This is a genomic window from Aurantiacibacter sp. KMU-128 (assembly GCF_056933515.1).
Window position 1 is genome coordinate 512147 of sequence record NZ_JBXORT010000001.1, and the last position, 898774, is coordinate 1410920.

The following is an 898774-nucleotide window of genomic DNA, read 5'->3' on the forward strand; positions in this document are numbered from 1 at the left end:
CCGCGCAGCCTGCTCCCGCACACGGGGGAACCCCGGCGGCGATCCCCGATCCGCTCGATCTCGCGGCGCGCATTGCTGCGAACACCCATCCGCTGGTGGATGCGGCAGAAGCCGAATCGACCGCCCTTGACGCCGAATTGCGAGGGGCCCGCTTCCGCCGCTATCCCAGCGTCTCGGTCGAGGCACTGCTGGCTACCGAAGGATCATCCTTCGCCGATCAGGACGGGTTTGCGCTCAATGCCACGCTCGAACAGCCGCTGTGGACCGCAGGGCGGATCAATAACGAGATTGACCGCGCGCGCGCCTCCTCGCGTGTCGGACGCGACCGGATCGACGAGGCCGAGCGCGATATCGTGCTGCGGGTCGTCTCCGCCTATTACGATTACGTGCTGGCAGCCGAACGGGTCACTGTGCTCGAAGCGAGCCTTGTCGAACATAATGAGCTGCTCGCCGCGATTGGCAGGCGGGTGGCGCAGGAAGTTTCGCCGCGCTCCGATTACACGCTGGGCCTGTCGCGCACCGCGCAGGTCGAGCTTGACCTCGCCAGCACGATGGAAGCACGCGACACCGCGCTGATCCGGCTGACCGAGCTGACCGGCGGCGTGGCAGTCGATCCGCAATTGCCGCCGCCCGGTGTCTCTCGCTCGCTCCCGGCAGAGGAAGTCGCGCTGGCCGATGCGCTCGGCTGCAGCCCCAGCCTCGCGGCGCTGACCAATCTCATCACCGTTGCCGAAGAGCAGCGCGATATCGCCTATTCCAGCCTGTGGCCGCAATTGCTGCTGCAAGTCTCGCAGAACGAGATCACCGGCACCCGTGCCGCCGTGGTACTGCGCGCGCAGCTTGGCCCGGGCAATGCGCAATTGCGCGCGGTGGAAGCGGGCGATGCGCGGATCACCCGCGCGCTTGCCGACTTTGCCGAGACCGAGCGGGTGCTGCGCGAGCAGCTCCGCCGTGACTATGTGCTGGTCCGCGCTGCCGAGCGGCGGATCGAAGCGGGCGTGCTTGCCACCGATGCTGCGGACGAGATCATCGCCAGTTATCAGCGGCAATTCATCGCCGGGCGGCGCAGCTGGCTGGACGTGATGAACGCGGTGCGCGAAGCGGCCAATGCACGGCTGTCGGAAAGCGACGCGCGGGTCAGCGCGGCGGCGGCCACGGCGCGCATTCTGGCGCTGTCCTGCCGTTGGCAACCCGAAGCGGGAGGCGAACGGCCATGAGCGACGGCACCGCCGAAACCGCCATCCGCAATTTCGCCCGCGCCACTGGCAAGCCGCTGGCGCCGCAATGGAACGCGGAATTGCAGGGGGAATTTCTGCCCGACGGCGTCGATGCGCTGGCCGCTTTGCTCGGCCGGATCGGCTGGCAGCCCGCACGCCGCATCACCGGACGGCCGCGGCCCGACCAGTTTCCGCTGATCGTCCATGATCCGGTGGTTGGCTGGGCGGTGGTGCGGCAGTGGGACGGAGAGGACGTCATGTCGCTGGTGGGCGAACGCGGCGTGCTGCCGTTCGACCACGAACAGACCTTCTTCACCGTAAACATTCCCGATCCGCTGGCCAAGGATGCGGGCGGCGCGGCGGCAGTTTTCTGGCGCGCAATCAAGCGTCGCAAGCAGCCGCTTGTGATGGCTGGCCTTGCTACCGTTTTCGCCAACCTGCTGACGCTCGCGACCTCGCTTTACTCGATGCAGCTGTATGACCGCGTGATCCCGCTGGCGAGCTACGACACGCTCATTGTGCTCACCGCCGGTGTTGCCTTCGCGCTGCTGCTCGATCTGGTGTTGCGGAGCCTTCGCGCGCTGCTGATCGAGCGCGAGGCGCAGGATATCGATGCCGAAGTCAGCGAGTTTTTCTTCGCGCGCGCGCAGGCCATCCGCCTCGATGCGCGCCCGCCGGGGATCGGCACGATGGCGAGCCAGCTGCGCGGACAGGAACAGGTGCGGCAGGTGATGTCCTCGGGCTCGCTGTTCATGCTCGCTGACCTGCCGTTCGCGATCTTCTTCATCGTCGTCATCGCGATGATCGGCGGCAAGCTGGCGCTGGTGCCCATTCTCAGCCTGCCGATTGCCATGCTGCTGGCGTTCATCCTCAGCCGGATCATCCGCAACGGCACCGACCGCGCGCAGGTGAGCGGCAACCGCAAGAACGGGATGCAGGTCGAATCGCTCGACGCGACCGAAACGATCAAGGCCAATCGCGGCGGCTGGTTCATGATGGGCCGCTGGAACCGGCTGGTGCGCGAAATCCACCATTACGAATTGCCGGTGAAGAAGGCTTCCTCGGTCGCCGGTTCGCTGTTCTCGACGCTGCAACAGACCGCCTATGTCGTAATCATGGGCTGGGGTGCGTTCCTTGCTTCACAGGGCGAAATCACCACCGGCGCGCTGCTGGCCTGTTCGATCATCGCCGGGCGCATCAACGGCCCGCTGGTGGCGCAGCTGCCCAATCTGATCGTGCAGTGGGGTTATGCGAAGTCTTCCTTGAAAGCGCTCGATTCGATCATGGCGCTGCCGCTTGATGCGTCAAGCGGCGCGGGCGCCTTGCGGCCCGACCATTTGCAGGGCGGTTACGCGTTGAAAGATGTCGTTTTCGGCTATGCCGGGGCGCAGCGCGCGGCCTTGCAGATCGAAGCGCTCACAATCGAACCGGGCGAAAAGGTCGCTGTGATCGGCGGAATCGGTTCGGGCAAATCGACGCTCATCAAGCTGCTGAGCGGCCTTTACCAGCCGCAACAGGGCAGCGTGCTGCTCGCTAATCTTGATCTGGGGCAGGTGGCGGAAGACATTGCCCGCAAGCATATCGGTTACGTTACGCAGGACGCGCGGCTGATCAACGGCACTTTGCGCGACAATCTGTCGATGGGCATTGGCGATGTCACCGATGAAGAGATCATGGAAGTCGCCCGCCGCACGCGGCTCGACGCGATGATCGCCGCGCAGCAGGACGGGCTGAGCCTGCAAATCCAGGAAGGCGGCCGCGGGCTTTCAGGCGGGCAGCGCGCGATGGTGGGTATCAACCGGCTGCTGCTGTCCGAACCCAGGATATGGCTGCTCGACGAGCCGACCGCTGCCCTGGACGAGGCGACCGAGGCCGCCGCGCTGGGCGCGATCTTCGCGCAGCTGGACGGCACATCGATCCTTGTCATGGTGACGCACAAGATGAAGCTGCTCGAACGGTTCGACCGGATCATCGTGATGGCGAACGGGCAGATTACCAAGGACGGTTCCACCGAAAGCTTCAAACAGGAATTGCAGGCGCGCGCGGCGCAGGCCGGAACGCCGCAAAAGCGTCCGGCGCAAACCGAAGGCACGATCACCGCATCGGTCAAAGGCAGGAAAATGTCATGAGCCGTTTTCGTCCCTCGCACTGGATCATCCTGACCATTGCGGTCTGCGTGGCGGGCTTTGTCGCCTGGTCGCAATGGGCCGAGCTCGATCAGGTGACCCGCGCGCCGGGCCGCGTGGTGCCCTTCGCCCGCGTGCAGGTGGTGCAGAGCGAGGAAGGCGGATCGATCTCGCGCATTCTGGTGCGGGAGGGCGATTATGTCGAAGCGGGGCAATTGCTGGTTGAGCTGGACACGGTGCAGCTGACCGCAGGCGTTGCCGAAGCGCGGGGGCGTGTGGCAGCGCTCGAAAGCCGGATGGCGCGGATCGATGCGGAACTGTTCGACAAGCCGCTGAGCTTTCCTGCCAGCCTCAACGATTTTCCCGAATTCACCGCCAACCAGCGCCAGCTTTACGAACGCCGCCGCGCGGCGCTGGTATCCGAAACCGCATCGCTGCGGGGCATGGCGGATTTGCAGCAGGAAGAACTCGATCTGAATATGCCGCTGCTTGAAACGGGCGATGTCGCGCGCTCCGAAATCATCCGGATGCAGCGCGCGATTGTCGAGACCGAGGGGCGCATTTCCAATATCCGCGCGCAATATATCCGCGATCTGCAAACCGAATTCGCGCAGACCGAAGAAGAGCTGGTCGCCGCGCAGCAATTGCTCACCCAGCGGCAGGACAGCTTGCGCGGGGCGTCGCTGACCGCGCCGACCGATGGGATTGTGAAGAACGTCCGCTTCACCACCGTGGGCGGCGTACTGCGCCCCGGCGACGAGGTGCTGCAAATCGTGCCGACGGGCGAACGGCTGATCGTCGAGGCGCAGGTGCCGCCGCGCGATATTGCCTTTGTCTCGCTGGGCCAGCGCGCGCGGGTGAATTTCGACGCCTATGACAGCGCCGTCTATGGCAGCGGCGATGGCGAAGTGGTGTTCATCAGCCCCGATACTTTGTCAGAGGAAGGATCGGACGGCACGGTCAACATCTATTACCGCGTCAATCTGGAAGTCGACACCGCCACCATGCGCCCGCGCAACGAAGGCGAACGGATCGATCTGCAACCCGGCATGACCGCCACCGCGGAAATCCTGACGGGTAGCCAGACGGTTTGGGAATATCTGACCAAGCCGCTGCTCAAAACCACACGGCAATCGATGCAGGAGCGTTAACGCGCGGCGTAGCTGGTGAGTTGCGCCGCCCAATACTCCGCTCCGCGCCGTTCAGCCTCCTCTGGCGGAATGGTCGCAACCGCCTCCACCAGCCGCGCCAGATTGTCGGGCGTCAAAGCAGCCAGCGGCTCCACATACACGCCGATCGTGAACACGATCGCGCCCGTTTGCGGCAGGCGTCGCAGGGTCTGCCGCTCGCTGCGCACGAACAATGTCTCGCCCGCATTCTCCGCCGTCACGCCCGCAAAAGTGACCGATGGCGGCTCGGTATCGATCCAGCGCAGTGCAGGCGTCGGCGCGACGAACCAGTTGCAGCGCCCGAAAATCCGCCCCGGCTTGAGCGAGGCCATAAAATGATCGACCCCGCTCGCCAATTGTTCGGCATAGCCGTGGATTGGCTTGTGCAAACCGATCAGCGGCTGGCCCATTTTGTCCGCCGGATGCCAGTCGGTGGGAAAGGCCACCGCCGCGCCCGCCAGCCGGTAAACACCCGCAGCATCGGGCATAAGCAGGCACATATCTTCCCATGCCGCGCGCGCCGCGCCTTCCAGTCCGTCGGAACTGCCAAACATTGCCGCTAGCTCCGCCGCCGCATTCTGCGCGCAGGCCATCACCTGCACGCTTTCGGGATACGCATCGAACGCCGCCGCGCGCGCGGCCAGATCAGGCTCATCCTGCAACCACTCGCTTTCGGAGAGCGCCGCCAGCCCCATCCGCAAGGCCCCGCCGCCGCGCGCTTTGGGGAGCAGCGCGTTGACGCCAAAGCCGAGGCGCGGCTCAGTCTGCGCTGTCATCGCTGGTTACATCGCGCACAAAGCGGCTGATGTCTTCGAGCACCGGAGCCTTGTCGCGGAAGGGGCGGGAGATAGCGGTAATGATTTCGATATGGTCGATTTCTGCATAGGCCACCATCTTCGCCTCCACCCCCGCAGCCGTGAGCCGCGCGCGCAAAGCTTCGGAATTGCGCGGTTTGACCGTGGTGTCGATATCGCCCGTCAGCAGCAGCGCGGGCGGAGCGGTTTCGTCGGCATATGTGACGGGCTGCGTTTCCAGCGGCGCGGGCCATTGGCTGAAGGCGGCGATGGTTGAGTCGGTATCGAAGGGGTAGAAGTCATACGGCCCCGCCAGCCCGACAAAGCCCGCCACCGCCGCACGGTCTTCCCCCAGCCATTGCGGATCATGCGCCAGCATCGCGCCATTATACGCGCCCGCCGAATGCCCGCCGATGACGATCCGTTCCGCGTCGCCGCCATAGCGGGCGATATTGCCGCGCACCCAGCGGAAGGCCGCCGCGCTATCCTCGACAAAGCCGGGGAAGCGGACTTCGGGGACGAGGCGGTAATCGGCAATCACGACGACAAATCCCTGCGCTGCCAATGCGCGGCCGAGCCAGCTATAGCCGCTGCGTGTCCCGCTGTTCCAGCTGCCGCCGTAGAGCCAGAAGAGCACGGGCCGCATAGTGTCTGGCCCTTCGGTCGGCGCGTAAATGTCCAGCTTCTGCAACGGATGCTCGCCATAGGCGATGCCTTCCGCAATCAGCGCCCCGCCCGCATCCTTCGGCACGAAGGTGTCGAATGTGCGCAGGCGGTCGTAATAGAAGGCCGAACCAATGGCGACCATGGCGATAAGCGGCAGAGCGAGTATGTAGCGCATCGCCCGTGCTTTCGTTGAGGGGAAGGGCGAGGTCAATAGGCCCTTCGCCGCCCACTTCCCAACCGGCACCCCATCGCCTATCTCGGCTGCATGATCGCATTCTCCGGCTTCTTCGCCATCTGTCTTATCGCCGTGCTGTTCTTCCCGCAGACGAAGTTCGGGAAACTGTGCCATGAAGAGCTGGTGGAGCGTCCGGTCGAAATGCTGGGCCGTTTCCGTTCGCATCACCTGCTTTATGCGATCATCCTGATTCCCGTCCTATTCGCAGGCGGGGAATTCATTGTACTGCTCGGCCCGGAGTTTTTTACCGCCTATGCGATGGAACTTGCGATCTATTTTGACGCTGTAGCGGTCACGTTGCTGGCGAGTGCTTATGCCAGCGCAAAGGCCATGGCATCCCGCTTCGCCTATGTTTTGCTCTTACCCATGCGACGTGTTCGTTCCCGCGCCAGGCGCACCGCGCATGGTTCGCGCCCTGAAAGACCAGCAGCGAATGACGATGACCGACCGGCCCCTGCGCTAAAGGCTGCCTGATCGCCATGCGCGACGCCCCTCTTGCAGGCCTCAAAGTCGTCGAACTTGCGCGCATTCTTGCCGGGCCATGGGCAGGGCAGGTGCTCGCCGATCTGGGGGCACAGGTCATCAAGGTCGAAAGCCCCGAAGGCGACGATACACGCAAATGGGGGCCGCCCTTTATCGAGCGGGAGGACGGCAGCAGTGACGCCGCCTATTTCCACGCCGCCAACCGGGGCAAATCCTCGATCATCGCCGACTTTTCCGATGCGGACGATCTGGCGCGGGTAAAGGCTTTGATTGCCGATGCCGATGTGGTGATCGAGAATTTCAAGGTGGGCGGGCTCGCCAAATTCGGGCTCGACTATGCCAGCCTTGCGGAAGCAAACCCGCGCCTTGTCTATTGCTCTATCACCGGTTTCGGGCAGGACGGCCCCTATGCCGCGCGTGCGGGATATGACTTTATCATCCAGGGCATGAGCGGGATTATGGATTTGACCGGCGAGCCCGATGGCGCGCCGCAGAAGATCGGCGTTGCCTATGCCGATATCATGACCGGGCTTTACGCGGTGATCGGCATTCAGGCGGCCCTGCGCCAGCGCGAGGTGACGGGGCGCGGGCAGTTGGTGGATATGGCGCTGTTCGATGTGATGACGGGGACGCTTGCCAACCAGGCGATGAACTATCTGGCGAGCGGTCGCGATCCCAAGCGTTTGGGCAATGCCCATCCCAATATCGCGCCTTATGAGGCGTTTCAGGCCAAGGATGGCTGGTTGATCGTGGCGGTGGGGAATGACCGGCAGTTCGAGCGGTTCTGCGCGGTGATCGATCTGCCCCTGCGCAGCGAGTGGCGCACAAATGCGGCGCGGGTGAATGATCGCTCGACCCTGTCGGCAGCGGTATCGCAGCAGATTGCCGAGTGGGGGCGTGATGAATTGCTGGCAGAGCTGGAGGCCGTGGGCGTGCCCGCCGGGCCGATCAACACGGTAGCGCAGGCGCTTGCAGATCCGCAGATTGCAGCGCGCGGCATGGTCGCGGAGTTGGAGGAGGGCATTCGCGGCCTGCGCACGCCGATCCGTTTTTCGGATGCGGATTTGGCGTTGGGCAAAGCCTCGCCCGCTCTAGCAAAGAAGGACAGCTGATCCGGCCAGCGTCAACGCACGCAACGTGCAAAGAAAAAAGGCCGGAGGATTGCTCCTCCGGCCCTTTTCTCATGCCATTGGCTGGCAGTGATTACATGCCCGAACCCGGGCCGTAGGTCACTTCCACGCGGCGGTTCTGCAGTTCGCGCACACCGTCTGCGGTGGGAACGCGGTTCTGCGATTCGCCGAAGGCTTCGCTCATGATGCGAGCAGCCGGGATGCCGCGACCGGTGAGGTACTGCTGCACAGCGGCGTTACGACGCTGCGAGAGGCCAACGTTGTACTGCGCCGAACCCGAGCGGTCAGCGTGACCGGCGAGCATGACGCGGGCCGTGCCGCAGTTGCTGTAGGCGCTGACAGCGCTGTTGAGCACGTTGGCGGCTTCCGGAGTGATCGTCGACTGATCCCAATCGAAGAACACGATATACGGGCCGGTTTCGCACGGCTGAACCGTCGGCTGCGGCGGCTGCACCGGACGCGGTGCCGGTGCCGGGGCCGGAGCGGGGATCGGACGCTCGACAATCGGCGGCGGGGTCGGAGCGGGCTCGTCACCACCAAGGAAGAAGCGGATACCGATCGAGCCGAGGTGCTGGACGGGATCGGTTTCCAGCGTTGCGGGAAGCAGGATGTTGTCCAGAGCGGCTTCGTCGAACAGGCGGCGATACTTGTATTCCGCGAACAGTTCGGTGTTCTCGCCCAGATTGCCCGACAGGCCGACGATGCCCTGATAAGCGAAGGTGGTGTCGGCGTCGTTGACGATTGCCACGCCGCCCGGCGCATAGTCGACATCGATCGCGTAGATACCAGCGCCAGCGCCGATATAGGGCGAAACCGAACCAAGGTCGAAATCATACAGGATGTTGAGGAACGCGCCGATGCTTTCCACATCGCCGGTTGCGTCTGCAAGCAGCTCACCAACCGAGGTGCCGGTGAAGGCGCCGCGGGTCAGGATGTTGGCATCGGGATCTTCGATGAGCACACCGCCGATGCGCAGATCACGGTGATATTCGAGATCGTAGGCCACATAGCTGCCTTCGAGTTCGACGCGCAGACCGCCGTCAAAAGCGTAACCGATCTGGCCGCCGATGTTCCAGCCGAGATCGGCATTGGTTTCGAACGAATAGCCGGTGCCACTGGGGATCGCCGGATAAGCGCCGATCGTGGTGGCATCGATATCTGCCGTGGTGACGCCATTGTTGGTGACGTTTTCAGCAGTGGCAACGCCGCCGCTGATGGCAATATACGGGTCTGCATGGGCAACACCCGGTACGGCAAGCGCCACTACGGACGCCGAGAGCAGTAGTTTCCTCATTATGTTTCCTTCACTTGTCACGCAGCTGGTCTTTAGCCGCGCTATACCATCGCAATCGCCTTAATGCCCTATCGTTCCGCAACTGCGAAGTAAAATTTTTGTTCACTTTGCGCACTGTTGCAGATTTGTCGCAGTTTTGTCGGGTAAATAAGCCTAGAAAGCGGAGATTCCGGTAATCGCCCGCCCAAGAATCAGGGCGTGCACGTCATGTGTGCCTTCATAAGTGTTCACGGTTTCGAGATTCGCCATATGGCGCATCACCTGGTATTCGCCGGAAATACCGTTGCCGCCATGCATATCGCGCGCGGTGCGCGCCATGGCGAGCGCCTTGCCAACATTGTTGCGTTTGACCACGCTGATCATCTCCGGCGCGAACTTGCCTTCATCCATCAGTCGCCCGACGCGCAGGGAGCCTTGCAGGCCGAGCGCGATTTCACTCGCCATATCGGCCAGCTTGAGTTGGTAGAGCTGCTTGCTGGCGAGCGGCACACCGAACTGGTGGCGATCAAGGCCATATTGCCGCGCGGCGTGATAGCAGAATTCGGCCGCACCCATGCTGCCCCACGAAATGCCGTAGCGCGCACGGTTGAGGCAGCCGAACGGGCCTTTCATGCCTTCGACATCGGGGAGCAGTGCATCGGCGGGCAGCTTCACCTCGTCCATCTGGATCATGCCGGTGGTGCTGGCGCGCAAAGAGAGCTTGCCGCGGATTTTCGGCGCTTCCAGCCCCGCCATGCCCTTTTCGAGCACGAAACCGCGCACCTTGCCGCCATGCGCTTCGGACTTCGCCCAGACGACGAAGACATCGGCGAAAGGCGCGTTGGAAATCCACGTTTTCGCGCCGGAGATCGAATAGCCGTCACCATCCTTTTTGGCATAGGTGCGCATTCCGGCGGGGTCGGAACCGGCATCGGGCTCGGTCAGGCCGAAGCAGCCGATCAGCTCGCCGCTGGCAAGGCCGGGCAGATATTTGCGCCGCTGTTCGTCCGAGCCATAGGCGTGGATCGGATACATCACGAGGCTCGACTGCACGCTCGCCATCGAGCGGTATCCGCTGTCCACCCGCTCGATTTCGCGCGCAACGAGGCCGTAGGCGACATAGCTTGCGCCCGATCCGCCGAATTCCTCCGGGATCGTCACGCCGAGCAGGCCAGCCTGCCCCATCAGCGGGAACAGTTCGGGGGTGTCGGCTTCTTCAGCATAGGCATCGATGACACGCGGCTGCAGCTCGCTCTGCGCAAAGCCGTGCGCTGCGTCGCGCACCATGCGTTCTTCCTCGGTCAGCTGATCGTCGAGGTTGAAGGGGTCGGCCCAATCGAAGGGAACCATACCGGCCATAAAACTAGTCTCCTTTGAAACCGCCTGTAGGTTTTCCCGTCGGCAGGAGCAAGGCGGGATATTGGGCGAGATATGGTCTGTTGTTCCGGCTTTGCAGGCGGTCAGAGCTTGCCGAAGCGCGCCTCGTATCCCGCCAGATCGTCTGCCGCGAGCAGCTTGGCCTGCGCCACCCAGTCATCCCGCCTGATGCGGCCTTCGAAACGGCCGAGAGTTGCATCCACACGGTCGATATCGGCATCGCTCCACGCGGCGATCTGGGCGAAGCTGGTGACGCCCTGTTCGGCAAGCAGCGTGACGAGCTTCGGCCCGACCCCTTTGATGCGGCGCAGGTCGTCTGCGCTTGGCGGTGCGGTGGGTGCGGGCGGCGGCGCAGGCGTTGGTGCGGGGGCCATTTCCGCAATCGCTTCGCGCGCGGGAACGGCCGCGCCGGCTTCGGCATCGGCAACGGCAGGCGCGGCAGCAACCTTATCCGAATTGGCCGTTGCCGAAAGCGGGCCGGGGGAGGATGAAGGCGCGTCCCTTACTACCGCAGCGGGCGCGTCGATCAGCGCCTGGTTGCGCTTGGCGCCACCGGTTTCCTCCGGCTTGTCTTCGATCTCGACCCGCGTCTTGCGGTTCGCGCTGAAAATCCACCAGGCGATAATCACGCCCAGCACAAAGGCGGCGAGCACCAGATACCAGTATTCTGCGAGCAATTCAGGCATGGTCATGTCCTGCTTGTATGAATGTCAGCCGCGCGCCCAGATGACCCAGCCAAGGCCCAGCCCCATCGCATAAGCGACCAGCATCAGCACCAGCACTTCCATCCAGATCGGCATGGTTAGTCCTTTAGAGGCAGGGCGGGCGGCTGCGCAACCGTGTCCGCACCCTATCAGCGCGGCGCCGGGGTATCGACCGGTGTGGGAACAATCGGCTGCGTGGCGAGCACCGAAAACTCGATCCGCCGGTTGGCCGGATCGCCCGGTGGCAGGCCCTCGACCGGCGTCCGCGAGCCGACACCGCGCGCACGCAGTCCGTCTGCGGGAATGCCGCGCCGGATCAGTGCCGCACGCACCGCGACCGCGCGCTCGGTCGACAATGCGATATTGCCCGGTTCGGGACCCGAATTGTCGGTATGGCCGGTGATCTGGATAATCGCGCCGAGACACGGGCGCAGCGCGCTCGCCACCTCGTCGATCAGTTCGGCACTCGCGATATCGAGCCTGCTGGAGCTTTCCTCGAAGCGGATCGTTCGTGCGCGCAGCAATGCCTGCACGTCTTCCTGACAATGCAGCGGCTGGTATTGCGCGCTGCCCCCTTCGGCGATCATGTCGCCATCGGCCCAGCGTATGCCCGCCGTGCCAGGGATGGCCGCAACCGCCTTCGCGATATCGGCGCGCGCTTGTTCGCTGAGCTCTTCTGCACCCGTCAGGATCGGGTGGCGGCTGGGGCTGCCCCAGGGCGAGACATAGCGCGCCCGCACTTGCTCGCCGCCACCTGCCGCAGCTATCGCCGCCGGAGCCTGCGCTTCCAGCCGCGCGGCAAAGCCTACCGCGCTCGCCCCCGCCACAAAGCGGGCGAGCACAAAGATGGCGAATGCGCCAAGCGCGATGGCGATAAGCGGGCGGCGGAAAAAGGACATGGCATTGTCCTTAGCCATGCCCCCCACCATTCGTCGAGTCAGCGTTGGTCGAGCGAATCTGCCAGCGCGACCAGTTGCAGGAATTCCTCGCGCCAGAAGCCGTCCTGATTGCCCGCCAGCCGGGCCACATCGGCGAAGGAGTAATCGCCCATCAGCGCATCGCCGCGGAGCAATTGGCCATAGGCGGCGACCGCGCTGGCAAAGGCCATATCGCCCCGCGCGCGTCCGGCGCGGGTCAGCATGGTTGCAGGCAGCGGATGTTCGATCAGGCGCGAGCTGTCCTCGCCCGGCAATTTGTAGCGCAATTGCACAAAGGCCATTTCGTCGAGCATATTCTGCGGCACTTCGAGCTGGTCGGCGTAGCGGCGCGGACGGATCCAGCCGTCTGCGCCTGCGGGCACGATCTCGTAAATCGCCGTTACCTGATGGCTCGCCCCGATTTCGCCCGCATCGACCGCGTCATTGTCGAAATCCTCTTCGCGCAGCGCGCGGTTTTCGTAGCCGATGAGGCGGTATTGCGAGACCAGGGCGGGATTGAATTCGACCTGGATCTTCACGTCATGCGCGATGGTGAAGAGGGTCGATTCCATCTCTTCGGACAGCACTTTCTGTGCTTCCATCGCGCTGTCGATATAGGCGTAATTGCCGTTCCCGTGATTGGCGATCTGCTCCATCAGCGCTTCGTTGAAATTGCCCGTGCCGAAGCCCAGCGTGGTGAGCGTAATGCCCGAATCGCGCTCCCTTTCGATCAGCTCGACCAGCGCATCGCGGCTGGTGGTGCCAACATTGAAATCGCCATCGGTGGCAAGGATCACGCGGTTGATCCCGTCCTCGATAAAGCTGGAACGCGCGACATCGTAGGCGAGCTGAATGCCTGCTCCCCCGGCGGTCGAGCCGCCGGCTTGCAGATTGTTGATCGCGCGGCGGATTGCGGCGGCGTCATTTGTCGGCTCCAACACCAGACCGGCGGCCCCTGCGTAGACGACGATGGAGACGCGGTCCTGCTCCTGCAACTCGCCCGCCAGCTGCCGCATCGCGGCCTGCACCAGCGGCAGTTTGTCGGCGCTGCCCATGCTGCCCGAAACATCAAGCAGGAAGACAAGATTGGCGGGCGGACGCTCGTCGCGCGGCAGATCATATCCGCGCAGGCCAATGCGCAGCAGGCGGGTGTCCGGATTCCACGGCGTCACCGCCATATCGGTGGTGACCGAGAAAGGCTGCAACGGGTCTTCGGGCAGCGGGTAATCATAGCGGAAATAATTGATCATTTCCTCGGTCCGCACGGCGGCGGCTGGCGGCAATTGCCCGCTATTGAGAAAACGCCGGGCATTGGCATAGGCGCCGGTATCGACATCGACCGAGAAGGTGCTGACCGGCTCGTAAAGCGAAAGGCGAACGGGCGCGACTTCCTCGCCAGCATATTGCTCACGGCTCGGCTGCGTCGGCACGCGCACGCCGGGGACGACGTGGTAGCGCCCGCGTTCAACGATCGGGTCGGTGTCGGGATCGGTGGCGGCGGGGGGAGCAATGTCGCCAATCATTTCTGGTGCCCGCATCCGCGAGCCTGTCAGAAGAATGGTATCGGCGTTCTCGTAGGAACCCTGTGCGGGCAGGGGAGGCGGTGGAGGGGGCGGAGCGGGCGGCGGAGGAGGAGCCGGAGCGACAACTGGAGGCGGAACCGAGCTTGTCGTCTCTTCGCTATCGCCAGCGGCTGTCTGGCATCCCGCCAGCGCCATCACCAGCACCACAGCCGTCGCGCTTCCTGCAATTCTCCGCATCAGTCCCTCCTGCGTTGCATTCGCGGTGCAAGATCAGGGGCGGGCGGTGAACCGCTTGTGAATATGGCTCAGACAGCTGGCGGCGGATTGGCGGGAATGTCCAGCGCGGTGCTCTTCTTGAACAAGATCTTGTCTTCCGGGCCAAAGCCGCGTTTCCAGATCACATAGCCATAGGTGGCAAGGATCGCGGGAATGCCGAAAGCCAGCTCCACCCATTCGGGCAGCAGGATTACCACTTGACCCACCAGCACCGCCGCGCCCGTCGCCCAGACCAGCGCGAGGCGCAGATTGCCCACCGGCGCCTTGAGCAGGGTCTTGAGCATATGCGCCTTCACCACGCTCGACAGGCCCAGCGCCAGCAGCAGCGCCATCGCTGCGCCCGCCGCCATATAGCCTTCGTCGAGTTTCAGGTGCTCCACCAGCATGATGAGCCCTACGGACAGGAGCGCCTGCACCGCGATCACGCCGGTGGAAATCGCCAGATTGCGCTTCTTGGCGATGTAGACGAGCACGCCTTCGGACACGACCGCCATGCTCGCCACCGCCTCCGCGATCAGCAGCAGCGCCAGCGCGCCCGTCCCGCCGACAATCGCCGGACCGCCAAGCCCCATCACCGCCTGCCCCGGTATCGCCAGTGCCAGTGCGATCCCCAATTGCAGCGCGATGATCCAGAAGCCGACCTGCCGCACTTGGCTTGCAATCGCGGCCATGTTGCCGGTCTTCAAATTCTTGGTGATAACGGGGGACAGCACCGGCTCAAAACTGGTTTTCAGCTTTTGCGGCAGGCTGGCGATTTCCTTGGCGAAGTAATAAATGCCCACCGCCGTTTCGGAGGTGAACAGGCCGAGCAGGAAGACATCGATCAGCCGCGTTCCGCGCTCGATCACATCGGCTCCCGCGAGCGGGAAAGCGCGGCTCATCAACCCGCACAAATATTTGGGTCGCGGTCGCCAGCCCTTGGGCAGGCCATAGCTTTTGAGGAAGGGCCAGGCGGCGGTCAGCAGAGCGGCATAGACCGCCGCGAGATAGGCCAGCGCCACCCCACCATCGTTAAGCGCAGGGATAAAGAAGAACGCCGCCACCGCGATCGAGCGCGTCCACGGCTCGACAATGGCGCGGGCGCGCACCGTGGTGGCAATGTCGAATTTGTACGCCTGCGCGGCGAGCAGGATCTCGGTCAGCGCGAAAGCGGGGATCGCGGCGATGATGAGGATGTCATACGGCCCGCTCATCCCGTTGGGGAAGATCGGGTAGGGGAACATCACCAGCACCGCCACGACCAGCGCGGAGATCGCCAGCGAGGCGAGAATGCCGTCGAAGACGATATTGGCGGGCCGCTCGCCATCATCCTCGATCCCGTGGGTCAGGCGGTGCGCGAGCCCGCGCTTTTCGCCGAGTGCGCAGATCAGCGCGAACAGCTCCACCACCACCACGGCAGAGGCAAAGCGGCCCATTTCCTCCACGCCATACAGCCGGTAGCCGATGAAGAGGAACGGTATGCCGCCCAAGAGCCGCAGCAGAAAGCCGAGCGTGTTCGTGCGCCCGCCTTTGACGAGCGCGGTCATATCCTCGTGATGATCGGCCGAGGTGCCGCTGTGTTTCGGGCTATCGCTCAAGCGGTGAGGCCCTCTGCCTTGAGCGGGCGGGCGAGAAGTTCGGCCACCACATCCTTCGCGGGACGCCCGGCGAGCAGGTGGTTGACCGCTTCGACAATCGGCATCTGCACGCCGTGCTGCTGCGCAATCGTGGCGAGGATCGGCGCGGTATGCGCGCCTTCGGCCACGGTGCGCTTATCCGCCAACGCCTCCTCGGCGCTCATCCCTTCACCCAGCGCCTTGCCGAGCGAGAAATTGCGGCTGGAGGTAGAGGAGCAGGTGAGCACCAGATCGCCCAGACCGCACAGCCCGTTCAGCGTCTCCGCCTTGCCGCCCAGCGCCACGCCGAAGCGCAGCATTTCGGCAAAGCCGCGGGTGATGAGCGCGTTGCGGGCGTTCTGGCCGAGTTGCAGCCCCTCGACGACGCCGCAGGCAATCGCGAGCACATTCTTCACCGCGCCGCCGACTTCCGCGCCGACGACATCGTCCGAGTAGTAGGGGCGCAAATGCGGACGCGCGATGGCGGGGCTCAACCGCTCCCATTGCGCCGCGCCGCCGCTGCATGCGAGCGTCACAGCGCAAGGCAGGCCGGCGGCGACTTCATGCGCGAAGGTGGGGCCGGAGAGGACGGCAATGTCGCTGGCAGGCGCAATCGCGTGGGCGACATCGTGCATCATCCGTCCGGTGCTCGCCTCGATGCCCTTGGCGCAGAGCACAAGGTCTTGGGGGAAGGCGGAGAGCTTCGCCAGCGTTGTGCCCATATGCTGCGCCGGGGTGACGATCAGCAGCGCGTCGCAATCGGCCATCTCGGCCAGATCGCCGGTCGCATGGATGCTCGCGGCGAGGTCGGCAGACGGCAGGTAAAGATCATTGCGGCGGGTCGCATTGATCCGTTCGGCCAGCCCGTCTTCGAGTGCCCAGAGCTTCACCGCGCGCCCGTCGCTCGCCAGCGCCTGCGCCAGTGCCGTGCCCCAAGCGCCCGCTCCGATGACTCCAATCATGCCTTAACTCCTGCTCCGCGCACGGCTTCCGCATCGGGATCGAGCGGCCATCGCGGGCGCGCTTGCAAATCGAGCGGGTCGGCGGGAAATCCTTCGCGCAGCCGCTCGATACCAGCCCAAGCGATCATCGCGGCATTGTCCGTGCACAGAGCGAGCGGCGGGGCGGTAAAGGCGAGGCCGTGCTCGCGCGCAAGCTGCTCCAGCCCGCTGCGGATCGTCTGGTTCGCCGCGACGCCGCCAGCGACCACCAGTGCGGTGACGGGCTGCATGGTTTTCAGCGCCTTGCGGGTGCGGTCGAGAATGCAATCGAGTGCGGCTTGCTGGAAGGATGCGGCGATGTCGGCGTCGGAATACAATAAACGCCGCTCATTCTGAGCTTGTCGAAGGATCGCTTTTTCTTCTGGCGTCGCATCAGAAGTGAAGGACGATGCTTCGACAGGCTCAGCATGAGCGGGGTTGGGATGCTGCGCTTCTTTCGCCCGCAACACCGCACTTTTCAGCCCGGCGAAACTGAAATGCGGTTCCTTGCTCCCTTTCATCGGGCGCGGCAGGTCGACCGCCGCAGCATCACCCTGCATCGCCAGCCGCTCTACCGCAGGCCCGCCCGGATAGCCGAGGCCCAGAATCTTCGCAGTCTTGTCAAACGCCTCGCCCAAAGCATCGTCGATCGTGGTGGCGAGGCGCTGGTATTTGCCTACGCCTTCGACGCGCAAGATCTGGCAATGCCCGCCGCTCACCAGCAGCAGCGCGTAGGGAAAGGTGAGCGCGGCATCGGCCAAACGCGGGCTTAATGCGTGGCCTTCCAGATGGTTGATCGCCATCAATGGCGTATCGCTCGCCATCGCCAAGGCCTTCGCGGTGACCAGTCCGACCATCACGCCGCCGATCAGCCCCGGCCCGGCGGTCGCGGCAATCGCGTCGCAATCCGCAAGGGTCACATCCGCCTCGCGCAGAACCTTGTCCACCAGCGGAGCCAGCCGCTCGGCATGGGCGCGCGCGGCGATTTCCGGCACGACTCCGCCATAAGGCGCGTGTTCGGCCTCTTGGCTGGCAATCGCCTGCGCCAGAATGCGCCTGTCTCCCGTCACCAGAGCGGCGGCGGTTTCGTCGCACGAGCTTTCTATGCCAAGCACCAGTGTCATCGCGCTTCCCCTTAGCCGATGGGGCCGCTAGGGCAAGCAAACCCATGACCCAGACCCCGCTCCTCAAACTCGGCACCCGCAATTCCCCGCTCGCCATGGCGCAGGCGCACGAGACCCGCGCACGGCTCTGCGCCGCACATGGTTGGGACGAAAGCGCGGTGGAATTGGTTGAAGTGCTGGCGAGCGGCGACAAGGTGCTTGATCGCCCGCTGGCCGATATCGGCGGCAAGGCGCTGTGGACCAAAGAGCTCGACGGCTGGCTGGCGGAAGGGCTGATCGATGCCTCGGTGCATTCGCTGAAGGATGTCGAAACGATCCGGCCCGACATTTTCACGCTCGCCGCCATTTTGCCGCGCGCGGACAAACGGGATAGGTTGATTGGTGCGGACAGCATCGCGGATTTGGCCGAGGGCGCCGTTGTCGGAACGAGCGCGCCGCGTCGTGCAGCCCAACTGCTGCACGCTCGGCCTGACTGCAAAGTCGTCACCTTTCGCGGCAATGTCGCCACGCGATTGGGCAAGCTGAAAGCGGGAGAGGCGGATGCGACTTTTCTTGCCTCTGCCGGGCTTGAGCGGTTGGGGCAGGATGCGGTTGGCGTGGCGCTCGATGAAAACGACTGGCTGCCCGCGCCGTCGCAAGGGGCCATCGCCATCGAATGCCGCGCCGATGATGCGAAAGTGCGCGAATGGCTCGCACCGCTCGACCATGCGCCGAGCCGGGCTGAAGTGCTGGCCGAACGCGCGTTGCTGCTGGCGCTGGGGGGCAATTGCCATTCGCCGATTGCCGTCCTTTGCACGCATGAAGCTTGCGAACTGACGATGCGCGCCGCGATTTACAGCGCCGACGGTGCCGAGAAGGTCGAGGGCGAAGCGCGTTTTGCTGCCGATGATCTTGAGGCAGCGAAGGCCTTGGGCCGCGACCTGCTGGCCCGCGCCACTCCGGCGATCCGCGCCGTGTTTGACGCGCCCGCATGATCTTCGTCATCCGGCCCGAACCCGGATTGCAATCGACGCTCGCCGCCGCGCGTGAACTGGGACTGGCGGTGATCGGCAGGCCCCTGTTCGATGTGGTGCCTTTGCGCTGGGATGCGCCAGCAGCTAACAGTTTTGACGGCCTGCTGATCGGCAGCGCCAATGCCATCCGCCATAGCGGGGATGCGCTAGAAGAGTTCAAGCTCCTGCCGGTCTACGCCGTTGGTGAAGCGACGGCGGAAACGGCGAGAGAAGCGGGCTTCACCGTCGCCGAAACGGGCTCCGGCGGCTTGCAGGGCTTGCTGGACAGCTTACAGCCACCGCTCAAACTCCTGCGATTGGCAGGGGCCGAGAATATTGCGCTCACACCGCCTCAAGGCATCAGCATCACCGAACGCGTGGTCTACGAAGTGCGCGCCATCCCGCTCACCGGCAGCGACGAAGTCAGCCTGCGCGCCGCCAAGCCATTGGTCTTGCTCCATTCCGCCGCTGCCGCGCGGCACTTCGCCAGCGAATGCACGCGGCGCGGGCTCGATAGGGAACGGATTTCGCTCGCCTGCATCGGCCCGCGTGTGGCCGACGCGGCGGGCGAGGGGTGGCGTCAGGTACGTGCCGCTCCACAGCCCGATGATGCGGCACTGTTGGCCTTGGCGCAAGAGATGTGGCAGTGATGTAAACTCTGACAGACCCATGGTGAGCCATTAAGGGGTTGCTCACCGGTCGCCATGCAGAAGGACGCGATGGAGCAGAATTTCGATTTCCCCACGTCGACAACGCGGCGGCAGCCATCCTTGTTGAAGCCGCTGGCGATCACCGCAGGCGCGGCGCTGGCGCTGGGTGCGGGCGGGATGTGGGCCATTTCGAACAGTGACGGGTTGGGCGATGTGTTCTCGGTGCGCAGCGAAACGCAAGCGCCGGTCGATGCTGCCAATGAGCCGGACGCGACCGGGCCGGAAGCAACCCCGTCTCCCACCGCCACCTCGCCCCAGGAAATCGCGCAGGAAGCGCGCGAGGCCGCCGAGCAGGTCGAGCAGGTGGTGGAAACGCAAGGGGGGCTCGACAGCCGGATTGCCGCGCTGGAGCAACGGCTTACGCGGCTCGATCTGCAATCGCAGGCTGCCGCTGGCAACGCCGCGCGGGCAGAGGCGCTGCTGATTGCCTTTGCCAGCCGGCGCGCGATCGAACGCGGTGCGCCCTTGGGCTATCTCGCCGACCAGCTCCGCCTGCGTTTTGGCGAGGATCGCCCCAATGCGGTGCAGACGATCATCAATGCCGCGCAGGATCCCGTCACGCTCGACCAGCTGATCGCGCAATTGTCCGGCCTCGCGCCCGAACTCGATTCCGCGCCGGCAGACGAAGGGGTGTTTACGCGTCTGGGGCGCGAATTGTCGGGGCTTTTCATTATCCGCCGTGACGATACGCCGTCACCGGTAGCCGAGAGGCGGCTCGAACGCGCGCGCCTGTTCCTCGAAAGCGGACGGATCGAGGCGGCAGTCTCCGAAATCCGCAATATGCCCAATGCGGTGATCGCTGCCGACTGGATCGAGGATGCTGAACGCTACGCGGCGGCGCAGCGGGCGCTGGAGACGCTGGAGACGGCGGCAGTGCTCGATCCGCGCGAATTGCGCGATGGCGAGGGCCGGGCGGTGGAACAGCGCAGCCCTGCCGGGAACGAGCGGCGGTAGGGTCTACCCCTTCAACAATTCCGGCACTTCGCCACTCACGCCGCGCGCCTCATCCATAAACCAGCGTTTCAGCGCAGGCGTACGTTGCACGCCCGCCATGCCGAGGCGGCGCACGGCACTGGCGGCTTTGCCGGGAATGCCGAACAGGCGGGTCAGCGTGTCGGTGGCGCCCATCACCATCAGCGAGTCGAGCGCGCGCCATTTCTCGTAGCGGGCGAGCAATTGCGCATCGCCGGGATCGAGGCCGATCCGCATTCCTTCCGCCAGCACTTCCACCAAAGTCCCGACATCGCGCAGGCCAAGGTTCAGCCCTTGGCCCGCAATCGGGTGCATTCCGTGCGCGGCATCGCCCACCAGCGCCAGTCGGTGGTCGATAATCTTGGCGGTGTGCTGGAAACCCAGCGGATAGGAGGACCGCTCGCCTTCAATGGTGATATTGCCGAGCACGCCGTGCATCCGCTTTTCCACCTCGTGATGGAATCCGCGCGGGCCGAGCGCGAGCACGCCCGCCGCATCCTTCTCGTCCACCGTCCACACCAGTGCCGAGCGGTGGCGGCCCTGATCGTCGTCGAGCAGCGGGAGCAGCGCGAAGGGCCCATCGGGATAGAAAATCTCCCACGCGACACCATCATGCGGCTTGCTGTGCGTCAGCCCGACAATGATCGCGCGGTGGCTGTAATCCCAATGCGCCATGGTGAAGCCCGCTTCCTCGCGCGTGGGGGAACCGCGTCCCTCCGCACCGACCAGCAGGCTCGCCTCCAGCACGGTGCCATCGGCGAGCGTCGCCGAAACGCCGTGCTCGCCGCGATGCCGCTCCACCACAGTGGCGTTGGAATGCCAGTTGATAAGCGGCTCGCCCCTGGCGGCTTCGAACAGGGCAAGGCGCAATTGCCGGTTCGCAAACATCCGGCCGAGCGTGCCTTCATGCTCTTCGGGCGTAAAATCGATCCGGCCGGGGCGCATCCCATCGGTGACCGCGATGCTTTCGATCTTGCAGCCAAATGGCTCCAGCGCACCGGCGATCCCGATATTGGTGAAGAGGTTCCAGCTCGCGGTCGAAATCGCCGAGGCGCGTCCGTCGAAGCCTTCCGCCAGCAGCTCTGCCGGATCGGCGCGGTCGACCACATGGCTGGAAATGCCCTTGCGGGCAGCGGCGAGGGCGAGGGTCATGCCGACCAGTCCGCCGCCAAGGATCAGGAGTTCTCGCTTGTCGCTCATCACTTGTGCACCTAGGTGTCTGGCCCGATGCAGGCAATAGTATCCTTTGGCCTAATGGCGCTGCGTATGCTCGCTGCGGTGCTGCTGTTGGCAGCTCCCGCAGGCGCGTGGGCGCAGGGTCAGACGCAGGAGAATTATATTGCCGCCGATCTGGTGGCCGAAAGCGCGCCTGTTCCCGGCGAGACGCTGACCGTCGCGCTGCGTTTCCGCCCGCAAGAGGGGTGGCACGGTTACTGGGCGAATCCGGGCGAGGCGGGGCTGGGAATGCAGCTCGACTGGCAATTGCCCGACGGTTGGGAAGCGGGCGAGCCCGATTATCCGGTGCCCGAAGTGCTGCAATTGTTCGGCATTGTGAACCACGCCTACAAGGCGCCGTACACGGTGCTGGTGCCGCTGGCTGTGCCCGAAGGCGCGGATGTTGCGGGGCTGGCACCGATCACCCTCAACGCCCGCTGGCTCGCCTGTTCGGACGAATTGTGCGTGCCCGAAACCGCCACGCTTACGCTGCGCTTCCCGCAGGCGGGCGAGGCTCTGCGCGCCGATTTCGATGCTGCCCGCGCCGCCATTCCCCCGCAGATCGACAGCTCCGCGCGCTTTGCCTTCAGCAGCGATGTCGTGCGCATCGCCATCCCCTTGCCCGAGGCGCTGGAGCTGACCGATCCGCACGTCTTCATCGCGGAGATTGACACGGTCGATTACGCCGCGCCGCAACGTTTCTTTCGCGCCGGTGACGAAATCGTGGTCGAAATCGCCCGCAGCGCGCTTCGCGGCGAGCCGGAGGGGCTTTCGGGCATTCTCGCTTTCGGTGCGCCGGGCGAGGGGGTTCGCTTCGAAGCTGTCCCCGGCGAAGTGCCGAGCGGCGGCACGCCGATTGGCGGGACGATGGCGGATAGCCCGTTCTGGCTGCTGCTGGGCGGCGCGCTGCTCGGCGGATTGCTGCTCAATCTGATGCCCTGCGTCTTCCCGATCCTGAGCCTCAAGGCGCTGACACTGGCGCGCGCGGGGGGCAGCGAGGCGGAGGCTAAACGAGAGGGGCTTGCCTATACGGCGGGCGTGGTGCTCGCGTGTCTGGCGCTGGGCGCGCTGATGCTGGCCCTGCGCGCGGCAGGCGAGCAGGTGGGTTGGGCGTTCCAGCTGCAACAGCCGCTGGTGGTCGCCGCGCTGCTGGTGCTGGCGGTGCTGATCACTGCCAATTTCGCGGGTCTGTTCGAGATTCCCAACCTCCCGATCCGGTCTCGCGGCGGGGGAGGAGCCTTTGCCACCGGCTTGCTCGCTGCGGTCGCGGCAACCCCGTGCACCGGCCCCTTTATGGCCGCCGCTTTGGGAGCCGCGCTGCTGCTCCCCGCACCGCAAGCCATGCTGCTGTTCGGCGCGCTCGGCCTTGGCCTTGCTCTGCCCTTCCTGCTGCTCGGCTTTGTGCCCGCCTTGCGCAATCGCCTCCCCAAGCCGGGGCCGTGGATGGCGACCTTCCGCAAGGTGATGGCGGTGCCGATGGCGCTCACCGCATTGGCGCTCCTCTGGCTCGCATGGCGGCTGGGCGGACTGCACTTCGCCTTCAGCGCGCTGGGTGCAGGCGTGACGCTGGCTGTTCTGTTCGCGACCTTCGGCAGAGCGCGTCCGGTGATGAAGGCGCTGCTGCTCGCGATCCCTGCCTATTTCCTCGTCATGCTGCCCTTCCGCGTGGATGACACATCGGTGCTCGAAGTCGAAAGCGTGCTCGATCCGGTGCCCTATAGCGCCGAGGCTCTGGCCGAAGCGCGGGCGAGCGGGGCGCCGGTATTCGTCTGGCTCACCGCCGACTGGTGCGTCACCTGCAAGGTCAATGAAAGCGTGGCGATCGAACGCGAGGCGACCCGCGCGGCGTTCGAGGCAGCAGGAGTGGTGGCGATGCGCGGCGACTGGACCCGCGCCGACCCGGCTATCACGCGCTATCTGGAAGAATGGGGCGCGGCGGGCGTGCCGCTCTATATCTGGTATCCGGCCGGCGGCGAGGGCGAGCAATTGCCCCAAGTGCTGACGCCCGATGCGTTGGTGGAGCTGGCGGAGGAAGGCTAGCTCGCCTCTTCGCTCCCCTCGGTCTCGTCCTCTTCAACCTCCGGCAATTCGCCACCCGCGCGGCACCAGGCGAGGAATTCGCCCGGTATCCGGCTCCCGCGCATTTCCAGTGTCCCGCGACCGGGCAGGGTGGCGCTCATCTCGCGCGGGCCTTCGAAAATTTCGAGCTGCGTGCTGGCCGCGGGCAGCCGTGCTTCCCAGCGCCATTCGCCATCGACCAACACCGTGTCGGCGAGAAAGCGGCGGCTCATCCCGTTGCCGACAAAGGGGAACAGTGCCTCCTGCCCCGGCAGCGCTTCGGCATGGCGGATGATGACGATTTGCGGCGCGCTATCGTCCGCCAGATCGCAGGCGAGGGTGAGCAGCGGCGGCTGCCCCTCATTGCCGAAATCGACCGCCTGCCCGCTAGGCGCGACCCGCCAGAAGGCTTGTGAGGTATCGGGCGAAGGAAAAGCACGCGCCTGCGGCGGCTCGACCGCGTCAAACACGATCCGCGTAGCTTCGCCTTCCGGCGCGTCATCGGCCGATCCGCACGCGGCGAGCAGCAGGACAAGGGCGGGCGACAGGGTGCGCAAGGAGCGGATCAGGCGGCGCGGGGGACGATTTTTTCCAGATCGCCATTGAGCGCGCGCTTGGCGGTGCGGAGTTCTGCACTGGTCTGGAGGCGGAGGAAGAACCCTTCCGACATTCCAAAATAGCGCGCGAGACGCAGGTCAAGTTCGCCGTCGACACGCGCGCTGCCATCTATCATGGCTTGCAAACGCGCCGGTTCAACCGCGATAGCTTTGGCCAAAGCGGGAGTGTCGAGCTGCAGCGGCTCCATGAATTCCGACACCAGCATTTCTCCCGCATGGGGAATGTGGAGCCAGTCGGGGTTAGTGGTAGTCGACGATTTCGACATCGTAAGCATTTCCGTCTTTCCAGACGAAACATATACGCCATTTCATATTAATTGAAACCGAATGCTGTCCGGCACGGTCGCCAGCAAGCTGGTGCAGACGGTTACTCGGCGGCAGCTTGAGATCATCGAGAGTTTCGGCAGCATCGATCATGTTGAGCCTCGCTAGCGCGCGTTGCTGGATATCGGCAGGCAGCTTCCGGCTGCGCTTGCCGTTCCAGATACGCTCTGCTTCTGCGCTGCTGAAGGTTAGGATCATCGCTGCCTCTTATCGAATGCAGCGAATCAGTGAGTGCATGGTGACGTCTTATGCAAGCTAGGCTAAATAGTTTTCCCCACACAAAAAAATAAAATCGTTTATTAGCAATTATTTACCCATCTTCCGCGCCGTCCGTCCATACCTCAGCTTCCGCGTCCCCGGCTTCCCTTCATTGCTCCGCCCGACCAGCGGCGCTTTCTTCTCGCCGTCCGGAATGCCCAGCTCGTCTGCTTCCAGCCGCCGGATTTCATCGCGCAACCTACCAGCCTCTTCGAACTCCAGATCGGCGGCGGCGGCGCGCATCCGTTTTTCCAAGTCCTCGATATACGAGCGCAGATTGTGGCCGACCAGATTGTTGCGCTCGTCATCGCCGGTATCCACCAGCACGCCATCCTGCGACGCGGTGTGGGCGACGATGTCGGCGATCGCGCGTTTGATGGTGGTGGGGGTTATGCCGTGTTCTTCGTTGAACGCGCGCTGCTTTTCGCGGCGGCGGTCGGTTTCGGCCATGGCGCGTTCCATGCTGCCGGTTATCCGGTCGGCATAGAGGATCACGCGGCCATCGACATTGCGCGCGGCGCGGCCGATGGTCTGGATCAGCGAGGTTTCGGAGCGCAGGAAGCCTTCCTTGTCCGCATCCAGAATGGCGACCAGCCCGCATTCGGGAATGTCCAACCCCTCGCGTAGCAGGTTGATGCCAATCAGCACGTCGTAGACGCCGAGGCGCAGGTCGCGGATCAGCTCGATGCGTTCCAATGTCTCGACGTCGGAATGCATATAGCGCACGCGCACGCCCTGTTCGTGCATGAACTCGGTAAGGTCTTCGGCCATCCGCTTGGTCAGCGTGGTGACGAGCGTGCGGTATCCCTTGGCGGCGGTCGCCTTGGCTTCGGCGATGCAATCCTGCACCTGGTCCTCCACCGGTTTGACCTCGACCGGCGGGTCGATCAGCCCGGTGGGGCGGATCACCTGTTCGGCGAAGACGCCGCCGGTTTGCTCCATTTCCCATTTGCCGGGCGTGGCGGAGACGGCGAAGGTTTGCGGGCGCATCGCGTCCCATTCGTTGAAGCGCAGCGGGCGATTGTCGATGCAGGAGGGCAGGCGGAACCCGTATTCGGCCAGCGTCAGCTTGCGCCGGTGGTCTCCGCGCGCCATCGCGCCGATCTGCGGCACTGTCTGGTGGCTTTCATCGACGAACAACAGCGCGTTTTCGGGCAGATATTCGAACAGGGTCGGAGGTGGCTCGCCGGGAAGGCGGCCGGTGAGGAAGCGCGAATAGTTCTCGATCCCGTTGCAGCTTCCGGTCGCAGCGATCATCTCAAGGTCGAAATTGGTGCGCTGTTCGAGCCGCTGCGCTTCCAGCAAGCGGCCTTCCTCGTGCAGTTCCTTCAGCCGCTCGGTCAGCTCGAATTTGATCGCCTCGGCGGCCTGCTTCATCGTCGGGCCGGGCGTGACGTAGTGCGAGTTGGCGTAGACGCGTACCTTGTCCAGCGCCTCGCCCTTCTTGCCGGTGAGCGGATCAAACTCGGCGATTTCCTCGATCTCGTCGCCGAAAAAGCTGATGCGCCATGCGGTGTCTTCGAGGTGGCTGGGGAACAGCTCCAGATTGTCGCCGCGCACACGGAAGCAACCGCGCGCAAAGGCGGTGTCATTGCGCTTGTATTGCAGCGCAACGAGCTTGCGGATCAGCTCGCGCTGGTCGACCGTCTGGTCACGCTTGATGTCGAACACCATCGCCGAATAGGTCTCGACCGAACCGATGCCGTAGAGGCAGGACACCGAGGCGACGATCAGCACATCGTCACGTTCGAGCAGCGCGCGGGTGGCCGAGTGGCGCATCCGGTCAATCGCCTCGTTTACCGAGGATTCCTTCTCGATATAGGTGTCGCTGCGAGGGACGTAGGCTTCGGGCTGGTAATAATCGTAATAGCTGACGAAATATTCGACCGCGTTTTCGGGGAAGAAGCTCTTGAACTCGCCGTAAAGCTGCGCGGCGAGGATCTTGTTGGGAGCAAGAATCAGCGCGGGGCGCTGCAAGGTTTCGATAACCTTGGCCATGGTGAAGGTCTTGCCGCTGCCGGTGACGCCCAGCAGCACCTGCGTCTTCTCGCCATCCCTTGCGCTTTCCACCAGTTCGGCAATCGCGGTCGGCTGGTCACCGGCGGGTTCATAGTCGGATACGAGTTTGAACGGCTTCTGGTCGTCCGATTTCTCGGGCCGCGCCGGCCTGTGCGGAGTGAACGCTCCGCTCGTGTCCGGCTCTTCGAGCCCGCGCCTGATTACCAATTCTGCCATGCCGGACATATGGCTACACAAACAGGCTTGCTCAAGCGCGGACAAACGGTCAGCATGGCGCGAACACTATTGGAGGGAAATTTGATGCGTTTTTCACTTGTTCTTGCCGCCACTTCGGCACTGGCGCTGGCTGCGTGCAGCGGCGAAACCACAGTGGAGGATCCCAGTGATCCCGAACAGATTGCTGCCGCAACCGAAAGCCTGCCGACCCCGCAGCCGGGGATGTACACCGACACCGCCGAGCTTGTCGAAGTCGAAATGACCGGTGGCACGCCTGAAGAGCAGGAAATGATGAACGCGATTTTCCAGCCCGGATCGACGCAGGAAACGCAGGTTTGCCGCACAGCTGAAGACACCGAGGGCGGGGTGCAGGATTTCCTCGCCACGATGAACGACCTGCCCGATGAATGCGAGATGGAAAACTTCACCGTCAATGGCGGCAATTTCGAAGCGAATATGGTCTGCGCCGGCGACGCGGGTGAATCGGGCAATGTGCAAGTGGCCGGAACGATGACCGAAACCTCGTCCGACGTTACGATGACGATGAATATGGAAAGCCCCGAGGAAGGCCGTACCATGCGCATGGTCATCCGCACCCAGTCGCAGCGCACCGGCGATTGCGAGGCCGAGGCGGCAGCGGGTTAACGCTTTGCCCCTGCCTGCTCCATATCGGGACGCGGGCTGACAAACGTAGTAAACGCAGGGCCGCGGCGATTGTCGCGGCCTTTTGCTGCCTGTAAGTCTCCTTGCAATATCCGGCGTTTCACCGCGCCGCACATTTGTGAGGATCACACCATGCGCTCGACTTTCGCTCTTCCCGTGCTTGCCGCCTTCGCGCTTGCTGCCTGCAGCGGCGATGCTGACGAGGCCGTCAGCGACGAAGCGCTTTCCCCCGATGAAGTCGCTGCGGTGATCGAGGATAATGGCGTGCAGCCGGGCGCAGGCGAATATTCGGTGCGCACCGAGCTCATTGAATTCGATGCGCCGGGCCTGTCCGATGCGAGCATCGCCGAAGCGCGCGCCGAATTTGAAACTGGCGCTGGTGCGCCGTATCTGTATTGTATCACCGATGGCATGGCGCGCGATGCGTGGCTGAGCGAAATGGTGGAGGCAGAATGCAGCTTGTCCCGGTTCACCGCGAATGGCGACGCGCTGGAAGGCGTGATGAACTGCTCGGCACCCGAAGGCTTGAATGGCCGCGTCGAAGTGGCGGGCACGGCGGATGCGGACAGCGCCGATCTGCGCATGACCGCCACGGTGCCGACTGCTGCGGGCGAGGGCACGGTGCGCTTCCGCGTGCTGGCCGAAGCGACCGGCGAGGGCTGCGGCCAGGTGCAGTAACGACTGTGCGATTAGAGGGGGCCGCGGCATGAAGCGCGCGGCCTTGTTCCTTGCCACCGGCGTGCTTGTCGGGCTTCCCGCGGTATTGCTCGCGCAGCAAGCGGAGATGATGGAAGTCCCTTCCAACGGCGCAGCCGATGAGCCGTTCCCCTGGCCCGACTTCCTCGAGACCGACCCGCTGCCGGGCGGCTATCGCTTTACCGTGGCGATGGAGCGCTTCTCCCTTTCCGGCCTTGGCGACATGGGCGGCAAGGACCAGATGGATATGGGCGACCTGATGGGCGAAGAAGCCGAGGTCGACACCGAATATTTCTGCGTGGGGGGCGAGGTCGAGCGGTTCGACTGGCTTGGCGAAATGCGCGAGGATGGCAGCGATTGCAGCGCTGCGCCGGTGCGGATCGATGGCGAGAGCTTCTCCGCCGCGCTGATCTGCCGTGATCCATCCGGTTCGCAAATGCGGATGCGGATCAGCGGTGATGCCAATGAAACCGGCATGGACGCGCTGATGGCCTTGCAAATGAAAGGCAACGGCAGCGGCCAGTTCGACATGGAAATGCGCATGGTGCTCGAACGTATCGGCGAATGCTCCGATCTGCCGCCCGGTGCGCTGGAGCCCGATATCGAAGAGGCGTGGAGCGAGTAGACCGCTCCGTTCACTTGCGATTAGGCGCGTTTCGCATATCTGTAACAAATGCCCAGCGCGCACCCTCCCGTCGGCGATGAGCCATCCCGCCAAGCGGCGGACAATTTCGCCTCGGCGCTGCGTTACCGGCTGAGCCTGCTGCGCGGCACCCAGCCGGAAGAGGCGCATACCCCGCCGCTGCGCTATTTCGCGGTCGAGGCGCTGCATCTGCTCAACCCGCTGGGAAACCTGATGCGCAGGCCGTTACCGGTCGAAAAAGCCAGCCAGACGCGCATTGCGGTGATCCTGCCCGGCTTCGGCACCGGGCCTGAACGGATGCGCTATATGGCGCAGCAACTGGAGCGCGCCGGACACAAGACCAAGCGCTGGGGCCTAGGGCACAATCTCGGCCCCACGGCGCAAACGATCGACATCTTGTCCGACCGCGTGCGCGAATGCGAGGCGCGTTACGGACAGAAAGTGGTGATGATCGGCTGGAGCCTCGGGGGCGTGTTCGCCCGCGAAGTCGCCAAGCAGGTGCCCGAATGCGTCGACAAGGTCATCACCATGGGATCGCCTTTCAGCCATTCGCCCTATTCGAACAATATGTGGCGACCATACCAGTTTGTGGCTGGCCATCCCGTTGAAGCGCCGCCCATTCCCGCCGATACGCATATCAAGCCGCCGGTCGAGACGGTGGCGTTCTGGAGCCCGCGCGACGGGGTGATCTCGCGCCGCGCCGCTTGCGGCCTGCCGGGCGAGCGGGACCGCGCGGTGGCGCTGCGCTGTTCGCATCTGACCTTCCCCGATGCCCCCGAATGCATCGCCGCGCTGCTGCAAGAGCTCGACCCCGCCAAGCCCTGATCTACCCCCGAAGTTAGGCCTTGTGTCTGCGCGGTGTCATGATACCCATATCGCACTGCACAATGAAGTGCACGGGCAGCGAAGGGGACGCATGAACGCCGGCGAGACACCCATGTTTGATGAAATGCACGCGCCCGATGGCAGCGTGCGCGCCGCCTATCGTGGCTATCAGCAATGGCTGTGCGAGCAGGAAGACGGCTGGATGCGCCGCAAGCATCTGGAGGCGGAGGACTTCTTCCGCCGCACCGGCATTACCTTCAACGTGTATGGCGACAATGATGCCGAAGAACGGCTGATCCCCTTCGACATGGTGCCGCGCATCATCTCCGGCGGAGAATGGCGGCGGCTGTCCAAGGGGATCGAGCAGCGGGTGCGTGCGCTCAACGCCTTCATGCACGATCTGTATCACCGGCAGGAAATCATCCGCTCCGGCCGCCTGCCCGAACGCCTGTTCCGCAACAACGCCGCATGGCTGCCGCAAATGGTCGGCTTCACGCCGCCGGGCGGGGTCTACACGCATATAACCGGCATTGATCTCGTGCGCACCGGGCCGGATGAATTTCTGGTGCTGGAAGACAATGCCCGCACGCCGAGCGGCGTCTCCTATATGCTGGAAAACCGCGAAACGATGATGGCGATGTTTCCGGAACTGTTCAGCAAGGTGAAGGTGCAGCCGGTATCCGACTATCCCAACCGCCTTGCCAAAAGCCTCGCCGCCTGCGCGCCTGAAGGCGCTCCCGCCAATCCGACGGTCGCGGTGCTGACGCCCGGCATCTACAATTCCGCCTATTTCGAACACGCCTTTCTGGCTGACCAGATGGGAGCCGAACTGGTCGAAGGCAGCGACCTCAGGGTGATTGACGGGCAGGTGCAGATGCGCACCACGGTCGGGTTCAAGCCTGTCCACGTGCTCTATCGCCGCGTCGATGACGAATTTCTCGATCCGCTGACCTTCAATCCGACGAGTATGCTCGGCGTGCCGGGGATTATGGATGTCTACCGTGCGGGGAAAATCACCATCGCCAATGCGCCGGGCACCGGTGTGGCGGATGACAAGGCGATCTATTCCTTCATGCCCGAAATCGTCGAATTCTACACCGGCGAAAAGGCGCTGCTGCCCAATGTCGATACCTGGCGCTGCGCCGATGCGGACAGTCTGAAGTATGTGCTCGACCATCTGGCAGAGCTGGTGGTGAAGGAAGTCCACGGATCGGGCGGTTACGGAATGCTGATCGGGCCGACCTCGAGCAAGAAGGAAATCGCCGCCTTCCGCGCCAAGCTGGAAGCCAATCCCTCCAATTACATCGCGCAGCCGACGCTGGCGCTGTCGACCTGTCCGATTTTCACCAAACAGGGCCTCGCCCCGCGCCATGTCGATCTGCGTCCCTTCGTACTGTGCTCGCCCGGCGGGGTGGACATCACGCCGGGCGGCCTGACGCGGGTGGCGCTGAAAAAGGGATCGCTGGTGGTCAATTCCTCGCAAGGCGGCGGGACGAAAGACAGCTGGGTGCTCGATGATTGATTTGCTGCGCCTTGGCATTCCCCTCCCGCTTGCGGGAGGGGTTAGGGGAGGGCCTGTAACGGCTGTTCCTCTGACAAGCCCTCCCCCGGCCCCTCCCGCAAGCGGGAGGGGAGTATGCTAGGCCGCGTCGCCAATGGCATCTTCTGGATGTACCGCTATCTCGAACGGGCGGAGAATACCGCGCGATTGCTCGAGGCGGGGCAGCGCATGGCGCTCACCCGCGGCGTGGATTCGGCGACGCGCGAATGGACCTCGGTGCTCACCACGCTCGGCCTGCGGCAGGCCTACGAAGCGCGGCACGATGATTTTGCCAGCGCCCATGTCTGCGATTTCGTGCTGCGGTCCAAAAGCAATCCGCAAAGCGTGCTGGCGATGATGGAGGCAGCGCGCACCAATGCGCGGCTGTGCCGCTCCACCATCACGGCGGAAGTGTGGGAAGCGGTCAACGAAGGCTGGATGATGCTGTCCGAAATGCTGGCAAAGCCGGTCAAGGAAAGCACGCTCAACACCGCGCTCGCCGCAATCCGGCGCGAAAGCACGCTGGCGCGCGGGGCGACGCATGGCTCGATGTTGCGCAACGAGGCCTACAGCTTTGCGCGGCTCGGCACGTTTCTGGAGCGGGCGGACAATACCGCGCGGATTCTCGACGTGAAATATTACCTGCTGCTGCCTTCGGTCAGCTATGTCGGCACGCCGCTCGATACCGGGCAGTGGGAAAATGTGCTGCGCTCGCTCGCCGGAAACCGTGCCTATCGCTGGCTCAATTCGGGCCGGATGGACGCCCGCTCGATCGCCGATTTCCTCATCCTGGACGAGCGTTTCCCGCGCTCTCTGGTGTTCTGCTACGGCGTGATGCGCGAAAATCTGGCGCAGCTGGCGCTGGCGCATGGCGGCGAAACAAGGGCGCACGAGGTGATGCGGGCAGCCGATGTGCAGCTGGCGGACAAGAGCGTGCAGGACGTGTTCGACCAGGGACTGCACGAATTCATCACCGATTTCATCGCCGGTAACCGCGCCATTGCCGATGCCATCGCTGCCGAATACCGGTTCACGGCATAAAGGAGGGGAAACGAAGATGCGCCTCTCCATCCGCCACACCACCCGCTACCACTATGATGCGCCGGTCGCGCACGGGATGCAGCGGATCCAGCTGACGCCCAAGGCTACGCAGGGCCAGCGAATCATCGACTGGGCGATGGAGTATTCGGGCGCGCGCGAAGAGCTTTCGTACGATGACCAGAACTTCAACCACGTCACGCTGCTTTCCGTAGAGGAGGGCGCGTCCGAGGTTGTGGTGACCTGTCGTGGCACGGTCGACACCGAAGACAAGGCGGGCGTGATCGGGCGCCATTCGGGGCATTTGCCGCTCTGGGCCTTTCTCGGCCAGACGCCGCTGACCAAAACCGGCGCGGCTGTCCGCAGACTTGTTGCGCAGACCGACAAGGCGGGCGGCGATCAGGTGGCGATGCTGCACAATCTTTCGCGCACAATCCGCGACGCGGTGGAATATCGCACGGGCGCGACGCAGGTGACCACCAGTGCGGAGGAAGCGGCGGCAATCGGCGCGGGCGTGTGCCAGGACCACGCGCATATCTTCATCGCGGCGGCGCGCAGCCTCGACATCCCCGCGCGCTATGTCAGCGGCTATCTGATGATGGACGACCGGGTGGAGCAGGAAGCGACCCACGCATGGGCAGAAGCACACGTGCAGGGAATCGGCTGGATCGGCTTCGACATTTCCAACCGCATCAGCCCCGATGCCCGCTATGTCCGCGTGGCGACAGGCCGCGATTACCGCGACGCCGCGCCTCTCGTCAGCCTCAGCTTCGGCCAGTCGGCAGGGGCGCTGTCGGTCGAACTCGCCATTGAACAGCAGAGCGTTGAGCAGTAGAGCGGCGCTCCCTCGCACGCCGGAGAATACATGACCTATTGCGTTGGCATGGTGCTCGACAAGGGCCTTGTCCTGATGAGCGACACGCGCACCAATTCGGGCGTCGACAATATCAGCGTGTTCCGCAAGATGTTCACTTGGCAAGTGCCGGGCGAACGGATCATCTCGGTGATGACGGCGGGCAATCTTGCGACCACGCAGGCAGTCATCAGCCACTTGGAAGAACGCTCCAAAGCACCTGAAGAGCGGCAGAACGGCCTGCTCGAACTGCCCACCATGTTCCAGGTGGCGGTGGAAATGGGCAGGCTGCTGCGCGAAATCATCACCGAAACGCAATCCGACAATGGGGAGCGCGGGCAGGGCCGCTTCACCGCCTCGATCATTCTGGCAGGCCAGATCAGGGGCATGGAGCCGCGCCTGTTCATGATCTACCCCGAAGGCAATTTTATCGAAGCCAGCTTTGACACGCCGTTCTTCCAGATCGGGGAAACCAAATATGGCCGGCCGATCCTGATCCGCGGATATGAGCCGGGCATGAGTTTCGAGGACGCGGTAAAATTGCTGATGGTCAGCTTCGATTCGACCCTGAAGGCGAATCTGTCGGTCGGAATGCCGCTCGACCTGATGGTGATCGAACGCGATGCCTTTGTCCCGCTGCACGAGCGGCGGATCGAACATAGCGACCCCTATTTCTCCGCGATTTCGGACAAATGGGGCGAAGCCTTGCGCACCGCCTTCCATTCGCTGCCCGATTACAAATTGGGCGGGTAGGTAGAACTACCTGTTTTCAGGCACAAATTTGTATCACGGCGACATTTTGCTGCGCGCGACGGGTGCGGACTTTTGCGAATGCATCGAAATCCGAGCGAAAATTGTGCCGGAATTCCAAGCGATTGCGCGGCTTTTGCACAGGCAATAGGTGCGATACCGTATAACTACGGAATGTAAAATCCGCATTTTCCCTGCACAAACAGCGGCATGGAACAGCGTATCACCATGCACATCGTCGGCGGCGACAGCCGCTCCCGCGCCGCCCAGTCGCGCCTCGTCCTGTCAATGGGACACCATGCGGAGGTCTATTCCGACCTTGTCGAACTGCTCGACCGGCCGCCGCAGGATGGCCTCGTCATCGCCTCGGAGGATGTTGTCGAGGATGGCATCGCCGCGCTGCTGGAGGAGCTGGCCGATCACGGCATCTGGATCCCGCTGGTGGCCGCGAGCGAGGATCCCGGCGTCGATGAAGTGGTGCAGGCAATCCAGGCGGGCGCGCTCGATTTCGTCGCCCTGCCGCTCACCGAGGACGAACTGCGGCGCATGGTGGCGCATTACCATTCCGACGCCGGTCGCCACGCGGCAGCCCGCCGTCGCCTGATCGATGCGCGCCGCCGCATTTCAGTGCTCTCCAAGCGCGAACGCGAAGTGCTCGACTGGCTGTCCGAAGGATGCAGCAACAAGGCCATCGCCCGCGAGCTCGACATCAGCCCGCGCACGGTCGAAATCCACCGCGCCAATATGATGGAAAAGCTGGGTGCCAGCCACGCGGCCGAAGCGGTGCGGATGCGGCTGGAGGCGGGCCTTGCGGAAAAGAAGCGCGCTGCGGCAGAATTGGGAAACGCAAGTCCGGCTGATCGCGCCGCCCAAGCGATGATGCTGCCCGAAATCATGATACCCCCGCCGCCGCGATAAGCCCCCCCATCGCGGCTGCACAGTAAAGGCGCGGATCGTTTGGCCTCTTGGGGACGGTCCGCGCCTTTTTTGCTGTCCGGAATCAGTGCCTCAACGGCAGAAGGAGCTGCCTTCGATCACGCCTTCGACGTGAAAATGGTCTTCATGCGCGGCGTTGTAATCGGGGCCGAGCACCGTGCCGAAGCGGCGGCAGGCGCTGCGCTGCACGATGCGCAGGAATTCGCGTTCCTGCGCGGTGCCGTCCCACCCCTCGCTCAGCGTGATGACGCGCCCGTCGGCCAGCACAAAGCCGCTGATATCGATGGCATCGGCGGTGGCATGGGCCGAGCGCCGCGAGGAGCCTGCGACATTGCGGCAGGCATAGCTGCCCATCGTCTGGATGCTGGCAAGCCGTGTGCCGAACACTTCCTGCGCCGCGCGGTCGACACCGAATCGCGCCCATGCGGCAAAGGCATTGCTGACAGGGCAGGTGACGGGGCCGAGATTGCTGACATCCAATTGCCCGCTATCGCTGCGCAAAGCGTGCATCTGCACGGTGTTCAAAGTGCTGCACCCTTCGCCGCGATACTGGTCGGGCAGGGGATCGAAACGCACGCCGCTGGCACCGAGATCGGACAGGCACTGCGCCTCTGCCCCGCTGCGCACGACCGGCACGGCGGCCGCCGCCATGCGCGGGGCCGCTGCGGCGGGGGCGGAAGTGGTGACCGGTGCGCTGGTCTGGTTGGCATAATAGGCGTTGCCGCCACCATAGCTGGACTGCGGCACAACCGAGCAGCCGGAAACCATCAGGGCAGCCAAACCAAGGCTAACGAGCGTGTGGGCATTTTTGCGTGTCATGGGATTTTACCTAGTCAGACACTGGTTAACCCCCGCTACGTAGCCATGGTAACCGCCGTCTTAACCATGCGTGAAACCACGAAACGTTTCACAGGTAACCGCAATATGAATTGACTCCTCCGCACAGATATCTAGTGCCGCCGACGGGCCACGCGGTCCCAACGCCGCGCGTGCTCTCTGTAAGGAGAGAATACAAATGACTACGATGCCGACGCTCAAGCCTGAGCGCCCCTTTTTCTCGTCCGGCCCCACGGCCAAGCCGCCCGGATGGAACGCTTCCAACCTCGCAACCGAAAGCCTTGGACGCTCGCACCGTTCCAAGCTGGGCAAGGCGCGCCTTAAATACGCGATTGACCTGACGCGCGAGCTGCTGGGCGTTCCCGATGATTACCTTGTCGGCATTATGCCGGGTTCGGACACCGGCGCGCTCGAATGCGCGATGTGGACGATGCTGGGCGCTGGGCCCGCAACCGTCGCCGCATGGGAAAGCTTCGGCAATGTGTGGATCCAGGACGCGGTCAAGCAGCTCAAGCTGAAAGATCTCACCACGCTCACCGCCGATTACGGCGAAATCCCCGACCTCGCGAGCATTCCGCAGGATCACGACGTGGTCTTTACGTGGAACGGCACCACGAGCGGCGCGAAAATCGCCAATACCGACTGGCTGGAGCCGGGCCGCAAGGGCGTGACCATCAACGATGCCACCAGTGCCGTTTTCGCCATGGAAATGGACTGGGCCAAGCTCGATGCGACAACCTTCAGCTGGCAGAAGGTGATGGGTTCGGAAGCCGCGCACGGTATGCTGGTTCTCAGCCCCAAGGCGGTCGAACGGATCGAAAGCTACGATCCCGACTGGCCGCTGCCCAAGCTGTTCCGCGTGAAGAAGGCGGGCAAGGTTGACCGCGCGATCTTCGAAGGCGCGACGATCAACACCCCCTCCATGCTGGCGGTGGAAGACTATATCTGGTGCCTCGAATGGGCGAAGTCGATCGGCGGGCGTGCCGCGCTGATCGAGCGGGCGAACACCAACGCGCAGATCGTCAAGGACTGGATCGAAGCGACCCCGTGGCTGCGCAATATGGCGGGCGACCCCGCGCAGCAGACCAATACCGGCGTGTGCATGGTGTTCCAGGGCGAATGGTATGACAGCCTGTCCGACGAGGACAAGGCAGGCGTGCCCAAGAAAATTGCCGCCAAGCTGGAAGAGCTCGATGTCGGCTACGATTTCAACGGCTACCGCGATGCCCCTCCGGGCCTGCGCATCTGGTGCGGCGGATCGGTGGAAGCCGAGGACGTGCGCCGCCTGCTGCCGTGGATCGAATGGGCTTACGAAGAGCTGAAGGCCGGACGGCTTTAGGCCAAGACTTACTTAACTCGTCATTCCCGCGAAGGCGGGAATCCAGTTGAGACGGAATTGGCTCTGCCCTGGATCCCCGCCTTCGCGGGGATGACGAAATCACAGATGGATTTCAAATCATGACCAAACCCAAAGTTCTCATTTCCGACAAGATGGACCCCAACGCCGCGCGCATTTTCGAAGATCGCGGCTGCGATGTCGATGTCATCACCGGCGAAACGCCCGAGCAACTGATCGCCCGCATTGGCGACTATGACGGCCTCGCCATCCGCTCCTCGACCAAGGTAACGAAGGAAATCCTCGACGCGGCGACCAATCTCAAAGTGATTGGCCGTGCAGGCATCGGGGTCGACAATGTCGATATTCCCTACGCCTCGTCCAAGGGCGTGGTGGTGATGAATACGCCGTTCGGCAATTCGATCACCACGGCGGAGCACGCCATCGCGCTGATCATGGCGGTCGCGCGGCAAATCCCGGCGGCCAATGCGCAGACGCAGGCTGGCGAATGGCCCAAAAGCGCGTTCATGGGCGTCGAAGTCACCGGCAAGACGCTGGGCCTGATCGGCGCGGGCAATATCGGCTCGATCGTCGCGAGCCGCGCGCAGGGGCTGCGGATGAAAGTCATCGCCTATGATCCGTTCCTGACTGCCGAGCGGGCGGTGGAACTGGGCATCGAAAAGGTCGATCTGGGCGCGCTGATCGCGCGGGCCGATTTCATCAGCCTGCACACGCCGCTGACCGACGAGACCCGCAACATCCTTAGCCGCGAACGGCTGGAGCAGACCAAAAAGGGCGTCCGCATCGTGAACTGCGCGCGTGGCGGTCTGGTGGACGAGGCGGCGCTGAAGGACTTGCTCGACAGCGGGCACATCGCCGGGGCCGCGCTCGACGTGTTCGCGGTCGAGCCGCCAGCGAAGGATCACCCGCTGTTCGGCACTCCCAACTTCATTTGCACCCCGCACCTTGGCGCGAGCACCACCGAAGCGCAGGTCAATGTCGCCTTGCAGGTGGCCGAGCAGATGGCGGACTATCTCGTCAATGGCGGTGTCAGCAACGCCTTGAACGTGCCGAGCCTGAGCGCCGAGGAAGCACCGCGTTTGAAGCCATATATTGCGCTCGCCGAAAAGCTCGGCTCGCTGGTGGGCCAGCTGGAAGGGCCGGATGTGACCGCGCTCAGCGTGGAAGTGTCCGGCGCGGCTGCGGAACTCAATCTCAAGCCGATCACCGCCGCCGTGCTGGCGGGCATGATGCGCAGCTGGTCTGACACGATCAACATGGTCAACGCGCCGATCCTGGCGAAGGAACGCGGGCTCGACGTGCGCGAAGTGCGCCATAATGACGAAGGCGATTACCACACGCTGCTGCGCATCGTCGCCACCACGCCCGAACGCCGCCGCGAAGTGGCAGGCAGCCTGTTTGGCGAATCCGAAATGCGGCTGGTGGAAATCGCCGGAACCCGGATCGAGACCGATCTGGAAGGCCATATGATGTATATCGTCAACGAAGACCGCCCCGGCTTTATCGGCCGTCTCGGCTCGGTGCTGGGCGAAGCGGACGTCAATATCGGCAACTTCCACTTGGGCCGCCGCCTGCCCGACAAGCATCGCGGCGGGGACGCTGTGCTGCTGCTCTCGGTTGACCAGCAGCCTTCGAAAGAGGTGCAGGATGCCGTCTGCGCGCTCGATGGCGTGAAGAAGGTGAAGGCGCTGAGTTTCTAGCGCCTTCAAACTCGTCATCCCCGCGAAGGCGGGGATCCAGAGCGGAGCCATATCGGTCGACACTGGATTCCCGCCTTCGCGGGAATGACGAAGTTATGTATGGGCGCGAATCATGACCATCCCCACGCAAGACCTCCTGCCCGAAGGCCTCGAAGACCGTCTGCCGCAAAGCGCGGCGGCGGCGGCGCGTATCCAGCGCGCGATGCTCGATGTGATGCGCAGCCACGGCTATGACCGGGTGCGCCCGCCGCTGATCGAATTCGAGCAGAGCATGGCCCGCCGGATGGACGGGGTGCAGACGCGCAAACTGTTCCGTTTTGTCGATCCCAAAAGCCTGCGCTCGCTGGCTTTGCGGAGCGACATGACGGTGCAGGTCGGGCGCATCGCTGCGACCGGTCTCGCCAATGCGCTGCGCCCGTTGCGGCTCGCCTATGCCGGGCAGGTGGCGCGTATCCAGGGCGATATGCTCGACCCGCGCCGCGAATACCAGCAGGTCGGGGCCGAGCTGATCGGCAGCGATAGCGTGGCGGCGGCAAGCGAAGTGGTCGAACTGGCGATCCTCGCGCTGGAAGCGTCGGGGGCGAAGGGCATTTCGGTCGATTTCACATTGCCCGATCTGGTCGATACGCTCGCCGACGGGCCGCTCCCGCTAACCGCAGAGCAGCGCGACATCGTGCGGCGCGAGCTCGATGCCAAGGATGCGGGCGCGCTGGTCGATGCGGGCGGCGAGGCCTATCTGCCGTTGATCCACGCGGCTGGCCCGTTCCCCGAAGCGGCGGAGAAACTTGCCGCGCTCGACGCCACCGGCGCGCTCGGCACGCGGATTGCCGCCTTGCACGAGATCGCCGGGCGGGTGCAGGGCCGCGCGCGGCTGACGCTCGACCCGTCCGAACGCCACGGCTTCGAATACCAGAGCTGGTTCGGCTTCACCCTCTACGCGGAGGGCGTGCGCGGCGCGCTGGGGCGCGGCGGCACTTACCGTATCGGCGGCAGCGATGAAGCCGCGACCGGCTTCTCGCTCTTCCCCGATGCTTTGGTTGAAGTGGTCAAGGCCGCCGAGGATCTGGGCCGCAAGCTGTTCCTGCCGCTGGGCCATGACCGTCCAGCAGCAGCGAAACTGCGCGCCGAAGGATGGCGAACCGTGGCAGCTTTGTCGGAAAGTGACGATGCGTCGGCGCTGGGCTGCACCCACGTGCTCGACGGGGGCGAGGCGAAAGCGGTTTAGCGCAGGATTTCGGCGAGCCAGGCATCGACCACGGCGGTCGCCGGATAGTCCGGATCGCCCAATCGCACATTGATCTCCCGATGGCCACGCAGGCCGCGCCCGGCAAAACCTTGGACGCGGGCGGGTGTGCCAGCGGCTTGTAGGGCGGCGGCAAGCGCTTCGCTTTGCCGCGTCCCATCACGCCGTTGCACGTGCAGGATCAGGAAGTTCGGAGCATTCGGGCCATCGGCATGGAATGTCGGCGAAAGCGCGCGCTGGCGAGCGGGATCGCTGCCAAACGCGTCGGCATAGCGATCCTGCATGATACGGTTGCCGTCTTCGATCTGGCGAGGGACATCATAGGCCGCACCGTCCAGCGGCAGTACGCCGCGGATGTCGCTGTGGCTCAGGCCCACGCCGCGCAGATATTGCGGATCGGTTCCCACCAGCGCGACGAGATGTGCGCCAGCCGAATGACCGGTCAGCACAATCCGCCCGGCATCCAGCCCGAGCTCTGCCGCGTTTGACCGCAAATGCGCCACCGCGCTCGCCACATCGCTCGCCTGCTGCTCCACCGTCGCATCGGGCACCAGCCGGTAATTGACCGAGGCCACGGCATAGCCTTGGGCCTGCCAGTGCCGCAGCTTGTGCGAATCCACCATCATCCGCATATCGCCGCGCGACCATCCGCCGCCATGGACGAACACGATCACCGGCGCATTGCGCGATGCGCCCGGCCAGAACAGCATTTGCTGCAAGCGTTCATCGCCATAAGCGATGGTTTGCGCGTCGGGCAGGGCGAGGCGGGTCTCGATCTCCGCTTGCGGCAGAGCAGCGAGCGGATGGGCGAACGCGAAGAAGAGCGCATAGGTCAGCATGGCGCGTTTCCTTTCGCCGCCCATCATCGCTGGGCGGAGGGGCAAAGGCCAGACGCAAAAAGTCGATAATTGTCGCGGCCAACCCGCTGCCTGCCACCAATGTGTTTGCCTCTCGCCATTGCCCTTGCCCACGCCAAGCCCTAAGGCGCGGCGGGTTTCTTTCGTAAAGGATTGTTCAGTGGCAAACGTCACCGTAATCGGCGCGCAGTGGGGCGATGAAGGCAAGGGCAAGATCGTCGACTGGCTGGCGACCCGTGCCGATGTCGTGGTGCGTTTCCAGGGTGGGCACAATGCCGGGCACACGCTGGTAGTGGGTGACCAGACCTACAAGCTCAGCCTGCTGCCCAGCGGCATCGTTACCGGCACGCTGAGCCTGATCGGCAATGGCGTGGTGCTCGATCCCTGGGCCTTGCAGAGCGAAATCGCCAAGCTGGAATCGCAGGGCGTGTCGATTACACCCGCGAATTTCGGCATCGCCGACAATTGCCCGCTGATCCTGCCGCTCCACCGCGATCTTGATGGCTTACGCGAAGCGGCAGCGGGTGCGGGCAAGATCGGCACGACGGGGCGCGGCATCGGCCCTGCTTACGAAGACAAGGTCGGCCGCCGCGCCATCCGCGTGTGCGATCTGGCGCATCTCGATGATCTCACCCCGCAGCTCGACCGGCTCTGCGCGCATCACGACGCGCTGCGTGCGGGGTTCGGGCAGGCTCCGGTGGACCGCGACGCGCTGCTTGCCGAACTGCGCGAAATCGCGCCTTTCGTGAACCAGTTTGCGCAGCCGGTGTGGAAGCGCCTCAACGAAGTGAAAAAGACCGGCGCGAAAATCCTGTTCGAAGGCGCGCAGGGCGTGCTGCTGGATGTCGATCACGGCACCTATCCCTTCGTCACCAGCTCCAACACGGTGAGCGGCACCGTGGCGAGCGGCAGCGGGCTTGGCCCCGGCAGCGCGGGCTTTGTGCTCGGCATCGTCAAGGCCTATACCACCCGCGTGGGCAGCGGCCCGTTCCCGACCGAGCTGGAGGACGAAGTGGGCCAGCGTCTGGGCGAGCGCGGGCACGAATTCGGCACCGTCACCGCAAGGAAGCGCCGCTGCGGCTGGTTCGACGCGGTACTGGTGCGCCAGACCTGCGCGCTTAGCGGCGTCACCGGCATTGCGCTGACCAAGATCGACGTGCTCGACGGCTTCGAAACGATCAAGATTTGCAACGGTTACCGCCTGGGCGATCAGGTGCTCGACTATCTGCCGTCGCACGCTGCCGAGCAGGCGGCTATCGAACCGATCTACGAGGAATTCGAGGGCTGGGAAGGCACTACGGTCGGCGCGCGCAGCTGGGCCGATCTGCCCGCACAGGCGATCAAATATATCCGCCGGATCGAGGAACTGATCGAATGCCCCGTTGCGAGCGTTTCGACCAGTCCCGAGCGCGAGGACACGATCCTCGTACGCGACCCGTTTGCGGATTAGTCCTTCTTCTCGCTCAACATCGCCACCTGCACCTGCAGGCGTTTCACTTCGCGCAATATGCTGAGCATATTCATGCGGCTGAACAGCCATTGCTTCACGAAGCCTTGCATATTCAGCACGGCCAGCGCGGCAATTGCCCACATCAGATGTTCGAACTGGTCGTGCGAGGTGAAGACCTTGTAGAAGCAGAAGACAATCAGCCCGCCAAAGACGAGGCTGAGCGCGAAGACCAGCTTGGTCCAATTGCCCATCGGGCCGCTCATGCTGTCGCCGATCTGGCGCCACAGGCTGCGGTCGCTTTCCAGCTCGCTCAGGAATTGCTTGTCATCGGCATCCAGCACATCGCGGATGCGGTCATCGATATCGGTCATGGTCAGTCTCCAGATAATGCCGCCTTCAACTGGCGGCGGGCGTGGAACAGGCGGGTCTTGGCGGTGCCGCTGGGCACGCCTTGGACTTCGGCGATTTCAGCAAGGGTGAACCCCTCGACATAGTGCAGATGCGCGGCGAGCCGCTGGTCTGCGGGAAGTGCGGCGATGGCTTGCCGAATGGCGAGCGCCTCGTCGGGAGCTTCGAGCGGCGCGGCCAAATCCTCGGGAACCTCACCGCCAGCACGGCGGCGTCCCTGCTGCTCTGCGCGGATGGCATCGGCGCATTTGCGGTGGAGGATGGTGAAGGCCCAGGGCGCGAAGCGCGCCGGGTCTGCCAGCGAGCCGATCCCGCCGAGCACCGCCACCCAACATTGCTGTGCGGCGACCTGCGCCAGATCATCGCTGCCGAGCATCCGGCGGGCGGTGCGCAGCAGGCGCGGGTGCCAGCGCTGCGCCAGCCGCTCGCCCGCGCGCCGGTCTCCGCCCACATAGAGCGTGACGAGCAATTCGTCATAAACCCGCCCTGTTTGCGCCACCGTTCCCATCCCCTTGCTTGTGCGTCGATTGGATAGTCGCGGCAAGCGGCGGAAAGGTTCAATCGGCGCGATGAAGAAATGCGGCAATTACGCGAAAACCCTCGCACTGGCGCAAAATAGCCCCGCACTGGCTCCGGCCTATCGTGCGCTTGCTGACACAGGCGTAAGCGCCACCGCGCATGACAACCCGCGAAAAAACCGGTCTTCGCTCGCTCGCCGATAGCGCGCCCGAACGTCCGCTTGCCGAACAGATATTCACCTTTGCTTTTGGCGCGATCCAATGGCCGTGGCTGCTGAAGAGCCTGTGGGGCGGCACCAAGCGTTCCAAACGGGAACTGCTCGCGCGGCTCGATCTGGCGGATGACGCGCTGCCCAATCTGGGGAGCTGGAAGGCGGATACCTATCTGCTCCACCGGATTGTCGACGTGATCGAAACCGCGCGCCCGCAGGTCGTGGTGGAACTCGGCTGCGGTGCGACCTCGCTGGTGATCGCCCGCGCCCTGCAACTGCACGGCGGCGGCAAGCTTTACAGTTTCGACCAGAACGCCGATTTCGTCGAGCACACCGCCAGCTGGCTGGGCGATCACGGGGTAGAGGCGGAATTGCGCCCTGCGCCGATCGCGCCCGATCCCTCCGCATGGGCGAGCCAGTGGTACAGCCTGCCGGTGGTGCCCGATGCGATTGATCTGCTGGTGATCGACGGCCCGCCCTGGACGATCAACCCGCTGGTGCGCGGCCGTGCCGAAGTGCTGTTCGACCGCATCGTGCCCGGCGGGATAGTCCTGCTCGACGATGCCGCACGTCCCGGAGAACGGCTGGTGGCCCGCCGCTGGCGGCGGGACTGGCCGGGCTTTGCCTTCCACCTGCTATCGGGCGGGAAGGGGACGCTTGTCGGGCAAAGGGCCAGCTAGACCAGCGCTTTCTTGACACGATCCCCTTTTGTTCCCATCATGTTCCTCGTTCTGATTCGAGGAGCGTGATGATGCCGCATTCCGATTTCACCTATGCGATGGCGGCGGATGCTGCCGGATTGCCGCTGGCGGTCTCGATCTTTGCCGATTGCGATGTGTTGCGCGCGCAGATGGAGGATGACGTTGCCTCTGCCGGGCTGAAAGTGCGCGAGACGGGCAATCTGGCGCAATTGTTCGCAGGCGATGCGCGGGCGCTGGGCGAGGTGGTGCTGGTCGACTGCCCCAATCCCGATGCGGCGAATATGGCGACTTTGGCGCGGCTCGACAGCCGCGCGGCGCATTCGGGCGCGCGGCTGGTGATTTCGACGAGCATGGACGCGCTTGATGCGGTGTTCGGCTGCTGCGCGCAGTCTTCGCCGCAGATTCTGGTTAGCCCGCTGCGGGCGGAGCGGGTGATTGCGCTGGGCCGTGTGCTGGCGGGCATTCCCAATCTCCGCCTGCGTGAGCTTTCCGAGGATGACCGGCTGACCCTGCTGCGACTGACCGAGCAGGTAGGGCAGATTGCCGAGCGGCTCGACAAGCTCGATAGCGCACAAGGCTGGGGGAAGCGCGAGGGCGGCGGGGCGTTTCGTTTCGAAAGCCCCGGTGATGCGTGGCGCGCGCCAGCCAGAGACAATGAGCGCGAGCTGATCCGCAATCCGCGTCCGCCGCTGCCCGATGCGCGGCTGGTGCGGCAGGTGATTGCCAAGCGGCAGGCGCGGGCGAAGTTCTTCGATGCCGAACTGTTCGCCGATCCGGCATGGGATATGCTGCTCGACCTGACAGCGGCGCGGGTGGAGCGCAAGCGGGTCAGCGTAACCTCGCTCTGCATCGCTTCGGCGGTTCCGCCAACAACCGCGCTACGCTGGATCGGGCAGATGGTGGAGGCGGGGCTATTCATCCGCGTGGAAGACGACACCGACCGCCGCCGCGCCTTTATCGATCTGTCGGACCGCGCGGTGGATGCGATGGCGCGCTATTTTGCGGATGTGGGAGAGGATGCGCTGCTGGCCGCTTAGGGCGGTCCATCGATTTATCTACCGTTCGTCCTGAGCTTGTCGAAGGACTGTCTTTTCTTCTGGCACGCACCAAGTTCCAAAAAGAAAGTGCAGCCGTAGGCCTTCGGCCAGCTCCGCTTCCGACAGGCTCAGGGCAGTCGGGATTTGGAATTATGTTCTCGGGTGTGACCTGGGCTTCGGAAGTTAAACCAGACTAACGCCTGTCAAACGCGGCCTGCGCCTCCGCCTGACCGCTCACCCCGCTCGCGACCAGCACTTGCAGCAAAATCCGCGCTTTGGCGGGGCCGAGCGCGCGCGCGGCGATGAAACCGCTTTGCGCATCGCCGGGTTCGGGATCGACCAGACCTTCGTCAACTCGCGTGGCTCGCACAACGGGAACGCCGCCCGCGACCGCTTCCGCCAGCGCCTCGCGCACCACTTGCGGCATATTGCCCGCGCCAAAGCCCGCCAGCACGATGCCTTGCGCGCCGCTCGCCAGCGCCGCCGCGACGCTTCCCGCGTCCATGCCGGCAAAGGCGTGCAGGATCGGCACCGGCGGCAGCGCGGCGGGGAAGGGGAAGCGCGCGGCTTCTTCCACCCGCCATGGCGGCGAGAGCCAGTCGAGCGCGGATGGCGTCGCGAGCGCCACCGGCCCCCGCGGAAATCCGGCAAAGGCATTGGTGCCGCCAGTGCGCGCCTTGCGGGCATCGCGTGCGCTCAGCACCGTGTCGCCCATAACCAGCAGCACACCGCGACCGGCAGCTTCGGGATGCGCGGCGACCTGCACCGCATTGGCGAAATTGCGTAAGCCGTCGCTCCCCACCGCATCGGCAGGCCGCATCGCGCCCACCAAGACGACGGGCTTGGTCGTGGGCAAGGTCAGGTCGATCAGGAAGGCGGTCTCCTCTGCCGTATCGGTGCCGTGGGTGATGATCACGCCCGCGCAGTCCGGATCGTCCATCGCCGCCATGCAGGCCGCATGAAGCTCGCGCCAGATGGTGAAGGTAATGTCCGCCGAATCAATCGCCGCCACTTGTCGCCCGACCAGCTCCGCCTCGACGCCAAGGTCGCGGAAGTCGGCAAGGAAATCGGCGATGTCGATCTGCCCGGGGCGGTAATCCGCGCGGGTAGCAGAGCCGGCCTGGCCCGCAATCGTGCCGCCGGTGGCGAGGACGAGGATGGAGGGGGAGCGGCTTTGCATCAGGGTTGGTTCTTGTCCTTCCCGAAGGCGCAGCGCACCCTTCGCTTTGCTCGGGAGCGTTTCGCCCGAAGATGTCCTCCGGACATCTTCGCGTGCGAAACGCTGGTGGGCGATGACAGGCTCGAACTGCCGACCCTCTCGGTGTAAACGAGATGCTCTACCAACTGAGCTAATCGCCCCCAAAAGCGGGTGTGCTATGCAACATAGCGGGCGCGCCTTAGCGTAAGGTTGACAGGGTGGGAAGGGCCGAAAATGCACGAAATGGATATTGGCATTGCCGGTTGCGGGATTTCCGGCCTCGCCGCCGCGTTGCTGCTGCACCGTCAGGGCCACCGCGTCACGCTGTATGAGCGGTTTGCGGAGCCGCAACCGCTTGGGTCCGGCTTGATGGTGCAGCCCACAGGCATGGCGGTGCTCGATGCGCTGGGACTGGCGGAAGAGGTCTGTCGCAAAGGCGCACCGGTGGACGGGCTGCTCGGCCTCAACACCGAAGGCGAGCCGGTGCTCGAAGCCGCCTATGCCGATCTGGGCGTGCCGCACGTGGTCGGCCTCGGCATCCACCGCGCCAGCCTGTTCGGGGTGCTCTATGATGCGGTGCTGGCGAGCGGGATTACGGTGCGCACGGGGTGCGAAGTCACCGGCCTGCAATTGCGTGGGCCGCAGGCGCGCCTGACCTTTGCGCAAGGCGAACCCTCGCCCCCGCACGATCTGGTGGTCGATTCGCTCGGCGTGCGCTCCACCCTTGTCCCGCCGCTCAAGGCTGAATTGCCCTTCGGCGCGTTATGGGCGACGGTCGACTGGCCGCAGGATGCAGGGTTCAATCCGCGCCTGCTCGAACAGCGTTACGAGCGCGCGGACCGCATGGTCGGCCTGCTGCCGCTGGGGGAGGGCAAGGCGGCCTTCTTCTGGTCTTTACGCGGCGATGAATATGAGGGCTGGCTCACGCGCGGCATGGCGGCGTTTCGGGCCGAGGTGCTGGCGCTCTGGCCGCAGCTCGCGCCGGTCACCGCGCAGCTCACCGAGCCCGAGCAGCTGACTTTCGCCCGCTACGCCCACCGCACCACCAAGCGCGCGACCGCGCCGGGCATCGTGCATATCGGTGATAGCTGGCACGCGGCGAGCCCGCAGCTGGGACAAGGGGCGAACATGGCGCTGCTCGACGCGGTCGGGCTGGCGCGGGCGATCGAGCGCTCGGATACGGTGGAGGTAGTGCAGCAGACCTATCTCGGCCTGCGCAAGTCGCATGTCTTGCTCTACCAATGGCTGACCTGGGGCTTCACCCCGCCCTTCCAGTCGGCTTCGGTGTGGCCCGCGATTTTCCGCGACCACTTTATGGCACCCGCCTCGCGCATCGCGCCGGGGCCGCGGCTGAAAGCCTATCTGGTCGCCGGGCTGGCGGGGGCGGGGCTCGTTTCCCTCGGGGTGAAAGTGCCCGAATTTTCGCGGATTATCGGCCCGACATCACCCGAAGGCTCGACCCGCGGCGACGGGGTGACGGGGGTGAGCGCTTCGAGCACCTCCTCGCGCGCGTCCGCCGTGCTCCAGTCATAGGCGCCGATAACCCGCCACACTTCATTGCCATTGGCATCGTAGAGGATGGTCAGCGGCAGCACCGCCCCGCCGCCATAGGCCATGGCAAGATCGTTGGGCTGGTCCATCCAGCCGGGCAAATGGGTGAAGGATCGCCCGGCGAAGAACGGCCCCACCACTTCCGCCCCGCGCAGATCCTGGCTGATCGTCAGCACCCGCACCTGCCCGTCCAGATCGGCAGCGAGATCGTCGAGCAGCGGCATTTCGGCAATGCAGGGGGCGCACCATGTCGCCCAGAGATTGACCAGCACGGGTTCTTGCAGGCTCGCCAGATCGAGCGTCTGCCCCTCCAGATCGGTCACCGTGACCGCCGGGATCGGCTCGCCGGTAAAGCTGCGGTCGAGCAGGCCGTCGAGCGATACCGCGTCCTCTGCCGCGTCATCGCCTTGCGCCGCGCCGCCCGCGCCACTATCGCAGCCGCCCAGCGCTATTGCGAAAAGCGCGGCACAGGCGAGACAGGAAAGGCGCGATTTGGCCACGGATAACTCCTCCAACACCCCTTCGGGCAATGCAATGTGGGGCGGCCGATTTGCCGAGGGCCCCTCTGCTATCATGCGCGAGATTAACGCATCGATCCCCTTCGATAAACGTCTGTGGAAACAGGATATAGCGGCAAGCTGCGCCCATGTCGCCATGCTCGCCGCCTGCGATATCGTGAGCGACGCCGATGCGCAGGCGATCATCGCCGGGCTGGAGACGATTGCGGGCGAATATGAGCGTGACGGGGTGCCGGAGGACTGGGATCTCGAAGACATCCACATGACGACCGAAGCGCGGCTCGCCGAACTCATCGGCCCGGCGGCCGGTCGCCTGCACACGGCGCGCAGCCGCAACGATCAGGTGGCGACCGATTTCCGCCTGTGGGTGCGCGATACGATTGATGCGCTGATGGACGGGCTGGCGGCTTTGCAGCGCGCGCTGGTGCTGCGCGCGGAAGAGCACGCGGACAGCATTATGCCCGGATTCACCCATCTGCAAACCGCGCAGCCGGTGACCTTGGGGCATCACCTGATGGCCTATTACGAGATGGTAGGCCGCGATGTGGCGCGCTTTGCCGATGCGCGGGCGCGGGTGAACCAGTGTCCGCTCGGCAGCGCGGCCTTGGCGGGGACGGGTTTTCCCATCGACCGCGAAATGACCGCGCAGGCTTTGGGCTTTGCCGCGCCGACGAAAAACAGCCTTGATGCGGTGAGCGACCGTGACTTTGCCTTGGATTTCCTCGCTGCCGCGAGCCAGTGCGCGCTGCATCTGTCGCGTTTGGCGGAGGAATTTGTGATCTGGGCCAGCCAGCCTTTCGGCTTTGTGCGGATGCCCGATACGCTCAGCACCGGTTCGTCGATCATGCCGCAAAAGAAAAACCCTGATGCCGCCGAACTGGTGCGTGGCCATGCGGGGCGGATCGTTGGCTGCCAGATGGCGCTGATGATGACGATGAAGGGCCTTCCGCTCGCCTATTCAAAGGATATGCAGGACGACAAGCCGCCGGTGTTCGAAGCCGCCGATCTGCTCACCCTGTGCATCGCCGCGATGACGGGGATGGTGGACGGCGCGGATTTCCGCACCGAACGGATGCGGCAGGCGGCGGAACTCGGCTACGCCACCGCCACCGATCTGGCCGACTGGCTGGTGCGCGAGGCCGATATTCCCTTCCGCGAGGCGCACCACATCACCGGTGCGGCGGTGAAGCTGGCCGAGCGCAAGGGCGTTGCCCTGGACGAACTCTCGCTCGACGAATTGCAGGCGATTGATGCGCGGATTGATGATCGCGTGTATAGGGCGCTGTCGGTTGAGGCATCGGTGGCGGCGCGCAATTCCTATGGCGGCACCGCGCCCGATCAGGTGCGCGCCCGCATTGCCGAGGCGAAGGCCGGTTTGGAGATCGAGCGATGAAACGCATAGCTGTTGCCTTCCTGATCGCACTGGCGCTTACCGCCTGCGGCCAGCGTGCGCCCTTGCAGCCGCTCGCTGGCGAGAGCCTCCCGCCGCCGCCCTATGGCGCGACCGAGCCACTGACGGCGGAAGAACTGCTCAAAACCGAACCGCAAGCCGCGCCCGACCGCAATGTCGAACTGCGCCGCGAAAGCGAGGAACGCGAGGACGATCCGTTCGATCTGCCGCCTGAAGGTTAGATCGGAAACCAAGATCCGAATGTCCTGAGCTTGTCGAAGGACTGCTTTTACTTCGAGTGAAGCGTCAGAAGAGAAAGACAGCCGTAGGCCTATGGCCAGCTTCGCTTCCGACAAGCTCAGGGCGGTCTGGATTAGTAGCGTTGAGCGATGGCAAGAATAACTGTCTCGACTACACGCCCCTTCGCCGCCATGAGGGGCCGCGATGGATCATTTCGCAATCAGAGACGGCGAACTTCACGCCGAAAACGTGCCGCTGTCGCGCATCGCGGAGGAAGTGGGCACGCCCGTCTATGTCTATTCGCGCGCCACGTTTGAACGCCATGCGCGGGTTTTCCGCGCAGGGTTGGACGGGCTGGAGAAGCCGCCGCATCTCGCCTTTGCGGTAAAGGCCAATCCCAATCTCGCCGTGCTGCGCCTGCTGGCCAATGAAGGCTATGGCGCGGACGTGGTCTCGGGCGGCGAGCTGGCACGCGCGTTGCTGGCCGGAATGCCAGCGGAGGACATCGTCTTTTCCGGCGTCGGCAAAACCGGTGCAGAGCTGGTGCAGGGGCTGGACGCGGGGATCGGCCAGTTCAACATCGAATCGGGCGAGGAAGGTCGCGAGCTTGCTGCTATCGCTGCATCGCGCGGACAAGTGGCGCGCTGTGCGCTCCGCGTGAACCCCGATGTCGATGCGGGCACGCATGACAAGATTTCCACCGGCAAGGCGGACAACAAATTCGGCGTGCCCATCGGCCATGCGCCCGAACTGTTTGCCGAGCTTTCGGCGCTTCCCGGCATCGAACTGCGCGGGCTGGCTGTGCATATCGGCAGCCAATTGTCCGACCTCACCCCGCTCGAAACCGCTTTCGGCAAGCTGGGTGATATGCTCGCACGGCTGCGCAGCGAGGGGCACACCATCACCCATATGGATTTGGGCGGCGGGATTGGCGTGCCCTACAGGCCGGACGAGCGCACCCCGTCTCCGGCGGAGTATGGCGCGATGGTCGCCCGCGTCACCAAGGGCTGGGACGTGACACTGATGTTCGAGCCCGGGCGTGTGATCGCTGGCAATGCGGGCGTGCTGCTGACCCGCGTGATCCGCGTGAAGCGCGGGCTCAACAATCCTTTCGTGATTGTCGATGCGGCGATGAACGATCTGGCGCGGCCTGCGCTCTATGGCGCCTATCACGGATTTACCGCCGTGCGGCCCACGGGTGAGCGGATGACCGCCAATATCGTCGGCCCGATTTGCGAAACGGGCGATACCTTCGCCACCGACCGCGAGACGGACGCGCTCGTATCCGGCGATCTCGCGATTTTCCGCACCGCCGGAGCCTATGGCGCGACCATGGCGAGCAGTTACAATTCGCGCGGTTTTGTTGCCGAAGTTATGGTCGACGGCAGCGATTATGCCGTGGTCGCCGACCGCATCCTGCCCGGCAGCATCGCCGATGCCGAGCGCGTGCCGGACTTCCTCACCTGATGCAGCAATTGCCGCTCTTCCATGCGATTGCTGGTCAGCCGGTGCTGGTGCTGGGCGAAGGCGGGATGGCGGAGCCCAAGGCGCGGCTGGTGGCGCGGGCGGGCGGGCGCATCGTCACCGATATGCAGCAAGCGATCGACGAGGGCGCGCGGCTGGCTTTCGTCGCGCATGAGGATGCGGCGATGTGCGAGGCGGACGCGATCCGCCTGCGCTGTGCGGGAATGCTGGTGAATGTCGTCGACCGGCCCGACCTGTGCGACTTTACCACGCCGAGCATACTCGACCGCGATCCGGTGCTGGTCGCCGTAGGCACGGGCGGCGCATCTGCCGGGCTGGCGAAGCAATTGCGGCTGCGGCTCGAAAAGCTGCTGCCCGCCGATCTCGGCACGCTGGCCGACCGTCTATTCACGATGCGCGAAGCGATCAAGGCTCGCTTTCCGGTGATGGCGGAGCGCCGCCGCGCACTCGATGCGGCGCTGGGCGAAGGCGGGGTGCTTGATCCCCTGCGCGCGGGCGGCGGGGCGCGGGTGGAGGAATGGCTCGACGCTGCCGAGGCGGTGGAACCTGCTGAAACGCACAGTTTCACGCTCACCAGCACCGATCCCGAAGACCTTACCCTGCGGCAAGCGCGGCTGCTCGGCAGTGCGGATGTCGTGATCGCCGATGCGGCTGTGCCCGCCGCCATCCTGCAACGCGCCCGCGCCGATGCGCAGCGGCTTCTGCCGGATGAGGCAAGGGCTGATTCTCAAGGGCTTACCGTCATTCTCCGCTTTGAGTTGGGTCAATAATGTCAGTGATTACAAGAGTTTAATTTCATCCTTCGCCGCCGCTGCGGCACTCCTTTGCGCAGCCCGTCAATCGTGTCGGGCGCTTGTGCGAAAAGGATAACAGGATGAAATTCCCCAAGATTGACCTGTCCAGCCTGCCCGACCTTGGAACGCTGACCGGAATGTTTGGCTCGATCGCCGATCCGACATCGCCGACCGATCCCGGCCCCGGCCTGCCCGGCCCTGACGATACCATCATAGTGTTGGCCACGCTGGTCTATGACAGCGCCCCGCCCAGCGGCGGCCTGTTCTAGACGGCCGGCGGGTTTCCGATGGATGTGCATCCGTTCATCGCGGCGCTGCGGAGCGACAGGGCTCCGCAGCGTCAGGCCCAGAGCGCGATGGAAGCTGCGCGCAATGCGTGGCGGGCGGAGCCGGGCGCGGCGCAGACCATGGCCGAGCTGGAGCGATACGGGGATGGCGCTCCGCTGAGCGACTGCCCGCAATTGGCAGCGGTGTTCACCGGGCAGGGCGAGGCCGAGCGGCTGATGGCGCTGCTCAGCCAGCATTATTGCGCCGCGCTTGCCGCCAATCCCATCGGCCACCCGCCCTTCCGCAACGGTTTCAACGGCAGTGCGGGCACGATCCTGCTCGCCCGCTCGGGCCGCGCGCAGATCATGCTCCAAAGCCGCGAGCCGGGGAACTTCCGGCAAGCGAGCTACAAATACACCGACGCCACCCGCTTCGATGCGGTGCTGGCAGGCGAAGGCGCAGCGCGGATCGTGCGCGCTTGGCCTGCTGCGGGCGGGGGCGGACGGATGGCGTTTGCCGAGGAGACCGAGCCACTTGCCCCCGGCGGACGCTTCGCCTTCGACTGTTCCACCGAAGCGTTCGTGACAGATCGCGTCACGCGCCGCGTCGTCATGCTGCGCCTGCTGCGCGCCAATGTTTCGCCTGCACCCAGCCGCGAATATTCGGCTGCCAGCGGCGAGCTGCTGCTGCAAAGCGCCGCCACCATCGCCACCAGCCGGCAGGAAGCGATCATCGCACTGCTCGGCCGCATGGGCCGCAAGGATGCCGTCCCCGAAATCGCACGCACCGCATTGGGTGAGGGTGACCCGTCGCTGCGCTGGCAGGCCCTGCGCGAGTGCATCGCGCTCGACACGCGGGAAGGCTTCACCGCGTTGCTCACGCTCGCCCGGCGCAGCGGTGATCCGCTCGCCGCCAATGCCGGAGCCCTGCGCGCGCAACTGCTCGAAACCCATCCCCAACTCGCAGATCTGGAGGCCCGCCAATGCCCCGTGTAATCGACTGTCCCGACACCGCCAGCTGCGAGCTGGGTGCCTGTATTGACGCGCTCTATGCGCAAGGCTTCCACCCGTGGGAGGAGGAGAGCCTGCTCGGCGCGGCGGGCTGGCTTAGGAAGCTCGGCAATAACCGTGATTTCCTCGGCGATATGCTGGTTGACGAGCTGAAGCGCGGGATCAAGGCGGCGGAGGATGCGAGCGATTACGGCCCGCAAGTGGTGATGCTCTCCACGCTCGGCAGCGAATTCTATATGCGCGCCAATTTCTGGCCGGGCGAGGACGAACATATGTTCCGCGCCAGCGGGCATTCGGCCTTCAGCTACCACTTGCCGCACGATCACAATTTCGACTTTCTCACCGTGGGCTATTTCGGCCCCGGCTATGCGAGCGATTACTACGAATATGATTACGAGAGCGTCGCGGGCATTGTCGGCGAGAAGGCGGGCCTGCGCTTTATCGAGCGATCCACGCTGACGCCGGGCAAGCTGATGCACTACCGCGCGCACCGCGATGTGCATTCGCAATTGCCGCCGCAAAGCCTCTCGGTCTCGCTCAACATCATGCACGCAGGCGGCGCGCAGGGCTGGCTCGACCAGTACCGTTTCGATGTCGAGCGCGACGAGATTTCAGGCGTTATCAGCGCGGGCGGGAGCGAGACGTTTCTGCGCGTGGCTGTCGGGCTGGGGGGCGGAGAGGCGCGCGATCTGGCGCAGCACTTCGCCGGGTCGCACCCCAGCGACCGGATGCGGCTGGTGGCGCTGGAAGCGCAGGCCGGCGTACTTGGCGTGGAAGAGCGCGATGCCCTGTGGCGGCGTGCGGAGGCTTCGGGCAGCAGGCTGGTGGCAGGCGAGGCGGTGCGGCGACGGCGGGTGCTTGCGGCCGCTTAGAGTATCCCGCCCGCCAGCCGGTCAATCGCGCCCTGCAGGATGATCGCCGCTGCGTGGCTGTCGATCCGCTCGGCGCGTTTGGCGCGGCTGAAATCCTGCGCGATCAGGTCGCGCTCGGCGCTGGCGGTTGACCAGCGTTCGTCCCACAGGAGCACGGGAAGGCCCAGCACCAGCAGGTTGCGCGCAAAGCTGCGGCTCGCCTGCGCTCGCGGGCCGGAACTGCCATCCATATTGAGCGGCAGGCCGATGACGACACCGGCAACGCTGCGTGCCTGCACGATTTCTTCAAGCGCGGCCTTGTCGCGTCCGAACTTGCCTTTGGGTAGCGTTTTGCCCGCCGTGGCAAAGCTCCATCCGGCGTCGCACAGCGCAGTGCCGATGGTCTTGGTGCCAAGATCAAGCCCCAGCAGCACGCCGCCCTCGGGCAGCGCCCCGGCGAACTCGGCGGCGTTCTCGGTCAGGAGCGGCTGGCTTGCCACGCGCGCACCCGGTTCACGACATCATTCTGCACGTTTTGCCAGAACAACGGGATGTCATAAGCGTGATAATTGTTGCCCGGCAGCACATATTGCCCAAGCTCCGGCGGATCGCCGATCAGCAGCAGACCGTTTTCGGCGCAGCTTGCAGGCACAGCACGGGCGACCAGCTCTCCGGCGGACAGATCGTTATTGGGCACCAGCGTTCCCATATTGCGCTCGACGCCGGCGCTGTCATTGATCGTGCCGGTCAGCGGATTGACGCAGAGAATCGGGCTTTCGCCGCGCGGCTCCCCGTCGATGCCGGGCACTTGTGAATAGCGGCGCAGGAACAGGCCCGGTTCGGCAGGCTCGGCAAAGCTGGCATAGCCGAAGACGCAGGCCGACTGGTCGGGCGTGGCGCAGGCGGGAAGGCCGAGGCTGGGCAAATCATGCTCCACACTGATCGGCCAGCCGATGGGATAGGCCATGGCGATGCGGCTTTGCAGTTCCGTGCCCGCCACTCTTTCGGCAAGAAGCCGTGTCACGTGATAGCCGCCCTGGCTGTGCCCCGCGAGGACGATGGGCATATCGGCGGGCACCGAATCGATGAAGAAATCGAACGCGTCGGACACGTCCTGATAAGCGGCGTCGAGCGCTTGTTGGGATTCCGGCATATCGGTGATGAACGCGCCAAAGGTCGCCTGCCGGTAACGCGGCACCCAGATCTCGCTCGCCTGATTGAACGCGCTGGCGAGGCCACGCACCATCAGCCGCGCGCGGTTCTGCGAATCCTCGTCATCAAGCGGCGCGTTCCACTGCCGCGCATCGAAAAAGCTGGTCGGGTGGACGAAGAAAACGGCAAAGCGCGGTGCATCACCATCGCTTGCGGCTGTATCCGGTGCGCCGTCTGCCGGATCGCCAACGGCTTCTTCCTCGACACGAAACGCGGGCTGCCAGCGCGCCGGATCATTGCCCGCGCCCATGCCGGGGCGGCTGAACCACATGGCGGGGTCCTGATAGGCGTTCACGTCAAGCGGCGCCTGCTCGACGAATTCGGAGTCGGGCACCAGCGCCACTTCGGTCAGCTCGTCACCGAAAACGCGCAGGCCGAACAGCCCGGCCACCACCAGCACCGTAAGGATAACGATCGTGTAGAGAAACTTACGCAGGGTTATTCTCCATATAGGGTATCCGGCTTTGCCGCCGGGCTTCATCCTGTGCATCGTTTGCCGCGGCTCTTTGTTCCAGCGCGACCTTGATCATGGCGAGCAGCGGATCGGCCAGAAACAGGCCGAGAATGCCGAACAATATGCCCATCACAAGCTGGAATCCGAGCACCAGTGCGGGCGCAAGGTCGACCGTCTTTCGGGCGATCATGGGGATGACGAAATAGCCGTCGATATTCTGCACGAGCAAATAGACGATGATCGTGTAGAGCCCCATCTCCATACCGCCGCTAAAGCCTACCAGCACCATCAGCGCACCCGATACCAGCGCACCGATATTGGGGACGAAAGCCAGCAGGCCGGTGAGGATGGCGAGCAGCGCGGCCATCGGAATTTCATCGCCGGTTACAAGGCCGTAGCCCACCAGCATCGCGTAAGTGAACACGCCTTCGAACACCATGCCCACCAGCCGCCCGAACATCAGCCGCCGCATCGTGTAACCCATCCGCTCCACCGTGACGTGGAAGTCGGCGCGCTGGGTTTTGGGCAAGATCCACGCGACGCCGCGTTCGTAAAGGCGCGGTTCGGCGGCGACATAAATGCCGATGATGAGGATAATCACCAATGTGGTGAGCGCGCCGAAAACGCCGCCAATCGCGCTGGTGATTAGGCCCGCGCCCGACATCACCTGATTGATGATGGTTTCCGCATTGTCCTGGTTGATCGCAAAGCCCTGTTCGCGCAGCCATTCGATGAAGGTGAAGAACTGTTCGCTAACGATCGCCGGAAATTCAGCCGCCTGCCGCGAAATTTGCGTGCCCGCAAACAGGCTCAGCCAGACCAGAAACCCGACCAGCGACAAAAGGACAATCGCAATGCGCATACCGCGCCCGATGGGCAGCACGCGGCCAAGCAGGCGCGCACCGCCATCGATCATCGTCGCGAACACCATCGCACCGAAGATCACCAGCAGGCTTTGCGAGATGTAGACCGCGAGCAGCGAGAGCCCGATCACGCCCATCCAGATCAGCGCCTTGGCGAACTCCATGCGCAATTCGGGATTGCTGATGCGCGCGGGGCTGGCCCCCATCGGGGCGTCACTGTCCTTGTCGGCCTTGGACGGTTTGCCGCTCACTCGGTGCTTCCTTCGCCTGGCTGTCCGCGCAATTCGGGTCGCAGACTGCGCCAAGCGCGCTCGCCGCGCAAGGCATCCCACCAGGTGAGCGGATTATAGGTCGACGAACCGTCGAGCGAGAAGGTGATGAATTCCGCCCGCCCGCCAACATCGGCGAGTGGCACCGGCCCGCCGAGCCCCAACTGGCCGAAGCCCGCCGGCGCGCGGCTGTCCGCCGAATGGTCACGGTTGTCGCCCATCAGGAAAACATGGCCGTCGGGCACCGTCACCGGCGCCATATTGTCAAGGAACTGTTCGGTATGGTCGATTATCAGATAGCTCGCGCCATTGGGCAGCGTTTCGCGGTAGGTCGGCGGCTCGTACACCTGGTTGCCGTCTTCCAGCGTGACGCGATAGGGCTCGAATGCGGACAGGCAGGGCGTCCCTTCGCACAGATTGTCGTTTTCGGTGCTGAGCCGCACGGGCACTTCGACTTCGCGCGGCACCATCTCGCCATTGAGGATGATCCGCCCGTCCACCAGCGCAATGGTATCGCCCGGCAGCGCGACGACGCGCTTGATATAGTCCTGCTCGCTATCGGGCGGGACGAGGATCACCACATCGCCATATTCGGGCGCGGCGGGGGCGATGCGCCAGTCATCGCGCGGGAAGACGCGGAAGGTCGCCGAAACCCAGCTCCAGCCATAGGGATATTTCGACACGATCAGCCGGTCACCCACCAGCAGGTTGGGCACCATGCTGGCGCTGGGTATGTAGAACGGCTTGGCGACGAAGGTGTGGAACACCAGCACGGCGAGCAGCATCAGGGCCAGGCCGCGCAATTCGGCCCACCAGTTCACTTTCTCGTCTTGGCTCTTGTTATCGCTCATGCGCGAGGGGGCATTTCTAATCGATGGGGAGGGCTTCAAGTATCACGAAAGCCTGCGCCCATGGGTGATCGTCGGTGAGAGTGAGATGAACGGTGACGCGGTGCCCCGGCGGGGTAAGCGCGTCGAGCCGTTCCTTCGCGCCGCCCGTTAGCGCAAGCGTGGGCGCACCGGAAGGGGCATTCACGACGCCAATGTCTTTCATGTAAACGCCGCGCTTGAAGCCGGTGCCGACCGCTTTGGAGAACGCCTCCTTCGCCGCGAAACGCTTGGCATAGGTGCCCGCCTGCGTGTGCGGACGCTTTGCCGCCTTGGCATTTTCGACATCGGTGAAGGTGCGCTGCTTGAAGCGGTCACCCCAACGGTCGAGCGAGGCTTGGATGCGCTCGATGTTGCACAGGTCGGAGCCGAGGCCGATGATCACCGCGCCAGATCCATCAATTCGCGCATCTTCAGCAACGCAGGCTCCAGCCCGTCGAAAATCGCTTCGCCGATCAGATAGTGCCCGATATTGAGCTCGGCGAGCTGCGGGATGGCGGCGATGGGCTGCACATTCTCGTAGGTGAGCCCGTGGCCCGCGTGGGGTTCGATCCCGTTCTTCGCGGCGAGCGCGGCCATATCGGCGATCCGTTTCAATTCGCGCACGACTTTCTCGTTATCACCGTCGAGGCCTGCATGGGCATATTCGCCGGTGTGGAATTCGACCACGGGAACGCCCAATCGCAGCGCCGCATCCAACTGCCGCTCGCTCGCCTCGATGAACAGCGAGACGCGAATGCCCGCATCCTGCAACGGGCCGACAATAGAGGTCAGGTGATTGTCCAGCCCCGCCGCGTCCAGCCCGCCCTCGGTGGTGCGCTCCTCGCGCTTTTCGGGGACGATGCAGGCGGCGTGCGGCCTGTGCGCGAGGGCGATGGCGAGCATTTCCTGCGTCGCCGCCATTTCCAGATTGAGCGGCAGATCGGTCGCATCCTGGATGCGCTTCAGATCGTCATCGCGGATATGCCGCCGGTCTTCGCGCAGATGCGCGGTAATCCCGTCGCCGCCGCATTTCGCGACAATCTGCGCCGCGCGCACCGGATCGGGATGATCCCCGCCGCGCGCATTGCGGATGGTGGCGACGTGATCGATGTTGACGCCGAGGCGCAGTGGGGAGGGGCGAAGCGTGTGGATCATCCGCTCGCACCGCAGGCAAGAACAGATACCATTTCGAAAGCCAGCCCCTCACCGGCCCATATGGTGCCGAAATCGGTGCCTTCTGTGTCATTGGTCAAAACCAGAAACCTTTCAAGGTCGGGAAGGATGATGTTGAGCGTGTGATAACGGCCGATGCCGCCCCGCCGTTCGACGATACGCACCGGTTCAACACATCCGGAAAGCGGTGCCGAATAGCTCCATTGCCCAAGCGCCATGAAACCAAGCGCGGGATCGCCCTCCCACATTTCGGCAAGCGCTTCTTCGCCCAGCAGCCTGCCATCGAGCAGGGCACTGGAAAATCTTCCGAGGTCAGCAGACCGCCCGACGAGCGCCGCCGAAGTGCCATAACCGGCAAGCCCATCGGGTTCCGGCGGTTCACCTGCGCCCGGCCAATCCATCACGTCATCGCTGCGCCACAATTGCGCGCCTTCCATACGGCTTGGCCCGGCGATCCGCTGCGCGAACAGCTCTTCGAAATCCTGCCCGTTTACCGCCTCCAGCACTGCGCCGAGCACGATGTAATCACAATTGTTGTATTCCCACCGGTCCGCAAGGACTTCGCCGCGTTCGCCCAGGCACCAGTTGTTCCGTTCCTCGTCGCTCATGTCGGCGGTGTAGAATGACGTGTCATTGCTATCGCCTTCGGGATTGCGAAGGCCCGACTGGTGCTGGAGCAACTGGCGGATCGTGGGTGGTCGCTGGTCTCCGGCTGCGGGCAGAATCAGGTAGCTGGTGACAAAGGCGTCGAGCGCGAGGCGGTTGGCCTCGACCTGTTGCATGACCATGGTCGCGACGATCTGCTTGGTGACAGACGCCCACACTTGACGCCGCCGCTCGCTGCCCGCGCTAACCATAAAGGCGTTCTGCCCTTGCAACCACACACCATTGCGTGTCGCGCGGACACCGACGGTGATTTCGCTCCAGTACCGGTGGCGGAGGGCGACAACCGTCAATTCTGATTGCAGCACCGAAAGCGCGTCCAGATCTTCGGCATATTCGCCCGTCGCCGGGGGGCGCCTTGCCAGTTGGCAGCGCTCCGCAGCGATGGAGTCCTCCACCGTTATCGGCCATCCCCGGATCAGGCTCATGCAGCTTTCCTGCACGGGAGGTGTTGGCGCTTCGCCATCCTGCGCCATCGCTGGCTGGGCAACCGCCAGCAGCGCGGGGCAGAGATGGCGAAACAAGATCACGCTTTCCGGCTCCCCGGCTTCGTAATCTCTATCGCGGCCAGTTCGTCGGGCACTTCGTCCTCCGCATAGGTCGGGAAGTCGATGTCGATCAGCGGGAAGAAGGGCACGCCCAGATCGGCAGAGCCGTTCGAGCGGTCGACCAAAGCCACTTCGGCCAGCACTTCGCCGCCTTCGCGCGCCACGGCGGCAATCGCTTCGCGGCTGGAGAGGCCGGTGGTCACCACGTCCTCCACCATCAGCACTTTCGCGCCTTCGGGCAGGGAGAAACCGCGCCGCAGGTGGAACACGCCGTCGGGCCGTTCGAGGAACATCGCGTCGAGATGCAAGGCGCGGCCCATTTCGTGGCCGATAATCAGCCCGCCCATCGCGGGCGACACCACGGCGTCGAGCGAATCGATGATCTCTCCCGGTATCTTCGCGGCCAATGCTTCGGCCAGCTTGGCGGCGCGGTGCGGGTTCATTAGCACGCGGGCGCATTGCAGGTAATGCCCGCTATGCCGTCCGGAAGAGAGCTTGAAATGCCCTTCCAGCAATGCGCCCGATGCGCGGAATTCGGCGAGAACCTCGTCCGTTGTCATAATGCCGAAAGCTCCTGCCTTTTCGTGACTTTGCCAAGCTGGGACAAAGGGCCGCATAGACCCTGTCGAAAAAAGTCCCTAGAGCCGCTTGAGACGTGGAGCAACCATGCGTATAGGCGCGCGAAACACGGTACTAGTCCGACCGTGTGCGGGCCGCTTGCTCATGCAGTTGCCCGGGGACGATAATGGGAAGACTATTGGTATGACGTTCGGCGATATCGCCCGCACCTCGCTGCAAAAGCTCGCTATGATGCTGGCAGCGTTTTCGATGATTGCAGCGCCTGCGCTCGCTACGGCTCAAGATGCCGTGGTGGAGGAAGCGGTTGTGGAAACCACGACCGCGACCGAAGCTGTGCCTGCCGATGAAGCGGCAGCGGCGGCGGAAGCGCCCGCTTTCGAGCACTTCGGCTCCGACATGATCAAGGGTCAGCCCGAAGCCGGTGGCATCGATTTCCAGCCGCAATTCACCGAAGACGGGCAGTTCGCCTACGAAATGCACAACTATCTGCTGATGCCGATCATCACCGTTATCAGCCTGTTCGTGCTCGGCCTGCTGCTGTGGGTTATTGTTCGCTATCGCCGCAGCGCCAATCCGGTGCCGTCGAAGACCAGCCACAACACGCTGATCGAAGTCATCTGGACGGTGGTCCCGGTCATCATTCTGGTGGTGATCGCCGTCCCCTCGATCACGCTGCTGGCGCGCCAGTATGAAACCCCGCCGGAAGATGCCATCACCATCAAGGCCAATGGCTACCAGTGGTATTGGGGCTATGAATATGTCGACAATGGTGGCTTCGAAGTCATTTCGAATATGCTGTCGGAAGAAGACGCGCTGACCGCAGGCGAGCCGTTCCAGCTGGCGGTTGATAACCGCATGGTCGTTCCCGTGGGCGTGCCGCTGCGCATCCAGACCTATGGCGCGGATGTGATCCACTCTTTCGCCGTCCCTTCGCTGTGGTTCAAGCTCGACGCCGTGCCGGGCCGCATTAACGAGCGGATGCTGGTGATCGAGGAAGAGGGCATTTATTACGGCCAGTGCATGGAACTGTGCGGTTCGCGCCACGGCTATATGCCGCTCGCCATCGAAGCGCGCAGCATGGAAGATTACAACGCCTGGGTGCAGGCGCAGGGCGGCCAGACGGTTGACCAGATCGCTGCCGAAGCGGCGGCTGCGGCAGCTCCGGCTCCGGCGGCTGACGAAGTTGCGGCTGAAGCTGAAGCGGAAACCGCAGAGGCGGCAGCCGAGTAAGCTCCCGCGCCCCGAACCGAATTACGACGACGAAATACAAAGCAAGGTCCGATCATCATGGCTACTACTGCCGAAGGTTTTGAAGCCCACCACGACGATCACGCGCATTCGCACGCTGATCACAAGCCGGGATTCTTCGCCCGCTGGTTCATGTCGACCAACCACAAGGATATCGGCACTCTGTATCTGATCTTCGCGATCATCGCGGGGATTATCGGTGGTGCGATTTCCGGTCTTATGCGCTGGGAACTGGCCGAGCCGGGCCTTCAGATCATGGGCCAACTCGTCGATATCATGGGCGGCGACGGATCGTCTTTCGACAAACAGGGCCATATGTGGAACGTGCTGATCACGGCGCACGGCCTGATCATGGTGTTCTTCATGGTCATGCCCGCGATGATCGGCGGTTTCGGCAACTGGTTCGTCCCGCTGATGATCGGCGCGCCGGATATGGCCTTCCCCCGCATGAACAACATCTCGTTCTGGTTGACGGTCGCAGGCTTCATCTCGCTGCTGTTCTCGCTCTTCGTTCCGGGTGCCGCAGGCGGCGCGCTGGGCGCGGGTGTGGGCTGGACGGTCTATGCGCCGCTCTCGACCACCGGCTCCGAAGGCCCCGCGGTCGACTTCGCGATCTTCTCGCTGCACCTTGCGGGCGCGGGCTCGATCCTTGGCGCGACAAACTTCATCACCACCATTTTCAACATGCGCGCGCCGGGCATGACCCTGCACAAGATGCCGCTCTTCGTGTGGTCGGTGCTGGTTACCGCCTTCCTGCTGTTGCTCGCGCTACCGGTGCTGGCTGCTGCCATTACCATGCTGCTGACCGACCGCAATTTCGGCACGACCTTCTTCAACGCTGCCGGTGGCGGTGATCCGGTGCTTTACCAGCACCTGTTCTGGTTCTTCGGCCACCCCGAAGTCTACATCATGATCCTGCCGGGCTTCGGCATGATTTCGCAGATCGTGGCAACCTTCAGCCGCAAGCCAGTGTTCGGCTATCTCGGCATGGCCTACGCCATGGTTGCCATCGGCGTGGTCGGCTTCATCGTGTGGGCGCACCATATGTATACGGTCGGCCTCAGCGTGAATGTGAAGATGTATTTCACCGCTGCCACCATGGTGATCGCGGTGCCGACGGGCATCAAGATCTTCAGCTGGATTGCGACCATGTGGGGCGGCTCGATCACCTTCAAGTCGCCGATGGTCTGGGCGATGGGCTTCATCTTCCTGTTCACCGTTGGCGGTGTGACGGGCGTGGTGCTGGCCAATGGCGGCATCGACGACAATCTGCACGACAGCTATTACGTGGTCGCGCACTTCCACTACGTGCTGTCGATGGGTGCGGTGTTCTCGATCTTCGCGGGCTTCTACTACTGGTTCCCGAAGATGAGCGGCCGCTGGCACAGCGAGTTCCTCAGCCACCTGCACTTCTGGACGTTCTTCATCGGCGTGAACGTGATCTTCTTCCCGATGCACTTCCTCGGCATCCAGGGCATGGCGCGTCGCTACCCCGACTATAACGCCGCATTTACCCATTGGAACGAGATCGCCAGCTATGGCTATCTGATCATGGCCGGTTCGATGCTGATCTTCTTTGTGAACATCGGCTACGCACTGGTCGCGGGTCGCCGTGCCGAAGGCAATTACTGGGGCGAAGGCGCCACGACGCTCGAATGGAGCCTGTCGAGCCCGCCGCCGTTCCACCAGTTCGAAACGCTGCCGGTGATCGAAGACCACCACAGCTCGAACGACCACATCAGTGCGAAGCCGGCGACCGCGTAAAGCACCGCCTCTCGCCTGAGAAACACAATAAGGGGAGGGGCGCAGCCGGCAACGGCAGCGCCCCTTCTTGCAAACAAGAACAAGGATGATGACCGCCATTTCCGCCCCCACGCAGCAGGAGATCGACAGCGCAGCGATTGCCGCCAGTCCGGTGGACGCCGCCGCTGTTCCCGCTGTCATGCCGGCGGACTGGAAGGACTTCTTCGCGCTGACCAAGCCCAAGGTCATGCGGCTGGTGGTGTTTACCGCGCTGTGCGGCCTGCTCGCCGCGCCGGGCAGCATCCACCCCGTTCTAGGCTTTACCGCTATCCTCTGCATCGCGCTGGCCGCGGGCGGGGCGGGCGCGCTCAATATGTGGTGGGAAGCCGATATCGATGCGAAGATGAAGCGCACCGCTGGCAGGCCGCTGCCGCAAGGCAAGCTGCTCCCGCGTGACGCGCGCGATTTCGGCCTCGCCCTGTCGGGTTTCAGCGTGATGGTGATGGGTCTGGCGATCCACTGGCTCGCCGCCGCTTTCCTCGCTTTCAGCGTGTTCTTCTACGTCGTCATCTACACCATGTGGCTGAAGCCGCGCACCCCGCAGAATATCGTCATCGGCGGCGCGGCAGGCGCTTTCCCGCCGCTGATCGGCTGGATCGCGGTGACGGGCGAAGTCACCTGGATGCCGGTGCTGCTGTTCGCCATCATCTTCATGTGGACGCCGCCGCATTTCTGGGCGCTGGCGCTGTGGGTGAAGCCCGATTACGCCGCCGCCAACATCCCGATGATGCCCAATGCCGCAGGCGAGGTTTCGACCCGCCGCCAGAGTCTCGTCTATTCGGTGCTGCTGCTCCCGCTCAGCGTCACGCCGTGGCTGATCGGCGGGACGGGCGCGATTTACGGCATTTCGGCGCTCATCCTCTCGGGCATCTTCCTCGCGCTCACCGTACCTGTCGGCCTGCGTCGCAGCGTGGAGGGCGACGGGATGAAGCCGGAGAAGAAGCTTTTCGCTTACTCCATCCTCTATCTCTTCGTCCTGTTCGGCGCGCTGGTGCTTGACCGCGTGCTGGCGCAATGGGGAGTGATCGCATGACGCCCGAAGAGGAAAAGGAATTCCTCCGCCGCCGCAAGGCGCGCAATGCCGTGTTCGGCCTTGTGCTGCTGGCGATGGTGGTGCTGTTCTACGCCATAACGATTGTCCGGATCGGCCAGCAATGACCACGCAGACGCTCGATAACCGCAACCGCAAGACGATGCTCCAGATGTTCGCGCTGGCGCTGGGAATGCTCGGCCTCGGCTTCGCTGCCGTGCCGCTCTATGACCTGTTCTGCCGCGTGACCGGTTTCGGCGGCACCACGCAGGTTGCAAGCGAAGGCGAGGCGCGGCTTGCCTCGATGCTCGGCCTGCAGGCGGGCGCGCCCGAATATTCGATCCGCTTCGATGCCAATATCGCGCGCGGCCTGCCGTGGGAATTCGAGCCGGTGCAGGTGACCGACACCGTCACCATCGGCCAGCGCGACATGGCGTTCTACACTGCGCGCAACACCTCCGACCGCCCGATCACCGGCACCGCGACCTTCAATGTCGAGCCGGAGCAGGCGGGGCGCTATTTCAACAAGATCCAGTGCTTCTGCTTTACCGAGCAGACGCTGCAGCCGGGTGAGGAAATCCGGATGCCGGTGATGTATTTCATCGATCCCGCAGCGCTGGAAGACCCGAATATGGAAGGGGTGGAGCAGATCACGCTGAGCTACACCTTCCACGAATCGCTGACATCGCAAAACGCCACTGAAAACACCGAGTAACCCCCTAGACCCGCGCCTTTGCGGGCAGTAAGGGCAAAGCATAAACACCAAGGATCAGGACAGACCCATGGCCGGCGCCAAGAACCACGATTACCACATTCTCGATCCCGATATCTGGCCGCTGATCGGCGCGATGTCGGCGGTTATCTTCACCACCGGCATGGTGCTGTTCATGCACCACGTGCCCGCGACCGAAGATGCGCCTGCACAGTTCGGATACTATCCGATCGTGCTCGGCCTCGGCATCGCCGGCCTGATCGCCACCTTCTTCGGCTGGTTCTCGAAGGTCGTGAACGAAGCGCAGCGCGGCGACCACACGCCTGTGGTGCAGCTGCATATGCGTTACGGCATGATCCTGTTCATCGCTTCGGAAGTGATGTTCTTCGTCGGCTGGTTCTGGGCGTTTTTCGACTTCGCGCTGTTCCCCGATGCGCTGCGCGTAACGGGTGCGGGCACGCCGGAGCAGGCGACCGAGCTGCTGACCGGTACTACAGGCGCTGTCGCATCGCTGGTGCCGCAGGGCATGGAAGTGCTCGACGCGTTCAGCCTGCCGCTGCTCAACACGATCATCCTGCTGTGTTCGGGCACCACGGTGACCTGGGCGCACCATTCGCTGATCCATGGCGACCGCGAAGGCTTGAAGCAGGGCCTGTGGTTGACCATCGCGCTTGGCCTGCTGTTCACCGCCATCCAGGCCTATGAATACAGCATCGCACCGTTCAATTTTGGCCAGAACACCTATTCGAGTGCGTTCTACATGGCGACCGGCTTCCACGGTTTCCACGTGCTGGTGGGCACGATCTTCCTGATCGTCTGCCTCGTGCGCACCTACAAGGGCCACTTCACGCCCAAGCAGCATTTCGGTTTCGAAGCGGCGGCTTGGTACTGGCACTTTGTCGACGTGGTGTGGCTGTTCCTCTTCATCGCCGTCTATGTCTGGGGCGGTTGGGGCGCCGAAGTCCACTAAGGGCATTTGGTGACGGATACTCCGCACAATCCGAAAGGGCGGCCCGCATCACGCGCGGCCGCCCTTTTCGCGTCCTGCCCGCGCTGCGGCGAGGGGGCGCTGTTTGCAGGGCCGGTGAAATTCGCCGACCGGTGCGAAGCGTGCGGGCTCGATTACTCGGGCTTCAATGTCGGTGATGGCCCGGCAGCGTTTCTGACCATGATCGTCGGCGCGGTGGTGGTTGCTCTGGCGCTGTGGTTGCAGCTCGCTTTCGAGCCGCCATGGTGGGTGCACGTGATCCTGTGGGTACCGCTGATCGTGCTTGGCGTGGTCGGCGGCTTGCGACTGGCGAAAGGCTGGCTGCTCACCGCCGAATACAACCGCCGCGCCGAGGAACACCGCATCGACGGGAGCGAGCCGAAATGACGTGGCGCGATATTCCGGTGATCCCGACGATTGTCGTACTGGCCGCCGTCGCCACCATGATTGTGCTCGGCGTGTGGCAATTGGGGCGCGCGGAGGAGAAAGAAGCACTGGTGGCGCGGTATACGGCGGCAATCGCCGACACCGAACTGGTGACTTTTCCTGTGGCGTCGCAGTCTGCCGCTGAGTCCGTATTCTATCGGCAGAGTCGCATCGATTGCGCGTTTTCCAGCCAGCCCCGCTCCGTAGCTGGCCGCAGCGAGAGTGGCCGCTCCGGGTACGTGCATATTTTCCTTTGCGGAATCGACAATGGTCCGCCTACCGCGGATCGCACCGCATACGTCCAGATAGGGTGGTCGGAGAGCCCGAACGCTCCCGCTTGGCAAGGTGGCGAAGTGACTGGGCGCATCGCTCCCAATCGGGAAGGTTTTGCCAAACTGGTCGCCGACCCGCCGCTCGCAGGCCTCGAAGCCAACGCACAGCCCGATCCGGGCGACATCCCCAACAACCATCTTGCCTATGCCGGGCAGTGGTTCTTCTTCGCGCTCACCGCGCTGGTGATCTACTTCTTCGCCCTCCGCAGCCGGGTGCGCGCCAAGCGCAAAGGCGAGGGTGGGCAAGAATAGCTTGCTTGCCGCGCAGCATTCGCAACGCTAACGCGCGCCCTGTATTGAGGGCCAAATGAAATATATCTCCACCAGAGGCAGCGCGCCCGCGCTCGATTTTGAAGGCGTCACGCTGGCGGGACTTGCCAGCGATGGCGGGCTGTATGTGCCGGAAAGCTGGCCGCGTTTCAGCGAAGGCGAGATCGCCGACATGGCGGGCTTGCCCTATGCCGAACTCGCCGTGCGGGTCATGGCCCCGTTCACCGCCGGATCGCTGACCGAAGACGAGCTGCGCGAATTGTGCGAAGGCGCCTATGGCCGCTTCTCGCATGATGCCGTCACGCCGCTTACGCAATTCGATCACCAGCACTGGCTGCTCGAGCTGTTCCACGGCCCGACGCTCGCCTTCAAAGACGTGGCGCTGCAATTGCTCGGCCGGCTGTTCGAACATTTCCTCAGCGCCTCCGACCGCCATCTGACGATTGTCGGCGCGACCAGCGGCGACACCGGCAGCGCGGCCATCGACGCGGTGGCGGGGCGCGAGAAGGTCGATATTTTCATGCTCCACCCCGAAGGCCGGGTGAGCGATGTGCAGCGCCGCCAGATGACGACGGTGCTCGCCCCCAACGTCCACAATATCGCCATTAGCGGCAGCTTCGATGATGCGCAGGCGATGGTGAAGGCGATGTTCGTTGATCCTGACCTGACTGGGCGCTTCCACATCGGCGCGGTCAATTCGATCAACTGGGCGCGGCTGATGGCGCAGGTGGTTTATTATTTCGCCGCCGCGCTGCAATTGGGCGCTCCGGCTCGGAAGGTCGCTTTCAGCGTGCCGACGGGCAATTTTGGCGACGTGTTCGCAGGCTATGTCGCGGCGCAAATGGGCTTGCCGATCGAGCGGCTGATCGTCGCCACAAACGTGAACGACATTCTCCATCGCGCCTTGTCGAGCGGCGACTATTCGGCAGGCAGCGTCACCCCCACCGCCGCGCCGAGCATGGACATCCAGGTGTCGAGCAATTTCGAGCGGCTGCTGTTCTGCGAAGGGGGCCGCGATGGTGCGGCTTTGGCGGAGCAGATGCGCGGCTTTGAAGCCACCAAGGCGATGCAGCTCACCAACAGCCAGCGCGAAGGCGCGGCGGGGCTGTTCACCAGCGCCCGCGCGGACGAAGCGCAGATGGCGCGCGCCATGACGTTCGCGGCGGAGCATTATGGCGAGATCATCGACCCGCACACCGCCATCGGCCTCCACGCCGCGCGCGAGGCGGGCATCGACCCGGCGGTGCCGGTGGTGACGCTCGCCACCGCGCATCCGGCCAAGTTCCGCGATGCGGTGGAACGGGCGACCGGCACACGGCCTTCGCTCCCCAAACGGGTAGGCGATCTGTTCGAGCGCGAGGAACGATACGATTCGCTGCCGGGCGACTATGACGCGGTGCGCGACTATGTGACGACGCGGGCGACGGAGTCGTCCTAATACCCCGCTCATCCTGAGCCTGTCGAAGGATCGCTTTTTCTTCTAGGGCAGCTCTTGAAAGGAAGAACGATGCGTCGACAAGCTCAGCATGAGCGGATCAGGGTGGGCAGGCCAAATGGCTGACCTTGCCCCGCATCCCATTGTCATGGCGGGCGAGCCGTGGGCGGATTACGGGCTTGTCGATTCGGGCAATGGCCGTAAGCTTGAACGCTACGGCCCCTACCGCTTCATCCGCCCCGAACCGCAAGCCATGTGGCAGACGCGCCTCGCCGAGAGCGAGTGGCAGGCGCATGGCGAGTTCATCCCCGGCAGTGACGAGGATGGCGGCGGGCGCTGGCATTTCACCCGCGATGTGCCGCAAGAGGGCTGGCCGCTAAGCTGGAACGAAGTCCGCTTCACCGCGCAATGCACGCCGTTCCGCCATCTGGGGTTCTTTCCCGATATGGCTCCGGTGTGGGACTGGATGCGCTTGCAGATCAATCCTCCCCGGTACGGGGAGGGGGACCATCCGCAGGATGGTGGAGGGGCACCCTCCGGCGGGCGCGATGCGGGGGGTGCCCCTCCACCCCCGACTTCGTCGGCGGTCCCCCTCCCCCAAGGGGGAGGATCACGCGGCACGCTCAACCTCTTCGGCTATACCGGCGTCGGCTCGCTCGCGCTGAGCCAATGCGGCCCTGTCACCCATGTCGATGCGAGCAAGAAGTCGGTGGCGCAGGCGCGCGAGAATGCCGCGCTTTCGGGCATGGAGGACAAGCCGATCCGCTGGCTGATCGACGATGCGGGCAAATTCACCGCGCGCGAAGTGCGGCGCGGCAACCGTTATGACGGGATCATCCTCGACCCGCCGAAATTCGGGCGCGGGCCGAAGAACGAGACGTGGCGGCTGGAAGAATCGCTGCCCAGCCTGATCGGCGATTGCCGCCAATTGCTCGATGCCGATAGCCGCTTCCTCTTCCTCACCGTATACGCCGTGCGGATGAATGCGCTGGCAATTGCCGGACTGCTGGACGAAGCCTTCGCCGATCTGCCGGGGCGCATTGAGTATGGCGAACTCGCAGTGCGCGAGGAGGGCGAAGCAGGCCGACTGCTGCCGACGGCGATTTTCGCACGATGGAGCCGGGGCGGATGACGCTTGCGCCCGCAATTGCTGCTCCGCTCCTTCTTGCGAGCATCGCTTGGCCCGCGACACCTCCCGATGAAGGCCTCTACATCGGCGAAATGCAACTCTGCGCCGAAACGGTCTATGACGCATATGTGTTTACGGACAAGTATTCGGGCCGCGCACTGTTGATCGAATTCACCGAAGACGCGGCAGCGCAGATTGCGGACATCACGCAGGCCAGACTTGGACACGTCCTGCCGGTCACGCTCGACGGACGGGTGATTGCCGAGCCGACCATTCTGGAACCGATAACCGAAGGCGAGATCGTGCTTTCCGGCGGCTTTGACTTCGATCTCGAAGCCGTGGCCCTGCGCGCCACGGCCCCGTGCGTTTGACGCGCCCCGATCAGTTCATCGCTTCAAGATCGGTCAGAAACGCCTCGATCCGCGCTGCATTATAGCCCAGGTCGCTTCCGCCCACTCGGCTGATGCTGCGCATATCAACGCGCGAGGAACCGTCCGCGATGGGCGTCACTTCCACCACCACATCGTCGTAGAAACGGATGAAGCCTGCGGTCGCGGTCGCTTCCAGCCGCCCTGCTTCCGGCGAATATTCGGCAATTTGCCAGCCGCGCTGTTCCGCCAGAGCGTGGGCATCGGCGATCACCAGTTCGGGCGATTTGTTGATGATGACCGGTTCGATATCGGGATAATTCTCGCGGTGCGCCGAACGCCATGCTTCGATATCCCCTTCGTACATTTCGAGGAAATCCTCGCGCAGCGGCAGCGTCTGGAACTGCGGCGGATCGTCCACATCGGTGGAGATGTCGTGCATGAAAGGCGCGCTGCGGGCGGGGGCGATCACTTGCGTGTAGAACACGCCGAGCATGACCAGCGAAATCACCAGCGCCACGGGATTGCGCCAACCAGCGCCGCGCTTGCGGAGCTTACCGATAGCGATGCCGATCACCGCAATCGCGGCCAAGGCCGCGAAAGGATACATCGTCATCATAAATCCGCGAAAGCCGGACAGTTTGTCGATGATGTCGTATCGGGCCAGCACCAGCGAACCGAACGCGATCACCAGCATGATGACCGCGCCGCCATGGGTGAAATTGCCGATCCAGCGTGTGAGCTTTGACGGCCCTTGCGCAGCGGGTTCCTGCGCAACCGCTTCGGCAGCAGGCGCATCGGGCTGGATGCCTGCGGTAGTTGTGTCGGGCGTGGTGGTTTCCGGCGTATCGGCCATGCGTGCTTCCCCTGATTATCGTTCTTGGCAACGGTCTTGGCCGCGCAAGCGTTCCCCGTCAATTCTTCACGCCGCTTGCAAAGCCGCCCCCGCGCTGTAATTGCCCGCCCATTATGGCCGATAGCCTTTATCTCGAGCTCGTCGATTTCGAGCATGATGTGTATACCGGGATCTATTCCGAAGAGACCGGCAAGCCGCAGCCTTTGCGTTTCACCGTGCGTGCACGGCTGAAGACGCTGCCCTTTTACGATCCCGAAACGCCGCTCGAGGAGAGCAAGAACTACATGGATCTGAAGGATGCCTGCTCGGTCGGGCTGGGCACACGGCATTACAAGCTGATCGAGGCGGTCGCGGATCACATCTGCGAAACGCTGTTTGGGCAGGACAAGCGGATCGAGGAAGTGCAGGTCAAGATCGTCAAACTCGCGCTGACAGAACGCCACGAGCAGATCGGTATCACGCTCACCCGCGAGCGACCGGCTTGAGCGCGCAGCGGGTGATCGCGCGCGGCCTGCCCGCAAAGCCGCTCGACGCTGCGGCGGAGTTTTCGGCCCGCTTCATTCCCAAGATCCGCGCCGTTCTGCCTGCCGATATCGTCATCCTGTTCGATCCGGCAGACCATCAGCACGATAGCTGGCGGCGCGCCATGGTCGAGGAACTGGCGCGCGAAGCGGTGCCGGGGCGGGTGAATGCGGTTGTCGGCATGGATGCGGCGGCGGTCGAGGAGACAGTCGCCTTCCTCGAACGCGCGCCCGGCGTAACCGGACAGGTCTTCACGACGAATGACGCCATGATAAATGACGGGCAGCCCGTTTCCCGCTAACAGGATGGCATGACCCAGCACGCGCCCTTGATCGACCGATTTGACCGGCGCGTCACCTATCTCCGCCTCTCGGTGACCGATCGCTGCGATTTGCGCTGCACCTATTGTATGCCCGAACGGATGCAGTTCCTGCCCAAGGCCGACGTGCTCAGCCTTGAGGAGCTGGAGGCGTTGGCCAAAGGCTTTATCGCGCGCGGCATTACCAAGATTCGTCTGACCGGCGGAGAGCCGTTGGTGCGGCGCGATGTCATGCAGCTTGTGCGCGCTTTGGGGCGCGAGCTGGGCAAGGGGCTGGACGAACTCACGCTCACCACCAATGCCATGCAACTGGCGACCTATGCTGAAGACCTTGCAGCGGCGGGTGTGGAGCGGATCAATGTCAGCCTCGACACGCGCGATCCGGCTCTGTTTGCACAGCTCACGCGGCGCGACGGGTTGGAGCAGGTGCTGCACGGTATATTCGCTGCGCGCGCGGCGGGCTTGCGGGTGAAGATCAACACGGTGGCGCTCAAAGGGCAGAACGAGGGCGAGATCCCCGCACTGGTCCGCTGGGCGCATGAGCATGGCCATGACATGACGCTGATCGAAGTGATGCCGCTGGGCGAGGTGGAAGGGGAACGGGCCGACCACTTCCTGCCTTTGACAGCGGTGCGTGAGACTCTCGAGCAGCATTTCACGCTCACCGATCTGCCCGACAGCACCGGCGGCCCTTCGCGCTATGTGCGGGTAGAGGAAACGGGTGGGCGGCTCGGCTTTATCAGCCCGCTCACCAACAATTTCTGCGCCGGGTGCAACCGTGTGCGGGTGACCGCAACGGGGCAGCTTTACGCCTGTCTGGGCGGCGCGGAGCAGGTGGATTTGCGCGCGGCGCTGCGCTCGGATGCGCCCGCAGCGCGGCTGGCCGAGGCGCTCGACTTGGCGATGCGGATCAAGCCCGAGCGCCACCATTTCCGCATCGCCGAGGGCGAAGGCCCCGCACTGGCGCGGCATATGTCGGTGACGGGTGGCTAGGGTGCCAGTTCCCCAGCCTCGTCATTCCCGCGCAGGCGGGAATCCAGCTTCCTCTGTCCGGCCTGTCCAGCTGGATTCCCGCCTGCGCGGGAATGACGAAGGGGAGTGTAAATGACCGTCACCCTCGTCTTCCTTGGCAAACTCGCCGATCTCGCTGGAGAGGCCGAGCGCGCGGTTCCTGCACCGCTCGACTGGGCGCAATTGCTCGCCGCGCTCGAACCCGGCCTGCAATCCGCCATCGCTGCCGACACCACGCGAATCGCGGTGGATGGCGCGTTGCTCACCGACAAGACTGCGCTCCATGCCGAAGCGGGGAGCGAAGTCGCTTTCCTCCCACCGGTCAGCGGCGGCTGAGATGGCGACGACCGTCCGCCTGCTCCACGGTCCGATGAATCCCGGCGCGATGATCGGGCCGTTCACCAATGCGCACCCGGGGCTGGGGGGCGTGTGCACCTTCGTGGGCGAAGTGCGGGGCGGAGAGGGCGTCGAGGCGCTCGAACTGCTCCATTACGACCGAATGACGCTTCCCGGGATGGAGGCGCTTGCCGAGCGCGCGAATGCACGGTTCAAGCTGATGGGCCTGCTGATGCTCCACCGCCACGGCGTGATGTATCCCGGCGAGCCCATTGTGCTCGTCTCCGCCTGCGCGCTGCACCGCCGCGATGCCATTAACGCGGTCGATTTCTGCATGGATCACCTGAAAGCCGAAAGCTGGTTCTGGAAACGCGAAAGGCGCGGGGGCGAATGGCACTGGATCGAGCCGCGCGCTGATGACTACGCCAGCCTCGACCGCTGGAAATAGCAAGTTTCTCTACACCTTTGATGCAGATCAAGGCGCAGCCCGCCGATTCGCCGCATTCCTTCCGCATCAGGAAGGAGTTTCATCATGGCAGAACATCTTACACGCGAGCGGATTGAACAAGCCGCCGAAACGCACGCCGCGCCGCCTACGGGTCGCAAACCGCATGAAGTGGAGCGCACATTCGAATTGCCGACCGGGCTTTATGCCACCGTGGTTGGCCTGTTCCTCGGCTATATCGGGGTGATGGCGGTGGGCTTCGCCCATCCCGAGCTGATCATCCCCATGGTGATTTTCGCTGTCTTTATCGTCGCGGCGTTCGGCGTTCCGGCAATCTGGACACGCCTTGCACCGCAGACGCGCAGCAAGCCGATGACATGGGGCCGGTTCCAGCAAGAAGGCATTATGACCGCCTATGGCCGCACCAGCGCGCGCGATGCGACGGTACAGGTGCTGCTGATGCCGGTATTGATCTTCCTGTGGGGAGTCGCCGCGGTGACGATCGCCGCACTGGTCTGACGATAAAGGCAATCTAAAGCGTCAGTCCAGACTTCCCAGGCGCGCGGGGTCGACCAGTTCGATCCCGCGCGTTCCCTTGCGCTTGAGCGCGCCCGACTTTTCGAGTGAAGACAGTGCGCGGCTCACCGTCTCGATGGTCAGGCCAAGCATATTGGCCATTTCGCCGCGGGTCAGCGGCAGATCGAATTCGCGCGCGGGGTGGCAGGACGAATCGCTCGCCGCGCGGGCCAGCGCCAGGATCAGCCCGCCCACCTGCTCGCCCGCGCTGCGGCCCGATCCCAGCGCCAGCAGATCGCGCGCCGCGTGCAGGTCTTCCTGGCTGCGGCGGAACAGCGCGACAGCAAGCTCGGGATAGGCACCCAGCGCCCGCTCCATATCGCCGCGTGCAAACAGGCAGACCTGTGATTTGGTGAGCGCGACGACGTCATATTGCGGGAAGGGCGCAAACAGTTCGCCAACGAAACCCGCCGGGTGAATCAGCGCCAGAATGCGTTCATTGCCCTCGGCATCATATTGCGTAACCTTGAGCGCGCCGCTCACCAGCGTGGCGCAGGCCGAGTTCTCGTCGCCCGCGCTGAACAGCGTTTCGCCGCGCGAGAGCTTTTTGGTGTGGCCGGTGCGGGCGAGTTCGTCGCGCTCTTCCTCGGTAAGGACGGCGCAGGCGGCGCTATCGCGGACGGGACATTCGGCGCAGGTGGTGTTCATCGCTGCACCATGGCGAGGAGTTCGGAAATCACGGCGTTCTCCTGCTGCAACAGCCCGTCGATCCCCTCGCGCGCTTCCGCGACCCCGGCAATTGCCTCTCCCGCGCTCGATGTGTCGACATAGATGCGGTCGAGATCGGCGAGTGCGATCATCAATTCGCCGCGATGGCCTTCCAGCACGGCGATGGCGACTTGCGCCTGCGCCCATGATTCGGTGCCGGGGCCGGAACCGCGGGCGGCAGAAGCGCGGCGGCGGGCGGCGGGTTCGTCACTGGTGAAACCGGCATGGGCCGCCAGCGCGCGCCGTTCCAGCTCGGCAATCTGAGCCAGCGTGCCTTCGGGCAAGGGGGCGGGTGTATAGGAGCGCGCGTCTGCCGGCGCCATGCTGCCCGCAAAGCGTTCCGCATCGCGGATGGCGAGCGAAGGATACTCTTGGGCAGGCGCTGCACACGCGGTGAGTGCTGCAATGCTCGCGAGTTGGACCAGGACACGGGCTTGCTTCATTGCGGCGAAACCCTACAGACGACCCGTGCCGATTTCCAGCAAAACCGGAAATGGCAAAAAGCCGCATAAAAAGGCGCAGGCCTAGGCGATCTCGCGGTTGACAGGGGCAGGCGCTTGGCCTAACGGCGTCGCTCTTGACGGTGCCCTTTTGGGCGCCCTTTTTGTTGTTGCCCCGAAACGGAAGCCATCCGGGACGGGCGCGGGAACACCAGATAAACGGATTATAGCACCATGTTCGCAGTAGTGCGCACGGGCGGCAAGCAGTATCGCGTAGCCGCCGGAGACAAAATCGCAGTCGAAAAGCTGGCCGGTGAAGCCGGTGAAACGATCGTGCTGGACGATGTTCTGCTGGCCGGCGAAGGCGCCGATCTGGCGGACGCTTCGAAGGTGACGGTCTCGGCTGAAGTGATCGCCCAGGCGAAGAGCGAAAAGGTGACGGTTTTCAAGAAGCGTCGCCGCCACAATTATCGCCGCAAGAACGGCCACCGCCAGCAGATGACGCTGCTGCGCATTGTGGGCGTTGGCGAAGCCAAGAAGGCGCCTGCGAAGAAGGCTGCGGCCAAGGCCGACGATGCCGCTCCGGCTGCGGAAGCCAAGAAGGCTCCGGCAAAGAAGGCACCGGCCAAGAAGGCCGCCGCCAAGAAGACTGACTCGAAGTAAGGACTGACGGACCATGGCACATAAAAAAGCAGGCGGTTCATCGCGTAACGGTCGCGACTCAGCCGGTCGCCGCCTTGGTGTGAAGAAATTCGGCAGCCAGGAAGTGATTCCGGGCAACATTATCGTGCGCCAGCGCGGCACGAAGTTCTACCCGGGAGTAAATGTCGGCATGGGCAAGGACCACACGCTGTTCGCGCTCGAAGCGGGCCGAGTCCGCTTCCACGATGGCAAGCTTGGCCGCAAATACGTCTCTGTCGACGCGATGGCCGAAGCCGCCGAATAATCGGACGATCCGCGAAAGGGGCCGTCCACCGGGATGGCCCCTTCCGGAGCTGAAAAATCCGGGAAGCTGGAAGGAGATGGGGCCGCCCCGTCTCCTTTTTTGATTCTCCTTCCCCCGCATGGCTCCGGCCGCCGCGCTTTTTGCACGACGCAACAAAAGTGCAGCCTGCCGGACTCATTATTGCAACACCGGGCGACTAGTGGAGCCAGCGCCCGGCCCGAGGGAGAAGACCGATGTTCATGCGTACCGAGCGGCTGTTTCTGCGGCCCGTATTTCCCGAAGACTGGCGCGGCGTGTATCGCGGCATTGCGGACGAGAATGTCGTGCGCAATCTCGCCCGCGCGCCCTGGCCCTATACCGAGGACGATGCCCGCCAATTCTGCGCGAAAGCAAATGACGGCGAAGGGCACCGGTTCGCGATTACGCTTCCGCAAGCGAAGGGTGCACCTGTCATCGGGCTGATCGGCTACGATCCGTCAGAGGATGGCGGCTACGAAATCGGCTACTGGATCGGCAAAGCGTGGGAAGGGCGCGGCTTCGCGACCGAGGCCGGGCGCGGCGTGCTCGAAGCGACCGACGCGCTCGGCATCGAGACCATGGCGGCGGGCCACTTTATCGATAATCCTGCCAGCGGGCGCGTTTTGCGCAAGCTGGGCTTCACCGATACCGGAGAGATCCGCCCGATGCGCAGCGCCGGGCGCGGCGGCGCGCAGGTTCCGTGCCGCCGTTATGTGCGGGTGGCGGGCCAAGATTGCGCCAGCTACCACCCCGCTGCGGCCTGAGTAATCAGGCGGCGGCGGGGGTGCGTTGCGGGTCGTGCGCTCCGGCGGAGGCGCGGCCTGCCTGCTCCAATTCCCACTCGGCAATCAGATAGCGGTCATCATGATCCCACGGGTGGAAGCCGGGGCGGAAATAGCGCAGCCAGTTGCGCGCCACGCGGCGCAGCAGGCCGGGCGAAAAGACGAGATAGGCGAACAGCTTCCACCGCGCCGCCCATTTGCCGATCCCGTCCTGCTGCATCAGCTCGATCGCATCGGTGGAGCGGTTGCGGGTGAAGCGGATGCTGACAATCAGCATTAAGAGGCAGCGGAAACGCCAGCGTTTGAAGGCCGACCAATTGCGGGTCGCGTGCAGGAAAGTGTCGAAAGCCACCGCCTTGTGGTCGATCTCCTCCACCGAATGCCACAGCCACAGATCGATATCGCCGATCCCCGCAGGCGTCAGCTCGTCGCGGTTGGTGAGGAATTCATGCGCAAAGATGGCGGTGAAATGTTCGAGCGCGCAGGTAATGCCAAGCTGCGCAATCGGCCGCAGCGATTGCGTCATCGCCACCAGGTTCTTCACCCGCGCATCGATATGGGTGAGGTCATAGCCCGCGTCCTCCACCGCACGGTTGAAGGCGATATGTTCGCGGCTGTGATTGACTTCCTGCTTGATGAAGTCGCGGATTTCCTCTGCCAGCTTTTCCGGCACGCCGTCGCGGTGCTGGCGCACGGCGTCGATAAACATCGCCTCGCCGCGCGGAAAACTGGCGGAAAGCGCGGCAAACCACGCGGCAGCGACGGGATCGACCCCACGCTCGCGCCGCTGTCCACGGGCAAAGCGTTGATCGCGCACGGTTAGCTGGTGGTGGTCAGGCGTGCTGGCTTGCAAGCGGGCATGGGCAGTCATAACGTGAACCCTTATCTCACACTGGTCGTCCCGTCACAGAGTGGCATCCGTGAACTGACACTACTGTTAATAGGTAACTGACACGTATGTCAACAAGAAAGCGCCTGAGCCCCGAGGAAAGCCGCGCCGCCGCGCTCGAAGCCGCGCGGGCGCTGCTGATCGAGGCGGGGCCGCAGGCGGTGACGCTGAAGGCAGTCGCGGCGCGAATCGGGCGCACGCACGCCAATCTGCTGCACCATTTCGGGAGCGCGGCGGGCTTGCAGAAGGAGCTGGCGGCGCATCTCGCGGGCACCGTTTGCGAATCGATTGCCGACGCGGTGCGCGCGACGCGCGCCGGCATCGGTTCGCCGCGCGAGGTGGTTGATCTGACGTTCGATGCCTTCGGGCGCGAAGGCGGCGGCGCGCTGGCGAGCTGGATGCTGGCATCGGGCAATGAGGATGCGCTTGATCCGATTATCGAGACGATCCACACGCTGGTGCACGATCTGCGCCCCGAAGAAGCGCATGACAGCACCGATCTGGCGATGCACGAGACGACCTTTACGCTGGTGCTGCTGGCATTGGGCGATGCGCTGGTTGGCGAACAGCTAGCCGATTCGCTCACCGTCAACCGCAGCGTGGTGCGCGAACGGGCGACCGAAATGCTGATCGCCGCTTTTGTGAAGAACGGGGTGGCGGTCTAATTCTGACTCGTCACCCCGGACTTGATCCGGGGCAAGGCTGCCTTTTTCTCACGCTGCACACAACAAAGCCTTGGCCCGGATCAAGTCCGGGCTGACGCTAAGCAGAAAGACTCATCCACCCCGGCACCAGATCCGCCGGAATATCCTCCACCCGCAGGTGGTCGACCGCCAGCCCGAGCTGCGGATACTCTGCCTTGCGCCGCTTCTCGTCCGAACGATCCAGCGGAACCACCACCAGCCGCCGGTTCACCTTGCTCCGCCAGTTCATCCGCGCGGTGTTTTCCTGCCCGATATAGCAGCCCTTGGTGAAGCTGACCCCGTTCAGTTCGACCGCGTTGGCTTCCAGCCAGAGGATATCGCCCAATTCGCTGCGCCCTTCCGGCACGCCCTGTCCAAGGCGATGCGCCAGATAGGCGTCGTCCACCGCTTCCCCATCTTCTGCGTCACCGATGCGGCGAAAGCCGAGCGCGGGCAGACGGGGATCGGGCGAAAAGCCTTCCGCCTGCGCATCGCTCCAATACACCGCCACTGCCTCGTCCACTGCAATCGCTAGCTTGCGGCGCAGGCGATAGAGCGAGAGGCGCTTCGCCAGTTCCTCGGCCAAAGCCGCCTCGCAATCGAGCAACACATCCGCCCCGTCGCGCCACACCAGCATATCGAACATCGTCTTGCCTTGTGCGCTGAGCAGTGCGGCATAGACGGGGGTCTCGCTCACCACATCATTGGTCAGCAGCCCTTGCAGGAAAGCCGCAGCGTCCTCGGCTGGCTCCAGCGGCGAAACACGCACCACGGCGCGGTTGGTCAAACGGCCCATTGTCATGGGTGACAGATAGGGCAGAGCGCGGCATAGGCAATCCCATGACGACAACGCTGACGATCCGCCGCCCCGACGACTGGCACCTGCATTTCCGCGATGGCGACATGATGCGCGACGTCGTCCCCTACACAGCACGGCAGTTTGCCAGGGCGATTGTTATGCCGAACCTTACCCCGCCGGTAACGACAGTGGAGGCAGGCCGCGCCTATCGCGAGCGCATTCTTGCGGCGGTGCCAGAGGGCGTTTCGTTCGAGCCTCTGATGACCTGCTACCTCACCGACAATCTCGATCCCGAGGAAGTGCGGCGCGGCTTTGCCGAGGGCGTCTTCACCGCCTGCAAGCTCTATCCGGCGGGGGCGACGACCAATTCGGACAGCGGCGTCACCGATGTGGCGAACATCCGCGGCGTGCTCGAAGTGATGGCGGAGATCGGCATGGTGCTGTGCGTCCATGGCGAAGTGACGCATTCGGACATCGACATTTTCGACCGCGAGGCGGTGTTTATCGAGCAGGTGCTGCGCCCGCTGCTCGCCGATCTGCCGACGCTCAAATTGGTGTTCGAGCACATCACGACCGAAGAGGCGGTGAAATTTGTCGAGGTGTCCGGCCCCAATGTCGCCGCGACGATCACCCCGCAGCACCTGCACATCAACCGCAACGCCATGCTGGTGGGCGGGATGCGGCCGCACAATTACTGCCTGCCCGTCGCCAAGCGGGAGAAGCACCGGCTGGCGCTGCGCAAGGCAGCAACGTCAGGCTCGCCCAAGTTCTTCCTCGGGACCGACAGCGCCCCGCATGCCCGCCACGCCAAGGAAAGCGCCTGCGGCTGCGCAGGGATTTTCAACGCGCCCTTTGCGCTGGAAAGCTATCTTGCCGTGTTCGAGGAAGAAGGCGCGCTGGAGCATTTCGAAGGCTTTGCCAGCCTTCACGGGCCTGCTTTCTACGGACTGCCGGTGAATGCGGATAAGGTGACGCTGGAAAAGCGCGATTGCGTGGTGCCCGAAATGCTCACTGCAGCGGGTGAGGAGATCGTGCCGTTCCACGCCGGGCAGACATTGGGGTGGACTTACACAGGCTGAGCGGGCTTGCGCGATTTGCGGAACAGGTCCCAGCTGAACAGCGCGACTGCGCTCCAGATGACGATAAAGCTGATGAGCTGCGCCACCCGCAACTCCTCGCCGAACACCGCAAGGCCGAGGACAAACATCATGGTCGGCGCGAGGAATTGCATCAGGCCGATGACCGAATAGGGCAGAGCGCGCGCGGCGGTAGCGAAGAACAGCAGCGGGGTGGCGGTGACTATCCCGGCGCCGAAAATCGCCGCCGTCTCCAGCGCCTCGCGCCCCAAGGCGGTGCCCGTAGTGCTCTCGATCCAGAGGAGATAGAACGCGACCAGCGGAAACAGGATCGCCGCTTCGACGGTCAGCCCGACCAGCGCTCCGGCGGCAACGGTCTTTCGCAGGAGCCCATAAGCGCCGAAAGAGAAGGCGAGCAGCAGGCTGACCCACAAGGTTGTCGGCGCACCAGCGGCCAGCGCGCTGACGCCAATGGCGGCCAGACCGACCGCACTCCATTGCAGGCGCGAGAGCCGCTCCTTGAGGAACGCCACGCCCATCATCATGCTGACCAGCGGAAGAATGTAATAGCCAAGGCTGGCAGCGAAGACGAAGCCGTTCTGCACCGCCCAGATATAGCCGAGCCAGTTCACCGCGATCAGCGCCGCCGTGCAGAAGAGAATGCGCAGGACTTGCCCGCTGCGCAGCACCTGCCGCAGTTCCGCGCCGCGCCCCATCAGCAGCACCAGCAGCAAGCAGATCGGCAGCGTGAACAGCGTGCGCCACGCAACAAATTCGACCGGCGGCACATCCTTCACCAGCACCAGATAGAGCGGCAGCAGACCCCAGATCGTATAGGCAGCGAGGGCAGAGGCGAAGGCACGTCCCTGGCTGATTTCATGCGTGGCAGGGGGTGGCGTCATCGCGGCGGGCGGTAGGCGAAGGGTGCGGGCGGCGCAAGCGCGCTTCCTCGATCAGGCGTCCTTGAAGCCCACACCGACGCTGGCGCGCGGCTGCTCCATTTCGGTGCTGGTGACCGGATAGGCGCAATAATCTGCCGCGTAGAACGCCGCCGGGCGGTGATTGCCCGAAAAGCCGATTCCGCCGAAAGGCGCAGCGGAGGATGCGCCATTGGTCGGGCGGTTCCAGTTGACGATCCCGGCGCGGATATTCGCCCAGAAGCGGTTATATTGCTGCGGATTGCCGCCCACCAGCGATGCCGAAAGGCCGAAGCGGGTGCGGTTCGCTTCGGCAATCGCTTCGTCAAAGTCGCTGACTTTGATGACCTGCAGCAGCGGACCGAACAGTTCCACATCGGGCCGGTCGGCCATCGCGGTGGTGTCGATAATCGCGGGCGAAACGAACGGCAGGTCGTCGCGCAAACGCCGCATATGTTTGATCGCCTTGCCGCCATTGGACAGCAGGTAGAGGAAGCTCTCGGTCAGCTGGTCGGCGGTGGCATTGTCGATAACCGGGCCCATAAAGGGGGCTGGCTCGTCAAACGGAGCGCCGACGATCAGCCGGTTGGTGAGCGACTTCAATTCGCCGATCACCTCGTCATACATTGTGTCCTTGACGATAAGGCGACGCGCGGCGGTGCACCGCTGGCCTGCCGTGGTGAAGGCTGACTGCACGATCAACGCAGCAGCGTCCGCGATCTTGGGTGTGTCCCACACCACCATCGGATTGTTGCCGCCCATTTCCAGCGCGACGATCTTGCCCGGCTCGGTCGCCAGCTTGCGGTTGATGGCGATGCCGACCTGCGCGGAGCCGGTGAACAGCACGCCGTTGACATCGGGATGCGCCACCAGCGCCTTGCCTTCGTCCGGCCCACCGATCAGCAATTGCACGACACCTTCGGGGATGCCGGAGCGGTTTAGCAGCTCCACCAGCTTGGCACCCACCGCCGGAGTCTTCTCGGACGGCTTCAGGATCACCGCATTGCCCGCGATCAGCGCGGGGATCATATGGCCATTGGGCAGATGCGCGGGGAAGTTATACGGCCCCAGCACCGCCATCACGCCATGTGGCTTATGGCGCAAAGCGGCGGAGCCTTGCAGTGCGCTGTCGAGCTTGCGCTGGCCGGTGCGTTCGGCATAGGCGCGGATAGAAATCTCCACCTTGGCCATCACCGCTTCGACTTCGGTGCGCGCTTCCCACAAGGGCTTGCCCGTCTCGCGTGCAATCAGTTCGGCGAACTGCTCCTGATCCTTAAGCACTTCGTTGGAGAAGCGACGCATCAATTCGATGCGGTTGGCCAATGGCGATGCGGCCCATGCGGCCCAGCTTTTGCGTGCGGTGGCGACAATGCGGTCGACATTGCCATGCTCCCCGCGCCAAAGCTCGGCGCCGGTGGCGGGTTCGAAGGAAACGAGTGTCTGCGCTGCGGCCAAGGGGAAACTGCTTTCGAAACGAAACTGGTTGTGTCCACTAACGATCTTATCGCGGACAAGCAAAGGGCAGACTGATATGTAAAATGAAAGCGGGGTTAAGTCTGCCCGTTAGTCTTGCGTATGTCCGCAAGGCTCAGGTGGTTCGCCCAGCGCATTGCCGAGGGCGCGGATTGCGGTGACTTTGTCGTGGAGGGGCTGCCAATCGTCGCGCTCGTCGATTGCGCTCCAGATCGTTTCGACCTCGTCGATCAGCAGCGATTCGGGCGGGGATTCGCCCCAGTGCCCGTCCAACTCGCCGGTGGCGCGATAGTCTTCCAGCGCCTCTGCCAGCACGCCCTCGGCGCCGCGCCCGCCGCGATGACGGTGGAAAAAGGCATCCGGCCCGATTTTCTGAGCAGTCATCACCTTCTCGGCAACCTCGACCAGCGCGGCATCCTTTTCCGGCCCCTGCTGCTCCACCCCCAGCCGCCAGCAGAAGCGCCGCATCATTGCCTCGCCATAAAGCGGCCCGAACCGGTCGAGCGCGGCGATCAGCGGGGCCGATTCGGCGAGTGGGCGCAGGGCAATGGCGAATTGCGCGAGGTTCCAGCGGATCGCCTCGGGCTGGCGGCCAAAGGCGTAGAGGCCGCCATGGTCGAAATAGGCGGCGGTGAAGCCGGGATTCCATTGCGGCAACCAGCGCCACGGCCCGTAATCGAAACTCTCTCCCGTAATGTTCATATTGTCGGTGTTGAGCACGCCGTGGACGAAGCCTGCGACCATGTAACTCGCGGCCAGATCGGCGAGCCGTTCGGTCACCTGATGCATCAGCCGGATGGCGGGTTCATCGCAGCCCGGCGCATCTGCGGGCGCTTCGGGGCCGGGATAGGTGGCGAGGCAGTATTCGACCAGTTGCTCCAGCGCCGAATGCTCTTCCAAGGCCATCAGCCGCTGGAAGCTGCCCACGCGAATATGCCCGTGACTGAGCCGCACCATCACGGCTGAGCGGGTGGGCGAAGGCTCGTCATTGCGCTCCAGCTGCTCGCCCGTTTCGATCACCGAGAAGGTCTTGGAGGTGTTGACGCCCAAGGCTTCGAGCATCTCGGTGGCGAGAATTTCCCGCACCGCGCCTTTCAGCGTCAGCCGCCCGTCGCCCGCGCGGCTGTAGGGCGTGGTGCCGCTGCCCTTAGTGCCGCAATCGAGCAGGCGGCCATCGGCATCGCGCATTTGCGCAAACAGGAAACCGCGCCCGTCGCCGATCTCGGGATTATACACCTGGAACTGGTGCCCGTGATAGCGCAGCGCGAGCGGGGCTTTGAGATTGTCGGGCAAAGGCTCGAACCGCCCGAAATGCGTGATCCATTCTGCGTCAGAAAGATGATCGAGACCCACAGCTGCGTCCCACCGGCCATTGCGGAAGCGCAATTCGTCACGCGGAAAGTCCGCCGCTTCCACCGGATCGGCGATAAACCCTGCGATCTGCAAGATTTTCGGATCGGGGCGATAGGGCGAGTGTTGCGGTTCGGCGCGCATGGCGGCATTAGTGCCGCGCACAGGCCCGCTTGCCAAGCGCGGCATTCATTTCGCGGGGAACAAGCATTGGGCGACCAAGCCTATACCGACGGCTTTTGGCAAAGCAGCGACGAGCTGACGCTGCATTACCGCGATTATGCCGGGCGTGCGGATCGCCCACCGATCCTGTGCATTCCCGGCCTCACCCGCAATGCCCGCGATTTCGAGCCGGTGGCGGATGCTTTTGCGGGCGAATGGCGGGTGATCGTGGTCGAACTGCGCGGGCGCGGGGAAAGCGATTACGCAAAAGACCCTGCGACCTATGTGCCCTCCACCTATGTCGCCGATATCGTGGCGCTGCTGGACAAGCTGAAGCTCGACAAGGTCGTCGCCTTCGGCACTTCGCTGGGCGGAATCATCACCATGCTGATGGCCCGTTTGCATCCCGGCCGCTTTGCCGGCGCGATCCTCAACGATATCGGCCCGGTGGTCGAGGAAGAGGGGCTGGCGAAAATCCGCGACTATGTTGGCTTCGGTCGCAGCTTCCCGACATGGATGCACGCGGCGCGCGCGATGCAAGACATGAGCGCGGAGACCTATCCCGATTTCGGCATCCATGACTGGCTCACCTTCGCCAAGCGGTTGATGGTGGTGAGCAATAGCGGGCGCATCAGCCTCGATTACGATATGAAAATCGCCGAGCAGTTTGCGCCTGCGGACGAGGAACCTGCCGATATGTGGCCGCTGTTCAGGGCTTTGGCCGATGTTCCGGTGCTGGGGCTGCGCGGCGAATTGTCGGATATTCTCTCGGCAGAGACCTTTGCCAAGATGGCGCAGGAATTGCCGCAATTCGAAGCAGTCACCGTGCCGCGCGTGGGCCATGTGCCGACGCTGGAAGAACCTGTGGCGCAAGCGGCCATAGCCGGTTTGCTGGAGAAAATCGCATGAGCCGCAAGGCCGAACGTCCCCGCATCCTGCATCTGCATTCGACTTTCGATGCAGGCGGCAAGGAAGTGCGCAATGTCCGCCTGATCAATGCCTGGGGCAAGACGGCGGAGCATGCGATTGTGTCGGGCGATCTCGACAAGCGCGGCGCGGCACGGCTGATCGGGCGGAGCAATGCGGTGCGCTGGCCCAAATTCCCGCCGCTATCGGGCACGCCGACGCCGGGCCGCTTGGCCAAGCTCGCGCGGGCGATGGCGGGTTACGACCTTATCTGCACCTACAATTGGGGCGCGATCGACGCGGTGATGGCGCACACGATTTTTGCCGATAGCTTCAAGCTGCCGCCGCTGGTGCATCACGAGGACGGGTTCAACGAGGACGAAGCGCAGCGGCTGAAGAAGCGCCGCAACTGGTATCGCCGGATCGCGCTGGGACGCACGGCGGCGCTGGTGGTGCCGTCATCGACGCTGGAGGACATCGCGCTCGGCGTGTGGGATCAGCCGCGCACCCGTGTGCGGCGGATCGCCAACGGGATCGACACCCGCGCCTATGCCGCGCCGCCCAAGCGCGACATTCTGCCCAAGTTGCTGAAGCGCAAGGGTGAATTCTGGCTCGGCTCGCTTGCCGGTCTGCGCCCGGTCAAGCAGCTCGAATTGCTGGTGCGGGCGATGCCATATTTGCCGCCCGAATGGCAGCTGGTGATTGCGGGTGAGGGGCCGGAGCGCGACGCGTTGCTCGCCGAGGCCGAGCGGCTGGGCGTTGAAGATCGCGTGCATCTGCCCGGCTTTGTTGCCGAACCGCAAAAGCTGATCGGCCATTTCGACATCTTCGCGCTCTCCAGCCAGTCCGAACAGTTCCCCATTTCGGTGGTCGAAGCGATGGCAGCGGGACTGCCGGTGGTCGCCCCGCGCGTGGGCGATATCGGACGGATGGTCGCCAGCGAAAACGGGCCGCTGCTGGTCGATGCAGGCGACGGCGCGGCGCTGATCGCGGCGCTGGTCGATCTCGCGGGCAAGCCTGCCGAACGCAAACGCATCGGGCAGGCCAATAGGCAAAAGGCGCGCGCCGAATATGACGAAGGCAAAATGATCGAGCGCTACAAGTCGCTCTATTGGGGGTTGATGGAGAAATATCCCAAGCCCGATGCGGCCACCGCAAACGAATAGCCTTCATCGCGCATTCAGCGCCGGGTGGACAGGTGTGCCTCTTCGATTGAAATGCGCCCCGTTACCGCCTAACAGCGCAGCCCAATCGTCCACAAAACGCTAGAACCAGACCCTTGGCCAAAGAACCTACCCCCGCACCAACGCCTGCAACCCGCCCCGATACCGAGCAGGAAATGCTCATGCGCGAGGTGGATGAAGCTGTCCGTCAGGACCAGGCGACCGATTTCGCCAAAAAATACGGCTGGACAATTGGCGGTGTGCTGATCGCAGGCTTGCTCGCCTTCGGTGCCTATCTCGTCTGGCAATCGCGCAGCGAGGCGGCGCTGGAAGCCAAGTCGGAAGAACTGGTTCTGGCGATTGACGAACTGGAAGCGGGCAATTTCAATCAGGCCGACGCCGATCTCACCGCGCTGTCCGAAGGGACGGACGGCCATGCAGCAATGGCTGCGCTGACGCGCGCCGGAATCGCGATCCAGAACGGCAATACCGAATTGGCGGTAGAATTGTTTGACCGCGTGGCGAACAATACAGAACTGCCCGCCGAAGTGCGCGATATCGCGGCAATCCGCTCCGTCACGGCGAATTGGGACAATCTCGATCCGCAGCAGGTGATCGACCGGCTGGGTCCGATGGCACAGGCGAGCAATCCCTATTTCGGCAGTGCTGGCGAGCTGGTTGCGCACGCCTATCTGGCGCAGGACAAGCGCGATCAGGCGGGGCCGCTGCTCGTTGCTATCGCGCAGAACGAGGACGTTCCCGAATCGCTGCGCGCCCGCACCCGGCAGCTTGCAGGCCTGATCGGCTTTGATGCGATCGAGGATGTCGATGCGGCGCTCGATGAAATTACCGGCGGCGCAGAGCCGACAGGCGGCGAGCCCGCTGTCGAACTGGTCGAATAGAGACACGGAAACAGTATGACGAAATTGATCATTCCCGCCCCTTTCCGCTCCTGGCGCGCTGCGCTGGTGCTCGCGTCGAGCTGCGCGCTGGCGGCGTGCAGCACGCTGGGCCTTGACGGTGGCGGGAGTGACGATCCGGAAACCCCGACGCTGGGCAACCGCCAGCCGATTCTGTCGCGCATCGCGACCGAGATTGTTGCCGATCCACAGCTGGCGAATGTCGCCGTGGTGGTGCCGCCGGCGCAGAACAATCCCAATTGGGAACAGGCGGGCGGCAATGCGGCCAAGGTGTCGGGCCACCGCACGCTTTCGGCGGCCCCAGTTCGCGCGTGGACCGCTTCGATTGCAGGCACGACGAACACCCGTCGTCTCGCCGCCGCTCCGGTCGTGGCCGAGGGTCTCGTCTTTGCCGTTGACACCGGCGCGACCGTGCACGCGTTCGACGCGCAGACCGGCGCGGTGCGCTGGCGCCACCAGATCGAGGTTTCGGGCGACTTGCAGGACGCCACCTTTGGCGGCGGCGCGACCTATGCTGGCGGGCGGCTTTACGCAACCAATGGCGTAGGCGATGTCGTTGCGCTGAACGCTGCCACGGGAGAGCAAATCTGGCGTGTTAAGCCTGCAGGCCCGCTGCGCGGTGCGCCGACCGTGGCGTTCAACTCGGTCTTCGTGATGACCCAGAACAACCAGATCATCGCGCTCAACGCCGATGACGGGGCGGTGGTCTGGCAAAAGGCGGCTGCCATCGGCCAGCAAGGCGTGTTCGGCGTGGCTGCTCCGGCGGCTGGCCAAGGCACGCTGCTGGCAGGTTTCTCCAGCGGCGAGCTGGTCGCTTACCGTTACGAAAACGGCCGCGAGCTGTGGTCTGACGCGCTCTCGCGCACGTCGATCAGCACCTCGGTGGGCACGCTGACCGATGTCGATGCCGATCCGATCATCGATCAAGGCCGCGTCTACGCGCTGGGGCAGGGCGGGCGCATGGCTGCCTATGAATTGCTCACCGGACAGCGGATCTGGGAATTGACGCTGGCGGGGATTTCGACGCCCACCATTTCCGGCGAATGGGTGTTCACCCTCACCGACGACTCGCGCATTCTGGCCATCCAGCGCAATACCGGCCGCATCCGTTGGATGACTCAGCTTGACCAGTGGCGCGATCCCGAAGACCGTGAAGGGCCGATTTTCTGGACAGGTCCGGTGCTTGCCAGCAACCGCCTGTGGATCGCCAGCTCGCGCGGCGCGGTGCGTTCGGTCGATGTGATGACCGGCACGGCGGCGGACTTTACGCAGCTTGATGCCGGTGTGTCCCTGCCTCCCGTGGTGGCGGACAACACCTTGTATATCCTCGACGATAGCGGTCGCCTGACTGCCTGGCGGTAACGCTTGCGAAGGTAGCCGTCCCGCCACGGGACGCGGTGTTTTGCCGTTACGCAGGTTTTAACCGTTCCGCGCTATCAGCGGGCGGGTAATGAGCGCGCCTTCGCACACCCCGTCGCGGCCCCCTGCCAGCGATGTATCGCCCATGGTCGGGCTGGTCGGTCTTGCCGTCCTGCTCGCCTACATCCTGTTCGCCCGGTCTTTTCCCGAAATCACCGCGGCTCTGGGCTATCCGGTGGACCGCGGCCCGCTTTCCGGCCCCTATTCGGCGATGCTGTGCATGGTGCTGACCGGCGGGGCGATGGCGGCGTGGTCGGTCTTTGTCGACAAGGTGCATCGTAACCCAACGACCGGCATCGACTGGGGCAATCCGCGCAAGCTGGACGACGTGGTCGATGTCTCAATCACCAAGCTGGCGGGGCTGTGGGCGACATGGTTCATCATCGGCGGGCTGTACTGCCTCGGTCGCTGGTACTGGGAAGGCCAGTATCTCTTTGCGATGCAGGTGCTGGGTGCCGCCGTGGTGCCGCTGGTGATCCTGAGCGTCCCCTATGTGCTGTGGACAGACCGCGTGCTCAAGAACCCGCGCGATCACACATGGCATTTCGGCGCGATGCTGATCGGACGCGATGCCTATGATTTCGAGGAAGTGAAGCACCACTGGCGCAGCTGGATCATCAAGGGCTTTTTCACCGCCTTCATGATCTCGATCATCCCCATCGGCTTCGAGACGGTGGTGGAGACGCAGACGGCGGAGATCTGGAACAATCCGGTGCTGCTCGGGGTGTTTCTGTTCGAGATATTGTTCGTGATCGACGTGCAGATCGGCACGGTAGGGTACCTGCTGACCTTCCGCCCGCTCGATGCGCATATCCGCAGCGGCAATCCCTTCCTCGCAGGCTGGATCGCGGCACTCGCCTGCTATCCGCCGCTCGCCTGGGGCCTGCTCGGCAATATTATCAAATACGATGTGAACACGGCGGACTGGGCGTACTGGTTTGCCGATTATCCCGTGCTGCTGTGGATCTGGGCGGCGTGGCTGGTGTTCCTGACCGGCGTTTATGCGTGGGCGACCGTTGCCTTCGGCATCCGCTTTTCGAACCTCACCTATCGCGGGGTCATCACCAACGGGCCGTACCGCTTCACCCGGCACCCGGCCTATGTGTCGAAGAACCTGTTCTGGTGGTGCTCCACCATGCCGTTCCTCGTCACCAGCGACTCCTATGTCGATATGATCCGCAACACGGTGTTTATCGCTGCGGTGAGCGGCATCTATTACTGGCGCGCGCGCACCGAAGAGGCGCATCTGCTCGCCGAAGACCCGAAGTATCGCGAATACTACCACTGGATGCAGGAACACGGCGCGCTGACCGCCCGGCTGGCGAAGCTGCTACACTGGGCCAACCCGCGCAAAGGGCAGGGCAGGCTGGAACCGCAAGCGGCGGAGTGAAACTGACGGCGAAGGCAAAGTAAGTTTTCACACGAAGACACCAAGCCACCAAGAGGTCGCGCTGTGCCGCGCCGCAGGCGCATTCCAATAATGTTTCTTAAGCGGCTTCGCCGCTTGGAAAAGGCTCTTCGTGTCTTTGTGTCTTCGTGTGAAAACTGCCTTCCTTACGCCCCCGCATTCCCCACAACGAAGCACGCCGCCGCCATTAGCGCGCCTGCCCAGCGGTTCGAGCGGAAGCGGGCAAGGGGATTGTCCGGGTCTGCCGGATCGAGCGTCACCACCTGCCACGCCAGATGCAGCGCCACCGGCGCAAGCGCGAGCAGTGCAACCGGATCGCTCCGCAGCCACCAGAAGGCGAGCGCCCACAGGCCGATGGTCAGCGTGTAGAACAGCGCCACGCCGCTCTTCACTCGCCCGCCCAGCCGCAGGGCCGAGCTTTTAATGCCCACCAGCGCATCATCCTCGCGGTCTTGCAGCGCGTAGATCGTGTCATAGCCGATCGTCCAGAACACCGCGCCGCCATATAGCGCCAGCATCACTGCCAGATTGTCATCGCGCAAGGCCATCCAGCCGACCAGCGCGCCCCAGTTGAACACCAGCCCAAGCCACGCTTGTGGCCACCACGTAATGCGCTTCATAAACGGATAGGCGGCGACCATGGCGAGACTGCCGAGCGCCACCAATTGCGCTTCCATCCGCAATTGCAGCAACACGACGAGGCCGATCATGCACAGGCTCACCAGCCACACCCACGCCGCGCGCTTGCTCACCCGCCCGCTGGCAATCGGGCGCAGCGCGGTGCGCGCGACCTGCTTGTCGAGATCGGCATCGACGATATCGTTATAGACGCAGCCCGCCGCGCGCATGGCAATCGCGCCGAGCAGCAGCCATGCGACCAGCGCCCATTGCGCGCCCGCGCCGGTTAGCCACACGCCCCATGCACAGGGCCAGAACAGCAGCCACCAGCCGATAGGCCGGTCAAACCGCCCCAGCAGTGCATAGTCGCGCAAAGGCTGCGGCAGGCGCTCTGCCAAGCTGCGATGCTCGGTATCGGGAGTGATGGTTTCGCTTGTCACGGCTTGCCTGTTAGCGCCGCTTGCCCCAAGTGCATAGCCATGCCCGCTACGCCCGCCTGGCCCCCGCGATCCGCTCCGCGCCTGTTTGTCGAACAGCCGCTTGGCGAAGGTGTGCAGATCACTCTGGATGCTCCGAAAGCGCATTACCTCGCCCGCGTCATGCGCGTGGGGGAGGGGGATGCGGTTATCCTGTGCGACGACCAGACCGGCGAATGGGCAAGCGAAGTGATCGCCGCGGGCAAGCGCGAAGTGGCGCTGGCGGTCAAAGATCGCCTGCGCCCGCGCGAGGCAGTGCCCGATCTGGTGCTCTGCCCCGCATTGCTCAAGAAAGACCGCTTCGATCTGGTGCTGGAAAAGGCCACAGAGCTGGGCGTCGCCCGCATCCAGCCAGTGCTGACGCGGCGCTGTGTAGCGGACAAGCTCAACCCGGATCGCGCGCGAATGATCGTGACCGAGGCCGCCGAGCAATGCGCGCGCACCGCGCTGCCCGAACTGGGCGAGGTGACGAAGCTGGACGCGCTGTTGCGCGATTGGCCGGAAAGCCGTGCGCTGTTCTTCGCCGATGAATTGGGGGGAGAACCTGCGGGCCATGCATTTGCTGCATACGGCACCCCTGCTGCCATCCTGATCGGCCCCGAAGGCGGCTTTGACGATGCCGAGCGGGCGGCGATCCGTGCGCATCCGATGGCGAAACCCGTCAGCCTCGGCCCGCGAATACTGCGCGGGGAAACCGCCGCGATTGCCGCGCTTTCGCTGTGGATGGGGATTGCCGGCGATTGGCGGCAGTCACCATAAGCCGGTTGCACCCGGCGAAAAAGCAGGTGGCGATTTGCTACGTGTCGGCTACACACGCCGCGATTTTGAGGGAGCTTCTATGAGCACGCGCAAAGCCAGCGAAGGCGAGGAACCGCGGATCGAAAGCCGCGAGCAGTTGATCGCGCCGATGGTGAAGGGCGAGAAGCCCAAGGCGCAATGGCGTATCGGCACCGAGCATGAAAAGCTGGTCTACAAAACCTCCGATTACCACGCGCCCTCCTACAGCGAGCCGGGCGGCATCCACGACATCTTGATGGCCATGCGCGAATTCGGCTGGGAACCGGTGGAGGAAGCGGGGCCGGATGGCAGCGTCAACGCCATCGCCATGTCGGGCAGCGACGGGACGATCAGTCTGGAACCGGCAGGCCAGTTGGAGCTGTCGGGCGCGCCATTGGAGACGCTGCACCAGACCTGCGCCGAAACCGGCCGCCATCTGATGCAGGTGAAGCAGGTGGGCGAGGCGTGCGAAGTCGGCTTTCTCGGCCTCGGAATGTGGCCGGACAAGACGCGCGCAGAGCTGCCGGTCATGCCCAAGCAGCGTTATGCCATCATGATGCGCCATATGCCGCGTGTGGGCAATCTCGGGCTCGATATGATGCTGCGCACCTGTACCATTCAGGTTAATCTCGACTATTCGTCAGAAGCGGATATGGTGAAGAAGTTCCGCACCGGGCTGGCGCTGCAACCGCTCGCTACCGCGCTCTTCGCCAATTCGCCCTTTACCGAGGGCAAGCCCAACGGCTTCCTCTCCTATCGCAGTCATATCTGGTCGGACACCGATCCGCAGCGCACCGGGATGCTGCCCTTCGTGTTCGAGGACGGCTTCGGCTATGAACGCTATGTCGACTATATGCTCGATGTGCCGATGTACTTTGTCTATCGTGACGGCACTTACATCGATGCTGCCGGGCAGAGCTTCCGCGACTTTATGCGGGGCGAACTCCCCGCGCTGCCGGGCGAGTTGCCGACGGCAAGCGATTGGTGGGATCACCTTTCCACCGCCTTCCCCGAAGTGCGGCTGAAAAGCTTCCTTGAAATGCGCGGTGCCGATGGTGGCCCCTGGAACCGCATCTGCGCGCTGCCCGCCTTCTGGGTGGGCCTGCTCTACGATCAGGGTGCGCTCGATGCGGCGTGGTCGCTGGTCGAACATTGGTCGATGGAAGAGCGCGAGGCGCTGCGCAACGCCGTGCCCGCGAAAGGCCTCGCCGCCTCCATTCCGGGCGGGCGCACGTTGCGTGATCTGGCCCGCGAAGTGCTCGACATCGCGCACCAAGGCCTCGTCGCGCGCGCTGCGCTCAATTCGATGGGCGACAATGAAAGCGGCTTCCTCAACCCGTTGCGCGAGATTGTCGAGAGCGGCAAAGTGCCTGCGCAAGTGCTGCTCGACAAATATCACGGCGAATGGGGCGGGGACATTTCGCGGGTGTACGAAGAGAGCTTCTAGGCTCCTAATCCGTCCCGCAAATGTGGCAAATGTCGCGCCGCTGTAAGGCTTTGTCGCGCTTTGTATCGGGCAGCCTGTTTGGCGGCTGACTGACAGATTCCGTTCAGCTTTCTCGCGCTTGGGTGCTTTCGGGATGCGGAAGCAGGGAGAAGCGCATTGAACACCACTCGCCACACGTCATCATTAGCCGCCATAGCCTCTATCTTGCTGCTGGGTGCCTGCGGAGGGGACGATACCGCTCCGCCGACAACCACTACGGCGCTGGCTACGCCAACCCCTACGCCCACGCCCACGCCGCCAAGCACGGCTGACCTCAACGCGATCGTGCAGCAAGTGCTGACCATCGATCTGCAAAATCTCGACAACTACGCCAATCCGGCGTTGCCTGCCTATTACGACAATACCGTCACCGCGCTCGACAACACGCCGAATAATGATCCGGTCAATGATGCCATTGCCACAGTGGGTCGCGTGCTGTTCTACGATGTCGCGTTGAACGTGAACAACACCACCAGCTGCGCCACGTGCCACCAGCAGGGCTTCGGCTTCGACGATGACGAGGCGCTGAGCACCGGATTCGCCGGCGGGCGCACCGATGCCCACGCCATGCGCCTGGGCAATATCCGCTATTTCCAACCGGGCGAAATGTTCTGGAACCGGCGTGCTAGTAGTGTGGAGGATCAGGCGACGCAGCCGATCCTTAATCCGGTTGAGATGGGCTGGCAGGATAATGGCGGGCTCGCGGCGCTGATCGCGCGGATGGAGGGGCTCGACTACTATCCTGCGCTGTTCCGCTTCGCCTTTGGTGACGAGGCCATCACGCAGGCGCGGATGGAGCGCGCGCTGGCGCAATTCCAGCGCGCAATGATCTCATCCGACAGCCGCTGGGACCGCGCCTATGCGCAGGTCTTCGCGCCCGGTGCGCCCAATCGCGCGCTCGATCAGGCGCTGGCAGGCTTTTCTGCGAGCGAGAATCGCGGGCGGCAATTGTTTATGGACGCCCCCAATCTGGGCGGCGCGGGATGTGCCGCGTGCCACCGTCCGCCGACATTCGCACTCGCTGCGAACAGCCGCAGCAACGGTCTTGATGCGGGCGAGACGGAGATCTTCAAATCGCCTTCCTTGAAAAGCGTCGGCCTGTCGCGCTTCTTCATGCATGACGGACGCTTCACCAGCCTGGCGCAGGTGATCGACCATTATGATCGCGGTGTGCAGGCGGGGCCGGCGCTGGACAATCGCCTGACCGGCCCGAACGGCCAACCGCGCCGCCTCAACCTGTCAGCCGCTGACCGGCAGGCACTGGTCGACTTCCTGCTGACACTTGACGATACGACGCTCGCCGCAGACGCACGCTTCGCTAACCCGTTCCGGTGAGCGTTGACGCGAGGGGGCGGGGCCGAACATCGGCTCGCGCAGAATGATCTCATTCATAGCTGACGACCTCGAATTCGATCCCGTCCCAGTCGAAGAAGTAGAAGCTGCGCGGGCCGGGATTGTAGGTGCCGTGGCTGAAGGTTTCGAGGCCGTGGCGTTGCACGACAGCATCGGCAGCCTCCAGATCGCGCACTTGCAAGCCGACATGGTTCATCGGGCGGCCCTTGCTTTGCCCCGAATGGTCTTCGCCGTCCGACCACAGCGCAAGATAGCTCTGTTCGCTCCCGACATGGGCGAACTCGCCGCTTGTCCCGTGCGGCGCGCGAAGGCGCAATTGCCAACCCAGCAGATCTTCAAACAGTCGAATTGAGCGGTCGAGTTCGCTGACCGTGAGGTTCACGTGCTCGATGAAACCGGCGGGCGCGGGATGATTTTGCATGACAAGTCCTTTATCCAAAACATTGATATTATTCACTGGCAGCACGCTAAAGCGCGCCTTCGCGAATCGTGACTTGCACATTCATGCAACCTCAAGTTAAGGTGAGGTCAAGCTTTTGTTGAAGATTTTTCGATAGGGCAGGCGCGATGCAAACGAAGTTCATCACGATCGGCGATCTCGCCAAGCGCACAGGCGTCGCCGTTTCGGCGCTGCGCTTCTATGAAGACAAGGGCCTGCTCGACCCGATGCGCACCAGCGGCAACCAGCGGCGCTTTCTGCGCGGCGATATACGCCGGGTGAGCTTTATCCTGATCGCGCAGAAGCTGGGGCTGGGCCTCGCCGAGATTGAAGACCACCTCTCCCGCCTGCCGCAAGGCCGCAACCCGACGCTGGCCGACTGGCAAAAGATCAGCCGCGCGATGCGCAGCCAGATCGACGAGAAGATCACCCTGCTCAACCGCACGCGCAACCAGCTCGACCAGTGTATCGGCTGCGGCTGTCTCAGCCTTGAGAAATGCCGTCTGTATAACAAGGACGACAAGCTGGGGCTGAAGGGGCCGGGGCCGAGAGCGGTTTTGGATTAGTCTTAGTCGTCATGCTGAACTTGTTTCAGCATCCATCTGCGAATTAAGGACGACACGTGATGGGGCGGAAATGGATCCTGAAACGAGTTCAGGATGACGGAGGGGGAGGGGGGGAGCCTCACTCCGCCGCCATCGCCTCGGCCTCGCCCAGATCGACGCTTACCAGCCGCGACACACCTTTCTCTACCATCGTTACACCGAACAACCGGTGCATCCGGCTCATGGTGACGGCGTTGTGGGTGACGATCAGGTAGCGGGTGTTGGTCTCGCGCACCATGCTGTCGAGCAGGTCGCAGAAGCGTTCGATATTGGCATCGTCCAGCGGCGCGTCCACCTCGTCCAGCACGCAGATAGGTGCCGGATTGGTTAGAAATAGCGCGAATATTAGTGCGGCTGCGGTTAGCGCCTGCTCGCCGCCCGACAGCAGGCTCAAAGACTGCAAACGCTTGCCCGGCGGTTGTGCGTAAATCTCCAGCCCCGCTTCCAGCGGATCGTCCGAATCGACCAGCGCCAGATGCGCCTGCCCGCCATCGAACAGGCGGGTGAAGAGCTTGCGGAAGTGGCCGTCGACTTCCTCGAATGCGGCGCGCAGCCGTTCGCGGCCTTCGCGGTTCAGATTGCCGATGCTCGCGCGCAAACGGCGCACCGCTTCGGCAAGCTCTTCCTGTTCGGCGGCGCTGGAGCCGTGCTCTTCCTCGATCCGCGTCAGCTCGTCGGCTGCAACGAGGTTCACCGGGCCAATCCGCTCGCGGCTCGCCACCAGCCGGTCCATCTCCTCGCTTTCGAGGCCCCAATTGCGCACCGCGTCCTCGGCAAATTCAAAGCGACCCGGCAGCAGCGGCGGCGGGCACTGGAAGCGCTCGCCCGAAATGCGCGCCATTTCCTCGCGGCGGTTCTCTTCGTTCTCCGCCCGCGCGGCGAGCGTGGCGCGCGCTTCGCGGGCGGTGGAGAGCGCTTCGTTGAGGTCTGCCAGTGCGCCATCCGCCTCGCGCGCCAGCGCCTCGGCCTCGCGCACCTCCGTCTCGGCCTTCGCGAGTTCCTCTCCCAGCCGCGCGCGCACCGCTTCGCCGCTCTCGATCTCGCGCATCAACCCTTCGGGCTTGGCGGCGACGACCGCGCGTTCCTCGGCAATTTCGTCAAACCGCGCGGACATTCCCGCCAGCCGCGATGCCGCATCGCCCGCGCGTGCCTGCCAGCTCTTGCGGTCGGCGCGCTGGGTGGCGACCCGCTCGCGCAGCACGGCAAGCGACTGGTCATGCGCGGCGAGTGCGGCCTGCGCCGCTTGCGCGCTTTCGCGAGCCGCCTCGTTCTTCACCCGCGCCGCCTCCAGCACCGCGCGCCCCGCTTCGGGATCGGGCAGGTCGGCCAGCCGCGCCTGGGCCGCTGCCAGATCACGTTCCGCGCCCTCGCGCTGGTCTGCCAGTTCGCCGGATGAACGCGCGATCTGTTCAAGCCGCGCAGCCATTTGTCCGACCGCTGCCTCGGCCTGGTCGACACGGCGGAGCGCGGCACGCTCGCCTTCGATCGCGGCGGCAATCGCGCGGTCGCGCTCGATCAGCGCCTGCTGCATCTGCGCGTAGGCGTTTTGCGCGTGGGCCACTTCGGCCTCGGCCTCGGCAGCGCGGTCGCGCAGGCTAGGGACGTGTTCGGCGAGTTCGGCAAAGCGGTTCTCCGCTTCCAGCCGTGCGGCTTCCGCTCCGCCTTCGCCGCGTGCGACAAAGCCGTCCCACCGCCGCAGCGCGCCATCGCGGGTGACGAGCCAGTGGCCGGGGGCGAGCGCGCGCCCGTCATCGGTATCGGCGACGTGCACCAGAGCCAGTCGTGCGGCCAGCTCAGGCGGGCAATCAGCAACGTGATGCGCGAGTGAATCGCTCACCGGCGCGGGCGGCGTGGTGCCCGTCCAGAAGCGCCCTTCGCCATTGGCGGCGCCCAGTGGCGACTTCGCATCGCGCCCCAGAGCCGCTGCCAGCGCGCGTTCAAAACCGGGAGCAGCGCGCACCCGGTCAATCGCCACGGCGCGCCCCGACCGGTTCGCCTGCTGCTTCGCCCGCGCCGCGCGGTCACGTTCCAGCGCGGCAAATTCGCGCTCCACCCCCGCCAGTTCGGCCTTGGCGGCAGCGAAGGCTTCCTGCGCCGTGTCGCGCGCTGCGATGACAGCGTCCTTGCGTTCGCGGTCGGCATCGCTTTCGCTGCGGCGCAATTCCAGCAGCGCGGTTGCCTGCGTTGCCGCTTCCTGTGCTGCCGCCAGATCCTCCGCCGGATCGCGCGCGCCGGTGAGCTCCTCGCGCTGCGTGGCGAGCCGCCGCGCTTCGCCGTCCAGCCGCTCCAGCCGCGCCTGCGCCTGCGCGATTTCGGACTGCGCCACCCGCCATTCGGCTTCCACGCCCGCATGGTCCGCCGTCGCCTTGGCCAGCGCGAGCTCGGCCGCGCGGCTCGCGCGTTCGGCATCCTCCAACCGCCGTTCCAGAGCAGGGCGCGCTGCCTCGTCCTCCGCCAGCGCCTTTTCGCCTGCCGCCAGCGCCGCTTCGAGGTCCTTCAAAGCCTGCGCTGCATCCTGCGTCATGCGATCGGCTTCGAACTTGTCTTCCTCCAGCCGCGCCTGTTGCCGGTCGAGATCGCGCAGTCGCTGTTCGGCGGCTTCCAGCTGGCTGGAGAGGGCTGCCATACGGTGCCCGTGCGCGCTGGTATCGTCGCGCCGGTCGGCCAGTTCGTCGCGCAATTCGGCGAGCTTTGCGGCGAGCGCGTGTTGGGCCGACTGTGCTGCCTTGGCTGCCTCCTGCGCTTCGGCAACCTTGGCATCGGCGGTCTTCGCCTCCTCGCGCGCCGCCTCTGCCGCCGCTGCCGCATCGCGCCAGCGGGCGAAGAGCAGCCGCGCTTCGGCGACGCGAATCTGGTCGGACAAGGCGCGGTAGCGTTCGGCCTGCTTGGCCTGGCGCCGCAGCGACTGGATTTGCGAATCCAGCCCCGCCATCAGATCTTCGAGCCGTTCGAGGTTCTTCTCGGTCGAGCGCAATTTGCTCTCGGCATCGCGGCGGCGCACGTGCAGGCCCGCAATGCCCGCCGCTTCTTCGAGCATCATGCGCCGTTCTGTCGGTTTGGCAGCGATCACTTGCGCGATCTTGCCCTGGCTCACCAAAGCGGGCGAATGCGCGCCGGTGGCAGCATCGGCGAAGATGAGCGAGATGTCCTTGGCGCGCACATCGCGCCCGTTCAGGCGGTAGGCACTGCCCGCGCCGCGTTCGATCCGGCGGATAACGTCAAGGTCTTCGCCGTCATCGTCCTTGGCATAGAGCACCACTTCGGCGAAATCGCGCGGCGGACGGCCTGCGGTTCCGGCGAAGATTACGTCCTCCATCCCGCCCGAACGCATCGATTTGGGCGAGTTTTCGCCCATCACCCAGCGGATGGCTTCCAGCAGGTTCGATTTGCCGCAGCCATTGGGGCCGACAACGCCTGTCAGCCCCGGCTCGATGCGCAATTCGGAAGGTTCGACGAAGCTCTTGAAGCCCGAGAGGCGAAGTTTGCGGAACTCCATCCTTCGCCCCGTCAGCCCTTACTCGTCCCGTGCGCCAGCGCGCTGGAGAATAGGTTCGAGATCGGCCCAGCTGATTCCGTCCACTCGCGCGCCATTGACGAAGAAGGTGGGCGTGCCGGTCACGCCGAATTCCTCGGCCTGCTGCTGCGAGCGTTCACCCACCGCCAGCACTGCCGCGCCGTCAGAAAGGCATTCTGCTGCCTCGGCGCGGCCAAGCCCGCGTGCGGCGAAGAAGTCGAAGAAGCCGGCTGCATCGGCGATATTGATGTAAAGCTGGTTGTCCGGCACGTCGCCCTGCTCCTGCAACGCCACCGAAGCCTGCTGGATCTGCGGCTGCAACGCGCCGAGGTTCTGCCACACCTGATCGGCGCGCGGGTGGAAGGTTTCATCCGGCCCGCAGCGCGCAAGGCTCGCCAAAGTCAGGTCGAAAATGTTGAGCACCATGTTGCGCAGCTCGAAGGAGACGACGCCCGAATTGACATATTCGGTTTTCAGCGCCTCTGCCGCTTCATTATTGAAGGCGGCGCAGGCAGGGCAAGTGTGGGAGGCATATTCGACAATCTTGATCGGCGCATCGGGATTGCCCAGCACATAGCCGTCATATTCGCTGACATTCACCACATCGCGCCACTGCGCCACGCCTTCGGGCGGTGCAATATCGGCAATCGGTTCGCCCGCGGCGACTTCGCCAGCGGCATCATCGCCATTGCAGGCGGCAAGCGCCAGCGTGAGAGGAGCGGCAAAAAGGGCAAGGGTGGTGCGCTTCATGGTCAAATTACTTCCCGTCAAAAGATGGCGGACGCTTAGGTTAGCCAGATGTTCAGCCGAGGGGAAAGCGCCGCCGGTCCGCGTATCGGCGCTTTTGCACAGGCTTGTCCCCCTCTTTAATCCGTAAATTGCGAATGTTCGAGCTTATTGCGCCTCGCGCATAGCCGTCAGCACGCTGCCGAGCTGCGGCCAACTGTGCACGCCTTCGAGCAGCGACCCGTTGATGACGAAGCTGGGTGTGCCGGTCACACCGAACTCTTCCGCATTGGCGAAGGACGCTTCGACCAGCGCATCGGGGCGGCCGGGCGCATTCAGGCATTGGTCGATCTGAACTTGCGACAGGCCATTGCCTTCCATCAACTCGTAGAACTCCAGATCGCTCGCGATTGCACGCAGGCGGGAAGGCACGGTGCCGCTGTTCCACCTTTGCTGCTGTGCCGGGGTGAGCGTTTGCGCGCGGGCAAGCCAGGTTTCCTGATTGACGAGGAATGTGCGGTGGTTGGCGAAGAAATTCTCCTCCGGCCCGCATTCGGCAATCATCGCGGCGGCGACATCCACGATATTGCGGATAAGGTGGCGCACTTCAAAGCTGACATAGCCTTCGTGGACGTAGAAATATTTGAGCTCCGGCTCGCTCTCGCGGAAGAAGCTCGCGCAATGCGGGCAGGTGTAGCTGGAAAACTCGACCAGCTGGATCTCCGCATCGGGAAAGCCGATGCGGTGGCCTTGCGCGGTCGCTTCATAGGTCGCGTTCCAGTCCTGCGCGGCGGCGGGCGTCGCGCTGGCGGCAAGAGCGGTCAGGGCGGCGAATGCCCAGCGTTTCATGTGTCCTGTTCCTCCTTATGCGCGACGCTGCGCGCGAGTGATTCGAGCACGGCGCGCAGTTCCGGATCGCCGATATCGCGCAAGCCTTCGCCAAGGTCCATCGGAATGGGCTTCAATGAAGGCGGAGCCGCGCGCCTGCCTTCAGCAGATGGCGGCTGAACCGCGCCTTGCCGCATTTTGATTTTGGCGATGGCCTTGTAACCGAAAAAGCGGTTCACCCGCTCGATAATCTCCGGGATCACGTGCTGGATCAGCGGCGCGTGGGCGGGCAGCACGACGAGCTGGAGAATGCCGTCCGACTTCTCGCCGGGCGGGAAGCGGATCGCTTCGGGCGCGCAGACCTTGGCATGGGTCGGGCCGACGATTTCGGGCCAGCGGGTGACGACGCTCGACTGCACGAAGCCGAAGCGCCGGAAGGCCGCGCGGCCGATTTGCGGGACGAGATCGGACACCTGCTTCGCGGGGCCGCCGCGCGGGCGCTCGTAAGGTTTGACCTTGCTCTTGCGCGCCGAGCCGATCGGCCGGACATTGCCGGTCGCAGCAGCTTGGGGGGCAGGCTTCCCCGGTTTGGGTGGATCATCGCGTTCCATGGGCAGCGGCTCCATGCCATAGGAGCCGCGTGACCGCCACCATATCCGACACGCTTCTCGACTGGTACGATTCCCACGCCCGCGCTTTACCCTGGCGTTCGCCGCCCGGTGCGCCGCCGATGGAGCCGTATCGCGTCTGGCTGTCCGAAGTGATGCTGCAGCAAACCACCGTCGCGGCGGTGAAACCCTATTTCGCAAAGTTTGTGGCGACATGGCCCGATGTGGCGGCGCTGGCGGCGGCGCCGGACGAGGAGGTCATGGCGGCGTGGGCGGGGCTGGGATATTACTCGCGCGCGCGCAATCTGGTGAAATGCGCGCGGGCTGTGGCCGAGATGGGCGGCTTCCCGCGCAGCGAGGCGGAGCTGAAGAGGCTGCCCGGGCTGGGCGACTACACGGCGGCCGCCATCGCCGCGATTGCCTTTGGCGAGCGCGCCGTGGTGGTCGACGCCAATGTCGAGCGGGTGGTGGCACGGCTGTTTGCGATTGCCGACCCGCTGCCGGGGGCGCGCAAGGCTATCCGCGCACAGGCCGATGCAATCACGCCGGATGCTCGCGCCGGAGACTTCGCGCAGGCGATGATGGATTTGGGCGCAACGATCTGCGCCGCGCGCGATGCAAAATGCCTGCTGTGTCCGCTGAGCGCCGAATGCGAGGGCAGAGCCAGTGGCGATCCGCTGCGGCTGCCGGTTAAGGCTGCCAAGAAAGCCAAGCCTAAACGCACCGGCACCGCCTTCTGGATCGAGCGGGCTGGCAAGACGGGGCGCGAGGTCTGGCTCGTCAAACGCCCCGGCACCGGAATGCTCGGCGGAATGCGCAGCCTGCCCGATGACGGCTGGTCAGCGCGCGCCGATGGCGACGGGGAGCCTCTGCTGCAAGGCGCATGGAAAGCGGCAGGTGTGGTGCGCCACGTGTTCACCCATGCCGAGCTGGAATTGGCAGTCGCGGTCTACGCCGGGGACGCGCCAAACCCGGAGGGCGAAGGCGAGTGGTGGCCGGTCGAGACTATCGAAGATGCAGGCCTGCCGACGCTGTTTGCGAAGGCTGCGCGGATCGTCAGCGCCTAGAAAATCCCGCCGCCCAGCATCAGGCGGACGGCGGCGATCAGGCCGACGACGAGGCAGAAGTTGCGCCCGCTATTGCTGCTCGACAGCTGGCCGATCACGACGCCCACCACGATCAGCGGCAGGGCGACCCAGTTGAGCAGGCCGAGGAACGGGATTTGCCCCGGAATAACGATGACCAGCGAGAGCAGGCCGATGAGGAAGGCGAGAATGTTCAACATGTGTTTTACATAAATAACACAGTTGGCGTTTTCAAGCACCATTCAGCTGCAATCCGTTTTAGCGATATTGAAGCTGCGATAGCCCGTGCTATCCCGCCACAAACGATCTTCGGAGAGCTTTCCCCCATGTCCCATGCGTTTCTTGCAACCCCTTTTTCCCGCCGTTCGGCTTTGCGTGGCACCGCCATCTTTGGCGCGGGAGCTGCGGCCACGGGGCTACCCTTCGGTTTTGATGCCTTCGCACAGGAGGCGCGAAACTGGCCGGGGCTGGAGCGCTGGATCGAAGGTTATGTGCGCGGCGGGCAGGTCGCCAATATGATCGCGGCGATCGGCCGGCAGCAGGATGCACCCGATTACGTGGCGCGCGGGCCGCTTGCTTTCGGGCAATCGGGCACGGTCGACGAGGATTCGATTTACCGCATCTATTCGATGACCAAGCCGATCACCGGCATTGCCACAATGATGCTGGTGGAGGACGGGCTGATCACGCTCGACACGCCGCTCGCCGATATCATCCCCGCTTTCGCCAATATGCAGGTGCAGCGGCAATATGACGGGCCGATCACGCGCGACAATCTGGAACCGGCCGAGCGGCCCATCACCATCCGTCACCTGCTGACCCACACCGCCGGTTTGGGCTACAATGTTGTGCAGCAAGGGCCGATACAGCGCGAATATATGCGCCTTGGCCTCGCGCCGGGGCAGGTCAGCAATCTGGAAATTGCCCGCGCCTTCTTCGATGTCGATATGGCCCCCAGCCTTGCCGAATTTGCCGAGCGGCTTGCCACCCTGCCGTTGGTCCGCCAGCCGGGGCGGCGGTGGAGCTATTCGGTCAGCCTCGATCTGCTCGGCTATGTCATCGAACTGGTGAGCGGGCAGAGTTTTGCCAGCTTCCTGCAAGAGCGGATTCTCACGCCCTGCGGCATGACCGACACCGGCTTCCGCGTGCCGCGCAGCGATGTCTCGCGCCTCACCACCAATTACTTCCTGATGGGCGGCCTGCCGCTGCCGCTCGATCCGGCGCGCCAGTCGGTCTATCTTGACGAGCCGGTGTTCCATTATGGCGGCGCAGGGCTGGCTTCGACCGCGCGCGATTATGACCGCTTTCTCAAGATGCTGGTCGGGCGCGGAGTGATCGAAGGCACGCGGGTAATGGAGGCAGAGACGGTGCGCGTCGCTACCAGCAACCTCTTCCCCGATACGTTGGTGAGCGGCGGCGAGTTCGTCACCGAAGGCAACCGCTACGGCTTTGGTGCGGGCGGTCTGGTCGGCACCGGCGAGAGCGCAGGGCTGTTCGGCTGGGCGGGCGCGGCGGGGACGGTGGGCATGGTGCACACCGGGCTCGAACTGCGGATGACGCTGATGACGCAATATATGCCTGCCGAGAGCCTCCAAGTGCAGGCGCAATTCCCGCGTATCGTGTTGCAGGACTGGATGGCGATGGCCGCATCCTGATGGCGCTGCGCACGCCTGCACTGACCGGCCACGGCATCGACCGTGACGATCACACCCGCGCCGATCCCTCGCGCCTTGCCTCAGCCGCAGCGCGCGCGGATGCGGTGTTGCTGGCGATGGATGGACTGATCCCGGTTATGGGCGATGCGGGGCTGACCTACACGCCCTTGGCCGATGCGGGCGAGGGCGAGCGCATCTATCTCGGCCTGAAGGACGGGGTGCCGCTATTCGTCCCCGTGCCCCAGGCAGGCGACACCCGCCCGGCCTACGAACAGGGCGCAAACCGCGCGCTGGTAATGGCTTTGCCGCCGCGCGATCTGGCGATCTATGCCGGGGCGCGGAGCCTTGCCGACTGGCACGCACGCCACCGATTTTGCGCCAATTGCGGCGCGCCGACCACGCTGGCCAAGGGCGGGTGGCAGCGCGGATGCACCAACTCAGACTGCAATGCGCAGCATTTCCCGCGCACCGATCCTGTCGCCATCATGCTGGTGGAGCATCGGGGCTCTGTCCTGATGGGGCGCGGCGCGCATTGGGCTCCGCGCGCCTATTCGGCGCTGGCGGGATTTGTCGAACCGGGCGAGAGTATCGAGGAAGCGGTGGCGCGCGAGACATGGGAAGAAGCGGGCGTGCGCGTGCGCGATGTGTCCTACGTCGCCAGCCAGCCCTGGCCGTTCCCCTCCAACCTGATGATCGGCTGCCACGCCTATGCCGACGATCCGGCTATCACCATCGATGAGGCCGAACTGGAAGACGTGCGCTGGTTCACCCGCGCCGAATGCGAAGAGGCCGTGGCCAAGGGCCGCGATTCTGCCAGCTTCCTCCCGCCCCCGCGCGAGGCGATTGCCCGCACATTGCTCGAATGGTGGCTCGAAGAAACGCGGTGAACCGAGCGGGTGATACACCTGCCATTCATTGACCATTCCCATGAGTCCTGTTTCCGAAATCGGGGAGCGAAAACCACATGAAATCAGCCGTTATTCTCGCAGCGGGTACCATCTTGCTTGCCATTCCCGCGCAGGCCCAGCGGGTCGATCTGGAGGATGTTGTGCTGGAGACGCGCGCCGGCGAGCCGGTGGACATCACCATCAACGATCAGCCGGTGCGGATGATGATCGCGCCCGATGCCGTGTCGGCGGTTACGGTCAACGGCGACACCGCCGCACGATTGGGGCTGGAGCCGAGTATGTTCGGCTTCGTATATGTGATCGGTTCCACCGAATTGCCTTTTAGCACCGATACAGTGCGGTACCATATGCAAGGCGGCACCTTCCGCCGCAGGACGGCCTACAGCGACATTCAGGTTGTTGAAGGCGCGGATGGCGTTGTCAGCCCCGGCCATTTCCCGCAGGAACGCGTCGTGTTGCGGCTGCGCGACGATGCGCCGGGTGACCGCGCACTCACCTATCCGCTGGTGCGGATGGGGCGCAGCCTGACGGGCACCGTGCTCGAAGCGGGCGGCGTGCCGATCCATGTCGCTTTCAGCTTCGACCGCCCCGAAACGCTGGTAAGCGCCACCGGCGGGCGCATCATTGCCGAGGATCGCGGCGGCTATTTCTCCAGCGAAGCGCGCGAGATTCCGGTGCTCTACCTTGTTGAAAGGCCGGTACGCACGCTCACGCTGAGCGAGCCATTATTCCTTGGCGAGCTGGAAATCCGCAATATCGCCGTGCGCGTGGCCGATCATGGCAATGCCGACAGCATTTCCGAAGAAGCGCCCGATCCCGACGAGATCGTCGTCACCGCCAATACCGGCGATATGCCGCGCCAACGCATGTATATCGGCATGGACACAATCGGCCACTGCGCCAGCATCACCTATGATTTCGACGCCGAAGTGCTGACGCTGATGTGTCCGGAGCAGCCCCCAGCGGGCGCCTGAAACCGCTCTAGCGGCTCTGGCGCTGCGCCATTTGCTCCGCAACTTCGGCCTGGACGCGCTGCTGCAAGGCCGGATCGTTGGGGATCGCCTCTACAATCTCGGTGAAACGCACAGGTGTGATGCCGGACGCGTTGATGATCGCGAGCATGGCTGCCTGCTTGTCCCCTTCCGCCATATCGGAATTGCTCCTTATGGCCTGCGTCCGGATGGCGACCGCCACGAACTCGGTCAGCTCGGTGTCCGAAACGGTGATTGTCGGCGCCGGAGCCTCCTGCGTTACCGGTGCGTCCTGCGCGGCGACAGCCGATGGGATGGCAAACGCGGCAGCAGCGGCGAGGGTGGCGACAAACTTCATAAATATCCTTTCACAACGCCGTCTTGCGGCGTTCGCTCGTGCGGTTAGCAGAGTGCACCTGTAGCCACGATTAAGCGGCGGCGGGCGGGCTGGCCTTGCGGACGCGATCCGTCCTGTCTGCTCTAAATCAGGCCCAATCGTTCCAGCTTTCCGGCGAGCTTGCCGGGGATGATGTCGCCGGTCTCCTCGCCATCATCCAGATCGCGCGGCGGCTCGCATTTCAGGTAGCGCCAGCCCTGATGCGCGCGCTTTGGGCGCGGCATGACCTTGATGAGGCGCGGCTCCAGCTCGATCCGCCAGCGGCCGGTATCGGTCTGGCTGAAACCGGTGATGACCGAGCGGGCGACGATATTGTGCTCGTGAATCCAGTAGAGCGAGCCGCCGATGCACTCCTCCCACCGCGTCGGGCGATAGCGGGTGGTCAGAAACGGGCTGCGGCGACCCGCGTACCAGCTTTCGATATCGGCAAAGGACTTCGCGCCGAAGGCGATCTTGGTGAGGTGGAGTGGCATAGTGAGTATGTGGGCCGCGGGCGCGCGCGTCTCAAGGTCGGCTTGGGGCGGTATCGTATCTCAATGCCAATTCTCGTCATGCTGAACTTGTTTCAGTATCCATTCTGCCGCTCATACTGCCGTGCAAGATGGAGAAATGGATCCTGAAACAAGTTCAGGATTACGAAGGATGGGAAGAGGGTGGAGGGTTTCCTACACGCCGCAGCGTGTGAAACCCAACTCTTATGCTCGACACTCCCAAAACCCTGGCAAAACCGCGCCTCCGGGCCGCGCTTTGCCCGGCCGAAAACTTTGCCCCAGGACTGTGTAACAGGTGTATCAGGTTGCGCGATGCGCAACAGTCACATCGTCACCAAACCGCTCGCTACCGCAAGGCCGAGGAAGGCGAAGAAGCCCATCGAATCGGTAATCATCGTCACGAACACGCTGCTGGCCACCGCCGGGTCCTGATCCATCCGATCGAACGCCACCGGCACCAGCACGCCCGCCATGCCGCTGACGATGATGTTGATGACCATGGCGGCGGCAATCACGCCGCCCAGCTGCGGGGTGAAAATCAGCGCGGTGGCCGCGCCGATCAGCACCGCGATGGTCGCCCCGTTCATCAGCGCGACCTTCAATTCGCGCAGCACGAGCCGCCCGGTGTTCGATTCGGTGAGCTGGTTCATGGCGATGGCGCGCACGGTCACCGCCATGGTCTGCGTGCCCGCATTGCCGCCAATGCTGGCGACAATCGGCATCAGCACGGCGAGCGCGACAAGCTGCTCGATCGCCGCGCCGAAAAAGGCGATAATCGCGGAAGCGACCACGGCGGTGCCGAGATTGGCGATCAGCCAGCGCACGCGGGCGGAATAGGCATCGCGCAGCGGCTCGTTAATGTCGCCATCACCCGCGCCCGAAAGCAGCATGACGTCCTCGTCCGCCTCTTCCTGGATGATGTGGACGATGTCATCGACCGTCAGCTGGCCGACCAGCCGACCGCTCTCGTCCACCACAGCGGCGGAAATGAGCGCGTATTTCTGGAAGCGCAGCGCGACTTCTTCCTGATCCATATCGACCGGGATCAGCGTCTGGTCACGCTGCATCACGTCGCTGAGGGCGACGCTGCGCGGTGTGCGCATGATCCACGAAAGCTGGCAGGTGCCGACGGGGTGGTAACGGTGATCGACGACGAAGACTTCCCAGAATTCGGTCGGCAGCGTGTCGTTCTGGCGCAGATAGTCGATGAGGTCGCCCACCGTCATGCTTTCGGGCACGGCGACCAGCTCGCGCTGCATCAGGCGACCGGCGGTTTCCTCGGGATAGGCGAGCGCGGTTTCGATGGCGGCGCGGTCTTCCGCCTCGATCTCGGCCAGAATGGCGCGCTGGTCGGCCTGGTCGAGGTCTTCGATCAGCTGGACGGCATCGTCGGTATCGAGCTGTTCGACAATCCCCGCAATGGCGGCGGCGGGCAGCGCCTCCACCATATCCTCGCGCACATAATCATTGAGCTCGGCGATCACCTCGCTCGACATCAGATCGGTGATGGCGGCGGCCAGCGGCCCGCGATACTCGCGCTCGATCAGCTCGAACAGGTCGGCAATGTCGGCAGGGTGCAGCGGTTCGACGAGGTCGTAAGTGCTGTCTTCATTGTCGTCATCAAGGCTGTCGATGACTTGCCGCACGAATTGCGGGCGCAACCGGTTCTCCTCGTCAAACTGCGCCCCTTCGCCCTGATTGGGCGTGTCAGCTTCCAGTTCGCGCAGATCGGTATCGGCCATGCGGAGCGGTCTATGCGGATGCGGCGCAAAAGCAAGGTGCTAACCGTCCTTGGCGGGGGTGACATTGGCCCGCAGTCCCCTATATCCTCGCGCAACACCCAAAGGAGAATGCCAAATGGCCGATGAAAAGCTGACCTTCACGCTCGATACCGGAGACGGGGAGGCCAAGGATGTGGTCATCAAGCTGCGGCCCGATGTCGCGCCCAACCACGTCGCCCGCATTACCGAACTGGCCAAGGAAGGCTTTTACGATGGCGTGGTGTTCCACCGCGTGATCCCCGGCTTCATGGCGCAGGGCGGCGATCCGACCGGCACCGGGATGAGCGGTTCGGACAAGCCCAATCTGGCGCAGGAATTCAACGACACCCCGCACGTGCGCGGCGTCTGCTCGATGGCCCGCACGCAAGACCCGAACAGCGCCAATTCGCAGTTCTTCATCTGCTTTGACGATGCCCGCTTCCTTGACCGGCAATACACCGTTTGGGGCGAGGTCGAGAGCGGCATGGAACATATCGACGCCCTGCCCAAGGGTGAGCCACCCGCCAGCCCGGGCAAGATCGTGAAAGCCAGCGTGGCTTGATCCGCGCGGGCGCTCTGGCGTCCGCAATCAGTGCAGCCGCTCTGACGGGCGGCTGCACCACTGTGACCCCTATCGACAGGGGCGGCAGCGATCCGGTCGCCGGATGGAATGCCGAAACCCGTGCTTTGGCACAGCGCAGCTGGCTCTACGCGCAGCTGTCGAGCAATGCCTATCTCGATTACGAAAGCTACACCTTGCCCGGCGACGTGGTGCAGCGCGAGCCGCTGCCTACCGATGCGGTGGGCTACGACTTCGTGGTGTTCGACCGCTATGACGGCGACAGGCTGGTCGAGACGATCATCGCCTATCGCGGGACGGAACCCAATGCGGCGGACTGGGTGCTGGGCAATGTTGTCGGCCTGCAGAATGATCGCGGGCTGACATCGGCGCGGCAGGTGTTCGAACAACAGCCCGAAGCCTATCTGGGCGGCGTGTTGCTCACCGTAACCGGCCATTCGCTTGGCGGCGGGATCGCGCATCATGTGACCGATAACACGCTGGGCGAGACGGGTATGACCGTCACCCGCTCGCTGGTGTTCAACAATGCCCCGCGCTTTACCGGTTTCCGCGACGATCACTTCGACCGCACCGCCGTAACCGAGCGGGGTGACTGGCTGGCATCGCTCCGCACGCTCGGCAATGCGCCGCCCGATGTGACCTACTCGCTCGATTGCCAGCCCGGCCTCAATCCGGCGCGCGACCACAAGATCCGCAATCTCGCCGACTGCCTGACATGGATTGCTGCTTTCGATGATCCGGAAGCGCGGCTTTCGCTCAGGGCCAATACCGGTATCGAGCGGCCATTGGCGCAAAGCGATGAACGCTCCCCTCGCGCGTTGGACGATGCGGTGGCGGGCGTGCCGGTCAATCCTTATGTCGAGGATGCCGGAATGGCGCGGGCGGTGGATACGGCCTTGCTCCAGTCGGACGTGCTCGAACCGCTATACGGCATTCGTGCAGGCTACCGCGTCGAAGTCTCGTCGGCCTTCGATGCCAAGGTCGAAGTCGTCTGGTGGCGCAATGGCGTGCGGCAGATGGTCGCGCTGGTCGATTGCCTTGGCGTCGGCGACGACGAGTGTGCGGAGCGGGTAGTCGCTCTAGGCGAGGCGCTGGTGCAGGCCCAGCTCGACGCGGCCTACCGCGATTAGAGTCCCGCCTTCACCAGCCAATCGTGGAAAATGCGCACCGGGCGCGCTTCCAGATCAGCAAGACGGCACATGAACCAGTAGGAATAGGGGCTCTCCACCCGCACATCATACAGCCGCGCCAATCGCGGATCGTTGTTCCGCTTCAAATGGTCGTCATGCATGATGGCAATGCCGATTTTCTGCGCGGCAGCCTCCAGAATAAGCTGGCCCGAATCGTAATGGTCGATCGCGGTCGGCTGCATTCCCGGGATGCCCAGCGCCGTCTTCCACGCCTCCAGACTGCGCGGCATATCGGTGTGGACGAGGAAAGTCTGCTTCGCCAGTTCGACCGCGTCGGGCGTATCGCCAAGCTCGGCTGCGATATCGGCATTGGCGATGGCGTGGAGCGTGTTCTGGTCCAGCTGCACGCCATAGAGATTGGGATCGGGCTCGGTGGTGAGTACAATCGCGGCATCGAGCGTATCGCCCACCCGGTCTACCAGATGCGGGCCGGTGTCGATATCGAGATGCAGGCGCGGATGGCTCGCGCGCAATTCGCCGAGACGCGGGAACAGGCGCTGCGTACCGAACAGCGGCATCACGCCGAGCCGCAGACGCATCAGTTGCAGGTTCTCGCTCTGCGATTCCACCGCCGCCGCCAGCGCCTCTATGCGCGGAGCGACCGCATCATAGAAAGCGCGCCCTTCATCGGTGAGCCGCATAGTCTGGCCGGAGCGTGAGAACAGCTTCTTCCCGGTAAAATCTTCCAGATTGGTGATTCGCCGCGAGAGCGCCGAAGGGCTGAGGCCCAGCTCGTTCGAGGCCGCTCTGGCAGAGCCGAGCCGCACCGTCCGGATAAAGGCCTCCAGGGCACGCAGGGGCGGAAGACGGCGCATGGGCACCTTGTTCCAATCAATCGCGCGGCTGTCGAGCGAAATTGTGCAGTGCGGGCAATATTCTGCTGCGTTGCACCATTTTGCGCCACCTATTCGTCTTCGTCGGAATCCTCGGGCACAGGGGCGTGCAGGCGCAGACGGGTAACGTGTGTTTCATCGCCCTCGGTCACTTCAAGCCGCCAGCCCGACGGGTGATCGAGCACGGTGCCCGGTTGCGGCACTTCCTCCGCCAGCACGAAAGCGAGGCCGCCCAGCGTATCGACCGCCTCCTCGATCTCGGCCAGTGCCGGATCGCCGACCTTTTCGGCGACATCGTCCAGCTCTGCGCGGGCATCTGCGTCCCAGATGCCGGGCGCGATTTCGACAATCTGCTCGGTCGGTGCCTCGTCATGCTCGTCTTCGATCTCGCCGACGATTTCCTCGACCAGATCCTCGATCGTGATGATCCCGTCGGTGCCCGAAAATTCGTCCACCACGATGGCGAGGTGGGTGCGGCGCAATCGCATATCGGCGAGCACGTCCAAGGCCCCGCGCGCCTGTGGCACATAGAGCGGTTGGCGCATCAGCGTTGTCCAATCGTCGGGCGGCGGCGTTTTGTTGGCCAGATAGACGAACACATCCTTGATGTGCATCATCCCGATCACATCGTCCAATTGCTCGCGATAGACGGGCATCCGGCTGATCCCGTGTTCGGCGAACAGCGCAACCATGTCGTCCCAACTCGCTGCCGCATCCACCGCGATAATCTCGCCGCGCGGGATCGCCACATCGTCCGCGTCGTGATCGCTGAAATGCAGCAGATTGCGCAGCATGGTGAGTTCGAACGCTGACAGATCGCCCGTGCCGGGCGCTTCCGGGCCGCCATTGCGCGCGGCTTCGTCCTCGTGCTCATCGATGGCTTCTTCCAGCTGCTCGCGCAGCGAGGGGCTGTCATCGCCTTTGATGAGGCTGCGGATCGCGCTCCACAATCCGCCACCAGAGCCGTTGTCGCTCCTACTCTCGGCTTCTCCCTGTTGGGAGCCGTCGCTTGATTCTGTGTCGGGCATCGCCCTGTCGCTTTTCCCTATGCAGCGTTGGATGCGCTATATGGGTCTGCGATACCCAAAAGCGCAAGTATCTTCACTTCGAGAGCTTCCATTTTCTCGGCATCGGCCTCGCTCGTCTCGTGGTCATAGCCCGCAAGATGGAGCAGGCCGTGAACGATCAGGTGGCTGGCGTGGTGGGTGAGGGGAACGCCCTTGTCGGCAGCTTCGCGGGCGCAGGTCTCGTAGGCGAGGGCGATATCGCCCAGCATTTCAGGCGGGCCATCATCGGGATCGAGATGCACCAGATCCTCGCGCTCCAGCATCGGAAAGCTGAGGACATTGGTCGGCTTGTCGCGATCCCGCCATTTGCGGTTGAGTGCGTGGACCTCGCTGTCGCTGGTGAAGAGCACGCTGGTAAGGAGGCGCGGGTTCGCCAGTTCCGGCGTAACCTGCGCAGCGGCGTGCGCGGCGGAAGCGGCGAGGGCTTCCCATTCGCCATCGGGCCAGTCTTCGATGTCGATTTCTAATTTCATCGATTATCCGTCACCCCCGCGAAAGCGGGGGCCCCGCTAACTCAGGCGTTGAGGGTTTCATATAAATCATTCCAATCGCGGTTCATTGTTTCGATCAATTCAATCTTCCAAGCGCGACGCCATTTCTTGATCGCTTTCTCGCGCGCAATCGCATCTTCGATCCGGTCATGCCATTCCATATAGACCAATCGGTTGAAGCCATACTTCGCAACAAACCTTGATCCCTTGCCCTCGCGGTGATCGGTCACGCGTTGCGGCAGATCTGCGGTAACGCCGGTGTAAATGCCGCCGCGATACCGGTCGCTCATCATGTAGACCCAACCGCCTTTCATGAAGAAAAGCGGGATCCCCGCTTTCGCGGGGACGACGAGGGTGGATCAAGGCGCGGCATCCTCGCCCTCATACGCCTCGACAATCCGCCCCACGATCGGGTGGCGCACCACATCGGCGACGGTGAAGCGGGTGATGCCGATCCCCTCGACCCCTTCTAGCCGTTCCACCGCATCGGCCAGCCCGCTCATGCGGTCGCCGCCGGGGATGTCGACCTGCCGCGGATCGCCACAGATCACCATGCGGCTGTTCTGGCCGAAGCGGGTGAGGAACATCTTCATCTGTTCTTTCGTGGTGTTCTGCGCTTCGTCGAGGATCACGAAGGCGTCCGCCAATGTCCGCCCGCGCATAAAGGCGATGGGCGCGATTTCGATCTCGCCGCTGGCAATCCTCCGGTCGACCTGTTCGGGCGGCATACAATCATACAGCGCGTCGTAGAGCGGGCGCAGATAGGGATCGACCTTTTCCTTCATGTCGCCGGGCAGGAAGCCCAGCTTCTCGCCCGCTTCCACCGCAGGGCGCGAGAGGATTAGGCGCTGCACGCTGCCGGTAATCAGCTGGCTGATCGCCTGCGCCACCGCGAGATAGGTCTTCCCCGTACCCGCCGGGCCAAGCGCGAAGATGATGTCGCGGCTCACCAGCTGGCGCATATAGTCGGCCTGCATCGCGCTGCGCGGCGTGATCGTCTTCTTGCGGGTGCGGATCATGATCGGCGGAGCCTTGGCATCGCCGGTGATGATCCCTTCGAGCGTAGGCTCGTCTGCCATGTTGATCAGCGCATCGATCGCGCCCGCATCAAGCTCTTCGCCCGTCACCAGCTTTTCGTGCATTTTTACCAGCACGTCGCGCGCCCGCGCCACATCATCGGCGACGCCTTCGATAGCAACCTTGTCTCCGCGCGCCGCGATATAGACGCCGAGCCGGTTTTCGATCTGCACGAGATTGGCATCGAACTGCCCGAACAGCGCGCCGAGCACGGCTTGCTCGTCAAACCCGACTTCGATGCGCGCGCGCCGCGAATGGTCATGCCGCGTTTCCGGGTGGGCGATGGTGGCGGCGTGGGTGCCGCTCCGTTGAGCTTTGCGAGCCATGTGGGTGGGAGCCGAGTCCTTTCGCTGGTTCTATACAGCAAATGTAAGCGCCACAGCGCGGCTGGCAAGCGGGCGGGCCACGCTTCACGGTGGAAAGTCATCCACCTGTCATTCAGCTTCGGCGCGTAAGCTGGCGTTCATGTTGAGCTTTCGCCTAGCTGTCGCCGCGCTCGCCTTGACCTTCGCCAGCGCAGCCGAGGCGCAGGACCAGGACGCGATCATCGTCAGCGGAGAGCTGCCCGAAGCCGGGCAGGTGCGCGCGGCAGTGCAAGCGGTGATGCAGGAGCGCGGCAACGATACGCCGCTGCAACGCTATCTCGATCCCATATGCCTGCACGTGACCGGGATGGCGGCGCAGGCGAACGCTTTCGTGCACGAACGGATGCTGGCCAATGCACGGCAAGCAGGCATTCCGGTTGCCGAGGAAGGCTGCACCGCCAATGCGCTGGTCTTTGTGGTGGCGGAACCGGAGGAATTGCTTGCACTTCTGCAGGATCGCCAGCCATGGGTGATCGAATCCGAGAACCGTCGCCGCGTGACATTTGAAGTGGGCGAGGGCGCACCGGTTATCGTCTGGCACAATGTGGAAGCCCGCTCGGCCGAAGGTGCGCGCCTGGCGCATAGCGCAACAGTCGCCGGGCTGAACGGGACGATCGCTCCACTTTACATGAATGCCCGCATCAACAATCAGGCCCGCACCCGCCGGACCGGCGCAACCTACAGCATGGCAGTCGTTAGCGGCGCGGTGGTACTCGATGCAGACTGGCTCATCGGCATGGATCTGGAACGGGTGAGCGATTACGCGACGATGCGCCTGCTTGCTCCGGGGCTGGAGCCGTATGATCACGAGTTTACCGTGCCGACATCGGTGACATCGCCCTTTATAAACGGGCAGGGCGAGCAGGTGTTGACCCGCTTCGACCGGGCCTATCTGCGGGCGCTCTACGAGCTCGATCCCGCTGCGGCCGCAAACCGCCTGCCGAATGCGGTAGCGCGGGAGTATGAAGAGGAGGGTTAGGGTGCGGTTGATCGCTCCGCTGGTCGTTTTGGCGTCCGCATCGTGCGCGCCCGCAACTCCGCCGGAAGAGCCGGAGAGTTCTGAGGCATCGGTGGAGGTATGGGAAGGCCCGGACTCCGACGGGACCGTGTTCGGTGCCCCGCAGGCCGAACTGGATCGGGCCGGGCGCTATGGAGAACCAGACCAACGTTTTGCACTTTCGGCGGAGCAGATTGCTGCAATTGCAGCGCTTGAAGTTGACGGGATCGATCAGCAGGTCAGCGAGAACTTACAGCGTCACTGGACTCCCGGTTTCCTTGGCGGGCAAATCGATCTCAACGATGATGGGCGAAACGAGATACTTGTTCTTTCGACGATGTTTTGCGGCTCAGGCGGATGCAGTTTTCGTGTCTATGGCCAAAACCAAAGCGGGTTCAGCAGAATCTCCGGCTCAACAATATCCCGACCGCCAATCACGGTACTGGATAGTACCACTAATGGCTGGCGCGATTTGACCATGTTCGTTTGCGGTGGCGGGCTCAATCCGTGCCACCACGTCATCATGCGGTTTGATGGCGAGAGATATCCGCTCAACCCGACTATGCAGCCCGAAATTGCAGCCGACCAATTGGGTGTCCCGATATTGACCGAGGCCAGCCCGATCCACCCGGTGACTATGCCGTAACCGTCTCCAGCAACCGGCCCTGCAACGAGCTTGGTCCGGCATAGACCAGTTCGGCGCGCACCATGTCCCCGATGGCCAGTTCGCTGTCGAAGAACACCGATTGCAGCCAGGGTGATTTGCCCAGCCATTGGCCAGGCTTGCGGCCCTTGCGCTCGATCAGCACATCGCAGGTCTTGCCGACGCTCGCTGCGTTGAAAGCGAGCTGGTCGCGGTTCAGCGCGGCTTGCAGGCGTTGCAGGCGTTCGTCCATCACTTCCGCCGGGATCTGGCCGTCCATGCTCGCGGCAGGGGTGCCGGGGCGCGGCGAGTATTTGAAGCTGAAGGCGGCGGCGTAGCGGACCGCATCCACGATCCGCAACGTGTCTTCGAACTCGGCCTCGGTCTCGCCGGGGAAGCCGACGATGAAATCGCCCGACAGTGCGATATCGGGGCGCACCGCGCGGAACCGGTCGAGCAGTTTGAGATAGCTTTCCGCCGTGTGGCTGCGGTTCATCGCCTTGAGCACACGGTCATTCCCGCTCTGCACAGGGAGGTGCAGATACGGCATCAGCTTCTCGACCTCGCCATGCGCGGCGATCAAGCCTTCGGTCATGTCGTTGGGGTGGCTGGTGGTGTAGCGGATGCGCGCCAGATCGGGGATGGCGGCGAGCGCGTGGATCAGCCCTTCAAGGCCGGTGCTGCGGCCCTTGCCGTCCTCGCCGCGCCACGCATTCACATTCTGGCCGAGCAGAGTGATTTCGCGTGCGCCGGCATCGACCAGCCGCTTCGCTTCCTCGACAAGTTCGGCAAAGGGGCGAGAGATTTCGGCGCCGCGCGTATAGGGCACCACGCAATAGGTGCAGAACTTGTCGCACCCTTCCTGCACGGTAAGGAACGCACTGGGCGAGACCCGCCGCCGCGCCGGAAGCGCGCCGAATTTGGCGTTGTTTTCGGGCATATCGGTGTCAGTCGAGCGTTCGCCCTTGACCGCCCGCTCCACCATGTCGCCGAGCCGGTGATAGGCCTGCGGGCCAACCACCATGCCTACGCCGGGAGAGCGTTTCATGATCTCCTCGCCCTCGGCCTGCGCGACGCAGCCTGCGACCGCGATCATCGGCTTCTTACCAGCCTCGCGCCCGGCCTTCTCGATCCGGCCGATGTCGGAATAGACCTTCTCGGTCGCCTTCTCGCGGATATGGCAGGTGTTGAGCACCACCAGATCGGCATCCTCGCCCTCTGCGGCGGGGGTTATGCCCTTGGCTTCAAGCAATTCGCCCATCCGCTCGCCATCATAGACGTTCATCTGGCAGCCGAAGCTTTTGACCCGGTAAGTGCGCGGGGCCCCTTGGGGAGTGTCGGTCGGTTTCATGATGCGGGCCTTTAGAGCGGTCTGAAGTCGGAGTCATCCTCCGAACCGCGCCACGAAAACGACCAGCCTGTGTGACCCTGTTCCTTGGCCTTGGCAGCCATTTTTTGGTACCACTTCACGCGCTCGTCGCGCCATGCGCGTTTCGCCTGTCGGGTTTTTACGTGCTCGCCAAGAGGAAGGTCGCTCCACTTCTTCCAACGACGTTTGCCGAGCAAGTCGTGCTCTAGTGCGTTTTCAATAAGATCGGTTTTCGTCTCATCCAGCGCTTCGCTCGCGGCCAATACAGCTTGTTGGCGCGCATTCCTGCGAACTTTGCGATGGGCCTCGGCTTTCCTTCGCGGGATTAGCTTGCGCGACGCCTTGTCATTCTCGCCATAGTCATTGCGCCGGTCCTTGGCATAGGACAGCGCCTTCTTTTCAGCGGGAGATCGTCTGCGTTTCAATGGCATGACGATTCACTTACGCGAATTGCTGCAATTAATCCATCGCCCCCGCAATCGCCCTTTGCGCCGCCGCCGTCATCGTCTTGCGGTTCGTCAGCGCCTCGCCCGAGAGCGGCTCCAGGAAATGCACATCCAGCCGCACGGGCCGCAGCCGGGCGAGGATGCGTTTGAAATTGTCGAGGCCGGGTTCTTCGCCGACCCAGCTGATATCGGGCACATCCTCGTAATCGAGATAGACCGGCTGCACCGTCGCGCCTTCGGGCAGCGGCTCCAGCGCGCCGAGGAGCGAAGACTTGAACGGCAGCAATTCGGTGCCATCCGCCGTTGTCCCCTCGGGAAACAGCGTCAGCGTGCCACCATGGTCCATCGCGGCCCGTACCGCCTCTTTCTGCGCGCCGACGCTGCTGCGATCATGTCGGGCGACAAAGACCGTCTCGTTCATGTCGCACAGCCAGCGCAGAAAGCCGATATGCGCCAAACCGTCATGCGCGACAAAGGCGCTGTTCGCAGCCTGTGCGAGCGCGGGGATGTCCATCCATGTCACATGATTGGCGAGCAGCAATGCGCCGGGCACCCTTTTGCCCCGCCGCCGCAAGTGGATTCCCGCCACCGCGCCGATACAGGTGAGGAACACGCGCGGCCACATCCGGTCAAAGCCAAGAATCCGCCAAAGATAATGCAAGGGTACGCAGACGATGAGCAGAAGCAGCATCAGGATCAGGCGGAACCCGATCAGCACATAGCCCAAGGGCGAAATCTTCGCTGTGGGGTAGGGGATCGAGGGCGCCATCGGGTGAACGCCTTAGCCCTTTTCTTCGCGGTCGAGCCGCACGGCATATAGCTCCATCCGGTGATCGACGAGGCGGTAGCCCAGCTTTTCGGCAATCTGCCGCTGGAGCGCTTCCAGCTCCGGATCGACAAACTCCACCACTCTGCCGGTTTCGACATCGATCAGATGATCGTGATGTGCTTCGGGGGCAGGCTCATACCGCGCGCGGCCATCGCCGAAATCGTGCCGGTCAAGAATGCCCGCTTCTTCGAACAGGCGCACGGTGCGGTATACGGTGGCAATCGAAATCTTCGGATCGACCGCGCTCGCCCGCTCGTGCAGTTTTTCGACGTCGGGGTGGTCGTCGCTTTCGGACAGCACCTTGGCGATCACCCGCCGTTGATCGGTGATACGCAGGCCGCGTTCGGCGCAGAGAGCTTCGAGATCGATCATTGTCCTGTATTTGCCTGCTTCTGGCGCGACTGCAAGGGCCGCTGGAAAGGAAAACGCCCCGCAGCCTTACTGGCGCAGGGCGTTTCACTCAAGCACGGCCCCGATGAACCTTCGGGACAGGCTTATCGACTGGCTCGATTATTTCGCCGCCTTCTTGCGACCGCGCTTCTGGCCGGGCTTGCGGCCAAGGCCGATCTTCTTGGCCAGTTCACGGCGCTTTTCGGCATAGGCGGGGGCGACCATCGGGTAGTCGGCGGGCAGGCCCCACCGCTCGCGATACTCGTCGGGCGTCATGCCGTAAGCGGTCATCAGGTGGCGCTTGAGCATCTTCATCTTCTTGCCGTCTTCCAGACAGACGATGTAATCGTTCTTTACCGAAGAACGGATCGGCACTGCGGGCGAGGGCTTTTCTTCAACGGTCTTGGTTGTGCCAAGACCGGCGAGCGCGCCGTAAACATTCTGGATCAGCGAGGGGAGCGTTTCCCCGTCGACATTGTTGTTCGCCACATGCGCCGTCACGATGTCGGCGGTCAGCGTGATGAGCATTTCATTGGTTTCGGTTTGTGTATTTTCCATTGTCACCTCTAGGACGTTGCGTACCCGTTATTTGCCCGTAGCTTATTCTTTGGCTGCGGTTGGCAGGCGCTTTGGCGGATTGCATAAGGCAAGACAAGGGGCTGCTGCGTATTTTCACGGAGCTTTTCGACGAACTGCTTTGGCGAAAAACAGTAAGTCACAAACCGTTTACTTTAATCAGAGAACGCGCCCGAAAGTAATCGCGTCGAGCGGGCCGCCGACTGCTCCGCGATAATATCCTTTGCGAACACCGATTTGTTCGAAGCCGCAGGCGCGATACAGGTGTTCGGCGGGATTACCTGCGCGCATTTCGAGAAACGCCTTCGCCGCGCCGCGTGCCCGAGCATCCTCCATAAAGCCCCGCATCATGGCCTTGCCGAGGCCTCGGCCACGAAATTCCGGCCGCACTGCAACGAGCAGCAATTCCACCTCGTCCGCCACATGGCGTGACATGGTGAAGCCGGTAGTTGTATCGGCGCGGATCGGCTCGCCTTCCTCCTGCCCGAACAGCAGGAAGTGCGTGTGCGGAGAGATAAGCGCATCGGCCACCTGCCGCCGCGTCCACGCTTCGCCATAGCGCGGATCGAAGGCGGTCTGCATCACCGCCATAATCGCATCGACCGGATCGTCGCTCATGGCTGCGCCACCTGCGGTTTTGCATCGGGCGCACGGCCATAGATCGGGCTGAGATTGGTGGTGAGGCGTGTTTCGTGCAGCAAATGCGCGTAATTGGCATCGGGCAGCAGATCGAGCGCGAGGCAGTCGCCACCGATTAACGCCACCAGTTCCTTGGCGCGATTACCGGCGATAACCTTGTGGCGTGCCGCTTTCGCCGCATCGGCGGGTTTCAGCGATTGCACCTCGCCTTCGGGCTGGGCCTCTGCATCGAAACTCTGCACGAAATACTCGCCATGCCCGCCATTCATGCACACGGTGACAGCGCGCGGTGTGGGCTGCCAGGTGCGCGCACGCACAAGCTCTAGTGTCGGGTAGCCGAGCACCTCCGCGCCCCAAGCAAGGCCCAGCGCGCGCGCTGCTGCAATGCCGATCCGCACGCCGGTAAAACTGCCGGGGCCGAGCGAGACGAGAATGCGGTCCGCGCGCCCCTTGTCGGGCAATTCCGCGATCATCGGCACAAGCCGCTCGGCATGGCCGCGCCCCAGCACCTCGCACCGGCCTTCGACCAGTGCGGTGCCATCAAACAGGGCCGCCGAACACGCCTCGGTCGCGCAATCTATCGCCAGTATCCGCATAGACTGAGCGCGTTAGACGGTCAGGCGAGTTTGTTAAAGGTGTCGAATTCCGGGCGCGGGCTGCGGTCGAAAATGCTCGTCCGGTCACCATAGCCGATCGAGCACAGCCAATCGGCGCGCACACGCGGCTGGTCGGCGAAGAAGGCTTTGGTGGTGGCGTCCTGGTCGAAGCCCGACATCGGCCCGCAATCGAGGCCCAAAGCGCGCGCGGCGATCATCAGATAGGCGCCTTGGAGCACGGAGTTGCGGAACGCGCTTTCTCGGCGCGCATCCTCGTCGCCTTCGAACCAGCTTTTCGCATCGGTGTGCGGGAACAGCCACGGGAGTTGCTCGTGGAAATCCAGATCATAGCCGATGATGACAGTTGCGGGAGCGCCGAGGATCTTGTCCTTGTTGCCGTCCGAAGCGCAATCGGCCAGCTGCCGCTTGGCCTCGTCCGAGCGCACCCAGACGAGCCGCGCGGGTTGCTGGTTGGCTGAGGTCGGCCCCATTTTCATCAGCTCGTAAATCTGGTGGATTTGCGCTTCGCTCACCGGCTTGTCGAGCCAGCCATTATAGCTGCGCGCCTCGCGGAAGATGAGATCGAGAGCGGCGTCGGAAAGGGTGTCGGTCATCGGGAAAAGCTCCGCTGGAAAAGGAATATGGGTCACCAACGCGCCAGCGGCGCGATGGTTCTTGTGAGCGCCAGCGGTCAGGCGGCGCGCACTTCCTTCACTTCGGGCACGTAATGCTTCAGCAGTCCCTCGATCCCGTGCTTGAGTGTCGCGGTCGAGCTGGGACAGCCCGAACACGCACCTTGCATTTGCAGGAACACCACACCGTCACGGAAGCCGCGATAGCGGATGTCGCCGCCATCGCTCGCCACCGCAGGGCGCACGCGGGTTTCGATCAGCTCGTTGATCTGCGCGACGATATCCTCGGTGCCCTCGTCATTGCCGATCTCGCCCGCTTCGTCTTCGGCCGGAACCGCAATCCCGCTGGCATCGCCGCCTGCGAAGAGGGGAGCTTCGGAGACAAAATGGTCAAGCAAAACAGCGACCACTTGCGGCTTCAGATCGCTCCACGACACGCCCGGCGCGGCGGTTACGCTGATGAAATTGTAGCCGAAGAATACGCCCGTAACCTCGCCGGTGTCGAACAGGGTCTGCGCCAGCGGGCTCGCCTCCGCCTCTTCCGGCGTGGCGAAATCGCGCGTGCCGCTGGCCATGACTTCGCGGCCCGGCAGGAATTTGAGCGTGGAGGGGTTGGGCGTGGTTTCGGTCTCGATAAACATGCGTCGTATTTAGGGGCGCGGTGGCCAAGCGGCAAGGAAGCAATATTTGCTTTGTCGGCAAGAATCATAGTTACCATTCACCAAGCCTTCATTCCTGCGCTATCAGGTGGAGACCATGCCCAAGATTCTGCGCGCTTTCCTCGCTTTCGCTCCCCTTGCTCTGCTTGCTCCGCTTCCAGCGGCGGCGCAAAACTACGATTGCTTTATCGATGCGAGAGCCGAGGACGCGCCGCGCTATATCCAGCCCGACAATCCGTGGCTGTATGAGAACGCCAGCATTCCGGTCGACGAGCAGTGGCTGTTCGGCCAGCTGCCCAATGGCCTGCGCTACGCTGTGCGGCAGAACGATGTGCCGCCGTGCCAGATGAGCTTGCGTGTGCGGATCGATGCGGGGTCTTTGCACGAAGAAGACAGCGAGCGCGGCTTTGCGCACCTGCTTGAGCATATGGTGTTCCGCGAAAGCGCCACGTTTGGCCCCGGCGAAGCGATCCCGCATTTCCAGCGGCTGGGCGCGAGTTTCGGTTTCGACACCAATGCCCGCACCAGCCCGACGGCAACCAGCTATAACCTCAACCTGCCCAACGCCAACCGCGCCACGCTGGATGACAGCGTGCGGCGCTTTGCCGGGATGGTGATTTCGCCCGTCCTCTCTCCCGCCAACCTCGCGCAGGACGTGCCCATCGTGCTGAGCGAGCGGCGCGAACAGGCAGGCGCATCGCGGCGCATTTCGGATGCGACATCGGCGGTGTTCTTTGCCGGGCAACGCTACGCCACCCGCAGCCCCATCGGCACGGTCGAGACCTTGCAGGGCGCGACGGCAGAGGCGGTGCAGGCCTTCCACACGCGCTGGTACCGCCCGGAAAACGCGCTTGTGGTGCTGGTGGGTGATGCCGATCCGCTGGTGCTGGCGAGCACGGTGGAACGGCATTTTTCCAGCTGGCAGGGAACCGGTCCGCTCACTCCCGCGCCTGATTTCGGCAGGCCGGTTGCGCCTGCCGATGCCGATCCGGTTAATCCGGTGGGCGAAGTGGCGGTGGTGGTCGAGCCCGGCCTGCCGCGCGCGATGACCTATGCCATTGTCCGCCCGTGGGAACCGGTGTTCGACAGCCCGGAATACAATCAGGGCAATATGCTCGGCACTATCGGCCTTCAGATCATCAATCTGCGGCTGGAGAATGCGGCGCGGGCGGGGGGCTCGTTCCTCTCGGCTGGCGCGGCGCGGCAAAAAATTGGCCGCTCGATTGATGCAACCTTCGTTACCGTCACGCCGCTGACCGATGACTGGGAAGCCGCACTGACCGATGTGCGCGCGGTGATCGCCGATGCGCTGGCAGAGCCGCCCTCGCAGGCGGAAATCGACCAGATTGCAGCGATGGTCGATGTCAGCTTTTCCGATATGGTCGGGCAGTCGGATATCCAGTCGGGTTCCGAACTGGCCGACTTGATCCTGCTGGCGGTTGATATCCGCGAGGCGGTGACCGCGCCGGAAAACGTCCTCGAAATGTACCGCGCGCTCCGCCCGCAGCTCAATCCGGCGGATGTGCTGGCGGCAACGCAAGAGTTGTTCGACGGCGAAGTCATCCGCGCCGTCGCGCTCGCGCCCGGGCCGCGCGATGTGAGCGAGGCCGATCTGCGCCGCGCACTGCAAGCGCCCGTGCTGGCCAATGCCGGTGCGCGCGATGATGGCGAGGCGATCAACTTTGCCGATCTGCCGCTCATTGGCACGCCCGCAGAGCCGGTGAGCGTGCGGCCGCTGGGCGTGCTCGGCGTGCAGGGCATCCAGTTTGCCAATGGCGTGCGCGCGCTGATTATGGACCGCGATAACGAGCCGGGGCGTGTGACCGTCCATGTGCGTTTCGGCGGCGGCTGGCAGGCGTTTGAGGAAGACGAGGCGATCTATGCCGAGCTGGCTCCCGCTGCGCTGATCAATAGCGGGATCGGCCCGCTCGACCAGAACGATCTTGACCGGCTGGCTGCCGATCTGAAAGTCGGGTTCGAGTTCTCGATCGAGGAGGGCACCTTCACCTTCCAGGGCCTGACGCGGCAGGAAGACCTTGAGGAACAGCTCTATCTCTTCGCCGCCAAGCTGGCGATGCCGAGTTGGGACCCTGCGCCTGTTGAGCGTGCAAGGGCATCGGCGCGGCTGGCCTATGACAGCTACAATCAAGATCCGAACGGCGTGCTCAACCGCGATCTCGACTGGCTGCTGCGCGGCGAAGACCCGCGCTACGCCACGCCCACACCCGCCGAGCTGGAGCGGGCGACGCCTGAAGGCTTCCGCGCCGTATGGGAGCGGTTATTGGCGCAAGGACAGATCGAAGTGCTGGTGTTCGGCGATATCGATCCCGACGCGACGATAGCGGCGCTGGGCCGCACATTCGGCGCGATGGAGCGGCGCGCGCCGGTTCCCGCCGAGATTGCCGCGCGCGGTGTCGGCTTTCCGCAACGTGGCGGCGCACCGCGCACTTTGACGCATACCGGCGATAGCGATCAGGCCGCCGCGCTGGTGGCGTGGCCCACCGGCGGCGGATCGGAAGGCATCGTACAGGCGCGCAAGCTCGACCTGCTGGCCCAGATCATCAACAACCGTCTGATCGACAATCTGCGCGAGCGGGCGGGCGCGTCCTATTCGCCGTTTGCCACGTCGAACTGGCCGCTCGATATCGATAATGGCGGGGTGATCCTCGCGCTGGTGCAGATCGAACCCGCTTTGGCACCCGTTTTCTTCGCCGAAGCACAGGCCATCGCCGCCGATCTAGCCGCAAACGGCCCGACGCAGGACGAGCTGGAGCGCGCAGTCGAGCCTGCCCGCCAGTTCCTCTCCCGCGCGCAAACGGGGCACACCTTCTGGCTGGGCGAGCTTGCGGGAGCCGCCTTCGATCCCAACCGCCTTGCCTATTTGCCGAGCATCTATTCCGACTATGACGAAGCGACGGTGGAAGAAATGCAGGCGCTGGCGCAGCGTTATCTGGCGCAGCCGGGCTGGCAGTTGCAGGTGCTGCCCGAAACCGGCGGCGGGGCCACAGCTGCGACCAATGTCGGGCGTTAGGCATCGTGTAATTTCGCAAGTAACCTTTGCTTGCGCGCAAAGGCGGGCGTAAGTGCGGGGCTTCTCCGGCACTTGTGACACCTTATTTCCGCCGGGGATGCTTGCTGACTAACGGAAATTATACGGAAAAACGACGTGGCACAGAATTGGACACCCGATAGCTGGAGACAGGAACGCTTCATTGCAAAGCACCTGCCCGCTTATGAGGACGAAGCGGCGCTCGCTGATGCGACGCGGACGCTGGCCGGGTTCCCGCCGCTGGTTTTTGCCGGTGAAGCGCGGATGCTCAAGGCCGAGCTGGGCAAGGTCGCACAGGGCGAGGCGTTCCTGCTGCAAGGCGGCGATTGTGCCGAGAGCTTTGCCGAATTCAGCCCGAACAATATCCGCGATACCTTCCGCGTGATCCTGCAAATGGCCGCCGTGCTGACCTTCGCCAGCAAGATGCCGGTCATCAAGCTGGGGCGGATGGCTGGCCAGTTCGCCAAGCCGCGCAGTTCCGATACGGAGACGCAGGGCGATGTGACGCTGCCGAGCTATTTCGGCGACAATGTGAACGGCATCGAATTCACCCCCGAATCGCGCCGCAACGATCCCGAACGGATGCTGCGCGCCTATTCGCAGGCGGCCTCCACGCTCAACCTGCTGCGCGCCTTTGCCGGGGGTGGCTATGCCAATCTGCGGCAGGTGCAACGCTGGACGCTCGATTTCATGGGCCGCAGCCCGTGGGCAGAGAAGTATCAGGACATCGCCAACCGCATCGGCGAAGCGCTCGATTTCATGGAAGCGTGCGGTGTCGATATCGAAGGCGATCCGCATCTGAAGGCGACCAGCTTCTACACCAGTCACGAGGCGCTGCTGCTGCCCTATGAAGAGGCGATGACGCGGCAGGATTCGCTGACCGGCGAATGGTATGACTGCTCCGCGCATTTCGTGTGGATCGGTGACAGAACGCGTTTCTTCGACAGCGCCCATGTCGAATTCTTGCGCGGTGTGAACAACCCGCTGGGCATGAAATGCGGGCCGAGCCTTGCGCCTGATGCTCTTTTGGAGATGCTCGACATCCTCAACCCCGCGCGCGAGCCGGGGCGCATCACGCTTATCAGCCGTTTCGGGCACGACAAGGTCGAAGCAGGCCTCGCGCCGCTGGTGCGCGCCGTGCAGCGCGAAGGCCATCCGGTGGTGTGGAGCTGCGATCCGATGCACGGCAATGTCATTAAGGCGGATAGCGGCTACAAGACGCGCCCGTTCGAGCGCATCCTTGCCGAAGTGCGCGGCTTCTTCGACGTGCACCGCGCCGAGGGCAGCCATGCGGGCGGCATCCATCTGGAAATGACCGGGCAGGACGTGACCGAATGCACCGGCGGCGCGGTGGCGATCACCGATGCCGGGCTCAACCACCGCTACCACACGCATTGCGACCCGCGTTTGAACGCCGCGCAATCGCTGGAGCTGGCCTTCCTGCTCGCCGAAATGCTTAACCGCGAATTGTCGGAGGGTAACCGGCAGGCGGCGTGAGCAACTGCCTGACGCTGGGGGGAAACCTTTCGCGGTCAGAGGGTTTCCATTATATGCCGTCTGGCGCATGATGTCGGGCACGTGTCCAATTGCATTGACAGGAGAAGGCGTTGCCAGAGCTTTCCCAAGCCACGACCAACGCCCCCGTTTCTGACGATTTGCGTGAGCAATACCGGCACACCCGCGCGCTCACCGAAAGTCTTCTCGCACTCCTGAGCGAGGCCGATGCAACGGTGCAATCGATGGACGACGCCTCGCCCGCCAAATGGCACGCGGCGCATACGACGTGGTTCTGGGAAACCTTCCTGCTGCGCGATCATGCCGAAGGCTACACGCTGTTCGACAGGCAATTCCCGTTCCTGTTCAACTCCTATTACGAGGCCGAGGGCGACCGCATTCTGCGCAAGAATCGCGGGCTGGTGACGCGGCCTACTCTGGCGCGTGTGCTCGACTGGCGGGCAGCGGTGGACGAGGCGATGGAGCCGTTGTTCGAACGGCCCGAATGCGGCGAGCTGATCGCGCTCGGCATTGCCCATGAGCAGCAGCATATCGAATTGCTGCTGACCGACATCAAGCACGCTTTCAGCAAGAATCCGACCGGCCCGGCGATGTTTGAACCCTCTCCCCTTGCGGGAGAGGGAGGAGCGCCGTCAGGCGCGGAGGGAGAGGGGTCGGCGCCGAATGTCGCCGCTGACGCGGCGAACGCCTCCCCCAACCCCCTCCCGCAAGGGGAGGGGGCTACCAGTTGGCTCTCGCACCCCGGCGGCGTGGCGAAGATAGGTCACCAGTCAGACGGCTTTGCTTTCGACAATGAAGGCCCGGCGCACCGCGTGTTGCTCGAACCCTTTGCGTTGTCGCGCAGGCTCGTCACCAACGGCGAATGGGACGCATTCATTGCCGATGGCGGCTATTCGGACCACCGCCTGTGGCTGTCCGATGCATGGGCGTGGGTTAACCGCTGCCACATCACCGCGCCGCTATACTGGCGCGAGGACCAGCATTTCACCCATTGCGGCTGGCAGCAGCGCGATCCGCAAGCGCCCGTTGCGCATATCTCCTTTTTCGAGGCGGATGCCTTTGCGACCTGGGCGGGAGCGCGCTTGCCGACCGAGTTCGAATGGGAAGCGGTAGCGCAGGACCACGATGCGGCTGCGGGTAACCAGCTCGACCGTGCTGCACCGCCTTCCCCGACCGGAACGGGGGAGCTGTTCGGCGATGTCTGGCAATTCACGCGCTCGGCCTATCTCCCTTATCCGCGCTTCCGGCCTGCCAAGGGTGCGGTTGGCGAATATAACGGCAAGTTCATGGCCGGGCAGTGGGTGCTCAAAGGCGCAAGCTGCGCGACCGTGCGCGGCCATTCGCGGGCCAGTTACCGCAACTTCTTTTACCCCCAGCAACGCTGGCAATTCACCGGCCTGCGGCTGGCAAGGGACCTGTAATGGCGCAGAATTCCGACATACGGCTGGTCGATCTCGACGATGACGGGGTCGACCGCGCCTTCCGCGCCGATGTCCTCGCGGGGTTTGCGCAAGCGCAAAAGGCCGTGCCGGCCCGCTGGTTCTATGACGAGCGCGGCTCCGCGCTGTTCGAAGAAATTACGCAGGTGCCGGAGTATTACCCGACCCGTGCCGAGACCGAGATCTTGCGGGAGCGCGGCGAGGAATTTGCGCGTTTGATCGGGCCGGGCAGGGCTATCGTCGAATTCGGCTCCGGTTCTTCGGTGAAAACGCCGCTCGTGCTGTCCGCGATCAATCCGGTGGCCTATGTCCCGCTGGACATTTCGGGCGAGTTCCTGCGCGCGGCGGCAGCGGACTTATCGGCCAAGTTCCCCGGCTTGCCGGTGCATCCGGTGGAGGCCGATTTCACCAAACGTGTGGAATTGCCCACAGAGGTGCATGACGCGCCCAAGCTCGGCTTTTTCCCGGGCTCCACCATCGGCAATATGGTGCCGCGCACTGCGGTCGATTTACTGCGCGAAATGCGCGCCACGCTGGGCGATGAAGCGCAGCTGCTGATCGGCATGGATCTGATCAAGCCGCGCAAGGTGCTTGAAGCCGCCTATGACGATGCGGCGGGCGTTACGGCGGCGTTCAATCTGAACCTCCTCATCCGGATTAACCGTGAACTGGATGGCGACATCCCCGTGGATGCCTTCCGCCACGAAGCGCGCTGGGTCGATACTTACGCCCGCATCGAAATGCATCTGGTGGCGCAGGAAGACGTCACATTCCGCGTTTCCGGCAACGCCTTCACCATGCAGAAGGGCGAGAGCATCCACACCGAAAATAGCCACAAATTCGGCAAGCGCAGCGCCAATATGTTGCTGCTGGCAGGCGGCTGGACGCCGCAGGCACGCTGGACCGATAGCGAGCGGCGCTTCTCGCTCATCCTCGCCAAGGCCGCCATCCCGCGCAGCGCGCCCTGACTTTTGTGGCAGGTTCATCGCCAAGCCGGAAATAGCTGTTATATAAGCCGCCATGGATTTCGCTCCCATCTTTGACCAGCTGGCGCATTCGATCCGCGCTTTGGACAAATCGCTGCTGCTGATTGCCGCGCTGGTGGCGATGTTTGCGGGGCTGGTCGGTTCGCTGGTGAACGGGCGTTTGCCGGTGCTCGGGCGGGTGCTCCGGCTGTCGAGCACGCTGTGCCTGATGGGCGTGCTGGTGCTCGTCGTGTTGCAGCTGTCGCGCATGGACCCGCGCTTTTCGCTGGCGGTGCCGGAACTGGGCTATCCCGAACAGATTGTCGAAGGGCAGGAAACCCGCATCGCGCAGCACGTGGACGGGCATTACTGGCTGGACGCCACTATAAACGGCCACCGCGCCAGCTTTCTGGTCGATACCGGCGCAACGCTAACCGCCGTGTCCGAAGAAACCGCAGCGGCGGCGGGGCTGGAGCCGCGTGAAGGCGGGCTCCCCATCCGGCTCAACACCGCGAACGGGGTGGCCGCCGCCTACACCACCAGCATTGGCGAGATGCGCTTCGGCAATGTCATCGCGCGCGATTTGGATGCGGTGATCGCGCCGGGGCTGGGGCAGACCAATGTGATCGGGATGAACCTGCTCTCGCGGCTCGCCTCGGTGCGGATCGAGGGCGGGGAGCTGATCTTGGTGCCCCACCACCCGCAACCCGCGCTTGATCTGTCGCAGGAGCCCGGCGGCTAGCGATCAGGACGCCGCGGCTGCCGGATCGGCTGCGCTTGCCGGCTCGCCAGCAGCGGGCGCTGCCGAACTGCTTTCCGAGCTTGATCCGTCAGTAGGCGGCGTTTGCGGCTGCGGCACCTCGATAGGCGTCATCGGCGCGGGCGCTTCGGGCGTTTGCAGCCGAGAATCGAGCTGGTCGCGCCGCGCGGTGCGGTCGGTCTGCCGCCGCTCGGCGCGGGCGGTGCGCGCGCTATCGATCCGCGCCGCTTCGGCTTCGGGATTGATCGCATTGACCCGTATCCGCTCGCGCGCTTCGCCGCCTGCCAGCCTGTCGAGCGGCACGTAATCGGTGCGGAAAATCAGCTCCACCCCGCTGTCGAGGTCGAGCTCGGTATTGATCTCCTCGCTATTCTGCGCGCGGTTGGTCGATACGAAACCGATTGTGTTCTGCACCTTGGCCGACGCGCCCCATGGCCCCACCGAAGCATTCGCGCCCGCTTCCACGGTGTTGCGCATATCGAACTGCGAGCCTCTGTCTTCGTTGGCCACGCTCGACGTATCGACGTGGAACCGCATAGAGGCATTGAGCCGCCCGCTCTCGATCACGATCCGCTGCAGGCCCATCTGCACCATGGTGGCGAGCATTTGCTGCTTGTTGCGGGCGAGGGCGGAGCGAGCGAGCGGCACAAGGCTTTCAGGGTCGCCGGTGGGGATGGACTGGCCTTCGGGCAGGCCCAAGGCGCTGCGCAAAGCGCCTTCGGAGGGAAAGGTGCCGCCCGAGACGAGCACAAGCTGCTGCTCGGCGGCATTTTCGGCTTCCCATTCGGCGCGCTCTTCGGGAGTCATATCCTGCGGGCGGTCAAATTCGGGATCGCTGCCGCCTTCGATGGCGAAAGAGCCGGGAAAGGTTTCCGCCAGCCACGTCCGCGCCCCGCCATTGCCGATATTGGCATCGGCAAACCCTTCGGTAGAGGCGGCGACGTTCTTGATCAGATCGACAAAGGCGGTGAGTTGCTGCTGGTTCGAATCGTTCATCGCCTTGAACACGCCGGTGATCAGCTCGCTGACGAAACGCGGGAAGGATACAGCGTTGAGCGTATCGCGCGTGGTCTGTGCCAGCCGGTCGGTCGCCGCGCCGAAGCCGGGTTGCGATTGTGCCATGGCGAGCGGCTGACGCGTTTTCTTGCGCTTGGCGGCGTGTTCTTCCTCCTCTGCCAGATCGAGCGCGGTCGAGCCGATCTTGACCAGCGAGCGGGCAATGTCCTTGCGGGTTTCGGGTTCCAGCGCGTTGAACGCCTGCGCCGATGTCAGGACTTCGCGCAGGCCCTCGCGCACGTCGCTGCGCGCGGTCTGGCCGGGAGGGGCCGCCGCCGCCACGTCTCAATATCCGATCTGCGCCCAGGGGGAGGAGCTGCCAGCGGGCGGCGTCGGGCCATCCTGCACTGCGCTCTCGCCAAGCTCCAGCACCGCTTCGATCCATTCGGTCGCCGCGCCGATCACCGGATCGCCTTGTCCGACCAGCGGGGAATTGCCCTCCAGCGTCTCGCTCGCTTCGGCGAGCCAGGCGAGGATAGTCATGCCCGATTTGCCGCGCCGGATATAGGCCGAGGGCGCGCGCGCCGGACGGCCCGACAGGCGGAAAATCGCCGCCACCACATCCCAGATATTGCGCGCGCCGAATTGTCCGCGCAGATGCGGGTGGCCGAGCATGGCGAAGGCGGATTTGAGCGTCGCGACAATCTCGCTCGCCAGAAACGCGGTGATCCCGCCACTCGCGCCGAGCACATTGGCGAGCAGTTTGCGCGCTGCCGAGCGAACGCGGGCCTGCCCCGTAAACCCGCCAAATTGTCCCCCTGCCTGCCCGTTGAGCGCGATCAGCGCCTCGCACAGCGTCAGCATCCGGTCTTCGAACAAGGCGTTTCGATCAACCCCTGCGGTGAGCGGACCGGAAGACGTGCCATAAAGCCGCGCGAAAAAGGCGTTGCGCTCGCCCTCGTCGGGGCGTTGGCGGCGCTTCTCCCAGAAATCGCCGACCAGTGGCCGCACCGGCCCAAGCGCGATGTTGAGTCTGCTGCCGGCAAGCCCCGCCAGTGCTTCGGCAGCCGGAATGACGCCAGCGGGCTCCAGCTCCGCAGCCAGATAGAGCGAGGCGAGCGCGCGCAACTGCGCCTTGTCGACTTGCAGCGCACTGTCGGGCGGCAACTCGATATGGCCGATCTCGTCGAAGGCGAAGGCCAAACCGGTCCCGGTGGCTTGTGCGACAAGATGCTCGCCCTTGCGCAGCGCGGCATCGATGGTGGCATCTTCAACGGGCGTGATCTGCATGGCCATTACGACGTCGCCTCTTCCTTCCGGTTGGGATCGAAGGGCAGCGAATTGCCCTGGATGACGGACATCATGCCCGGCGTCGCCATCTTCTCCATGGGGAGGAAATCGCTCTTGAAATTGACCCGCACATCGCCCGAAAGCCGCGCTTTGACCTCTGCCTTGGACTCGCTGTTCTCATCCACCGCAGAGCCGACCGTGGCGACGTGTTCCTGCTGCCCGGTGAAGGAGGCGCTGGCGGAATATGGCGTGTACCAGCTGCCATATTCGGCCTTCGCCGACTGGGTGTATTTCTGCGCCTCGCGGTCGTGCATACTGGCGCGCGAGGACCGCTGTGCCTTGTCCGAAGCGCGCATATCGAACACAACCTTGGCGTTGATCGAGCCATCGGTCACCACGATACGGTTGATGCCCAGCATCACCATCGACGACAGCAATTGCTGGCGGCTCTTGGCCATCTCCAGCCGCGCCGCTGTCACCAGCCGCAATTCGGCATTGGCATCGGACAGATCGGTAACGGGCGGATTGACGTTCATCTGCTTGCTGATTTCGGCAAGTCGCACCGCGGCATCCTCGCCGGTCGCTTCGAGCACCGGCTTGCTCGCTTCTTCGCTGGCCGGATCGCCATCGGCAAACCCGTCCGAAAAGCCGCCGCCGCCCGTATTGATGCCCATGACATCGGGGTATTTGTCGGCGAGATAATCGCGGCCCGAGGCTTCGGTGATGTTGTCCGCCATAAACTGGTCGACCGATTTGGAGACGTTGGCGATCAGTTCGCCATAGGCGCGCATCTGCTCGATCGAGCTTTCGACAATCGCCTGGAAGACGTTCTTGATGAGCCCGCCGACGAATTTGGGGAAGTCGACCTTCTGCACCATTTCGCCGAATTGCTCGACCCCCTGCCGCACCGCGCCCGCCTCGAAATCCTGCCCGGCAAAGCCCTGCTTGCCCGAAAGGCGGCGCTTGGTCGCCTCGGTCGCGCTTTCGCGCATGGCTTCGGCGACCGGCGCGGACTGGGCTTGCGCTTGGGGAGCGGCAGGCAGAGGCGGCGCGGCCATGGTCTGCCCCGTCTCGGACAGAATGCCGTCGGGATCGGTCATATAGCTGACGACCTTGACGGTGTTTGCCGCGATCTGCGCGCGTTCGGCATCCGATAGCGCGGAGAAGGCAGGCGCGGCGAGCAGCGCGTCGCGCACTTGCGGGCGCGTGGCGTCGATGGCCTCGGCGCTGGTTTTCGCGAGCGCCGCACTTTGCGGCTTTGCGTTGGCGGGAGGTGGGGCGGGCGGGGGAAGGGAAACGGACATCGCGCAGTGCTCCTTATGCGGCGGGAGCCGCTACCGGCGCGGGGGCTGTGGTTGCAGGCGCAGGCGTTGCCGCCGCGGGGGCGGGCGCGCCGCGCGGGCTGGGCACGACATTGGGATCGACCGGCCTTGCATTGCCCTGGATCGCCGCGATCATGCCCGGCGTCGCCATCTGGTCGAGCGGCAGATAGTCCGATTTGAAATTCACATCGACCGCGCCCTGCAGCTCGATCTTGGCCTGCATTGCCGCGTCCTGTGTTTCCGCTGCCATGGTGCTGGCGGTGATGATCGGGCGTTCTTCATATTTGTAATTGCCCGATGCGAACCAGTCGGCGCTATATTCCTCGGTGCCCGGCTTACCCGAGACCGAGGAATTGTTTTCGTATTCGCCTTCGCGGCTGCGATTCTTCTGGACATTGCCCCAGCGATCCCGCGCGTAATCCATCGCCGAGGCGCTGCGCCGTTTGGACAGGCGATCGGACGTGCGGACATCATATTTGATCTTGGCCGAGATGCGTCCGTCGGTGACGACAATCCGGTTGATCCCCATCAGCACGATGCTGGCCATGAGTTGCTGGCGCTGGCGGGCGAGCTGCATCCGGCTGTTTTCAACCAGCGCGCGCTCGACATTCTCGTCCGACAGGTCGAGGCTCTTGAGATTTCCGTCCTCGAATGTGAGTGTGTTGTTGATCTTTGCCAGCGCCGCGCTTTCGTCCACCCCGTCGCGCAGTTTGAGGCGCGGTTCCGCGCTCGCGCCGCTGTCACCGAACAAATCGTCGCCATCGGCAAGGCCGCCGCTGAAATCGCCGAAGCCGTCGCCGCCGCCGGTGCTACCGATTTCGAACAGGTCGGGGAACTGGTCGACCAGATTGTCCCGCCCCTGGTTCATGGTGACGTGATCGTCCATGTATTGCTTCAGCGATTTCGCCACATTGGCGATCATGTTCTGATAGGCTTCCATCTGCTCGATCGAGCTCTTGGTGATGGAAGAGAACACGCCCTCGATCAGGCCGGAGACGAAATCGGGGAATTTCACCTGGTTGAGCAATTCCCCCGCCACCGCCGCGCCTTCGCGGGCGGCATCGGCGCGGAACTTGCCTTCCCCGATGGCATCGACAGCCGCGCGCCGCTCGTCCCAGCTCGCTTCATCGGCTGATTTGTCATTGCCGAAGAACATTCCCTGCGCGGGCGCACCGGGATCGTTTGCGGCCATTCCCTGCGGCACGACGCCGCCCACCGCGCGCCCGTCCATCCCTTCGGGCTGTGCGAGATAGCCCGCCACTTGCGCGGTGGCCTTGGCGATGGCCTTCTGGTCTTGCGCGTTCATCGCCCGGAAGGCGGGTGATTTCTGCAGGACATCGGCCACCGCCGCGCGCACTTCGGGCGCGGGTTGCGGCTCTGCCATGGCGGCCGGGACGGGATGCGGGGACATACTGGTCATGACGGAACCTTTGCAAGAGAAGGGGACGCGCCTCAGGCTGCCGATGGCAGGGCCTCGGCGTGCAGTTCGAATTCCACCGGGCGCAGATACAGGCTGACGCGGGGCGGCGAGTGGCGATCGGTCTTCAGGCTGATGATCGAGAAGCGGCCGGGCCAGTGCTCGTCATCAGGCGTGAAGGCCCCCATCCACCGCTCCAGTGCGGCAAGGCTGCGCGGGCGTTCGGCCAGACCCATGGTGAGCAGGCTGAGGAAGCTGGGCGGCACATCGGGGATATGCGCGAGCAGCAGATACAGCTCGAAGTCTGGGCCATTGGGGCCTTCACCGAACGCCAGCAGCGCGGCATGGGCGGGCAAATCGAACCTGCCACCCAACACCAGACCGACCGTCTGCATTATACCCGGCAGGCGGTGGCCGAGGCCGAGCGCATCCAGCGCGGGTTGCAGATCGGCAAGCCGGAGCGGCTGCGTTGCGGCGAAAGTGAGGCGTTGCGAGCCCGACTGGCGCTCCGCAGCCAGCGTTGTGAACAGCGGCTTCAGCCCGGGGATCAGCTGCGTCACCACCTGTACCGTGCGGAACAGGCCCATGGGCAGTTGGTCGATCGACGCGCCTTCGCCATTGGTCTCGTAATAGACCTTGGACGAATAGAGCCCGTCGCGATCATAGGACGAACCGAAAAACGCACCGTAATCCAGCTTGCCGCCTGCGCTCATGCCGCGGAAGGGCTCGCTCGCCCGGTCAAACCAGTAGACGGCATCGCTGCCGATATTCTGGCCCAGCAGGCGGCGCATTTCGCGGGTCGACTCGTTGCGGCGGTCGATCCCCGAAGCCTCGGGCGGCAGCGGCTCGATGGTGAAGCGCAGGATGTTCGGTTGCAGCTCCGAGAAGCTTGGCTCGAACGGCGCGGCCATCGGCATCAGCGCGTTGCGGGCATAGCGCGGATCGCCTTCGGGATAGTGGAAGGTGCGGCGCAGCAGGTCGGCCACGGACGGCACCGGGTCCGTCGTCCCGATCCGCTGGGCGGCCCGGCGCAAGCGCCGTTCCACCTTGTGCATCAGCGGTTCGACCGCGGGAGCGAAATAGCTCATGACGGTATTCCTTTCCTGTTAGAGCGAGGGCGCGATCAGTGCCGCGTCCACCCCATTCCCCGGCCTCCACCATTGGCCATGCCGATGCCCATGCCATCGAGCATATCGCGCGCCATGGCGGGGATCGGGATCGGTTTGCTGGTGGTGGTGGGCGCTTCGCGCGGCTGCGACAGCTCTTCGATTTGGCTATCGCTGGTGGCGGTATCAGCCAGCCACAATTCGCAGGCATTCACCAGGTCATAGTCGCTGGGGTTGACCGTGGCCCGGTGATTGGGCTCGTCGACCGGATTGCGCACCTCGGCAAGGTTGATCAGCATTCCGGTAGGCTTGCTGATTTCCTTGGCCCGCTTCGCCAACCATTCGACGATGATCGTGCCGCAGGTTGCCAGCGTGCGATAGCGTGAACTCGTCTTGGCTCCGCCGAGATCGTAGGTCGCCACGTGGTCAATCACCTGCCACATATCCCGCGCGCCGTAAGCGCTGAGAATTTCCTTGTCTTGCAGCAACTTGATGACGAAGGACACCTGCGCCTGCATCTCGCGCGCGGCATAATGTGCCATGCCATAGCCATGCAGTGTCAGGTTCGCGGCGAGATCGCGCGCGGCCTTGCGCACCTGTTGCTGGCTGATCGATCCCGGAACGGACGACCGCAGCAAGGTATCGACATCGTTCTGCCGGACATAGGACGAGACCGACGAGACAAAGCGGATCCACAGATCGTTGAAATCACGATTGACCAGCGCGTTGGGATTGCCGCCCGGAACGCCGAGCGTGATCGTCTGGAAATCGCGCCGTTCCTGTTCCGACATCCGGTTGGGCGCCTCGCGCCAGTAATTGTAGAGCAGCCGCCCGGCAGTACCGGAACCGACCGGCAGCATACCGCGCTGGAACTGTTCGACGATCCGGTCGACCACCTGGAAAACCTTCAACTCCTCGAACATTGCCGAGACGATCATCGGGCCCATCACGCGGATGTTTTCCCGCACGATGTTCTGGTCGGCCAGGTTGTCGAGATCGGGCAGCTCGATCCCGGTCAGCGCAATGCTGTCGCGCGAACCGACATTCTGGATTTCGTCGAGCACTTCGTTCACGCGGCGGCGCAATTGCGGCACCGTGGTATGGATACCCCGGTCCTTGAGGCCGCGCAGAACCTTGGCGAACTCCTCGGCATCGACGATGGGTTCGTATGTATCGCCATCCGGCCCGTCGGGATCGCCTTCGAGCGAGAGGATCGAGAACACGTCTTCTGCCAATTGCCCATAGCTGGCCGCTTCGCCGACCGCTTCGAAGAATTCCTGCGTGAACTCGGCGTAGCGTTTGCTGGTTTCGTCGGGATAGAGCGTTTTGCCATGCGCTGCGCCGCTGGCCTTTACTCCGGTGGTGCCGGATTGCTGGCCGACCACGGTGACCGGCGGCGGCACCGCGCCTTCGGCCTGCAGCAGGCCGAAGGTCAGCGCCGTTTTGATCAGCGATTCCTTCTCTTCGTCGGTCGGATTGGCCGGATCGGAGGTTTTGGCTGTGTCGAAGCCCAGCACCCCGGCTTCCTGCGACCGCAGGGCAACGGGCAGCAGCTTGTTGGTGTTGAGCAGGGTGCGGGTTGCCACGAACAGCGGGTCGAGCACTTCGGTGTGCTTGTTGTTGTTCTTGGCACTCTTGGCGCGCTCGTCTTCGATCGCGTCCAGCTCTGCCAGCTTGGCTTCCTGCGCCGACGTCAGCTTCTTGTCATCGGCCAATCGGGACAGCTTCGCGCGCTCGTCAAGGAGCCGCGTCGAAGCCACATTTTCGCGCTTTGCCACGTCGAGGAAGCGGGTGTTGAGAAGGATACGGGCCATTGTCTTACTCCTTGATAAATTGCTTTGATCTTAGAAAATCGGTAAACATTTTAGGCGGTTAACGGGGTTTTCGGTCATCCGTCATCGGCGCCTCCGCTGTTGGTGGCGGGTTGCTCCCTGACGGGGCCCGGAGCGTCGTCCTCGGGACGTTCGTCGAGCACGCTGTCGATCTCCTGATCGAGCGCGAGCAAGGCCGCATGGGCATCGAGCACGCCGCTGCCGCAACCGGCAGGCGCTCCGCTCGCAAACGGACGGGCGCTGGCCATCAGGATACGCTTGGCGAGCGCGGCATTGACCGGAAACGCCCGCCTGTGAGCCCGCGCTACGAGGAGCGCCGCTGTTGCCGAGACAAAAGGGGCGGCGAAACTTGTCCCCGTGGCGTGCTGGTATCCGCTGATCGAGGTCGTAAGAACGCGGCTGCCCGGCGCGCACAGCGCCACGTGTGCGCCGCGGGTGGAAAAACCGGAAATGCCGCCATCGCTCTCGACCGAACCGACCGCGATGACATCAGGATAGGCGGCGGGCCAGTAGCGCGTCTCCTGCCCGTTATTGCCGCTCGCCGCGATCAGGATACAGCCGCGGGCGATGGCATAGTCGACAATCTCGCGATGCGGCTTCGGGCTGTTTGGCGACAGCGCCGCATCATCGGTGCCGAAGCTCATATTGATGACCTTCGCGCCCAGATCGACCGCCAGCTTCATCGCCATGTCGAGATCGCTCAGCGCGCCGATGCCCACGGCCTTGCCTTTGCCGGGCAGCTGCGCTGCGGCCAGCGCGCGCATCGGCAGGATGCGGCTCGCCCCGCCAAGGCCGCGCGGTATGTTGAGGCCGCGCGCGGCGATAATCCCAGCGCAGCCCATGCCGTGGCCGACATGATCGTCCGCCGGATTGCTGTCATTGTGGCGGTGGTCACCCAGCAGCGTAACGCCCGCGGCCACCGCGCCATCATCCAGCCGCACGGTATCGTATCCGGCCTGAAAAGCGTGGGCGAGCTCGGCATGGTCCTTGGCAATGCCGCTGTCGATCAGGCCGATATGCACCCCCGCATCGCCGGGTTCGTGCGCCAGCGCTTGCGATGCGTTGACCATGGCGTGCAGCCGGTGCACCTCGTCGTCGCCAAAGCCGCCCGCAGGGGCCTGGATGTCGAACGGGGTGGCGGTGAGATAGTTCGGGCTCGCGCTTTCGACCGTGGGAATTTGCCGGAGGATTTCGCACAGCGCGCCAATCGGCGTGCCTTTGGGCACCCGCAGCGCGAGCGTGCGGGCAACTCCGGTGACTTCCTCGATGGCGTCAAAGCCGTGATGCCGCTTGCCCGTTTCATGCGCGTGGCTCGCCGCCGCGTGCAGCCGCACGGCGCGGAAGCCGCCGGCGATTTCGCTGGTGATGCGGTCGATCGGGCCGCCGTCGATGGACGTGGCCGCAACCTGCGCCCGGCGCGTCACATCGCGCAAAACGGGAATGTCGCGTGGTGCTTCGCCGAGCGAGAGCTTCACCAGCAGCGTATCGGGCAGCGAATACTGCCGGTCGCCTTCGGCGCTCCACGGCTCGGCCAGCGAGAGGGCGCGGGTTATCATGGCAGCACCTGCGTGCTCTGCGTGGCAACCAGCGGCGCGCATTCGGACAGGTCGAACGCCATCGCGCTGGCGGCTTGCGGCGCGGGTTCGACCGAGAGCTCGCCTGCCCACTGGTCGTCAGCGGGGGCGAGCAGCAGCTCTCCGGGCGAGGATTTGAGGATCGAGACCGGCCGGTTGCCGATCTTCACCTGAGGGAAGTGCCCCTTGCGCAGCAGATTGCGCCCGGTCACCCGCAGCAGCGGCGGGCCTTCCGCTGTGTCGGGCGTGACCGGCTCGACCATTTGTACCTGCGGCGCGCTCGCACGCTCCAGCGCCTTGCGCAGCCGTTCGACCGGCAGGTTCGTCACCCGTCCGATGGTGCTCACCGCCCCTCTGTCCTGCGCTTCCTGGAATTGCCGCACGGTCTGGATGCCCGCCCATTCGAGACGGCGACGCTCCTCGACGGTCAGTTCTTCCTCCAGCTCGTCGAGCGACTGGTCATCGGGATCATCGGCAAAGGCGATGGCGTTTTCCTCGATGGCAGGCCGCGTGATGGCGGTAAAGACGAGGTGGAACACGCTCGCATCGGTTTCCCCCGCCGCTGCCGGGCGGATGCGGATTTCGCTGTTCGCAAACTCGATATGCGCGCGCAGATCGAGATTGATGTCCTTGATCGCGAAGGTCAGCGGCAGGTTCATATTGCGCGCCTTGATCGCCATCGCCGCCTGCGCCTTGTCGAGCTGCGACTGGACGGCCTGGATAAAATCCTCGAGCCGGAGGGAGGAACGCTCGCTCATGCGCCGTCTCCTGCCGGTTCGGCGGCCCAGCGCACGAACAGCCGCGAGGGCGGGGCGTCGAAAGCGGTGCGGGTGAGGAAAAGCGGGACATCGCCGAGCAATTCGGTTTCCGCGCCCGACCAGTCGAAACGCAGTTCGACGGGCAATTCCATCTCGATATCGCGGATCGCTACGGGCGCGCCGTGCGCGCCCTCGGCAGCGCCTTGGGCGACTTCGCTGAGCAGGGCGGAGAGGGGGCGGCGCAGCATCATGGCGTGCCCCCAGGGGCCGGAGCGGGCGCGACTTGCGGAGCCGGGTCTGGAGCCGGTGTTGGAAGCGGCGCAGGCGCGGGCGGCAGCGCCTGCACGGCGCGCGCGGCGGCGACGGTGGCATCCGCGCGGCGGCTATGGCGTTCGAGCAGGGCGCGCTGCGCCTCGTCCACAAAGCGTTCGAGGGGGACGTAATCGCTGGCGAAATTGATCCGCACCTTGCCCTGGATATCGGCCTGCAATTGCGTGTCGGACTGCGCGTTGACGTCTACCGTCGCGACTTTCACCGCCGCCTGCTGGGTGCCGCGCGCCCCCCACTGGTTCTGCGGCGTGGTGGCATCGCCGCCGGTGGCATAGGTCACCGCCGCCCGGTCTCTAGCCGCGGCGCGGAAACGCAGCGAGGTGTCGATCATGCCGTCCTTCACGACGACGCGCTGCATCCCCATCAACACCATGTTCGAAAGCGTCGACAGCCGCTGCTGCGCCATCCGGCGACGGGCCAGCGGGAGCAATGCGTTCTCCAGCGTCTCGGTATCGACCGGGGAGCCTTCAAGCCCGTAATCGCGCAGTGCAGTGGAACTCTCGGCCTCTTCGCGCCCAGGCGGGATATAGGGAGCCAGCTTCATGCTGCCGCTGCCATCATCGACCAGCGTCAGATCGTCGGGATATTGCTCGACCAGCCAGCCGCGCGTCTGCCCTTCGGTGACGTTGTCGCGGGTGAATTCATCCAGCGGCTTGGAGACGGCGGAGACCAGTTCGGCAAAGGATTCGGTCTGCCGGATCGAGCTGTCGACAATCGCATCGAAGGTGCCGTGCACCAGCGAGGCGACGAAGGCGGGGAAGTCGATTTCGTCCGAAAGCTGTCCGGCGCGGCGGCCTAGCGCATCGACCGCCTTTTCCTTCGGTTGCGGCGCGGTGCCGTCTGCCGGTTCGCCGAAGGCCGGTGGCAGGCCGGTGCCATATCCGCCGGAGCTGCCCCCAATGCCGCCGCCGATAGGGCGACCGAAGGCATCCCTGCCGGACATCGCTTCGGCCGGCGCATCCGCGAATGCGGCAACGGCGGTGCCGGGGGGTGGGGGAATATGCCTTGCCATGGCGCTGCAATCCCTCGCGCGATCAGGCCTGGGCCGGTTCTGGCGAGGCGGCGGGCTGGGCGTCGGCGCCACCGCGATTGTCGACATCGTGCCGGATCGTATGCTGGCCATCGCCGTTCAGCGTGACTTCGCTGACGGCCACCTGTTCTTCCTCGCCATCCTTGGTGAACAGCGTGACGATCTCGACCCGCAGTTGCGCTTTGCCGGGGCCATGCGTGCCGGGCAGCACATCGGCCAGCACTTGCACGTTCCAGCCATCGGGCGATGCACCGTCGAGCGGCGTGATGCCGACATTGCCGACCGCGCCGCCCTGATGCGACCAGTCGATGGCGATGCCCGCCTGCGTGCGGCCATTCGGTCCGTCGATATAGGGCCAGTCATTCAGCTGGATTGGCGTGGCGCGTTGCGGATCGACATTGGCCTGATAACCGGTTTGCGGCTGCACGAAGCCCTTCAGCTGGGCCAGTTCATAGCGGCGCTTGCCCTTGTCGAGCACCTGCCTTGTGACCGCCACACCGGGGCCGAACGCGTGCGGTTCGGTTGCTCCGCCATGGTCTGCCGGAGCGGGTGTTGCAGGGAGTTGTGTCTCGACCGGCGCAGGCGTCGGCGTTGGCGCAGCGGCATCCGCCATGGCATAGCCCGGCGGGGTCGACGTGCCGCGATTGGGCGTTTTGCCGTGCGTGCCGTTGGCATGGAGCACCTGCACCACCGCGTGCGGTGCGGCGGCTTCATAGGCGCGGATGAAGTCCATGAACGGCAGGATGTAACGGCTGCCCGTGGCGTGGGTGCGCGGCACATTGCCCGCCGGGCGGCCATCTTTGCCGACCACCATATCCCACGGATCGGTCACGCGGACGAACCAGTCGTCCCCGTCCTGATACATCCCGGTCACCACGACAACGTGTCCCGAATTGCCCGGAATCTCCGCGACGAAGAGCGGCCCCTTGCGTTCGAGCAGCGCGAACCATTCTTCCGGCGGCAGGCTTTGTGCCGGTTCGTAGGTGAGGCCGATTTCGGCGGCGAGATCGTCAAAATCCTCGCCCGCAATCGCGCGCTTGATGCTGCGCCGTGCAATGTCGGCAACAGATTGCGGGGTGACGCTCTGGTCGTCCCGCCAGCCGATCACCATTGCCGCCGAAGTGGCCCAGCAGCTGAGATCGGTCGGCTGCGCGATCTGCTGGACGGTATCCCAGTTGATCGTGCGCGACTGCCCGCCGGAAAATGCCCCGCCGAGGCCTTCGCCATAGCCGGTGTCGGCCATGCCATAGCTGTCATAGGACTGGCCGGTACTTGTGCGCGGGCGGATAACTGTCCAGCTTGTATCCACATCGCGGTCGCTCGGCGGGAATAGCGAATTGGGCGTGCCGCCATGGGCCACCGGATCGTAATGGTGGATGCGCTGGCCGTTGACGTAGATTTCGTGCGCGGGGAAACCGTCATGGTCGCCCATGGCCTTCACTTCCACCTGTCCGCTGGAATTGCGACGGAAATAGATCGTCACATCGGCGTCGATATTGGGCGATCCGGGAACCAGCACATTGTTGCCCGATGCCATCATCGTGACTGGCGAGGAATTGCTCGTCATCGAGAAGACGCTGCGGAAGGTGCCGGGCGCGCCGCGATAGACGCGCATATTGGAATCGCTGACGGTGAGGCCCTGGCTGCTCGTCGGGCGCACGCCGGAATGCTTCTTCTGCTTCCACCAGGAGGGCTTGCCGCTGACCGCTTCGGTCTCGTCACGGTCATAGGCGGTGGAAGGTTCCCAGTGTCGCCGGATGTTGCGCAGCGCGGCGATCCCGCCGCCCGGTGTCACCTCCACGATGGCAGACATTTCGCCCCGGCTGCTGCCCGCGCTGTAGCTGAAGCTGCGCCCGTCACCGCCGAAATCGCCGATCAGCGGGAGCCCCGCGATGATCGGCGAGGGGATGAACATCCGGTACTTGATCTCGAATTCTTCGTTCCCGCCGCTGAGCCCTGCGGCCATCGCATCCTGTTCGTTGCTGAAGGCCATCGCCATGCCAAGCTGGGTTGCCACCGAGCGTTGGACGCTGGTGAAAATCTCCAGCGGCGTCAGGCTCACACCCACGCCGACTTGCAGGCTAACGCCCATAAAGCTGCCCGCATCGTTGAAGATTGCAGCGGCCCCCGCCGTCACACCCTCACCGCCCGAAATGCCGACGGCGCGGGCGATCCCGCGGAAGGAGTCGATGCCGCCCTTGAGGACGGTCAGCTGGAAATTGGCCCCGATCCCGGCGATGAATCCGGCGTTGATTTCCGCTCCGCCATAGGCGCCCATGACATTGCCGGGAGCAAAGATCAGCCCCGCGCCAAGTCCAGCGCCGCCAAGCAATCCGGCGTTGACCTGCGGGCCGATGCCCACCGAAACGCCGCCGAGTTCGGCTGCGGCGCGCGCACCGACAACAAAAGCGAGAAGCGATGGATTGACCGCCAGCATCGCCTGAATGGCAATGCTGCGCATCTGCGAATAGGTCTCGGTGCTGGGCGGTGTGACGGCCTGCCCTTCGTTGGACAATTGCACCGCATCCAGATTGAGCGCCTGCACCGGCACCACGCCGAGGCTTTGCGCTGTCACCAGTGCAAATTCCTCCGCCACCATGGCCATGTAGCGATCCCAGTCCCATGCGCCGTTGGGGCACGAGGTGTGGGTGGTGCTGGTGTTGATTTCGCTATGCCCGACAATCGTCGTGCGGTTGGCGGGCAGGTTATACTTCTTGCACAAATGCGCGACGAGTTTGGCGCTGGCGCGATATTCGGCTTCGCTTGGCGGGGTGTGCGGATAGTGCGTGCGGCCATAGGTGGCACCGCCCTGCTTCACCGCGACGTGCTCGATCCCGATGCTGCGCCGGTTGGCGGTGCGGTTGCCCGCGTGCCAGGCGGTGTCCTGCTCGCGCACGAATTGCAGCACAGCGCCGTTCTGGTCGACCATGTAATGCGAGGAGGCATTGGCTTCCTCGCGCGTGAACCAGTCGCCGACATAGGGCGTTTGCCCGGCATCGGTGATGTGGATCACGATCCGGTCGATCGCTTGTCCGGCACGGCCGTTGGAATAGTTGGGCGACGGTTTGATGCGGGTGACACCGGCATATTCCGCCGCTGTCAGTGCGCGCGGGCGACCGGTAAAGGCGGAAGCCTGGGCGGCTGGCTGATCGTCCACCACCGGGCCTTCAACGCCCTGATCGTCCAGCCGGTCGCGCTCGGCTTCGTCCTCTGCCAGCCCTTGCGCTGACGGCGTATCGGCGGGCGGCGAGGACGGCGCTGCGGCTTCGGGAGCACTTTCCGGCAGCGGGCCGAAGCCATCGTCATACGGTACAGCGGCTGCGGGGGGCACCGAGCCATTCGGGGTCGAGCCATCAGGCGCGGCGGGCGCCGTGGCAGGCGTTTGCGGCTGGCCGCCCGTTTGCTGCATACCCGGCTGCGCGGCGTCGCCCGCCCAGACCAGGCGTGGTTCGTTGTGCCCGTCACCATAGGCAGAGCCGCCCGCGCGGTGCGGGAACATCCGTACGCGCCGCAGCGAGCTGTCGGTCAAGCCCGAAAGCGAGATATAGGGGCTGGAGGCGGTCGGCAGGACATCCACGCTCCAACCGGTGTCGCCCGATCCCGCAGGCGCGGTGGCAAGGCCGAACCACAAGCGGTTCGCGTCGGTAAAGCGCGCCAGCACTTCCGGCGGCAGCGTGTAGACCGCTTCGGCGCGGGGCAGCGAAAGGACGCCCTGCTCGCGCGTCGTGAAGAAGGTTGACCGGCTGCGGCCTTCCTTGCTGGTGAACAGATCGGGCGATGTCGCCACCACGATTTCCGCCTGGCGCGGTGTGCCATCGGTATGGATGGTGAAGCTCGCAAGCGGAAAACGGTCGCTGATATCGAGCCGGTTGGGACGGATCTGGGCTTTCATCGGATCACCTCTTTGCAGGATCGGAGTGTTGCGCGAGCGCACGCCGACGCGCATCGGCGGCGCGGCGCTCGAATTCTTCGGGACTGGTCAGGCCGAAATCGCCTGTGACATCAGGGGCGGCGAGATCGGGAATATCGCCGTGGTCGCGCTCGAACCGGTCGACGCTGTCACCCAGCATCCGCGACAACAGCTTGGCATGGGTGGGGCTGAGCGCGATCCGCTTGGACAAGCGGACATCGCCACTTTGCGGTTCGACCTGTCCGACATCGATCAGGAATTCCGCCGCATTGTGGCCGATCTCGAAATAGTTCGCATAGGCCGCCATCGGGGCCGCCCGTTCCCGCAAACCATTTCCGCCAGTGGCCATTGCACAATTCCCCTATCGGTTGTGCGGCAACACAGAGCAGGGGGCGTGCCAAAAGCGCGGGAATGGCGGTTTTGCAGGGATTTCGGACGAAACGGGCCGCGTTTTGCGCAGCGTTGAGTGTCACATGTTACAGTGCGGGCGTAACACCTGTTACTTGTGTTACAGGGCGCGCATCACGCTTCGGGCGCTTCGTCATCGATCGCGTATTTGTCGAGCTTGCGGTACAGCGTCATGCGTGACCAGTTGAGTCTTTTGGCCGCCTGAGCCTTGTTCCAATGGGTTTCCTGCAACGCTTCCATGATCTGCTCGCGTTCGGGCAGGCGGTTGACCTCATGCGTGGCGAACAGGCGGCGATAGCCATCGGGAAGGTCTTCCAGATAGACCGGGCGATTTTCGGGCGGATCGATAAACAGCGCCTCGGCAAAATTGCGCAGTTCGCGCACATTGCCCGGCCAGTCATAATCGTGCAGCGCATCGAGCAGCGCGGTGTCGGGTGCTTCGACATGACGGCCGTAGCGGCGGTTCAGCCCGTCGATAAAATGGCTGAGGATCGGCCCGATATCATCGGTGCGGCTGCGCAAGGGCGCGACCCAGAGCCGCGCGACATTGATGCGGTAGAACAGATCGGCACGGAAAGTGCCGCGCGCCACGCACTCGTCCAGATCTTCGTTGGTCGCTGCCACCACCCGCACATCGACCTTGTGCGTGCGGGTAGAGCCCAGCGGCGTCACCTCGCCCGTCTCCAGCGTGCGCAGCAGCTTGCTCTGCGTCGCCAGGCTCATCTCGCCGATTTCGTCGAGAAACAGCGTGCCGCCATCGGCTTGGAGAAACTTGCCCGGATGATCGGCCAGCGCGCCGGTAAACGCGCCCTTGGCGTGGCCAAAGAATTCGGATTCGACCAGATGTTCGGGCAGGGCGGCGCTGTTGACGGCGACGAACGGCTTGTCGCGGCGCGGCCCGAGTTCGTGGATCAGCGCGGCCACACGTTCCTTGCCGGTGCCCGTTTCGCCCTGGATCAGCACGGGCACCTGGGCGGCGGCGACTTTGGGAAGATAGCTGCGCAGATCGGCCATCTGGACGCTCGATCCGATGAGATCCTGCACAGACGTGTGGAGCACAGCGTTCACTTATGGCCCCCGCAGCCAAGTCGAACACGCGGCCCCGCCCACGCCTTATGATCTGATCCGGCACAACCGGAATTGCGCCGCCAGCAGAGCCTTGCGTCCCCTCCCTGAAGGGCGGGCTTCCTCACCCGCCAGCCAGTCTCGAAACGACCGTGGACAAGTGTATTCGCGCCCTTGCATTAACACTACAGCGTTGGTCGCAAATTAAGGGCAGATCATCGCCCGAAATTTACCATTTTCTGCGGATTTTGGGGCTTGACGGCATTTTTGGCGCATTTCTACTAATAAGCCAAAATCAGTACCTTAAGCCAATTTTGTGAGTCGATTTGTAAGGATGCGACAGGTGCCCCGCGAATCGCTTTTGCAGCGCGAGTCGCAGGTTTGAAATGGCATGGGCGTGCGGAAGGAAAACTGGCTGGGGTGGCAGGGTCCCCACCCAACTTTTTTACTTTAGCAAAATCAGAGACTTGTTTTACCTTCACCGACGTGTGTCACAGCCTTGTGCTACAAGCTTGTGAGACATCTCGCAATTCTTTCTCTCGTGCCGTCCACAGTTGCCGCCAGCTCATAGTCAATCTGAGAATTGACGTACTGGGCGCAATGAAAAACTATTGTTTGCTGAGATTCCGCCAGATTCATTTGACCTGCGCATTGTCGATATCGATCAGGACATTGAGCAACTGCGTGCGCAAACAAGACGGGCTGCCTGCCAATCCGAGGTCACGGCGGTCGGCAATCTCAAGCAGTCATGATGGGACTGGCCGCATTTCGCTTGCGACATGTTTGAGAATTGGAAGTCTTGGGTGTGTCGGGAAGGATGCCCGGCGCGTCCATTCTTTTGGGATATGCTGTCTGGGGATAACCTTGCAGGCGCTCATAACTTTGACAACCAATGTTTGCCGTCCTCACAGTAGGCCCGGGTGACACTAAAGTACTTCGATCAATCGCGAATATCTCCGTACCAAATGTCCGCAGTGTCTATGCAAGCTTTCGTCGGATGACGAAGCCCATTGCGCCCAAAGTTCAGGGTACGAAACTGCGCCAAAGTTTGGCGATCCGCTACCAATCCTCTCTGCAAACTGGCTGATCTCCTCGCGATGCGCGGCAAAGACCGGGAATGCATCGGCATTGGCGGGTTCCCACCAAACGTAGACGAGCGTCACGTCGCGCTCCTGCCGATAGCTCAGCCCCAGGGCGTGCTTGATGAGCTGTGCGACGTCGAGATGACGATAGGATGATCGCTCTTCCTCCATGAGGCGGATCATCTCGGCGAACCAGGGGCCATCCCGGCGTTCGTCCACGATCTCGTCGCGATACCTTGGCGAGAACTTGGCTTCCTTCGGGGAGAGATATTCAAGGCATTTGGATTCGACGGCTACAAGCCCGGAGGAGCCGTGCAGAACGACATCGAGGTTCGGCGGTTGGGCACGCGATAACCCTGTCGGATACTTCTGTTCGAAGCCGACAAGATCAAGCCCTTCATGCCCTGCCAGGCTGGCGAGACCCGGCTTTCCGGCAAACCATCCGAATGCATTGACGGCGAGGGCAGAGGAGGAGTGCGGTGCACGGAACTTCCCTTCAAGCTCATTGCCGGCACCGGCCATGAGGTCAGGCACGAAGGCATCGGGATGAACTCCCTCGATGAGAGCTTCCTCATAGTCCGAAAGATACCCGTCTGGACCCAGGACAGTGCCCGGATTGGCTTCCAGATACCCGTCAGCGAGTGCTTTCCTGCAGCGGGTCGGGACAGACTGACGGGAAAGCGATTTTATCATGGCTGGCTCTAGGCAGTCCCCGGCGGCGCATAGGTCACGGTGCATTGCCTGCGGTCATTGTAGAGAGCTTCGACCCCGCGCCCGATGGTCAGCTCGTGCCGCTTGATGGCGCCTCCGGCATGACGGACATTCACTTCGATGAAGCGATCGTGGAAATCATCGTCACGCGCCCTCTTGCTTCGCCGCACCAGGGCAAGCCGGGGAGCAGAACCGCCAAAGCTGGTGGCATAATCGGAGCCAAACTGGGTGCGGCTGCGGACGTCGTCGAGGTCCCCTTCGGCCTCGGGAGCATACTCGATTAGGATGCTCTCGAGCGCGCCAGCCGTGCTGCGCAACGATTGGAGGAACTTGATCTGCGAGCGCCGCGCGGAATAGGTTGCGAGGGCATAGGGGTCACGGATCGTGACCTTTGCGATGTGGAGGCCGTTGAAGAGTGCAAGGATCTCCTCGGTTGGGCGTTCCTCTCCCGGGCCCCTGCGCCAAAGCCTGATCTGCGCGTCTGCGATTGGTCGAGGCAGGGACAGGGTCCGACGCTCTGAAGCGCCCTGATCGTCTTCGATTGCGGCAGGTTGGTTTTCGTCGGGCGCGCTCTCGGGTTCCGTAGCCGCCTCGATCTCTGCCGGCACCTCCTCCTGTCCGTTGTCGGCTTCCTCGGTAGCGAGCGTTGTAACGGAATCTGAGCCGTCTGGTGTCGGCGCGCCAGACGAGTTTTCCTCGCTCGGCGCCTCTTCCGTCACTTCGCGTTCGAGCGAAACTTCGCGGAAGAGATCTCCCAACTCGCCATCGCTTGCATCGGGCGGGAAGAACAGATCGCGGGTCAGCTTGCGCTTGCGTTCGATGAGCGCGTTGAGTCGAAGATCAAAACTGGATGGCGCGAGATCGGGATCGGGATGAACCGCCAAGGGAAGATACACATGGACGTCGCGTGTCTGCCCGATGCGGAAGACGCGGTCGGTTGCCTGGTCCTCGACGGCAGGGTTCCACCAGCGCGAGAGGTGAATGACGTGATTTGCCGCAGTAAGTGTGAGTCCGACCCCACCGGCTCTCGGCGAAAGGATCATGACATCGAAGGTGCCCGGGTGAGCCTGAAAGGCTTCGACGAGCGCCTGACGTTTTGGCCCTGGGACGGTTCCGTTTATCCGCGTAGGACGACGTGCAAGGCCAAAACGGTCCGCAATGAGCCCGGCCAGCCGCTCCTGCATGGCGAGGTCCTCAAGAAAGATGAGCGCCTTTTCATTGGCGGCGGCAATCTTCTCGAGGATCGCGAGGGTCTGTGCGAGCCGGGCTGAATCCCGGGCATAGGCATCAAGATCTTCTGGTGCCTGGCGCGGATCGAGTGGATGAAGCGAGACGCCGCGCATGTTGGCAAGCGTGGTCAGCATTCCGCCCTTGCCGAGATTGCCAGCCGCACCCGCAGCCGCTGCGCGAATGACGAGATCGCGATAGGCGCTTGCCTGTGACGGAGGCATGTCCATCCTGATGGCGTGGACGGTCTTCGTTGGCATCCCGTCGAGCACTTCGCCCTTGAGCCGCCGAAGCATGTAGGGTGGCCGCCCTCTGATCGGATCGGTCAGCTGAGACTTGAGCCTTGCCAGTGCCTCGGGATTGTCGGTGGGGTGCCGCTTCTCGAAGTCTCGGCTGGCGCCAAGAAACCCCGGGGCGACGACATCCATGATGGACCAGAGGTCCTGGAGGCGGTTTTCGACCGGGGTGCCCGTCATCCCCAGCGTGAACTCTGCATTCAGTGCCTTGGCCGCGCGCGTCACCTGGCTGCCGGGATTCTTAAGTTTCTGGATCTCATCATAGATGATGAGGCCAAAGCGGGTGCGGGCGAAGCTGAAGTGATAATCGCGCAGCGTTTCGTAGGTTGTGAGAACCACCCCGGCGTCACGCCAGTTGGCTGCATCGAGTGAGGCCTTGCCTGTCTCGATATCCCTCGATCCGAAGCTGTCTTCGTCGCGCAGCAGTTTAAGATTGCTGCCGAACGCGGGGACAAGAAGGCCCAGTTGGGGATCGCGCAGATGCTTCTCGATTTCCGTGCGCCAGGTACCGAGAAGGCCGGTGGGCGCGACAATCAGGAAGGGTGCGCGCTGGCGTCTTGAGGCGCGAGCCTCCTCCTGTAGCCATGCCATGAAGGCTATCGCCTGGATGGTCTTCCCAAGCCCCATGTCGTCGGCGAGAAGGGCTCCCGGACGACCGGCAAGCGCGCTGTGTCCCAACCAGGTCAGACCCTCTTTCTGATGCGACTTCAGCGTAGACTGGAGCAGGTCAGGGGGATCGACAGGTGGTAGAGCCTCTTCTTCAACCGCTTCGGTTACGCCGAGAGGTGCGTACTCAACCTCTTCGAAATTGTCGTGCACGACCAGAAACAACTTGCCCTGGGTGGCGGCATCCCACGCATCTTCATCCCTGGGATGCTCGGTTTCTGTCGACTGGTCTCCCACTTGCGCGAACGGTGCGAAGCTCGCGAGCGCGGCACGGCTCTGATCGTTGACGGGAATTCGCGTGGGCGGCGCTGGACCGTCTTCTTCGGCCGGTTCAAGCAGTCCCTCGACGTCCGTATCCGGCTCACCGGCCTCAGCAGCATTCTCAACGCGTCTGGTGACTTCCTCGACGTTCTTCGCAGGAAGGGCGAAATAGTCTTCACCGATCCGCAGACCGAACTTCTCGGGGATCCACTTGTTCTTCTGCGAGGGAACGATCCAGGGGAGCACCGGTGCACGCCACACGTCGACGCCGGCAACCCGCTCGGAAAACTGCTCCGTGTCGATGAACAGGTTTTCGAGATCTATTGCTTCGGCCTGCTCATCTCCGAGCACCTCGCGCATGACCTTGCGCGGATTGAGGATGAATGATCGCCGCTGCTCTTCGGGGGCATCCTGAACCTTGCGCACGACATCAAGCGCCGGACGAAGGTCCGGATCGATGAAGAGGTACTCGCCGTTCTGAAGGACATAGACGGGGCGCGCCGCAGCTTCCCTCCGAAAACGGTCCTGGGCAAAGAGACGCTGCGCGGCAGGCGCGAGGATGCTGTCGGCCTCCTCGTCGAGCGCCTTGCCACTTTCGCCTGCCTCGGAAACCGACCGAGCGCTGAAGAGCACCGGATCGAATTCGGTTCGATCAGGTGTGAGTGTCTTCAGCTTGAGCGAAAGACTGGATGCGTAATGGACCCTGAGGTCTTTCAGATAGGCTTCGCTCTCGATCGGAAGCTGGGGATCTTCCGGCCAGTGTTCTCTCAATCGTGCGAGCGCCTCGAAGCGCTCGGATCGATCGAGTGCCCGGGTGAGCGGCTCGGCGGCCTCATGGAGAGACCAGAGGGGTTCTGGAATGCGGCGTGGTCCGCTCTCGGTCAGAAGCAGCGCACCTCGACGCTTGGCGCGAACAGGTTGTCCGCCGGGGCGGACCCATCGGACCGCCAGCCTGAAATCATCCTGGTCGATCCGGTTCTGCGCGCGCAAATCGAGTGCCAGCGGCGTTGGCGGCGGCAGGCCCAGAAGGGCTGCCGTGTTCGCATTGAGCGAGGCCACAGCGCGCGGGGAGAGCCTCAGGTCGGCATCCGTCAGCTGGGCTCCTGGTGCCGTCTGGTCCTCCTCAGCGAACTCCGACAGCAGCGATGCCACCGCTCCTGAAGTGTCCGGGCGAGTGGCGGACCAGTCTGCAGAGGGGATCTGTTTGTCACCTTGCTCGAGCGACACGACAAGATCGTGGCCGTCCTCGCGCCACACGAAACGAGCCTGCTCACTCCTGCGAAAGGGGTTCCTAAACACCGCGCGGTCTCCACGATGCCTTTGGCGAATAGAAATTGTGGCCCTCGATTATCCGGGCGAGCGACTTTTGCCAGCTGAAGGTCTTGGGAGAAACATGGCTCTCCTGGATCGGCGCGCTGTACAGTTCGCCGGATCGATACCGGTCCTTGAAGAGCTGGGGTGCGCCTTTGTCGCCTCGCTTCCAGACCTGGTATTTGGCCGAGTGACTCCAGTCGACGATCGTAAGGTCGCCCATCTGGAGGATGAGGGCAGCGTGCTGCGGGGACTTGTCGTTCTGCTTACCGAAGGCGTTGAAGGACTTGTCGCCGGTCTCGCGTGCTGTCTTTCTGGCCAGCCGTGCGCCTTCGTCGCCAAAGGCCACCCAGGCAGCATCGATACCGGGGGCCGAGCCATCGCTAAGCAGATAGGACATCCAGAATGCGCGGCGATAAGCCCACATGAGCCTTGAGGCGCGATCGGGCATGAGCCGATCAACGATGTCGAGAAACTGTAGGACCGAGGCGCGGGTTAGCCAGCGCATGAGAACGGCGTAGGCGCCGGGTGCCCGGTCCATGACAGTCCGCCAAAGTCCTGGGTTGGATCGAGGATCGCCGCCTCCGAAGCGCTCGAGCACATCGAGGAGGGCTGATTTGTGGGCTTCACTTGGCTCTTCGATTTCCCAGGGCGTGAGGCTGGCTTCGACAAAATCAGGCCAGGCTCGCTGATAGCCGAAATCGCCGGTCTCGTTTCGTGCCCATTCGATCAGCGTTCGCTGGCCTGAAACCGCCTCCTGCCCCGTCATCCGTATGACGAGATGACAGGCGAACCTGAAGGCTGCTTCGGCAAGACCGCCAAAACGGCGTCCTGCGGTGTCGAGACCGGATTCCTGCAAGACCCTGAAAGGATCTTCTCCGCTGGCGAGGACTCGGCGTGCAAGAACTTCAGGTGCTCGAGTGGGGTCGAGAAGAGAGAAGCTCGAGATCCTTTCAGGCCAGCTGTCGTTTTCGCGCCAAGGCCACCGCGAGGCGAGGGCCTCAAGCCGACTGGCAAGCGAGGCAAGACTCGGGCTCTCGTTGTCGAAGCCATCGAGATAGGCATCGATGACTGCGAAGAATGCCGCCCGTCGCCGGTTGCGCTCGACCTCGCTGAGCAATCGATCGATGACTGCCTCATCTTCCGCAGGAGGATATGGGGGATGCAGCACTGCCTGGCACCCGTTCCGGAGATCTCTTCGAGACAAGGTTGCCGAGGAGGAGTGTGTTGCCCATTGCGCGATACGTTGCTGCAGCTCCCCAACATCTTCGATTTCGCCTGCGCCGGTGCTGCCGTTCTGTTCGATGCGCGCCACAGTGCGACGCAGTTCTTCTGGCTCGGTAGTGCCTACGCGCATTCGGGCGACGAGGAGCTTGGGGTCAACAACAAGATTGGCGAGGTGGCTCATTCGTCGGTCAGCCTGTCCTCAAGGGTTTGCCTCGCTTCGCCTGAGTCAGGTGCCATCATTATGAGGCGAAGGTCGATCCGGCGGTTCTGTTGCTTGCTTGCCTCGTCGCTTCCCTGCGATCCTGGCACAGGACGCTGAGGTCCATATCCGCTCACGCTGAGAATGGGCTCGCAGCGCTCCTGCTTGGGAGCGCAAAGACTGACAAGATCGGGTTCGAATTCCGCCAACGCACGAAAAGTGTTTGTCGCCCGGACCACCGAAAGGTCCCAATTGTCGCGCAGCGCGCCTGATCCACCGTATCGATCGCTATCGGTATGTCCCTCAATGTACACAGATTCGATGAGATGCTGGCTGTCCGGGCAAGTTGCACTTCGCGGGATCCCCTGACTGTAACAGGGGAGCACGTCACGGAGCGCGTCGGCAAGATAGCCGACATTGGTCCTGCCTTCCGGCTTGAGCTGGCTCTGGCCGCTGTCGAAGAGAATGGAATCGGGCAGGCGCAGAATTCCGTTCTCGCGATCGATGACGACTTCGACGCCTCTTTCCTTGAGGGTTTCCTGGAGCTGTTCGAGAATCTCGGTGCGCGTCTGATTGGCGCCGGTGAGCTCCTCGGTGACTTCCTGAAACTGGAGCGCGAAGTACATCAGGAGAATGATGAACACGAACACCAGGCCGACCATGAGGTCGGTCATGGATACGAAGTAGTTTTCCTCTTCGACGGCTTGGTCTTGAGCTTCTTCGAAGATCATTCAGCGGCTTCCCGCATGGTCCGCGTTTCCTCGACGAAATCATCCAGGGACTCGGCATATTCCTCGATCTGCGTGAGCGTATTGCTCAGGCGGCTCACGGCGGCAGCCATTTCGCGATCGGTTTCCTGCGCGAACTTGCGGAACTGCGTCAGACTGTCGCCGAGTGTTTCTGCAAGCTTCTCGGTCGCCTTGGAAAGCGCCTGATCGACACCTTCGAAGCGGGCGCGATAATCGCTCCAGGCGGTTTCCGCTGATTGCTGGGTTGAGCGGATGGAGTCGGCAAGTGAGCGCATCTCGGTGAGCGCTGCCATTGCGGCCGCCCGGTCAGCTTCAACGGTATCGGCAACGCGGCCTGCTGCCTGGCTAACGGAACGCGCAGCTTCGGCAACCGGTCCTGCGGCACTGGCAAAGCCTTGCGCTGCATCGCTCATCGACGTCGCGACCGTTCTCGCGCTGTCAGTGACATTGCGCATGGCCTCGGCTGTCTGCGCGGCCTTCTCACCGGACTGGCTGAAACCGACACTGGCGCGTTCGACCTGTTGTGCTGCCTCTCCCACTGCATCGCTGAGCTTCTTCGTGGTATCCCGCAATTCGCCGCTCGAGGCTTCGATAGCCTTGCGGAAGGTTTCTCCGCTTGCCTCGACACCGCTCTTGAGCGTCTTCTCCACTTCCTGCTGGATTGATCCGGCTGCTTCACTTCCTGCCGTCTGAAGCGTCGTCAGCATCGTAGTCAGCATGGTATTGGAGCGAGCTTGTGAGTCCTCGATGCCTGCCAGGATGTCTGCAAGGGCCTTTTGTTGAGCGGCCTGCGCGGCATCACTCTGCTCGGTGATCCGAGTGCCCATGCCGTCAACCTGGCCTGCCAGCCGATCGAAGGCTTCACGGATATCGGAGGCTGCCTTGGAGAAGTCTTCGCCTGCCAGGCGGATTTGATTGGCAGCGTCGGCGCCACTGTTGCCAACCGTTTGTCCGATCGCATCGAGCTTGCCGCGAAGTTCTCCCAATGTCTCGCTTAGGCCGCGCAATTGTTCGCCGCTAACCTTTTCGATGGCCTCGCGGGCTCCTGCGCCAATGCCCTGCGTAACCGAGGTCATGTTGTCGTTGAGCTCGGTCAGCGAGGCGGCGACCGGAGCAATCGCCTGAGTGAACTGGGCGCCGATCCGTTCGGAGAGCTGCAGGGCGACGTCGGTGTTGAAGAACTTCAGCTGATCGCGCTGCTCGTTAAGGACGTCCAGCTGTTCGACGGCGAGCCTCTGCGGAGAGACATAAAGCAGGCCGCGCTCGAGCAACTCGCAGATCAGATCAGTATCGCGGCGGATCTTCTTGCTGAGATTGTATTCGGTGAAGCGCAGCCAGATCGAGGCGCCAAGACCTGCGACCGAGGTAAAGAACTTGGCGCCAGCGACGGTAAGCAGGTGTTCAAGGGACAGTTTCGCAGCGGTGATGTCTTCACCCATGTTCTGCGCTGCTGTGTTGAGTGCGACGATCAGCCCGAGGAAGGTCAGGATAAGACCGACGCCGACGAAGATATTCGAGGCGAAATGCAGGACGGTCAGCTTTGGCGCTGCGCGGTTGAAGAACGCGCTTGGACGATTGGTATTGCGCACGGGTGAGGCGCTCTCATCGACCATGGATTCCTGAAATTCACGCCAGGCCTGGACGAGGTTATGTGCGCCTTCCTGCTCGGTCCCCATCGCGCCCGAGACCTCGATGTAGTTCTCGGCAAAGGTGCGCCTTTCGGCATCGGGATATCGATCAGTCCCTAGAGCCGACTGCAGTGCGTCGATCCGTTCCCGTGCAGCAGCAAGGTAGGGGACCACCCTCTTCTTTGCTCGCTGCCTGACGATAAAGGCGGCGGCGAACATGATTGGCAGCAGGACGAATGGTGCGACCCAGCGTTCACCGTACACAAAGTCAAGCACGCCCAAAAAAAGATCGAGTATTTGCTCGAGAATCTCGTTCATTTGTCCCTCAAGTGAATAAAGGCTTCAAGACTGGCGCCCTGGAAGTCGAATCCTTACCCCGTTCAGCCAGGTAACTGGCTTCCATGCGCCTGAGAAATCAAGTCTGGAATTGCCCCTGCTTCAAATTGGATCTGAGGCCTGATGAGGTTTCCGGCCTGCAATGCGGCCGTCTTCAGATCAGACAAGTCCAGGGTCGCTGCAACGAGTGTATCCTCGCTACCCACAACAGAATGCTGACTCTGAAAGCCTGCGAGCGACTTCAGGTCATGGTGGTGGGGGTAGAGCAACATCAGATCGAGGCACTGGTAGATCCTGCCATAGGCCATCATCTGGTAGACGTCTGACTGGCTCACGCCTTGCTTGGGATCGTCAATCGATGGCGCGAGGCGCTTCCACTTGGTGTCGATGATCATCACCCGCTCGGGACCTCGACGGATGATGATGTCTGGCCTTGTCATGAAACGGCGTCGGCCTGTTGGTGCGTGGTCTTCGCCCAATTCTGCAAGGCAATGCAGCCTTCCGCCCTGGAGATCGACCTGAAGACCTGTGCCGATAAGAGCGCGCCTGAGCGTTCGCCCTACGAATTCCTCGAACAGGGTGTTCATTTCGAAGAGTAGCGAGAAGCCTTGTCCACGCCCGCTGGTGGTCGTCTGAAAGCGCTCGCCGAGGAGAAGCCGGGCGAGCTCGAGAAGGTCCTTCCAGCGGGCATTGGTGCGGTCGAGGATCACGCTGTTCCAGCGCAGCGACTGGACCGGCACGTCGCTCACTTCGGCAAAGGCGAACGACAGCTCGCGCAGCCTGCGCTGATTGTGTGTGGACCGCGACAGCTGCAGCAGGCGGACTACGGCGGCCTTCATGATCTGGTTGAGCGGAATGTCGCTCGACAATTCATCGAAGCGGCACGCCAGCCGGTCTGGGTTTGCAGCCAGCGTGGAGAACTGCCGAATGACGTCAAGCCGCCCGCGCAGCGTCGGAATGTCTTCTTCCATGGCGACGTAGCGCCGAGGCAGACCAAGATGCACGGCTTCGAAAAGCCTGTCGCAGAAGAGGCGGATCAGGACCTCGAGCAGGTTCTCATCCTGCCAGCCGAGCCGCGCCATCTGGCCTGCGGCGATATCGAGATCGAGCGCAACGGCGAGCATGTGCACGAGATTGCGCCGGATCTGCGCCTGGCTTGCCGCGCTGTCACCATCGCCAAGTCCGTCGATCTTGGGAAGGATTTCGAGGGTGCAATCCTGTGCAGCGATGACGCCGACAACTTGCTGTGCGCGCAGCGCATTCCGGCCATGCTGCAGGATGCGGGCGCCTTCCTCGCCGCCAAGCGGGTTGGCGCGCGCCACTGCGGCGATCCGGTCAGCGGCCCATTCGGGTATTTCATCTTGCCCGTCGCCATAGCGGATCTTGCGCCATTCAAGGACTGTGCGGTTGATCATGCAAAGGCGTCGTAGGCACTGTCGTCGAAGTGATCGCGAACCTGCCAGCGCCAGCGATCCTCGCTGAAGCCGTCTGACTGAATACCAGCCGGTGGAGCCAGCTGAGTACGTGTTAGGAAACGTCCTGCTCCTTCGGCATCGCCGAGAACGAGTGCGACCTTGTTCCAATCCTCGTAGAAATATTCGGCGAGGAGCGGGATGACGCGGTGCCGCATCGTCTCGTGGACGTCTTCGATCGTCCGGCATTTCATGAAGTAGGCGTGGCCGATCTGATGCTCGCGGTCGAAGAGATATTCGATCCGCTCGTTGAGTTGGCGCAGCAGTCCAACCAGGGGCACACCTGTCCGTTCGGCGGCCTCATCGAGCAGGTCAGGCTCGGGCATGAGCTCGCGAAAGGTGAACCGGCGGCGAAGCGCGGTATCGAGGAGCGCGATCGAGCGGTCGGCGGTGTTCATGGTACCGATAATGTGGAGGTTGTCGGGCACCCCGAAGACATCACCGGAATAGGGAAGCTTGACGGTCGTCTGGTTGGTCCCGCCGATCCGCTTGTCTTCCTCGATGAGCGTAATGAGCTCGCCGAAGACCTTGGAGATATTCGCACGGTTGATCTCGTCGATGATGAGGACGAACTGGTCGGGAGAAGCATCGGAAGCCGGAGCATTGCCCGGCAAAAGACGCGAGAGCGCCTCGAGCTTCATCCGGTTTCGCTTCAGCAGATAGCATGTGCGCATAGTAAACTTGCCATCATGGATGGTCTCGACGGGCAAGGATTCGTCGAGGACAAGAAGCCAGCGGACGGCCTTGCGATGGTTGTACTCGCGGACGTCTGTCGGCGCATATTCATATGGGCCGACAATCTCGCCGATGGCGCGGAAGCTTGAATTTCCATCCGGAACTATGACGATGTCGCCCTCCTTCATTGAGCTGCGAAATCGCCAGAGCTGCGAGATGTTGCCATCCAATCCATGAGTGCCCGGATGGAGCTCATTCCACTTGTCGAAGATGGCCTGGTATTCATCATACCGGGGGTCGGACCAGTCGACTTCGCCGCCCCAGCCGAGAACGATGTAATTCCCTTCGATCGCTGCATCATAGATGTGATCTTCGCTGCCCGCCCGGCCAAGAGACATTTTGAAGAACTCGCGACCGCTAAGGTCGAGCCCGGTTGGCCTGCCGGCATTGCGCCGGGATTGCTGAGCAAGCGCGGAAATTTCCCGAAAAATCCCTCGCTTGGGTTCCAAGCGAAAACCAGCCGCTGCGCCTTCATCATCGCCTTCACCGCTTCCTGTCTCTGGGCGCAGACCCTCGACGAAGTCCTCATAGGCGTATGACTGGTGGAAGGTGACAAAGCCGATCTGCCCAGCCTCGACGAGCGTATCATAGCGTGCCTTCAGTGCCGAGCGGTCATCGGGAGCCGAGCCATCGCAGAGCTCTACGGCCTCCTTTGCGGTCCGGTAGGTCTTTCCGGTCCCGGGAGGGCCGTAGAGAATGAGATTGGTGGGTCTGGACATGGGTCTGGTCTCATCGTGATCTGAATCGTTGTCGGGCTGGGCTGCGTCCTGGGTTTCCCTCACGACCCAGATGAATCCCTGGACATCCCAGAGATCGCGCGGCTGCCAGCCCCATTCCTCGAATTTCTCGAAGAGTGTCTCGGCAAGGTCGAGGACCGCTGCATATTCGTCCTGGTTGAGGGGATTGTTTCCGAAGGGAGACTTACCCGTCAGCGCCTTGCCTGCGCGCCAGAGGGGATCCGTGTTGATCCCCATCGCTTCTTTCGGATGCGCAAGAGCCAGCAGCATCGAGGGGATATTACGGCTCTCGCTGTAGGGCTGGCTCTTGTCCTGTCCCTCGCTGAGGATTGGCCAGGTGGCCTTGACGAAGCGATCGAGGGCTGCGGCTGGGTCGTCATCAAAAAGGATCAGGCTTCCGGCCTCGGCCTCAAGAACCCTTGGATGGCTGGAGCGAAGGCTCCTGATCCGGGCATCGGTGCGCCAGCCGAGCAGCCCCGATTGCGGACCGGTCAGAATATCAAGGAAGCGCCCGCCCAGATCTTCTTCGGACAAGGATTCATCATCCAGCGCTGCTTGGGCCTTCTCAAGCAGGGCTTCCTTATATCCTCGCTCCTCATCGAAATATCCGCCTTCGCTCGCCGCAAAGCCGGCCCGCTCAAAATCAGGAAACTTGCTGAGAAAGCGCTGCTTAAGGCGCTCGAGCTCGGCTGCATCTAGCCTTTCATCAAGGCTGTCGACGACGCTGAATTCCAGACGCGATATGAGCTCGCGAGAACGGGTGGCATCACGGATCTGGGTGTCGGCTCCTTCGACGGCGCGCAGCGCGACATTGGCGATGGCCTTGCAGGGGTAGAACTTGCCATCCTCGGCAATCCAGTAGGTTCTTGGCCGCCTGAAGCCATGCTTGTCGAGGAACGGGTCGGTCCCGAGCTCTTCGCATTCGCGGATTGCGGCGAGAACCGCGGCGCGAGTCAGCGTGCCAGCGGCTGATCCTTGAGCTTCGTACCAGTCGAGCACGCGGTTGAAGCTCGCCCGATCGGCAAAGGTGATCTTGATGACCTGGCGCGGTTGCGCGCCGCCGGGCGGCATGTGCTTGAGGCGGCTGGGGAGATTGGATTGTCGTCCCTGTTCGGGGGCGTAGTAATCCGGGGAACCTGCAGGCGGCGGGTTGTCCCTGCTGCCTTCGATCCAGATGCGGATAGACTGGCCTTCCTTTTCCAGCGCGACCTGCCGCTCATCGGGCAGAGCAAAGCTCGTGATATAGCGGTTGCCGGTCTCCCTGATGGTCGGGATATCTTCACCGTAGCGTCGCTTCAATTCGCGTTCGGCGGCGGCGATATCGAAAGCGCCTTCGGCATTGAGCCTGAAGGTAAAGCGGACAGTCGAGGAATTGGCGGGTCCGGCACGGTCGATCAACTCTCCATCGATCAGCTCGGCAAACTTGCGGCTGTCGAGCGCGCTGCAGACGGCTGGCATGGCATTGGCGAGCCCAAGGTCGCGGTGAATATCTCCCGAAACCACCGAGAACCGGTCTTCGCCCCTCCGGCGAGCGGGGTTCGCGTAATTGTCGGCCACATGCTGGCGAATCCGGTCGGCCTGGCTCATGGCTCCGGTGTGTGTCTCGCTATTCCTGAAGCGGACATAGGCGGTCAGTGAAGACTTGTAGCCTGACAGGCCATCATAGAGATTGCCTTCGATCTCTATCCCCGAAGGGTTGGGCTTGCCCGCCGCCTGGTCGGCTGCGGTATAGGTAAGCTTCTCGAAGATGCTGGCGCAGCCATCGTGATCGAAAGCTGCGTCGAGGTCGCCGAAGTGCTTCTCGACCCGCCGCAGATCGGAGATCCGCGTCGAGATCGAGCTGGCTACCAGCCCCTCGCTCGCCATCCATTGCTTGAACTTGTCTTCGGTCACCAGCGAAATACCCCCGCGCGCATCTTCCAAATTTCTCCGTTTCGATCCAGTCGCTTCTTCAATTACTTGCCTCATTATTGAGCCAGGCGAGCGTATTGACGAGCTTCAGGTGTTCGACCGTGGTCGCCTCGAGCTCGAGCAATTTCGGATTGGCGAGGATGATGGCGAGCGCCCGTGCGCGGCTGACCGCCACATTGAGCCTGTTCTTCGAATAGAAGAAGTCGACATGGCGCGGGAGGTCATCGGGCGATGAGGTCGTCATGCTGACGATGACAATCTCGGCCTCCTGCCCCTGGAACTTGTCGACCGTACCGACCCTGGCTCCCTCGGGAAGCGCGTCCTTGAGCGCATTCACCTGGATGTTGAAGGGTGCAACGACGAGGATGTTGTCGAGACCGATCGTCCCTTCCTCGCCATCGAAGTCGATGAAGCGGGTACCGAGCAGCGCATCGACCAGTTTTACTGTCTTGGCGACCTCCGCTTCACTGACCTGCCTGCAGCCGGTGTGGTCCATCGGGATCATGCGGATCCCGTGCGCAGGCAAGGTGGGGTCCGCTGCTTCACCACGGAGCAGGGTCTGTTGCTCGCATACGGGATGGGACTTGAGGCGGCCATCGTAGACGGCTCTTGAAATGAAGCTCCCGATCGAGGGGTTCATGCGCCAGCTCGTATCGAGAAGAATACCTCGGTCCGGGGCGATCGTCGCCGCGCCCTCGAGCAGATAGTCTAGCGCCGAGAGACCGCTTTCGCCCGGGTGCGCGCCCTGAATCGGCTGGCCTAGCTGCATCTGATCACCGACGAGAATGATGTTCTTCGCCGCCGAACCCATCGCGAGCAGGTGGCCGAGGGAGACCTGCCCTGCCTCGTCGATGACGAGATAGTCGAAATGCTGATCGAAGGCGGGGCGGGCAAAGAGCCAGGCAGTGCCGCCGATGAGGTCATAACCGCCCTCTTCGACATCACCATTGTCGGCGAGGTCATAGATCATTGTCCCGTTTAGGTAGCTGTCCGGATCGCCGGGCGAGACCTTCTTGGCGCCGAACACATGGACGCCTTCCTTCTCGGCAACCTCCTCGATTTTCCCGAGAAGATTGTTGATCGCCTTGTGGCTGTTCGAGGAAACCCCGACCTTCTTGCCAGCCGCGATCAGCGAGAGGATCATGTGCGCGCTGGTGTGGGTCTTGCCGGTCCCCGGAGGACCCTGGATAAAGAGCGCAGAATGATCGAGCGCCAGGGCGCGTCCGATCGCAGCCTCGACCAATGTCTCATCGTCCCTGACAAGCGTCCCGCCCTGCCAGTCGAGGAGCCGAGGACCGGTTCGCTCGACAATGTCGGACAGCGCCCGGTAGCGCGAATCACTGGGACCAGCCGGATTATACGCGGCCCAGGCTTCGGCGACACGCTCGACTGCGAGCTCAAGTGGCGTGGTGTCGAGCGGCCAGCCGGGAATCAGAGAGCCTGCGGTCGGGAAGTCGCTGCCTGCCTTCTTGCCGCGCTTGACCTCGACAATGCCCTGTTCGCGGTCGATGGCAAAGACGGTGCCGAGCCGCTCGCGGGTCGGTGCGTGAAGCGCCTCCTTCCCTTCGCGCAGCTTGGTATCCTGCGCCGGGAACCGATAGGACGCGACAATCGACTGCTTTTCAGGACGCAGCCAGTCCTCGCTCGCGGGCGAGATCGCCCCGATGCACTCACCGTCATCGACCAGCTCATCTTCCTCTCGCTCGCAGCGGTCGAAGATGGCCCATTGTTCGGGCTTCTTTGCGCGGGTGTGAAAGTCGATGAGGTGCGAGGTAAGCTCGCGGCCACGGTCGGAGGGCGGCGCAGAGCCAACCGTGATTGCCCGGCGCAGCGCATCAAGCCGTTCCTCCCGGCGCTGAGCCTCCTCACTCTTTTCAGGGGATGGCTCGGGACCGGTCTTGGCCCACCAGGGAAGGTCGGGCCGAAGCGTCAGCAGCCAGTCCCGCAGGCCTTCGGTGTTCTCGCAGTCGACCTTGTTGTAGGCAAGAATGCCGTCGAGCAGTGCCTCTTCGCCGGTCTCGCGCCAGCGATGATAGTGGACGATCGACTGATCGGCCTTCTGGACATCCTCGCCGCGCTTTTCGGCAAAGAAGATCTCGAGCGTCTTGAGGCTGAGATCTGGTTCGGAAGTCCGGATGGCGCCGCGAACGATCGAATAGAGATCGACCAGCTTCTCGCCTCGCAAGAGATTGTCGACCGCCGCCTCACGGCTGGCAAAGGCGGTTGAAAGGCGGCGCAGCACCGTCACTTCGTAGGGCGCGTAGTGGTAGATATGCGCCTCGGGGTGGCGCGCGCAGTGCTCGGTGAAGAAATCGACCATGCTCTCGAAGGCAGCCCGCTCGGCAGCACGGTCATGCCCCCAGGCATGGCGGAAGAGGGGTTCGCCCGAGGGATCACGATAGTGTACGCCCCAGAGATACTCGAGGCCATCGGGATGGAGTGGATCACCCTCGAGGTCGAAGAAGAGGTCGTGGGGGCTCGGCGCGGGCATGCGGGCAAAGCCGCGGCCCGGTTCGACTGGCAGTGGCTCGGTTCTCGGTTCGCCAGTCCGCCGTGCAACCTGCAGGGCTGCCTGCGCCCGCAGGCGCTCGAAGGTGCGCGGGGCGAGGCGGGGAATCTGCGTGCCTGCCGGGAGCGCGCCAAGGTCAGCAACGGTGTCGATGCCGGCCGCGCGCAGCTTGTCGATCTGCGTCGACTGAATCCCTGCCACCTGGTGGAGGTGATCCTCTTCCTCCCATTGGGCGGCACAGACGTCGCGCCAGCCGCAGAGCGAACAGGCCTTGCAGGGTTCAGGACGCGACCCTTCTGCGCCTTCATCAATGAAGGAAAGATAGCGATCGCTTGCCGCACCGACGAAATGCTCGAACTCGACGCGGCGGAAGCTCGCTTCCGTGCCGTCGCCAAGGACCAGATGCATCGCGTGCGGCGGCTTTCCCTGCGCCCGGGCAATCATCTTCGAATAGAGCGCCAGCTGGATCACATGCTTGGGGTCAGGGGAGCGGGCCAGCTTGGTGTCGATGACTTCGTAGCCCCATTTGCCGAGGTCGGTGTCGAGATCGACGCGGCGAAGGAAGTCGGCAAAGCCGTGCCAGGGCGGATCGAGAAAGGTTGCCTGATAGATGAAGAGCGCTCCTGCCCGCATGGCGGCAAGGGTTGCCTCTGCGCGCTCCTCGAGCGTTCCTTCGCTCGAGATCTCCGCGACATCACCCGACTGACGTAGCGACGCCAGATAGTCTGCCTCATGGGCGTGACCGGCGTCCTGGATGAGGACCATGGTTTCGTCGTCTTCGGCCCGCTCGGGCAGCGAGTCGGGTGCCTGCAGCTTTCTGAGATTGAGCGCCGCGGCGTGCGCGCAGCCAAGGAAGGCGTTGAGGTCCGAGGCCGAGTGAAGCAATCGGGAGTTGTGCTTGCGCATGTTCAGGATCGCTCCACTTTCCGGGTGAGGGGCGGACAGTACGGCGCCCACAAATTGCTGACAAGAATGCAGTTTTTGAAATGGGTCGGGTTGCGGGTCACTGCGTGCACCCTTCAGAACTTGAGCCGCTGCAAGCGATGCGCAGCCGTGATGACCGCGCCGTCGTCGCTCACGACGAGGTAGGAATCGAGAGCCTTCTCGATGCGATTGAAGCGCTGGGGTCCGAGGCCTGCCCTGGCCCGCGAACGCGCCTGCCGGTCGAGGTAGTAGACATCGGCGCCATGGTGCCTGCGGCTGTTGCCATAGGCGAGCAGCGCATCAACAGCTTCGGTCGGAATGCCGCGCTGCTGGAGGCGGGTCTGTGCGTGGTGGGTAAATGCCATGTCGGGTCCTTTCTTGTTCGTGCGAATCGGTTATGAAGGACGAGGGCGACAAAAACTGTCACCCCATGGAGGTGCGATGTCGTTTTCCAAGGCCGTGGACCTGCTCCGCCTCGCCATGATGGCGACGTCACGGCGCGGGGTTTGTCTCGCAGACGTGGAAGCCGAGTTCGATTGTGTGCGCCGAACAGCGCAGCGGATGATCGGCGCCCTTGAGGAGGCATTTCCTGCAACCGAGCACTGGATCGATGAAGGAGATCGGCGCCACTACTGGCGGGTTCCGGCTCGCGCGATCGCGCAGTTGCTGTCGCCGTCTGCCGATGAGCTGGCGGCCATGACCACCGCGGTCGGCGAGCTTCGCCGAACCGGTCTCGTTGCGGAAGCCGAGCGGCTGGCGAGGCTCGATCGCAAGGTCAGGGCGCTGATCCCGCCGGAGAGCGGCTGGCGCCTGGCGGTTGACGAGGAGGCCCTGCTCGAAGCCCTCGGCTATGCTGCGCGCCCTGGCCCCCAGCCTGCCGTGGCAGCGGAGGTCGATCGCGCGATCTCACAAGCCCTGAAGGGTCCGTTTCATCTCAGGCTTGCCTACCGCAGCCGCGGCGACGCCGAGGCAAGCTGGCGCACAATCGAGCCGCTGGGGCTCTTGCTGGGCGCTCGGCGCTATTTGGTTGGGCGGGATCTGGCAAAGAAGGATGGGCGCTTCCGCCATTACCGCGTCGAAGACATCAGCGAGGCCGAGGTTCTGGCGTCGAGCTTTACCTATCCGGCCGATTTCGATCTTCGCGCCCATGCCAGCCGCGCCTTCGGTTCATTTCACAATGATGCGGAGTTCGGCGAAGTGGTTTGGCGCTTCGCGCCCGAAGCGGCGGAGCGCGCCAGCCGCTTCCTGTTCCATCCGACCCAGACGTCGGAACAGTGCGAGGATGGTTCCCTTATCGTGCGCTTCATCGCCTCGGGCCATCTCGAGATGACCTGGCACCTCTATTCCTGGGGCTCGAGTGTCGAGGTGCTCGCTCCGCCTGCGCTAGCGGAGATGGTCAAGCCCTATCGGCGATCCGATTTCCTCTCACTTCCCTGATTGGTGTCTGAGATCCGGAAGCGACAGGGGGGGGCTCTGTCGCTCGGCCCACCGCGCATATGGCTCGGTTCGGCGCGCAAATTCGAAGGGCCGCCGCTGGTCGTCGTGTCTCTGGGCTATATATGTGGGCAGGGCGACAGAGTTCGCTCGAGCCGTCCTGCATTCTTGAAACTGGGTCCGCAGTTGCGAGCCCATACTGGAGAATGTACATGGCTAAATTGCCCCCGCCCAGTGATAATCAGGCTTTGCCGACCGTCGCTAAGATACCCACCAACTGCCCGGCCTCGCCGCCCATCGCCTACAACGGCCAGACTTTGGAAGGCATCCTGGACGCGAACCGTCTTCCTAACTCGCTTATCGAGCCGGAATTCCTCAGCTTTGCCTCGGTCCCGAAGGTCGGCTCCACTGCATTCAAGCAGTCAGAGCGGCTCATCAAGCAGTTCGAGGACTGGCAAGAGGAGATTGGCCTTTGCGACGAGCCGATGCTCGATCTGAAGCTCAAGCAATTGATTACGGCGTTGCACCAGCCGCCACGGCGCAACTTTGCCTTGCGCAAGAGTCTGCCCGGACACGTTGCTGAAGATCGCCGTGATCCGATCGCCCTCATCGTCACGGCAGTGCAGTTGCTCGAAGAGGCCATACCGGAACCCCGACGTCGTCGCCGGCACCTTGATGTCGAGCGCTTCGAGTACGTTTACGATCACCTGCGTGAAGCAGAGCTCGTGCAGGTCTCCCCGAAGGACATTCGCTTTGAAGCGCTTACGGCGCTCTCGGCGACTCTTTCGGTTGTCATCGCCAAGCATGATCGCGATTGCTGGGCGCGCGTGGAGACTTGGTGATGAGCCACGACAAGAAGAAGATGTCCGAACTGGACATGCAAGCGCGCTCGCAACGGCAGGGCGGCTTTCAAACCTTCAGTGACGTCCATCGTGGTGCGCGGACCGGATTTGACGGCGAGGTGATGCGCGCTGTCTACGGCGACGATCCGCTTGAATTCGAGAAGGCCATCGAATGGGACTTGGCAACGCAACAGCGTCATCGTCCTGGTCGCTTCGTCTACAAGATCGCGCCAGGGGTCCGGCCGAAGCGCAAGCGGAAACCGTGACTGACCTGAGCAAGACGGAAGTCCTGAATGCACTGGCGGCGGGGGAATTCTCCGCCGCCTTTGCTTTGTACCTCGACGTCTTGGTCACGCTGGACTTCGGGCGCATGGGCGTTACCTCGCCAGACGAAGCGCTGGACGAGCTGCGGCGTTTCCTGAAGGCGGCAAACTCGTGGCTGGCTGAACGCAAGCTGCCCGTCGCCTGGATAGCCTGTGTCGAGCGGGGGCGGGCAGGTTCATTGCATGCCCACATTGCCTTGCATGTACCGGGCATGCGCCGAGACAGCGATACTGTGCACGGCGTTCGCTACCGGACACACTTTCGGCGCTGGGCACGCGAAGCCATCGCACGTCGGGTCGGTGAAGTCGTGCCCCGTGCCGTCAATTTGCGCTGCTCGCTGGTGCCGTCCGTCATTTCTCACTGGATCAGCGTAACCTACCTGCTCAAGGGTTTCGATCGAGGAGCGGTACTTGTTGACGCCAGAAACAGTCCTGACGGGCAGGCGATCCATCTGGGCGACATTTTGCCCTTTGACTACCGTGATCCGGGCGATGTCGGGCTTGGCAATCGCTTGCTTGTCTCGGGCAATTTGGGGCAAGGGCGCCGGAAACGTGGCTATCCGCCATCAGCGCAATTCATGTTCCCGCCGTCACCTGATCTACACTCGTTGGAAGTCACGCGGAGCACCTGTCAGCAGCATCTCCTCGATCGCGGGGAACGGCATGAGACGCGACCATTCCGTTCGACAGTCGAAGACGGGGTCTTCGATGTGCGGAGGATATATGGCGCTGAATTTGCTGCCTTCGTGACCGGCATCAAGCCTTTTCAGCACATGGCATCGCCAACCGTACCCGCTGACCCGCCAGATTTGGTCACATTTCTGCGCAATCTGGAGATTTGAAAAAGCTCCAGATTGGGGTTTAGGAAATCCCCGACAAAGCTTTTAAAAACAAGTCGATATGGTAGTGGCGTAATGCATATGAGTCACAGAGTCCCGCAATCCTACTCGCTCGGGATTGTTTCACAGGGCCTGCGAATGTGTGATTGCCGCAAGATAGTCGGCGGCTTGCTGTGCCTTGCTCGCGGCAGAGAGGATTGGGCGGTGATCGCTGCGCAGGGCTTTCAGCCAGGAAGCGATGTAGGGTGCGTGATCGCGGCGCGCCTCGGTCGCAATCCCAAGCCGCGCACAGGTGAAAGCGGCGCCAAGTTCGGCGATCAATTCTTCCATCGCGTAGGCTTCCGATCCGAAGCGGGTTGAGAGCTGACGGTCCAGCCGGTGCTTGGCGCCGGTCCAGTGGGTCAATTCGTGGGCAAGCGTTGTGTAGTAGCTTTGCGCATTCCGAAACTGGGCGAACGCGGGAATTTCGATTACGTCGCGGATGGGGACGTAGCAGGCGCAATCGCCTCCTACCTCGATCTTAGCTCCCGTCGCGGTGACGAACGTTTCGGCGCGTTCGAGGCGTTCGTACTCACCTAGAGGTGTTGGTACTGCAGCTTGAAAGCCGGTCACCTGCGCCGCATTGAAAACGGTGAAGCTCTTGGCGACGAAGGTAGGCCGATTGTCACCGTCCGCCTCGCTGGCTTTCGCTTGAGCGGGTTGCCTGCGCTCCCAGAAGAAGATCGGCGTACCTTTCTCGCCCTTGCGCACCTGGGCATCCATCGCTGACCACTGGCGATAGGTCGCCCACTGGCCGCTTTCGTATTGGTTCGCCGTAGCGTTCATCCACAGGGTGAGAACATTTATACCGCGATAGGATCGCCCAATTGAGGCATTAATGGGTGTGGAAAGGTCGCAACCGATGCGATGCCAGGGCATTGCGAAATCCTCCGCACCCTCTGCAATGGCGTCACAGATCTGGTTGGTGATACGCTCGAAAATCGAGTTCTGCATCGGCTTGCCTCCCGCGTTCCTGGCGGAAGAAGCTTCATCCAAGACGGGAGATCTGAACTGAAAAAATGCAGCAAGCGCATTGATGCGAAAAATTCTATTGACTTCCGGCTGGCATTTCATATTTGTGCAGCATGAACGTTACTGCAAATCGAATCGTCACGCTAGGTGATTGTGCCCGGGTCAATGCCGGGTTCCCGTTTCGTGGGGCGGTCGACGCGTTGGACGACGGGCCAGTGGGCGTCATCCAGATGCGCAATGTCGAAGAGACAGGCGTGGACTGGTCGTCGATCGCCTATGTGACACTGCCGACGAAGCGTAAACCCGATCTGCTTGCCGAGGGGGACGTGATCTTTACCACGCGCGGCAAGCGCAATTTCGCGCTCGTGCTGGGTGACATTCCGGGGCAAGTCGTTTGTTCGACCCATTTCTTCATCTTGCAGCCGCTGGATCCCGGCGAATTGCTGCCCGCCTTTCTGGCGTGGCAGATCAACCAGAAGCCCGCGCAGGATCATTTCCAGCAGTCTGCCACTGGCAGCTACATTCTCAACATCACCAGGGCAGCCATCGAAAGCGTGCCCATCACCATTCCGCCGCTTGAAGTGCAGCGCGCCATCGTGGCGCTGGCAGAGGCCGCACAGCGCGAGGCGGAAATCATCAATGCATTGATGGCGAACCGGCAGCGTCAGCTGGAAGCGGTCGCCCTTCAGACTCTTACCCCCGAAAGGTTTCCCGCATGAGCGACAAGATCAAACAGGACGACGTGAACAAGGCGGTTTGGGCCGCTTGCGACACGTTCCGGGGCACGGTCGCTGCCGACATCTACAAGGACTACGTCCTCACGATGCTGTTCCTGAAATACATCAGCGATGTATGGCAGGACCACTACGATGCCTATGCTCGCGACTATGGTGATACGCCTGAACTCATCATCGAGATGATGAAGAACGAGCGGTTCGTTCTGCCCGAGGGGGCGAGCTTCACTGCGCTCTACAACCGCCGTCACGAGCCGGGGAATGGCGAGCGGATCGATCAGGCGCTGCATGCGATCGAGGATGCCAACACCGGCAAGCTGCGCGATGTGTTCCAGGACATCAGCTTCAATTCGAACCGACTGGGCGAAGAGGCGCAGAAGAACGATCTGCTGCGCCACCTGCTGGAGGATTTCGCCAAGCCCGCGCTCAACATGCGCCCCTCGCGCATCGGCAATCTCGATGTGATCGGCAACGCTTACGAATTCCTCATCAAGAATTTCGCGTCCGATGCAGGCCGTAAGGCGGGCGAATTCTACACGCCGCCCGAAGTCTCAGAATTGATGGCCGAGATCATGGACATGAACGAAGGCGAGGAGGCGTGCGATCCTGCCTGCGGTTCCGGTTCGCTGCTGATGAAGTGCGGGCGGCGCGTAGCTGCCAAGACCGGATCGAAGAAGTATGCGCTCTTTGGCCAGGAATCGATTGGCAGCACTTGGGCGCTCGCTAAGATGAACATGTTCCTCCACGGCGAGGATAATCACCGCATCGAATGGGGCGACACGCTGCGTAACCCCAAGCTGCTCGACGGCGAGGATCGATTGAAGCATTTCGACGTGGTGGTGGCCAATCCGCCGTTCAGCCTCGACAAATGGGGGCACGAGAACGCGGCGCAGGATCGCTTCGGTCGCTTCCGGCGCGGTCTGCCGCCGCGCACCAAGGGTGATTACGCTTTCATCCTCCATATGATCGAGACAATGAAGCCCAAGACGGGCCGCATGGCAGTGGTCGTGCCGCATGGCGTGCTGTTCCGTGGCAGCAGCGAGGGTGCGATCCGGCAGAAGCTGATCGAGGAGAACCTGCTCGATGCGGTGATCGGCCTGCCGGAGAAGCTGTTTTACGGCACCGGCATTCCCGCCGCGATTCTGATCTTCCGCAAGAGCAAGACGGACCGCGACGTGCTGTTCATCGATGCCAGCCGCGAGTTCAAGGCGGGCAAGAACCAGAACCTGCTGATCGAGGAACACCTCGCCAAGATCCTCGACACCTATCGCGCCAGGAAGAGCGTGCCGAAATACGCCCATTTGGCAACGCAGGAGGAGATTGAAGGGAACGAATGGAACCTCAACATCCCGCGCTATGTCGATACGTTCGAGGAAGAGGAGGAGATCGATCTGGTCGCGGTCCGCGCCGAGCGGTTGAAGCTTAAGGAAGAGCTGGCCGCGCTTGAAGTGACGATGGACGGCTACCTCAAGGAGCTTGGCTTCTGATGGGCCTGCTGCTTGCCTCTGACTTGGAAACCGTGCGCCTCTGCGCGAGAGCTGAAATGGCTGTTTTCGGCCAAGGCGGTGCGACATGATCCCGCAGGGGTGGCGGTCGGTTCCGCTGGCGGAGATCGCGAAATCGAAGATCGTGTATGGTATCGTGCAAGCTGGGCCGCACGATCCCGCCGGTGTGCCGTATCTCAAAAGTTCCGACATCGGTGGCGAGATTGATAGTTCTTCACTCCAGCGCACTGCGCCGGAAATCCATCAGCGCTTCGGACGCTCAACCGTCGTTCCGGGCGACATCGTAATTTCTCTCCGTGGTAATATCGGGGAAGCAAGTATCGTTCCGGATGAACTCGCTGAGGCGAATCTTACGCAAGGGACGGCGCGCATTTCGGTCTCCGACGATTTCGACCGAGATTTCATTTACTTCCAGCTTGCGAGCTTCGATGTTCAGCGCCGTATCCACTCGGTCACCAAGGGCAGTACCTTTGTGGAGATCACCCTGGAAGATCTTCGCAAGATCGAAATTCCAGTCCCACAGTGCAGAAGGCAGCAACGCTACATTGCGGACCTCTTCCTTGATTGGAACCGCGCCATCGAGACTGTCGAGGCGCTGATCGCCAACGCCCGTGCGCAGAAGCAGGCGCTGATGCAGCAGCTGCTCCCGCAAGGTACGTCCCCGCCCAAGAAACGCCTTCCCGGCTTTTCGGGGGAATGGCGGGAAACATCGCTAGCCGAACTGCTTTCGGTGAAGCGAGCTAAGGGCAAGATCGTCCCAACGAACGAGGACGGCGACGGCGTTCCCTACATCGGGTCGACCTCATTCCTTGGTGAATTCTCCAACTACACCACGTCAAAAGACGCTTTGCTTTGCGTCGAAACGGATATTCTCGTCCTCTGGGACGGAGAATATGCAGGTAAGGTGGCGACCGGCCTAGCGGGCGCGGTCTCCTCAACCGTTGGCCGGTACAGACTAGCGAAAGCCAAAGCCGACCCGGTGTTTGTTGTATCGCTTATGCAGAAGGCATCCGAACGCATCCGGTCCATCCGCGAAGGCTCTGGCATTCCCCATATGCCGGGTGACTTCGAGCATTGGTTCAAATTCGCGCTCCCTCCGTTGGAAGAACAGCAGGCGATTGCGGAACTGTTCAAGGCCAATCGATTGATTGCCGACGAACTGCAATCGCAACTCGCCGCTTTCCGCCAGGAAAAGGCCGCGCTGATGCAGCAACTGCTCACCGGAAAGCGCCGCGTCAAACTCCGGGAAAGCGAGGTGGCGTGATGAAGTTCGAGGTCTATTGCGACGAGGCGCTGCCCGATCTCTTCACTTCGAAGAAGCCGCGGGCCAAATATCTGATGATCGGTGCGTTGTGGCTGCCCGCCGAATTGCGCGATGAAGCCAAGGCAAAGATCGCCGAAGCGCGCGAACGCCACAACGTCCACGGCGAAATGAAATGGCGCAAGATTTCACCCTCGCGCGTCGATTTCTACGCTGAGATGGTCGATCTCTTCTTCGGGTATGGCTCGGACATGCGCTTCCGCTGTATCGCTGTCGATCACGAGAAGACCAATCTGGACGATTTCCACGATGGTGACGGCGAGCTGGGCTTCTACAAGTTCTATTACCAGCTGCTGCACCACTGGATACTCGACTTCAACGAGTACACGGTCTTTTGCGACCTGAAGTCGAACCGCTCGCCCACCCGTCTGGCCGAACTCAAGCGGGTTCTTGGCAACGCCAATCTTTCCGCTGAAATTCTCGACGTCCAGCCACTCCCCTCGCGTCAGCTGGTGCTGATGCAAATGTGCGACGTATTGCTCGGCGCGGCGAGCAGCCGCCTGAATTTCGAGGCGCCGGCATCGCCCGCCAAGCTCGCCATCGTCGAACGGATCGAACGGGGTTTGGGGCGCAAGATTGGCCCCAGCTGGAAGAGCGAGGAAAAGTTCAACGTCTTCAAGATCAACCTCAAGGGTGGCTGGTAATGCCTCCGCCCTTGCTCAACCTTGCCGATCAGGCGGCCTACCACGCGCACTACATTGCGAGTTGTTGTGGCGGGGGCATCGTCACCCATGATGGCATTCCTGTCTATTTCGAACGCCGGACTTTCTATCACGCGTTTTTCGAGACGGTGATCCATCCGGACGACACCTTTTCAGTCGAGCGAGCGGAGCGCATGGACTGGATTAGGCTGACACTGGAAAATGCGGCAGCTGACCGCTTCCAAGGCTGGAACAATAAGAGGAAAGCCTACGAGCCGCACCGTCGGGTTGAGGTCGTGCATGAGAATTTCGTGGTCATCCTGCAAATGAGCAAAGGGAGAGATGGCCAACTGAAAGCCAAGTTTGTGACTTGCTTCCAAGCTGACAACAGCATCGGGCGGATTCGCCAGTCACCGCAATGGAACAGGCAGGACTGCGAAAATGCGCTATAAAAGGGAAGGTTGGACGTTGGTTTGCTACGCTGGCCCAGCGTCCAAGGCCTCGATAGGTTCAAAGCCGGTAGGCAGTGAACTCGTGTGCGATCTGGGGATATATCCCCAACAAGTCAACAAAAAGTTGAGTTTCAGAGGTCATGTGAGCCACCTCGAAATGGGTTCGAAATTCCGGAATTCAAGGCTTTTCAGCCGCTTGATTGGGGCTGCGGGATGACTGTCACCCCCAACACGGCAGAGCTATTCAGCGCCCATATTCCCGCGCTCGCGACGCTTGTAGCGCTCGAATGGGATTATCTTCCCCCTGCCGATTGTCTGGAGAAGCGAGGCGGTAACCAGTCGGTTCTGCTCACCCCGGTCCTCATTGACGAGCTGCGGCGGCGGACATTCTCCTATCGCGGCAAGGACTATCCCCTGTCGCCCAATGCCATCGATCAGATTGTGCGCGAGCTTTCCGCGCCCGCGCTCAACGAAGGCCTCATGACCGCCAACGAGCGGCTCTACAACATGATGGCCCTCGGTATCGCGGTAACCGAGTTCGTCGATGGCAAGAAGATCAGCATCACCGTACCGATCATCAACTGGACCCATCCGCTCGCCAACAGCTTCATCGTGACCGAAGAGTTCGAGGTGCTTGCCGCGGATGGCACGCATACCCGGCGGCCTGACATCGTCGGTTTCGTCAACGGCATCCCGCTCCTCGTGATCGAGGCGAAGCGTCCCGATAGCGGCAATCCCAACAAGTCGATGGTCGATGAAGGGATCAGTCAGACAATCCGCAACCAAAAGGTTGATGAGGTCCCTCAGCTGTTCGCCTATGCCCAGCTGCTCATGTCTATCGGCATGACCGATGGCAGGTATGGCACCACCAAGACGCAGCGCAAATTCTGGTCGCAATGGCGCGAGGAAGAGTTCGGCGAAGAGCGGTTCCAGGCGATCAAGAACAAGGCGTTGGGAAGCGACCCTCGTGCGGCGCTGATGCAGGACAGGGTGCGCGAGGTGCGCGATCATTTCACGCATCTGTGGAGCGCCGAACAGGCCGTGACGGGTCAGGACCGGCTCCTGATAAGCCTAGCCACTCCGGCGCGCCTTCTCGAACTCATCCGGTCCTTTGTCATCTTTGACCGAAAGGCGGGCAAGATCATCGCCCGGCATCAGCAATTCTTCGGCATCCGCTCGCTTTTGAAGCAAATCGCGATCGTTCGCCCTGATTGTGGCCGCGAGGGCGGAGTGATCTGGCATACGACCGGCTCTGGCAAGAGTTTCACGATGGTCATGCTGTGCAAGGCGTTGCTGCTCGATGAAGCCTTGCGTGAATGCAAGCTCGTTGTCGTCACCGACAGGCGCGATCTCGAAAAGCAGCTGGCCGGCAATTTCCTCTCAGGCGGCGCGTTCGGATCGGACATTGCCGACAAGGAAGGAGAACGGGCCAAGGTTCGCTCGGGCCGCGATCTTGCCCGCCGCATCGGCAAAGGCACGGAGCGGATCATTTTCACGATCATCAACAAGTTCGCGAGCGCGACCAAGCTTCCGGAATGCGCGAATGCCTCCGCCGATCTGATTGTGCTCGTCGATGAAGGGCATCGAAGCCAGGGCGGCGAAAACCATCAACGTATGCGCAAGGCGCTGCCGAATGCGTCCTATGTCGCATTTACCGGCACACCGCTGCTCAAGAACGACAAGACAGCCAACAAGTTTGGCCGGATTGTCCATGCATATACGATGAAGGATGCAGTGGCCGATGGGACTGTCACTCCGCTGATCTACGAAGAGCGCAAGCCCGTCCTCGACATCAATGAAGCCGCGATTGATAACTGGTTCGAGCGGATCACGGCTGGCCTGTCGGATAAGCAGCGAAGCGACCTCAAGGAGAAATACGGCAAGAAGGGGCCGGTTTATGGTTCGGCGAACCGGATCGATCTCATCGCCTGGGACATTGCCGTCCATTTCAGTGCGAACTTCAAAGAGCTCGATCTCGGGCTGAAAGGACAGCTGGCAACTGACAGCAAGCTCTCAGCTATCCGTTACAAGAAGGCGCTGGATGCAACCGGGCTGGTTACGAGTGCTGTCATCATTTCCTCGCCCGACACGCGGGAAGGGCACGAGGACGTCGATGAGGCGGAGCTGCCTGAAGTTCAGCAGTGGTGGAAGGACAACATCAAGGGCGATCCTGAAGAGTATGAGCGGCAGACCATCGAGGATTTCTCGACAGAGGGACGGCCAGATATCCTGATCGTCGTCGACAAGCTCCTGACGGGGTTTGATGAACCGCGAAATTCGGTGCTCTACATCGACAAGCCTTTGAAGGAGCACAATCTGATCCAGGCAATTGCGCGTGTGAACCGCCTGCACGAGCAGAAACCCTATGGGCTGTTGATCGATTATCGCGGAATACTGAGCGAACTCGACACTGCGCTTGCCGAGTATCAGGACCTTGCCGAGCGGACCCAGGGCGGGTTCGACATTGAGGACATCGACCAACTCTACATGAATGTGAGCACCGAGTATAAGCGGCTGCCAATGCTACACGACGCGCTCTGGGCAATCTTTTCGAGTGTGCGTAACCGCGCCGATATTGAGCAGTATCGTCAAATCTTGGTTCCTCAGGTCGAAGCCGGTGAGGATGGCACCCCGACGGATCGAAACCAGAAGATCAGGGAGGACTTCTATGAAGCGCTGACGGCGTTCGGCATGTGCCTGAAGGTCGCTCTCGCCTCGCGGTCGTTCTTCGAAGATGGCTCAATCGGGGAAGATCGCATCGCGACCTACAAGCGTGACCTGAAGTTCTTCACAAGCTTGCGCCAGATGGCCAAGCAGGATGCGCAGGAAACGGTCGATTTCAGCGCCTACGAGCAACAAATTCGCAAGCTGGTCGACCGCTATGTGCTGGCCGAGGATATTGCGGCCTCCGACGGCGTGGTGATCGTGAATGATCTAGGCCAAAATGCTGACCCGGAAACGTGGACTGAAGAGAAAACCCGCAACGAAACAGACATCATCAAGAGCCGTCTCAAAAAGACCATCGAACAGGAGCTCGTGGATGATCCCTACGCCGAGCAGTACTTTTCGGAGCTGCTGAAGCGGGCCATCGAAGAAGCACAGGCCATGTTCGATCATCCGGGGAAGCAATATACGCTCTTCAAGGAGCTTGAGGACCAGCTTGCGGATCGTGAGGTCGGTGGCACGCCCGAACGGCTCGCTGAGAACAGACATGCGGCAGCCTATTTCGGGCTCTTCAGATTGGCACTTGGCGACGATGCCGTGACGGGTGTCAATCGGGGACAATTCGAAGAGTTATCGCTCGCGATTGATGAAATTGTGCGCAATGCGATTGCCGAGAATTCGCTCAATCCCCACAACATAGAGGCCGCAATCCGCAAGGGTCTCCTGCCGCTCCTGTTTGGAGAGATTGGGCTAGATCTGGCGAAGTCCATGGCTGAAAAGGTCGTTGAGATCGTGCGGGTTGGATTGTCTCGCGGCACATTCGAATGAGCTTTGTTCTTCGTTATGGCGGCGAAGAAATCCGCTACTCTGTGAACGAGAACGCTCGCTTGCGCTCGCGTGTCCGGATTCATGTCGATCCTGCGGGCGGGATCGAGGTCGAACGACCGGAGCATGCTTCGGATGATGAAGTCCGTTCTGCGGTACAGAAGCGTGCCCGCTGGATCGCCAGGAATGTCAAAGCGGCAAGAGATGTGCGTCACCATGCACTGCCCCGCCGCTACGTTAGCGGCGAAGCGCATTTCTATCTGGGGCGACGATACAAGCTGATTGTGGTCGAGGCAGCAGGGGAAAAGTCGAGTGTAAGATTGTGGCGGGGACGGATCGAAGTTCGTTTGCCGGTTGCCGATCCAGCCGCAGTCCGAAGGAGACTGCACAGTTGGTATCGCGAACGGGCGACAGCCTATTTCGGTAACAAGATCGCAGAGATTGCCGCTCGATTTGCCGGGATCGACGAATCCCCGCCTTTCCAGCTTCTGGCAATGGAGAAGCAGTGGGGCAGCTGCTCGCCTGCCGGGCGACTGAGCCTGAACCCCGCGCTCATCAGGGCACCTGTCCATTGCATCGAATACGTGATCGTCCATGAGCTTTGCCACTTGATCGAGCACAATCACGGCAAGCGCTTTTACGCCTTGCTCGACCGCCGTTGCGCTGAATGGCGAAGTTGGAAGCAAGAACTGGATTTGATGGCCGAGCAGCTTTTGGTGGATTGAAGCCTAATTCTCGCAGTCGCTCACCGTGTAGCGCAAACGGATAGACGGATGATCGGGGCTTGATAGCAGAATGTCTGCTGCGCCCTCGGCGCGGTACTTGAACTCCCTGCCAGGCTGCGTCGTGCCAAGCAACGTGAAGTCGTCGCTTTCGTAGATACCCGCGACCAAGCGGACGGGGACGTCCGACGAGTTTGAGAACACGATTTCGTCACCCACGCAGAAACCTGCGATTTGCTCCGTCTCGATGCCGCCAGCGCCAAGGCCGGATACGGCTTCGCCGTTGGCGCCGGTCACATTGAAACCGTCGGTGATGGTGAAACGATGAAGTTGGGGCTCTCTGCTTGCCGGAGCATCAGACTCTCTCCTGCTGGCTAAGGGGGAGGCCTCCGCGATGCATGGCCCGATTACTGTGGTGAGCGGCGGACTGGACTGATCGACAACGAGAGTCGGCTCACCATTCATCAGCTGGAGCTGAACAGTAAGCCTGTCAGCGAAGGCCATTTCCTCCCTGAAAGCGGGCCATGGATCGTTCGATGCAAACTCGAAGGCGTTGGAATAGCGAGGATAGCGGTCTTGGAGATAGGTCGGTTCTTCATCGCCAAACCGAATTCTGGCTTCATGCAAGGGGACTGGTGTCCCATGGGTGATCTTCTCGGTGGCCTCGGCGGGATTTCCTGCGGCATCGAAGGTGGTGAAGCGATAGCTCAGCACTCCCGTTGCAGGACGACACGAGATCACAGCATCGATGAGGAAACCAGCCACCTCGATCTGGCGGCTGGCAGAAATAACTTCCTCGTCGGTCATCGGATCTGTCTCGGTCGCGAGCCTCCATTCGGACGGCGCGCCGAGGGTTTGATCGATCAATCCATTGCCGCCTGCGAGCGATGAGTCCCCGCCGAACCCAAAGCGATCCCACGCGAGCAGTAGGATGCCGCCACCAACAATCAGCGCAGCGATCCAGGCCCAACGGCCAACTTTGGACGAATAATCGGTCATGATCCCCCCAAAACTCCAAAGGCACTGCTTTTGTTGAGTATACTCCGTGGTTGAATACTCAACAATCCACTCAATTCTTGCCCATGAAGGCAAGAAAGCTTCTGGCGGCCAATCTGCGGCGATTACGGCGCGCCAAGGGTATTTCGCAGGAAGAGTTGGCTCATCAGGCCGATCTGGATCGTACCTACGTCAGTTCTCTCGAACGCTCGGTCTATGCCGCCAGCGTTGACGCGATCGAGAAACTTGCCGCAGCCCTTCAAGTCGAGCCTGCTGACCTGCTCAAGCCTTGATGTAGCCAACCGCTCGCGCTTCCTCGGTGTAGGCGCAGAGCGATTTGTCCGCCCTGAAGTATTCATCTCGCTCGACTGGCAGTCCGAGTCTTCCGCGCAGCGCATCGAGCTCGCTGAGGCGCACCCAGCCGAGTTCGGGGCAGTTCAGACCGAGATCGCAGAGCCCGAAGGCGAGGTCTTCGTCATCGGGGTCGATTTCGGTGAGGAGCCAAGTTGCGCCTGCGTCGGGGGTGAAGAGCTTGACCACTGGAAGGGGATCGATGTTCTCCCCGCCAGCGGTGCGGTGACCGTTGGCGAGGAGGGCGGCGTGATCCGCCTCGGTGATGAAGGCGGGACGCTCGGCGAGCCACATCTCAGGCAGCCTTGCTCTTGGGCAGGAGCGGGGTCTTGGAGGTCGCTTCGGCCTTCTTGTTCCAGCTTTCCGGCTCGACCTTGACCGCCTCGCGAATGACCTCGTCGATCAGCCACCAGTCGCAGTAGCGCTCCCAAAGTGCGGTAGCGAGGCTGTGTTCGCCCGCCCATCCATAGGCTTCGATGACCTGTTCGAGGTCGATGCTGACGAACGGGACCTGATGGTCGGTCGGCGGTGCGAGAAAGCTTTTGTAGAGCCGTGCCGCGTTCTGGACGAGGTGGTTGTGGTGCGGGGCGATCTGGACGAAGTACCCTTCGGCATAGTCCCCGCGCATGACAGCGGCCTGCGCCAGTAGATGTTCGCGAAAGAGCTGCTGGAACGGATTGACCCGCAGGGCCGCATGAGAAGGCTGTTTGAAGAGACCCGAGGCGGGCGCGAGTTCTTCGTAGCGAGGATTGAGTTCCGGAGGCGCGGATTCGTTGCAGCTCTCGGAATACTTCATCTCGACCGCTACGATTCCTGGTTTCCCGTCCGTGCGTTCGTAGACGAAGGCGACATCGAAGGCAGTCCGGTCGCCGGTCAGCGTCGGGTCCTGCCGCCCAGGCGAGTGCTCGAACCAGATATCGTGTACTGCCTTCAAATTGATGGCTGGGATGATTGCGCGCAGTATGCGGGCGGCAAGGGTGAGGTCGTTGCGGAGAGGCGCCATTAAATTGAAAGCGAGTGGCATCGACGAAAGCAAATTGCCGTAGAGGCGGGTCTGGTCGATGAGAGCCCCGTTCTCTTGGTATGCGATTTCAAGGCGGACGGTCTCGGCGATCTCGGGGCTGAGGAAATTGCGGCCTTCTTCGGCAGCCGTCTTGGAGATGAGCGAGCCGATGGCACGCTTGCGCCCGTCCTTTGTTATATAGGTGCCGATGGGCAGGTCTTGCTCTTCCCTCCACTTGGCTTGGAGCAACCGTGCGCAGGCGCGGAAGCGGTTGTCGAAGTCTTCGAAGACCTTGTACTTGGTGAGAACCGAACGGGGGATGATCGGCAACTGCGCGATCGGCTTGTTGTTGACGGGGATCATGGAAACTCCTTGCATTCCGCCTTGCATGTCGCGGCGGCGGCAAGGGGTTCACCAACAGTCTATGAATGTTTGCAGCAGGGTGAGGCGGCTGGGGGAGCTAGTTGCTGGAAGTAAGGCGGGGCTGCCGCCTTTCGATCCAGGCCTTGAGTACAGCAAGGCCACGAAGGGGGTGCCTTCTCCTGCCGTCAACGAGCAGGGACCCTTTGTCGGGATAATAGCTGGTGTAGGGATCGAGCTTGAGCTGGCAGGCTGCGGCCCTCTTCGCAACAAGTCCGGCATCGCCAAGCAGTGTGATCGCCTTCTTCATGGCCTCGGTATCGTCAGTTTCGATGACCGCATCTGGCATTTCGTCAAAGCGCATAGAAGCCCTTTCGGAATAATGGTTTTCCCCCGGACGCAGAGAAGAAGGGAGATATAGGGAAGGGCAAGGTGTTGGTGTTGAAGGTGAAGGCGAAGGTGAAGGTGAAGAGAAAGGAGAAGAAGGAGAGGAGGGGGGTGTCGCATATAGTCAGTCGCAACAGGACTGCGCTGGATCATTCCGCAGCTAGTCCCTGAGCGTTTTCTGCTCTTGGTTTGCCGATACACCGAAGCGAGTTAGAACAACGTCGAACATGAGTAAGTCGTCGTAAGAGGGCCAGGGAGCGTAGCAGCGTAAAGTATGACAAAGCTCCGCGTCGCGACATGGAACACTGAGTGGCGGGCCACGGCGTCGACTGATGCCTGTGTGATCCGCGAGCGATTGAACGCCTTCCAGCCGGATATCGTCTGCCTCACCGAAACCCATTTAGATTTCCTAGACGAATGGGCCGGACACGTGGTCTGTGGCGGCACCGATTGGGGAGGTCCTATTTTTGAAACTCGGCGCGAGGTGCTGCTTTGGTCACGTTGGCCTTGGATATCTGTCGATACCATCGGCGCGCCGGATTTGCCTCAGGGGCGTTTTGCTTCTGCAGTGCTGGATTCCCCTTTGGGCAATATCACTGTCGCCGGGATCGTGATCCCCTATCATATGGCGAATGTGCGCACAGGCGCCCGTGATCGCCGGCCTTGGGAACTCCACGAGCAATACCTCGATGCTCTTCCCCAGATCACGCATCGACTTCCGGCCAAGAGCCTCGTTCTAGGGGACTATAACCAGCGAATCCCCAGTAAATGGGTGCCAAGAGCGATGCGAGCGAAATTGCAGGATGCGTTTGCAGGACTGAAGATTGTCTCCACTGGATCGCTTGAGCCAATCGGGAAGCCTGCGATCGATCATATCGCGGTAGGCTCGGCGTGGGGCACGGCCCAGGTCGCGAGCATCTCGAACCTCACCAGCGAGGGCAAGCAGATCAGCGATCATTTCGGTGTATCGGCGATCATTGAATAGCTAGCTCGCACCATTCGCAAACCTTGTCTCTTCTGTTAGCAGATCGATCTTTGTGTTCAGTATTCCGATTGAGAAAGATACAAATGCGAAAGGTCGAGGCCGGTCTCGATCTGCTCCAACGCCTCCCGCAGCTGCCCGATCTGAAATGATGCCCCGTAGTTACCGGTCTCGCCGGTCTCGGTATGCCCGAGAATGCGAGCAATCACCGGCTTGGGTACGTCGGCCCAGCGCAACAAGGTCGTCGCCGTGTGCCTGAACGAGTGGAAGTCTAGCTTGGCTTCGTACACACCGATGGCCTTGCGGTAGTGGCCAAACCATTTGGTGAAATTCGTTCCATATTTTCCGCCCGCTGCGCGATCCAGCGACGGAAAGAGGCGGCTCTCTCCCTTCGCAAGAAGCTCGCTGTAATGCCGGATGAGGCCGATCTTGAGGATTTCCGAGTGGATCGGGACGGTCCGCACCGACGAGGGATTTTTGACATGCTTCCCATTCGTGCGGTTGATGTCGAAAACCCAATGGCCGTCCTCTTTCCTGACATCGGCAAGGTCAAGCTGGCAGATTTCCTCAAGGCGCATTCCAGAATGTACGGCGATGAGCGGGATCCAGAAGCGCTCGTCGCGGATAATCTCCGTACCCGCCTCGGCGCGTCGCTCACGCGACTTGCAACCCGTCCAGATGGGGCTGGCGAACAGCGCCTTCAGTTTGTCGTTTGTCCAGGCCTTGCGCGGCTCTGCGATTTGCCGTCGTCGCTTCTGCTTCCAGCCGCTGAAGATCGGTTCGACGGGTTCCTGGGCTTCGATAGCAACTGCCCAAAGCTGGGAAAGCGTGTTCAGGTGACGTGATACCGTCGTTGTTGAGAGGCGAGGAACCCTGAGCTTCTTCGTTCGACTGGCAATCTGAGAAATTTTCACCCCTGCGAACGCGGGGTCCTTGCTGTAGTTTGATGGAAGATCGGAGAGCAATTCCTTGAACTTTCGCGCATCCTCCCGGCTGTAGGCGCTCAGAGGCCGATCACCAGCCGCCTCGATGAAGAGACGGAACGAATTACGCGCCTGATTGCCGTAATGCTGAGACCAGTTGCCCCTTCGTACCTGATCTGCCCGAAAGGTGTCCGCCCTTTGCGAGAGCGGCTGATCGTTTGCCAACGGTTCGGCGTTGCCGCCGTCGTCGAACTGGAAATCGGGTGTTGGTGGTGAAACGGGAAGCGGAGCAGACTTCAGCAAGGCATCCTGCGGCTCATAGCTGAATTCGCCTCTGTAGCGCGCATCGAGCGCAGCGTAGAGATCGGGTGCAGCACGGAGCACTGCCTGCTGCAGCCGCCTGATGTCTGCCTCTGCAAGCTTGCCCGTAAGGTCGTGCTTTTCAATGATCTCGGCAACCTTGAACGCCGCGGAGTCTAGGTCGTTCGTGCCCAAGGCAATGCGCGCCTGTTCTGCGCCTTTGGCAAATTTCGCTCTTTGATCTTGGATGAGGTCTGGGTCGAAAGAGCGCCCTCTGGCAATCCGGGCTTCGTTGTCGGCATCAAGGTGCGACTGGTACATGTCCTTGATTAGTGCGGCGATCTGCTCGTCACTCAACCTCGGGTGTTGGTCGGAAATGGCAAACAACTCCTCGCATCGCAGGTAGAGTGCACGTGATACTCGCTGTGCTTCGTCAAATCTATGCGTTCTGAGGCTGATGCAGATGAAGTCTCGACCGAGACAAGCGCGGAGCCGCATGGGCACTCTACGGCGGAAGTAGTAAATCCCGTTTCTGCGGAACGTGTTCGGGATGGTACCCATGCGTAAATCGCCCATGTGTGTCACAGCCAAGTGTGACACAGCGCCTCACGCATCCCATCAACGGATCAAAATCCGAAGTACTTCAATTGCTTGGAAGAAAGTTGGCTGGGGTGGCAGGGATCGAACCTGCGAATGGCGGTACCAAAAACCGCTGCCTTACCGCTTGGCTACACCCCAGCAGAGGAACGCCCATATAGCGGCCATCTGCCGGGACGCAAGCCGTGGCTTTGCGGCAGGATTACACCTTCCCGACAAAATCCGCAGGCGAGTGCCGTTCGCGCAACTGTTCGTTCTCTTCGCCCCAGCTCTTGTTGACCATCCGCCCGCGTTGGAAGGCAGGGCGCGCGGCAATCTCTTTCGCCCAGCGCGCGACATTGGCGTATTCGTCGATGGCGAGGAATGTCTTCGCCTCGTTATAGATCGTGCCTTCGGTGAAGGGGATCATCCACGGTGCGGCGGCGATATCGGCGATGGTGTAGTCGTCCCCGCCGAGATAGCGGCTTTCCGCCAGCCGCTGGTCGGCGACATCGAACAACCGCTTGGTTTCCATCGCATAGCGATCAATCGGATAGCGGTATTTCTCCGGAGCGTAGGCATAGAAATGGCCGAACCCGCCGCCGATAAAGGGCGCGCTGCCGATCTGCCAGAACAGCCAGCTCAGCACCTCGGCGCGGGTGTGGTCGGTGGGCAGGAAGGCTCCGAACTTTTCCGCCAGATGCAGCAGGATCGCGCCGCTTTCAAAGACGCGAACGGGCGTGTCACCGCTACGGTCGAGCAGGGCTGGAATCTTGCCATTGGGATTGAGCGCGGTGAAGCCGCTCGAAAACTGGTCGCTATCGCTGATATTGATGAGCCATGCGTCGTATTCGGCCTCGGCAAAGCCCGCTTCGAGCAGCTCCTCAAACATCACGGTGGCCTTCACCCCGTTGGGCGTGGCGAGCGAATAAAGCTGGAAAGCGTGCTCGCCCTGCGGAAGCTCCCGCTCGAACCGCGCACCCGCAGTGGGGCGGTTGATATTGGCAAACTGTCCGCCGTTTTCGGACGGCTGCCAGACTTTGGGCGGAGTGTAAGTGGGGTCGGCCATGGGTGTTCCTTCGGGGAGGGGGTTGTGTTGCCGCCAGATGGGGCGTTTCCGCTGCCAGTGCAAACAAGGCAAATCTTGGGGCGCTTCAATCGCGGCTATTGGCCTTTGCAAAGCCGAGCGACGCTTTCCTACAAAGGGCCTGATATGCTGCTGGCGATGTCATGGACACAGCCTCGGCCATAACCGGCACTTGCACCGCTAAACTTGCTTGCGCGCAGGTGCCCGATCACGCCTTGGGTTTTTGTCCTCAGGACTGTGTAACAGGTGTAACAGGTTGCCCGCAGGCGGCTCGCCTCGCTAAAGGGCGGGGCATGTCTGACACCCCGCCCGCCACCAATGCGCCGATCCGCGTTGCCGCGCTCTACCAGTTCACGCGGTTTGACGATCCGGCTGCGCTCAAAGCGCCGCTGCTTGGCGTTTGCGAAGAGCAAGGCGTCAAGGGCACGCTGCTGCTGGCGCAGGAGGGGATCAACGGGACGATTGCAGGCTCACCCAAGAGCATCGACGCAGTGCTCGCGCACGTGCGCACACTGCCCGGTTGCGAGGCTATCGAGGTCAAATACTCCGCCGCTCTGGAGCCGCCCTTCCACCGCATGAAAGTGCGGCTGAAGCGCGAGATTGTGACGATGGGCGAACCCGATATCGACCCGCGTCGCCACGCGGGCACCTATGTCGCGCCCGAAGACTGGAACGCGCTGATCGCCGATCCCGACACCATCGTGATCGACACGCGCAACGATTACGAAGTCTCCATCGGCAGCTTCGCAGGCGCGATCGATCCCGAGACCCCGACCTTCCGCGACTTCCCCGCGTGGTTCCGCGAGCAGCGCGCAAAGTTGCTGGGCGAGGGCAAGACGCCCAAGGTCGCCATGTATTGCACCGGCGGGATACGCTGCGAGAAATCGACCGCTTTCCTCGCCAAGGAAGGGGTGGAGGAAGTCTATCACCTCAAAGGCGGCATCCTGAAGTATCTCGAAACGATCCCGCCCGAAAACAGCCTGTGGCGCGGCGAGTGCTTTGTGTTCGACGAGCGGGTGAGCGTCGGCCACGGTCTGGTGCAGGGCGAGCACGGCCTGTGCCGCGCCTGCCGCCGTCCGGTGAGCCGCGAGGATATGGAGTCGAAGCTGTTCGAGGAAGGGGTTAGCTGCCTCGCCTGCTTTAGCGAACGCAGCGAGGAACAGCGCGCCTCCTACCGCGAGCGCCAGCGTCAGGAGCGGCTGGCGGTCGAGCGTGGCGAGGCGCATGTGGGGCGGCACGAAGAGCCAAGCGAGGATGCCGATGGCTGATCCCGTCCTCTACAGCTTCCGCCGCTGCCCCTATGCAATGCGGGCGCGGATGGCGTTGGTTGTAAGCGGGACGGCCTGCGAATTGCGCGAAGTGAAGCTGGCGGACAAGCCGCAAGCGATGCTCGACGCCTCGCCCAAGGGCACGGTGCCGGTGCTGGTGCTGGACGACGGGACGGTGGTGGATGAGAGCGTCGATGTGATGCGCTGGGCTTTGGCGCAGAATGACCCCGAAAGCTGGCTCAACCGTGACGATGCGGAGCTGCGGATGGAGTGCGACGGGCCGTTCAAGCACGCGCTCGACCGCTACAAATACCCCAGTCGCTACAATGATTGCGACCCGCTGCCGCACCGCGCGCAGGGCGAGGAGTTTGTGCGCAAGCTCAACGCACGCCTGACCGAAAACGACCAGCTTGTCGGCGAGCATCGCGGCATGGCCGATATCGCTATCTTCCCCTTCATCCGCCAATTCGCCAATCACGACCGCGCATGGTTCGACGCGCTCGACCTGCCGCATTTGCAGAAATGGCTGGCGGGCCATCTGGCGAGCGGGCTGTTCGCCACGGCGATGCAACGCGAAAAGCCATGGCAAGAGGGCGATGCGCAGGTTGCCATGGCGCTCTGACCGCGCGGCCCCTCAGGCGGAAGTCTGCGCCGGCATAAAGCGCGGATTGCGCAGCAGCGCGGCGCTCACCAGTGGCACCACCAGCGCGACCGGCAGGATCTCGGTGAAAGTGATCGGCAAGCGGAAAAGCGGGTCAGCATAGTCGGGATAGCCCATCGCGATGGCAGCATCGACATAGGCGTAGTCGGTCGCAAACAGATAGGCTTCCCAGCCGATCACGTAGAAGAGCGAGGCGACCAGCGCCATGCCCGTGCCCAGCCCCAGCGCGGGCCAGAAGCGGATCACTCCGCCAAGTTCCACGTCGCGATAACGCTTCACGCCGACAAAGATGACGCTGAGCGCGATGAACATCGTGAGAAACCCGATGACCATCCCGACGGTGTTGGAGGTCTCCGCCAGATTGCCGAAATGCAGCGTGGTGAGGAACAACACCGCGAGGATCGTTCCGGCGATGCAGCCATAGGTGAGGATTGTGCGTGTCCGGGTCATGGTATGTCTCCCTGTTGGTGGCCCTGACCTGCCACCTGCGCCCCGGCCAATCTATCGCCCAAACGGGTGATTTGGCCATAATCGCCCGTTCTTACGGCAGCAATCGCAGCGCGCGCGCCCGGGCAATCGCCTCTGTCCGGTTCGATGCTTCGAGCTTTTCGAACAGGCGGGCAATATGCGTTTTGACGGTGTTGGGAGAAATGGCGAGTTCGCGCGCGATCACCTTGTTCGCCGATCCCTTGGCCAGCAGGTCGAGCACTTCGGTCTCGCGCGGGGAAATGCCGAGGCTTTGCAAAGCACGTTCGTTACGGACGAAAGTGGCGGGCGGGCTTCGCGGGGTCAGCCTATTGCCCAGCCAGATGCCCAAAGCGGCGAAGACGATGGCGATGGCGAGGATGTAAAGCTCCGTCGACCACATCCGGCTGAGGTGTCGCCAGTCGAGCCATGCGAGCAGAAGCGAGAGGAGCGCAACCACGGCGCCATAGGCAAAAATCGCCCGCCACATGGCGCGCTTGCCGCTCACCCCAGTTTCATCACCCAGCCATGGGTGTCTTCCACCGTCCCGCGCTGGATGCCGACCAGCTTTTCGCGGATGGTGCCGGTCAACTGCCCCGGCCCGCCCGAGCCGATGGTGAATTCGCCCTCATGGCTCGCCACCTTGCCCACGGCTGTCACCACCGCGGCGGTGCCGCAGGCCATGGTTTCGAGCAGCTTCCCGCTCTCGGCATCGGCGCGCCACTGGTCGATCGAATACATCTCCTCGCGCACATCCAGCCCCTGTTCGCGGGCGAGGGTGAGGATGCTATCGCGGGTGATGCCGGGCAGGATCGTGCCGCGCAAAGGCGGGGTAATCATGCGGCCATCGTCGAACACGAAGAACAGGTTCATGCCGCCCAGCTCCTCGATCCATTTGCGCTCTGCCGCGTCGAGGAAGACGACCTGGTCGTGCCCCTTGGCAAAGGCTTCACCCGTGGGGACAAGGCTGGCCGCGTAGTTCCCGCCGCATTTCGCCTCGCCCGTGCCGCCGGGGGCCGCGCGGGTGTAATCGCTCACCCACACGCTGACCGCAGGCGCGCCTGACTTGAAGTAGTTTCCGGCGGGCGAGAGGATGACGAGGAACTTGTACTTCTTCGCCGGACGCACGCCGAGGAACGCCTCGGTCGCGAACATGAAGGGGCGGATGTACAGCGCGCCGCCATCGACGCTGGGGAACCAGTCCCTGTCCTTGAGGACGACTTGGCGAACCGCCTCGATAAACAGCTCTTCGGGCATTTCCGGCATGGCGAGCCGCGCAGCGCTCTTGTTGAAGCGGGCGGCGTTGGCCTCGGGGCGGAACAGCGCCATGGTGCCATCGGCCAGACGATAGGCCTTCATCCCCTCGAAAATTTCCTGCGCATAATGCAGCACGCTCGCCGCCGGATCGAGCGCAATAGGGCCGCGCGGGCCGAGCGTTGCCGAGTGCCAACCCTGTCCTTCATCATAGTCGATGCTGACCATGTGATCGGTGAACAGCGTGCCAAAACCAGGATCGGCGATGGCTTGCTCACGGGTGGCCGAGGGCACGGGTGCGGGGTGGGGGAGATGCGCGAAATTCATTGGGCAGCGATTAGTGCGGGGCGCGGAGAGAGGCAAGGGTGCTTCGGATCACCAGACCTTTGCACCGCATTTCATGCAGTTTCTGGGCACCCAGGGCAACATAAACATTCCTCTCATTGTCACGAGACCATGTCCGCAGGATCGCCGTTGAAAGCTGATTCGAAGCACCAAGAAAGTAACGCCGATAAAGGGGACTAGAGCCATGATCTTGGCTGGCCACTCTACGCCCATGACCAAAGCCCAAGTGACAAGCCACAGGAGGCATATTGTGAACAAAAAAGGATAAAGGCGCTCGATCCTCATCCATGTTCCCTTAGCACAAAATGAGAAGGCCAGCTCTACCTCGGTAGAACTGGCCTCCGCATGGTCAGCGGTCAGTTAGACCGCCCACGAAGCCTTACTCGGCGAACAGAAAATTACCGAATATGCTCCGCATGGGTCATCACCGACCTCCCTGCTGAACCATGAGACATCGGATCACCTCCTTTCGCGCTATGAGAGCCAGGCCACCTCGTATCACCGGGGGCCAAGACCTGCGGGCCTCGCGGGTCTTGGGCACAGTAATGAGTCAGCACATCGCACAAAACAAGCCTTGAATTATTCTTTTTCACAGTCAGAATAGAGCGCCTGTTTAGGTTGCCGATCCGCTCCTGTTTCCTACCCCCTGCAGTCTTCCACCACGCGGGTAATCTCCGGCCAAGCGGGCACGTAAAGCGACGTCACTCCGGGGACTTCCACCGCGAACCGTCCGCGCGAAAAAGCCATCGCGTCGAGCAGCGCGTCGCTCGCGCTCAATTCGGCAGCGACCAGCGGAGCGGGGCCGTCTGCCGCGCCAGCGGTTAACACGCGTTGCTGCGTTTCGGTGCGCACCAACATCTGCACCTGACCGCTCACGCTGCCCGCCCGGGCGATGCCGACACGCCGCGTTGCCAGATCGCAGCGGATGATCAGCGCTACGCCAGTTGCCGTCCGGTCGGTGCCGAACACCGCAAGCGTCTCGCCGGTCTGGCGCACATAGCTCCAGTCACCGCGCGATGCCGGGGCATCCATCCAGTTCTCCAGGACCGGAGCGACCGGCGTCGGGGCGGGAGCGGGTGCCGCTGTCGCTGCAGGAGACGGAGCGGGTACGGGAGCAGGCGTCGGCTCGGGCGATGGCGGAATGCAGGCAGCGAGCGCCAGCGTGCCAGCGATGCAGCCAGCAGTGTGCAGGAATTTCGAACGGGTTATGGCAAACCTCCTATTGCGTCACAAAGCGGCAGGCGTCGATCACGCGGCGAATGCCCGGATTGGTGGGAAATTGCAGCCGCTGGCCATCGGGCGCTGTAAGCGTGAAGGACTGCCCGTCGGCTCCCAAGGCGTTGATAATGCCGAGCCCTTGATCGACCGCAGCAGAAAGGCCCTGTGCAGGCTGCGTCGTCGGGGCGAGATCGATCCGCGCGGCCTCTCCGCCCGCGTCAAGCCGCCATGACTGGGGTTCGGTGGCACCGTTGGCGATGAACATCGTCACCGCAAAGGCACCGCGCGGACAATCGAGCTGCAGCGATGGCGAAAGGCCTTCCTCGGCATAGAAGGCACGCGCGCCTTCGCCATCTTCGCTGACTGTCCACGCCCCGGCAACCAGCGCGGTGCCGTCCGGCGCGGCGGTGGGCGTCGGCGCGGTGGTGAGCACGGGAACAGGCGCTGCTGCCTCGGCCTGTTGCGGCGCGGCGGCGGCTTCGTCCGCGCTCTGGTTGCAGGCCATCAGCAGCATCGTCGCAGCGAGCAACGGGGAGGTTCTGGTGGGGATGTGTCGCAGCACGGTCTTCACCTTGAATCTTGTGACGAGAGAGCAACGCCCCTATCGCCACCCGCATGGCCGAGCGCAAGCCTCCTCGCACACGGATCGACCAATTGCTTGTCCAGCGCGGCGAGGCGGAGAGCCGTACGCGGGCGCAGGCGCTGGTGATGGCGGGGCTGGTGTTTGCAGGCGCGCCGGGCAAGCTGCAACGCATCGGCAAATCGGGCCAGCAAATCCCCGAGGACTGGGCAGTCGAAGTGCGCGGGCGCGATCATCCCTGGGTCGGGCGCGGGGGGATGAAGCTCGACCATGCGATCCAGCATTTCGGGCTGGATGCGACAGGCGCGGTGGCGATGGACATCGGCTCCTCCACCGGCGGCTTTACGCAGGTGCTGCTGCATCACGGGGCGGAGCACGTGTTCGCGGTGGATGTCGGCACCAACCAGCTCGACTGGAAACTGCGGCAGGATGACCGGATCACCGTGCTCGAACAGACCAATGCCCGCGCGCTGACCCCGCAGATAATCGACCGGCCCTGCGACTGGGTGGTGTGCGATGCGAGCTTTATCGGGCTCGCCAAAGTGCTCGAAGTCCCGCTCGCACTGGCGGCGCAGGACGCGCGGGTGGTCGCGCTCATCAAACCGCAGTTTGAAGTCGCCAAGCACGAAGTGGGCAAGGGCGGGATTGTCCGCGATCCCGCCCTGCACCAGCGTGTGTGCGACGAAGTGACCGCATGGCTGGAAGAAAGCGGCTGGCGCATTGCGGGCCTGACCGAAAGCCCTATCACCGGCACCGAGGGGAATGTCGAGTTCCTCGTCCACGCGGTTCGCGGGAAGCCCGACTAGCAGCGTTTTGGCGCAAGGCGCGTCCAGCTTGCGGACAGTGTGGGCAAGCGCGCTTGCCCTTGCCGCCGCGTCTCGCCACAAGGCGCAGCAGACGAATCGAACAGATTGTGGGAACCGAATGAACCGCCTTGCTTCGCCCGCACAATTGCGCGCCAGCCTGATCCGCTGGGCGCTGTTCCTTGTGCCGCTAATCATGCTTTTGGGCTTTGTAGCGGGCCGCTTGGGCGGTGATGCCGACAGCGCGTGGTTCCAGGCGCTCGACAAGCCCGCGATCTTCCCGCCGCCTGCGACCTTCGGCATCGTGTGGGGCATCCTCTACGCGATGATCGGGCTGGCCTTTGCCTTCGTATGTTCGGCCTGGGGATCGCGGATGCGCGCGCTGGCAATTCTGGCTTTCCTAGCGCAACTCGCGGCCAATCTGGCGTGGTCGCCGATGTTTTTCGGCCAGCAGCAGATCGGTTATGCCTTCTACGTGATCCTTGCGGTGGACGTGCTGGCGGTGATCGCCACCGTGCTGTTCTTCAAAGTGCGCAAATGGGCGGGGCTTTTGATGCTGCCCTATCTCGCATGGATTTTCTTCGCGACCGTGCTCAACTGGCAATTCTGGGTGCTGAACCCGGATGCGTCTGGCTTGGACAATACCGGCGCGGTCCAGACGTTTGAGTTGTAATTACGGCGCGGAGGCACCAAATTCCCACCATGCAAAGCGAAAACAAGATCATCGCCGATTTCGTCAAAGTCGCCAATTCCGCTGCGGGAACGCTGGCGGGGATGGGCCGTGAAGCGCGCGAGCAGGCGCGGGAGCGGATGCGGGAGGCGATGGGTGGCATGGACTTCGTCAGCCGTGAGGAATTTGACGCGGTGAAAGACATGGCCGCCGCCGCGCGGGAGAAAGTCGAAGACCTCGAAGCGCGCCTTGCTGCGTTGGAAGCCAAGGGCAAGTAAGCACCCGCTTCCAGCCTCTGCGAAAATATGCTGTTGTTGCGTCCTGACCTGACAGGGAACACCAGCCATGCGCCTTTTCGCCACACTGCTCGCCGCTACCGCACTCGCCAGCACGCCTGCAATGGCGCAGGAGTTTGGCGGCCAAACCGGCCCCGACCTTTCCATCGAAGCGATCGAGCCGGACAATGCAGACATTGATATCGGTCTTGCGGGGGAAGAGCCTGCGGACATCGCCCGCTATCTGCTCGCCAGCGGTGCCGGGCAAGCGGCGCTTTCGCCTGACGGGCAGACCATCGCCTTTTCGTGGGGTATCACCGGCCAGCCCGAATTGTGGACGATCCCTGCAACCGGCGGCCAGCCGCAGCAGTTGACCTTCCGCACCGGCCCCGGTTTCTTTCGCTGGATGCCCGACGGCAGCGGCATCCTCTATTCCGCCGACCGTGACGGCAACGAGCAGCCCGGCTATTTCTGGATCAGCGCCGATGGCAGCGAGGAACGCGCGATCCTGCCCGCCACCGCAGGCGATTTCCGCGTGTTCGGCGATTTCGTGGGGGAGGATGAATTCATCTACTCCTCGACCCTGCGCAACGGGAACGATTTCGACATCTACCGCGCCGATCTGGACGGCAATGCGGAGCTGATTTTCGAGGGCGGGCTGGGGATGTATGCGGGCGCGGTTTCGCCCGATGGCCGCTATGCCGTGGTGACCCAAAGCGTGGGCGAGGATGCGGACAATCTCTATCTGCTCGACCTCGAAAGCCGCGAATTGCGCACCGTGAGCGCGCCGCCGGTGGAGGATCGGGCGAGCCATTCGCTGGGCGGGTTTGAGTGGGTTGACGACCAGCTCCTATTCTCCAGCAATGTCGGCCAGGAATTCGCTCGCATCTATGCATTCCCTGTGGAGGGACATCAGTTGCGAGGCCTGACCGCCTTGCCCGGCGATATTGAGTCGCTTGAAGTCTGTTCCGGCGAAACCCCGGGCCTCGCCTTCACGGTTAATCGGGACGGATTTGACAATTTGTTCTTCAACGATGGCGACTCAACCATTGGCAATGGTATCGGGATTGGGCTTCCCGAAGGCCAGTACTCCATCGATTGCGGAACGGGATCGGACGATTTGCTCGTCCGCGTCTCCGGTTGGAACACGCCGGGCGATCTCTACACGGTCAACGTCACCACTGGCGAGGCGACCCGCGTTTTCGCTTCCAACATGGCAGGCCTCGATCCCGCAACGCTGATCCGCCCGCAGGTCGTGCGCTATCCGGCGCGCGACGGGGTGGAGTTGCAGGGGCTGCTCTACCTGCCCGAAGGCGCGGGCACGGGCGAGGACGCGCCGCCGGTCGTGTTCGACGTGCATGGCGGGCCGAGCGCGCAATCGGTCGCGGGGTGGGAGCCTGTGGTGCAATACCACGTCAATCGCGGCGTCGCGGTGTTCCAGCCCAATGTGCGCGGCTCGACCGGACTTGGCCGCACATACTCGACGCTCGATGACCGCGAGAACCGCTTGGATAGCGTGCGCGATCTGGTTGATCTGCTCGCCGCGCTTGATGCCGACGGGCTGGTCGATGGCGAGCGCGCGGCGGTGATGGGCGGTTCCTATGGCGGCTATATGGTCAATGCCGTGCTCGCCGATTATCCCGACGCCTTCGCCGCTGGGGTTTCTTTGTTCGGCGTGGGCAACTGGATCACCGCGCTGGAAGTCGCCTCGCCCAGCCTCAAGGCCGCCGATCTCATCGAATATGGCGATATTAGCGAGGAACGCTGGCGCGAGTTCTATGGGGAAATCAGCCCCGTCTTCCGCGCCGACCAGATCCGCGTCCCCGTCCTCTATTCGCACGGCGCGATGGACCCGCGTATCGACATTTCGGAAACCGAGATCATGGTGACGGCCTTGCGCGAAAACGGCGTGCGCGCTGATTTCATCCGCATTCCCGACGAAGGGCATGGCTGGCGTAAGCTCGCCAACCGGTTGTTCTACTACCGCCAGCAGGCCGAATTCCTCGAAGAGGTGCTTGGCGCAGGTAGTGAATGAGTGACCCACCCCCAACCCCTCCGGCAAGCGGGAGGGGAGCGAGACTTGCCAGCTTGCTGGCTTAGTCGCAGCGGGGTGGGCTTGCAGAGGCCGCTGGTTCGCTCCACAGCCGGAATATGCACATCCGCGCCCCCGCCATTCTTGTCGCCGCCCGCCAGCATGGCGAAACGGCGGTGATCGGGCGCTTTCTGACGGCGGAATACGGGCTGGTTGCGGGCTATGTTGCCGGAGGGCGCGGGCGGAATTTGCGACCGGTGGTGATTCCCGGCAATGCGGTCGATCTGCAGCTTTCCGCCAAGTCCGACAGTCAATTGCCCTTCGCCAAGGTGGAGCTGGTGACATCGCGCGGCCCCTGGCTCGCCGAGCCTTTACCCGCCGCTGCCATCGGCTGGGTGACCGCGCTCACTGCCACCGCGCTCCCCGAACGCCAGCCCTATCCGACGCTGTACGAGGCATTGGGCGGCGTGCTCGATGCGATTTGCCATGCACCCTCGGCACGCGGCTGGGCCTCGGCGCTGGTCGGTTATGAAGCACTGCTGTTGCGCGAGCTTGGCTATGGCGGTGCGGGTGGTCGGCCCGAGGGCGATTTGGCGCAGATTATCGAAGCGATGGACGCGATTAGCGAGCCGCTCGACCACTACCTGCTTGCCGACCGGCGCGGAGACGTTATGGCGGCGCGCCAACGCCTGAGACATTTGCTGCAACGGATCGCCTGACATGAAAATCGCGCTATTTCCCGGAGACGGTATCGGCCCAGAAATCATGGAGCAGGCGCGGCGTGTGCTGGCGAAGCTCGATCTGCCGGGGCTCGAAGTGCTGGAAGGCGACGTTGGCGGCATCGCCTATAAGCGCCACGGCCACCCGCTGCCGCCGGAAACGCTCGACATGGGGAAGGCCGCCGATGGCGTGCTGTTTGGCGCGGTGGGCGATCCTAAGTGCGACAATCTGGAGCGGCATTTGCGTCCCGAACAGGCGATCCTCGGCCTGCGCAGCCATCTCGGCCTGTTCGCCAATCTGCGCCCCGCGACCATGTTTGCCGGACTGGAAGATATGTCCGCGCTCAAGCCCGAAATCGCCCGCGAAATCGACGTGCTGATCGTGCGCGAGTTGAATGGCGATGTGTATTTCGGCGAAAAGGGGATGCGCGAAACGGCCAGCGGAGAGCGCGAAGGCTATGATGTCATGTCCTACGCCGAAAGCGAAGTGCGCCGCATCGCGCACACCGCCTTCCGCGCCGCGCAAGGTCGCAAGGGGCGGCTGTGCAGCGTCGACAAGGCCAATGTGCTCGAGACGAGCCAGCTCTGGCGCGATGTGATTGTCGAGGTTTCGGCGAATTACCCCGACGTCGCGCTCAGCCATATGTATGTCGACAATGCCGCGATGCAGCTGGTGCGCAATCCCGGCCAGTTCGATGTGATCGTCACCGGTAATCTGTTCGGCGATATCCTGTCCGACCAGGCGAGTATGTGCGTCGGCTCGATCGGCCTTCTCGCCAGCGCGGCTTTGGGCGAGCGGCAGACGGAGTTCGGCACCTTTGGAATGTATGAACCCATCCACGGCAGCGCGCCCGATATCGCCGGTCAGGGCAAGGCTAACCCGATGGCGATGATCCTCTCGCTCGCCATGCTCCTGCGCCACTCGCTGGGGCGTGAAACGGATGCGGTGCGCGTCGAGGCAGCGGTGGCGAAAGCACTGGAGGACGGCGTCCTGGGCGCCGACCTTGGCGGCACCGCAGGCACGGCAGAAATTGGCGATGCGGTGCTTGCGCGGCTCTAAATTTCCAATTCGGTAACCTTATGGTTAACAATTCGCTCTAACGCCTGAACGCATGGATATGAGTTTGAACGAACTGCACCGCCACGTTGAAGCTGCCACTGCACTGGCGAAAGCGCGCGACAATGCTCCGCTTGAGCTCGCCATCGTGCTGCCCACGCTCAACGAGAAGGACAATATCGCCCCGATGGTCGAGCGGCTGGAAGAGGCGCTTGGCCCTTCGGGCTGGGAAGCGGTGTTCGTTGACGACAATTCGAAGGATGGCACGGCCGAGGAAGCGCGCCGTATCGGCCGCACCGACAGCCGCATCCGCGTGATCCAGCGCATCGGCCGCCGCGGCCTCGCCAGCGCCGCGATCGAGGGAATGTGCGCCACCGCTGCGCCCTTCGTCGCGGTGATGGACGCCGACCACCAGCATGATCCGAAACTGCTCCTGCAGATGCTCGAGGCGGTGAAATCGGGCGAATATGACCTTGCCTATGCCAGCCGGTTTGCCGTTGGCGGCAATGCCGATGGCCTGTCCTCCAAGGGGCGCGAAAGCGGCTCCAAAATAGCCAACGCTCTGGCGCGCAAGCTGACCGGCACCGAACTGACGGACGCGATGAGCGGTTTCTTCCTGCTGCGCACCGCACAGCTGCGTAAACAGGCTGAAAACCTTTCGGGCATAGGGTTCAAGATCATGCTCGACATTCTCGCGACTGCCGAGCCGCGCCTTAGAGTAAAGGAATTCCCGTTGAAATTCGCAGAACGCCTCGCTGGCGAAAGCAAATTGGATCACGGCGTCGTGCTCGATTTCGTGGGCGGGCTGGTCGAGCGCTATTTCGGCCGCTGGGTGCCCACGCGCTTTGTGCTGTTCGGCATGGTCGGCGGGCTGGGCGTGTTCGTGCACATGGCGGTGCTAGCGGCGATTTACTGGCCGGACAGCGTGGGCTTCGGCCTCGCGCAAGCCATTGCCACGATGGTGGCGATGACGTTCAACTTCTGGCTCAACAACCTACTCACCTATCGCGACAAAAAGATCGAAGGCGCGGACGGCTTCTTCTGGGGCTGGCTGAAATTCTGCGGCGCGTGCTCGGTCGGCGCGTTTGCGAATGTCGCGGTGGCGATGGTGCTGGAAGACCAGGGCGTGCTCTGGTGGGTGGCTGCGCTGGTCGGCGTGGTGATCGCGAGCGTGTGGAATTACGCGCTGTCGAGCAAGTTCGTGTGGGGGCGGTTTAGGTAGGGGGCGACCCGTGACTTTCGTCATCCCAGCGAAAGCTGGGATCGCTCTCAACCATTGATACGCTCAAAAAGATCATCCCAATTCGGATTAGCCTTTTCGATTAGTTCAACCTTCCAAGCGCGTTTCCACGCCTTCATCGCCTTCTCACGCGCAATCGCGTTTTCGATACTGTCGAAATGCTCGACATAAACCAGACGCTTGATGCCATAGCGACGGCAGAAGGCCGATCCTCGACCGGCGCGGTGCTGCATCATGCGTGCGGCGATGTCTGATGTAACGCCAATATAGAGCACGCCGCTAGGCTTGTTGCACAGGATGTACACAAAGCCGCCTTTGGACATCGCCTAAACGAATCGCAAAACTGCTAGCGATCCCAGCTTTCGCTGGGATGACGATTGATAAGGCTCCATCACCGCCAACCCTCCGTCCAAGCCCACCACAGGAACGCCTGGTTGTTTTCCAGCGCTGCTGCGGTCAGGATCGGGAACCAGTAGACGAAAAACCCTGCTGCACCGAGGATCAGCGCCCACGGCACCAGCCGCTCGCCTCGCTGCCACAGCCATTCCACCGCCAGCGCCAGCGCGGCGGAAACGAACATTCCCGGCAGGAAATAGTGGAAGTAGAATTGCGACGCCTTGGGCGCGACCAGCCACAGGGCGAGGCTCACCGCATACATCAGCACCAGCGCGATCGCATCGCGGCGGCGGTGTTTCCAGCCCGCCCACACGCACCAGCCCATCGCCAGCACGCCAAACCACATCGTTACCGGATTGCCGATCAACATCACGCCGCGCCACGCGCCGTCGATCTCTTCGTAGAGATACCAGACGACCCGCGCATTCGCGACCCATTGCCACCACACGCTCTCATAGGGATGCGGCTCCAGCACCTGCTTTTGCAGCCCCAGCATGGACTGGTGGAGGTCGATCAGCCCGGTCGGATTACCCGAATGGACGTTCCAGAACAGGAACGGCCAAAACGTGGCCGCATAAACCGCAAGCGGCAGCATGCCGAGCCAGATGCCCGCTTCCCACAGCGATATCCCCGCCACCGGCCAACCGCGCCGCGAGGTGAGGAAGCGACGCCTTCCGGCCGCCAGCCGCGCGGCGAAGAAGGCGAGGCCGGGCAACACCGCGAGCGGGATCGCGTTCCACTTGCTCGCCATCGCGCAGCCCAGCGCCACGCCGCACACGATCAGCCGCCAGCGTCCCGTCTCGTTCTCGCGCACGGCTCCGGCGAACATCCAGAACGCGACCATCACGAAAGCGACCATAAACACATCGAGCATCGCGATGCGGGCGTGGACGAACAGCAGGAAATTGGTCGCGGCGAAAAAGCCGGTCAGCAGGCTCGCCATCCGCGTCTGGCTGGCGAACCACATCGCGCGCATGAAGGCGAACAGCGCCAGCGTGCCGAACACCGCGCTCAGAATGCGCCAGCCCAGCGGTTCGTCCCCGAGCAGCACAAGGCCCAGTGCCATGATCTGCTTGGCGAGCGGCGGGTGCTCGACATTGGTCGCCAATTGCAGATCGAGCACGGCGCGCGCGGCGGGCAGATAATGCACCTCGTCAAAATAGGGCGATGCGGGGACCGTCAGCCGCACCAGACAAATCGCGAAGAACGCCAGCGCGATGGCGACGTTGAGAGCAAAGGGATCGCGGGGATGATCGGGAATGTCGGTCATGCGGGGCAGAGCGTTAGTGCCGTGCTGCGCCCGCCGCAAGTGCGCGGTTTCGCTATGACGCGGTGTGCGCCCGATGCTCCAGCCAGAACAGTCGCGCAGCCATTCCCAGAAGGCCGATGCTCGCCGTTGCGATGGTCAACAAGGCCCAAAGCGGCACCTTCATACCGGCAGCCCGCGCGCGCGGTGCCATGAAGAAAAAAGCGAGGGTAACCGCGAACAGAAGGTCCCACCAGACCTGCACGCCAGTCAGGTTGGCGGTGTGGTTTATCCAGAATTGCATTAGCCCCTCGGCCCAGAGGGTGACGCCGGTAAAGCTGAGGAAGCCGCCACAAAGCATAGCTGCCATGATTGTATTGCCGGATGTCTGCGGGCGAAACACTATGGCAATGAAGGCGATGGCTGCGCAGGCAAACCCGATGATGGCATAGAGTTCGAGTGGTGACATGTTGGAACCTCGATTCGTTGTAGCGGACGCTACACTTGTAACGGCACGTAGCACTTGCTACAAGCACAGTTGTGCGTCGTCCGACTTTATCCCGCGCAGTGCTTCTGCCAAAAATTGCCAGCCATGTGCTGCAAAATGGTCTTGGCGCGGCTAGTTTGCGCCCTCTGGCCAAGGCTGCCCAAACGAGCGACCGGATGCTGCTATACCATTTTGGCAGCAAGGAATCGTTGGTGACGCAGTTGCTGGCTTATCTCGCGCAAGAGTATGCGGGGTTGCTCGATGCCGCATTTGGTGATGCCGCCGCGCCATCCCGCACCGCCTGTCTTGAACGGGTGCTTGGGTTTTCCAAACTTCCCGAGGCCTTGCCTTATCTTGCCCTATGGTGGGAAATCGTGGCGGGGGCCGCACGCGATCTGCCGGGATATCGCACCGCGGCGCATCATGTCATGCAGAGTATGCTCGATTGGCTGGAGGCACACATGCCGCCCGGCGATCCCGATCCGGCGGGCGGGGCGCGGCATCTTTTGACGCTGATTGAAGGCGCGCTAATGCTGAACGCAATCGGGCGGAGTGATATTGCAGATGCGGGGATTGCTGCGCATCCGGCTTCGCCCTAACACTCGCCGCGATATGAAAAAGACCACCGGAACCGATCCCGCCGCTATCGCCCGCTGGCGTCCCGCCACGCAGGCCGTGCGCGCGGGCACTTGGCGCAGCGCGCATGGGGAGACGAGCGAGGCGCTCTATCTCACCAGCGGCTTTACCTACGATTCGGCAGAGGAAGTCGCCGCGCGCTTTGCGGGCGAGGCCGAGGGGATGCAGTATTCGCGCTTCAAGAACCCGACGGTCGAGATGGCGCAGCACCGCATCGCCGCTATGGAAGGCGCAGAGGCGTGCCTGATGCAGGCGAGCGGGATGGCGGCGATGACGTCCTCGCTGCTGTGCATGCTGAGCGCGGGCGATCATGTGGTAGCGGGCCGTGCAGCGTTCGGTTCGTGCCGGTGGATCTTGAGTAATGTCCTCAATCGCTTCGGCATCACCCACACGGTGGTGGACGGGACGGACAATGCCGCGTGGGAAGCCGCCGTGCAGCCGAACACCAAGGCGTTCTTCTTCGAAACCCCGGCCAACCCGACGATGGATCTGGTCGATCTTGAATTCGTCTGCGGCTTGGCGCGTGCGAAGGGCGTCACCACGGTGGTGGACAACGCTTTTGCCACCGCCGTGCTGCAAAAGCCGATGGAATTCGGCGCGGATGTGGTTGCCTATTCCGCCACCAAGCTGATGGACGGGCAGGGCCGCGTGATGGCGGGCGCGGTATGCGCGAGCCGCGAGTGGATCGACGAATATCTCAGCCCCTTCCAGCGCAATACCGGCCCGATTGTCGCCCCGTTCAATGCCTGGGTGGTGATGAAGGGGCTGGAGACGCTGCCGCTGCGCGCTCCGGCACAGAGCCGCAACGCGCTGCAAGTCGCGCAATTTCTTGAGGACAAGGGCCTGCGCGTGCTCCATCCCGACCTGCCGAGCCATCCGCAGCATGATCTTGCGCAGAAGCAGATGGTGGCGGCGGGGCCGATCTTCGCTTTCTTCGCTCCCGATGGGCAGGAACAGGCGATGGCGCTGTGCAACGCACTGGAGCTGATCGATATTTCCAACAATATCGGCGATTCCAAAACGCTGATGTGCCATCCGGCCAGCACCACGCACTACAACATGGGCGCAGAAGGCCGCGCAGAGGCGGGGATTGCCGACGGAATGCTGCGGATCAATGTCGGGCTGGAAGACCCGCTCGACCTGATCGAGGATCTGGATCGGGCTTTGGGTAAAGTGGGGCTGTAACCTACCCTCTTGCATAAGGCGCTGAAATTCATATCATTCCCCCGTCGCAAGAAGGGGGGATGTAATGAAGTTCGCGTATTTTCTGGCCGCTGCTGTGGTGGCAGGGATTGTGGCAGATGCGCAGCCTGCTGCTGCGCAGGAGAACCTCGCGGCTGCGCAGCTGGAAGAGATTGTCCCCCCGGAAATTCCGACTTCGGCCTTTGCTGGCCGTTCGGCGCTCAGCGGGGCGCAGCTGTCGCCCGATGGCAGCAAGTTCGCCTTCACCGTCTTGCGCGACGACCGGCTTTACCTCAGCATTTTTGACTCCAGCACACGCGAGCTTGTGGGTGGCCTGATGCTGGGTGAACCCGACGATTTCCGGTGGTTCCGCTGGGTAACCGATGACCGGATGCTGTTTTCCGTGCTCGGCACCGATTCGCGATATGGGCTGAATTACAGTCGTCTCATCTCCTACGATATCACCGCGAACCGCTTTCGGCCGTTGACGCTGGCGCGGATGAGTTTCGACGGCGACAATATCATCCACACCGCGCGCGATGGCTCTTTCGTGCTGGTCTCCATGTCCGAAGGCTGGGGGCAGGATCCCAATGTCTGGCGCTTTGATCTCGACGCAGAGGAGAGCGAGGACGAGATTCGCGGGCGAAGCTGGCAAACGCGAACCGGCATGGTCAGCGCGTGGATCACCGATGAAACGGGCACCGTGCGCATCGGCCTTGGCCCGCGGGGGAACCGTTCGATCGGAATGCGCTACCGCAGCAGCGCGGAAGATGCGTGGGACACCGTTGCCCGCACCCGGTTCGACGATGCCGAAACGCTGGATACGTGGGACTTTTACGGCCTGCGGTCGGGCAGCGATATGGGCTACACCATCGCTCTGCCGCCCGGCAGCGACCGGCGGGCGCTGATGCGCTTCAACTTCGCCACGGCGGAGCTTGGCGAAGTGGTCTACCAGTCGGAGACAGAGGATGTGACCTCGGTCGTCATGAACGATGCGGGCGAGCCGATTGCGGTGGCCTATGCCGGGGACAATTTTCGCCGCGAGTGGATCGATCCGGAGATCCGCCGCTGGCGTGAACGGCTTGGGCGTGCGCTGCCGGGCAGCGCGGTAACGATCCTGGATATCACCGAAGACCGCAGCCGGATGCTGGTGCTGCAATCGGGGCCGGCTGATCCGGGCGCGCTTTATGTTTTTTCTCCGGACGGGCCGAGCCTTGATCTGTTTGCGGAGTTTCGCCCGGAAGTGCCTGCCGCCGCGCTGAGCGCGCCGCAGCCGATCCGGTATGACGCGCGCGATGGCACCTCGATCCACGGCTACCTGACGCTGCCGCGCGGTCGCGGGCGAACGGGCTTGCCGCTTATCGTGCTGCCTCATGGCGGGCCCTTCGGCATTCGCGACTGGGACAATTATGACGACGAGGTGCAGTTGCTCGCCAATCGCGGCTATGCGGTGATCCAGCCCAATTTTCGCGGTTCGGGCGGTTATGGCGAGGCGTTCGAACTGCTCGGTAACGGGCAGATCGGGCGGGCGATGCAGGACGATCTCGACGATGCGGTGGCGCATCTGGTGGCCGAGGGGATCGTCGATCCCGAGCGCGTTTGCATCGTCGGCGCGAGCTATGGCGGATATGCTGCTGCGTGGGGCGCGATCCGCAATCCGGAGATTTACCGCTGCGCTGTCAGCTTCGCCGGCGTCATGCATTTCGAGCGGCAATTGGCGCATGACAGCAACTATCTGTGGGGGCGCCATCGCGGTGCGCATTGGGACAGGGTCGATGGCGACCAGACCAATTTCGATCTCGACGATGTCTCTCCCGCAGTGCAGGTGAGCAATCTCACCCGTCCTTTGCTGCTGGTGCATGGCGAGCAGGATACGCGGGTGCCGTTCGCCCAGTTCGAACTGATGGTGAGCCGCGCCAACCGCGCCAATATCCCGATTGAGACGCTGGCGCTGGAAGAGTCGGGCCACGGCTTCTGGAATCCGGAAGACGAACAGGCCTATTACGATGCGCTGCTGGATTTTCTCGCGCGCCACAATCCCGCCGACTGATTTCAGCGGTGACCGGATTGGCAAGCCTGCAACAGCTCGTCGATTAGCGACCAAAGCCCCCTTGTGAGCGGGCGGAATCGCGTTACTTTGGCGGGCATGGCGATCAACGCGATCCAGTCCCTGTTCCAGCACGTCGCTATCACCCGCGGGGTGACGGTGCGTGTTGCGGTCAGCTTCATGCCCGAGCAATCGCGCGTGGGGGCGGGGCGGTGGTTCTGGGTCTACCATATCCGCATCGAGAACGGGCGGGACGATGCCGTGCAGCTGAAAACGCGGCACTGGCGGATCACCGATTCGAACGGGATGGTGAACATTGTCGATGGCGAAGGCGTGGTGGGCGAAACCCCGCGGCTGGAGCCGGGGCAGGCGCATGATTACGTCTCGGGCTGCGAACTGACGACCAACGCAGGCGCGATGGAGGGGTTCTATACCTTCACCGATGCTGCGGGTGATATGTTCGAGGTGGCGATCCCGTATTTTCCGCTGGCTGCGCCTGCCGATTCTTCTGTTTAGCCTCAAGCGCCGGCGGGGCCATCCGGCCCCTTAGGCTTCCGCCCTACCGTGCGGCGCGCGGTCGCGCGCTGTCGTTGCCTGGGCGGCAACGAGACCATTCCAGGCCAATCACGAGCGGGGGAGGTAATGCGAAAGCATCGACGGCGACTAGCCGACGACCGAGCGCACAGCGCGACCCGCAGGTGCCGCGCAGCCGGAACGTAGTCCCGGCGGAGCGAACAGCACCGAGGACGCTCGCCCGGATGGGTGAGCGAAAGGCAGAAAATAAGCGGTCGCGCTAGCGAACGCGCGCTGGCGCCACCATCACCGCGTTCGCCAGCAGCAGGTCGAGCCCGTCTAAGTAACCGCGCACGGCGGGGTCATGGGCGAAGCCGATCGCCAGCCCGCGCCCGGTGCTTTGCGCGATCATATAGGGTTTGTAGGCCATTTGCTGGCGGTTCTCCTCCCACACATAGCCTGCCGCGACCAGATTGGCCGCGTCGGTATAGCGCACCACATTCACCCCGTCGGACAGGCTGAGCGGGGTGAGGATCAGCGAGCCATCGGCAAAAACCGTCGGCGGCGATCCGTCATATCCGGCGGCGAGGAAGCTCTCGCCATCGACCACCGTGTTGAGCAGCGCGCCGGGCAGCGTGTCGGGACGGCGGGTGGGATCGACGATCCGCTCGCGATATTCGGCATCGTTGGCAATTGCTGTGCCCGGCGCGGGGCCGGTCTTGTCCTCGCCTTCGGGCGATCCACCCAGCACCGTCTCGCTTTGCGTAGCGAACAACCCGTTCTCTCCGCCAGCGAAGGATGCCAACGAATCGCCATAGGCCACCAGCACGCCGCCGCCCTGCACATAGCGGGTGAGCGCCGCGCGTTCGCTGCTGCCAATCCCGAAGCTGTCAGGCACGATCATCACGTCGAAACCGGACAGGTCGGCGCGCGCGAGATTGTCGGAACGGACGGCCGCGGTGGGCAGGCCCAGCCGCTGTTCGATCACATAGCGCGTCGCGCCTGCCGACAGCGGCGAGATATTGCCGTCCCACACCACGCCGATAGTGGGCGCTTCGAGCAGCACAAAGCTGTTCGAGCCGAAGTTCGGCCCGTCATCGACCCAGCCCGATGCCAACGGCCGGGTTTCCGCGCCGATCTCGCGCGCCAGTTCGACAAGCGTATCAAGCGAGCCGTCATTCTCCGCCAGCGTGAACACCACGGTCCCGCGCGGGAATGTCTCGCCATCGACGGTGAAGGCGGTGTCGGTCGAACGGCCCTTCAGCCCGGCGCGCAAGGCTTCGGCGACGAGCCGCACCTGCCCGCTGTCGGTCCACGGCACCGCAATCCCGAACGCGCCCGAGGGCGACACTTCGCCCGCAATCGGCGCATCGGCGCTGACCGGCGTACCCGCGCTGGCCGAAGCACATTCGGTGATGCCAAGCCCGCTCATCTGGCCCACAGACCATGCGGTGGTGTCGTAAATCTCGTGCGGCAGATCGCTCGCGCGGCGGGCTTCCTGCGCGGCGATGAAATCGGCGGGCAGTTCCACATCGCGGTCAAGCAGGCTGCGGATCAGGCGCGCAGTCGGCTGGCGCATCGAGATGCTGAGATAGCCCTGCGGATAGGAACGTCCGCAAGCGGTGGCGCTGCCATCCACGCGGCCCACGGCAATGCCCTGATGCACCAGACGGCGGCCCAGGGCCTCGGCGTTCCAGCGGCGGTTCGCCAGATCGATCACGAAATAACCGCTGCCCACCGCGCCATTGGCGGCGCTGCGGCGATAGGTGGCGTAATCATTGAGGAACATATCGGCGTTACGCGCTACGGTCTCTGCGGTCGCCAGCGACGTCGCGAAATGGTTTCTGACCCCCTCGCCATAGGTGAGGATTTCGCCGTTGCTGCGTTCCCACAAAAGACCACGGGCAGAAGATTGCTCGAAAGTCATGGCAATCGCGCCGTTCAGCGTTGGCCAGGTGTCGCCATAGCCGGGATAGAACGCGTCGAAGATTTCGCGGGTGTAATAGGGCTCACCCAGCGAATCGAGCATCGCGCCCATATTCCGGCCCAGCAGGTTCTGCCGCTGCCGCTGCGTTGCGGTGATATAGGGATTGAACGGATCGGCGCTGGGCGGGAAGAAATAGGTCTGGTCGCCGCCCATTTCGTGGACATCGGCGAGGACGACTGGGTTCCACGCCGCCACCGCCGTCACCTTGCCGCGCGTTTCTGGCTGCGTGAGCGCGAACCAGTCGCGGTTCAGATCGAACAGATAGTGGTTGTAACGGCCACCCGGCCACGGCTGGTCGGGGCCTGCCGTCGCGCGGTCTCCCGATGGTGCAAGGCCAAGCTGGGCGTAATAGGAATGGGTGAAGCGTGCACGGCCATCGGGGTTTTGCGAGGGATCGATGATGACCACGCTGTTCTGCATAATCGTGTCGACCCGATCATCCCCGCGCGCGGCGAGCAGGTGATAGGCCATCACCAGCGCGGCATCCGATCCGCTGATTTCGTCGCCATGCACGCTGTAGGCGAGCCACGTCACGGGCACGCTGTCCGGCCCCGGCGCACCGCCATTGGCGATGCGCTGCATATCGGCCTGGATGGCATCAATGCGCGCCATGTTCTCAGCGCTGGTGATGACCACATAGATCAGCGGACGGCCTTCCCAACTGCGCGCATATTCGACGATCCGCACGCGGTCGGGCGCAGCCTCTTGCAGCGCTTCCATGTAATCGATCAGCACTTCGGGGCGCGTGATCTGCTCTCCGCTGCGATGGCCGGCAACCTGCTCAAGCGTGGGGATCGCGGGATCGAAATCGCCGTCGAAAAAGCTCTGTGCCGAGGCGGGCGCGGCGAGCATCACTGTTGCACAAAAGACAAGAAAAGCGCGGATCATGCAGGACTCCGAGTTGGCAAACGCGGTTTGTGTGGCCATGTGCGCAAACCGTCAAGCCAAAGTCTGCGCGAGAATGTCAGCCGAACCCGTTCCTCCCAAACACACCCGCCTGCTGACATTCTTCTCGATCGGATTGTCGCTGGTGATGGCGGTGGTGGTGGGGGTGACCCTGCTGGAGCTCGATTGGCACGAGATCGGCGCGCTGGTTCCGTCCTCACCGCTGTTCTGGTTGGTGTTCGCAGCCTTCTATATGGGCGCGCCTTTGGGCGACTGGTTCGCCTTCCGCCAGATCTGGCCTGTGGGGAAAGGCGCGCTGGCGGCGACTTCGCGCAAGCAGGTCTTCAACGAAATCGTGGTCGGCTACCTCGGCGAGGCGTATTTCTACACTTGGGCCAAGCGGCGCATTCCCGAATATCACGGCACCACGCCGTTTGCGGCGGTGAAGGATGTGGCGATTCTGTCGGCGTTTGCGGGTAATGCGACGATGGTGGCGCTGCTGGTGATGTTGTGGCCGCAAATGGGCGACGAATTGCTGGCGAGCGGTCGCGGGGAGATTTTCTGGAGCCTCGCGCTGGTTCTCGGCATCAGCCTGTTGATCCTGCTCGCCCGCAAACAGGTGTTCTCGATCAACAGGGGCAAGGCGCTGGCGATTTTTGCGATCCATTTGGCGCGCAATGTCGCCAAGGTGCTGCTGGCGGGGCTGATGTGGAGCCTGATCGTGCCCGAAGTGCCGCTCGTCTGGTGGCTTTATCTGGCCACCCTGCGCCAGTTGGTGACCCGCCTGCCGTTGGTGTCGAGCAAAGATCTGATTTTCGCCGGTCTCGCCGTGCTGCTGCTGCCCGACCAGCCGCTGATCGCCGCGACTATGGCGCTCACCGCCGCGCTGCTGGTGGCGGCGCACGTGGTGGTAGGGATTGTATTGTTGCGCGGGGATATCCGCGATTTGCTGCGGCTCGGCCGTTCGCGCGAAGCGTAACAGAAAAGCCCTTCCCTTGGGGGGAGTCGCAGACGGCGCGTAGCGCCTACGGTTGGGATGGGGGTACGACGCTTGTGAGGTTGAACCCCCACCCCCGGCCCCTCCCCAAGGGTAGGGGAGATTCTTAGGACGGACTAAAGGTGCCCGCGCCCTTGCGATCGCCGAAGGGGCGGGTGACGTGATGTGTCCAGTAATCGCGCCGCGCCAGCCGCCGCCGTTCGCGCATCTTTTCCTGCGCGGCGGGATACACGTCCTGGAACAGCTCGGTAAAGGTCTTGTCCCAGCTATAGCGCCGCTCGACCAGCGCGCGGGCGGCTGCGCCCATCGCCTTGTGATCGCCGTTCCACACATCGAGCACGTTGCGCGCCATGGCTTCATCGTCCTCCACCGGGCCGAGCAGGCCGGTGCCAGGTTCGACGCGCTCGGGCATCGCGCCGCTTGCCACGCCGACGACGGGCAGGCCGCTCGCCTGCGCTTCCAGCACCGACATCCCGAAAGTCTCGTCCGCCATGCCGGAGACGTAGATATCCGCCGAAGCGAGTGCGCGCGCCATCAGGTCGCGGTCGTCGATATAGCCGGGCATGGTGATGCGCTTGCCCTGCGCCATCTCGCGAATGCGCGCCTCGCCGCGTCCTTCGCCGAGCAGCACCAAGGTCGCGCCCAGATCATCGGGCAGATGATCCATCATGCGTACCAGCGTTTCGGGGCGCTTTTCCGCGTCGAGCCTGCCGGCATAGAGCAGCAACGGCCCGTCGCCCGTGTGCCCCATTTCCGCGCGCGCAGCAGGGTCGCGGTGGCGCGGGTGAAAGCGCTGGGAATCGATGCCGAGATCGAGCAGCTTCACATCCTTGATCTTCCGGCTTTGCAGCACGCTCCTGCCGCTTTCGCCGATGGCATAGACCTGGTCGAACTCGCGATACATCACCTCGGCATAGCCAAGGATCAGCCATTTGGCGAAACCGGCGACCTTGGGGCCGTAAAGGTCGTGCGCCACGCGGTAGACCTGTGCATTGGGAAAATCGGTGCGGTATCCCGCCACCAGAGTGGTTTCGGGAAAGGCGCGGCGATACCGGATCGCGGTCCACGGCAGCAACCACGGGCACAGGCTTTCGATGATATCGGGGCGCTGCTCTTCGAGCACCTGCCGCACCGCGCCGGTGCGCAGGATGAAGCGGTAATTGGGGCTGCCTTTGACCAGATCAGCCGCAACTTCGATCCGCTTGTAGCGTTCTTCCTCGAAAATCGCGTCTTTCGGCCCCGGCACGATCTGGATCAGCGTGTGCGGCGTATGTTCCAGCACATACTGCTTCTTGCGCCGCAGATAAGTCGTAATGCCGCCTGCACCGGTGGGCGAGTAGCTCTGCGTAAGGTCGCAAACGACAAGCGGCGCAAGGGGTTCGATCATAGGGGAGGCTGCCTGTCCGGTGTAACCTTACCGGAAGATGAAGATGGTGCGTAGCGGCGGCATATAGGAAGGGCCGCGCCCTTGTCCAGTATCACTATGTCGGAGCGAAGAAGCGAACTTGCCGCCCGCGCCGCCGCATCCTAGATGGCTGCTTCGACCATGAAACGCACCCATCTCCCCCTGAACGCCCTGCGCGTGTTTGATGCCGCCGCGCGTCACCTGAGCTTTACCCGCGCGGCGGACGAGCTGGCGGTGACGCCTGCCGCCGTCGGCCAGCAGATCAGGGCGCTGGAGGATGTGCTCGGCGTGGTGCTGTTCCGCCGCACGTCCAAGGGGCTGGAACTGACCGACGAGGCGGGCGCGGGGCTTGATGCCTTGCGCGAAGGCTTCCTGCGGTTCGAGGAGAGCGTGCAGGCGATGCAAGCGGGGCAAGCGAGCAGCAATTACGCGATCGCCGCACCGCGCGAATTCTACGCCCAATGGCTTGCGCCGAAACTGGCCGCCTTCCGCGCCGCCAATCCCGACATCCGCTTCCAGCTCGCCGCCGATGAAATGGCCGATTTCACCGAGACCAATCTTGATATCGCGGTGCGGCTGGTCGACGGGCCGGGCGATATGGAAGGCGTGCAATTGACCGCCGGATGCAAGGTCGGCGTCGCCGCGCCGGGCGCGCCCGATAGCTGGATCGACTGGCCGACTTACGAGCCGCCCGAAGGCGCTGTAATCGGGCTGCAAGTGGGCAATTCAGGGCAAGCGCTCGCCTCTGCGCTGGCCGGCCTTGGCCGAGCCTATCTGCCGATGCCGCTGGTGGAAGAGGCGCTCGCGGACGGACGGCTGGAAAAGCTGGAAGAGGAACAGGACTGCCGCCGCGCCTACTGGCTCCTCGCCCCGCGCCCGCAATGGCGGCAGAAAAAGGTAAAGGCGCTGGTGGAGTTTCTGGCGGGGTGAGCGATCCGGTCGAGCGCGCCCTTGAACACCTGCGCTCGGTATGTCCGGCTGGCCCGGCTGATGACAGCTTCGCCCTCACCTTGAACTTCCATCCCGACCTTGTTGTGGCAGGCTCAACGGTCATTGATCGCTTGGCCCAAGAGGGGGTTTACCGCTCGCAATTCGAAACCGGCACCAGCAGCGGCGGGCTCACCGCGTTCAAGGATGGCGACCGCTGGCGCTGGGAAAGCCGGATCTTCGGCGGCGCTTACGATGATGCCGACCCGTCGCTGCGGCCGAAATACGGTTCGCTCAATTATCGCAACGACCCGGCAGGCGGATCGCGCCGCTTTGGTTCTGCGCATTTCCGCTTGCACCCGGAGCTGCGCGCGAGAACCTCGTTCTGCTATCCCGATAGCTATCTCAACCCGGAGAACATCGCCGTCGGCGATGTCCGGCACCTGATCGCACTGGCAGACGCAAACACACAGCTTGATGCGTGGCTCGACAATTATATCGAGGCGCATATCCACGGCCCGATCATCATCGCACGCGATGTCGAGGCGCTGGTTCTCGACCCGTCTTTCAAGGACAGTCCGATAGAGGAGTCGGCGCATTCGCTCGGTTGCACGATCGAATGGCACGAAGGGTTCCGTCTGTCGGTTCACCAAGCGCCCGAATGCGAGAAGTACCGTGGCCAATCGGTTGCCGATGCGATCCTGCAAATCGCTGACAATGGTTACGTGACGCCCGCTCTATTGTCGCAGGCCCGTGAGACGATCCTCGATTACCAGACCGCGAAATGGCTTTGGCATTGCACGGCACGCTTTGGATATGGGCCATCCTTCCCGACCGCAACCACTCCATAAGCATCCGCTTACGGCCGCCATATCAGCGCGACTCCAATCGACCGCGTTTGTGATAAGCTGCATTGTCCGTTGACTGTTCCAACCGGAGAAACGCCATGGACAACACTGTTAAGCCCGCGCGCAAATGGGACCCGATTGTCAAGCTGACGCATTGGGGCGTCGCGCTCGTGATCGTGTGCAACGCGCTGATCGTGGGCGAGGGATCGATCGCGCATATCTATGCCGGATATCTGCTCGCATCGCTGATCGCACTGCGCCTGCTATGGGGACTGATCGGCTCTACCAATGCGCGCTTCAGCGCCTTTCCGCCCAATCCGGTCGCCGCGCTGGGCCATGCCCGCGATATTGTTGCCGGACGCAAGGAAACACACGCCTCGCACAATCCATTGGGCGCGCTGATGGCCTATGCGCTGTGGGCGTGTCTGCTGGTGATTATCGGCAGCGGCATCGCCATGGCTGGCGCGCCGCCTGCGATCCCCACGCCCGTCAGCGTCTCGCAACTGGTGAGCGAAGGCGAGCACGAGGAAGGTGAGGGCGAACATGGCGAGTATGGCGAGCACGGCGAGGGCGGTGAAGAGGATGAAGGCGAGGAAATCTTCGAAGAAGTGCACGAGATCGCGGTAAACCTTCTCTACATCCTCGTTTTCCTGCATATTGGCGGGGTCGCGCTGGAAACCGCCCGCAGCGGTCGCCGGACGGTCACCGCCATGCTGCCGGGAGGACGATGAGCACACCGCCGAAACCACGCCAGCGGGCAGAGCAAGGTCGCGCGGATGACCGCCGGCTAACGCTGGTCGCAGGCGTGGTGGTGGTGCAGGCGGTCGCCGCCATTTTCTTCCTCGCCGATGCCGTGGTCGATATCGCCGAGGACGGTCTGGGATTGCACGTTATCAGCGAGGCGGTGATCGCCTTCGCCCTGCTCGCGGGCGTGGTGGCAGGTGCCTATCACACGCGGCAAATGGTCGAGCGCGCCCGCCGCGATGCCGAAGCGCTGACGATTGCCCGCGGCGCGCTGGCGGAACAATTGCAGGCGCGTTTCGAGGAATGGAAGCTGACAGCAGCCGAAGCGGACGTCGCGCTGCTGTCGCTCAAGGGGTTCGAGACCGCAGAGATTTCCCGCTTGCGCAATGTGGCAGAAGGCACGGTGCGCGCGCAGCTGACATCGATCTACGCCAAATCCGGCGTCTCCTCGCGCCACGGCCTGCTCAGCCAGTTTTTTGACGATCTTATCGAGCTGGGCGACGTTTGAAATTCGGGACTTGGTGACCGCCACGTGTCGGCGGGGCGCGGGACGTATTGGGGCGAGCCCAAGGCTAGCACCTCCCACGCGCTTGTTCTGACCGCCTCCCACTCTTACCTCATCGGTTGGCTGCAACGGCAATAGGCCCCGATGAACTACCTTCCCCTTATCCTCCTCGCGCTTGTTATCTTCGGGCTGATGTACCGCAGCTTCGCCCGTCGGCGGAAGCGGGAGCGGCTGCTCGCTACACCGCTAACACCGCAGCAACGCGCGATTGTGGAGCGGCTGGTGCCGCTCCTGCGCCGCTTGCCCGAGGAGTTGCGGCCCAAGCTCGAGGGCAAGATCAACCGCTTCCTCGATCAGGTTACCTTCCACGGCTATAACGGCATCGAGGTCAACGATGCGATGCGGCTATCTATTGCGGCGCAGGCGTGCCTGCTGGTCGTCAACAGCCCGGTCTGGTTCGATAGCTTGCGCACCATATTGATCTACCCTGCGGCCTTCAGCACCGGGCGCGGCAGGCATGACGGGTTTGTGGTGCACGAGACCAGTCACGCGACCTTGGGCGAGAGCTGGACTTATGGCCCGGTCGTTTTGTCCTGGGATGACGCGCTGCACGGCGGGCTCGACCCCGAAGACGGGCACAATGTCGTCATTCACGAATTCGCCCACCAGCTCGATGCGCTCACCGGCCACACCAATGGCATTCCGATCCTGCGCAAGGGGCAGGACTATGCCGGTTGGGAGAAGGCGATGCTCGATGCCTATCACGGCCATCTCGAACGGCTGGAGCGTGGTCACCCGACGCTAATCGACCCCTATGGCGCGACCAATCACCAGGAGTTTTTCGCCGAGGCCACAGTGACCTTCTTTGAAAAGCCTAAGGCGATGCGGCAGGAGGAATCTGCGCTCTATGCGCAGCTGGCGGAACTGTATGCGCTTGATCCGGCGGGGTGGTGAGCGGCTCCGATCTAAATTCCGCTCATCCTGAGCTTGTCGAAGGATCGCTTTTCCTCTTGGCGAAGTTCTCGAAGTGAATAACGACCCTTCGACAAGCTCAGGGTGAGCGGGTTAAGGGGAGGCATGACTAGCCCAACCCTCACCACACCGCGCTTCACCTGCCGCGCGCCCGTTGAAGCCGATGTCGATGCCTTCTGGCCTGCATTCTCCAGCGAGGCGCATATGCGCTATTGGTCGTGCGCGGCGTTTACCGAGAAGGACGTGCTCAGGGACTATCTGCTCGACACCAAGGCGGGGCGCAGCTGGGTCGCGGTGCCGCATGATGGCGGCGCGCCAGTGTTCCGGATGTTTGTCGGCGAGCGCGGGGAGCAGGTGGCCGAGATCGGCTATATCATGGTGCCGGGCAATGAAGGGCAGGGGATTGCGCGCGAATGCCTCTCCGCGCTTATCACCTATCTCTTCCGCACCGAGAATTACGAGCGCATCTGGGGCGATGTCGATCCGCGCAACACGCCTTCCAGCCGCTTGCTCCTCAGCCTCGGCTTCACGCGCGAGGCGCATCTCCGCAAGGCGATGAAAACGCATATCGGCTGGTGCGACACATGGCTGTGGGGCCTTCTGGCAGATGAATGGCCGGACTAGGATTGATTCATATTGGCGGTGCTAGCCAGAGCCTGTTACCAGAGGTAACAACAGGGCAATCTCAAATTCTAAGGGGGAGTAACATCATGCGATTCGGATTCCACAAAGCGGCACTGCTGATCGGCGCGGCTGCCATCATGATGCCTGCCGCCGCATCGGCGCAGGAAGTGCAAACGGTGCAGGGCGAAATCAACAGCGCGGCGCGCACCTACAACGCTTCGGTTCCCGCCAATTCGGTGATGGTGATCGACGTCATCTCGACGTCCGATCTCGATCCGGTGGTCGCAGTCACCAATGCCGCCACGGGAGAGCTGATTGCCGAGAACGATGATGGCGGCGACGACCTCAATTCGCGCGTACGCATTTCGGGCGGCGAGAGCGGCATCAATATCGTGATCGAGGTCAACAGCTTCGACGCGGCTTTCGCCATGGAAGGCGAGCAGTTTGGCGGCACCTTCGATCTGGTGATGACCACCAGCGCCTATTCCGCGCCCGGCCCGATCACCTATGGCTCGACCGTGATGGGCTATGTCCCTTCGGGCGAGGCGGTGGAATACAGCTTCACCGCGCGCTCGGGCGACATGATCGAAGTGGCGCTGCTGTCTGAAGGCGAGCTCGATCCCTATCTCGAACTGCGCGATCCGAGCGGCGAGGCGATCATGTATGACGATGATGGCGGCGAAGGCCTGAACTCGCTGCTGCGCTACACCTTCGGGGAAGCGGGCACCTACACCGTCGCCGCGATGGGCTTCATGACCAGCTCGGGCGATTACACGCTGCGGGTGCGCGAGCGTCGCGAGGCGCCCGAACCGCAGCTGCCGTTGCAGGTGATCGGCCTCAACGATACCGCTACCGGCGAACTGGGCGTGGTTTGGGAGGAAAACCCGATGCTGCCTGCCACCATCGACTATATGCTGAGCGAAGAGGCCAAGCGCGCGATCCGTCGCGGCAACGGCCAGATCACCATCCGCATGAACGCGGTCGAGGGCGCGGAATATGATCCCGCATTCGGTGGTGGGGCGATCGATCCGTTTATCGAAGTCGGCTTCGAAACCCCGCTCGGCTGGGCCTCGGTCCTGTCCGATGATGACGGTTCGGGCACGCTCGATTCGCTGCTGCCGATTGATCTCAGCGTGCTCGACGATCACCCCGGTATGCTCGATATGCTGCGCATCCGCGTGCAGGGCTTTGGCGGGTCGAGCGGGGCGTACACGCTGACCATCACCGAAGGGCTGGCCGAACGCTTCACCTGGGATGCGGAAGATGCCATGATGGAAGCGGCCGAGGGCTGGTAACGCGCCACCCGCAACCCATCACAGCAATACCGAAGGGCGGGGGCAACCTCGCCCTTCCTGTATCGGCAGGAGCCCTGATGCGATGCTGCGCCTGATCGCCAAATCCCTCGCCGCGCTGGCGGTGAGCGTGGGGCTGTTCCTCGCCATCGCCTACGCCTTTGACCCAAGCGCCATGCGCCAGCGGCTCGGGCTGACGCCGCCTTTGGACGTGCCCTATGTCGCCACCCGCACCAGCATGGTCGAGGCGATGCTGGAGATGGCGGCGGTGGAGGAGGGCGATTACGTTATCGATCTCGGCACGGGCGACGGGCGCATCCTGATCGCGGCGGCGCAGAACCACGGCGCGCGCGGGCTGGGCGTCGATCTCGACCCGGCGCTGGTGGCGGAGGCAACGCGCACGGCGGAGCGGCTGGGGCTCGCGGACCGCCTGACCTTTGCCGAGCAGGACCTGTTCGACACCCCGCTGGCCGAGGCGGATGTCGTCACCATGTTCCTGCTGCCCGAAGTGAACCTGCGCCTGCGCCCGCGCCTGCTCGCCGAGCTGCGGCCCGGCGCGCGGGTGGTCTCCAACCGGTTCGATATGGGCGACTGGCGCCCCGATGCGACGCGCCGCGTGGCCGGGTACGAGGCCTATGCGTGGATCATCCCTGCCAAAGTGGCGGGCGATTGGGAGCTGACAGAGGGCGGTGCAAACATCACCCTGACGCTCGACCAGAACTTCCAGGATGTGCGCGGCACCGCAAAGCTGGCGGACGGCGCGAGCGTCCCCGTCACCGGCGTGCTCGAAGGCGAGACCATGCGGCTGACCGTATTGTTCGAGGATGGCGCGCGAAGCTTTGCCGGACGGGTGGGAAACGACCGCTGGGCGCCGGAGGACGGTGACGGTTGGAGCGCACAGCGCAACAGCGCGCGCTAACCCCCGCCATCCCCCAGCAACCGCGCGGCGGCTTCCTTGCGTTCGCGCATCTTGTCGATCTTTGCGTTGAGGCGGGCGAGCACCACCGCCTTGTTCGCCCGCCGCTCGGCCTGCATCTCGGCGCGCACTTCCTCGCGGATGCGCTCGTAGAGCGGATGGCCCGGGACCACGCCCGCCAGCGAAGCGGAATTGCCGTAGCGGTCTGCCCGGCGCTGGCGCAGGAAGAACATCACCAGCGCCTCGTTATGCCGCCGCTCGGTGCCGAGCAGTTGGCCGGAGGAGACGACGATCCGCTCCTCCCCCTCAATCGCGCGGGCGAGCGCGCAATCCTCCAAACGAGAAACCCCGCGATCCACCGCCGCCTCCCAGGCGTGCGCAAACCCCTCCGCCCCCGGCTTGGCGCGCAGCTTGTACAGCGCCTCCATACTCGCCCCGATATGCCGCGCGGCCTGCGTGACAATGCCGGTGGCGGCGAGATGGGCGATGAATTTGCGCTGGCGATCGGGCGTAATGGAATTCTTGCGCGGCGCGGCGCGGTGTGCGGGGCGGGTGTGAAGTCAAGGAGCGGATCGCTCTCCGCAAGCGGCGGCGCAGGCGGCGCGGCCATATAGGACGTGGCCTGACGCGGCGTGGCGCGAGGCTTGCGGGACGAGCGGGCGGGGAGGTTTTTGTGAGTCATGCCCGTGGGGGGAGCATGGAGGAGGGGGTGTAGGAACGTGGGGAAACATCCATTTTGGAAGTAAAGTTGCGACCTCTAGGTGAAATGACCTATCGTAGACGCTTGGCGCTTTGTGAGCGCATCGGAACGCGCGTTCGCTCAGGAGACATTTCAGCCTTTTAATCCAATGTTGTAAAATCCATAGTGTGCGACCACCAGCGTTGGTTTACGACATGCGGAAAAGCCAGAACAAGCGGGGCAAATGCAAAACAATCGCGAAGCAGCAAGGGCACTCAGTGAGCTGACATCCAAGCAGCGTGCGGTGCTTGATTTGCTTGTCGCGCACAAAACCTCAAAGGAAATTGCCCGCCTGTTGGGGATTTCACCGCACACAGTTGATCAACGCATTGCAGCCGCCCGACGTAAATTTGGCGTCGACACACGCAACGAATTGGCTGGGGTTTATGCTGAAATTTCCGGGAGGATTTCCCAGTCACCAGTATACGAGAAACCCGTATATCAATTTCCGCAGCTATCAAATGCGGCAGGATCGAAGCAGTCGTTTGGCGGGACTGACGAAAAGGACGTTCTGGTCGGAAACCATCCGGATACGAGGCATCTTGAATCCGATGAAGGCGAACAGATACCGTATCGCGTCGTCCCGGAGATTTTCGAGGGGCCGCAAGGCTATTTTTGGCGGTTCGCCGCGATAATCGCCCTTGCTCTTTTGATGTCGACGACAGTTCTGATCGGTTTTGCCATTTTTGATCAATTGTCTCGATTGTTGAATTAGCGGGTCCCTTGATTCTCCTTCGAAACAATCCCGACGGGATGACTGGAGATAAATAGATGACTATGACCCCCGAAATCGCCCAACTTCGTATCGTCCGAGAACTGCGCGAAGCAGAGGCCGCACTGGACAATGCGCTCTTGAAGCAAAGCAATTTGCTGTCGACAATGGTGGAAGCGCGCCAGGCGACGCAATCCGGCCCGTTTGTTGGCCAGGAAGCCCTGATCCGTCTTAGCAAGTCGCAGCACACTTTGGTGACTGCTGCGAATGATATGGCAAGAGTTCACGCAAACCTTCTGCAGGTGCAACATGAGGTGCTCGGTTGGGAAGATTGCCCCGACGAAGCTCGCCCCATGGGTGTCTCATCTTCGGAGGACGCAGGCCTGCGCGAAAGTGCATAACGGGTGTCGGCGCAAACTCTTTCTGTAATCTTGGCCTCCGCTTTCGTCGTCGCTTTTGCGGCGCGAAAGGGGGGGCTGCCAGAACAATGGATCGGCGGCGTAATTGCCGCCGGTATCATCGTCGATCAAATCTTGGTGTGGACGATCGGGAATCGAACTTTTGAAAATTTCAGTGCATCTCGATTCTTGATTGACGCAGTCCAACTCGTCTTGCTTGTCGCGATAGCCATGCGCGCCAATCGCGTCTATCCGTTGATCGTCGCAGCTAGCCAATTGATGGCCGTGGTGGGGAATCTTGCGGCTCTAATTGTGCCGAATGGATTAAACCTTGCCTATTGGGCAATGACTCAATTGCCACTTTTGCTCCATATTGTCGTACTTTATTTCGGGATCAGGCTTCATGCGGAGCGAGTAATCCGCATTGGTAGATATAATTGCTGGTCGCCACGACACACGCCCGGGCGTGTCGTATGAGCGAGAGCATGCTGACCGAGCAGGCGGTTCTTAACGAAATAGCAGATAACTGGTCTCCCCGTAGAATGCGCGACCTTGCAGCAAGTCTGCTACGTTTGGCAGATGCCATCGATCAAGATTGGCCGCATGGCGCAGAACGCTCGATTTTTCGGTGGCCGAATAAGCAAGCGAGAATTGAAAGAAATGCGGTCAACTTGGCGGCAAAAGCGCGATTGATATACGCGCAAAGGTTGAGGCGGAGGGCGCACTTGTCGGAACGCCTCTTGTCTGAGCCTGCTTGGGACATGTTGTTGGAACTCTTCGTGCAATTTGCCGGAGGAGCAAAAGTCTCTACGACAAGCCTTTGTTATGCTGCCCATGTGCCGATGAGCACGGCTTTGAGGTATGTGGTGCTGCTTGAAGAATTGGGTATGGTGCAAAGGCAAGTTTCGGAATTCGACAAACGGATTGTGTTCGTGTCGCTGACAAATACGGGCATAGTGGCAATGGGTGAGTATTTGGAAACTTACTAGGTGGCTCTCTTCGATCCCCTTGACCCCCCACCCAAATCCAACTAAGGGCGCTCGCATCCGGGATGTGGCTTACGCCCGCCTCGGGTAGATAGAGCTGAACATTGCCGGTTATGTCCCGGGGCTCCTCGCGTCTGCGTGGGGCTCTTTTCTATTGCGGCTCTCTTGTTTGCTGGTTTCCGGCCTTCGCCGGAATGACGAACGGGAGAGGCGAGGGCAGCCGTCAAAGTAACCCGGTGCTTTTGGTATCCGGGTGGAGTGTTTCAGGCTTGTGCAGCAAGTCGCCCCCAGGAAATCTGGCGGCGGCGCTTTTGCTCGCTGGCTCCCGGATCAGGTCCGGGATGACGAAGCGGGCGGCACGATCCCGATACAGTCCATCCGGTGCCCATGGTGCCATTCACGGGTGAAGGGTCTCTCCCGACCCGCTCATCCTGAGCTTGTCGAAGGATCGTTTTTCCTTCTGGCTGCTCGCCCGAAAAAGAAGGGCGATGCTTCGACAAGCTCAGCATGAGCGGTTCAGGCAATACCCGCCCACCCACACAAACGGTGAAGAGTAATTTATGCCGACTATTAACCAGCTAGTGCGGAAACCCCGCCAGCCCATCGTCAAGAAGAGCAAGTCTGCGGCGATGGAATCCGCTCCGCAGAAGCGCGGCGTTTGCACCCGCGTCTACACGACGACCCCGAAGAAGCCGAACTCGGCACTGCGCAAGGTGGCGAAGATCCGTCTGACCAACAGCCGTGAAATCATCGCCTATATTCCGGGCGAGGGTCACAATTTGCAGGAACACTCCGTGGTGCTGATCCGCGGCGGCCGTGTGCGCGACCTTCCCGGCGTGCGCTACCACGTGCTGCGCGGCGTGCTCGACACGCAGGGTGTGAAGGACCGCAAGCAGAGCCGTTCGAAGTACGGCGCCAAGCGGCCAAAGTGACCATGTCGGGGGCATGGTCATCCTGAATAGCTCGCCATAAGCGAGCGTAGTTCAGGATCCATGGTTCCGCCTGGCTCTGAGTTCGCAAGTTATTTGAAAGGTCCGCCCCAAGCCGCGAAATGGACCCTGAAACACGTTCAGGGTGACGGTGATTTGAGGGGTTGGGCTGACAGGAGACAAGAAAATGTCACGTCGTCGTCGTCCCGAGAAGCGGGAAATCCTGCCTGATCCCAAGTTCGGTGATCAGGTTCTGTCGAAGTTCATGAACAACCTTATGCTCGACGGTAAGAAGGCCGTTGCCGAAGGTATCGTCTACACCGCGCTCGATACGGTGGAAGCCAAGGCGAAGACCAACCCGGTCGAGCTGTTCCACACCGCGCTGGACAATGTGAAGCCGCAGGTCGAAGTGCGCAGCCGCCGTGTCGGTGGTGCGACGTACCAGGTGCCTGTCGAAGTGCGTCCCGAACGCGCGCAGGCGCTGGCGATCCGCTGGCTCATCACTGCCGCGCGCGGCCGTGCCGAAACCACGATGTCGGCGCGTCTCTCGGGCGAGCTGATGGATGCGGCCAACAACCGTGGCAACGCCGTCAAGAAGCGTGAAGACACGCACCGCATGGCGGACGCGAACCGCGCCTTCTCGCACTACCGTTGGTAACACGCCGGTAACATCGGGGCCGCACTGGCGGCTCTAACCCTGACTGATTTGGAGTAACAGATATGGCCCGCGAATATCCGCTGGAGCGCTATCGCAATATCGGCATCATGGCGCACATCGATGCCGGCAAGACCACCACGACCGAGCGTATTCTCTACTACACCGGCAAATCCTACAAGATCGGCGAAGTGCACGATGGCGCGGCGACGATGGACTGGATGGAGCAGGAGCAGGAGCGCGGGATCACGATCACGTCTGCCGCCACGACGACGTTCTGGACCGCCGAAGACCAGACGATGGACCCGATGTCCTCGCCCGACGATCTGCGTGCGAACCAGCCGAAGCACCGCATCAACATCATCGACACGCCCGGCCACGTGGACTTCACCATCGAAGTCGAACGCTCGCTGCGCGTGCTCGACGGCGCGGTTGCCGTGTTTGACGGCGTCGCCGGCGTGGAGCCGCAGTCCGAAACCGTGTGGCGCCAGGCCGACAAGTACGGCGTTCCCCGGATGTGCTTCATCAACAAATTGGACCGCACCGGCGCCGACTTCTACTATTGCGTGCAGTCGATCATCGACCGCCTCGGCGCAACGCCGCTGGTGCTGTATCTGCCGATCGGTGCCGAAAGCAATCTGCAGGGCGTCGTCGACCTCGTCGGCAACCGTGCGATCATCTGGGAATCGGAAGGTCTGGGCGCGAGCTACAACCACGTCGCGATTCCTGACGACATGGCCGACAAGGCTGCCGAGTATCGCGAAAAGCTGATCGAAACTGCCGTCGAGCAGGACGACGACGTGATGGAAGCCTATCTCGAGGGCAACGAGCCCGACGTGGCCACGCTGAAGCGGCTTATCCGCAAGGGCACCATGGACCGCGCGTTCGTGCCTGTGCTGTGCGGTTCGGCGTTCAAGAACAAGGGCGTGCAGCCTTTGCTCGATGCCGTTGTCGATTATATGCCGTCGCCGCTGGACGTGCCCGCGATCAAGGGCGTGCTGCCCGATAGCGATGTCGAGGACGAGCGTCCGTCGAGCGACGATGCACCGTTTGCGGCACTTGCCTTCAAGATCATGAACGACCCGTTCGTCGGCTCGCTCACCTTCACCCGCATTTATTCGGGGAAGCTGTCCAAGGGCACCGTGCTCAACAGCGTGAAGGACAAGAAGGAAAAGATCGGCCGTATGCTGCTGATGCACTCCAACAACCGCGAGGACATCGAAGAGGCATTTGCGGGCGACATCGTTGCGCTGGCGGGCATGAAGGATACCACCACCGGTGACACGCTGTGCGATCCGGCCAAGCCGATCATTCTCGAGCGGATGGAATTCCCCGAGCCGGTGATCGAGCTGTCGGTGGAGCCCAAGACCAAGGCTGACCAGGAAAAGATGGGCGTCGCGCTCAACCGCCTGGCTGCCGAGGACCCCTCGTTCCGCGTCAGCACGGATCATGAATCGGGCCAGACGATCATCAAGGGCATGGGCGAGCTTCACCTCGACATTCTCGTCGATCGCATGAAGCGCGAGTTCAAGGTGGAAGCCAATGTCGGCGCGCCGCAGGTGGCCTACCGTGAATCGCTCGCCCGCAAGGTCGATGTCGATTACACCCACAAGAAGCAGTCGGGCGGTTCCGGCCAGTTCGGCCGCGCGAAGGTGACGGTGGAGCCGGGCGAACGCGGCCAAGGCATCGTCTTCTCCGACGAGGTGAAGGGCGGCAACATTCCGAAGGAATACATCCCCGCCATCGAAAAGGGTATGCGTGAACAGGCCGAAAGCGGCCACCTGATCGGCTTCCCCATCATCGACTTCACGATCACCTTGACCGACGGCGCGTACCACGACGTCGATTCGAGCGCGATCGCCTTCGAAATCTGCGGACGCGGTGCGATGCGCGAAGTGGCCGAAAAGGCCGGCATCAAGCTGCTCGAGCCGATCATGAAGGTGGAAGTCGTGACCCCGGAAGACTATCTGGGCGATGTGATCGGCGATCTCAACAGCCGTCGTGGCCAGATCCAGGGCACCGACACGCGCGGCAACGCGCAGGCTGTGGAAGCACACGTTCCGTTGGCCAATATGTTTGGCTACGTGAACGAACTGCGTTCGTTTACCCAGGGCCGCGCCCAGTACACGATGCAGTTTAGCCACTATGACGAGGTTCCGTCGAACGTGGCGCAAGAGATCAAGGAGAAGCTTGCTTAACTTGGCAAGCAAGGCTAGGGGCGGCGCCTGTTTCAGCGGGTGCCGACTCTCTCCCCGCAGAAATTTCATTTTAGACAGAGGTTAAAAGAGAAAATGGCAAAGGCAAAATTCGAGCGGAACAAGCCGCACTGCAATATCGGCACCATCGGTCACGTCGACCACGGCAAGACCACGCTGACCGCTGCAATCACCAAGGTGATGGCCGAAGTAAACGGCGGTGAAGCCGTTGATTTCGCCAACATCGACAAGGCTCCCGAGGAGCGCGAGCGCGGCATCACCATCTCGACTGCACACGTCGAGTATGAAACCGCTGCCCGTCACTATGCACACGTCGACTGCCCGGGCCACGCTGACTACGTGAAGAACATGATCACCGGTGCCGCTCAGATGGACGGCGCGATCCTGGTTGTGAACGCTGCTGACGGCCCGATGCCGCAGACCCGCGAGCACATCCTGCTTGCACGTCAGGTCGGCGTGCCGGCGCTGGTCGTGTACATGAACAAGGTTGACCAGGTTGACGACGAGGAAATCCTCGAGCTCGTCGAACTGGAAGTTCGCGAACTGCTCTCGAGCTACGATTTCGACGGCGACAACATCGCCATCGTCAAGGGATCGGCTCTGGCCGCTCTCGAAGGCCGTGACGACAACATCGGCAAGGAATCGATCATTGCTCTGATGGAAGCCGTTGACGAGCACATCCCGCAGCCCGACCGTCCGGTCGACAAGCCGTTCCTGATGCCGATCGAAGACGTGTTCTCGATCTCGGGCCGTGGTACGGTTGTGACCGGCCGCGTGGAAACCGGCATCGTGAACGTTGGCGACGAAGTTGAAATCGTCGGCATCAAGGATACCGCCAAGACCACCGTGACCGGCGTCGAAATGTTCCGTAAGCTGCTCGATTCGGGCCAGGCTGGCGACAACATCGGTGCCCTGATCCGCGGCGTTGCGCGTGACGAAGTCGAGCGTGGCCAGGTTCTGGCTAAGCCCGGTTCGGTTACCCCGCACACCGAATTCAGCGCTGAAGTCTACGTCCTGTCGAAGGATGAAGGTGGCCGTCACACGCCGTTCTTCGCCAACTACCGTCCGCAGTTCTACTTCCGTACGACCGACGTGACCGGCGAAGTGATCCTTCCCGAAGGCACCGAAATGGTGATGCCGGGCGACAACGTGACGATCAACGTCAAGCTGATCGCTCCGATCGCTATGGACGAAGGCCTGCGCTTCGCTATCCGCGAAGGTGGTCGTACCGTCGGCTCGGGCGTGGTCTCGAAGATCACCAACTAATTCACTGCCCCTTGGGGTATTGAAACGAGACCCGTCCTTCCCACTGGAAGGGCGGGTCTTCGCGTTTTTTGGAAGCGCAATTTCCGCCTTGCGCCATTGCTGAGCGGGCTGGTGAGGAATCCTTCAATTGAGGGGTTGCCAGATGGGGGTCTGCTCCGTATACGCGCCTCCGAACCGGACGAGATTCGTCTCGCCCGAAACGAAATTTACTGGGAAGGCCGCCCGCTGACGGGAAACCGGGCAGAGCGGGGCGGGCCTTTTTTGTTTTGGGGTCTTGGCTTTCGGGCCGAAATTCCTTGGCTCTTTCGCATTGGTAGTTGGAACATGGACGCACAGAATATCCGTATCCGCCTGAAGGCTTTCGATCACCGCGTACTCGACCAGGCAACTGGAGAGATCGCTGACACTGCAAAGCGGACTGGCGCGCTTATTCGTGGTCCTATTCCGCTGCCGACGCGTATCGAGAAGTTCACCGTGAACCGCGGCCCGCACGTCGACAAGAAGTCGCGCGAGCAGTTCGAGGTGCGTACCTACAAGCGGCTGCTCGATATCGTGCAGCCCAACGCCCAGACGGTCGATGCGCTGATGAAGCTCGACCTTGCTGCCGGTGTGAATGTGGAAATCAAGCTCGCGTAAGCGGGTGCGGCTCCTGCCAAGGCGGGGGTTACAACGTCGAGGTCGAACGTATCGGCCTGCGATCCCTGCTTCGGTCGGGATGGCGACACAAAGAGATACCGCCGGATTTATCCGGGCTGCGTCTCCCGTCTCGCTCGGATGGCCCGGTGGCCGGATGAGCATTTCAGCCCGGACGGGCGATGTATCGAACATTTCGGGCTGTCATGCACCTGGGGGATGGGCCTTCAGGTGCCTCTGTAAGGAGTTTGCGTGATGCGCACTGGCGTGATCGCTAAGAAAGTCGGGATGACCCGCCTGTTTCAGGAGGATGGACGTCACGTTCCCGTGACCGTCCTTTCGCTGGAAGGGTGCCAGGTCACAGGCAATCGTACCGATGAGCGTGACGGATATTGGTCCGTCCAGCTCGGCGCGGGCGAAGCCAAGCACAAGAATGTCAACAAGCCGCAGCGTGAAGCTTTCGCCAAGGCCGAAGTCGGCCTGAAGCAAAAGGTCGCCGAATTCCGCGTCGAGAATGCAGAAGGCCTGCTTCCTGTCGGTGCGACGATTGCGGCTGACCACTTCGTTGCCGGCCAGATGGTCGACGTGACCGGCCACACCGTCGGTAAGGGTTTTGCCGGCGCCATGAAGCGTTGGGGCTTCGGTGGTCTGCGCGCATCGCACGGCGTGTCCGTCTCGCACCGTTCGCACGGTTCGACCGGTAACCGTCAGGATCCCGGCAAGGTCTTCAAAAACAAGAAGATGGCCGGCCACATGGGTGACCGCCAGCGCACGCAGCAGAACCTCGAAGTGGTTCGTACCGATGCAGAGCGCGGTCTGATTTTCGTCAAGGGTTCCGTTCCCGGCGCGAAGAATGGCTGGCTGCTGGTGAAGGACGCGGTGAAGGTTGCCCTTCCCGAGGGCGTTCCTTTCCCCGGTGCGCTGCTCGATACCTCGGCTCCCGCTCCCGAAGCGGCTGCTCCGGTTGAACAGACCAACGTTTCCGAAGCCGTTCCGGCCTCGGACGAAAACAAGGAGGGCTGATCCGTGAAGGTGAAGGTCCAGAAAATCGACGGCAAAGCCGCCGGCGACGTTGAACTCAACGATGCCGTGTTCGGTGTGGAGCCGCGCGCAGACATCCTGCACCGCGTGGTAACGTGGCAGCTGGAAAACCGCCGTGGCACCGCGCGTCCGACGCGCGAGCGTTCCGACGTTGCCCGCACCGGCAAAAAGTTTGGCCGCCAAAAGGGTTCGGGTGGCGCTCGCCACGGCGACCGTGCGGCGCCGATCTTTATCGGTGGCGGCAAGGCGCATGGCGCGCGCAAGCGTGACTTCAACCCGTCGCTGAACAAGAAGATCCGTGCACTCGGCCTGAAGATGGCGCTGAGCAGCAAGGCGAAAGACGGTCTGGTGATCGTTGACAGCCTTGAGCTGAAAGACGCCAAGACCAAGGCGCTGGCTGCAGCTTTCGACAAGAATGGCTGGAATGGCAAGGTGCTGGTGATCGATGGCGAAGCGGTGGCGGACAGCTTCCGCAAGGCTTCGGGCAATCTGGTGGGGGTCAACGTTCTCCCGGCTGCCGGTGCCAATGTCTACGACATCCTCAACCACGACACGCTCGTCCTGACCAAGGACGCTGTCGCCAAGCTGGAGGCGCGTTTCAATGGCTAAGGCAAAAGCAATCGATGCGCGTCACTATGACGTGGTGCTGGCTCCGCACATCACCGAAAAGGCCGCCCTGCTGAGTGAAAACAACGCAGTGGTCTTCAAGGTGGCGGGCGATGCGACCAAGCCGCAGATCAAGGAAGCCGTCGAGGCTATCTTTGATGTGAGCGTCACCGGCGTGAACACCATCAACGTGAAGGGCAAGACCAAGCGCTGGAAGGGCAAGCCCTACAAGCGCAATGACCTGAAGAAGGCCATTGTCACCCTGAAGGACGGCGATTCCATCGACGTCACCAGCGGTATCTGAGGGGCTAGAAAGAAATGGCACTCAAGAACTACAAACCAACCAGCCCCGCGCGTCGCGCGCTGGTTCTCGTCGACAAGACCGGCCTGCACAAGGGTGCGCCGGTCAAGTCGCTGACCAAGGGCATGACCAAGACCGGTGGCCGTAACAACAAGGGCCATGTTACCTCGCGCGGCAAGGGCGGCGGTAACAAGCAGAAGTACCGGTTCATCGATTTCAAGCGTCGCAAGTGGGACGTTGAAGGCACCGTGGAGCGGCTCGAATACGATCCCAACCGCACGGCCTTCATCGCGCTCGTCAAGTATGATGATGGCGAGCTCGCCTACATCATTGCGCCGAACCGTCTGGCTCCCGGTGACAAGATCGTCGCTGGCGAAAAGACCGACACGAAGCCGGGTAACGCGATGCTGCTTGGCCAGATGCCGGTCGGCACGATCTGCCACAATGTGGAGATGAAGCCGGGTAAAGGCGGGCAGATCGCCCGTTCGGCAGGCACCTATGTGCAGCTCGTCGGTCGTGACCGCGGGATGGTGATCGTCCGCCTCAACAGCGGCGAGCAGCGTTACCTGCGCGCCGATTGCATGGGCACGGTTGGCTCGGTTTCGAACCCCGACAACCAGAATCAGAACCTGGGCAAGGCCGGTCGTCGCCGTCACATGGGCATCAAGCCTTTGACGCGCGGTGTCGCCAAGAACCCGGTCGACCACCCGCACGGTGGTGGTGAAGGCCGCACCAGCGGTGGCCGTCACCCGGTGACACCGTGGGGCAAGCCGACCAAGGGCGCCCGTACCCGCAAGAACAAGTCGACGGACAAGATGATTATCCGTTCGCGTCACGCGAAGAAGAAGAGGTAAGGACTAATGGCACGTTCCGTCTGGAAAGGTCCGTTCGTCGATCTTCACCTGCTGAAGAAGGCGCAGGAAGCACAGGAAGCTGGCAACAGCAAGCCGATCAAGACCTGGTCGCGCCGTTCGACTGTGCTGCCTGATTTCGTTGGCCTGACGTTCAACGTCTACAATGGCCACAAATTCATCCCCGTCTCGGTGAGCGAAGAGATGGTCGGCCACAAGCTCGGTGAATTTGCGCCCACGCGCACCTTCCCCGGCCACGCTGCTGACAAGAAGGGCAAGCGATAATGGGCAAGGCGAAATCACCCCGCCGCGTCGCGGATAATGAAGCAATGGCTGTGGGAACCACGATCCGTGGTTCGGCGCAGAAGCTGAACCTTGTTGCCGCGCTGATCCGCGGCAAGAAGGCGGAAGAGGCGATGAACATCCTCGCTTTCTCCAAGCGCGCCATGGCGCGTGACGCCAGCAAGGTTCTGGCTTCGGCCATCGCCAATGCGGAAAACAATCACGATCTCGACGTCGACGCGCTTGTCGTCGCCGAGGCGAGCGTCGGCAAGTCGGTAACGATGAAGCGGTTCGCCACGCGCGGCCGCGGCAAATCGACGCGTATCCTCAAGCCGTTCAGCCGGCTGCGGATCGTCGTGCGCGAGCAGGAGGAAGCGTAATGGGTCACAAGAGCAATCCGATCGGCCTGCGCCTGCAGATCAACCGTACTTGGGACAGCCGCTGGTACGCCGAAGGTGGCGAATATGCGAAGCTGCTCAAGGAAGACATCGAGATCCGCAAGTTCATCACGGCAACCGTGCCGCAGGCGGCGATCTCCAAGATCGTGATCGAGCGTCCGGCCAAGCTGTGCCGCGTGTCGATCTACGCTGCGCGTCCCGGTGTCATCATCGGCAAGAAGGGCGCGGACATCGAAAAGCTGCGTGGCCAGCTTTCGAAGATGACCGACAGCGAAGTGAAGCTGAACATCGTGGAAATCCGCAAGCCGGAAGTAGATGCCAAGCTCGTCGCACAGGGCATCGCCGATCAGCTGATCCGCCGCGTGGCGTTCCGCCGCGCGATGAAGCGCGCGATGCAGTCGGCCATGCGTCTGGGTGCTGAAGGCATCAAGATCATGTGCGGCGGCCGTCTCGGCGGTGCAGAAATCGCCCGTGTCGAACAGTACCGCGAAGGCCGCGTGCCGCTGCACACGCTGCGCGCCAACATCGATTATGCCGAAGCCGAGGCGCTGACCGCCTATGGCATCATCGGCATCAAGGTGTGGGTCTTCAAGGGCGAGATTCTGGGCCACGATCCGACGGCGCAGGACCGCCTGATGATGGAATCGCAGACGTCCGGCGTCCGTCCGGCACGTTGAGGTGAGTAGATAACATGCTGCAACCGAAGAAAACCAAGTATCGCAAGGCCTTCAAGGGCAAGATCCATGGCAACGCCAAGGGCGGTACCGATCTGAACTTTGGCTCTTACGGCCTCAAGGCTCTCGAGCCCGAGAGGATCACCGCGCGCCAGATCGAAGCTGCACGTCGTGCGATCACGCGCCACATTCGCCGTCAGGGCCGTTTGTGGATCCGCGTGTTCCCAGATCTGCCGGTGTCGAAAAAGCCTGCGGAAGTGCGTCAGGGTAAGGGCAAGGGCTCGGTCGAATACTGGGCTGCCCGCGTAAAGCCGGGCCGCGTGCTGTTCGAACTCGACGGCGTCCCCGGCCCGCTGGCCGCTGAAGCCTTCAGCCGTGCAGCGATGAAGCTGCCGATCAAGACCAAGGTCATTGCCCGTCTGGGCGATACCTCGCATTTGGGCGGAGACAAGTAATGGCTTCCATGGAAGACCTTCGCACGAAGACCGACGACCAGCTCGCCGAGCAGCTCGTCGCGCTCAAGAAAGAGCAGTTCAACCTGCGCTTCCAGGCTGCGACCAACCAGCTCGAAGGGTCCGCCCGCGTCAAGCAGGTGCGCCGCGAGATCGCGCAGATCAAGACTCTTCAGGGCGAACGCGCCGCTGAAGCAGCCAAGGCTTAAGGAGCAAACGATGCCGAAGCGTATTCTCACCGGTATTGTCACCTCCGACAAGACCGACAAGACTGTGACCGTGAATGTCGAGCGCCGGGTGAAGCACCCGCTGTATGGCAAGATCATCAAGCGGTCGAAGAAGTATCACGCGCACGACGAGAAGAACGAATACGTCGTGGGTGACAAGGTTCGCATCGAGGAGACCCGACCGATCTCCAAGACCAAGACCTGGACGGTGATTGACCGTCTCGTCGCCAGCAAGGGGCAGGCTGTGGAAGCCAACCTCGATGTCGCAGAAGCCACTCCGGGTAACGCCGAGTAATTTGACGTTAGGAACTGCCGGGCCCCAGTCGATTTTGGGTGTCTCGGCAAGCCAATGAGAAGGAACCGGATCAATGATCCAGATGCAATCCAATCTCGACGTCGCGGACAATAGCGGCGCCAAGCGCGTCCAGTGCATCAAGGTGCTGGGCGGCTCGAAGCGCCGGTTCGCGAGTGTCGGAGACGTGATCGTGGTTTCCGTAAAGGAAGCCCAGCCGCGTGCCCGCGTGAAGAAGGGTGACGTTCACCGCGCGGTGATCGTGCGTACCCGCAAGGATGTCCGCCGCCCCGATGGCAGCGTGATCCGTTTCGACAGCAATGCCGCGGTTCTCGTCAACAAGAACGAAGAGCCGATCGGCACGCGTATCTTCGGGCCGGTTGTGCGCGAACTGCGCGGCAAGGGCTTCATGAAGATCATCTCGCTCGCTCCGGAGGTGCTGTGATGGGCGCTGCAAAGATCAAGAAGGGTGACACCGTCGTTGTCCTGTCCGGCAAGGACAAGGGCCAGACCGGCACTGTCCAGCAGGTTATGCCGAAGGATGGCAAGGTGCTGGTGGAAGGCGTCAATGTGATGACCCGCCACCGCAAGCCGAGCCAGGCGAACCCGCAGGGCGGCATTGACCGTGTTCCCGCACCGCTGGCGATCTCGAAGGTCGCTATCGCCGATCCCAAGGATGGCAAGCCCACCCGCGTCCGTTTCGAAACGAAGGACGGCAAGAAGGTGCGCGTTGCTGTCAAGTCCGGGGAGACCATCGATGGCTGATTATACCCCCCGCCTGAAGCATAAGTATCAGGCCGAGATCGTGAAGGCGATGACCGAGAAGTTCGGCTACGCCAACCCGATGCAGGTTCCGAAGCTGGAAAAGATCACGCTCAACATGGGTGTGGGCGAAGCCAGCCAGGACAAGAAGAAGGTCCAGACGGCCGCTGAGGAAATGCAGCTGATTGCCGGCCAGAAGCCGGTGATTACCAAGGCCAAGAAGTCGATCGCCCAGTTCAAGCTGCGCGACGGTATGCCGATCGGCTGCAAGGTCAATCTGCGTCGTGACCGGATGTACGAATTCCTCGATCGTCTGGTGACGATCGCGATGCCGCGCATCCGCGACTTCCGCGGCCTCAATCCGAATTCGTTCGATGGCAATGGCAACTACGCCATGGGCATCAAGGAGCAGATCATCTTCCCCGAGATCAGCTACGACAGGATCGAAAAGGTGCGTGGCATGGACATCATCGTCACCACCACCGCAAAGACCGATGAAGAAGCGCGCGAATTGCTGCGTCTCTTCGGGTTCCCGTTCCCGGCCGAGCAGGCCGAAGACAAGGAAGCGGCGTGAAGCCGCTTAGGAGAGCTTAAGTCCAATGGCGAAACTGAGTTCCATTAACAAGAACGAGAAGCGCAAGGTTCTCGTCAAGAAGTATGCCGCGAAATACGCGAAGCTGAAGGCAATTGCCGACGATGAGTCGCTCGATGATACCGAGCGTCTGATGGCACGCCTGAAAATGGCCGAGCTTCCTCGCAATGCGAACCCCACGCGTGTTCGCAACCGCTGCAACACCACCGGCCGCCCGCGCGGCTATTACCGCAAGTTCGGCCTTTGCCGTATCGAACTCCGTGATCTCGCCAACAAGGGCATGATCCCGGGCGTGACCAAGTCGAGCTGGTGAGGAATTAGACTATGCCTATGACCGATCCCCTGGGTGATATGCTCACCCGTATCCGCAACGGCCAGCAGGCGAAGAAGGATTCCGTCCTCTCGCCCGCGTCGAAGCTGCGTGCGAACGTGCTCGAAGTGCTCCAGCGCGAAGGCTACATCCGTGGCTACAGCGAAGACACCACGGGCAAGCACCCCGCGCTGCGGATTGAACTGAAGTATTTCGAGGGCGAGCCTGCGATCAAGCACATCGCCCGCGTGTCCAAGCCGGGTCGCCGCGTCTATTCGGGTTCGAAGGAACTGCCGATGGTGCGCAACGGCCTTGGTATCACCATCGTCTCGACGCCCAAGGGCGTGCTCTCGGATAACGAAGCGCGCAACGACAATGTCGGCGGTGAAGTGCTGGCGGAGGTGTTCTGATGAGCCGCATCGGTAAAAGGCCGGTTGCGATTCCGGCAGGTGTCACCGCCAAGATCGACAACGGCGTGCTGAGCGTAAAGGGCCCCAAGGGCGAGCTCTCCATGTCCATGTTCGAGCTGATCGAATACAAGATCGAAGGCGAGGAAATCCAGGTCAACCCGATCAACAAGACCAAGCAGGCCCGTCAGTTCTGGGGCATGCAGCGCACGCTGGTGCAGAACCTGGTCGACGGGGTGAGCGAAGGTTTCGTCAAGGTGCTGGAAATCACCGGCGTCGGTTACCGTGCGCAGGCGCAGGGCAAGAAGCTGAAGCTTCAGCTCGGTTTCTCGCACGACATCGATCTCGATGTTCCCGAAGGCCTGACGGTCAACACGCCCGACCAGACCACGGTCGAAATTTCGGGCATCGACAAGCAGAAGGTCGGTCAGTTCGCTGCCGAGATCCGCGAATGGCGCAAGCCCGAGCCGTACAAGGGCAAGGGCGTGAAGTATCGCGGCGAGTACATCTTCCGCAAGGAAGGAAAGAAGAAGTAAGATGGCAAAGCTTTCTCTCTTTGAACGTCGTCGTCGCCGCGTGCGTACCGCGCTGCGCAAGCGTGCCGGTGGCAAGCCCCGCCTGTCGGTGCATCGCACCGGTCAGCACATTTACGCGCAGATCATCGACGATGCTGATGGCCGCACCGTGGCCGCCGCCAATACGCTGGGTGGCAAGGGCGCCAATGTCGAAGCCGCTGCCAAGGTGGGCAAGGATATTGCCGCCGCTGCCAAAAAGGCCGGTGTGACCTCTGTCGTGTTCGATCGCGGCGGGTTCCTGTTCCATGGTCGCGTCAAGGCGCTGGCCGATGCCGCTCGCGAAGGCGGGCTGGAGTTCTGATGATGGCTGACGAAACCAACAACACCGAAGAGACCACCCCCGAAGCCGTGGTGGACAATGCGGGCGAAACGCCCACACCGACCACTACCGAGAGCGAGGCTCACGCCAACCAGGATGCGGCGCAGGGCGACGAAGGTCGTCCCCGTCAGCGCGGCGGTCGCGGTGGCCGTGACGACAATCGTGGCGGTGGTCGCGATGGCGGACGTGGCCGTGGCCGTGGACGCGATGATCGCCGTGGCCGCGATGGCGATGACGATGGTGGCGAGGAGCTGATCGAAAAGCTCGTGCACATCAATCGCGTTGCGAAGGTGGTGAAGGGCGGTAAGCGCTTCGGCTTCGCTGCGCTGGTCGTGGTGGGTGACGGCAAGGGCCGCGTTGGCTTTGGCCATGGCAAGGCCCGCGAAGTGCCTGAAGCCATCAACAAGGCAACTGCTGCCGCCAAGAAAAAGATGATCCGCGTTCCGCTTAAGGAAGGCCGCACGCTGCACCATGACGGAACCGGCCACTTTGGCGCTGGCCGCGTGGTGGTCCGCTCGGCACCTCCCGGCACCGGCATCATCGCCGGTGGCCCGATGCGCGCCGTGTTCGAAGCGCTGGGCGTGGCTGACGTGGTGACCAAGTCGGTCGGCACTTCCAACCCCTACAACATGATCCGCGCCACTTTCGACGGCCTGGGCAACCAGTCTTCGCCGAAGTCGGTTGCACAGCGTCGCGGCAAGAAGATTGCCGATCTGCTGGGCCGTGGCGGCGCGAGCGAAGCCGAGGCGAAGGCCGAAGCTGAAGCGATTGCGGAGTAATCGACATGGCAACTATCAAGATCAAGCAGATCGGTTCGCCGATCCGCCGTCCAGAAAGCCAGCGCAAGATCCTGATCGGTCTTGGGCTGAACAAGATGCACAAGGTTGTCGAACGGCAGGATACCCCTGAAGTTCGCGGCGCGGTCGCCAAGATCCCGCACCTTGTGGAGATCGTGGACTGATTTGACAGTGACGGAAGGGAAATCGTCCCTTCCCGTCATTCCGGCGAAGGCCGGAATCCGGAATGCTCCGCGCGCGCATTCCTGGGCTTAGCAACTGGGCCCCGGCCTTTGCCGGGGTAAACTACAGCGAGTGCAAGATTATGAAACTGAATGACATCCGTGACAATGAAGGCTCCCGCAAGGGCCGCATTCGCGTCGGCCGTGGTATCGGCTCGGGCAAGGGCAAGACCGCCGGTCGCGGCCAAAAGGGCCAGAAGAGCCGTTCGGGCGTCGCCATCAAGGGCTTCGAAGGCGGCCAGATGCCGCTGCATATGCGCCTGCCGAAGCGCGGCTTCAACAACCCGTTCGGCAAGGATTATGCCGAAGTCAATCTCGGCCAGATCCAGAAGCTCGTCGACAATGGCAAGCTGGACGCCAAGGCAACTGTCGATCACGCCGCGCTGAAGGCTGCCGGTGTGGCGCGCGGTGGCAAGGACGGCGTGCGTCTTCTCGGCAAGGGCGAACTCACCGCCAAGCTGACTTTCCTCGTTGCCGGTGCCTCGAAGGGCGCTGTTGCCGCGGTCGAGAAGGCGGGCGGCAAGGTCGATGTCATCGATCTGGGCAAGCCAGAGCACGAGAAGAAGGCCGAACGCGCTGCGGCCAACAAGGCCAAGAAGGCCGGATAAAACCAAAAAACAGGGAGCGCGGGTTCGACATCGCGCCCGCGCCTCCCTATCTACCTCTCCTGAGCCGGGAGGGACCGGCGTCAACACCAGGATTACCAACGTATCATGGCTTCACGCGCCGATAATATCGCAAGCACGCTGAGCTTCGCCAACTTTTCCAAGGCGACCGAACTCAAGCAGCGTATCTGGTTCACCATCGGGGCACTGATCGTGTTCCGCTTCCTCAGCTTCGTGCCGCTGCCGGGTGTGAACCCCGCCGTGCTGGAAACGCTGTATGACCAGACGCGCGGCGGCATCCTCGACATGTTCAACATGTTCTCCGGCGGCTCGCTCGAACGGATGAGCCTGATCGCGCTCGGCGTAATGCCTTACATCACCGCGTCGATCGTGGTGCAGATGGCAGCGGCCCTGCATCCCTCGCTTATCGCCATCAAGAAAGAGGGCGAAGCGGGGCGCAAGAAGCTCAACCAGTATACCCGCTATGGCACGGTGTTCCTGTGCGCCATCCAGGGCTGGTTCCTGGCCAGCGGGCTTGAGGCGTACGGGGCGCAGAGCGGTTTGCAGGCGGTGGTGAACCCCGGCCTGGTCTTCAAGATCGTGGCGGTTATCAACCTTGTCGGCGGCACCATGTTCCTCCTCTGGCTGGGTGAGCAGGTAACGAGCCGCGGCATCGGCAATGGCGTATCGCTCATCATTATGGCCGGTATTGTCGCGCAATTCCCGACTTTCACCGCCAACCTGTTCGAGGGCGGTCGTTCGGGCTCGATCAGCGGCGTGGTTATCGGCGGTCTCGTGGTGATGATTGTGATCCTGATCCTCGTGATCTGCTTCTTCGAGCGCGCACAGCGGCGGCTGCTGATCCAGTATCCCAAGCGCGCGACGCAGCGCGGCGGGATGCAGGCAGACCGATCGCACCTGCCGCTGAAGCTCAATACCGCCGGTGTGATCCCGCCGATCTTCGCCAGCTCGCTGCTGCTGTTGCCGCTCACGATCACCCAGTTTGCGGGCAATTCGATCGACCAGAGCACGACCACGGGCCAGATTCTGCAATCCACGCTGCAATATCTGCAGCACGGGCAGCCGCTTTATATGCTGCTCTACGCGATCGGCATCATGTTCTTCGCCTTCTTCTACACCGCCGTGGTGTTCAATCCGGAAGATACGGCGGATAATCTCAAGAAGAATGGCGGCTTCATTCCGGGCATCCGTCCGGGCAAGCGCACGGCGGAATATCTCGATTATGTGCTTACCCGCATCACCGTGGTCGGAGCGCTGTATCTGACCGCGGTCTGTGTGATCCCCGAATATGGCATCGCGCAAACGGGCATCCCGCTGTTCCTTGGCGGCACCAGCCTGTTGATTGTCGTGAACGTCACGGTGGACACGATCAGCCAGATCCAGTCGCACCTGCTCGCCCACCAGTATGGCGATCTCATCAAAAAGGCTAAGTTGAAGGGCCGGATGCGCTAGGCTAGCATGGCTGGCTTAAGGTGGACGGGGAGTCAGGTCACATCATGAACATCATTCTTCTCGGGCCTCCGGGCGCTGGTAAGGGTACGCAGGCGAACCTGCTGGTGGAGCATCACGGGATGATGCAGCTCTCGACCGGCGATATGCTGCGCGAAACGCGCAAGGCGGATACCGAGCTGGGCCGACGCGTGGCAGCGGTGATGGATGCGGGCGAGCTGGTCTCGGACGAGATCGTCTCGGCGATGATTGATGCCAAGCTGGGCGAGATGGGCGACGATGTCGGCGCGATTTTTGACGGCTACCCGCGCACCGCGGCGCAGGCCCATTCGCTCGACGAGATTCTCGAAAAGCATGGCCGCAAGCTGGCGGTGGTGATCGAGCTGGCGGTGGACGAGGACGCGCTGGTTGATCGCATCACCGGCCGCTTTACCTGCGCCAATTGCGGCGAAGGCTATCACGAACGCCACAAACAGCCCGCGACCGAAGGCGTGTGCGACAAATGCGGCGGAACCGAGTTCAAGCGCCGCCCCGATGATACCGAGGAAACCGTGCGCACACGTATGGCCGAATACCGCGCCAAGACCGCACCGATCCTGCCGATCTACGAAGAACGCGGCATTGTGCAGCGGGTGGACGGTATGGCCGCCATCGGCGACGTGACCAAAGCGATTGAGAAGGCGCTCGCTTCCGCCTAAGAGGCTGTCGCGCTGCGCACCGGGCTCTCGAGGGGAGCTTTGATTCAATCACGGGGGATTCATGTTCGGACTCTGGCGATTGATTCTGGCGTTCGAGGTGGTGATCAACCACCTGTTCCTGATCCCGATCCTTGGCCCCTTCGCGGTCGTTTCGTTCTTCACCCTGTCCGGTTTTCTCATGACGATGATCATGCAGAAGACTTATGGTTACAGCGCCAAGGGCTTCGGCGCCTTCGCGCTTAACCGGGTTCTACGGCTCCATCCCAATTTCTGGTACGCAGGCCTCGTTTCGGTGATCTGTATTCTGGTGTTCGGCGAAGCGACAATGTCGACGCTCAACCGCGCCTTCACCCTGCCTGCCAACGGGTGGGAGTGGTTCCAGAACGTCAGCATGATCTATGCAGACCCCAATCCCATATCGGTGATACCGCGTCTGTCCCCGCCGACATGGGCGCTGACGGTGGAATTGCTGTTCTACGCACTGATCGGGCTGGGGCTGTCACGCGACAAGCGGCTCACCTGGGTGTGGTTCCTCGGCAGTTTTGCTTATAATTGCACCGCCTATCTGCTCAACTGGGGTATGCTGAGCGTCTACGGTTCGCTGATCGGGGGTAGCCTGCCTTTTGCGGTTGGCGCGATGACTTATCACTACAAGGACTATCTCACCGCGCAGCTTACCCGCTGGAAGTGGTCCTTGCCGTCCTTGGTGTTGCTGCGCTGGGCGATCATGTTCGCGGTGCTCGTGTTCACGATCCTCTATGGCCGCGACTGGTGGCGCGTGCGCGAGGTGTTCAACGGTTTGAACGCCTTCATGTCGGCCGGGATCATCATCTGCCTGCTCAATCTGAAGCTCGCACCCAAATGGAAGAAGCTCGACACCCGCTTGGGTGACTTCTGTTATCCCGTTTATCTGCTCCACTGGCAGGCCGCGGCGATTGCCTCGATCGTGCTCTTCGGGCGCGGAGTGAAGGGGCCGCATCTTGAAGGGCTGATGAATTTCGGGCCAGCGATGGTCGTGCTTTTCCTGCTGTGTTGCGTTTCGGTCTACGGTATCGATCCGGCGGTAAGCAAAATCCGCGACAGGGTGCGGGCAAGGGCGAATGCAAAGGGTGCTGCCGATATTGTCCGGCAAGCTGGAGCGCCCTAGAGAAGGGCGGGGCTAGTTGGAGGGAAAGCGGTGAGGATTATAGTGACGGCAGGGGCGCTGGCTTTGGCTTGCGCTTTTCCGGCCCCCGCCGCAGCGCTAACCCTACCGGGCGATGCTGACGGGTTCGCCTCGTCCAACAGCGCCGTCGTCGCTGCGCCGCGTGCCGAGGTTTGGCGCGAACTGGTGCATCCGGAAAACTGGTGGACGCACACATGGTCTGACAATCCGGCAAATCTGCGCCTCGAGGCCATAGCGGGCGGCTGCTTTTGCGAGACGATCCCCGCCACCGATGGTTGGCCCGCAGGCTCGGTCGAACATATGCGTGTGGTGATGGTGATGCCGGGCAGTGTATTGCGGATGTCTGGCTCGCTCGGCCCGCTGCAATCCGAAGGGCTGGCGGGAACGCTTACCGTCACGCTAAGCGATGAAGGCCAGGGCACCCGCATCCAATGGGACTATGTCACCGGCGGCCATTCGCGCATCGATCTGGAAATGCTCGCGCCGATTGTGGACAATGTGCAGCGCGAATTTCTCGGCGGACTGGTAGCCCGGCTCGGCGGCGAAGTGGAGGAGGGTTAACGCCCGTTTTGACTAGCGTGCAAGGCCGCGCTATAAGCCTGCCGACAACGAGGTCGCACACCAGCGGGCAGTGGTTCTCCACCTGCTCGCTTTCGCCTGTTGACGTAGGCGGTGAATCACCCTATCTGCGCCCTTCATTCGTAGCATTGCGAGCAGATTCTTTATTGGCGGCAGCCTCTTGCGCGCCAGTCGAAGGGCTTGATTGCAGACTGCGGTTGGTATCAGCGATGAGATAGGGGCGGCCCTTCCGATGCTTCGGAAACACGCTAAACCCCTGTGGAGCATGGAGATTTAAGTGGCTCGTATTGCCGGGGTAAACATCCCCACAAACAAGCGCGTGATTATCGCGCTCACCTATATTCACGGTATCGGTCCGACTACGGCGCGCAAGATCGTCGACAAGCTGGGCATTGATCACGCGACTCGCGTGCAGGATCTGTCGGACGGCGAAGTCCTGCAGATTCGCGAAACCATTGACGCAGACTACACCGTGGAAGGCGACCTTCGTCGTGACACCGCGATGAATATCAAGCGCCTGATGGACCTCGCCTGCTATCGCGGCCTGCGTCACCGTAAGGGCCTTCCGGTCCGCGGTCAGCGCACCCACACCAACGCCCGCACCCGCAAGGGCAAGGCCAAGCCGATCGCCGGCAAGAAGAAGTAAGCCGGGGAACATTTCCCGCGCTTTTCCCTTCTCTTCGAGACACGAGGAACACGAACAATGGCACGCGAACCAGGCCGTATCCGGCGCCGCGACAAAAAGAACATCTCCAGCGGCGTCGCGCACGTCAATGCGAGCTTCAACAACACCATGGTGACGATCACCGATGCGCAGGGCAATGCCATCAGCTGGTCGAGCGCCGGCATGATGGGCTTCAAGGGCAGCCGCAAGTCGACTCCCTATGCCGCACAGGTCGCCGCAGACGATGCCGGCAAGAAAGCCGCCGAACACGGTGTCCGCACGCTGGAAGTCGAAATCAAGGGCCCGGGTTCGGGCCGCGAAAGCGCTCTGCGCGCGCTGCAGGCGGTGGGTTTCACCATCACCAGCATCCGCGATGTGACGCCGATCCCGCACAACGGCGTTCGCCCGTCCAAGCGTCGTCGCGTCTGATCGAAGCCTGCCGCGTCGGGCATCCGGCCTGACGCACTCACAGTCATCGCATCGGCCGCGGCGGTTTTCGCACCCCGCGGCTTTTGCGCCACAAAACACCTTTAGGGGAAGTCCATGTCCGTCAATACCAAGAACTGGCAGGAACTGAAGAAGCCCAACTCTCTCGAAATCAAGGAAGGCACGGACAAGAAGCGCAAAGCGACTTTCGTTGCCGAACCGCTCGAGCGTGGCTACGGCCTGACGCTCGGTAACGCACTGCGCCGCGTGCTGCTCGCCAGCCTGCAGGGCGCCGCGATCACTTCGATCAAGATCGAAAACGTGCTGCACGAATTCAGCAGCCTCGCCGGTGTACGCGAAGACGTCACCGACATCGTGCTGAATGTGAAGCAGATCGCGCTCAAGATGGAAGGCGAAGGCCCCAAGCGCCTGCAGCTGTCCGCCACCGGCCCCGGCGAAGTCAAGGCTGGCGACATTGCCGTGTCGGGCGATATCGAAATCCTCAACAAGGATCTCGTGATCTGCCATCTGGACGAAGGCGCAACGCTCAATATGGAGCTGACCGCCGACACCGGTAAGGGTTATGCCCCCGCCGTTGCCAACCGTCCGGTTGACGCACCGATCGGCCTGATCCCGGTCGACAGCCTGTATTCGCCGATCAAGCAGGTCAGCTACAAGGTCGAGAACGCCCGTGTGGGTCAGGAACTCGACTTCGACAAGCTGAGCCTGACGGTGGAAACCGACGGCACGGTCACGCCGGAAGACGCGGTGGCCTATGCCGCGCGCATCCTGCAAGACCAGCTGACGCTGTTCGTCCACTTCGAAGACGGCATCCCGCAGCCGCAGGGAACGATGATCGGTGTGGCTGCAGAGCCGCAGGAATCGGACACCAACCAGCTCAACCGTTATCTTCTCAAGAAGGTGGACGAGCTGGAACTGTCGGTCCGTTCGGCCAACTGCCTCAAGAACGACAACATCATCTATATCGGCGATCTGGTGCAGAAGACCGAAGCCGAGATGCTGCGCACCCCGAATTTTGGCCGCAAGTCCTTGAACGAAATTAAGGAAGTGCTCTCCAGCATGGGCCTGCGCCTCGGCATGGACATCCCCGGATGGCCGCCCGAGAACATCGAAGAAATGGCCAAAAAGCTCGAACAAGAGCTGCTCGGCTAATCAGGGTAACGGCGGCGCACCCTAAGCGCCGCCAGCACTGGGCTGCCGTAAGACGGGCCCTTTTCGAACTGGAGTAAAGAATATGCGTCACGGTATTTCCGGCCGTAAGCTCAGCCGCAAGAGTCAGCACCGCACCGCCATGTTCCGCAACATGGCAGCTGCGCTGATCAAGCACGAGCAGATCACCACCACCACTGCCAAGGCGAAGGAACTGCGTCCCTACGTCGAGAAGCTGGTCACGCTTGCAAAGCGCGGCGGCCTGTCGAACCGTCGTCTGGCGCAAAGCCGCCTGATGGACGACACGCAGCTGAAGAAGCTGTTCGACGTTCTGGCCGAGCGTTATGCCGACCGTGAAGGCGGCTACACCCGCATCATCAAGGCCGGCTACCGCGCCTCGGACGCTGCCCCCATCGCGATCATCGAATTTGTTGACCGCGACGAAGACGCCAAGGGCCAGGACAGCGGCCCCGATATGAGCGAGATGGACGAATACGAAGACGCCTAAGTTTTCGGGAGAGGACGAAAAGGGCCGTCGGACACGATCCGGCGGCCCTTTTCTTTTGCGCGAATGCTGGCAGAGTGCGCGCCATGATCCGCACGACATTGCTCGCAGCCGCCACGCTGCTCTTCGCCACTCCCGCCACTGCACAGAGCATCTCGCAAAGGGATCTCCAGAGCCGCTATGACCGCGCGCTGGCGGCGGGATACAAGGCGATGTTCCTGTGCAGTGCGATTGCGAATGCGGAGCGCAATGGGACAACGCGTACGCCGGAAAGCGTGATGGAGTGGGAGCTGACAGGTATCCAGTCGCCATTGAACGAGATTGTTGGAGAGCTTTCGTTTGCGATAGCGCGGACACCGGATGGTTTGATCGATAATGTTGCCGTGCAGTGGGACGCAACCATGCCCCCCCGTTACGCAGTTCACACCCCACATGCAGGATGCACGATTGCACCAATAGGGATTGCCGTTCACGCGCGCGAAGATGGTTTGCGGTCCCCGCCACCGTTTCGACCCAGGGCTCAGTTGCAGGGCACCGATACGATAACGTTGCCTTTCACCGAGGCATTTGATGGCACATTTGGCGCGGATAGCCGGACCACTGCGGTCGTCGTGCTAAGCGACAGGTTACCGCGCGGTCGGGCGGAAATCTACGCGGAAGGTATCAATGCTTCGACGCCGCAGCGCACATGGTCCGTCGCCAAGAGCATTGCGGCGACCCTTGTCGGTGCCGCCGTGCAGCGCGGTGAAACCAGCGTGGAATTCTCTGCGGGCCTCGGTGAAGGCGACGACGATCCACGTCGTGCAATTACCATTGATGACGCCTTGCGCATGGCGACAGGGCGCTATTCCGATACGCCAGGCAATCGCACCGATGCGCTCTATTTTGGCGGGGCGACGGTGGACGAAGTGGCTGTGGACTGGCCGCTGATCGTTGCGCCGGGCAGCACCTTTCGTTATGCCAACAACGATACTCTTGCTGCGATACAGGCAATTGAGCCAACTCTAACCGAGCACTCTCCGGCTGATCTGTTCGCGACATTGCGGATGCAGCATACCGTTGCCGAAACCGACTGGCAGGGTAATTACATCCTCTCCAGCCAGGTCTGGTCGAACGCCCGCGATCTCGCACAGTTCGGCGAGCTCTACCTTAATGACGGCGTCCTGCCCGACGGCACACGCATCCTCCCCGAAGGTTGGGTCGAGTACGTCTCCACGCCCTCCGGCCCGCAGCCGAACGGGGCGAATGGCTGGGGCTATGGCGCGGGGTGGTGGTTGCTCAACAATCACGAGGGCATCCCGGCGGACACGATCCTTGCTGCGGGCAATCGCGGGCAGTTTATCGTTGTTGTGCCAAGCCGCGATGTCGTGATCGTGCGACGAGGAGAAGACCCGGCGGGGGGCTCGGGGTTTGATATCGAGGCCTTCACCCGCGATGTGCTGGCGGCGTTGGAGGAATAGTTACATCTTGCCTAACCCGCTCATGCTGAGCCTGTCGAAGCATTGTTTTTCCTGTCCGCGCTCGATCAGAAAGTGAAGGACAACCCTTCGACAAGCTCAGGGTGAGCGGGAAGTAAGGGATGTGCGTTGGACGAGCTTGCATCGCACCCGTTTCATCGCCAACTATACCGCGCAACAACGGACCACACCCTTACCCCATGAGGCCCAATGAACCGTCACCTTCTTGCCGCTGCTGCGGCTGTCGCCATCATCGCTCCGGCTGCTAGTGCGCAGGATATGAGCGCGCCCGCCTATCCCGAAACCCGCACCGGCGATGTCGTGGAAACGATCTTTGGCGAAGAGGTCGCCGATCCCTATCGCTGGCTCGAAGATGATGTGCGCAACAACCCCGAAGTCGCCGCGTGGGTAGAGGCGCAAAATGCGGTCACCGATGCCTATCTCGAAAACCTGCCGATGCAGGAATATTTCAACACCCGCATTGCCGAGCTGACCGATTACGAGCGCATGGGCATACCGGTTGCGCGCGGCAACCGCTATTTCTTTACCCGCAATACCGGCCTGCAAAACCAGTCGCCGCTCTATTATCAGGACGGGCTTGATGGTGAACCGCAGTTGCTGATCGACCCGAACGCATGGGCCGATGATGGCGCAACCGCGCTCGGCGGATGGGTGCCGTCGCCCGATGGCACGAAGCTGCTCTACAGCGTGCAGGACGGCGGCACCGACTGGCGTATCGTGCGCGTGCTCGATGTCGCGACCGGCGAACATATCGGTGAGGATATCCGCTGGGTGAAGTTCTCCGGTCTCAGCTGGGTGGGCAATGATGGCTTCACCTATTCGCGCTTCCCCGAGCCGGAGGAGGGCGAGGATTTTCAGGCGCTCAATTACAACCAGGCGGTGTATTACCACGCGCTTGGCACTGACCAATCCGCCGACCAGCTGGTTTTCTCTACCCCCGACCACCCCGAACGCGGCCACGGCGCGGGTGTGACCGATGATGATCGGTGGATGGTGATCGTTTCCTCCACGGGCACCGATTCGCGCTACGAAATCCATATGATCGATCTCGATGCGCGCGAGACCAATGGCTGGGAAGCGAACCCGCTCGTCACCGGCTTCGAGCATAGCTGGAACCTGATCGAGAGCGTCGGCTCGACGCTCTATTTCACCACCAATATGGACGCGCCGCTTTACCGCATCGTGTCGATCGACATGGACAATATCGACGCGGGCTGGACGGAAATCGTCCCCGAACGCGAGCAACCCATCAACGGCGCGTCGATGGTCGGCGGGCATCTGATCGTCGAATATCTCGAAGACGCCTCTTCCAGCGCCTATGTGATGACGCTCGAGGGCGAGCTGGTGCGCGAGATCGAATTTGCCGGCCTCGGCAGCGCGGGCGGCTTCGGCGGATCGCCGACCGAGAGCGAGACCTTCTACAGCTTCTCCAGCTTCAACCGTCCGGGTACGATCTACCGCTACGATGTGGTGAGCGGGGAGACTTCCACCTTCGCCGCGCCAGAAGTGACCTTCAACCCCGACAATTTCGTGGTCGAACAGCAATTCTACGAAAGCCTTGACGGCACCCGGGTGCCGATGTTCATCGTCCGGCGCGCCGATCTCGCCGCCAGCGGGGAGGCCATGCCAACGCTGCTCTACGGCTATGGCGGGTTTGACATCTCGCTCACTCCCGGCTTCTCGCCCAGCCGCTTGGCATGGGTGGAAGCGGGCGGGGCCTTCGTGATGGCGAATATCCGCGGCGGCGGCGAATATGGCCGCGCGTGGCACGATGGCGGTCGCCGCGCGAACAAGCAGAACGTGTTCGACGATTTCATCGCTGCGGGTGAGTATCTGATCGCCGAAGGCATCACGCCGGAGGACGGGCTCGCGATCCAGGGCGGCTCCAATGGCGGCCTGCTCGTCGGCGCAGTGGTCAACCAGCGTCCAGATCTCTTCGCGGCAGGCAATGCTGCGGTGGGCGTGATGGATATGTTGCGTTTCGACCAGTTTACCGCTGGCCGCTATTGGGTGGACGATTACGGCTATCCCGACCGCGAGGAAGACTGGCGCATCCTGCGCGCCTATTCGCCCTATCACAATATCACGCCCGACACCGACTATCCGGCGCTGCTGGTGACGACGGCGGACACCGATGACCGCGTGGTGCCGGGGCACAGCTTCAAATACACCGCCGCGCTGCAGGCCGCGAACCTTGGCGAGCGGCCGCAACTGATCCGCATCGAGACCCGCGCGGGCCACGGATCGGGCAAGCCGACCGACAAGGCGATCGAGGAAGCGGCAGATATTTTGAGCTTCCTTGGCTATTGGACCGGGCTGCAAGCGCCCGAATAAGGCTGGTTCTGGCATTCAGGAATTAGGCCTGTTTCCTGAATGTCAGCCAACCGGCGGGTTCAGGATCGGCTCAACGGCGATTCGGTAGAACCCTTCATATCGATGGCAAAGGTGCCGTCGGTCACTGAAGGAGAAGCCTTATGAAAACCATGTCCAAAGCCTTGGCCAAGGGTGCGTTCGCCACTGTTGCGGCCGGCGCCATGGCCGCGGCAGCTCCCGCCGCAGCGCAGGATCGCCATCATGATCGTGATGACGGACTGTCCGCAGGCGAAGTGATCGCCGGTGCGGTCATTCTCGGCGGTCTTGCCGCTGTGATCCTGTCCGGTGATGATGACCGCGATGACTACCGCTATCGCGATGATTATCGCTACCGCGACGGCGACTACCGCTCGCGTGACCGCGACTATCGCTACGATGACCGGGACTATCGCGGAGACCGGCGCTACAGTCGTGGGCTGAATGCACGAAGCGCAGTCGAACGTTGTGTCGAGGCCGCCGAACGCCGCGCGCAGCGTTACTCGGGTGCTCGCGCCGAAGTCTATGAAATCTACGATGTCGACCGCGAGCGCGGCGGCTTCGAGGTCAAGGGCCGGATCGCGGTGCGTGAAGGGCGCGGCTATGGCTACCGCCGCGGCTATCGCAATGATGGCTGGGAAGAAGGACGCTTCGAATGCGATGTGCGCCGTGACGGACGGATCACCGATCTCGATTTCAGCGGCATTCGCGGCCTCTAAGCAGGCATTGTAAAAGACCGGGCGGTTCAGGCTGGTGTCAGCCTGGGCCGCCTAGTCGTGGACGCGATATATCGCAAACAGGGGTAAGGTCGCATGGCCCTCGTCAATTTTCGCGCCGCAAGTGTTGCCGCTCTCGCAGGCACTTTCGTTTTCAGCGCGGTTCCGGTGCAAGCCGCCGATGCCAGTGCTGTCTCTGGCGTAACCGCACGGACCGCTACGCTGGCGGATAGCGGAGTGACCGGCTCCGAATGGAACGCCTATGCCGATCCGTGGACGCGCCGCTATCGCCGTCGCCACTACCGGCGCGGGGTCGATGTCGGCGATGTGGTGACGGGCGTGCTCATTTTGGGGGCGCTCGCGACGATCATTGATGCGGCGGACGGCGATGATCGCCGGCGGGACCACCGCGACAGCGATTACGATTACGAGCGCAATGCCGACCGCCGCAACCGTGATTACGACCGCGACTACGAAAGCAATGGCATCGCCAATGCCGCTGATATGTGCGTCGACCAGGTTGAGCGCGGCGATGCGCGGGTCGATTATGTCACCAGCGCGCGGCGCACCGCCGATGGCTGGCGGGTCGAAGGCACTTTGACCAGCGGCGAGGGCTGGAATTGCTGGATCGACAATGACGGACGCATCCGCAGCGTCGATTTCGGTGGTGAGGACTATTCGGCGGTGCAGGCATCGGCCCCGGCTGGCACACAGTGGAGCGACGTTGACTATGCCCGCGCGCGTGCCGCCACGCGCACGCCGGTGGACAGCGAATACACCTATCGCCGCAGCGATGCGCCCTTGGTGCCCGAAGAGGCGGTTGGCCCGAGACCTGCTTATCCCGGCGGCCCGCTACCCGGTGATGAGGGTTACGAAGAAGGCTACGAAACGGCGCGCGCCGATCTCGACTGAACGCTACGCTCAGGCTTCGCGCGAATAGGCGGGCAGGCCCAGCTTGAAGCGGATGGCGGCGGCGCGCAGCGCAAAACCTGCAAGACCTGCGGTAATCCACACCGGCTCCCGCGGCAGCCCCAGCGTTTCGCCCAGCACGCAGAGCAGCGCGGAGAGTGCGGCGGCGGTCACGTACAGCTCCGGCCCCATGATGATCGACGGCCTGCCTGCCACCACGTCGCGGATGATGCCGCCGACGCAGCCGGTCACCACACCCATCATCACCGCGGGCACGGGCGGCACGCCATAGCTGAGCGCCTTCGCCGCGCCGAGTACGGCATAGGCGGTAAGTCCCAGACCGTCGGCATATTCGAGCAGCTTTCCGTCCCACCACCGCGTCGGCGTGAACCACGCGAGCAGCGCGGTGGAAAAGCACACCAGCGCAATCCACGGGTCGCGGATCCAGAACACCGGCGCATCGATCAGCAGATCACGCACCGTCCCGCCGCCCACGCCGGTGAACAGCGCGAAGAACACCATCGTCACGAAAGTCTGCCGTTCCTTGGCGGCGAGCAAGGCGCCGGACAGGGCGAAAATCGCCACCCCGACAATGTCGAGCACGTCGAGCAGCGGGGTGAGGATTTGCGGGTTCATCCGGCGGGGACTCTCACCCGCGCCTTGCGCCGCCGGAACATCAGCACGCAGCCGAGCAGCGATCCGATCACGCCCAGCGCGGCAAACAGCACCAGCACGACGTGGTTGAACGTGTTCTGCTGATCGAGCTCACGCGTTTCCAGGTCCATGATGTGCAGCCCCCACATGAAATCGAAAACCCGCCACCAATCGGTGCGGATGGCGGCGATTTCGCCTGTGGTCCGATCAACATAGATATGTGTCCCGTCCTCTAAAGTGGCCCGCCATGTTGGAACGGGGCGGCGGAAATCGAAAGGCGGATTGTCCGCGCCGAAGGCTTCGAAAGCGACCGGATTGTCGCCGCCAATGATGCGCTCGGCCACCAACGCGCGGGCATAGGCTTCGTCCGCCTCCGCTATCGGGGCACCGGTGCCGTCGGCGGCGTAGCGGGTGGTATTGCCGTCTGCATCGGTGACAAACCACACGGGCCTGTTACCCTGCATCACGGCGCGCATTTCCATCGCTCCCGCATCGGGGATGTCCGGCAGAACAAGTTCGGCGGGGAGGGGAGCCTGCTCGATCTCGACGCGCAAATGGTTGCCGCGCACTTCCTCGATTGGGGTGATGACCATGACCAGCCCGGTCACCGTCCACATAAGCACCGGAACCCCGACCAGCCAGCCGAGCCAGATATGCCATTTGGCGAACAGACGCATGATTTTGGAACTTGTCATGCTCGCGCGTTAATCCGCCAAGCCGCGCAGCGCTAGTCTTTCGCGAAGAGCTGTGACCGGTCGGCAAAGGCCTTCATCTCGATGGCATTGCCTGCCGGATCGCGGAAGAACATCGTCGCCTGCTCGCCGACCTGGCCTTTGAAGCGCACCGTGGGCTCCATCACGAAACGGGTTCCGGCGGCGGTGAGGCGTTCGGCGAGTTCCTGCCACTGCGCCATATCGAGCACCACGCCGAAATGCGGCACCGGCACATCGTGCCCATCCACCGCATTGCTCGCGCGGTCGCCCGCCGCCTCGGAGAGATGCGCTACGATCTGGTGACCGTAGAAATCGAAATCGATCCAGTGGTCGGAGCTCCGCCCTTCCGCACAGCCCATCACGCCGCCCCAAAACGCGCGCGCTGCGTCGAGATCATCGACCGGAAAGGCGAGGTGGAAGGGGGGCATTGTGCTCATCGTTGCGGAACCTTCTTCAAACCCAGGGCGAGGCCGAAACCGATAATCGGCGCGGCACCATAGCCGATCAGCGGGGTCGGGTAAGCGCTCATCATTGCCATGATCGCAAAGCCGAACAATGCGCCCGCCAACGCAAAGCGCTTCTCGCGGCTGAGATGGCTGGCGAACAGGATCAGCGCGAAACTGGCTGACAGCGCGGCGGCCAGCAGCAAAGCGAGCGCGACGTTCTGCTCTGCCGCCTGCACCAGCACCCGCTCGACAAAGGGCTGCGGTGGAACTTCACCGCGCACCGCCATCACCAGCGAGGCGAAGAAGCCGATCACCACTACGCCGCCCATGCGCCAATCCTTGGTCACATGGTGGATGCCGATGGCGGCAAAAGTGATGGCAAAGCCGGTTGCGGCATCGGGCTGGAAATACGCGGCGAGGAGCGCAGCGAGGAGGATCAGTGCGCCCAGCCTGCGGTTGCGCGCTGCCAGCACGGCGAGCGGCGGCACAGCGATCATCCCGGTGTGGAGGCCCAGCGGCCCGATTTGCACCCAGCGCTTCACCGCCTGCCCGGTGACAGAATTGACCGCCTCTCCCGCCGTCAGCGGCAGCAGCATGACGAGCAGCAGCACAATAGTGAGGATATGGCGGCTCGCCGCCGTATGCGGCCCGCGTCCCACGGCCACCCACAGCGCCATCACCGCGAGTACGGCCAGATTGGCGAGCGCGTAATGCGACGGCGCGCCGCCCACGCTCATCCATACCGCGCCTGCGCCAACGGGAACCGCCAGCGCCGCAATGGCGGGGAGGCGGTTCCGTAATAGCTGCATTAGATATGGATCGGCTTGCCCTGCACACCCATCGCCGCCTCTTTAAGGGCTTCGGCATGGGTCGGGTGGGCGTGGCAGGTGTAAGCGATGTCTTCGGAGGTCGCACCGAATTCCATCGCGAGCGCGGCTTCGGCGATCATCGTTCCGGCAACGCTGGCAATCGCCCAGACGCCCAGCACGCGGTCGCTTTCGGCTTCAGCGATGACTTTCACGAAGCCGTCCGGCTCGTGATTGGTCTTCGCGCGGCTGTTGGCCGCCATCGGGAACTTGCTGGTCTTCACCTTCGCCTTGTCGCCGCCCATCTTCTCGATGGCTTGTTCCTCGGTCAGGCCGACACCGGCGATTTCGGGGAGGGTGTAGACGACGCTGGGGATCACATCGTGGTTCACAATGCCCGTCTCGCCCGCGATCCATTCGGCAACCGCAATGCCTTCATCCTCGGCCTTGTGCGCCAGCATGGGGCCGGGGACGCAATCGCCGATAGCGCGCACGCCAGCGACAGCGGTGCGGAATTCGTGATCGACCTCGATCTGGCCGCGACCATTGGTCTCCAGCCCGATATTCTCAAGGCCCAGCCCATCGGTATTGGGCTTGCGACCGATCGACACGAGCACACAATCGGCTTCCATCGTTTCAGCGTCACCGCCCGCAGCAGGTTCGAGCGTCAGCGTCGCGGTCTTACCCTTGACGGACACGCCGGTGACTTTGGTCGAAAGCTTGAACTCAATGCCCTGCTTCTTGAAAATCCTGTTCGATTCCTTGCGGACGTCGGCATCCATGCCGGGCAGGATCTGGTCGAGATACTCGACACAGGTGACCTTCGCGCCAAGGCGACGCCATACGCTGCCAAGCTCCAGCCCGATCACACCGCCGCCGATCACCACCATGTGGCCGGGGACTTTCTCAAGTTCGAGCGCGCCGGTGGAATCGACAACGACGCCTTTGGCATTGTCGACTGCGACACCGGGCAGCGGAGTGACCGAAGAACCCGTCGCAATCACGATTTCCTTCGCGGTGACTTTCTCGCCGCCCACATCCACCGTGTGCGCGTCAACGAACGTTGCGTGGCCCTTCTTCCAGTCGACCTTGTTCTTCTTGAACAGGAATTCGATGCCCTTGGTGAGCCCGTTCACCGCATCGAGACGCTGGCCGTGGAGCTTTTCCATGTTGAGCTTCGGCTTCACCTCGATACCCATTTCGGCCATCGTGCCATTGGCGGCAGCATCGAAAAATTCGGACGCGTGGAGCATCGCCTTGGACGGGATGCAGCCGACATTGAGACAGGTGCCACCGAGTGTCTCGCGGCTTTCGGCGCAGGCGGTTTTCAGCCCGAGCTGCGCAGCACGGATGGCGGCAACATAGCCGCCGGGGCCAGCACCGATAACCAGGACGTCGTAATCGTATTCAGCCATAATTCTCTCTTCCGTCATTCCGGCGGAGGCCGGAATCCAGCGTTGGCGCTGGACTGGATCCCGGCCTTCACCGGGATGACAATTACCATCACAAATCAATCAGCATCCGCATCGGATCCTCGATCGCTTCCTTCATGATCTTGAGCGCGGTTACTGCCTCGCGGCCGTCGATGATGCGGTGATCGTAGCTGAGTGCCAGATACATCATCGGGCGCACCACGACTTCGCCATTGCGCACGACGGGGCGATCTTCGATGCGGTGCAGGCCGAGCACGGCGCTTTGCGGCGGGTTGATGATCGGGGTCGACATCAGCGATCCGAACACGCCGCCATTGGAAATGGTGAAAGTGCCGCCGGTCATGTCTTCCATCGTCAGCGTGCCTTCCTTGGCGCGCTTGCCGAAATCGGCGATGGCCAGCTCGATCTCGGCAAAGCTCATCGCGTCGATGCTGCGCACGACCGGAACCACCAGACCATTGGGCGCGCTGACGGCCACCGACAGGTCGACATAGTCGTGATAGACGATCTCGTCCCCGTCAATATAGGCGTTGACTGCCGGAACGTCTTTCAACGCCAGCGCGGCGGCCTTGGCGAAGAAGGACATGAAGCCGAGCTTGATGCCATGCTTCTTCGCGAACACATCCTTATAGGCTTCGCGCGCCGCAATCACGGCGCTCATGTCGCAATCGTTGAACGTGGTGAGCAGCGCGGCATTGTCCTGCGCGCTCTTCAACCGCTTGGCGATGGTCTGTCGCATCCGCGTCATCTTGACGCGTTCTTCACGGCGTTCGCCCTTGGCAGCAGCGGCGGGTGTGGCGGCAGCAGGTGCAGCGGCAGCATCACTGCCCGTGTTCTTTGCCTGCGCAGCGGCCAGCACGTCTTCCTTGGTCAGGCGGCCATCCTTGCCGGTGCCCTTGATCGTCGTCGGGTCAACCCCGTGTTCGATCACCGCGCGGCGCACGGCGGGAGACATGGTGAGCGAGGAGTCACCCGAAGAAGCGTCGCCACCAGCGGTCTTTTCCGCGTTTCCCGTGTCAGCCGCTTTCGCAGCTGCAGGCTTGGCAGGCGCGCCGCCTTCCTCGACAATCGCGATGATCGCGCCGACTTCGACCGTGTCGCCCACGCCGACCTTGTGTTCGCCGAGCACGCCGGCGACGGGTGAGGGCACTTCCACCGCGACCTTGTCGGTTTCGAGGCTGGCAATGGGTTCATCTGCGGCGACTGCATCGCCGGGCTGTTTCAGCCATTCGCCAACGGTGGCCTCGGTAACGCTTTCGCCGAGAGTGGGAACTTTAACTTCGGTTGCCATGTGACTGTTTTCCTTGGCGTCCTGTGATTACTTCTTGGCGCGCTTGGCTTTGCCGGAGGCGCGCTCCGACAGGCCCAGCGCATTGGCGATGAGCGCGTCCTGCTGTTCGGCATGGCGCTTCGCCAGACCGGTGGCGGGGGATGCGGCCTCGTCGCGTCCGGCATAGATCGGGCGCATACCCTTGTGCCCGGCAGCGGTCAGCGCATCCTCGATGCGGTTCTGTACGAAGAACCACGCGCCATTATTGTGCGGTTCTTCCTGACACCAGACGACCTCTTCGAGGTTGCCCATCCGCTTCATGCGAACGGCTAGCGGTTCGCCAGGGAAGGGATAAAGCTGTTCGATCCGCACGATCGAGACATCGTCGATCCCTTCGGCATCGCGCTTGTCCATCAGATCGTAAGCGACCTTACCGCTGCACAGGACGAGGCGCTTTACCTTGCTGTCGTCAATCGCCTTACGGTCCGAAAGGATGCGCTTGAAGTGGCTTTCACCCATGAATTCCTTGGCTTCCGACTTGGCGTCGGGATGGCGCAGCAGGCTCTTGGGCGTCATGATGACGAGCGGCTTGCGGAACGGGCGCATCATCTGGCGGCGCAGCACGTGGAAGTAATTCGCCGGGCTGGTGATGTTGCAGACCTGGATATTGTCGTTCGCGCACAGTTGCAGGAAGCGCTCGAGACGGGCGGAGGAGTGCTCCGGCCCCTGGCCTTCATAGCCGTGCGGCAAGAGCATCACGAGGCCGTTGGCGCGCTGCCATTTGACTTCGCCCGCGGCGATGAACTGGTCGATCATGATCTGCGCGCCATTGGCGAAATCGCCGAACTGCGCTTCCCACATCACCAGCGTTTTCGGATCAGCCATGGCAAAGCCGTATTCGAATCCGAGCACGCCGAATTCGCTCAGCGTGGAATCATACACCTCGAACTTGCCATGCGGCAGGGTGGTGAGCGGGATGTATTTCGCTTCGGTGTTCTGGTCGACCCAGATCGCGTGGCGCTGGCTGAACGTGCCGCGCCCGGAATCCTGCCCCGAAAGCCGCACACCGAAGCCTTCGCTCACAAGGCTGCCAAAAGCGAGCGCTTCGGCGGTTGCCCAGTCAAACCCGCCGCCGCTGGCGAACATTTCGCGCTTGGCATCGAGCACGCGGCCGAGCGTTTTGTGGATCGTGTGATCCTCCGGCACCGTGGTGAGCGTGCGCCCAAGGCTGTCGAACAGCTTCTTGTCGATCGCGGTCGCCACATTGCGCCGCCCGCTTTCGGGGTCAGCGGGCTTGTGCAAGCCGCTCCAGCGTCCGGCGAACCAGTCGACTTCGTTGGGCTTGTAGCTCTTGCCCGCTTCGAATTCCTCGTCCAGCTCGGCAATGAAGGCCTCGCGCATTTCGGGCGCGGTGCCCGGTTCGATCACGCCTTCGGCCAGCAGCCGTTCCGAATAGACTTCGGATACGCGCGGATGGTTGCGGATTTCCTTGTACATCAGCGGCTGGGTGAAGCTCGGCTCATCGCCTTCATTGTGGCCGAAGCGGCGATAGCACCACATATCGATCACGATATCGCGCTTGAACTTCTGGCGGTATTCGATGGCGAGCTTGCAGGCGAAGGTCACAGCTTCGGGATTGTCGCCGTTCACGTGCAGGATCGGCGCCTGTACGCCCTTCGCCACGTCTGACGGGTAGGGCGAGGACCGCGCGAATTTGGGCGAAGTCGTAAAGCCGATCTGGTTGTTGATGATGAAGTGGATGCAGCCGCCCGTGGAATAGCCGCGCACGCCCGACAAGCCAAAACATTCCCACACCACGCCTTGCCCGGCAAAGGCCGCATCGCCGTGGATGAGCACGGGAAGCACTTGCTGGTGCGCGTCCAGATCGTCGCGAAAGGCCTGCTGCGCGCGCGTCTTGCCGAGCACGACGGGGTTCACCGCTTCGAGGTGCGAGGGGTTGGGAACAAGGCTCATATGCACCTTGATCCCGTCAAATTCGCGGTCGGTGCTGGTTCCCAGGTGGTATTTCACATCGCCCGATCCGCCAACATCATCGGGATTGGCCGAGCCACCCGAAAACTCGTGGAAGATCACGCGGTAGGGCTTGGCCATCACATTGGCGAGCACGTTCAACCGGCCCCGGTGCGCCATGCCGTAAATGATCTCGCGCACGCCCGAGCTGCCGCCATATTTGATGACCGCTTCCAGCGCCGGGATCATCGCTTCGCCGCCGTCGAGCCCGAAACGCTTGGTGCCGACATATTTCTTGGCGAGATATTTCTCGTATTCCTCGCCGCGGATCACCGCCTGCAGAATCGCCTTCTTGCCTTCAGGAGTGAAGCTGATCGTATCTTCGGGCTTTTCGAACTTGTCCTGCAGGAAGCGCCGTTCCTCGGTGTCAGCAATATGCATGTATTCGAGGCCGACATCGCCGCAATAGGTGGCGCGCAGGATATCGAACAGGGTGCCAACCTTGACCCATTCGAAGCCGAACGCGCCGCCGACATAGACTTCCTTCGCCTCCTGCCCCGCAAAGCCGTGCCATTCCAGCGTCAGCTCGGCAGGGACTTCGGGATGCGAAAGGCCCAGCGGATCGAGATTGGCCGCCAGATGCCCGCGCACGCGGTAGAGCCGGATGAGCAGCATGGCCTGCACCGAATGGCGGCACGCTTCCTCGATGCTCGCCTTGTCGGTCGGCTTGCCCGCCGCCGCTGCGGCCTGTTGCACCGCCATGAACATATCGGTCGGGTCCATCGCCGCATCGCGGTCTGCCGCGTCGTCGGTCAGCGGCCAACGCGGATTGCTCCAGCTCGGCCCTGCCTGCGGCCCGTCCTGTCCGGGCAGTTCGGGGAGGAAGTTTTTCGGTTCGTTACCCATGGCGGTTCTCGCTAGCTCTTACGCCAGCTCCTTCAGCAGCGCGTCCAGTGTGGTGCCCAGTTCGCTGGGCGAGGGGGAGACGCGGATGCCGGCGTCTTCCATCGCTGCGATCTTGTCGTCCGCGCCGCCTTTGCCGCCCGAAACGATCGCCCCGGCATGGCCCATGCGGCGGCCCGGAGGCGCGGTGCGACCGGCGATGAAGCCGACAACCGGCTTGGAACGGCCTTTTGCGGCTTCTTGCTTAAGGAATTCGGCAGCTTCCTCCTCCGCAGAACCCCCGATCTCGCCGATCATGATGATCGACTTGGTTTCGGGATCGTCGAGGAAGAGGTCGAGCACATCGATAAAGTTGGTGCCGTTCACAGGGTCGCCACCAATGCCCACAGCGGTCGTCTGGCCGAGGCCCACGGCGGTGGTCTGGTGTACGGCTTCATAGGTGAGCGTGCCCGAACGCGAGACGACGCCGACGCTGCCCTTCTGGAAGATCTTGCCCGGCATGATGCCGATCTTGCACTCGCCCGGCGTCAGCACGCCGGGGCAGTTGGGGCCGATCAGCCGCGACTTGGAGCCGGTCAGCGCGCGCTTCACGGTCACCATATCCATCACCGGAACGCCTTCGGTAATGGTGATGATCAGCTCGACCTCGGCCTCGATCGCTTCGAGGATCGCGTCAGCTGCGAAGGGCGGCGGCACATAGATGCAGCTCGCGGTCGCACCGGTGGCTTCCACCGCCTCGCGCACCGTGTTGAATTGCGGCAGGCCCAAATGTTCGGATCCGCCTTTGCCCGGCGTCACACCCGCCACCATCTGCGTCCCGTAATCGAGCGCCTGCTGCGTGTGGAAGGTGCCGGTATTGCCGGTCATCCCCTGGGTGATGACCTTGGTGTCTTTGTTTACGAGGATGCTCAACTCATCTCTCCATTAACGTCAAAAAAAGGAAGCAATCCACCCAACTGCGGACATGATTGCAAATGATCCGATCATATAAAGGGGCAATCCGACAGCATTGATCCGGCCAGTCTGATCAGGCAGCGCGCGGTGCGCCCCGAAGAACATGAGCCCCCCGAACAGGATGGACCACCACCCTGACCAGCCAAACCACCCGCCAACGAGCGTCAAGATCAGTCCAAAGAAACTCACGCCAGCGAGCTATCCAGCCCCTTGCAAGCCTCCAGCAGCTCCTCGACCGCGTCGGTCGAAACCTTGAGGTTGCTCTTCTCTTCGTCGGACAGTTCGATTTCGATCACTTCCTCGGTGCCGCCTGCGCCGATCACGGTCGGGACGCCGACATAGAGGCCGTCGAGGCCGTACTTGCCTTCGACATAGCTGGCGCAGGGCAGGATGCGCTTCTGGTCGCCGAGATAGGCTTCGGCCATCGCAATCGCGCTGGTGGCGGGGGCGTAATAGGCCGAGCCATTGCCGAGCAGGCCAACGATCTCGCCGCCGCCCTTGCGGGTGCGGTCGACGATCGCGTCGATCCGGTCAGCCGAAACGCCCTTGATCTTGGCGTAGTCGTTCACCGGAATGCCGTTGATCGTCGTGTAGCTGGTGACGGGCACCATGGTGTCGCCGTGGCCGCCGAGCACGAATGCGTTCACGTCCTTCACGCTGCAACCGAATTCCCAGGCGAGGAAGGTTGCGAAGCGCGCCGAGTCGAGCACGCCCGCCATGCCGACCACCTTGTTATGCGGCAGGCCGGAAAACTCGCGCAGCGCCCACACCATCGCATCGAGCGGGTTGGTGATGCAGATCACGAATGCATCGGGCGCGTTGTTCTTGATGCCTTCGCCCACGGCCTTCATCACCTTTAGGTTGATGCCGAGCAGGTCGTCGCGGCTCATGCCCGGCTTGCGTGGCACGCCGGCGGTGACTATCACCACATCCGCGCCCGCGATATCGGCATAGTCGTTCGAGCCGGTGATCTTGGCGTCGAAGCCTTCGATCGGGCCGCACTGGCTGATGTCGAGCGCCTTGCCCTGCGGCATGCCTTCCGCAATGTCGAACAGGACGATGTCGCCCATTTCCTTTTTCGCGGCGAGGTGGGCGAGGGTGCCGCCGATCATGCCGGAGCCGATCAGCGCGATTTTCTTGCGTGCCATGGGTAAGCCTGTAGTCCTTAAGCTGCCTGCGGGCGCATCCACTCGTTCAAACTGCATGGCACCATGCGCCCCGCGCGGCGATGCAGCGTGTTTCGGCCAGCCCTAGAAGGGTAAATACGCCATTGCAACCACCAAAAAGTCTTATACGTTGCAAATAGTTCGCAATAGCATTTGGTGTAAAATGGCGCGACCTTTGCGCAAGACAATAGGCCGCCCGAATGACGGCGGAGTGACTGCAATAATGGGTGCTTGCGCGTAGCGCGGACGGGCGGGCCGTCAGCGGTTGCCGGTACCGTCTACCGGTTCAAGCTGGCGCGCCATGCGCCTGTCCAGCGCGCGGCAGATCTCCAGCCAATAGCCAAAAAGCTCGCGGTCGCCGGACTTGCCGGCAAGGATCGCCTGTTCGCGGGCGTTCTGCGCGGCGGCAATGCCGTGCTCGGCAAAGTGCCGCAGGGCCGCGTCCATGACATTGCGCCGCAGGGCATTGCCGTTGTCGTTTGACGGCACGAGCGCCAGCATCCGCACCAGTTCGCGGTGCATCCGTACCGAGCGTTTGGTGCGGGAAGCGGCGAAGCGGATGGACATGGGTTCTAGCAATCCAGACGTGTAAACAGTAACGGGCGGGCGCACCGGGCGACCGTCAGCACTTGTAAAATACACCTGCTAAGCAAGCGTGTGACACAATGGTTTCCGCAATCTTTAGAACTGGCTGCGGGCTTTCCCGCTGCCCCGTGCGCTATCGCTAGTCGCGCTCGATCCAGCGGCCGCTATTGGCATATTCCTCGCGCACATTGCCGCTTTGCGGGAGGATATCGCTGCGCTGCTCCTCGGCGGGGGCAGACTGTGCTTGCGGCTGCGCGCCCGGTGCCTGCGGACGCGGCGCGGTGGCGGCGGGCGCGGCGGGCGGGGCATATTGCGACATATCGATCGGCACATCGAGCGCGGGTGCCTCTTGCGTCGCGGCGCGGGCGCGCTGCGGTGCGGGCTCTCCGCCGCCATAGCGCGAATGGAAGGCCGATGGCCGCCCGGCATTGCCCGGCATCCGGTAGAAGATGTGGAAGCCGATCACCGTGACCGTTTCCAGCGTCGGCGCCCAATAGGGATTGACCGCCAGCGTGTGGTAATGCGTCGCCGTGCCGACAGGAGCATAGACGACGCCCGCCAAGGCCTCGCGCGCATGGCGACCAGCGCGCGCCCAACCGGCGGCAGAGGGGCGGCGGTTCAAAGCGCCATCACAGGTGAAGCTGAACTGGCATCCCGTGCGCCGTTCGCTGCCCTGGAACACCACGCCGCACACCGTGTTCGGATAGGCCGGATGCGCCACGCGGTTAAGCACGACCTGCGCCACTGCGCGTTGGCCCGCATCGCTTTCGCTCGCGGCCTCGTAGTAGATCGCTTGCGTCATGCATTGCTGCGCGCGGGCTTGGTCCTGATCGCTGCCACGAATGCGCAGCGGGCTGGCGGCGAGGGGCAGATTGGCGAGCGCGCTGGCGGCGTCTTCGCTGTCATCGGTCAAATTGCCCGCGCCGCCGATCACCTGGATGGGCCTGTCCCACGCATCGTTTTCAACCAGCTGCGGGGTTTCTTCGAGGTAGTAGAAGGCCGAGCCGGGAAAGCTTTCGCCCGGTTTTTCGAACGGCATCCGGTAATCCTGCTCGGCTTCGTCTGCGGCGGAAAAAAAGCCCGGTGCGCCATTGGCGGCAATCGCCGGAACCGCAATCGCCAGGGCGAGCACGCCTGCCTTCTTGGCAAAGCCCTGCATCCGCTCGCGCGGGGATGCGCGGCGGGTGCGAAAATCCCGGCGGGGAGATTCGGGAATGGTGATCGGAACGTGTTCCACTCTTGCCCCATACAGGCATAGTCCTTGCCAAACACTTGCGCATCGCCGCGCGTGTCATGGCGGGACATTGGTTAATGTGCGGCAAGGCTTGCAGCGCGCATGATACCAACTTAAGGGCAGGCATCGTCACGGGTTGTTCGAGAGATCGGACCTAAGAGGGAAGCGGGTTCAAATCCCGCGCTGCCCCCGCAACTGTGACCGGGGAGCTTTCGCCCGATATGCCACTGCTTGTTAGAGCGGGAAGGCGGGCGGCGAGCGATGATCCGGGAGCCAGGAGACCTGCCGGGTGACGGTCGCTTTTGCAGCCGGGCGGGGTGTACCGGAGGCATTCGGACGAAGCGCAATTCCGCGCCGGCTTCCGTCATAGGCGACGTTCGCTTGTGATAGGAGGTTTTGTGGTTAAATATCTGTTTATCGGTATTTCTTTGGTGGCAATGTCCTCGCCTGCGATGGCGCAGGAGGAGGAAGACGTTGGCTTGCCGGTGTCGACGGCTGCGTGGCCAGCGCAGGAAGACACCATCACCGTCACCGCCACCGGCACCCGCACAGAAATCGAGGACTCCGGCCAAGCCATCACCGTGCTCGGCGAAGAGGAAATCGCTGCGCTCCAAGGCCCCGACCTGCCGCGCGTGCTCGAACGTGTCCCCGGTCTCACCTACAGCCGCACCGGCGGCCTCGGCGCGCAGACGGGTGTGCGGTTGCGCGGCGCGGAGGCGGAGCAGGTGCTCGTCATTCTCGACGGCGTGCGCGTGGCCGATCCGGCATCGCCTTCGGGAGGCTTCGATTTCGGCAATCTGCTCTCCACCAACCTTGCCAAGGTCGAAGTTCTGCGCGGCTCCAACTCCACCATCTGGGGATCGGATGCGCTGGGCGGCGTGATTGTCGCCTCGACCCGCGCCGATACGGGCCTTGCAGGCGTGCTCGAATATGGCAGCGATGACAGCCTCACTGCCGCCGCATCTGGCGGGGTGGGTGACCAGGATGTGGGCTTCCTCGGCGCATCCGCCAGCTTCGCAAGCACCAACGGCTTCTCCGCCGCCGCTGCTGGCACCGAGCCCGACGGGTTCGAGCAATGGGCGCTGGAAGGCCATGGCCGCTACTACGCCAGCTACGAGCTCGAATTCTTCGCCCGCCTGCGCCATGCCGAGGGTGAATTGGACATCGACGGCTTCCCCGCCCCCGCGTTCACGCTCGCCGATACGGGAGAGACGCAGGACACGGCGCAGACCTTCGGCTCGGCTGGCGCGGTGTATGACAGTGGTCCGCTTTTCCTTTCGGCCAATTACAGTTTCGCCGACACGTCGCGCGACAATCTGGACGATACGGGCGCAGAGACGTTCACCAGCGATGGCCGTTCCGACCGCGTTTCACTGCGCGGCGAGTGGCGGCCGATCGGCCCGCTGATCGTTAATTTCGGCGCGGAGAACGAGTGGACGAGCTACCAGACGCTCTTCGATACGGGCAATAACACACGGATTTTCGGCGCTTATGCGCAGGCAGGCATCGAGTGGCGCGGGATCTCCGGCCATATCGGCGTACGGTTGGACGACCATGCCGATTTCGGCAGCGAAGTCAGCTTCGGCGGCGACATCAGCTACGAAGTGGCGCCCGATTGGCGGCTGCGCGCCAGCGTGGGCGAGGGATTCAAGGCTCCCAGCCTGTTCCAGCTGTTCAGCGATTTCGGCAATGTGACACTCCAGCCCGAACGGGCGACGAGCTTCGATCTCGGCCTTGCCTATGGCGGACGCGCGACCAGCAGCGTTTACGGCGCGGTGACGCTGTTCCGCCGCGACACCGAAGACCAGATCGCTTTTGTCGGCTGCTTCGGCTCGACCGATCCGATCTGCGACAACCGCCCCTTCGGCACCTATGACAACATCACGAGCGCCCGGGCGCAGGGCGTCGAAGCAGAGTTTCGCGCGCGTCCGGTGAGCGGAGTGGTGCTCGGCGCGGCCTATGCCTTCACCGATGCCGAGAACCGCGACACCGGCAACCAGCTCGCCCGCCGCCCGCGCCATGCGCTGACGCTGAGCGCGGATGTGTCGCCCTTGGATGCGCTGACCGTGGGTGCGGATCTGCGGATCGTGTCGGACAGTTTCGACGATGCGGGCAATTTCGTGCCGCTCGACGGCTACGAAGTGCTGACTTTCCGCGTGGCCTATGATGTGACCGACGAAGTCCAGCTCTATAGCCGCGTCGAGAATGTGTGGGACGCGGATTACCAGACCGCTGCCGGTTACGCGACACGCGGGAGGGCGGCGTTTATCGGGGCGAGGTTGGCGCTTTGATGCCGAACCGTCCCTCGTCATCCCGGCGCAGGCCGGGATCCAGCCTTGCGCTGCGCCTGCTCTGGATTCCGGCCTTCGCCGGAATGACGGGATGCGGAGGGGCGACGGAAACCGAGCGCGCCTCCACCCACCCCACAATCGTCAGCCTCAACCCCTGCGCTGATGCGATCCTGCACGAGGTCGCTGCTCCGGGGCAGTTGCTCGCGGTCTCGCATTACAGCCATGATCCCAGCGCTACATCGATGGTGCTGGCAGACGCGCTGGAATACCCCGCAACCGGCGGGACGGTGGAGGAAGTGCTGGCGCTCGCGCCCGATATCGTGGTGGCGGACACCTTCCTTGCGCCCGCCACGCGGGCGGCGCTGGAAGCGTCCGGCGTGGAGATCGTGACCGTGGGCATGGTCTCCTCGCTGGAGGACAGCCTCGGACAGATCGCGCTGCTGGGCGAGACTGTTGGCGCGCCAGAGCGGGCCGCGGCGTTGGCGGGCACCGTGCAATCGGCGTGGGACAATGCTGCCACTGAGGCCGCGCCGATTGCCACGCTGTTGTGGCAGGAAGGCGGTATCGTCGCGGGCGAGGGTTCGCTCGCTTTCGCGCTGCTGGAGCATAGCGGCTTCACCAGCCACTCCGCCGCGCGCGGGATGGGGCAGGGCGCTTACCTGCCGCTCGAGCAAGTGCTGGCCGATCCGCCGCAACTGATCCTCGCCTCGGGCGGCGAGCGGATGCTGACCCATCCGGTACTCGGCGCGCTCGAAGGCGTGCAATATGCGACATTCGACAGCTCGCTGCTCTATTGCGGCGGGCCGACCATTCCGCGCGCGCTGGAGCGGTTGGCGGAGATTAGGGCGCAAGCAGGATGAACCGCGCCACCCTCCTATTCGGCGGCCTGCTCGCGCTCGCCATTCCGCTTTCCTTGCTCGCCGGGCGCGTGTGGCTTGACCCGGCGAGCACGCCGAACGCCGCGCTGATCCTAGCCGAATTGCGCCTGCCGCGCGCTGTCCTCGCCATCGTTATCGGCGGTGGGCTGGGCGCAGCGGGCGCGGCCATGCAGGGATACTTGCGCAACCCGCTCGCCGATCCCGGCCTGTTCGGCATCGCGCCGGGCGCGGCGCTGGGCGCGGTGATGGCGTTGACCTTTGGCGTGTCGTGGAACCTGCTGCTCACCGGTTCGGCGCTGGCGGGCGCTGCCGGAGCGATGGCGCTGCTCGCGCTGATCGCGGGCCGCACCGCAAGTCCCTCCAACGGCATCGCGCTGTTCACGCTGGCGGGCATGATGATCGCGAGCCTTGCGGGCGCTTTGACCAGCCTTGCCATCAGCCTTGCGCCCAATGCCTTTGCAATGAGCAGCATCGTCACCTGGCTGATGGGCGCGCTGACCGACCGGAGCTGGGCCGATGTGCAACTCGCCGCGCCCCTCACGCTGGCGGGCGTGCTGGTGCTGTGGCGCGTGGGCCGCGCGCTCGATGCGATGACTTTGGGCGAGGCGGCGGCACGCTCTTTGGGGGTCGATCCCAAGCGGCTGATGTGGGCGATGGTGCTGGGCACTGGCCTCACCGTGGGCAGCGGTGTCGCGGTGGCGGGGATTATCGGCTTTGTCGGACTGATCGTGCCGCATCTGGTGCGCCCGCTGACCGACAAGCGCCCCTCCAGCTTGATCGTGCCGAGCGCATTGGCGGGCGCCTTGCTGGTGCTGGTGGCGGATGTCGTGTGCCGCATCCTGCCGCTGGTGACCGAGCTGCGGCTGGGGATTGCGCTCAGCCTGATCGGCGCGCCGTTCTTCCTGCTGCTGTTGCTGCGCATGAGGAGGGGGCTCGCATGATCCTCGCCTGCGAAAGCCTTTCAGTCGAGCGAAACGGCGCAGCAATTCTCGACGCGGTAAGCGCAAAGCTGATCCCCGGCGATATCACCGCGATTTGCGGCCCCAATGGCGCGGGCAAATCGACGTTGCTTTCGGCGCTGGCCCATCTGGTGGAGCCCGCTGCGGGCAGCGTCACCCTGAGCGACAAGCCGGTAGGCGCGATGCACCCTCTCACACGGGCGCGCAATATCGGATATTTGCCGCAATCGGCAGAGGTCGCGTGGGACGTTTCGGTGCGCCATCTGGTCGCGCTCGGCCGCCTGCCGCATCGCGATGCGGGCGAGGCGGAAGTGCGGCAAGCGCTGGGCATTTGCGATCTGGATGACCTCGCGGATCGTCCCGTCTCGACGCTGTCGGGCGGGGAGAAGGCACGGGCGCTGCTGGCGCGCGTGCTGGCGGGGCAGCCGCAATGGATCCTCGCCGACGAACCGCTCGCCGCGCTTGATCTCGCACACCAGTTGGCGATGCTGCGCGTGCTGCGGAGCGAGGCCGAGGCGGGCTGCGGCGTGGTGCTGGTGCTGCACGATCTGGCGCTGGCGATGAACCACGCCGACCGCGTGCTGGTGCTCGACAAGGGGCGGCTGGTGGCGGACGGCGCGCCGGACGAGGCGCTGTCTGGCGGCACGATCCGCGACGTGTGGGGCGTCGATGCGAAATGGATTGGCGACGAAGGCTCGCGCGCGCTGGTGTATTAGGGTTCGCACGAAGACCACAAAGCCACGAAGATGTGGCACATACCCGCGCCGTAGGCGCATTATGTTTCGCGCAGAGTCCGCAGGGAACGCGGAGGGTCCTGGCCAAAAAACTCTGCGCTCTCTGCGACCTCTGCGCGAAATTATCTATTGCCTGCGGCGCAAAGAAAGAGGGCGATGCCAAGCACCGCCCTCTTTGTGTCTTCGTGGTCTTCGTACGAACCGGAAAACCTACTCCGCCAGCAAACCACGCGCCCGCAGCAAAGGCTCGACCTGCGGATCGCGCCCGGTGAAGTCGCGGAACATCTGTTCGTAGCTCTTCGAATGGCCCTGGCCGAGGAAGGTCGCCACGATGTGGTCGCCCATTTCGCGGGTCATGCCGCCATTCGCCTCGACATAGCTGTAGGCATCATGGTGCAGCATTTCGGTCCAGGTGTAGGCGTAATAGCCGGAGTCATATCCGTGCTCGAAAATATGCCGGAAATAGGGCGTGCGGTAACGCGGTGGGACGAGATCGCTGCGCAGGCCAATCCGCTCCAGCGCGGCGGCTTCGAAGGCCATCACATCGGTCGGCGCGGGCTCATTCGGGTCGAGCGAGTGCCATTCCATATCGAGCAGGCTGGCGGCGATGACTTCGCCAAAGCCGTGGCCCTGGTTGAAGCGGCTGGCGCGGCCGATGGCTTCGACCAGTTCGGCCGGGATCGGCTCACCCGTCTCATGGTGGCGGGCATAACGCTGGAGCACTTCGGGCAGCGCCGCGAAATTCTCGTGGAACTGGCTGGGGAATTCCACCCAGTCGCGCGCGGTGTTGGTGCCCGAAATCGACGGATAGGGCTGATCGGCGAAAATGCCGTGCAGCGCGTGGCCGAATTCGTGGAACATCGTTTCGACATCGTCCCATGTCGCCAGACGCGGCTCACCCGGCGCGGGCGGGGCGATATTCTGCGTGTTGGTGACCACCGGGCGCAGGCCGAGCAGGTGGCTCTGCTCGACGAAATTGCTCATCCACGCCCCGCCACGCTTGGAATCGCGCTGCATCGGGTCGAAGTAGAACAGCGCAATCGGCTCGCCATCGTGGAACACAGTGTAGACCGACACATCGGGGTGATAGGTCGGAATATCGTCGCGTTTTTCGAAGGTCAGGCCGTAAAGCTCTCCGGCCATATAAAACACGCCATCTTCCAGCACGCGGTCGACTTCGAAATACTGGCGGATTTCCTCGTTATTGAGCGCGTAGCGTTCCTGCCGGACGATTTCGGCGTAATAGGGCCAATCCCATGCGGCGAGCTCGAACGTATGACCGTCCTGCTCCAGCCGTTCCTGCAACACCGCGGCTTCGCGTTCCTGCGTGGCGCGCAAAGCGGGCACCATGTCAGCCATGAAGCCGATCGCCTGCTGCGGATCGCTGACCATGCGGTCATACATCTGCCAGTCGGCGTGCGTCGGCTCGCCGAACAGCTGCGCGCGGCGGTTGCGCAAAGCGATGGTCTCGCGGATCATCGGCAGTGTTGACGTTTCGCCCGACTGGTTGCGGTCAACGCTGGCGCGATGCAGCCGCTCGCGCACGCTGCGGTTGTGCAGCTGCGACAGCATCGGCACGCCGGTGGTGTTGCTGACGGTGAGCATATACTTGCCGTCATGCCCGCGCTCGGTTGCGAGGGCCGCTGCCGCCGCGATCTGCCCGTCGGACAGACCCGCCAGCTCCTCGCGCGTGTCCACCACGATGGCGGCCGCGTTCTGCCCCTGCGTGATGAGCTGCGAAATTTGCGAGGAAAGCGTCGACAAACGCTCGTTAATCGCGCGCAGTTCGGTCTGGGCTTCGGGGCCGAGCAAGGCGCCGCGATGGACGAACTCGTTGTAATAGATTTCCAACAGCATCGCGTCTTCGGGCGTCATCGCCATGGCTGCGCGGTTGTCGTAAATCGTGCGCACGCGTTCGAAAAGCTGCGGATTCAGATAGATGCTGTCGCTCATCGCCGCGATTTGCGGGGCGAGCGCGGCGTCGGCATCGGCGATCGTATCGTTGATATTCGCGCCGACAATCTGGCTGAAGGCGGAATAGCTGCGCGAGAAGACCTGGCCCGAACGCTCCATCGCCACCAGAGTGTTGTCGAAAGTGGGCGCGTTGGGATTGTTCGCAATCGCTTCGACTTCGGCGAGGCGGATGGCAATCGCTTCCTCGATAATGCCCTGCCATTCGCTGTCCGCGACCTCGTCGAATTGCGGCGCGTGCATATAAAGCGGGGAAGGCTCGGCAAAAATGCTCGTCGCTGCCGGAATTTCGGGATCATAGGCGATCTCGGCCATCGGCGGGGTCACATTCATGTCACTCTCCGGCACAGTGGCGCAGGCGGTCAGGGCGAAAGCCAGCGTGGTGCTGGCGAGCAGGCGCGATTTCATGGGTGCGGCCTCGTCTTTCTTTTCTCTCTCGTGTTGCGGCGTTCCAAATGCGACCGGACGCCGTTCTGCGACGCTTCCTAGAACGCGATGGGCGGGCTGCCAAGCACTAGCGCGGCGCAAACCGGGCAATCTCGAAATAGATCGGGCCCTGCGGTGTCAGGTCGCTCTCGAACAGCGCGAAACTCTCTGCAATCCAAGGGCCAAGGGCGAGGCGCCCATGCGTTGCCAGCCAGTCGCCAATCGCTGCGCTGCCCGCATTGAGCCGGGCGAGTGTGACGTGCGGGATGTATTTGCGCGTCTCCGCCTCCGCCCCCGCACGGCGACACGCCATTTCCACGCTTTGCTGCAATTCGGAGAGCGCGGGCGAGGGCGCGACCTTGGCCCAGATCGCCTTGGCGCGCTTTGGCCCGTCAAAATGGCCGACGCCTTCGATAGCGACGGGAAAGGGGCGGAAGAACACGCTTTCCAGCGCGCTCATCACATCGTCGGCCTGATGCCGGTCAACCTCGCCGATAAAGCGCAGGGTAATGTGCAGATTGTCCGCATCCTGCCAACGCGCGCCCGCGACGCCCTCCATCGTATCGAGCAGCGCATCGCAAGCGCTTTCCGGCAGGCGCAGGGCGACAAACAGGCGGCGCTGGGACATTCGCCGCCTTTGGCACAGATTGCGCAGTCGATGCTAGAGCACTTTCCGACCAATCTGGGTCACCCTGACGGAGCCGATTTTGGCTCAGCGCGCGGAAAGAGGAGGGAGCCATGCCAAAGCATAGTGACCGACGATTGACGCGATCAGGGCGATCCAGATTGGTCGGAAAGTGCGTTAGAGGATGAAGTCGGCCTCGGTCAGCGTTTGCAGGCCGTTCACGCGGATGGCGAAATCGGCACCGCCATCGCCATCGGTGTCCATCAGCAGCATCGTGTGGCCGCGATCGACTTCCCAGCGCAGCTCGCCCGCCGTCCCGCTGAACTCGGCCGCCCCGATAAAGGTGAAGGCATCATCGCCGCCGCCAAGGATCGCATCGACTGCCGAAAGGTCGATCTTGTCGCCGTCCGCCGAACGATAGCCTGCGATGCGGTCTGCGGTCAGCACGGTGAGCCCGGCAAAATCGCCATCGGCAAAGGCGAAGGTGTCGGCACCCAGCCCGCCGCGCAGATTGTCGAAGCCCGCACCGCCGGACAGCCAGTCATCGCCATTGCGCCCGATCAGCGTATCATCGCCATCGCCGCCATACAGGCTTCCGCCGCCATCGCTGACGCGCAGATAGTCGTTTCCGCCCATGCCACGCAGCGTCGAACCGACCGCCACGCTGACGATCACATTGTCGAGCGCATTGCCCACGCCTTCCGCCGCATCGCCGCGCAGGCGCAGGTTCTCGACATGGTCGCCCAGCGTGTAGCTCAGCGAAGAAGTGACGGTGTCATTGCCCTCATCCGCAAGCTCGATCACCACATCGCCTGCATTGGTGACGAAATAGAGATCGTCACCCGCGCCGCCCGCCATGATATCGTCGCCGTCGCGGCCGTTGAGGCGGTCATTGCCGTCTCCGCCATTAAGCCGGTCATTGCCGCGCGCACCCAACAGGTTGTCGTCACCCAAAGTGCCCTCGGTCTGGTTGGAAGTGCGGCCATAGATAACATAGACCGCCCCTGCATCACCGAGCGAGGCACCGAAATCGACCCCAAATGCGCCGATGAGGATATCTTCGTACCCGTCAGCATTGAGATCACCGGCTGCGGAAACCCAGCCACCTGCATTGTCACCGTTGTTGATGCCGCCAATGCGGAAGCCGTTGGTGCCGTCGATTGACGCGAGAGTCATGCTCGCGGCAAATCCGGATGCCTTGCCGAACACAACGTAGCTGTTGCCCTTGGCGTTGTTTTCCCCCGAGGCGCCGATCAGAATGTCGTCAAATCCATCGCCGTTAACATCGCCCGCCGAGGAGGCCGATCTGCCACTTCGGCCAACTTCAAAGCCGCCATCAACCCGGAAGCCGTTGGTGCCATCGAGCGTCGTCAGATCAAAGCTTGCCGAAAAGCCAGTTGATCGGCCGAAAATCACATAGGTCGAACCGGCTGAGCCGATGCCGCCAGGGTCCGCTCCCTCTACACCCAGAAGAATATCGTCGATCCCGTCTCCGTTGACGTCGCCTGCGGACGCGACTGACCGTCCGAGTTGATCGCTGGTGTTGACGCCGTCGATCCGGAATCCGTTCGTGCCGTTGAGTGAAGCGAGGTCGAAATTCGCGCCAAAGCCGGCCCCTGTTCCGAACACGACATATGCCTCACCCGCGCTGCCCCTTCCGCCAGGATCTCCGCCGAAGGCCCCGATGATAATGTCGGCAATCCCGTCACCATTAACATCACCGGCGGACGCCACCGACCATCCGCTTGAATCGCTCGCGTCGATGCCTTCCAGCCTGAAACCGTTTGTTCCATCAAGACTGGCAAGATCGATGCTGGCAGCAAACGCGGTGGTTTTGCCGAAAACTACGTAGGATTCTCCGGCACTTGCTCTGCTGACGAAATCAGCCCCGTAGGCTCCGATCAGGATATCGTCCACGCCATCATTATTGACATCGCCTGCCGCAGCGACCGAGTAACCGCTAAAGTCCGATGGGTCGATGCCATCCAACCGGAAACCGTTTGTGCCGTCGAGCGCGGCAAGGCTCAGGCTGGCAGAAAAACCCGTCGTTCTGCCGAAAATGACGTAGCTTTCCCCCGCGCTTACGTCGCCTCCGGCGGCGGCCAAAAAGGCGGAGACAAGGATATCGTCGATACCATCGCCATTCACATCACCCGCCGAGGAAACCGACCAGCCACTTTGGTCATTGGCGTCGATGCCATCGAGCCGGAAACCATTGTTGCCATCGAGCGTGGCGAGATCGAATATCGTGCCGAAACCGGCAGAGGTTCCGAAGATTATATAGGACGATCCGGCGCGCGTGAGGCTGTTCGGGCTTTCGCGACCGGCACCCAAGACGATGTCCGCGATCCCGTCGCCATTAACATCGCCAACATAGGCCACCGACAGGCCAAGATTGCCACCGGCAACGGTGCCTCTGATGGTAAACCCGTTTTGCCCGTCGAGCGTGGAAAGGTCGATACTTGCTGGAAACCCCATGATGACACCCCCGGAAATGCGAGACTCGCGAGCAGGGGTGTAATCCGCCGTCCGAATCGCTCTAGACTAGGGATATCTCATCTTCATTCGCACCAAAGTCCAGCGGCAAAAAACGCCACGATCCGCGCCGTCCCGTCACAGCACGAAGTCGGCCTCGGTCAGCGTTTGCAGGCCGTTGACGCGGATGGCGAAATCGGCGCCGCCATCGCCATCGGTGTCCATCAGCAGCATTGTCTGGTTGCGATCGACTTCCCAGCGCAGCTCGCCCGCAGTGCCGCTGAACTCGGCCGCCCCGATAAAGGTGAAGGCATCATCGCCGCCGCCAAGGATCGCATCGACCGCCGAAAGATCGATCTTGTCGCCGTCCGCCGAACGATAGCCTGCGATGCGGTCTGCGGTCAGGACGGTGAGCCCGGCAAAATCGCCATCGGCAAAGGCGAAGGTGTCGGCACCCAGCCCGCCGCGCAGATTGTCGAAGCCCGCACCGCCGGACAGCCAGTCATCGCCATTGCGCCCGATCAGCGTATCATCGCCGTCGCCGCCATACAGGCTTCCGCCGCCATCGCTGACGCGCAGATAGTCGTTCCCGCCCATGCCGCGCAACGTCGAGCCGACCGCCACGCTGACGATCACATTGTCGAGCGCATTGCCCACGCCTTCCGCCGCATCGCCGCGCAGGCGCAGGTTTTCGACGTGTTCGCCGAGCGTGTAGCTGAGCGAGGAGGTGACGGTATCATTGCCTTCATCCGCCAGCTCGATCACCACATCGCCTGCATTGGTGACGAAATAGAAATCATCGCCCGCACCGCCCGCCATGATGTCGTCGCCGTCACGGCCGTTCAGACGGTCGTTCCCGGCATAGCCGTTGAGCCGGTCGTTGCCGCGCCCGCCGAGCAGGTTGTCGTCTGTCGCGGGCGTGCCCTCGGTCTGGTTAGAGGTGCGACCGTAAACAACAAAGGCTGCCCCGGCAGCGGGCAGCGTGACGCCATAGCTCGTTTGGAATGCCCCGATCAGCATATCGTCATAGCCGTCGGCATTAAGGTCACCGGCGCTCGAAACGGACCAGCCGGTCCAGTCTGAATTGTCGATGCCGTTTATGCGGAAACCGCTTGTTCCGTCGATGGACGAGAGGTTGAGCAAGGGGGAAAATCCGCTCGCTTTGCCGAAAACCAGATAGGCGGCACCGGTGGCAGAGTTGGTGCCGGGCGCACCGATCAGGATGTCGTCAAACCCGTCGCCATTGACGTCGCCAGCCGATGAAGCAGATTTTCCCGCCCTACCGAGAGCAATGCTGCCATCGATGCGGAACCCGTTGGTGCCGTCGAGCGCCGCCAGATCGAAGCTCGCGGAAAAGCCGGTCGATTTTCCGAAGATGACATAAGTTGATCCGGCAGCATCCAACGCGCCGGGATCAGCAGCCTCGACACCGAGCAGGATGTCATCGATGCCATCGCCGTTGACATCCCCCGCAGAGGAAACATGGCGACCGAGCTGAGCACCTATATCGATACCATCGATGCGGAAGCCGTTAACGCCGTTGAGGGAGCCAAGATCGAAATTTGCGGCAAACCCCATTGTACTACCGAAGACGATGTAAGCTTCCCCCCTTGCACCTGCCGTAGCTGTTAGCGCGTTGAAGGCACCGATCAGAATATCATCAATACCATCCCCGTTAACATCGCCAACCGAGGACACCGAATAGCCGCTCGTGTCTCCGGCATCGGCGCCATCGATGCGAAAGCCGGTTGTTCCATCCAGTGTCGCAAGATCAATGCTGGCGGCAAAGCCGGTTGTCTTGCCGTAGACGACATAGGTCTCCCCCGCACTCGATCTGCCCGGGAGGTCACCCCCGTAAGCCCCGATCAGGATATCGTCGACCCCGTCGCCGTTAACGTCGCCGGCCGCCGCGACCGAGTGGCCGCTCAGGTCCTGTATATCGATTCCGTCCATCCGGAAGCCGTTCGTACCGTCCAGCGAAGCGAGGCTCAGGCTGGCGGAAAAGCCTGATGTCTTGCCGAAAATGACGTAAGTTTCCCCCGCATTGCTGTCGCCGCCAGCGTCGGCAATATAGGCAGCGACAAGGATATCGTCGATCCCGTCGCCATTCACATCACCCGCCGGGGAAACCGACCAGCCGCTCTGGTCCTCCGCATCAACGCCATCGATGCGGAAACCGTTGCTGCCATCGAGGCTGGCGAGATCGAAGAGCGGCGCGAAACCGGCAGCGGTGCCGAAGATTACATAGGTCGATCCGGCGCGCACCGTGCCATCCGGATTGGCGCGAGGGGCGCCAAGCACGATGTCGGCAATCCCGTCGCCATTGATGTCGCCGACATACGCAACCGATGTGCCAAGAAAGGCATTGGCAACGATGCCCCTGATCGCAAAACCGTTTTGTCCGTCGAGTGTCGACAGGTCGATGGTTGCAGGAAAGCTCATGCTGGAATCCCCCGAAAATGCACGATCGCGACGGCGCCCGGTAATTGGAATGCGCCCGCCGCATCAGTGGGAGATTTCTATGTTTTCAATCGCGCGAAAGTCCAGTGACAAAACCTGTCACAATCCGCGCCGTCCCGTCACAGCACGAAATCGGCCTCTGTCAGGGTGACGAGGCCGGTCAGCGCGATGGCGTAGTCGGCGGTCATATCGCCGTTGGTGTCCATAAACACCATGGTCACGCCGCCTGATTGTTCGAAGCGCAGCTGGCCTGCCACGCCGCTGAAAGCCGCCGCGCCGATGAAGGTGAAGGCATTGTCGCCGCCGCCGGTGATCGCATCGACGAGCGAGAGATCGATCCGGTCGCCTTCGAGCTGGTCGAAATCGGTGATCCGGTCGGCGGTGGTGTCGGTCAGCCCGGCAAAGTGTCCGTCATCGAACGCGAAGACATCCGCGCCAATGTCGCCGCGCATCGTGTCCTTGCCGATGCCGCCAATGATCGTGTCATTGTCACGCCCGCCGAAGATTGTGTCGTCACCCGAGCCGCCATCGATAGTGTCGTTGCCGTGGCTGCCGTTCAGTTCGTCATTGCCCGATCCGCCGAAAATCTGGTCGTTCCCGCCAAGCCCGTTGATCGTGTCATTGTTCGCCCCGCCATCGAGCGTGTCATCGCCCTGGCTGCCGCGCAGGAAATCGTTCCCGCCAAAGCCGCGCAGCACGGCGCCCGGGCTCTTGGCGTAAATGGCATTGGCAAGGCCATTGCCATCGCCCTGTGTCGCGCCGCCGACCAGGATCAGGTTTTCGATATTGTCGCCGAGCGTGAAGTTGACGAAGGCGCGCACGGTGTCGGTGCCTTCGCCCGCGTTCTCGGTGACGGTGTCGCCAAGATTGTCCACGATGTAATTGTCGTTATCCGCTCCGCCGCGCATATCGTCCGCGCCGGCCTGGCCGTCGAGCAGATCGCGGCCCCCGCCGCCAACGAGCGTGTCATTGCCCAAGCCGCCATACAGTCTGTCCGCGCCGATGCTGCCCACCAGCGTGTCTGCCCCGCCATAGCCGAACAGCTTGCTGCCGAGCGCAGGGTTGGCGAGGATCTCCTCGCCATTATTGGTGCCATGGAAGGCCGTGGCGCTCCCGATCAGCGCGAAGCTTTCGACATGGGCATAACGGTTGCCGAAGGGGTTGAGGTTGATGCTGGAATAGATCCGGTCGGTGCCTTCGCCCGCCAGCTCGCGCACCACATCGAACACGCTGTCGATATAATACACATCATCACCCGCGCCGCCGGTCATGTCGTCAATCCCCAGACCGCCATCGAGCACGTCGTTGCCGCCGAGGCCGAACAGGAAATCATCGCCGGCAAGGCCGTTGAGGATGTCGACGCCGCTGCCGCCATTCAATGTATCGACGCCGGGCGTCCCGTTCTGCACATTGCTGGTGTCCACCGCATCCGCGGCTTCGACGTCGAGCTTGACGTTCGCCGTGCCCAAAGTCGCCGACGTTGTAATCGTGCCGACCAGCCCGCCGCCGGAGAACACGATGTCATAGGTGCCCGCAGGGACCGCGATCTGCCAGCCGCCTGCGTCCCATGTCATGGTGGAGAAGGTGCCGCTGGTTCCCGTCAGCGTTACTGTGACGCCGCCCATGCCTTCACCGATATCGTAGAAATCGTCATTATCGGTATCGTTGATGACAACGCCGACAAATTGCGCCTGATAGCCAAAGCGCGTGCCCAGATCCTGCGTCACCACCAGCGGGCCGACCCCGGTGGCGGGGTTGGTTTCCGCGGTCACGGCGATGCCGATCTCGGTGAAAGCGGCATTCATCAGGCTGAGCAAATGGCCCGCCGGATCCTGGATCCCGTCCCCGCGCGTCTGCCAGTCGGAATAGCGCACATTGTTGCCGTCGAAATCCTCGTCATCGAAGCCCCAGTCGATCACGAACCCGGCATGGCCGTACACCACGCTATCCGAATAGGCGTAGATATTCTCGCCCAGCCGCGACCAGTTGGTGTAGCCCGCAGCGGTGATCCGCGCGCCGAGGCCGAGCTCGCCGGGCAATTGGTGGCTTTGCGTGTCCGCCGCGATCATTTCGTCATTGTGACGCTGCGCGGCGAGGGCGAGGGCGCTGTTCCACGCCAGCGGATTGACCGGCGAAAAGGCGAGCATGGCCGACTGGAACGAATTCATATCGACGCCGAAGAAATCGAGCGCGCCCTGGATTTCCGCCAGTACCTCTGCCGTGGTCAGCCGGGCATATTCGCCATGCGGATCCATCCGCAGCCGGTTGATTAATTCGAGAAAGAGCTGTTCCTGCGGAGTCGGGTTCATCGGGAATGCCTTTATGCTTGACGCGCGTTTACAATGCCGCAGCAGCCCTGCCGCGACAAGATGAACACCGGCTTAGTGTCCAGGGTTAAGGCGATGGTAGGACGTGCGCTCGCGCCACCTTACAGGATAAAATCCGCCTCGGTCAGATTGATAAGCCCGGTCAGCGCGATCGCCAGATTGGCATTGCCATTGCCGTTGGTGTCCATGAAGATCATGGTCACACCGCCCGACTGTTCGAACCGCACTTCGCCCGCTGTGCCGCTGAACGCTCCGCTGCCGATAAAGGTGAAGGCGTCATCGCCGCCGCCCAGAATTGCATCGACCAGCGAGAGGTCGATCTTGTCGTTCTCGGCCTGGTCGAAATCGGTGATCCGGTCGGCGGTACTTGCGGTCAGGCCGGAGAAGTGGCCGTCATCGAAGACAAAGATATCCGCGCCGATATCGCCGCGCATCGTATCGAAGCCCGCGCCGCCGGTAATCGTGTCGTTATCCCTGCCGCCGAAGATCGTATCATTGCCGGTGCCGCCATCGATGATGTCATCGCCATTGCTGCCCTTGATCTCGTCATCGCCCGCGCCGCCTTCGATTGTGTCGATACCGCTGAGACCGTTGATGACATCGTTCCCGCGTCCGCCTTGGATGAGATCATTGAATTGGCTGCCACGGATATTGTCATTCCCGTCAAACCCGCGCAGCGTTGCCGCGCCGCCAGCCGTCACGATGGTGTTGTCGAGATCGTTGCCATTGCCGACCGTGGCGTTGAGCGCGATGCGCAACAGCTCGATATTGTCGCCCAGCGTGAAGTCGACAAACGAACGCACGAAGTCTGTGCCCTCATTGGCAGCCTCGATCACCACATCGCCCAGATTGTCGACGAAGTAGTTGTCGTTCCCGGCCCCGCCCATCATCGTGTCGGCACCGGCATTGCCGTCGATAACATCATTACCGCCGCCGCCGAAGATGGTGTCGTTGCCGCTGCCGGCGAAGATCCGGTCATTGCCGACGCTGCCATTGATTGTATCATCCCCGCCATAGGCGAAGATGCGGCTTCCCAGCGTCGGGTTAGCGAAGATCGTTTCGCCATTATCGGTCGTGTGAATGGCAATCGCGGCGCCGATCAGGGCGAACTCCTCGATATTGGCGTAGCGGGTGCCGAAGGGATTGAGATTGATCGCGGTGTTGAGCCGGTCGGTGCCTTGGCCGGGCAGTTCGGTCACAATGTCAGCGATGCTGTCGATGAAGTAGGTGTCATTGCCCAGCCCGCCAATCATCTCGTCAGTGCCAGTGCCGCCGTCGAGCGTGTCATTGCCATTATTGCCGATGAGGACGTCACTTCCGTCCAGCCCGTAAAGGATATCATCCAAGCCAGAGCCGTTGAGAGTGTTGTCGGTCGTCAGCCGGTCAGTGATCTGGCCATCGCCGGGATTGGCGGTGATCGGGGTGTCGAACGGGCGCGGATCGAGGATTTCGGTGTAGATCTCGCCGTTTTCCCAGCTCACCAGAATACGCCCGTCGGTGGTGAGGCTGGCCGAGAAATCGCCGACATCGCCACCCACCCCGTCGGCATCATTGCTGATGACAATGGTGACGCCCTGTTGGCTGCCGTTAAACCCGCGCACCCCGAGCAGGCGGCCAACCGTATCATCACGGAACACCGTGTAATACCCGCCATCCTCCAGCGCGACCAGATCGATAGTGCTGAAATTGAGCGTGGTGTTGTTGGTGATAACGAACTCGGGCACCGAAGAGGTGCCGTTCTCGTTGAAAATACGACCGCGAATGTCACCGCTTTCCACCCAGGCGACCAGCAGGCGGTTATCCGCCAGTTGCACGATCCGCGGGCCGCTGTCGTCGTCGCCGTCATCGGGCAAAGAGACGTTGTTCACCAGTGTGCCATTGCTGCCATCGGCGTTGCTCAAACGCAATTCGACGGTGCGCCGGTTGAACCCGCCGAACGTATCGTTCTCGGTATAGACCGTGGCAAAGCCGCCATTGGCGAGCGCGATGGTATCCGGCTCGGCAATGTTCTCGCTATCGGCAAAGCCCGAGAAGCCGTCTTCCCGCATCACCACTTCGCTGTCCACCTGCGTGCCGAAGGAGGTGAACTTGCGCCCCACGAGATCCTGGTTGGTGCCGTCATCACGGATGAAGGTGACGAAGAAGCTGCCATCCGATTGCACCGCGACGCTGGGGTTGGAGTAGGTCAACCCGTTGCCTGCGGAGTCGTTCACGGCGAAGTTCTGCAGCGTCGACGTGCCTGTCGCGTCGTAGATGCCGAAGATCAGATCGGTGTCGTCTGCATTCGGGAAGGTGTAGACCATCACGAAACCGCCATCGGGTGTCGCCGCGACCGAGTTGAGCACTTCCTGCCGCGAGAAGCCGAAGCCGTTGTTGAGGAACAGTGATCCGGTGACCGGCTGCCCAAGCGCGTTGAAAATCACCCCGACAATGTCAGTGCCGGTGCCATTGGCGACCGTATCGTTATCATCTTCCCACACGACCAGAAAATTGCCGTTGGCCAGCGCGACCACGCGCGGATTGGCCTGCGCATTGGTGGTGACGAGATTGGTGATGAATTCCTGCAACCAGGTTGTTGGCGTAATCGACATGATATTTCCCCCACATGGCGGCCGCACTAGAGCAAGCCGGTAAACCGCGTGCGCGGAGTGGCCGGAAGGCAAATCGCGCGGGCGGACAATGGCGCAAACCTATCATCGACCGGGCATAGGCAAAAGCCACAATCGCCAGGCCGGTGCGGGCGTCCATATCCGGGACGCGGGCGAGGGGCTTGGCGAAATGCGACAGGGGGGGCTTTACCTGATCGCCTGTGCTTTCGTCATGATGAAACGCCCCAAGCACAGCACATCCAGCCTGTGGATTGTATCCAGCAGCGTGCGCGCCATCGCCTTTTCCTGCGCCAGCGCGCGTTCCAGATCGACGCCCACCGACGCCAGTTCCTTGAACACGTCGTCCATGGCCGTGTCTTTGACGGCAGTGCTCTCGTGCGGTGCTGCTGTGGCCATGGGTCCGGTCTTCCGTGTTGCGATACGAAGGAAACATAGCGCGTTGCCGATTACCATTCAATGTATGCGCGCGCCGCGCACTTTCCCCGCTCTGCCCCATCCGAACATTTGCAGAACATCGCGTCTTTCGCTAAGCCATCTCGAACACCCCCATCAGCCCCTCTGGACTCTGCTCCAGCCAAGCCCCAAGTGACCCGCCATGGCTCTTACCCACATCACCGTCAAAGGTGCCCGCGAGCATAATCTCAAGGGTGTCGATATCGAATTGCCGCGCGATGCGCTGATCGTCATCACCGGGCTTTCGGGCTCGGGCAAGTCGAGCCTTGCTTTCGATACGATCTATGCCGAGGGGCAGCGGCGGTATGTCGAGAGCCTTTCCGCCTATGCGCGGCAATTCCTCGAAATGATGCAGAAGCCCGATGTCGAGCATATTGACGGGCTTTCGCCCGCGATCTCCATCGAGCAGAAGACGACGATCCGCAACCCGCGCTCGACCGTGGCGACGGTGACCGAGATTTACGACTATATGCGCTTGCTCTGGGCGCGGGTAGGGTTGCCCTACAGCCCTGCCACCGGCTTGCCGATTGAAGCACAAACCGTCTCCAATATGGTCGACCGGGTGATGGCGCTGCCCGAAGGCACGCGGCTCTACCTGCTCGCGCCCGTGGTGCGTGGTCGCAAGGGGGAATATCGCAAGGAGCTGGCCGAGTGGCAGAAGGCGGGCTTCACCCGCGTGCGCATCGACGGTGAGATGTATGCGATCGAAGAGGCGCCCGCGCTCGACAAGAAGTTCAAGCACGACATCGAAGTGGTGGTTGACCGGCTGGCGGTGAAAGAAGGGCTGGAGACGCGGCTGGCGGACTCGTTCGAAACCGCGCTGAAGCTGGCCGAGGGGCTGGCCTATGTGGATCTGGCCGACGGTGTAGTGCCGGGCCGCGAGGATGAGGACGCATCTGGCGGCGCTATGAAAGGCGCAGGCCTGCCGCCCAACCGTATAGTCTTTTCCGAGAAGTTCGCCTGCCCTGTTTCCGGCTTCACCATTGAAGAGATCGAACCGCGATTGTTCTCCTTCAACTCCCCGCAAGGCGCGTGCCCGACCTGCGACGGGATTGGCGAAAAGCAGCTGTTCGACGAGCAGCTGGTGGTGCCCAACGAAGAACTGAGCCTAAAGAAGGGCGCGGTGGTGCCGTGGGCCAAATCCAACCCGCCGTCGCCCTACTATATGCAGGTGCTGGGCAGTCTGGCGGCGGAGTTCGGGTTCAGCCTCGAAACGCCGTGGAGCCAGCTCTCCGAAGAGCACCGCGACATTATCCTCTACGGCACGAAGGGCAAGCGCGTCCCGCTCACCTTCAAGGACGGGCGCAAGGAATACACCGTCCACAAGCCTTTCGAGGGCGTGATCGGCAATTTGAACCGCCGCATGGCGCAGACCGAGAGCGCGTGGATGCAGGAGGAGCTTTCGAAGTTCCAGACCGCGCAGCCGTGCGAGACGTGCCACGGTGCGCGCCTCAATCCCAAAGCGCTCGCGGTGAAGATCGCGGGCAGCGACATCGCCGCGCCCGTGCGCCTCAGCGTGTCCGATGCACTCGCCTTCTTCGAGGCGCTGCCCGAAAAGCTCAACGACACGCAGAACCAGATCGCCAAGGCCATCCTCAAGGAGATTGTCGAGCGGCTAGGCTTCCTCAACAATGTCGGGCTCGATTACCTCAATCTCGACCGCACCAGCGGCACGCTCAGCGGCGGGGAGAGCCAGCGCATCCGCCTCGCCTCGCAGATCGGCAGCGGCCTGTCGGGCGTGCTCTACGTGCTCGACGAGCCCTCCATCGGCCTCCACCAGCGCGACAATGACCGGCTCTTGGAAACGCTCAAACGCCTGCGCGATCTCGGCAATACGGTGATCGTGGTCGAGCATGACGAGGACGCGATCCGGCAGGCCGACCATGTCGTCGATCTCGGCCCCGGTGCGGGGGTGCGCGGCGGCGAAGTGGTGGCGCAGGGCACGCTCAAGCAGATCATGAAGAGCAAACGCTCGCTCACCGCCGATTACCTGACCGGACGGCGCGAGATCGCGGTTCCGAAGACGCGGCGCAAGGGCAATGGCCACAAGCTGACCGTCCACGGCGCGCGGGCGAACAACTTGAACAACGTCACCGCCAGCCTGCCATTGGGCACCTTCACCTGCATCACCGGCGTTTCCGGCAGCGGCAAATCCTCCTTCACCATCGACACGCTCTACGCCGCCGCCGCGCGCACGCTGAACGGGGCGCGGGTGATCGCGGGGGCGCACGACAAGGTCACCGGCCTCGAATATTGCGACAAGGTGATCGAGATCGACCAGTCGCCCATCGGCCGCACCCCGCGCTCCAACCCCGCGACCTACACCGGCGCCTTCACCCAGATCCGCGACTGGTTTGCGGGCCTCCCCGAAAGCCTGGCGCGCGGATACAAGCCCGGCCGCTTCAGCTTCAACGTGAAGGGCGGCCGGTGCGAGGCGTGCTCGGGCGACGGCCTCATCAAGATCGAAATGCACTTCCTGCCCGATGTCTATGTAACGTGCGAGGAATGCGGCGGCAAACGCTACAACCGTGAAACGCTGGAAGTGAAGTTCAAAGGCCACTCCATCGCCGACGTGCTCGACATGACGATCGAGGACGCGGAGGACTTCTTCAAGGCCGTCCCCCCCATCCGCGACAAAATGCATATGCTGAACGAGGTGGGGCTGGGCTATGTGAAAGTCGGCCAGCAGGCGACGACGCTGTCAGGCGGAGAGGCACAGCGGGTGAAACTGGCAAAGGAGCTGTCCAAACGCTCGACCGGCCAGACGCTGTATATCCTCGACGAGCCGACCACCGGCCTGCATTTCGAGGATGTGCGGAAGCTGCTGGAAGTGCTGCACCGGCTGGTGGACCAGGGGAACTCGGTCGTGGTGATCGAGCATAATCTGGATGTGATTAAGACTGCGGATTACTTGCTCGATCTGGGGCCGGATGGCGGCGTGCGTGGGGGTGAGGTTGTGGCGTCTGGCACTCCGGAGGAGGTTGCTGCGACGGCGGGGAGTTATACGGGGCAGTATTTGCAGCCGATGTTGGGGAAGGGGAAACCTTCGCCGGAGACGGCGGAGTGACGGAGAGAATTAGTTCCCTAAGTCTTTGAGCAGTACATCGAAGAATGGAGCATTTCGCTTCCGCGCATCTTCCAGTAACTTGTTGTACCCAAATATCTCCGTGTAGATTTTATATCCCTTGTGATAGTGAAAGAGTGACTTCTCGTCCCACGAGGTTTGAAAATCGTGATACTTGGCTACCTCTCGCAGAGAAGGTTCCAGATCAGCGATAATATACGCCGTAATTTGTGTTGTTGAGGGTATCTCGATTGTTGCGCCCTCCTTACTGACAAAGGAGCCCCTAGACCTAATTTGCTCGATCGTTTCGCGGATCTGTTTGATTGGATCGCGACCCTCTACGCTCGATTTATAGTCATCTCGTCCAGGGCGCTTAAACTCAACGGCCATGACAGCTGAGGTTCCATCACCTCCAGCGACATAAACCTCATCATAGAAACCGATGTCGATAACACGGTCTCCGGCTTTCCTTCTGCCGCCGTGAAGGGTTCTGTCGCTGGACGCGTATGAAACAAATGAGAGTCTCTCATCGAGTAGCCAAAGATTGTGTCTATAATACTTGGTCTCAGTCGTATCAGAGTATCGAGGAAATATTAGGTCGTGCACTGCATCCTCCGGATGCATCTTTGAAGCGTCATCAAATTTCCGGAGCGCATCCGCAACCTCAAGGACCGCGCGGCGATGGACCACATACTCGCTCAACGCATCGCGATATGTATCAGTCACTTGCGCAAGGATTTCATCCTTGCGCGCCTTAAACTTCTCTTCGTCAGCAAACGTGTCTTTGAGATACCTTGACCACCGACGCTCTGCTCGCAGTCGCTGCAGTGAGAGATCGGCTACGAAGTTTTCCGTTTTCCAGTTTGCGGGCTTGCGCTCGATATACTGTTGAACAGTTTTGCCGTCCAATCCAAAGCGTAACAACGGGTGCGTTTGTAACAGTCCAACCACGCTTTCTTCTTGATCGTCTCGAATCTTGCGGCGCTGATCAGTCTCGGTAATCCCGATTAACTCGCAGCACTTGTCGACGATTTCTACGATTTGAGATTCTGGGACCTCCAGAAATGTTCGATCAGGGTTTGCATTCTCATCTAGGAATGGGCCGCTCACTGCGGCAATAACGACATATCGAGTGCCGTCGTCTTTCTCGAAGTACGACCGGCCCAATTTGTTCTGAATCGCTCGACCGCGCCCCAAGACTCGATTGTCTGCAAAGAAAAGTAGTGTGTGTTCCGAGTAAGGCTTCCCGTACTCAGATCGGGAAACATCAAGTGAGAATTGATAGTCGACACCGTCAAATTCTAGAGTAAAGTCGTGTTGCTCTTCATGACTGAACTTCGTGACGAAGTGATCTCGCAAATTAGTTTTCTTGCCATTGTAGATAACTTCAGTGTCAGGAAGAGTGCCCGCTGCCAGATAAGTAAGGAAGTTTTGTGTGACGCGGTCTAAGAACTGTTCCTCATTAAGTTCCCGCCATCGAGGGAGATACTCATCGCGGACCTTGGAATAGCGCACTTGGCATCCATGTTCGAAAGGTAACGAATCCGCAGCGTCGAGAGGAATTATCTCCTCATCACTATAAATGTCGAAAAGAAAGGATTCCGTGTCTTCGGAGCCATCAGTTCGGTAAGTATAAGTGATTTCTTCAAAAACTTTAAACCCAATAAATCGCCCAAACCCCTGACCATTCTTCCGCAATTTTCGTCCGGTAAATGGCGTAACAAACGCGCGCATATTGTCTTCATCAAGACCATCACCATTGTCGCTAACAGTCACGGAGAAAGTGTTATCCGTTGCGCCGTCTGTAACCGAAACGACGATCCTTCCTAACGTTCGCGATTCAGTCTGACCGAAGCGCTCGACAACCGAATGGATTGAGTTCGACATGGCTTCGAATATGGGCAGAAGAAAGCCGCCTGTGTGTTTGGCGAGATTTGTTCGTGCGAGTACTGCTCGCATGTCAGGTTTTTGTAATTCAGGCATACTTCCTCCGACGCAATGGCTTGCACTTGAGGACTTTGAAAGCAAGTGAAGACGAAAAAATCGGTCACAATTTTGGAGTTCCGGGGACATAGAGTCCCGTGATTAGATGCATGCTTGGTGTCGTGTCTGGTTGGGCAATTCTATCTAACTCGTCACCTTCGCCAGCAGCCGGCGGAGAGAAAGGCTGAGTTCCATGCATCATAAAAGAGGCCGTGCGCGCAGCCGTCGCGCCGAGGTGACGTGTGGGTGGGGTAGGAACAACTTCACCCTCGTCATTCCCGCGAAGGCGGGGAAGCGAAGCTGTGCATGGCACAATCCAGCTTGTTTGTGCGCTCACTTCCGCAAGGAAGCTGGACCCCCGCCTTCGCGGGGGTGACGGGAAGGGGGGGTGACGTGGTGTGGTTGGCTATAGTTTCTCCGCCAGAAGAAAAAGCAATCGTAGGCCTATGGCCAGCTTCGCGTCCGACAAGCTCAGGATGAGCGGGGAAGGGGGGAGGCCAATCCCCTTTCCTACACCCCCACACATATGCCTCCCTGCGCGGTTCTCCCAGAACCACGCAAGGACACTCACGCATATGAACGCCCTAATCACCATCGACCAGCCGCAGCCGCAAGGCGAGCCCGCTCGCCCCGGCCCTGCGCCGATCCTCACGCCCGCGCTGCAAGGCGCTTTCCTTGCCAGTCTCCAGCTGGTCGGCAATGTCTCCATCGCCTGCGCGCACGCGAAGATTGCGCGGATGACGGCCTATCGCGCGCGGCGGCGCTCGCCTGCCTTTGCGCGGGCCTGGGATGCGGCGCTGCTCGCGGCGCGGGTCCATGCGGAGGCGGAGCTGGCGGACCGGGCGATCAACGGGGTGGAGGAGGCGGTGTTTTATCACGGGGAGGAGGTGGCGCGGCGGCGGCGCTATGATTCCCGCCTGCTGCTCGCCCATCTCGCGCGGCTCGACAAAATGGCCGAGCGCGCCGATCTGCAGGCGGATCAGGCGCGGCTCGACGATTGGGTCGATGCGCTTGAACGCGGCGAGGATCTGGCGGCGGTGATCGCGGCGGAGGATGCGGACGCGGTTTCCCCTCAGGACGCGGTTTCCTCTCAGGACAGTGTAACAGGTGTAACAGGTTCGGCCTCTGGAGGGGGTGCTGCCGCGCGCAACACGCCGCCGCCATGCCCCGTTTGCGGGGGCAAGTGCTTCGGGTTGGAGGAGAACCCGCCGGTGCAGCTCGGCCCCGATGACTGCCAGTGGTTCGGCAACCGGCTCGAACGGATGATGGCGGCGCGGCCTGCCGAGGTGCTGGTCGATCCCGACCTCGATGCGGAAGCGCTGCAATCGGGCGAGCTCGATGCCATCCACATCGATGCCTTCGAAGCGGGTCTGCCCGAATGGTGGCGCATCGGATCGTGGGAGGAGCTCTACGCGCGCATGGCGGAGCAAGACGCGGCAGAGGCGGCGTTGGCGGAGGCGTTTGCGGCCGGGGAGTGCGGGTGAGGGCTAGAAGGCGGCCGGTAGCGTGCGCGGGCGCGCCTAGTCGCGCAGCAGTTCGAGCTGCACCGTGCCGTGGCCGCGCTGGATCAGGCCGATCTCGGTCGCGGCGGCCTGGCTCAGGTCAATCGTGCGCCCACGGGTGAACGGCCCGCGATCGTTGATGCGCACGATCACGCTGCGGCCATTGCCGGTATTGGTCACCCGCACGCGGCTGCCGAAGGGCAGGGTGCGGTGCGCGGCGGTGAGCGCGTTCATGTCGAACGTCTCGCCATTGGCGGTGCGGCGGCCGTGGAACTGGCGGCCGTAATAGGAGGCGACCCCGCTGCCGAGCGCCTCTGCGGCGGGCGGTGCGGCGGGCTCGATCGTGGCGATGTCGACCGCGTGCGCGGGGATCGCCACCGCGCCCGGATCGGCATAGCGGGCGAAGGTCTCTTCGAACGCGGCTTCGGGGCTGGGGGTGAAGACCGGCGCGCCCGCAGGCACGGAGTGGGTGCCGGCGAGCGGCGCGCGCTGCGGTGCCTGTTGCGCTTGGCCGACGCCTGCCGCGCCCAGCAGCGCCAGCGCCGCAAGGGCGAGCGAGGCCCGGCCCTTGGCGCGCATCCGCTTGGTGCGCGGCGTGCGAATAGGTTCCATCCCGTTCATGGGAGGCGCCAATACAGGCGAATGGTAAACGACCCCAAATGTAACACGCGGCCCGTCGCCGCTGCGGCTCGTTTCATCGGAAAACGGGGCCGGAAACGCGGCGGAATGCGGTTTCCTACACAGGCTGACAGTGCTTGGAGACGGCATTTCCGCGCTTGGACTCGGCCAAAGCGGGGTTCCGGGAAGTTGCGCAATGCGCAGGGCGGGGCGAAAAGGGGGGCGGAAAAGAGAAATGGGGCCGGCATTGCTGCCGACCCCACTCTCACTGGCGGTGGACTCCCGAAGGAATGCTTATCGCCTGGCGTTTCTTCGTCCGGTCGTTGCCCGAAGGCCCGGTTCCTTGCCGAATATGTCGCCCGGCGCTCGCGCCGGTGCCGGAGCTGGTTTTCCGTGCTGCGAGTTCCCGAAGGACCTCAGCTGCGCTTCCTTCCAGTCCGAGACTGGATGCTTTCGCTGGCGTCTCAAGCGGCTCCTTCCGCACCTCGGTGCTTCCGATTCCTCGACGCCGGTTTCCACATCCGGCCTATCCGTTGATCGCTGCTCTTTGTCTCAACAGTCCGGTTTCTGTCCGCTCTCCCGAAGGAAACCTTCCGTCCGCCATTCCTCCACAAGGAACGATGCCATCATCGCGTCGTCGACTTGCCACTTTCCCCTGTGTCCGAACCGGCAGGCGGTTCTTCGTAGCGGTCTGTTTCCGTCTTCGATGTTTGGAGAATGCGCCTGCGGACCGAGTCGGGCAAGGGCGCCAGCGTCGACTTATCCACTTTTGGCCGGAATGCCAGTGGACAAGGGTGGATAAGTCAACGCTTCGGCGTTTCGCGTGAAACTATCCACCATTTTGAGGCGATTTCGGGTGCGAAGTGACTCAAATGACTCACATTTGGCGCAATCAAGCGACTCCCCGGGTCACCGGTCGCGCTTGGCGAGCAGCTTCAAACGCAGCGCGTTGAGCTTGATAAAGCCCGCCGCATCGGCCTGATCATAAGCGCCCGCATCGTCCTCGAACGTTACATGCGCTTCGGAATAGAGCGAATTGGGCGACTTGCGGCCCACAACCGAGGCCTGCCCCTTGTAGAGCTTGAGCCGCACAGTGCCGCTCACCTTCTCCTGAGAAAGGTCAATCGCGGCCTGCAGCATCTCGCGTTCAGGGGCGAACCAGAAACCGTTGTAAATGAGCTCGGCATATTTGGGCATCAGCTCGTCCTTCAAATGCGCCGCGCCGCGGTCGAGCGTGATCTGCTCGATCCCGCGATGCGCGCGGGCGTAGATCTCGCCGCCGGGCGTTTCATACATCCCGCGCGACTTCATGCCGACAAAGCGGTTCTCGACCAGATCGAGCCGCCCGATGCCGTGCTTGCGGCCCAGATCATTGAGTGCGGTGAGCAGCGTGGCGGGGCTCATCGCCTCGCCATTCAGCGCGACGCCGTCGCCGCGTTCGAAGTCGATGGTGATGTATTCGGGCGCATCGGGCGCGCTTTCCGGGTGCTCGGTGCGCGAATAGACATAGTCGGGCGTCTCTTCCCACGGGTCTTCGAGCACTTTGCCTTCGGACGAGGTGTGGAGGAGGTTTGCATCGGTGGAGAAGGGGCTTTCGCCACGCTTGTCCTTCGGCACCTGGATCTGGTGCTTTTCCGCCCAGTCGATAAGCGCGGTGCGGCTCGTCAGATCCCATTCGCGCCATGGAGCGATCACGCGGATATCGGGATTGAGCGCATAGGCCGACAGCTCGAAACGCACCTGATCGTTGCCCTTGCCGGTCGCACCGTGGGCGATGGCATCAGCGCCGGTCTCGTGCGCGATCTCGACCAGACGCTTGGAGATAAGCGGGCGGGCAATCGATGTGCCGAGCAGATAATCGCCTTCATACCGCGCATTGGCACGCATCATCGGGAAGACGAAATCGCGCACGAATTCCTCGCGCAGGTCTTCGATGAAAATGTGCTCGTCGGGAATGCCCATCAGCCGCGCCTTGTCACGCGCCGGCTCGATTTCTTCGCCCTGGCCGAGATCAGCAGTGAACGTCACCACTTCCAACCCGCGCTCGGTCATCAGCCATTTGGCGATGACGGATGTATCCAGACCACCCGAATAGGCAAGGACGACACGTTTGATATCGGACATGAGGCAAGGGCTTCCTGTTGCAATTGCTGCGCCCGCTAACAGGACAGGCCTTATCGGGCAATCGCTTGCATCATGAAAAGCGCGTTCGCATATTGAGCGGGACACGGACCACAGGGTTGAGGACGTATGGCAGGAACATCGGCTGCGAAGCCCAAGCGCAGCGTTTGGGGCAAGGCGAGGGAGCTTGCCGAGTCCACTCCGCCCGACCGCAACCGCTGGGTCGATTTCCTGCGCGCTCTGTCGATCCTTGCCGTTGTGTTTGGCCACTGGCTGGTCGCGGCGCCTTATATCGACCCACTAGGCGAAGTGCAGGGCGGCCATCTGCTTGGGCTGGTGCCGTGGACGCAATGGCTGACTTGGGGCTTTCAGGTGATGCCGGTGTTCTTCCTGGTCGGCGGCTACGCCAACAGCGTGAGCTGGCAGGCCCGGTTGCGCAAGGTTCAGCCGGGTGAAACGGGCGTCTATCGCAACTGGTTTGCGAGCCGCATCCAGCGCCTGATCGCACCGGTCTTTCCGGTGCTGCTTGTTTGGGCCGCATTGGCCTTTGCGATGACTCTTGCGGGGATGGACCGCGATGCGGTGCGCATGGCGACGCAGCTGGCACTGGTGCCTGTATGGTTCCTCGCGGTCTATCTGCTGGTGACTGCGCTAACGCCACTCACGCTCAAGGCTTGGCAGCGGTTTGGCCCGCTGAGCTTTGCTGCACTTGTTTTGGAAGTGGCGGTGGTCGACTGGCTCCGGCTAGGCATGGACGTACCATACATCGCCTTTGCCAATTTCCTCTTTGTGTGGGTGGCCGTTCATCAATTGGGGTATGGCTGGCAGACTGGCTGGTTGGGACAAACAAGGGGCGCGGCCCTCTTCCTCGTCGGCGCGGCGGCGCTCTTCGCGCTTTCGGTTACCGGCCCCTATCCCATTGCGATGATCGGCGTGCCGGGTGCAGAGCTCTCCAATTCGATGCCGCCGACAAGCGCGCTGCTGGCGCTCGGTATGGCGCAGGCCGGAATTGTGCTGGTGATAGAGCCTTGGGGACGCAGGCTGCTCGACAATGTGCGCCTGTGGACCGCGACGATCCTGCTCAGCGGTATGATCATGACGGTTTATCTTTGGCACCTAACCGCCTTCGTTCTGGTGGTCGTGCTGGCTTGGCTGGCAGGCGGAATCGGTCTGTCGACCTATCCCGGAACAGCGGAGTGGTGGCTCGCGCGGCCTGTCTGGATCGCAGTCTATCTCGCCGCGCTGCTGCCGATGATCGCCCTGTTTGCCCGCTTCGAGAATGGTAGGCCAATGGAGAAAAGGCAGATACCGCATTGGAAGCTGGTCATGGGTTTGCTCTTGATCTCGCTCGGCCTCGCGCTGACGGCGGCGATCAGCATTGCCAGTCCCGAGGGGATGACCGGCGTGCGGCTGTGGGTGGTGGCACTGCCATTCGTGGGAGCGGCGCTGCTGGGCTTCGGTCCTGTGGCGAAGTGGCTGCGTAGCTAGCCGCGCATTTCCTTGAGCAGTCCTGGCCAATAGACCGACGGCCAGCGCTGCGCCAAAGACGAAGCGTGTTTTGAGCAAGTTCGCATCCGGCGGCCCGTACCTCGCGCTCACGAACCGGCCACAAAATGCTTTATTGTTTCACTTAGCCGGCAAACAATTCCTGTGCCCGGTCATGCACAACGGCGGCGACGCGGCGGCCCATCAGCAGGCCTTCGCGGTTGTCTGCCTCGATGTGATAGCCGCCATAGATGCGCGAAATGCCCGCCATATCGGCGGTGGCGGTGAAGGTCGGCAGCACCATGCGCACTTCCTCGCCCAGCGCCTCGGGCTCGGTAATGTCGCCGGGAATGCGGGTGAGCTCCGCGCCGAATTCATCGTCGCCGGTTACCAGACGTAGCACTTCGGCGCAGCAGGCGCTCACCGCGCTATGGCCGGAGACGTAGCCAGGGAAGGGCGGGCTGACGAATTCGTACGGGCTATACGGATACCACTCGCTGCCCGGCAGTTCGACCGTGCCGCGACCCGGGCCGCCCCAGCCGCGAATGGTCTGATCCGCGAAGTAATGGCGCACCAGCGTCCACGGGCGGGCGCTGTCGTAATGCCGCTTGGTATCCCATGCGGCGATGAAGGCATCGTGTGCCGCCATCCCTACGGTGAAGAACAGTTTCACGTCATCGTCCAGACCGTTGCGATCGCGGCGCGAGACGTCCTGCGCGAAACGCAGCCAGTGCCCCGACTGGCCGGTCGAGCCGGGGCCGTCGCGCATGAATTCGACAATTGCCTTCTGCTCATTGGTCAATCCGGCGTTGAAATCGAGCACCTGCTGCACTTCGGCGAGCAATTCGTCCGAGCCCACCAGCGGCGGCGGCGGTGCCCGAAACTGGTTAGACGACGTCAGCGCAAAAGTGTTCACACGGTACCAGTGGGGCGTCAGGAAGCCTGGCGCAGCGGTCGAGCCGTCGGGGTAGCGGAAGGTGATCGGCTGCCAGCGATCGGGGTGGAGGATGCGGTCGGGCGGGTTGACGGGATTATACTGCGTGTAGTCGGAATAGGCATCGCCGCTCGAACCCGGCTCGTCTCCCAGCTGGTTGGCCCCGTCGCGGTGGCATTCGCCGGTGATCGTCTCGCCGATAAGCGTGCCGATACCCGCCGGAGTGACGGCGTTGGGAATGGCGCCATCCGGATCGTAGCCGAAGTAGAGCAGCGCCGCGCTGATGGCCGAGCCGCTTTCGGGATAGACATCGCGCAGCGCGTGAGCGACCGCATAGCTGATCGCCTCTTCCTGATTGGCAAGGGTACGCTCGCTCGCCGGACGTTTCAGCCGTGTGCCGAACCATGCGCCGTGCGCGGTGTCGTCATAGGCAGCCCACGCTTCATACATGGCGGAGACGACAATCCCCATCGCCCGCGCCAGCACTGTGGGCCGCGCGCCATATTGCCGGACATCGACTGCGGCGGTGTCGAGCAGCACATTCGTCCAGCGATAGGCGAGCGAGGCATCGGGCACGGCAAGCGACGTGCCGCTATGGCGTACCCGCACTGCCGGATCGCGCGCGGCTGCGGGCGCAAATGGAAGTGTCGCTGCCAGTCCGAGAGCACCGCCTTTCAGCAGAGCACGTCGTTTAATGAGCATCGTTTCCCCCTTTGTTGCTCGATTGACTGGCTATTGGAAAGGTAAGCGCAGCAGCCACGAAAGCGCTACGATAACTCCGGCCACGAACAGATGCGCCGCAAAGAGCACTCCGAACCAACCCGCTGTCTCGGGGCTTGCTACAGAACGTCCCGGAACCGCCTTGAGATAAGGCCCGGTCATGAGGTGGAGCAGTGCGCCGCACAAGGCCACCAGCAGCAGCCAAACCAGCGGCAAACCAGCGGAACTAATGGCGATGGCTCCAAGGCCCGTGACCACCGCCACCAAATCGCGAGTCGTAACGCGCTTCACGTCTCTACTCCGCCGCTTCCTTCAGCGCCGGATCGAGGTGCCATTGTGGGGGTTCTTCCATGCCCTGCAGGCGGCGTTCTTCTTCGTACATGAAGTCGCGGGTCATCGGCAGGGCGGTGCGGTCTTTCACATAGACGATCTGGTGGTTCACCAGCCCGCCATTGCGGAAGGCCTGCTCGGCTCCGGCGAGGTAGAACAGCCACATACGGTAGAACTGTTCGTCATACATTTCGACCAGCTCGTCCTTGTGCATCACGGTGCGGTTGTACCATTCTTCCAGCGTGTAGCAGTAGTGGAAGCGCATCGCTTCTACATCCATCACCTGCCAGCCGAATTGCTCGGACTGGGTGATCAGCTCCGACAAAGCGGGGATGTAGCCGCCCGGAAAGATGTATTTGCGGGTGAAGGCATCGGTAAAGCCCGGAGGGCCCGCGCGGCCGCAAGCATGGCTCAGCATCACGCCCTTGGGCTTCAGCAGCTTGGCGGTGTGCTCGTAGAATTGCGGGTAGTGCGGGGTGCCGACGTGTTCGAGCAGGCCGATCGAGCTGATCCGGTCGAATTCCCCGCGAACCTCGCGGTAATCCATCAGCGCGAACTTCACCTTGTCGGACACGCCCGCCTCGGCAGCGCGTTCCTTGCAGAAGGCGATCTGGTCGGGCGCGAGCGCCACGCCCAGCACTTCACAGCCATACATCCGGTTGAGATAGAGCGCAAAGCCGCCCCAGCCGCAGCCGATATCGAGCACGCGCATATTGGGCCCGTTCTCGGCAGTGATGTTCAGCTTCGCAGCGAGATGCGCCTTCTTGTCGAGCTGCGCCTGTTCGAGCGAGACATCGGGCGTGCGGTGATAGCCCATCGTGTATTGCCGGTCCTCGTCGAGGAACAGCTCATAAAGGCGGCGGGTGAGGTTGTAGGTGTGCTCCGCATTCTTGCGCGCCTTGCCCGGCAGATTGATGCTGTCGGCCTTGGCAATGGCTTTCTGCGCCAGCCACTTGGCCTTGCTCTGCGGCTGGATCGCGGCATCGCCGATGGCCTTGGATTGGGCGGTGAAGAACAGGATCAGATCGCGCAGATCATGCGGTTCGACAATGTCCATCCAGCCCCACATGAAGGCCTCTGCGGTGCCCAGCTGCGGGTAGCGGGCGATATGCATCGCGGCCTTGGGATTGGTGAGGCGGACGTGCATCGGCTCCGAGTAACCGCCCTCGACTTCGCCACCTGCACCATATTCGTAGACCTTGCCGTCATGATCGGTGACGATCAGCTTGCCATTCTTGATGACCCGCTTGAGCAATTTGTCGAGCAACCACATAAATTCTGCATCCCCTGAATATCTTATCGGACCTGACGGGCGGGTTTGCGGATGCTTTGCGGGGAAGTCAATTGCGCGCTACACTCTTCCCCATGAGCGAGAACAAAACCCAGCCCACCTCCGTTGCGGTCGAGGCGTTTATCGAGGGCGTCGAGCACGCCGGAAAGCGCGAGGATGCGAAGGTGCTCGACGCGCTGTTCCGCCGCGTGACGGGGGAGGAACCGCAAATGTGGGGGCCGACCATGGTTGGCTACGGCACCTATCATTACAAATACGAAACCGGACGCGAGGGGGACTTTCTGCGCATTGGCTTTAGCCCGCGTAAGGCGAAGCATTCGCTCTACCTGATGGGCGGCTATTGCGAGGAACTCACTGCGAAGCGCAACGAGGAATTGCTGGCGAAGCTGGGCAAACATTCGCGCGGCAAGAGCTGCCTCTATATCAACAAGCTGACCGATGTGGACATGGACGTGCTGGAGGAGCTGGTGCGGGTTAACTGGGAAGCCATGGAGCGGGTGTATCCGCCCCTGTAGCGAACCCTAAATCCCCGCATACCATTGGTATCCGGCAACATCCTCCCAATAGCCGCCCTGTCCGCCATTGATGCCATCAAGGCTTGCGACCAGCTCGATCCCGGTCAGGTATTTCGGCTGCTTGTATCCCAGCTGCCGCTCCAGCCGCATCCGCAAAGGCGCGCCGTTGCGTTCGGGAAGCACCTCGCCATTGAGCATATGCGCAACAATGGTTTGCGGGTGCATCGCATCATCCATGTCGCAGCTTTCGTAATAATCCACGCGGCGGCGGTTATCGGCAGGGCCGCGCATTGTGAAATCGGCGCAGCGGAAGATGGCGAACTGCGCGCCCTCCTGCACGCCTGCCATCTCCAGAATGTGCGAGAGCTGCGGCCCCGTCCATTCGCCAATCGCGCTCCAGCCCTCGACGCAATCATGGCGTGTGACCTGCGTGCGTTGGGGCAGGGCGCGGATATCGTCGAGCGAGAGGCTGAGCGGTGTGTCCACCAATCCGCTGACCGTCAGACGCCAATCGGTAAAGCCCGCAGCCAGCGAGTCGCGATAGGCATCGCTGTCGACCGTCAAATTGCCATTGCCGCGGAAATAGGGCGAGATTGCGCTGCGATCATATTCGGGTGCCATCGGGATGCGCCCGCCGCCCAGCGCGCGGTGCAGGCCGCGATGCCAGTTCTGTGCGCCTTGGGCGATCTTGCCGAACCAGTCGGTCTTGCCGATTTCGGTGCATCCCGCGAGGAAAGCGGCACCTGCCGCGACGAGAAAATTGCGCCGTTGCATCATTCTTTCCCCCCGAAAATCATATCCCTGATCTGGTGAACCGGCCCGGCGAGCAGCACGAGCGCAAGGTGCAGTGCAAGAAATCCGCACAGCAGCCATGCGGCGATAAAGTGCAGGCTGCGCGCGCTCTGGCGACCGCCGAACAGGTCAGTCATCCACGGCCACGCGGCCTCCATGCCCGGGCTCATCACCATGCCGGTGACAATCATCAGCGGGATGAGGATCAGGATCACGCCCGCATAGGCGATCTTTTGGAGGATGTTGTACTTGCCTTCGCCGTGCTCGAAATTGAGCTTCAGATGCTCGCGGATATCGGTCCAAATATTGGCCGGGCTCCACTCCTTCGCGCGGGCGAAAATGTCGCGCTTCATATGCCCGTTGACCAGCGAGGCGATCATAAAGGCGAGCAACCCGAAGGCGAAGACGAGCGCGAACACGATATGCCAGTCGCGCGCCGCGGCGAGGTTGTAATGATCGGGGATCGTCGCCCAGCCGGGGAAACGCGGCACGTCCAGCCAGGCTTCCTCCGGTCTGAACCCGTCATTGCCCCAGTACAGGCGGCGGTGCGCGTTGGAGATATTGAGGCCGCTCATAAAGAGAATGATGATGCTGGCGGCATTGGCCCAATGCCATAGCCGCGTGGTGAGCGCGTGGCGTTTGCGCGGCTTGGCGGGCTTGGTCTGCGCCTCACCCGCGTGTTCCATTGTCAAAGTGTCACTCATTCCCCCATCCCCTCCCGTTCGAGATAGATCACGTCGCGCGGCTGGCGCAACAGATGTTGTCCGGAATCAACAGTAATGTTTTGCCCCGAAGCAAGCGGCCCCTCAGCCAGAAACAGTGCCGCATCGGCAATTTCATCCGCACCTGTTTGCCGCACCAGCAGGTTGAGCAAATGGCTGCGCCGCGCCTCTTCGGGCGTCTGGTCATGGCTCGGCAGGATGGCCCCGGGCGCGAGCGTGTAGACGCGATCATTGCCGTGGAACGCCATCGCCATCATTCGTGCGGCGATATCGGCGGCGGCCTTGCTCATCGTGTAGCTGAAAAAGTCGGGGTTGAGATTGGCAAGCTTCTGGTCGGTCACCTGCACCAGGCGCCGCCCCGCATTGCTGCATCCGTGCGCGAAATAGGCCTGCGCCATAGCAACAGGAACGGTGGCATTGATCCCCATAGCGGCTGCATTCGTTGCCTCGTCCAGTCCGGTTACAGCGTCCGGTTCAAAAATTGATGCGCAGTTGACGAGGCAGCGCCAGTCGTGGAGTTGTCCGGCCAGTTCACGCACCATGGCGCGTCCCGCCGCGACGCTCGACAGATCGGCACCGATCGTTTGTGCAGAGGGCAGACTGGCGGCCAGTGCCTCTGCCGCAGCGCCCGAGCGGTTGTAATGGATAACAACGTGCCAACCCGCCTCGGCAAACCGTTCGACGATAGCGCGGCCTACACGCTTTGCGCCGCCGGTGACGAGGACTGCTTTGCCTGACATTGCGCTACCCTACAGCGCGCTGCCGCCGGAGCAAGCCGGACTTGCGACCAGAGCGCGTCGGCAGGTTGACGAGCAAGTGCAGCAGTGCCTGAACGGGCAGGCTTCCTCGCCACGCCCGGTCACACAATAGCGGACAAGCAGCCTAAGCACATCTTAGCGCGTGTAGTTGAACCAACTCCCTTTGTAGTCGCGTTCGAAGGTCTCTCTACTGTCGCATCTGTCCCAGATCGGCGTTTGCGCAAAATAGCCGTAGCGGTCGTGCGGTTGAAGAAGCGTCCAATAGCTGTCGCGGCAGGTTTCGTAAGCGCCATTGCCGAGCGCCGCTTCGGCCTGCGCATCGGTCTCGAACATGAATGTCACACCCGCACCAAGGCGAAAAATCTTCCAGATGCCGAGTGGTGCGAGTTGCGCTTGGAGCTCGTCGATTTCGCGTTGAGGAATGGAAGAATTCGCTTCTTGGCGCGCGACGTGATCAAATGCGCTGAAGATGACGAACAGGCCATATTCAGTCATTTGCGCGGCACTCGGAACCTTGCCGGACCGGAAGGGGAGGAGCTTGCCAAGCGCACCTGTATGCGCGGAGCGGTGCCGTTCGACCGCGTCGGCGAAAAACGCGGCGATGCGCGCCTGTTTCTCTTCGTCAAACGCATGGAATTCGGGCTCGTGAAATGTGTTTTTGACCTCCTCGTGTTCGAAAACGATATCGAGCCGGTATTTCTTGCTGCGAAAACGGAAATCTGGCGGAATGGGCTTGCCCGGGCGATCAAGCCGCACTTGCAGCGGGCGTTCGACGCTGAACTCCTGTGCTATCCAGTCCGCAACCTCCGCGAAAGGCGAAACCATCTGGCGGCGGCCTTCCTTGTATTCGCGGGCTTCTTCGTATTCGGGATCGCGCGGCGTGATCATTCGCGTTCGGGCACATTCGCCCGCAATTCCTCCAGCCACACATCAGCCACCGCGTCGCTCGGCGCGCGCCAGTCTCCGCGCGGGGAGAGCGCGCCGCCCGCGCTGACTTTGGGGCCGTTGGGCAGGGCGCTGCGCTTGAACTGGCTGAAGGCGAAGAAACGCTGCACGAATTTCTCCAGCCAGCTGCGGATCGTCGCCAGATCATACTGGTTCTTGCCCGCATCGGGGAAGGCGTGCGGCCACAGGCCGGCCTCTGCATCCTTCCACGCGTGCCAGCACAGGAAAGCGATATGGCTCGGCTTTTGCCCCCAGCGGATCGTGTGGTGGAGGAAAAAGTCGTTGAGCTCATACGGCCCGATAATGCTCTCGGTGCTCTGGATCGCGCCATCGGCACCCGCGGGCACCAATTCGGGGCTGATCTCGGTGGCGAGCACGTCTTCGAGCGCAGCATCGCAGGTCGCGTCGAACTGGTTGGTGCGGGTGCACCAGCGGATGAGATACTGGATAAGCGTTTTGGGCACGCCCGAATTGACCGCATAATGGCTCATCTGGTCGCCCACGCCATAGGTGCACCAGCCGAGCGCCAGCTCTGACAGATCGCCGGTGCCGATCACAAAGCCCTTGTGATGGTTGGCGAGGCGAAAGAGGTAATCGGTGCGCAGTCCCGCCTGCACATTCTCGAAGGTCACATCATGCACCGGCTCGCCATCGGCGAAGGGGTGCTCCATGTCCTTGAGCATCTGCGTCGCAGCGGGGCGGATGTCGATTTCCTCGGCAGTGACGCCGAAGGCATCCATCAGCTTCCACGCATTGGCTTTGGTGCCATCTGACGTCGCAAAGCCGGGCATGGTGTAGGCGCGGATGGTGGTACGCGGCAGGCCGAGCATATCGCACGCCTTTGCTGCCACGATCAGCGCGTGCGTGCTGTCGAGCCCGCCAGAAATCCCGATCACCAGAGCCTTTGTGCCGGTCGCCTGCATCCGCCGCATCAGCGCATCGACCTGGATGTTGAATGCCTCGTAGCAATCCTCGTCCAGCTTTTCCTGCCGGTTGGGAACGAAGGGAAAGCGGCGGATCGCGCGCTGGAGGCCGATGTCACCTTGCGTGTAGCTATGCTCGAACCCGACAACGCGGTAGCTGTCTTCGGGACGGCCGGCATCCTCTGCCGCATCATTGAAAGTGCCCATCCGCATCCGCTCGTTACGGATACGCTGCGTGTCGATATCGGTGACGCACAGCTCCGGCTCCAGCTCGAACCGCACGCTTTCGACCATCAGATCGCCCAGCTCGTAGACCATGCCCTGGCCATCCCAGCTCAGGTCAGTCGTGCTCTCGCCGAACCCGCTGGCGGAATAGGCATAGGCGCAGACATTGCGGCTGGAGGAGGCGCGGCAGAGCATATGCCGTTCGTCCGATTTGCCGATGGTAATGTTGCTGGCCGAAAGGTTGAGCAGGATATTCGCGCCCGCCAGCGCCGCCATGGTGCCGGGCGGGGTGGGGCTCCAGAAATCCTCGCAAATCTCGATGCCGAAGGTGAATCCGGGCAGGTTCTCCGCCGCGAAGATCAGATCGACGCCGAACGGCACTTCCTCGCCAGCGACACTCAGCCACAAATTTCGGCAGGCATTGCCGCGCGCGAAATAGCGTTTCTCGTAATATTCGCGGTAATTAGGGAGGTAGCTTTTGGGCACCGCGCCGAGCACTTCGCCCTGCGCAATCACCAGTGCGCAATTATAGACCCGCCCGTTCCGCCGCAGCGGCGCGCCGACCACCAGCACGGGGGTGAGCTTTTCGCTGGCCTTGCGCAAATTCTCGATCCCCGCCTCGACCGCGTCGAGCAATGCTGCCTGCATATGCAGATCGTCGATCGCGTAGGAGGAGATGCAGAGTTCGGGAAACAGCAGCAGGTCGACGTGTCGGCTGTGCGCTGCCTCAGCCTGCTCGATAATGCCTTGCACATTATAGCTTACATCAGCGGTGCGGCTGCGCGGCGTGGCGGTGGCGACACGCACGAAACCATGCGTGTGCATATCGAAGAACGGGTGCGGTTTTGCGCTCATGCTGGCGCTCATAGCGCAGAATTCTGCGCTTTGGGTAAAATCGTGCGCGCACACACAAAAACGCCGCCGCTCCGAAGGGAAGAGAGCGACGGCGTTGTGTGGGCCGGCTAGCGGCTCAGAATGTTAGCGGCAGCGGGCATTGCCACGGTCGATTTCGCGGCCGAGCAGTCCGCCCAGCGCCGCGCCGAGGATCGTGCCGACGGTGCGGTCACGCCCGCCATCGATCTCGCGCCCGATAATCGCGCCACCGGCGGCACCGATGATGAGGCCGGTCGTGCCGTTCTCGCGTTCGCAGTAATAGCGCCCGTCGCGGCCTTCCCAGACGCGGTCGCCGCGGCGCACGCGGCGCGGTTCGTAGTAGCGGCCATGATCGTCATAAACGCGGTCGCGGCGCGCATCGCGGCGGCAGGCGCGGCGGTCGCGGCGGCGCTCGTAGCGGTCGCACGGGTCGTAGCGGTCATAGCGACGGTCGTAACCGCGATCGCCATTGCTGTGATAGCCATGCGCCGGAGCCCAGGAAGGCGGTCCGCCCTGCGCCATGGCGGGCGCAGCAGGGATCGCGAGCGTCGTAGCCGCAGCGAGTGCAAGGACAGTCTTTTTCACGGGAACAATCTCCTTTCGCTTCGATCAGCCTTTGCTGATGTAAAACGATGTATTGTTCATCTTTTTACAACCGTAGATGAATGGTTCGTTGGAAAACCGGTTCAGGGACGAGGCGTTGCGCCCGCGCGATCAGCCGAGCTTTTGCACGGTCACGGCGATCCAGTCGCGCACGGTACCGTCGGCGCCTTCGCCTTCCCAGATCTGCTCATCGACCGGCACAAATCCCGCCCCTGCATAGTATTCGCGCACCCAGTCGGCGCTGGGGAAATTGTGCAACCGCCCGAGCAAGTCGCGGCCTTCGCCCGTTCCCAGCTTGAAGCTGGCGTAATGCAGTCCGGCGGGTTTGAGCGCGCGGTAAATGCGGGCGAGGACATCGGGCAGATCGGCGCGCGGAACATGGAGCAGGCAGGCATGGGCCCACACTGCGTCATAAGCGTTGTCGGCATCGAGTTGGTCGAACCGCATATGCCTCGCGCCAAGGCTGAAGCGTTCATTGGCCTTGCGCACCATCGCCGCCACGCCGTCGGTCGCGTCCACCACAAAGCCACGCTCGATCATCCGCGCCGCATCCCGCCCGCCGCCGCAGCCGAGCTCAAGAATCTGCGCGCCGGGCGCAAGGCGGTCGAGAAACAGATCGAGATCGCGGGAAGGCGCTTGCCCGAAGCTGAGCGTGTAATGCGGCGCGGATTTCTCGTAGAAGGCGATTGTCGCGAGGTCGCTCATTCCGTTTCCGCGGCTTTCCGGAAGGCATCGCGGAAAACCGCATAGGTTGGCTGCCAATTGCCCAGCATCGCCTCAGCCGCAGCCAGCTCGTAAGCTTGACCCGGTCGCGGCCGCACCGGCAGAAATTCGCGCAGTCCATAGCGTAGGCCGATGAATTGCGCGATCATCCGCGCCGTCCGCCCATTGCCGTTAACGAATGGATGAATGCGGACCCATTCGGCGTGGAGATAGGCCGCAAGGCGCAAGACGTTTTCAAAGTCGGCATCGCTTTGCGGGCCATCTGCGCCAAACCGTCGATCCAGTTCGGCCATATACTCGGCAGCGCTTTCGAAGAATTCCGCCAGTTGCGCGGGGACATCTTCGAAATGGACTCCCGGCAAGTGGCCAACGCCCACATTCACGCACAAATCGCCATTCTGCCCGCGAAATCGTCCGCGCCAAACGATGCCCTCGAGGAAGGCACGGTCTTCCGGGCGGTCGGCTTCGAGGCCATTCATCAGGAGGCTGTGCCATTCACACAGCTGTTCGGCTGTCAGCGCGGCCTTGCTTCGTGCTGCGGCCGCCATTGCCTCACCGGCTGCCGCGATATTGGCGTCGAGCGTCGGGTTCTTGCGATCCCAGCTATCGGTCACGATCAGCCGCCGACAAACAGATCATCGGCCGTGATGCGCGGCGGTTTTGCAGGACGCTCTTTACTGTTGTGCAGCATCCGGCCATCTGCCGGATCGGTCTCGATGGCCTGTTCATTGGCGATGAAGGCGGCGATGGCCTTTGTCCCTTCGGGATCATTGTCCCGCGCCGCCCGGGCCAGATCGGCGAGCCCTTCGGCTTCGCGCTCCACTTCGGCCAATGCGGTGGCGAGATAGCGGTCGAGCGCTTCGGCCATCAGCTTGCTGATCGGGCGCTTAAGGATTTTACTGAGCAGCCTCAGACGCTGATCGACTTCTGGAGCGACCCGCATGGTGCGCGCGACATTTTCGTCGGTAGTTGACAAGTGCTGCTCCTTTCGTCCTGGTAAAACTTGATACCAAAATATCCTTATAGTGTCAAATTTGAGAAAAAGAGCTCAACTCTATCGCTTGCCCGCCACTTCTTCCAACCGATATCTCGGCGCATTCTCTCGCAACAGCTCTCCCCGCGCATATTTGAACACCAGCAGGATCAGCGCCATCCCGAGCACAAAATCGGCGAATGTGGTGTAGAACAGCCAAAAATCGGTCGACGTGAAGAGGGCGACGATAAGGTTTGTCGCTGCCATAAATACGCCCATTACGCCCATGCCGATCCCCAGCCTTGCCGCGTCGATATCGGTGTAGGGCAGGTAGCGCATCAGCCGCTTGGCGAGGCGTTTGCCGCCCATCAAGCCGTCGCCGAAAAACAGCGCCGCGGTCAGCAGGCCGAGTGCGGTGGTGCGGTATTTCACCGCCTCGTCGCTTTGGAACAGCAGCGCCAGCCCTGCCGAAATCAGCATCATCACAATCCCGAACATCGCAAGGCCGCCAAGCAGGTCGACTTTGGTCAGGCGCTGCGCGACCAGCAGGACAATTCCGACGCCCGCACCGACCAGCGCCGCCGTGGTCAGATCGGTCAGCTTGGCGATGGCGAAGAACAGCAGCCCGGTTCCGATATCGACGCCGAGCGGGATTTTGTTGCGCTGCCACACATCCGGATCGTAATTGAGTGGCTGCCCGTCTTTTCCCACGCCCTCGCGCATCCCTTCCTTCATCACCGACCCGATCGACTGCCCTTTCATGGCAACCGTCGCTTCACGATATTTCTCCGGGTAAGCGATTTGCCGGCCGGGGTGGCTCTCATGGACAAGCTCGCCCTTGTGGCGCACCGCAATACCGACATTGTAGAGGCTGATATAGCCCGCCTCTATTTCCAGTCGCGTGCCGTCTGGCAGCGTGTGAACCAGCCTGTGATTGCGGACCGCATCGGCGCCCGAAACAGGCGTTTCGTCGCTTGCCACGATTTCGCCATCGACCAGAAGTTGCGATGCAAGGCCAGTGGTGCGCGAACGGATAAGCACGCGGCCTTTGTGTGCGCCGACAGCAAATTTGCGCCTGTATCGCCAGAGTGTCGTGCCGCTGCTCATCGCCAGCGCTTTCAGCCAGCAGCCTCTGCCGCTTCCCGATCCCTCTCCGCACGACTCTTCTTCTCGGCAGCCGTCTTCAGCTGCCCGCACGCCGCATCAATGTCGCGCCCGCGCGGAGTGCGCACTGGTGCGCTGATGCCGCCTTCAAACACGATGTTGGAGAAGGCCTTGATCCGTTCGGGCGTCGAGCATTCATAGGCTGCGCCCGGCCACGGGTTGAAGGGGATCAGATTGACCTTGGCCGGCAGTTTGTAGGTCTTCAGCAGCCGGACGAGCTCGTGCGCATGCTCGTCGCTGTCATTCTTGTCCTTCAGCATGACATATTCGAAGGTGATGCGGCGGGCGTTGGAGGCACCCGGGTAATCCGCGCAGGCCTGCAGCAGCTCTTCAATTCCGTATTTCCGGTTGAGCGGGACGATCTCGTCGCGAATATCCTTGGTCACCGCGTGCAGGCTGACCGCGAGGTTCACTCCGATTTCCTCGCCGCAGCGATCCATCATCGGCACCACGCCGCTGGTCGAAAGCGTGATACGGCGCTTGGAGAGGGCGAGCCCGTCGCCATCCATCACCAGTTGCAGCGCGCCTTTGACATTGTCGAAATTATACAGCGGCTCACCCATGCCCATCATCACGATATTGGTGAGCAGGCGACCATCCGAGGTGTAGTGGCCTTCATCCTCCGCGTCGTCGAGCCCTGCCATGCTGCCCTTGGGCCATTCGCCCAGCGCATCGCGGGCGAGCATAACCTGGCCGACAATCTCGCCGGGCGTCAGATTGCGCACCAGCCGCATCGTGCCGGTGTGGCAGAAGGTGCAATTGAGCGTGCAACCCACTTGGGAAGACACACACAGCGTCCCGCGATCCGCATCGGGGATGAACACCATCTCGAAATCATGGCCGTCGGCGGTGCGGAGCAGCCATTTGCGCGTGCCATCGGTCGAATGCTGCGCCTCGACCACTTCGGGTCGCCCGATGACGAAGCGTTCGGCGAGCCATGGGCGCATGGTCTTGGCGATATCGGTCATCGCTGCGAAATCGGTGACACCGCGATGGTAGAGCCAGTGGAACACCTGTTTCGAGCGCAGCTTGGCCTGCCGCGCGTCGAGCCCCGCTTCCTCGAAAAGCTCCGCAATCCGTGCCTTGGGCAGACCGATCAGATCGACACGGCCATCGGCGCGCGGCGTGATGTCACGCGCGACAGGAACCGGGTCAATTTGCCCGGGAATGCTCATCAATGTCGTATTGGTCATGGGAGCCGGGCCTATAAAGCGAAAACTTGGCTTTGCCTAGCGCGTGCGACCGGACAAGAACCAATCGGTTCGTCGCATTTCTGAACCAGACCGGGGCAACTCGTCGCGCAAGAAAGTCATCTCATCGTGTAATATTGTTGTTTTCAGGCAACAGGCGCCTCGTAGTGTTCTGTTCATGAAACCAAACGTGGACGTGAACCATTAGTGAGGTCCTACGCACACAAATGTGCACCAAACAAATGGAATACATTATGAAAAAGACAATGACCCTTCTCCTCCTATCGGCCGCTGGCGTTGCCGTGGCGAGTCCGGCCATCGCGCAGGAAAACCTGTTTACAGGTCCGCGCGTCGAAGTGATCACCGGCTACAGCATCACCGAAGCTGGCAGCTCGATCGACAACGAGCGCAATGAAGATCTCGACCAGTCGATCGAAGGCTTCATGTATGGCCTAGGCGTAGGCTATGATGTCGCTGTCGGTGACAGCATTGTGTTGGGTCTTGAAGCCGAACTGACCGATTCTACCGCAAGCAGTGAAAGCGCCGATGCGCCGGTCGGCTTCAACCTCGCCTTCGAAGACGGTCGTGACATCTATGCTGGTGGCCGCATCGGTTTCCGTGCCGGTGACAACGCGCTGATTTATGCGCGTGGCGGCTATACCAATGCGCGCTACGATCTCTCGGCAACCGACGGTGTCATCACCGAAGAAACCGCGATCGACTTCGACGGCTGGCGCGCCGGTGCAGGCGTGGAATATGCGCTTTCGAACAACATGTTCATCAAAGGCGAGTACCGCTATTCGAATTACACCGACGGCGAGTTCGACTTTGAAGACGACGCCTTCCTCGATGCAGAAACCGGCGAAAGCCCGCGTTTCGAGACCGACCTTGATCGTCACCAGGTTGTGATCGGTCTTGGCATCCGCTTCTAAGCCGCAAACATATTGAGCAAACGGGCCCGGGGGAGCGATCCTCCGGCCCTTTTTGTATCAGCGATTGGCGCAGCCTACGGTCGCCGCGTCGATGGCGGTTGCTGCGCCGTCGAGGCTGTAGCGGTCGGTGAAGCGGCGTCCGCGCGTGTCGGTGGCGCTAACGCTCAGGCTGCCGGCAGAGCGCATGGCGGCGACAACGCGCGCATCGGCGGCGGCATTTTCGGCCCAGCCATTATTTGCGCTGCCGGTCAGCGCAAACCGCTGCCCGCTGATCGCAAGCTGCATCCGCGGATCGCTGGCGAGCTGGCGGCTCAGGCGGAAATGCACTTGCTGGCGGACATTCTGACGCGGCCATGTGCCGATGGTGGCGAAGGCACCGCCGCCGCCTTCTGCCTCGGCGATGGCGTAGCAGCGCGGCACGTCGCTGTCGCGGAACGCACCCCAATCGCCGAAAACGCCCAGACTCTCGCGGTCTACGCCATGCGCCAGCAAGGGAGCAGCAAGGCTCAGGGCGAGTGTGCAAGCGAGGGCAAGGGCAATCCGGCGAAGCATACCTTCTATATAGGCGCATGATCGCGCAGCTGGGAATCCCCAAAATCGGACAGGATTCGCCACCCCAACGTCCGGTTTTTCTGGAAAAATTCCGACCCTTTCCCTATATTATCCGGAACGGAGGGGGTTCTCCTAGAAAACCCGCAAAATGAAAGGCGCCCTTGGCCCCAATCCCAAGCGGCGAATGGAGAGATGAGCCTGTTTGCCGCTTACAACTTGCCCTTTGCCATTGCGCTGGGGGCTATGCTTTTGCTCGCCCTGTTGCAGGTGATCGGCCTTGGCGATCTCGATATTGGCGGCGATGTCGATCTGGATGCGGACGGCGCGATTGCCGATCCTACGAGCGCGAGCCTTGGCGGCGCGCTGACCACGCTGCTCGGGCTTGGCAAAGTGCCTCTGTTCGTTTGGGTAATGGTGCTGCTTGCCAGCTTTGGCATGATCGGGCTGGGGGTGCAGGCCTTTGCCGCTGATCTCACCGGATCGCCGCTATACAGCTGGCTGGCCGCGCTGATTGCGGGCGGGGCCGCCGTACCTGCGACTTCGGTGATCGTGCGGCCGCTCGGGCGGATTATGCCGCAGGATGAAACCACCGCAGTGGGGCTGGACAGCCTCGTGGGCAAGCGTGGCGTGATTACCGATGGAAGCGCGGCCAAGGGCTCGCCAGCGCGGGCGAAAGTGCGCGACCGGTTCGGCCATGCGCATTATGTCATGGTGGAGCCGCATGAGGATGGCAGTGTCATCCCCGCAGGCGACCAGGTGCTGCTCGTTCGCCGCGAGGGGCAGGTGTTTTTCGGGGTGCCGCTGGCTGATCGCAAGCTGGCCCCGATCGAATAGGCGCGCGTGTAGCGCGAATACGGATGTGAATAAGGAGACGACATGGAATATCTGCTAGACTTTGGCCTTATCGGGATGGCGGTCGTCGCGATCCTGGTCATCGCCTTCCTCACCTTCCTCGTTAAGCTTTACCGCCGCGCTTCGAAGGAAATTGCCTTTGTTCGTACCGGTATGGGCGGGGAAAAGGTCGTGATGAACGGCGGCGCTCTGGTGCTGCCCGTCCTCCACGAAACCATGCCCGTCAACATGAACACGCTGGTGCTGCCGGTGGTGCGCCGCGATGCGGAAGCGCTGATCACGCTCGACCGGTTGCGGATTGACGTGAAGGCGGAATTCTATGTCCGGGTGAAGCCCGATGCCGAAGCTATTGCAATGGCGGCACAAACCCTGGGCCAGCGCACCATGCAGCCCGAGGCTTTGAAGGATCTGGTTGAAGGCAAATTCGTCGATGCGCTGCGCTCGGTCGCGGCGGGCATGACCATGAACGAGCTGCACGAACAGCGGGCTGACTTTGTGCAGAAGGTGCAACAGGTCTCCTCCAACGATCTCGCGATGAACGGGCTGGAACTCGAATCGGTCTCGCTCACCGGGCTCGACCAGACGAGCATCGAGCACTTCAATGCCAACAACGCCTTCGACGCCGAGGGTCTCACCAAGTTGACCGAGCAGATCGAAGCGCGCAAAAAGCTGCGCAACGATATCGAGCAGGATACGCGCGTGCAGATGGAAACGAAGAATCTGGAGGCCGATCAGGCGAGCTTCCAGATCAAGCGCGATCAGGAATATGCGCGGCTGGAGCAGGAGCGCGAGGTGGAAATCCGCCGCGCCGCGCAAATGGCCGAGATCGCGAGCCAGCAGGCCGAGCGTCAGCGCGAAGCAGATGCTGCGCGGATCGAAGCCAAGAAGCTGGTCGATGCGCAACAGATCGAGGCCGACCGGCTGGTGGAAGAAGCGCGCATTGATCAGGTGCGCGCGCTTGAAATCGCGCGGCAGGAACAGCAGATCGCGGTGCAGAACAAGAGCCGCGAGGAAAGTCAGGCCAAGGCGATCGCCGACGAGGCGCGTGCCAAGGCGGTCGAAGCCGAGGAACGGGTCGCAACCGCGCGCGAAAGCGAGATTGCCGAGCGGCAAAAGAAGATCGAACTGATCGAGGCCGCCAAGATCGCCGAGCGCGATGCGATCAAGATCAAGGTCGAGGCCGAAGCCGAGAAGGATGCGGCGACCAACCGCGCCGCCGCGGTGAAGTTCGAAGCACAGGGTGAAGCCGATGCCGAGAAGTTGCGTGCCGAAGCCGCGCGCGTCCGCTTCGAAGTCGAAGCTGCCGGTCAGCGTGCGGTGAACGAGGCGGCGAATATCCTTTCGATGGAGCAGATCAGCCTGCAAACCAAGCTGGCGCTCTTGAAAGTGCTGCCCGAAGTTATCCGCGAGAGCGCGAAGCCGATGGAAGCGATTGATTCCATCAAGATCGTGCAGGTCGATGGACTCACCCAGCGTACCGGCGCGGCCGGAAGCTCGGGTGGCGCGGGCGGCGGCTCGGGAAACCTCGCCAATGACGCGGTAGCAGCCGCGCTCGCCTACCGCGCGCAGGCTCCGGTGCTCGACGGGCTGATGAAAGAGCTTGGCCTCACCGGCGCGTCGCTCGGCGAGCTGGTCGAAGGCGCCGCAAAGGTGAACGAGGATGCCGGTTTCGACCTCGCGCGCGAGATCAGCGATGCCGAAGAAACGCCTGGCCTCCTGACGCCGGACAGCGACAAGAAAAAGCCCAAGGCGAAAGGTGCCGAATAACACCTAACCCCTTCGCCACACGAAAACCCCCGGTTTGCGCCGGGGGTTTTTGTATCAGCGGAAGGCGGGAAGGTTGGGCAATCCGGTAATGGCGGGTTGTGTCGCGGGATCGGGCAGGTCGCCGGGGCAGGGCACGTCGATCGGGTCGCCATACTCCCGCCCGAAGGCAATAGTGCCACGCGCCGCGCAAATCGCCTGCAATTCCGCGTAATCCTCAGCCGTTATCGCCGTCACGGGAGAGCCTCCCAGCGTCGCGATGACCGGATTGCCCGCGAGCAGTCCGCACCCTTCTGGTGTGTCGAGCCGGTAAGTGGTGCTGCCCGAATAGAAGCCGTAGCCTTCGCCCGGCCCCAACCCTGTGCATTGGCTACGAATAAGGAACATCAACGCAGTGCGCGCGCGCAGCGGCGGGCTGCTCGCCTCCGACACCTCCACGCCCAAACGCGCGAGTTCGGCATCGACGACCGCCCACCGCTCAGGCCCGCTGGTGGCAAGGATCGCGGCGAGGGCAGGTTGATCGAGCAGACCGGCATTGCCGGACGTCGCTACCCAATCCGCCAGCGTATATTCGCCGGTATTATCGTTTACCGCATTGCTTACGGTCTCCCGCCACATCTCCACGACGTTGGGGCCGGGTTCTCCTTCACCCTGGTACAGTTCGACGAGCAAATGCAGCAGCGGACCGCAGCTGTAGCGAAGATTGGAGGGGATGAAGGACAGATCGTTGAGCGCAACCTCGTTATCCGATCCGAGCGCTGTGCGACAGCGATCCAGCCAGCTTCCGAACGTGCTTTGAAGCTGCGCGCGATCGCTCCACCCCAGCCGCCATGATGCCAGCGTGGCAATATACTCGGCCCCGCCTTCGTGCAGCCACATCGGGGTGCCTTGCGCGAAGCGTGCGACGCCGCCGTTCCAGAAATGCACCCCTTCGTGGAGGATAAGGGAGCGGGTTGTGGCGAGTGCGCGCCGCGATGTCGGATCGGGTGCCGTGCCCATAAAGCGCAAGCCGATCATCGCATCGCTAGTCACGTCCCCGGTGGAAAAGCTGCGATCCGAGGCGATAATGCTGGTGGCGACAAAGGGCGGGTGGTCGGGCGGCATTCCAAATGTATCGGTGAGCACGCCGATGGAATGTTCGACCATTTCGCGGATTTCCGCCTCGAACGCTTCATCGCCATTGCCGTCGAACACGAAGCGGACACCGCCCTGTTCCACCACCATGCTTTCAGGGCCGAGGAAGAGATAGCCTTGCGGAAGCGGCGCATCGGGCCAGCGCGTCCATCCGTCAGGCATTCCTGCCAGCATTAGCGACACGTCCCAAGCGGCGAGGTCGGGATAGACGGTTTGCGCGTAGAGCAGCCGCCCTTCGCCGATGCGGTAGAAGGGGGGATATTTGGCGTCGCGCTCGGTCAAATCCTCAATCAGACGGAACTCCACGCGGTCGAACGGGGCTTCGCCTGTAATGGCGTTCTCGGCATAGGCAAGGCCGGGCGTTTCGAGCCGCAAGGCATCATCGCGCAGCACATCGGCGGGGTCGAAGTCGAGACGCTCCACCGCGTGTTCCAGCGTGATGGTCACGTGCAAATCCTCACCCGCGGGCGTGATGGTCACTTGCGCGGAGGGCAAGTCGGCAAATTGTGCGAAGGCGGAAGCGGGGAGGAGCAGCGCCAGCAGGGCGAGAAGGAGTAAGCGCATCAATCCTCCGGATAGGTTATCGCCATCACTTCCCATTCTTTTGAGCCACTTGGAAGCCTTACCTTACGCACATCCCCGGTTTCCGCGCCGCGCAGGGCCTTCGCCATCGGGCTCGACCAGCCGATGAGGCCGCGCCCCGCATCCTGTTCGTGATCGCCCACCAGCGTCACCTGACGCTCCTCGTCATCCTCGTCCGCAATGGTGACGGTCGCGCCGAAGAAGACGCGGGACTTGTCCGGCTGCTGCGCCGGATCGACGACCTTGGCGTGCTTCATCACCTTGGCGAGGAAGGACAGCTCGCGGTCAATCTCCCGCATCCGCTTGCGGCCATAAAGGTAATCGCCGTTCTCCGACCGGTCGCCATTCCCCGCCGCCCAGCTGACGATCTCGACGATCTCGGGCCGTTCGGTGCCGAGCAAATGGTCATAGCGCGCCTTCAATGCGGCGAGGCCAGCGGGGGTGATGGGGTTGGTTTTGTCGGACATCATCGCTCTAGGCTCGCTTTGACGCGAACCTCACCGCAAAAAGTCGCTCACCAATCGGCTCCGCCCCATGCTCGCATTTTCCGGATAGAGCTGTTCGTAGACCACGGCGTTCTCCACCACGCGGTGGACGTAGTTCTTCGTTTCGAAGAAACCGATTTCCTCGATCCAGCGCAGCCAGTCGCCGGTCACGCGCGGGTCGCCGTTTTCGCGCAGCCAGCGGTTTACGTTCCCCGGCCCGGCATTATAGGCGGCGATGGCGAGCGGGTAGCTGCCGTCATATTGCGCGATCAGCCGCTCGATATGGTTGCTGCCCAGCCGCATTGAGTACTCAGGATCATTGAGCAGGCGGCTTGGCGAATAGGACATATTCGCGCGGCGCGATTCCTCCTGCGCGGTGGCGGGCATGAACTGCATCAGCCCGCGCGCGCCAGCATGGCTGATGGCGTTTTCGGCAAACTGGCTTTCCTGCCGCGCGATGGCGTGGATCATCGTCCAGTTGGTGCCGGGAGGCGTCTGCAAGGTGGGGAAACCGATGCGGGTAAACCCGGCATGGCCGTCCGCTGCCGCCGCATCGGCGAGGTTCACCGCCAGATCGCGCCGCCCGATATCGCGGGCGAGTTCGGCCACGAGCAGATGCTCGCCCACCGTTTCCGCCTGATCGGATATCGCGCGGTAGAAGCGGATGCCGGTCGCCCATTCGGTATCGCGCGCCACTTCGGCGGTCGCCTGCGTAATCGGGGCGGATTGGAAAGCGCGGCGTTCCTCCTCGGTCGGTGCGCCCGCAGGGGCAGCGACATAGGGCTGGATCGGGCGGCCCAGCCGCTCCAGCGCCATCAGCCCATAGAAACGATCGGTATATTGCGCGGCCATTTCGTAATGGCGGTTCGCCTCGGCAGTCATGCCCGCCTGCCGGTAAGCCTCACCGGCCCAAAAGAAGCCTTTGCTCCGCGTCTGGCTCGTGCGCGCCGCTGCCCCGTACTGGTAGAACAGCGGAGCCGCCGCCGCACCGTCGCCCAGATGCCAGAGCGCATTGGTGCCGCCCAGCCACATCAGCGAGGTGTAATCGTCGCGCAGCTGGAAGCTCATGCCGGAAATGTCTTCGCCCGGAGCAAACGCTTGCGGTGCGCGCTGCGCCACGCGCACGCTGTCCTGCCGGTTGGCGACGCGGGCGACGCTGAGCAATTCCTCGATCCAAAGCTCGCGGTCAAAGGGGAGGGCGGCGAGTTCGGGTGCGGTGATGTGCATCCGCACCGCGCTGCCGGGAGAACCTTCCAGCCGGAATTCGCGGCTGCGATTGTAGAGATAGCCCGGATCGCTCATCGCGCCCGGTGCTGCGGTCGCTCCGTCACCGCCCTGCAGAATGGCGAGACGCGCTTCGAAGACGGGCACCCGATCGGGCGATACGCGCGCCATCTGCCGTGCCGCGCCATCGGGCTCGCGCTGCCACAGGAGCGCGTCCATCCGCGCGTCATTGTCCGCCTGCGTAAAGCTGCTGCCGAAATTGGCGAAGATCGAGGCTTCGGCGGTCGGGCTCATTTCGCCGCCGCGCCATGCCTCCAGCGCCCAGCGCCGCGCCTGTTCGCGGTCGGTGCCCATCAGTGCGAGCGCATAATGCGCCTTGGCGTAGTTGGTCACCGGATCGACTTCGGCAAAGAACGCCATCAGCAAGCCGGGATCGACAAATTCCTCGCGCAGCCGCCGCTCGGCACGCGCGCGCAGCGTGGTTTCGTCAGGAAAACCGGGGTTTTCGATAATAAAGTTCGCATAAGACGTGAACGGCAATTGCGCCTGCCGGTCTTCCCACAGACGTTCCCACCGCGCGATCTGCGGCGCCATCGGTCCCGGCCCCTCAGCGCGCAGGCTGGCGCGGTTTTCGTCCCATACGCGGGCATCTTGCGCTTGCGCGGTGAAAGGGGTGGCGAGGGCGGCCAAAGCGGCGGCGGAAAGCAGAGATTTACGAACCATGCTGGACATTGTGTGCGGGCGCTCCTTATCAGGCGCTGAATGGATTATGTTGCCGGTGTAACGGCGGCAATCGTGAAAGGCTCCACGAATGTTTTCAGGATCGATACCGGCGCTCGCCACCCCCTTCAGGGTTGGACAGGTGGATGAAGACGCCTATCGCAAATTTATCGACTGGCAGATCGAAAACGGCTCCTCCGCGCTGGTGCCCTGCGGGACAACGGGCGAAAGCGCGACGCTGGATAATGACGAGCATCACAAGACCATAGCCATCTGCGCCGAACAGGCCGCGGGCCGCGTCAAAGTGATCGCGGGGGCTGGCTCCAACGACACGCAGACCGCGCTGTGGCATATGAAGGAAGCGCACATTGCCGGGGCCGACGCGCTGCTGCTGGTCGCGCCCTATTACAACCGCCCGAGCCAGGCGGGGCTGCTCGCGCATTTCAGCTATCTGGCGGAGCGCACCGACCTGCCGATTGTGCTGTATAATGTGCCGGGTCGCACGGTGACCGATATCCTGCCCGAAACGGTGGTGGAGCTGCACCGGCGCTTTCCCGACAAGATTATCGCGCTGAAGGATGCGAGCGGTGACCTCTCTCGCGTGGTGACGCAGCGCATGGGGGCGGGGCCGGAGTTCTGCCAATTGTCGGGCGATGATCCGCTGGTTCTGGCGGGATACGCGTTGGGACAGGTCGGCTGCATCTCGGTGACCGCCAATGTCGCGCCAAAGCTGTGCGCGGACTTCCACGCGGCGGCGGCGAGCGGTGACTACGCGACCGCGCGAGAGCTGAACGAGCGGCTCTACCCGCTGCACAAGGCGATGTTCGCCGATGCCTCGCCTGCACCTGCAAAATATGCGCTGAGCAAGCTGTTCGACTGGTTCGCACCCGATGTCCGCCTGCCGATTGTCGGATGTTCGGACGCGGCAAAGGCAGCGGTGGATGCGGCGATGGAGAGCGCGGGGATTGGGTGATGCAATCAAAGCGCGAAACTGGACTGCATTCCCTCATGGACGTTCTCGCCAAGACGTTCGTATTGCGAGGGCGGTCGAGGCGTACGGGCGGTGCAATTTATATGATAATTATGGTGCCAATTCTTGCTCAAGTGCTGGAGCTGGTTCCATTTATCGGCGAAGTTGAGTTTACGAACATTGGCAACGGCAACCCCGCCGCTTTGATCGTAAGCATTCCCGCGTTTGCCTGGCTGGTTCGAAGGCTCCACGATTTCAACGCGAGTGGGCTTTGGGTGCTGGCCCCATTGCCGCCCTTCCTCATACCCAAAGGGTCTTTCCCGGAACCTGCCGAGATCACTATCGCACTACTGGTGATTGTTGCACTGTATGCGATCACAATAACGCCGCCAACGGACGGGCCCAATCGCTTTGGCCCAAATCCACGCCCGGAAAGCAGGCAAGGCATCACAACGTGAACCCCGTTATTGCGAGCCCTTCGACTGCCTGCTTGCAGCAGTCGCTCACGATAAACTACATGAAGCAATCCAGTCCCGTGCTATCTGGATTGCCGCGTCGCCTGCGGCTCCTCGCAATGACGTGTCAAAAGAGGTCGCCATGAGAAAACTCCCCATCCTCGCCGCCACGCTCGCGCTGACGGCGTGCGCCATTCCGCAAATTATCACCCCGCGCATCGCGCCTGCATCGACCAATTTCGCCGAGGCACAGCGGGTCGAGGTGCGGCTCGACAATTTCGATTTCGAGCCGCGCACGCTTACCCTCGCGGCGGGCAGGCCGGTGGTGCTGGTGTTCAACAATGTCTCCGATGGCGGGCACAATTTCTCCGCGCCGGGCTTCTTCGCCGCCGCGCAGATGGATGCCGCCAGCGCCGATCTGGTGCGCGACGGGCTGATCGAGGTGGCGGGCGGGGACGTGGTCGAGCTGCGGCTGATCCCGGCGGCGGGCGGATACGATGTCGATTGCACGCATACCGGGCATTCGATCCTCGGCATGAACGGCTCGGTCGTGGTGCGGTAAGAGTTGCGCCTTGGCATAGCGGCTTCGCGCGCCTACATGCCGCCACCTTATGGCTCGCCCCAAACCCGCAACTTTCGACAAGCAAAAGGTCGTCGCCGAAAACCGCAAGGCGCGGTTCAATTACCATATCGAGGATACGTTCGAGGCGGGTCTGGCGCTGCAGGGCACCGAGGTGAAGAGCCTGCGCGGCGGTGAAGGTTCTATTGCGGAAAGCTATGCCGAGGTGAAGGATGGCGGCGTGTGGCTGGTCAACGCCACAATTCCTGAATTCAGCCACGGCAACCGCAACAATCACGAACCCAAGCGCCCGCGCAAATTGCTGCTCCACACCCGCGAGATCGACAAGCTGCTCGGCGCGGTGGAGCGCAAGGGGATGACGCTGGTACCGCTCAGCATCTATTTTAACGGGCGGGGCCGGGCGAAAGTGGAGCTGGCGCTGGCCAAAGGCAAGCAGACGCATGACAAGCGCGCGACGATCAAGGATCGCGACTGGCAACGCGACAAGGCGCGGTTGATGCGCGACAAGGGCTGAAGGGACGCGCTGCCGACCGGGTATTTCGACATAGGTCGAACTTTTTCCCGCTCCGTTAAGCTCGCATTGTTATCCGCTCGTCTATTCCCATCTATCGGATAGGCACCAAAGGTGTAAGAGCCGCGCGCATTATATGATCAACAGGGCGAAAAACTGGCTTTCGGCGCGCTTGCCGAAAATGCCCGAGCGGGACGAGATGGCCCGCAACAAATATCTTGCGCCTATTGCCCACCGTTTTGGCCGCAGCGAATTGTGGCGGTTCAACCGCCGTTCGGTGCCGCGCGGCGTCGCGCTGGGGCTGTTCGCCGGGTTCATCATTCCGCTGGGGCAGATTTTCCTTGCGGCGTTTCTCGCGCTGCCCGCGCGCGCGAATGTGCCGACCGCAGCGCTGATCACTTTCGTCACCAACCCCTTCACCTTGCCCTTCTGGCTGGTGGTGGCGAACAAGGTTGGCCAGTTCACCCTCAAGATTGATCCTGCCACGATGGGCAGCGCCAAGGCGGCGCTGGAGCAGGGCTGGTGGGCCGAGTTCGGCTGGTGGTTGCAAACCGCCGGTGTCACCGCGTTCGGCTTTGTCGTGTTGTCGGTGGTCACCGCGGCTATCGGCTATCTGCTCACAAGTTTCCTGTGGAGGTTTGTCGTCGCCCGCCGCTGGAGCAGGCGACCCGCTGCCAGGAAGCTGTTACACCCCGCCGAATGAATCTGGCCAATTTGCAAGAATCGCGGCGACTGGTTGACGGGTTGGCCGTTGCCGCGGCTGTGCTCGCCAGCGTTGCGCTTATCCACTACGCGGCAGAAAGCGCGACGGTGACGCTCGCTTTTACCGGCGGGCTGGTGGTGCTGGGGCTGGTCGCTTTCGTTGCCGGACGAATGCCTGCACAGGCGCAGGGGGAAACATTTAGCGACCTGCCCGACTGGTCGGTAACGGTCGCCGCGATCGAGCGGCCCGATCTTGCCATTGCGATTACTGACCGCGCCAATCGCCTCGTCTGCGCCAATGCCGCGTTCGAATTGTGGTTCGGGTCGCGCAACGGCCCGCCCAGCCTGCCGGTGGACGGAACAAGCGCCGAAAAACTGACGCGGTTGGCGCGGGCGGCGTGGCGCGATGGCAAGGGCGAAGCGGTCACCATTGCTGACGAGGACACGAGCTGGACAGCGGAGGCCACGCGCGCCGGACGGGCGGAGGATTACCTGATCTGGCGTATTGCGCCTGTTGTGCGGGAGGATCCCTTTGCCGCCATCAGCACGCAGATCGGCGGGCTTTTGGGTCGGATGCTGGGTGCTGCGGGTATCGCAGCCGCGGTGGTCGCGCCCGATGGCGTTATCAAGGCAGGCAATCCCGCGCTCGCCCGCCGCGCTTTCGGAGACGAGACGGCGCGGATGTCGGGCCAGGAATTCGTGCAATTGCTGCGCTCGGACGAACGCGAGCGGATCTATTTCACCCGCGAAGGCAAGAAGGGCTCGCCGCAAACGCTGGTGCAGGTGCCGCTGGCCGATCCGGAAAAGGCCGCGCGCGAGCGGGTGCCGGGCAAGGCCGCTGCCGAAGCGCCTTCGCTGATGCTGCTGATCGATGCCGGTATCGGCCTTGGCGGCTGGGGCGGCAATGAGCCGCAGGGGCAAGCAGGACAATTGCAGGCGCTGCTCGAACAGCTCCCGCTGGGCCTCGCCGCAACCGACCGCGACGGGCATTTCCTCTTCGCCAATCCGGCATTCCGCCGTGCGGCGGGGCTGGATGGCGACGAATTGCCGCCTTACCCCAGCGATCTGGTGGTGGCGCGCGACAAGACCGCCATGTCCGACGCGGTGCGCCGCTTTGGCAAGGGGCCAGCCAGTTCGGGCGATATCGCTGTGCGGCTGCGGCACGAGCCGGACGATCCGGTTAGCCTCGGCCTTGCCGGCGTGCGCGGGCTGGGCGAAGCGGCGGTGCTGCTCAGCCTTGCTGACACCTCCGAGGAAGCGCGGCTCAAGCGGCAGGTGGCGCAGGCGACCAAGATGCAGGCTGTCGGCCAGTTGGCAGGCGGTGTGGCGCATGATTTCAACAACGTGCTCACCGCCATCATCGGCTATTGCGACCTGATGCTGCTGCGCCACACGCCCGGCGATAGCGATTATGACGATATCCAGCAGATCAAGGCCAATTCGAACCGCGCCGCCAGCCTGACACGGCAATTGCTCGCCTTCAGTCGGCAGCAGACCTTGCAGCCCGAAATCATCCAGCTGCCCGATATATTGTCCGAAGTCAGCCAGCTGTTGAAGCGGTTGCTGGGTGCCAAAATCACGCTCACCGTCCGGCATGATCGCAATCTCGGCCATGTCCGCGCCGATCCGCGCCAGTTGGAGCAGGTCATCATCAATCTCGCGGTCAATGCGCGCGATGCCATCCAGTCGAGCGGCGGCGGTGAAAGCGCGGCAGGCACGCTGACCTTTGCGACCCGCCGGGTCGAGGCGAAGGATATCCGCCGCATGGGCAGCGAGATTATCCCAGCGGGCGATTACACTGTGCTGATTGCCGAAGATACGGGCGGCGGCATTCCGCAGGCGATTATCGGCAAGCTGTTCGAACCCTTCTTCACGACGAAAGAGCAGGGCAAGGGCACCGGTCTGGGCCTCTCTACCGTCTACGGCATCGTCAAGCAGTCGGGTGGCTTCATCTTCGCCAGCAATGCCAAGGGGCAGGATGGCAAGGTGAAGGGGGCGCGTTTCACCATCTATCTGCCGGTGCATGAACTGACCGAGGATGACCTGAAGAAGGTCGACGAAGAGGAAACTGTGCGCGAATGGTCGGGCGGCGGGACGATCCTGCTGGTCGAGGATGAGGATATGGTGCGCGCGGTTGCCGAACGGGCGCTGGCGCGGCAGGGCTACACCATCGTCACGGCCAGCGACGGGGATGAGGGACTCGAAGCCTTCGCTGCCGATCCCGACCGTTTCGATCTGATCGTCAGCGATGTGGTGATGCCCAGCATGGATGGCCCGGCGATGGCGCGCGAAGTGCGCAAACTGCGCCCGCGACTGCCGATTGTCTTCATGTCCGGCTATGCCGAGGAGCAGCTGCGCAGCCAGATCGATATCGACAATATGTACTTCATTCCCAAACCCTTCAGCGTGCAGCAGATCGGCGAGAAGGTTGGCGACGTGCTGCAAAAGGGCGGCAACAGCTAGCTCGCGCGGGAGCGGCTGCAGCGCCGCGATGCCGGGAAAAATTGGGAAAGCGTTCGCAATTTCGTTTCGTGTTTGCTAGAGCTGCAACTTGGCTAAGCGCCTGCGGGGGTATGCAGCGCGCCAGAATAATGTGGGAGGGGGCCATGGGGTCATTCCGTGAATCTTTGAAATTCGCCTTGCCGGCGTCTGTCATGGCGTTGGGCCTGGCGGCGGCGCCGGTACAGGCGCAAGAGCGATATGTCGGCGAGATCATGCAGACGGGCTACACGTTCTGCCCACAGGAAACCGCCTCGCTCGACGGGCAATTGATGGCGATCAGTTCCAATACCGCGCTGTTCTCGCTGATCGGCACGACCTATGGCGGCGACGGGCGCACGACCTTCGGCCTGCCCGATATGCGAAGCCGCGTGCCCATGCATCAAGGCCAGGGGCCAGGCCTCACGAACCGCGTTATAGGACAGCGCTTCGGATCGGAGCAGTATGCGCTGACCATCAACAATATGCCCGCGCACAGCCACAATCCGCGGATGCGGGTGAGCCGGGTGAATGCCTCGACGCGCAACCCGATCAACGCTTATATGTCGCGCGCCACAGACAATGTGTTCGAAGAGACGACCGAGCCGACCGGCGATCTGATGTCGCCCAATGCGATTGTGTCGAACCCTGTAGGGTCGAACATTCCGGTCGCCAACAGCCAGCCGGTGCAGGTCAATCGTTACTGCATTGTGCTGTACGGCATTTTTCCGTCGCGCAGCTGATTGGGGGGAAGACTATGAAAATGAAAGCTCTATTCGCTGCAACCGCAATTGCCGCTTCGTCCTTTGCTGTCAGTGCTCCGGCACAGGCGCAGGAAAAATATATCGGCGAGATTTTTCCGGTAGCGTTCGACTGGTGCCCGCGTTTTTCCGCGCGGCTCGACGGGCAGATCCTGGCGATCAGCTCCAACTCGGCACTGTTCTCCTTGCTCGGCACCACCTTCGGAGGTGATGGACGCACGACCTTTGCGCTGCCCGATCTGCGCAGCCGCTCGCCAATGGGAGAGGGGCAGGGTGCTGGTTTGTCTTTCCGCAGTCTTGGCCAAAGTCTCGGCGCTGAAACGACGACGTTCACCGTCGCCAATATGCCCGCGCACAGTCATAATCCCCGCGTGGCGGTGAGCCGGGTCAACGCGAATTCGCGCAATCCGATCAACGGTTTCTTCGCGCGTTCGGCCAACAATGTCTTTGAAGAGACGACCGAGCCGACCGGTGATCTCATGGCCGCCGATGCTATCCAGTCGAACATTGTCGGGGGCGGGCAGCCCGTCACCAATATGATGCCGACGCTGGTGATCAATTATTGCATCGTCACGCAGGGCATATTCCCGTCGCGCAGCTGATGCGCCGCGAGAGATGATTTTGGGGGATTTTCAATGAGCAAACTGACAGCACTTCTCGCCGCAAGCGCTATGGCAGCAAGCGCGCTGAGCGTTTCCGCACCGGTGCAGGCACAGGATCGCTATATCGGGGAGATTTTCCCCGCCGGATATAATTTCTGCCCGCGCAGCACGACTTCGGCTGATGGCCAGCTTCTGGCTATCTCCACTTATACTGCGCTGTTCTCGCTGTACGGCACGGCGTATGGCGGGGATGGACGGACGACATTCGGCCTGCCTGATATGCGCGGCCGCCTGCCGATGCATACCGGTTTTGGTCCGGGTCTAACGCCCGTGCAATTGGGCGAACGGTTTGGCACCGAACAGACTTTCCTGAGCACGGCCAATCTGCCTTCGCATATCCACTCGCCACAAATGCGGGTGAGCCGGATTGACGCCAGCAGCCGCAACCCGATCAATTCCTACGTTGCACGCTCGGCGAGCAATGTGTTCGAGGAAGGGACAAACCCGACCGGCGACACGATGGCAGCCGATGCTATCCAGTCGGACACGGTTGGTGGCGGACAGGGCGCAAACAATATCCAGCCGAGCCTTGTGCTGACCTATTGCGTGGTTCTGAGCGGGATATACCCCTCGCGCCCCTGATCGGCGTTCAGGCCAAACGAAAGAGGGCGTTCCGATGCGGAGCGCCCTTTTTCGTTGAGCTCCAGCGAATTGGGCGCTTGATCCGCGCAAAAGCCTGCTATCAGGCGCATATTCAGGCAGCATACAGCGCGCAAAGCCGAACTCTGTGCCAGCCGATATTCGGGGAGGGACTTTCATGACCATTCGTTTTGCTGCCACTCTGCTCGCCGCCAGCGCGCTCGCTCTCGCCGTGCCAGCCGCTGCCCAGTCTGCACCAGACCCGGCCGATAGCGCGCAGGGCGATGTCGCGGTCACGATTTACCAGAACGGGCAGGCGCTGGTGCAGGATGTGCGGATGCTCAATATCCCGCGCGGCACCTCGCGCATCGAGTTTCCCGATGTCTCCGCGCAAATCCGCCCGCAGACCCTCAGCTTCAACGCGGAAGGCACTGCGATTGTCGAACAGAATTTCGATTTCGACCTGCTCACCCCGCAAAAGCTGATGGAGAAGGCGGTGGGCGAAACGGTTACGCTGATCCGCACCAACCCCGCCACCGGCGTCGAAACCACCGAGCGCGCGGAAATCCTCTCGGTCGCAGGCGGCGTGGTCATCCGCATTGGCGACCGGATCGAAGTGCTGCGCGACGATGGCCTGCCCGTGCGCGTGGTGTTTGACGAAGTGCCGCCTAACCTGCGCGCGCGGCCTACGCTCTCGGTCACGCTCAACAGCAGCCAGTCGGGCACGCGCGAGGCTTCGATCCGCTACCTCACCCCCGGCCTCGGCTGGACGAGCGATTATGTCGCGCTGTACGATGAAGCCAACGGCACGGCCGATATGCAAGGCTGGGTAACGCTCACCAACAATACCGGCACGACCTTCCACAATGCCGAAACGCTGCTGGTTGCGGGCAGCGCCGGAAGCGGTGGTTACCAGGGCGGCGGACGTCCGCGCGGCGATATGGTGCGCCCCGGCACGCAGACTGCCGACCGCGAGCGGCTGGGCGATTTCTACCTCTACCCGATCGAGGGCCGTACCACGATCGCCAATGCGCAGACCAAGCAGGTGAGCTTCCTCGATGTGCAGGGCGTGCCCGCCGCCCGCGTTTATTCGATCGGATCGGGCTGGCTGCAGAACGATTCCGATTTCCGCCCTGCCGCGAGCGCCATCAGCTTCAGTTCGAGCAGCGAAGGCGGGCTGGGCGATGCTCTGCCCGCCGGCACGGTGCGCTTCTACCAGAACGATTCGCAGGGCAGCCCGCAATTCATCGGCGAAAACTACATCGGCCACACTCCGATGGGCAGCACGCTCAGCCTGGTGACCGGCGATGCCTTCGATGTGTTCATGCAGGCCGAAGTGGAAAGCCGCCAGCGCATCACTGGCGAGGAGTATGAACGCAGCGCGCGCTACCGCGTGATCGAGGACGGCGAAGTCGTGCGCGAAATCACCGAAGAGCGCGCGCTCACCTATTACCGCACGACGATGCGTTACACCTTCACCAATGCGAAGCCGGAGCCGGTGACGGTGGAACTGACGCAAAGCGGGCTGGCGCAATATTGGTGGGGCCGCGATTTCCGCGTGACCAGCGAGGATCTCCCCGGCGAACAGGTCAATTTCGATACCCGCCGCTATCAGGTAACGATCCCCGCCAACAGCGAACGCGTGGTGCGCGTGACATACGAGACGCGGTTCTAAGGGGGCAGCGCGGTGCGCCTTTTCCTCCGACCCCGTCATTGCGAGCGGAGCGAAGCAATCCAGTTCCGGCGCCTGTGCAAAGGCGCGAGCGTTCGGACTGGATTGCCACGTCGCCTTCGGCTCCTCGCAATGACGATGATTGCAACGTTGGTGTCTACCCCCGCCACCGCGCAAGACCGCCAGACCGTCACCGCCTCCGCGCCCGAAGCGCTTGCGGTCACCGTCTATCGCGACCCCAACCGCGCGGAGTGGGAAGAGCTCAACCGCAATTGGCCGCAAGGCATTGCGATGATTAGCGAGACGCGCACCGTCACGCTGCCACCGGGCCGTTCGACCATCCGGTTTGACGGCGTGTCCGAAGGCATGATCGCGGTCTCTGCCATCGTCACCGGCCTGCCCGGCGGCACGATCGAGAAGAATCGCAATGCCGATCTGCTCAGCCCTGCCGCATTGGTGGACGGAACGCTGGGCAACCGCGTCACCATCACCCGCACCAATCTGGCGACCGGCGCGGAGGAAAGCGAGCAGGCGATTGTCCGCACCAGAGCCGATGGCGGCCTCGTGCTGCAAACCGGCGACGGTTACGAAGCCGTGCGCTGCTCCGGCCTGCCCGAGCGGCTGAGCTTTGACGGCATCCCCGCTGGCCTTTCCGCACAGCCCGTCTTCACCATCGACACGGCGAGCGATGCGGGTGGCACCTACACCGTGACGCTCACCTATCTCTCATGGGGTTTCGACTGGCAGGCCGACTATGTCGCCACCGTGCATGAAGGGCGCGAGGCGGACAATATCCGCTTCGATCTGGTGAGCTGGCTCACCATTCTCAACGATAATGGCCAGAGCTTCGAAAATGCCGAGCTGATGGCGGTGGCAGGTACGCTGAATATCGTGAGCAATTTTGCCGGGCTGGCCGATCCGCCCGATGCCGAACCGTTGCGGTTGCAATGCTGGCCGCAGGGCAGCACGGCGGCGGGCTCCCCGGTGCCGGTGTATGATGACTATTTCGAAGAGAGCTATGCCGAGGCGGACATGATCACGGTGACGGGCGCCCGCATGGCGGCAATACCGCCGCCTCCGCCGCCTCCACCCGCGCCCGGAGCACCCGCGCCGGTGCTGGCGGCAGAGGAGAATCTGGGCGATCTCAAGCTTTACCGCGTGCCCGTGCCGATGGACGTCAATGCACAAAGCCTGAAGCAGGTCGCGTTCCTGCGCGAGGACGATATCGAGGGCGAGATCGTCTACGAAATGCAATGCGCGCCCTATTACGCTTACGAAAACGCGCCCGTCGGCATGATCCTCGAAACAGTGAACGAGGAAGACGCCGGACTGGGCGTGGCGATGCCATCGGGCACCATCGCTGTGTTCGAGCAGACGGCATTGGGCGATTTTCTCGTCGCGCAGGACCGGTTGCGCGATTACGCGCGCGGGCAGGATGTCGAGATCGCGCTGGGCACCAGCAGCCAGGTGTTCGGGACCTGTGCGCCGCAACAACGCGCAGACGGCAGTTTCGCGATGCTAATGACGCTTAGCAACGCCAATCCCGATCCGGTTGATGTCCGCGTCGAGATGGGCACGAGCACCCAGTGGCGCATTGCCGGCACCCGTACGCGCCTGCGCAACGGCCAGCGAATTACCACGCTGCGCGTTCCGGCGAACGGCGAGCGAACGCTCGAATGGACCGTGACAAGCGCCACGCAATAGGCGCAGATGCGCGGATTTCCGCCAATCCAACAAAATTTCTGTTCCACACTTGTTCTCATGGAACAAACGCGGTACAAGCGTCAGTGTTGAAAGCGGGGGATGGGCCCTAGCGAACTGTCGGAGGCCGTGTCATGGCGAGTGCAAACCTGAAGCTGGTTGAAAAGGAATCCAACGTGGACCGTCAAAAGGCGCTCGAAGCCGCACTCGCGCAAATCGACCGCGCATTCGGCAAGGGCTCGGCAATGAAGCTGGGCAGCAAGGAAGCGATGAATGTGGAGGCAATCTCCACCGGCTCGCTGGGGCTGGACATCGCGCTCGGAATCGGCGGCCTGCCCAAAGGCCGCGTGATCGAAGTGTACGGGCCGGAAAGCTCGGGCAAGACGACTTTGGCGCTGCACGTGATTGCCGAAGCGCAGAAGGCGGGCGGCACCGCAGCCTTTGTCGATGCCGAACACGCGCTCGATCCGGTCTACGCCAAGAAGCTGGGCGTGGATATTGACGAGCTGATCGTCTCGCAGCCCGACACCGGAGAGCAGGCATTGGAAATCACCGACACGCTGGTGCGTTCGAACGCGGTGGATGTGCTGGTGGTCGATTCGGTCGCCGCACTGGTGCCGCGCGCCGAAATCGAAGGCGAAATGGGGGACAGCCATGTGGGCCTGCAGGCGCGCCTGATGTCGCAATCGCTGCGCAAGCTCACCGGCTCGATCAACCGTTCGAAGTGCATGGTGATCTTCATCAACCAGCTGCGCATGAAGATCGGCGTGATGTACGGCAATCCCGAAACCACGACCGGCGGCAATGCGCTGAAATTCTACGCCTCGGTTCGACTCGATATCCGTCGCACTGGCCAGATCAAGGACCGGGACGATATTATCGGCAACACCACCCGCGTGAAGGTGGTCAAGAACAAGGTCGCCCCGCCGTTCAAGCAGGTCGAGTTTGACATCATGTATGGCGAAGGCATTTCGAAGATCGGCGAGATTCTCGATCTCGGGGTGAAGGCCGGCCTCGTTGAAAAGTCGGGCTCGTGGTTCAGTTATGATAGCATCCGCATCGGCCAGGGCCGCGAGAATGCGAAGACTTTCCTCAAGGAAAATCCTGAAGTTTGCGCCAAGTTGGAAACCGCGATCCGCGGTAAAACCGACGAGGTCGCCGGGGAGATGATGGCGGGGCCGGACGCGGACTCCGAAGACTGATCCTCAAGAAGGCGGGCGGGAAGGTTCTTCCCCCTGGACACTGTAACAGGTGTAACAGGTTAGACCCGGCCTTGCGAAACCGGAGCCGGCAAAGGTGGCGTATCGTCCACCGGAGCCGGCTTCTTCGCGTTGGTGCTTCCCAGCGGGAGCGAAGCGCTCTAACGCCCTGCCGGAGGAGTGAGGGACGCACATGACCGATGCAAGCGAGTGGCAGGGCCGCACAGGCGAAAGCTGGGCGGCGGAATGGCGGCGCACCGACCGCAGCTTCTCGCTGCTGACCGAACACCTTCTCGCCGCGACCCGCCAGTTCCGTTTCAAGCAGGTGCTCGATATCGGATGCGGAGCGGGCGAGCTTTCATTGGCGATTGCCCGCGGCCGGCCTGAGGTGTCGGTCACCGGCATCGACATCTCTGCCCAGCTGATTGACGTCGCTAACAGCCGCGCCAACCATCTGACCAATATCGGCTTCGAAACGGGTGATGCCGCGCAGTGGACCGCTCCGGCAGACAAGCGCCCCGATCTCCTCATCTCGCGCCATGGCGTGATGTTCTTCGATGATCCGGTGGCCGCTTTCGCGCATCTCGCCACGCAGGCCGAAGAGGGTGCAGGTCTGCTCTTCTCCTGCTTCCGCGACCGCGTACTCAATCCCTTCTTCACCGAAGTCACCCGCCTTCTGCCACAAGCGCCCGATCCCGGCCCGCCTAATGCGCCCGGCCCATTCGCCTTTGCCGATGTCGAGCGGGTGCAGCGCATCCTCACCCAAGCGGGCTGGGCCGACATCGCCGCCAAGCCGCTCGACCTCCCGATGATCGCCGGTGCTGGAGAAGACCCTGTTGAGGATGCCATCGGCTACTTCCTGCGCATCGGCCCCGCAGCCCGCGCCGCATCCGAACTCGATCCCGAAGCGCGCGACCGCTTCGTTACGCGGCTGCGAGACATGCTCTCGCGCCACAGCTTTGGCGGCATCGTTTCGCTTCCCGCTGCCATGTGGATCGTAACCGCCCGCAAAGGATAGGTCGTCAATCGCACAATCCGCATACAGTAATGCGCGCATTCGGCTTGTCGCCACGCGCTCTTGCGCCTAACTCGGCTCGCATGAATTCGACTAATGATATCCGCCGCGTGTTTCTCGACTATTTCGCGTCCGCCGATCACCTTGCCGTGCCGTCCGCACCGCTTGTGCCGTATAATGATCCGAGCCTCATGTTCGTCAATGCGGGCATGGTGCCGTTCAAGAACGTGTTCACCGGTGTCGAAACGCCGCCTGCGCCGCGCGCGACCAGCAGCCAGAAATGCGTGCGCGCCGGTGGCAAGCACAATGATCTCGACAATGTCGGCTACACCGCGCGCCACCTCACCTTCTTCGAAATGCTCGGCAATTTCAGCTTTGGCGACTATTTCAAGGAACGTGCGATCGATCTCGCCTGGGGCATGGTCACCAAGGAACTGGGCCTCGCCAAAGATCGGCTGAGCGTCACCGTCTATCACACCGATGACGAGGCGTTTGACCTGTGGCGGAAGATCGCCGGACTCCCGGAAGACCGCATTATCCGCATTCCCACCAAAGACAATTTCTGGGCGATGGGATCGGATGGCCCCTGCGGCCCGTGCTCCGAGATCTTCTGGGATCACGGCCCCGATATCGCCGGCGGCCCTCCTGGTTCGCCCGACGAAGATGGCGACCGCTTTGTCGAAATCTGGAATCTCGTCTTCATGCAGCACGTGCAGGAAGCCGACGAGATTGTCGGCAATCTCCCGCGCCCCAGCATTGATACCGGCATGGGCCTCGAACGTATGGCGACGGTCATGCAAGGCGTGCACAATGTGTTCGAGACCGACACTTTCGCCACAATCATCGATTCGAGTCAGGATCTGCTCAAGGCCAAGGCGAGCGAAGACACGATCGCGAGCCATCGCGTGATCGCTGACCATCTGCGCTCGACCAGCTTCCTAATCGCCGATGGCGTGCTGCCTTCGAACGAAGGGCGCGGCTATGTGCTGCGGCGGATCATGCGCCGCGCCATGCGTCACGCGCATCTGCTGGGCGCGGAAAAGCCGCTGATGCACCGCCTTGTGCCCACTTTGGTGGGCGAGATGGGCCAGGCTTATCCTGACCTCGGGCGCGCGCAGCCGTTGATTACCGAAGTGCTCGAACGCGAGGAAACGCGCTTCCGCCAGACGCTCGAAAAGGGCCTGCGCCTGCTCGACGAGGAAAGCGCCGGGCTGGGCGAGGGCGACCAGCTCCCCGGCGAAACCGCATTCAAACTCTATGACACCTATGGCTTCCCTTACGATCTGACCGAGGACGCCCTGCGCGCCCGCAATATCGGGGTGGACAAGGACGGCTTCGACGCGGCCATGGCGCAGCAGAAGGCGGCTGCGCGCGCGGCATGGAAAGGCTCCGGCGCGGCAGCCGATGGCGAATTGTGGTTCGACATAGCCGAACGCGAAGGCGCGACCGAGTTCACTGGCTACAGCGCCAGCGAAGGCGAGGGCCGCGTTGTCGCATTGGTGGTGGACGGCAAGGAAGTACAATCCGCCGATAGCGGGCAAGAAGTGACTGTGCTCACCAACCAGACGCCCTTCTACGGCGAAAGCGGCGGGCAGATGGGCGATAGCGGCACGATTTCGGGCGATCACCGGCTCGAGATTGCGGTCTCGGATACGTCCAAGCCACTGGGCCGCCTCCACGCGCATCACGGCACGATCACCAGCGGCAAGATCGCGGTGGGCGATACCGTCCATCTGGCGATCGACGCCGTGCGCCGTGATGAAATCCGCGCCAACCACTCCGCCACCCATCTGGTGCACGCAGCGCTGCGCAATCAGCTGGGCGACCATGTGACGCAGAAGGGTTCGCTCGTCGCGCGCGAGCGGCTGCGCTTCGATTTCTCGCATCCCAAGCCGCTAAGCGCAGAAGACATCGCGGCGATCGAAGCCGAGGTGAACGCTGAGATCCGCAGCAATGAGGAAGTCATCACCCGGCTGATGAGTCCCGACGATGCTGTCGAAGCCGGCGCGCTGGCGCTGTTCGGCGAGAAATATGGCGAGGAAGTGCGCGTGCTCTCGATGGGCCGTCGCGGTGACGGAGGGCGCAATTACTCGGTCGAGCTGTGCGGCGGCACCCATGTCCGCGCCACGGGTGATATCGCGCTGTTCCGTATCGTTTCCGAAAGCGCCGTCTCCTCCGGCGTGCGCCGTATCGAGGCGCTGACTGGAGAAGCCGCGCGCAAATGGGTGGTGGGCCGCGAGGAATCGCTCAAATCGGTCGCCGCGACGCTCAAGACCTCGCCCGACGAGGTCGAGGAACGGGTCGCGGCGCTGGTGGACGAGCGCAAGCGGCTCGAACGCGAGCTGGCCGAGGCGAAGAAGGCGCTGGCATTGGGCGGCGGCGGCGCAGCAGCGGCGGCGGACGAGGATGTTGGCGGTATCGCGTTCAGCGGGCAGGTGCTCGACGGGATGGACCCCAAGGAACTGCGCGGCCTGCTCGACGAGGCGAAGAAGCGCATGGGATCGGGCGTTGCCGCGATCATCGCGGTGAATGACGGCAAGGCGACGGTCGGCGTTGGCGTGTCCGACGATTTGACCGGCAGCATCAGCGCGGTTGATCTGGTGCGCGCGGGCGTGGCGGCCGTGGGCGGCAAGGGCGGCGGCGGACGGCCCGACATGGCGCAAGGCGGCGGCCCCGATGGCGAGCAGGCCGATCAGGCCATCGCGGCGATCCGCGAGACTTTGGTTAGCGTTTCGGCTTAACCCAGTTCGCCTAGCCCTGGTCGCTATGCCGCACTGATGCATTGCGGCGGCGGTCGCCTTCGCTGCCACGCGGCACGTCTTTCATATTGCGCGTTTCACGGCCATGATCTTCATCAACCGCGACGTTCTTCGGCTTGAACCTCTCTTTGTTGGAAGTCGGCTTGGCAGGGTCTTTTTCGTCACTCATTTAGGGTCTCCTTCACCCGTATCAACGGGCCAGACCCTGCAAGTATCCGAGATTTCTCAACCCTCTGCCGTGCTCGTGCGCAGCTTCGGCTTGTGCTCCAGCGCGCCCTCTTTCTGGATGCGCGCGCGGAATTCGTCCCGCTTTTCGTGGATGCTGGCGATCACCGGCCCCATCGGCACGCCGATATCGACCAGCGCCGCTTCGGACAGTTGCAGCGAACTTTCGAGCGTTTCGGGCACCGCTGTGCTCGCACCGCTGCGATACAGCTCGGCCGCGTGGAAGCTGTCGCGCGCGCGGGCGATGATCGGCAATGCGGGATGCGCGGCGCGCAGTTTGCGCACCATGCGCTGGGCGAGGATGTGTTCGTCCATCGTCAGGATTACCGCCGGAGCCCTCGCGATACCCAGCTTGTCGAGCGCATCTTCGCGCAGCGCATTGCCGAAGATCACGTAATAGCCATCGCGCCGCGCCTGCTCGACGAGATCGGGATCGGAATCGATGGCGACATAGGCTTGCTCGTGCCGCTGCAGCATTTGCGCCACCAGCCGCCCGACACGTCCAAGCCCGACGATCACCACGCGCGGCGTTTCGGCATCATCGTCCAACTGTTCGAGCGAGGGCGCGGGATCGACCGAGCGCGCCACCCGCTTGCCGAGCATGGCGAGCAGCGGAGTGACGGTCAGCCCGATGGCGATCACGATCTGCCAGAAGGCAGCGGTGCCAGGCTGGATGAGCAGCGCGGAGGAGGCGGCAGAAAGCACGATCAGCGAGGTTTCCGAAGGGCTCGCCATCAGAATGCCCGTCTCGGTCGCGGTGGCGCTTCGTGCGCCCATCAGGCGCAAGAGCACGCCGGTGACAACGGCCTTCAGCACCAGCACGCCGACCACGGCGGCGGCAATCGCGCCGAGATTGTCCCAGATCGTGGTGAGGTCGATGCCCATGCCCACGGTGATGAGGAAGACACCCAGCGCGAGGCCCTTGAACGGCTCCATGATCCCTTCGACTTCGGTGTGATACTCGGTCTCGGCAATCAGCAATCCGGCGATCAGCGCGCCGACAATGGGCGAGAGGCCGACCAATGCGGTGGCAAGGCTCGCGCCGATCACCACCAGCAGGCTGGCGGCAAGGAACAGTTCGGGCGATTTGGTGCGCGCGGCCTGTGCGAAGAGTCTTGGCAAGAGGAAGCGGCCCGCGATCATCATCACCGCGATCACCAGCGCGCCTTTCCACAGCACGTCGACAAGTCCGGCCCAGCCGCCATCGCCTGCCGTGGGAGCCAAAGCGCCGAGGAGGAAGATGATCGGGACGATCATGATGTCCTCGAACAGCAGCATGGAGAGCGAGGCGCGGCCCACCGGCGAATTGGTGCCCGCAATCGGCAACACCAATGCGGTCGAACTGAAGGCGAGGGCGAGGCCGAGCGCCAGCGCGCCCGTCCAATACTGCCCCATCATGGAAAGCGCGGCGGCGAGCAGCAGGCCGATCACGATCAGCTCCAGCGCGCCCAGCCCGAACACCAGTCGCCGCAATTGCCACAGACGGTTGAAGCTCAGCTCCAGCCCGATGGCGAACAGCAGCAGGATGATGCCGAATTCGGCGAAGGGTGCGAGGCGTTCGGGATCGGTGATGGTGACGTAGGAGAGCCATTCATACTCGAACGTCATCCGCCCGAGGCCGAAGGGGCCGACCAGCACGCCGATCAGGATGAAGCCGATGATGGGGGTGACGCGGAAACGCGCGAAGAGCGGGATGACGATCCCCGCCGCGCCAAGGATCACCAGCGCATCGGACATCAGGGGGGAGATTTCGGCGTGGTGCATGGTTCACCCTATCACACAGCGAGCGCCCTTGCTGCAACTGCGAAAGCGTGGGGCGCTGCCGAACCTGTTACACCTGTTACACAGTCCAGGGGACAAAAAGGGCTCTGTCTGCAAAGGCTTTTTTCCATGGCCATGCTCCACCATGTTGGATTGGCTGTAGGAAAGGATTTTTCGCGCGAGGCGGCGCGGCTTTGCGTAAGTTTCCGCACCGTCTCTGCCGCGCAATCCCCTTGCAAAAACCCTCCGCCCCCTAGCCAGCACCGCGCGCATCGTTATGCTTGGGGCTATGCAGACACCCACGATCATCGCGCTCGCCCTCTATTTCGTCCTGATGCTCGCCATCGGCCTGTTTGCGTGGAAACGCTCGACCGACAATAGCGAGGGCTATCTGCTCGGCGGGCGCAATCTGCATCCGGCGGTGGCTGCTTTGTCAGCGGGCGCGAGCGATATGTCGGGCTGGCTGCTGCTCGGCCTTCCGGGCGCGCTCTATGCCAGCGGGCTGGTGGAGGCGTGGATCGGCATCGGCCTGTTTGCCGGTGCGCTGGTGAACTGGTGGGTGGTCGCCCCGCGTCTGCGCCAACAGACGGTAGAGTACGGCAACGCGCTGACTATTCCGCAATTCCTCGCCAACCGCTTTCCCGACAAGGCGACGATGCTGCGCGTCGTCTCCGCGATCATTATCGTGGTGTTCTTCGCGGTCTATTCCGCCGCCAGCCTGGTGGCGGGCGGCAAGCTGTTCGAAAGCACCTTTATCGACGGCACGATCATGGGGATGAGCCCCTATATGGCAGGCGTGCTGCTCACCGCATTGGTGGTGCTCGCCTATACCGCCGTGGGCGGCTTTCTGGCGGTGAGCCTCACCGATTTCGTGCAAGGCATCATCATGGTGACCGCGCTGGTGGTGATGCCGCTGGTCATCCTTTACGGCGATGGCGGCGGCGGCGTGTCGCAGATGCGCGAGACCTTGGCGGGCGTTGACCCTGAATTCCTCGGCCTGTTCGGCGGGCTGACCTTTATCGGCTTCCTTTCGGCAGTGACATGGGGGCTCGGCTATTTCGGCCAGCCGCATATCATCGTGCGCTTTATGGCGGTGCGCGAGGGCGGCGTGCCGATGGCGCGCAATATCGCGATGACATGGATGGGCGTGGCGCTGGTGGGGGCCATCGGCATCGGCCTTGCGGGCCGCGCCTATGTCGAGCGCAATCCGTCGGTCATGCTGGAAGACCCGGAGACGATCTTCATCCTTCTCGCCAATACGCTGTTCCACCCGCTGGTGACGGGCTTCCTGCTTGCCGCTTTGCTGGCGGCGATCATGAGCACGATTTCCTCGCAATTGCTGGTCGCCTCCAGCTCGCTGACCGAGGATTTCTACCGCCTGTTCCTGAAGAAGGACGCGAGCGAGCGCGAGGCGGTGAATGTCGGGCGCATCAGCACCGTGCTGGTGGCGATCGCCGCCATCGTAATTGCCAGCGATTCCGACAGCGGCGTGCTGGCGCTGGTTTCGAACGCCTGGGCAGGCTTCGGCGCGGCGTTCGGGCCGCTGATTATCCTGTCGCTGACATGGAAGCGGATGACCGGCGCGGGCGCGGTTGCCGGACTGGTGACCGGCGCTGCGGTGGTGATGGTGTGGATCGCCAGCGGGCTGGGCGAAGCGACGGGGGTGTACGAGATCATCCCGGGCTTCGCGGCGGCGTGGCTGGCGATCTGGGGGGTGAGTTTGGCGACTGTGAGCAAAGGGCGACGTCGTGGTAGCTGATCGCACATAAAACGGACCGAGGAACTGCTCATGCGGGACAAAAACCAACCCCAAACCATCTATATGTTCGCCGGAACAGGCGGAGCTATGGCATATTCCGATGACGAGCGCGGCGCCAATTTGCCCGCCCAATTTGGCCCATGGAGATTTCGGAGAGCTGTTTCGACAAACGGCCCAACGTTTCTTGCCGGAGCAGACAAGGCTGCGCTTGAAGAAGTCATGTGCAAGGGTTTCTCAGTGGCGGTCTTTAACGCGACGTTCGATGGTGATGCTTAAGTAGTGCCATCGCCAGAAAGTATCGGGGCCCCGGATCAGGTCCGGGGCGACGAGTGCGAAGATAATCTGCGCCTAACTCCCAGCCGACTTGTGCTGGAGCAGCGGGGCAGACCCGCTTGAACAATGAATCCTCGCTATTTCGCGCAAGTGCCCCTATATAGCCTCTGCTGACGTCGGAATTTGCGACGGACTTCGAAATTTGCCGACCGCCGCTTGCTGTAATAGCCCCGGCGTAAACCAGACGACGACTTCCTTTCTTCGAACGATTTGACGCGACGACCCCCACGCAATCTTGCGTGCGGGCAACCTACGTTCTCGAAAGGAACTCTCTATGTCTAAGACAGGCACCGTAAAATTCTTCAACGCCGACAAGGGCTATGGTTTCATCCAGCCCGATGACGGTTCCAATGACAGCTTCGTGCATATCTCGGCCGTGCAGGCCGCCGGTATGCAGACGCTGGATAAGGAACAGCGGCTCAACTACGAAGTCGAGCAGGGACGTAACGGCAAGGAAAGCGCCGTGAACCTTTCGGCTGCTGACTGATTTTATCTGCGGGCGCGGGACTTCGGTTTCGCGCCCGCTTTCCCTTTTTCCGGTTGGAGAGATTGATGGCCGACACATATGAAGCCTGTTGCGAACGGGCCGAGCAGGCCGCCAAAGCTGCCGCCAACGCCACGCTGGACAATGTGCGCGACCGCGAATTGCGCGCCGAAAAGACCTGGCGCGGGCTTGCCGAAAAGGCGCGTTCGGTCGCCGAACAGCGCGACAAGATGGAACGCGAAAAGCGCGAGCAGCGCGAAGCCGATGCCGAAATGGCTGCGCAGGAAATGGGTTTCAGCGCCTAACCGCCACCCGGCCCGTGCTGGTGCATCGGCGGCGGGCCGCTCGGTTCAGCAGCGGTTGCGCCTTCGCGGTGCTCCCACTCGATGCGGTAGAGATCGAAACGACGGTCCGCGAGGTTGCGCACCGTCCCCTCGGCGCGTGCCCAGGCGAGGTCTGCCAGATTGACATCGCTGATCGTCAGAGTCTCGACATTCTCGGTCGCTTCCGCCGCGATACCGTCGCGGGCGAAGGGGAAATCGCACGGCGTCAGGATGCAGCTCTGCGCGTATTGGATGTCCATGTTCGCGACATTGGGCAGGTTCCCCACATTGCCGCTCAGCACCACATAACACTGGTTCTCGATCGCCCGCGCGGCCGAGCAATAGCGCACGCGCATATAGCCCTGGCGACTGTCGGTGCAGAAGGGCACGAAGATGATCCGCGCGCCCTCATCCGCCAAACGCCGGGCGAGTTCGGGGAATTCGCTGTCATAGCAGATGAGCACACCGATGGGGCCGCAATCGGTCTGGATCACGTCCACCGCATCGCCGCCCTTGATGTTCCACCAATAGGCCTCGTTGGGCGTGGGGTGGATTTTCTCCTGCTCGTGGATCGATCCATCGCGCAGGCACACCATCGCGACATTGTGGATGTCGCCATCCTCCATCCGCGTCGGGTGGCTGCCGCCGATAATGTTGATGTTGAATTTGAGCGCCATCTCGGACAGCGCCTCGCGGATGCGCGGGGTGTATTCGGACAGGCGCTCTATGCTTTCGAGCGGTGAAAGCTCTTCCTCTTCCGCGCTCAGCAGCATGAGCGTGAAGAGTTCGGGAAACAGGATGAAGTCTGCTTCGTAATCGCTTGCAACATCGACGAAATAGCGGATCTGCGCCATGAATTCGTCGAAGTCCTTCACCGCGCGCGCCTGCAATTGGCAACTGGCAACGCGCACATTCTCGACCCCGCGTGGTACGCGCGCCTGCGGGCTCGCGTCCTGATCGACAAAGGGGTTGCGCCAGACCATGTGCACGGCATTGCCGCGGCTGCGCCTGTCTTCGGGCAAGTAGGCCTTCAGCACGCCCAGCGGCTCGAACCCGTTGGCCAGCTGGAAGCGCAGCACGGGATCGTGGATTTTGCCTGCCAAGACCTGTTCGAGATAGTCTTCGGGCGACTTCACGCGGCGGCGCGAACGCAGGAAATTGGGCATCCGTCCGCCAAAGACGATGCCTTTCAGCTCCTCCTGCTCGGCGAGGAAGCGCCGTTCCTCATACAACCGCCGCCCGATCCGCGTGCCGCGCACTTTCGGATCGACGACCATTTCATAGCCGTAGAGCCAGTCGCCCTTGGGATCGTGGCGGGAGCCGTAACCATTGCCGGTAATCTCGTCCCACGTATGCGGGCGCAGCGCCTTGTCCCCGCCAATGCGCATGGTCGCGCAATAGCCGACGAGCCTGTCGTCCAGAATGGCGACAAAGCAGCCATCGGGATAGTTGTTGATCTGCCCGCGGATCTCGCCCTGCGTGTAGGGCGCAAAGTCATCATACACCCGCTTGGCGAGGGCAGCGATCCGGCGCACATCCCCGGGTTCGGCCTGCCGGACTTCGAGGCGGGCTTTGGTCAATCGGATTCTTCCAGAAACAGCGCGTCGACATCGCCGCCATTCGCTTCAAGGGTGGCGGCAACGCGCTGGCGCCCTTCAATATAGACCAATGCGGGGTGATCCTCGCCGCGCGCGCGCAAGGCTTCGGCTTGTTGGGCGGTGAGGGTGCTTTCCTGGGATACATAGTCTGCGTAGCCCTCGACCTTCCATTGCGGCTGCATGAGCATCCGAAGGCCGAACCGCTGCCGCAGCATACCGTGGGTAAACTCGTGCGCCAACACGGCCGACAGCGTGCGCTGCGTAATGCCATTGGTCACCGCGTTCCCGGCGATATCGCTTTCGTTTATAATGACCGCATCGCTTATGGGACGGGTGAGGCCGAAACCACCACGCGAGGTATTGGCGAGCCATATCCAGCGCCAGCCGCCATCGGTAAGAAAGACAGGACGACGTTCATCTTCTGAAGCGATCGGTGAAGTGGCAAGCAGAGCTTCGGTTTGCTGCGACACAGTCGCAAGATCGGCGTCGCTAATTGGCCTTTCGGACCAGACCGTGCCGATCTCGCTCTCGGCCTTGTAAGGGAAGGCCAGCAATTGCGGGGCGAATAGCGGGGAGGCGAATATCAAGGCCGCTGTTCCCAGCGCGATATTCGCCTTCCGGCTTGTGGTCCTGAAGCGGCTCAACCCAGCCCCTGCTCTTTCATCTTCGCTTCAAGCCCTTCGACAATCGCTTCGAAGAACTGTTCGGTTGTCATCCACGCCTGGCTCGGGCCGATCAGCAGCGCCAAATCCTTGGTCATCTTGCCCTGTTCGACGCATTCGATGCACACGCGTTCCAGCGTTTCGGCGAAGGCCACCACGTCGGGCGTGTTGTCGAAGCGGCCGCGATACATCAGGCCGCGCGTCCAGGCGAAGATGCTGGCGATGGGGTTGGTGCTGGTCGCCTTGCCCTGCTGGTGCTGGCGGTAGTGGCGGGTGACGGTGCCGTGGGCGGCTTCGGCCTCAACGGTCTTGCCATCGGGCGTCATCAGCACCGAAGTCATCAGGCCCAGCGAGCCGAAGCCCTGCGCCACCACGTCCGACTGCACGTCGCCGTCGTAATTCTTGCACGCCCACACGAACTTGCCGTTCCACTTCAAGGCGGAGGCGACCATGTCGTCGATCAGGCGGTGTTCGTAATGGATGCCAGCCTCTTCGAACTTGGCCGCAAAGCCTTCGGTGTCGTAGACTTCCTGGAACAGGTCTTTGAAACGGCCATCATATTTCTTGAGAATGGTGTTCTTGGTCGAGAGATAGACCGGCCACCCACGGTCGAGACCGTAATTGAAGCTGGCGCGCGCGAAATCGCGGATGCTTTCGTCGTGGTTGTACATCGTCATGGCGACGCCGGGCTGATCGAAAGTGTGCACTTCCAGATCGATTTCCTTGCCGTCCTCTCCGGTGAACACCATGCGCAGCTTGCCCGCACCGGGGATCAGCGTGTCGGTGGCGCGGTACTGGTCACCGAAAGCGTGGCGGCCCACCACGATGGGATCGGTCCAGCCGGGCACGAGGCGCGGAACGTTGTCGATGACGATAGGCTCGCGGAAAATCGTGCCGCCAAGGATGTTGCGGATGGTGCCGTTGGGCGAACGCCACATCTGCTTGAGGTTAAACTCCTCCACGCGGGCTTCATCGGGGGTGATGGTGGCGCATTTCACGCCCACGCCATACTGCTTGATCGCATTGGCGGAATCGATCGTCACCTGGTCGTTGGTGGCGTCGCGGTGTTCCACCGACAGGTCGTAATATTTCAGGTCGATATCGAGATAGGGCAGGATCAGCCTTTCGCGGATCCACTGCCAGATGATCTTCGTCATTTCGTCGCCGTCGAGTTCGACAACCGGGTTCTTGACCTGAATTTTCGCCATGGGGCTTCCCTGCCTTGTAATTGGATTGGACCTGTTGCGGGGCGTGTTAGCAGAGCTTTACGTCTGCGCAAGGGAGGGGGCAGGCGGAATCCGCGCGCCTTCGGCGAAAGTCGTAACCAGCGCGGGCGCGATGCGGGCGAGGGCGAGCCCGGCGCGGGCGCCCAGCGGCGTTTCCGCCATGTGCCACAGTGCGGAGGCGAGCCGCACGGGGCGGCGGGCGCGGGTGGCAAAGGCGCGCTGGTATTCTGGCGCGGTTTGGCCTGTGCAGAAGGCAGTGGCAGCGGCGACTCCGCTGGCGATGGCGATGGAATTGCCTTCGCCCGCCAGCGAGGGGATCACCGCCGCCTGATCGCCCAGGCGGAAGAGGCCGGGTGCGGTCTCGCGGCAGATCCAGCCATAGGGAACCGCGCCGATTGTGTCGGTGCGCGCGTCTTCCCAGCCTTCGCGAAGTCTATCCGCCAACGCCCTGTTATCCTGCGCAAGTTTGGTAAACAGCGTAACGGGGGAGCCACCTGCACCAGCAAGGGCGGACTTGCGCACGGCGAGGCAGATATTGGCGCTGCCGCCTTCCTGCAGCACGATGCCGACATAACCGCCGGGGAACAGGTGCAGCTCTATCGCTCCGCCCAGCAGCTGGTTGCGCGCAGGCGAGGCGGGCAGACGGAGGCGGATGCCCACGGTCGTATCCTTGGCGGTTCGCAGTCGGCTGTGCCCGCGCACATCATGCTTGCCGGTGGCAAGGAAGATCGCGGAGGATTGGTATTCGCCCAGCGCGCCCATGGCCTTGCCTTTTTCGAGCCCCCTGACGGTGTCCTCGATGAAATGCGCGCCATTAGCCAAAGCGATGCGGCGCATTTCGCTGTCGAGCGCATGGCGGCTGAGGCCGAAGGCTTGATGGGGCAGGGCAGTTTCGCTCGAGCGTTCTCCGGCAAAGAGACGCAATGTGCTGACCGGATGCGCGCCAAGGCGGCGAACATCTACACCGAGCGCCTCCAACTGCTCCGCTGTGCGCCAGCTGAGGAAGCCGCCGCACAAGGGATCGCCGACTTCCGCGCTTCGGTCAATCAGCGTGCAATCGACACCGCGCGCCCGCAGCGCAATCGCGGCCGCGCAACCTGCGGGGCCAGCTCCAAGGATTAACGGATGCGCGATACGCATAGGCGGAACGGGAAAAATCGTTGGACCTGTGCTTCGCTCACGCCTGCTTCGGCCAGCAAGCTATCCCACTCGGCGGGGCGATAGGAGCGGGCGATGGAGGTGCGGCCATCCTGTCGCACAATCGGATGCCAGCGGGCGAGCGTGGCGAGGACGGGATAACCGGCATAGCTCAGCGCATGGCGGTGCAGATCGTTGACGAACCACCCCGCGCGCGCCTCAGCCTCCATAAAGCGCAGGAACAGCACCAGTTCCTCGCGGCTCATATGATGCGCGACGAGGCTGGAGATGACGCAGTCCCACCCGCCGCCAATAAGATCGGCGTAGTCACCGGTGCGATAGGTGATCGGCATGGCGCGCGGTGTGGCAGCACGGGCGGTCGCTTCGCTGCGGGGATTGAGGTCGATCCCGACCAGCTCCGCCTGAATCCCGCGCTTCTCTGCCCATTTTGCCACTACGCGCAGCATATCGCCCTGGCCGTAGCCGACATCGAGCAGCTTGAACCGATTCCGACCCCGCAGCGCGCGTTCTAGAAAAGCGATTGTAGGGCGATAGGCCATGGTGACGCGGTTGACCTTGGCAAGGTCTGCCAACACCGCGTGATAGGTCTCTTCCGGCAAATCCGGATCGTCCATCAGCTCCTCGGCTTGCAGGCGCTCCTCAAGCATCGCACCAGCCATAGCGCACGCCTTCCATCGCCAGCCCCGGCCCGAAGGCAAGCGCGACGCCGCTTGCGGGCCGCTCGCGCATCAGCCGTTCGAGCACAAAGATCACGGTGGCAGACGACATATTGCCGAAATCGCTCAGCACCCCGCGAGAGGCGTTGAGGGCATCTGCGGGGAGCTTTAGCCCCCGCTCGACCGCGTCGAGAATCGACTTGCCGCCAGGATGGATCGCCCAGCTTTGCGGAGTTTCTTCGCCGGTAATTGCAGCGCGCAATTCGTCGCTATCCATCGCTTCGGCGAGCCTTCCCGGCACCGCGCCCGACAGGTGCATCGCAAAGCCCGTATCGCCCACGCTCCACGTGATCAGATCGTCGCTTTCCTCCAGCGTTGCCGAAATGCCGTCGCCCAGCGTCAACCCTGCGCCGCTGCCGCTCACCAGCGCGGCCGCTGCACCATCGGCGAATTGCGTCATGGCGAGCAGGCGTTCCAGATCGTCGGTTTCCTGCAAATGCAACGTGCACAGCTCCACCGCGATGGCGAGCACTTTCGCCTGCGGTTGCGAGCGCACGATATGCCCGGCGGTGCGCAGCAGTGTCACGCCGGCATAGCACCCCATGAAGCCGATACTCACCCGCTCGACATTGGCGGCAAGCCCGAGCCTGCGGGCGATCACCTGATCGAGGCCGGGCGCCATAAAACCGGTGCAACTGGCGATCACGAGATGCGTCACCCCGTCGAGCGAGGGGAGCTTTGCCACCGCCTTTATCGCCAGATCGGGCGCGTGGGCGGCGTAGTGTGCCATGCGGCTGGCCGTGCCGGGCGCGTCGCCATTGCGGTAAAAGCTGCCCGGTTCCATCCGCGCATCGGCGACATCCAGCACGGAATAGCGATGCGCGATCCCGCTGCGCGCTTCCATCCGCGCATACAAAGCCGCCTCGCGCTTTCCGGCGAGCAGGCCCTGCACCCAGTCGGTATAGGCGGAATGCACATCGCAATCAGGCACGGCGGTGCCGATGGCGGTGATGCGGGGCACGGGGGAAGCGCGGTGGTCAGTCATTTGACCGGCCACCGCGTTTGCACAAGGCGGGAATTATCCGCAGATTCTGGCTTTGGCAGCGTCATACTCGGCGATAAGTTGTTCACATATCACCTTCGCTGGCAACACCTCTTTAGTGGCACCCACGCCGTGACCGGCTGACCAGATGGTCTTCCACGCCTTCGCCTCTTCGTTGAGCGACATTTCGCCCGGCGCGTGCTCGATGCTCGCGGCGTTGAGGCTGGGGGTGAGGAAATTGGCGCCGACACCCGTCACCTTGTCGGTGTAGGTGATGTCCTTCGCCTCGCATTCGATCATCATCGCCTTCTGGCCGTCGACCGCCATGCTTTCCTTGGCCGCGATGAAGTGGCTGCCGATATAGCCGAAATCCGCGCCCATCGCCTCTGCCGCGAGGACGTGGCCGCCCTGCGTCATGCAGCCCGAAAGAATGATCGCGCCGTCAAAGACTTCGCGGATTTCGCTCACCAGAGCAAAGGGGCTGAGCGTGCCCGCATGGCCACCGGCACCGGCAGCAACGGCAATAATGCCGTCAACGCCCGCCTCGGCCGCCTTTTCTGCGTGGCGACGCTTGATCACGTCATGGAAGACGAGACCGCCATAGGAATGCACCGCCTGCACCAGATCGGGCACCGCGCCAAGCGAAGTGATGATCAGCGGCACCTTGTGCTTCACGCACAATTCCAAATCGGCCATCACCCGCGGGTTCGACTGGTGGACGATCAGGTTAACGCCATAGGGCGCATCATCGGGGCCGAGCCGGTCGGTGATGTCCTTCAGCCAGTCTTCAAACCCTTCGCTGGTGCGCTGGTTCAATGCGGGGAAGGTTCCGGCGATCCCGGCCTTGCACTGTTCAACGACGAGGTCGGGGCCGGAACACAGGAACATCGGTGCCGCAATTGCGGGGATGCGGCACCGTGCCTTGAAGTCCTGCCAATTGCCGGTGGCCATCAGAAGGCGTCCGCCGGCATATCCATCATGCTCGCCTTGCCGCTCTTGATCGCCATGAACTGCGCCGTTGCGGGCGGCAGCAGACGGTCGAAGAAGAACTGCGCGGTGATGAGCTTGGACTTGTAGAACTGCTCGTCCTCGACGCCTTCCGCCAGCTTTGCGTGGGCCAGCTTGGCCGCCTTGGCGAAGCAGTAACCCATCGCCACAAAGCCCAGCAGACGCAGGTAATCGGTGGCTGCAGCCGCCGCTTCCTCGGGATCGGAAAGGCCCTTTTGCGCGATATGCGCGGTAGAAAGCTGCAGCGCGCCAAAGCTCTGCTGCAAACCGGCCACGATCTTGCCGATATGCTCGTCACCGGCATGGTCTTCGATGAACTGGCTGACCGGGTGGAAGAAGGCGCGCAGATTGCGGCCCATGCGGTCGGGCAGCTTGCGGCCGACAAGGTCGAGCGCCTGAATGCCGTTCGCGCCTTCGTAAATTTGCGCAATACGGGCATCGCGGGCAAACTGCTCGATCCCGGTTTCCTGGATATAGCCGTGTCCGCCATGCAGCTGGATCGCCATATGCGTGGATTCGTGGCCGAGATCGGTGAAGAGCGCCTTCACCACCGGCGTCATCAACGCGATGAAATCCTTGGCGCGTTCGCGCGCTTCCGGCTCGGGCGAGGCGTGCTCGGCGTCCAAGGCGCGGCTGACCCAAGCGGAGAGCGCACGGCAGCCTTCGTTGTAGGCACGCATGGTCATCAGCATACGCCGCACATCGGGGTGCACGATCAGCGGATCGGCGGGGCCATCGGGGTTCTTCACGCCCGAGAGTGAACGGCCCTGCAGGCGATCCTTGGCGTAATAGACACTCGACTGGTAGGCGATTTCGCCCATGCCGAGGCCCTGGATACCGACGGCAACGCGCTCGGTATTCATCATCGCGAACATGGCTTCGAGGCCGCGGTTCGGCGGGCCGACCAGCCAGCCCTTCGCCCCGTCAAAGCTCATCTGGCAGGTGGCCGAGGCTTTCAGGCCCATCTTGTGCTCGATCGCGGTGGCGTAGGCCGGATTGCGATCGCCCAGCGAATAATCTTCCTTGGGCATATATTTGGGCACGAGGAACATCGAAATGCCCTTCACGCCCGCAGGCGCATCGGGAAGGCGTGCCAGCACGAGGTGGATGATGTTGTCAGCCAGATCGTGGTCACCGGCGGAGATGAAGATCTTGTTGCCGGTGATGAGATAGCTGCCGTCTTCCTGGGGTTCTGCCTTGGTGCGGAGCATCCCCAGATCGGTGCCGCAATGCGGTTCGGTAAGGCACATGGTGCCCGTCCATTCGCCATTGGCCATCTTGGGCAGGTAGAAGTTCTTCTGGTCTTCGCTGCCATAGGCTTCGAGGCTCACCATCGCGCCGCCAGTCAGGCCCGGATAGAGGCCAAAGCTGAGGTTCGTCGAACAGCTCATTTCCTCGACGCATTTGGCGAGGCTGTGCGGTGCGCCCTGGCCGCCCCATTTGGGGCTGACCGCGAGACCGGCCCAACCGCCTTCGCAGAACTGCTTGTAGGCTTCGGGGAAACCGTCTGGCGTGCGCACGACACCGTTTTCGATGCGGCAACCCTGCTGGTCACCCGGCCAGTTGAGCGGCAAGAGGACATCGCGGCACAGCTTGTTCGCTTCTTCAAGGATAGCGGCGCGCATATCGGCATCGAAATCCTCGAACCCTTCGAGATTGCCGAAGCCGTCGTCTTCGTGCAGCTCTTCCAGGTTGAAGCGCATATCGCGGATGGGTGCTTCATAGACTTGCATTGGACAAATCCTCTCTGTTCTTAGTTGCGCAGCGGCTTGCCGGTTTCGAGCATATGCTCGATCCGGGCCACAGTGTGCGGATGGCGGGCCAGCTTCATGAAGGCTTCCTGTTCCAGCTTCAGCATCTTGTCCTCGGTAACAGTTTCCACCGGGTCGGTATTCCCGCCCGTAAGGACGTATGCCAGCTGCTCGGCGACCACCTCGTCATGCGGGGTGGCGATGCCGCGTTGGCGGAAGCTGTCCACGGCCAGCTTGAGCGCCGCTGCACCGGCGGGGCCGGGCAAACGGAATTCGGGCTTTTCGGGCGGTGTGTAGCCGTCCACCATCGCCAGAGCGCGCTGCTTGGCGTCATACAGCAAACGGTCGCGGTTCATGGTCACCTGATCGGTGTGGCGCAGGAAACCGTGCTCCTTCGCCTCGGCAGCCGATTTGGCGACCGTCGCGGTGGAGATCAGCTCGAACGCTTTCGACACCGCAGGCATCGGGCCCTTCGGGTGACGCGGGTTCTTCTGCCAGCGGTCGATCATCTCGCTGCATCCGCCCCAGCCAGGGATGATGCCAACGCCGGTTTCGACAAGGCCGATATAGGTTTCGGCGTGCGCCTGCACGGCATCGGAATTGAGGCACACCTCGCATCCGCCGCCCAGCGCCAAACCGAAGGGCGCGGCCACCACGGGGAAGGGCGCGTATTTCAGCGCCTTGTAAGCAGCCTGACCGCCCGTAACCGACTTTTCGACTTCGCTCCACGCCGCGATGTTCAGCGCGAAGAGGGCGAGGCCGAGATTGGCGCCAGCGGAGAAGTTGGAGCCTTCATTATAAACGACCAGCGCCTTGTAATCGGACTTCACCAGCGGGATTGCCTGCTGGATCAGCTTCATCACCTGCTCGTCGAGCGCGTTCATCTTGCCGGTGAATTCGAGCGCGACAACGCCGTCACCCACATCCCACAGCGCAGCCGAGCCGTTCTTCAGCAGCGGCTCGCTCGCCAGCTTGATGTCTTCGAGCAGCAGCACGCCTTCGGGGCGCACGACATCGTGATATTCGCCGTCGGTGCCGAAATACTGCCGCTTGCCGTTTTCGATTCGGTAGAAGCTCTTGTCGCCCACCTGTTCAAGGATCGGCGGCACCGGATAATCGCTCGCCTTGAGCTTCTCGACGAGCTTGGCAGCGCCAATCACGTCGATCATCTCGAACGGGCCCATCTTCCAGTTGTAGCCGAGCTTCATCGCATCATCGACGCCGACCACGGTCTTGGTCGCTTCGGGCACGATGCTGGCGGCGTAGGACAGCGTCGGGCCGAGCACGGCCCAAGCGTAAGCGCCGACCTTGCCCTTCGTTTCGATCAGCTTGCCCAGATCGCCGCGCGCGGCGGAACCGTGGACGAGGCCGGGACGCGCCGCCGGACGGTATTCGCCCGACTTCAGATCCTTCGCCATCTTGGTGCGCGATCCGTCCGCGCCCTTTTCCATCGTGTAGAAGCCACCCTTGCCCTTGCGGCCGGTGTAGCCTGTGGCAATCATGTCTTCGATCAGCTTCTCGCTGCGGGCGATCTTCTGGTACCAGTCATCCGCCGGAAGCGTGCTGGTGAGCGACTTCATCAGATGCGGCATCAGGTCGATACCGATGAGGTCGATGAGGCCGAACAGGCCGGTTTTGGGCACACCCATCGGGCGGCCGCCGATCTCGTCCGCTTCTTCCACGGTGACGCCCAGATCGAAGGCGGAATTGACCGCCTGCTGGATCCAGAAAGTGCCTACGCGGTTGGCGATGAAGCCGGGCGAATCCTCGGCATCGACCACGCTTTTGCCGAGCTGGCGATCGACGAAATCGCGCACCATGGCGACGGTTCCCGCATCACTCTGCGGGCCAGCCACGATCTCGATCAGCCGCATATAGCGCGGCGGATTGAAGAAGTGGGTGATGAGGAAGTCCTGCTTGAACGCATCCGAGCGGCCATCGGTCAGCTGGGCGAGCGGGATGGTCGAAGTGTTCGACGACACCGCCGTGCCGGGCGTGCGCACCGCTTCCAGCTTTTCATACAGGCTCTGCTTGATGTCGAGGCGCTCGATAATCGCTTCGACCACCCAATCGCATTCGGCGACCTTTTCGAGATGGTCTTCGATATTGCCCGTTTCGACCAGCTTGGCCGCGCGCTTGCTCATGAAGGGCGCAGGCTCGGTCTTGAGCATCTTGGCGACGGCGCCTTCGGCCACCGCATTGCGATTGTCGCCTTCCTTGGGAAGGATATCGAGCAGCAGCACGGGCACGCCGGCATTGGCGACCTGTGCGGCAATCCCGGCACCCATCGTGCCGGCGCCGATGACGCAGACTTTCTTGATGGATTTGTCAGCCATTATGCCTTCTCCAGGATCGTAGCGATGCCCTGACCGCCGCCGATGCACTGCGTGCTCAGCGAGTATTTGCCGCCTTCGCGCTGGAGCAGCGCCGCTGCTTTGCCGACGATACGCGCGCCGGTTGCACCCAGCGGGTGGCCGATGGCGATGGCGCCGCCATCCAGATTGATCTTGCTTTCGTCAGCGCCCAGATCGCGGATTGTGGCGATCGACTGGCTGGAGAACGCCTCGTTCAGTTCGATCACATCCATGTCGTCAATCGTCAGGCCAGCGCGCTCAAGCGCCTTCTGGCTCGCGCCGACGGGGCCGATGCCCATGATTTCGGGCGCACAGCCGGAAATCGCCATGCTCTTGATTTTGGCCATCACGGTGAGGCCGTTCTTCGCGGCGTAGTCAGCCGAGCAGACCAGCACAGCGACCGCGCCATCGGTGAGCGGGCTGGACGTGCCAGCGGTAACGGTGCCGTTCTGGTCGAAGGCGAGCTTCAGGCCAGCAAGGTCTTCCGCCGTGGTGCCGGGGCGCGGGGTGCCGTCAGTGTCCACCACCGTGCCATCGGGCAGGGTGAAGGGGATGATTTCATCCTTGAACGCATCCTTTGCCAGAGCAGCCGCAGCCTTTTCCTGGCTCCGCACGGCGAAGGCTTCCTGCTCTTCGCGGCTGATGCCGTATTTCTTGGCGACGTTTTCCGCCGTGTCGCCCATGCCGAGATAGGCAGCGCTCTTCTTGGCGAGTTCGGGGTTCGGCATCGGGTTGAAACCGGTCATCGGCACGCGGCTCATACCTTCGACGCCGGCGGCGACGAACACTTCGCCCGCACCCATGGCGATCTGGCCAGCGGCGTAGTGGATGCTGCTCATCGAAGAGCCGCAGAAGCGGTTCATGGTGATGCCGCCAACGCTCAGCGGCAGGTCAGCCAGCAGGCCGACGAGGCGGGCGATGTTGAAGCCCTGCTCGCCTTCGGGGAAGGCACAGCCCATCACGATGTCTTCAATGTCTTCGGCCTTCACGCCGGTCTTTTCGATCAGCCCGCGAATCGTGTTCGCCGCCAGGTCATCGGGCCGCGTCTTCGCCAGAGCGCCTTTGTAGGCGAGGGTGAAGGGGGAGCGGACATAGCCCGCAATAACGACATCGGTCATGGTTCTGAGTGCCTTTCCTCTGCAATTCGCAAGGTCGATTGACCTTTTGCGCTGGATGGTTACGATAAAGTCTGTTACTTGACGTATACGTTAAGGGCGAGGGAATCAAGCCGTCTCGAACAGGGCCTGCAACTTTTGTTTGGCGATTTCGGGGCAGGGCAAAGGGAAAGGAAATTTCATGGTCGAGGTGCCCGAAGGGTTCCGCCTGATGGACACGAGCCGCTTCATGAATGCGGATGGCACTATCCGCCCGCGGCTGCTGACCGAATTGCTTGACCATGCGGTCGCCACTTGGCCGAACCGCGTTTGCGTGGACTTTCTTGGTCGCGAATGGACTTATGCCGAGATCGGCAATCTGGTTGACCGCGTCGCCACCGGCTTGCAGGCTGAGGGGCTGGAGCCGGGCGACCGTTTCGGCCTTTGCCTGCCCAATACGCCCTATTCGGTCATCATGTTCTACGCCGTGCTGCGCGCAGGCGGAATGGTGGTGAATATCAACCCGCTTTATTCCGACAGCGAAGTCGAATTCCTCATCACCAATGCGGGCGCGAAAATGGTGGCGGTTCCCGATCTGGAGCTGCTGCACGCCAAAGTCGCCAAAGCCTGGGGCAAGGCCGACGAGGAGGGCCATGTGCCGCTACAAAGAGTGGTGCTGTGTCCGATGGCCGATGTGCTGTCCTTCTGGAAATCGGTCGGCCTGCGCACAGTCAAACGTTCCTCGCTGGCGCAGCGGCAGGACGGGATCACCTATATCGACTATCGCAGACTCGCAGCGCATCCGGCCAGCCCCGCGCCGGTCAAGCAAGACCCGGAAGACGTGGCGGTGCTGCAATATACCGGTGGTACCACAGGGCGGCCCAAGGGCGCGATGCTGACGCACCGCAGCCTTGCCGCCAATTCGGCGCAGATGATGCTTCATGTCGGTGTCGAGCGTGACCAGCAGGAGCGCACGCTGGGTGTGTTACCGCTGTTCCACGTGTTCGCGCTCACCTGCGTGCTCAATTTCGGCGTCGATACGGGATCGGAGCTGGTGCTGCTGCCGCGCTTCGAAATGGACGAGGTCTTGAAGACCGTGAAGCGCAAGCCGCCGACGCAGATGTTCGGCGTGCCGACGATTTACAACGCGCTGGGCAGTTTGCCCGACGACAAGCTGCCCGACCTGTCTTCCGTGCTGACCAGCTGTTCGGGCGGCGCGCCGCTGCCGCTGGAAGTGCGCGAGAAGTTCGAGAAGCGCACCGGTTCGATCGTGTCCGAAGGCTATGGCCTCACCGAAGCCTCGCCAATCATCACCAGCAACCCGTTGCTGGGTCGCCAGCCGGTGAAGGAAAACTCCGCAGGGCCGGCTTTCCCGCAGACGATTATCGAATTGCGCGACGAGAAGGGCGAACTGGTCGAAGGCATTGGCCCCGATCATCGCGGCGAGATTTGCGCGCGGGGGCCGCAGATCATGAAGGGATACTGGAACCGCCCCGATGCGACGAAGGACACCTTCTTCGGCGAATCGCTGCGCACCGGCGATATCGGCTATCTCGACAAGGACGGCTATCTGTTCATCGTCGACCGCATCAAGGATTTGATCCTGTGCAGCGGATACAATGTCTATCCGCGCATGATTGAGGATGCAGCGTACGAGCATCCCGCGGTCAAAGAAGCTGTCGCCATCGGCGTGCCCGACGATTATCGCGGCGAAGCGCCCAAGCTGTTCATCGCGCTGCACGAGGGCGAGGATCTGGACGCGGCGACCTTGCACGCATTTCTCAAGATGCGGCTCAATCCCATTGAAATGCCGGATTCTTACGAATTCCGCGACGAGCTTCCCAAAACGCTGGTCGGCAAGCTCGAGAAGAAGGCGCTCGTGGCCGAGGAGAAGGCGAAGCGCGAGGCGGCAGCCGCCGCTGTAACCGACGGAGGCGCAAATGCCTGATAGCGTAGCCACCATGTACGAGGCGCAGGGGAGCGAGCCCCTGAAGTCGATTGCCGAGGCCGCCGACGCGCTCGGCGTAACCCAGCGCACTCTGCGCTTTTACGAGGACAAGGGCCTGATCGCGCCGCAGCGCGTGGGCACGATGCGCGCCTATTCGAAGCGTGAAATGGGCCGGATGCAGCTGATCCTGCGCGGCAAACGGTTAGGCTTCTCGATCCGCGAGATCGGCGAGTTTCTTTCGCTCTATGACGAGGACGAGGGCGCGAAGGTGGAGCAAATGCGGCACCTGCAATCGCGCATCCACCAGCGGCTCGCCGAACTGGTGGAGCAGCAGACCGCGATCGAACAGACGATTGCCGAACTGCGCCAGATGGATGCCGAAGCGCAGGACAAGATCGACCGGCTGAGCCTGCGCCGCCAGTAAGCTGCCTGGGGCGGTGTGATCGGGACTGCGGGGGTTTTCCGAATGGTGGGCGTAGCAAGGATTGAACTTGCGACCCCTACGATGTCAACATAGTGCTCTACCACTGAGCTATACGCCCGCACCATTCGTTTTGCCGCGCCGTGTTTCGCGCGGCAGGCGGGCCATCTAGCGCCGCCTCTATCAACTGGCAAGTCCCTATCGGGGAAGAATCAGAGCGAGGCTGCCGCCGCGTCTTCGAACAGGCGTTCGACTTCCAGCACCAGATCTTTGAGGTGGAACGGCTTGGACAGCATCTTCGCGTGGGGTGCCTCACGCGTGGCGCGCAGCGAGACGGCGGCGAAGCCGGTGATGAACATCACCTTGGTCGTCGGGCTGATATCGTTGCAGCGTTGCGCCAGCTCGATCCCGTCCATTTCCGGCATCACGATGTCCGACAGCAGCAGATCGTAAATCTCGGTTTCGATCAGCGGCAAGGCGTCCACGCCCGAACTGACTGCCATCACCGAATAGCCGGCCTGCTCCAACGCACGCTTGAGATAGGTGCGCATCGCAGTGTCGTCTTCGGCCAGCAGGATACGGATCATCGCGGGAGTGCCTCTCTCGTCTCGTCGGTTATGGCGATGGCGGGCTACTACCCACAAAGATGTAACAAAGTCTTGCTCCGATTTGCAGGTGGCCAGCTTTGGAACACCGCGCTTTGACTTCGTGGATAAAGCCCGCCAGCACAAGGGCATGGCTCTATCCGATCAGCCTTTGGGTGATTCGCCCGCACAGAGCGGCGGGCGCGTGCCCGGCGCCCCCGGCGTGCCCGCGTTCACCCTGCGCAAGCCGCGCGCCAATCCGGTGCCTGTATTGATCGCGGTGCCCCATGCCGGTCGCCATTATCCGCCCGCACTGAGCGCTGCCATGCGCCACCCGCACGAGGCGAGCCTGCGGTTGGAAGACCGCTACATCGATCTGGTTGCGGAGCGTGTGTCGCGGGCCTCGGGGGCTGGTCTGCTGCTCGCCCAGGCGCCGCGTGCGATGATCGATCTTAACCGGGCACCCGACGATGTCGATTGGGAAATGGTGACGGGGCCGGGCAGTGCGGTGAGGGCGCGGCTGACTGCGGGGAGAAGGGCGCGCAGCGGGCTTGGCCTGGTGCCGCGGCGCCTGCCGGGGCTGGGTGAATTGTGGCGCGCACCGATGAGCCGTGCCGATCTGGACGAGCGTATCGCGGATGTACACCAGCCCTATCACGCCACGCTGTCGCGAACGCTCGAAGCGATGCGTGACCGGTGGGGCGCGGCGCTGCTGATCGATCTGCATTCGATGCCCCCGCTCGGCCCCAAGAGCGGGCCGGAAGCGGCGGTGGATTATGTCATCGGCGACCGCTTCGGGGCCTCCTGTGAGAGCCGGCTGGTCAGCGCCGCACTCGATCATTTCGAGTCGCGTGGCGCGCTTGCGGCGCACAACCGGCCCTATGCCGGGGGTTACGTTCTAGACCGGCACGGCGCGCCCGCGCGCAAGATCAGCGCGATGCAGCTGGAAGTGTGCCGCAGCGCCTATCTCGATGCCGCCATGCGCGAACCCGCCGATGGGGTGGACGCCGTCAGCGAGATGATTGCGGGCCTTGTCCGCCTGCTGGCTGACGAGGTGGTGGCAGACGGTTACGGCTTCGCCCAAGCGGCAGAATAGGCCACATCAGCCCACAACGAAAAAACCGCCCCGTGCATAAAGCACGAGGCGGCCAAGGTTCAGGGAGGAGGTGCACGGGGACGTGCACCAATCCGGCAAGGCCATGAGGGGAGCGCCTGCCGGACGATTGCAATTTAGGTTGTCTGCGGCGTACTTCAAGAGCCAGCAAAAAGGCGGCGCTCCGTTGCCGGAACACCGCCTTTATTGCGTTTACAATGCTTTGAAGCGGTTTAGGCCTGCGGCATCGCCGCGCCATTTGCACTGGCCATCGGGCCCTTGCCCTGCTCAACCTGCTTGGCAAAAATATTGCGCATCAGATCAAGCGAGAACAGGTGCGCGAAGATCAGCGGCAGCAGTCCGTTCTCGTTCCACTTGCGCAGCTGGTCACCGCGAAGTTCGCGCAGCTTTTCCTGGTTCACCATACGGAAGCCGCGATAGGTGAAGGGCTGTTCCGGATTGTCGCGGCGCTGGATCGAAATCTCGCCGTCCATCAGCAGATCGGCCTTGGCCAGTTCTTCCATGAAGAGCTGGGTCTTGCCACCGGCTTCCTCGAACTTCTCGCAGAAGTTGAGCAGCTGTTGGCAGTGATCCGACGGCGTCTTGTCGTCGTTGAACAGACGCTCGCCCTCTTCGAAATCGCCCACCAGACCGCTCGTCGGGTCGAAGCACAGCGACAGCGCATCTGTATCGGGCTGCAGCTTGGCGAGGAGGAACGGATAGCGGCGGACATAGGCGGGGACGTAAGGCGTGCCGTGCGGCTTGCCTTCATCGTCGAAGAACACGTTCACACCTTCGTTAAGGCCCATCAGCGCCAGCGGCACCGGACGTTCGCCCGACGAAAAGACGATCGGGTAATCGCGCTGCGCGACCGGGAATTCTTCCACAGTCAGCGGAATGGCGTGCTGCTTGGCAATCCACGGCGCCTTGTCGGTCGTGCGGCCTTTCCAGCCCAGATGATCGTTGCTGTTGAGCGGAACGAGTTGCGAGTAGAGGATAGGCAGTTGCGGGTTCGGCGCGCTGGCCATGGTAGTCTCTCCGGTCAGGGATGGTCAGGTGGTGCAACAGGAAGAGCAAGGCTCCACGCCGGGGCACCGTAATGTCAGGGGGCGGGCCTTAGAGCGTGTCAGAGGGAAGGGCAAGCGTCTGCATTGACTCGGCTACGCCTCCGGATCGACCAGCTTGCCCGGATTGAGCAGCCCCCGCGGATCGAGCGCGCGCTTCACCGCGCGCAACATCGCCAGATGCACCGGATCGCCGACCCGCGCCAGTTCCGCCCGCTTCATCTGCCCGATGCCGTGTTCGGCGCTGATCGAGCCGCCCCAGGCGGTGACCTCATCGTGCATGAAACGGCTGATGACCTTGCCTTCGCGCTCTTCCCATTCGCCGCGCACGGCTCCGGCGGGAGCCATTGCGTGGAAATGCACATTGCCGTCGCCCAGATGGCCGAAAGCGATAGCCCTCGTGCCGGGAAAGCGGTCTTCCAGCTTGGGCACAGTCGCAGCGATAAAGTCCGCCATCCGCTCGACCGGAACGGAGATGTCGTGCTGCATTGCAGGGCCAAGCGCACGCTCTGCGCCCGAGATCGAATCGCGCAGCAGCCAGAATTGCTCTGCCTGCGTCTCGTTGGAGGAGATGGTGGCGTCCTCGATCAGCCCCTTTTCGAAGGCGCTGGCGAGCAGGGTTTCGGCAAGCGCGGGCAGGGCGTCGGCGTTTGCAGCATCGCCCGCCAGTTCGATGAGCGCGTTCCACTCGTGCTCGCCCTCAAGCGGCAAGCGGGATCCGGGCACATGGTCGAGAACGGCTGCGAGTGAAGAGCGCGGGATCACTTCGAACCCTTCGAGCGCGTCGGCGGCCACCTTCTGTGCGTGCAGCAACAGCTTGCGCGCATCGGTGATCGACGCAAGTCCTGCCCACAGCACGCTGCGCCCGGCCAGCGCGGGCTGCAATTGCAGCGTCGCGCCGGTGACAATCCCCAGCGTCCCTTCCGAACCGATCAGCAGCTGTTTGAGGTCAAACCCGCGATTGTCCTTCTTCAACGGCGTCAGCGCGTCAAACACGCTGCCATCGGCCAGCACCGCTTCGATCCCCAGCACCTGCGCGCGCATCACCCCGTGGCGCAGCACCTGTGTTCCGCCGGCATTGGTGGAGATCAGCCCGCCAATGGTCGCCGAACCCTTGCCGCCCAGAGTGAGCGGGAAGCGCAGGCCTTCGGCTTCCACTGTGTCATGCAGCGTTTGCAGCACCACGCCCGCGTCGCAGGTAATTTCGCGCGCCGCCGCGTCAAACCGCCGGATCGCCGCCATCCGCCGCAGCGAAAGCAGGACGGCAGTGCCGCTCGCATCGGGGGTTGCACCGCCGCACATCCCGCTATTCCCGCCTTGCGGCACGATCGGCACGCCGTGTTCGGCGCATAGCCTTACCAGAGCGGCGACCTCCGCAGTCGAGGCGGGCGAGGCGAGGCCGATGGCGCGCCCGGTATAGCGCCCGCGCCAATCGGTCAGCCACGGATCGACCAGCTCGCTATCCTGCGTCCATCCGCGCGGGCCGAGCAGGCTGGCCGCGGCAAGTGCAAATTCGCTCATGGCTTGCCAATGCCATTTTGGAGGCGGGCTTGCCAAGCAGTTAAGCCAACATTCAATCCCGCGCGCTAGTAGAGGGGCCGAGTGATGGCGCGTTTGGCATTGCCTTGCTTGCCCGAGGCCCTCCAATTGGGCCGCTGTGACAGGACTGATGAAGCACAAAATCCCCCTTCTCTTGCTCGCGCTTCTGCTTGCTCCGCTGCTCGCGGTGTGGCTGGCGGTGAAGGTCGAGGCGCAGGATGCAGCGCCGTCGCGGCCTGGGCAGGTTAGCGGGCCGCAATCGGTGCCGCTGACGGGCAGCAATCCCGGGCAGGTGTCGCCGTTCAATGTTCTTGAAGAGGCGCGGCAGCCGGTGTTGCAGCATCAGGTGCGCATCCGTGGCCGCGTGGTTGTGCGCGTCACTCCCGGCCCGCGCGATGCGCGCAGCGAAATGCTGGCGGAATTGCCGCGTCGCCCGCTCAGCACCAGCTACGCCGAGGCGGAATTCGGCGAGTGCGTGACGGCGAACAATGTCATCGGCGTGCAGCCGAGCAATGACGGGCGGCTGCTTTTCTTCACCAACCAGAACCAGATTCTGGCAGCGCGGCTGGTCGAAGGCTGCAACGCGCGCGCCTTCTACGCGGGCTTCTACACCGAACGCAGCAGCGACGGGCGGCTGTGCGTCAATCGCGACAGTTTGCAATCGCGTGCCGGGGCCAGTTGCCAGATTGACCAGTTCACCCGGCTGGTGGCGGTTGCCAACTGATCTGCCAGCGCGGCGCATCCCAAGCGAATCTTGACTTTTTGTGCAGGTGCGTCATAGGGCGCGGCACTGCTTGCAGCGCTTTGCCGCTCCTGCCCTTTATCTTCGGAAACACCGCGCTTTGACAACTTTTGCCGATCTCGGCCTCTCGCCCGAATTGCTCGATGCCGTTACGGAGGCAGGGTATACCGAGCCGACCGCTATCCAGGCGGAAGCGATCCCTTCGGTGCTGATGATGCGCGACATGATCGGGATTGCGCAAACGGGCACGGGCAAAACCGCAAGCTTCGTGCTGCCGATGATCGATGTGCTGGCCAATGGCCGCCGCCGCGCGCTGATGCCGCGTTCGCTGATCTTGGAGCCGACCCGCGAACTTGCGGCGCAGGTGGCGGAGAATTTCGAGAAATACGGCAAGAACCATGATCTCAAAATGGCGCTGCTGATCGGCGGCGTACAGATGGGTGAGCAGGTGAAGGCGCTGTCGGACGGTGTGGATGTGCTGATCGCGACGCCCGGCAGGATGATGGATTTGTTCGAACGCGGCAAGATCCTCCTTTCGGGCTGCGAATTGCTGGTGATCGACGAAGCGGACCGGATGCTCGATATGGGCTTCATCCCCGATATCGAATTTATCTGCTCCAAACTGCCCGAACAACGCCAGACGCTGCTGTTCAGCGCCACCATGCCGCCGCCGATCACCAAGCTGGCGAAGACCTTCCTCAACAACCCCAAGCGCATCGAAGTGAGCCGGGCGGCATCCACCAATGCCGACATCACCGCCTTCAAGATTCCGGTCGCCACGCGCGAAAAGCGCGAAACCCTGCGCTGGCTGCTGCGCAATGATCTGGTGGAAACCGCGATCATCTTCGCCAACCGCAAGACGACGGTGCGCGAGCTCAACAAGAGCCTGCAACAGCACGGTTTCAAATCGGGCGAAATCCACGGCGATATCGACCAGAACCAGCGCAATGCGGAATTGCAGCGGTTCAAATCGGGCGAGATCAATATTCTGGTCGCCTCCGATGTTGCCGCGCGCGGGCTAGATATCAAGGGCGTCTCGCACGTCTTCAATTTCGATACGCCCTGGCACCCCGACGATTACGTCCACCGTATCGGACGCACCGGCCGCGCTGGCGCCAAGGGGCGGGCGTTCACCTTCGTCGCGCCCGAGGATGCCGAGGCGATCGCCAATGTCGAGAAGCTGACCGGCGCGACAGTGCCCGTGTTCGGCAAGAAGGACGTGCGCGTCGAATTGCCCAAGGCTCCGGCACCCAAGGCCCGGGACACATCGGGTGATGATGATGAGGCGGAGGAAAAGCCCAAGCGCCAGCGGTCGTTCAGCCGTGACGATGCTGATGCCGAAGCTGCTCCGCGCGAACGCCAGCGCAAGCCGCGTGAAGAGAGCCGCCGGGACGAGCGTAAGCCGGACCGCAAGCCTGAGCCTCGGCGGGACGACCGCAAGTCCGAATCCCGCGGCGGCGAACCGCGCGGTCGCAGTCGCTATCCGCAGGATGACCCGCCGGTGCCCGCAGGCGAATGGAACGGGCCGAAGCCCGCCTTCCTCGACATCTCGACCAGCTGATTTCTTAAGCGGAAATTAGGGCTTTTGCGGGCATGACGCCCGCATGGACGCTGTGCTTTCCACGATCTGGAGCCCGCTGCGCGATACCGCGCCGATGGCGCTGTTTTTCATCCTGCTGGCCGTGATCGTAAAACGCGCCGCCATCCTGGATGCGATGCGCCGCGTGCGACGCGAAGCGACCACCAATGTGCTGCTTTTCGCGATCAACAGCATGATTGTCGCCCCGCTGGTGGCGATCCCGTTTATCACCATCACTGGCATCGTTGACGGCGAGCGCTGGTTCGCCGGTTTCTGGGCGGGCGTGCCGGCTGTAATCGTCCTGCTCGTCACCATCCTGCTGATCGATCTGGTCGCCTATTGGCGGCACCGGCTGGAACATCATCCCGCGCTCTGGCGCTATCACGCAACCCACCATGCCGACACCGCGATCCACTGGCTGAGCGTCCACCGCAAGCATCCGGTGGGTAAGGTGTTGTCGACGCTGGTAGATCTGCTGCTGGTGCTAGCGCTGGGACTGCCGGTGTGGGCGATAGTGCTGGCGGGCGTGATTCGCACATGGTGGGGCACTTTTATCCATGCCGATGTACCGTGGACACTGGGCCCGCTCGGCAAAGTGCTGATTTCGCCCGCCGCGCACCGGTTGCACCATATCCGCGATGAAGCGCTGATGGGCACCAATTACGGCAACACCGTCACCCTGTGGGACAGGCTGTTCGGCACTTATGTCGATCCAACACCCTATCTCGATTGCGAAACCGGCATCGAAGAGGGCACGCGCGGTTTCCTTGGCGAACTCGCGCGGCCGTGGGAGAAGCGGTATCGCGCGGACGCCAAAGTAGCGGGCGAAGCCGGAGCGGCCTGATCGCTGCAAAGTTGGCGGAACTGTTAACGAGGGTCGGATTTGGTATGGTAGCTACCAGCCAGACCGCACCGAGGAACCCGCCATGCCCGATCTCACCCGCCGAAGCCTGCTCGCCGGAACCGCCGCTTTGGGCGCGGTCGCTGCTACTGGCGTGCGGGCGCAGGAAGCCTATGCGCCGCGCGATCTCACTGGCACTTCTGTGCTGATTACTGGCTGTTCCTCGGGTTTCGGGCGGCTGGGGGCGGAGCATTATGCGCGGGCTGGTGCGCGGGTCTTCGCCACCATGCGCAATCTGCCGCGACCGGAGGCTGACGAATTGGCGGCGCTCGCCGCGGCTGACGGGCTCGACATCCACATCCTCGAAATCGATGTGCTGTCCGACGAGAGCGTTGCAGCGGGCATTGCCGAGGCGGAACGCATCAATGGCGGGCCGCTCGATGTGCTCGTGAACAATGCCGGCATAGGGATTACCGGCCCTGCCGAAGTGCAGGACATGGAAGCGACGCAGCTGATCTTCGACACCAATGTCTTCGGCTGCCACCGCATGGTGCGCGCGGTGCTGCCGGGAATGCGCGCGGCGGGGAGGGGGCTGATTGTCCCGATCAGCAGCCAGCTGGGCCGCGTGATCGTGCCCTATTCGGGCCATTACTCGCCCACCAAATTCGCGCTGGAGGCGATGGGCGAGCAGCTCGCTTACGAACTCGTGCCGCACGGCATCGATGTGGCGATTGTCGAGCCCGGCGGCTACCCGACCGAGGTTTGGGTGAACCGCAATATCTACACCAGCGCCCTGCGTGAACGGGCCGAGGAACGCCACACTGCGGGCTATCCGGCAGTGGTGAGCCGCATGGGCGAGGAAGACGGCTCAGGCCGCAGCGCCGACCCGATGGACGTCCCCCGCGCCATCGAACAGCTGATCGCGATGGCCCCGGGCACAAGGCCGCTGCGAATGCCGGTAAGCGGCGGTTTCGTGCCGCAGACGGAGATCAACCGGGTGACGGCGGAGACGCAAGTGGCGTGGCTCGGCGGGAGCGGGTACGGGGACGTGATACGGGCGGTTTATGATTGAGGGGAGGTCATCGTGTTCGGAAGGTATTTGACTGTTGCAGTAATCGCCGCATCCGCAGGCATCGGTGTCGGAAAGGCTGACCTGTTCGAAGACGGCATGGGCTATCCTCCGCATCGGGCGGAAACGACTGTATCTGCCGATTGCGGTTTCGCGTCGTCGGCCGTTACCTACTCCCAGCCGAGAGACGATGAAGGTCGCAGGGGCTTCGTGATCAACCGGCTCGAGCGTTTCGACTGGGATGGTGAAGAGCGTGCTGCGCTCTTAGTGCCTGAATTGCCGGAAGCCATTACGGCAATGGAAACGCCGGTTGTCCGGTTGGTCGCGCCATCTTGTCTCGACGAAGCTGGCGAGAGACTTCAGATCACCAGCTTCTACATGACAGACGGTTACGACAACGCGTGGCCGGATATGTCGAGTATGGAGGACGTTTCTCTTCTGTCCGTAAACATCCGCGATGATGGGTCGGTGCGGATGTCTGTCCAAGACTTACGCTGACGGTATGACGACAGCTTCGTAAATGGCGAAGCTATGAGGGGAAAGAGTTGCAGCAGTCTGGCAGACCTCGAACCTCCTTGGCTTTACCATCGGGCTTTAGTTGGGAGGATGCGGTGGCTCGGATCGGCGAGGAAGACGGCTAAGGCCGCAGAGACGCAATTGGGTTGGCTCGGACAGAGCGGGCTCGGGGATGCGATACGGGCGGTTTATGACTAGAGCCTGGGCCGTACCAGCAGTCCCTTAAAGAAGGTCGCGCTCGGACGGATCGTGATAACGAGCACACCTGCCACCGCCAAAGCTCCGCCCACCAGCATCAGCCCGCTCACCTCGTCACCGGTGATACTTGCGCCCATCAGGATAGTGAAAATCGGCGTCAGAAGCGTGATCGGTGCGACGACGCCCGCCTCGTTGCGTTGCAGGACGTGGAAATAGGCGGTGTGCGCGAATACCGAGACGACGATTCCCGAAAAGGCGAGTGATGCGCCAAAGGGCAGCGGCCGCGCGGTGATGGCGGCGACCTGACCGCTCTCCAGCAAAAGGCTCAGCGGAAACAGCAATAGCGTCGAGAAGAACCCCGCCCATGCCATCAACCGCAACGGTGAAAGGTCGATCCGTTTGAGATAGACCGATCCGAGGGCACCCACGAAAGCGCCCGCAAAGATGAACAGGAGCCCTGTGCTATTCGCCCACCCGGCAGGGGAGGCGACCGCGATCAGCACGCCCGTCAGCGCAAGCGCTATGCCGATGGCGCGCCTCCAGCGGACTTTCTCGCCGAGGATAAGGATCGCCAGCAGCACTGTCATCGGCGCGCCTGACAATTGCACGATAGCGGCGGAGGAAGGCGTTGCGTCCTGCAAGCCGATGAACATCAAAGCAAAGCCGAGCCCGCTGACCGACGTGGTAACCAAAGCGACCCGCCACCAGTCCTTCCCCGGCCATTGCAGCCACGGAATAAGCGCCGCGACGACGACCAGCGAACGTAGCGCAGCAAAGAACAGCGGCGGAACGGCGAGGTCCGTGACGACAATCCGGCTGACAATAACGTTCGCCGCCCAGATGACGCAGAGCAAGACGAGGAGGGCGATATCGCGGAAAGACATGGCGTGCGGTTAATAGAGGTCGGTTATGCAGCCCGGGTTTCTCTCACGATAGCCGAGGCAAAACCTTTTACAGGACGGCGATGGCATTTACTTCTGTTCTCCAATCTGGAGGGCGCACCTTTGCGCGCAAGTGGTCGAAATGGTGCAATGACAGGCTAGTTCACCTGCAACTCACCCCAACGTCACAAAACTATCAATCACCCGCTTCTCGCCCGCGTGGTCGAAGGCGATCACCAGCTTGTTGCCTTCCTGCCCCATCACTTCGCCATAGCCGAATTTCTCGTGGAAGACTCGGTCTCCCACGGCGATGTCGGTGCGGGGTTTGGCGGCGAAGCTGGCGGCGCTGCGGGTTGTTTCACGGACGCGTTGCTGCTTGGTGTCGTAGCCGGTGGCGAGCGCGCGTTGCCAGCCGGGGCCTCTGGCTGACGAGCGTTCGGGGCGGTTTTGCGAGACATGGGCGAAGGGGTCTTCGCTCTCGCTCCAATTGGCCTGCCACAAAGATTTGCCGCCCGTCATCGTGGTTTCCACCTCGATATGCTCTTCTGGCAATTCCTCGACAAAGCGGCTGGGGATGGAGCTGTTCCACTGGCCGAAAATGCGCCGGTTCGCCGCGTGCAGGATCGTGCATTTGCGCCGCGCGCGGGTGATCGCGACATAGGCGAGGCGGCGTTCCTCCTCCAGGCTGGCGAGCCCGCCTTCGTCGAGCGAGCGCTGGCTGGGGAACACGCCTTCTTCCCAGCCGGGCAGGAAGACATGGTCGAATTCCAGCCCCTTCGCCGCGTGCATGGTCATGATGGTGACCTTCTCGCCATCGTCGCGCGCGTCATTGTCCATCACCAGCGCGACGTGTTCGAGGAATTGTTCGAGCGTTTCGTATTCCTCCATCGCGCGGGCGAGTTCGATAAGGTTTTCGGCGCGGCCAGCGGCTTCGGGCGAGCGGTCTGCTTTCAGCATTGCGTCATAGCCCGATTCCTCCAGCACGGCGCGGATCAGATCGGCGGGCGTGACAGCCTCGGCCATTTCGCGCCATTGCACGAACAGCCGCATCAGCTGCGCGATAGTGCCGCGCGCACGTGCGGGGAGCTCGTCGCTATCGGCCAGTTCCAGCGCCGCGGCGGCGAGCGGCTGGCGGGTAGCGCGGGCGTGCTGGTACATTTTCTCCAGCGTCTTGTCGCCAAGCCCGCGCTTGGGCTGGTTGTAGATCCGTTCAAACGCCAGATCGTCCGCCGGTTGCGCGATCACCCGCAGATAGGCCAGCGCATCGCGGATTTCGGCGCGCTCGTAAAAGCGGAAGCCGCCGACGATGCGGTAATTGAGGCCGATCTGGATGAAACGGTCTTCGAATTCGCGGGTCTGGTATTGCGCGCGCACGAGGATGGCGATCTGGTCGAGCCCCAGCCCCTCGCGCTCCAGCCGCTCGATCTCCTCGCCGACGCGTCGCGCTTCCTCGGGTGCGTCCCACACGCCGATGACGCGCACTTTCGGCCCGGCGGGAAGCTGCGTCCACAGTGTCTTGCCGAGACGCTGGCTGTTTGCCGCGATCAGGCCGCTGGCGGCGGCAAGGATTTGCGGGGTGGAGCGATAATTCTGCTCCAGCTTCACAACCTTCGCGCCGGGGAAATCCTTGTCAAACCGCAGGATATTGGCGACTTCCGCCCCGCGCCACGAATAGATTGACTGGTCGTCATCCCCCACCACGCAGATATTCTTGCGGCTCTGCGCGATCAGGCGGAGCCACAGATACTGGACGGCGTTTGTATCCTGATACTCGTCCACCAGCACATATTTGAACCGCTGGCGGTATTGCTCCAGCACATCGGTATGCTGGCGGAAAATGGTGAGGACGTGCAGCAGCAGGTCGCCGAAATCGCAGGCATTCAGGCTGATCAGCCGCGCCTGATAGAGGCGGTATATCTCCTGCCCCCGGCCATTGGCGTAGCTCTCATTGTCGACCGGCGTGAGGTCTGACGGGTTGAGCCCCTTGTTCTTCCACGCGTCGATTAGCCCCGCGAGCTGCCGCGGCGGCCAGCGCTTCTCATCGATGTCATTCTCGCGGATCAGGGTCTTGAGCAAGCGCAGCTGATCATCGGTGTCGATGATCGTGTAATTGCTCTTCAGATCGACCAGTTCGGCATGGCGGCGCAGCATTTTCGCGCCGACCGAGTGGAAGGTGCCGAGCCACGGCATCCCTTCGAGCGCGCCGCCGGTCAGCTTGCCCACCCGCTCGCGCATTTCGCGCGCGGCCTTGTTGGTGAACGTAACGCAGAGGATTTCGCTCGGCCACGCCAGCCGCTCGCGCACGATATGGGCAAGGCGATGGGTAAGCGCGGCGGTTTTGCCCGTGCCCGCGCCGGCCAGCATCAGCACGGGGCCTTCGGTCGTCAGCACAGCCTCGCGCTGCGGATCGTTCAGGTGCGCCAGCCATTCGGGCGTGGGGGAAAGGGCAGGGGGAGTCGTCACCGGTGAACAAGTAGAGAACGCTTGCGGCAGCCGCAAGGGCGGCAATGGCCTTATCCGGGCATCCGGAGGAACACCAGCTTGGCCGCGCCCACCTTGCGTTCAGCTTCGACCGCCATGCTGCGCACCTGTGCATCCTCTTTCGCGCCGATTTCCAGCGTGACCCATGTCGCAGGGCCAATCCAACCGAGCCGAACCAGCTTGTCGATTGCGACCGCGCCCGCGCCGGATTTGTAGGGTGGATCAAGCATGATGAGATCGAGCGGTTCCTTCGCAGGACCCAGGCTGAGGACCGATGCCGCCATCACATCGCATTGGGCCTGCGCGCGCAAAGCGGCGATGTTTTTGCGCAGCGCGCGGATGGCGGCGGCGTCCTGCTCGACAAACAGGCAATGCGCCGCGCCGCGACTCAGCGCCTCCAGCCCCAGCGCGCCCGATCCGGCGAACAGATCAGCGACACGCAGTTCGGCAAAGCTGCCAAGACGGCTGGTGAGCATCGAGAACAGCGTTTCGCGCGTCCGGTCCGCCGTGGGCCGCGTGGCGTCACCCGGCGGCGCGGTGAGTGGACGCCGTTTCCATTCTCCGGCGATAATTCTCATGATTTAAGGCTCGCGCGGAACCGCTCGACATCTTCCTTGCCGATTTCCACCGCCGCGCCGCGTGGCAAGTCGGCGAGGCCGAAGGGGCCGTAAGCGGTGCGGATCAGCCGGTTCACTTGCAGCCCGAAATGTTCGAGCACGCGGCGCACTTCGCGGTTCTTGCCCTCCGTGAGCGTCAGCTCGATCCACTGGTTCTGCCCGGTGCGGCGTTCCAGATTGGCGTCGATCCGGTCATACCGCATCCCGTCAACCTCGACGCCCTCAATCAGCGTTTCGAGCTGTTCCTGCGAGATATCGCCAAAGGTACGCGCGCGGTAAGTGCGCGGGATTTCGCTGCTCGGCAATTCCATCTGCCGCTTCAGGCCGCCATCATTGGTGAGCAGCAGCAGTCCCTCGGTATTCATATCGAGCCGCCCCACAGGCATGAGCCGCGGCGTTCCTTGGGGAAGGGCATTGCGCAGAGCCGTGTAGATCGTCGGGCGACCGGAGAAATCGCGTTCTGCCGTCAGCAGGCCGGTAGGCTTGTGAAAGGCGAACAGCCGCGTGCGCTCCGGCTTGGCGACCGGTTTGCCGTCCACTGTCACCCCGCGCAGGCTGGTGAGGAAAGTAGCGGGCGAAGTGACAAACTCATCGCCGATCTTGATGCGCCGATCATCGATCATGCGCTCGATTTCACGGCGGCTGGCAACACCCGCACGGGCGAGCAATTTGGCGATGCGGTCACCCTCAGGGCGTTCATTCTCGGACATAGCATGGCCCTTATCCGCAGAGAGCCTGTTCATCCAGCCTTCCATTGCGATGGTTTAGCAGTATTGCGAACAAGGACATGATTTCGGGGAGTGTCAAAAATGGCTGAGTCCGCCGTGGAGCCAAAGAAGAAGCCGGGCTGGGGAACCCTGTTCAGGAGCCTGCGCAATCCCAAGAGCGGCTATATGGCGCTGTTCGGTTTTGCCAGCGGGCTGCCATTCGCGCTGTTCCTCGGTACGCTCTACGCCTGGCTGAGCGAGGCGGAGGTCGAGCTGGAGACGATGGGCGTCTTCTCGCTGATCGGGCTGGCTTACGCCTTCCAGTTCCTCTGGTCGCCGCTGATCGACAAGGTTTCAATCCCCGGCTTTTCCAAGCTGGGGCGGCGCAAGCAGTGGATCGTACCGTCGCAAATTCTGCTGGGCGTGATCCTGATTGCGCTCAGCCTTTCCAACCCGACCAACGAGGCTATTGGTTGGTTCAGCCTGCTTGCAGGCATCGGTGCGCTGGCGAGTGCCACTCAGGATATCGCCATCAACGCATGGCGCATCGATGTGGCGGACGAGGAAGCGACGCTCGATATTCTCTCCACGGTTTACCAGATGGGCTACCGGCTCGCGGCGCTGGTTGGCGGGGCACTGGGCCTGATTATCGCGGCGCGCATAGGCTGGCCGCAGACCTATCTGATGATGGGTGCCATCCTGCTGGTGATCGGCATTGCCGGACTTTGGGCCCCCGATGCCAAGGTCAATGATGGCGGCGTAGACGATGTCGAGGACGAACTGCTGCTCAGCCTGCGCAAGGCGGGCGAATTGCAGCCTGCCGTGCGGGCGAAAGCGCTGGCGGCGGTGGGCCTGCTTTGGGCAGGTGCCATCGGGACGGTGCTCACCTTCATGTATATGTCGCTGGCCTACGCGCCTGAGGACCGGCCCAATCCCACCGACTTTACGCTGAATTATGGCCCGTGGATCATCGTGGCGACGGTTGTTGTTCCCGCCCTGATTGCCGGATGGATCGCCTCGCAAAAGACCAAGGGCGAGAATGTGCTCGTCGAGGATTTGCCTGAGCGGCAAGGTTCCTCCGCCGTCGACCACTTGTATCGCGCGCTGGTGATGCCGCTGGTGGAATTTGTCGGCCGCATGGGCTGGTCGCTGGTCCTGATCCTGTCGCTGGTGCTGACTTACCGGATTTGCGATGCGATCTGGGGAACGTTCGCCTATCCGTTCTATCTGGGCGAGCTGGAATACACCAATGACGAGGTGGCCTTCGCCTCGAAGTTCTTCGGCGTGGGCGCGATTATCGCCGGGCTGGCGCTTGGTGGCTATATGCTCACCGTAATCGGCCGCATGGCAACGCTGACCTTTGGCGCACTGATCGCTGCTTTGACGAACCTGCTCTATGCCGACATGGCGCTGGGCGGGGCAAATATGCAGGCGGCGAGCGATGCCATCGGCTTTACCGCGCTGATTAATTTCATGGCTCCCTTCGGCTCCGAGGGACTGGCGCGGCTGACCTTCACGATCATGTGGGAGAACCTCGCCATCGGCATTGCCGGTGCGGCCTATGTCGCGTGGCTCAGCTCCATCGTGTCGAAGAAATATTCCGCTGTGCAATATGCGCTGCTGTCCTCGCTCACGCTGCTGGTGGGCACACTTGGGCGCGTCGCGCTGGGTGAGATGATCGAGGATCGCGGCTATCACGCCGTGTTTATTTTCACGACACTGATCGGCTTTGTCGCGGTTGTGTTGTGCGCGCTTGAATGGGTGCGGCAGACCAAGGCAGGCAAGAATAGCGGCGTGGTGCAGCCAGATGCAAAGGCGTTGGCGGCGGAGTAGACTAGTCTGGCCACTCGCGGTTTAACCGCAGTACTTCGCCTGCAAGGTAGAGCGAACCGGCAATCAGCAGCGGGCCGCTCCGGCCTACCTGCGCTTCGATGGCGGCGGTTAGGCCCGGCGCAGCCTCTGCCGTGAGCCCCAGCTCGCGCGCCATTGCGGCCATCTCCTCCGGCTCCACGCCGTCATGCCCGTCCACCGGCACGGCGGTGAGCGAGCGGATATGCGGGGCGATCACGCGGAGGAAGGCGTGTGCGTCCTTCGTCTTGATCATGCCGATAATCGCATCCACCGGCCCGCCCAGCGTCGCCAGATAGCGCGCCAGGGCTTCTGCCGCGTCTTCATTGTGTCCGCCATCGAGCAGCACGGGCCGCTCGCCAGCGAGTTCGGTCAGCGGCCCGGGCCGTAGGGTTTGCAGCCGCGCGGGCCATGTGGCGGCGCGAATGCCTGCGCCCAAAGCCTCCTCCGACACCTGCACCGCATCCTGATGCCGGATCATCGCCACGGCGAGCGCGGCATTGTCCGCTTGATGCGCGCCGGGCAGGGAGGGGAGCGGCAGGACGAGCTCGTCGAGCGCGTCGCGATAGGCGATACCGTCTGGCGACGCCTCGGCAAACCAGTCGCGTCCGCGCATTTTGAGCACAGCTCCGGCAGCAGCGGCACTCTCGGCAATGCGATGTTCGACTTCGGAGGGATAGCTCTGCGTCACCAGTGGCGAACCTGCGCGTGCAATGCCCGCCTTCTCGAAACCAATGCGCACCAGTGGCGGATTTGGTGGCGGAGCGGTCGGGTCTGCCTTCAGCAGCCAGTCGGCATGATCGACTCCCAGCGCTGCAATCCCGCAGGCAGCGGGGCTTTCCAGCACATTGGTCGCATCAAACCGCCCGCCGAGGCCTACTTCGATCACGCAGGCATCGGCCGGTTCGCGATGGAAGGCGAGGAACATCGCCGCCGTAGTGATTTCGAAGAAGCTGGCGGGGAGATCGCCCGCCACATCGAAAACCTCCTCCAGCAGGCTGGCGAGCATTGCGTCGCTGACCAGCTCTCCGCCGATACGGATACGCTCATTATAGCGCACCAGATGCGGCTTGGTGTGGACGTGGACGCGCTTGCCGTCCGCCTCAAGCATTGCGCGCAGGAAGGCGCAGGTCGAGCCTTTGCCGTTGGTGCCCGCGACGTGGAACACCGGCGGCAAGGCGCGCTGTGGATTGCCGAGGCGTTCCAGCAGCGTTTCAATGGTTTCGAGGCCGATCTTGTCGGTAGGCAGCGGAAGTTCGCCGAGCCTGTCCAACTGCCGCTGGACAGCGGGATCGTCCGAAATCGCGAAGTCTTTCATCGCAAAGCCCCCGCCTCTTCAGAGGAGGGGGTTGGGGGTGGTGGCGAGCGAAGCGAGCATCTGGTCTTGCCGAAAAGCACCACCCCGCTGCGACTAGGCATTGCTCCGCAACGCCAAGTCTCACTGCCCCTCCTCTGAAGAGGAGGGGAGGGACTCCCATCCATCAAGCAGCCTTCGCCGGGCTGAGATACATCAGCACGTCGGCCAGAGTGGCCTTCAGCTCCACGCGCGGCACGACCATATCGACCATGCCGTGTTTGTGCAGATATTCGGCGCGCTGGAAGCCTTCGGGCAGCTGCTCGCGGATCGTTTCCTGTATCACCCGCTGGCCGGCGAACCCGATTAGCGCGCCCGGTTCAGCAATATGGATATCGCCCAGCATCGCATAGCTTGCGGTGACGCCGCCCGTGGTCGGGTCTGCCAGCACGACGATGTAGGGCAGGCCAGCCTCTTTCAGCCGCCGCGTCATCACCGTGGCGCGAGGCATCTGCATCAGGCTGAGAATGCCCTCCTGCATCCGCGCGCCGCCCGCAGCGGTCACGCAGACAAAGCCGCAGCGTTCGTCCAGCGCCTTTTGCGCCGCGGCGATAAAGGCGTCGCCCACCGCCATGCCCATGCTGCCGCCCATAAAGGTGAAGTCCTGCACGCCGACCACGGCGGGAACGCCCTCGATCGTGCCATGCGCCGCGGTGAAGGCATCGGGGCGCGGATTGCTGGCGCGTGCGGCCTTGATGCGATCCTTGTAACGCTTGGTGTCGCGGAAATTCAGCGGGTCTTCCGCCACTTGGGGCGCGGGGAGGACGGTAAAGCCTTCATCCAGCAGCTGCATCAGCCGCGCATCGGCTCCGATGCGGCCATGATGCTCGCATTTCGGGCAGACATTGAGGTTCGCCTCATATTCCTTCTGGAACACCATCTCCTGACAGCGCGGGCATTTGACCCACAAATTGTCGGGGGTTTCGCGCTTGCTCATAAACGGCAGGCGCTCGCGGACTCGGGTTAGCCATGACATGGCTCAGGCCTTTCGCGCAGAATGCACCGCATTGGCAAGCCTTGCAGTGAGTTCGCGCAGATGTTCGGGCGCATCCTTGCCGTGCTTAGCGACCAGATCGACAAACGCGCTGCCGACGACGACACCATCGGCGACGCGGGCAATTTCTGCCGCCTGTTCGGGTGTGCGCACGCCGAAGCCGACCGCGACGGGCAAGTCGCTATGCGATTTGATGCGCGCCACATTGGCTTCGATCGATTCGATGGCGGCGGCCTGCTTACCGGTAATCCCCGCGACCGAGACGTAATACAGAAACCCGCTCGAACCATCGAGCACACGCGGTAGCCGCGCATCGTCGGTGGTGGGCGTGGCGAGGCGGATGGGCGAAATGCCGCGTTCGCGCAGGGCAGGGCCAAGATCGCCATCCTCTTCGGGCGCGAGATCGACGCAGATCACACCATCGACGCCTGCCGCTTCGCACGCTTGCGCAAACCATTCCGGCCCGCGCCGGATCATCGGATTGGCATAGCCCATCAGCACCAGCGGCACATCGGGGTGACGCTGGCGGAAGGCGCTGGCGAGTGCGAAAACATCGGCGGTTGTGATGCCATTGCCGAGCGCACGGATGTTCGCCGCCTGAATGGCGGGGCCGTCCGCCATGGGATCGGTGAACGGCATTCCCAACTCGATAACATCCGCGCCGCCCGCAACGAGCGCATCAAGATTGGCCGCCGTGTCGCCATCGCCAGCGGTGATGAAGGCGACGAGAGCGGGGTGGGAGGCGGAAAAGGTGGTGGTGAGGCGGGTCATTTGGGTTTTCTATATGCCGTATGCTGGAGACTGAAAACGACTGCCAACATGAAGATCAAGACCAAGTAGTAGGTCAGGGATTTGTCACTCGGACCAAAGATCAGCCTTGCCAGACCAAACACTCCCGCGCCAACGACCAAGAAAATCGGAACCTTCGTTAGCGCGGCCAGAGGTCTCAGTTTGAGATCGCCCCTCTTTAGTCGGATAGTGACATCTATCAGCAGCAAGCCCGTTCCAACCAGCATCGATAAGCCGAAGCTCGTGAGCCAAAGTGTTTCTCGAAGATCAAAGACATTGATCGTCACAGCTTGCAGCATTCCAAGCACTATGAAGATGAAGCCAGCCGTCTTCAATTGCCCGTCTCCGAGCCACTAATAGAATCGTCATTCCGGCGAAGGCCGGAATCCATCGCGCCATCCGCGCTGTCGGTGAAATGGATCCCGGCCTTCGCCGGGATGACGGTTTGGGCGTTATCACCGATTTCGTCATTGCGAGCGGAGCGAAGCAATCCAGTCCCTGCGCTACTGGATTGCCGCGTCGCCTGCGGCTCCTCGCAATGACGGAGAAGGGCGGGCCTCAAATCTCCACTCCCAGCGCCTCGGCGACGGTGAAAATGTCCTTGTCCCCGCGTCCGCACAGATTCATCAGGATCGCCTGATCCTTGTCCATTAGCGGGGCGCGTTTGGCGACGGCGGCGATGGCGTGGCTCGGCTCCAGCGCAGGGATGATGCCTTCGGTGCGGCAGAGCAGCTGGAACGCCTCCAGCGCCTCGTCATCGGTCGAGGAGGTGTATTCGACGCGGCCTGTCTCTTTCAGCCAGGCGTGTTCCGGCCCGATGCCCGGATAATCGAGCCCCGCGCTGATCGAGTGGCCTTCGGTGATCTGGCCGTCTTCGTCCTGCAGCAGGTAGGTCTTGTTGCCGTGGAGCACGCCGGGGAAACCGCCCGCAAGGCTGGCTGCGTGTTCGTCTCCATCCAGACCCTTGCCCGCTGCCTCGACGCCGAGCAATTTCACTTCCGGATCGTCGAGGAAGGGGTGGAACAGGCCGATTGCGTTCGATCCGCCGCCGATGCAGGCCACCGCAAGATCGGGCAGCTTGCCGGTGCGATCGAGCATTTGCTGGCGCGCCTCGCGCCCGATCACGCTCTGGAAATCGCGCACAAGCTCAGGGTAGGGATGCGGGCCAGCCGCTGTGCCGATGATGTAGAACGTGTCATGCACATTGGCGACCCAGTCGCGCAGCGCCTCGTTCATGGCATCCTTCAGCGTCCCGCGCCCCGCCGTTACCGGCACGATCTCCGCGCCCAATAGCTTCATGCGGAAGACGTTGGGCGATTGCCGCCGCACGTCTTCTGCGCCCATATAGACCACGCAGGGGAGGCCGAAACGCGCGCAAACGGTCGCGGTGGCGACGCCGTGCTGGCCCGCTCCCGTCTCGGCAATAATGCGCTTCTTGCCCATCCGCATGGCGAGCAGGATTTGCCCGATGCAATTGTTGATCTTGTGCGCGCCCGTATGGTTCAGCTCGTCCCGCTTGAACCAGATTTGCGCGCCGCCCAGTTCCTCGGTCAGGCGCGGTGCGAAATAGAGCGGGCTTGGGCGGCCCACATAGTGTTCGAGCAAGTCGTCAAACTGCGCCTTGAACGCCGGATCGCCCTGCGCCTTGCGATATTCGCGCTCCAGATCGAGGATCAGCGGCATCAGCGTTTCGGCAACATAGCGCCCGCCAAATTGCCCGAAATGCCCGCGATCATCGGGCTGGGTGCGGAAGCTGTTTGGTTTCTGTTCGGTCATATCGCTTCCCTAGCCGCAAGTGCCGCCTTGCAGAAAGCGGCAATTTTGGCCGTATCCTTCACGCCCTTTTCGCTTTCGAGGCCGCTCGACGCATCGACCAGCTCCGCGCCGGTAAAGCGAATCGCATCGCCGACATTTTCAGGAGTGAGGCCTCCGGCAAGTCCCCAAGGCAGCACGTGCTCGTGCCCGATCAGCAGCCGCCAATCGAGGGCGAGGCCATTCCCGCCCGGCAGCGCGCCCGCCGCCGCGTCATACAGCAGGCGGTGTGCCGCATCCTTGAAGCGCGCGGCCTTTTCCAGCGTGGCGGCGTCCTTGATGCCGAGCGCCTTCCAGATCTCGATTTTGGTCTTGGCCTTCAGAATGGCGAGCCATTCGGGCGTTTCCGCGCCGTGCAATTGCAGCACGTCGGGCTGCAATTCCTGCAGAGCGAGCGCGGTTTCGGTGGGGTCGAGGCTGACGGTCAGCAGCACCACCTTGACACTTTCGGGCACCCGCATCCGCAGCTTCGCGGCATCTTCGAGGCTGACATGCCGCGGGCTCGGCTCATAATGGACAAGCCCGATATGCGTAGCCCCCGCATCAATGGCGGCGTCGACAGTGTCGGGCGTGGTGAGCCCGCAGATCTTGATCAGCTGTTGCGGCATGGGGAGGGGGCTTAGGTGAATTGCGTTGGCGGGGAAAGTGGGCAAAAAGAGAGAAATGCAGCGCCAGCAGGTGCCGGGCGGGAAGAAGGGGCTTGGTGGACATGAAACGGTATTTCGCAACGCTTGCAGCTATTTCGCTCGCGGCCTGCAATCCGGTGGCGCAAATGGACCAGAGCGAGGCGCGGATCGATGCGTTTCACCAACAGTTCGCGGCTGGCGACGGTGATGCCATCTGGAACGGGCTGCACGAAGAAGCGCGCGCCTCGGCCACGCGCGAGCAGTTCGAAGAGCTGATGACGATGGTGCGCGGCGCGCTGGGCGAATTGCAGGCGAGCGAGCGTACGGGCTTTAACGTCAGCACCAATAACGGCGTCACCTCGACCACGATCACCATGGCCTCGACCTATGAACAGGGCGAGGCAGTCGAAACCTTCACCTTTGTCGGACAGGGTGAGGATATGCGGCTGCTCGCATGGAACATCGATTCCGCCGCGCTGCTGGCTCCGGCGATCGAAGCGGCAAACAATCCCGACAGCACGCTGGATGCCGAAGTCGATGCGAGTGTGGAAGTGACCGAAATTCCGGCGGAAGCAAACTAGTCGTTCTGGATAAGCCGCAGCAGCGTCCCGTCGGGGTCAACGAGGTAGGCGATAGTCAGGCCGCTCGCCTCTCGCTGTGGCGGGTGATAGCGGGGAATGCCGGTTTTGGCTTGCGGCACATTTGACGCGGCTAGCCGCGCCACCAGTCCGCCCAAGTCATCGAGCCGGATGCAACAGCCAAAGCTGCTGGCGTAGGGATCGAGATCGGGGAAAGGGAAGAACTCCAACTGCACGCCGCCGCGTTGGAGGATCATCCAACCCTCGCTGCGATAACTGCACTCGAAGCCAAGCGCCGAGTAGAACGCCTCGGTCGCGGTGAAATCGCGCGAGGGCAGGTTGGGTGTGGCGTGGTCGGTCATTTTCTACAACGTCCCCTCAATCGCTCGCGCCGCTGCCAACGGATCGTCCGCACGGCTTATCGGGCGGCCTATTACCAGCACGCTTGCGCCGTCATCGCGGGCCTGACGCGGGGTGACGACGCGCTTCTGGTCGCCGGTTGCCTTGCCGCCGGGGCGCAGGCCGGGGACGACGAAGAAGCCCTTCTTCCATTGCTGGTGAACCGCTTTCACCTCGTGACCGGAGCAGACAATTCCGTCGAGCCCGCTTGCCTCTGCCAGTTCGGCCAGACGCATCACCTGATCGTGCGCCGTGCCGCCGACACCGGTGCGGTTGAGCGCGGTGTCATCAAGGCTGGTAAGCACAGTCACCGCGACGACCTTGCAGTCCTCCCCTGCCGCTGCCTTCGCATCCTCCATCATCGCGCGCCCGCCACTCGCATGGACGGTGACGATCGCAGGTTGCAACACATGGATCGACTGCATCGCACCCGCCACGGTGTTGGGGATGTCATGCAGTTTGAGGTCGAGGAAAACGGGCAGGCCGAGATGGGCGATTTCGTGCACACCGTGATGGCCATGCGCGCAGAAGAATTCGAGGCCCAGCTTCACGCCGCCAATGTGGCCTTTGACCTTCTCGCACAAAGCCTTGGCCGCATCGAGTTGCGGCACGTCGAGCGCGAGATAGACGGGATTGCTCATGCTTTGGGCGCTTCGTCGGTGGGAGACAGCGGGCTGTCACTATCAGCGATATCCGCGCCGGGGGTCGGCTCGTAAGTGGTGGCGGGCGCTGCCTCGGGCTCGGGTGTCGCGGTTTCGCCCTCCACCGGCTCCGGCGCGGCGACAGGGGTTGCGGCCGCAGTGCGGACGGCATTTTCCAGACTGGTCACCTTGCGCCGCCACTGCCACTTGGCCGCGCGGTAATACAGCCACATGGGCACAAATCCGATCACGAAGCTGACGATGACGATTGCGGGCAGTTTGGTATCGACCACAATGCCGTCCCAGATGCGCACCGTCACGGTCGGATCCCAATTGGCGATGGAGAACAACAACAGCGCCACCAGCAGCAAGACCCAGATCGCTGTGCGGATGATTTGCATTGTGGTGTGTCCTCCCGGCAGTTGCAGCTAGCCCGATGCTAGGCGAGGGCGCGCGCGATGGGAAGGCCCCGCTTAACTTCCAAACACCCGAGCGAAGATAGTGTCGACATGCTTGAAGTGGTAATCGAGGTTGAACTTGTCCTCCAGCTCCGCCTCGCTCATCGCGGCGGCGACTTCCTCGTCGGCTTTAAGCAGTTCGAGCAGCGAGAGCTGGCCGTCCGATTCCCACACCTTCATCGCATTGCGCTGGACAAGGCGATAGGCGTTGTCGCGGGTGATGCCCGCCTGGGTGAGCGCCAGCAGCACGCGCTGCGAATGGACGAGGCCGCCCATCCGGTCGAGATTCTTCTGCATCCGGTCTGGATAGACGAGCAGTTTGTCGACCACGCCTGTGAGGCGGGCGAGGGCGAAATCGAGCGTGATGGTCGCGTCCGGCCCGATGAAACGCTCGACCGACGAGTGCGAGATATCCCGCTCGTGCCACAGCGCCACGTTTTCGAGCGCGGGCATGGCATAGGAGCGAATCATGCGCGCTTGGCCGGTAAGGTTTTCGGTCAGGATCGGGTTGCGCTTGTGCGGCATGGCCGACGAACCCTTCTGGCCGGGTGAGAAATACTCCTCCGCCTCCAGCACTTCGGTGCGCTGCAAATGGCGGATTTCGACCGCTAGGCGTTCGATGGACGACGCGATCACCGCGAGGGTGGCGAAATAGGCCGCGTGCCGGTCGCGCGGGATCACCTGCGTGCTGACGGGTTCGACCGTCAGACCAAGCTGCTCGGCAACATATTCCTCAACCGAAGGATCGATATTGGCGAAAGTGCCGACTGCGCCGCTGATCGCGCAGGTGGCGATTTCGGCGCGGGCGGCGACCAAACGATCACGGCATCGGTCGAATTCGGCATAGGCCTGCGCCAGCTTCAGCCCGAAAGTCGTCGGCTCGGCATGGATGCCGTGGCTGCGGCCGATGGTGGCGGTGTATTTGTGCTCTTCCGCACGGCGTTTGATCGCCGCTAGCAGCGCGTCCATGTCATCCAGCAGCAAATCGGTTGCGCGCGCCAGCTGCACCGCCAGCGTGGTATCGAGCACATCTGAAGAAGTCATGCCCTGGTGCATGAAACGCGCTTCCGGCCCGACCTGTTCGGCCACCCAATCGAGGAAGGCGATCACATCATGCTTCAGCACCGCTTCCTTCGCGTCAATCGCCGCCACATCGATGCCGGGGTTCGTCTCCCACCAGTCCCACAGCGCCTTTGCTCCACTTTCGGGCACGACGCCCAGTTCGGCGAGCTTCTGCGTCGCATGCGCTTCGATCAGGAACCAGATCTCGTATTTCGTTTCCGGCTCCCAGATAGCGGTCATGGCGGGGCGGGCGTAACGGGGGACCATGGAAGACTCCGGTGCGAATGGTAAGAAGTTGCGGCGCGGCTATTAGCTACGGCGCGCTATGGCAAGCGGTCGAACGCGCCTTTGCCCTATATTACGCCTTTAGCGCGCAAACTGATATGGCCCTCGCGCCCGACGATCACGTGATCGTGCACGGTGATGCCCACGTGCCGACCTGCCTCCGCAATGGCCTTGGTGATCGCAATATCGGCGCGGCTGGGTTCGGGATTGCCGCTGGGGTGGTTGTGCACGAGGATCAGCGCACTCGCGCCGCAATCGAGCCCGCGGCGGATGACTTCGCGCGGATGGATCGCGGCCTCGTCCACGGTGCCATCGCCCACGTGATGATCGAGCAAAAGGCGGTTCTTCGCATTGAGATAGAGCACGCGCACGCGCTCCACTGTCAAATGCGCCATATCGATCGCCAGATAATCGAGCAGCGCTTGCCAGCTGCCGAGCACCGGCTTGTCCGCCACTTCGCTGCGCGCCATGCGACGGGCGACGAGCGCGGCGATCTTGATCTGGCCGACGCTCGCATCCGAAACGCCCTTGACCTGTTTCAACGCGCCGGGATCGGCGTTCAGCACGGCTGATAGAGAGCCGAACCTTGCAAGAAGCGCCTTGGCCTGCGGCTTGGTGTCCCCCCGCGCCAAAGCGCCGAACAGCAGATATTCGAGCACTTCGTAATCTGCTAGAGCCTCCGCCCCGCCGGTGAGCAGCCGTTCGCGCAGCCGCGCGCGGTGGCCGGCGGCGCCCGATGGTTTGGGTGCGCCCCCCGCATCAGGGAAAAGAGATTCGGACTCTGCCATTCCTACCTCTCATATCGATTGCCCTGAGCTTGTCGAAGGGCTGCACTTCTTTTTCAGGTTGCACAAGCACCAGAAGAAAAAGCAATCCTTCGACAAGCTCAGGATAAGTGGGGGTTAGGGGATAAGCCAAAGGTCTAGGTCATGCCCATTTCCGGCCCTACACGTGTTGACTCGCCTACACCCCCCTTCTAAGGGGGCGGCGCCCTTGGCGGGCACCTCTTTGCCCGTGCCATATTTCTGTCTTACAGGAGCAGGCATGAGTGACGAGAAACCCGCACGGGAACCCATCGGTGAGGATGCGCGGATCGACGCGCTCGAAGCGCGGCTAAAAGCCGCACGCGAGCGGGAAGAGGAGCGCAACCGGACAACGGTCAAAGCCACCTCTGCCAGCGAGAAAGCGGGCAACAGGGCGCTGGCAGACCTGCTTGGTGGTGTTCTTGGTGGAGCGATTGTCGGATACACCGTCGGGTGGTTTTTCGACATCAACCCGTGGGCGCTGTTGGTGGGGTTGTTCCTCGGAATAATCGTCGCCTTCAGGAATATTATTCGCAGTTCCAGCAGTGGGCCTTCCGGGCCGACTGACAGCTAGAAGCGCAAGGGAAGCAATCACGTGGCAGGCGAAGCCGAAGCTGGCAAAGTCGACCCCATGCACCAGTTCACTGTCGAGCCGCTGCTCGGACAGGACTGGAATATTGCCGGGTTCAACATTGCTTACACCAATTCCGCGATGTGGATGACGATCACCGCTGTGGTGCTGTTCGTCTTCATGCTCGGCGGAATGAAGCGCGAGCTGGTGCCCGGCCGCTGGCAGATGATGGTGGAAACCTTCACCGGCTTCATCGACGATATGCTGGAAGCGAATATCGGCAAGGAAGGGCGCAAATATGTGCCCTATATCTTCAGCCTGTTCATGTTCATTCTCTTCGCCAACCTGCTCGGCCTGCTGCCGCTGGGCATTGTCGGCGTACACCCGTTCACTTTCACCAGCCACTTTACCGTTACCGGCGTGCTGGCGATTATGAGCTTTGCCATTGTGCTGATCGTCGGCTTCTGGAAGCACGGCCTGCACTTTTTCAGCCTGTTCGTGCCGTCGGGCACGCCGCTGCCGATGGTTTTTGTGATCGCGCCGATCGAGTTCGTCTCGTTCCTGTTCCGCCCCTTCAGCCTCGCGCTGCGACTGTTCGTGGCGATGATGGCGGGTCACATCCTGCTGAAAGTGCTGTCGGGCTTCGTCATCAATGGCGCCAATGCCGGGATCGGTATCGGCGCGCTGGTGAGCGTACCCAGCTTCGTGCTGATGATCGGCATTTCCGCGCTGGAAATTCTGGTGGCAGGCATTCAGGCCTACGTTTTCGCGTTGCTGACGTCGCTGTATATCAACGACGCCGAGCATCTGCACTAATTTCGTTATTTCAATCAATTACTCGTTTTACCTCTGAAAGGATAATCAAATGGATCTCGAAGCTGCCAAGATGGTTGGTGCCGGTCTCGCTGCTATCGGTGCGGGCATGGCTGCACTGGGCGTGGGTAACGTGTTCGGCTCGTTCCTCGAAAGCGCGCTGCGCAATCCGGGTGCTGCAGACGGCCAGCAGGGCCGCCTGTTCATCGGCTTCGCCGCAGCCGAACTTCTCGGCCTGCTGGCCTTTGTTGTGGCGATGATCATCCTCTTCGTCTGATACGATTTTCGCCGGTCGGGCGGTTCGCGTCCGGCCGGTTTTTGAACTTGCACTCGCGTTTACAGGCGGAATCCGTCCATGCCCCAGATAGATCAAATGTTCGAGATCTGGTCCAGCCAGCTCTTCTGGCTGCTGATCACTTTCGGCTTCGTGTTCTTTGTTATCGGCAAGGGCATGGTGCCCAAGGTGATGGACACGGTTGGAATGCGTGACCAGCAGATTGCCGACGATCTGGCTGCGGCGCAGGCGTCGCGTGACGCCGCCGACGCGGCGGAAGAAGCCTGGCGCCAGCGCGAGAATGCTAACCGTGAAGCGGCGCAGGCGCTGGTGATCGAAGCCAAGGCGAAGGCGCAGGCCTCGACCGAAGCCAAGCTCGCCAAGGTGCAGGCGGGGATCGACGCTCAGCTTGAAGAAGCCGAGCAGCGCATTGCTGCCAGCCGCGCCGAAGCTGCTGCCGAGATCGAAGGCGTTGCAGCCGAAGCTGCGCAGGACATTGCGGCACGTCTGGCCGGGGTGAAGGTCACCAAGACCGCCGCCAAGTCCGCCGTGAAGGAGGCGATGCGCCATGCTTAATCTGCTCACCGCAGCGGCTGAAACCGCCAGCGCGCATTCGGAACCGACCTTTGCCGGTCTGGAGCCCTATCAGTGGGTTTCGGTAGCGATGGCCGTATTGCTGCTGTTCGTCTTCTTCGGCGCGAAGGTTCACCAGACCATCGCAGGTGGCCTCGACGCCAAGATCAAGGCGATCCGCGACAACCTTGAAGAAGCCAAGCAGCTCCGCGCCGAGGCCGAGGCACTGCGGCAGGAATATGCCGACAAGATCGCTGGTGCCGAGAAAGACGCCGAGGCGATGCTCGAAAACGCACGCCGCGAAGCCGAAGGCATTGTCGCCAAGGCCGAAGAAGACACCGCCGCGATGATCGCCCGCCGCGAACGTATGGCGCAGGACAAGATCGCCGCGGCAGAGCGTCAGGCTGTGGCCGAATTGCGCGCCAAGGCCGCTGATGCCTCCACCGCCGCGGCCGCCAAGCTGATTGCCGGCAATCACGATGCCGCCGCCGACAAGGCGCTGGCCGACGAGATGATCGGCAACCTCTAGGCTGCCTGCGACATTCTGCGACAATAAAAGCGCGCCTGATCTGCGGATTTGGCGCGCTTTTTTGTTGGCATTAATGCCGATGCTGCTAATGCGAGCGAATTGCAATAAGGGTCTCACGTAATGAATCGCGCTTTCCTCACCAAGCTCCACCTTGTCGCTGCGGCATTTATGTTTCCGGCGGTGCTGATGTTCCTCGTCACCGGTGCGCTCTACACCTGGGGCAATAAGGGCGAGTGGATCGAGAGCACGCAGTCCGTCACCCTCTCGCAGCCCTATTCCGAGCTGGACGAGGCGGGGCTGCGCGCTGCGGCTATCGACGCGCTTGAAGCCTCCGGCCTGCCTGCGCCGAGCGGTGAAGCTAGCGTCTCGGGCGAGGGTGCAGAGCAGAGCCTGACCTGGACCGGCGCCCGCAGCGAGGCGAGCGTTGCCGCCAGCGTCGATCCGATGGTCGCCGAAGTGGCGGTCAAAGAGGCGAGCGTCCACCGCTGGCTGGTGCAACTCCACAAGGCCAAGGGCAGCGTTTGGTTCAAACTTTACGCGACTGCGCTGGCGCTGGTGCTGTTCCTGCTTGTGCTGAGCGGGGTCATCATGGGCCTGCAGGTCAGGGCCCTGCGTCGCTTGACGATCACCGCGAGCAGCGTGGGCGCGGTGGCCTTCGTGGGGTTTGTCCTGTTGGGCTAAGGCCTGCCGGGGCCAGTCAGGGCCTCCTCCAGCAGGCGAACAATGCAGGCGGACTTTGCCGTCTGGTAGTCCGCCTTGATCGCGCCCGTATCCTCCAAGGCAGCGCGTTTCGCGGCGGCATACTGCGCCCGCGCGGTGTCGTGCGTGCGCAGGTAATCCCTGAACGCCAGATGCCGGGCTATTTCAGGGGCACCGATGGCGAAGGCGTGGAGGTGGTGGCTGCGCTGCCCCTCCCGATCGCTCTTCACGAAATAGCGGCGGCCCGCGATCCCGTATTCACCGCGCGCTGTATAACCCAAGGCGGCGAGGGCGGGCGTAGCCGCGTCCAGTGCTGCCAGAGTTTCCGCCTCCACCAGAATGTCGATCACCGGCTTGGCTATCAACCCGGGAACGGCAGTGCTGCCGATGTGGTGGATTTGCCCGCACGCTGGCCCAATCGCCGCTCTGATAGCCGTCGCCTCGTTTGCGAACCCGACAGGCCAGGCAGAGTTATAGGGGACAAGGCTGACCGGTCCGCTCAGAAGGCATCCTTCGCGGCCCGCAGCGCGGCGAACGTCTCGTGCGGAGCGGTGCCGCCCCAGCGGGCCATCATCTCCGGATCATCGGCGCGCAGGAAGGGGTTGGTCTCCAGCTCGCGTTCGAGCAGGAAGGGCACCGTTGCCTCGCCCTTCTGGCGCATGTCGCGCACCCATTTGGCGTATTCGTGAAGCGCATCATTGCCGGGGTCGGCATGCAAAGCGAAGGCGGCGTTCGCTTCTGTGTATTCATGCGCGCAATGTATGAGAGTGTCGGCAGGAAGCGCCTTCAACCGCTCCAGGCTTGTCCAGAACTGCTCAGGAGTGCCTTCAAACATGCGCCCGCAGCCAAGCGCAAACAGGCTGTCCCCGACAAAGGCAGTGCGCTTTTCGGGCAGATTGTAGGCGATATGGCCATTGGTGTGGCCGCCGACGTCAATCACGTCTGCGCGGATTGCGCCAAGCATCACGACGTCGCCGTGGCTGACCGCGCGATCAATCGTGGAAATCCGCTCCACTTCGGCAGGGGCGATGATTGTGCAGCCCGTCGCCGCCTTGATCGATGCATTTCCGCCCGCATGGTCGGGATGCCAATGGGTGTTCCAGATCTGCGTGATGCGCAGGCCCAAGGCTTCGGATACCCGCAGGATTTCGTCCGCATCGGGCGTGTCGATGCACACTGTCTCGCCGCTATCTGTGTCGTGGAGCAGAAAGCCGTAATTGTCGGAAAGGCAGGGGAACTGGTGGATGGCGAGGGTCATGCCGCCAGCTTACACATCCCCCAGATGTAGGAAAGGCCCGCCTGCGTTTCTCGCAGACGGGCCTTTCCTGATCGCTGCAATCATCGGTCGCTGAAAGCTACCGACAGAGGCCGACTGGCCGACCGCAGGTGCCGCGCAGCCGGACGAAGCCCGGCGGAGCGAATAGCACCGAGGACGCTCGCCCGGATGGGCGAGCGCCAACGGAAAGCTTACTCGCCCTTCTTCAGCGCAGCACCGAGGATGTCGCCCAGCGATGCACCCGAATCGGCGGAGCCGAACTGTGCAACCGCTTCCTTCTCTTCGGCGATCTGGTGCGCCTTGATCGAGAAGTTGGGCTTCTTCGAACGGTCGAAACCGGTGACCATGGCATCGACCTTCTGGCCGGTCTGGAACCGGTCAGGGCGCTGCTCGTCACGGTCACGGCCGAGGTCGCTGCGCTTGATGAAGCCGGTCGCGCCATCCTCGCCCACCTGCACTTCGAGGCCGCCATCGCGGACTTCGAGCACGGTGACGGTGACGACCTGGCCACGGCGCAGGCTGTCCGAAGCGCCGCCTTCTGCCGGAGCACCCTTCTCAAGCTGCTTCATGCCGAGGCTGATGCGTTCCTTCTCGATATCGACATCGAGAACAACGGCCTGCACTTCTTCACCCTTGCGGTGGAGAGCGAGGGCATCCTCACCCGAAATGCCCCATGCGATGTCCGACATATGCACCATGCCGTCGACGTCGCCCGGAAGGCCGATGAACAGACCGAATTCGGTCGCGTTCTTGACTTCGCCGGTAACGGTTGCACCCACCGGATTGGCTTCGGCGAACTCTTCCCACGGATTGCGCTGTGCCTGCTTGAGGCCAAGGCTGATGCGACGCTTGTCGGCATCGACTTCCAGCACCAGCACTTCGACTTCCTGGCTTGTCGAGACGATCTTGCCGGGGTGGACGTTCTTCTTCGTCCAGCTCATTTCCGAAACGTGGACGAGGCCTTCGATGCCGGCTTCCAGTTCCACGAAGGCACCGTATTCGGTGATATTGGTAACCTGGCCGGAGACCTTCGCACCCACCGGATACTTGGCGCCGACGCCTTCCCACGGATCGCTTTCCAGCTGCTTCATGCCGAGGCTGATGCGCTGCGTATCCGAGTTGATGCGGATGATCTGCACGGTCACGGTCTGGCCGATTTCGATCACTTCGCTGGGGTGGTTGACGCGCTTGTAGCTCATGTCGGTGACGTGCAGCAGGCCGTCAATGCCGCCGAGGTCAACGAAGGCACCGTAATCGGTGATGTTCTTCACGACGCCATCGGTGATCTGGCCTTCGGCCAGCTTGTCGATCAGCTCGCTGCGCTGTTCGGCGCGGGTTTCTTCCAGCACGGCACGACGCGAGACGACGATGTTGCCACGGCGACGGTCCATCTTCAGGATCTGGAACGGCTGCGGCATATCCATCAGCGGGCCGACATCGCGAACGGGGCGGATATCGACCTGGCTGCCGGGAAGGAAGGCCACGGCGCCGTCGAGATCGACGGTGAAGCCACCCTTGACGCGGCCGAAGATGCGGCCTTCGACGCGCTTGCCTTCGCCGAATTCGCTTTCCAGCTTGTCCCACGCGGCTTCGCGGCGGGCGCGGTCGCGGCTGAGCATGGCTTCGCCATCGGCGTTTTCGACCCGGTCAACGAAGACTTCGACTTCGCTACCGACGGTCAGGCCGTGATCGTCATCGCCACGGCTGAATTCCTTGAGGGAGATGCGACCTTCGCTCTTAAGGCCGACATCGATGATCGCCATGCCGTTTTCGATGGCGGTGACGGTGCCCTTGACGACACGGCCTTCGAAGCCGCCATCGGCGCCGCCGAGCTGTTCGTCGAGCATGGCCGCGAAATCATCGCGGGTGGGGTTGGCAGAAGTTGCCATAGGTGTGAGTTTCCTCGTTCATGTTTGCTACCGGCCACCGGTTTTACCGGGGTCTTTTCCCGCCTGCTGCGCACTATTGCGAGCCGTCCGGGGCAAGAGGCCGACATCCGTGCGGGGCCGAATGCCGCCGCCCGGGTTCTTTCCATCGGGAGATGCAAGGAACGGGGGCGCGCCTAGGCGAAAGGGCGGCGAAAGGCAAGCGGTTTGGGGCGGGCTGTGCAGGAGGCGGGCGGGCGCAAATCCAACGAACCTGTTACACCTGTTACACTGTCCTGAGGAGAAAACGGTGGGGCGCTTTCCGGCTGCGGATGAGCGGGGGGCAAGGCATGGCTGACGGATCATATGGCAAGCCTTGCACTGCGCGATATTCTGTAGGAAAGTCCGCGCATAAGGAGAGAGGCATGACCCTGGCCGAAACGCTCGCCAGCTACGGCGAATATCACCGCGACCACCGCAACGTGCTGACCCATGCGGTGGGCGTGCCGATGATCGTGCTGGCGCTCGACGTGCTGCTCGCCCGGCCTGCTCTGGGCCTTCCGCTGCCGGGCATGGCGCTGACGCCCGCGCTGGTGGTGAATGTGCTGGCAGCGGTGTGGTATCTCCGGCTCGATACGAAGACAGGCCTGCTGATGACGGCGCTGCTGGCTCTGTTCTATGCTGTGGGCGCGCAGATCGCCGCGATCTCCACGACGGCATGGATTGGCGGCGGGATCGGCCTGTTTGTCGTGGGCTGGGCGTTCCAGTTCGTCGGCCACTATTACGAAGGCCGCAAGCCCGCCTTCATGGACGACCTGCGCGGCTTGCTGCACGGCCCGCTGTTTATGACGGTGGAGGCGCTTTGGGCGTTGGGGTTGGCCAAGGGGCTAAAGGGCGACGTCGACGCATTGATGGCTCCCCGCGCGGCGAGCTGAGCGTTTCACGCTAACTTTACCATAAGTCGCTAGCCCGTTTCCCATGACGGGAAGACTGCACGGGCTGGAACTGGTGCGCGGCATTGCGGCGCTGTTGGTCGCGTGGTTTCATGCGGACTTTATTGCAGACTTCCCTTCGGCGGCGTCGGGGCTGTTCCACAAGGCCTATCTCGCGGTCGATCTGTTCTTCCTGCTCTCGGGCTATGTGCTGGCGCGCACCTATGAAGGGCGGATGCCGCGCACGCTCGATTTCACCCGCCAACGCTATCTTCGCCTGTGGGCACCTGTCGCTTGCGGGGTGGCGTTGGGGGCGATTTACTTTGCAATCGACGGCATGGCCCCGGGCGAACTCGCGCTCAATCTCGCTGCCGGGCTGGCGATCCTGCCGCTGGTGGGGCTGGTGATCCTGTTCAATCCACCCGCTTGGACGATCTTTTTCGAGATCGTCGCCAACATGATCCACGCGGCGTGGCTGCACCGCATTTCTGTCACCAAGCTGCTGGCCGTGGTGGCGGTGAGCGCGCTGGTGCTGCTGCCGCTGATGGAAGTGCGCGGGCTCGATGTCGGCACGCTGCTCGGCCTGCCGCGTGTGCTGCTGTCCTATTGCCTTGGCGTGGCGCTGTGGCGCTGGAACCGTGACCGTGTGTGGCTGCCTGCGGGCGCCGCTTGGCCGGCGGTGCTGTTCTACGTATTGGCGCTCGCGCTGTGGCCGGAATGGTTGAGCGGGGCGGGGGAGATTGCCTTTGTGCTGATCGTTCACCCGTTGCTGGTGCTTGCCGTGCTGGCGATGGGCGAGAGCGGCACCGCGCGGCTGCTGGGCGGGCTCTCCTTCCCGCTCTACGCGCTGCATTATCCGCTGCTGCTCCTGCTGGTGGGGGCGGGGCTGGGCTGGAGCGGCGCGCTGGCGGCGGCGATTGGCGCTGCGGCTTTGCTGGGAATGGCGGTTGACCCGCGCTTCCGCGCGCTAGTGCTGCGCCAGTTCCCGGCGAGGACGAAAAGCGCCGTTGTTTAGTCGCGCTAGTCGCGCGCGAGTTCCACCGCTGCAATCGCTGCGGCAATCGCTTCCTCTTTGCCGAGGGCGGTGGTGTCGATCACCCGCGCATCGGGCGCAATCCGCAAGGGCGCATCCTTGCGACCCGTATCGCGGGCATCGCGCAGGGCGATATCGTGCTCGATCTCGTCGAGCGTGATTTCCATCTCGCGCCCCTGCATTTCGAGCCAGCGCCGCTTGGCCCGCGCCTGCACACTGGCGGTGATGAAGAGCTTTACGTCCGCATCGGGCGCAATCACCGTGCCGATGTCGCGCCCGTCCAGCACCGCGCCACCTTCCTGCTGCGCAAAGGCGCGTTGGCGTTCGAGCAGCGCCGCGCGCACTTCGGGATGCACCGAGACGCGGCTGGCCAACCCGCCGGTCGCTTCGCTGCGCAGTTCAGGGTTTGCGAGCAGGCTGTCGGGAAAGTCGCAGCCCGCCAGCGCGTCCGCTGCGTTATCGGCATCACCGCCCGCTTGCTCAACCTGATAACCCACCGCGCGGTAAAGCAGGCCGGTGTCGAGGCACGGCAGGCCGAAATGCGCCGCGAGCGCCTTGGCGATAGTGCCTTTGCCAGAAGCGGTGGGGCCATCGACGGCAATCAGCACCGCTCAATCCTTCCGCGCCAGCCACGCGCGCAGGATCGCTTCGGTTTCAACCGGGCGCTCCATCGGGAAGGAGTGGCTTCCGCCCGGCACCACGGCAAATTCCGCACCCGGCGTCAGCGTCAGGAAATCCTGCACCGTATCGATCCGCGCTTCGTCATACTGGCCGATCATGAACAGGATGCGGCTGCCATCGACCTGCGAGAGCAGCGGCGTCCCGTCATAGCCAACCAGCGTGCCGCGCGCGGAAAACTCGCTCGGCCCCCACATCGTGTTGTAAATCTGCCCGTTGAACCCGCGCCCGTTATACTGCCCGAAATAGCGGCGCGCGGCGGGCGAGAGCGGCGGGCTGTCGGCGCGGCCGTTATAGGCGCGGTAGAATGCGGCGGTGGCCGCATCGCAGTTCATCCCCGGCTGCGCGCGCCCCGCTTCGCACGCAATCAGCGTATCGCGCACATTGTCGGGCAGGTCACGGATCAGCAGATTGGTGCCGAGGATCCAGTGCGGGGTGGAGATATAGGTGCCGCCGAGCACGGCGGAGGCGGTGTGCTGCGGATAGGCGGCGGCATATTCCAGCGCCAGCGCCGCGCCCCAGCTATGCCCGACGACGTGCCAGCGTTCCACGCCGAGCGCCTGCCGGATCGCTTCCAGCTCGTCGACAAACCGCTCCACGCCCCAGGTGGCAGGATCGCCGCCGCGGTCGGACATTCCGCTGCCGAGCTGGTCGTAAAGGATCACCGCGCGCTCGTCCGCCATGCTGAGGAGGCCGCCGAACACGGTGTGCGTGCCGCCCGGGCCGCCGTGGATGAAGATCGCGGGCGCGGCCTCGGCTTCCAGATCGCCATTGACCCGCACCCACACCTCGCCGCCATCAACCGCGACGCGCAATTCCTGATCGGGCGCGGACCAGTCGAGCGGATCATCCGCTTGGGCGACTGCCGGGGTGGCGAAGGCCAGTGCCGCAAAGGCCGCGATCCATTTCATGCCGAATCTCCCTTATTCTGCTGCTTGGAGCGATGCGCAGACCATGCCTTCCACAGCCCCCACAAGGCAATAGCCGCCCAGAACCCTTCAAGCACAAGGCTCGGCCAATTGGTGTGGACGAGCAGGCTGATGGTCAGCAGCGCCGCACCGGTGAGATTGGTGCCGTGGAGCACCCACGGATTCGGCTTCTCCACCGCCGTGAGATAGAAATAGGCCCCGATAATGCAGGCAGTGCCGAAAAATCCGATGATCGAGTAGATGTCGAGCGGGGTGGTCATGTGAAGTGGTAGCCGTCAAAGCGGGCTTCGCGCAGCATCCCGTCTTCGTCAAACCAGATGCGTATCCATCCGGGCCCAAGCGTAGCCTCGCAGTAGTTAGAGGAGTAGAAGACAAGTTCGGTATCGCCGAGAAATTCCTCGACGTTTGCGATTACCTCGTCCTGCGACCGAGCCATACCAATTCCGAGCGCCGATATGGGGCGATTGTCGAAATCTTCGGCGTGAACGCTTTTAACGACGAGCAGAGACCCTCGTTGGCTGGAGCCGAAAAAGTAGTGCCGTACGCCGGCGTCATCTCCCCATTGGCATTCCTCGAATTCGGCGCAATTATCTCGCAAGATTTGGGTTAGCCTGCTCTGCACTTCCTCCTGAGGCGTTTCGATTGGAATGTTCGAAAAGCTTTGATCAACACGGGCCTGGACCGGCAACGGCGTGTAGACGCCATCAGGCCAGAATTCCTCTTCAACGGTCAGAGTCTGGCTCGGCGTCGTCTCAGCCGCCGGTTCGGGAACGGATATGCTTGAGCAGCTAGCCAAAGTGCACGCGATTGCCAAATATCCAACTCTCATCGGCCAATCCCCCTGTCGTCACCCTGAACTTGTTTCAGGGTCCATTTCTGCCATGCAAGCAGTGCCAAGCGATCTGGCATGGATGCTGAAACAAGTTCAGCATGACGGCAAACAAAAATTACCCAGCCGCCGCCTCCGCCAGAAGCGCCTCGAACGTCGGGAAACTCGTCGCGATGGGGGAGGTGTCGTCCACTTCCACCCCGTTGCGGCTGGCGAGGCCTGCCACCGCCATGCTCATCGCGATACGGTGGTCGAGATGCGTCACTACGCTTGCGCCTTCCGGCGTGCCGGGGAGGGGATCGCCGCCGGTGCCTTCGATCACCAGGCCATCCTCGCGCTCTTCGACACGCGCGCCCGCCAAGGTCAGCGCGTTTGCCATCGCGGTGATGCGGTCGCTTTCCTTCACCCGCAGTTCTTCGAGGCCGCTGGTGGTGGTGGTGCCTTGCGCCAAAGCCGCAGCAACGAACACGACGGGAAATTCATCGACCATCGCGGGCACAACTGCCGGATCGACCTCGACACCGGTCAGCGCCGAGTGCCGCACGCGCAAATCCGCCACCGGCTCCCCGCCGACTTCGCGGCGATCCAGTTCTTCGATGCTCCCGCCCATATCGCGCAGCACGTCGAACAGCGCGGCCCGGGTAGGATTGAGGCCGACATTTGTAATCACAAGGTCGCTCCCCGGCACCAGCAGTGCGGCGACGGTGAAGAAGGCAGCGGAAGAGGGATCGCCCGGCACGGTGATGGTCTGTGGCTGGAGATCAGCCTCGCCGTGAATGGCGATTACGCGCTCCCCATTCTCCTCGCCTACTTCCAATTTCGCACCAAAGCCGCGCAGCATCCGTTCGGAATGGTCGCGGGTCGGCACCGGCTCGATCACGCGGGTGATGCCCGCCGTGTTGAGGCCTGCGAGCAGCACTGCGCTTTTTACCTGCGCGCTGGCGACGGGCAGGCGGTAGGTAATCGGCACGGCGGGCGAAATCCCGCGCAGCATCAGGGGGAGGGTGCCACCGGGCGAGGCTTCAAACGATGCACCCATCTGGCTCAACGGCGTAATCACGCGGCCCATCGGTCGTTTGGATAGGCTCGCATCGCCGGTGAACACGGCGCGGATCGGTTGGCTCGCGACGAGGCCCATCAGCAGCCGCGTGCTCGTCCCGCTATTGCCCATGTTGAGCGCGCTTTCGGGTTGGAGCAGTCCGCCAACGCCGACGCCGTGAATGCTCCACGTCCCGTCCGCCTCGTGCGCAATCGTCGCTCCCATCGCGCGCATCGCGGCGGCGGTCGCCAGCACATCCTCGCCTTCGAGCAGGCCCGTCACCCGCGTTTCGCCCACCGCCAAAGCGCCCAGCATCAATGAGCGGTGACTGATCGATTTGTCGCCCGGAACGGCAATCCTCCCGGTCAGCGCGCCTTGCGCGGCAAAGCGTTTGGGCGAAGGGGTATTGGAATGGCTCACATCTTTACCTAGCTATCGAAACCGCACGCGGCTTTGACAGTGCCATAGGGCTATGGCAAGGCGCGCCACCTCGCGAATCCGCCTATTGGCAAATCGCATACGAATTTCCCGGATTATCGGTCCGGACGAACCAAGGACACGAGTAACATGGTCAAGCCAGAATGGGGCGCAAAGCGCAACTGCCCCAAATGCGGTGAACGCTTCTACGATCTGGGCAAGGATGACCCGGTCACCTGCATCGAATGCGGCAATGAATGGACGCCCGAGCCCGTGCTCAAGTCCAAGCAGCCGATTCCGTTCGAGGAAGAGAAGAAGAAAGACGCAGAAGCCGATTCGGATCTGGCCGATGACGATCTGGAAGATATCGACGATGACGGCGATTCGCCCGACAATGACGTCGATCTCGGCGGCGATGATGATCTTGGTGTCGACACCGGCGACGCCGAAGGTGACGAGGAAATCTGATTTTGCACTTGCGCTGGGGGCGGCGCGCTCATAAAGGGCTGCCTCCGCGCCCCATTGGGGTGCATACAGAATTGGCATGGGGCCTTAGCTCAGCTGGGAGAGCGCAACACTGGCAGTGTTGAGGTCAGCGGTTCGATCCCGCTAGGCTCCACCATTTCATCGCCTTGTGGCCCTGAGCTTGCTGCAAATGGCGGTTTCGTGCGCTTCCGGTGCTCACGGCCTGAATGGCCGCTGCGCGCCGGTTCTCCGAACCCACCATTTTCGCTGGCGCTCAGAACCACAAATTGACGAAATGGATTTCAGACATATTCCTCGTCATTGCGAGGAGCGAAGCGACGCGGCAATCCAGTCCGGCGCTTTGGTTAGGGCAAGACGGTTCCTCTTTCGGAATCGCACGCTGGCCGACGAGTTTTCGTCCGCCGGCGTTTTTGGCATTTGGCTTCCTTCTCCCCATATGGGTCGGGTGGGACGTCAAATTGAGGAGTAGCGACGCGGATGTTTGATACGCTGTCTGATCGTTTGTCCAACGTCTTCGACCGCCTGCGCGGCCGCGGGGCGTTGAGCGAACAGGACGTGCGCGACGCCATGCGCGAAGTGCGCGTCGCCTTGCTCGAAGCCGATGTCGCATTGCCCGTCGCCCGTGACTTTATCAACCGCGTTACCGAGCGCGCCGTCGGGCAGGAAGTGCTCAAATCGGTCACGCCGGGCCAGCAGGTCATCAAGATCGTCAATGACGAACTGATCGCCATGCTCGGCGGCGATGAAGACAGCGCGGGCGAGGCGCAGCCGCTCAATCTCAACGTCACCCCGCCGGCCGTCATCATGATGGTTGGCTTGCAGGGTTCGGGCAAAACCACCAGCACCGCCAAGATCGCCAAGCTGCTGAAGGACAAAGAGGGCAAGAAGGCCATGATGGCCTCGCTCGATGTCAACCGTCCGGCAGCGCAGGAACAGCTTGCCGTGCTGGGCGAGCAAGCGGGTGTGGCGACGCTCCCGATTGTTCCCGGCCAACAGCCGGTCGATATCGCCAAGCGCGCGCTGAACGCCGCCAAGCTGCAGAATATCGACGTGCTGCTGCTCGACACCGCAGGCCGCCTGCACGTTGACGAAGCGCTGATGGCCGAGATGAAGGCTGTCGCAGGCGAGGCCGATCCGGCCGAAGTGCTGCTCGTCGTCGACAGTCTGACCGGTCAGGACGCGGTCAATGTCGCGCAAAGCTTTACCGATGAAGTTCCGCTGACCGGCGTCGTCCTCACCCGTATGGACGGCGATGCACGCGGCGGCGCGGCGCTGTCGATGCGCGCCGTCACCGGCAAGCCGATCAAGTTCGCCGGCACGGGCGAGAAGCTCGATGCGATCGAGCGGTTCCATCCGGGCCGCGTGGCTGACCGCATCCTCGGCATGGGCGATGTCGTCAGCCTCGTCGAACGCGCTGCCGAAACGATCAAGGCGGAAGACGCCGAAGAGCTCGCGCAGAAGATGATGGCGGGCAAGTTCGACCTCAACGATCTGCGCAAGCAGCTGCAACAGATGCAGAGCATGGGCGGGCTGGGGATGCTTGCAGGCATGATGCCGGGCATGAAAAAGGCCAAGGCAGCGATGCAGGCCAGCGGCATGGACGACAAAGCGCTTGTCCACATGGACGCGATCATCGGCTCCATGACCAAGAAGGAACGCGCCAATCCTGCACTCCTCAATGCCAAGCGCAAGAAGCGCGTTGCGGCGGGCAGCGGGCGCAGCGTGCAAGAGGTGAACAAGATCCTCAAAATGCACCAGGAAATGGGCCGCGCGATGAAGCAGATCCGCAAGATGGGCGGCATGAAGGGCCTTGCCGCCATGTTCGGCGCGGGCGGCGGCGGTGGTGGCGGAATGCCGCAACTGCCCGGAATGGGCGGTGGCATGGGCGGCCTTCCGCCCGACATCCAGAATTTATTGGGCAAGAAGTAATTTTCATCAATTCATACGTTTAAACTCGAAAGGTAATCTACAATGGCAATCGCAATCCGCCTCGCTCGTGGCGGCGCAAAGAAGCGTCCTTATTACCGCATCGTGGCTGCTGACAGCCGCCGTGCGCGTGACGGCAAGTATCTGGAGCAGCTGGGCACCTACAACCCGATGCTCGCCAAGGATGATGCCAACCGCGTCAGCCTGAACGAAGAGCGCATCAAGTACTGGCTTGGCGTCGGCGCACAGCCGAGCGACCGCGTGCACCGTTTCCTCGATGCCGCCGGCATTCTGGAGCGCGCGCCGAAGAACAACCCCAAGAAGGGTGAACCGGGCGAAGCTGCCAAGGAACGCGCAGAGGAAAAGGCCGCCAAGGCCGCTGAAGCCGAAGAAGCCGCCAAGGCTGCCGAGGAAGAAGCCAAGGCCGCTGCCGAAGCTCCGGCTGAAGAAGCACCTGCTGAAGAAGCTGCGGCCGAAGAGGCCCCTGCTGCCGAGGAAGCTCCTGCTGAGGAAGCTGCTGAAGAGAAGTCGGAAGACTGATCTCAAACTTCCGCTCATCCTGAGCTTGTCGAAGGATCGCTTTTTCTTTCTGACGATGTGCCATGCATCAAGGAAAGGACAGCCCTTCGACAGGCTCAGGGCGAACGGGTTTTGGGTCCAAAAGCCTTGGCTGAAAGCACAGACAAACCCATTACTCTGGCCGCCATCACCGGCGCACACGGGTTAACGGGTGAAGTCCGCCTCAAACTGTTCGGCGAGGGGCTGGAGGCGTTCAAGGCGCATACCAGCTTCGCGCTCAGCAAAGGCGGCGGCACGCTCACGCTCAAAAAGGTGCGCGACGACAGCAAAGGCGGCGCGATTGCGCGCTTTGCCGAGGTTGAAAATCGCACGGCTGCGGAGAAATTGCGCGGCACCACCCTATCCGTCCCGCGCGACGCGCTCCCCCCGTTGGGCGAGGGGGAGTATTACCATACCGACCTGATCGGCCTCGCCGCCGTCGCCGACACCGGAGAGCCGCTGGGCGAGGTGGTGGATGTGCGCAATTTTGGCGCGGGCGATATCATCGAGATCAAGCGCGGGGACGGCAAGACCTTCATGGTGCCGATGCGCGTGGAGGCGGTGCCCGAATGGGATGCGCAGCGGCTTGTGGTGAGCAGCGATTTCGCCGATATCTAGCCGCGTGACGGCTTTCGATGCACAGCTTTGGGCGCGGCTTGAGGGCTATCGCATCGGCCCCGGCGACGCGGCGCTTTCCTTTGCCGACCGCTTGGCGCGCGAGAACCGCTGGCCTGCCGCCTTCGCCCATCGGGTCATCCGCGAATATTACCGCTTCTGCTATCTCGCCCTGACCGCCGGGCACGAGGTGACGCCCTCCGATCAGGTCGACCAGGCGTGGCATCTGCACCTGACCTACAGCCGCGATTACTGGCAGCGCTTCTGCCCCGAAGTGCTCGGCGCAGAGCTGCACCACGGCCCCACGGCGGGCGGGCAGGTGGAGCGCAGCCGCTATTACGAACAATATGCGCAGACGCTGGCATCCTATGAGGCAGCCTTTGGCGAGCCACCGCCGCCCGATATCTGGCCGCCCGCCGCGCGCCGCTTTGGCAGCGATCCGCTGTCTTACCGCGTTAACCCGGCGGATGTAGTGACGTTTCCGAAGCACCGCCTCTGGCTGGTCTTGGCGGCGTTGGGCCTGGTGGTTATCGTGGCATTTCTTGCGGGAAGGAGCCTGTGATGGAAATCGGATTTTCGGCCTATTCGGGCGCGGATTTTCTCGCCTTTTACATCGGCCTGATTGTCGCGGCGGTGATCGCCGGATGGTGGATCCCTGCCTTTATGCGGCCCGACGGCAGCGGCGGCGTGCCCAAGCGGGCGGAGACACTGGCCTATCTCGCGGGCGGCAAGGCGCGCTTTTCCGAAAGCGTGGTCGCGGCGCTGTTCGGGCGCGGCGATTTGCTGGCGCTGGAAAAGGACATCGTAAAGGCTCCGCGCGCGGAGGGCGAGAGCGAGGCCGAGCGCAGTATGCTGGCGCAGATCGGCAGCGGCACCTGGCGCGAGGCAAAGCCCTCGCTGGCTGATCACGCCGACCGGCTCGACCGCGAACTGAGTGCGCGCGGTCTGCTGATTGCGCCGGAACACCGCCTGCAATTCCGCGCGCTGCCCGTGCTGCCCTATGCCTTCCTCGTGGCGCTTGGCCTCTACCGCATCCAGGCGGGCGCGGCAGAGGGGGAGGCGGTGGGCTTCCTCGTCATGCTGACCGCGCTGGTGACGGTGCTCGGCATCATCCGTTTCCTCAAATTCAACCCGCGCACGCGGGCGGGAGAGCAGGCGCTGGCCGAGGCGCAGGAGCGCGCCAGCCGCCTGAAAAGCGCACCGCGCGGCGCAGAGGTCGGCTTTGCCGTCGCGCTGTTCGGCACCGCCGTGCTGGTGGGCACGCCGTTCGAACCGCTCCACGCGATGCGGCAGGCGCAGCAGGGCGCCGATAGCGGCAGCGGCGGTTGCGGCAGTGATGGCGGCGGCGATGGCGGTGGCGGCTGCGGCGGCGGAGGATGCGGTGGTTGCGGGGGCTGACCGCTCGGCCTAAGCACGCGCTATGACCAAGCTAAACGTCGCCATCTGTCAGGCCGCACCGGTGCCGCTCGCCATTTCGGACGGGATCGACAAGGCTGTGCGGATCGCGCGCGAAGCCGTGGAGGGCGGGGCGCAGCTGGTGGCGTTTGGCGAGACTTTTCTCGGCGGCTATCCGCTGTGGCTGGACGAGGCTCCCGGTGCGGCCTTGTGGGATCATCCGGGCAGCAAGGCGCTGCACCGGATCCTGCTCGAACAGGCGGTGGTGCCGGGGGACGAGCGGCTGCTGCCCTTGCAGGAGCTGTGCGATGCCAGCGGCGCGGTGATTTCCATCGGCGCGCATGAGCGGGTGCGATCGAGCCTCTACAACAACCAGATGACCTTCCGCCCCGGACTGCCGGTGCTAGACCACCGCAAGCTGGTGCCCACCCATGGCGAACGGTTGGTGTGGATGCGCGGGGATGGCTCCACGCTAGGCGTGCATCAGGCCGAATGGGGCAATGTCGGCTCGCTCATCTGCTGGGAGCACTGGATGCCCTTGGCGCGCGCGGCGATGCACAATCTGGGCGAAAGCGTCCACGTCGCCGCATGGCCGACCGTGCGCGAAAGCTACGCCATCGCCAGCCGCCACTACGCCATGGAAGGCCGCTGCTTCGTGCTGGCGGCGGGGCTGGTGCAGACGAGGGACGATGTGTTTGACGGGCTGGAGCGGGCAGGTGGCTCTGTCGAGGGTCGCGAGCTGATTGAGAGCATCGAGGCGGACGTGATCAACCGCGGCGGCTCGTTGATCGCCGCACCCGATGCAAGCGTTGTCGCCCAAGCGGGCGAGGGCGAGGAGACGCTGTTCGCCGAGCTCGACCTTTCAATGCGCGACGAGGGCCTGGCAAGCCTCGACACCGACGGCCACTACTCGCGGCCCGATGTGTTTGAGCTTAGTGTCGATACGCGGGCTAAGGATGGGGTGACTTGGGATGGCCACTGATCTGACCGAAGCGCCAGCATCCGAGTTTGGCTGCATAGACTGCGGATTTGTTTCCCACACTCCGTGGTTTCTGGACGCGCTCGTCATGCTCTTGCTCTTGGTGCCGCTTGGAGCTTTCGCGATCTGGACAGGTGTACGCTTGCTCAAACTCGGACGTGAGCGACTGCGGAGCGAGCGGGACGAAGCTCAATGACCTTCGCCGCCACCATCCTTACGCTCTATCAGGAAAGGTTCCTCGGCCGCTATTCGCGGCTCGATGTGTTCGAGTTGAGCGTCGATACGCGGTCGAAGGATGAGGTGAGATGGATATAATCATCATCTTGCTGTTAGGCTCTGCACCGCTGTCAGTTGCCATACTGACACTTTTGAAAAAGTCTGAGCGGTTCGGCCAACTCGCTTTGCTTTGGGCTTTGCTTTTCAACGCGCTTGTCATTCCGCTTTCGGCATTCGCCTTTCTCCTAGTACGACCGATTGACGGGCCGGGCGAAGGTTTGGAGAGTCTCTTTGGAATGCTTCTCACCTTACCGATGATGTTTATTGGCGCGATTGCTACGCTCGTTGCAGATTACTTCCAGCGCAAAGACGCGGGTGAAGATCAGCTATGACCTTCTCCGCCACCATCCTCACGCTCTATCCGGAGATGTTTCCCGGGCCGCTGGGTGTCTCGCTTGCAGGGCGCGCGCTCGAGCGGGGGGACTGGTCGTGCGAGACCGTCCAGATCCGCGATTTCGCCATCGACAAGCATCGCACGGTGGATGATACGCCTGCCGGGGGCGGGGCAGGGATGGTGCTGAAGGCGGATGTGTTGGCGCGGGCTTTGGATAGCGTGGCCGGAAAGCCCCTTCCTTTGGGGGAAGGGGTTGGGGATGGGGGTTCTGCGCCAGAAATCTCGTACACCCACCCCTCAATCCCCTCCCCCAAGGGAGGGGAGGCAACAAGACCCATCCTCGCCATGACGCCGCGCGGGAAACCCATCGCGCAGGCACGCATCCGGGAGATTGCGCAAGGCCCCGGCGTCATCATGCTCTGTGGCCGGTTCGAGGGATTCGACGAGCGCCTTTTCGATGCCCGCCCCGATATCGAGCAGGTCAGCCTTGCCGATATTGTCCTCTCGGGCGGAGAGCCTGCCGCGCTTGCCATACTCGACGCTTGCATTCGCCTGCTTCCCGGAGTAATGGGCGCGGCCTTGTCGGGGCATGAGGAGTCGTTTGAAGACGGCCTTCTCGAATACCCGCAATATACCCGACCTCAGGAATGGGAAGGGCGCACGATCCCTGAAGTGCTGCGATCGGGGGATCATGCGAAGATTGCCGCGTGGAGGAAAGCCCGCGCGGAGGAAGATACTCGGTTACGCAGGCCCGATCTATGGGAGCGCCACGGTGGCACTCCGGGTCAGCCTGCCTCTGGCGTGCAGCGAGATACATAGGACAAACAGGCCATGAACCTGATCCAGACTATCGAAGCGGAAGAAATTGCCAAGGCTGGCAAGGACATTCCCGATTTCCGCGCTGGCGATACGCTGCGCGTTGGCGTGAAGGTTATCGAAGGTAACCGTGAACGTGTGCAGAATTTCGAAGGCGTATGCATTGCGCGCTCCAACCGGAGCATCAACAGCAATTTCACCGTGCGCAAGATGAGCTTCGGCGAAGGCGTGGAACGTGTGTTCCCGCTCTACTCGCCGATCGTCGACAGCATCACCGTGGTTCGCCGCGGCGTCGTGCGTCGTGCGAAGCTCTACTATCTGCGCGGCCGCACCGGTAAGCGCGCTCGCATCGCCGAGCGCCGGGAGAACGTGGCCAAGTAAGGCTGCGGGCTTCAAGCCAGTTTCAAAAGGGCGGTTCTCCGATGCGGAGAGCCGCCCTTTTTCGTGCGCCTTTTCATTGTCAGTGCAGGTTCGGGACATTAGGCTCATCCGAAACTATCGGAGAGGTCTTTTCCTGCAATGCGTACATTTCTCGCCGCGCTCGCCGCGACAACCATGGCAACCCCTGTGATGGCGCAGGATATGCAAGAACCTGCGCCCGAACTCACTTTCGAACGCGTCTTTGCCAGCCCTTCATTGAACGGCGCGACACCGCGGCAGGCGAAGCTTTCGCCCGATGGCCGCTATCTCACCGTACTGCGCAACCGCGAGGACGAGCGCGAGCGGTATGATCTGTGGGCCTATGACCGCGAGACCTCCGAATGGTCGATGCTGGTCGATAGCGAGGCCTTGGGCAGCGGGCGCGCGCTGAGCGAGGACGAGCGGATGCAGCGCGAGCGGGCGCGGGTGGGCGATCTGCGCGGGATCATCTCTTACCAGTGGAATGCCGACGGAAGTAGTATCCTCGTGCCTCTCGACGGGGATCTTTATCAAGTACAAATCGGTGTCCGCCACGTTATGCCAGTCGTTGGCGCACCACCTGCTGTCAGTGCAGCTGAAAATCGCGTAACGCGCTTGACCGATACCGAAGAAAGCGAACTCAATCCCTCTCTCAGTCCTCAATCCGGCTATGTCTCTTTCGTGCGCGACCGGCGACTTTGGGTCGGCAGGGTGGGCGACGAAACCGGCCCGATCACGCCCGCCGAGGAAGACACGATCCGCTGGGGCGAGGCAGAATTTGTTGCGCAGGAGGAAATGAGCCGCCTGACAGGGTACTGGTGGGCCCCGGATGACAGCCGCATCGTCGTCCAGCGCACCGATGAAAGCCCCGTCGGCATCGTCACCCGCGCGGCCATCGGCGCTACTGGCACGCAGGTCTATGACCAGCGCTATCCGGTGGCGGGCAGCGCCAATGCGATTGTCCAGCTGTTCGTGATGGACCCCGATGGCGGAAACGCGGTCGAAGTCGATCTGGGCGCGGAGACTGACATCTATCTCGCCCGCGTCGATTGGGCACCCGATGGCAGCGCGATCTATGTTCAGCGCCAGAACCGCGAGCAGACCGTGCTCGATATGCTGCGCGTCGATCCGGCAACGGGCGCGAGCGAGGTGTTCTTCACCGAGAATGCGGCGATGGAGGATTACTGGATCAACCTGTCGGACAATTACCGTTTCCTCGATGATGGCCGCCTGATCTGGTGGTCGGAGCGGGACGGGTTTGGGCATCTCTATCTGCTCGGGCCTGACGGCTGGCAGCAACTGACGCAGGGCGAATGGGTGGTCACCAGCCTGGTCGGCGTCGATCAGGATGCGGGCCGCGTGTTCTTCCAGGGCACGCGCGACGATGTGCTGGAACAGCACGTTTACAGCCTCGATCTCGCCAATCCGGCGACTATCACCCGCCTGACCGAAGCGGGCTTCACCCATTCGGCGAGCATGGACGGGGCGGGGCAGACGATGCTCGTCAGCCGCTCCAACGACAATACGCCGCCGCAAATCTACATTGCCGACCAATCGGGCGCGCGCGTGGCGTGGGTGGAGGAGAATGCGCTCAACGCCGATCACCCCTACGCGCCCTTCGTCGCCAGCCACCGCCCGACGCAATATGGCACGATAGCAGCCGAGGACGGCACGCCGCTCTATTGGGAAATGGTGACGCCGGAGATGGAGCCGGGGCTGCGTTATCCGGTGTATTTCTACCATTATGGCGGGCCGGGGCCGCAGATCGTCAATCGCGGCTGGGATGGCGCCTTGCGGCAGGCCATCGTTGATCGCGGCTATATCTGGTTCGCGCTCGACAATCGCGGGTCGAACAATCGCGGCGTCGCGTTCGAGCAGCCGCTTTACCGCGCGATGGGCGGGGTCGAAGTGCGCGACCAAGCGGCGGGCACGGCCTTCCTGCAAACGCTCGATTTCGTCGATCCCGACAAGATCGCCATCGATGGCTGGTCATATGGCGGCTATCTGACGCTGAAGCGGTTGCAGGCGGAGCCGGGCGTCTATGCCGCAGGCATCAGCGGCGCGCCGGTGACGCGGTGGGAGCTTTACGACACCCACTATACCGAACGCTATATGGGCACGCCGCAAGCCGACGGTGAGGCCTATACCACGGCGAGCGCGATCCCGAATGCGACCGGCATCACCGATCCGGTGCTCATCATCCACGGCATGGCGGACGACAATGTGGTGTTCGAAAACGCGACCGAGATCATCTCGGTCTGGCAGGAGAACAATGTCCCCTTCGAAATGATGCTCTATCCCGGATACACGCACCGCGTTTCGGGCGAGCAGATTTCGCCGCATCGCTACAACACCGTGTTCAACTTCCTCGAACGCCACGGGGTGACCCCGCCGGAGCCTTCGGCGGAGGACTGATCGGGCGCGATGGGCCTGTCCGGTATCTGCTGAAACCGCAATTCCTGTTGCACCTGCGAACAGGCACGCTAGTCAGGCGCTCCCTTTCAATGGAGCGAGCGAGTCATGGGTTACAGGGTTGCGGTTGTCGGAGCGACAGGGAATGTCGGGCGGGAAATGCTCGCCATTCTGGCGGAGCGCGAGTTTCCGATGGACGAGGTGGCGGCGGTCGCCAGCTCGCGGTCAACCGGCATGGAAATCGAAGTCGGCGATTCAGGCCGCATGGTGAAGTGCAAGAATATCGAGCATTTCGATTTCACCGGCTGGGATATCGCGCTGTTCGCCTGCGGCAGCGAGGCGACCAAGACCTACGCGCCGAAGGCCGCGGCAGCGGGCTGCGTGGTGATCGACAATTCCTCGCTCTACCGCATGGACCCCGATGTGCCGCTGATCGTGCCAGAGGTGAACCCCGATGCGATCGACGGCTACACGCGTAAGAACATCATCGCCAATCCCAACTGCTCGACCGCGCAGCTGGTGGTGGCGCTGAAGCCGCTCCACGATGCCGCCACGATCAAGCGAGTGGTGGTCAGCACCTACCAGTCGGTCTCCGGTGCGGGCAAAGCGGGGATGGACGAACTGTTCGAACAGAGCCGCGCAATCTTCGTCGGCGATAAGCCTGAACCCGAGACCTTCACCAAGCAGATCGCCTTCAACGTCATCCCGCATATTGATGTGTTCATGGATGACGGCTCCACCAAGGAAGAGTGGAAGATGGTCGTGGAAACCAAGAAGATCCTCGATCCCAAAATCAAACTCAACGCCACCTGCGTGCGCGTGCCGGTGTTTGTCGGCCATTCCGAAGCGGTCAATATCGAGTTCGAGAACGAGCTTTCCGCCGAGCAGGCGCAAGATATTCTGCGCGAAGCCCCCGGCATCATGCTGGTCGATAAGCGCGAGGATGGCGGATACGTCACTCCTATTGAAAGCGCGGGCGACGGCGCGACCTATATCAGCCGCGTGCGCGATGATCCCACGGTCGATAACGGCATCACGCTGTGGTGTGTCAGCGACAATTTGCGTAAGGGTGCAGCATTGAACGCGGTGCAGATCGCCGAACTGCTCGGCCGCCGCCATTTGCAAAAGGGATGAGCGTGAAACACCTCGCTTTCGCACTAATTCTTTCAAGTGCGTTGGCGGCTCCGGCGTGCTCGCAATCCGCACCGTCAGCCAATGGGCCAAGCGGCGGAAACGCGATTACGATCGAAGGTATTTTGCTCGACGGGTCAGGTGTGACGCTTAATCACAGTGCAGGCGGTGACACTCTGGCGTTCGGCACGCCGCGTGCGCAATTTATCGAAATGGCACAGGCAGCTTTCGGCGCTATCGAAAGCACAAGCGCGTGTAGCGACGGCTCCGGTCAGTCGGTTAAATATCCGGATGGATTTTCAGTCACTTTTGCCGAAGATCGCTTTGTCGGTTGGCGGAGCGTGCAGACCAGCGACGATTTTCTCTCCATGCGCCGTTCTTGGTTCCAGAACGAGCCGAACTTCACAGTCGGTGAAATGGGGGTAGAGGGACTTCCTTTTTCGTACGGGCCGAACGGTGCCGAAGTGCGCGGATATTTCGCCAGTGACGCGCCGGATGCGCTGCTGTTGAGCCATGAAGCAGGTGACAATTGCAGCTAGACCGTTCATTAGTTGCGCAATTGCCGGATCGGTTCGCTCGCGCCAATCCTGACACGAACAAATAACCCGTCACGGAGCCTTTATCATGCGCGCCACTCTCTTTTTTCTCTTCCCGCTTTTCGCACTCGCCGCCTGCACGCCGGGCGAGGAGGCTCCGGCAGAGGATGCAGCGACAGAGGCGGCAAGCGAAGCGCCGGAGGATGCGACGATCGATCTGGGCGCGGGCGGCATTACCATCCCGGCACAAAACGGGTTCGAACAGCTCGCCGCGCCCTTCGGCTCGGCCCGCGCGGCCACCGAAGCGACGCTGGCCAATGTGGTGGGCGCTTCGACAGGCGGACATGACGGCACCGGCGATTGCTGGCTCAAGACGACTGAATATGCCGGACTGACCCTGTCGTTTAACGCCGAGGACGAATTCGTCGGCTATTACGCGACCGCACCATGGTCGGGCACCGGGCAGCGCGCCGATATGCTCGCCAATCCCGAAATCACCATGGTGGAAGACAGCACGCTGGGTGAGGAATTCACTATCGGCGAAGGCGAGGCGATCATCTCCGGCCTGTTCACCGGCACAGCGGACGATGCGACCGTCGAAGCGCTGTGGGCAGGCGAGAACTGCATTTTCCGGTGATGGCTGAGCTCACGACGCAACACATCCCCAGCTTCGACGGCACCCGCCTCGCCATCCACCGGCTGGGCGAGGGTCGGCCGGTGTTGTTGCTGCACGGGCTGTTCTCCAGCGCGCAGGTCAACTGGATCAAATACGGTCACGCTGCTGCGCTGGCGGAGGCGGGGTTTGAATGCATCATGCCCGATTGGCGGGTACATGGGGGCAGCGATGCTCCGAACGATCCCGATTCCATCATGCCCGGTGTGTTAGTGCGCGACAGTTTCGCCATGGTGGAGGCTTTGGGCCTCACCGATTACGATATGGTCGGCTTTTCGCTCGGGGCGCGCACGGCGGTGAGCAATGTCATTGCGGGGCTGACGCCGCGCCGTCTGGTGCTTTCGGGCATGGGCCTGGAAGGCCTCACCAATTGGGAGAAGCGCGTCGCCTTTTTCATCGATATGATCGACCGTTATGACGAGATCGAGCGCGGTGATCCGGCATTTATCGCCAAGGCTTTTATGACCGCGCAGGGCATCGACAAGGATGCGGCGCGCCTACTGCTGACCAAGGGCGTCGACGAAATCGACGTCTCGAAGCTCGCCACCATCGCCATGCGCACCATGGTGCTGATCGGCGATGAAGACCGCGACAACGGCTCCCCCCAACGTCTTGCCGATGCGCTGCCCGATGCCTTTGTCGAGGTGATTCCGGGCAACCATATGAGCTGCGTGATGAAAGCGGAGCTGGGCGCGGCGATTGTGCGATTTCTTTCTGCGGAGTGACTTGCTGCAAAATATCAAGGTTCGGCGTGAACCATTTATGCAGTCTTCGATGAAATAGCTGTTCGCATGAAGCGCCTCGCCATTCTCGCCGCCGCCCTCGCTCTGGCTTCCTGCGCGCAGGAACCCGCGCTGCATTTCGATCCGCCCGAAGGCACTCTCTTTGTCGCCAACAAATATGACGGCAGCCTTTCGCGCATCGATCTGCTGACGGGCGAAGAGACGCACCGCGCTGACACGTGCCCGGACAATCACGAGCTTACCATCTCGCCCGACGAGCAATATGTCGCGGTAATGTGCTATACGGGCCGGACCATCGAAATCTATGCGACCAGCGATCTCGCCCCCGTGCGCATAGTGGAATTGCCCGAAGGCGCGCTTCCCCACGCGGCGCATTGGCTGCGCAATGATCGCCTGATCGTGAGCGCAGAGGGGCGCGGGTCGATGATCTTTGTCGATTTCGCGAGCGGGCTGGAAGGCGAAGCGACGCTCACCGAGTTCGGCGGAACCGAGGGCCCGCCATGGCCCACCGGCGCACATCTGTTCGCGGTCTCGCCCGATGTGCGATTCGCCTTTGGCACGATCATCCCGCGCGGCGATGTAGTGCGCTACGATCTGACCACCGCTACCGATGCCGCGAGCCGCCGGATTGGCGAGACGATCGGCTCGCCCGCTTTGTCACCCGATGGGGAAAGCCTGTGGGTCGGCTCGCATACCGATAATCTGGCGATCCGCCTCGATCCCCTGACGCTGGAAGTGCAGGCCGAGGTCGAGACCGGCGCGCTGCCGATCCGGCTGGCGTTCCACCCCTCGGGCGATTTCCTCGTCAGCTCGAATTTCGCAGGCGGCGATCTGACCGTGATCGACGTGGCGACGAACGAAGTGGTGCGGACGATAGAGGTGTCGGGTGACGCGGAGGCGGAGCAGGTGAATCTGATCTTCAGCGCCGATGGCAGCCGCCTCTATGCTTCCGAAACCGCCAGCGGCACGATCGCCGAGATCGACTGGGCGAGCGGCCAGTTGCGGCGTCGGTTGGAGGCAGGCGCGGGCGGGGACGGGATTGCGTTGATCGAATAGCCGCGGCTTTCCTTTGCGAAGCCGATGCGGCAAACGTGCTCGCATCGGCTTTTGCACCGGAGGAAACCATGCGCCTGCTCTCGCTCACCGTTCTCGGCCTCGCGCTCGCCGCTTGTGCGCCGGCTAAGGTCGAAGCACAGTCTGTGTCTTCGGCGCAAGGCACCGGCACGCTGTTCGTCGCCAACAAACGCGGCGCGAGCCTCAGCCGGATCGATCTCGCCACCGGAGAGGAAACCCACCGCGCGGAGACGTGTGAAAATCCGCACGAGCTGACGGTTTCGCCAGATAATATGCTTGTGTTGGTGGCCTGCTATTCAGGAAGCAATGTACTTATCTTTCATACGAGAGATCTGAGCCCGGTAGATGACATAGTCCTTGGTGAAAGCGCGAGGGTACATAGTGCGCTCTGGCTGGACAGTTACATGGTGGTAGCGGGTGCCGAGGGGCGCGGAACGCTCTTCACGATCGACGGCCTCAGTGCGAATGATGCGATGCTATCCGAGATGGGCGCTGGCGGCCTAGGTCCGCATCTGGTTGCGGTTGACGAGGATCGCAATATGGCCTGGGGCACGATCATCCCGACCGGCGAGGTGGTGCGCTATGATCTTGGTGCATTGGACGAAGTGGCCCGTACTCGTATCGGCAACCAGATCGAGGCGCTCGCGCTGTCACCCAACGGGGAAAGCCTGTGGGTCGCCTCGAATGTGGACAGCATCGCTTACCGCCTCGATCCTATGACGCTGGAGGTGCTCGCCGAAGTGCCGACTGGTGAAGTTCCGATCCGCCTCGCCATGCATCCGTCCGGCGATTACGTGGTCAGCAGCAATTTCGGCAGCGGCGATTTGACTGTGATCGACACGCGCAGCAATACCGCTGTGCGCACTATTCCTGTTTCGGGCAGCCGCGACGCGGTGCAAGTAACGCTGGTGTTCAGCGAGGATGGCTCGCGCCTCTACGCCGCCGAAACCGCGACCGACACAATTGCCGAGATCGACTTTGCGAGCGGCGAAGTCCTTCGCCGCATCGCCACGGGGCCAGGCGGCGACGGCTTGGCGGTGATCGATTGAGCGACACTTCGCCCAAGCGCGTCTGCCTGTTCGGAGCCAGCGGCACGATTGGCGGCGCGGTTGCGCGCCAGTTGGTGGCGGAGGGTTATGCGACGGTTTGCGTCACGCGCTCGGCATTCGCTATCGATGGAGCGAGGACTGTTCAGGCCGATATCACGGAACGTGCGAGCATTGCGCAAGTGCTGGCCGAGACCCGCTTCGATGCCGTCATCTCCTGCATCGCCTCGCGCAGCGGGGTGCCGGATGATGCCTGGGCCATCGATTACGCCGCCAATTCCGCGATCCTGAAGGAGGCACAAGCGGCGGGGGTGGGGCAATTCATCCTGCTCTCCGCCATTTGCGTGCAGAAGCCGCAGCTGACCTTCCAGCAAGCCAAGCTGGCGTTCGAGGCGGAGTTGCAGGCATCCGGCCTCACCTGGTCGATCATCCGCCCCACGGCCTTCTTCAAGTCGCTGAGCGGGCAGGTGGCGCGCGTGGCGAAGGGCAAGCCCTTCCTGCTGTTCGGCAATGGCGAATTGACGCGCTGCAAGCCGATTTCCGATGCCGATCTGGCGCGCTTCATCGTGTCGGCGCTAAATGATCCCGCCAAGCACAATCGCATCCTCCCCATCGGCGGTCCCGGCCCGGCGATCTCACCAAAAGAGCAAGGAGAGATGCTATTCGCGCTATTGGGTAAGGAGCCGCGCTACCGCCGCATCCCGCCGCGCGTGATGGATGCGATCATCGCGGGTTTGTCACTCGCCGGAAGGTTTTCCAAACGCGCAGCCGCCAAGGCCGAATATGCGCGTATCGGGCGATATTATGCGACCGAGTCCATGCTCGTCTGGGATGCGCAGCGGCAGGCCTATGATGCTGATGCTACGCCTGAATTTGGTGAGCAGACGCTGCGGGAGCGCTATGCGTCTCTAATGAAAGTGGGAGGCCAAGAATGAGGACCTCGCTGAGATCAGCCGCCGTCGGTTTCGTTGTCACGGCAGGGGTTTATGGAATCGTCTTTCTCGTCGCATATCTGCTCGCCCCGATGTTTTCCGACAACGTCATCGGGAGCCGCGAATACGGAACGCCTCAAGCATTGGAGGAGGATCGCCGATGGGTAGTTTTTGGTATGCAGTCACTATTGCGCGCGGCCATTGTGCTGCTTTGGCCGGTTTTTGGTGTCTACTGGATGTTGGCGGGCCTATTGGGCAAAGGTCGCGTCGCTCGCGCAAAAGTTGCAAATTGGGTGTTTATTGCAGGATGCGCCGCGATGTCGCTGGTTATTGCCAATAGCTATTTTTTCTGGGCGGAAACTTACTGCGACCAGTTGCCATACCCGCATGAGGGGTTTCAATTGATGCGTATCCATGAGTGCCCAAGTAGCGGGATGTTTTTCAGTGGTCTTTCGCTGACAAGCTTTGTGTTGCTCCTTGTCAGTCTTGTCGTACGCATCGCAGAATCGCGAAAGTCGCCTGATTAGTCCAAGCCATTACGCGATAACACAAATGCCCCCGCCGTGGTTGGTACGGCGGGGGCATCCTTTTGTCCGGAGCCGATGGTGGAGAGTCAGCACCGGACAGGGGTGTGATCGTCCCGTTTACTCAGCCGAGAAGGGGAGCGAGCTGTGGTGGAGGACGATCACGAGATCGCCGGCATCGTTGCGCTCGTAACCGAAGGTGTATTCCACCTTGGTGTCGTTGCCGTCGGTGTCGGTGAAGTAGTAATTGCCCATCGCCATCGCGGTGTTGGCATCTTCATCGATGATGGTGCCTTCGTTTTCCCAGCGTACGGCCGTCCACGGCTTGATCGCAAAGCCGCCATCCTCGGTGCCTTCGGCGCCGATGAAATAGGTCAGCGCTTCATCGAACGTGCCGCGGAACTGGTCGACGGCCGCCAACGTCGGCTTGAAGAGCACGGTCATGCCGTCTTCGTAGCCGTAAAAGGTGTTGATGTGGTTGGTGGCCGCCTCGGCCACGTCGCCACCTTCGGTGCTCACCGCGCCGATCGCGACAATGCCCTCGCCCCAAGCGGTTTGCGCCGCAGCAACGTCTTCGGCAGTGATCGGAGCGCCGGCTTCAGTGGCCTCGGTACCTTCGCCGCCCTCGGTCGCGGCGGTTTCACCACAAGCAGCCAGAGCAAGCGCGGCGGCGCCGGCCAGCGAAACAGAAACAATCTTCTTCATCAGTTACTTCCCTTCTTCGCTCCGCACCCAAGGGCACGGAGTCACGATTGCATTCGGTCAGGGGCACTAGCGATGTTGGGAGATGTTCCCGGCCCCTGCTATTCGTTGCAGTCCGACATCACGCGGCATTGCTGCACGCGCCAGAGGGGCCCGGTCCTGCTACGCGTAACAATGCAACATCCCGCAGGGGGTTCCCGGTATCTGAAAATTTTTTTCGCAGATACGAAAAAGGGCGCCGCCATTGCTGGCAGCGCCCTGATTTTCTTGCATAAACTGTGACGAAAAAATCAGCCTTCGGCGGCTTCTTCACCGTCGGCAGTATCGTCAACTTCCGGAGCGGGCAGATCGCCAAGCTCGTGATCGGGGTCGAGCTCGTGCTGGAAGCCGGCTTCGGCATCGGCAGCGGCTTCTTCAGCGGCGGCCTGCGCGAGGATGTTGACACCCTGGCGCTGCAATTCGGCTTCGTCGTCCGAACGGGCGACGTTGGCTTTCACCAGCACTTCGACTTCGGGGTGCAGACGGATCGTCACGTCGAACATACCGATCGTCTTGATCGGTGCGCCCATGATGACCTGACGCTTGTCGATGGCGTGGCCCTGTTCGGTCAGACCAACAGCAACGTCGCGCACATTGACCGAGCCGTAAAGCTGGCCGGCATTCGATGCGGCACGGATCAGGACGATCTCTGCACCGGCAACCTTTTCGCCCTGCTTTTCGGCTTCGACACGCTTTTCGGCGTTCTCGGCTTCCAGCTTGTCGCGGTTGGCTTCGAAGACTTTCTTATTGGCTTCGTTGGCGCGGAGGGCCTTCTTCTGCGGCAGCAGGAAGTTACGGGCGTAGCCGTCCTTCACGGTGACAACATCACCGATCTGGCCGAGGCCGCCAACGCGTTCGAGGAGGATGATATCCATGGTTCCGGTCTCCCCTTACTTCACGACGTAGGGCAGCAGGCCCAGGTGACGGGCGCGCTTGATCGCCTTGGCCAGATCACGCTGCTTCTTGGCAGAAACGGCGGTGATACGGCTCGGCACGATCTTGCCACGTTCGGACATAAAGCCCTGCAGCAGGCGCGTGTCTTTGTAATCGATTTGCGGAGCGTCCTTGGCCGCGAACGGGCAGGACTTACGGCGGCGGTAAAACGGACGAGCCATCAGTCACGATCCTCCCGGTCTGCGCGCTTCTTCTTATCGCGATCGTTCTTGCGCATCATTACGGACGGGCCGTCTTCATGCTGTTCGACAGCGATGGTGAGCCAGCGAATGATATCTTCGTTGATGCGGTTCTGACGCTCCAGTTCAGCCACCAGGCTGCCAGGGCCGTCAATATTGAGCATCACGAAATGCGCTTTGCGGTTGCGGTCAATCTTATAGGCGAGGGACTTGAGGCCCCAGGTCTCGGTCTTCACGACCTTGCCGCCATTGCTTTCCACGATTTCCGTGGCGCCGGCAGCAAGCGCGTCAACCTGAGCCTGGCTCAGATCCTGACGCGCGAGGAACACGTGCTCGTAAAGAGCCATGTGCGCTTCCTTTCACTTCCATGCCGATCGCTGACATTGGCACGGCGAATTCCGCACACGTCCCTCCGGCTTTCTTCGATTTTCCGCGGCGGGGCTGCGTGCCCATACGCTACGGAAGGCGCGCACATAGCGTGTTGCTCGCCAAACGCAAGCGATTTGCGGGCTTGCAGCAGGGCAAGCGGGAGGGCAGGAGATTGCCCGAGCACGAAAAAGGGAGTTTCCACCATGCCATCAGGCCTCGCTGCCCTTCTTGACGACATTTCCATTATCGCCCGCGCGGCATCGGCTTCGGTCGATGATATTGCCGCTGCGGCGGGCAGGGCGGGCTCCAAGACGGCGGGTGTGGTGATCGACGATGCGGCGGTGACGCCAAGCTATGTCACCGGGCTGGAGCCGGCGCGCGAACTGCCGATCATCTGGAAAATCGCCAAAGGCAGCTTTTTCAACAAGCTCATCATCCTGCTTCCCGCAGCGCTGCTGCTGAGCGAATTCCTGCCATGGGCGATCATGCCGCTGCTGATGCTGGGCGGGGCGTTCCTGTGTTATGAAGGTGCGGAAAAGGTGATCGAGAAGCTCGGCGGGGCGAAGCACGGCAAGAACCTCGACAGTCCGATCGAGAACCCCGAAGAATTTGAAAAGGAGCGCGTGGCAGGGGCGATCCGCACCGATATGATCCTATCGGCCGAAATCATGGCCATCACGCTGAGCGAGGTCGCAACCGAGACGCTGCTCACCCGCGCGGGCGTGCTGGCAGTGGTGGGGATAATCATCACCGTTGCGGTCTATGGCGCTGTCGCGCTGATCGTGAAGATGGATGATGCCGGACTGCACTTGTCGCGTGAAGGCCGCACCGAGGCGGGGCGCAATTTCGGGCGCGGGCTGGTGAATGCAATGCCGCATTTGCTGACCCTCCTGTCCGTTGTCGGCACGGTGGCGATGCTGTGGGTCGGCGGCGGGATCATCATCCACGGCCTGCACGAGCTGGGCGTGCTGTTCCCCGAAGAGGCGATCCATTCGGCGCAGCACTGGGTGGAGCACGTGGCAGGCGGAATTAACGGCGGATTGGGCGGCGTGCTGGGCTGGCTGACCTTTGCCGGCGCTTCGGCGCTGGTCGGGCTCGCGTTGGGGGCGCTGATCGTGTTCGTCCTGCACAAGGTGCTGGGTTGGGGCCACACGGAGGCGGCGGCGCACTAAGCCGCCGCGCGCCGCGCCTTGCGCTGATCCTCTATCCACGCATCCTTGCCCGCCCAGCTGCGCCCGTCGCTCGCCTCGACGCGGCCATCGGGGTGGAGCACGAACCACGGCTCGTCATCCACGGCGCGCGGATCGAGCACCATTGGGGTAAGGCTGCGATCCTGGTTCACCTGCCAGCCGAGCACATTGCACGAGACCAGATCGACCAGATTATCGTCGAAATAGGCGGAAACGAGATAGGTGCCGGGCGCGGCATCGAACAGGCCGGTACCTGACGGGCGATAGTTCTTCTGCATCGGATAAGGCGCGCTCCGGTTGGTTTACACCACCTTACCGGCGCAAAGGTTTCGAAAGGCTTAGTCGGAGGCGTTGGTCGTCAAATCGGCGCCGCAAAAACCGCATTCACGATTGCGTTTGCGCGGTCGCGCGACGAAAGCGAGAATCCCACCACCAGATCCCTGCTCCGGGATATGTGTTGGTTCTCTGCAAGAAGGGCATAGCGGCCAGCGAAACGCAAAAAATGCAACGATGAGGTACGGCACAAAGGCAGCGAACACCATGATGCCACTTTGCTCATTCGATCCGCCGACAAGTTCTCCCCAGCGCGGATGGGTCGTCGCCAGAACCGTCAGAAGAAAGCCGAAGCAGATTGCCAGCAGCCAGTTGATCACATTTGCTTGGGTATACGGCGTCACAGCCGCGCCAACAAGTCTTCCGCAAACTCGGTCAGCGTATCGTCGCGTGCGCCCATCACGACGACGCGGTCGCCCGGCTTCGCGTTCTGGACGATGAAATCGCCGCAGCCTTCGCGGGTGTTGATGTGGAGCGCCTTTCCGCCTGCTGCGTGGATCATGTCGATAATCCGCTCGCTGCCGACCGAGCGGTCGACCGTGCCGCCGAAATAGACGGGGTCACACAGGATGGTGAGGTCAGTTTCATCCAATTCCTGCGCGAACGTCTCCGCGAGTTCGTGGCCCATCTGGCGCAAGGGGCCATAGCCATGCGGCTGGAAGAAGGCGATTACGCGGCCTCCGTGCATCTTAAGCGTCTTGAGTGTTGCGCGCGCTTTTTCCGGATTGTGCCCGAAATCGTCGATCACCGTCACCCCGTTTGCGCTCGTGCCAATGATGTCGAAGCGGCGGGCGAGGCCTTTGAAGTCCGCCAGTGCCGCCACTGCGTCGGCCACCGGCACGCCTGCCGCATTTGCCGCTGCAATCGCGGCAAGCGCGTTAGAGAGATTGTGCCGCCCCGGCATCGCAAGCCGCAAGGCGTGCTCGCTGCCATCGCGCCGATCCACCACCAGGGCCGCCTGCTGCGTCGGCCCGTCGGCAATGCTGCCCTCGACAATCCCTAGCGCAGCGCAGCTATTGGTGATGCCGAAAGTCAGCGGTTCCTTCGCCTGCGCGACCAGCCGGAATGCCTCGACATCGTCGGCATTGACCACGCCGCGATCCGCTGTGCTGAGAAAATTGCCAAACAATTCGCGCAGTTCGTCCATGCTCTTGTGATCGAGGCTGACATTGAGCAGCAGCGCGACCGAGGGGCGGTAAAGCGCGATCGAGCCATCGCTTTCGTCGACTTCGCTGACAAAGCTCTCACCGTTGCCAACGACCGCGCTGGCATAGGGACGCTCCATGGAGACGAAGTTCTTCATCACCGCGCCGTTCATGATCGTCGGCTTGCGCCCGGTCGCTTCCATGATCCAGCCGAGCATCGCGGTGGTGGTCGATTTCCCGCTCGTCCCGCCAACCGCGAGCGAGAGCCGCGCGTCGTTGAACAGCCGCGCGAGCAATTCGGCGCGCGTCAGCCGTTCGCAGCCCAGTTCCTTGGCGCGGGCGATTTCGGGGACGGCATCCTCGATAGCGGCGGAGGCGATCAGGATTTGATCAGCCGAGGTCAGCCCGCTGCCGTCTTGCGGGAACAGCGTGTAGCCCTGAGCCTGCAAGGCAGCGAATTTCTCCGGCGTGCGGCCCTGGTCGTAGGAACGGTCAGACCCTGCAACCTCGCCGCCCAGACCCTTCACGATCTGCGCCAGCGGGAGCATTCCCGATCCGCCGATGCCGCAGAAGAAATAGGGTTGGGAAAGGTTTGCCGATGTCATGCCCGAGGCACTACCGCGCCTCCTGCACTTCGTCACCCCCGCGCAGGCGGGGGTCCAGCTTTTTTCGTTCACAAGCTGGATTGTCCCGTGGACAGTTACACTTCCCCGCCTTCGCGGGAATGACGAATGCTCATATACCGCACCGATGACACGCATTACCTGCCTCTGCCCCGGCAAGCCCATCCTGCGCGACCGTGCCGAAGCGGTGCTGGCGCTGGCCAAGGCGGAATTTCCCGACGTCGCGCTGTCGTTTCACCCGCAATGCTTCATCGAGCACGGCCATTTCGCTGGCGACGATGCGACGCGCCTCAACGCCTTTGTCGAGGCGGCCAATGATCCCGACATCGACGCGATCTGGTTCGGCATGGGCGGCTATGGCTCGAACCGGATCGCCGCCGATGCGCTGCCGCTATTGGACGACGCGGCGCGGGAGAAGACCTATCTCGGCTATTCGGACACCGGCTATCTGCTCGCCATGCTCTACAAGCACGGTCTCGGAAAGCCCGTCCATGGCCCGCTTGCAGGCGATATAAAGCGCGAAGGCGGCGCGGATGCGGTGCGGCGGGCGCTGTTGTATCTATCGGGTGCGGAGGTCCCACTGGAAGCCGGTCTGGATGGCACGCCCACTGTCGCCTTCAACCTGATAACGCTTGCCACGCTGGTGGGCAGCGATCTGATGCCAGACCTTTCCGGCCATGTCGTGCTGCTGGAGGAAGTGGCCGAGCATCTCTATGCCGTTGACCGGCTGATGTTCCACGTCACCGCCAATCTGCGTGACATTGCCGGACTGCGCCTTGGCCGCATCTCCGCCGTGCCCGAGAACGACCGGCCCTTTGGCATGAGCGACGAGGAGATTGCGCGCTTCTGGTGCGCCAAGCACGGCATCCCGTATTTGGGTCGCGCCGATATCGGACACGATGCGCAAAACGCCATTGTGCCGTTCGGCGCTTGATTCGATCGCGCTCCAGCCTCTATCCGCCCGCGCAAAGGAGACACACATGATTGCTTTCGTATTTCCGGGTCAGGGCAGCCAGACGGTCGGCATGGGCGCAGAGCTTGCCGAAGCCAGCAGCGCCGCGCGCGAGGTGTTTGCCGAGGTAGACGATGCGCTGAACCAGAAGCTGTTCGATCTGATGCGCGAAGGGCCGGAAAGCGAATTGACGCTCACCGCCAATGCGCAGCCCGCGATCATGGCGAATGCCCTTGCAGTGGCGCGCGTGCTGGAGGCGGGCGGCGTGTCGCTTTCCGAAAAAGGCGAGGCGGTCGCGGGGCACTCGCTAGGCGAGTATTCGGCTTTGGCTTCGGTCGGCGCGTTTGCTCTGGCCGACACCGCAAAGCTGCTGCGCATTCGCGGCAACGCCATGCAGGAAGCCGTGCCGATTGGCGTCGGCGGAATGTGTGCGCTGCTGGGAGCGGACCTCGACAAGGCGCAGGCGCTCGCCGATGCGGCGGCACAGGGCGATGTGTGCGAAGTCGCCAATGACAATGATCCGGGGCAGGTCGTGCTTTCGGGCCATCTTGCCGCCATTGATCGTGCGGTGGAACTGGCAAAGGCGCATGATATCAAGCGTGCGATCAAGCTGCCCGTCTCCGCGCCGTTCCATTGTTCGCTGATGGAGCCCGCCGCGCAGCGCATGGATGCGGCACTCGCCGAAACGCCGCCGCAGGCCTTTCGCTTGCCGGTCTATGCCAATGTCACCGCCGCACCGGTAACGGATGCCGCAGAGCAGCGTTCATTGCTGGTGCAGCAGGTAACCGGCAGGGTGCGCTGGCGCGAAAGCGTCCTTGCCATGCACGCGGCGGGCATTCATCATTTCGTCGAATTGGGCGGCAAAGTGCTCGCCCCGATGATTCGCAAGATTGCTCCCGATGCGGTGACGACCAGTCTGGTCAGCATGGATGATATCGAGGCTTTCGCCAAGGAACTGTAGGGCCGATTGGCCAGAAGGAAGGATTTTTCATGGGTCGCATTTCAACATTCACCGCGTTCGCGACGCTCGCCGCCGCTATGGTGAGCGCGCCCGCGATGGCGCAGGATACGGGGATTAACTGTATCCAGAATTCGTATACCGCAGAGCAGATCAGCGCGATCGGCGATGCGTCGCAGAACCTCGCCAATGGCACCCAGCTGAACCAGGCGGCGCTCAACCAGATCGTGATGATCGCCGCACCGGCAATCCAGGCCTGTGCCACGCAATCGGGCTGGGACCAACAGCAGACGATGTATGCGACCTTCTACGAGATGGGCCGCGTGAGCGAGCGGGGCTTCCGCTCGTCCGGCCTGCTCACACCCAACGAACTGGCTCGCCTTGATGCCGGGCTCGCCGACCCGCAAAGCGCTGACGTGTGGGCAGCGGTCGAGAACACGGTGATGGCCAGCCTCGGCGGAACTGTCCAAGTGTCCAACGCAGATGCCTTGACCATGGGTGCTTTTATTACCGGCATCGGTCTTGATGTTGGTTCGGCAGGGACGGACACGCCCGAACTGGTGGGCATGCTGCTTGGCTTTATGGGCCTGCAGCGCATCGGCTTGCGTGAATTTGCCAATTAATCGCAACCCAAAGTTTTCAAAGCGAGGAAACCACATGAAACGCTTTTCGACCGTTACCGCCATCGCCATCGCAACGTCCGCGCTGGCATTGAGCGCACCTGCCGCCGCGCAGGACCAAGGGCTCGCCTGTATCGAGAGCCAATACACGCAGGAGCAGCGCGACCAGTTAACCGCGCTCGGAGCCGAGATGGACGGCGGCATGGGCTTCTTCCAGCAGGTGATCGGCCAGCTGGCAGGGGCGATCACGCCTGCGATTGGCGCCTGTGTGCAAAGCGAAGGCTGGACGCAGGAGCAGACCCAGTTTGCGACGCTTGCCGAAATGGGCCGCCAGGGTGCAGCATCGCTGCGCGCGCATGGCACGTTGACCGACGAGGAACTCGCCCGGTTTGATGCGGCGCTGGCTGATCCGGAAAATGCCGATGTTATGCCCGCCGTGATGCGGCTGGTCGGCGCAGGCATGGGTGGCGGGGGCGAAGCGCCTTTGCCCGATGATGGCGACAAGCTGGGCGAGTTTATCGCCAATGCGCAGCTCGAAATCGGCTATGCGGGCACCAATACCGGCGAGCTGTCGATCATGCTGCTGATCTTCACTGCTATACAGAATATGGGCGAAATGCAGTTTGCTTCCACGGCGGCAACTGCAGAAGCCGCGGAATAAGGCGTCAGCGGGAGGCATACAGCACCCGTTCAGCGTGTCTCCCGCTCAATGTAATTGTATTACATTTGGGAGGGGCGTGAGATGAAGACTGGTATCCGCTATGCAATGGCGGCGGTGGTGAGCACCGCCGCCATTTCTTTTGCGCTGGTGCAGGGGCCGCAGGCGTCGGCGCAGCGGGCGCAGGACGATCCCGAGGGCCTGTATTCCTTTGAGAGCGAAGAGGCGTTCGAAGCCTTCGCCGAGCGGATGCGCGCGCTTGGTGGTGGAGGCCTTGGTAGTGAGTTCGGCTACTTGGAAGCTGAAGAGACCAGCGATATCGTGGTGACAGGCCAAGCCGCACCGTCGGCTCCTCCACCACCTCCTCCACCTCCTGCTGTGGCAATGGAGGCGCCGGCCACTGAATTTGGTTTCTACGAGGCAATGGAAGGCGGGCCGGGTTCCGGCGAGCAAATCACCAACACGCAGGAAGCGGGGGTCGATGAAGGCGCCATCGTCAAGGATGCGGGCGATTTCCTCGTCATCCTGCGGCGCGGGCGGATCTTTACAGTGCGCCATGGCGGCGATGCGCTGGAGCCGGTCGATGCGATCAACGCCTTCCCGCCCGACGCGCGCAATCCCGGCGATACCTGGTATGACGAAATGCTGGTGCGCGGTGATCAGGTGATTGTGGTCGGCTATTCCTACGGCGATTTCGGCACCGAGATCAGCCGCTTCCGCCTCGGCCACGACGGCAGCCTGACCTATCGCGACACGCATTATCTGCGCAGTGGCGATTATTACTCGTCGAGCAATTATGCGAGCCGGATGATCGGTGACGAGCTGATCTTCTACGCGCCCGTCTATATGGACTGGAGCAATTGGCGTTCCACCATGCCTGCCTTGCGGCGCGGGGGTGTGAATGGCGAGGTCGTTGATCTCGTCGATCCAGAGGACATCTACGTCACCGCCCCCGCGCGGCGCGGGAAGTTCGCGCTGCCCATCGCACACGCCGTCACCCGCTGCGACCTTTCGGCGGCCGAGCTCGATTGCGACGCGACCGCCGTACTCGGCAGCTGGAGCCGCACATTCTATGTCAGCCGCAATGCGATGTATCTGTGGACCAGCCAAACCTTCTCCGAAGATGGCAATGCAGAAGGTCAGCTATTCCGCCTGCCGCTCGATGGCTCGCGCCCCGGTGCGGTGCCGGTGGAAGGTGGGCCGATTGACCAGTTCTCCTTTGCCGAAGATGCCGCCGACAACGTGCTGCGCGTCGTGTTGCGCGGCGAAGGGCAGGGCGATGCCATGTGGGGAGCCGAGTTCAGCGAGGGCGATCTTGGCCTGCTGACCGTGCCGCTGGGCGCTTTTACCGATGGCTCGGAACGCATTCCGCAGCAGGCGATGCGCGAATTGCCGGGCGTGGAAGGCTGGATGTTCCAGAACCGCTTCGCGGGCGACTATCTGCTGTATTCTGCATCAAGCTACGGCAACTCCGCCGAGGCACCGTTTTTCTACGCCGCGCCGGTTGACGGCAGGTCGGCGCAGCGGATCGATTTACGTCACGGCATCACCCGCTTCGATCTGATGGGCAGCGATGCGGTTGCAATCGGGCCGGCGGCTGATGGTTCATTGGGCTTCTCCGCATTGTCGCTGGGGCGGCAAGTGGTGTTGGAGGACGTCTATATGCTCCCCGCGGCGAGCGAAGGCGAAGTGCGTAGCCAGGCCTTCTTCTATCGTGCCGACAGGGATTCGGCGGATGGCCTCTCTGGAATGCTCGGCCTGCCGGTGACGCGCGAGCGCCACAGCCGGGGCGGAGAGTTCCTTGGCAATGCGTCGGCCATCTTCTTCCTGCGCCGCGACAACCGCGCTTTTTCGACCGGCGGTCAGCTGAACAGCCGCGCGAAAGGCGGGGTGGATGATGGCTGCATCGCCTCCTGCGTCGACTGGTACGGCAATGCCCGCCCGATCTTCCTGGGCGACCGCATCTTTGCGCTGATGGGCTACGAAATCGTCGAAGGGACGTGGGACGGCGAACGCATAACCGAACGCCGCCGGACAAACTTCACCCCTCAGGGAGGGGGGGATTGAGCGCGGTAGATGCTGCCAAGAACTTGATTTTCGCGCAGAGAACGCAGAGTGCGCAGAGTCGATGAAGCCAATCGATTCCGTCACTTCAGAAGTCATTGGCGAAGCCATCGAGATCCATAAGGATCTGGGACCGGGTCTGCTAGAGTCGGTTTATGAGATGGTTTTGGCAGAGGCGCTCACCAGACGCGGCCTTGAAGTGCGGCGCCAGGTTCCGGTGCCTATTTCCTATAAAGACCTCACTTTCGAGGTCGCATTCCGGATTGATTTGTTGGTTGAGGATCGATTGATCCTCGAAATCAAATCCGTGGAGGCACTCAAACCCGTTCATGCAAAGCAAGTGCTCACCTATTTGAGGTTGACCAAGCAGCCCGTCGGGCTGCTTATGAATTTTTCTGCATCGACAATGAAGGAAGGCATCAAGCGGTTGGTAAATGACCATCGTCCCGATACTTGACCTCTGCGTCCTCCGCGATCTCTGCGCGAAATTTGGAGTTTTCAAATGTTCTCACTCAACGGAATGAATGCCCTTGTTACCGGTGCCAGTGGCGGGATTGGCTCTGCCATCAGCCGGGCTCTCGCCGCGCAGGGGGCGCGGATTGCACTTTCGGGTTCGAATGGCGACAAGCTGCGTGCTTTCAGGGAAGAGCTCAACAGTGAATTCGCGCATCACGACCATGATGGCCATGTCGAGATTACCTGCGACCTTTCCAACGCCACGCAGGTGGACGAGCTGGTGCCCGCCGCGGTCGATACGCTCGGCGGGATCGATATCCTCGTGAACAATGCGGGCATCACCAAGGACAACCTCGCCATGCGGATGAAGGACGAGGAATGGGATCAAGTGATCCGCATCAATCTGGAAGCCGCCTTCCGCCTGATGCGCGCCAGCGTGCGTCCGATGATGAAGGCGCGTTTCGGCCGGATCGTGAACATCACCAGCGTTGTCGGCACCACCGGCAATCCGGGGCAAATGAACTACACGGCAGCGAAAGCGGGCCTTGTCGGAGCATCGAAAAGCCTTGCGCAGGAAGTCGCCAGCCGCGGGATCACCGTCAACTGCGTTGCCCCCGGCTTCATCCGCTCGGCGATGACCGAGGTGCTGGACGGCAAGCAGAAGGACGCGATTAACGCCCGCATTCCCATGGCGCGCATGGGCGAGGGTGAGGATATCGGCGCGGCGGTCGCTTATCTCGCCAGCCGCGAGGCGGGATATGTGACCGGACAGACGCTGCACGTGAATGGCGGCATGGCGATGCTTTCGTGAGGTGCTTCTTGAGACGACTGACGCTTGGTCTTTTGGCTCCCATTGCCGCCATAGTGGCGGCGCCCGCTCATGCGCAAAGTGCTGAAGACCTTAATTGCGTGGTTGACCGCTCACCCGAATGGATGGCCGAAGCGCTAATGGCGGACTATCTCTTCATCGCTGGCGGAATCGGCGAGGGAACAACGCGGCCGTTCCGCGAAACGATCATGTCGCTAGCGTTAGAGTGCGCCCGAGAACTCGGTCTTCCGCAAGAGAGCGTGGATGATTATGCGCAGTATTCCGTGACCGTTTTCATGGAACCAATGGCCGCAGAACTGCTTGCCGGTGAGGGTATAGATTTGGCGGAAGTAGACCAGTCAGTCGCCTACCACCTCCGGGGAGAGCCGCCGGAAATGTCCACGTTTATCGACCTTCTCACATTCGACATTGTCCGCGAACTCCAGGGCGAGGCCAATTACGAGTATGTTGGCAGGCTGATGGCGATTTATGCGCTGTCTGTTTTTGCGCAACGCGATTTTCTGGCGACTTACGCACAGTAGCGCCAGTTTTCCCCAAGGAATCCCGCCTCCTGCACAGCGTCCCTTGCCCGCATTGTCACCTGCGCTAAGGATGGTGGGGCATTTTACCGGCGCTGTGGAGCGATTCCGGGGCTATCGGGCCACCGCAGCGCGCCGAAAGGGAATTGATCGCGATGAAAGTCACCATCGAACGCGCCGAGCTGCTCCGCAGTCTCTCCCACGTCCAGTCCGTGGTAGAGCGGCGCAACACCATCCCCATTCTCTCCAACGTTTTGATCGAGGCAGAGGATGGCGGGCACGTGCGGATCATGGCAACCGACCTTGATCTGCAAGTGGTGGACAATCTGCGCGCCAATGCGGTGGACAGTGCAGGCGCCATCACCGTCTCCGCGCACCTGCTGTTCGATATTGCCCGCAAACTGCCCGATGGCAGCGAAGTCAGCCTGGAAACGGGCGACAACCGCATGGTCATCAAGGCGGGCCGCAGCCGCTTCACGCTGCCGACCTTGCCGCGCGATGACTTCCCCGTGATAGTCGAGGGCGATCTGCCCACCAGTTTCGAGCTGGCGGCAAAGACACTCGCCGAGCTGATTGATCGCACCCGCTTTGCCATCAGCACCGAGGAAACGCGGTATTATCTGAACGGCATCTTCTTTCACGTGGCAGACGAGGATGGCGGCGTGTTGAAGGCTGCTGCGACCGATGGCCACCGCCTTGCCCGCTTCACGCTGGCCCGTCCTGCGGGTGCCGAGGGTATGCCCGACGTTATCGTCCCGCGCAAAGCCGTGGCAGAGCTGCGCAAGCTGCTGGAAGAGGCGATGGAGGGCAATGTCCAGATCGACCTCAGCCCTTCGAAAATCCGTTTCGCGCTGGGCGGCGAGGGCGGCGTGGTGCTGACCAGCAAACTGATCGACGGCACCTTCCCCGATTACAGCCGCGTCATCCCCACGGGCAACGACAAGCTGCTGAAAGTTGATCCCAAATCGCTCTTCGCTGGTGTCGACCGCGTGGCGACCATCGCCACCGAGAAGACCCGCGCGGTCAAAATGGGGCTCGATGCGGACAAGGTGACGCTGACCGTCACATCGCCCGACAACGGCAATGCGGTGGAAGAAGTCAGCTCGCAATATGGCTCGGAAGCGATGGAAATCGGTTTCAACGCCGGTTACTTGAAAGACATCCTCCAGCAGCTGAACAAGGATACGGTGGAACTGCACTTCGCCGATGCCGGTGCGCCGACGCTGATCCGCGAGGATGAAAGCAGCCCCGCGCTGTATGTGCTGATGCCGATGCGGGTGTGATGGCTGAGGCTCTCGGGCTTTCTAGCCCAGAGCCTTCATCATCGCCGCAATATCGACGAACTTCTCGCGCGGCGCGCCCTCGCGGGCGGCAGCGGCTTCGGCTTCGTCGATCTTTTTCCAGTCCTGGAATGTGACCACATCCAGCGCGCGCTCCTGCGCCAGCGCATCGAAACCCGCGCGGCCCGCTTTGCCACGTGCTCCAAGCGTTCCGCTGGACATATCGGCGGCGATTTTCTCCACCACATCAAAGCCATCGGGCCGGTTGGTACCGATTGTGCCCGAGGGGCCGCGCCGCGCCCAGCCGACGCAATAGAGCCCTGCAAGAATGCGCCCCTCGTCATTGGCGAAGCGGCCCGCGCGCTCGTCAAACGGCACGCCGGGCAAGGGTGACGAACGATAGCCGATGCAGCTGATGACGAGATCGGCGGGGATCCGGCGTATTTCTCCCGTGCCCACTGCTCTGCCGCGTTCGAGGACGGTTTTCTCCACCTCGATAGCTTCCACAACCCCGTCACCGATCAGCGCGCGCGGCTGGTTGAGGAAGGCGAATTCCAGAGCGATCGGTTGTTCGGCACGGATATGTTCGGGGATCGCGGCAAATTCGCGCAGCACTCCGACCGATTTGCGCAGGCCCGGCTCCAGCATCGCATCATCGCCCGGATCGGGCAGATCGCGCGGATCGACATGGGGCGCAGCGCGGGTGAGATGGCCCAGTTCGCCCAGCTCGCGCGGGGTCATCATGATCTGGTGCGGCCCGCGCCGCCCAAGGACGACAATCCGCTCCAACGCGCTGTTTTTCAACGCATCATAGGCATGGCCAACAATGTCGCTGTCGCCCAGCTCGTCCGGTGTCTTGGCAAGAATACGCGCGACATCGAGCGCGACATTGCCCATGCCCACCACCACCGCGGTGCAGCCCGAAAGGTCAGGCGAAAGCCCTGCAAATTCGGGGTGGCCGTTATACCAGCCGACAAAGGCCGCGCTGCCGAACACATTGCCCAGCTGCTCACCCGGCACACCCAGCGCGCGATCATGTGGCGCACCGGTTGCCAGCACCACCGCGTCATACAGGCGCTGCAGTTCTGCGATCTGCACATCGCGGCCGATGGTGACATTTCCCACGAAGCGGACATTTTCGGAAAGCGCCGTCTTCTCGTAGCGCCGGGTGACGCCCTTGATCGATTGGTGATCTGGGGCAACGCCGGTCCGGATCAGGCCGTAGGGAACGGGCAACCGGTCGAACACATCGACCCGCACATCGTCGCCAAAGGTCTTTTGCGCCGCCTCGGCGGTGTAATATCCGGCCGGTCCCGACCCGATGATGGCAATGTGGCGCATGGAATCTCCGAATGCAGCTCCAGCACAAAAGCGCCTGCTTTGTTAACCGTTTGCCGCACGGCTGCAATCCGCAGCATCGGCCTATGCACGGGTGATTGCTCAAGCCACAAAAAACACGCCGAATTAACCCTTCTTCAAAGCGGATTTGCGAAGGCGGCACCATGAACGGTGCGACCCGAATGCCCAAGGCATCCCATGACTCGCAACCTGCGCCTGCGCGCGGGGGCGAGGTCGCGCCTGCACTCCAACCGAATCCCCCGACTCAAGAGCCTCCCGCGCAACAGGGCGAAGCTGACCGGCGAAAGGGCCCGCGCCGGACACCGGCGGTTGACCGTGCTGTGAATGCGCCCAAGTTCGACAATCCGGCAAACCAGCTGTTTCCGCGTAGCTGGACCTATCTCATTGTCAGCCTGATTGCGGGGATTTGCGTCTGCATCGCCGCCTCTGATGTGCTGCCAGGCACAGCGACCATGGGGCTGCTGGCTGCTTCGCTTGTGCTGGCTTCGCTTCCGCTTCGCTACATTTACGACTTCGTGCAGCACCGTTCATTGGCTGCGAAGGTGGTGGGTCTGGTGTTGGCGGTGGTGGTGCCGCTGCTCATGTACGGGCTCGGCATAACCATGTGGGCAATGGAAGGCGGCATTGAATGGGACGTCGCCCTTGCCGGCCTCTTGTGCGTTTCCGCGATTGCCACCGCCTATTTGCGACGGCAGCCTTCGGCGATCTTTGCGGCACAGTTCGCGATCTGGACCGCCGCCGTGCTGGTCAACGCATCACTTGTGGGGATTCTCGGCCTGATCGTCGGCGGCGTGGTTGCCGTGCTGGTGACGCGCGAACAGCTTTATGAGCAGCGCGACGAGCAAGAGCGCAAGGCAGCGCAGGAGCGGGTACAGACCCGCGCGAGAGACATTCTGGCCGATTATGAGGAGACGGGGCAGGGCTGGTTCTGGGAAACCGACCGCCGCTCCCTGCTCACTTATGTTTCGCCGCCCGTGGCCAAGGCGCTAAAGCGCAATCCTGACCGCCTGATCGGCCAGCCTTTCACACGCCTTTTCGATCTGGAAGACACCGGCGATGAGGGCGAGCGCACGCTGATGTTCCACTTGTCGGCACGCTCTTCGTTCAGCGAGCTGCCCGTTCGCGCGGCCATCAGCAATGAAGAGCGCTGGTGGTCGGTCTCGGGCCGCCCGATCTTCGACCAGTTTGACAATTTCGTCGGCTTTCGCGGGTCGGGTACCGACCTTACCGAGCGTAAGCGCAGTCAGGAGCAGGCGACGCGGCTGGCCCGCTACGACGCGCTGACCGGCCTCGCCAACCGGTTCCAGATGTCGCAGGCGCTGGAGAAAATCCTGACCGCGAAGGCGGAGGCCAACCGGCATTGCGCGATCATGCTGCTCGATCTGGACCGCTTCAAGCAAGTTAACGATACGATGGGCCACCCCGCCGGTGACGCATTGCTCAAGCAGGTGTCGCAGCGGCTGGAGCGCGCCGTGGGCAAGCTCGGTCAGGTCGGGCGGCTCGGCGGCGACGAGTTCAAAGTCATCATTCCCAACCGCGTGGCCAATTCGGCGCTGGCGAATCTGGGCAAGGAAATCATCCATTCGCTGTCGCAACCCTACTCGATCGACGGACAGCGCGTGGTGATTGGCGCGTCTGTCGGCATCGCGGTCGCGCCCGAGCACGGGAAGAACAGCGAAGACCTGATCCGCAATGCCGACCTTGCGCTCTACGCTGCCAAGGATGGCGGGCGCGGGCGTTACCATTTCTACGCCGAAGATTTGCACGCCGAAGCCGAGGCGCGCGCCAAGCTGGAAGAAGATCTGCGCGATGCCGTGACCAATGGCGAGTTGCAACTGCATTACCAGCCGATCATCAAGCTTTCGGAAAACCGGATTGCCGGGTTCGAAGCGCTGCTGCGCTGGCAACACCCTGTTAAAGGCTGGATCTCTCCCGAGCGCTTTATCGGCATTGCCGAGGATGGCGGTCTGATCCAGCAGATCGGCGAGTGGGCCTTGCGCCAGGCCTGTGACGATCTCGCGCAATGGCCGGAAGATGTGTTTGTCGCGGTGAACGTGTCGCCGGTGCAGTTTTCCAATATCAACCTGCCGGCGATTGTCGCCAATGCGATAGCCAGTTCCGGGGTCCGCGCGAACCGGCTGGAGCTGGAAATAACCGAAAGCGTGTTTCTGGGTGATGATAGCGGCACCGATGCCATGTTTGCCTCGCTCAAACGGCTCGGCGTGCGCTTGGCGCTTGATGATTTCGGCACCGGCTATTCCTCCTTGGGCTATCTCAAGAAGGCGCCCTTCGACAAGATCAAGATCGACAAGAGCTTCGTGCGCGGCGCCACCGAGAAGGGCAGCCGCAACGGCGCAATTATCCGCTCGATCACCAGCTTGGCGCAGTCTCTGGGTATGGACACCACCGCAGAAGGCGTGGAGACCCATGACGAACTGGACCTCGTGCGCGAGCACGGTTGCAGCCATGTACAAGGCTTCATCTATCATCGCGCGCTGTCATTCGAACAAGCGTGCGAGAGGATTTCGCAAGGGCTCGAAGCCGTTGCCCATGGGCCGCGTGCCGCACGGGCGCCGCGCCAGAAGATGTTGCGCAAGGTCGTGCTCGATCACAACGGGCATCTGTACAACGGCACAATCCGCAATATCTCGGTGACCGGCGCGATGATCGAAGGCCTTTGGAACGTGCCGGTTGGAACGGTTTTCTCGCTCCAGATCGCCGAGCGCCACCGGGTTACGTGCACAACGCGCTGGAGCGCGGAAGACCGCATGGGGGTGGAATTCGCCAATCCCTTGCAGCGCGACGGGCAAGGCCAGATCACCGCCATTCAGGAGCCGCCCCCGCGCCAGTTGGAAGAGCAGGAATTGCGCAAGGCAGGCTAGATCGCACCATATCGAAATGGAGCCTCGAATCTCCGGGCGGCCTTAGCCGTTTGGTAAGCCAAACCGGATAGAGCTGTTTGCCATCATACTGGGCGGAGTCTGGGCGACGCCGTGCCTCTAACAGGAGAAGCGTCAGGTGGGTGTACGCGGCATTTTCAAAGGACTGGGCGCGCAGCCCGGTGCCGCCGTGCGCGTGCCCGATGCGGAGCATGCGGTAACCGCGGCCATCGGCCTTGATGATGCACAGCGCCTCTCCCTGCTCGATTCCTTCGAAAGTTCCGGTCTTGTCTGGTTTTGGGCGACCGACGACAAAGGCGCGCTGACTTACCTCTCGCCCAATGCCGTCGCACAGTTTCCGGCGGAAACGCATGTGTTGGGGGCACACTTGGGCACGTTGGTCGAAACCGCCGATACCGGGCAAAGCGAGCAGCGCGACCGGCCCTTGTCGTTCCTTCTGAGTGCACGGACAACGTTCAGCGAACAGCCGGTGCGGCTCATCAAAAAGCACGACGAGGCCACCGGCGAGAAGGCCGAGATCTGGTGGTCGCTCACCGGCAAGCCGTTTTATGATGCGGAGCAGAACTTCCTTGGCTATCGCGGCAGCGCCAAAAACATCACCGACAGCTTCCAGTCGCAGCGTGAAAAATCCCGCGCTGCCGAATATGACTCGCTAACGGGCCTTGCGAACCGCCACCGTATGACCAAGCGGCTGGACACCATCCTCACCGCCTACAAGGTCGAAAAGCGATCCTGCGCGCTGATGATGCTAGATCTGGATCGCTTCAAGGCTGTCAACGACACGCTGGGGCATCCTGCCGGGGACGAGTTGCTGCGCCAGGTATCGCAACGCCTGCAACGCATCCTCCCCGCCGAAGCCGAGATTGGCCGCCTTGGCGGGGACGAGTTTCAGGTCATTTTGCCCGACATGGACGATCGCGGGCAACTGGGTGACCTCGGCAGTCGCATCATCCAGATGATTTCGCAGCCCTATTCGATCGAAGGCAGTCGGGCAATCATCGGCACCTCTATCGGGATGGCGATTGCACCCTATGACGGTATCGCCTCGGCGGAACTGGTGAAGGCAACCGACCTTGCGCTGTATGCGGCGAAGGGGGGCGGGCGCGGGCAATTCCGCTTCTATTCCAACGATCTGAAAGACGAAGCCGACGAACGGCGTGAGATCGAAGAAGACTTGCGCGACGCGATGCATCGCGGTGAGCTGGAGATGCACTATCAGCCGACCGTCTGCGCACAGACGCATATGGTGCATAGCTTTGAAGCGCTCATGCGCTGGAACCATCCGGAGCATGGCCAGATCAGCCCGACCGTCTTCATCCCGATTGCCGAAGACAGCAATCTGATCGACGAGCTGGGCGAATGGGCGCTGCGGCAGGCGTGCAAGGATGCGGCCGAATGGCCGAACGAAATCGGCGTTTCGGTCAATGTCTCGGCTCAGCAATTTGCCGGCGACCGTCTGTCAGATATCGTCGCCAGCGCGCTCACTGCGGCGCAACTCGACCCCAAGCGGCTCGAGCTCGAGATCACCGAGAGCGTGTTCATGGGCGATGTCTCCGCTACCGACACCAAGTTCAAGGAGCTGCGCGCTCTGGGTGTCAAACTGGCGCTCGACGATTTCGGTACCGGCTATTCGTCGCTGTCCTATCTGCGCCGTGCGCCGTTCGACAAGATCAAGATCGATCGAAGTTTTGTGCGCGGCTGCGCAGCCAAGGACAATTCGAACGCGGCGATCATTACCGCAATTGTCAGCCTGGCCTCGGCAATGAATATGACTACCACCGCCGAAGGGGTGGAAGCCATGGACGAGCTGGACTGTATCGCCGGGCTCAACGCCGATTTCGTGCAAGGCTTTATCTTCTCCCGCGCCGTCCCGCAGGAAGAGGTGCTCGACAAGCTCGAATGCGGCGAGCTGAAATACGAGCCTGCCGGCCCCGCCAAACACCGCGCCGAGCGGCGGACGCTGTTCCGCCGGGTTGGAGTCATCCACGAAGACCATCATTACGTCGCCATGCTGCGCGACCTCTCGCGCACCGGAGCGCGGATCGAAGGCTTGCTGAACGTGCCGGTGGGCACCCAGCTGGTGCTCGATCTGGGCGAGGGGCAGCTGGTGGTTGGCACCGTGCGGCGCTCGCAGGATGCGACGCAGGGCCTTGCTTTCGAAACGCCGCTGGTGAGCGACGGCGCGGGCGGGTTATGCACGCGGCACCGCGTCTCCCCCTATATGCTCGCCGCCGCCGGTCTCCCGTTGCAGGCGCTTCCCGCCGGGGTGTCTGCGCCGCCGCAATTGCACGATGCCCCCTCCAGCAAGCCACGCTTTATGCAGGTGGACGTGACTTCGGGATCGCTCCGCGCGCGCTGATTCCACCCCGCCAATAAGACCTGCTGACAAGCGCCTGCAGCACAGCTAATGGCGGGCTGGATGACTGACCTTTCCAAGATCCGCAATTTTTCGATTATCGCCCATATCGACCACGGCAAGTCGACGCTGGCTGACCGGCTGATCCAGTATACGGGCGGCCTCACCGAGCGTGAGATGTCGAGCCAAGTCCTTGATAACATGGACATTGAGAAGGAGCGCGGCATCACCATCAAGGCGCAAACCGTGCGCCTCAACTACACCGCGCGCAATGGCGAGACCTATGAGCTCAACCTCATGGACACGCCCGGCCATGTCGACTTCGCCTACGAGGTCTCCCGCAGCCTTGCCGCGTGCGAGGGCGCGTTGCTGGTGGTGGACGCGGCGCAGGGTGTCGAAGCGCAGACGCTCGCCAATGTCTACCAGTCGATTGAGCACGACCACGAAATCGTCCCCGTTATCAACAAGATAGACCTTCCCGCCGCCGAGCCCGAAAAGGTCCGCGCGGAAATCGAGGACATTATCGGCCTCGACGCGTCCGAAGCCGTCCTCTCCAGCGCCAAATCGGGCATCGGGATCGAGGAAGTGCTCGAAGCCATCGTCGCCAAAATCCCGCCGCCCAAGGGGGACCGCGACGCGCCGCTCAAGGCCATGCTCGTCGATTCGTGGTACGATCCCTATCTCGGCGTCGTCATCCTTGTCCGCGTGATCGACGGGGTGATCAGGAAAGGCCTCGAGGTCAAATTCATGCAGGGCGGCACGCAGCACCTGATCGACCGCGTCGGCGCGTTCACCCCCAAGCGCATCGACCTGCCCGAGATCGGCCCCGGCGAAATCGGCTTTATCACGGCGCAGATCAAGGAAGTCGAACAGGCCCGCGTGGGCGACACCATCACCACGGTGAAGAACGGCGCGACCGAGGCGCTCAAGGGCTACAAGGAAGTGCAGCCGGTGGTGTTCTGCGGGCTCTTCCCCGTCGATGCGGCGGATTTTGAAAAGCTGCGCGAGAGCATCGGCAAGCTGCGGCTGAACGATGCCAGCTTCAGCTACGAAATGGAAAGCAGCGCCGCTTTGGGCTTCGGCTTCCGCGCGGGTTTCCTCGGCCTGCTGCATCTGGAGATCATCCAGGAACGCCTCAGCCGCGAGTATGATCTCGACCTGATTACCACCGCGCCTTCAGTGGTTTACCGCATACACCTCTCACACACCAAGCACGAGAGCGCGGAAGTGCGCGACATCCACAATCCCGCCGACTGGCCGGACGTGAACCGCATCGACATGATCGAGGAGCCGTGGATCAAGGCGACGATTTACACGCCCGACGAATATCTCGGCGCGATCCTCAAACTGTGTCAGGACCGGCGCGGCATCCAGACGAACCTGACCTATGTCGGCGGCCGCGCGCAGGTGACGTACGAGCTGCCGCTCAACGAGGTGGTGTTCGATTTCTACGACCGCCTGAAATCGATCAGCCGCGGCTATGCCTCTTTCGATTACGAGCAGATTGGCGTGCGCGAAGGCGACCTTGTGAAGATGAACATTCTGGTGAACGCCGAACCGGTCGACGCGCTATCGCTGATCGTCCACCGCAGCGTGGCCGAAGAACGCGGCCGCGGAATGTGCGAACGCCTGAAAGACCTGATCCCCCGCCACCTCTTCAAAATCCCGATCCAGGCCGCCATCGGCGGCAAGATCATCGCCCGCGAGACGATTGCCGCCCTGCGCAAGGACGTGACCGCGAAATGCTATGGCGGCGATATTACGCGGAAGAAGAAGTTGCTGGAAAAGCAGAAGAAGGGGAAGGCAAGGATGCGCGAATATGGGAATGTGAGCATTCCGCAGGAGGCGTTTATTGCGGCGCTGCGGATGGGGGAGGAGTGAAGGGCTAATAGATCAAACTCTACTGTTGCTCATTAGCGCGCGGGTTCGATTGATATCTCAAGGGCGGACGCAAAATGGCTGTAGGCGAAGCAGATATAAAATTGCTTTGGGGGCGTGCTGCTGGCATGTGCTCACGTCCAGGGTGCAAGATCGATCTTACGAGTATTCCTGAAGGAAAAAGCGCATATACGGTTGGTGAGATGGCGCATGTTATCGCCCGCGCCCCGAAAGGACCGAGGGGGGACGGAAAAGGCGGTGACGATAGCTATGAAAATTTGATTCTATTGTGCCCCACATGTCATCGGCACGTTGATAAAGCTCCAGATGGCGAATTTTCGGCTGATATGCTTCGAGAATGGAAGTCGACTCACGAGGATCACGTTCGAACCCTTGGCTCGACACAGCGCTTCTCTACGAATGAACAATTGACTCGGGCCGTCAGGATTAAGCTTGCAGCCAATCATGCGATCTGGCGAGATTTTGGCCCACTGTCTGAAGCTGCAGAGCATGATCCTAGCTCGAATGCGTATAACATCTGGGAAATTCGTCGGAGCGACACGATTGTTCCAAACAATCGCGAAATTGTGAACATGATCAAGGCGAACGCCGCATTGCTCAATGATGCTCAAATCAATGCATTTGGCGATTTTCGCTCGCATGCAGAAGCGTATGAGGCGCATGTTCATGACGCCATTGACCATTACCCATTGTTCCCAAAGAAGTTCGGAGAGGCATTCTCAGGTGAATAGAAACGGCGACAACGCTTATGGCGTGACATTTGGTAGGATAATGTTTCTACAAAGGATCATTGACGGGCATAGCAATGTGCAATCGTTCGGTCGCCATAGTGATGTAGCTTTCGATGTCACTCGCGTAAAGCAAGCCGATACGATCCAAGTAATATGTGTTGACGAGTACGTTTTGTCAGAATCTATGGCGCGACAGATTTGGAGCGAATTCCCATCTGTAAACATGATATTTGTTGGCGGAAAATGGAACAGGACGTCCACGCCAGCGGGGACGTTTTGCAAGAGTAAGCAAATCGCTGTCTGTAATGCAGGAACGATAAATGCCGCACTTCTCAAAACAAGATATTGGACTTAGGCTTAGACGAGTACAGATTCGGGTGCGCAAGGTCGGTACTTGCAATCGATCGATAATTTCCATCTGGGGGTTTGGGTCTTATTTTCGCTCACCCACTTTTAGAGATATAGACCTTCTAATTTGTATTAGGGAACCGAAAGCGGACATCGTTGCGACAAGCTTGGCGATCAAGAAGTCTGTCAAAGATGTTTTTGATGGATTTGGTTTTCCGATCGATGTCTTGGTCTTGACGCCGGCTGAGGTCTTCGAAAAGCCTTTGCGAGATATGCATACGTTAAGAATGCTCTTTAAGAGGAATTGCGTTGATACCGCTGCATTCGTGCGGAATGGTCTGTGACCTTCGGCGTTTTCATGCACAAGGATGGGTCGATCTACGACGACATTCCCGAGGTGCATTACCAGTTTCCGAAAAGCTATCTCAGCCGCGCCGAGCAGATGGTTAGCGACTGGATCGTCTATCGCGAGCCGGTCAAAATCCCGAAGTCCAAAGGCTTCTTCGCCGTGGCGAAGGTCGAGCGGATCATTCCTGACCCGACTGAGCCGGACCGCTATCGCGCGATCATCGAAGCGGGCAGCTATTTGCCGTTCGAGCCTACCGTCCCGCATATCGTCGATGGCGAGCAAGTGGAGCGCGGAATCCTCAACGAAGCGGGCAATATCTCTGGCCGCGCCCAAGCCGCCGTCCGCCCGCTTTCCAACTCCGACTTCGCCCGCATCATCGCACTGGGCTTGCCCGAAGACGATACGCTGCCGCGCGTTGGCGAGAAAGTGCCGGATGAGCGCGTCCGTGACGAACATATCCCATACGAAATCGAGCGGCCTATCGTCGAAACGCTTATCTCTCGCCCCTTCCGCGACAAGGCGTTCCGTCGCGCGGTTCTGAACGCCTATGACGGGCGCTGCGCTGTCACCGGCTGGAAGCTGGTCAACGGGGGAGGGCGGCTGGAAGCCGAGGCGGCGCATATCAGGCCGGTCGAGTATGGCGGGCCGGATTCGATCCGCAACGGCTTGGCCTTATCGGGCACCGCACACTGGATGTTCGACCGTGGGCTGATCGGCCTCTCCGATGATCTGGAGATTATGGTGTCGCGGCAGGTCAACGATCCGTCCAGCGTCGAAGCGATGATAAACCGCACAGGCCGCGCGATTGCTCCTCTGCGCGAGAGCGAAAGGCCGCACCCGCAATTCCTCCGCTGGCACCGTGAGAATTGCTTCAAGCACTAGTGCGCTTTAATCCCAACCCTCATCCTTCAAGCTCCGCACCCTCGGCCCGGTGTTCTCGACCTGCGGTTCCGCTTTGCGAGCGCCGGGGAGGTAGCGTTTCATTTCCTCGCTCGGGCCGGTCACGGCGTCGGTGGCGGCGGGCAGGGCGGGCGGGCGTCGTTTATCGCGTTCGAAGCTTTCTTCGTAGGCGGCTTTGAGGCGGCGGGTTTCCTCGCTCATCGCCGCTTCCTCCATTTTTTTGAAAGCCTCTTGGCGTTCGCGCATCAGATCGATCTTGGCGTTGAGGCTGGCCACAACTTCCTTCTTGCTGCGGCGTTTGCGTTCGACCACTTCGCGTTCCCATTCCGCGCGCCATTCCTTCTTCATCCGCGCGAGGCGGTGCTTGTCGAGCCCGCTCAGGCCCTTGGCGCCGTCCGCCGCGAACCGCCCCGGCGCGCGGTTGCGCAGCATGAACATCAGCAGCCGGTCATTATAGACGGTGCGGGAGCCGACCAGCTTGCCATAGGAATAGACGGGCACCTCGACGCCATTGAGCGCGCGATCCATCGCGGCGTCCTCGATCCGCGTGACGCCGTGATCGAGCGCGGCCTCCCACGCCTTGCGGAATTCGTCCGCGCCTTGCTGGCGGCGCAGGTAATAGGCGCTTTCGGGCGTCATCCCCACGCTGTTTGCCGCCGCGCGGACCGATCCGTAATCGGCGAGCGCTTCGATAAAGCCGTGCTGGCGTTCGGGCGTCCAGCCGTCATGGCGCTGGCACTTGCGCGGGACTGGGGTGAAAGCGGGGAGGGTGGTGGCGGGCGGTCTGGCAGGCATGAGGCGGGGCTCCTGAAGGGAAGAAATCCCTCGCGGTGCCCTGCGTCCCAGACTGTAGGAAAGGGGTTACGCGCCGCTATTGGCTGCGGTGTTGGCGGCGGTGTATTCGCTCGAGACGGTGTTGTACTGCGTCTCGACCTCGTCGCCGAGCGAGAGCATCACGCCCGCCAGCGCCACGCCGATCAGCATGGCGAGCAGGCCGTATTCGATGGCGGTCGCGCCCGTCTCGTCGGGCAGCAGCGCTTTGTAACAGGTATCAGGCACGAAAGAGCCCCCCACAATTCTTGGTCAACGGGACTTAGCGGGGAATGGTTAATCCGGCGTAACCATGCCGCTGCGGCAAGCGGCAAAGCAGCATTTTGATACCGCCAAAGGTCTATGCTGCCGCAAAAACGTCACTCGGGTGTCATAATTGTTTCAAAAATGTCACACGAAATCGTCTCGTGCGAAACCTCTCCACACTGCGATTGTATGCGGCGAGCGGGCGTGCTTTTGCGCTACGTCAGGAAGGAGGAGTTGGTTGCCACGTACATCCGGCGGGCGAAAGCCTGCGTGTCTGGTGCCTCTTTCCCTGTAAATTCTCCCACTTACCAGGAGTACATGAATGTCTAATCGCAACACCAAGGCAGCTCTGCTTGCAAGCTCGGTGATCTTCGGATCGCTGCTTGCCGCGCCTGCCCTCGCCCAGGAAACCGATCCGGGCGCAAACGAAGGCGAGCGTATCGTCGTTACCGGTTCGCGTATCGCGACCCAGAACGTCGACACCGCCGCGCCGATCGCTGTCGTGGACAGCGAAGAGTTTTCGCTTTCGGGTACGGTCAACGTTGAAAACGTGATCAACACCCTGCCGCAGGTCGTTCCGGGCTTCACTTCGAACTCGAACAACCCCGGCACCGGTACCGCGACGCTGAACCTGCGCGGCCTCGGCTCGGCGCGCACCATGGTGCTCGTCAACGGCCGTCGCTGGATGTTCTACGATACCGGCCAGATCGTCGACCTCAACACCATTCCGCAGTTCCTGCTGCAGAATGTTGACGTGGTGACCGGCGGTGCTTCGGCTGTGTACGGTTCGGACGCGCTGGCTGGCGTCGTCAACTTCAACCTGCGTCACGTTGATGGCGTGGAAGTGGGCGGCCAGTACTCGATCACCGATCGCGGTGATGGCGAGCGTTACCAGCTGCATGGTGCAATCGGCACCGAATTCGGTGACGGCCGCGGCCGCGCTACCGTGTTCGGCGAATATTACAACCGCAGCTCGATCTTCCAGGGCGACCGCGGCTTCTCCGAATTTGCCCTCGGCGGTGAAACCCCCGGCAACGGCAGCAGCCCGCAGATCCAGTTCGGTTCGTCGACCCTTCCTTCGGGCGTGATCCGTTACCTCGCGCCGAACAACGGCAACCGCGCCGGCACCGACTTCGCGGCCAACCGCGCTGTCGTGTTCGACACCGCTGGCGAGTTCCGCACCCGCACCGGCGACACCTACAACTATGCTCCGGTCAACTACCTGCAGATCCCGCAGGAACGTTACCTGCTGGGCGGTTATGCCGAATACGAAATTTCGGAAGGCATCGAAGCCTACACCGAAGTGACCTTCGTCAACAACCGCGTGGCAACCGAGCTGGCCGCAACCCCGGTCACCGGCACGTTCAACGTAAATCTGGCCACCATCCAGCCGTTCCTGTCGGCAGGCGATTTCGCCCAGCTGCAGCAGCTGGACGCAACCGAAACCGGCACCGGTGCCGCAGCGGGCAACAACGGCCAGCTGTCGCTGTTCCTGCAGCGTCGTATCACCGAAACCGGTCCGCGTAACAGCCTTGACGAGCGCAACGCATTCCGCGTCCTCGCCGGTCTGCGTGGCGACCTCACCGACTTCCTGAGCTACGATGCGTACTACATGTATGCCCGTACCCGGAATGCGAACGTGCAGGCAGGTAACATCTCGCGCTCGGCCTTCCAGGCTGGCCTCGATGGCACTGGCACCGCGATCAACATCTTCGGCCCCGACACGCTGACCCCGGAAATGGTCGATGCGATCAGCATCCAGGCGCAGAACGGCGATATCTCCACGCTCGAAGTGGCGACCGCTTACCTGTCGGGTACCTTTGGTGATTTCGCCATCGGCAATGCCGCACCGATCGGTTTCGCCCTGGGTGGCGAATATCGTAGTGTTGCTTCGCGCTTCATTCCTGACACCGCACTGTCCTCGGGCGACGTGATCGGCTTCAACGCCGGTGATGCGACCGAAGGTTCGTACGATGTGAAGGAAGTGTTCGCCGAGTTGAACATTCCGGTGCTCGATACCGATTCGGGCCTGCGGCTCGAACTGAACGGCGCTGCCCGCTACTCCGACTACTCGGTTCCGACCGTTGGCGGTGTGTGGGCCTATGCCGGCGGCATCCAGTTCGCTCCGGTCGAAGGCATCACGCTGCGCGGCCAGTACCAGCGTGCGGTGCGTGCACCGAACGTTGCCGAACTGTTCGGCGGTACCTCGATCGGCTTCCCCGGCGCGACCGACCCCTGCTCCACGGCAGCGGCGGGCACCCCGGGCACTCTGCGTGACCTCTGCATCCAGAGCGGCGTTCCGGCGGGTATCGTCGGCACCGGCGCTGTGCAGATCAACGCGCAGATCCCGGCGCTGTTCGGTGGTAACCCGAACCTGCAGGAAGAAACGTCGGACAGCTGGACCTATGGTATCGTGCTGCAGCCGAGCTTCATCCCGGGCCTGACGATCACCGCTGACTACTTCGATATCACCATCGAAGACGCGATCAGCACGATCTCGCTGGCGACCTCGTTCGACCTGTGCTTCAACCAGGTTCAGGACGCGAACTCCGGCATCTGCGCCCCGTTCTTTGCCAACCCCAACGGTTCGATCCGTACGGGCGGCATCATCGACGTCGGCAACCCGCCGATCCTCGGTGGCCAGAACGTTGCCACGCTGGCGGTGTCGGGTATCGACTTCCAGCTCAACTACGGCCTGGAACTGCCGTTCTCGGTGTTCAGCAGCGGCGGCTCGTCGGACTTCGACATTGGCCTGCTCGCCACCTGGACCGAGCGTAACGACTTCGAAGCCTTCCCGGGTGCCGATGTCGTGAGCTGCGCCGGCGAATTCGGTGCCGAGTGCGGCGATCCGACCGCTTCGTTCAAGTGGACGGCGCGCTTCAGCTGGGTTGACGGTCCGTTCACCCTGTCGTCGCGCTGGCGTCACCTGAGCGCTGTCGAAGACGATGATGACGGCGTGAACTACACCCAGTTCAACGGTGTGGAGCGTATCCCGGCATACGACCTGATCGATCTGACCATGTCGTATGACTTCAACGATACGATGACGTTCTCGGTCGGTGTGAACAACCTGTTCGACACCCTGCCGCAGACCCCGACGTTTGACGGAATTCTGGTGAGCTCGACCAACAACGGCACGTTGCTGGGCGACAACCAGGAGCAGGCGAACACCTATCCGTCGACCTACGACGTGCTGGGCCGCGACTTCTTCGCATCGGTTCTGGTTCGCTTCTAAGCTGACCTGCACCGGGCGATTAGCTCGAACAAAAGGGGCGGGAGACTTTCGGGTCTCCCGCCCTTTTTTGTTGGGCCTATTGAGATGCGGCAGGCGGCCGCGCACCGGGTCGCCGGTCTGCCAATTTCTGTCAGTGGAGTGCTGTCAGGCGGGCTTCTGGAAGGTGAGGAAGCTGGCAAAGGGCGCGCCTGCGCCGGTGGGCCCGTGATCGTGCAGCATTTCGCTGGCGATGGGCCGCAAGCCCGCCGCTGCCAGCACCGCCACCACCTTCTCACCAGTGCCTGCAGCCTGAGCCGCCGCTTCGAGCGAGGCAATCCGGCCAAGCTCGTTCTGCGCCTGTGCCACGATCCGGTCGATCACGGCGGCGGTCTGTATGGGCGGTTCATTCCTGCCGTGGACGAGCGTCTGCCGGATCGCCTCGGCAATCTCCCACGCCGCCGATTGCGGCCCGAATTCGCGCGCGCCGCGTTCGGGTGCGGTCGCCAGCTCCTCGGGCAACGATCCCACGCCGATTGCGCGCAAACGAAGACTGTTCTTGGCCTTGCCGGGCAAATCCTGCGCCACAATCGCCCAATCGATCTGTTCGCGCCGCCGCAGGTTATGGCTGAGGATCGGCCCGTCGATCCGGTGGGTGATCAGGCCGAGCCAGCCACCGGGGCGCAGCACGCGGGCGATTTCCGCCGCCGTTGCTTGCATATCGCCATATTCGAAGCCGAACTGGCTTGTGACCGCCGCGAAGCTGCCCTCGGGAAAGGGCAAATCGTGCATCAGCACGCCGCCGCGCAGCTTGGTGCCGCGCGGGGCGGGGGGAAGGGCGGTCGCCTGATCGATGCCAACCGGTTTCAGATCGCGCCGTGCCTCCAGCAGGCGCTGCATTACGCGGCCATCGCCGGTCGCCAGATCGAGCACGCGCGCCGCGCGCGGCAGTTTCGCGGCGAAACCGGCCCAGGCCTTGGCCTGAACCCGGTCAATCCCCTGCCACGCGGCAGGCAAGCACCCGCCGCCTGCACCGGACGGGGTCGCCGCGTTCTGCGCCCAGAAGGCATTCCATGCCGCGCGGCTGCTGGACTGGTCGTGCTGCGTGATGGTTATGTCCCCTCGCTTGATATGACTTCGGGCGTGACATCAAAGGCCACGGTCATCCGGCGCCCCTGCGTAAAGGGCCGCGTGCCGTGGTAGAGCGTGCTGGGAAACAGCGCCAGATGCGCTTCGCGCGGGGCGATGACGCGATGTGGCCCGAGATCGCTCTGCATTTCGGGAGCGGGGCGGCCCAGTTCCAGCCAACCGGCCTGCGGATCGGTCTCTCCGCCGGTATCGGGCAGGAGGCAATAGAGCGCGGAGGAGAGGATACCCTGCGGATGGATATGCGCCGCGTGATAATCGCCGCCGCCTGCCAGCCGCACCGACCACGACCCGCTGATGCGCCAGGGTGCATCGCGGAACCGCAGCAGCGGGTGGGCAGGATCGGCAGGGGGCAGATTGGCGCGGTAGTCCTCCAACGTGGCGCGGATGGCATCGTGCAGCGCGGCCAGTTGTGCCTCGGTCCGGTCAAAGATCCGCCCGCGCGTTTGCGTGCCGCCGCGCAAGCTCTGGCCAAGCGGCATCGCGCTGCCATCGTGCAGCCGGTGGAGCACTTCGAGCACGGGCGGCAGAACGCTGTCCGCATCGCGCAGCGGCAGCAGTTGGACAAGCCCCTCCTGTCCGTGCAGCCACTCGGCGCGCGGATCGCCGGTCAGCCGCCAGAGGATGCCGCGAAAGGCCCAGACGCTGATGCCGAACGGCGCGTGCACCATCGCCCGGTCGAGCGCTTGTCCCGCGCGGTCATAATCGCCGGTCCGGATGGCGTGGCGGGCCTCGTTGAGCCAGCGTTCCTCGGTATCGATGGCGATTTGCGCGAACAGCTTTTCGGCCAGAGCGTGATCGCCTGCATCGCCCGCATAAATGGCTTCGAGCAGGACAAACCGTTCGTTGTCGGGAAAGTCGCGGCGCGCCTGCGCGATGACGGCGGCGGCCTGTTCGCGGTGATCGAGGCCATGCAATTGTGCCGCCCATTCGGTGCGGATCAGCGGGTCATCCGGCACGCGTCGCGCGGCTTCGGCATAATGCGCGGTGAAGTCTGCCTCGCCCGCCGCCAGCCGCAATTGGGCGAGGAATTTGAGCGCATCGTGCCACTGCGGGAACTGCGCCACTAGCGCTTCGGCAATTGCCCGCGCCTCGGCGGTGCGCCCTTCGACTTCGAGCGCCTGCGCCTTGCCATACCACTGGAACGGATCGGTGTTGTCGCGCAGCAGCGTGGCATCGAAGCGCGCCACCGCGTCCGCCTCGCCGCGTTCGAGCGCGACCGTGGCGCGGCCCTGCAGCGCGCGCGGGCGACCCGGTTCAATCTTCAGCGCGCGGTCATACCAATGCGCCGCCGCCGCCAGATTGCCCGCGCCACGCTCGGCAAAGGCGCGGGTGGAGCAATAGGCGGCGTTTTCCTTGGCGGCACTTTCCACCGCGCGCAGCGATTTGAGTGCTGCGCCAAACCTGCCCGCTGAACTGAGAGCAATAGCACGGTCGATAGTGAACGCGGTGTTCTCCGGTGCCAGCGCCACCGCTTTGGCGAACCAATCCGCTGCGATCGCCGCGTCGCCGCCGTCGAGGTGCCACTTGCCCATCGCATGGTTGAGCCCGGCCTCTTCCGGATGCTCGGCAAGCCCCTGTTGCAAGAGCTCCCGCGCACGCTCGCGATTGCCCGTGCGCAAGGCTCCCTGCGCGCGGATAAACCAGTCACGCGCGGCAGCCGTCATCGGTCGCGCAGCCAGCCGTTGATCGCATAGCGGCCCTTGGGCGCGAAAGGCGGGACGTAACTCACCGCGTGATCCTGTGGCACGAGGAACATATTCAGCGTGTTGAAGCGCGGGCGGAAGCCGGTCTCCACATTGCCGTCCTTGTCGTAGAACAGCAGATAGCCGCCCCAGTCGGGATGCCAGTCGTCGATGGTGAGGTTGAGCACATAGGCGATGCGCCAGCCCTCGGCGACGTGGCTGTCATTGTGCCGCCCGAGGAAATGCTGCGCGGCATAACAAGCGAAATGCGCATCGGCGCGCAGCAGTTCAGGTAGGCCGGTGATCTCGCGCATAAAGCCGAGGAACGGTTCGGCATTGAGATGTTCGAGCAGGATTTCGAACGTGCCGGTCGTGTCCCAGCCCTTCTGGATCGCTTCCACCAGCGAATAGCGCAGCGAGCGATAGGCATAGTCCCCGCGCGCCGCCGCCGCGTCGGTGGCCTTGGCGAGCTGCATCGCTTCCTGCGCCAGCACCGGGTCGCGCAAGTCTGCCGCGCTGAACCCGCGCCCCTTGGCACTCGCGCCCGCCTGCATCCCCATGCCCCACGGCACCTGCGTGTGCATGATTTCCCGGAGCTCGCGCGCGGTTTCATCGGTCAGCACGTCGCGGATTTGCAGCCGCTTGCGGACGGCAAATTCTGCCGCGAGTGCCGCGCGATCCAGCTGCGGGTTCAGTTCAAAAAGCGCCTTCGCCATGCGGTGAGGCTATAGGAAAGCCGCGGGCGCTGCGCCAGCCCTTCAAGGGTTCCGCCAGGCCGTTTTGGCAAAAAGGGGGATACCGGCGGCGCTTACCTCGCCGCCGGTATCCCGGCGGGGCCGGGTCGGTGTCCGGCCCGATCGCTGATTGATCGGCGCCCGATCGGCGTCAGTCGCGGCGCGCCAGTCGGGCCGAGCGCGCGGCCACTTCGCGGTCTATCCACGCGCGCTGTTCGGCATAGCAGAGCTGCGCGTGGTTGCTGGGAAAGCGCCTGCCGGCAGAGCGGACATCCATGCCGCAGACATACCGCGCCGCATCGCGCAAACGGCTGCGCAGCACGCGCTGGCCTTGGGCGGTCGCGAGGTCGAGATCGGAGTAGTAGACCACTTCCATCGCCACTTCGCGGGCGCGCGGATCGGCGCTGGCGCCCGCATTCTGGGCGCTGGCAGGGGTCGCCAGCATCGCTGTGGCAAGGGTTGCTGTGGCAAGGGCTGCTGCGGCAAGGCCGCTGTTCAAGAGCTTGTGCATCGCTTCCATCCTCCTTCAGGGCACCGGCGGCGGAAAACTGGGGGGCCGGCGGTGATGTGTGTTGGATAGATAATACAGCTGGCGCGCGCAGCCCCGGCTCGATTGCCCGCTGCGCCGGCTCGACCAAATCCCATCCGGCCAGACCGCCTGCTGACCGGAGCCGACCGGGGTCGAGATGATTGCGGGCGTTACTATCGCGGCAGGAAGGCGCAGGATTTGCGCCGCGCAATGTCGCACTTCACTTGGCGTTCAGCAGATCGCTGGCTATAGGCGAGGGCATGACGCTCAACACTTCCCTTCGCGGCGCGCTCGCTGCTGCCACTTGCGCTCTCGCTCTGACCGGTTGCGGCGGCGGCCAATCGACCGAGAATGCCGACCTTGCCTATGTCGCGCGCGATGTCGAATCGCTCTATATGGCGGCGCGCGAGCGGCTCGATGCCGGCAATCTGACGCTGGCGGCCGCGCTGTTTGACGAGGTGGAGCGCCAGCACCCCTATTCGCCCTGGGCCCGCCGCGCGCAGTTGATGAGCGCGTTCTCCTATTACGCCGCGCGCGATTACAACGCTTCGATCAGCTCGGCGACGCGCTTCCTCTCGATCCACCCCGGCAATGCCGACGCGCCGTATGCCTATTATCTGATCGCGCTCTGCTATTACGAGCAGATCAGCGATGTGGAGCGCGATCAGGCGATCACGCGGCAGGCGCTGGCCGCATTGAACGAAGTTGTCCGCCGCTATCCCGATAGCCCCTATGCCGCCGATGCGCGGGTGAAGATCGATCTCGTCAACGATCACCTTGCGGGCAAGGAGATGGAGATCGGCCGCTTTTACGAGCGCACCGGACAATGGCTCGCCGCGCAATTGCGCTTCCAGAACGTGATCGACGATTATCCCACCACCAGCCACGCGCCCGAAGCGTTGTTCCGTCTGGTGGAAACCAGCCTCGCTATCGGCATTCCCGAAGAAGCGCAGCGTTACGCCGCCGTGCTTGGCGCCAACTATCCGGGCAATGAATGGTACGAGCGCGCTTACGCGCTGATGGAAGAACACCAGCCCGAACGGCTAAGGTAAAAACCCGCTGCGATTTAGGCGAAGGCCGCCTGCGTGCGGTTCGCGTCGAGCAACTCTGCCAGTTCGGGCAGATGCAGCGCTTCGGCAAAGCGGATATTGGCGCGGCCGCCAAAGGTTGAATGCACCAACGCTTCCAGCTTGCGCCCGCACGGCGTTTTCACCGTGATCGAGTCGCCCGGTGCATAGGTGCCCGGTTGCAACTGGCTGATGCGCGCGGTTTCCTGCGTCAGTTCGATCAGCAGCCCGGCAGTTTTGCCTTGAATTTCATGCTGAAGTTCGACCGGAGCGCTCATCGCATAGCGACGCAAGGCTCCTGCGAGCGGTGTAGGCATTTGCGACCTCTTTTTTTCCCCTTCCCGCGGCTTCCTCACCGTGGTTATCCACAGGTTAACCTATAAGGCGATCAGAGTCGAATCGGGATTGCGAACGCTCGCGCGTTGCGCGGAGTGTGGCAGCGTCGTAATGATCGTCCTCCCGCCATGCTGACCTCTCTCGCCATACGCAATATCGTGCTGATCGAAGCGCTCGACCTGTCTTTCGGGCAGGGGCTGGGCGTGCTGACGGGGGAGACGGGCGCCGGCAAGTCGATCCTGCTCGATGCGCTGGGGCTCGTGCTGGGCGCGCGCGCCGACAGCGGGCTGGTGCGCGCGGGAGAAGAGCAGGCGAGCGTTGCCGCGACGTTTGAATTTGCCGCCATGCCGCAAGCGATTGCCGAGGCTTTGGCGGAGGCCGAGGTCGATCTGGAGCTGGGCGAACCGCTGATCATCCGCCGCCGCGTAAAGGCCGATGGCGGATCGAAGGCCTTTGTCAACGACCAGCCCGTTGGCGTCGCCCTGCTGCGGCAATTGGCGGGCGCGCTGGTGGAACTGCACGGGCAGCATGATGATCGCGGGCTGGTGAACCCGAAGGGGCACCGCGATCTGCTGGACCGCTATGCAGCGTCGGATGTGGCGGTGGTGTCCTCCGCGTGGCAGGCGTGGCACGGCGCGCGGCGCAGGCTGGACGAGGCGCGGGCGGAGATTGCGCAAGCCAAGGCCGATCAGGATCTGCTGCTTGCGCATCTGGCCGAACTCTCCGCTATCGAACCGCAAGCGGGCGAGGAAGCGACGCTCGCCGGAGCGCGCAGCGATATGCAGAAGGGCGAGAAGCTGGCGGGCGATCTGGAAGAGCTGCGGCTCGTCTGGGATGGCTCTGACGCGCCTTTGGCACGCCTGCGTTCGGCGGCGCGCAAGCTCGACCGGATTGCGCCCGAACATCCGTTGCTGGCCGAGGCGCTTGCCGCGCTCGACCGCGCGGTGATCGAGGCGGGCGAGGCGGAGGAGAAGCTGGAAGCCGCGGCAGAGGCGCTGACGCATGACCCGCTCGAACTCGACCGGATCGAGACGCGCCTGTTCGAATTGCGGGCCTTGGCGCGGAAGCATGGCTGCCAGGTCGACGAACTGCCCGAAGTGATGCGCGGCCTTCGCGCCAAACTCGACGCCATCGAGCAGGGCGATGCCGATCTGGCGGATCTGGAAAAGGCGGAACAAGCCGCAGGCGCGGACTATCGCAAAGCGGCAGAGGCCTTGCACGCTGCGCGGGTGAAAGCGGGCGCGCAGCTCGACAAGGCGGTGGCGGCGGAACTCGCGCCGTTGAAGCTGGACGCGGCGCGGTTCCAGACATCGGTGAGTGTTCTGGACGAAGACCGCTGGGGGCCAAGCGGGATGGACGCGGTGGAATTCCTCATCGCCACCAATCCCGGTGCAGATTTCGCACCGCTCAACAAGATTGCCTCGGGCGGCGAACTCTCGCGCTTCATCCTCGCACTGAAAGTGGCGCTGGCGGAGCAGGGCGGGGCGGCAACGGTGATCTTCGACGAAATCGACCGCGGCGTGGGCGGCGCGGTGGCGAGCGCGATTGGTGAGCGGCTGGCACGGCTGGCAGATGGCGGTCAATTGCTGGCGGTTACGCACTCGCCGCAAGTGGCCGCAAGGGGCTCGACCCATTACCTCATCGCCAAGGCATCGAGCGGGACGGTGACGAAGACATCGGTGGCGCGGCTGGATGCCGAAGGACGGCAGGAAGAGATCGCGCGGATGCTCAGCGGGGCGGAGGTGACGCCGGAGGCGAGGGCGCAGGCGGACCGGTTGCTGGAGGGGGTTTGATGGATGCTTCCCAAAAAGCCCCCTCCTCTTCAGAGGAGGGGGTTGGGGGTGGTGGCGTAACGCGCCAAACGCTCCTGAAGCGCGCAGCCGAGATGCGCAAAAACCCGACTGAGCCGGAGCATCGTCTTTGGCTGCAATTGAAGGGCAAGCGCTTCGCTGGCCATAAATTCCGTCGCCAGTCGGTGATCGGAAGCCGGATTGTCGATTTGTTCTGCCCTGCAAAGGGTGTTGTGATCGAGATTGATGGCGACACTCATGATCGAGAAGCCGATGAGGTGCGGGATCGGCGGTTGGAAAGATCAAAGGGCTTCTCCACCCTTCGCTTTACCAATCACGAGGTGATGACCAATATGGAGGGCGTGTTGCTAACGCTTGAAGGTGCGCTCTCCGAGCGCAGCGACCGCTGGTGCGGTCGCAACCACCCCCCGACCCCCTCCTTTGAAAAGGAGGGGGGGAATGGATGAAGCCGAAGCCGCCAACGAGCTGATGCGGCTCGCCAAGGCGATCGCGCATCACAACCGGCTCTATCACGCGAAGGATGATCCGGAGATTTCGGACGCCGAGTTTGACGCGCTTGTCCGACGCAATGCCGAGCTGGAGGCGCAGTATCCGCATCTGGTGCGCGAGGATTCGCCGTCCAAGCAGGTCGGGCATGAAATCGCCGCATCGCCGCTGTCCAAGGTGACGCATGAGGTGCGGATGCTCAGCCTCGACAATGCGTTTTCGGACGAGGAGGTTGCGGAATTTGTCGCGCGGGTGAAGCGCTATCTCAACTTGCCCGAGGATGCCGAGCTGGCCTTCACCGCGGAGGACAAGATTGACGGCCTCTCCTGCTCGCTGCGTTACGAGAAGGGCGAACTGGTGCTCGCCGCGACGCGCGGGGACGGGCAGGTGGGCGAAAACGTCACCGCCAATGTCGCGCACGTGGAGGGAATTCCGCAGCAATTGCGCGGGGCAAATGTGCCCGATCTCTTCGAGATACGCGGCGAAGTTTATATGGCGAAACAGGACTTTACCGCACTCAATGCTGCGCAGCATGAGGTTGGCGGAAAGCTGTTCGCCAATCCGCGCAATGCGGCTGCCGGATCGCTTCGGCAAAAGGATGCGAGCGTCACAGCGAAGCGGCCGCTCAAATTCTGGGCGCATGGCTGGGGCGCGGCGTCGGATGTGCCGGGGGCGACGCAGAGCGAGGTCGTGCGTATGATCGAAAGCTGGGGCGTGCCCGTCAGCCCGCTGTTCAAATGCTGCGAAAGCCTTGAGGGCCTGCTCGCGCATTACCGCACTATCGGCGCGGAGCGGCCCGATCTGCCCTATGAGATCGACGGCGTGGTCTACAAGGTCGACCGGCTCGATTACCAGCAGCGGCTGGGCTTCGTCGCTAAAGCCCCGCGCTGGGCTATCGCCCGCAAATTCCCTGCCGAACGCGCCGAGACGACGCTGGAGAGCATCGACATACAGGTCGGGCGCACGGGCAAGCTGACGCCGGTCGGCCGCCTCGCTCCGGTGCTGGTAGGCGGGGTGACGGTCACCAATGTGACGCTGCACAATCGGGACGAGATCGCGCGGCTCGGCGTGCGTCCGGGAGACCGCGTGGTGATCCAGCGTGCAGGCGATGTAATCCCGCAAGTGGTCGAGAATTTGACTCGCGACGAAGAACGCCCCGCTTTCGTCTTTCCCGCCGAATGCCCAGAATGCGGCAGCGAGGCGGTGGCTGAGGAGGGCGAGGTCGATGTCCGCTGCACCGGCGGCCTGATCTGCCCCGCGCAGCGCACCGAACGACTCAAGCACTTCGTCAGCCGCGCCGCGCTCGATATCGAGGGGCTGGGCGAGAAGACCATCGACCAGTTCTTCGCGCTCGGCTGGCTGGAGAGCCCCGCCGATATCTTCCGCCTGAAAGACCGCGAGGCCGAGATCCTGGCGCTTGAGGGGTGGAAAGAAAAGTCGGTGCAGAACCTGCTCGACAGTATCGAAGCCAAACGCTCCCCCGATGCCGCGCGGCTGCTGTTCGGCCTAGGCATTCGCCATGTCGGCGCGGTGACGGCGCGGGATTTGATGAAGCACTTTCATGAATTGCCCGCCTTGCGCGAAACCGCACAGAAGGCTCGCGATGGTGACGAGGATGCGGCAGGCGAACTCACCGCCATCGACGGCATCGGCTCCGCCGTGGTCACGGCGCTGGGCGATTTCTTCCACGAAGAACACAACCGCGCCGTGTGGGACGATCTCCTCTCCGAAGTCTCCCCGCCACGTTACGAGGTCGAAACGCTCGACAGCCCGGTGGCGGGTAAAACCGTCGTCTTCACCGGCAAGCTCGAGACGATGAGCCGCGACGAGGCCAAGGCGCAGGCCGAACGGCTGGGCGCGAAGGCCTCCGGCTCGGTTAGCGCCAAAACCGACCTGCTGGTCGCCGGGCCGGGTGCTGGCAGCAAGCTCAAAAAGGCGGCAGAACTCGGTATCGAGGTGATCGACGAAGCGGGCTGGGCCGAAATTGTGGCGGCGGCGGGATAGTTTTTTCGCGGGCGCTGTCGAATTGGCACTTCCAGCAGCGTCTCTCCTGTGAAACCACGCCAGAGCGGTGCGGTGGAAGACGGAGAAACGTGATGCAATATATGTTGATGATCCACGAGGACGAAAGCGCCTATGCCGGTGCCGGTGGCGAGGCGCTGATGGCCGAAACGCTCGGCAAGCATATGGCGTTTGCAGAGAATCTCGCCAAAGCCGGGATTGCCATGTCGGGCAACCGGCTGCATCCGGCGACGACAGCCACGACGATCCGCTGGAACCACGGCGAACACGCGCTGCACGATGGCCCCTTTGCCGAAACCGTGGAGGAACTGGGCGGCTATTACATCATCGACGTCGCCGATCTGGATGCCGCGATCGAATGGGCGAAGCAAATCCCGGTGCCCGGCAAGGGCGCGGTCGAAGTGCGTCCCGTCTGGGCCATGGAATGAGCGAGGCGCGGTCCCGCCTCGCGGACCGCATTGCCAGCGCGCGGCCGCGTGTCGTTGCAGCACTTGCCGCGCGCTGGCGCGATCTTGATCTGGCGGAGGATGCGTTTTCCGCTGCGTGCGAGGCGTTGCTCTCCCAAGAAATCGAGGATGTGCGCGATCCCGCCGGCTGGCTGTATCGCGCCGCCCTGCGCAAGGCGATCGATGCCAAGCGCAAGGCGGGGCGCGATGCGCGCATTGGTGAGGCAGCGATGACGATAGGCGAGACCCACACGGTGCTGGCCATGCCCGAACCGATCCCGGACGAGCGGCTACGGCTTTTGTTTGTCTGCTGTCACCCGGCGCTGGCTGCTGATGCCCGCGTGGCGCTGGCGCTGAAGGTCGTGTGCGGTCTGCCGGTAGAGGACATCGCGCGTGCCTTCGCCGTGTCGGTGCCAACGATGTACCAGCGCATCACGCGGGCAAAGGCGAAGATCAGCGCCGCGAAGATTCCTTTCGAATTGCCGCACCGTCGCGAATGGCCGGGGCGGATTGCATCGGTGCTGGGCGCGCTCGAAGTCGGGTATCTTGTCGCCTATGCCGATGCGGGCGGCGTGCAGCATCCTGAATTTTCTGACGAGACCATGCGGCTGGCGGATATGCTCGTCAATCTGATGCCGGACGATCCCGAAGTGAAAGGCTTTGCGGCCCTTCTCGCGCTGGCAGCTTCGCGGCGCGAGGCGCGGGTCGACAAAGACGGCGCGATGGTGCCCTTGTCGCAACAGGATACCACGCTGTGGGACCGGACGCTCATCGAGAAGGGCAGGGTGCTGCTCGATGAGTCCGCGCAAGCCGCATTGCCGGGGCCGTATCAGGCCATGGCGGCGATCCATCTCACTCATGCAAGGCGGGCGTTTGAGGGCGCGGTAGATTGGCGGGCGGTGCTGGCTCTATACGAAGCGCTATCGGTTATGCGACCAAGCCCCATAGTGGCGGTGAACCGCGCGCTTGCCGTGGCCGAGGTCGATGGCCCGGATGCAGCGCTGGCGGCGCTTGACGTGGTGGCTGCTGCGGGGTTGCGCGATCACCGGCCGTTGCTTGTTGCAAAGGCGCGCCTGTTGGAGCGTGTCGGGCGTAGCGGCGAGGCTGGGGATTGTATCAAACGTGCTTTGGATACGGAGCCGGGAGAGGCGGAGCGGCGTTTTCTTGCGAGGTGGAGGGCAAAACTCTCCCATCCCAACTACCGTTTGCCCTGAGCTTGTCGAAGGGCTGCCCTTCCTTTTGATCTTTGCGAAAGAAAAAGGAAAAGCAGTGCTTCGACAGGCTCAGCACGAACGGGTTCTGAGTTGGGTAGCCAACCCCTCAATCATTCGGCATGATATGAATCTCGCGCACCGCCGCTGTTTCCGGTTGGCCGAGCGCGAAGACCACGGCGTTTGCCACATCTTCAGGTTGGATCTTGCTTGGCTTGGGCTCGTCGAAAAACGGCGTATCGACCATGCCCGGCGAAATCACCGTGCAGCGGCCCTGCCATTCGCGCATTTCTTCGGCCAGATTGCCCGCGAAGCCGTGCACGAACCACTTGGTTGCCGAATAGATCGAGCCTTTGAAGTGCTCGCGCCCTGCTTTGGAGCCGGTGACGATGAAATGGCCCTTCGTCTTCTTAAGTTCGGGCAGCGTCGCGTGGGCAGTGTAGAGCACGGCGAGGATGTTGATGTGGATCATGTCGTGCCATTCTTCGGGATCGCCATTTTCGACGCCGGGGCTCTTCACGCCGGTTCCGGCATTGGCGAACACACCGTCGAGCGCGCCGAATTTCTCAACCGTCGCTTCCACCGCCTGGGTCAATTGATCGCGCTTGGTGACATCGCAGGGGAGGGCGAGCGCCTGTTCGCCGATCTCGCTCGCCAGCGCGTCCAGCTTGTCTGCCGAGCGGGCAAGGAGTGCGACGTTCCATCCGGCTTCAGCCGCGGCTTTGGCAGTGGCGGCGCCGATGCCTGTCGATGCACCGGTGATGAGAAGTGTTTTGGCCATGGGAGGTCTCTCTTGGAAAGTGTTGCTTTGCCAAGAGAATGGGTGGTTCCGGATTCGGGTTCCGAAATTGTGCGGAAAAGCCCGTCAGTTCTCGCCTGTTTCGGGTATCCATTTCATCACGCCGCCCGCCAGCGGTGTCCATAGCCCCATCGGCAGGCCTGCCTCGGTCAGCCGCTCGCCGATCCATTCATTGCAAGTATTGCCCAGCGTGTAGCGGCCATGGGCGGTATAGTAGGTATCGTCGGCATAACTGCCTCTCAGCACCTCGCGCTCGCCAGCGGGCACGGCGGGAAGCTGCGCCTCGATCGCGTTGATCAGCCGCACATATTCCGCCTCGCTCACCCGCAGAGGACGGTGATGCTCGCCCGCCATCGGGCGGACATAGCGGCTCACGCGCAGTACCGTTTCCCCGCCCATCGTCGCGATACGCAGGGCGGTGGCGGGCTTGAGGTCATTCCATGTCGGCACGCTGAGGAACACTTCACGCTCTCCCATGCCGATGGCGATATGCGTCGGCATCCGGCCATCGGGCAGCGGATCGGCGGCGGAGGGGAAGGTCGTCGTCCAGTCTTTCTGTGCGCTGTAGATCGGCACGACGATGCCGGTGTGGACACCGTTGGTTTCGATCAGCAGATCGACGCCGTCTTGCGGAGCAATGCGGTCGCCATTCTGCGGGATCGCGCTGCCGATGAAAGCGAGCAGGAAATAGCCTGCGATGACCATAAACAGCATGGTCAGCAGCGCGAGCGATACGTCCCTGATGCGCTTTCCCGTTGTGATCATCCGGTGAACCTGTGCCTAAGCCAGAGAATGCTCCAGTCTCCACGGGAGAGGCGCTGTTGCAAGCGGAACCCGGCGCGGCGATAGGCGGCGCGCACTGCGGGCTCCTGCGTGGTGAGCAGGCCGGAGAGGAGGATATTGCCACGCGGCGCGACCGCATCGGCAAAATCCTGCGCCATGTCGATCAGCGGTCCGGCAAGGATATTGGCGATCAGCAAGTCGAAGGGCGCGGCGGCTTGGAGATGCGGATCGTCCATCCCGTCGGCAATCACCATGCTGCACTGGCCGGGGCCGTTGCCGATGCCGACGCCGTTTCGTTCCGCGTTCTCGATCACCGCAGGTTCGCACACCGGATCGATATCGCTCGCAGTGACGACACTGCGCGGCCACAGGTCGAGCGCGGCAAAGGCGAGCAGGCCGGTGCCGGTGCCGATATCGGCGATATGGCGCGGGGCGAGGCCCTGCATCCGCATCGCATCGAGCAGCAGCAGGCAGCCTGCGGTCGTCTCGTGATGGCCGGTGCCGAAGGCCTGCGCAGCGGGGATGCAAAAATTGGTGGTGCCGGCATCAGGTGAGGGCGCGTGGTCGGGCGTGTGGACGTAGAAGCGCCCGGCGCGGATCGGTTCGACCCCGCGCTGGCTTTCGGTCACCCAGTCGGTTTTGGGCAATGCCTCGGCTGTCAGCTTGGGCGGATCATCGCCGAACAATGCCGCCACCGCCTTGCGCTGCTTCGCCGTCGGCTTGGCAGCGAGATAGGCGTCAAGCTGCCACACATCGGGCGCGTCGGGCGCGGTCTCGAATGCGGCGAGGGTGATGCTTTCGTCCCAGTCGAACAATTCAGCCTGCGCATCGAGCGCGGCTTCGATGCGGGCCTTGGAAGCGATGGCGGAGAGTTTGTGGTTCATTCGCCCGCTCCCTCGGTCAACTCCCGCGCCAGCCGTTCCTCCAGCCGCGCGAGCCGGTCGGCGGCGTAGGCGGCGCAGTCCATGCCGCTGGTGAGGTCGCCCGCCAGCAGCCTGTCGCGCATCCCGCTGGCCGATGGGTGCGGGGTGAGGAGAATGTCGCAATCCAGCTCCGCCAAACGCGCAATACCGGTGCGGAATTCGGCGACATATTCGGGGTGGTCGGAGAAACGGTAATCGTCCGATGACACGGCGGAGAGGCTGTCGGCATAGGCGATGGTGATACATTCACCGGATTGGTCGCAGCTTTCCCATTGCCAGCTGAGCGCGCCAAGTGTGTGGCCTGGAGTTTCGATTGCTGCCAGGCCGAACAGATCGAGGAGAAAGCGATATTCGCCGCGCCCGAGCATCTCCGTCCGGTCTGCCGGAACAGGCTCCATTCGCTCGAGAATCGCGAATTGCGGATCGTCCTCTCGCGCCATCCCGTTCAGCATAGTATCCATACCAACCGCGCTTGAGAGCAGACGAGCGGATGGCGCCATACGTAGCATAGCAGCCATTCCACCCACGTGATCGTGATGTTCATGACTGTTCGTGATCAGCCATATATCATCGAGATTATAGCCCAGAGCGCGGATATTGGCCGCGATAACTTCGGCGCCGGCTTCTGTGCCGGTATCGATCAACGCGAGTTGGTCTCCATTGTCGATAAGGATCGCCCCGATACCGCAAGTGCCGACATAATAGGTGTTCCCATGCACCCGGAACGGCGGCCCCGGCTTGTCCCACTCGTCCCAGTCTTCGCAGGCCTCTGTCCACGCCGCGAGGGGATCGGGTTCCGGCTGCGGCGCAGGGGTTTGCGCGGCGACGCAGGACGAGATGAAGAGCGGCGCGAGGGCTGCCGACAAGTACTTAACGGACAAAGCTCGCTCCATTCGCATCGATCACGGCGCCCGTCATGCTCGCCGGGGCATCGAGCGCGCAGAAACTGGCGATTTGCGCAATTTCCTCCGGCTCGGCCACGCGGCCCAGCGGGATGTCAGCGAGCAGCCCTTCGCCGCCCCGGCTCGCCAGATAGTCGCCGGCCATGCTCGTATCGGTAAAGCCCGGCGTGATCGCAAAGCTGAGAATGCCTTCGGCCGCATAGGCGCGCGCTATGGTCTTGTGCATCGCCACCATGCCGCTTTTCGCCGCCGCGTAATGCCAATGCGCAGGCGAATCCCCGCGATAGGCGGCGCGGCTGGCGATGTGGACGATGCGGCCTTCGCATTTGCGCTCCTGCCAGTGACGCACCGCGAAACGGCTCAATTGGGCGGCGCTGGTGAGGTTGATGCGCATCGTATCCTCCCACCGGTCGAGCCATTCGATGTCGCTCGCATGCATCGGGCTCTGTTCGAACAGCCCGGCATTGTTGACGAGCACGTCAATCCGCCCGTCCAGCCGCTCCAGCGCCTCCTGCCACAACAATTGCGGCGCGGAAGGCTCGGCGAAATCGGCGGCAATCGTGTCGGCATTCACGGCCCGCGTGGCGTGGCCGATCACCCGCGCATTGCGCTCGCGCAAAGTGCGGGCGATGGCGAGGCCGATCCCGCGCGAGGTTCCTGTGACAAGGACATTGGTCATGCAAAAAGCCCATAGCGTGCAGGGGGCTAGCGGGGAAGGCCAAGCTGCAATTCGGGCATTCATGCCCACTTAGACCAAAGGTGGCGCTTGTCTCATGCCAGTGATGCGCTAAGTGGGCTCGAACTGGAGACTCAACGGGACGGACAATGGCAAACAGGCCGCTTTCACCGCATCTTTCGATCTGGAAATGGGGTCCGCATATGGCGACCTCGATCCTCCATCGCATCACCGGCGACGGAATGGCCATTGTCGGCCTGTTCGTCCTGCTGTGGTGGCTGGGCGCTTTGGCGAGCGGGCCGGACTATTACGAGTGGTTCGCAGGCCATGCGGGCAGCTGGTACGGCACCGTGGTGCTGGTCGGCCTGACCTGGGCCTTCTTCAACCACGCATCGAGCGGCATCCGCCACTTCGTGCTCGACACCGGCGCGGGTTACGAGCTGGGCACCAACCGCGCATGGTCTTGGGTGACGATGCTTTTGCCGATCGTGCTGACGGGTGCCCTTTGGGCCTTCATCCTGCTTCGCTGAGGATTTGTAATGGGTAACGGAACTTCCATCGGCCGCGTGCGCGGTCTCGGCTCGGCCCATGAAGGGCCGCATCACTGGCTGGTGCAGCGCTTCACCGCGGTCGGAAACCTAGTCACCGTGCTGTTTCTCGGCATTTCGCTGGTGATGCTGCCCGATCTCGATCACGCCACCGTCACCGGCTGGATCAGCGAGCCGATCCCCGCCTTTATGATGGCGCTGCTGGTCATCACCACGTTCTGGCACGCGCGGCTTGGCCTGCAGGTGCTGATCGAGGATTATGTCCACGAAGCGGGCAGCAAGTTTGCCGCCCTGCTCGTTCTCAACCTTCTTACCTTCGCAGGGGCCGGGTTTGGCCTGTTCTGCATTGCGCGCCTGTCGCTGGGCGCAGGAGCTGCCTGATGGCCCGCAACGCCACTTACGAAATCAACGGACGCGCTTACCCGATTACCGACCACACCTATGATGTGGTGGTGGTGGGCGCGGGCGGCTCCGGCCTGCGCGCGACGATGGGCGCGGCGGAAGCCGGATTGCGCACCGCCAACATCTCCAAGGTCTTTCCCACCCGCTCGCACACCGTGGCCGCACAGGGCGGCATCGCGGCGAGCCTTGGCAACAACACGCCCGACCACTGGTCGTGGCATATGTATGACACCGTGAAGGGTGCCGACTGGCTGGGTGACCAGGACGCGATCGAATATCTGGCGCGCGAGGCTCCGCAGGCCGTGTACGAGCTGGAGCACGCGGGTGTTCCGTTCTCTCGCAACGAAGACGGCACGATCTACCAGCGCCCCTTCGGCGGCCATATGCAGAATATGGGCGAAGGCCCGCCGGTGCAGCGCACCTGCGCGGCGGCAGACCGCACGGGGCACGCCATGCTCCACGCGCTGTATCAGCAGAGCCTCAAATACTCGGCCGATTTCTACATCGAATATTTCGCCATCGACCTGATTATGACGGGCGAAGGCGCGAACCGCCGCTGTGTCGGCGTGATCGCCATGTGTCTGGATGACGGGACGATCCACCGCTTCCGTTCGCATGGCGTTGTGCTGGCAACGGGCGGCTATGGCCGCTGCTACTACACCGCAACCTCGGCGCACACTTGCACCGGCGATGGCGGCGGCATGGTGCTGCGCGCGGGCCTGCCGCTGCAGGATATGGAATTCGTGCAGTTCCACCCCACCGGCATCTACGGCGCGGGCGTGCTTATCACTGAAGGCGCGCGCGGCGAGGGCGGGTATCTGACGAACTCCGAAGGCGAGCGGTTCATGGAACGCTATGCCCCCTCGGCCAAGGATCTGGCGAGCCGCGACGTCGTCTCCCGCTCGATGGCGCTGGAAATGCGCGAAGGGCGCGGCGTTGGCGCGAATGGCGACCACATCTACCTGCACCTCGACCATATCGACCCGAAGGTTCTGGCCGAGCGGCTGCCCGGCATTACCGAGAGCGGTAAGATCTTCGCTGGTGTCGACCTGACGCGCGAACCGCTGCCGGTGACCCCGACGGTGCATTACAATATGGGCGGCATCCCCTGTAACTATCACGGCGAAGTCGTGACCCTGGGGCCGGACGGCAATCCCGACCATGTGGTGCCCGGCCTGTTCGCGGTGGGCGAGGCGGCTTGCGTTTCGGTGCACGGCGCGAACCGCCTCGGCTCGAACTCGCTGATCGATCTCGTGGTGTTTGGCCGCGCGACGGGCTTCCGCCTTAAAGAGCTGATCAAACCCGGCGCGGCGCATGACGAATTGCCTGCCGACAGCGCCGACATGGCGCTGACCCGCCTCGACCATTTCCGCCACGCCGATGGCGGCTCGCCGACAGCAGAAGTGCGCAAGGAAATGCAGCAGACGATGCAGAAGCACGCCGCCGTGTTCCGCGACAGCGCGCTGATGGCCGAAGGCGTCGCCAAGCTCGCCGAGACGAACAAGCGGATGGAGGACGTCAAAGTCCACGACCGCTCGCTCATCTGGAACAGCGATTTGATCGAGACGCTGGAGCTCGACAATCTGATGGCGCAGGCGGTGGTCACCATGTCGTCCGCCGAAAACCGCAAGGAAAGCCGCGGCGCGCACGCGCACGAAGACTTCCCCGAGCGCGACGATGCCGGATGGATGAAGCACACCGTGGCCTGGTTCAACGGCTGGGGCGGATCAGGCGGCGATGTGAAGATCGACTACCGCCCGGTGCACGAATACACGCTGACCGACGACGCGGAGTATATCAAGCCGAAGAAGCGGGTGTATTGATGGATGAAGAAGAGCGCCTTGTACGGTTGCTGGCTTCGACATCAACAGCTTTATCGATGACAGTGATGCTTTGCGTGAAGAAGGGCGTTTTCGGCGGCCTCAAGCCAACAGATGAACAAGTTGGCTGGGCCGCAGGTTTTTGTGATGCAGCAAGCCGTCCATTGGAGCTTTCTGATCCAGAAGCCTTCGCCTTTATGGACGTAGCTTTTGAGCAAGCCTTCGGAAAGTCTGGCAAGAAGATAGCACGCGATTTTCTTCGAGACCAAGACCGGTATTATGAGCATATGTTCGCTGGCGGCCAAGCATACGTAGATTGGGTGAACAAAGGCAATACGCCCAGGATGCCGTTCGCATCATAAAGTTCAAACCCACCGCTCAAAGTCACTCGCCACGTGTCGTACCCGGACAATTTCGATGCGGTCTTCAAAGACCATGTGGAAAATCGCGTGCCGCCCACTGTCGATGCGGCGTAGCCCTGCGCGGGGCAATTCGGCGTCGTGACCCAGCATCGGATTTTCCGCGAGTTTCTGGATTTTGGCTTCGATAGCGTCGAGATATTGCCGCGTGCGCTTACGGCCCCAGCGCGCTTCGGATTCCTCACCCAGCTGCGACACGTCCCGCATCGCGGCAGTGCGGAAAACGATGCGCTTGGTCATTTCTCAGGGAAAGTTTCGTCGATCCATTTGCGCATGGAGAAGGTCTCGTCGACCGGACTGGCAAGCCCCTCGTCAATCGCCTCCAACAGCTTGGCCTGATAGATTGACCGCTCTTCATGCAGCCGCAAGGCTTCGCGCACGACTTCGCTTGTTGAGCCGTATTCACCGGATTCGACCTTCTTGCGGGTGTAATCCAGAAAGTGGTCACTGAGCGATATCGAGGTGTTTTTTCCCATGGCTCGGATAAATACCAAGAATTGGTAATTGCGGCAAGCGGGCAAGAGCATTCTACTCCGTTAGTGTTGAGCGTAGTAGAGACACGCGAGTGCCGAGGTGTCTCGACTACGCTCGACACGAACGGGATGGGGAGGTCCTGGGGAGGATGGTGAAATACCTCTCCCCACCTTGGCGAATGCGGCTTCCTCGCTTACCCACAGCGCCATGACCCGGACACTGCCCCTTTGCCGCTAGCCCTCTCCTTCGCGCTCACCGCCTTGTTGATCGAGCTGACGCCCGGGCCGAACATGGTTTGGCTCGCGCTGCTCAGCGCGCGGCGGGGGTTGCGGGCGGGGTTGGCGGCGGTTTTGGGCATTCTGTGCGGGCTGGCGCTGCTGATGCTCGCGGTGGTGTTCGGATTTGCGGGCCTGGTGGCGGAATATCCGGCGCTCGCCCGGCTGATGGCATTTGCCGGAGTGGCCTTCATGGTCTGGCTCGCCTGGGATGCGTGGCGGGAAAGCAGCACCGGCAATTGGGAGGCGGCAGGCGATCAGGAGGGGGTGCGCAAGGCCTTCCGGCGGGGCTTCGTCATCAACCTGCTCAACGCCAAGGCGGCGCTGTTTTTCCTTACCGTGTTTCCGAACTTTATCGACGGAGCGCGCGCCTCCGCACCGCAATTTGTGCTGCTGGGCCTGATCTATCTCGGCATTGCCACCGCCATCCATATCGCTTTGGCCTTTGGCGGCGAGAAGCTGGGCGTGTTCGTCCGGCAAAAGGCCAATAGCGTCGCGGTGCGCGCCGGATCGGCGCTGGCCCTGCTTGGGGTGGCCGCGTGGATGGGCAGCAAGGCGCTTTAGAGCGTGGTGAGGCCAGCCATCGACGGTTCATTGCCGGCGCGCTAGCGGTGCTCCCGATTATGCTGCCCACGACGATCCGCCTCGCATGGTTCGCCTGCCTTTGCGCCATCCTCTATTTCGCGCTCGCGCCTGCCAGCGCCGGAGGGCTTGGCGGAGCGGCCTATCACGGGGTGGCGTTTTTCATCCTTGGACTGCTGACACCGGCGGCCTTTCCCAAGGGCAATCTCGTGCTGATCTGGCTCGTGCTGCTCGCGCTCGGCGCGTTTATCGAAGCGGCGCAGGGCGCGACGGCGTGGAACCGCATTCCCTCGTGGGATGATTTCATCACCGATGCCATCGCTGCCAGCGTGGGCGTGCTCTATTACAAGCTGTGGACGGTGCTGCGCCGCCCTGCCGTTTCCGATGACAGACCCTCCGCCGATGATGCACCGGTCAACCCGTAACACTGCGCAACATTCGCGGCTTTGCGGTTGCGAAAGCGCGGCAATGGCCGTAGTCGAACCGGCATGGGCACGCGCGCCAGACATACGAGGATTTTGCTTTGACCCGTTTCCGCATGATGTTCGCTGCCGCCATGGCGCTTGCACTCGCCGCCTGTGCCAGCACCCCGCCACCGATTGGCGGCGCGCCGGGCGTCGAAGTTTCCGATACGGCAACATTGCCAACGCCCACTTTCGACGATTTCGGGCCCGAGCTGGACGAAGGCCTGATCCGGCCGCTGGATGTGATCCAGGTTGACGTTTTCGGGATCGAAGAGCTGTCGCGGGTGGTGCGGGTCGGCACCAATGGCACCTTCGATTATCCGCTGATCGGCAGTGTGGAGGCATCGGGGCTGACCACGGACGAGCTGTCCTACCAGCTCGAGAACCGGTTCCGCAATACCTATGTCCGCAACCCCGATGTGACCTCGCAAATCACCGCGCGCAACGAACAGTTCTTCACCATCGGCGGCGAGGTTGACCGGCCGGGGCGCTTCCCTATCACATCAACGGTTACGCTGATGGAAGCGGTCGCGATTGGCGGCGGGTTTGAGGAATATGCCAACCGTTCCGAAGTGCTGGTGTTCCGCGAGGTGGACGGGCAGCGCTATATCGGCGTGTATAATCTGCAAGGTATCCAGCGCGGCAATTATCCCGATCCGGTGATCTATCCGCGCGATATCGTGATGGTCGGCGATTCGCCGAGCCGCCGCCGTCTGGATACGATCCTGGCTCTGGTGCCAACGATCATCCAGCCGCTGATCCTGCTGGAGCGCGTCGCCAACTGATCGACGCCCACCGGCCCGCAACCGGAAGTCTGTCAAAGCCGTAATCCGGCCCCCATACTTATGGGAGTGTGCCGCCGTACCTTGCGCGCTAGGCAGCGTCTGGCGACATCATCCATTCATTCGCAATTCAGTTCGTCGCTCACAATGCACGGTTCATCGTGCAACAGGAGGAGTTACGACAATGGCGAAATCACGAAGTCCGGGGGTGAAATTGCTGCTCACCGCGCTGGTCGCGGGGGTGTTGATCGTGCCTCTGATGATGGTCTATGCGCTGGTGTGGGACAGGCAGAGCCAGTCCGAAACCGCGCAGGCGCAGATCACGGCGGGCTGGGGCGGCCCGCAAACGGTGACCGGGCCGGTGCTCGTTATCCCCTATATGGCGAGCGAGAGCAGCAGCGAGACGGTGGATGGCGAAACGGTCACCCGCCAGCGGCAGGTGCGGCGCGAATTGTTCGTCTCGCCGCAATCGCAGGCGGTGGAAACCGCGATCGATCCCGACCGCAAGAGCTATGCGATTTACGAGAGCATTGTTTACGAAGCGGCGGTGAGTGGCACCGCGCAATTCGTGCTGACCGATGATCTGCAGCGGCTCGGCATTGCGCGCGAAGCCTTGCTGCTCGATGCGGCGGAATTGCGTTTCGGCGTGTCCGACCCGCGCGGGCTGACCGATGGGGCGCGGGTGACGGCGGGTGGCGAGGCGCTGGCGCTCAACCCCGGGGGCGGGCCGCTGGCGACGGGCGGTTCGGGCTTGTCGACACCCGTCAGTTGGGCAGGCGAGGCACCGCTGAGTGTGCGCTGGGAATACGGCCTGCGTGGCAGCAGCTCGCTCGGCATGGTGCCGCGCGGCGGCGAGACGTCGTGGAACATCACATCGGCCTGGCCGCACCCCAGCTTCACCGGCAATTTCCTGCCCAATGACCGCGAGGTGTCGGGCGAGGGGTTCACCGCATCCTATAGCGGCATCACCAATCTGGCGCTGGGCGAGCGGTTGCTGTCGGTTACCGACCACGCGCCGCCCGCCGATGAGCGGATGCCGGGCTACGACGTTGGCTCGGGCGTCGATCCGGTGCTGGAAGCGGCATCAAGCGCGGTGACGCGGATCGCGCTGGTCGATCCGGTCGATCTCTACAGCCAGGTTGATCGCGCGGTGAAATACGGTTTCCTGTTCATCGGCTTCACCTTCGCCGCCTTCCTGATGTTCGACATCGTTGGCGGCGCGAAAGTCGCGAGCGCGGAATATCTGCTCACCGGCGTGGGGCTGATCCTGTTCTTCGTGCTGCTGCTCGCCTTTGCCGAGATCGTCGGCTTTGCGCTGGCTTACGTGATTGCAGCGGCGGCGGTGATCGGGCTGCTGACGGCGTATAGCGCTGCGGTCCTCGGCACTTGGAAGCGCGCGGGCTTTATCGGGGGGATGCTGGCGGGGCTTTATGCGCTGCTCTTCGTGCTGCTGAGCATGGAGACATTCTCGCTGGTGATCGGCGCAGTGCTGCTCTTCGTGGCGCTGGCGGGCGTGATGTATGCCACGCGCAATGTCGAATGGTCGGCGATCCGGCAGGACGAGAGCGACATTCCGGCCTACGCCTGAACCGCGAAGCCGCAAACAGGGGGAAGGGGGCTGGCCATTGCGGCCGGCCCCCTCTTGTAATGTCCTACCAGCGCAACAGACGCGGGCCCGTCAGCCAGCCGATGGCGCCCATGGCGAGGATCGGTGCGACATAGAAGGCGGCCATATAGCCCATGCCGAGTTCGGGGCAGAAGGGCGAATAGGCGGTCATCGCCACCGCGCCGCCGAAAAGGCCTGCGGCAAGCCCGGCGCGGCGCAGCTCCACTGGCGCGAGCGAGCGGGTGGCGAGAATAGCGGCGCCAAAGGCAATCGGACTGATGATCGTCATGGCGGCAAGGCAGCTGCGCCATGTTGCGCCCTCGGCAACAAAGCCGATCATCGAAATTTCGAAAGCGAGCAGCGCCACCACCGGCACGAAAGGTATCGCGAGCGCGATCATCGCCAAGCGGTTCGGCCTGCCGGGCCGCCCGAGCACATACAGCGCCGCGCCTGCCAGCAGCAGCAGCGCGACCGAGAAGCCCCATTTCATCGCCATCGGGCCGACGCCGTAAAGCTCCAGGCTGAGAAATGCGCCATCGAGCAGCAACGACAACGCCACACCAGCGAGCAATAGCACGCCCAGCAGCGGGCCGTAAAAGCGCGCCAGATGGCTCTCACTGGTGCCCGCGCCTTCGGTGGCGAGCTGGTCGAGGATGGAGTCGGTATCGGTCATTGCTTGTGTTCTTCTACAATCTCTTTGAGCCGCAGCATCCCGCGATGCACCCGCAGCTTCATGGCAGAGACGCCTATCCCCGTTTTTTCGGCAGCCTCCTTGTTCGTCAGTCCTTCTATATGCGTCATCCGGATCGCCTCTGCCTGCGCATCGGGCAATTCGTCCAGCAGGGCAGCGATGTCGACACCGGCGAATGTTTCTGGTGCGACCCCCATGTCTGCCTCGTCATCCAGCACCAGTCTGCTGCGCCCGCGTCTCCGCCAGAAATCGATCAGCTTGTAATTGGCGATCGCATACATCCACGGCCCCACCGGACGCCCGGGATCGAGCGTGTGGCGCTTTTCATGCAAGGCGATCAGGCATTCCTGCAACACATCTTCCACTTCACTGTCGGCACCGGTCTTGCGCAGAAGCATGGCACGGATCCGCCCTGATGCCTCGGCCAGAAACTGCCGATACGCCTTGCGATCACCGTCTCGCGCCGCCGCCATCAAGTGGTCGAGCACATCGCCGGATGCCAAATCCTGAGTGTCAATTCGCGCCATCTGTCCCCACGGTTACATCCTTCGCCGGAAACGTGCATCGGGTTACACGCCATGTTTCCCTCGAATTGTTCAAGCATCTGCCTGCTCGACCATTTGCATTCAACCGGCATTCAGATTACAAACGTAATCGTAAGCGCAACAGCTGACCAAGGGAGCATACCATGGCTGCGAATGTGGGAACCGGAAAAGACGCAGAAGGGGTCGAGCGGATTAGCGACGCCGAACACGCCGTAATGGAGGCCCTGTGGGCCAAGTCCCCGCAATCCGCCGCCGAAGTGTGCGAGGACGTGTGCGGCAAGCGCGGCTGGTCGATGCCCACGGTCAAAACGCTGCTGTCCCGCCTTGTACAGAAAGGCGCCTTGGCGACACAGCCCGATGGCCGCCGTTTCCTCTACACCCCGCTGATCGAACGCTCCGCCTATGTCGGCACCGAGAGCAAGCGGCTGGTCGAACGGCTGTTCGGTGGCCGCGCCGCGCCGCTTTTCGCGCACCTGGCAGAGAGCGAGGCGCTGACATCGGATGATATCGCCGAAATCGAGCGGCTGCTGGCGGAGTTGAAGAAATGATCGGGCTGGGGGGAGCTGGCTTCGCCGACTGGATGGTCGATACATTCATCTACACCGCGCTGCTGATCGCACTGGTGCTGCTGGTGCGCCGCAAGGTGGCGGAGCTGTTCGGGCCGCAAATCGCCTATGCATTGTGGGCGCTGCCGCTGTTGCGCTTTATCATGCCGCCGCTTGTGCTGCCTGCATGGATGCAGCCTAGTGTGGCCGTGCCGGAAGCTGCGCCAATTGCTTCGTCAGCGAACGGGGCCGCGCCGATCCTTGTTTACCTGACCGAGGCTCCTGTGGCGACCGAGGCCGTTCGCGAGCAAGCACCCGCCGCCGCGCCTTGGTTCGACTTGACCGTAACCGACCTTCTCTTGCCGCTCTGGCTGGGCGGCGCGGCGATCTTCCTCGCCATGCGGGTGCGCGATTATATGCGGATGCGCCGCGACCTGCTGGCGTTTGCACGTCCGGTGGGCGAGGCGGGCAATGTGCGGCTGGTGGAAACCCCCGCTGTCAGCGCGCCCGTGGCTTTTGGCATACGCGACAAGGTGGTTGCGCTGCCGCCCGAATTTATGGACCGCATCGATGTGCGTGCGCGCGACATGGCTATCGCGCATGAGCTGGAACATCACCGCGGGCACGATCTTCTCGCCAATATTGCGGCGCAGCCGCTGTTGGCATTGCACTGGTTCAATCCGCTCGCCTGGTGGGGCTGGCGAGCAATGCGCAGGGATCAGGAGGCAGCGTGCGATGCGCGCGTTGTCGCTGGCCGTGCGCGGTCGGAAAGAGCTGCCTATGCCGAGGTGATTGCCGGTTTTGCCGCCGGCCAGCACCTTGCTTTGGCGGCTCCGATGGCCTGTCCGGTGCTCGGCGAGAAGTCGATCATCCACCGTTTGAGGAGCCTCACCATGACAGATATTTCCGCCCGTCGCCGCCGCATCGGCATTGCCGCGCTCGCCACCACCGCGCTGGCGCTGCCGCTGACCGCGTCGATCAGTTATGCGCAGGCAGAGCCGGACCGTTTTCCCGAAGCGCCCGCCGCACCCGAGGCGCCTGTCGCACCCGGCTATCCCGCAACAACCGTGGCTCCCGATGTTCCCGCTTCTGTGACCGGCGACCCCGAGGTCGAAGTCGTCGTGATCGATGGCGAGCAGATCATCACCATCAGTCAGGATACCACGAGCGATGATGGCGAGCGCCATGTGACGCGCCGGGTGATCCGCCGTCCGGTCGAACCCGGCAGCGACGGCACGCTGAGCGAAGGCGAACTCGCGGAATTGCTCGCCGATATGGAACTCGATCTCGATCTCGACGATCTCGATGTCGAGATCGAACGCACTGTAGAGCGCGCCCTTGCAGGCACCGCCGACGCCCGGGTGCAAAGCCGCCGTGTCGTGATGACGCGTGAAAACGGGCGCGAGGCGCGGTCTATCGATTCCGAATGTTCGGGCGGGCAGACGGTCGAACGGATCGATCTCGGCAATGGCGAGCAGGCGATGGTTATCTGCACCGGCAATATCGAAGCGCAAGCTCAAGCGCAGGCCGCCGGCGGGCTGCGCGCTGCCATTGCCTCGATCGAAAACAATCCCGAAATCCCTGCCGAAACGCGCCGCGAAATCGTGCGCGAGCTTGAAGCGGCGATCAGCGAAATGGAAGAAGGCAGCGCGCGCACGGGACGGGTGTCCTCCCGCGCGGCACCCAAATATCCCGAAGCCGCGCGTCCGCCCCAACCGCCAGTGCCGCCGCGCGTTACCTACGGCTTTACCACGACACCGCGTCCGACTTCCGCTGCGGTTCTCGTATCGCCGATGGCGCACCCTCTGACGGGCCGCGTTGTGAGCGAGACGACCGAGGATTGCCCAGACAGCAGACCGCCGGTCCGCGCCACTGCCTAGGCAACCGGCGACTTGCTTGCTGAGGGCGGCGCTTGCCTAGCGGAAAGCGCCGCCTTCTGCGCTGCAACTAACGCGCGTTGAGGATTTCGCTATCGCAGCGGTCGCTGCTGCCGCTCTCTAGGCCGAGCCGCAGCGCGGCCATGCGCTGCTGGCTGCTGCCATGGGTGAAGCTTTCCTGGCTCAAGCGACCGCCGCTCAAACGGTCGTCACCGATGGCGGAGGCGGCGTTCATGCCTTCCTGCAAATCGCCCGGTTCGATCAGATTGCGGTTGAGGCCTGCCCAGACGCCGGCATAGCAGTCCGCGTGCAGCTCCATCATCACCTGCAACTGGTTAGAGCGGCGCGGGTTCTGCGCCTGCGCGCTGCGGATCTGGTCGGAAACGCCGGTGATCGTCTGCACATGGTGCGCATATTCGTGCGCGACGACATAGACGCGTGCAAAGTCTCCGCGCTCGCCCGACATTTGCGCGAGCTGGTCGTAAAAGCCGACATCGATATACATCGTCTCGTCCGCGGGGCAGTAGAACGGCCCCATGCCCACATTGCCTTCGCCGCATCCGGTGCTGAACCGCTGTGCGGTGGCGAATTCAAGGCGCGGCTGGCGGAAGCGTTCGCCAATCCCTTCCTGCCGGAAGCGTGCAGCCCATGTCTCGTTGAGCGAAGTCAGCGCGGCGCAGCTTTCGCTGGCATAAGCGTTGGAGGAACAGATCGCCTGCTCGTCCTCGCTCGCGGTCACCTGCTGGCCCTGTCCGCCTTGCACCCCTTCCATCGCGCCGATCATCTGGCCGGGATCAACCCCGAAGACGAGCGCGCCGATCAGCACCACGACAATCCCGCCGCACCCGATGCTGCCGCCGCGCCGCATCCCGCCGCCGCGTCCGCCCGTGGTGCCGACATTGATCTTGCTGGTATCGAATGGATTGAGCCTCATGCTTCCCTCGCGTCCCTTTTCCCGTCCCGGACCAAATTCCACTGGACCTGACCTATGGCAGCATTAGGACCGGGCGGGAAAGCAAATCAAGGAGACTCGTCCATGTTCCTCAACGGCAAGCGCGCCCTTATCACCGGTTCAACCTCCGGAATCGGCCTCGCCATCGCCCGCGCAATGGCGGCGGAAGGCGCCAAAATTGTGCTCAACGGGTTCGGCGATGCGGACGAAATCGCCAAGCTGTGTGACGAGCTGGGCGCGACGCATTCGGGCGCGAACCTGATGAAGGTCGACGAGATCGAGGCGATGATGGCAGAGGCCGGGCCGGTCGATATCCTCGTCAACAATGCCGGAATGCAGCATGTCGCGCCGGTGGACGAATTCCCGCTCGATCGCTGGGACATGATTATCGCGCTCAATCTTACTGCCGTGTTCCACACGACGCGGCTCGCCGTGCCGGGTATGAAAGAGAAGGGCTGGGGCCGCATCATCAACACTGCCAGCGCACATTCAAAGACCGCGAGCCCGTTCAAAAGCGCTTACAATGCCAGCAAGCACGGGGTCGACGGCTTCACCAAGACGGTGGCGCTTGAACTGGCGCAAACCGGCATCACCGCCAATTGCATCAGCCCCGGCTATGTCTGGACGCCGCTGATCGAAGGGCAGATCCCCGACACGATGAAAGCGCGCGGCCTGACCGAAGAGCAGGTGATCAACGACGTGCTGCTCGCCAAACAACCGACCAAACGCTTCGTGCAGGTGGAAGAAGTGGGCGCACTCGCCACCTTCCTGTGCCGCGAGGAAGCGGGCAATGTGACCGGCGCGAACTGGAGCATCGACGGCGGCTGGACGGCGGAGTGAGCAAACTTCAAGTCTACAAATTCGACCGGTGGTTACGGTTTGGATGCATTTTTCTGCTGGCCGCCATTGTGCCAGCCATGAGTGTTCACGAGTTTGCGACTACGGGAATGATTGATTTCGATAGGGTGAGCGAAGGACGGTGGCCGTTGCCCGCTTGGCTCACATACAGTGTTGGGTGGTTTTGCTTTCTTCTCCAAGCAGTTATTGTTTTTATTCCGGCAGCTCGTTCGATTCTGCGTGGCTATGAATTCGTCATCAAAGGCAATGAACTGGTGGTGGAGGGGAAGCGCCTCATGAGGGAAGAGATTGGTACGCGAAGACGAACGCATTTTGGTTTGGTCTTGGAGACAAACGACACGACAGTTCGATTTCATCCATGGCTCAATTCTTCCGGCATAAAAGCGATCGAGGACTTTCTTCGCGGCTGATAGGCGGGTGGCTTCACTGAAGCGCGTTGCCGACTTCACCTCATAGGCCAACCGCTTCGTGTTGATTTAGCGAGGATGCAGCTCTTGCTGATAGCAGATTAGCTGGGGAATCGTCATATTTTGCGCGCGGCACGTTGTACAAGTCTCAGGGATACTGCTGGCGGGAGTGAATTACCCCCACAATCTCGATGCAGTCTGTGCTCACGCGGTAAATCATTATGTAGTTCGGATGCAGCACCGCTTCGCGGGTGTTGGGCAAGCGACCGCGTCTGAACATATAAGGGAATTGCGCAATCCGCTCGGCAAAGTCGAAGGCACGGTCGCGTAGACGGTGAGCCGCCGTTTCATCGTAGTCCGAGATGTAATCGATGATCGTCCTAAGATCGTCGCGAGCTTTCGGACGCCAGATGACCTTCAATTGTTTTCCGCCGCGCGCTTTGCCTTTTTGGCCTCGAGCATGGCATCAATCTCGGCCATCACTTCGTCATGCGGAATGGAGGGGCGGGAGTCAGCCAGCGATTCCTCGACTTTCTTCTTCAGCCAAGCCTCATAAGCGGCCTCTTCTTCCGCTGAGGCAAACTCGGAAATAAGTGGCGAATACTTGTTCATAGATGTGTCCATACACCCGATCGCGCGTCCAGCAAAGAGCGACCACCTCCAAAACGGATGCAACACTCCGCCAACAAAAAAAGGGCGACCCGTTAAGGCCGCCCTTTCGCTTACTCGCTTGCCAGCGAATTACATTCCCGAAACCGCCTTGCTCACAAGGATGTTGACCGAGACGCGGCGGTTTTGTGCGCGGCCTGCTTCGGTCGAATTGTCGGCGGCCGGATCGGATTCGGCCATGCCGGTCGGAGTGAGCATACGCCACGGCTGCCAGCCGCACTGCTGCTGCAGATGATTGACCACGCGGCCCGCGCGGCGCTCGCTCAGTGTCTGGTTGAATTCGTAATCGCCAACATTGTCGGTGTAGCCGACCACCAGCAATAGCGCGTTGTCCGTGTTCTCGGCTTGCTGTGCGATGCGGCACAGTTCGGCCTGGCCCGCGGGCGAGATATTCCAGCGACCGGTGTCGAAATAGACATTGGCGGTGCCCATAATGTCATACTGGTCGATATTCGCGACACGGCCGCGCAGCGCTTCGGTAGCGGCTGCGTTTTCTTCGATCGCAGCGCCCTGCACAGCGAATTGTTGCTCGGTGCCGCTGCGGATCATGGTGGCGGTCTCGAGGTCTTCGCTGGAGAACCGCACTTCGGTAGCGATCAGGCCGCCTTCCCATTGCACCGTCTGCACGGTGACCGGCAGACCGTTCATCAGCGCGTTGGCGTCGAGGCGTGTACGGCCCAGACCCAGAAAGCCGCCACGCGCGCGGATATCAGTCGCGGGGGAGACGTTGAACTGCTCGTTCACACCCATCGGGCTGGTAACCTGCACGCGGCTGCCATTGCGCGCCGAGATAAAGCCTTCCAGCTCCGGCCCGGCGGGCAGGCCTTCCAGATCGGCAGGGATGGAGCCGGTGACGGTAATCCGCTGGGCGGTGGGATCGTAATTTGCCGGCTGCAATTCCTGCGCGTGAATGGGTGCGCCGATGGCAATTGCTGCCAGGCTGGCTGCGGAAACGAGTGTGCGCATGATGGGTACTCCTTCACAAATCTGTAGCGCGCTACTGTTGCGGCCCATGCGTGACCGGCGACGCTGCTGCGCGCATAGCGACAAGGTCTTAACGCCTTTGCCCCCTGCGGATGTCCCTGCGAACCTGTCGCGTGGATGAACCTGTACGCATTTAACCGTGATTCCGGGGGCGGGGCGGGGCAATGCCGGGACGACCTGTTTACAAATCCCATACAGATTGGGGCTGGTTTTGCTGAACAGCTTGCCTGCGACTCGTCTTGACACGGGCTGCAGGAGCACCTGTTTACCTTTCCCCATCCCCCCTAGCGCCTGTCACACAGTGCGTTTACATGGGCCGCCACGAATCAAAACGCTGACAAGAAAAGTGGCATCCATGGACATCCCGACCGGTCTGACTTTCGACGACGTGCTTCTCCGTCCCGCCGAAAGCGACATCCTCCCCTCGCAAGCGTCGACCAAGACGCAGCTGACGCGCGGTATTGCGCTCAATATCCCCGTGCTTTCCGCGGCGATGGACACGGTGACCGAGGCCGAGATGGCGATTGTGATGGCGCAGATGGGCGGGATCGGCGTGCTCCACCGCAATCTGACCATCGAAGAGCAATGCGATGCGGTGCGCCGCGTGAAGCGCTTTGAAAGCGGCATGGTGGTGAACCCGATCACGATCACGCCCGATGCGACGCTGGGCGATGCCAATGCGCTGATGCAGCAGCACAATATCAGCGGCATTCCGGTTGTTGCGCCCGACGGCAAGCTGGTGGGCATTCTCACCAACCGCGATGTGCGCTTTGCCGACAATCCCGCGCAGCCGGTGAAGGAACTGATGACGAGCGAGAACCTCGCCACCGTTTCCGAAGGGGTGAGCAGTCAAGAAGCGCAGCGCATCCTGCACCAGCGCCGGATCGAGAAGCTGCTGGTGGTTGACGCCGATTACCACTGCGTCGGCCTTATCACCGTCAAGGATATCGAGAAGGCGGTGCTCAACCCCGATGCCACCAAGGACAATGGCGGCCGCCTGCGCGTGGCCGCCGCCACAACGGTGGGCGAAAAGGGTTTCGAGCGCACCGAGGCGCTGGTCGATGCCGAATGCGATGTCATCATCATCGATACCGCCCATGGCCATAACAAGGCGGTCGCCGAAGCGGTGACGCGGGCGAAGAAGCTTTCCAACCATGTGCAGATCGTCGCGGGCAATGTCGCCACGGCAGAAGCGACCAAGGCGCTGGTTGATGCAGGCGCAGACGCAGTGAAAGTCGGCATCGGGCCGGGTTCGATCTGCACCACGCGCATCGTCGCCGGTGTCGGCGTGCCGCAACTCACCGCGATTATGGACAGCGCGCGGGCCGCAGGTGACGTGCCGATTATCGCCGATGGCGGGCTGCGCACGTCGGGCGATGCAGCCAAGGCTCTGGCGGCAGGCGCATCGACCGTGATGATCGGCAGCCTGCTGGCGGGTACCGAAGAGGCTCCGGGTGAAACCTTCCTCTATCAGGGCCGCGCCTACAAATCCTATCGCGGCATGGGCAGCGTCGGCGCAATGGCGCGGGGCAGTGCGGACCGCTATTTCCAGGCCGACATCAAAGACCAGATGAAGCTGGTTCCCGAAGGGATCGAAGGGCAGGTGCCCTATAAGGGGCCGGCGCGCGATGTGGTGCACCAGTTGGTCGGCGGCGTGAAGGCCGCAATGGGCTATACCGGCAGCGCGACAATTGCCGACCTGAAAGAACGCGGCCAGTTCATCCGCATCACCAATGCGGGGCTTTCCGAGAGTCACGTTCACGATGTGAGCATTACCCGCGAAGCGCCGAATTATCCGACGCGGTAAGGAACAAGCCAGTATGGAAGCGATGATTCTCTATCTGCTGGTTCATGTTAATTGGGACACGCAGGATCCCGATGCTTCGATGGAAATGTCGGTGCGAATGTTCTCGAGCGAAGAGGCCTGTCAGGCTGCCGGAAATGCGTTGGACCAAGAGCGAGCCATTGATGACCGGCGGTTGATTGACGAATTGCCAGAAGGGCGACGGATGGTTTCGCAATATCGTTCAGCATGGCGCTGTGTAGAGCAGCCACTTGTCCTTGATCCTTCCGACCCTTTGGTTGACCGCTGGTGACCCCCGCCGCTCGCGTTCAGGCGGCGATTGAAGTGCTCGATGGTGTGATCGCGGCGGCACGGCATCAGGGGCCACCCGCAGACCGGCTGATTGCGCAATGGTTCAAGGATCACCGCTTCGCCGGTTCAAAGGACAAACGCGCCATTCGCGAACTCGTTTATGACGCCATCCGCGCTTGCGGGCCGGTGCCGTCCAGCGGGCGCGCGGCTTTGCTGGGGCTGGCGGAGGAGCAGGACGGGCTCAAAGCGCTGTTCGACGGCTCGCAATATGGCCCTGCCGCAATCACGCCTGACGAGCCGATTGCCGATGGCGGCATCGCGCCCGAATGGCTCGAAGACCGGCTGATTGCTTCAGGCGTGTCGCAGGAAGAGGCGCAAAGCCTGCTTTCCCGCGCGCCGCTCGATACGCGGATCAACAGGCTCAAGGCAGGTGCAGATTTTCGGGACTTCCTGGAGGCTGGTGAGCCGCTGGAAGGCCTCGACGGATGGCGCTTTCCTGCGGGTACGCGGGTGGAGGATTGGCCTTCCTACGCGGACGGCCTGATCGAGATACAGGACGCAGGCAGCCAGATTGCGTGCCTCGCCGTGGGAGCAGCTGCGGGCGATACCGTGATTGATCTGTGCGCCGGAGCGGGCGGCAAGACGCTCGCGCTGGCGGCGGCGATGGGCAATGTGGGCACGCTGATCGCGGCGGATACCGACCGGCGGCGGCTCGGCCAGCTTGAACCGCGTGCCGAGCGGGCTGGCGCAGTGATTGCGCAAACGATCCTGCTCAATCCCGGCCAGGAGGCCGAAGCGCTGGCCGAATGGGCGGGCAAGGCCGATCACGTGCTGATCGACGCGCCCTGTTCGGGCACCGGCACATGGCGGCGCAATCCCGAAGCGCGCTGGCGGCTCACCCCGCGCGAGCTGGAGCGGCTGACCGCAATCCAGTCGCGGCTCCTCGATCTGGGCGCTTCGCTGGTGAAGCCCGGCGGGCATCTGACTTATGTCACCTGTTCGCTGCTTGACGAGGAAGGGAAGGGGCAGTTCGCCGCCTTCCTTGATCGCAGCGCCGGTTGGAGCGCCGCCATGCCCGATCTGCCGCGTGGCACACTGCACGGGCACGGCATCCGCCTCACACCGCACAAGGACGGTACGGACGGATTTTTCATCGCCCGTGCAGAAAAAGCGTGATAGCTCTTTGCCCATGGACGCCGCACCTGCCAACCCATCGTCCCGGCTGAAGGAATTGATTATGCGTTTCGCCCCCGCTGCTGCCGCTCTCTCGCTGCTGTTCGCCGCCACGGCGAGCGTGAGCCATGCGAGCTGGTACGATCCCGATCCGGTGGCGCAGGCGCTGGTGGCCGAAGGGCAGGCTCTGCTTGCTGCGGGCGATACGCAAGGTGCGATTGACCTGTTCGAGACCGCATTGGCGGTCGATCCCGGCTATACCGACATCTATCTGCGCCTCGCCGAAGCGGCGCGGGCCGAGGGGCTGCAAGGCAAGGCCATCGGCTATTACCGCGAAGCGCGCGCGCGCGATCCCGAAAACCTCGCCGCGATTGCGGGCGAGGGCGAAGCGATGGTCGAGAAAGGCGCGCTGCAGGCCGCACAGGGCAATCTCGCCGTGCTGCAATCCATGTGCGGCGAAAGCTGCCCCGAGACCGCGCGCCTCGCCGCCTTTATCGCCGCGGGCCCGCCGGTGCTGCGCGCCGAAGTCGTCGATCCGAGCGAGGGTGTGACGGCGAACTGAGCCGCGTCATTTTCGCGCAAGCGTGGATGACGGTTTGCTCACAAATATTCCGCAAACCCCGCTACAACCCGTTCATATACGTCGCGTTTGAACGGAACGATCAGCTGGGGCAAAAGGGCGGGCGCGACCCATTTCCATTCGCAGAATTCGGGATGCTTGTGCGCCTCCAGATCAATATCGCTATCCGCGCCGGTGAAGCGGGTGAGATACCATGTCTGGCGCTGGCCGACATATTTCCCGCCCCATAGTTTGCCATGCAATTCGGCCGGCAGATCGTAGAACAGCTCGTCCGGCATCCGGTGGACGATTTCGAGATGCGAGCGCGCGACGCCCGTCTCTTCGCCCAGCTCGCGGAACATCGCTTCGTCCAAATCCTCGCCATCATCGACGCCGCCCTGCGGCATCTGCCACCAATCGCCTTCCTTGTTGTCGATCCGCTTGCCGACGAACACTTCGGACTGCGCGTTGATCATCATGGTGCCCACGCAGGGGCGGTAAAGCGAAGGATTGATCGATGTCATGGCGGCGCACCTAATCGGGACTAAGTCCAAAAGCCAGTCACTACGCGGCTGACAGAAAAACTTGATTGTGCCATGGGGCAACAAAACCTAGGTCGCACACGCGATTTTTTGACGAGAGCGCACCGCAGCAGCGGGCGCGGCAGGACACAGAGTATATGGCAACGCAGACGACCGCTCCCCGGTCCGATCTTTCCAAACAGGATGCAATCGTCGTCCGTTTTGCAGGTGACAGCGGCGACGGGATGCAGCTGACCGGCGGGCAGTTCACGCTCTCCACCGCGCTGGCAGGCAATGATCTGGCCACCTTCCCCGATTTCCCCGCCGAAATCCGCGCGCCGCAGGGCACGCTTTTCGGTGTGTCGGCGTTCCAGATCAATTTCGGCAGCCGCGAAGTGAACACGGCGGGCGATGCGCCCGATGTGCTGGTGGCGATGAACCCCGCCGCGCTGAAAGTGAACCTTTCCGCGTTGAAGCCGGGCGGGCTGGTGATCGTCGATACGGGCGAGTTCACCAAGCGCAATCTCGACAAGGCGAAATATGATGTCAGCCCGCTGGAGGATGACACGCTCGCGCCGTTCGACACGCTCAAGCTGGACATCAGCGCGCTGACGATCGAGGCGGTGAAGCCCTTCGGCCTTGGCAACAAGGATGCGCTGCGCTGCAAGAACATGTGGACGCTGGGCCTCGCGCTGTGGATGTTCGACCGCTCGCGTCAGCCGCTGAAGGACTGGCTCAACGCCAAATTTGCGAAGAAGCCCGATATTGCGGCAGCGAATATCGCCGCACTCGATGCGGGGCACGCGTATGGCGAGACGGCGGAGCTCGCTGGCCCGCTACGGCAGGTGCATCTCGATCCTGTGCTCAGCGAGCCGGGTCTCTATCGCACGATTACCGGTGCGGAAGCGGTGTCGCTCGGACTGGTCGCGGGCGCGCGCCTGCTCCGCCTGCCGATGTTCTTCGGCGGCTATCCGATCACGCCTGCCTCGGCGATCCTGCACCATCTGGCGCGTTTGAAAGAGTTCAACGTCACCACCTTCCAGGCCGAGGACGAAATCGCCGCGATCTGCGCCGCCATCGGGGCGAGCTATGCCGGGTCGCTCGGTGTTACCTCCTCCTCGGGCCCCGGCATCGCGCTGAAGGGCGAGGCGATGGGCCTTGCCATTATGACCGAGCTCCCGCTCGTCATCGTCAACAGCCAGCGCGGTGGCCCCTCCACTGGCCTGCCAACCAAGACCGAGCAGAGCGACCTTTACCAGGCCGTCTACGGCCGCAATGGCGACGCACCGATGCCGGTGATCGCTGCCTGCTCGCCTTCGGATGCGTTCGAATGCGCGATTGAAGCGTGCAAGATCGCGGTCGATTACATGACGCCGGTGATGCTGCTGACCGATGGCTATATCGCCAATGCGAGCGAGCCGTGGAAAGTGCCCGATCCCGACGCGTTCGAGCGCGCTCCGGCGCAGTTCCTCGACGCGAAGAATGGCCCCGACGATACGCTGCTGCCTTTCAAGCGCGATGCCAAGGGCGCGCGGCCGTGGATCAAGCCGGGTACGCCGGGGCTGATGCACCGCATCGGCGGGATCGAAAAGCAGGTGGACACCGGCCATATCGACTACGCGCCCGACAACCATCAGGCGATGACCGATGCGCGCAAGAACAAGATCGGCAATATCGCCGTGCCCGACCAGGAGGTCTGCCTTGGCGAGACCTCGGGCAAGCTGGCGGTGGTCGGCTGGGGTTCGACCTATGGCCCGATCCATCAGGCCGTTTCGCGCGCGCGGGCGAAGGGGCTGAGCGTAAGCCATATCCATGTCCGCCATATTTGGCCGCTGCCCGCCAATCTCGGCGAATTGCTCGGCCAGTTCGACCATGTGCTGATGCCCGAAATGAACACCGGCCAGTTCAAGACCGTGATCCGCGACCAGTTCCTGATCGACGCGACCCCGCTCACCAAAACGAGCGGCCAGCCGTTCAGCATCGCCGAAATGGAAGCGGCGATTGCGAGATATTTCGATGGCGTGGCGGGTAATGAAGGCGGTCAGGTGCCGGTGAATGACGACCAGCTGCCAAGTCCGGTGGGTGAGTGACATGAATGAAATGACCAAAATCGAAACCACCCTCAAGGACTGGGAAACCGACCAAGAGGTGCGCTGGTGCCCGGGTTGCGGGGACTATGCGATCCTGAAGGCGGTGCAGCGCACGCTGCCGCAGCTGGGCGCTGATCCGTCCAACACCTGCTTTATCAGCGGTATCGGCTGCTCCAGCCGCTTCCCTTATTACATCGAGAGCTATGGCTTCCACACCATCCACGGCCGCGCACCGGCGGTGGCGACGGGGGTGAAGCTGGCCAATCCCGATCTCGATGTGTGGCTGGTGACCGGCGACGGGGACGGGCTCTCCATCGGCGGCAACCACATGATGCACGTGCTGCGCCGCAATGTGAATATGCAGATCATGCTGTTCAATAACGAGATTTACGGGCTGACGAAGGGCCAGTACTCGCCCACCAGCCGCATCGGGACGAGCAGCCCGTCAACGCCCGCAGGCTCGGTTGATACGCCGGCCAATCCGTGCGCCTTCGCGCTCGGTTCGGGTGCCCGCTTTGTCGCGCGCGGTTTCGATGTCTCGAAAAACCTGCCCGACGTGCTGAAAGCCGCGCACGCGCATCAGGGCGCGGCCTTTATCGAGATTTTCCAGAACTGCATCGTCTACAACAAAGACGTCTTCAACGATTTCGCCGCGCCCAAGGGAGCGGATGATCGCCAGCTCTGGCTCGAAAACGGCGAACCGATGCTGTTTGCAGGCGGTGCCAAGGGTCTTGCGCTCGATATGGAGACGCTCGATCTGAAGGTCGTCGATGTGGTCGATGGCGATTGGGAGGCCGCAGGCGTGCTGCGCCACAACGTCACCAACCGCACCATCGCGCATATGCTGGTCGAGCTGACTTTCGGCCCGTTCCCCATGCCGCTGGGCGTGATCTACGACGATCCCGCTCCGGTGTTCGAACAGGCGGTGACAGCCGAGAATAAGCGTTTGAGCGAGGGCAAGGAGCCCAATCTCGCCGCATTGCTCGCCAAGGGCCAGACCTGGACGGTGGAAGCCTAATCAGCCTCAGCCGAGGCTAGGCATCGACAGACTGTTACAACTTGGCACGTCCCCGCCCTTGCGAATTTCGCAAGCGAGGCGTATTACGCATTTGTTCGCATCTGCACAATTCGCGTCATATTCGCGGTTTAGAGGCATTTTCGAACGCGGGGGAAATAGCAAACGTGGAATACGCAGCCCAATGCTGATGGCAGCACCAAATGAGCTGATCCAGGACGACCGGAGCCTTTATCGCTCCTTCGCTCTGCAAGCGCTCGCGTGCCTCGCGCTGGGCACGATTCTGCCTCCTGTCCTCTATTTTGGCGCCGATCTGGCGCTGTTTACGCCCGGGGCGGTGCAGAATTCGGTGTTTGGCACGGGTATCGCCGCGACGCTCGGCATCATGTTGGCGCGGCGGGTGAATATCTATCCCGGCGTGAAACAGTTCGGTTCGGTCATTCCGGCCTTCATCACCAGCTTCGGCCTTGTCGCCATGGGCATTCTGATGCTGCGGATCGCCTATTCGATCCCCGTTTTCGGCGTGAATTTTGCGATTTCACTCTCGTCCTACTTGGTGATCATGATTCTGGCGACGAAGTCCGACCAGAACATATTCTACACCGTGCCGGGCGGGCGTATCACGCGGCTGAAAAGCGTCGGCCTGCAAACGCGGCGGCTGGCAGAGCCCATTCTGCCCAAGCATCGCGGCGCTATTCTGGTGGCCGACCTGCACTGCAATCATAAGCCCGAATGGGAACGGCTGCTCGCCAACGCGGCGTTGCAGGGCGTGCCGGTGTTCCATTTCAAGCAGGTCTACGAAGCCGCGACGGGCAAGGTGCAGGTCGAGCACCTGTCCGAAAACAGCTTTGGCTCGCTGCTGCCGAGTATGTCCTTCATGCGCTTGAAGCGGATGGCGGATATCGCGCTCACGTTGCTGCTGCTGCCTATCGTGATCTTGCCACTGTGCTTTGTGGCGATACTGATTACGCTCGACTCGCGCGGCGGCGTCTTCTTTCGCCAGCAGCGCATCGGCTATCGCGGGGAGCCGTTCTACGTTCTCAAATTCCGCACGATGCGGCGTGAGGAAGATCTGGGCGATGCGGAAGCGCGGCGGCTAAAGGCGATGACCGGCGAGAACGATCCGCGCATCACCAAGCTCGGCCGTTTTCTGCGCAAGACGCGGATCGATGAATTGCCGCAAATGTGGAACATTCTGCTTGGCCAGATGAGCTGGATCGGCCCGCGTCCCGAAGCGCTGGAACTGTCACGCTGGTACCAGCAGGAAATCCCGTTCTACGATTACCGCCACATCGTGCGTCCCGGCATCACCGGCTGGGCGCAGGTCAACCAGGGCCATGTGACCGGGCTGTCCGATGTCGATAACAAGCTGCAATACGACTTCTATTACATCAAGAATTTCTCGTACTGGCTCGATTTCCTGATCCTGTTCCGCACTGCGATGGTGGTGCTCACAGGCTTCGGCGCCAAGTAGAAACACGCACCGATCAGCGCGCGAACTGCGCGGCGAAGGCATCCCATTTTGCGAACACAGCGCGGCGGTTGAAGCCGCATTCCACCAGCGCGCGGGCGTTGCCGCCATCGCTGAGGCGGCGCGCAGGATCGTCGGCATAGGCGAAGAGCAGCTGCGCCAAAGTTTCGGATTCGCCCACGCCCACCACCGCGCCGCTTTGTGATTGCGGCACAATGTCACCCAGCTCGCCTGCCGTATCGCCGATAAAGATCACTGGCCGCCCGCTCGCCGCCGCACCGTAGAACTTGCTCGGCACGATCAGCCCTTCGAGCGAGGGGAGCAGGCTCACCCAATGCACATCGGGCACGGTCAGCGACAATGGCAACTTGTCGCGCGGCTGATAGGGCTTGAGCGTGAAGTTGTTGAGGTGCCGCACCGCAATCTCGCGCTCCAGCCGCTCGTGCAGAAAGCCGCCGCCGATGACGAGGAACTTGATATCGCTGCGCCGCTCTTCCTGCGCCAGCTCCGCCGCGCCGAGGATCGTCTCGATCTCGTGCGCACGGCCAAGATTGCCCGAATAGCCGACCACCAGATCATCGGGCGCAAAGCCCCAATCCTTGCGCAGCGGATTGTCCGCCGCCGCGATGGGGCGGATGCTCTCATCGTCGGTCATGTTGGGGATGACAGTGATGCGATTCTCCGTAACGCCCGCCTTGCGCAGCAGATCGGCCATGCGCTCGCCAATGGCCACGTTCATGTCCGCCTTGCGCAGCGAACGGTCGCGCAGGGTGCGGGTGATGCGGGTGACAAGGCTGTCGCTCTGCACCACGCCGAACGCCTCGGCGACTTCGGGGTATAGGTCTTGCAGCCAGTTGGCGCGCTTGGCACGCTTCATCCGTGCGGCGATGCCGATGGGCCAGGAGAGCACCGGCGGATCGGTCTTCGCCACCACCACGCTGCCGCTCCTCGCTACCGCCAAGGTCTTGAAAAAAGCGCTGACATAGAAGCCGAGATAGTCGGCAATCCGCCCCGCAATCGATCCGCGCCCGAAGCTGGGCGTCGCCACGCGGTGCAGCGTCACGCCGCGATGCGTCTCGCGGGCAGGGTAGGGGCCTTCGTCGCTTTCATAGGACAGGCGGCTGGCGATTACCTGCACATCATGCCCCTGCTCGGCGAGGTGGAAAGCGACGTCGGACAATATCTGCGAGGTCGCGCTGCGATCCGGCCAGACATAGCGGTTGACGAAAATGATGGAGGCTTTGCCTGCTTTATCCGGCACGCTTGTCTCCGCCTGGGAGGGCAGGTTTCGGCGCGACCACGATACCGGTCACCTGCTCGATAGCGCTTTCCAGCGAAAGCCCGTGCTTTGCCTGCGCCTCGCGGATTTCGGCGACGCGGATGTCGGTATAGAGCCGGTACCAGAAGCCTTGCAGCACGTGGAACTGGAAGCCGCGCAGCCCGTCGAGGAAGCCCAGCGCGAAGACATAGCGCAGGATGAAGAACATCAGCGCCCGCAGGCCGATGGGCAGTTTGGCGTAGAGATTGTCCTTGATCCAGCGTTTGGCTTTGGCCTGTCCGGTCATCGAGCCGTGCTGGCTGGTGGCTTGCTGTTCGCGCGCGCTCATCAGCAGGTCCACCGCCTCGCGGTCGGCATAGCCGAGGTGTTTTTCGGTCCACCAGCGCAGATCATTAAGGTTGTCGTCGACCATATTGACCGCAAGCTGCTCGACCGGCCCGTCGACGACGATATGCTCGTCCATCCAGCGCGCCTCGCAGGTGCCGCGACCGGCGCGGAAGAGGCGCAGCTGCCAGGTTTGGGCAAGGCCAAAGCGGATGCGCTTGCCGCGGAAGGTCATCGTGCGGCGCAGGGCAATGCCGGTCGTCTCCGGCTTTGCCGCCACCAGCGCGGCAAAGCGCGCATACCAGTCGGGATCGAGGATTTCGTCCGCGTCGAGCCGGAGAATCCAGTCCGAATTCTCGCCAGCAAGTGCCAGCCCGTGATTGAACTGCGTGGCGTAATTCTTCCACGGATTGAATTCGAAACGCGCGCCGAATTCCCGTGCAATCGCCTTGGTCGCATCGGTCGAGCCGCTGTCGACGATCACGATTTCGTGGCAATGCGGCTCGATACATTCGAGCGCACGGCGAAGGTGCTGCTCCTCATTCTTGGTGAGGATGACGGCGGTGACGGTGGGTTTGCTCATGCGTCGGCCTGCCGGATCACTTTCCCGTCGCTCGCACCCAGCTCGCTTTCGCCCACTTCGCGCGCCGGATTGCCGACCACGACCTTGCCCGCCGCCACATCCTTCATCGCCACCGCGCCCGCGCCGACCACCGCGCCGCGACCCACGGTTACGCCGGGGCCGACCATCGCCTTGGCCGCGACCCAGGCACAGTCTTCGAGCACAATCGGCGCGCCGATCAGCGTGAAGGCATCGTCGATCTCGTGGCTCGGCGTGCAGAGATAGGCGTGCTGGCTCACAATCGCGCGCCTGCCGAGCGTGACGTGGCAGGCATTGTAGCATTCACTGTGCGGGCCAAGGCAGCTTTTCTCTGCCATGGTTAGGTTCCACGGTGCCCAGATGCGCGCCGACGGGTAGGGATGCGCGCCGCTCGCAATCTTCGCACCGAATGCGCGCAGCAAGAAGCGCCGCCAGCCATGCAGCGGCGTCGGGCTGGGGCGGTAGAGCACCAGCCAGACCGCCTGCCAGACAAGCCGCTTCAGCTTGTGCGCCAAGGATGGCGGAGGAACGGGAACGGGCTTCATACGGAAATTCTGGTGACCCCCACACTGCGGGGCCGAGCCTTATGCTGCATCGCACACGAAATCAACGCGGGGCTTGGGCAGCGTGCTTGCAATTGGCGGCAAAACGCGGTGAGACGAGGGCGAAAGGCAGGCAGGGCTTGGACAATCTTACACATTCGCTGGTTGGCGCACTGATCGGGCAGACGGGCCTCAAGAAGAAGACCGGGCTCGCCATGCCCGCGCTGATTATCGGCGCGAACCTGCCCGATGTCGATGCGGCGTGCTTCTTCTGGTTGGAGGGGACGGAGCATCTGGGTTTCCGCCGCGGCATCACTCACGGCCCGCCCGCTCTGGTGCTGTTGCCGCTGATACTGGCGGGGCTGTTATGGGGCTGGGACCGCTGGCAGGCCTCTCGTGGCAAACGGCCCGAGGGGCGGGTGCCGGTGCATTTCGGCTGGCTTTACGGCTTGGCGCTACTCGGCTGCCTGACCCACCCCGCGCTCGACTGGATGAATGTCTACGGCATCCGCCTGCTGGAGCCGTTTTCCTCGCAATGGTTCTACGGCGACGTGCTGTTCATTATTGACGTGTGGCTCTGGGCGCTGATGGGGCTGGGCCTGTTGTGGTCGCTGCGGCAGGAGAAGCGCGGGGGTGATTGGCGGAAGTCGGCGCGGGTCGTGCTCGCCGGGGTGCTGGCTTATATCGGGGTGCAGAGTTACATCACATGGTCAGAGGAGAATTGGGAACCTTATGACATGATCGAGGCTGACGTCATAATTGCGAGTCCACCTCCGATTGCCTCACCACTTAGAGATATTGTCCAATGGAATGAGGATGGCTGGGCAGCTATAGGTTCTGATGTGATAGGGGACATGCTTCTTTCGGAATGCGACCTTGACGCGGCACGTGCCGCCAGCAGCCAGATTGATGCATTTCTCTTCTGGAGCCGAACGCCGGTGTTGGATCGGCAGGAGGACGGAACGATAATTCTCGGCGATGCGCGATTCTACGATCCGCGTGCACGCGGCAACTTCAGCATCGAAATTCCTGCGGATTTTTGTGTGGAACCCTAAGGCTAGGCACCACGTTAAGCCCCAAAACCCGATTGCCCTGAGCTTGTCGAAGGGCTGCCCTTTACTTTTCGCGTTTGTCCAGAAGGAAAAGCAGTCCTTCGACAGGCTCAGGACAGTCGGAGAGAGAATTGTCCGCACCACAAATAGTCTGGCTCAGGCGTGACCTGCGCCTCACCGACCAACCGGCCTTTACCGCCGCCGCGCAGGCTGGGCCGGTTATTCCGGTCTATATTCTCGATGACGCAACACCCGGCGATCACGCGATGGGCGGGGCGAGCCGGTGGTGGTTGCACCACGCGCTGGAGGCGCTCCAGAACGATCTTGCGCGGCATCACTCAAAGCTGATCCTGCGGCGCGGCAAGGTCACCGATGTGCTGCCCCAACTGGTCGAGGAAACCGGCGCGGAATGCGTTCACGCCATCCGCCATTACGAGCCGTGGTGGCGCAAGGCGCAAGGGGCGCTGAAGGACGCCATCCCGCTCGAACTGCATGACGGCAATTACCTGCTCCCGCCGGGCGCGGTGACAACCGGATCGGGCGATCCCTACAAGATCTACACCCCGTTCAGGAAAGCGACCTTCGCCGCCATCGACGGTTTCGATATCCTGCCTGAACCGAGCCTCTCCTCGCCCGAAAGCTGGCCCGCCAGCGACAGTCTGGAAGACCTCGACCTGCTCCCCGCCAAGCCCGATTGGGCGGGCGGAATGCGCACCTTCTGGGGTGAGCAGCACGGCACCGCCGCCGCGATGGCGGCGTTCGAGGCCTATCTCGACAAAGTCAGCGACTATGACGACAAGCGCAATCTGCCCAGCATCCACGGCACCAGCCGGATGTCCCCGCACCTGCATTTCGGCGAAGTGTCCCCGCGAATGCTGTGGGAAGCGATGAGTCGCTACACATCCGAAGGCGCGAACACCTTCCGCTCCGAACTGGTGTGGCGCGACTATGCGCAGAACGTCATTTGCCAATTCCCCGACTACGGCTTGGAACCCTACCGCGAAGGCTATGGCGAGGATTTCTGGCGCAACCCCAAGCGCTCCGAAGATATTCAGGCCGATCTGGAGAAATGGCAGCGCGGGCAGACAGGCTACCCCATTGTGGATGCCGGAATGCGCGAGCTTTGGGCGACCGGCTGGATGCACAACCGCGTGCGGATGATTGCCGCGAGCTTCCTCATCAAGCATCTGCTCATCAACTGGACGCATGGCGAGCGGTGGTTCTGGGATACGCTGTGCGATGCCGATTACGCCTCCAACGCGACCAATTGGCAATGGGTGAGCGGCACGGGGGTGGACAGCAATATGTTCGTGCGCATCATGGCTCCGCTCAGCCAGAGCGAGAAATTCGATGCGGGGAATTACATCCGCCAATGGGTGCCCGAGCTGGCCGATCTCGACGATCCCTATGTCCATGATCCCGACGAATTCGGGCGGCGGCCACACAATTATCCGCGCAAGATGATCGGCCACAAGGCGGCGCGCGAACGGGCGCTGGCGGCCTATCATGCGATGAAGGACAAAGGCTGAGCCCGCCTTGCAGGCATGACGTCACGGCGGCATAAGGCGCGCCATGGATGCGGGGCATATGAGAGGTGGCAAACTGCTCGATAGCGGGCAGCGTTACGGCGGCACGCCGGGTCTGCTGGCGCGCCTGTTTGCGCCCGCTGTCGGCAAGCTGCTCGACCGGATGGATGCAGGCCTTGCGCGGGGCACGCTGCACGGCACCTTGCCCGATGGCTCGCGCCGCAAGCTTGGCGGACGCGCCAAGGGTTTTGAAGTTGCGGTTACGTTGCACGACTGGCGCGGATTGCTCCGCGTCGCGACGGGAGGCTCGGTCGGGCTATATCAGGCATGGGAAGCGGGCGAGTGGTCGAGCGATGATCCAGTGAGCCTGTTCGCGCTGTTTGTCGATAATGCGGACAGCCTGGGCGATCTGGCGCGCGCCAAGGGGCCGTGGCGCTGGGCGGCAAAGGCGCTGCACAAACTCAACCGCAATACGAAGGCGCAGGCCGAAAAGAACATCCACGCGCATTACGATCTCGGCAATGATTTCTACGCCGCGTGGCTCGATCCGACGATGAGCTATTCGAGCGGTTATCATGTGGGCGAGGGCGCGCTGGAGACCTCGCAGCATCGCAAATGGGAACGGTTGGCGCAGCGTGTGGGCGAACCCGCCAGCGTGCTCGAAATCGGCTGCGGCTGGGGCGCGCTGTCCTCCTATTTCGCCAGCAAGGGTGCGCGGGTGGATGCGATCAGCCTCTCGGACGAGCAGCTGGCCTGGGCGCGAGAGCATCACCCCGGCGTGCAATTCCTCAAACAGGATTACCGCGATACGTCAGGCCAGTTCGATGCCATTGTCAGCGTCGAAATGGTCGAGGCTTTGGGCCGCGAATATTGGCCGACTTTCATGGATTGCGTCGCGCGAAATCTGAAGCCCGGTGGACGCGCGGCGATCCAGTTCATCGCCATGCGCGACGAGCTGTTCGACGCCTACGTCAAATCCGCCGATTTCATCCAAGCCTACATTTTCCCGGGCGGCCTCCTCATCAGAACCAGCGAGTTCCGCGCGCTGGCGGAGCAACGCGGGCTCGCTTGGCGCGATCAGGAAGATTTTGGCCTCGATTATGCCGAAACACTGCTCGCCTGGCGCAAGGCCTTCGACGCGGCGGAAGGCGAGGGCAGGCTGCCCGAAGGCTTCGACACACGCTTCTGCGATCTCTGGCGCTTTTACCTGATGTATTGCGAAGGCGGCTTTCGCGGCGGCGCGATTACGGTTAGCCAGGTGACGCTTGTTAAAGCGGACTGAGCACAGGAGATCAGCAACATGAAGAGAATAGGTTTACCCTTCGCCGTGAGCCTGCTCACGCTGACTGCCTGTGCTCACCAAAGCGGCGAAGACTTGGTTGCGGACACGGCATCGGTGCCAGCGCCCACTTCACAGATGGCATTGCCGGAAGACAATAATGTGCTCTTCTGGTCGCAAGAAACGCGGGCCACGGCTTTCCGCGCGTTAGACCAAATTCCGCAGCTTGCGCAGGCACGCCTTATCGAGGCTCGCGGCGAGACGCGGGAACTTCCCCAAGGCGAACCACTCGATCTTGGCGGTTTCGACCTTGATGCGTTCATGCAGTCACAAAACAGCGCGGCAATCGTCGTGCTTCATGACGGCGAGATTGTGCTCGAACGGTATGGCCTCGGCTTTTCGGCCGAGGGCCGCTGGACGAGTTTTTCCGTGGCGAAGAGCCTCGCGTCAACATTGGTCGGCGCGGCGATCGAAGACGGCTATATCGGCAGTCTTGATGATCCGGTGACGCAATATATCGAGGACCTGCAAGGTTCGGCCTATGACGGGGTCACCATTCGTCAATTGCTTACGATGAGCAGCGGTGTGCGTTGGGACGAGAACTATTCCGATCCCAATTCTGACGTGGCGCGCTTCAACAACCATGTCGCGGAAGATGGGCTGGACACCACTGTCAGCTATCTGCGCCATCTGCCGCGCGCCAACGAACCGGGGACAAATTGGCGTTACAGCACCGGTGAGACCAACCTGGTGGGTGTGCTGGTAACCGAGGCGACGGGCATTCCATTGGCCGAATATCTCTCGCAGAAAATCTGGACGCCCTTCGGCATGGAAAGCGATGCCACCTGGCTCCTTGGTGCGACCGGGCAGGAAATCGCAGGCTGCTGTATTCAGGCGACGACGCGTGACATGGCGCGGTTTGGTCTCTTCACGCTGACCGACGGCACCATCGATGGCGAGCGGATCGTGCCAAACGGCTGGTTCGCCGAGGCGACGCAGCCTACATTTCGTCTGGGTGATTTTGGCAACGGCTATGGTTATCAATGGTGGACCGAACCTCAGGGCGCTTATCAGGCATCGGGAATTTTCGGGCAGGGGATTTTCATCGATCCTGCGCGTAACCTTGTGATTGCGACGAATGCAAACTGGGCCGATGCGGTAGGTAGCGGCGGTGAAGGCGGAGAACGTTACCGTTTCTATCAGGCGGTACAGGCTGCTATCGACGCCCAAGGTGAATAAGGGAGAGCGCGGGTGAAAAAGTGGCTAATCGGCGTCGGAGCGATTGTGCTGGCGGGCTGCGGCGCGGCCTATGTCTCGATGAGCGACGAACAGCGCGCCGTGCTCGCCAATATGCCGACCGACCGCAACGTGCTGTTCTGGGATGTCGAGACGCGCGATGCGGCTTTCCGCGCATTGGACGCCTTTCCCGCGCTTGCGGAAGCGCGGGTGATCGAGGCGGGCGAGGCGACTTACCCGCTGCCCGATGGCGAGCCGCTTGATCTGGGCGATTTTGACCTTGATGCCTTTATGGAAAGCCAGAATGCTTCCGCCATCGTGGTGGTGCATGATGGTGAAGTCGTGCTCGAACGCTACGGCCTCGGTTTCAGCGCCGATGGCAGATGGACGAGCTTTTCGGTCGCCAAGAGCCTAACTTCCACGCTGGTCGGTGCGGCGATTCAGGACGGCTATATCGACAGTCTGGACGATCCCGTCACCCGCTACATCCCCGATCTCGCCGGCTCGGCCTATGACGGGGTGAGCATCAGGCAGCTGCTCACCATGAGCAGCGGCGTGCGCTGGAACGAGGATTACAGCGATCCCGAAAGCGATATCGCCCGCTTCAACGAACACATCTCTGCCGACCCCGAAGTAGATTCGCTCGTCGACTATATGCGCCAGCTTCCGCGCGAGGCCGAGCCCGGCACGCGCTGGCAGTATAATACGGGCGAAACCAATATGATCGGCGTGCTGGTGCGCAATGCGACGGGCAAGGATCTGGCCGATTATCTCTCAGAGAAGGTCTGGGCGCCCTTCGGTATGGAGCAGGAAGCGACATGGCTTCTCTCCAACACCGGCTCCGAAATTTCCGGCTGCTGCATCCAAGCGAGCACGCGCGACATGGCGCGCTTCGGCCTGTTCGCGATGGGCGGCGGCATGGCGGGCGGAGAGCGTATGGTGCCCGAAGGCTGGTTCGAAGAGGCGGTTGCGCCTGCCTTCCCGACCGGCCGCTTCGGGCGCGGCTATGCCTACCAATGGTGGACCTATCCGGGCGGTGTCTACGCCGCGAGCGGGCTGTTCGGGCAGGGCATCCTGATCGATCCGGAGCGCAATCTGGTGATCGCCACCAATTCCAACTGGCGCAACAGCACCGGTGGCAATGGCGAGGGGATAGAGCGCAACGGCTTCTACACCGCCGTGCAAAACGCCATTGATGCGCGGCGCGGAGTGCAAGGCGTAACCATCGGCGAGGAACCCACCGAGCCCATGCTGCGCTGAGCGATTTAAGTGAACGCGCCGGAAACGATATTTTTACGGCGGCGGGCTAAGGCAACCGCGTGGTTGAACTCAGTCCAAACTCTCTCGCCGGCGCGCATTCTGTGACGCCCGTTCTGCTCGTCATCGGCACGCGGCCCGAGGCGATCAAGATGCTGCCCGTGGTGCGCGCTTTGCGGCAGGTGCCCGAAGTCGATCTCAAGGTCGTTTCGACGGGCCAGCACCGCCAGATGCTCGATCAGGTGTTTGCCGCCTTTGGCGAGAGCGTCGATATCGATCTCGACCTGATGACGCCGGGGCAGACGCTCTCCGACATCACCGCCCGCGTAATGCGCGAAATGGATGCGCTGATTGCTGAGCATAAGCCCGGGCTCGTGATGGTGCATGGCGACACGACCAGCGCGATGGCGGCGGGGCTATCGGCTTTCTACAACCGTGTGCCCGTGGGCCATGTCGAAGCGGGCCTGCGCAGCCACGATATCCAGCGGCCTTGGCCCGAAGAATATAACCGCATCAGCATCGACGCGGTGGCAGACTTGCTCTGGGCACCGACCGAAGCCTCAGCCGAGAACCTGCGCCGCGAACGTCCCGAAGGTGAGGGCAATCACCGCCATATCGAAATCACCGGCAATTCGGGCATCGACGCGCTGCTGCATATTGCCGGAGAGCTGAAGGGCGGCGAGCTCGATTCGCTCCCCGTCCCGCTCGATACCGCGAAAAAGCTGGTGCTCGTCACCGGCCACCGGCGCGAGAGCTTTGGCGACGGGTTCGCGCGCATTTGCGATGCGCTTGCCGCCATTGCCGCACGCGGCGATGCGCAGATTGTCTACCCCGTCCACCTCAATCCGCAGGTGAAGGATGTGGTCGAAGCACGGCTGGGCGACACCTCCGCCATCCACCTTATCCCGCCCGTTGATTACGTGCAGATGGTCGCGTTGATGAAAGCCGCGCATTTCGTGCTCACCGACAGCGGCGGCATTCAGGAAGAAGCGCCCGCGCTCGGCAAGCCGGTGCTGGTGATGCGCGACGTGACCGAGCGGCCCGAAGCGGTCGCCACCGGCGTTGCGCGGCTGGTCGGAACCGATGTCGATACGATCGTGGCGGAGGCGACCCGCCTGCTCGCCGACGAAACCCATTACGCCAGCTGCGCGCGCGCCGTGTTCCCCTATGGCGACGGCACTGCCTCGGCCAAAATTGCTGCCTCGGTCGCAGCCTTTGTGAAAGCAAACGTCCAATGAAAGTCTGCACCGTAGGGCTCGGCTATATCGGCCTGCCGACCGCCGCCATGCTGGCGAGCCGGGGGCACGAGGTGATCGGCCTCGATGTGAACCAGAGCGTTGTCGATGCGGTCAATGCAGGGCAGGCGCATTTCCAGGAGCCGGACTTGCAGATGCTGCTGTCCGCCGCTGTCGATACCAAGCGCCTGCGCGCCACCACCACGCCCGAACCTGCCGAATTCTTCCTGATCGCCGTGCCCACGCCGATGGTGAATGAAGGGCCGGACATGACCTATGTCGAGGCTGCGGCGCGCACCATCGCGCCGGTGCTGGAGAAGGGGAATGTGGTGATCCTCGAATCGACCTCGCCCGTCGGTTCGACCGAACGGCTGGGCGAGATCCTTGCCGAGGAGCGCCCTGATCTCACATTCCCGCGCTACCGCGACGAGGACAGCGTGGCCGATGTGGCGCTGTGCCATTGCCCCGAACGTATCCTTCCCGGCCAGATGCTGCGCGAGCTTGTCAGCAACGACCGCATCATCGGCGGGCTGACGCAGGACTGCGCGAACAAGGCGGCGCGGCTTTACCAGAGCTTCGTGATGGGCACCTGCTACATCACCGACAGCCGCGTGGCCGAGCTCTGCAAGCTTTCCGAAAACGCCTATCGCGACGTCAATATCGCTTTCGCCAACGAGCTGTCGATCATTTGCGACAAGCTGGGCACCGATATCTGGCAAGTGCGCGAGCTGGCGAACCAGCACCCGCGCGTGAACATCCTCATGCCCGGGGCCGGGGTGGGCGGCCACTGCATCGCGGTTGACCCGTGGTTCATCGTCTCCAGCGCGCCCGAAGAGGCCCGCCTCATCCGCACCGCGCGCGTGGTGAATGACGACAAACCGCACCGCGTGGTCGCACAAATCCGCGCGCTGGCGGACAAGTTCAAGGTGCCCACGGTCGCCTGCTACGGCATCACCTACAAGCCCGATGTCGACGATGTGCGCGAAAGCCCCGCGCTCGAAATCGTCGAGGAAGTCGCGGGCATCGAAGGCGCACAAGTGCTGGTGGTGGAGCCGAACCTGTCCGAGCTGCCCGCATCGCTGGCAGGCCGCGAAAATGTGCGGCTGGTCGCATCAGACGAAGCCCGCGAGGCGGCGGATATCGTGACGTTCCTCGTCGGCCACCGCCAGTTCAAGCGGCTGGAAGGCGACAGCTATCTGTCGAAAGCCGTGGTCGATACGACAGGAATGTTCTCGACGCGAAAAGCGAAAGCGATGGAGCGGGATTAGGCGCTATTCGCCTTCCTATCCAGAAAAGCTTGCCAGGGTCAGAATTCGTTCCAGATGCAGGATTATGAATAACAGGATCGCCAGATTGGCGAATGGGATGAAGGCAAGCGACCACAGCAAAGTCTGTAATGCTGAGCCGGTAACGAGGTAGACAAGGCCAATTGACAGAAAGACCGAGATGTACAGGTCTATCCCGATCTGGCGGCCCCAGTAGAGCCCTTTCATCGTACCGATTGTGCGGAACAGATTTTCCCGCCGACTGCACTCGATCGAATAGGCGATAAAACCGATCCATACGGCGCCCAGTGCAAGTCTGATACCTCCAACTACACCGGATGGCTCGAACAAACGGACGTCGTTATGGGTTGCAATGGCAATCGCCACAAAGGCGAGGAATGCGCCCCAAAGAACCATTGATGATGTCTTCAACTCGCCCTCCTTCAGCCCTCGTTCCCGGCGACGGGTCTGGGTCCCGCTTGCCTCTATTGGCATCTCGTTGCGCACTTGTGCGGGAATGACAAGGAGTGGGCGGATTTAGTCCTCGGCGACACGCCCGTTGCCGACGAAGCCGAAATGGGGCAAATCTCTAAGCAAGCTGGCATAATGGATTAGCGTCAGAATTCTTGCAGAACGCTCATAATCTTCTGTCGCGTCTTGCCCTGCTGAAACTTCTGGCGGCTGGAAAGTGACGGTCTCTCCATCTGCGCTGAGCCACTCGCCCTCGGCAAGTCCCGCGTGTCTTTCCAGCGCGCGAAGATAGTCCGCAAAGGTTGTGAAGAGATCCCGCCGTGGAAATCCTTCAAGCAGTCCAATTTCTGCGAGCCTGCGACCACTTTCGGCAAGGCGGCGTGGCCGCTCCTGCGCCGCCACGAACTCCCAATAGGCCGTGCCTAATCCCTCGGCCTCGAAGTCCAGCGTTAAATAATGCTGGAGCGACTCCCAAATGCACCCGAAATTTTCAGCACTCGCGCCCGCGTTTCCGCCGATGGTTACGACGGTTTCCTGAAGCAAATCGTCATAAGTCACCGTCAAACCGGCGCGCTGCAGCCCGCACTCGACCAGTCGCTCGATAACAGGATCAGGATCGAACGCGGGAGGATCGGGCGGCAAATCGAACATTCATCCGATAAATCAGCAATATCGCACTTCGTCATCCCCGCGCAGGCGGGATCCAGCTTGTTTGCCGGCTACTTTGGATTCCCGCCTGCGCTGGAAATGACGAATCGGAGAATCTACTCCCTCACACCTTCAAACTCTGCCAGTCGTTCCGGAGTCGAGTACTCGAAGCGGATGCGGCCTATTTGCCAGCGGTCGGTGCAGCAGCCGTTTAGAGTGGCCATCAGGTGATAGTCGGGGTTGGCGAATTGCCAGGTGCATTCGGTTTCGCGCTCGCCGATCTCGCAGCTATAGCCAGTCGGCCTGCCGAGCGTGGCGTAGATGTGTTCGATCTGCGCTCGCAGCGCTTCGGAATCCGTGCCGCTCATCTCGACGAAGGTCTCGTCGAATTCGGGCGGGCGGAAGCCGTATTGGGCGGTCGAATACTCGTTGAAGCTCGCCGCCAGCGTATCGATATCGCCGTCGATCAGCAGCTGCGCGAACCGTTCGCCTTTGCGCAGCGAGAGCAGATCGAGTTCGCGTGCATATTCGGAAGCCCGGCGTTCGCCTTCCGCCTGCCCTTCGGCAGTGGAGGCGCGCAGACGGATCATAGGCGGCGGTGCCATCGTAATCAGCCGGCGGAGCATCACCGGAGCCTCCCGGCCCTCCTCGATATGCACAAGCCGCACGCTGCGCCGGTTGTCGTTCGCGGCGATGCCGCCCGAATAGGAGCGCCTGCCGCAATCCCATTCATACAGGAACATATAGCGCCCATCCATTTGCGCGCCTTCCAGTTCTTCTGCCTCGCAGCCTGATAGCGCCGAAATTGCCTCGGCCGGCGTCCAGAATAGCTGCTCGCCGCCGCCAAGACCCTCGACAGCGGTGATCATGCGGCTGGCCGACGCTGTATCTTCGTCTGCGAGCGCACGGATAACGGCCTCTACCAGAGCGGTTTCCTCGGCCTCCTGCGCATGGGCCGGGAGGCTCAAACCGGCGAGCGCGAGGAGGGCAGTGGTGGCGAAAAATGTCTTCACGGAGAGGCGACCCGGTCTGTTGCGCTCTCTGCGATATCGCACAGTGCGGCGGGCAAAGCCACATACGAAAAGGGCCCCGCAACGGAGCCCTTTTCTTCGCTTTCTGGTGATAGCCTTGGCTTAGCTACGGAAGCTGCCATCCCCGCGATAGCGTGCCAGAATATTGTCGTGCACAATCGGCGAGAGCAGGTTCGTGAAGGCGCAGCCTGCCACGCCGTTTTCCCACCACACGACTTCGGCTTGCAGGCTTTCAAGCCCCGGCAGGGTCAGCCAGCAGATCGACCCTGCGTGCATCCGGTTCAATGCGGTCGCGGAAAAGCCGCTCAGCGACAGGTCGTTCACCACCGTCTGGAAGGCGCGGTTGCCGGAGGCGCGGAGCTGCGCCGGGATCATGATCCGCGTACGCGGCGCGCTGCGGTCTTCCTGGGCGGCGAGTTCGTAACGCTTGCGGGAAGAATTGCGCAGGGTGGTGTGCATGGTCATGGTGCCAGCTCCAGACGGGTTGGTAAGGACGGCCTTGCGGCCTTTGCTTTGCACAAAATGAGCGCAAGTGCTTACCGCGAACTTACCCGATATGGTTAAGCTGAGGTTTCCACTCTTTCCCGATGTAAATTGGGGAAATCTTTCTCCAGCAGCGCGGCGAGATAGTCGGCGACCGCTTCGGGCGGCTTCACCGTTTGCGGGTCTTCGCCAGGGTAGGCGCGTTCGCGCATGGCGGTGCGAGTCGCGCCGGGATCGATCACTGCGACGCGGATTTCGGAGATGCGCTCGACTTCCTTGCCGTGGCTGACGAGCAGGTTTTCGAACGCCGCCTTGCTCGCGCCGTAAGCTCCCCAGAACGGGCGCGGTTCGCTGCCCACCGAGCTGGTGAGGCCGACAATGCGGCCCGCCCCGGAGCGTTTGAGCAGCGGATCAAAGCCCGCGAGCAGTGCCTGCGTAGCGAGCACGTTGAGTGTCAAAGCCTCGTTGAACTGTTTTGCGTCGATCTGCGTAACCGGCGACAACACCGGCATTTGCGCGGCGTTGATGATGAGGAAGTCGAGCTTCGCCCACCGTTCGGCAATCGCTTGGGCGAGCCGTCCGATACTTGTCCCATCGGTCAGATCCATCGGCGCTATGGTGGCGGTGCCACCCGCTTCGTGAATGGCGTCTTCCACCGCTTCGAGGTTCTTCACCTTACGGCCCGTGATGACGACGTGCGCGCCCTTGGCGGCGAGCGCCTTGGCGGTGGCGGCACCGATCCCGCGGCTGGAACCGGTGACAAGCGCGATCTTTCCGGCGAGCGGTTGTGCGGCTTGATTGTCTGACATTTACGCGTCCTCGCTGACGGGGAGGGTGAGCTGCGCCTCGCCTTCGTGGCGGGCTTTCAGATCGGTGAGCGGGGTCGGATATTCCCCCGTAAAGCAGGCATCGCAATATTGCGGGCTGGCAGCGTCACGGCCCTTAAGGCCCACCGCACGGTAAAGCCCGTCGATGGAGACGAAGGCCAGGCTTTCCGCCCCGATAAATTCGCGCATGGCGGCGAGGTCCATACGGCCAGCAAGGAGCTTGGAGCGTTCGGGCGTGTCGACGCCGTAATAGCAGCCATGGCCGGTGGGCGGGCTGGCGACGCGGAAATGCACTTCCTTCGCGCCTGCATCGCGCATGATCTGCACGATCTTCATCGAGGTGGTGCCGCGCACAATCGAATCGTCGATCAGCACGATGCGCTTGCCTTCCACGATGGCGCGATTGGCGTTGTGCTTGCGCTTTACGCCCGCATGGCGCGCACCGTCGCTCGGCTGGATGAAGGTGCGCCCGACATAGTGCGAGCGGATGATGCCAAGTTCGAACGGAATGCCGCTTTGCTGGGCGTAGCCGATGGCGGCGGGCACGCCGCTATCGGGCACGGGAACGACCAGATCGGCCTCGCACGGGGCCTCTTTCGCCAGCTCCATGCCGATATTCTTGCGGCTTTCGTACACCGAACGCTGATTGAAGATCGAATCCGGGCGGCTGAAATAGACATGTTCGAAAATGCACGGGCGCGGGCGCGGATTGCCGAAGGGCCGGTGGCTGCGGATGCTGCCGTCGAAATCGACTTCGATCAGTTCGCCCGGCTCGACCTGCCGTTCAAATGTAGCGCCGACCACATCGAGCGCCACGGTCTCGCTGGCGAACACTACCGCGTCGCCGAGCTTGCCCATCACCAGCGGGCGGATACCCAGCGGATCGCGGCAGGCGGCCATGCCGCGCGGAGTCATCACGATCAGCGCATAGGCACCTTCGACCATGCGCAGCGCGTCGATCAGTTTTTCCAGCATTGTCGGGAAGCGGCTGGTGGCGACGAGGTGGATGATGACTTCGGTGTCCGAAGTCGACTGGAAGATCGCCCCGCGATTGACGAGGTCTTTGCGTAAGGCCGCCGCGTTCGAAATATTGCCGTTATGCGCGACTGCAAAGCCGCCGCTGGCAAGGTCTGCATAAAGCGGCTGGATATTGCGCAGGCCCGATCCGCCGGTGGTGGAATAGCGCACATGTCCGGCCGCCATATGGCCGGGCAGTTCGGCAAGCGATTCTTCGGTCGCAAAATTCTCCGCCACATGGCCCAGCGCGCGGCGGGTGAAGAACTCCGTCCCGTCCCAGCTGGAAATGCCGACCGCTTCCTGCCCGCGATGCTGCAGGGCGTGGAGCCCCAGCGCGGTAGCAGACGAGGCACGTTCCCCGTTGATGACGCCAAAAATGCCGCATTCCTCATGCAGCTTGTCGTCACCGTCTTCATCGAGGAAGGGATGGGTGAAATTCATGTGAGCCTGTAGCTGTGTTTGCCGCGCGGGGCCGCAATGGCGATGTTACGGCTGGATTACAAGCGCCATTGCAAGCGGACGCACCGCGCGGGTGGGTGATGCGCGTATGCTAGGTTGCGGCCAGAGCAGTGCGGTTGCCCTGTGTAAACTGGTGTTTTCAAAAGCCCTTCAACGCTTGCCAGCCTTTGGTTTCGCGGGTAACTGCCCCGCTCTTTCCTGCTTGGACTTACCTTGCAGGGACGGTCGCAATGTGAAGGATTTGAACCATTCCGCGTTCTAATACGCCTTGGTATGTTTTGACTGCGGAGCGCGCCTTCTGGTTGTTCGTGGTGTTCGCTGCACTGGTTTTCCTGATGGGCGGCGGCTCGCGGTTCGACATTGAAAGCACCGGTCCTTTGCGTGCCCTGGCCGCGCTCTTTCTGGCAGTAGGTCTTTGGGCGCAAAGCGGCGAACAGTTGCGCAGCATCGCGGTGCCGCTGGGGCTGCTTGTGGCGCTGGCGCTGTGGATGGCACTGCAACTCGTTCCTCTGCCACCCGAACTGTGGCGTTCGCTGGCCGGACGCGAAGACATTGTCGCGGCCGAACAATTGCTCGGTATGGACGGTAACAGCCGCCCGCTGACCTTCTCGCCGCTGCGTACAATGAACTCGCTCGCCGCGCTGGTTGTGCCGCTGGCGGCGTTGGTCTTGTTGTCGCTGCTCGACCAATCGGGACTGCGGCGCTTGCGGACCGCTGTGGTTGTTGCCGGCGTGACAAGCGCACTGCTGGGCGCGGCGCAGATCGTGCTGCCGGGGTCGCAAGGGCTCTATTTCTACGATATCACCAACGGTGACAGCGCGGTGGGGCTGTTTTCGAACCGCAACCACAATGCGCTTTTTCTCGGTATCGCGCTGGTTTTCAGCCTGTTCCAGTCGGGCAGCACGAGCCGCAGCGGCTGGGACGAGAAGGCTATCTGGATGGCGGCCGCGCGCCTGTTGCTGGTAGTGGGCATACTCATCACGTCCTCGCGCTTCGGGCTGGCCATCCTCGGTTTGATCGGGCTGGCTTATGGCGCGCGCATGATTTTTGTCTACAGTCGGTCCGATCGTGCGGTGCCCCTTTGGCAGAAGCTGGCAGGGGGCGCAGCGGCCCTCGCAGCGGTCGGCATGATCGGGCTGTTTGCTTTCCTCGGACGGATTCCTGCGCTTGAACGGCTGAACGGCTTTTATGAGGGCGGGCTGGATGAAGGACAGCGCAGCCAGACCCTGCCCTATGTGCTGCAACTTGCATCCGACCATTTCCCCTATGGCGTTGGCTTCGGCGCGTTCGAGCAGGCGTTTCGCACCATCGAGCCCGATGCCTTGCTGCGCCCCCGTTATCTCAACCATGCGCATAACGACTGGGTGCAACTGGTGATCGAAGGCGGTTTGCCCGGAGTCCTCGTCTTCCTCGCGGGAGCGATTTGGCTGCTGTTTGCGGCATGGCGTGCGATCCGCGCACGGCGGGCGGTCGGGGACAGCCTGTCCGCGCCGCTGCTCGGCGTGTTCACTCTCGGGCTGATCGTCCTCCACAGCAGTGTTGACTATCCGCTGCGCACGCCTTCGATCATGCTGGTTGCGGTGTTTGCCGTTGTTCTGGTTTTGCGGTCGGCGCAGTCGCGGCAGAGCTAAGGCTTGCTGCATATGCGAGATGGGGTAAAGAAGCACGGTGTCCGGACACCCGGTTTTTGGCTTTTGCCATGCCCGTGGCATTCTGGCAGAAGCATTGTCATAGCGTCTTCGTGGCGTAGCGCGTGTTCGTTAGACGTGCCCTACGCACGGGAATACAAGGTATTATGAATGATTGATTCTGCGAGCAGTGCATCGGCTCCAGCATTTCGTGGACAACGCGGCGGCCAGGCTATGCCGGAGGAACGCGACGGTTTCTTCGACGTCATCCCGTTCGAGCGGTATCTTGAGCTGATCCGCACCAACAAGCTGCTGATTGCGGGCGTTATTGCGCTCGCGCTGGCAATCGGCGCGATTGCTGCGCTGCTGGCCGAACCGCAATACCGCTCCACCGCCCGGATCGAGATCGGGATGACCGATCTCAACGTTACCAATGTGGAAGGGCTGGAAGAGGAAAGCGTCAACGCGGCGCGTGTGTACCTGCCGACGCAATACGAATTGCTCGAATCGAATTCGCTGGCGCTGCGCGTGGCGCGTGAACTGGATTTGCGGAACAATGATCTGTTTCTGGAAACCTATAAGCTTTCTGGCGACGGGCAGGGCAATATCGACCAGACGATCGCCGGGATCCTGCGCGGAGGGATCACCATTTCGCCGGTTCTCAACAGCTCGTTGGTGGACATCTCGTTCAGCAGTCCATCGCCCGAACTGGCAGCACTGATCGCCAATGGCTGGGCCGAAGCCTTCATTGCCGAAGACATCAGCCGCCGTTTCGGCGCTTCGATCGAGGCACGTGACTTTCTGGAAGAACGGATCGCAGAAACCCGCGAACGGCTGGAAACGGCGGAGGCCGATCTGATCACCTATGCAGCGGATCAGGACATTCTTACCATCGGCACCGGTACCGGCGACGGCGACAGTGCGGACACGGCGTCGCAATCGCTGCTGGCCACCGAATTGGCGGCGTTCAGCGCCTCGCTCCAACAGGCAACCGCGGACCGCATTGCCGCACAAGCGGCGCTGCAATCGCGTTCGGGATCGAACGCGGAAACGGCGGACAATTATGCCTCCGGCCCGACAGCCAGCCTGCGTACCCGGCGTGCCGAAGTGCAGTTGCAGCTGGCCGAATTGACCTCGCGTTTCACCGATGACTATCCGCCAGTGCAGGCGCTGCGTGCGCAGCTCGCGGAACTTGATCGCGCGATTGCTTCCGAGCAATCGGGTTCGGTCGACCGGTTGCAGGCCGCCTATCGTGAAGCGCAGGCGCGCGAAGACAGCCTGCGGGCCCAGGTAAACCGGCTGCGCGGCCAGTTGGTCGACCAGCGGCAGGACAGCGTGCAGTACAACATCCTGCAGCGCGAAGTGGATACGCAGCGCGAGCTCTATGCCGGCCTGCTCCAGCGTTTCCGTGAAATCGGCGTGGTTGGTGTGGGCGAAAGCAATGTGCTTGTTGTTGACGAAGCGCGCGTGCCGCGCGCCTATTACAGTCCGAGCCTGCGGCAGAACCTGATTATTTCGCTGTTCATCGGGCTGCTGGTAGTGGCGATTGGCGTCTACCTTTACGACCTGCTCAACCAGAGCCTGCGCAACCCGCAACAGGTCAAGGAGCGGTTGGGGATGGAGCTGCTGGCCAGCATCCCGGCGGTGGAGGAAGACGAAATCGTCGAGGATCTCTCGCAATCCTACACCAGCCTTTATGAAGCCTATTTCAGCTTCACGGCCAACGTGGCCAATGCGGCAGGCGGAACCTTGCCGCGTTCGGTCATGCTCACCTCTTCGCGGCCGGGTGAAGGCAAGAGCCTCAGCTCGGTGGCGATGGCCTATCTGCTGGGCCGTCAGGGCAAGAAGGTGCTGCTGCTCGATTCCGATCTGCGCAAATCGGGCATGTCGAGCTATCTCGGCGCGGTCGGCAATTCCGGAACCACGCAATATCTGATGGGCGACGACAACTGGCGCGCCATGCTGTCGCGTTCGCAGAATCTCGAAGGTTTCGACATTCTGCCTGCCGGTCGCAAGTCTTTGCAAGTGGCGGAACTGCTGTCCAACGGACGGTTCCAGAAGCTGCTCGACGAAGTGGAAAATGAATATGATGTGGTGGTCGTCGACGGGCCACCGGTGCTTGGCCTGGTCGACGCTCCGCTGATCGCCGCCTGCCTTGGCGGGGTGGTGATGGTGATCGAGGCCAATGACGGCAAATGGCGCTACATCGAGAGCGCGATCCAGCGTCTGCGCCAGTCCAACGCCGAACTGCTCGGCGCGATTGTTACCAAGCTGGATGAACGCAACGCCGCCTATGGTTACGGTTATGGCTACGGCTACGGCTATGGCTATGGCGAGCGGAACAAGGAAGGCGAACCGCAGGGCGCGCCAGCCTGATGACCCGTGTACTGCGTATTCTCGGCGGCCTGCTGGCTGTCCTCGCGGCGCCGCTCTTGCTTGTGCAGGGCTTGGCGAATGCCCGGGTGGACGCGCGACTGGCCGATCTCAACGGCTTCTGGCAGGCCGATCTTGCCAGCGCGCTCGTGCAGGTCGAGCAGAGCGACAGCGCCTTGCAACTGGATGTCAACGCGGCAGGCGTAGGTCTTGCGCGCGATGCCTTCGCGCGCGAGCCCTTGGCCAGCGATGCGCTGTTCCCGATTGCTGTCGCCTGGGCGGCAGAAGGGCGGGCTGCGGATGCCGAGGCGCTGGTCAATGCCGGACTGCGGCTTGACAAGCGCAACCGCTCGCTTGGCGTGCTCGAACTGCAGCGCGTCGCCGCAGCGCAAGATTTGCCGGGCCTGTTCGCGCAGATTAACCGCCTATCGGTGCTCTATCCGCCGCTCATCAATGATTTCGTCCAGCCGCTCACCGCCGCGCTCGAAGATGATGCTTCGGTGATTGCCATCCGCGATGCTCTGGCCGCAGAGCCGGTGTGGGCGGGAGCGTTCTGGAACAGCATTCCGCGCTCGCCGCGCGGGCTTGCCAATATGTACGCATTGCGGCAGGCGGTTGATGCCGGTGTGACCGAAGAAAGCGATGCACGGCTGCTTGAAGGGCTCGGCAATGGAGGCCTGTTCGCGCAGGCCTTCGCCCATTGGGAGGCGCGCCTCGCCGGACCAGACGCCTCGCCGACGGGGTTCACCCTCGATGAAGCCTACGCGCCGATGGGCTGGCGCAGCACGCGCAGCGGAGATCTCTCCTTCGCCGCCCGAGGCGATGGCGGTTATGATATCTATGTCGAACGGCGTACGGCAGGCGAGCTTGCGCGGCAACTCGTCCGGCTATCGCCCGGAACCTATCGCTTTGCTGCGACCACCAGTCCGGCAAGCGATGCGGAGCACTTGCGCGTCTCGCTGTTCTGCGCCGGCTCGCCGGAAGCTGCGGGAAGCGGGCAGTCGCAAACGCTTGACCGGGCAGCGACCTTTACGGCTTCTGCCGCTTGCGAAATATACTGGCTGGTGTTGACCGGCGAAGCGTATGAAACCCGCGGAGCGCTCGATGCGCGGCTGACAGGGATGCAATTCGAAGCGGTGCGCTAAGCGCGTTCTTTGGCCGGAGAGAAGCTGGAACCATGGCGAACCCCGCTCCATCAGGCGCGAGTGGCAAATCCTTGCTGCGGTATTTTGTCGGCGGTTCGGCGGGGCTGTTCGTGCTGCGGATCATCTCCGTTGTTCTGGGGCTGGGGGTCTCCACGATCCTCGCGCGCGAATTGGGAGCTGCCGAATTTGGCGTGTTCTCCTTCGCCATCGGCGTTGCCACACTGCTTTCGCTGCCCTTTTGCGGCGGCCTGCCTACGCTGCTGATCGGTGAGATCGCAAACGCCCGCGAAACCGGCGACGCGAGCAAGCTGCGCGGCGTTATCCGCTGGGGCTATCTAACCCAGTTGATCCTCCTTCTGGTTTTTGGCGGGCTGGCAATCGGCACCTATCTGGTCGCGATCGGCCTTGGCGTGTGGTGGTGGAACGAGCGCGAAACGCAGATCGCGCTCTTGGTGCTGCTGATCGTGCCGGCAATGGGCTTCATCCATTTGCAACGCGGCATTCTGGTCGGGTTTGAGCGACCGGTGCTTTCGGGCATCGGGGAACAGCTGATCAGACCTGGCGCAATGCTCGGCCTGCTGCTGTTGTTCCTTGCCATGCTGGACACCGGCAGCGTGGGTGCCTTGTGGCTGCAACTTGGTGCGACGCTGATTGCCGGGGCGGTGATTGTGGCGCTCATTCGTTGGGTGCTGCCCCCAGCAGGCGATGCGACGCCCGAAATCCGGTGGAAAGAATGGACGCTGGCGATGCTCCCGCTCACGGCGACCACCGCCACCACGATTGTCAGCAATAACACGGATATCCTGATGCTCGGCATTCTGCAGCCGCCCGAAGAAGCGGGCGTGTACCGCATTGCCGCGCAGATTGCGGTGATCGCGGCAATCCTCTCGCAAATCTTGCGGTCTATCGCGGCGCCGCAAATCGCCGCCGCGCATGCGCGCGGCGATCTGGGAATGATGCGTCGGCTGATGGTGCACACGGGCTGGGCGGCCACTGCTGCCGCGCTCGGCTTCGTTGCTGCGTTTGCGATTTTCGGCGAGTGGGCGTTGGTCTTGGTTTTCGGGCCGGAATACGCGGCTTCCTACTGGCCGTGCCTTGTGCTGGCGATCGGCACAGCCTTAAGCGCAAGTTGCGGGTTGGTGAGCATTGCACTGCAGATGACCCGCAATGGCGGTGTGGTGGCGAAGGCAGCGATTTTGGCGGCGATTGCCAATGTGATTCTCAATCTGGCGTTGGTGCCGCAATATGGTGCTTTGGGCGCGGCCATCGGAACTTCGGTTTCGCTTTTTGTAATGCAAATCCAATTGGCGTTGAAAGCGCGCAAGCAGCTGGGTATCCGCACGGACATCTTCCAGATACCGAGGTCGTGATGACGCGTTTCCCTGATTTCTTTATTGTCGGTGCGCCCAAATGCGGCACGTCCAGTATGTTTTCGTGGCTGCAGCAGCATGAGGATACCTATCTGCTGTGGAAAGAGCCGAACTTCCTTTCTTCGGATGTCTTGGATGTGAGTGCGGAACCCGAAGCGGCCAAGAGCGAACAGGAATGGCTCGACAGGCTTTGTCCTCCGGAATCTGCCGGTAAGCTCACCGGTGAGTCCACGCCCAAATATCTGTACTCGGAGCTCGCGCGGGAGCGCCTTGCAAAAGAGGCAGATCGAATCAAGCTGATCGTCATGCTGCGTAACCCCGTCGAGCTCGCGATTGCCATGCACGCGCAGAATTGTCGCGAGGGGCGCGAGCGGGAAACAGATTTCGCCACTGCATGGGCTCGCGGCCCCGTCAGGCCCGGAGACCGGATGGGCGATTACCGTTTCTGGGGCAGGCCGGGAGTCCAGCTGGCGCGGTATCTGGAGAGATTTCCGGCACACCGCGTAAAAGTCATGCTTCTCGAAGAGGAAATGCGTCAGAATGCGCAGGCCGCACACGCCTCGGTAATCGAATTCCTCGGTCTTTCTCCGCACAAGCTGGACGACTATTCGGCAAGGAACGAGCGTCGCGGCTTTGCATCGACCCGTTTGCAAGGAGCCCTTGGCATGCTGCGAAGGGCTACCTACCGGCAGCTCGACAGATTAAATGTCAACATTCCAACGGGAACCGGTCTGTTGAAGATTGTTGATCGGCTCAATAGCCGCCGGCCTTCAAAAGCCTACGTGCCCGAAGCTTTGAGGCAAGAGATGATCCAAGAACTGCAGGAAGATGCACGGCTGACAGCGCGGCTTTTGAACCGGAAGAGTTTGCCTTGGCACGGGTTTGACTGGAATGACGGCTAGCGGGCGAGGCCGCCTATTGGGCTTGCTTTAGCTGCCCGCGGCTGTCTATGCGCTGAAGGCGCGCAGAAAGGACAGGGAAGACTGTGACACAAAACTGGGAGCAGATCCGACCTGTGATTCTGGCATGGATGGTCGCAATGTCCATCATCGCGGCATTTTTCGGGTTCTCCAATCTGGCTTGCGATGGTTTCGGATGCGCGCCGCGCACTTCAATCGGCCTTAACCTGATTGGACTATCGGCAATCCTGCTCTCCTCCTTATCGGCTGCAGTGGTGCTTTTGAAGGCCAATGCGCAATTGGTCTTTACGCCCCTGGTGGCCTACGCTGGCTCATGTGCGCTGTTTTTCGGTTTCGGGCCGATGCAGAATTTTCTCGCCAGCCAGCGAACCCTCGCGTTTCAGGCGCAGACGATTTATGCCATCGGGCCGGACGAGAATTTGCGAACCAATCTACTGACCAGCGTGGGAATTGCCTTCTCGCTAGCAGCGATTTATTGGGCGCTCCCCAAAAAGAACCGTGTTTTGCTCAGGATACCGAAAATCTCCCTAGGGTCAGTGGCGATATTGTTCGTGGTCAGCGGATTGGCGCTCAAGCACCTGATTATCATGCCCAGCGTCTATGGCACGGTGCCTTGGCAGGTGCCCGGAGTGCTCGAAAACCTGCGCTATCTCCCCGATCTCGGCTACGCTTTGATGGCAATGCTGGGCGCTTCGGGAAAGAAGAATTGGGCCATCGCCTTCTGGCTTTTGTGGCCGCCCCATTTCCTTCTCGCTTTTCCCGAATTTGCCAAGAAATCGGTGATGTTGACGATCCTGTTGCCCGCTATTGGTGCCTATGTAGGCCACCGTTCGCTGAAGCGGTTTGCCCTGTGGATCATTCCGGCAATGCTGATCTTTGCTTTTCTGCAGAACACCAACTCGATTGCCCGACAGGCAGAAGTGCTGGCGAGTGAAGAAGGGGCTGCAATCGGCGTATCGCAGAGGTTTGCTATTCTTGCAGAGGCCGCTTTCGGCGAGGAGGATCCCGAAGCCTTGCTGCCATACGAGCAGCAAGGTGCCGCGATCTGGTGGCTGCGCCTCAACTATTCGGGCCCCCAAAACGCCGCCATGGAGCTTTATGATAGCGGTGTAAGCAGCGACTTTACGCAGAATATCCTGATCTATGCCGTGCCGCGCTTCCTTTGGCCCGACAAGCCTGTGCTCGCGAGCCCGGGGCAGGAATTCCACCAGATTGTGACACAGAGGGCAGATGCCGAAACCAAGGTTGCCATAACAGTTTTCGCCGACGGGTATTGGAAAATGGGTTGGTTCGGGGTCGCCCTGTTTTCTGCCATCGCCGGCCTGATTATGGCAGTTATGGCGAGGTTGACGATGAACCAGTTGAGCCAGGGGCTGTATCTCTATCTTCCGGCTGCTGCGCTTGGTATCCAGATCGGAGCGCAGGCGAGCACAGCTTTTCTGCAAAACGCCTTCCTATCCGGCCTGCCGATCTATTTTGGTTATTGCCTGGTCGTTGCCCTCGTTTACGGGCAGATAGGTCAGCTGCGCCTGGTTTCCCGCAACGCAGCGGCCACCGGCCCGAAATATGGTGGATCAACGGGATCTTTATCAGCATCCTAGTTTCGGAAGATTTGTCATGATCGCTTCGGCCCCTTCAGCCCCGAAAGGGTGCATACTCTACATTGGCAACCTGCGCGCAGGCTCCAATGGCGTGGATCGTATAAAGGTACTCGAAGAGTTTGGCTGGAAGGTCGAGGGATTCGACACTCTGCCATTTCGCGCGGGAGGCAACCGGATTGTCCGTTCGCTGACAGCGCGCTGGCAGATCGGCCCGCAGGTCGCCAAGCTCAACGCCATGCTGCAAGCGCGTGCGGCGCGGGCGGATTACGATGTGGTGTTTGTCGACAAGGGCACCGTGCTGCGGCGGGCAAGCGTGCAGGCGCTCAAGGCCAATGCCCGCGCCAGGATCGCCATCCACTACACGCCCGATGCGGCCTTTTACGACAACCGCTCACGCGAGTTTTTCCGCGCCATTCCCGATTACGATCTGCTGGTGACGACCAAGCCCTTCGAGACGGAGCATTACCGCAAGGCGGGCGCGCGTGACCTGCTGTTGATCGAACAGGGTTTTGGCCCGCGTATCGATCCGGCTCTGGCAGACGATGTGCCCGAACATTTGCGCAGCGAGGTCGCCTTTGTCGGCCATTGCCAGCCGCATTACGCCAAAACTCTGGAAGTGGCAGCGCAAGCCGCGCCGCTCACGATCTGGGGGCCGGGCTGGCCCGAATATGCCGGGAACAATGCTTGGGCTAGGGACGTCGTGCGCGGCGCCGGCCTCTATGGTGGGGACTACGCCAAAGCGCTGGCAGGCGCGAAAATCGCTATCGGCCTGCTCTCCAAGCGAGTGCCCGAAACAACCACCACGCGCAGCTTCGAAATCCCCGCAATGGGCACCATGCTGCTTGCCGAGCGGACGGATGATCACCAGCGGCTGTTCACCGAAGGCGTCGAGGCCGAGTTTTTCGCCTCACCGGAAGAATTGTCACAAAAGCTTGCGTTCTATGTTGCAGATGCGAAGAAGCGCGAAGCGATTGCGCAAGCGGGCATGGCGAAGTGCCAGAGCGCGGGCTATTCGACCGCCGCGCAATTCGCACGGATTTCACATTGGCTGGACGCTGCCTTGGCGTCCGGCAAAGAGGGGACATCGCAGTAATGGGATCACTTTCGGCCAGGCTGCGGCGGGCGCAATGGAAGCTGGGTCGGCGGCTGTATATGACCGCGCGCGGAGAGCCGCGCTCGAACCTGCCCGACAGCAGCGATGAACGTTATATGCAGGCCGCGACGCTGGCGGCTTTGGGCGAGGGGCCGGCGACCATTCTCGATGTCGGCGCGAACAAGGGCCAGTGGTCGAGCCAGCTTCTGGGCCTTGCGCCCGCTACGATGCGTTCGCCCGACAGGCTGCGCCTGCACGCGTTCGAGCCGGTTCCGGCGACGCGCGAAGTCTACAAGGCCAAGCTGGCGGTGACCCCCGGCGGCGACTGCGCGACACTGCACCCGCTGGCGCTTTCCAACGAAGCGGGAACAGCGGAAATCGCCATCTGGGGCGAGACCGCGGGCACAAACACGCTTTCCTTCGACGATAGCAGCGTGGGCCGCGCGCAGACCGTTCTGACCATCGAAACGACCACGCTGGACAGCTTTCTGGCCGAACACGGCATTGATCATGTCGCGCTGCTCAAAATCGATGCCGAGGGGCATGATTTCCTTGTCCTGCAAGGCGGCAAGGAAAGCCTTGCGGCGGGCAAGGTCGATGTCGTGCAGTTCGAATACAGCCACCGCTGGATCTATGCGCGGCAATTCCTGCGCGATGTCTTCCGCCTAATCGAGGATCTGCCCTATTCGCTGTGCCGCATCCGGCATGACGGGCTGGAGCATATCGCCGAATGGCACCCCGAGCTGGAACGCTATTTCGATGCCAATTTCGCGCTCGTCCACGAACGGGCGGAAGGGCGTTACGCCATCCTTCGCGGTGCGTTTGACGGCGGGAACACCTATGCCTGATGCGCGGCAGCTTCCCACATTCCTGATTATCGGCGCGGGCAAATCGGGCACCACGTCGCTGTGGAACTATCTCGACCAGCATCCGCAGGCGGGAATGTCGCGGATCAAGGAGCCGAGCTATTTCTCGATGGACGATGTCCATGCGCGCGGGCTCGACTGGTATACGACGCTCTATGCCGGGAAAGAGAATGCGCTGGTGCGCGGGGAGGCGTCCAATTCCTATTCGGCGCTGGAGACATTCCCGCACACGCTTAATCGGATTGCCGAAGTGATGGAGGTGCCCAAATTCCTCTACATCGTGCGCCATCCGCGCGCGCGCAGCGAAAGCGACTGGATGCAGCGCAGCAAGATATCGGATGTGAGCTTTACCGACTTTCTGCACAATGATCCGGTCTATGCCGACAAGAACCGCTATCTGCGCACGCTGGAGGCCTATGAAGCGCGCTTTGGTGCGGGCTGCATCAAAGTGCTGTTCCACGATGATCTGCGCAAAGATGCTGCTGGCTTGCTGCGCGGGATCTGCGAGTTTCTCGGCATCGACCCTGACTTCGCTTTCGACTTCGAAACGCGGCACGGCCAGTCGAAAGAGGCGCGCAAATTTGTCGGCGGGCTGGGCAAGCTGCGCAACACCAAGCTCTATGCCGATCTCAGCATGGCGCTGCCATCGGGCGTAAAGGAGAAATTGCGCGGTGCGCTCTCCACCACCCATGCCATCGAGCGGCCGGAGTGGAGCGCGGCAGATATCGCGTGGTTCCGCGAACGGTTCGAAGCGCCTTCGCGTGCTTTTCTCGAACGGGTTGGGCGCGGCGCGGATTCCTGGGACTGGGACGAAGGCTGGAGCGGGTGATGGCCAACACCATCCGCCCGCTTGAACACGCTGCGGAACGCCTTGGCTGATGCCGCTCAAAGTCACTCTGCTGATGCGTCCGGTGGCGGAGCGTGCTTTCAGTATCGAAGCGGTGTTCGATACGGTGGCGCGTCATGTGCCTGCCGATATCACGCTGACCACGATAACCTCGCCGTATCCCAGCAGAGGGCTCCTCCCGCGACTGCTCGGCATCTGGCACGCGCGGCAGGCCTGCCGCGCTGCCGATGTCGTGCATATGACGGGTGACGCGCATTATCTCGTCTATTTGCTGCCCAAGCGCAAAACCGTGCTGACGGTGCATGATTGCGAGTTTCTGGAGCGCAGCAGCGGCTTCAAGCGGTGGCTGTTGTGGTTTTTCTGGCTGCGATTGCCCGCGTGGAGAGTATCGCGCATTACGTGCGTGTCCGACGGCGCGCGGGCGCAATTGCTGCGCTGGCTTGCGGTCGATCCTGACACAGTCTCGGTCATCGAAAACCCGCTTTCGAAGCCGCTCGAACGCGTTGAGCGGCCCTTTAACAATGCCAAGCCGCGCCTGCTGATGATCGGGGCGGGGCCGCATAAGAATGTCGAGCGGGTGGCGGAGGCGCTGGCCGGTTTGCCGGTAACGCTGGAGATTATCGCGCGGGTTGATGATGCACGGCTCGCGCGGTTGCGCGCCGGAGGTTTGGCGGTCGAGGCCCGGCACGATCTTTCCGATGCCGAACTGGCGGAGGCCTACGCGCGGGCCGACATCCTGATGTTCCCCTCGCTCGCCGAGGGATTCGGGCTGCCGATCCTTGAGGCGCAGGCGGTCGGGCGACCTGTTGTTACTTCCAACCGGGCACCGATGAAGGATGTGGCGGGCGAGGGCGCGCTGCTGGTTGATCCCGAAGACGCTAATGCAATCCGCAACGCGGTTGAACGCCTGATGGCCGAGCCCGAACTGCGCGCGCAGCTCGTCGCCAAAGGCGCGGCAAATGTGCAGCGTTTCGCGCCTGAACGCGCGGCAAAGGCATATGCGGCGCTGTGGCGCGATGTGGCGGAGGCGGGCTGATGCGCATAGCATTCCTCGCCGGACACCTCTCGCGCCGCGCCTCAGGCGTGCGGCAAATGATCGAAGGCCTGTCGGGCGCGCTCGCAGCAAGAGGCGCGGAAATCCGCGTGTTCGGCATTGCGGACGCAGCTTGGGCCAATGGCGATGCGGAGACGTGGCAGGGCGCTCCGGCGGAAGTTTTCCAGCGCTATGGCCCCGCCAATCTCGGTTTCATGCCAAAATTCGGCGCGGCGCTGGTCGCCTACAAGCCCGACATCGTGCATCTCCACGGCATCTGGATGTATTCCTCTGCGGTTGCCGCTTCGTGGGCAGGGAAGGGTGAGGGCAAGCTGGTGATCTCACCGCACGGAATGCTCGCGCCCGCCGCGCTGACCTATTCGCCGACCGCAAAGCGCATCATCCGCGCCGCGTGGCAGAACCGCGCTTTCGCCCGCGCCGCCGCCTATCACGCCACCGCCGAACAGGAGGCGAGCGACACGCGTGCTTTTCTCGGCGATGTCGATGTGGAGATCGTTCCCAACGGGGTTTCCGATACTGCCGTCACCCGCCCGGAGTGGAGCGCACGGCAAAAGCGCGTTGTTGCAGTCGGGCGGCTGCATCCGGTCAAAGGTTATGACCGCCTGATCGAGGCGTGGGAGCGGGTGCGGGCGGTGCATTCCGATTGGCGGCTCGAAATCGCGGGCCCTGATCCCGATGGCTATGCGGCCCATCTGCGCACACTCGCCGAGCAATATGGCGGCGGAACCGTCACCATTTCGCCGCCGCAATTCGGCGCGGCGCGCGATGAATTGATCGCCAACTCCCGCCTCTTCGCGCTGCCATCGCTGACCGAGAATTTCGCGCTCACCGTGCCCGAGGCGCTGGTCTGTGCCACTCCCGTGCTCGCCAGCACGGGCGCACCGTGGCAGGGATTGGTGGAGCAGCAATGCGGCTGGTGGGTCGAGCCCGAACCGGCACGCCTTGCCGATGCACTGCTGCAAGCCATCGCGGCGGATGGGGCGGGAATGCTCGAAAGCATGGGCGCAAAGGGGCGCGACTGGGCTCTTTCCGAATTCGGCTGGGATGGTATCGCGGCGCGCATGGAAGGCTTTTACGAACGGGTGATGCACGGGGGAGGCGGCGCATGAGCGACAGACCCTGCATCTTCGTCACCGGCATATGGAAATCGGGCAACCACCTTGCCTATTCGGCGTTGAACGCGATGGGCATTGAGGGCCCGTTCAACGGCATCGCTGCGCATCTAGTGTTCGGAAAACACCGTTGGGCCAAACGCCTGATCCGCTCGCCGCGAGGGCCGGGTGATGCGATACAGGTAGGGCTGGAAACCGGTGCCCAAGTCAGCCGCCGCTACATCGCCAAGCAGGCGCAACGGCTCTCGGGCAAGATCATGGGCGGCCACGCGGCCCATTCGCCCGAGCTGGCGCAGACTTTGCGCGAAGAAGGCGCACGGATGATCTGCATCCGCCGCGATCCGCGCGATATTCTGGTGAGCTTTGCCGACTGGATCGGCGGGCGCGCCGATTTCTACCTCCACCCCGATTTCCAGCCGCTGTCGCGCGAAGACCGCGTGCGCGTGTTGCTCGACGGCGGGCCGACGCGGATCGCGCCGATCTTTCCGTTTCTCGACATCCTCGAACGCGGGATCGGCTGGACGCGCGAAGCGGGTGTGCTGCAAGTCAGGTTCGAAGACCTGCTCGGCCCCGCAGGCGGGCAGAGCGCAGAGGCGCAGCGCGCCGCCGTTGCAGCGATCCACGCGCATATCCAGCCGGAAACGCCGCTCGACGCTGTCGATATCGGCTCGATCTATGGCGGCTCGCTCACCTTCAACAAAGGCCGCAGCCAGCGGTGGCGGGAACTGGACGATGCCGCTTTGGTGGCGAGTATCGAACGCGAGTTGGAACCGGTGTTGCCGCAATGGGGATACGAAAGCGCCTGACTTGTGTTACGCGCACCGTCCTGTAGAGGCTAGGCGCAATTGTGCAGTGCAACACGCTGCAATCCGGGGAAGACCAGATGAACGAAATGACTTCCGGCGACCACATTGGTGGCTACGAATATGACGACGCCGAACTCAACCATTCGCACGAATATCTGCTGCCGAGCCTGAAGGCTGAACTTGCGAAGCTCAACTGCGAGAAGCGCGTGTTCGAGCTGGGTTGCGGCAATGGCAGCATCGGAGCGGCGATGTCGGCGGCTGGCTGGGACGTGACCGGCGTCGATGTGTCGGAAGACGGGATCAAGCAGGCACGGGAGCGGCACCCTGAACTGAAGCTGCATTTCGGATCGGCCTATGACGATCTCTCGGCGCAATATGGCACCTTCCCGGTGGTGACGAGCCTTGAAGTGGTGGAGCACGTGTTCCACCCGCGCATCTATGCAAAGACGCTGTTTTCGCTGCTGGAGCCGGGCGGAACGGCGATCATTTCAACGCCCTATCACGGCTATTGGAAGAACCTCGTCATGTCCGCGACGGGTAAGATGGACGCCCACTTCACCGCGCTTTGGGACTATGGCCATATCAAGTTCTTCTCGATCAAGACGCTGACCGAATTGCTTGAGGAGACCGGCTTCGAAGTCGAACGCTTCCTGCGCGTCGGCCGCATTCCGCCGCTGGCGAAGTCGATGATCGCGGTGGCGAAGAAGCCTAAGGGCTAATTGAAGGGCCGAGCGTGCCCTTCGGTTGCGCACGGAAGTTTCGACGGAAAATCATCCCCCGGATGATTTTCTCTTGTCGAAACTGGTCGGGGAGAGAGGATTCGAACCTCCGGCCCCTGCCTCCCGAAGACAGTGCTCTACCAGGCTGAGCTACTCCCCGACCGGTGCTTGCGGAAGCGAAGCTCCCGCGAGGCAGAGGCGGGCCTATAGGGTCAGTCCGGGGCGCTGGCAAGCCAAAGTCGAAGCCCGCCACATTTTCACTCCATCCTAACGATAAAGTGCCATTGCGGGAGCGTGCGTGCGGCCCCATGTCGAGGGTCACGACAGGAGGCAATTGCACAATGCGGGTAGTGGTAACAGGCGTTGCAGGCTTTATCGGCGCGGCACTGGCGGAAACGCTGCTTGCGCGCGGTGACAGCGTGATCGGCATCGACAATTGCAACGATTATTACGATCCGCAGCTGAAATTCGACCGCATCAACCGTGTCGAGCGCGGGGGCGGGGATTTCGTTTTCCACCAGCTTGATTTCGCAGACATGGCTGCACTCACCGACGCACTGGAGGGCGAGGCGTTTGACGCCATCGTGCATCTGGGTGCGCAGGCAGGTGTGCGATACTCGCTCGAAAATCCGGCGGCCTATGTGCAGAGCAATCTGGTGGGCCATGCCAATATGCTCGAACTGGCGCGGCATCGCGAAGTCGCGCATCTGGTCTATGCCAGCTCGTCGAGCGTCTATGGCGGCAATGACAAGCTGCCCTTCAGCGTGGACGATCGCGCCGATCATCCGGTCAGCCTCTATGCCGCGACCAAACGCGCTGATGAAATGCTGAGCGAAAGCTACGCGCATCTCTACCGCATCCCACAGACCGGGCTGCGCTTCTTCACCGTCTACGGCCCCTGGGGTCGGCCGGATATGGCGATGTGGATTTTTACGAAGAAGATCCTCGCCGGAGAGCCGATTCCGGTGTTCAACAAGGGCGAGATGTGGCGCGATTTCACCTATATCGATGACATTATCGCGGGCGTTGTCGCCGCGCTCGACAATCCGCCCAAGGATGACGGCACGCACAAGGCGGGCGGAAGCGCCAAGCCGCACGCCATCTACAATATCGGCAACCACCGCTCCGAAAAGCTGACGCGGCTTATCGAGCTGATCGGCGAAGCGTGCGGGCGCGAGGTGGCGATCGACTGGCAGCCGATGCAAAAGGGCGATGTCACCCGCACCTATGCCGATATCGACGCGATCCAGCGCGATCTGGGCTATGCGCCGACGACCAGCATTGATGTGGGCGTGCCGCGTTTTGTGGAGTGGTATCGCGGGTATCACGGGGTCTGACAGTGGCGCGCGTGCGCGGGTGATGCTAGCCCATCCGCATGAGCGAATCCCCCAGACATCCCGAATGGCAATATCTCGACCTGATGCGCCACATCTGGGAGCATGGGGACGAGCGGATGGACCGCACGGGCGTTGGCACGCGTTCGGTTTTCGGGACGATGCTGCGCTTCGATCTGGGCGACAACCGCATTCCCTTGCTCACGACCAAACGGGTGTTCTGGAAGGCGGCAGTGCGCGAGATGCTGTGGTTCCTTACCGGCGACACCAATATCCAGCCGCTGCTCAAGCAGGGCGTGAAGATCTGGAGCGACTGGCCGCTCGCCAAATACCGGCAGAAGACGGGTGAGGATGTTTCACAGGACGATTTCGAGGCGCGGATTGTCGAGGATGATGCTTTCGCGAAGAACTGGGGTGATCTCGGCCCGGTCTATGGCAAGCAATGGGTTGACTGGCCGACTTACCAATACGGGCCCGACGGCAAGTATACGAAGGGGCCGGGCATCAACCAGGTCGCCGAGGTCGTCGAAAGCCTGAAGACCAATCCCGGCAGCCGCCGCCACATCATCGAAGGCTGGAACGTCGCGGAGCTTGACCGCATGGCGCTGCCGCCCTGCCACAAGACCTACCAGTTTCATGTTTCTGACTCTGGGCGAGGCGAGGGCGATGCGGCACGTCTCAATTGCCTGCTCTATCAGCGCAGCTGCGATGTCGCGCTTGGCCTGCCGTTCAACCTTGTCGGCGCGGCGGTGCTGACCCGGATGATGGCGGCGCAGACGGGTTTGCAGCCCGGAGAGCTGGTGTGGAGCGGGGGCGATACGCACCTTTATCTCAACCACACCGATCTGGTCGAAGAGCAGCTGACGCGGGAACCGGCGGGCGAACCGCGGCTTTCCCTGCTAAGGGTGCCGGAGACTATTTTCGATTACCGCTTCGAGGATTTCGAAGTGAGCGATTACACGCCGCAGGGCATTCTGCGCGCGCCGGTGGCGGTGTAACACGCACCGGATTGACGGTTTCAGGCGTAACTAATATAAATGCGCCAACATAAAACAATCTAACGCGGGCGGAGTCCCTCTCCGCCGCCTTTTGGGAGAGCAGCATGGCCAAGGCCGGCAAGGATCAGGGCAGCAACCGCCCCGCGCTTGCGCTCCATGTGCCCGAGCCGAAATACCGGCCCGGCGACACGGTCGATTTCAGCGATTTGCACATCAGCCAGCCAGGTGCGCAACCGCGCCCGGACGAGGCGTGTGCGGCGCGCGAAACCTACCCGCTTTGCGATGATCTTATCCGCGTGCTGGGTGATGACAACAAGGCGCACGGGCCCTGGGACCCGCGCCTCGATGCCGATACGCTCCGCCGGATGCTGCGCGAAATGGCGCTGGTGCGCGCTTTTGACGGGCGGATGTACCGCGCGCAGCGGCAGGGCAAGACCAGCTTCTACATGAAGTGTACCGGTGAAGAGGCGACCAGCGTCTGCGCCACCCACGCGCTGGCCGGGGACGATATGATCTTCCCCAGTTACCGCCAGCAGGGCTGCCTGATCGCGCGCGGCTACTCGCCGGTCGAGATGATCAACCAGATCTATTCGAACAAGGGAGACAAGCTAAAGGGCCGCCAGCTGCCGATCATGTATTGCTCGAAGCGTTTGAGCTTCTTCACCATCAGCGGCAATCTGGCGACCCAGCTGCCGCAGGCGGTGGGCTTTGCCATGGCCAGCGCCAGCAAGGGCGATTCGCGCATCGCGGCAACCTGGGTGGGCGAGGGAAGCACGGCGGAAGGTGACTTTCACTCCGCCATGACCTTCGCCACTGTCTACAACGCGCCGGTGATTTTCAACGTCATCAACAACCAGTGGGCGATTTCGAGCTTCTCCGGTTTTGCCGGGGCCGAGCGCGCGACCTTTGCTGCGCGCGCCATCGGCTATGGCATGGCGGGCCTACGGGTGGACGGCAATGATCCGCTCGCGGTCTATGCCGCCGAACGCTGGGCCGCGGACCGCGCGCGCAGCAATGGTGGGCCGACGCTGATCGAACATTTCACCTACCGCGCCGAGGGCCACTCGACCTCGGATGACCCCTCCGCCTACCGCTCCGCCGAGGAGCGCGACGAATGGCCGCTGGGCGATCCCGTCATGCGGCTCAAAAACCACCTCATTGCGCTGGGCGAATGGTCGGAAGAACAGCAGGAGGCGCAGGATGCCGAGCTCGACCAGCTGGTGAAAGACGCGCAGAAAGAGGCGGAGAAGAACGGCATTCTCGGCCACGGTCTGCACCATCCCTTCGCCACCATGTTCGAAGATGTGTTCGAGGAACTGCCCTGGCATCTCAAGGAACAGAGCGAGCAGGCAATCCGCGAACGCGCGATCAAATGGCCGGAGGGCCCCGCAGAATGAGCCAGACCGACACCACGCTGTCAGCCGCCGCCGAAGCGGGCGAGGCCAAGCACATGAACATGATCGAGGCGATCAATTCCGCGCTCGACGTCATGCTCGCCCGCGATCCCGATGTGATCCTGTTGGGCGAGGATATCGGCTATTTCGGCGGCGTTTTCCGCTGCACCGCCGGTTTGCAGGAAAAGCACGGCAAGACCCGCGTGTTCGATACGCCGATTTCCGAATGCGGCATTATCGGCGTCGCGGTGGGGATGGGCGCTTACGGCCTGCGCCCCGTGCCCGAAATCCAATTCGCCGATTACATCTATCCCGGTCTCGACCAGCTTATTTCCGAAGCGGCGCGCCTGCGTTACCGCTCGGCAGGCGAGTTCATCGCGCCGATGACGGTGCGCAGCCCGTTTGGCGGCGGCATTTTCGGCGGGCAGACGCACTCGCAAAGCCCGGAAGCGATCTTCACCCATGTCTCGGGCCTGAAAACGGTGATTCCGGCGACGCCCTATGATGCCAAGGGTCTGCTGATCAGCTGCATCGAAGACAACGATCCGGTCATCTTCTTCGAACCCAAGCGCATCTATAACGGCCCGTTTGACGGCTATTACGACAAGCCCGCTAAAAGCTGGAAAGGCCGCGATGATGCGCAGGTACCGGAGGGGTATTACAAGGTGCCGCTCGGCAAGGCGCGCAAAGTCACCGAAGGCGACCAGCTCACGATCCTCGCCTATGGCACCATGGTGCACGTCTCCGAAGCGGTGTGCCGCGAGAAGGGCGTGGAGGCCGAAATCCTTGACCTGCGCACGCTCGTCCCGCTCGATATCGAAGCGATCGAAGCCTCGGTCGAGCGCACCGGCCGCTGCCTGATCGTGCACGAAGCGACCCGCACCAGCGGCTTCGGCGCGGAACTTTCGGCGCTCGTGACCGAACGCTGTTTCTACCACCTCGAAGCGCCGGTCGAGCGCGTCACCGGCTTCGACACACCCTATCCGCACAGCCTCGAATGGGCCTATTTCCCCGGCCCCGTCCGCATTGGCGAGGCTATCGACAAGATTCTGGCAGAGTAAGCGACATGGCAAAATACACGCACCCCATGCCCGATATCGGCGAAGGCATCACCGAAGCGGAAATTGTGACCTGGCAGAAGAAGGTCGGCGATATGGTCCATGAAGACGAGGAAGTCGTCGACATGATGACCGACAAGGCGACCGTGCCGCTGGAAAGCCCGGTGACCGGCCGTCTGGTCGAAATTGCGGGCGAGGCGGGCGATATGGTCGCCATTGGTAGCCCGATCTTCGTCATCGAAGTCCAAGGCGATGTGCCCGAGGATGTGGTTGAGGAAGCGGCTGAGGCTCCGGCTCCTGTTCCCGCGCCTGCTCCTGCGCCTGAACCTGTGGAGGAAAAGCCCCTTCCCCGTGGGGAAGGGGTTGGGGATGGGGGGTCTGCGTCAGAATCCTCGGAAACCCACCCCCCGGCCCCCTCCCGTGCGGGAGGGGGAGAGAAAGTCCTCGCCACCCCAGCCGTCCGCGCGCGCGCCAAGGATCTCGGCATTGACCTCGCACAGGTCAAACCCGCCGAGGATGGCCGCATCCGCCACGCCGATCTCGATGCCTTTATCAGCTACACCGGCGGCTTCTCCGGTGCCGGCAAAGCCCGCGCTGACGAGACGATCAAAGTCATCGGCCTGCGCAAACGCATCGCCGAGAATATGCAGGCGGCCAAGCGCAACATCCCGCATTTCACCTATGTCGAGGAATGCGATGTCACCGAGCTGGAGCGCACCCGCGCGCAGCTCAATGAAAATCGAGGCGCCAAAGGGCAGGAACGCCCCAAGCTGACCATGCTTCCACTGCTCATCACGGCGATCTGCAAGGTGCTGCCCGATTTCCCGATGATCAACGCCCGTTTCGATGACGAGGCCAAGGTCGTCACCCGCCATGGCAGCGTGCATCTGGGCATGGCGACCATGACCGATAACGGCTTGATGGTGCCGGTGATCCGCGATGCGCAGGGCAAGAACCTGTTCCAGCTTGCCAGCGAAATCACCCGCCTTGCCAATGCTGCGCGCGATGGCAGCGCGAAGTCGGAAGAATTGTCCGGCTCGACGCTGACCATCACCTCGCTCGGCCCGCTGGGCGGTGTGGCGACGACGCCGGTCATCAACCGTCCCGAAGTCGCGATCATAGGCCCGAATCGCATTGTCGAGCGGCCCATGTTCGTCACCGGCGCGGACGGGGTCGAGCGGATCGAGAAGCGCAAGCTGATGAACATCTCGATCAGCTGCGATCACCGCGTGGTCGACGGCTATGACGCGGCGGCTTTCGTGCAGGCGCTGAAGAAACTGATCGAGGCTCCGGCAACGATTCTGGCGGGGTAGAAAAAGAGTTCAAAAAGCCGCGCGCAATGTGTTGACACCCTATCGGGGCTCCACTAAACGCGCGGCTCCCAAGAGGCGCTATCGTCGCTTAAATGCGCGGGTGTAGCTCAGTTGGTTAGAGTATCGGCCTGTCACGCCGAGGGTCGCGGGTTCAAGTCCCGTCACTCGCGCCACTTGGGACATTTCTCCTTCTTGCCACCAATCGCGTGAACCGCCATTGCTGCGGGCATGAGCGATTTCACCTTCAATTACGGCCCCCGCGTCGTCTCCGGCATCGGGGCGAGCGCAGAGCTTGCTCCGCTTCTGCCCGAGGGGCCGGTGCTGTTCGTCACCGACGCGAATTTGCGCGCGATCGGGCTGTGTGATGCGGCGCTGGCGGGGCTTGCCGGGCGCGAGGTTGCTGTCTTTGACGATGTGCAGGAAGACCCCGCCGAAGCGAGCGTGCTGGCGGCGGTGGAGCAGGGGCGCGCGATGGGCGCGGCGTCGGTGGTCGGCTTTGGCGGCGGCTCGCCAATGGATGTCGCCAAGGCGGCGGCCTATCTGCTCGGCAGCGGGGACGATATTGCGGAGATTTACGGCGTCGGCCTCGCCAAGGGGCAGGGTCTGCCATTGGTGCTCGTCCCCACCACGGCAGGCACGGGCAGCGAGGCGACGACGATCAGTATTCTCACCGTCGGCGAGACAGCGAAGAAAGGCATCGTTTCGCCTGCGCTCTACGCCGATGTCGCGGTGCTCGATGCGAGCCTTACCACCGGCCTCCCGCGCCATGTGACGGCGGCCACCGGCATCGACGCGATGGTGCACGCGATCGAGGCCTACACCACCAAACATCTGAAAAACCCTATTTCGGATGCGCTGGCGAAAGAGGCGCTGGGGCTGCTCTATCGCAACCTGCTGGTCGCCTGTGACGAGCCGGACAATCTCGACGCGCGCGATGCAATGCTGCGCGGCAGCTATCTCGCGGGTGTTGCCTTCGCCAATGCACCATGCGCCGGAGTCCACGCGCTGGCCTATCCGCTCGGCGGGCATTTTCACGTGCCGCACGGCCATTCCAACGCGCTGATGATGGAGCAGGTGCTCAAGCACAATCTCCCCGCCGCGCGCGAAATGTATGCCGAGCTGGCGCCCGTGATCTCGCCTGATCTGGCGGGGAAGAAAACACGCATCGGCACCGGCTTCCTCGCGGATACCTTCGTCAGCGATATGCGCGATATGGCGCGGGCGAGCGGGCTGCAACTGCGTTTGCGCGATGTCGGCATAGGAGCCGGGCATCTCGATCTGCTGGCGGACGAGGCAATGAAGCAGGAGCGGCTGCTGGTGAACAATCCGGTCGAAATCACCCGCGACGATGCGCGGCGGATGTATGAGGCGGCACTTTGACAGACCGGCCCGCACCCAAGACACGCAGCGCCTACAAGGCCTTCCGCGCCATTCCCACGCGCTGGGCGGATAATGACGTCTACGGCCACGTGAACAATGTCGTCTATTATTCGTGGTTCGACACGGCGGTGAACGCCGAACTGGTCGAGCGCGGCGTGCTCGATATCGAAGGCGGTGCCGTGATCGGCCTCGTGGTCGAAACGCAATGCCGCTATTTCGCGCCGCTCGCTTTTCCGCAGACTGTTGAAGCGGGCGTGCGTGTGGCGAAGCTCGGCACCTCGAGCGTGCGCTACGAGGTCGGGATATTCGCGCAAGGCAGCGAGGAACCGGCGGCGGAGGGGCATTTCATTCACGTCTATGTGGATCGCGACACGCGCAGGCCGGTGCCCTTGCCGGAGGATTGGCGGGCGGTTTTGGAAAGCCTCGCCTAGCTCTTGTCTTTCGGCACACCCCAATTGCCCGTTTCCATCCAGATCAGGAAATTGCGCAAGGGAAGCAGCCATACGACACCAAGCACGGTATAGACCAGCGCCTGCACGATCCCCGGCCAGTCCCCGATCAGCTCGGGCGCGTAGCGGGCGATGATGATGGCGTAGACCATTAGCACGGTCAGAAGGCCGAGAATGCCGACGGGGATGCGCCAGGTGGGTTCTGTCCGCATCAGAACGGGCCGTAGACGCGGGTTGTGGTGACAATGGCGGTCAATGGCATATCGTGATCCTCCAGCGGCAATTCGTCCACTTTCTGCACATCCCAAGCGAGCCCGATGGCAATCGTTCCCGGATGCGCGGCGAGCCAGCGGTCGTAATAACCGCCACCCTGGCCCAGCCTGTGCCCGCTATCGGTAAAGCCGACAAGCGGGACGAAAAGCACCTGCGGGGCGACTTGCGGCGCATCGCTGGCGGGTTGCATGATACCGTGCAGGCCTTCCTCCAGATCAGCTTCGCCAAACGGATCGGTGTGCGCGTGAAAGGCCATCGCGCCATCGCCGTCGACGCGGGGGAGGGCGATGGCGTGGCCTTGCTCCATAAAGAACCGCGCATAGGCGGAGGCGGGGGCTTCGCCATCGATGGCGCGGTAGAGGCCTAGGGTTGCGCGTTCGGGGATGAGTTCCATCACCGGCGCGGGTGGGCGGCGGAAGACCAGCGCGCTCACCGCATCGGGCAGCGCAGCAACGTGCTCGCGGCGGGCCTTGCGGAGATTGGTGCGCAATTGCGCCTTGTCTTGCACGTGTTCAGTCACACCCACTCCACTCATGTCGAGCCTGTCGAAGGATTGTTCGTAGTTTCCAAGGTTCCGCTAGAAGAAAAAGCAATGCTTCGACAAGGTTCTCCTGAGCTTGTCGAAGGGCTCAGCATGAGCGGCTTTCTGGGTTTCTGCCCTCGAGTAGCGGAGCGATAGGGCACAAACCCGCCCTCAAGTAGCGGAGCGATAGGGCAAAAACCCGCCCTCAAGTAGCGGGGCGATAGGGCAAAAACCCGCCCTCAAGTAGCGGAGCGATAGGGCAAAAAGTTATGTAGCGGATCCACCATGGGTCGTTTTCCTGGAAATCCTCTGACGCCTCAACGTCAGGTGGGCGCCATATGCACCGACACCACAGCCGAACTGGTGCGCCGGACAGGGACAGCTCCCATGGATTTTGCTTATAGCCTCAGGGATTTTCACTCCGGATCGTGCCGGGCAGAACCGCCGCTTTCCTATGTAGGGAGCAGCGCAGCACTTCTCAAGCAGGATCGCCGTCGACGCTGTCGGCCAGCTCTTCCATCCGGCCTGCCAGCGCCTCCAACTGTACCGCAAACGCCTCGCCCGGGGCGGCGGGGGCGCCGTTGGTTGCCTCGTGCAATTCGTCGGCCAGCAGCAGCGCGGCATAGAGCAGGATGCGTTCGGGCGACTGTCCGCCCAGCGTATCGAGCTTGGCCAGCTTATCGTTGATCGACGCGCCGAGCATTTCGATATGCGCTTCCTCGCCCGCAGCGCAGGCGATGGTGTACTTGCGCCCGGCAATGTCCAGCGTGACATTGCTCATGTCGCGGCATCCTTTTCGAGCGTGCCCAACACCGCCTCAATCTGCGCCAGCGCAGCACCGGCCTCGGCCTGGAGGGCATCGTATTTCGCCTGCAATTCCGGATCGCCACCGCCGCCATTTCCGAACGGCAGGCCGGGCGCAATCCGTGCCGCCTCGATACGGCGCAAAGCGGCCTCGATCCGGGCGAGGGCGCGCTGCATCCTTTCGGCAGGTGAATTGTCGCTCATAGCAGGGAGAGAATTAACCCGATTGGCAACAAGAGCAAAGCCTTGGGCATCAAAGCTGTGAATATCCCTCATGCGCGCGGCATGGCGAAACGTCGCAAGCGGCGCCGTCTTGCTTGACCTGACACGCTGCCCCCACCACACAGCCCCTAACCGAATCGCCTCCCCCAGAGAGGCGAGCGCAGGAGTATAGAATGAGCGACGCCGACACCCGTTTCAGCAATATGGCCAACGCCATCCGCGCGCTTTCGATGGATGCGGTGCAGGCGGCCAATTCGGGGCACCCGGGTATGCCGATGGGCATGGCCGATGTGGCGACGGTGTTGTGGCAGGACTATCTGAAATTCGATCCCAAGGCTCCTGACTGGGCCGATCGCGACCGCTTCGTTTTGAGCGCAGGCCACGGATCAATGCTGATCTACTCGCTGCTCTGGCTCTCGGGCTACGAAAGCCCCACGCTGGAGGACATCAAGAATTTCCGCCAGCTCGGCAGTCCATGCGCGGGGCATCCCGAAAACTTCCTCATCCCCGGTGTCGAAGCGACCACCGGCCCGCTGGGGCAGGGTCTGGCGATGAGCGTCGGCATGGCGATGGCGGAGCGGCATCTGAATGCCGTTTTCGGAGACGAGCAGGTCGACCACCGCACCTGGGTGATCGCGGGTGACGGGTGCCTGATGGAAGGCATCAACCACGAAGCGATTGGCCTTGCCGGACACCTGAAACTCGGCCGCCTGATCGTGCTGTGGGATGACAACAATATCACGATTGACGGCGCGGTGAGCCTGTCCTCTTCGGAAGACATCCCCGCGCGCTACGCAGCGACCGGTTGGCACGTGACGAGCTGCGACGGGCACGATCCCGCCAGCATCCGCAAGGCGATTGACGAAGCGGTCGCCGAAACCGGCAAGCCCTCGCTGGTGCGCTGCACCACGGTGATCGGCAAGGGCTCGCCAAACAAAGGCGGGACGAGCGGCGTCCACGGCTCGCCTTTGGGCGAGGCCGAGGTCGCTGCCGCGCGCAAGGAGCTGGGTTGGGAACACGATCCCTTCGTGATCCCCGACGAAATCCTCGCCGATTGGCGCGCCACCGGCGCGCGCGGCGGGGAAGCGCATTGCGAATGGCAGGGCCGCCTCAATGCCAGCGAGCACAAGCCCGAGTTCGAGCGCCGCATGGCGGGCGAATTGCCGCCGCGCTTCTCGCTCGCCAGTTACACCCAAGGCCTGATGAAGAACCCGCAAAAGGTCGCCACCCGCAAGGCGAGCGAAATGGCGCTCGAACAGATCAACGGCAAACTGCCCGAGACCATTGGCGGCAGTGCTGACCTCACCGGTTCGAACAACACCAAGGCGGGCGGCATCGGGCCTCTGACCGCAGAGGATTATTCGGGCCGCTATGTCTATTACGGCATCCGCGAATTCGGCATGGCAGCGGCGATGAACGGCATGGCGCTACATGGCGGCGTGACCGCTTATGGCGGCACCTTCCTGATCTTTACCGACTATGCCCGCGGCGCGATCCGCCTCTCGGCGCTGCAACAGGTGCCGGTTGTCTATGTCATGACGCATGACAGCATCGGGCTGGGCGAGGACGGGCCGACGCATCAGCCGATCGAGCATTTGCAGAGCCTCCGGGCGATGCCGAACATTCTCGTGATGCGCCCCGCCGATGCGGTGGAGACAGCCGAGTGCTGGGAAATCGCGCTGCGCCAGACCGACCGGCCTTCGGTAATCGCGCTCAGCCGCCAGAACCTGCCGCAAGTGCGCAACGCGCCCGACGAGGTCGACCAGTGCGGCCTTGGCGCCTACCGCCTCAAGCGCGCGGGCAACAAGCGCGGCGTGGTGCTGATGGCGACCGGTTCGGAAGTCTCGCTCGCGCTCGAATGCGCAGACCGGCTGGAGAAGGAAGGCATCGGCGCCGATGTCGTCTCGATGGTCTGCACCGAGCTGTTTGACGAGCAGGACGCCGCTTACAAAGCCGATATGCTGCCCGCAGACGTATGCAAGGTTTCGATTGAAGCCGGGACGACCTATGGGTGGGAACGGTATACGGGATTGGACGGCATGAATTTCGGCATCGACCGCTTTGGCGCATCGGCACCGGCGGAACAGCTTTACGCCAAATTCGGCCTGACGGCGGACGCAATCGTTCCGCAAATTATCAGCAAGATCAACGGATAAGCAGGAGTTCTGACTATGGCGACCAAAGTTTCGATCAACGGTTTCGGGCGTATCGGACGCCTCGTGGCGCGCGCCATTCTGGAGCGGGACGATCACGATCTGGAGCTGGTGGCGATCAACGATCTGGCCGACACCAACGCCAACGCCCTGCTGTTCGGTTTCGATTCCACCCATGGCCGCTTCCCCGGCACGGTAGAAGTCGATGGCAATACGCTGGTGGTGAACGGCAAGCGCATTGCCGTGACCAGCGAGCGCAATCCGGGCGACCTGCCGCATGGCGAAATGGGCGTCGACATCGTGCTCGAATGCACCGGCTTCTTCCAGAGCGACGAGGCCTGCCGCCCGCATCTGGAAGCGGGTGCCAAGCGCGTGCTGATCTCGGCGCCTGCCAAGGGCGTTTCCGCCACCATCGTTTACGGCGTGAACCACGATGTGCTGACCGCAGACGATGTGATCGTCTCCAACGCCAGCTGCACCACCAACTGCCTCTCGCCGGTGGCCAAGGTGCTGCACGATACGGTGGGAATCGAGCGCGGTTTCATGACCACGATCCACTCCTACACCAATGACCAGCGTATGCTTGACCAGATGCACAGCGATATGCGTCGCGCGCGCGGCGGGGCGCAGAACATGATCCCGACCACCACCGGCGCTGCCCGTGCGGTCGGCCTGGTACTGCCCGAACTCGCCGGCAAGCTGGACGGGTCTTCGGTGCGTGTGCCGACCCCCAACGTGTCGCTGATTGATCTCGTTTTCACCCCCAGCCGCGAAACCACGGCAGAGGAAATGAACGCCGCGCTGAAGGCCGCTGCCGAAGGCGCGATGAAGGGCGTTCTCGACTACACCGATAAACCGCTCGTTTCGAGCGACTTCAACCACCACCCGGCGTCTTCGACCGTGGACTCGCTGGAGACCGCCGTGCTCGAAGGCAAGCTGTGCCGCGTGGTGAGCTGGTACGACAATGAATGGGGCTTCTCCAACCGCATGATCGACACGGCGGGCAAGATGGCTTCGTTTTTGTAAGGTCATTCCTCCCCGGAACGGGGAGGGGGACCATCCGCAGGATGGTGGAGGGGCGCCCGCCTCCGTTCGGAGCTTGATCAGGTGCCCCTCCACCCCGCTTCGCGCGGTCCCCCTCCCCCGGTGGGGGAGGATTTGGGAGTGACCAATGCCCTCGTTCAAAACCCTCGATGATCTGCCCCAAGACCTGAGCGGCCAGCGTGCGCTGGTGCGGGTGGATCTCAATCTGCCGATGAAGGACGGGCAGGCGACCGATCTGACCCGCGTTACCGCCGTCGCGCCGACCATACTCGAACTCGCCGATCGCGGCGCGAAAGTGCTGCTGCTCGCGCATTACGGGCGGCCCAAGGGCGATCGGCATTCGACCATGAGCCTCAGCATGGTGCAGGGCGATCTTGAGCGGGTGCTGGACCGCGAAGTGATGTTCATTCCCGAAGTCGCCGGACCGGTGGCGGCACAGGCGATCGATATCCTGCGGCCCGGCGATATCGGTCTGCTGGAAAACACCCGTTTCTGGCCGGGCGAGGAAGCCAATGACGCCGATTTCGCCAAGAGCATCGCTGCCAATGGCGATATCTATGTCAATGACGCTTTCAGCGCCGCGCACCGCGCCCATGCCAGCACCGAAGGCATCGCGCATCTGCTGCCCGCCTATGCCGGGCGAGCGATGGAGAAGGAACTGAAGGCTTTGGACGCTGCACTCGGCACGCCGCAGCCGCCGGTCGCCGCCGTTGTCGGCGGAGCGAAAGTCAGCACCAAGCTGGCCGTGCTCGAAAACCTCTCCCGCAAGGTGCAGCATCTCATCATCGGCGGCGGGATGGCGAACACCTTCCTTGCAGCGAACGGGGTGAATGTCGGCAAGAGCCTGTGCGAGCATGATCTCACCGACACTGCCCGCGCCATTATGGATGCCGCCGACGAGGCAGGCTGCACGATCCACTTGCCCTATGATGTGGTGGTTTCCAAGGAATTCGCCGCCAATCCGCCGTCCCTGCGCATCTGCAACGTCCACGAAGTCGCCGAAGACGAGATGATCCTCGATGTCGGCCCGCTCGCGGTCGAGGCTTTGGGCGATGTGCTCAAGACCTGCGCCACTCTGGTGTGGAACGGCCCGCTGGGCGCGTTCGAGACCCCGCCCTTCGACGAGGCGACCGTGGCACTCGCCAAGACCGCTGCGGCGCTGACGCAGGCGGGCGCGCTGGTGTCGGTCGCGGGCGGCGGCGACACCGTGGCCGCGCTCGCCCATGCAGGCGTGACCGAGGATGTGACCTATATCTCGACCGCAGGCGGTGCGTTCCTCGAATGGATGGAAGGCAAGGAACTGCCGGGCGTGGCGGCGCTCAGCGCCTGACGCCATGCCGCAGACCAACCAGCTCTTTCCCACGCCCTTCATCATTGACCGGCTGAACAGCGAGCAGGGCCTTGCCATGCTGCGCGATGCCATTTTCGCCGCGATGGACCGCGACAAGACGGGTTTGGCGATCAGCAATATTGGCGGCTGGCATTCGGGCACGGATATGCTCGAATGGGGCGGCGAAGCGGCACGGGCGCTGGTGTTCAAGGCGATGACCATGGCGGACGACGCCTGCATCGATATCAAGTCGCCGGAGGAGAGCCGCTTTGGCTGGCTCCCGCAAATGTGGGCCAATGTCAGTACGAAAGGCAATGCCAACCAGTATCATGCCCACCCGGGCAGCTATTGGTCAGCCGTCGCTTATGTCGATGACGGCTATGAAGGCGATAGTGATCCCGCGCTCGGCGGAGAGCTGCAACTGCTCGATCCGCGCAGTCCGATGGTGCAGATGGCTGCGCCCGATCTGCGCCTCAAGGCGGAAGGTGGCGGGGCGCAATTGCACGAGATTTCGGTGCGTCCGCAAACGGGCATGATCGTGCTGTTTCCCAGCTGGCTGCAACACGCGGTGCGGCCGTTCTATGGCGAGGGCACGCGCATTTCCGTGGCGATCAACCTCACTGCCGGACTGAAGAAGCCGCACTAGAGATTAGGCGGCCTTCGTAGGACAGGCGATACTCTTCCGCACGAACGGGCTCGCCACCGGCCATTTGTCCAGGCTCTCCCGCAACGAGGCTGATCGACCATCCCCGCACGCTTTGCGGATCGCCCAAGGTCAGGGGCACTGTCTCGCGCCAGCCCGCACCATCCACGCGGGTTTCGATCACCAGCCGCCCCGGCCACACACAGCGCGCATTGATGGGACAGCGCGAATCCTCGACAACGCGCATCGGCGTGACAACCACATCGCCCACCGCAACCGGCTGGCCGAGCGCCACGGCGCTGCCCGCAGGCATGGGCTGGCCCCCGGCAACGATCGGCGCATCGGGCACCGTGGCGCAGGCGGACAGGGAAAAAGCAAGGGCAAGAAGTGCGGCAGTTTGTTTCATCGGTCGTATATGGCACTCTGCTCGCTTTCATCGTGCTGAACGCTTCGGCAAGACGAGGCAGAGGCCGCAAAATCGCTTTCCTACACAGCGCAATCGGTGCTCGCAGCAGGCCCGCCTTACGATACTGCACACGGGCAAACTTCGTAAACTTGCACTCGTGCGAATCGCAGCATAGGAGCCGGTTTCGAATTCGTATTCGCGAGAGGGAGCTTGCCACATGAACACCGCCGAAATGACCGCCAAGATCGCCGCCGGGCAGGGCTTTATCGCCGCGCTTGACCAGTCGGGCGGATCCACCCCCAAGGCGCTGCGCGGCTATGGCGTGTCGGACGACGAATGGTCGGGCGAGGAGGAGATGTTCGGCAAGATCCACGAGATGCGCAGCCGTGTCATCACCGCACCCAGTTTTGCCAATGGCAAGGTGATCGGCGCGATCCTGTTCGAACGGACGATGGATGGCGATGTGGGCGGCCAGCCGACCGCCGATGCACTGAAAGCGCGCGGCGTGGTGCCTTTCATCAAGGTCGATCAGGGGCTGGAGGACGAGGCCGACGGTGTGCAGCTGATGAAGCCGCTCGACAAGCTGCCCGCGCTGCTCGAGAAATCGGTCGCCAAGGGGATGTTCGGCACCAAGATGCGCTCGGTGATCAAATCGGCCAATCCGGCAGGGATCGCCAAGATTGTCGCGCAGCAATTCGAAGTCGGTCAGCAAATCATCGCGGCCGGGCTGATGCCGATGCTGGAGCCGGAATACGACATTACTGCAGATGACCGCGCGGAAGGCGAGGAAATCCTCAAGGCGGAGATTCTGAAGAACCTTGATGCTCTGCCCGAAGGCCAGCAGATCATGCTCAAGCTCTCGATCCCCAAGACGCCGGGGCTATACACCGATCTGCTCGATCACCCCAAAGTGCTACAGGTGGTGGCGCTGTCGGGTGGCTATTCGACCGACGAGGCGTGTGCGGAACTGGCCAAGAACCCGAAGATGATTGCCAGCTTCAGCCGGGGCCTGTTGCAGGATTTGCGCGCCGGGCAGAGCGATGCCGAATTCGACGCCGCCTTGGGCAAGGCGATTGACCAGATCTGCGCCGCTTCGATCTGTTGATACGCCCATGTCCGATTGCCAGCTCTATCTGATCTCGCCGCAAGACGTCGGCGGCGACTTTCCCGACCGGCTCGACCGCGCATTGGCGGCCGGGGAGGGGCTGGCAACCGCGTTCCAGTTCCGCGTGAAGGACGTTGACCAGCACGAGGCGGCGCGGCTCGCAGCGCCCTTGCTGGAAATCTGCCGCGCCCGCGATGTTGCGTTTATCGTTAACGATTCGGTTTCGCTCGCCAAAAGGCTGAAGGCGGACGGAGTGCATCTCGGCCAAGGCGACGGCGATGTGCGCGAGGCGCGCGAAGAGCTCGGCCGTGAAATGCAGATCGGCGTCACCTGCCACGCCAGCCGCCATCTGGCGATGGAAGCGGGCGAGGCGGGAGCGGACTATGTCGCTTTCGGCGCTTTCTTTCCCAGCGAAACCAAGGCGAGCGAACACCGGCCGGACGAAGAACTGCTCCGCTTCTGGAGCGGGTTGTTCGAAATCCCCTGTGTCGCGATTGGTGGCATCACGCCCGACAATTGCGCGCCCTTGGTGGAGGCCGGCGCGGATTTCCTCGCAGTAAGCCATGCAGTCTGGGGCGGGGATGAAGTCGCGGCGATCGAGGCTTTTGCCGCCAAGCTGAAATGAAGCGGTTGCGGCTGATAATACCGCTAGTCGTTCTCGGCTGGCTGGGCGCGATTGCAGTGTGGATTGCAAGCGGGCCGGAGGAAATGCCCGAAGCGCGAGCCGACGCCGCCATCGTGCTTGGCGCTGCGGTTGAGGGTGACACACCGACGCCCGTCTTCCAGGCACGGATCGACCATGCGGTCACCCTCTATCGCGAAGGGCGCGTGCAGGCGCTGATTTTCACCGGAGCCCGATCCAAAGAGGATGCGCTCGCCGAAAGTGAAGCGGCACGCAATGCAGCGTTGGCGGCGGGTGTGCCGGAAGCGGCGATCCTAATCGAGACGGAATCGCTCACAACCATGCACAATCTCGTCGAAGCGCAGCTGGTGATGCGCGATGCGGGTCTTGAGAGCGCGATTATCGTTTCTGATCCGATTCACTTGCGCAGGGCGATGGCGATGGCGGATGCACTGGGTATCGAAGCCACGCCCAGTGCAACATCACTGACCCGCTACCGCTCATGGCGCACCAAAGCACCATTCCTTCTACGCGAAGTCTACTTCATGCACCATTTCTGGATATTCGGGGAGTAATGCCTTTACGCTCCGGCGCGGCGCACACAACGCAGGCGACCCGGCGCGCCGTTTTCGATCTTGCGCAGGAAGCCCTGGCCTTCGATCGCATAGCGCGTGCCGTTGCGCGGTCCGCTAGTCATTGTGAGGATATCGCCGCGTCGCAGATAGGTTCCTTCGCCCTGCGGCGAGGAATAGCGCGAGGCGCTGGTGATGGTGAAGCTTTCCTGTGGCTGCGCTACACCAACAGCGCCCGCAGCGTCTCCGGGAAGCTCGCAGCTATAGGTGCCGCGCTCGATCGTGCCGATCTGTTCCTGCGCCATCGCAGGGACGGCGAAGACAGCCGCCGAGGCGGCAAGGAGAGTGAATGCGATCCGTTTCATGCTGCCCGCTATAGCAGACGCGGCTGAGCATGCCATGAACCGATTGCGCGCTGTCGCACTGGCGCGATAGCACCGCATCCCGCTTGCCGCGACGAGCACCAGCGGCTAGGGCGCGGCCATTCTTTGAAAATCTGACCATAGAGAAGCACAAGCCATGAAGATCAGCGGCGTGGACATCCGTCCCGGCAATATCATCGAATATGAAGGCGGAATCTGGAAAGTCGCCAAGATACAGCACACCCAGCCGGGCAAGGGTGGTGCTTATATGCAGGTGGAAATGAAGAACCTGCAGGACGGACGCAAAACCAATGTCCGCTTCCGCAGCGCCGACACGGTCGAAAAGGTGCGGCTCGATACCAAGGACTATCAATTCCTTTACGAAGATGGGGAGATGCTCATTTTCATGGACACCGACACCTACGAACAGATTACCCTTCCGAGCGACCTGTTGGGCGATGCCCGCCCGTTCTTGCAGGACGGGATGCAGGTAAGCCTCGAACTATGGGAGGAAAAGCCCATCAGCGTGCAGCTTCCTTCCCAGATCGAAGCCATGATTGTCGAGGCTGATGCCGTGGTGAAGGGCCAGACCGCCTCGTCCAGTTACAAGCCCGCAGTGCTTGATAACGGCGTGCGCATTCTGGTGCCGCCGCATATCGAAAGTGGCACGCGCATTGTGGTGGATGTTTACGAACAGACCTATGTCGGCAAAGCGGGCTAAGCCTGGGGCCTAACGGAGCTAACTATGAGCGGTACGCCGCATCCCAAGCTGAGCCACATCGACCTCGCATCGAGCTATATTCTCGGTGTAATCTATGATGATTCCTCGCTGACGCTGGAAATGGAATTCCACGTTCTGGAAGGCCATCCGCGCTACGCGCCACAGGATGACGGCGAATGCTATCTGAAAGGATGCATCCGGTTTGCCGATATCGATGATCTGCGGATGAAGAACGAAAAGCATGAGGATGGCGAGGACGTCAATCTCAGCATCATCAAATCCGCTATGATCGAGGACGATTATTGCTTCATTCACAGCAATATGGGCGAGATTGAGCTGACCGCGCAATCGATCCAGATCATTCTCGACTGAATTTGGAAGGCACAGTTTCATGCCAGCAGTTTCCGGTCTGATCCGGGTTATGGAAAAGGCCGCCCGCAAGGCGGGGGGCCGATTGCGCCGCGATTTCGGCGAAGTCGAGCACTTGCAGGTCAGCCGCAAGGGCCCGAGCGATTTCGTGTCCAAGGCCGACCAAGCGGCAGAGCGCATCCTGTGGGATGAACTCAAGGCTGCGCGCCCCGGCTGGGGCTTCCTGCTGGAAGAAGCGGGCGAGTTGGAAGGCGACGCAGACAAGCCGCGCTTCATCATTGATCCGCTCGATGGCACCAGCAATTTTCTCCACGGCATCCCGCATTTCGCGGTGAGCATCGCCGTGCAGGAGCGCAAGCTCGGTTCGGACGAGTGGGGCGATGTGACCGCGGCAGTGGTCTACCAGCCGATCACCGACCAGACGTTTTGGGCTGAGAAATCGGGCGGGGCGTGGTTGCATGATGCACGTCTGCGGGTGTCGGGGAGGCGGCATCTGGATGAAGCGCTGATTGCCACAGGAACGCCGTTCCAGGGGCATGGCAATTTTGCCGAATGGAACCGGATTTACAACGCGATCGGCCCAAGTGTCGCAGGTATCCGCCGCTTCGGCGCCGCCTCGCTTGATCTGGCGTGGGTGGCGGCTGGCCGTTTCGACGGCTTCTGGGAAAGCGATCTCAGCCCGTGGGACACCGCCGCAGGCTGCCTGCTGGTGCGCGAGGCGGGCGGCTTCGTGACCGATTACCGCGGACGCTCGCAGCAAATCTGTGATGCCCAAGTGATCGCCGGCAACGACCCGCTGCATTCACGCCTGCACAAGACCATTGCGGAAGCGCTGAAGGCGAGCTAACCGCGTTTTCCCGCGTTCAGGTGCCTCTGTGGCGGAATTGGTAGACGCGCTCGACTCAAAATCGAGTTTCTTACGAAGTGCCGGTTCGAGTCCGGCCAGAGGTACCAGCGGGGACAGAAATCGCGCTTAACGGCAGAATGCGCAATTGGCTTGCTTTCTGCCGCCCGCTTTGGGAACGGTGCGGGTGACGTGATAGACGCCCCATCCCCCCACGCGATTGCCGCGATGGCGCTCACCGTTGTCGTGTTCGCCCTGTTCGTGCGCAACCGCATCTCGATCGAGATCGTGTCGCTGCTCGCCATCGCCATCATCGCGGTGGGGCTGTATTTCTATCCGTTGCCGCATACCCAGCAAACCGACGGGCTCGCGCTCGCCTTTGGTGGCTTCGGCCATCCTGCATTGATTACCATCTGTGCGCTTATGATCCTGGGCCGGGGTCTGGTCGTAACCGGAGCACTGGAACCGGCGGCGCTGGTTCTGGAAAGGATCTGGAAGTTCAACCTGCAATTGGGAATGCTCGTTTCGCTGATGCTGGCGATGAGCCTTTCGATGGTGGTAAACGACACGCCTGTGCTGGTCCTGCTGATGCCGATTTTTGTGGCGCTGGCGCAGCGCGGCGCGATGCCGGCTTCCAAAACGCTGATGCCCCTCAATTCCGCCGTGTTGATCGGGGGAATGGCGACCACAATCGGCACATCGACCAATCTGCTGGTCGTCGGGATCGCGCAGGATCTTGGTATGCCGCAAATGTCGGTATTCCACTTTACCTCCATCGTGCTGATGGCAGCGCTGGTGGCCTTGCCGTATCTCTGGTTGGTGATGCCGCGCCTATTGCCGGACAACTCGCCCGAACAGAAGCATGACATAAGGCGTTTCTATAGCCATTTGCGGGTTACTCCCGACAGCCAGCTCGCCGGTCGCCATTTTGACGAGATTACCGATATGCTCCCCGATGCGTTCCGTTTCGAGGAGCGGCCGGCGGGCAAATTCCAGGCCGGGCAGCGGATGCTGATCTCCGGCACGCATGAAGGGCTGGAAAGCGCGATTAGAGTTCTGCGCGGTCAGGTTGCTCCTGCGTGGGTGATCGACCAGATCACCGAACAGGCGCGGAATGCGCGCGAGGATATCCAGGTCGTTGAAATGGTGGTGACCGCCGATAGCCGGATTGTCGGGCGGACACTGGCAAGCTCGGGGATTGCCGACCACTACGGCGTTGCGGTGCTGGGTGTGCACAAGCCGAAGCGGCCGTTCGCCGATGATGTCGCAGATCTTGGCCGCGATATCCGGATTGCCGAGGGTGACGTGCTGCTGGTGATGGGCCTCTCCGCAGGTCTGGAGGCATTTGTCGCCGGAGACAGCCTGTTGCAACTGGAGGGCGTTCGCGAGATGCCGCGCCGGTCGAAGGCGGTGCTGGCAGGAGCAATCATGTTCGGCGCAGTTGCCCTCGCTTCGGTCGGCCTGCCGTGGATTGGGGCGCAAGGGGTCTATCTGGTCAAGGTGCCCATCGCGATTTCCGCGCTGGCGGGGGCGATCCTGATGTTTGTGACCGGCTGCGTGAAGTTTGACCGGGTCGGACGGGCGCTGTCGGGCAAGGTCATTGTGCTTGTGGCCGCCAGCATCGCCATCGGGCGCATTGTTCTCGAAAGTGGTGCGGCGGGTTGGCTGGGAGAGCTGCTTGCGCTGGGTCTCGTCCATCTGAGGCCAGCCTTTGTCCTGATGGCGGTGATGCTGTTCGTGACCGTGCTGACCAATTTCGCATCGAACGCGACGGCGGCGACCGTCGGCACACCAATCGCCTTCGCCATCGCGACCGAGCTGGGATTGCCGCACGAGCCGCTGATCCTGGCGGTGCTGTTCGGCTGCAATCTGTGTTACGCAACGCCGGTGGCGTACCAGACCAATATGCTCATTATGGCAGAGGGCAATTACCGCTTTGGCGATTATGTGCGCACCGGCGTTCCGCTTGTGCTCATTATGGTTGTCACCCTCAGCTTCCTGCTGGTTACGACCTACAATATGTAGCGTCAGGATCGCGGCGGAGCGTCTGCGCTGCGCCCGGAACGGCCTGACCGGCGCGCGGATTCGGCTTCGATGGAAGACTGCTGCTGCGCCCGTTGCTCTGCCGTGCGCGAGCCATTGAGCGCCTCTTCGCTGATCGATTGGAGGAAAATGCGGTAATCCTCCTCGCTCAGGGCGTCGATCCAAGACTGGTCATAGCCCGGGACCGAGCGGCGGCTACCGCGGGCTTCGGGTTGGCGACGCGGATCGGGTCCGTTCCCGCTGCCAGTGCCTACTGGATGGACCGTTGGTGATCCGAAGTTATCGCCGCCCTCGGTGCCGAATGCGCCGACGGGTTCGGCCAGATCATTGCGCACCAGGCCTTGGGAATCTGTGATCGCGGCGCTGGCGCGGCGGAGTTCTTCCTGCTCCTGCCGCTCTTCAACGTGTTCCACAACCGCCCGACGGTTCTCGTCATCGGCAAACATCGCAATCGCCCCGGTCAGACTGATCGTGGCGACGGCAAAATGCTTGTACATTTTGGCAGGGATAGGAGGCTTGGTGAGCTTTGCCATGAGCCGCCTTTAGCGCGCACCGGTTAAGACCTGCTCGGTCGATACGGTTAATTTGTGCTTACCAAAGGCGTGAACCGCATGGCGCACTGTCACCGATGGCGAGGCGGTGTAAAATTTACCGACATTTCATAGGTGGCGACTAATCGGGTGGCTGAAGCGGGATGGGCCCGCAACAGATTGGCCGGTCGAAGCGATGATTCGTCTCTTCAAACATTATATTCCCCATGCCGTTCTGCTGCTGGGCGTGATCGACTTCGCGCTCCTGTTGGTTGCAGCGGACGCGGCCTGGAACGTCCGCACGATGCAGATCGGGATCGCCGCGGGACCGCTGGTCGAGCGGGTGTGGATTCTCGTGGGCTTCGCCATCACCACCCAAACCGCGATGATTGCGGTGGGCGTATATGGCCCGGAAGCGCTGCTCTCGATGCGCTTTGCCGCGGCGCGACTCCTTGTCGGCGTGAGCCTCGCCATACTGGCGCTCGCGGTTATCGATTTCCTGTTGCCAGGCCAGACGTTCTGGCGCTCGATCCTGCTCTACGCAATGGTGATTGCCACGTTGCTGCTGGCGCTTAACCGGCTGGTGGTGGGTAATCTGCTTGGCACATCGGCCTTCCGTCGGCGCATTTTGGTGCTGGGGGCAGGGCACCGTGCAGAGCGGCTCAAGAAACTCGCGGAAAAGCCCGAAAGTGGCTTCGTCATCTCCGGCTTCGTCAATATGAGCGGGGTTCCCTCGGTGCTGCCCGAAGCGGTGGACCGCGCGACCATTTCCGATTTGAGTGCCCATGTCGCTAATCTTGGCGCCACCGAGGTCGTGCTGGCACTGGAAGAGCGGCGCAATGCGTTGCCGCTTAAAGACCTTGTGCGGGTGAAGACCGCCGGGGTCCACGTCAACGAATTCTCCAGCTTCCTCGAACGCGAAACGGGGCGAGTCGATCTCGACACACTCAATCCCAGCTGGCTGATTTTTTCGGACGGCTTTTCTTCGGGCCGCGCGATTTCCAGCGTTGCCAAGCGCGCTTTCGATATTGTCGCCAGCCTGCTGCTGTTGCTCCTTACCTTTCCCGTCATCGCGCTGTTCGCGATCATCGTAAAGCTGGACAGCAAGGGGCCTGCCTTTTTCCGCCAGAAGCGCGTCGGCCTTTATGGCCAGACTTTCGAGCTCGTCAAACTGCGCTCGATGTGCACCGATGCCGAGAAGGACGGTGCGAAATGGGCCGAAAAGAACGACGTCCGCATCACCCGCGTCGGTGCGTTCATCCGCAAGGTGCGGATCGACGAATTGCCGCAGGTGTGGACGGTGCTTGCCGGACATATGAGCTTTGTCGGCCCGCGCCCCGAAGTGCCCGCCTTTGTCGAGGATTTGGAAGACAAGCTGCCCTATTATGCCGAACGGCATATGGTGAAGCCCGGCATTACCGGTTGGGCGCAGATCAACTATCCCTATGGTGCCAGCATCGAGGACTCGCGGCACAAGCTGGAATATGATCTCTATTACGCCAAGAATTACACGCCTTTCCTCGATCTGCTGATCATGCTGCAAACGCTGCGCGTGGTGCTGTGGCCGGAGGGCGCGCGGTAGTGGGCAGCGGCTGGGCCCTGATTGTCTATGTGACGCATCTGGCGGCAGCCGCCGGAGCGAGCGCGCTGGCGCTCTGGCTCGCCGCGGCGCATCGCAGCGGCAAAAACGTCGCTGCGGTCAATGCTGTGGCAGTGGGCCTCATCGCATTGTGGAGCTTCAGCGCGGCGGGTTTCGGGCGTGGCAGCATCATTACCGAGATCGCGCTGATCTGCAGCAATCTGGCGTGGCTGTGGATGCTGTACCGCCTGTTCGGTCATGACGAGCGCGACACCAAGATCGGCCCGATCCGCCCCGTGATCGTGGCGCTCGGCTTTATCGAGCTGATGCAATTCGGGCTGGTGCTGGCCTATTTCCAGTTCATCGCGGAGCCTGAAGCGCAGGCGCTGATCTGGCAGATTTCCTTCACCATGCACCTGCTTTTCGCTGTCGGCGCGCTGGTGCTGGTGCACAATCTGTTTGCCGGAGCTTCGCAGCAATCGCGCCTCAGCCTGCGCTGGCCTGCTTCGGCCTTGGGCCTGCTGTTCCTCTTCGATCTCAACTTCTACGCCATCGCCTGGCTGAGCGACGGGCGGCCGCAACTGCTGCAGGATCTGCGCGCTTTCACCGTGCTGGTGGTTGTGGCGATCCTTGCTTTGGGAGCGACGCGCAAGGAAACCGAGCTGCGCTTCCGCCCCTCGCGCAGCTTTGCATTCCAGTCGATCTCGCTGCTGGTGATTGCGGCTTATCTGATCGTGATGGTCGTAGTCGCACAGGCGCTGGCCTATATCGGCAGCGATTATGGCCGCGTGTTGCAGACGGGCTTTGTGCTGCTGGCGAGCGTTGCGGCGTTGATGCTGTTGCCGTCCAAGCGGCTGCGCGGCTGGCTGCGGGTGAGCCTGTCGAAGAATCTCTTCCAGCATCGCTATGACTATCGCAGCGAATGGCTGCGCTTTACCGACACGATCGGTCGCGCCGGGCCGCAGGCTGCGCCTTTGCCCGAGCGTGCGATCCGTGCGGTGGCCGATATCACCGACAGCCCCTCCGGCCTGCTCCTCACCGCACGCGAGGATGGCGGACTGGCGTTGGCGGCGCGCTGGCAGTGGAGCGATCTGGACGTGCCCGGGGAGGCCTTGTCCGCCGCCGGTGTGCGCTTCTTTGAAGAAAGCCAGTTCATTGTCGACATCGACGATCTGCGGCGCGGCACCGAAACGGGGATTCCCGCCGCTGCCTGTCCCGAATGGCTGCTGTCGAGCGAGGCGAGCTGGGCCATGGTGCCGCTGCTGCATTACGAGCGTCTGGTCGGCGTAGTCGTGCTTGCCCGTCCGTCCGTCGCGCGCCGGCTCGACTGGGAGGACTTCGATCTGTTGCGCGTGATCGGCCGCCAGCTCGCCAGCTATCTCGCAGAGCAGTCCAGCCAGGATGCGCTGGGCGAAGCGCAGCGTTTCGATGAGTTCAACCGCCGCATCGCGTTCGTCATGCACGATATCAAGAATCTGGCGAGCCAGCTGTCGCTGCTGGCGAGGAATGCCGAAAAGCATGCCGACAAGCCGGAATTCCGCGCGGATATGATCCTCACTTTGCGCAACTCGACAGACAAGCTGCAAGCGCTGCTCGCGCGATTGGGTCGCTATGGGAGCCTCGGCGGCAAGGAGCGCCAGCAGATCGCGCTTGCGGCATTGCTGGAGCGGGTGTCGGCACAATATGCGGCACGCCACCGCGTCGAAGTGCTTGCTAACGGTGACTGCAAGGTCACAGCCGATAGTGACGCTTTGGAACAGGCGCTGGTGCATCTCGTACAGAATGCGGTTGATGCGACGGCGGATGACGCGCCCGTCTATCTCGACCTGCGCGAAGAGGCGAACCACGCGGTGATCGAAATCCGCGATTCGGGGGAGGGAATGTCGCCCGAATTTATCCGCACGCAGCTGTTCAAGCCGTTCCATTCCTCCAAGCCCGGAGGGTTCGGGATCGGTGCCTATGAAGCGCGCGAACTGGTGCGAACTATGGGCGGGCGGCTTGATGTGGATTCGCGCGAAGGGATGGGCACACGCTTTGTCCTGCGCCTGCCGCTGAGCGCGCAAAGCGAGATCATGCGTTCGATGCGCGAACAGGCTGACGCCAGAAAAGAGGTTGCATAAATGGCTGAGCACAAACCCAAGCTGCTGATCGTCGAGGACGATGAGGGCCTGCAGGCGCAGCTCAAATGGGCTTACGAGGACTTCGAAGTCGTCATTGCGGGCGATTACGATTCCGCGATCGCCGCGTTGCGTGCCGAGGAACCGGCGGTGGTGACGCTCGATCTGGGACTGCCGCCCGATCCCGATGGAACGACCGAAGGCTTTCGCGTGCTCGACACGATTATGGCGATCAAGCCTGATACCAAGGTGATCGTCGCGTCGGGCCATGGCGCGCGCGAGAGCGCTTTGGGCGCCATCGAGCGCGGCGCGTATGACTTCTACCAGAAGCCGGTCGATATCGAACAGCTCGGCCTGATCGTACGCCGCGCGTTCAACCTGCACGCTATCGAGGAAGAGAACCGCCTGCTCGCGGCGCGCGCGGGGGAAGGCAATACGGTGCTCGGCGGGCTCATCACCTCGGCCCCCGAAATGGTCAAAGTCGCGCGCACGATCGAGCGGGTGGCGAACACCAATGTCTCGGTGATGCTGCTGGGCGCGAGCGGGACGGGCAAGGAATTGCTCGCCAAGGGACTGCACGATGCGAGCAACCGGAAGAGCGGCAATTTCGTTGCGATCAACTGCGCAGCCATCCCCGAGAACCTGCTCGAAAGCGAGCTGTTCGGGCATGAGAAGGGCGCGTTTACGGGTGCAGTCAAAACCACCGAGGGCAAGATCGAGCTGGCGGATGGCGGGACTCTCTTCCTGGACGAGGTAGGCGACATCCCGCTGCCTTTGCAGGTGAAGCTCCTCCGCTTCCTGCAGGAACGCACCATCGAGCGGATCGGCGGGCGCAAGTCGATTGCGGTCGATACGCGCATCGTGTGCGCAACGCATCAGGACTTGGAAGCGATGGTCGCCGATGGCCGGTTCCGCGAAGACCTGTTTTACCGCCTCGCCGAAATTGTCGTCAAAATTCCCGCTTTGTCCGAGCGACCGGGCGATGCGACTTTGCTCGCCAAGGCGTTCCTCAAACGGTTTTCCAACGAGATGAACCCGGCGGTCACCGGTTTCGCGCCCGACGCGCTTGCCGCCATTGATGGCTGGAGCTGGCCGGGCAATGTGCGCGAGCTGGAAAACCGGGTGAAGCGCGCGGTCATCATGTGCGACGGCAAGCTGGTGGGCGCGGAAGACCTCGACCTTGGCGACGACGCGGAAGAGGATGCCGATGTGCTCAACCTGAAAGCCGCGCGCGAGAAAGCGGACCGCAAGGTGATCCGCCACGCGCTGGCGCGGAGCGAGGGCAATATCTCCAGCACCGCCAAGCTGCTGGGGATCAGCCGCCCGACGCTGTATGACCTGCTGAAGACCTACGACTTGCAACACTAGCGCGCGCTGGGCAGAGGGCGCCGGTAATGCTTGCGCGCCTGTCCTCCCTCTTCGATCCGCTGGTGCGGTTGTTGCTGCTGGCGATCCTGCTCGCCAGCATAGCGCCGGTATCGGGCGCGGCGGTGCCGGTGGCGCGATTGGCGCTCGATGTGGCGATCTTCCTGCTGTTCCTCCTCAATGGCCTGCGCCTGCCGTGCGGAGACGTGCTGCGCGGAATGCGCGATGCGCGGTTTTTGCTGCCGCTGGTTGCGTTCGTATTCGGCATGATGGGGCTTGCGGGATGGCTCGCAGCGGGCGCGGCGCAGAGTGTGCTTCCGGCCAGCATTGCGCTGGGCTTCATCTTTCTCGGCGTGCTGCCATCGACGGTGCAATCGGCCACCGCCTACACTTCGATTGCGGGCGGCAATGTGGCGCATTCGGTGGTGGCCGCCGCAGTGCTCAATATGCTCGGCGTGTTCCTGACCGCGCCGCTGATCGCGCTGCTGGCGCGCAGCGATATGCCGGGGATTGACCTTGGCGGGCTGGAGCGGATCGGGATGATCCTTATCCTGCCTTTCGTCCTTGGCCAGCTACTGCAAGGCAAGTTCGGCGGCTTCGTGCGGCAGCGGCGCAGGCTGGTCAGCTGGATGGACCGCATCGCGATTGCCACCGCAGTCTACATCGCATTCTCCAGCGCGGTGCGGCAGGGCATCTGGTCGATGCTCGATCCCGCTGCGTGGGTATGGCTGCTGGCTTTGGTGGCGGTGATGCTGCTGGTTGGCTTCGGCGGAGCCTGGCTACTCGGCAGAATACTCCGCCTAGCGCGCGGTGACCACATCGCGTTCCAGTTCGCCGGCGCGCAAAAGAGCATCGCCATGGGCGCGCCGCTGGCTGCGGTGTTGTTCACGCCTGATGTCGCGGGGCTCGTGCTGTTACCGGTGCTGATCTACCATCTGGTGCAGATGGTCGTCTCTGCGCCGTTGGCCGCGCGTTTCAGTCGGCAGTTGCCTTAGCCACTTCGCCCGCTGCCTCGGCGCGGTTGTGCCGCACCGACCACCAGAAGCTCAGCCCGATCAGCACGACGCCGATCAGCCCGGTAATCGCTTCGGGAATGTGGACGATGGCGGAGGTCAGCATGATCGCGCCCAGCACGATAATCGCCCAGAACGCACCGTTTTCGAGATAGCGGTATTCTGCCAGCGTTCCCTTGCGTACCAGATGGATCGTCATCGAACGCACGAACATCGCCCCGATGGACAGGCCCAGTGCGATCACGATCATGTTGTTCGACAAGGCAAAAGCGCCGATCACCCCGTCAAAGCTGAAACTCGCATCGAGCACTTCGAGATAGAGGAAACCGCCAAGGCCCGAGCGCACGACCACGCCGCTCGCCTTCTTCGCTTCCTCGCGCATATTGAGATATTCGCCCAGAGCGTCGACCGCGATATAGGTGACAAGGCCCATCAGACCGGCGGTCATAAAGGTCAGCGCGTCGGCGTCCGACAGCTGCATTGAGATCACCCAGATCACCAGCAGCAGCAGCGCGATTTCGATGGCGGGCAGCGCGGCGACCTTTGTCAGTTGCCGCTCCAGCGCGCCGATCCAGTGCACTTCCTTGTCCGCATCGAAGAAGAATTTGAGGCCCACCATCGCAAGGAACGCGCCGCCAAACCCGGCAATCCCGATATGCGCGCCGGAGACGATCTCCTCATAGCGTACGGGATCGTTGAGCGAGAGGTTCACCGCCTCGATCGGCCCGATGCCTGCCGCCACCGCGACAATCGCCAGCGGGAAGACGATACGCGTACCGAACACAGCAATGGCAATCCCCCAGACGAGGAAGCGTTGCTGCCACACCGGGTCCATCTCGCGCAGCACCGTGGCATTGACCACCGCATTGTCGAAGCTCAGCGAGACTTCGAGGATCGAGAGGATCGTGATGATCCACATGATCTGCAGTACCGCGCCCAGCGTATCGGTGCTGGCAATCGCGTACCACAGGCCGAGCCCGAAGCAGATCGCGGTGAAGACAAGCGAGAAGGTGTAATAGCGCAGCAGCGTGGCCATTCTGGGTGTTCCTGATTGTGGTTTCGCGAAGAAAAGCGGTCAGTCCTTGGGCTGATACAGCTGTTCCGGCCCGGGAAAACTGCGCGCGCGCACTTCGTCCGCATATTTCGCCGCCGTTTCGCCGATTGTGGTGGCGATGTCGCCATATTTCTTCACGAAACGCGGCACCCGCTCGAACATTCCGAGCATATCTTCGGTAACCAGCACTTGCCCGTCGCATTGGGCGGAGGCTCCGATGCCGATAGTCGGGCAGGAGATCGCTTTGGTGACTTCGATGGCAATCGGCTCCAGCACGCCTTCGACCACCACGGCGAATGCGCCTGCTTCGTCAAGCGCCTTGGCATCGCCGACGATTTTCGCCGCCTCGGCATCGCTGCGCCCCCGCGCGGCATAGCCGCCGAGCACGTTCACCGCCTGCGGGGTCAGTCCGACATGGCCCATCACCGGAATGCCGCGCTGTGTAAGGAAAGCGACCGTCTCCGCCATCGCTTCGCCGCCTTCCAGCTTCACCGCCGCCGCGCCGCTTTCCTTCAGCAGCCGCGCGGCTGCGTCAAAGGCGGTTTCGGGCGAGGCTTCGTAAGCACCGAAGGGCATATCGACGACGACGACTGCGTGATAGCTGCCGCGCACCACGGCGGCGGCATGATTGGCCATCATCTCCATTGTCACCGGCACGGTGGAGGGCAGGCCGTAGATCACCTGACCGAGCGAATCCCCCACCAGTAGCAAATCGCAATGCGGATCGAGCAATTGTGCCTGCCGCGCCGTGTAGGCAGTGAGCATTACGATCGGCTCTGCAGTTACCCCGTCAACCTTGCGCGCGCGGATCTTGGGCACGGTCAATCGCCGCATCGGCGCAGGCGTCGGATTGGCACGGCTGGTGGATGTATCGAGTGTGTAGGTCGTGGACATACTTCTCCCTAAACGTAAGACCCCCTCGACGCGACCCCCATTTCTATGCACAAGGGTTCGCATACCTTCGGGGACAAGAGGATAATACATAATGGCACTTACCCAAGCGGGTTCGGGACGCGACGGATGGTCGTCGCGTACGGCATTCATTCTTGCAGCTATCGGCTCGGCGGTGGGCCTCGGCAACCTAGTGCGCTTTCCGGCAGAGGCCGGGGCGAATGGTGGCGGCGCATTCGTGCTGTTCTACATTCTGTGCATCGTGTTGATCGGCCTGCCGGTTCTGCTGTCGGAAACGCTGATCGGCCGCCACGGACAGGCGGCTGCGCCTGAGAGCTTCCGCAAGGTGGCGGAGCAATCGGGCAAGTCGACCGCGTGGGAACACGTGGCGAGCCTTGGCGTGCTGTCGGCGTTCCTTGTGCTCAGCTTCTACTGCGTGCTGGGCGGCTGGGTGCTGTATTACATCGGCATTTTTGCAGGCGATCTGGTATCGACCGGCCTTACCGGCCCCGCTTTCCAGGGTGTGCCGTTTGCGGAAGTCGAAGCGCTGTTCCCGGCGATGATCGCCAATGGTCCGGTGACGGTTGCTCTCAATCTGGCGTTCCTAATTATTACGCTGGTGTTCGTCGCGCGCGGCGTTTCGGGCGGGATTGAGAAGGTGGCGGTCTATCTGATGCCGACCTTCTTCGTGCTGCTGCTCGCCATCACGATTTACGGCTTTTTCGGCGGTGCGGTGGCGGAAACCTTCGCCTATCTCTTTACGTTCGAGCCGGAGAAGTTGACCGGCGAAGTTATGCTGGCAGCGGTCGGGCAGGCATTCTTCTCGCTGTCTTTGGGTGTCGCGGGCATGGTGACCTATGGCGCCTATGTCGGCCGCAATGTGAACCTTGCGGGTACCTCTGCGATCATTGCCGGGGCGGATACCGCAGTGGCGCTGATTGCCGGCTTGTGCATCTTCCCCATCGTCTTTGCCGCCGGGCTGGAGCCCAATGGCGGGCTGGGGCTGATGTTCCAGACGCTGCCGCACGCGTTCCAGGAAATTCCCTTCGGATCGCTGATCGGCCTCGCTTTCTTCATCATGGTGGGCTTTGCCGCGCTGACCAGCTCGGTGGCGTTGATGGAAGTGCCTTCGGCCTGGGTGATCGACCGCTTCAAGCTGCACCGTCCATTGGCTGTGGGCATCGTGACCGTGGGTGCTGCTATCCTTGGCGCGCTGTCGGCGCTGTCGACCGGAATGCTGTCGGGCTTCCACCCGCTCGGCTTCCTGCCGCTGTTTGAAGGGATGGGCGTGCTCGACGCGCTTGATACCTTTACCAGCAAGATCACCATGCCGATCGGTGCGCTGCTGACCTCGATCTTTGTCGGCTGGGTGGCGAACAAGCGGCTGGTGGATAGCGAGAACGGCCTGTCGGGCGGCTTGCATGTCTTCTGGCGTTTCCTCGTCTGCTGGCTGTGCCCGCTGGCGCTGACCGCGATCCTGATCGTCGGCATTTTCCCGGGCGTGCTCGGCGGCGAGTAAGCTGTAGGAAAGCGAAAAGGGCCGCCGTTCCCGATGGGAGCGGCGGCCCTTTCTCATGCGGTTTGCCTGGCGATTAAAGCGTCGTTTCCGCGTGTTCCTTGCGCGCTTCTTCGCGGACATCAAAGCCGAGCAGCATCTTGGCATTGTCAATGAAACCAAGGTCGCTGTTCCAGATTTCGGCGCGGCCCAGATCCATGCGCAGCATCAGCAGGTTGGGATCATCCTTGCCGCCGGGAAACCATGCGTCGACCACTTGGCTCCACTGCTTGTCGAGCCGTTCGCGGCTCGTTTCTTCAACCAGCGTGCCGGTGAAACGGGCGAACATCTCATGACCCTTGCCGGCCAGCATCGCGGTGGCGGGGCCACCTGTGGCCAGCGTACTGTCGCGGCTGGTGAAGAACCAGATGGCGCTGTCGGCATCCTTGTCGAGCTGCGCGGTCATGGGCACCGCGGATTGAGGATCGCTGTCGAGTTGCAGGAACAGGAACGGGCTATCCGAAAGCGCCTTCCAGAAGTCTTGCTTGAGCTGTTTCGTATCAGTCATAATTTCTCCTTCGCCAAATCAACGGCTTGGCAGGGCCATGTATCCGGCCTGCAGGGCGAGGCGGGACTGGGGTGCGGTGAGTGGTTGCGCGCGCTCGCGATATGGAACATAAGTGGAACAAAGGAGTCGAATCGCCATGGATATGGCTGCCACATTGCGCGCATTGCCGCGTGCGGTGGAGCTGGCGTCTCCCGGTGTCCGCAACACGCGCTGGCAGCCGGGGCGCGCGGCTCCGCTGCATAGCGAGATCTTCGCCCCTGCTGCCGAGGGAAGCGGCGCGGGCGGGGCGCTGGCGCTCGCGCTCGACGGGCTGCGTGCAAGGGCAGCGGCCAATGATGCGGGCGATGCCTCTGCGGTAGAGGAGAAGGCGATCCTCTGGGTGCAGGAGGCACGCGCGATCAAGCTCGGCGGGCGGCCATACCGGGCAGGCCTGCCCGAAGACTGGCGCCACCGCCTGATCCATGTCGCCGCCAAAACGCCTGAAGATGCGCTCTTCGCGTTGGAAGAGGGGGTGCGCTGCCGTGATTTCGCCTGCGTCATCGGCGAAGTGGCGGGCAATCCCAAGGCGCTCGATTTCACCGCCTCGCGCCGCCTCAGCCTTGCTGCCGAGAAGCACGGCGTGCCGCTGTTCCTCGTGCGGCTCGACGCGTCGCCCGATCTCAGCTCGGCGCGGATGCGCTGGCGGCTGCGTTCTGCGCCTTCCGCTCCGCCCTTGTGGAACGCACAAGCGCCCGGCAAACCCGCCTGGCACGCCGAACTGTTCCGCGCCCGCAAGCATCCGCCGGGCGAGTGGGTGCTGCGCGAGCAGGACGGGCGGCTGGTGCAGCTTGCTCTCTCCGGGCAGGCAGAAGCGAAGGAGCGCGCTGCGCCTGCGACTGCCGCACTTCCCGCTCCGGCCTCCGCCATCCTCTCCCCCGCAGGGGAGAGGGCGCATGGGTAAAGGCTGTGCCAGCACCCCGCCGCATCATGGCCATCTGGGCGCGCGAGCTGGCGTTCGACCGCTGGCGGCAGGCGCAGGGCTGTAAGCCGGGGGAGGGGGCGGATGCCGCGCCCACCGTCCTCATCACCGAAACCGCGCACGGCCCGCGCATAGACGCCGCCAATGCCGCCGGACGCGCGGCGGGCGCGGCGCGGGGCATGATGCTCGCCGATGCGCGCACGCTCTGCCCGCAGATCGTGGTTTACCCAAGCGATCCGGCGGGCGACCTCGCTTTCCTCGAACGGCTCGCCATTTGGGCGCAGCGCTGGGGGCCATGGAGCGCGATGGACACGCCCGACGGCCTGCTGGTGGATGTGAGCGCGGTGGCGCATCTGTTCGGCGGAGAGCGCCGCCTGCTCGCCGATGTCGCTGCCCGCACCGCCGCGCGCGGGTTGGCCACCAGCGCCGCTATCGCTCCCACGGCAGGCGCGGCGTGGGCGCTGGCGCATTACGCTGCATCCGGTGCAGTGATCGGCGGGGAGGAGGACATTGCCGCGCGCCTTGCCGATCTGCCCGTTGCCGCGCTGCGGCTCGATCATGATGTGCTGCTGGTGCTGCGCCGCCTCGGCCTCAAGCGGCTGGGCGATCTCACCGGCATTGGCACCGGGCCGACCGGCCGCGACGCGCTGCACCGCCGCTTCCGCAACCGCAAGTCGCCCGCCGCCAACCCGCTGATCCGCATGGACCAGCTGACCGGCCTCGTGCCCGAACCGCTGCTGCCGGTCATCCCTGTCACCCAGCCACTCGTCCAGCGCCGCCTGATGGAGCCGCTGCGCCACCGCGACCTGCTCGACACCGTGCTTGCCGATCTGGCGGAGGACATGGTGCGCGAGCTTGAGGCGCGGGGGCAGGGTGCGCGCCGCCTCCAGCTCGGCCTGTGGCGGGTGGATGGCGAGGTGCTGCTGCGCGAGCTCGAACTCGCCGCCGCCACCCGCGATGCCGCGCATATGTGCCGCCTCTTCGCCGCCAAGCTCGACGATGTGGATGCAGGTTTCGGGATCGAGATGCTGCGCCTGCGCGCCAGTTGGGCGGAGCCGCTGGCGCTGGGGCAGGCCGATCTGGAAGCGGCGGCAGAGGCGCATGGCACTTCGCTCTCCGCCTGTATCGACCGGCTGACGGCGCGGCTCGGGACAGAGGCGGTGCAGCGGCCCGTGCCCCATGCCAGCCACCTGCCCGAACGCGCGCAACGCTGGCAGGTGCCGCTCGCGCCTGAACCGGCGATCCAAGGCGAACTCGCTTTCCACACGCGCCCCATCAAGCTGCTCGACCGGGCGGAGCGGATCGCGGTGCTGGCCGTGTGCGAGGCGGGCTACCCCCGCCGCTTCCGCTGGCGCAGTGAGGCGTATGACGTCACCCGCGTGGAGGGCCCCGAACGCATCGCGCCCGAATGGTGGCGCGAACGCGGTGCGACGCGCCTGCGCGACTACTACCGCGTCGAAACCGCCAGCGGCGCGCGCTACTGGCTCTACCGCCTCGGCCTGCCCGGAGACGGTCGCGGCGGCGAGCCGGAGTGGTTCCTGCAGGGCCTGTTTGCGTGAGTCGCTGCCGAGGTGACGGCCTTCGCCTATGTTGCAAACCGCGCAACCTGATACACCTGTTACACAGTCCTGAAGGACAAATTTTCCCCGCGCACAAAGCCCCGCAAGCCCGCGGAAAATTGCAGGAAAGCGGCTGCGAAGGGGGGCCATCACCATGCAGGCCGGCCAAGCGCAATCATGGCGTGTAGGAAAGTCCCGGCCGGTGGTCACACAGCATAGAGGAGCGTTGATGGGGCAGGGCCAAAGACCATGCTTGGCGAATCTCTTATAAGAACATAAGTAGAACATATGCGTATGATCGATCCGTTTTGGCGGCCTGCCGCATTGGCGGGTGCGCGGTTGGGGGAGGGGGGCTGTGCCTGACGCCCATCCTACGCCCGAAAAGCGGCGGATCGCGCTCGATCCCGATGGCATTGCGGCGCCTGCCCGCGCGCCCTTTGTCGAGCTGGGGCTGGTGTCCTGCTTCACTTTCCTGCGCGGGGCGAGCGATGCGGTCGATCTGGTGATGACCGCGCGCCAGCTCGGCTATGACGCGCTGGGGATTGCCGATGCCAATTCGATGGCGGGCGTGGTGCGCGTGCATAGCGAGGCGAAAACGCTCAAACTGCGCCCGGTCATCGGCACGCGGATCGAGACGGTGGAGGGGCTAACCTTCCTCGCTTACCCGAAGAACCGCGCCGCCTATGGCTGCCTCTGCCGCCTTATCAGTGCGGGCCGGATGGCCAAGCTGGACGGCGAATGGCAGGATAAGGGCGCGTGCGAGATATCGCTGGCGATGCTGGCCGAACATAGCGCGGATGTGCAGCTGATCCTCCTGCCGCCGCCCGATCTGGCGCGGGTTTTCACCGTGACGCTGCCGAGCAATGTGGTGCCGTTTCCTGGTTCTGGTTCACGCGGAGACGCGGAGACGCGGAGGTGTAATTCGCTCACAGAGGCACAGAGGCACAGAGATGGCTCTTCGCCGCGAAGCGGCAACTCCCAATCAGCGACGTTCCTTGCCAAGAGCGTGAAAACCGAAGAGCGGCTTCGCCGCAAGAACAAGGCCTCTGTGCCTCTGTGCCTCTGTGAGCGCAAAGAAGGTCTCTGCAGTTGCAAAGTCTCCGCGCCTCCACGTCTCCGCGTGAATCCGTCCCATTTCCGCCCTCGCGAAATCATCAAGCCCTTTCCCGAACTCCTGCGCCACCTACGCGATGCGCTGCCCGGCCTGAACCACATCGCCGCCAGCTATCTCTATCGGGGGGACGATATCGCGCGGATCGAGCGGCTTGATATGTTGGCGCGGGCGAACGGGATGGCGCTGCTCGCCACCAATGATGTGCATTACCACGCGCCCGAGCGGCGGCCCTTGCAGGACGTGATGACCGCGATCCGCCACAAGACGACGGTGGCGCGCGCAGGCCATCTGCTCCACGCCAATGCCGAGCGGCATCTGAAAAGCCCCGAAGAGATGGTCGCGCTGTTCGCCCGCTGGCCGCACGCCATTGCCGCTGCCCGCGCGGTGGCGGATGCGTGCGCCTTCAGCCTTGATGAACTGCGCTACGAATATCCGGAGGAGATTTACTCTGCCGGCATGGGGCCGCAGGAATATCTTGAGTGCGCCACCTGGTGGGGCGCTGAGGAACGCTATCCTGCAGGCATTCCTGATAGTGTTTTCAACACGTTGGAATCGGAACTTGCGCTCATCTCCAAGATGAATCTGGCGCGCTATTTCCTCACCATCAAGGACATTGTCGATTACGCGCGCACCGGGGTGGAGCCGCCGATCCTGTGCCAAGGGCGCGGCAGCGCGGCCAATTCGGCGGTGTGCTTCTGCCTTGGCATCACCAATGTCGACCCCGCGCACCACCAGCTGCTGTTCGATCGCTTTATCTCCGAAGACCGCAAGGAACCGCCCGATATCGATGTCGATTTCGAGCATGAGCGGCGCGAGGAGGTGATCCAGTATCTCTACCGCAAATATGGCCGCCACCGCGCCGGATTATGCGCCACGGTGATCCATTACCGCCCGCGCATGGCGATCCGCGAAGTCGGCAAGGCGATGGGCCTGTCCGAAGATGTGACGAGTGCTCTGGCGCGCACCGTGTGGGGTGGGTGGGGCCGCGAGATCGGGGAGGATCACGCGGCGGAAACCGGCATGGATTTGACCGATCCGCATCTCCGCCGGGTTCTTGCTTTGACGCGCCAAATGGTGGGAATGCCGCGCCATCTCAGCCAGCACGTGGGCGGCTTCATCCTCACCGAAGGCGCGCTGACCGATACGGTGCCGATCGGCAATGGCGCCATGCCCGACCGGAGCTTTATCGAATGGGACAAGGACGATATCGAGGCCTTGGGCATCCTGAAGGTCGATGTGCTGGCGCTGGGAATGCTCACCTGCATCCGCAAATGCCTCGATCTGCTGGAAGACCATCACGACCGCGCGCTGACACTGGCGAGCGTGCCGCGCGAGGATCCCGAAACCTACGCCATGCTGCGCAAGGGCGATTCATTGGGGGTGTTCCAGGTGGAGAGCCGCGCGCAAATGAATATGCTGCCGCGCCTGCGTCCGCGCGAGTTTTACGATCTGGTGATCCAGGTCGCCATCGTGCGGCCCGGGCCGATCCAGGGCGATATGGTGCATCCCTATCTCAAGCGCCGCCGCGGGGCGGAGCCGGTGATCATCCCTGCGCCTTCGCCCGAACACGGCCCGCCCGACGAGCTGTCGAGCATTTTGCAGCGGACTTTGGGCGTGCCGATCTTTCAGGAGCAGGCGATGAAAATCGCGCTCGATGCGGCGAAATTCTCCTCCAAGGAAGCCAACCGCTTGCGCAAGGCGATGGCGACCTTCCGCAGTCGCGGCATGGTGCACGAATTGGAGGACATGATGGTCGGGCGGATGGTGGCGCGCGGCTATGATCCCGATTTTGCCGAACGCTGCTTCAACCAGATCAAGGGCTTTGGCGAATACGGCTTCCCCGAAAGCCACGCGGCCAGCTTTGCGCATCTGGTCTATGTGTCGAGCTGGCTCAAATGCCACTTCCCCGGCGCCTTCGCCTGCGCGCTGCTCAATTCGCAACCGATGGGCTTTTACGCGCCCGCGCAAATCGTCCGCGATGCGCGCGAGCACGGGGTGACGGTGCTGCCGCCCGATGTGAATTGTTCGGAATGGGATTGTACGCTGGAGCTTTTGACGAGTGATGGATCGGGGCGCTCACAGAGGCACAGGGGCACAGAAGAGGAAGTACAATCCGCCGAAGGCTATAAAAATAGTATCGCGCAGAGATCGCAGAGTGCGCGGAGAGAAGGCAGTGGTACCACTATCTCCGCGATCTCTGCGGCCTCTGCGCGAAATAATGACTGCGCCTGCGGCGCGAGCACGAATTCCTCTGTGCCTCTGTGCCTCTGTGAGCGTCCAGAATCCCTCCGCGTCTCCGCGTCTCCGCGTGAATCAACTTCCGACACCGGCCGCCAGGACAAACACCTCGCCCTGCGCCTCGGCCTCAGGCAGATCGACGGGCTGCCCGAGCACGTCGCTGCGCAATTGCTCGCCGCGCGGGCGGAAGACGGGGCGTTTGCCGATGTCACCGAGCTGCGCGACCGGGCGCGCATACCCGTCGCGCATATCGAGCGGCTCGCCAGCGCCGATGCCTTCGGCTCGATGGATATGAGCAGGCGGCAGGCGCTGTGGGATGCGCGCAGTCTGGTGAGCGGCGCTGACCTGCCGCTGTTCGCCCATGCCGATGAGCGGGACGAGGGAGCCGAGCGTCGCCGCGCGATCCTGCCTGCCATGCCGCTGTCCGAGGAAGTGGTCGCCGATTACCAGACCACGCGCCTCAGCCTGAAAGCGCATCCGATGTCATTTCTGCGCCCTTCCTTGGCCGAGCGCGGCTTTGTGCGCGCCTGCGATCTCAGGAACCGCAAGTTCCGTTCCATGGTTCACGTCGCGGGCGTGGTGCTGATCCGCCAGCGGCCCGGCAGCGCAAAAGGCGTGTGTTTTATTACACTTGAGGACGAAACGGGCGTGATCAATCTGGTGGTGTGGCCTGATCTCAAGGAGAAGCAGCGGCGCGTTGTCATGGGTTCGCGGCTGATGGAAGTGCGCGGGCGGGTGGAGTATGATGACGAGGTGATCCACGTTATCGCCCAGCATATGACCGACGCGACGCACCAGTTGCACGCGCTTTCCGACGATCTGCTCAACGCCCCGCTGGCGCGCGCCGACCATGTGACGAGCCCGCTGCCGCAAGGGCGCAACCTCACCAGCCTCACCAGCGAGGAACGGCGCGACAGGAAGGCCATCCGCCCGCGCGATCTGGTGGATGACCTCGGGCACACGGCGCGCCACCCGCGCGATGTGCGGATCATTCCCAAATCGCGAGACTTCCACTGATGGCGCGGCGCAAACGGGCGAACCCTCTCGCATGGCTGACGACGGGGCGAGTGGTCGCGCTGTTGGTGCTTGCGGCATTGGCAATCGCTGCGCGGGCATGGTTGGCAGAGAATCCGCAGCACAATCCATGGGCACCGCTCGATCTGCGCGATCCGCCGGGCTGGGCGACCGGCACCAAGCTGGCGGCGCTACGCGGGGATTTGCCCGCTTGCCATGCTGTGCTGGAGCGGAGCGACATCGCATTCACGCCATTGCCGGCAACGGGTGAGGCCGCCTGTGCGCGCTCCGACCGGATGACGAGCGCCGCGCTGCCGCTTGCCCCCGCTACACCGGAAATGACCTGTCCGGTGGCTGCTGGCCTTGTCGTGTGGCTTGAGCACGGGGTGCAGCCGCTGGCCTTGGAAACCTTCGATTCGCGAATCGCCCGAATCGAACATCTCGGCACCTATAACTGCCGCCGGATGTACAATGCGGAAGACGCGCCATGGAGCGAACACGCGACCGGCAATGCCATCGATATCGCGGCCTTCGTGCTGGAGGACGGGCGGCGGATCAGCGTGCTTGAGGATTGGCCGGGCGAGGGCGAGGAGGCGCAATTCCTGCGCGGCGCGCGCGATGCGGCCTGTGCCGCGTTCGGCGCGGTGCTATCCCCTGACTATAACGCCGCGCATGCCGATCACCTGCATCTCGACCAGGGCAGAAGCCCTGCCATCGGTACCTGCCGTTAACCGTAAATCCCTGTTCGACAAGGATAAGCCGGACAAACAAAAACCCCCGCCGAAGCGGGGGCTTTCAAATTCTGATGTCGCTCAGCTTACGGGCTGGTCGGCAGATCGGTTTCGTCTTCGCTCTCTTCGATCAGGAAGACCGCACCGGCAATGGCAGCAGCCACAACCAGCACGATAAGCAGCGTACCGCCGCTCACGTCACCGCCGTGATCATCGTCATCGGCCAGTTGGGTCATGGTGTTGATCGTCGCGATCGGCGCGGCGGCCGAAGCGGTGGAGCCGAGCAGGAGACCTGCTGCGACAGCGCTGGAAATAATCTTTTTCATCGTGCCCTCATTCTATTGGAGGTGTCTGGAATGACCAGCCTATAACGCAGTTGCGAGAAGCTGTGAACCCCGTAGCTGTAAAATATGTCCTCAATTGAGCCAAACTCGGGACGAGTTGTTGTTCCCATGCCACAAATTTATTGTGACAAATCGTAACATTATGCGTTCGCAGCATGAGATGTTGCACCTGCGTCGAGCGATGCGGCTACCTCACACCGGTTCCAGCGCGTAGCCAGCGGAACGCACCGTGCGGATCGGGTCGCGGACATTGTCCAGCGCGATGGCCTTGCGCAGGCGGCGGATATGCACGTCAACCGTGCGTTCCTCGATTTCGCTGCCCGTGCCCCAGACAGCATCGAGCAATTGCCCGCGCGAGAACACGCGGCGGGGGTGCTCCATGAAAAACTTGATCAGCCGGTATTCGGTCGGGCCAACCGCCATTTCGCGCCCGCGCCGCTCCAACCTGTGCGCGACCGGATCGAGCCGCATATCGCCGACTTCGATGGTTTCCCCGGCAAGGGCCGGGCGCACGCGGCGCAGCACCGCGGCCACGCGTGCGAGCAGTTCGCGCGGGCTGAACGGCTTGGTTACGTAATCATCGGCGCCGGTTTCCAGTCCGCGCACCCGGTCATCTTCCGATTCGCGGGCGGTAAGCATAATAATGGGCACGTGCGCGGTGGCCTTTTCGCGGCGCAGGCGGCGGCACACTTCGATGCCGCTGACGCCTTCCACCATCCAGTCGAGAATAACCAGATCGGGCGCGTCTTCGGCCGCCATCACCAGCGCCTCTTCGCCATCGGCGGTGACGCGGACCGAATAGCCTTCGTTCTCGAACCGGTATTCGAGCAGTTCGGCCAGCGCGAGATCGTCTTCGACCAGAAGGAGTTTTGGAGCCGACATTCTATGTCCCCGTCATCGCCGACCAGAAAGCGGCACAGCGATGCGATATGACATTTTCATGGCAGTTTTGTTGCAACCGCCGCCCAAAACCGTCCCTCAGCGCTCGATATCGGCGGGATAGGAACCCGTGGCGGAATAGTGCACCATCTCGGCAACATTGGTCGCATGATCGCCGATCCGTTCGATATTGCGCGCGACGAACAGCAATTGCGCCGCGCTGCTGATCGTTGCCGGATTTTCGACCATGTGGCTGACGACATTGCGGAAAATGCTGTCGTAAAAAGCATCGACCTTGTCATCGCGCTCGATCACTTCGCGCGCCATCACCGGATCGCGGCTGGCGAAGGCGGTCAGCACATCATGCACCATTTCGGCAGCGAGCTCGCCCATGGCGGGCAGCAGCGTAAGCGGCTCGAATGTCGCACGCCCTTCGATCCGGCCAATGCGCTTGGCGATGTTCTTGGCGTAGTCGCCAATCCGCTCCACCACGCCGCTGATCTTCAGCGCCGCGACGATTTCGCGCAGATCGTCCGCCATCGGCGCGCGCAATGCGAGCACGCGCACCGCCATCGCATCGACCTGCGTTTCGAGCGCATCAAGCTTCTTGTCACGCGCGATAACCCGCTGGGCGAGTTCTTCATCGCCGGTCACAAGCGCGGTCATCGCTTCGCTTATGGCAAGTTCGGCAAGGCCGCCCATCTCCGCGATCAGCCCGCGGATCTGGGTGATGTCTTCGTCAAATGCCTTGACTGTGTGTTCCATAATTAACCGTACCTGCCGGTGATGTAATCCTGCGTGCGTTGCTGCTTGGGATTAGTGAATATGTCCGATGTGTGTCCATACTCAACCAGATGGCCGAGGTGGAAAAAGGCCGTACGCTGCGACACACGCGCGGCCTGCTGCATCGAGTGGGTGACGATGACTATAGCATAGTTTCCGCGCAAATCGTCGATCAGTTCTTCGATTTTGGCGGTGGCGATGGGATCGAGCGCGGAGCACGGCTCGTCCATCAGGATGACTTCTGGGTCGACGGCAATGGCGCGGGCGATGCACAGCCGCTGCTGCTGCCCGCCGGAAAGCGCGGTGCCCGAATCCTGCAGGCGGTCTTTCACCTCTTCCCACAGACCGGCGCGGCGCAGGCTCTTCTCGACAATCGCGTCGAGCTCGCCCTTGCCCTCGGCAAGGCCGTGGATGCGCGGGCCGTAGGCGATGTTTTCGTAGATCGACTTGGGGAAGGGGTTGGGCTTCTGGAAGACCATGCCCACACGGGCGCGAAGCTGCACCACGTCCATTCCGCTGGCGTAGATATCCTCGCCATCCAGCTCGATCGTGCCGGTGACCTTGGCCGAGGGAATCGTGTCGTTCATGCGGTTCAAAGCGCGCAGGAAAGTCGATTTGCCGCAGCCCGACGGGCCGATGAAGGCAGTGACGAATTCCTGATAAACGTCGATGTCGACGTTATCGATCGCCTTCTTGTCCCCGTAAAAGACCGAGACGCCGCGCGCGGACATCTTCACCTCTTTGGGTTCGACATTCTCGGCCACCTTTTCGGCGGGCGCCTCTGCGGCAATGGGGGATTCGGCGGTTTCTTGCATCACCATTTCTTCTCGAAGCGGTTGCGCAGATAGATGGCGAGGCCATTCATCAGCAGGAGGAATATCAATAGCACAATAATCGCCGCACTGGTGCGTTCCACGAACCCGCGGTCGATTTCGTCGGACCACAGGAAGATCTGCATCGGCAGCACAGTGGCGTTGTCGGTGAAGCCCGAAGGCGGCGTGGCCACAAAGGCGCGCATACCGATCAGCAGCAGCGGTGCGGTTTCGCCCAGAGCGCGGGCCATGCCGATGATCGTGCCGGTGAGGATGCCGGGCAGGGCGAGCGGCAGGACATGGTGGAACACAACCTGCACCGGTGATGCGCCCACTGCCAGTGCGCCGTCACGGATGCTCGGCGGCACCGCCTTGATGGCGTTGCGACCCGAAATGACGATCACCGGCATGGTCATCAGCGCCAGCGTCATCCCGCCGATCAAAGGTGCGGAGCGGTAACTGGGGAAGATGGTCAGGAAAACGGCCATGCCAAGCAGGCCGAAAATGATCGAAGGCACCGCAGCGAGATTGTTGATCGAAACCTCGATCACATCGGTCCAGCGGTTCTTGGGTGCATATTCTTCCAGATAGAGCGCCGCCATCACGCCGATGGGGAACGCGAGCAACAGCGTGACGATCATCGTCAGCATTGAGCCCTTGAGCGCGCCCCAGATACCCACCAATTGCGGGTCGGTCGCATCGGCGCGGGTGAGGAAGCCGGCGTCGAAATTGTCTTCCAATACGCCCTGCTCGGCCAGTTGCTGCGCCAAGGGTTGCAGATCGACCTGACCGTCTCCGGCATAGGCGCTTGCCAGATCCTCGCTGGTGGGCAGCCAGAAAGTCGCTTGGCTGCTGAGCAGCGTCGGATCGGCGTGAATTTCCTCGGCGACCAGGCGCCACGCTTCGCCATTGATATGCTGCGCGCCTTCTTCGCCGAGAGTTTGTTCGGCGCTGAATTGCACCACTTCGCGCAAGCCCTGACCGCTCAGCCGCTGCGTCGCTTCGATAGCGGTCAACTCCTGCGGCGGCAGCGAAAGGCCCATTTGGGGGAAGTCGATATCGACTTTGACTTCGGTCCGCTGGAAGCCGCCGAGGCCATTGATCGTCATCGTGGTCAACAGGAATAGCAGCACGATCACCGAGAAGACGATGGCCGACAGGCCGAGCGCCTTGAACCGGCGCTCTGCCGCGTAACGCTTCTTCAGCCGCGCTTCGAAGGCGGGGGTGCGGGTGGGGGTAACGCGATCACTCATATGCTTCACGGAACCTCTTCACAACGCGCAGGGCGATGAAATTGAGCGCCAGCGTCACCATGAACAGCACGAAACCGAGCGCAAATGCGGCCAGGGTGGCGGGATGGTCGAAGCTGCCTTCTCCCGTCAGCAAGGCGACGATCTGCACCGTCACGGTGGTCATCGATTCGAGCGGGTTGGCCGACAGGTTGGCGGCCGTGGAAGCGGCCATCACTACGATCATCGTTTCACCGATGGCGCGGCTGATCGCCAGCATCACGCCGCCGACAATGCCCGGCAGCGCGGCGGGCACCAGCACGCGGCGGATTGTTTCGTTGGTGGTCGCGCCCATGGCGAGCGAGCCGTCGCGCATCGCCTGCGGTACGGCGGCAATGCTGTCATCCGCCATGGAGGAGACGAAGGGAATAATCATCACGCCCATCACCAGACCGGCAGCAAGCGCACTCTCGCTCGACGGGTTCGAATAGCCGAGCGCCACGGCGAAATCGCGGATTGCAGGGGCAATCGTCAGCGCGGCGAAATAACCGTAAACCACGGTGGGAACCCCGGCGAGAATTTCCAGCGCGGGCTTCACCCAGGCGCGCAGCTTGGGGTGGGCGTATTGGGTGAGATAGATGGCGCTCATCATACCCAGTGGGATGGCCACGATCATGGCAATGATGGCACCGATAAACAGCGTTCCCCAGAACAGCGGGATCGCGCCGTAACGGTCGCCTTCCACCGCTCCAGTGCTCATCGGATCGGGGTTCCACTGGATGCCGAACAGGAAGTCCAGCGGACTTACCATCCCGAAGAAGCGCACCGTTTCGAACACCAGCGTCACCACGATGCCGAAAGTGGTCAGAATGGCAACGAGCGAGGCGATGAGCAGCGCCACCAATACCAGCCGTTCGACCTTGGTGCGCGCGGCAAAATCCGGTTTCAGCCGCAAGAAAGCCCATGCCGCCCCGGCACCGGCAACAATCGCGCTCACCAGCAAACCGATGAGGCTGTAGCGCGATTGCGCCTCGCGGAACCGCTCGGCCAGCGCGTAGGCGTCTTCGTTCAGCACCTGCGCGGTGCTGCCATTGGCGATATTGCGCGCCTCGATCAGGATGGCATCGCGGCGCAAGCCGAAATCGGGCAAACCTTGCGCTTCGGGGCTCGCAAGCACGTGGCTGAGCACGAGATTGCCGGAAATGCCGTTCCACAGCAGCAGCCACAGCACCACCGGCACCACGATCCACAGCGCGGCATACCAGGCGTGGTAAGTGGGAAGCGAAGCGATCCGCCCGTCAGGGGCGGATCGCTTGAAGGTCCAAGCCCGCGCACGGGCAACCAGCCAACCGGCGAGACCCAGCCCGATGGCGAGGAGAAGCGGCAAGACTGGAGACATTACGCGGGCTCACACCTCTATTGCAGGTCTTCGGCGGTCAGCGTCGGTAACTCGGTCGTGGCTGCCGTCATGGCCGCCATGACGTCGCCGCGATTCGGAACCAGACCGATTTCTGCCAGTGGCCCGTCTTCACCCCAATTGGCAACCCAAGTGGCAAGAAATTCCTCAAGACCGGGGATCACGCCGATGTGGTCCGCCTTCAGATAAATGTACAGCGGACGCGCGCCGGGGTAGGAAAAGTTGGAAATATTCTCGTAAGTCGGCGCGACGCCGTTCATCGACAGGCCTTGCACACGGTCGGCATTGGCATCGAGATAGGAGAAGCCGAAAATGCCGATGGCATTCGGGTTAGTTTCGATCTTCTGCACGATCAAATTGTCCTGTTCCCCCTGATCGACATAGGCGCCGTCCGAACGCACTTCGGTGCAGATGCGGTCATGCGCGTCTTCGTCGCTTTCCTTGAGCGCTTCCATCGCCGGATTGGCGTCGCAGCCGACTTCAAGGATCAACTCTGCCAGCGCGTCGCGCGTGCCCGAGGTGCTAGGCGGGCCGTAAACGAGGATCGGCAGATCGGGCAGCGAGGGGTCGATATCCGACCAGTTTTCAGCCGTCTGCTCTTCGCCATAGGGGTTGGCGGCGATGGCGCGGTAAACGATCTCCGGCGTCAGATCCATGGTGATGCCGCCCTGCGCGCTGGCTAGCGCGATGCCGTCCATGCCGACCTGGATTTCGACGATGTTCTCGACACCATTGGCCTGGCAGGTCGCAAACTCGTCCGGCTTCATGCGGCGCGATGCCTGCGCGATGTCGGGAGTGGTGAAGCCGACGCCCGAGCAGAACTGCGCGATGCCGCCGCCAGTGCCGATCGATTCGATGTTGGCGGCGGGGAATTGCGGGTGCTCGCGGCTGAAGATTTCCGAAATGCGCGTGGCAAACGGGAACACTGTGGACGATCCGACAGCGTGGATCGCTCCACGGCTATTTCCGCTGGCGCTGTCCTGACCGCCGCAAGCGGTAAGGGCGGTTGCGGCGAGAGCGGCAACGGCAAGGGAGAACTTCTTCATGGTCTGTGACCTCACTTCTGGTTGTGAACTAGCGGCCCTCTATTGCGATCATGCGACAGATTTGCGTCACATCGCGGTCTTATTTGCAATCGGGGGCGGTGAATACGGGTAATCCTAAAAATCGAACTCGGCGCGCATACCGATCACGTCGGCAGTATAGTCCTGCTCCCCGCCCGGCAGGGCGAGCGGGGCATCGTCATATTCCAAACGGCCGTAATTGAACTGGAAGCGCGTGTAATCGGTGGTCGTCCAGATCAGGCTGCCGAAGATGCCGTTCTGGCTGCCGCCGGTGATCCCGGCGTCGGCATCGTTCAGCTCAAGGTAGTCGTAGCGCAGATTGAGCTGCACCGAACCGATGCCGCCTTCACCCATGGGGCTGCTGGGACGGGTGCGGTTGAAGCGCCCGCCGCGATAGCCGCGCGAATCGCCGGGGGTCAGGAAAATGCCCGCCTCGACAAACGCGCCGTGGAAAACGGCATCGTCCATCATCGGAATGCCGCCGACTTCCTGCCGGTATGCTTCGGCATGGACGTGCAGCGGGCCACGGATTGCGGCAAATTCGGCGCCAAGGCCGAATTCGCTCTCCGCATCGAAGCTGCCCGTGTTGACGAGGCGGTTCGAGGTGAAGTGCACCAGCGGACGCTGGCGGTAGCGCACCGTCTCGCCTTCGCCGATCTCGGCATAGTGGATCGAGCCACCAAAGTGCAGTTGTGTCTCCCCGACTTCGGGCAAGAAGGCCGCACGGCCATCGACGCTCCAGCGGTCGCTGCCGGGCAGATCGCCCAGATTGTCCGAGAACACGCCGGCCTGCACCAGCACGGGGCCGGAACCGTATTCGGCTGCCACGCCGAGCCGGCGGCTGAAACCGAAGGCGTCGGTGAATGCGGCGCGTTCGAGGAATGACAGGAAACGGCTGCTGGTCAGCTCTTCCATCGACTGGAAATTGTTAAACTGGCCTGCCGACAAGGTAATGTCGCCCGCGCCATACTCGATCAGCGCATCGGTAATTTCGACTTCGCCGCCAGCGAATTCCAGCTCCATCTTGTAGGCGAAGCCACCGGGGATATTGCCCTCTACACCCAGCCGTGCGCGGCGGGCTTCGGCGTCGAAACCGTCGGTGAGGCCAAGGCCATCGGGCAGGACGGTCCAGCCCGCATCGAGCATCAGGCGGCCGAAGGGCTTGAAGGAGAAACCGTCCTCGCTCTCAATCTCCGCTGCCGCGCCCATGCTCACCTGTGTCGGGACATCGGCGGTGACCGAAGGTGCAGGCGCGGCCTGTTGCGCTGCAACGGCGTTTGCTGCTGCGGTGTTTTCCGACTCGATTGCGTCAAGCCGCGCATTCACCGCAGTGAGCTGGGCAGTCAGGCTGGCGACTTGCGCGCGCAGTTCCTCGACTTCACTTTGGTTCGCGTTTGCGGCGTCCTGCGCGGCGACAGGCGTCGCGACGAAAGCCAAGGCGGCCAGCGGCAAGGCATAGATTGATTTCATCGCGCGTGTCTCATTTCGGTCATATGTCTAAAATGTGACCGCGCCCCTAGGCGTGTCACATGACACTTATGTGACAGCGGAAAATTGCCTGTGGATAGCTCTCTGGCAGCGCAGAGTGCGAAGGGTGTGGCTCAGGTTAGGCCGGCGACTGGAAGGCGGACGGTGACATTGGTTCCTTCTCCCAGCGTGCTCTGGATATCGAGTCGTCCGCGATGCCGTTCGACAATGTGCTTGACGATGGCGAGGCCCAGCCCGGTGCCACCGGCAGCACGGCTGCGGCCCGGATCGGTGCGGTAAAAGCGACGGGTCAGATGCGGAATGTGCTCGCGCCCGATGCCTTCGCCGCGATCAATAATCTGCACCACCGCCATGCCGCGCTCTCCCAATGCAAGCGAAACCGTTACCGGCGTGCCCGGCGCGCTGTATTTCAGCGCATTGTCGACCAGATTGCGGATCAGCTGTTCCAGCTGGCTCTGCGCACCGCGAACGTGGAGCGCCTGCTCTTCCAGCACGAATTCAAGGCGCTCGGCGCGATCGGGTCCGGCGCCATCGCGCGCTGCCTGCTGGATCAATGGGACAAGATTGATAACATCACGCGGTTGATCGTGCTTTTCGGCTTCCAGCTTGCTGAGGCTCATCAGATCGTCGATCAGCGATTGCAGCCGCCGCGCTTCTTTCAGAACGGTCTGGTAGAATTTGCCGGCCTTTTCGGGAGGCAAATCGGGGCCGGTCTCGTCCAGCGTTTCCATATAGCCGATGATCGAGGCGAGCGGCGTGCGCAGTTCGTGGCTGGCATTGGCCACAAAATCGGAATGGGCGCGGCTGACATCGGCTTCGGCGGTGCGGTTGATCAGTTCGACCAAGCTATAGCGCGCGTCAATGCGCTGGCAGGTCATCTGCCAGTTGCTCTTGGGGCCGGTCAGCCCCTGCACGGTGACCGAGCCGCCACCCTCTCGCGAAAGCAGATCAATCGCTGCCGGATGCCGCAAGGCGACTCGCGCATCCTGCCCCAGCACATGGCGGCCGATTTCCTCGCGCGCCTGCGCATTGGCGACGATGATGCGGTTCTGGTCGAGCAGCAGCACGGGCAGACCCGAATGCTCCACCAGATCGCGCATTCCCGATGTCGTGAGCGTCAGCCCCTCGGGCTCTGGCGGGCGTACTGGCGGCGGGGGCGGCGCGGAAATCCAGAAGGAGGCGATCCACAGGACAACAACGATGACGGCAAACAGCCAATCCGCGCCCGAATAGACCAGCGCGCCGCCGGTCAATATGGCGATGATTATTCCGGCAATCGGAAAGAATCGTTCCGTCATGCGCGGTGCTTTGGCGCAGAAGCAAGGCTTTGGCCAGCGCCTGCACAATCGTGTCACATTGTCGGGAAGTGCGGACTGCTGCCGCCTGCCATCGGTGGTGACCCCTACGGGAATCGAACCCGTGTTTCAGCCGTGAAAGGGCCGCGTCCTAACCGCTAGACGAAGGGGCCACACGCGATGGAGCGGCGCAATTAGGCGGGTGTTGCGATGCGGTCAAGCCCAATTGCGGCGATTATTTCGCCTTTATTGCACTTTGCCTGTTCAATCGGCCCAGGCCGCGTCTTCTAGGTGCAGTTCGGCAGCGGGGCGGCTGCCCCAATCATCGATCTTGGCACGCCCCGCCAGCCAGACGCGCCGACCGCTCGAACCGTGGAGCAGCGCCTGACCCATCGGCGATTCGGCAGCACGGAAGGCGATGCCCTTGAAGCGCCCGCCATCCTGACCTGCAGCGATCACCCGCAAATGATCATTGCCCACGATATCGGCCTTCACCAGCGTAACCGGCCCGACCGCGATGCGCGGCCCCGGCCAGCCGACACCATAAGGGCCTGCGCTTTCCAGCGTGTCCACAAGCTCTGGCGTCAGTCCGGCGGGGGCAACGGCGAGGTCGAGGGTCATTGTCTGCTCGGCAGAGGCACGGGCGACCGGGCCTTCCAGCCGTTCGGCCAACCAGTCGCGGAAGGCGTCCATCTTGTCTGCTGTGATTGTCAGTCCCGCCGCCATCGCATGCCCGCCGCCCTTGACCAGCAGGCCTTTGTCGCAAGCGCCGATGATGGCCGCACCCAAGTCGACGCCCGCAATCGAGCGGCCCGAACCCTTGCCTTCTGGCCCTTCATCATCGAGCGCGATGACAATACTCGGTTTCCCCGACTTCTCCTTGATGCGTCCGGCGACAATGCCAATCACGCCCGGATGCCAGCCGCGACCGGCGCAGATCACCACGGGACTGTTATGCTGTGCATCGAGTTGCGCTTCGGCGGCCTCCTGCACCGCTGCCTCGATCGCGCGGCGCTCATCATTGAGGCGGGAGAGCTGCTCGGCAATCGCGCGCGCTTCGTCCGCGTCTTCGGTGGTGAGCAGCCGCACACCCAGTGTCGCTTCACCCACGCGGCCACCAGCATTGATGCGCGGGCCGAGCGCAAAGCCGCAATCGCTGGCCGAGGGCGCGGCTTTCAACCGGCTCGCATCGATCAGCGCCGCCATGCCGGTATTGGCGCGCTTGGCCATCACTTTGAGCCCTTGCGCGACGAAGGCGCGGTTGAGCCCGCGTATCGCCGCAACATCGGCAACGGTGCCAAGCGCCACCAGATCGAGCAGTGCCATCAGATCTGGCTCACGCCGGTGCTGGAAATAGTCGCGCTGGCGAAGTGTCCGTACGATCGCAATGGCGAGCACGAAGGCGACGCCCACTGCCGCCATATGCCCGTGCTCCGCCCCCGCATCGCTTTCGTCGAGCCGGTTAGGATTGACCAGGGCATAGCTGCGCGGCAATTCAGGCGAGCATTTGTGATGGTCGACCACGATCACGTCGATTCCGGCATCATGCGCCATGCCTAGCGCCTCATGCGCCATCGCGCCGCAATCGACGGTGACGATCAGGCTCGATCCCGCTTTGCCGATTTTCAGCAGCGCTTCGCCGCTGGGGCCATAACCTTCGAGCAGCCGGTCTGGAATGTAATGCTGCGCTTCATGTCCCAGCATTCGCAGCAGGCGGATTAGCAGCGCGGAACTGGTCGCGCCATCGACGTCGTAATCGCCATAGACCGTCATCGGCTCGCGGGAAATCACCGCTTCGGCAATGCGTTCTGCGGCGCGGTCCATGTCGGCAAAAACGGACGGATCGGGCAGGAAGTCACGCAAGGCCGGACGGCGATGGATCTCGATGGCCTCCCGTGCGACGCCGCGAGACAAGAGCAGCTGTGTCTGGATATTGTTGCCAAGGTCCGCGACGCCGTATGAGGACGCGGCATCGACCTGCATATTGCCTCCGCGCCAACTCCAGCGTTTGCCCGAAAGCGAGTGTTCGACACCCAGAACCGAAAGATGTGCATCCATGGCCAAAGCATAGCCATCGGCGCCTGCGCAGGGAAGTGTCTCGGTTTTCGAGCTTTTGCCCAGGGCAGGCTTTACCGCAAGGCAATCAAATCAGTAGTATTGCGGCACTGCTTGCGTTCGAATCGACGCGATGGACAGAAACCGGCATGGCGCTGTCCGGTGCAGGGAAGGGTGGAACCGATAGCTAGCGCGCAGAGCTTGGAGATGCCGAACGCTGTTTGTGGCAGCTCGCTGCTGTTCGCCCCCGGAGAGCGACCGGCAGCAAAGGCGATTCATGCGGCGGCTCATGCAAGCGACGGGTTCACCGTCAGTTTTGACCCTGCGGGCGAGGGTGCCGGTGCTGAGGGCTGGGTGGAGCTGATGGCCAATGGCCTTACGTTCGATCTTACCGGCCTTGCCCCCGGTGTGCCCGATCTGAGACCGCATTGCGAATATGTGTTTGGCATTAGCCCGGTGGACATGCCCCGCGATTGCGAGGCGATTACACTGGTGCCGGGCCCGCATCTCACCAGCGGGATGATGGTGTTTCCAGTGGTCCGTTTGCTCGCATCGCTGACGGCCCAACTGGCCGCCGCACTCAATGCCCGAGGCGTCGCCTGGCACGCAGCCCGCACGTGCTGCGAGGCGGGATATTTTGCCGACGGTGTCACCCACTGGATTGAAGGCGGGGTGTTCCCTGGCCTTGGGCTGACTGCGCTCAATACGCAGGGGGAAGATGGTCTGGTGAGCGAAGGACTGGCACTGTTCACCGGCCAGGAATTGCACATCCCTCGCGAATCCTACGGTGATCCGGTGCAGGCGGTGAAAGTGGCGCTGCGCATTGTGAACTGGCTCGTCGAGCATGGGCGTATTGACTCGGTTGAAAGTTTCACCGGCCCTGATGGCGCACCGCTATGGCTTGAACCTGTGGACAACTCTGCCATTCTGCGGCTGTGGAGGGGACCACCAGCCTAGCCGGGGCACAAGCCGTTGGCGCCGTAAGGTCGCTGCAAAATCGCAAACCCGTGCCCTTTCGTGCCATCAACCGGCACGGCTCGCCCGGCTGGCAAGCGGATATGCAGCGCCATTATATCTTGCCTTTACAATTGTTGCGTCTCCCACCGCTCGCCGCGATGTTCGCGAGCATCGGCAGTCCGCGCATGCAGTTCGACGATTTTCGCAGCAATGGCTTGCTGCTTCCAGCTACCGATGCCGCTGCACGCCGCACCGGGATGCCGCTGCATAGGGGGCCGCACCGTCACTATAACGAGCTGACCGCAGAGCGGGTCGGGCAGATAGAGGCGGGATGGCATCGCGCCCGTTTGCGGACCCCCGAAATCGCGCGGCAAGAGGCGTTGATGCGGCTCGAACTTTTGCGGCGGGCACTGCGACGGCGGTTGCTGCAACAAGGTGCGCGGCGCTTCGTGCTCAATCGCAAGGACCCGTTTCGCGCGGGCGTCGACTTCTCGATGCTCGATGCGATGGTTGATCAGCTGTGGCAGGCGAGCGGGAACGAGGCGATTTCAGGCAGCAGCCTCGAAATGCGGCAATTCCCTCCGCAGGGCGTGCAGCCGGTCTTCGACGCTTGGTAAGCTCGCCAGCCTGTGCTCCAACCGCCGCGAAGCTTCCCCCAGCTCCGGCTCGCCGAAAGTGGCGGCAACGCCTGCAAGCCGATGCAATTGCTGCGCCAGATCGGCCCAGTCGGCCTGCCCCGGCGCGCGCTCCAATGTCTGCCGCAGAGTATTGAGAAGATGCAGCTTGCGCGAGCGGTATCGGTCTTCCAGCCGACCGTCCGGTTTGCTCGGCGCGGGCGGATCCACCAGTCGTCCCGGCCCGAGCCAGCGCGCCAGTTCGCGGGCCAGCGCGACCGTGCTCACCGGCTTGCCGAGATGCGACTGCATTCCTGCTCGGGCACAGGCGGCAACATCCTCGGCGTAGCAATTGGCGGTGAGTGCGATCACCGGCAGTTGTTGTGCGTCAAAACCCAGTGCCCGCAGGCGGCGCGTCGCCTCCAGCCCGTCGAGGCGCGGCATCATCACATCCATCAGCGCGGCGGCAAAAGGCCTGCCAGCGTCGGCGGCGGCAACCACAGCGGCAACCGCATCCTCACCATTGTCGACCAGATGTGCTTCCAGCCCCAGCGTTTCTGCCATGGCCAGTATCAGCTCCTGATTGATCCCGTGATCCTCCGCGATCAGCACGCGCGCCCCGCGCAGGGCATGCGCGCTTTGCCCACGCCTTGCCTCAGGGCGCGGCGGCGAGACGGGCGCGGGCGGGGCGGCGACGTCATGCAACGGCAGACGGATAGTGAATTGCGTTCCCACGCCCTCGCGCGATTGCACGCTGATATCGCCGCCCATCATGCCGATGAGCTGGCTGGAAATCGCCAGCCCAAGCCCGGTGCCGCCATAGCCCCGCGCAATCGTACCTTCGCCTTGCCGGAACGGCGTGAAAATGTCCGCGAGCTTGTCCCCGGCAATGCCTACGCCTGTATCGATGACAGAGAGCAGCAACTGGCGGCCATTGCTGCTGTTTTCGATCCGCGCTTCCATGTCGATGCCGCCGCATTCGGTAAATTTGATCGCATTTCCGAGCAGGTTGAGCAGCACTTGCCGAATACGCAGCGGATCAAGCTCCATCGCCTGCGGGACAGCTTCGTCCACCCACATCCCGATCGAGAGGCCTTTGGAGCGCGCCATCGGCTCCATCAGCTTGATGCAATGTTCCAGCTGCGGGCGCAGCTCGGTGGGTTCGGGGGCTATGCGCATTTCGCCCGATTCGATCTTTGCGTGATCGAGAATGTCGTTGAGCAATTGCATCATCGCGCGGCCCGAATCGGCGATCAGCTGCACATGGCTACGCTGCGCCTCGTCGAGGTCGCTTTCGAGCAGCAATTCTGTGAAACCGACCACGCCGTTCATCGGAGTGCGGATTTCGTGGCTCATATTGGCGAGGAAGGCGGACTTGGCCTGCGCTTCGTCGCGCGCAAATTGGCGGGCGGCGGCTAGTTCGGTCTGCATTTCCTTTGCGCGGACATTTTCGGTTTCGGAGTGGGATTGTGCTTCGGCCAAGCGCATTGCCCGCTCGCGCCAAAACAGCCCGGCAAACAGCACGGCGAGCACGGCCAGCGCAAGGGACGCCATCAGCGCGAGATTCTCCAGCATCGGGCACACCATCCATTGCGACGGGCAATGCGATAGCGGTGGTGCCGTTAGCGGCTGGCAAGCGGGGGGCTACGGAAGTGTCCTTATGGCTCAATAGGGCGGCGTGCCGGGCCCTTGCGAGGCGGCATTCGCGGCGCTGAGCAGAGCGCGCACGCCCGCGCTCGCCACATCCTCGTCCATCCCGACGCCCCAGCCGCTGCGGCCATCGGGTGCAGCCCACTCGATATAGGCCGCCGCATTGGCATCGACGCCCGAACCCAGCGCGTGCTCGGAATAATCGGTGACTTCAAAGTCGAGCCCGAAACTGTCGCGCAGGGTCGCCAGCACCGAAGAGATCAGCCCCTTGCCGCGTCCCGAAACGCGCTGTTCTACGCCATCGACTTCGACCGTGCCGGTGAAGATGCGCGTGCCGTCCGAGCCGCGGCTTTCCTCGTAATCGACCAGCTTGAAGCGCCGCTTGTCGACTTGCAGGTAATAGGTCGTGCGGAAGCAGTCCCAGATATCCGCCGCGTTGAGCTCGCGTCCCAGATCGTCGGCCAGATGTTGCACATGGCGCGAAAAGTCGGCTTGCAGCCGCTTGGGCAGTTTCAGCCCTTGGTCCTGCTGCAGCACCCAGGCGAAACCGCCTTTGCCGCTCTGCGAATTGACGCGGATCACTGCTTCGTAGGAGCGGCCCAGATCGGCCGGATCGATCGGGAGATAGGGCACACGCCAGCCTTCGTCATTCTGCCCCTCGCGCGCCTCGAAGCCCTTCTTGATCGCATCCTGATGGCTGCCGGAGAAGGCGGTGAACACCAGTTCGCCGCCATAGGGGTGGCGCGGGTGGACGGGCAGGGCGTTGCAATACTCCACCGTCTCGATCACGCGGTCGATGTCGCTGAAATCGAGGCCGGGATCGATGCCCTGCGTGTACATATTGAGCGCCACGGTGACGAGGCAGCAATTGCCCGTCCGCTCGCCATTGCCGAACATACAGCCTTCGATCCGGTCAGCGCCCGCCATCAGGCCCAGCTCCGCAGCGGCAACGCCCGTGCCGCGGTCGTTATGTGTGTGCAGGCTGATGACCGCCGCATCGCGGTTCGGCAGATTGCGGCAGAAATATTCGATCTGGTCGGCATAGACATTGGGCGTTGCCGCTTCGACTGTGGCGGGCAGGTTGAGGATGACGGGCCGATCTGCCGTCGCGCCCACCGTCGCCATCACCGCCTCGCAAACCTCCAGGCTGAAATCGAGTTCGGCGGTGGAAAAGGTCTCTGGCGAATACTGGAAATGCCAGTCAGTGCCGGGCCGCTTCGCCGCCTCGTCCACCAGCAATTGCGCGCCTTTGATCGCAATCGCTTTCACTTCTTCGCGGCTCATCTTGAACACGATCTCGCGCCATGCGGGGCTGACCGCATTGTAGAGATGGACGATGGCCGAATGCGCGCCTTCAAGGCTTTCGAAGCTGCGCTTGATCAGATCCTCGCGCGACTGGGTGAGGACTTGGACCACGACATCGTCGGGCACCTTGTCGGCATTCACCAGCCAGTTGATGAAGCTGAATTCGGTCTCGCCTGCCGCCGGAAAGCCGACCTCGATTTCCTTCACGCCCAGCTCCACCAGCAGATCGAAGAAGCGGGTCTTCTTCGCGCGGTCCATCGGGTCGATAATCGACTGGTTGCCATCGCGCAGATCGGTGCTGAGCCAGCGCGGCGGCGCGGTGATGGTGCGGCTGGGCCATTGCCGGTCGGGCAGATCAACCTGCGGGAAAGGACGGTATTTGGCGCTCGGATCGCGGAGCATGGGCATGGAAAGCTAAGCCTTGTTCGACTGGGTTCGGTGCGATGGAGAAGCCCTTAGGCGGTGTGCCTGCAATGCGCAGGCAGAACGGCACGCCTAAGGGCGTGTAAGTCGAAGCAGAAGCAGGCTGTAGGCCGAGTGCATAGCAGTAGGCTTAGCGGGGAAGCGGCAGAGCGTCCAGACACGAAAATGGGCGCTGCACACTTTTTGTGCGCAGCGCCCGTGTTTCATGCAGCAAAAGGTGCCTTATTGCTTTTCGAACGCGACAGTAATGTCGAGCACCACTTCATCGCCGATGGCGGGCACGGCGTAGTCCATGCCGAACTCGCTGCGCATGATCGTCGTGGTGGCGTGGAAGCCGACCGTGGTGCGCTGGTTGAATGGATTGTCGCCGCTGCCCGAAAACTCGGCGTCGAGCATCACCTGGTTGGTCTGCCCGTTAATGGTCAGATCCCCGATGATGTGCGCGGTCGTCTCGCTGGTCTGGTGGATCGCGGTGGAGACGAAGCGGGCATCATCCGCATCGGGGCCGAAGAAATCGGGCGCGCCGCCATCGGCACCGGGGCGCAGCATATGTTCGCGCAGGCCACTGCTCACCACAGCGAGCGAGTTGATCGGGATGCGCACATCAACCGACGTGTTCGCCATGTTCTCGGTATCAAGCTCCAGCGTCCCCTCGGCATCGCCGAACAGGCCGAAATAGTCGTTGAAGCCGAAATGGCTCACCCGCCATTCGACCAGCGTGTGCGAAGGATCGGTGGCGTAGGTGCCGGACTCGACGCTCGCGGGATCGAGCGACTGGAAGACCGGCGGATTGTCATTGGTAACGGCGAGCGAGGCGGTCGCGCCGAACGCGGCAACCGCGCCAGAAGCGGTAAGGGCGAGAATGGTCTTGCGCATGGGGAACTCCTTGAAACCTGCGTCCCGCGAAGGTGGGGATCACACGCTCAATGTCCAAGGAGGAAAACTTGTTCCGGCCAAGGCGCAGCTTTCGCCCGCCCTAGCACGCACCCCAAGCGCTTTCGGCGCGTTCGCGCAGCGCCTCGAGCGTGTATTGCTCCGCTAACGGCGGGCCGCTGCATTCGCGGTAGTCGGGATCGCTGGGCAGGCAATCCTCGCCGCACACCTGCCGCGCGACGCCGGTTGCGCCATCAATATGCCAGAAGCGCCCGCCGGGCGTGGCGACAAAGCCGTCCATTCCGCTTGCCATGTCCCCTTCGACATCGATCAGCGAGGGGACTTCGCTGTCATAATCGGGATTGAAGCCCGCATGGGTGTGATAGGTGGCCAGCGGATAGAGCGTGCGCACGTCGAAAAAGGTGATGTCGCAGCTTTCGTGATCGCCCACCAGCACGGTGCGCGAAACTATTTCGCCATCGGCATTCTCGGCCAGCAGGCCGCAAAACTCCTTGTCCTCGGCGAAGGAATCGCGCTGCACCTGCGCCAGTTGCGCGCGCGCCGCTTCTTCGATCGCGGCATCGCTGACGGTGCGCTCGTAAATCTCGTTTCCGAGGTTCTCGCTCGACTGGAACAGCACGACGCCCGCCCACAGCGCCCCGCAGACGAGCAGGGCGATGAGGGTGAAGCGGTTGTCGTTCATTACACCGCCGGACTAGCGGCTAGTTGCGGGTCTTATCAACCAGCTTGTTGGCGGTGATCCACGGCATCATCGCACGCAATTGCGCGCCGGTCTGTTCGATCGGATGTTCGGCCTGACGCTTGCGCGCGGCCTTCATTTCCGGATTGCCGACGGCGTTATCGAGCATGAAGCGCTGCACGAATTTGCCGCGCTGGATATCGTCGAGCACGCGCTTCATCTCGGCCTTTGTTTCATCGGTGATGATGCGCGGGCCGGTGTGATAGTCGCCATATTCGGCAGTGTTGCTGATCGAATAGCGCATATTGGCGATCCCGCCTTCATACAGCAGATCGACGATCAGTTTGGTTTCGTGCAGGCACTCGAAATAGGCCATTTCGGGGGCGTAGCCCGCTTCCACCAGCGTTTCGAAACCGGCCATAATCAGATGGCTGATGCCGCCGCACAGCACGGCCTGCTCGCCGAACAGGTCGGTTTCGCATTCTTCCTTGAAATTGGTTTCGATAATGCCGCTGCGCCCGCCGCCAACACCGCTGGCATAGGCCAGCGCGATATCATGGGCGTTGCCGCTGGTGTCCTGATGGATGGCGATGAGGCAGGGCACGCCGCCGCCGCGCTGGTATTCGCTGCGCACGGTATGGCCGGGGCCCTTGGGTGCGATCATGATGACGTCGATATCGTCGGTCGGGTCGATCAGACCGAAATGCACGTTGAGACCGTGGGCAAAGGCGAGCGCCGCACCCGGCTTCATCTTGCCTTTCAGATCATTCGCCCAGATCGCCGCCTGATGCTCGTCCGGAGCGAGGATCATCAGAATGTCGGCGATTTCCGCGGCTTTTGCGTTGCTGACGACTTCGAACCCGGCCGCCTCTGCCTTCTTCGCGGTGGCGGAGCCTTCGCGCAGGGCAATGCGCACATCCTTCACCCCGCTATCGCGCAAGTTCTGCGCATGGGCGTGGCCCTGCGAGCCATAGCCGAGCACGACGATGGTCTTGTCGGTGATGAGGTTGAGATCGCAATCGGCGTCGTAAAAGGCTTTCATCGGGTAATCCTACGGGTTCTGTGTGATGTAATGGGCGGAGAGCGTGAGCACTCCGATGATGGTGATGAGCGGCCAGCCGATATGCTGCCCGCGCGAAAGAATGGCGTCGCCAATCCCGGCGACGAGATGCACCGCGCCAATGGCAAGGAGGAGGTTCGGCACCGCGATATCGCCATAGGCCGAGAGCGCCAGCACCGCCGCCACGCAGAACCACAGCAGCGTCGTCCAGTGCCACGCAAAGCGCGTAACCGCGCGGGCGAGCGGGCTTTCCATTAACGGCATACCGCTGGCGAGGATCGGCTGGATCAGCCGTTGTTCGCCAAGCACGGAATGCACCAGTGCGGTAATCGCGCACAAGGCAGCTGCCATCAGCAGCAGAAAAGCTGGATTTACGTATTCCATAGTGTTCAGGCCCCTTCGGCTCCGCGCATCATGCCGACTATGCCCGAGCGCCCGACTTCCACCAAGCCCAGCCCGCGCATCAGGGCGACAAAGCTGTCGACCTTGGTGGAGGAGCCGGTAAGTTCGAAAATGAAGCTTTCGGGCGTGGTATCGACCACGCTGGCGCGAAAAACTTCGGCGGTGCGCAGCGCCTCAACGCGGGTTTCGCCCGTGCCCTTGACCTTCACCAGCGCCAGTTCGCGCTCGACATGCGGGCCTTCTTCGGTGAGGTCGATCACGCGGTGGACGGGTACCAGCCGCTCAAGCTGCGCCTGGATCTGGTCGATCACCTGCGGCGGGCCGCCGGTGACGATGGTGATGCGGCTGATCGCGTGATCCTCGCTGATATCGGCCACGGTCAGGCTGTCGATATTGTAACCGCGCGCGGTGAACAGGCCGGTGATCTTGGCGAGAATGCCCGGCTCGTTATCGACAACAACGGTGAGGACGTGGCGCTCTGAAGCGCGGTGCTGGATTTTCATGTTACACCAAGGCCTTCGCTTCGTCTTCCATCGTGCCGCCGACCAGATCACCGTAAAGCAGCATATCGGTATGCGCCGCGCCCGAGGGAATCATCGGGAAGCAATTCGCGTCCTTGGCCACCTGGCAATCGACGATCACCGGCCCGTCATGGTCGAGCATCGCCTGAATGCCTGCATCGAGGCCCGCCTCGTCAGTAATGCGGATGCCTTTCCAGCCATAGCTTTCGCCCAGCTTCACGAAATCGGGCAGGCTGTCCGAATAGCTGTTCGAATAGCGGCTTTCATAGGTCAGCTCCTGCCACTGGCGGACCATGCCCATATATTCATTGTTGAGAATGAAGATCTTCACCGGCAGGCGGAACTGGCTGGCGGTGCCGAGCTCCTGGATATTCATCTGGATGCTGGCTTCACCGGCAATATCGATCACGAGGCTGTCCGGATTGCCCAATTGCGCGCCGATGGCTGCAGGCAGGCCGTAACCCATCGTGCCAAGGCCGCCGCTGGTGAGCCATTTGTTCGGGCCCATAAAGCCGAAATATTGCGCCGCCCACATCTGGTGCTGGCCGACTTCGGTGGTGATGATCGGATCGCGGTGTTTGGTGAGGGCGAAAAGACGCTCCACCGCCAATTGCGGCATGATCGCGTCCTTGCTCGGCGGATAGGCGAGGCTGTCACGCGCACGCCATCCGGCGATGCGCGCCTTCCATTCGCCGAGGTCCTTGCTCTTCCTGTCGCCCCAGCACGAAATCATCTGTTCGAGCACCGCCGCGCAGTCGCCGACAATGCCGAGATCGACCGGCACGATCTTGTTGATGCTGGAGCGGTCGATATCGATATGGATTTTCTTCGATCCCGGCGAGAAAGCATCGAGCCTGCCCGTCACACGGTCATCAAATCGCGCGCCGATGCACACCATCACGTCGCACTGGTTCATCGCCATATTGGCTTCGAACGTGCCGTGCATTCCCAGCATTCCCAGCCAGTCGGGATGGTCAGCGGGGAAGGCACCGAGACCCATCAACGTGGAGGTGGTGGGTGCGCCGGTGATCGATTGGAGTTGCCGCAGCAGTTCGGTCGCTTTGGGGCCGGAATTGATAACGCCGCCGCCGGTGTAGAAGACGGGACGCTCGGCATTGGCGATCAGTTCGACCGCTTCGGCGATTTCGTCTGCCGAGCCGACCATACGCGGGTGATAGCGTTTCTTGCGCGGGGCAGGGCCTTCGCCTTGTTGCGCGGTGGCGATCTGCACGTTCTTGGGAATATCGATCACGACCGGGCCGGGGCGACCGGTTGTCGCAATTTCGAAGGCTTCTTCGATGGTTGCGGCAAGGTCTTCAGGGTCTTTCACAAGATAATTGTGTTTGGTGCAATGCCGCGTCAGGCCAACCGTGTCGGCTTCCTGAAAGGCGTCTGTCCCGATCAGGGGCGTGGGCACCTGTCCGGTGATGACCACCATCGGGATCGAGTCCATATAGGCATCGGCAATGCCGGTAATCGCGTTGGTCGCGCCGGGGCCGCTCGTCACCAGCACCACGCCCGGCTTGCCGGTAGAGCGGGCATAGCCTTCCGCCGCGTGCGCTGCGCCAGCCTCGTGCCGGACAAGGATGTGGCGGATGCGCGTGTCGGAAAACAGCTCGTCATAGATCGGCAAGACAGCGCCGCCGGGATAACCGAAGACGAATTCCACGCCCTGCCGCGCAAGGCATTCAACCAATATCGCAGCTCCGCTGCGTTCTTCCGACACGATAGCACTCCTCGGCTCTCAACGGACAAAAATGAACCCGGCAAGATCGCTCCTGCCGGGCCATAGTTCCGTTCTCTCGATCCGCGAAGTAGCTTTTCGAAAATGTCTTGTCAACAGCTAATCGTGAAATAATATGTCGAATTGTGCGCGAATATCGACGTTTCTTGGCTCTACGCGCGGCCATTCGGGCGGAGGCTGGTTGCGGAACCACGTATATTGCCGCTTGGCGAAATTGCGGGTGGATTGCTGGCCTGTCGCGATTGCCTCCTCTAGCGCGCATTCGCCGCGCACAAATCCGGCAAACTCGCGCACGCCGATGGCGCGCATGACAGGCAGATCGGGGTCGAGCTGGCGGGCGAGCAGGGCTTCGACTTCCTGCACCGCGCCATTGGCCGCCATGATCTCCAGCCGCCGGTCACAGCGTTCGTAGAGCCATCCGCGTTCGGGTAGCAGGATCAACGGGTGCAGCTCGATTGCGTCCCCAATCCCGCCGGTTTTGCGCTTCTGCCATTCGCCCAGCGTCACGCCGGTCGAACGGACGACTTCCAGCGCGCGGGCAATCCTTTGCGAGTCCAGCGGGGCGAGCATTGCGGCACGTTCGGGGTCTTCCGCACTCAGAGCGGAATAGGCATCGCCCACATCCAGAGCCCGGATTTCGGCGCGGATGTGAGGATCGATAGGCGGGATGGGAGCAATCCCGTCGAGCAACACTTGCAGATACATACCTGTGCCGCCGACCAGTATCGGTAGGTCGCCCGCAGAATGCGCGCTTGCAATCTCGGCCTTAGCCTTCTCCGCCCAATCCACTGCCGAACACGCCTGCGCGCCGTCCCATGTGCCGAACAGGCGATGCGGCACGCCTTGCATCTCTTCTTCGTCGGGGCGGGCGGACAGCACGCGCAAATCGGCATAGACCTGCGCGCTGTCGGCATTGATCACGACCGCGCCCGCATCGCGCCCGCTTTCCCACGCCTTTGCCAGTTGCACCGCCAGATCGGACTTGCCGCTCGCGGTTGGCCCTGCAATGAGCGCGACCTTGTTTTGCGCAGGAGTTGCCGAAGTGCTCATCGCCCGTCTGATAGCAGACCCCGCCACACTGGAAACCCGCCTCGAAGCGATGACGGCGGCGTTGGCCGGCGGCGAGGCGCCGGTGGCGCACGCGGCGATGCTCGATTTCTGCGGCGACGTGCTGCAGATCGAAAGCCCGGGCAGCAATAAGGCTGCGTTCCGCGCCGCGCTGGACGCGCATTTCCCCGAAAGCGACGCGATTGTGGCGACCGCGCCCTTCGCCCTCCCGCGGATCTTTGTCTCCGACATGGATTCGACCATGATCGGGCAGGAATGCATCGACGAACTCGCCGATTTCGCCGGATTGAAGGACAAGGTGGCCGACATCACCGAGCGGGCGATGCAGGGCGAGCTCGATTTTGAAAGCGCTCTGCGCGAGCGGGTTGGCCTGCTGGCGGGGCTGGATGAAAGCGCGATCGACCAGTGCCTTGCCGAACGCATCCGCCCGACGCCGGGGGCGCGGGTTCTGGTCGAGACGCTGAAGAGCCAAGGCTGCCGCACCGTGCTGGTGACCGGTGGCTTCCATCACTTTGCTGACCGTGTGGCCGAGCGACTGGGCTTTGAGCGGGTGGTCGGCAACCGGCTGGAGGTTGCAGGCGGCAAGCTCACCGGCGGACTGGTGGGCGTGATTGTCGATAGCTCGACCAAGGAAGCGGTACTGTGCGAGGAAACTGCCGCCTTGGGCGCTGATATTGTCAGCATGGCGGCGGGTGACGGGGCAAACGACATCCCGATGCTGCTAGCCTCAACCTACGGCATCGCCTACCGCGCCAAGCCCAAAGCCCGCGCGGCGGCGAATGGCTGGGTTGATCGCGGCGATCTGACCAGCCTGCTCAAGCTGCTGGAAATTCCGGAGAAGGATTGGGTGGGTTAGGCATCCAACGCGACTAACCACCACCGCTCATCCTGAGCTTGTCGAAGGATCGCTTTTCCTTTTGGCGAAGTCCCCCAAGTGAAGGACGATGCTTCGACAGGCTCAGCATGAGCGGGTTTTTGGGTTAGCGCGAACTCACAACCAGCTGGCAATCTGTTCGAGCGGCTTCTTGCGGATCGCGTGTTCCGGCACGGTCGCATTCTCGCCCGGCAGGCCCGCGACGATAATCATCAGCGGTTTTTCGTTCTTTGGGCGTCCGCACAGATCGCGCAGGAAACCCATGGGGGAGGGGGTGTGCGTCAGTGTCGCCAGCCCCGCCTCGTGCAGCGCGGTAATCAGCATTCCGCAGGCGATGCCGACGCTTTCATTGACGTAGTAGTTTTGCGTCTCGCCATCTTCATCGATCCCGCCGGTACGCTGCGCGAAGCAGGCGATCAGCCACGGCGCGGTTTCGAGATAGGGCTTGGACGCATCGGTGCCGATGGGGGCGAGCGCGTCGAGCCATTCCTCGCTCGCCTTGGGCTTGTCGCCATCCTCGCCATAGAAACGCCGTTCCTCGGCTTCGGCAGCTTCGCGAATGGCGCGCTTTTTCTCGGGCGAGTGGATCACCGCGAAATGCCACGGCTGATGGTTCGCGCCATTGGGCGCGGTGCCCGCCGTGCGGATCGCGTATTCGATGACTTCGCGCGGCACCGGCGCATCGGAGAAGTCGCGGCACGAATGGCGCGTCTTGAGCTGCTCGTAAGCGGCCTTGGCGCGGGCGATGCGTTCTTCATCCGAATAATCGGGCAACGGCGGAAAGGGGTGGTGGGTTTCGGTCATATCGTCATCCCGGCGAAGGCCGGGATCCAGTGCCGACCTGGTGATCTGGACCCCGGCCTTCGCCGGGGTGACGGTTACTGGCTTACCCCATCCACTCTGCAAAGAAGCTACGATGTGCCTTGCGCATCTCGTCAATGCTCACGCCCAGCAGGCTGTCTCCGCCAGTCGTGCCGATGCGGGTGAAACCCACCGCAGCCGTCTCGTCATTCTCGGTGCCCTTGGCGAGTGCTTCGTTGAAGGCCTGCGTATCGGGCACGGTGATGATGTAGCGGCCCTGATCCTCGCCGAACCACCATTGTGCAGCGGTGTATTTGTCGTCCGCCTGCACATCGGCGCCGATCCCGCTCGCCATCGCCATTTCGGCAAGCGCGACGGCAAGGCCGCCGTCGGAGATATCGTGCACCGCGCTCACCAGCCCGTCCGCGATCAATTCGCGCACGATGCGGCCCGCCGCCTTTTCCAGCGTCAGATCGACCGGCGGCGCGCGGCCTTCGTCGCGGCCAGGCACGGTGCTCAGCCAGAGCGATTTACCGAGATGCGAGCGGGAGGGATCGGGTGTCGCCCATGCCTCGGGTGCGATCAGGTAAATCGTTTCGCCCGCCGCCTTGAACGGCATCGTCATCATCTGCGCATAGTCGTCGATCAGGCCGACACCGCCGATGGCAGGGGTGGGCAGAATGGCCGAGCCACCGCCCGTCGCCTTGCTCTCGTTATAAAGGCTGACATTGCCCGAAACGATGGGGAAATCGAGATATTTGCACGCCTTGCCCATGCCTTCCAGCGCGTGGACAAGCTGCGCCATGATCTCGGGCCGCTGCGGGTTGGCGAAGTTGAGGCAGTTGGTCACTGCCAGCGGACGCGCACCCACCGCGCAGAGGTTGCGATAGGCCTCGGCAATCGCCTGCTTGCCGCCTTCATAGGGGTCAGCATGGACATAGCGCGGGGTGCAATCGGTGCTGATGGCGAGCGCCTTCTTCGTGCCATGCACGCGCACCACCCCCGCATCGCCGCCGGTCTGCAGCGTATCCGCGCCGACCTGGCTGTCATATTGCTCGCTGATCCAGCTTTTCGAAGCAAGGTTGGGGCTGGCGAGCAGCGTCAGCAAATCCGCCCCCGGATCGGCGCTGTCGGGCCTTTCGGTGATCGGCGCAATGCCGGCCCACGCGGCGTATTCCTCGCGGCTGATATAGGGCCGGTCATAAAGCGGCGCGTCGGCGGCGAGGGGGCCAAGCGGAATGTCGCACACGACTTCGCCGCCCCATTCGAGCACCATGTGCTGCGTGTCGGTGACTTCGCCGATGACTGCGAAATCGAGTTCCCACTTGCGGAAGATCGCTTCCGCCATGGCTTCCTTGCCCGGCTTCAGCACCATGAGCATCCGCTCCTGGCTCTCCGACAGCATCATCTCGTACGGCGTCATGCCCTCTTCGCGGCACGGCACCTTGTCCATGTCGAGCCGGATACCGGCCTTGCCGTTGGTCGCCATTTCGACTGACGAGGAGGTGAGGCCGGCTGCACCCATATCCTGAATCGCGACGATAGCATCGGTCGCCATCAGTTCGAGGCAGGCTTCGATCAGCAGCTTTTCAGTGAAGGGGTCGCCCACCTGCACCGTCGGGCGCTTGGCGTCGGCATCTTCCTCGAAATCGGCGCTGGCCATGGTCGCGCCGTGAATACCGTCGCGGCCGGTTTTGGAGCCGACATAGACGATCGGATTGCCCACGCCCGTCGCGGCAGAGTAGAAAATCTTGTCCGCATCGGCGACGCCCACGGTCATCGCGTTGACGAGGATATTGCCATCATAGGCGGGATGGAAATTGGTCTCGCCGCACACGGTCGGCACGCCGACGCAATTGCCGTAGCCGCCGATGCCTGCGACCACGCCTTGCACAAGATGCTTCATCTTCGGGTGATCGGGACGGCCAAAGCGCAGCGCATTGGCGTTAGCCACCGGACGCGCACCCATGGTGAAAACGTCGCGCAAGATACCGCCAACGCCCGTCGCCGCGCCCTGATAGGGCTCGATGTAAGAGGGGTGGTTGTGGCTCTCCATCTTGAAGATCGCCGCCTGACCATCGCCGATGTCGATCACACCCGCATTCTCGCCCGGGCCGCAGATCACCCACGGCGCTTCGGTAGGCAGCTTCTTGAGGTGCAGGCGCGAGGATTTGTAGGAGCAGTGCTCGCTCCACATGACCGAGAAAATGCCCAGCTCGACAAGGTTGGGCTCGCGCCCGAGGGCATGGAGCACGCGGTCATATTCTTCGGGGCTGAGGCCGTGCTGTTCGACCACTTCGGGGGTGATTTCGCTCATGGGACGCGCCTTAGCTCCGCATCACCCTGTTCGCTAGCCCTGTGGCACCCAGTTTCCCTCAAAAAAGCCTGTTCATGGGAAGAAGCGCAAAACCACCCAGCAACTCACCGCGCTCGCCACCCCCGTGGCAAATGTGCCCCAAGCGATGTCGGCAATAGAAATATGCGTCGCCCAAACCTTCATCACTGCCTGGCTGGTAAGGTCAAAGGTTGCATAGCAGACCAGACCCAGCAGCGCGCCGTTAAGCAGCGCCTGCAACACATTGCCGCTTTCGATCCCCGGCTTGATGCCGAACCACACCATGCCCGCGATGTAGATTGCGTAAAACGCCAGCGCCGGTCCCATACGGAAGCTGTCAGCCAATATCTCGCCGATGACAGGCCGGTAAAGGTTCGGCGCGGCCCAACGCAGCCAGAAGCTGTCGAGCACCCCGAACGCAATCGCGGCGGCGATATAGGCAATAATCCACTTCATATCCGGCTCCCCTTGGCTTGGCCTGCTTGACCCCGATGCACGTGCGGGCCAAAGGTTCCCGCATGGGAGATAGTCCGAACATTGCCGAAATGAGTTTCGAGGACGCGCTGCGTGCGCTCGAAGATGTTGTGCGCAAGCTGGAAAGCGGCGAGGCAAAGCTCGACGAGAGCATTGATCTCTACGAACAGGGCGAGAAGCTGCGCCAGCATTGTCAGGCGCGGCTCGATGCGGCGCAGGCGCGGATCGAGAAGATTGTCGCCGGGCCGGACGGCAAGGCGCAGGGCACGCAGCCCTTCGATACGGACTGATGGAACTCGTCGTGGCGAATGATATTCTGGGCAGCGGGCTGAAACGCATCCAGCAGGAAATCGACAACGCGTTCGACGCGCTCCTGCCGGTGCCGGAGGACAACTCCGCGCGGCTGGTGGAGGCGATGCGCTATGCTGCCATCGGCGGCGGCAAACGGGTGCGCCCGCTGCTGCTGGCGACGGTAGCCGAGATGTATGGCGCAAGCCGTGCCGCGGCGGTCTATGCCGGAGCCGCGATAGAGGCGATCCATGTGTACTCGCTGATCCACGATGATCTGCCGTGCATGGACGATGACGATATGCGCCACGGCAAGCCGACACTGCACAAGGCGTTTGACGAGGCGATTGCGGTGCTGGCGGGAGATTCGCTCCATGCGCTGGCGTTCGAGATTCTCGGCGGGCGGCAGGTGAGCAACGATCCGTGGATCCGCGCCGAGCTTGTCCATGCACTGGCAAGCGCGAGCGGCCACAAGGGCATGGCGGGCGGGCAGGTGATGGACATCGCGGCCGAGGAAGTCGGCGGCGATCTTGATCTGCACACGATTACCCGTCTGCAACAGCTTAAAACCGGCGCGCTGCTGTGCGCGGCGGTGGAAATGGGCGCGATCCTTGGCAAGGTTCCGGAAGAGGGGCGCTCGCACCTGCGCAACTACGCCCGCGATAGCGGCCTCGCTTTCCAGATCGCTGACGATCTACTCGATGAAGAGGGCGACGAGGCCAAGGCGGGCAAGGCGCTGCGCAAAGATGCCGATGCGGGCAAAGCGACGTTCGTCAGCCTTATGGGCGTCGATGGCGCACGCGCACAGGCGCACGCGCTGGCGGATCAGGCGATTGGCCACCTCGCCAGCCACGGCAGCGAAGCCGACCTGCTGCGCGCGCTGGCGAGGTTTATCGTGGAGCGGGACAGGTGAGCAGCGAACGCATCGGCCTCTATCCCGGCACTTTCGATCCCTGCACGCTTGGCCATGCGGATATTATCCGGCGCGGTGCCAAGCTGGTGGACCGGCTGATTATTGGCGTCACCACCAATCCCAGCAAAACCGCGATGTTCACCACCGATGAGCGGATGGAGATGATGGCGGCGGAAGTCGAACGGCTTGGCCTTACCAATGTCGAGATTCGCGGTTTCGATGCGCTGCTGATGAAATATGCCCGCCATGTTGGCGCGGGCGTGATCATTCGCGGCCTGCGCGCGGTCGCCGATTTCGAATACGAATACCAGATGGCCGGGATGAACCAGCAGATCGATGCCAGCATCGAGACCGTTTTCCTGATGGCCGACATCTCGCTGCAACCCATCGCCAGCAAGCTGGTAAAGGAAATCGCGCTCTATGGCGGCGACATCGCGCCATTTGTCGCGCCGCAGGTGAAGGTCGCTGTCGAGGCCCGTGTTGCCGAAATCGGGCGGCGGGGCGAGATATGAGAGGGTTTTCCCCTCCCGCTTGCGGGAGGGGTCAGGGGAGGGCCTGTCATTGTATCACCGCAATTTACATTCCCTCCCCCAGCCCCTCCCGCAAGCGGGAGGGGAGATGTTCATTGAACTGTCAGCCCGCCGCCACTAACACCGCGGGCATACTTAGGATTACAACCCGGATGGGATTTATGCTTCGCACTTTCGCGCTTTCGGCGCTTGCCGCTCTTACGATGGTTTCCACCGCCGCCAACGCGCAGGAAACCAACCTTCAGCCTGCTGTGGAGCAGGTGCAATCGGCCATTCCGCAATTCGGCGATATGCCGCTGCGCGTCAATTTCGACATGAATGAAGACCGCGAAAACATCCTCCTGCTTGACCTGTCGACCGGCGAGCGTGTGGCGATCCGCCTCGTCCCCGAATGGGCGCCCAATCATGTCGAGCGGATCAAGACGCTGACCCGCGACGGGTTCTACAACGGCGTGCCGTTCCACCGCGTGATCGATGGCTTTATGGCCCAGACCGGCGATCCGACGGGCACCGGGCAGGGTGGCTCGACGTTGCCCGATCTGGAAGCCGAGTTCAACTTCCTCCCCCATGTGCGCGGCACCGTGTCGATGGCGCGCGAGGGTGGCAATGAAGACAGCGCGAACAGCCAGTTCTTTATCGTCTTCTACCCGACCTTTGCGCTCGACCGGAACTACACCAATTTCGGCCGCGTCATCCACAATATGGCCGCCGTCGACGCGATTTCGCGCGGTGAGCCTCCGGCAAACCCCACGCGGGTGTTGCAGGCCTCCATCGCGGCGGACAACATCCCGCAAATGATGCCGCGGCCCGATGCTCCGGCGGAGGATGAAGTCATCACCCTGGATATGCTCAACGCGCCAGCAGGCAATTAAGCCTTTCCCGACTGGTGGGGCACGCGTTCGGTGAAGGTTGACCTGTTCGATTTCGATCTGCCGCAAGAGCTGATCGCGCTGCGCCCTGCTGTGCCGCGCGATGCGGCGCGAATGCTGCTGGTGCGCGGGGACGAGCCGCTGGCTGACAAGGGCGTGCGCGACCTGCCCGACCTGCTCGAACCCGGCGATGTGCTGGTGTTTAACGACACCCGGGTAATTCCGGCACAATTGGAGGGCAGGCGTGGTGAGGCGAAGATCGGCGTCACGCTGCACAAGCGCGAGGATTTGCGCCGTTGGCAGGCCTTTATCCGCAATGCCAAAAGGGTGAAGGAAGGCGACGAGCTGGTGTTCGGCGGCGGCGTCACTGCGACAGCCGAGGCCCGCCATGCCGATGGCTCCTTCACGCTCTCCTTCGCGGGCGAGGAGCCGGTCGAAGTGCTGCTCGAGCGGGCAGGCACCATGCCACTGCCACCCTATATCGCAGGCAAGCGCGCCACCGATGAACGAGACCGCGAAGATTACCAGACGATGTTTGCGCGCGAGGACGGGGCGGTGGCCGCGCCCACGGCGGCGTTGCATTTCACCCCCGAACTGATCGCGGCGCTGGATGCGCGCGGGGTGAAGCGCGAGACGATCACGCTCCATGTTGGCGCGGGTACATTCCTGCCGGTAAAGGCCGAGGATACGGACGATCACGCGATGCATTCCGAATGGGGCCGTATCACTGCCGATGTCGCTGAAAGGCTGAACGCTGCGCGCGCGGCGGGTGGACGGATCATCGCGGTGGGCACCACCAGCCTGCGCACGCTGGAAAGCGCGGCGGCGGAAGACGGCACCATCCAGCCCTTTGCCGCCGATACCGACATTTTCATCACGCCCGGCTATCGCTTCAAAGCTGTAGACGGGCTGATGACCAATTTCCATTTGCCGAAATCAACGCTGATGATGCTGGTGAGCGCACTGATGGGCCGCGAACGGATGCTGGCGGCCTACGCGCACGCCATTGAGCACAAGTACCGCTTCTACAGCTATGGGGATTCGAGCCTGTTGCTGCCGCGCTGACGGGCAACACTTGTAATCCGAAGGCCATCCGCCGATGTGTGCTGCGATGAGCGAAACCATTCTCGATATTCGCGGGCTGGAGAAGACCTATTCCGGCGGGGTGCAGGCGCTCAAGGGCGTTGATCTGGCGATCCGCCGTGGCGAGATTTTCGCGTTGCTCGGCCCCAATGGCGCGGGAAAGACGACGCTGATCGGCGCGGTGTGCGGGCTGGTGCGGCCGACGGGCGGTGCGATGCACGCATTCGGGCTCGATATCGCCAAGCACTGGAAGACCGCGCGCCGCCGTATCGGGTTGGTACCGCAGGAACTCAGCTTCGATATGTTCGATACGGTGATCCGGCAGGTGCGCTATTCGCGCGGTATGTTCGGCTGCCCGCCCGACGAGGCGAAGGTAGAGGATATCCTCAAGAGCCTCAGCCTGTGGGACAAGCGCGACGCGCAAATCCGCCAGCTTTCGGGCGGGATGAAGCGGCGCGTGATGATCGCCAAGGCGCTAAGCCACGATCCCGAGCTGCTGTTCCTAGATGAACCGACAGCGGGCGTTGATGTCGAATTGCGCCGCGATATGTGGCGGCAGATTGACGCGCTGCGCACGCGCGGCGTGACGATCATTCTCACCACCCACTATATCGAAGAGGCCGAGGAAATGGCCGACCGCGTGGGCGTCATCAATGCAGGCGAGATCCTGCTGGTGGATGACAAGGACGCGATGATGGCGCAGCTCGGCCGCACCGAAGCGCATTTCGAGCTGGCGCAGGCGATGGTAGCGGTTCCAACGAGCCTCTCCGCCTATCCGCTGCACCTGGAGAAGGACGGACGAAGCCTCGTCTATCGCGGCGGTGATGGCACAGGGAAGGGCAAGCGCGAGGTCGCCGAGCTGGCGCAGGAACTCACCCGTCAGGGCATCGCCTTCACCGGTCTCGACACCCGCGAGAGCACGCTGGAAGACATCTTCGTCGACCTTGTCCACCAGCGCAAAGAGGAGGCGGCGTGATGCATCTCAATCTGCGCGGCGCCTATGCCATCTTCAAGAACGAGCTGATGCGGATGTTCCGCACCGCCTTCGGCTCGATCCTTTCGCCCGTCATCACCACTTCGCTCTATCTCGTCGTCTTTGGCGCGGCGATGGGGCGGCAGGTCGAAACGACCGCGGGCGTGCCCTATGGCGCGTTTATCGTTCCCGGCCTGCTGATGCTCACATTGCTCAGTGAAAGCACCAGCAATGCGAGCTTCGGGATCTATATGCCCAAATTCACCGGCGCGATTTACGAGCTGCTGTCGGCCCCGGTAGGCGTGATCGAGACGCTGATCGGCTTTGTCGGCGCGGCGGCGGTGAAGTCCTTGATCCTTGCGGCAATCATCCTCGGCACGGCGGCGCTGATTATCGACTACCAGATCGCCTATCCGGTGCTCGCCTTCTTCTACATTCTGCTGGTGGCGGCGACCTTCTCGCTGCTCGGCTTCATCATCGGTCTGTGGGCGAACAGTTTCGAAAAGCTGCAAATCGTGCCGCTGCTGGTGCTCACCCCGCTTACCTTCCTTGGCGGTACCTTCTACACGCTTGATATGCTGCCCGAGCCTTGGCGTTCGATCTCGCTGGTGAACCCGGTGGTCTATCTGGTGAACGGTCTGCGCTGGACGTTTATCGGCGAGTCCGACCTGCCGATTGGCGTTTCGCTCGGCGCAACGCTGGCTTTCCTCACAGTGTGTGTCGGCATTATCGCGTGGATATTCAAGACAGGCTGGCGTCTGCGCGAATGACGCGTTAGCAGGCGCAGCATGACCAGACTGCTTTTCCTTTCTGCTCCGCTCCTTGTACTCGCCACCCCTGTTTTCGCGCAGGAGGAGGCGCCACCGCTACCCGAAGCGGCCTCCGCGATGATCGAGGCAGCGATTGCCAGTGGCGATGCTGATGACGTGCAGGCAGTGTTCAATGCCGCACGCGCTGCTTTCCCGCAAAGTGCTGCGCAGATCGATGCGCGCTTCCAGGCCTATCGTGCGGAGCGGGCGCAGGCCGCCGCTGCTGCGGCTGCAGCCGAGCAGGAGGCGATCCGGCAGGCGGGCTTCTTCGACAATTGGGGCGGGGAAGGGCAGATCGGCGGTTTCCAGTCCTCCGGCAATACCGACGAGATAGGCGTGTCCGCCGCGCTGGCGCTCAACCGCAACGGGATCGACTGGCAGCACCGGCTGCGCTTCGCCGCCGATTACCGCCGCCAGGATGGCAGGACCACGCGTGAGCAATTGCTCGCGCAATATGAGCCGCGCTACCAGATCGATGAGGGCCTGTTTGCCTTCGGCCTTGCGCAGTTCGAGCGGGATAACCGCCAAGGCTATGCCGAACGCTATGTCGTTTCCGGCGGTCTCGGCTACCATGTCATCGACACCGACCGGCTCGACCTGTCGATCAAGGCAGGCCCGGCCTACCGCGTCACCGATTTCACCGATGGGCGCCGCAACCAGAATCTCGCCGCGCTCTTCGGCGTCGATTTCGACTGGCAGATCACCGATTCGATCAAGCTAACGCAGGACGCCAATTCCACAGTCGAAACCGGCGGTGAGGCGCTGGTGGTGATCGACAGCGCGAACACCAGCATCACCGCGACGACCGGGCTTGAAGCCTCGATCATCGGCAATCTGCGCGCGCGCGCGTCTTGGGCGATCGAGTATGACAGCAATCCCGGCGTTGGCGCTGAAACGACCGATACGCTCACCCGCTTCACGCTGATCTATGGCTTCTGAGAAACCGAGATTCCGGTTCACGCTTAACGCGACCGATGGCCGTGCGCGCACCGGGCAGATCGAAATGCGGCGCGGGACGATCCGCACGCCCGCCTTTATGCCGGTGGGCACTGCCGCAACGGTAAAGGCGATGAAGGTGGAGGATGTGCGCGCAAGCGGTGCGGACATTATCCTCGGCAATACCTATCACCTGATGCTGCGCCCGGGTGCAGAGCGCGTTGCCAAGCTGGGCGGCCTTCACCAGTTCATGCGCTGGAAGCGCCCGATCCTCACCGATAGCGGCGGCTATCAGGTGATGAGCCTGTCCGATCTGCGCAAGCTGACCGAGAAGGGCGTGGAATTCCGCAGCCATATCGATGGCTCCAAACATATGCTCACACCCGAACGCAGCATGGAAATCCAGCGCTTGCTCGGCTCCGACATCGTGATGGCGTTCGACGAATGCCCGCGCGCCGACCGGCCGATGAAGGAGATCGAGGCGAGCATGGAGCTTTCCATGCGCTGGGCGCAGCGCAGCCGCGACGGTTTCGACAGCGGGCTGGAACATGCATCACGCTCGGCGCTGTTCGGCATCATGCAAGGCGCGTTGGACGAGAGGCTGCGCGGCCGCTCGGCAGAGGCGCTGCGGGCGATTGGTTTTGATGGTTACGCGATCGGCGGGCTTGCTGTGGGTGAGGGGCAGGAGGCGATGTTCGGCGTGCTCGACTATGCGCCCGCAATGCTGCCCGAAGACGCGCCGCGTTATCTGATGGGCGTTGGCAAGCCCGACGATCTGGTCGGCGCGGTCGAGCGCGGGGTCGATATGTTCGATTGCGTGCTGCCCACGCGATCTGGCCGCAACGGGCAGGGTTTTACGTGGGACGGTCCGGTCAATCTGCGCAATGCCCGCCATGCGGAGGATACCGGACCGCTCGATCCGCGCTGCCCGTGCCCGACCTGCACCAATTACAGCCGCGCCTATCTGCACCATCTGCACAAGAGCGGCGAGATTTTGGGCGCGATGCTGCTCACCGAACACAATCTCAGCTTCTATCAGCAGTTGATGCAGGCGATGCGCGATGCCATTAGCGCGGGCACATTCGATGATTTCGCCCGAAACTTTCGCCGCGACTACCTGAAAGCCTGACGCATAATGCCCAAACTGCCCGATGACTGTTCCACCATGCCCGAAGTGCGCGAAGGCGTGGATGCGACCGACCGCGAGTTGGTCGCGCTGCTGGCGCGGCGCTTTGGCTATATGCGCGCGGCGGCACGGATCAAGCCGAGCCGCGATGTGGTTCGTGACGAGGATCGCAAGGCGGCGGTTATCGACGCTGCGAAGGCCGAGGCGCGCGCGGCGGGCCTGCCTGAGACGGTGATCGGCGATATTTGGGAGATTCTAGTCGAAGGCTCCATCGCCTACGAATTTGACGAGTGGGATCGCACGCGGGCCTAACCGCACGAGCACATGACAAACAAAAAGGGCGGCCCCGCAGGACCGCCCTTTTTGTTTTGCTGTCCCGCAGGATTAGCGCGAGTAGAACTCGACGACCAGGTTCGGTTCCATCGTCACCGGATAGGGCACTTCGTCCAGCGTGGGCACGCGGATGAAGCTCACCTTGTCGTTGCCGTCCACAGCAACATAATCGGGGATGTCACGCTCGGGCAGGCTCTGCGCCTCGATGACCAGCGCCATTTCCTTGGCCTTGTCACCCAGCGAAATCACATCGTTCACGTCGCAGCGGCGCGAGGCGATGTTGCACTTCACACCGTTCACCTTGATGTGACCGTGGCTGACGAGCTGGCGCGCGGCGAAGATCGTCGGCGCGAACTTGGCGCGGTATACGATCATGTCGAGGCGACGCTCGAGCAGGCCGATGAGGTTCTGGCTGGTGTCGCCCTTCATGCGGCTTGCTGCCTTGTAGGTCGCCTTGAACTGCTTTTCGGTGACGTCGCCGTAGTAACCCTTCAGCTTCTGCTTGGCGCGCAGCTGCAGGCCGAAGTCGGACATCTTCCCCTTGCGGCGCTGGCCGTGCTGGCCGGGGCCGTACGAACGCTTGTTGACCGGGGAATTCGGGCGACCCCAGATGTTTTCGCCCATCCGGCGGTCGAGTTTGTGCTTGGCGCTGGTGCGCTTCGTCATGAGACGTATCCTTTAATCTGCTGGGCTACCCCAATGGCAGCCATTCAACCCGGCATCGCACCGCCTGACCTGCTGCCAGACGCGGCCACCGCTTCACCGGGGTGCGGAGCCAATTTGTCGCGAAGGCGCGCACATAGCTGCACGCACGCGGAAGTCAAGCGCGGAGCAGGAGACGGTTGCCCTATTTGCGCTGCGAGGGGGAAGGCACGCTGTGGGTTGCGTTCCGGGGGAGCACAAAATGGTGTTCTGCCAGCGGCTGCTCTGCGCGTTGGAACGCGAGATCGGTCAGGAACAGCGCAAAGCTGCGATCAGCTGCGGGCGTACCACTGGCTGAGCCAGATAGCGCGCATCCGGTTGTCTGCCGCTTCATCGGCTTCGATGCGGTCGAAGACGGCCTGCCATTCCGCGGTGGCCATGCATACGGTGCGATGGCTGGCGGAGCCTTCGGGCAAGGTCATGCAGTGCGCCTGCCCACCCGAATCTCCGGCGATAGCCGCAGCCAGAACGGGCGAGACGTAGGTATCTCCGGCGCGAAGCAGCGGGTCGTCCAGCGCCACGGGAAACAGTAGAGCGGCAGCGGCAATAAGCGACATGACATTTTCTCCCTTAATTTCAGACGAGTAGACGCCTGGCCGCATGAACCCTTTATGAATGCGCCGCCAATCTCAGATCGGAGGTACGATCGGGAAACCGTTGGCGTCGACCTCGACCGGTCCCGGGCCATCATAACGGTGATCGTTGACGACTTCCTGGTTGTTCTGCCGTTGCTCTTCCATCTCGTTGCGGGTCATACAGACACGCTCGCGGAAGCGGGTGCCGGTTACGCGGATAATGCGGCAACGCTCGATCTCGCCTTGGTCGATTTCGCCGGTAACGACGATCTCGTCTTCGGTCGTCTCTTCCTCGGCAACTTCGGTGGCAGGCTCTGTAGCATCTTGCGCATGGGCTGCAGAAAAACTCCCGCCAGCACACAAGGCGGCGATCACGGTGAAACTGGCGATGCTCTTGCGCATGGTCTTTCTCCGGGCTGGTTTGAAACCGGCAGGCTGCCCCAATCCATTCGCGGTGTCAAATGCTTGGAGACAATCACTTATTTCCGCGGCTTCTCCAGGGCGGAGAGGACGCCGCGCAAGGTGCGCACTTCAAGGTGATTCCAGCCGGGCTTGGTCAGCACCCCACGAAGTGTACGCCGCGTGGCCTCGGCGCGGGCTTCGGGGAAGAAATAGTCGCGCGGCTCGAGCATCCGCTCCAGATGCGCGATCAGGCCCTCTAGCTCTTCCTGCGGGGCGGGGGGCAGCAGATCTTCCTGCGTCGGGATCGCCAGATCGGCATTCTTGGACAGCTCATACGCCACCAGAATCACCGCTTGCGCCAGATTGAGCGAACCGAATTCGGGATTGATCGGCGCGGTCACGATCGTGCGCGCCAGTGACACGTCTTCGGTTTCCAGTCCCGACCTCTCCGGCCCGAACAGAAAGGCGCTGCGCCCGGCCTGCTGCGGCACTTCGCGCGCGGCCTGTTCGGGTGTGAGCACCGGCTTGGTCACGCCGCGCTTACGCACCGTGGTGGCATAGACGTGCGCGCAATCGGCCACCGCCGCTGCCGTGGTGTCGAAGACCTGCGCCTGCTCCAGCACGATATCCGCGCCCGAGGCTGCGGGCCCTGCGGAAGGATTGGGCCAGCCATCGCGCGGGGCGACGATGCGCATTTCGGTCAGCCCGAAATTGAGCATGGCGCGCGCGGCCTTGCCGATATTCTCGCCCAGTTGCGGGCGGACAAGCACGATGACGGGTGGCTCAGCTTCCAGCGGCATCGCGTCCACCGGCTTCTTCCACGGCGCTGGCAAAGTCCTGGAAATCCTTCGCCTCGCTGAAATCGCGATAGACGCTGGCGAAGCGGATATAGGCGACGCTGTCCAGTTGCCGCAGCCCGTCCATCACCATCTGGCCGATGCGTTCGGAGGCGATTTCGCTTTCACCGGCGGTTTCCACTTGCCGCTGGATGCCGGAGACAAGCTGGTCGATCCGTTCCTGCTCGATCCCGCGCTTGCGCACGGCGAGCGCGACCGACTGTTCGATCTTGGAGCGGTCAAACGCCTCGCGCCGCACCTCGCCACCATCGCTGCCCGATTTGACGACCGTTACCTCGCGCAATTGCACCCGTTCGAACGTGGTGAAACGCGCACCGCACCCCTCGCACTGGCGACGGCGGCGGATCGAGGTGTTGTCTTCGGTCGGGCGCGAATCTTTGACCTGACTGTTGTCATGCGCGCAGAAGGGGCACCGCATGAAGGTTTACGGTCTGACCCGCTTGTACAGCATGAAGCCCGCACCCACGACCAGTCCGATGGGCCACGTGACAATCGGCAGAATGCCCGCCGCAACAGCGCCGACAGCAGCGCCCACGGCCACCGGCTTCACCGATGGGTGCGAGAGACCCTCGCGACCCATGGCTTTGGCTTCCTCTACCGCATCCTTCAGGATGTAGCGGTCGATATCGTTATCGTCTCTGCGACGCGGATCGTTCGTCATGTCTCTTACATTCCCGGATAGACGGGGAAATTCGCGCACAATTCGCCGACTTCGCGGCGAATGCGCTCTTCCACCTGTGCATCACCATCTTCGCCGTTGCGACTCATCCCTTCGACGACCTGGCAAATCATAGCACCGATCTTGCGGAACTCGGCAGGGCCAAATCCGCGCGTCGTGCCTGCGGGCGTGCCGAGGCGGATGCCGCTGGTCACAAACGGGCTGCGCGTGTCGAACGGAATGCCGTTCTTGTTGCAAGTGAGATAGGCGCGGTCGAGGCCCTTCTCCGCCGCCTTGCCGGTCACATCCATCGCGGTGAGATCGACCAGCATGGAGTGGTTGTCCGTGCCGCCCGAAACAATGCGCAGACCGTTTTCCTCAATACTCGCCGCCAGCGCGCGGGCGTTCTCGACCACCGCGTGCGCGTAGACCTTGAAGTCAGGCCGCAATGCCTCGGCAAAGGCGACAGCCTTCGCGGCGACAATATGCATCAACGGGCCGCCCTGCATTCCGGGGAAGACCGCCATGTTGAACGGCTTGGTGAACTTGTCGTCATTCCACAGGATGATGCCCGAACGCGGACCGCGCAGGCTCTTATGCGTGGTTGACGTCACGACGTCGGCATGGGGGAAGGGCGAGGGGTGTACGCCGCCCGCCACCAGACCCGAAATGTGGCTCATATCGACCATCAGGATCGCGCCGACCTCGTCCGCCACCTTGCGAAACGCTGCCCAGTCCCAGATGCGGCTATAGGCGGTGCCACCGGCGATGATGAGCTTGGGCTTGTGCTCCTTCGCGGTCGCCATCACCGCGTCCATGTCGATGGTCTCGCTGTCCTTGTCGACACCATAGGCGACCGGATTGAACCACTTGCCACTCATATTGACCGGCGAGCCGTGGGTGAGGTGACCGCCCGAATTGAGATCGAGCCCCATGAAGGTGTCGCCCGGCTGCAGCAACGCGAGGAACACCGCCTGGTTCATCTGGCTGCCGGAGTTGGGCTGCACATTGGCGAAATTGCAGCCGAACAGCTTGCAAGCGCGCTCGATAGCGAGCGTTTCCACCACATCGGCATAATCGCAGCCGCCGTAATAACGCTTGCCCGGATAGCCCTCGGCATATTTGTTGGTGAACACGCTGCCCGCCGCTTCGAGCACGGCTTTGGAAGCGATGTTCTCGGACGCGATCAGTTCGATCTTGTCGCGCTGGCGGGCGAGTTCCTTGTCGATTGCCGCCGCGATATCGGGATCGGCCTCGGCAAGGCTATCGCTCCAGAAGCGAGACATATCGGGCGTGCTGATTTCTTGGGTAGCCATAGGGGGTTCCGATTCAGGAAAGCTTGTCAACGCGGCGCTGGTGGCGGCCGCCGGCAAAGTCGGTTTCGAGGAAAGCGGCGAGGCAGGCCTTCGCCATTTCACCGCCGGTCAGGCGCGCGCCCATGGCGATGACATTCGCGTCATTGTGCTCGCGCGAGAGGGCGGCGGAAAAGGGTTCGGATACCAGCGCGCAGCGGATCGCGGGGTTGCGGTTACAGGCCATGGAAATGCCAATCCCGCTGCCGCACAAAGCCACTCCGCGCTCCGCCGTGCCTTCGGCAACGACTTCGGCGAGTTTGCGGCCATAGTCGGGATAATCGACGCTTTCTCCCGGCTCGGGGCCAAGATCGGCCACTTCGTGACCCTGTTCGATAAGCCAGTCGCGCAATTCGGCCTTCAGGTCGGTCGCGGCATGGTCGGAGGCTATGGCAATACGCATGGCAGGCGACATAGGCGAGGGGGAAGCGATTCTCCACCCTGCAGTCGTCCTTTTTCTTCAGCTCATGGAGCTAGCCGAGGCCTGGCCCTTTAGCCCCAACTGCTTCGCCGTCCATTTCCACAGTGCGGCGACTTCCTGAGCGGCTTTGCCATTGGCGTCAATCTCGGCGGCGACTTCGCCTTTGGCAGAGGAGCGGTGGAAGTCTGCGCGCTCGCCGAAAGTGACAGGGCAGGTTTCGAGGCCGAGCGCCTTGGCGGCTTCGGTTGCCTCGGCGATTTGCTTGGTGGCGCGGGCGGGCACGGCGTTGAGAACCACGAAAGCCTTCTTGTCGGCGAAGCGCACCATCTCCGCAATCGCTTCCAAAGCGTGCAGGTCAAAGGCGCGGGGGCGGGTGGGCATCAGTACAAGATCAGCGCATTTGATCGCCTCTCGCATGGCCGCTTCGGCGTGGGGCGGGGTGTCGATCACCGACAGGGCGAGGCCTTGTTTGGCGGCGTTCTCGATGGTGCGGGCGAGGCGGGCGGGGGGAGCAGTCACCACCGTTGGCAGGAAATCCCCGCGCCAGTCGCCCCATGCCGCAGCGGTGGCTTGCGGGTCGGTGTCGATGACGCAGGCCTGATACTTCGCCTCCACCGCGCGCGTGGCAAGGTGCAAAGCGAGCGTTGTTTTGCCCGATCCGCCCTTCTGGCTGACGATTGCGATGGTTTTTGAGGCTGGAGTGGGCACGCGGGACGATCCTTGATGTGATATTCGGGTCTGTCCTCTCCGCGTCCGCAGATGCCACAGCACGGCGCGGGAGTCTATTAAGACCTACGCCTCACGCCATTCGCCGGGTTGGAGATCGCCGAGTTCCCAATCGCCGATGCAGATGCGCACGAGGCGCAGGGTCGGGTGGCCAACCGCCGCCGTCATCCGCCGCAACTGCCGGTTTTTGCCTTCGCGGATGGTGAGCCTGAGCCAGCTATCGGGAACGGTTTTGCGGAACCGCACCGGAGGATCGCGTGGCCAGAGGTGCGGATCGTCGATATGCTCGGCCTCGGCGGGGCGCGTGCGGCCATCATTGAGATCGACGCCTTGCGCGAGCTGGCGGATGGCATCGGGCGCAGGCTCCCCCTCGACCTGCACGAGGTAGGTCTTTGCGAGTTTGAATTTCGGATCGGCAATCCGCGCCTGCAAGCGCCCGTCATCGGTGAGCAGCAGCAGCCCCTCGCTATCGCGGTCGAGCCTGCCTGCGGGATAAACGCCGGGAATGTCGATGAAATCGGAAAGCGTCGCCCGCTGCGTAGGACTGCCGCGATCGGTGAACTGCGACAGGACATTCATCGGCTTGTTGAAGAGGATTAGGGGCATCCGCGCATTTGGTCTTCTTACTGACCCTTGGCGCTACCCGGTGACTCCAGCGCCGCAGTGAGATCCCTCATAAACTCCCGCTGCAATTGCGGCATGTAGGACATGTATTCGTCCATATAGGCCTGCGTTGCCGAGGCATAGGCAGGGTGGGCATTGATGTCGGTAACACGGGTCAGAAATCCGCGCCCCGCAGGCGAGGCCACGAAGTCGCGGATGCCCAGCAATTCTTCATAAGTGAAGGTATCCGCATAGGCGATTGCCATGCCTTCCATCATGTCATCGATATGCCGGCCAAGGACTGTGCGCGTAGTATCCAACACCCGCTGGACAAAGCGATCCATGACCGCATCCACTTGCGGGTTCGACGGACCGTTCCCATTGGTTGCGCGCAATTGTTCGATCAACTGGTCGGCAACGCCCACCATCGAATCCATGCGGGTTTCTTCGGGGAAACCCAGCGAGATCACCTCGCGCGCCAGCGAAAGCCGGGCATCGGCAGGCGCCTCGACTATTACTGGCGCCTCTTGTGCGCACGCAGCAAAAGGCATAGCGAGCACGATGGCGCCGGCGGTAAAAACAAGTCGAATTGTCATAGGCTTGCGACCCCGTGCTTGTGTTACTGATCCAGGAAACTCCGCATCTTCCGGCTCCGGCTCGGATGCTTCAGCTTCCGCAGTGCCTTCGCTTCGATCTGGCGGATACGTTCGCGCGTCACGCTGAACTGCTGGCCGACTTCTTCCAGCGTGTGATCGGTGTTCATGCCGATGCCGAAGCGCATACGCAGCACGCGCTCTTCGCGCGGGGTGAGCGAGGCGAGCACGCGGGTGACGGTTTCCTTGAGGTTCGCCTGGATCGCGGCATCCACCGGGATGATGGCGTTCTTGTCCTCGATGAAATCGCCGAGATGCGAATCTTCCTCGTCGCCAATCGGCGTTTCGAGCGAAATCGGCTCCTTGGCGATCTTCATCACCTTGCGCACCTTCTCCAAAGGCATGGAGAGGCGCTCGGCCATTTCTTCGGGAGTCGGCTCGCGACCCTGTTCGTGCAGGAACTGGCGGCTCGTGCGCACCAGCTTGTTGATCGTTTCAATCATATGCACCGGAATACGGATGGTGCGCGCCTGATCGGCAATCGAGCGGGTGATCGCCTGCCGGATCCACCACGTGGCGTAAGTGCTGAACTTGTAGCCGCGGCGATACTCGAACTTGTCGACCGCCTTCATCAGGCCGATATTGCCTTCCTGAATAAGATCAAGGAATTGCAGGCCACGGTTCGTATATTTCTTGGCGATGGAGATCACCAGACGCAGGTTCGCCTCGACCATCTCCTTCTTGGCGATGCGCGCCTCGCGCTCGCCCTTCTGCACCATATTCACGATGCGGCGGAATTCGGTAAGGCTCATGCCCGTCTGGCTGGCGATGTCGGCGATTTCGACGCGAATGCGTTCCACCGCGTCGGCCTCTTTCTCGGCGAAAGCGGCCCATTTCTTATCCTTCTTGGCCTTGTCGGCGAGCCAGTTTTCATCAAGCTCGTTACCGACATAGGAATTGAGGAAGTCGATGCGCTTCACCTTGTGGCGCTCTGCCAGACGCAGCATCTGGCCACCCAGCGCGGTGAGGCGGCGGTTGAAGGCGTAGAGATTGTCGACCAGATATTCGATCTTGGTCGCGTGGAACTGCACGGATTCGACCTCCGCCGTCAGCTCTTCGCGCAGGCTCTCATACTTGTTCTCTTTCGCCTTGGGGAAGGCTTCCCCGGCGGCGAGGGTTTCCACCCTTTCGGCCTGTAGCTTTTCGAACTTCTTGAACAGATCGGTGATGCGCGCAAAGCGTTCGAGCGCCTCGGGCTTCAGCGCGGCTTCCATCTGCGCGAGCGACATGGTGTTGTCCTCGTCATCATCATCGTCGCGCTGCTTGGGCGAGCCTTCGCCGTCCTCGTCGTCGCCGCCTTCCTCTTCCTCGTCCATGTCGTCGTCATCGTCGCGGATGGAGGGACCGGCGGTTTCTTCGGAAATCTCGCCGTCATCATCGTCCTCGCCTTCCTCCATCTTGTCGACCGGAGGCTCCTTGGAAAGCATGGCGTCGAGATCGAGAATCTCGCGCAGCTGCATTTCCTCGTTATTGAGCGCTTCGGACCACATGATGATGGCGTGGAAAGTGATCGGGCTTTCGCACAGGCCGATGATCATCGTGTCGCGGCCGGCCTCGATCCGCTTGGCGATGGCGATTTCGCCTTCGCGGCTGAGCAGTTCCACCGCGCCCATTTCGCGCAGATACATCCGCACGGGATCATCAGTGCGGCCTTCGCTGGCGACAGATTTCTTCTTTTCGGGAACGTTCTGCTTCGGGCCGTCCGACACGTCGGAACCGGCGGGCGCGATTTCCTCGGGGCCGTCATCCTCGTCTTCGGCGTCTTCGGCGCTTTCGACGATCTGCACGCCCATATCGGAAAGCGCGGTCTGGATATCTTCGATCTGGTCGGCGCTCATCTGGTCGCTGGGCAGCGCTTCGTTGAGCTCATCATAGGTGATGTAGCCCTTGCGCTTCGCCTTCGCGATCATCTTCTTGATGTCTGCGCCGTTGATATCGATGAGCGGAGCATCTTCTGCTCCTTTGGATTTCTTAGCCTTGATCGCCATTTTCTAGGTCGTCAGTCCGTTTTATGTTCGTCCCGGCCCTGCTGTGCAGGATCGGAAGAAAGATCGAGATCAGCTGTCAGCGCAGCCCGTTTTCTTGCCATTTGGCCGAGTCGCGCGTCAATTTCCAGCTTTCGTTTGCGCAAGCGTTGCTGCTCGGCAAAGGCGCCTTCGGGATCGGTAGCGAAACGACGCGTGGCATCCGCAATTGCCGCTTCCAATGCGGGCCTTTCGACCAGCATGGCAATGGCTTCGGCCAGTTCCTCCCTCGCGGCGCCCGGATCGTGTCCTTCGCCAAGGAAGGTAAATCGGGTGTTATCCGGCGGCGGCGGCAGGATGTCTGCTGGGGATATGGGCGGAATATCGCCCGCTTCAAGCGTCGCGGCGTTTTCTAGGAGATAATCCACAGCCTTTGCGGTTTTTGCGTCGCTGCGTGCCAGCGCGAGCAGGCTGTCCGCATGGCGGTGGATTTCGCCGGGAAAGCGGGCGAAGCCGTGGAGGATGGCGGGGGTGAGCGTGTCGCGTGAGGCGCTGCTATTTCTACGTCGCAATTGTTCGGTAACGTGCGGCGGAGTGCGCTCTGCCTGCTGCTTGCCGAAGGGCTGGCGGGCAAACCCGCTGCGCTGCGGCGTGAATTCACGCTTGGGGAAAGCGAAATTGCTGTAACGTTCAAGCAGTTCGCGGCGGTAGAGCGATTTGATATCGGGGTCCTGGATGGTCTCGACGTGATCCAGCAGTCGCGCTTTCAGCCCGGCCTTGTCTTCCGGCGAATTCAGCGGCTGCGCCTCGCGCTCATGCTCCCAGATCAGGTCGAGCAGCGACTTGGGCTGGGTGAGCAGCGTCTCCATCGCCGACGCGCCGCGTTCCTTGATCAGATCGTCGGGATCGACACCGGTGGGCAGCTGGACGATTTGCAGGCTGTGGCCGGGGCGGAGCAGGGGCAGGGTGCGTTCGGCGGCGCGCATGGCGGCGCGTTTGCCTGCGGCATCGCCATCGAAACACAGCACCGGCTTGTCTGCCATGCGCCAGAGCAACTCGACCTGGGCTTCGGTGAGCGCGGTGCCCATCGGCGCAACCGCATCCTCGAACCCCGCCTGCGCCAGCGCGATCACGTCCATATAGCCTTCGACTGCGATCACCCGCTCGGTCTTGCGCGATGCGGCACCGGCGCGGTGTAGATTGTAGAGCGTGCGCCCCTTGTCGAAGAGCGGCGTGTCGGGCGAGTTCAGGTATTTCGCCACGCCATCACGGTTCTCCAGAATACGTCCGCCAAACGCAATCACCCGTCCGCGCTGGTCCTGGATCGGCAGCATCAGCCGCCCGCGAAAGCGCGCATAGGGGAGCTTGTCCTCGACTTCGATCAGCAGCCCCGCCTCGACCAGCATTCGCTCGTCGAACTGGCTTAGCGCCTGCTTGATCGCCAGTTTGTCATCGGGCGCATAGCCAAAGCCGAATTGCTCGATCACCCGCCGCGAAAACCCGCGCTTCTCCAGATAGCGCCGCGCGCCAATCCCTTCGTCCGATGCGAGCCGCGCCACGAACCAATCCTGCGCTGCCTGCATGACGTCATGAAGCGACGCGCGCTTCTCCGCCCGCTCGGCCGCGCGCGGATCGGGGGCCGGGACGTCCATCCCGGCCTCTGCCGCAAGCTCCTTCACCGCGTCCATGAATTGCAGCCCGCGCTGCTCGATCATCCAGTCAATCGCGCTGCCATGCGCCTGACAGCCGAAGCAGTGGTAGAAACCCTTCTGGTCGTTGACGTAGAAGCTCGGCGTCGCCTCGTTATGGAACGGACAACACGCCTTCCACTCGCGCCCGGCACGCTGGAGCTTGGTCGTACGATTGATCAGCGCGGAAAGCGTGATCCGCGACTTCAATTCGTCCAGCCATTGGGGGGAAAGCGCCATAACCGCACTATGCGACAGGCGGACGCGCTGAGTCGACTACGAAAGAGATTCTTTCACCCAGCCGCTCGCCTTGGACATATCGAGTACCGTCGCGTGGCGCGCCTTAAGCTCGCCCATCACGCGGCCCATGTCTTTCATGCCTTCCGCGCCGAGTTCAGCCTTGATTGCTTCGATCACCGCCTTCGTCTCGTCCTCGCCCATTTGCTGGGGGAGGAATTCCTCGATCACGGCCAGCTCGGCCTTTTCCTGCTCGGCGAGTTCGGTGCGGCCGCCATCTTCGTACATCTGGATCGATTCGCGGCGCTGCTTCGCCATCTTCTGCAGCACATCGACCACCAGCGCATTGTCATCGTCGACCGGGCCCTTCGTGCGCAGTTCGATATCCTTGTCCTTGATCTTCGCGCCGATCAGGCGGAGCGCGGCTGTGCGCGGTTTGTCGCCGGCCTTCATCGCGGTGACGGTTTCGGACTTGATCGTGTCCCTCAGCATGGGTTTTCCCGTTTCGAATCTGTGGATGGTTGGCCCTTCATGTAGAGGCCTGCGAAATAAAGCCAAGGGCGGTGCTTGACGCGGGGGCGGCGCACGCTTAGCCGCTGGGACTTAGCACACATCGCCGGTCAACTGATTCACGGGAGCCACCATGGCCTTTTCCGCCTCTTCGCACGCGCAACCCAAAGGGGCCACTGGCGTATTGGTTCTTGCTGACGGCACGGTCGTGTGGGGCAAGGGCTTTGGCGCGACCGGCAATGCGGTGGGCGAAGTCTGCTTCAACACCGCCATGACGGGCTATCAGGAAGTGATGACCGATCCCTCCTACGCCGCGCAGATCGTCACCTTCACGTTCCCGCATATTGGCAATGTCGGCACCAATGCCGAGGATGTGGAGAGCGCGGTTGAAAGCGCCGTGGGATGCGTGGTGCGCGAGGAAGTGACGCGGCAATCCAATTTCCGCTCCGAAGTCGAATTCACCGAATGGATGGCGAAACACGGCAAGATCGGCCTGTCGGGCGTGGACACCCGCGCGCTGACCCGCCGCATCCGCCAGTCGGGCGCGCCCAATGCGGTGATCGCACACTCGCCAGAGGGTGAGTTCGACATCGACGCGCTGCTGCAACGCGCGCAGGAATGGCCGGGGCTTGAGGGGATGGATCTGGCGGTTCGCGTGACGCGCGAATGCCAAGAGAATTGGGCGGGCGGTTACTGGCGGCTGGGCCATGGTTACGGGCGAGCGGCGTGGGACGGCAAACCGCACGTGGTCGCCATCGATTACGGCGCAAAGGACAATATCTTCCGCAACCTCGTAAAAGCGGGCGCGAAGGTGACGGTGGTTCCGGCGAAGACCTCGCTTGACGCCATCATGGCACTCAATCCCGATGGCGTGTTCCTGTCGAACGGACCGGGCGATCCGGCGGCGACGGGGGAATATGCGGTGCCGGTAATCAAGGCGCTGCTGGAGGCAGACGTGCCGCTCTTCGGCATCTGCCTCGGCCACCAGATGTTGGCGCTGGCAGCGGGCGCGAAGACGGTGAAGATGCACCAGGGCCACCGCGGCGCGAACCATCCGGTGCAGCGCGTCGGGGAAGGGTGGGGAGAGACCACCGGCCTCGTCGAGATCACCAGCATGAACCACGGCTTCGCGGTCGATGCGGACACTTTGCCCGAGGGCGTGGAGCAGACCCACGTCTCGCTGTTCGACGGCTCCAACTGCGGGATCGCGATTACGGGTAAGAAGGCGTTTGGGGTGCAGTATCACCCGGAAGCGAGCCCCGGCCCGCAGGACAGCTTCTACCTGTTCGAGAAGTTTGTGGGGATGTTGGGGTGAAGAGCCCGATAGAGCAGGTAATGGCCGCAGCAATACTAGAGGCAGCGAAATCGCCAGACGGTTATTCCTATCGCGGAAGTGTTGACGGTCTCTTTGAAGACATCAATGCGCTTTTTCCTGTACTAGACCAATATCGCCGTAGTTTCGAAAACGCGCTCGATTTCCTTATCAGAAAGGGAATTGCGATTCCTCACCGCCACAGTGGGGTGAGAGACTACGTCGTTATCGAGCCGCACGGATCTTTAGACATATATTTTCTCGAACCTGAGGAGACTTCAGGAGACCTCACGAAGGTCTTTGAGAGTTTCTTCGGCCCAAAAAACTGGAAATATCACATCGTCGGGTCTTATCTCGAGCTTGGTGACGAGTGGCTCTACGACTACATTGAGGCCAAGCTTGACGAGGACGAGGCAGAGACTTCCAACGATACTGTGCCCGCATCTGACAGGCTGGTGTCCATTGACCACAACAGACCTGAATACGCCGAGATTGACGAAGCGCTTGCCGTCGCAATTGAAGTTGCAAACAAAACGCGACCGAATGGCGTCACGGGCGACCGTCATGCATCACTTGTTCGCAGCCTCGAAGCGGCGCGCTCTTTATGGAGTGCCTACGAGCTAACTGCAATCCAGATCAAAATCGGCATATTGCTCGCTATTGAGAGAGCCGAAATTGAATTGAAAGCTTCATTCAAATTGGTGAAAGGACCGCTGCTCGTCGAGGCAATAAAGGCGTTCTTCCGCTCTGCAAAAGATGGTGATCTTTTCTAATGCCCAAACGTACAGACATCTCCTCCATCCTCGTTATCGGCGCTGGCCCGATCATTATCGGCCAGGCGTGCGAGTTCGATTATTCGGGCACGCAGGCGATCAAGGCGTTGAAGGAGGACGGGTATCGGGTGATCCTCGTCAATTCCAATCCCGCCACGATCATGACCGACCAGGACATGGCGGACGCCACCTATATCGAGCCGATCACGCCCGATATCGTCGCCAAGATCATCGCCAAGGAGCGGCCCGATGCGCTGCTGCCCACGATGGGTGGGCAGACTGCGCTCAACTGCGCGCTGGCGCTGGATGCCGACGGCACGCTGGAGAAATACGGGGTCGAGATGATCGGCGCGAAGGCCGATGTGATCGACAAGGCCGAAAACCGGATGCGCTTCCGCGATGCGATGGATTCCATCGGCCTCGAAAGCGCCCGCAGCGGCACCGCGCACACGCTGGAAGAAGCGCAGGAAGTGCTCGAACGCACCGGGCTTCCCGCGATCATCCGCCCCAGTTTCACCATGGGCGGCACGGGCGGCGGCATCGCCTACAACCGGCAGGAATTCGAGCGGATCGTGCGCAGCGGGCTCGATGCGAGCCCCACCACCGAAGTGCTGATCGAGGAATCGCTGCTCGGCTGGAAAGAATACGAGATGGAAGTCGTTCGCGACAAGAACGACAATTGCATCATCATCTGCTCCATCGAGAATGTCGATCCGATGGGCGTCCACACGGGCGATTCCATCACCGTCGCGCCGGCGCTGACGCTGACCGACAAGGAATACCAGATCATGCGCACCGCCAGCATCAATGTGCTGCGCGAAATCGGCGTGGAAACAGGCGGTTCGAACGTGCAGTTCGCAGTCAATCCGAAGGATGGCCGCCTGATCGTGATCGAGATGAACCCGCGCGTCTCGCGTTCATCGGCGCTCGCCTCCAAGGCCACCGGCTTCCCCATCGCGCGCGTCGCGGCGAAGCTGGCGGTGGGTTACACGCTGGACGAGATCACCAACGAAATCACCGGCGCGACGCCTGCTTCGTTCGAGCCGACCATCGACTATGTCGTGACCAAAATCCCGCGCTTCGCCTTCGAAAAATTCAAGGGCGCGGAGCCGCTGCTTTCCACCGCGATGAAATCGGTCGGTGAAGTCATGGCGATTGGCCGCAACATCAAGGAATCGATGCAGAAGGCATTGCGCGGTTTGGAAACCGATCTGGACGGCTTCAACCGCGTGCCCGCGCTGGAAGGCGCGAGCCGCGAAGCCATCACCGCTGCGCTTTCGCAGGCGACGCCCGACCGCATTCTCAACATCGCGCAGGCCTTCCGCGAAGGCTTTACCGTCGAGGAAGTCAACGCGATCACGCATTACGATCCGTGGTTCCTGCGGCATATCGAAGAGATCATCGCCGAGGAGAAGCGCATCGGGGCGGAAGGGCTTCCCAACACGGCTGCCGAATTGCGTCGCCTCAAAGCGATGGGCTTTTCCGACAAGCGGCTGGCGACTTTGGCGGTGCGCTCGGTCGGCGTGGCGGGCGGTCTGGGTGAGACGCAGGCGAAGCGCTCTGGCCTGCTCCACGATGCCCTGCGCGCCATGGCGGGGGCCACCAGCGAGGCCGAAGTGCGCGAATTGCGCCAGAAGCTCGGCGTGCTCCCCGTCTTCAAGCGCATCGACAGCTGCGCGGCGGAATTCGAGGCGATCACGCCCTATATGTACTCCACCTACGAAGCCCCCAGCTTCGGCGAACCGGAGAACGAGGCCGACCCGTCCGAGCGCGAGAAGATCGTCATCCTCGGCGGCGGGCCGAACCGGATCGGGCAGGGGATCGAGTTCGACTATTGCTGCGTCCACGCCTGCTTCGCGCTGTCGGACGCGGGCTATGAAACGATCATGGTGAACTGCAATCCGGAGACGGTTTCGACCGATTATGACACCTCCGACCGCCTCTATTTCGAGCCACTAACTGCCGAAGACGTTCTCGAAATCCTGCGGGTCGAGCAATCGAAGGGCACGCTCAAAGGCGTGATCGTGCAATTTGGCGGGCAGACGCCACTCAAACTGGCGGGCGCGCTGGAGGAGGCGGGCATTCCGATCCTCGGCACATCACCCGACGCGATTGACCTTGCCGAAGACCGTGAGCGGTTTGCCAAGCTGGTGAGCCAGTTGCGTTTGAAGCAGCCCGAAAACGGCATCGCCTACAGCCATAACGAGGCGCTCGCGGTGGCGCATCGCATCGGATATCCGGTGCTGCTGCGCCCCAGCTACGTGCTCGGCGGGCGGGCGATGGAGATTGTCGACAGCGACGCGCAGCTCGAAAACTATATCAACACCGCGGTGCAAGTGTCAGGCGATTCGCCGGTGCTGGTCGACCAGTATCTGCGCGATGCCATCGAATGCGATGTCGATGTGCTATGCGACGGGGACGATGTCGTGGTCGCAGGCGTGATGCAGCATATCGAGGAAGCGGGTGTCCACTCGGGCGATTCCGCCTGCACGCTGCCGCCCTACAGCCTTTCCGACGACATTATTGCCGAGCTGGAACGGCAGGGCGAGGCTTTGGCGCGCGCGCTCAAAGTGCGCGGCCTGATGAATGTGCAATTCGCGATCAAGGATGGCGAGGTTTACCTGATCGAGGTGAACCCCCGCGCCAGCCGCACCGTGCCTTTCGTCGCGAAGGCCACCGGCTCGCAGATCGCCAAGATTGCCGCCCGCGTAATGGCGGGGGAGAAGCTGGCCGATCTGCCCAAGGTGAAGCGCGATCTCGACTATATCGCGGTGAAAGAGGCGGTGTTCCCCTTCGCCCGCTTCCCCGGCTCCGATCCCGTGTTAACACCGGAAATGAAGTCTACCGGCGAAGTCATGGGGATCGACAAGGATTTTCCGACCGCCTTCACCAAATCGCAAATCGCCGAGGGCACGCGGCTGCCCGAGAAGGGCTGCCTCTTCGTCTCAGTCAAGGATGGCGACAAGGCGCATATTGTCGAGCCGGTGCGCAAGCTGATCGAATATGGCTTCACCGCCATCGCGACGGGGGGCACCCAGTCCTACCTGCGCGAGCAGGGACTGCCGGTGGAGCGGGTGAACAAGGTTGCCGAGGGCCGTCCGCACATCGTCGACAAGATCATCGATGGCGAGATTGCACTGGTGTTCAACACCACCGAAGGCTGGCAGAGCCATAAGGACAGCCAATCGATCCGCGCCTCGGCCCTGGAAGCGAAGGTTCCGTATTACACCACCGCTGCTGCCTGCCATGCTGTAGCGACCGCGATTGTCTCGGTTTCTGCGGCTGATCTTGCAGTCAAGAGCCTGCAGGACTATTATAGCGGGAAATAGACACCGTTTCTCCCTCCATTCCGACTACCGCCAGCCGCCTATTGAAGGGCGGGGCAGGGTCGTTTTGACGGGTGATCTGACACAAGACAGGAAGTGCCAATGCAGAAAGTGCCGATGCTTGCGGAAGGCTACGAAAAGCTGACTGCCGATTTGAAAGCATTGCGGGCCGAACGCCCCAAGATCGTCGAAGCTATCGAGGAAGCGCGCGCGCATGGCGACCTTTCGGAAAACGCCGAATATCACGCCGCGAAGGAGCGTCAGGGCCAGGTCGAAGCGCAGATCGCCGAGCTGGAGGACAAGACCAGCCGCGCGCAGATCATTGATCCTGCGACGCTTTCGGGCGACCGTGTTGTTTTCGGTGCGACGGTCACGGTGCTGGATGAGGACGACAAGCCCTACAAGTACCAGATCGTCGGCCAGGCAGAGAGCGACGCTAAGGTCGGCCGAATCTCCTACGAAAGCCCGTTGGCGCGCGCGCTGATCGGCAAGAGTGTGGGCGAAGAGGTGGAAGTCACCGTGCCCAATGGCGAGCGGTTTTATCTCATTGACAAGATTGAATTTATTTGATTTTGTGAGGCAGTAGGCAGCAGGAACTGCGCCTTACCACAGCCTACTGCCTACTCGCTCCTGTCAAAATCACCCCAAATCCGGCTCCAGCAAGCGGTGCAGATGCACGATGACATATTTCATCTCCGCATCATCCACCGTGCGCTGCGCCCAGCCGCGCCAGGCGTGTTCGGCTTCGGCAAAGCTGGGATAAAATCCCACCACGTGAATGTCCTTCAAATCCTGGAATTCCACGGTCCGCGGATCTTTCACCCGGCCGCCGATCACCATGTGGAGCAGTTGGCTGTCATGCGTGTCGGACATCGATTTTTCCTCAAAGGCTGAATGCAATTGCGCGCCCTATCGGCAATGCCAGCAGGACGCGCAAGGGTGTTGTTGAGGAAAAATTGAAGCTTAGCGACGGCCCAGCGCGCGGGCGAGAGCCTTGCCGGTTTCACGGCGGGCAATGCGCGCGGCATCGGCGACATCGCCTGCCTTGTGCGCCGCGCTGCGCTTCAGCGAGCGGGCACGATCGCCTGCCACATCGGTCAGATCTTCCGCCCGGCGTGCACCTTCGCGGCCCAGCTCGCTGGCATCGTCCATCAGTTGCGACGCAAAGCCGCTAGCGATTTCCGCGCCGATCGTCGCAAGGCTCGCCGCCTTTGCGCCACCACGGATCGCCGCCTGGCGCGGCCCCTTGAAGGCGCTTGCAATGAGAATGCCCAGTAAGACACCGCCCGCTGCCGAGGCAATCGGGTGCTTTTTGACGAAAGTTGTGAAGGCCTCGCCCGCATCCGCGGCGCTATCGGCGGCGCGGGTGGCAAGGCTCTGCTCGCTCAGCCGCGCCTCGCGCGCTTCGGCAGCGGCGATGCGGGCTTTGATCTCTTCGCGCTTTTCCTGAATTGTGGGAGCGTTCATGGGAGTTCTCCAAATCTCAATTGGTTGAATTATCGCCGCTTTCGTCGCGCTCTTCCAGAGCTTCGCGGTCAGTCGCCCCGTCGGCAAGCCCGCTTGCCTGCCACAGCGAGCCAAGCCAGTCCGACAGCTGCGTGCGGAACGCCACCAGCAGCACCAGACCGACGCCAAGCGCCGCCACGCTGCCCACCCGCGCAGGGTTGTCGCGCACAAAGGCAGAGGCATCGCCCGCAGCGCCTTCCGCGCCTTCACGCAAGCGAATGGCGGCGCGCTTGCCGATGTTTTGCGCACTCACATCGCCGCGCAAATGCGCGATGTCGCGGTCAAGTAGACCCTTCGCCGCATCGCGAAGCGCGCGGTCCTCTTCGAGCTGGCGCAGATCAGCCATCGCTTTCCTCTCCGGCAGGCGGCTGCATAGCGGCGGACATCTCACGGAAAGCGATCATCGCGCGTCGCACCAAAAGCGCAGCGCCTAACAACAGCGTGCCGACCACAATCGCCGTTGCGCCCCACGCCGTGACATGGGGGGTGAGCGCGATTATCAAGCCAACCGTCAGCCCGATCAGTGCGAAGATCACGATCACCAACGCGGCCAGCGCAGAAACAATGCCGTTCTTTAGCCGGTTGGCGACAAATCCCGCGCGGTTCTTCTGATAGCTGAGTTCCGCGTCGAAATAGGTCCGCGCATCCTCGATCAGGGCTTCGACATCGTCGTAGAGCGAGCGCAGCGGTGTCCCGGCGGCATCATCTTGCGCCGGGGCGTCGCTTGTATCACCGCTGTCGGGAGGGACGGGGGAGCCGTCCTCGGCAAGCGACACTGCGGATTAGCGGAACAGGCGGGCCGCCAGGAAGCCGATCAGCGCGGCCAAGCCGACTGCGGCGACCGGGCTTTTGCGGATCGCTTCGCGCGAATCATTGGCCAGCTCGTCGAGGCTCTTTTCCTCCAGCAGGCGGGCATTTTCTTCTAGCGTGCGCGAGGCAGAGCGGGCGTAGTCACCATATTTTGCGCCCAGCTTTTCATCCAGCGCTGGGGCATTTTCGTCGATAACCCGGCTGAGGCTGGAAAGACCTTCGCTCACCTTGTGCTTGCCTTCGACGGCCAGTTCACCGGCGCGGGTCTTGGCTTCGGCAGACCAGTCTTCGCCGCGTGCCTTGGCCTGTTCCTTGGCTTCGGCAGCGCGTGCCTTGGCTTCGTCGGTCAGGGCAGCAGCACCGGCCTTGGCTTCGTCCAGCGCGGCGGAAAAGCGCGAGCGGGCTTCGGATGTGCCTTGCGCCGCAGTTTCGGTTGCGGCTTCGGTCGTTTCGATTTCGACGTTGGCGGACGTCTTGGGCTTTTTGGCAGCCATGATGATATCCCTTTCCATTGCGACGGGCAGCGCCCGTCAATTTCCCACGATTGTATTATGGTTATAACACAGTCGGGCTTCAAGATACCAACGTATGTTGCAGTGCAAGGTTCCGCCCTATAGAGGGCGACAAAACGCACAACAGGAGCCTTCTTCATGACCGCCATCATCGACGTCCACGGCCGCGAGATCCTCGATTCGCGGGGCAACCCGACGGTAGAAGTCGATATCCTTCTGGAAGATGGCAGCATGGGCCGCGCTGCGGTGCCCTCGGGCGCATCGACCGGCGCGCATGAGGCAGTGGAGCTGCGCGATGGCGACACAAGCCGCTATCTCGGCAAGGGCGTGACCAAGGCAGTGGAGGCCGTGAACGGGCCGATTGCCGATCTGCTGCTGGAAATGGACGCCGAAGACCAGCGCGATATCGACATGGCGATGATCGCGGCGGACGGCACCGAGAACAAGAGCCGGTTCGGCGCGAATGCCATTCTCGGCGCGAGCCTTGCGGTGGCAAAGGCTGCTGCGGCAGCGCGCGGCCTGCCGCTCTATTCCTATGTCGGCGGAGTGTCCGCCCATGTGTTGCCGGTGCCGATGATGAACATCGTCAATGGCGGCGAACACGCGGACAATCCCATCGACGTGCAGGAATTCATGGTGATGCCGGTGGGCGCGCCGACTTTGGCCGAAGCAGTGCGCTGGGGCAGCGAGATTTTCCACACGCTGAAGAAGGGCCTTGCTGAAAAGGGCCTGGCAACCTCGGTTGGCGACGAGGGCGGTTTCGCTCCGAACCTTGCGAGCACGCGCGACGCGCTCGATTTCATCATGGCTTCGGTCGAGAAAGCAGGTTTTACGCCGGGCGACGATGTGGTGCTGGCGCTCGACTGCGCCGCAACCGAGTTTTTCCGCGACGGCAAATACGAGATTTCGGGCGAGGGGCTTTCGCTGACACCGCATGAAATGGCCGAGTATCTCGCCAAGCTCTGTGACGAATATCCGATCCGCTCGATCGAAGACGGGATGAGCGAAGACGATTTCGAAGGCTGGAAGGCCATCACCGACATGGTTGGCGACCGGGTGCAGCTGGTGGGGGACGATCTGTTTGTGACCAATCCGAAGCGCCTCGCCATGGGCATCGAAAAAGGCCTCGCCAATTCGCTGCTGGTGAAAGTCAACCAGATTGGGACGCTGAGCGAGACTTTGCGCGCGGTCGATGTCGCGCACCGCGCTGGCTACACCTCGGTGATGAGCCACCGCTCGGGCGAAACCGAGGATGCGACCATCGCCGATCTCGCTGTGGCGACCAATTGCGGACAGATCAAAACCGGCTCGCTCGCCCGTTCCGACCGTCTCGCCAAATACAACCAGCTCATCCGCATCGAGGAAGAGCTGGGATCGAGCGCATTCTACGCCGGAAAGGGCTGCTTCGGCTGAGCCCGCGATGTGATGGCTGTTGGATTGGGAACGCTCGCAATCCAACATTTGGCCGATGAATGTGCACATTAAAATGTGATGCCAGAAACGGTGTCTTGGCGCGCTGCGCCTGGCCCGGATCTCGCCGGTTGAACCAATTGCACGGCCGCTATGCAGGCCCGAGACTCAGCCGAATTCGCTTGCCAGTTCGAGTAGCCGCATCGCCGCTTGCGCCGCTTCGCCGCCCTTGTTCTTCTGCACCGGATCGGCGCGGACAATCGCCTGTTCTTCGTTCTCGACGGTCAGGATGCCGTTGCCGATGGCGATGCCGTCCATCGTCAGCGCCATGATCGCGCGCGCGCTTTCTCCGGCAACGATTTCAAAATGATAAGTCTCACCGCGGATCACCACGCCGATGGCGACAAAGCCGTCATAGCGTTCGCTTTCCGCTGCCAACGCAATTGCACCCGGCACTTCGAGCGCGCCGGGAACGGTGATGACATCCACCGAATGCCCTGCCAGCTCCAGCGCCGCCTTGGCACCGGAGATCAGCATATCATTGAGATGGCTGTAAAAACGTGCCTCTACGATCAGGAAATTCGCCATTATTATTCGCCTTCAGGAATGGGATGGTGGCCGACGATATTGAGGCCATAACCTTCGATAGCAACCACGTTGGGCTGCGAATTGGTGAGCAGGATCATGTCATGCACGCCCAGATCGGCGAGGATTTGCGAGCCGATGCCGACATTGCGGACTTCCTCCTCGGTCGTCCAGTTGCCGCTTTTGCCCACCCGCCCGGTGAGAATGACGATCACCCCCGAACCATGCTCGCCCACCGCCTCCATTGCGCGCTGCAGTGTACGCTTGCGCGGCCCGGGTTCGCCCAGCACATCGTCGAAAACCGAGATCGGGTGGACGCGGGCGAGGGTGGGCTTGTCGGGAACAATATGCCCTTTTTGAAGCACATAGGCTTCATTGTTCGAAACGGTATTGCGATAGGTGATAAGCCGCCACTGCCCGCCATAGTCCGAGGTGAACTGGCGCTCGTCACCGCGCTCCACCAGATGGTCGTGACGCATCCGGTAGGCGATAAGATCGCGGATCGTGCCGATTTTCAGGTCATGCTTGCGGGCAAAACGCATCAGATCATCCATCCGCGCCATGCTGCCGTCTTCATTCATTATCTCGCAAATCACGCCCGAGGGATTGAGGCCTGCCAGCCGCGAGATATCGACCGCTGCCTCGGTATGCCCTGCGCGCACCAGCACGCCGCCATCGCGTGCGGTCAGCGGGAAGACATGGCCAGGCGTGACGATATCCTCTGGCCCCTTCGTGGCGTCGATCGCGACCGAGACAGTGCGCGCGCGGTCTGCGGCGGAAATGCCTGTAGTTACACCGGTTTTTGCCTCGATGGAGATGGTGAAGGCGGTCTGCATTGATTCGCGGTTGTTGCGGCTCATCGGTTCGAGCCCGAGCGCTTCCACCCGCCCCTTGTCGAGCGCGAGGCAGATGAGGCCGCGCCCGTGCATCGCCATGAAGTTGACCGCAGCGGGTGTCGCCATTTGTGCAGGGATGATAAGATCACCCTCGTTCTCGCGGTCTTCATCGTCGACCAGGATATACATCCGGCCATTGCGCGCCTCGTCGATGATCTCCTCGATCCCGACCAGCACAGGCGTATCGTCATTCTCGGTCAGGAACCGCTCCAGCTTGCCGAGTGTCTCGGTGGTGGGGTTCCAGCTCTCCTCGGTGCAATCGCGCAACGTATTGGCGTGCAACCCCGCCGCCCGCGACAGTCCGGCGCGGGTCATTAGGCCTTCGGAGATCAGTTTTTTTACTTTTTCTGCAGTTTCGCTCATAGAAAAGCCAGTATCACATTAAAATGTGATTGCAAGTTGCCTGAATCACATTTTCTTGGGCCTTGCGCACAGGCATTTGCGCCACCAATGAGCAACCATGCCTGCTGTAGGACAGACCCCCTCCGAAATCACCGCCGCCTTCCGTGAGGCTATGCGCCATGTCGCGGCGACCGTATATGCGGTGACCACGCGGCACGAGGGCCATGACTGGGGCATTCTGGCAACCGCTGTCAGTTCGCTGAGCTTTGATCCGCCATCACTGCTCGTGTGCATCAACCGCGATGCGTCCCTGCACGAACCGCTTCAAAAGGCGGAGCGATTCTGCGTCAACGTGCTCGGCCTCGGCAATCGCGATGTGGCGGAGCATTTCATGCAGCCCCGGCCCGACCGTTTCTCGGTGGGCGAATGGGAAGACCATCACGGCGTTCCCGTCCTCGCCACCGCGCAATCCAGCCTGATCTGCACCGTGGCCGACCGGCACACCTTCGGCACGCATTCGATCTTTATCGGCACGCTGGTGGAAGCCAACCACCGGCAGGATGCCACGCCGCTCACCTATTTCGACCGCCATTACATCGATATCAGCGCAGCGCCGGAGCGCCCGCGCCGACCGAAGATTTAGTCGCTGCCAAAGCCCCGTTCGCGCAGTTCGAGCAAATGCCCCGGCCAGCTCGGCCCCCGCCGTTGCGGCAGATAGAGCGCAATTTCCTCGTCCACCAACACCGCGCGCGCTTCGTTCGACGGATAGACAAAGCTGTTGAAGATCCCGCCGCCAAGCCGCTGGCCAATCTCCGAGCGCCAAAATGCAGGCACCGAGAGCGGATCGAACCCTGCATTGGCGAGCAGGTGTACGGACAACCTGTCCGCCTCCACCTCGGCCTCGCGATTGGCACGCTGGTTGCGCCCTACTTCGGCGAGAGCGCCATTATTGATGCCGGCCTCCTCCTTGCGCCGACGATGCTCCAGCACGGTGTGGGCAAGTTCATGGGCCAGCACCACAGCCAGCTGTTCGTCGGACAGCTCGCGCGCGAAATCGAACTGGATCTGGATCACTCGCCCGTCAGACCGCGCGCGCGGTCCGTCGCTTACCAGAATTTCCACTAGCGAGCGGCACCCCGCAGGGGCGGGTAGCATAACCGTCCGCTCGACCCCGTCGGCGCGCAGCCGCAAGGCAACAGGCGCGTCGGTCGGTTGCGCGGCGAGGATATCGAACGCGGCTTCGCGCAGGTTTCCGTTCTCGGGCGCGGGCAAGCCAGCGAGCGAAACCTCGCCAATCGCCACCACGGCCTCGTCACGGCGCAGTCCGGCGCGCTCTGCGGGCGAATGCGGGACGATGGCGGCAATCGCTATCTCTCCGTCGCGAAAGCGCGTGCCCGCCGCGCCATCGCGATACTGGTCGGCGCTATGCAGGATCAGTCCGGTGAGCGGCATCAGCGCGGTGCACAGCGCCGCATTGCCCCCAAGCAATTGCTCGGCGATGCGCGCAAGGCGGACATCCTGCTGTTCAACCGCCGATTGACGCGCGCTTTCTTGCGCAAGTCCGGCGGTGCTGCCAGCGGCAAGATGCAAGAGAACCAGCAGAATAAGGAGTGCGCGATGCATCCCCCTTCTTGCCTCGCCGCTCTTGCGGAAACAAGCTGCTGCCCGGCATTTGCTTTGCCTAGCCCATGCCGGAAAGTGCACAATCGCCGCTTTCGGTTTGCAATGGAGGCCGATAGGCTGGGGCCAAGGGCAGAACGGGAGGCAGGACGGGCCGGACAGCGATGAGCGACACACAATCAACCTATGAAATCGCAGCGCCATCTATCCGGCCCTATGTGCAGGAAATGTGGCAGGGCGCGCTGGCAACGGCTTTCAATGGTCATGACGAGGACGGTCGCAAGATCGGGCTCGCCGACGATCACATTTCGGGGAAGCATCTGTTGCTTGTACTCGTCGGTGATCCCGACGCTGAATACACCGGAGAACTGCTCCGGTCCTTGGCTGCGTTGGAATCGAGGCTCGATGCGGATAATGCGACGGTTATTGCGGTAAGCGCGTCGAGCGACGCCACGGCGAACAAGGCTCGCAAGCGTGCGGCCGGTTTCTTCTGGCCGGTGCTGGGTGATCCATCGGGTGCGATTTTCGCTTCATACGGATTGCACAAGGGCAGCGATAAAGTTGTGCGACTGGTTCTGCTTACCCCCTATCGGCAGATCCGCGCGTGGTTCGATCTGGACGGTGATGTTGGCGATACGCTGGAGACCATTATGACAATTCTCGACAATGCACAGGCCGCCACTGAAACCCGCTGGAGCCCGCCGCACGCGCCGGTACTGGTTGTGCCGAATGTGCTCTCGCCTGAAGAATGCGCCAATCTCATCGAATCGGTCGAAAAGGACACACCGTTCCTCGTGCGCCGCGCGCGGCCGGGCGAGTTCGAGGGCAATTTCCGCATTCCGGTTTACGAACACGAGCGGCAGGACCGCGTGGATCTGATTATCCGCGACCGCAACACGCAGGCGATACTCGATGAACGTCTGTTCGGGCGGGTGACACCGATGATCAACAAGGCTTTCGCGTTCAACGTCACGCGCCGCGAAGACCTGCATATTGCGCGCTATGTCGGCAAGCGCGAGGGGATTGCGATGGGCCACCGCGACAACACCAGCCCGGTCGGCGCGCACCGCCGTTTCGCGCTCTCGATCAGCCTGAACGATGATTACGAAGGCGGCGGAATCGTATTTGGCGAGTTCAGCCCCAAAGGCTACCGCGTGCCCGCAGGCTCGGCGATGGTGTTTTCCTCGTCGCTGCTGCACGAGGTGCAGGAAACGACCTCAGGCGTACGCTACAACCTGATATCGCATCTGTTCAATGACGGGTGAGGGAGGGGGATGGTGGACGCACTAGGGCTCGAACCTAGGACCCGCTGATTAAGAGTCAGCTGCTCTACCAACTGAGCTATGCGTCCATTCCCGGTTGCGACTTGCTGGGCAAGACGCGCGGCGTCGCCGGCTGGCGATTCGTCAGGGAGGCGCTCATTTAGCGGGTTCGGCTTGCGGTGCAAGTGCTGAATACGCTTCGGCGCGAAATTTCGCAGTGCCTCAGAACCCGTGCTTCAGAAATTCCGCCTGCGCTGCGCGCGGGTCGAGCGTTCCACCAGCATGATGCCGCCCACGCACAGCATATTGGTCAGCATGGACGATCCGCCATGGCTCATCCACGGCAAGGGGATACCCACCACCGGCGCAAAGCCCATCACCATCATCAGATTGACGCCCACATAGAAAAAGATCGTCGCGGTAAGTCCGCCTGCAAGCAAACTACCGAACCGGTCCGGCGCTTCGCGCGCGACGGTGAGGCCCCAACGCAGGACGATGCCGAAAATCAGCAACACGAAGAGCCCGCCGATCATGCCCCATTCCTCCGCCATGGTGGCAAACACGAAATCGGTGTGCGGTTCGGGCAGATAGTTGAGCTGGCTTTGCGAGCCTTCGCCAAAGCCCTTGCCGGTGATGCCGCCCGATCCGATGGCAATTTTCGACTGGATGATGTGATACCCCGTCCCTTGCGGATCACTCTCAGGATTGAGGAAAGTGAGCACCCGCTGTTGCTGGTAAGGCTGCAGGCCGAAGAGGTAGGCCAGCGGCGCAATCACCACCATCGCTGCGCCGCCGCCGATAAACCACTTTTGCGGTATCCCTGCGAGAAACATGACCACCACGCCGCCAAAGGCAATGGCGAGCGACGTGCCCAGATCGGGTTGCAACAGCACCAAGGCCATCGGCAAGGCGATAATGCCACCCGGTATGAGCAGGGCCTTCCAACTGCCGATCATTCCGGGCGGGAGATTGGCGAAATAGGCCGCAAGGATGAGTACAACACCGGGCTTCATCAGCTCTGACGGCTGCAATTGCATGAAGCCGAGATTGAGCCAGCGCTGGCTACCGCCGCCCACTTGTCCGATGATCTCCACGGCAATCAGCAGCAGGAGGATAGCAATGTAGCCGGGAATGGCCGCCCACTTGGCAAGGTCGATGGGAAAGTAGGAGATCGTCAGGGCAATCACCAAAGCAACGGCGTAGCGCAGCAGATGCGAACTGGCATAGGGGCTCATCGAGCCGCCTGCGGCGGAATACAGGACGGCCGCGCCGAAGAGGACAAGCAGCGTCAGCGGCACCACCACACGCCACGGAAATTCGGCGATGGGCGCGGGGAGAGTGATCTTCCCTCTCATGTCGTCGCCTCGTCCGAACGTGCGGTCGGGTCTTCGCGCGGAGTGAACGCGTCGGTGTTGGCCTCTTCCGGCTCGTTTGCCGCTGCCCGCGCCTCTGCGTCGACTTGCCGGGCAAGCGTGATGGGTGGTGGGGCAGGGGGAAGGTCGACGCCTGCAGCGGACGCGTAGGCGGCATATTGGCGGTCGAGCCGTTCTTGCGCGGTGCCGCCCCAACCGGCCTCCAGCGCGTGAAGTGCGTCCAGACCTTTTTGCGGGTCGAACATGAAAGTCATCACATCGCGTGCCACCGGATAGGCTGCGCCCGAACCGCCGCCATGCTCGATCACCACTGCGCCCGCATAGCGCGGATTGTCGAACGGTGCGAAGAAGATGAACAAGCCGTGGTCGCGGAAGCGCCATGGGCCAGATTTGCCGTCTGAAATGTTCAGCCCCACCACCTGTGCGGTGCCGGTTTTGCCCGCCATCAGCACGTCATCGATGGGCAGCCGCGCGCGCCCGGCGGTACCGGGGCCGTTGACGACGTCGCTCATGGCTTGCCGGACATAGGTCTTGTATTCCGCGCTGACGCCCATGCTGCGGAATTGCGGCTGCTCGTTGGAGAACAGCAGGCGCGGCTGGACGACATTCGATGTTGCGAGGCGCGCGGCCATTACCGCAAGCTGGAGCGGATTGGCGAGCATATAGCCTTGGCCGATGGTCGCGTTGACCGTGTCGAACGCTGCCCATTCTTGCCCGTATTTCCGCATTTTCCATTCAGGATCGGGCACGGTGCCGTAGAACTGGTTGGCTACTTCCAGGTCGAACTGTTCCTGCATCCCGTACAGCCGGCAAGCATCTGCAATCGGCTGAATGCCGGTGCGCTGCGCCATGGCATAGAAATACACGTCGCAGCTTTGGTAAATGCCTTTGGCGAGATTGACCGCGCCGTGACCGCGGCGGTTCCAGCAGCCAAAGCGGCGGCTGCCGACTTGCAGGCCGCCGCCGCAGAAAACGGTCTCTTCGGGATCGACACCGGCGCCCAGCAGCGCCATGCCGACGGTGGGCTTTACCGTGGAGCCCGGCGGATAAAGGCCCTGCAACACCTTGTTGCGCAGCGGCACGCGATCATTCTCGCTCAGCATCGAATACTCGACGCGGCCGATGCCGTCGGAGAAGCTGTTGGGATCAAAACTGGGCATCGAGGCCATGCACAGCAGATCGCCGGTCAGGCAGTCCATCACCACGACCGAGCCGGATTCAAGGCCGAGGCGGCGCGCGGCGTAATCTTGCAGCGGGCCGTCAATGGTCAGCTTGATCGGCTGGCCCTGCACGTCGTCGCGGGTCTCAAGATCGCGCACAATCCGGCCCGAAGCGGTGACCTCGACCCGCCTAGCGCCGGGTTCGCCGCGCAGCACCTCGTCGAATTGCTTTTCCAGGCCGTCCTTGCCCATCTTGAAGCCGGGTGTCAGCAACAGCGGTTGTGGCTCCGCTTCATATTCTTCGCGGCTTGGCGCGCCGACATAGCCGATCAGATGGCCTACCGACGGGCCGGTGGGATAGAAGCGAGAAAAGCCGCGCTGGGGGATGACTCCGGGCAGCTCGGGGAGGCGCACGCTGACGGCGGCGAACCTGTCGAAATCAAGGCCATTGGCAACCGGCACGGCGGCAAAGCCCTGTGCACCCTCAAGCCGTTCGCGCAGATCAATCTTCTCGACCTGGCTGAAACCCAGCAAATCGCCAACCAGTTCTACCGTGCCGTCGATATCATTGACCCGTTCAGGGATGATATCGACGCGGAAATCGGCGCGGTTGGAGGCGAGGGGGGAGCCGTTGCGATCGAGGATCCAACCACGCCGCGGCGGGATCAGCGAGAGGTTCACGCGGTTGCTCTCCGCCTCCAGCGTATACTTCTCGTTCTCCGCCACGGCGATATAGCCCATCCGCGCCGCCAGCAGCAGCCCGATGCCGCCTTGCACCGCACCCACGACAAAGCTGCGCCTGTCGAAGGTCTGCTTGAGCGCGTTGGATGTTACCTTGCGTTCCATCGTTTCAGCCGAGTCTGCGGATACGGGACAAGCGCAGGCGGTCGAGCAAGGCGACCAGCTGCGCCACCAGTGGGAAAAGTAGAACGCTCAGCCCTAACTGGGGCAAAATGAGGGTAAGCTGAATCAGCGTTATATTCGCGCCCGAAAACAGCGCGGTAAAGCCGATATAGATCGTCAGGAACAGTGCAGCGATGCCCCAATCCTGCCAGAAGCCCCGCCACGGAAAGCGCAGCTCGATCAGGTCGAGCGCGATCATGGTAAGCGAGAAAAGCAGGATCGCCGAACCCAGCGGCTGGCCCGAATAGAGATCGTCAAACAGGCCGAGCGGCAGTCCCGCCCACATCGGTAGCAGGCCGGGGCGGTAAATCCGCCAGGCGAGCAGGAAAAGATAGCCCAGTGGCGGCAGAATTGGCCCCGCCGCAATGATCGGCAGCATGGGCGCAAGCGAGCCCAGCAGTATGGTGAACCACGGCACGCCGTAAGCGAGCACGGGCGAATGATCGCGGTTGATCTTATCGCCGAATTTATCGCGCCGCGCCTTTGGATCGAGCTTTTCCATCAGCCCTCTTCCTCCGCCGCCGCGCCCTCCTCATCCGTTTCGATTTCGGACTGGAGAGGAGCTTGCGAGGCCTCGATCAATGCGGGAGTAAAGACCGGTTCGACCATGACAAAGTCGGTGGCAGCAGGATTGCTCAGCAGGCGGCCGATGGCGCCGTCATCGGTCAGTTCGCTTACGACAGCCACTGCAACGCCCGGCCGGAACAAGCCGCCCGCACCGGAGGTGACAAAGATGTCGCCTTCTTCGAGCGGGTTCACGCCAAGATTGATCAAGCGGATGCGCAGCGAACCATCGGCGCGGCCCTCGGCAAAAGCCACCACGTCGTCGGTCGCGCGGCGAACAGGAACGATGCTTTCCGGATCGGTCAGGAGCAAGACGCGCGAGGTCGAGCGGCCCGTCTCCAGCACCCGTCCCACAAGGCCCATAGGTGAAGTGACGGGCATTCCTACCTGCACACCGTCATTGCGACCCACGCCCAGATAACCGAAACGCCGCGTGCTGGCGGAAGTGGAACCGATCAGCCTGCCGGTCGCAACAGGCGCGATGTCGCCATCGGTCAGGCCGAGCAGCGCCTTCAGCCGTGCATTTTCTTGTTCAAGCGCCTGCGCTTCAGCCAGCCGCACACGGGCGACCGCAATTTCTTCCTCTAGCTCGGCATTCTTCGACCCGGCATCGTAATAACCGGCGATAGCTTCGAAAAAGCCCCGCGTGGTTGTGCGGCCCAACGCGCTTGCCTCGCCCGCGGGCGCCGCTGCATCGGTGGCCATGCTGCGCAGCCCGTTGAAAGCCTCTGGCCGCCAAAGCGAGATGATAAGCAGCAGCGCGCCGAGAAGCGCACCCGCTCCGGCAAACACATAGCCCGCGAACAGGCCCAACTGTGCCTTCTTGTTCGCGCCTGCTCTTTGTGCCTGTGGCGGTGCCATTGCGGCCCGCTCCCTTTTGTTCTGGTGTTAAACCCTTATGCCGTCATCAGGACGCCGCGATAGATCGGGTCCTCCATCGCCCTGCCGGTGCCCACGGCAACGCAGGTTAGCGGATCTTCGGCGATGCTGACCGGCAGGCCGGTCTCTTCCTTGATGTGGTCGTCCAGACCCTGGATCAGCGCGCCGCCACCGGTCAGGACAATGCCCTGATCGACGATATCTGCGGCCAGTTCGGGCGCGGTGTTTTCCAGCGCAATGCGCACGCCTTCCACGATCGCGCCGATCGGTTCGGACAGGGCCTCTGCGATATGCGCCTGGTTGATATTGATTTCTTTGGGCACGCCGTTGACGAGGTCGCGGCCCTTGATGACGATGGTTTCGCCCACGCCGTCATCGGGAACCATGGCGCAGCCATATTCCTTCTTGATCCGCTCTGCCGTGGCGTCGCCGATCAGCAGATTGTGGTGGCGGCGGACATAGGAGACGATGGCTTCGTCCATCTTGTCCCCGCCGGTGCGGACGGAGGTGGTGTAGGCGAGGCCGCGCAGCGACAGCACCGCGACTTCGGTCGTGCCGCCGCCGATATCGACGACCATCGAACCAACTGGCTCGGTCACGGGCATATCGGCACCAATGGCCGCAGCCATCGGCTCAAGGATGAGGAACACTTCCGAAGCGCCCGCATTGCTTGCCGCATCGCGGATCGCACGCTTTTCGACCGAGGTCGAACCCGAGGGAACGCAGATCACGATTTCGGGGTAACGCAGCAGCGTGCGCTTGCCGTGCACCTTCTGGATGAAGTGCTTGATCATCGCTTCGGCGATTTCGATATCGGCGATCACACCATCGCGCAGTGGGCGGATTGCCTGGATGTTGTCCGGCGTCTTGCCCATCATCAGCTTCGCATCGTCGCCCACAGCCTTGACGCGCTGCACGCCATTGGTGGTCTCGATTGCGACAACCGAAGGCTCGTTCAGCACGATACCGCGATCCTGCACATAGACCAGCGTGTTGGCCGTGCCGAGGTCGATAGCCATGTTTTGCGAACCGAATTTGAAGAGATTTGCGAAGAAAGAACTCATTGGTGGACCTGTATTCTGAATTGCCGCCGAGGCGCCGCGAATCCGCGGTGAGAGGGCTCTGCGTTGCGGAGAGAAGCGCCCCTTAACGCGGATGCAGAGGAAACGCCAAAATATTTGTCGACAAAGCGGCAATTTTGCGCAGCTTTGGCTCGAAAACGCGGCCAGCGGCCTGTAACCTGCGCCGAATGCCCCAAATCCGCCGCCTTCCCGAAACGCTCGTCAACCGCATTGCCGCTGGCGAAGTGGTCGAACGCCCGGCGTCAGCGCTCAAGGAACTGGTGGAGAACGCTATCGATGCGGGTGCTGCCCGGATCACGGTTAGTATCACAGACGGCGGGCTGGGCAGTATTGAAGTCACCGATGATGGCTGCGGAATGTCGCCCGACCAGATGGCTCTGGCGCTGGAGCGGCACGCGACGTCGAAACTGCCCGACGAAGCGATCGAGCAAGTCGCCACCCTCGGCTTTCGCGGGGAAGCGCTGCCTTCGATTGCCAGCGTTGCCCGGCTAACGATTGAAAGCCGTCCACACGATGCCAGGGATGGCTGGCGGCGCGTGGTCGATCATGGCGCGCTGGTGGACGAGGGGCCGGCGGCACTGCCGCCCGGCACGCGGGTGCGGATGGAGCAACTCTTCGCCAAAATCCCTGCCCGGCGCAAATTCCTTCGCACGTCGCGCAGCGAGTACGCTGCCTGCCATGATGTCGTCCGGCGGCTGGCGATGGCGCGGCCCGATATCGCCTTCACTTTCCAGCATGGAGATCGCCGCATCTTCGCGGTGCAGGGCGGGCAGAGCGCGCCCGAACGGGTCGCGCAGATTGTCGCGCGCGAGCTTGCCGAGAATGGCGTCACGATCGATCTGGAGCGGCCGGGCGGCGAAGGTGTGATGCGGCTGACCGGCGTCGCGGGCCTGCCGACATACAATCGCGGTGTTGCCGATCACCAATATCTCTTCGTCAACGGTCGCCCGGTAAAGGATCGCCTGCTGACCGGCGCAGTGCGCGGGGCCTATGCCGAAATGCTGGCGCGCGACCGTCATGCAGTGCTCGCGCTGTTTCTCGACATTCCCTTCGCCGATGTCGATGTGAATGTGCATCCGGCGAAAACCGAAGTGCGCTTCCGTGATGCCGCGGCGGTGCGCGGTTTCATCGTCAGCGGATTGCGGCAGGCGCTCTCGACCGGCGACCGGCGCAGTGCGCAGGCGCCCGATAGCGGCGCGATGGCGCGTTGGCAGAGCGAGCCGGTGGAGCCATCGCCTGCCTTGCGTTCGATCTTTGGCGGGCGCGACTGGTCTCCGCCAGCGGGCACAAGGGTGGCGGAAACGCCGCTGCCGTGGGGTGGGACGTCGGCGGAAGCTTTCCCACAGGGCAGGGCGGAAGTGGCGGAGGATCTGCCCGAAGAGGCAACAGATTTTCCGCTGGGCATTGCGCGCGGGCAGGTGGCGAACACCTACATCGTTGCCGAAGCAGCGGACGGGCTGGTGCTCGTCGACCAGCACGCCGCGCATGAGCGGATCGTGCTGGAACGGCTGCGCGCGGCGGGTGCGGGAGACACGGTTGCCGCCAGCCAGGCCTTGCTGATGCCCGAAGTGGTCGAACTCGACGAAGCCGATTGCGACAGGCTGGAAGCACAGATCGAACCCTTCGCGCAGCTCGGGCTGATGATCGAACGCTTCGGCCCCGATGCAATGCTGGTGCGCGCAATCCCCGGCGTGCTCAAAAAGGCCGACCCGCACAAACTCCTGCGCGATCTGGCGGACGATATCGCCACGCATGGCGAATCGTTGCTGCTGACCGAGAAGATCGAATATGTTCTCGCGACGATGGCCTGCCATGGCTCGGTGCGGGCGGGGCGGGTGCTCAGCGTTGCCGAAATGAACGCGCTGCTGCGCGAAATGGAAGCCACCCCGCGCTCAGGCCAGTGCAATCATGGCCGGCCCACTTGGGTGAAGCTGTCGATGGATGATGTCGAGAAGTTGTTCGGGAGGCATTGATGCGGTTTGCAGCATACTTCGTGATTATCGCGTCGCTTACCGCTTGCGGAGAAGCGCCTGCCGAGGTCGAGCAACGCGCTGGCGGCACGTCGGCGGCAGAGGCAGTCCGGGCGGTCAATCGGGCAGCTCCTCCACTAGTAGAAATAATCCCCGAACCTATCGAAGCGGACGAGATCGAGGCGAACGATCTGGCAATTGACGCCTGCGCCTTCGCGCCCGGCACAAATGGCGCCGTGCGGCTGGTTGCAAGAGAGAGCGATGCGGTGATCAAGCTTGAGGATGAACTCATCCGCTTCGCCGCTGATCCCGGCTCGCGGCCCTTGCTCACCAGAATGCGCACAGTTTACAACGGCGCGGAATTCGCGCTGCGCCTCTCCGTGGAGGAGGACGCGAGCGACGACGCGTCAGGCACGACGGCAGTTGACGGCACGCTGTGGGTGTATGACCGCTGGGATCGCGTCGTTTATAATGGAACCGGAACGGTGACCTGCACCGGCTAGGCGCTGTCAGCGCAGCCGTTTAACGTAGGGCTGGCGGTTTTCGCCGCGCCGCACCACCTGGAACTGGTCGATCGCCTCGAACAGGTCGCTCAGCCGCTTGTAGCCGTAATTGCGCGCGTCGAAGCTGGAGCGGTTGCCCGCGATATTGCCGACTTCGCCGAGCAGGGCATAGCCCTCGTCATCGCGCTTGGCTGCCTTCCATGCGGTGCCGAGCAGCTCGATCAGTTCGTCATCGATGGTGCCCTTGCTGTCGGCTCCGGGGGTATCCTTGGCCTTTTCCGTGGCGCCGTTTTCCTCTGCCGCGCCCTTTATCAGCGCGTCGATATCGATGAAGCGGGTGCAGGCGCTTTTGAAAGCGGTGGGCGTTTTGCTGGTGCTGCCGAACCCGTAGACAATCAGCCCGTCCTGCCGCAGCCGGGTGACCAACGGGGTGAAATCACTGTCGCTGCTCATGATCCCGAAGCCGTCGACTTTGCCCGCATGGAGCAAGTCCATCGCATCAATCGTCATGGCGATATCGGTGGCGTTCTTGCCCTTGGTGAGATCGAATTGCTGCATCGGTTGCAGCCCGAAGCGGTGCGTGATCGTGCTCCAATTGCCCAGCGCAGGCTTCGCCCAATTGCCGTAGGCGCGGCGGATATTCACCTGCCCCAGCTCTGCAAGCACGGTCAGTACCGGATCAATCCCCGCATGGCTGGCATTGTCGGCGTCGATGAGCAGGGCGATGTTTTTGAGAGTGGCTTCGGGCATGGCCGACACATGGCCGCGCGACATGGGCCGTGCAAGCCCCTTGGCTATTCAACGGGTTCGAAGACCGCGGTTTCCTCGTTGCGGTGGTAGAGCACACCTTCGGAGATGGCGAAGAAGGTGCCGCGCAGTTTCAGGTCGCCGCGCGCCTCTGCTGCGCGCACAAAAGGGAACGTGCGAAGATTGTCGAGGCTCACCCCGACCGCTGCCATTTCCATCGCCCGTTCTGCTGTGCGACCGGTGGTGCCATGCTCGGCTGCAACCGGTTGGCGCGCTTCGTCGAGCAAATGCACCCAATTGGCGACAAAGCCGCCTTCGCCGGGTTCATTGCCGTGCAGATCCTGTGTCAGAGCCGCCTTGCACCCGCCGCACATCCCGTGGCCCATCACCACGATCTGGCGCACTTTGAGCACCTGCACGGCAAATTCGATCGCGGCGGAAACGCCATGCTGGCCAGGCGTTTTCTCGAACGGCGGCACCAGCGCGGCGACATTGCGCACGACGAAAATCTCGCCCGGATCGACGTCGAAAATCTGTGCGGGATCAACGCGGCTGTCGGAGCAGCCGATAATCATCAGCTTCGGACTTTGCCCCTTGGCCACCAGCTCGTCATAACGGGCGCGCTGGCGGGGATAGCCTTCGCTGCGGAAGCGGCGGTAGCCGTTCAGCAATTCGTGGAATTCGGGCATTCAGAAACGCTCGCCGCGAATGACCTCCACGTCCCACATCGTCAGCAACAGCCCGTGAGAGGTGAGGATGGGTGCGAGGCTTTCAGCCAGTGCCATAGCGTTTTCCTGCGAGGCGATGGTGAGGATGAAAACCTTGTCGGTTCCCATCACCCGTTCCTCGCGCCAATGCCCTTCGCGGCCCTTTCCGGAGGTAACGGGCGTTATCGTCCATCCGGTAATCCCCGCCTCGTCAATCGCCTTGGTGACGCGCCGTGCCTGCGCCTGATCGGCGAGGATTTCGATGCGCTTGCGGATGACAGTCTCGATCATGGCAAGGGTGCTCCATTGCCGGTCAGCATCGCCGCCAGCGTGCCGATCAGGCCGATATTGATAAGGACGTTGAAGGGGAAGGTGATCGAGAGTGACATGGTGAGATAAATTCCCGGGTCAGCCTCCGGCAGGGCAAGCCGCATCGCGGCGGGCACCGCGATATAGCTGGCGCTGGCGCAAAGCACGCCGAGCGCGGCGGCCGAACCGGTGTCCAGCCCGACCATTACACCAAGCACTGTCCCGATAGCGCCGTTGACCAGCGGCAGCCCGATGGCAATCGCCACCAAGCGCCACGTCAGTGCGCGCGAATCCATCATACGGCGCGCGGCGATCAGGCCCATGTCGAGCAGGAACAGGCACAGCACGCCCTTGAACATCGCGCCAAAAAAGGGCTCGACATCGGCAAAGCCTTCCGGCCCGGAAATCCAGCCAATGGCGAAGGCACCGAGCAGCAGCACGACCGAGGCGTTGAACAGCACTTCGTGCAGCAATTCCTTCGTGCTTTGCCCGCTATCCGATCCGCCGCCGCGTGCCAGCAGCAAGCCTGCGAGAATGGCAGGGCTTTCCATCGTCGCCATCACGGCCACCATGTAGCCTTGCGGCGGATTGCCCTGCAGTTCGAATATCTCGACGGCGGTGACGAAGGTCACCACGCTGATCGAACCGTAATGCGCCGCCACCGCGCCCGCATTGATGCGATCGAGCTTGCCGAAGCCGCGCAGCAGCCAAAAGGCGTAGAGCGGCATGACAAAACCTGCTCCGATACCAACCGCCAGCGCGGCAAGAACGGTCCCGTCCAGCCCGCTTTCTGCGACCTCGATCCCGCCTTTGAGGCCGATGGCGGCCATCAGGTATAGCGACATCCCCTTGGCGATGGCTTCGGGAATCGCCAGATCGGATCGGGCGACCGCGGCAAGGATGCCGAGCACGAAAAACAACACGACCGGAGAGGTCAGCGCCTGAAGTCCAACTGTATCCATACGAATGCGCTTAAGACACCGCCTAAAGTAGGGCAAGCGCCACCATTGCGGTTATCCGCCCGCTTGACTAGATGGCCTGTGTCATGACCGATCTGTCGAACCCTCCGAAGCCCGAAGATGTCCGTCCACCGCGCCAGCGCAAGCCGGACTGGATTCGCGTGAAAGCGCCCGTTTCGAAGGGGTATCACGAAACGCGCAAGCTAATGCGCGATCTCAAACTCAACACGGTTTGCGAGGAAGCGGCGTGCCCCAATATCGGCGAATGCTGGGACAAGAAGCACGCGACAGTCATGATCCTCGGCGATGTGTGCACGCGCGCCTGCGCCTTCTGCAATGTGAAGACCGGAATGCCGCGCATCGTCGATCCGATGGAGCCTGAGAATGTTGCCGTTGCGGCGGGCGAGATGGGCTTGCACCACATCGTCGTCACCAGCGTTGACCGCGATGATCTGCCCGATGGCGGCGCAGGGCAGTTCGTGAAGGTGATCAAGGCGCTGCGCCGCGAGACTCCCGACACCACCATCGAAATCCTTACCCCCGACTTCCGTGGCAAAATGCGCGCGGCGGTGGAGGCGATTTGCGAGGCGGGGCCGGATGTCTACAACCACAATCTGGAAACCGTGCCGCGCCTTTATCCGACTATCCGCCCAGGCGCGCGCTACTACGCCTCGCTGCGTCTGCTTGAAGAGGTGAAGAGCCACGATCCGCTGATCTTTACCAAGTCCGGCATCATGCTCGGCCTCGGCGAACAGCGGCTGGAAGTGCACCAAGTGATGGACGATATGCGCAGCGCCGATGTCGATTTCATCACTATGGGCCAATATCTCCAGCCGACGCCCAAGCACGCCTCTGTCGAGGAATTCGTGACGCCCAAGGCCTTCGCCGCCTATGGCGCGATTGCGCGGGCGAAGGGATTCCTGCAAGTCGCCAGCTCGCCGCTGACCCGATCCAGCTATCACGCCGGCGACGATTTCGCGGTGATGAAAGCGGCGCGCGAGGAAAAGCTGGCAAAGGCTGCTGCAAAGAGCGCCTGATGCCGTCGATCCGCGATACCAAACGCCTGCCTTACACCGCCGAGCAGATGTTCGATCTGGTGGCGGATGTGGATTCCTATCCGCAGTTCCTGCCCTGGGTTGTCGCTACGCGGGTGCGCAAGGATAGCGACACCGAAATGACTGCCGATATGCTGGTCGGCTTCAAGGCCTTGCGCGAGAAGTTTACGAGCAAGGTGGTGAAGGACCGTCCGCACACCATCCACGTCCACTATATCGACGGGCCGCTGCGCGATCTGGACAATAACTGGACGTTCCGCGATGTTGGCGATGGCGCGTGCGAGATCGATTTTGCGGTCGATTTCGCGTTCAAGAACATCATGTTCGAAACGCTCGCCGGGCAATATGTCGACCGCGCATTCCGCAAAATGGTCGCCGCATTTGAAGCGCGGGCGGCAGAGCTTTACGGCAGCAACAGCTCCAGTGCGCAAAGCGTCGCCTGACGCCTGACACCGGCACGGTCCTCGCCTTCGAACAGGCGTTCATCGGCCATCGGTTCGGCTCCCCCGCGGACCGCCCGTGCGAACACGACGGTGCCGACGGGTTTCAGGTCTGTGCCGCCGCCTGGCCCTGCAATCCCGCTGATCGCCACCGCCACATCGGCATCGCTGTTTTCCAGCGCGCCTTGCGCCATGGCGAAAGCGCAGGCGATGGATACCGCGCCGAAGGCTTCGATGATGTCGCTAGGCACGCCCAGTTCGGCCTGTTTGGCGGCATTGGAATAGGTGACAAAACCGCGATCGAGCACGGCAGAGGAGCCGGGAATCTCGGTCAGCGCCGCAGCCACCAGACCGCCGGTGCAGCTTTCCGCCAGCACCACGCTCCGCTTGGCAGCTGCGTTCTCTTCGACCACGCGCTGCGCCAACGCGACGATATCATCGGGGAGGATCGACGGGGGGAGGGCGTTGCTCTTGTTCACCGGCGCCCCGTGCTAAACTCGGTCTCATGGAGCAGATAGCCGAGCAGGCTGGCGAAGTTTTCCGCCGGAAGCGGAGCAAGCTCCTGCATCAGGCGATTGGCAATCGCGCAAGACTCCGCGTTCATCGCGTTGGCGACCTCAATGTCGATAAGCTCCTCGAGGAGAGTGCGCATCATCGGTTCGGTCATGCTGCTAAGCTCGGTGCGCTGCTCTTTCCCGCCCATCGTGCCGCCGCCCAGCACGAAGAGCGCAAGGCGGGCCTCTTCGAACGAGCCTTCGGCCGCTGTCGCAAATTCACTGCGCAACCGATCCCGGTTGGTCATAAGATAGGCGTCACTGGCAAGCTGTCCCGCGCAGGCGTTCAGCATGCCATCAAGCGCCACCGGCAGCATGAAGCGCGCCGCCGCCGTAACTTGCGCTTCATTCGGCAGTTGCTGCGCCTGTGCCTTTGCAGGGACTGCGACCGAAAGCGCCAGCGCGGCGGAAATGGCAAACGTCCGAAGCATGATGCGATCTAACCCTTTCTGACAAGCGTAGCGGCCGCTTGCGCTGCAATTCCCTCGCCCCGGCCGGCAAAGCCGAGACGCTCGGTTGTGGTGGCCTTTACACTGACGTGATCCAGTTCGACACCCAGCAATTCGGCCAGCCTGACGCGCATCGCCTCGCGGTGCGGCTTGATCTTGGGTGCCTCGCAGATCAGCGTGAGGTCAACATTGCCGATAGCATAGCCCGCTTCCGCTGCCAGCTTCACTGCGTGTTCGACAAAGGCGGAAGAAGCCGCGCCTTTCCATTGCGGATCGGTTGGCGGGAAGTGGTCGCCGATATCGCCCTTGGCACAGGCGCCGAGAATGGCGTCGACCACGGCGTGCAGTCCGACATCGGCGTCCGAATGACCCGCCAGTCCTTGCGTGTGCTCGATCTTCACCCCGCAAAGCCACAACTCCTCGCCATCGGCCAGACGGTGGACGTCAAAGCCGGTGCCAACGCGGATGGCGAGGGGGGAGGGGGTATCAGCCATGAAATCCTCTGCAAATGTCAGCTTCTTGAGCCGCTCGTCACCATCGACCAGCGCCACGTCCAAACCCGCGGCGCGCAGCACTTGCGCATCGTCTCCGGCATCGGGCGCGCCTTGCCAGCTGCGGTGCGCCGCAAGTATGTCGGCAAAGCGAAAGGCCTGCGGAGTTTGCACCCGACGCAATTCCTCGCGTCGCGCATTGCCCGCCATAAGACCATCCTCGGCGCGGATCATGCTGTCGACGACCGGCAGTACCGGGATCGCGCCGGGATGGGTGCTGAGAGCTGCCAGCAAGCGTGCTATGACATCGGGGGGCAGGTCAGGCCGCGCAGCATCATGGATCAGCACGAGCGGTTGCGGGTCACTTTCCAACGCATCCAGCGCCAACCGTACGCTCTCTTGTCGCGTCGCGCCGCCGGTTACCAGAGTAAGGCCGTCAATGCCTGTGAGCGCCGCTTGCGCCGCCGCGTCGGCACCCTCGGGAATGGCAACGACAATCCGCGCCGCGCCCGCCTCCGCCAGCGCCTCTGCCGAGTGTCGCAACACCGGCTTCCCGCGCCACACAGCGAATTGCTTGGGCAAGGGCTGGCCCGCGCGCAATCCTTTGCCCGCCGCGACAATCACGGCGCAGAACGGGGGAAGGGCGGCAGCTTCATTCATGCCCGAGCGCGCTAACGCCTTGAGCCGCGCCTCGCAATCCACTATGCGCCTGCCCAATATTTAGGCACAGCATGGAAAACCCGCTCATCCCTCCGCCGCCGGCCGTGACGCCGATCGAGGTCGGTCCGATCCGGATCGACTGCCCCGTCGTGCTCGCGCCGATGACGGGGGTGACCGATATGCCGTTTCGCCAGCTGGTGCGCCGCTATGGCAGCGGGCTCAACGTGACCGAAATGATTGCGAGCGAAGCCGCGATCCGCGAAACGCGCCAGTCGATCCAGAAAGCGCGCTGGCACGAAAGCGAAGACCCTGTCTCGATGCAGCTCGTCGGCTGCGATCCGTCCAGCATGGCCGAAGCTGCAAAGCTGAGCGAAGACCAGGGTGCGGCGATTATCGACATCAATTTTGGCTGTCCGGTACGCAAGGTAGTCGGCCAGTTCGCCGGCAGCGCGCTGATGCGCGAAGTGCCGCTCGCCACCAAGCTGATGGAAGCGACCGTGAAAGCGGTCGACGTGCCGGTAACGGTCAAGATGCGCATGGGCTGGGACCATGAAAGCCTCAACGCCCCCGAACTCGCGCATATTGCCGAAGATCTGGGGGTGAAGCTGGTGACTGTACACGGCCGCACGCGCAACCAGATGTACAAGGGCAGCGCCGACTGGTCGTTCATCCGCAAGGTAAAGGACGCCGTGAATATCCCCGTCATCGTCAATGGCGATATTTGCACGATCGCCGATGCCGCCAAGGCGCTGGAGCAATCGGGCGCGGACGGGCTGATGATCGGGCGCGGGGCCTATGGCAAGCCGTGGCTGCTGGGGCAAGTGATGCATTGGTGGCAGACCGGCGAATTTCTCGAAAGCCCCAGTTTCTCAGAGCAATACGAAACGCTGGTCGAGCATTATCACGCCATGCTGGAGCATTACGGTGTGGAGACCGGCGTCAAGATCGCGCGCAAGCATCTGGGCTGGTACACCAAGGGAATGCATGGCAGCGCGGACTTCCGCCACAAGGCCAATTTCATCGACGATGCGGCACAGGTACTGGGCGAAGTCGAGCGTTTCTACGAACCCTTCCTGAGGCGCCAGGCTGCGTGAGCGATAGCGGCGAGAGCAAGGCGACGGACATTCCCGGCCCGGCAGAGCAGCTGTCCGGCCTCAGCTTTGCGATGATACTGCTCGATCCCGAGCAGCGCGTTGCCGGTTTGAATCCAGAAGGTGAGGCGCTTCTGGGCGCCAGCGCCTCGCGGCTTGTCGGGCGGAGCATCCTCGACATCGTGCATTTCGCGCAGGAGCGTCTGATCGAAGGGCTTGGTGACCCCGATGCGCAATTCGTCGCGCGTAGCGTTGATGTCGGCATCGGGGAGCGCAACTGGCGCGCCAATCTGACCGTTTCGACCATTCCCACCCATCCGGGCTGGCGCACGCTGACGATCTCGGATTCGAGCCAGGGCGAGCGGTTTGGCGAGAACGACGCGACGCCGACTCTGCGCGGCCCTGCTGTTCTGGCGCACGAAATCAAAAACCCGCTCGCCGCGATTCGTGGTGCCTCGCAATTGCTGGCGCGCAAATCTGATCCGGCGAATGCCAAGCTGACCAGCCTGATCACCGATGAAGTCGACCGGATTGCCGCGCTGATCGACCGGATGCAGCGGCTGGGGCGCGAGGACACCGAGCCGGTCTCGGCGGTCAATCTGCATCAGGCGATCCACCGCGCGATGGAGACCGTGCAGCTCAACTGCTCCGATGCATTGGCGTGGCGCGAGGAGTTCGATCCCTCGATACCCGACGTTCTAGCCAATGAAGGCGCGCTGGTGCAGGTGCTGGTCAATCTGATGGCGAATGCGCGCGATGCCGCGATGGAAAGCGTTGCGCCCGAAGTGATGATCCGCACGCGCTTTGTTAGCGGGTTGGCGATGACGGTGAAACGGCTCGGCGTGCCGGTAAAGCTGCCCATCGAAGTGCGTGTGAGCGATAATGGCGGGGGGATAGACCCCGCTTTGCGCGACCACATTTTCGAACCCTTCGTTTCCAGCAAACCGCAGGGGCAGGGGCTGGGCCTCTCGCTGGTGCAGAAGCTGGTGCGCGACATGGATGGCCGCGTCAGCCACGAACGCGACGACAAGACCGGATGGACGCATTTCCGCGTGCATCTGCCGATGGTGAAACTGATCAGGACACAGATGCCATGAGCCGCACAGCCCTGCTGGTAGAAGACGACAGCGCGATTGCGACGGTGATTGTCGCCGGCTTGGAGGATGAAGGGTTCTCGGTCGAAATCTGCGACAGCGTTGCGGGGCGCGATGCTGCTTTGGCGGCAGGACGGTTTGACGTCATGTTGACCGATGTCATGCTGAGCGATGGCGACGGGATCGAAAGCCTGGGCGAGGTCCGCGCGGCCTATCCCGCCATGCCGGTCATCATCATTTCGGCGCAGAACACGCTCGATACTGCCGTCCGGGCGAGCGCCAATCAGGCTTTCGAATATTTTCCCAAACCGTTCGATCTTGATGAGCTGGTGCGCGCGGCGCGCCAGGCGGCAGATAGTGCGGCGGGCAGCAAAGGCGCGGGCGAGGCCATGCCCGAAGGCCTGCCGTTGATCGGGCGCAGCGCGGCGATGCAGGATGTGTATCGCATGATCACCCGGGTGCTCGACAATGATCTGACCGTGCTGGTGCTGGGCGAGAGCGGCACGGGCAAGGAGCTGGTGGCAGAAGCGATCCATCAGCTGGGTGCGCGCAAATCTGGCCCCTTCGTCGCGGTCAACGCCGCCGCGATCCCGCGCGAGCTTATCGAAAGCGAATTGTTCGGCCACGAAAAGGGCGCCTTTACCGGTGCCACCGCGCGCAATATCGGCAAGTTCGAACAGGCCGATGGTGGCACGCTGTTCCTCGACGAAATCGGCGATATGCCCGCCGAGGCACAAACGCGGTTACTGCGGGCGCTGCAAACGGGGCGCATCCGCCGGGTGGGCGGCGATCAGGAAATCGCGGTGAATGTCCGCATCGTCGCCGCGACCAATCGCGATCTGCTGCCGATGATTGCCGCAGGCACTTTCCGCGAGGATCTGTTCTACCGCCTCAACGTCGTCCCCATCAAACTGCCGCCCTTGCGCGAGCGGCAGGGTGATATCGAACCGCTGGCGCGGCATTTCCTCGCCAAGGCGGTGAAGCAGGGCCTGCCATCGCGCGTGCTGGGGGACGATGCGGCGCGCGTGCTGGAGGCACAAAGCTGGCGCGGCAATGTGCGCGAATTGCAGAACCTGATGTTCCGAGCGGCCTTGTTCGCGCGTGAAGAGCGGATAGGGGCAGAAACGGTCGCCGCGTGTCTCGATGCCAGCCATTCCGCAGTCGCGTCCGATGGTGCGGATGGCGGTGATATCGGTGAGGCGGTGGCCCGCTGGCTCGGCACGAGCCGCTTTGCCGAAGGCGCGCTGTATCATGATGCACTCGCCGTGCTGGAAGCGCCTGTGTTCCGCCATGCCTTGCGGCAGACCGGCGGCAACCAGCTGAAAGCCGCGCAAATGCTCGGGATCAACCGCAACACCCTGCGCAAGCGGTTGCAGGAACTGGGTATCGATCCGGAGGAGTTTTCCACCGCTTAGCCGCAAGGCGGCAAAAAGCCCTTGCAAAGAGGCAACAGTATTGTTGTAAGTCTGCAACGTGGCATCCACCTCTCTTTCCGGAGCGGACACGTCCGCAGGCAAACGCTCACGCTGGTGGCGGCGTGCGCAGGTGCTTGCGCGCCGGATGAACCTGTTCCTGTGGCTGGAGATCCTTGCCGGTGTCACGCTGATCGGAATGCTGGTCACCGCATGGGTCGCTGTCGCAGCGCGTGCGAACAGCAATGATCTGATGCCATCCGAGCAAGCGGCGGCGCTGCTCTTGGGAACGCTGATTCCGGCGCTTGGTATCGTCGTACTGTGGGGCAGACGCATTGCCATCCGCAGGGCAGGGGGAACGACCGCGCGTCTTCACGTAAATCTGGTGTTCTTCTTCTCGCTGATCGCAGCCATTCCGACACTGTTTGTCGCGGCATTCGCATCCGTGCTGTTCCAGTCGGGCGTGGAGTTCTGGTTCTCCGACGATTCCCGCGGAATCATGGAAAACGCCAATGAGCTGGCCGAGGGCTATTACGATGAGAACCAGCGCGCGGTGGGCCTCGAAGCGGTCGCCATGGCGAGCGATATGCGCTTCGTGCTCGAGCGATTACCCGTCTCCAGCCCGGAGTTTAACGACCAGTTCCTGCAACAACTTCTCGTTCGTAAGCTCAGCGAGGGCGGCATTTACCGCCGTTCTGATGAAGGCGATGCGCGGCTCGTCTATTTGCAAGATCCGCTGGCTGATCGGCAGCGATTGAGAATATCGGTCGAAGATATGGCGCAACTCGACGCAGGGGGCGAATTTGTCGCCCGCAGCTCCGAGGAGCGGGTGGAAGGGATTGCGCTGCTAGATCGTGAATCCGATGCCTATTTTTACGTGGCCCGAGATGCGCAGCCGGAGGCAGCTCAGCTCTATCGACAAGCGCAAAATGTGGTCAGTTCCTATGGAGAATTGAACCAGCGCGCCCGCGTTTTGCAGTTACAATTCAACGTAGCGCTGTTCCTTGTTTCGCTGGCTTTGGTCGGAATCTCAGTTTTCGCCGCGTTGCGATTTGCTGACCGCCAAGTGAAGCCTTTGGCCGAATTGGCCGATGCCGCAGGCGAGATCGGGGCGGGCAATTACGCCATGCGCGTTTCGGGTCGCACCGGCCCTGACGAGATCGGGCTGCTCAACCGCGCGTTCAACCGCATGACCTCGCAGATCGAGCGGCAGACCGATGCCCTGCTCGGTGCGAACCACCAATTGGCAGAGCGCCGGGCCTTTATGGAAACGGTGATGGAATCGATCACCGCGGGCATCATCTCGCTCGATGCCGAGGGAAACATTCTGCTGATGAACAGCTCCGCCCGGCGGTTGTTGCTGGACAATGCCGAGGGCGATGTGGTCGGGCAAAAGCTTAGTGAAATCGTCCCGCAATTCGACGCCATGGTGCGCGAAGGCTCGGCGAGCGAGATTGTGCAGTTCCAGCGAGGCGGGGAGCCGTTCACTTTCGCCGTCCAGCTTTCCCCCGCCAGCGAAGGCATGGTGCTGACCTTTGAAGACATCACCCGCCAACTGGTCGACCAGCGGCAGGCTGCGTGGTCGGACGTGGCACGGCGGATCGCGCATGAAATCAAGAACCCGCTTACGCCGATCCAGCTGGCAACGGAGCGCCTCAAGCGCCGCTATGGCCGCCAGATCGAGAGTGACAGCGAACTGTTTGACGAACTGACCGGAACGATCATCCGGCAAGTCGGCGATTTGCGCAAAATGGTCGATGAATTCTCCAACTTCGCGCGCTTGCCCAAGCCGATTTTCCGGCAGGAGGATGCGGTCGATCTCGTGCGGCAGGCACTGTTCCTGCAGGAAGTCGCCAATCCGCAAATCGCCTATGGCTTCGCCGCGGAGGATGACATTCCGCTGATCGCGTGTGACCGGCACCAGTTGGGGCAGGCGATGACCAATGTGCTCAAAAACGCTGCCGAAGCGGTTGATACCAAAGCGCGCGAGGAAGCAGCTGATCTCGATTGGCGCGGGCGTATCGTGGTGGAAATGGGCAGTACCGATGAGGCGGTGATCGTAATGATTACCGATAACGGCATCGGCCTGCCGCAGGGCGGGGTGAACGTCCTCGAACCCTATGTCACGACGCGCGAGAAGGGCACCGGCCTCGGCCTCGCCATTGTGAAGAAGATTGTCGAGGAACATGGCGGCGAAATCAGTTTCGCCCCCGCCACCGGAGGCGGCACACAGGCAACCCTGCGGTTCGCCATCGATCCGTCGGCACATACCGAACCTGCCGAGGGGCAAGCATGATGCGTAAAAGGACTAATTGAATGGCTCTCGACATCCTGGTGGTTGATGACGAACGCGACATCCGCGATCTGGTGGCCGGCGTGCTGAGCGATGAGGGCTATGAATGCCGCACCGCTGGCGACAGCGAGCGGGCAATTGCGATGGTGGACGAACGCCGGCCCAGCCTCGTGCTGCTCGACGTGTGGCTCCATGGCAGCCCGCGTGACGGGCTCGAAGTGCTCGACGCGATCAAGGCGCGCGAGCCCGGCCTGCCGGTCATCATTTTCTCTGGCCATGGCAATATCGACACCGCCGTGTCGGCGGTCAGCCGCGGGGCGATGGATTTCATCGAAAAGCCTTTCGAGGCGAGCAGGCTGTTGCATCTGGTCGAACGCGCGACCGAGACCGAACGGCTGCGGCGGGAAAATGCGCGGCTGCGTGAAGGCATGTCGGCATCCGACGAATTCACAGGCAATTCCTCGGTCATCAATCAGGTGCGCGCTACTCTAAAGCGGGTGGCCAATACCGGCAGCCGTGTGTTTGTCAGCGGGCCGGCGGGGGCGGGCAAGGAAGTAGCTGCGCGCCTTCTCCACACCTGGAGCCCGCGTGCCGACAAGGCGTTTGTCACGGTAAATTCCGCGCGCATTACCCCGGAACGGTTCGAACACGAACTGTTCGGCGAGGAAGCGGACGGTAAGCTGGTGCGGCCGGGCCTGCTCGAAATGGCCGATGGCGGCACGCTCTATCTCGATGAAGTCGCCGATATGCCGGAAAGCTCGCAGGCGCGTATTCTGCGTGTGCTGACCGAACAAAGCTTCATGCGTGTTGGCGGCACGCGGCAAGTGGGCGTGGATGTCCGCGTCGTCAGTTCCACCGCCAAGGACTTGCTGGCCGAAATCGCCGAAGGGCGGTTCCGTGAAGACCTGTTTTACCGGCTCAACGTCGTGCCGATCGAAATCCCTCCGCTGGCAGACCGGCGTGACGATATTCCTGCATTGGCCGAACACTTCTTCACCCGCTATGCCCGCGAACAGGGCCTGAAACCGCCCCGCATAACGCCGGAGGCGATGGCGGCCCTGCAGGCGTATGATTGGCCCGGGAATGTGCGCCAGTTCCGTAATGTGATCGAGCGGACCGTGATCCTCGCCCCGCGCGAGGAATTCGAAGAGATCGCGCCCGATATGTTGCCAGAGGAACTGATTGGCGGTTCGTCAGACACCGGTGCGGGTATGTCCAATCTTATGGGCGTTCCGCTGCGCGAAGCGCGCGAGAGCTTTGAGCGTGAATATCTGCGTATCCAGATCCGCCGCTTCTCGGGCAACATCTCCAAGACCGCCGGCTTTATCGGCATGGAGCGGTCGGCTTTGCACCGGAAACTGAAGCTGCTGGGGATGAACGAACGCAATGATGAGGGCGAGCGCGACTAGAATCGCAAAAGTCGATTGTTTCGCCAAGATTTCATAAGACGTTGCTAACTTTACAATTGACGTAACGCCGGGTCTGCCTATCTCATCGGTAATTGCCGGTCGCTTTGCGGCCAGACTGTGATGCGAAAGCGTCGCCAAGAACGATGGAGCTAACCATGGCTAAGGGCACATTGTCGGCCCGTCCGCGACCGCAGGCCGAAAAGGACGAAGACATTTCGGGTGATACAAATACCGGCGGAGCACCGGCAGCCAAGGGCGGAAACTTGCAGGACTTGTTCCTCAACCACCTGCGCCGCGAGAAAATTCCGGTGACCATGTTTCTGGTCAAAGGCGTGAAGCTGCAAGGCATTGTGACGTGGTTCGACAATTTTTCGATCCTGCTGCGCCGGGATGGGCAGTCGCAACTGGTCTACAAGCACGCCATTTCTACCATTATGCCGGGCAATCCGGTCGATGCGGACAGCTTTGATACGGTTACAGAAAGCCAGCGCAAGCAGCGGCTTTTGCAGGATATTTTTCTAAGCCGCGTGCGTGATTCGGCGGTGCAGGTGACGATGTTCCTCGTTAATGGCGTTATGCTGCAAGGGCGCATCGCGGCTTATGACCTGTTCTGCATGCTGCTGGAGCGCGAAGGCTATGTCCAACTCGCCTACAAGCATGCCGTGTCCACCATCCAGCCCGCGAGCCATGTCGATCTCTCCGGCGATGGCATCGATGACGGCGATGGCGAGAGCTGAGGCGCCACATTCTGATAGTTGATGACGACTTTGATGGCGAAGTAACCCGCGGCGCGCGGGCGCTGATCGTGTGTCCGGAAATGCGCGGCTACAGGGTCGGCGAGGATCCTGCTGCGCGGCTGGAGGAAGCCAAGGGGCTGGCGCTTGCTATCGGCATTGTGGTGGCTGAAGCCTATGCAATCACCGTGCGCGATATGCGCCCCAATACGCTGTTCGGGGAAGGGCAGGTGCAGCGCATTGCCGCCGATTGCGAGTTGCATGAAGCGGAGCTGGTCATTGTTGACGGCGCGTTGACGCCAATCCAGCAGCGCAATCTGGAAGACAAGATCAAGCGCAAGGTGATCGACCGGACCGGACTGATCCTGGAGATTTTCGGCGAGCGCGCCGCCACGGCGGAAGGGCGACTGCAGGTCGAACTCGCGCATCTCGATTACCAGGCGAGCCGTCTGGTGCGCAGCTGGACGCACCTTGAACGCCAGCGCGGCGGCTTCGGCTTCCTCGGCGGCCCGGGCGAGACACAGATCGAAGCCGACCGGCGATTGATCCGCGACCGGATGGCGAAATTGCGCCGCGAACTGGAGCAGGTGCGCAAGACCCGTGCGCTGCATCGCAAGCGGCGGGGTAGGGCACCGTGGCCGGTCATCGCGCTGGTCGGCTATACAAATGCCGGAAAGTCGACACTTTTCAATCGCATGACCGGGGCTGACGTCATGGCGGAAGACTTGCTTTTTGCGACACTCGACCCAACTATGCGGGCGATCAGCCTGCCGGGTGTTGAAAAGGCGATCCTGTCCGATACGGTGGGCTTTATCAGCGATTTGCCGACGCAGCTCGTCGCTGCCTTCCGTGCGACGCTGGAGGAAGTCACTGCCGCCGATATCGTGCTGCACGTTCGCGATATCGCCAATCCCGATACCGCGCAGCAGAAGCGCGAAGTGCTCTCCGTCCTCGCCGATCTCGGCGTGGTCGATGAGGCGGGGGAGGGCATCGACGCGCCGGTGATCGAGGTGTGGAACAAGTGGGACTTGCTTGATGCCGAAGCGCGCGAGGAGTTGGGCGGACGGGCCGCGACAGATGATGCCGTTGTCCCGATTTCCGCTGCTTCAGGCGAAGGCGTTGGCGCGCTCGCCGAATATCTGGGCGCGGTGCTGACCAAAGGCGCGCAAACCTATACGTTGACACTTCCAGCCAGCGATGGCGCACGGCTTGCCTGGCTCCACGCGCATGGCGAAGTGCTTGCTGATGACGATGCGGGCGAGGGCCAGGGCGGGCCGCAGCGACGCCTAGTGGTGCGCCTGACCGATAAGGAATTCGGGCGATTTGAGTCGCTTGGCGACTAGTCTTCCGACGCTTTGACGCGCTGCCAAAGCGCTTCCTGCGCGTCGAGATCGATATCAGCGAATTTGCCGTCCGCCAAATGCTCCATCGCGCGGAAGCGGCGCTCGAACTTGCTGTTGGCGGCGCGCAAGGCGTCTTCGGGCGCAATGCCATAGGCGCGCACCAGATTGACCGCAGCAAACAGCAGGTCGCCCGCTTCCTCGAACCGCTTCTCCGGCGCGGCTTCGCGGAGCTCTTGGACTTCTTCGGCGACTTTGGCCGCAGGGCCTTCGGTGTCAGGCCAGTCGAAGCCGACACGCGCAGCGCGCTTTTGCAGCTTCTGCGCGCGCATCAGCGCCGGTAACGCGCGGGCGACGCCGTCCATTGCGCTGTCAGCTCCGCCTGACACGCGTTCGGCCGCCTTGATGTCTTCCCATCGCGCACTGTCCATCATACCGCTTTCGTCGCCGAAGATATGTGGATGGCGTGCCTCCATCTTGTCCGAAATGGCGCGCGCAACGTCTTCAAACGAGAAGTGACCGGCTTCCTTGGCCATTTGCGCGTGAAAGACGACTTGCAGCAGCAAATCACCAAGCTCGCCGCGCAGATCGTCCATATCGCCGCGCTCGATGGCGTCGGCAACTTCGTAGGCTTCCTCGATCGTATATGGAGCGATGGTCGCAAAATCCTGCGCGACATCCCATTCGCATCCGCGCTCGGGATCGCGCAGGCGCGCCATGATGGATAGCAGACGGTTGAGCTGGTCAGACATGATAGGGGAGCGGTTGAGATTGGTTCATCTAAGTGCGTATATTGGAATGATAATATATATTATGTAAAGAATGGGGCATGGCGGTGAACAGGCCCCCTCTCAGGCTATCACGCTGAAAACGAACGCCACGCCCACAAATATCGCTGCCCAGATCAGCGCCATGCGGATCGTTTGGCTGGTGTCGATCTGGTAAGAACGATACGCGCCCGCCGCGAGCACCAGCCAGCCGACCAGCGCGACGATCGATACCCAATGCGCTCCATTCATGCGGTGAGCTCCATTCCGTCATAGCCGACCAGAACATTGCCTGGCACTTCGGCCTGCAAAGTCGCATAATCCATGCTCTTGTCCAGATGTGACAGCACAGTCTTTCCGGCTTTGCATTTCTTGGCAAATTCCAGCGCCATTTCGAGATTGGCGTGCGTCGGATGCTTTTCGCGTCGCAGGCAGTCGGTCACAAGGATGTCGACGCGCTCGAAAAAGGCGATCATTTCCTTCGTCAAATGACTGAAGTCTGTTGCATATCCAATTGATTTACCGTCACATTCAAAACGATAGGCAGTCGTGGTGATCGGCCCGTGCGGCATTTCCATATGCTCGACACCGAAGCCTGCGAAAATCCGTATATTTTCCAGCGTGTTAAGCTCGACGATGGACGGGTAGCCGTTCTGTCCCTCAAACACATAGTCGAACCGTCGCCGGAGCCGACCTGCGGTAAATTCGGAGGCAAAACCGGGCACGCCCGAGGTTCTGCCGAAGCGGAAAGGCCGCAAATCGTCAATGCCGTGGCAATGGTCGGCATGGTCATGCGTCCAGAACACTGCGTCGATCTTGGCAATCGCATTGCTGAGCAACTGGTTGCGCAGATCGGGCGATGTATCGACCAGCAACCGCGCACCGGCTTTGTTCTCGACGATGATCGAGACACGGCTGCGGCGGTTCTTCGGTTCCTTCGGGTCACATTCGCCCCAATCATTGCCGATGCGGGGAACTCCGGTCGAGGTTCCGCAGCCGAGTACGATTAGCTTCACGAAGCAGTCTTCCGCTGGGCCTTGGTGAACAGCGCGAAAAAATTGGCGGTGGTGGTCTCGGCCAGCTCTTCGACACGTACACCGCGCAACTCGGCGACGAATTCGGCGGTGTTGCGGACAAAGGCCGGCTCGCATTTCTTGCCGCGATGCGGCACGGGCGCCAGGAACGGGCTGTCGGTTTCTACCAGCAGGCGCTCAGCGGGAATTTCTTTCGCAAATTCCTGCAGTTCGGCGGCGTTCTTGAAAGTGACAATACCCGATAAAGAGATGGTGAGGCCCATCTCCAGTACGCGGTGGCCAAATTCGGGGGAGGCGGTGAAGCAGTGGATGAGGGCAGGGAAGGTCCCCCTCCCCATCTCGTCTGCGAGGATATCCGCCGTGTCCTCATCCGCATCGCGCGTGTGGATCACCAGCGGCAAGCCGGTTTCGCGCGCCACGCCGATATGCATCCGGAAGAGATCGCGCTGAACCTGACGGTCGGACTTGTCATAGTAGTAATCGAGCCCGCTTTCGCCGAGGCCGATCACCCGCGGATGTGTGCTCGCCGCAAGCAGCTTCTCGCGGCCCAGATCGGCGTGCTGGTCGGCCTCGTGCGGGTGGATGCCCACGGTCGCCCATACATCGGGTTCGCGCTCGGCAACCGCGACCACATCGTCCCATTCGCGTTCGCGAGTCGAGATGTTGAGGAAGCCGTCGACGCCTGCCGCACGGGCATTGGCGAGCACTTCGGCCTGCCGTTCGACAAGGCCTTCGTAGACAAGATGGCAGTGGCTATCGATCAGCACTACGCGCCCTCGCCTTCGGGTTCGGGCATTTCGAGACGGGGGAATAGGCCTTGCGGCTGTTCGAGGCGGAAACCGCCTTCCGCGAGCGGCGAATACCAGTGCGACCGGATCGCCTCGGGGCTGCGCAGATCCTCGCCAATCCCCATCGCGCCGAGCAGTTTGGCCATCGAACCGGGCATGACCGGCACGACCGCCACCGCAAGCTGGGCGATGCAGATGTAAAGCGTTGCCAGCACAGTCTGCATACGCTCCGGATCGGTTTTCTTGAGCGCCCAGGGCGCGGCTGTGTCGATATAGGCGTTGCAGGCAAACACTGCGCCCATCCACGCTTCCAGCGCCTGCGCAAAGGCCAGATCGGCATAGGCAACAGGCATTTCCTGATGGATCACGCGGTCGACATGGGCGAAGAGCGCATTGTCTTCGTCGGTATGCCCATGGACTTCAGGCAGGGCCGCCTCGCAATTCTTGAAAATCAGCGAAAGCGTGCGCTGCGCCAGATTACCGAAGCTGTTGGCCAGCTCCGAATTTGACCGGTTTACAATCGCTTCTGCTGAATAGCTGCCATCCTGCCCGAAGCTGAATTCGCGCAGCAGGAAGTAGCGCAGCACATCGACGCCATATCTCTCCGCCAGCTCGCCCGGATCAGTGACATTGCCCAGCGATTTGCTCTCTTTCTGCCCGCGATTGAGCAGGAAGCCATGCGCGAACACCTGTTTGGGCAGCGGTATATCCGCGCTCATCAGGAAGGCGGGCCAATAGACGGTGTGGAAGCGGGTGATGTCCTTCCCGATCAGGTGCAGATCGGCGGGCCAGAACTTCGCCATATCGGGCGTTTCATCGGGATAGCCCAAGCCGGTGAGGTAGTTGGTGAGCGCGTCCACCCACACATACATCACATGGTTTTCCGCGCCCGGAACCTTCACGCCCCAGTCAAAGCTGGTGCGGCTGACCGAGAGATCGCGCAATCCGCCTTCAACAAAACGCATCACTTCGTTGCGGCGGCTTGCCGGGCGGATGAAGTCAGGATTGTCGTTGTAGAGCGCGAGCAGCCTGTCCTGATAGTTCGACAGCCGGAAGAACCACGTTTCTTCCTCGGTCCACTCGACAGGTGTGCCTTGCGGGGAGAGCTTCTCGCCCCCCTCGCCCTCTACAAGCTCGCACTCGTCGTAATAGGCTTCGTCGCGCACCGAGTACCAGCCTTCATAGCGGTCGAGATAGAGGTCGCCCTTCGCCTCCATCGCCTGCCAGATCGCCTGGCTGGCGCGGTGGTGTACGTCCTCGCTGGTGCGGATGAAGCGGTCGTAGGAAATGTCGAGCTGGTCGAACAGACTGCGGAAATGGCCGGACATCTCGTCTGCCAATTCGCGCGGCGTGATACCCAGATCGCGCGCCTTCTGCGCCATTTTCAGCCCGTGCTCGTCGGTGCCCGTCTGGAACCGCACGTCGCGGCCCATCTGGCGGTGGAAGCGCGCCAGCACGTCAGCGGCAATCGTCTCATAGGCATGGCCGATATGCGGCTTGCCATTGGGATAGTGAATCGCGGTAGTGAGATAGAAGGGATCGGCCATCGCCGAACCCCTAGGCCGCCGCTTTCCCGCCTGCAAGACCGGCGAGCAGCGTTCCGACCTCCATGATGAGCAGGCCGGCATCGAAATTGGCGGTCGGCGCTTGCCCTGCCAGCTTCACCAGTGCGCTGTGGGTGTCGACGAGCGCGGGGATCGCGTGCTTGGGTGTGCGCGCCATCCGCTCGGCGACCACCGCACGGGCGAGTTCTATGGCAGCGAATTGCTTTTCGCGCGTGGGCCGCGCGCCCATTGCAGCAGCGAGTTGGCCGCGCAGAGAAAAATCCGGGTCTCCGCGCTCGACCAAAACCTGCATCAGCTGGTGGATTTTGCCGAGATCGAGCTCGACGAAATCAATCGCCGCACCTGGGGAGCCGCTGGCGGCAGCAATCGCTGCAGCGCGCACTTCGCCGTTTGCTTGCGGCGCTTCGCGGGCGAGGACGGCGTCCATATCGGCATCGGAAACGCGCGGGAAATCGAGCACGCGGCAGCGCGAGCGGATCGTGGGGAGCAAGCGCCCGATCCGGTGGGCGATGAGCAGAAAGAAGGTTCCGCCGGGTGGCTCCTCCAGGCTTTTGAGGAGCGCGTTGGCGGTTGGCGGCTCCATATCGTCCGCCGGATCGATAATCACGGCGCGCCGCGAAGCCAACGTTGGGCGCGTGGTGAGGCGGTTCTGCAGCGCCCTGATCTGGTCGATCTTGATGTTGCGGGCGAGTTCAAAAGGCTTGCCGTCGGCAGCCTTCTTCGCCTCGGTATCGTTCTTGGGCGGGTGCGAGATGTAGAGGATATCGGGATGATCACCTTGCGGTTGCGGCACACCTGCTTCGGCCACCAGCTCGCGCGCGGCGGCGAGTGCGAAGGCCGATTTGCCCACGCCCTTCTGTCCCGACAAGATCCAGCCATGGTGCATCCGCGCGCCGCCCAGCGCGCGCCGCCATTCGGCCCAGGCCCTTTCGTGGCCGATATAGTCGTTTACGGACTGGCTCACCCGCCCTCGCCCAACATCGGTGCCATTGCGCGCAGAATCCGGTCATGCACTTCGCCCGGAGCGCCGCTGGCGTCGATCAGCACGAAGCGTTCGGGATCCATCGCTGCAAGATCGCGGAAGCGTTGCGCGACCTTTGCGTGATATTCGGCCGACTTACCGCCGATCCTGTCGCGCGTATCGCCATCGCGTGCGGCAAGCCTTCGCGCCACATCCTCGCCCCCGGCATACAGCAGAAAAGTGACATCGGGCATCAGTGCGTAAGAGCCGATGGTGTGGAGCGAAAGGATCGCATCGTCGGACAGATCGTCCCCACCGGCCTGATAGGCGCGCGAGGAATCGATGAAGCGGTCGCACACCACCCATTTGCCGGCATCAAGCGCGGGGCCGATGGCGTGGGCGACGTGGTCCGAACGGGCAGCGGCGAACAGCAACGCCTCGGCGCTTGCATCCCAGTCATATTGCGTGTCGAGCAGCAGGGCGCGGATCGCCTCGGCGCCTTTGGTGCCGCCCGGCTCGCGTGTCAGCAGCACGTCGATCCCGCGTCCCTCCAGCACATCGGCGAGCATTCGCGCCTGTGTCGATTTGCCGACGCCTTCGCCGCCTTCGAAGGTGATGAAGCGCCCGCCGCTCATCCGAGCCACCCGGCAAAGGCATTTGCAATCCGGTCGAGCGGCCCGGCCTGACTGACACTTTCCGCAGCCTCCAACGGCGCTTCGAGCACGGTTTCGCCGTCGATAATCAGTCGCAAGCGCGCCACGATGTCTCCCTCGGCGAAGGGTGCCATAATCGGCCCGCGATAGGCGATGTCGATCGTGTAGTCCCCCTCTTCGACGCCTTCGGGCAAGGATATGGCGAAATCATCGGGCAGCCGAAGTCCGACTTCGCGCCGCTCCCCGTCTTGCACCTGCGCCAGTCCGACCCGCGCACCGCTGGCGAATAGCTGCCGCTGGCGGAAATTGGCAAAGCCCCATTCTAGGAGCGCGCGCGCGGTTTCATCGCGCACTTGCTCGGTGGGTGCACCCGCCAGCACCATCATCAGCCGCCGACCGTCGCGTTTGGCCGAACCAAGGAAGTTGAACCCGGCTTCGTTGGTATAACCCGTTTTCAGCCCGTCTGCCCCGGCAACGCGGCCGGTGACCGGATCGTGATTGTCCTGCGCGATGCCACCCCACTGCAGCCCGCGATGGCCGTAAAACCGGCGGTAAAGACCTTCATGGTCAATCGCGCTCGCGCGGCCTAACAACACCAGATCACGCGCGGTTGTGTAGGTCTGTCCACCGTCGGGAAAGCCGTTGGCCGAGCCGAAATGCGTGTTGCGCATCCCCAGCGCGCGCGCATTGGCGTTCATCAGCGCCAGCCATTGATCAAGCGAGCCCGTGGCCGCAATGGCCAGCGCCACGCTGGCATCGTTTCCCGAAACGGTTGTGACGCCAAGCAACAGTTGCGCGACGGTCGGCCGTTCACCGGCGCGAAGGAACATATTGCTCCCTTCGTTATACCACTCGTCTTGCAGTTCCTGGCTGTAGAGAAAGGGCATATCGAGCCGCAGCTCGCCCGCTTCGATAAGCTCGAACGCCGTGTAGGCGGTCATCACCTTGGTGACGGAGGCAGGGACAAAGCGGCGGTCCGCTTCACGCGCATAGAGGGTCTGTCCGTTGGACAGGTCAACCAGCAGCGCAATCGGAATGTCATCCGGTACCGGCGCTTCGTTGGCGATCGCAGGCGTGGTGAGCCATAGCGCCCACGCTGCCCACATCGCCGCCCAGATCCGTTTCACGCCCGCTCCGCTTGCATGGCACAGGCAGCGCGGGGAATGCGGTGCCTTAGTCGCCGGTGAAGATTCGCGCGTCGGTATAGCCTGCACGTTGGACATTGGCGAGCGAGGCCTCGGCTTCTCCACGGGTGGCGAAGGGGCCGGTACGCACGCGGTAGAAACGTCCGGCCTGCGTGACCTGTCCGCCGATCACGCGGGCGACGCGGTCGGCACGACTGCGGTCAGAAAAGGCTGCCGCTTGCACGACGAATCCGCCGTTGGCTGCGGTAGTAGGGGCAGGAGCGGGTGCGGCCGCAGGCGTCAGTGCGGCAGTGGCCGTCGGAGCTGGAGTCGGAGCTGGCACGCTAGCGCCGAGCGGCGGGAGCGCGGGCACATCCTGAACACGGGGTGCTGGAACGGGTATTGCTGTCGGTGTGGGCGCCGGAGCCGGTGCCGGAGTCTGTTGCGCGGTCGAGGGCGCAATCGCCACCGTTGGCAGCGCTTGCGGAACACGCGGGGTCGCAGCGGGGCTGGCAGCATTTTCCGCGCGCAGCGAAGCTCCGCCATCTTCGGGCAAGCGGCGGCGCAGCACGGTGAGAAGCGATGGCGGCGTGTCCATCCGCAAAGGTGCGGCCTGCCCTGCCCGCAGCAGGAAGCGCTGGTCTTCGGGCGGCACTGCGCGGCGCACGCGCACCGGCGTCTCGCTGCTCGCGCCCAGCTGCGCCATGGCGGCGGGGGACAAGGCGACCAGATGGTTAGAGGTCATCGGCCCGCGCCGCTCCACGCGGACAAGGATGGTGCGCCCGGTATCAAGCGCGGTCACCTCGACATAGCTGGGCAGCGGCAACGTGTGGTGCGCGCCCGTATAACCCAGCGCGCCCGCGTCAATCGTCGCATAGCCGACGTGATCGTAATTCAGCACATCGGCGGGTTCGTATTCGGTGCTGCCGACGAAATAGGGCGCACCAACGACCACCGGAAAGTCCGCGCTTGGCCCGTTTGCACGGGTGGGCGCGATGATATCTCCCGCGCTGGCGAGATCAGCCTGCCCTGCCCCGCCACCGCAGGCTGCCAGCGCAAGCCCAAGCGAAAGGGTTAACGGAGCCCGCGCAATCCTTGGCGCAAGACGGGCGAAACGGAATTCATCGGGCGATCTCATCTGCAAGCAACCCCACACTCATGGCGTAGTAATTCGAGCAGTTATATTCGAGGATAACCCTATAATTCTGCGTTAACAGGTAACCGGGCGCTGCCGGGCCGTCGGGTTCGAACAGCGCGGCGAGCACATCGTCACCAATGGGCGCGCGCGGTTCGATGCCCCTTACCCGCCATTCGCGCACGGTCAGCCAGCGGCTGTGGCGTTCGTGCACGCGCGGGCAAACCGGCGAGGTTACACGGCTTTCGATCCCGCTGCGATCAGCCGAATTGGGCACGAAAGCGCGCACCGCCCACGGCTCACCCGGGCGCCATCCGGCATCGCGGAAATAGTTGGCGATGGAAGCGAGCGTATCGGCATCGCTGTTCCACACGTCGCGCTGCCCGTCCCCGTCGGCATCGACGGCGAGGCGCAGATAGACGCTGGGCAGAAACTGGCCATTGCCGAAAGCACCCGCATGGCTGCCGACCAACCGGCTGCGCGGTACGCCCTGATCGACCATTTTGAGCACCGCGATCAATTCGGGTTCGAACAGATCACGGCGGCGACCCTCCCATGCCAGCGTCGCAAGGCTGCGCGGCAAATCGAAGCTGCCCATCACCGCGCCATAAGACGTCTCGTGCCCCCAGATGGCGATGACGATTTCGGCCGGTACGCCGTATTCCGCTTCGATCTGCGAAGCGATCGGCCGTACCCGCGCCAAGGTGCGCACCCCGCCATTGATGCGCGACTGCGTGTTGTGGCGACCAAGGTAATTGGCCATCGACGGGAAGCCCGTGGCCGTGCGCGGGCTGCCTGCGGAAACCAGCTGGTCGCGGTCGAGTTCGATCACGCGGTTGTTTGGCGTCAGGCCGGCAAACACGCTGTCAATCGTGCTCTGGCTCACCCCTTCGGCACGAGCCTGCGCGGCAACGGTTTCCAGATAGGCGTCAAACGACTGGGTCTGCGCGCTGGCGGAACCCGCTGCGAGACATGTTGCAGCGACAAACAGGCCAAATTGGCGAAAGAGTTTTGATTTCATATCGACACCCTATGCTGTTCCGCCGTTTTGGGGAATCCCCAGATTATCGCTTCGCGTTGAAACGAGTCTGGTTTGCGTCGAGACGCGGGCAAGATGCAAGCGTGACAAGCGGCGACTTTATCGCTAGCTGCCTCTTCGCTCGCTTCGGATGGGTGGCAGAGCGGTTGAATGCACCGGTCTTGAAAACCGGCAAGGGTGCAAGCCCTTCGTGGGTTCGAATCCCACCCCATCCGCCAGAGATACAAGCGGCTTGCGGAAAAAGGGGGGGCAAATGGCGATCACATTCCTTCTTGCCTTGCTCCTTGTCGGCCTGACAATTGCCATCCATTACGAGGTGCTGCGCCTCACCTCCTCCCGCCTGTCACATATGCGGATTGCGCCACGGATGCGCATTATCGTCATTCTGGTGGCAGCGTTGACCTCCCACATGATCCATATCCTGCTGTATGCAGCAGTCTTTTACGGGCTGGAGTACCATACAAGCCTGGGGTCTATTGACGGTCCCTCAGGGCATGGTTTCGGCGATGCGGTGTATTTTTCGATCACCAGTTACACCACTCTCGGGATCGGTGATCTTGTGCCCACGGGGGCGGTCCGGTTGATAAGCGGGATCGAAGCCCTGAACGGCCTTGTCATGGTCGGGTGGACCGCATCGCTGACCTATCTTTACATGGAACGCTTCTGGCATCTTCATTCGCGCAAGTAATGCCGCGTAATTTGCTTGCCGGGGACGCGGCAAAGTGCAACCTTTGACAAATGGCAAAGGGGGATCCAGCACAGCCCGCATCGGCAGATGTGTTCGTCAGCTATTCCCGCGTGGACGAGCACCATGCGCGCCGGTTGATCGAATTTCTTGAACAGCAAGGATTTTCCGTCTGGTGGGACGGAATGCTGGAAGCGGGAACGCCTTTCACCACCTCGACCGAGACCGCGCTGGAGCAGGCAAAGGCCGTGCTTGTGCTGTGGAGCAAGACGTCGTCGGATTCGCACTGGGTCCGCGACGAGGCGCAATCGGGGCGGGACCGTCAGTGCCTTGTGCCCGTCAGTATCGACGGCGCGCTGCCGCCTTTGGGTTTCCGGCAATTCCAATCGGTTGACCTTACCGACTGGAATGGCCGTCCTGATGCCCCCGAAGTGCGCAATATCAGCGATACGATCGGGCGATTGGTGGGCAAGGCGGCTGGGCAGACAACACCTGCCGCCAGTGTCGCAACGGCTTATCGCTCGACCCCTCACAGCGCGCCCGCAAACCGTTCCAAACTGTGGATTGCGGGGCTTGCTGTCATTGTCGCGGGACTCGCTTTTCTCGGCTTCTCGCAGTTTTCCGATGAGCAACCGGTACAGAGCAACAGTCTGGCCATTCTGCAATTTGCCAATCTGAGCGATGACCCCGACCAGGACTATTTCTCCACCGGCCTTTCGGAAGAGCTTCGGCAGGTCTTGAGCCAGAACGGTGGTCTGCAGGTCATGGGTCAGGCCTCAACCGCCGAAGCGACGCAGGGAGACAATAATCCGGAAGACATCGGGGCACTTCTGGGTGTGCAATATCTGCTCGACGGAAGTGTCCGCCGCGCGGGTGATACCGTGCGGGTTTCGGTCCAGTTGATTGATGCGTCGACCGGTTTCGATATTTGGTCGGAAACCTACGAGCGCGGTCTGGACGATATCTTCGACGTGCAGAGCGAGATCGCCGGACAGGTTGCCTCGGCGCTGCAACTGCAGATGACCGCTGCCAATGGCGAATTCGGCGATCGCCTTGGCGGAACCGACAATACGCAGGCCTATGACGCCTATCTTGAAGGGCGCGCGCTTTACGATCTGGCGCTGGATGAGGAAACCGACCGGGCCGCCTTGCGCCTCTTCCAGACGGCTGTTGAACTCGATCCGGACTATGGCGCTGCATGGGCTGCGCTCTCGCGGGTGCAGACGGTAATCGCGAACAATTATGCCGGAGACAGGCCGTTGGACGAGGCCTATGCCGAGGCCATTGCTTCGGCCCGAAGAGCGGTCGAAGTGGCACCCAATCTGGCCGCCTCCCATGCTGCCCTCGGATTTGTGTACTTCAACGGACGGCTGGACGTTGGCGGGGCCGAGGGGCCGATGCGGCAGGCCTATGCGCTGGGCGCGGGTGATGCCGATATTCTCCAGCTGTTCGCGACATTCGCCGCCCGCATCGGCGATTTCGATCAGGCCCGCGAGGCCATCGCAAGGGCCATTGCGCTGGACCCGCTCAATGCCGTTGCGCTGCGCAGCGAAGCGGCGATCCATTATGCGGAAGGCAATTATGCCGAGGCTCGCAGAGCGATTGCGGCAGCGCAGGAGATCAATCCCGATATGCGCGTGCTCAACCGTATGCTGGGTGATATCTCCTATCTTGAGGGTGATTTTGCGGCAGCGAGGGACTTTTATCAGGCAGAGCCGAGTTCACTCGGCCAGCTGACCGGGCTGGCGATGACGCTGCCTCGCGTCGGTGATGCCGCAGGCGGCGCTGCGGCGCTGGCGCAGTTGCGTGAAGAGTTTGGCGAGAACAGCCTTTACCAGCAAGCGCAGATCCTGGCGCAGGCAGGCGATATCGATGCATCGCTCGATGCGTTGGACGCTGCGCGTGCCGCCAATGATTCGGGGCTTGCCTGGTTGCGCAATGATCCCATGCTCGAACCGCTTTACGATGAAAGCAGATATCAGGCGCTTTTGACCCGGATCGGCTTCAGTACAGAGCGATAGCCGTGCCCGGCCAGATCATGGCGTCGGATAGTCGATAACCAGTCGGCTCGTTTCGCCATCGGGCAAGCATTTGTTGCCGACGATCATCGGGAACACCGCACCGGCCGGCACTTCCCAATTCGCGATGATATGCGCAGCCGCATCGGCGACAGTCTCCCGCGCCGCAGCAAGATCGCCAGTCTCCGGATCGATCATCAGCAAAACCTGGATCGGCTGGAACGCGCCATCGGCATTGGCTGCGGGATAGGGTGCCGGAAGCGAGGCGGGAAGTTCCCCCTCTCCGTCCACGATGACCGCTTCGAAGTCGCTTCGTCCGTAGCAGTTCCAGTCGACGAACACTTCAACGCGGCGATTGGCCGGCTCTGCCACACCGTCCTCGGTAGGCTCGGCATTTTGCTCCTCGCCGTAATAGGTTGCCCAGCTTACCGATGTGAAGTTGTCCTGCCTGCCCCTCAGCGCGTCCGCGACGTAAAGCGCGCGTTCCTCGGATAGCGCGCTATTTGCGGCAGCGTCGCCGGTGCGGTCGGCAAAGCCGGTCGCCACCAGAATTGTATCGGGGCAAGCGAGCAGCGACGGCAGAACGCCGAGTTTGGCGGCTTCGATTCCCTGTGCCTCGCTCGCTCCGAGATCGAAATAGATTGTCTGCGCCAGCCCGGCACAAATGGCGACTGGCCTGCGGAAGGATTCGTCCGAAGCCGGAACCAGCGGTTCCTCGCTGTTAAACAGAAGGTGCGAGCCGGCAGGCTCCGGATAGCTGAACTCTCCCCCTCCAAGCTCGGTCACTGGCGGCGGAGCGCCAAATTCCTGAAATGTGAAATCCTCCAATACCTCGATCCCGGCCACCGGTACCAGCGGAGGCAGGTTCTCGGCATTGCCCTCGGGGAAAGGCGGCGGCGGCGGCGGAGGTGGAGGCGGAACCAGCGGATCGGGTGCCGGGATTGCCGCGTCCACGCGCCGTACTCTCACAGGAGCGGACTGCTGGCGCGCCTGCCTCACCGGTTGCCCGGTTTGGGTCCCGCCCTGACCTTGCGTTACGATCCTCGTCGGCTGCGCATCAGGCCGTGTCGGCTGTGCATCAGGCGTTGTTGGCTGCGCATCGGGCGTATCCTGCTCGCCGGTTGAACCGGTTTCCTCCGGCGTTGGCGTGACCGGCCCGTCAGTTGGCTCCCCGTTACCGTTCTGTCCGGCGTTCGGATCTTGCTGGCCGACAATTTCAACCTCGTCCTGTCCCCACGGAATGAAATTGTATGCGCCGACCAAAGCACCGGCAACCACCGTAAGCGATGTGGCGATGCGCGCCAATTGCGCGGTTTTCTCGTCCATAATGCCGAGGAAACCGCCCTTTTTCTCTTCGTCCGGCTTCTCATCCGCACTCTTGGTTTCCAGATCGGCGGGCGGCACCGGCGCAGCTGCCGTCGGCGCAAACAGGATCCGGTCGGTTTCGCCGGATGTGTACAGCACCGGGGTAATCAGCTCCAACTGCGTCAGCGGGTGGGCATCGTTGGCGATTGCGCAGCGCCCGAGCGTGACGGCACTCGCGATGCTTTCGCCATTGGTGAGCGCGGTGTAGAAATCCTGGCTGAAATTGATCGCCGCATCGTCCGAAACGGGTTGCTGCATAGCGACCACAAAGGGCACATTCAGGCGCTGCAGGAGGTTCTGTGCAACACCCGCCATGGGCGCGTCGCGCGACGTTTGCCCGCTCTGGCAGGAATTGAGCACCACCAGCCACGGGCGATTGTTGAGTAGCATATTGCGCAGGGTTTCCGCGCTGACCTTGTCCGATTCGCCCTCTTTCGCGCTCTCGAAATAGAGATAGCCGTTCCCGTCCTTGAACGCGCTGTGGCCGATGTAATGAATAATATGCGGCTTCCAGCCCAAAACCTTGCGCCGGAATTCCTCGCGCGTTGCGGCAGGCAGCGACTGGACTTCAAACGTGTCGGAGCCTTCGGACACCAGTTCCTTGATCCGACGCTCGATATTGCCGACTTCAACATCGGTATCCAGATCATCGCGCGGGTTGGCCGCTGCCACAAGAATGCGGATCGGACGCTCGATGGGAGCGGGCAAATCGCTTTGGGCGTCGAGCTTGCGGATGAGGTTTGATGTGGTGCCGATCGCTAGAAAGCGGTCATGCGATGGCAGGTAGGCCGCTTCCCACGGGATAGCCGACAGTTCGGCTGTCTCGGAAAGATCGAACTCGATCATCACGCCTTCATTGTCGGCGATCCGGTCTTCCAGAGCGCCAAGTATTTTCGGGCCCTCGGCGCCATTCCGGGTGTCGAAAAGTGTTTCGAGAACTCGCTCTCCGATCACTTTCAAGGTCGGCAGATCAGCCGCTTGGAAGAACCGCTGTTCGGGCGAGAGCGCTTGCGGTTCGGCGCTGCGGAAACTGCGCTGTGTGCCGCCATCCTCGGCCGCGGGAGTTTGCCAAAGATCCGAAATATCCGGCGGGAGTTTGGTCCTGAAGCGATGAACAGCGCCCGATCGCCGAACGGTGACCTGGTATTCTCCATCTCCCGCCGGGGAGAAGGCAATTGTCCAACGCTTCTGGCTCAATCGAGCACCCCCTTCGGCTATTGCCTACCGGTCGCCCTCATTTCCCCTGAACCGGCGGTCACCCTCATTGCCGCGCATCCGGCGATCGCCTTCGTTGCCGCGCATGCGCCGGTCTCCCTCGTTCCCACGCATGGGACGATCGTCATCGGTATCTTCGCTGGGCTGTTCGTTTTCGCCGGGCTGTTCGTTTTCAGCGGGAAGGTCTTCGTCGCCCTCCGGATCGTGATCTTCCGGATCGTGTTCACCGCCGCGTGTCCGGCGATCACCCTCGTTGCCCCGGAAACGACGATCACCCTCGTTCCCGCGTGCTGGGCCGCCTTGTCCCTTGCCAATACTGCTGCTCATATTGCTTCCCCCACAAAGCGCAGACGCTATAGGAGTTTCCTGAACGCGGCAAGTGTGCTTCTAGTGACGCCAGTCTTTTGCGATTTTGGAAACAACGATCACCCGAACCGTAGCCCCTCCCCTTCCGCAGATGCGATTTGCCGTCGGCGTAACCGGCCATCGCGCGGCACACGCGTCCTATCCGGCAGATGACACTATCCTCCGGCAAACCGTGCGTGATATCTTCGCCAAGCTGCATGCCTTGGCAGAAGCAGAAGGCGCGTCCGGTGGTTGCCGTCTCACAACGATGCTTGCCAGCGGTGCAGACCAGATGGCGGGCAAGGCTGGGCTGGAGCTGGCTTGGGAGCTGGCGGTTCCCATGCCCTTCGGATCGGCCGTGCATCGTGCGCTGATGGCAATGCCGCTTGAGGAGGAGGAAGCGCTGGCGGTGCTGGCGGGGTCTCCGGGGACTAGCGAAAGCACGCAAGCCGCCTTGGCGCCGATTTTTGCGCTGGAGAAGCAGGCCACGGTTTTTCAGCTCGCAGAAGCGGACAAGGCCATGTCCGATCTCTTGCTCCAACACATTCGCAAGCCCCACGATGTCGCCCTTGCCAACACCTTTCTCTTCGAAACAGCGCAGCGTTATGCCGTCGCGTCACGGATCATTGTCGAGCAGAGCGATCTGCTGGTGGCGATCTGGGATGGACAAGCGCACGCCAATATCGGGGGCACCGGTCACACTGTGCGCACGGCTTTGCACGAAGCGGTTCCGGTGTTGCGGATCGATCCGTCCGATCCGGAAAATTGGTGCCTGCTAACCAGTACGGAGATGCTGGGGAACATCGATTGCGAACAGGCGCGTGCGGGTCGGGAAGAGCGCCTGCGCGGCATTGTCCGGCGCTCGCTTTCCGGCGGGTTGTCCAGCCCGTTCGCAGCTCTAGCTGGCGAGCAATGGCATGACCGAAGCGCGTTGCCACAGCACGCCTACCGACGGATCGAAACACTGTTTGGAACAACCGGGCTACGCAACCGGCTGAAGTCGATACGCCAGACCTATGAGACACCGTCGGCGATTGTCGATGGGTCTGCTCGTCCGGTCGTGCATTGCCTGACCGACCTTGCGAAGGCGGATCCGCATTTTGTTACCCGGACTAGCGCTTCCATACTCCACCGCTTCGCCTGGACGGACGGGATATCGGCGCGGCTATCCGATTTGCACCGGTCGGGAATGATCCTGAACTTTTTGCTCGGCAGCGTCGCGATTATTGTCGGCCTGCTTTACCTGCCTCTGGTCTCGCCCGAACACAAATGGCCGTTCGCAGCGGCGGAGTTGCTGGTACTGCTGCTGATCGTTTTCAACACAGCAAATGCACGCAAGCGCAATCTCCACAGTCGCTGGTTTGCCACCCGAAGGGCGGCAGAATATCTTCGCCATCGCCCGCTTATGCTGCTTGCCGGTGTCGCGCGGCCGGCAGGGCAATGGCCGCATGATGCAGAGGAGGATTGGCCGGAACGGTATGTCCGCCATGCCACGCGTGAGGCAGGCCTGCCGGGTATCATTATCGACCATTCATGGCTGTCGCGCGCGCTTGGTGCGCTGCGGGATATCCACGTGGTGCCGCAACGCGATTACCACAAGGACAAGGCAGCGCGCTTGAAGCGGACGCACCATGCGCTTGACCTTGCCTCGGAATATCTGTTCTTCGCCGCCATCATTGCTGTCACTGCCTATCTCGTTCTGGCTGGCGGTCAGGCTTTGGGCCTTATGATGTCGCTGGATGTGCCCAAGATCGGAAAGTGGCTGACCGTAACCGGCGTTGCCTTTCCGACCATCGGTGGCGCGATTGCCGGGATCCGCTATTTCGGCGACTTCGAGCGTTTTGCAGATATCTCGGAAGTGACGGCAAGACGCCTCGACGAGGTCGCCGCGAGGATTGATCTGCTCAATGACGCGCTGAAGGAGAAGCTTAGCTATGCCGACGTTGCCGAATTGCTGCGGACAACGGACGAGATCGTGATGTCCGAACTGCAGAGCTGGCAAGCGGTTTTCAGTGGCAAGCGCATCTCTGTTCCCGTCTGACCTCTGAGCCTGCTCAGCTGCCGATGCTGTGTTTGGCGAGCGCCTCGTAATCCGCCCGGCATTGCTCGGCGACGCGGGCATATTCGCCGTCCAACGGGGGCAATTCGGCAGGAGCGGGGCCGAAGCCTGTCGAGGCATTGACCTTGTCGTACCAGTGCGTGCCCCATATGCCGTCTTCTGGATGCGGGCCCTTTTCCCAGCTTAGCATCGCAGCGTCCGAAGGGATGCCGAGCGCATCGCACAGCGCCTCCAGCACGCCCGCCGGGTTGCGCAGGATCGCATCGCTATCGACGACAGGTGGCACCTGGCCGATGCGCTCGCATTCGGCCTCGAAGTATCGCCGCATTTGCGCAAAGCCGAGCATTTCGGCGCGGCGCAGTTCGTTCTTCTTGCGGTAACTCGCCACCACGCGCTCCGGCGCGCGGATGAGGAAGGCGTGGCGGTGACCCGGCATATCGGCGATTGAGACCGGTCCGACCATGTGGTGCGGCATATGCTTCTGGTACCAAATCGGTGCAACGCCGGGAGCGTCGCCCGATTGCGTCGCCAGCACCGAGTGCCAATCGCAATCCATCGCGGCGATCGTTTCCGCGCCCAGCGGATGGTCCTCGCCGCTGTCCTTCAGGAAGGCCCCGTAAAAGGGTTCGTCGGATACCGCACAGTCCGCCCGCGCGCCGAAGCTGCGCATCATCGCGGTCGAGATATTGCGCGGCCCGCTCCACATGGCGATGCGGATGGTCACGGTCTTGTGCGGCCTTCCACATCCTTCGCGAGCCGCGCGAGGTAGAGCTGCTGCAGCCGCTCCACCATTGGTCCGCGCTGCGTGCCCAGCACCCTCCCGTCGACCGTCCCGACCGGAGCCACGCCGGCGAAGGTTCCGGTCGTGAACGCTTCGTCCGCCCCATAGACATGGGTGAGCGAGAAGTTGCGTTCACGCACCGTTATCCCCGCCTCGCGCGCCACGCTGATCACCGTCCCGCGCGTAATCCCGTCGAGGCAGTAGTCGCCGCTCGACGTCCAGATTTCGCCATCCTTGACGATGAAGAAATGCGTCGAGTTGCAGGTCGCCACAAAGCCGTGCGGATCGAGCATCAGCGCCTCGTCCGCGCCTGCCTGCGCCGCCTGGATGCAGGCGGTGATGCAGTTCAGCTTCGAATGCGAGTTAAGCATCGGATCCTGCACATCGGGATAGCCGCGCCGGACATGGACGGTGAACAGGTCGAGCATCCGCGTCGCGGTTTCGGGCGACGGCTCTTTCCATTCAGGGATGATGACGATGGTGGCGGGCGAGATGACGACACGCGGGTCCTGATACGGCGTCGAGCGGATGCCGCGCGTGCACATCAGGCGGATATGCACGCCGTCGCCGGTCATGCCATTGGCGTCGAGCACCGCATAGAGCCGCGCTTCCAGCTCCTCGCGCGTTACGCCCAGCTCCAAATGGATCGCCTTCGCCCCGCGCCACAGCCGGTCGAAGTGCTGGTCGAGAAAGGCGAGCCGCCCGCGATGGAGCCGCAGCCCCTCCCACACGCCATCGCCCAGCATAAAGCCGGAATCGAAGACGCTAACCTTCGCCTCATCCCGCGCGAAATGCTCGCCATTGACGCAGATCAGGATGTCCGCATTGCGCGGATCGGGGAGGTAGGAGTGTGTGCCCTTGCCTTCCATCACAAACGTCCTAAAATTCCAATTCTACGCGAATGATACTTCACACAATTGCAGAGACATGAAAACCAAAGAATGCAGTGTCCGAGATGCAGGAAAGAAGACGCGCTCGAGTTTGCCAGCGGCTTGCAGGCAGGAGGGCGCGCTCTTGTTTCGTTTTTTGTGAACCCAGTCAGGACTGGAGGAGTGCTTTTTGGCACTTCGCCAGAAGGCGATCTCTATCAATGCAAATACTGCAACGAAGTGGTCGGCATTTGCCCGCAATGTCACACGCCCAACATGGGAACATTGTTGTTTTTTGATTGCCGGGAATGCAACTTGAAGTTTGTGGCGATGGACTAGCGCGCAGCGCAGGCCCATCGCCTGTGGAAATCCATCAAATATGCAGCGCCCGGCCGTACGCGCCTAGCACCGCTTCGTGCATGGACTCGCTGATTGTCGGGTGCGGGAAGACGGTGTTCATCAGTTCCGCCTCGGTCGTCTCCAGCGTCATGCCGATGGTGTAGCCCTGGATCATTTCGGTCACTTCAGCGCCAACCATGTGCGCGCCCAACAGCTCGCCGGTCTTCGCGTCGAATACGGTTTTGGTGAAGCCCTCGGCCTCGCCCAGAGCGATCGCCTTGCCGTTGCCGATGAAGGGGAACACGCCGACCTTTACCTCGCGGCCCGCTTCCTTCGCCTTCGCCTCGGTCATGCCGACGCTGGCGATTTGCGGGTGGCAGTAGGTGCAGCCCGGAATGGCATCGCGATTGAGCGGGTGCGGGTGGACGTCCTTATTGCCCAGTTCCTGCGCGATGGCCTCGGCAGTGGTGACGCCTTCATGCGACGCCTTGTGCGCCAGCCACGGCCCCGGCGTGCAATCGCCGATGGCCCACAGGCCCTTCGACTTGGTGCGCCCGTAATCGTCGATCTGGATGAAGCCGCGATCCATCTCCACCAGCGTGTCGAGCCCGATATTCTCGGTGTTGGGCATGATGCCGATGGCGGTGATGCAATGCGTGTATTCGTTGGTGTGGACCTTGCCCGCCTTGTCCTTGATCTTGGCGGTGACGCCCTTGCCGGTCACCTCAATGCCTTCCACACCCGCGCCGGTCATGATCGTCATGCCCTGCTTGGTGAGGCTCTTTTCGAGGAAGGCGGAGACTTCGTGATCTTCCACCGGCACGATCCGATCGAGCATTTCGACCACGGTCACATCCGCGCCCATATCGTTGTAGAAGCTGGCAAATTCGATGCCGATGGCGCCCGACCCGATCACCAGCAGCTTCTTCGGCATTTCGGGCGGAACCATCGCGTGGCGATAGGTCCAGATGCGCTTTCCGTCGGCCTGCGCGAAGGGCAGGTTGCGCGCGCGTGCACCGGTGGCGACGATCACGTGTTTGGCGGTGAGCTTCTCCTCGCCCTTCTCGCCTTTCACCATAAGGCTGGTGGGGCCCGTCAGCGTCCCCTCGCCCATATGCACGGTGATCTTGTTCTTCTTCATCAGATGCGCGATGCCGCCGGAAAGCTGCTTGGCGACGCCGCGGCTGCGCTTTACCACCGCTTCCAGATCGGCCTCGATCGCGCCCGCGATCTTCAGCCCGTAATCCTTGGCGTGCTGAGCATAGTGCAGGATCTCTGCCGAGCGCAGCAGCGCCTTGGTGGGGATGCAGCCCCAGTTGAGGCAGATGCCGCCCAGGTTCTCGCGTTCCACGATGGCGGTCTTCAAGCCAAGCTGTGCGCAGCGGATTGCCGCGACATAGCCGCCGGGGCCGGAACCGAGTACGATGACGTCGTAATTGCTCATGATTTGCGCTCCAAATTCTCCCTCTCCCCTTGCGGGAGAGGGTCGGGGAGTGGGGTTTCGAGCGCAGCGAGAACCGTCTGCGCTACCCCATCAGGGTTGTTGAGAATTTCGTTGTTCCAGAACCGCAAGACCCGAAAGCCCTGCGATTCGAGCCAATGATCGCGTTCTGCGTCGGCATTATCTGCGTGCTGCGAACCGTCGGCTTCGATGATCACGCGCGAACCAAAGCATACGAAGTCGACGATGTAGTCGCCAATCTGCTCCTGCGGTTTGAACTTGTGTCCGCCCAATCGCTTGGCGCGCAGCATGGACCACATCTTGCGTTCTGCATCAGTTGGATCGCGGCGCATACGCTTTGCGAGGGGCAGCAGGTCGTGCCTGCCCCCTCTCCTTCCCACCGCTGCGCGGCGGGCCCCTTCCTCTCCCGCAAGGGGAGAGGAGTTGGTTGGTAACATCCTCATGCGCCAGTCACCGCACGCGGCTTGCCCGCGTCGTCTATCGCCACAAAGGTGAATTTGGCCGAGGTCACCAGTTCCTCTTCCTCCGAATGCCGTTCGCGGCGGAAGGCGTCGGTGGCGATCACCATGCTGGTGCGCCCGACCTTGGTGATCTCGGCATAGACCGAGACTTCGTCGCCCACTTTCACCGGCTTGTGAAACTCGACCGCATCCATCGCGACCGTCACCGCCCTGCCCTTCGCATGGCGCGCCGCGACAAGGCCCGCCCCGGAGTCCATCAGGCTGATGAGCCAACCGCCGAAAATATCGCCATAGGCATTGGCATCGGCGGGCATGGCGACTGTGCGCATGGCGGGGTTGCGGTTCATCGTATTGCACCGGACAATCGACGGAGGTCATGCCTTACGACCAATACCCACGTAACCGCGAATGTGATGGCAACAATTGGCCCTGAGTAGCGGTCTGAGACACCAACGCGGAAGTCTAACACATTCGCTAATGTTCCTAGAAATCCTCCCACAATCACGGCGATTGCAATTGCGAACAGAGGATCCGACAGTGCTAGCTTACGGAGAGGCCAACTTGCCAAAGCCGCGAGCGGAAAAACGAACATTGTTAACAGCGCTACCATCGTCAGAATGGTGAGAAACAACGGAATGCTAGTCAGCGCGACTATAGTCCCCGCATCTCCCGGAGCGATCAAGGCAATCGAGATGTGGAGAGCAATGGAACTGCAGAGCGCGCCAAAGCCAAAGCCTTTCAGCAAAGTTCTGGGGAGACTTGGCTGCTGTGGACCTGACATTGGATCAAGCCACCAGCCCCAGCGGCGCCTCGATCATTTCCTTGAAAGCTTTCATCAGTTGCGCACCGTCGGCACCGTCGATTGCGCGGTGGTCGAAGCTGCCGGTGGCGCTCATCACGCTGGCGATCTGCAGGCTGTCATCGACCACATAGGGGCGCTTCTCGCCCGCGCCGATGGCCATGATCATGCCTTGCGGCGGGTTGATGACGGCTTCGAACTGCTTGATGCCGAACATTCCCATATTGGAGAGGCTGGCGGTGCCGCCCTGATATTCCTCGGGCATCAGCTTGCCATCCTTCGCGCGGGTGGCGAGGTCTTTCATCTCGGTGCTGATCTTGCTCACCGCCTTGCTGCCCGCATCGGTGACGATGGGGGTTATAAGGCCGTTCGGAATGCTCACCGCCACCGCAATATCGGCGCGGCTGAATTTGAGCATGGAATCGCCCGCGAACTGCACGTTGCAGGCCGGTACGGCTTCCAATGACTTGCCCAGCGCCTTGATCAGCAGATCGTTGACCGAGAGCTTCACGCCCTGCGGTTCGAGCGCGGCATTGAGCTCGCCGCGCAGCTTGAGCAGCGCATCGAGGCGGATATCGACCGTCAGGTAGATATGCGGCACCTGCTGCTTGGATTCGGTCAGGCGGCGCGAAATCGTCTTGCGCATATTGGAGAGCTTTTCGATTTCGTGCGGAATGCCGAAATCCTGAGCGGCCACCGAAGCCGGAGCAGGTGTCGGGGCTGGAGCGCTCGCAGCGGCTGGAGCAGCAGCCGCGCCGGGCTGCGCGCCCTCCACATCCGCTTTCACAATGCGGCCATTGGGGCCGGAGCCGGTGATGGTCGAGAGGTCGATGCCCTTTTGCTCTGCAATGCGCTTGGCGAGCGGCGATGCGATGACTCGGTCGCCGGATGCTGCGGGAGCTGGTGCAGGTGCTGGAGCAGCGGCAGGCGCTGGGCTCGGAGCAGGTGCAGCTGCTTCCTCTGCTGCGGGTGCCGTAGCAGGCTCAGCCGAACCACCAGCAGGCGCAACGCTCCCAACATCTTCGCCCTCTTCCGCCAGAGTCGCGATCACCGTGCCGACCGCAACGCCTTCGGTGCCTTCTTCCACCTGGATATGCGCGATCACGCCTTCATCCACCGCCTCGAATTCCATCGTCGCCTTGTCGGTTTCGATCTCGGCCATGATGTCGCCGGCGGATACGCTGTCACCCACTTTCACCAACCATTTGGCGAGAGTCCCCTCCTCCATCGTCGGAGAAAGTGCGGGCATCTTGATGGCAATGGGCATGGGCGGTGCAGGCTCCCTGATACTGCGTTGGACCGTGTGCGCATTCATTGGCCAATTTGCCCTTCCGGAGCAAGGCCTACAGTGCTGGGTCTTGCGTATGGCGGCGTTTGGCGGGATACCCAAGGCTTGGGACAGGGAAATACGAATGCGCGTCTATCTGGTGATTATCGACGAAACCGAGGAAGCCCGCGTGGCCTTGCGTTTCGCCTCCCGCCGCGCGGCGAAAACCGGCGGCGTGGTGCATTTGCTGGCCATGGTGCCGAAGCAGAATTTCAGCGCCTTTGGCGGCGTGCAGGCGACCATTGAAGAAGAGGCGCGCGACCGGGCGGAGGTGCTCGCCAACTCGGCGGCAGGCGAGCTCGCCTATGAAAGCGGCAAGATGCCGCAAATCGCGGTGCGGGTGGGCGACGGGAAGACGGTGGTGGCCAACTATCTGAAGGAGCACCCCGAAGTCGCCGCGCTGGTGCTGGGCGCAGCTGCCGAAGGCGCGCCGGGGCCGCTGGTGACCTATTTCTCGACGCATATGAGCGCGCTGACTTGCCCGCTGTTTATTATTCCGGGGTCGTTGTCGGCGGAAGAGATTGACCGGTTGAGTTAGTTTGTGAGGCAGTAGTGAGTAGGCAGTAGGCAGTAGTTGGGCGCCCCTACTGCCTACTGCCTACTGCCTACTGGCCACTCACTTCTTCCGCCCCTGATGGCGGATATTGCCCGGCCGCCCGCGTTTGCCGATCTGGTGCTTGCCCTTGCGGTCGCGTTTGGGTTTGGGGCTTTGCCGCCCCCCGCGCGGTTCGACGCGCTGTTCGCCGCCGCCTTCGGGCAGTTCGAATTTGAGCGCGCCGGTCAACGGGTTCGCTTCGCCCAGCCGCAATTCGAGGATATCGCCCACCGTGTAGCGCGTGCCCGATTGTTCCCCGACCAGCGATTGCGCGCCTTCCTCGTGGCGGAAATATTCGCGGCCCAGCGTGCTGATCGGGATTAGACCGTCGCCGCCCAGCCCGACAATCGTGGCGAAGAAGCCGAAGCTCTGCACGCCGGTGATGCGGGTTTTGAAAACCTCGCCCACGCGGCCAGACAGCCATGCGGCGACATAGCGGTCTATCGTATCGCGTTCGGCCTCCATCGCGCGGCGTTCGGTAATGCTAATCGCATCGGTGATCTTGCCGAGATCGGCGCGGTCGCGTTCATCGAGCCCGCTGGTGCCAGGGATTTTGCCTTTGGGCGCAGGCTGCTCCAGCCCGAACCCGTCCACCAGCGCGCGGTGCACCAGCAAGTCCGAATAGCGGCGGATGGGCGAGGTGAAATGCGCATAGCTGCCCAGCGCCAGTCCGAAATGGCCTGCATTTTTCGGCCCGTAGTAAGCCTGCGTCTGGCTGCGCAGCACCGCCTCCATCACCAGCGCCTTTTCCGCCGGGTCGGCGATATCCTTCATCATGCGGTTGAACAGACCGGGCGTGATGACTTGCCCCAAAGCCAGCTTCTTGCCTATGCTTTCGAAATATTCGCGCAGCGCGATCAGCTTCTCGCGCGTCGGCGGTTCGTGGATGCGGTAGACAATCGGCTGCACCTTGCTTTCGAGCGCCTTGGCCGCCGCGACATTGGCCGCGATCATGAAATCCTCGACCACGCGGTGCGCATCGAGCCGTTCGCGGATGGCGATTTCTTTGATCTTGCCTTGCTCGTCCAGAACAACTCGGCGTTCCGGCAGGTCGAGATCGAGCGGGTCGCGATCGTTGCGGGCGGAGGCGAGCGCCTTCCATGCGGCCCAGAGGCTTTTCAGTGCTTCGCCGGTTACCCCCCCTCCCTTGAGGGAGGGGGCCGGGGGGTGGGTGTTCGACGCCGGGAGGGCAGAGCCTCCATCGCCCTTTGTCCCCCCATCCCCAACCCCTTCCCCCAAGGGAAGGGGCTTAAAGCCAGCGTCAGCGACGGCCTGCGCATCTTCATACGCTATCACCTCGTGAATCCGCACCAAGGCGCGGCTGAAGCGCCAGTCGCTGATCTGGCCATCGGCGCTGATGTTGAACCGGCACGCCATTGCGGCGCGGTCTTCACCCTCTTTCAGCGAGCAGACATCGGCCGAGAGGACTTCGGGCAGCATGGGAACCACCCGGTCGGGGAAGTATACCGAATTGCCCCTGCGTCTCGCTTCGCGGTCTAGCTTGCTGCCGGGGCGGACGTAGAAGCTGACATCGGCGATGGCGACCACGGCGCGGAAGCCGCCCTCCCCGTCCGGTTCGGCCCAGATCGCATCGTCATGGTCGCGCGCATCGGCGGGGTCGATAGCGACGATGGGCAGGTCGCGCAGGTCTTCGCGGTGATCCTCGGAAAGCGGGATTTTGGCGGCGAGTTGCGCCTCGTCGAGCACTTCCTGCGGGAATGTGTGCGGGATGCCGTATTTGTGAATGGCGATGAGCGAGTAGCTTTTGGGTGCCAGAGGGTCGCCCAGCACTTCGGTGACTTTCACGCTGGCATTGCGCCCGCGCCCGGCCGGTTCGGCGAGAACGAGCTGGCCATTCTCCGCCCCGCCCGTATCGCTGACCTTGGCCGAGTTGCGGATCTTCTTGTCGACCGGCGCGAGCCAGGCCTGCCCGCTCTTGTCGATCTCGATCACGCCGAGCATCGCGCCTTCTTGCGAAGGCAGCTTCTTCATCGGGTGGGCGATCATGCCCCGCCCCGCTTCCTCGGTGCGCGCAAGGATGCGGTCACCGACGCGCAGCGCGCTTTGCTTCTTGCGCTCGATCACCCGCAGGCGCGGCGGCGGCGTGGCGTCATCGGGCTGCCAGCTTTCAGGGATGGCGTAAGGCTCGCCCTCGTCGATCTCGACCACGCGCAGCACGGTGACCTTGGGGACGCCGCCCATACGGGTGTAAGCGCTCTTGCGCCCGTCGATCAGGCCTTCTTCGGCCATGTCTTTGAGCAGCGCTATGAGTGCGATCTTTTCCTGCCCGCTTAGGCGGAAGTGGCGGGAGATTTCGCGCTTGCCGGCGGGGCCATCAGCGGTTTTGATGAATTCGAGGATTTGGTCTTTCGAGGGAAGACCTTGGAATTTGCGGTTGTTCTGTTTTCGTTGCATGGCCCGTTATATGGGATGTGCGCTTCCCAAGTCGAGCAATGCTTTTAACCTGTCATTGCGAGGAGCCGCAGGCGAGGAAGCAATCCAGTCCCGTCGTTGCTGGATTGCCGCGTCGCTGCGCTCTTCGCAATTACGGCCTATTGCGAGTCATTGCTCTGCGGCAGAGGATAGAATGCGCCGCCGGGGACTGCTGTAGACACGGGTGAACACGCATCGCCATCGCAGGCCGCAACGCCGAACAGCCAGTCGTCACCGCGAAGCGGGATCGCCCTTTCGGTGCTTTCGGCACCAGCTGTCGGCTCGAAAGCATGGTCTATCTCCTCACCAGCGTTGCCGGCCGGAAGTTCCTCGCGCCAATGCGGTTCATCAGTCATGCGGACATAGAGACGGTAGGAATCGGCTCCTGCCACATTCTCTGTTCGAACAAGTGTATCCACCCGCACCGCCGCATCCGCAGAAACACGCGGCGGCATCGGCGCATTCGCCAGCCGGTCCAGCGCCCGCACGTTCAGCACGCTGCTGCGTGTCAGATAGTCGAAATCGATCTCGTCAATTGTATCGCCATAGGTGATGCCATCCTCGACGCGCAGGTCTTGGTGCTGGTGCTCGTAATCCTCGACCGACACGGTCACGCGCACCGCCGGATAGCCGCGATCAAGGAAGGGGATCTGGTCTCCGCCCCGCCCCATGCGGTCTGTGCGCCAGATTTGCCGCACCTGCATCCCGTCGGGATAGTCGGCCGCGACATCCGCAAGCCAGCGCGAGAGGTTGCGACCGGGAGAATCGTTCTCCCCGCCAAACCGGCGCTGCTGGGCGCGCAGTTGCGGGGTGGAATCGGCGCGCAAGCCTTCGGAAAACACCCGGACGTGATCGGGGTCGCAGAAGCCGTCTGATCCGCAGGAATTGCCGATCATGTCGTTGTTGAGCACGGCCTTTACCGTCATGCCCCGCTCTCCGACCCAATCGGCGAGGATGCCCGCACCGCAGAGCCCCTGCTCCTCGCCGCTCAACAGAGCGTAGATGATGGTCGAGGGATATTCGCGCTGCGACAGGATGCGCGCGGCCTCGAGCACCATGACGCTGCCCGAGCCGTCATCATTCGCGCCCGGCGCATCGTCCACGCCGTTCAGCGCATCGGTGACGCGGCTGTCATAATGCGCCTGCACGATAATGACTTCATTAGGTCGCTCACTGCCCCATTGGATCGCGACCGCATTGCGGATCAGCGTGTCGGTAGGGATACGCCGTCCGTCCGCCTCGACCACGCGGCCAACGGGCAGGACTTCAAGGCAACCTCCACAGGTATTGCCGATGTGGCCAAACTCGGCCAGTGCCCAGTCGACCGCGGCGCCGATGCCGCGATCGGGATCGGTTTGTGAGGAAAGCGTGTGGCGGGTGCCAAAGCCGACAATGGTTTCGAGATCGGCGCGCAGCCGCTCTTCCGAGACCTCAAGGCCGGGGTCTTCCTGCGCATTGGCAGGGCTTACAGGGGCGGCGAGAGGCGCGGCGATGAGTGCCGCTGCTAGGATCGGGTAACGCATGGCGGCATGGTTCGCGCAAAAGCGCGCACCTTGCAAGTGGGCCTTGGGCTTAGCGCCATATTTGCGCTCAGCTCTCCTCAGCCCTTCCCCTCGGGGAAGGGTTGGGATGGGGGTTCGGCATCACTGGCGTGGAGCCCCCACCCCCGGCCCCTCCCCCAAGGGAGGGGAGATTGATGTCAATACGCCCGCGCCACGTAAATCCGTTCGTCCGCCATCTCGCCGGTGAAAATGCAGAGCCCGTCCGCAGGCGGCGTGTTCATCGGCACATTGCGGAAGGTGAGCTTGAGCGCCTTTAGCTGCTCGACCACCTTGTCCAGCGCCTCGCCTGTCTGCTTCTTCCACTGCACCTGTACCCAGCCGGGATACTTCGCGCCGTCACCGAAATGCTCCGCGAGCGCGTCCATATCGGTAATATCGTCGCGGATATTGGCATCGCGGCGGGCCTGCGCTTCGAGGAAGAGCGCCGACTGGATGTCTTCAAGCAGCGCCGGGATCGCGTCCGCTGCTTCTTCACGCGAAGGCGACTGGAACGCTGTCTTGCCCGTTTCCATGTCCCACAATGCATCGCGGCGCAGCAGCGTGACGACGCCGTTCTCCATATCGCGCCCGCCGACTTCGACGATCACCGGAGCACCCTTGCGCACATAGTCCCAACGCTTCGCCGCCGCCTTGCCAGGGCGGGTGTCGAGCAGCACGCGCAGCGGTTCCTTCAGCGCGGTCTTCTCCGCCAGCGCCGCGCGCAATTCCTCGCAATAGGCGATCAGCGCGGCGTCTTCATCCTTGCCGCGCAGCATGGGGAGGATCACCACCTGGAACGGCGCGAGCGCGGGCGGCACGCGCAGCCCGTCATCATCGCCATGCGTCATGATGAGCCCGCCGACCATGCGGGTGGACATTCCCCAGCTCACCGTGTGGCACAGCGATTCCGAGCCTTCGGCATTCTGGTAACGGATGTTGGCAGCTTCGGCGAAAGTGGTGCCGAGATAGTGGCTGGTGCCCGCTTGCAGCGCCTTGCCGTCCTGCATCATGGCCTCGATCGACCACGTTTCCTTCGCGCCGGGGAACCGCTCGTTCTCCGGCTTTTCGCCCGCGATCACGGGGATGGCGGCATCTTCCTCGGCAAAGGCGCGGTACATTTCCAGCGCCATCATGGTTTCGGCCTTTGCCTCATCCGCATCGGCGTGGGCAGAGTGGCCTTCCTGCCAGAGGAACTCGCTGGTGCGCAGGAACATCCGCGTGCGCATTTCCCAGCGCACCACGTTCGCCCACTGGTTGAGGCGCAGCGGCAAATCGCGCCAGCTTTGCACCCAGCGGCTCATCGCATCGCCGATGATCGTTTCGGAGGTCGGACGGACGACCAGCGGCTCTTCCAGCTTGGCTTCGGGATCGGGGATCAGTCCACCCTTCCCGTCCGCAATCAGCCGGTGGTGGGTGACGACCGCCATTTCCTTGGCAAAGCCGTCGACATGCTCCGCCTCGCGGGTGAAATTGGCGAGCGGGATGAAGAGGGGGAAATAGGCGTTTTGCACCCCTGCCCGTTTGATCCGGTCATCCAGCAGGCGCTGCATCCGTTCCCAGATGCCATAGCCCCACGGCTTGATGACCATGCAGCCGCGCACCCCCGATTCCTCGGCCATGTCGGCGGCGGAGATGACTTCCTGATACCATGCGGCGAAATCGTCCTCGCGCTTGGTGTTGAGGGCATGGCGGATGGCAGACATGGCTAATGGGTCCCGTCCCGAGATAAAGCTGTGGAGAATTGTATTGGCGCTACACGCGGCGCGTGTCGAGAGGAGGCTGTTACTCGCCGAGCTGGTCGAGCTTGCGCTGCATTTCGGCCATCTGCGCGCGGAGCGTCGTGATGTCCTCGCGCGCGGTCGGCTCCTCGGCTGGCGCCGCTGGCTTTGGCGCGGCCGTGGCTGTGGGCATGAATGCACTCGCTGCGGCGGTGAACATGGCCAGGTTCTGTTCGGCCATGCGCGCGAAAGCCTGCGGGTCCATGCTGGCCTTGAACGCATCCTGCAAAGACGATTGGTTGCTCTGGAAATTGGCCATCGCCGCTTCGAGATAGGGCGGCATCATTGCCTGCATCGAATTGCCGTACATTCCGATCAACTGGCGAAGGAAGCTGACGGGCAGCATATGCTCGCCATTGGCTTCTTCTTCCATGATGATCTGCGTCAGGATCGAATGGGTGATGTCATTGCCCGTCTTGGCATCGAGCACCTGAAAATCCACGCCCTCGCGCACCATGCGCGCAAGATCTTCCAGCGTAATGTAGCTGGACGACTGGGTGTTGTAGAGCCGCCGGTTGGCGTATTTCTTGATGACGACCGTATCCGGGCTTGCTTCCGCCTTGTCGGGCATGAAGAATCCTTTTCTCTCTTCTCCAACCCACCTTAGCACCTGCAACACGAATTTTGCAATTGCGGTAGAGAAGTTGTTCTAGATTCTCGCAAAGCGCTGGCCGAGGACGGTAAGAATTTCATACTGGGATAGTCCCGAACGGCGCGAGACTTCGGGCAATTTGCAAGGGATTTCAAGGAAATCCCCTTCCTTGGCTCCGCTCTCGCTGGCGTCGACGACAACCATGTCCATCGATACGCGGCCAAGCAGTGGCAGCGCCTTGCCTTCGTGCTGCAATGCACAGCCCGGCCCCATCTGGCGAAGGAATCCGTCGGCGTAACCGATGGAGACGGTCGCCACGCGGGTCGGTTTGGTCGCCGTCCACGTAGCGTTGTAGCCTACGCTTTCGCCCGCTTCGAGATTGCGCACTTGCAGGATTGCCGCTGCAGGAAAGGCGACTTGTCTGATGCGGCCTTCAAGCGCGGGATGCGGGACGCCGCCATAGAGCGCGAGGCCGGGGCGCGTGAGGTCACAAGCGAAGTCCGCCCCCCGCGCAATGCCCGCCGAATTGGCAAGACTGAGGTGCTTAGCCGAAACAGACGCAGCAGCTTCGCGAAAGCGTTGCAGTTGCAGCGCGTTGAGCGGGCTGTCCTCGTCTGCTGACGCCAGATGCGACATCAGCGTGTCGATGTTGAGCGCCTGAATGGCCGGATCGCCCACTTCGGAAGGCGCGATGCCGAGGCGGTTGATGCCGGTATCGACCATCAGGTGGCACGGGCCTCCACCGCTTGCCGACCAGACCTGCGCCTGCTGCAACGAGTTGATAACGGGAATGGCACCCGTAGCCCGCGCATAGGCGGCCTCCTGATCGTTCCGCACGCCATGCAGCACGCTAACGCTTGCCTGCGCCGCCAATGCGCGGACGGCGCCAACCTCGCTCCAATGCGCGACGAAGAAACTGCGCGCACCCGCTTCCAGTAAAGCGGGCACTGCTGCCTCCACGCCCACGCCATAGGCATTGGCCTTTACCGCCGCGCCCGTCTCCGCTTCGCCGGAAAGCGCATCGAGCACCCGCCAGTTATCCGCGATCGCCGCGCGGTCGATGCGCAGGCGCAGGCTGCGCTGGGGTTCGTCAGGAATGGTCATCGGCAAAGTCTGTCGGCGGTCCGTCCTTCAGGCCCCACCATGCCACCGCGACCCCGAAGGCGACCACAACCCATGTATACCAAAGGCCGGAATAGATATCGCCCGTGCGCGCCACGATGATACTGGAAATCAGCGGCAGAAACCCGCCGAGATAGCCCGCGCCGATGTGATAGGGGATCGACATCGAGGAATAGCGGATCTGTGCCGGGAACATTTCGGTCAGCAGCGCGGCGACCGAACCGTAGGTGAGCGCGGACAACACGCCCAGCACCAGCAACAGGCCGATAATGCCCAGAACGCTGGCAAAGGGCGGCGACTGGCGTTCGAAATCGAAGCCATAGGGCGTGAGCGCTGCGATAAGGCCCTCGCTGCGCGCGGTGCCGCTGTCCAGCCAGTCCGCCCCGATGCTGAGTGGCTCGCCGTTTACCGCAAGGCCAAGCGTATCGGCCTCGGCAATCGTGTAGCTCACCCCGCTTGCTGTGAGTGTATCGAGAATCTTGCCGCAATCGCTCTGCTCCGCGCCCGCCAGTTCGGCAAAGGGATCGGTCGTGCATTGCTGTCCGCTCACTACCACCGGGTTGTCAGTAGAGGCTTGCGCCAGGCCCGGATTGGCGAGCGAACCCATCGCCCAGAACACCGGGAACAGCAGCGCCAATGCGCCAAGCGCACCGATGATGATCGGCTTCTTGCGCCCCACACTGTCCGACCATTTGCCGACGATGACGTAGAACGCCATCGACAACCCGCCCGCGATCAACAGGATCCATTCGACCAGCCCCTGCTCCATCCGCATCGGCCCGCGCAGGAAGGACAGGCTGGAGAAGAACGCGGTGTACCAGATCGTCGTCAGCACGCCGGTAATGCCGAACAGCGCGATGAAAATGCGCTTCTTGTTGCCGGGATAGGTGAAACTTTCGACAAAAGGATTGCCCGCCATCTTGCCCGCCGCCTTCATCGCCTTGAACACGGGGCTTTCGGACAGTTTCAGTCGCATCCATAGCGAAATGCCGAGCAGGATGATCGAGAGCAGGAACGGAATGCGCCAGCCCCACTCCTCAAAATCCTCCTCCGGAATCAGCGCACGGCAGGCGAGCACCACGAGGATCGAGAGCACGAAGCCGCCGACCACGCTCGCCTGGATAAAGCTGGTGTAGAAACCGCGCTTTTCCGGCGGCGCGTGTTCGGCCACGTAGATCGCCGCTCCGCCATATTCGCCGCCCAGCGCGAGGCCCTGGATAATGCGCAGGCAGATGACGATGATCGGCGCGGCTATCCCGGCTGTCTCGACCGTGGGGATCAGGCCGACGCCCGCCGTGGCTATCCCCATCAGCGTGACCGTGACGAGGAAGGTGTATTTGCGCCCCAACTTGTCTCCCAGATAGCCGAAGAGGATCGCGCCAATCGGCCGGAAAGCAAAGCCCACCGCAAAGGTCGACCACACCAGCAACAGGCCCAGTGTCTCGTTGTCGACATCGTAGAATGCGTCTTTGAGAATGTAGGCGAGCGTGCCGTATATGAAGAAATCATACCATTCGAACACCGTGCCCGCACTGCTCGCCCCGATGACGAGGCGGATTTCCTTGGCGCTTGGCTGATGTTCGGCGATGGCTGCTGTGTCCGCCATTGGCTCTCCCCTTAAACTCTTTTGCGGCGGGTTAGCGCGAAGCGGGGACGCTGGAAAGTGCCTCGCGCGCGGCCTTCCACGGCAACAGCATGGCACTATGGCGCGCAGGGTAGTCGAGCGCGGCGGCAACCAGATCGAGACCGGGCCAATCAGGCTGCTCGCCCTCGCCCGTCAGCCAGTTCTCTAGGCTTGCCAGAGCGGCTGCAATATCGCTCTCGCTCTTGCCGTTCGCGTGACGCGCGAAGACCGCAGCGGCAGCTTGGCCCACCGCGCAGGCGCGTGCTTGCAATCCGATAGCTTCGATAGCCCCCTCACCCGATAGCACAAACTGCACGCTCACTTCAGAGCCGCAAGTGCTAGAGCGTGCCCGGCCCTGTGCATCGGGCGTCGGTAGCGGTGGATAATCCGCCAGCTCGACCGCTGCGGCAAGCATGGCGGGCGTGTAGAGCGTGCTCACTCGGGCCCGACTTCGGCTTCTGGCTCGCTTTGCAGCCGCTCGCGCCGCTCGTCGATCAGCTGCACCATTGCCCGCGATCCCGCATCGACCAGCTGGTAAGTGCGCGCTTCGGTAATCCATTGTGGACGGCCCTGCGCGCCCCAGACCGTGTCATAGCCCAGCACCAGCAGCGAAAAGGCGATGACCGTGATGATGATCCCCTTCATCGCGCCGAAGCCAAAGCCGAGCACGCGGTCGATCGGGCCGAGCACCGAATTGCGCGATTTGCGCCCGGCGATGCTCGCGATAAGCTTCATCCCGGCATAGGGCACCAGCAGCAGGAGTGCGAAGGCCAGAATGCTCGCCGTGACGGGCGAGCCCATGTAACCGAAAATCGCCGCGGTCAGATCGGTGTGGAGAAATCGGATCGCGAAAACGGCGAGCAGCCACGCGGCAAGCGAGAGCACTTCCTGCACGAAACCGCGCATGAAACCTGCGATGGCGCCCACTCCCACGAGCAGGAGCACGATGATGTCGAAACCCGTCATAGCTCCTGTGATTTAGGAGCCTGCCATCACCCGGTCAACGAGCGCGGACACTCCGGCGATGTCTTTATACCCGAGCGATGCCACATCTTTCGCGCCGTCCACGGGGCCGCAGGCGCTGGTAAAGCCCAGCTTGGCCGCCTCGCGCAGCCGCAGGGATGTGTGCGCGACTGGTCGCACTTCGCCCGAAAGCGAGACTTCGCCCAGCCAGATCGCGCTGGCCGGAAGCGGTTTGTCAGCCAGCGCGGAGATCAATGCTGCGGCCACTGCGAGATCGGCAGCGGGATCTGACAGGCGGTAACCGCCTGCGACGTTGAGATAGACTTCGGCCGTCGAGAAGCTGAGCCCGCAGCGCGATTCGAGCACGGCGAGGAGCATGGCGAGCCTGCCGCTATCCCAGCCGACCACCGCACGGCGCGGGGTCGCGCCTGATTGTAGGCGGACGATCAGCGCCTGTATCTCCACCAGCACGGGCCGCGTTCCCTCGATGGCCGGAAACACCGCGCTTCCCGCGATGGGCTCTTCGCGGCCGGAGAGGAAGAGCGAGGACGGGTTGGAAACTTCTTCCAGCCCCTTCCCTTCCATGGCGAACACACCGATTTCATCGACCGCGCCGAAGCGGTTCTTCAAGGAGCGCAGGATGCGGTACTGGTGGCTGCGCTCGCCTTCGAAGCTCATGACCGTATCGACCATGTGCTCAAGCACACGCGGGCCTGCGATATTGCCGTCTTTGGTCACATGGCCGACCAGCACAAGGCAGGTGCCGGTCTGCTTGGCGTAGCGGATCAGTTCAAAAGCGCTGGCGCGCACCTGGCTGACCGTGCCCGGCGCGCCTTCGATCATGTCCGAATGCATCGTCTGGATCGAATCGACCACCAGCAGATCGGGCGCGCCATGGGTGCCGAGCGTGGTCAGAATATCGCGGACCGAAGTCGCCGCCGCCAGCCGGAGCGGCGCATCGGCAAGGCCCAGCCGCTTGGCGCGCATCCGCACCTGTCCGGTTGCTTCCTCGCCGCTGACATACACAACATCGCCGCCGCTCTTGGCGATCTTCGCGGCCGCTTGCAGCAAGAGCGTGGATTTGCCGATTCCCGGCTCCCCGCCCATCAGGATCGCGCATCCGGGGACGAGACCGCCGCCCAGCGCGCGGTCAAATTCCGCCAAGCCCGTTGTGCGGCGATCCAGCGGCTTGGTCGGCGCATCGAGCGCTTCGAACACTATGGAGCGCCCGCCGCTCGACAGATCATGCTTCGCCGCGAATTTGGTTTCGGGCGCATCCTCGACCAGCGTGTTCCATTCCTGGCAGTCAGCGCACTGGCCCTGCCAGCGGGTAGCGACGCTGCCGCATTCAGTGCACACATAGCGTTTCTTGGGTTTGGCCATGCGGCTGACCTAACCGGAACATAAATGGAACGCAAGGCGCGATGAAAGCGGCGGATAGGGTTTTGCGCACCCTTTGCCTGCTCGCTGCAATCTGGCACCTAGGTTCCCATGCGGCAGAAAGAGTTACGCATTGCCTTGGTGTGTTACGGCGGGGTCAGCCTCGCGGTCTATATGCACGGGGTTACCAAGGAAATCTGGAAGCTTGCCCGCGCCAGCCGTGATTACCATAGTGACGATGCCCCGGCTCAAGCCGGTGTCGAAGGCGTGTATCAGGCACTGCTCCGTCGTATCGAGAGCAGCTACGGTCTGCGCCTGCGGATGCTGCCTGATATCATCACCGGCGCGAGCGCGGGCGGGATCAATGCTGTCTTCCTCGCGCAGGCGATCCATTCGGGACAGAGCCTGGAGCCGCTCACCGATCTCTGGCTCGACAATGCCGATGTAGAAAAGCTGATCGACGAAGAGGCACGGCCTTGGTCGGATATCGCTTCCAAGCCCTATATGCGGCCCTTGGTGTGGTATCTCACCAACCGGCCGGGCAATGTGGTGAGCGAGAATGTCGCCAAGGAAACACGCGCCGAAGTGCGGCGGAAGATTTCCAATCTGGTGCGAGGGCGCTGGTTCGAACCGCCCTTTTCCGGCCCCGGCTTCACCCGTCTGTTGTATAACGCCTTGCAAGCGATGGCGGAGCAGCCGCATGACGCGCCGCTTTTGCCGCCCGGCCATCCGGTCGATTTGCTGGTCACCACTACGGATTATCGCGGGCACAAGGAGCTGCTCCGCCTGAATAGTCCGCCATTGGTCGAGGAAACTGAGCACCGGATGCCGGTGTGCTTCCGTTCCCCCACCCCCGTTTCCGGCGGGAATGATCTGGCGCACCGCTGTGAATTGACCTTTGCCGCGCGCGCCACTGCGAGCTTTCCCGGAGCCTTTCCGCCGCTAGGCCTTGCCGAGGTGGACGCGCTCGACCCTCACGGGTGGAGCAACCGGACGCATTTTTTGCGGCGCATAATGCCAGCCCATGTCGAGCGCGGGACAGTCGATTATGTGGCGCTTATCGATGGTTCGGTGCTCAACAATGCGCCGTTTGAAGGCGCCATGGCCGGATTGAGCGCGCGACCCGCCCAGCGCGAGGTTGACCGGCGCTTTGTCTATATCGATCCTTCTCCGCGCAAGAAGGCAATGCAGCGCGGCGAGGCTGTGAAGCCGGTCGGTTTCTTCGGCGCGATCATCGGTTCGATCTCCACCATCCCGCGCGAACAGCCGATCCGCGACAATCTGGAGGTGCTGGAGAAGCAGACGCGCGAGGCACACAAACTACGCGATATGGTCGCCGCGCTGCGCCCCGAAGTCGAAGGCGCGGTGGAGAAGCTGTTCGGGCGCACACTGTTCCTCGACAAGCCAACGCCCAAACGCCTCGCCATCTGGCGTGGCCGCGCCCAGGCGGCAGTCGTCGAACAGGCGGGCTTTGCCTTCCAGTCCTACGCGCAGGCGAAACTGGCGGGCATTATCGAACGGCTTGCCGAACTGGCAGTCGGCTCCGCGCCGGCCGACGAGGCGATCAGCGCCCAGACGGTTGAATTGCAATTGCGCCGCTCGATTGATGCGCGAGACCTCGGCAAGATTGCCAACGGCAAAGGCGGCGCGAACGAGGCGGCGATTGCGTTCCTGCGCGATCACGATCTCGCCTACCGCGTGCGCCGCCTGCGCCTGTTGGCGCGGCGCCTTTCGCGCGAGTGGGACGCTGACCCCGATATGCCCGATGCAGATCTGGAAGCGGCGCGCGAGCAGGTTTATCGCGCGCTGGCGCTCTATTTCGAGAAGGAGGCAGCGGACAATCTGGGTGATGGCTTTGCCGAGATTGCTGCACGGGCAAGCACGGAGCCGGAGGCCTATCTCGCCGAACTCGCCCGCCGCCGGGCCTTGCGCGAGGCAGATACGGCGGCGGAGCAAATTCTTGCCGAAGCGTTGCAGGCCATGCCTAAAGATCTGCGCCGCCGGGTGTTGCTGACCTATCTCGGCTTCCCATTCTACGATGTCGCAACCCTGCCCTTGTTGCGCAATGAGGGTCTCACGGAATTCGATCCGGTCAAGGTCGACCGCATCAGCCCGGACGATGCTACTACCTTGCGCGAAGGCGGTACCGAGGCGACGTTGCGCGGCACCGAATTCTTCAATTTCGGCGCCTTTTTCAGCCGTTTCTACCGCGAGAACGATTACCTGTGGGGCCGCCTCCACGGTGCGGAGCGGATGATTGACCTTGTCTGTTCCACCGTACCCGGCGGTTTCGCCGATGCCGAAAAGCTGGCATTCAAGCGCGATGCTTTTCTGGCGATTTGCGACGAGGAAGCGGCGCGCGGATCATGCAGGCGCGGCCTGATCGACGGATTGCGTGCGGAGATTGTGGCCAAGCTAGGCTAGGCGTTAACCGCCGAACGCCTCTTTCAGTTTGTCGAAGAAGCCGCGGCTTTGCGGGCATTCTTCACCCGTTTCGGTTTCACGGAATTCGCAGAGGATTTCCTTCTGGCGGCTCGTCAGCTTTGTCGGTGTTTCGACCTGCACCTCCACCACCAGATCGCCTCGCCCGCGCCCTTGCAGCACGGGCATACCCGCGCCGCGTTTGCGCAATTGCTTGCCCGACTGGATACCGGCGGGAATCTCGATTTCGTGCGTTTCGCCGTCAAGTCCGGGAATGTCGATTGTGTCGCCCAGCGCAGCAGTCGTGAAGCTGATCGGCACGCGGGTGAACAATGCGGTGCCTTCGCGTTCGAAAACGGCGTGCGGCTTCACATGGACAAAGATGTAGAGATCGCCTGCCGGTGCACCGCGCGGCCCTGCCTCGCCTCTGCCGGAGAGGCGGATGCGGGTTCCGGTATCAACGCCTGCGGGAATATCGACCTGCAGCTTCTGCATCGTGTCGCTGCGCCCTTCCCCGCGGCAGGAACGGCACGGTGCCTCGAGCACTTCGCCCGAACCGCTGCAATTGGGACAGGGGCGCTCGATAACGAAAAAACCCTGCTTGGCGCGCACTTTGCCCGCGCCGTGGCACAGCTCGCAGCGGCGGCTTGACGTGCCCGGTTCTGCACCGGAGCCCGCGCAGGTCTTGCACGCGGTGGAGACTTCGACCTCGATTTCGCTGCTTTTGCCGTGGAAGGCATCTTCGAGCGAAATCTGCATATCATAACGCAAGTCGGCCCCGCGCCGTGGGCGTGCGCGGCCTCCCCCGGCGGCGCCGCCAAAGGCGCTGCCGAAAATCGTTTCGAAGATATCGCCCAGATCGCCAAAGTCCTGCCCGCCCATACCGCCGGGCCCGCCGCCGCCATTCTGGAACGCTGCGTTGCCATAGCGGTCGTAAGCGGCGCGCTTCTGCTCATCCTTCAGGATGTCATAGGCGGCGCTGATCGCCTTGAACCGCGCCTCTGCCTCGGCATCGCCCGGATTGCGGTCCGGGTGATACTGCATGGCGAGCTTGCGATAGGCGGATTTGATCGTCGCGGCATCAGCATTGCGGCTGACACCGAGCAGCTCGTAAAAGTCGATTTCTGCGCTCATGAGATAGGTTTTGTCAGGCGCTCTATCATGCCATCTATGCGGCGAGCGCGCGTCTCCGGCTTTTTCGCTTCTTCAATCCAGCGCAGATATTCGCGCTGGTGGGAGGGGGGAAGCGCATCCATGGCTGCAAGAGCCTGCGGATGTGCAGCAAGTGCGTCCGCGATATCCTTGTCCATTATGCGCCTCCCCCGAGAGCGTGATCAGCCCTTGTTCTCGTCGTCGACTTCGGTGAATTCGGCCTCGACAACCTCCTCATCCGCAGCCGCCGCGTCCGCCGACGCTGCTGCATCGGCTGCTGCATCGGCACCTTCGGCCTGCGATTTTTCGTAGATCGCCTGACCCATTTTCATCGCCGCTTCGGTGAGCTTCTGGCTCTTGTCCTTCATCACCTCGACATCGTCGCCTTCCAGCGCGGTCTTGGCTTCGGCCAGAGCGGTTTCGATTTCACCCTTGATCGATGCGTCAACCTTGTCGCCGTTTTCGGACAGCTGCTTCTCGGTTGCGTGGACCATGGAATCGAGATTGTTGCGGACTTCGGCTGACTCGCGGCGCTTCTTGTCTTCATCGGCGAACTTTTCGGCATCCTGCACCATCTGTTCGATATCGGCGTCGGAAAGACCGCCCGATGCCTGGATGCGGATCTGCTGTTCCTTGCCCGTGCCCTTGTCCTTGGCGGACACGTTCACGATGCCGTTCGCGTCGATGTCGAAGGTCACTTCGATCTGCGGCACGCCGCGCGGAGCAGGCGGAATGCCGACAAGGTCGAACTGGCCGAGCAGCTTGTTGTCCGCCGCCATTTCACGCTCGCCCTGCGAGACGCGGATTGTCACGGCGTTCTGGTTGTCCTCCGCCGTCGAATAGACCTGCGTCTTCTTGGTCGGGATCGTCGTGTTCCGATCGATCATGCGGGTGAACACGCCGCCCAGAGTCTCGATACCCAGCGACAGCGGGGTGACATCGAGTAGCAGCACGTCCTTCACATCGCCCTGCAACACGCCGGCCTGGATGGCCGCGCCCATGGCGACGACTTCATCGGGATTGACGCCGGTATGCGGCTTCGAGCCGAAGAATTCTTCCACGACTTCGCGCACCTTCGGCATACGGGTCATGCCGCCGACAAGGATCACCTCGTCGATGCCATCCTTGGAGACGCCGGCATCTTCCAGCGCTTTCTTGCACGGCTCGAGCGTGCGCTTGATAAGGTCGCCCACCAGTTGTTCGAGCTTGGAACGGGTGATCGTCTCAACGAGGTGCAACGGAGTGGAGGAACCATCTTCCATGCGCGCCGTGATGAACGGCAGGTTCACTTCGGTCTGCTGGCTGCTCGACAGTTCGATCTTCGCCTTTTCGGCAGCTTCTTTCAGACGCTGTAGCGCAAGCTTGTCCTTGCGCAGGTCCATGTTTTCCTTCGATTTGAACTGGTCAGCCAGATATTCGACAATCGCATTGTCGAAATCTTCGCCGCCGAGGAAGGTATCGCCATTGGTCGACTTCACTTCGAACACGCCGTCGCCGATTTCGAGGACCGAGATATCGAAGGTGCCGCCGCCAAGGTCATACACGGCGATGGTCTTGCCGTCGTTCTTGTCCATGCCATAGGCAAGCGCGGCCGCAGTCGGTTCGTTGATGATACGCTCGACTTCAAGTCCGGCGATCTGGCCTGCGTCCTTGGTTGCCTGACGCTGCGCATCGTTGAAGTAGGCAGGCACGGTGATGACGGCCTTGGTCACCGTTTCACCGAGATAGCTTTCGGCGGTTTCCTTCATCTTTTGCAGGATGAAGGCGGAAATCTGGCTGGGGGAATAATCTTCACCGCCCGCATTGACCCAAGCATCGCCATTCTTGCCCTTCACGATGTTGTAAGGGACAATATCCATGTCTTTCTTGGTGGTAGGATCATCGAACCGGCGGCCGATCAGGCGCTTGATCGCGAACAGCGTGTTGTCCGGATTGGTGACCGCCTGCCGCTTTGCCGGCTGGCCGATCAGACGTTCGCCATCCTTGGTGAAGGCGACGATCGAAGGCGTGGTGCGTGCGCCTTCGGAATTTTCGATAACCTTGGGCTTGCCGCCTTCCATCACGGACACGCAGCTGTTGGTGGTGCCAAGGTCGATACCGATAATCTTGCTCATAATTCCCCATCTCTTTCATATTGGACGCTGCGCTTTCGGCCTCCCGCCAGTCCGGCAAAGCCACTCGGCAGCTCATAAAAGCTGTGTAACGAGGGCGGATATAGGCGCGCTTTTGCTTGGCACAAGGGACACTTGCCCCTAGAAAATCGGCATTGTCTTACGGGGAAACACAATGATGACGAAGCTTGGTTTGAACGGAATCGCGGTGCTGGCCGCTACGCTTGCGCTGGCTGCCTGCGGTGGCGAAGCGGAAGCGCCGGCAGAGGTTGCGGGTGACTGCCCGCCGGGTGTCGCGGTAACCGATGGCTGGCTGTCGCTGCCTGCGGTGGAGGCCAATCCGGGAGCGATTTATTTCACCATCGGCAACACGGGTGAGCGCACCTACATGATCCGCGCGGCCGAAGTGCTGGGCGCCGAAAGCGCTATGATGCATGACACCAGCACCTGGGCGATGGAAGTCGTGATGAACGAACTGCCGCAAGTCGGCCTCGCGCCTGGCGACAGTGTGGTGTTCGAGCCGGGCGGCAAGCACATTATGGCCATGGGTATCGGCGAAGGCGTTGTTGCCGGCGGCGAAACCGAAGTCACGCTGACCTTTGCCGGCGGAGACAAGTGCAGCTTTACCGTTGAGGCCTATCCGGCGGGTGAAACGCCCGAAGGCTTTACCCCCAGCGGCGAAGGCGACGAGGCGGCGTGAGCGATAACGGGGCGCTTGCCTGCCCCGTGGGGGGCGAGCGCCCGCTGACACCGGGCGAGATTGCCCTCGCCCGAAGCATTTTCGGACGCGCGATCGACTACGCCAAAGTCACGATAAGGCGGCGTAAATGGGCGTTTTTCCAGCCCAAGCGGGTGACCATGGCGCCGCGCGGCCACATCCATTTCCACCCGCTGGGCGAAGTCTATTGCGACGATTTCGCCAGCGCCCCGCTGCACCGGCAGGCGCTGTTCATCCACGAAATGGTGCATGTCTGGCAGACCCAGACCCGCGGAGACTGGTATCTGGTCACCCGACGGATGCCGTGGGCGCGCTATGACTACGCGCTGAAACCCGGCTGGAAGCTGGAGGAGTACGGGATCGAGCAGCAAGCGCGGATCGTCGAACACGCCTTTTTGCTGCGCAACGGGATCAAGCTGCGCGGGGTCGCCGATGCCGCGGCGTATGAGCGGCTGGTCGATTTTCCCGGAGCCACCGGATGAGCGATTTCGAATTCATTTTCGTGATCTACGCGCTCATCCTCGGCCTTTCGCTAGTCGAGCTGTTGGGCGGGTTCGGGCGCGCGCTGGAACTGTCTTTCGCGCGCGATGCCGAACAGCGCGATGATACGTTCAAGATCGGCTGGCTGACGCCGCTAATGGCGGTATTTGTGATGATCGACCTCATGTCGTTCTGGCTTTTTGCCTGGACCATCCGCCCCCTGATAACCGTTTCGGCCCCGATGCTGCTAGGAGTCGTGGCTTTTTCCAGCGCCTATTATCTGGCCGCACGGCTGGTTTTCCCGACCGATCCCAACCGCTTCCGCGATCTCGACACGCATTACTTCCGCGTGGCCCGCACGATTTTCGGCATCTTGATTGCACTGGTGCTGGTGCAATGGGCCTATCTGCTGTCGCTGGAAAATGTCCGCGAACAGATCATAACACCGCTTTCCATCGGTCTGACAGTGTTTTTCATATTCCTGATGGGCACAGCAATGCTATGGCGGAACCGTCACGTGCAGGCTGTCCTGCTGGTTGCGTTGAGCGTGCGCTACCTGGTCTTGTATCTGGTGGTTTGACGCGGTTGCCAGCTTAACGGGAGATTGAACGGGCAATACACAATCGGTTAACGTGGTCGCTTCCACACAAGGGACAGGTCGCAGCCAACAAGAGACGAAGACCATAAGGGGGTAATATAAAATGAGGACTGTATTTACCGTTTCCGCTGTGCTCGCCGCAGCCATCGCCGGGCCAGTTGCTGCACAAGACATTAGCGGCAATGCGACCTATGAAACCGTTTCGCTGACGGGCGGGTTTGCCAACGATCCCTATATTGTGCCGGTCACATCGGGTGGCCTGACCGATATCAGCTATATCGACGGGTGCCGCGGCTACATCGCCACCAATCCCGATGTGCGGCTGTATTTTGAAGCCGGTTCGCTCCCGCTGATCCTGTCGGCAACGTCGGATGCGGACACCACCATCGTCATCAACGGGCCGGACGGCAACTGGTATTGCGACGATGATTCGGGCGGCAATCTCAATCCGATGGTGCAGTTCTCGCCCGCGATGTCAGGCCGCTATGAAATCTGGGTCGGCACCTATGGCAGCACGGACAATTATCCTGCCACGGTCAACATTTCCGAGCTGTATGGCCCGTCAGGCGACATGATCGGCCTCGACACCTATCTGCAAGATTATGTGCCGAGCGGCGGGCCCGACGTAAACGGAACGCCGATTTTCGAGACGGTTACCTTGCGTGCGGGCTACACACCCGATCCCTACATTGTCTCGCTTGCTTCGGGCGGCACCAACGATGCGTCCCAAGTCGCTAGCGGCTGCCGTGGTTACATCGCGACCTCGCCCGATGTCCGCCTCAATTACTCTGCCGGTTCGCTTCCGCTGATCCTGTCGGTCAATTCCAACGCGGACACCACGCTGGTGGTCAACGGACCGGACGGCAATTGGTATTGCGATGATGACGGCGGCAACGGCCTCAACCCGTCGCTGCGCTTCGGCAGCCCGATGTCGGGCCGTTACGAGATCTGGGTTGGCACCTATGGCAGCACCGATAACGCCGCTGCAGACCTGCACATTTCGGAGCTTTACAGCCAGTAAAGCCCACTTTTCGGAGAACCAACTGTGAAACTTGCTTTTTCTGTTGCGGCAATGGTTGCCGCCTGCATCTCTGCGCCTGCAATGGCGCAGGACGTCAATGCCGATCCCATCTTCGCGACGGTCAACCTGACGGTCGGATTTACGCCCGATCCCTATGTGGTGAACCTTGCGTCGGGTGGCACCAATGATGCGAGCAATCTGGGCAATGGTTGCCGCGGATTTATCGCGACCTCGCCCGACGTGCGGCTGAACTACAGCGCCGGTTCGCTGCCGCTGATCCTGTCGGTCAACTCGTCGGCAGATACGACGATTGTCGTCAACGCTCCCGACGGGCGTTGGTATTGCGACGATGACGGCGGCAACGGCCTCAATCCGTCGCTGCGCTTCGGCAGCCCGATGTCGGGCCGCTATGAAATCTGGGTCGGCACCTATGGCAGCACCGGCAATGCCAGCGCGCAGCTGCACATTTCGGAACTTTACAGTCAGTAAAGTTCTATTTTCTGGAGAACCTATTGTGAAATTTGCTTTTTCTGTTGCGGCAATGGTTGCCGTCTGCGTTTCTGCGCCCGCAATTGCGCAGGACGTTAATGCCGATCCGATTTACGGTACCGTCACCCTGTCGGCCGGATTTACCCCCGATCCTTTCGTGGTCGACCTCCGTTCGGGTGGAACCAATGACGCGAGCAATCTCGGCGCTGGTTGCCGCGGTTTCATCGCTACCTCCCCCGACGTGCGGCTGAACTACAGCGCCGGTTCGCTCCCGCTGATCCTTTCGGTCAATGCGACGCCGGACACCACCATTGTCGTCAATGCACCTGATGGCCGCTGGTATTGCGACGATGACGGCGGCAACGGCTTCAACCCGTCGTTGCGTTTCGGCGCCCCGATGTCGGGCCGTTACGAAATCTGGGTCGGCACCTATGGCAGCACCGACACAGCACGTGCGCAGCTGCATATTTCGGAGCTGTACAGCCAGTAAACATCCCGTTTGCTTTGGGGGGCTATGCGCTCCGGGGAGCGCAAGAGAAAGGCGGGGCCGCAAGGCTCCGCCTTTTGACATTCTTGGGGCTGCGCATTAGCCCAGCGGTTGGTCGCGCGAATCTGGGGGGCGAAGTGATGCGGGTCTTATCTTTTTTGGCGTTCTTTTTGGGTGCCTGCGGATTGCTTCCGGTCGGCGTTCAGGCACAAGACTACACGCTCGACCCGAATTATGGGACCATTCCGCTTAATTCATACATTTATCCGGATCCTTATACTATCAACGTACAGTCCGGTGGAAGTGTGGACGCCTCGACGCTCGGAAGCCCCTGCGTAGGATTTATCTCCGATGCGCCGGATCTCAGGGCCAATTACCAGGCAGGCAGTGCCCCCCTAATAATCGGTGTCCAATCGGATGCAGATACGACGCTTATTATAAACATGCCTGACGGTTCGTGGGTGTGCGACGATGACAGTGGGTTTTTGCTAAATCCGCTCGTCAGTCTCGATGTTCCAGCAAGCGGTCAGTATGATATTTGGGTCGGCTCCTATGGCGAACAGACATATCACGATGCCGTGCTTAGTTTCACATCCAATTCTTACGCGCCCCAAAATTTGCCTGAAATCTACACCGATCCTAATGCTCGGCCTCTGTTTGGCGGGACGTCGTTGTATTCAGGTTTCACCCCCGATCCCAGCAGATATCGTGTTCGTGCTGGTGGGCCAAGCCAGGCGCGGCTGCTCGGAAGCGCCTGCGCCGGTTACCTTAGCGTAGAACCGACCATGCGTCTGTATTTCAGTGCAGGAAAGTTTCCGCTCTATTTCATGGCTGAATCCTCACAAGACACCACTCTTGTCGTGCGCACGCCAGACCAGCTGTGGTATTGCGATGATGATAGCGGCGGGAACCTGAATCCGGCGCTCGTGTTCAACCAGCCGCGTTCCGGTGAATATCTGGTCTGGCTCGGAAGCTATGTCGCGGACGAGGAACCCTATGCCGAGTTGCTTTTCAGCGAGCTCGGCCCCGGCAGATAACCCGCATTTCGATCAGTCCGGCTTCTTCGCCACCGCCACCATTGCGGGCCGCAGCAGGCGGTCGCGGATCATGTAGCCTGCCTGCATTTCCTGCACGATAGTGCCGGGTTCGGCATCATCGCTGGGGATTTCCATCATAGCCTGATGCTGGTTCGGGTCGAGCGGCAGGCCCATGGCGGCGATGCGGGTGATGCCGTGCTGGGCAAAGGCTTTTTCCAGCTCGCGCTGCGTCGCCTCAATCCCTATCACCAGACCCTTGAACTTCGCATCCTCGCGCAATTCGGCAGGAACCGCCTCGATCGCGCGGGCGAGATTGTCGGCGATGCCCAGAATATCGCGGGCAAAGCCGGTGGCGGCATAGGCGCGCGCGTCCGCCACGTCCTTTTCCATCCGGCGGCGTACATTCTGCGTTTCCGCCTTGGCGTAGAGCACTTCTTGCTGCGCGGTCTCCAGATCAGCTTTCAGCGCCGCAATCGCTTCGCCAGCGTCCCCACCTTCATCATCATCCGCAAGGAATTCTTCGGGAACCCCAGCCAATTCCTTTTCAACCGCTTCATCGCGGTCGTGTTCTTTATCGATCATTGTGTCCTGCTAACCTATCCGTTTACCCAGCGATTGGGCCGTAAAATCAACCATGGGAATAATCCGCGCGTAATTCAACCGCGTGGGGCCAATCACGCCGAGCACGCCGACAACCTTGCCCGTGCGATCCCGATAGGGCGCCGCGATGACCGAAGAACCGCTCAAAGAAAAGAGGCGATTTTCCGCACCGATGAAAATACGCGTCGCATCAGCCTTGCGCGCGCGTTCGAGCAGGCTGGCGACAGACTGTTTGTTTTCCAGATCATCCAGCAAGGAACGCACCCGCTCAATATCCGAAAGCGCCGCGTCATCGAGCAAATTGGCCTGCCCCCGGACAATCAGCACCGGTCGGTTCGCCCCGTCCTCGCTCCAGACCGCGATCCCGGCTTCGACCAGCTCTGCCGAGGCGGCATCGAGCGCCGATTTTCCGGAGGCTATTTCTGCCTGCACCGCCTGTGCGGCCTCCGCAAGCGTGCGTCCCGCCAGTTGCGCGGTGATATAGTTTCCCGCCTGCTCAAGCGCGGCAGGCGATACCGCCGCGCCCCAATCGACCACGCGGTTTTCGACATTGCCGTCTTCTCCCACCAGCACTGCGAGTGCCCGCGTCCCGTCGAGCGCAACGAAGCGCATTTGTGCCAGCTTGGGTTCGCGTCGTGGAACCATCACCATGCCCGCTGCACCCGAAATGTCCGACAGGATCGCGCTGGTTTTTTCTAGCGCCGCTTCGATTGGCCCCGGCTCGGCCAGCTGCTTTTCGATCGCAGCGCGCTCCTCCGCAGTGGGTTCCGCCACCTGCATAATTCCATCGACAAACAGGCGCAGGCCGCTTTCAGTGGGCATCCGTCCCGCACTGGTATGCGGCGCGGCGAGCAGGCCAACCTGCTCCAGATCGCTCAGCACACTGCGGATGGATGCAGGAGAGAGGTTCAGTCCGCCGCTTTGGGCGATGGCCTTGGAGCCAACCGGCTGCCCGCTCGCCAAATAGTCCTCGACCACCAAACGGAAAATATCGCGCGCGCGGTCTGTCAGTTCATGGATGGGCGGTGATGGCATGACAGCGCCTTATCTAGTCGCTAGTGCCGCCTACGCAAACTTTTGGAGATTCCCATGCGACCTTCCGGCCGTGCGCCCGACGAAATGCGCGCCATCACGATCGAAACCGGCTTTACCAAGCATGCCGAAGGATCGTGCCTTATCAGCTTTGGCGATACGCGGGTGCTGTGCACCGCGAGTATCGAGCGCGGCGTCCCGCCATGGATGCGCGGCAAGGGTTCGGGCTGGGTCACGGGCGAGTATTCGATGCTTCCCCGCGCCACGCACACCCGCGGCGCGCGCGAGGCAGCGCGCGGCAAGCAGAGCGGGCGGACGCAGGAAATCCAGCGCCTGATCGGGCGCTCCTTGCGCGCAGTGGTCGATCTGGAAAAGCTGGGTGAACGGCAGATCACGCTCGATTGCGACGTGTTGCAGGCCGATGGCGGAACGCGCACCGCGTCGATTTCCGGCGCATGGGTTGCGCTGCGACTTGCCGTGAACACCCTGCTGGCGAGCGGCGAATTGAAGGCTGATCCCATTACCGCCAAGGTCGCAGCGGTGTCTTGCGGAATAGTCGACGGCACACCTGTGCTGGATCTCGACTACCCCGAAGATTCTGCCGCCGATGCCGATGCCAATTTTGTGCTGATCGAAGGCGGCCAGATCGCCGAAGTGCAAGCGACCGCAGAAGGCGCGACCTATGACGAGGAAGCATTGCTGCGCCTTCTTCGTCTCGCGCAAATGGGTTGCGGTGAGATTTTCCGTGCGCAAGCTGCGGCAACGCAATGACGCGCAGGCTCGGCAGCGGAAAGCTCGTTATCGCCACGCATAATGCGGGCAAGTTGAAGGAGATTTCCGCTCTCCTCGCGCCGTTTGGTTTGGAGTGTATCTCTGCCGGATCGCTGGGTCTGCCCGAGCCCGCCGAAACCGGCACCACCTTTGTCGCCAATGCGCTGATCAAAGCGCGCGCAGCGGCGGAGGCGTCGGGCCTCCCAGCTCTCGCCGATGATAGCGGGCTATCGGTGGCGGCATTGGGTGAGCGACCGGGGGTCTACACCGCCGACTGGGCCGAGCGGCAGTGGTTCGAAGGCGAACCGGGCCGCGACTGGTATATGGCGATGGGCAAGGTTGAGGGAATGTTGCAAGCAAAGGGCGCAGATACGCCGCGCAATGCGTGGTTCTCCTGCGTTCTGGCGGTCGCTTGGCCCGATGGTGAGCACGCCGTCTATGAAGGCCGCGTCGATGGTTCGCTGACATGGCCTCCGCGCGGCGAGATGGGGTTTGGCTATGATCCGGTGTTTGTCCCGACTGGCCGCGAGCACACCTTCGCCGAGCTACAGCCGGAAGAAAAGCACGCGATGAGCCACCGCGCCGATGCTTTTGCGAAATTGAAAGCCGAGCAGTTCGGGGTTTAACAGCGCATTATGGCGCGCGCGCTCTATATCCACTGGCCCTTTTGCCTCGCCAAATGCCCCTATTGCGATTTCAATTCGCACGTGCGCGAGAGCGTGGATGCGGTGCTTTGGCAGGAGAGCCTTCTCGCTGACTTGCGATATGAGGCGACGCTAGCGGGTGGCGAGGCGTTGGACTCGATCTTCTTTGGCGGCGGCACGCCTTCGCTCATGCCCCCTGCCCTGGTTGCCGCGCTGCTGGCGGAGGCGGAAAGGCTTTGGGGCTTCGCGCCGGGGATCGAGATCACGCTTGAAGCCAACCCCTCCTCGGTCGAAGCGTCCAAATTCGCCGACTTGGCGGTAGCGGGGGTCAACCGCGTGTCGCTGGGCTTGCAATCCTTGGACGATGACGCCTTGCGCTTTCTGGGCCGGTTGCACGGGGTTGAAGAGGGGCTGAAAGCCCTCGAAACCGCGCAAAAGGCGTTTGAGCGGGTGAGTTTCGACCTGATCTATGCCCTGCCCGACCAGAGCCTCGAGCAGTGGCGCAAGCAGCTGGCGCGCGCGCTGGATTTCGGCACCGGACACCTCTCGCTTTACCAGCTCACGATCGAACCCGGCACGCGGTTCGAGACGATGGTGCGCCGCGAGGATTTTACCCCGCTCGATGATGACTCGGCGGCAGATCTGTTCGCCCTCACCCGCGAAATGACCGCAGCGGCAGGCCTTCCCGCTTACGAAATCAGCAACCATGCCCGCCCCGGCGAGGAAAGCCGGCACAATCTCGCCTATTGGCGCTATCAGGACTACGCCGGCATCGGCCCGGGGGCGCATGGGCGGCGCGGCGGTTTTGCGACGGTGCGACACAAGAAGCCGGAGAATTGGCTGACGGCGGTGGAGCGCAACGGCTCGGGCTTGCAGGAGGAACGCAAGCTCGGCGTTGCGGAGCAGGCTTCCGAGGCGCTGCTCATGGGACTGCGGCTGACGGAGGGCGTTGATCTGGCCGACTTGGCCGCGCGCTTCGCGTTGACTGAGGCTACGCTGGTCGATCCGTCAGAAGTCGAGCGACATTCCGCGATTGCTCTCGTCCGGCGTGAAGGCTCGCGGTTGCTTGTGACCGACGCAGGGATGCCATTGCTGGATGCATTGCTCGCAAGGCTGGTGGCTGACGAGTTGGTGCGGGCATGAGCAGCGGCAACAGCATCCTCTCCCAATGGCGCGAGCATCTGGAAACCGCGCGCCGCCGCTCGCCGCATACGGTGCGGGCCTATGTCGCCACTGCGCAGCGTTTGGCCGAACGGCTTGCGCTCACGGACTGGCCGGAGATTGCTGCACTCACAACCCGCGATCTGCGCGGACAAATGGCGCATCGGCGGGCCGAGGGTCTCAGCAATGTCTCCGCCGCACGCGAATTGTCCGCGCTCAAAGCCTTCGTCGCCTATGGCCGCGATCAGGTAGGGGCTGATCCCGGAACTGCACCTCGCCTTCGCGGGCCGCGCATAAAGAAGGGTATCCCCCGCCCCGTCACGCCCGATGAAGCAAGCAATCTGGTCGAAACCATTGCCGAGAGCGGCGATGCCGCATGGATCGGCCTACGCGATGCGGCTGTCCTGCTGCTGATGTACGGCGCGGGGATGCGGATTGCCGAGGCGCTCTCGCTAAAAGCCAGCGACCTGCCGTTGGGTGAAACGCTGGTCGTCACCGGCAAGGGACGCAAGCAGCGCGTCGTGCCACTGCTCCCCATCGTGCGCGAGGCGGTGGCGCGCTATGCCGAGGCGTGCCCTCACATGCTTACCGGCGACACGGCGCTGTTTCGCGGTGTCAAAGGCGGCGCGCTTAGTCAGGGGATGGTGCAGAAGGCAATGGCGCGGGCGCGCAAGGTGCTCGGTCTGCCCGAAACCGCGACACCGCACGCCCTGCGGCACAGCTTCGCTACGCATCTGCTCGGATCGGGTGCCGATTTGCGCAGTCTGCAGGAACTTCTCGGCCATGCGAGCCTTGGTTCGACGCAGATTTACACGCAGGTCGATGAGGCGAAAATGCTCGAAGCCTATCGCTCGGCGCATCCACGCGAGAAGGACTAATCCTTGTCCCGCTCGGCGCGCGGCACCCATGTAAACACGCGGTAGAGATAGCCCGCCACCGCCGCCACGCAGAAGCCGATGATAATCCAGCCGAGTACGTCCTGCGATTCCTTGAGATAGGTGCTCAGCCATACCCCGCCGATGATAAGCGCAGCGTTCCAGATCAGCGATCCGGCAAAGGTGAACGCCAGAAACTTCCATTTGGGCATGTGCACCAGGCCTGCGGGCAGCGAGATGATCGTGCGCAAGAACGGGCTGAAGCGAAGGAAAAAGATAACCCAGTGGCCGTGCTTGGCGAAGAAGACTTGCGCGCGCGCGATGTCACTCCAGTCAACGGTTAGCCAGCGGCCCCAACGGTCGACCAGCGGTTCCAGCCGTTCGTATCCGTAGACATCGCCCAGCCAATACCAGAAGTAATTGCCGATTACCGTGCCGCTCGTGCCGATAAGCAACAGCGGCCAGAATGCCATCTCGCCTCGCTCCACCAGCACGCCGCCAATCCCCATGATGACTTCGCTGGGAACCGGCGGAACGACGTTCTCCAGCACCATCAAGAGGAAGATGCCGAAATATCCGCCGCGCGCGATAGCCTCGATAATCAGCTCATCCACGGCGCACGCAATCACAAATAAGGCGTTGGCTAACTTGCAAAATCTGTAAACCTAAAGTTTGGTTAACATTTGGTAAATCGCTTTACCTTTGCAGAAACCATTGCCGCGTGCCGACGTTCCAGAGCATCCCAGATCATCCCCGGCGTGTCGGTGCCGTTGAAACGGTCAATGCCGACAATTCCGGTAGGCGATGTCACGTTAATTTCGGTCAGCCATTCGCCGCCGATCACGTCGATGCCGACAAATGTGAGCCCGCGCCGCTTCAGGTCTGGCCCCATCGCGGCGCAAATCTCTTGCTCGCGCGCGGTCAGCTCGGTCGCCTCCGCGCTGCCACCTTGCGCAAGGTTGGAGCGGAACTCGCCCGCTCCCGGTCGCCGGTTAATCGCGCCCGCAATCTCGCCATCGACCAGCACGATACGTTTGTCGCCCTCGGCCACGCTGGGGAGGAAAGGCTGCACCATATGCGGTTCGGGCCAGGTCTGGTTGAAGACCTCGAACAGCGCCGACAGATTGGTGCCCTCCGCATCCACTTTGAAAATCGCTTTGCCGCCATTGCCGTGAAGCGGCTTCACCACCACCGCACCGTGCTGCCTCTGGAAATCGCGCACATCGTCGAGCACGCGGGTGATGAGCGTCGGCGGCATGAAATGCGCGTAATCGAGCACATACATCTTTTCGGGCGCATTGATGACTTCGCGCGGATCGTTGCTGACCAGCGTCTTGCCCTTGAGCCGGTCGAGCAGCAACGCGGCGCTGATATAGCCGAGGTGGAACGGCGGGTCCTGCCGCATCAGGATAACGTCAATATCGTCTGCCAGATCGATTTTCTGCAAATCGCCTGCGGTGAAGTGGTTGCCTTCGACGCGCTGGACATTGGTAACAGGCCGCGCCCAGGCGCACACGCTGCCGTCCTGCCAGCTCAGCGTCGTGACGTCATAGTGCCAGATTGTATGCCCCCTCGCCTGCGCTGCGAGCATCAGCGCGAAGCTGGAATCGCCCGCGATTTTAATGCTTTCCAGCGGGTCCATCTGGACGGCTACGCGAAGTGTCATAAATATTCCTCGTCATTGCGAGCGGAGCGAAGCAATCCAGTCCTGCCCTTGCTGGATTGCCGCTTCGCCTGCGGCTCCTCGCAATGACGGGACAGAAACTCACGGCATCCAAGCATTGGTGATGTGGCGAGGCTGCTCGCCGGGTGCAAGGAGTATGACGTCGACGCGCAAATCCTCGCCGTTTCCGGCATATTCATGCGCTACGGCTTCTGCGGCTGCGGCAACCCGGGCGAGGCGGTACTCGTCGATCGCAAGGTCGAGATCGGCCGCTTTGCGCCGCCATTTGACTTCGACAAAGGCGATCAGGCCGTCCTGCCGAGCCACCAGGTCAATTTCGCCAACCTTGGTTTTGCGGCGTTTGGCGAGGATTTCCCAGCCCTGTGCCTCCAGCCATGCGGCGGCCTCGTCCTCGGCCTTGCGCCCCCTCGCCTCCGCTACTTGGCGCTTCATTCGCCTTTGAGCTCCATCGCTCTGGCATAGAGCAGCTTGCGGTCGAGCCCGGTAGCCTTGCCAACTTGCGCTGCGGCCTTGGAGGCCTTCTCGGTCTTGAGAAGGTCGAGCAACATCGCATCGGCATCGGCGGGATCGGCCTCGGCTTCGACCGGTGGGCCGACCAGCAGCACGATTTCACCCTTGGGCGGATGCGCGGTGTAATGTGCCAGCAGATCGGTTGCCGTCCCGGTGCGGCATTCCTCGTAAAATTTGGTCAATTCGCGCGCTACAGCCACCCGCCGCGAGGGCATAATCGATTCAATCGCCGCAAGGCTTTTGGTGAGGCGCGGCGCGGTTTCGAAAAAGATCAGGGTCGAGCGGATCGGGGCCAATTCTTCCAACATATCGCGCCGCGCCTTGTCCTTGTTGGGGAGGAAACCGGCGAACAGGAAACGGTCATTGGGCAGGCCTGACAACGCCAAGGCCGTAAGCGGAGCGTTGGCTCCGGGAAGCGCCGTCACGGGAATGCCCGCTTCTTTCGCGTCGATGACCAGGCGATAGCCCGGATCGGAAACAAGCGGCATTCCCGCATCGCTCACCAGAGCCACCGCCTTGACCCGCATCGATTCGACCAGCCGCGCGCGGTCATTGGGAGCGGAGTGGTCATCATAGCGCCACAGGGGTTTGGAAATCCCCAGATGCTTCAGCAACTTGCCCGTCACCCGCGTATCCTCGCAGGCGATAGTATCGCAGCGCGCCAGCGTCTCCACCGCACGTATGGTGATGTCGCCGAGATTGCCAATCGGCGTGGCAACGATATAGAGGCCGGGAGCAAGGGGAGCGCCGTCTTGGGTCACGCGCACCCCCATGAACGAATTTATGCGAGGACGGCAAGCATGATCGGGTATTTGAAGCGCGCGGCGCTTGTGGGAATGGCAACTCTAATGCTCGGTGCTTGCGCCGTGGTGCCGGATACGACCGGCGGGTTGGCAGGGACAGGTCCGGTGGCGGATGCGCCGGTCATCGATACGACGCCTGCCGCCGATGTCTTGCCGACCGACACAGATCGCCACCGCGTTGCTTTGCTGGTGCCGTTGTCGGGCGCGAATGCCAATGTCGGGCAGTCGATTGCGAACGCCACCACTATGGCGCTGCTCGATACCGGTGCGGATAATCTGCGCATCACCACCTATGATACGGCAGGTGGTGCTTCCGAAGCTGCCCGCCGGGCGATTGCGGATGGCAACCAGCTGATCCTCGGCCCGCTCCAGCGTGCCGATGTCGGCGATGTGCTGGCGCAGGCGCGCCCCGCCGATGTGCCGATGATTACCTTTTCCAACGACACCACGGTCGCGCGGAATGACGTGTTCGTGATGGGCCAAATCCCCGAGCAGGCGGTTGCCCGTGCGGTCAATTTCGCGATCGACCAGGGCGCGCGCAACTTTGCGGCGCTTGCACCACGCGGCGATTACGGTGACCGCTCGCTCAACGCCCTCGATCAGGCGCTGGCAGCGCGTGGTGCGCGGCTGGTGACAGTCGAGCGGTATGACCGCACCAACACCTCGATCATCAGCGCGGCAGACCGGCTGCGGGCGGCGGGCGGATATGATACCGTGCTGATTGCCGACAACGCGCAATTGGCCGCGACCGCTGCGCCACGCCTGAAGAATGCCGGCGATGCGCTGCCCTCCATTCTCGGCACCGAATTGTGGAGCCGCGAGGATTCGCTCACCCAGGTGCCCGAGTTGCGCGGCGCATGGTTCGCCACTGTCTCGGATGACCGCTACCGCCAGTTCGCCGACAGCTATGATGCGCGCTTCGGATCAGAGCCATTCCGCGTTGCCTCGCTGGGCTATGACGCCGTGCTGCTGACCCTGCGGATCACGCGCGATTGGGTTCCGGGGCGTGACTTGCCCGATGGCCTGCTGACTGCTGACGGCGGCTTCCTTGGCCTCGACGGTGCCTTCCGCTTCCGCACCAACGGCGTGGGAGAGCGGGCCTTCGAAGTGCGCCAGATCGGTAATGGCGCTTTCACTATCGTTGATCCTGCGCCTACCGGGTTCTGAGGGCGGATAACCCCGCGAACTCGCTTGTCGGCGGAGTCCCGCTGGGCCTATATCCGTACGCATGAGTGATGATCTTTTTGACGGGCCCGCTGCTTCCGGCGGCGATTATGATTCCTCCTCCATCGAGGTGCTGGAAGGTCTCGAACCCGTCCGCCGTCGGCCCGGCATGTATATCGGCGGCACTGATGATCGCGCGTTGCACCACCTCGCCGCCGAAGTGCTCGACAATGCGATGGACGAGGCGGTGGCGGGCCATGCCAACCGCATCGAAATGGTGCTGGAGGAAGGCAACCGCCTGACCATCACCGACAATGGTCGCGGCATTCCGGTGGACGAGCACCCGAAGTTTCCCGGCAAGTCCTCGCTCGAAGTCATTCTGTCAACGCTGCATTCGGGCGGCAAGTTTTCGGGCAAAGCCTATGCCACCAGCGGCGGCTTGCACGGCGTCGGGGTGAGCGTGGTCAACGCGCTCTCCAGCCTCACGCGGGTGGAGGTTGCTCGCGCCAAACAGGTTTATGCGCAGGAATTCTCGCGCGGCGTTCCGCAGGGCAAAATTGCCAAGATCGGCGACACGCCCAATCGGCGCGGGACAAGCGTGACCTTCATTCCTGACACGGAAATTTTCGGCGACCGGCAGTTCAATCCCAAGCGGCTGTTCAAACTCGCGCGCTCCAAGGCATACCTCTTCGCGGGCGTCGAAATCCGCTGGAAATGCGCGCCCGCGCTCGCTTCTGACGATGTGCCTGCCGAGGCAACATTCCAGTTCCCCGGCGGCCTTGCCGACCACCTGAAGGAACAGGTCGGCAATCGCGAATGCGTTACCGCCGATTTCTTCACCGGCAATCAGGATTTCCCCGAGAATGATGACGGGGTGCAGCAGGGCCGCGTCGAATGGGCGGTTGCCTGGCCGCTATGGTCGGACGGATCGACCAGCTGGTATTGCAACACCGTGCCCACCCCCGATGGCGGCACCCACGAAGCAGGCCTGCGCGCCGCGCTCACCAAGGGCCTGCGCGCGTTCGGCGAGCTCACCGGAGTGAAGAAGGCCAAAGACCTCACCGCTGATGACGTTATGACCGGCGCCGAGATCATGCTCAGCGTTTTCATCCGCGACCCGCAATTCCAGTCGCAGACCAAAGATCGCCTGACATCGCCTGAAGCGGCGCGCTTGGTGGAAAACGGCGTGCGCGACCGTTTCGACCAGTTCCTCACCGACAATATGGAGCGCGGCAAGGCGCTGCTCGGCTCGGTGATGGAGCGCATGGAGGAACGCCTCAAGCGCAAGCAGGAACGCGAGATCAAGCGCAAGACTGCGACTAACGCCAAAAAGCTGCGCCTGCCCGGAAAGCTCACCGATTGCAGCGGCGATGGCGAAGGCGAGACCGAGCTGTTTATCGTCGAGGGGGATTCGGCAGGCGGGTCCGCCAAGCAGGCGCGCAACCGCAAGACGCAGGCAATCCTGCCCATTCGCGGCAAGATCCTCAACGTCGCTAGCGCCACTGCCGACAAAATCCGCGCCAATTCCGAGATCGCCGATCTCGCGCTCGCGCTGGGCTGCGGGATGCGCAAGGATTGCGACGCCGAGAACCTGCGCTACGACCGCGTCGTCATCATGACCGACGCGGATGTCGACGGCGCGCATATCGCGACGCTGCTTATGACGTTCTTCTTCCAGGAAATGCCCGAACTGGTGCGCGGCGGGCACCTCTATCTGGCGCAGCCGCCGCTCTATCGCCTGACCGCCGGCAAAGAGAGCCTCTACGCCCGCGATGACGAGCACCGGGCGGAGATCGAGAGCACCGTGTTCAAAGGCAAAAAGGTCGAAGTCAGCCGCTTCAAAGGCCTCGGCGAAATGAACCCCGGCCAGCTGCGCGAAACGACCATGGACCCCGCCACCCGCAGCCTCATCCGCATAACCCTGCCCGAACAGCACGAACAACGTTTCGCAGTGAAAGAACTGGTCGACCAGTTGATGGGCCGCAACCCCGAACACCGCTTCAACTTCATCCAGAACCGCGCGGGCGAGATCGATCGCGAGATGATTGATGCGTGATGGCTGAGGACGCGGGGCGCTCGCAAACCCGCTTCGCCGCGATCCGCGCGCGGCTTGAGGCGTTTGCGCCGCCCCCCGGCCCAACCGCTTGGACGTACGAATTCCTTCTGTTCGGTTTAAAGCAGGCTTGGGCGTGCCTGTTCGGCGGGTTGATGCTCGCGCTGCTGCTGGTGACGCATTTGTTCTATCCCGACGATGCCGCTCTGCACCGCTATGATTTCCTGACGCTCGCGGCGCTCGGCATCCAAATTGCGATGCTCGCCTTCAAGCTGGAGACGTGGGACGAGGCGAAGGTGATCCTTGCTTTTCACGTTGTCGGCACGGTGATGGAGATATTCAAGACCGCCGTGGGATCATGGGTCTATCCCGAAGAGGCGATGCTGCGCATTGGCGGTGTCCCGCTGTTTTCGGGCTTCATGTATGCGGCCGTTGGCAGCTATATCGCCCGCGTCTGGCGGATCTTCGATTTTCGGTTCGAGCCCTATCCGAAACTCTGGCTCACATGGATCACCGCCATCGCGATTTACGCGAACTTCTTCGCGCATCATTATCTGCCCGATATCCGCTATCTGCTCTTCGGCGCGGTTGCCTTGCTCTTCTGGCGCACGCGCATCTATTTCACCATGTGGCAGCGCCCGCGCTGGATGCCGCTGATTGTCGGGTGGCTGCTCGTCGCACTGTTTATCTGGTTTGCGGAGAATATCGCGACTTTCGCCAATGCTTGGGCCTATCCCGATCAGGAGGCGGGTTGGCAGATGGTGTCGCTCGCCAAGCTGGGATCGTGGTATTTGTTGATGTATATCAGCTTTGTGCTGGTCGCGGTGGTGGCCACGCCTCGCCCTTTGCCGAGTAATCGCACCACCTGAGCCGGTGCTGCGTTGACCTTGCCGCAACCTCTCCCCAAATTGGTTCGCGAACCAGAGGGGACTGACCGATGAAATCGCTATTCGCCGCCGTTGCCGCTTTTGCCCTTGTGCCCACTTTCACGCCCGCGCCGGCTTTTGCGCAAGATGTCGAGGCGCGCGCTGCCGTCTCCGCCTCGCTGCAACAGCGCGCCAGCGATGTGGTGGAGGCGATACGTGGCGAAATGCCCTATGCCGATGTGTTCAACGCCGCCTTTCGCGCGCAGGTGCCCGAAGCGCAGTTCCTTACCATCGCCACACAACTGGAAGGCCAGTTCGGCACGCTAATCGGGCTTGATGGTGTCGAGGCGGAGTCTTCCACCGCCGGTGAAATCCGCATCCGTTTTGAACGGGGCATGGCGACGGCCAATCTCTCTATCGAAGGCCAGGCCCCGCATCTGGTGAACGGCCTGCTGCTGACCGGTGTCGAGCCGATCAATGACAGCGTTGACGCGCTGGTTGCGGACGTCGCGGCGCTTCCGGGGCAGAGCAATCTGCTCGTGATGCAACTGGGCGCAGACACGCCGATAGCGGCGCACAATGCGGAAATGCCGCTGGCTCTGGGCTCGGCCTTCAAGCTCTATGTTCTGTCCGCGCTGGCGCACGCGGTGGAAGCGGGCGACCTGGAGTGGGAGGACACTGTCGCGCTCTCGACCCGCAGCTATCCCAGCGGCGTGATGCAGGATTGGCCCGAAGGAGCGCCGGTGACTTTGCACACGCTGGCCACCTTAATGATCTCGATCAGCGACAACACCGCGACCGACCAGTTGATTGCCGTGCTTGGGCGTGAGGCGGTGGAGGCCGAAGTCGCTGCCACCGGCCATGCCGACCCGGCGCTGATGCGCCCGCTCCTCACCACGCGCGAGCTGTTTATGCTCAAGTCCGAGCCCGGTTTTGACGGCGCGGCCTATCTCGCGCTCGGCGAGGACGAGCGGCGCGCGCGACTGGCGTCGCTTGCCGGTGCGGAGCGCGCCGACAACGACATCCTTTCCGCTTTCAGCAACGGGCCGAACAATATCGATGTCGAATGGTTTGCATCGCCGATTGATATGGCGGCGCTGTTCCAGCGGATCACTGCGCGCGCGGACGAGACGGCGCTTGGCGTGATGGGCGTGAATCCGGCCGCCAGCGACAATATCGCCGAAAACTGGGACTATATCGGCTTCAAGGGCGGATCGGAGCCGGGCGTGCTCAATCTCACCTGGCTGCTGCGCAATGCCGAAGGCGAGTATTTCATCGTCTCGCTGGGCTGGAACAATCCCGATGCCGAGGTGGAGCTGGCGACACTCAATCTGCTCGGAATGCGGGCGATCGCTTTGGCTGATTAGAAGCGGCACTGGCCACTGGCACTTCACGCCACCTTGGCTTAGGCTGGCTGCGAGAGTGGTCGTTTGAGAGGAACAATGCTGAAGCACCAGGGCTCCGGTCGGCGCGAGACAGCAATCCGGGGTAGCGCACAGGATACCTCCGTCCGGACATCGGCGGATCGGCGACGCAAGCGCGTCCTGATAGGGCTCGGTCTGTTGGCGGCAGCGGGATTGGCGGTGGCAGGCGGAATGGCGCTGGGCGAATATGCCAGCGTTCCGGGCAGCAGAAGTGACGAAGCCTCGACACCGCTTCCGCGCACAACGCGCCCTGCCGAAAGTCCCGCGCCCCCCGCTGTTCCCGCGGTAGATCGTCCCCGTGAAATCCTGCCGCAAGTGGCGGTGGCAACCCGTGTCGCGCCTGAATCCGGCCGGATAGCGATCAATCCCGATAGCTGGGTCCGCCAACAGCATTTGCCGCGCCAGATGTATGGCAATCAGGACGTCAGTGGCACGGTTGTGGCTTATCTGACCGTTGCTGGGGATGGCGATGTGACGGGCTGCACAATCGGGGGCAACAGCCGCGTGACACCCGCGCAAATGCTTAATGCTTCGGCAACTGGAGTCTGCCGCGCCTTGCTGGCCAATGCCCGTTTCGAGCCGCTAACCGAAACACCAATGGCCCCCAAGGAGTCAGGGGTGGACGAAGCGCAAGGGCAGGATGACATCCGCCAGCCTGTACCAGACACGGATCAGCCGGACGCTCCTGAGACGCATACACCGCGCAACTCGCAGGTGATGGTGCAAGTAGCGTTCCGCACCGGGCGGTCACAAGCGCGCACCGCCTCACCGGAGTAAGGGTTCACCCGCTTGCGCGGCGATGGTATGCTCCGGGTCATGAAAGGAGTTTGCATGATGTCTCGCCGCCGCTTTCCCGCCGCCTGCCTGTTGATCGCTCCGTTCCTTATCGGCAATGCCGATCCCGAAGCGGAACAGCCGGGCTTGGTTCTTCCCGAAACGCTCAACGCGCCAAACTTCCAGAGCGTTACACCGCTGGAACCACGCAATTGCACGGACACGTGGGAAACCGTGATGGAGGAGCGCGGGCAGGCCCGATTCCGCCGTGAACCGGCTTCGCCCGACAGTCCCCAAATGGTGCGCGCGGTCGATTATGACATCGACGGGTGCGATTTTCTGGTGACCGGCGCGGGCATCCAGCCGCTGCCGCCGCGTCCGCAGGCCAATGCGCCGCTGTTGCACCGCGCTCAGTAAAGTAGCAGCTCCGCCACCTCTTCGCGCCACTTTGCTTCATCGGGCGCGGCCAGCGCGTCGAGATCGGCAGGCATTGACGCAGCGTCATCCACCCATTTACGCAATCCCGGCCCGCCATTGATCACATCGATGGCGAGGACATTGTCGGTATATTCGTATTTGAAATCGGTGCCGCGCCATAGCGGGTAATCGGGGTAGAGGCTGCGGATCGCTTTGAAGGCGAGCGCCTGCAAACGCCAAGGAAGGAATGCCTCGTGATCGTAGAACGAGCCTTCGGCATGGATCATCAGCGCGTTGCACAGCTTGCCTGCGTGCTTGTGAAAGGTCGGTTCGAACCAGCATTCTCGCAGGGCGCAGCCCGCGAGCCAGTCCGGAGCGAGCCGACGCATTTCGGCCAACACCGCCTTCGCATCCACATCGGGCGCGCCGAACAGCACTTCGAGCGGGCGCGTGGTGCCCCTCCCTTCGCTCAGGGTTGCGCCTTCGAGCATCACCGTGCCCGCATAGGCGCGCGCCATATTGAGATTGGCGGCATTCGGGCTGGGATTGATCCAGATGCGGCTTTCCGGCCAGCCGTGTCCGGGGCCTTCAGGCAGCCAGTGATGCATGGTGATAACGCGATAGTCGACGTCGAGACCGAAATGGCGAATGAACCAGTGCCCCATCTCGCCCATCGTTAGCCCGTGTCGCATCGGCATGGGCGCAGCACCGACAAAGCTTTCGTGCCCCGGCACCAGCAGCGTGCCTTCTACCGGTCTACCCGCCGGATTGGGCCGGTCGAGCACCCACACCGTCTTCCCGTGCTTCGCTGCTTCTTCGAGCAGGTAAAGCAGCGTTGTGACAAAGGTGTAGATGCGGCAACCCAGATCCTGCAGGTCGAACAGAAAGACATCCGCGCTCGACATCATCTGCCCCGTCGGGCGGCGCACCTCGCCATAGAGCGAGAAGATGGGGATGCCGTAATGCGGATCGGTCTCGTCCGCTGTCTCCACCATATTGTCCTGTTTGTCACCCTTCAGCCCGTGCTGCGGGCCGAAGGCGCTGGTGACGTTCACACCCGCTGCCATCAGTGCATCAAGGCTGTGGGTCAGATTGGCTGTGACCGAGGCGGGGTGTGCCACGAGCGCAACGCGCCTTCCCTTGAGCGCGTCCAGCAGGTCTGGCTCCGTGATGAGCCTGTCGATTCCGAATTTCATGCTGCGCGGGTTCGCGCAAGACTTGCCGTGAAGCAAGAGGGATCGTGAAAATCCGGTGCGACGCCGCGATGGGCCAGCGCCCAATAGCTCTTCACGCCGCCCTCCTCCTCGATCACGGCTGACAGGCCAAGGCGGCAGGGCGGATCGGGCAATTGCGCGCGCGGAAGGCTCGCATCGAAGATCGCCATCGATTGCCCTAGCCGCATTGCGCAGTCAGGTTCGCGCGCAAAGGGACGTTCGGCCATGCCTTCGCGGTAGCCGCTAAAGTCGTAGGCTGCCCAGCGTTCTGAAGGGGAAAGGTTGAATTCGGCATAGGCTGCGTCTTCGCCCTTGGGCTGCATGAACAGCTCGAAACAGGTGGTCTGCCACAGATTGTCCGCGCGGCCCTTGCCCGCAAATGCCGGCACCACAAGCTTCGCCGCGCCGTCAATCCGCCAGCGGACGCGCAGCCAGCTATCGGTGACAGACAGCACGCGGGCTTCCACACGTTGCACGGCGAGCGGAGGATGGGCCGGGTGCGGGGCCAGTTCATACGTTTGCAAGCAGTGTTCCTCGTGCTAGGCGCCGCCACCTGGTTAAGAGGCCCCGGTACACCGAGATGACGACTTACACTTCCGATCTGCTGCAATTGCTTGAAGAGCGCGGCTATGTCCATCAGATGACGGATGCGGCGGGACTGGATGCCCTTGCTGCGCGGCAGATTGTGCCCGGCTATATCGGTTTCGACGCGACCGCGCCTTCTTTGCACGTTGGTTCGCTCGTGCAGATCATGATGCTGCGCCGGCTGCAGCAGACCGGGCATAAGCCGATTGTGGTGATGGGCGGCGGAACCACGAAGATCGGCGACCCTTCGGGCAAGGATGAAAGCCGCAAGATGCTGACCGCGGCGGATATCGAAGACAATATCGCCGGCATTCGCACCGTGTTCGAACGGCTGCTGACCTTCGGCGACGGCCCGACCGATGCGGTGATGGTCAATAATGACGATTGGCTGGGAGAGCTGGGCTATATCGAGCTGCTGCGCGATGTCGGTCCGCATTTCACTGTCAACCGGATGCTGACCTTCGATTCGGTCAAGCTGCGGCTCGAGCGCGAACAGCCGCTGACCTTCCTCGAATTCAATTACATGATCCTGCAGGCTTACGACTTCCTCGAACTCGCGCGGCGGCATGAGTGCCGCTTGCAGATGGGCGGGAGCGACCAGTGGGGCAATATCGTCAACGGCATGGAACTGGGCCGCCGGATGGAAGGCCGCGAGCTGTTTGGTCTGACCACACCGTTGCTGACCACTGCCGACGGTTCAAAGATGGGCAAGACGGCGGCGGGCGCAGTGTGGCTCAACGAGGCGCAACTGCCCGCCTATGACTTCTGGCAATATTGGCGCAATGCGGATGACCGAGATGTCGGGCGTTTCCTCAAACTCTTCACCGATCTACCGCTGGACGAAATCGCCCGCCTCGAAGCGCTCGAAGGCAGCAAGATCAACGCGGCCAAGATTGTGCTGGCGGACGAAGTCACCAAACTCGTGCGCGGCGAGCAGGCAGCATCTTCGGCCAAAGCAACGGCTGAGCAGACGTTCGCGGGTGGTGGCATGGGAGAAGACCTTCCCGCGCTGGCCATTCCGGCTGAAGGCATCCGTATCGGCGCGGCGCTGACCGAGCTCGGCTTTACCGCGTCCAATGGCGAGGCGAAGCGCAAGCTGGTCGAGGGTGCGGTCAAACTCGATGGCGAGACGATTACCGATCCCGGTCACCTGATCGCTTGCCCTGCGGCGGGCGCAGAGCTGCGCCTTAGCTTGGGCAAGAAACGGCACGCGATTCTGCGCCACGGCTGATTTTACACAATCTCCACCTTTTGCTGCGAAAAGACCCTCTGCAATTATACGGAGGGCCGCACCACATGGCTGGAGGCGCACAATTGTCAGTCACCGATCTGCGACGCGCGTCGCGGCATCCGGTGGATTTTTCGGTCATCGCAGAGCATCTGCTGCACGGTGATTTGAAGATGCACATTTCCAATGTGTCGGCACATGGCTTCATGACCGATGGCGCCGTGGAAGTTGCGCGCGGCGACCGCCTGATCGTCCGCCTGCCCGCAGTTGGCCGCATCGAAGCCTATTGCATCTGGGTGACCGACGATCGCGCCGGTTTCCAGTTCGAGCGGATCGTCCGGCTCGACGATTTCCAACGGATGATCTCCGAAATGCAGCCCAATCCGGCGTTGCGCCGCAGAGGCTGAGCGCGCGGCTAAGCGCGCGGCTGCGCTTTATACCGCACAATCTTTGCTAGCTTGGCAAGCGCCCTGCGCGCTGCCATGGCGCGCGGGTGAGTGCAACGCCCCACCCCTTTCGTATTGCCAATTACCGTGCGTACTGGCTGTCCCGCCTGAGCATGACTCTGGCGCTGGATGCCATGCTGCTGGTGATCCAGTGGCAGGCGTACAATCTCGCGCGCGATGGCGGGATGAGCGTGGCCGAGGGCGCAGGTCAGCTGGCCATTATCGGCCTGCTGCAATTCGTTCCGCTTTTCATCCTCACACCTTTTTCCGGGCTGGCGGCAGACAAGTTCGACCGGCGATCGCTGGCGCGGTTGACTGTGTTGCTCCAGCTGGTGTGCGCGGGCGTGTTGTTCTGGTTCACCTGGCAGGGCACGACGACTTTGCCGCTGCTTTTCGGCGTAGCGATCCTTCTGGGCATCGCCCGCTGCTTTGCCGGTCCGTCCTTGTCAGCCCTCGCCCCCAACCTTGTGCCCAAGAGCGTTCTGCCGACCGCTATCGCATTGTCCTCGATCTCCTGGCAGGTCGGACGGCTCGTTGGCCCGGCGATTGGTGCGGTGCTTTATGCGATCCAGCCCGAACTTCCCTATGCCGTGGCACTGGCCCTTTTCTCCATGTCGCTCGGAGCACTGTCGACTATCGGGAAGGTTCCGCAGCCCGCGATGCGCAAGGATCAGCGGCCCATCGGTGCCATTGTCGACGGGCTGCAATATGTCGGGCGCAACAAGATGGTGCTCGGCGCGATCACGCTCGATCTCTTCGCGGTGTTCCTCGCCGGTGCGAACGCACTGATTCCGGTCTTCGCGCGCGATATCCTGCACACCGACGAAACGGGCCTCGCGTTGCTGGCTTCGGCCACCCCTGCGGGCGCGATTATCACCGGACTGTTCTTCTCGATTAGGCCGTTGCACAGCAATGTCGGCCCCAAAATGTTGTGGGCGGTCGCGGTGTTCGGACTGGCGACCATCGGTTTCGCGCTGTCCACAAATCTGGTGCTGAGCCTCGTCATGCTGTTTATCATCGGCGCATCCGATATGTTCAGCGTCTATGTCCGCCAGTCGCTGATCCAGCTGCACACGCCCGATGACAAGCGTGGGCGGGTCTCGTCGGTCAGCATGATGACGATCAGCGCGTCCAACGAAGGCGGCGACGCGTTTTCGGGCGCGATGGCCTACGCTCTGGGGCCGGTCGCCGCGATTGTCGCTGGTGGCGCAGGCGCGCTCGCCATTGTCGCGCTGTGGAGCCGGATTTTCCCCGTTCTGCGCACCACCAGGACATTCGACCCGCCCGAAGAGTTGCACATCGCCCACGAAACCCAATCTAGCGAACAGCCCGCGAAACAAGGGAGCTGAGACATGAAGTTCGACAATATCCTGCAATCCATCGGCAACACGCCGCATATCCGCCTCTCCAAGCTGTTCCCTGACCACGAAGTATGGATCAAGAGCGAGCGGGCCAATCCCGGCGGATCGATCAAGGACCGCATCGCGCTCGCCATGGTCGAGGCGGCGGAGGCTGCAGGCGACCTGAAGCCGGGCGGCACCATTGTCGAGCCGACCAGCGGCAATACCGGCATCGGCCTTGCAATGGTCGCAGCGGTGAAAGGCTACAAGCTTGTGCTCGTCATGCCGGAAAGCATGAGCCTTGAACGCCGCCGCCTGATGCTCGCCTATGGTGCCAGCTTCGATCTGACGCCGAAGGAAAAAGGCATGAAGGGCGCGCTCGAACGCGCTGCCGAGCTGGTCGAGCAGACCGAAGGCGCGTGGATGCCGCAGCAGTTCGAGAACGCGGCGAACCCCGCCGTCCACGCGCGCACGACCGCGCAGGAAATCCTCGCCGACTTCGCCGACACACCTATCGATGCGATGATTACCGGTGTCGGCACGGGCGGCCACCTGACTGGTTGCGCAGAAGAACTGAAGAAGACTTGGCCCGCGATGAAAGCATGGGCGGTCGAGCCAGAGCTTTCCCCCGTCATTTCGGGCGGCCAACCCGGTCCGCACCCGATCCAGGGCATTGGCGCGGGCTTTATTCCCGGCAACCTCCACACCCAGTCGATCGACGGCGCGATTCCGGTTGATGCCGACGCGGCCAAAGCGATGGCACGGCGCGCGGCGGCGGAAGAAGGAATGCTGGTCGGCATAAGCTCCGGCGCGACGCTGGCCGCGATTGCAAAAAAGCTCCCCGATCTCGCCCCCGGCACCCGCGTGCTCGGCTTCAACTACGATACTGGCGAGCGTTACCTTTCGGTACCGGACTTCCTGCCCACGGAGTAGCTTCGGCAATCGATTGTGCGGCTCCTTAACCTGTCGGTGCTAAAGGCCGCACGATGACCAACGCCCTCGCCCATATGCTTGCCAAGGCAAGCCGCACCGCGCCGTTTGAGCGGGGCCGGTGGCGCATTGGCAGTATGGCTTTTGAGCGTCTCAACCCGGTGAGCGAGACCGGACGCCATGTAGTCAAAACGCGCCACGGCTTTACGCTATCGCTGGATCTGCGCCAGTTTATCGACCGCACGATCTATTGCGCGGGAGAGTGGGAGCCGCATGAAACCGAGCTGGTGAAAAGCGTATTGCGACCTGGTGACACCTTCGTCGATGTAGGCGCGAATATCGGATACTTCTCGCTGTTGGCGAGCACGCTTGTCGGCCCGACCGGCGCGGTGCACGCCATCGAGGCAAACCGGAACACTTTCGCGCTGCTCGGCGAGAACATTACCCGCAATGGTCGCTCGAATATCCGGGCGCATCTGCTGGCGGCGGGAGACCGCGCTGGCGAGGCGATCCTGCACTCGCGCGAGGCGGGGAATGCCGGGGCGGATTTTGCAGTGGCGGCTATCGGGGAGGGCAATGCCGGTGACGAGAAGCTCCCGCTGATACGGCTGGACGCGCTGCTCGCAGGCCAGCCTATCCGGCTGATCAAAATGGATATCGAGGGCGGAGAAGCCGCCGCACTGCGAGGCGCGGAGGGACTTCTGCGCGGGCCAAACGCACCTGATATCCTGTTCGAGCTGACGCCGCAGCTCTTGCAGCAAAACGGCGAAGACGCCGCCACGCTGACGGCATGGCTAAGCGGTTTCGGCTATACGCTGAAGGAAGTGTCATCGCACCACAATGCGACGCGGCCCGACTACGAACAGCGCAATATCCACGCGTTCAAATTGTAAAACCCTCCCCTTGCAAGACCTCGCTTCCCCCGTTTAAGCTGGCAGGTGGGATGCAAGATTATTGATGGGTGGGCCAATGGCTTCGGGTGAAGACGCACCTGACCGCTCGCTGTTTTTCCGGTGGGTGCAGGAAAATCGTCACAAGCTGAATGACTTTGCGGCGAAATATTCGAAGATCCCCAATGATCCGGTTCTCGATCCGGCGCAGTTCGACTGGGCGGGACAGATCGCCGCGCATTGGGAAGAGATTCGCGACGAAGCGAAGGCGATCTATGCGCATATCGACGCGATCCCTCCGTTGCGTGAAATTTCAGCCGACCATCGCGGGATTATCAAGGACGATAGCTGGCGCAGCTTCTTCCTGATCGGATACAAGAACGAAGTTGCCGAGAATATCGCGCGCGCACCGCGCACGGCACAGCTGGTGCGAAAGATCCCCGCGCTCAATTCGGCCTTTTTCTCCATCCTTGCGCCCGGTGCCCGGATCTCCCGCCATCGCGGCCCGTCCAAGGCCTATTTCACCGCGCATCTGGGGCTGCAGATTCCCAAGGACGGTGCAAACTGCATCATGCAGGTGGTCGACGAAAACCTGCAATGGCGCGAGGGTGAATGGACGATCTTCGACGATACGTATGAGCACGAAGTGTGGAACGATACTAACGAACCTCGCATCATTCTGCTGTGCCAGGTCGGGCGTCCTTTCGATCCACCGGGCAAATGGCTCGCCGATTTTTTCGACTGGTATGTCCGGCGCAGTCCTTTTGTAACCGAGGCGAAGCGCGAATTGTCGAGTTGGGAAGAGGCCTACCAGCAGGCCGAGGCGGACGAGGAGGTCGTCAAATAGGCGACAGCTTGCCGTCTTCCAGCTTGCGGTAGAAGCAGCTGTGCGCGCCGGTGTGGCAAGTCGGGCCTGCGGGCTCGACCTTGAGAACGATCGCGTCCTGATCGCAGTCGACCAACATTTCATGCACGGAAAGCGTGTTGCCGGAGGTCTCGCCCTTCATCCACTGCGCCTTGCGGCTGCGCGAATAGAAATGCGCTTTGCCCGTCGCCTGCGTCGCCGCCAAGGCATCGGCATTCATGAACGCGACCATCAGCACTTCGCCGCTCTCGTGATGCTGCACAACGGCGGTGAGCAATCCGTTGGCGTCGAACTTGGGCAACAGCTGCGTGCCCTGCTCGCGGTTTATGTTGGCGTCGGTCACTTGTGGGTGGGCCTCATCTTGTTGCGCGACCCGCTCGCGTTGAGCGGATTTGTTGCATCTTGAACACAATTCCGTTTCAAATTCTGTCACTAGGATGAATGGCGTTTGCCCCGCAAGCCCGCGCGTGGAATGAAGCCTCCAGCAGCTTGACGGGCTGCGGTTCATTTCAAGGTTTCGGCCAAGGAATGGGAGGAGCGGGAGGCCCAACAGGGCGCCTGTTTCACATGAGGGTTTGGGACTGCCGCGCTTTCTGGGGGGTTAGTGCGAGGTTCCAGCGTTATCGTCACGTGAACGCCCGGAGGGAGACCTCCGGGCGTTTTTCGTTGGCGGCTACATGGCCTCCTCCAGCACGCGGGAGAAACAGGCGATTTTCACTTTGGCTGCCCCCGCTTCCTTGAGCGCATCGACGCAGGCACTGGTGGTCGCGCCGCTCGTGAGCACGTCATCGACCAACAGGATTTGCGCGCCCGCAATGCGCGCAGCGTTCTTCGGAGTGACGCGAATCGCTCCCTTCAACGTTTGCGCGCGTTGCTGCCGGTTCTGCCCGCCAAGACTCGGCGTGGCGCGCACGCGTTGCAGGGCGTCCACACACAGGCTTATCCCGTCGCGCTTCGCCAGTTGTCTTGCGAGCAGGGCCGACTGGTTGAACCCGCGCTTCCACAGCCGCCAGCGATGCAGCGGCACCGGCACGGCGAGCCATTCGCCTTCAAGCTCCGGCAGGCGCGCCGCCATTTGCCGCGCGAGCATCGGCGCCAGGGCAATCTTTCGCCCGTGTTTGAAGTTCAGCACCAGTTGGCGGGCATTGTCGTTGTAGAGCGTGGCGGCGTAGATCCCGTCATGGCGCGGCGGGCGCTGCTGGCAGGGCGCGCAGGTGAGGCCGCTCGCGCTATCGGGCGAAAACGGGCGCTGGCACGTGTTGCAGGCAGGCTCCCCCGGCACCACCAGTTCGCTCCAGCACGCGGTGCACAGGCCGGTCTGCGCTGCCAGCCCCTCGCCGCAAAGCGGGCAGCGCGGCGGATAGACGAGGTCTATTACCGGCGCGAATGTCTCTGACAGGGTTCGGGAAAGTGACATTGGCGCTATGCTGACGCGGTGCGCGATTGTAGGCAAGCGGCGATGTCATTGCCGCCCAAAGCTCCTCCGCAGATATTCTCGCAAACCCGCAAGCTCGCCCGCAAGCAGCGGGCTTCGGCATTGGCGGATCGCGGCGATACCTCGTGGTTCCTGATCGAGGCGATGGCGGATGACCTGTTCGACCGGCTCGGCTTCCTGCGTCACCAACCGGAACGCATCTTGGCTGAAGGCTTCGGAGCTTCGGTCTTTTGCGAATCGCCTTGGGAGCAAGACGCCAGCTTTGACGGCGGGTGGGAGCGCGATTTTGACGCGCCGCTGCCCTACACTTCCGCCACTTATGACCTCGTCGCCAGCATCAACTCGCTCGACACGGTGAACGATCTGGTCGGCGCGCTGATCCAGATGCGCGAGCTGCTCGTGCCCGGCGGGCTCGCCATGGCGAGCTTTGTCGGCGGGCAGAGCCTCGGCAAGCTCCGCCGCGCGATTTTCGAAGCGGAGCCCGATCGCGCCGCTCCGCGGATGCACCCGATGATCGATCCTCGCTCGTGCCCCGAACTCCTCGGCCGCGCCGGATGGGTCGATCCGGTGGTCGATAGCTACACACTCACGGCCCGCTATTCCTCGCTCGACCGCCTCATTCAAGACTTGCGCGAGCAGGCGCTGGGCAACGTCCTCGCCTCTCCCGCCCCGCCGCTCAGCCGCTCCGGTCTGGAGCGCGCCCGGGCGGCGTTTCTGGCCCAGGCGGACGCAGACGGCAAAGTCAGCGAAACGTTCGAAATCATCACCCTGACAGGGCGGCGTCCCAGGCTAAGCCTTTAGCGCCGCCTGCGCTGCCGCAAGCCGCGCAATCGGAACGCGGTAGGGTGAGGCGCTCACGTAATCGAGGCCCACCTTCTCGCAGAAGGCAATGCTTTCCGGATCGCCGCCATGCTCTCCGCATATGCCGAGCTTGATATCGGGCCGCGTCGCCCTGCCCCGTTCCACCGCGATTTCGACCAGCTGGCCGACGCCATCGATATCGAGGCTGACGAACGGGTCGCGCTCGTAAATGCCCTTGTCGACATAGGGGCCGAGGAACCGCCCGGCATCGTCGCGCGAGACGCCCAGCGCCGTCTGTGTCAGATCATTCGTGCCGAAGCTGAAGAAGCGCGCTTCCTCCGCAATCTCGCCCGCCATTAGCGCGGCGCGCGGCAGTTCGATCATCGTGCCGGTGAGGTAGTCGACCTTCGCGCCCTTCTCCTCGAACACAGTGTTCGCCACCCGCACCACGAGCGCACGCAGGATTTCGAGTTCCTTTTTCGTCGCCACGAGCGGGATCATCACCTCGGGCACGACCGGCTCGCCACCCTCGCCCGTAACGGCAACTGCCGCTTCGAAGATCGCGCGCGCCTGCATTTCGTAGATTTCGGGGAAGGTGATGCCGAGGCGGCACCCGCGATGGCCGAGCATCGGGTTGAATTCGTGCAGTTCCGCCGCGCGGCGCTGCAAATGATCGACTTCCACGCCCAAATCCGCAGCCAGCTCGGCAAACTCCGCATCGCGGGTCGGCATGAATTCGTGCAGCGGCGGATCAAGCAGGCGGATCGTGCAGGGCAGCCCCGCCATCGTGCGGAATATCTCGGCAAAATCGCCGCGCTGTTCGGGCAGCAGCCGCTCCAGCGCCGCACGCCGCCCAGCCTCGTCATCGGCGAGGATCATCGCGCGCACCGCGCTGATGCGGCCTGCATCGAAGAACATATGCTCGGTGCGGCACAGGCCGATGCCTTCCGCACCGAATTGGCGCGCGGTGCGGCAATCCTCGGGCGTTTCCGCATTGGTGCGCACGCCCATGCGGCGGTATTTGTCCGCCCAGCCGATCAGCGTGCCGAAATCGCCCGCGAGCTCCGGCTCGATGGTCGGCACGCGACCCGCCATCACCTTGCCGGTGCTGCCGTCGAGCGTGATGACATCGCCCTCGCGCAATTCGCGCTGGCCGATGCGCAGCGTGCGTTCGGCAAGGTTGATCGAGACCGCCGACGCGCCGGAGACGCAGGGCCGCCCCATGCCGCGCGCCACCACGGCAGCGTGTGACGTCATGCCGCCGCGCGCGGTGAGGATGCCCTTCGCCGCGTGCATTCCGTGAATGTCTTCGGGCGAGGTCTCCACGCGGACGAGGATCACGTCTTCCTCGCGATTGGCCCACAGCTCGGCCGTATCGGCATCCAGCACGATCTTGCCCGATGCTGCGCCCGGAGACGCAGGCAGCCCCTCGCCCAACACATCGCGCGGCGCATCGGGGTCGAGCGTAGGGTGCAGCAACTGGTCAAGCGCCATCGGATCGACGCGCAGGATCGCTTCTTCCTCGGAAATCAGCCCCTCGCCCGCCATGTCCACCGCCATCTTGAGCGCGGCCTTGGCAGTGCGCTTGCCCGAGCGGGTTTGCAGCATCCACAGCTTGCCCTGCTGCACGGTGAATTCGATATCCTGCATATCGCGGTAATGCGTTTCGAGGAGGTCGAACACGCGCGCCAGCTCGGTATAGGCGTCGGGCATGGCTTCTTCCATGCTCGGCAATTCCGCGCCCGCAGCCTCTCGGCGGGCCTTGGTGAGATATTGCGGCGTCCGGATGCCCGCCACCACATCCTCGCCTTGCGCGTTCACCAGCCATTCGCCGTAATAGCTGCGCTCGCCGGTCGAGGGATCGCGGGTGAAGGCGACGCCGGTGGCCGATGTGTTGCCCATATTGCCGAACACCATCGCCTGCACATTGACCGCGGTGCCCCAATCGCCGGGGATGCTGTTCAAGCGGCGGTAGACCTTGGCGCGTTCGCTATCCCAGCTGTCGAACACGGCGGCGATGGCACCCCACAATTGCTCGGTCACATCCTGCGGGAAGCTGCGGCCCAGTTCGCCTTCGACGATGGACTTGTATTCGCCCACCAGCGCTTCGAGGTCTTCGGCCTCCAGCTCGGTATCGGTGAAGTAGCCCTTGTCTTCCTTGGCGATTTCCAGCGCTTCCTCGAACAGCCCGTGATCGAGGCCGAGGACAACGTCCGAATACATCTGGATGAAGCGGCGGTAGCTGTCCCAGGCGAAGCGGTCATCGCCGCTGGTGGCAGCGAGGCCCTGCACCGTTGCGTCATTGAGGCCGAGATTGAGGACGGTGTCCATCATTCCCGGCATCGATACCCGCGCGCCGGAGCGGACCGAGACGAGCAGCGGATCAGCCGCATCGCCGAAGCGTTTGCCGACGGCCTGCTCGATATGCGTCAGTGCGTTGGCGACATCGGCGCGCAGCTGGCCGCTGAAATCCGCGCCCTCTTGCAGGTAACGCACGCATTCTTCGGTCGTGATCGTAAAGCCGGGAGGCACCGGCAGGCCGATGCCCGCCATCTCCGCAAGGTTCGCGCCCTTGCCGCCGCACACGGTCTTGTCCTTCTGCCGGGGATCGTCATGCGGAGCGTTTCCGCCGAAAGTGTAGACCGTCTTCATAAACTGGCTTTCTTTCCTGAACGCCCCGGGTGACAAAGTTGACACCGTGTCACTTTCGGGGATATCGTTCAAACCTCTGTTATTGCCTGCCTAAAGTCCCGAAATGCGAAGGGTGACATTTGGGGGATGGCGCCCTCCTCATCCCTCGATCTTCGAGAAGTCGGCCACATTGTGCACTGCAGCACGGAAGCGCGCAAGCAGAGCGAGACGCGACTTTCGTTTAGCTTGATCGGCATCATTGACCGTGACCTCCTCGAAAAACGCATCAATCGGCGCACGCAGGCTGGCGAGCGCGGACATGGCGGCGGCGAAGTCTTCCTTCGCGATGGCCTCGGCCGCCAGCGGTTCCGCCGCATCGAGCGCGTCGATCAGCGCCTTTTCAGCCGGTTCGGGCGTGTAGGAAAGCGCGCCGCCCGATTGCGCGATCTGCTCGGCGTAGATTTCGCGCATTTCGGGATCGTCGACATTTTCGAGCGGGTCTTCGTCGCCGGTGCTCATCATGTCGTCAGCCGAAGCCCCTTCCCCTTGGGGAAGGGGTTGGGGATGGGGGTTCGACGATTGATCGGAGGGCGCACCCCCCACCCCCGGCCCCTCCCCCGTGGGGAGGGGAGTTTTCTTGAGGATATTCGCCGCCCGCTTGTATCCGGCGAGGAGATTGGTGCCGTCCCCGGTTTCGACAAAGGCCTGCAACGCATGGACGCGGGCGAGCAGCCGGACAAGATCATCCTCTCCGCCAAGCGCAAACACCGCGTCGATCAGGTCGTGGCGGACACCCGCTTCGCGTTGTTGGACTTTGAGGCGGTCGGCGAGGAAATCTGCTACATCGTTTCCAACGCGATCAGCATGACCAAGATCATCGAAGCTTAGATTAGCTGCCTTTACGGCGTCCAAAGCGCCTTGCGCGTAGTCTCGTGCACGTGTGTCCCACTCACCGTCGACTATATTTAGTCTGTATGTGAAAAGGTCAGGGCAACATTCTTCGAAATCAACAAACACATCCGCCCGTTCAAGCGCAGCGTCAAACTTCTTCCGCACTTGCTCGGCCGAGTAAATCGCTACGTTACGAGCAAAATCTTCAAGTGAGACCCGAAGTCCATTCGAAGAAAGAATCGAAAGCACGCCCAACGCCGCACGCCTAAGTGCAAACGGGTCTTTTGATCCGGTCGGCTTCTCGTTAATCGTAAAGAAGGCTACAATCGTTTCGAGCTTATCCGCCAGCGACACCGCCACCGTCACCGGAGCAGTCGGCACATCATCGCCCTGCCCTACGGGTTTGTAGTGATCGCGGATCGCGTCGGCGACTGCGTCGGGCAAGCCCTCGGCGCGAGCGTAGTAGCCGCCCATCAGACCCTGCAATTCGGGGAACTCGCCGACCATTTCGGTGACGAGATCGGCCTTGCACAGCCGCGCGGCCTGTTCGGCCATCGCCGCCAGCTCATCCTGAGTCCCCGCGAAGGCGGGGATCTCTATCGGGGAAGCACCAGAATGCGTGAGGTCCCCGCCTTCGCGGGGACTCATGTTGGGGGTCACAATCCCCTCTTCCACCAGCCACCGCGCCAGCTTTGCGACCCGCTCCACCTTGTCCGCGACGGTGCCGAGCTTCTCGTGGAAGGTAATCCGCTCCAGCTTCTCCGCGTGTTCTGCCAGCGGAGTCTTCTTGTCTTGCTCCCAGAAGAACCGCGCATCGGACAGCCGCGCGGCGAGCACCTTGCGGTTGCCGTCTACCACCACGGCGGGATCAACCGCGTCGATATTGGCGGTGCAGATGAAAGCGTTGGCCAAGTCCCCCTCCCGCTTGCGGGAGGGGTTAGGGGAGGGAATGTCACTTGCGCCGGGTTGGGTTACAGGCCCTCCCCCGGCCCCTCCCGCAGGCGGGAGGGGAGTTTCACACACGAAATACTTCTGGTTCACCCGCGCGGTGAGTTGGATCACTTCGGGCGGAACATCGAGAAACGCTTCGTCAAACCGTCCGAGCAGCGGCGCGGGCCATTCGGTGAGGCCCGCGTTTTCGATGACAAGGCCCTCGTCCTCGACCAGCGTGAGACCGGCAGATTTTGCAGCGAGCGCGGCTTCCGAACGGATAATGTCTTCACGAGCCTTATGGTTTACGATCACATGAGCGTGTGCGAGTTTGCGCTCGTAATCGTCTGCATTCCCAATCTCGATCATGCCGGTCTCATTGAGCTGCGTGGAGTTCGGGTCTTTGAATATCTCGATAGGCAAGCCAAAATTATGCGGTTTCGCATCGAACTTGCGAATACCGTGGAAGCGGTGGCCCTTTGTTTCACGTCCACTGCTGATCCCATGCACCTCGCAATCGACCACATCATCGCCGAGTAGCGCTACGATGCCCGACAGCGGGCGCACCCAGCGCAAGGACTCGGTGCTGAGTGACGCCGCGCCCCAGCGCATCGATTTGGGCCAAGCGAAATCGCGGATGATCGCGGGGATCGCCTCGGCGAGCACATCGCGCATCGGCCTGCCCGGCGTGTCGATAACGGCGAAGTATGTCTCCCGCCCCTTCACGTCGCGAGTTTCGAGCGCGTCGCGGGTGATGCCCAGCTTGCGGCAGAACCCGTCCACCGCCTGATCGGGCGCGCCGACCGGCGGGCCCTTGGCTTCTTCGGAGACGGCCTGCGTCGCATCCGGCAGATCGCGGGAAACCAGCGCAAGGCGGCGCGGCGTCGACCAGACGGTGAGATCGCCGACAGCGACACCGGCGGCATCCATCTCGCGGCGGAACAGCTTTTCAAGCTCCGCCCGCGCGCCAGCCTGCATCCGCGCGGGGATCTCTTCGCAGCGGAGTTCGAGGAGGAAATCGCTCACAGCACCCACTCCGGATATTTGGCCTGCCACCCTGGGGTCATCACCTCGGCATATTTTTCGCAGGAACCGCGCGCCAGATCGCGGACGCGGGCCATGTAGCTGGCGCGTTCCTGCACGCTGATCACGCCGCGCGCTTGCAGCAGGTTGAAGATGTGGCTGGCCTCCACCGCCTGTTCGTAGGCGGCGATGGGCACATCATTGTCGAGCGAGCGGCGGCACTCCGCCTCCGCCTTGCCGAACAGGTCGAACAGCGCATCGGTATCGGCGACTTCGAAGTTCCACTTCGACATCTGCTTCTCGTTTTCGAGGAAGACCTCGCCGTAGCTCACGCCGCGTCCGTTGAAATCGAGATCATAGACGTTGTCGACGCCCTGGATATACATGGCGAGGCGTTCCAGCCCGTAGGTCAACTCGCCCGCCACCGGCTTGCAGTCGAAGCCGCCCATTTGCTGGAAATAGGTGAACTGGGTGACTTCCATCCCGTCGCACCACACTTCCCAGCCCAGCCCCCACGCGCCGAGCGTGGGCGATTCCCAGTCATCTTCGACAAAGCGGATATCGTGCTTGAGCGGATCAATGCCGATCACTTCGAGGCTCTTCAGGTAAAGCTCCTGAATATCCGGCGGCGACGGCTTCAGGATCACCTGATATTGGTAGTAATGCTGCAGCCGGTTGGGGTTTTCGCCATAGCGGCCATCGGTCGGGCGGCGGCACGGCTGGACGAAGGCGGCGTTCCACGGCTCCGGCCCCAGCGCGCGCAGAGTAGTCGCGGTGTGAAACGTGCCAGCGCCCATGCGCATATCGTAGGGTTGCAGGATCAGACAGCCCTGCGCGCTCCAGAAATCGTGCAGCGCAAGGATCATGTCCTGGAAGGATTTTTGCGGGTTGCGTTCCATAGGACGGGCGCAATGGCGCAAGGCTTGAAACCCGTCAATGCCGCAGCCGCGAAGGCGCTTGACAGAGGACGGTTTTACAGACTGTTATGCAACCCATGTTGCGCACACTCCTCGCTCCCGCCACCGCTGCCTTTCTGCTGCTGTCACAGCCCGCTTTCGCCCAGACGACGGGCGGGGAGCGTTACGGCTTTACGCAGAATTACGAACCGAACCCGGCGATGTGGGTGCTCGCGGACGAGGACACGACGATTTATATGCTCGGCACATTCCACGCGCTGCCGCGCGGGTTCGAATGGCGCAGCGAGCGGTTGAACAGCATTATCGAAGAGGCGGAAGCGCTCTATCTCGAAACCACCGATTTCGACCTGTCGCTGGAAGAGGTGGATGTCGATACCAAGCTGTACGAGCGGTTGTCGCGCCGGACGCTGACGTCGGAGCGCTTGTCCGAAGAAGGCGCCACGCGCTGGCGGCAATTGGTGCGGCTATCGGGGCAGGATTTCGCCTCGGTCGACGAAATGCCGCTGCTGCTCGCCTTGCTCACTATGGGCACGGTGACGGGCGAGGCGGCGTTTGCGTCGTCCTACATCTACGGCGTGGAAACCGTGCTGGAGCGGGAATTTCGCGCAAGCAACCGCCCGATCTTCGCGATCGAGGATTCGGGTGCTGTCATGTACAGCCTCATACGCATGGACGGCGACGATCTGCTGACCGAAATGGATGCCAGATTGCAGGCATGGGACGGCAAACAGATCGCATCCTTCTATGACGCCGATTATGTCGAGGAGACCGGCGACGCCTTCTGGGAGGCCGAACACAATTGGGCGCGCGGCATAGTGGCCGAAGATTTCGACCTCGGCTTCGGCGATGGCGCGATCAACGACGCGTTTTCGGTCAACCTACTCGACCGCCGCAACGCGCAATGGGCCGAATGGGTCGAAGCCAAGCTGGAAGAGCCGGGTACGATCCTGCTCGCAGTCGGCGCGGGCCATTTCGAGGGCGACGCCTCGCTGCTCGAAATGCTCGAAGCGCGCGGGCTGGTGGCGCAGCGAATCGAGTAGCAAGCGAGGCCGATGATTCGGCCCGAGGCCGTTGCCGCACGGCCAATTGCTCGGCATTTTCCGGCGATCCTGTTTTCTCAGTAATTCAAAGGCTTGGCTTGGCCAAAGTCATGCTCTTGCGTCTTTTTGTCAGGGAGACTTGACTGACGCAACTTGATGCGACATAAAGTCAGGGCAACCTGACAAAAAGGACGGTTGCTTTGACTAACTGGTGAAGTGGAGCGTCCGTCAGGATGAACAACAAGCTCAAAGTGCTGCGCGCCATGCGGGATTGGAGCCAGGCGGAACTCGCCGGGCACCTCGATGTCTCGCGGCAGGCGGTGAATGCTATCGAGACCGGCAAGCACGACCCCTCGCTCCCCCTCGCCTTCCGCATCGCGCGGCTGTTCGAAATGTCAATCGAGGAGATTTTCGATGACGGACAAGATTGACACCGCGCTGCGCGGCGAGGCGCGCGAGCGGCAGCGCAGGCGCAATTTCTGGCGCTATTTCGGCATCGCAATGCTCGCCTCGTTGGTCGCCGGACTGGTGAGCGGCTTTGCCTCCGGTGCCTTCCTCGATGGCGAACTCCCGCTCTGGGTGCCGCTGCTCGCAGGGGCCATCGTGCTCCTCGGCTTCGTCTGGTTTTCCTTCGACTATTACCGCCGGATTGATGAGCTTGATCTGATGGACAATCTTTGGGCCAATCTGATCGGAATTCACATTGGCGTTCCGGCCATCGGAGGCTGGTGGTTCCTGTCGGAAATCGACCTCACCAGAGCACCTACCGGTATCGAAGCCCTGTTCGTTTTTTTGGCGTCGGTCGGCCTCGCTTATGGCCTGCGCAAACTCAATATCCGTTGATCTTTACCGCTACCCATCCCCCCAAAGGAGCTTACCCATGTTGAAGAAACTCATCATTTCCGCTTCCGCCCTTGCCCTGTCGGCCTGCGCGTTTCCGACGATCACGCTGGCGCAGGATGATCCCTCCGGACCCGCGCTTTGGGTAGTGCAGGATGAAGACACCACGATCTATCTGTTCGGCACGATCCACGTGCTGCCCGAAGGGCTCGACTGGCTGCAGCCGACCGTGGCGGAAGCGCTGGCGAGTTCCGACCAGTTCGTGTCGGAAGTCGATACCAGCCAGATCCCCGAATACGACCCAGCATCGGGCAATCCGCCCCCGCCGGAGCTGCTGGCGATTGCGCAGATGCAGGCCGAGATGGGCACGCTGACGACTGGCGGCACGCTGCGCGATCTGATGACCGCCGAGCAACGCTCGGCGTATGAAGAGGCGCTCGGCCAGCTGGGCATTCCGCCTGCTGCTTTCGACGGGTTCGAGCCGTGGTTCGTCGCATTGACGATGTCGCAGCTGATGATGATGCAGGCGGGTCTCGATCCGGCGAACGGCGTCGAGCGGCAACTTGATCACCTGATCGAAGGCAAAGACCGCGCCGCATTCGAAACGGTCGAGCAACAGTTCACCTTCTTCGACACCATGCCGATTTCGTCGCAGCTTTCCTTCCTTACCGAGGGCACCGGCAATATGGAGAACATGGATGAAGTGTTCGGCAGCATGGTGGATGCGTGGATCTCAGGCGATCCCGAAGGTCTCGCCGAAGTCATGAATGAAGGTCTGGCGGACCCCCATGTCCGCTACAATATCCTCACCTTGCGGAACTATAACTGGGCCGGATGGATTGATGACCGGATGGATCAGCCCGGCACCGTGTTCATCGCGGTAGGCGCAGGCCATCTTGCCGGCGAATACACCGTGCAGGACTTCCTTGCGGAGCGCGGCATTATGACGGAGCGTGTAGAATACTGATCCGCATTCTCTTTGCGACACTGGGGGCGCTGTGGCTGGCAAGCTGCGGCGCCTCTGGCGTTGAGGGCGAGGCTCCGGCGCGCGACTGGCCAGAGCCTTCGCCAGCCTTGTGGGAAGCCACCGGCCCCGATGGCGAGCGCGCCTTTCTGTTCGGCACGATCCATTCGCTGCCCGATGGAGCGGACTGGCGCACACCCGCACTCATGCAGGCCATCGATGCGAGCGAGATAATGCTCGTTGAGATCGCCAATCTGTCAGACAGCAAGAACGCCGAGCGCGAGTTTCTTTCCCGCGCCTATAGTCTGGAGCTGGCGCCGCTGCTTGATCGCGTGCCGGCCGCCGACCGCGCCGCGCTGGCCGCCGCGCTCGATCTGGCGGGGATCGATCCCGATAGCATGATCCACACCGAAAACTGGGCCGCCGCCTTGCAGCTCGGCAATGCCATGCGTTGCAGCAGCTCGCAAAATGGCGTCGACCGCGCGCTGCTCGATGCCGTCCCCGATGTGCGTTCGCTGGAAAGTTTCGCCGAGCAATTTGCCATTTTCGATGCCCTGCCCGATACGGCGCAGACCGATCTGCTGATCTCGGTGGCGAATGAAAGCGGCTGCGACGCGGGAGAGGAGCGGGTTGTGGCCTGGCTGACCGGCGATCTGGCGGTTCTGGAGGCATCCATCACGCAAGGCTTTCGCGGCAATGCCGATTTGCAAAGCCGCCTGCTCGACCGGCGCAATGCAGGCTATGTTGCCGATATTGTCGCCTTGCACGCAGCACAGCCCGATACCGATCTGATGGTTGCCGTGGGGACGGGGCATATGTTGGGCGATACCGGCGTGCCCGCTTTACTCGCCGCGCAAGGCTATAGCGTGCGCCGCATCCAGTAGTTGCATTTGCCACCATTGCTGCTAAAGGCGCGCCTCCCCTGTCATGGTCATCCCTGGAGGCGTGGCGGGCGGAGCTGTATCAAGCATTCGAAAGGCAAGATTTATGAGCGACGCTCTGAACCTGTCGGCCGAGCTGCGTGAACGGGCTGGCAAGGGAGCCTCCCGTGCGCTGCGTCGTGAAGGCCGCGTCCCCGCCGTTATCTATGGCGGCAATGAAGAACCCACCACAATCCACGTCGAAGAAAAGGCGCTGATGAAGCAGCTGATGACGGGGCACTTCATGAACTCGATCGTGATGATCGACGTTGATGGGGCCACTGTCCGCACGCTTCCCAAGGATGTGGCGTTCGACCCGGTGAAGGATCGCCCGATCCACGCCGACTTCCTGCGTCTCTCGAAGGACTCCAAGATCGATGTCGCCGTTCCGGTGGTCTTCATCAATGAAGAAGCCAGCCCGGGCCTGAAGAAGGGCGGCGTGCTCAACATCGTGCGGCACGAGCTGGAACTGGTCTGCGATGCGGACAAGATTCCGGGCGAAATCGAAATCGATGTCACTGGCCTCGAAGTCGGCGATTCGATCCACATCAGCGCGGTGACCCTGCCCGAAGGTTCGGCCAGCGCGATTACCGATCGCGACTTCACCATCGCAACCGTTGTCGCCCCGTCCGCGCTCAAGCGTGCGGAAGGTGAAGCCGCCAGCGCCGGTGAAGCAGACGAGGAAGCAGAGGGCGAATAAGCCTCCCTCTCCCGCCAGGCGGATACCATGCAGCGTCGGCTCCGATGGGGCCGGCGTTTGCATTTGTGCTCCGGCCAATTAGAGGAACGCCATGCAGATCTGGGCAGGCCTTGGAAATCCCGGTCCCAAATATGCCATGCACCGGCACAATGTCGGTTTCATGGTGTGCGATGTGCTGGCCGAAATGCACGATTTCGGACCGGTGCAGAAAAAGTTTGCCAGCTGGGTTCAGGAGGGCCGCATCGGCGGCGCCAAGGTGCTGCTGCTGAAGCCAGGCACCTTCATGAACGAAAGCGGCCGCGCGGTGGGAGAGGCCTTGCGCTTCTACAAGCTGGAGACACACGCGCTCACGGTGTTCCATGACGAGCTCGATCTGGAACCGTTCCGGATCAAGGTGAAGCATAGCGGCGGCCATGCCGGACACAATGGTCTGCGGTCGATAGACCAGCATTGCGGTGCGGAGTTCCGCCGCGTGCGCATCGGCATCGGCCATCCCGGCCATAAAGACCGCGTTCACGGCCATGTGCTGGGCAATTACGCCAAGTCCGAAATGGACGATCTGGTCGCCATGTTAGGAGCCATTGGTGCGGAGGCCGAATGGCTCGCCAAGGGTGACGATGCGCGGTTTATGAGCGATTACGCGCGGCGGATGCAGGACTAACCCCGCGCAGCACGCGCCGCCAGTTCGCGGTCAACCGGTTCGGCATTGCTGCGCGCGGCGAAGGGCTGGATCACCCGCTGCGCCCGTGCGGCATCGCCTGCTGCAAGGTAAATCTCGGTAAGGATACGCGCATAGGCGGCATTATCGGGGTAGCGGCTGACCAGCGGTTCAACCTGTGCCCGCGCCAGTTCCACCTGCCCCAGATTGAGCAGCGCCTGCCCGTACAGGCCGCGCGCATTGTCATGATCGGCCACCGCCGCTTCGTTCTGCTGCAACAGGTCGCGGGCGCCTTGCCAATTGCCGTCGAAGGCAAGCACGCTGGCATCGAGGTAGATGAATTCGATGTCGGTCGGATAGGCCGCCCTACCCCGTGCCACCAGCGGGCGGACAAGGTCGAGCCTGCCCAGCCGGTCAAGCTGCGAAATCGCACCGAGGAGTGCGGGGCGGTCGTTCTCCGACAGCTCCAGAATGCCCATGTAGGCCCGCGCGGACAGCTCTGCCTGACCGTCCATTTGCGCCAGCCGCGCGGTGACGAACAGCGTCTCGATACTTTGCGGGGCCAGTTCCTGCGCGCGGGCAACAGCAAAGCGCGCCGCATCGGCATTGCCGCGATCGAGATGGAAGGTTGCAGCGGCGGTGTAGAGCTTGGTCTGGTCGCCCGGCGCATCGCGCCCTGCCATGAAGGCCTCTGCCGCGCCTTGCGGATCATTCGCCATGATCGCGGCGAGCGCCCGCAAACGCCAGCTTTCAGCGCTTTCCTCGCCTTCGAGCAGTTCCAGCGCCGCTTCGCGTTCACCCGATTGGAGCAAAGCCTCGGCCCGCAGCACCGCGCCGTCTGCCGGCATCCCGTTGGCGGCGGCGAGCCGGTCGAGCGTCGCCAGCGCTTCCGCGCCCAGCCCCATGGCCAGCTGGATGCGCGCCAGCAGTTCGAGCGCGGCGACATTGCCGCCATCGGCCTCCAGCGCGGCCTGCACATGATTGCGCGCGGCGAAATAGTCCTGCGCGGCAAAGGCTTCCTGCGCCTGCTCTACCGGATCGGAGAACAGAGAGCAGGCGGCAAGCGAAGCGGTTGCAGCAGCGGCCAGCGCCAGCCGCAAGAAGGGTGCGTGTGTCATAGGCGCGGGATTTAGCGCCAAACTGGAAAAAAACGGTGAAACCCCAAGTGCGACGTTGCGCGCCGTGCTGGCAAAAGCGGAAGCCTGCGGCTAAGGCGCGGCGCAACACATAATCTAACAAAGGTAAAACTGATGGGATTCCGCTGCGGGATCGTTGGCCTGCCCAATGTCGGCAAGTCCACCCTGTTCAATGCGCTCACCGAAACGCAGGCTGCCGAGGCGGCGAATTATCCGTTCTGCACGATCGAGCCCAATGTCGGCCAGGTCTCGGTGCCCGACGAGCGGCTCGACAAGATTGCGGCCATCGCCAAAAGCGCGAAGATCATCCCGACCCAGCTCGGCTTTGTCGATATTGCGGGGCTGGTGAAGGGCGCAAGTTCGGGTGAGGGTCTGGGTAACCAGTTCCTCGGTAATATCCGCGAGGTGGACGCCATCGTCCATGTGCTGCGCTGCTTCGAGGATGACGATATCCAGCACGTTGCCAACAAGGTCGATCCGATTGCCGATGCCGAAGTGGTCGAGACCGAACTGATGCTCGCCGATCTCGAAAGCCTGGAAAAGCGCGTCGACAACGCCGCCAAGCGCGCCACCGCTGGTGACAAGGAAGCCAAGGTCACTGCCAGCGTGCTGGGGCAGGCGCTGCAATTGCTGCGCGATGGCAAGCCCGCGCGGCTTGTCGAGCCGCAGGATGACGAGGAAGCGCGCGTCTTCCGCCAGTCGCAGCTGCTCACCGCCAAGCCCGTGCTGTATGTCTGCAATGTCGCCGAGCACGAAGCGGCAGAAGGCAATGCGCTGTCGCAGCTAGTGTTTGAAAAGGCCGAGGCCGAAGGTGCGCAGGCGGTTGTCGTCTCGGCCGCCATCGAAGCCGAGCTGGTGCAGATGGAACCCGCAGATCGCGGCGAATTCCTCGCCGATATGGGCCTCACCGAAAGCGGCCTCGCCCGCGTGATCCGCGCGGGTTACCAGCTGCTTGGCCTCAAGACCTTCTTCACTGCGGGCCCCAAGGAAGCGCGTGCGTGGACTTTCCCCGATGGCGCAAAGGCTCCGCAGGCGGCGGGCGAAATCCATTCCGATTTTGAACGCGGCTTCATCCGCGCCGAAACCATCGCCTATGACGACTATGTGACGTTGGGCGGGGAAGGTCCGGCGAAGGAAGCGGGCAAGTTGCGGCAGGAAGGCAAGGAATACGTCGTGCAGGATGGCGACGTGATGCTGTTCAAGTTCAACGTGTAGCGGGTTCGCCCCCGCCCTTCTTGCCGAAGAGCTTGCGCACCGGCGTTACCAGTGCGGCGGCGAGAACCAAGAGGGCAATACCCAGCGGCTGCAACAGCTTGGCGAGCAGCGCCCACACGCCGACATTCTTGGCAATCGCTACGCCCGCGCCGGTCGCCACAAGTCCGGCGATGCCATAGCCTGCCACCTCGTCGCGTTCGGCATCGAAATCGGCATAGCGCGCCCCCGGATCGAACCGCGCCCGGCGGCCGAGATCCTGCGCGGCGGCGCGGATTTCTGGGAGATGCTCGATTGAGCCGACGACGTTCAGGCTCAGCACGCCGTTGCGGCCGAGAACGCGCAGGTCGTAATGCAGCGTATTGGGCTCGCCATCGAAGAAAGTGAACTCCTTCCCCCACGTGACGATATTGGCGACGCTGTCATGCTCGGGCCGCTGCGCCCAGCCGAGCAATTGCACATTGTCATAGCCATCGGCCCGCCGCCCGGCATTGCCGCTGCGCACCGCCGCCTGCATCTGGCCGAGCAGTTCGTCATAATCGGCATCGCGCGCTGTTTCGGAGGAAACATAGCCGATGTCCTCCCACGTCACGATGGCACCCCAGCCGCGCTGCTGCGGGGAACTGCCGCGCGGCATGATGAGCCCGAGCACGCCTTCGGCTTCGCTCGCGGGGTTCTCCCACATTTCGACCAGGATGCGGCGCGTATCGGCGGGGCCGTAGAAATCGTAGGCCAGTCCGAGATCAATGCTCGCTTGTGCTTCGGGCAGCGCGATGACTCCACTGCGCGGCGAAAGCGGCGCACCCCCCATGCTCTGTGCATAAAGGGGTGGAGCGAGCAGGCTCAAGAGTATCGCCCAAAGGAAAAGCCAGCGTGTCATCCGCACCCGCTTAACAGGCAAGGCTTACCACAGAGTGCACGAGGCCTTGCGAAAAAGAAAAGGGCGGGAAACGCCATCGCGATTCCCGCCCCATCTTCTTGGAACCAAAGGCCGGATTACATCCCGCGCAGCGCTTCCACATGGGCCGTCCAGAGGGCAGCGATCGGTGCGCGCTCCCCGCCCACGGCGGCGAAGCTGGCCAGCGCCTCGTCATACTTGCCCTGCATCGCCTGGTTGATGCCGATGCGCATATGCGCGGTGTGCGCATCAAAACCGCGTTCGAGGCCCAGCGCGTACATCTGCTCGGCCTGTGCGTAATCGTCGAGCGAGAACAGCACGTCGCCGGCATTCATCGCATCCAGCGCGTCGCCGCTGCGGCCTTCAGAGACGATCCCGCTAATGCCGTTGCGGTCAATCGGCGCCCGGGCCTGCGCAATGGTGTTCACATCGGTGTAGTAACCGTCGCCTTCGGTGGCGAATTCGCCCGTGGCCACGCCAACGCGCAGGATTTCCAGCACCTCGTTCGACATCAGGCGGGGATCAATGGTTTCGATATATTCGACCATGTTAGGACGATCGACCAGCGCGTCACGCTCCATCATCAGGCGATAAAGATCGACGCGGGCATCTTCGCTCGCTTCGAGCAGCTGGCTCATGATCCGCAAACCGTCGCTCCAGGCGCGATCAGGCTCGTCAGAGGTCCGCACGAGCCGGAGGACCGTGGCAGTCGCTTCGTCGACAATGCCTTCCTCGTAGACATATTGCAGCACGTTACGCAGCCACGCCTCGCGCACCGGCGTTCCGGCTGCATCGGCATCGGCAATCGCGCGCGACAGATATTCGTAAGCGCCCCGCTCATTGCCCTCTTCGGTGTAAGTGCGGGCGATCAGGTTCACGATATCGGCGTCGGTGTCCGCATAGCCCGCCGCGAGTGCAGCATTCAGATGATCGCGCGCGGCGGCAAATTCATCGGCTTCCAGCGCGAAATTGCCCGCAAACCAGTGGAGCAGGCCGAGTTGCTCGGGCGCGACCAGGCCGCTGTCGAGGCGCCGTTCGATGCCCTGGCGCTGCATTGGCCGGTCCGAGAAATGGCTGCCGATATTGATGAGCATCGAGCCTGCCAGATCGTTGTCGCGGGCGTTCTCGACCGCGGCCAGCAAGGTCGGGAGCATCGCGCGCGCAGCGTCATAATCCTGCGCTTCGCCCTGCACCAAGGGCACGATCTGGTTGTAGGCTGTGCCAAAGCCGCGCGAAGGGGACGGAGCCTCTTGCGCGAAGGCTGCCGGGGCATAGGCGACGCCTGCTACGGCGCTGCCCGTTGCCAGCGCGATGGCCAGCGCAAGGTGCGAGGATTTCCGGCGAGTGGTGCGGAAAGCTGCGAACATGGATAATCTCTCCTGAAAACTTCGGGCAGGACAACGCACGCTGTCCCGTCGTTCCGGACGGTCTCTAATTGCACCGCCGCAGATTGCCAATGCGGGTTAGCGAAAATGCGCTGAATGGTGATTTAACGCATTTGTAAACCGCTGTATCCCTTGCAAGGCCGCGAGGCGGCGTGGCTGTTGCCACGATATGTGGAAAACCGTGCTTTCTCCCCCGTTGGACACCTTGGAAAACTGGCGCTTTGCCACCCCTTCCCCTACATTTTGCGGCATCTGAAACAGAACCGGAATTGCCCCGCTCGTGAGCGATGAAACCGACGATTTGACCCCGCCTCCCGCGCCGGAAGAATATGGCCGCATCGACATCGTCGATGAGATGAAGACGAGCTATCTCGATTACGCAATGAGCGTGATCGTCAGCCGTGCTCTGCCCGATGTGCGCGACGGGCTGAAGCCGGTGCACCGCCGTATTCTGTATGCCGCACAAGTGGGCGGTTACACCTCGAACAAGCCTTATCGCAAATCGGCCAAGATCGTCGGCGAAGTCATGGGTTCGTATCACCCGCATGGTGACAGCGCGATTTACGATGCGCTCGCCCGCATGGTGCAGCCGTGGAGCCTGCGCCTGCCGCTGATTGACGGCCAGGGCAATTTCGGCAGCATGGACCCCGATCCGCCTGCCGCGATGCGCTACACCGAGAGCCGTCTGGCCAAGGCGGCGGATTCGCTGCTCGCCGATCTCGACAAGGACACGGTTGATTTCGTTCCCAACTATGACGGCAGCGAGACCGAGCCCTCGGTGCTGCCTGCCCGCTTCCCCAATTTGCTGGTCAACGGCGCGGGCGGCATTGCGGTGGGCATGGCGACCAATATCCCGCCGCACAATCTGGGCGAAGTGATCGACGCCTGTTTCGCCTATATGGACGATCCGGGCATCACGTCGGAACAATTGCACGAGATCATTCCCGGCCCCGATTTCCCCACCGCACCGCTGATCCTCGGCAAATCGGGCGCGCGTTCGGCCTATACGACCGGGCGTGGTTCCATCCTGATGCGCAGTCGCCACGAGATCGAAAGCGGACGCGGTGACCGGCAGAGCATTGTGCTCACCGCCATCCCGTATCAGGTCGGCAAGGCCGGTTTGGTCGAAAAGATCGCCGAAGCCGCCAAGGAAAAGCGGATCGAAGGCATTTCCGACATCCGTGACGAATCGAGCCGCGCCGGTGTGCGCGTGGTGATCGATCTGAAGCGCGATGCGACGCCCGATGTGGTGCTCAACCAGCTGTGGCGGCACACGCCTGCGCAAACGAGCTTCCCCGCCAATATGCTCGCCATCCGTGGCGGACGGCCCGAAACGCTGGCGCTGCGCGATTTCATCCAGGCGTTTATCCAGTTTCGCGAGCAGGTCATCACGCGGCGCACCAAGTTCGAACTGAACAAGGCGCGCGACCGGGCGCATATCTTGCTCGGGCTGGTGGTCGCCGTGTCCAATCTGGACGAAGTGGTGGCGATGATCCGAGGGTCTTCGAACCCGCAGATCGCCCGCGAAAAGCTGCTCGCCAAGGAATGGCCGATTGGCGACATTGCGCAATATATCGCGCTGGTCGAAGCGATCGAGCCAACGTCGGACGAGGCGGGCGGCACCTATCAGCTCTCCGAGCGGCAAGTGAACGCCATTCTCGAATTGCGTCTCCACCGCCTGACCGCGCTGGGCCGCGACCAGATCGGCGACGAGTTGAAAGAGCTCGCCGACAAGATTGAATACTACCTCTCCATCCTCGCCGACCGTGCCAAGCTTTACGGCGTGATGCGCGAGGAATTGCAGGACGTGCGCGACCAGTTTGCCACCCCGCGCGTCTCCGAAATCGCCCCCGCTTGGGACGGGATCGACGATGAGGACCTGATCGAGCGCGAAGAGATGGTCGTCACCGTCACACATGGCGGCTACATCAAGCGCACCCCGCTCGCCACATTCCGCGCGCAGGCGCGCGGTGGCAAGGGCCGCAGCGGGATGGCGACCAAGGATGAGGATGCCGTGGTGGAGATGTTCGTCACCTCCACCCACAATCCGGTGCTGTTCTTCACCAATACGGGCCGCGGATATCGCCTGAAAGTATGGAAGCTGCCCGAAGGCGGGCCGCAGACCAAGGGCCGCCCGATGGTCAATCTGCTGCCTCTGGGCAATGAGGAGCGCGTCACCAATGTGCTCTCGCTCCCCGAAGACGAGGCCGATTGGGAAGCGCTCAACATCGTCTTTGCGACCGAGCAAGGCATGGTGCGCCGCAACTCGATGGACGCTTTCACCAATGTCCCCACGGCGGGCAAATACGCGATGGGCTTTGTCGAAGGCAGCGGCGACCGGCTGATCGGCGTGGAACTGCTGACCGAGGATCAGGAGATTTTCCTCGCCTCGGATTCGGGCAAGGCCATCCGCTTCTCCGCCACCGATGCGCGCGAAACCAAGAGCCGCACGGGTATCGGCGTGCGCGGCATGACGCTGAAGGACGGGGCGAAGGTCGTTAGCCTTGCGATCCTCGATCCGCTGTCAGCCGATATGGAAACGCGCGAAGCCTATCTGCGCGCGGCGGCGTGGAAGAACAACGACAACGTGCCGACGCTTGATGCGGACACCATGGCGCGGATGGCGGAGGAAGAGGAATTCATCCTCACCATCACGGCAAATGGCTACGGCAAGATCAGCTCGGCCTACGAATACCGCACTATCGGTCGCGGCGGTCAGGGGCTCACCAATATCGGCGAGCCTTCGGACAAGGATCGCAACGGCCCGGTTGTCGCCAGCTTCCCGGTGAAAAACGGTGCGCAGCTGATGCTGGTGACTGATCAGGCGAAACTAATCCGCCTTTCGATCGACTTCCGGCACCTCGTCGAAAACGGGTTTGAGGAGCACAAGGGCTTCTCGATTTATGGTCGCAGCTCGTCGGGCGTGCGCATCTTCAACGTGGCGAAGGGCGAACACATTGTGGGCGCGGCGCTTATCGATGAGGACGAGAGCCCGGAAAACGCCGCCGAAGAGGCTGTGGTGGAGGAAATGCTGGAGCGACGCGGTGGTGGTGACGAGACCACGCCGGAAACCGAACCTGCACGCGATCATACGGCTGATGGTGAAGGGGCGGAGGACTAGCCCCGCACCACCCGCAACTCCGGCTCGCGCTTGCGCAAGGTCGTAATCACCCCGACGGTGATGAGGAACATTCCGGCATAATAGACCGGCCAGATCAGATAGGACGGCAACGGACTGTCTGACAGCGGCCCCATCTCGCTGAAGATCAGCAGGTCGGAAATCACGAACAGCACGCCGCCCGCGCCCACCATGCGGCGCGGGAAGTCGCTTGCCCAGGCGCCCGCCGCCATGCCGCCCAGCGCCAGCGCGTAGAGCGCCACCGGAATACGCATTCCCTCGTCGCCCGGCAGATACCAGGCGAGCAAGGGTGTGCCGAGCAGCAGGGTGATGAAGATCAGGCTGTCCCGGCCTTCCAGCGGCTTGCCCTTATGGCGCAGGAACAGCGACAGCGCGATAACGTGGTAGACGAAGAATGCTGCCCCGCCCCACACGAAGTCGAACCGGATCGCCATATCGCCGATCGCTGCCGCGACCAGTGCCGCAGCGAGAATACGCGCCGATTGCGAGGAATGGCGCATCCATGCATAGACCGCGAGCAAGCCCACCGCGCTGCCCTTTATGAGCACCTGGAACGGCTCCGGCAACGCCGAATCCTGCACGAAATAATACAGCAGCGCCGCGCACACGCTCAGCACCAGAAACGGACGCTTTTCGACAAGGGCCTTTTTGGACATGGCACCGAGACTACCGCGCAAGGGCCGATTGCGCCAGCGGGCAAAGCGACCTATCTGCGCGGGCTATGACCCATCAGGTGCACATTATCGGCGGCGGCCTCGCCGGGAGCGAGGCGGCGTGGCAGTTGGCGCAACGCGGGGTGCGTGTGCGCCTCTCCGAAATGCGCGGCGGGGGCGGCTCAACGCCCGCGCACCAAGGCGATGGCCTCGCCGAAATGGTCTGCTCCAACTCCTTCCGCAGCGATGATGACACCAAGAACGCGGTCGGCCTTTTGCACCACGAAATGCGCTGCGCCGACAGCCTCATTATGCGCGCGGGCGAGATTGCGCGCGTTCCCGCCGGAAGCGCGATGGCGGTGGACCGCGATGTCTTCAGCGCCGAGGTCGAGAAGGCTCTGGCGGCGCATGCCAATGTCGAAATCGTGCGCGAACTGGTCGAGGAATTGCCAACCGCAGGCATGACAATCGTCGCCACCGGCCCGCTCACCGCCGAGAAACTGGCGCAAAGCATTGTCAAGGCCACCGGCGAGGACCGCCTCGCCTTCTTCGATGCCATCGCCCCCATCGTCCACCGCGACAGCATCGACATGAGCAAATGCTGGATCCAGTCGCGCTGGAACAAGCGCACCGATGCCAGCAATGAAGACGGCGATTACATCAATTGCCCAATGACGAAGGAGCAGTATCTGGCTTTCCATCAGGGCCTGATGGATGCCGAGAAGGGCGAGTTCAAGGAATGGGAGAAGGACACGCCTTACTTCGACGGCTGTATGCCGATTGAAGTGATGGCGGAGCGCGGGGTGGAGACCTTGCGCTACGGCCCGATGAAAGGCGTCGGCCTCGATAATCCCTACGACACCAGCGAAGAACATCCGCAGGGCAGATGGCCCTATGCCGTGGTGCAATTGCGGCAGGACAACAAGCTCGGCACGCTGTGGAACATGGTCGGCTTCCAGACCAAGATGAAATATGCCGCGCAGGTGGAGCTGTTCCGCACGATCCCGGGGCTGGAGAACGCCGAGTTTGCTCGGCTTGGCGGGATGCACCGCAACACTTTTCTTAACTCGCCAAGCGTGCTCGACCGTCAGCTGCGGTTGAAGTCAGCGCCGCATATCCGTTTTGCCGGGCAAGTGACCGGATGCGAGGGCTATGTCGAAAGTGCAGCAGTCGGCTTGATGGCCGGGATGATGGCGGCGGCTGAGCTGGTAGGCGAAGACTGGGCGCCGCCACCCGCGACCACCGCCATGGGCGCGCTGCTCAGCCACATTACCGGCGACGCAGAGGCGGAGAGCTTCCAGCCGATGAATGTCAATTTCGGCCTCTTCCCGCCATTACACGATGTGCCCAAGAAGCAACGCAAAGAAGCCTATACCGCGCGGGCGAAGGCCGATTTCGCCGCATGGCTAAAGGGACAGCCTGTCCCGGCCTAACAGCGGCAACTCGGCGTAGACCGCGGTTCCGGCCTGCTCGTGGCGAATTCCGCCGGTGTCAGCTCGTCATTCCGGTCGGCATCCATTTCGTCGAACCGGTTGGACGTGCTGATCGCCCATTCCTCGAAAGTCAGCAGATTGTTGCCATCGGTATCGAGCCGCCGGAACGCCGCCGTACGGGTGGAGAGCATCTCGTTGCGGCTGATCTTCAGATCGCGGTTGCGGTCATAGCGGAAAAAGCGGCGCTGTTCGCGCGAGAGCTCGCTGGCTTCGGGCGGCGCGGGTCCGCGCATTCCGCTGACATCGGCTTGCGGTAGCGCGTCGGCGTCTGCCGCGATCTCCTCCTCCGGCTCGGGCGGCGGTGCGGCCTCCTCGACCTGCGCCCTGCCCTGCATCCAGAACAAAGCGATTGTGGCGAGCACCAATGCACCGAAAGCGCCGAGCAGAATGCGGTTCATCCCGAGTCTCCTTTAATCAGCAGCTTAACCTACCTGCCCAGCAATCCAACCCGCATTGCGAAAGCCATCGCGCGTGGGCCCTCCAGCAGTTCGCCCTGCCTGCGTGCGCGCGCGCGGCGGGCCAGCGCGTGAAGTACCGCCAGAGGCCGCATTTCTGCTGAAAGGCGCAAGGATGACCACGCTTCTTTCGCGGCTGCATCGTCCACCAGCGCCACCTCGCAAGGCGTTGTCAGCTTTCCACCGAGGTCGAACAGCGCAATTTCGCGCGCGGCCTGTTCCACGGTTCCATTTGCAGGGCTTGAGCCGCCTGCGTCGGCCGCCGCAGCCCACGCCTGTTCCTTGCCGCGAAGATACAGCGTGAGTTCGGGCCGTCCGAATTCCTCTGCCAGCAGGCTTTCAAAGCCATCCACCAGTGGCACCAGCCGCGTCATATCGAAGTGCAGCGGACGAAAATGCTCAAGCAAGGGTTCGCCTGCGGGCCACGCCTCGCACGGTTCAGACAGCCTTTCGCGCCACCAGGCGAGCTTGATCTGCGCGATCATCGCTTCGCCGCCCGCCGTGATGATGGAGGCCAGCCGCTGCTCTAGCACCATTAGCCCAAGGATCTCGGCACGCGAAGCGCGCGGGGCGTAGCTAAGCGCAAGCCGCTGGGGCAGCGGCAATGATTCGGTAAGCGGATCTGTCACATAAGCCGCGCACCACGGCTGTGTGGGAATATCAAGCAGAGAATCTCACCGGGCCGTTAACCGTAGCCCTTTGCCAGCCGGTTACCTTTTCCCTCCTATGGCCCTGCATTGGTCCGCGAAGTGACGAGCGGTGAGTTCTACGGAGAAGTCCGCCATGGGCGTTAAGATGACTGGATTTTTGGATCGCTTGCGCAGCTGCAACAGCGGCAGCGCCATGGGCCTTGTTGCGCTGGGTATGCCGGTGCTGGTGGGCGGTGCCGGTCTCGCAGTGGATGTTTCGCAGTGGTATGTGTGGAAGCGCGAAGTGCAGTATGCGGTGGATCAGGCCGCGATTGCCGGCGCCTATGCCTACAGCAACGAAGACATGCGCGACGATTATGTCATCCGCGCAGGTCAGGAATTTGCCGAGAACGAAGCGGTTATCGACGGCAAGACGAGCGAACCTGTGATAGGTCTTGAGGATTACAATGGCGGTACCGACAACGCCATTTCGGTCACCGCCAGCGTCACCAAAACCTTGCCGTTTACCGGCATTTTCCTGTCCACGCCTGCTTCGGTAACCGCCACGGCCTGGGCCACGTGGGAAGGCGGCAACGATCCGCAGACCAGCTGCATTATCGCTGTGGACGAGGATGCCGACGTCGCCATTACGCTGAGCGGCAGCACCAACATCCAGTCGGGTTGCGGGGTGACCGCGCTTTCGGTCTCGGCAACCTCGATCGTGCTGAACGGTGGGGGCAATGCGAACAATCTCAACAGCGCCTACACGCTTGGCTGGATTCTCTCGGGCGGCGGCGTTGATAACGGGTTGGATGCGCTCAACAATACGCCGATTACCGAGAATGTGAGCGGACTCGTCAATCCGTACGAGGATCTCGTTCCGCCGGACAACCCGACCCAGCGGACGGCACCATGCGCCAATCGGAACGCGGAAACGCCGGATGCGTCCTACACCAACAGCTACACGATTACCCGGACGACCTATTCGCGCTATTATCGCGGTGACAACAAATCCTCGATGACGCTGCGCACCAGCACTCAGGTTGGCAACAGCGCGACGCGGCAAGCCACCCTGCAGGAAACCGAAGCGGCTTCGAACCGTGAGGAGACAGTGAGCACGGTTTCAGGCACCGATACCAAGCGTGGCAGCGGTCGCAACCAGTATTGGGATCGCACCGATACGGTGACGGTTGACGCCTATGTGGTCACTGGCTCGGTCGACAACAATGGCGGTGGCACGACGACCTCGACGGTGGGCCAGCTCCTGCCGGGCACGTATCAGGGCTTCGACATCAATTGCAATGTCACGCTCTCGCCGGGCATCTATGTCATCGAAGGCGGGATGTTCGAGATCAATGCGCAGAACAGCATCACCGGCCACGGTGTCATGTTCGTGCTGAAGGATGGTGCCGGCATCAAGATCAATGGCGGCGCGGATGTCGATCTCACCGCCATGACGCAGGATCAGCTGATTGCTGCCGGGGTTGATTCCGAAGATGCCGCTGTCCTTGAAGGTATGCTGATCTTCGAGGATCCCAACTCGCCCGGCAATGATCGCAACAAGGTGAACGGCACGGCTGACCTTCTGCTGGGCGGCATTATCTACCTGCCCGCCAGCCCGCTGGAATGGACGGGTAACGCCGGGGTCTCCTCGCGCTGCCTGACGATCGCGGCGGCGACGATCAAGTTCAGCGGCAACTTCACGCTCGGCAATCTGTGCCCTCCCGGCCAGACCCACACCGCTGTCGTGACCACAAACAGCAACGCCATTCGTCTGGTCGTGTGATGGGCGGGCGGACTTAAGGCAATTGAAACCCTATCGGGATAGACCCGCTTCGTGATGATGATGTCTGACAAAATCCTTCGATGCGCATCCCCTGCCCGTTTCAGCGGCCGTGATGCGGGGCGTCCTGCACAAGGCGGAACTCTTCGCCGGCTTGGTCAGGACGAAGCCGGGGTCATCTCGGTGGAGATGGCGTTCATCATCCCGATCCTCCTCATAATGGCGCTGGGCAGCTTCGAAGTGAGTTCGATGGTCGCCCGGCAGAGCGAGTTGCAAAGCGCCGCCGCCGAAGCCGCCGCGATTGCGCGCGCTGCTTCCGATGCCGATCCGGCCACGATCGAAGAGATCATGATCGCTTCCACGGGGTTGGAAGACGACGACGTGACGATCACCGAGATCTATCGCTGCGGCACGCATTTCGAGTACACGAGCAATCCGGCTGCGGATTGCGAGGAGGACGATGTCGTGTCCACCTTTATCCAGATCCAGCTGAATGCCCGCTATGATCCGGTCTGGACGAAGTGGGGCATCGGCTCCGGCTTCGATTACAACATCAACCGGACGACGCAGATCGGATGACCGCGCGCACGCTCCTTAACCGCCTTCGCCGCGAGGAGAAGGGCGCAGCCGTGGTCGAGTTCGCGTTTCTCGCCCCCGTTCTGCTGCTGCTGGTGCTCGGCGTGTTGCAGGTCGGTCTCGGCTACCAGAGCTACAACGCGATGCGCAGCCTTTCGGCAGACGCGGCGCGCTATGCAATGGTGCAATACCAGACCGGCAATGAAGTCAGCGATACCGATATCGAAAACTGGGCGCTCGCCGAAGGTTCGGGCGCTCCCTACCTGCTCACCGCCAGCCGCCTGCAAGTTGCCGTCGATCCGGTAACCTCGCGGGTCGAAGGTGCGGACGAGTATTCCATCACGGTGACCTATACCCCGGATGGCGTGCTCGACTTTGTCAATATCAGCGCCCCCACCCTCACCTATTCGCGCCCCGTCTTCGTCATCGACGAATAGGGCTTTGCGGCGTCCTGATGGCCTGCCTGCGCGAAATCATAAAGAAATTAACCATTTCGATTGAGAGAACTCTCAGTCTTTGCGCGTAACGCGTGTCGTATGAGCCAGAAGAAATCTCTCTCGCCCGCGCCCCGCACCGGCTTTCTGTCGCGCCTTGCGCGGGACAAGAGCGGCAACGTTTTGGCGATCCTCGCCTTCGCGCTCTTTCCCATGCTGGCGCTGATCGGTGGCGGTGTCGACATGGGGCGCGGCTACCTGGCGCAAAGCCGTTTGCAGCAGGCGTGCGACGCGGCAACGCTGGCGGCGCGCAAGCGGTTGGGCACGCGCGTCGCGGTTGATGGAGCGGTTCCTACAGATGTAGCGGAAACCGGCCAGCGCTTCTTCAACCTCAACTTCCAGGATGGCGCTTACGGGACCGAGAACCGCCAGTTCACGATGGCGCTGGAGAACGATTATTCGGTCACCGGTACGGCCAGCGTGGATGTGCCGACCACGCTGATGGCGATTTTCAATTTCAATACGCTGCCGGTCTCGGTCACCTGCGGTTCGATCCAGAGCTTCAGCAATCTCGATATCATGATGGTGATCGATACCACCGGCTCGATGCGCCACACCAATGCGGGCGATACGCTTTCGCGCATTGACTCGGTGCGCGAAGTGATCCGCGGCTTCTACGCCCAGATCGAGGCATCGAAGGCTCCGGAAACGCGCATCCGCTACGGCTTTGTGCCTTACGCTACCAACGTCAATGTCGGGCATTTGCTGGACGACGATTGGGTGGTCGACAACTGGACCTACCAGAGCCGCCGCGACACCGGTATACGGCTTCCTGCCGAGGGGATCTCGTACACCTACAAGCGCGGCTGGACATATGTTTCCGGCACCCGTTCGCCCAATATCGAAGTGAGCAACTACGCCGCGACCTGGTATCCGCCGATTGGCGACCAGGCCGGATATTACCGCTGTGAAGGTGCGCAGCCGCCGAACACCCGCGTGATCAATTATGTGGTTGATGAATCCTCGAGAAGGGTAACCCTGCAGGCGAGCCCCCCGGCGATTGTGACGATCAAGGATGGCACCGCCACCAACAACGGCACACAGTATTGGACAACGCTGGATGTCGACACCTGCCGGATCTGGTCCTACACCGACACCAACTATGTCGAAACTTATGAGGAAGTTACCGTCCTCCCGTCGCTCGAACGCCCGCTTTACCAGTACCGTCCTATCTCGCGCGATGTCTCCAACTGGCGCACCGAAACCGGCGGCTGCATCGAGGAACGCGATACCTATGTGATTACCGACTACGACAATGTCGATTTCACCCGCGCGCTCGATCTCAATATCGACCTGGTGCCGACCGCCGGTAATCCTGCGACGCAATGGCGCCCGCGCTATCCCGACGATATCTTCGTGAGATCGATCCTGGACGACGGGACGGGCGACTTCACCACGAACAACGTCACCACAACGGACGAGTATGTGAACAGCGGCACATGGTGGTTCTCCGACTGTCCGCCGGCGGCACAGAAGCTGCAGGAAATGACCAGCACGGAACTCGACGCCTATCTCGATACGCTTGTTCCTTATGGCGCGACCTATCACGATATCGGCATGATCTGGGGTGGCCGCCTGATGTCACCGACCGGCCTGTTCGCCAGCGAAAACGCTGATACGGCGGCGATGCAGATGAGCCGCCACATGATCTGGCTGACCGACGGCCAGACCGAGCCTTACGACCTTGCCTATGGTGCCTATGGTGTCGACGGGCTCGACCAGCGCCGCTGGCTGCCGGGCGGCAGCGAGACCTTGGCCTCGAACATTGAATCGCGCTTTGCGGTCGCCTGCGAGCAAGTCAAAAACCGCGATATCGTGGTGTGGGTGATTGCCTTCGGCACGACGCTCAACCCGATCATGGAAGAATGCGCAGGTCCCGGCCGCTCGTTCCAGGCTGCCAACGCTGCTGAACTTAACGAAGCATTCGAGGAAATCGCCGGAGCGATGAGCGAATTGCGGGTGGCGCGGTGATGCTTGCGCGGATCAAGAGCCTGCAGGGTGACGAGCGCGGGGTAACCCTCGTCGAATTCGCGCTGATCGCGCCGGTGCTGATCGTAACGATCATGGGCGTGTTCGACTTCGCGCTCAATTTCTACATGAAATCGGTGCTGGAAGGCGCGGTGCAACGGGCTGCCCGCGATTCCACAGTAGAACAATATGCCAATTCGCCAAGCGGGCGCGATGCGCGGGTGACAGGCGCGGTGCGCAGCGTGCTGCCGAGCGCCCAGCTTACTTTTACCCGCGCTGCATACACCAATTATGCCGATGTCGGTCAGCCCGAAGAGTTTACCGACACCAATGGCGATGGCACCTGCAACAACAACGAACCCTTCGATGACATCAACAGCAACGGGGTGTGGGATCAGGACCGCGCGCTCGATGCCAGCAGCGGCGCGCGCGATGCCGTGCTCTACACGGTCGAAGTGACTTACGAGCGCAAGTTTCCGCTCGCGTCGCTGATCGGGTTTGAAGACGAGGTTTATCTGCGCGCCGCCACTGTGCTGCGAAACCAGCCATACAACACGCAGGATGTCTCCACCGCGGTAGGAAACTGCACGACATGATCGCTCCTCTACGCCACACCATGCACCGTCTGGCGCGCTCGGAATCGGGCGTGGCGATGACCGAATTTGCCCTCGCCTTCCCCTTTATGCTCGGGGTGGGCTTGCTGGGGCTGGAAACCGCCAACCGCACACTGGTGCAGATGCACATCGAGCAGCTGGCGATCCAGATTGCCGATAACGCCTCACGCATCGGTGAGGATTCGGTACTGGAAGACCGCAAGATCTACGAAAGCGACATCAACGATCTGTTCTATGGCGCACATTTGCAGAGCACGGCCAGTGTCGATCTCTACTCGCACGGGCGTGTGATCCTGAGTAGCCTGCAGGTCGTTGATGGCACCACCAGCCAGCAATACATCGCCTGGCAGCGCTGCATGGGCATGAGGAACGCAACCAGCAGCTATGGCACCGAAGGCGATGGCGAGAACGATGGCGGCATTCCCGGCATGGGGCCGCCCGGACGCGAAGTGATCGCTTTTGAAGACGATGCCGTGATGTTTGTCGAGATTTCCTACGAATACCAGCCGATCGTCGGCGATCCGCTTTCGTTCGGCAGCCACGAGATCAGATCCATCGCCAGCTTTACCGTGCGCGCCGATCGCGACCTGACGCAGATTTATCAGGTCGATCCGGCAAACCCCGCACCGGTGGCGCGGTGCGATACTTTCCAGCGATCGGGCCTCGCGCCGCCAAACTAGGGCCGACCGGATTCGGGAGACAAAAAGGGGCGCGAGTGCAATCCACTCGCGCCCCTTTTGTTGCGTTATGGCCAGAATCAGTCGGCGTAGCAGACCTTCTTGCACGCGGCGACAACGCGCGCCTTGTCGATCAGCGCCAGCTTTTCGAGATTGGCGGCATAGGGCAGCGGCACATCTTCATTGCACACGCGAAGGACGGGTGCATCGAGATGGTCGAAGCCTTCCTCGATGCAGATTGCAACAATCTCGGATGCAATCGAGCAGGTCGGCCAGCCTTCTTCGGCGATAACGACGCGGTTGGTTTTGGCGAGCGAGGTGAGCACCGCTTCCTTGTCGAGCGGGCGCAGCGTGCGCAGATCGATGACTTCGGCATCGATGCCCTGCCCTGCCAGCTCCTCTGCCGCTTCCAGCGCAATGCCCACAGCAATCGAATAGGCGACAATTGTGACGTCGGAGCCTTCGCGCATGATCCGCGCCTTGCCGATGGGCAGGACATGGTCATCAAGCTGCGCGACTTCGAAGCTCTGGCCATAGACCAGCTCGTTTTCGAGGAAGACCACCGGGTCCTCGCTGCGGATCGCGGCCTTCATCAGGCCTTTGGCGTCCTGCGCATCATAAGGCGCAATCACGATCAGGCCGGGGACGCTGGCATACCACGGGCCGTAATTCTGGCTGTGCTGCGCGCCGACGCGGCTCGCCGCGCCATTGGGGCCGCGGAACACGACCGGACAGCGCATCTGCCCGCCCGACATATAGTTCGTCTTGGCCGCCGAGTTGATGATGTGGTCAATCGCCTGCATGGCGAAGTTGAAGGTCATGAACTCGACAATCGGGCGCAGACCGCCCATCGCCGCGCCGGTGCCGATACCGGCAAAGCCGTATTCGGTGATCGGCGTGTCGATCACGCGCTTCGGCCCGAATTCGTCGAGGAGGCCTTGCGTGACCTTGTAGGCACCCTGATACTCGGCAACTTCTTCACCCATCACGAACACGCGCGGATCGCGGCGCATTTCTTCTGCCATGCCATCACGCAAGGCTTCCCGCACGGTGAGCTTGATCATATTGGTGCCGGCGGGAATTTCCGGGTCGGCGGGACGCTCTTTGGCCTCGGGCTTGGCAGCTTCGGCCGCAGGTGCTTCTGCCGGAGCAGGTGCAACTTCCGGCGCAGCGGCGGGAGCTGCAACTGCGGAAGCGTCTTCGCCCTCGCCCGCCAGCACGGCGATAACCGTCCCAACCTTCACATTCTCGGTGCCCTCGGCAACCAGAATCGCGCCGACCGTGCCTTCGTCGATGCTCTCGAATTCCATCGTCGCCTTGTCGGTTTCAATCTCGGCGAGCACGTCACCGGCAGAGACCGTATCGCCTTCCTTCACCAGCCATTTGGCGAGCGTGCCTTCTTCCATGGTGGGCGAAAGCGCGGGCATTTTCAGTTCGATGGCCATGGATCAATACTCCTCGACCAAAACGTCGGTATACAATTCGTGTGCCTCCGGCTCGGGGCTGGTTTCGGCGAAATCGGCAGCTTCGGACACAGTGGCGCGGATGGCCTTGTCGATGTCTTTCAATGCGTCTTCGCCAATGCCTGCCTCGGCGAGGTCTTTCTTCACCCGCTCGATCGGATCGTTCTTCTCGCGCTGGTCCTGCACTTCTTCGCGCGTGCGATACTTTGCAGGGTCGGACATGGAGTGGCCGCGATAGCGATAGGTTTCGCATTCCATCAGCACCGGCCCATTGCCATCGCGCACGTGCTTGAAGGCGATTTCGGCAGCCTGGCGCACTTCGAGCACATCCATGCCGTTCACTTTCATGCCCGGAATTCGGAAGGCTGCGCCGCGGCGGTAGAATTCGGTTTCAGCCGAGGAACGCCGCACGGCGGTACCCATGGCGTACTGGTTGTTTTCGACCACGAACACGATGGGCAGCTTCCACAGCGCCGCCATATTCATCGTTTCATAGACCTGGCCCTGGTTCGCTGCACCGTCACCGAAATAGGCGAGGCACAGGCCGCCATCCTCATTGTACTGGTGCGCCATGGCGAGCCCGCCGCCGAGCGATACCTGCGCGCCGACAATGCCGTGGCCGCCGTAGAATTTGTGCTCGGTGCTGAACATATGCATCGAGCCGCCCTTGCCCTTGGAGATACCCGCAGCGCGGCCGGTCAGTTCGGCCATGATGACATTGGGATCGATGCCATAGGCGAGCATATGGCCATGGTCGCGGTAACCAGTGATGACGCTGTCGACATCATTGTTGAGCGCCGATTGCAGGCCGATGGCGACCGCTTCCTGACCGATATACAGGTGGCAGAACCCGCCGATCAGGCCGAGCCCGTAAAGCTGTCCGGCCTTTTCCTCGAACCGGCGGATCAGCAGCATCTGTTCATAGAAGTGCTGGAGTTGTTCCTTGCTGGCCTTGTAGCGCTTCTGCTTCTCCAGCTCCTGCTGCAAACTCTTCAGCGCGAAGCTGTCATCATCTGCGGCGGTCGCGCTGGTTTTCGTCGATTGGGCCGGCGTTTTGCCGCCGGATTTGGACGTGGAGGCTTTGGCCAAGAGGTGTCCCCTGATTCCCGGTGTGGTGTGTTCGCTGGTGCGTCAATTGCACCATCGTCTATAGGCAGGGTTTGATTTGGCTGGCAACGCTGCGCATACGAATTTTGCCGCAGCGGCGCGATTGCTTTGATTGGTTTACCGATTTGGTGAAATCAGTCGAGCGCATCCAGCTCGACAATTACCTCGTCCTTATGCGCCACGCCGAGCGTTTCACGCACCAGTTCCGACCCGAGATCGGGGTCGACATTGTCCGGATCGAGCAGCTCGACACGATTCGCCAAGACTGCGCGCTCTTCCTCCAACACGGTGATACGCGCCTGATGCGCCTGCAACTGCGCGGCGTTTTCCCGCCACGCAAGAAACCCGTTGGGGCCGACCAGCGCCAGCAGGCCGATAATGATGAGCACGAACAGCGCCAACGCATTGCCGAGCTTCTCGCGCACCATTTCCCGCTTTGTCGGCACCGTGTTCATGCGTTGCTTGAATCACAACTTCCCCGTCTGTTCAAGCAAATTGGCAAATTTCTCCGTGTAATGCGCTCACGGCAAGGTGATTGCTTGCGCGAATCCGTCAAACAAGTTACATATGAAACCATGACTGACCTCTTCGAAAACCCGATTGGCCTTGATGGCTTTGAATTTGTCGAATTCTGCGCGCCGGAAAAGGGCATGATCGAACCCGTGTTCGAGACGATGGGCTTTACCCATGTTGCCAATCACCGTTCAAAGGACGTGCAGCTGTGGCGGCAGGGGCAGATCAATCTCATTCTCAATTACGAACCGCGCAGCGCCGCATGGTTCTTCGCCCGCGAACACGGCCCCTCGGCTTGCGGCATGGGCTTCCGAGTGAAGAACGCAGCAAAGGCCTATGAAGAGCTGATCGCGCGCGGGGCGGAGCCGGTCGAAGTCACCACCGGCCCGATGGAACTGCGCATCCCCGCCATTCGCGGCATCGGTGGTGCGATCGTCTATCTGATTGACCGCTATGCGGACGCAGAAGGCAACGGCCTCTCTATCTACGACATCGATTTCGAATATCGCGACGGTGTGGAAAAATGGCCCGAGGGCGCGGGCTTCGACGTGATCGATCACCTGACGCACAATGTCTACACCGGCCGCATGGCCTATTGGGCGGACTATTACGAAACGTTGTTCAACTTCCGCGAAATCCGTTTCTTCGACATCAAGGGCGAATATACCGGCCTCACATCCAAGGCGCTGACCGCGCCCGATGGCAAGATCCGCATCCCGCTCAACGAAGAAGGCGAAGGCGGCAAGGGCCAGATCGAGGAATTCCTGCGCCAGTTCAACGGCGAAGGCATCCAGCATATCGCGCTGATCTGTGATGATCTGGTGGCCGCGTGGGATCGCCTGAAGAAGCTGGGCGTGCCCTTTATGACCGCCCCGCCCGCTACCTATTACGAGATGCTCGACGAGCGCCTGCCAGGCCATGGCGAGCCGGTCGATGAGCTCAAAATGCGCGGCATTCTTCTCGACGGGACGACCGAAGGGGGCAGCCCGCGCCTGCTGCTGCAGATCTTCGCCGAACCGCGCGTCGGCCCGGTGTTCTTCGAATTCATCCAGCGCAAAGGCGATGACGGCTTTGGCGAAGGGAACTTCAAAGCGCTGTTCGAAAGCATTGAACGCGACCAGGTGAAGCGCGGTGTCTTGAGGGTTGAAGCGGAACCGGCGGAGTAAGTTCGCAGAAACCCCAATAATCCGTTCGTCCTGAGCTTGTCGAAGGACTGCTTTCTTTGATCCAACGCTAAGCGCAAAAGGAGAAGTGCAGCCCTTCGACAAGCTCAGGGCAGTCGGGTTTGGGAGTGGCTTGCCAGCAATTTCAAGGCACCGTAAGGGCGCAAGTGGCGCGCCCGTAGCTCAGTCGGATAGAGCATCGGATTCCTAATCCGGGGGCCACAGGTTCGAATCCTGTCGGGCGCACCAATTCCCCCGAAATCAATTCAGTTTGTCGGGCGGAGCAACCGGAAACGGTAGCGGCGCCACCGGCACGCCTTCCTCCAGCAAAGCCTTCGCCTCTTCGGGGCTCGCCTCGCCATGGATCGGGGCGTGGGCCTGTTCGCCATAATGCATCGCCCGCGATTCCTCGGCGAATTTGCGGCCGACCCATGTACTGTCCTTGAGCGCCTTGGCCTGCGCCTCTGCCAGTTTCTCCATCGCTTGTGCGACTTCAGGAGGCAGGGGCGCGTTGGCAACCGGAGCCACCGCTTCGCTCGCGGCCACGGGTTTCGGCGCAAGCTGGTTGCCTTTCTTGCCGACCGCCGGCGCCATGGGTGCCTTGTCGACCTTCGCCGAGCCGCAAACCGGGCAGCCGAGCTTCCCGCTCTCGCGTTGCTGCGCGAAGTCGTCGGACGAGCCGAACCAGCCTTCGAAACGATGGCCCACGTCACAGGAGAGGTCGAACACGATCATGGCAGCGGCGATCTAGGGATTTCGCGTTTGTTGGCAAGACTGGGAATTTGGCGGCGCACCTCGTCAATGCGCGACAGGTCGATATCGCAAAAGCCCAGCCCCGGCCCTTCCCCGCCCATATCGAGCAGCACTTCGCCCCACGGATCGACGACCAGCGAATGGCCGTAAGTCTCGCGCCCGTCCTCATGCTTGCCGACCTGCGCAGCGCCAATGATGAAAGCGGTCGCTTCGATGGCGCGGGCGCGAAGGAGTGTGTGCCAGTGCGCTTTGCCGGTGGGCACGGTGAAAGCGGCGGGCACCGCGATGGCATCGCAGCGGCGGCGGCCGAGCTCGTCCCACAGCGCGGGGAAGCGGACATCGTAGCAGGTTGTGAGGCCCAGCAAGCCGACGGGTGAGTTGACGGTGACAACCTCTTCGCCTGCCACATAGGCATTGCTTTCGCGCCAACTCTCGCCGCTTTCCAGATCGACATCGAACATATGGATCTTGTCATAGCGGGCGGCGACGGCTCCGTTTGCGTCGATCAACAGGCTGCGGTTCGCCCAGCCCCCGTCCTCACGTAGAACCGGCAAGCCTAGCGTGACCGCAATTCCATGCTCCGCCGCCGCTTCGCGCACGCTTGCGACCAGAGCGCTTGCTTCCTCGGCTGTGATGTTCGCGCTGGCACGATCTCGTTTTCGGTCGAGCAGCCCGGCCATTTCGGGGGTGAAGAGCATCCCGGCCCCCTGCCCCGCCGCCTGCGCAATGGCGTCGCAGATGACCGCCGCGTTGGCATCGGGGCTCACGCCCGAATTCATCTGCAGGAGCGCGATTTTCGGCATTACAGGCCCAGCAACGCGTCCAGCTTGCCTTCGCGTTCCAGCGCGGCAAGATCGTCCGATCCGCCGACCGGTGTATCATCGATAAAGATCTGCGGCACCGTCATAGCATCGGGCTTGCGCGCCATCATCTCGTCACGCTTGGCGCCGCCCATGGTGATGTCATACTCGACGTAATCAACGCCCTTGCTATCGAGCAATCGCTTGGCGCGCATACAGAAGCCGCACCATGCCTTTGTGTAGATTTCGACCTTTGCTTCGCTCACCGCTTCGCTCGCTTTCCCATCGCCAGCCAGCACACTTGAATCCGTGCCACACCAGCCTATCTCTTCCATCGCGGGTGCCGCTTACGGGCCCGCATTTATGTCCAAATTGCTCAAAAGAGGATTTGTTGCAATGAACCGTTTTGATTTGACCCCCTATCGCCGTTCTACCGTTGGCTTCGACCGTCTGTTTGACCTGCTCGAGAACAATGCGCGCAATGCGGGCGATAACTACCCCCCTTTCAATATCGAGCGCCGCCACGAAGATGCCTATCGCATCACCATTGCCGTGGCCGGTTTCCGCCCGCGCGATCTCGACATCACCGCCCAGCAGAACCTGCTCACCGTGATCGGCAAGAAGCGCGACGAGGCCACCGATGGCGGCGAAATGCTCCATGTCGGCATCGCCAATCGCGGGTTTGAGCGCCGCTTCGAACTGGCCGATTATGTCCGCGTCGAGAACGCCGATCTGCAAGATGGCCTGCTGGTGATCGATCTGGTGCGCGAAGTGCCCGAGGCGATGAAGCCCAAGAAAATTGCGATTGGCGGCAACACGCTGGAAATTGTCGACGGCGACAAGAAGGACAGCGACCAGGCCGCTGCCTGACGCCGGAAAATCCTGCCTCAGGATGAAACTATGGGGGCGGGTCCGCTAAAACCCGCCCCCTCGACGTTTGTAACGCCGACTCGCGCGGGAAACGGGCTATCCGGGTCGCAAGAGACAGCCTATTTCCCACCGCAAGACCACGCCGTCGCCGCTTGAAAAGCCTTTGCTTTTCCGCGCACGGCCGGTCGAATCCGGTTGTTCAAACTGACGCAGAAATTACGCGGCATCCCTCCCCTTCCCTCAAAGGTGAGAATGCGGCTTCCCCCACACAGCCTGTTCTCGTTTGTTACTATTTCGCAGGTGCAACGCGCAAGTGATTTGTTACAAAACGGTGGCGTTTGTAATATTCATGTTAAGCATAGCGGATCACACCAGTCGTGATTGCTTCAGCGCAGCGGCGATGAAGCCCGAAAACAGCGGGTGCGGATCGAACGGGCGGCTCTTCAATTCGGGATGGAATTGCACGCCGACAAACCACGGGTGATCGGGCCGCTCGACAATCTCCGGCAATAGGCCGTCGGGCGACATTCCGGAGAAGATCAGCCCTCCAGCCTCCAGTCGTTCAATATAGGCGGAGTTGACTTCGTAGCGGTGGCGGTGGCGTTCGCTGATTTCTTCCGCGCCGCCATAAATGCCGCTGACATGGCTGTTGCCCGCCAGCTTGGCCGGATAGGCGCCCAGCCGCATTGTGCCGCCAAGGTCGGTTTCGGCAGAGCGGGTTTGCAGCCCCTCTTCGCTCATCCATTCGGTGATGATGCCGACAACCGGCTCGCTGGTTTCCCCGAATTCGGTTGAAGAAGCTGCCGTAATCCCCTGATCGCGCGCGGCTTCGATGCAGGCCATCTGCATCCCCAGGCAAATCCCGAGGAAGGGAACCTTGCGCTCGCGCGCGAAGCGGACCGATGCAATCTTGCCCTCACTGCCCCGGTCGCCAAAGCCGCCGGGCACCAGAATGCCGTGCATCGGCTCCAGCTGCGCGGCGATATCGGCGTCGTCGCCTTCGAAGATCTCCGCATCGATCCATTTGATATTGACCTTGGTGCGGTTGGCCATGCCACCGTGGATCAGCGCTTCGTTCAAGGACTTGTAGGCATCGGGCAGGCCGACATATTTGCCGACCACACCGATGGTGACTTCGCCCTCAGGATTTTCGTAGCGATCGACCACGTCTGCCCAGCGCGCCATGTCTGGCGGGTTGGAGGTGCCGAGCATACCGAAATGGCGCAGCACTTCGGTGTCCAGCCCTTCCTCGTGATATTGCTGCGGCACGGCATAGATGCTGCTGGCATCGAGCGCGGGGATCACGGACTCTTTGCGCACATTGCAGAAATTGGCGATTTTCTGCCGCTCGCTATCGGGCAGCGGGTGTTCACAGCGGCACAGCAAGACGTCTGGCTTGATGCCCAGCGCGGCAAGTTCGCGCACCGAGTGCTGGGTCGGCTTGGTCTTCAGCTCGCCCGCCGCCTTGATATAGGGCACCAGCGTTACGTGGACCGAGAGCGTTTGCCCCGGCTCCAGCTCGTTCCTGAGTTGGCGGATCGCTTCCATGAAGGGCAGGCTCTCGATGTCGCCCACCGTGCCGCCGATTTCGCACAGGATGAAATCATGATCGCCCTGATCGGCGAGCGCGAACGCCTTGATCGCATCGGTGACGTGCGGAATCACCTGCACCGTCGCGCCCAGATAATCGCCGCGCCGTTCCTTGGCGATGATGTCGCGGTAGACACGGCCCGAAGTGATATTGTCGTTTTGGTGGGCGGAGACGTTGGTGAACCGCTCATAGTGACCAAGGTCGAGATCGGTTTCCGCCCCGTCATCGGTGACGTACACTTCGCCATGCTGATACGGGCTCATCGTGCCCGGATCGACATTGAGATAAGGATCGAATTTCCGGATACGGACCTTGTAGCCACGCGCCTGCAAAAGGGCCGCCAATGAGGCTGCCATGAGACCTTTGCCAAGCGAGGAAACCACGCCGCCGGTGATGAAAATATACCGCGCCATGGGAGGAGAGCCTTAAGCCTCGTTTCGGATTCGGGGCAAGCGGATTGCAGCGGTTTTCACCGCCACAACGCGATTAATGATGGATAAGTTGGAGGAGCGCCTACTCGGCGACGTCTGCCAGCGGATCGTCTTCGGCCGGTGCAGCCTCGGCTTCACCGGTAGCCGGGGCCGGAGCGGCCTCCGCCCCCGCCGGAACAGCGGCATCGCTGGCTGCGGTCGAACGATCGAGCGTGCTTTCCAGCTCGCCGCCGCCCATGACGGTTGGCGCAAGACCCGCGAGCACGATCGCCAGCACCACGAAAATCACCGCCGACCATTTGGTCGCACGGCTGAGGAAGTTTGCTGCGCCCCGTGCCGACATAACGCCGCCCGGGCTTCCACCACCGCCAATACCAAGGCCGCCGCCTTCGGAACGCTGCATCAGCACAAGGCCAACGAGCGTGGCCGCGACAAGCCCCTGGATGACGAGGAGGAAGTTGAACAGATTAGCCATGGTTCGGTCAGTCAATCAGAAAGGGTAGTAAAACTGGGGGCGCATTTAGGCGCTGCAGCCACATACCACAAGGGGCGAGTGGCCGCGTCTCCCGTCTGCGATCAGGCCTCGTCGCGCTCGGCGGCGGCAACGATAATGCCGAGGAAGCTCTCCGCCGTCAGGCTGGCGCCGCCAACAAGCGCGCCGCCCACTTCGGCAGTGGAAAGGATCTCCGCAGCGTTGCCGGCATTCACCGAGCCGCCGTAAAGGATGCGGATCGCTTCGCCCGCTTCGCCATAGAGCGCTACCAGCTTGCCGCGAATCGCGGCGTGCATGGCGGCGATATCGTCCGGCGTTGCCGTGTTGCCCGTGCCGATGGCCCAGACAGGTTCATAGGCCACGGTGATTTTCTCCGCCGCGCCATCGCCCTCGGGCAAGGAACCCTTGAGCTGGCGCGCCACGACATCCTCGTGCTTGCCCGCCGCGCGATCCTGCTCGGTTTCGCCGACACAGACGATCACGTTCATCCCTGCGGCAATCACCGCTTCGGCCTTGGCCTTCACCAGGGCGTTGGTTTCTCCGTAGCCCGCGCGCCGCTCGCTATGGCCGACAATTGTGAAGCTGGCACCGGCATCTTTGACCATCGCGGCAGAGACGTCTCCGGTATGCGCACCGCTTTCCGCCGAATGGCAATCCTGCGCGCCGACCGCGATCAGGCCCGCTTCTTTATGAACCGCGTGAATCAGCGTGAAGGGCGGTGCGAGCGCCACTTCCACCTTGATAAGCCGTTCGGCCGCACGGTCGATCGCGCGCGCTTCGGAAAGCATCGAACGCGTGCCATGCATCTTCCAGTTGCCGACAATGAAAGGACGGGTCGTCATCAAAATTCCTGTAAATTCCGCCGGGTGCCGAAACAAGTCCCACGGGGACGCGGCGCCGCTGCGTTTCTGTCCAATGCCCGCTAATCGGGTGTAACAGGCTTGTCAAAGTGCCATTCGCATTATTTCGCCGACTGCGTGCAGCCTGTTGCGATAGGGTCGCAGGCCTTATATGGCGAGCGGCAATAACGGGCGACGCACCTGCGCTTTGCCCTGTCGTGTACCTTAGTCATTCATGGCCTGTTGGGCTCGTTCCGGATCGAAACCTTCCTATGATTTCCTTCTTTCGCAACTTCTTCCAGTCGAAAATCGGCATCGGTGTCACGCTGGGCTTTCTGGCGCTGATCGCGCTGGCCTTTGCCAGCTCCGACGTGGCGAATACGGGGATGTTCGGCGGTGTTGCCGGTGGCGACCGTGTGGCCGTGGTGGGTGAACGGACGATTTCCACATCCGATCTCAGCCAGAACGTCACCAACGCTTTCGAGCAGGCGCGCGGCCAGAACCCCACCTTGTCGCTCCAGGCCTTTATCGAACAAGGCGGCTTTGACGACGTTCTCGAACAAGTGCTCAGCCGCAATGCATTGGCCGAGTTTGCCCAGCTGATGGGGCTGCGCGCGGGAAGCAACCTGGTCAATTCGGAGATTATCAGTGGTGGCGGCTTTACCGGGCTCGACGGCGAATTCGATGCCGAGGCCTTCCGCGCCATGCTGCGCCAGCGTGGCCTGACCGAGGCGACGGTGCGCGAGGATCTGGCGCTCAGCCTGCTCGCGCGTCAGACGGTGGTGCCGATTTCCTATCAGGCGCGGATGCCGCTGGGCATGGCGCGCACCTACGCGCAGCTTCTCAACGAGACGCGCAGCGGTAGCGCCGCCGTGTTCCCCGCCAATCTGTTCGCGCCCCAAGGTGACCCGACCGACGCGCAGATTTCGGCCTTCTATGCGGAAAACCGCGCCAGCTACATCCGCCCCGAACGCCGCACCCTGCGTTACGCTGCCTTTGGCGCGGACGAAGTGGCGGCAGACCTGCCGCCGGTAACGCAGGCACAGATCGCGGCCCGGTATGAGGCCGACAGCGTCCTCTATCAGGCCAGCGAGCGGCGCAGCTTTACGCAGCTTGTGCTGCAGAGCGAAGCCGATGCGCGCGCCGTGCTGGAACAGGCCGAGGGCGGCGCGAGCCTGCAACAGATCGCGCAGCGGCGCGGCCTTGCCACCACATCGGTGGAAGATGTCGAGCAAGCCGATTTCGCCGCGACCGCTTCGCAGGCTGTGGCCAACGCTGCCTATGCGGCGGATCGGGGCGATTTTGCCGGGCCGGTGCGCGGTTCGCTTGGCTGGTATGTGCTGAGCGTTGACAATGTCACGCAAATTCCCGGCAAGACGCTGGCACAGGCGAGCGAGGAAATCCGCGAAACGCTGATGCAGGAACGCGTGCAGCAGGCGCTGGAAGAGGTGTCCGAGCGGCTCGAAGCCGAATTCGCGCGCGGCAAGACGCTGGAGCAGGCGGCCGAGGAATTGGGCATCGAACTCAGCACCACGCCGCAGCTGCTGGCCGATGGCCGGGTCTATGGCCAGCCCGCACAGGCCCCGCCGCAGCTCGCCCGCGTTGTCAGCTTTGCGTTCGAAATTGGCGAAGGCGATCCGGAAATCACCGAGCTGGTGCCGGGAGAGGCTTTCCTTATCTTCGATGTGGAATCGATTGTCCGCAGCGCCGCTCCGCCGATTGCCGAACTTCGTCCGCAATTGATCGAGGCATGGCGCCGCGAACAGGGGTTGGCAGCAGCAGGCGAAGCCGCAGCGCGCGTGCTCGCGCGGGTCGAAGGTGGAATGTCGTTGGCCCAGGCCGTGGCCGCGGAAGAGGTCGATCTGCCCAATGTGCAGTCGATCAATCTCAACCGCCGCGAGCTGGCCGAGCAAGAACGTATCACCCGCGCCACCATTCTGTTCTTCTCGATGGCAGCAGGCACCACCGAACGTGTAGCGGTGCCCGAAGCCGGCAATTGGTACGTGGTGCAACTAGACAATATCGAAACTCCCGAACTGGCGCTTGATAGCGAGGATGTGGCCAACACCGCCGCGCAATTGTCGCAGGTGATCGGCGATGAATATCTCCAGCAATTCATCAATGGCGCGGAGCGCAGCATTGCGATCGAACGCAATGATGCGGGTATCGATGCGGTCCGCACGGGCCTTATCAGCCGCTAGGGAGCAGGTTCGCTGAGCGCCGCTGTCCATCATCAGGCCGAGGCGCTTGCCGCGCTGGCGGAAGGCCGCAACACGCTCGTCTGGCGGCGCGTGGTCGCGGATACCGAAACGCCGGTGGGCGGCGCGCTCAAGCTGATCGAGGAAGGGCGCGGCGATTTTCTGCTGGAATCGGTGGAAGGCGGCGAGGTTCGCGGGCGCTATTCGCTGCTCGGTCTCGATCCCGATCTGCTGTTCCGCGCCGTGGGCGAACGCGCCGAGGTCAACCGGCAGTGGCGGCATGACCGCGAGGCGTTCGAACCGCTCCCCGCCGATGCGATGACCGAACTGCGCGCGCTGGTGAATGCCTGCCGCATCGATGTGCCCGAAGGCCTCCCGCCCGCCCTCGCCTGCCTTGTCGGTTATTTCGGATACGAGACCATCGGCCTCGTCGAAAAGCTCCCTCGCGCCCCGCAAAGCGAGCTGGCGCTGCCCGATATGCTGTTCGCCCGCCCTGCACTGGTGCTGGTGTTCGACCGGTTGACCGATGACCTTTTCCTGATCGCTCCGCTTTGGGCCGATGGTGCGGATGCGGCAGGCAAGGTAGAGCGCGCGGTCGAGCGGATCGACGAGGCGCTGCGGCGCTTGGCGGAGGCGGTTCCGGAAACGCAGCGCCTTGCCGAACTTCCCGAAGCCGCCCTCGAACCCGTGGTATCCGAAGCGAGCTACCGCGAGATGGTGCTGCGCGCGAAGGACTACATCACGGCGGGCGATATCTTCCAGGTGGTGCTCGCCCAGCGTTTCACCTGCCCGTTTCCGTTGCCGCCACTCGCGCTTTACAGGGCGCTGCGGCGGGTCAACCCCTCGCCCTTCCTCTATTTCCTCGATCTGCCCGGCTTCGCCGTGGTCGGTTCCTCGCCCGAAATCCTCGTCCGCGTGCGCGACGGCGAAGTGACCATCCGCCCAATCGCGGGAACCCGCCCGCGCGGAGCCACCGAGGCAGAGGACAAGGCGAACGAGGCGAGCCTGCTTGCCGACCCGAAGGAATGCGCCGAACACTTGATGCTGCTCGATCTCGGGCGCAACGATGTGGGCCGGGTGGCGGGTGCTGACAGCGTGGAGGTCACCGCCAGCTTCACCATCGAACGCTACAGCCATGTGATGCACATCGTCAGCAATGTCGTCGGCCAGCTGGCGGGCGACAAGGACGCGCTCGATGCGCTGTTCGCGGGCTTTCCCGCCGGAACCGTCAGCGGCGCGCCCAAGGTGCGTGCATGCGAAATCATCGCCGAATTGGAGCCGGAAACGCGCGGAGCCTATGCCGGCGGCGTCGGCTATTTCGCGCCCGATGGCTCGGTCGACAGCTGCATCGTGCTGCGCACCGCCGTGGTAAAGGACGGGGTGATGCACGTACAGGCGGGCGCGGGCGTGGTGGCGGATAGCGACCCCGCCTACGAAGCTGCCGAGTGCCGCCACAAGGCGGGCGCATTGCTCGCAGCGGCGAGCGAGGCGCTCGCCATCGCGGGCGAGCCGGAGTTCGGCCAGTGATCGACCGCGCGCTCCTGCTGATCCTGTGCTCCATACCCCTCGCTGCGTGCGAGCTGCATTTCGAGGGCGAGGTGAGCGAGGAGATGGTGTCGATCTGCGAGCCGGTGGTGTTCGAAGACACGCCCTTCACCCATTGCACCGCCGACCCTGCGCAGCACATGGTCAGCACCGACCTCGCGCCCGAAGGCGAGGATGCGCCTTACCGCTCCTTGCGCGTGTTCTCCTACGATGCCTTGGCGCAAGACGCTGCCTCGGTCGTCTTCGCCATGAACGCCGGAATGTTTGACGAGGACGGCCAGCCCATCGGCTATTACGTGGAGGAAGGCCGCCGCCTTACCGTGCTCAACCAGAACGAAGGCCCCGGCAATTTCCACCTGCTCCCCAACGGCGTGTTCTTTGGCGAGGAAGACGGCGGATGGCGCGTGCTTTCGACCGAGCGCTTTGCCGGGGAAGTCGAGAACCGCCCCTATTTCGCCACCCAGTCCGGCCCGATGCTGGTGGTGAACGGAGAGCTGCACCCGGAGATTGATCCCGACGGTACCTCCTACCGCACCCGCAACGCCGTGGGCGTCGATGCGAGCGGCCGCGCGCATTTCGTCATTAGCGAGGCTCCGGTGAGCTTCGGCAAGCTGGCCCGCTATTACCGCGACGTGCTGCGCGTGGATAACGCGCTGTTCCTCGACGGCAGTGTCTCGCAAATCTGGGACCCGGCCAATGAACGCCTAGACAATGGCCCCGAAATCGGCCCCTTGATTGTCGTGCGCAATCGGGCAGAGAGCGGCGAATGAGCGATATTCTCGTCATCGACAATTACGACAGCTTCACCTTCAACCTCGTGCATTATCTGATGCAGCTGGGCTCGGGGGTAGAAGTTGTTCGCAATGACGAGCTGACCGCTGCCGAAGCGGTTGCGCGCGGGGCGAAGGGGATTCTTATCTCGCCCGGCCCGTGCACGCCGAACGAGGCGGGGATCAGCCTTGATCTGGTGGCGGCCTGTGCGGATAGCGCCACTCCGCTGCTCGGTGTGTGTCTGGGGCACCAGTCGATCGGGCAGCATTTCGGCGGCAAAGTCGTGCGCGGCGGGTTGATGCACGGGAAGACGAGTCTGGTGACGCATGACGGGACGGGTGTATTCGCCGGCCTGCCCTCGCCCTACACCGCCACGCGCTATCATTCGCTGATTGTCGAGGACATTCCCGACTGCCTGCTGGTCAATGCAACGGCGGAGACGCCGGGGCTTGAGGGAGAGGCTGTCATGGGTTTCCGCCATGCCGAACTGCCCATTCACGGCGTGCAGTTCCACCCCGAAAGCATTGCGACCGAGCACGGCCACGCTTTGCTCGCCAATTTCCTTGCTATCTGCGGCCTGCCCGCCAAGGTGGCCGCATGAGCCGGATTTTGCCCCCCGTCGATACCCCGCTGGAAGAGGACGAGGCCGAGCGCGTCTTCGGCCTGATGCTCGACGGCGCGCCTTCGGAAGAGGAGATCGCGCAATATCTCACCGATCTGTCCGACCGTGGCGAGCGTGCAGGCGAGATCGCAGGGGCGGCGCGGGCCTTGCGCGCGCGGCTGCTCCCGATTGATGCGCCCGACAACGCCATCGACGTATGCGGCACAGGCGGCGACGGTCACCACACGCTCAATGTCAGCACGGCGGTTTCGCTTGTTGTCGCGGCCTGCGGCGTGCCGGTCGCCAAGCACGGCAATCGCGCGGCATCCAGCAAGGCAGGCGCTGCCGATACGCTGGAGGCGCTGGGGCTGGACATGGAAGCCGCCGGGCGCACGGCGGAAAAGACCCTCGCCGAAATCGGCATCTGCTTCCTCTTTGCCAAGAACCACCACCCGGCGATGGCGCGTATCCAGCCTATCCGGCAGAAACTGGGCCGCCGCACGATTTTCAACCTGATGGGGCCGCTGAGCAATCCCGCCAAGGTGCGCCGCCAGTTGATCGGGATCGCCCGCCCCGCCTATGTCCCGATCTATGCCGAGGCCATGGCGCGTCTGGGCACTGAGCGGACGTTTATCGTCTCGGGTGACGAGGGGCTCGACGAACTCAGCCTCGACGAAGGCAATGAACTGGCCGATGTGCAGGGCCGCGAAGTGCGTATGCGCCGCGTCGATGCGAGTGATGCGGGCCTGCGCCATGCGCCGGTAGAGGCCATACGCGGCGATGATGCGGCGCATAATGCGAAAGCATTGCAAGCCCTGCTGCTCGGCGCACCGGGGCCCTATCGCGATGCGGTGCTGTTCAACGCGGCAGGCGCGCTGATGGTGGCGGGCGAGGTCGAGAGTTGGACCGATGGCGTAGAGGAAGCGGCTGAGGCCATCGACAAGGGGCTGGCCAAGCAATTGCTCGAATGCTGGATTGCAGCGGCGAGGTAGTAGGGTTCACACGAAGCCCACAAAGACACGAAGAGGTCTGAAATCGCGGCGAAGCCGCAGGCTATTCGGGATCGCGCAGAGAACGCGGAGTACGAAGAGGTCATCTACGCGTTCTTTGCGAACTCTGCGTCCTCTGCGCGAAACCCTTTTGAGAACCTCCGCCTGCGGCGCAGCGGAACATCTTCGTGTCTTTGTGGGCTTCGTGTGAACCAAATAGGGCAAGCCTATCGACACGGCAGGACCCCAAAGGCATAGGCTCATCGTGATGGACAAGCTGAAAGAAATTTGCGCGACCAAGCGCGAGGAAGTCACGGCCCGCAAGGCGTTGAAACCGCTCGATGAGTGCGACCGGATTGCTGCCAAGCAGTCACCGCCGCGCGGGTTCCAAAAAGCTCTCGCTGCCAAGGCGCAAACGGGCTTTGGCCTGATTGCCGAGGTCAAGAAGGCGAGCCCTTCCAAGGGGCTCATTCGCGCAGACTTCAAACCCCACCAGCACGCGTTGGATTACGAGGCGGGCGGTGCTGCGTGTCTCTCCGTGCTCACCGACGCGCCCTATTTCCAGGGGCATGAGAGCTTCATGATGCAGGCGCGCGCAGCAACCATGCTGCCGGTCTTGCGCAAGGACTTCATGGTCGACCCTTGGCAGATCGCCGAAAGCCGGATGATCGGCGCGGATGCGATCCTGATTATCGTCGCGGCGCTCGAAGACGAACAAATGCGCGAAATCGAGGCAGCCGCGCTCGAACGCGGTATGGATGTGCTGATCGAAGTGCATGACGAGGCGGAGATGGAGCGCGCCGCGAAACACCTCACCTCGCGCCTGATCGGCGTCAACAACCGCGATCTGCGCACCTTCACCACCGATCTGGCGACCACGGAGCGGCTTGCTCCGCTCGCACCCGAGGGCAGCCTGCTGGTCGGCGAAAGCGGCATCAACAGCCATACTGATTGCCAGCGCCTTGCGGAAGCCGGAGTACGCTGCTTCCTTGTCGGCGAAAGCCTGATGCGGCAGGAGGATGTGGTCGCCGCGACCCGGTCCTTGCTCGGCGACTAGATTTTACAAGCTCTTGCCCGCTGTCATACATTGGCAACGCGCTGCGCCGATGCTAGTCCGACTCCAGACTACCGTTGCAATGGAAGGGGATTACCCATGGGAATTTTCAGCTCGATCAAGAACGCGATTTTCGGTGACGACGAGGAAGAGCAGGCTGCCGCAGCGGCACCCGCTGCTCCCGCCGCCGCGCCCAAGGCAAGCGGTTTCGGCGCCGCCAAGGCCGCGCCCAAGACCGAGGTGGACATTGCTGCCGCGCTCGATGCGAAAGACGGTTCGGACAAGCTCAATTGGCGCACGTCGATTGTCGATCTGATGAAGCTGGTCGGGCTCGATCCCAGCTACGAAAACCGCAAGGAACTCGCCACCGAAATGGGCGACACCGATTATTCGGGCAAGGCGGAAGAGAACATCTGGCTGCACAAGCAGGTGATGACCAAGCTGGCCGACGCCGGCGGCCGCATCCCGCCCGAACTGCGCGACTGATATTCGCCACGCATACAAGCCCTGTCCTACTGGTTGGGACTGTGGCACAGATCGGCGCATGACCATCGCAATCGCGCCGCTAATCTCTCGAAACCGCCCTGCCCGCCCTTTGGGCGCAGCAGGGCGGTTTTCTGTTTCAGGACTGTGTAACAGGTGTAACAGGTTCGCCTTTGAACCGTTCGAACCGGCGGGTCTGGCATGAGCCGCCTGACCCATCTCGACGAAGCTGGCGCGGCACGCATGGTCGATGTCGGCGGTAAAGCGGCAACGGCGCGTGTCGCCGTGGCGGAGGGCCGGATCTCCATGTCGGACGAGGCATTGGCGGCTGTCCGCGATGGCAGCGGCCCCAAGGGCGATGTGCTCGCAGCAGCGCGGATCGCGGGGATCATGGCGGCCAAGCGCACGGGCGAGCTGATCCCGCTCTGCCACCCGCTCGCGCTCGACAGCGTCAGCGTGGACTTCGCCTTCGAAACAGACGGCATCCGCGCCGAAGCGCGTGCCTCGCTTACCGGCAAGACCGGTGTCGAGATGGAAGCGATGACCGCCGTCTCGGTGGCGCTGCTGACGATCTACGACATGGCAAAGGCGCTCGACAAAGGCATGGTGATCGGCGGCGTGCGCCTGCTCGCCAAGAGCGGCGGCAAAAGCGGGGACTGGCGTGCTGGGGCTTGAAGAAGCGCAGGCGAAGCTGCTGGCGCTGGCGCAGCCGCTTGCAACAGAAGTCGTAACGGTGGACGAGGCGAACGGGCGGGTTCTTGGTGAGCCTGTTGTCGCTAGGCGCACCCAGCCGCCAGCGGACCTCTCGGCGATGGACGGCTACGCGATTGGCGCTGGCGATCATTCAGGGCCATGGCGCGTGATCGGCGAAAGCGCGGCGGGGCATCCCTTTGCTGGTGAGCTTACGAGTGGAGAGGCTGTGCGCATCTCCACCGGCGCGGCACTGCCCAAGGGCGCGGATGCGGTGCTGTTGCAGGAGAACGCTGCGCGGGATGGCGACGTCCACGCGCTAACCAATGCCGATGGCCCCAGCCCGCAGCATATCCGCCGCGCCGGGTTCGACTTCGCAGCTGGCGACGTACTGCTTCCTGCCGGAATGCGGCTGACCGCCGCTCAGCTGGCACTTGTCCGCATGGCGGGTGTCGAGCAGCTCGCCCTGCACAAGAAGCCGGGCCTGACTGTGATCGACTGCGGGGACGAACTTGTCGCGCAACCCTCGGAAGCCATCGGAACGCAAATTCCAGCCACCAATGGCGCGATGATCGCAGAGTTGGCCGGGGAACTCGCGGATGAACCGAAGCGGCTCGGCCCAATCGGCGACTCGGTGGGCTTGCTGGTTGAAGCCTTTGCGCAATCGGATAGCGAGGTGATCGTCATCACCGGAGGAGCATCGGTAGGCGACCATGACCTGGTCAAACCGGCGCTGGAGGCCTGGGGCGCAGAGATCGCGTTCTGGCGCGTGTCGATCCGCCCGGGCAAGCCGTTGCTGGTTGCCAAACGGGGTTACCAGATCGTCCTCGGCCTGCCGGGCAATCCGGTGTCCGCCTATGTCACCGCCCTCCTGTTCCTGCTCCCGTTATTGCGCCAATTCGGAGGTTCCGCATCGCCTTTGCCGCAAAGTATCGATGCGCGATTGACACAATCGCTTCCGCCGGGGGGGACGCGCACCGAATTCCTACGCGCTATTCTCGGTCGAGACGGAGTTACCCCTCTAATGCAGCGCGATAGCAGCGCTCTGCACACGCTTGCCTGCGCCAATGCACTGATCCGGCGTGATATCGATGCCGCACCCGTCGCAGCAGGTGAACGCGTAACCGTCTATCCGCTCCAAAATGGCGGTATCGCTTGACTTGAGGCGATGTGTTCCATAGGTGTTCCGTGTTCGTTCCCAAATTGGAACATCGCAGTAAGGAACCAACCCATGCTGACTGCCAAGCAACACGAATTGCTGCTTTTCATTCACCGTCGCCTTGAGGAATCGGGCATTTCTCCGAGTTTCGAGGAAATGAAGGATGCGCTCGATCTGAAGAGCAAGTCGGGCGTGCATCGCTTGATTTCGGCTCTCGAGGAACGCGGCTTTATCCGGCGTCTTGCCAACCGTGCCCGCGCGCTCGAAGTCGTGAAAATGCCTGAGAACGTGGGCAATGACGCGGTGGCGAAGATCACCACGCCGCCAGCAGCGGCGCCGGTCGCGGCCAATGATGTGATCGAAATTCCCCTCCACGGCAAGATTGCCGCCGGTGTTCCGATCGAAGCGTTGGAAGGCAGCCAGACCCTTCCCGTACCCGCTGCACTGCTTGGTGCTGGCGAGCATTACGCGCTTGAAGTGTCGGGCGACTCGATGGTTGAAGCGGGCATTTTTGACGGCGACTTTGCATTGGTGAAGAAGGCGAACACTGCCCGCGATGGCGATATTGTTGTGGCGCTCGTGAATGGCGAGGAAGCGACACTGAAATATCTCTACCATGATGGCGGCATGATCCGGCTCGATCCGGCAAACGCCGCCTATGATCCGCAGATTTACGCCGATAGCCAGGTAGAAGTTCAGGGCAAACTCGCAGGCTTGCTGCGACGCTACCACTGACCGTTTGTGCGTCGGGTGGCGGGCCTAGTCCTGCCGCCCGCGCCACCATCCATGCCCGCCCTCGCTCTGGGCGACGGTGCGCATCGAAGGCTCGCCATCTTCACCTAGTGTGATGGCCATTCCGCCAGTTGTCTCAAGCGTCCGCCGGTCTGCTTTCAGCAAACGCGGCTCGCAACTTCGCGGCAGCCAGCGGTCAGCCACCACGATATCCGCCCGCTCGCAGGCTGCGGCGAGCGCGCGCTCCTCTACGATATCTTCGCTGCGGCTCAGAAGCAGGTGCCAGTCGCGCCCTCCCCGTTCGAGCGAGATCGCGCAGAAATCCCGGCTGCACTCGGCTCCATTCCAATCTTCGAGCGGAACCGGGTCACCCTCGACCCCCGCCAGTTCGAGCAGGTTGTCACGCGTAAACTCGCTTCGTGTGTCGCGCAGCACCAGCAGACGGTCATCCTCTCCGGTGATTCCCACATGGCGACCGTCCGACGATATCAGTATGTCGGGGATAGGGGTTAGGTAGAGCCACAGGCTCGCAATGGCTGCGGGGGCGAAACCAAGCAACCGCGCCCTCCCCTTCCAAAGCGCCAGCCACAGGCCTCCCAGCGCGAACAGCAGGACGGTCGGCAATGTCATCTGCGGAATGAGCTTCACCGCGCCGGGCTGCGCTGCCGTGAAATGGGCGATGCCGACCAGCAGATCGAGCGATTGCCCCGCCAGCCACCAGAACGGCGCGCCAAGCCCCACAATGTCGAACAGCAAGGCAATCGCGATCAGCGGCATGGAGATGAAAGTCACCAGCGGAATGGCGATCACATTGGCCAGCGCACCATAAACGCCCGCACGGTGGAAGTGGAACAAGACGATGGGCATCAGCGCGATCTCGATCACCAGCCCGGTGATGAGCAACATCACCGTATTGCGCCCGGTTCGCGCGAACCAACTCTCCTCGCGTGGCTTGAGAAAGGCGCGAACCGGAGCCGAGCTGTGCAACGCAACAATCGCGATGACCGCGCTGAAGCTCATCTGGAAGCTCGGTCCCACAAGGCTCTCCGGCCAGACGAGTAGGACAGCCGCCGCCGCCACGGCAATCATCCGCAGCGACAAGGGCTCGCGTCCCAGTGCAAGCGCGAACAGCACCAGCAGTGCGGCGATACAGCTGCGCACAGTCGGCACCTCGGCGCCGGTCAACAGGGTGTAGCCGATCCCCGACAAAGCCCCGACACCTGCCGCCACCACAGGTAGCCGCACCCGCAACACCAGCCACGGCCAGAGCGCCAGCAGCTTGATGGCCAGAATGTAGGCGGCGCCGATAACCGCACTGACGTGCAACCCGCTGATCGACAGCAAGTGTGTCAGTCCCGAATCGCGCATCGCATCTTCATCAGCCACGCTGATCCCGCCCCGGTCACCGCTGGCGAAAGCCGCCGCAATGCTGCCCGCCGAGCCATCGAGTTGCGTTCGGACATGGGCCGACAATTCCCGTTGCAGCGAAGGGATCAACGCCTCGCGTGCCGGAGCGGGCTCGACGATTGTAACCTCGCCTGTCACGCTTCCGGTGGCCGCGAGCCCCTGAAACCATGCGGCGCGCGCAAAATTGTAACCGCCAGGCAGCATTGGGGCAGCGGGCGGCATCAACCGCGCTTGTGTGCGGATCACCGCGCCTTCGGTCATCCCCGCCCGTGTTGCCTCTAACGGAACATTGACACGCACCTTCACTGCCTCGCCATCCACCGGGGATCGGATGGCGAGCACCAGTCGTACACGGTCTTGCGCCGGTTGCTCGATGCGTTCCAGGATGCGTCCCTCGATCTCGGCGAAAACCGGGCGTTCAAATGCCTCGGCGCCCACCAGTTCGGAGCGCGCCCAGATCAGGCTGGTCCCCAGCGCGAAGACGATCCCGCAGGCTGCCAGTGCAGTGGTCAGGTGGACCCGGTCTTCCCGCCCTTTCCATCGCGCCAATGCAGCCAGAGCGAGCAGCAGACCAATCGCAATCGCAGCAACCCAATGCGCGGCCGTAGGAAGGATGAACCACGCGGCTATCCCCGCGGCCAGAACCACGGTCAGCCATGGCCCGCGATCAAAGCCCGCCTGCCCGAGAAATTGCTCTGCAGTGTCACCGATACTGGACAAAGAGACACGGCTGCGCCAAGGCGTCTGCTGCAACGCAGCATCAAGATCGTCGTCCCCCAGCGGAACCAAAGGCGGCTGCCGCGATGCCATGCAGGGTAATGGACAGGAATCGCAGCATTATGGCAAGCTCTGATAGCAATCACGCTGACGCACAGCGGCCGGTGGTGACGCGCTTTGCGCCCAGCCCCACCGGTTTTCTGCATATCGGAAATGCCCGCACCGGCCTGTTTTCCTGGCTCTACGCCCGCCACTTCGGCGGCAAGGCGCTGCTGCGGATCGAAGATACCGACAAAGCGCGCAGCACGCAGGAAGCGATCGACGTTATCCTCGACGGGCTGGCCTGGCTCGGCCTCGATTTCGATGGCGAGACGGTTTACCAGAGCGAACGCGCGGGACGTCACGCCGAAGTCGCGCAAAAGCTGCTCGATGCAGGCAAGGCCTATAAGTGTTTTGCGACGCCCGAAGAGCTTGCCGAAATGCGCGAGGCGCAGCGTGCGGCCAAGCAGCCGATGCGTTATGACGGACGCTGGCGTGACCGCGACCCTTCCGAGGCACCCGAAGGCGCGCCCTTCACCATCCGCATCAAGACGCCCGAAGCCGGCGAAACGGTGATCGAGGATGCGGTGCAGGGCCGCGTTAAGGTGGACAATCGCGAGATTGACGATTTCATCCTGCTGCGCGCCGATGGCTCGCCGACCTATATGCTCGCCGTGGTGGTCGACGATATGGACATGGGCTGCACCCACATCATCCGCGGCGATGACCATCTCAACAACGCCTTCCGCCAGTTGCAGGTGATCCGCGCGATGCAGGGCATTGAAGATGGCTGGGAAGAGCCGGTCTACGCGCATATTCCGCTCATCCATGGCAATGATGGCGCCAAACTGTCCAAGCGCCACGGCGCGCTGGGTGTGCGCGATTACCGCGATATGGGTATCCTGCCCGAAACCATGTTCAACTACCTGTTGCGGCTTGGCTGGGGCCATGGCGATCAGGAGGAGTTTACGATGGAAGAGGCGATTGCCCTCTTCGATATCACCGCCGTCGGCAAAGGGCCGAGCCGCTTCGACATGAAGAAGCTGCTGAGCATGAATGGCAATTACATTCGAGCCGCTGACGATGCGCGGCTTGCGGCGATTGCGGGGGAGATCTTGGGTGAAACAGCAGATGTCGCGCTGCTGACGCAGGCCATGCCTGTGCTCAAAACCCGTGCCCGCGACATGAACGAGCTGGCCGATGGCGCGGCCTTTCTGTTCAAGACTTTGCCGTTCGACATGGACGAGCAGGCCGCCGTGCTGCTCGATGATGAAGCCCGTATGCGACTATCTGCTATCTTGGCCCGGTTGCAGGATGAAACGTACTGGACAATCGAGGCACTGGAGGCCAATCTGAAAGCCTATGCAGAGGAGCTGGGGCTGGGCCTCGGCAAACTTGCGCAGCCGCTCCGCGCGGCGCTGACAGGGCAGACAACCTCGCCCGGAATTTTCGATGTGCTGGTTCTCCTTGGACGGGAGGAAAGCCTTGCGCGGATCGCCGCGCAGGCTGCGGCCTGAAGGGGTCAATCAGCGGGACTGGTATTTGAAGGAGATGTTCATTGGCTGACAAGCAGGCAGACCTGAGCGTGGGTGGCGAGACCTACAGCTTCCCGACCTTGGAAGGTAGCGTCGGGCCCGATGTTATCGATATCCGCAAGCTCTACGGACAAACGGGCAAGTTTACCTTCGATCCGGGCTACAAATCGACCGCCAGTTGCGAAAGCGCGCTGACCTATATCGATGGTGATGAAGGCGTGCTGCTGCATCGCGGTTACCCCATCGGGCAACTGGCCGAGCATTCCAGCTTCATGGAAGTCAGCTACCTCCTGCTCAACGGCGAACTGCCGAGCAAGGAAGAGCTCGACGACTTCACCTATACGATCAGCCGCCACACCATGCTGCACGAGCAGCTTTCCACCTTCTATCGCGGTTTCCGCCGCGATGCGCACCCGATGGCGATCATGTGCGGCGTCGTCGGCGCGCTATCGGCGTTCTACCATGACAGCACCGACATTGCCGATCCGGAACACCGCACGATCAGCTCGCACCGGCTGATCGCCAAAATGCCGACGATTGCGGCGATGGCGTATAAATACGCGGTGGGGCAGCCGTTCATGCAGCCACGCAACGATCTGAGCTATACAGGCAATTTCCTGCGCATGACTTTCGGCGTTCCAGCCGAGGAATATGAGGTTGTTCCCGAAGTCGAAAAAGCGCTGGACCGGATTTTCATCCTGCACGCCGATCACGAACAGAACGCCTCGACCTCGACCGTGCGTCTCGCCGGTTCGTCGGGCGCGAACCCGTTCGCCTGTATCTCTGCCGGTATTGCCTGCCTGTGGGGCCCCGCACATGGCGGCGCGAACGAGGCGGCGCTCAATATGCTCCGCGAAATCGGCACGCCGGATAAGATTCCGCACTATATCGAGCGCGCCAAGGACAAGAACGACCCGTTCCGCCTGATGGGCTTCGGCCACCGCGTGTACAAGAATTACGATCCGCGTGCCGCCGTGATGCAGAAGACGGTGCGCGAAGTGTTCGATGCGCTCAAAGTGAAGGACCCGGTGTTCGAAACCGCGCTGCAGCTGGAAGAGATCGCGCTGAACGATCCCTATTTCCAGGAAAAGAAGCTGTTCCCCAATGTGGACTTCTATTCGGGCATTATCCTCTCGGCGATCGGTTTCCCGACCACCATGTTCACCGTGCTCTTCGCGCTTGCCCGCACCGTGGGCTGGGTGGCGCAGTGGAACGAGATGATTTCCGATCCTGGCCAGGTCATCGGTCGCCCGCGCCAGCTCTATACCGGGCCGACGCAGCGCGATTATGTGCCGGTGGAGCAGCGTTAAGCCGCACTCTCAAAAATGCGATGGAAAGCCCCGCTTCGGCGGGGTTTTCTACGCCGAAAGGTCGGCAGGCAGTTCGAGCGTGAAGCGGGCGCCCTGCCCCTTCGCGCTTTCGACCGTCAGCGAACCGCCCATGGCTTCGGCAAGGCGGCGCGAAATGTAAAGCCCGAGGCCCGAACCGCCGTCGCCCTGCCGCCCAAGCCGTTCGAATTTCGTGAATACCCGCGCTTGCTGGTCTTCATCCAGCCCCTCGCCCTGATCGGCGACGATGATGCGCGCCCGCTCGCCTTCCTGCTCCACACGGATCCACACCTGCCCGCCTTCGGGCGAATAGCGTATGGCATTGCCGACCAGATTAAGCAGCACTTGCAGCGTCCGGCGGAACTCGCCGATGGCGGGTACGCTCTCGCCTAGCTTGGGCTCGTCGATAGTGATCCCGCGTTCCTTCGCGCGCACACCGAGAATGCCCGCTGCGCGGCGGCCGACATCGGCGAGGTCGATATGGTCGGGCGCGGGCGCAAAATCCTCGTCCTCGACCATTTCCAGCGTGGTCAGATCGTCGATCAACGCCAGCAAATGCTCTCCGGCGGAGGCGATATCGGCGGCGTAATTGCTGTATTCGTCCGCCAACGGCCCGGCCAGCTGGGTGCGGATCGTCTCGGCATTGGCGATGATCCGGCTGACCGGTTGGCGCAGCACGGGAGCGATCTCGCGGCCAATACCTGCCGAACGGTCGGGCCGCCGCGAGGGCTTGGGCGGCGCTTCGGCCAGCGGACGATCGGGCACAAGGTAAAGATCGAAACCGACGGGCTGCGCCTCGCTCCGGCCCAGTGGCACCAGTTGTACGGCCCATTGGCGTTCCGAACCGGGCACGACAATGCGGGTGCCATCGAGCAAGCGCCACTGTGCGGGCGCCGCCAGAGTCGGGTTCTCGGGTCGCGCAAGCTCGGTCCAAACATGACCGACGGCCTGCATCATGGCCTCGCCCAGCGCGTCCATATCCCGTGCCGTCCAGTCCACGGTAAGGATGCGTTGCTGTTCATCGAGGCGTGCGGTGAGGCCGGAGAGGTGTTTGACCAGCGCCAACCGACCGCGATTGTCCTCAGACAGTGAGGGTTCGGGCAGGTCTTCAGCTTGCCAGGTGCTGATATTGATGACGGTGCCCATCCGGCCCGGCGTCACTTCTGCCCAAGCGGAAATCTGCTCGAACGAATCCTGCGCGCGAATGGCGCGGGACACCTTCTTGCCGCTCGCCCGCGCCTTGCGCACGAGTTCGAGCAAGGCCGGTGTCACAATCGGCCCCGGCAATTCGCCGCCCGCGCGCAGATGGAAGCTCGCCAGCGGCTCCTCGGCCTCGATCAACCGGTCATCGGCATCGGTGCGCGCGCGCGCAGATTGGATGTGGGCGCTTGCCATCGATTCAGGCCACCCGGGCCATCAGAGCGGCGGAATCAGCGAGCGCGGCCGATGCGCGGTCTGCCCGCAGCGTATCGAAGCCTTCGGGCAGCGTAATGTCGGGGTGGAGGAACATGAACTGCTCTTCGACCTGCGCAGCCGAGAGGCCCGCTGCTCGCAAGGTAAGAGCCAGACGCGCACACTGGTTCTCCGATAGCGACAGCACTGCCACTTCGCGGGATTGCTCCCCCGCCATCTCCAGCGCGGTGACGAACATCGAGACGCCCGCGTGATCGACGCTGAGCGCACGCTGTGCCTTGTCTGCCAGCTTGTGAATGAGGCCGGTCAACCGGGTGATGCGCGAGGTGCTCTCTGCGTGCTGATCGCGTAATGCAGCGACCGCGTGGCCGATCCGCGACGATTTACCCGCAAGCGCGGTTTCGCAATATTCGCAAACGGTTTCGAACAGATCGGCGGGCAGCTCATCCAGTGGCAGTTCCATGCGCCGCTGCTGCTGCATGAAGCGGGCTTGTGCCGAAAGTGCCCGCATGGCTTCGCGCGCCTCGTCGCCATCGGGAGAAGCGACCAGTTCCAGCAACAAAGGCGACAGCACCGCGTCGATCCCGCTGCGGACGCTCAACCGCTCGGCGGTCAGCGCTTCCACCGCGAGTGCGTGGGCAAAGCCGATCACCGGGGCGCTTTCCATCAGGCCCGCAGCCAGCGTATCCTGCTGTTCATCGGCGAAGGCGCCACGATCGGTCACGCCTTCGCTCTTTGCCAACGCAAACAGCACTTGGCGGGAGAGATGTCTCACCATTCCACGAACCTTCGCGATCACCTCGTCATTGAACAGATCGAGATCCGCATGGGCCAGCAAATGGCGCAGGATCGGGCGTGTGGTCGCAAGCGAAATATCGCCCTGCGCCAGCTCTTCGCGCAAGCTGCTTTCCACGCTTTTGGCCAATGTTTCTGCAGGAGTTTCGACGCTCATACCCGAGTGTTACTCCAACAGCGTTAATGGCGGGTTATTCGCCCGGCTTTCTCTCGGGAAAAAGCAGCACCGCTAGGCAGAGCGTCGCGACGGCCATGAAAGCAATTTCGGGGGAGATTGCAGCGGACATCATGCCGAGCGCCAGCGCGATAATGGCCCGGTCGCGAAGAGGTTCCTCCGCAGCGCGGGCCGCACGTCGATCGAGCAGGAGCAGCGCAGCGACGAGCACAAGGGCGGGAAACGCTCCGCGAAACCACAGCCCGTCAATCGCCAGCACACCGGCCGCGAGTATTGCCGCATCCACTGTGTGGCGCAGGAGATGCCGCTTGCCGCGCTTTGCAAATGGAGCGCCCGCCAACAGGCCGAGCGCGAGATACATCTCCAGCAAGGGCACCGCGAGCGCGGTAAGCCCGAATGCCGCCGCAGGGACACCGGAGAAGAGCGTGACGGCGATACTGCCCGCCAGCAGGGCCATCGCTGCTCCGCCAATCGCCAGCCCCGACCAGCTACGTGCCAGCAACTGCGCGCCGGCCCGCGCAATGGCTTTGCCGCCAAGCCAGCGCGAGGGTGCGTAGGCAGGCACGGCCCCCAGATGGACGTGCAGCCAGCGCTTCTCATGCGATGCGGCGGCTTCGGCGCCCCGAATGATCGTCCAGCTTGCAGAATCGAGAATATCGTCGGCCAACCGCGCCTCGGGCAGGCGTTTTTGCAGGCAAATGCGCAGCAGCGCCGCGTGCGGGGCGGCATCCTCGGGCAAGCGGGTGAGCAGATCGAGCCAGCTTCCCGGCATAGTCAAAACACCGGCCCAAGCGCGATCGAGGTCGATCCTTTCGAACCCCGCGGCTGTTCCCGGGCCGGAGGAAATCACCAGCATCCGGTCGCCCTCGGCCCGCAACAGGTCAAGCGCCTGCACCGCTTCGGGCAGCAGGTCGGGCTGGATGACCAGCAGGCTGTCCCCGCTGCCGATGGCACCCGGCAAGGCGTGTGCATTGGTAATAACCTGAAACCGCAATCCCGCGCTCTCCGCGGCGTAGCGCAGGGCGATAGCATCACCCGACGCGCCACCGCCATGCGCGATCACCGCGGTGCAGCCAAGCTCGCGCGCAAACAGCAATTGCCGCTGAGCAAGTGATTGCCCGGCGATCGAAGGCTGTTCGGCCTCGCCCGGCATCGGCAGGCTGATAAGCGCAGTGCGCATTCTGGGGTTTGGCTCCGCTGTCTCTGGTGAGGGCCCAATCTAGGGCCGCGGGAGCGATGTGAAAAGCGCGGCGGCCTAGTCGGCGGCGGAAAACCGCGAGTGCAGCTCGCGAAGTTTGCGCAAGACGGCGGGATCACCAGGAGCGCCGTCCAGCGCCTCCTGTGCGAGCCTCGCTAGGTCACCTGCATGGAAGCTCGCCCCAAGCCCTTTCAGCCGATGCGCGGCAACTTCCCAATTCCCGTCACAGCGGGCGCGGCCGAGCATTGCGATATGCGATTCCAGGCTTTCAAGAAAGCTGGCGCGCAGTTCGGCAACGAGCGCCATATCGTCCCCCGCAGCGGCGGTCAGCGCCAGTTCGAAATCACCGTGTTCGTAAGCCATGCCCAGCCAATGGACGACAATGCGTTAAGACGGGGTTTCAGATAGTTTACGATCTGGTAAGCATAAATCATGAAACGCCGCCGCAACCTTACTTCTTCCGAACCGTCGATTGACGAGATTGCGCCAACCTTCGGGCAGCAAGAAGGCTTCGCTGCGGGCGAGGATCACGGTGCGGCGGCGGGCTCTATCGAACGCGAAGAAAGCGCGGAATTCTGGGAGGACGAGCCTCCGGCACGCCCACGCTGGACGTGGGTGACGCCTATGCTTGCGGTGGTGGCGCTGCTGGGTTGGACAGGCTTTTTCGGATGGGCGAACCAACAACAGATGCTCGCAGGAGCGACCCCGCAGCAATGGGCGCAGTGGATTTCCAGCTGGGCGATCCCTGCTCTCTTCATTTTGGCCGTGTGGATGCTGATCCAGCGCAACAGTCGGCGTGAGGCGAACCGCTTCACCGATGCCGCGCGATTGCTGTCGCACGAATCGCGCGCGCTCGAGGAACGGCTGACCAATGTGAACCGCGAACTCAGCATCGCCCGGAATTTCATCGCGGCGCAGTCGCGCGATCTGGAATCGCTGGGGCGCAGCGCCGCCGAACGGTTGAATGAGAGCGCGGAGTATCTGCAAAGTCTGGTGCAAGACAATGCGGCGCAGGTCGAAACGATTGGCACGGTTAGCCAAACGGCGGTCGCGAATATGGAGAACCTGCGCACCAATCTCCCGGTTCTTGGCAACGCTGCACGCGATCTCAGCAGCCAGATCGGCAATGCAGGCCAAGTCGCCCATTCGCAGGTGGAAAGTCTGATCGCAGGTTTCGACCGGCTCAACCAGTTCGGCGAAGCGGGCGAGCGGCACGTTACAAATATCAATGAACGGGTATCGAGCACGCTTGCCGCTTTCGATGCGCAGGTGACCGCCCTGGGCGAGACCACGCAGGCGCGCTTCGGCAGGTTGCGCGAGATTAGCGAATCCTTCCGAACCGATATGATCGAAACCGAGGATTCGGCGCTCGAATCACTGCGCGTACGGGCAGAGGAATTGCAGACACTGCTGGCGCAAAGGGCGGAAGAACAGCGCACCAGCGAAGAGGCTGCCCTCGCCAATTTGCAGGCGCGCCTCGCCGAACTGTCCGATCAGGGCGCAGGCTTGATCGCGACACTGGCCGATGGTCGAGACAGCGCTGCGGCCGAATGGCGGGAGGCCATCGAAGCACTCGAAACGCGCGTGCAAGAGGCGATTGCGCGCATTGCGGATGTCGATCAGGCCGCGATGGACAATGCGCAGCGGCGCCTTGCCGCCCTTTCCGAGGAAACAGGGCGGGCAGAGCAGCAAATTGCGCAACGCCTGGCCACTTTCGATGCACAGATGGAACGCAGGCGCGACGAAAGCGCTGCGCGGCAGGCGGAAGAGCTGGCCGAGCTCGATGAACGGCTCGCTGTGTTCGATACCTTGCTGGGTGAACGGCGCGCGGGTTTCGAGGCCGCGCTTTCTGCCATTGCCGAACGCAGCGAGGGCTTGCTGTCCCGGCTGTCTAGCGTTGAAGCCGATCTCGCCGCATTGCGACAGGCGGGCGAGGATGCGGATGCGCAACTGGGCGGCGCTGCCGAGCAATTCGCCGCCCGGCTCGCCAATGCGCGCGAGGCGTTGGAGACCAATAGCAATCGCATCGCCCAGCTTACCAATGATGGTGTCCGCCTGCTCGAAATTATCCGCGCCAGCGCCGAGCATTCGGAAGGCACGCTTAGCAATGCAGTGAGCCTTGCCGAGACCCGGCTCGCCGGTTTCGCAGCGGAGGCGGAGCGGCTTAGCGGGCTCATTGCCGATGCGGAGGCCGGCGGCGAACGTCTTGTCGCGCACATTGCAGACGTGCGGGGAAGCGGCACCGCATCGCTCGACCAATTGGCCACGATGGAAAGCCGGATCGCCAGCGTTACGGCCAATGCAGAGGAACTTGCGAAGGCCACCCGCGACGAGCTGCAAACGGCCATCGCGAGTCTGTCCGACGCATCTCAGAACGCTCTGCTTCAGTTGCGCACGTCACAGGGCGAAGTGGTCGGAGAAATTGCCGAGACGATAGCGGACCAAAGCCGCGAGAAGATTGCCGAAGCCATTCGCGGCAACGCTGCCGAGGTGATGGCTGAACTGGAAACCGCCGTATCGCAATCGGCAGCGCGCGGTCAGCAGACGACCAAGGCACTGCGCGACCAGCTGGCGCTGCTCAACGAATTGGCGGGCAATCTGGAACAGCGGATCGCCTATGCCCGCGAACGGGCGGAAGAGCGCGTCGATAGCGATTTCAGCCGCCGCGTCGCACTGATTACCGAATCGCTCAATTCTTCCGCCATCGACATTGCCAAGGCGTTCGACAACGAAGTGTCAGACACGCAGTGGGCTAATTACCTGAAGGGCGACCGAGGCATCTTCACGCGTCGCGCCGTCCGCCTGCTCGACCGCGGTGAGTCGCGCGCTGTCTCCGAGGTTTACGAGGAGGATAGCGAATTCCGCGAGACGGTGAACCGCTTCATCCATGATTTCGAGGCGATGCTGCGTGAAGTGCTCGCCACACGCGATGGCAATGCGCTGGCGGTGACGTTGCTCTCCAGCGATACAGGCAAGCTCTATGTCGCGCTCGCCCAGGCTATCGAGCGGTTGCGCGACTAGCGATCCCGGAACGATTCGGGTTCGGGGAAGATGTTGATATCGTCCACCGTCACCCAGCCTTGCTCGTAATTGGCAACGAATAGCGCGCACAGAATGGCGGCGGCGATGGTCGCGCGCTTTACCACCTTCCACGGGCGGAAATTCACCGGCGCGCTGTCTGCCTGACCGGGCACCTTTGCTTCGCCCGCTTCATCAGCCGTTTTCAGGCCAAAGGGGAGGAGGACAAAGGCCGACATCACCCAGATAAGGGCATAGATGGCGATGATCGACGTCCACTGCATTGCGCTGCTTCCTAACTAAGGACCGGGCGCAATGACACGGGTTTGCGGCTTTTTGCCACACCACCTTTGGGCTGCCCGCCGCGCAGCAAGCCGCGCCGCTTCCTTGATCGCCTCTGGCTCGTCACGACGGCCCTTGCGCAGCTTCATCAACGCATCGACCACATCCGCCTGCGCCTCGGCGATGAAAGCGGCGTAGTCCTCGTCGAGCGGCAGGCCCAGGCCTTCGATCGTCACCCCGCCCTGTCCGTCGAGTACGACAATCACAACACCCGAATGTGCGAGCCTGCGGCGCATCGCCACCGCCTCGCCATCGGCGGGTACAATGATCTCACCATCGAGAACGAGCCTGCCGGTCGGCACCCGCGCAATGGTGGTGGGCGCGCCGGGGGCAAGCCGCACGATATCGCCGTTCTTCTGGAAGTGGTTGTGCGGAATGCCACACGCTTTACCGAGGCGGGTCTGCTCCTGCATATGCCGGATTTCGCCATGCACGGGCACGAGAATATCAGGGCGCAGCCAGCCATACAGCGCTTCGAGTTCAGGACGGCCCGGATGGCCCGACACGTGGATCTCGCTCTGCCGGTCGGTCACCATCACCACGCCGCGCTCGGCGAGCATATTCTGCACCCGCCCGATAGCGAGTTCGTTGCCGGGGATTACGCGACTGGAGAACAGCACGACATCGCCTTTGTCGAGCGCCAGCGGGTGCGAATCCTCGGCGATGCGACTTAGCGCCGCGCGCGGCTCGCCTTGCCCGCCAGTGGCGAGGATCAGCACTTCGCCGGGTGGCAGCGCCATGGCGGTCTCGAAATCGACCGGTTCGGGCAGATCACGCAGATAGCCATTGGCCTGCGACACGGCGATGATCCGGTCGAGCGAGCGCCCGGCGACGCACAGTTTGCGCCCCGTCTCCTGCGCCACCATGCCCAGCGTTTGCAGCCGCGCGACATTGGAAGCAAAAGTCGTCACTAGCACCCGCTTGCCGCGATGCTTGCGCACTTCCTCCAGCATCCCGCGATACACCGCGCCTTCGCTGCCGGAGGGGGCAGGATTGAAGACATTCGTGGAATCGCAGACGAGCGCGAGCACGCCTTCGTCGCCGATTTCGGTCAGCTCTTCCTCGGTCGTCGGCTCGCCAATGATCGGCTCTTCGTCCAGTTTCCAGTCGCCGGTGTGGAAGACGCGGCCATAGGGCGTCTCGATCAGCAGCGCATTGCCCTCGGCAATCGAGTGGGCGAGCGGCAGATAGGTGATCTCGAATGCGCCGAGGACAATGCTACCGTGATCCTCGTCAATCTCGATCAACTCTACCGCATCGAGCAATTGCGCTTCTTCGAGCTTGCGGCGGATGAGTTCGGCGGTGAACGGGGTCGCGTAAAGCGGCACGCCCAGATCAGCGGCGAAGTACGGGATGGCGCCGATATGGTCTTCATGGCCATGCGTTAGCACGATACCGAGCAGATCATCCGCCCGCTCCTCGATGAATTCGGGGTCGGCGAACATCAGTTCGGTGCCGGGGTATTCGTTTGCCCCGAAGCTCATGCCCAGATCGACCATCAGCCACTTGCCCTGACAGCCATAGAGGTTGACGTTCATGCCAATCTCGCCCGAGCCGCCGAGGGCAAGAAACAGCAACTCGTCCTGCGGTGTAAAGTCGTTTGTCATTATGCTCCGGAGGCGTTTGCGACTCTGGCGGCAAGGATTTGCAGGCCGCGAATGGTCAGATCGGCGTCAATCACGTCGAATATGTCGGTCTTCTCGTCGAACAATATGGCGAGCCCGCCGGTCGCTACAACCTTTACCGGTCGGCCGATTTCTGCCTTCATTCGCGCGATCAGCCCTTCCATCATGGCGACATAGCCCCAGAAGACGCCGATCAGCATCTGGTCTTCGGTATTGCGTCCGATGACGCTGGCAGTTTCCGGCGCGCGGATGGCGATGCGCGGCAGCTTGGCGGTGTTACCGACCAGCGCGTCGAGCGAGAGATTGATGCCCGGCGCAATGATACCGCCCTTATAGGCACCGTTGAAGTCGACCGCTTCAAACTTGGTCGCGGTGCCGAAGTCGACCACGATCATGTCGCCGCCCACCAGCTTATGCGCCGCGATGCAGTTGAGCGCCCGGTCTGCGCCCAGCGTGTGCGGCTGCTCGACATCGATTGCGAAATCCCATGCCGCCGCGCCCTGCCCGGCAAAGAGCGGTTCCACCCCAAAATATTTCTGCGCCAGCACGGTGAGGTTGTGCTCTGCCCGCGGGACGACCGATCCGTAAATGATCTGCGTGATTGCAGCGCGGTCGATGCCTTCGATGGCGAGCAATTGCAGCAGCCACACGGCATATTCGTCCCCCGTGCGCCGGGGATCGGTGGCGATCCGCCAGCGCGCGCGGATATCCGTCCCGTCAAACACGGCAAAGACGACATTGGTGTTTCCGACATCGGCTGCGAGCAGCATCGTCAATTCTCCAGAATTACATCGCCCGCGTGGATGATCCGCTCGGTTCCATCGTCGAGGCGCAGGCATAAGGCACCATTGGTCTCGTCGAGTCCAGCAAAGGCTCCGGTAACCTGCTCGCCATCACCCAGATTGACCGAGGTTCTGGCGCCATGCGAATGCATCGAGTTCCACAGGAAGTAGTTAAGCTCCATCTGGAAACCCATATTTGGGCCGAGGCTCAGGTCGCGCCATGCTTCCAAGCGGATGGCAAATTGTTCGGCGAGCGATTTGGCAAAGCTGTCACGATCTGCCCTGCCCCCCGCCTCGCGAACGCTGATTGTCGGGCGGTCGGGCAGCTTGGGTGCGGATGCGAGGTTCACGCCAATGCCCACGATTACACTGTCCCCGATCCGCTCCAGCAAAATGCCAGCGACCTTGCACCGGTTAAGCAGCACGTCATTGGGCCATTTCAGGCGCAGCAGATTGTCGGCTGTGAGGAGCTGTCCTACAGTCTCGAACACGGCATTGGCGGCAACAAAGCTGAGCGAAGGCGCGGAGGGATCGCCTTCCCGCAATTTCACCACTGTCGAGCCGAAGAAATTGCCCTCGCCGTCAATCCAGCGGCGGCCCTGCCTTCCCTTGCCCGCATTCTGGCGATTGGCGACGAGCCAGTAGCCTTCGGGAACATCCTCACCCTTGGCCAGACGCGCTGAGAGATCGGCGTTGGTGCTGCCGGTTTCCTCAATGAACTCTATCAAGCTTGCCGCCTTACGCTGGCAAGCCGAACGAAGCCGCTGCCATATCTGCCAGATTGCCCAGCCATGGGGTCAGGAAAAAGCCCAACGGCGAAACGATCACGCCGCAGATCAGCAGCAGTGCCCAGTGCGGGGTATCGCCCTCGCCTTTGATCGTATCGGCAGGCTCGTCGAAGAACATGATCTTGACGATCTTGATGTAGTAGAACGCACCGATCACGCTCGCGGCGATACCGATGGCGGCAAGCGCCAGCAGGTCGGCCTCGACAGCCGCTTGGAACACCACGAACTTGCCCCAAAAGCCGAACAGCGGCGGGATACCGGCAAGGCTGAACATCAGCGCCATCATCGCCCAGGCCAGCGCAGGGCGCGTTGTGGCGAGGCCTGCGAGGTCGGAAATACCTTCCAGCTGGTTGCCCTCAGCATCGCGCATCAGCAGCACGGCGACAAAGCTGCCCACCGTCATCACCGTGTAAATGGCGAGGTAAACCAGCAGCGCACTCGCTCCGCTGGCATTGGCAGCCGCGAGGCCGATCAGGATAAAGCCGACATTGTTGATCGAGGAATAGGCGAGCAGGCGCTTGATATTGGTCTGCCCGATGGCCCCCAGCGCACCGATCACAATCGAGAGCAGTGCAGCCGCGATCACCACTTGCCGCCACGCATCGACCTGCGACCCGAACGCCTCCATGCTCACCCGCGCGAGCAGCGCCACGGCGGCGACCTTGGGCGCGCTGGCGAAGAACATCGTCACCGGCGTGGGCGCGCCTGTGTAGACGTCGGGTGTCCACATATGGAACGGCGCGGCGCTGATTTTGAAGGCGAGGCCCGCCAGCATGAAGATCAGGCCGAACAGCATTCCGGTGCTCAGTCCGCCCGATACGGCCGCCGTAATCCCGGCAAAGCTGGTGGTTCCGGCAAAGCCGTAGGTCAGGCTCATACCGAACAGCAGAATGCCCGAAGCGAGCGCGCCGAGGACGAAATATTTAAGGCCAGCTTCCGCCGAACGGTCATCGTTCCGCAGCATCGCCGCCAGCACATAAGCGGCGAGCGAATTGAGTTCGAGGCCCATATACAGCGTCAGCAAATCATTGGCCGAAACCATGATGCTCATGCCGAGCGCGGCGAAGAGCACCAGAACCGGAAATTCGGTCTTCATCGCGCCAATCTTCTCGAAGAAGCGCGGCGCGATCATCAGGGTGGCACCCGATGCGGCGAAGATCATCAGCTTGGCGAAACCGGCGAAGGCGTCTGCGCGGAACAGGCCGCCAAAGGCTTCGGTGTCGATGCCGGTGGCTCCGGCACACACAACCGGCGCGACCAGCGCGAAGGCTCCGCCGAGTGCAACCGCAGCAGCGATGCTGGCGAAACGGGCAAATTTGTCACCGCCATAGGCCGCGACCAGCGTCAATAGCAGGCCGGTGATGCCGAGGACGAGCTCGGGCGCGATCAGCGCGAAGGATGCGGCAAAGTCCATCAGTGCGCTCCCTCCGCGTGATGCTCCGGCTCGGCAGCAGGAGCAGGCTCTCCGATCACCAGTTGCGCGTCGCTGGCAGGCTCTGCCTCGGCGAGACGTTCATCGAGCCACTGGATGTCCGCCCGCATCGGCGCGAGGAAGCTCTCGGGATACACGCCCATCCACAGCACCGCCGCCGCAATCGGAGCGAGCAGCAGATATTCGCGCTTCGACAGGTCGGGCATCGCAGCCGCATCGTCATTGACCTGCGGACCGAAACACACGCGGCGATAGAGGTAAAGCATATAGGCTGCGCCCAGAATGATGCCGGTGGTGCAGACAAAGGCGACCCAGCTATTGATCTGATAAATGCCCGCCAGCGCGAGGAATTCGCCGACGAAATTGCTCGTGCCCGGCAGGCCGACGCTCGCCATGGTGAAGAGCAGGAACAGCGTCGCATAGGCAGGCATATTGGTGCTGAGACCGCCGTAACGCGAAATCTCGCGGGTATGCAGCCGGTCGTAAATCACGCCCACACAGAGGAACAGCGCGCCCGATACGAGGCCGTGGCCGAGCATAATCATCATCGCGCCTTCCAGCCCCTGCACGTTGAACGCGAACAGGCCGACCGTGACGATCCCCATATGTGCGACCGAGCTATAGGCGATCAGCTTCTTCATATCGTGCTGCACCAGCGCGATCAGGCTGGTGGCGACCACCGCGACCATGCTGAGTCCCCACACGAGCCACACGAATTGCGCGGAGGCGTCGGGGAACATTGGCAGGCTGAACCGGATGAAACCGTAACCGCCCAGCTTCAGCAGCACGCCTGCTAGGATCACCGAACCGGCGGTCGGCGCCTGCACGTGTGCATCGGGCAGCCAGGTGTGCACCGGCCACATCGGCATCTTCACCGCGAAGCTAGCGAAGAAGGCGAGCCACAGCCATGTCTGCGCTTCGGGCGCGAAGTCATACTCCATCAGGAACGGAATGTGCGTTGTGCCCGCCATGTTCACCATCCACAGCATTGCGATCAGCATCAGCACCGATCCGAGCAGCGTGTAGAGGAAGAATTTATAGCTTGCGTAGATGCGGTTATCCCCGCCCCAAACGCCGATGATGAGATACATCGGGATCAGGCCAGCTTCGAAGAAGATGTAGAACAGGAAGATATCCTGCGCCGCAAACACGCCGATCATCAGCACTTCCATGAACAGGAAGGCGCTCATGTACTCGCCCACGCGCTTGGTAATCGCGTTCCAGCTCGCACCGATGCAGATCGGCATGAGGAAGACGCTCAGCATGATGAGCATCAGCGCAATCCCGTCGATCCCCAGCGCATAGGCAAAGGTATCGAACAGGTTGTGGTATTCCTGGAACTGCCACTGCGCGCCGCCAATGTCGTAATTCAGCCACAACAGCACGCCGAGTGCGAGATTCACCAGCGTCGCCACCAGCGCCGTCCAGCGCGCAGTGTTCGCGCCGACGAACAGGCAGATGATCGCGCCGACCAGCGGGACGGCGAGCATCGCGGAAAGGATCGGGAAGCCGCCCATCAGAACAGCACCCAGGTGATGGCGGCGACAAGGCCGATAAGCATGATCAGGGCGTAACTCGTCATTTGGCCGGACTGGAATTTCTTCGCATAGATACTGCCTTGCGACACCACCCATGCGGCACCGTCAGGGCCGAAGCGGTTGATAGTCCCCTCGTCCCCGCGCTTCCACAGCACGCGGCCGAGCCAGAAGGCAGGCTTCACGAAGAGGAGATTGTAGAGCTCGTCGAAATACCACTTGTTGTAAACGAAGTTGTAGATCGCGCCGAGTTGCTCGGTCGTTTTGCGCGGAATGTCCGTGTTGCGGATATAGGCGAGCCAAGCGCCGAAAAGGCCCAGCAACATGACGAGCAGCGCGGTGTTCTTCACCCACCACGGCACTTCGTGCATCGCGTGCATCAGAGCGGCATTATAGGCGATCGAACCGTCCCAGAATTCGGCACTATCGAGGAAATTACCGGCAAAAACCTGCCCCGCCGCAATCGCGCCAATGCTGAGAACGCCGAGCGGTATCAGCATGGAAAGCGGGCTTTCATGCGGATGATAGCCACCGGTGGTGTCTACCCCGGCATCTTCAGGCGTTTTAGGGACGCTATGCTGTATATGCTCGCTCTCGATCCAGCGCGGCTTGCCCCAGAAAGTGAGGAACATCAGACGCCAGCTGTAGAAGCTGGTCAGCAGAGCGGCGAACACCCCGACCCAGAACGCGCCCGTGCCGTGGCCTCCTGCGGCGTAGGACACTTCGAGGATCGCGTCTTTCGACCAAAAGCCTGCAAAGCCGAGATGCAGATCGTAGATACCCACCCCTGTTATCGCCAGCGTGCCCATCATCATCGCCCAGAAGGTGAGCGGGATGTGCTTACGCAGGCCGCCGTAATAGCGCATATCCTGTTCGTGATGCATGGCGTGGATCACCGAGCCGGCACCAAGGAACAGCAGCGCCTTGAAGAAGGCGTGCGTGAACAGGTGGAACATCGCCGCGCCGTATGCGCCGACACCGGCAGCGAAGAACATATAGCCGAGCTGCGAGCACGTCGAATAGGCGATCACCCGCTTGATGTCCCACTGTGTCGTGCCGACCGTCGCGGCAAACAAGCAGGTGGCGGCACCGATAATCGTCACGAAAGCCAGCGCCACGGGCGCAGCTTCGAACATCGGCGAGAGGCGGCAGACCATGAACACGCCCGCAGTCACCATGGTCGCCGCGTGGATCAGCGCGGAGACCGGCGTCGGGCCTTCCATCGCGTCAGGCAGCCAAGTGTGCAGGCCAAGCTGCGCCGACTTGCCCATAGCGCCGATGAACAGCAGCAGGCACAGGATCGTCATCGTATCGAGCCGCATTCCCATAAAGCCGATGCTGCTCGCGCCTTCCATGGCGGGGGCCGCTTCGAGGATCGCGGGAATGCTCGTCGTCTGGAACACCAGGAAGGTGCCGAAAATGCCCAGCATAAAGCCCAGATCGCCCACGCGGTTTACCACGAAAGCCTTGATCGCAGCGGCATTGGCGGAGGGCTTCTTGTACCAGAAACCAATCAGCAGATAGCTGGCGAGGCCCACGCCTTCCCAACCGAAGAACATCTGCACAAGGTTGTCCGCGGTCACCAACATCAGCATGGCGAAGGTGAAGAGCGACAGGTAAGCGAAGAAGCGCGGCTGATCCGGGTCTTCCTCCATATAGCCCCAGCTATACAGGTGGACGAGCGCGGAAACGGTGGTGATGACCACCAGCATTATTGCGGTGAGCGTGTCGACGCGCAGCGCCCAGTCGAAGGACATCGCGCCGCTTTCGACCCACTTCATCACCGGCACGACGCTCGCCGTCTCGGTGCCCGAGAGGAAGCCGATAAAGATCGGCCAGCTGAGGCCGCAGGCGAGGAACAAAGCGCCTGTGGTGATAGTCTTGGCCGCCACATTGCCGATGGCACGGTTGCCCAGCCCGGCAATGATCGCTGCCAGCAAGGGCGCGAAGACGATGATCAGGATGGAGTTCACGTCCCTACTAACCCTTCATCTGATTGACATCGTCCACGGCAATCGTGCCGCGCGAACGGAAATAAATGACCAGAATGGCGAGCCCGATGGCCGCCTCGCCCGCCGCAACGGTCAGCACGAACATGGCGAAGACCTGCCCCGCCAGATCACCCAGATGCGCGCTGAAGGCGACGAGATTGATGTTCACCGCAAGCAGGATCAGCTCGATCGCCATCAGAATGACGATGATGTTCTTGCGGTTGAGGAAAATCCCCAACACGCCGAGCACGAACAGGATCGAGCTCACGACAACATAGTGTTCGATACCAATCATGGGCGCGAAGCTCCGCTTATCCGCTCATCCTGAGCCTGTCGAAGGATCATAGTTCGACCCCCTGCCCCACTTCGGGCTTCACATTGACGGTCGCATCCTGCGGGCGGCGCGCGTTTTGTTTGGCGATGTTCTGGTGGCCACGGGTCGAGCGTTGACCGCGATGGGTCAGCACAATCGCGCCGATCATCGCCACCAGCAGGATTACGCCCGCGACTTCGAACAGGAAGAGATATTTGCCGTAGATGAGCGCGCCGAGGCTTTCGGTATTGCTCGCACCCGCAATCGGCGCCGCATCACCCAGCGGCGTGCCGAGTTCCAGCTTGCCCGCCTGATACGCGCCTACGCCCAGCACCAGTTCGGCCAGCAGCACAACCGCGATCAGCACACCCAGCGGCGCGTTCTTCATAAAGCCGGCGCGCAGTTCGGCGAAGTCGATATTGAGCATCATCACGACGAACAGGAACAGCACCGCGACTGCGCCCACGTAGACCACGATCAGCAGCATCGCGAGAAACTCCGCACCCACCAGCACCATCAGCCCCGCGGCGTTGAAGAAGGCGAGGATGAGCCACAGCACCGAATGCACCGGGTTGCGCGCAAGGATGGTGAGTGCGCCTGAGGCGATCACCAATGCGGCAAACATATAGAAGGCGAAAATCTGCATTACTGGTCTTTTGCCTCCATCGTCATCCCCGCGCAGGCGGGGATCCAGAGCGGCAAGCCATTACGCTCGAAAAGCTGGATTCCCGCCTTCGCGGGAATGACGAACAAGTGCGTATTCATGGTGCCCCTCAACACGATGTGCGGCCCCTTAACGATACGGCGCGTCGGCTTCAAGGTTTGCGGCGATTGCCCGCTCCCACTTGTCCCCGTTCGCCAGCAATTTGGCTTTGTCATAGAGCAGCTCTTCGCGCGTTTCGGTCGCGTATTCGAAGTTCGGCCCCTCGACGATGGCATCCACCGGGCACGCCTCTTGGCAGAAGCCGCAATAGATGCACTTGGTCATGTCGATGTCGTAGCGGGTGGTGCGACGGCTGCCATCATCACGCGGCTCGCTTTCGATGGTGATCGCCTGCGCCGGGCACACCGCCTCGCACAGCTTGCAGGCAATGCACCGCTCCTCGCCATTGGGATAGCGCCGCAAGGCGTGCTCCCCACGAAAACGCGGCGAAAGCGGGTTCTTCTCGAACGGATAGTTGAGCGTCACCTTCGGCTTGAAGAAATATTTCAACGTCAGCGCGTGCGCCTTGAGGAATTCCCACAGGGTGAAGGATTTGATGAGTTGGGCTGCGGTCATTCGGCGACCTCGATTTGATTTAGGCAACGTGCGGGAGGTGTTGAGCCTTCGACAGTTTCCTCTCCAACCACATTTGGGAGAGTCATATCCATCGACGTTCGATACCAAGTTACGTTGTTGGGATTCTCAACCTCTGTCATGCGCACATACCGCTCGACACAGCCAGTAACAGTATCAAGTAAGAGCGCAGGCATTTCGTCGCTAGCCGGAACAAATTGATAGCGGCCAACATCGTTTGCTGCCTGAGAGCAGGCCGTAGATAGCAAGGCAAGAGACAAGATAAGCGCGACCTTCATCCCCCATACCTCGTAAACATCAGCCACCCGCTCGTCAGGACGACGAAGAGCAGGCTCATCGGCAGGAAGACTTTCCAGCCAAGGCGCATCAGCTGGTCATAGCGGTAACGCGGCACGGTCGCCCAGATCCAGCTGAAGATGAAGAAGAAGAACACCGTCTTCAGCAGGAACCAGATGAAGCCCGGCACCATGTAAAGCGGCTCCCACTCGATGGGCGGCAGCCATCCGCCGAAGAACAGCAGCGTGTTGAGGCTGCACATCAGCAGGATGTTCGCATATTCACCGAGCCAGAACAGCGCGAAGGCCATAGAGCTGTATTCGGTCTGATACCCCGCCACCAGCTCGCTCTCCGCCTCGGTCAGGTCGAACGGTGCACGCTGCGTCTCTGCGAGGCTGGAGATGAAGAACAGCACCCACATCGGGAACAGCAGCAGGTTGAAGTAATAGCCGTTGATGATGCCGAGGCCGTGGCCCTTTTGCGCGTTCACGATCTCGCTGAGGTTGAAGCTGTTCGCAAACAGCACCACGCACACCAGAATGAAACCGATCGAGACTTCGTAGGAAATCATCTGCGCGGCTGCGCGCATGGCGGAGAAGAACGGGTATTTGGAGTTACTCGCCCAGCCCGCCATCGTGATGCCGTAAACGCCCAGCGAACTGATCGCGAGCACATAGAGCATGCCGACATTGATATCCGCCAGCACCACGCCGTCCGCAAACGGAATCACCGCCCAGGCGAGCAGCGCCACGGTAAAGGTGATGATCGGCGCGAGGAGAAAAATGCCCTTGTTTGCCGCGCTGGGAATGATGGTTTCCTGCAGGAAGACCTTCAGCCCGTCAGCAAAGCTTTGGAGGATGCCGAACGGCCCGACCACGTTGGGCCCGCGCCGCATCATGACGGCGCCGAGCACCTTGCGGTCCATATAGATCACAAGCGCAACCGCGAGCATCACCGGGAAGGCGATGAGCAGAATGCCGGAGACCATGCCGACAAACAGCGCCCACTCGTAGGACAGGCCGAGATTTTCGAAGAATTCGGTCATTACTCTTCCCCCCCGTTCGTCATCCCCGCGAAGGCGGGGATCCAGAAAATGGGAGTGCCGAGGCCAGACTGGATTCCCGCCTTCGCGGGAATGACGAGGTTCGCAAAAACACTCATTCCGCCGCCTCCTTCAGCGCGTCGCCATGCAGCAGTTCAGCCGAACATTGCTGCATCACCGTGCTGGCGCGGGCGATGGGGTTGGTGAGGTAGAAGTCCGTCACCGGATAGGCGGCAATCTCGCCCGAGGCCTTTACGCCCTTCGGCGCGGCCGGAAGCGCGCCGTAGTCGGCGATCATGCCTTCGTCGCCCAGCACAGGCACTTCGGCCACCATAGCCGCGCGAAGCTCGCCAAAGCTGTCGAACCCTACGGTGACGCCCAGCGCATCGGCCAGCGCGCGCAGGATCGTCCAGTCTTCACGCGCATCGCCGGGAGCGAAAATCGCCTTGTCGGCCATCTGCACGCGGCCCTCGGTGCTGACGTAGGTTCCCGCTTTCTCGGTGTAGGCGCTGGCGGGCAGGACGATATCCGCCGCGTGTGCGCCCTTGTCGCCGTGATGGCCGATATAGACCTTGAGACTGTCGCCAAACGCGCTCCAGTCGACCTCGTCTGCGCCCAGCGCGAGCACCACCTTGGGCTTGGCCGCAACGATATCGGCGATGCCGCCCTTCTGCGCGAAACCGAGCATCAGAGCGCCCATGCGGGCCGCTGCGGTGTGGAGCGCGTTGAACTCCGCCTTCAGCTTGCCAGCTACCGCCAGTGCCGCCTCATGTGCGCCCGCTGCAAACCCCGCCGCGCCGAGGATAACCGCCGACTTTTCCGCCGCCTTGAACGCATCGGTCACGCTGGCCGGCAGCTTGTTCAGCACGCCAAGATCGCTGCCGAGGAATTCCGCCTTGTACGTCGTGTCCCATTCGGACCCGACGATAAACACCTTCGCGCCGCGCTTCACTGCCTTGCGCAGGCGGACATTCACCAGCGGCGCTTCCCAGCGCACATGGCTGCCGATGATGAGGATGGCCTGCGCCTCCTCGATCCCGGCAAAAGTGCTGTTGAAATTGACCGCCGCGAGGTTGGACACGTCATAATCCATCCCCGTTTGGCGGCTCTCCATCAGCGAGGAACCACTCGCCTTGAGCAGCGCCTTGGCGGCGAACATCGTTTCGCAATCGACCATATCGCCCGCGATAGCGGCGATGCTGGCGCCCGGCTTGGCCTTGGCGATCGCCTTGAACGCTTCGTCCCAGCTTGCCTCGGCCAGCTTGCCGCTGCGGCGGATGAACACCTTGTCGAGGCGACGCCGTGTGAGGCCGTCGACCTGATAGCGTGCCTTGTCCGAAATCCACTCCTCGTTCACATCATCGTTGATGCGCGGGAGCACGCGCAGAACTTCGCGGCCACGGCTGTCGATCCGGATGTTTGCGCCAACCGCATCGGAAACGTCGATGCCGAGCGTCTTCTTCAGCTCCCAAGGGCGGCTCTCATAGGCGTAGGGGCCGCTCGTCAAAGCGCCGACCGGGCACAGGTCGATCACGTTCGCCGACAGCTCATGCTTTGCCGCCTGCTCCAGATAGGTGGTGATCTGCATATCCTCGCCGCGATACAGCGCGCCGATTTCGTCCACGCCCGCAATCTCTTCGGAGAAGCGCACACAGCGGGTGCAGTGGATGCAGCGGGTCATGATCGTCTTGATCAGCGGGCCCATATTCTTGCTCGTGACCGCCCGCTTATTCTCGTGATAGCGCGAGCCGCCACGGCCATAGGCCATGGCCTGATCCTGCAGATCGCACTCGCCGCCCTGGTCACAAATCGGGCAATCGAGCGGGTGGTTGATAAGGAGGAACTCCATCACACCTTCGCGCGCAGTTTTGACCATCGGCGTGTCGGTGCGGATTTCCTGCCCTTCGGTGGCAGGCAGCGCGCAAGAAGCCTGCGGCTTGGGCGGCCCCGGCTTTACTTCCACCAGGCACATCCGGCAGTTACCGGCGATACTTAAGCGTTCGTGGTAACAGAAACGGGGAATCTCCTTGCCCGCAAGCTCGCACGCCTGCAGCACGGTGGCGCCATCGGGCACCTCCACTTCCTGACCGTCTACGGTGACTTTAGGCATCGGTCTCACTTTCTACCGGCGCGTCATCCTGCGCCGCGAGAATTCGGTAACTGGCGGTGGCGAGCATGGAGCGCATGGCAATCGCGCTTGCTTCGATGGCATCGCCGCTCTGGGTGCAGATGGCCTGCACGGGCGCTAGCTGCGCGAACGCGCCGACTTCTGCTTCCGAGGCGACCTCGGTGGCGAACAGGTCGGCCACCAGATTGGGCGCGCCCGTCACCATGCAATTGGCCACCAGATCGGTGTAGGAATAGGTCTCTGGCCGCTCGCCGATCACGGCCATAGACAGGCGGATCAGCAGTGAGGGCTCCTCCACCCTTTCCATCGCTTGCTCTGCCAGGCCGCCCGCAAAGGGGAGCCCGCCCAGTTCGATCCGTCGATAGGCGCGCGGCATCGCGCGGAAGCACCGTTCGCTGATCCGGCGGTCACCCATGTCCTGCATGAGCGCGCGGTATTCGTCGCTTCGGTAGTCCATCGTCAGCAAGCGATGCACATCCTCCGGAAACTCGTCCGCCATACACGCGGTCCACGCCTCGACCGCAAGCCGCTGCATCCGCTCGTTGCGTTCCTGTTGCGCTGCAGCAGGTGTTGCGAGTGTGAGGCCAGCAAGCGTGGCCGCTACAAGAGCCAGAAACCGCTTCATTCCGCCGCCTCCTGCAAGCCGCCCTCGCGTTCCGCAATGCGGCGTTCGAGTTCGGGGCGGAAGTGGCGGAGCAGGCCCTGGATCGGCCATGCGGCGGCGTCGCCCAGTGCGCAGATCGTGTGACCTTCCACCTGCTTGGTGACCTGATAGAGCATATCGATTTCTTCGACCGAGCTTTCGCCCACGCGCAGCCGCTCCATCACGCGCCACATCCAGCCCGTGCCCTCGCGGCAGGGTGTGCACTGGCCGCAAGACTCGTGCTTGTAGAAATAGCTGAGGCGGCTGATCGCGCGGACGATGTCGGTCGACTTGTCCATCACGATAACGCCCGCCGTGCCGAGGCCCGAGCCGAGTTCTTTCAGCCCGTCGAAATCCATATGGGCAGAGCGGATTTGTTCGCCCGGCACCAGCGGCACCGAGGAACCGCCGGGGATGACCGCGAGCAGATTGTCCCACCCGCCGCGAATGCCGCCGCAATGCTTTTCGATCAGCTCCTCGAAAGTGATGCTCATCGCTTCTTCGACAACGCAGGGCGTGTTCACATGGCCGCTGATCTGGAACAGCTTGGTGCCCTTGTTGCCCTCGCGCCCGAAGCTGGCGAACCAGCTTGCGCCGCGCCGCAGGATCGTGGGGACGACCGCGATCGACTCGACATTGTTGACCGTCGTCGGGCAGCCATAGAGGCCTGCACCCGCCGGGAAAGGCGGCTTGAGGCGCGGTTGGCCCTTCTTGCCTTCGAGGCTTTCGATCATCGCGGTTTCTTCGCCGCAGATGTAGGCGCCTGCGCCGCGGTGCATGAACACGTCGAAATCGTAGCCCGAACCGCTGGCATTCTTGCCGATCAGGCCCGCGTCATAGGCTTCGTCGATTGCCTTCTGGAGTGCCTCGGCCTCGCGGATATACTCGCCGCGAATGTAGATATAGGCCGCCCGCGCCCGCATCGCGTATCCGGCAATCAATGCGCCTTCGATCAGCTTGTGCGGATCGTGGCGGATAATCTCGCGGTCTTTGCACGAACCCGGCTCGGATTCGTCGGCATTGATGACGAGGAAGCTGGGGCGACCGTCCTTGCTTTCCTTGGGCATGAAGCTCCACTTCATACCCGTCGGGAAGCCCGCGCCGCCGCGCCCGCGCAGGCCCGATGCCTTCACCTCTTCGATGATGGCGTCCTGGCCGACTTGCATCAGCTTCTTCGTGTTGTCCCAATCGCCACGCGCCTGCGCCGCCTTCAGATCGGGCGACTGGAAGCCGTAGACATTGGTAAAGATGCGATCCTTGTCAGCCAGCATTACGCCATGCCTCCGAATACGAAATAGGCCGCCGCCGCCAGCAGCAGGACGAGCACGGCGGTCTTGACGATGCCCTTGAGGACTTTCCACGCGATGGCGACGAGCACCAGTGCGACAATGACGGGGACAATCTGATCCATCACCATTGGCTCCGATAATCGTGATTGGCGTCGACCATTTCCTTCAGCGTCGTCGGCCCGCCCGCAGGCTCGGACGTGTGACGGCCCGGCTCCTGCGTGCCTTCCTTCGGCTGCTCGCCCGCGGCCAGCGCATCGAGCACTGCATTGAGACGTTCGGGCGTCAGGTCTTCGTAATTGCCGTCATTGATCTGCACCATCGGCGCGGTGGCGCAATTGCCCATGCATTCGACCTCGGTCAGCGTCCAGAGGCCGTCTTCCGACACCTCGCCGAACTTCATGCCGCGCTTCTTGCACGCTTCGATGATGGCGTCCGATCCGCGCAGCATACACGGCGTGGTGCCGCACACTTGCACGTGGAATTTGCCCACCGGAACAAGGTTATACATCATGTAGAAGGTCGCGACTTCCAGCACGCGGATGACCGGCATATCGAGATAGTCGGCGACATATTCGATCACCGGCAAAGGCAGCCAGCCCTGCGTCTCGGTCTCTTCACCCACCTGGCGCTGTGCGAGATCGAGCAACGGCATCACCGCCGACTTCTGGCGGCCCTCAGGGTACTTCTTGATATGCCAATCGGCCTTCTCACGGTTGGCATCCGTGAAAGTCCAGCCACTCCACCGCTTGCGCAGTTCGGGCGTGTCAGGGGCGATATGTCTACCGGCCATGCGCCAGTCTCCGTCGTTCGAAATAGCGGCCCACATAGAGACCGATCACCGCAGCGAAGGCGGTGGAGAGAATGTCCTTGAGCGGTGCCTCACCATGGAATGCCACAAGGTATGCCGCGACTGCTGATGCGAAGGCGGCGAAGGCTGCGAGGAGGATGAAGAGTTCGCGGAGGATCACCGGGTAATCCCCTCAATATGTGGCAGCTTGATCGCAGCGACAACGTAGAGGCCAATCACCGGCAACAAACCAATAAGCGAGGCTGCGGTAAAGCCGAGGCTCGCTCCAAACGCATTGACCGACGCAAGCTGCGCAGCCTTGGCGAGGATAACCATCGCCACAACCACGGGTATTGCCAATAAGAAGCGTAGCAACCTCACCGGTCGCACTCCCCGAACACCACGTCGATTGCGCCGAGGATCGCGGTTGCGTCGGGCAGCATGTGGCCTTTGGACATGAAATCCATCGCCTGCAGGTGCGAGAACGCAGTCGGACGGATCTTGCAGCGGTAGGGCTTGTTGGTTCCGTCGGCCACCAGATACACGCCGAATTCGCCCTTGGGGCTTTCGGTTGCAACATAAACTTCGCCTGCCGGAACGTGGAAGCCTTCAGTGTAGAGCTTGAAGTGATGGATCAGAGCTTCCATCGACTGCTTCATCTCACCACGCTTGGGCGGTGAGACCTTTTTGTTGTCGCTCGCAATCGGGCCTTCGGGCATTTCAGCGAGGCACTGCTTGATGATGCGCGCCGACTGGTAGACTTCCTCGCAGCGGACCATGAAGCGGTCGTAACAGTCCGAATTGGTGCCGACCGGGATTTCGAAATCCATCCGGTCATACACGTCATAGGGCTGCGATTTGCGCAGATCCCACGGGATGCCGGCCGCGCGGATCATCGGGCCGGAGAAGCCCCATTTGATCGCGTCTTCCTTGCTCACCACCGCGATATCGACATTACGCTGTTTGAAAATGCGGTTGTCCTGCACGAGGCTCATCGCATCGCCGAACAGTTCGGGCAGCCGGGTATCGACCCAATCGCCGATATCGGTGAGCAGCTTCAGCGGAACATCCTGATGCACGCCGCCGGGGCGGAACCACGCCGAGTGCATCCGCGCGCCCGAAGCCCGTTCGAAGAAATTGAGGCAATCCTCGCGCAGTTCGAACACCCAGAGGTTGGGCGTCATCGCGCCCACATCCATCACGTGCGCGCCGATATTGAGCATATGGTTGCAGATGCGCGTCAGCTCGGCGAACAGCACACGCAGATACTGCGCCCGCTCCGGCACTTCGACATTCAGCAGCTTCTCGATGGCGAGGACATACGAATATTCCTGCGCCAGCGGAGAGCAGTAATCGAGCCGGTCGAAATACGGGAGCGCCTGCAGGTACGTCTTGTACTCGATCAGCTTTTCGGTGCCGCGGTGGAGCAGACCAACATGCGGGTCGATCCGCTCGATAATCTCGCCATCCAGCTCCATCACCATGCGCAAAACGCCGTGCGCGGCAGGGTGCTGCGGGCCGAAATTGATCGTGTAGTTGGAGATTTCCTCGCCGTCGGTTGTCGGCGCGGTGTCCTGAACGAGGCCGCTCATTTGCCGTCCTCCTTCTCTGCCTTTTCATCGCCCGGAAGCACGTAATCCGCGCCTTCCCAAGGGCTGGTAAAATCGAAGCTGCGGAAATCCTGCGCCAGTTTCACCGGCTCATACACCACGCGCTTTTCCTCCTCAGAATAGCGCAGTTCGGTATAGCCCGTTAGCGGGAAGTCCTTGCGGAAGGGATGCCCTTCAAATCCGTAATCGGTGAGAATGCGGCGCAAATCGGTGTTGCCGTCAAAGGTGACGCCATACATATCGAACACTTCGCGTTCGAGCCATCCGGCGACCGGCCACAGCGTGGTGACGGTGGGAACAGGCGTATCCTCGTCCGTGCTGACCTTCACCATGATCCGGTGGTTCTTGGTGAGGCTGAGCAGCATATAGACGACTTCGAACCGTTCTGCGCGGTCGGGATAGTCGACACCGGCAATTTCGACGAGCTGCTGGTAAGCGTGATCGTCGCGAAGAGAACGCAGCACATCCTCGATGCTCTCGCGCTTCACGGTGAGAATGATCTCGCCATGCTCCTCGCTGGAGGCGATCACATGCGAGCCGAGTGCTGACGTCAAAGCGTCAAGCACGCCTTCGTTGGAGGCGAATTTGGGGGCGGAGTGGAGGACGGTCATTGGTCGTTGATCTCCAATGAAGCGACGAACCTCCTCACGTCATCCTCGTCCAGTGATGTAAGTTCTGCCGCTTCTGAAGTCGGGTATGCCGCAGCGTAAACAAGGTGGTAATCCCCAAGCTCAATCCCTGCCATAATACCAAAAGGCGTGCCGTCGTTGCGCGTAATCTCGAACATCCGATGGTTGCCGACTACTGTTTCGAGGAAAACAACGCGGTCCTCGCGTCCCTCCACCATCGCAGTGATGGCCTCGTATGAAGACGGAAACGGATCCTCATAAGCAATCTCTTCGCCTTCAGAGGACACTGCTGCAAACGTCATCGTTTCTGTAATGCAAACTATTGCAGTCCGGCCGAAATAGTCCGCCGGAATCATTGTCGGATTACGGCAAGGCATCACAACACTGGCTCGACCATTAGCTAGCTCAAGCCGCTCGGGTGCGGGCTGCGCAAACGCAACGCTTGGCGCCATCAACATGGCCACTACTGCCCCAAGACAAGCGCCCATTGTGCGGCGGAAGAGGTGCTTCATCGCTCGATCGTCCCCACTCGGCGGATCTTCCGCTGAAGCTGCATCACGCCGTAAAGCAGCGCTTCTGCAGTCGGCGGGCAGCCCGGGATGTAGATATCGACCGGCACGATGCGGTCACAGCCGCGCACCACGGAATAGCTGTAATGGTAATAGCCCCCGCCATTGGCGCAGCTGCCCATCGAAATGACGTATTTCGGATCGGACATCTGATCGTAAACGCGGCGAAGAGCCGGTGCCATTTTGTTGCACAGCGTGCCCGCCACGATCATCACGTCCGACTGGCGCGGGCTGGCGCGCGGGGCGATCCCGAAGCGTTCCATATCGTAGCGCGGCATATTGACGTGGATCATCTCGACCGCGCAGCAGGCGAGGCCGAAGGTCATCCACCACAGCGAGCCTGTGCGCGCCCATTGGAACAGCTCCTCGGTCGAGGTAACAAGGAAGCCCTTGTCGTTCACCTCGGTCTGGAGCGCGTTGAAAAAGTCCGTATCCGGCTGCTTCACTTCGCCGCCTTGGGCGGCAGTGGGCAGAGCGTTCGGCGGGGTAATGATGGTCGAGTTGCTCATTCCCAATCCAGAGCTCCCTTCTTCCATTCGTAGGCGAAGCCGACCGTCAGAATGACGAGGAAGATCATCATCCCGATCCAACCTGCCCATCCGGTATGCTCCAGGCTGACAGCCCAGGGGAACAGGAAGGCCGCCTCCAGATCGAAAATGATGAACAGGATCGCCACCAGATAGAACCGCACGTCAAACTGGCTGCGCGGTGCCTCGAAGGCGGGGAAGCCGCATTCGTATTCAGTCAGCTTGCCCTCTGTCGGGTTGTGCGCGCCGGTCAGGCGGGACACGCCCATCGGCAGGAAAACGAAAGCCACCGAAAGCGCCAGCGCGATTCCCAGAAACAGGATAATCGGCAGGTATTCGAGGAGATAGGCGGTTTGATCAGGCAAAATGGACTCGGTTTTGCTGTTGATTTGCGGCGCGTCTAAGCCTTTGAATGCTGCGATGCAAGGTAGCTGAACGGACTAAAATCCCCTATTCAGGCGGACTATCCACCAGTTGCACGCGGCGGATGCGCGTGGCGCGGGGCGATGCCCCCTCGCGCAATTCCCCGCCTTCACCCCAGATGTCCCACTGGCCATCGCCGATGTAATAGAGCGCGTCCCCCGCAATGCTGCCGCCGAGCGGCTCGGTCCACGCAGGGTTCGCGAATTCGAGTGTGCGGTGCGAGGCAATGACGCCGATCCCCTGCCCCAGCGCAAACGCGGTGATGCGGTGCGGGTTGAGGCCGTTCTGCACCGCGATCAGCTCGTTGCCGTGCAGCCAAAGCCCGTCCACTCCGTCGAGCAGCATCGGCTCTGCCGCGCGCATCCGGTAGACATGGCGGCTGCGGATCATCACCTGCGCAAGGCCATAGCGATAGTCGCTGATGTAGAGCGAATTGTTGTCCGGCCGCACCGCAATCCCCTGCGGGCTGCGGAACGTGCCCGGCGCGATGAAAGTGCGCATCGTGCTGTCGGTTACGGTTGCGAAATACACGCCGCCGCCGATCGGATCGCTGCCGTAGACAGTGCCATCCGGTCCCACGGCAATATCCGATATCGTTGCACCCGGGCCAAGCGGCACACGGCGGCGCTCCTCCAGCGTAATCCGGTCGAGCGCGATCAGGCCGCGATATGCGCTTGCGGAATCGGGCGTTGTGCTGACCACTCCCGAAGCGACCCAGATTAGATTGCGCGCCTCGTCGAGCGCGATGCCGGAGAAACTGCCCTCGCCCGAAATCGGGTGCGCCTGCCACTCGCCATCACTCCCGCGATAATGCAGCGCGCGGGAGACGATGCTGGTGACGAACAGGCGATCCTGCTCGCCATCCCAAAGCACGCTTTCCGCAAGCCGCGCGGCTGCGGGCGTCTCGGCCACCACATCGCTGGCAGTGACAGGGCTGCGGTCCCATTCAAAGGCGCGGCGCACCGCCATCCGTTCGTCGGTGGTGGTAAATGCACTGCGCAATTGCCCGACCGCTTGCTCCGGCAACAGATAGCGCCGCTCGCCCAGCCAGGCGAGATCGTCAATGATCGGCGCGGAGCCGGACTCCTCGCGCGCCACGAAATGCGCGCCCAGCAGCCGCATCCGCACAGATGACGAGTCGGGAAAATCCTCGGCCAATTGCGTCAGACCGGCAATATCCCCGATCTGGCCGGTATTGGCATCGACCGGACGCCAGTCCACCGGCGGGCCCATCCCCTCGACGACAACAGCTTGCGGCTCTGGCGGCAAAACGCTGCCGGGCAATTCGATACGGGATGCGCAGGCGGTGAGCGTAAGCGCAAGGGTAGCGGCTAGAGCGTAACGGATCATGCTGCACAGCCTAGCGTAGCACGGCTCCGCCGCCCACCCTCGCCCGGCAGATTTCCAGCGCTACTTTTTGGTCATCAGTTTGAGCATGGTCTGCGCCCGCTCGCCATAAGGCGGCTTCAGGCCAGCAAGGCCTGCCACGTCGATTTTGGGCTGGGTGTAGACGGCGCGCGCATGGCTGAATTCGCGGAAACCCTCCGGCCCGTGATAGGCGCCGATGCCGCTCGGTCCGACGCCGCCAAAGGGCAGGTCTTCGGCCGAGACATGGAAGATCACATCGTTGACCGTCACGCCGCCGGAAATTGTCTGCCGCAGCACCTGCTCGCGCTCCCCAGCGTCGGTGCCGAAGTAGTAAAGACCCAGCGGGCGGTCCTTCGCGTTGATGTATTCAATCGCCTCGCTGACGCTGGTGTAGGTCTTCACAGGAAGCACAGGGCCGAAAATCTCTTCCTGCATCGCCTGCATATCCTCGGTCGGATTGCGGATGATGGTGAGCGGCATCTTGCACTGGTTGCTGCTACCGAAATTCTCGCCCGCCGGATTGATTTCGATGACGTCCCCGCCCTTCTCCCGCGCATCGGCGACCATGCTTTGCAGGCGGGCATATTGCTGGTCATTGATGACGCAGGCGTAATCCGAATTGTCGAGAAGCGTGGGATATTGGTCCATCGCGGCCAGCTCCAACGCGGCGATCACTCCGTCCTCCATGCTTTCGGGCACGAGCAGGTAATCGGGCGCAAGGCAGATTTGCCCCGCATTCATCATCTTGCCTGTCACGATCCGGTCACCCGCCCGCGTAAGATCGGCGCTGCGACCGATCACCACCGGGCTCTTGCCGCCCAGTTCGAGCGTGACCGGTACCAGATTGGCCGCCGCCGCCTGCATCACCTTGCGCCCGGTCGCAGTCGAGCCGGTGAAGACCAGATGATCGAAAGGCAGCGAGGAAAAGGCCTGCGCGACATCGACGCCGCCCACTGCCGTGGTGACTTCCTCGGGCGCGAAATACTTCGCCACCAGATCGGCAATCAGCGCGCTTGTTTGCGGGGTCAGCTCGCTCGGTTTCAGCATCGCGCGGTTGCCCGCGGCCAGCACCTGCGCCAGCGGGCCGAAAGCGAGGTTCACGGGGAAATTCCAAGGGCTGATGATCCCGATCACGCCCTTCGGCTCAAGCCGCAATTGCGCCTTGCCGCCCAGCAAGCCGAGCGGAAACTGCGTGCTGCGGCTTTCCGGCTTCGCCCACTTGGACAGATTGCTGCGGCAATATTTGGCGAAGTTCACCGTCGCCATGATGTCGGTGATCATGCTCTGCACGCGCGAGCGGTTGCCGTAATCGGCATTCATCGCATCGCACAGTGCATCCGCGTTTTCGTTGAGCAGCGCGATCAGCCGGTCGATCCGGCCACGCCGCGTGTCGAGGGATTCGGGGCGAGCTGCCGTAAAAGCCTTACGCTGGGCGGCTAGCATTTGCGGAAGATCGGCGGGATCGGTGGTCAAATCGGTCATGAAAAAGCCTTAAGTCGTATTGGCAGGGTGCGGTTGATGTGCATTCGTATTGGCAACGCACCGCGTTTGCATTCGTTGCATCGCAACATTAAACGCGATGCCCAGTAACCGCATCTCTGCGAAACCCAAAGGTTGGAGTTTATCATGCCCGCTTTCAACGAAGCCGATCCCGTCGTCATCCTGTCCTATGCCCGCACCCCGATGGGCGCGATGCAGGGCGCTTTGTCCGATGTCTCTGCCACCGATCTGGGCGCGACAGCGGTCAAGGCCGCTATCGAGCGCGCGGGTGTTTCGGGTGACGATGTGAACCGCGTTTACATGGGCTGCGTGCTTCCCGCAGGGCTTGGCCAGGCCCCTGCCCGCCAGGTGGCGATCAAGTCCGGCCTCCCGCTCAGCGCGCAGGCGACCACGGTCAACAAGGTATGCGGCAGCGGCATGCAGACCGTCATCATGGGCGCAGAAGCGCTCGCCAGCGGCAGCGTGGATACGGTGATTGCGGGCGGCATGGAAAGCATGACCAACGCGCCATACCTGCTCAAGAAGCACCGTTCTGGCGCGCGGATTGGCCACGACACCGCTTACGACCATATGTTCCTCGACGGGCTGGAAGACGCCTACGAGCCGGGCCGCGCCATGGGCACTTTCGCGCAGGAAATGGCTGACAAGTACCAGCTCACCCGCGAGGAAATGGACGCTTACTCGATCGCCTCGCTGGAACGCGCCAATGCTGCGATTGCCAGCGGCGCGTTTGCCGACGAAGTTGTGCCGGTGACCGTCTCGACCCGCGCGGGAGAGGTGATCGTCGATACCGATGAAGCACCGTCGAAGGGCCGCCCGGAGAAGATCCCGCAGCTGCGCCCGGCGTTCGCCAAGGACGGAACCATCACCGCCGCGACCTCTTCGTCGATTTCGGATGGCGCTGCAGCGGTCGTGCTGACCCGCAAAAGCGTTGCCGAAGCGAAGGGACTGACGCCGGTTGCAACCGTGATCGGTCTCGAAGCCCATGCGCAGGCGCCTGAAGAATTCACCATCGCTCCGGTCGGCGCGATCCAGAAGCTGCTCGAAAAGACGGGCTGGAGCGTTGAGGATGTCGATCTGTGGGAAGTCAACGAAGCCTTCGCCTGCGTCGCCATGTTCGCGATGCGCGACATCGGCATCGATCATGCCAAGATTAACGTGAATGGCGGCGGCACCGCATTGGGCCATCCCATCGGTGCAAGCGGAACGCGCATTATCGTCACGCTGCTCAACGCGCTGAAGCAGCAGGGCAAGAAGCGCGGCATCGCCTCGCTGTGCATCGGCGGCGGTGAAGCGACCGCTGTAGCAGTCGAATTGGCCTGATTTTACTCGCACCTCAGCCGAGAGCTTGCTAACCCTCTCCCCTCGCAACTGAGGGGAGAGGGTTTTGCGTATTACGATAGCATTGGCTGGTGCATTGGCGCTGGCAGCCTGCGGCGGAGACGACGCGGCAGCGCCCGAAGCGGTGGACGAGGCGGCAAGTGAAGCGGCGGCAACCAGTGTTGATCCTGCCGATGTCGGACTGTTCGAAATATCCAGCGATGATGGCGGCACCGTGATGCACCGCCGGATGGCCGATGGCACTTTTGCTGACAGCGCAGACGGGGAAGACCTTGGCGGCGGTGCATGGCGACGTGATGAACATGGCGCCATGTGCTTCGGCCAGAACGCCGGTGACGCCGAAGAAGCGTGCTGGGTCGAAAGCGAACCGCGCGAAGACGGCAGTTGGACGGCCATGGCGCGCAACGGCAACACGGTGACCGTGCGCCGCGTTACTGAGTCCGAAGCGGCAGAATAGTTTCAAACCACACCGAGACAATTTGAAAGGGAGCACATGATGAAGAAGATTATTGCAGTAGCCGGAGCCCTCGCCCTCGCCGCGTGTGGCGGCAATGCCGAAGAAGCCGAAACCGCAGACGACAGCGCAGCCGCTGAGACTGCCGAGGCCGCTCCGGCCGAAACCAGCACTACTGCGGGCACCTACACCGAGCTCGACACTGTGGCGACGCCGGCTGTGGTCGACATCAATGCTGATGGCACTTACACGATGACCACGAGCGAAGGCGAAGAGTCCGGCAGCTGGGTCGAAAACGACCAGGGCGTGTGCATGACCGGCAGCGAAGAAGGCGCGGCAGAGAGCTGCTACACCATCTCGGATGCCGACGCAGAAGGCGTGCGCACCATCACCGGTGCCGACGGGAATGCGATGCGCTATTCCTACGCCGCCGAGTAATCGGAACTGGCATGAAACCACAAAAGGGCGGCCTGCGGGTCGCCCTTTTTTGTTTCCGCTATCGTTAGAGCTCGCCCGCGCCCCACAGGCGATCCTGCGCCACCCAGCCGCGCGCGCCGTTGACGTTCAGCTCGCACCAGTTGCGTGCGCATTCGCCAAGCTCGCCAATCACGCCGGGTTCGAGGTTCCAGCGCAAGGCCGCATTTTCCGCCCCGCTCTCGCGCATCGGCACCAGCCCTTCGCCGATCACCAGTGCGGTGCGTCGTTGGCTGAGCAGGCTGTCATACATCCACCCCTGCGCGCCATCGGGATCCTCGATCAGCCGCCACCCTTGGAAGCTGCGCAGCACCTTCACCGGAAGGCCCGCACGGCGGTACACCCATTCGACCGGGAACTGCCGCCCTGCCCCCACCCGCATCCGCGCCTCTTCCGCACTGATGCTCATCCAGTAAGGCGGCGTCCGGCTCTCTTGCCCGCGCGCATCAGGCGCCGATAAGAGTACGGCCAAAGCCAGCAGACACAGTATTAGCGAATTACGAACCATCGCGCGCTATGTAGCGCCGGGGAAAGAGTCGCCGCAAGACGCGCAGTCATCTTGTCAGCACAATGCTTTCCCGCCACAGAAACGCTATAGTGTCAGCCGCGTCGCAAGGCGGGCGTCAGGGGTAACAGAATGGTTCGCACGCGATTGGCCGCAATGGCGGCTGCAACGGGAATGCTCGCCGCCGCCATACCGGCGCAGGCACAAGAACTGACCAATATCGCGCAGAACAATCCGGGCGACACCGCCTGGGTGCTGACCGCAAGCCTGTTCACGCTGCTTATTACGCTGCCGGGCCTTGTGCTCTATTTCGCCGGACAGGTCCGGGCGAAGAACGCCTTGTCGGTCGGCCTCCAGGTGGCGGCTATCACCAGCATTGTCTCGGTTCTGTGGATCATGGTCGGCTACACGCTGGCTTTTGGCGATACAGTGGGTGGCGTAATCGGCAATGGCCGCGCGTGGATGCTGACCGGCTTGACGATCCTGCGGGACGGGATGACCATCCCCGAAAGCACATACGTCTTGTTCCAGATGGGCCTTGCAATTCTGGCACCGGCGCTAATTGTCGGCGCATGGGTTGACCGTGCACGCTTCGGTTGGATCGTTGCCTTCTGCGGGTTCTGGAGCCTGTTGGTCTATGCACCTGTCGCACATTGGATGTGGGGTGGAGGTTGGCTGGGTGATCTCGGCGTTGTCGACAAGGCCGGCGGCCTGATCGTGCACACAACAGCGGGTGTATCGGCACTGGTCGTTGCGCTGCTGATGGGCAAGCGTCTGGACGATAAGCCCGGTGCCCATTCGCCCGCATTGATGCTGGCAGGTGCCGCGCTGCTGTGGGTGGGCTTCCTCGCGCGTAACGGCGTGCCTTCGCTCACCGCGACCGACGATGCATCGGCAGCCATGCTCAACACCCATCTTGCGGCTGCGGTTTCGGCCTTGGCGTGGTCGCTGGTCGAGAAGATCAGCCGCGGCAAATCCAGCATCAGCGGCTTCGCCACCGGATTGCTGGCTGGCCTTGTCACCATCACGCCTTCTGCCGACCTTGTCGCGCCGGGCGGAGCAATCCTGATCGGGATTGCCGGGGCGTTGGCCTGCTACTCGATTTCCGGCCTTGTCCGTGGACGATTGCTGATCGATGATACGCTTGGCGTATTTGCCGTAAACGGCGCGTGCGGAATGCTGGGCACCGTTCTTCTCGGCCTTTTCGCTTGGCAAGGACTTGGCGGCACCGGCTATGCTGCGGCGAGCGATATTCCGTTGGCCTTGGGCGTGCAGGCGATGGGCGTTGCCGTGGTGGCGCTCTACAGCGCCTTTGTGACAGCGATTGTCGCCGTTGCCGTGAGTCTATTCATCCCGATGCGCGTGAGCGAGGAAGAGGAACGCGAAGGCCTCGACACGAGCAGCCATGGCGAGCGCGGGTGGGACGTCGACTAGGTCGGCTTCCGATCCGCATCCACCTGCGCGATCATGCCCAGCAATTGCTCGATACAGGCGCGCGACGTGCCGAGCGTGAAATGCGGCGCGTCGATGCGCAGCGTATAATCCGCCTCGCCCTCCCGCCCGCGGCTGCATTCGGGCGCGACGATCCCGTCCACACCTGACCATATCGCGATGGTCGGCACGGGCGGTTTGGTCGCGAAATCCTCGGCAAAGGGCGGGTTATCGACCGTGTGATCGTTGATCGCTTCATAAAGCTTCCACGCGACATTGGCGTGCCGGTCTCCCGAGAACGGGCTCGCCACCGTCACCACCATGTCGAGCATTTCCGCGCAGCGCTGCCCGATCACCCGCGCATAAAGTCCGCCAAGGCTCCAGCCGATCAGGATGACTTTCTTGCCCGTCTGCTTGTGCAAAGCGGCGAGGCGCGTTTCGAGCTTGCGCACCTTCTCCTGATCCGCACCGGTATTGAGGCCAAGCCGCCAGCCTTCGGGCTGAAACCCGCGCGCCTTCAGCGTTCGCCGCAAAAGCGTAGTCGAAACGTCGCCCGTCGCGAGGCCGGGAATGACGATCACCGCCCGGCCCTGCCCGATCTGCGCTCCGGCGCGCGGCAGACGCAGCGGATTGAGCAGCACCCTCGGCACCGCCATCGCCTCGCGCAAAGTATTGCGCAAAGGCGGCGGAGCGGGGCGCTCGTGCATATCAGTCGCCGGTCAAAATCCGCTCGACCAATTGCTTCACCGTCGGGGTGAAATTGTTCGAGTAGAATGGGTCTTGCTTGAAGCGGTAGGCCGAATGCCCCGCGAAGGCGAGATTGTTATCCGGATCGCCGCCATGGGCGATGTCCTGCAAGGTCTTCTGGATACAGAAACTGCGCGGATCGGCAAGGCGGCCGGTCGTGTGCGTGTCGTGGTCCTTCCAGCTCGAAAACTGGCAGTGCGAGAGGCAGCCCATACAGCCCGCCTGATCGGCGCGGATCTGGTCAGCGCTTTCGGGCGTCACGAAAACCACGGTGTCATCGGGCGTTTTCAGCGCCTCGGTAAAGCCTTCGTGCATCCACGCCTGCGCCTTGCGCTGGTCACCCGGGTGCACGAAGAAGTACTTCGCCTTGCCGTGATCCATCAGCGGCACGGTGCCTTCTTGCTCGTCGCGCTTGAAGATCGGAATCTGCCGCTCGCTGCGATGCATCAGATCATAGAGGAACGGCGTCTTCACCGCGCTCGAATAGAACCCTGTAGGCGAGAATTTGTGCAGCAGCACGTCGCCGGGTTCGACCGTGCGCAGCATATCCTTCCACACCTGTGGGATCGGGCTTTCCTCGGTCAGCAGCGGCCGCGTGCCGAACTGGAACGCGATCTGGCCAAGCTCCGGATTGTCGATCCAGTTTTCCCACTCGCGCAGATTCCACACGCCGCCCGCCATGACGATCGGGACGTTCTCCGAAACGCCCTCTGCCCGCATCGTCTCACGCAAAGCGGCAACGCGCGGATAGGGGTCTTCGGGCTTTCTGGGGTCTTCGGCATTGGAAAGGCCGTTATGCCCCCCTGCCAGCCACGGGTCTTCATAGACCACTGCGGCCATGAGGTCGGGAACCTTTGAATAGCTGCGCTTCCACAGCGCACGAAAAGCGCGTGCCGAGCTGATAATGGGAAGATAATAGACGTTGAACCGTTGAGCGATCTCGGCAAGCTTGTAGGGCATACCCGCGCCGCAGGTGACGCCGGTGATGAGGCCCTTGCAGTTCTCCAGCACGCCTTCCAGCACCTGCTGCGCGCCGCCCATTTCCCACAGCACGTTGATGTTGATCGCGCCCTTGCCGCCCGCAATATCATGCGCTCGCTTCACCTGTTCGGTCGCGCCGTCGATGGCGTAGCGCACGAGCTGTTCAAAGCGTTCCTTGCGCGTCGCCTGCGGGTACAGCTGCGGGATCGGATTGCCGTCCTCGTCATAGCTGTCGGCATTCACCGCGCTCACCGTGCCGATGCCGCCTGCTGCCGCCCATGCGCCGGAGCTCATGTGGTTGGTCGCCGAAACGCCCTTGCCGCCTTCAATCAGCGGCCACACTTCGCGGCCGCCGTAAGTGATGGGTTTAAGACCCTTGAACGTCATTATTTTCCTCTGAGTGGCCGTCACCGCTGACCGCCATTTCGCTAACTGTTTCCGCCTGCTGTGCGCAGGGTTCGATATTTTGTGGATCGGGGCGTTCGCCCGCGACTTCGAATTGTGCGTAGTAACCGGCGATTTCCGGTTTTCTGACGAATTCGACAAGGCGGTAGCCGACTCTTTCGAATTCGCAAAACAGCAGTTGTGGATTGATGCCGTGCTGGTCGGTCGGGCGATCAACATCCACCACGATCACCTGCCCGCCTTCACGCAAAGCAGGTCGCATCCGCCACAGGAAGGCGTAAGGCTCGGTGATCTCGTGATACATATGCACCATGAAGATGCGGTCGAAGCTATTGGGCGGCAGGCGGGGATCGTCGATCCCGCCTGTAATCACCGAGACATTGTCGAGCCGCTCGCGCTCGACACGGCTGCCAAGCCGCCGCAGCGCTTCGGCATCGATATCCTGCGCCAGTACGCGGCCTTCCGGCCCGACGCGGGTAGAAAGGCGGACGGTGTAATACCCCTCGCCCGCGCCGATATCGGCGACGGTCATGCCTTCGGTGATCGCCGCCTGATCCATCACCGTTTCCGCTTCGCGCCTGTCATCGCGGGCTTCCTCGGTAGAGAAGGCATTGCCCGCAAGATCGGAGACGGGGCGATAGGGTTGCGGAAAATCGAGCGAGGTCTCGGGCCGCTCAGGCGCAGCGCTATCGCATCCGCCAAGCGCGGCACAGGCCAGCAGAGCGCCGATAATGGAGAGAGTGGACCCCGTTCTCATACCAGAGCCTCTAGCGGGCAGCGCGGCCAAGGCAAAGGGACTTATTGTGCAGTGTCAGCCGATGGCGTGGCGGATCGTGTAGCAACCATGGCACTAACCATATTGCCAGAAGGCAAAGGTCGCGCTTATCGTCCAACGAACTAACCTGCGGGGGGAATCGATGATACGAACAGTTCTTGTTTTTGCTGCTTTGTTGATGCTGTCCGGTTGCTGGTATTCTGACGAGGCTTTGTTCGCGCCTGACGAATACGTCGATATCGGCTTTCATGGCGAGTATTCGGGTGGCAGCCTCTATTATGGTGGTAGATTTAGTTTCGAGCGTGGAACCGATGGCTTCTATAGCGTGCGCAATATCGGGGAAATTACTGTGGGCGGCACGCAAGGTGGTGATGGAGATTATGTCCGTACTGTGCCGGCGGGAACCTTGGTAGATGACCCCTTCGCTCTGGTACCACTGGCACAGCATGATGATTTCTACATCGTGGTAACCCGCGACGGAGAAGGATACGAGTATGGCGTTGCCAGAGCCGATGCCGACGTCTTGGAAATCTTCTTGCCCGAATGTCGCGGCACGCCTGCGCAAAGCGGTATGACGGTGCCGGGTTTTGGTGGCAAGGGCTGCCGTTTCACAGATAGGGCTGCGTTGATCTCTTCCGCCGAGCACGTGGTGGATTGGCTCGATCAGGATCATCCGGTGTTCCAGATGCCACATTACGCTTTGGCGCGCGTCAGGACTGCCGAAGAGCGAGAGGCGGATCGTCGGGCGTTGGAAGAAAGCGAAGTGATTGTGTTTCCCGAAGCAGAAGAAGTCCAATGAACGGCATCCGCGCCCTGTCAGTGTCGATCTTGGCGCTCGCACTATCGGGATGCTTCTGGACCAGCCCCAGCCCACTGTTCTCCGCTGCGGAATTGTCCGACGTTCAGCTTGGGGGCGGCTACCGACATATCGGCCCGTCTGGTGTAACTAGCGCCCGAATCGTAGCTGCAGGCAACCGCCGATGGACGCTCTACATCACTGAACCAGACGGGGAAGAGCGGATCGAGGCAACGGGAGGACTGGTAGAAATCGGTAGCGACAACATGGGTGCCGGATCGGTTTACTATCTAGGCGAATTCCGGGAACCTGATGTTCCGGGCGGAGAAGCCCAACCATATCGCTATTACATCATCAGACGCGCCAATCCGGGCGATCAGTTGGAAAGCTTTCCCACCAATTGCAACACCATGGCCGCGCAACTGGCGCGCACGGTTGACGGCGCCGAATGCGTATTCGGCGACCGGCAGCGCCTGCTGACCGCTGCGCGAGCGACAGTGGAGATGATGAAGGATTCCCCTTTGCTGTTGGTGCCAGAGGCCACATTGAGCACGTACTGAAACCTCTTGCTTTGAACATGCATGTGACGCCGGGGCGCAAGCAGTGCCTTCAGCTGCACTCGGCAAACCCTTGCAGCGCGCTTACTCCACATCTTCCACAACCACGCTTTCGCCTGTCACCCGCTGCGCCAAGGCGGCGGCGATGAAGTCGTCGAGGTCGCCGTCGAGCACGTCGTCGGGTGTCGGGCTGGTGACGCCGGTGCGCAGGTCTTTTACCATCTGGTAGGGCTGGAGCACGTAGCTGCGGATCTGGTGACCCCACCCGATCTCGGTCTTTTCTGCATATTCGCCCGCCGCCGCCGCCTCGCGGATCTGCATCTCGCGTTCAAACAACCGCGCTTTCAGCATATTCATAGCGGTCGCGCGGTTCTTGTGCTGGCTACGGTCCGCTTGGCTCGCCACAACGATACCGGTGGGCTGGTGCGTGATGCGCACCGCGGAGTCGGTCGTATTGATGTGCTGCCCGCCAGCTCCCGACGCGCGGTAGGTATCAACCTTCAGATCAGCCGGATTGATCTCGATATCGATATCGTCGTCGATCACCGGATAGACCCAAACACTGGAGAAGGAGGTGTGACGGCGGGCCGAGCTGTCATAGGGGCTGATCCGCACGAGCCGGTGCACGCCGCTTTCGGTCTTGGCGTAGCCATAGGCGTTCTCGCCCTTGATAAGGATCGTCGCCGACTTGATGCCCGCCTGCTCGCCCGCCTGGTATTCAACCGTTTCGACTTTGTAGCCACGCTTTTCGGCCCAGCGGGCATACATACGGAAGAGCATTTCCGCCCAGTCCTGGCTTTCGGTGCCGCCCGCGCCCGCGTTCACTTGCAAATAGGTGTCGTAACCATCCGCCTCGCCCGAAAGCAGTGCATTCACCTTGTCGCGGTCTGCCCGCTCGGCGAGTTTGGAGAGGCTGGAGAGGCCATCGGCAACGATATCATCGTCGCCCTCTGCCTCGCCCATTTCGATAAATTCGACCGCGTCGGACATCTCGCTGGAGATTTCCTCCACCGTTTCGACCGCGTCCTTCAACTGCTTGTGTTCGCGGCTGATCGCCTGCGCCTGCTTCGGATCGTTCCACAGGTCGGGGTCCTGCACCCGCGCTTCCAGCTCGTCGAGCCGGCGCAAAGCCATTTCCCAGTCGAGCGATTTCTTCACCAGCGCCAGCGCCGCTTCAATGCGGTCTATATGCGCCTGCCCTTCGGCACGCATCGTCACAATCTCCAATCAAACAGCGAGCGCGGTTAGCCGAGCCCGCGCATTATGGGAAGAGCGGCAGCGCGTCTTCCCTGATGCGCCGCCAGCCCCGGTCAACAGCTCCGGATCAATAGATCCCGCCTTCTTCCTCGGCGAAATTACCCTGTTCTTCGGTCGCTTCCTGCTCGACCGGCGCTGCCGTTCGCTGCGGCCCTTCGCGCTGGCGGCGAAGCTGGGCCAGGATAATTTCGCGCATAGCATCGATATCGTCCTGACGCTGGGTGCGGCGCGGTTCGGTATCGGGCTTGAACGCTTCCCAGATGACCGAGGCGGTCGGCTCGTCGGTGGGCCAGCCACCGAATACGCGGCTGCCCGTGCGCCGGTCGATCCGCACCATTCGCACACCCTCTGGCGCGGTGAAGGGACGGCCCGTCCAGTGGTCGCGCGATTCCTGCACGAATTGGCGGAAAATGGGCGCAGCGGTGTTCCCCGCCTGCACCCAGCCCCCCAGATTGCGCGGGTTATCGAAGCCAAGATAGACGCCGCCGACAATGTCTGGCGAACCGCCCACGAACCATACATCCTTGGGGCCGGTGCTGGTGCCGGTCTTGCCGAACAGCGGAATGTCGAGATCGCGCAGTCGCGTGGCGGTGCCGCGTTCGATCACGCCGGTGAGCATATGCACGGTCTGGAACGCGGTGCGCGCGTCCATCACCTGCTGGCCGGTGCGGCCGAAGCGCGGCATCGCCCCGCCATCCCACTCGGCCATATTGCAGCCCGTGCAATCGCGGGTATCGGCGCGGTAAATCACATTACCGTCGCGGTCCTGCACATAATCGATCAGTGTGGGTTCGTTGAGGCGTCCGTGATTGACCATCGCCGCATAGGCGCTGGTGATCCGCATCACGGTTGTCTCGCCCGCGCCGAGCGCAAAGGCGGGATAGGGCTGATATTCGATGTCCTCCGGCTCCAACCCGACATCGCGGAAGTCCTGGATGACATTTTCCATCCCGGCATCCATCGCGATGTGGATCGTCATCAGGTTCTTCGACTGTTCGAGGCCGTAGCGCATGGGGTATTCGCCCCCGCCCCGGCTGCCGCCGAAATTGGTGAAGCACTTTTCGCCCAGATTGCTGCCTTGATAGTAGCAATACTGGCTGTCGGGGATCATGCTTGCAGGGGTCATCCCGTTGTCCAGCCCGGTCGCATAGACGAACGGCTTGACCGTTGAACCGGGCTGGCGGTTGGCCTGCACCGCGCGGTTGAATGCGCCAAGGCGGCTGTCAAACCCGCCCTGCATCGCATAGACACGGCCCGTATGCGGATCGAGCGCGACGAAGCCACCTGAAATTTCCGGAATGGCGCGCACGCGGAAGCCATTGCCGCTCGGCGAGACGGCAATGACATGGCCCACTTCCAAACCATCAGGCAGACCCGAAAGCGGCGCTTCCTCGCCATCGGCAAAGCCGATCGTCGCCGAATTGCCGCTACGCTGCGTGACAACGCCGATGCGCCAGTCTTCGTAATTTATGTCTAGATATGAACTTGCGAGTTGTGACGTCGGCGATCCGTCATCAGGGTCGATCGTGGCAATCGGCCCCGTCCACCCGCGCGATCCGTGATAACCCAGCATCGCGTCGCGCAGCGAATTGCGCGCCGCATCCTGCAATTCCATGTCCAGCGATGTGCGCACCCAAAGGCCACCTGCATAGACGCTGTTTTCGCCATCCACCGCCTCTTCGCCAAAGCGGGCGATCAGCTGGCGGCGCACTTCTTCGAGGAAGTAGCCGGCATCGACCGAACGAACCTGGCCCCCGCCTTGCACCACCCCAAGCGGTGCCGCCTGTGCTGCGGCCATCTGCTCTTGCGTGATGTAACCGTTGTCTTCCATCTGCGAGAGGACGAAGTCGCGGCGCTGCTTTGCATCTTCGAAATTCGCTTCGCGGCCATAACGTTCGGGCGCCGGTGTGATCGCCGCCAGAAAAGCCATTTCATGCAGTTCGAGCTCGTCCACATCCTTGTCAAAATATGCCAGCGACGCCGCCTGCACGCCGAAGCTGCGGCGGCCAAGAGGGATCACGTTCAGATAGAGCGTGATGATGTCCTCTTTTTCCAGAACGCTTTCAATGCGTGTGGCGAGGATCATTTCGCGCAGCTTGCGGGTGATCGAGTATTCGTCGCCCACAAGAATGTTCTTGGCGACCTGCTGGGTGATGGTGGAACCACCCACGGCCCGCTCGCCCGAGCCGATTTTCGTTACATAGTCGATGACCGCGCCGGCAAAGCCGCCTGCGTCGATGCCGTTGTGGCTCCAGAAGGTCTCGTCCTCAGCGGATATGTAGGCGTTGAGCAATTGCTCCGGCATATCACGGTATTCAAGCTCGATCCGCCGTTCACGTTCGTACCGGTGGACGATCTCGCCATCGATGCCGCGCACCACGGTGGGCAGGTTCGGTTCGTAATCGAGCAGCGTTTCCGCATCAGGCAAGTCATAGGCGAGCCAGAAATAGCCGATGATGGCGAGCAAGAAGCCGCCGCCCAGCGCATAAAACAGCACGCGGAACCAGCGCCGCGTCTGCCATGCGTGGCGGATGTTGTCCCAGGCACCCTGCCCCCCGCGCGAAATGCGGCGGGTGACGCTGGCAGCGGCTGTATTGTCAGAGAAATCGTCGCTCATGCCGGGGGCTTTAGCATGGCGATGAAAGCCCGCGCCACAGCGAATAATGCCGGAAACGCGAAAAACCCGTCGATTGCGCAGCCCTATTGCGGGTTCGACTGCCGGGCGAGATAAATCCGGATGGCGCGCGCCATGACTTCGGCAAACCGGTCCTGTCCCTCGGGCGAAGCGAGCGCGCGGGCCTCCTCGCGGTTCGAAATGAACCCGGCCTCGTAGAGGACTGCGGGCACGTCGGGCGCGCGCAGCACGGCGAGCGCGGCGGAGCGCAGCGTTTGCGGATGGAAACGCAGCACGCCTTCGCCTTCGCGGACAATGAGCTGCGCGAATTCGAGTGATTGTGCGGAGGTGCGGCGCTGCGAAAGCTCCACCAGAATCGCGTTCACGCTCTCATCGGTGCCCGACAGATCGACGCCGTTTACAACATCGGCATCGTTCTCGCGCTGGGCGAAGCGTGCCGCGGCTTCTGACGAGGCGGTCTCCGACAAGGTGTAGATGCTCGCGCCGGTCACCCCGCCATCATCGCCAGCAGAATCGGCGTGGATCGAGATGAACAGGTCGGCACCCAGCGCGCGGGCGATTTCCGCGCGTTCCTCCAGAATAACCAGCGAATCATCGTCCCGCGTCATGGCGACGCGGATGCCGCCTTCTTCAAGCAGCCTGTCGCGCAGCGCGCGGGCAAGGCCGAGGACGACTGTCTTCTCCCGGTAATCCTCGCCAATGGCACCGGGATCGGGGCCGCCATGCCCTGCATCGATCACCACCAGCGGACGCGTCAGATCGGCGGGGCCGGCGATTTCCGGCAGGCCAAGCTGCTCCTCGGCCTCGGGCAAGGGAATGGTGATGACATAACTGCGCCCCAGCACCGGCACCGGAATCGTCTGCCCCAGCGCGAAAAGCGCACCGATCAGCAGCACCGGGAAGGCGAACAACAGTCCGATCTGCAGACGATCCGACATCGTTAGACTTCAGCTCCTCTGCCCGTAGCGGTTCGCGGCGCAACGCCCGCGCCAATATCCATCGCTTGGTTAATAGCATCACAAGGGATTTTTGCGAGAACGCGCAATAAGGTTGCCGAGGCTTTCCCCGACTGCTAGCAAAACCTTGTCGGCATTCCCAAATCCCGGCACCCGCGGAACGGCGTTTGGCCGCTATCCGCATCCGATTACAGGTTGATGCCGCAATGCAAAGCACACGTTCCATGGCCATATCGCTTCCGCAAGGATGCGTGCCGGTTGCAGAACGTGCAGCGCAGACGAAAATCCTGCGCCTTGGCATTGCAGCAAACACGCTTCGCACGCCCCTTCGCCAGACGGCGGACGGGCGGATGACTTCTCCCCGACGCAAAGGGCGCGGGGTTCACACATATCGGCAGACACTTCTTCCCGGCGCGGGTTTACCGCCACCGCCGGTAGCGGGGTGGTCTGCCCGGAGAATATTTAGTGGCAACGCGTATGCTTATCGATGCGCGCCACCCGGAAGAAACACGGGTGGCGGTGCTCAAGGGAAACCGGATTGAGGAATTCGACTTTGAATCTGCCGAACACAAGCAGATCAAGGGCAACATCTATCTAGCCAAGGTAACGCGGGTCGAACCCTCGTTGCAAGCGGCGTTCGTCGATTTCGGCGGCAACCGCCACGGCTTCCTCGCCTTCAGCGAAATCCATCCCGACTATTACCAGATCCCCGCGGCTGACCGTGCCCGTCTGCTCGCTGAAGAAGCGGCTGCGGCGGAAGAGGAAGCCCAGCTTCGTGAAGAAGACGAGGACGAGGATTACGGCGAAAGCGCGCTCGACCGGATCAACGAGGAAGACGGCGAGGACGAGGAAAACCCCGGTGCCGAAGGCGGCGTGACCGAGATCGATACCTCCGAGAAGGACGATGTCGCCACGATCGAGGAAGGCCAGCTCGAAAACGGCGAGGACGAAGACGATCCGGATGACGACGAGACGTCTGATGACAGCGAAGACGATGACGATGGCCGCCGCGGTCGCGGGCGTCGACAGCAGCGCGGACGCCGCCAGCAGGGTCGCGGTGGCAAGCGCGGCAGCCGTGCCAAGGAAATAGACGAAGCGCGCGCCAAACGGCAGGCCCTGCGCCGCCGCTACAAGATCCAGGACGTTATCCAGCGCCGCCAGGTGTTGCTGGTGCAAGTCGTCAAGGAAGAACGCGGGAACAAGGGCGCGGCCCTCACCACTTATCTCAGCCTTGCAGGCCGGTATTGCGTGCTCATGCCCAACTCCAGCCATGGCGGCGGCATTTCGCGCAAAATCTCCAGCGGCAGCGATCGCAAGCGACTGAAGAGCATCGTCAGCGATCTCTCGCTCCCCAAGAGCATGGGGCTGATCGTCCGCACGGCGGGCCTTTCGCGCACCAAGCCGGAGATCAAGCGCGATTTCGACTATCTCGCCCGCCTGTGGGACGAAATCCGCGAACGCACCATGGCCTCCAGCGCGCCGAGCCTGATCCATTCGGACTCGGATCTTATCAAGCGCGCCATCCGCGACATCTACAATCGCGAGATCGAGGAAGTCATTGTTGAAGGCGAAGGCGGCTACAAGTCCGCCAAGGCCTTTATGAAGCTGCTGATGCCCAGCCATGCGCGGCGGGTGAAGGCCTATTCCGACCCCGTGCCGCTGTTCCAGCGATACGGCGCGGAAGACCAGCTTTCGGCGATGTATGAGCCGGTGGTGCAGCTGAAATCGGGCGGCTATCTGGTCATTAACCCGACCGAGGCGCTGGTCAGCATCGATATCAACTCGGGCCGTTCGACCAAGGAACACGGCATCGAAGCGACCGCGCTGCACACCAATCTGGAAGCGGCCAAGGAAATCGCGCGGCAATTGCGCCTGCGCGACATGGCCGGTCTGGTGGTGATCGACTTCATCGATATGGATCACAGTTCCAATATCCGCAAAGTCGAACGCTGCATGAAGGATTCGCTCAAGAACGACCGTGCGCGAATCCAGGTGGGCCGCATTTCCAGCTTCGGCCTGATGGAAATGAGCCGCCAGCGGCTGCGCACCGGGGTGCTCGAAGCCTCTACCCGCGAATGTCCGCATTGCGACGGGACGGGCCTTGTCCGCACCGCGTCGAGCGCGGGCCTTTCCGCGCTGCGTTTGATCGAGGATGAAGCGGCGAAGGGCAAAGGCAGCACGATCACACTTTACGCTTCTACCGAAGCGGCGGTGTATCTGCTCAACGCCAAGCGTGCCGATCTGGCGGAAATCGAAAGCCGCTATAACGTCACCGTCGAAGTCCTGCCCGAGGGCGAGGACGAAGGCGCAAAAATGCGCGTCACTTCAAGCGGCCCGAAGCCCACGCAAGCCCCGCGCTTCGAACCGATCATCGATGATGACGATGATGCGGATATCGAGGATGACGAGGACGATACGGATGCGGAAGAGGATAGCGTCTCCACTCCCAAGCGCGGGCATGACCGCGATGAAGATGGTGGTGAGCGCAAGAAGCGTCGCCGCCGTCGCCGGGGCGGGCGTGGTCGCAACAAGGGCAATGGCCGTGACGAGAACGGCGATGAGTCCGAAGGCGAAGAATCGTCGGACGAGGAACCGGCGGACAATGGTTCGGACGAATCTTCCGCTGACGCGGACGAAGGCGAAGGCAAGCCAAAGCGCCGCCGCAGCCGCGGTGGCCGGGGACGGAATAAGTCCCGCAAGCCGTCGGATGACACGGCGGATGGCGAAGACCAGGCTCTTGCACCCGATGCAGTAGAGGCTGAGGCTGAGGTGGAAGCACCGGTGGAAGAAGCCGCTCCGAAGCCGAAGCGCCGCTCGCGCGCCAAGAAGAAGGACGAGGCTGCAACGGTAGAGGAACAAGCACCTGTTGCCGAAGCCGCTGAAGAAACCGCGGAAGAAAAGCCCAAGCCGAAGCGTCGTTCGCGCGCCAAGAAGGTGAGCGAAGAGGCGCCGGTCGAGGAAGCGCCTACCGCCGAAGAGGCTCCGACGGAAGAGAAGCCCAAGCCCAAACGCCGCTCGCGCGCCAAGAAGGTGGAAGATGCACCCGAGGCAGCGACTGCCGAGACGCAGGCGGCTGAAGCCGATGCAGCAGCCGAAGAAGGCGAAGGCGGTGCCCGCCGCGGTTGGTGGCAGCGCACTTTCGGACAGTAATCCGCGTTAGCCGGAAACAAACAGGCCCTCGCACAGCAAATGTGCGGGGGCCTTTTTGTCATGAGCGTATATCTGGAATTAAGGCTCGATCCGCTCGCCCTTCCAGTCGAACACGGCCCCACTATCCGCAGGTGTCAGCGCTGCGAGGACATCCAACAGATGTTCCGCCGATTGCGCCGGAGTGGTCAACTGACCTTCGGGCAGGTTCTTCTGGAACGGCTCGGACAAGGCGGTGTCCACCGTCCCGGGATGCAGCCCGACAATCCGTGCCTGCTTATGCGTGCGCGCCATCTCGATGGCGAAATTGCGGATGAGCATATTGAGTGCCGCCTTGCTCGCACGATAGGAATGCCAGCCGCCGATACGGTTGTCGCCGATCGAACCCACACGGGCAGAAAGCACGGCGAACGTGGCAGGCGCATCGCGCGGGAACAGCGGCAACATATGCTTGGCGATCAGTGCCGGGCCGATGGTGTTGAGCGCCAGCATCTCTGCCATCGCGGCGGGTTCAAGGTGCCGGTAGCTGCGCTCCGGCCCCGTCCCGTCGGGAAGCGTGAGCACGCCGCTGGCCACGATCACCATATCGGGCGGCGTGTCGCGCATTTGTTCGACCGCAGTCTTTATGCTTGCTTCGTCGGTCAGATCGAAAGCAAACGATGTGATCCCCTCACCCTGCAGCATGGTTCCGCTGCGCGAACCGGCAAGCACTTGCGTGCCCCCGCCAGCCAAGGTGGTTGCCAATGCCTCACCAATCCCGCCGCTCGCTCCGAAAATCGCCGCGTGTTTCCACTGCATGAAGGGCCGCCTTTCCTACAACTGCCGCTGCGTTCTACGCCGCTGCCATGCTCATGCTAACCTCTCCAACCTGCTGTAGTTTCATCGCTGCAAACCGGGAGCGCGCTTTTGCCTCAGGACTGTGTAACAGGTGTAACAGGTTCGTTGGATTTGCCGCAGGAAGGCGCGGAAAAGCGGGGTTCAGCCGAAGGTCTGCCTTGCCCTTGGCCAAGCATCGGCTAAATGGGAGGCAAGCTGAAACCCACGGGATCGACATGGCCACTTTCACTCTCCCCAAGAACTCGAAGATCAACAGCAAGGGCGCCGTTCACAAGGCGGAAGGCGCAAGCCGGAAGAAGACGTTCCGCATCTACCGCTATGATCCGGACAGCGGGAAGAACCCCAAATACGACACGTTCGAAGTCGACCTCGACGATTGTGGCCCGATGGTTCTCGACGCGCTGTTCAAGATCAAGAACGAGATCGATCCGACACTGACCTTCCGCCGTTCCTGCCGCGAAGGGATCTGTGGTTCCTGCGCGATGAACATGAACGGCAAGAACGGCCTCGCCTGCACCACCGCGATCGAGGATGTGTCAGGCGACATCCGCATCACCCCGCTGCCGCATATGGAAGTCATCAAGGATCTGGTGCCCGACTTCACCCACTTCTACGCGCAATATGCCAGCATCCGCCCGTGGTTGCAGACCGTTTCGACGACGCCTTCGGGTAAGGAGCGGTTGCAGTCGCCCGAGCAGCGCGAGCAGCTGGATGGCCTGTATGAGTGCATTCTGTGCGCCTGCTGCTCCACCGCCTGCCCGTCTTACTGGTGGAACAGCGACAAGTTCCTCGGCCCCGCGATCCTGCTGCAGGCCTATCGCTGGCTGGCGGACAGCCGCGACGAGATGACGGGCGAGCGTTTGGACGATCTGGAAGACCCCTTCCGCCTCTATCGCTGCCACACCATCATGAACTGCGCCAATGTCTGCCCCAAGGGCCTCAGCCCCGCGCGCGCCATTGCCGAGATCAAGAAGATGCAGGCCGAACGCGCCATCTAAGTCCGGTGCTTGCCCGTTACGAGAAACTGATAGCGGCGGGCGAGTTACAGCCCGACCCCGATCAACGCCGCGCTGCCGAGCGGCTCGGCCGATTGCAGAAGGAACTGGAGGCGGAAGCCCCCGGCGGACTGCTCGCCCAGCTGTTCAACCGCAAGCCGCAAAAGCCGCGCGGCGTCTATATGTGGGGCGGCGTCGGGCGCGGCAAATCGATGCTGATGGACTTGTTCGTCAGCAGTTTGCAGATTGGACAGAAACGCCGTGTCCACTTCCACGAATTCATGCTTGAAGTGGATGTGCTGCTGCACAAGGAACGGCGGGAAAAGCACGAGGGTGCCATCGGGCGGGTCGCCCGGCGGATTGCCCGCGATGTCCGCTGCCTTGCCTTTGATGAGATGGTCGTCACCAACACCGCCGATGCGGCGATCATGGCGCGGCTCTTCACCGCGCTGATCGTGGATGAAGGGGTGACGGTGGTGACGACCAGTAACCGTCCGCCGCAAGACCTCTACAAGGACGGGATCAACCGCTCGCTCTTCACGCCGTTCATCGATCTGATCGAAGCGGAGCTGGACGTCGTTCCACTCAACGGCCCGACCGATTACCGGCTCGACCGTTTGGGCGATCTCAAAACCTGGCACGCCCCCATGGGCGATGCGGCGACGGCACAGGTGCGCGAAGCCTTCTTCCGCCTGACCGACTACGCGCCCGAAGACGCTGCCAATGTGCCAACGGGAGAGCTGGCGCTGGGAGGCGGGCGGTCATTGCACGTTCCCAAGAGCCTGAAAGGCGTCGCGGTATTCAGCTTCAAGCGGCTGTGCATGGAGGATCGGGGAGCGGCCGACTATCTGGCGATTGCCCGCACCTATCACACCGTCATTCTCGTCGGCATCCCGCAAATGGGGCCGGAGAATCGCAACGAAGCAATCCGCTTCACCAAGCTGATCGACGCCCTGTACGAGCACAATGTGAAGCTCTTCGTAACCGCCGCCGCGGAGCCCGAGGCACTCTACACCAAGGGCGATGGCGCGTTCGAATTTGACCGCACCGTCAGCCGCCTCAAGGAAATGCAGAGCGCCGATTACATGGCGCGGGGCCACGGCAAGGCGGGCTAGGTAATCCCGAGCTGCGCCAGCGAGCGGTCGAGCATCACAAGCTGCCACAGCAACCGCCCGTGATCCGAACGGCCCGAAATATGCGCCTCGGCAATCGCTTCGAGCTTGGCATTGTCGAACCATCCGGTGCGCGCCAGCATCGCGCTCTTGGAAATTCCCCGCGCCTTGCTCTCCAGCGGCTCACGGAACCATTCGGAAACCGGCGTTACAAATCCCTGCTTCGGGCGGTAGAGAATGTCTTGCGGCAAATACCGCTCCATCGCCTTCTTCAGCACCCACTTGCCCTGCTTGCCGCGCACACGCAGATTGTCGGGGAGAGCGGCCGCGAATTCGACCAGACGGTGGTCTAGCAAAGGTTCGCGCGCCTCCAAGCTGACAGCCATGCTGGTGCGGTCGACCTTGGTCAGAATATCGCCCGGGAGCCAGAACTTGAGATCGGCGTATTGCGCGGCATCAAGGCCAGATTGCACCGGCGCCTTCGCCATCAGATCGTGCAGCGGGGCCTCCCCGGCATAGCCGCCCAACTGCTGCGAAAAGCTGCCGCTGTAGAGGCTTTGGCGCAGCTCCCCCGGTGTCACCGCCAGCGCGCGCGCGTAGCCCTCTGCTCCCGATCCGGCGAGCGATTGCAAGGTGGCCTTGGCACGCAGCGGGCGTGGTGCCCAGTCGAGCTTGGGGAAGGCATTGCCCAGCGGCCCGAGCACGCTGCGTCGCACGCCACCGGGTATCAGCCCGCGAATGCGTTCCTCATGGGCATGGAAGACCTGCCTGCGGTATCCGGCAAAGGCCTCGTCCGCCCCGTCACCCGACAGCGCTACCGTCACGCTTTCGCGCGCCAACTGACACACCCGCCATGTCGGCAGAGCGGAGGCATCGGCAAAGGGTTCGTCGAACATCGCGGCGATGGTGTCGATGGCATCGAACTGGTCGGCGCTTACCCTACGTGCTGTTTGATCGGTGCCGAACAGCGCGGCAATCTGCTCGGCATAGGATGTCTCGTCAACGCTGGCGACATCGAAGCCGATCGAGCAGGTGCGCACCCTGCCCTTCCCTGCCTCGGCCATGAAGGCAACAACGGTGGAGCTATCGACGCCGCCGGAGAGGAAAGCACCCAGCGGCACGTCGGCTACCATCCGGCTTTCTACCGCCACTTTAAGATGATGCAGCAGCTCGGCTTCCAAGTCGCGTGGCTTGGCCTTGTGGCGGCGCTCGAAGCTGATGTCCCAATATTGGCGCGGGCGCGGCAGCGGCGCATCATGTTTCAGCAGCAGCGTATGGCCTGCGGGCAGCTTGTGCACGCCCTTCAGGATCGAACGATGATCGGGGACGTAACCCCAAGTCATGTAATCCTCGACCGCCAGCGGATCGATCTCGCGCCGGAGCAGCGGATGGGCGAGCAGGCCCTTCAATTCGGACGCGAAGGCCAATGCGCCGTCGGACAATTGGGTGTAAAACAGCGGCTTCACCCCGAACCGGTCGCGCGCCAGAAACAGCGTGCGTTCGGCCCGGTCATAGATCGCGAAGGCGAACATCCCGTTGAGATGCGCCGCGCAGTCCTCGCCCCATTGCTGGTATGCGGCCAGGATGACTTCGGTGTCGCCCTCTGTGCGGAACCGTGCGCCAAACCCTTCAAGTTCGCGCCGCAATTCGCGGAAATTGTAGATCTCGCCGTTGAAGACGATCACCGCCCGCTCGTCTGCCGAGACCATCGGCTGCGGCGATCCTGCAAGGTCGATGATCGACAAGCGGCGGTGACCCAACCCAACGCCCGGGGCAGTCCATACGCCCGAACCATCAGGGCCGCGATGCGCGATGGCGTCGCACATCCGCTCGACCCGCGAAGGGTCAACCGGCTTGATCGTTCCGGTGTGAAAAAGGCCCGCGATCCCGCACATGGTCCCTGCCGTTACTCAATCGATCCGGCGCGGTCTATCCATTCGCCAAGATCGCCGGTGGACGCGCGAAAATCGGCGACGGCTTGCACCCCATCAATACCGTTGTTTTCCTCGGCGGAGAGGATGAGCATGGCGGTGGGGCGAGCGGTGAGGAACAGGCGATCCTGCATGGTGCGCAGCTTGAGTTGCAATCCGCTGGTGCCCGTCCAGTCGCCTTTGCGGAACCATGTTTCCGCCGTGCGCCGCTGGGTGCCAAGCGCCTGGATGCGCTGCCCCGGCACGCCGTCTGCGGAAAGCGAGGCCGATTGCCAGCGCCAGTCGGTGTCCGGCGGCAAAGCACCTTGCCCAAACGCCCCCGCCTCGCGCCCCTCGCCCTGCGCAGCGTAGAGGGCAAAGACCACGTCGACGATGCGACCGTCGCCGTCACGGTAGCTACCGCGCAGAACACGGTCAGCTCCACCGGCCAAGGGTGCCCAGGGATAGCTGTTGGCTTCCGGAACCTGCGTCCATCCGGGCACTTCGGGGAGCGCCAGCGTGTCTGCAATGTCGGCTTCCAGCGCGCGGCTTTGCGCGGCCCAGAGCAATGTAGCGAGTGCCATTGCGATGCTCGCCACAAAGACTGCCCAGCCTTTGCCGTTCCAGCGTTCGAGCGATGTAAAGAATGGCAGAGCCGCGATGCTATCTGCGTCGATAAAGGCATCGTCAACCGAACGATCGAAGAACTTCCAGCCGATCGCCAGCAGCAAGCCCATCACCAGCGCGAAGAAGAACCACCCGTAAAAGATGTGGTCAAAACCGGCAGCAAAGGCGATGCCTTGCGATTGCGCGATGTAGATCGTGCCCCAAGCGCGTACGCCATTGGCAAGGATCGGCAGGACGATTGCCAGCGCCATAAAGCCGATGCGCCGCCACCATGATTGGAACAGCACGTGCGCAACCAGCGTGCCGAGCGCAATCATTGCGATCAGGAACTTGACCCCCGAACACGCCTCGGCAACTTCGAACAAGCCCCCTGGCGTATCGATAAAGACGCCCTCGATATGCGCGGGAATGCCGCTCGCATGGGTCAGCGCGATGGTGATGTCGGCGGTAATCATCTGCAACGCCGGAACCAGCTCGTCGCCGATCGGGACGAGGAACAGGCCATAGGCGAGCGGGAAGAACAGCGCCCAGGATACACGCGGGCCGAGCAAGGTCAGCACCAGCGATTGCAGGGCGAGGACAAGGCCCAAATGGCTCGCGGTCGCGGTGCCGGAGATATCTCCTAAGAGCCAGGCGAACAGCGCACCTGCCAGCGGAAGTAGCCCCGGCCACCAGCTGGCGGGCGTCAGCTTCGTGAGCTCTCCGGCTCGTTGCCATACCAGCCAGACGAGGATCGCGGGCACAAGCAGGATGTGGTTGTAGGTCGAACTGTCCCACCACTGCATCACCATTTCCGCATAATCGGAGGCGAAAAGGGCGAACAGTAGGGCCCACGCCAGCGCGAGCCGGATGAGTGGCAAGCGCCAGTGCGGCACTATCATCTCCGCAGCGAGCGCGCGACGGGGCTGGATCGCATCAAGCCGCATCGCGTTGTCCCCGCTCGGAGAAGCCCATCAAGGTTGGCAAATCGGCGAGCATTGCGGGCCAGCTCATCTGGCTTTGCACGAACTCGCGTGCGGCTTTGCCGATGGCCTCGCGCTCCGCAGGCCGGTCGAGCAAGTGCAGCGCGTGTGTTGCCAAGGCGTGATCGGTGTCGCCGATGACGACTTGCGCTCCGTGCTTGGCATCTATGCCGGTCGCGGCCTCGGGGCTGACCAGCACGCAGCGCGCCATCGCCATGGCTTCGAGCACCTTGTTCTGCACACCGCGCGCTATGGTCAGCGGCGCAGTGACGATGGTTGCGGCAGCGAGAAACGGTCGCACATCGGGCACCGCGCCCCACACGGTGACACCGTCCCGTTCGCCAAGTCTGGACACCTCGGCGGTCGGCGCGCGGCCCACGATATGGAACTGCGCAGCCGGATGCGCCTTGCGGATGCGCGGGAGAATGCCTTGCGCAAAGCGCGCTACGGCATCGATGTTCGGCGCGTAATCCATCTGTCCGGTGAAGACGAAATGCGGCCCTCCGCTCGCCAGATCGGGATGCGGTTGGGTCGCGGCAGGGTCGAAGAAATCGCAATCGATGCCGTTGCGCAAGGCCCGGATATCGCGGGCGCGTGTTGTGCGTTGGCGGAGCAAACCTGCCTCGGCCTCGCTGACCAGCAGAGTTGCATCGGCATTTGCCGCCAGCGCTTCTTCCACTCCGCGCAGCAAGCGTCCCTCGCGCGCATCAATCCAACCGCGCGGGCCGCCGCGATCGAGCGCATAGGCTTCGAACTTGGCGCTATCGACATCGACCAGATCGACGATCAGGCGCCCCTTCCAGTCCGCCGGAACATATTGCCCCATCTGGCCGGAAAAGACGTAGATCGCGCTGATATTGCGCTCGGCCAAAGTGCGCCGCACCCAGTCCTGCAGGGCTTGCGAGCGGAACGCGGCAAGGCTCACCGGCTCGCGGCGGATCAGTGCCTCGACGCCTGCCAGACTGACCGGTTTGGAGCGGCGCGGCATCGCATGGCTGGCGGCGAGCGCAGCCAGTTCATGCTCATGCGCGAAATCGCTCTCGTCCTCGGCAAGGCAGCCGACATGGACGGGAGCGATTTGCGCCAACGCCTTCAGCACATGATGCGAGCGGATCTTGTCGCCGCGATCCGGCGGGAACGGCAGGCGATGTGCAAGGAAGAGGATTTCGCCACTCACCTGCGCCCCCTAGCCCAGCCCGCGTGCGATCAGCGGGCCGATACGATTGGCGAGCGGAAGCGGCAGCTTCTTCCAAAGCTCAATACGGCGCTGGTTTTCCGCACTTGTGGGGTCAGCACCGCGCTTGGCAAAGCCGGGTGCCGTCCAACTGGCATAGCTGAGCGGTTCGGGTGTGAAGCCCCAATTCTTCTTGAAGCTGTAAGGCCCGCTACCCGTCTTGCTACGCCCGAAATCAAACCGGTCGCACCCGCATTTGCGTGCATGGCACATCAGCGCGTAATACATCCGGTCATTGGCCCGCAGAGTGCGCGCATCCCACGTACCACCCCCCCAATAAGGCATCACCGCGCCATCGTGATAGAGCGACAACACGCTGGCAATTGCGCGTCCTTCATGTCGCACCGTAAGGATATCGGCGTCGAGCATGTCCATCACGGCATCGAAAAGGCTGCGCGGGAACACTGGCGTGCCGAGATTGCGCACGCTTTCGGCATAGACCGCGTAATGCGCCGCGCGCTCGGCTTCATCGCGGCCAACACTCACGTCGAGATCGAAAGTCAGTGAGCGGCGAACCTCGGCGCGCTGCTTGCGGGGAATGGCGAGCAATTGCGCTTCGTCATCTTCCGCCAGCGGAGCGACGAAGCCGCAATGGCTGTCGGTGGTGACATCCCACCCCTCGCCCGCCATGCCACCGCGTAGCTCGATGCTCGGGCAGGAGAGGCGCTGGGCGTATTCGGTGGCGGCATCGCACAGAAGCTGCGCGGTTGCCGGATCGTCCGTCAGCACGCCGCCCTCGACAGCAAAGCCGCTAGAAGCAAGGACGCGGCCAAAAATCGGCGAATGCACTTCGCTGAGCGGAAGCCATCCGGTAACCGCGCCGCCTTTCTCCGCCAGCAGGCCTCGCGCACGATTGCCGGTGCCCGCTTCTACAGCGGCGAGCCAGGCCGGGCGAAGGAAGACCGAGCCACGGCGTTCGGCCACAAAGCCTTCGATCCGCGTCACCTCATCGGGCTGGCGCAAATCGGCAATGCGGACGGTTTCGCGGGTCAAGGCGAAGGGCGCGTTCATATGCCCATCTTGCTCCGTTCGGCCTTTTCGGCGGCGATACGGGCGCTTTCGCGGTGCGCGATAAGGTCAATCCGGCCCCAGGAAAACTCCTTGATAAGCTGGCCGAGCTTGTCCGCCATATGCTCCAGATTGGTATAGTGCCGCAGGCGCGATCGCAGCGGCGCACCCGCCACACGCGGTTGGCCGGGATCGATTTCCCACGGGTGGAAATAGAAGATCGCAGGGCGCTCTTCTTGCCGGTTCACTTGCCGGATAGCCCAGCGGCTGAAGGCGTAGGGCAGCACGCGGAAAAACCCGCCGCCGCCTGCCGCAAGCCGCTTGCCGCGAAACACTGCTGTGGTCACCGGCAGTTCGATCAGGCTGTGCCACGGGATCGGGTTGAAAGCGAAGCGCGGCGCCTCGGCCCACCCGTAATGGTCATGCGCAATGGGTGCGACGCTGCTCGAATAGAGATAGCCCTGCTCTGCCAGCTCGGCAAATGCCCAGGGCGTGCGATGGTCTATCGAGAAGCTTGGCGCACGATAGCCGATCACCCTTTTGCCGCAGCAATCCTCGATCGTCTTGCGCGTCTTCTCGATATCGCGGGCGAATGTCGGGCGATCCATGCGGAACACCCGCTCGTGGTCCCAGCCATGGCTGGCGACCTCATGTCCGCGCTTCGCAATCTCGCGAAGCAACGGGCCGTGCCGTGCTGCGACCCAGCCCAGCGTGAAGAATGTCGCGCTGGCATTGGCTTCGTCAAACAGGTCGAGGATCGCGTGGACATTGCGTTCCACACGGTCATCCAGCGTGCCCCAGCTGTCGCGCTCGATAACATCCTCGAACGCGCCAACCTGGAACCAGTCCTCCACATCGACGGAGAGCCCGTTGACGATGCGCGGCTGCGTGTCCTGTTCTGTATTGAAAGCGATGGCGTTCACCGCGCTCGCCTCCTGTTAAGCGGCCTTGCTCGAATCCATTTCGCTTTCGATCCACTCGATCAGCATGGTGAGCGTCTGGCGGATCGAGCGTTCCTGTTCGAAACAGCGGGCTTCGATGCGGGCGACCTGTTCGCGCATCAGTTCGATTTCCGGCGCGACCGCGCTGCTGACCGCGGCATCGGTCTGGTTGGAAATCTCGACAATCGCCTGCTGCAATTCGGCGATCTGCGCATCGCGTTCGGCGAGCGCGGCTTCGAATTGCTGCATATCGACCCGCGGGACGGTGGGCATGGCCTTCACCGGCTCGAACTCGGGCTCCTTCTGCTTCAGGGCAGACGGCGCAGCGGAGGGGAAGGCGCGCTCGGCCTCCATTTCGCGGAGAACGGACTGCAACATCGAAGCATCGATGCGGTTGCGTTCTTCAACCGCGCCCAGCAACAGCAGGCGGTTCGCAATCTGGTTCACCCGGCGCGGGATACCGCCCGATGCTTCGTAAAGCTCGGCGTACACGCGCTGGTCAAACGCCGGATTGCCTTCCCAGCCCACCTTTTCGAGGCGGTGGATGATGTACGGCTCAATCTCGCTCTTCTGCATCGGTTCGAGATGATGCGCTGCAATCACGCGCTGGCGCAGCTGTTCGAGGTTCGCATCATTCTGCAAAGTCGTGCGGAATTCGGGCTGGCCGAGCAGCAGCGTCTGCATCAGCGGGTGGTTGCCCAACTGGAAGTTGGAGAACATCCGCAGCTCTTCGAGCGCAGGCACCGAAAGGTTCTGCGATTCGTCGATCACCAGCAGCACGCGGCGGCCCGATCGGGCTTCGTCATGCAGGAAGTTCTCGATCTCTGTCAGCGCGGTAGCCTTGTCGTGGCCTTCGACATCCAGACCCATGGAGGCGGCGACCACATGGACGATCTCGTCCTCGTTCAGCTTGCTCGTCACGATCTGCGCCACCGTCACCGCATTGGTGTCGAGGCTTTCCATCATGTGCGCGACCAGCGTCGATTTGCCCGAACCGATCTCGCCGGTGATGACGATGAAGCCCTCACCCTGCGCGAGGCCGTAACCGAGATAGGACAGCGCCTTGCGGTGCGTGATCGAACGGAAATAGAATTCCGGATCGGGCGTCAGCTGGAAAGGCTTGCCGGAGAGGCCGTAGAAATTGTCAAACATGGGTCTGGTCTCCCTTGGACCTATCGGAAGGTGTAGCGCAGGCCGAGAAGGGCCGATGCGTTCGAGAAATTGGTATCGTCATCGCGGTTGATGCCATCGACGCCCACAGCGGCGGTTGCCCCCAGCCCTTCGATGATCTGGCGATCATAGGCAGCGCTGACGCTGTAGCCCCAGCCATCGACGGAGCCGCCAAACCCGCTTTCAAAGCGGTTGACGGTGCCCCCGACATTAAGCTGCGACTGGCGATCAAGCTGGCGCCCGACATAGCCGGCGAGGTAGTAATTCTCGTCGATCACGCCATCGATTGCGGCAAGAACGGTGTTCTCCGCGCCGATAAAGCTGCGACGGTCATAGCCTGCGCCAAGCCCGTAGGACGTGCGGCCTTCGCTCGCACCGTAGCTGAGCGAAACGCCACGGCTGCGGAACACGGCAGAGCGCAGCGAGCCAAGGCGCGCCAGCGCACAACCATCGCCGTCGGAGGAGCCAACCACGCAGCCGCCCAGATCACCCGTCACCGGATTGCGGAAGGCCTGGAAGTCGGTGCCCAGCTCGTTCAGCGCGCCAGTCACCTGACCGCCAAAGCTGTTGATCCCGTCATAAACGTTGATCGCGAATTGCGAGTTTTCGTTCGGCGAATAGCTGAACGCCCCGTAATAGGTGGTCGAGCCGTAGCGGCGGCCAACCTGTGCCTGCAATTGCGTACGGCGGCTCGGACGCCACATCACGCCCGCATCCCAGATCAGGCCTTCGGTCTCGTAAGCAATCTGGCGCGGCGCGCTATCATCGGTGACGAAGCGGCCATCGGGGCCGATCACCGGATCACCATTCACATCTCGCACCGCATCGCGGCTCGAGACTTCGACCTGTTCGTATCCGACACCGCCGATCAGCGCGAGGCTGGGTGTGACGGGAATGGTGATGTCGGCCCGCGCGTAACGGTCGTCAATGCGCTGGTCGAGGTTCGATACGTCCTGACGGTTCCAGCCTGCGCCAACGCCAACACCCACGGGGAGCACGGTATCGGGGGCAAAGCCTGCCCGCACGCCGACATTGTGGGTGATCGCCTCGTCAAAGATGTCCGTCGGGCCGGTGGTCGGATCGATGACGATCGCATCGGTCGCTTCAACCCGCGTGTAGCCGATGCGGTAAGCGCCGGTCACTTCGGCCTGGCCGATCTGCGTGCGCACAGCCGGGCCAGCGAACACCGAGTAAAGCTGGCTTGTCGCATCATCGTCGATGCCGAAGTTGCCGGTGCTCGTGCCGCCATTCGATTCGACGCGGGTACGCGAGGCAAGCCCACCGACTTCGAATGTGGCGTCGGGGCCGCTCATCGCAAGCGAAGCGCGCGCAATGCCCGAGAAGGTATCGGTATCGGGAACCGTATCGTCATAACCGATGCGTCGCTCGTAACGCAGCGAGACGGCAGCCTGCGAATTGCGACCGGTCAACCCAGCATCCACGCCTGCGGCAACGCGGGTATAGGTCACGATATCGTCGCCGGGCGAAAGCTCGGCGGTAACAACCTGCGCGGCCTCGATATAGGGCGCGATTTCTACGCCGCGCGTGGCCGAGCGGTATTCTTCGCCGCCCTCCCCGCCGGGATCGCGTTCTTGCGCCTGCGCCGAAACCGGCACCAGCGCCATGGCCAGCAATGTGGTGAGTGTCATACGCATGGGATCATGCCTCCTGCCCGTAATAGGCACCAAAGCGGCGCCCGCTGGGGCTGAAATGCGCTGCATTGAGCAGCAGCTTGAGATCGGGACAGGCCGAAAGCAGCGTCAGCGCATCTTCCAACGCGCTTTGTCCCGTACGGTCGGCACGGGCGACGACAATCGCCTGACCGACATGGTTGGCAAGCTCGGCTGCGGGCGAAGCCGCAAGCGCGGGCGAACTGTCGAAAATGACAATGCGGTTGGGCGCAGCGCGGGTCAGGCGGTCGAGCACTTCGCCGGTGCGTTCGCTCGCCAGATATTCGCTGTCCGACGTCGTGTGGTTGCCCGCGGGCAAGACGTAAAGTCCCGCTACATCGGTCGTCATAACGCAGTCTTCCACCTTGAGGTCTTTGCGCGCCAGCGCGTCCATGAAGCCGGGGCCGCGCGGCAGGCCGAGCATGGAGAGCACTGATGGCTTGGCGAAATCGGCATCGACCAACAGGACTTCGCTGTCCTTCTCCGCTGCCAGCGCCAGCGCCAGATTGACCGCGCAGTAGCTCTTCCCTTCGTTCGGATGCGGCGAGCAGACTAAGACGCGCTGAGCGAGCTGGCCAGAGCCCGATTCGCGCGCCTTGCGCACTGATTGCAGCACCTGCCGCTTCACAATGCGGAACTCTTCGAGCAGCATGGTGGCTTGCGCGTCGGGTTGGATCAGCCCGTAAGTGGCAAGCGCATCGCGGTCGATAGGGTGAACCTTCCCCGAGAATTTCACATCCTCGTACACCGGCTCCGGCTCGGGGGCAGGTGCGGGCGGCGCGACAGGCACGGCCGCCGCAACCGGTGCTGCTGCCAGTTCCCTCGGCGGCATCCGTCCGGCGAGCGCCTCACCCAGTGATACCTCGCGCGCCGCCTCAGGCGCACGCTTGGGCTTGCGGCGGTTGACCGGCTTGGCGAGCGTCTTGGGCACCGGAGCGGGATGGAAATCCCCTCCGAGACCGAAGAAGTTTTCCGCCCGCTCAAACAGCGATTTGCCGGGCGTGGGGATTTTGCGGTGTTCTGTCATATCCCTCTCCTCACGCCACATTGCTGCGCTGGATGAATTCGACGCCGACAAGCACGATGCAGAGCACGCCCAGCCCGCCCAATCCGGCAGCGAAGTATTTGAACCGCTTGCGGCGCAGATCGCGGCCGGCTTCGGTAAAGGTGTGGGTGATCGTGCCGACCACCGGCAGGCCGAATGTTCGTTCGAGCTGATTGGCCGTGGCGAAAGTCGAGCCGAGCTTGCTCAGTGCGTAAGCCACGCCCGCACCAGCTCCCAAACCGGCAATCAGAACGCCAAACAAAAGCAACGGACGATTGGGAGCCGACGGCGCGCGCGGGGTTGTCGGCGGGTCGATCACTTCGAATTGCAGCGCATTGTTCTGGCTCGCAAGTTGGTCGCTCAACCGCAGTTCCTCGCGGTCTTCGAGCAGCTCGTCATACTGTTCGCGCAGCACTTCATAATCGCGGCTGATACGCTGTGCCTCGGCCGCAGCGCCGGGTTCGCGTGCGGCGCTGGCGTTGATCGAGGCGATCTCGGCCCGCAACGCAGCGGCCCGCGATTGCAGCGACATCACATTCGACTGGCGTTCGCCAAGCGAGGCTTGCAACGAGCTGTAAGCCGGATTGGGAATACCGCCGCCACCGCCGCCGCCACCGGAACCTGCCGAGCGTTCGCGCAGGCTGGCGACAGTGCGTTCGGCCGCGATGATATCGGGGTGCGAATCAGTCAGACCGCGCGCACGCAACGCTGCGAGCTGGCCTTCAGCCTGCGAGAGCGCCGTCGGCGCTGCCGCTCCGCCGCCTCCGACATTGATCGTGCGCGGCGTGCCAGCAAGCTGGCCCTGCAAGGATGCAAGCGAGGCCTGCGCCGCTGCCAGATCGGCTTCCACACTGCGCAGTTCCGCGCGGGTCGAGGCCATTTGCGTCGCAATCGCCTCCGCGCCGCCGATCAATTCGGGATTTGCCGATTCGAAAGCGAGACGACGCTCTTCAGCCGCGGCCAGCTCTTCCTCGCGTTCGGCGAGCTGGCGATTGAGGAATTCGATCGAGTCCTCCATTTCGCCGCGCGCCCCGCCAAGATTCTCTTCGCGGAAAATGTCGATCATGCGCTGGGCAATGGTCTGGGCGAGTTCCGCGTTCTCCGCATCTGAGAGATTGCCACGACCACTTTGCGCGGTGATCTCGAAGATGTTCTCGCCTTCGCTCACCACGCTGATTTGCTTGGCCAACCCTTCGCGTGCGGCTTCCATTTCCACCGGGGTGGAAACCGAATCGCCGATGCGGGTCGAGCGGATGATGGTTTCGAGATTTTGCGCGCTCACCAGCGTCTGGCGGATGCGGTCGATCTGCCGTTCGCGGGCGTTTGCGCCGACGCCAATCTGTTCGGCCAGCGCATCGTCCACCTGGACGAAGATTTTTGCTTCCGATTCGTAAGTATTCGGCATCAGCGACACCACCAACCAGCCGAGCAGACACACGCCCCATGCGATGGCGAGCGCCATCCAGCGGCGGTTCCACACAGCCCACAGGCCGGCGCGCAGTTCTTCGAGGATCTGGTTCAAGCCCCCAACTCCCTCAGAAGAAACTTTCCGGGATGATGATCACATCACCCGGCTGCAGCAGCACGTTGGCATCGCTATCGCCGCGGCGCAGCAAATCGTTGAGGCGCAGATCATATTCGGTCTGCTCACCCGTCTGGCGATCAATCCGGATCAGGCGGGCGCGGTTGCCAGCGGCATACTCGGACAGCCCCCCCACCGCGATCATCGCGTCGAGCAATGTCATATTGGCGCGATAGTTAAGCGATGCGGGCTGCGCCGTAGCGCCGACGATGCGCACCTGCTGGTTAATCGCACCGGCAAATTCGGTAACGATGACCGTTACGATCGGATCTTCGATATATTGCGAAAGCTGCAGGCGGATATCCTCGGCCAGCATTGTCGGGGTCTTGCCCACGGCGGGCATATCCGAAACCAGCGGCGTGGTGATGCGGCCATCAGGGCGCACCTGCACCTCGGCACCCAACTCGTCATTGCGCCATACGTGGATGGTCAGTTTGTCGAGGGGCCCGATGACATAGTCCTCGCTCGGCCCTTCCTGGAGCGGGGTGAGCCGCGCGGGCGCCAGCGAATTGCCGGTAGAGCCACCAGCGCAGCCGGACAATGCAATGGCCATGGCAGCGGTTGCCAGAAGCGTTTTTGCCGTAAATTTCGTTCGCATCGAATGCGTCCTCGAACAGTCTTGGACGATCCGCTGACGCTGGCCTAATCACCGCGCACGCATTTCGTCCCTTGGGATCCGGGGATGCTTCTCGCCAAAAAGGGTGAACATTGCGTTATCCTTGGGTGCCTGAACCAAGGAATCTGGGCACTTTTCGCGGGCTGTCCCGCTCTGGGACGCTGTCGGAGGCAGGTGTTAGACCAGCATTTCCTTTGCCGCGCCCTGGCCCAGAAAGGCGGCAGGGCTGGCTGATGCACCATAGGCTCCGGCGCAGAAAACCGCGACCAGATCGCCTATATCGGCGCGCGGCAGGTGGGCCTGATCCGCCAACCGGTCGAGCGGGGTGCACAGGCAGCCGACGATATTGACGATTTCTTCCGGCGCACTTGCGTATTTGCTCGCAATTGCAGCGGGATAATTGCGCCGCACCACGGTCCCAAAATTGCCGGATGCCGCCAATTGGTGGTGCAGACCGCCATCGGTGACGAGAAAGGTCGTGTCGTGGCTCACCTTGCGGTCGACGATGCGGCACAGATAAACGCCAGCCTCGCCCACGAGGTAGCGGCCCAGCTCTATGGCGAAGTCGGTTTCCGCCAAATTGTCCGGCAAATTGGCGAAGCGCTCCTTCAGTGCCGCGCCCACCGCTGCAAGGTCGAGCGGCGTGTCACGGTCGAAATAGGGGATGCCGAAACCGCCACCCATATTGAGATGGGGCACATCGACGCCCGCTTCCTCTGCCAAGCGAGACGCGAGCGCCAGCACATTTGCCTGAGTCTCGATTATCGCCTCGGCATCAAGCGCTTGACTGCCAGTGTAGATATGAAATCCGCGCCAATGTGCGCCAGCATCGACCAGCTCGCGGGCGAGCTTGGGGACGCGGTCTTCGTCGATCCCGAAGGGCTTGGCGCCACCCCCCATCTTCATGCCCGACCCGCGCATTTCGAAGGACGGATTAACGCGGATGGCGAGACGTGGAGCCACACCCAAGACCTTGCCTGCTTCCAAAGCACGCTCGGCCTCGCCCTCGGATTCCAGATTGAGTGTAACGCCCGCCTTGATCGCCTCGTGCAGTTCGCGGTCGCGTTTGCCGGGGCCGGCAAAGCTGATTTCGCGCGGCAGGAAGCCCGCGTCGCGCGCCATCACCAATTCGCCGCCAGAGGCAATGTCGAGTCCGTCGACAACGTCGGCCATGAATTCGAGCAACGGCGCGTAAGGGTTTGCCTTCATGGCATAATGCAGTCGAATGCGTTCGGGCAAAGCGCTGCGCAACTCGGCAATCCGTCGCGCAATCGCGTCGCGTGAATAGACGAAGAGCGGCGTGTCGCCCGCCTCCTTGACCAAGGCCGAAACCTTACGCCCGCCGATGGCGAGTTCGCCGTCCAGCATATCGAAATAGCGAGGGATCGGGCCAAGCGGCTTCATTGCGCTTCCGCCTTTAACCGGCTGCGATCGATCTTGCCATTGGGGTTGAGCGGCATGGCTTCAACCCAGCGGATGACGTGCGGCTGCATGAAATTGGGCAGATCGCGGCGGAGTGCAGTGCGAAGGGCTTCCTCGTCACCTGCACCGCGCACAACCAGATGGATCGCGTGACCAAGCCGATCGTCGGCAACGCCAAAGGCAACCGCTTCCTCGACCAGATCGCTGGCCACGGCAGCATCCTCTATTTCCTGCGGGCTGATGCGATTGCCGCTGCTCTTGATCATCGCATCGTCTCTGCCAACAAAGTAGAGCAAACCATTGCTTTCCCGCCGAACATTGTCGCCCGACCAAACGGCAGCTCCGCCATACTCGGACGCTTTTGGCGCAGGCTTGAACCGTTGCGCCGTGCGCTCCGCATCCTGCCAATATCCTTGCGCAACCAGCGGCCCGCAATGAACGAGCTCGCCCTCGGCAGCGATTTCGCCCGCGCCATCAACCACCAGAATTTCCGCAAAGGGAATGGCGGTGCCCATCGATGTCGGAAATTCGTCTACCATCGAAGGATCAAGATAGGTCGAGCGGAATGCCTCGGTCAGCCCGTACATCGGAAAAAGCCGCGCGTCGGGGAATTGCTTACGCAGATCGCGAACGAGCTCTTCGCTCAGCGCACCGCCGCTATTGGTCAGCCGCCGCATCGCCGCGACCGCCTCGGGGGGCCACTCCTGCTCGGTCAACTGCAACCACAGGGGCGGAACCGCAGCCAGCGTGGTGATTGCGTGCTTCGCGCAAGCCTTGGTAACATCGCGCGGGGTCAGATAATCGAGCGGCACCACGCTGCCGCCCGCATACCACGTCGAAAGCAGCTGGTTCTGCCCGTAATCGAAGCTCAATGGCAGCACCGCGAGCGTCACGTCATCGCGCGCCATGTCGAGATAATGCGCCACGCTGACCGCGCCGAGCCAGAGGTTGGCATGGCTCAGCATCACGCCCTTGGGCCGCCCGGTCGAACCGCTGGTGTAGAGGATTGCGCACAGCGCATCGGGATCGGCGATCGATGCTGGCAGACTTACGGCAAAGCCGTCGAGCAGATCGTAAAGTTCGGTTTCCTCCACGATTGCGCAATCCGCAGGCAAGCCGCCGTGTTCCAGCGAGTCCAAGCGGCCTTTGTTGACGATCAGCAGGCTGGCCGCACAATCGGCGAGGATATGCTGAACCTGTGCCCGTTTAAGCAACGGATTGATCGGCACATGAACCAGCCCCGCACGCGCTGCGGCGAGCGGCATAAGGCAGGTCAATTCCCCCTTCCCCGCCCATGTCGCCACACGCGCGCCCGGTTCGGGAACGCGCTCGGCCAACCACGCTGCCAGCCTGCCGACACGGCTTCTTAAGTCCTTCCAGCTAAGGGTTTCCTTGCGCAGGATCAGCGCCGGATCATCGTCCGCCCCGCATTCTGCGAGGTGATCGAGCGGCCGGGGAACGGGATCGGGCGTGATGGACATCGGGCCTCTAGGGAAACGGGAACGCGGTGACGGCGATCAGCTATCACGACACGGTTAAGGAGTTGCAAGGCCTTGATTGGTCTGGCGACGGCCCGTTCGCGCGGCTTGAGTGGTTCGCGCTATTGGAAAATGCCGATTTGCGACCGCTATATGCGCTCTCCAAGAGCGAAGAGTTTCCGCCATTGTGCCTGCCCCTCAACCGAACCCAAGCCGGTTTGGAGGCGCTCACCAACTGGTATGCATTCACGTGGCATAGTCTGGGCATAATCGATTCAACCAGCGAAACCGCGCTTGTCGAGCTTGCCCGCGACCTTCGGCAGCAGGCAAACCGGCTAGATCTCACCAAACTGGAAGAATCGGATTCCGCGATTACGGCCCGCGCATTTCGACGGGCAGGCTGGATGGTTTTCCGGTCACCGTGCGACACCAACCACATTCTGCCGGTCAATGGGCGCAGCTATACGGAGTATATCGCTGCTCGCCCTGGCCGCTTGCGAACAACGTTGAAGCGCAAGGCCAAGAAGGTGGATGTAACTCTCACCTCGGAATTCTCCGCAGAAGAGTGGTCGGCATATGAGTCGATTTACGCGCAAAGCTGGAAGCCCGGGGAAGGCGATCCCGACCTCCTCCGCAGATTTGCCGAAATGGAAAGCGCAGCCGGTCGCTACCGTTTCGCAATGGCGCGCCATGAAGGCGAGCCCGTCGCCGCACAGTTCTGGACGGTCGACAATGGCACGGCCTACATCCACAAACTCGCGCACCTACCGTCTGCGGAAAACCTCTCGCCCGGGACCACGCTTACTGCTTCGTTGATGGAGCGCGTTATCGACATCGACCGTGTCACGCTCGTCGATTTCGGCACGGGTGATGATGCCTACAAACGCGACTGGATGGAAGAAACGCGCAAGCGCTGGCAACTCACTTGCTTGCGCCCCGACGCTCCGCGCAACTGGCCCATGCTGGCCAAGGGCTTCATTCGTAAACTTGTCAGCCGCCCCGTCTCTGGCTAAGCCCCTCGCCCATTATGGCAAGCAATCTTCCCGTGCCCGTCGAAGACACTGGCGATACCGAACTGATCCTGCGGCAGGTGCTGCAGGATGTGCTGGGACTGTCGCTCGAACGTGCGGCGGAACTCGACGAGGACTCGGGACTGTTCGGCCATTTGCCGGAACTCGATTCGATGGCGGTCGCAGGCCTCCTCACCGAGCTGGAAGACCGGCTCGACATTATTATCGAGGATGATGATGTCGATGGTGAAATGCTGGAGACATTCGGCGGTTTGCTGGCGTTTCTCGCCAACAAGCGCAGCGATAGCTAGGCGGCAATGCTGACAACGGGTGTGTGGCACAGCCCTGTTGGCGGGCCGACACGTCTGGTTTCCGCAGGCGATCCCGTAGGGCCCAAGGCGCGGCTGCTTATCCTGCCTGCCTTGTTCGACGAAGGCCACAAGCTCCGGCGCCTTACGGTCAACGTGATGCGGATGCTGGCGGACTGCGGTATTGCCAGCTTTATGTTCGATCCGGCCGGCCTGATGGAAAGCGCGCATCCGCTGAGCGAGACCACGTTAGAGGACTGGCGCAATGAGGCCGAGGCGGCGGCAAAGGGCCTGTCGGCAACGCACATTCTCGCCATTCGCGGCGGTGCACTGATCGCGCGGGAACGCGCCAATCTGCTGCATTACGCCCCGCTCCAAGGCAAATCGCTGCTGCGAGCGATGCTGCGAGCGCGGATTATCGCCGATAAGGAAGCGGGTACCCCAACGACTCAGGAAGACCTCGTCGCGCGCGGGCGGAGCGAGGGGTTGCGACTGGCGGGATATGCGCTCTCACCTGCGATGGTCGGCCAGTTGGAGGCAGCTACCCACCCGCAAGCGGCGCGCACCATTGCGCAAAGCGAGCTTGGCGGCGCGGCGTTGTGGCTGCGGGCCGAAGCGTCATACGAGCAAGAGCAAGCACGCCAACTCGCCCGCCTCGTTACTGAGTGGGCCAGCTGATGCGCGAACATTTCACTTTTAGCGTAGAAGGCCCGCAATGCCACGCGACGCTGGATGATGGCGCGAAACCGGTCGGCCTGCTGATCGTCACCGGCGGCAATGAAATCCGCAGCGGTGCCTTCGCCGGACAGGCACGGATCGCGGCCCGGATCGCGGCCAAGGGCTATCCCGTTCTCCGCTTCGACCGGCGTGGTGTCGGCGATAGCGAGGGCGAGAATGGCGAGTTTCAAAACTCCGCGCCCGACATCGCCGCAGCCCTGGACGCCTTCAGGGCACGCAAGCCGGAGCTTCGCGCGGTCGCCGGTTTCGGCATTTGCGATGGCGCGGCGGCGCTGATGCTGGCGCATGGCGCGCCATGCAGCGCCCTCGTGCTGGCTAATCCGTGGACGTTTGACGATGGTTCTGGCGGCGCGATGCCCGCAGAGGCCATTCGCGAACGGTATGCCGCGAAGCTGAAAGACCCGGCAGAATGGAAGCGATTGCTCAGCGGAGGAGTGAACCTGCGCAAGCTCCTTGGCGGGCTGAAGGCTGCGCGCAACACCACACCGCCGCCGCCCTCAAATCTGCTCGAAGCACTCCAGACAGGCATTGCTGATTTTACCGGCGACATCCGGTTCCTTGCGGCCAAGCGTGATCGCACGGGGGCAGCATTTCTGTCGGCGTGGGGCGAGGATGCGCGGATTGCCGTGAGCGCCACCGCTGATCATGCCTTCTCAGATCCTGCGGATCAGGAATGGCTGGTCCAGCACCTGCTCTCAGCGCTTGATGAACAGGCTCGCCAGCTCGACATGGGTTGACCAGAGGAACTGGCCAACAGGGCGTAATTCGGCCAGTTCGTAGCCCGCTTCCTTCAACATTACGCTATCCTTCGACCAGCTCGAGGGATTGCAGCTGATATAGACGACGCGCGAAACTCCGCTCGCCGCGATTTGCTCGACCTGCGCCCGCGCACCGGCGCGCGGCGGGTCGAGGACGATGCCGTCAAATGCCGACAGCTCGTCGGCGCGCAGGGGATTGCGGAACAGGTCGCGGTGCGCGGTTTCCAGCGGCAGCCGTGCGGCGCTGGCAGCACTGCGCAGGGCGAGGATCGCCGCGCGATCAGCCTCGGCCGCCAGAACCTTCGCTTTAGCGGAGAGCGGAAGCGCAAAAGTGCCAAGGCCGGCAAACAGGTCGGCAACATTGGTGCAGCCATCGAGCCAACTGCTCGCCGCCTCCACCAGCGTCGCCTCACCCCACACGGTCGGTTGCAAGAACGCGCCGGAGGGAAAGGCGACAGGCACCCCGCCCAGCGTCACCGACACCGGCTCCGGCTCCCAGAACCCCTCTGCGCCGTACCCATGATCGAGCGTCAGCCGCGCCAGCCGCTGATCGCGGCAGAAATCGAGCAAATCCTCGGTCTGGTCGAGTCCTTCGGGCATGAACCCTTTCAGGCCCAGATCGACCCCCTGATCGGCCAGCGTCAGTTCGATATCGATGCTATACCGGCCTTGCAGGCGGGCGAGATACTTGCGCAAGGGAGCAATCAGCGCAAACAGGCGCGGGTCGAGCACATGGCATTCGGCCAGATCGACAATCTTGTGCGTCCCACTCTGGGTAAATCCGATCAGCGGCCTGCCCCCGCCATTGATCGCCCGCATACTGGCGCGGCGGCGGCTGTGCGTGGGCGAGATGGCGGGCGGCGCGATAATGGCCGGGTCAAGAGCATTGGCCTCTGCCGCATTGGCAACGCGGTCGTTCACGAATTGCGCGAAGGCGGCAGAGTCGAGATGCTGCAACTCGCAGCCGCCACAGGTGCCGAAATGGCGGCAGGGCGGCGTGGCATAATGCGCGCCGCGCGTAATCGCACCATCGCTTGTCACGAGATCGCCCGGCGCGGTTCCGGCGATATGCCGCCCGCTGGCGGTCACGCCGTCACCGCGTGCGGCGATGCGGAGAATTTCCTCTGGCTGGCTCACGTTATTGCCTTGCCCCGCTAGCCACCTTACTCACTGACCGGCAGGCGATAGCGATCTGCGCCCACACGCACTTCGATCATGCCTTCGCCGGGCACGACTTCGGCAGGCTGCATTCCGTCGGCGGTAATGATCCCCTCGCCCGGCACGCCCAGTTCGAAGCGGCGGAACGCGCCATCGGGGTGGCGGACGATCAGGATGCTCGCGCCCTCGTCCTCGGCCCGCTCCATCGTGCAATCGGGGGCGAAAGCAGAGGCACCATTGATTGCGCATTCGACAGTTGGCAGCGATGCGTTTTCCTCCGCCAGCTCGCACGCGGACGCCGACAGCAGGATCAAGGGGGCGAGTGCGATTCTGGGATCAAATATCGGCATAAATGTGCTTTTCCTTCGCCGCGCCCGGATGGGTGATCGCGCCGTTCACCGCCGGACCGACATTCTGGGCGTAGCGCCACAATGCACCCGACTGGTAATCATTCTCGCGCGGTTGCCAGCGCGCGCGGCGCTCTGCCAGCGTGACCTCGTCAACCACCAGATCGATCGTTCCCGCTTCGGCGTCGATGGCGATTGTGTCGCCATCTTCCACCAGCGCAATCGGCCCGCCCTCGGCGGCTTCCGGCCCGACATGGCCGATGCAGAACCCGCGCGTCGCGCCTGAGAAACGGCCGTCAGTAATCAACGCAACCTTCTCTCCCATGCCCTGCCCGTAAAGCGCAGCCGTGGTGGAAAGCATTTCGCGCATTCCCGGCCCGCCCTTCGGCCCTTCATAGCGGATTACAATGACGCTGCCCTCGGCAATGTCGCGCTGCTCGACCGCGGCGAAGGCATCCTCCTCGCAATCGAACACCCGGGCGATGCCGGTGAATTGCAGGCGCTTCATCCCTGCTACTTTCACAATAGCACCTTCGGGAGCCAGCGAGCCCTTGAGGCCGACCACCCCGCCTGTGGGTGTGATGGGATTGGAAACTTCGTAGATCACCTTCTGGTCGGGGTTCCAGGTGACTTCCTCGATATTCTCGCCGAGCGTCTTGCCGGTGACGGTTAGCGGCTCGGGATCGAGGAACCCGCCATCGAGCAGCGTCTTCATCAGCATATAGACGCCGCCAGCCTCGTGCATATCCTTCGCCACATAGCGGCCGCCGGGTTTGAGATCGGCGATGTAAGGCGTTGATTTGAAGATCTCCGCCACGTCGAACAGGTCGAATTCGATGCCGCACTCGCTCGCCATGGCGGGCAGGTGCAGCGCGGCATTGGTGGAGCCCCCCGTAGCCGCGACCACGCGGGCGGCATTTTCGAAAGCGGCGCGGGTGCAAATGTCACGCGGACGCAGATTTCGCTCCAGCAGCGCCATAACCTGACGTCCGGCAGCGATCGCGATTTCCTCGCGCGATTTGTAAGGAGCGGGTGCCATATTGCTGTTCGGAAGCGACAATCCGATGGCCTCGCCCACGCAGGCCATGGTGTTCGCGGTAAACTGCCCGCCGCACGCGCCGTGGCCGGGACACGCGACCTTTTCGAGCGCGATCAGCTCCTGCAACGGACAATTGCCCGCCGCGTGCTGGCCCACCGCCTCGAACACATCGACAACGGTCACGTCCTTGTCGTGGAAAGTGCCGGGCAGGATCGATCCGCCATAGACGAAAATGCTCGGCACGTTGAGACGCAGCATCGCCATCATCATGCCGGGCAAGCTCTTGTCGCATCCGGCAAAGCCGACCAGCGCATCGTAGCAGTGGCCGCGGACCGACAATTCCATGCTGTCGGCAATCACCTCGCGGCTGACGAGCGAGCTTTTCATCCCCTGATGGCCCATCGCGATACCATCGGTGACGGTAATGGTGTTGAACCGGCGCGGCGTTCCGCCAGCCTGCTCCACCCCTTGGCGGCAGATATTGGCCTGCGCATCCAGCGCGGTATTGCATGGGGCGCTGTCGTTTCCGGCAGAGGCAATCGCGACAAAGGGCTGCGCGATCTGCTCCTCCGTCATGCCCATTGCGTAATAATAGGAACGATGCGGCGCGCGTTCCGGCCCCATTGATACGTGGCGGCTCGGCAATTTGGATTTATCGAACGTAGTCAAGGCAAACCCCTTTCGCGGGCGTGCTTGGCGCGCGAGGGGCGGTAAATCAAGTGGCGGTTTCCAGCGCCAGCTTCACCCGACCTGCAACATCGGCGATAATCGCCGCCCAACGCGCCTGCCCGCGCTCCTCGGCGATCAGATCGTTGCGGATTTCGATGGCGCAATAGGGCCGCCCGAACGCCTCTGCGTGGCGGTTCATGGTCGCATTGAGTAGCTTGCCCGAATAGGGTTCATTGTCGCCCACGGTTACACCCAATTCGCAGAACAAGCGGATGGCATGGCGCGCGGCGCGGTCATCCTGATTGTAGAGCAAGCCGATCTCCCATGGCCTTTGTGCACCCGGCTGCGTTTCGAGTTCGGGCGTGAAGGAATGGATCGAGAGGATCAGCGCAGGCTGCACAGTGTCGAGCCATTGCGCCATGGCGTCATGATAGGGCCGGTGGAAATCGGCGAGCCGCCTGTTGCGGTCGGCGCCGATATTGCCGGGGATCAGGATGCCGTCGCTGGTTGTGGGGATCAGCCCGTCCGAATCCTCCTCGCGGTGGAGATCGATTACGAGGCGGCTGACCTCGCCGAGCATCGCGGCAATGCCGTGTCGCCGCGCCAGTCGCTCGCATACGCCGCCTGCGCCGATATCCCAGGCGACGTGCTTTTGCATCGTGGCGGCGGATACCCCCAGCTCGATACCATCGGGAACCGCATTGGAGGCATGATCGCACACCGCGACAATGCCGCCGCGCGTGGCTTCGCCGATCATGCGGAAAACGGGTTCGCTCATCGCTGCCTCCCTTTCGCATCGAGCGAAGTCGAGATGCCAATGGCATGGTGTCTCGACTTCGCTCGACACGAACGGTTGTTGGAAGCTTTCATCGCAATTTGCCTTTCATTTGCCACCATTTAGGGCGCTTTTCTGACAAGCGCAAAGCCGCCGCGTCCCGATCCTCGATCGCGTTGAACAGCGCGAAACAGGTCGCGCCGGAGCCCGACATACGCGAAAGGATCGCATCGGTCGCGCCCAATTGCTCGAGCACATCGGCAATCGGTTCGCACAATTGGATGGCGGGGCGTTCGAGCCCGTTGGTGCCGTTGAGAGCGATATCCCGCGCTGAACCTTCGGGCAGCGGGCCATCGTCCTCGCCTTGCCACGCTTTGAAAACGGCAGCGGTGGAAAGCGGTGTGCGCGGATTGACCAGCAGAACGGGCAATCCCGCGACATCATTCACGACCTCGCGCCGCTCGTCCCCTACGCCGCCGCCAATATGTGTATCGCTGTCGACACAGGCGGGCACATCGGCTCCGAGTTTCGCCGCACGGGCGCGCCAGTCTTCGGGCAGGGCGTAGGCATCGCGGATCATGCGAAAGACCGCGCCCGCGTCTGCCGAGCCTCCGCCGAGGCCAGCAGCCACCGGCAGGTTCTTTTCGAGCGTTATGGCGAGGCCATCGGCGCGCGGTAGCGCGCTCAGCGCCTTTGCGACGATATTGTCGAAGGGATTGTCGAGCGCGGGGGAAAATTCGCCAATGATGGTGACGCTATCCCGCTCCGCCGGGCGCGCCGTTAGCTCGTCACCCGCATCGACGAACGCAAACAGCGTCTCCAACTCATGATACCCGTCCTCCCGACGCCGCCGGACGTGCAGCGCGAGGTTGATCTTGGCGTAGGCGGTTTCGGTCAGGTGCATGGACTAAAGCCAGCGGAGAACCGAAGCGTCTACGGTTGCTGCCCCCATGTGCCTGACGAAGGCGTCTTGCAGCGCAGCATGCAGCTTGGCAAGTCGCCCGGAAATCTCACTGGGATCGGCACCGTCAGCCAAAAACAACCAGTCTGCAAATTGCTTGGCAGAAACCGGTCCGTTTTCCGGGATGAAGTCCGTCACGTGACTTGGCTTGCCATGCACTAAGCCGCCACAATAGCCATACGTGACGCAAACCTCGCGCATCAATTCGTCAAAAGGTCGCGTTTCATTCACAGGTCTATTAACTGCTTCACCAATCACATATTCGGATAATTCGGCCCGCCGCCGCCTTCGGGCGTCGTCCAGTTGATGTTCTGGTTCGGGTCTTTGATATCGCAGGTCTTGCAGTGGACGCAGTTTTGCGAGTTGATCTGAAATTTGGGCTCCTGCCCTTCCTCTTCCAGCCACTCATACACACCTGCCGGGCAATAGCGCGTTGACGGGCCTGCGAAGACCTCGAACTCGCTTGCCTTCTGCAATTCGAGATCGGCGACCTTCAAATGGTTCGGCTGATCCTCGGCATGGTTGGTGAAGCTGTAGGAGACGCTGGTGAGGCGATCGAAGCTGATCACGCCATCGGGCTTGGGATAGTCGATCGGCTGATACAGATCGGCGCGGCCCAGCTCCTCATAATCGCGGTGGTGCTTCATCGCCGGGATGATGCCCAGTTTCACCTGCCGCAGCCACATATCGACGCCCGCCAGCACGGTGCCCAGATCATTGCCGAACTTGGCGACCATGGGCTGCGCATTCTGCACCAGCTTCAATTCCTTGGCGATCCAACTTTCGCGGACGTTGGCATCGTAGTCAGCGACTTCATCATGCTCGCGTTCGGCACCGATAGCGGCTGCCACGCTCTCTGCCGCCAGCATTCCGCTTTTCATCGCGGTGTGGCTGCCCTTGATGCGCGGGACGTTCACGAAGCCCGCCGCGCAACCGATCAGCGCGCCGCCGGGGAAGGCGAGCTTGGGCACGGACTGCCATCCGCCTTCATTGATCGCGCGCGCGCCATAGGCAACGCGGGTGCCACCTTCGAGATATTCGCGGATCGCCGGATGCTGTTTCCACCGCTGGAATTCCTGGAACGGCGAGACATAGGGGTTCTTGTAATCGAGCGCGGTCACGAAGCCCAAGGCCACCTGACCATTCGCCTGATGATAGAGGAAACCACCGCCCCACGTGTCGCTTTCGCTCAAGGGCCAGCCCTGCGTGTGGATCACGCGGCCCGGAACGTGCTTTTCGGGGTCGATGTCCCACAATTCCTTGATGCCGAGGCCGTAAACCTGCGGCTGGCAATTGGCTTCGAGATCGAAGCGCGACTTCATCTGCTTTGTGAGGTTTCCGCGCGCACCCTCTGCAAACAATGTATATTTCGCGTGGATTTCCATGCCGGGCTGGAAATCGGGCTTGTGCGAGCCGTCTGCAGCAACGCCCATATCCTGCGTGATCACGCCGGTCACTGCACCGGCATCGTTGAACATCACTTCGGCAGCAGGGAAGCCGGGGAAGACCATCACGCCCAGCGCTTCGGCCTGTTCGCCCAGCCAACGCGTCAGATTGCCGAGCGAGCCGGTGTAGCAGCCTTTGTTCGACATGAAGGGCGGCATGGCGAGGTGCGGGATGCTGGTCTTCCCGCCATTGCTCAGCACCCAGTGCCAGTTATCGGTAACGGGCGTTTCCGCCATCGGGCAATCCATGCTGCGCCAGTCGGGCAGCAACTCGTCCAGAGCCTTGGGATCGACCACCGCGCCCGAAAGGATATGCGCCCCGATCTCGGAGCCCTTTTCCAGCACCACGACTTCCAGCTCTTCATTCAGCTGCTTGAGACGGATCGCCGCTGCCAGACCCGCAGGCCCGCCGCCGACAATCACCACGTCTACGGGCATTGATTCCCGTTCAACCATCATTTCATCCCGTTTTACCGATGTTCTGTTGGAGCGGGACTTGATCGACGCACCTGTTAAGGTCAAGACCGGCCTTGGTCTCGCAATGGAAAAACACGCAGAAATCTCGCCGGAAAACGGCCTTGCGGATCAGTACGCCGCCGCGCTCGACTGGTGGCGCGATGCGGGCGTGGACTGCGATTTCGAGGACAGCCCGCAAAGCTGGCTGTCCGACGGTGAAGCAGAAGCGCCCAAGCAAGCCGCACAAGTGGTCGCAAAGCAGGCAGAGCAAGAACCGTTCAAGCCTGCCATTTCTCCTGCTGATTTGCCCGATACGCTGGCGGCGTTCCGCGAATGGTGGATGTCTCCCGACAGCCCCCTCCCCAAAACACCCGCCCCGCGCATCGCGCCACGCGGGGAAGCAGGCGCGACGCTTATGCTGGTCGTGCCCATGCCCGAACACGACGACCGTGAGGCGCTCCTTTCCGGCGCGCAGGGTCGTCTCGTGGTGAATATCGCGCGGGCCCTGTCGCTCGATTCGCAGCAGATCTACACCGCCTCCGCCCTGCCCGCACATATCACCCTGCCCGACTGGGACGAATTGCAGCGCCACGGACTCGGCCATGCTGTCGCCCGCCATATCGCGCTCACCAAGCCACAGCGGGTTATCCTGTTCGGCAGCAAATTGCCGCTTTTGCTCGGCCACGATCCGGCGACCCCTGCGGATCATTTCACTTCGATTGAGGGCATTCCGGCCCTCGCCACTTTCGCACCCGACCGCTTGCTCGACCATCCGCGCCAGCGCGCACGGTTATGGCAGCGGCTGCTTGCCTGGACTTCCTGATGACATCCATGTTCCGATCCCTGCTTGTCCCTTGCGCCTGTCTCGCTGCGGCGATCTTGCCCGCGAACGCAGCAGCGCAAGAGCAGAATACCCGCACATACTTCACCGCACGCATCGCAGCGTCCGAGGTGCCGCAACAGCTATCCGCTGGTGACAGAGAGCATTACCGCGCGGTTTTCCAGGCTATCGATCGCAATGACTGGGCGACGGTGGAAAGCCTGCTTAACCAGCGCCCCGACGGGCTGCTGACCGATGTCGCGCGGGCGCAATATTATCTCGATGCCGATTCGCCGCGGATTGAGCTGCCCGCTTTGCAGGAGTGGCTGGCGACGGGGCGCGAATTGCCGCAGGCGGAGCAGATCGGACGCCTGAGCGTAACCCGCGGCGCCGCAAGCGCGCCTAATCTTCCCTATGTCCGTGACCTTGTCGGTCAGAGCACCATGCCGCGACGCAACCGTCCGCGCAGCGTGGACGACGGCACCATGCCGGGTAATATACGCTCTGCCATTCTGGAACGCATCACCAATGACGATCCGGATGGCGCGCGCGTCCTGCTCGATGGTGTCGATGCCGCTCTGAGCTCGGAAGCGCGGGCAGAATGGCGGGCGCGCGTGGCGTGGAGCTACTTTATCGAGAACCGCGATGCCGAAGCGCTGGCGATGGCGCAAACGGTCAGCGTGGGAAGCGGTCCCTGGGTTGCCGAAGGTGACTTCACCGCAGGACTGGCGGCATGGCGACTCAACGATTGTCGCCAGTCTGGCGATGCATTCCGCCGGTCAGCCGCAGGCGCGAGCAGTCCCAATTTGCGCACTGCAGCTCTCTATTGGGGAAGCCGAGCGGCTATGCGCTGTCGCCAGCCTGATTTGGCCAACCAGCTGCTGAGCGATGCCGCGCTTGATGATCGCACCATGTACGGAATGCTCGCGGCAGAACAGCTTGGTCGCCGGTTGCCGGACAGGGTCGAAACCGCCGACTTTACGCCGCAAGACTGGCAAAGGCTCGGCGGTATAGAGAACGTCCAGGTCGCCATCGGTCTTGCCGAAATCGGGCAGGATGTCCTGGGCAGTCAGGTCCTGCTGCATCAGGCGCGCATCGGCGATCCGGCGGATTACGAGCCGCTGTCGCGTCTCGCCCGCGCGCTCGGTTTTCCGCAGACGCAGCTTTACATGGCGTTCAACGCACCGATTGGCGGGCAGGCCGATGAGGCTTCCCATTTTCCCGCCCCCAAGATCGCGCCTTACAACGGATGGCGCATCGATCCCGCGCTGGCCTTTGCGCATATTCTGCAAGAGAGCAATTTCCGCGCCGATGCGCGCAGCCCTGCCGACGCAATGGGCCTGATGCAGATCACACCGATCACCGTGCGCCAGCACGCGCCGACGCTTGGCCTGAGTGCGGGCAGCGTCAACATCTACGACCCCGGCACCAATCTCGCCTTCGGGCAGCGCAATCTGGAAATGCTGCGCGACGATCCGGCCACCCGCCAGCGCCTGCCCGTCATCATGGCCGCCTATAATGCCGGGATGACGCCAATCCGCCGCTGGGAAAGCGAGATCAACGACTTCGACGATCCGCTGCTGTATATGGAGGCGATCCCCTATTGGGAGACGCGCAGCTACGTCGCCATCGTGATGCGCAATTACTGGATGTACGAACGGCAGGCCAATGCGCCCTCGCCTACACGTATGGCGCTCGCGCAAAATGGCTGGCCGCTGTTCCCCGATGGCAATGGCCTGGAAAGTGGCCGGGTGTATATGTCCGCAGGCGGCCAGTAATGGCAATAGACCCGCGACTGCCTTTCATCCGCATCAATATCGCGGTTCTGACGATTTCGGACACGCGCACTCCGGAAACCGACAGTTCGGGCGAAATTCTGGCAGAGAGAATTGTCGCCAAGGGGCACAATCTGGCGGCGCGGACTATCTGCTGCGACGATGCGGCAGCAATTGCCGCGCAGTTGCGTGCGTGGTGCGAGGACCCCGCTATCGATGTTATCCTGACAACTGGTGGGACGGGTCTTACCGGACGCGATGTGACTCCGGAAGCGCTGGAACTCGTCAAAACCAAGGACATTCCGGGCTTTGGAGAACTGTTCCGCTCGATAAGTCAAAAGAGCATAGGCACTTCCGCAATCCAGTCGCGGGCGTGTGCCGTGCTGGCAGGTTCGACCTATATCTTCACTTTGCCCGGCTCGAACGGAGCCGTACGCGACGGGTGGGACGGCATTCTCCATGAACAGCTCGATAGCCGGCACCGGCCGTGCAATTTCGTCGATCTTATTCCACGTCTTGCGGAGAAATGACGGCGCATTGTGTACCAGACACACGGATTTCTGCGAATTCTGTTCCGAAATGCGGCAAAGTGATGCGAAATTGCGACTACTCTGCAACGGCTTTTCAAAACACGGTGCACAGCGCGAAATTTTACGATAAGGCACTATCGGCATAGTCGCAAAATATGGCTAGGAAGCCAATGATGCTGCGGATTGATTCGCAGTGGTTTGATTATAGGGGATATCCGGATGAGGAAAATCACGACCGCCCTGATGAGCGCAACCGCGCTTGTCTCACTGCCGGCAATGGCTCAGGACGGTGGGTTCTACATCGGCCTGGGCGCTGGTGTGCTCAGCGCCGAAGACACCACGCTGGAGCAGGAAGATGTCGTTGCAATGGACATCGACAATGATTTCGGCTGGGAAGGCGAAGGCGTTATCGGTTACGACGCCGGTATGCTCCGCTTTGAAGTCGAAGGTTCCTACAAGAACTGGGAACTGGACAGCATGACGAGCCTGCTGCGCGTTCCGGCAAGCTTTGCTACCGATGGTTCAGTGCAGCTTTCGGATCCTGCCCAAACCGAGTTTGACCCGATCGGCGGCAACACCGAAGTGTGGAGCGGTATGCTCAACATTCTTCTCGATCTCGGCGGCGAAGACAACGGCTTTGGCGTTGCAGTCGGTGGCGGTGTCGGCGTTGCCAACGTCCGCATCCTTGACTTCCAGGCATTCTCGACCGGCGATGACATCATCACCGAAGACAATGACGTCCGCTTTGCCTGGCAGGCGATTGCCCAGATTTACGCACCGATTACCGATCGCATCGATGCGTCGCTGAAGTATCGTTACTTCAACGTCGAAGGTCTGGACTTCACCGATACGCTCGGCCGCGATTTCAACTCGCAGATCGGCACGCACTCGGTGCTGGGGACGTTTATCTACAACTTTGGTGGTGACGAGACTCCTCCTCCCCCGCCTCCGCCTCCGCCCCCGCCGCCTCCCCCGCCGCCTCCGCCGCCTCCGCCCCCGCCGCCTCCCCCGCCGCCGCCAGTGGTTGCGTGTGAGACCGGCCCGTACATCGTGTTCTTCGATTGGGATCAGTCGACGATCACTCCGGAAGCGGCCAACGTGCTCAACAGCGCGGTCAGCGCCTACAGCAACTGCGGCACGGCCCGCGTCATGCTCGCCGGTCACGCTGACCGCTCGGGTTCGGCGCAGTACAACGTTGGTCTCTCGCAGCGTCGTAACGCCGCTGTGCAGCAGTACCTTACCGGTCGCGGTATCCCGGCTGCTCGCATCATGAGCGAAGCCTTCGGTGAAACGCAGAACCGCGTTCCCACCGCAGACGGTGTGCGCGAACTGCAGAACCGCCGCGTGGAAGTGACCTACGGCCCGGGTTCGGGTATGTAATCACTGCCAGCCAATGGCATTAGGAAAGGGCCGTAGGAGCAATCCTCCGGCCCTTTTTCTATGGTTGAAGGGTTGCCGACGGGCGGCATTGGGCGGCATTGGATGGCGAGTTTACGCTACCAGGCGCAAGTGTGCCGCGCCGCGAACAGGCTCAAGCCGGACGTCGGTCAGTCCTTCCACCCTGTCGAGCTGGTCAAGCAGGTTGCTCCCCAGCTTGAAGTCACGCCCTAACAGGACCCGCGGATCGTGCTCTTCCCCAAGACACAACCGCACACGTACCTCACCGTGCCCCGCACGACCGGGTTCGAGCAGCTCCCGCAGGCGAACAAGCGCATCAACCGTTTCAACCGAGGCGAGCAATTGCATCTTCTGCGCACTGGTCACTTCGGCAAGCGGGCGTGCACCGCGCACGGTAACGCGCGGTGGATCGTCGGGATTGGGCGAATCGAGTTCCACATTCAGCAGGACGCAGGTGCCATCCGCCGCCCATTGCACGAAGCTGTCGACCAGCGATTCCTCAAAGCAGGCGGCACTGAACTGGCCGGAGGAGTCGCTGAAGTCTGCGCGAATGAACGCCGCCCCGCGTTTGGTGCGACCCTTGTTCACGCTTTCCACCATCGCCGCCATTACCGCAGGTTGCCGCCCGCCGCCGCAGCCGCTTTCCATCAAGGCGGCATAGCTGCGTGCGCCATTGGCGGAGGCGATCTCCTTGAACTCAGCGACCGGATGTTCGGCAAAATAGAAGCCAAAATTGAGCCGCTCCTGCTCCATCTGCTCGCCGCGCGACCATGGCGCCACTTCGAACAGCTTGAGCGTCGGCTCGGCATGGTCGTCGCCGCCAAACAGGCCTGCCTGTCCGCTCGCCTTCTCGCGATTGGCCGCGTCAGCCACGGCCAGCAGCATATCGGCATTGGCGAGGATCTTGGCGCGGTTGGACTCTAGCGCGTCGAATCCGCCCGCACCTGCAAGGCTCTCCAGCTGCTTCCGGTTCATCGCCCCGTGCGGCAACCGGCGGAATACCTCTTCCAGGCTTTCGAACGGGCCATTCCCGATGCGCTCGGCCACGACCTGCTCCATTGCCTTCTCGCCGACATTGCGGATGCCCGCGAGAGCGTAGCGCACCGCCCAGCCTTCCTCGGTCTGTTCGACACAGAATTCGGCTTCCGAGGCGTTGATGCAGGGGGGCAATAGCGAAATACCGTTGCGCCGCGCATCATCGACAAACACCGCCAGCTTTTCCGACTGGTGCATATCAAAGCACATAGATGCGGCGTAGAACTCTTCGGGATAATGCGTCTTTAGCCAAGCCGTCTGGTAACTCAGCAGCGCATAGGCCGCCGCGTGGGATTTGTTGAAGCCGTAACCGGCAAATTTGTCGATCAAGTCGAATAAGGCGTTGGCCTCGTCCTTCTCGATCCCGCTCACTTCCTTGCAGCCCTCTGCAAAGCGTGATCGCTGCTTGTCCATTTCCGCCTGGTTCTTTTTACCCATCGCGCGGCGCAACAGGTCGGCGTCTCCAAGCGAGTATCCGGCGAGGATCTGCGCGGCCTGCATTACCTGTTCCTGGTACACGAAGATGCCATATGTCTCTTCGAGAATGCCCTTCAGCTTCTCGTGCGGATACTCGATCTCGACCTCGCCCGCCTTGCGCTTCCCGAACAGCGGAATGTTGTCCATCGGGCCGGGACGATAGAGCGAGACGAGCGCGATAATGTCTTCGAACTTCGTCGGTTTCACCGCGGTCAGCGTGCGTCGCATCCCTTCGGATTCGAGCTGGAACACGCCGACCGTGTCGCCGCGTTTGAGCAGTTCGAAAACGCCCGGATCGTCCCATGCCAGCGTGTCGAGATCGACCGTAATCCCGCGCCGCTCCAGCAAATCGCACGCCTTGCGCAGCACGCTCAGGGTCTTGAGGCCGAGGAAGTCGAATTTTACCAGCCCCGTATCCTCGACATTTTTCATGTCGAACTGCGTCACCGGCATATCCGAACGCGGATCGCGGAACAGCGGGACGAGCTGGCTGAGTGGCCGGTCGCCGATCACCACACCGGCAGCGTGGGTGGAGGAATTGCGCGGGAACCCCTCCAACTGCATCGCCAGATCGATGAGGCGCTTCACCTCATTGTCATTGTCATATTCGCGTTTGAAATCGGCGGCGCCGTTGAGCGTGCGTGGAAGCGTCCACGGATCGGTTGGATGGTTGGGCACCATTTTGGTGAGCCGGTCCACCTGTCCATAGGGCATTTGCAGGATGCGGCCCGTGTCCCGCAGTACCGCGCGCGCCTTCATCTTGCCGAAGGTGATGATCTGCGCGACCTTGTCTTTGCCGTATTTCTCCTGAACGTAATGAATGACTTCGCCGCGCCGCGTTTCGCAGAAGTCGATATCGAAGTCGGGCATGGACACACGTTCGGGATTGAGGAACCGCTCGAACAGCAGGCCCAAGCGGATTGGATCGAGATCGGTAATCGTCAGCGCCCACGCGACCAGCGAGCCCGCGCCCGAACCACGCCCCGGCCCCACCGGAATGCCCTGCGCCTTCGCCCATTTGATGAAGTCGGCAACGATCAGGAAGTAGCCGGGGAACCCCATATTGCGGATGATGCCGACTTCGTAGTCGAGCCGCTCGTCATAGACCGCGCGTTCCTCTGCGCTCAGCTCCGGATAGAGAGAAAGGCGCGCATCAAGCCCCTTGCGCGCGTCTTCCTCCAGCATTCGCGCTTCGCCTTCCAAATCGCCTGCCAAGCTGGGCAGGATCGGCTTGCGGCGCGGCGGTGCGAAGCCGCACCGTTTGGCGATGACCAGAGTGTTCGCGGTCGCCTCTGGCAAATCCGCGAATAGCTCCTGCATCACGCTGGCGTGCTTGATATAGGCTTCGGGGTTGGAGGTCGGCCGGTCAGCACTGTCGATCTGCGAGGAATTGGCGATGCACAACATGGCATCATGCGCGCTATGCTGGTGCGGCTCGGCAAAATTGGCCGGGTTGGTGGCGACGAGTGGGAGGTTCAGCGCATAAGCGAGGTCGATCAGACCTTCTTCCGCCGCTTCCTCCACCGGGTCACCGCGCCGCGCAAGTTCGACATAAAGCCGATCTGGAAAAAGGCTCGCCAATCGCTGCGCCATTTCATTCGCACGGCGCTCCTTCCCGTCGGCGAGCAGCCGCGCGAGCGCACCTTCGCTTGACCCCGTCAACGCAATCAGGCCATCCGTGTGACCTTCCAAATCGGCCATCGTGACGTGCGGTTCAAGCTCCAGCGGGCGATCAAGATGCGCGCGACTGACGAGGTGGCACAGATTGTTCCAGCCATCTTCATCCTGCGCATAAAGAGGGAGGTAGTCGACCGCCCCACCCTCGCCCCGTTGTAACCCGAGTAGCGTGCCGATAATCGGTTGCACCCCTTCCTCCACCGCCGCGCTGGCGAACATGGAGGATGCGTAGAGGCCGTTGCGGTCACAAATGGCGATGGCGGGAAAGCCACGCTCCTTGGCCAGCTTGGCAATCGCTTTGGGATCGATTGCGCCTTCCAGCATCGAGTAGCTGGAAGTGAGGCGCAGCGGAACGAAGGGTGCAAAAGCCATGCCCGCAATATGCTGCCCGCCCGTGGATTCGCCAAGTGTGGCGGTGGACAAGCGCGGGCAAAACTACGCCTCGGTGCTAGCCTGCTCTGCCTTGGCCGCAGCAATCTTCGCGCGTGTCTGGCGCACTTGCGAAATCGCGCCCCAGATCACCAGCACGGCAAGGAATATCCACACCCAGACCGGGATGTTGTTTCCGACAATCGCCAGATAGATATAGGCGGAGACGAAGAAGAACCCTGCTGACATGGTCGGGAGCACAGTCGACTTGCCCGCCCGCGCATTCTTAACCAGCCATCCGATCGAGGCGAGGAAGAACGGGATCGCGCCGACATAGATCGCGCCGAAGATCCACGGATTGACGCCGTATTCGCTGCCCAGTGACAGGAACCATTCGGATAGTGCTTCAAACATGGTCGCTTCCTCCTTTGCGGGGAAGTTTCGCGCCGCATCGCCGATTGGTTACGTCAAAAAACCTGCCGATTAGGCGAAGCCTATTGTGGCGGAAACGGAGTGTAAACGAGGTCGAAGGAGACAGACCACGTAGAACCCTGGTCGCTGCTCGCCTCGCCCAATTGCCGCACCGTGCCGTCCTCGCGATAGGTGTAGGTCATGCGGACAAGCTGCGGTTGCCCGTCTTCATTGCTACCCCAGAAACCGGTCAGCACCATTGTATCGCCTAGATCGCCGACCGGGCCGCCCTGGAAGTGCACCCGTCCGGGCACACCGCCAACCCATAACTGGTGCCAGATGCCGGTATCGGGTTCGAGCGTCGTCATGCTCACCCCCATCGGTCCGTCCATGGGAGTGTAAGTTTCACGTATCACGCAGCCTTCAGCGACGCTTTCGATATTGTTCATGGCAAAGGGCAGGTCTTCGCCATTGTTTGCCACCGTCCAGCGGCCGATCCAGAAATCGAAAGCGCGAAACTCGATGCCGTCGCATGAAGCCTTGGCAGGAAGCGAACCTTCTTCGTCCCCGTCAAACCCTTCGCCCTCCTGCGCCATCGCAGCGGGGGCAGCGAGCGACGCCGTGGCGGCGAGAATGGCTTTCAGCGTGGACATGAGCGTTCCTCTATTCAATCCGTCCTTCATGCAACCGCACAACGCGGTCCATCCGCGCGGCAAGGCCTTCGTTGTGCGTGGCGACCAGCGCTGCGCTGCCCTGTCCGCGCACAAGTTCGAGGAACTCGCCCAGCACGCGGTCGGATGTTTTCTCGTCGAGATTGCCGGTGGGCTCGTCCGCCAGCACCAATTGCGGCTTGTTCGCGAGCGCGCGGGCCACAGCGACGCGCTGCTGCTCCCCGCCCGAAAGCTTGGCCGGACGGTGATCGAGCCGGTGGCCAAGGCCCAGTGCACCGAGCAATTGGCCCGCCCGTTCGGCCGCATCGGCGCGCGGCGCACCGACCAGCAATTGCGGCATCATGACGTTTTCGAGTGCAGTAAAGTCGGGCAGCAGGTGATGAAACTGGTAGACGAAGCCCAGATGGTCGCGGCGCAGAACCGTTCGAGCAGCCCCGTCGAGCGCGCTGGCATCGTGTCCTGCAATCTCGATCTTGCCGGAGAAACCGCCCTCCAGCAGTCCCACCGCCTGCAGCAGCGTCGACTTGCCCGAGCCCGACGGGCCGAGCAGCGCCACGATCTCGCCCGGAGCGATCTCCAGATCGACACCGCACAGCACTTCGATCGTTACGTCACCCTGCGTAAAGCTGCGCGCAAGGCCGGTGAGTTTGACAACCGGACTACTCATAACGCAGCACCTCCACCGGATCGGTATTCGCCGCACGATAGGCGGGGTAGAGCGTCGCGAGGAAGCTCAGCCCCATCGCCATGCCGACGATCATCAGCACTTCCATCGGGTCCGTGCGTGAGGGCAATTCTGTGAGGAAGCGGACCGAAGGATCCCACACACTCACACCGAAAACATTGCTGAGAAATTTGGCAATTCCGTTGCGGAAAAACAGCACCGTGAAACCCAGCGCCAGTCCGGTGAACGTGCCGATCACACCCACTACAGAGCCGGTAGTGACAAAAATCTTCATCAGGCTGCGCCGTGTTGCACCCATCGTGCGGATAATCGCAATATCGCGCGTTTTGCTCCGCACCAGCATCACCAGTGACGAGAGGATGTTGAAGGCGGCGACCAGCACGATGATCGACAGCGCGAAGAACATCGCTACCCGTTCCACCTGCAAGGCTTCGAACAGCGAAGCGTTCATCTGCTGCCAGTTGGTGACGATAGCTTGCGAAGCGAGTCGCTCCTTCACCGGTGCGAGGATCTCATCGACGCGGTTCGGGTCTTCGGTCTGCACTTCGATCATGCTGATCGCATCGCCCGTGAGCAGCAATTCCTGCGCCTGCGGGATGGGCATGACGACAAACCGTTCGTCAAAATCATACAGGCCGACTTCGAACACCGCAGTGACGGTATAACCGATCTGCCGCGGCACGGTGCCGAACGGCGTGGTACGGCCTTGCGGGTTGAACACGGTCAACGTGTCGCCAAGCCGGAGGCCGAGATTGCGCTGGAGTTGCGATCCGATGGCAATATTGCGGTCGCTGTTTGCGAGCGTGGCAAGATCACCCGCAACCAGATTTTCTTCCATCCGCGCGATATCTTCATCGGTCTGCCCGCGCACGAACACCACTTCGGTGCGGCCATTATACGATGCGGCAAGCGGTTGTTCGATCATCGGCGAGGCATCGACCACGCCCTCCGTCGCGCGGATTTCTTCGAGAACGCTCTCCCAGTTTTCGAGCCGACCACCATAGGCCTGTACCACGGCATGGCCGTTGAGCGCGGTGATGCGGTCGATCAGCTCTGCGCGAAATCCGTTCATCACGCTCATCACAATCAGCAACATGGCGACCGAGAGCGCGACCACGGTGATGGAAATGCCCGCCACCAGCGCGATAATCGCCTCGCTGCGGCCAGGCAGCATATAGCGTCTGGCGATAGACCATTCGAATGGGGATAGGATCACGGTGTTCAGACTGCCCTTATGTGACGTAAGCGCGCTTTAGAAACCGCGACCTTGCCCTGCAATGAAAATGGCGGCGCTGTGCCCGAATTTTGGCGTGTGCAGAATATGCAAGGTTAGGAGCCTCGCCACCCGAAACTTCAGCCTCGCGGCACTGATGCAGCCTTCAGCGTCGAATTAACCTTTAAACATTATCCTGAACACCATGTCTACCACGCTGCAACGTGCACAAAGGGCCGCGACAGGGCACTTGAAAGGCAGGCCATCTTCTTGGCTTGGGGGCATTGCCGTTGCGGCAACACTGATCTTGGCAACGTTGTTGGTCATAGCGAGTATCCTCGCTTACCAATCCCGCAACGAGGAGGTCTTGGCCGAAGAGTGGGAGCGCCATACTCTTGATGTTCTTTCCGAAACTGCAGAGTTAAGGCTGGCAAATCTCGCGATTGTGCGTGGCGAACGTGGTTACATACTCACCAAAGATCGCACGTTTCTTGAGCCGTACGAGGAGGGTAAGGCAAACGCGTTGGAAGCGATTGCCACGCTCGAGACCATGGTGAGTGACGACGCTGCTCAATCGGAACGTATCCGAAACCTTCGCGACGTCGTCGTCGAAAACCTTGAAGCAACGGCGAATGCTATCGCGATGACCGAGAGCGGAGCCACACCCGAAGAGGTTGAGCGGCGACGCGAAGACTTTGGTCGCGCGATGATCGAAGAGATCATGGAAGACATTGATGCTGTCGAAACACAGCAACGAGCCTTACTTTCCGAACGCACTGTGCAAGCCGATGCGGCATCATACCGCGAATCCGTTTTCGTGCGATTATTGGGGATCGTTGGCGTGTTGCTACTTTTTCTCGGTGGCGGCGTCGCTTTGGCACTGCGCCGCTCGCTTCTACGGGAGCAGGTAGCAATCGAGGAAATGCGCAGATATGCGCAAACCGACGAATTGACAGGGTTGGCCAACCGCCGCGAAATTTTCCAATCGCTGGACCGGATGATCGGCGCTGCAAAGCGAAACGGGCGTCCGCTTTCGGTCGCGATTTTCGATATCGATCACTTCAAGAAAGTAAATGATACTTTCGGACATCCCGCCGGAGACGAAGTTATAAGGACCGTCGGCAAAACTGCCTTGCAAGTCATGCGAGATCAGGATCTGGTCGGGCGCCTCGGTGGAGAGGAATTCATCATGGCTTTCCCGGATTGCGACGTCCAACAGGCTGCCACCGCTTGCGACCGACTGTTGCAGGCAATTGCCGCGACGCCGATCACCATTGAGGACGGAAAGACACTGAATATCACGCTGAGCGCTGGCGTGACTCAATTGGACCCCGACGATGACCGCACCGCATTGATCGCGAGTGCCGATGACGCCCTATATGCGGCCAAGCAGAATGGACGTGATCAGGTTCGCCTCGCCGCCTGAGACGCCACAGTTAGTTATCGATTTGGGAGGCAATCCAGCGATCCACGTGGGCCTCGAGCACATCGAGCGGAACCGAACCGTTTTCGAGTATTGTGTCATGGAAGGCGCGCAGGTCGAAATTCTCGCCCAGCATCTCCTCCGCCCGCGCCCGCAATTCGCGGATTTTGAGCTCGCCGAGCTTGTATGCCAGCGCTTGCCCCGGCCAGGTGATGTAGCGATTGACCTCGGCATTGATATTGCCTTCGGAAAGCGCGGTATTCTCCAACATGAAATCCACCGCATCCTGCCGCGTCCAGCCCAGCGCGTGAATGCCGGTATCGACGACCAAGCGGCTCGCGCGCCACATCTCGTAGCTTAGGCGGCCCATTTCCTCGGCGGGCGTATCATACAGGCCCATCTCGATGCCGAGACGCTCGGAATACAGCCCCCAGCCTTCTACAAACACGGTGAAAAACGTGCCATTGGCGCGCAGTGGGTGGATGTCGAGTTCTTGCTGTAGAGCGATCTGGTGGTGGTGCCCCGGCACCGCCTCGTGCACGCCGAGCGCGGGAAGCTCCCACAGTGGACGCTGGTCGAGCTCGGTCAGGTTGAGGCGGTAAATCCCCGGCTGTCCGGTGGCGATCGAACCCGGCTCGTAATAGGCGGTCGTATTACCCGGCGCGTTTGCGGCAGGGATCGGCTGTACCGTGTAGGGAAGTCGCGGCAGGCGGCCGAACAGGCGCGGCATCCATCCGTCGATCTCCTTCGCCAGCGCCTGCGTATATTGCAGATAGCTTTCCTCGTCGGTGGGGTAATATTGCGGATCGGTGCGTAAATGCTCGATATAGGCCTCGCGACTGGCGAACCCCGCCGATGCCGCGACCGCCTCCATTTCTGCCCGGATACGCGCGACTTCGGACAGGCCCAGATCGTGGACTTCCTGCGGGGTCATCTCGGTGGTGGTGAAGCTGCGCACGCGGTAGGCGTAATATTCCTGACCGCCGGGAGTGCCGCCAATGCCGGGGCTTGCGTCGGTACGGCAATTGGGGGCGTATTCGGTGGTGTAGAAATCCGCGAAACTTTGCAGACCTGCGAAGGCACCATCTGAGATTGCTTCGCGTCCGCGCACAACCAGATCGCTCCACACGTCTTCTGTGATGGTAGACGGACGCTCGGCAAAGGCGCTCCACCAGATCGAGTCTTCGGGTGTCTCGGCAAGCAGACCGGTGATCGAATTCTCGTAGCCCTCCATCGGTTCGCACGGCTGCGTCAGGCCAAGCTCGATGGCCCGCTCGCTGCGCTCGATAACGTTCGACACATAGCCGGGAAAGGCTTCCAACCGCCCGATATAGCTCTCGTAATCGGCAGCAGTGAACAGAGGCGAGCCATAGGGCAGACCCGCGATCGCACCCTGCGGCCCGCCGCGATTGGTGAAAGCGATATAGCGCGTGTGCGGATGCGTTGCCGCTTCCAACTCGTCGTCAAAACTGCGCAGCATCAGCGCATGGTCGATTTGCAGATTTTGCGGCAGGCTGGCCGGATCAATGGCGAGCAAGCGCGCACGATAGGCTTCGGTTTCCGCCAGCAACCGCTCTTCATTCGCCAGCGAGTTATCGCCCAGCAGCCCGTCCCCGCGCCGGTCACCCAGACTGGTGGCGAGGCCCGGCGAATTGTCGAGCGTCCATTGCCACACTTCTTCACGCAGTTCGGTGAAATCCTGCTCGGCACTCTGCGCAAGGGCAGGCTGCGCAATGACGGAAAGCGCCGTTGCGGCGAGAAGTGTGCGGATCATGTGGTATCTCCCTTATCTTTGCACGAGAGACTAGGCGCGGCGTGGCTTGGCGACAAGGCGTTGCCGGGTTATTCAGACGAATGACGCGTTTACAGGGAAATCTAGCGATTCAGTGGCTTCGGCTGAGCTGGTCAAAAGGCTATCGCGGAGCCGAAGCGGGAGCGATGCGCAACGCCATCGACCGCGAACCGCCCTTCGTTCCGCCCGGCCCAAGCAAGGCCGGATGGTTCCAGCAGATTCGCCGCGATGCCAGATCGGATTATATGCCGGTGACCGAATGGCACGATCTCAGCACCGTCGAACATCGGTTGCTGCCGGTGAGTTGGCGGTGCGAAGAAGGTAATCTTCGCCTCAAGGTCACGCAGCATGGCGGCAAAATCAGGCGTCCCGAGCTTGCGGATACGATCGCTCACCTGCCTTTCGGGGAACGGATTGCGATCCGGTTCAACAACGCCAGCGATGGCGATCACCAGCGCCTGTATTCCGAGAACGTCATCCAGATCGGGTGGAGCGAAAGTGCCAGCCTTTCGCTCCCCCTTTTTCGCGATATCGACCTGCGCGTACTACTTTACTGATCGGCAGGCGGATGGATCGGAACCATCGTTTCTTCACCACCGATATCGTCCACCACTTCAACAATACCGCGCCCCAGATGGCTGCGGTTGCGGCCATAGGCGAAGTAGATCACCAGACCGATTGTCGCCCAGATCGGCAGCACCAGAATGGCCTGCCACGGCAGACTGAGATAGAGCCATAGGCAGCCCGCCAGGGTGAGCGGAGCGATGATCCACACGCCAGCCATCTTGAATGGCCGGTGGCGCGTCGGATCCTTTTTGCGCAGCACCATCACCGTCACCGCGACCATAAAGAACGCATACAGCGTGCCCGCATTGGCATAGTCCGCCAGCAGGCCCACGGGAAAGAACGCGGCGCCCACAGCAACCACCAGACCCGTCATGATTGTAACGACGTGCGGCGTTTTCCACTTGGGGTGCACCACGCTGAGACGCTCGGGCAGCAGACCATCGCGGCTCATCACGAAGAAGATGCGGGTTTGTGCAAAGATCAGCACAAGGATCACCGAAGGAAGGGCGAGGAACGCCGCAATACCGAGCATATTGCCTATGGTGCCAAAGCCGATCTGGCGGAGCACATGGGCCAGCGCCTCGTCCGAACACACAAGCATGCCCGAATAGGCGGGCAAAGCACATTGCCGCGCCAGCTCTTCCGATCCTGCGGGGAAAGGAATGCCGTTCGGACCCATGATCGGTTGACCGCCAATCGTGCCCACGGCGCCTGCCACCACAAGAATATAAAACACGGTGCAAACCAGCAGCGATCCGATCAGGCCGAAAGGCACGTTCTTCTGCGGATTCTTTGTTTCCTCCGCTGCAGTCGAGACCGCGTCAAACCCGACATAGGCGAAGAAGATGGTGGCGGCGGCACCCACGGCACCGATGCCGCTACCAAAGCCACCGTCCAGCCCTGCCGGAAGGAAGGGGTTGAAATTCGCCATATCGAATTCGGAGCTCGTCAGCGTAAGGGCGATGAAGGCGAGCAACGCGCTAATCTTGATCGCCACCAACACCGCGTTCACCTTGGCGCTTTCCGACGTGCCAACCACCAGCAAGCCGGTGACCAACAAAGCGATTACCAGTGCCGGGAGGTTGATAAATCCGCCGGGCGCGCCGCCCAAGGCCAGCGGCCCTGCGGAAAGCCACGCTGGCAGGGATATTCCGAAGAACTCCTGTAATATTGTCCCGCTGAAATAGCCCGACCAACCCACCGACACGGCGCTCGCCGCGACGGCATATTCGAGGATCAGCGCCCAGCCTACGGTCCAGGCGAGCAACTCGCCGGTCGAGGCATAACTGTAGGTGTAGGCAGACCCCGCGACCGGAATCATCGAAGCGACTTCGGAATAGCAGAGCGCCGCGACGATGCAGACTGCGCCTGCGATAACGAAGGCAAGCATCAGGCCCGGCCCCGCTTTTTGCGCGCCCGCGGCAGTCAAAACGAAAATGCCCGTGCCGATAATGCAACCGATCCCGAACAGCATCAGCTGGACACCCGACAACGAACGATGGAGCGATTTGCGCTCGGCCGTCGCAAGGATGGCGTCGAGCGGCTTTACCCGATCTAGTATCATGTTTGGAATGAACCCCATGGCTTGCCGCGAGACCCTCCCGCTCAACCAGCCACACCACGCTGATTACGCCGATTTTTGCGCCGCGCAATCGGGATTCTGAAGGTCAGCCTCCGCGTAGCGTTTGGACACCCCAATCACGTTCAAGCAAATAAAGCACCACACGCGCCGCCTGGCCGCGTTCGCTCTCCAGTCCACCTTCCTGCTCCACCAGCATTTTTGCATCGGCATTCGCAGTATCGATCAGGCGGGAGACCTGTTCGAGCGAGGCAATAGAGAAGCCTTCTTCACCCGATTGCCGTGTGCCGAGCAATTCGCCGCCCCCGCGCAGGCGCAAATCCTCTTCGGCGAGTTCGAAGCCGTCTTGCGACGATTTCATCAGTTCGAGGCGCTTCTTGCCCGTCTCGCTCAGCTCGTTCGAACGGAGCAGCAGGCAAGTCGATTTCTCGCTCCCCCGCCCCACACGCCCACGCAGCTGGTGGAGTTGCGCAAGGCCAAAGCGTTCGGCCTGCTCGATCACCATCAGCGTGGCGTTGGGCACGTCGACGCCGACTTCGATTACGGTGGTCGCGACCAGGAGCTTCGCGCCCCCCGACGCAAAGCGCGCCATCGCGGCGTCTTTCAATTCGGGCGCAAGCTGGCCGTGGACGAGCACGACATCATCGCCGAACCCCTCCTTAAGCGCGGCATAGCGCGCCTCGGCAGCGGCGAGATCGTCATTCTCGCTTTCCGATCCGCGCACCATCGGGCACACCCAATAGGCCTGCTGGCCGCCGGTCAGATGCCGTCCGACAGCCGCCGTAATATCATCCAACCGGTCGAGCGGGAGCACACGGGTGTCGATGCTCTGGCGACCGGGAGGCAACTCGTCCAAGCGGCTGACTTCCATCTCGCCGTGATTGGCGAGCACCAGCGTGCGCGGGATCGGCGTTGCAGTCATCGCCAGAGTGTGCGGCGTCACCCTGCCCTTTTGCGTCAGCATCAGTCGCTGCGAGACGCCAAAGCGGTGCTGCTCGTCAATTACCACCAAACCGAGGTTCTTGTACGCGACCGTATCCTGAAAAATCGCATGGGTGCCAACGACGATGTCGATGCTCCCGTCGAGCAGGCCCATCAGGATGCTCTCGCGCGCCCTGCCCTTGTCGCGGCCTGTCAGCAGCGCGATCTCGACACCTGTGGGGCCAGCGAGCTTGCGCAGACTATCGTAGTGCTGGCGGGCGAGCAGTTCGGTGGGAGCCAGCAGCGCCGCCTGAGCGCCCGCCTCCACCGCCACCAGCATTGCCTCCAGCGCCACCACCGTCTTGCCCGCACCGACATCGCCTTGCAGCAGGCGGAGCATAGGCGAAGGCTGCGCCATATCGCCTGCAATCTCGTCAATGCTGCGCTGCTGCGCGCCGGTGAGCGGGAACGGCAATTGCAGCTTGCCGCGCAACGTTCCGTCGCCTTGCAATGCTTGCCCTTTGCGCGCGCGGTTCTGCTGGCGCACCAGCATCAGCGCGAGCGCATTGGCGAAAAGTTCGTCATAAGCGAGACGGTCGTTAGCTTTGGCGTTCTCACCCGCATGGGCCGCGCGGATGGCCTCGCGCCAGGTCGGCCAGCCTTCGCGTGCGAGGACGCCGGGTTCGATCCATTCGCCAAGCTCGGGCGCGCGCTCCAGCGCCTGCGCAACCATGCCGCCGATGCGCGGCTGAGTCAGACCTTCGGCAAGGCGGTAGACTGGCTCGACCATCTTACCCATCGCCTCCGCGCTTTCTTCCGCGACGTGATCAGGATGCACGATTTGCAGCATCTGGTCATACTGGTCGAGCCGCCCCGCCACCCACCGCCGCGCACCGACGGGAAGCTGCTTTTTGGCAGTGTAGCTGGCTTTGCCGAAATAGGTGATCGTGCAGATATTTCCCGGCTCGTCGCGCGTAATCACCCGGTACGGGCCGCGCGGGGAACGGCTGCTTCGATGTTCGACGACCGTAAGGGCGATAAAGACATTCTCGCCGACCTGCGCATCATCCAGATCACGCACAGCGCGCCGCATCACGAAACGATCGGGCAAATGGAACAGCACATCGCGCACCCGCTCCAACCGCAATTTGGCGAGCGGCTTCTTCAGCTTCGGCCCGACGCCTTCGAGGCTATCGATCCCGGCAAAAAGCGGATTGAGGATTTCGGGGCGCATGGATTGGCTCTAGCCGATTGCGGAGCGCATCGGTAGAAGCTGGCACCATGACTTCCCCCGATCTCACCACCCGCATCGCCCGCGCCAAATTCCGTGCATGGCATCGCGGCACGCGCGAGGCTGATTACACTTTCGGCTGTTTCTTCGACACCTATCACGCTGCTTGGAGCGAAGACGAGCTCGCGTGGTTCGAGGCGCTGCTCGATGAAGAAGACGTTGATGTCATGGCGTGGGCGCTCGGCACGCAGGAACCGCCGGAAAAACTGCGCGGTGCCCAAATGACGGCCTTGCAGAAGCTGGATTATGTGAGCATCTAGGCGGCGTTCGACCCCCATCTCGAAAGAGCTGGGGGCTTTTTCGCTTGCCGTGAGTTGATGCCCCGATGCCCGATTTCTCCCGTATTCTGAAAGCGGAAACTCCGCTCACGCTCGCTCAAGTCGCGCGCGGTGCGCAGCCGCTGGTGATGGCCGATCTGGCGCGCGCCTCGGCCAACCGCGCGGTTTTCGTTGCTCCCGACGATGCCGCCATGCGCGCCGTCGCCGATGCCGCGCGCTTCTTCGCGCCCGAACTGCAGGTGATCGAATTCCCGGCATGGGATTGCCTGCCATTCGACCGCGCCAGCCCTGCCATGTCGGTGAGCGCGCAGCGCCTTGCTGCGCTACACCGTCTGCAATCGGGCAAGAGCGGCTCGCAGCTGCTCGTCACGACGGTCAACGCCTTACTTCAGCGAGTGCTCACACCGTTCCGCATCCGCGAGGCGGTGCGCGAGTTCAAGCCGGGCGTCGAGATCGGCCATGAAAGCCTCGCCATCCTGCTGCGCAAACAGGGCTACACCCGTGTCGATACAGTGGTCGACACCGGCGAGTTTGCAATGCGCGGCAGCATTGTCGACATCTATCCAAGCGGGCTGGAAGGCGGCTTGCGGCTCGATTTCTTCGGGGATGAGCTGGAAAGCCTGCGCCTGTTCGATCCCAATACGCAGCGCACCACGGCTACCGTCGATAGCCACCTCCTGCTTCCCGCGAGCGAGGCGCTGCTCGACGAAGACAGCATCAAACGCTTCCGCAGCCGATATCGCGAGAGCTTCGGCGCGGATGCGACGCAAGACCCGCTCTACGAGGCAGTGAGCGACGGGCGCCGCCTTGCCGGTATGGAGCATTGGCTCCCGCTATTCGAAGAGCGGATGGCGACCCTGTTCCACCATCTCGATGCCAAGGACACGGTGGTAATCGATGCAGCAGCCATGTCGGCGGCGGAGGAGCGGCTGAGGGACATCGCCGACTATCACCGCCAGCGCGGCGAGACCTCGGGCCAGAGCCGGGGCAGTTATCGCCCGATTGATCCCGAACAGCTTTATCTGGACGAGGACGAATTCAAACGCGCTCTCACCGCCTGGCCAATGCACCGCGCGACACTGTTCGATGAGCCGGAGAGCGACACAGTGCTCGATTTCGGGTTCAAATCCGCGCGCGACTTCACACCGGAGCGTAGCGCGGGCTCGAATGTTTACGAGGCTGCCGCCAAGCATCTCGCCGCGCTCGGTAAGGCTGGCAAGCGCCCGCTGCTTGCCGCCTACACGCAAGGTTCATTGAGCCGCATTACCTCGATCATCGAGGAAGCCGGAACGCCCGTGGCGACCGCTGCTACGTGGCAAGAGGCGCTCGGTGCCGCCGCGAAGGGCAAAGCCGCGGCCATGGTGCTGCCGCTCGACACGGGCTTTGCCAATGACGAGCTGGAAATCATCACCGAGCAGGATCTGCTGGGTGACCGCCTTGTCCGCCGCCGCAAGAAGAAGAAAGACGCCGACGCTTTCCTTGCGGAGTTGCAGGCGCTCAGTCGCGGCGATCTGGTTGTCCATATCGACCACGGCATCGGCAAATATATCGGGCTTGAACCTATCGCCGTCGGCAAGAGCCAGCACGATTGCGTGCGGCTGGAATATGCGGGCGGCGACAAGCTTTATATTCCGGTCGAGAACCTCGAAGTCCTCAGCCGCTATGGCTCGTCCGAAGAATCCGTCCCGCTCGACAGGCTGGGCGGCGAAGCATGGCAGAAGCGCCGCGCCCGCCTGAAAGAACGCATCCGCGCTATCGCCGGAGAGCTGATGAAAGTGGCCGCTGCGCGGGCCTTGCGCAAGGCACCGGTGCTGGCGGCGGACGAAGCGAGCTACAACCAATTCCTCGACCGCTTCCAATACGAAGAGACCGAGGATCAGGAAGCCGCCATCGCTGATGTGCTGCGCGATCTGGAAAGCGGCAGGCCGATGGATCGCCTCGTCTGCGGCGATGTCGGCTTTGGCAAGACAGAGGTCGCCCTGCGCGCTGCATTCGTCGCCGCGATGAACGGCCAGCAGGTGGCAATGGTCGCGCCGACCACGCTCCTCGCCCGCCAGCATTTCCAGAATTTCAGCGAACGTTTCGCCGGTTTCCCGCTCAAGATCGGTCGCTTGTCGCGCCTCGTTTCCGCCAAGGAGATGAAGGAGACCCGCGACGGACTGGCATCGGGCGATATCGATATCGTCATCGGCACGCACGCGATCCTTTCCAAGAACACGCAGTTCAAGAATCTCGGCCTGGTGATTGTCGATGAAGAGCAGCGTTTCGGCGTCACCCACAAGGAAAAGCTCAAGCAATTACGTGCCGACGTCCACGTCCTGACGCTCACCGCCACGCCCATTCCGCGCACGCTGCAAATGGCGATGAGCGGGCTGCGCGAGCTTTCGACGATCAAGACTCCGCCGGTCGACCGCCTCGCCGTGCGCACTTACGTGATGGAATGGGACGAGATGGTGGTGCGCGAGGCGCTGCTGCGCGAACACCATCGCGGCGGGCAGAGCTTTATCGTCGTGCCGCGCATTTCCGACATGGAACAGCTGGAAGCATGGCTGCGTGACACCGTGCCCGAAGTGAAGACCGTTTCCGCCCATGGCCAGATGGGCGCGGGCGAAATCGAAGAACGGATGAGCGCGTTTTACGAAGGCAAATATGAAGTGCTGCTATCGACGACCATCGTCGAAAGCGGGCTCGACCTGCCGAGCGCCAACACGATCATAATCCACCGCGCCGACCGCTTTGGCTTAGCACAGCTCTACCAGCTGCGCGGGCGCGTGGGCCGGAGCAAGATCCGCGCTTACGCTTACCTCACCACGCCCACCGATATGCAATTGAGCGAAGTGGCGGAGAAGCGTTTGAAAGTACTCGGCGACCTCGACTCGCTAGGTGCGGGCTTCCAGCTTGCCAGCCACGATCTCGACATTCGCGGTGCGGGCAATCTGCTGGGTGACGAGCAATCGGGTCATATCCGCGAAGTCGGCTTCGAACTCTATCAGGCGATGCTGGAAGACGCGATCATGGCGGCGAAGGCGGGCGATGCCGGGCTGGAGGCGGATTCCAGCGGCCTCTCCCCGCAAATCACCGTGGATGCACCGATCATGATACCGGAGGATTACGTCCCCGACCTTGCCGTTCGCATGGCGCTTTACCGTCGCCTGAACCAGACCGAGAGCCAGGCCGAGATCGAAAGCCTTGCCGCCGAAATGATCGACCGCTTTGGCGAACTGCCGCAGCCGACCAAGAACCTCATTCGCCTTATCGAAATAAAGGCACAGGCGATCACCGCGCATATCGCCAAGATCGATGTCGGCGCGCGCGGCACGCTGGTGGCCTTCCACAAGGATCACTTCCCCGATCCCGCCGGCCTGATCGCCTATGTCGCGCGTTTGAACGAAGGCCGCGAAGGCACCGCGAAACTGCGCCCCGATATGAAACTCCAGATCAATCGCGCCTGGGGCGATCCCGAAAGCCGTCTGAACGGGCTGTTCCAATTGACCAAGGGTTTGAGCAATATTGTGAAACGGGCGGCGAAGAAGGCGGCTTAGTCACCAAACCGGAAAACGCTCTTCCCCTCGCCCGGAAAATCCGCAGCGGGAACGGGCTTTCCACCAAGAAAGCCCTGCCACACATGGCAACCTTCGCGCACCGCGACTTCGCGCTGGGCTTCGGTTTCGACGCCCTCTGCGATCACCCGCAGTTCCAATGCGTCCGCCATTGCCAGAATGCCGCGCAGCACCGCCAGATCGCGCGGATCATCGGCTATGCCTTCGATCATCGAGCGGTCGAGCTTCAGCGAATGCAGTGGCAGCAATTTGAGGTAGCGGAAATTGCAGAAACCCGCGCCAAAATCGTCAAGCGCGATACGCAGACCTGCATCGGCGAGCACCGTCAACCGCTCTGCCGAACGGTCAAGGTCGGCTACCAGCGCCTGCTCGGTAATTTCCAAAGTCAGCCGTTCGGGCGGAAAGCCGCTATCGCCGATCATTTCTAGGAGACCTTCGGCGAAGGTGCGGTCGAACAAATCCATCGCGGTGACATTTATCGAAAGCCGCCAGTCGGCAGGCCACAGGCGTGCTTCGTCCAGCGCCGCGCGGGTCACATGGCGCGATAGGCGACGTGCCAGTCCGCCGCTCTGCGCGATGGCGAACAGTGCATCACCCGCCAGCTTGCCATGCTCGGGATGGTTCCAGCGGATAAGCGCCTCCGCCCCGACAATCGCCCCGTCCTCGCTCCGCCATTGTGGCTGGAACAGCAGTTCGATTGCGTCGCGCGTGATCGCTTCGGCCAGATCCTCGGTAATCGGATGCGGCTCGCTGCGGCGGCGATCGATACGGGCGCGCCGTTCAAATGTGGGAGCGGGAATGGGCATAGCAGGCCTCTGGCAAATCTTAACGCACGCGTCTTGCGCAGTGAATGGCGCGTTGCAAATCGGGACGCTGCTCCATAGTGTCGCGCGCGATGACACAGCCATCGCCCTTGCCGCAGCAGTTTGACAAGCTCGCCCTGCTCCATTCGACGTCCGAGCGTGCACAAGCGGCAGCCGCCGAACTGCGCCACAGCGCGAACTTCGTGCCGCTGGAAGAGGCAGAGGCGGTTATTGCTGTGGGCGGAGACGGCTTCATGCTCGATACGCTGCACGCGATGCTGGATGGCAAGCACATCATGCCGGTGTTCGGCATCAATCTCGGCACGGTCGGTTTCCTGATGAACCCGCACCGCAAGACGAAAGATCTGGCGGCGCGACTGGCCAAAGCGAAACCGATCGTCGTCTCGCCGCTGCGGATGGAAGCGGTGACGCAGGACGGTGGAACGCAAACGTTCTGTGCGATCAACGAAGTTAGCCTGCTTCGTGAAACCCGCCAAACCGCGAAGATCGAAATTCTGGTGAACGGCAAGGTGCGCATTCCGGAGCTGGCTGGTGATGGCGTATTGCTGGCGACCCCGGTGGGTTCGACCGCCTACAACCTCTCCGCCAATGGCCCGATCCTGCCGCTCGATTCAGCGATGCTGGCACTCACCCCGATCAGCCCGTTCCGCCCGCGCCGCTGGCCGGGTGCCATTCTGCCCGATTCAAGCCGCGTGACGTTCCGCGTGCGCGAACCCGCCAAGCGACCCGTGGCCGCCGTTGCCGACCAGCGCGAAGTGCGCGACGTGGCCGAAGTCCACATCGAAATCGCGCGGGAAAAATGCATGACCTTGCTGTTCGATCGCGGCCACACGCTCGACGAGCGGATTGTCGCCGAACAGTTCGTTACCTGACCTCTTCCATAAAATTACCGGACGGTGAAATTTGCCCGCGAAACGGTCTTGCCAAACGAATCCCTCCCACATATAGGCGCGTTCTGCCCCCATCCATACCGCTTTGGGGGCTGCTCCCCGATAGCTCAGCGGTAGAGTAGGTGACTGTTAATCACTTGGCCGTAGGTTCGAATCCTACTCGGGGAGCCAATCACCTTACATAAAGATTTGAAAAGCGCGGTTTTTCTCAAACCGCGCTTTTTGCGTCCCACATTCCTGCCAACAAATTGGATTGGCTACATCAGCCCCGCAACGCGGATTGCGTCCATATCGCTGATGTGGCGCGCTTCACCCTTCCGCCAGATCAGCGAAGGCATCATCGCCCCACATTTCCAGCTTCGCCATGCGCTCCATATCGGATTGCAGCACTTCGGCCACGGTCAAGCCGGATGGCAGGCGGATGCCCAGCCCCGTCCCGCCGCCCGCATTCGCAGCTTCGAATTTCAGCAGCAGCGCCGATGCTGTCCGCACAGGGATTGCCAGCATTGCCTCGCGCAAGGCCTCGCTGCGTTCCAGCAGGAAGCGCGACTGCGCGCACGTATCGGGGAAACCTTCCCAGCACTCGAAAGCATCATAGGCAAGCCGCCACGCGGCGTGCGCCTGCCAGAATTGCGCATCACGCGCTTTTAGCGCGTCCAGTCCGGTAGGAATCTTGAAGGGCAGCACTCTGCCGCCTAAGGGGAACTCAGCCATTCGATCCTCCAATGATCGTCTAAGGTTAGGGCCGGTGCGCTGCGTCAACAGCTCCCCGGCCCGATGCTTATGCGCTCCCGGCGATTCTCTGGCAAGCCTTCTTAGGTATCGCTCGCCGCGCCGCCCTCGATCACCGCCAGCTGCAGCGGCCCGAAAGGCCTCCCGCGCAACGTTGCCGCCATGCCCTGCAGATTGGCGACAACAAAAGGCTTGTCTGGCAACTCCACGCGGTCGAGCGCCGCCGCAAGCCGCGCTTGATCGAGCACGCCTTCACGTTCGAGCATTTCGGCCAGCACATAGAAGGCGATATTTAGCGCCTGCTGCGCATTCCCGTCAGTCATCGCGAAAGGCTCCGCGAAGCGCGCTGCACAGCGCGGCCATTGGCAAGCCGCGCGCCGCCATCCATGATCGAAGGCGCGGCCTCTGCCACCACCTGCCCCGCCGCATTGCGGACAAGCGCGCCAAAGCCGTTATTGTTGGCGATCACCTCGACCTGCAGCTTGCCGCCGAAATACCCGCCCAGCTCATGGTTCGGAGTGACTTGCGATCCGCGCGGCAAATGCACCAGCTCCGGCCCCCGCTCGCCTACCCATGCAGCACCACCAGGCGCGAAATTCGTGCCGTTGGCAAAGCCGGGGACGCGCACATTGGCGAAGGTCTGCTGCAGGTTCGCGCCGAACAGGCCGCTCCCGCTCAATTGAGTGAAAATGCCGAACACGCTTTCGAGGATGCCGCCCAGATCGCCGCTCTTGATCGCGTCAACCAGCCCCTTGATCGAGTCCACCGCCTGCTGCGCCATTTCGGCAAAGCTCTCTGCCATCTGCGCATTCGCGTCCGCAACGTCTTGCCCGGTCGCTGCCACCGCTTCGGACAGCTCGCGCAGCGCATCGGGATTGAATTGCGGGAAGGGCTCAAGCCGCGTTACGTCAATTTCAGGCCGCTCCCCCGGCGTTCCGCCGCCGTGCAGCACGCCAAGGCGAATCCGCGCCTCCCGCAACTCTGCATCATTCAAGCCTGCATCATTGCGGTTCAGGATCGCCAGATCGCGGCGATAGTCGAGCACGCGGCGCAACTCGGGGAACAGCCGGTCGAGCAAGGCCTGCGTCTCTTGCGCCATCGCGCGCATTTCTTCGGTTACCGCCGCCGTCGCTTCGCGCGCGGGCCGCACCATGACAGCATCGAGCCGCGCCATATGGTCGCGGATACCGTCCACCATGTCCGGCACATAGGAATTGCCAACCACCGCGTCATAGAGGTTGTAGAATGAATCCTTAACCGCCTCGATCCGGCCAATGAGCCATTGCCAGACTTGCCCCAGCTTGCGCCGTATCCAATTTTCCACCCCGTAATAGAGGTTCTGCAGATAGGTCAGCGCGCCGCCGGTCAGCGCATCAATGGCGCGCAAAATGGTCACTTTCGCATTGGTCACCAGCGATTTTGCCGCCTCCCACGCGCCTGCCCAATCTCCCTGCAACACCGATGTCACCAGATCGATTGCAATGGCGATCTGGCGGAACACACCCAGCGCAATCTCCTTCGCAGCGGTCAAAATGTCTATCAGCCGGTCGCCCAGCAAATCCCACACCGCCGCGCCGAATTGCTGGAGAACGCCAATGGCCGCGCGAATGCCTTGGCCCATCGGCCCGTTCCAGAACTCTTCGAACAGGGCCGTGACCGTCCTGACAAATTCCTGCACGGACGGGCCAAGCGCCGCGTGAAAGCCGTCCTTCACTTCCTGCAGGATTGGCGCAATCCGCTCCCAATTGTCGCGGACAAGCGCGCCGAGCGTCACAATCACGCCCACCGGCCCCGCGAAGCGGGCGAGAAAGCCCGCCACGGTGCGCAGGATTGTCATCGCGCCGAGCCGCTGCACAAAGCTCGCCAGCAGGCCAATCACCGTCCCAATCGGGTTGATAAGGAACGATATCGCTTGCCCAACCGGCCCAAAGCGCGCGGCGAACAATGGCAGGATGGTGGCGGCAAGCGTACCCATTGCCAGCATCAGCGGCCCCATTGCCGCCGCCGCCAGCGCCACACCGGCCGCAATGCGCAACAGGGTGGGATTGGTTGCGGCGAGCTTTTCGACCCACACCGTGCCGCGCTCGATCATGGCGCTAATCCAGTCGAGAATCCCCGCCTCGGTCAAAGCGTGCTGCAGCTTATCGACCGCTTCGCCCATGCCCTTCATCGCATCGGCGTATCGCTGATAGCTGGCGGCGGCCTCGTCACTCACAACGGGCGCGCTATCCCCCAACTCCCGAAATGCCGCGCCGCCGTCCGCCAGCAGTGGGAGCAACTGGGTTAGATCGCTGCCGACCGCTTCAAGATAGAAAACCATCTCGTTTGCGCCCACGCCTGCCTCGATCAGGCTGTCATAGAGCAGCTGCAGGCCCTCTTGCCCGCTCAGGCCCCGGAACGCCTCTTGCGTGATGCCCACCTGCGGCGCGATATTCTCGAAAAAGTGCTGCAGCTCCCCGCCACCAGTGGCGAGGAAGTCGCCAATCTTGTCGCGCACGTCTTTGAACACGTCGCCGAGCTTTTGATAATCCATGCCGACCGTTTGCGCGGCATAGGCGGCACGCTGGAACTCTTCGAGGCCCATGCCCGCCACCTGCGCGCTTTGCCGCATCCCCTTCAATTCGTCGGCAGTGTTGCGCGAGGCCGCTGCGAACGCGGCAAGCGCGCCTGCAGCCGGCAGGGTGATATTGCGGGAAAGCTCCCGCCCTGCGTCCATCCACGCCTCGCCAATCGACCGGATGCTGTCACGCAGCCGCCCGGCGAGCTGCTGCGCATTCGTGCTGCCAGCGGCGAACTCGGAAGTGTCCATCGCCAGCTTAACCGCAAGGGTGGCGAGTGTGGCATCAGTGGCCATGTGTCAGTCTCCAATGGATGGAAAAGGGTGCCCGCGCCACCGGAACACAAGCGGCGCGGGCAAATCGAGGCGGCACACCGAAAAGCCGCCTCGATCATTCTCAGCTGGTCAGGTCAGTGATCGCGGTCGCGTAGGCGCCCTTCGTGAAGGCCGCCGTGTTCTTGACCGCAAGGCCAATGCGTTCTTCCGCCAGCACCGTCACAAGGTTCTTGCGGAAGTTGTCGCTATCCTCCGTCGACATCTCGACCCGCGCTTCCCAGCGGTCGTAGAGCGTTGCGGCGCGGAAATTGCCGACAAGGAAATTCCCCGCTGCCATTGCCTGCGTCGCCACCACCGGCAAACCGAACAGCCGCGGGGCGACTTCAGCGGCAGGATCGCCGAGAATATACTTCCCGTCCGCGTCCTTTTCCATCCGCATCGAAGTCCAGTCCGAAGGGTGCACGATAATGCCCGTGGCGGGTTCTTCCGCCAGCGCATTTTGCAGCACCGCCGCGCCGATGGCATCGATCTTGTTGGGATCCGTCACCGTCAAGCCGCCCGCCGCGAAGGCGGTGGCCTGCGTGAAAATGCCGTTCAAGTCCGTGCCGGTGCCGCCGCCGTTCAGCAGCTGATCTTCCTCGACAAAGGCAAGGCCAAACAGCAGCTCGTTATCGATCAGGCCGCGCAGCTGCGGCGCGTCATCGAGAATCTGGCGCGAAGCGATCACCCAGTGCGCGATGGTGCGAATCGGCACCGTCACCAGATCATACTTCAGCTCGGATTGCCCCTTGAGCGCGCCTTCCGCCACCGTGTCCGCCGAATTGGTAAATCCGGTTTGCTTGGCATATTCCACGCTCCCGCCGATAACCTGCACCACCGGCAACAGATCGCGCACCATCATCCGGCGCTTGGGGCCGGTGTAGGTCGTGTCCATCATCGGCACCAGCAGATCGCCAGCAGAGCCGTCCGCATCGGTTGTCAGGCTGGTGATCGTGGCCTTCGTCTCGATCCCAACGCGCCGCCCGGCGTGAAGGTTCGATTTCAGGCTCTCGAATGCGTCGCTATCGACAAATTTCTGCCCGGCACTGGTGAAGGCTGGCGTGAAACCGCCACCCCCGCCGCGCTGCCCCAAAAGTTGCTCGATCTGGTTCAGGCGAACGGAGTTTTCGGCGTTACCCTTGGCGTTTTGCAGGATCGCGCCCTTGATAAGCCCCGCAATCTCTTCGGGGCCACTGGCGCTCTTCAATTTCGTTTCGATATTCATTGCTCAAATTCCCGTGTTGATCGTTTTAGAGGATCGTCGGGCTTGAGACATTGGCCGCAGCGCAGACGATCACGACAAAAGGCAGTCCGCCAGCAAGGCGGTTTCTGTCCTAGAGCTTCACAATCCTGCTACGCTTTGAACGCCTGCAATCTTGTTCCACTTGTCGCCGATCGCCATCCCAAAAAGGTGGCTTTTGCGGCTCAGCTCGCCGGGTATGAGCCGGTTGGAGCAAGCGGAACATCGCAGCAACGGCCAAAATCGTCAAGCCCCTCCTTTTCGCAATTCCACCAGCATGGCCTCGCCCGATGCTGCCACCATATGCTCCCAGCCCGCCAACCAGCTCACCGTCTTGCTCACCCCGCCCGCCACCAGCAGCCGCTCCACCAGGGCGAGCTGGATGGCAGACACCGCCGCGTTCTCGCTCATTCCTGACACCAGCAGGCTATCGATCCACGCCTGCGCCTGCGCGCGCAGCGCCAACATTTCGGCCTTCGCCGCCTCATCGGGTAAATTAGGATTGTTCATCGTCTTGCGTCCTTTCGGTTTCTCTTTTCACCAGCAGCACAACGCCGAGCCCTTTCAGCGCCGTTGCCAATCTCTCCGCCGCGCGGCGGCTCGCTCCGCATTTCTGCAAGCCCTTTTCAATCTCGCGCGCTGTCAAAGGCCGCGTTGCCCGGTCGAGCGCCGCCAAAAGCTGACCGCGCTCGATCTGCGCCGCCTGTGCTGGCGAAATGCGCAGCACAAAGGTCTCAGTCTCCATTGCTCTCTCCGTTCAATTCGCGCCGATAGTGGCGCACCAGTGTTGGCGTTGTGATTCCGATTGCCGCCGCGATGGACGGGCGCGCGCGGCCTTCGCGGGCGAGCTGCGCCACCGTGGCGCGCTGCGCCGGTGTAGGCTCATGGCGAGGCCTTCCCCTCGGCAATGGCGATGGCAGGCCTTCGCTCCGCAAGCCCGCCTGCGAGCGCGATCCCGCGTCCTCGGCATAGTGGCGAAAAATCGTGTTCTTGTGCACGCCAAGGCGATCCGCAACCTGCCCGAGCGAAAGCCCCTCGGCGCGCAGATCGCGCACCAGCTGCCGCGCTTCCGGTGTCGGCGCGTGTCCCCGCCGCCCCGGCTTGCGAGGCGGCGGCGAAGGCTCGCCGAACAGATCGAGCGCGGCGGAAGGGGAAAAACCCGCCGACAATCCGCCATTTTGGCAAAGGCCAAGATCGCCTTCCGATGCTTCGCCAGCGCCGCGCAGCGGGCCGCTAGTCACGTTGCCAACCCCAAGGCCCGCCGCGCGGCGCCCGCGCCAGATCGAGCATTCTCGACCAACCAGCGCCGCGCACCCGCCCAAAAATTCCCGCGCGAGAATAAAAAATGTTTGAATGAGATAGACGGCGGTTATCCGGCGTTCGAGCTTGTGAACTTTCGACCGCCCCCCTGCCCTTCCAACGGAAGGCCTCTATTACTGAGAATGGAAGGGAGTTAGTTACTGATCTTGTTAGAGAATGTAGTGATAATGGAAGGACGGAAGGTAAATCGGTATAACTGCCGTGCAAGAAAACAGGACTGTCAGCGCCTATAGGAAAGGTAAGAATTTCCTTCCAACCCTCCCAAATGTCTCGAAACTCCAGCATTCCTGCGGGTTTCAGCCTTCCAATGATCGCCGGATGCAGCACCCGCGCGGAAGGGCAAGGCCTTCCAATCGCGCCAGATCGAAGGCTCATTGCCCCTTCTCCGGCTTTGATTGCGCAACCTTCTCCACACCGGAAGCATCATCATCGCCCCCAAAGGGGCGAGGGGATGGTGTTACCAGCGCCACGCGCTGCCACCACATTCCGTTTGATCGCTTTTGCTTGAAACCCAGCAGCCGCATTTGTTGCGCGAAACGCTTGATCCCGATGGCATCCCTGCCACCCTCTGCCGCCCACATTCGATAGGCCTCGTGCAATTCCAGCGACCGGATGCAGGACTTGCTGGCGCGATCCAGCACCCGGCACCGCTCGGCGATAAAGCGATCAACCGATGCCTCCCCATCCAGCAGCGGCGCGAGCGCGGCCTTCCTGCGCAATCGCCAGCCAACGCGCAGCGGAGCGCGGCCTTGCACCTTTTCCAGCGGCATTCCCAATTCGGTCAGCTGCCGCCCGAATGCAGGATAGGACAGCCGCTCATCGGGCGGAACGTCCACCGCGTTGCAGAATTGCCGGTAAGAGACGAACAGCTCATCATGCTCGACCTTCGCACCTTCCGCCTGGTCGAGATAGCGATCCACCCAATCGGCGAAAGGAGAGGCGCGGCGCTGCGCTTCCGCAACCGCCTCGGCCACCGCGCGCAAGGCCTGCGATGGCGACTGCCTCGCAAGCCGCGCAATCGGCGATCCCGGCACAAGCGGGAGCGAAAGCTGGTCGTTAATGGGAATCGAAGTCATAACCCCACACCCCGCAAATTCAGGACTGCCGGTTCCATGATGGATGGCTTAAGACGCGGCGGCGACGCGCTCGGCGATCCACGCCTCGACCTTGCTTTTCGGCCAGCGGGACGCGGCCCCGATTTTGACAGGGCGCGGGAATTCACCCGCTGCGATCATACTATAGATTTTCGTCCGCTTGACCTGAACCAGCTGCTCGACTGCTTCGAGCGGGATAAGGGTTTCCGACATGAAAGCCTCCATTCAAAAGAGGCCTTCTAAATACACACACGGAAGGGCGCGGCTACAAATTAGCAGTCCAGCGAATTCTCATTTTTGACTGGAGCCGCCCGAAAACCAAGTTTCCTCGCCCACCAGAGCTTTGGTCTCTGCAACTGCCGCTTGGATGGCAGATTCCCCCAATCGCCAGCGTCGCATAGCCTCCCTAATGATCGAATCGTAGGTTCCCTTGATGCCCTTCTCGGCATCTTCAATTTGGCGAGCGCGAACAAACATGGCGATAGAGAGGTTCCGTCTGTGGAGATCCTCACGCTGGTTAAAGGTCAGCTTCCTGCCAGAGCCGCGCCGCACCATCCGGATCGTGTAACCTTCCGAATCCGGCCCTTCAATTGCATCGGCCACTTGGTCTGATAGCGTCTGGTCGAGCGGCCACCCCGCCCTGAGATATGCAGCGAGTGGCGCAAGATCACCGTTCAATAGGCCATTGCTGGCAAGGTAATACGCAGCCTTTCGTTCCGATGGTAGCGCATCCCATTGGCGTATCTCTTCGACCAAGGCAGGGTCGATTAGTGATGAAAAGCCGGGCGGTTCATCGATAGTTGCCCCATCTGGAAACGGCGCAGCAGGCTCGGAATCCGAAATGAGCCGAAGGGGCTGGCGGGCTGGCGTGTCGTCCTTATCCGGCATTTCGCCCCCCAAAAACTGGCGCGGCGAATTTCCCCCAAGCCCCCAGCAGCTGGCGCCGCATTTCAAGCAAGCTCGACCGCTGATAACGCCGCTCGACATTACTCCCGACCTTGTGCGCCAGCGCCAGCTCGGCAACGTCTGGCGGCGTGTCTGGCATCTTTTCCGCCGCCCACGTGCGGAAGCTCGACCGGAAACCGTGCACCGTCTCGGGCCGCCCAGCATCGCGCAGCATCTTGCCAAGCGCGGCATTGGTCAGCACCTTGCCCCGCACGCTCGGGAATATCAGCCCCGTCTCGCCCCAAAGCTCGGCGGCGCGGTCGAGGATCGCCAGCGCCTCTGCGCTCAGAGCTACCTCGTGAGCTTTACCGCTTTTCGTGATCGATGCAGGCTTTCGCCATTCCCGCGCCTCGCGGTCGATCTGCGCCCAGTCCGCCTGCCGCGCTTCCCCTTGGCGCGCAGCGGTCAGGATGGTGAACAGCAACGCAAGCCGCGCGGGCGAGGCATCCTTTACCCATTCGCTCGCCACAAAGGCAGGAACCTCGGCATAGGGCATTGCCTCGAGCGGTTTGCTTTCAGGCTGGCGCGCCAGCCCGCGCGTGATTTCCTTTGCCGATGGTGGCGGCATTGCCCGCCAACCGTGTGCCTTGGCATAGTGGAGAACGTCATCGATCCGGTGACGCACCTTGCGGGCGATCTGCGGTTTCTCCGTCCAAATGGGAGCAAGCGCCGCGATCACTTCGGCGCTCTCGATTGCATCGACCTTGTAATGACCGATCACTGGCACGGCATGGCTTTGCAGGCTGGAGAGATATTGCGCCGCCGATTTCTCCTTCAAGCCCTTTGCCCGCTCGGCATGGGCCGCGATCACCGCCTCGGCAAAAGTGGGAATCACTGGCGCGCGATAGTCGCGCACGGCGATTGGATCGCCACCGGCGCGGGCGATCTTGCGCAAGTGCGCCGCCTTTTCCCGCGCCTCGGCAAGCGACAGATCATCAATCGAGCCAAGCCCGATATCGCGCCGCCGCTTGTCCACCTGCACCCGCAATATCCACGATTTCGCGCCGCTCGGCTGCACCCGCAACAACAGGCCTTTGCCATCCACGTGCGTTCCCGGCGGAGCGCGCTTCACCTGCAAAGCGGTAAGCCTCGACAATGGGGAGCCATCCTTTGCTTGCCAACATCCTTACCCACACTTGACGCGGATTAGCACGAAAGTCAACGAAAGCCCACGGAAGCGCAAGGCGAAGTTTCCCCCTGTAATCAGCGCATCAGTGGCAAGGGGCGGAAGCGGGCGAAAAGCGGCGGAAGCGCAGTCGATTTTACTCGGGGAGCCATTTTTCCAGACATTGTTGGACATGTTTGAGGCGCGCGGTGCCGAGCGCAGTCTTGTTGTCTGTGCAAATTAAAAAGGGGGCGGAGCAACAACATCGTCGCTCCGCCCCCTTTTTTGTTTCAGCCTTGACGGACTTCGCCGCTCAGCTCTGTGCCCCGTGGCAGTGCTTGTATTTGCTGCCCGACCCGCACGGGCACGGCGCGTTGCGGCTTACGCCCATGCCGGCATAGGGGTCGTCGGTCTGCGCGCCGCCCGAGCCGGTCGAGGCGACGGGTGACGAAGCCAGCGTGCCAAACAGCGGAGCCATCGCTTCCGAACCATCGCCGTCGTTCGAATTGTCCTCGCCCGTCAGGGGATCGATATGGCCGGTGAGGAACTGCGGAAGATCGGGCAAGGGGCGCGGCGGCGGCGGAGCGGCAGCGCGGAATTGTGCGGTGAGCAGCACCTTCGTCACATCTTCGCGTAAAGTATCGAGCATGGACTCGAACAAGCCGAAGGCTTCCTGCTTGTATTCGTTGATCGGCTGCTTTTGCGCATAGGCGCGAAGGAACACCACCTGGCGCAGTGCGTCCAGCGTGGCGAGGTGTTCCTTCCAGTGGTAATCGAGCCGTTCGAGCAGGATGCTTTTTTCAACGCGCCGCCAGGTGTCCTCGGGGATTTCGGCAATCTTCGCCGCCAGCTTCTCCTCGGAGATTTCTTGTAGCCGCTCTTCAAAGATATCCGGCTCGATTTGCTCTTCTTCCATCCACGCATCGATCGGCGCGTCGAGACCGAGCACATCGGTTACCTTTTCCTTGAGCCCCGCGACATCCCATTGTTCGGGATAGGAACCGGGCGGACACGCGCTCGTGACCATCGCATTGATGGCATCGCGGCGCATTTCCTCGACCACATCGTCAACGCGCTCCGAATCCATGATCTCGCTGCGCTGCTCGTAGACGACCTTGCGCTGGTCGTTCATCACGTCGTCGAACTGCACGACCTGCTTGCGCATTTCGTAATTGCGCGCTTCGACCTTCTTCTGCGCGGTCTCGATCGCCTTGCTGAGCCATTTGGAGCCAATCGCCTCGCCATCTTCGAGATTGGCGTTCATCATCTTGGCGAACAAAGTGTCCGGCCCGAAAATGCGCAGCAGATCATCTTCGAGGCAGAGGTAGAAGCGCGACAGGCCGGGGTCACCCTGACGGCCCGAACGGCCACGCAACTGGTTATCGATACGGCGGCTTTCGTGCCGCTCGGTACCCAGCACGAACAGGCCGCCTGCGGCCAGAACCTTGGCCTTTTCTTCGGCCACTTCGGCCTTGATCTTGGCAATCGCCTCGTCCTTGGCGGGGCCGTCTTCCATTTCGGCCAGCTCGTCATCGATGCGGAATTCGACATTGCCGCCAAGCTGGATGTCGGTGCCGCGACCAGCCATGTTGGTGGCGATGGTCACTGCGCCGGGACGACCAGCCTGCGCCACGATGCGGGCTTCCTGCTCGTGCATTCGGGCGTTAAGGACGCTGTGCGCCACGCCCTCTTTGTCGAGGAATTTGCTGAGCAATTCCGACTTTTCGATGGAGACGGTGCCGACCAGCACCGGCTGCCCGATCTCGTTCTTTTCCTTGATCGCCTTCGCGATCGCCGCGAACTTGTCCATCGTGTTCTTGTAGAACTCGTCCTCCTCATCCACGCGCGCGACCGGCACGTTGGTAGGGATCTCCACGACGTTCAGCTTGTAAATGTCCCAGAACTCGCTCGCCTCGGTAGCAGCAGTGCCGGTCATCCCGGACAGCTTGGGATACATCCGGAAATAGTTCTGGAAGGTGATCGAGGCCATGGTCTGGTTTTCGGGCTGGATCTCCACGCCCTCCTTCGCCTCGACTGCCTGGTGCAGGCCGTTCGACCAGCGGCGGCCATCCATCATACGGCCGGTAAACTCGTCGATGATGATGACCTTGTCATCCTTGACGATGTAGTCGGTGTCCTTCTTGAACATCACCACCGCACGCAGCGCCTGATCCATGTGGTGGACCACCAGCGTGTTTTCGACATCGTACAGATTGTCGGTCTCGATCAGCCCGGCAGCGAGCAACCGCTGTTCCATCTCTTCGAAGCCTTCTTCGGTGAGCTGGATATTGCGCGTTTTTTCGTCCTTGGTGAAATAGCCCTCGCCTTCGGACATCGGGCCGCCATTGGCCTTTTCCAGCGCGGCCTGGTCTTTCACCAGCTGTTTGATCTGCGCGTCGAGCGCGATGTAGAGTTCCGACTTGTCTTCGGTCGGGCCGGAGATGATCAGCGGCGTGCGCGCTTCGTCGATCAGGATCGAGTCGACCTCGTCAACGATGGCGAAGTTGAAGGGGCGCTGCACCATCTGGCGGCGTTCCTGCTTCATATTATCGCGCAGATAATCGAAGCCGAATTCGTTATTGGTGCCGTAAGTGATGTCGCAGGCATAGGCCTGCCGCCGCGCTGCCTCGGGCAGATTGGGGACGATCACACCGGTAGTCAGGCCGAGGAAGCCGTAAAGCTGGCCCATCCATTCCGCGTCGCGGCGGGCGAGGTAATCGTTCACCGTCACCACGTGGACGCCTTTGCCTTCGATGGCGTTGAGATAGGTGGCGAGCGTGGCGACCAGCGTCTTACCCTCACCCGTCTTCATCTCGGCAATCTCGCCGCGGTGGAGCACAATGCCGCCGACCATCTGCACATCATAATGGCGCATTCCCATCACCCGCTTGGCCGCTTCGCGCACAGTGGCGAAGGCTTCGGGCAGAATGTCGTCGAGCGTTTGCCCTTCTTCGAGTTTCTTGCGGAATTTGAGCGTTTGCGCCTTCAGTTCCTCATCTGAGAAGTCGACGAGCTGTTCTTCGAGCGCATTGATGCGGGCGACGGTCTTGTCGAGCGATTTGACGTAACGGTCGTTCGACGAACCGAAAATTGACTTGGCGATGGCTTGCCACATGGTGAGGTATACCTGTCTGAATATATGGAATGCGGCCATACGGCACGGGCACGGCCTTAAGTACGATGGCGATGGAAAGAGCGCAGCGCGCTATTCGCGGGCGCGGTCTGCCTGCAGGCGGACGGCAGGCGCAGCCGGAATGGCGACGCGTTGCTCGGCAGCCTCAAATGTCTGTGTTTGCAGCGTTTCGACGACCGAAAGCTGCTCGGCGAGCGTGTAGCCGGTAGGCTGCTGCTCTGCTGCCTCGGCGCTTGCCGCAACGCTGACAACTGCGCCCTGCGCCGCCTGCACAGGCTCCGCCGCGAGCGTGAAGCCCGAGAAAACGGCAAGCAAGGTGAGCAATTGGCGCAGCATTTGGCGTGTCAGATAGGCGCGTGCGCCTTAATCGTCCACTACTAAGGCGAAATTGTCCGCACTGGCTGACCACGAAGACTTCCGGCACAAGGTCGGTTTCCTCTTGCTTTAGCCATTTATCAGCATTTTACGGATAGGCCGTCCCCCATGACAGGTGCACCGTCCACCCCTGCCCATCCCACACGGATGCCGCTGCTCGATGGCCTGCGCGGAATCGCAGCGATGGCAGTGTTCGTGTATCACATGGAGGCGCAATTCGGCCTCTCTGTGCCGCTTGGTCGCGCCTATCTCTTTGTCGATTTCTTCTTCCTGCTGAGCGGTTTCGTCCTCGGTCTCGCCGCAGAGCCGCGCCTTACCGATTGGCGCAAGTTCATGAACGCGCGTGTTCGGCGTCTGTGGCCTGTCATTGCCGTTGGCGCAGTGCTAGGCGGTGCGGCGATGATTGGGCAGGTGCCGGTTGGCGGGCTTCTGATGAGCACGATGCTGGCGATGGCGCTGGTGCCCGCATTCTGGCAGTCGGGCGTCCTCTACCCGCTCAACACGCCGCATTGGTCGCTGTTGCTCGAATTGCTGGCGAACCTTGTGCATGGCCTGCTGCTGGTTCGCCTGAGAGAACGTGCGCTGTGGTATCTGGTGGCTGTCTGCGGCGTGCTGCTGGTCGGTGCGATAATCCTCCATGGATCGAATACGTCAGGCGTGGCCGCGGAAGGATGGCTGCTCGGCCTGCCGCGCGTCGCCTTCGCCTATATTCTCGGCGTCGCCCTCGCCCGCCGCTATCGCGCCGGATCAATGCCGGGCTTTTGCGGCATCGCGTGGCTGCCCGCCCTGTCGCTGCCGCTGCTCGCTATTGTGGCACTGGACGTCTTCAATATCGACGACATGATTGGCGATATTGTCGTGAGCCTTGTCGTCTTCCCCGCGCTCTTCGTGCTTGCTGTCGGGTCGACGATACCGCAATCGCTCGAGCGCTCCTGCGCAGAGCTCGGCCGCATCTCCTACCCGCTCTACGCCACGCATATGCCGGTGCTCTGGCTGGCGGGCCGCTTGGAAGACGTCATCGCGCCGGTCACGTTCTCGATCATCGTCGCACCGGCACTGGCGCTGGTGGTCGCAAACAGGCTTGAGCCGAGGGCGGGCAAGGCGTCTTCGAAGAACAAGACGGCGATGCAAAGCGCCCCCGCCTGAAACGCCAAGATGCTTGCGAGCGATAGTCCGGCGCAATAGAGCGCCAAGCGATGGAACTCGAACGCTCCCCCCTCGCCCTGCCCTTTCCCGACATGGAGCCCATTGCAGGCGTCACGCTGCGCATTGTGCGGGCGGGTTACAAGGCGTGGGATCGCGCTGATCTCACCTTCGCCGAACTGGCCGAGGGCACGGCATTGGCGGGCGTGTTCACGCAAAATGTCTGCTGCTCGACCGAAGTTGAAATGGGGCGCGAGAGTGTGGCGGCGGGCCGTGCGCGGGCTTTGATCGTCAATGCGGGCAATTCCAACGCCTTCACCGGCTATCGCGGACGCGAGGCGGTGGAGCAGATTACTGCGCAAGTGGCAGAACATCTCGGTTGCGCGGCGGGCGAGGTGCTGGTGTCCTCCACCGGCGTGATCGGCGTGCCCTTGCCCAAGGATGTCGCCAAGGCCGGCGTGGCCAGCGCGTTGGCAGCCGAGCCATGCAGTTGGGAAGATGCCGCGGAGGCCATCGGCACAACCGACACCTTCACCAAGGGCGCGACTGCCACGGCGATGATCGGCGAGACCAAAGTCACGCTCAACGGCATCATCAAGGGCAGCGGCATGATCGCGCCCGATATGGCGACGATGCTCGGCTACATCTTTACCGATGCGGCGGTGGAACCCGCCTTCCTGCAAGAGTGCCTCTCCGCTGCGAATGCGCGCAGCTATTCCTGCATCACGGTCGATAGCGACACCTCGACCAGCGACACGGTGCTGGCCTTCGCCACCGGCAAGGCGGGCAATGCGCCCCTCGCCTCGTTCGACGATGCCGGGGCCGATGCTTTCATGGCGGCGCTGGAGGATATCTGCCGCCAGCTCGCCCATCTGGTGGTGCGCGACGGCGAAGGTGCGAGCAAGTTTATCAGCGTGAACGTATCGGGCGCGGCGAGCGATGACAGCGCGCGGCGCGTTGGCCTCGCCATCGCCAATTCACCGCTGGTCAAAACAGCGATTGCCGGCGGCGATGCCAATTGGGGCCGCGTGGTGATGGCGGTGGGCAAAGCGGGCGAACCTGCCGACCGCGACACGCTCTCCATCGCCTTTGGCGGCCTTTGGACAGCGCGCAACGGCTTGCCCGTTGAAGGCTATGACGAAGCGCCGGTGGCCGCGCATCTGGCAGGCGATGAAGTCGATATCGCGGTCGATCTCGGCATCGGCACGGGCCGCGCGACGGTTTGGACGTGCGATCTCACTCACGGCTATATCAGCATTAATGCGGATTATCGCTCGTGAGCGACGACATAATGGCCTTTCACCGCGCAATCGAAGACCTGCTGCGCACCGTAACCGAGAAGGCGATCCTCCCGCATTACCGCAACCTTGCCGAACACCAGATCGAAGACAAGGGCGGCAATGATCCGGTCACCGTAGCAGACCGGGAATCCGAGGCCATGCTGCGCGAAGGGCTCGACAAGATCATCCCCGGCCTCGCCTTTGTGGGCGAGGAGCAGGTGCATGCTGATCCGTCGGCATTGGAAAACCTGAAGAGCGATTGCTGGATTGTCGACCCGATCGACGGCACCCGCAATTTCGCAGCGGGCAAGCCGCCCTTCGGCATTCTGATCGCCATGGCCAGCGGCGGCGAGGCGCATTCGGGGTGGATTTATGATTGCCTGGCACGGCGCCTGTGCATCGCGCACAAGGGAAAGGGCGCATTTATCGACGCCGAGAAAGTCTCAGCCAGCCCGACCGGTGCCGAGACACCGGTCGCCGCCATTTCGCTCGCTTTCATGGATGATGCGCAGCGCGAGGCGATGAAGGCACATATCGCGCCGCACTACAGCATGGTCGACATCCCATGGTGCGCTGCCGAGCAATATCCGCGCCTCGGCCTCGGCGTGAACGATGTGTCGATCTTCGAGCGCACGCTTGCCTGGGATCACGCCGCGGGGGCGCTGTGGCTCAACGAAGCAGGCGGCAAGGTCGCGCGGCTCGATGGATCGGCGTATCGCGTTGACGAATGGGACCGCAAAGGCCTCATCGGCGCAGCCTCGCCCGCGCTGTGGGAGGAAATGGCCGAGCGCTTAAGTCAATTGTGAGTCCCTGCGAAGGCAGGGACCTTGTTCGGCAAAGTGCCTCTCTGAAGGAGGTCCCCGCCTTCGCGGGGACTCACTCCTGGGTCTAAAGCACGCTCTCAATCCAGCCCTTCAGCGCGTTCTTCGGCGCAGCGCCCGCCTGCTGGGCAACCGGCTTGCCGTCCTTGAACAGCACGAGGAAGGGGATCGACTGCACGCCCATCTTGCCCGGCACTTCGGGGTTATCGGTGATGTCCATCTTGGCAATGGTCACCTTGTCAGCAAGCTCATCCGAAATCTCTTCCAGCGCGGGCGCGATCATCTTGCACGGGCCGCACCATTCGGCCCAGAAATCGACCAGAACGGGCTTGCCCGCGTCGAGCACGTCGGCCTGAAAACTCTCATCGGTAACTGCAATAGTGGCCATGTCGGCTTCTCCTGATTTCGTCTCGCATTCCACTTAGGCGCGTTCGTTAGTAAGACAACGCTTTTGAGGCGATAGCTTTCCTTGGGTCATCCCCAATTCGCCTACGCCGCGCCTTCGGTTTCATGCGGCAGATAGGCGGCGAGCAACTCTTCCGGTAGCGCAAAGAGCTGCGGCGTCTGGGTGTAAAGCACCGCCGCCGATACGCTTTTGCCGGGATAAATCACCCGCAAGGCCGCGACATAGGCCGCCATCTGTCGCAATGTCGCGGCCGGTATGTGCTCGAGCGATTGCGGCGGGCGGCGGGCAGTTTTGAAGTCGGCGACCAGCACATTCTCGCCGCGCACCAGCAAACGGTCTGCCGTGCCCGCGATGACTTGCGTGCCGACGGTCGCGGCGAGCGGCACTTCGGCCAGCGCCTCGGGCGAGAACAGGTCGCTCCAGTCGGGATGTTCCAGCACCGCAACAGCGCGGTCGAGGATTTCGATGCGTTCGCGCTCTTCCAAGCCGCCGCCATGCCGCGCCAGCCATGCGCGCCCACCTGCCTCGCGCATATCCACCGGCACATCGGGCAGACGTTCGAGCAATGCGTGGATCAGCACCCCGCGCCGCGCAGCCGCTGCGGCCTCAGCAGAGGGCAGAGGCGGATCAGCCCCGCTATCCTCAATCCCGCCCGAAGGCGCGAGCGGACGCGGCGGACGCGGTTCTGCACCGATGGGTGTGACGGCCCAATCGGGCAGAGTGACGCGCTCAGCTGCGTTTGCCTGCTCCACGTCTTCCACCGGCTGCGCCATCCGGCCCAGTTGCTTGTAAGCGCCGAACGCCCCGCCCTCCAGCCAATCGCCGTCAAACAATGGCTCAAGCCGCGCGAACCAGCTGTCGGGTTTGGGCCCGTCCTTGCTCTTCATATTGAGCGCGCCGCCGATAAACAGCGCCTCTTCCGCGCGGGTCATGGCGACATAGAGCAGCCGCCAATGCTCCTCTTTGTCCGCCTGCAATTGCTGCGCCTCGACCTCCGCGATGCGTCCCACGCGCTGTTCCTTGCGCGAGGCGATGATCGGGATTTCGCGCCCCGAACCGCCGCCGATGCCCTCCTCGACCAGTGACAGATCGCGCGGTTTCGACGCATCGGGATCGACGCAGGCATCGGCGAGGATCACGATGGGTGCTTGCAGGCCTTTGGAGCCATGCACTGTCATCACCCGCACCAATCCGCCAGCGCCCTCAGCCTCGCGCTTCAGCTCGCCATCGCCGGCATCGAACCAGCGGATAAAGCCTTGCAGGCTTGGCGTATGGCTGGCGGAGAATTGCAGCGCGGCATTGAGCAATTCGTCGACCGGATCGTTCACCTCGCTTCCAAGCCGCGCCACCAGCTTCGCCCGCGCACGCCACGGACCGGTGAGTAGCCAGTGCAGGAGAGCCTGCGGCGGTTCGAAATCGGCGAGCCGCAAGAGATCGAGCAAGGCCGCAACCGTTTGCTCCACAAACGGATCATTGGCGTCGCGCAAATGATCCCACAGCCTGCGATTCTCAGGCCGATATCCGTGTTCGAGCAATTGCTCCTGCGACCATCCGAATATCGGCGAAACGAGCAGATTGGCGAGCGACAGATCATCGAGCGGCTGCGAGGCAAAGCGCAGCGCCGCCATCAGATCCTTCACCGCCAGCGGCGCACCGAGGCGCAGCCTGTCAACCCCCGCAACCGGCACCCCGCGCGCGTGCAGGCGGGCGACAATCGGGTTCACCAGTTCGCCGCGCTTGCGCACAAGGATCATGATATCGCCCGGCGTCGCATTGCGGTGTTTGCCCTTTTCCAGCGGGAAGCCGGTATCGAGCCAGTGCCGGATTTCCTTGGCGATACCGTCTGCCATCCGCCGTTCGGACGGAGTCAGACGGAAATCGCCCGCATCATCATCGTCGCTTTCGGAGCCCTCGCCGCCTTGGGCCGGAACCGGCTTCCACAGCCGGATCAGCCCCGCACGATCCTCGCCCTCATGTCGCGGCGCATTCGCATCAAGCCCGAGCGCATCATGCCCGATCGCATCTATCGCGCGGTCGACAAATTCGAGGATCGGCCTGGCAGTGCGGAACGAACGGCCAAGATCGAGCTCCTGCAACTCGTTGACCGTGATCGCGTCGCGCCCGCTCGCCCAGTTTGCCTTCCGCACCCGAAGCAATTCGGCATAGCGTTTCTGCGCCTGCGCGAAATTCTGCGGGCTGGTGCCCTGGAATCCGAAAATCGCCTGCTTGTAATCGCCCACCACGAAGATCGTGCGCTGGCGATTGCCCTTCTGCCCCTCGCCGGAGAAGAAATCATCGGTTAGCGCCCCGATAATATCCCATTGCTGCGCGTTGGTATCCTGCGCCTCGTCCACCAGAATGTGATCAAATTCGCGGTCGAGCTTGTAGCGGATCCAGTCGGACATCTCGGACTTGCCGAGCAGTTCAGCAGCGCGGTGGATGAGATCGTCGAAATCGACAAACCCCTCGCGCTCCTTCGCCGCCTTCCACGCCATCGCAAATTTGCGCCCGGTTTCGAGCGCGGGGGTGAGGAAGCCTGCCAGTTTCAGCAGCTCCGCCTGTTCGGCGATTTGGGTGAGTTGGTGATGCGCCTCTTCCCCGATCTGCGGCGCGGTTTCGACCTTTTTCTGTAAATTGTTGAGGTTCTTGAGAGCGCCTTCCTTGTTGAACAGAGCGCCCATCACGTCGCTGACTTTCTCGAACCGTTCTTGCGGCGTGCCGAGGAGCCATTCACCCACGGCCTCAGCGATGTTCTGTCCGGTAGCCGTGCCCCATTCGTGGTATGCCCACATCGCCTGCCGCACGCTGGCGATGGCGGGCGTGTCATCGGCGCAGCACGCGGACAGGCTCTCCACCGTTGCATCCGCGGGCAGACCGAGCAGGCGCTGCACCCGCTCGCGCATCGGGGACTGCCATCCGCCCGGCCCTTCCCACGCCTCGCGCGCCTTGGCGCAGCGCAGCAGCCATCCGCGCACTTTGTCCGGCGCGAGATTGCGCGCCAGTTCCTCCAAAGCCGCCACTGCCGCAGGGTCGCCGGTTTCCCATTCGAGCAGCAAATCGCGCAGCACTTGCTCGGCCAGCAGATCGCGGTCGCGGTCTTCCATCGGGCGGGTGCCGGGGAGAAGGCCAGCCTCTTCGGGGAAAGCCGAAAGCAGCCATTGCGCGAAAGCGTGGATCGTATCGATGCGCAGCCCGCCGCCGGGGCAATCGAGCACACTCGCAAACAGGCTGCGCGCGCGGGAAATGGTCGCATCATCCCCGACCGCGCCGATATGCGTGAGTTCGCTCGCCAGCTCGGTCGCGGGCATCCGCACCCAGCGGGCGAGCACATCGTTCACCCGCTCGGCCATTTCCGCCGCACCTGCCTTGGTGAAGGTGAGGCAGAGGATTTGCTCGGGCCGCACATCTTCGCTCAAGAGCAAGCGCAACACGCGGGCGGAGAGCACCTGCGTCTTGCCGGTGCCCGCGCTGGCGGACAGCCAGACATTCTCCTGCGGCGTCACCGCCTCGCGCTGGCTGTCCTTGAGCGGAAAAACCTTGCCGCTCATTCCTCGTCCTCCGCGTCGATTTGCCATTCCTCCAACCGCATCAGCTGGTCATAGGTGGAAAAGCCGGGTGCATCGGGATTGGGCCGCGCGGTGAAGGGTGCATCGCCTTGCAGCCATTGCGCGATGGCTTCGCGGAGATATTGCCCGGTCTTGGGCAGGAATTCGTCGGGCGTCAGGCCCTGCTGGCGATTGGTGAGCTTTAGCGGCGATTCCAGACTGCCAAAGCCGGTTGGAGAATCGCTGTTCGATCCGAATTTCCAATATTCGAACACCGTCGCCTCGCCGCTCAGCCCGTCAATTGCCCCGTCGCGCAGGATCAGGCCGAGTGAGCCCAATTGCAGCGCATAGCCTTCGGCAACTTCCTTCTTGGCGGGTGAGCGGCCGGTCTTGTAATCGACAATGGCGTAGCTGCCATCGCCAAGACTATCGACCCGGTCTGCCTTGCCGAAGACACGCACCCCGTCGATCACCAGCTCGCCCCACTCCTCCCACTTCACCGGCTTGCGCGCAGGATCGGCGGCGAGCGTCTGCTCGACCCATTGCAGCGCCGCCAGCAATCGCGGTCGCCATAATGCTCGGACCGAAGGATGCGCGGACATCTTGCGCAGATGCTTATCCATCAGCGTGGCGAGATCGCCTTCACCCGAATGCCAGTCCTCCAGAATGTCGTGCGCCAGCGTTCCCTGCCACGCAGGATCAGGGTCGGCGTCGAGCCCGCGCAACTCGTCAAGCTGTAGGATTTTGGAGGCGTAAAAGGCGTAAGGGTCGGAGCGTAGCCGGTCGAGCGCGGTAACGCTGATCTTCTTCGGGCGTTGCTCGGCCGTCGGACGGGGCTTGGGCTGGGGGTGGCGTGCCGCGTCGCAATTGCGCCCGTCATCAATCGCCGCCGCCAGCGCGGTCACGTTGTTGTCGCTCGCCTCCCCGCTCATCTTCTCGCCGAGCAAAGCGCGCACCCGCAGCAGGAAGCGCGAGGCAATTGCGGGGCCGGAGACTTCGCGCCGTGCGCGGCTCAGGACAACTTCGGGCGCTCCCAGGGCTCCTGCCAAGTCATGCGCAGCGAGGCCGATGCGGAAATCCGCGCCGGGAACGCCCAGAGCGCGCAGGATCGCAGGGGCAAGCACCGGATCGGGCGAAGGCGTCGGCGGCCAGGTGCCTTCATTGAGGCCCGCACAGATCACAAGTTCGGCGCGGGTCATGCGCGCTTCGAGCAGCCCGTAAATCGCCACACGCGGATGGGCGCCATAGGGCGGGCGGACCGCCACGCGGTCCATCGCCTCGCGCAAGGCAACGGGAAGATCGCCCGCCGCAAGCGTCACCGGAACATCGCGCGCGTGCAGGCGCAGTTCCTCGACAAAGGACGAGAGCGCACGGCCATCTTCACGCGCCCAGACATCATCGCCGCACAAACTCTCCGCCGCTTCGGCGAGCATATCGAGCCATTCGGCGAGGCCAATCTCGTCGGGAACGTCCAACAGGGGTGTAAGGATTGGCGCGACGCCATCCCACCATGCTTCGACCTCTGCCTCCACGGCCTGCGCGCGCAGCGCATCCAGCCCCGGCGCCTTGCGCGGCCCGCGCAGCTCCAACTCTATCGCCCGCGCCGCGCGCAGCCATTCGCGCCGCCCCTCGCCCGCTGCGACCAGCGGGTGTTCGAGCAGCGCCATCAGCGGAACCGGCGCCGCCGCTTCCGCCGCCACTTCGGCGAGGAGCAGCAGCACACGACCTGCAGGCGTTTGCGATAGCGGCTTGCCTGCGGAATCGTCCGCCTGGATATTCCAGCGCCGCAAATGCTGCGCCACGCGCCCCGCCAAACCGCGATCGGGCGTGACCACGGCGACGCGCTTTTCGGGAGTTTCCAAAGCCTCGCGCACCAGGAGCGCAATCGCTTGCGCCTCGGCCTCGGGATTCGCGCTTTCGATCAGGCGAACGCCTGCCATGCGGCGCCTTTCGGCGGGCAGATCTACCCATGCCTTGCTCGCTTCGGGCGGGAGGAACAGGCTGGAGATCGCGTGGCTGCGTTCGGGCGGCCCTTTCGCCAAGCCCGCGCGATGCCAAGGCCGCACTTCATCGCGCCTGATACCCATACGGTTGAGGAGCAGTTTGAGGTGATATTGCGGATGCGTCACCGCATCGCCCTTCGCAAAGCGTGTGTCGGCTGAGGGATCACCCGCGCTGCCCAGCTCTTCCCAAGTCGCATCGTCGAGCGTCAGGTCGAAATCGGGCAGGATCACCGCGCCATTGGGCAAATCGGCAATCGTTCGCAGCAAGCGCGCGAGCGCCGGTGCGGCGCTGGTCACACCGGCAGCAACAAAGGGTGTTTGCGGGGGAGCCTCGCGCATCCGCTTCGCCGCCGCCCGGAACAGCGCATTGCGCCGCGCCGCCGCGTCCTGCTCGCCGCGCGCTTCCAGTTCGGCTCTCCATTGTTCGGCAACTGCGAAGAACAGCTTGGTCGAGTCCTTCCAGTGCTGCGCTTTGTCCTCCAGCACATCGAGCAGCTCATCGCTCAGCAATTTGCGATGGTCGATCTCCTCGGCATGGAGCCGGTCGAGCGTCGCGCCGATCTCGTAAGCGAGACGCAGCCGCGTCGTCGCACCCATCTGCTCGCGACCGAGCGGCGTCGCCGCTTCGCCCACAAATTGCGCGAGCTTGAGCCAGCGCCGCGTCGTATCTGCAGCGGGCTGGATGCTACTGCCTGCCCCAAGCGAGTCGAACAGCGGCCCCAACGCCTCATCAAGGTCGAGATCGCCTGCCAGCACCATGCGCGGCATCAGCAGGCCCTGCGTACCGCTCTCCCCTGCGTGACGCACAAAGGCCTCTGAAACGGTGCGCGCAGCACGGGCTGAGGGCAGCAATAGTGTGAGACGGGCGAGCCCGACATCAGGCTCCGAATAGCGCGGCACCAGTCCGGCAACGAGTGCGTCGGCAAAGCCGCGATGCGCGGCGATGGAATAGAGGTTCGGCCGCGCGGCCTCAGACATTCTTCAACGCTTCTTCGGTCGGCCGGATCGCTTCTGGCGTGCCGACTTCGAACCATTGGCCGGTGAACGGCAGGCCGAACAGACGTCCCTCCTCAATCGCGCGATTCCACAGCACATTCGTCGAAAACGCACCTTCGGGCGCATCGCGCAGTAGGCGTTTGGAAACCAGCTGGATGCCCGAATAGATGAACGGCGCGATCCGGTGCGGCTTGCGGCGGCTCACGCGTCCGGCAGCATCTAGATGGAAGTCGCCCAGTCCGTTGAAATTGTGCGCAGCCTTGTGCGGCACCAGCAGCAGCAGCGCATCCATCCGCTCTGCGTCCCACAGGCGCGAGAGATCGGAAAAGCAGTTCTGCGGCCCGTCGAGCCAGATATTGTCCGAGTTGAGGCAAAAGAACGGATCAGGGAGATGCTCCTGTGCGCGGATCAACCCGCCGCCGGTTTCCAACAGAGCATCGCGTTCGTCAGAAATCGTGATGGCAGGAGCTTTGCGCTCGCGCAGATGCGCTTCCAGATGCTCGGCGAGGTAATGGACATTGACCACCGCCTTGGCGATACCCGCCTCGGCCAGCCTGTCGAGCGTGTGATCAACCAGCGGCTTGCCCGCGACCCGCACCATCGGCTTGGGCTGCGTCGCGGTGAGCGGGCGCATTCGCTTGCCCATCCCCGCCGCGAGCACCATCGCGGTGTCCGAAGCGAGTGCGGTCATTCGCCCAAGCCTCCGCCGCGATTGGCGCGGATCGCATCGGGCACATTCGCATCGAACCAGCGCGCCACGGGTGCAAGCGCAGGATGCGCCAGATCGCGCTCCATTGCCGTCCACACGCGCGGGATCATGCCGAGATAGCGCGGCTTCCCGTCGCGCTTCCACAGCCGCGCGAAAATCCCGACGATCTTGGCATTCCGCTGCGCGCCCAGACGGGCATAGTCGGCGGCAAACTCCGCATCGGTGGCAATGCGCGAGCGGTAGTGATCGAGCATCGCGCCTTCCAGTTCCTCCGACACATCCCGACGCGCGTCCTGCAACAGCGAGACGATGTCATAGGCGCAGTGGCCGACCAGCGCGTCCTGGAAGTCGATCAGGCCTTGCCCGCCCGAATATTCACCGCGCGGGCCGAGCAGCATGATGTTTTCGGCGTGATAATCGCGCAGGACGGTCACACCAGGTTGCTGGCGCAGCAGGAGCGGCCCCAACGCCTCTTCCCACGCAGCAAGATAGCTCTCGGCGTCCACGTCAATGCCGGCGGCAGGGCAGAACCATTCGGGAAAAAGCGCCACTTCGCGCAGGTAAATGTCCATCGCATAGGGATCGAACGGCCCCGGCGGGCGCTGGTGCAATTCCACCAATGCATCGATCGCATCGGTATAGGCGCGGGTTTCTTCCGCCGGATTGTCATCCAGCCAGTCGCGCATCCGGTCGTGTCCGAAATCTTCAATGAGAACGAGGCCGCGCTCGAGATTTTCGGCATAGATCTTGGGCGCGCGCAGCCCCTGCGCATCGAGCCATTTGCCGACATGAAGGAACGGACGCGGGTCTTCATGCGGCGGCGGCGCATCCATCAGCATCGCGCGGCGATCGCCATCGGCAATCCGGAAATAGCGGCGGAAACTGGCATCGCCCGGCAAAGCGGAGACTTGCGCTCCGGCCCATCCCGCATCTTTCAAAAAGTCTTCAAGCCCCGCGGGCAAATCGTTGTTCATGGCATCCGCTCTAGCCAGTCCGCCCCGCCCGTGACAATCGCTTTGCGACCCTCTTCCGCACTTTCCAGATGGATAGCGAGGCACGCAGGTTCATTTACGAAACCACCAGCATTGTCCGGCCACTCGGCCAGCAGCACCGCGCCATCGCGGTATTCGTCCAGACCAAGGTTCTCGACTTCGGACGGGTCTTCCAAGCGGTAAAAATCAGCGTGAACGACTGGCGGGTTCAAGTGCTCATAGGTCTCGATGATCGTGAAGGTCGGCGAAGGAACCTCACCCTCATGCCCCAAGGCCGCCAAGATGGCGCGACTTAGTGTGGTTTTGCCCGTGCCCAGAGTTCCCGACAGTGCCACCACATCGCCCGCACGCAGCTTGCCGGCGATGCGCGCTCCGAAAGCGGACATCGCTGCGAGATCGGGCAAGTAGAGTTCCATAGCCCTAACTCCGACCGTCCTGAGCCTGTCGAAGGACTGCTTTTTCTTTTGGCGACGCACGAAATCCGAAAATGAAGTGCAACCCTTCGACAAGCTCAGGGTATCCGGTTGTTAGTGGGATCACGGCAAAATCACCGTTGCCGTCGTGCCCGCGCCGCGTTCCGACTGGATTTCCAGCTTGCCGCCATGCGCTTCGATCAATTGCCGTGCGAGAGGCAGGCCGAGGCCGCGCTTGCCTTCGCGGCCTTCGCTGGTCTGGAGGCGATAACCGTCGAGCGCGCGCGCAAGCTCTCCTGGCTTCATCCCAACACCATTGTCAGAGATAATAATCTTCACGCTCGATTTGCGCCGTGTTAGCGCCACCAGAATGCGGCCCTTCACGGGGGCGGCGGCAATGGCGTTGTCGAGCAGATTGCCGATAGCGCGGGCCAACTGCCGCTGGTCACCCGATACCGTACCCGCGCCTTTGTCTCCGCGCAGATCGAGCGTGATGCTCTTCGCCTCGATAGCCTCTTCCCGCGCGCGGACGAGCTGGGTCATAAATCCGAACAGGTCGATATCTTCCTTCGCGATGGGCAGCAGGCCCGCCTCGCTCTGGGTCAGATCGAGCACGCTTTCGATCTGCGTCGAAAGCCGCTCCACCGAGGAGAGGATTGCCGCGACATAATCCTGCCCCTGGTCGGACAGTTCGCCCGCAACACCCGATTGCAGCAATTCGGCAAAGCCGCCGATGGAAGTCAGCGGTGTGCGGAATTCGTAGGACATATTGGCGAGGAAGCGGGTCTTAACCGCATCCGCTTCTTCCAATGCCGATGCCCGCTCTCGCAAAGCCTCTTCGGCTTTGGTCGAATCGGTCACGTCCATAACCGTCAGCAAGCCATTGCCGTCGGGCAAGGGAACGCCTGCAAACTCCAGCGTGCGCCCGTCAGACATCACGACGCGCCCGCCCTTCTCTTTCCGATCAAGCGTGGCGGCGCGTACGACCTCGCCGATGGCCTTACGTTGCGCGGGCCGTGCGAGGCGGTTCGAAATCCGGTCGAGCAGCTTGTCGACATGGGGGTGCGCGTCGAAGAATTCTTCGGGAATGCTCCAGATCGCCGGAAAGCTGCGGTTCCACAGCTGCATCCGGCCATCGGGTGCGAAGACGGCGAGCGATTCGAACAGCGAATCAAACGTCGCCGTGCGGGTGCGCAGCAACGTGTCGCGCGTCGCCGACAAGGCGAGCTGTTCGGAGCGGTCTTCCGCCACTAGCACCAGCCCGCCATCGGGCATGGGCTGCGCGACGATGCGCAAATGCGTGCCATCGGGCAGCGTCCAGGCATCCTCTGCCGGAGCATCGGCCTGGAACCATCCGGCAAGCTCACCGCGCCATTCGGGAAAGTCCCGCACTTCGGGCAGGCGCGCCTTGTCACGCGCCATGTCGAGGAAGCGTTCGAACCGCGGATTGTCGAGCTGCACGCTGCTGGGCAGCGCGAAAATGCGTTGAAACGGCTGGTTGGCGAAGGTGAGCCGCCGCTCTTCGTCAAACTGCGCCACACCGATAGAGAGCTGATCGAGCATGGAACGCTGCGCCGCGCGGAAAGCGCGCAGCTTGCGCGTCTGCTCTTCCAGTTCCTCGATATCGATAGCGTATCCGGCAACGCCTTCGGTACCGAGGGGCAGATCGCTCACTCGCAATGTGCGGCGCTGGCTGCCGACCGTCGCCTGCACGATACGCTCGATCGGCGTGTCCCGCTCGCTCGCCTGCTTAGCGATCTGCTGGGCTGAAAGGCCATCGACCGTTTCCACAAGCTCGATCTGGTTCTCGACCACTTTAGCGGCACTTTCGGCCTCCACCGCATCGACATAGGCGGAGTTGACGAGCCGCAATTGCTGGTCTGGCCCGCGAAACCACATGGGCATTGGCGCGGCTTCGATCAGCCCGACAAGTGCGGCGAAATCATTGCGTGCGCGCGCAGTTTCGGAGCGAAGTTTGGCGAGTTCGCCCTGACTTTCGGAAAAATCGAACCACCACAGCAGCGCCGCTCCGCCGCTGGCAATCGCCGGATTGGCGAGCTGGCCGCGCACTGCGAGCGATTTCTCCGAACCGCGCGGGGTCACCATCATGCGGAACGGCGCGGCGGTTTTTTGCGTGCGGCGGACCGCCTCGTGCAATTGGTCGAGATCGCTTTCGGTCAGCCCGGTTGTGCCGCCATCAAGCTCGCTCAAAAAACCCGGAAGCTTGTCCAGCCCCAGCCACGCACTCAGCCGCTCGGGCCCTTCGATTTTGCCATCGCCTTTGACGAGCAGCGGAATCGCCGGGGAATCGTCGATCATTTTCGACAGGCGGCGCATGGTAATACGCGCCGTTTTCGCCGCCCGCGCGCGTTTGAGTGAACCCACCACCAGCCACGCGGCGCAAAGCGTCCATGCGGCCAGCAGCAAGCCGATCAAAGCCAGCGCGGTGGGGGTCAATTGCATAAGCCATCAGCTATGGGAGCGCGGCCTGCGATGCAATGGCCAGAATGGGTGTCTCCCCTCCCAAGATCGGGAGGGGAGAACCACGGATCAGTAGCGGTAGTGTTCCGGCTTGAACGGGCCTTCCACCGGCACGCCGATGTAGTCGGCCTGCTGCTGGCTCAGCTTGGTCAGCTTCACACCCAGCTTTTCAAGATGCAGCGCGGCGACCTTTTCGTCGAGGTGCTTGGGGAGAACGTACACGTCGTTCTTGTAGCCCTCGGCATTGTTCCACAGTTCCATCTGCGCCAGCACCTGGTTGGTGAAGGAACAGCTCATCACGAAGCTGGGGTGGCCGGTGGCGCAAGCCAGGTTCACCAGACGGCCCTTGGCCAGCACGATGATCTGCTTGCCATCGGGGAAGCGCACCAGATCGGTGCCGGGCTTGAGCTCGGTCCACTCGTAGTTGGACAGTGCGCTGATCTGGATCTCGCTGTCGAAGTGGCCGATATTGCAGACGATCGACATCGGCTTCATCGCCTTCATGTGATCGGCGGTGATGACGTCTTCATTGCCGGTGGTGGTGACGAAGATATCGGCGCGGGTGACAGCGTCTTCCAGCGTCGTGACTTCAAAGCCTTCCATCGCCGCCTGCAGCGCGCAGATCGGGTCGATTTCGCTCACCAGCACGCGGGCACCGCCATCGCGCAGCGACTGCGCCGAGCCCTTGCCCACGTCGCCATAACCGGCCACGAAGGCGACCTTGCCCGAAAGCATCACGTCGGTTGCGCGGCGGATCGCGTCGACCAGCGATTCCCGGCAGCCATAAAGATTGTCGAACTTCGACTTGGTAACGCTGTCATTCACATTGATCGCGGGGAAAGGCAGCTTGCCCTGCTTGGCGATGTGATAAAGGCGGTGGACGCCGGTAGTGGTTTCTTCCGAAACGCCCTTCAGGTTCTTCACCGTCTCGGTCAGATAGCCCGGCTTCTTGGCGATGAACGCCTTGAGCGCGCGCTGCATTTCGATTTCTTCGGCATTGGTCGGCGCGGGCATTTCCTCGCCCGCTTCAAGGCGAGCGCCCCACAGCGCGAACATGGTGGCATCGCCGCCATCGTCGAGGATCAGGTTAGCGGTCGTGCCGTCGCCGTTATCTTCCCAGTCGAAAATGTTGCCGACATAGTCCCAATATTCGGCAAGGCTCTCGCCCTTCACCGCGAACACCGGAATGTTCTTCGCCGCGATGGCAGCCGCCGCGTGATCCTGCGTCGAGAAGATGTTGCAGGTTGCCCAGCGCACTTCCGCGCCCAGTTCCACCAGCGTTTCGATCAGCACGGCGGTCTGGATCGTCATATGGAGCGAGCCGGTGATGCGTGCGCCCGCGAGCGGCTTGGCGTCGCCAAATTCGGCGCGGGTCGCCATCAGGCCCGGCATTTCGGTTTCGGCGATGTTGATTTCCGCACGGCCATAATCAGCCAGCGCGAGATCTTTGATGATGTAGTCGGTGAAAGCGGCGTCGGCCACGGGCTGCTCCTGCAAGTCTTCGGGGTGAAGCACTGCCGGGGCTCCGTGCAGCGCGCATATTGCGCTGCGCCATAGGCGTGCGGGGGCGAAGCGTAAAGCCCTCGTCTGGCTTCTCCTGCGATGTACCAAAAAGAGAAAGGCACCGGGCACAATCCTTGCGGTGCGGCGTTACACACCTATCTGGATGCCAATACTGGCTCATGGAGGTAATCGAATGCCCATTTCCAAAGGTGAAAAACTGCCCGACGTCACTCTGGTGAAAGCGACCAGCGACGGCCCTGACCAAGTCGAGGCAAGCGAGTTTTTCGCGGGCAAGAAGGTCGCCCTGTTTGCCGTCCCCGGCGCGTTCACCCCGACCTGTTCGGCCAAGCACCTGCCGGGCTTCGTCGAGAAGGCCGCCGAACTGAAGGCAAAGGGTATCGACGAGATTGCCTGCACTTCGGTCAACGATCCCTTCGTGATGAATGCCTGGAAGCAGGCGGCGGGATCGGACGATATCACGATGCTCGCCGACGGCAGCGCCACCTTTGCCAAGGCTCTTGGCCTCGATGCGGACTTCTCCGCCTATGGTATGGGCACCCGCTCGAACCGCTATTCGATGCTGGTGGAAGACGGCGTCGTCACCCAGCTGAATGTCGAAGGCCCTGGCGAATTCGGCGTCTCGAGCGCAGAGCACCTGCTCGGGCAGCTGTAATCACAATAGGCGAAAGCTTTTGCGCAATGAGGGCATCCCGGAAGGGGTGCCCTTCTTGTTTCAGGCTAGCGCAATCTTGACCGCGCCATGCGGGCGAACCAGACTGGCTGCCAGAGGTGGAGCATGGCGTTGCGGGTGTTTGCGAAACTTGCCGTCCTGTTGGCGCTATCGGTTCCGGCGCAGGCGCAGGAATGCCCGCCCTATGCCGGAGAGACGCTGCGTGCGATCGGCCCCGACTTCACAGCGGCGGCTGCCTTTCCCGAGACTCCGGCCCCGCCAGAGCTTGCGCTGGCCTTGGACGCGGCGCTCGACCGGGCGCGCGAGGCAACCGGCGCACCTGCCATGGGCGCGGCCGTGCTAACGCGTGACGGGTTATGGGTTTCAGAAGAAGGCGAGCAGGTGTTCTACTGGGCTTCGGTGACAAAGCTGATCACTGCAACGATCATCCTTCAACTCGCCGCTGAAGGCGCGCTGGGGCTCGACGATCCTGTCGCCCGCTATCTTCATGGTGTGCCTGAAGGCGACGCGATTACCATCCGGATGCTGCTTGCGCATACCAGCGGACTGCGCAGCGCGAACGAGATTGTGCAGGAGCAAGGCCTGCCTTTCCCCGCAACATTGGCAGAGGAACTGACGCTGGTCCGCGAGGCGGGGCCGCTTTTTTGTCCCGGCAGCCGGTGGCGCTATTCGAACACCGGTTACGGCGTGTTGGGGGCAATCATCGAACAGATCGACGGCGGTGACTATGCCGCTTCGGTGCAGCGGCGGATTGCCGAACCGCTCGGTCTGCGCAGCCTGCGGATTGTGACCGAAAAAAACGATAGCAGCATTGCCCCACTTGCTCCTCCGACAGGGATCGGGCCGATCCACCCCTCACAAACCGGCGCAGCGGGCGCGTTGGCGGCAACGCCGCGCGATATGGCGCGTTTTCTGGCACTTCTGCTGGAAGGAGCCGTGCTGGCGCCCGATGCCATCGCATCGATGGGACAAACCACCTACCCCATGTTCGATGCCTATACCTTCTACGGCTTGGGGCTGATGGCCTATCGCTTCCCCGACGGGAATGGCGGAACCGGCCAATGGATCGGTCATAGCGGCGGCGTGCCGGGTGCCAAGGCGGTTATCGCCTATGACCAACTGACCGGCAACATCGCCACCGTCGCGCTTACCGGAGACGGTTCTGCCGAAGCGACCGCCAACCTGCTTCTACGAACAGCAAACGCGCGTTAGTCCGCCCACTCCACATCAACGCCAAGGCTGTCGATATTGGGAACAAAATCGGGATGCGCACGGCGGATCGGGTCGGCGTCGAGGATGGTGCTTTCGCCATCGATACTCGCCGCGACCATAAGCATCGCGATGGCAACGCGGATGATGTAGGGGCTGGTGACCGTGGCGGGGCGCAACTTGTCGCCGCCAAAGGTAATCAGCCGGTGCGGATCGCACAGCAAAGTATGCGCGCCGAACAGGCTGAGTTCGGTGTGCCAGGTCAGCCCACCTTCGTAGACCTTGTTCCAGAACATGGTCTGGCCCTTCGCCTTCACACCGAGCGCGATGAAGATCGGCAGCAGGTCGGCCGGGATGTAGGGCCACGGCGCGGCTTCGACTTTGGTGGTGATGTGCGAAGTGAAATTCTGCTGGACGACCAATTCAGCCGGAGCATTCAGTCGTGACCAGCCATCCTTGTGTTCGACATGGGCACCGAATTTCTCGAACGTGCGGTCGATCAGCATGAAGTCTTCGGGCCGCGTGTTGCGCACCGAAATGTCCCCGCCCGTCACCGCTGCGAGCGCAAGGAACGTTGCGATTTCGTGGAAGTCCTCGACAAAGGTGTAGTCCACCGCCTCGAACCGGTCGCACCCATCGACGCCAACCATCGACGTGCCCTTGCCGCGAATGGTGCAGCCCATGGCTTCGAGGAAGGTGCACATTTCCTGCACGTGCGGCTCGCACGCGGCGTTGACGATCTGGCTCGTGCCCTTGGAAGCGAGCGCGCTGATGATGAAGTTCTCGGTCGTGGTGACAGAGGCATATTCCAGCCACATCCGCGTGCCTTCGCCCTTCGCGCCTTTGCGGAAGACGATGTCCTTGCCTTCGTAGGAGACGTCCGCACCGAAGGCCTTGAACACCTGCACGTGCGGATCGATTTCACGCGCACCCAGCGTGCAACCCTTCACCTCATGCTCCAGACGGGCCTCCCCCAAACGGGCGAGCAGGCCGGGGATCATCATGATCGACGCGCGCATCGCCTGCGGCAGAGTCGCCTTGGCGCTGCTGGAAATGGTCGAGTGGTCGATCTGGAGCGTCTTTGCCGCCTTGTCCCACGCGATCGTTGTGCCGAGATCGGTGAAGAAAGCGAAGATGCGCTGCACATCGGTGATTTCGGGCACATTGCGCAGCATGATCGGCGCGTCAGACAGCAAGGTCGCGCAGAGCACCGGCAAAACCGCGTTCTTGTTCGCCGATGGATCGATCTTGCCTTTAAGGGGCTGTCCGCCCCGAACATATAGCGCCGTCATGAAATACCTCTTTGGATTGAGGCGCGCCTACAGGGTGTTCGGGGAGCGATCAATATCCCATCAGCTTGAGCACCTCTTCACGGCTGCGCGAATCGCTGCGGAAGGTGCCCATCACCTTGCTGGTGACCATGCCAACGCCGGGGGTGCGCACGCCGCGCGCGGTCATGCAGGCATGGCTCGCTTCGATGACCACCGCCACGCCGCGCGGGTTGAGATTGTCCCAGATGCACTGAGCGACTTCCGCCGTCAGCCGCTCCTGAATTTGCAACCGCCGGGCAAAGCCGTGCAGCACGCGGGCGAGCTTGGAAATGCCCACTACATTGTCGGTCGGCAGATAGGCAATCGCCGCCTTGCCGATGATCGGGGCCATATGGTGTTCGCAGTGGCTGTGGAACGGGATATCCTTGAGCAGCACGATCTCGTCATAGCCGCCGACTTCTTCGAACACGCGTGAGAGATGGATCGCCGGGTCCTCGTCATAACCCTGGCAGTATTCCTTCCACGCCCGCGCCACCCGCTTGGGCGTATCGAGCAAGCCTTCGCGCGTCGGATCATCACCCGCCCAGCGCAACAGAGTGCGAATGGCTTCCTGCACATCCTCTGGAACATCAGGCTTGCCCAGCGGATTATCGGGCGTGGGTGCGGTCATCTGCGTTTGCGCTTTCTGCTGAGGGCGTCGCGGGCTCTCGCCAATAGGCTGCCCGGACGGAAAAGACCATGTCTAGGCTCCCGAACGGCGAAGAGATGTTCTGGTTCCTCGGGATCGAAAACTTGCCTGTCGGCAAGCGCCGTCAGGAAACTCTCGTCGACCGTTGGATGAAAGGGCCGCAAATGCCGGTGAGCCCGGTCGCCGGCTGCAGCGATGAGACTGGCCATGCCATCATGCCGTGCGATGATCTCCGGCATATTCTCTTCCCGCATCCCGAGATGTTCGGCCAAGAGTGAATACCGCAAGGCGCGGATGCCCTCTTCGGCCTTGGCGTTGCCATCGCGCGCACAATCGATGAACAGGTCACACTCGCTATCAAGACCCATCGAGCGGTTGTTCATGTTGGCCGAGCCGACGCGGAGAATGCGATCATCGACGATCATCAGCTTGGCATGGACATAGATGGGCGTATCCTTCGTGTAAGGAACGAAGAGATGGAAACGGTCAGCCCGGTCGAGCTCCTGCAAAGCCTCGTAGAGACGCGCCCGCGCTGGCGACATGGCGCTTTCCTCCAGCCAGCTTTCCGCTTCGAGCGGTGTGATGACGACGAATTCCGGCGGGTCGTCCTCGGCGAGACGGCTTGCAATTGCCTCACAAATCGTGCGCGAAGTCAGGAACTGGTTCTCGATATAGACAAAGGATTTCGCAGCAGCGATCTGCTCGATAAAGAGTTGCTCGACCTCGTCGATCTTGGAAACCTCGCCGTAAGCCGCACGCGTGCGGGCGATTCCGATCTCGACATCTTCGAAATGTGCCGCAAGGCTATCAGGCCACGCGCTCTGCGCGTCATGGCCAAGCGCGGGCAGCTTCTCCCCGCCGGCCATCAGCCACCGCGCCCGCCCCAGACTGTCGAGCGCCGCCGCCGCGTCTCCTTCCACAAACATCGCCACGTCGTGCCAAGGGCCGTAAGGCCGTTTGTTCGGGTTCTGCCGCCGCGAATCCTGCGGCCGGTGCTCGCGCGTATCCCACCGGCCCGTCGTAAGGTCGATGCCGCCGCACACCGCAAAATCGCGATCGATCACCACTATTTTCTGGTGGTGCGAACAGCCGAGCGGATGCGTCGTATCAAACTTGAAATTGATCCGCGGATGCGACCACCATCGCAGCAGATCCAGCATCATCGCACCGCGCGTGAAAAACTGGAGTACGCCGTAGCTCCACTTGAGGATGCGGATCTGCAATTCCGGCCGGTTGCGACTGAGCCACACGATAAAGCTGCCGAGGCGCGACGGGTATTGCCGCCGCCAGCCCTTTTGCCACCACCTGCGCCCGCGACTGAGGTGGATGCGGGTGTCAAAGTCCCAACCAATCAGCAGAATGCGCTTGCGGGCGTTCAACATCGCCTGCTGGATCAGGTCAAAATAATCTTCGCCGTCGACAATAACGCGGACGCGCCGCGCGCGGACATATTGCCACACGCCCGGCGCGCACGAAGTGTCGTCATAATCCTCGATCACATCGACGCGATCGTGCAAACAGTTTCTCCCTCAGGGCCGGCCGAGGAGCGCTCGATCACGCCTTGGCGTCTTCCATCGCTTCGGGTGTGATTTCGGCATCGGCCTTTTCCGCCTTCTTGCGGCGTTCGAAGACACTTTCCATGTGCTCGCGATCGTCGCGCGTCAACAATTCTTCGAACTCGGGAAAATGATCCTGCTCTTCCTCATCAATATGATGGCGATAGCGGTGATCGAGCTCCTTGAACTTGTGCAACCATGCCGGCGACGACATCTCCGTTGCCGCAAGGTCGTTCATCAGCTCGTCCAGCTCGTGGTGTTCGGCAACCGAGTGACGTGTGTCCTCGGTCGCGTCGGGCTTGCGCAACATGGTGGAATAGAGCGCCTGCTCCTCTGCGGCGGCGTGACTTTTCACGTCCAGCGTGAACTGCTCGAACAATGCACGCCGTTCTTCACTGTCGCCGCTGGTTTGGGCCAGTTTGCCGAGAAGGGCGCGGTGATCGTCATGGTCCTGTTTCAGACGGGCGAAAATATCGGTCGTCATGGCAATTCTCCTTGTCAAGGCTTTGCGTGGACAACGGCGCGATGCGGAGCGCGGTTCCCCGCGCCCTGACGTAACGTGTGGCGATTGAGACGGCCTGCGCTGGATTCCGGAGAGAAGGCGCGAAACAAAAAAGGGACCGCCTTGGCAGGCAGTCCCTTTTTATGGCGCACCCGGAAGGATTCGAACCTCCGACCACCTGATTCGTAGTCAGGTACTCTATCCAGCTGAGCTACGGGTGCGCTGGAGGAGGCGGCACATAAGCGGGGCATCGGCGCTTGGCAAGGCTCTAATCCAATTCATTGGGCTTTTTCAGCGTCAGCTGCGCTCGCAAGCTGGATCAACAGGCGCTTGTCCATCGGAGCGAGTGGCAAAGCGTCGGCTTCGGCCAGCGTAAACCAGCCCAATCTCTGCCCCTCGCGCGGCACAGGAACGCCTGCATTCTGGCACGAGCTGTAAAGAAACAGGACAATGCGGCTTTGCTGGCTTTCCTCGGCAAATCCTGCGGGGACAAACCTGACGGGGTCGAGCCGCAATCCGAGCTCCTCCTCGATCTCGCGAACCAGCGATTCCCTTGGTGTTTCGCCCGCTTCCACCTTGCCGCCGGGAAATTCCCACAATCCGCCATGGTGTTTGTGCGCGGGCCTTTCCTGCAACAGCACACGCCCCGCTCCATCGAACAGCGCGAGCGCCACCACCGGAATCCATGTCGGAAAATTTTCCACATTAACCATCCGGTGAAATCTCCCGTTTACCTACCGCTGCGAAAACGTGCCCTATTGCGTCCTTCGTGTTCGGAAAACCTATGACGGCACAACATTTCCTGAAGCAGTTGCTGACCGACGAGCGCGGCGCGACCGCGGTTGAATATGGACTGATCGTGGCATTGATCGTCATTGCCATGATTGCCGCGCTGCAGGGCCTTGCCACCGAAACCGTCGCCATGTGGAACGGGGTAGACAGCAAAGTCGTTACCGCCCGCGCAGGCGCATAGTTTACGACAGGAATGCAGCTCATGACCTTTCTCGAGAACCTTTTCCGCGACGAACAGGGCGCCACCGCCATTGAATACGGGCTGATCGCCATGCTGGTCGCTGTCGCCGCGGTAACAGCAATGCAGAACCTCGGGACCGAGATGAGCACGATGTACAACGGTGTCCAGACCAAGATGATCGCAGCCAACTCCGCAAACGCATAGGTTGGTCAGACTGGAGCATAAGCGGGCGGTAGGGCAACCTGCCGTCCGTTTTCTTTATTCATCGATCGTTAGCATCGGGAAGACACCAACTGGCGGCATTTCGATAAGGGTCAAAATTCTTCCGAGCGGGGTTAGGATTTTATCAAGGACTTGCCCCTAGAAAGATACGTAGCCGCGCGGCAAACGCTGTTGTGGCCGGGTATCAAAGACAAGACACCAGGAGACTAACATGACCTTTTTCAAGAACCTCGTCCGTGACGAACAGGGCGCGACCGCCATCGAATACGGCCTGATTGCCGCTCTCATCGCCGTTGCCGCGATCACCGCCATGCAGAGCCTCGGCACCGAGCTGAGCTCGACCTTCAACAACGTGAAGACCGAGCTGACCGCTGCTAACTCGGCTAACGCCTAATAGCTAGCATACGCTAAACAGAAGGGCGGCCGGGCAACCTGCCGCCCTTTTTGTTTTGCCCGGGCCAAGCTCAAAATTTGTCAAAATATGCAAACTAAATTGGAAAACAACGATTTGCCCCGGCTTCTTTAATTCCTTGGTAAGCGCTTTGCCCTAGTTCGGATGCTGTGAGGTTGGGACTTTTACTTTCCTTGCAGGGTATCGAAGACGAAAAACTAGGAGACTAACATGACTTTTTTCAAGAACCTCGTCCGTGACGAGCAGGGCGCGACCGCCATCGAATACGGCCTGATTGCTGCTCTGATCGCCGTTGCTGCGATCACCGCCATGCAGAGCCTCGGCACCGAGCTGAGCTCAACCTTCAACAACGTGAAGACCGAGCTGACTGCAGCGAACTCGTCGAACGCCTAATCGCGCTCCTACGACAAACGGAAGGGCGACAGGTCAACCTGTCGCCCTTTTGTTTTGGCTAAAGCACTGGAAAAGGGCCGCTCCATCGCTGGGGCGGCCCTTTTTGTGGGTATCGAGAGGGCGTCAGTTCGCCCGGACGACGATCTTGTAGTTCTGCCCCGGTACAACTTGCGCATTGCCAAACAACCCGTTCAGAACGCGGAAGCGCGCTTCCTGCGCATCATCATACGCCATGCGGCGCGAAAGCGTTGCCACGGTGTCGTTGCGCCCGGCGGTCACGATATCGACCCGGCGCGGCACGACGCTGCCCGCCTCGCTGGCATTGATCCGCCGCATCGAATTGTAGAGCGAGTTGAACGTCGCCGCCTGACCCGCTGGCGTAATGGCAAGGAAATGATACGCGCGGTCATTTGCGAATTCATACGCAAAAACCGTCACATCCACCTGCTGCTGGCCATTCGCGACCCGCGCCGTGCCATAGGCCGCCGACAGTCCGTTCACCGTCGTGCGCTGGATGCTGGACGGCGCAATCTGCTGCTGCTCTCCACCCAGACCTTGGAACACCGAGCGGACATAGGCATCGAGATTGCCATTATAGGGCGCCAGCGTCAGCTGCGCCCTGCCCGCATCGCCATTGATCGCCACCGCGCGGGTGCTGTTGACCATGTAGAAGCCCTGCGGCGCTGTGAAGCTGAAGCGCAGGACGGGATGGATAAACTGGCGACCTTCGATCACGCCCTGTTCGGGATCGTCACCATAGATCATCCCGTCGATCCGTTGGAGGAAGGTGTCGCGGTTGGTCACACCCGTGGCATTGCCCGCAAGTGCCGTCGCATTTTGCACGCGGCTCGCCGGATCGGGGTGGGTTGATGCCCATTCGGGGATCGTCGCATTGTCGCGCCCCTGCAATTGCGCATCGAGCTGGTTCTGCGCAGCGAGGCTTTGCAGCAGGGTCGCCATCGCGCGCGGATCGTAGCCCGCGCGATTGAGATACTGGATGCCGAGCGCGTCTGCTTCCAGCTCCTGGTTGCGCGAGTAGCGCAGGGTAAGAATCTGCGGCGCTTGCTGGCCCGCCTGACTCAGCAAATTGCCCAGATCACCGCCGATCAAGCTCCCCCCGATCACACCCAGCAATCCGAGCAGTTGGTTCGTTTGCGCGGCCTGCTGGCGACGTGCCGAGTGCCGCGCGGCGACGTGACCCACCTCGTGCCCCAGCACGGCGGCCAGTTCCGCCTCGTTATTCATCAGATTGACCAGCTGGCGCGTCGCATAGACATAGCCGCCGGGCACTGCGAAGGCATTGTTTACACTCGAATTGAGCAGCGTCACATCGAACGCACCGGGCGTGGTCGCCAAGCCCGATTGCACGGCAATGTTCTGCCCCACCTGCTCGACATAGCGCGCCTGCGGTCCGGTCATCTCACCGCCGAATTCGGCCACGAACTGCTCGTGATATTGCGCGCCAAGCTGCGCTTCCTCTGCCGTGATCGGCGAACCGGGGGCGACATTGGCACCAGGCACGGTGGCACAGGCAGAGAGCGCGAGCGTCGCGACCCCGGCGATAGCGAGCGAGCGAAATGAACGGGTGAGCGATTGCGACATTGGTTTTGCCTCCTCCATGCGCGCCGGAACAGCCCCGTCGGCGCTTAACCTTGATCGCAAAACGGACGAAGCTTGGCAACGTTCCGCAGCCAAGCGGTTGCAAAACCCTGTCAAATGACAGGAGGTCAGCGGCTGAATTGCGAGCCTATGGCGAGGAAACGGTCTTCGCGTTGGCAGCGCAGCTGCTCGGCATTGAGCGGGCTGAGCGCAGTCAACTCCTCGTCGATCGCCTGAACAAGATTGCCCACCGCAGTGCCATGATCGCGGTGCGCGCCGCCCACCGGCTCGGCCACGATCCGGTCGATCACTTTCAATTCGAGCAGGTCTTGCGCCGTCAATTTCATCGCCTCGGCAGCCAGCGGAGCCTTCTCCCCCGTGCGCCACAGGATCGACGCGCAGCCTTCGGGCGAAATCACCGAATAGACCGCGTGTTCGAACATCAACACCCGTTCGGCGCTCGCCAGCGCGACCGCGCCGCCCGATCCGCCCTCGCCCACGATAGCTGCTACCATCGGCACGCCCAGCGCCAGACAAGCCTCGGTCGAACGGGCGATAGCTTCAGCCTGCCCGCGCTCTTCGGCCTCGATACCGGGGAACGCGCCCGAAGTGTCAACCAGCGTCACCACCGGCAATCCGAAACGGTCGGCCAACTCCATAAGGCGGATCGCCTTGCGATAGCCCTCCGGCTTACCCATGCCGAAATTGTGTTTGATGCGGGTTTCGGTGTCATGGCCCTTTTCATGGCCGATCAAAACGACCTTGCGGCCCTTCAGCGTCGCGAGGCCACCCATGATTGCGAGATCGTCACCATACAGGCGATCACCGCCCAGCGGCATGAAATGGTCAAAGCCCAGCGCCACATAGTCGCGGAAATGCGGGCGCGAGGAATGCCGCGCAACCTGCGTCTTCTGCCACGGCGTCAGCTTGGCATAGGTCGATTCGAGTAACTGCGCGCTCTTTGTCTCGAGCCGCTTGAGCTCGCCCGAGATATCGACATCATCGCCTTCGCCCGCAGCACTGCGCAATTCGGCGATCTTTGCCTCCAGCTCGGCGACGGGTTTTTCGAATTCCAGAAAAGAAGCCATGGGCGATGCCGCTACTCGCCTGCGCGCGCCGCTGCAAGGGGATGCCGCTCATTCACCAGCGCAACGAGCCGCGCGGAATCGACATGGGTGTAGATTTGCGTGGTGGCGATATCGGCATGGCCGAGCAGCGTTTGCAGGACGCGCAAATCCGCGCCGCCCTCCAGCAGATGCGTGGCAAAGGCGTGGCGCAACACGTGCGGGCTGACCTTGGCGGGATCGAGCCCGGCGCGCAGGGCCAGCTCTTTCACCAGCTGGTACAGACGGATACGGCTGATATGCCCCGTTCGGGACGGGAAAAGATGCGGCGAGCGTGGACTTCCCCGCACCGCCACCCAGCGCCCCAACGCCTCCTTTGCGCGGCGCGACACGGGCACCATGCGCTGCTGTCCTCCCTTACCGGTTATCGATAGAAAAGGCGCATCACGCGGCACCGCAGTGATTGGGAGCGAAACCAGTTCGGTCGCGCGCAAGCCCGAACCGTAAAGCAATTCGAGCAGCGCCAGCATCCGCACTGCATTCGGCTTCTCGTCCGCTGCCTCCTCCTCCGCCTGCGTCAGGAAACGCTCGACTTCCTCATGCGAGAGGATTTTTGGGAGCGGCCTGCGCGCTTGCGGGCGCACCAGAACGGCTGAGGGATCGTCTGCCCGCCACCCTTCATCGACGCAAAAGCCGTAGAACTGGCGCAGCGCCGAGATTTTGCGGGCGACCGTGGATGGCGCGAGCTCGGCCCATGCTTTGCTCAGACCGGCAAGATCGCCCTTAGCCGCCGTTGCCAGATCGCCCGCAACTTCGCCCGCGCCCTGCAAATCGCGGCGATAGGCCGCCAGCGTGTTCGCCGCCGCACCGCGTTCTGCGGCCAGCATCGCCAGAAACGCGTCGATGGCGGCGGTCACGGCTAGCCGCGCGCAACCGCCTCTGCGGCGATCATCCGGGCTTCGGCAGTCAGGCCCACGCGGTTGAGCGAGGAGACGATGTAATAGAGATGGCGCGGGGTCATTTGTTCCCACGAACTTCCGCGCATCCCCACACCTGCCAACATGGCGACCAAAGCGGGATTATCCACCGCTGCAGCACGGGTAATGGCAAGGCTCCAGGCGCTGTCGCGGGTGTAATCAACCCCCAATTCCTCGCCAAAGGCGGTGAAATCCTGCGCATCGATCCGACCCAGACCGGCCAGCCCAGCGACCAGAAAGGCGGTCTTGCGCGAATCCGTGCTGTTATCGTCGCTGGCAAAATCGTCCACCGCTCCGGTGCTGACATTTGTGCTGCGTTCCGGCTGCGCCAATGCGAGCATCGCCCAACCTTCGCTCCCCTGCGGCACGACGCTGCCCCAGCGCAACGCGTTGCGATCCAGCCCTGTGCTCAGCATCGACGCGATCAGCGCGGGCGCGTCTTCGATATAGGCCTCGCTCACCGGCACGCGCGCGGCGGCATAGGCGGTGAGGACTTTGCGGCCATAGGAGGCATCCTCCCCCCACAGGCTGCGCATCGCCGCGATCCGCGCCGTGATGCCGTTGGCCGCATAGGCGTCGCGCAGCAACGCCGCGTCGGCCTTCTCGCCCTGTTCGAAGGCGTCGCTCGCCCAAAGCTGCGAATAGAGATCGACCATGGCCGAGGAGGAGAGAATCCCGCGCGCGCCCGCCAAATCGGCCACGCCGATCCGCTGATCGAGCGGGGTTGCCGGGATCAGCACATCGTTCAGCCGCAAGCGCGCAGGGGCATCCTCCAGCAGGCTCTCGGGAATTTCCACACCCAAGGCCCGCGCCAGTGCAAAGCGCCACGGGGTGAGTTCCTCCACCCCGTCCCACTCGATATTGACCGCGCGCCCGCCCTCGCCCGCAGCGCCTGCGTAACGCTGCGCCAGACGGACGTCGATTTCCGCCGCTTGCCCATCGCCCAGCGTCCTGCCGAGCCGCCGGTCGGCACTGCGCGCTTCGCCGATATAGGCGAGGCAAACACCTTGCAGCATCTCCCATTCGCCATCCTCGCGCACATCGCTGCGCAGACGGGCAACCGGACACATTCCGAGAATATCGCCGGTTGCCAGATAGCTGTCGAACGCCGCATCGGTGAGCGAACGGTTGTAGTTGCTGCCGTCAATATCCTGCACCAGCGCACGCGCGACGGCGCCTTCGCCCATCGCACCGAGCGCCTGCGCCCGCAGCGCAGCGAAGGTGACGGGATTCATACCTTGCGGCGCATTGAGGCGGCTCGCCAGCGCCCGGCGGACAAGAATATGGCCCCAACGCGAAACCATTGGCCCGTCGATCGCGCGCAGGGACGCCTCGACGAGGCGTCCGGGCTGGCGTTCAAGCGAGCCGTAAGGAAATCCGCCCTCTGCCGAGGAAAGCACCCCTACCCGCTCGACCTCGCGCCGGGCAGCAGGCGGAATATCGAAACGCGGACGCAGGCCCAGCACTTCGTTGACCTCGTCCGATTCCATCGACTCGAGCTCTTCGAGCGTGGGGAAGCCTTCGGGCAACCGGAAACCGCCGCCCGATGGCGCGCCCGCCTCCCCGCTGGCGCCTTGCGGAGCCGATGGCACTGACGGCGCAGAAACGCCCCCGCCCGATGGCACAGGTGTCGCAGAAGGTGTGCCGCCACCTGTCGCGCGCGGGGTTGGCGTTGGTGCGGGAGCCGATGTCGGCGCAGGCTGCGGCGGCGGATTGCGGAAAGCGGGCGGCAGCAAATCCTCGGGATCACCCGCCAGCGCCATGCTCGACGTCAAAGCGAGCGCCGCACCGCTCAAAAACAGACCAATTCGCTTCACTCGCTCGACTCCGGCACATTGACGGGCTGGGTAATCAGCCGCTGGTCTTCCCGGCCGCCGTCCCACCAGGCGACAAACAAGAGCAGCCCCAAGAGCACCAGCAGCGTTCCGATAATCGTCCGGCGATCTGGCACAGTGCTGGTAATCCCGCTTTCCCTTTCACACCCGGACAAGCGCGGGCGACCTTGCCAGCGCGGTTAGCCTAACTATAGGCCTTGCGGCAATGACGATTGCAAAACACCTCCCCGATCAGGCGCTGATCCGTGCCGTGGGCGCGCGGCTTGACCGGCCATTGGTGCTGGTGGGCATGATGGGTGTCGGCAAAAGCACGGTGGGGCGCAAGCTGGCCAGTACGCTGGGGATGGGCTTTACCGATGCCGATGACGAAATCATGGAAGCGGCGCAGATGACCATTGCCGAGGTGTTCGACCAGTTCGGCGAGGACCATTTCCGCGACGGCGAGCGGCGGGTAATCGCCCGGCTGATCGAGGAAAGCACCAAGCCGCGCGTTATCGCCACCGGCGGCGGCGCTTTCCTGCAAGACGAGACGCGCGCACTGATTCTCGACAAAGGCGTCGCCATCTGGCTCGATGCCGCGATCGATACGCTGGTGGAGCGGGTGAGCCGCAACAAGCGCCGCCCGTTGCTGCGTTCGGGGGATATCCCTGCGAAAGTGACCGCGATGAAGGCAGAGCGCGAACCCTATTACAGCGAGGCGCATATCCATGTGCGCAGCGATAATGGCCCGCACGAAGTCGCGGTGGGCCGAATTCTGGAGGCGCTCGATCAATGGCTGGCGTAAGAGTCGAACTGGCGGGACGCGGCTATGATGTGCGCATCGGCGGCGGATTGCTGCGCGATCTGGCCGCGCAAAGCGGCGCGCTGCTGCGCAAATCGCCAGTCCCGATTGTCACCGACGCCAATGTCCACGCGCTCTGGGCTGAAGCCGTCGAGGCGGCACTGGGCGCGGCGGGAAAGGAAGCGCGCTGGTTGATCCATACACCGGGAGAAAGCGCGAAAAGCTGGGACGGGCTGTCGCGCACGGTCGAATGGCTGCTCGCCGAGGAAGTCGAGCGTGGTGATAACATCATCGCGCTGGGCGGAGGAGTGATCGGCGATCTCACCGGCTTTGCCGCATCGATGCTCAAGCGCGGCTGCGGGTTCATTCAGGTGCCCACCAGCCTGCTGGCGCAGGTCGACAGCTCGGTCGGTGGCAAGACCGCGATCAATGTGGCGGCGGGCAAGAACCTTGTGGGCGCCTTCTACCAGCCTTCGCTGGTGCTCGCCGATACTGATGTGCTGGCGACATTAGCGCCGCGCGAACTGCGCTGCGGCTATGCCGAGGTCATCAAATACGGCATTCTCGGCGATGCCGCGTTCTTCGACTGGTGCGAGGCGCATGGCAGCGATGTTTTGGCGCTGGAGCCAGATGCCATCGCTCGCGCCGTGACCACCAGCGTCGAGGCCAAAGCGCGCATTGTCGCCGAGGACGAACGCGAGACGAGCGGCGCGCGGGCCCTTCTCAATCTCGGCCACACATTCGGTCATGCGCTCGAAGCCGAGACCGGCTATTCCGACCGCCTCCTGCATGGCGAAGCGGTGGCCACAGGCATGGTGCTCGCTGCGCGGTATTCAGCGCGCAGGGGTTATCTTGCGCAGGCCGAGGCCGAACGCATAGCCGCTGCAATCGCCGATGCCGGTTTGCCTGCGGAGCTATCCGCACTCGGCCTCGATTGCGATGGCGCAAAGCTGACCGCACATATGCTGCACGACAAGAAGATGGATGCAGGCACCCTGCCCTTCATCCTGCTACGCGGAATTGGTGAGGCGTTTCTGGACCGCGCGGTTGATCTGGCGGATGTGGCCGCGTTTCTGGATGAGCAGCTGCGGGCGATTTGAGAGAATACCGATTGTCCTAAGCTTGTCGAAGGACTGCTTTCCTTTCTGACCCTCCGCTAACTTTCAAAAGCGAAGTACAGCCCTTCGACAAGCTCAGGGCAGTCGGAACATGGGGTGCTGGTCATTCATTTTTCGGCAAAGACAGGACAATCGGAGGCGGAGAAAGACTACTCTCCACCCTCTTCCGCAAAAATGCCCACTTCGTTGAGCCCTTCCGAATTGGCGCGGCCGCGATACATTCCGCTGGTATTGAAAGAGAAATCCGCCTCGCCCTGCGGGGAGACGACGATTACTCCGCCGCTACCGCCAAGCTCGGCGACTTCAGCCATCAGATTGTCTGCCGCCTCGCGCGGGCCCATGCCAGTGAGGCGCATCAGATTGCAGATCGAACTCGCGACATTGGCGCGGATAAAATACTCTCCGGTGCCCGTGGCCGATACGGCGCAGGCGCGGTTGTCAGCATAGGTGCCCGCGCCGATAATGGGGGCATCGCCGATCCGGTCCCACCTTTTGCCGGTCATCCCGCCGGTCGAGGTACCCGCCGCCAGATTGCCGTGCCGGTCCCGCGCCACCGCGCCGACCGTACCGTAACGGTGCTCGTCATCGGCGAGCGATGCGGTGTTATTCGCACGATAACGTTCGAGCGCTTCGATCCGCGGCTGGGTGATGAACCATCCGGATTCCATGCGTTCAAGCTCGGTGCGATCGGCAAACTCTTCCGCACCCGCACCGCTCAGGAAAACATGCCGCCCGTCGCGCATCACTTCTTGCGCCAGCAGGATCGGATGCCGCACTGTCGATGTGCCCGCAGTCGCGCCCGCCGTACGGGTATCGCCCAGCATGATCGAGGCATCGTGCGAGATACCGCCATCCCATGTCAGCACCGCGCCGCGCCCGGCATTGAACAGCGGATTGTCTTCCATCAGCGTGATCGCGGCGATGATCGCATCTTCGGCACTGCCACCTTCAGCCAGAATAGCCGCGCCTGCATCAAGCGCTTCCTGCAAAGCGGCCTCGTACTCCGCCTCCCGCTCGGGCGTCATGGCTTCGCGGCTTAGCGTGCCTGCCCCGCCGTGAATGGCGATCGCCCAGTCGGTGTCGACCGGATCGTGATTGTGCGCATGGGCGCTGGCAGGCGCGCAAAGTGCGAAGGCCAGCATGGCAGCGGCGAGAAAACGGTTCATCAGGTAGCCCCTCTTGTTTTTCGTTGGAGCGGCTTGTGCGCCAGAACGCCTGTGCAATTCAAGTGGTCGATATGCCGGGTGAATATCCGGGCGCTGTAACACCCTATTTCAACAACACCAGTTCTTCCGCCATCGTCGGGTGGATCGCCACGGTCGCATCGAAATCGGCCTTTGTCAGGCCGGCCTTCACTGCAATCGCGGCGCCCTGCAAAATTTCGGGCGCTTCGGGGGCGATCATGTGGATGCCGACCACTTTGTCGCTCGCAGCATCGACGATCATCTTGTACAAACCGCGCTCGTTCCGCCCGGCCACAACGTGCTTCATCGGGCGGAAATCGGACTGGTAGACCCGGACGGAGCCCAGCTTGTTGCGCGCTTCGCTTTCGGTCATCCCGACCGAGGCGATGGGCGGGTGGCTGAAGACCGCGCTCGGAATGCACGAATGGTCCACCGCATAGGGCTCGCGTTCGCCGAAAACGCTGTCGGCAAAGGCTTGCCCTTCGCGGATGGCGACCGGCGTCAGTTGCACGCGGTCGGTCACATCGCCGACGGCGTAGATGTAATCGACATTCGATTTGCTGAACGCGTCGACTTTGATCTCGCCTTTCGCGCCAAGTTCAACTCCGACGGCTTCCAGCCCCAGCCCTTCGGTGTTTGGAACACGGCCAGTGGCGATCATCACCTGGTCGAACACGCGCGGCTCATGGCCGGTCAGCTTGACCAGCAATGTGCCGTCTTCCTGCCTTTCGATCGATTCGAATTCGCAGTTGAAGCAAAACTCTATCCCCTTGGTGAGCGAGATTTGCAGCAACCGGTCGCGCAATGCCGTGTCATAGCCGCGCAGGATCACGTCCGAGCGGTTGACGATGGTCACCTTGCTGCCGAACTGGTTGAAGATGCCGGCAAATTCATTGGCGATATAGCCGCCGCCCGCGATCAGGATACGTTCGGGCACGGCATCCAGATGGAACGCCTCGTTCGAGGTGATGACGTGCTCGCTGCCGGAAAATTCGGGCACGAACGGTCGTGCGCCGGTGGCGACCAGAATATATTTGGCAGTGACAACCTTGCCGCTTTCCAGCGTGATTTCATGGTCGCCGGTAATGGTCGCGCGTTCTTTGAAAATGGTGACGTTGTGGTTTTCCAGCGTCTCTGTGTAGAGTCCTTCCAAACGTGTCACGTCCGACAGGACATGGTCGCGCAGCCGCACCCAGTCGAAGGAGCATTCGCCGATATCCCAACCGAACTGCTTGGCGTCCTCCAGATCCTCGGCAAAATGCGCGCCGTAAACGAGCATCTTCTTGGGAACACATCCGCGAATTACGCAGGTGCCGCCGACGCGGAATTCCTCAGCCGCCGCCACTCTCGCGCCATGCGCCGCCGCCACCCGGCTGGCCCGCGTGCCACCCGACCCGATGCCGATGGTGAAAAGGTCGAAATCGTAGCTGTCGGCCATGTCTGCTTCCTGTAACTGCAATGCTGCTGCGCGCTATGGACACTCGCCATCCGCGCCGCAACCGTCGAAAGTTACATCGGCACCTGGGTTGGGACTGGACTGGCCCGATCAGCTTTGCAGGTAGGAGGCGTAGTCGCGCAGCAACTGCCAAGCGGGCATATCGGCAATGGTGATCGCGTCGTCCTGCTTCAGCTTGGGCAAGTGCAGCAGCACTTTGCGCACCGCCACTTGCTGCGCTTCGGACGCGCCGGGCATGGAAATATAGACTTCGGGATTATGCTCCATCGGCGCATCGAACAGCAGCGAACAGTTCATTGCGTCAAAGCCGAAGCCGAGGAACAGCAGCCGCTTCCCGAAAGTCAAATCACCGAACAGCTTGCGCTTGAAGCCGCGCTCTTCGAGCCGTTCGGACATTGTGTGGATCTGTTCCACAATCGAGGGCAGGTTCTCGACTTCACTCGCGCCCCAATCGGCGACCGGTGCCTTACCGCTTTGCCAATCAAGCCTGCCGGGCGTTCCGAACACATGGAGCAGGCGCAGTTTTTCCGCCACCAGTTCGCGCGCTTCGACGATACTCATGCCAAAGGCCATCGAAAGCGCCCACGGCAGATAGGCTTCTAACGAGCGATCGTAATTGAAGTTGATGATTGCGAGATTGTCCAGGCAGCGGTCAGCCTTGGCGCTCGGCACGCCGCTGACGATGGCCTGCGCCAATTGGAACAGCCAGTTTTCGCCGCCGCGCACCGGCAGATCACCGGGGTCGCGCGGTTCGGCCGCCAGCGGCGACTCCGCCTCTGCGGCCAATGTGAAATGCGTGATCGCGAGCTTGGCGACGGCCAAGACCATCGGATTGTCGCCGAACTGTTCGAGCAGCGCATCGACCGATCCGCCAAGCCGCGCGGCGCAGCGGAGCTGCTGCCCCGCTTTGAACAGGTGTGATTTTTTGACCCGTGCCGCTTCCGCGATCGCTTCCAGATGCGCAGCCATGGCGGCGATATCATCGCTCACCACGTCGGTGCCAAGGCGCGCAAAATCGAGCCCGCCGGCAATCCGCGCCAGAAACGCCGCGCCATCGGGAAATTGCAGCTCGGTAGAAGCGCCCGCGCCGACGACGATTGTGGTCTTAGTTCTAATCATCTCAGCGTAGCGGTCCCGTCTATTGGCATGGCGGAAACGCTACGCTGCTTATGCTTAAGATTTGGCTATAGCCCAGGTTCAGCCCTGCCGCTGACCGCCACTGCGTTGGGAGCGATTGCCGCCGCCACTGCGCCGCCCGCCAAACGAGCGACCACTGCCGGGACTGCCGCCCTGACGCGGAGCGCCAGATTGTCCGCCGGGCCCGCGATTGGGCTTGCCCTTGCGCGCAGGGTGTTTCACCTTCGATTTATCCATGCGCTCTTCGGAACGCTGGGCGGAAGCGCCACGCGGCTTGGGTTGCACGCGCTTCATCTTCTGCTGGTGTTCGCGCTTGGTCGGGCCGACACCTTCGACCACCGCGCGGAAATTGTCCGGCAAGGCAAGCCGTTCGAACGCCGCATCGGTCGTCTTCTGGATGTCCTTGAGATAGGCGCGCTCGTCCTCGGCACAGAAGGCAATCGCGATACCGTCCGCTCCGGCGCGCGCGGTGCGGCCGATGCGGTGGACATATTGCTCAGGCACATTGGGCAGTTCGTAATTGATAACGTGGCTAACGCCCGGAATATCGATCCCGCGCGCGGCGACATCGGTGGCGACCAGAATGGGCGTTTTTGCCCGCTTGAATTCGTCAAGCGCGCGCTCACGCTGCGGCTGGCTCTTATTGCCGTGGATGGCATTGGCAGCGACACCGATTTGCGAAAGCTTCTTCACCACGCGGTCCGCGCCGTGTTTGGTGCGGGTGAAGATCAGCACGCGCTCGATCTTGCCGGGAATGGCATGACGGCCTTGCAGCATCAATTCGAGCAGGCTCTGCTTTTCGTCCTGCTGCACCATGAACAGATACTGGTCGATCCGCTCCGCCGTGGTGCTTTCGGGCGTGACGCTCACCTGCACCGGATTGGTGCAATAGCCGGAGACGAGCTCCTTGATCGCCTTGGGCATGGTCGCGCTGAAGAACAGCGTCTGCCGGTCGGCCGGAGCCAGATCGCGGATTTTGCGCAACGCATGGATGAAGCCGAGATCAAGCATCTGGTCAGCCTCGTCGAGCACGAGGATTTCGAGGCCTGACAGGTTGAACGCCTTCTGGTCGATCAGGTCGAGCAAGCGGCCCGGCGTCGCCACCAGAATATCGGTGCCGCGGTGCAGCTTGTTGCGATCCTTGTTGACGCTGGTTCCGCCGACGATCGAATGAACCTTGAGGCCCGCAAGCGCGCCGTAATCCCTGGCGCTCTGGGCAATCTGGCCAGCCAGCTCTCGCGTCGGGGCCAGCACCAGCATACGGCAGCTCTTGAACGGGATCTGGTTATCCGCCTTGCGCAGATTGTCGATGCTAGGCAGCATGAAGGCAGCAGTCTTGCCGGTGCCTGTCTGCGCGATACCGAGAAGGTCGCGGCCTTCGAGAACTGGCGGAATGGCCTGCGCCTGGATCGGCGTCGGCGTGTCATAACCCTGC

873 protein-coding genes, 13 tRNA genes, 3 pseudogenes and 1 riboswitch (2 of these 890 cut by a window edge) are annotated in these 898774 nt (G+C 62.5%); of the genes and pseudogenes, 438 read left to right on the plus strand and 451 right to left on the minus strand.

All coding sequences use genetic code 11. From position 1 onward, the window contains the following. The 3 genes in view from ACS0VV_RS02640 to ACS0VV_RS02650 are tightly spaced (each overlapping or abutting the next) and all read left to right on the plus strand, a layout consistent with a single transcriptional unit that may run on beyond the window. Nucleotides 1-1217, plus strand: partial view of a TolC family protein gene (locus tag ACS0VV_RS02640; RefSeq protein WP_483531181.1) — the 3' portion only. 130 nt of this gene lie to the left of the window's left edge; the window shows 1217 of its 1347 coding nt (coding positions 131-1347); its start codon lies off the left edge, out of view; its stop codon occupies nt 1215-1217. After that, nucleotides 1214-3346, plus strand: a complete 2133-nt coding sequence (locus tag ACS0VV_RS02645; RefSeq protein ID WP_483531182.1) for an ATP-binding cassette domain-containing protein — start codon at nt 1214-1216, stop codon at nt 3344-3346. The genes ACS0VV_RS02640 and ACS0VV_RS02645 overlap by 4 nt, the downstream gene beginning before the upstream one ends. Next, nucleotides 3343-4494, plus strand: a complete 1152-nt coding sequence (locus ACS0VV_RS02650; protein ID WP_483531183.1) for a beta-barrel domain-containing protein — start codon at nt 3343-3345, stop codon at nt 4492-4494. The genes ACS0VV_RS02645 and ACS0VV_RS02650 overlap by 4 nt, the downstream gene beginning before the upstream one ends. On the opposite strand, the gene ACS0VV_RS02655 is transcribed toward ACS0VV_RS02650, so the two are convergent. Both ACS0VV_RS02655 and ACS0VV_RS02660 read right to left on the minus strand, forming a co-directional pair. After that, nucleotides 4491-5288, minus strand: a complete 798-nt coding sequence (locus tag ACS0VV_RS02655; RefSeq protein ID WP_483531184.1) for a heme-dependent oxidative N-demethylase family protein — start codon at nt 5286-5288, stop codon at nt 4491-4493. The genes ACS0VV_RS02650 and ACS0VV_RS02655 overlap by 4 nt on opposite strands. After that, the gene (locus ACS0VV_RS02660) at nt 5272-6147 is read right to left on the minus strand and encodes an alpha/beta hydrolase (protein ID WP_483531185.1); all 876 of its coding nucleotides are present in this window, start codon (nt 6145-6147) and stop codon (nt 5272-5274) included. Before ACS0VV_RS02660 ends, ACS0VV_RS02655 begins: the two co-directional genes overlap by 17 nt. Before the next feature lie 90 nt (nt 6148-6237). On the opposite strand from ACS0VV_RS02660, the gene ACS0VV_RS02665 reads away from it, so the two are divergent. Together ACS0VV_RS02665 and ACS0VV_RS02670 are read left to right on the plus strand one after the other, a co-directional pair. After that, the gene (locus ACS0VV_RS02665) at nt 6238-6681 is read left to right on the plus strand and encodes a hypothetical protein (RefSeq protein WP_483531186.1); all 444 of its coding nucleotides are present in this window, start codon (nt 6238-6240) and stop codon (nt 6679-6681) included. Between the two features lie 5 nt (nt 6682-6686). Next, nucleotides 6687-7802 (plus strand): CaiB/BaiF CoA transferase family protein, encoded by a 1116-nt coding sequence (locus tag ACS0VV_RS02670; RefSeq protein ID WP_483531187.1) that lies wholly within the window; start codon nt 6687-6689, stop codon nt 7800-7802. Nucleotides 7803-7893: 91 nt separating this feature from the next. Here the strand turns inward: ACS0VV_RS02670 and ACS0VV_RS02675 are convergent, their stop codons facing one another. The 8 genes from ACS0VV_RS02675 to tsaD form a co-directional block, all read right to left on the minus strand. Further along, on the minus strand, nt 7894-9114 hold the full coding sequence (locus tag ACS0VV_RS02675) for an OmpA family protein (RefSeq protein WP_483531188.1): 1221 nt from the start codon (nt 9112-9114) through the stop codon (nt 7894-7896). A gap of 153 nt (nt 9115-9267) precedes the next feature. Next, entirely contained in the window at nt 9268-10452 is a 1185-nt protein-coding gene (locus ACS0VV_RS02680; protein ID WP_483531189.1) for an acyl-CoA dehydrogenase, read from the minus strand. Nucleotides 10453-10553: 101 nt separating this feature from the next. Then, nucleotides 10554-11156, minus strand: coding sequence for a helix-hairpin-helix domain-containing protein (locus ACS0VV_RS02685; RefSeq protein WP_483531190.1), 603 nt, complete (start codon nt 11154-11156; stop codon nt 10554-10556). 167 nt (nt 11157-11323) lie between these two features. Then, nucleotides 11324-12091 (minus strand): OmpA family protein, encoded by a 768-nt coding sequence (locus ACS0VV_RS02690; protein WP_483531191.1) that lies wholly within the window; start codon nt 12089-12091, stop codon nt 11324-11326. 20 nt (nt 12092-12111) lie between these two features. Then, nucleotides 12112-13851 (minus strand): vWA domain-containing protein, encoded by a 1740-nt coding sequence (locus ACS0VV_RS02695; RefSeq protein WP_483531192.1) that lies wholly within the window; start codon nt 13849-13851, stop codon nt 12112-12114. A gap of 68 nt (nt 13852-13919) precedes the next feature. Further along, the gene (locus ACS0VV_RS02700) at nt 13920-15467 is read right to left on the minus strand and encodes a lipopolysaccharide biosynthesis protein (protein WP_483531193.1); all 1548 of its coding nucleotides are present in this window, start codon (nt 15465-15467) and stop codon (nt 13920-13922) included. Then, nucleotides 15464-16447, minus strand: a complete 984-nt coding sequence (locus ACS0VV_RS02705; protein ID WP_483531194.1) for an NAD(P)H-dependent glycerol-3-phosphate dehydrogenase — start codon at nt 16445-16447, stop codon at nt 15464-15466. The genes ACS0VV_RS02700 and ACS0VV_RS02705 overlap by 4 nt, the downstream gene beginning before the upstream one ends. After that, on the minus strand, nt 16444-17589 hold the full coding sequence (gene tsaD / locus ACS0VV_RS02710; RefSeq protein WP_483531195.1) for a tRNA (adenosine(37)-N6)-threonylcarbamoyltransferase complex transferase subunit TsaD: 1146 nt from the start codon (nt 17587-17589) through the stop codon (nt 16444-16446). Before tsaD ends, ACS0VV_RS02705 begins: the two co-directional genes overlap by 4 nt. 44 nt (nt 17590-17633) lie before the next feature. On the opposite strand from tsaD, the gene hemC reads away from it, so the two are divergent. The 3 genes from hemC to ACS0VV_RS02725 are packed head-to-tail and all read left to right on the plus strand — an operon-like array spanning nt 17634 to nt 20245. Next, entirely contained in the window at nt 17634-18563 is a 930-nt protein-coding gene (gene hemC, locus ACS0VV_RS02715) for a hydroxymethylbilane synthase (protein WP_483531196.1), read from the plus strand. After that, on the plus strand, nt 18560-19231 hold the full coding sequence (locus ACS0VV_RS02720; RefSeq protein ID WP_483531197.1) for a uroporphyrinogen-III synthase: 672 nt from the start codon (nt 18560-18562) through the stop codon (nt 19229-19231). Before hemC ends, ACS0VV_RS02720 begins: the two co-directional genes overlap by 4 nt. 54 nt (nt 19232-19285) lie before the next feature. Then, nucleotides 19286-20245 carry a hypothetical protein gene (locus ACS0VV_RS02725; protein ID WP_483531198.1) on the plus strand — a complete coding sequence of 320 codons (960 nt, stop codon included), beginning with the start codon at nt 19286-19288 and terminating at the stop codon, nt 20243-20245. Between the two features lie 3 nt (nt 20246-20248). Here ACS0VV_RS02725 and ACS0VV_RS02730 read toward each other — a convergent pair whose 3' ends face one another. Then, a complete protein-coding gene (locus ACS0VV_RS02730) occupies nt 20249-21463 on the minus strand; it encodes an FAD-dependent monooxygenase (RefSeq protein ID WP_483531199.1) in 1215 nt (404 codons plus the stop codon). Between the two features lie 54 nt (nt 21464-21517). On the opposite strand from ACS0VV_RS02730, the gene ACS0VV_RS02735 reads away from it, so the two are divergent. After that, complete coding sequence (locus ACS0VV_RS02735) at nt 21518-23518, plus strand: protein-disulfide reductase DsbD family protein (RefSeq protein WP_483531200.1); 2001 nt, start codon at nt 21518-21520, stop codon at nt 23516-23518. Here ACS0VV_RS02735 and ACS0VV_RS02740 read toward each other — a convergent pair. The 4 genes from ACS0VV_RS02740 to uvrB all read right to left on the minus strand — a co-directional run bounded on the left by ACS0VV_RS02740 (nt 23515) and on the right by uvrB (nt 26970). Next, complete coding sequence (locus ACS0VV_RS02740; RefSeq protein ID WP_483531201.1) at nt 23515-24093, minus strand: hypothetical protein; 579 nt, start codon at nt 24091-24093, stop codon at nt 23515-23517. The genes ACS0VV_RS02735 and ACS0VV_RS02740 overlap by 4 nt on opposite strands. 8 nt (nt 24094-24101) lie before the next feature. Continuing rightward, entirely contained in the window at nt 24102-24419 is a 318-nt protein-coding gene (locus ACS0VV_RS02745) for a HigA family addiction module antitoxin (protein ID WP_483531202.1), read from the minus strand. Further along, nucleotides 24394-24675, minus strand: coding sequence for a type II toxin-antitoxin system RelE/ParE family toxin (locus ACS0VV_RS02750; RefSeq protein ID WP_483531203.1), 282 nt, complete (start codon nt 24673-24675; stop codon nt 24394-24396). The genes ACS0VV_RS02745 and ACS0VV_RS02750 overlap by 26 nt, the downstream gene beginning before the upstream one ends. 108 nt (nt 24676-24783) lie before the next feature. Further along, nucleotides 24784-26970, minus strand: a complete 2187-nt coding sequence (gene uvrB, locus ACS0VV_RS02755) for an excinuclease ABC subunit UvrB (protein ID WP_483531204.1) — start codon at nt 26968-26970, stop codon at nt 24784-24786. 84 nt (nt 26971-27054) lie between these two features. Here uvrB and ACS0VV_RS02760 point away from each other — a divergent pair, with 84 nt between their 5' ends. The 9 genes from ACS0VV_RS02760 to ACS0VV_RS02800 all read left to right on the plus strand — a co-directional run bounded on the left by ACS0VV_RS02760 (nt 27055) and on the right by ACS0VV_RS02800 (nt 34896). Beyond that, on the plus strand, nt 27055-27615 hold the full coding sequence (locus ACS0VV_RS02760) for a DUF3617 domain-containing protein (RefSeq protein WP_483531205.1): 561 nt from the start codon (nt 27055-27057) through the stop codon (nt 27613-27615). 150 nt (nt 27616-27765) lie between these two features. Next, nucleotides 27766-28311: a DUF3617 domain-containing protein gene (locus ACS0VV_RS02765; RefSeq protein WP_483531206.1), complete on the plus strand. Its 546-nt coding sequence runs from the start codon at nt 27766-27768 to the stop codon at nt 28309-28311. Between the two features lie 28 nt (nt 28312-28339). Next, nucleotides 28340-28954 carry a DUF3617 domain-containing protein gene (locus ACS0VV_RS02770; RefSeq protein ID WP_483531207.1) on the plus strand — a complete coding sequence of 205 codons (615 nt, stop codon included), beginning with the start codon at nt 28340-28342 and terminating at the stop codon, nt 28952-28954. Nucleotides 28955-29002: 48 nt separating this feature from the next. After that, nucleotides 29003-29797 carry an esterase/lipase family protein gene (locus ACS0VV_RS02775; protein ID WP_483531208.1) on the plus strand — a complete coding sequence of 265 codons (795 nt, stop codon included), beginning with the start codon at nt 29003-29005 and terminating at the stop codon, nt 29795-29797. Nucleotides 29798-29888: 91 nt separating this feature from the next. Continuing rightward, on the plus strand, nt 29889-31319 hold the full coding sequence (locus tag ACS0VV_RS02780) for a circularly permuted type 2 ATP-grasp protein (protein WP_483531209.1): 1431 nt from the start codon (nt 29889-29891) through the stop codon (nt 31317-31319). Nucleotides 31320-31433: 114 nt separating this feature from the next. Next, nucleotides 31434-32378 carry an alpha-E domain-containing protein gene (locus tag ACS0VV_RS02785; protein ID WP_483531210.1) on the plus strand — a complete coding sequence of 315 codons (945 nt, stop codon included), beginning with the start codon at nt 31434-31436 and terminating at the stop codon, nt 32376-32378. A gap of 16 nt (nt 32379-32394) precedes the next feature. Further along, nucleotides 32395-33210 (plus strand): transglutaminase family protein, encoded by an 816-nt coding sequence (locus tag ACS0VV_RS02790; RefSeq protein ID WP_483531211.1) that lies wholly within the window; start codon nt 32395-32397, stop codon nt 33208-33210. Nucleotides 33211-33240: 30 nt separating this feature from the next. Continuing rightward, nucleotides 33241-33981 (plus strand): proteasome-type protease, encoded by a 741-nt coding sequence (locus ACS0VV_RS02795; protein WP_483531212.1) that lies wholly within the window; start codon nt 33241-33243, stop codon nt 33979-33981. A gap of 207 nt (nt 33982-34188) precedes the next feature. Next, entirely contained in the window at nt 34189-34896 is a 708-nt protein-coding gene (locus tag ACS0VV_RS02800; RefSeq protein ID WP_483531213.1) for a response regulator transcription factor, read from the plus strand. Between the two features lie 90 nt (nt 34897-34986). Here the strand turns inward: ACS0VV_RS02800 and ACS0VV_RS02805 are convergent, their stop codons facing one another. Beyond that, nucleotides 34987-35733 carry an extensin family protein gene (locus tag ACS0VV_RS02805; protein WP_483531214.1) on the minus strand — a complete coding sequence of 249 codons (747 nt, stop codon included), beginning with the start codon at nt 35731-35733 and terminating at the stop codon, nt 34987-34989. 196 nt (nt 35734-35929) lie between these two features. Between ACS0VV_RS02805 and ACS0VV_RS02810 the strand changes: the two genes are divergently transcribed. From ACS0VV_RS02810 to ACS0VV_RS02820, 3 genes are all read left to right on the plus strand, one after another. Then, entirely contained in the window at nt 35930-37090 is a 1161-nt protein-coding gene (locus ACS0VV_RS02810; RefSeq protein WP_483531215.1) for a phosphoserine transaminase, read from the plus strand. 119 nt (nt 37091-37209) lie between these two features. Further along, nucleotides 37210-38808 carry a phosphoglycerate dehydrogenase gene (gene serA, locus ACS0VV_RS02815; RefSeq protein WP_483531216.1) on the plus strand — a complete coding sequence of 533 codons (1599 nt, stop codon included), beginning with the start codon at nt 37210-37212 and terminating at the stop codon, nt 38806-38808. 112 nt (nt 38809-38920) lie between these two features. After that, nucleotides 38921-40033: an ATP phosphoribosyltransferase regulatory subunit gene (locus ACS0VV_RS02820; protein WP_483531217.1), complete on the plus strand. Its 1113-nt coding sequence runs from the start codon at nt 38921-38923 to the stop codon at nt 40031-40033. Here the strand turns inward: ACS0VV_RS02820 and ACS0VV_RS02825 are convergent. Further along, nucleotides 40030-40890: an alpha/beta fold hydrolase gene (locus ACS0VV_RS02825; RefSeq protein WP_483533488.1), complete on the minus strand. Its 861-nt coding sequence runs from the start codon at nt 40888-40890 to the stop codon at nt 40030-40032. The two genes, ACS0VV_RS02820 and ACS0VV_RS02825, sit on opposite strands and share 4 nt — an antisense overlap. Before the next feature lie 178 nt (nt 40891-41068). On the opposite strand from ACS0VV_RS02825, the gene ACS0VV_RS02830 reads away from it, so the two are divergent. Further along, the gene (locus tag ACS0VV_RS02830) at nt 41069-42358 is read left to right on the plus strand and encodes an adenylosuccinate synthase (RefSeq protein ID WP_483531218.1); all 1290 of its coding nucleotides are present in this window, start codon (nt 41069-41071) and stop codon (nt 42356-42358) included. Here ACS0VV_RS02830 and ACS0VV_RS02835 read toward each other — a convergent pair. Further along, the gene (locus ACS0VV_RS02835) at nt 42355-42729 is read right to left on the minus strand and encodes a DUF6768 family protein (RefSeq protein WP_483531219.1); all 375 of its coding nucleotides are present in this window, start codon (nt 42727-42729) and stop codon (nt 42355-42357) included. The two genes, ACS0VV_RS02830 and ACS0VV_RS02835, sit on opposite strands and share 4 nt — an antisense overlap. A gap of 2 nt (nt 42730-42731) precedes the next feature. Continuing rightward, nucleotides 42732-43274 (minus strand): RNA polymerase sigma factor, encoded by a 543-nt coding sequence (locus tag ACS0VV_RS02840; RefSeq protein WP_483531220.1) that lies wholly within the window; start codon nt 43272-43274, stop codon nt 42732-42734. 170 nt (nt 43275-43444) lie between these two features. Between ACS0VV_RS02840 and ACS0VV_RS02845 the strand changes: the two genes are divergently transcribed. Next, entirely contained in the window at nt 43445-44176 is a 732-nt protein-coding gene (locus ACS0VV_RS02845) for a class I SAM-dependent methyltransferase (RefSeq protein ID WP_483531221.1), read from the plus strand. Between the two features lie 71 nt (nt 44177-44247). Beyond that, a complete protein-coding gene (locus tag ACS0VV_RS02850; RefSeq protein ID WP_483533489.1) occupies nt 44248-45234 on the plus strand; it encodes a MarR family transcriptional regulator in 987 nt (328 codons plus the stop codon). A gap of 193 nt (nt 45235-45427) precedes the next feature. Here ACS0VV_RS02850 and ACS0VV_RS02855 read toward each other — a convergent pair whose 3' ends face one another. Together ACS0VV_RS02855 and ACS0VV_RS02860 are read right to left on the minus strand one after the other, a co-directional pair. Continuing rightward, nucleotides 45428-46414, minus strand: a complete 987-nt coding sequence (locus ACS0VV_RS02855) for an asparaginase (protein WP_483531222.1) — start codon at nt 46412-46414, stop codon at nt 45428-45430. Between the two features lie 103 nt (nt 46415-46517). Continuing rightward, nucleotides 46518-46593, minus strand: a tRNA-Val gene (locus ACS0VV_RS02860). Between the two features lie 73 nt (nt 46594-46666). On the opposite strand from ACS0VV_RS02860, the gene ACS0VV_RS02865 reads away from it, so the two are divergent. Beyond that, nucleotides 46667-47965: an FAD-dependent oxidoreductase gene (locus ACS0VV_RS02865; protein WP_483531223.1), complete on the plus strand. Its 1299-nt coding sequence runs from the start codon at nt 46667-46669 to the stop codon at nt 47963-47965. A 38-nt stretch (nt 47966-48003) separates the two neighbouring features. On the opposite strand, the pseudogene ACS0VV_RS02870 reads toward ACS0VV_RS02865, so the two are convergent. Next, a pseudogene (locus ACS0VV_RS02870) lies at nt 48004-48558 on the minus strand (TlpA family protein disulfide reductase); the annotation flags it as partial. Here ACS0VV_RS02870 and argH point away from each other — a divergent pair. From argH to ACS0VV_RS02905, 7 genes are all read left to right on the plus strand, one after another. Continuing rightward, a complete protein-coding gene (gene argH / locus ACS0VV_RS02875; RefSeq protein WP_483531224.1) occupies nt 48518-49894 on the plus strand; it encodes an argininosuccinate lyase in 1377 nt (458 codons plus the stop codon). The pseudogene ACS0VV_RS02870 and the gene argH overlap by 41 nt on opposite strands. Next, complete coding sequence (gene lptM / locus ACS0VV_RS02880; RefSeq protein ID WP_483531225.1) at nt 49891-50133, plus strand: LPS translocon maturation chaperone LptM; 243 nt, start codon at nt 49891-49893, stop codon at nt 50131-50133. Before argH ends, lptM begins: the two co-directional genes overlap by 4 nt. Before the next feature lie 202 nt (nt 50134-50335). Next, nucleotides 50336-51598 (plus strand): diaminopimelate decarboxylase, encoded by a 1263-nt coding sequence (lysA, locus tag ACS0VV_RS02885; RefSeq protein ID WP_483531226.1) that lies wholly within the window; start codon nt 50336-50338, stop codon nt 51596-51598. Continuing rightward, on the plus strand, nt 51598-52386 hold the full coding sequence (locus ACS0VV_RS02890) for a precorrin-2 dehydrogenase/sirohydrochlorin ferrochelatase family protein (RefSeq protein ID WP_483531227.1): 789 nt from the start codon (nt 51598-51600) through the stop codon (nt 52384-52386). The genes lysA and ACS0VV_RS02890 overlap by 1 nt, the downstream gene beginning before the upstream one ends. A 104-nt stretch (nt 52387-52490) precedes the next feature. Further along, nucleotides 52491-52679: a hypothetical protein gene (locus tag ACS0VV_RS02895; RefSeq protein WP_483531228.1), complete on the plus strand. Its 189-nt coding sequence runs from the start codon at nt 52491-52493 to the stop codon at nt 52677-52679. A gap of 18 nt (nt 52680-52697) precedes the next feature. Further along, a complete protein-coding gene (locus ACS0VV_RS02900) occupies nt 52698-53672 on the plus strand; it encodes a hypothetical protein (RefSeq protein WP_483531229.1) in 975 nt (324 codons plus the stop codon). Next, entirely contained in the window at nt 53660-54559 is a 900-nt protein-coding gene (locus ACS0VV_RS02905) for a transposase (RefSeq protein WP_483531230.1), read from the plus strand. Before ACS0VV_RS02900 ends, ACS0VV_RS02905 begins: the two co-directional genes overlap by 13 nt. On the opposite strand, the gene ruvX is transcribed toward ACS0VV_RS02905, so the two are convergent. From ruvX to pyrE, 8 genes are read right to left on the minus strand one after another with little or no spacing between them, the layout of a single operon-like run. Next, a complete protein-coding gene (ruvX, locus tag ACS0VV_RS02910; protein WP_483531231.1) occupies nt 54556-55038 on the minus strand; it encodes a Holliday junction resolvase RuvX in 483 nt (160 codons plus the stop codon). The two genes, ACS0VV_RS02905 and ruvX, sit on opposite strands and share 4 nt — an antisense overlap. Then, entirely contained in the window at nt 55017-56240 is a 1224-nt protein-coding gene (locus ACS0VV_RS02915; RefSeq protein ID WP_483531232.1) for a DUF3089 domain-containing protein, read from the minus strand. The genes ruvX and ACS0VV_RS02915 overlap by 22 nt, the downstream gene beginning before the upstream one ends. Further along, on the minus strand, nt 56179-57318 hold the full coding sequence (locus tag ACS0VV_RS02920; RefSeq protein WP_483531233.1) for an AI-2E family transporter: 1140 nt from the start codon (nt 57316-57318) through the stop codon (nt 56179-56181). The genes ACS0VV_RS02915 and ACS0VV_RS02920 overlap by 62 nt, the downstream gene beginning before the upstream one ends. Next, nucleotides 57315-58187 (minus strand): signal peptidase I, encoded by an 873-nt coding sequence (lepB, locus tag ACS0VV_RS02925; RefSeq protein WP_483531234.1) that lies wholly within the window; start codon nt 58185-58187, stop codon nt 57315-57317. The genes ACS0VV_RS02920 and lepB overlap by 4 nt, the downstream gene beginning before the upstream one ends. 16 nt (nt 58188-58203) lie before the next feature. Further along, nucleotides 58204-58608, minus strand: coding sequence for a holo-ACP synthase (acpS, locus tag ACS0VV_RS02930; RefSeq protein ID WP_483531235.1), 405 nt, complete (start codon nt 58606-58608; stop codon nt 58204-58206). Further along, the gene (locus ACS0VV_RS02935) at nt 58605-59360 is read right to left on the minus strand and encodes a pyridoxine 5'-phosphate synthase (protein WP_483531236.1); all 756 of its coding nucleotides are present in this window, start codon (nt 59358-59360) and stop codon (nt 58605-58607) included. The genes acpS and ACS0VV_RS02935 overlap by 4 nt, the downstream gene beginning before the upstream one ends. Beyond that, the gene (locus ACS0VV_RS02940) at nt 59357-60565 is read right to left on the minus strand and encodes a serine hydrolase domain-containing protein (protein WP_483531237.1); all 1209 of its coding nucleotides are present in this window, start codon (nt 60563-60565) and stop codon (nt 59357-59359) included. Before ACS0VV_RS02940 ends, ACS0VV_RS02935 begins: the two co-directional genes overlap by 4 nt. Before the next feature lie 2 nt (nt 60566-60567). Further along, on the minus strand, nt 60568-61149 hold the full coding sequence (gene pyrE, locus ACS0VV_RS02945) for an orotate phosphoribosyltransferase (protein WP_483531238.1): 582 nt from the start codon (nt 61147-61149) through the stop codon (nt 60568-60570). A 202-nt stretch (nt 61150-61351) separates the two neighbouring features. On the opposite strand from pyrE, the gene coxB reads away from it, so the two are divergent. The 11 genes from coxB (at nt 61352) to ACS0VV_RS03000 (ending at nt 70912) form a co-directional block, all read left to right on the plus strand. Further along, entirely contained in the window at nt 61352-62398 is a 1047-nt protein-coding gene (gene coxB, locus ACS0VV_RS02950; RefSeq protein ID WP_483531239.1) for a cytochrome c oxidase subunit II, read from the plus strand. A 57-nt stretch (nt 62399-62455) separates the two neighbouring features. Further along, a complete protein-coding gene (gene ctaD / locus ACS0VV_RS02955) occupies nt 62456-64180 on the plus strand; it encodes a cytochrome c oxidase subunit I (RefSeq protein ID WP_483531240.1) in 1725 nt (574 codons plus the stop codon). Between the two features lie 88 nt (nt 64181-64268). Further along, nucleotides 64269-65252 (plus strand): heme o synthase, encoded by a 984-nt coding sequence (locus ACS0VV_RS02960; protein WP_483531241.1) that lies wholly within the window; start codon nt 64269-64271, stop codon nt 65250-65252. Beyond that, nucleotides 65249-65377, plus strand: coding sequence for a hypothetical protein (locus tag ACS0VV_RS02965; RefSeq protein ID WP_483531242.1), 129 nt, complete (start codon nt 65249-65251; stop codon nt 65375-65377). The genes ACS0VV_RS02960 and ACS0VV_RS02965 overlap by 4 nt, the downstream gene beginning before the upstream one ends. Continuing rightward, complete coding sequence (locus ACS0VV_RS02970) at nt 65374-65964, plus strand: cytochrome c oxidase assembly protein (protein WP_483531243.1); 591 nt, start codon at nt 65374-65376, stop codon at nt 65962-65964. Before ACS0VV_RS02965 ends, ACS0VV_RS02970 begins: the two co-directional genes overlap by 4 nt. Before the next feature lie 67 nt (nt 65965-66031). Further along, nucleotides 66032-66931 (plus strand): cytochrome c oxidase subunit 3, encoded by a 900-nt coding sequence (locus ACS0VV_RS02975; RefSeq protein WP_483531244.1) that lies wholly within the window; start codon nt 66032-66034, stop codon nt 66929-66931. Nucleotides 66932-66937: 6 nt separating this feature from the next. Further along, nucleotides 66938-67336, plus strand: a complete 399-nt coding sequence (locus ACS0VV_RS02980; RefSeq protein WP_483531245.1) for a DUF983 domain-containing protein — start codon at nt 66938-66940, stop codon at nt 67334-67336. Beyond that, the gene (locus tag ACS0VV_RS02985; protein WP_483531246.1) at nt 67333-67959 is read left to right on the plus strand and encodes an SURF1 family protein; all 627 of its coding nucleotides are present in this window, start codon (nt 67333-67335) and stop codon (nt 67957-67959) included. Before ACS0VV_RS02980 ends, ACS0VV_RS02985 begins: the two co-directional genes overlap by 4 nt. A 55-nt stretch (nt 67960-68014) precedes the next feature. After that, nucleotides 68015-69415: a threonine synthase gene (gene thrC / locus ACS0VV_RS02990; RefSeq protein WP_483531247.1), complete on the plus strand. Its 1401-nt coding sequence runs from the start codon at nt 68015-68017 to the stop codon at nt 69413-69415. A 115-nt stretch (nt 69416-69530) separates the two neighbouring features. Further along, a complete protein-coding gene (locus tag ACS0VV_RS02995) occupies nt 69531-70544 on the plus strand; it encodes a class I SAM-dependent rRNA methyltransferase (protein WP_483531248.1) in 1014 nt (337 codons plus the stop codon). Further along, on the plus strand, nt 70541-70912 hold the full coding sequence (locus tag ACS0VV_RS03000) for a SecDF P1 head subdomain-containing protein (RefSeq protein WP_483531249.1): 372 nt from the start codon (nt 70541-70543) through the stop codon (nt 70910-70912). The genes ACS0VV_RS02995 and ACS0VV_RS03000 overlap by 4 nt, the downstream gene beginning before the upstream one ends. Before the next feature lie 10 nt (nt 70913-70922). Here the strand turns inward: ACS0VV_RS03000 and ACS0VV_RS03005 are convergent, their stop codons facing one another. Next, nucleotides 70923-71765 (minus strand): DUF1499 domain-containing protein, encoded by an 843-nt coding sequence (locus ACS0VV_RS03005; RefSeq protein WP_483531250.1) that lies wholly within the window; start codon nt 71763-71765, stop codon nt 70923-70925. A gap of 113 nt (nt 71766-71878) precedes the next feature. On the opposite strand from ACS0VV_RS03005, the gene ACS0VV_RS03010 reads away from it, so the two are divergent. The 6 genes from ACS0VV_RS03010 to ACS0VV_RS03035 all read left to right on the plus strand — a co-directional run bounded on the left by ACS0VV_RS03010 (nt 71879) and on the right by ACS0VV_RS03035 (nt 74917). Continuing rightward, nucleotides 71879-72250 (plus strand): dihydroneopterin aldolase, encoded by a 372-nt coding sequence (locus tag ACS0VV_RS03010; protein ID WP_483531251.1) that lies wholly within the window; start codon nt 71879-71881, stop codon nt 72248-72250. After that, on the plus strand, nt 72247-72588 hold the full coding sequence (locus tag ACS0VV_RS03015; RefSeq protein WP_483531252.1) for a Rossmann fold domain-containing protein: 342 nt from the start codon (nt 72247-72249) through the stop codon (nt 72586-72588). Before ACS0VV_RS03010 ends, ACS0VV_RS03015 begins: the two co-directional genes overlap by 4 nt. A gap of 9 nt (nt 72589-72597) precedes the next feature. Beyond that, on the plus strand, nt 72598-73599 hold the full coding sequence (moaA, locus tag ACS0VV_RS03020; RefSeq protein WP_483531253.1) for a GTP 3',8-cyclase MoaA: 1002 nt from the start codon (nt 72598-72600) through the stop codon (nt 73597-73599). Nucleotides 73600-73710: 111 nt separating this feature from the next. Next, nucleotides 73711-73953, plus strand: a complete 243-nt coding sequence (locus ACS0VV_RS03025) for a MoaD/ThiS family protein (protein WP_483531254.1) — start codon at nt 73711-73713, stop codon at nt 73951-73953. Between the two features lies 1 nt (nt 73954). Continuing rightward, nucleotides 73955-74401 carry a molybdenum cofactor biosynthesis protein MoaE gene (locus ACS0VV_RS03030; RefSeq protein WP_483531255.1) on the plus strand — a complete coding sequence of 149 codons (447 nt, stop codon included), beginning with the start codon at nt 73955-73957 and terminating at the stop codon, nt 74399-74401. Nucleotides 74402-74485: 84 nt separating this feature from the next. Further along, the gene (locus tag ACS0VV_RS03035; protein WP_483531256.1) at nt 74486-74917 is read left to right on the plus strand and encodes a hypothetical protein; all 432 of its coding nucleotides are present in this window, start codon (nt 74486-74488) and stop codon (nt 74915-74917) included. Nucleotides 74918-74938: 21 nt separating this feature from the next. Here ACS0VV_RS03035 and ACS0VV_RS03040 read toward each other — a convergent pair whose 3' ends face one another. Further along, nucleotides 74939-75622: a Crp/Fnr family transcriptional regulator gene (locus ACS0VV_RS03040; protein WP_483531257.1), complete on the minus strand. Its 684-nt coding sequence runs from the start codon at nt 75620-75622 to the stop codon at nt 74939-74941. Further along, the gene (locus ACS0VV_RS03045) at nt 75619-76125 is read right to left on the minus strand and encodes a hypothetical protein (RefSeq protein WP_483531258.1); all 507 of its coding nucleotides are present in this window, start codon (nt 76123-76125) and stop codon (nt 75619-75621) included. Before ACS0VV_RS03045 ends, ACS0VV_RS03040 begins: the two co-directional genes overlap by 4 nt. 231 nt (nt 76126-76356) lie before the next feature. On the opposite strand from ACS0VV_RS03045, the gene rplU reads away from it, so the two are divergent. The 3 genes from rplU (at nt 76357) to ACS0VV_RS03060 (ending at nt 77850) form a co-directional block, all read left to right on the plus strand. After that, entirely contained in the window at nt 76357-76785 is a 429-nt protein-coding gene (gene rplU, locus ACS0VV_RS03050) for a 50S ribosomal protein L21 (RefSeq protein WP_483531259.1), read from the plus strand. 13 nt (nt 76786-76798) lie between these two features. Beyond that, nucleotides 76799-77068 carry a 50S ribosomal protein L27 gene (rpmA, locus tag ACS0VV_RS03055; protein ID WP_483531260.1) on the plus strand — a complete coding sequence of 90 codons (270 nt, stop codon included), beginning with the start codon at nt 76799-76801 and terminating at the stop codon, nt 77066-77068. Nucleotides 77069-77301: 233 nt separating this feature from the next. After that, a complete protein-coding gene (locus ACS0VV_RS03060) occupies nt 77302-77850 on the plus strand; it encodes a GNAT family N-acetyltransferase (protein WP_483531261.1) in 549 nt (182 codons plus the stop codon). Between the two features lie 4 nt (nt 77851-77854). Here the strand turns inward: ACS0VV_RS03060 and ACS0VV_RS03065 are convergent, their stop codons facing one another. Next, nucleotides 77855-78739 (minus strand): metal-dependent hydrolase, encoded by an 885-nt coding sequence (locus ACS0VV_RS03065; RefSeq protein ID WP_483531262.1) that lies wholly within the window; start codon nt 78737-78739, stop codon nt 77855-77857. Nucleotides 78740-78825: 86 nt separating this feature from the next. Here ACS0VV_RS03065 and ACS0VV_RS03070 point away from each other — a divergent pair, with 86 nt between their 5' ends. After that, on the plus strand, nt 78826-79422 hold the full coding sequence (locus ACS0VV_RS03070) for a TetR family transcriptional regulator (RefSeq protein ID WP_483531263.1): 597 nt from the start codon (nt 78826-78828) through the stop codon (nt 79420-79422). A gap of 97 nt (nt 79423-79519) precedes the next feature. Here the strand turns inward: ACS0VV_RS03070 and ygfZ are convergent, their stop codons facing one another. Then, on the minus strand, nt 79520-80242 hold the full coding sequence (gene ygfZ, locus ACS0VV_RS03075; protein ID WP_483531264.1) for a CAF17-like 4Fe-4S cluster assembly/insertion protein YgfZ: 723 nt from the start codon (nt 80240-80242) through the stop codon (nt 79520-79522). 38 nt (nt 80243-80280) lie between these two features. On the opposite strand from ygfZ, the gene pyrC reads away from it, so the two are divergent. Beyond that, the gene (gene pyrC, locus ACS0VV_RS03080; RefSeq protein ID WP_483531265.1) at nt 80281-81318 is read left to right on the plus strand and encodes a dihydroorotase; all 1038 of its coding nucleotides are present in this window, start codon (nt 80281-80283) and stop codon (nt 81316-81318) included. Here pyrC and rarD read toward each other — a convergent pair. The 3 genes from rarD to ACS0VV_RS03095 form a co-directional block, all read right to left on the minus strand. Further along, on the minus strand, nt 81306-82217 hold the full coding sequence (rarD, locus tag ACS0VV_RS03085) for an EamA family transporter RarD (RefSeq protein ID WP_483531266.1): 912 nt from the start codon (nt 82215-82217) through the stop codon (nt 81306-81308). The genes pyrC and rarD overlap by 13 nt on opposite strands. Nucleotides 82218-82268: 51 nt before the next feature. Then, on the minus strand, nt 82269-83687 hold the full coding sequence (gene astD, locus ACS0VV_RS03090) for a succinylglutamate-semialdehyde dehydrogenase (RefSeq protein ID WP_483531267.1): 1419 nt from the start codon (nt 83685-83687) through the stop codon (nt 82269-82271). A gap of 108 nt (nt 83688-83795) precedes the next feature. Then, nucleotides 83796-85199, minus strand: coding sequence for a protein adenylyltransferase SelO family protein (locus ACS0VV_RS03095; protein ID WP_483531268.1), 1404 nt, complete (start codon nt 85197-85199; stop codon nt 83796-83798). 66 nt (nt 85200-85265) lie between these two features. Between ACS0VV_RS03095 and ACS0VV_RS03100 the strand changes: the two genes are divergently transcribed. From ACS0VV_RS03100 to ACS0VV_RS03120, 5 genes are all read left to right on the plus strand, one after another. Then, on the plus strand, nt 85266-86126 hold the full coding sequence (locus ACS0VV_RS03100; RefSeq protein ID WP_483531269.1) for an alpha/beta fold hydrolase: 861 nt from the start codon (nt 85266-85268) through the stop codon (nt 86124-86126). Further along, on the plus strand, nt 86123-87289 hold the full coding sequence (locus ACS0VV_RS03105; RefSeq protein ID WP_483531270.1) for a glycosyltransferase family 4 protein: 1167 nt from the start codon (nt 86123-86125) through the stop codon (nt 87287-87289). The genes ACS0VV_RS03100 and ACS0VV_RS03105 overlap by 4 nt, the downstream gene beginning before the upstream one ends. Nucleotides 87290-87402: 113 nt before the next feature. Then, nucleotides 87403-88188 carry a tetratricopeptide repeat protein gene (locus tag ACS0VV_RS03110; protein ID WP_483531271.1) on the plus strand — a complete coding sequence of 262 codons (786 nt, stop codon included), beginning with the start codon at nt 87403-87405 and terminating at the stop codon, nt 88186-88188. A gap of 15 nt (nt 88189-88203) precedes the next feature. Further along, a complete protein-coding gene (locus tag ACS0VV_RS03115; RefSeq protein WP_483531272.1) occupies nt 88204-89568 on the plus strand; it encodes an outer membrane protein assembly factor BamB family protein in 1365 nt (454 codons plus the stop codon). A gap of 88 nt (nt 89569-89656) precedes the next feature. Then, the gene (locus ACS0VV_RS03120) at nt 89657-91015 is read left to right on the plus strand and encodes a methyltransferase family protein (RefSeq protein WP_483531273.1); all 1359 of its coding nucleotides are present in this window, start codon (nt 89657-89659) and stop codon (nt 91013-91015) included. Nucleotides 91016-91179: 164 nt separating this feature from the next. On the opposite strand, the gene ubiA is transcribed toward ACS0VV_RS03120, so the two are convergent. Continuing rightward, nucleotides 91180-92091 (minus strand): 4-hydroxybenzoate octaprenyltransferase, encoded by a 912-nt coding sequence (gene ubiA / locus ACS0VV_RS03125; RefSeq protein ID WP_483531274.1) that lies wholly within the window; start codon nt 92089-92091, stop codon nt 91180-91182. Between the two features lie 39 nt (nt 92092-92130). Here ubiA and ACS0VV_RS03130 point away from each other — a divergent pair, with 39 nt between their 5' ends. The 3 genes from ACS0VV_RS03130 (at nt 92131) to ACS0VV_RS03140 (ending at nt 95725) form a co-directional block, all read left to right on the plus strand. Continuing rightward, nucleotides 92131-92886, plus strand: coding sequence for a 16S rRNA (uracil(1498)-N(3))-methyltransferase (locus tag ACS0VV_RS03130; RefSeq protein WP_483531275.1), 756 nt, complete (start codon nt 92131-92133; stop codon nt 92884-92886). Between the two features lie 79 nt (nt 92887-92965). Beyond that, nucleotides 92966-94351 (plus strand): glutamate--cysteine ligase, encoded by a 1386-nt coding sequence (locus tag ACS0VV_RS03135; protein WP_483531276.1) that lies wholly within the window; start codon nt 92966-92968, stop codon nt 94349-94351. A gap of 204 nt (nt 94352-94555) precedes the next feature. Then, nucleotides 94556-95725: a cytochrome-c peroxidase gene (locus ACS0VV_RS03140; RefSeq protein WP_483531277.1), complete on the plus strand. Its 1170-nt coding sequence runs from the start codon at nt 94556-94558 to the stop codon at nt 95723-95725. A gap of 49 nt (nt 95726-95774) precedes the next feature. On the opposite strand, the gene ACS0VV_RS03145 is transcribed toward ACS0VV_RS03140, so the two are convergent. Beyond that, nucleotides 95775-96164 carry a VOC family protein gene (locus tag ACS0VV_RS03145; RefSeq protein ID WP_483531278.1) on the minus strand — a complete coding sequence of 130 codons (390 nt, stop codon included), beginning with the start codon at nt 96162-96164 and terminating at the stop codon, nt 95775-95777. A 146-nt stretch (nt 96165-96310) separates the two neighbouring features. Between ACS0VV_RS03145 and soxR the strand changes: the two genes are divergently transcribed. Continuing rightward, nucleotides 96311-96748, plus strand: coding sequence for a redox-sensitive transcriptional activator SoxR (soxR, locus tag ACS0VV_RS03150; protein WP_483531279.1), 438 nt, complete (start codon nt 96311-96313; stop codon nt 96746-96748). 118 nt (nt 96749-96866) lie between these two features. On the opposite strand, the gene ACS0VV_RS03155 is transcribed toward soxR, so the two are convergent. From ACS0VV_RS03155 to ACS0VV_RS03170, 4 genes are all read right to left on the minus strand, one after another. After that, nucleotides 96867-100283, minus strand: coding sequence for a chromosome segregation SMC family protein (locus ACS0VV_RS03155; protein ID WP_483531280.1), 3417 nt, complete (start codon nt 100281-100283; stop codon nt 96867-96869). Between the two features lie 18 nt (nt 100284-100301). Further along, nucleotides 100302-101051: a thioredoxin domain-containing protein gene (locus ACS0VV_RS03160; protein ID WP_483531281.1), complete on the minus strand. Its 750-nt coding sequence runs from the start codon at nt 101049-101051 to the stop codon at nt 100302-100304. 144 nt (nt 101052-101195) lie between these two features. Continuing rightward, nucleotides 101196-101876, minus strand: a complete 681-nt coding sequence (locus ACS0VV_RS03165) for a DsbA family protein (RefSeq protein ID WP_483531282.1) — start codon at nt 101874-101876, stop codon at nt 101196-101198. Then, entirely contained in the window at nt 101873-102466 is a 594-nt protein-coding gene (locus ACS0VV_RS03170; RefSeq protein ID WP_483531283.1) for a DUF721 domain-containing protein, read from the minus strand. The genes ACS0VV_RS03165 and ACS0VV_RS03170 overlap by 4 nt, the downstream gene beginning before the upstream one ends. Before the next feature lie 29 nt (nt 102467-102495). On the opposite strand from ACS0VV_RS03170, the gene ACS0VV_RS03175 reads away from it, so the two are divergent. Next, complete coding sequence (locus tag ACS0VV_RS03175) at nt 102496-103530, plus strand: A/G-specific adenine glycosylase (protein ID WP_483531284.1); 1035 nt, start codon at nt 102496-102498, stop codon at nt 103528-103530. Here the strand turns inward: ACS0VV_RS03175 and ACS0VV_RS03180 are convergent. Continuing rightward, nucleotides 103527-103748: a hypothetical protein gene (locus tag ACS0VV_RS03180; protein ID WP_483531285.1), complete on the minus strand. Its 222-nt coding sequence runs from the start codon at nt 103746-103748 to the stop codon at nt 103527-103529. The two genes, ACS0VV_RS03175 and ACS0VV_RS03180, sit on opposite strands and share 4 nt — an antisense overlap. A 171-nt stretch (nt 103749-103919) precedes the next feature. On the opposite strand from ACS0VV_RS03180, the gene ACS0VV_RS03185 reads away from it, so the two are divergent. The 3 genes from ACS0VV_RS03185 (at nt 103920) to ACS0VV_RS03195 (ending at nt 107085) form a co-directional block, all read left to right on the plus strand. Then, entirely contained in the window at nt 103920-105203 is a 1284-nt protein-coding gene (locus tag ACS0VV_RS03185) for a serine hydrolase domain-containing protein (protein ID WP_483531286.1), read from the plus strand. Continuing rightward, complete coding sequence (nudC, locus tag ACS0VV_RS03190; RefSeq protein ID WP_483531287.1) at nt 105203-106090, plus strand: NAD(+) diphosphatase; 888 nt, start codon at nt 105203-105205, stop codon at nt 106088-106090. Before ACS0VV_RS03185 ends, nudC begins: the two co-directional genes overlap by 1 nt. A gap of 77 nt (nt 106091-106167) precedes the next feature. Then, nucleotides 106168-107085 carry a hypothetical protein gene (locus tag ACS0VV_RS03195; protein ID WP_483531288.1) on the plus strand — a complete coding sequence of 306 codons (918 nt, stop codon included), beginning with the start codon at nt 106168-106170 and terminating at the stop codon, nt 107083-107085. A 7-nt stretch (nt 107086-107092) separates the two neighbouring features. On the opposite strand, the gene ACS0VV_RS03200 is transcribed toward ACS0VV_RS03195, so the two are convergent. From ACS0VV_RS03200 to mgtE, 3 genes are all read right to left on the minus strand, one after another. After that, a complete protein-coding gene (locus ACS0VV_RS03200) occupies nt 107093-107440 on the minus strand; it encodes a DUF4168 domain-containing protein (protein ID WP_483531289.1) in 348 nt (115 codons plus the stop codon). Between the two features lie 122 nt (nt 107441-107562). After that, on the minus strand, nt 107563-107952 hold the full coding sequence (locus ACS0VV_RS03205; RefSeq protein WP_483531290.1) for a DUF1489 family protein: 390 nt from the start codon (nt 107950-107952) through the stop codon (nt 107563-107565). Between the two features lie 341 nt (nt 107953-108293). Beyond that, nucleotides 108294-109712 (minus strand): magnesium transporter, encoded by a 1419-nt coding sequence (gene mgtE, locus ACS0VV_RS03210; protein WP_483531291.1) that lies wholly within the window; start codon nt 109710-109712, stop codon nt 108294-108296. Nucleotides 109713-109827: 115 nt separating this feature from the next. Between mgtE and ACS0VV_RS03215 the strand changes: the two genes are divergently transcribed. Together ACS0VV_RS03215 and ACS0VV_RS03220 are read left to right on the plus strand one after the other, a co-directional pair. Continuing rightward, complete coding sequence (locus tag ACS0VV_RS03215) at nt 109828-110292, plus strand: peptidylprolyl isomerase (RefSeq protein WP_483531292.1); 465 nt, start codon at nt 109828-109830, stop codon at nt 110290-110292. Further along, complete coding sequence (locus tag ACS0VV_RS03220; protein WP_483531293.1) at nt 110289-111440, plus strand: alpha/beta hydrolase family protein; 1152 nt, start codon at nt 110289-110291, stop codon at nt 111438-111440. Before ACS0VV_RS03215 ends, ACS0VV_RS03220 begins: the two co-directional genes overlap by 4 nt. Here ACS0VV_RS03220 and ACS0VV_RS03225 read toward each other — a convergent pair. The 5 genes from ACS0VV_RS03225 to ACS0VV_RS03245 all read right to left on the minus strand — a co-directional run bounded on the left by ACS0VV_RS03225 (nt 111437) and on the right by ACS0VV_RS03245 (nt 115294). Continuing rightward, nucleotides 111437-112315, minus strand: a complete 879-nt coding sequence (locus ACS0VV_RS03225) for a LysR substrate-binding domain-containing protein (protein ID WP_483531294.1) — start codon at nt 112313-112315, stop codon at nt 111437-111439. The genes ACS0VV_RS03220 and ACS0VV_RS03225 overlap by 4 nt on opposite strands. A gap of 89 nt (nt 112316-112404) precedes the next feature. Then, complete coding sequence (locus ACS0VV_RS03230) at nt 112405-113361, minus strand: hemolysin family protein (RefSeq protein ID WP_483531295.1); 957 nt, start codon at nt 113359-113361, stop codon at nt 112405-112407. Between the two features lie 17 nt (nt 113362-113378). After that, entirely contained in the window at nt 113379-113873 is a 495-nt protein-coding gene (ybeY, locus tag ACS0VV_RS03235) for an rRNA maturation RNase YbeY (protein ID WP_483531296.1), read from the minus strand. A 41-nt stretch (nt 113874-113914) separates the two neighbouring features. Beyond that, nucleotides 113915-114184: a GIY-YIG nuclease family protein gene (locus ACS0VV_RS03240; RefSeq protein WP_483531297.1), complete on the minus strand. Its 270-nt coding sequence runs from the start codon at nt 114182-114184 to the stop codon at nt 113915-113917. A gap of 66 nt (nt 114185-114250) precedes the next feature. Then, entirely contained in the window at nt 114251-115294 is a 1044-nt protein-coding gene (locus ACS0VV_RS03245; protein ID WP_483531298.1) for a PhoH family protein, read from the minus strand. A gap of 139 nt (nt 115295-115433) precedes the next feature. Between ACS0VV_RS03245 and ACS0VV_RS03250 the strand changes: the two genes are divergently transcribed. Beyond that, nucleotides 115434-116312 carry a hypothetical protein gene (locus ACS0VV_RS03250; protein ID WP_483531299.1) on the plus strand — a complete coding sequence of 293 codons (879 nt, stop codon included), beginning with the start codon at nt 115434-115436 and terminating at the stop codon, nt 116310-116312. A 1-nt stretch (nt 116313) separates the two neighbouring features. Then, nucleotides 116314-116976, plus strand: a complete 663-nt coding sequence (locus tag ACS0VV_RS03255) for a hypothetical protein (RefSeq protein WP_483531300.1) — start codon at nt 116314-116316, stop codon at nt 116974-116976. Here the strand turns inward: ACS0VV_RS03255 and miaB are convergent. The 9 genes from miaB to ACS0VV_RS03300 form a co-directional block, all read right to left on the minus strand. Then, complete coding sequence (gene miaB, locus ACS0VV_RS03260; RefSeq protein WP_483531301.1) at nt 116966-118324, minus strand: tRNA (N6-isopentenyl adenosine(37)-C2)-methylthiotransferase MiaB; 1359 nt, start codon at nt 118322-118324, stop codon at nt 116966-116968. The genes ACS0VV_RS03255 and miaB overlap by 11 nt on opposite strands. Before the next feature lie 11 nt (nt 118325-118335). Beyond that, entirely contained in the window at nt 118336-118773 is a 438-nt protein-coding gene (locus ACS0VV_RS03265; protein WP_483531302.1) for a hypothetical protein, read from the minus strand. Between the two features lie 28 nt (nt 118774-118801). Continuing rightward, nucleotides 118802-119557 (minus strand): lysophospholipid acyltransferase family protein, encoded by a 756-nt coding sequence (locus ACS0VV_RS03270; protein ID WP_483531303.1) that lies wholly within the window; start codon nt 119555-119557, stop codon nt 118802-118804. Nucleotides 119558-119569: 12 nt separating this feature from the next. Next, nucleotides 119570-119989: a Fur family transcriptional regulator gene (locus tag ACS0VV_RS03275; protein WP_483531304.1), complete on the minus strand. Its 420-nt coding sequence runs from the start codon at nt 119987-119989 to the stop codon at nt 119570-119572. Between the two features lie 138 nt (nt 119990-120127). Beyond that, nucleotides 120128-120565, minus strand: a complete 438-nt coding sequence (locus ACS0VV_RS03280; RefSeq protein WP_483531305.1) for a Ros/MucR family transcriptional regulator — start codon at nt 120563-120565, stop codon at nt 120128-120130. Nucleotides 120566-120742: 177 nt separating this feature from the next. Continuing rightward, nucleotides 120743-121201: a GNAT family N-acetyltransferase gene (locus ACS0VV_RS03285; RefSeq protein WP_483531306.1), complete on the minus strand. Its 459-nt coding sequence runs from the start codon at nt 121199-121201 to the stop codon at nt 120743-120745. Continuing rightward, entirely contained in the window at nt 121198-121818 is a 621-nt protein-coding gene (gene tsaB / locus ACS0VV_RS03290; RefSeq protein WP_483531307.1) for a tRNA (adenosine(37)-N6)-threonylcarbamoyltransferase complex dimerization subunit type 1 TsaB, read from the minus strand. Before tsaB ends, ACS0VV_RS03285 begins: the two co-directional genes overlap by 4 nt. Nucleotides 121819-121838: 20 nt before the next feature. Continuing rightward, nucleotides 121839-122432 carry a malonic semialdehyde reductase gene (locus ACS0VV_RS03295; RefSeq protein WP_483531308.1) on the minus strand — a complete coding sequence of 198 codons (594 nt, stop codon included), beginning with the start codon at nt 122430-122432 and terminating at the stop codon, nt 121839-121841. A gap of 77 nt (nt 122433-122509) precedes the next feature. After that, nucleotides 122510-123091: a NifU family protein gene (locus ACS0VV_RS03300; RefSeq protein WP_483531309.1), complete on the minus strand. Its 582-nt coding sequence runs from the start codon at nt 123089-123091 to the stop codon at nt 122510-122512. A 115-nt stretch (nt 123092-123206) separates the two neighbouring features. On the opposite strand from ACS0VV_RS03300, the gene ACS0VV_RS03305 reads away from it, so the two are divergent. The 5 genes from ACS0VV_RS03305 (at nt 123207) to ACS0VV_RS03325 (ending at nt 130819) form a co-directional block, all read left to right on the plus strand. Further along, on the plus strand, nt 123207-126140 hold the full coding sequence (locus ACS0VV_RS03305; protein WP_483531310.1) for a M16 family metallopeptidase: 2934 nt from the start codon (nt 123207-123209) through the stop codon (nt 126138-126140). 135 nt (nt 126141-126275) lie between these two features. After that, complete coding sequence (locus tag ACS0VV_RS03310) at nt 126276-127655, plus strand: class II 3-deoxy-7-phosphoheptulonate synthase (RefSeq protein WP_483531311.1); 1380 nt, start codon at nt 126276-126278, stop codon at nt 127653-127655. A gap of 110 nt (nt 127656-127765) precedes the next feature. After that, on the plus strand, nt 127766-129094 hold the full coding sequence (gene egtB / locus ACS0VV_RS03315; protein WP_483531312.1) for an ergothioneine biosynthesis protein EgtB: 1329 nt from the start codon (nt 127766-127768) through the stop codon (nt 129092-129094). After that, nucleotides 129094-130080: an L-histidine N(alpha)-methyltransferase gene (egtD, locus tag ACS0VV_RS03320; RefSeq protein ID WP_483531313.1), complete on the plus strand. Its 987-nt coding sequence runs from the start codon at nt 129094-129096 to the stop codon at nt 130078-130080. The genes egtB and egtD overlap by 1 nt, the downstream gene beginning before the upstream one ends. A gap of 52 nt (nt 130081-130132) precedes the next feature. Then, nucleotides 130133-130819: a retropepsin-like aspartic protease family protein gene (locus ACS0VV_RS03325; protein ID WP_483531314.1), complete on the plus strand. Its 687-nt coding sequence runs from the start codon at nt 130133-130135 to the stop codon at nt 130817-130819. 3 nt (nt 130820-130822) lie between these two features. Here ACS0VV_RS03325 and ACS0VV_RS03330 read toward each other — a convergent pair whose 3' ends face one another. From ACS0VV_RS03330 to ACS0VV_RS03435, 22 genes are all read right to left on the minus strand, one after another. Continuing rightward, on the minus strand, nt 130823-132175 hold the full coding sequence (locus tag ACS0VV_RS03330) for a hypothetical protein (RefSeq protein WP_483531315.1): 1353 nt from the start codon (nt 132173-132175) through the stop codon (nt 130823-130825). A 3-nt stretch (nt 132176-132178) separates the two neighbouring features. Continuing rightward, nucleotides 132179-133129 carry a hypothetical protein gene (locus tag ACS0VV_RS03335; protein ID WP_483531316.1) on the minus strand — a complete coding sequence of 317 codons (951 nt, stop codon included), beginning with the start codon at nt 133127-133129 and terminating at the stop codon, nt 132179-132181. Further along, a complete protein-coding gene (locus tag ACS0VV_RS03340; protein WP_483531317.1) occupies nt 133129-134427 on the minus strand; it encodes a hypothetical protein in 1299 nt (432 codons plus the stop codon). Before ACS0VV_RS03340 ends, ACS0VV_RS03335 begins: the two co-directional genes overlap by 1 nt. 13 nt (nt 134428-134440) lie before the next feature. Beyond that, nucleotides 134441-135865, minus strand: a complete 1425-nt coding sequence (locus tag ACS0VV_RS03345) for a hypothetical protein (protein WP_483531318.1) — start codon at nt 135863-135865, stop codon at nt 134441-134443. Nucleotides 135866-135897: 32 nt separating this feature from the next. Continuing rightward, on the minus strand, nt 135898-136950 hold the full coding sequence (locus ACS0VV_RS03350; protein WP_483531319.1) for a hypothetical protein: 1053 nt from the start codon (nt 136948-136950) through the stop codon (nt 135898-135900). 35 nt (nt 136951-136985) lie between these two features. Next, nucleotides 136986-138782: a hypothetical protein gene (locus tag ACS0VV_RS03355; RefSeq protein WP_483531320.1), complete on the minus strand. Its 1797-nt coding sequence runs from the start codon at nt 138780-138782 to the stop codon at nt 136986-136988. Between the two features lie 74 nt (nt 138783-138856). Continuing rightward, entirely contained in the window at nt 138857-140356 is a 1500-nt protein-coding gene (locus ACS0VV_RS03360) for a S8 family peptidase (protein WP_483531321.1), read from the minus strand. After that, on the minus strand, nt 140353-141132 hold the full coding sequence (locus ACS0VV_RS03365; RefSeq protein ID WP_483531322.1) for a hypothetical protein: 780 nt from the start codon (nt 141130-141132) through the stop codon (nt 140353-140355). The genes ACS0VV_RS03360 and ACS0VV_RS03365 overlap by 4 nt, the downstream gene beginning before the upstream one ends. Next, entirely contained in the window at nt 141129-141383 is a 255-nt protein-coding gene (locus ACS0VV_RS03370) for a hypothetical protein (RefSeq protein WP_483531323.1), read from the minus strand. Before ACS0VV_RS03370 ends, ACS0VV_RS03365 begins: the two co-directional genes overlap by 4 nt. Then, nucleotides 141380-142474 carry a hypothetical protein gene (locus tag ACS0VV_RS03375; RefSeq protein WP_483531324.1) on the minus strand — a complete coding sequence of 365 codons (1095 nt, stop codon included), beginning with the start codon at nt 142472-142474 and terminating at the stop codon, nt 141380-141382. Before ACS0VV_RS03375 ends, ACS0VV_RS03370 begins: the two co-directional genes overlap by 4 nt. A 22-nt stretch (nt 142475-142496) precedes the next feature. Beyond that, complete coding sequence (locus ACS0VV_RS03380; RefSeq protein ID WP_483531325.1) at nt 142497-146384, minus strand: N-acetylmuramoyl-L-alanine amidase; 3888 nt, start codon at nt 146382-146384, stop codon at nt 142497-142499. Between the two features lie 4 nt (nt 146385-146388). Continuing rightward, nucleotides 146389-146751: a DUF3467 domain-containing protein gene (locus ACS0VV_RS03385; protein ID WP_483531326.1), complete on the minus strand. Its 363-nt coding sequence runs from the start codon at nt 146749-146751 to the stop codon at nt 146389-146391. Between the two features lie 173 nt (nt 146752-146924). Next, nucleotides 146925-147878 carry a sigma-54 interaction domain-containing protein gene (locus ACS0VV_RS03390; RefSeq protein WP_483531327.1) on the minus strand — a complete coding sequence of 318 codons (954 nt, stop codon included), beginning with the start codon at nt 147876-147878 and terminating at the stop codon, nt 146925-146927. A 923-nt stretch (nt 147879-148801) separates the two neighbouring features. Next, complete coding sequence (locus tag ACS0VV_RS03395; RefSeq protein ID WP_483531328.1) at nt 148802-149650, minus strand: PGN_0703 family putative restriction endonuclease; 849 nt, start codon at nt 149648-149650, stop codon at nt 148802-148804. Nucleotides 149651-149658: 8 nt separating this feature from the next. Continuing rightward, complete coding sequence (locus ACS0VV_RS03400) at nt 149659-153375, minus strand: DEAD/DEAH box helicase (protein WP_483531329.1); 3717 nt, start codon at nt 153373-153375, stop codon at nt 149659-149661. 34 nt (nt 153376-153409) lie between these two features. Beyond that, entirely contained in the window at nt 153410-154837 is a 1428-nt protein-coding gene (locus ACS0VV_RS03405; RefSeq protein ID WP_483531330.1) for an EH signature domain-containing protein, read from the minus strand. Beyond that, entirely contained in the window at nt 154834-155586 is a 753-nt protein-coding gene (locus tag ACS0VV_RS03410) for an OmpA/MotB family protein (protein WP_483531331.1), read from the minus strand. The genes ACS0VV_RS03405 and ACS0VV_RS03410 overlap by 4 nt, the downstream gene beginning before the upstream one ends. After that, nucleotides 155583-157550 (minus strand): anti-phage ZorAB system protein ZorA, encoded by a 1968-nt coding sequence (gene zorA / locus ACS0VV_RS03415; RefSeq protein ID WP_483531332.1) that lies wholly within the window; start codon nt 157548-157550, stop codon nt 155583-155585. Before zorA ends, ACS0VV_RS03410 begins: the two co-directional genes overlap by 4 nt. Nucleotides 157551-157612: 62 nt before the next feature. Further along, nucleotides 157613-158983, minus strand: coding sequence for an McrC family protein (locus tag ACS0VV_RS03420; protein ID WP_483531333.1), 1371 nt, complete (start codon nt 158981-158983; stop codon nt 157613-157615). Next, nucleotides 158980-162405: a ScoMcrA-related endonuclease gene (locus tag ACS0VV_RS03425; protein ID WP_483531334.1), complete on the minus strand. Its 3426-nt coding sequence runs from the start codon at nt 162403-162405 to the stop codon at nt 158980-158982. The genes ACS0VV_RS03420 and ACS0VV_RS03425 overlap by 4 nt, the downstream gene beginning before the upstream one ends. Nucleotides 162406-162463: 58 nt before the next feature. After that, nucleotides 162464-165838 (minus strand): TM0106 family RecB-like putative nuclease, encoded by a 3375-nt coding sequence (locus tag ACS0VV_RS03430; RefSeq protein ID WP_483531335.1) that lies wholly within the window; start codon nt 165836-165838, stop codon nt 162464-162466. A gap of 113 nt (nt 165839-165951) precedes the next feature. Next, entirely contained in the window at nt 165952-166221 is a 270-nt protein-coding gene (locus ACS0VV_RS03435; protein WP_483531336.1) for a hypothetical protein, read from the minus strand. Between the two features lie 76 nt (nt 166222-166297). On the opposite strand from ACS0VV_RS03435, the gene ACS0VV_RS03440 reads away from it, so the two are divergent. From ACS0VV_RS03440 to ACS0VV_RS03455, 4 genes are all read left to right on the plus strand, one after another. After that, on the plus strand, nt 166298-167293 hold the full coding sequence (locus ACS0VV_RS03440) for a helix-turn-helix transcriptional regulator (RefSeq protein WP_483531337.1): 996 nt from the start codon (nt 166298-166300) through the stop codon (nt 167291-167293). A 209-nt stretch (nt 167294-167502) separates the two neighbouring features. After that, nucleotides 167503-168132, plus strand: coding sequence for a hypothetical protein (locus ACS0VV_RS03445; protein ID WP_483531338.1), 630 nt, complete (start codon nt 167503-167505; stop codon nt 168130-168132). Next, nucleotides 168132-168398 (plus strand): hypothetical protein, encoded by a 267-nt coding sequence (locus tag ACS0VV_RS03450; RefSeq protein ID WP_483531339.1) that lies wholly within the window; start codon nt 168132-168134, stop codon nt 168396-168398. The genes ACS0VV_RS03445 and ACS0VV_RS03450 overlap by 1 nt, the downstream gene beginning before the upstream one ends. After that, on the plus strand, nt 168395-169297 hold the full coding sequence (locus ACS0VV_RS03455; protein ID WP_483531340.1) for a hypothetical protein: 903 nt from the start codon (nt 168395-168397) through the stop codon (nt 169295-169297). Before ACS0VV_RS03450 ends, ACS0VV_RS03455 begins: the two co-directional genes overlap by 4 nt. 120 nt (nt 169298-169417) lie before the next feature. On the opposite strand, the gene ACS0VV_RS03460 is transcribed toward ACS0VV_RS03455, so the two are convergent. Continuing rightward, on the minus strand, nt 169418-170407 hold the full coding sequence (locus tag ACS0VV_RS03460; protein ID WP_483531341.1) for an ArdC family protein: 990 nt from the start codon (nt 170405-170407) through the stop codon (nt 169418-169420). 11 nt (nt 170408-170418) lie between these two features. Here ACS0VV_RS03460 and ACS0VV_RS03465 point away from each other — a divergent pair, with 11 nt between their 5' ends. From ACS0VV_RS03465 to ACS0VV_RS03495, 7 genes are all read left to right on the plus strand, one after another. Next, entirely contained in the window at nt 170419-171024 is a 606-nt protein-coding gene (locus tag ACS0VV_RS03465; protein ID WP_483531342.1) for a restriction endonuclease subunit S, read from the plus strand. Then, complete coding sequence (locus ACS0VV_RS03470; RefSeq protein ID WP_483531343.1) at nt 171021-172526, plus strand: type I restriction-modification system subunit M; 1506 nt, start codon at nt 171021-171023, stop codon at nt 172524-172526. The genes ACS0VV_RS03465 and ACS0VV_RS03470 overlap by 4 nt, the downstream gene beginning before the upstream one ends. Nucleotides 172527-172611: 85 nt before the next feature. Next, the gene (locus ACS0VV_RS03475) at nt 172612-173808 is read left to right on the plus strand and encodes a restriction endonuclease subunit S (RefSeq protein ID WP_483531344.1); all 1197 of its coding nucleotides are present in this window, start codon (nt 172612-172614) and stop codon (nt 173806-173808) included. After that, complete coding sequence (locus ACS0VV_RS03480) at nt 173808-174509, plus strand: DUF3800 domain-containing protein (RefSeq protein WP_483531345.1); 702 nt, start codon at nt 173808-173810, stop codon at nt 174507-174509. Before ACS0VV_RS03475 ends, ACS0VV_RS03480 begins: the two co-directional genes overlap by 1 nt. Further along, the gene (locus ACS0VV_RS03485) at nt 174509-174958 is read left to right on the plus strand and encodes a hypothetical protein (protein ID WP_483531346.1); all 450 of its coding nucleotides are present in this window, start codon (nt 174509-174511) and stop codon (nt 174956-174958) included. The genes ACS0VV_RS03480 and ACS0VV_RS03485 overlap by 1 nt, the downstream gene beginning before the upstream one ends. Before the next feature lie 213 nt (nt 174959-175171). Beyond that, complete coding sequence (locus ACS0VV_RS03490; protein WP_483531347.1) at nt 175172-178450, plus strand: type I restriction endonuclease subunit R; 3279 nt, start codon at nt 175172-175174, stop codon at nt 178448-178450. Next, complete coding sequence (locus tag ACS0VV_RS03495; RefSeq protein ID WP_483531348.1) at nt 178447-179172, plus strand: M48 family metallopeptidase; 726 nt, start codon at nt 178447-178449, stop codon at nt 179170-179172. Before ACS0VV_RS03490 ends, ACS0VV_RS03495 begins: the two co-directional genes overlap by 4 nt. Nucleotides 179173-179175: 3 nt before the next feature. Here the strand turns inward: ACS0VV_RS03495 and ACS0VV_RS03500 are convergent, their stop codons facing one another. Beyond that, nucleotides 179176-180168 carry a hypothetical protein gene (locus ACS0VV_RS03500; RefSeq protein WP_483531349.1) on the minus strand — a complete coding sequence of 331 codons (993 nt, stop codon included), beginning with the start codon at nt 180166-180168 and terminating at the stop codon, nt 179176-179178. A gap of 83 nt (nt 180169-180251) precedes the next feature. Here ACS0VV_RS03500 and ACS0VV_RS03505 point away from each other — a divergent pair, with 83 nt between their 5' ends. After that, a complete protein-coding gene (locus tag ACS0VV_RS03505) occupies nt 180252-180458 on the plus strand; it encodes a helix-turn-helix domain-containing protein (protein WP_483531350.1) in 207 nt (68 codons plus the stop codon). Here the strand turns inward: ACS0VV_RS03505 and ACS0VV_RS03510 are convergent. The 3 genes from ACS0VV_RS03510 to ACS0VV_RS03520 form a co-directional block, all read right to left on the minus strand. Then, nucleotides 180448-180810 (minus strand): DUF2958 domain-containing protein, encoded by a 363-nt coding sequence (locus tag ACS0VV_RS03510; protein WP_483531351.1) that lies wholly within the window; start codon nt 180808-180810, stop codon nt 180448-180450. The two genes, ACS0VV_RS03505 and ACS0VV_RS03510, sit on opposite strands and share 11 nt — an antisense overlap. A 1-nt stretch (nt 180811) precedes the next feature. After that, nucleotides 180812-181882, minus strand: a complete 1071-nt coding sequence (locus ACS0VV_RS03515) for a PGN_0703 family putative restriction endonuclease (protein ID WP_483531352.1) — start codon at nt 181880-181882, stop codon at nt 180812-180814. 97 nt (nt 181883-181979) lie between these two features. Beyond that, nucleotides 181980-182243: a hypothetical protein gene (locus tag ACS0VV_RS03520; protein ID WP_483531353.1), complete on the minus strand. Its 264-nt coding sequence runs from the start codon at nt 182241-182243 to the stop codon at nt 181980-181982. 297 nt (nt 182244-182540) lie between these two features. Here ACS0VV_RS03520 and ACS0VV_RS03525 point away from each other — a divergent pair, with 297 nt between their 5' ends. Further along, nucleotides 182541-183251 (plus strand): endonuclease/exonuclease/phosphatase family protein, encoded by a 711-nt coding sequence (locus ACS0VV_RS03525; protein WP_483531354.1) that lies wholly within the window; start codon nt 182541-182543, stop codon nt 183249-183251. A 56-nt stretch (nt 183252-183307) separates the two neighbouring features. On the opposite strand, the gene ACS0VV_RS03530 is transcribed toward ACS0VV_RS03525, so the two are convergent. From ACS0VV_RS03530 to yghU, 4 genes and pseudogenes are all read right to left on the minus strand, one after another. Then, complete coding sequence (locus ACS0VV_RS03530) at nt 183308-184828, minus strand: site-specific integrase (protein WP_483533490.1); 1521 nt, start codon at nt 184826-184828, stop codon at nt 183308-183310. A gap of 33 nt (nt 184829-184861) precedes the next feature. Continuing rightward, nucleotides 184862-185047 (minus strand): annotated as a pseudogene (locus ACS0VV_RS03535) (DUF6538 domain-containing protein); the annotation flags it as partial. 87 nt (nt 185048-185134) lie between these two features. Beyond that, nucleotides 185135-185209: transfer RNA gene (locus ACS0VV_RS03540), tRNA-Gln, on the minus strand. Nucleotides 185210-185270: 61 nt separating this feature from the next. Then, nucleotides 185271-186116, minus strand: a complete 846-nt coding sequence (yghU, locus tag ACS0VV_RS03545) for a glutathione-dependent disulfide-bond oxidoreductase (RefSeq protein ID WP_483531355.1) — start codon at nt 186114-186116, stop codon at nt 185271-185273. A gap of 311 nt (nt 186117-186427) precedes the next feature. Here yghU and trhO point away from each other — a divergent pair, with 311 nt between their 5' ends. Next, complete coding sequence (gene trhO / locus ACS0VV_RS03550) at nt 186428-187402, plus strand: oxygen-dependent tRNA uridine(34) hydroxylase TrhO (protein WP_483531356.1); 975 nt, start codon at nt 186428-186430, stop codon at nt 187400-187402. Continuing rightward, nucleotides 187395-188024, plus strand: coding sequence for a glutathione S-transferase (locus ACS0VV_RS03555; RefSeq protein WP_483531357.1), 630 nt, complete (start codon nt 187395-187397; stop codon nt 188022-188024). The genes trhO and ACS0VV_RS03555 overlap by 8 nt, the downstream gene beginning before the upstream one ends. Before the next feature lie 12 nt (nt 188025-188036). Here ACS0VV_RS03555 and ACS0VV_RS03560 read toward each other — a convergent pair whose 3' ends face one another. From ACS0VV_RS03560 to ACS0VV_RS03580, 5 genes are all read right to left on the minus strand, one after another. Next, complete coding sequence (locus tag ACS0VV_RS03560) at nt 188037-188513, minus strand: DUF4199 domain-containing protein (RefSeq protein ID WP_483531358.1); 477 nt, start codon at nt 188511-188513, stop codon at nt 188037-188039. Nucleotides 188514-188604: 91 nt separating this feature from the next. Further along, nucleotides 188605-189036, minus strand: a complete 432-nt coding sequence (locus ACS0VV_RS03565; protein WP_483531359.1) for a helix-turn-helix transcriptional regulator — start codon at nt 189034-189036, stop codon at nt 188605-188607. After that, on the minus strand, nt 189033-190109 hold the full coding sequence (locus ACS0VV_RS03570; protein ID WP_483531360.1) for a branched-chain amino acid aminotransferase: 1077 nt from the start codon (nt 190107-190109) through the stop codon (nt 189033-189035). Before ACS0VV_RS03570 ends, ACS0VV_RS03565 begins: the two co-directional genes overlap by 4 nt. 657 nt (nt 190110-190766) lie before the next feature. Continuing rightward, the gene (locus ACS0VV_RS03575) at nt 190767-191159 is read right to left on the minus strand and encodes a hypothetical protein (protein ID WP_483531361.1); all 393 of its coding nucleotides are present in this window, start codon (nt 191157-191159) and stop codon (nt 190767-190769) included. 187 nt (nt 191160-191346) lie between these two features. Beyond that, nucleotides 191347-191907, minus strand: a complete 561-nt coding sequence (locus tag ACS0VV_RS03580; RefSeq protein ID WP_483531362.1) for a hypothetical protein — start codon at nt 191905-191907, stop codon at nt 191347-191349. A gap of 53 nt (nt 191908-191960) precedes the next feature. Between ACS0VV_RS03580 and ACS0VV_RS03585 the strand changes: the two genes are divergently transcribed. The 7 genes from ACS0VV_RS03585 (at nt 191961) to ACS0VV_RS03615 (ending at nt 198703) form a co-directional block, all read left to right on the plus strand. Next, nucleotides 191961-192731, plus strand: a complete 771-nt coding sequence (locus tag ACS0VV_RS03585; RefSeq protein ID WP_483531363.1) for a TlyA family RNA methyltransferase — start codon at nt 191961-191963, stop codon at nt 192729-192731. A 118-nt stretch (nt 192732-192849) separates the two neighbouring features. After that, the gene (locus ACS0VV_RS03590; RefSeq protein WP_483531364.1) at nt 192850-193401 is read left to right on the plus strand and encodes a TspO/MBR family protein; all 552 of its coding nucleotides are present in this window, start codon (nt 192850-192852) and stop codon (nt 193399-193401) included. Between the two features lie 29 nt (nt 193402-193430). Further along, nucleotides 193431-193676 carry an accessory factor UbiK family protein gene (locus tag ACS0VV_RS03595; RefSeq protein ID WP_483531365.1) on the plus strand — a complete coding sequence of 82 codons (246 nt, stop codon included), beginning with the start codon at nt 193431-193433 and terminating at the stop codon, nt 193674-193676. 67 nt (nt 193677-193743) lie between these two features. Then, nucleotides 193744-195708 (plus strand): S9 family peptidase, encoded by a 1965-nt coding sequence (locus tag ACS0VV_RS03600; RefSeq protein WP_483531366.1) that lies wholly within the window; start codon nt 193744-193746, stop codon nt 195706-195708. Nucleotides 195709-195824: 116 nt separating this feature from the next. Beyond that, a complete protein-coding gene (recO, locus tag ACS0VV_RS03605; RefSeq protein WP_483531367.1) occupies nt 195825-196424 on the plus strand; it encodes a DNA repair protein RecO in 600 nt (199 codons plus the stop codon). A gap of 1 nt (nt 196425) precedes the next feature. Beyond that, nucleotides 196426-197484 (plus strand): 3-isopropylmalate dehydrogenase, encoded by a 1059-nt coding sequence (gene leuB, locus ACS0VV_RS03610; protein WP_483531368.1) that lies wholly within the window; start codon nt 196426-196428, stop codon nt 197482-197484. A gap of 52 nt (nt 197485-197536) precedes the next feature. Then, nucleotides 197537-198703 (plus strand): glycosyltransferase family 2 protein, encoded by a 1167-nt coding sequence (locus ACS0VV_RS03615; protein WP_483531369.1) that lies wholly within the window; start codon nt 197537-197539, stop codon nt 198701-198703. Nucleotides 198704-198750: 47 nt separating this feature from the next. Here the strand turns inward: ACS0VV_RS03615 and ACS0VV_RS03620 are convergent, their stop codons facing one another. From ACS0VV_RS03620 to ACS0VV_RS03630, 3 genes are all read right to left on the minus strand, one after another. Then, nucleotides 198751-199044, minus strand: coding sequence for a GIY-YIG nuclease family protein (locus tag ACS0VV_RS03620; protein ID WP_483531370.1), 294 nt, complete (start codon nt 199042-199044; stop codon nt 198751-198753). A gap of 68 nt (nt 199045-199112) precedes the next feature. After that, entirely contained in the window at nt 199113-200387 is a 1275-nt protein-coding gene (locus ACS0VV_RS03625; protein WP_483531371.1) for a glycosyltransferase family 39 protein, read from the minus strand. A gap of 52 nt (nt 200388-200439) precedes the next feature. Beyond that, nucleotides 200440-200832, minus strand: coding sequence for a hypothetical protein (locus ACS0VV_RS03630; protein ID WP_483531372.1), 393 nt, complete (start codon nt 200830-200832; stop codon nt 200440-200442). A 125-nt stretch (nt 200833-200957) separates the two neighbouring features. On the opposite strand from ACS0VV_RS03630, the gene ACS0VV_RS03635 reads away from it, so the two are divergent. The 4 genes from ACS0VV_RS03635 to apaG all read left to right on the plus strand — a co-directional run bounded on the left by ACS0VV_RS03635 (nt 200958) and on the right by apaG (nt 205231). After that, nucleotides 200958-201449, plus strand: coding sequence for a TetR/AcrR family transcriptional regulator (locus ACS0VV_RS03635; RefSeq protein WP_483533491.1), 492 nt, complete (start codon nt 200958-200960; stop codon nt 201447-201449). 13 nt (nt 201450-201462) lie between these two features. Beyond that, complete coding sequence (locus tag ACS0VV_RS03640) at nt 201463-202671, plus strand: trans-sulfuration enzyme family protein (protein ID WP_483531373.1); 1209 nt, start codon at nt 201463-201465, stop codon at nt 202669-202671. A 64-nt stretch (nt 202672-202735) separates the two neighbouring features. Further along, nucleotides 202736-204718 carry an alpha/beta hydrolase family protein gene (locus tag ACS0VV_RS03645; RefSeq protein ID WP_483531374.1) on the plus strand — a complete coding sequence of 661 codons (1983 nt, stop codon included), beginning with the start codon at nt 202736-202738 and terminating at the stop codon, nt 204716-204718. 111 nt (nt 204719-204829) lie between these two features. After that, nucleotides 204830-205231, plus strand: a complete 402-nt coding sequence (gene apaG / locus ACS0VV_RS03650; RefSeq protein ID WP_483533492.1) for a Co2+/Mg2+ efflux protein ApaG — start codon at nt 204830-204832, stop codon at nt 205229-205231. Between the two features lie 277 nt (nt 205232-205508). Here the strand turns inward: apaG and ACS0VV_RS03655 are convergent, their stop codons facing one another. Continuing rightward, the gene (locus ACS0VV_RS03655; protein WP_483531375.1) at nt 205509-208103 is read right to left on the minus strand and encodes a M14 family metallopeptidase; all 2595 of its coding nucleotides are present in this window, start codon (nt 208101-208103) and stop codon (nt 205509-205511) included. Nucleotides 208104-208176: 73 nt separating this feature from the next. Here ACS0VV_RS03655 and ACS0VV_RS03660 point away from each other — a divergent pair, with 73 nt between their 5' ends. Beyond that, the gene (locus ACS0VV_RS03660; RefSeq protein ID WP_483531376.1) at nt 208177-209079 is read left to right on the plus strand and encodes a hypothetical protein; all 903 of its coding nucleotides are present in this window, start codon (nt 208177-208179) and stop codon (nt 209077-209079) included. Nucleotides 209080-209203: 124 nt separating this feature from the next. On the opposite strand, the gene ACS0VV_RS03665 is transcribed toward ACS0VV_RS03660, so the two are convergent. Further along, on the minus strand, nt 209204-210484 hold the full coding sequence (locus tag ACS0VV_RS03665) for a glycosyltransferase (RefSeq protein WP_483531377.1): 1281 nt from the start codon (nt 210482-210484) through the stop codon (nt 209204-209206). A 159-nt stretch (nt 210485-210643) separates the two neighbouring features. Between ACS0VV_RS03665 and ACS0VV_RS03670 the strand changes: the two genes are divergently transcribed. The 8 genes from ACS0VV_RS03670 (at nt 210644) to ACS0VV_RS03705 (ending at nt 217333) form a co-directional block, all read left to right on the plus strand. After that, a complete protein-coding gene (locus ACS0VV_RS03670; protein ID WP_483531378.1) occupies nt 210644-211432 on the plus strand; it encodes a LysR family transcriptional regulator in 789 nt (262 codons plus the stop codon). Further along, a complete protein-coding gene (locus ACS0VV_RS03675) occupies nt 211429-212280 on the plus strand; it encodes a DUF3626 domain-containing protein (RefSeq protein WP_483531379.1) in 852 nt (283 codons plus the stop codon). The genes ACS0VV_RS03670 and ACS0VV_RS03675 overlap by 4 nt, the downstream gene beginning before the upstream one ends. 95 nt (nt 212281-212375) lie before the next feature. Further along, on the plus strand, nt 212376-213008 hold the full coding sequence (locus ACS0VV_RS03680; RefSeq protein ID WP_483531380.1) for a cytochrome b/b6 domain-containing protein: 633 nt from the start codon (nt 212376-212378) through the stop codon (nt 213006-213008). After that, nucleotides 213005-213529 (plus strand): helix-turn-helix transcriptional regulator, encoded by a 525-nt coding sequence (locus ACS0VV_RS03685; RefSeq protein WP_483531381.1) that lies wholly within the window; start codon nt 213005-213007, stop codon nt 213527-213529. Before ACS0VV_RS03680 ends, ACS0VV_RS03685 begins: the two co-directional genes overlap by 4 nt. Nucleotides 213530-213670: 141 nt before the next feature. Continuing rightward, nucleotides 213671-214480, plus strand: a complete 810-nt coding sequence (locus ACS0VV_RS03690) for a M90 family metallopeptidase (protein ID WP_483531382.1) — start codon at nt 213671-213673, stop codon at nt 214478-214480. Between the two features lie 123 nt (nt 214481-214603). Further along, nucleotides 214604-215122: a GNAT family N-acetyltransferase gene (locus ACS0VV_RS03695; protein WP_483531383.1), complete on the plus strand. Its 519-nt coding sequence runs from the start codon at nt 214604-214606 to the stop codon at nt 215120-215122. Between the two features lie 86 nt (nt 215123-215208). Beyond that, nucleotides 215209-216417: a hypothetical protein gene (locus tag ACS0VV_RS03700; RefSeq protein WP_483531384.1), complete on the plus strand. Its 1209-nt coding sequence runs from the start codon at nt 215209-215211 to the stop codon at nt 216415-216417. 82 nt (nt 216418-216499) lie between these two features. Further along, entirely contained in the window at nt 216500-217333 is an 834-nt protein-coding gene (locus tag ACS0VV_RS03705) for an SAM-dependent methyltransferase (protein WP_483531385.1), read from the plus strand. On the opposite strand, the gene ACS0VV_RS03710 is transcribed toward ACS0VV_RS03705, so the two are convergent. Beyond that, entirely contained in the window at nt 217330-217758 is a 429-nt protein-coding gene (locus ACS0VV_RS03710; protein ID WP_483531386.1) for a hypothetical protein, read from the minus strand. The genes ACS0VV_RS03705 and ACS0VV_RS03710 overlap by 4 nt on opposite strands. A gap of 12 nt (nt 217759-217770) precedes the next feature. Here ACS0VV_RS03710 and ACS0VV_RS03715 point away from each other — a divergent pair, with 12 nt between their 5' ends. The 42 genes from ACS0VV_RS03715 to ACS0VV_RS03920 all read left to right on the plus strand — a co-directional run bounded on the left by ACS0VV_RS03715 (nt 217771) and on the right by ACS0VV_RS03920 (nt 247708). Beyond that, nucleotides 217771-217944 carry a hypothetical protein gene (locus ACS0VV_RS03715; protein ID WP_483531387.1) on the plus strand — a complete coding sequence of 58 codons (174 nt, stop codon included), beginning with the start codon at nt 217771-217773 and terminating at the stop codon, nt 217942-217944. A gap of 309 nt (nt 217945-218253) precedes the next feature. Then, nucleotides 218254-218784 (plus strand): response regulator transcription factor, encoded by a 531-nt coding sequence (locus ACS0VV_RS03720; RefSeq protein WP_483531388.1) that lies wholly within the window; start codon nt 218254-218256, stop codon nt 218782-218784. Between the two features lie 56 nt (nt 218785-218840). Beyond that, on the plus strand, nt 218841-219182 hold the full coding sequence (locus tag ACS0VV_RS03725) for a hypothetical protein (RefSeq protein WP_483531389.1): 342 nt from the start codon (nt 218841-218843) through the stop codon (nt 219180-219182). A gap of 3 nt (nt 219183-219185) precedes the next feature. After that, complete coding sequence (locus ACS0VV_RS03730; protein ID WP_483531390.1) at nt 219186-219656, plus strand: hypothetical protein; 471 nt, start codon at nt 219186-219188, stop codon at nt 219654-219656. Then, nucleotides 219653-220168, plus strand: coding sequence for a hypothetical protein (locus ACS0VV_RS03735; RefSeq protein WP_483531391.1), 516 nt, complete (start codon nt 219653-219655; stop codon nt 220166-220168). The genes ACS0VV_RS03730 and ACS0VV_RS03735 overlap by 4 nt, the downstream gene beginning before the upstream one ends. A 557-nt stretch (nt 220169-220725) precedes the next feature. Beyond that, nucleotides 220726-221097, plus strand: coding sequence for a 30S ribosomal protein S12 (rpsL, locus tag ACS0VV_RS03740; RefSeq protein ID WP_483531392.1), 372 nt, complete (start codon nt 220726-220728; stop codon nt 221095-221097). A 184-nt stretch (nt 221098-221281) separates the two neighbouring features. Further along, on the plus strand, nt 221282-221752 hold the full coding sequence (gene rpsG / locus ACS0VV_RS03745; protein WP_483531393.1) for a 30S ribosomal protein S7: 471 nt from the start codon (nt 221282-221284) through the stop codon (nt 221750-221752). A gap of 62 nt (nt 221753-221814) precedes the next feature. Further along, complete coding sequence (gene fusA / locus ACS0VV_RS03750) at nt 221815-223947, plus strand: elongation factor G (protein WP_483531394.1); 2133 nt, start codon at nt 221815-221817, stop codon at nt 223945-223947. 93 nt (nt 223948-224040) lie between these two features. Continuing rightward, a complete protein-coding gene (gene tuf, locus ACS0VV_RS03755; RefSeq protein WP_483531395.1) occupies nt 224041-225231 on the plus strand; it encodes an elongation factor Tu in 1191 nt (396 codons plus the stop codon). Between the two features lie 324 nt (nt 225232-225555). Next, on the plus strand, nt 225556-225867 hold the full coding sequence (gene rpsJ / locus ACS0VV_RS03760; protein WP_151974085.1) for a 30S ribosomal protein S10: 312 nt from the start codon (nt 225556-225558) through the stop codon (nt 225865-225867). A 252-nt stretch (nt 225868-226119) separates the two neighbouring features. Further along, nucleotides 226120-226887 (plus strand): 50S ribosomal protein L3, encoded by a 768-nt coding sequence (gene rplC / locus ACS0VV_RS03765; RefSeq protein WP_483533493.1) that lies wholly within the window; start codon nt 226120-226122, stop codon nt 226885-226887. A gap of 3 nt (nt 226888-226890) precedes the next feature. Next, the gene (rplD, locus tag ACS0VV_RS03770; RefSeq protein ID WP_483531396.1) at nt 226891-227514 is read left to right on the plus strand and encodes a 50S ribosomal protein L4; all 624 of its coding nucleotides are present in this window, start codon (nt 226891-226893) and stop codon (nt 227512-227514) included. Continuing rightward, nucleotides 227507-227815: a 50S ribosomal protein L23 gene (locus tag ACS0VV_RS03775; RefSeq protein ID WP_483531397.1), complete on the plus strand. Its 309-nt coding sequence runs from the start codon at nt 227507-227509 to the stop codon at nt 227813-227815. Before rplD ends, ACS0VV_RS03775 begins: the two co-directional genes overlap by 8 nt. Before the next feature lie 14 nt (nt 227816-227829). Beyond that, nucleotides 227830-228666 (plus strand): 50S ribosomal protein L2, encoded by an 837-nt coding sequence (gene rplB / locus ACS0VV_RS03780; RefSeq protein WP_483531398.1) that lies wholly within the window; start codon nt 227830-227832, stop codon nt 228664-228666. Between the two features lie 6 nt (nt 228667-228672). Then, nucleotides 228673-228948 (plus strand): 30S ribosomal protein S19, encoded by a 276-nt coding sequence (gene rpsS / locus ACS0VV_RS03785; protein WP_151974090.1) that lies wholly within the window; start codon nt 228673-228675, stop codon nt 228946-228948. Next, the gene (gene rplV / locus ACS0VV_RS03790; protein WP_483531399.1) at nt 228948-229325 is read left to right on the plus strand and encodes a 50S ribosomal protein L22; all 378 of its coding nucleotides are present in this window, start codon (nt 228948-228950) and stop codon (nt 229323-229325) included. Before rpsS ends, rplV begins: the two co-directional genes overlap by 1 nt. After that, nucleotides 229325-230020 carry a 30S ribosomal protein S3 gene (gene rpsC / locus ACS0VV_RS03795; RefSeq protein WP_483531400.1) on the plus strand — a complete coding sequence of 232 codons (696 nt, stop codon included), beginning with the start codon at nt 229325-229327 and terminating at the stop codon, nt 230018-230020. The genes rplV and rpsC overlap by 1 nt, the downstream gene beginning before the upstream one ends. A 14-nt stretch (nt 230021-230034) precedes the next feature. After that, entirely contained in the window at nt 230035-230472 is a 438-nt protein-coding gene (rplP, locus tag ACS0VV_RS03800; protein WP_483531401.1) for a 50S ribosomal protein L16, read from the plus strand. Beyond that, nucleotides 230472-230678, plus strand: a complete 207-nt coding sequence (gene rpmC, locus ACS0VV_RS03805) for a 50S ribosomal protein L29 (protein WP_483531402.1) — start codon at nt 230472-230474, stop codon at nt 230676-230678. The genes rplP and rpmC overlap by 1 nt, the downstream gene beginning before the upstream one ends. Before the next feature lie 10 nt (nt 230679-230688). Continuing rightward, nucleotides 230689-230991, plus strand: coding sequence for a 30S ribosomal protein S17 (gene rpsQ / locus ACS0VV_RS03810; RefSeq protein ID WP_483531403.1), 303 nt, complete (start codon nt 230689-230691; stop codon nt 230989-230991). 73 nt (nt 230992-231064) lie between these two features. Then, nucleotides 231065-231433 (plus strand): 50S ribosomal protein L14, encoded by a 369-nt coding sequence (gene rplN, locus ACS0VV_RS03815; RefSeq protein ID WP_151974096.1) that lies wholly within the window; start codon nt 231065-231067, stop codon nt 231431-231433. Continuing rightward, entirely contained in the window at nt 231433-231753 is a 321-nt protein-coding gene (gene rplX, locus ACS0VV_RS03820) for a 50S ribosomal protein L24 (RefSeq protein WP_483531404.1), read from the plus strand. The genes rplN and rplX overlap by 1 nt, the downstream gene beginning before the upstream one ends. After that, a complete protein-coding gene (gene rplE / locus ACS0VV_RS03825; protein WP_483531405.1) occupies nt 231746-232324 on the plus strand; it encodes a 50S ribosomal protein L5 in 579 nt (192 codons plus the stop codon). Before rplX ends, rplE begins: the two co-directional genes overlap by 8 nt. A 25-nt stretch (nt 232325-232349) precedes the next feature. Next, complete coding sequence (gene rpsN / locus ACS0VV_RS03830) at nt 232350-232655, plus strand: 30S ribosomal protein S14 (protein ID WP_483531406.1); 306 nt, start codon at nt 232350-232352, stop codon at nt 232653-232655. Between the two features lie 11 nt (nt 232656-232666). Continuing rightward, the gene (gene rpsH, locus ACS0VV_RS03835) at nt 232667-233062 is read left to right on the plus strand and encodes a 30S ribosomal protein S8 (RefSeq protein WP_483531407.1); all 396 of its coding nucleotides are present in this window, start codon (nt 232667-232669) and stop codon (nt 233060-233062) included. Beyond that, nucleotides 233062-233595, plus strand: a complete 534-nt coding sequence (gene rplF / locus ACS0VV_RS03840; RefSeq protein WP_483531408.1) for a 50S ribosomal protein L6 — start codon at nt 233062-233064, stop codon at nt 233593-233595. The genes rpsH and rplF overlap by 1 nt, the downstream gene beginning before the upstream one ends. 1 nt (nt 233596) lies before the next feature. Beyond that, nucleotides 233597-233935: a 50S ribosomal protein L18 gene (gene rplR, locus ACS0VV_RS03845; RefSeq protein WP_483531409.1), complete on the plus strand. Its 339-nt coding sequence runs from the start codon at nt 233597-233599 to the stop codon at nt 233933-233935. Continuing rightward, entirely contained in the window at nt 233935-234732 is a 798-nt protein-coding gene (rpsE, locus tag ACS0VV_RS03850) for a 30S ribosomal protein S5 (protein WP_483531410.1), read from the plus strand. The genes rplR and rpsE overlap by 1 nt, the downstream gene beginning before the upstream one ends. Before the next feature lie 5 nt (nt 234733-234737). Further along, nucleotides 234738-234914: a 50S ribosomal protein L30 gene (gene rpmD / locus ACS0VV_RS03855; protein ID WP_007164605.1), complete on the plus strand. Its 177-nt coding sequence runs from the start codon at nt 234738-234740 to the stop codon at nt 234912-234914. Nucleotides 234915-235054: 140 nt separating this feature from the next. Beyond that, the gene (gene rplO / locus ACS0VV_RS03860; RefSeq protein ID WP_483531411.1) at nt 235055-235579 is read left to right on the plus strand and encodes a 50S ribosomal protein L15; all 525 of its coding nucleotides are present in this window, start codon (nt 235055-235057) and stop codon (nt 235577-235579) included. Nucleotides 235580-235684: 105 nt separating this feature from the next. Next, nucleotides 235685-237049, plus strand: a complete 1365-nt coding sequence (gene secY, locus ACS0VV_RS03865; RefSeq protein ID WP_483531412.1) for a preprotein translocase subunit SecY — start codon at nt 235685-235687, stop codon at nt 237047-237049. Nucleotides 237050-237093: 44 nt separating this feature from the next. Beyond that, a complete protein-coding gene (locus ACS0VV_RS03870; protein WP_483531413.1) occupies nt 237094-237744 on the plus strand; it encodes an adenylate kinase in 651 nt (216 codons plus the stop codon). Nucleotides 237745-237805: 61 nt separating this feature from the next. Then, nucleotides 237806-238891 (plus strand): acyltransferase family protein, encoded by a 1086-nt coding sequence (locus tag ACS0VV_RS03875; RefSeq protein ID WP_483531414.1) that lies wholly within the window; start codon nt 237806-237808, stop codon nt 238889-238891. A 30-nt stretch (nt 238892-238921) separates the two neighbouring features. Continuing rightward, entirely contained in the window at nt 238922-239470 is a 549-nt protein-coding gene (locus ACS0VV_RS03880) for an SRPBCC family protein (protein ID WP_483531415.1), read from the plus strand. A 295-nt stretch (nt 239471-239765) separates the two neighbouring features. After that, nucleotides 239766-240134, plus strand: a complete 369-nt coding sequence (gene rpsM, locus ACS0VV_RS03885) for a 30S ribosomal protein S13 (RefSeq protein ID WP_483531416.1) — start codon at nt 239766-239768, stop codon at nt 240132-240134. A 57-nt stretch (nt 240135-240191) separates the two neighbouring features. Beyond that, nucleotides 240192-240581, plus strand: coding sequence for a 30S ribosomal protein S11 (rpsK, locus tag ACS0VV_RS03890; protein WP_151974109.1), 390 nt, complete (start codon nt 240192-240194; stop codon nt 240579-240581). Nucleotides 240582-240695: 114 nt separating this feature from the next. Beyond that, a complete protein-coding gene (locus tag ACS0VV_RS03895) occupies nt 240696-241751 on the plus strand; it encodes a DNA-directed RNA polymerase subunit alpha (RefSeq protein ID WP_483531417.1) in 1056 nt (351 codons plus the stop codon). 82 nt (nt 241752-241833) lie between these two features. Beyond that, nucleotides 241834-242256 (plus strand): 50S ribosomal protein L17, encoded by a 423-nt coding sequence (rplQ, locus tag ACS0VV_RS03900; protein WP_483531418.1) that lies wholly within the window; start codon nt 241834-241836, stop codon nt 242254-242256. An 83-nt stretch (nt 242257-242339) separates the two neighbouring features. Next, complete coding sequence (locus tag ACS0VV_RS03905) at nt 242340-243713, plus strand: serine hydrolase domain-containing protein (RefSeq protein ID WP_483531419.1); 1374 nt, start codon at nt 242340-242342, stop codon at nt 243711-243713. A gap of 207 nt (nt 243714-243920) precedes the next feature. Further along, nucleotides 243921-246065 (plus strand): prolyl oligopeptidase family serine peptidase, encoded by a 2145-nt coding sequence (locus ACS0VV_RS03910; RefSeq protein WP_483531420.1) that lies wholly within the window; start codon nt 243921-243923, stop codon nt 246063-246065. 140 nt (nt 246066-246205) lie between these two features. Then, on the plus strand, nt 246206-246799 hold the full coding sequence (locus tag ACS0VV_RS03915) for a hypothetical protein (RefSeq protein ID WP_483531421.1): 594 nt from the start codon (nt 246206-246208) through the stop codon (nt 246797-246799). Between the two features lie 93 nt (nt 246800-246892). Continuing rightward, a complete protein-coding gene (locus ACS0VV_RS03920; RefSeq protein WP_483531422.1) occupies nt 246893-247708 on the plus strand; it encodes a hypothetical protein in 816 nt (271 codons plus the stop codon). 9 nt (nt 247709-247717) lie between these two features. Here ACS0VV_RS03920 and ACS0VV_RS03925 read toward each other — a convergent pair whose 3' ends face one another. The 11 genes from ACS0VV_RS03925 to ACS0VV_RS03975 form a co-directional block, all read right to left on the minus strand. After that, nucleotides 247718-248341, minus strand: coding sequence for a trimeric intracellular cation channel family protein (locus ACS0VV_RS03925; protein WP_483531423.1), 624 nt, complete (start codon nt 248339-248341; stop codon nt 247718-247720). Next, on the minus strand, nt 248338-249054 hold the full coding sequence (locus tag ACS0VV_RS03930) for a PepSY domain-containing protein (protein ID WP_483531424.1): 717 nt from the start codon (nt 249052-249054) through the stop codon (nt 248338-248340). Before ACS0VV_RS03930 ends, ACS0VV_RS03925 begins: the two co-directional genes overlap by 4 nt. 32 nt (nt 249055-249086) lie before the next feature. Then, on the minus strand, nt 249087-249500 hold the full coding sequence (locus tag ACS0VV_RS03935; RefSeq protein WP_483533494.1) for a VOC family protein: 414 nt from the start codon (nt 249498-249500) through the stop codon (nt 249087-249089). A gap of 5 nt (nt 249501-249505) precedes the next feature. Further along, nucleotides 249506-250327, minus strand: coding sequence for a hypothetical protein (locus ACS0VV_RS03940; protein WP_483531425.1), 822 nt, complete (start codon nt 250325-250327; stop codon nt 249506-249508). Continuing rightward, nucleotides 250327-251739 carry a dihydrolipoyl dehydrogenase gene (gene lpdA / locus ACS0VV_RS03945; RefSeq protein ID WP_483531426.1) on the minus strand — a complete coding sequence of 471 codons (1413 nt, stop codon included), beginning with the start codon at nt 251737-251739 and terminating at the stop codon, nt 250327-250329. Before lpdA (ACS0VV_RS03945) ends, ACS0VV_RS03940 begins: the two co-directional genes overlap by 1 nt. 88 nt (nt 251740-251827) lie before the next feature. Beyond that, nucleotides 251828-253048, minus strand: a complete 1221-nt coding sequence (gene odhB / locus ACS0VV_RS03950; RefSeq protein ID WP_483531427.1) for a 2-oxoglutarate dehydrogenase complex dihydrolipoyllysine-residue succinyltransferase — start codon at nt 253046-253048, stop codon at nt 251828-251830. A 27-nt stretch (nt 253049-253075) separates the two neighbouring features. Further along, nucleotides 253076-255904, minus strand: a complete 2829-nt coding sequence (locus ACS0VV_RS03955; RefSeq protein ID WP_483531428.1) for a 2-oxoglutarate dehydrogenase E1 component — start codon at nt 255902-255904, stop codon at nt 253076-253078. A gap of 18 nt (nt 255905-255922) precedes the next feature. Further along, nucleotides 255923-256813, minus strand: a complete 891-nt coding sequence (gene sucD / locus ACS0VV_RS03960; RefSeq protein ID WP_483531429.1) for a succinate--CoA ligase subunit alpha — start codon at nt 256811-256813, stop codon at nt 255923-255925. A 227-nt stretch (nt 256814-257040) separates the two neighbouring features. Then, a complete protein-coding gene (gene mdh / locus ACS0VV_RS03965) occupies nt 257041-258003 on the minus strand; it encodes a malate dehydrogenase (protein ID WP_483531430.1) in 963 nt (320 codons plus the stop codon). A gap of 276 nt (nt 258004-258279) precedes the next feature. Further along, complete coding sequence (locus ACS0VV_RS03970) at nt 258280-258588, minus strand: hypothetical protein (RefSeq protein ID WP_483531431.1); 309 nt, start codon at nt 258586-258588, stop codon at nt 258280-258282. Nucleotides 258589-258745: 157 nt separating this feature from the next. Next, nucleotides 258746-259843: a cell wall hydrolase gene (locus ACS0VV_RS03975; protein WP_483531432.1), complete on the minus strand. Its 1098-nt coding sequence runs from the start codon at nt 259841-259843 to the stop codon at nt 258746-258748. 113 nt (nt 259844-259956) lie between these two features. Further along, nucleotides 259957-260145, plus strand: a riboswitch (cobalamin riboswitch). Between the two features lie 93 nt (nt 260146-260238). On the opposite strand from ACS0VV_RS03975, the gene ACS0VV_RS03980 reads away from it, so the two are divergent. From ACS0VV_RS03980 to ACS0VV_RS03995, 4 genes are all read left to right on the plus strand, one after another. After that, complete coding sequence (locus ACS0VV_RS03980; RefSeq protein WP_483531433.1) at nt 260239-262131, plus strand: TonB-dependent receptor plug domain-containing protein; 1893 nt, start codon at nt 260239-260241, stop codon at nt 262129-262131. A gap of 83 nt (nt 262132-262214) precedes the next feature. Continuing rightward, nucleotides 262215-262991, plus strand: coding sequence for an ABC transporter substrate-binding protein (locus ACS0VV_RS03985; RefSeq protein WP_483531434.1), 777 nt, complete (start codon nt 262215-262217; stop codon nt 262989-262991). Continuing rightward, nucleotides 262988-263950: a FecCD family ABC transporter permease gene (locus tag ACS0VV_RS03990; protein ID WP_483531435.1), complete on the plus strand. Its 963-nt coding sequence runs from the start codon at nt 262988-262990 to the stop codon at nt 263948-263950. Before ACS0VV_RS03985 ends, ACS0VV_RS03990 begins: the two co-directional genes overlap by 4 nt. After that, the gene (locus ACS0VV_RS03995; protein ID WP_483531436.1) at nt 263947-264684 is read left to right on the plus strand and encodes an ABC transporter ATP-binding protein; all 738 of its coding nucleotides are present in this window, start codon (nt 263947-263949) and stop codon (nt 264682-264684) included. Before ACS0VV_RS03990 ends, ACS0VV_RS03995 begins: the two co-directional genes overlap by 4 nt. A gap of 228 nt (nt 264685-264912) precedes the next feature. On the opposite strand, the gene ACS0VV_RS04000 is transcribed toward ACS0VV_RS03995, so the two are convergent. The 7 genes from ACS0VV_RS04000 to ACS0VV_RS04030 form a co-directional block, all read right to left on the minus strand. Further along, on the minus strand, nt 264913-267081 hold the full coding sequence (locus ACS0VV_RS04000; protein ID WP_483531437.1) for a M3 family metallopeptidase: 2169 nt from the start codon (nt 267079-267081) through the stop codon (nt 264913-264915). Nucleotides 267082-267187: 106 nt separating this feature from the next. Beyond that, on the minus strand, nt 267188-267727 hold the full coding sequence (gene thpR / locus ACS0VV_RS04005) for an RNA 2',3'-cyclic phosphodiesterase (protein WP_483531438.1): 540 nt from the start codon (nt 267725-267727) through the stop codon (nt 267188-267190). Nucleotides 267728-267901: 174 nt separating this feature from the next. Beyond that, entirely contained in the window at nt 267902-270202 is a 2301-nt protein-coding gene (locus ACS0VV_RS04010) for a beta strand repeat-containing protein (protein ID WP_483531439.1), read from the minus strand. A gap of 135 nt (nt 270203-270337) precedes the next feature. Then, the gene (locus ACS0VV_RS04015; protein WP_483531440.1) at nt 270338-272641 is read right to left on the minus strand and encodes a hypothetical protein; all 2304 of its coding nucleotides are present in this window, start codon (nt 272639-272641) and stop codon (nt 270338-270340) included. Between the two features lie 137 nt (nt 272642-272778). Then, nucleotides 272779-274968: a CAP domain-containing protein gene (locus tag ACS0VV_RS04020; protein ID WP_483531441.1), complete on the minus strand. Its 2190-nt coding sequence runs from the start codon at nt 274966-274968 to the stop codon at nt 272779-272781. Nucleotides 274969-275087: 119 nt separating this feature from the next. Continuing rightward, complete coding sequence (locus ACS0VV_RS04025) at nt 275088-277577, minus strand: calcium-binding protein (protein WP_483531442.1); 2490 nt, start codon at nt 277575-277577, stop codon at nt 275088-275090. A 204-nt stretch (nt 277578-277781) separates the two neighbouring features. Beyond that, complete coding sequence (locus ACS0VV_RS04030) at nt 277782-277991, minus strand: hypothetical protein (RefSeq protein ID WP_483531443.1); 210 nt, start codon at nt 277989-277991, stop codon at nt 277782-277784. Between the two features lie 199 nt (nt 277992-278190). On the opposite strand from ACS0VV_RS04030, the gene uvrA reads away from it, so the two are divergent. Further along, nucleotides 278191-281115 carry an excinuclease ABC subunit UvrA gene (gene uvrA / locus ACS0VV_RS04035; protein ID WP_483531444.1) on the plus strand — a complete coding sequence of 975 codons (2925 nt, stop codon included), beginning with the start codon at nt 278191-278193 and terminating at the stop codon, nt 281113-281115. A gap of 9 nt (nt 281116-281124) precedes the next feature. Here uvrA and ACS0VV_RS04040 read toward each other — a convergent pair whose 3' ends face one another. Then, nucleotides 281125-283095 (minus strand): ATP-binding protein, encoded by a 1971-nt coding sequence (locus tag ACS0VV_RS04040; protein WP_483531445.1) that lies wholly within the window; start codon nt 283093-283095, stop codon nt 281125-281127. Between the two features lie 575 nt (nt 283096-283670). Here ACS0VV_RS04040 and ACS0VV_RS04045 point away from each other — a divergent pair. After that, nucleotides 283671-284579, plus strand: coding sequence for a hypothetical protein (locus ACS0VV_RS04045; RefSeq protein WP_483531446.1), 909 nt, complete (start codon nt 283671-283673; stop codon nt 284577-284579). A 36-nt stretch (nt 284580-284615) separates the two neighbouring features. Here ACS0VV_RS04045 and ACS0VV_RS04050 read toward each other — a convergent pair whose 3' ends face one another. Together ACS0VV_RS04050 and ACS0VV_RS04055 are read right to left on the minus strand one after the other, a co-directional pair. Further along, entirely contained in the window at nt 284616-285209 is a 594-nt protein-coding gene (locus ACS0VV_RS04050; protein ID WP_483531447.1) for a septal ring lytic transglycosylase RlpA family protein, read from the minus strand. A gap of 915 nt (nt 285210-286124) precedes the next feature. Then, on the minus strand, nt 286125-287339 hold the full coding sequence (locus ACS0VV_RS04055) for an argininosuccinate synthase (RefSeq protein ID WP_483531448.1): 1215 nt from the start codon (nt 287337-287339) through the stop codon (nt 286125-286127). 126 nt (nt 287340-287465) lie between these two features. Here ACS0VV_RS04055 and ACS0VV_RS04060 point away from each other — a divergent pair, with 126 nt between their 5' ends. After that, nucleotides 287466-288824: an acyltransferase family protein gene (locus ACS0VV_RS04060; RefSeq protein WP_483531449.1), complete on the plus strand. Its 1359-nt coding sequence runs from the start codon at nt 287466-287468 to the stop codon at nt 288822-288824. A 142-nt stretch (nt 288825-288966) separates the two neighbouring features. Here ACS0VV_RS04060 and ACS0VV_RS04065 read toward each other — a convergent pair whose 3' ends face one another. Genes ACS0VV_RS04065 through ACS0VV_RS04075 form a run of 3 tightly spaced genes read right to left on the minus strand, consistent with a single transcriptional unit; the run spans nt 288967 to nt 292078 of the window. Continuing rightward, nucleotides 288967-290457 carry a vanadium-dependent haloperoxidase gene (locus ACS0VV_RS04065; RefSeq protein ID WP_483531450.1) on the minus strand — a complete coding sequence of 497 codons (1491 nt, stop codon included), beginning with the start codon at nt 290455-290457 and terminating at the stop codon, nt 288967-288969. Nucleotides 290458-290487: 30 nt separating this feature from the next. Next, entirely contained in the window at nt 290488-290766 is a 279-nt protein-coding gene (locus ACS0VV_RS04070; RefSeq protein ID WP_483531451.1) for a hypothetical protein, read from the minus strand. Between the two features lie 4 nt (nt 290767-290770). After that, a complete protein-coding gene (locus ACS0VV_RS04075; RefSeq protein ID WP_483531452.1) occupies nt 290771-292078 on the minus strand; it encodes a class I SAM-dependent methyltransferase in 1308 nt (435 codons plus the stop codon). A gap of 92 nt (nt 292079-292170) precedes the next feature. Here ACS0VV_RS04075 and ACS0VV_RS04080 point away from each other — a divergent pair, with 92 nt between their 5' ends. Continuing rightward, nucleotides 292171-292611, plus strand: coding sequence for a DUF1801 domain-containing protein (locus ACS0VV_RS04080; RefSeq protein WP_483531453.1), 441 nt, complete (start codon nt 292171-292173; stop codon nt 292609-292611). A 6-nt stretch (nt 292612-292617) separates the two neighbouring features. On the opposite strand, the gene ACS0VV_RS04085 is transcribed toward ACS0VV_RS04080, so the two are convergent. The 11 genes from ACS0VV_RS04085 to rlmN form a co-directional block, all read right to left on the minus strand. Then, nucleotides 292618-293388 (minus strand): molybdopterin-dependent oxidoreductase, encoded by a 771-nt coding sequence (locus ACS0VV_RS04085; RefSeq protein ID WP_483531454.1) that lies wholly within the window; start codon nt 293386-293388, stop codon nt 292618-292620. Then, nucleotides 293385-294107, minus strand: coding sequence for a cytochrome b/b6 domain-containing protein (locus ACS0VV_RS04090; protein ID WP_483531455.1), 723 nt, complete (start codon nt 294105-294107; stop codon nt 293385-293387). Before ACS0VV_RS04090 ends, ACS0VV_RS04085 begins: the two co-directional genes overlap by 4 nt. Then, a complete protein-coding gene (locus tag ACS0VV_RS04095; RefSeq protein ID WP_483531456.1) occupies nt 294104-294865 on the minus strand; it encodes an SDR family oxidoreductase in 762 nt (253 codons plus the stop codon). Before ACS0VV_RS04095 ends, ACS0VV_RS04090 begins: the two co-directional genes overlap by 4 nt. Nucleotides 294866-295018: 153 nt before the next feature. Beyond that, on the minus strand, nt 295019-295771 hold the full coding sequence (locus ACS0VV_RS04100; protein WP_483531457.1) for a hypothetical protein: 753 nt from the start codon (nt 295769-295771) through the stop codon (nt 295019-295021). Beyond that, nucleotides 295768-297831, minus strand: coding sequence for an NAD(+) synthase (locus ACS0VV_RS04105; protein ID WP_483531458.1), 2064 nt, complete (start codon nt 297829-297831; stop codon nt 295768-295770). Before ACS0VV_RS04105 ends, ACS0VV_RS04100 begins: the two co-directional genes overlap by 4 nt. 123 nt (nt 297832-297954) lie before the next feature. Continuing rightward, nucleotides 297955-298434, minus strand: coding sequence for a glycine zipper 2TM domain-containing protein (locus tag ACS0VV_RS04110; protein ID WP_483531459.1), 480 nt, complete (start codon nt 298432-298434; stop codon nt 297955-297957). Nucleotides 298435-298563: 129 nt separating this feature from the next. Then, nucleotides 298564-299157, minus strand: a complete 594-nt coding sequence (locus ACS0VV_RS04115) for a class I SAM-dependent methyltransferase (protein WP_483531460.1) — start codon at nt 299155-299157, stop codon at nt 298564-298566. Further along, nucleotides 299154-299789: a Fic family protein gene (locus ACS0VV_RS04120; RefSeq protein ID WP_483531461.1), complete on the minus strand. Its 636-nt coding sequence runs from the start codon at nt 299787-299789 to the stop codon at nt 299154-299156. The genes ACS0VV_RS04115 and ACS0VV_RS04120 overlap by 4 nt, the downstream gene beginning before the upstream one ends. Before the next feature lie 2 nt (nt 299790-299791). Continuing rightward, nucleotides 299792-300151 (minus strand): hypothetical protein, encoded by a 360-nt coding sequence (locus ACS0VV_RS04125; protein ID WP_483531462.1) that lies wholly within the window; start codon nt 300149-300151, stop codon nt 299792-299794. Nucleotides 300152-300229: 78 nt separating this feature from the next. Then, nucleotides 300230-301189, minus strand: a complete 960-nt coding sequence (locus ACS0VV_RS04130; RefSeq protein WP_483531463.1) for a septation protein IspZ — start codon at nt 301187-301189, stop codon at nt 300230-300232. Nucleotides 301190-301266: 77 nt separating this feature from the next. Then, on the minus strand, nt 301267-302505 hold the full coding sequence (gene rlmN / locus ACS0VV_RS04135) for a dual-specificity RNA methyltransferase RlmN (protein WP_483531464.1): 1239 nt from the start codon (nt 302503-302505) through the stop codon (nt 301267-301269). A 263-nt stretch (nt 302506-302768) separates the two neighbouring features. On the opposite strand from rlmN, the gene ACS0VV_RS04140 reads away from it, so the two are divergent. Continuing rightward, a complete protein-coding gene (locus ACS0VV_RS04140; protein WP_483531465.1) occupies nt 302769-303434 on the plus strand; it encodes an outer membrane protein in 666 nt (221 codons plus the stop codon). Nucleotides 303435-303491: 57 nt separating this feature from the next. Here the strand turns inward: ACS0VV_RS04140 and ACS0VV_RS04145 are convergent, their stop codons facing one another. Continuing rightward, nucleotides 303492-303986: a hypothetical protein gene (locus ACS0VV_RS04145; RefSeq protein WP_483531466.1), complete on the minus strand. Its 495-nt coding sequence runs from the start codon at nt 303984-303986 to the stop codon at nt 303492-303494. A gap of 192 nt (nt 303987-304178) precedes the next feature. On the opposite strand from ACS0VV_RS04145, the gene ACS0VV_RS04150 reads away from it, so the two are divergent. Both ACS0VV_RS04150 and ACS0VV_RS04155 read left to right on the plus strand, forming a co-directional pair. Next, nucleotides 304179-304820, plus strand: coding sequence for an OB-fold-containig protein (locus ACS0VV_RS04150; RefSeq protein ID WP_483531467.1), 642 nt, complete (start codon nt 304179-304181; stop codon nt 304818-304820). Between the two features lie 75 nt (nt 304821-304895). Further along, nucleotides 304896-306605 (plus strand): flotillin family protein, encoded by a 1710-nt coding sequence (locus tag ACS0VV_RS04155; protein WP_483533495.1) that lies wholly within the window; start codon nt 304896-304898, stop codon nt 306603-306605. A gap of 54 nt (nt 306606-306659) precedes the next feature. Here ACS0VV_RS04155 and ACS0VV_RS04160 read toward each other — a convergent pair whose 3' ends face one another. From ACS0VV_RS04160 to ACS0VV_RS04170, 3 genes are read right to left on the minus strand one after another with little or no spacing between them, the layout of a single operon-like run. Further along, the gene (locus ACS0VV_RS04160) at nt 306660-308300 is read right to left on the minus strand and encodes a hypothetical protein (RefSeq protein ID WP_483531468.1); all 1641 of its coding nucleotides are present in this window, start codon (nt 308298-308300) and stop codon (nt 306660-306662) included. Next, nucleotides 308300-308785 (minus strand): transcription elongation factor GreB, encoded by a 486-nt coding sequence (gene greB, locus ACS0VV_RS04165; RefSeq protein ID WP_483533496.1) that lies wholly within the window; start codon nt 308783-308785, stop codon nt 308300-308302. Before greB ends, ACS0VV_RS04160 begins: the two co-directional genes overlap by 1 nt. A 30-nt stretch (nt 308786-308815) precedes the next feature. Continuing rightward, nucleotides 308816-310759 carry a lytic transglycosylase domain-containing protein gene (locus ACS0VV_RS04170; protein ID WP_483531469.1) on the minus strand — a complete coding sequence of 648 codons (1944 nt, stop codon included), beginning with the start codon at nt 310757-310759 and terminating at the stop codon, nt 308816-308818. A gap of 79 nt (nt 310760-310838) precedes the next feature. Here ACS0VV_RS04170 and dapA point away from each other — a divergent pair, with 79 nt between their 5' ends. The 14 genes from dapA (at nt 310839) to alaS (ending at nt 326773) form a co-directional block, all read left to right on the plus strand. Further along, entirely contained in the window at nt 310839-311720 is an 882-nt protein-coding gene (gene dapA, locus ACS0VV_RS04175; protein ID WP_483531470.1) for a 4-hydroxy-tetrahydrodipicolinate synthase, read from the plus strand. Nucleotides 311721-311755: 35 nt separating this feature from the next. Further along, nucleotides 311756-312175: a DUF805 domain-containing protein gene (locus tag ACS0VV_RS04180; RefSeq protein ID WP_483531471.1), complete on the plus strand. Its 420-nt coding sequence runs from the start codon at nt 311756-311758 to the stop codon at nt 312173-312175. 139 nt (nt 312176-312314) lie between these two features. Beyond that, nucleotides 312315-312734 carry a plastocyanin/azurin family copper-binding protein gene (locus ACS0VV_RS04185; RefSeq protein ID WP_483531472.1) on the plus strand — a complete coding sequence of 140 codons (420 nt, stop codon included), beginning with the start codon at nt 312315-312317 and terminating at the stop codon, nt 312732-312734. 49 nt (nt 312735-312783) lie between these two features. Continuing rightward, nucleotides 312784-313266, plus strand: coding sequence for an SsrA-binding protein SmpB (gene smpB, locus ACS0VV_RS04190; RefSeq protein ID WP_483531473.1), 483 nt, complete (start codon nt 312784-312786; stop codon nt 313264-313266). 196 nt (nt 313267-313462) lie between these two features. Next, nucleotides 313463-313966, plus strand: coding sequence for a DUF2062 domain-containing protein (locus tag ACS0VV_RS04195; protein WP_483531474.1), 504 nt, complete (start codon nt 313463-313465; stop codon nt 313964-313966). Further along, nucleotides 313963-316428: a hybrid sensor histidine kinase/response regulator gene (locus ACS0VV_RS04200; protein ID WP_483531475.1), complete on the plus strand. Its 2466-nt coding sequence runs from the start codon at nt 313963-313965 to the stop codon at nt 316426-316428. Before ACS0VV_RS04195 ends, ACS0VV_RS04200 begins: the two co-directional genes overlap by 4 nt. A gap of 191 nt (nt 316429-316619) precedes the next feature. Then, nucleotides 316620-317186: a phage tail protein gene (locus tag ACS0VV_RS04205; protein ID WP_483531476.1), complete on the plus strand. Its 567-nt coding sequence runs from the start codon at nt 316620-316622 to the stop codon at nt 317184-317186. A gap of 20 nt (nt 317187-317206) precedes the next feature. Next, complete coding sequence (locus ACS0VV_RS04210; protein WP_483531477.1) at nt 317207-317806, plus strand: phage tail protein; 600 nt, start codon at nt 317207-317209, stop codon at nt 317804-317806. A 33-nt stretch (nt 317807-317839) separates the two neighbouring features. Then, on the plus strand, nt 317840-318448 hold the full coding sequence (locus tag ACS0VV_RS04215; RefSeq protein ID WP_483531478.1) for a phage tail protein: 609 nt from the start codon (nt 317840-317842) through the stop codon (nt 318446-318448). Between the two features lie 175 nt (nt 318449-318623). Further along, nucleotides 318624-320120 (plus strand): DUF4139 domain-containing protein, encoded by a 1497-nt coding sequence (locus ACS0VV_RS04220; RefSeq protein WP_483531479.1) that lies wholly within the window; start codon nt 318624-318626, stop codon nt 320118-320120. Nucleotides 320121-320249: 129 nt separating this feature from the next. Further along, on the plus strand, nt 320250-321821 hold the full coding sequence (locus tag ACS0VV_RS04225; protein WP_483531480.1) for a DUF4139 domain-containing protein: 1572 nt from the start codon (nt 320250-320252) through the stop codon (nt 321819-321821). Between the two features lie 131 nt (nt 321822-321952). Then, nucleotides 321953-323020: a recombinase RecA gene (gene recA / locus ACS0VV_RS04230; RefSeq protein ID WP_483531481.1), complete on the plus strand. Its 1068-nt coding sequence runs from the start codon at nt 321953-321955 to the stop codon at nt 323018-323020. A 190-nt stretch (nt 323021-323210) separates the two neighbouring features. Then, on the plus strand, nt 323211-324035 hold the full coding sequence (locus tag ACS0VV_RS04235; RefSeq protein WP_483531482.1) for a class I SAM-dependent methyltransferase: 825 nt from the start codon (nt 323211-323213) through the stop codon (nt 324033-324035). 80 nt (nt 324036-324115) lie between these two features. After that, complete coding sequence (gene alaS, locus ACS0VV_RS04240; protein WP_483531483.1) at nt 324116-326773, plus strand: alanine--tRNA ligase; 2658 nt, start codon at nt 324116-324118, stop codon at nt 326771-326773. 10 nt (nt 326774-326783) lie between these two features. Here the strand turns inward: alaS and ACS0VV_RS04245 are convergent, their stop codons facing one another. Further along, complete coding sequence (locus ACS0VV_RS04245) at nt 326784-326960, minus strand: hypothetical protein (RefSeq protein ID WP_483531484.1); 177 nt, start codon at nt 326958-326960, stop codon at nt 326784-326786. Nucleotides 326961-327016: 56 nt separating this feature from the next. Continuing rightward, nucleotides 327017-328780 (minus strand): cation:proton antiporter domain-containing protein, encoded by a 1764-nt coding sequence (locus ACS0VV_RS04250; protein ID WP_483531485.1) that lies wholly within the window; start codon nt 328778-328780, stop codon nt 327017-327019. Nucleotides 328781-329066: 286 nt separating this feature from the next. Between ACS0VV_RS04250 and putP the strand changes: the two genes are divergently transcribed. The 4 genes from putP (at nt 329067) to ACS0VV_RS04270 (ending at nt 331658) form a co-directional block, all read left to right on the plus strand. Continuing rightward, a complete protein-coding gene (gene putP / locus ACS0VV_RS04255) occupies nt 329067-330536 on the plus strand; it encodes a sodium/proline symporter PutP (protein ID WP_483531486.1) in 1470 nt (489 codons plus the stop codon). Between the two features lie 30 nt (nt 330537-330566). Then, the gene (locus ACS0VV_RS04260; protein ID WP_483531487.1) at nt 330567-330812 is read left to right on the plus strand and encodes a hypothetical protein; all 246 of its coding nucleotides are present in this window, start codon (nt 330567-330569) and stop codon (nt 330810-330812) included. 331 nt (nt 330813-331143) lie between these two features. Then, on the plus strand, nt 331144-331356 hold the full coding sequence (locus tag ACS0VV_RS04265; protein WP_483531488.1) for a cold-shock protein: 213 nt from the start codon (nt 331144-331146) through the stop codon (nt 331354-331356). Between the two features lie 65 nt (nt 331357-331421). Then, the gene (locus ACS0VV_RS04270) at nt 331422-331658 is read left to right on the plus strand and encodes a hypothetical protein (RefSeq protein WP_483531489.1); all 237 of its coding nucleotides are present in this window, start codon (nt 331422-331424) and stop codon (nt 331656-331658) included. Here the strand turns inward: ACS0VV_RS04270 and ACS0VV_RS04275 are convergent. From ACS0VV_RS04275 to ACS0VV_RS04320, 10 genes are read right to left on the minus strand one after another with little or no spacing between them, the layout of a single operon-like run. Next, on the minus strand, nt 331655-333262 hold the full coding sequence (locus tag ACS0VV_RS04275; RefSeq protein ID WP_483533497.1) for a GNAT family N-acetyltransferase: 1608 nt from the start codon (nt 333260-333262) through the stop codon (nt 331655-331657). The two genes, ACS0VV_RS04270 and ACS0VV_RS04275, sit on opposite strands and share 4 nt — an antisense overlap. Continuing rightward, nucleotides 333253-333861 carry a hypothetical protein gene (locus ACS0VV_RS04280; protein WP_483531490.1) on the minus strand — a complete coding sequence of 203 codons (609 nt, stop codon included), beginning with the start codon at nt 333859-333861 and terminating at the stop codon, nt 333253-333255. Before ACS0VV_RS04280 ends, ACS0VV_RS04275 begins: the two co-directional genes overlap by 10 nt. A gap of 53 nt (nt 333862-333914) precedes the next feature. After that, on the minus strand, nt 333915-335144 hold the full coding sequence (locus ACS0VV_RS04285; RefSeq protein WP_483531491.1) for an NADP-dependent isocitrate dehydrogenase: 1230 nt from the start codon (nt 335142-335144) through the stop codon (nt 333915-333917). Between the two features lie 57 nt (nt 335145-335201). Continuing rightward, complete coding sequence (locus ACS0VV_RS04290) at nt 335202-336302, minus strand: NAD(P)/FAD-dependent oxidoreductase (protein WP_483531492.1); 1101 nt, start codon at nt 336300-336302, stop codon at nt 335202-335204. After that, nucleotides 336281-336979: a methyltransferase domain-containing protein gene (locus tag ACS0VV_RS04295; protein ID WP_483531493.1), complete on the minus strand. Its 699-nt coding sequence runs from the start codon at nt 336977-336979 to the stop codon at nt 336281-336283. The genes ACS0VV_RS04290 and ACS0VV_RS04295 overlap by 22 nt, the downstream gene beginning before the upstream one ends. Beyond that, a complete protein-coding gene (locus ACS0VV_RS04300; RefSeq protein ID WP_483531494.1) occupies nt 336960-338021 on the minus strand; it encodes a type III polyketide synthase in 1062 nt (353 codons plus the stop codon). The genes ACS0VV_RS04295 and ACS0VV_RS04300 overlap by 20 nt, the downstream gene beginning before the upstream one ends. A 33-nt stretch (nt 338022-338054) precedes the next feature. Then, nucleotides 338055-338969, minus strand: a complete 915-nt coding sequence (locus tag ACS0VV_RS04305; protein ID WP_483531495.1) for an NAD(P)H-dependent flavin oxidoreductase — start codon at nt 338967-338969, stop codon at nt 338055-338057. Then, nucleotides 338969-340759 carry an acyl-CoA dehydrogenase C-terminal domain-containing protein gene (locus ACS0VV_RS04310; RefSeq protein WP_483531496.1) on the minus strand — a complete coding sequence of 597 codons (1791 nt, stop codon included), beginning with the start codon at nt 340757-340759 and terminating at the stop codon, nt 338969-338971. Before ACS0VV_RS04310 ends, ACS0VV_RS04305 begins: the two co-directional genes overlap by 1 nt. A 20-nt stretch (nt 340760-340779) precedes the next feature. Beyond that, complete coding sequence (locus ACS0VV_RS04315; protein ID WP_483531497.1) at nt 340780-343113, minus strand: 3-hydroxyacyl-CoA dehydrogenase/enoyl-CoA hydratase family protein; 2334 nt, start codon at nt 343111-343113, stop codon at nt 340780-340782. Further along, nucleotides 343113-344249, minus strand: coding sequence for a thiolase family protein (locus tag ACS0VV_RS04320; RefSeq protein ID WP_483531498.1), 1137 nt, complete (start codon nt 344247-344249; stop codon nt 343113-343115). Before ACS0VV_RS04320 ends, ACS0VV_RS04315 begins: the two co-directional genes overlap by 1 nt. Before the next feature lie 178 nt (nt 344250-344427). On the opposite strand from ACS0VV_RS04320, the gene ACS0VV_RS04325 reads away from it, so the two are divergent. Together ACS0VV_RS04325 and ACS0VV_RS04330 are read left to right on the plus strand one after the other, a co-directional pair. Then, a complete protein-coding gene (locus ACS0VV_RS04325) occupies nt 344428-346173 on the plus strand; it encodes a long-chain-fatty-acid--CoA ligase (RefSeq protein WP_483531499.1) in 1746 nt (581 codons plus the stop codon). Then, the gene (locus ACS0VV_RS04330) at nt 346166-346597 is read left to right on the plus strand and encodes a MerR family transcriptional regulator (protein WP_483531500.1); all 432 of its coding nucleotides are present in this window, start codon (nt 346166-346168) and stop codon (nt 346595-346597) included. Before ACS0VV_RS04325 ends, ACS0VV_RS04330 begins: the two co-directional genes overlap by 8 nt. A 43-nt stretch (nt 346598-346640) precedes the next feature. Here ACS0VV_RS04330 and ACS0VV_RS04335 read toward each other — a convergent pair. Both ACS0VV_RS04335 and cpdR read right to left on the minus strand, forming a co-directional pair. Then, nucleotides 346641-346715 (minus strand) — tRNA-Val (locus ACS0VV_RS04335). A gap of 91 nt (nt 346716-346806) precedes the next feature. Next, nucleotides 346807-347181 carry a cell cycle two-component system response regulator CpdR gene (cpdR, locus tag ACS0VV_RS04340; protein ID WP_483531501.1) on the minus strand — a complete coding sequence of 125 codons (375 nt, stop codon included), beginning with the start codon at nt 347179-347181 and terminating at the stop codon, nt 346807-346809. 121 nt (nt 347182-347302) lie between these two features. On the opposite strand from cpdR, the gene ACS0VV_RS04345 reads away from it, so the two are divergent. Beyond that, the gene (locus tag ACS0VV_RS04345; RefSeq protein WP_483531502.1) at nt 347303-348274 is read left to right on the plus strand and encodes an N-formylglutamate amidohydrolase; all 972 of its coding nucleotides are present in this window, start codon (nt 347303-347305) and stop codon (nt 348272-348274) included. 230 nt (nt 348275-348504) lie between these two features. On the opposite strand, the gene ACS0VV_RS04350 is transcribed toward ACS0VV_RS04345, so the two are convergent. Then, nucleotides 348505-349299: a SapC family protein gene (locus tag ACS0VV_RS04350; protein ID WP_483531503.1), complete on the minus strand. Its 795-nt coding sequence runs from the start codon at nt 349297-349299 to the stop codon at nt 348505-348507. A 132-nt stretch (nt 349300-349431) separates the two neighbouring features. Further along, nucleotides 349432-350856, minus strand: a complete 1425-nt coding sequence (locus ACS0VV_RS04355) for an FAD-binding oxidoreductase (RefSeq protein ID WP_483531504.1) — start codon at nt 350854-350856, stop codon at nt 349432-349434. A gap of 148 nt (nt 350857-351004) precedes the next feature. On the opposite strand from ACS0VV_RS04355, the gene ACS0VV_RS04360 reads away from it, so the two are divergent. From ACS0VV_RS04360 to ACS0VV_RS04380, 5 genes are all read left to right on the plus strand, one after another. Further along, a complete protein-coding gene (locus tag ACS0VV_RS04360) occupies nt 351005-351598 on the plus strand; it encodes a hypothetical protein (protein WP_483531505.1) in 594 nt (197 codons plus the stop codon). A 118-nt stretch (nt 351599-351716) separates the two neighbouring features. After that, entirely contained in the window at nt 351717-353177 is a 1461-nt protein-coding gene (locus ACS0VV_RS04365) for a DEAD/DEAH box helicase (RefSeq protein WP_483531506.1), read from the plus strand. A gap of 43 nt (nt 353178-353220) precedes the next feature. Beyond that, nucleotides 353221-354039, plus strand: coding sequence for a sterol desaturase family protein (locus tag ACS0VV_RS04370; protein WP_483531507.1), 819 nt, complete (start codon nt 353221-353223; stop codon nt 354037-354039). Nucleotides 354040-354121: 82 nt separating this feature from the next. Continuing rightward, entirely contained in the window at nt 354122-355108 is a 987-nt protein-coding gene (locus ACS0VV_RS04375) for an SDR family NAD(P)-dependent oxidoreductase (protein ID WP_483531508.1), read from the plus strand. Between the two features lie 27 nt (nt 355109-355135). Beyond that, on the plus strand, nt 355136-355603 hold the full coding sequence (locus ACS0VV_RS04380) for a hypothetical protein (protein WP_483531509.1): 468 nt from the start codon (nt 355136-355138) through the stop codon (nt 355601-355603). 212 nt (nt 355604-355815) lie between these two features. On the opposite strand, the gene ACS0VV_RS04385 is transcribed toward ACS0VV_RS04380, so the two are convergent. From ACS0VV_RS04385 to ACS0VV_RS04400, 4 genes are all read right to left on the minus strand, one after another. Next, a complete protein-coding gene (locus ACS0VV_RS04385) occupies nt 355816-356703 on the minus strand; it encodes a DMT family transporter (protein WP_483531510.1) in 888 nt (295 codons plus the stop codon). Nucleotides 356704-356874: 171 nt separating this feature from the next. Next, nucleotides 356875-359163 carry an ATP-dependent helicase gene (locus ACS0VV_RS04390; protein WP_483531511.1) on the minus strand — a complete coding sequence of 763 codons (2289 nt, stop codon included), beginning with the start codon at nt 359161-359163 and terminating at the stop codon, nt 356875-356877. Between the two features lie 50 nt (nt 359164-359213). Beyond that, nucleotides 359214-359759: a 16S rRNA (guanine(966)-N(2))-methyltransferase RsmD gene (gene rsmD, locus ACS0VV_RS04395; RefSeq protein WP_483531512.1), complete on the minus strand. Its 546-nt coding sequence runs from the start codon at nt 359757-359759 to the stop codon at nt 359214-359216. Then, nucleotides 359756-360541, minus strand: a complete 786-nt coding sequence (locus ACS0VV_RS04400; RefSeq protein WP_483531513.1) for a pseudouridine synthase — start codon at nt 360539-360541, stop codon at nt 359756-359758. The genes rsmD and ACS0VV_RS04400 overlap by 4 nt, the downstream gene beginning before the upstream one ends. 66 nt (nt 360542-360607) lie before the next feature. Between ACS0VV_RS04400 and ACS0VV_RS04405 the strand changes: the two genes are divergently transcribed. After that, nucleotides 360608-362338 (plus strand): AmpG family muropeptide MFS transporter, encoded by a 1731-nt coding sequence (locus ACS0VV_RS04405; protein WP_483531514.1) that lies wholly within the window; start codon nt 360608-360610, stop codon nt 362336-362338. Nucleotide 362339: 1 nt separating this feature from the next. On the opposite strand, the gene ACS0VV_RS04410 is transcribed toward ACS0VV_RS04405, so the two are convergent. The 7 genes from ACS0VV_RS04410 to ACS0VV_RS04440 form a co-directional block, all read right to left on the minus strand. Continuing rightward, nucleotides 362340-363671: a bifunctional folylpolyglutamate synthase/dihydrofolate synthase gene (locus ACS0VV_RS04410; RefSeq protein ID WP_483531515.1), complete on the minus strand. Its 1332-nt coding sequence runs from the start codon at nt 363669-363671 to the stop codon at nt 362340-362342. 163 nt (nt 363672-363834) lie between these two features. Next, on the minus strand, nt 363835-364683 hold the full coding sequence (accD, locus tag ACS0VV_RS04415) for an acetyl-CoA carboxylase, carboxyltransferase subunit beta (protein ID WP_483531516.1): 849 nt from the start codon (nt 364681-364683) through the stop codon (nt 363835-363837). Between the two features lie 3 nt (nt 364684-364686). Next, complete coding sequence (trpA, locus tag ACS0VV_RS04420) at nt 364687-365472, minus strand: tryptophan synthase subunit alpha (protein ID WP_483531517.1); 786 nt, start codon at nt 365470-365472, stop codon at nt 364687-364689. Beyond that, nucleotides 365469-365825: a hypothetical protein gene (locus ACS0VV_RS04425; protein WP_483531518.1), complete on the minus strand. Its 357-nt coding sequence runs from the start codon at nt 365823-365825 to the stop codon at nt 365469-365471. Before ACS0VV_RS04425 ends, trpA begins: the two co-directional genes overlap by 4 nt. Then, entirely contained in the window at nt 365822-365980 is a 159-nt protein-coding gene (locus tag ACS0VV_RS04430; protein WP_483531519.1) for a hypothetical protein, read from the minus strand. The genes ACS0VV_RS04425 and ACS0VV_RS04430 overlap by 4 nt, the downstream gene beginning before the upstream one ends. 68 nt (nt 365981-366048) lie before the next feature. Next, on the minus strand, nt 366049-367266 hold the full coding sequence (trpB, locus tag ACS0VV_RS04435) for a tryptophan synthase subunit beta (RefSeq protein WP_483531520.1): 1218 nt from the start codon (nt 367264-367266) through the stop codon (nt 366049-366051). Further along, complete coding sequence (locus tag ACS0VV_RS04440) at nt 367263-367910, minus strand: phosphoribosylanthranilate isomerase (RefSeq protein ID WP_483531521.1); 648 nt, start codon at nt 367908-367910, stop codon at nt 367263-367265. Before ACS0VV_RS04440 ends, trpB begins: the two co-directional genes overlap by 4 nt. A 101-nt stretch (nt 367911-368011) precedes the next feature. Between ACS0VV_RS04440 and ACS0VV_RS04445 the strand changes: the two genes are divergently transcribed. Beyond that, a complete protein-coding gene (locus ACS0VV_RS04445) occupies nt 368012-368509 on the plus strand; it encodes a hypothetical protein (RefSeq protein WP_483531522.1) in 498 nt (165 codons plus the stop codon). Here ACS0VV_RS04445 and ACS0VV_RS04450 read toward each other — a convergent pair. The 5 genes from ACS0VV_RS04450 to radC form a co-directional block, all read right to left on the minus strand. Next, nucleotides 368506-368868 (minus strand): bleomycin resistance protein, encoded by a 363-nt coding sequence (locus tag ACS0VV_RS04450; RefSeq protein ID WP_483531523.1) that lies wholly within the window; start codon nt 368866-368868, stop codon nt 368506-368508. The two genes, ACS0VV_RS04445 and ACS0VV_RS04450, sit on opposite strands and share 4 nt — an antisense overlap. Before the next feature lie 3 nt (nt 368869-368871). After that, nucleotides 368872-369546, minus strand: a complete 675-nt coding sequence (pyrF, locus tag ACS0VV_RS04455) for an orotidine-5'-phosphate decarboxylase (RefSeq protein ID WP_483531524.1) — start codon at nt 369544-369546, stop codon at nt 368872-368874. Continuing rightward, on the minus strand, nt 369543-369947 hold the full coding sequence (locus ACS0VV_RS04460) for a LapA family protein (RefSeq protein ID WP_483531525.1): 405 nt from the start codon (nt 369945-369947) through the stop codon (nt 369543-369545). The genes pyrF and ACS0VV_RS04460 overlap by 4 nt, the downstream gene beginning before the upstream one ends. A 72-nt stretch (nt 369948-370019) precedes the next feature. After that, complete coding sequence (purB, locus tag ACS0VV_RS04465) at nt 370020-371333, minus strand: adenylosuccinate lyase (RefSeq protein ID WP_483531526.1); 1314 nt, start codon at nt 371331-371333, stop codon at nt 370020-370022. 86 nt (nt 371334-371419) lie between these two features. Further along, entirely contained in the window at nt 371420-372139 is a 720-nt protein-coding gene (radC, locus tag ACS0VV_RS04470) for a RadC family protein (RefSeq protein ID WP_483531527.1), read from the minus strand. 256 nt (nt 372140-372395) lie between these two features. Here radC and ACS0VV_RS04475 point away from each other — a divergent pair, with 256 nt between their 5' ends. The 6 genes from ACS0VV_RS04475 to ACS0VV_RS04500 all read left to right on the plus strand — a co-directional run bounded on the left by ACS0VV_RS04475 (nt 372396) and on the right by ACS0VV_RS04500 (nt 375595). Next, nucleotides 372396-372728, plus strand: a complete 333-nt coding sequence (locus tag ACS0VV_RS04475) for an AtpZ/AtpI family protein (RefSeq protein WP_483531528.1) — start codon at nt 372396-372398, stop codon at nt 372726-372728. A 57-nt stretch (nt 372729-372785) separates the two neighbouring features. Beyond that, complete coding sequence (locus tag ACS0VV_RS04480) at nt 372786-373541, plus strand: F0F1 ATP synthase subunit A (protein WP_483533498.1); 756 nt, start codon at nt 372786-372788, stop codon at nt 373539-373541. A 49-nt stretch (nt 373542-373590) separates the two neighbouring features. Beyond that, a complete protein-coding gene (locus ACS0VV_RS04485) occupies nt 373591-373815 on the plus strand; it encodes a F0F1 ATP synthase subunit C (RefSeq protein WP_048885460.1) in 225 nt (74 codons plus the stop codon). A gap of 78 nt (nt 373816-373893) precedes the next feature. After that, nucleotides 373894-374388, plus strand: a complete 495-nt coding sequence (locus ACS0VV_RS04490) for a F0F1 ATP synthase subunit B family protein (protein WP_483531529.1) — start codon at nt 373894-373896, stop codon at nt 374386-374388. Further along, entirely contained in the window at nt 374381-374914 is a 534-nt protein-coding gene (locus ACS0VV_RS04495) for a F0F1 ATP synthase subunit B family protein (protein WP_483531530.1), read from the plus strand. The genes ACS0VV_RS04490 and ACS0VV_RS04495 overlap by 8 nt, the downstream gene beginning before the upstream one ends. Nucleotides 374915-375034: 120 nt before the next feature. After that, the gene (locus tag ACS0VV_RS04500; protein ID WP_483531531.1) at nt 375035-375595 is read left to right on the plus strand and encodes a PepSY domain-containing protein; all 561 of its coding nucleotides are present in this window, start codon (nt 375035-375037) and stop codon (nt 375593-375595) included. Here the strand turns inward: ACS0VV_RS04500 and ACS0VV_RS04505 are convergent. From ACS0VV_RS04505 to rpsA, 3 genes are all read right to left on the minus strand, one after another. Continuing rightward, a complete protein-coding gene (locus ACS0VV_RS04505) occupies nt 375592-376176 on the minus strand; it encodes a GrpB family protein (RefSeq protein ID WP_483533499.1) in 585 nt (194 codons plus the stop codon). The two genes, ACS0VV_RS04500 and ACS0VV_RS04505, sit on opposite strands and share 4 nt — an antisense overlap. After that, nucleotides 376113-376871, minus strand: a complete 759-nt coding sequence (gene gloB / locus ACS0VV_RS04510; RefSeq protein WP_483531532.1) for a hydroxyacylglutathione hydrolase — start codon at nt 376869-376871, stop codon at nt 376113-376115. The genes ACS0VV_RS04505 and gloB overlap by 64 nt, the downstream gene beginning before the upstream one ends. Nucleotides 376872-377080: 209 nt before the next feature. Then, entirely contained in the window at nt 377081-378778 is a 1698-nt protein-coding gene (gene rpsA / locus ACS0VV_RS04515) for a 30S ribosomal protein S1 (RefSeq protein WP_483531533.1), read from the minus strand. A gap of 401 nt (nt 378779-379179) precedes the next feature. Here rpsA and ACS0VV_RS04520 point away from each other — a divergent pair, with 401 nt between their 5' ends. Together ACS0VV_RS04520 and ACS0VV_RS04525 are read left to right on the plus strand one after the other, a co-directional pair. Continuing rightward, on the plus strand, nt 379180-379689 hold the full coding sequence (locus ACS0VV_RS04520; protein WP_483531534.1) for an Mpo1 family 2-hydroxy fatty acid dioxygenase: 510 nt from the start codon (nt 379180-379182) through the stop codon (nt 379687-379689). A 43-nt stretch (nt 379690-379732) separates the two neighbouring features. Beyond that, a complete protein-coding gene (locus tag ACS0VV_RS04525) occupies nt 379733-380701 on the plus strand; it encodes an acyltransferase family protein (protein WP_483531535.1) in 969 nt (322 codons plus the stop codon). 5 nt (nt 380702-380706) lie between these two features. On the opposite strand, the gene ACS0VV_RS04530 is transcribed toward ACS0VV_RS04525, so the two are convergent. The 5 genes from ACS0VV_RS04530 to aroA all read right to left on the minus strand — a co-directional run bounded on the left by ACS0VV_RS04530 (nt 380707) and on the right by aroA (nt 384614). Then, nucleotides 380707-381327: a (d)CMP kinase gene (locus ACS0VV_RS04530; protein ID WP_483531536.1), complete on the minus strand. Its 621-nt coding sequence runs from the start codon at nt 381325-381327 to the stop codon at nt 380707-380709. 3 nt (nt 381328-381330) lie between these two features. Continuing rightward, nucleotides 381331-382308, minus strand: a complete 978-nt coding sequence (locus ACS0VV_RS04535) for a proline iminopeptidase-family hydrolase (RefSeq protein WP_483531537.1) — start codon at nt 382306-382308, stop codon at nt 381331-381333. Then, a complete protein-coding gene (locus ACS0VV_RS04540) occupies nt 382305-382586 on the minus strand; it encodes a CBU_0592 family membrane protein (RefSeq protein WP_483531538.1) in 282 nt (93 codons plus the stop codon). The genes ACS0VV_RS04535 and ACS0VV_RS04540 overlap by 4 nt, the downstream gene beginning before the upstream one ends. Next, nucleotides 382583-382762 (minus strand): hypothetical protein, encoded by a 180-nt coding sequence (locus tag ACS0VV_RS04545; RefSeq protein ID WP_483531539.1) that lies wholly within the window; start codon nt 382760-382762, stop codon nt 382583-382585. The genes ACS0VV_RS04540 and ACS0VV_RS04545 overlap by 4 nt, the downstream gene beginning before the upstream one ends. Before the next feature lie 511 nt (nt 382763-383273). Continuing rightward, entirely contained in the window at nt 383274-384614 is a 1341-nt protein-coding gene (gene aroA, locus ACS0VV_RS04550) for a 3-phosphoshikimate 1-carboxyvinyltransferase (RefSeq protein ID WP_483531540.1), read from the minus strand. A gap of 147 nt (nt 384615-384761) precedes the next feature. Between aroA and ACS0VV_RS04555 the strand changes: the two genes are divergently transcribed. The 21 genes from ACS0VV_RS04555 to ACS0VV_RS04655 all read left to right on the plus strand — a co-directional run bounded on the left by ACS0VV_RS04555 (nt 384762) and on the right by ACS0VV_RS04655 (nt 401469). Then, nucleotides 384762-385079, plus strand: a complete 318-nt coding sequence (locus ACS0VV_RS04555; protein ID WP_483531541.1) for a TIGR02300 family protein — start codon at nt 384762-384764, stop codon at nt 385077-385079. A gap of 78 nt (nt 385080-385157) precedes the next feature. Beyond that, nucleotides 385158-385233: transfer RNA gene (locus ACS0VV_RS04560), tRNA-Ala, on the plus strand. A 341-nt stretch (nt 385234-385574) separates the two neighbouring features. Then, the gene (gene ffh, locus ACS0VV_RS04565; RefSeq protein ID WP_483531542.1) at nt 385575-387026 is read left to right on the plus strand and encodes a signal recognition particle protein; all 1452 of its coding nucleotides are present in this window, start codon (nt 385575-385577) and stop codon (nt 387024-387026) included. 42 nt (nt 387027-387068) lie between these two features. After that, on the plus strand, nt 387069-387563 hold the full coding sequence (rpsP, locus tag ACS0VV_RS04570; protein WP_483531543.1) for a 30S ribosomal protein S16: 495 nt from the start codon (nt 387069-387071) through the stop codon (nt 387561-387563). Between the two features lie 126 nt (nt 387564-387689). Beyond that, nucleotides 387690-388199 carry a ribosome maturation factor RimM gene (gene rimM / locus ACS0VV_RS04575; protein ID WP_483531544.1) on the plus strand — a complete coding sequence of 170 codons (510 nt, stop codon included), beginning with the start codon at nt 387690-387692 and terminating at the stop codon, nt 388197-388199. A gap of 4 nt (nt 388200-388203) precedes the next feature. Next, nucleotides 388204-388758, plus strand: coding sequence for a glycine-rich domain-containing protein (locus tag ACS0VV_RS04580; RefSeq protein ID WP_483531545.1), 555 nt, complete (start codon nt 388204-388206; stop codon nt 388756-388758). Next, nucleotides 388758-389594, plus strand: a complete 837-nt coding sequence (locus ACS0VV_RS04585; protein ID WP_483531546.1) for a TIGR04222 domain-containing membrane protein — start codon at nt 388758-388760, stop codon at nt 389592-389594. Before ACS0VV_RS04580 ends, ACS0VV_RS04585 begins: the two co-directional genes overlap by 1 nt. 22 nt (nt 389595-389616) lie before the next feature. Then, nucleotides 389617-390573 carry a carbon-nitrogen hydrolase family protein gene (locus tag ACS0VV_RS04590; RefSeq protein WP_483531547.1) on the plus strand — a complete coding sequence of 319 codons (957 nt, stop codon included), beginning with the start codon at nt 389617-389619 and terminating at the stop codon, nt 390571-390573. A 189-nt stretch (nt 390574-390762) separates the two neighbouring features. Further along, on the plus strand, nt 390763-390885 hold the full coding sequence (locus tag ACS0VV_RS04595; protein WP_483531548.1) for a hypothetical protein: 123 nt from the start codon (nt 390763-390765) through the stop codon (nt 390883-390885). After that, nucleotides 390876-391178, plus strand: coding sequence for a hypothetical protein (locus tag ACS0VV_RS04600; RefSeq protein ID WP_483531549.1), 303 nt, complete (start codon nt 390876-390878; stop codon nt 391176-391178). The genes ACS0VV_RS04595 and ACS0VV_RS04600 overlap by 10 nt, the downstream gene beginning before the upstream one ends. Next, on the plus strand, nt 391175-391999 hold the full coding sequence (gene trmD, locus ACS0VV_RS04605; protein WP_483531550.1) for a tRNA (guanosine(37)-N1)-methyltransferase TrmD: 825 nt from the start codon (nt 391175-391177) through the stop codon (nt 391997-391999). The genes ACS0VV_RS04600 and trmD overlap by 4 nt, the downstream gene beginning before the upstream one ends. 12 nt (nt 392000-392011) lie before the next feature. After that, nucleotides 392012-392377 (plus strand): 50S ribosomal protein L19, encoded by a 366-nt coding sequence (gene rplS / locus ACS0VV_RS04610; RefSeq protein WP_483531551.1) that lies wholly within the window; start codon nt 392012-392014, stop codon nt 392375-392377. 138 nt (nt 392378-392515) lie between these two features. Then, nucleotides 392516-394810, plus strand: a complete 2295-nt coding sequence (locus ACS0VV_RS04615) for a S9 family peptidase (protein WP_483531552.1) — start codon at nt 392516-392518, stop codon at nt 394808-394810. A 105-nt stretch (nt 394811-394915) separates the two neighbouring features. Beyond that, a complete protein-coding gene (locus ACS0VV_RS04620; protein WP_483531553.1) occupies nt 394916-395941 on the plus strand; it encodes an aspartate-semialdehyde dehydrogenase in 1026 nt (341 codons plus the stop codon). Further along, a complete protein-coding gene (locus ACS0VV_RS04625) occupies nt 395938-396477 on the plus strand; it encodes a hypothetical protein (RefSeq protein WP_483531554.1) in 540 nt (179 codons plus the stop codon). Before ACS0VV_RS04620 ends, ACS0VV_RS04625 begins: the two co-directional genes overlap by 4 nt. Nucleotides 396478-396562: 85 nt before the next feature. Beyond that, a complete protein-coding gene (locus tag ACS0VV_RS04630; RefSeq protein WP_483531555.1) occupies nt 396563-397111 on the plus strand; it encodes a hypothetical protein in 549 nt (182 codons plus the stop codon). Further along, complete coding sequence (locus tag ACS0VV_RS04635; protein WP_483531556.1) at nt 397111-397872, plus strand: alpha/beta fold hydrolase; 762 nt, start codon at nt 397111-397113, stop codon at nt 397870-397872. The genes ACS0VV_RS04630 and ACS0VV_RS04635 overlap by 1 nt, the downstream gene beginning before the upstream one ends. A gap of 66 nt (nt 397873-397938) precedes the next feature. After that, on the plus strand, nt 397939-398946 hold the full coding sequence (locus tag ACS0VV_RS04640; protein ID WP_483531557.1) for a YncE family protein: 1008 nt from the start codon (nt 397939-397941) through the stop codon (nt 398944-398946). Nucleotides 398947-398981: 35 nt separating this feature from the next. Next, nucleotides 398982-400013, plus strand: a complete 1032-nt coding sequence (locus ACS0VV_RS04645) for a YncE family protein (protein ID WP_483531558.1) — start codon at nt 398982-398984, stop codon at nt 400011-400013. Beyond that, nucleotides 400010-400945 carry an NAD(P)H-binding protein gene (locus ACS0VV_RS04650; RefSeq protein ID WP_483531559.1) on the plus strand — a complete coding sequence of 312 codons (936 nt, stop codon included), beginning with the start codon at nt 400010-400012 and terminating at the stop codon, nt 400943-400945. The genes ACS0VV_RS04645 and ACS0VV_RS04650 overlap by 4 nt, the downstream gene beginning before the upstream one ends. After that, nucleotides 400942-401469 (plus strand): hypothetical protein, encoded by a 528-nt coding sequence (locus ACS0VV_RS04655; RefSeq protein WP_483531560.1) that lies wholly within the window; start codon nt 400942-400944, stop codon nt 401467-401469. Before ACS0VV_RS04650 ends, ACS0VV_RS04655 begins: the two co-directional genes overlap by 4 nt. 117 nt (nt 401470-401586) lie before the next feature. On the opposite strand, the gene ACS0VV_RS04660 is transcribed toward ACS0VV_RS04655, so the two are convergent. The 4 genes from ACS0VV_RS04660 to rpsF form a co-directional block, all read right to left on the minus strand. Continuing rightward, a complete protein-coding gene (locus ACS0VV_RS04660; RefSeq protein WP_483531561.1) occupies nt 401587-402171 on the minus strand; it encodes a phosphoribosyl-AMP cyclohydrolase in 585 nt (194 codons plus the stop codon). Nucleotides 402172-402458: 287 nt separating this feature from the next. Continuing rightward, complete coding sequence (gene rplI, locus ACS0VV_RS04665) at nt 402459-403082, minus strand: 50S ribosomal protein L9 (RefSeq protein WP_483531562.1); 624 nt, start codon at nt 403080-403082, stop codon at nt 402459-402461. 15 nt (nt 403083-403097) lie between these two features. Beyond that, complete coding sequence (gene rpsR, locus ACS0VV_RS04670; protein ID WP_483531563.1) at nt 403098-403322, minus strand: 30S ribosomal protein S18; 225 nt, start codon at nt 403320-403322, stop codon at nt 403098-403100. After that, nucleotides 403322-403687: a 30S ribosomal protein S6 gene (gene rpsF / locus ACS0VV_RS04675; RefSeq protein ID WP_483531564.1), complete on the minus strand. Its 366-nt coding sequence runs from the start codon at nt 403685-403687 to the stop codon at nt 403322-403324. Before rpsF ends, rpsR begins: the two co-directional genes overlap by 1 nt. A 225-nt stretch (nt 403688-403912) precedes the next feature. On the opposite strand from rpsF, the gene ACS0VV_RS04680 reads away from it, so the two are divergent. Continuing rightward, nucleotides 403913-404881, plus strand: a complete 969-nt coding sequence (locus ACS0VV_RS04680) for a DUF808 domain-containing protein (protein ID WP_483531565.1) — start codon at nt 403913-403915, stop codon at nt 404879-404881. Here the strand turns inward: ACS0VV_RS04680 and ACS0VV_RS04685 are convergent. From ACS0VV_RS04685 to ACS0VV_RS04695, 3 genes are read right to left on the minus strand one after another with little or no spacing between them, the layout of a single operon-like run. Further along, the gene (locus tag ACS0VV_RS04685) at nt 404878-405177 is read right to left on the minus strand and encodes a hypothetical protein (RefSeq protein WP_483531566.1); all 300 of its coding nucleotides are present in this window, start codon (nt 405175-405177) and stop codon (nt 404878-404880) included. The genes ACS0VV_RS04680 and ACS0VV_RS04685 overlap by 4 nt on opposite strands. 60 nt (nt 405178-405237) lie before the next feature. Continuing rightward, on the minus strand, nt 405238-405576 hold the full coding sequence (locus ACS0VV_RS04690) for a hypothetical protein (RefSeq protein ID WP_483531567.1): 339 nt from the start codon (nt 405574-405576) through the stop codon (nt 405238-405240). Continuing rightward, on the minus strand, nt 405573-406982 hold the full coding sequence (locus tag ACS0VV_RS04695) for a glutamate ligase domain-containing protein (protein WP_483531568.1): 1410 nt from the start codon (nt 406980-406982) through the stop codon (nt 405573-405575). Before ACS0VV_RS04695 ends, ACS0VV_RS04690 begins: the two co-directional genes overlap by 4 nt. A gap of 145 nt (nt 406983-407127) precedes the next feature. Here ACS0VV_RS04695 and ACS0VV_RS04700 point away from each other — a divergent pair, with 145 nt between their 5' ends. From ACS0VV_RS04700 to dnaN, 9 genes are all read left to right on the plus strand, one after another. Next, nucleotides 407128-407934, plus strand: coding sequence for an LD-carboxypeptidase (locus tag ACS0VV_RS04700; RefSeq protein WP_483531569.1), 807 nt, complete (start codon nt 407128-407130; stop codon nt 407932-407934). A 46-nt stretch (nt 407935-407980) separates the two neighbouring features. After that, complete coding sequence (gene fabD / locus ACS0VV_RS04705; protein ID WP_483531570.1) at nt 407981-408913, plus strand: ACP S-malonyltransferase; 933 nt, start codon at nt 407981-407983, stop codon at nt 408911-408913. Nucleotides 408914-408942: 29 nt separating this feature from the next. Beyond that, on the plus strand, nt 408943-409533 hold the full coding sequence (locus tag ACS0VV_RS04710; protein WP_483531571.1) for a hypothetical protein: 591 nt from the start codon (nt 408943-408945) through the stop codon (nt 409531-409533). A gap of 34 nt (nt 409534-409567) precedes the next feature. After that, complete coding sequence (locus ACS0VV_RS04715) at nt 409568-410191, plus strand: hypothetical protein (protein ID WP_483531572.1); 624 nt, start codon at nt 409568-409570, stop codon at nt 410189-410191. An 81-nt stretch (nt 410192-410272) separates the two neighbouring features. After that, entirely contained in the window at nt 410273-412255 is a 1983-nt protein-coding gene (locus tag ACS0VV_RS04720) for a beta-propeller domain-containing protein (protein WP_483531573.1), read from the plus strand. A 61-nt stretch (nt 412256-412316) separates the two neighbouring features. Further along, the gene (locus tag ACS0VV_RS04725) at nt 412317-412709 is read left to right on the plus strand and encodes a GxxExxY protein (protein WP_483531574.1); all 393 of its coding nucleotides are present in this window, start codon (nt 412317-412319) and stop codon (nt 412707-412709) included. Between the two features lie 45 nt (nt 412710-412754). Beyond that, nucleotides 412755-413519, plus strand: a complete 765-nt coding sequence (gene fabG / locus ACS0VV_RS04730; protein WP_483531575.1) for a 3-oxoacyl-[acyl-carrier-protein] reductase — start codon at nt 412755-412757, stop codon at nt 413517-413519. A 53-nt stretch (nt 413520-413572) separates the two neighbouring features. Further along, on the plus strand, nt 413573-414058 hold the full coding sequence (locus ACS0VV_RS04735) for a hypothetical protein (RefSeq protein ID WP_483531576.1): 486 nt from the start codon (nt 413573-413575) through the stop codon (nt 414056-414058). A gap of 152 nt (nt 414059-414210) precedes the next feature. After that, on the plus strand, nt 414211-415338 hold the full coding sequence (gene dnaN, locus ACS0VV_RS04740) for a DNA polymerase III subunit beta (RefSeq protein ID WP_483531577.1): 1128 nt from the start codon (nt 414211-414213) through the stop codon (nt 415336-415338). Between the two features lie 21 nt (nt 415339-415359). Here the strand turns inward: dnaN and ACS0VV_RS04745 are convergent, their stop codons facing one another. Continuing rightward, the gene (locus ACS0VV_RS04745; RefSeq protein WP_483531578.1) at nt 415360-416676 is read right to left on the minus strand and encodes an FAD-dependent oxidoreductase; all 1317 of its coding nucleotides are present in this window, start codon (nt 416674-416676) and stop codon (nt 415360-415362) included. Between the two features lie 338 nt (nt 416677-417014). On the opposite strand from ACS0VV_RS04745, the gene ACS0VV_RS04750 reads away from it, so the two are divergent. The 5 genes from ACS0VV_RS04750 (at nt 417015) to ACS0VV_RS04770 (ending at nt 426159) form a co-directional block, all read left to right on the plus strand. After that, nucleotides 417015-419576, plus strand: a complete 2562-nt coding sequence (locus ACS0VV_RS04750; protein WP_483531579.1) for an EAL domain-containing protein — start codon at nt 417015-417017, stop codon at nt 419574-419576. A gap of 136 nt (nt 419577-419712) precedes the next feature. Further along, the gene (locus ACS0VV_RS04755; protein ID WP_483531580.1) at nt 419713-421953 is read left to right on the plus strand and encodes an EAL domain-containing protein; all 2241 of its coding nucleotides are present in this window, start codon (nt 419713-419715) and stop codon (nt 421951-421953) included. A gap of 60 nt (nt 421954-422013) precedes the next feature. Continuing rightward, the gene (gene lepA / locus ACS0VV_RS04760) at nt 422014-423831 is read left to right on the plus strand and encodes a translation elongation factor 4 (RefSeq protein ID WP_483531581.1); all 1818 of its coding nucleotides are present in this window, start codon (nt 422014-422016) and stop codon (nt 423829-423831) included. Between the two features lie 74 nt (nt 423832-423905). Further along, the gene (locus ACS0VV_RS04765) at nt 423906-424580 is read left to right on the plus strand and encodes an HNH endonuclease (RefSeq protein ID WP_483531582.1); all 675 of its coding nucleotides are present in this window, start codon (nt 423906-423908) and stop codon (nt 424578-424580) included. A 688-nt stretch (nt 424581-425268) separates the two neighbouring features. Continuing rightward, nucleotides 425269-426159, plus strand: coding sequence for an HNH endonuclease (locus tag ACS0VV_RS04770; protein WP_483531583.1), 891 nt, complete (start codon nt 425269-425271; stop codon nt 426157-426159). Between the two features lie 6 nt (nt 426160-426165). On the opposite strand, the gene ACS0VV_RS04775 is transcribed toward ACS0VV_RS04770, so the two are convergent. After that, nucleotides 426166-426972 carry a hypothetical protein gene (locus ACS0VV_RS04775; protein ID WP_483531584.1) on the minus strand — a complete coding sequence of 269 codons (807 nt, stop codon included), beginning with the start codon at nt 426970-426972 and terminating at the stop codon, nt 426166-426168. 66 nt (nt 426973-427038) lie between these two features. Further along, nucleotides 427039-427236 carry a Flp family type IVb pilin gene (locus ACS0VV_RS04780; protein WP_483531585.1) on the minus strand — a complete coding sequence of 66 codons (198 nt, stop codon included), beginning with the start codon at nt 427234-427236 and terminating at the stop codon, nt 427039-427041. Nucleotides 427237-427576: 340 nt separating this feature from the next. On the opposite strand from ACS0VV_RS04780, the gene ACS0VV_RS04785 reads away from it, so the two are divergent. Further along, nucleotides 427577-430489 carry a TonB-dependent receptor domain-containing protein gene (locus ACS0VV_RS04785; protein WP_483531586.1) on the plus strand — a complete coding sequence of 971 codons (2913 nt, stop codon included), beginning with the start codon at nt 427577-427579 and terminating at the stop codon, nt 430487-430489. Nucleotides 430490-430633: 144 nt separating this feature from the next. On the opposite strand, the gene ACS0VV_RS04790 is transcribed toward ACS0VV_RS04785, so the two are convergent. The 4 genes from ACS0VV_RS04790 to ACS0VV_RS04805 all read right to left on the minus strand — a co-directional run bounded on the left by ACS0VV_RS04790 (nt 430634) and on the right by ACS0VV_RS04805 (nt 434541). Continuing rightward, a complete protein-coding gene (locus ACS0VV_RS04790) occupies nt 430634-431482 on the minus strand; it encodes a class I SAM-dependent methyltransferase (protein ID WP_483531587.1) in 849 nt (282 codons plus the stop codon). Nucleotides 431483-431577: 95 nt separating this feature from the next. Further along, on the minus strand, nt 431578-433278 hold the full coding sequence (locus ACS0VV_RS04795) for a 2OG-Fe(II) oxygenase family protein (RefSeq protein WP_483531588.1): 1701 nt from the start codon (nt 433276-433278) through the stop codon (nt 431578-431580). After that, nucleotides 433275-434012 carry a 2OG-Fe(II) oxygenase gene (locus ACS0VV_RS04800; RefSeq protein ID WP_483531589.1) on the minus strand — a complete coding sequence of 246 codons (738 nt, stop codon included), beginning with the start codon at nt 434010-434012 and terminating at the stop codon, nt 433275-433277. Before ACS0VV_RS04800 ends, ACS0VV_RS04795 begins: the two co-directional genes overlap by 4 nt. 169 nt (nt 434013-434181) lie before the next feature. Then, nucleotides 434182-434541, minus strand: coding sequence for a UrcA family protein (locus tag ACS0VV_RS04805; RefSeq protein ID WP_483531590.1), 360 nt, complete (start codon nt 434539-434541; stop codon nt 434182-434184). 278 nt (nt 434542-434819) lie between these two features. Here ACS0VV_RS04805 and ACS0VV_RS04810 point away from each other — a divergent pair, with 278 nt between their 5' ends. Next, entirely contained in the window at nt 434820-435611 is a 792-nt protein-coding gene (locus ACS0VV_RS04810) for an outer membrane protein assembly factor BamD (protein WP_483531591.1), read from the plus strand. Nucleotides 435612-435625: 14 nt separating this feature from the next. Here the strand turns inward: ACS0VV_RS04810 and ACS0VV_RS04815 are convergent, their stop codons facing one another. Continuing rightward, nucleotides 435626-435943 (minus strand): hypothetical protein, encoded by a 318-nt coding sequence (locus ACS0VV_RS04815; RefSeq protein ID WP_483531592.1) that lies wholly within the window; start codon nt 435941-435943, stop codon nt 435626-435628. Between the two features lie 147 nt (nt 435944-436090). Here ACS0VV_RS04815 and recN point away from each other — a divergent pair, with 147 nt between their 5' ends. The 5 genes from recN to ACS0VV_RS04840 all read left to right on the plus strand — a co-directional run bounded on the left by recN (nt 436091) and on the right by ACS0VV_RS04840 (nt 441941). Next, nucleotides 436091-437755, plus strand: coding sequence for a DNA repair protein RecN (recN, locus tag ACS0VV_RS04820; RefSeq protein WP_483533500.1), 1665 nt, complete (start codon nt 436091-436093; stop codon nt 437753-437755). After that, a complete protein-coding gene (locus ACS0VV_RS04825; protein WP_483531593.1) occupies nt 437755-438219 on the plus strand; it encodes an endonuclease domain-containing protein in 465 nt (154 codons plus the stop codon). The genes recN and ACS0VV_RS04825 overlap by 1 nt, the downstream gene beginning before the upstream one ends. Then, nucleotides 438212-440263, plus strand: coding sequence for an NAD-dependent DNA ligase LigA (gene ligA / locus ACS0VV_RS04830; RefSeq protein WP_483531594.1), 2052 nt, complete (start codon nt 438212-438214; stop codon nt 440261-440263). Before ACS0VV_RS04825 ends, ligA begins: the two co-directional genes overlap by 8 nt. 92 nt (nt 440264-440355) lie before the next feature. After that, complete coding sequence (locus ACS0VV_RS04835) at nt 440356-440709, plus strand: YciI family protein (protein ID WP_483531595.1); 354 nt, start codon at nt 440356-440358, stop codon at nt 440707-440709. Further along, on the plus strand, nt 440706-441941 hold the full coding sequence (locus ACS0VV_RS04840; protein WP_483531596.1) for an RNA polymerase sigma factor: 1236 nt from the start codon (nt 440706-440708) through the stop codon (nt 441939-441941). Before ACS0VV_RS04835 ends, ACS0VV_RS04840 begins: the two co-directional genes overlap by 4 nt. 106 nt (nt 441942-442047) lie before the next feature. Here ACS0VV_RS04840 and ACS0VV_RS04845 read toward each other — a convergent pair whose 3' ends face one another. The 5 genes from ACS0VV_RS04845 to ACS0VV_RS04865 all read right to left on the minus strand — a co-directional run bounded on the left by ACS0VV_RS04845 (nt 442048) and on the right by ACS0VV_RS04865 (nt 446024). Further along, nucleotides 442048-442719 (minus strand): SDR family oxidoreductase, encoded by a 672-nt coding sequence (locus ACS0VV_RS04845; protein ID WP_483531597.1) that lies wholly within the window; start codon nt 442717-442719, stop codon nt 442048-442050. Nucleotides 442720-442803: 84 nt separating this feature from the next. Then, the gene (locus ACS0VV_RS04850; RefSeq protein ID WP_483531598.1) at nt 442804-443502 is read right to left on the minus strand and encodes a DUF2459 domain-containing protein; all 699 of its coding nucleotides are present in this window, start codon (nt 443500-443502) and stop codon (nt 442804-442806) included. Beyond that, nucleotides 443499-444404, minus strand: coding sequence for a 50S ribosomal protein L11 methyltransferase (locus tag ACS0VV_RS04855; RefSeq protein ID WP_483531599.1), 906 nt, complete (start codon nt 444402-444404; stop codon nt 443499-443501). Before ACS0VV_RS04855 ends, ACS0VV_RS04850 begins: the two co-directional genes overlap by 4 nt. Continuing rightward, on the minus strand, nt 444401-445324 hold the full coding sequence (locus tag ACS0VV_RS04860; protein WP_483531600.1) for an MBL fold metallo-hydrolase: 924 nt from the start codon (nt 445322-445324) through the stop codon (nt 444401-444403). Before ACS0VV_RS04860 ends, ACS0VV_RS04855 begins: the two co-directional genes overlap by 4 nt. Further along, the gene (locus tag ACS0VV_RS04865) at nt 445314-446024 is read right to left on the minus strand and encodes an SDR family NAD(P)-dependent oxidoreductase (RefSeq protein WP_483531601.1); all 711 of its coding nucleotides are present in this window, start codon (nt 446022-446024) and stop codon (nt 445314-445316) included. The genes ACS0VV_RS04860 and ACS0VV_RS04865 overlap by 11 nt, the downstream gene beginning before the upstream one ends. Before the next feature lie 146 nt (nt 446025-446170). Here ACS0VV_RS04865 and sdhC point away from each other — a divergent pair, with 146 nt between their 5' ends. From sdhC to ACS0VV_RS04885, 4 genes are read left to right on the plus strand one after another with little or no spacing between them, the layout of a single operon-like run. Further along, entirely contained in the window at nt 446171-446551 is a 381-nt protein-coding gene (gene sdhC / locus ACS0VV_RS04870; RefSeq protein ID WP_483531602.1) for a succinate dehydrogenase, cytochrome b556 subunit, read from the plus strand. Between the two features lie 9 nt (nt 446552-446560). Continuing rightward, on the plus strand, nt 446561-446950 hold the full coding sequence (sdhD, locus tag ACS0VV_RS04875; RefSeq protein WP_483531603.1) for a succinate dehydrogenase, hydrophobic membrane anchor protein: 390 nt from the start codon (nt 446561-446563) through the stop codon (nt 446948-446950). Further along, entirely contained in the window at nt 446950-448794 is a 1845-nt protein-coding gene (gene sdhA / locus ACS0VV_RS04880; RefSeq protein WP_483531604.1) for a succinate dehydrogenase flavoprotein subunit, read from the plus strand. The genes sdhD and sdhA overlap by 1 nt, the downstream gene beginning before the upstream one ends. After that, on the plus strand, nt 448794-449153 hold the full coding sequence (locus tag ACS0VV_RS04885; RefSeq protein WP_483531605.1) for a hypothetical protein: 360 nt from the start codon (nt 448794-448796) through the stop codon (nt 449151-449153). Before sdhA ends, ACS0VV_RS04885 begins: the two co-directional genes overlap by 1 nt. A 3-nt stretch (nt 449154-449156) precedes the next feature. Here ACS0VV_RS04885 and ACS0VV_RS04890 read toward each other — a convergent pair whose 3' ends face one another. Together ACS0VV_RS04890 and ACS0VV_RS04895 are read right to left on the minus strand one after the other, a co-directional pair. Next, nucleotides 449157-449450 (minus strand): type II toxin-antitoxin system RelE/ParE family toxin, encoded by a 294-nt coding sequence (locus ACS0VV_RS04890; RefSeq protein WP_483531606.1) that lies wholly within the window; start codon nt 449448-449450, stop codon nt 449157-449159. Next, on the minus strand, nt 449447-449686 hold the full coding sequence (locus ACS0VV_RS04895) for a type II toxin-antitoxin system ParD family antitoxin (RefSeq protein WP_483531607.1): 240 nt from the start codon (nt 449684-449686) through the stop codon (nt 449447-449449). The genes ACS0VV_RS04890 and ACS0VV_RS04895 overlap by 4 nt, the downstream gene beginning before the upstream one ends. A gap of 261 nt (nt 449687-449947) precedes the next feature. On the opposite strand from ACS0VV_RS04895, the gene ACS0VV_RS04900 reads away from it, so the two are divergent. The 4 genes from ACS0VV_RS04900 to creD all read left to right on the plus strand — a co-directional run bounded on the left by ACS0VV_RS04900 (nt 449948) and on the right by creD (nt 453375). Next, on the plus strand, nt 449948-450523 hold the full coding sequence (locus tag ACS0VV_RS04900; RefSeq protein WP_483531608.1) for a LysE family translocator: 576 nt from the start codon (nt 449948-449950) through the stop codon (nt 450521-450523). Between the two features lie 59 nt (nt 450524-450582). Next, entirely contained in the window at nt 450583-450966 is a 384-nt protein-coding gene (locus ACS0VV_RS04905) for a VanZ family protein (RefSeq protein ID WP_483531609.1), read from the plus strand. Between the two features lie 98 nt (nt 450967-451064). After that, nucleotides 451065-451790, plus strand: coding sequence for a polysaccharide biosynthesis/export family protein (locus ACS0VV_RS04910; protein WP_483531610.1), 726 nt, complete (start codon nt 451065-451067; stop codon nt 451788-451790). A 181-nt stretch (nt 451791-451971) separates the two neighbouring features. Then, nucleotides 451972-453375 carry a cell envelope integrity protein CreD gene (gene creD / locus ACS0VV_RS04915; protein WP_483531611.1) on the plus strand — a complete coding sequence of 468 codons (1404 nt, stop codon included), beginning with the start codon at nt 451972-451974 and terminating at the stop codon, nt 453373-453375. 64 nt (nt 453376-453439) lie between these two features. Here creD and ACS0VV_RS04920 read toward each other — a convergent pair whose 3' ends face one another. Both ACS0VV_RS04920 and ACS0VV_RS04925 read right to left on the minus strand, forming a co-directional pair. Further along, nucleotides 453440-454066, minus strand: a complete 627-nt coding sequence (locus ACS0VV_RS04920; protein ID WP_483531612.1) for a DUF1109 domain-containing protein — start codon at nt 454064-454066, stop codon at nt 453440-453442. Continuing rightward, entirely contained in the window at nt 454063-454611 is a 549-nt protein-coding gene (locus tag ACS0VV_RS04925; protein WP_483531613.1) for a sigma-70 family RNA polymerase sigma factor, read from the minus strand. The genes ACS0VV_RS04920 and ACS0VV_RS04925 overlap by 4 nt, the downstream gene beginning before the upstream one ends. 161 nt (nt 454612-454772) lie before the next feature. On the opposite strand from ACS0VV_RS04925, the gene ACS0VV_RS04930 reads away from it, so the two are divergent. Then, nucleotides 454773-455177 (plus strand): BlaI/MecI/CopY family transcriptional regulator, encoded by a 405-nt coding sequence (locus tag ACS0VV_RS04930; RefSeq protein WP_483531614.1) that lies wholly within the window; start codon nt 454773-454775, stop codon nt 455175-455177. Continuing rightward, complete coding sequence (locus ACS0VV_RS04935) at nt 455174-457054, plus strand: M56 family metallopeptidase (protein WP_483531615.1); 1881 nt, start codon at nt 455174-455176, stop codon at nt 457052-457054. The genes ACS0VV_RS04930 and ACS0VV_RS04935 overlap by 4 nt, the downstream gene beginning before the upstream one ends. A 67-nt stretch (nt 457055-457121) precedes the next feature. On the opposite strand, the gene ypfJ is transcribed toward ACS0VV_RS04935, so the two are convergent. Beyond that, nucleotides 457122-457985, minus strand: a complete 864-nt coding sequence (ypfJ, locus tag ACS0VV_RS04940; RefSeq protein ID WP_483531616.1) for a KPN_02809 family neutral zinc metallopeptidase — start codon at nt 457983-457985, stop codon at nt 457122-457124. Between the two features lie 102 nt (nt 457986-458087). Here ypfJ and ACS0VV_RS04945 point away from each other — a divergent pair, with 102 nt between their 5' ends. Beyond that, on the plus strand, nt 458088-458843 hold the full coding sequence (locus ACS0VV_RS04945) for a 3-hydroxybutyrate dehydrogenase (RefSeq protein WP_483531617.1): 756 nt from the start codon (nt 458088-458090) through the stop codon (nt 458841-458843). A gap of 107 nt (nt 458844-458950) precedes the next feature. Beyond that, nucleotides 458951-459271 (plus strand): hypothetical protein, encoded by a 321-nt coding sequence (locus tag ACS0VV_RS04950; RefSeq protein ID WP_483531618.1) that lies wholly within the window; start codon nt 458951-458953, stop codon nt 459269-459271. A 145-nt stretch (nt 459272-459416) separates the two neighbouring features. Here ACS0VV_RS04950 and ACS0VV_RS04955 read toward each other — a convergent pair whose 3' ends face one another. The 3 genes from ACS0VV_RS04955 to ACS0VV_RS04965 form a co-directional block, all read right to left on the minus strand. Then, nucleotides 459417-459689: a type II toxin-antitoxin system RelE/ParE family toxin gene (locus ACS0VV_RS04955; RefSeq protein WP_483531619.1), complete on the minus strand. Its 273-nt coding sequence runs from the start codon at nt 459687-459689 to the stop codon at nt 459417-459419. Then, nucleotides 459686-459880 (minus strand): type II toxin-antitoxin system RelB family antitoxin, encoded by a 195-nt coding sequence (gene relB, locus ACS0VV_RS04960; RefSeq protein ID WP_483531620.1) that lies wholly within the window; start codon nt 459878-459880, stop codon nt 459686-459688. The genes ACS0VV_RS04955 and relB overlap by 4 nt, the downstream gene beginning before the upstream one ends. Before the next feature lie 129 nt (nt 459881-460009). After that, entirely contained in the window at nt 460010-460903 is an 894-nt protein-coding gene (locus ACS0VV_RS04965; RefSeq protein ID WP_483531621.1) for an OmpA family protein, read from the minus strand. Between the two features lie 373 nt (nt 460904-461276). Here ACS0VV_RS04965 and guaB point away from each other — a divergent pair, with 373 nt between their 5' ends. The 4 genes from guaB to ACS0VV_RS04985 all read left to right on the plus strand — a co-directional run bounded on the left by guaB (nt 461277) and on the right by ACS0VV_RS04985 (nt 464751). After that, a complete protein-coding gene (gene guaB / locus ACS0VV_RS04970; protein ID WP_483531622.1) occupies nt 461277-462728 on the plus strand; it encodes an IMP dehydrogenase in 1452 nt (483 codons plus the stop codon). Nucleotides 462729-462741: 13 nt separating this feature from the next. Then, nucleotides 462742-463017, plus strand: a complete 276-nt coding sequence (locus ACS0VV_RS04975) for a hypothetical protein (RefSeq protein ID WP_483531623.1) — start codon at nt 462742-462744, stop codon at nt 463015-463017. Beyond that, entirely contained in the window at nt 463014-464192 is a 1179-nt protein-coding gene (locus ACS0VV_RS04980; protein WP_483531624.1) for an RsmB/NOP family class I SAM-dependent RNA methyltransferase, read from the plus strand. Before ACS0VV_RS04975 ends, ACS0VV_RS04980 begins: the two co-directional genes overlap by 4 nt. A 61-nt stretch (nt 464193-464253) precedes the next feature. Then, complete coding sequence (locus ACS0VV_RS04985) at nt 464254-464751, plus strand: tetratricopeptide repeat protein (RefSeq protein ID WP_483531625.1); 498 nt, start codon at nt 464254-464256, stop codon at nt 464749-464751. A gap of 38 nt (nt 464752-464789) precedes the next feature. Here the strand turns inward: ACS0VV_RS04985 and ACS0VV_RS04990 are convergent, their stop codons facing one another. Next, nucleotides 464790-465272 (minus strand): RNA pyrophosphohydrolase, encoded by a 483-nt coding sequence (locus ACS0VV_RS04990; RefSeq protein ID WP_483531626.1) that lies wholly within the window; start codon nt 465270-465272, stop codon nt 464790-464792. Nucleotides 465273-465427: 155 nt separating this feature from the next. Between ACS0VV_RS04990 and ACS0VV_RS04995 the strand changes: the two genes are divergently transcribed. From ACS0VV_RS04995 to ACS0VV_RS05005, 3 genes are all read left to right on the plus strand, one after another. Next, nucleotides 465428-467359 carry a 2-oxoacid:acceptor oxidoreductase subunit alpha gene (locus ACS0VV_RS04995; protein WP_483531627.1) on the plus strand — a complete coding sequence of 644 codons (1932 nt, stop codon included), beginning with the start codon at nt 465428-465430 and terminating at the stop codon, nt 467357-467359. Nucleotide 467360: 1 nt separating this feature from the next. After that, nucleotides 467361-468377, plus strand: a complete 1017-nt coding sequence (locus ACS0VV_RS05000; RefSeq protein WP_483531628.1) for a 2-oxoacid:ferredoxin oxidoreductase subunit beta — start codon at nt 467361-467363, stop codon at nt 468375-468377. 187 nt (nt 468378-468564) lie between these two features. Next, nucleotides 468565-469848: an exopolysaccharide biosynthesis polyprenyl glycosylphosphotransferase gene (locus ACS0VV_RS05005; protein ID WP_483531629.1), complete on the plus strand. Its 1284-nt coding sequence runs from the start codon at nt 468565-468567 to the stop codon at nt 469846-469848. A 13-nt stretch (nt 469849-469861) separates the two neighbouring features. Here ACS0VV_RS05005 and ACS0VV_RS05010 read toward each other — a convergent pair whose 3' ends face one another. Genes ACS0VV_RS05010 through ACS0VV_RS05020 form a run of 3 tightly spaced genes read right to left on the minus strand, consistent with a single transcriptional unit; the run spans nt 469862 to nt 472564 of the window. Next, entirely contained in the window at nt 469862-471106 is a 1245-nt protein-coding gene (locus tag ACS0VV_RS05010; protein WP_483531630.1) for a glycosyltransferase family 4 protein, read from the minus strand. After that, nucleotides 471096-472031 carry a glycosyltransferase family 2 protein gene (locus tag ACS0VV_RS05015; RefSeq protein WP_483531631.1) on the minus strand — a complete coding sequence of 312 codons (936 nt, stop codon included), beginning with the start codon at nt 472029-472031 and terminating at the stop codon, nt 471096-471098. Before ACS0VV_RS05015 ends, ACS0VV_RS05010 begins: the two co-directional genes overlap by 11 nt. Further along, on the minus strand, nt 472028-472564 hold the full coding sequence (locus ACS0VV_RS05020; RefSeq protein ID WP_483531632.1) for an LbetaH domain-containing protein: 537 nt from the start codon (nt 472562-472564) through the stop codon (nt 472028-472030). The genes ACS0VV_RS05015 and ACS0VV_RS05020 overlap by 4 nt, the downstream gene beginning before the upstream one ends. A 167-nt stretch (nt 472565-472731) precedes the next feature. Here ACS0VV_RS05020 and ACS0VV_RS05025 point away from each other — a divergent pair, with 167 nt between their 5' ends. The 7 genes from ACS0VV_RS05025 to wecC all read left to right on the plus strand — a co-directional run bounded on the left by ACS0VV_RS05025 (nt 472732) and on the right by wecC (nt 481444). Next, nucleotides 472732-473646 (plus strand): metal-dependent hydrolase, encoded by a 915-nt coding sequence (locus tag ACS0VV_RS05025; protein WP_483531633.1) that lies wholly within the window; start codon nt 472732-472734, stop codon nt 473644-473646. Between the two features lie 128 nt (nt 473647-473774). Beyond that, nucleotides 473775-475172: a cryptochrome/photolyase family protein gene (locus ACS0VV_RS05030; protein WP_483531634.1), complete on the plus strand. Its 1398-nt coding sequence runs from the start codon at nt 473775-473777 to the stop codon at nt 475170-475172. Between the two features lie 43 nt (nt 475173-475215). Beyond that, on the plus strand, nt 475216-476451 hold the full coding sequence (locus ACS0VV_RS05035) for a class I SAM-dependent methyltransferase (RefSeq protein WP_483531635.1): 1236 nt from the start codon (nt 475216-475218) through the stop codon (nt 476449-476451). A gap of 135 nt (nt 476452-476586) precedes the next feature. After that, nucleotides 476587-477687: a serine hydrolase domain-containing protein gene (locus tag ACS0VV_RS05040; RefSeq protein WP_483531636.1), complete on the plus strand. Its 1101-nt coding sequence runs from the start codon at nt 476587-476589 to the stop codon at nt 477685-477687. 12 nt (nt 477688-477699) lie between these two features. Beyond that, a complete protein-coding gene (locus ACS0VV_RS05045; RefSeq protein WP_483531637.1) occupies nt 477700-478944 on the plus strand; it encodes a serine hydrolase domain-containing protein in 1245 nt (414 codons plus the stop codon). A 101-nt stretch (nt 478945-479045) separates the two neighbouring features. After that, nucleotides 479046-480179, plus strand: coding sequence for a non-hydrolyzing UDP-N-acetylglucosamine 2-epimerase (gene wecB, locus ACS0VV_RS05050; protein ID WP_483531638.1), 1134 nt, complete (start codon nt 479046-479048; stop codon nt 480177-480179). Further along, the gene (gene wecC / locus ACS0VV_RS05055; RefSeq protein WP_483531639.1) at nt 480176-481444 is read left to right on the plus strand and encodes a UDP-N-acetyl-D-mannosamine dehydrogenase; all 1269 of its coding nucleotides are present in this window, start codon (nt 480176-480178) and stop codon (nt 481442-481444) included. Before wecB ends, wecC begins: the two co-directional genes overlap by 4 nt. A 15-nt stretch (nt 481445-481459) precedes the next feature. Here the strand turns inward: wecC and ACS0VV_RS05060 are convergent, their stop codons facing one another. From ACS0VV_RS05060 to purF, 6 genes are all read right to left on the minus strand, one after another. Further along, entirely contained in the window at nt 481460-481873 is a 414-nt protein-coding gene (locus tag ACS0VV_RS05060; RefSeq protein ID WP_483531640.1) for a hypothetical protein, read from the minus strand. Nucleotides 481874-481978: 105 nt separating this feature from the next. After that, nucleotides 481979-482563 carry a hypothetical protein gene (locus ACS0VV_RS05065; RefSeq protein ID WP_483531641.1) on the minus strand — a complete coding sequence of 195 codons (585 nt, stop codon included), beginning with the start codon at nt 482561-482563 and terminating at the stop codon, nt 481979-481981. A gap of 113 nt (nt 482564-482676) precedes the next feature. Beyond that, nucleotides 482677-483573 (minus strand): hypothetical protein, encoded by an 897-nt coding sequence (locus ACS0VV_RS05070; protein ID WP_483531642.1) that lies wholly within the window; start codon nt 483571-483573, stop codon nt 482677-482679. Between the two features lie 120 nt (nt 483574-483693). Then, entirely contained in the window at nt 483694-484050 is a 357-nt protein-coding gene (locus ACS0VV_RS05075; RefSeq protein WP_483533501.1) for a PilZ domain-containing protein, read from the minus strand. Nucleotides 484051-484151: 101 nt separating this feature from the next. After that, entirely contained in the window at nt 484152-484883 is a 732-nt protein-coding gene (locus tag ACS0VV_RS05080) for an SDR family NAD(P)-dependent oxidoreductase (protein WP_483531643.1), read from the minus strand. Beyond that, nucleotides 484884-486359, minus strand: coding sequence for an amidophosphoribosyltransferase (purF, locus tag ACS0VV_RS05085; RefSeq protein ID WP_483531644.1), 1476 nt, complete (start codon nt 486357-486359; stop codon nt 484884-484886). A 296-nt stretch (nt 486360-486655) separates the two neighbouring features. On the opposite strand from purF, the gene ACS0VV_RS05090 reads away from it, so the two are divergent. The 13 genes from ACS0VV_RS05090 to ACS0VV_RS05150 all read left to right on the plus strand — a co-directional run bounded on the left by ACS0VV_RS05090 (nt 486656) and on the right by ACS0VV_RS05150 (nt 501911). Next, on the plus strand, nt 486656-488008 hold the full coding sequence (locus tag ACS0VV_RS05090) for an O-antigen ligase family protein (RefSeq protein ID WP_483531645.1): 1353 nt from the start codon (nt 486656-486658) through the stop codon (nt 488006-488008). 168 nt (nt 488009-488176) lie between these two features. Further along, on the plus strand, nt 488177-490381 hold the full coding sequence (locus tag ACS0VV_RS05095) for a GumC family protein (protein WP_483531646.1): 2205 nt from the start codon (nt 488177-488179) through the stop codon (nt 490379-490381). Beyond that, complete coding sequence (locus ACS0VV_RS05100; protein WP_483531647.1) at nt 490381-491523, plus strand: hypothetical protein; 1143 nt, start codon at nt 490381-490383, stop codon at nt 491521-491523. The genes ACS0VV_RS05095 and ACS0VV_RS05100 overlap by 1 nt, the downstream gene beginning before the upstream one ends. Before the next feature lie 32 nt (nt 491524-491555). Continuing rightward, nucleotides 491556-492893 carry an oligosaccharide flippase family protein gene (locus ACS0VV_RS05105; protein WP_483531648.1) on the plus strand — a complete coding sequence of 446 codons (1338 nt, stop codon included), beginning with the start codon at nt 491556-491558 and terminating at the stop codon, nt 492891-492893. Then, complete coding sequence (locus tag ACS0VV_RS05110; RefSeq protein ID WP_483531649.1) at nt 492893-493795, plus strand: sulfotransferase domain-containing protein; 903 nt, start codon at nt 492893-492895, stop codon at nt 493793-493795. The genes ACS0VV_RS05105 and ACS0VV_RS05110 overlap by 1 nt, the downstream gene beginning before the upstream one ends. Before the next feature lie 137 nt (nt 493796-493932). Beyond that, nucleotides 493933-495414: a hypothetical protein gene (locus ACS0VV_RS05115; protein ID WP_483531650.1), complete on the plus strand. Its 1482-nt coding sequence runs from the start codon at nt 493933-493935 to the stop codon at nt 495412-495414. 91 nt (nt 495415-495505) lie between these two features. Then, complete coding sequence (locus ACS0VV_RS05120; protein ID WP_483531651.1) at nt 495506-496507, plus strand: CgeB family protein; 1002 nt, start codon at nt 495506-495508, stop codon at nt 496505-496507. Continuing rightward, nucleotides 496507-497355, plus strand: a complete 849-nt coding sequence (locus ACS0VV_RS05125; RefSeq protein ID WP_483531652.1) for an FkbM family methyltransferase — start codon at nt 496507-496509, stop codon at nt 497353-497355. Before ACS0VV_RS05120 ends, ACS0VV_RS05125 begins: the two co-directional genes overlap by 1 nt. After that, entirely contained in the window at nt 497348-498202 is an 855-nt protein-coding gene (locus tag ACS0VV_RS05130; RefSeq protein ID WP_483531653.1) for a sulfotransferase family protein, read from the plus strand. Before ACS0VV_RS05125 ends, ACS0VV_RS05130 begins: the two co-directional genes overlap by 8 nt. 49 nt (nt 498203-498251) lie before the next feature. Then, nucleotides 498252-499256, plus strand: coding sequence for a glycosyltransferase family 4 protein (locus ACS0VV_RS05135; RefSeq protein ID WP_483531654.1), 1005 nt, complete (start codon nt 498252-498254; stop codon nt 499254-499256). Further along, on the plus strand, nt 499256-500383 hold the full coding sequence (locus tag ACS0VV_RS05140; RefSeq protein WP_483531655.1) for a glycosyltransferase: 1128 nt from the start codon (nt 499256-499258) through the stop codon (nt 500381-500383). Before ACS0VV_RS05135 ends, ACS0VV_RS05140 begins: the two co-directional genes overlap by 1 nt. After that, a complete protein-coding gene (locus tag ACS0VV_RS05145; RefSeq protein ID WP_483531656.1) occupies nt 500380-501192 on the plus strand; it encodes a hypothetical protein in 813 nt (270 codons plus the stop codon). The genes ACS0VV_RS05140 and ACS0VV_RS05145 overlap by 4 nt, the downstream gene beginning before the upstream one ends. A gap of 77 nt (nt 501193-501269) precedes the next feature. Beyond that, nucleotides 501270-501911, plus strand: a complete 642-nt coding sequence (locus ACS0VV_RS05150; protein ID WP_483531657.1) for a class I SAM-dependent methyltransferase — start codon at nt 501270-501272, stop codon at nt 501909-501911. A gap of 83 nt (nt 501912-501994) precedes the next feature. Here ACS0VV_RS05150 and ACS0VV_RS05155 read toward each other — a convergent pair. After that, nucleotides 501995-502071: transfer RNA gene (locus ACS0VV_RS05155), tRNA-Pro, on the minus strand. Between the two features lie 181 nt (nt 502072-502252). On the opposite strand from ACS0VV_RS05155, the gene ACS0VV_RS05160 reads away from it, so the two are divergent. From ACS0VV_RS05160 to ACS0VV_RS05195, 8 genes are all read left to right on the plus strand, one after another. Further along, a complete protein-coding gene (locus ACS0VV_RS05160) occupies nt 502253-503248 on the plus strand; it encodes an NAD-dependent epimerase/dehydratase family protein (protein WP_483531658.1) in 996 nt (331 codons plus the stop codon). A gap of 38 nt (nt 503249-503286) precedes the next feature. After that, a complete protein-coding gene (gene thyA / locus ACS0VV_RS05165) occupies nt 503287-504243 on the plus strand; it encodes a thymidylate synthase (protein WP_483531659.1) in 957 nt (318 codons plus the stop codon). A gap of 104 nt (nt 504244-504347) precedes the next feature. Then, nucleotides 504348-505640: a thiamine pyrophosphate-dependent enzyme gene (locus tag ACS0VV_RS05170; protein ID WP_483531660.1), complete on the plus strand. Its 1293-nt coding sequence runs from the start codon at nt 504348-504350 to the stop codon at nt 505638-505640. Further along, nucleotides 505637-506698 (plus strand): alpha-ketoacid dehydrogenase subunit beta, encoded by a 1062-nt coding sequence (locus tag ACS0VV_RS05175; RefSeq protein WP_483531661.1) that lies wholly within the window; start codon nt 505637-505639, stop codon nt 506696-506698. Before ACS0VV_RS05170 ends, ACS0VV_RS05175 begins: the two co-directional genes overlap by 4 nt. Nucleotides 506699-506703: 5 nt before the next feature. Beyond that, nucleotides 506704-508008, plus strand: coding sequence for a dihydrolipoamide acetyltransferase family protein (locus ACS0VV_RS05180; protein WP_483531662.1), 1305 nt, complete (start codon nt 506704-506706; stop codon nt 508006-508008). Between the two features lie 96 nt (nt 508009-508104). Continuing rightward, a tRNA-Asp gene (locus ACS0VV_RS05185) sits at nt 508105-508181 on the plus strand. A gap of 55 nt (nt 508182-508236) precedes the next feature. After that, entirely contained in the window at nt 508237-509388 is a 1152-nt protein-coding gene (locus tag ACS0VV_RS05190) for an iron-containing alcohol dehydrogenase (RefSeq protein WP_483531663.1), read from the plus strand. Beyond that, nucleotides 509385-509819: an acyl-CoA thioesterase gene (locus ACS0VV_RS05195; RefSeq protein ID WP_483531664.1), complete on the plus strand. Its 435-nt coding sequence runs from the start codon at nt 509385-509387 to the stop codon at nt 509817-509819. Before ACS0VV_RS05190 ends, ACS0VV_RS05195 begins: the two co-directional genes overlap by 4 nt. On the opposite strand, the gene ACS0VV_RS05200 is transcribed toward ACS0VV_RS05195, so the two are convergent. From ACS0VV_RS05200 to ACS0VV_RS05215, 4 genes are all read right to left on the minus strand, one after another. Further along, nucleotides 509816-510049, minus strand: coding sequence for a DUF2842 domain-containing protein (locus ACS0VV_RS05200; RefSeq protein ID WP_483531665.1), 234 nt, complete (start codon nt 510047-510049; stop codon nt 509816-509818). The genes ACS0VV_RS05195 and ACS0VV_RS05200 overlap by 4 nt on opposite strands. Then, complete coding sequence (locus ACS0VV_RS05205) at nt 510049-510630, minus strand: 5-formyltetrahydrofolate cyclo-ligase (RefSeq protein ID WP_483531666.1); 582 nt, start codon at nt 510628-510630, stop codon at nt 510049-510051. The genes ACS0VV_RS05200 and ACS0VV_RS05205 overlap by 1 nt, the downstream gene beginning before the upstream one ends. A gap of 481 nt (nt 510631-511111) precedes the next feature. Next, nucleotides 511112-511414 carry a cell division protein ZapA gene (locus tag ACS0VV_RS05210; protein WP_483531667.1) on the minus strand — a complete coding sequence of 101 codons (303 nt, stop codon included), beginning with the start codon at nt 511412-511414 and terminating at the stop codon, nt 511112-511114. Further along, nucleotides 511411-511641, minus strand: coding sequence for a hypothetical protein (locus ACS0VV_RS05215; protein WP_483531668.1), 231 nt, complete (start codon nt 511639-511641; stop codon nt 511411-511413). The genes ACS0VV_RS05210 and ACS0VV_RS05215 overlap by 4 nt, the downstream gene beginning before the upstream one ends. A 191-nt stretch (nt 511642-511832) precedes the next feature. On the opposite strand from ACS0VV_RS05215, the gene tkt reads away from it, so the two are divergent. The 4 genes from tkt to ACS0VV_RS05235 all read left to right on the plus strand — a co-directional run bounded on the left by tkt (nt 511833) and on the right by ACS0VV_RS05235 (nt 516832). Then, nucleotides 511833-513815 carry a transketolase gene (gene tkt / locus ACS0VV_RS05220; RefSeq protein WP_483531669.1) on the plus strand — a complete coding sequence of 661 codons (1983 nt, stop codon included), beginning with the start codon at nt 511833-511835 and terminating at the stop codon, nt 513813-513815. A gap of 15 nt (nt 513816-513830) precedes the next feature. Further along, nucleotides 513831-514838 (plus strand): type I glyceraldehyde-3-phosphate dehydrogenase, encoded by a 1008-nt coding sequence (gene gap, locus ACS0VV_RS05225; protein WP_483531670.1) that lies wholly within the window; start codon nt 513831-513833, stop codon nt 514836-514838. A gap of 145 nt (nt 514839-514983) precedes the next feature. Continuing rightward, nucleotides 514984-516186, plus strand: coding sequence for a phosphoglycerate kinase (locus ACS0VV_RS05230; protein ID WP_483531671.1), 1203 nt, complete (start codon nt 514984-514986; stop codon nt 516184-516186). Between the two features lie 4 nt (nt 516187-516190). Further along, nucleotides 516191-516832 (plus strand): 2OG-Fe(II) oxygenase family protein, encoded by a 642-nt coding sequence (locus ACS0VV_RS05235; RefSeq protein WP_483531672.1) that lies wholly within the window; start codon nt 516191-516193, stop codon nt 516830-516832. On the opposite strand, the gene ACS0VV_RS05240 is transcribed toward ACS0VV_RS05235, so the two are convergent. After that, nucleotides 516804-517178 (minus strand): hypothetical protein, encoded by a 375-nt coding sequence (locus tag ACS0VV_RS05240; RefSeq protein WP_483531673.1) that lies wholly within the window; start codon nt 517176-517178, stop codon nt 516804-516806. The genes ACS0VV_RS05235 and ACS0VV_RS05240 overlap by 29 nt on opposite strands. 274 nt (nt 517179-517452) lie before the next feature. Between ACS0VV_RS05240 and ACS0VV_RS05245 the strand changes: the two genes are divergently transcribed. From ACS0VV_RS05245 to ACS0VV_RS05255, 3 genes are read left to right on the plus strand one after another with little or no spacing between them, the layout of a single operon-like run. Next, nucleotides 517453-518340 (plus strand): fructose bisphosphate aldolase, encoded by an 888-nt coding sequence (locus ACS0VV_RS05245; protein WP_483531674.1) that lies wholly within the window; start codon nt 517453-517455, stop codon nt 518338-518340. A gap of 7 nt (nt 518341-518347) precedes the next feature. Next, nucleotides 518348-518965, plus strand: a complete 618-nt coding sequence (thiE, locus tag ACS0VV_RS05250) for a thiamine phosphate synthase (protein WP_483531675.1) — start codon at nt 518348-518350, stop codon at nt 518963-518965. 5 nt (nt 518966-518970) lie between these two features. Continuing rightward, nucleotides 518971-519537 (plus strand): YdcF family protein, encoded by a 567-nt coding sequence (locus ACS0VV_RS05255; RefSeq protein WP_483531676.1) that lies wholly within the window; start codon nt 518971-518973, stop codon nt 519535-519537. 5 nt (nt 519538-519542) lie between these two features. Here ACS0VV_RS05255 and ACS0VV_RS05260 read toward each other — a convergent pair whose 3' ends face one another. Continuing rightward, a complete protein-coding gene (locus tag ACS0VV_RS05260; protein ID WP_483531677.1) occupies nt 519543-519899 on the minus strand; it encodes an elongation factor P in 357 nt (118 codons plus the stop codon). Between the two features lie 154 nt (nt 519900-520053). Here ACS0VV_RS05260 and efp point away from each other — a divergent pair, with 154 nt between their 5' ends. The 5 genes from efp (at nt 520054) to ACS0VV_RS05285 (ending at nt 523855) form a co-directional block, all read left to right on the plus strand. Beyond that, complete coding sequence (gene efp / locus ACS0VV_RS05265) at nt 520054-520617, plus strand: elongation factor P (protein WP_483531678.1); 564 nt, start codon at nt 520054-520056, stop codon at nt 520615-520617. 24 nt (nt 520618-520641) lie between these two features. Beyond that, entirely contained in the window at nt 520642-520989 is a 348-nt protein-coding gene (locus ACS0VV_RS05270) for a hypothetical protein (protein WP_483531679.1), read from the plus strand. 19 nt (nt 520990-521008) lie between these two features. Then, entirely contained in the window at nt 521009-521833 is an 825-nt protein-coding gene (locus ACS0VV_RS05275) for an inositol monophosphatase family protein (protein WP_483531680.1), read from the plus strand. 22 nt (nt 521834-521855) lie between these two features. Continuing rightward, a tRNA-Leu gene (locus tag ACS0VV_RS05280) sits at nt 521856-521940 on the plus strand. A gap of 82 nt (nt 521941-522022) precedes the next feature. Next, nucleotides 522023-523855 (plus strand): SLC13 family permease, encoded by a 1833-nt coding sequence (locus ACS0VV_RS05285; protein WP_483531681.1) that lies wholly within the window; start codon nt 522023-522025, stop codon nt 523853-523855. Between the two features lie 2 nt (nt 523856-523857). Here ACS0VV_RS05285 and ACS0VV_RS05290 read toward each other — a convergent pair whose 3' ends face one another. Next, on the minus strand, nt 523858-524370 hold the full coding sequence (locus tag ACS0VV_RS05290; RefSeq protein ID WP_483531682.1) for a hypothetical protein: 513 nt from the start codon (nt 524368-524370) through the stop codon (nt 523858-523860). Nucleotides 524371-524599: 229 nt separating this feature from the next. Here ACS0VV_RS05290 and ACS0VV_RS05295 point away from each other — a divergent pair, with 229 nt between their 5' ends. Genes ACS0VV_RS05295 through ACS0VV_RS05310 form a run of 4 tightly spaced genes read left to right on the plus strand, consistent with a single transcriptional unit; the run spans nt 524600 to nt 530459 of the window. Continuing rightward, complete coding sequence (locus tag ACS0VV_RS05295) at nt 524600-525985, plus strand: TIGR03013 family XrtA/PEP-CTERM system glycosyltransferase (protein WP_483531683.1); 1386 nt, start codon at nt 524600-524602, stop codon at nt 525983-525985. Then, nucleotides 525985-528102, plus strand: coding sequence for an XrtA/PEP-CTERM system histidine kinase PrsK (gene prsK / locus ACS0VV_RS05300; RefSeq protein WP_483531684.1), 2118 nt, complete (start codon nt 525985-525987; stop codon nt 528100-528102). Before ACS0VV_RS05295 ends, prsK begins: the two co-directional genes overlap by 1 nt. Continuing rightward, the gene (prsR, locus tag ACS0VV_RS05305; RefSeq protein WP_483531685.1) at nt 528103-529467 is read left to right on the plus strand and encodes a PEP-CTERM-box response regulator transcription factor; all 1365 of its coding nucleotides are present in this window, start codon (nt 528103-528105) and stop codon (nt 529465-529467) included. Nucleotides 529468-529493: 26 nt separating this feature from the next. After that, complete coding sequence (locus ACS0VV_RS05310; RefSeq protein ID WP_483531686.1) at nt 529494-530459, plus strand: bile acid:sodium symporter; 966 nt, start codon at nt 529494-529496, stop codon at nt 530457-530459. Here ACS0VV_RS05310 and ACS0VV_RS05315 read toward each other — a convergent pair. Both ACS0VV_RS05315 and panB read right to left on the minus strand, forming a co-directional pair. Beyond that, complete coding sequence (locus ACS0VV_RS05315) at nt 530440-531513, minus strand: DUF475 domain-containing protein (protein ID WP_483531687.1); 1074 nt, start codon at nt 531511-531513, stop codon at nt 530440-530442. The genes ACS0VV_RS05310 and ACS0VV_RS05315 overlap by 20 nt on opposite strands. A gap of 39 nt (nt 531514-531552) precedes the next feature. Next, nucleotides 531553-532425, minus strand: coding sequence for a 3-methyl-2-oxobutanoate hydroxymethyltransferase (gene panB / locus ACS0VV_RS05320; RefSeq protein ID WP_483531688.1), 873 nt, complete (start codon nt 532423-532425; stop codon nt 531553-531555). A gap of 91 nt (nt 532426-532516) precedes the next feature. On the opposite strand from panB, the gene ACS0VV_RS05325 reads away from it, so the two are divergent. After that, the gene (locus ACS0VV_RS05325; RefSeq protein ID WP_483531689.1) at nt 532517-533941 is read left to right on the plus strand and encodes a sodium-dependent transporter; all 1425 of its coding nucleotides are present in this window, start codon (nt 532517-532519) and stop codon (nt 533939-533941) included. Between the two features lie 73 nt (nt 533942-534014). On the opposite strand, the gene ACS0VV_RS05330 is transcribed toward ACS0VV_RS05325, so the two are convergent. Then, nucleotides 534015-534485 carry a pyridoxamine 5'-phosphate oxidase family protein gene (locus tag ACS0VV_RS05330; protein ID WP_483531690.1) on the minus strand — a complete coding sequence of 157 codons (471 nt, stop codon included), beginning with the start codon at nt 534483-534485 and terminating at the stop codon, nt 534015-534017. 136 nt (nt 534486-534621) lie between these two features. On the opposite strand from ACS0VV_RS05330, the gene ACS0VV_RS05335 reads away from it, so the two are divergent. The 4 genes from ACS0VV_RS05335 (at nt 534622) to ACS0VV_RS05350 (ending at nt 542099) form a co-directional block, all read left to right on the plus strand. Continuing rightward, the gene (locus tag ACS0VV_RS05335; RefSeq protein ID WP_483531691.1) at nt 534622-535425 is read left to right on the plus strand and encodes a recA-like protein; all 804 of its coding nucleotides are present in this window, start codon (nt 534622-534624) and stop codon (nt 535423-535425) included. A gap of 26 nt (nt 535426-535451) precedes the next feature. Continuing rightward, nucleotides 535452-537002, plus strand: a complete 1551-nt coding sequence (locus ACS0VV_RS05340; RefSeq protein ID WP_483533502.1) for a DUF6504 family protein — start codon at nt 535452-535454, stop codon at nt 537000-537002. A 355-nt stretch (nt 537003-537357) separates the two neighbouring features. Further along, nucleotides 537358-541371 (plus strand): error-prone DNA polymerase, encoded by a 4014-nt coding sequence (locus tag ACS0VV_RS05345; RefSeq protein ID WP_483531692.1) that lies wholly within the window; start codon nt 537358-537360, stop codon nt 541369-541371. Beyond that, complete coding sequence (locus tag ACS0VV_RS05350) at nt 541371-542099, plus strand: extensin-like domain-containing protein (RefSeq protein WP_483531693.1); 729 nt, start codon at nt 541371-541373, stop codon at nt 542097-542099. Before ACS0VV_RS05345 ends, ACS0VV_RS05350 begins: the two co-directional genes overlap by 1 nt. Before the next feature lie 86 nt (nt 542100-542185). On the opposite strand, the gene ACS0VV_RS05355 is transcribed toward ACS0VV_RS05350, so the two are convergent. The 11 genes from ACS0VV_RS05355 to recJ all read right to left on the minus strand — a co-directional run bounded on the left by ACS0VV_RS05355 (nt 542186) and on the right by recJ (nt 553468). Then, nucleotides 542186-542425 (minus strand): hypothetical protein, encoded by a 240-nt coding sequence (locus ACS0VV_RS05355; protein ID WP_483531694.1) that lies wholly within the window; start codon nt 542423-542425, stop codon nt 542186-542188. A 210-nt stretch (nt 542426-542635) separates the two neighbouring features. Beyond that, nucleotides 542636-543325 carry a phosphate regulon transcriptional regulator PhoB gene (gene phoB, locus ACS0VV_RS05360; RefSeq protein WP_483531695.1) on the minus strand — a complete coding sequence of 230 codons (690 nt, stop codon included), beginning with the start codon at nt 543323-543325 and terminating at the stop codon, nt 542636-542638. 96 nt (nt 543326-543421) lie between these two features. Further along, nucleotides 543422-544087 carry a phosphate signaling complex protein PhoU gene (gene phoU, locus ACS0VV_RS05365; RefSeq protein WP_483531696.1) on the minus strand — a complete coding sequence of 222 codons (666 nt, stop codon included), beginning with the start codon at nt 544085-544087 and terminating at the stop codon, nt 543422-543424. A 2-nt stretch (nt 544088-544089) separates the two neighbouring features. Continuing rightward, complete coding sequence (gene pstB, locus ACS0VV_RS05370; RefSeq protein WP_483533503.1) at nt 544090-544836, minus strand: phosphate ABC transporter ATP-binding protein PstB; 747 nt, start codon at nt 544834-544836, stop codon at nt 544090-544092. Between the two features lie 83 nt (nt 544837-544919). Further along, nucleotides 544920-546170, minus strand: a complete 1251-nt coding sequence (gene pstA / locus ACS0VV_RS05375; protein ID WP_483531697.1) for a phosphate ABC transporter permease PstA — start codon at nt 546168-546170, stop codon at nt 544920-544922. Further along, nucleotides 546163-547545 carry a phosphate ABC transporter permease subunit PstC gene (gene pstC, locus ACS0VV_RS05380; RefSeq protein ID WP_483531698.1) on the minus strand — a complete coding sequence of 461 codons (1383 nt, stop codon included), beginning with the start codon at nt 547543-547545 and terminating at the stop codon, nt 546163-546165. The genes pstA and pstC overlap by 8 nt, the downstream gene beginning before the upstream one ends. 17 nt (nt 547546-547562) lie before the next feature. After that, the gene (locus ACS0VV_RS05385) at nt 547563-548609 is read right to left on the minus strand and encodes a substrate-binding domain-containing protein (protein ID WP_483531699.1); all 1047 of its coding nucleotides are present in this window, start codon (nt 548607-548609) and stop codon (nt 547563-547565) included. Nucleotides 548610-548723: 114 nt separating this feature from the next. Then, complete coding sequence (locus ACS0VV_RS05390; protein WP_483531700.1) at nt 548724-550097, minus strand: OprO/OprP family phosphate-selective porin; 1374 nt, start codon at nt 550095-550097, stop codon at nt 548724-548726. Between the two features lie 131 nt (nt 550098-550228). Next, complete coding sequence (locus ACS0VV_RS05395; RefSeq protein ID WP_483531701.1) at nt 550229-551413, minus strand: sensor histidine kinase; 1185 nt, start codon at nt 551411-551413, stop codon at nt 550229-550231. A gap of 95 nt (nt 551414-551508) precedes the next feature. After that, a tRNA-Glu gene (locus tag ACS0VV_RS05400) sits at nt 551509-551583 on the minus strand. Nucleotides 551584-551674: 91 nt separating this feature from the next. Continuing rightward, on the minus strand, nt 551675-553468 hold the full coding sequence (recJ, locus tag ACS0VV_RS05405; protein ID WP_483531702.1) for a single-stranded-DNA-specific exonuclease RecJ: 1794 nt from the start codon (nt 553466-553468) through the stop codon (nt 551675-551677). Between the two features lie 204 nt (nt 553469-553672). On the opposite strand from recJ, the gene ACS0VV_RS05410 reads away from it, so the two are divergent. Both ACS0VV_RS05410 and ACS0VV_RS05415 read left to right on the plus strand, forming a co-directional pair. Further along, on the plus strand, nt 553673-554422 hold the full coding sequence (locus ACS0VV_RS05410) for a hypothetical protein (RefSeq protein WP_483531703.1): 750 nt from the start codon (nt 553673-553675) through the stop codon (nt 554420-554422). Nucleotides 554423-554472: 50 nt separating this feature from the next. Next, nucleotides 554473-555039: an AHH domain-containing protein gene (locus tag ACS0VV_RS05415; protein ID WP_483531704.1), complete on the plus strand. Its 567-nt coding sequence runs from the start codon at nt 554473-554475 to the stop codon at nt 555037-555039. Here ACS0VV_RS05415 and ACS0VV_RS05420 read toward each other — a convergent pair. The 9 genes from ACS0VV_RS05420 to miaA form a co-directional block, all read right to left on the minus strand. Beyond that, the gene (locus ACS0VV_RS05420) at nt 554971-556611 is read right to left on the minus strand and encodes an ATP-binding protein (protein WP_483531705.1); all 1641 of its coding nucleotides are present in this window, start codon (nt 556609-556611) and stop codon (nt 554971-554973) included. The two genes, ACS0VV_RS05415 and ACS0VV_RS05420, sit on opposite strands and share 69 nt — an antisense overlap. A gap of 90 nt (nt 556612-556701) precedes the next feature. After that, nucleotides 556702-558399, minus strand: a complete 1698-nt coding sequence (gene leuA, locus ACS0VV_RS05425; RefSeq protein WP_483531706.1) for a 2-isopropylmalate synthase — start codon at nt 558397-558399, stop codon at nt 556702-556704. Nucleotides 558400-558636: 237 nt separating this feature from the next. Then, nucleotides 558637-559290 carry a YceI family protein gene (locus tag ACS0VV_RS05430; RefSeq protein WP_483531707.1) on the minus strand — a complete coding sequence of 218 codons (654 nt, stop codon included), beginning with the start codon at nt 559288-559290 and terminating at the stop codon, nt 558637-558639. Nucleotides 559291-559390: 100 nt separating this feature from the next. Continuing rightward, nucleotides 559391-559990 (minus strand): DUF4329 domain-containing protein, encoded by a 600-nt coding sequence (locus tag ACS0VV_RS05435; protein WP_483531708.1) that lies wholly within the window; start codon nt 559988-559990, stop codon nt 559391-559393. Nucleotides 559991-560009: 19 nt separating this feature from the next. After that, nucleotides 560010-561029: a ketol-acid reductoisomerase gene (gene ilvC / locus ACS0VV_RS05440; RefSeq protein WP_483531709.1), complete on the minus strand. Its 1020-nt coding sequence runs from the start codon at nt 561027-561029 to the stop codon at nt 560010-560012. 9 nt (nt 561030-561038) lie between these two features. Next, nucleotides 561039-561431 (minus strand): hypothetical protein, encoded by a 393-nt coding sequence (locus ACS0VV_RS05445; RefSeq protein ID WP_483531710.1) that lies wholly within the window; start codon nt 561429-561431, stop codon nt 561039-561041. 5 nt (nt 561432-561436) lie between these two features. Beyond that, nucleotides 561437-561952 (minus strand): acetolactate synthase small subunit, encoded by a 516-nt coding sequence (gene ilvN, locus ACS0VV_RS05450; RefSeq protein ID WP_483531711.1) that lies wholly within the window; start codon nt 561950-561952, stop codon nt 561437-561439. 1 nt (nt 561953) lies between these two features. Continuing rightward, complete coding sequence (ilvB, locus tag ACS0VV_RS05455; RefSeq protein WP_483531712.1) at nt 561954-563696, minus strand: biosynthetic-type acetolactate synthase large subunit; 1743 nt, start codon at nt 563694-563696, stop codon at nt 561954-561956. A gap of 117 nt (nt 563697-563813) precedes the next feature. After that, on the minus strand, nt 563814-564764 hold the full coding sequence (miaA, locus tag ACS0VV_RS05460) for a tRNA (adenosine(37)-N6)-dimethylallyltransferase MiaA (RefSeq protein WP_483531713.1): 951 nt from the start codon (nt 564762-564764) through the stop codon (nt 563814-563816). On the opposite strand from miaA, the gene serB reads away from it, so the two are divergent. Further along, entirely contained in the window at nt 564757-565638 is an 882-nt protein-coding gene (serB, locus tag ACS0VV_RS05465; protein WP_483531714.1) for a phosphoserine phosphatase SerB, read from the plus strand. The two genes, miaA and serB, sit on opposite strands and share 8 nt — an antisense overlap. A 135-nt stretch (nt 565639-565773) precedes the next feature. Here the strand turns inward: serB and ACS0VV_RS05470 are convergent, their stop codons facing one another. From ACS0VV_RS05470 to ACS0VV_RS05480, 3 genes are all read right to left on the minus strand, one after another. After that, entirely contained in the window at nt 565774-566460 is a 687-nt protein-coding gene (locus tag ACS0VV_RS05470; protein ID WP_483531715.1) for a nitroreductase family protein, read from the minus strand. 82 nt (nt 566461-566542) lie between these two features. Next, nucleotides 566543-568774 carry a phosphoribosylformylglycinamidine synthase subunit PurL gene (gene purL / locus ACS0VV_RS05475; protein ID WP_483531716.1) on the minus strand — a complete coding sequence of 744 codons (2232 nt, stop codon included), beginning with the start codon at nt 568772-568774 and terminating at the stop codon, nt 566543-566545. 72 nt (nt 568775-568846) lie between these two features. Beyond that, entirely contained in the window at nt 568847-569248 is a 402-nt protein-coding gene (locus ACS0VV_RS05480) for a DUF2177 family protein (RefSeq protein ID WP_483531717.1), read from the minus strand. Between the two features lie 62 nt (nt 569249-569310). On the opposite strand from ACS0VV_RS05480, the gene ACS0VV_RS05485 reads away from it, so the two are divergent. From ACS0VV_RS05485 to ACS0VV_RS05530, 10 genes are all read left to right on the plus strand, one after another. Then, nucleotides 569311-569556 carry an exodeoxyribonuclease VII small subunit gene (locus ACS0VV_RS05485; protein ID WP_483531718.1) on the plus strand — a complete coding sequence of 82 codons (246 nt, stop codon included), beginning with the start codon at nt 569311-569313 and terminating at the stop codon, nt 569554-569556. Beyond that, nucleotides 569556-570467, plus strand: coding sequence for a polyprenyl synthetase family protein (locus ACS0VV_RS05490; RefSeq protein WP_483531719.1), 912 nt, complete (start codon nt 569556-569558; stop codon nt 570465-570467). The genes ACS0VV_RS05485 and ACS0VV_RS05490 overlap by 1 nt, the downstream gene beginning before the upstream one ends. Further along, entirely contained in the window at nt 570464-570979 is a 516-nt protein-coding gene (gene coaD, locus ACS0VV_RS05495) for a pantetheine-phosphate adenylyltransferase (protein ID WP_483531720.1), read from the plus strand. Before ACS0VV_RS05490 ends, coaD begins: the two co-directional genes overlap by 4 nt. A 179-nt stretch (nt 570980-571158) precedes the next feature. After that, entirely contained in the window at nt 571159-571869 is a 711-nt protein-coding gene (locus tag ACS0VV_RS05500) for a peptidylprolyl isomerase (RefSeq protein ID WP_483531721.1), read from the plus strand. Between the two features lie 30 nt (nt 571870-571899). After that, complete coding sequence (queA, locus tag ACS0VV_RS05505) at nt 571900-572931, plus strand: tRNA preQ1(34) S-adenosylmethionine ribosyltransferase-isomerase QueA (RefSeq protein ID WP_483531722.1); 1032 nt, start codon at nt 571900-571902, stop codon at nt 572929-572931. Between the two features lie 46 nt (nt 572932-572977). Next, nucleotides 572978-573925 (plus strand): ABC transporter ATP-binding protein, encoded by a 948-nt coding sequence (locus tag ACS0VV_RS05510; protein WP_483531723.1) that lies wholly within the window; start codon nt 572978-572980, stop codon nt 573923-573925. Then, the gene (locus ACS0VV_RS05515) at nt 573925-574692 is read left to right on the plus strand and encodes an ABC transporter permease (RefSeq protein ID WP_483533504.1); all 768 of its coding nucleotides are present in this window, start codon (nt 573925-573927) and stop codon (nt 574690-574692) included. Before ACS0VV_RS05510 ends, ACS0VV_RS05515 begins: the two co-directional genes overlap by 1 nt. Nucleotides 574693-574710: 18 nt before the next feature. Next, nucleotides 574711-575670, plus strand: a complete 960-nt coding sequence (locus ACS0VV_RS05520; RefSeq protein WP_483531724.1) for a DUF481 domain-containing protein — start codon at nt 574711-574713, stop codon at nt 575668-575670. After that, a complete protein-coding gene (tgt, locus tag ACS0VV_RS05525) occupies nt 575660-576796 on the plus strand; it encodes a tRNA guanosine(34) transglycosylase Tgt (RefSeq protein ID WP_483531725.1) in 1137 nt (378 codons plus the stop codon). The genes ACS0VV_RS05520 and tgt overlap by 11 nt, the downstream gene beginning before the upstream one ends. 6 nt (nt 576797-576802) lie before the next feature. Beyond that, on the plus strand, nt 576803-577105 hold the full coding sequence (locus ACS0VV_RS05530; RefSeq protein ID WP_483531726.1) for a chorismate mutase: 303 nt from the start codon (nt 576803-576805) through the stop codon (nt 577103-577105). Nucleotides 577106-577177: 72 nt separating this feature from the next. On the opposite strand, the gene rpsD is transcribed toward ACS0VV_RS05530, so the two are convergent. The 14 genes from rpsD to ACS0VV_RS05600 all read right to left on the minus strand — a co-directional run bounded on the left by rpsD (nt 577178) and on the right by ACS0VV_RS05600 (nt 588456). Continuing rightward, nucleotides 577178-577792 carry a 30S ribosomal protein S4 gene (gene rpsD / locus ACS0VV_RS05535; protein ID WP_483531727.1) on the minus strand — a complete coding sequence of 205 codons (615 nt, stop codon included), beginning with the start codon at nt 577790-577792 and terminating at the stop codon, nt 577178-577180. A 308-nt stretch (nt 577793-578100) separates the two neighbouring features. Continuing rightward, nucleotides 578101-578385 carry a hypothetical protein gene (locus ACS0VV_RS05540; RefSeq protein ID WP_483531728.1) on the minus strand — a complete coding sequence of 95 codons (285 nt, stop codon included), beginning with the start codon at nt 578383-578385 and terminating at the stop codon, nt 578101-578103. 72 nt (nt 578386-578457) lie between these two features. Continuing rightward, on the minus strand, nt 578458-578805 hold the full coding sequence (locus ACS0VV_RS05545; RefSeq protein ID WP_483531729.1) for a hypothetical protein: 348 nt from the start codon (nt 578803-578805) through the stop codon (nt 578458-578460). 77 nt (nt 578806-578882) lie between these two features. Next, the gene (locus tag ACS0VV_RS05550; RefSeq protein WP_483533505.1) at nt 578883-579605 is read right to left on the minus strand and encodes an RNA methyltransferase; all 723 of its coding nucleotides are present in this window, start codon (nt 579603-579605) and stop codon (nt 578883-578885) included. Beyond that, a complete protein-coding gene (nrdR, locus tag ACS0VV_RS05555) occupies nt 579589-580080 on the minus strand; it encodes a transcriptional regulator NrdR (RefSeq protein ID WP_151974460.1) in 492 nt (163 codons plus the stop codon). The genes ACS0VV_RS05550 and nrdR overlap by 17 nt, the downstream gene beginning before the upstream one ends. 6 nt (nt 580081-580086) lie before the next feature. Then, on the minus strand, nt 580087-580323 hold the full coding sequence (locus tag ACS0VV_RS05560) for a hypothetical protein (RefSeq protein ID WP_483531730.1): 237 nt from the start codon (nt 580321-580323) through the stop codon (nt 580087-580089). A gap of 5 nt (nt 580324-580328) precedes the next feature. Next, on the minus strand, nt 580329-581636 hold the full coding sequence (glyA, locus tag ACS0VV_RS05565) for a serine hydroxymethyltransferase (protein ID WP_483531731.1): 1308 nt from the start codon (nt 581634-581636) through the stop codon (nt 580329-580331). 13 nt (nt 581637-581649) lie between these two features. Then, complete coding sequence (gene rpiB / locus ACS0VV_RS05570; protein ID WP_483531732.1) at nt 581650-582075, minus strand: ribose 5-phosphate isomerase B; 426 nt, start codon at nt 582073-582075, stop codon at nt 581650-581652. Nucleotides 582076-582132: 57 nt separating this feature from the next. Next, complete coding sequence (locus ACS0VV_RS05575; protein ID WP_483531733.1) at nt 582133-582801, minus strand: AAA family ATPase; 669 nt, start codon at nt 582799-582801, stop codon at nt 582133-582135. An 84-nt stretch (nt 582802-582885) separates the two neighbouring features. After that, nucleotides 582886-583425, minus strand: coding sequence for a pseudouridine synthase (locus ACS0VV_RS05580; protein WP_483531734.1), 540 nt, complete (start codon nt 583423-583425; stop codon nt 582886-582888). A 17-nt stretch (nt 583426-583442) separates the two neighbouring features. Beyond that, nucleotides 583443-584018 (minus strand): DUF2059 domain-containing protein, encoded by a 576-nt coding sequence (locus ACS0VV_RS05585; RefSeq protein WP_483531735.1) that lies wholly within the window; start codon nt 584016-584018, stop codon nt 583443-583445. Nucleotides 584019-584041: 23 nt separating this feature from the next. Continuing rightward, the gene (rpoD, locus tag ACS0VV_RS05590) at nt 584042-586063 is read right to left on the minus strand and encodes an RNA polymerase sigma factor RpoD (RefSeq protein ID WP_483531736.1); all 2022 of its coding nucleotides are present in this window, start codon (nt 586061-586063) and stop codon (nt 584042-584044) included. Between the two features lie 11 nt (nt 586064-586074). Further along, nucleotides 586075-587967: a DNA primase gene (gene dnaG, locus ACS0VV_RS05595; RefSeq protein WP_483531737.1), complete on the minus strand. Its 1893-nt coding sequence runs from the start codon at nt 587965-587967 to the stop codon at nt 586075-586077. 36 nt (nt 587968-588003) lie between these two features. Then, nucleotides 588004-588456 (minus strand): GatB/YqeY domain-containing protein, encoded by a 453-nt coding sequence (locus ACS0VV_RS05600; RefSeq protein ID WP_483531738.1) that lies wholly within the window; start codon nt 588454-588456, stop codon nt 588004-588006. A 151-nt stretch (nt 588457-588607) separates the two neighbouring features. Here ACS0VV_RS05600 and carA point away from each other — a divergent pair, with 151 nt between their 5' ends. From carA to greA, 4 genes are all read left to right on the plus strand, one after another. Then, nucleotides 588608-589789 (plus strand): glutamine-hydrolyzing carbamoyl-phosphate synthase small subunit, encoded by a 1182-nt coding sequence (gene carA / locus ACS0VV_RS05605; RefSeq protein ID WP_483531739.1) that lies wholly within the window; start codon nt 588608-588610, stop codon nt 589787-589789. Nucleotides 589790-589809: 20 nt separating this feature from the next. Further along, the gene (locus ACS0VV_RS05610; protein WP_483531740.1) at nt 589810-590559 is read left to right on the plus strand and encodes a hypothetical protein; all 750 of its coding nucleotides are present in this window, start codon (nt 589810-589812) and stop codon (nt 590557-590559) included. Further along, complete coding sequence (gene carB, locus ACS0VV_RS05615) at nt 590559-593888, plus strand: carbamoyl-phosphate synthase large subunit (RefSeq protein WP_483531741.1); 3330 nt, start codon at nt 590559-590561, stop codon at nt 593886-593888. Before ACS0VV_RS05610 ends, carB begins: the two co-directional genes overlap by 1 nt. 99 nt (nt 593889-593987) lie before the next feature. Further along, nucleotides 593988-594455 carry a transcription elongation factor GreA gene (gene greA, locus ACS0VV_RS05620; protein ID WP_483531742.1) on the plus strand — a complete coding sequence of 156 codons (468 nt, stop codon included), beginning with the start codon at nt 593988-593990 and terminating at the stop codon, nt 594453-594455. Between the two features lie 69 nt (nt 594456-594524). On the opposite strand, the gene ACS0VV_RS05625 is transcribed toward greA, so the two are convergent. The 5 genes from ACS0VV_RS05625 to ACS0VV_RS05645 form a co-directional block, all read right to left on the minus strand. Then, complete coding sequence (locus ACS0VV_RS05625) at nt 594525-594758, minus strand: DUF4170 domain-containing protein (RefSeq protein ID WP_483531743.1); 234 nt, start codon at nt 594756-594758, stop codon at nt 594525-594527. Between the two features lie 90 nt (nt 594759-594848). Next, on the minus strand, nt 594849-595352 hold the full coding sequence (locus ACS0VV_RS05630; protein WP_483531744.1) for a hypothetical protein: 504 nt from the start codon (nt 595350-595352) through the stop codon (nt 594849-594851). 16 nt (nt 595353-595368) lie between these two features. Next, entirely contained in the window at nt 595369-595737 is a 369-nt protein-coding gene (locus tag ACS0VV_RS05635) for a hypothetical protein (protein WP_483531745.1), read from the minus strand. Continuing rightward, nucleotides 595730-596167, minus strand: a complete 438-nt coding sequence (locus tag ACS0VV_RS05640) for a phage holin family protein (protein ID WP_483531746.1) — start codon at nt 596165-596167, stop codon at nt 595730-595732. Before ACS0VV_RS05640 ends, ACS0VV_RS05635 begins: the two co-directional genes overlap by 8 nt. Nucleotides 596168-596173: 6 nt before the next feature. Then, nucleotides 596174-596695, minus strand: a complete 522-nt coding sequence (locus ACS0VV_RS05645) for a hypothetical protein (RefSeq protein ID WP_483531747.1) — start codon at nt 596693-596695, stop codon at nt 596174-596176. Between the two features lie 156 nt (nt 596696-596851). Here ACS0VV_RS05645 and eno point away from each other — a divergent pair, with 156 nt between their 5' ends. Next, complete coding sequence (gene eno / locus ACS0VV_RS05650) at nt 596852-598126, plus strand: phosphopyruvate hydratase (RefSeq protein ID WP_483531748.1); 1275 nt, start codon at nt 596852-596854, stop codon at nt 598124-598126. A 165-nt stretch (nt 598127-598291) separates the two neighbouring features. Here eno and ribH read toward each other — a convergent pair whose 3' ends face one another. Together ribH and ribB are read right to left on the minus strand one after the other, a co-directional pair. Continuing rightward, complete coding sequence (ribH, locus tag ACS0VV_RS05655; protein ID WP_483531749.1) at nt 598292-598711, minus strand: 6,7-dimethyl-8-ribityllumazine synthase; 420 nt, start codon at nt 598709-598711, stop codon at nt 598292-598294. A 2-nt stretch (nt 598712-598713) separates the two neighbouring features. After that, a complete protein-coding gene (gene ribB, locus ACS0VV_RS05660; RefSeq protein WP_483531750.1) occupies nt 598714-599967 on the minus strand; it encodes a 3,4-dihydroxy-2-butanone-4-phosphate synthase in 1254 nt (417 codons plus the stop codon). Nucleotides 599968-600064: 97 nt separating this feature from the next. Between ribB and ACS0VV_RS05665 the strand changes: the two genes are divergently transcribed. Beyond that, a complete protein-coding gene (locus ACS0VV_RS05665; protein WP_483531751.1) occupies nt 600065-600589 on the plus strand; it encodes a flavin reductase family protein in 525 nt (174 codons plus the stop codon). Here the strand turns inward: ACS0VV_RS05665 and ACS0VV_RS05670 are convergent. Continuing rightward, on the minus strand, nt 600586-601569 hold the full coding sequence (locus tag ACS0VV_RS05670) for a M48 family metalloprotease (RefSeq protein ID WP_483531752.1): 984 nt from the start codon (nt 601567-601569) through the stop codon (nt 600586-600588). The genes ACS0VV_RS05665 and ACS0VV_RS05670 overlap by 4 nt on opposite strands. A gap of 161 nt (nt 601570-601730) precedes the next feature. On the opposite strand from ACS0VV_RS05670, the gene ACS0VV_RS05675 reads away from it, so the two are divergent. Next, on the plus strand, nt 601731-602831 hold the full coding sequence (locus ACS0VV_RS05675; protein WP_483531753.1) for a redoxin domain-containing protein: 1101 nt from the start codon (nt 601731-601733) through the stop codon (nt 602829-602831). A gap of 10 nt (nt 602832-602841) precedes the next feature. Here ACS0VV_RS05675 and ACS0VV_RS05680 read toward each other — a convergent pair. From ACS0VV_RS05680 to ACS0VV_RS05705, 6 genes are all read right to left on the minus strand, one after another. Further along, a tRNA-Lys gene (locus ACS0VV_RS05680) sits at nt 602842-602917 on the minus strand. Between the two features lie 147 nt (nt 602918-603064). After that, entirely contained in the window at nt 603065-604183 is a 1119-nt protein-coding gene (rodA, locus tag ACS0VV_RS05685) for a rod shape-determining protein RodA (RefSeq protein WP_483531754.1), read from the minus strand. After that, a complete protein-coding gene (gene mrdA, locus ACS0VV_RS05690; protein ID WP_483531755.1) occupies nt 604180-606207 on the minus strand; it encodes a penicillin-binding protein 2 in 2028 nt (675 codons plus the stop codon). The genes rodA and mrdA overlap by 4 nt, the downstream gene beginning before the upstream one ends. 4 nt (nt 606208-606211) lie before the next feature. Beyond that, nucleotides 606212-606766, minus strand: a complete 555-nt coding sequence (locus ACS0VV_RS05695) for a rod shape-determining protein MreD (RefSeq protein WP_483531756.1) — start codon at nt 606764-606766, stop codon at nt 606212-606214. Further along, entirely contained in the window at nt 606766-607689 is a 924-nt protein-coding gene (gene mreC / locus ACS0VV_RS05700) for a rod shape-determining protein MreC (RefSeq protein WP_483531757.1), read from the minus strand. Before mreC ends, ACS0VV_RS05695 begins: the two co-directional genes overlap by 1 nt. Before the next feature lie 35 nt (nt 607690-607724). Then, nucleotides 607725-608771, minus strand: a complete 1047-nt coding sequence (locus ACS0VV_RS05705; protein WP_483531758.1) for a rod shape-determining protein — start codon at nt 608769-608771, stop codon at nt 607725-607727. 185 nt (nt 608772-608956) lie between these two features. On the opposite strand from ACS0VV_RS05705, the gene mutL reads away from it, so the two are divergent. Beyond that, nucleotides 608957-610762, plus strand: a complete 1806-nt coding sequence (gene mutL / locus ACS0VV_RS05710) for a DNA mismatch repair endonuclease MutL (RefSeq protein ID WP_483531759.1) — start codon at nt 608957-608959, stop codon at nt 610760-610762. Further along, on the plus strand, nt 610762-611262 hold the full coding sequence (locus tag ACS0VV_RS05715; RefSeq protein ID WP_483531760.1) for a hypothetical protein: 501 nt from the start codon (nt 610762-610764) through the stop codon (nt 611260-611262). The genes mutL and ACS0VV_RS05715 overlap by 1 nt, the downstream gene beginning before the upstream one ends. Nucleotides 611263-611268: 6 nt before the next feature. Here ACS0VV_RS05715 and ACS0VV_RS05720 read toward each other — a convergent pair whose 3' ends face one another. From ACS0VV_RS05720 to ACS0VV_RS05735, 4 genes are read right to left on the minus strand one after another with little or no spacing between them, the layout of a single operon-like run. Further along, a complete protein-coding gene (locus ACS0VV_RS05720) occupies nt 611269-612012 on the minus strand; it encodes an NYN domain-containing protein (protein ID WP_483531761.1) in 744 nt (247 codons plus the stop codon). 44 nt (nt 612013-612056) lie between these two features. After that, nucleotides 612057-612698, minus strand: coding sequence for a carbonic anhydrase (locus tag ACS0VV_RS05725; RefSeq protein WP_483531762.1), 642 nt, complete (start codon nt 612696-612698; stop codon nt 612057-612059). Further along, a complete protein-coding gene (locus tag ACS0VV_RS05730) occupies nt 612699-613007 on the minus strand; it encodes a P-II family nitrogen regulator (RefSeq protein WP_483531763.1) in 309 nt (102 codons plus the stop codon). Beyond that, entirely contained in the window at nt 613004-613987 is a 984-nt protein-coding gene (locus tag ACS0VV_RS05735; RefSeq protein WP_483531764.1) for a sodium-dependent bicarbonate transport family permease, read from the minus strand. Before ACS0VV_RS05735 ends, ACS0VV_RS05730 begins: the two co-directional genes overlap by 4 nt. Before the next feature lie 83 nt (nt 613988-614070). Here ACS0VV_RS05735 and lipA point away from each other — a divergent pair, with 83 nt between their 5' ends. Together lipA and ACS0VV_RS05745 are read left to right on the plus strand one after the other, a co-directional pair. Continuing rightward, the gene (gene lipA, locus ACS0VV_RS05740) at nt 614071-615021 is read left to right on the plus strand and encodes a lipoyl synthase (protein WP_483531765.1); all 951 of its coding nucleotides are present in this window, start codon (nt 614071-614073) and stop codon (nt 615019-615021) included. Then, nucleotides 615021-615482 (plus strand): type II toxin-antitoxin system RatA family toxin, encoded by a 462-nt coding sequence (locus ACS0VV_RS05745; protein ID WP_483531766.1) that lies wholly within the window; start codon nt 615021-615023, stop codon nt 615480-615482. The genes lipA and ACS0VV_RS05745 overlap by 1 nt, the downstream gene beginning before the upstream one ends. Here ACS0VV_RS05745 and ACS0VV_RS05750 read toward each other — a convergent pair. The 3 genes from ACS0VV_RS05750 to ACS0VV_RS05760 are packed head-to-tail and all read right to left on the minus strand — an operon-like array spanning nt 615443 to nt 617633. After that, on the minus strand, nt 615443-615958 hold the full coding sequence (locus ACS0VV_RS05750; protein ID WP_483531767.1) for a CinA family protein: 516 nt from the start codon (nt 615956-615958) through the stop codon (nt 615443-615445). The two genes, ACS0VV_RS05745 and ACS0VV_RS05750, sit on opposite strands and share 40 nt — an antisense overlap. Continuing rightward, complete coding sequence (locus ACS0VV_RS05755; protein WP_483531768.1) at nt 615955-616464, minus strand: hypothetical protein; 510 nt, start codon at nt 616462-616464, stop codon at nt 615955-615957. The genes ACS0VV_RS05750 and ACS0VV_RS05755 overlap by 4 nt, the downstream gene beginning before the upstream one ends. An 8-nt stretch (nt 616465-616472) precedes the next feature. Beyond that, nucleotides 616473-617633: a bifunctional 2-C-methyl-D-erythritol 4-phosphate cytidylyltransferase/2-C-methyl-D-erythritol 2,4-cyclodiphosphate synthase gene (locus tag ACS0VV_RS05760; protein ID WP_483531769.1), complete on the minus strand. Its 1161-nt coding sequence runs from the start codon at nt 617631-617633 to the stop codon at nt 616473-616475. Nucleotides 617634-617704: 71 nt separating this feature from the next. On the opposite strand from ACS0VV_RS05760, the gene dusB reads away from it, so the two are divergent. The 7 genes from dusB to hflX all read left to right on the plus strand — a co-directional run bounded on the left by dusB (nt 617705) and on the right by hflX (nt 627009). Further along, entirely contained in the window at nt 617705-618727 is a 1023-nt protein-coding gene (gene dusB, locus ACS0VV_RS05765) for a tRNA dihydrouridine synthase DusB (RefSeq protein WP_483531770.1), read from the plus strand. Next, nucleotides 618724-619821, plus strand: a complete 1098-nt coding sequence (locus ACS0VV_RS05770; RefSeq protein WP_483531771.1) for a two-component system sensor histidine kinase NtrB — start codon at nt 618724-618726, stop codon at nt 619819-619821. Before dusB ends, ACS0VV_RS05770 begins: the two co-directional genes overlap by 4 nt. Further along, nucleotides 619818-621233 (plus strand): sigma-54-dependent transcriptional regulator, encoded by a 1416-nt coding sequence (locus tag ACS0VV_RS05775; protein WP_483531772.1) that lies wholly within the window; start codon nt 619818-619820, stop codon nt 621231-621233. The genes ACS0VV_RS05770 and ACS0VV_RS05775 overlap by 4 nt, the downstream gene beginning before the upstream one ends. Nucleotides 621234-621291: 58 nt before the next feature. Beyond that, on the plus strand, nt 621292-623526 hold the full coding sequence (locus ACS0VV_RS05780; protein WP_483531773.1) for a sensor histidine kinase: 2235 nt from the start codon (nt 621292-621294) through the stop codon (nt 623524-623526). Between the two features lie 20 nt (nt 623527-623546). Continuing rightward, nucleotides 623547-624932: a nitrogen assimilation response regulator NtrX gene (gene ntrX, locus ACS0VV_RS05785; RefSeq protein WP_483531774.1), complete on the plus strand. Its 1386-nt coding sequence runs from the start codon at nt 623547-623549 to the stop codon at nt 624930-624932. 155 nt (nt 624933-625087) lie between these two features. Continuing rightward, nucleotides 625088-625669, plus strand: coding sequence for an RNA chaperone Hfq (gene hfq, locus ACS0VV_RS05790; protein WP_483531775.1), 582 nt, complete (start codon nt 625088-625090; stop codon nt 625667-625669). A gap of 80 nt (nt 625670-625749) precedes the next feature. After that, nucleotides 625750-627009, plus strand: coding sequence for a GTPase HflX (hflX, locus tag ACS0VV_RS05795; protein WP_483531776.1), 1260 nt, complete (start codon nt 625750-625752; stop codon nt 627007-627009). Here hflX and mazG read toward each other — a convergent pair. The 10 genes from mazG to ACS0VV_RS05845 form a co-directional block, all read right to left on the minus strand. Continuing rightward, nucleotides 627006-627758 carry a nucleoside triphosphate pyrophosphohydrolase gene (gene mazG / locus ACS0VV_RS05800; RefSeq protein ID WP_483531777.1) on the minus strand — a complete coding sequence of 251 codons (753 nt, stop codon included), beginning with the start codon at nt 627756-627758 and terminating at the stop codon, nt 627006-627008. The genes hflX and mazG overlap by 4 nt on opposite strands. A gap of 99 nt (nt 627759-627857) precedes the next feature. After that, on the minus strand, nt 627858-628025 hold the full coding sequence (locus ACS0VV_RS05805; protein WP_483531778.1) for a hypothetical protein: 168 nt from the start codon (nt 628023-628025) through the stop codon (nt 627858-627860). Then, nucleotides 628022-628789 carry an MBL fold metallo-hydrolase gene (locus tag ACS0VV_RS05810; protein ID WP_483531779.1) on the minus strand — a complete coding sequence of 256 codons (768 nt, stop codon included), beginning with the start codon at nt 628787-628789 and terminating at the stop codon, nt 628022-628024. Before ACS0VV_RS05810 ends, ACS0VV_RS05805 begins: the two co-directional genes overlap by 4 nt. Next, nucleotides 628786-629574: a TatD family hydrolase gene (locus ACS0VV_RS05815; RefSeq protein ID WP_483531780.1), complete on the minus strand. Its 789-nt coding sequence runs from the start codon at nt 629572-629574 to the stop codon at nt 628786-628788. Before ACS0VV_RS05815 ends, ACS0VV_RS05810 begins: the two co-directional genes overlap by 4 nt. Continuing rightward, complete coding sequence (metG, locus tag ACS0VV_RS05820; protein WP_483531781.1) at nt 629574-631142, minus strand: methionine--tRNA ligase; 1569 nt, start codon at nt 631140-631142, stop codon at nt 629574-629576. Before metG ends, ACS0VV_RS05815 begins: the two co-directional genes overlap by 1 nt. Nucleotides 631143-631152: 10 nt before the next feature. Next, nucleotides 631153-632124: a DNA polymerase III subunit delta' gene (locus tag ACS0VV_RS05825; RefSeq protein WP_483531782.1), complete on the minus strand. Its 972-nt coding sequence runs from the start codon at nt 632122-632124 to the stop codon at nt 631153-631155. Next, nucleotides 632121-632756 (minus strand): dTMP kinase, encoded by a 636-nt coding sequence (gene tmk / locus ACS0VV_RS05830; protein ID WP_483531783.1) that lies wholly within the window; start codon nt 632754-632756, stop codon nt 632121-632123. Before tmk ends, ACS0VV_RS05825 begins: the two co-directional genes overlap by 4 nt. After that, nucleotides 632753-633901 (minus strand): D-alanyl-D-alanine carboxypeptidase family protein, encoded by a 1149-nt coding sequence (locus tag ACS0VV_RS05835; protein ID WP_483531784.1) that lies wholly within the window; start codon nt 633899-633901, stop codon nt 632753-632755. The genes tmk and ACS0VV_RS05835 overlap by 4 nt, the downstream gene beginning before the upstream one ends. A gap of 46 nt (nt 633902-633947) precedes the next feature. Then, a complete protein-coding gene (locus ACS0VV_RS05840) occupies nt 633948-635036 on the minus strand; it encodes an SPOR domain-containing protein (RefSeq protein ID WP_483531785.1) in 1089 nt (362 codons plus the stop codon). After that, entirely contained in the window at nt 635020-636054 is a 1035-nt protein-coding gene (locus ACS0VV_RS05845; protein ID WP_483531786.1) for a lytic murein transglycosylase, read from the minus strand. Before ACS0VV_RS05845 ends, ACS0VV_RS05840 begins: the two co-directional genes overlap by 17 nt. A 146-nt stretch (nt 636055-636200) precedes the next feature. Here ACS0VV_RS05845 and ACS0VV_RS05850 point away from each other — a divergent pair. The 3 genes from ACS0VV_RS05850 to ACS0VV_RS05860 all read left to right on the plus strand — a co-directional run bounded on the left by ACS0VV_RS05850 (nt 636201) and on the right by ACS0VV_RS05860 (nt 638778). Continuing rightward, nucleotides 636201-636290: transfer RNA gene (locus ACS0VV_RS05850), tRNA-Ser, on the plus strand. 35 nt (nt 636291-636325) lie between these two features. Next, the gene (locus ACS0VV_RS05855) at nt 636326-636760 is read left to right on the plus strand and encodes a potassium channel family protein (RefSeq protein ID WP_483531787.1); all 435 of its coding nucleotides are present in this window, start codon (nt 636326-636328) and stop codon (nt 636758-636760) included. 50 nt (nt 636761-636810) lie between these two features. Further along, nucleotides 636811-638778: a TIR domain-containing protein gene (locus ACS0VV_RS05860; RefSeq protein WP_483531788.1), complete on the plus strand. Its 1968-nt coding sequence runs from the start codon at nt 636811-636813 to the stop codon at nt 638776-638778. 15 nt (nt 638779-638793) lie between these two features. Here ACS0VV_RS05860 and ACS0VV_RS05865 read toward each other — a convergent pair whose 3' ends face one another. Both ACS0VV_RS05865 and ACS0VV_RS05870 read right to left on the minus strand, forming a co-directional pair. Next, nucleotides 638794-641337, minus strand: a complete 2544-nt coding sequence (locus ACS0VV_RS05865) for a CHAT domain-containing protein (protein WP_483531789.1) — start codon at nt 641335-641337, stop codon at nt 638794-638796. Nucleotides 641338-641361: 24 nt separating this feature from the next. Then, nucleotides 641362-641682 carry a hypothetical protein gene (locus ACS0VV_RS05870; protein WP_483531790.1) on the minus strand — a complete coding sequence of 107 codons (321 nt, stop codon included), beginning with the start codon at nt 641680-641682 and terminating at the stop codon, nt 641362-641364. A gap of 130 nt (nt 641683-641812) precedes the next feature. On the opposite strand from ACS0VV_RS05870, the gene ACS0VV_RS05875 reads away from it, so the two are divergent. Continuing rightward, nucleotides 641813-643741, plus strand: a complete 1929-nt coding sequence (locus ACS0VV_RS05875; RefSeq protein ID WP_483531791.1) for a hypothetical protein — start codon at nt 641813-641815, stop codon at nt 643739-643741. A gap of 13 nt (nt 643742-643754) precedes the next feature. On the opposite strand, the gene ACS0VV_RS05880 is transcribed toward ACS0VV_RS05875, so the two are convergent. From ACS0VV_RS05880 to ACS0VV_RS05905, 6 genes are all read right to left on the minus strand, one after another. Continuing rightward, complete coding sequence (locus ACS0VV_RS05880; RefSeq protein WP_483531792.1) at nt 643755-644483, minus strand: sulfotransferase-like domain-containing protein; 729 nt, start codon at nt 644481-644483, stop codon at nt 643755-643757. Further along, nucleotides 644480-645409 carry an aminotransferase class IV gene (locus ACS0VV_RS05885; protein ID WP_483531793.1) on the minus strand — a complete coding sequence of 310 codons (930 nt, stop codon included), beginning with the start codon at nt 645407-645409 and terminating at the stop codon, nt 644480-644482. The genes ACS0VV_RS05880 and ACS0VV_RS05885 overlap by 4 nt, the downstream gene beginning before the upstream one ends. 373 nt (nt 645410-645782) lie before the next feature. After that, entirely contained in the window at nt 645783-647192 is a 1410-nt protein-coding gene (gene lpdA, locus ACS0VV_RS05890) for a dihydrolipoyl dehydrogenase (protein WP_483531794.1), read from the minus strand. Then, entirely contained in the window at nt 647189-647542 is a 354-nt protein-coding gene (locus ACS0VV_RS05895) for an endonuclease domain-containing protein (protein WP_483531795.1), read from the minus strand. The genes lpdA (ACS0VV_RS05890) and ACS0VV_RS05895 overlap by 4 nt, the downstream gene beginning before the upstream one ends. Before the next feature lie 107 nt (nt 647543-647649). Beyond that, on the minus strand, nt 647650-648018 hold the full coding sequence (locus ACS0VV_RS05900; RefSeq protein ID WP_483531796.1) for an acyl-CoA thioesterase: 369 nt from the start codon (nt 648016-648018) through the stop codon (nt 647650-647652). A 438-nt stretch (nt 648019-648456) separates the two neighbouring features. Beyond that, nucleotides 648457-649737, minus strand: coding sequence for a pyruvate dehydrogenase complex dihydrolipoamide acetyltransferase (locus ACS0VV_RS05905; RefSeq protein WP_483531797.1), 1281 nt, complete (start codon nt 649735-649737; stop codon nt 648457-648459). A 145-nt stretch (nt 649738-649882) separates the two neighbouring features. Between ACS0VV_RS05905 and ACS0VV_RS05910 the strand changes: the two genes are divergently transcribed. After that, nucleotides 649883-650335 (plus strand): universal stress protein, encoded by a 453-nt coding sequence (locus ACS0VV_RS05910; RefSeq protein ID WP_483531798.1) that lies wholly within the window; start codon nt 649883-649885, stop codon nt 650333-650335. A gap of 78 nt (nt 650336-650413) precedes the next feature. Here the strand turns inward: ACS0VV_RS05910 and ACS0VV_RS05915 are convergent, their stop codons facing one another. The 9 genes from ACS0VV_RS05915 to radA form a co-directional block, all read right to left on the minus strand. Further along, on the minus strand, nt 650414-652807 hold the full coding sequence (locus ACS0VV_RS05915) for a ribonuclease R family protein (protein ID WP_483531799.1): 2394 nt from the start codon (nt 652805-652807) through the stop codon (nt 650414-650416). 137 nt (nt 652808-652944) lie between these two features. Then, nucleotides 652945-654348, minus strand: a complete 1404-nt coding sequence (locus ACS0VV_RS05920) for a M28 family peptidase (protein ID WP_483531800.1) — start codon at nt 654346-654348, stop codon at nt 652945-652947. Between the two features lie 176 nt (nt 654349-654524). Then, nucleotides 654525-656069, minus strand: coding sequence for an aminoacyl--tRNA ligase-related protein (locus ACS0VV_RS05925; RefSeq protein WP_483531801.1), 1545 nt, complete (start codon nt 656067-656069; stop codon nt 654525-654527). A 79-nt stretch (nt 656070-656148) separates the two neighbouring features. Then, nucleotides 656149-656715, minus strand: a complete 567-nt coding sequence (phaR, locus tag ACS0VV_RS05930; RefSeq protein WP_483531802.1) for a polyhydroxyalkanoate synthesis repressor PhaR — start codon at nt 656713-656715, stop codon at nt 656149-656151. 78 nt (nt 656716-656793) lie between these two features. Then, entirely contained in the window at nt 656794-657840 is a 1047-nt protein-coding gene (alr, locus tag ACS0VV_RS05935; RefSeq protein WP_483531803.1) for an alanine racemase, read from the minus strand. Next, the gene (locus ACS0VV_RS05940; RefSeq protein WP_483531804.1) at nt 657827-659464 is read right to left on the minus strand and encodes an MFS transporter; all 1638 of its coding nucleotides are present in this window, start codon (nt 659462-659464) and stop codon (nt 657827-657829) included. Before ACS0VV_RS05940 ends, alr begins: the two co-directional genes overlap by 14 nt. A 31-nt stretch (nt 659465-659495) precedes the next feature. Next, nucleotides 659496-659921, minus strand: coding sequence for an iron-sulfur cluster assembly scaffold protein (locus ACS0VV_RS05945; RefSeq protein WP_483531805.1), 426 nt, complete (start codon nt 659919-659921; stop codon nt 659496-659498). Continuing rightward, nucleotides 659918-660448, minus strand: a complete 531-nt coding sequence (locus tag ACS0VV_RS05950; protein WP_483531806.1) for a CvpA family protein — start codon at nt 660446-660448, stop codon at nt 659918-659920. The genes ACS0VV_RS05945 and ACS0VV_RS05950 overlap by 4 nt, the downstream gene beginning before the upstream one ends. Nucleotides 660449-660460: 12 nt before the next feature. After that, nucleotides 660461-661828 (minus strand): DNA repair protein RadA, encoded by a 1368-nt coding sequence (radA, locus tag ACS0VV_RS05955; RefSeq protein WP_483531807.1) that lies wholly within the window; start codon nt 661826-661828, stop codon nt 660461-660463. A 108-nt stretch (nt 661829-661936) separates the two neighbouring features. On the opposite strand from radA, the gene ACS0VV_RS05960 reads away from it, so the two are divergent. Further along, nucleotides 661937-664249 carry a patatin-like protein gene (locus tag ACS0VV_RS05960; protein WP_483531808.1) on the plus strand — a complete coding sequence of 771 codons (2313 nt, stop codon included), beginning with the start codon at nt 661937-661939 and terminating at the stop codon, nt 664247-664249. A 3-nt stretch (nt 664250-664252) separates the two neighbouring features. Here the strand turns inward: ACS0VV_RS05960 and dnaJ are convergent, their stop codons facing one another. Genes dnaJ through dnaK form a run of 3 tightly spaced genes read right to left on the minus strand, consistent with a single transcriptional unit; the run spans nt 664253 to nt 667512 of the window. Beyond that, nucleotides 664253-665380 (minus strand): molecular chaperone DnaJ, encoded by a 1128-nt coding sequence (gene dnaJ / locus ACS0VV_RS05965; protein ID WP_483531809.1) that lies wholly within the window; start codon nt 665378-665380, stop codon nt 664253-664255. Next, the gene (locus tag ACS0VV_RS05970; protein WP_483531810.1) at nt 665377-665556 is read right to left on the minus strand and encodes a YdeI/OmpD-associated family protein; all 180 of its coding nucleotides are present in this window, start codon (nt 665554-665556) and stop codon (nt 665377-665379) included. Before ACS0VV_RS05970 ends, dnaJ begins: the two co-directional genes overlap by 4 nt. 24 nt (nt 665557-665580) lie before the next feature. Beyond that, the gene (gene dnaK, locus ACS0VV_RS05975) at nt 665581-667512 is read right to left on the minus strand and encodes a molecular chaperone DnaK (RefSeq protein ID WP_483531811.1); all 1932 of its coding nucleotides are present in this window, start codon (nt 667510-667512) and stop codon (nt 665581-665583) included. 172 nt (nt 667513-667684) lie between these two features. Here dnaK and ACS0VV_RS05980 point away from each other — a divergent pair, with 172 nt between their 5' ends. The 7 genes from ACS0VV_RS05980 to ACS0VV_RS06010 all read left to right on the plus strand — a co-directional run bounded on the left by ACS0VV_RS05980 (nt 667685) and on the right by ACS0VV_RS06010 (nt 672339). Continuing rightward, nucleotides 667685-668209 (plus strand): copper chaperone PCu(A)C, encoded by a 525-nt coding sequence (locus ACS0VV_RS05980; RefSeq protein ID WP_483531812.1) that lies wholly within the window; start codon nt 667685-667687, stop codon nt 668207-668209. Then, on the plus strand, nt 668206-668709 hold the full coding sequence (locus tag ACS0VV_RS05985) for a vgr related protein (RefSeq protein WP_483531813.1): 504 nt from the start codon (nt 668206-668208) through the stop codon (nt 668707-668709). Before ACS0VV_RS05980 ends, ACS0VV_RS05985 begins: the two co-directional genes overlap by 4 nt. Continuing rightward, a complete protein-coding gene (locus tag ACS0VV_RS05990) occupies nt 668706-669287 on the plus strand; it encodes a hypothetical protein (RefSeq protein ID WP_483531814.1) in 582 nt (193 codons plus the stop codon). Before ACS0VV_RS05985 ends, ACS0VV_RS05990 begins: the two co-directional genes overlap by 4 nt. A gap of 121 nt (nt 669288-669408) precedes the next feature. Further along, nucleotides 669409-670326 carry a hypothetical protein gene (locus ACS0VV_RS05995; RefSeq protein WP_483531815.1) on the plus strand — a complete coding sequence of 306 codons (918 nt, stop codon included), beginning with the start codon at nt 669409-669411 and terminating at the stop codon, nt 670324-670326. Between the two features lie 81 nt (nt 670327-670407). Continuing rightward, entirely contained in the window at nt 670408-670815 is a 408-nt protein-coding gene (locus ACS0VV_RS06000; RefSeq protein WP_483531816.1) for a hypothetical protein, read from the plus strand. 25 nt (nt 670816-670840) lie between these two features. Further along, nucleotides 670841-671305, plus strand: a complete 465-nt coding sequence (locus ACS0VV_RS06005; RefSeq protein ID WP_483531817.1) for a hypothetical protein — start codon at nt 670841-670843, stop codon at nt 671303-671305. Nucleotides 671306-671388: 83 nt separating this feature from the next. After that, a complete protein-coding gene (locus ACS0VV_RS06010; protein ID WP_483531818.1) occupies nt 671389-672339 on the plus strand; it encodes a hypothetical protein in 951 nt (316 codons plus the stop codon). A 12-nt stretch (nt 672340-672351) separates the two neighbouring features. Here the strand turns inward: ACS0VV_RS06010 and grpE are convergent, their stop codons facing one another. Both grpE and hrcA read right to left on the minus strand, forming a co-directional pair. Next, nucleotides 672352-672921, minus strand: coding sequence for a nucleotide exchange factor GrpE (grpE, locus tag ACS0VV_RS06015; protein ID WP_483531819.1), 570 nt, complete (start codon nt 672919-672921; stop codon nt 672352-672354). Nucleotides 672922-672930: 9 nt separating this feature from the next. Beyond that, a complete protein-coding gene (hrcA, locus tag ACS0VV_RS06020) occupies nt 672931-673974 on the minus strand; it encodes a heat-inducible transcriptional repressor HrcA (protein WP_483531820.1) in 1044 nt (347 codons plus the stop codon). Between the two features lie 54 nt (nt 673975-674028). On the opposite strand from hrcA, the gene rph reads away from it, so the two are divergent. From rph to ACS0VV_RS06040, 4 genes are read left to right on the plus strand one after another with little or no spacing between them, the layout of a single operon-like run. Next, a complete protein-coding gene (rph, locus tag ACS0VV_RS06025) occupies nt 674029-674742 on the plus strand; it encodes a ribonuclease PH (RefSeq protein ID WP_483531821.1) in 714 nt (237 codons plus the stop codon). Beyond that, nucleotides 674739-675368, plus strand: a complete 630-nt coding sequence (gene rdgB / locus ACS0VV_RS06030; RefSeq protein WP_483531822.1) for an RdgB/HAM1 family non-canonical purine NTP pyrophosphatase — start codon at nt 674739-674741, stop codon at nt 675366-675368. Before rph ends, rdgB begins: the two co-directional genes overlap by 4 nt. A gap of 9 nt (nt 675369-675377) precedes the next feature. Continuing rightward, entirely contained in the window at nt 675378-676529 is a 1152-nt protein-coding gene (gene hemW / locus ACS0VV_RS06035) for a radical SAM family heme chaperone HemW (RefSeq protein ID WP_483531823.1), read from the plus strand. Beyond that, nucleotides 676526-677425 carry a tyrosine recombinase XerC gene (locus tag ACS0VV_RS06040; protein WP_483531824.1) on the plus strand — a complete coding sequence of 300 codons (900 nt, stop codon included), beginning with the start codon at nt 676526-676528 and terminating at the stop codon, nt 677423-677425. Before hemW ends, ACS0VV_RS06040 begins: the two co-directional genes overlap by 4 nt. Here the strand turns inward: ACS0VV_RS06040 and ACS0VV_RS06045 are convergent. From ACS0VV_RS06045 to rsmI, 4 genes are all read right to left on the minus strand, one after another. Further along, nucleotides 677422-678036, minus strand: coding sequence for a DedA family protein (locus ACS0VV_RS06045; RefSeq protein WP_483531825.1), 615 nt, complete (start codon nt 678034-678036; stop codon nt 677422-677424). The two genes, ACS0VV_RS06040 and ACS0VV_RS06045, sit on opposite strands and share 4 nt — an antisense overlap. A 62-nt stretch (nt 678037-678098) precedes the next feature. Next, nucleotides 678099-679088: a glutathione synthase gene (gene gshB, locus ACS0VV_RS06050; RefSeq protein WP_483531826.1), complete on the minus strand. Its 990-nt coding sequence runs from the start codon at nt 679086-679088 to the stop codon at nt 678099-678101. A 99-nt stretch (nt 679089-679187) separates the two neighbouring features. Further along, nucleotides 679188-679538, minus strand: a complete 351-nt coding sequence (locus tag ACS0VV_RS06055) for a YraN family protein (RefSeq protein ID WP_483531827.1) — start codon at nt 679536-679538, stop codon at nt 679188-679190. After that, complete coding sequence (rsmI, locus tag ACS0VV_RS06060) at nt 679535-680377, minus strand: 16S rRNA (cytidine(1402)-2'-O)-methyltransferase (RefSeq protein ID WP_483531828.1); 843 nt, start codon at nt 680375-680377, stop codon at nt 679535-679537. The genes ACS0VV_RS06055 and rsmI overlap by 4 nt, the downstream gene beginning before the upstream one ends. A 39-nt stretch (nt 680378-680416) precedes the next feature. Here rsmI and ACS0VV_RS06065 point away from each other — a divergent pair, with 39 nt between their 5' ends. From ACS0VV_RS06065 to ACS0VV_RS06090, 6 genes are all read left to right on the plus strand, one after another. Then, on the plus strand, nt 680417-681586 hold the full coding sequence (locus ACS0VV_RS06065; RefSeq protein ID WP_483531829.1) for a penicillin-binding protein activator: 1170 nt from the start codon (nt 680417-680419) through the stop codon (nt 681584-681586). Between the two features lie 61 nt (nt 681587-681647). Beyond that, nucleotides 681648-683639 (plus strand): DNA topoisomerase IV subunit B, encoded by a 1992-nt coding sequence (gene parE / locus ACS0VV_RS06070; protein ID WP_483531830.1) that lies wholly within the window; start codon nt 681648-681650, stop codon nt 683637-683639. Beyond that, on the plus strand, nt 683639-684505 hold the full coding sequence (locus ACS0VV_RS06075) for a DUF817 domain-containing protein (protein ID WP_483531831.1): 867 nt from the start codon (nt 683639-683641) through the stop codon (nt 684503-684505). The genes parE and ACS0VV_RS06075 overlap by 1 nt, the downstream gene beginning before the upstream one ends. A 68-nt stretch (nt 684506-684573) precedes the next feature. Beyond that, complete coding sequence (locus ACS0VV_RS06080; protein ID WP_483531832.1) at nt 684574-685869, plus strand: serine hydrolase; 1296 nt, start codon at nt 684574-684576, stop codon at nt 685867-685869. A 195-nt stretch (nt 685870-686064) separates the two neighbouring features. Next, a complete protein-coding gene (locus ACS0VV_RS06085; protein WP_483531833.1) occupies nt 686065-686703 on the plus strand; it encodes a hypothetical protein in 639 nt (212 codons plus the stop codon). A gap of 54 nt (nt 686704-686757) precedes the next feature. Further along, a complete protein-coding gene (locus tag ACS0VV_RS06090) occupies nt 686758-687117 on the plus strand; it encodes a hypothetical protein (protein ID WP_483531834.1) in 360 nt (119 codons plus the stop codon). On the opposite strand, the gene ACS0VV_RS06095 is transcribed toward ACS0VV_RS06090, so the two are convergent. Next, on the minus strand, nt 687111-688313 hold the full coding sequence (locus tag ACS0VV_RS06095) for an exo-beta-N-acetylmuramidase NamZ family protein (RefSeq protein WP_483531835.1): 1203 nt from the start codon (nt 688311-688313) through the stop codon (nt 687111-687113). The two genes, ACS0VV_RS06090 and ACS0VV_RS06095, sit on opposite strands and share 7 nt — an antisense overlap. Further along, on the minus strand, nt 688310-688855 hold the full coding sequence (locus ACS0VV_RS06100; protein ID WP_483531836.1) for a DOMON-like domain-containing protein: 546 nt from the start codon (nt 688853-688855) through the stop codon (nt 688310-688312). The genes ACS0VV_RS06095 and ACS0VV_RS06100 overlap by 4 nt, the downstream gene beginning before the upstream one ends. A gap of 56 nt (nt 688856-688911) precedes the next feature. On the opposite strand from ACS0VV_RS06100, the gene tyrS reads away from it, so the two are divergent. From tyrS to ACS0VV_RS06130, 6 genes are all read left to right on the plus strand, one after another. Next, nucleotides 688912-690147 carry a tyrosine--tRNA ligase gene (gene tyrS / locus ACS0VV_RS06105; protein ID WP_483531837.1) on the plus strand — a complete coding sequence of 412 codons (1236 nt, stop codon included), beginning with the start codon at nt 688912-688914 and terminating at the stop codon, nt 690145-690147. 65 nt (nt 690148-690212) lie between these two features. Continuing rightward, nucleotides 690213-690551 carry a PilZ domain-containing protein gene (locus ACS0VV_RS06110; protein ID WP_483531838.1) on the plus strand — a complete coding sequence of 113 codons (339 nt, stop codon included), beginning with the start codon at nt 690213-690215 and terminating at the stop codon, nt 690549-690551. A 152-nt stretch (nt 690552-690703) separates the two neighbouring features. Beyond that, a complete protein-coding gene (locus tag ACS0VV_RS06115; RefSeq protein WP_483531839.1) occupies nt 690704-691939 on the plus strand; it encodes an MFS transporter in 1236 nt (411 codons plus the stop codon). A gap of 3 nt (nt 691940-691942) precedes the next feature. Next, nucleotides 691943-692863 carry a cysteine synthase A gene (gene cysK, locus ACS0VV_RS06120; RefSeq protein ID WP_483531840.1) on the plus strand — a complete coding sequence of 307 codons (921 nt, stop codon included), beginning with the start codon at nt 691943-691945 and terminating at the stop codon, nt 692861-692863. A 53-nt stretch (nt 692864-692916) separates the two neighbouring features. Continuing rightward, complete coding sequence (locus ACS0VV_RS06125; protein WP_483531841.1) at nt 692917-693753, plus strand: FkbM family methyltransferase; 837 nt, start codon at nt 692917-692919, stop codon at nt 693751-693753. 76 nt (nt 693754-693829) lie between these two features. Continuing rightward, nucleotides 693830-694597, plus strand: coding sequence for an aspartyl/asparaginyl beta-hydroxylase domain-containing protein (locus ACS0VV_RS06130; protein ID WP_483531842.1), 768 nt, complete (start codon nt 693830-693832; stop codon nt 694595-694597). On the opposite strand, the gene hisI is transcribed toward ACS0VV_RS06130, so the two are convergent. After that, complete coding sequence (hisI, locus tag ACS0VV_RS06135) at nt 694590-694958, minus strand: phosphoribosyl-AMP cyclohydrolase (protein WP_483531843.1); 369 nt, start codon at nt 694956-694958, stop codon at nt 694590-694592. The two genes, ACS0VV_RS06130 and hisI, sit on opposite strands and share 8 nt — an antisense overlap. A 330-nt stretch (nt 694959-695288) precedes the next feature. Further along, nucleotides 695289-696032: a ComF family protein gene (locus tag ACS0VV_RS06140; RefSeq protein WP_483531844.1), complete on the minus strand. Its 744-nt coding sequence runs from the start codon at nt 696030-696032 to the stop codon at nt 695289-695291. A gap of 42 nt (nt 696033-696074) precedes the next feature. Here ACS0VV_RS06140 and ACS0VV_RS06145 point away from each other — a divergent pair, with 42 nt between their 5' ends. Continuing rightward, entirely contained in the window at nt 696075-696851 is a 777-nt protein-coding gene (locus tag ACS0VV_RS06145; RefSeq protein WP_483531845.1) for a class I SAM-dependent methyltransferase, read from the plus strand. Here ACS0VV_RS06145 and ppdK read toward each other — a convergent pair. The 3 genes from ppdK to ACS0VV_RS06160 form a co-directional block, all read right to left on the minus strand. Further along, nucleotides 696840-699503 (minus strand): pyruvate, phosphate dikinase, encoded by a 2664-nt coding sequence (gene ppdK / locus ACS0VV_RS06150; protein WP_483531846.1) that lies wholly within the window; start codon nt 699501-699503, stop codon nt 696840-696842. The genes ACS0VV_RS06145 and ppdK overlap by 12 nt on opposite strands. A 138-nt stretch (nt 699504-699641) precedes the next feature. Continuing rightward, nucleotides 699642-702329, minus strand: a complete 2688-nt coding sequence (locus ACS0VV_RS06155; protein ID WP_483531847.1) for a glycine--tRNA ligase subunit beta — start codon at nt 702327-702329, stop codon at nt 699642-699644. Further along, nucleotides 702326-703225, minus strand: coding sequence for a glycine--tRNA ligase subunit alpha (locus tag ACS0VV_RS06160; RefSeq protein WP_483531848.1), 900 nt, complete (start codon nt 703223-703225; stop codon nt 702326-702328). The genes ACS0VV_RS06155 and ACS0VV_RS06160 overlap by 4 nt, the downstream gene beginning before the upstream one ends. 95 nt (nt 703226-703320) lie before the next feature. On the opposite strand from ACS0VV_RS06160, the gene ACS0VV_RS06165 reads away from it, so the two are divergent. The 7 genes from ACS0VV_RS06165 to pth all read left to right on the plus strand — a co-directional run bounded on the left by ACS0VV_RS06165 (nt 703321) and on the right by pth (nt 708368). Continuing rightward, nucleotides 703321-704283 carry a TraB/GumN family protein gene (locus tag ACS0VV_RS06165; protein WP_483531849.1) on the plus strand — a complete coding sequence of 321 codons (963 nt, stop codon included), beginning with the start codon at nt 703321-703323 and terminating at the stop codon, nt 704281-704283. A 233-nt stretch (nt 704284-704516) separates the two neighbouring features. After that, entirely contained in the window at nt 704517-704714 is a 198-nt protein-coding gene (locus ACS0VV_RS06170; protein ID WP_483531850.1) for a helix-turn-helix transcriptional regulator, read from the plus strand. Further along, nucleotides 704698-705126, plus strand: coding sequence for a hypothetical protein (locus ACS0VV_RS06175; RefSeq protein ID WP_483531851.1), 429 nt, complete (start codon nt 704698-704700; stop codon nt 705124-705126). The genes ACS0VV_RS06170 and ACS0VV_RS06175 overlap by 17 nt, the downstream gene beginning before the upstream one ends. A 37-nt stretch (nt 705127-705163) precedes the next feature. Next, on the plus strand, nt 705164-706090 hold the full coding sequence (locus tag ACS0VV_RS06180) for a TraB/GumN family protein (protein ID WP_483531852.1): 927 nt from the start codon (nt 705164-705166) through the stop codon (nt 706088-706090). 107 nt (nt 706091-706197) lie between these two features. Further along, on the plus strand, nt 706198-706971 hold the full coding sequence (locus ACS0VV_RS06185; protein ID WP_483531853.1) for a TraB/GumN family protein: 774 nt from the start codon (nt 706198-706200) through the stop codon (nt 706969-706971). Nucleotides 706972-707074: 103 nt separating this feature from the next. Then, complete coding sequence (locus tag ACS0VV_RS06190; protein WP_483531854.1) at nt 707075-707707, plus strand: 50S ribosomal protein L25/general stress protein Ctc; 633 nt, start codon at nt 707075-707077, stop codon at nt 707705-707707. 91 nt (nt 707708-707798) lie between these two features. Continuing rightward, nucleotides 707799-708368 carry an aminoacyl-tRNA hydrolase gene (gene pth, locus ACS0VV_RS06195; protein ID WP_483531855.1) on the plus strand — a complete coding sequence of 190 codons (570 nt, stop codon included), beginning with the start codon at nt 707799-707801 and terminating at the stop codon, nt 708366-708368. On the opposite strand, the gene ACS0VV_RS06200 is transcribed toward pth, so the two are convergent. Further along, complete coding sequence (locus ACS0VV_RS06200; RefSeq protein WP_483531856.1) at nt 708365-709483, minus strand: tetratricopeptide repeat protein; 1119 nt, start codon at nt 709481-709483, stop codon at nt 708365-708367. The two genes, pth and ACS0VV_RS06200, sit on opposite strands and share 4 nt — an antisense overlap. 132 nt (nt 709484-709615) lie before the next feature. On the opposite strand from ACS0VV_RS06200, the gene ychF reads away from it, so the two are divergent. After that, nucleotides 709616-710716 carry a redox-regulated ATPase YchF gene (gene ychF, locus ACS0VV_RS06205; protein ID WP_483531857.1) on the plus strand — a complete coding sequence of 367 codons (1101 nt, stop codon included), beginning with the start codon at nt 709616-709618 and terminating at the stop codon, nt 710714-710716. Here ychF and ACS0VV_RS06210 read toward each other — a convergent pair. Together ACS0VV_RS06210 and ACS0VV_RS06215 are read right to left on the minus strand one after the other, a co-directional pair. Next, nucleotides 710706-711593 (minus strand): DUF2167 domain-containing protein, encoded by an 888-nt coding sequence (locus ACS0VV_RS06210; RefSeq protein WP_483531858.1) that lies wholly within the window; start codon nt 711591-711593, stop codon nt 710706-710708. The genes ychF and ACS0VV_RS06210 overlap by 11 nt on opposite strands. A 116-nt stretch (nt 711594-711709) precedes the next feature. Next, nucleotides 711710-712978 (minus strand): hypothetical protein, encoded by a 1269-nt coding sequence (locus ACS0VV_RS06215; protein ID WP_483531859.1) that lies wholly within the window; start codon nt 712976-712978, stop codon nt 711710-711712. Nucleotides 712979-713276: 298 nt separating this feature from the next. Here ACS0VV_RS06215 and gyrA point away from each other — a divergent pair, with 298 nt between their 5' ends. After that, nucleotides 713277-716117 (plus strand): DNA gyrase subunit A, encoded by a 2841-nt coding sequence (gyrA, locus tag ACS0VV_RS06220; RefSeq protein ID WP_483531860.1) that lies wholly within the window; start codon nt 713277-713279, stop codon nt 716115-716117. Here gyrA and ACS0VV_RS06225 read toward each other — a convergent pair. Next, the gene (locus tag ACS0VV_RS06225; protein ID WP_483531861.1) at nt 716114-716791 is read right to left on the minus strand and encodes a lysoplasmalogenase family protein; all 678 of its coding nucleotides are present in this window, start codon (nt 716789-716791) and stop codon (nt 716114-716116) included. The genes gyrA and ACS0VV_RS06225 overlap by 4 nt on opposite strands. Nucleotides 716792-716856: 65 nt before the next feature. Here ACS0VV_RS06225 and trmFO point away from each other — a divergent pair, with 65 nt between their 5' ends. Further along, on the plus strand, nt 716857-718221 hold the full coding sequence (gene trmFO / locus ACS0VV_RS06230; protein WP_483531862.1) for a methylenetetrahydrofolate--tRNA-(uracil(54)-C(5))-methyltransferase (FADH(2)-oxidizing) TrmFO: 1365 nt from the start codon (nt 716857-716859) through the stop codon (nt 718219-718221). On the opposite strand, the gene ACS0VV_RS06235 is transcribed toward trmFO, so the two are convergent. Next, entirely contained in the window at nt 718218-718679 is a 462-nt protein-coding gene (locus ACS0VV_RS06235; protein ID WP_483531863.1) for an EF-hand domain-containing protein, read from the minus strand. The two genes, trmFO and ACS0VV_RS06235, sit on opposite strands and share 4 nt — an antisense overlap. 29 nt (nt 718680-718708) lie before the next feature. Beyond that, on the minus strand, nt 718709-719365 hold the full coding sequence (locus tag ACS0VV_RS06240) for a hypothetical protein (protein ID WP_483531864.1): 657 nt from the start codon (nt 719363-719365) through the stop codon (nt 718709-718711). Between the two features lie 166 nt (nt 719366-719531). Here ACS0VV_RS06240 and ACS0VV_RS06245 point away from each other — a divergent pair, with 166 nt between their 5' ends. The 6 genes from ACS0VV_RS06245 (at nt 719532) to ACS0VV_RS06270 (ending at nt 725480) form a co-directional block, all read left to right on the plus strand. Next, complete coding sequence (locus ACS0VV_RS06245; protein ID WP_483531865.1) at nt 719532-721151, plus strand: Tad domain-containing protein; 1620 nt, start codon at nt 719532-719534, stop codon at nt 721149-721151. Between the two features lie 60 nt (nt 721152-721211). Further along, the gene (locus tag ACS0VV_RS06250) at nt 721212-721727 is read left to right on the plus strand and encodes a TadE/TadG family type IV pilus assembly protein (protein WP_483531866.1); all 516 of its coding nucleotides are present in this window, start codon (nt 721212-721214) and stop codon (nt 721725-721727) included. Continuing rightward, a complete protein-coding gene (locus ACS0VV_RS06255) occupies nt 721724-722161 on the plus strand; it encodes a TadE/TadG family type IV pilus assembly protein (RefSeq protein ID WP_483531867.1) in 438 nt (145 codons plus the stop codon). The genes ACS0VV_RS06250 and ACS0VV_RS06255 overlap by 4 nt, the downstream gene beginning before the upstream one ends. 99 nt (nt 722162-722260) lie before the next feature. Then, complete coding sequence (locus ACS0VV_RS06260) at nt 722261-724189, plus strand: TadE/TadG family type IV pilus assembly protein (protein ID WP_483531868.1); 1929 nt, start codon at nt 722261-722263, stop codon at nt 724187-724189. Continuing rightward, nucleotides 724189-724782: a TadE/TadG family type IV pilus assembly protein gene (locus ACS0VV_RS06265; RefSeq protein WP_483531869.1), complete on the plus strand. Its 594-nt coding sequence runs from the start codon at nt 724189-724191 to the stop codon at nt 724780-724782. The genes ACS0VV_RS06260 and ACS0VV_RS06265 overlap by 1 nt, the downstream gene beginning before the upstream one ends. After that, complete coding sequence (locus tag ACS0VV_RS06270) at nt 724779-725480, plus strand: TadE/TadG family type IV pilus assembly protein (RefSeq protein ID WP_483531870.1); 702 nt, start codon at nt 724779-724781, stop codon at nt 725478-725480. The genes ACS0VV_RS06265 and ACS0VV_RS06270 overlap by 4 nt, the downstream gene beginning before the upstream one ends. Nucleotides 725481-725557: 77 nt before the next feature. On the opposite strand, the gene ACS0VV_RS06275 is transcribed toward ACS0VV_RS06270, so the two are convergent. From ACS0VV_RS06275 to ACS0VV_RS06285, 3 genes are all read right to left on the minus strand, one after another. Next, on the minus strand, nt 725558-726922 hold the full coding sequence (locus ACS0VV_RS06275) for a pyruvate dehydrogenase complex E1 component subunit beta (RefSeq protein ID WP_483531871.1): 1365 nt from the start codon (nt 726920-726922) through the stop codon (nt 725558-725560). A gap of 3 nt (nt 726923-726925) precedes the next feature. Next, entirely contained in the window at nt 726926-728029 is a 1104-nt protein-coding gene (pdhA, locus tag ACS0VV_RS06280; RefSeq protein ID WP_483531872.1) for a pyruvate dehydrogenase (acetyl-transferring) E1 component subunit alpha, read from the minus strand. Between the two features lie 152 nt (nt 728030-728181). Then, nucleotides 728182-728502 (minus strand): FtsB family cell division protein, encoded by a 321-nt coding sequence (locus tag ACS0VV_RS06285; RefSeq protein WP_483531873.1) that lies wholly within the window; start codon nt 728500-728502, stop codon nt 728182-728184. Nucleotides 728503-728622: 120 nt separating this feature from the next. Between ACS0VV_RS06285 and hppD the strand changes: the two genes are divergently transcribed. Together hppD and ACS0VV_RS06295 are read left to right on the plus strand one after the other, a co-directional pair. After that, the gene (gene hppD, locus ACS0VV_RS06290) at nt 728623-729726 is read left to right on the plus strand and encodes a 4-hydroxyphenylpyruvate dioxygenase (RefSeq protein WP_483531874.1); all 1104 of its coding nucleotides are present in this window, start codon (nt 728623-728625) and stop codon (nt 729724-729726) included. Between the two features lie 169 nt (nt 729727-729895). Then, nucleotides 729896-729972 (plus strand) — tRNA-Arg (locus tag ACS0VV_RS06295). A gap of 12 nt (nt 729973-729984) precedes the next feature. Here the strand turns inward: ACS0VV_RS06295 and ACS0VV_RS06300 are convergent. From ACS0VV_RS06300 to grxC, 3 genes are read right to left on the minus strand one after another with little or no spacing between them, the layout of a single operon-like run. Next, nucleotides 729985-730458: a DUF1178 family protein gene (locus ACS0VV_RS06300; RefSeq protein WP_483531875.1), complete on the minus strand. Its 474-nt coding sequence runs from the start codon at nt 730456-730458 to the stop codon at nt 729985-729987. Next, entirely contained in the window at nt 730455-731279 is an 825-nt protein-coding gene (locus ACS0VV_RS06305) for a carbon-nitrogen hydrolase family protein (RefSeq protein ID WP_483531876.1), read from the minus strand. The genes ACS0VV_RS06300 and ACS0VV_RS06305 overlap by 4 nt, the downstream gene beginning before the upstream one ends. Continuing rightward, a complete protein-coding gene (gene grxC / locus ACS0VV_RS06310; protein WP_483533506.1) occupies nt 731279-731542 on the minus strand; it encodes a glutaredoxin 3 in 264 nt (87 codons plus the stop codon). The genes ACS0VV_RS06305 and grxC overlap by 1 nt, the downstream gene beginning before the upstream one ends. A gap of 130 nt (nt 731543-731672) precedes the next feature. On the opposite strand from grxC, the gene ACS0VV_RS06315 reads away from it, so the two are divergent. Further along, a complete protein-coding gene (locus ACS0VV_RS06315) occupies nt 731673-732146 on the plus strand; it encodes an Hsp20 family protein (protein WP_483531877.1) in 474 nt (157 codons plus the stop codon). Nucleotides 732147-732512: 366 nt separating this feature from the next. Here ACS0VV_RS06315 and ACS0VV_RS06320 read toward each other — a convergent pair whose 3' ends face one another. The 3 genes from ACS0VV_RS06320 to tpiA form a co-directional block, all read right to left on the minus strand. Continuing rightward, complete coding sequence (locus ACS0VV_RS06320) at nt 732513-734150, minus strand: CTP synthase (protein WP_483531878.1); 1638 nt, start codon at nt 734148-734150, stop codon at nt 732513-732515. 100 nt (nt 734151-734250) lie between these two features. After that, nucleotides 734251-734634: a preprotein translocase subunit SecG gene (gene secG, locus ACS0VV_RS06325; RefSeq protein ID WP_483533507.1), complete on the minus strand. Its 384-nt coding sequence runs from the start codon at nt 734632-734634 to the stop codon at nt 734251-734253. A gap of 110 nt (nt 734635-734744) precedes the next feature. Beyond that, nucleotides 734745-735503 (minus strand): triose-phosphate isomerase, encoded by a 759-nt coding sequence (tpiA, locus tag ACS0VV_RS06330; protein WP_483531879.1) that lies wholly within the window; start codon nt 735501-735503, stop codon nt 734745-734747. 269 nt (nt 735504-735772) lie between these two features. Between tpiA and ACS0VV_RS06335 the strand changes: the two genes are divergently transcribed. From ACS0VV_RS06335 to lexA, 10 genes are all read left to right on the plus strand, one after another. Next, nucleotides 735773-737701 carry a peptidylprolyl isomerase gene (locus ACS0VV_RS06335; protein ID WP_483531880.1) on the plus strand — a complete coding sequence of 643 codons (1929 nt, stop codon included), beginning with the start codon at nt 735773-735775 and terminating at the stop codon, nt 737699-737701. 12 nt (nt 737702-737713) lie between these two features. Then, complete coding sequence (trpE, locus tag ACS0VV_RS06340) at nt 737714-739225, plus strand: anthranilate synthase component I (protein WP_483533508.1); 1512 nt, start codon at nt 737714-737716, stop codon at nt 739223-739225. After that, nucleotides 739222-740013: a phosphodiester glycosidase family protein gene (locus ACS0VV_RS06345; RefSeq protein WP_483531881.1), complete on the plus strand. Its 792-nt coding sequence runs from the start codon at nt 739222-739224 to the stop codon at nt 740011-740013. Before trpE ends, ACS0VV_RS06345 begins: the two co-directional genes overlap by 4 nt. Beyond that, entirely contained in the window at nt 740010-740615 is a 606-nt protein-coding gene (locus ACS0VV_RS06350; RefSeq protein WP_483531882.1) for an anthranilate synthase component II, read from the plus strand. Before ACS0VV_RS06345 ends, ACS0VV_RS06350 begins: the two co-directional genes overlap by 4 nt. Next, nucleotides 740612-741607, plus strand: a complete 996-nt coding sequence (trpD, locus tag ACS0VV_RS06355; protein WP_483531883.1) for an anthranilate phosphoribosyltransferase — start codon at nt 740612-740614, stop codon at nt 741605-741607. The genes ACS0VV_RS06350 and trpD overlap by 4 nt, the downstream gene beginning before the upstream one ends. Nucleotides 741608-741872: 265 nt before the next feature. Beyond that, nucleotides 741873-742661: an indole-3-glycerol phosphate synthase TrpC gene (gene trpC, locus ACS0VV_RS06360; RefSeq protein WP_483531884.1), complete on the plus strand. Its 789-nt coding sequence runs from the start codon at nt 741873-741875 to the stop codon at nt 742659-742661. Between the two features lie 96 nt (nt 742662-742757). Continuing rightward, entirely contained in the window at nt 742758-743144 is a 387-nt protein-coding gene (locus ACS0VV_RS06365) for a DUF3597 domain-containing protein (RefSeq protein ID WP_483531885.1), read from the plus strand. A 198-nt stretch (nt 743145-743342) separates the two neighbouring features. After that, nucleotides 743343-743816 (plus strand): cyclic pyranopterin monophosphate synthase MoaC, encoded by a 474-nt coding sequence (moaC, locus tag ACS0VV_RS06370; protein ID WP_483531886.1) that lies wholly within the window; start codon nt 743343-743345, stop codon nt 743814-743816. Continuing rightward, entirely contained in the window at nt 743803-744990 is a 1188-nt protein-coding gene (locus ACS0VV_RS06375; protein WP_483531887.1) for a molybdopterin molybdotransferase MoeA, read from the plus strand. The genes moaC and ACS0VV_RS06375 overlap by 14 nt, the downstream gene beginning before the upstream one ends. Nucleotides 744991-745062: 72 nt before the next feature. Next, on the plus strand, nt 745063-745725 hold the full coding sequence (gene lexA, locus ACS0VV_RS06380; RefSeq protein ID WP_483531888.1) for a transcriptional repressor LexA: 663 nt from the start codon (nt 745063-745065) through the stop codon (nt 745723-745725). Nucleotides 745726-745749: 24 nt separating this feature from the next. On the opposite strand, the gene ACS0VV_RS06385 is transcribed toward lexA, so the two are convergent. After that, complete coding sequence (locus ACS0VV_RS06385; RefSeq protein ID WP_483531889.1) at nt 745750-747939, minus strand: ComEC/Rec2 family competence protein; 2190 nt, start codon at nt 747937-747939, stop codon at nt 745750-745752. A gap of 29 nt (nt 747940-747968) precedes the next feature. Between ACS0VV_RS06385 and gltX the strand changes: the two genes are divergently transcribed. Then, nucleotides 747969-749402: a glutamate--tRNA ligase gene (gene gltX / locus ACS0VV_RS06390; RefSeq protein WP_483531890.1), complete on the plus strand. Its 1434-nt coding sequence runs from the start codon at nt 747969-747971 to the stop codon at nt 749400-749402. 41 nt (nt 749403-749443) lie between these two features. Next, nucleotides 749444-750730: a citrate synthase gene (locus ACS0VV_RS06395; protein ID WP_483531891.1), complete on the plus strand. Its 1287-nt coding sequence runs from the start codon at nt 749444-749446 to the stop codon at nt 750728-750730. Between the two features lie 48 nt (nt 750731-750778). On the opposite strand, the gene ACS0VV_RS06400 is transcribed toward ACS0VV_RS06395, so the two are convergent. From ACS0VV_RS06400 to ACS0VV_RS06415, 4 genes are all read right to left on the minus strand, one after another. Next, nucleotides 750779-752143: a sensor histidine kinase gene (locus ACS0VV_RS06400; RefSeq protein ID WP_483531892.1), complete on the minus strand. Its 1365-nt coding sequence runs from the start codon at nt 752141-752143 to the stop codon at nt 750779-750781. Between the two features lie 4 nt (nt 752144-752147). Next, nucleotides 752148-753113 carry a hypothetical protein gene (locus ACS0VV_RS06405; protein WP_483531893.1) on the minus strand — a complete coding sequence of 322 codons (966 nt, stop codon included), beginning with the start codon at nt 753111-753113 and terminating at the stop codon, nt 752148-752150. Nucleotides 753114-753147: 34 nt separating this feature from the next. Then, the gene (locus tag ACS0VV_RS06410) at nt 753148-754311 is read right to left on the minus strand and encodes a hypothetical protein (RefSeq protein WP_483531894.1); all 1164 of its coding nucleotides are present in this window, start codon (nt 754309-754311) and stop codon (nt 753148-753150) included. Between the two features lie 75 nt (nt 754312-754386). After that, a complete protein-coding gene (locus tag ACS0VV_RS06415) occupies nt 754387-754692 on the minus strand; it encodes an Hpt domain-containing protein (RefSeq protein WP_483531895.1) in 306 nt (101 codons plus the stop codon). Nucleotides 754693-754761: 69 nt separating this feature from the next. On the opposite strand from ACS0VV_RS06415, the gene ACS0VV_RS06420 reads away from it, so the two are divergent. Beyond that, complete coding sequence (locus ACS0VV_RS06420; RefSeq protein ID WP_483531896.1) at nt 754762-757350, plus strand: coiled-coil domain-containing protein; 2589 nt, start codon at nt 754762-754764, stop codon at nt 757348-757350. Here ACS0VV_RS06420 and ACS0VV_RS06425 read toward each other — a convergent pair. From ACS0VV_RS06425 to ACS0VV_RS06550, 26 genes and pseudogenes are all read right to left on the minus strand, one after another. After that, entirely contained in the window at nt 757347-757631 is a 285-nt protein-coding gene (locus ACS0VV_RS06425; RefSeq protein WP_483531897.1) for a DUF1467 family protein, read from the minus strand. The genes ACS0VV_RS06420 and ACS0VV_RS06425 overlap by 4 nt on opposite strands. A 15-nt stretch (nt 757632-757646) precedes the next feature. Further along, nucleotides 757647-759296 (minus strand): ribonuclease J, encoded by a 1650-nt coding sequence (locus ACS0VV_RS06430; protein WP_483531898.1) that lies wholly within the window; start codon nt 759294-759296, stop codon nt 757647-757649. Then, complete coding sequence (locus ACS0VV_RS06435) at nt 759296-760084, minus strand: type III pantothenate kinase (protein ID WP_483531899.1); 789 nt, start codon at nt 760082-760084, stop codon at nt 759296-759298. Before ACS0VV_RS06435 ends, ACS0VV_RS06430 begins: the two co-directional genes overlap by 1 nt. A 2-nt stretch (nt 760085-760086) precedes the next feature. Further along, a complete protein-coding gene (locus tag ACS0VV_RS06440) occupies nt 760087-760824 on the minus strand; it encodes a biotin--[acetyl-CoA-carboxylase] ligase (RefSeq protein ID WP_483531900.1) in 738 nt (245 codons plus the stop codon). A gap of 10 nt (nt 760825-760834) precedes the next feature. Further along, a complete protein-coding gene (nuoN, locus tag ACS0VV_RS06445) occupies nt 760835-762298 on the minus strand; it encodes an NADH-quinone oxidoreductase subunit NuoN (protein ID WP_483531901.1) in 1464 nt (487 codons plus the stop codon). Next, on the minus strand, nt 762298-763833 hold the full coding sequence (locus ACS0VV_RS06450) for an NADH-quinone oxidoreductase subunit M (RefSeq protein ID WP_483531902.1): 1536 nt from the start codon (nt 763831-763833) through the stop codon (nt 762298-762300). Before ACS0VV_RS06450 ends, nuoN begins: the two co-directional genes overlap by 1 nt. Next, nucleotides 763833-765824: an NADH-quinone oxidoreductase subunit L gene (gene nuoL, locus ACS0VV_RS06455; RefSeq protein ID WP_483531903.1), complete on the minus strand. Its 1992-nt coding sequence runs from the start codon at nt 765822-765824 to the stop codon at nt 763833-763835. The genes ACS0VV_RS06450 and nuoL overlap by 1 nt, the downstream gene beginning before the upstream one ends. 7 nt (nt 765825-765831) lie before the next feature. Then, nucleotides 765832-766137 carry an NADH-quinone oxidoreductase subunit NuoK gene (nuoK, locus tag ACS0VV_RS06460; protein WP_483531904.1) on the minus strand — a complete coding sequence of 102 codons (306 nt, stop codon included), beginning with the start codon at nt 766135-766137 and terminating at the stop codon, nt 765832-765834. Nucleotides 766138-766183: 46 nt separating this feature from the next. After that, nucleotides 766184-766801 (minus strand): NADH-quinone oxidoreductase subunit J, encoded by a 618-nt coding sequence (locus ACS0VV_RS06465; protein WP_483531905.1) that lies wholly within the window; start codon nt 766799-766801, stop codon nt 766184-766186. A gap of 147 nt (nt 766802-766948) precedes the next feature. After that, nucleotides 766949-767434: an NADH-quinone oxidoreductase subunit NuoI gene (gene nuoI / locus ACS0VV_RS06470; protein ID WP_151974750.1), complete on the minus strand. Its 486-nt coding sequence runs from the start codon at nt 767432-767434 to the stop codon at nt 766949-766951. Further along, nucleotides 767431-767730: a hypothetical protein gene (locus ACS0VV_RS06475; RefSeq protein ID WP_483531906.1), complete on the minus strand. Its 300-nt coding sequence runs from the start codon at nt 767728-767730 to the stop codon at nt 767431-767433. The genes nuoI and ACS0VV_RS06475 overlap by 4 nt, the downstream gene beginning before the upstream one ends. Then, on the minus strand, nt 767727-768773 hold the full coding sequence (gene nuoH / locus ACS0VV_RS06480; protein ID WP_483531907.1) for an NADH-quinone oxidoreductase subunit NuoH: 1047 nt from the start codon (nt 768771-768773) through the stop codon (nt 767727-767729). Before nuoH ends, ACS0VV_RS06475 begins: the two co-directional genes overlap by 4 nt. A 112-nt stretch (nt 768774-768885) precedes the next feature. Then, on the minus strand, nt 768886-770880 hold the full coding sequence (nuoG, locus tag ACS0VV_RS06485) for an NADH-quinone oxidoreductase subunit NuoG (protein ID WP_483531908.1): 1995 nt from the start codon (nt 770878-770880) through the stop codon (nt 768886-768888). Then, on the minus strand, nt 770873-771523 hold the full coding sequence (locus ACS0VV_RS06490; protein WP_483531909.1) for a hypothetical protein: 651 nt from the start codon (nt 771521-771523) through the stop codon (nt 770873-770875). Before ACS0VV_RS06490 ends, nuoG begins: the two co-directional genes overlap by 8 nt. Continuing rightward, a complete protein-coding gene (gene nuoF, locus ACS0VV_RS06495) occupies nt 771520-772812 on the minus strand; it encodes an NADH-quinone oxidoreductase subunit NuoF (protein ID WP_483531910.1) in 1293 nt (430 codons plus the stop codon). The genes ACS0VV_RS06490 and nuoF overlap by 4 nt, the downstream gene beginning before the upstream one ends. Further along, on the minus strand, nt 772812-772952 hold the full coding sequence (locus tag ACS0VV_RS06500) for a hypothetical protein (RefSeq protein ID WP_483531911.1): 141 nt from the start codon (nt 772950-772952) through the stop codon (nt 772812-772814). Before ACS0VV_RS06500 ends, nuoF begins: the two co-directional genes overlap by 1 nt. Then, complete coding sequence (nuoE, locus tag ACS0VV_RS06505) at nt 772952-773620, minus strand: NADH-quinone oxidoreductase subunit NuoE (RefSeq protein ID WP_483531912.1); 669 nt, start codon at nt 773618-773620, stop codon at nt 772952-772954. The genes ACS0VV_RS06500 and nuoE overlap by 1 nt, the downstream gene beginning before the upstream one ends. Next, entirely contained in the window at nt 773610-773798 is a 189-nt protein-coding gene (locus tag ACS0VV_RS06510; protein ID WP_483531913.1) for a hypothetical protein, read from the minus strand. The genes nuoE and ACS0VV_RS06510 overlap by 11 nt, the downstream gene beginning before the upstream one ends. Then, the gene (locus tag ACS0VV_RS06515; RefSeq protein ID WP_483531914.1) at nt 773795-773953 is read right to left on the minus strand and encodes a hypothetical protein; all 159 of its coding nucleotides are present in this window, start codon (nt 773951-773953) and stop codon (nt 773795-773797) included. The genes ACS0VV_RS06510 and ACS0VV_RS06515 overlap by 4 nt, the downstream gene beginning before the upstream one ends. Before the next feature lie 41 nt (nt 773954-773994). Then, the gene (locus tag ACS0VV_RS06520; RefSeq protein ID WP_483531915.1) at nt 773995-775209 is read right to left on the minus strand and encodes an NADH-quinone oxidoreductase subunit D; all 1215 of its coding nucleotides are present in this window, start codon (nt 775207-775209) and stop codon (nt 773995-773997) included. A gap of 17 nt (nt 775210-775226) precedes the next feature. Further along, nucleotides 775227-775838: pseudogene (locus tag ACS0VV_RS06525) on the minus strand (NADH-quinone oxidoreductase subunit C); the annotation flags it as partial. Beyond that, nucleotides 775835-776368 (minus strand): hypothetical protein, encoded by a 534-nt coding sequence (locus ACS0VV_RS06530; protein WP_483531916.1) that lies wholly within the window; start codon nt 776366-776368, stop codon nt 775835-775837. The gene ACS0VV_RS06530 and the pseudogene ACS0VV_RS06525, both read right to left, overlap by 4 nt. Further along, entirely contained in the window at nt 776365-776934 is a 570-nt protein-coding gene (locus ACS0VV_RS06535) for a NuoB/complex I 20 kDa subunit family protein (RefSeq protein ID WP_483531917.1), read from the minus strand. Before ACS0VV_RS06535 ends, ACS0VV_RS06530 begins: the two co-directional genes overlap by 4 nt. Beyond that, nucleotides 776931-777317, minus strand: coding sequence for an NADH-quinone oxidoreductase subunit A (ndhC, locus tag ACS0VV_RS06540; RefSeq protein ID WP_151974728.1), 387 nt, complete (start codon nt 777315-777317; stop codon nt 776931-776933). The genes ACS0VV_RS06535 and ndhC overlap by 4 nt, the downstream gene beginning before the upstream one ends. An 85-nt stretch (nt 777318-777402) precedes the next feature. Then, nucleotides 777403-778725, minus strand: a complete 1323-nt coding sequence (locus tag ACS0VV_RS06545; RefSeq protein ID WP_483531918.1) for an SMP-30/gluconolactonase/LRE family protein — start codon at nt 778723-778725, stop codon at nt 777403-777405. 60 nt (nt 778726-778785) lie between these two features. Next, the gene (locus ACS0VV_RS06550) at nt 778786-780225 is read right to left on the minus strand and encodes a coniferyl aldehyde dehydrogenase (RefSeq protein ID WP_483531919.1); all 1440 of its coding nucleotides are present in this window, start codon (nt 780223-780225) and stop codon (nt 778786-778788) included. A gap of 144 nt (nt 780226-780369) precedes the next feature. Between ACS0VV_RS06550 and ACS0VV_RS06555 the strand changes: the two genes are divergently transcribed. The 3 genes from ACS0VV_RS06555 to ACS0VV_RS06565 all read left to right on the plus strand — a co-directional run bounded on the left by ACS0VV_RS06555 (nt 780370) and on the right by ACS0VV_RS06565 (nt 782476). Beyond that, a complete protein-coding gene (locus tag ACS0VV_RS06555; protein ID WP_483531920.1) occupies nt 780370-781566 on the plus strand; it encodes a thiolase family protein in 1197 nt (398 codons plus the stop codon). Between the two features lie 64 nt (nt 781567-781630). Beyond that, nucleotides 781631-782041, plus strand: coding sequence for a hypothetical protein (locus ACS0VV_RS06560; protein ID WP_483531921.1), 411 nt, complete (start codon nt 781631-781633; stop codon nt 782039-782041). Between the two features lie 39 nt (nt 782042-782080). Beyond that, nucleotides 782081-782476: a hypothetical protein gene (locus tag ACS0VV_RS06565; RefSeq protein ID WP_483531922.1), complete on the plus strand. Its 396-nt coding sequence runs from the start codon at nt 782081-782083 to the stop codon at nt 782474-782476. Between the two features lie 64 nt (nt 782477-782540). Here the strand turns inward: ACS0VV_RS06565 and ACS0VV_RS06570 are convergent, their stop codons facing one another. Further along, nucleotides 782541-782921, minus strand: a complete 381-nt coding sequence (locus ACS0VV_RS06570) for an SH3 domain-containing protein (RefSeq protein WP_483531923.1) — start codon at nt 782919-782921, stop codon at nt 782541-782543. Nucleotides 782922-783149: 228 nt separating this feature from the next. On the opposite strand from ACS0VV_RS06570, the gene ACS0VV_RS06575 reads away from it, so the two are divergent. Continuing rightward, complete coding sequence (locus ACS0VV_RS06575; RefSeq protein WP_483531924.1) at nt 783150-784451, plus strand: ammonium transporter; 1302 nt, start codon at nt 783150-783152, stop codon at nt 784449-784451. Here ACS0VV_RS06575 and ACS0VV_RS06580 read toward each other — a convergent pair. Genes ACS0VV_RS06580 through ACS0VV_RS06590 form a run of 3 tightly spaced genes read right to left on the minus strand, consistent with a single transcriptional unit; the run spans nt 784448 to nt 787338 of the window. Then, the gene (locus ACS0VV_RS06580; RefSeq protein WP_483531925.1) at nt 784448-785155 is read right to left on the minus strand and encodes an alpha/beta hydrolase; all 708 of its coding nucleotides are present in this window, start codon (nt 785153-785155) and stop codon (nt 784448-784450) included. The two genes, ACS0VV_RS06575 and ACS0VV_RS06580, sit on opposite strands and share 4 nt — an antisense overlap. A gap of 1 nt (nt 785156) precedes the next feature. Then, nucleotides 785157-786563: an NAD(P)H-dependent flavin oxidoreductase gene (locus ACS0VV_RS06585; RefSeq protein WP_483531926.1), complete on the minus strand. Its 1407-nt coding sequence runs from the start codon at nt 786561-786563 to the stop codon at nt 785157-785159. Next, entirely contained in the window at nt 786544-787338 is a 795-nt protein-coding gene (locus ACS0VV_RS06590) for a class I SAM-dependent methyltransferase (RefSeq protein WP_483531927.1), read from the minus strand. Before ACS0VV_RS06590 ends, ACS0VV_RS06585 begins: the two co-directional genes overlap by 20 nt. A gap of 160 nt (nt 787339-787498) precedes the next feature. On the opposite strand from ACS0VV_RS06590, the gene ACS0VV_RS06595 reads away from it, so the two are divergent. Both ACS0VV_RS06595 and ACS0VV_RS06600 read left to right on the plus strand, forming a co-directional pair. Beyond that, a complete protein-coding gene (locus tag ACS0VV_RS06595) occupies nt 787499-788155 on the plus strand; it encodes a hypothetical protein (protein ID WP_483531928.1) in 657 nt (218 codons plus the stop codon). Further along, the gene (locus tag ACS0VV_RS06600; protein ID WP_483531929.1) at nt 788152-788712 is read left to right on the plus strand and encodes a hypothetical protein; all 561 of its coding nucleotides are present in this window, start codon (nt 788152-788154) and stop codon (nt 788710-788712) included. The genes ACS0VV_RS06595 and ACS0VV_RS06600 overlap by 4 nt, the downstream gene beginning before the upstream one ends. Before the next feature lie 81 nt (nt 788713-788793). On the opposite strand, the gene prfB is transcribed toward ACS0VV_RS06600, so the two are convergent. The 3 genes from prfB to ACS0VV_RS06615 form a co-directional block, all read right to left on the minus strand. Next, a complete protein-coding gene (gene prfB, locus ACS0VV_RS06605; RefSeq protein ID WP_483533509.1) occupies nt 788794-789921 on the minus strand; it encodes a peptide chain release factor 2 in 1128 nt (375 codons plus the stop codon). A 112-nt stretch (nt 789922-790033) separates the two neighbouring features. Continuing rightward, nucleotides 790034-792583, minus strand: coding sequence for a penicillin-binding protein 1A (locus ACS0VV_RS06610; protein ID WP_483531930.1), 2550 nt, complete (start codon nt 792581-792583; stop codon nt 790034-790036). Nucleotides 792584-792666: 83 nt separating this feature from the next. After that, complete coding sequence (locus ACS0VV_RS06615) at nt 792667-793539, minus strand: N-acetylmuramoyl-L-alanine amidase family protein (RefSeq protein WP_483531931.1); 873 nt, start codon at nt 793537-793539, stop codon at nt 792667-792669. Nucleotides 793540-794022: 483 nt separating this feature from the next. Between ACS0VV_RS06615 and ACS0VV_RS06620 the strand changes: the two genes are divergently transcribed. Then, complete coding sequence (locus tag ACS0VV_RS06620) at nt 794023-796707, plus strand: Rne/Rng family ribonuclease (RefSeq protein ID WP_483531932.1); 2685 nt, start codon at nt 794023-794025, stop codon at nt 796705-796707. 78 nt (nt 796708-796785) lie between these two features. Here ACS0VV_RS06620 and ACS0VV_RS06625 read toward each other — a convergent pair whose 3' ends face one another. Then, nucleotides 796786-797502: an SDR family NAD(P)-dependent oxidoreductase gene (locus tag ACS0VV_RS06625; RefSeq protein WP_483531933.1), complete on the minus strand. Its 717-nt coding sequence runs from the start codon at nt 797500-797502 to the stop codon at nt 796786-796788. 254 nt (nt 797503-797756) lie between these two features. Here ACS0VV_RS06625 and ACS0VV_RS06630 point away from each other — a divergent pair, with 254 nt between their 5' ends. Then, nucleotides 797757-798539 (plus strand): succinate dehydrogenase iron-sulfur subunit, encoded by a 783-nt coding sequence (locus ACS0VV_RS06630; RefSeq protein WP_483531934.1) that lies wholly within the window; start codon nt 797757-797759, stop codon nt 798537-798539. 5 nt (nt 798540-798544) lie between these two features. After that, nucleotides 798545-799651: a cell division protein ZapE gene (zapE, locus tag ACS0VV_RS06635; RefSeq protein ID WP_483531935.1), complete on the plus strand. Its 1107-nt coding sequence runs from the start codon at nt 798545-798547 to the stop codon at nt 799649-799651. Here zapE and ACS0VV_RS06640 read toward each other — a convergent pair. The 12 genes from ACS0VV_RS06640 to ACS0VV_RS06695 form a co-directional block, all read right to left on the minus strand. Beyond that, complete coding sequence (locus ACS0VV_RS06640) at nt 799648-801543, minus strand: XrtA/PEP-CTERM system amidotransferase (RefSeq protein WP_483531936.1); 1896 nt, start codon at nt 801541-801543, stop codon at nt 799648-799650. The genes zapE and ACS0VV_RS06640 overlap by 4 nt on opposite strands. 11 nt (nt 801544-801554) lie before the next feature. Next, complete coding sequence (gene xrtA / locus ACS0VV_RS06645; protein ID WP_483531937.1) at nt 801555-803066, minus strand: exosortase A; 1512 nt, start codon at nt 803064-803066, stop codon at nt 801555-801557. Nucleotides 803067-803100: 34 nt separating this feature from the next. Further along, the gene (locus ACS0VV_RS06650; RefSeq protein WP_483531938.1) at nt 803101-804324 is read right to left on the minus strand and encodes a TIGR03087 family PEP-CTERM/XrtA system glycosyltransferase; all 1224 of its coding nucleotides are present in this window, start codon (nt 804322-804324) and stop codon (nt 803101-803103) included. Nucleotides 804325-804333: 9 nt separating this feature from the next. Continuing rightward, nucleotides 804334-805392 carry a FemAB family XrtA/PEP-CTERM system-associated protein gene (locus tag ACS0VV_RS06655; protein WP_483531939.1) on the minus strand — a complete coding sequence of 353 codons (1059 nt, stop codon included), beginning with the start codon at nt 805390-805392 and terminating at the stop codon, nt 804334-804336. After that, a complete protein-coding gene (locus ACS0VV_RS06660) occupies nt 805389-806312 on the minus strand; it encodes an XrtA system polysaccharide deacetylase (protein ID WP_483531940.1) in 924 nt (307 codons plus the stop codon). Before ACS0VV_RS06660 ends, ACS0VV_RS06655 begins: the two co-directional genes overlap by 4 nt. Before the next feature lie 15 nt (nt 806313-806327). Continuing rightward, nucleotides 806328-807482 carry an XrtA/PEP-CTERM system-associated ATPase gene (locus tag ACS0VV_RS06665; RefSeq protein WP_483531941.1) on the minus strand — a complete coding sequence of 385 codons (1155 nt, stop codon included), beginning with the start codon at nt 807480-807482 and terminating at the stop codon, nt 806328-806330. A 20-nt stretch (nt 807483-807502) separates the two neighbouring features. After that, nucleotides 807503-809155: a preprotein translocase subunit YajC gene (locus tag ACS0VV_RS06670; protein ID WP_483531942.1), complete on the minus strand. Its 1653-nt coding sequence runs from the start codon at nt 809153-809155 to the stop codon at nt 807503-807505. A gap of 4 nt (nt 809156-809159) precedes the next feature. Beyond that, a complete protein-coding gene (locus tag ACS0VV_RS06675) occupies nt 809160-810197 on the minus strand; it encodes a P-loop NTPase family protein (RefSeq protein WP_483531943.1) in 1038 nt (345 codons plus the stop codon). Nucleotides 810198-810207: 10 nt separating this feature from the next. Beyond that, complete coding sequence (locus ACS0VV_RS06680; protein WP_483531944.1) at nt 810208-811737, minus strand: XrtA system polysaccharide chain length determinant; 1530 nt, start codon at nt 811735-811737, stop codon at nt 810208-810210. A gap of 13 nt (nt 811738-811750) precedes the next feature. After that, nucleotides 811751-812395, minus strand: a complete 645-nt coding sequence (locus tag ACS0VV_RS06685) for an XrtA/PEP-CTERM system exopolysaccharide export protein (protein ID WP_483531945.1) — start codon at nt 812393-812395, stop codon at nt 811751-811753. A gap of 195 nt (nt 812396-812590) precedes the next feature. Beyond that, on the minus strand, nt 812591-813817 hold the full coding sequence (locus tag ACS0VV_RS06690) for a pyridoxal-dependent decarboxylase, exosortase A system-associated (protein WP_483531946.1): 1227 nt from the start codon (nt 813815-813817) through the stop codon (nt 812591-812593). Beyond that, nucleotides 813814-815316, minus strand: coding sequence for an acyl-CoA ligase (AMP-forming), exosortase A system-associated (locus ACS0VV_RS06695; protein WP_483531947.1), 1503 nt, complete (start codon nt 815314-815316; stop codon nt 813814-813816). Before ACS0VV_RS06695 ends, ACS0VV_RS06690 begins: the two co-directional genes overlap by 4 nt. Before the next feature lie 26 nt (nt 815317-815342). On the opposite strand from ACS0VV_RS06695, the gene ACS0VV_RS06700 reads away from it, so the two are divergent. Genes ACS0VV_RS06700 through ACS0VV_RS06715 form a run of 4 tightly spaced genes read left to right on the plus strand, consistent with a single transcriptional unit; the run spans nt 815343 to nt 818106 of the window. Continuing rightward, nucleotides 815343-816326, plus strand: coding sequence for a GNAT family N-acetyltransferase (locus ACS0VV_RS06700; protein ID WP_483531948.1), 984 nt, complete (start codon nt 815343-815345; stop codon nt 816324-816326). Nucleotides 816327-816340: 14 nt separating this feature from the next. Beyond that, entirely contained in the window at nt 816341-816634 is a 294-nt protein-coding gene (locus tag ACS0VV_RS06705) for a phosphopantetheine-binding protein (RefSeq protein ID WP_483531949.1), read from the plus strand. Between the two features lie 6 nt (nt 816635-816640). Beyond that, on the plus strand, nt 816641-817309 hold the full coding sequence (locus ACS0VV_RS06710; RefSeq protein WP_483531950.1) for an alpha/beta hydrolase family protein: 669 nt from the start codon (nt 816641-816643) through the stop codon (nt 817307-817309). Then, nucleotides 817309-818106 (plus strand): hydrolase 1, exosortase A system-associated, encoded by a 798-nt coding sequence (locus tag ACS0VV_RS06715; protein WP_483531951.1) that lies wholly within the window; start codon nt 817309-817311, stop codon nt 818104-818106. The genes ACS0VV_RS06710 and ACS0VV_RS06715 overlap by 1 nt, the downstream gene beginning before the upstream one ends. Here the strand turns inward: ACS0VV_RS06715 and ACS0VV_RS06720 are convergent. The 7 genes from ACS0VV_RS06720 to ACS0VV_RS06750 all read right to left on the minus strand — a co-directional run bounded on the left by ACS0VV_RS06720 (nt 818065) and on the right by ACS0VV_RS06750 (nt 824977). Continuing rightward, on the minus strand, nt 818065-819264 hold the full coding sequence (locus ACS0VV_RS06720) for a class I SAM-dependent RNA methyltransferase (RefSeq protein ID WP_483531952.1): 1200 nt from the start codon (nt 819262-819264) through the stop codon (nt 818065-818067). The genes ACS0VV_RS06715 and ACS0VV_RS06720 overlap by 42 nt on opposite strands. Before the next feature lie 26 nt (nt 819265-819290). Continuing rightward, complete coding sequence (locus ACS0VV_RS06725; protein ID WP_483531953.1) at nt 819291-819599, minus strand: hypothetical protein; 309 nt, start codon at nt 819597-819599, stop codon at nt 819291-819293. Nucleotides 819600-819621: 22 nt separating this feature from the next. Next, nucleotides 819622-821340 (minus strand): dihydroxy-acid dehydratase, encoded by a 1719-nt coding sequence (gene ilvD / locus ACS0VV_RS06730; protein WP_483531954.1) that lies wholly within the window; start codon nt 821338-821340, stop codon nt 819622-819624. Between the two features lie 46 nt (nt 821341-821386). Then, on the minus strand, nt 821387-822118 hold the full coding sequence (locus ACS0VV_RS06735) for an N-formylglutamate amidohydrolase (protein ID WP_483531955.1): 732 nt from the start codon (nt 822116-822118) through the stop codon (nt 821387-821389). 88 nt (nt 822119-822206) lie between these two features. Further along, a complete protein-coding gene (locus ACS0VV_RS06740) occupies nt 822207-823019 on the minus strand; it encodes a 4-(cytidine 5'-diphospho)-2-C-methyl-D-erythritol kinase (protein ID WP_483531956.1) in 813 nt (270 codons plus the stop codon). A gap of 3 nt (nt 823020-823022) precedes the next feature. Beyond that, nucleotides 823023-823307, minus strand: coding sequence for a hypothetical protein (locus ACS0VV_RS06745; RefSeq protein ID WP_483531957.1), 285 nt, complete (start codon nt 823305-823307; stop codon nt 823023-823025). Between the two features lie 23 nt (nt 823308-823330). Further along, the gene (locus ACS0VV_RS06750; RefSeq protein ID WP_483531958.1) at nt 823331-824977 is read right to left on the minus strand and encodes an electron transfer flavoprotein-ubiquinone oxidoreductase; all 1647 of its coding nucleotides are present in this window, start codon (nt 824975-824977) and stop codon (nt 823331-823333) included. A 40-nt stretch (nt 824978-825017) separates the two neighbouring features. Here ACS0VV_RS06750 and ACS0VV_RS06755 point away from each other — a divergent pair, with 40 nt between their 5' ends. The 4 genes from ACS0VV_RS06755 to ACS0VV_RS06770 all read left to right on the plus strand — a co-directional run bounded on the left by ACS0VV_RS06755 (nt 825018) and on the right by ACS0VV_RS06770 (nt 829482). Further along, entirely contained in the window at nt 825018-825800 is a 783-nt protein-coding gene (locus tag ACS0VV_RS06755) for a uracil-DNA glycosylase family protein (RefSeq protein WP_483531959.1), read from the plus strand. An 8-nt stretch (nt 825801-825808) separates the two neighbouring features. After that, nucleotides 825809-827575: a lytic transglycosylase domain-containing protein gene (locus tag ACS0VV_RS06760; RefSeq protein WP_483531960.1), complete on the plus strand. Its 1767-nt coding sequence runs from the start codon at nt 825809-825811 to the stop codon at nt 827573-827575. After that, nucleotides 827575-828102, plus strand: coding sequence for a molybdenum cofactor biosynthesis protein B (gene moaB / locus ACS0VV_RS06765; RefSeq protein ID WP_483531961.1), 528 nt, complete (start codon nt 827575-827577; stop codon nt 828100-828102). The genes ACS0VV_RS06760 and moaB overlap by 1 nt, the downstream gene beginning before the upstream one ends. Nucleotides 828103-828321: 219 nt before the next feature. Then, a complete protein-coding gene (locus tag ACS0VV_RS06770) occupies nt 828322-829482 on the plus strand; it encodes an OmpA family protein (RefSeq protein ID WP_483531962.1) in 1161 nt (386 codons plus the stop codon). A 111-nt stretch (nt 829483-829593) separates the two neighbouring features. Here the strand turns inward: ACS0VV_RS06770 and dnaE are convergent, their stop codons facing one another. From dnaE to ACS0VV_RS06795, 5 genes are all read right to left on the minus strand, one after another. Continuing rightward, the gene (gene dnaE, locus ACS0VV_RS06775) at nt 829594-833061 is read right to left on the minus strand and encodes a DNA polymerase III subunit alpha (protein WP_483531963.1); all 3468 of its coding nucleotides are present in this window, start codon (nt 833059-833061) and stop codon (nt 829594-829596) included. 63 nt (nt 833062-833124) lie between these two features. Further along, nucleotides 833125-833472 carry a hypothetical protein gene (locus ACS0VV_RS06780; protein WP_483531964.1) on the minus strand — a complete coding sequence of 116 codons (348 nt, stop codon included), beginning with the start codon at nt 833470-833472 and terminating at the stop codon, nt 833125-833127. Nucleotides 833473-833552: 80 nt separating this feature from the next. Beyond that, nucleotides 833553-834122, minus strand: coding sequence for a hypothetical protein (locus tag ACS0VV_RS06785; RefSeq protein ID WP_483531965.1), 570 nt, complete (start codon nt 834120-834122; stop codon nt 833553-833555). Nucleotides 834123-834132: 10 nt separating this feature from the next. After that, complete coding sequence (locus ACS0VV_RS06790; RefSeq protein WP_483531966.1) at nt 834133-834807, minus strand: ABC transporter ATP-binding protein; 675 nt, start codon at nt 834805-834807, stop codon at nt 834133-834135. After that, nucleotides 834800-836041, minus strand: coding sequence for a lipoprotein-releasing ABC transporter permease subunit (locus ACS0VV_RS06795; protein ID WP_483531967.1), 1242 nt, complete (start codon nt 836039-836041; stop codon nt 834800-834802). Before ACS0VV_RS06795 ends, ACS0VV_RS06790 begins: the two co-directional genes overlap by 8 nt. A 202-nt stretch (nt 836042-836243) precedes the next feature. On the opposite strand from ACS0VV_RS06795, the gene ACS0VV_RS06800 reads away from it, so the two are divergent. After that, nucleotides 836244-837464, plus strand: coding sequence for a sensor domain-containing diguanylate cyclase (locus ACS0VV_RS06800; protein ID WP_483531968.1), 1221 nt, complete (start codon nt 836244-836246; stop codon nt 837462-837464). Between the two features lie 10 nt (nt 837465-837474). Here ACS0VV_RS06800 and ACS0VV_RS06805 read toward each other — a convergent pair whose 3' ends face one another. Beyond that, nucleotides 837475-839235 carry a DUF885 domain-containing protein gene (locus ACS0VV_RS06805; protein ID WP_483531969.1) on the minus strand — a complete coding sequence of 587 codons (1761 nt, stop codon included), beginning with the start codon at nt 839233-839235 and terminating at the stop codon, nt 837475-837477. A gap of 80 nt (nt 839236-839315) precedes the next feature. On the opposite strand from ACS0VV_RS06805, the gene ACS0VV_RS06810 reads away from it, so the two are divergent. After that, nucleotides 839316-839810, plus strand: coding sequence for a hypothetical protein (locus tag ACS0VV_RS06810; RefSeq protein WP_483531970.1), 495 nt, complete (start codon nt 839316-839318; stop codon nt 839808-839810). Here ACS0VV_RS06810 and ACS0VV_RS06815 read toward each other — a convergent pair. After that, nucleotides 839804-841384 (minus strand): amino acid permease, encoded by a 1581-nt coding sequence (locus tag ACS0VV_RS06815; RefSeq protein WP_483531971.1) that lies wholly within the window; start codon nt 841382-841384, stop codon nt 839804-839806. The two genes, ACS0VV_RS06810 and ACS0VV_RS06815, sit on opposite strands and share 7 nt — an antisense overlap. A gap of 103 nt (nt 841385-841487) precedes the next feature. After that, complete coding sequence (recG, locus tag ACS0VV_RS06820) at nt 841488-843554, minus strand: ATP-dependent DNA helicase RecG (RefSeq protein WP_483531972.1); 2067 nt, start codon at nt 843552-843554, stop codon at nt 841488-841490. A 47-nt stretch (nt 843555-843601) separates the two neighbouring features. Here recG and ACS0VV_RS06825 point away from each other — a divergent pair, with 47 nt between their 5' ends. Together ACS0VV_RS06825 and mfd are read left to right on the plus strand one after the other, a co-directional pair. Continuing rightward, a complete protein-coding gene (locus ACS0VV_RS06825; protein WP_483531973.1) occupies nt 843602-843871 on the plus strand; it encodes an FAD assembly factor SdhE in 270 nt (89 codons plus the stop codon). 65 nt (nt 843872-843936) lie between these two features. Continuing rightward, nucleotides 843937-847431 carry a transcription-repair coupling factor gene (gene mfd, locus ACS0VV_RS06830; RefSeq protein WP_483531974.1) on the plus strand — a complete coding sequence of 1165 codons (3495 nt, stop codon included), beginning with the start codon at nt 843937-843939 and terminating at the stop codon, nt 847429-847431. Here mfd and ACS0VV_RS06835 read toward each other — a convergent pair. Next, a complete protein-coding gene (locus ACS0VV_RS06835) occupies nt 847428-848255 on the minus strand; it encodes an EAL domain-containing protein (protein WP_483531975.1) in 828 nt (275 codons plus the stop codon). The two genes, mfd and ACS0VV_RS06835, sit on opposite strands and share 4 nt — an antisense overlap. A gap of 89 nt (nt 848256-848344) precedes the next feature. Between ACS0VV_RS06835 and ACS0VV_RS06840 the strand changes: the two genes are divergently transcribed. Both ACS0VV_RS06840 and ACS0VV_RS06845 read left to right on the plus strand, forming a co-directional pair. Further along, nucleotides 848345-849145, plus strand: a complete 801-nt coding sequence (locus ACS0VV_RS06840; RefSeq protein ID WP_483531976.1) for an NAD kinase — start codon at nt 848345-848347, stop codon at nt 849143-849145. 114 nt (nt 849146-849259) lie between these two features. Then, nucleotides 849260-849334, plus strand: a tRNA-Asn gene (locus tag ACS0VV_RS06845). A gap of 138 nt (nt 849335-849472) precedes the next feature. Here the strand turns inward: ACS0VV_RS06845 and ACS0VV_RS06850 are convergent. From ACS0VV_RS06850 to ACS0VV_RS06910, 13 genes are all read right to left on the minus strand, one after another. Then, on the minus strand, nt 849473-849877 hold the full coding sequence (locus ACS0VV_RS06850) for a hypothetical protein (RefSeq protein WP_483531977.1): 405 nt from the start codon (nt 849875-849877) through the stop codon (nt 849473-849475). A gap of 101 nt (nt 849878-849978) precedes the next feature. Further along, nucleotides 849979-850218, minus strand: a complete 240-nt coding sequence (locus ACS0VV_RS06855) for a hypothetical protein (RefSeq protein WP_483531978.1) — start codon at nt 850216-850218, stop codon at nt 849979-849981. Next, nucleotides 850215-852749 (minus strand): phage tail protein, encoded by a 2535-nt coding sequence (locus tag ACS0VV_RS06860; protein WP_483531979.1) that lies wholly within the window; start codon nt 852747-852749, stop codon nt 850215-850217. The genes ACS0VV_RS06855 and ACS0VV_RS06860 overlap by 4 nt, the downstream gene beginning before the upstream one ends. Nucleotides 852750-852849: 100 nt before the next feature. Continuing rightward, a complete protein-coding gene (locus tag ACS0VV_RS06865) occupies nt 852850-853992 on the minus strand; it encodes a phage major capsid protein (protein ID WP_483531980.1) in 1143 nt (380 codons plus the stop codon). 261 nt (nt 853993-854253) lie between these two features. Further along, nucleotides 854254-854517 (minus strand): hypothetical protein, encoded by a 264-nt coding sequence (locus ACS0VV_RS06870; protein ID WP_483531981.1) that lies wholly within the window; start codon nt 854515-854517, stop codon nt 854254-854256. Then, entirely contained in the window at nt 854504-854752 is a 249-nt protein-coding gene (locus ACS0VV_RS06875; RefSeq protein WP_483531982.1) for a hypothetical protein, read from the minus strand. The genes ACS0VV_RS06870 and ACS0VV_RS06875 overlap by 14 nt, the downstream gene beginning before the upstream one ends. Next, the gene (locus tag ACS0VV_RS06880) at nt 854742-855248 is read right to left on the minus strand and encodes a hypothetical protein (RefSeq protein ID WP_483531983.1); all 507 of its coding nucleotides are present in this window, start codon (nt 855246-855248) and stop codon (nt 854742-854744) included. Before ACS0VV_RS06880 ends, ACS0VV_RS06875 begins: the two co-directional genes overlap by 11 nt. A 450-nt stretch (nt 855249-855698) precedes the next feature. Further along, nucleotides 855699-856403 (minus strand): hypothetical protein, encoded by a 705-nt coding sequence (locus tag ACS0VV_RS06885; protein WP_483531984.1) that lies wholly within the window; start codon nt 856401-856403, stop codon nt 855699-855701. Nucleotides 856404-856451: 48 nt separating this feature from the next. Then, nucleotides 856452-856646, minus strand: coding sequence for a helix-turn-helix transcriptional regulator (locus tag ACS0VV_RS06890; protein ID WP_483531985.1), 195 nt, complete (start codon nt 856644-856646; stop codon nt 856452-856454). 66 nt (nt 856647-856712) lie between these two features. After that, complete coding sequence (locus ACS0VV_RS06895; protein WP_483531986.1) at nt 856713-857309, minus strand: hypothetical protein; 597 nt, start codon at nt 857307-857309, stop codon at nt 856713-856715. Beyond that, a complete protein-coding gene (locus ACS0VV_RS06900; protein ID WP_483531987.1) occupies nt 857299-858462 on the minus strand; it encodes a tyrosine-type recombinase/integrase in 1164 nt (387 codons plus the stop codon). Before ACS0VV_RS06900 ends, ACS0VV_RS06895 begins: the two co-directional genes overlap by 11 nt. Before the next feature lie 322 nt (nt 858463-858784). Then, nucleotides 858785-861586 carry a preprotein translocase subunit SecA gene (gene secA, locus ACS0VV_RS06905; protein WP_483531988.1) on the minus strand — a complete coding sequence of 934 codons (2802 nt, stop codon included), beginning with the start codon at nt 861584-861586 and terminating at the stop codon, nt 858785-858787. 90 nt (nt 861587-861676) lie between these two features. Beyond that, entirely contained in the window at nt 861677-861940 is a 264-nt protein-coding gene (locus tag ACS0VV_RS06910; protein ID WP_483531989.1) for a hypothetical protein, read from the minus strand. A gap of 147 nt (nt 861941-862087) precedes the next feature. Here ACS0VV_RS06910 and ACS0VV_RS06915 point away from each other — a divergent pair, with 147 nt between their 5' ends. From ACS0VV_RS06915 to ACS0VV_RS06925, 3 genes are read left to right on the plus strand one after another with little or no spacing between them, the layout of a single operon-like run. Next, nucleotides 862088-863125 carry an acyltransferase family protein gene (locus ACS0VV_RS06915; RefSeq protein WP_483531990.1) on the plus strand — a complete coding sequence of 346 codons (1038 nt, stop codon included), beginning with the start codon at nt 862088-862090 and terminating at the stop codon, nt 863123-863125. A 50-nt stretch (nt 863126-863175) separates the two neighbouring features. Further along, nucleotides 863176-864402 carry a bifunctional glutamate N-acetyltransferase/amino-acid acetyltransferase ArgJ gene (argJ, locus tag ACS0VV_RS06920; RefSeq protein WP_483531991.1) on the plus strand — a complete coding sequence of 409 codons (1227 nt, stop codon included), beginning with the start codon at nt 863176-863178 and terminating at the stop codon, nt 864400-864402. 11 nt (nt 864403-864413) lie between these two features. Next, nucleotides 864414-865208: an inositol monophosphatase family protein gene (locus ACS0VV_RS06925; RefSeq protein ID WP_483533510.1), complete on the plus strand. Its 795-nt coding sequence runs from the start codon at nt 864414-864416 to the stop codon at nt 865206-865208. A gap of 82 nt (nt 865209-865290) precedes the next feature. Here ACS0VV_RS06925 and trxA read toward each other — a convergent pair whose 3' ends face one another. From trxA to ahcY, 8 genes are all read right to left on the minus strand, one after another. Further along, the gene (gene trxA, locus ACS0VV_RS06930; RefSeq protein ID WP_483531992.1) at nt 865291-865611 is read right to left on the minus strand and encodes a thioredoxin; all 321 of its coding nucleotides are present in this window, start codon (nt 865609-865611) and stop codon (nt 865291-865293) included. Between the two features lie 101 nt (nt 865612-865712). Further along, on the minus strand, nt 865713-869177 hold the full coding sequence (gene addA, locus ACS0VV_RS06935) for a double-strand break repair helicase AddA (protein ID WP_483531993.1): 3465 nt from the start codon (nt 869175-869177) through the stop codon (nt 865713-865715). After that, nucleotides 869174-872155: a PD-(D/E)XK nuclease family protein gene (locus tag ACS0VV_RS06940; RefSeq protein ID WP_483531994.1), complete on the minus strand. Its 2982-nt coding sequence runs from the start codon at nt 872153-872155 to the stop codon at nt 869174-869176. The genes addA and ACS0VV_RS06940 overlap by 4 nt, the downstream gene beginning before the upstream one ends. Further along, nucleotides 872148-872864: a nucleotidyltransferase family protein gene (locus ACS0VV_RS06945; protein ID WP_483531995.1), complete on the minus strand. Its 717-nt coding sequence runs from the start codon at nt 872862-872864 to the stop codon at nt 872148-872150. The genes ACS0VV_RS06940 and ACS0VV_RS06945 overlap by 8 nt, the downstream gene beginning before the upstream one ends. Then, nucleotides 872861-873856: an aminoglycoside phosphotransferase family protein gene (locus tag ACS0VV_RS06950; RefSeq protein WP_483531996.1), complete on the minus strand. Its 996-nt coding sequence runs from the start codon at nt 873854-873856 to the stop codon at nt 872861-872863. Before ACS0VV_RS06950 ends, ACS0VV_RS06945 begins: the two co-directional genes overlap by 4 nt. Beyond that, nucleotides 873853-874290 (minus strand): tRNA (adenosine(37)-N6)-threonylcarbamoyltransferase complex ATPase subunit type 1 TsaE, encoded by a 438-nt coding sequence (tsaE, locus tag ACS0VV_RS06955; protein ID WP_483531997.1) that lies wholly within the window; start codon nt 874288-874290, stop codon nt 873853-873855. Before tsaE ends, ACS0VV_RS06950 begins: the two co-directional genes overlap by 4 nt. A gap of 120 nt (nt 874291-874410) precedes the next feature. After that, the gene (locus ACS0VV_RS06960; RefSeq protein ID WP_483531998.1) at nt 874411-876750 is read right to left on the minus strand and encodes a PAS domain-containing sensor histidine kinase; all 2340 of its coding nucleotides are present in this window, start codon (nt 876748-876750) and stop codon (nt 874411-874413) included. Between the two features lie 87 nt (nt 876751-876837). Then, a complete protein-coding gene (gene ahcY, locus ACS0VV_RS06965) occupies nt 876838-878250 on the minus strand; it encodes an adenosylhomocysteinase (RefSeq protein ID WP_483531999.1) in 1413 nt (470 codons plus the stop codon). A 214-nt stretch (nt 878251-878464) separates the two neighbouring features. Between ahcY and ACS0VV_RS06970 the strand changes: the two genes are divergently transcribed. Next, a complete protein-coding gene (locus ACS0VV_RS06970) occupies nt 878465-878944 on the plus strand; it encodes a redoxin family protein (RefSeq protein ID WP_483532000.1) in 480 nt (159 codons plus the stop codon). A gap of 159 nt (nt 878945-879103) precedes the next feature. Further along, nucleotides 879104-880174, plus strand: a complete 1071-nt coding sequence (locus tag ACS0VV_RS06975; protein ID WP_483532001.1) for a serine hydrolase domain-containing protein — start codon at nt 879104-879106, stop codon at nt 880172-880174. Here the strand turns inward: ACS0VV_RS06975 and ACS0VV_RS06980 are convergent. The 6 genes from ACS0VV_RS06980 to ACS0VV_RS07005 form a co-directional block, all read right to left on the minus strand. Then, nucleotides 880171-881463 (minus strand): UDP-N-acetylglucosamine 1-carboxyvinyltransferase, encoded by a 1293-nt coding sequence (locus tag ACS0VV_RS06980; RefSeq protein ID WP_483532002.1) that lies wholly within the window; start codon nt 881461-881463, stop codon nt 880171-880173. The two genes, ACS0VV_RS06975 and ACS0VV_RS06980, sit on opposite strands and share 4 nt — an antisense overlap. A 49-nt stretch (nt 881464-881512) precedes the next feature. Next, nucleotides 881513-882112 carry a GTP cyclohydrolase I FolE gene (gene folE, locus ACS0VV_RS06985; RefSeq protein WP_483532003.1) on the minus strand — a complete coding sequence of 200 codons (600 nt, stop codon included), beginning with the start codon at nt 882110-882112 and terminating at the stop codon, nt 881513-881515. After that, a complete protein-coding gene (locus ACS0VV_RS06990) occupies nt 882109-883647 on the minus strand; it encodes a phospholipase D-like domain-containing protein (RefSeq protein ID WP_483532004.1) in 1539 nt (512 codons plus the stop codon). Before ACS0VV_RS06990 ends, folE begins: the two co-directional genes overlap by 4 nt. A 37-nt stretch (nt 883648-883684) precedes the next feature. Next, nucleotides 883685-884170, minus strand: a complete 486-nt coding sequence (locus ACS0VV_RS06995; protein ID WP_483532005.1) for a hemerythrin domain-containing protein — start codon at nt 884168-884170, stop codon at nt 883685-883687. A 162-nt stretch (nt 884171-884332) separates the two neighbouring features. Beyond that, nucleotides 884333-884409 (minus strand) — tRNA-Arg (locus ACS0VV_RS07000). 57 nt (nt 884410-884466) lie between these two features. Continuing rightward, nucleotides 884467-884901 carry a (deoxy)nucleoside triphosphate pyrophosphohydrolase gene (locus tag ACS0VV_RS07005; protein ID WP_483532006.1) on the minus strand — a complete coding sequence of 145 codons (435 nt, stop codon included), beginning with the start codon at nt 884899-884901 and terminating at the stop codon, nt 884467-884469. Between the two features lie 71 nt (nt 884902-884972). On the opposite strand from ACS0VV_RS07005, the gene ACS0VV_RS07010 reads away from it, so the two are divergent. From ACS0VV_RS07010 to ACS0VV_RS07025, 4 genes are all read left to right on the plus strand, one after another. Continuing rightward, nucleotides 884973-885161 (plus strand): Flp family type IVb pilin, encoded by a 189-nt coding sequence (locus ACS0VV_RS07010; protein ID WP_483532007.1) that lies wholly within the window; start codon nt 884973-884975, stop codon nt 885159-885161. 21 nt (nt 885162-885182) lie between these two features. Continuing rightward, entirely contained in the window at nt 885183-885365 is a 183-nt protein-coding gene (locus ACS0VV_RS07015) for a Flp family type IVb pilin (protein ID WP_483532008.1), read from the plus strand. Between the two features lie 229 nt (nt 885366-885594). Beyond that, entirely contained in the window at nt 885595-885777 is a 183-nt protein-coding gene (locus ACS0VV_RS07020) for a Flp family type IVb pilin (protein ID WP_483532009.1), read from the plus strand. A 228-nt stretch (nt 885778-886005) separates the two neighbouring features. Next, complete coding sequence (locus ACS0VV_RS07025) at nt 886006-886188, plus strand: Flp family type IVb pilin (RefSeq protein WP_151974932.1); 183 nt, start codon at nt 886006-886008, stop codon at nt 886186-886188. Nucleotides 886189-886311: 123 nt separating this feature from the next. Here ACS0VV_RS07025 and ACS0VV_RS07030 read toward each other — a convergent pair whose 3' ends face one another. From ACS0VV_RS07030 to ACS0VV_RS07050, 5 genes are all read right to left on the minus strand, one after another. After that, entirely contained in the window at nt 886312-887790 is a 1479-nt protein-coding gene (locus tag ACS0VV_RS07030; protein ID WP_483532010.1) for a M48 family metalloprotease, read from the minus strand. A 125-nt stretch (nt 887791-887915) separates the two neighbouring features. Further along, the gene (locus tag ACS0VV_RS07035) at nt 887916-888875 is read right to left on the minus strand and encodes an acetyl-CoA carboxylase carboxyltransferase subunit alpha (protein ID WP_483532011.1); all 960 of its coding nucleotides are present in this window, start codon (nt 888873-888875) and stop codon (nt 887916-887918) included. An 11-nt stretch (nt 888876-888886) separates the two neighbouring features. After that, on the minus strand, nt 888887-889768 hold the full coding sequence (locus ACS0VV_RS07040) for a tyrosine recombinase (protein ID WP_483532012.1): 882 nt from the start codon (nt 889766-889768) through the stop codon (nt 888887-888889). 2 nt (nt 889769-889770) lie between these two features. After that, complete coding sequence (locus ACS0VV_RS07045; RefSeq protein WP_483532013.1) at nt 889771-891645, minus strand: hypothetical protein; 1875 nt, start codon at nt 891643-891645, stop codon at nt 889771-889773. After that, a complete protein-coding gene (locus ACS0VV_RS07050) occupies nt 891642-891779 on the minus strand; it encodes a hypothetical protein (protein WP_483532014.1) in 138 nt (45 codons plus the stop codon). The genes ACS0VV_RS07045 and ACS0VV_RS07050 overlap by 4 nt, the downstream gene beginning before the upstream one ends. 89 nt (nt 891780-891868) lie before the next feature. Here ACS0VV_RS07050 and ACS0VV_RS07055 point away from each other — a divergent pair, with 89 nt between their 5' ends. Next, entirely contained in the window at nt 891869-892447 is a 579-nt protein-coding gene (locus tag ACS0VV_RS07055) for a shikimate kinase (RefSeq protein WP_483532015.1), read from the plus strand. After that, nucleotides 892435-893544, plus strand: coding sequence for a 3-dehydroquinate synthase (gene aroB / locus ACS0VV_RS07060; RefSeq protein ID WP_483532016.1), 1110 nt, complete (start codon nt 892435-892437; stop codon nt 893542-893544). Before ACS0VV_RS07055 ends, aroB begins: the two co-directional genes overlap by 13 nt. Nucleotides 893545-893711: 167 nt before the next feature. Here the strand turns inward: aroB and ACS0VV_RS07065 are convergent, their stop codons facing one another. The 4 genes from ACS0VV_RS07065 to ACS0VV_RS07080 all read right to left on the minus strand — a co-directional run. Continuing rightward, nucleotides 893712-894728 (minus strand): isoaspartyl peptidase/L-asparaginase family protein, encoded by a 1017-nt coding sequence (locus tag ACS0VV_RS07065; RefSeq protein ID WP_483532017.1) that lies wholly within the window; start codon nt 894726-894728, stop codon nt 893712-893714. A gap of 103 nt (nt 894729-894831) precedes the next feature. Then, nucleotides 894832-896184: a glutathione-disulfide reductase gene (gorA, locus tag ACS0VV_RS07070; protein ID WP_483532018.1), complete on the minus strand. Its 1353-nt coding sequence runs from the start codon at nt 896182-896184 to the stop codon at nt 894832-894834. A 108-nt stretch (nt 896185-896292) separates the two neighbouring features. Further along, on the minus strand, nt 896293-897321 hold the full coding sequence (locus tag ACS0VV_RS07075) for a hypothetical protein (protein ID WP_483532019.1): 1029 nt from the start codon (nt 897319-897321) through the stop codon (nt 896293-896295). A 78-nt stretch (nt 897322-897399) separates the two neighbouring features. Then, nucleotides 897400-898774 carry the 3' portion of a DEAD/DEAH box helicase gene (locus tag ACS0VV_RS07080; protein ID WP_483532020.1) on the minus strand. The gene runs 59 nt beyond the window's last position, so the window shows 1375 of its 1434 coding nt (coding positions 60-1434); its start codon lies off the right edge, out of view — the gene reads right to left on this strand; its stop codon occupies nt 897400-897402.

Excerpts from the sequence above, each read along its gene's own strand:
- pstA (WP_483531697.1), bottom strand. The coding sequence starts at position 546,170 with ATGAGTGATCGCGTTACCCCCACCCGCACCCCCGCCTTCGAAGCGCGG.
- mrdA (WP_483531755.1), bottom strand. The coding sequence starts at position 606,207 with ATGGAACGCAAGGTAACATCCAACGCGCTCAAGCAGACCTTCGACAGG.
- ACS0VV_RS03505 (WP_483531350.1), top strand. The coding sequence starts at position 180,252 with ATGAAGGCAAGAAAGCTTCTGGCGGCCAATCTGCGGCGATTACGGCGC.
- pyrE (WP_483531238.1), bottom strand. The coding sequence starts at position 61,149 with ATGACAACGGACGAGGTTCTCGCCGAATTCCGCGCATCGGGCGCATTG.
- ACS0VV_RS06400 (WP_483531892.1), bottom strand. The coding sequence starts at position 752,143 with ATGGCAAGCGCCCACATCCAATCTGCGCGCGCGCGCACCGATGCCGAT.
- ACS0VV_RS04060 (WP_483531449.1), top strand. The coding sequence starts at position 287,466 with ATGGCAGGAACATCGGCTGCGAAGCCCAAGCGCAGCGTTTGGGGCAAG.
- ACS0VV_RS06040 (WP_483531824.1), top strand. The coding sequence starts at position 676,526 with ATGAGCAGCGGCAACAGCATCCTCTCCCAATGGCGCGAGCATCTGGAA.
- rpsL (WP_483531392.1), top strand. The coding sequence starts at position 220,726 with ATGCCGACTATTAACCAGCTAGTGCGGAAACCCCGCCAGCCCATCGTC.
- ACS0VV_RS05760 (WP_483531769.1), bottom strand. The coding sequence starts at position 617,633 with ATGAATGAAGCTGCCGCCCTTCCCCCGTTCTGCGCCGTGATTGTCGCG.
- dnaJ (WP_483531809.1), bottom strand. The coding sequence starts at position 665,380 with ATGAGCGCAGAAATCGACTTTTACGAGCTGCTCGGTGTCAGCCGCAAT.
- ACS0VV_RS03300 (WP_483531309.1), bottom strand. The coding sequence starts at position 123,091 with ATGTTTATCGAGACCGAAACCACGCCCAACCCCTCCACGCTCAAATTC.
- ACS0VV_RS02745 (WP_483531202.1), bottom strand. The coding sequence starts at position 24,419 with ATGTCGAAATCGTCGACTACCACTAACCCCGACTGGCTCCACATTCCC.
- ACS0VV_RS03095 (WP_483531268.1), bottom strand. The coding sequence starts at position 85,199 with ATGCGCGCCGAACCGCAACACTCGCCCTATCGCCCCGATCCGAAAATC.
- ACS0VV_RS06615 (WP_483531931.1), bottom strand. The coding sequence starts at position 793,539 with ATGTCGGATCGTCTGCAGATCGGACTGTTGTTCGCCTTCCCGGTGCTG.
- ACS0VV_RS02800 (WP_483531213.1), top strand. The coding sequence starts at position 34,189 with ATGGAACAGCGTATCACCATGCACATCGTCGGCGGCGACAGCCGCTCC.
- ACS0VV_RS06810 (WP_483531970.1), top strand. The coding sequence starts at position 839,316 with ATGACGCGTTTACAGGGAAATCTAGCGATTCAGTGGCTTCGGCTGAGC.
- ACS0VV_RS04500 (WP_483531531.1), top strand. The coding sequence starts at position 375,035 with ATGAATCGCGCTTTCCTCACCAAGCTCCACCTTGTCGCTGCGGCATTT.
- ACS0VV_RS03940 (WP_483531425.1), bottom strand. The coding sequence starts at position 250,327 with ATGCAGCTATTACGGAACCGCCTCCCCGCCATTGCGGCGCTGGCGGTT.
- ACS0VV_RS03645 (WP_483531374.1), top strand. The coding sequence starts at position 202,736 with ATGAAGTTCGCGTATTTTCTGGCCGCTGCTGTGGTGGCAGGGATTGTG.
- ACS0VV_RS06630 (WP_483531934.1), top strand. The coding sequence starts at position 797,757 with ATGGCCACTTTCACTCTCCCCAAGAACTCGAAGATCAACAGCAAGGGC.
- ACS0VV_RS06435 (WP_483531899.1), bottom strand. The coding sequence starts at position 760,084 with ATGCTGCTCGCAGCCGATGTCGGAAACACCAATGTCGTCTTTGCCGTG.
- ACS0VV_RS05530 (WP_483531726.1), top strand. The coding sequence starts at position 576,803 with ATGCCCAAACTGCCCGATGACTGTTCCACCATGCCCGAAGTGCGCGAA.
- rdgB (WP_483531822.1), top strand. The coding sequence starts at position 674,739 with ATGACGCGCAGGCTCGGCAGCGGAAAGCTCGTTATCGCCACGCATAAT.
- cysK (WP_483531840.1), top strand. The coding sequence starts at position 691,943 with ATGAAGTTCGACAATATCCTGCAATCCATCGGCAACACGCCGCATATC.
- ACS0VV_RS07025 (WP_151974932.1), top strand. The coding sequence starts at position 886,006 with ATGACTTTTTTCAAGAACCTCGTCCGTGACGAGCAGGGCGCGACCGCC.
- greA (WP_483531742.1), top strand. The coding sequence starts at position 593,988 with ATGCAGAAAGTGCCGATGCTTGCGGAAGGCTACGAAAAGCTGACTGCC.
- ACS0VV_RS04020 (WP_483531441.1), bottom strand. The coding sequence starts at position 274,968 with ATGAACCCGACTCCGCAGGAACAGCTCTTTCTCGAATTAATCAACCGG.
- ACS0VV_RS03970 (WP_483531431.1), bottom strand. The coding sequence starts at position 258,588 with ATGTCCATCCGCTTCGCCGCTTCCCGCACCAAACGCTCGGTACGGATG.
- fabG (WP_483531575.1), top strand. The coding sequence starts at position 412,755 with ATGTTCTCACTCAACGGAATGAATGCCCTTGTTACCGGTGCCAGTGGC.
- ACS0VV_RS05350 (WP_483531693.1), top strand. The coding sequence starts at position 541,371 with ATGGCGCGGCGCAAACGGGCGAACCCTCTCGCATGGCTGACGACGGGG.
- gorA (WP_483532018.1), bottom strand. The coding sequence starts at position 896,184 with ATGGCCGACAGCTACGATTTCGACCTTTTCACCATCGGCATCGGGTCG.
- ACS0VV_RS03620 (WP_483531370.1), bottom strand. The coding sequence starts at position 199,044 with ATGTCCAAAGGCGGCTTTGTGTACATCCTGTGCAACAAGCCTAGCGGC.
- ACS0VV_RS07015 (WP_483532008.1), top strand. The coding sequence starts at position 885,183 with ATGACCTTTCTCGAGAACCTTTTCCGCGACGAACAGGGCGCCACCGCC.
- carA (WP_483531739.1), top strand. The coding sequence starts at position 588,608 with ATGGCCTTTTCCGCCTCTTCGCACGCGCAACCCAAAGGGGCCACTGGC.
- ACS0VV_RS03295 (WP_483531308.1), bottom strand. The coding sequence starts at position 122,432 with ATGACCGACACCCTTTCCGACGCCGCTCTCGATCTCATCTTCCGCGAG.
- leuB (WP_483531368.1), top strand. The coding sequence starts at position 196,426 with ATGAAAATCGCGCTATTTCCCGGAGACGGTATCGGCCCAGAAATCATG.
- cpdR (WP_483531501.1), bottom strand. The coding sequence starts at position 347,181 with ATGATCCGTATCCTGCTGGCCGAAGACGACACTGCGATGCGCACCTAT.
- ACS0VV_RS02845 (WP_483531221.1), top strand. The coding sequence starts at position 43,445 with ATGACAACCCGCGAAAAAACCGGTCTTCGCTCGCTCGCCGATAGCGCG.
- ACS0VV_RS04805 (WP_483531590.1), bottom strand. The coding sequence starts at position 434,541 with ATGCACAAGCTCTTGAACAGCGGCCTTGCCGCAGCAGCCCTTGCCACA.
- tkt (WP_483531669.1), top strand. The coding sequence starts at position 511,833 with ATGAGCGACGCCGACACCCGTTTCAGCAATATGGCCAACGCCATCCGC.
- grpE (WP_483531819.1), bottom strand. The coding sequence starts at position 672,921 with ATGATCGATAAAGAACACGACCGCGATGAAGCGGTTGAAAAGGAATTG.
- ACS0VV_RS05105 (WP_483531648.1), top strand. The coding sequence starts at position 491,556 with ATGGCGAACCCCGCTCCATCAGGCGCGAGTGGCAAATCCTTGCTGCGG.
- ACS0VV_RS06535 (WP_483531917.1), bottom strand. The coding sequence starts at position 776,934 with ATGAGCAACTCGACCATCATTACCCCGCCGAACGCTCTGCCCACTGCC.
- ACS0VV_RS06565 (WP_483531922.1), top strand. The coding sequence starts at position 782,081 with ATGAAGAAGATTATTGCAGTAGCCGGAGCCCTCGCCCTCGCCGCGTGT.
- ACS0VV_RS04905 (WP_483531609.1), top strand. The coding sequence starts at position 450,583 with ATGCTGCCCACGACGATCCGCCTCGCATGGTTCGCCTGCCTTTGCGCC.
- ACS0VV_RS02735 (WP_483531200.1), top strand. The coding sequence starts at position 21,518 with ATGGCGCTGCGTATGCTCGCTGCGGTGCTGCTGTTGGCAGCTCCCGCA.
- ACS0VV_RS03520 (WP_483531353.1), bottom strand. The coding sequence starts at position 182,243 with ATGCGCTTTGACGAAATGCCAGATGCGGTCATCGAAACTGACGATACC.
- ACS0VV_RS03700 (WP_483531384.1), top strand. The coding sequence starts at position 215,209 with ATGCGATTCGGATTCCACAAAGCGGCACTGCTGATCGGCGCGGCTGCC.
- ACS0VV_RS03560 (WP_483531358.1), bottom strand. The coding sequence starts at position 188,513 with ATGACCCGGACACGCACAATCCTCACCTATGGCTGCATCGCCGGAACG.
- ACS0VV_RS05860 (WP_483531788.1), top strand. The coding sequence starts at position 636,811 with ATGGCAAAGGGGGATCCAGCACAGCCCGCATCGGCAGATGTGTTCGTC.
- ACS0VV_RS02965 (WP_483531242.1), top strand. The coding sequence starts at position 65,249 with ATGACGCCCGAAGAGGAAAAGGAATTCCTCCGCCGCCGCAAGGCGCGC.
- ACS0VV_RS06300 (WP_483531875.1), bottom strand. The coding sequence starts at position 730,458 with ATGATCGTGTTCGACCTCTCCTGTGACGTGGGCCATCGTTTCGAAGGC.
- metG (WP_483531781.1), bottom strand. The coding sequence starts at position 631,142 with ATGGCCGATCCCTTCTATCTCACTACCGCGATTCACTATCCCAATGGC.
- ACS0VV_RS05875 (WP_483531791.1), top strand. The coding sequence starts at position 641,813 with ATGCGATTTGCCGTCGGCGTAACCGGCCATCGCGCGGCACACGCGTCC.
- ACS0VV_RS03065 (WP_483531262.1), bottom strand. The coding sequence starts at position 78,739 with ATGACTGCCCATGCCCGCTTGCAAGCCAGCACGCCTGACCACCACCAG.
- ACS0VV_RS05720 (WP_483531761.1), bottom strand. The coding sequence starts at position 612,012 with ATGCCCGAAGCCACTCTCAAAAACATCGCCCTGCTCATCGACGCCGAC.
- ACS0VV_RS05270 (WP_483531679.1), top strand. The coding sequence starts at position 520,642 with ATGAGCGGTACGCCGCATCCCAAGCTGAGCCACATCGACCTCGCATCG.
- trxA (WP_483531992.1), bottom strand. The coding sequence starts at position 865,611 with ATGGCCACTATTGCAGTTACCGATGAGAGTTTTCAGGCCGACGTGCTC.
- ACS0VV_RS06945 (WP_483531995.1), bottom strand. The coding sequence starts at position 872,864 with ATGACCGCACTCGCTTCGGACACCGCGATGGTGCTCGCGGCGGGGATG.
- ACS0VV_RS04065 (WP_483531450.1), bottom strand. The coding sequence starts at position 290,457 with ATGCTCATTAAACGACGTGCTCTGCTGAAAGGCGGTGCTCTCGGACTG.
- ACS0VV_RS02695 (WP_483531192.1), bottom strand. The coding sequence starts at position 13,851 with ATGCGGAGAATTGCAGGAAGCGCGACGGCTGTGGTGCTGGTGATGGCG.
- nuoG (WP_483531908.1), bottom strand. The coding sequence starts at position 770,880 with ATGCCTAAAGTCACCGTAGACGGTCAGGAAGTGGAGGTGCCCGATGGC.
- ACS0VV_RS02655 (WP_483531184.1), bottom strand. The coding sequence starts at position 5,288 with ATGACAGCGCAGACTGAGCCGCGCCTCGGCTTTGGCGTCAACGCGCTG.
- ACS0VV_RS04445 (WP_483531522.1), top strand. The coding sequence starts at position 368,012 with ATGAAACGGTATTTCGCAACGCTTGCAGCTATTTCGCTCGCGGCCTGC.
- ACS0VV_RS03375 (WP_483531324.1), bottom strand. The coding sequence starts at position 142,474 with ATGGCAAGGCATATTCCCCCACCCCCCGGCACCGCCGTTGCCGCATTC.
- ACS0VV_RS05230 (WP_483531671.1), top strand. The coding sequence starts at position 514,984 with ATGCCCTCGTTCAAAACCCTCGATGATCTGCCCCAAGACCTGAGCGGC.
- rplC (WP_483533493.1), top strand. The coding sequence starts at position 226,120 with ATGCGCACTGGCGTGATCGCTAAGAAAGTCGGGATGACCCGCCTGTTT.
- ACS0VV_RS03465 (WP_483531342.1), top strand. The coding sequence starts at position 170,419 with ATGAACGTTACTGCAAATCGAATCGTCACGCTAGGTGATTGTGCCCGG.
- ACS0VV_RS04855 (WP_483531599.1), bottom strand. The coding sequence starts at position 444,404 with ATGAACCACAAACTCTCCGCCATCGCTTCCAAGGCCCGCATCGAAGCC.
- ACS0VV_RS05005 (WP_483531629.1), top strand. The coding sequence starts at position 468,565 with ATGGCAGCACCAAATGAGCTGATCCAGGACGACCGGAGCCTTTATCGC.
- pstB (WP_483533503.1), bottom strand. The coding sequence starts at position 544,836 with ATGTCCGCGCGCGGCGTCTCGGTCTTTTACGGGGACAAGAAGGCGATC.
- ACS0VV_RS03445 (WP_483531338.1), top strand. The coding sequence starts at position 167,503 with ATGGCTAAATTGCCCCCGCCCAGTGATAATCAGGCTTTGCCGACCGTC.
- ACS0VV_RS04540 (WP_483531538.1), bottom strand. The coding sequence starts at position 382,586 with ATGACCACCCCGCTCGACATCTACTCGATCATCGGATTTTTCGGCACT.
- ACS0VV_RS06625 (WP_483531933.1), bottom strand. The coding sequence starts at position 797,502 with ATGCAGTGGAAACACGCGGCGATTTTCGGAGCGAGCGGCGGGATTGGT.
- ACS0VV_RS06890 (WP_483531985.1), bottom strand. The coding sequence starts at position 856,646 with ATGGAGGCTTTCATGTCGGAAACCCTTATCCCGCTCGAAGCAGTCGAG.
- ACS0VV_RS06365 (WP_483531885.1), top strand. The coding sequence starts at position 742,758 with ATGGGAATTTTCAGCTCGATCAAGAACGCGATTTTCGGTGACGACGAG.
- ACS0VV_RS04385 (WP_483531510.1), bottom strand. The coding sequence starts at position 356,703 with ATGTCTTTCCGCGATATCGCCCTCCTCGTCTTGCTCTGCGTCATCTGG.
- ACS0VV_RS06075 (WP_483531831.1), top strand. The coding sequence starts at position 683,639 with ATGGCTGAGGACGCGGGGCGCTCGCAAACCCGCTTCGCCGCGATCCGC.
- dnaG (WP_483531737.1), bottom strand. The coding sequence starts at position 587,967 with ATGGCGCTTTCCCCCCAATGGCTGGACGAATTGAAGTCGCGGATCACG.
- ACS0VV_RS04595 (WP_483531548.1), top strand. The coding sequence starts at position 390,763 with ATGACCTTCGCCGCCACCATCCTTACGCTCTATCAGGAAAGGTTCCTC.
- ACS0VV_RS05100 (WP_483531647.1), top strand. The coding sequence starts at position 490,381 with ATGACCCGTGTACTGCGTATTCTCGGCGGCCTGCTGGCTGTCCTCGCG.
- ACS0VV_RS04210 (WP_483531477.1), top strand. The coding sequence starts at position 317,207 with ATGAAAGCTCTATTCGCTGCAACCGCAATTGCCGCTTCGTCCTTTGCT.
- ACS0VV_RS06420 (WP_483531896.1), top strand. The coding sequence starts at position 754,762 with ATGAAACGCCGCCGCAACCTTACTTCTTCCGAACCGTCGATTGACGAG.
- ACS0VV_RS06970 (WP_483532000.1), top strand. The coding sequence starts at position 878,465 with ATGCCCATTTCCAAAGGTGAAAAACTGCCCGACGTCACTCTGGTGAAA.
- ACS0VV_RS05160 (WP_483531658.1), top strand. The coding sequence starts at position 502,253 with ATGCGGGTAGTGGTAACAGGCGTTGCAGGCTTTATCGGCGCGGCACTG.
- ACS0VV_RS04620 (WP_483531553.1), top strand. The coding sequence starts at position 394,916 with ATGGGTTACAGGGTTGCGGTTGTCGGAGCGACAGGGAATGTCGGGCGG.
- ffh (WP_483531542.1), top strand. The coding sequence starts at position 385,575 with ATGTTTGATACGCTGTCTGATCGTTTGTCCAACGTCTTCGACCGCCTG.
- ACS0VV_RS03525 (WP_483531354.1), top strand. The coding sequence starts at position 182,541 with ATGACAAAGCTCCGCGTCGCGACATGGAACACTGAGTGGCGGGCCACG.
- ACS0VV_RS03735 (WP_483531391.1), top strand. The coding sequence starts at position 219,653 with ATGAGCGAGAGCATGCTGACCGAGCAGGCGGTTCTTAACGAAATAGCA.
- ACS0VV_RS06770 (WP_483531962.1), top strand. The coding sequence starts at position 828,322 with ATGAGGAAAATCACGACCGCCCTGATGAGCGCAACCGCGCTTGTCTCA.
- ACS0VV_RS05705 (WP_483531758.1), bottom strand. The coding sequence starts at position 608,771 with ATGAGTTCTTTCTTCGCAAATCTCTTCAAATTCGGTTCGCAAAACATG.
- ACS0VV_RS02900 (WP_483531229.1), top strand. The coding sequence starts at position 52,698 with ATGGATGTGCATCCGTTCATCGCGGCGCTGCGGAGCGACAGGGCTCCG.
- nuoF (WP_483531910.1), bottom strand. The coding sequence starts at position 772,812 with ATGCTGGCTGACAAGGATCGCATCTTTACCAATGTCTACGGCTTCCAG.
- ACS0VV_RS03170 (WP_483531283.1), bottom strand. The coding sequence starts at position 102,466 with ATGGAACGCGATGATCCACCCAAACCGGGGAAGCCTGCCCCCCAAGCT.
- ACS0VV_RS05610 (WP_483531740.1), top strand. The coding sequence starts at position 589,810 with ATGGCCGCAGCAATACTAGAGGCAGCGAAATCGCCAGACGGTTATTCC.
- ACS0VV_RS02760 (WP_483531205.1), top strand. The coding sequence starts at position 27,055 with ATGCGTTTTTCACTTGTTCTTGCCGCCACTTCGGCACTGGCGCTGGCT.
- ACS0VV_RS04085 (WP_483531454.1), bottom strand. The coding sequence starts at position 293,388 with ATGATGCAACGGCGCAATTTTCTCGTCGCGGCAGGTGCCGCTTTCCTC.
- ACS0VV_RS06675 (WP_483531943.1), bottom strand. The coding sequence starts at position 810,197 with ATGACAGAACACCGCAAAATCCCCACGCCCGGCAAATCGCTGTTTGAG.
- ACS0VV_RS03630 (WP_483531372.1), bottom strand. The coding sequence starts at position 200,832 with ATGTCACCACTCGAACTCTATGCCATCATCGGGTTTGCCTGCGCAGCC.
- ACS0VV_RS06235 (WP_483531863.1), bottom strand. The coding sequence starts at position 718,679 with ATGAACCGCATTCTGCTCGGCGCTTTCGGTGCATTGGTGCTCGCCACA.
- ctaD (WP_483531240.1), top strand. The coding sequence starts at position 62,456 with ATGGCTACTACTGCCGAAGGTTTTGAAGCCCACCACGACGATCACGCG.
- dusB (WP_483531770.1), top strand. The coding sequence starts at position 617,705 with ATGGAAAACCCGCTCATCCCTCCGCCGCCGGCCGTGACGCCGATCGAG.
- ACS0VV_RS04485 (WP_048885460.1), top strand. The coding sequence starts at position 373,591 with ATGGATCTCGAAGCTGCCAAGATGGTTGGTGCCGGTCTCGCTGCTATC.
- ACS0VV_RS04920 (WP_483531612.1), bottom strand. The coding sequence starts at position 454,066 with ATGACCGATACCGACTCCATCCTCGACCAGCTCGCCACCGAAGGCGCG.
- ACS0VV_RS05340 (WP_483533502.1), top strand. The coding sequence starts at position 535,452 with ATGGCCATCTGGGCGCGCGAGCTGGCGTTCGACCGCTGGCGGCAGGCG.
- ACS0VV_RS05990 (WP_483531814.1), top strand. The coding sequence starts at position 668,706 with ATGAGCGATTTCGAATTCATTTTCGTGATCTACGCGCTCATCCTCGGC.
- ACS0VV_RS02850 (WP_483533489.1), top strand. The coding sequence starts at position 44,248 with ATGCCGCATTCCGATTTCACCTATGCGATGGCGGCGGATGCTGCCGGA.
- ACS0VV_RS05915 (WP_483531799.1), bottom strand. The coding sequence starts at position 652,807 with ATGCAACGAAAACAGAACAACCGCAAATTCCAAGGTCTTCCCTCGAAA.
- ACS0VV_RS05140 (WP_483531655.1), top strand. The coding sequence starts at position 499,256 with ATGCGCATAGCATTCCTCGCCGGACACCTCTCGCGCCGCGCCTCAGGC.
- ACS0VV_RS04710 (WP_483531571.1), top strand. The coding sequence starts at position 408,943 with ATGGGTCGCATTTCAACATTCACCGCGTTCGCGACGCTCGCCGCCGCT.
- ACS0VV_RS06170 (WP_483531850.1), top strand. The coding sequence starts at position 704,517 with ATGAACAACAAGCTCAAAGTGCTGCGCGCCATGCGGGATTGGAGCCAG.
- ACS0VV_RS02915 (WP_483531232.1), bottom strand. The coding sequence starts at position 56,240 with ATGCACAGGATGAAGCCCGGCGGCAAAGCCGGATACCCTATATGGAGA.
- ACS0VV_RS04590 (WP_483531547.1), top strand. The coding sequence starts at position 389,617 with ATGACCAAGCTAAACGTCGCCATCTGTCAGGCCGCACCGGTGCCGCTC.
- ACS0VV_RS03405 (WP_483531330.1), bottom strand. The coding sequence starts at position 154,837 with ATGAGCCACCTCGCCAATCTTGTTGTTGACCCCAAGCTCCTCGTCGCC.
- ACS0VV_RS03935 (WP_483533494.1), bottom strand. The coding sequence starts at position 249,500 with ATGCCCCCCTTCCACCTCGCCTTTCCGGTCGATGATCTCGACGCAGCG.
- ACS0VV_RS04950 (WP_483531618.1), top strand. The coding sequence starts at position 458,951 with ATGATTGATTTCGATAGGGTGAGCGAAGGACGGTGGCCGTTGCCCGCT.
- ACS0VV_RS05395 (WP_483531701.1), bottom strand. The coding sequence starts at position 551,413 with ATGACGGAACGATTCTTTCCGATTGCCGGAATAATCATCGCCATATTG.
- ACS0VV_RS03010 (WP_483531251.1), top strand. The coding sequence starts at position 71,879 with ATGGCCGATAGCCTTTATCTCGAGCTCGTCGATTTCGAGCATGATGTG.
- ACS0VV_RS06685 (WP_483531945.1), bottom strand. The coding sequence starts at position 812,395 with ATGCGAACGAAATTTACGGCAAAAACGCTTCTGGCAACCGCTGCCATG.
- mgtE (WP_483531291.1), bottom strand. The coding sequence starts at position 109,712 with ATGGCCGATACCGATCTGCGCGAACTGGAAGCTGACACGCCCAATCAG.
- rpsG (WP_483531393.1), top strand. The coding sequence starts at position 221,282 with ATGTCACGTCGTCGTCGTCCCGAGAAGCGGGAAATCCTGCCTGATCCC.
- ntrX (WP_483531774.1), top strand. The coding sequence starts at position 623,547 with ATGGCTCTCGACATCCTGGTGGTTGATGACGAACGCGACATCCGCGAT.
- ACS0VV_RS04215 (WP_483531478.1), top strand. The coding sequence starts at position 317,840 with ATGAGCAAACTGACAGCACTTCTCGCCGCAAGCGCTATGGCAGCAAGC.
- sdhD (WP_483531603.1), top strand. The coding sequence starts at position 446,561 with ATGGGTAACGGAACTTCCATCGGCCGCGTGCGCGGTCTCGGCTCGGCC.
- ACS0VV_RS03570 (WP_483531360.1), bottom strand. The coding sequence starts at position 190,109 with ATGAATTTCGCGCATCTCCCCCACCCCGCACCCGTGCCCTCGGCCACC.
- soxR (WP_483531279.1), top strand. The coding sequence starts at position 96,311 with ATGCAAACGAAGTTCATCACGATCGGCGATCTCGCCAAGCGCACAGGC.
- ACS0VV_RS05665 (WP_483531751.1), top strand. The coding sequence starts at position 600,065 with ATGCCTGCTGTAGGACAGACCCCCTCCGAAATCACCGCCGCCTTCCGT.
- ACS0VV_RS07075 (WP_483532019.1), bottom strand. The coding sequence starts at position 897,321 with ATGATTAGAACTAAGACCACAATCGTCGTCGGCGCGGGCGCTTCTACC.
- ACS0VV_RS02705 (WP_483531194.1), bottom strand. The coding sequence starts at position 16,447 with ATGATTGGAGTCATCGGAGCGGGCGCTTGGGGCACGGCACTGGCGCAG.
- ACS0VV_RS06405 (WP_483531893.1), bottom strand. The coding sequence starts at position 753,113 with ATGAGCGTCGAAACTCCTGCAGAAACATTGGCCAAAAGCGTGGAAAGC.
- ACS0VV_RS04460 (WP_483531525.1), bottom strand. The coding sequence starts at position 369,947 with ATGCAAATCATCCGCACAGCGATCTGGGTCTTGCTGCTGGTGGCGCTG.
- ACS0VV_RS03925 (WP_483531423.1), bottom strand. The coding sequence starts at position 248,341 with ATGAACCCGCAAATCCTCACCCCGCTGCTCGACGTGCTCGACATTGTC.
- ribH (WP_483531749.1), bottom strand. The coding sequence starts at position 598,711 with ATGGCGAATTTCCTGATCGTAGAGGCACGTTTTTACAGCCATCTCAAT.
- recO (WP_483531367.1), top strand. The coding sequence starts at position 195,825 with ATGCACATCCGCGCCCCCGCCATTCTTGTCGCCGCCCGCCAGCATGGC.
- trpC (WP_483531884.1), top strand. The coding sequence starts at position 741,873 with ATGGACAAGCTGAAAGAAATTTGCGCGACCAAGCGCGAGGAAGTCACG.
- ACS0VV_RS05290 (WP_483531682.1), bottom strand. The coding sequence starts at position 524,370 with ATGTACAAGCATTTTGCCGTCGCCACGATCAGTCTGACCGGGGCGATT.
- ACS0VV_RS03695 (WP_483531383.1), top strand. The coding sequence starts at position 214,604 with ATGACTAGCCCAACCCTCACCACACCGCGCTTCACCTGCCGCGCGCCC.
- ACS0VV_RS04475 (WP_483531528.1), top strand. The coding sequence starts at position 372,396 with ATGAGTGACGAGAAACCCGCACGGGAACCCATCGGTGAGGATGCGCGG.
- rplF (WP_483531408.1), top strand. The coding sequence starts at position 233,062 with ATGAGCCGCATCGGTAAAAGGCCGGTTGCGATTCCGGCAGGTGTCACC.
- ACS0VV_RS04555 (WP_483531541.1), top strand. The coding sequence starts at position 384,762 with ATGGTCAAGCCAGAATGGGGCGCAAAGCGCAACTGCCCCAAATGCGGT.
- ACS0VV_RS04585 (WP_483531546.1), top strand. The coding sequence starts at position 388,758 with ATGGAAATCGGATTTTCGGCCTATTCGGGCGCGGATTTTCTCGCCTTT.
- ACS0VV_RS05330 (WP_483531690.1), bottom strand. The coding sequence starts at position 534,485 with ATGACTGATACGAAACAGCTCAAGCAAGACTTCTGGAAGGCGCTTTCG.
- rplB (WP_483531398.1), top strand. The coding sequence starts at position 227,830 with ATGGCACTCAAGAACTACAAACCAACCAGCCCCGCGCGTCGCGCGCTG.
- ACS0VV_RS05675 (WP_483531753.1), top strand. The coding sequence starts at position 601,731 with ATGAGCGACACACAATCAACCTATGAAATCGCAGCGCCATCTATCCGG.
- ACS0VV_RS06200 (WP_483531856.1), bottom strand. The coding sequence starts at position 709,483 with ATGACACACGCACCCTTCTTGCGGCTGGCGCTGGCCGCTGCTGCAACC.
- ACS0VV_RS06840 (WP_483531976.1), top strand. The coding sequence starts at position 848,345 with ATGACACAGCCATCGCCCTTGCCGCAGCAGTTTGACAAGCTCGCCCTG.
- ACS0VV_RS03500 (WP_483531349.1), bottom strand. The coding sequence starts at position 180,168 with ATGACCGATTATTCGTCCAAAGTTGGCCGTTGGGCCTGGATCGCTGCG.
- ACS0VV_RS06940 (WP_483531994.1), bottom strand. The coding sequence starts at position 872,155 with ATGTCTGAGGCCGCGCGGCCGAACCTCTATTCCATCGCCGCGCATCGC.
- ACS0VV_RS06670 (WP_483531942.1), bottom strand. The coding sequence starts at position 809,155 with ATGCGTATGACACTCACCACATTGCTGGCCATGGCGCTGGTGCCGGTT.
- serA (WP_483531216.1), top strand. The coding sequence starts at position 37,210 with ATGACCAAACCCAAAGTTCTCATTTCCGACAAGATGGACCCCAACGCC.
- ACS0VV_RS04290 (WP_483531492.1), bottom strand. The coding sequence starts at position 336,302 with ATGCGTATCGCGCATCCGTTAATCCTTGGAGCTGGCCCCGCAGGTTGC.
- ACS0VV_RS06090 (WP_483531834.1), top strand. The coding sequence starts at position 686,758 with ATGATGTCTCGCCGCCGCTTTCCCGCCGCCTGCCTGTTGATCGCTCCG.
- tsaB (WP_483531307.1), bottom strand. The coding sequence starts at position 121,818 with ATGCGGATACTGGCGATAGATTGCGCGACCGAGGCGTGTTCGGCGGCC.
- ACS0VV_RS02805 (WP_483531214.1), bottom strand. The coding sequence starts at position 35,733 with ATGACACGCAAAAATGCCCACACGCTCGTTAGCCTTGGTTTGGCTGCC.
- rpsS (WP_151974090.1), top strand. The coding sequence starts at position 228,673 with ATGGCACGTTCCGTCTGGAAAGGTCCGTTCGTCGATCTTCACCTGCTG.
- ACS0VV_RS06580 (WP_483531925.1), bottom strand. The coding sequence starts at position 785,155 with ATGCACGAGCGCCCCGCTCCGCCGCCTTTGCGCAATACTTTGCGCGAG.
- ACS0VV_RS05840 (WP_483531785.1), bottom strand. The coding sequence starts at position 635,036 with ATGAGATCGCCCGATGAATTCCGTTTCGCCCGTCTTGCGCCAAGGATT.
- rpsE (WP_483531410.1), top strand. The coding sequence starts at position 233,935 with ATGATGGCTGACGAAACCAACAACACCGAAGAGACCACCCCCGAAGCC.
- ACS0VV_RS05215 (WP_483531668.1), bottom strand. The coding sequence starts at position 511,641 with ATGAGCGACAATTCACCTGCCGAAAGGATGCAGCGCGCCCTCGCCCGG.
- ACS0VV_RS05560 (WP_483531730.1), bottom strand. The coding sequence starts at position 580,323 with ATGACGAACGATCCGCGTCGCAGAGACGATAACGATATCGACCGCTAC.
- rpsF (WP_483531564.1), bottom strand. The coding sequence starts at position 403,687 with ATGGCTCTTTACGAGCACGTGTTCCTCGCGCGTCAGGATCTGAGCCAG.
- ACS0VV_RS06610 (WP_483531930.1), bottom strand. The coding sequence starts at position 792,583 with ATGAGCGACGATTTCTCTGACAATACAGCCGCTGCCAGCGTCACCCGC.
- ACS0VV_RS04725 (WP_483531574.1), top strand. The coding sequence starts at position 412,317 with ATGAAGCCAATCGATTCCGTCACTTCAGAAGTCATTGGCGAAGCCATC.
- ACS0VV_RS04895 (WP_483531607.1), bottom strand. The coding sequence starts at position 449,686 with ATGGGAAAAAACACCTCGATATCGCTCAGTGACCACTTTCTGGATTAC.
- recG (WP_483531972.1), bottom strand. The coding sequence starts at position 843,554 with ATGCGCCCCGAAATCCTCAATCCGCTTTTTGCCGGGATCGATAGCCTC.
- hemC (WP_483531196.1), top strand. The coding sequence starts at position 17,634 with ATGACCCAGACCCCGCTCCTCAAACTCGGCACCCGCAATTCCCCGCTC.
- rodA (WP_483531754.1), bottom strand. The coding sequence starts at position 604,183 with ATGAGAGGGAAGATCACTCTCCCCGCGCCCATCGCCGAATTTCCGTGG.
- ribB (WP_483531750.1), bottom strand. The coding sequence starts at position 599,967 with ATGAGCGAAACTGCAGAAAAAGTAAAAAAACTGATCTCCGAAGGCCTA.
- ACS0VV_RS03165 (WP_483531282.1), bottom strand. The coding sequence starts at position 101,876 with ATGAAACGCTGGGCATTCGCCGCCCTGACCGCTCTTGCCGCCAGCGCG.
- rplP (WP_483531401.1), top strand. The coding sequence starts at position 230,035 with ATGCTGCAACCGAAGAAAACCAAGTATCGCAAGGCCTTCAAGGGCAAG.
- ACS0VV_RS05970 (WP_483531810.1), bottom strand. The coding sequence starts at position 665,556 with ATGGACAAGGATATCGCGGACGCACTTGCTGCACATCCGCAGGCTCTT.
- ACS0VV_RS03250 (WP_483531299.1), top strand. The coding sequence starts at position 115,434 with ATGTTGAGCTTTCGCCTAGCTGTCGCCGCGCTCGCCTTGACCTTCGCC.
- sdhC (WP_483531602.1), top strand. The coding sequence starts at position 446,171 with ATGGCAAACAGGCCGCTTTCACCGCATCTTTCGATCTGGAAATGGGGT.
- dapA (WP_483531470.1), top strand. The coding sequence starts at position 310,839 with ATGTTTTCAGGATCGATACCGGCGCTCGCCACCCCCTTCAGGGTTGGA.
- recN (WP_483533500.1), top strand. The coding sequence starts at position 436,091 with ATGCTGACCTCTCTCGCCATACGCAATATCGTGCTGATCGAAGCGCTC.
- ppdK (WP_483531846.1), bottom strand. The coding sequence starts at position 699,503 with ATGAAGACGGTCTACACTTTCGGCGGAAACGCTCCGCATGACGATCCC.
- ACS0VV_RS03380 (WP_483531325.1), bottom strand. The coding sequence starts at position 146,384 with ATGAAAGCCCAGATCCGTCCCAACCGGCTCGATATCAGCGACCGTTTT.
- miaB (WP_483531301.1), bottom strand. The coding sequence starts at position 118,324 with ATGAAACCGACCGACACTCCCCAAGGGGCCCCGCGCACTTACCGGGTC.
- hflX (WP_483531776.1), top strand. The coding sequence starts at position 625,750 with ATGCGCGGCTACAGGGTCGGCGAGGATCCTGCTGCGCGGCTGGAGGAA.
- prfB (WP_483533509.1), bottom strand. The coding sequence starts at position 789,921 with ATGCGTGCCGAAGGGCAGGCGCATATAGACCGCATTGAAGCGGCGCTG.
- ACS0VV_RS03705 (WP_483531385.1), top strand. The coding sequence starts at position 216,500 with ATGCTGCGCCTGATCGCCAAATCCCTCGCCGCGCTGGCGGTGAGCGTG.
- ACS0VV_RS05635 (WP_483531745.1), bottom strand. The coding sequence starts at position 595,737 with ATGGCTGATCTGCGCCAGCTCGAAGAGGACCGCGCGCTTCGCGATGCG.
- ACS0VV_RS05235 (WP_483531672.1), top strand. The coding sequence starts at position 516,191 with ATGCCGCAGACCAACCAGCTCTTTCCCACGCCCTTCATCATTGACCGG.
- ACS0VV_RS06545 (WP_483531918.1), bottom strand. The coding sequence starts at position 778,725 with ATGATCCGTTACGCTCTAGCCGCTACCCTTGCGCTTACGCTCACCGCC.
- ACS0VV_RS06790 (WP_483531966.1), bottom strand. The coding sequence starts at position 834,807 with ATGAGTAGTCCGGTTGTCAAACTCACCGGCCTTGCGCGCAGCTTTACG.
- argH (WP_483531224.1), top strand. The coding sequence starts at position 48,518 with ATGTGGGGCGGCCGATTTGCCGAGGGCCCCTCTGCTATCATGCGCGAG.
- ACS0VV_RS03930 (WP_483531424.1), bottom strand. The coding sequence starts at position 249,054 with ATGACAAGTTCCAAAATCATGCGTCTGTTCGCCAAATGGCATATCTGG.
- ACS0VV_RS07055 (WP_483532015.1), top strand. The coding sequence starts at position 891,869 with ATGACGATTGCAAAACACCTCCCCGATCAGGCGCTGATCCGTGCCGTG.
- ACS0VV_RS05730 (WP_483531763.1), bottom strand. The coding sequence starts at position 613,007 with ATGATCGAGACTGTCATCCGCAAGCGCATCGAAATCCTCGCCGATCAG.
- ACS0VV_RS03215 (WP_483531292.1), top strand. The coding sequence starts at position 109,828 with ATGGCCGATGAAAAGCTGACCTTCACGCTCGATACCGGAGACGGGGAG.
- moaC (WP_483531886.1), top strand. The coding sequence starts at position 743,343 with ATGAGCCGCCTGACCCATCTCGACGAAGCTGGCGCGGCACGCATGGTC.
- ACS0VV_RS04890 (WP_483531606.1), bottom strand. The coding sequence starts at position 449,450 with ATGACCAAGCGCATCGTTTTCCGCACTGCCGCGATGCGGGACGTGTCG.
- rpsN (WP_483531406.1), top strand. The coding sequence starts at position 232,350 with ATGGCGAAACTGAGTTCCATTAACAAGAACGAGAAGCGCAAGGTTCTC.
- ACS0VV_RS06655 (WP_483531939.1), bottom strand. The coding sequence starts at position 805,392 with ATGAACGCGCCCTTCGCCTTGACCCGCGAAACCGTCCGCATTGCCGAT.
- ACS0VV_RS04480 (WP_483533498.1), top strand. The coding sequence starts at position 372,786 with ATGCACCAGTTCACTGTCGAGCCGCTGCTCGGACAGGACTGGAATATT.
- ACS0VV_RS04655 (WP_483531560.1), top strand. The coding sequence starts at position 400,942 with ATGAGGACCTCGCTGAGATCAGCCGCCGTCGGTTTCGTTGTCACGGCA.
- phoU (WP_483531696.1), bottom strand. The coding sequence starts at position 544,087 with ATGGAACACACAGTCAAGGCATTTGACGAAGACATCACCCAGATCCGC.
- ACS0VV_RS02675 (WP_483531188.1), bottom strand. The coding sequence starts at position 9,114 with ATGAGGAAACTACTGCTCTCGGCGTCCGTAGTGGCGCTTGCCGTACCG.
- ACS0VV_RS04350 (WP_483531503.1), bottom strand. The coding sequence starts at position 349,299 with ATGGCCAGCGCGCCGAACCCGCAACTGCCTATCCTCTACTCGCAACTC.
- ACS0VV_RS05480 (WP_483531717.1), bottom strand. The coding sequence starts at position 569,248 with ATGAAGTGGATTATTGCCTATATCGCCGCCGCGATTGCGTTCGGGGTG.
- ACS0VV_RS06595 (WP_483531928.1), top strand. The coding sequence starts at position 787,499 with ATGATACGAACAGTTCTTGTTTTTGCTGCTTTGTTGATGCTGTCCGGT.
- ACS0VV_RS03495 (WP_483531348.1), top strand. The coding sequence starts at position 178,447 with ATGAGCTTTGTTCTTCGTTATGGCGGCGAAGAAATCCGCTACTCTGTG.
- ACS0VV_RS07020 (WP_483532009.1), top strand. The coding sequence starts at position 885,595 with ATGACCTTTTTCAAGAACCTCGTCCGTGACGAACAGGGCGCGACCGCC.
- ACS0VV_RS04840 (WP_483531596.1), top strand. The coding sequence starts at position 440,706 with ATGAGCGAGGCGCGGTCCCGCCTCGCGGACCGCATTGCCAGCGCGCGG.
- relB (WP_483531620.1), bottom strand. The coding sequence starts at position 459,880 with ATGAACAAGTATTCGCCACTTATTTCCGAGTTTGCCTCAGCGGAAGAA.
- ACS0VV_RS03120 (WP_483531273.1), top strand. The coding sequence starts at position 89,657 with ATGAGCGCGCCTTCGCACACCCCGTCGCGGCCCCCTGCCAGCGATGTA.
- ACS0VV_RS05435 (WP_483531708.1), bottom strand. The coding sequence starts at position 559,990 with ATGAACGACAACCGCTTCACCCTCATCGCCCTGCTCGTCTGCGGGGCG.
- ACS0VV_RS04680 (WP_483531565.1), top strand. The coding sequence starts at position 403,913 with ATGCCATCAGGCCTCGCTGCCCTTCTTGACGACATTTCCATTATCGCC.
- ACS0VV_RS03115 (WP_483531272.1), top strand. The coding sequence starts at position 88,204 with ATGACGAAATTGATCATTCCCGCCCCTTTCCGCTCCTGGCGCGCTGCG.
- ACS0VV_RS03895 (WP_483531417.1), top strand. The coding sequence starts at position 240,696 with ATGTCCGTCAATACCAAGAACTGGCAGGAACTGAAGAAGCCCAACTCT.
- xrtA (WP_483531937.1), bottom strand. The coding sequence starts at position 803,066 with ATGATAGTGCCGCACTGGCGCTTGCCACTCATCCGGCTCGCGCTGGCG.
- ACS0VV_RS05275 (WP_483531680.1), top strand. The coding sequence starts at position 521,009 with ATGCCAGCAGTTTCCGGTCTGATCCGGGTTATGGAAAAGGCCGCCCGC.
- ACS0VV_RS02765 (WP_483531206.1), top strand. The coding sequence starts at position 27,766 with ATGCGCTCGACTTTCGCTCTTCCCGTGCTTGCCGCCTTCGCGCTTGCT.
- moaB (WP_483531961.1), top strand. The coding sequence starts at position 827,575 with ATGGCAATAGACCCGCGACTGCCTTTCATCCGCATCAATATCGCGGTT.
- ACS0VV_RS07035 (WP_483532011.1), bottom strand. The coding sequence starts at position 888,875 with ATGGCTTCTTTTCTGGAATTCGAAAAACCCGTCGCCGAGCTGGAGGCA.
- ACS0VV_RS06865 (WP_483531980.1), bottom strand. The coding sequence starts at position 853,992 with ATGAATATCGAAACGAAATTGAAGAGCGCCAGTGGCCCCGAAGAGATT.
- ACS0VV_RS04520 (WP_483531534.1), top strand. The coding sequence starts at position 379,180 with ATGACCCTGGCCGAAACGCTCGCCAGCTACGGCGAATATCACCGCGAC.
- ACS0VV_RS03470 (WP_483531343.1), top strand. The coding sequence starts at position 171,021 with ATGAGCGACAAGATCAAACAGGACGACGTGAACAAGGCGGTTTGGGCC.
- zorA (WP_483531332.1), bottom strand. The coding sequence starts at position 157,550 with ATGAACGAGATTCTCGAGCAAATACTCGATCTTTTTTTGGGCGTGCTT.
- ACS0VV_RS04635 (WP_483531556.1), top strand. The coding sequence starts at position 397,111 with ATGGCTGAGCTCACGACGCAACACATCCCCAGCTTCGACGGCACCCGC.
- ACS0VV_RS04330 (WP_483531500.1), top strand. The coding sequence starts at position 346,166 with ATGCCTGATAGCGTAGCCACCATGTACGAGGCGCAGGGGAGCGAGCCC.
- ACS0VV_RS05485 (WP_483531718.1), top strand. The coding sequence starts at position 569,311 with ATGGGAGATAGTCCGAACATTGCCGAAATGAGTTTCGAGGACGCGCTG.
- ACS0VV_RS02660 (WP_483531185.1), bottom strand. The coding sequence starts at position 6,147 with ATGCGCTACATACTCGCTCTGCCGCTTATCGCCATGGTCGCCATTGGT.
- purL (WP_483531716.1), bottom strand. The coding sequence starts at position 568,774 with ATGAGCGAAATCACCCCCGAAGTGGTCGAACAGCACGGCCTCAGCCCC.
- ACS0VV_RS05625 (WP_483531743.1), bottom strand. The coding sequence starts at position 594,758 with ATGTCCGACACGCATGACAGCCAACTGCTCCACATGGTGATCGGCGGC.
- ACS0VV_RS06255 (WP_483531867.1), top strand. The coding sequence starts at position 721,724 with ATGACCGCGCGCACGCTCCTTAACCGCCTTCGCCGCGAGGAGAAGGGC.
- carB (WP_483531741.1), top strand. The coding sequence starts at position 590,559 with ATGCCCAAACGTACAGACATCTCCTCCATCCTCGTTATCGGCGCTGGC.
- ACS0VV_RS06550 (WP_483531919.1), bottom strand. The coding sequence starts at position 780,225 with ATGACCGATTTGACCACCGATCCCGCCGATCTTCCGCAAATGCTAGCC.
- ACS0VV_RS03265 (WP_483531302.1), bottom strand. The coding sequence starts at position 118,773 with ATGCCATTGAAACGCAGACGATCTCCCGCTGAAAAGAAGGCGCTGTCC.
- ACS0VV_RS06815 (WP_483531971.1), bottom strand. The coding sequence starts at position 841,384 with ATGATACTAGATCGGGTAAAGCCGCTCGACGCCATCCTTGCGACGGCC.
- accD (WP_483531516.1), bottom strand. The coding sequence starts at position 364,683 with ATGTCATGGCTAACCCGAGTCCGCGAGCGCCTGCCGTTTATGAGCAAG.
- ACS0VV_RS04935 (WP_483531615.1), top strand. The coding sequence starts at position 455,174 with ATGATCGGGCTGGGGGGAGCTGGCTTCGCCGACTGGATGGTCGATACA.
- ACS0VV_RS05745 (WP_483531766.1), top strand. The coding sequence starts at position 615,021 with ATGCCGTCGATCCGCGATACCAAACGCCTGCCTTACACCGCCGAGCAG.
- ACS0VV_RS06410 (WP_483531894.1), bottom strand. The coding sequence starts at position 754,311 with ATGCGCACTGCGCTTATCAGCCTGCCGATGCCGGGCGAGGCCGAACAG.
- uvrB (WP_483531204.1), bottom strand. The coding sequence starts at position 26,970 with ATGGCAGAATTGGTAATCAGGCGCGGGCTCGAAGAGCCGGACACGAGC.
- ACS0VV_RS05845 (WP_483531786.1), bottom strand. The coding sequence starts at position 636,054 with ATGAAATCAAAACTCTTTCGCCAATTTGGCCTGTTTGTCGCTGCAACA.
- putP (WP_483531486.1), top strand. The coding sequence starts at position 329,067 with ATGCAGACACCCACGATCATCGCGCTCGCCCTCTATTTCGTCCTGATG.
- ACS0VV_RS04260 (WP_483531487.1), top strand. The coding sequence starts at position 330,567 with ATGCGGGACAAAAACCAACCCCAAACCATCTATATGTTCGCCGGAACA.
- secA (WP_483531988.1), bottom strand. The coding sequence starts at position 861,586 with ATGTGGCAAGCCATCGCCAAGTCAATTTTCGGTTCGTCGAACGACCGT.
- ACS0VV_RS03485 (WP_483531346.1), top strand. The coding sequence starts at position 174,509 with ATGCCTCCGCCCTTGCTCAACCTTGCCGATCAGGCGGCCTACCACGCG.
- ACS0VV_RS03905 (WP_483531419.1), top strand. The coding sequence starts at position 242,340 with ATGATCCGCACGACATTGCTCGCAGCCGCCACGCTGCTCTTCGCCACT.
- ACS0VV_RS02775 (WP_483531208.1), top strand. The coding sequence starts at position 29,003 with ATGCCCAGCGCGCACCCTCCCGTCGGCGATGAGCCATCCCGCCAAGCG.
- ACS0VV_RS06305 (WP_483531876.1), bottom strand. The coding sequence starts at position 731,279 with ATGCCGAAAATCGCGCTCCTGCAGATGAATTCGGGCGTGAGCCCCGAT.
- ACS0VV_RS04795 (WP_483531588.1), bottom strand. The coding sequence starts at position 433,278 with ATGACGGCTGCCGCGCGTGACTGGTTTATCCGCGCGCAGGGAGCCTTG.
- ACS0VV_RS05335 (WP_483531691.1), top strand. The coding sequence starts at position 534,622 with ATGGATATGGCTGCCACATTGCGCGCATTGCCGCGTGCGGTGGAGCTG.
- nuoH (WP_483531907.1), bottom strand. The coding sequence starts at position 768,773 with ATGACCGAATTCTTCGAAAATCTCGGCCTGTCCTACGAGTGGGCGCTG.
- ACS0VV_RS05150 (WP_483531657.1), top strand. The coding sequence starts at position 501,270 with ATGAACGAAATGACTTCCGGCGACCACATTGGTGGCTACGAATATGAC.
- ACS0VV_RS05180 (WP_483531662.1), top strand. The coding sequence starts at position 506,704 with ATGGCAAAATACACGCACCCCATGCCCGATATCGGCGAAGGCATCACC.
- ACS0VV_RS03200 (WP_483531289.1), bottom strand. The coding sequence starts at position 107,440 with ATGAAGTTTGTCGCCACCCTCGCCGCTGCTGCCGCGTTTGCCATCCCA.
- dnaK (WP_483531811.1), bottom strand. The coding sequence starts at position 667,512 with ATGAGCAAGATTATCGGTATCGACCTTGGCACCACCAACAGCTGCGTG.
- ACS0VV_RS05725 (WP_483531762.1), bottom strand. The coding sequence starts at position 612,698 with ATGCCCGAATTCCACGAATTGCTGAACGGCTACCGCCGCTTCCGCAGC.
- ACS0VV_RS02680 (WP_483531189.1), bottom strand. The coding sequence starts at position 10,452 with ATGGCCGGTATGGTTCCCTTCGATTGGGCCGACCCCTTCAACCTCGAC.
- ACS0VV_RS03920 (WP_483531422.1), top strand. The coding sequence starts at position 246,893 with ATGGCCCTCGTCAATTTTCGCGCCGCAAGTGTTGCCGCTCTCGCAGGC.
- ACS0VV_RS06925 (WP_483533510.1), top strand. The coding sequence starts at position 864,414 with ATGGCCTTTCACCGCGCAATCGAAGACCTGCTGCGCACCGTAACCGAG.
- ACS0VV_RS06590 (WP_483531927.1), bottom strand. The coding sequence starts at position 787,338 with ATGAGAACGGGGTCCACTCTCTCCATTATCGGCGCTCTGCTGGCCTGT.
- ACS0VV_RS07005 (WP_483532006.1), bottom strand. The coding sequence starts at position 884,901 with ATGGTTAATGTGGAAAATTTTCCGACATGGATTCCGGTGGTGGCGCTC.
- ACS0VV_RS06915 (WP_483531990.1), top strand. The coding sequence starts at position 862,088 with ATGACAGGTGCACCGTCCACCCCTGCCCATCCCACACGGATGCCGCTG.
- rplU (WP_483531259.1), top strand. The coding sequence starts at position 76,357 with ATGTTCGCAGTAGTGCGCACGGGCGGCAAGCAGTATCGCGTAGCCGCC.
- ACS0VV_RS05315 (WP_483531687.1), bottom strand. The coding sequence starts at position 531,513 with ATGGCCACGCTGCTGCGCTATTACACCTTCTCGCTTGTCTTCACCGCG.
- ACS0VV_RS06180 (WP_483531852.1), top strand. The coding sequence starts at position 705,164 with ATGTTGAAGAAACTCATCATTTCCGCTTCCGCCCTTGCCCTGTCGGCC.
- ACS0VV_RS05135 (WP_483531654.1), top strand. The coding sequence starts at position 498,252 with ATGCCGCTCAAAGTCACTCTGCTGATGCGTCCGGTGGCGGAGCGTGCT.
- trmD (WP_483531550.1), top strand. The coding sequence starts at position 391,175 with ATGACCTTCTCCGCCACCATCCTCACGCTCTATCCGGAGATGTTTCCC.
- rplS (WP_483531551.1), top strand. The coding sequence starts at position 392,012 with ATGAACCTGATCCAGACTATCGAAGCGGAAGAAATTGCCAAGGCTGGC.
- ACS0VV_RS06385 (WP_483531889.1), bottom strand. The coding sequence starts at position 747,939 with ATGGCATCGCGGCAGCCGCCTTTGGTTCCGCTGGGGGACGACGATCTT.
- ACS0VV_RS04490 (WP_483531529.1), top strand. The coding sequence starts at position 373,894 with ATGCCCCAGATAGATCAAATGTTCGAGATCTGGTCCAGCCAGCTCTTC.
- ACS0VV_RS05670 (WP_483531752.1), bottom strand. The coding sequence starts at position 601,569 with ATGCATCGCGCACTCCTTATTCTGCTGGTTCTCTTGCATCTTGCCGCT.
- pyrF (WP_483531524.1), bottom strand. The coding sequence starts at position 369,546 with ATGAGCAATCCCGTCTATCTCGCGCTCGACGTGCCGCAACTCGATGCG.
- ACS0VV_RS04440 (WP_483531521.1), bottom strand. The coding sequence starts at position 367,910 with ATGCCGCAACAGCTGATCAAGATCTGCGGGCTCACCACGCCCGACACT.
- ACS0VV_RS03355 (WP_483531320.1), bottom strand. The coding sequence starts at position 138,782 with ATGGCCCGTATCCTTCTCAACACCCGCTTCCTCGACGTGGCAAAGCGC.
- ACS0VV_RS04745 (WP_483531578.1), bottom strand. The coding sequence starts at position 416,676 with ATGCGCCACATTGCCATCATCGGGTCGGGACCGGCCGGATATTACACC.
- ACS0VV_RS05385 (WP_483531699.1), bottom strand. The coding sequence starts at position 548,609 with ATGAAGAAGTTCTCCCTTGCCGTTGCCGCTCTCGCCGCAACCGCCCTT.
- ACS0VV_RS03690 (WP_483531382.1), top strand. The coding sequence starts at position 213,671 with ATGAACTACCTTCCCCTTATCCTCCTCGCGCTTGTTATCTTCGGGCTG.
- ACS0VV_RS02770 (WP_483531207.1), top strand. The coding sequence starts at position 28,340 with ATGAAGCGCGCGGCCTTGTTCCTTGCCACCGGCGTGCTTGTCGGGCTT.
- ACS0VV_RS05910 (WP_483531798.1), top strand. The coding sequence starts at position 649,883 with ATGCGCGTCTATCTGGTGATTATCGACGAAACCGAGGAAGCCCGCGTG.
- ACS0VV_RS03515 (WP_483531352.1), bottom strand. The coding sequence starts at position 181,882 with ATGATCCCCGTCAACAACAAGCCGATCGCGCAGTTGCCGATCATCCCC.
- ACS0VV_RS06800 (WP_483531968.1), top strand. The coding sequence starts at position 836,244 with ATGTCTACCACGCTGCAACGTGCACAAAGGGCCGCGACAGGGCACTTG.
- ACS0VV_RS06475 (WP_483531906.1), bottom strand. The coding sequence starts at position 767,730 with ATGAAGGTCGCGCTTATCTTGTCTCTTGCCTTGCTATCTACGGCCTGC.
- ACS0VV_RS06320 (WP_483531878.1), bottom strand. The coding sequence starts at position 734,150 with ATGGCGCGGTATATTTTCATCACCGGCGGCGTGGTTTCCTCGCTTGGC.
- nuoI (WP_151974750.1), bottom strand. The coding sequence starts at position 767,434 with ATGACCGCAGCCCAACTCATCAAATCCTTCACCCTGTGGGAATTCCTC.
- ACS0VV_RS02780 (WP_483531209.1), top strand. The coding sequence starts at position 29,889 with ATGAACGCCGGCGAGACACCCATGTTTGATGAAATGCACGCGCCCGAT.
- ACS0VV_RS06215 (WP_483531859.1), bottom strand. The coding sequence starts at position 712,978 with ATGTTCGCAGCTTTCCGCACCACTCGCCGGAAATCCTCGCACCTTGCG.
- hrcA (WP_483531820.1), bottom strand. The coding sequence starts at position 673,974 with ATGCCATCACCGCCCATCCATGAACTGACAGACCGCGCGCGCGATATT.
- ACS0VV_RS04015 (WP_483531440.1), bottom strand. The coding sequence starts at position 272,641 with ATGAGCTTTCCTGCAACCATCGACCTGTCGACACTCGACGGACAAAAC.
- ACS0VV_RS04025 (WP_483531442.1), bottom strand. The coding sequence starts at position 277,577 with ATGTCGATTACGCCAACAACCTGGTTGCAGGAATTCATCACCAATCTC.
- ACS0VV_RS04180 (WP_483531471.1), top strand. The coding sequence starts at position 311,756 with ATGGACGTTCTCGCCAAGACGTTCGTATTGCGAGGGCGGTCGAGGCGT.
- ACS0VV_RS04985 (WP_483531625.1), top strand. The coding sequence starts at position 464,254 with ATGCGTTTCGCCCCCGCTGCTGCCGCTCTCTCGCTGCTGTTCGCCGCC.
- uvrA (WP_483531444.1), top strand. The coding sequence starts at position 278,191 with ATGGCTCTTACCCACATCACCGTCAAAGGTGCCCGCGAGCATAATCTC.
- ACS0VV_RS02820 (WP_483531217.1), top strand. The coding sequence starts at position 38,921 with ATGACCATCCCCACGCAAGACCTCCTGCCCGAAGGCCTCGAAGACCGT.
- ACS0VV_RS06315 (WP_483531877.1), top strand. The coding sequence starts at position 731,673 with ATGAACCGTTTTGATTTGACCCCCTATCGCCGTTCTACCGTTGGCTTC.
- rpsR (WP_483531563.1), bottom strand. The coding sequence starts at position 403,322 with ATGGCTCGTCCGTTTTACCGCCGCCGTAAGTCCTGCCCGTTCGCGGCC.
- ACS0VV_RS06980 (WP_483532002.1), bottom strand. The coding sequence starts at position 881,463 with ATGACGGCGCTATATGTTCGGGGCGGACAGCCCCTTAAAGGCAAGATC.
- ACS0VV_RS05125 (WP_483531652.1), top strand. The coding sequence starts at position 496,507 with ATGGGATCACTTTCGGCCAGGCTGCGGCGGGCGCAATGGAAGCTGGGT.
- ACS0VV_RS04615 (WP_483531552.1), top strand. The coding sequence starts at position 392,516 with ATGCGTACATTTCTCGCCGCGCTCGCCGCGACAACCATGGCAACCCCT.
- ACS0VV_RS03590 (WP_483531364.1), top strand. The coding sequence starts at position 192,850 with ATGAACCGCCTTGCTTCGCCCGCACAATTGCGCGCCAGCCTGATCCGC.
- ACS0VV_RS04765 (WP_483531582.1), top strand. The coding sequence starts at position 423,906 with ATGGCTGTAGGCGAAGCAGATATAAAATTGCTTTGGGGGCGTGCTGCT.
- ACS0VV_RS02935 (WP_483531236.1), bottom strand. The coding sequence starts at position 59,360 with ATGATCCACACGCTTCGCCCCTCCCCACTGCGCCTCGGCGTCAACATC.
- nuoN (WP_483531901.1), bottom strand. The coding sequence starts at position 762,298 with ATGGACTTTGCCGCATCCTTCGCGCTGATCGCGCCCGAGCTCGTCCTC.
- rpsQ (WP_483531403.1), top strand. The coding sequence starts at position 230,689 with ATGCCGAAGCGTATTCTCACCGGTATTGTCACCTCCGACAAGACCGAC.
- ACS0VV_RS06875 (WP_483531982.1), bottom strand. The coding sequence starts at position 854,752 with ATGGAGACTGAGACCTTTGTGCTGCGCATTTCGCCAGCACAGGCGGCG.
- ACS0VV_RS05960 (WP_483531808.1), top strand. The coding sequence starts at position 661,937 with ATGCGGCAGAAAGAGTTACGCATTGCCTTGGTGTGTTACGGCGGGGTC.
- ACS0VV_RS05260 (WP_483531677.1), bottom strand. The coding sequence starts at position 519,899 with ATGAAACGGATCGCATTCACTCTCCTTGCCGCCTCGGCGGCTGTCTTC.
- ACS0VV_RS04300 (WP_483531494.1), bottom strand. The coding sequence starts at position 338,021 with ATGACTGACCACCGCGCTTCCCCCGTGCCCCGCATCACCGCCATCGGC.
- ACS0VV_RS03340 (WP_483531317.1), bottom strand. The coding sequence starts at position 134,427 with ATGTCCGTTTCCCTTCCCCCGCCCGCCCCACCTCCCGCCAACGCAAAG.
- ACS0VV_RS03680 (WP_483531380.1), top strand. The coding sequence starts at position 212,376 with ATGGACAACACTGTTAAGCCCGCGCGCAAATGGGACCCGATTGTCAAG.
- nudC (WP_483531287.1), top strand. The coding sequence starts at position 105,203 with ATGGCGCTGCGCACGCCTGCACTGACCGGCCACGGCATCGACCGTGAC.
- ACS0VV_RS04630 (WP_483531555.1), top strand. The coding sequence starts at position 396,563 with ATGCGCGCCACTCTCTTTTTTCTCTTCCCGCTTTTCGCACTCGCCGCC.
- tsaD (WP_483531195.1), bottom strand. The coding sequence starts at position 17,589 with ATGACACTGGTGCTTGGCATAGAAAGCTCGTGCGACGAAACCGCCGCC.
- ACS0VV_RS03275 (WP_483531304.1), bottom strand. The coding sequence starts at position 119,989 with ATGATCGATCTCGAAGCTCTCTGCGCCGAACGCGGCCTGCGTATCACC.
- ACS0VV_RS03600 (WP_483531366.1), top strand. The coding sequence starts at position 193,744 with ATGCGCCTTTTCGCCACACTGCTCGCCGCTACCGCACTCGCCAGCACG.
- ygfZ (WP_483531264.1), bottom strand. The coding sequence starts at position 80,242 with ATGACAATGGGCCGTTTGACCAACCGCGCCGTGGTGCGTGTTTCGCCG.
- ACS0VV_RS02645 (WP_483531182.1), top strand. The coding sequence starts at position 1,214 with ATGAGCGACGGCACCGCCGAAACCGCCATCCGCAATTTCGCCCGCGCC.
- fabD (WP_483531570.1), top strand. The coding sequence starts at position 407,981 with ATGATTGCTTTCGTATTTCCGGGTCAGGGCAGCCAGACGGTCGGCATG.
- recA (WP_483531481.1), top strand. The coding sequence starts at position 321,953 with ATGGCGAGTGCAAACCTGAAGCTGGTTGAAAAGGAATCCAACGTGGAC.
- ACS0VV_RS02685 (WP_483531190.1), bottom strand. The coding sequence starts at position 11,156 with ATGCCTGAATTGCTCGCAGAATACTGGTATCTGGTGCTCGCCGCCTTT.
- ACS0VV_RS06895 (WP_483531986.1), bottom strand. The coding sequence starts at position 857,309 with ATGCCGGATAAGGACGACACGCCAGCCCGCCAGCCCCTTCGGCTCATT.
- ACS0VV_RS04685 (WP_483531566.1), bottom strand. The coding sequence starts at position 405,177 with ATGCAGAAGAACTATCGCCCGTCAGGTACCGGCCTGTTCGATGCCGCG.
- ACS0VV_RS05075 (WP_483533501.1), bottom strand. The coding sequence starts at position 484,050 with ATGCACACCACCCTGCGCAATTCTTCCCGCAAGCGTTACGAACTCGCC.
- ACS0VV_RS05190 (WP_483531663.1), top strand. The coding sequence starts at position 508,237 with ATGAGCGATTTCACCTTCAATTACGGCCCCCGCGTCGTCTCCGGCATC.
- ACS0VV_RS05210 (WP_483531667.1), bottom strand. The coding sequence starts at position 511,414 with ATGAGCAATGTCACGCTGGACATTGCCGGGCGCAAGTACACCATCGCC.
- ACS0VV_RS04050 (WP_483531447.1), bottom strand. The coding sequence starts at position 285,209 with ATGGAACCTATTCGCACGCCGCGCACCAAGCGGATGCGCGCCAAGGGC.
- ACS0VV_RS06210 (WP_483531858.1), bottom strand. The coding sequence starts at position 711,593 with ATGACACGCTGGCTTTTCCTTTGGGCGATACTCTTGAGCCTGCTCGCT.
- ACS0VV_RS04355 (WP_483531504.1), bottom strand. The coding sequence starts at position 350,856 with ATGAGCGAATTTGCACTTGCCGCGGCCAGCCTGCTCGGCCCGCGCGGA.
- ACS0VV_RS05175 (WP_483531661.1), top strand. The coding sequence starts at position 505,637 with ATGAGCCAGACCGACACCACGCTGTCAGCCGCCGCCGAAGCGGGCGAG.
- rpsP (WP_483531543.1), top strand. The coding sequence starts at position 387,069 with ATGGCAATCGCAATCCGCCTCGCTCGTGGCGGCGCAAAGAAGCGTCCT.
- ACS0VV_RS02670 (WP_483531187.1), top strand. The coding sequence starts at position 6,687 with ATGCGCGACGCCCCTCTTGCAGGCCTCAAAGTCGTCGAACTTGCGCGC.
- ACS0VV_RS03585 (WP_483531363.1), top strand. The coding sequence starts at position 191,961 with ATGGCCGAGCGCAAGCCTCCTCGCACACGGATCGACCAATTGCTTGTC.
- ACS0VV_RS04800 (WP_483531589.1), bottom strand. The coding sequence starts at position 434,012 with ATGGCGAAGGCGCTTTTTGAACTGAACCCGCAGCTGGATCGCGCGGCA.
- ACS0VV_RS03025 (WP_483531254.1), top strand. The coding sequence starts at position 73,711 with ATGACCGTCACCCTCGTCTTCCTTGGCAAACTCGCCGATCTCGCTGGA.
- alaS (WP_483531483.1), top strand. The coding sequence starts at position 324,116 with ATGAATTCGACTAATGATATCCGCCGCGTGTTTCTCGACTATTTCGCG.
- ACS0VV_RS03160 (WP_483531281.1), bottom strand. The coding sequence starts at position 101,051 with ATGAAGCGCACCACCCTTGCCCTTTTTGCCGCTCCTCTCACGCTGGCG.
- ACS0VV_RS03720 (WP_483531388.1), top strand. The coding sequence starts at position 218,254 with ATGCAAAACAATCGCGAAGCAGCAAGGGCACTCAGTGAGCTGACATCC.
- ACS0VV_RS05715 (WP_483531760.1), top strand. The coding sequence starts at position 610,762 with ATGCGGTTTGCAGCATACTTCGTGATTATCGCGTCGCTTACCGCTTGC.
- ACS0VV_RS03595 (WP_483531365.1), top strand. The coding sequence starts at position 193,431 with ATGCAAAGCGAAAACAAGATCATCGCCGATTTCGTCAAAGTCGCCAAT.
- ACS0VV_RS03435 (WP_483531336.1), bottom strand. The coding sequence starts at position 166,221 with ATGGCATTTACCCACCACGCACAGACCCGCCTCCAGCAGCGCGGCATT.
- ACS0VV_RS04265 (WP_483531488.1), top strand. The coding sequence starts at position 331,144 with ATGTCTAAGACAGGCACCGTAAAATTCTTCAACGCCGACAAGGGCTAT.
- ACS0VV_RS06585 (WP_483531926.1), bottom strand. The coding sequence starts at position 786,563 with ATGACGTTCAAGGGTCTTAAACCCATCACTTACGGCGGCCGCGAAGTG.
- moaA (WP_483531253.1), top strand. The coding sequence starts at position 72,598 with ATGACCCAGCACGCGCCCTTGATCGACCGATTTGACCGGCGCGTCACC.
- trpB (WP_483531520.1), bottom strand. The coding sequence starts at position 367,266 with ATGACCGAACAGAAACCAAACAGCTTCCGCACCCAGCCCGATGATCGC.
- leuA (WP_483531706.1), bottom strand. The coding sequence starts at position 558,399 with ATGCCCATGCTCCGCGATCCGAGCGCCAAATACCGTCCTTTCCCGCAG.
- rpmD (WP_007164605.1), top strand. The coding sequence starts at position 234,738 with ATGGCAACTATCAAGATCAAGCAGATCGGTTCGCCGATCCGCCGTCCA.
- mutL (WP_483531759.1), top strand. The coding sequence starts at position 608,957 with ATGCCCCAAATCCGCCGCCTTCCCGAAACGCTCGTCAACCGCATTGCC.
- ACS0VV_RS03370 (WP_483531323.1), bottom strand. The coding sequence starts at position 141,383 with ATGATGCTGCGCCGCCCCCTCTCCGCCCTGCTCAGCGAAGTCGCCCAA.
- hppD (WP_483531874.1), top strand. The coding sequence starts at position 728,623 with ATGACTGACCTCTTCGAAAACCCGATTGGCCTTGATGGCTTTGAATTT.
- ACS0VV_RS05035 (WP_483531635.1), top strand. The coding sequence starts at position 475,216 with ATGGATGCGGGGCATATGAGAGGTGGCAAACTGCTCGATAGCGGGCAG.
- ACS0VV_RS05885 (WP_483531793.1), bottom strand. The coding sequence starts at position 645,409 with ATGGAAGGCAAGGGCACACACTCCTACCTCCCCGATCCGCGCAATGCG.
- ACS0VV_RS04400 (WP_483531513.1), bottom strand. The coding sequence starts at position 360,541 with ATGAACAGGCTCTCTGCGGATAAGGGCCATGCTATGTCCGAGAATGAA.
- ACS0VV_RS04150 (WP_483531467.1), top strand. The coding sequence starts at position 304,179 with ATGAGCCTGTTTGCCGCTTACAACTTGCCCTTTGCCATTGCGCTGGGG.
- ACS0VV_RS03135 (WP_483531276.1), top strand. The coding sequence starts at position 92,966 with ATGAGCACGCGCAAAGCCAGCGAAGGCGAGGAACCGCGGATCGAAAGC.
- ACS0VV_RS06710 (WP_483531950.1), top strand. The coding sequence starts at position 816,641 with ATGCTGACAACGGGTGTGTGGCACAGCCCTGTTGGCGGGCCGACACGT.
- ypfJ (WP_483531616.1), bottom strand. The coding sequence starts at position 457,985 with ATGAGGCTCAATCCATTCGATACCAGCAAGATCAATGTCGGCACCACG.
- ACS0VV_RS04205 (WP_483531476.1), top strand. The coding sequence starts at position 316,620 with ATGGCGTTGGGCCTGGCGGCGGCGCCGGTACAGGCGCAAGAGCGATAT.
- gltX (WP_483531890.1), top strand. The coding sequence starts at position 747,969 with ATGGCAAGCTCTGATAGCAATCACGCTGACGCACAGCGGCCGGTGGTG.
- ACS0VV_RS05355 (WP_483531694.1), bottom strand. The coding sequence starts at position 542,425 with ATGAAAAAGATTATTTCCAGCGCTGTCGCAGCAGGTCTCCTGCTCGGC.
- ACS0VV_RS06665 (WP_483531941.1), bottom strand. The coding sequence starts at position 807,482 with ATGTTTGACAATTTCTACGGCCTCTCCGGCAAGCCTTTCCAGCTGACG.
- ACS0VV_RS03430 (WP_483531335.1), bottom strand. The coding sequence starts at position 165,838 with ATGCGCAAGCACAACTCCCGATTGCTTCACTCGGCCTCGGACCTCAAC.
- ACS0VV_RS04835 (WP_483531595.1), top strand. The coding sequence starts at position 440,356 with ATGCAATATATGTTGATGATCCACGAGGACGAAAGCGCCTATGCCGGT.
- ACS0VV_RS06520 (WP_483531915.1), bottom strand. The coding sequence starts at position 775,209 with ATGAGCGGCCTCGTTCAGGACACCGCGCCGACAACCGACGGCGAGGAA.
- ACS0VV_RS02650 (WP_483531183.1), top strand. The coding sequence starts at position 3,343 with ATGAGCCGTTTTCGTCCCTCGCACTGGATCATCCTGACCATTGCGGTC.
- ACS0VV_RS06500 (WP_483531911.1), bottom strand. The coding sequence starts at position 772,952 with ATGGATCAGATTGTCCCCGTCATTGTCGCACTGGTGCTCGTCGCCATC.
- nuoK (WP_483531904.1), bottom strand. The coding sequence starts at position 766,137 with ATGATTGGTATCGAACACTATGTTGTCGTGAGCTCGATCCTGTTCGTG.
- ACS0VV_RS04195 (WP_483531474.1), top strand. The coding sequence starts at position 313,463 with ATGGCCCGCAACAAATATCTTGCGCCTATTGCCCACCGTTTTGGCCGC.
- miaA (WP_483531713.1), bottom strand. The coding sequence starts at position 564,764 with ATGAGCACTTCGGCAACTCCTGCGCAAAACAAGGTCGCGCTCATTGCA.
- ACS0VV_RS04785 (WP_483531586.1), top strand. The coding sequence starts at position 427,577 with ATGTCTAATCGCAACACCAAGGCAGCTCTGCTTGCAAGCTCGGTGATC.
- ACS0VV_RS02890 (WP_483531227.1), top strand. The coding sequence starts at position 51,598 with ATGCAGCAATTGCCGCTCTTCCATGCGATTGCTGGTCAGCCGGTGCTG.
- ACS0VV_RS06835 (WP_483531975.1), bottom strand. The coding sequence starts at position 848,255 with ATGCCCATTCCCGCTCCCACATTTGAACGGCGCGCCCGTATCGATCGC.
- ACS0VV_RS02690 (WP_483531191.1), bottom strand. The coding sequence starts at position 12,091 with ATGGCTAAGGACAATGCCATGTCCTTTTTCCGCCGCCCGCTTATCGCC.
- rpmC (WP_483531402.1), top strand. The coding sequence starts at position 230,472 with ATGGCTTCCATGGAAGACCTTCGCACGAAGACCGACGACCAGCTCGCC.
- ACS0VV_RS03665 (WP_483531377.1), bottom strand. The coding sequence starts at position 210,484 with ATGATCGAACCCCTTGCGCCGCTTGTCGTTTGCGACCTTACGCAGAGC.
- ACS0VV_RS07010 (WP_483532007.1), top strand. The coding sequence starts at position 884,973 with ATGACGGCACAACATTTCCTGAAGCAGTTGCTGACCGACGAGCGCGGC.
- ACS0VV_RS05410 (WP_483531703.1), top strand. The coding sequence starts at position 553,673 with ATGCCGAACGCTGTTTGTGGCAGCTCGCTGCTGTTCGCCCCCGGAGAG.
- ACS0VV_RS06850 (WP_483531977.1), bottom strand. The coding sequence starts at position 849,877 with ATGGCTGAGTTCCCCTTAGGCGGCAGAGTGCTGCCCTTCAAGATTCCT.
- mreC (WP_483531757.1), bottom strand. The coding sequence starts at position 607,689 with ATGGCACCGCCACAGGCACAAAGAGCAGGCGCGAACAAGAAGGCACAG.
- ACS0VV_RS05110 (WP_483531649.1), top strand. The coding sequence starts at position 492,893 with ATGACGCGTTTCCCTGATTTCTTTATTGTCGGTGCGCCCAAATGCGGC.
- ACS0VV_RS05695 (WP_483531756.1), bottom strand. The coding sequence starts at position 606,766 with ATGGAAAAGCTCGATCCAAAGGCGCGGCGCGATAAATTCGGCGATAAG.
- ACS0VV_RS04285 (WP_483531491.1), bottom strand. The coding sequence starts at position 335,144 with ATGGCGAAAATTCAGGTCAAGAACCCGGTTGTCGAACTCGACGGCGAC.
- ACS0VV_RS06570 (WP_483531923.1), bottom strand. The coding sequence starts at position 782,921 with ATGAGCATCAGTGCGGAAGAGGCGCGGATGCGGGTGGGGGCAGGGCGG.
- ACS0VV_RS02785 (WP_483531210.1), top strand. The coding sequence starts at position 31,434 with ATGCTAGGCCGCGTCGCCAATGGCATCTTCTGGATGTACCGCTATCTC.
- creD (WP_483531611.1), top strand. The coding sequence starts at position 451,972 with ATGGCGAAATCACGAAGTCCGGGGGTGAAATTGCTGCTCACCGCGCTG.
- tuf (WP_483531395.1), top strand. The coding sequence starts at position 224,041 with ATGGCAAAGGCAAAATTCGAGCGGAACAAGCCGCACTGCAATATCGGC.
- ACS0VV_RS04525 (WP_483531535.1), top strand. The coding sequence starts at position 379,733 with ATGACGGGAAGACTGCACGGGCTGGAACTGGTGCGCGGCATTGCGGCG.
- ACS0VV_RS06735 (WP_483531955.1), bottom strand. The coding sequence starts at position 822,118 with ATGAGCGAACCCGTTTTCCGCATGATCGGCGAAGCCACGCGCGGCGGC.
- ACS0VV_RS03640 (WP_483531373.1), top strand. The coding sequence starts at position 201,463 with ATGAAAAAGACCACCGGAACCGATCCCGCCGCTATCGCCCGCTGGCGT.
- ACS0VV_RS04155 (WP_483533495.1), top strand. The coding sequence starts at position 304,896 with ATGGCGGTCGTCGCGATCCTGGTCATCGCCTTCCTCACCTTCCTCGTT.
- pth (WP_483531855.1), top strand. The coding sequence starts at position 707,799 with ATGCAGATCTGGGCAGGCCTTGGAAATCCCGGTCCCAAATATGCCATG.
- ACS0VV_RS03225 (WP_483531294.1), bottom strand. The coding sequence starts at position 112,315 with ATGCGCCGTCTTCCGCCCCTGCGTGCCCTGGAGGCCTTTATCCGGACG.
- greB (WP_483533496.1), bottom strand. The coding sequence starts at position 308,785 with ATGTCCGACAAAACCAACCCCATCACCCCCGCTGGCCTCGCCGCATTG.
- ACS0VV_RS06335 (WP_483531880.1), top strand. The coding sequence starts at position 735,773 with ATGATTTCCTTCTTTCGCAACTTCTTCCAGTCGAAAATCGGCATCGGT.
- ACS0VV_RS05470 (WP_483531715.1), bottom strand. The coding sequence starts at position 566,460 with ATGACCGAAACCCACCACCCCTTTCCGCCGTTGCCCGATTATTCGGAT.
- rplN (WP_151974096.1), top strand. The coding sequence starts at position 231,065 with ATGATCCAGATGCAATCCAATCTCGACGTCGCGGACAATAGCGGCGCC.
- ACS0VV_RS04245 (WP_483531484.1), bottom strand. The coding sequence starts at position 326,960 with ATGAGTGACGAAAAAGACCCTGCCAAGCCGACTTCCAACAAAGAGAGG.
- ACS0VV_RS06640 (WP_483531936.1), bottom strand. The coding sequence starts at position 801,543 with ATGTGCGGGATCGCGGGCCTTTTTCACACCGGAACGATCAAGCCGGTT.
- gshB (WP_483531826.1), bottom strand. The coding sequence starts at position 679,088 with ATGACACTTCGCGTAGCCGTCCAGATGGACCCGCTGGAAAGCATTAAA.
- ACS0VV_RS03040 (WP_483531257.1), bottom strand. The coding sequence starts at position 75,622 with ATGAACACCACCTGCGCCGAATGTCCCGTCCGCGATAGCGCCGCCTGC.
- recJ (WP_483531702.1), bottom strand. The coding sequence starts at position 553,468 with ATGGATGCACATCTTTCGGTTCTGGGTGTCGAACACTCGCTTTCGGGC.
- ACS0VV_RS05295 (WP_483531683.1), top strand. The coding sequence starts at position 524,600 with ATGATTCGTCTCTTCAAACATTATATTCCCCATGCCGTTCTGCTGCTG.
- ACS0VV_RS06425 (WP_483531897.1), bottom strand. The coding sequence starts at position 757,631 with ATGCAGTGGACGTCGATCATCGCCATCTATGCCCTTATCTGGGTGATG.
- ACS0VV_RS03955 (WP_483531428.1), bottom strand. The coding sequence starts at position 255,904 with ATGGGTAACGAACCGAAAAACTTCCTCCCCGAACTGCCCGGACAGGAC.
- panB (WP_483531688.1), bottom strand. The coding sequence starts at position 532,425 with ATGTCCACGACCTACACACTCGATACATCCACCAGCCGTGCCAATCCG.
- ACS0VV_RS04315 (WP_483531497.1), bottom strand. The coding sequence starts at position 343,113 with ATGGCTGACAAATCCATCAAGAAAGTCTGCGTCATCGGCGCCGGCACG.
- phaR (WP_483531802.1), bottom strand. The coding sequence starts at position 656,715 with ATGCCCGACAAGGCGGAAGCAAGCCCGGATACGGTCGTCATCAAGAAA.
- ACS0VV_RS03395 (WP_483531328.1), bottom strand. The coding sequence starts at position 149,650 with ATGATAAAATCGCTTTCCCGTCAGTCTGTCCCGACCCGCTGCAGGAAA.
- ACS0VV_RS05805 (WP_483531778.1), bottom strand. The coding sequence starts at position 628,025 with ATGAATGGAGCGCATTGGGTATCGATCGTCGCGCTGGTCGGCTGGCTG.
- ACS0VV_RS03280 (WP_483531305.1), bottom strand. The coding sequence starts at position 120,565 with ATGGAAAATACACAAACCGAAACCAATGAAATGCTCATCACGCTGACC.
- ACS0VV_RS04865 (WP_483531601.1), bottom strand. The coding sequence starts at position 446,024 with ATGACCAATGTCCTTGTCACAGGAACCTCGCGCGGGATCGGCCTCGCC.
- ACS0VV_RS03725 (WP_483531389.1), top strand. The coding sequence starts at position 218,841 with ATGACTATGACCCCCGAAATCGCCCAACTTCGTATCGTCCGAGAACTG.
- ACS0VV_RS03155 (WP_483531280.1), bottom strand. The coding sequence starts at position 100,283 with ATGGAGTTCCGCAAACTTCGCCTCTCGGGCTTCAAGAGCTTCGTCGAA.
- glyA (WP_483531731.1), bottom strand. The coding sequence starts at position 581,636 with ATGGCTACCCAAGAAATCAGCACGCCCGATATGTCTCGCTTCTGGAGC.
- ACS0VV_RS07065 (WP_483532017.1), bottom strand. The coding sequence starts at position 894,728 with ATGAACCGTTTTCTCGCCGCTGCCATGCTGGCCTTCGCACTTTGCGCG.
- ACS0VV_RS05325 (WP_483531689.1), top strand. The coding sequence starts at position 532,517 with ATGGCACTTACCCAAGCGGGTTCGGGACGCGACGGATGGTCGTCGCGT.
- thrC (WP_483531247.1), top strand. The coding sequence starts at position 68,015 with ATGAAATATATCTCCACCAGAGGCAGCGCGCCCGCGCTCGATTTTGAA.
- ACS0VV_RS02750 (WP_483531203.1), bottom strand. The coding sequence starts at position 24,675 with ATGATCCTAACCTTCAGCAGCGCAGAAGCAGAGCGTATCTGGAACGGC.
- ACS0VV_RS04450 (WP_483531523.1), bottom strand. The coding sequence starts at position 368,868 with ATGACCGACCACGCCACACCCAACCTGCCCTCGCGCGATTTCACCGCG.
- ACS0VV_RS05980 (WP_483531812.1), top strand. The coding sequence starts at position 667,685 with ATGATGACGAAGCTTGGTTTGAACGGAATCGCGGTGCTGGCCGCTACG.
- ligA (WP_483531594.1), top strand. The coding sequence starts at position 438,212 with ATGGATGAAGCCGAAGCCGCCAACGAGCTGATGCGGCTCGCCAAGGCG.
- ACS0VV_RS04220 (WP_483531479.1), top strand. The coding sequence starts at position 318,624 with ATGACCATTCGTTTTGCTGCCACTCTGCTCGCCGCCAGCGCGCTCGCT.
- ACS0VV_RS06145 (WP_483531845.1), top strand. The coding sequence starts at position 696,075 with ATGTCATTGCCGCCCAAAGCTCCTCCGCAGATATTCTCGCAAACCCGC.
- ACS0VV_RS07030 (WP_483532010.1), bottom strand. The coding sequence starts at position 887,790 with ATGTCGCAATCGCTCACCCGTTCATTTCGCTCGCTCGCTATCGCCGGG.
- ACS0VV_RS05065 (WP_483531641.1), bottom strand. The coding sequence starts at position 482,563 with ATGTTCGATTTGCCGCCCGATCCTCCCGCGTTCGATCCTGATCCTGTT.
- ACS0VV_RS03335 (WP_483531316.1), bottom strand. The coding sequence starts at position 133,129 with ATGGCCATGCAGATCACGCCCGTTGAAGATGCCACCATCGATGCCGCG.
- ACS0VV_RS03180 (WP_483531285.1), bottom strand. The coding sequence starts at position 103,748 with ATGTTGAACATTCTCGCCTTCCTCATCGGCCTGCTCTCGCTGGTCATC.
- rpsH (WP_483531407.1), top strand. The coding sequence starts at position 232,667 with ATGCCTATGACCGATCCCCTGGGTGATATGCTCACCCGTATCCGCAAC.
- ACS0VV_RS06780 (WP_483531964.1), bottom strand. The coding sequence starts at position 833,472 with ATGTTTGAAGCACTATCCGAATGGTTCCTGTCACTGGGCAGCGAATAC.
- ACS0VV_RS06575 (WP_483531924.1), top strand. The coding sequence starts at position 783,150 with ATGGTTCGCACGCGATTGGCCGCAATGGCGGCTGCAACGGGAATGCTC.
- ACS0VV_RS05515 (WP_483533504.1), top strand. The coding sequence starts at position 573,925 with ATGCATCTCAATCTGCGCGGCGCCTATGCCATCTTCAAGAACGAGCTG.
- ACS0VV_RS04105 (WP_483531458.1), bottom strand. The coding sequence starts at position 297,831 with ATGAGCGCAAAACCGCACCCGTTCTTCGATATGCACACGCATGGTTTC.
- radC (WP_483531527.1), bottom strand. The coding sequence starts at position 372,139 with ATGGCAGAGTCCGAATCTCTTTTCCCTGATGCGGGGGGCGCACCCAAA.
- ACS0VV_RS04140 (WP_483531465.1), top strand. The coding sequence starts at position 302,769 with ATGACCCTTCTCCTCCTATCGGCCGCTGGCGTTGCCGTGGCGAGTCCG.
- efp (WP_483531678.1), top strand. The coding sequence starts at position 520,054 with ATGAAGATCAGCGGCGTGGACATCCGTCCCGGCAATATCATCGAATAT.
- mfd (WP_483531974.1), top strand. The coding sequence starts at position 843,937 with ATGCCCGATTTCTCCCGTATTCTGAAAGCGGAAACTCCGCTCACGCTC.
- ACS0VV_RS03475 (WP_483531344.1), top strand. The coding sequence starts at position 172,612 with ATGATCCCGCAGGGGTGGCGGTCGGTTCCGCTGGCGGAGATCGCGAAA.
- ACS0VV_RS06450 (WP_483531902.1), bottom strand. The coding sequence starts at position 763,833 with ATGGGCGGCTTCCCGATCCTTTCCGCGATGCTCGCCGTCCCGCTGGTC.
- ychF (WP_483531857.1), top strand. The coding sequence starts at position 709,616 with ATGGGATTCCGCTGCGGGATCGTTGGCCTGCCCAATGTCGGCAAGTCC.
- ACS0VV_RS03995 (WP_483531436.1), top strand. The coding sequence starts at position 263,947 with ATGATCCTCGCCTGCGAAAGCCTTTCAGTCGAGCGAAACGGCGCAGCA.
- ACS0VV_RS04270 (WP_483531489.1), top strand. The coding sequence starts at position 331,422 with ATGGCCGACACATATGAAGCCTGTTGCGAACGGGCCGAGCAGGCCGCC.
- ACS0VV_RS03305 (WP_483531310.1), top strand. The coding sequence starts at position 123,207 with ATGCCCAAGATTCTGCGCGCTTTCCTCGCTTTCGCTCCCCTTGCTCTG.
- ACS0VV_RS06080 (WP_483531832.1), top strand. The coding sequence starts at position 684,574 with ATGAAATCGCTATTCGCCGCCGTTGCCGCTTTTGCCCTTGTGCCCACT.
- rlmN (WP_483531464.1), bottom strand. The coding sequence starts at position 302,505 with ATGACCAATACGACATTGATGAGCATTCCCGGGCAAATTGACCCGGTT.
- ACS0VV_RS03915 (WP_483531421.1), top strand. The coding sequence starts at position 246,206 with ATGAAAACCATGTCCAAAGCCTTGGCCAAGGGTGCGTTCGCCACTGTT.
- ACS0VV_RS03045 (WP_483531258.1), bottom strand. The coding sequence starts at position 76,125 with ATGAAGCAAGCCCGTGTCCTGGTCCAACTCGCGAGCATTGCAGCACTC.
- wecC (WP_483531639.1), top strand. The coding sequence starts at position 480,176 with ATGAAAGTCTGCACCGTAGGGCTCGGCTATATCGGCCTGCCGACCGCC.
- ybeY (WP_483531296.1), bottom strand. The coding sequence starts at position 113,873 with ATGAAATTAGAAATCGACATCGAAGACTGGCCCGATGGCGAATGGGAA.
- ACS0VV_RS06695 (WP_483531947.1), bottom strand. The coding sequence starts at position 815,316 with ATGTCCATCACGCCCGATCCCGTTCCCCGGCCGCTCGATCACCTCGCA.
- ACS0VV_RS04055 (WP_483531448.1), bottom strand. The coding sequence starts at position 287,339 with ATGTCCGATATCAAACGTGTCGTCCTTGCCTATTCGGGTGGTCTGGAT.
- ACS0VV_RS05870 (WP_483531790.1), bottom strand. The coding sequence starts at position 641,682 with ATGAGCAGCAGTATTGGCAAGGGACAAGGCGGCCCAGCACGCGGGAAC.
- ACS0VV_RS03035 (WP_483531256.1), top strand. The coding sequence starts at position 74,486 with ATGGCAGAACATCTTACACGCGAGCGGATTGAACAAGCCGCCGAAACG.
- ACS0VV_RS06140 (WP_483531844.1), bottom strand. The coding sequence starts at position 696,032 with ATGTCACTTTCCCGAACCCTGTCAGAGACATTCGCGCCGGTAATAGAC.
- purF (WP_483531644.1), bottom strand. The coding sequence starts at position 486,359 with ATGAATTTCACCCATCCCTTCCTCGATGAAGACGGTGACGACAAGCTG.
- ACS0VV_RS03385 (WP_483531326.1), bottom strand. The coding sequence starts at position 146,751 with ATGGCCACTGGCGGAAATGGTTTGCGGGAACGGGCGGCCCCGATGGCG.
- ACS0VV_RS06000 (WP_483531816.1), top strand. The coding sequence starts at position 670,408 with ATGGCGCAGGACGTCAATGCCGATCCCATCTTCGCGACGGTCAACCTG.
- ACS0VV_RS05040 (WP_483531636.1), top strand. The coding sequence starts at position 476,587 with ATGGCATTGCCGGAAGACAATAATGTGCTCTTCTGGTCGCAAGAAACG.
- ACS0VV_RS04405 (WP_483531514.1), top strand. The coding sequence starts at position 360,608 with ATGGCTGAGTCCGCCGTGGAGCCAAAGAAGAAGCCGGGCTGGGGAACC.
- ACS0VV_RS03990 (WP_483531435.1), top strand. The coding sequence starts at position 262,988 with ATGAACCGCGCCACCCTCCTATTCGGCGGCCTGCTCGCGCTCGCCATT.
- rplI (WP_483531562.1), bottom strand. The coding sequence starts at position 403,082 with ATGGATATCATCCTCCTCGAACGCGTTGGCGGCCTCGGCCAGATCGGT.
- ACS0VV_RS02975 (WP_483531244.1), top strand. The coding sequence starts at position 66,032 with ATGGCCGGCGCCAAGAACCACGATTACCACATTCTCGATCCCGATATC.
- ACS0VV_RS06600 (WP_483531929.1), top strand. The coding sequence starts at position 788,152 with ATGAACGGCATCCGCGCCCTGTCAGTGTCGATCTTGGCGCTCGCACTA.
- ACS0VV_RS03775 (WP_483531397.1), top strand. The coding sequence starts at position 227,507 with ATGGCTAAGGCAAAAGCAATCGATGCGCGTCACTATGACGTGGTGCTG.
- ACS0VV_RS04715 (WP_483531572.1), top strand. The coding sequence starts at position 409,568 with ATGAAACGCTTTTCGACCGTTACCGCCATCGCCATCGCAACGTCCGCG.
- nrdR (WP_151974460.1), bottom strand. The coding sequence starts at position 580,080 with ATGCGGTGCCCCTTCTGCGCGCATGACAACAGTCAGGTCAAAGATTCG.
- ACS0VV_RS05420 (WP_483531705.1), bottom strand. The coding sequence starts at position 556,611 with ATGCTGGAGAATCTCGCGCTGATGGCGTCCCTTGCGCTGGCCGTGCTC.
- ACS0VV_RS04295 (WP_483531493.1), bottom strand. The coding sequence starts at position 336,979 with ATGGCTGGTGCGATGCTTGAGGAGCGCCTGCAAGCCGAGGAGCTGATG.
- ACS0VV_RS04925 (WP_483531613.1), bottom strand. The coding sequence starts at position 454,611 with ATGGCGCGAATTGACACTCAGGATTTGGCATCCGGCGATGTGCTCGAC.
- ACS0VV_RS02665 (WP_483531186.1), top strand. The coding sequence starts at position 6,238 with ATGATCGCATTCTCCGGCTTCTTCGCCATCTGTCTTATCGCCGTGCTG.
- ACS0VV_RS06995 (WP_483532005.1), bottom strand. The coding sequence starts at position 884,170 with ATGACGACCGATATTTTCGCCCGTCTGAAACAGGACCATGACGATCAC.
- rpoD (WP_483531736.1), bottom strand. The coding sequence starts at position 586,063 with ATGGCGATCAAGGCTAAGAAATCCAAAGGAGCAGAAGATGCTCCGCTC.
- prsR (WP_483531685.1), top strand. The coding sequence starts at position 528,103 with ATGGCTGAGCACAAACCCAAGCTGCTGATCGTCGAGGACGATGAGGGC.
- purB (WP_483531526.1), bottom strand. The coding sequence starts at position 371,333 with ATGGTCCCCCGTTACGCCCGCCCCGCCATGACCGCTATCTGGGAGCCG.
- rplR (WP_483531409.1), top strand. The coding sequence starts at position 233,597 with ATGGCAAAGCTTTCTCTCTTTGAACGTCGTCGTCGCCGCGTGCGTACC.
- ACS0VV_RS04825 (WP_483531593.1), top strand. The coding sequence starts at position 437,755 with ATGGATGCTTCCCAAAAAGCCCCCTCCTCTTCAGAGGAGGGGGTTGGG.
- ACS0VV_RS03440 (WP_483531337.1), top strand. The coding sequence starts at position 166,298 with ATGTCGTTTTCCAAGGCCGTGGACCTGCTCCGCCTCGCCATGATGGCG.
- rpsA (WP_483531533.1), bottom strand. The coding sequence starts at position 378,778 with ATGGCAACTTCTGCCAACCCCACCCGCGATGATTTCGCGGCCATGCTC.
- mazG (WP_483531777.1), bottom strand. The coding sequence starts at position 627,758 with ATGTCTGACCAGCTCAACCGTCTGCTATCCATCATGGCGCGCCTGCGC.
- egtD (WP_483531313.1), top strand. The coding sequence starts at position 129,094 with ATGGCGCAGAATTCCGACATACGGCTGGTCGATCTCGACGATGACGGG.
- ACS0VV_RS03230 (WP_483531295.1), bottom strand. The coding sequence starts at position 113,361 with ATGCCCGACACAGAATCAAGCGACGGCTCCCAACAGGGAGAAGCCGAG.
- gloB (WP_483531532.1), bottom strand. The coding sequence starts at position 376,871 with ATGACCCTCGCCATCCACCAGTTCCCCTGCCTTTCCGACAATTACGGC.
- ACS0VV_RS05540 (WP_483531728.1), bottom strand. The coding sequence starts at position 578,385 with ATGTCGCTTATTGCCGCTGCCGCTCTACTGTTTCCCGTGGCGCTGGAC.
- rplX (WP_483531404.1), top strand. The coding sequence starts at position 231,433 with ATGGGCGCTGCAAAGATCAAGAAGGGTGACACCGTCGTTGTCCTGTCC.
- ACS0VV_RS04810 (WP_483531591.1), top strand. The coding sequence starts at position 434,820 with ATGACGCTCAACACTTCCCTTCGCGGCGCGCTCGCTGCTGCCACTTGC.
- ACS0VV_RS04170 (WP_483531469.1), bottom strand. The coding sequence starts at position 310,759 with ATGTCCAGCATGGTTCGTAAATCTCTGCTTTCCGCCGCCGCTTTGGCC.
- ACS0VV_RS06095 (WP_483531835.1), bottom strand. The coding sequence starts at position 688,313 with ATGAAATTCGGAATCGACAGGCTCATCACGGAGCCAGACCTGCTGGAC.
- ACS0VV_RS05905 (WP_483531797.1), bottom strand. The coding sequence starts at position 649,737 with ATGCCCATTGCCATCAAGATGCCCGCACTTTCTCCGACGATGGAGGAG.
- ACS0VV_RS05390 (WP_483531700.1), bottom strand. The coding sequence starts at position 550,097 with ATGAAATCAATCTATGCCTTGCCGCTGGCCGCCTTGGCTTTCGTCGCG.
- ACS0VV_RS05430 (WP_483531707.1), bottom strand. The coding sequence starts at position 559,290 with ATGCGCAAGACCATTCTCGCCCTTACCGCTTCTGGCGCGGTTGCCGCG.
- ACS0VV_RS03575 (WP_483531361.1), bottom strand. The coding sequence starts at position 191,159 with ATGGATGCCCCGGCATCGCGCGGTGACTGGAGCTATGTGCGCCAGACC.
- ACS0VV_RS03240 (WP_483531297.1), bottom strand. The coding sequence starts at position 114,184 with ATGATGAGCGACCGGTATCGCGGCGGCATTTACACCGGCGTTACCGCA.
- ACS0VV_RS06065 (WP_483531829.1), top strand. The coding sequence starts at position 680,417 with ATGATCGGGTATTTGAAGCGCGCGGCGCTTGTGGGAATGGCAACTCTA.
- mdh (WP_483531430.1), bottom strand. The coding sequence starts at position 258,003 with ATGGCACGCAAGAAAATCGCGCTGATCGGCTCCGGCATGATCGGCGGC.
- ACS0VV_RS05550 (WP_483533505.1), bottom strand. The coding sequence starts at position 579,605 with ATGCCGCTGGAAGCTGAGCCACCCGTCATCGTGCTTGTCCGCCCGCAA.
- ACS0VV_RS06825 (WP_483531973.1), top strand. The coding sequence starts at position 843,602 with ATGACTTCCCCCGATCTCACCACCCGCATCGCCCGCGCCAAATTCCGT.
- ACS0VV_RS03145 (WP_483531278.1), bottom strand. The coding sequence starts at position 96,164 with ATGCAAAATCATCCCGCGCCCGCCGGTTTCATCGAGCACGTGAACCTC.
- guaB (WP_483531622.1), top strand. The coding sequence starts at position 461,277 with ATGGACATCCCGACCGGTCTGACTTTCGACGACGTGCTTCTCCGTCCC.
- trpD (WP_483531883.1), top strand. The coding sequence starts at position 740,612 with ATGAGCCGGATTTTGCCCCCCGTCGATACCCCGCTGGAAGAGGACGAG.
- ACS0VV_RS04720 (WP_483531573.1), top strand. The coding sequence starts at position 410,273 with ATGAAGACTGGTATCCGCTATGCAATGGCGGCGGTGGTGAGCACCGCC.
- ACS0VV_RS05995 (WP_483531815.1), top strand. The coding sequence starts at position 669,409 with ATGAGGACTGTATTTACCGTTTCCGCTGTGCTCGCCGCAGCCATCGCC.
- ACS0VV_RS04090 (WP_483531455.1), bottom strand. The coding sequence starts at position 294,107 with ATGAGTGACACTTTGACAATGGAACACGCGGGTGAGGCGCAGACCAAG.
- ACS0VV_RS04600 (WP_483531549.1), top strand. The coding sequence starts at position 390,876 with ATGGATATAATCATCATCTTGCTGTTAGGCTCTGCACCGCTGTCAGTT.
- thyA (WP_483531659.1), top strand. The coding sequence starts at position 503,287 with ATGAGCGAATCCCCCAGACATCCCGAATGGCAATATCTCGACCTGATG.
- ACS0VV_RS03285 (WP_483531306.1), bottom strand. The coding sequence starts at position 121,201 with ATGAGCGACGATCCGGTCGATGCGATTATGGCGGTGATGCAGACCGCC.
- ACS0VV_RS06225 (WP_483531861.1), bottom strand. The coding sequence starts at position 716,791 with ATGTCCAAAAAGGCCCTTGTCGAAAAGCGTCCGTTTCTGGTGCTGAGC.
- ACS0VV_RS02905 (WP_483531230.1), top strand. The coding sequence starts at position 53,660 with ATGCCCCGTGTAATCGACTGTCCCGACACCGCCAGCTGCGAGCTGGGT.
- trhO (WP_483531356.1), top strand. The coding sequence starts at position 186,428 with ATGTCTGACACCCCGCCCGCCACCAATGCGCCGATCCGCGTTGCCGCG.
- aroB (WP_483532016.1), top strand. The coding sequence starts at position 892,435 with ATGGCTGGCGTAAGAGTCGAACTGGCGGGACGCGGCTATGATGTGCGC.
- ACS0VV_RS04495 (WP_483531530.1), top strand. The coding sequence starts at position 374,381 with ATGCTTAATCTGCTCACCGCAGCGGCTGAAACCGCCAGCGCGCATTCG.
- rpiB (WP_483531732.1), bottom strand. The coding sequence starts at position 582,075 with ATGCGTATTGCCATAGCCTCCGACCATGCCGCGACCGACCTGAAGGCC.
- ACS0VV_RS06245 (WP_483531865.1), top strand. The coding sequence starts at position 719,532 with ATGACTGGATTTTTGGATCGCTTGCGCAGCTGCAACAGCGGCAGCGCC.
- ACS0VV_RS06750 (WP_483531958.1), bottom strand. The coding sequence starts at position 824,977 with ATGGTTGAACGGGAATCAATGCCCGTAGACGTGGTGATTGTCGGCGGC.
- ACS0VV_RS06805 (WP_483531969.1), bottom strand. The coding sequence starts at position 839,235 with ATGATCCGCACACTTCTCGCCGCAACGGCGCTTTCCGTCATTGCGCAG.
- ACS0VV_RS06870 (WP_483531981.1), bottom strand. The coding sequence starts at position 854,517 with ATGAACAATCCTAATTTACCCGATGAGGCGGCGAAGGCCGAAATGTTG.
- rpsD (WP_483531727.1), bottom strand. The coding sequence starts at position 577,792 with ATGACGAAGCGCACCAGCGCCAAGCACAAACTCGACCGCCGGATGGGC.
- ACS0VV_RS04200 (WP_483531475.1), top strand. The coding sequence starts at position 313,963 with ATGAATCTGGCCAATTTGCAAGAATCGCGGCGACTGGTTGACGGGTTG.
- ACS0VV_RS04640 (WP_483531557.1), top strand. The coding sequence starts at position 397,939 with ATGAAGCGCCTCGCCATTCTCGCCGCCGCCCTCGCTCTGGCTTCCTGC.
- ACS0VV_RS06950 (WP_483531996.1), bottom strand. The coding sequence starts at position 873,856 with ATGAACAACGATTTGCCCGCGGGGCTTGAAGACTTTTTGAAAGATGCG.
- ACS0VV_RS03270 (WP_483531303.1), bottom strand. The coding sequence starts at position 119,557 with ATGGCGCCCTCGATCCCCTACCCCACAGCGAAGATTTCGCCCTTGGGC.
- ACS0VV_RS04775 (WP_483531584.1), bottom strand. The coding sequence starts at position 426,972 with ATGCCTGCCAGACCGCCCGCCACCACCCTCCCCGCTTTCACCCCAGTC.
- ACS0VV_RS06705 (WP_483531949.1), top strand. The coding sequence starts at position 816,341 with ATGGCAAGCAATCTTCCCGTGCCCGTCGAAGACACTGGCGATACCGAA.
- ACS0VV_RS05580 (WP_483531734.1), bottom strand. The coding sequence starts at position 583,425 with ATGCCCCTAATCCTCTTCAACAAGCCGATGAATGTCCTGTCGCAGTTC.
- nuoE (WP_483531912.1), bottom strand. The coding sequence starts at position 773,620 with ATGGCCGGTAGACATATCGCCCCTGACACGCCCGAACTGCGCAAGCGG.
- ACS0VV_RS03070 (WP_483531263.1), top strand. The coding sequence starts at position 78,826 with ATGTCAACAAGAAAGCGCCTGAGCCCCGAGGAAAGCCGCGCCGCCGCG.
- ACS0VV_RS02970 (WP_483531243.1), top strand. The coding sequence starts at position 65,374 with ATGACCACGCAGACGCTCGATAACCGCAACCGCAAGACGATGCTCCAG.
- ACS0VV_RS06350 (WP_483531882.1), top strand. The coding sequence starts at position 740,010 with ATGAGCGATATTCTCGTCATCGACAATTACGACAGCTTCACCTTCAAC.
- ACS0VV_RS06285 (WP_483531873.1), bottom strand. The coding sequence starts at position 728,502 with ATGAACACGGTGCCGACAAAGCGGGAAATGGTGCGCGAGAAGCTCGGC.
- sdhA (WP_483531604.1), top strand. The coding sequence starts at position 446,950 with ATGGCCCGCAACGCCACTTACGAAATCAACGGACGCGCTTACCCGATT.
- ACS0VV_RS04885 (WP_483531605.1), top strand. The coding sequence starts at position 448,794 with ATGGATGAAGAAGAGCGCCTTGTACGGTTGCTGGCTTCGACATCAACA.
- ACS0VV_RS03710 (WP_483531386.1), bottom strand. The coding sequence starts at position 217,758 with ATGGAGGCGCTGTACAAGCTGCGCGCCAAGCCGGGGGCGGAGGGGTTT.
- ACS0VV_RS04945 (WP_483531617.1), top strand. The coding sequence starts at position 458,088 with ATGTTCCTCAACGGCAAGCGCGCCCTTATCACCGGTTCAACCTCCGGA.
- ACS0VV_RS03195 (WP_483531288.1), top strand. The coding sequence starts at position 106,168 with ATGAAATCAGCCGTTATTCTCGCAGCGGGTACCATCTTGCTTGCCATT.
- ACS0VV_RS06715 (WP_483531951.1), top strand. The coding sequence starts at position 817,309 with ATGCGCGAACATTTCACTTTTAGCGTAGAAGGCCCGCAATGCCACGCG.
- ACS0VV_RS04305 (WP_483531495.1), bottom strand. The coding sequence starts at position 338,969 with ATGGCCACCGGCAATTGGCAGGACTTCAAGGCACGGTGCCGCATCCCC.
- ACS0VV_RS02810 (WP_483531215.1), top strand. The coding sequence starts at position 35,930 with ATGACTACGATGCCGACGCTCAAGCCTGAGCGCCCCTTTTTCTCGTCC.
- ACS0VV_RS04625 (WP_483531554.1), top strand. The coding sequence starts at position 395,938 with ATGAGCGTGAAACACCTCGCTTTCGCACTAATTCTTTCAAGTGCGTTG.
- rplO (WP_483531411.1), top strand. The coding sequence starts at position 235,055 with ATGAAACTGAATGACATCCGTGACAATGAAGGCTCCCGCAAGGGCCGC.
- dnaN (WP_483531577.1), top strand. The coding sequence starts at position 414,211 with ATGAAAGTCACCATCGAACGCGCCGAGCTGCTCCGCAGTCTCTCCCAC.
- ACS0VV_RS04080 (WP_483531453.1), top strand. The coding sequence starts at position 292,171 with ATGAGCGAGAACAAAACCCAGCCCACCTCCGTTGCGGTCGAGGCGTTT.
- ACS0VV_RS04040 (WP_483531445.1), bottom strand. The coding sequence starts at position 283,095 with ATGCCTGAATTACAAAAACCTGACATGCGAGCAGTACTCGCACGAACA.
- ACS0VV_RS05900 (WP_483531796.1), bottom strand. The coding sequence starts at position 648,018 with ATGAACCGCAACCCCGCCATGCGCACAGTCGCCATGCCCGCCGATGCC.
- ACS0VV_RS06855 (WP_483531978.1), bottom strand. The coding sequence starts at position 850,218 with ATGACTGACGGGAATGCGCAGCAGGCGCTAAATATCGCCTTCTATGTG.
- ACS0VV_RS04250 (WP_483531485.1), bottom strand. The coding sequence starts at position 328,780 with ATGCACCACGCCGAAATCTCCCCCCTGATGTCCGATGCGCTGGTGATC.
- ACS0VV_RS03365 (WP_483531322.1), bottom strand. The coding sequence starts at position 141,132 with ATGAGCGAGCGTTCCTCCCTCCGGCTCGAGGATTTTATCCAGGCCGTC.
- coxB (WP_483531239.1), top strand. The coding sequence starts at position 61,352 with ATGACGTTCGGCGATATCGCCCGCACCTCGCTGCAAAAGCTCGCTATG.
- lepA (WP_483531581.1), top strand. The coding sequence starts at position 422,014 with ATGACTGACCTTTCCAAGATCCGCAATTTTTCGATTATCGCCCATATC.
- ACS0VV_RS03245 (WP_483531298.1), bottom strand. The coding sequence starts at position 115,294 with ATGGCTCGCAAAGCTCAACGGAGCGGCACCCACGCCGCCACCATCGCC.
- ACS0VV_RS06785 (WP_483531965.1), bottom strand. The coding sequence starts at position 834,122 with ATGTCCACGCTGAAAGCCATTCTCGCCGCCACGGCGTCGCTCGCTGCC.
- thiE (WP_483531675.1), top strand. The coding sequence starts at position 518,348 with ATGTCCGATTGCCAGCTCTATCTGATCTCGCCGCAAGACGTCGGCGGC.
- ACS0VV_RS03005 (WP_483531250.1), bottom strand. The coding sequence starts at position 71,765 with ATGGCCGATACGCCGGAAACCACCACGCCCGACACAACTACCGCAGGC.
- lpdA (WP_483531426.1), bottom strand. The coding sequence starts at position 251,739 with ATGGCTGAATACGATTACGACGTCCTGGTTATCGGTGCTGGCCCCGGC.
- ACS0VV_RS03410 (WP_483531331.1), bottom strand. The coding sequence starts at position 155,586 with ATGATCTTCGAAGAAGCTCAAGACCAAGCCGTCGAAGAGGAAAACTAC.
- ACS0VV_RS03000 (WP_483531249.1), top strand. The coding sequence starts at position 70,541 with ATGACGCTTGCGCCCGCAATTGCTGCTCCGCTCCTTCTTGCGAGCATC.
- ACS0VV_RS03420 (WP_483531333.1), bottom strand. The coding sequence starts at position 158,983 with ATGATCAACCGCACAGTCCTTGAATGGCGCAAGATCCGCTATGGCGAC.
- ACS0VV_RS06465 (WP_483531905.1), bottom strand. The coding sequence starts at position 766,801 with ATGCAGATTTTCGCCTTCTATATGTTTGCCGCATTGGTGATCGCCTCA.
- lepB (WP_483531234.1), bottom strand. The coding sequence starts at position 58,187 with ATGAGCGATAACAAGAGCCAAGACGAGAAAGTGAACTGGTGGGCCGAA.
- ACS0VV_RS04845 (WP_483531597.1), bottom strand. The coding sequence starts at position 442,719 with ATGGCCAAAACACTTCTCATCACCGGTGCATCGACAGGCATCGGCGCC.
- ACS0VV_RS05920 (WP_483531800.1), bottom strand. The coding sequence starts at position 654,348 with ATGCGTTACCCGATCCTAGCAGCGGCACTCATCGCCGCGCCTCTCGCC.
- ACS0VV_RS02840 (WP_483531220.1), bottom strand. The coding sequence starts at position 43,274 with ATGGGAACGGTGGCGCAAACAGGGCGGGTTTATGACGAATTGCTCGTC.
- ACS0VV_RS05940 (WP_483531804.1), bottom strand. The coding sequence starts at position 659,464 with ATGGCGGACACAGCAGCCATCGCCGAACATCAGCCAAGCGCCAAGGAA.
- hemW (WP_483531823.1), top strand. The coding sequence starts at position 675,378 with ATGGCGCGCGCGCTCTATATCCACTGGCCCTTTTGCCTCGCCAAATGC.
- ACS0VV_RS03510 (WP_483531351.1), bottom strand. The coding sequence starts at position 180,810 with ATGTGGCTCGCCGAGCGTCCCGCCTTCATCACCGAGGCGGATCACGCC.
- ACS0VV_RS04115 (WP_483531460.1), bottom strand. The coding sequence starts at position 299,157 with ATGAGCGACCTCGCGACAATCGCCTTCTACGAGAAATCCGCGCCGCAT.
- ACS0VV_RS04045 (WP_483531446.1), top strand. The coding sequence starts at position 283,671 with ATGAACGCCCTAATCACCATCGACCAGCCGCAGCCGCAAGGCGAGCCC.
- ACS0VV_RS06115 (WP_483531839.1), top strand. The coding sequence starts at position 690,704 with ATGACTCTGGCGCTGGATGCCATGCTGCTGGTGATCCAGTGGCAGGCG.
- ACS0VV_RS06270 (WP_483531870.1), top strand. The coding sequence starts at position 724,779 with ATGATCGCTCCTCTACGCCACACCATGCACCGTCTGGCGCGCTCGGAA.
- ACS0VV_RS04535 (WP_483531537.1), bottom strand. The coding sequence starts at position 382,308 with ATGAAATGGATCGCGGCCTTTGCGGCACTGGCCTTCGCCACCCCGGCA.
- lptM (WP_483531225.1), top strand. The coding sequence starts at position 49,891 with ATGAAACGCATAGCTGTTGCCTTCCTGATCGCACTGGCGCTTACCGCC.
- yghU (WP_483531355.1), bottom strand. The coding sequence starts at position 186,116 with ATGGCCGACCCCACTTACACTCCGCCCAAAGTCTGGCAGCCGTCCGAA.
- ACS0VV_RS05200 (WP_483531665.1), bottom strand. The coding sequence starts at position 510,049 with ATGCGGACAGAACCCACCTGGCGCATCCCCGTCGGCATTCTCGGCCTT.
- ACS0VV_RS05115 (WP_483531650.1), top strand. The coding sequence starts at position 493,933 with ATGTCCATCATCGCGGCATTTTTCGGGTTCTCCAATCTGGCTTGCGAT.
- tmk (WP_483531783.1), bottom strand. The coding sequence starts at position 632,756 with ATGAGCGGCGGGCGCTTCATCACCTTCGAAGGCGGCGAAGGCGTCGGC.
- lysA (WP_483531226.1), top strand. The coding sequence starts at position 50,336 with ATGGATCATTTCGCAATCAGAGACGGCGAACTTCACGCCGAAAACGTG.
- ACS0VV_RS04235 (WP_483531482.1), top strand. The coding sequence starts at position 323,211 with ATGACCGATGCAAGCGAGTGGCAGGGCCGCACAGGCGAAAGCTGGGCG.
- lipA (WP_483531765.1), top strand. The coding sequence starts at position 614,071 with ATGACCGATCTGTCGAACCCTCCGAAGCCCGAAGATGTCCGTCCACCG.
- rpsC (WP_483531400.1), top strand. The coding sequence starts at position 229,325 with ATGGGTCACAAGAGCAATCCGATCGGCCTGCGCCTGCAGATCAACCGT.
- thpR (WP_483531438.1), bottom strand. The coding sequence starts at position 267,727 with ATGTCCCAGCGCCGCCTGTTTGTCGCCCTGCGCCTGCCGGAAAGCGCT.
- ACS0VV_RS04700 (WP_483531569.1), top strand. The coding sequence starts at position 407,128 with ATGACACGCATTACCTGCCTCTGCCCCGGCAAGCCCATCCTGCGCGAC.
- pyrC (WP_483531265.1), top strand. The coding sequence starts at position 80,281 with ATGACGACAACGCTGACGATCCGCCGCCCCGACGACTGGCACCTGCAT.
- ilvN (WP_483531711.1), bottom strand. The coding sequence starts at position 561,952 with ATGAAAATCCAGCACCGCGCTTCAGAGCGCCACGTCCTCACCGTTGTT.
- ACS0VV_RS04360 (WP_483531505.1), top strand. The coding sequence starts at position 351,005 with ATGAAGCACAAAATCCCCCTTCTCTTGCTCGCGCTTCTGCTTGCTCCG.
- fusA (WP_483531394.1), top strand. The coding sequence starts at position 221,815 with ATGGCCCGCGAATATCCGCTGGAGCGCTATCGCAATATCGGCATCATG.
- ACS0VV_RS04695 (WP_483531568.1), bottom strand. The coding sequence starts at position 406,982 with ATGACATCGGCAAACCTTTCCCAACCCTATTTCTTCTGCGGCATCGGC.
- ACS0VV_RS02825 (WP_483533488.1), bottom strand. The coding sequence starts at position 40,890 with ATGCTGACCTATGCGCTCTTCTTCGCGTTCGCCCATCCGCTCGCTGCT.
- pstC (WP_483531698.1), bottom strand. The coding sequence starts at position 547,545 with ATGTCTCCAGTCTTGCCGCTTCTCCTCGCCATCGGGCTGGGTCTCGCC.
- trpA (WP_483531517.1), bottom strand. The coding sequence starts at position 365,472 with ATGACCCGCCTCACCACCACCTTTTCCGCCTCCCACCCCGCTCTCGTC.
- ACS0VV_RS05130 (WP_483531653.1), top strand. The coding sequence starts at position 497,348 with ATGCCTGATGCGCGGCAGCTTCCCACATTCCTGATTATCGGCGCGGGC.
- ACS0VV_RS06175 (WP_483531851.1), top strand. The coding sequence starts at position 704,698 with ATGACGGACAAGATTGACACCGCGCTGCGCGGCGAGGCGCGCGAGCGG.
- ACS0VV_RS03910 (WP_483531420.1), top strand. The coding sequence starts at position 243,921 with ATGAACCGTCACCTTCTTGCCGCTGCTGCGGCTGTCGCCATCATCGCT.
- ACS0VV_RS04545 (WP_483531539.1), bottom strand. The coding sequence starts at position 382,762 with ATGGCTCGGTCGCAGGACGAGGTAATCGCAAACGTCGAGGAATTTCTC.
- ACS0VV_RS06130 (WP_483531842.1), top strand. The coding sequence starts at position 693,830 with ATGGCTTCGGGTGAAGACGCACCTGACCGCTCGCTGTTTTTCCGGTGG.
- tyrS (WP_483531837.1), top strand. The coding sequence starts at position 688,912 with ATGACGACTTACACTTCCGATCTGCTGCAATTGCTTGAAGAGCGCGGC.
- ACS0VV_RS04320 (WP_483531498.1), bottom strand. The coding sequence starts at position 344,249 with ATGACCGATGTCGTTATTGCGGGCTATGTCCGCTCCCCCTTCACCCTC.
- hfq (WP_483531775.1), top strand. The coding sequence starts at position 625,088 with ATGGCTAAGGGCACATTGTCGGCCCGTCCGCGACCGCAGGCCGAAAAG.
- ACS0VV_RS04095 (WP_483531456.1), bottom strand. The coding sequence starts at position 294,865 with ATGTCAGGCAAAGCAGTCCTCGTCACCGGCGGCGCAAAGCGTGTAGGC.
- ACS0VV_RS05310 (WP_483531686.1), top strand. The coding sequence starts at position 529,494 with ATGCTTGCGCGCCTGTCCTCCCTCTTCGATCCGCTGGTGCGGTTGTTG.
- ACS0VV_RS03715 (WP_483531387.1), top strand. The coding sequence starts at position 217,771 with ATGCCGCGCGGCCTGCGTGACAATGCCGGTGGCGGCGAGATGGGCGAT.
- ACS0VV_RS04660 (WP_483531561.1), bottom strand. The coding sequence starts at position 402,171 with ATGAAGAAGATTGTTTCTGTTTCGCTGGCCGGCGCCGCCGCGCTTGCT.
- ACS0VV_RS05545 (WP_483531729.1), bottom strand. The coding sequence starts at position 578,805 with ATGCGCAAGAGCATCGCCAGTTTCACCGTGATCGCCGCCTTGTGTGCT.
- ACS0VV_RS03480 (WP_483531345.1), top strand. The coding sequence starts at position 173,808 with ATGAAGTTCGAGGTCTATTGCGACGAGGCGCTGCCCGATCTCTTCACT.
- ACS0VV_RS06515 (WP_483531914.1), bottom strand. The coding sequence starts at position 773,953 with ATGGTTATCCTCGCCAAGGCTGCGCAGCTTGCGTCGGTCAATGCGTTT.
- ACS0VV_RS05015 (WP_483531631.1), bottom strand. The coding sequence starts at position 472,031 with ATGAGCAAACCCACCGTCACCGCCGTCATCCTCACCAAGAATGAGGAG.
- ACS0VV_RS02985 (WP_483531246.1), top strand. The coding sequence starts at position 67,333 with ATGACGTGGCGCGATATTCCGGTGATCCCGACGATTGTCGTACTGGCC.
- ACS0VV_RS03655 (WP_483531375.1), bottom strand. The coding sequence starts at position 208,103 with ATGATCCGCGCTTTTCTTGTCTTTTGTGCAACAGTGATGCTCGCCGCG.
- ACS0VV_RS04375 (WP_483531508.1), top strand. The coding sequence starts at position 354,122 with ATGCCCGATCTCACCCGCCGAAGCCTGCTCGCCGGAACCGCCGCTTTG.
- rplQ (WP_483531418.1), top strand. The coding sequence starts at position 241,834 with ATGCGTCACGGTATTTCCGGCCGTAAGCTCAGCCGCAAGAGTCAGCAC.
- ACS0VV_RS05245 (WP_483531674.1), top strand. The coding sequence starts at position 517,453 with ATGAACACCGCCGAAATGACCGCCAAGATCGCCGCCGGGCAGGGCTTT.
- ACS0VV_RS06960 (WP_483531998.1), bottom strand. The coding sequence starts at position 876,750 with ATGCAATTGACCCCCACCGCGCTGGCTTTGATCGGCTTGCTGCTGGCC.
- secY (WP_483531412.1), top strand. The coding sequence starts at position 235,685 with ATGGCTTCACGCGCCGATAATATCGCAAGCACGCTGAGCTTCGCCAAC.
- ACS0VV_RS06110 (WP_483531838.1), top strand. The coding sequence starts at position 690,213 with ATGGCTGGAGGCGCACAATTGTCAGTCACCGATCTGCGACGCGCGTCG.
- ACS0VV_RS06275 (WP_483531871.1), bottom strand. The coding sequence starts at position 726,922 with ATGGCCATCGAACTGAAAATGCCCGCGCTTTCGCCCACCATGGAAGAA.
- ACS0VV_RS03615 (WP_483531369.1), top strand. The coding sequence starts at position 197,537 with ATGGATATGAGTTTGAACGAACTGCACCGCCACGTTGAAGCTGCCACT.
- ACS0VV_RS04030 (WP_483531443.1), bottom strand. The coding sequence starts at position 277,991 with ATGGCCACAGCAGCACCGCACGAGAGCACTGCCGTCAAAGACACGGCC.
- ACS0VV_RS05950 (WP_483531806.1), bottom strand. The coding sequence starts at position 660,448 with ATGACGGGTTTCGACATCATCGTGCTCCTGCTCGTGGGAGTGGGCGCC.
- ACS0VV_RS05585 (WP_483531735.1), bottom strand. The coding sequence starts at position 584,018 with ATGACAATTCGACTTGTTTTTACCGCCGGCGCCATCGTGCTCGCTATG.
- ACS0VV_RS04100 (WP_483531457.1), bottom strand. The coding sequence starts at position 295,771 with ATGATCACGCCGCGCGATCCCGAATACGAAGAAGCCCGCGAATACAAG.
- ACS0VV_RS03030 (WP_483531255.1), top strand. The coding sequence starts at position 73,955 with ATGGCGACGACCGTCCGCCTGCTCCACGGTCCGATGAATCCCGGCGCG.
- ACS0VV_RS06250 (WP_483531866.1), top strand. The coding sequence starts at position 721,212 with ATGTCTGACAAAATCCTTCGATGCGCATCCCCTGCCCGTTTCAGCGGC.
- ACS0VV_RS04975 (WP_483531623.1), top strand. The coding sequence starts at position 462,742 with ATGGAAGCGATGATTCTCTATCTGCTGGTTCATGTTAATTGGGACACG.
- folE (WP_483532003.1), bottom strand. The coding sequence starts at position 882,112 with ATGACCGCACCCACGCCCGATAATCCGCTGGGCAAGCCTGATGTTCCA.
- ACS0VV_RS04010 (WP_483531439.1), bottom strand. The coding sequence starts at position 270,202 with ATGGGGTTTCCAGCAAGTATCGACCTTTCCACGCTCGACGGGCAAAAC.
- ACS0VV_RS06190 (WP_483531854.1), top strand. The coding sequence starts at position 707,075 with ATGAGCGACGCTCTGAACCTGTCGGCCGAGCTGCGTGAACGGGCTGGC.
- ACS0VV_RS03875 (WP_483531414.1), top strand. The coding sequence starts at position 237,806 with ATGTTCGGACTCTGGCGATTGATTCTGGCGTTCGAGGTGGTGATCAAC.
- tpiA (WP_483531879.1), bottom strand. The coding sequence starts at position 735,503 with ATGACGACCCGTCCTTTCATTGTCGGCAACTGGAAGATGCATGGCACG.
- ilvC (WP_483531709.1), bottom strand. The coding sequence starts at position 561,029 with ATGAAAGCCTTTTACGACGCCGATTGCGATCTCAACCTCATCACCGAC.
- ACS0VV_RS05170 (WP_483531660.1), top strand. The coding sequence starts at position 504,348 with ATGGCCAAGGCCGGCAAGGATCAGGGCAGCAACCGCCCCGCGCTTGCG.
- ACS0VV_RS03985 (WP_483531434.1), top strand. The coding sequence starts at position 262,215 with ATGACGGGATGCGGAGGGGCGACGGAAACCGAGCGCGCCTCCACCCAC.
- lpdA (WP_483531794.1), bottom strand. The coding sequence starts at position 647,192 with ATGAGCAATTACGACGTCATCGTACTCGGTTCCGGCCCCGGCGGCTAT.
- ACS0VV_RS06265 (WP_483531869.1), top strand. The coding sequence starts at position 724,189 with ATGCTTGCGCGGATCAAGAGCCTGCAGGGTGACGAGCGCGGGGTAACC.
- ACS0VV_RS05600 (WP_483531738.1), bottom strand. The coding sequence starts at position 588,456 with ATGCTGAGGGACACGATCAAGTCCGAAACCGTCACCGCGATGAAGGCC.
- rsmD (WP_483531512.1), bottom strand. The coding sequence starts at position 359,759 with ATGAGAATTATCGCCGGAGAATGGAAACGGCGTCCACTCACCGCGCCG.
- ACS0VV_RS04990 (WP_483531626.1), bottom strand. The coding sequence starts at position 465,272 with ATGACATCGATCAATCCTTCGCTTTACCGCCCCTGCGTGGGCACCATG.
- ACS0VV_RS05490 (WP_483531719.1), top strand. The coding sequence starts at position 569,556 with ATGGAACTCGTCGTGGCGAATGATATTCTGGGCAGCGGGCTGAAACGC.
- ACS0VV_RS04000 (WP_483531437.1), bottom strand. The coding sequence starts at position 267,081 with ATGAAATCGCGCCTGCTCGCCAGCACCACGCTGGCTTTCGCCCTGACC.
- ACS0VV_RS05775 (WP_483531772.1), top strand. The coding sequence starts at position 619,818 with ATGAGCCGCACAGCCCTGCTGGTAGAAGACGACAGCGCGATTGCGACG.
- ACS0VV_RS02730 (WP_483531199.1), bottom strand. The coding sequence starts at position 21,463 with ATGAGCGACAAGCGAGAACTCCTGATCCTTGGCGGCGGACTGGTCGGC.
- ACS0VV_RS05510 (WP_483531723.1), top strand. The coding sequence starts at position 572,978 with ATGAGCGAAACCATTCTCGATATTCGCGGGCTGGAGAAGACCTATTCC.
- ACS0VV_RS04370 (WP_483531507.1), top strand. The coding sequence starts at position 353,221 with ATGGACGCTGTGCTTTCCACGATCTGGAGCCCGCTGCGCGATACCGCG.
- ACS0VV_RS05520 (WP_483531724.1), top strand. The coding sequence starts at position 574,711 with ATGACCAGACTGCTTTTCCTTTCTGCTCCGCTCCTTGTACTCGCCACC.
- rpsJ (WP_151974085.1), top strand. The coding sequence starts at position 225,556 with ATGGACGCACAGAATATCCGTATCCGCCTGAAGGCTTTCGATCACCGC.
- ACS0VV_RS05895 (WP_483531795.1), bottom strand. The coding sequence starts at position 647,542 with ATGCGCCGCGATCCAACTGATGCAGAACGCAAGATGTGGTCCATGCTG.
- ACS0VV_RS03870 (WP_483531413.1), top strand. The coding sequence starts at position 237,094 with ATGAACATCATTCTTCTCGGGCCTCCGGGCGCTGGTAAGGGTACGCAG.
- rarD (WP_483531266.1), bottom strand. The coding sequence starts at position 82,217 with ATGACGCCACCCCCTGCCACGCATGAAATCAGCCAGGGACGTGCCTTC.
- smpB (WP_483531473.1), top strand. The coding sequence starts at position 312,784 with ATGGCTCGCCCCAAACCCGCAACTTTCGACAAGCAAAAGGTCGTCGCC.
- ACS0VV_RS03325 (WP_483531314.1), top strand. The coding sequence starts at position 130,133 with ATGGATTTCGCTCCCATCTTTGACCAGCTGGCGCATTCGATCCGCGCT.
- ACS0VV_RS03450 (WP_483531339.1), top strand. The coding sequence starts at position 168,132 with ATGAGCCACGACAAGAAGAAGATGTCCGAACTGGACATGCAAGCGCGC.
- ACS0VV_RS04930 (WP_483531614.1), top strand. The coding sequence starts at position 454,773 with ATGGCTGCGAATGTGGGAACCGGAAAAGACGCAGAAGGGGTCGAGCGG.
- ACS0VV_RS04075 (WP_483531452.1), bottom strand. The coding sequence starts at position 292,078 with ATGTGGTTGCTCGACAAATTGCTCAAGCGGGTCATCAAGAATGGCAAG.
- ACS0VV_RS06490 (WP_483531909.1), bottom strand. The coding sequence starts at position 771,523 with ATGAAGCGGTTTCTGGCTCTTGTAGCGGCCACGCTTGCTGGCCTCACA.
- ACS0VV_RS04310 (WP_483531496.1), bottom strand. The coding sequence starts at position 340,759 with ATGCAAGTCTATGAAGCACCCATCCGCGATATGCGCTTCAACCTGGAA.
- ACS0VV_RS06055 (WP_483531827.1), bottom strand. The coding sequence starts at position 679,538 with ATGAAGCGCCAAGTAGCGGAGGCGAGGGGGCGCAAGGCCGAGGACGAG.
- ACS0VV_RS05645 (WP_483531747.1), bottom strand. The coding sequence starts at position 596,695 with ATGGCTGCCAAAAAGCCCAAGACGTCCGCCAACGTCGAAATCGAAACG.
- argJ (WP_483531991.1), top strand. The coding sequence starts at position 863,176 with ATGGAACTCGAACGCTCCCCCCTCGCCCTGCCCTTTCCCGACATGGAG.
- ACS0VV_RS03205 (WP_483531290.1), bottom strand. The coding sequence starts at position 107,952 with ATGCCACTCCACCTCACCAAGATCGCCTTCGGCGCGAAGTCCTTTGCC.
- ACS0VV_RS06760 (WP_483531960.1), top strand. The coding sequence starts at position 825,809 with ATGTTCCGATCCCTGCTTGTCCCTTGCGCCTGTCTCGCTGCGGCGATC.
- ACS0VV_RS05755 (WP_483531768.1), bottom strand. The coding sequence starts at position 616,464 with ATGCTTCGGACGTTTGCCATTTCCGCCGCGCTGGCGCTTTCGGTCGCA.
- ACS0VV_RS06430 (WP_483531898.1), bottom strand. The coding sequence starts at position 759,296 with ATGACAAACGACTTTACACCGCAGGACGAGTTGCTGTTTCTTGCCCTC.
- ACS0VV_RS03625 (WP_483531371.1), bottom strand. The coding sequence starts at position 200,387 with ATGACCGACATTCCCGATCATCCCCGCGATCCCTTTGCTCTCAACGTC.
- ACS0VV_RS05000 (WP_483531628.1), top strand. The coding sequence starts at position 467,361 with ATGAATGAAATGACCAAAATCGAAACCACCCTCAAGGACTGGGAAACC.
- addA (WP_483531993.1), bottom strand. The coding sequence starts at position 869,177 with ATGAGCGGCAAGGTTTTTCCGCTCAAGGACAGCCAGCGCGAGGCGGTG.
- trmFO (WP_483531862.1), top strand. The coding sequence starts at position 716,857 with ATGACCCATCAGGTGCACATTATCGGCGGCGGCCTCGCCGGGAGCGAG.
- ACS0VV_RS05735 (WP_483531764.1), bottom strand. The coding sequence starts at position 613,987 with ATGGATACAGTTGGACTTCAGGCGCTGACCTCTCCGGTCGTGTTGTTT.
- ACS0VV_RS06530 (WP_483531916.1), bottom strand. The coding sequence starts at position 776,368 with ATGAAGCACCTCTTCCGCCGCACAATGGGCGCTTGTCTTGGGGCAGTA.
- ACS0VV_RS06860 (WP_483531979.1), bottom strand. The coding sequence starts at position 852,749 with ATGGCCACTGATGCCACACTCGCCACCCTTGCGGTTAAGCTGGCGATG.
- ACS0VV_RS04325 (WP_483531499.1), top strand. The coding sequence starts at position 344,428 with ATGGTCGAGGTGCCCGAAGGGTTCCGCCTGATGGACACGAGCCGCTTC.
- ACS0VV_RS03555 (WP_483531357.1), top strand. The coding sequence starts at position 187,395 with ATGGCTGATCCCGTCCTCTACAGCTTCCGCCGCTGCCCCTATGCAATG.
- ACS0VV_RS04185 (WP_483531472.1), top strand. The coding sequence starts at position 312,315 with ATGAGAAAACTCCCCATCCTCGCCGCCACGCTCGCGCTGACGGCGTGC.
- ACS0VV_RS05080 (WP_483531643.1), bottom strand. The coding sequence starts at position 484,883 with ATGTCAGACAATCAAGCCGCACAACCGCTCGCCGGAAAGATCGCGCTT.
- ACS0VV_RS06160 (WP_483531848.1), bottom strand. The coding sequence starts at position 703,225 with ATGGAACGCAACCCGCAAAAATCCTTCCAGGACATGATCCTTGCGCTG.
- dnaE (WP_483531963.1), bottom strand. The coding sequence starts at position 833,061 with ATGGCTTTTGCACCCTTCGTTCCGCTGCGCCTCACTTCCAGCTACTCG.
- ACS0VV_RS04145 (WP_483531466.1), bottom strand. The coding sequence starts at position 303,986 with ATGCTTCGCCGGATTGCCCTTGCCCTCGCTTGCACACTCGCCCTGAGC.
- ACS0VV_RS04225 (WP_483531480.1), top strand. The coding sequence starts at position 320,250 with ATGACGATGATTGCAACGTTGGTGTCTACCCCCGCCACCGCGCAAGAC.
- ACS0VV_RS03345 (WP_483531318.1), bottom strand. The coding sequence starts at position 135,865 with ATGACCAGTATGTCCCCGCATCCCGTCCCGGCCGCCATGGCAGAGCCG.
- rpmA (WP_483531260.1), top strand. The coding sequence starts at position 76,799 with ATGGCACATAAAAAAGCAGGCGGTTCATCGCGTAACGGTCGCGACTCA.
- phoB (WP_483531695.1), bottom strand. The coding sequence starts at position 543,325 with ATGTCGGCTCCAAAACTCCTTCTGGTCGAAGACGATCTCGCGCTGGCC.
- ACS0VV_RS02960 (WP_483531241.1), top strand. The coding sequence starts at position 64,269 with ATGACCGCCATTTCCGCCCCCACGCAGCAGGAGATCGACAGCGCAGCG.
- ACS0VV_RS06910 (WP_483531989.1), bottom strand. The coding sequence starts at position 861,940 with ATGCTGCGCCAATTGCTCACCTTGCTTGCCGTTTTCTCGGGCTTCACG.
- ACS0VV_RS06555 (WP_483531920.1), top strand. The coding sequence starts at position 780,370 with ATGCCCGCTTTCAACGAAGCCGATCCCGTCGTCATCCTGTCCTATGCC.
- rph (WP_483531821.1), top strand. The coding sequence starts at position 674,029 with ATGCGACCTTCCGGCCGTGCGCCCGACGAAATGCGCGCCATCACGATC.
- radA (WP_483531807.1), bottom strand. The coding sequence starts at position 661,828 with ATGGCCAAACCCAAGAAACGCTATGTGTGCACTGAATGCGGCAGCGTC.
- ACS0VV_RS04850 (WP_483531598.1), bottom strand. The coding sequence starts at position 443,502 with ATGATCACAACGGGAAAGCGCATCAGGGACGTATCGCTCGCGCTGCTG.
- eno (WP_483531748.1), top strand. The coding sequence starts at position 596,852 with ATGACCGCCATCATCGACGTCCACGGCCGCGAGATCCTCGATTCGCGG.
- ACS0VV_RS03685 (WP_483531381.1), top strand. The coding sequence starts at position 213,005 with ATGAGCACACCGCCGAAACCACGCCAGCGGGCAGAGCAAGGTCGCGCG.
- rpsK (WP_151974109.1), top strand. The coding sequence starts at position 240,192 with ATGGCACGCGAACCAGGCCGTATCCGGCGCCGCGACAAAAAGAACATC.
- ACS0VV_RS03060 (WP_483531261.1), top strand. The coding sequence starts at position 77,302 with ATGTTCATGCGTACCGAGCGGCTGTTTCTGCGGCCCGTATTTCCCGAA.
- ACS0VV_RS02725 (WP_483531198.1), top strand. The coding sequence starts at position 19,286 with ATGCAGAAGGACGCGATGGAGCAGAATTTCGATTTCCCCACGTCGACA.
- ACS0VV_RS05500 (WP_483531721.1), top strand. The coding sequence starts at position 571,159 with ATGCTTCGCACTTTCGCGCTTTCGGCGCTTGCCGCTCTTACGATGGTT.
- ACS0VV_RS03460 (WP_483531341.1), bottom strand. The coding sequence starts at position 170,407 with ATGAAATGCCAGCCGGAAGTCAATAGAATTTTTCGCATCAATGCGCTT.
- ACS0VV_RS06885 (WP_483531984.1), bottom strand. The coding sequence starts at position 856,403 with ATGACTTCGATTCCCATTAACGACCAGCTTTCGCTCCCGCTTGTGCCG.
- ACS0VV_RS05630 (WP_483531744.1), bottom strand. The coding sequence starts at position 595,352 with ATGAACGCTCCCACAATTCAGGAAAAGCGCGAAGAGATCAAAGCCCGC.
- ACS0VV_RS02720 (WP_483531197.1), top strand. The coding sequence starts at position 18,560 with ATGATCTTCGTCATCCGGCCCGAACCCGGATTGCAATCGACGCTCGCC.
- odhB (WP_483531427.1), bottom strand. The coding sequence starts at position 253,048 with ATGGCAACCGAAGTTAAAGTTCCCACTCTCGGCGAAAGCGTTACCGAG.
- ACS0VV_RS02865 (WP_483531223.1), top strand. The coding sequence starts at position 46,667 with ATGCACGAAATGGATATTGGCATTGCCGGTTGCGGGATTTCCGGCCTC.
- ACS0VV_RS04995 (WP_483531627.1), top strand. The coding sequence starts at position 465,428 with ATGGCAACGCAGACGACCGCTCCCCGGTCCGATCTTTCCAAACAGGAT.
- ACS0VV_RS02790 (WP_483531211.1), top strand. The coding sequence starts at position 32,395 with ATGCGCCTCTCCATCCGCCACACCACCCGCTACCACTATGATGCGCCG.
- ACS0VV_RS03130 (WP_483531275.1), top strand. The coding sequence starts at position 92,131 with ATGCCCGCTACGCCCGCCTGGCCCCCGCGATCCGCTCCGCGCCTGTTT.
- alr (WP_483531803.1), bottom strand. The coding sequence starts at position 657,840 with ATGACCATTCCTGACGAACCCCAGCGCAGCCTGCGCCTGCGCATCGAC.
- ACS0VV_RS02835 (WP_483531219.1), bottom strand. The coding sequence starts at position 42,729 with ATGACCGATATCGATGACCGCATCCGCGATGTGCTGGATGCCGATGAC.
- ACS0VV_RS05095 (WP_483531646.1), top strand. The coding sequence starts at position 488,177 with ATGATTGATTCTGCGAGCAGTGCATCGGCTCCAGCATTTCGTGGACAA.
- ACS0VV_RS02895 (WP_483531228.1), top strand. The coding sequence starts at position 52,491 with ATGAAATTCCCCAAGATTGACCTGTCCAGCCTGCCCGACCTTGGAACG.
- ACS0VV_RS06740 (WP_483531956.1), bottom strand. The coding sequence starts at position 823,019 with ATGCACCTGACCGAAACCGCCTACGCCAAGATCAACCTCGCGCTGCAC.
- ACS0VV_RS05145 (WP_483531656.1), top strand. The coding sequence starts at position 500,380 with ATGAGCGACAGACCCTGCATCTTCGTCACCGGCATATGGAAATCGGGC.
- ACS0VV_RS04410 (WP_483531515.1), bottom strand. The coding sequence starts at position 363,671 with ATGAAAGACTTCGCGATTTCGGACGATCCCGCTGTCCAGCGGCAGTTG.
- rplE (WP_483531405.1), top strand. The coding sequence starts at position 231,746 with ATGGCTGATTATACCCCCCGCCTGAAGCATAAGTATCAGGCCGAGATC.
- ACS0VV_RS05925 (WP_483531801.1), bottom strand. The coding sequence starts at position 656,069 with ATGTCTGCCATCCGCCATGCCCTCAACACCAAGCGCGAGGACGATTTC.
- ACS0VV_RS02995 (WP_483531248.1), top strand. The coding sequence starts at position 69,531 with ATGGCTGACCTTGCCCCGCATCCCATTGTCATGGCGGGCGAGCCGTGG.
- ACS0VV_RS06165 (WP_483531849.1), top strand. The coding sequence starts at position 703,321 with ATGTTGCGCACACTCCTCGCTCCCGCCACCGCTGCCTTTCTGCTGCTG.
- ACS0VV_RS03360 (WP_483531321.1), bottom strand. The coding sequence starts at position 140,356 with ATGATAACCCGCGCCCTCTCGCTGGCCGAGCCGTGGAGCGCCGAAGGC.
- ACS0VV_RS06415 (WP_483531895.1), bottom strand. The coding sequence starts at position 754,692 with ATGGCTTACGAACACGGTGATTTCGAACTGGCGCTGACCGCCGCTGCG.
- ACS0VV_RS03350 (WP_483531319.1), bottom strand. The coding sequence starts at position 136,950 with ATGAGCTATTTCGCTCCCGCGGTCGAACCGCTGATGCACAAGGTGGAA.
- ACS0VV_RS06260 (WP_483531868.1), top strand. The coding sequence starts at position 722,261 with ATGAGCCAGAAGAAATCTCTCTCGCCCGCGCCCCGCACCGGCTTTCTG.
- parE (WP_483531830.1), top strand. The coding sequence starts at position 681,648 with ATGAGTGATGATCTTTTTGACGGGCCCGCTGCTTCCGGCGGCGATTAT.
- tgt (WP_483531725.1), top strand. The coding sequence starts at position 575,660 with ATGGCTTCTGAGAAACCGAGATTCCGGTTCACGCTTAACGCGACCGAT.
- ACS0VV_RS04815 (WP_483531592.1), bottom strand. The coding sequence starts at position 435,943 with ATGCCTACACCGCTCGCAGGAGCCTTGCGTCGCTATGCGATGAGCGCT.
- ACS0VV_RS03660 (WP_483531376.1), top strand. The coding sequence starts at position 208,177 with ATGTCAGCCGAACCCGTTCCTCCCAAACACACCCGCCTGCTGACATTC.
- ACS0VV_RS04965 (WP_483531621.1), bottom strand. The coding sequence starts at position 460,903 with ATGCGCACACTCGTTTCCGCAGCCAGCCTGGCAGCAATTGCCATCGGC.
- tsaE (WP_483531997.1), bottom strand. The coding sequence starts at position 874,290 with ATGGAACTCTACTTGCCCGATCTCGCAGCGATGTCCGCTTTCGGAGCG.
- ACS0VV_RS03490 (WP_483531347.1), top strand. The coding sequence starts at position 175,172 with ATGACTGTCACCCCCAACACGGCAGAGCTATTCAGCGCCCATATTCCC.
- ACS0VV_RS04160 (WP_483531468.1), bottom strand. The coding sequence starts at position 308,300 with ATGCGCTTACTCCTTCTCGCCCTGCTGGCGCTGCTCCTCCCCGCTTCC.
- ACS0VV_RS03105 (WP_483531270.1), top strand. The coding sequence starts at position 86,123 with ATGAGCCGCAAGGCCGAACGTCCCCGCATCCTGCATCTGCATTCGACT.
- ACS0VV_RS05855 (WP_483531787.1), top strand. The coding sequence starts at position 636,326 with ATGGCGATCACATTCCTTCTTGCCTTGCTCCTTGTCGGCCTGACAATT.
- ACS0VV_RS06125 (WP_483531841.1), top strand. The coding sequence starts at position 692,917 with ATGACCAACGCCCTCGCCCATATGCTTGCCAAGGCAAGCCGCACCGCG.
- ACS0VV_RS05445 (WP_483531710.1), bottom strand. The coding sequence starts at position 561,431 with ATGGAATACGTAAATCCAGCTTTTCTGCTGCTGATGGCAGCTGCCTTG.
- ACS0VV_RS03670 (WP_483531378.1), top strand. The coding sequence starts at position 210,644 with ATGAAACGCACCCATCTCCCCCTGAACGCCCTGCGCGTGTTTGATGCC.
- ACS0VV_RS02855 (WP_483531222.1), bottom strand. The coding sequence starts at position 46,414 with ATGCAAAGCCGCTCCCCCTCCATCCTCGTCCTCGCCACCGGCGGCACG.
- ACS0VV_RS02795 (WP_483531212.1), top strand. The coding sequence starts at position 33,241 with ATGACCTATTGCGTTGGCATGGTGCTCGACAAGGGCCTTGTCCTGATG.
- rplV (WP_483531399.1), top strand. The coding sequence starts at position 228,948 with ATGGGCAAGGCGAAATCACCCCGCCGCGTCGCGGATAATGAAGCAATG.
- lexA (WP_483531888.1), top strand. The coding sequence starts at position 745,063 with ATGCTGACTGCCAAGCAACACGAATTGCTGCTTTTCATTCACCGTCGC.
- ACS0VV_RS06690 (WP_483531946.1), bottom strand. The coding sequence starts at position 813,817 with ATGAAGCCGCTTGGCCCGATCCCTCGCTATTTCGATATGCTGGACGGC.
- gap (WP_483531670.1), top strand. The coding sequence starts at position 513,831 with ATGGCGACCAAAGTTTCGATCAACGGTTTCGGGCGTATCGGACGCCTC.